The sequence below is a fragment of the Rhodococcus qingshengii JCM 15477 genome (assembly GCF_023221595.1).
Lineage (GTDB): Bacteria > Actinomycetota > Actinomycetes > Mycobacteriales > Mycobacteriaceae > Rhodococcus_F > Rhodococcus_F qingshengii.
In genome coordinates this window covers 2,386,025-3,308,770 of sequence record NZ_CP096563.1, presented here as the reverse complement: position 1 = coordinate 3,308,770, position 922,746 = coordinate 2,386,025, and the positions used below count along the sequence as shown (strand labels likewise).

Sequence of the window (922,746 nt, the reverse complement as noted above, 5' to 3'; positions counted from 1 at the left end):
AGTGCCGTCGAGACCGACGCGGACGGCGCACCGTGCACCACGACGGCGATGCAGTGATCACGCACCACCGGCGAGGTCTGGGTGTACCGCTTCGCCAGTTCCTCGACCTGTGGGGCTATGGACGGATCCGCGGTGACGTCGAGTGTCTTGTTGCCCTCGACGCACGTACCGGCTGCCTGCTGTCCCTGATGGTCGATCCGGTTGCTGAGGGCCTTCCATCCGAAGAAGCCTGCCACGATCAAGACGATCAGCACGACGACGAGAATCGGCCCCTTACTGATACCTCTGGCGCCTGACCCGCCGCGATGTTCGCCCACGTACCTTGCCCTACCTTGGTCACTCGAAGAATGTCTGTTGAACGGACTGTGTCCTCGGCCAGTCTAGTGACGAAACTTCGGGGCCTACGCGAACAGCCTCGACACCGGGAGCGGTGCCGAGGCTGTTCGGGTTCAGCTTCGAGTTCGAAGAAGGTGAAATCAGGCGTTGGCGGCCTTGTACTCGCGGCGGCGGCGATGCAGGATCGGCTCCGTGTATCCGCTGGGCTGCTTCGCGCCTTCGAGGATGAGTTCCTTGGCAGCCTGGAACGCGATGTTGGAATCGAAATCAGGTGCCATGTTGCGGTACTCGGCGTCGCCCTCGTTCTGACGGTCGACAACCGGGGCCATGCGCTCGAGTGCGCTGACAACGTCGCTCTCGCTGACGATGCCGTGACGCAGCCAGTTGGCGAGCAGCTGGCTCGAGATGCGCAGCGTGGCGCGATCCTCCATGAGCGCGACATCGTGGATGTCGGGAACCTTGGAGCAGCCGACGCCCGCGTCGATCCAACGGACCACGTAGCCGAGGATGGACTGGCAGTTGTTGTCGAGCTCTTCCTTCTTCTCCGCGTCCGTCCAGTCGGTGCTGGGAGCGAGCGGGATGGTCAGGATGTCGTCGACGCTCGCGCGAGGCTTGCCCTTCAGGCTGTCCTGAACTGCGAATACGTCGACGCGGTGGTAGTGCGTCGCGTGCAGCGTTGCGCCGGTCGGCGAAGGTACCCATGCGGTGTTGGCGCCGGCCTTGGGGTGACCGATCTTCTGCTCGAGCATGTCTGCCATCAGCTCGGTCATGGCCCACATGCCCTTGCCGATCTGCGCCTTGCCCTGCAGGCCGCAGGCCAGTCCGGTGTCGACGTTCCAGTCCTCGTACGCACCGATCCACTTCTGCTTCTTCATCTCGGCCTTGCGCACCATCGCGCCGGCTTCCATGGAGGTGTGGATCTCGTCGCCGGTGCGGTCGAGGAAGCCGGTGTTGATGAACACGACGCGGTCGACGGCTTCCTTGATGCAGGCGGCGAGGTTGACCGTCGTACGACGCTCCTCGTCCATGATGCCGACCTTGAGCGTGTTCTCCGGAAGCCCGAGGACCTGCTCGACACGGCCGAACAGTTCGGTGGTGAAGGCAACTTCCTCGGGACCGTGCTGCTTGGGCTTGACGATGTAGATCGAGCCGGTGCGGCTGTTGTCGAGCGGTCCGTTGGCGTCACTGATCGAGAGGCCGTGCACTGCACAGGCACTGGTGATCAAGGCGTCGAGGATGCCCTCGGGGACCTCGTTGCCGTCGGCGTCGAGGATCGCGGGGTTGGTCATGAGGTGACCGACGTTGCGGACGAACAGGAGCGAACGACCGTGCAGGCTGAGTTCGCTGCCGTCGACTGCGGTGTACTTACGGTCGCCGTTGAGCGTGCGGGTGAAGGACTTGGCGCCCTTCTTGATCTCCTCGGACAAGTCACCGCGGTTGAGACCCAACCAGTTTCGGTAGCCGACAACCTTGTCGTCGGCGTCGACAGCGGCGACCGAGTCCTCGAAGTCCATGATCGTGGTGACGGCGGATTCGAGAACGACGTCCTTGACGCCGGCGGCGTCGGTGCTGCCGATCGGGGACGAGGCGTCGATCTGGATCTCGGCGTGCAATCCGTTGTTCAGCAGCAGGATGCTCGTCGGTGCGTCCTTCTCGCCGAGGTAGCCGACGAACTTCTCCGGCTGGGCGAGCGTGGTGACAGTACCGTCTGCCAACGTGATCTTCAGTTCACTGCCGTCGACAACGTACTTGGTTGAATCTGCATGCGATCCCGACGCGAGAGGTGCTGCCGCATCGAGGAATTCACGCGCCCAGGCGATGACCTTGTCGCCGCGGACCTTGTTGTAGCCGGAACCCTTCTCGGCGCCGTTCTCCTCGGAGATGGCGTTGGTGCCGTACAGCGCGTCGTACAACGAACCCCAGCGGGCGTTGGACGCGTTGAGAGCGAAGCGCGCGTTGAGGATCGGCACGACCAACTGCGGGCCGGCCGTCGAGGTGATCTCGGTGTCGACGTTCGCGGTGGTGACCGAGAACTCGGCAGGCGTCGGCAGGAGGTAGCCGATTTCCTGCAGGAACGCCTTGTACGCGGCGGCGTCGATGGGAGCGCCGGCGTGATCGCGATGCCACTGATCGATCTGAGCCTGCAGATCGTCACGCTTGGCAAGCAAGTCGCGGTTCTTCGGTGCGAGCTCGGTGATGACCTTGTCGGCGCCGGCCCAGAACGTTTCGGCGTCTACACCGGTGCCGGGAAGAGCCTCCTCGACCACGAAGTCGTAGAGAACCTTGGCAACCTGAAGACTGCCGACCTGAACGCGCTCAGTCATGAATAGCCTCACTTTTCCGAAAGCGGAGCATCACATATGGATGCCATGAACCAACATCAATGTTACCTGGGAGTATTCCCACCGCTGTCCGCGCCCTGAGCTGCGATAATCGGGCGCGAAGAGCTGAAACGATCAAGTGAAATTCGTTCTGTCTAGAGTTTGCGCGCGGAAATCTCGAAACCAGCCGCGCGTAGACGCTCGACCAGGACGTCGCCGAGCGCTGTCGCTGGAGTCAAAACGCCGGTGGCCGGGGGAAGAGCCTTTTGGTCCTTCGCCAACGACAACGCAGATTCGCCGAGCATTACCGCCGTCGCGCTGTATCCCGGGTCGCCCTTCGCCTTCACTCGTGATGTGTATCGGGCGCCGGTCGTGGTCGTGGTGAACACGTCGAGCGTGAAGTGGCCCTTCTTCTGGGTGCTCTCGCTCGGACCTTCACCGGGAGCCGGCAATACCTTGTCGAGAAGGAAACGTGTCGGAGGTAGAGCGAGTCCGGCGACCAGCGCGCCGAGGCCGACCGCCACGCCGCCCGCAATCACCGGTGACACCACCGATGAGCCGACGCTCATCACCTCGCTGTACTTGAACTTCTTGCCGTACGCCCACTCTCGGAGCGCATTGCTGCGACGGACGACTCGTGTGTTGTACGACGCCATCACGAACGGTGCCTTCCACCCCTTCAGTGAAGGATCGATCTTCTTGCCGTCGACCACGCTCACGTCGCTCTGTCGTCCGAGGTCAGGCTCCCGGTCACGATCGGGGCTCAGCGAGTACGGCGAGGCCGCGAGTTTCCGCAGGCGCGCATCGTCTTTCGACACGTCGATCTGATTGCGAAGCGAATCGATCGTGCCACCGCTCACGCCGCCGCGCAGCGCCGTGACCACCAGCGTTGTGTCGGTGAGCTCACCGGCGCCGTCGGCAGTGACCTTCTCGTGGAGGACGTGAACTCCGAGATCGGAAGGGATGGAATCGAATCCGCAGGAATGGACGATCTTTGCGCCGGTCGAGACCGCCAGCTCATGGTTGGCGTCGATGCTCTCGCGGTGGAACAGCACCTCACCGGTGAGGTCGACGTAATGAGTTCCGGCGGAGGCGCATTCGTGAACGAGGGCGTGGCCGTACTTGGCATACGGGCCGACCGTGGTGGCGACGACCCGGCTTCGCTGGGCGAGCGCCTTCAATGCGGTGGCGTCGTCGGCGTCGGCAATGATCAGGGGGAGATCGGCCGCGGCGGTACCCAGATCGGCGCGAGTGGCTGCCAACTTCTCGAGGGAGCGGCCACCGAGGCCGATTTTTGTGCCTTCGGGAGCATGTTTGACGAGGTAGTCGGCGAGTAGCTTACCGACGAAGCCGCTCGCTCCGTAGACGATGATGTCGAGTTCTCGGGCGGGCGAGGTTCCAGTCATGGAGCCAGCCTACAAACGAGCACCCGAAAGTGATGTGACCGAGGTCACTCGGCGGGGAAGGGCTCCTTGACGACGAGGATCGGAGCCTCCACTTCGAGCAGGAGACGCTGCAGCGGGCGTTCGAGGAGGAACTTGCCGATGGGGGACATCCGGCGTGTTCCGACGATCAGGAGATCGACACCCGCGTCGTGGACCAGGTTGACGAGCGCGGTCACCGGATCGCCGTCGTGCTCGGTGGTGCGCAGATCCCACTTCGTCTCCGAGAATCCACCGGCGTCGAGCGCTGACTGGATCTCGCCGCGAAGAGCGGCCCGATCGTCCTCGGTGTCTCCGAGGTTGACCGTGCCTCCGATGTTGACGTCGTCCAGGACGTGCAGAACCAGCAGTTCCTCGCTTCGACCCACGGATTCCCGTGCAGCGGCCACGATTGCGGCACGGCCTTCCGGGCTGTCCTTGTGTACGACGGCGATCGTCATGGTTCCTCCGAGTCGGTGAGCAGTGTCAGCTCCATTATCGCCTGCAATGCTGTGCTCTACCTGAAATGAGCTACTCGACACGGGGGTCTGGGGGTGACGAGATCGCCACATCGGGGCGCCTAGGTGCCGCCCATCACGAATGCGGCGTGCTGCCGATCACCACGGCGAAGGTTTGTAATCCTTGAGGAAGCAGCCGTGCAGGTCGACGCCCAGTTCACCCTGAACGATGGGGTCGTAGACGCGGGCGGCACCGTCGACGAGGTCGAGTGGTGCGTGAAAACCTTCGTCGGCCAACCGCATCTTGGTGAAGTGTGGGCGTTCGTCGGTGATCCAGCCGGTGTCGACGGCGGTCATGAGGATGCCGTCGTCGAGCATTTCCTTGGAGCTGGTGCGGGTCAGCATGTTCAGTGCTGCCTTGGCCATGTTGGTGTGCGGGTGGCCAGGGCCCTTGTACGCGCGGCTGAACTGGCCTTCCATGGCGGAAACGTTCACGACGTACTTGCGTCGTGCAGCGGCCGCGGCCATCGACGGGCGCAAGCGCGAAACGAGAATGAAGGGCGCGACCGAGTTGCAGAGCTGGACTTCGAGAAGCTCGATTGGATCGACCTCTTCGACGGTCTGAACCCAGCTGTTGGTGTGCGCGAGGTCGGGCAGCAGCCCGCCCGCGTCGATGGCGATGCCCTGCTCGATGCGATCGGGTGACGCCGACTTGGCGACGAGGGCGAGTGAACTGACCGCGTCGGCGGACAGATTTCCGGAGGTGATGCTTGCGACGTCCGACAGCGATCCGGCCAGAGCCGCGGGGTGGGCGTCGCTCGTCTTGCCGAAAGTCAGGACATCAGGCAGTTCACCGGCGGGAAGCGCACCGGACTCGGCGTCGACCAGAGCGCCGTAGGCACCGGGGGAGCGTCGAACAGTTTGTGCGGCGTTGTTGATGAGGATGTCGAGTGGACCCTGTGCGGCAACGGAATCCGCGAGTGCAACAACCTGGGCGGGGTCGCGGAGGTCGATGCCGACGATGCGCAGACGGTGAATCCAGTCGTTGCTGTCTTCCATCGCTTTGAATCGGCGGATCGCGTCGTTGGGGAATCGTGTCGTGATGGTCAGATGTGCGCCGTCACGCAGCAGGCGCAACGCGATGTACATGCCGATCTTCGCGCGGCCGCCGGTCAGAAGTGCGCGTCGGCCGGTGAGATCAGTGCTGGCATCACGTTTGCTGCGGCTGGTGGCAGCGCAATCGGGGCACAGTTGGTGGTAGAAGGCGTCGACTGCGGTGTAGCGCTGCTTGCAGATGTAGCATGGCCGCGCCTTGATGAGCGTGCCGGCGGAGGCGCCGGCGGTGTTCGACTTGATCGGAATGCCTGCGGTCTCGTCGTCGATGCGATCGGGTGAACCGGTGGCAGTCGCAGCGACCACTTGGCGGTCGGCTTCGTTGACGGCTGCGCGCGAGGCGAGGCGACGCTTCTTCTTGAGTCGCTTGAACAGATGGCCGACAGCGCGCTGCATGGTGATCGAATCGGGATGCTCGTCGTCGAGTTCGGCGGCTTCGGAAAGGACCTTCAGGCAGATTTCGAGTTCTGCGGGGTCGAGTCCGGTGAGTTCGGCTCGAGCAGATTCTGAATCGGCTGTTTCCAGCGAATCTGCCTGCAGTGCATCCGACTTCTTGGTGTCTGTATCCACTTCGAACTTCTGTTCCATCTCGATCGCCGCTCGCGCGGACTGTTCCCTGGTGCGGGAACTTCGCCAATTACGAGAAAAGCTCCGGTTCGATGAACCGGAGCTTTTCCTGTCTGTCTCAACACAGAGTGTCCGAGGGGGGACTTGAACCCCCACGTCCGTTAATAGGACACTAGCACCTCAAGCTAGCGCGTCTGCCATTCCGCCACTCGGACTCGGCCCCGATTTCTCGGTGCTGGGAAAGAGTATCCGATGCCATCCCCAGGTCCCAAATCGCCCCACTGCTGTGCGCCTTTATTAACCGCCGGGGGTTAATAAAGGCGCACAGCAAAAAGACCCCAGCCTGATCAGGCTGGGGTCTTTTTGCTGTATTCGAGTGTCCGAGGGGGGACTTGAACCCCCACGTCCGTTAATAGGACACTAGCACCTCAAGCTAGCGCGTCTGCCATTCCGCCACTCGGACTCGGCCCCGATTTCTCGGTGCTGGGAAAGAGTATCCGATTAGGTGAGCTGCCCCAAATCGCCAGGTTGCGGGGCATTCCGGTCGCCCGCGTCGTTTGATTCGATGGTAGGAAAGTGGAATGACCACAACCCCGAATAATTCGAATCCGAGTAGAGCCGAAGCAGAAGTAGTCGAACTGGTCAGTTCCCTCATCCGCTTCGACACCTCGAACACGGGAGAACTCGAAACCACCAAAGGCGAGCGTGCGTGCGCGGAGTGGGTTGCCGCGCAGCTTCAAGAAGTCGGTTACGAGACGGAATACGTCGAGTCCGGAGCACCCGGCCGTGGGAATGTCTTTGCTCGTTTGAAGGGAGCCGAGTCGGGTCGTGGTGCGTTGATGCTTCACGGTCATCTCGACGTAGTTCCGGCCGAGCCCGCCGACTGGAGCGTCCATCCCTTTGCCGGCACCGTCCAGGACGGTTACGTCTGGGGGCGCGGCGCCGTGGACATGAAGGACATGGTCGGGATGATCCTGGCCCTCGCCAGACAGTTCAAGGCGGAAGGCGTCGTACCGCCGCGTGATCTGGTGTTCGCTTTCGTGGCGGACGAGGAAGCGGGCGGTAAGTACGGATGCCAGTGGCTGGTCGAGCACCGCCCGGATCTGTTCGAGGGAGTGACCGAGGCCGTGGGTGAGGTCGGCGGTTTCTCGCTGACGGTTCCGCGGCCTGACGGAACCGACCGCCGGCTCTACCTCGTGGAGACTGCGGAAAAGGGCCTCGGTTGGATGCGTCTGACGGCCAAGGGACGCGCCGGACACGGCTCCTTCCTCCACGACGACAACGCGGTCGCGACACTCGCCGGCGCGGTCTCGAGGCTTGCTGCCCACCAGTTCCCGATCGTGATCTCGGATTCGGTCGCGGAGTTCCTGACCGCCGTCGGCGAGGAGACCGGATTGGACTTCGATCCGGGATCACCCGACATCGACGGGACTCTCGCGAAGTTGGGGACGATCGCCAACATCATCGGGGCGACGTTCCGTGACACGGCGAACCCGACGATGCTCAAGGCCGGATACAAGGCGAACGTCATTCCGCAGACTGCCGAGGCGGTCTTCGACTGCCGCGTGCTGCCGGGACGTCAGGCCGAATTCGAGCGAACGGTGGACCAACTGATCGGTCCCGACGTGACCCGCGAGTGGATCACCAAGCTGGATTCGTACGAAACAACGTTCGACGGCCACCTCGTAGACGCCATGAACGAGGCGATCCTCGCCCACGATCCGGAGGCTCGCACAGTTCCGTACATGCTCTCCGGCGGAACCGACGCGAAGGCATTCGCGAAACTGGGCATTCGCTGCTTCGGCTTCGCGCCGTTGCAGTTGCCGCCCGAGCTGGATTTCAGCGCGCTGTTCCACGGCGTCGACGAGCGAGTTCCGGTGGACGCACTACTGTTCGGGACACGTGTTCTGGAACATTTCCTGCTCAATTCCTGACGAGCACGTAGATAGATCCGTGAGCTCGACGCACATCGAGCTCTCTTGTCACAGAAAGGATTCGCATGGCGCACGATCCGTACGAACCATTGCCGAAGTTGCCGAGTTTCGAGCTGACCAGTGACGACATCACTGCGGGCCAGCCGCTGAAGCTTGCTCAGGCCAGTGGAGCCTTCGGTGTCCCCGGTGGCGAAGACATCTCACCGCAGCTCTCGTGGTCCGGCTTTCCGGCCGAGACGAAGAGCTTCGTCGTGACGGTGTTCGATCCGGACGCACCGACTGCGTCGGGGTTCTGGCACTGGGCCGTGGCGAACATCCCCGCTTCCGTCACCGAGCTCCCCGCCGGTGCCGGCGCGGCGGACAGCGATGTCCTGCCCGCCGGAACCGTCACCCTCCGCCACGACGGTGGCGGGTTCGGTTTCATCGGTGCAGGCCCGCCTCCCGGGCACGGTCCGCATCGCTACATCGTGGCGGTGCATGCCCTCGACGTGGAGACGCTCGACGGAGTCACCCCTGACTCGTCGCCGGCGTTCCTCGGTTTCAACGTGTTCCATCACGCGATTGCGCGTGCAACCCTGACCGGGACGTTCGAGGTCGAATAGTCACTTTGCTGTGCGCCTTTATTAACCGCGGGCGGTTAATAAAGGCGCACAGCACTCTCTAGCGAGGGTTCTCAGCTCCCACAGCCTGGGCAATTGACGAGAAGCCGGCTGCGCGGACCCGCTTGGCTATGCCCTTGTGGATGCTGCGAGCCCAGAACGGTCCGCCGTAGATGAAGCCGGTGTATCCCTGCACCAGTGTCGCGCCGGCGAGGATCCGTTCCCACGCCTGATCGGCCGTCTCGATACCGCCGACCGAGATGATGGTCATCTTGTCGCCCACTCGGACGTACAGGCGCCGAAGTACTTCGAGTGAGCGCTCGGCGACCGGTGCACCGGACAGCCCGCCTGCGCCGAGTGCAGCTACCTCGGCGTCCGGGGTCTTCAAACCGTCGCGACGGATCGTGGTGTTGGTCGCGACGATTCCGGCAAGCCCGAGTTCGATTGCCAGATCGGCGACCGCGTCGACGTCCTCGTCCGAGAGGTCGGGCGCGATCTTCACCAGTACCGGCACGCTGACGGTGTCGAGCACGGCCTGCAGGATCGGGCGCAGTGATTCGACGGCCTGCAGATCACGGAGTCCGGGCGTGTTCGGCGAGCTGACATTCACGACCATGAAGTCGGCCAGCGGACCCAGAAGCTGCGCGCTGGCGGTGTAGTCGGCCGCGGCGTCGGCGGCTTCGACGATCTTGGTCTTGCCGATGTTGGCACCGATCGGGACCGTGACGCGGCGCTGTCGCAGGAAATTCGCCGCGTGACCAGCGCCGTGGTTGTTGAAGCCCATCCGGTTGATCAAAGCGCGGTCGGCCGGAAGACGGAAGAGACGCGGCGCGGGGTTACCGGGCTGAGCCTGGGCCGTCACTGTTCCGACCTCGGCGAAACCGAATCCCAACGGGCCCCAGGCGTCGACGCCGGTGGCGTCCTTGTCGAATCCTGCGGCGAGGCCGAGAGGTGCCGGGAACGTCAGACCGAATGCCTGACTCCGCAGAACCGGGTCGTCGACGACAAGGACTTTTGCGACCAGCCAGCGAAGGGGAGCGAACCGTGTCACCAGTTTCATCGCGGTGAAGGCAATGTGGTGGATGCGTTCCGGTGGGACCCGGAACATCAGGCTCAGCAGCAGTTGGTACACGATTCTCCAGCTCTTCGATGGTGTGATTTTGTCAGCGGTTTCGACAGCGGCGGGCCCTGGTCGTCTGTTGGACGATCAGTGCTGAATGCCGTCCGGATCGGTCACGTGCAGCGGCGTCTTCTTTCGCTTGAGGAGCACGCGACGACTGCCGTCGGGGTAGAGACGGACTCGGGAGAGTTCCCATCCGCCGAACTCGGCGGAGATCGCCAGACGCATCGACGCCGTGACCCGCGAAACGTTCGGCGGTAGTCGAAGGGGCACATAGTCGAACTTGTCGTCCGACGTCTCCCACTGCGCGGGGATCCCGCGCGTACGCTTTTCCATCAGTTCTCCCGTGACGGGATGACCTGCAGCCCGTCACCGGTTGCCGATCCGACGATCAGATTGCCGTTGGAAGAGTCTACGGCCAACGAATTCGGCTGTCGCACCGTCTTGAACCGTCCGGTCTCCACGGGGATGCCGGACGACAGATCGAAGCCGACCACTTCGTTGGTCGCGGTCAGCGTGACCCACACCCGATCCGCGGCCTCGTCGTAGGCAACGGCGTACGGCGACTCGCCGACGGGGTAGCGCTGGTGCATCAGGAGCGGATCGGCAGTGAAGACGAGCAGTTCGTTGCCGGTGGTGTCGGTGACCAGAATGCGTCCGAAGCGATCGGTGGCCAGATGAGTTGCGCCCTCACCGGCGCGGAGAGCGACGCCGAGTTTGCCGTCTTCGAGGTTGATCGCCGTCAGCGAGGTCTGACGGTGATCGAGGGCGCTCAGGTTGTCGCCGGTGACCGCGAGTTCGTCGACGGATGCGAATCCCGAAACCGTCTGTGACTGATCGGTCTTCGGGTCGACGATGTGAACTGAACCATTGTCCGTGCCGATCGCGATGCGGCCGTCGTTGAGTTCGACCGCTGAATTCGCCTGCCCGTCTACCGGGATGGACGTCTGTTCGCCCGAAGTCAGATTCAGCTTCACGACCTGGCGATCCATCGACAGAAGAGCGCTACCGTCAGAGCCGATCGAAACGTCGCGTACGTCGGAATCCAGGGCTGTTGGACGACCTGCAGAGGCGGGGTCGGCGCCGGCCAAACCGTCCGAAGGAACGACCAGCACCGAACGGGGGTCGTTGGCAACCACTACAGCGCTGCGCGTGATCGGGTCGAATGTGATGGAATCGATCAGACCTGAATACGGGTGAACCACGCCGTCCGGGGTACTGGTGGTGGCCGGTGAGACCGCTGCCGTTGCGGGATCGATCGTGATGAGGTCGTCTCCGCCATCTCCGGAAGAACATCCTGTGACCAGCAGAACCGCCGCCCCCATTGCTGCTGCAGTGGTGCGGATCCCTAGGCGAGCCATGTGTAGTTCCTCTTTTTCTTGTCATCTGTTCTTCACGCAGTGCGACTGTCATCGATCATCCCTGATCGCAGTCGGGCGCCGTTCATCGCGTCGAGGAACTACCGACCATTCCGCTCACACCCCTGACGCGATACCGTACGAACAGCGATTGCGGTTGACGCTGCAATCACCGAGGAGATCATTGTGATTCCCACAGAACCCACCGATTCCGGCGCGCAGTCGCCCGAACCGGCGCGGCCGGGCTTCGAGATCGAGGACCTCACCGTCGGCGCTCACGCACACGGTTTCGGCAGGTCCGACGGTCGAACTTTCGCGTTCCGCGTACGAAAGAGCATGCTGTTCGTCGAGGTATACGGCGAATACTGCGAGCACAGTGTGCCGACCCCTGCAGACGTTGTCGCCACCGCGGAGCGATCGGTGACCGACATCGATCTGACCGACGAGCGAAGCATCGCCGGTGTGGTCCGCGACGCAGTTCTGTCCACCGAGGCTGATTGGTCACAGCCCGGTCCCGGTGACGGAGTTCGCGAGGGCGACGGCCGCAGCCTGCCGACGGTGAGAGCCGTCCTGAACAGGCTGGGATCGATCATCGATTCTGTTCGGTGAATTCTCGGCGCGGGATGACCAGGGTTGCTCCGGTTGTCGGATGCGGGAACACCTCGACCGGATAACCGTAGACGCGGGTCAGAAGCTCTTCGTGCAACACCGATTCCGGGGGACCGTCAGCGGCGATGCGGCCGTTTTCGAGCACGACGATCCGATCCGCGTACGCCGCTGCCAACGCGAGGTCGTGCAAAACGACGACGACGGCATCGCCGTCCGCAGCGCGAGCGCGCGCCACGGACATCACCGCTTCCTGGTGTCCGAGGTCGAGAGCTGCAGTCGGCTCGTCCAGCAGGATGGTCGACGTTTCCTGTGCCAGTACCCGGGCCAGCGCGACCCGCGCTTGCTCGCCGCCGGACAGCACGGCGAACGGCCGATTGGCGAACCCCTCGACATCGCAGGTCTTCATCGCCGCGGTGATAGCAGCGCCGTCGCGGTCTTCTCGGCGAGTTCCGGTCCATGGCGCACGTCCCATACGAACCACCTGGCGAGCGCTGAACGAAAATCCGATGGTGTGTTTCTGGGGGAGCACCGCGCGTCGGCGCGCCATGTCGATCGGCGACCACTGAGTGAGGTCGGTGCCGTCAACGTCCACCCGCCCAGCGATGACGGGCTGATCACCGGCCAACGCCGCAAGAAGAGTCGACTTACCGGCGCCGTTCGGTCCGACGAGAACGACTAGCTCGCCTGCCCGGACTTCGATGGACACGCCTTCCAGAATCTGCCGACCACCGCGTTCGACTGTGATGTCGCGCGCCTCGAGGGTGACATCACCGACGGCTGGGCTCTTCGGTTCGGGGGTGACGCGGCCGAACAGTTCGCGCCAGTTTCTTACGAGGCTGCTCATGCCCACCCGCCCTGTTGCGCGCGCGTGCGTCGGAGAAGCCAGAAGAAGAAGGGGCCGCCCACCAGAGCGGTCAGCATTCCGAGGGGCAGGTCTGCGTTGTCGATCAGCGACCGCGAGCCCAGATCTGCGACAAGCAGAACCAGTGCGCCGGCGAGGGCGCTCGCCGGAATCAGCGCGCGGTGGCCAGGTCCGACGAGAATGCGCATCAGGTGCGGAACGACCAGACCGACGAAGAGGATGATGCCGGTGAAGGCAACACTCGCCGAGACCAGGAGAGCGACGATCAGTACCGCGAACTGGCGAAGCCGTTCGACGTTGACGCCCAGATGACGGGCCGCGTGTTCACCGAGCGCCAGCAGGTCCAGACGTGGGGCGATCATCATGGTCGCGGCGATCCCGACGACGGTCATCGGCGCCACGATCAGGACTGCGTTCCAGGAAGCGCCGTTGAGTGAGCCGAGTTGCCAGAACACGATCTGATCGCGAGCGGACGGGCTGGCGACGAAGGTGAAGAACGCGATGAGCCCGCCGGCGAACGCGTTGATCGCGACGCCCGTCAGCACCAACGTCACTACTTCGGTTCGGCCTTCGTGCCGAGCCAGCAGGTAGACCGCCGCGGTGGTGACCAGCCCGGCGACGAACGCAGCCGCAGCAACGGCCCAGCCGGCCACGAACGTTCCCCCGACGACGATGACAGCACTCGCGCCAACTGCCGCGCCCGCAGACACTCCGATCACTCCGGGTTCTGCGAGCGGATTGGAGAACACACCCTGCAGGAGCGCACCGGAACATCCCAGCGCCGCGCCGACACAGATGGCGAGCACGACGCGGGGGAATCGAACCTCCCACAAAGTCACTTCACCGCTGGGATGGGCGGGCATCGGACCGAGGTCGAGCCCGATGCGATGCAGGATGCTGCCCAAAACCTCGAGTGGCGACGTCGGAACTTGACCGATGCACGCCGACAGCACCGCGACGATCACGAGGGCGAGAGTCAAGCTGACCAGAACCGCACTCACCCGCGACCGCGACGCGGGGCCAGACGCCGACTTGTCGGCGCCCCCGACGTCGTGTGAATCCTCGGCCGACACAGTCTTACCTGCTTCGGAACTACCTGTCTCTGTACTCACGAATCAGCACTCACGAATCTTTGCTCACGATCCACCGGGCTCGTAGATCGCTTCGGCGAGTGCCGCCATGACGCGTCCGGTGTTCGGCCCGAAGCTGAGCAGTACTCCGTCCGCCATGTCGACTACTCGTTTGTTCTTTCCAGCCGGCGTCTGAGCGATGCCAGGGACCTTTTCGAGGCCGTCGATTCCGCCGATCGATGCCAATCCGTCCGTCATCATCAGCAGGGCGTCAGGCGCTGCGGCGATGAGCGCTTCGCTGGTGATGGGCACGAACTGTTGTGTGATGCCCGAGGCGGTTCCTGCATCGGTGGCGCCGAGTGCCTCGATCAAGGAATCTGCTCCGGACCCTTCACCGCCGATCATGGTGATGGCCGATCCGCGCATGTAGAGGAATGCGATTTTCAGTGGATCGCCCTCGGTGGGGACCAGGTCACGAGCTCCAGCGATTTCCGATTCGGTCCGATCGACCAGCGCTGCGCCCTGGGCGGGTACGCCGAGCGCGTCGGCGACGGCCTGGAGTTGTCCTGGCACACCCTCGAGTGTTCGGGTCGGATCGAAGAAGACGACGGGAACACCGGCGGCGCGCAACTGATCCTGGACGCTCTTGGGCCCGATACTGGTGTCGGTGAGAACAACGGTGGGATTGAGGTCGAGAATTGCCTCGGTGTTGAGCGATTGGCCGCCGACCGTGACAACCGGCACGTCCGCGACTGCGGGGAACTTGGCGGCGGTGTCGCGGCCGACGAGATTGTCACCGAGGCCGAGCGCCACCGTCGTCGTCGCGAGCGTCCCGTAGCGGTCGGCCGCAACGATCCGGCTGTTGTCGGTGATGGTCACGTCGACGCCGTCGAAGCTCTTCACCGTCACGGGCAGTGTCGCGGTCGGGTTGTCGGACACGGGAACCGGGCTGGAATCTTCGAGTACCGCGGTCCTGGCACCCTGAGATGTCGTCGAAGTGTCGCTGGACCCGCAAGCCACCAGACCGAAACCGGCTGCTGCGACCAGAGCCGCCGCGGCCAAGCGCTTCATCATTTGACGAGGTAGCTCTCGATGTCGCCTTCGAGGTCGGCGAACAGGTCGCCGTTGAGGCGGTACGCCAGATTCACCTCGTCGATGAAACGCTGCTGTTCCTCGGCAGGAATCTGCAGTGCATCCAGATTCGAGCGGTAGTCGTCCTTGAAAGGCTTCGGCTTGGGGATGCCTTCGAAGATGTAGAAGCGAAGTCCGTCGGTCTCGAATCCGTAGGCGCGTTCGAGCATCCGGCGGATGATCTGTCCGCCCGAGAGATCGCCCATGTACCGAAGGTAGTGATGTGCGACGAAGCCGGCAGGCCAGTCGAACGCCACCTCCTTCAGGCGGGCGATGTAGCGCTCGGTTGCAGGCAGTGCCACGAGTTCGTCGCGCCAGTTCGGTCCGCCGAGGAACTCGAGATCGGCTTCGAGTGAAGCCACGCGCAACAGATCCTCGGACAGGAACGGGGCGACCAACTCGTTGTCGGCGTGTGTGCGGCCGGCCTCTTCGAGGCTCGTGTAGACGAGGTACGTCTGTCCCAGAAGTGCGGCGTAGCCAGCCGTGGTCAGCTCACCGCCGAGTAGTGCGCCTACGAATCGCGACTGCTCCGTCTCGCGGTGTGCTGCGTCCGTCTCGGTCTTGATTCGTTCGGAGAAGGCTGGGCCTGCGTCTGCGGAAAGGCTGTCTACGTCGAGCGTGGTCATTGATTCTCCTGAGGCTGTAGTCAAGCGTTGCCTACTAGGTTAGCCTGCCCTCGCCAACGCGATACCTCCGGTATTTCGATCAGCGGGACAGATCAAGCGCTCACATCGTCGAGAGCCGCGGCAATCGCTTTCGGAAGTTCCAATTCTTCGGTTGCCAGTACTCCTGTCAACTGGGCGAGATCACGCGTGCCGACGACGGCGCTGGCCACCCCGGCGCGATCGCGCGCCCAGGCCAGTGCCACCGCCAGTGGGGAAGTACCCAGACCGTCGGCAGCGGTAACGACTGCGTCGACCACCCGGATCGAGGAATCGGTCAGATAGCTCTGCACATCCTGCGAATGTGCTTCGTCGGCGCCGCGGGAATCGACGGGAATGCCGTCGCGGTACTTGCCGGTCAGCACACCGCCCGCGAGGGGTACTGCGGCGAACACTCCGACGCCGTGATGGGCCGCCGCTGCGAACAATTCTTCCTCGACGCCGCGTGCGAGCAACGAGTACTCGGCCTGCGTCGCGGCGAGTGTTGTTGCGCCACCGGCTCCTGCGGCCGTCGCGAGCTGCCAGCCGAGGTAGCCGCGAACTCCGACGTACCGCACCTTGCCGCTCGAGACGGCGTAGTCGAGGGTTGCTGCAACCTCGTCGACAGGCGTGAGCGGATCCCAGGTTGCGACCTGCCACATGTCGAGGAAGTCGGTTCCGAGTTCACGAAGAGTCGCGTCGAGCTGGCGGAGCAATCCGCGCCGCGAGCAGTCGACGCGGTCGGTGCCGATCGGTGTGGGGTCGATGCCGGCGCTCGAGCTGATGATGAGTTCGTCACGTGGAACGACGTCGTCGAGTAACTCGGCGAGGATCCGTTGCGCCGCACCGGCGCCGTAGGCGGGCGAGGTGTCGACCAGGGTTCCGCCGGCCTCGGCGAACGCGAGTAGCTGCGCAGCAGCCTCGTCGCCGTCCGTGTCGCGTCCCCATGTCAGTGTGCCGAGCCCAAGTCGCGAGACCCGAAGTCCGCTCGTTCCGACAGATCTGTGCTTCATAACCGCCTGCATCTCGCGCCCGACTCGTGTGCGCAAGTGCGGCACCCGAGAGATCTCACCACGTGCAGACTAGTAGGCGCTCGCCTCGAGTCGGGGTATTCGGACACGGACGTGCCGGGCGCGGCGCGGCGCCGTGGGCCCCGGTAGCGTGGCGCCGGTGAAACGTGAACCCGACACACGAAACCTGTGTGCAGTAACCCCATTCGAATCAGCCGGGATCGGTGAGTGATGGGCGAAGCGATGACCTGGCTCCAGGCCGTGATCCTGGGCCTCGTGCAGGGCTTGACCGAGTTCCTGCCCATCTCGTCTTCCGGACATTTGCGAATCGTGTCGGAGATATTCTTCGGCAGTGACGCCGGCGCGTCGTTCACCGCGGTGACGCAGCTCGGCACCGAGTTGGCGGTCCTGATCTACTTCGCACGCGACATCGTGAGGATCATCACTGCCTGGTTCCGAGGTGTGTTCAATGCCGAGCACCGGGGCGATCTCGATTACCGGATGGGCTGGTACGTCATCATCGGCACCATCCCGGTCGGCATCCTCGGGTTCTTCTTCAAAGACCAGATCCGTACCGGCGCACGCAATCTGTGGCTGATTGCCACGATGCTGATCGTGTTCGCGCTCGTCATCGCTGCTGCCGAGTACTACGGACGCAAGACGCGCCCGATCGAATCGCTCACAGCGCGCGACGGCATCATCATGGGTTCGGCTCAGGCGCTCGCGCTCATCCCGGGTGTCTCACGTTCGGGTGGCACGATCAGTGCCGGCCTTTTCCTCGGACTCACCCGTGAGGCCGCAGCCCGTTACTCGTTCCTGTTGGCGATTCCGGCAGTTCTCGCCTCCGGTTTGTTCAGCCTCCCGGATGCCTTCGAGCCGGCCGGTGAGGGTCTGAACGCGAGCGGTCCGCAGTTGCTGGTGGCAACCGTCATCGCCTTCGCGGTCGGTTACGCAGCGATCGCCTGGCTGCTTCGATTTGTTGTCGATCACTCCATGTACTGGTTCGTCGGATACAGAATCGCTCTCGGCGTAGTCGTCCTTGCGTTGCTGGCCACAGGGGTCGTGTCCGCGACATAGGGGCCGTTTCGACGTCGACCACCCGTCCGTGCGGCCACCGCCCCATTAGGGTTGTGGAATGACAGTTGTCCTACTGCGGCACGGGCGGTCGACGTCCAACACTGCCCATACCCTGGCCGGTCGAACGCCGGGTGTGGAACTCGACGACCACGGCCGGAAACAGGCCGAAGGCGTCGTCGATCGGCTGGTCGGTCTGGACATCGCGGAGATCGTCCGCTCGCCGCTGTTGCGGTGTGAGCAGACGGTCGGCCCCATTGCCGTCGACCGTGGTCTGACGCCGGTGGTCGAGGATCGCCTCATCGAGGTCGATTACGGCGACTGGACGGGTCGCCCGCTCAAGGAACTCTTGGAAGAACCGCTCTGGAAAGTGGTGCAGCGCCACGCTTCCGGTGCAGTGTTTCCCGGCGGTGAAGGGCTGGCCCAGGTACAGGCGCGAGCCGTTGCCGCGATCCGAGAGCACGACGCACGGCTGGCCGAAGAACACGGCAAGGACGTCGTCTGGATTGCGTGCACGCACGGTGACGTCATCAAATCGGTTCTCGCCGACGCGTTTGCGATGCATCTCGATTCGTTCCAGCGCATCGTCGCCGAGCCCGCCTCGGTCAGTGTGATTCGCTACACGGCGACACTGCCGTTCGTTCTTCGCGTCAACGACACCGGAGACGTGCTCGCCGCGATCGGTGCAGCGAAGGCCGCGACCAACGGTTCGGCTCCCGCGCAGGAGTCCGTCCCCGGCGGAGAGGTCGGTGCGTGAGCTGTGACGGATAATGGGTATTCAGTGATGTTCTGCTCGAACTCGAGGAGGTGCAATGTCGCGCGCGATTCACGTATTTCGCACTCCTGACCGATTTGTCGCAGGAACGGTGGGCGAACCCGGTGACAGGTCTTTCTATCTCCAGGCCGTGCACGAATCACGGGTGGTGAGTGTGCTGCTCGAGAAGCAGCAGGTTCAGGTCCTCGCCGATCGCATGGGCTTACTCCTCGAAGAGGTGCATCGACGCTTCGGAACCGAGGTTCCGCCACAAGCCGACGACGTCTCCGACCTCAGCCCGCTGGTCACACCACTCGACGCGGAGTTCCGGGTCGGCACGATGGGGCTCGGTTGGGACGCCGATGCCGGGGCGGTCGTCGTGGAGCTGCTTGCCGTCAGCGAGACGGAGTTCGACGAATCGGTTGTCCTCGACGACGCCGACGACGGTCCGGACGCGGTCCGTGTGTTCCTGACTCCGGAGCAAGCGCGCGAGTTTTCGCTGCGGTCCGAACGCGTCATCGCGGCGGGACGCGCGCCGTGCCCGCTGTGTGGTGAACCGTTGGCGCCCGAGGGGCACGTCTGCATCCGCACCAATGGGTACCGACGCGGCGAGTCCTTCGGTTTTGCGATCGACGACGCAGACGACGACGAGGTCTGACGTCGTGTCCGAACCTGGTGTGCCGGACGTGCTGCTCGAGGGTGATCTGACTCTGATCGGTCAGATCACCACGGCGAGCAACGCCACGCTGGTATGTGAGTCGACTCTGGGGGAGAAGTCCACCCGCGTGGTCTACAAGCCGGTCCGGGGTGAACGCCCACTGTGGGATTTCCCGGACGGCACTCTGGCGGGGCGTGAGGTCGCGTCGTACCGCGTGTCCGAGGCGCTGGGTTGGGGAGTGATTCCGCGAACAGTGTTGCGGGACGGCCCTTTCGGTCCAGGCATGGTGCAGCGATGGATCGACACCGTCGATCGCCGCGCGGATGGATCTGGTGGACTCGAGATGGTGGACCTGTGCAGTCCCGGCAACGTTCCGCCGGGGTGGTTCGAGGTCCTGCAGGCCTTCGACTCGGAGGGTGAACCAGTCTCCCTGATCCATGCGGACGATCCACGGCTGCAGCGAATGGCCGTTCTGGACGTCCTCATCAACAACGCCGACCGCAAAGGTGGTCACGCCCTCGAAGGCGTCGACGGCTCGGTGTACGGCGTTGATCACGGAATCTGTCTTCACTCGGAGAACAAGCTGCGGACCGTGTTGTGGGGGTGGGCCGGGCAGCCCGTACCCGGTGCTTTGATCGCCGACGTCGCCGAATTCGCGACAACTCTCGACGGGGATCTCGGCGACGAGTTGTCCGAACTGATCACCGAAGAGGAAATCGTGGCCTTGGCGGTGCGGGCGATGCAGTTCGCCGAGTCCGCTGTGATGCCTGAGCCGAACGGCCATCGAACGATTCCCTGGCCGGCCTTCTAGTCGCGAGACGTTTCCTGCTGTTCGCGAGTTGCCGTCAATCCGGGTGAGCGAACCAATCGCAGTAGTTGTTCGCGCAGCGCGGCGACATCCCCGACGCCGACGGTCAACGCCGCATCTTCCTTCTCGAGCGTCAGTAGTCGCTCGTACGTCAGTCTTCCGGCGTCGGTTATCGCGATCACGCGCCGACGCTCGTCCCTCGGATCGGTGTCACGAGTGACGTAACCCGATCGTTCGAGACGGTCGATCGTGCGGCTCATCGTCTGATCGGTGACGCGGGCGTTCTTCGCGATGTCGCGTTGAGACGCCGCCCCACCGGCGATCGAGTGGAGCACGATCAGGCCCGCGTGCGTCATGTCCTGAGACCGCAAGACCTTCTCCCACGAGTGCTCCACCAGGCGTGCAGCGGTGGACAACAGCCGGCCGGTGGGCCAGTCGTCCAGGCCGTCGCTGCTCATTTTTCTGCCTTCCGTTTGCAATTACTCAGCATGCTGAACAAAATAGTCGGCAAGTCCTCTGCTGCCGATCCCTGGAGACCCAGTGAGCACACCAGTACAAAATCGTCCTGTTCGTCGCCTTCGATGGATTGTGCCAGCTCTCCTCGTGATCGGCTGGCTGGCAATCGGAGGATTCGGCGGTCCGTTCGCCGGAAAGCTCAGCACGGTGCAGCAGAACGACAACACGTCGTTCCTGCCCGCGTCGGCCGAAGCGACCGAGGTGGCAAAGCTTCAAGAGAGCTTCACGGACACGCGCTTCGTGCCGGCCATCATCGTGGCGGAACGACCGGGTGGCCTCGAGCCCGCCGACTCCACCTTCCTTTCCCAGACCGTCGATTCGTTTGTCGGTACCGAAGGATTCGGCGACGCCTCATCGCCGCCGATCCCGTCGGCCGACGGCCAGGCACTCCAGATGTTCCTGCCTGTCGACAGCACCCTCGAAGTCAAGGACAGCGTGAAAGCGCTGCGCGCGGCGCTGGAGTCGAGCCCTGACGGACTGACAGTCAAGGTCACCGGCCCCGCTGGGCAGGTTGCGGATCTGTCGGCAGCATTCGCCGGTATCGACGGATTGCTGTTGTTGGTAGCCGGATCCGTCGTGATCGTGATCCTGATCATCGTTTACCGAAGCCCGATCCTGCCGTTCGTGGTGATCTTCTCGGCGATCTTCGCACTCGGATTGTCGAGCTTGCTCGTGTATCTGCTCGCGGACGCGGACGTCATCGCACTGAACGGTCAGAGCCAGGGCATCCTGTTCATCCTCGTGTTCGGTGCCGCCACCGACTACGCGCTACTGCTGGTCTCTCGCTACCGGGAAGAATTGCGGATCGAGAAGGACAAGTACGCAGCAATGCGCACTGCGTGGCGCGCGACGCTCGAACCTGTCGCAGCGTCTGCAGGAACGGTCATCGCGGGCGTTCTGTGCCTGTTGCTCTCCGACCTGAACTCGAACCGCGGACTCGGTCCGGTGGCCGCCATCGGTATCGCCGCGTCCTTCCTCGCATCGATGACCTTCCTACCTGCTGTCCTGGTTCTGTTCGGGAGGACGGCGTACTGGCCGACCAAGCCGAAGTTCGATGCCGACCGCGAGCACCACGACGAGGCGAACGATCACCGGTTCTGGGCCGGGCTCGCTGCTCGAATCGGTAGGCATCCGCGCCGCTTCTGGGTGGCGTCGACGCTGGTGCTGGTGATCTTCGCGATGATGATGCCGCAGTTCAAAGCCAGCGGTGTCTCGTCGTCCGACATCTTCTTGCTCGATGTCGATTCGGTTGCAGGCCAGGAGATTCTCGGCGAGCACTTCGACGCGGGTTCGGGTTCACCGGCCGTGGTCATCGCGAATGCAGACCAAGTGGATGCCGTTGCGGCAGCCAGTCGCGTGGAGGGTGTCAGCGACGTAAGCGTCGTGCAGAACGGGGGAGCGCCTCTGGTTGTCGACGGGCGAGTCTCCCTGCAGGCGACGTTGACTGACGCTGCCGACTCGCTCGAGGCCGAAGACACCATCGTGCGACTGCGTGATGCAGTTCACTCAGTGGAGGGCGCCGACGCATTGGTCGGTGGCGTCACTGCGACCGACCTCGACACGAAGACCACCTCGACACGGGACCGGACACTCATCATTCCCGTGGTGATCATCGTGGTGTTCGTGATTCTCTCGCTCTTGCTGCGTTCGCTTCTCGCACCGCTGCTTCTCATGGGCACCGTTGTGCTCTCGTTTGCTGCGACACTGGGCATTTCGTCGCTGGTGTTCGACCACATCTTCGGTTTCCCCGGCGCGGATCCGGTGGTCCCGCTCTTTGCGTTCGTGTTCCTCGTGGCTCTGGGAATCGACTACAACATCTTCCTCATGACGAGGGTGCGTGAGGAAGCGCTGAAGATCGGCACCAGGGCGGGCGCTCTGCGGGGACTCACGGTGACCGGCGGGGTGATCACATCTGCCGGAGTTGTTCTGGCAGCAACCTTCTCGGCGTTGGCGGTGATCCCGCTGTTGTTCCTCGCCCAGATCGCGTTCATCGTGGCGTTCGGTGTCCTGCTCGACGCTCTGATCGTCCGATCCTTGCTGGTCCCGGCCTTGACCTACGACATCGGTCAGAAGATCTGGTGGCCGAGCAAGCTCGCGTCGACGCCCGAACCAGAGCAGGATCAGCCAGCACCTTCCCAGCCTCAGAGCAGTCTCCACTAGGCTCGGCAGCATGCAGTCTTGGTCCGATACCGCACTCCCGTCCGTTCCCGGTCAGGGGCCGCCGTTGCGGCTGTACGACACAGCCGACCGTCAGGTTCGCCCCGTCACCCCGGGCGAGAAGGCGACGATGTACGTCTGCGGCATCACCCCGTACGACGCCACCCACCTCGGCCACGCGGCCACGTACCTCACGTTCGACCTCGTGAACCGAATCTGGCGCGACGCCGGACACGATGTCCACTACGTCCAGAACGTGACCGACGTGGACGACCCGCTGTTCGAGCGAGCCAATCGCGACGGCGAGGACTGGATCGTCCTCGGCATGCGTGAGACGGCACTCTTCCGAGAGGACATGGAAGCGCTGCGTGTGCTTCCGCCGAAGGACTACATCGGCGCCGTCGAATCGGTGAACGAAGTAGTGGAGTTGGTGGAGAAGTTCGTGGCGTCCGGCGCCGCGTACATAGTCGACGACGCGGAGTTCCCCGACGTCTACTTCCGTGCCGACGCGACCGAGCAGTTCGGCTACGAGTCGGGCTACGACCGCGCGACGATGGAGAAGTTCTTTGCCGAACGCGGCGGAGATCCCGATCGCGTCGGAAAGCGCAATCCGCTCGACGCACTTGTCTGGCGTGCGGAGCGTCCGGGCGAGCCCTCGTGGCCCTCACCCTTCGGGCCGGGTCGCCCCGGCTGGCACATCGAATGCGCGGCCATTGCACTCAACCGCATCGGCTCCGGCTTCGACGTCCAGGGCGGTGGCAGCGATCTGATCTTCCCGCACCACGAGTTCTCGGCGGCGCATGCCGAATCGGCAACGGGTGATCGCCGTTTCGCGCGGCACTACGTGCACACCGGCATGATCGGTCTCGACGGCGAGAAGATGTCGAAGAGTCGCGGAAACCTGGTCTTCGTCTCCAAGCTGCGCGGTGAGGGGGTGGACCCAGCGGCAATCCGTCTCGGACTGCTGTCCGGCCACTACCGCCAGGATCGCGCGTGGACTGATCAGGTCCTCGCGGATGCTCAGTCGCGCCTGAAGGTGTGGCGCGAGGCCGCGGCTCTCGGTTCTGCGCCGTCTGCCACCGACACTGTTGCGCGTTTGCGTCAGCACCTGGCCGACGATCTCGACACCCCGAAGGCGCTCGACGCGCTCGACGGTTGGGCCCGCCGCGCCATCGAGGGCGGCGGATCCGACACGCAGGCACCCGGCGAGTTCGCCGATGCCGTTGACGCCCTACTGGGTATTTCGCTTCGCTGAACCCCTGCTGTGCGCCTTTATTAACCGCCCGCGGTTAATAAAGGCGCACAGCAGTTTCTAGGCGTAGTCCAACGCACCTTCGGCGGGTGTCGGCACCCGGCGCCGTAGCGGCGAGCCCAATGCCCTCGCCAGATCCGTTCCGTCGTGCTCGGCAAGCAGCTCACCGTTCGACCAGACCAGCAGCGCGGCGCTGACAGCCTGTTCGGCCGTGGAGTGCGCGAGGTCGTAGTGCGCACAGCCGGGGACGTCTGCGTATGTGATCCACAGGTCGTAGCCGGTCATGAAGAGGTCCAGGTCGAACTGAACGCTCAAGCCGAGAAGCTCGCTGCGACCGTTGTCGTCGACACCGGCGAAGGCCTCGTCGAGTGCCAGCAGACGCGGGGCGTGCGGGTCGGCCGAGTCCAACATGACGTGCGCCGCGGCGAACAAAGGAAGGTGCAGCGAGACGGACTGCTCGCCACCGGACAGCGCGCTGTGCCGCGCGACGGTAAGACGGTCTTCCTTGCCCTCACCGCTGATGAGGGTGAACGAGAACACGCGCCATTGACGGTAGTCGAGCGCCGAGGACAGAATCTCCGGGTACGAGCGTTCGGGGTGCGCCGCGCGGGCAGTACGGATCTGCGTCGCGAAATGTGCTCGCAGAGTTGCCAGTTCATCGACGCCGAGGGCCGACGCGTCTCGATCCAGCAGCTTGGAGATCGCCCGCGAGCTGTCGTCGAGGTTGTCGGCGAGCACCCAGTGAACGCCGATGGTATTGCCTGAGGACATCCGACGCTCACGCATCTCGGTGCCCATCTGTGCGATCAACTCGCGTGCGTCGACCGTGCGCTCGTGGATCTGCTGAGCCAATCCCGTCAACAGGGCATCTTCGAGAATGCGACGCTCGGATTCGGTGAGCAACTGCTCCTGATCGCCGCGAGCGTCGTGGATCCGCGTTGCGAACTCGCCGATCGACGAATAGCCCTGATCGTCCTGGACTCGTACGACGGTCAGCCCATCCGGTGCATCCCACTGCAGACGGTAGTCCTGTCCGGCCGCTGCGAGTTGCGCGTCGAAGTCCTGCAGCGCCGAGGTCAGTGCCGTGCGGGTTGCCTTTCGGGCGCCGTCGGTGACTCGGACTGCCGAGGTCGCAGCCTCGAGCGCTCGGTACAACTTGTCGACGTCTTCGGGGAGGACAGGCGGGTGGGCCGCGTCCTCGCTGCGATCTTCGTTCTGGATGCGGTAGACCAACTGATCGGGGCTCATCCACGCCGCTGAACTGGCCGGCCAGCTCAGGTGATCCTTGACGCCCAACAATTCCAGCAAGTCGGGGCGAGCATAGGGTGCGAGTCGCTCTGCATCACTGCGGGTTTCGGTCAGGGTGTGCCGAAGAGTCTCGACAGCGGTGTTGTACGCACCCTCCGCCGTGCCGATCTGGAGGACGGCAGCGTCGTACGCCTTTCGCGCCGCACGCTGTTCGACCTTGCATTCTTCGATCTTCGCGCGGGCTTTTGCCAGGTCCAGGTCGATCTGCTCGGCGCTGGCACCGAGGGTGTCGCGCAGCGTCTCGAGACGCTGCACCTGCTGGAGCAGACTCTCCTCGGCGATGGCGGCTTCCTCGGCGAATTCCTCCGCATTGGCGCGTGATTCGTCGAGACGGTCGCGAGACTCGCGTTCGAGTTCGACTTCCTTGGCATGCTCCCGTCGGCAGCGCAGCGCCAGTTCCCCCTGCTTCTCGAAATGACGGATCGCCGCCGCGAGGGAGTCGAGTTCACGGCCGATATGCGGGGTCCGGTGCTGCGACGCCGTCGCTCGGAGTTGCTTTTCCTTCGCCGCGAGATCAGCGATCGCCGCATCGAGTTCGCGTTGTGCCGTTTCCGTGGCCTCCGAGCGAGTACGGAGTGCGCCGGCAGATTCGGTGACCGTCTTGAGTGCGCGCAGGATCGAACCTGTCTTCGGCAATTCCTTTGCCGCAGAGTTGATTCGGCTCAGTTGCTCGTTGGTCTGCGCCACCAGTGCCTTGGCCGTATCGACTGCCGCGGCAAGTTCTTCCAGAGCCGCGTCGATCTCGGCGATCCGAGCTTCGCGTCGACGCGCCCGTGCTGTGGTGCCGATGTACTCGGCATCGGCCTTGACGTGCCGACCACGCGCGACGCCCTGCCAGAAGCGGCCGTCGACGCCGATCGCGACGCTTGCGTCGGAGTCGCCCGGCGCCTCGACGAGACTGATCGACGCGAGAATGTCCTGTACCCGAGCGTCGGGTACGTCGGCATTGCCTTCGACCTCGAGGACGTCGGCCAGCGTTCGTCCCTTCGGACGCTGCTTGACGGTCAGAGCCGTCAGGAACTGCTCGCTGACGTGCTCGGGAATCTTCTCGTCCGGGCAGACCCAGCCGTCGAGCAGATTTGCCGCTTGGAGTGCGGATTCGATTCCCGTGGCCACGTCTGGTTCGACGGAATCGGCGAAGCGCACCAACTGCCATAGCGGTGCACCACCCAGTTCACTGCGGTTGTCGGAGCGTGCGTGGAAGGCAGGCGGAGCGTCGTCGTGTTCCGCGGAGACGGCCTTGCGCTCGGATTTGAGAGCCGCGATGGAGGCGTGTGATGCAGATATTTCAGCTTCGGCCTCACGTCGACGCTCGCGCAGCGTCTCGGTGCCGGCCTCGGTGTGCTCGGCGAGAACTGCGGACAGCGCCGGAGCGTCTTCGTCGCCGACCTCGGCGAGCGCCGCGTCGAGAGCTTCGAACAGCGACGTGTCGGCGCCGACAGCCGAAAACAGGGAGGAGTGATCGGTCCACCACGCGCGCAGCCCGCCGGCGCACTGACTGCGTGCGAGTTCCACGGCAGCTTCGCCCTCGAGTACCGCGGCCTTGGACGCTTCGAGCAGCTCTTGTCCACGGCGAGAGCTGTTTTCGGCCCGGGTTCGTTCGGTCGCCGCCTTCTCGACGGTCGCCAGTGCGGTGCGGACGACGCGTACGTCACCGTCACGCTCCTCGGCATGGCCACGGACGGCTGCCGTGATCTGGTCACTGCGTGAGCCGTCGGGCAGGGGAGTCCAGACGATGCCGGCGTCCTCGGCTGCTGCCTGAAGTTCGTCCTCGGCGCGCGAGAGTGCTTCGGCCGCACGCTTGACCGACGACGCAGCCTTGTCGGCTTCGTCGCCGCGTTGTGCGAGTGCGGCCTGCGCTTTCCGGGACTTGTCTGCCTGCTGCTCGGTCGAGAGCTTGAGCGTCGCGACGGCCTGGGCGAGGTCGTCGAGTTGCTGTTTGCCTTCGTACGCGCTCGAGCGTTGCAGTGCTTCGACATTGGCGCGCGCGTTCTCGAGCGCCTGCTCGGCCTGGTTGAAGCGCTCCTCGGCTGCTGCCCGCGCCTCACGGCTGCGGGTCTGGGCGAGCGACGACTCGTCCATGGCGGCAACACCTCTGGTGACCGCTGCGAGGCGGGTGCTGACCTGTTCGATCTCTCCGCGAGACTGCTGACGCAGGTACTTGGTGTAGACCCCGATGAAACTCTGGGCTGCCTGATCGGCGGCCGCGAGCCCCTCGAGCGCGCGGCCGACTTCCTCCATGTCGCTGAACGAACGCGCAGCTTCGAGGACCAACTGATCGTCGAGTGGACGGAGACCGTCGGTGAGTGCCTGCGAAAGGCCCTTCGGGTCGAGGTTCTTCGCGAGCTGGGGACGGCGAAGCGTGAGAATGAGATTGATCAGCTGGTCGTAGCGCTGCACTCCGAGACCGAACATTCGCGCGTCGATGGCTGTGCGGTAGTCGAGGGGACGGTCGGTGATGGAATCGCTGCCGAGTTGTTCGGCCAACTGCTTCTTGGTGAGAGGACGATCGTCGTTGCCGATCAGCGAGAAGTCGACTCCGACGCGGCCGTCGGCGACGAAGTACCAGCGGGTGACCTTGTCGTTGGTTCGGGTTGCCCGCATTCCGATTCCCACGGTCACCGACTCGGGATCTTCGAGGGAGCCGCGGCAGAACTCCATCCACACGTAGGAGTGCGCGCTGTCCTGGCCCCGGTAGAGCAGGTTGGACTTCATCGTGCGCTCTTCACCGGCGAACGGGTTGAGGCGCCGCGGTTCGATGCGGCCGTCGAAGACGAACGGGAACAGGACCTCGAGGGCCTTGGTCTTGCCGGATCCGTTGGGTCCCCGCAGAACCAGTCGACCGTCGGCGAACGAGAACTCTTGGTCTCGGTAATCCCAGAGGTTGATGATTCCAGCCCGAGTAGGTCGGAAGCGGGCGTTGCTCATACGTTCTCTACCTCTGATAGTTCGCCGTTGGGGGAAGGTTCGGGGCCGAATTCGTCGACCGGATCCGGTGCGGAGTTGTCCACCGCGAAGTCGATCTGAGGATCGCGTTCGCGCACGGAGACCACGACATCGCGGTACCGGGCAAGGACGGGCAACACCAGTACGCCGCCGTCGACCGCATGCGTCAGGCGTAGACGCTGCAACAACCCGAGCGCCTGCTTGCGCAGTCCGTTGTGATCGGCCTGCCACTGCGCCGCGAAGGTTCGCCCGAACTGGTCCACCAACTCGGTGACCTTGTCGGCGAGCCAGTCGTCGTCGATTTTCGGGTACGTGACGGGTTCCGGTGGCTCGGTCGGTTCGCCGGCAGGAAGCGGGAATTCTTCTTCCTCGTCGGCGAGGTCCTCGAAGATTCCAGCCTCGGGGATGGCGGCATCGAGTTGTTCGATCAGGTGATCGTCCGACACGTGCGGGATCGGAAGTTTCGGCAGTTCGGGAGCGTCGACGTCGAGTACGCGGTCGGCAATCTCGCCGGCCAGGAGAAGTGCCACCTGAGCGATCGTTCCGGTGCTCGGGAAGCGGACGTCGGAGAGTCGGCCGGTGGGATCGATCATCGCGATTCCCTCGGCGCGGCGCTCGGCCACCAACCCCGTCAGTAGTTCGACTTCCGACGCGGTCTTGGGCTGCGCCAACGCGATCAATTCGTGCTGATCGAGTTCACCGGCCAGTACGACCGGGCGCTCGACGAGTGCCCGACGTACTCGGCGTCCGATCTCTTTCGCGTCCACGGGAATTCCGTCGTCCTCGGAGGCGCTCGAGGTCTCGGCGGCCAGGAGTCCGCGGATGGAGTGAAGGTGCTGCAGGGCGCGCGGTGGACGGAACAGCGCTACGACGACGGAACGGTCGATGTCGTAGAGTGCTTCTCCCGCTTCGGGATTGGACGCCCAGCCGTTTGCGTCACCGTCGGCGAGGGCGATGGCGCCTCTGACTCCGAGCCAGCCCACTGCGTCGACGAAGGCGTCGCGGTCGGACGCACGATCGGTGGAGAGTTCGACGCCGTCGACTTGTGCAGCATCGGCCGCGACGTGATCCGCCAACTCCGACAACGTGATCTGGTTCCCGGCGCGGCCCAACGCGGCCAGGCACAATGCCAGGTAGGCGTAACGCGTGCGATCGAAGGTTCGCTCGGAGGCAGTTCGGGCCGGTGCCGACGGGTTGAGTCGATCCGACACCGTGAACAGGCGCGCGGTGGTCTCCGTCACCTCGAGGCGGTAGCCGAACAGTTCGAGTAGGTCGTCACGCAGCTCGGTGGCCCAACGGCGCAAGAGCGGCAACGCAATTCGATCCGGGTACGTCGAGGTGATCAGGTGGTTGGACAGGATCACTCGCGCCGCGCGTTGATACGAGTCGAGGGCAAGGGGCGTGATCTCGCGAGCTCTCATCGAACACTGACCTCGATGCCGTCGAGGTGCATACGCCCGCGGGCGGTCTTGATGGTGGTCGAACCGTCCGAGGGACTGAGCGTCAGCTTCACCCCGTTCTCACTACCGGTGGAACTCTTGACGCGTCCCACCACCGGAACACGCGCGGTCAGTGCTGCATTGAGCAGACTCAGCAAAACTTCGGTCTCCTGCTCGTTGAGTTCGCGCTGATAAACACCGTTCGACGCGAGGGATTGCGCCGCGGCACTGCGCGTACGTTGCGCCGCCAACTGCTCTTCGCGCAGGCGGCGGATGCTGCCGTCGTTGCGGGCGACTTTGCTCGGCAAGCCGGGTGAGGGCGGGCGGCCGGTTTCGGCGAGTGTTCGCGCGATCTCGACCGGCGGTGCCTCCCACCACGAACGTGAGTGAGAAATGATGTCGGCGTCCGGATGCACCATCGAGAGGTGGCGTGGACGGCCGAGGTCGAACACTGCCTGGAACAGAGCATGAGCTGCGTCTTCGGACGGCGTGGCGGCGAACCAGCCGGCGAGGTGCCGGAGCTGGCTCTCACGGCTGACACCGCCGCGACGGGTTTCCGTGACGCGGCGAAGGAGCGCGAGAACCGCGGCGATCGCGCTCATCGTGCCCTCACGCAGGCGTTCGGACTCGCTGATTCCCGATTCCGCAGAGACGAACCAGGCGGTCAATCCTCGCCAGCGCGCAGCCCAGTCGTCTTCGCGTTCGGTGATCGGGACGAACACCCGTTCGTCACTGGCGGCGGCGAGGCGGATCATGCGATCGACCCCGGTGGATTCGACGTGCTCGATCGCTTCCTTGAGCTTGGGGGCGTAGCGAGCCAGATCGGAGCTGAACTCCCGCATGTGCGTGAGCAGAGCGTCCTTGTGCGTGAGGAAAGCCTGCGGAGTGATCTCCGTGGTCCGTACGAGGTCCCCGAGGGTCAGATAGAAGTGCGCGGCTCGATCAGCCATGTCGGAGAGTGTCGAGTCGAGGCGCTTGAGCTTGCGGAAGATCAGATCGCCGTCGGAGCGTCGGTTGGCCTCGGCGAGTTCGGACATGTCTGCGAGCAGGTCCGGCAGAGCGAGACGCGAGAGCGACGCCGAGTCCAGGCGTGCGGCGAGAACGTCTTCGACTGATCGATAGACCTGGTATCCGGCCTGACCGAACTGGTAGACGAAGTGGCGATTGCGGTACTCGGCCAGCGTGGCCGCGCGGGTGCCGTCGTAGCTGCGCTCGAGGATCTCCCACACGTGGAGCTGATCCAACAGGGGAGTGACCTCTGCTGCCGACAGATCGGCCGCCGGATCCGATCCACCGATCTTCTCGAGGATGTGCGCGACGGCTCCGGCATGCAGCAGGACGGTGTAGTTGGCGCGAGCATGGTCGAAGGCACGAAGTACCCAGAGGTACTCGGCCCGTTTTTCCGCGATCGTGAACGAAAACAGCTTCAGTCGATTGGTGTCGGCGTACGCGGCGTAATCGGGCGCACTCGTTTCTTCCACCATGACAGGGTAGGCGAGAGACGCCCCCTCTTTTTCCTACGGGCGATCCGTAGCAGGGGATGCGGCGCGTCGCCACTGCGATTCGTTCTCGATCATCCATGTGAGCAGGTGCTCGGCCGCCGCCTCGTCGGAGTCCGGGCCGACCAGCAGATCGGCGAACGCTTGGCTGGGGGCGACGATGCGGATGCCGTCGCGGGTGAGCAATCGGTCGAAGGCAGACGGTGAGAGGGGAGCGGTGATCCACACGTCACCGCCGGATTCCACCCGCCGTAGTCCGAGAGCGTCGGCGAACTGATCGACGTTGTCGGCATGGAAGTGGGCACGTCGAGTGGGCGCGTACCGAGCAAAGGGTGCGGCGGCCACCGAGGCGGTACCGGCGTAGATGTGACCGCTGAGCTGACGCAGTTGATCGAAGAGTGCTTCCAACCCGTCCGGCGCGTGAAAGCCGTGAGGCGTCGGCGCTTTGGCCCCGGCCTCAGCCGCCCATTCACGAAGCATCTTCGGCCAGCGGACGTCACCGATCCCACCGCGGGGGAGCCGGGTGACCAGTTCGCGATCCGACAGTGTCTGAACCACCCGGTAGGTTGCTCCCGTCGATGCACCGGCCAGGCGCACCAAGGCAGTGATCGCCAGTGGCGCCGCGAAATCGGCAAGCGCACGCACGACGCGAGCTGACGGATCACCCGTCAGCTGTCCGGAAGGACGTCCGGGCCCCCGCCACGGATCGGCGTCGGCTCCGCGTCCACGCACCCAGACGGCGGGTCGATCAGCGGTCAACGACACGTTGCCCGTGGCGTCTGCGTACGAGATCGCGTGGGAATCGAGCTGCCGGCGGACCGGCTCGGACAGATATTTTGCGCACACGAAGCCGGGTTGACCGGTGGGGAAGCGATCGGCGATACCGGGAACGTCGCTGCTCAGGACACCGTGAGCGGCGTAGACGCCGAATTTGGCCACCGCGCCGTCAGGGGAGCGGAGGTCGAGTCGGAGTGGCGCCTCGGACAGGTCGGGGGAGCGCTGTGTCGACAAAGACCAGGTAGGAGGCAAATTTTCTTCGATGACGGCAACCGATCGCCGAAAAATGTCGATCGGCCGTTCCGGTTCCGACTCAGATTCGCTCATGTTCCAATGGTATCAATATCTGTCAACGACGGAAACATAGGATTTTCCGAATAATGTTCGCCCTGACAGCCTCGCGACAACGGTGGTCGCTTTCGCCGAGAAACTCACTACCTCCACAACTTCAAATTCGAAATTGCCGAGACCGATCAGCGTTGCTTCGGCATGATCAGGGGAGCGACGACGGCGAGCAGTAGTGCGGGGATCGGGAAGCTCGCGGCAGGCGAAGAGTCGTAAATCGGTGTCAGGGCCAGGGGAGCAAGAGCGGCGCCGCCGAAGCGCATCGCTTGGACGACGGACACGGCGCCGCCACGGTTCGGCCCCGCGGATCCGAGGACCGCCGCGTTGACGCCGACCAGCACGAACTGGCTCGCGACGCCTGCGACAAACCATGCGATCGCGATCACCGGCACCAAGCCGGCAAGGCCGACGACGGAGACCAGAACTGCTCCGCCCAGGGCGCCGATCATCACGGAGGAGCGTGCGCCGATGCGATCGATGAGGATTCCGATGCGCCGGGCCGAGAGGATGCCGGCCACGCCGAAGACGGTGAGCAGTAGGCCGCGGACGGTGGGGGACAGCCCGAACTCGTCTTCGAAGCGGAAGGCGAGCAGGAAGCTCAGTCCACCGAGGGCGCCCCAGCCGAGCAATGCAGCGATACCGATGCGGAGCACTTCGGGGCGTAATGCATCGCGGAGACGGGCGGGAGTGGTCGCTGCCGGTGCTTCGGACTTCGGAAGTCCGACGGCTCCCAGAATGCCCGCGACCACTGCGATGACGAGAAAGGCCAGACGCCAGTCGAATTCGGCCGCCAGTCCGCCGATCAACGGAGCCGACGACTGCCCTGCGGCCTGGAAAGCGCCGAAGGCTCCGAGGGCTCGACCCAGCCGTGCCTGCGGTGTTGCGGCCGCCAACGAGGCAAGCAGTAGCGGCGTGGTGAATGCGTTCGCGGAGCCCTGCAGTACCCGGGCGGCAAGGAAGATCTCGAGTGTCGGGGCGAGGAAGCATGCCAACGACGCGAGGACGTAGACGCCGTAAGCGATGCGCACCGTCCGAACCTTGCCCCACCGCGTCCCGAGTGTCCCCGACACCAACATCAGAGCGGCGAAGGGGAGCAGGTACGCGGTGAGGGAAGAGGCGGCCGCCGACGGACCGACCCCTAGATCGTCACCGATCTCGGGAAGGATCGAAGCAACCACGCCGCCGCCGAACGGGCCGAGGAACCCGCCGGCGTACAGCGCGATCAGCTGAAGCCGGAGGCGCAGTGGGCGCTGTGTACTTCCGCCTTCTTCTGGAGTGTTCTTGCTCACAGTCCGAAGCTGCCGGGGCCTCGCCGTCTGAGGTAGCGCTCGAATTCCGCGGCGATGGCATCGCCGTCGATCTTGGAGATTGCTTCGCTGATGTCGGTCTCGGCGTCTCCCCGTTCTTCCAGGGTGCGCACGTATTCGCCGATTTCCTCATCGTCCGCGGTCATTTCGTTGACCGCTTCCTCCCAATCCTCCGACTGAGCCGGGAGCTCCCCGAGTGGGACCTCGATGTCGAGAACATCCTCGACTCGTTGAAGGAGGGCCACTGTGGCCTTCGGGTTGGGTGGCTGCGAGACGTAGTGCGGAACCGCCGCCCAGAACGAAATAGCGGGTACACCAGCACGAACGCACTCGTCCTGAAGAACCCCGGTGATGCCCGTCGGGCCTTCGTACCGCGTCTGTTCCAGGTTGAATCGGGCGGCGGATTCACTGCTGTAGGCCGTGCCCGTCACCGGGACCGGTCGGGTGTGCGGAGTATCGGCGAGCAGGGCGCCGAGGATGACGACCGTCTTGACGTTCAGTTGGTCGATCAGCTCGAGCAGATCCTCGCAGAAACTGCGCCACCGCATGTTGGGCTCGATCCCGCGAAGCAGGACGATGTCGCTCTCGCTGCCAGGAGGCGAACAGACCGACAAACGTGTTGCCGGCCAAACGATTTCGCGAGTGACACCGTCGACCTGCCGGACTGTGGGGCGGTTGACCTGATAGTCGTAGTAGTCCTCTGAATCGAGTTCGGCGAGCGGCTGGGCATCCCAGATCAGCTCGAGATGTTCGACCGCACCGCTGGCTGCGTCACCGGCGTCGTTCCAGCCCTCGAAAGCTGCAACGAGGATGGGATCACGTAGGACAGGGATGTCGCCCTCGAGGCGGTCGCTGCTGTCGACGGCAAAGCCGTCAGGGCTCTCGAAGGCCGCGGAATCATCGAAATCGACCGGGCCGTCGGGAGTGACGGGGAACTCACTTGGACTCACCCACCCAGCCTACGGCCAGAGCTTGTCGGTGCGCCCACTACTCTGGACGGCATGTCTGCCCCATTTAACTCTGCCCTGCTTGATGCGCTGAAACAGCGCGTTGTCATCGGCGACGGAGCGATGGGCACCATGTTGCAGGCCGCGGACCTCACCCTGGACGACTTCCTCGGCCTCGAGGGGTGCAATGAGATCCTCAACGACACCCGTCCCGACGTGCTCAAAGACATCCACCGTGCGTACTTCGCCGCTGGTGCCGATGCCGTCGAGACCAACACCTTCGGTTGCAACCTGCCCAACCTCGCCGACTACGACATCTCTCACCGGATCCGCGAACTCGCGGAAAAAGGCACTGCTCTCGCCCGTGAAGTAGCGGACGAGATGGGACCAGGCCGCGACGGCATGGCCCGATTCGTACTCGGCTCGATGGGACCGGGAACCAAGCTCCCCAGCCTGGGACACGCACCGTACGCAGTCCTGCGTGACGCGTACACCGAAGCTGCGCTCGGCATGATCGACGGTGGCGCCGACGCCATCCTCGTCGAAACCTGCCAGGACCTGCTTCAGGTGAAAGCTGCAATCCTCGGCAGCCAGCGTGCGATGGAGCAACTCGGACTGCGGTTGCCGATCATCACGCACGTGACGGTCGAGACAACCGGAACGATGCTCCTGGGCAGTGAGATCGGTGCGGCGCTGACGGCACTCGAGCCACTCGGTATCGACATGATCGGTCTGAACTGTGCCACCGGGCCGGCCGAGATGAGTGAACATCTCCGTCATCTGTCCAAGTACTCCACGCTGCCGGTGTCGGTCATGCCCAATGCCGGCCTGCCGCAGCTCGGCCCCAAGGGTGCCGAGTATCCGCTGACTGCCGACGAATTGGCCGAAGCCCTCAGTGGTTTCGTCTCCGAGTTCGGACTCGGCCTCGTCGGTGGCTGCTGCGGTACGACGCCCGAGCACATCAGCGCGGTCGCCGACGCGGTTCGTCAGGTCGAGAAGGCCCAGCGCACGCCGATCCACGAGCCGAGCACCTCTTCGCTGTACTCGGCGGTGCCGTTCGAGCAGGACGCCAGCATCCTGATGATCGGCGAACGCACGAACTCCAACGGCTCCAAGGCTTTCCGCGAGGCGATGCTCTCCGCGGACTACCAGAAGTGCCTGGACATCGCCAAGGATCAGACCCGCGACGGCGCACACATGCTCGACCTCAACGTCGACTACGTGGGCCGCGACGGTGCCGCCGACATGTCGGAACTTGCCAGCCGCCTGGCGACGTCCTCGACGCTGCCGATCATGCTCGACTCCACCGAGCCTGCCGTGCTGCAGGCCGGCCTCGAGCACCTCGGTGGCCGCTGCGCCGTCAACTCCGTCAACTACGAAGACGGCGCCGGCCCCGAATCGCGTTTCCACAAGATCATGACTCTGGTCAAGGAGCACGGCGCGGCGGTCGTCGCCCTGACCATCGACGAAGAGGGCCAGGCTCGCACCGCCGAGACGAAGGTCGCCATCGCCAAGCGTCTGATCGAGGACATCAAGGGAAACTGGGGACTCGCCGAGTCCGACATCATCGTCGACGCCTTGACCTTCCCCATCTCGACCGGTCAGGAAGAGGTACGACGCGACGGCATCGAGACCATCGAAGCGATCCGTCAGCTCAAGGCTGCGTACCCGGAACTGCACTTCACCCTAGGTATCTCGAACATCTCGTTCGGTTTGAACCCGGCCGCACGGCAGGTCCTCAACTCGGTGTTCCTGCACGAGTGCACCGAGGCAGGTCTGGACACGGCGATCGTTCATGCGTCCAAGATTCTGCCGATGGCCCGAATTCCTGACGAGCAGCGTGAAACCGCACTCGACCTCGTCTACGACCGTCGTAGCGAGGGGTACGACCCGCTGCAGAAGCTGATGGCTCTGTTCGAGGGTGTCTCGGCTGCGTCGGCGCGCGAGTCCCGTGCGCAGGAACTGGCGGGACTTCCGTTGTTCGACCGGCTCGAACGCCGCATCGTCGACGGCGAGCGCAACGGCCTCGACGACGACCTCACCGAGGCGATGACGATCAAGCCTCCGCTGGCCATCATCAACGAGACCTTGCTCTCGGGCATGAAGACCGTCGGCGAGCTGTTCGGCTCCGGACAGATGCAGTTGCCGTTCGTGTTGCAGTCGGCCGAGGTCATGAAGGCTGCCGTGGCATTCCTCGAACCGCACATGGAAGCGAGCGACGAGGACGGCAAGGGTCGCATCGTGATCGCGACCGTCAAGGGCGACGTTCACGACATCGGCAAGAACCTGGTCGACATCATCTTGAGCAACAACGGCTACGAGGTCGTCAACATCGGTATCAAGCAGCCGATCGCGACCATCCTCGACGTCGCGTTGGACAAGAAAGCCGACGTGATCGGCATGTCCGGACTGCTCGTGAAGTCCACTGTCGTGATGAAGGAAAACCTCCAGGAACTCAACGCACGCGGAGTCGCCGAGAAGTTCCCGGTTCTGCTCGGTGGTGCGGCGCTCACGCGCTCCTACGTCGAGAACGACCTGCAGGAGGTGTACGAGGGCGACGTCAGCTATGCCCGCGACGCCTTCGAGGGTCTGAACTTGATGGACCAGATCATGACGACCAAGCGTGGTGGCGGCCCGGCGCCGGACAGCCCGGAGGCCATCGCTGCTCGCGAGAAGGCTGCCGAGCGTAAGGCACGTCACGAGCGTTCCAAGCGCATCGCCGAAAAGCGTAAGGCTGCAGCGGTTCCCGTGGTCCTGCCGGAGCGTTCCGATGTCGCAACCGACATCGCGGTGCCGACACCTCCCTTCTGGGGCTCGCGCATCGTCAAGGGAATCTCGCTGTCCGAGTACTCGGGGCTGCTCGACGAGCGCGCTCTTTTCCTCGGCCAGTGGGGCCTTCGCGGTCAGCGCAAGGGCGATGGTCCGACGTACGAGGAACTGGTCGAGTCGGAAGGCCGTCCGCGACTTCGGTACTGGCTCGATCGGCTGACGTCCGAGGGCATCCTCGCGCATGCCGCGGTCGTGTACGGGTACTTCCCGGCGATCTCGGAGGGCGACGACGTCATCGTGCTCACCGAGCCGAAACCGGATGCACCCGAAAGGTTCCGATTCACCTACCCGCGCCAGCACCGCGACCGCTTCCTGTGCATCGCGGACTTCGTTCGCTCGCGCAAGGACGCCGAGGCCACCGGGCAGGTCGACGTACTCCCGTTCCAGTTGGTGACGATGGGTCAGCCGATCGCGGACTTCGCCAACGAGTTGTTCGCATCGAACTCGTACCGCGATTACCTCGAGGTTCACGGAATCGGTGTCCAGCTCACGGAGTCTCTGGCCGAGTACTGGCATCGACGCGTCCGTGAAGAGCTAGTGCTTCCCGAGGGTCACACCGTCGCGGAGCAGGATCCCACCGAGGTTGCCGGTTACTTCGATCTCGAGTACCGCGGCGCTCGTTATTCGTTCGGATACGGCGCGTGCCCGGATCTCGAGGATCGAGCCAAGTTGGTTGCGTTGCTCGAACCCGAACGAATCGGCGTCGAATTGTCCGAGGAGCTGCAGCTGCATCCCGAGCAGTCCACGGACGCTTTTGTCCTGCACCACCCGGAAGCAAAGTATTTCAATGTCTGAGTTGTTGACCGAAGTATCCGAATCAACGCTCGGTGGTGTCCTGTGGGACATGGACGGCACCCTGCTCGATTCGGAGAAGCTGTGGGACATCGCGCTTCGTGAGCTGTCCCTACGCCTGGGCGGACCGATGACGGAAGCGACACGCGTTGCCGTCATCGGTGCGTCGAGCCCCTTCGCCCTTGCGACGGTGTTCGACGCTCTCGGCCTGGAGAAGCATCCCGATGCCATCGCCGAGGCGAAGGACTGGATGTACACCCGCGTCGGCGATCTTTTCGAGGACGGCGTGACCTGGCGGCCGGGTGCTCGCGACGCACTGTCGACCGTGCGTGACGGTGGTCTGCGTTCTGCACTGGTCACCAACACCGAGCGAGTTCTGGTCGATCGGGCACTCGGCATGCTCGGCCGTGAGTTCTTCGACCATTCGGTGTGTGGCGACGAGGTCCCCAACGGGAAACCGGCAGCGGATCCGTACCTGCGCGGCGCGCATCTGCTCGGACTCGAGCCGGCGCAGTGCCTCGCGATCGAGGACTCGCCGACCGGCACGGCGTCGGCCAGCGCTGCGGGTTGCGCGGTGCTCGTCGTTCCGTGTGAGGTCGACGTCCCCGCCGGCCCTGGACGCGTGTTTCGAGAGTCCCTGTTGGACTTGTCCATTCACGATCTTCACGACGTTCACTCGAGCGCGGCACGTTAGGCTGGATTTGCTGTGGCTATTCCGAAAATTGTTCTCTTCTACCAGTTCACGCCGTTGGCGGACCCGGAAGCGATCAAGCTGTGGCAGCACAGCCTGGCCGAGTCCAACAACCTGACGGGCCGGATCATCGTCTCGCCGCACGGGATCAACGCGACGGTCGGCGGAGACATCGAGGATGTCAAGCGATATGTCCGTGGTACGCGTGGTTACGAACCCTTCCGTACCGCTGACATCAAGTGGTCGGACGGCCTCGGGAACGATTTCCCTCGTCTGAGTGTCAAGGCACGCTCGGAGATCGTGACGTTCGGTGCCCCCGACGAGCTGAAAGTCGACGAGAACGGTGTGGTCGGCGGAGGAGTTCACCTGGTGCCCAAGGAACTACACGAACTCGTCGACACTCGCGGTGACGACGTCGTGTTCTTCGACGGGCGCAATGCCTTCGAAGCCGAGATCGGCCGTTTCCGAGATGCGATAGTTCCGGACGTCGCCACCACTCGGGATTTCGTCAACGAACTCGACAGTGGCAAATACGACCATCTCAAGGGCAAAGCCGTGGTCACGTACTGCACCGGCGGAGTGCGCTGTGAGGTGTTGTCTTCGCTGATGCGCTCACGTGGCTTCGACGAGGTCTATCAGTTGGACGGCGGAATCGTCCGTTACGGCGAGACTTTCGGCGACCGCGGCCTCTGGGACGGTTCCCTGTACGTGTTCGACAAGCGGATGAACATCGAGTTCTCATCCGAAGCCAAGACACTCGGCGTGTGTGTCGATTGTGGTACTCCGACCCCGCGGTACCGCAACCGGATCGACGGCGACGGCCGAACCCTCGAATTGCTCTGCGAGAGTTGTTCACCAGACCTCGAGCAGGACTGAGCTGTGCCCAAGGCTCCGTTGCCGATCCGAAACGGTCTCGGACCTGACCGGCTGCGGATGCCGGCGGAGTCGTCGGCGCGGACCGTCCTCGAGCACCTGGTCGGCGAGCATCCCGGGGAGCGGGACCTGTGGGCGGACCTCGTCAGCGCCGGGGACGTCGTCGACGAGCACGGGCGGAAGATCACGAGCCGAACGCCCTATCAGCCGACCCGGTTCGTGTACTTCTACCGCGAGCCGGCCCCCGAGATTCCGGTTCCGCACGAGATCGAGATCTTGTACCGCGACGACTCGATTCTCGTGATCGACAAACCGCACTTCCTGGCGACCATTCCACGGGGTGCGCACATCGTCGAAAGCGCAGTCGTGCGCCTGCGTCGTGACCTGGACCTTCCGGATCTTGCGCCAGTTCACCGCCTCGACCGGATGACGGCGGGTGTCATCGTGTTCACCGTGACACCGGACCTACGACGGCCGTACCAGGAACTTTTTGCCGAGCAGCGGATCGTCAAGGAGTACGAGGCGATTGCGGGCTTCGATCCGGAACTGACTTTCCCTCGCACGGTGCGCAGCCGCATCAACAAAGTTCACGGCGAGATGACGGCTACCGAAATCGCGGGCGAGCCGAACAGTGAGACCTCGATCGAACTGATCGAGGTGATCACCGACTCGGCCGGCCGGACGCTCGGGCGATACAGGTTGCTCCCACGGACCGGCCGGACCCATCAGCTTCGGCTGCACCTCAACTCGCTGGGCGTCCCGATCGTCGGTGACAACTACTATCCGGAGTATCTGCCCGCAGTGCCCGGTGACTTCTCGACTCCGTTGCGATTGTTGGCGCGAGCGTTGGAGTACCCGGATCCGATCACCGGGCAGACCCGCAGGTTCGTGAGTTCGCGCAGCCTCGACGCAGGCCTGTGAACACCGCTGTTCGTGGGCGTGTGAAAACCGCTTCCGTCCTCGTGAAAGAATAGCTACCCGTGAAGACCTTCGAATCCTTGTTCGCCGAATTGACCGAGCGCGCTGCTACTCGCCCCGAGGGGTCCGGCACTGTCGCCGCCCTCGACGCCGGTGTGCATGCTCAGGGCAAAAAGGTCATCGAGGAAGCCGGTGAAGTGTGGATCGCTGCGGAATACCAGAGCGATGAGCAGCTAGCCGAGGAAATTTCCCAGCTGCTGTACTGGACGCAGGTGTTGATGGTCGGTCGCGGACTGACCCTCGAGGACGTGTACCGACATCTGTGATCGGAGCTGACCAGCGAGATGTACTCCGTCTCGCTCGTCCAGGGCTTCCGATTCATGTCGTCTCACGTCACCCACACCTTCCGAAAGGACATCCACCATGCTGCGCGTAGCAGTTCCCAACAAAGGCTCACTGTCCGAGTCCGCCGCCGAGATTCTCAGCGAGGCCGGTTACCGTCGACGCACCGATTCCCGTGATCTGACAGTCCTCGATCCGGCCAATCAGGTCGAGTTCTTCTTCTTGCGCCCCAAGGACATTGCGATCTACGTCGGCTCCGGTGAGCTGGATCTCGGCATCACCGGTCGTGATCTCGCCGGCGACTCGGGTGCTCCCGTATCCGAGCGTCTGTCACTGGGCTTCGGCCGTTCGTCGTTCCGTTACGCAGCACCGGCCGGCAAGGACTGGGCCGTCGAGGATCTGTCCGGCCTGCGCATTGCAACGTCGTACCCGAACCTGGTCCGTAAGGACCTCACAGATCGCGGACTCGACGCCACCGTCATCCGTCTCGACGGAGCAGTGGAAATCTCGATTCAGCTCGGCGTCGCCGACGCGATCGCCGACGTGGTCGGGTCGGGCCGTACTCTCCGCCAACACAACCTCGTGGCTTTCGGTGAATCGCTCTGCGATTCCGAAGGTGTCCTGATCGAGCGCACCGGCGCTCCGCAGGACGATCCCGCACGCAACCAGCTCATCGAACGCGTACGCGGAATTGTCTTCGCGCAGCAGAATCTGATGATCGACTACGACTGCCCGCGCACCATCCTCGACGACGCCATCAAGATGACTCCGGGTATGGAGTCGCCGACGCTCTCGCCGTTGGCCGATCCCGACTGGGTCGCGGTTCGCGCGATGGTCCCGATCAAGGGACACAACCAGGTGATGGATGCCTTGGCCGAACTCGGTGCCAAGGCCATCCTCGCGTCGAACATCCGCTCGGTACGCGCTTTCTGATCACTGCCTGAATAGATTTACGCGCATTCGCGCCCGTTCCTGGAAATCAGGAACGGGCGCGAATCTGCAAAGTCTGGGCGATACGGCCCACCGCACCCTGCTCGTCGTAGAGCACGCCCGCACACATGCCGACGCCGTCCGGACCCGTTGTGGTTTCGGCGGCGACACCGACCCACTCTCCCTCGGGCACACGGAAGATATGCACCGTGAGATCTGTGTTGAGGAACGTCCAGTGCTCCGGGTCGAGCTTGGCGCCGACCCCGTTTGAGATGTCGGCCACCGCGAACAAACGCTCGAGAGCAGACATCTTCTCACCCTCGACCAGCTCTGGCTTGGGGCGCGCCCATACCTTCCCGGTTCCCACGCACCCGATCGGAGCAATCCAGGACCAGTCGAGGGTCTTGAGATAGCCGACGCTCCACAGACCCTCGAGAACGCCCGGGGTGCCGCTGTCGCGGGGTTCGAGCGGGGGATCGACTACGTGGACGACGTCGCCGGTATCCACCGTCTCCATCCGCCACGCCGTACCGCGCGCAACCGCGCGTGCAGATCCGTCGGCGGTGGTTGCCCACAGTTCGGCGACGATCAATTCGATTCGGCGACCGGGTCGTTCGATCCAGGACCGGACTTCGAGGTCGGCAATCGGAATCGGTCCGAGAATCTCGACGACGACGCGCGTCAGACGGGTTTCGTCGCGCGCACCGCACCGCTCGAGGGCTCGTACCAACAGCGCCGACGGGGGAGCGCCGTGCTGCAGTGTCGGGCCCCAGATGCTGACAGTTGCCTGCGTGCTCGCGAACCGCTCGTGCCCTTCCTCCGTCGTTCCGAGGTAGCGGTAGTACGAACTGTCCGTCATGTTATGAATTCTCCTTTGCGGCAACAGGTTCGGTGCTCAGTAGGTCCGGCCAACCTGGATACGGCGGAGGTGTTCCGCCGAACGAGGGGCACAGTGACTTGTGATCGCACCAGTCGCACAGTTTGCCAGGCTTGGGTCTGAAGTCTCCGGTCGCACCTGCCGCGAGGATCGCTTTCCAGATGGCGGAGAGGGTTCGCTCGAATCGGATGAGCTCGTCGTGATCCGGGGCGTACGTGAGAATCGAGCCGGAGGCCAGATAGATCAGGCGCAGTTGTGCGGGAACGATTCCGCGAGTGCGCAGCAGTACGAGCGCGTAGAACTTCATCTGGAAGAGCGCCTTGGATTCGGTGAACTCGCGAGGCGCTTTTCCGGTCTTGTAGTCGACCACCCGCACCTCACCCGTCGGTGCAACGTCTATCCGGTCGACGAAGCCGCGGAGTCGAACGCCGTTCTCCAATTCGGTCTCGACGTAGACCTCGCACGCCTCGGCATCGAATCGAGTGGGATCTTCGAGCGTGTAGTACGTCGCGACGAGCTTGCCGACTTCGTCGAGGAACGAATCCAGCTCGCCCTCCGGAACAAGGTCAGCGGCCTCGGGAGACTCGGCACTGACACGTTCCCACGCGGGACGGACGAGTTCGGCTGCGCGATCGGGAACCCGGTGACCGGTCGGGAGTGCAAACAGTGCTTCCAGTGCCGCGTGTACGACGGTGCCTCTGACCTGGGCTCTGGTTGGCGTTTCCGGAATTCTGTCGACTGCTCGGAAGCGATAGAGCAGGGGGCATTGTTTGTAGTCACCCGCCCGAGACGGAGAGAGCGCCGGCCGACTACGCGGGCGCTCGTGTGATGTTGCACCCGTTGGAGTGGGGGTTGGCAATTCGACAGAGCTCACACCTGGCAGGCTATGCGGTTGGTCCGACAACTCCGTCGGAGCCGGTGGCGAGGACACCGGAAACAAGCGAACAGGGATCATCTGCGCATGGCGAACGAGCTGCAACCAGAAGAAGGCACGACCGAAGTGGATGAGGTTGTGCAGTCCGCTGTCGCCGAGATTCCCGAACAAGAGCTTCCAGAAGCTGATCTCACTGCGCCGGGCAAGCGGCCGTCAGGTCCGTTCCGCGTCGGCGACCGAGTACAGCTGACCGACGGCAAGGGACGCCACTACACGATCGTTCTCGAGGCGAACCGCGAATACCACACCCACAAGGGCGGAATCGTTCACAACGATCTGATCGGTGCCGACGAGGGCAGCGTCGTCAAGTCGGTCAACGGCACGCCCTATCTCGCACTGCGCCCCCTGCTGGTGGACTACGTGCTGTCCATGCCGCGCGGTGCCCAGGTCATCTACCCGAAGGACGCAGCTCAGATCGTCCACGAAGGCGACGTGTTCCCAGGAGCACGCGTGCTCGAGGCCGGAGCCGGCTCCGGCGCACTGACATGTTCGCTGCTGCGTGCCGTCGGACCCGAGGGCAAGGTCATCTCCTACGAGGTCCGCGACGATCATGCCGAACATGCGGTTCGCAACGTCGAGACCTTCTTCGGGGAACGTCCGCCGAACTGGGAACTGACCATCGCCGATCTCGCCGAGTTCGATCCGGAAGCGCACGGAGGCAAGGTCGATCGCGTCGTCCTCGACATGCTGGCCCCGTGGGACGTCCTGCCCGCCGTCTCGAAGGCACTCGTGCCGGGCGGCGTGTTGATCGTCTACGTCGCGACCGTTACTCAGCTCTCGAAGGTCGTCGAGGCGATGCGCGAGCAGGAATGCTGGACCGAGCCACGCTCGTGGGAATCGATCGTGCGCGGTTGGCACGTCGTCGGATTGGCGGTGCGCCCCGAACATCGGATGCAAGGCCACACCGCGTTCCTCGTGAGCGCTCGTCGTCTCGCCGAAGGAACTGTCACCCCGAAGCCGCAGCGGCGTGCGGGCAAGGGCTCGAACACCGCGGCCAAGTAGTCACACGAAAACAACAAGAGCGGCGATCCGGTATCCGGATCGCCGCTCTTGTCGTAGCTGGAAGTTATGCGGTGCAGGAAGCGCGGCCCATTTCCAGGAGCACGCAAGCCGAGGTGTCGGACAGCTTCCAGGAGCCGTCTTCGAGCTCCCAGGTCCACGGGGTGGCCGGGGCGGCGCCGTGCGGGCTGACGACGGCGACGTCTGCGGTTGCGGTCTGACCGTCGACCTTGACGTTGTCCACGTTGAACGTGATCGCGTAGGCAGGGTTACCGCCCAGCGCAGCACTCATCGTCTCGATGTTGGCCTGACGCTTGGTTCCGTCGACCACCAGAGCGGTCTTCTCCTCGATCGGCTTGGCCGGATCGATCAGAGCGACGAGCGAAGCGTTGAGCTCCTCGGCCGTCGGAGCCGCTGCGGCAGCGGCAGCTGACGTCGTGGCGGAAGCCGAGGCCTTGGCCGTGGTGCTCGAGGCGGCGGCGGAAGTCGAACTTGCAGCCGTCGAATCCTTGTTGTCGTCCGAGCTGCATGCACCCATGGTCAGGACGGCAGCGACAGCACAAGCGCTGATGAGAGTCTTGCGGATGATCACAGCGTTACCTTTCGTTGTAAAGAGAGACAGGCGCTGTCTCCATCTTGTAGGCAAGGCTAACATGACCAAATTCTGGCTCGAGACCAGTCGGCACGGTCCGCGCGCAGGTGTGAATTCGCACTCCCGCACCGTGTCTGGCGACAGTTGGGGCCTTATGCCGGTAGCGTTGATGGATCGCACTGGGAGGAGACGCACATGAGCTCGACAGAGAACCCGGATTCGGTTGCGGCAGCAGAAGAACTCCACGCGCTACGAGTGGAAGCACAAGTACTGCGCCGACAACTTGCACAATCGCCGGAGCAGGTGCGTGAGCTGGAGTCGAAGGTGGACTCGTTGTCCATCCGAAACAGCAAGTTGATGGACACCCTCAAAGAGGCCCGTCAGCAGCTCATCGCGCTTCGTGAAGAAGTCGACAGACTCGGTCAACCGCCGAGCGGTTACGGAGTCCTTCTCTCGGTACACGAGGACAAGACCGTCGACGTGTTCACGTCGGGTCGCAAGATGCGGTTGACGTGCTCACCGAACATCGACACGGACACCCTCGCCCTCGGGCAGACGGTTCGCCTCAACGAGGCACTCACCATCGTCGAGGCCGGCACCTACGAGCAGGTCGGTGAGATCAGCACGCTCCGTGAGGTACTCGACGACGGCTTGCGCGCACTGGTGGTCGGCCATGCCGACGAAGAGCGCATCGTCTGGCTCGCAGCGCCGTTGGCGGCCGTCTTCGCCGACCCCGAAGCCGACATCATCGCGTACGACGCCGATTCTCCGACCAGGAAACTGCGTCCGGGTGACTCGTTGCTCGTCGACACCAAGGCCGGGTACGCCTTCGAGCGCATCCCGAAGGCCGAGGTCGAAGATCTGGTTCTCGAGGAAGTTCCGGACGTTCACTACGACGACATCGGTGGTCTCGGGCGTCAGATCGAACAGATCCGTGATGCCGTCGAACTCCCGTTCCTCCACAAGGATCTGTTCCACGAGTACTCGCTGAGGCCGCCGAAGGGTGTACTGCTCTACGGTCCGCCTGGTTGCGGCAAGACGCTCATCGCCAAGGCCGTCGCCAACTCGTTGGCCAAGAAGATCGCCGAAGCCCGCGGTCAGGACAGCAAGGACGCCAAGTCCTACTTCCTGAACATCAAGGGCCCGGAACTTCTGAACAAGTTCGTCGGCGAAACCGAGCGTCACATCCGGATGATCTTCCAGCGTGCTCGTGAGAAGGCGTCCGAGGGCACTCCGGTGATCGTCTTCTTCGACGAGATGGACTCGATCTTCCGTACCCGTGGTTCGGGAGTCTCTTCCGACGTGGAGACAACGGTCGTTCCGCAGCTGCTCAGCGAGATCGACGGTGTGGAAGGGCTCGAGAACGTCATCGTCATCGGCGCTTCCAACCGTGAGGACATGATCGACCCGGCCATCCTGCGTCCGGGCCGACTGGACGTGAAGATCAAGATCGAGCGCCCCGACGCGGAATCCGCTCAGGACATCTTCTCGAAGTACCTGGTGGACGGTCTGCCGATCAATGCGGACGACCTCGCCGAGTTCGGTGGCGATCGCACCGCCTGCTTGAAGGCGATGATCGTTCGCGTCGTCGATCGCATGTACGCGGAGAGCGAAGAGAATCGTTTTCTCGAGGTCACCTACGCCAACGGCGACAAGGAAGTTCTGTTCTTCAAGGACTTCAACTCGGGTGCGATGATCCAGAACATCGTCGACCGCGCCAAGAAGTACGCGATCAAGTCTGTGCTCGACACCGGTGCTCCGGGCTTGCGTGTGCAGCACCTCTTCGATTCCATCGTCGACGAGTTCGCCGAGAACGAGGATCTGCCCAACACCACCAATCCTGATGACTGGGCACGTATTTCGGGCAAGAAGGGTGAGCGGATCGTCTACATCCGCACTCTCGTCACCGGCAAGAACGCCAGTGCCAGCCGCGCGATCGACACAGAGTCGAACACGGGCCAGTACCTGTAGCGAAACCAACACCGATCGGGCCGGCCACTCCGCGAGAGTCGTCGGCCCGATCTGTGCGTCGCTGCCGTTCCCTCCGTCGCGATTGGACCGGTCGGTCGCGCTGGTTTAGAGTCCCGCCGTGCAGATACATCTTCGACACAATCCGTCGTCCACTGTCGCTCGCTGCTACCTCGCGCCCGGCGAACCGCTGCGCGTGGAGAGCGGGGCAATGCTCGCGCATTCCGCCGGCGTAGTTCTCGAAGCGAAGGCGCAGGGCGGCGTCCTGCAGGGGCTCAAGCGGTCGATGCTCAGTGGGGAGTCGTTTTTCGTCACGACGTATACCGCTCCGCCGCAAGGTGGTTGGGTCGACGTGACTGGCGTGCTTCCCGGAGATCTGATCCCGCTGACCATCACCTCTGATCGCCCGTTCTTCCTCAACCGTGGAACATGGTTGGCCAACTCCTACGGTGTGACGGTCGAGTCCAAGTGGGGCGGCATGTCCAACCTCTTCGGCGGTGAGGGCGGCTTCGGCCTGCGGGCAAGTGGCGACGGTGAAGTAGTGCTGGCCGTCTACGGCGCGATCGACGTCATCGACTTGCAGCCAGGCGAGACGGTCACGATCGATACCGGTCACGTGGTCGCCTACGACCTCGGGATGAACTTCAACATGCGGCGCGCCGTTCAGGGGCGCACCATTCAGTCGATGAAGTCCGGTGAAGGATTTGTCTTCGACTTCACCGGCCCAGGACGCGTTCTCGCGCAGACCCGCAACCCCAGCGCGTTCGCTGCGTGGCTCTCGGCGATCACCCCGGGCTGATCACAGGTCCCACCAGTGTTCAGTCCCAGCGGTGTTCAGTCCCAGCGGTTTTCAGCTCCAGCAATAGTCGGCCAGCAGCGCGCGTGAGTCCGGAACGAACGGCCACGACGGGTCCTGCAGGTGGGCGCCGAGTTCTTTCGGCGTCCACCACCAACCTTCGGCGATCTCGCTGGGCTGATGTGCCGTCGGCCCGTCGTATCTGAGTTCGAACGCAAACAGGTGACAGCGCAACGGAGAGTTGTTCCACTCGCCGTCCCAGGATTTTCGAGCGATCTCCGTCAGTTGGAGTGGCTGGTCTGCCGTTCCGAAGATTCCGAGTTCTTCACCGACTTCACGGATCGCAGTTTCCTGCGGCGTCTCACCCGGATCGACGACACCTCCGGCAAGACAGTCGTGATAGCCCCCGAACACCGCTTTCGTGTCGGTTCGGCGATGGACGTAGATGCGGGAGCCGTCCCCGGTACGAACCAGGACGCCCGCACTCGCGTGCCAGAGCCCACCCGAGTAGACGACCGAACGTGGTGCTCGGCCGATCGGATTACCCGTCCGGTCGTACACGGCGACTACCTCGTCCGCGGGATTCAGGTCTGCGGTGAGAGGTTGGTGCATTCCTCCAACTGTGCCACGCCTGTGGGTGCCGCGCCGCAATCACATAGGCTCTTGTGTCATGCAGCGGATCATCGGTGTCGAGGTCGAATACGGAATATCTTCACCCAGTGAGCCGTCGGCGAATCCGATTCTCACTTCAACCCAGGCGGTGCTTGCCTACGCCGCCGCAGCGGGCGTGCCACGGGCCAAGCGCACACGCTGGGATTACGAGGTCGAATCTCCGCTGCGAGATGCCCGAGGCTTCGATCTGGGGCGAATGAGCGGTCCCGCGCCGGTGATCGACGCGGACGAGATCGGCGCCGCGAACATGATTCTCACCAACGGGGCACGGTTGTACGTCGACCACGCACATCCGGAGTATTCGGCGCCCGAGGTCGCCGACCCGCTCGACGCCGTGATCTGGGACAAGGCCGGCGAACGCGTCATGGAAGCGGCTGCGCGGCACGCATCCAGCGTGCCGGGTGCGCCTCGGCTCCAGCTGTACAAGAACAACGTCGACGGCAAGGGTGCCTCGTACGGCACGCACGAGAACTACCTCTGCTCACGTGAGACCCCGTTCGCCTCGATAGTGACCGGATTAACCCCGTTTTTCGCGTCCCGGCAGGTGATCTGCGGTTCCGGTCGTGTGGGTCTCGGTCAGTCCGGCGACGAGGCCGGATTCCAGCTTTCGCAGCGATCCGACTACATCGAGGTCGAAGTAGGCCTCGAGACCACTCTCAAGCGCGGAATCATCAACACCCGCGACGAACCGCACGCGGATGCGGACAAGTATCGCCGCCTGCACGTCATCATCGGTGACGCGAACCTCGCGGAGATGTCGACGTACCTCAAGGTTGGAACAACGGCGCTGGTACTCGACCTGATCGAGGCAGGTGTCGACCTCACCGATCTGCAACTGGCGCGTCCGGTCACGGCCGTCCACCACATCAGTCACGACCCCACTCTGCGCAAGACCGTTGCGCTGGCCGACGGACGTGAACTGACAGGGCTTGCGCTGCAACGCATTTACCTCGAACGTGTCTCGAAGTTCCTCGACCGTGAGACCGATCGTGATCCGCGAGCGGACGATATCGTCGCCAAGTGGGCGATGGTTCTCGATCTCCTCGAGCGCGATCCCATGGAGTGCGCGAACATCCTCGACTGGCCGGCCAAACTGCGTCTGCTCGAAGGGTTCCGCAATCGTGAGGGACTCGCGTGGTCGGCGCCGCGATTGCATCTGGTGGATCTGCAGTACTCCGACGTGCGACTCGACAAGGGCCTGTACAACCGCCTGGTTGCTCGCGGCTCAATGGAGCGGCTTGTCACCGAACAGCAGGTTCTCGACGCGGTCACGAACCCTCCCACCGACACTCGCGCATACTTCCGGGGCGAGTGCCTACGCCGATTCGGGGCCGATATCGCGGCCGCGAGCTGGGATTCGGTCATCTTCGATCTCGGCGGTGAATCGTTGATCCGTATCCCCACCCTCGAGCCGCTTCGAGGTACCAAAGCGCACGTCGGAGCGTTGCTCGACTCCGTGGACAGCGCCGCGGAACTGGTTGATCAGCTCACTCACTGAAATCAGCCGATGCGGCTCGCCGTCGCGTCTCTCCACACCTGACGGTGCCGCTCGGTAGGGTGAAGGTCCGAGCGGGATCAGTTACCGACTCTGCTGGGCCGAACAGGATGCTCGCGAGAGCTCCCTTCACACAAGGAGGTCGACGGCGATGGCTCAAGAACAGACGCAGCGTGCCGGTGGCGGCGAAGACGACGAAACCACTGGTGGCGACGGCAGTGCCGGCCAGGAACGTCGCGAGAAGCTCGCTGCAGAAACCGACGACCTGCTCGACGAGATCGACGACGTGTTGGAAGAGAACGCCGAGGACTTCGTCCGTGCCTACGTCCAGAAGGGCGGCCAGTGACGGTGGATCGCGCGCCCCGGATCACAGACGGGGACACACGGTTGAGCTTCGGCTCGAATCTGTCGTCATTCTCGGAATACCTTCGGGTGCATGCACCGGAGCATCTTCCGCAGAACCGCTTCGCCGACACAGGAGGTGTTGTCATGGGCGGGGGAGACGTAGCTCCGCACGGCACCACCATCGTCGCGATCAGCTATGCGGGTGGTGTTCTGCTCGCGGGTGATCGCCGAGCGACGATGGGCAATCTCATCGCCAGCCGTGACGTGCAGAAGGTGTACGTCACGGACGACTACTCGGCTGCGGGTATTGCCGGTACGGCCGGGATCGCAATCGAACTGGTCCGGCTCTTCGCGGTCGAGCTCGAACATTACGAGAAGATCGAAGGCGTCCCACTCACGTTCGACGGCAAGGCCAATCGACTTTCGTCGATGGTTCGAGGAAATCTCGGAGCAGCGATGCAAGGTTTGGCGGTTGTGCCACTGCTCGTGGGTTACGACCTGGACGCGGTCGATCCGTCCACCGCCGGTCGCATCGTCTCCTACGACGTCGTCGGTGGGCGATACGAGGAGCGCGCGGGCTATCACGCAGTCGGATCTGGCTCCCTGTTCGCGAAATCGGCGCTCAAGAAGCTGTATTCACCGGGAATCGACGAGGACACCGCGCTTCGGTTCGCCGTCGAGGCGCTGTACGACGCGGCAGATGACGATTCGGCTACCGGTGGTCCTGATCTGACACGGGGGATCTATCCGACGGCGGTCACCATCACCTCGGCCGGCGCTGTGGAGTTGTCGCCCACCAGGGCTGCCGAGATCGCCAGGGAGATCGTCGCGGCTCGCACGGCGACCGCGAGTCCGGAAGGGGAGTCTGCGCTATGACGATGCCGTATTACGCATCCGCCGAACAGATCATGCGCGATCGTTCGGAATTGGCGCGCAAGGGAATTGCCCGCGGGCGCAGCGTCGTCGTTCTCACCTACCGCGACGGAGTGCTCTTTGTCGCCGAGAACCCGTCGCGTGCTCTGCACAAGGTCAGCGAACTGTACGACCGTCTCGGATTCGCGGCAGTGGGCAAGTACAACGAGTTCGAGAATCTGCGCCGCGCGGGCATCGTCCACGCAGACATGCGTGGGTACTCGTACGATCGTCGGGACGTCACCGGGCGTTCGCTCGCCAATGCGTACGCACAAACCCTGGGAACGATCTTCACCGAGCAGCCCAAGCCGTACGAGGTCGAGATCTGTGTTGCCGAGATCGGTCGCTTCGGAAGCAGTACGCCGGCTCAGCTCTACCGGATCACGTACGACGGATCCATCGCGGACGAGCAGGAATTCGTGGTCATGGGCGGCACGACCGAACCGATCGTGACGGCGATGCGCGAGTCGTACCAGCGAGACCTCGACCTCGAATCCGCAGTGCGGATTGCAGTCGGGGCGCTCCAAAAGGGCGGCCCGGCACCGGCCGGAACCACTGAGGCGGAACCACGAACTCTCGATGTGAGCGCACTCGAGGTTGCCGTACTCGACAGCAATCGTCCACGCCGTGCGTTCAAACGGATCGCTGGAACGGTTTTGGAAGAGATGCTTCCAGCTCCGGCAGCAGTCGAGGATGCGCCGCCGGCAAACGGCGACGCACCCTCGTAGATACTCCGTAGGTCTGGGAGCTACTGCAGGTCTGGAGTCACTGAGTGACTCGGTAGACGGCCACCGCGCCCGGTTCGGTGTCGAAATCGAACCGGCGCGCGTCTGCCACCACTTCACCGTCGGTGGCGATGGCTACCGGTGAATCGGCGACTCGGACCGACATCGAAGAGACTAGTTCGCGAACGTAGACCCGCGAGCTGCCCAATGTGCCTGTGGCTGCGGCAAACAGCAGACGTGAGCGCGAGAATTTCTTGTCCGCGCGCAGATAGCGGACGTCGAGTAGTCCACGGTTCATCTCCGGACGCGACATCGGCACTTGATCGGCGGGGGAGTATCGCCCGTTTCCGACGAACAGCATCCAGATGGTGGTCCGCTTTTCGTCGATGGTGACAGTCATCGGCTCCGCCGCTGCGAGAACCCGGATCATCGCGGCTCCCGCGGCCGGCCACTTACCGAAACGTGGTTCCCACTTTTCCCTCAGGCGCACAGCATCCGGGTATCCACCGAGGCTGGCTGTGTTGAGAAACCGTGCAGTCACTCCGGAATCCGTGCGCACCACCGCGTGGTCGACGAATGCCGCCTGACCGGACTCGACTGCCTGTGCGGTCTCCTCGACATTCACCGCCCCGACGTCGCGGGCGAAATGGTTCAATGTTCCGCCGGGAAAAACCGCAAGTGGTAGCTCGTGCTTTGTCGCCGCGGTCGCGACCGTGACCACTGTTCCGTCGCCGCCGCATACACCCAACGCTTTCGGCGAGAGCTCGGGGATCTTGGCATCGATCTGCATGTCGAAGTCGATGTCCGCGTCGAACTCGTAGACGATCGCCGCAGGTAGTAGTTCTCGAATCGATTCCACGATCCCGTCGTCCTCGGAGCCTGAACCAGGATTGGTGAAGACCAACAAGCCTTCTCCGCGCGGGAGCGCGGGGACCACGCACTCGGGTCCGAGTTCGGCGGGCTCTTCGTCCCGCACCGCCCACCAACGACGCGTGCCGGCAGCGATAGCACCGCCGACCGCGAGGCCTGCGAAGACGTCGGACGGCCAGTGGACTCCGTTGTGAACACGTGAGTACGCCACTGCTGCGGCCAGTGGTGCGAGAGCAGCTCCAGCAACCGGGGACTCCATGGCCACTGCCGCGGTGAATGCCGCGGCCGAAGACGAATGTCCGGAGGGGAACGAGGACGACGTCGGAATGTCGACGCCTCGCTTCGGGCTCAGCCAGACGCGTGCCGGTGGGCGTCGGCGGGGAAAGAGGGGCTTGAGTATGCCGTTGGCCAGCGCGCTGGAACCGGCCAGTGCGAGCAGCCCGCGTGCTGCTGCCCTACGGGGCCGCCCGCCGATCATCGCGAGCAAGGCGGCGACAACCATCCACAAAACGCCGTGATCGGCGGCTCTGGAGAGAAACCGCATGGTCGGGTCGAGCACGGAAGGGCGCAGTGCTCCAGTGCTTTCCATGACTTTGACGTCGCTTCGGACAACTTTTCGGCGAATAAGGCTCACACCGTCACACTATGCTGCCGCCCGACGTTGTCGAGTCGTGACTTACGACGCGATCGAAGTACACGGGTGAACCTCGCATTCTGGTTGTACTGTCGAAGTGTGCAGAGACGAATCATGGGTATCGAGACGGAATTCGGCGTTACCTGCACCTTTCACGGGCACAGGAGACTGAGCCCCGACGAGGTTGCTCGTTACCTCTTCCGTCGTGTCGTGTCGTGGGGTCGCAGCTCCAACGTCTTCCTCCGTAACGGAGCTCGCTTGTACCTGGATGTGGGTTCGCACCCGGAGTACGCGACGGCCGAGTGCGACAGCCTCATCCAGCTGGTCAATCACGACCGTGCCGGTGAGCGTGTGCTCGAAGAACTGCTAATCGACGCCGAGGCGAGACTCGCCGAGGAGGGTATTGGTGGCGACATCTATCTCTTCAAGAACAACACCGACTCGGCCGGAAACTCGTACGGCTGCCACGAGAACTTTCTCGTCGCGCGCGCCGGTGAGTTCTCCCGCATTTCGGATGTCTTGTTGCCGTTCCTCGTCACGCGCCAGTTGATCTGCGGCGCCGGAAAGGTACTGCAGACTCCGAAGGCCGCGACGTTCTGCCTCTCGCAGCGCGCGGAACACATCTGGGAGGGCGTCTCGTCGGCTACCACTCGCTCGCGTCCGATCATCAACACCCGCGACGAACCGCACGCGGACGCCGAGAAGTACCGCCGCCTGCACGTGATCGTCGGCGATTCGAACATGGCCGAAACGACGACGATGCTCAAGGTCGGTTCGGCCGCACTGGTGCTCGAGATGATCGAAGCCGGGGTGTCGTTCCGCGATTTCGCGCTGGACAACCCGATTCGTGCCATCCGCGAGGTCAGTCACGACGTGACCGGTAAAAAGCCGGTTCGCCTTGCTGGTGGACGTCAGGCCAGTGCCCTCGATATTCAACGCGAATACCACGCCAAGGCAGTCGAACATCTGCGTAACCGCGAACCGGACCCGCAGGTGGAGCAGGTAGTCGACCTGTGGGGTCGCACCCTCGATGCCGTCGAAGCTCAGGATTTTGCGAAGGTCGACACGGAGATCGACTGGGTCATCAAGCGCAAGCTGTTCCAGCGCTACCAGGACCGTCACGGTTTCGATCTGTCCGATCCCAAGATCGCGCAGCTCGACTTGGCTTACCATGACATCAAACGCGGCCGGGGCGTCTTCGACGTTCTCCAGCGCAAGGGCTTGGTCAAGCGGGTCACCGAGGACGAGACGATCGACGACGCCGTCGAGAATCCGCCGCAGACCACGCGCGCCAAATTGCGGGGCGACTTCATCACCGCAGCCCAGGCAGCAGGCCGGGACTTCACAGTCGACTGGGTTCACCTCAAGCTCAACGATCAGGCGCAGAGAACGGTGCTGTGCAAGGACCCGTTCCGCTCCGTCGACGAGCGTGTCGAGCGTTTGATCGCTTCGATGTAGGTCACTCAATTTCGAGATGTACAAGACGGCAGGTCTGTTTTGCGGCGACGCGCCGGGCACGAAAGTGTCCGGCGCGCGTTCGGTTATCGGATAGCCACTAGGATTTCGGCGTGGCGACATCAAAAATCGAGCGGTTGATGAACCTGGTGATCGCGTTGCTGTCCACCAGACAGTTCCTCACGGCGGAGAAAATCCGTGACAGTGTGGCCGGGTACAACGATTCCGCGAACTACGAAGCGTTCAGTCGCATGTTCGAGCGCGACAAGAACGAACTTCGTGACCTGGGTGTCCCGTTGGAAACCGGTCTGGCAGGACGGTTCTCGACCGTCGAGGGGTATCGGATCAATCGCAATGCCTACGAGCTTCCGGACGTGGACCTCACCAGCGAGGAATCTGCTGCTGTCGCCGTCGCGGTGCAGTTGTGGGAGTCGCCGGAACTGATTTCGGCAGCCCAGAGTGCACTACTCAAACTCCGAGCGGCGGGCGTCCAGGTCGACTCAGAAGTCAGTGCCGCCCCGGTCACCGCGATTCCCGCGCGCACCCGCGGTTCGGAGCCCGCGCTCGGCAAGCTTCTTGCAGCGGTCGACGCCGGCCGAGCAGTTCATTTTCAGCACCGCGGTGCATTGAACGAACCGTTCACCGAGCGCACCGTCGAACCGTGGGGCGTCGTCACGCACAACGGCAAGTGGTACCTGGTCGGGCACGACGTCGACCGTGATGCGGTGAGGACCTTCCGGCTCTCACGGATCGGTGACGACGTCAGGGAGTTCGGCCCGGCCGGTTCGGTTCACAAACCTGAAGGTGTCGACCTTCGCGAGGTCGTCGATCGCGTGACCGGTTCGGGCGTCGTGACCGGGACGGCTACGGTGTGGGTCGCAGACGGCCGCGCCCATGAGCTTCGGCGGCTTGCGACGTCGTCGTCCGAACGGCGGTTGACCGATCGCGACGGCAGCGTGCTGGCCATCCCCGTCCGATCCTGGGAATGGACCGCTCGGTTGATCGCCGGTCACGGGTTGGACGCATTGGTGCTGGACCCACCGGATTTGCGTGCTGAGGTCGTCGCGAAGCTGCGCGCCGCCGCGGCGAGCCCGATCACTGGCAATGGACAGGGGGACCACTGATGAGCAATCGACTGTCGTCGCGGTTGGCACGGCTGCTCAACCTCGTGCCGTACTTCATCGCAAATCCTGGCATCAGTCCCGCCGAGGCCGCCGAGGAGCTCGGTGTCAGCACCACTCAACTGATGACCGACCTCAATCAACTGTGGGTGTGCGGACTGCCCGGTTACGGTCCCGGTGATCTCATCGACCTGTCCTTCTCCGAGGAAAGTATCGAGGTCACGTTCTCGGCCGGGATCGATCGCCCGTTGCGCCTCACCTCGACGGAGGCGACGGCGTTGCTGATCGCCCTGCGGTCCTTGGTGGAAATGCCCGGCATGGTCGATCCGTCCTCGGCGCAGCGTGCCATCGCGAAGATCGAGGACGCAGCAGGCTCGGCCGCGGCACGAGCCATCGGTCAGGACCGGGACACATCGCCGGCGCCGGACATCGCCGAAGACCCGATAGCAGCGACGGTCAGAGCCGCGCTCGCAGACAAGACCGCCCTGCGATTGACGTATTACTCCGCCTCGCGCGACGCGGTCTCCGAGCGCATCGTCGACCCCGTTCGTATCGTGTTGGTCGACAACTACAGCTACCTCCAGGCGTGGTGCCGTCAAGCCGAGGGCGTGCGGTTGTTCAGATTCGATCGGATCGACGCCGCCGTCCAACTCGACGAGCCCGCCGACCCGCCGCCGCAGGCCCTCGAGGAGGATTCGAATCTCGAATTGTTCAGCGGCGACGGTTCCCTTCCGGAAGCGCGGTTGTTCATCACCAAAGAGTGGGTGTGGATGCTCGACTACTACCCGTTGGACGTCGAGCACGTGAACGACGACGGGTCGGTCGAGGCGACGATGAGTTTCGGAACACTTGAATGGATGGCAAGGCTGGTGTTGGGATTCGGTGAGGGCGTTCGGGTCCTTCATCCGCCGGAACTGGTCTCCGAAGTCCATGATCGAGCCGTTGCGGCGCTCGACGCCTATGACGTAATCGGTTCGTAAAACTTCGGGAAACTTCACGTTCAGTGAGTTCGCAGGAAACAAACAGGTAAAAGGTAGCTGAAGTAAGTGCTTTGGCACCTCCGAGCGCCGGTTGTGTCCGGTAGCATCGAGGAATCTGATCATGGGAGGTCGTTATGGGTGCAATGCAGCCGATGCATTGGCTGATTGTCGCTGTTGTCGTCGTAATTCTGTTCGGGTCGAAGAAGCTTCCCGATGCAGCACGCGGTCTGGGTCGTTCCCTCCGCATCTTCAAGAGCGAAGTCAAGGAAATGCAGAACGACGATGCGGGGCCCGCAAGCGCGCCGGTCGCACAGCCTGCTCCGGCACAGTTGCCGACGGCCAACACCGCGGTGGTCGCAAACGGTGCAGCAGCACCTGTTGCGCAGCCGACCGAAGTCAAGCCGCTCTAGTACACACTGCGTTCTAGCCGGGGTGAAATATTCGTTCACCCCGGTTGTCTGCTGACCAAGACCAGGATGCACAGTGCGTATTCCGTTAGACCCGCGTAACCGCAAGCGGAAGGTCAACCCAGACGGCACCATGTCGTTGGTCGACCACCTGTACGAATTGCGGACTCGTTTGTTGTTCGCATTCCTCGGCGTGATCATCACCACGGCGTTCGGCTTCTTCTGGTATTCACACTCGATACTCGGTCTCGAAAGTCTGGGCGATCTGCTTCGCGGACCGTACTGTGAGCTTCCGTCCGAGAGTCGCGCCAACCTCAGCACCGACGACGCGTGCCGATTGCTGGCGACCGGGCCGTTCGAGCAGTTCATGCTGCGATTCAAAGTGGCGCTCACCGCCGGCATCGTTCTTGCCTGCCCGGTGTGGCTTTACCAATTGTGGGCATTCATCACCCCGGGCCTCTACGCCAAAGAGCGTCGCTACGCGGTCGGATTCGTCACCGCAGGTGCCGCTCTCTTCATTCTCGGCGCAATCCTGGCGTACCTCGTCGTGGCGAAGGCTTTGCACTTCCTCCTGACCATCGGTGACAACGTCCAGATCACCGCGCTCAGTGGTTCGGAGTACTTCGGCTTCATCATCAATCTGCTGCTCATCTTCGGCGTCAGCTTCGAAATTCCACTGCTCGTCGTCGTGTTGAACTTTGCCGGCATTCTGACGTACGAGCGTTTGAAGGCCTGGCGTCGAGGATTGATCTTCGGGCTCTTCGTATTCGCTGCAGTTGCCACGCCAGGGTCGGATCCGTTCTCGATGTTGGCGCTCGCGCTGGCTCTGACGCTTCTCTTCGAGGTCGCGGTACAGATCGCTCGCCTCAACGACAAACGTAAGGCCAAGCGCGCCGGTGAAGACTGGGGCGCACTGTCCGACGAGGAAGCTTCCTCCATCTCGGCTCCGTCCGATCTGAACGAGGCTTTCGACAATCCGACCAAACCCAAGGCCGAATCGAGTGGATTGTTCGGACGTAAGTCCAAGTCCAAGGCTCCGGTCGCGGAGAAATCCGACACCGCCGGCGACAACGCGCCCGGCCAGGATTTCACTGACACTCTCTGAGCGCCGTGCCACCACGTCGGCGGCGTGTGAAACCCTGACGAGGTGGTTATGAACAAGAGTGAACTGAGCACGTTCGCGTCCAGCCTGAAGTTCGAACTCGATCCATTCCAGGTGAAGGCATGCGTTGCGCTCGAAGCGGGCCACGGCGTCCTTGTCTGCGCGCCGACCGGTGCAGGCAAGACCGTGGTCGGCGAGTTCGCTGTCCACCTGGCTCTCGCGGCGGGCCGCAAGTGTTTCTACACGACGCCGATCAAGGCGTTGAGCAATCAGAAGTACGCTGAACTCGTCGAGCGGTACGGCCCCGGCCAAGTCGGTCTGCTGACGGGTGATTCGAGTATCAACTCCGACGCACCGGTGGTCGTCATGACCACCGAAGTCCTGCGGAACATGCTCTACGCCAACTCCGAGGCACTGCGCGGGCTTTCGCACGTCGTCATGGACGAAGTGCATTACCTGGCCGACCGGTTCCGTGGGGCGGTGTGGGAGGAAGTGATCCTGCACCTGTCCGAGGACGTACGCCTGGTGAGTTTGTCGGCGACCGTGAGCAATGCCGAAGAATTCGGTGCCTGGATGGAAACCGTCCGCGGCGACACCACTGTGGTCGTGGACGAGACTCGGCCGATCCCGCTGTGGCAGCACATCATGGTCGGTAGGCGAATCTTCGATCTCTTCGACAGTCGTAGTCATCCTGCTGCCGGGCCGAAGACCGTGCTCGTCGACCAGGATCTGGTTCGCCACGTCAAGCAGCGTCAGGCTCTCGAACGCGTCGAGAGCTGGCAGCCGCGTGGCCGCGGACGACGCGGCAGCTACCAGAGTTCCAACGATTTCCGGCCCTTGCCACGACCTGACGTCATCGCTCAGCTCGATCAGTCCGGACTGCTCCCGGCCATCACTTTCATCTTCAGCCGCGCCGGTTGTGATGCGGCTCTTGCACAGTGCCTGCGGTCCAGACTGGATCTCACTTCGCCGGAGCAGGTCCGCGAGATCGACACCATCATCGAGAAACACACCGGGGAACTACCCGAAGAGGATCTCGAAGTTCTCGGATATCGGGACTGGTGCAAGGCACTACGACGCGGACTGGCATCTCACCATGCCGGCATGCTGCCGGCATTCCGCCAGACAGTCGAGGAACTGTTCGTCAAGGGGCTCGTGCGGGCGGTCTTCGCGACCGAGACGCTGGCCCTCGGCATCAACATGCCGGCACGCACGGTGGTGCTCGAACGTCTGGTCAAGTACAACGGTGAATCGCACGCCGAACTGACGCCGGGGGAGTACACGCAGCTGACGGGTCGGGCCGGCCGACGCGGCATCGACGTCGAAGGCCACGCTGTGGTCCTGTGGCAGCCCGGGGTCGAGCCGACGGATGTCGCCGGCTTGGCGTCGACACGGACGTTCCCGCTCCGCAGTTCGTTCCGCCCCTCGTACAACATGTCGATCAATCTCGTCGAGCGCATGGGCGCGGCGGATTCACGGAAGCTGCTCGAGCGTTCCTTCGCGCAGTTCCAAGCGGATCGCTCGGTGGTCGGCCTGGTGCGTGGCATCGAGCGGAACGAAGAAGCACTGAAGGGTTTGCAGGAGAAACTCGGCGGTGCGGACGGTGAGTACTTCGAATACGCGTCGTTGCGTGAGCGGCTCAGTGCGCGCGAGCGCGCGCTCGAACGTAAGGGCCGCGAAGACCGACGCGGAGATGCGGTGGAGTCCCTTCGTGCACTCGCCCGCGGTGACGTGATCGCAATTCCCATCGGTCGTCATTCCGGGGTGGCAGTGGTCCTCGTCCCGGACAACGATCCGAAGGACCCGCGTCCGCTGGTTCTGACGGCCGATCAGTGGGCCGGCCGACTCTCCTCGGGTGATTTCCCGGAAGCAGCCGACGTTCTGGGAAAGATGCGACTGCCCAAGCATGTCGATCACCACACCGCCCGGATCCGGCGCGATCTGGCCTCGGCGTTGCGTAGTACCGGGATCAGTGCCCCCCGGCGAAAGAAGCGCCACAAGGCCGGCGCGTCCGAAGATGCCGAGGTCGCTACTTTGCGACGTGCTATTCGCTCGCATCCGTGCCACAGCTGGCCCGATCGTGAACATCTGAGCCGGATCGGTGAGCGCTACAACCGGCTGGCCAGGGAAACGCAGTCGATGAGGGAAAAGGCTGCGGCCACCACCAACTCGTTGGCGCGGACGTTCGACCGCATCATTGCGCTACTCAAAGAGCGTGAGTACATGACTGCCGAAGCAGCGCCCGAAGTCACCGAATCCGGACGACGACTCAGCCGCATCTACTCGGAAAGCGACCTTCTGGTCGCCGAATGCCTGCGGACGGGGGCGTGGACAGGTCTCAGCCCGGCTGAGTTGGCGGCCGTCGTGTCCTCGGTGGTCTACGAATCACGTCGGGACGGGGACACCGTGGATCGGGTGCCGACAGCGGCGCTTCGTCACGCCCTCAACGACACTCAACGATTGTGGAGCGAACTGCGGTCGGACGAGATTCGCCACAAGCTGCCGCCGACGCGGGAACCGGATCTCGGATTCGTCACTGCCGTTTATCACTGGGCGAGCGAGAACTCGCTTGTCGACGCACTGATCGCGGCTGGAGTGCAGGGTCGTGCGCTGTCTGCGGGTGACTTTGTACGTTGGTGTCGTCAGGTGATCGATCTCCTCGATCAGGTCCGCCTGACTTCGACGGATGCCGACGTCGCGAAGACTGCGGCGCGGGCGGTAGCTGCAATTCGTCGCGGGGTAGTTGCTGTCGACGCAGCATGACCGCAGCTATGTGGTTTGATTCGCAGACTGGTATTTCGAGTGGGAGGCGAACATGAGCGGGCCTTACGGACCGAACGATCCGAATCGGCAATGGGGTCCTGGTGATCAGCAGCAGCCGAACGAGCAGCAGTGGGGGCAGAATCCTCAGCAGCCGGGCGGACAACAGCAGCCTGGTCAGCAGCCCGGCCAGCAACAGCCGTGGGGTCAGCCTGGTCAAACACCGCAGCCCGGTCAGCAGCCCGGCCAGCAACAGCCGTGGGGACAACCTGCCTACGGCCAGCCGGGTGGTCAGCCTGCGTACGGTCAGCCGCAGCAGCCTGGACAAGGACAACCCGGCCAGCAACAGCCGTGGGGACAACCCCAGCAACAACCTCCCGCACAGCCGTGGGGTCAGCCCGGGCAACAGCAGGCACCTGACGCAACCCAGGCGTGGGGTCAGTCTCCGTCTGCCGCACCGCAGCAGGCGTGGGGCGCCACGGCCCCCGGGCAGACTCCGGGACAGCAGAACCAGTGGAACCAGGCTCAGCCGTTCCCGAGTCCCGGTGCGCCCGGAAACCAGTCGGGTAAGTCGAAGAAGCCCCTGATCTTCGGTGCGATCGGTGTTCTCGTCGTTCTTGCTGCTGTCGTGGTGGCCCTGGTGTTCGGTGTCTTCGGCAAGAACACACTCGATCAGAGCGCGGCTCAGGCCGGCGTCGAGAAGATCGTCACCGAGTCCTACGGGGCAAAGAACGTGAGCAACGTTCAGTGCCCCGCGGACCAGGAAGTCAAGTCAGGCAACAAGTTCACCTGCACGCTTTCGATCGCGGGTGTGAAGTCGAACGTGACTGTGACGTTTGTCGACGACAACGGCACGTACGAGGTCAGCCGCCCGAGCTGACGCTCTACTGGTCGGAACGGCCTGCCGCCGCAGCCTCGAGCGCGGCGGCAAGCCGTCCGGCCGAGCGCTCGATGTTCAGCGAGGCCGCCACTTCCTCGAAGCGTGCGGGATCGGCAGGGGTCGCCGGGAGTCGGTCGTCCTTCGAGAACTGAACGTCCGCGTCGCGAACCACTCGTACTACCGGCAACGCAGCATCAAGGTAAGCGATGGCCTCTGGTGAGGTGAGTTTTGCGCGAATTCCCTTGGCCATGTCGGATTCAGGATCAGCTGCGGCCGCGCGAAGTCCGGCCAACGAGCCGTAGCGCAGCATCAGCGTCGACGCAGTCTTCTCACCGACACCCTTGATGCCGGGTAGACCGTCGGAGGCGTCTCCGCGTAGTACCGCGAGTTCGGCGTATGCCTCGCCCGCACGGTCACCGGGTACTCCGTATTTCTCCGCAACCTCGACCGGTCCGAAGAGTTCTGCCTTGGACAAGCCACGGCCCACGTACAGGACACGAACGGGCACGTACTCGTCGGTGACGACCTGCAGAAGGTCTCGGTCACCACTGACGACGACGGTGAGATCTTCGCGCTCGGTGGCGGCAAGCGTTCCCAGTACGTCGTCGGCTTCGAGTCCGACGGCTCCCGCTGTCGCGATTCCTGCTGCTGCGAGCACGTCCATGATCATGTCGACCTGAGGCGTCAACGTGTCCGGAACTTCTTCGGACGCACCGTCAGAGCCTTCCTCGACGCGATGTGCTTTGTACGTCGGGACTGCATCGACGCGGAACTGCGGTCGCCAGTCCAAGTCCAGGCACACGGCGAGACGACTCGGCTCGTGTTTGGTGATCAGGGACGCCACCATGTCGGTGAAACCGCGCACCGCGTTGACAGGTCTTCCGTCGGGATCGACGAATGACTCGGGCAGCGCGTAGAACGCACGAAACCACAGGCTGGCACCGTCGAGGAGAAGCAATGGCCCACTCATGGTCACCATCCTGCCAGTCGGCACTAACCTGTAAGCCATGACGTCTCCAGCCGAACAGGATTCCCGATTCTCCAGCGCCGTGTACGGCGCACGTATCGCTCGCGCCGCGGAGTTGGCTCGATCAGCAGGTCTCGACGGTCTGGTGGTGACTCCCGGTCCGGATCTGCGGTACCTGACGGGTTCTCGGGCTGACTCGTTCGAGCGCTTGACCGCGTTGGTCATCGCCGCGGACACGGCGAAGGCGTCCGTCGTACTTCCTCGGCTGGAGTTGGCGTCGCTGAAGGAATCGGCAGTGGGCGATCTCGGGTTGACCGTCCTCGACTGGGTCGACGGTGTCGACCCGTATGCGATTGTGGCGGCGCAACTCCCGACCGGCGCGAAGGTGGCGGTGACGGATGCGATGCCTGCGCTGCATCTGATCCCGCTCGCAGACACCTTGGGCGCGTTGCCGATTCTCGCCACCGGCGTCTTGCGCGAATTGCGGATGGTCAAGGACGGCGCCGAGATCGAGGCGTTGCGGCGAGCCGGTGCGGCCATCGACCGTGTTCACGCCCGCATGGCCGAGTTCTTGGTCGTCGGACGTACGGAAGCTGAAGTAGGCGAAGCGATTTCGGCGGCGATTCTCGAAGAGGGGCATACCGAGGCCGCGTTCGTGATTGTCGGTTCGGGCCCGCACGGCGCCGATCCGCATCACGAGGTTTCGGACCGGGTGATCGAGAGGGGCGATATCGTGGTCATCGATATCGGCGGACCGGTCGAGCCCGGATACAACTCGGACTCCACTCGCACGTACAGCATGGGGCAGCCGTCCGCGGAGGTTGCCGCACAGTTCGCGGTACTCGAGGCGGCGCAGCAGGCTGCGGTCGATTCGGTGCGGCCAGGAGTCTCCGCAGAATCCGTGGACGTTGCAGCCCGCGAAGTGCTTGCCGCACAAGGGCTTGCAGAGGTATTCGTTCACCGCACCGGTCACGGTATCGGGCTGTCCGTGCACGAGGAGCCGTACATCGTCGAGGGCAACACCATCGAACTCGTCGAAGGTATGGCCTTCAGCATCGAACCGGGAATCTACTTCCGCGGCAGTTGGGGTGCCCGTATCGAGGACATCGTCGTCGTGACCGCCGACGGTTGCGAGTCGTTCAACAACCGTCCGCACGGCCTGACTGTCCTCGCCTGATCAGCTTTTCTTGAACGCAGCGGACCCGAGTATGCGTGTGACGTCGATTTCGATGACCACGCGCGCGGGATTGACCCGTGGCTGGCGGTACCGCTCGGCATAGCGCCGAACGGCGTCGGCCACGGAGTCCGCGTCGGTGAGCACGCGTGCCGGCCCCTCGAGCGTGAGCCAGCGGCCACCGTCGACCGAACTGACGGCGGCGTATCCGCCACGCGCTGCGTTGATCGCCTTCTGTGAGCCACCGCTGGTGATCACGCGCGCTTTTCCGGCTTCCTGGTCCCAGGTGAACCCGACGGCAACGACGTGTGGGGTGCCGTTCGGACGCAACGTCGTGAGTGTCGCGAGGTGGTATTCACCGACGAACTTCAGCCCGTCTTCGGTGAGAGTCTGCTGTGACGATGGCGTGGTGGAGGGGGTGAGCGTCATGCCACGACGGTAATCCAGGACACTGGAGCGGTGACTGCGGGTGCGAACGTGAATGACATCGAGACGGTACTGCTCCTCGGCGGACGAAGTGAGATCGGCCTCGAGATCGGGGTCAGGCTCGCGCCGGGCCGCAACATCGTTCTGGCTGCCAGACGCAGCGGAGAGCTGTCGGAGCAGGAGCAGATGCTCAAAAACGCCGGCGCTGTCGACGTCTCCACCGTCGAGTTCGACGCCGACGCCGTGGACACTCACGGAGAGCTCCTGGGCTCCGTCGTCGCCGAGCACGGTCGGATTTCGGTTGCAGTGCTGGCCTTCGGAATTCTCGGCGATCAGGCGCGTGCCGAAACCGACTCGGCGCACGCGGTCGCGGTGGTGCACACCGACTACGTGGCACAGGTCAGCATCCTCACCCACCTCGCAGAGATCATGCGCCGACAGGGAACCGGAAAGATCGTGGTGTTCTCGTCCGTCGCCGGCGTCCGGGTTCGCCGCGCCAACTACGTCTACGGGAGCGCAAAGGCCGGCTTGGACGGTTTTGCCAGCGGTCTCGGCGACGCGCTGCACGGTTCGGGCGTCCAGTTGATGCTGGTACGGCCAGGGTTCGTCATCGGGAAGATGACCGAGGGAATGTCGCCTGCCCCGATGTCGAGCACTCCGTCGCAGGTCGCCGACGCCGTCGTACGGGGACTGAAATCCGGGGCGACGCGTGTGTGGGTTCCGCGAATTCTGCAGCCGGTGTTCTTCGTCATGCGGCTTCTGCCTCAGACGATCTGGCGCCGGATGCCGCGATGACCGCACACCCGGTGGTGATCGTCGGCATCGGCGCCGACGGCTGGGACGGGCTGTCCGAGAGCGCAAAGGGAGCAATCCTCGGTGCGGAGGTCCTGATGGGGTCGCCGCGCCAGCTGGACTTGGTCCCGGCGACACATCTCGGGGCACGGCGTGCGCCCACCAGGCTCACCTGGCCGTCTCCGATGATTCCGGCGTTGCCGTCGATGTTCGCCGAGAACGCGGACCGCAGAGTATGTGTTCTCGCCAGTGGTGACCCGATGTTCCACGGCCTAGGCGTCACGTTGGTCCGGCTGCTCGGCGCGGACAACGTGCGAGTGATCTCGCACCCGTCGTCGGTGGCGTTGGCGAGCGCGCGAATGGGATGGGCATCGGCCGAGGTCGACGTCGTGAGCCTGGTGAACCGAGACTCGGCGACCGTCTTGGCGGCAGTGGTCGATGGCGCGCGCCTGTTGGTTCTGAGCAACGGGCGCTCGACACCGGGGGAGGTGGCTCGTCTGTTGTCCGGCGCGGGCTTCGGACGATCGACTCTGACTGTACTGGCCCAGCTGGGCGGGGCCGAGGAATCGCGGACCGTCACGGTGGCGGACGAGTGGGATCACGCGGACGAGGACGTGGACGCGTTGAACGTTCTGGCCGTCGAGTGCATCTCGGTCGATCATCCGTTGCGGCTGACTCGAATCCCGGGTCTACCGGATGCTGCGTTTGTCGGCGACGGTCAGATGACCAAGCAGGAGATCCGCGCATTGACGTTGTGTGCACTCGCACCGGCGCCGGGAGAACACCTCTGGGACGTGGGCGGTGGGTCGGGAACCGTCGCCATCGAGTGGATGCGAACTCACCCACGTTGCACTGCAACAACATTCGAGAAGATGGCGAGCCGCGTGTCGCAGATCGGTGCCAATGCACTCAATCTCGGCGTGCCCGCGTTGAACGTGAAAGGGGCCGCGCCGGAGGCGTTTGCGGACGAAGTCCGACGTCCCGATGCGGTGTTTGTCGGCGGCGGCGTCACGCAACCGGGAATGCTCGAAGCGTGCTGGGAGCAGTTGAGCGTGGGTGGTCGTCTGGTCGCGAACGCCGTGACCGCCGAGTCCGAATCGTTGCTGCTCGGCTGGATGAGTCGCCATGGTGGGACGCTGCGACGCTTTCAGGTGCAGCGCGCCGAGCCGTTGGGAACGTTCAACGTTTGGCGACCGCAACTTCCGGTGGTCCAATGGTCCGTCACAAAACGTCAGCCGTCTGCAGGCGCAGACACAGATACGCCGGAGGAATCCACACAATGACCGTTCATTTCATCGGTGCGGGTCCCGGTGCGGCAGATTTGATCACTGTCCGCGCGCAACGGATCATCGCTGCGAGCCCTGTGTGCTTGTACGCAGGCAGCCTTGTTCCAGCGGAGTTGCTCGAGTGGTGCCCGGTCGGAGCTCAGGTCGTGGACACTGCTCGGCTGAGCCTGGACGAGATCACCGCGATTCTTGTCGAAGCGGATTCCGCTGGGCTGGACGTCGCGCGTTTGCATTCCGGTGATCCGTCGATCTTCAGTGCAGTGGCAGAGCAAGCTCGTCGCCTGGACGCCGCAGGAGTCGATTTCGACATGATTCCCGGTGTTCCTGCATTTACCGCGGCTGCAGCCGCGCTGGGGCGCGAGCTGACTGTCCCAGGCGTCTCGCAGACCATTGTTCTCACCCGAGTCTCCACCTTGTCGACGGCAATGCCGGAGGGCGAGGATCTGCGGTCCCTCGGCCGCAGCGGCGCGACGATGGTGATTCACCTCGGCGCTCATCGCATCGAACAGATCGCATCCGAGTTGGCCGACAATTACGGCGAGGACTGCCCGGTCGCGGTGGTCGCCTTCGCCTCACGGCCCGAGGAGATCGTTGTTCGAGGCACTTTGAAGACGATCGTCGAACTTGTTCATGCGGCCGGCATCACGAAGACGGCCGTCGTGATCGTCGGCCGAGTGTTGACTGCGGAGGGGTTTCCGGACAGCTACCTCTACTCGGCAGCGCGCGAGAGAAGCACACACTGACCTCGACAGGTACTCGTCGTCGCGTGCTCCTGCTCGGCGGCACAGGCGAAGGTCGAGTGATCGCTTCTCGCTTGGCCGGTTCAGCCGACCTCGAGGTTGTCACATCGCTGGCCGGCCGGGTTCGTGATCCTCGATGGCCCGAGGGGGAAGTGCGTATCGGCGGGTTCGGGGGAGCCGAAGGGCTGTCGGAGTGGTTGTCGGCCAATGATATTCGTGCAGTGCTCGACGCCACGCATCCGTTTGCCGCTCGCATCACCCAGAATGCGTTCGAAGCGTGCCTTGCGAATTCCGTGCCGTACGCCATGTACCGACGCCCGCCCTGGCGCGAGCAACTCGGTGACACTTGGCTTCCGGCACACGATCTCGATCACGCCGCAGAGTTGGTGCCGACGGTCGGCTCACGCGCTTTTCTGACGATCGGGAGGCAAGGAGTTTCGGCGTTCGACCGCGTGAAGAGCGTCACGTTTCTCGTGCGCTCGATCGATCCGCCTTCGGGGACCTTGCCGCCTCACTCGCAATTGCTGCTCGCACGTGGTCCATTCGACATCGAAGCGGAAGTCGATCTGATGCGAACTCACAGCATCGACGTCGTGATCACCAAGAACAGTGGCGGCGAGCAGACGTACGCAAAGATCGCCGCAGCCAGGCAATTGTCGATCCCGGTGATCGTCGTCGAACGACCACCGATCCCGGCGACCGTCCCGGCATTCGATACCGAGGCCGAGGCGATGGACTGGCTCACGGCTTTCGGTCGTGGAACGGCGCTGTGAGGCCGACATCGCGTTCGCTTCAGGTTCGTCTAAGGTTCCGTGACCATACTGGAGGGATGTTGGGATTTTTCGACGCCGCACTGCGGGACCGCGCATGAGAGTGTCGGTTCCCGGAATGAGCCGTCGAAAACCATCGGGAATTCACGTGCGGACGCTCCATGCTCGCGTGAAATTGCTGACTGCAGGCCTGGTGGCGATCGCGGTGATCGTGTCGGCGTCGGCGGTGTACATAGTGTTCAACGCGTATTTGCAAGGCAACGTCGATCGGCAACTCGAGCGCACGAGTGACGCGATCACCGACACCGTCAATTTCGGCGGTGTCACACCGGTTCTGGGATTGACGGCCGGCGCGGATACAGCGGTCATCCAGGCGGTGGGGCTTCTTACTGCCGACGGCGCCTTGGTGACGGCGACTCCCGGTCTGCCGCCGTTCAGCACGAGCGCAGACGCCATCAGGTCGATCGCAGACGGCAATTCGTCGCAGACAATCGCGACGGTTGATGCGTATCGAATTCTTGTCGAGCCCTCGGTTGCGGGCCAGACTTTGGTTGTCGCGCAATCCCTGGGGCCGACGCGTTCGGTACTCAAGCGACTGGCAGTGGTGTTGGCGGCACTCGGGGCGGCCGGAATCGCCCTAGCTTACGCGGCCGGAGATGCTGTGGCACGCACAGGATTACGGCCGATCGCGCGACTTACTGCGGCGACGCGGCGGGTCGCCGAAACGGATGATCTTGCGCCGATCCCGGTGACCGGTGACGACGAGTTGGCGTCGTTGACAGTCAGTTTCAATCGGATGCTCGGGACGTTGTCGGAATCGCGGGCACGCCAGAGAAGTCTGATCACCGAAGCGGGCCAGGACCTTCTGGCTCCTTTGACTGCACTTCGCACCAATATCGAGTTGTTGATGTCTTTCGATACCAAGTCCGGCGCGATTTCCGAGGCGGATGCAACGCAGCTGCGTGAGGAAATCACCGACCAGATGATGGAGTTGACGCTCCTCGTCGGAGAGTTGGTGGACCGTGCGCGGGTTGACGAAAGCACGTTGGGGAGAGGAGATTCCCTCTAAATCGGACGTCTGACCAGCGACTTTGTTGCATTCGTAATTGAAGCAATGGAAGGAGCGCTGGTAATGTGGGGCAATTGTGAAGTTTTTGGGTATAGCTGGAGTGTGGCGCGAACCGTGGGGTTTGCTGGGCGGGGGCCTTTGGAGGACGAGAGGGATTCAGTGGTCAAGCAAGCACGCGCCGAGCTGACTCGGCAGCAAATCGTTGCCGGCGCGGCCGCGCAGTTCGAGAAGACTGGTTACGGCAGCACCAGCATGGCCGACATAGTCTCGGGGGCCGGTACTACCAAGGGCGCGTTGTATTTCCATTTCGCGTCGAAGGACGAGCTCGCGCAGTTCATCATTGCCGAACAGCATCGGCTCTCGATCGAGTCGGTGCAGGCGATTTCCGCGACGGGCAAGGACCCGTTGGAACAGATGATCATGCTCACGCACGAAATGGCACGCCAGATTGTCGACGAGCCGATCGTTCGCGCGGGCATTCGCCTCACGCTGGAACTGAGCACGTACGAGGGGCCGGTGGAACCGTACGCCGAATGGATCTCGGCAATCACCGATCTCACCGCCAGGGCTCAGGCGGAAGGTGAAATCCGAAAATCGGTCAGCGCAGAATCGTTCGGCAGGTTCATGCCCTCGGCATTCACGGGGGTACAGCTGGTTTCGAATGTTCTCACCCGACGCTCGGATCTTCCGGATCGTGTCGACGAGATGTGGCAGATCCTGCTTCCGGGGATCGTCAGCGACGAACTTTCCGGTGACATCGAGCGCCTCGTCAAGTCGCGGTGGACTCCGGCGGCGGCGTAACCTGCGGGACATGGCCGTCACGCGGATAGTTTCGGATCTGTCGAGTAGTTCGCTCGAGGCCGCGCAGCGCTTCTACACCGAAGTGCTGGGCCTCGAAGTTGTCATGGATCACGGGTGGATCGTGACGTTGGCTTCGCCGACGGATCCGTCATTGCAGATCAGCGTCATGACGCACGACGCTCATGCGCCCGTAGTACCGGACGTCTCCGTCGAGGTGGATGATCTCGACGCGGCGTACGAGGCCGCGGTGCAGCGCGGCGACACCATCGTCTATCCCGTCACCGAGGAGCCGTGGGGGGTCCGCAGGTTCTTCGCTGCCGACCCCGACGGCCACGTGATCAACATCCTCAGCCACCGACGCGAGCAATGATGGCGTCCCGCCCGGGCGGGCTGACGTACCTCGAGGTGGGCGCAACGTCAGGCGTTCTCCCCGCCGGCTATCACCACGTTCACGAGAGCGCGACGGTCGGATCCGGACGGGAGGATTTCGAGGTTGCCGCTCGAACCGTCGCGAATTGGGGAATGCACCGCGGAGCCGGACTGGCCGTACGGACGGCAGCCCCGACCGCCGTGGCAGGTCAGGATGCGACCTTCGGACTCGGTCCGGTAACTATCCCCGTTCGGATCGTCTATGTCGTAGACGAACCCACTCGCAAGGGCTTCGCGTACGGAACCCGCGCGGGCCACCCCGAATGCGGGGAGGAATTGTTTGTCGTCCAGTTCGACGAGAGCAGCAATGAGGTTCGCATCGAGATCGTGGCGTTCTCCAAGCCCGGAACGTGGTGGGTGCGTCTCGGTGCTCCGATCGGACGTCGAGTACAGGCGTTTGTCACGCGCCGCTACATCCGTGCCGTCCGCCAGAGCGTCGCCCGATCGCGGGTATGACCGCTGCCGGGCGCGCTGGAAAAATGATTGGACGAGCTTCGGTTCGGGTTGATAGCTTGTGCGAGACCGTGACAACACGCCAGGAGGTGAGACCCATGAACGCTGTAACCATGTGGGTGCTCCCACTCGTGTTCACGGATCGGCGATTGACGTAGGTGTCGCCGGGAGCGCCTCGAGTAGGCAATCCCGAAAGGTAACACCATGCAATCCAATTCTCAGACCATCGAATTCACCTCCGAGACAACGTCGAACGGTGCCATCGAACGCCATTTCGTTGTAGACGACATCACCGGCGTGCTCTGGTCACCGCCATCCGGATCCGTCGGATCACCACTTCTGCTGTCCGGGCACTCCGGCGGCATGCACAAGAAGGCGCCGGGACTGGTTGCCAGCGCACTCCACAGTGTGAGCTCCCACGGGTTCGCAGTCGCCGCGATCGACGCGCCCGGACATGGCGATCGGCCGCGGAACACACAGGACGAACAGTGGGTCGAGGCGATCCACCAGGCTAGGGCGGCCCACGAGTCGATCGCTCCGATCGTCGTCGAGTACAACCGATCGCTGGCGGAGCGTGCAGTGCCGGAATGGCAGCGGACAATCGACGCTCTGCAAACGCTGCCCGACGTCGACGCCGACGCTCCGATCGGCTTTGGCGGCGTGTCGCTAGGGGTCGTGACCGGGCTGATGTTGGCCCCGGTCGAATCCAGGATCGCTGCCGTGAGCTTCGGTGGAGTTTTTGTGGACGACTCCCTCATCGAAGCGGCACGAAAGCTCACGGTCCCAGCCGAGTACCGGATCCCATGGGACGACAAGGATTACGACCGCACGTCAGGGGTAGCGTTGTTCGATGCCTTCGGCTCGACGGAGAAGACGCTGCACGCCTACTCGGGCAGGCACTATCCGGTGCCCGACTACGAGCGCGACAGTTCGGCTCAGTTCTTCGTCCGCCACCTCGGCGGGAGCGGTGGCGCTCCTGTGAGCTGACGTGAACACGTATCGGCGTCCGGCCTGTGTCGGACGCCGATACGATTTTGATCCTTCGCTCGCTAGTAGCCGTCCAGCTTGGCCATTTTTGTTGAGGCGCGCGAGGGCGCGCGCAAGCATGGCCCTCGACCGGGGGTGCTTACAGCTCGAGGTGCAGTGCCCGTGGAATAGGGGGCCAGAGTGTTCGATAGCGACGAGTGGTCCTTACGGTCCGCCGGGCGGAACGAACTTGTTCGTGATCCAGTTCGATGCTTCGATCTCGTTGAGGATTGTCCGGAGAACTTCGGTGGCTAATGCTCGTGCTGTGCCGAGTGTCCGGTCAATACCGAACATCGAGCATGACTGGAAACTCTTCTCGCGTCCGAGTTGAGGCGACGACATGTCTTTCAACCGCGCATGTCCAGCCATGCGTCGACTAACCGTCCGATACCTGACCTGGGGGCGGTACTTGAGTGGGCCGATATCGCACGGCGACTGCACCCGACTGGAACTCGTGGCGATCGACGAGTTCGAGTTGGATGCGCTTGCGCAGACCGGCGAGCAACGTCGGTCCCTGTCCGGCGAGGACCGGTTGCACAACGAACTCGTACTCGTCGATCAGTCCCAGGTCTGCCAATGCCAGGGGGAGTGTTACGCCGCCAACCCACAGGCCTTCGCCGGGCTGCTCCTTGAGCCGTAGAATCACTGGCCCCAAGTCGCCTTGCACGAGTTCGGCATTCCAATCGACCCCGCTCAGCGTGTTCGACACGACGTACTTCTTCGCCCGGTCCATGGCCTGGGCGAACGGGATCTCCCACTCGTCCATCCAGTCAGGCCATGTGCCCGTTGCGGGCCGCCGCCACGCCGACTCCATCATCTCGTAGGTCACCCGGCCGAACAGCAAGGCATCGGCTCGTTCCATCTGAGCGGTCCAGTAGCGCATCGACTCCTCGTCGGGTGGGAGCCCCGCCTCGTGATGGCAGCAGCCGTCGAGTGTGACGTTGATCGAGTATCGAAGTGGTCTCATCTCGTTGTTCTCCCCTGATAGGCGCAGAGTGACAGCACCGGACCGTACTCAGACTACTGCCGGGCCGTCGGTGTAGATCAGGTTCGGGACCTGGAGTCACGCGGGGGTCGACCGAACAGTAACCAGACGAGCGCACCGAGTACAGGCACCGCGATCACCAGTGCCGACCACCAGAATTTGCCGCCCGAGCGTTCGAAGTCGGTGCGCACGATCGCCACGAGCGCGCTAATCGTGATGAAGATCCAGGCAAGAACGAAGGCGGTGAAGGTGATGTCCATCCAAAGCGGAATGGTGGGGTTGGGGGTCGATTCGTTCACGCTTCCAAACCACTTTCGATGACTGTGCCTTGATGAAACAACACGCTCCATCGATTCTCGGTGAACCGCCAGATGGATGATCGCTCGGTAACTCGTTGCGCTTGCGCCAGCCGGTACGTCACCAGATACGTGTCAGGTGCAATCCGGCTCAGCGCGGGTCGGTCAACCCTCCATCCGAGTTCGGCGGCGTCGTTCACTTCGCAGCGGAGTCGCCGGCTCGCGATTACCGATTGCACGTAATCGCGGGTGTATCGCGCACCCGAGGCTCCGATCTCCCGGAACTCCGGGTCGACGACCGCATCGAACTCGTCTCGTGACATCGCTACTCGAGTTCGGTGAAACAGAGGTTCGAACTCCATCAACTCGTCGAGGATCGGGCGCAACTCGTGCGGAGTCGTCACGACTGCTCCGAGAACTGCGCCCTCATCTCGATACCTATCTCCGCGTGGCGCAGGAGGAAGGCCTTCTCGTCATACCCCTTGCGCCGCAACCAGAGAGTGACCTCGCTGTTGCATTTGCTCGCATTGCACGAGCGGCACGCCGGTGCGATGTTGTCGAGTGTGTAGCGCCCACCGCGGGAGATCGCCAGCACGCAGTCACGTTGCGGCGACTCGTCCGGCTCGCCGCAGTACGCGCAGCCACCCCAGGCCGCTTTGAGCGCGGACCACTGCTCGACGGACAGATCGTGCTCCACCAGATCCATCCGGCGTTTCCGTTTACGCGCGTATCTTGCTTTCCGGGTCCGGTTGACGGGCATGACGCCATGCTATCGCCGTGCGGCGTTCACTCCGGGTAGCGCCGCGGGGTGAACACCTGACGGCCCGAACCGGTTTCGACGACCGTCGTCATCGACGATCCGACGATCAGCAGCGTCCGCATGTCGATCTCGGAAGGCTCGAGCTCGCCGAGGGTTACGACGCGAACTGATTCCTCGGCGCCGGCAACATCGCGCCCGATGACAACAGGAGTCTCGGGGGAGCGGTGCTCGAGCACGAGGTCCTTCATGGCTTGGACCTGCCACGTCCGGGACTTCGACGCCGGGTTGTATACCGCAAATGCCATGTCTGCGGCTGCAACTGCCGAGATACGGCGAGCGACGACATCCCACGGCTTGAGGCGATCAGACAACGAGAGCACCGCATAGTCGTGCCCGAGGGGAGCGCCGACGCGACTGGCGACAGCGTTTGCCGCCGTCATGCCGGGAAGGATGCGGACCGGGACCCCGCGCCACTGGTCTTCGGCGGCAACTTCGAGAACTGCTGCAGCCATGGCGAATACGCCGGGATCTCCCGACGAGACGACAGCTACACGGGCGCCGTTCTTCGCCAGGTCCAACGCCATCGCGGCGCGTTCGGCTTCGACGCGGTTGTCGCTGGAATGGCGCCGCTGGCCCGGACGCGTCGGCACGCGATCGACGTACGGGCCGTAGCCGACGAGGTCGGTTGCGAACGAAAGCTCATGCGCCACTTCAGGTGTGGTCCAGGCGGTGTCGCCCGGCCCGAGTCCGACCACGACCACCTCGCCGCGGGATTCGGTTGCAGGTCGAGGGTTGTTCGACGGGCTCGGAACGATGGCGATCGAGAAGTACGGAACTCCGTCCGGGTCGACCTCGGCAGCGGATTCGACGCGTTGACGTGTGGTGCTCGCGCGCTCGACGTAGTGCGCTTCATCCAAGCGGCCGGAATCCTCGAGCGATTGGAGGACCGGTGGGAAGGTACGTCCGAGCTTGAGGATGGCCGCGGCGTCGGTTTCCTTGAGCCGCCTGGTCAGCTCAGCCTGCGGCAATGTTCCGGGTAGGATCGTCAGGATTTCTTCACCCTCGACCAGCGGCTTTCCGAGTGCAGCAGATGCCGCGCTGACGGAGGTGACGCCGGGAATCACCTCGGCGTCGAAGCGATCGGCCAGCCTCTTGTGCATGTGCATGTAGGAGCTGTAGAAGAGTGGATCGCCGGCGGCGAGCAACGCGACGGTTCGACCGGCCGCGAGGTGAACTGCCAGCCGTTCGGCAGCCGCTTCGTAGAACTCGTCCATCGCGCCCTGGTATCCGCCGGGATGATCAACGGTCTCTGTGGTCACGGGGTAGACGAGGTGTTCTTCGATCTGTCCTTCGCGCATGTACGGCGCTGCAACTCCGCGGGAGATGCTCTTGCCGTGCCGCGCGGAGTGGAACGCAACCACATCGGCCTCGCCGATGACGCGGGCGGCCTTGACGGTCACCAATTCGGGATCCCCGGGGCCGATACCGACACCCCAGAGCTTGCCTGCACTCATTCGACTTCGCTCGCAATCGCATTGACGACGGCCGCGGTGATCGCGCTGCCGCCGCGTCGACCGCGGAGAACGAGATGATCGATCCCGCTGGCGTGTTCGATGAGGGCTTCCTTCGACTCGGCAGCGCCGATGAAGCCGACCGGACCACCGACGATGGCGGCCGGACGGGGTGCGCCGGCTTCGATGAGGTTCAGGAGATGGAACAGTGCGGTGGGTGCGTTTCCGATCGCGACAACAGCGCCCTCGAGCTTGGCTCCCCACAGTTCGAGAGCAGCCGCCGAGCGAGTGTTGTCGATGGTCGACGCCAGCACGGGAACCCGCGGATCGCCGAGGGTGCAGATGACGTCGTTACCGGCGGGCAGACGCTTGCGCGTGATGCCGGCAGCCACCATCTGAGCGTCGCAGAAAATCGGCGCGCCGTCGCGCAGAGCTGCGCGCGCAGCCGAGACGACACCGGGTGTGAAGGCGACGTCGTCGACGAGATCGACCTGGCCACTTGCATGAATCATGCGCACTACAGCTTGCGAGACATCCGCCGGGAAACGGCTCAGGTCGGCTTCGGCCCGAATGGTGGCAAAGGACTGGCGATAGATTTCCGCGCCGTCACGGATGTACTCGATCATGTGCCACACGATAGAGGCATCACCGATCGGCCGGATTCACCCGGTAACCGTCACCCGTCGCAATCACATCCGCTACGTCCCCGCGGGGACGTCCGCAGCTGCGGTCGCACCCGGCCCAGTGCTGGCGCCCGACGACAGGCAGTTCTGCCTGCTCGACGGCGGTGATTGCGTCGGTGCGCACATCGGCGAGCGACTTCTCGCATCCCGGGCTTCCGGTGCAGGCGGTGACCTCGAGCCACGGTGAGTTCTCGTCGAAGATCAACCCCATGGGTGCCAGCACCCGGACTACCTGCTCGGCTGCCCATTCGTCGAGGTCGAAGATATGCACCGATCGCCAGGGCGTCACGACGACGGGCTTGTCGACGGCGGCGAGGAACTCGGCCAGCCGAGCGTCGAGCAGCCCGAATCGCAGGCCGCCGCCCAGAGCTACGGTCCCGTCGCGCTGCTCGAGCCAGCCGATAGTGGGCCGTGCATCCGGCGTGAGGTCCGCCGCAACGGTGGACTCGGCGCTCAGACCCAGCTGCTCGAGGGTGCGTTCGATTCCGTCCGGAACCTCGGCCAGGCGCCAGTGCTTGTCGCGGACGTCGAGGAATGATCGGGCCGCCGCGAGGAGCAATTCGACGGCGTCGTCCGCCTGTACACGATGAGTGGTGTGGTGACCGGCGAGCACCAGTGAATGCTCGGTGGCGCTGAGTGCGTGGAGTCCGAAATCGCCCCGAAGCCCGCTGATGTCTCCGCGCCCGTCGTCGAGGGTGAACAGGGTTCGCCCTGGCAGATCTGCCAATGCTTGATCCGCTTGGATCGCCGAATCGAGACGGTGGACCAGTTCACGAATGTCGGCGACGCCCCCGATACGGCCGGACAGTGGGGACGCGAGGATGTTGCGCACTCGCTCGTGCGTCGCTGACGGCAGCAGACCGGCCGAAGCGATTCGCGATGCGAAGGCTTCGGGGTCCGAGACCGAGCGCAGTTGTACGTTGCCCCTCGAGGTGAGTTCCATCTGCCCGTTGCCGAGATCGCGCGCCGCGTCGGCGAGCGTCTGCAACTGGGTGGGGGTGAGGAGTCCGCCGGGTAGGCGCACGCGAGCCAGTGCGCCGTCGGCGGCGTGGTGAACTTGCAGTGCACCCGGGCACGCGTCTGGCTGTGAACGGTCCGTGGGCATGGCTCCAGGGTACGACCTGTCATGAGTGCCTTCTGCGGACCGGTAGCATCACCACCACCAGTGACGGCAGTTGAGGAAACCGGTGGAAGTCCGGTGCGGTCGCGCCACTGTGAGTGTTGCTCGAGCGGGACGTGTTTCCGCTCGGAAACACGAGTCAGACCCTCAACCGCCGTCGATGACAGATCTGTGCCACGGGGCGCGAAACCCCAGGAAGGCTTCACCCGTGATTCTTCTGCTCTCCACGTCCGACACCGATCTGCTGAGCGCCCGCGCCAGCCAGGAAGCCGGCGACGGAGTTTCCTACCGCTGGGCCAACCCCTCACGCTTGCTGGTCTCGGAGGACTTGCCGCCCTTGCTCGACGGCGTCGACCTCGTGATCGTTCGTATCCTCGGCAGCCGTCGCAGCTGGGAAGACGGCCTGGACATGGTCCTCGCCTCCGGACTCCCCGTAGTCGTTCTCGGCGGCGAGCACGCGCCGGACGCCGACCTCATGGAGTGCTCGACGGTTTCCGCCGGTGTTGCTGCCGAGGCGCACAACTACCTGGCTGAGGGTGGCGCACAGAATCTGGCACAGCTGCACCACTTCCTTTCCGACACGGTCCTGCTCACCGGCCACGGTTTCGAGCCGCCGGCCCACCTGCCTTCCTGGGGCATCGCTGATTTCGCGCCCGATCTCGACTCGGCGAGCGGTCCGGTCATCGCAGTTCTGTACTACCGCGCTCAGCATTTGGCCGGCAACACCCGGTACATCCAGGCGTTGTGCGACGCGGTCGCCGAGGCCGGTGGCACCGCGCTCCCGATCTACTGTGCATCTCTGCGAACAGCTGAAGCCGAACTTCTGAGCACGCTCCGCCGCGCCGACGCCATGGTCGTGACAGTTCTCGCTGCCGGCGGCACCAAGCCCGCCACCGCGTCCGCCGGTGGGGACGACGAAGCCTGGGATGTCGCAGCACTCGCTGCACTCGACGTCCCGATCCTGCAGGGGCTGTGCCTGACCAGTAGCCGCGCCACCTGGGACGAGAACGACGACGGACTGTCGCCTCTCGACGTCGCGACGCAGGTGGCTGTGCCGGAGTTCGACGGTCGCATAATCACCGTCCCGTTCTCCTTCAAGGAAATCGACTCCGACGGACTGTCCACCTACGTCCCCGACGTCGAGCGCGCCGCCCGTGTCGCCGGGATCGCGGTCCGTCACGGCAAGCTGCGCCACATTCCCACCACCGAGCGTCGCGTTGCTCTGATGCTCTCGGCGTACCCGACCAAGCACGCCCGCATCGGCAACGCGGTCGGTCTCGATACTCCGGCGAGCGCAATCGACCTGCTCACCGAAATGCGTTCTGCCGGTTACGACCTCGGTCCGGTCGACGGTCCGGACGCAGTTCCTGGCCTGGCGGCGAAGGACGGCGACGCGCTGATCCATGCCCTGATCGCGGCTGGCGGCCAGGATCCCGACTGGCTCACTGCCGAGCAGCTCGAGGGCAATCCGATCCGCATCTCGGCAGCGAAGTACCGCGAATGGTTCGCCACCCTGCCCGAGGAACTGCGCAGCGGTGTCGAAGAGCACTGGGGCGCAGCGCCCGGCGAGCTGTACGTCGACCGCTCGCAGGATCCCGACGGCGAAATCGTCATCGCGGCACTGCGATTCAACAACATCGTCCTCATGGTCCAGCCGCCGCGGGGATTCGGTGAAAAGCCCGTCGCGATCTACCACGACCCGGATCTGCCGCCAAGCCATCACTACCTCGCGGCCTACCGCTGGATCGCTGCAACACCGGACAACGGCGGATTCGGCGCCGACGCCGTTGTGCACCTCGGTAAGCACGGAAACCTCGAATGGTTGCCGGGCAAGACGCTCGGCATGTCGAGCAACTGCGGCACCGACGCGGCCCTGGGCGACCTGCCGCTGATCTACCCGTTCCTCGTCAACGACCCGGGTGAAGGAACACAGGCAAAGCGTCGCGCCCACGCGACTCTCGTCGATCACCTGATCCCGCCGATGGCCCGCGCCGAAAGCTACGGCGACATCTCCCGTCTCGAGCAACTGCTCGACGAGCACTCCAACATCTCCGCACTGGACCCGTCCAAGCTGCCGGCCATTCGCCAGCAGATCTGGACGCTGATGCGGGCAGCCAAGATGGACCACGACCTCGGCCTCGCGGAGCGTCCCGAAGAAGACGTGTTCGACGACATGCTCCTGCACGTCGACGGTTGGCTGTGTGAGATCAAGGACGTCCAGATCCGCGACGGCCTGCACATTCTCGGCCGCGCACCCGAGGGCGACGCCGAAATCGAACTGGTCCTGGCCATGCTCCGTGCCCGTCAGATGTGGGGCGGCGAACAGAGCGTCCCTGGTCTGCGCGAAGCTCTCGGGCTCAGCGAAGACGGCGACGAGTCCCGCAACCGTGTCGACGACGTCGAGGAAAAGGCGCACGCTCTGGTTCGCGGCATGTACGACGCCGACTGGAACCCCGCTGCGGCAGAACAACTCAGCGACGACGAGACCGTCGTGAAGATCCTTCAGTTCGCGGCCACCGAAGTGGTTCCACGCCTCCGACAGACGAACAACGAGATCAAGCAGGTCCTGCACGCGCTCGACGGCGGCTTCATCGCCGCCGGCCCGAGTGGGTCACCGCTGCGCGGCCTGATCAACGTGCTTCCCACCGGTCGTAACTTCTACTCCGTCGATCCCAAGGCAGTTCCCTCACGACTGGCGTGGGAGACCGGTCAGGCGATGGCCGAGTCGCTCGCCGCTCGATATCTCGCCGATCACGGCGAGTACCCGCGCTCGGTGGGTCTGTCCGTGTGGGGTACCGCCGCCATGCGTACCTCCGGCGACGACATCGCCGAAGTGTTCGCGCTCCTCGGTGTTCGCCCTGTCTGGGACGAAGCAAGCCGACGCGTGGTCAACCTCGAGGTCATCGATCTCGACGAGCTCGGCCGCCCGCGCATTGACGTCACCGTCCGCATCTCCGGATTCTTCCGTGATGCGTTCCCGCACGTGCTCGCACTGCTCGACGACGCTGTTCAGTTGGTCGCCGCATTGGACGAGACGGACGAGCAGAACTACGTGCGCGCCCACGCGCAGGCCGACCTTGCCGAGCACGGCGATGCCAGGCGTGCGACCACCCGCATCTTCGGTTCGAAGCCCGGAACCTACGGCGCCGGCCTGCTGCAACTCATCGACTCCAAGACCTGGCGCGGTGACGACGACCTCGCCGAGGTGTACACCAACTGGGGCGGCTTCGCGTACGGCCGTGGGCTCGACGGAATCCCGGCAGCCGACGACATGCGCAGTGCATACCGTCGAATCAACGTGGCGGCCAAGAACACCGACACGCGTGAGCACGACATCGCCGATTCGGACGACTACTTCCAGTACCACGGCGGCATGGTTGCCACCGTGCGCGCGCTGACCGGAAAGTCGCCCGAGGCGTACATCGGCGACAGCACTCGGCCGGAATCGGTTCGCACACGCACACTTTCGGAAGAGACCGCACGTGTCTTCCGTGCGCGCGTGGTCAATCCCCGCTGGCTCGACGCGATGCGCCGTCACGGGTACAAGGGTGCGTTCGAGATGGCGGCCACGGTCGACTACCTCTTCGGGTACGACGCCACCACCAACGTGGTCGCGGACTGGATGTACGAAAAGCTCGCCGAGACCTACGTTCTGGACGAGCAGAACCAGAAGTTCATGACGCAGTCCAACCCGTGGGCCTTGCACGGAATCGCCGAGCGGCTCCTCGAAGCCGCCGAGCGCAACATGTGGGAGCACCCCGAGCAGAAGACACTCGACGGCTTGCGTCAGGTGTACCTCGAAACCGAAGGCGAGCTCGAGGGGGAGTAGACCTCGAGCATCACCGGCAGATCCGGGCGCTGAAGTGAGTCAGCGTCCGGACTTGATGATCTGAGCGATGTTCCGCTCCGCCAGAGCAGTGATGGTCAGTGACGGGTTGACGGTGCCGGTGCTGCCCGGAATAGCGGCGCCGTCCATCACGTACAGGCCGTCGTAGCCCTTGACTCGCCCGTAACCGTCGGTGGCCTTGCCCAGAACCGCACCGCCGAGGGGATGCGCGGTGAACGAGGAATTGACGTCCTTCGCGAACGGCAACGCCGACGGCAGCGTGGTGCCGGCGAAGGCCATCTTGTTCTGGACGGCGCGTAGTGCCTCGACGGTGGCGTCGTTGCCGTTCTTCGGCCAGTTCAGCACCACCCGATCGGAGCCGCCGTCGTAGGCGAAGTCGGCGCGCTGCGAGTCGAGGGTCATCCCCAATGTTCCGAGCATGCCGATGTTGACGGGTAGGCCGGGGACGTACCAATTTTCCAGGGAGAGTGGCATTCCCGACTCGTCGACGATGCGTGATGCCGACGGTGCGGCTTGCGCAGTGCCGTCACTGAAGCCGAACGAGCGCACCATCCCGGCGTCGCCGTTCGTTCCCCAGCCCTTACCGACGTGTTCGTTGAGGTTGGGCAGCGCGCCCGTCGCCTGGGCGCGTACCAACAGTTCGGACGTGCCGATCGAACCGGCGCCGAGGAACAGACGGTCACAGGTAAGAGTCTTCCGGGCCAGAACGCCACCCGTCGGATCCGTCGATTCGACGTCGACGACGTAGCGTCCATCACGTTCGCGACTGATCGCAAGCACCTGATGTCCGTAACAGACGGTGGCTCGTCCGGTGGCTTCGGCGGCAGGAATGTAGTTCTGTGTGAGGTCGAACTTCGCGCCGTTGGAGTTACCCATGTTGCTGTCACCGACAGTGGCCGAGGCTCGGGTTCGGCCGTCGAGTTCTGAGCGCACCACGTCCCAGTTCCAGATCCCGTCGATCCGCTGCGGATCGAATCCGGCACGACGAGCGTCCTGATCCCAACGACGCGAGTGTCCGAAGTTCGGGGTTTGGTAGATGTCTTCGGGCAACGGGCTCAGACGCAGCATCTGACGCACTTTGGGGTACCAGGTGGACGCCATCTCGTCGTAGTCGAGGGAGTTGCCGAAGACTGCGTCGAAGAATCGGCGCTCGGGCGCGATCATCACGCCGGTGAAGATGATGGAACCACCGCCGACTGCAGCGCCGCGCCATACCGAGATGTGTTCGTAGTCGGCGGCATCGAGGACGCCGCTGAAGTAGTCGCACGCCACGGGGAGTCCGGTGAGGTTGGTGAACGATGTTCGCCGGAAGACTCCGCGGCCGTCGGCCAGCATGTCGGAGGTGTGAATCTCCCGTTGCGGATCGTGGGGCCACCGAAGTCCGCGTTCGAGGATGGTGATCTGGGTGCCGCTCTGCGCCAGTCTGAGGGCGGTGGCGCTGGCGCCGAATCCGGACCCGATGACGATGGCTTCGGAATGCTCCGGGGGAGTAGGCGAGAGTACGAACAACTCGGGAACGAGCGCGCGGTAGTGATCAGCACCCATCGGTAGCGCCCGCAGGGGTGCGGGGGTGGCGTGGCTGATCGACGTCGACATGAGCGGCGCCGCGGCTGCAACTGCCGCCCCCACCCCGGCCGCTTTGAAAAAGTCACGACGCTGCATGTCACGGCACTGCATGTGCAAGTTCGACTCCCCGGTTCGACGGTTTGCCTCAGAATAACTCGAGATGGAGTTCGGGGACGAAACGGCGTGTCCGGCGTCAAGAAGAACCGGATAAAACGTGCATAAGTGGTACTTCCTGGGTGGTACTGATCGGTCGCCAGATAGTCGCGGAAGCCTGTCGGTGTTCAACGGGAGGCGCTCGCACCTATCCTCGAGGAGTGAACTCCGACTTCAAGCGCGTCTCCGAGGCCAAGTACGTCCTACTCACGACCTTCCGCAAGGATGGAACTCCGGTGGCGACTCCGCTCTGGGCCGCGCCGGACGGCGACAAGCTCCTGATGTGGACCGTCACCGATTCCTACAAGGTCAAGCGCATCAGGCGAAACCCGTCGGTCACCGTCGCTGCGTGTGACGCTCGGGGAAATCCGAAGGGTGAACCGGTGGCCGCCGTCGCCGAGATCCTCGACGCGCCGCGCACCGATCGTGCCCGCGACGCGATCGCGCGGCGCTACGGAATCCTTGGCTGGATCACCATGAAAGGCAGTCTCCTGCGCCGCGGCAAGACCGGAACGATCGGACTTGCCATCACTGCAGCCTGACCGCGCGTCAGTTGCCGAGCAGATCGTCCAACGCTGAATCGAACCGCGGATAGGTGAAGGGGAAGCCGTTGTCCGTCAGCACTTTCGACACGGCATGGCGACCCGTCAGGCCCAGGGCAGCGTCGCTGCGCAGCAGGAACGCGCCGAATCTGACCATGAAAGCGGGCGTCGGCGGCGCAGGTGGCCGGTGAAGGTGCTTGCGCAGCCCGGCCATCAGTTCTGAATTGCGGACGGGATCCGGGGCAGTCGCGATGACCACGCCCGAGGCAGCCGAAACGGGTTCGAGGGCCCAACGAACGATCGACAGCCAGTCGTCGATGTGAATCCAACTGGTCCACTGTCTACCCGAGGCAACGCGTCCGCCCAGACCGAGACGTACGAGCAACAGCAGTCGCTCGAGCGCCGGCGTGCCTTTCTCCAGGACGACGCTGGTCCGCAGGATCACTACTCGTGACGTGTTGGCGCCCTCGACCGCTGCCTCCCAGTCCTTTGCGACGTCGGTCATCTGTGGTGGCCCGTCAGCGGGGGGAGAATCCTCGTCCAATCGTGCCTCACCCGCATCGCCGTAGATCGCGAGTGTGCTCGCCTGGATCCACGCCGGAACAGGGTGCGCCAGTAGTTTCGACGCTTCGACCAGCGCGCGGGTCGGATCGACTCGGGAGTTGGTGAGCAGTGCGATGTTTGCCGGGGTGGGTCGGCGATCGACCAACTCGCCGGCAAGGTTGATCACCGATGCGCCGTCGAGTTCGCGTGCCCAGTCGCCCACCGTGACGCCGTCCCACTGAACCTGCCTGTGCCTGCCGGGTTTCGGTGAGCGAGTCAGGACCACGACGTCATATCCGCGGTCGGCGAGATCGTCGCTGATTCGGCGGCCGAGAGCACCGGTGCCGCCGGCGATCACGACCTTCGTCATCACTGCGCCTGGCTGACCGAGGACATGTGGAAGTCGGGAATCCGCATGGGCGGCATGGCCGTGCGGGTGAACCAATCTTTCCACTCCCGGGGAAGCGTGATCTCGGTGCGTCCCGCCTCGGTGACCCGCCGCAGGAGATCGAGCGGACTCTCATTGAAACGGAAGTTGTTGACGGCGCCGACGATCTTGCCGTCCTCGATCAAATACACCCCGTCACGGGTGAGTCCGGTCAACAGCAGCGTCGTGGGATCGACCTCACGGATGTACCAGAGGGTTGTGAGCAGTAGACCCTTCTCGGTACCTGCGATCATGTCCTCGATCGAGGTGTCGTCACCACCGGTCAGGATGAGGTTGTCGCCGGGAACTGCGACGGGTCGACCGAATTCTCGCGCAGCGTGGCGCGGGTACGCCAGCGCATTGACAACCCCGTCGCGGACCCAGTCGACGGGTTCGATCTCCATACCGTTGTCGAACAGTGAGACGGATTCGCTCGACGACGTCGTGATCACGAACGGCGCGGATTGCAAGCCCTCGGCGCCGGGGTCGGAGGTTAGGGTCAGTGGCAATCCGAGCTTCTCGCCGATCCGGGTTCCACCGGTGGTGGACAGTGCGGTGTGGCCTTCTTCGGCGCCGCGACCCTCCATGGTCCACATCAGATAGATCATCAGGTCCGCCACAGCAGACGGCGGAAGAATTGTCTCGTAGCGGCCGGCAGGCAGACTGACGGAGTTACCCGCCCAGTCGAGTCGAGTGGTCAACTGCGACAAGAGCTTCGGTATCGAGATATCGCTGAAATCGACGGTTCCGGATCCGACCCAGGCACTTGCGTCGCCGCGCTTGCCGTTGATCTCCACGGAGCCGGTGGCCTGAGCCGTTCTACGTCGCGCGCCCGTCGAAGTGCCGAGCCAGGTGGTGTGCAACTGGTGGTGAGCGAAGCCGAACAACTGGTCGCCGCCGTCGAAGGCCGTCGACAGGTCGGCAGCCAGCTGAGCGAAGACACCGATGTCGGTCAGGGCGGCCGGCAGGTCCCAGTCGGTCTCTGCCGCCGACTGCGTGATCAGGTCGGACGCGTCGTCAGCCGGAGTGGCTGTGCGAGCAGCTTCCTCGCTTGCCTGTACGAGTGCGGAAATCTGCTCCGGATCGACACTGCTGGAACTGACAGTGCCCACCTTCGCGATGTCACCCTCGCGCACGATCGAGATCACCGTCCACGTCCGGGACAGCGAGACTCCGTTGGTGGTCATCGAATTGTTGGCCCACCGCAGCGACGCCTCACTCGCATCGGTCACGATCACCAACGATTCGTCTACCGTCCTCGCGGCCAGTGCACGCTCGACGACCTGCTGCGGATCGATCACTGCTGAGCCTCCGAACGAGTGTTGAGGATGTTGACTCCGCGGAACAGAGCGGACGGGCAGCCGTGGCTGACCGCCGCAACCTGACCGGGTTGCGCCTTGCCGCAGTTGAATGCGCCTTGCAGACGCCAGGTCGACTCACCGCCAACGGCTTCCATCGAGCCCCAGAAATCCGTCGTCGTCGCCTGATACGCCACGTCACGCACCTGACCGTCGAGCTTTCCGTCACGGATCTTGAAGAACCGCTGACCGGTGAACTGGAAGTTGTAGCGCTGCATGTCGATCGACCAGGACTTGTCACCGACGACGTAGATGCCGTTCTCGACTCGCGAGATCAGGTCTGCGGTCGAGGTGTCCGTAGAAGGGTCGGGGGAGAGCGAGACGTTGGCCATTCGCTGGATGGGAACGTGATGTGCGGAGTCGGCGTACGAGCAACCGTTGGAACGCGTCAGCCCCAGCCTCGGCGCGAACACGCGGTCTAGTTGATACCCGACCAGTGTTCCCTCTGCCACCAGATCCCACCGTTGAGAGGCGACGCCGTCGTCGTCGAATCCGACGCTGGCCAGGCCGTGCTCTTCGTTACGATCGGCGGTCACGTGCATGAGTGGCGTTCCGTATTTCAGCGTTCCCAGCTTGTCCGGCGTCGCGAACGACGTACCGGCGTACGCCGCTTCGTAGCCGATCGCCCGGTCGTATTCGGTGGCGTGTCCGATGGATTCGTGGATCGTGAGCCACAGATTGGTCGGATCGATCACGAGGTCGGTCGGACCTGCTTCGACGGTCGGTGCCTTCGTCTTCTCTGCCAGCCACTCCGGGATCTGCGCGAGCTCGTCTCCCCAGTTCCACGTGCTCTCCGCCCCGAGGTACTCCCATCCGCGCCCTACCGGCGGCGCCAAGGTGCGCATCGATTCGAAGCTGCCGGCCGACTTGTCGACGGCGGTCGCCTCGAACTCGGGGTGTAGACGCACCCGTTGCTGGGTGATCGACGAACCGGCCAGATCCGCATAGAAAGTTTGCTCCTTGACCTGGAGGACACTCGCCGTGACGTGATCCACGCCGTCAGCGGCTTGAAGCCGTCCGGAGTAGTCGACCAGCAGCGCTACCTTGTCGGCCGTCGGTGTCGCGAAGGGATCTTCGAGGTACGGCGACACCCACGTCGCGTCGGCGTAGACGGGCTCGTCGGCAAGGGTGACCGGATCCCGATTGAGCGAGCGCAATGCCTTCGCAACCTCGACCGCTTGGCGTGCCAGCGTAGCCGCGACGTCAGGGGATACGTCGGCGTGCGAGGCGAATCCCCACGTGCCGTCGACGATCACGCGGACGGCGACCCCGATCTCGTCTCCGTCGGACACCGCCTGAACTACGCCGTCGCGCAACCTGATCGACTGTGTGAGCACGCGGTGGACACGAACATCGGCGTGCTGGGCGCCGGCCGTTCTCGCTGCCGACAGCGCCGCATCAGCGACAGCTCGCAGCGGGAGGGCGAGGAAATCTGCATCGACATCTCGGGTGACGGTCACGCACACGACGCTAGCCGACGACCGCCGATCTCAGCCGAACTGCTGCCATCCGAGGCGAATCACCATGGCGATCACGACCACCAACAGCGTGATCCGCACGAATCCGGATCCCTTGCTCAGCGCCATCCGCGAACCGATGACCGCGCCGAGAACGTTGCACACCGCCATCGCCAAACCCAAACTCCACCAGACATGCCCGGTGACGGCGAAGTAGGCGAGCGCGCCGAAATTGGAACCGAGATTGATCACCTTCGCCATCGCTGCGCTCCGAACGAATTCGGTTCCGAGGAAGGTCGCGAAGCTGATGATGAGGAAGGTGCCGGTGCCGGGTCCGAGCAGACCGTCGTAGAGGCCGATGAGTCCGGCGGAGAGCAGCAGGACGAGGACGGTCTTGCGCTGCGTCGGACGATGGGTCGCGATCGTGGTGCCCAGCTTCGGACGCATGGTCACGAAGACGGCGACGGCGACGAGGACGACCATCACGATCGGAATGAAGTACTTCTTGTCGATCAGCGAAACGGCCGCCGCCCCGCACGCGGCCGTCACCGCAGCCAACGCGGCTGCCGGCGCCATCTGCCGCCACTCCATCGGGATTCGACGGGAGAACGTGTACACCGCAGCACTCGTCCCGGTGAATGCCGTCAATTTATTGGTGGCCAGTGCCGCCTGTGGGGTCAATTGCGGGGCGACCAGAAAGAGCGCCGGCAACAGAATCAATCCACCGCCGCCGACCACGGCGTCGACCCAACCCGCCGCCGTCGCTGCCGTCATCAGCAGTCCCCAATCAGCAATATCCACGGCGGTGACTCTTTCACAGCTGTGACACTCTTGAGCACATGCGGAGGTTCAGCCTGTGGCTGCGAGGAAAGCCGATGATCGCGGACAGCGCGCTGGCGCTCGTGTTCTTCGCGCTCGAGGTAGTCACATTCGTCAGTTCGCCGCGTGAGGAGCGGTGGCCTCAGCTCGTCGTCGGATTTCTGATCTGCCTTCCCGTCGTGTGGCGTCGCAAATATCCGCGTGTGTCCGCTGCGTCCATTTTGTCGTTGTCGTACTTCGCAACCTTGATGATGTGGGCGACAGGGGATCCGGCTGCGGAACATCCAGGCCTGTTGGCGCTCGGGGTCTCGCTCTACACACTCGTCGCCTACGTCGATCGACGCACCGGGGCGATTTTCGCGTGCTTCCTTGCCCTGGACATGACACTCTCGTTGCTCGTCATCCGCGAAGACGTGATCCTCACGATCATCATTGCGACCCTGCTCTATGCACTGGCCTGGATCACCGCCGAGTTCTTGAGCGCCCGCCGCGCCTACGACGAGGAAGTGGCCGCCAGACTCGAAGTGGCCGAATACGAACGGGATCGGCGGGCCGAGGATGCGGTGGCCACGGAAAGAACCCGAATCGCCCGCGAACTCCACGATGTCGTCGCCCACGCGGTCAGCGTGATGATCGTCCAGGCGGACGGCGCGTCGTATGCGGTCGATTCCAATCCCGCGTTGGCCAAGAAGGCGCTCGGCAACATCTCCAGCACCGGACGCGACGCCCTTGCCGAGCTTCGCCGGACCGTCTCGCTGCTGCGCACCGAGGTCAGTAGTGATGCGATGCCGCAACACGGAACTGCCGGCATCGCCAAGGTCGTCGAGATGATGCGGGCCGCTGGTCTCGGCGTGCGCCTCGAGCTGACCGGCGAGCTCGACGACGTCAGTCCTTCAGTCAGCCTGGGAATTCATCGCCTCGTTCAGGAATCACTGACCAATGTCCTCCGCCACGCCGGCGCAAACCCGAAGGCCCGAGTCACCGTGCGCCGCACCGACACCGCGGTACTACTCGAGGTCGTCGACAACGGAACGTCGAGTTCGACCTTCTCCCACGGTTCGGGGAATGGACTGGTCGGCATGCGTGAGCGGGTGGCGGTACTGCACGGGACACTCGAGACCGGACGACGCCCCGACGGCAGTTGGCGTGTGTACGCAGAGCTGCCGCTCGAGATCCACGATTGATACCGGCTCGCCGCAATCGCATTGGCACCGACGTCTCAGGCCCGATAGGTTTACGCCGTGCCCATCACCGTGCTGCTAGTCGACGACCAGGAACTCATGCGGATGGGCCTGAACATGGTGCTCGAAGCACATGAAGACATCTCGGTTATCGGTGAGGCCGGTGACGGAGCCGCGGCGGTCGCAGCGGCGGTGGCGCTGAAGCCTGACGTCGTGTTGATGGATGTGCGGATGCCGATTGTCGACGGGGTGAAAGCGACGGAGCAGATTCTTGCGTCCGGGATCGAATCCAGGGTCCTGGTGATGACGACGTTCGACCTGGACGAACACGCGCTCGGCGCCCTGCGTGCCGGAGCGAGTGGTTTTCTTCTCAAAGACACCCCGCCCGAGGACCTCGTGTCGGCTATCCGCAGCGTGGCAGCCGGTGACGCGGTTGTCTCCCCGAAGGTGACACGTCGTCTGCTGTCGAGGTTCATCGTGGACGGTCCGGCGCCCCGGCGCGATCCGGTGGTTCTCGACGTCCTGACCGAACGCGAACGCGAAGTCCTCGGGCACGTGGCCACGGGACTGTCGAACATCGAGATCGCACAGCAGCTGTACCTGTCCGAATCGACGATCAAGTCGCACGTCGGACGCATTCTCACCAAACTCGATCTGCGTGATCGTGTGCAGGCTGTGGTGCTGGCCTACGAGACCGGACTGGTGACTCCGGGCGCGTAGGCCAGCCGCCTGTCAGGGATCGAGCGTTTCGCTCTGCTCAAGCATCAAAAGCGCCCACGGTTGGCAGCACGATGCAGGTCTTCCCGTCTGCGTAATCGACATTGCCGAACAGAGCGGCAAACACCTTGCCGTCACCGGTGTCGACGACCTTCGAGAGCAACGGCGTATCGAGTACGGGCAACTTCTCGTCCAACGGGACGATGCCGCCCTTGAACGTGCCGACGTTGATCCAGGCAACACTCAACCCTGAGGTCTTGGGTATGCCGACGTAACCCGGGATTGCCTGGAACCGGAGATGGTCGGCCTCGACCCACGGCGGCAACGGGAAGTTCGGACCGGCCTGTGCGGAGCTGAGGGTGACGGTGACGGGTTCACCGGCCACGCCACACCCGACCGTCGGTGCGGGGTACATGAACGACTGCGGCTTGGTGACGCCGATGTCCGGGAGATCGAGAGCGGTCGTGATCTGATCAGCGCCTGCCGTGCCGATCAACTGCTGAACAGCAGCAGAGGCTTCGGGGGAGATGGCTGCGGCCTGCGCGATCAGTGCGGCAATCCCTTCGGGTACCACCGGTTCTGCGGCCGCGGTTCCCGCGCTGATCATCGCGCTGCCGGCGGTGAGTGCCACGACGGCGGCAGTGCCGGCGATGGCAGCGGGAATGCGTCGGGCGAGTGTCTTGCCGGGGAGTCGGCTCATGTCGGGCTCCTTCATTTCATGAGGCCGGGAAATGCGGCCCGAAGTGACTTGACCATGCGCAGAGTCTCAACGTCAACTTGAGGTTTAGAATCGTTAGCGGAGCGTTAGTTAACGCCAGGCAAGTCGCACGTGCGTGAGAGAAGGCCCGTGTGACTCACGGCACCCACCTGTTTTGCACCTCTGCGTCGTTGTCGGGAGAAAAACCGGCCCCTCGAGCGTTGAACGAATAGACCGTCTGAAAGGGGACGTCATGATCGCCGCCGTATTTCTCCTCTACGTGATCGTCGAGATCGCAGCCTTGGTCATCGTGGGCAACGCCATCGGTGTCGCCTGGACAGTGCTGCTGTTTCTCGCCGGATCGCTTGTCGGATTGATCCTCATGCGCTCGCAGTGGCGACGGGTCATGGACGGGTTCCGTAAGGCCACGCGGGGTGAGGGATCGCCGTCACTGGCGGTCGCCGACGGCGCCTTGGTCGCGGCGGGCTCCGCGTTGATGTTCGTACCCGGACTCGTGACTTCGGTTCTGGGCCTGCTGCTTCTGATTCCGCCGACCCGCTGGGCGCTGCGCCCGCTTGCAGTGCTCCTGGCAGGTAAGCGCGCAGCAGCATTTGCCGCCGGTGGTGACGCCTTCGCCGGAACCGTCGGCTACGCGGCGCGGATGCGCGGAAACGGCGAGGTGATCGACGGCGAGATCGTCGTCGAGACACCCGAAACCACCGAGTACGTCGCCAGCAACGGCAAGGAACTGGTGCTCGAGGGTGAGATTCTGGACACGGATACACCCACCCGTTCGCGGGGGCCGCAGTACTAACAGGCAGACTGGGTGCTCGTGACTACTCGTCTGCTGGTCAACGGCCGGATCTACAGTTCATTTGCACCTGACGCGACCTCGATCGCCATCACCGACGGCACCGTCGTGTGGGTCGGCGACGAGCGCGCCGGACGGGCGTTGCACCCCGCCGCGGAGATCGAAGACCTGGGTGGTGCGTTCGTCACTCCCGGGTTCGTCGACACCCACGTCCACATCACCGCACTGGGACTCAATCTCGTCGGCCTCGATCTCGTGGGCGCGAACTCTCTGGACGAATGTCTCGCGCGAGTACGAACATTCGCAGCCGCGAACCCCGAAACTGCCCATCCCGACGCAGTCATCTGGGGACACGGTTGGGACGACACCGAGTGGGCCGAACAGACCCCGCCGTCGACCGCAGATCTCGACGCGGCCGCCCCTGGCCGCAAGGTGTATCTCTCGCGGATCGACGTTCACTCGGCCGCGTGCTCGAGCGCACTGCGCGACGGGATCTCCGGCCTCGCCGACACCGCTGGATACTCAGCCGAAGGCTCGTTGACGTTCGACGCACACCACCTGGCGCGCAATGCCGCTCGGAATCTGCTGACGGAAACTCAGCGCGCTTCTGCTCGTACCGCTGCGCTCGATCTCTGCGCCTCACGCGGAATCGTGGCCGTTCACGAGTGCGGGGGACCGGACATCTCGGGATTGACCGATTTCCAGGAACTGTTGGCCCACGATCACGGCGTGGAGGTTCGGGGCTACTGGGGTGAGCGTGTCGACAGCGAAGAGGATGCTCGCGCGCTCCTCGACAAAACCGGAGCAGACGGACTCGGCGGGGATCTCTTCATCGACGGCTCGCTCGGTTCGCATACCGCGTGGTTGCTCGAACCCTATGCAGACCAACCTGATTCGACGGGCAATGCCTACCTCGACGTCGACGCGATCGCCGCACACATCCGGGCCTGTACCCTCGCGGGCGTCCAGGCCGGGTTCCATGCCATCGGTGACGGCGCCGTCTCGTCGGCAGCTGCCGCGTTCCGCAGGGTCGCCGACGAACTGGGTGGCCCCAAGGTCGCCGCGTTGGGTCACCGCCTCGAGCACGCGGAAATGATGTCCATGGCCGACGCGGAAACCTTTGCCGCCTTGGGTGTCATCGCTAGCGTCCAACCGGTGTTCGACGCACTGTGGGGTGGCACCGACGGTCTTTACGCCACGCGCCTGGGAGTCGAGCGCGCAGCAGCGTTGAATCCGTTTGCACCTGCTGCCGGTAAGGGTGTCTCGCTCGCATTCAGCTCCGACGCCCCGGTCACCCCCATCGAGCCGTGGGCGATGCTGCGCGCCGCTGTCCAGCACCGCACCGACGGAAGTGGAATCTCGCCGCGTGCGGCCTTCTCCGCGGCAACTCGCGGCGCCTGGCGCGCGGGCGGAGTGCGGGACGGCGCCGCGGGAACCCTCAATCCGGGCGCACCGGCCTCCTACGTGTTGTGGGAGGCAGGCGAACTCGAAGTGAGCGCACCCGCCGACTCGGTTCAGCGATGGTCTACCGATCCGCGCTCGCGCGTACCCGCTCTGCCGAGGCTGGCGGAAGATGCGCCGATTCCGGTCTGCATCAAGTCGGTGCATCGCGGACGCGTCGTCTATCAGCGCGGCTCGTCGAGTGAGTGAGGCCGGCGCAGAGGCGTCTGTCGGTGATCGCTCCCGTGTGAGCGCTGTGCTCACCGGTTCCGCATGGCTACGTTCGCTGTACGCGGCCGCTGGTGGATTCCTGATCTTCGCAGGGTTCCCACCCCGCCCGCTGTGGTTCTTGGCGCCCGTCGGGATCGCTCTTCTGACGTGTGTGTTGACGAACTTCGGGCGCGGCGGACTGCGCCTTCGTGCCGGCTTCGGTTACGGATACTTGGCCGGTCTCGGATTTCTGGTGCCGTTGCTTCCGTGGATCGGTGTGTTCGTAGGTGCGGTCCCGTGGATCGCGTTGGCCGCGGTGGAGTCGTTGTTCATCGGACTGTTCGGGCTGCTTGCGGTTCTGGTGGCGAGGTTGCCATGGGCACCCTTGTGGATTGCCGCGACCTGGACGCTCACCGAGTGGCTTCGTTCCAGCGTTCCTTTCGGCGGATTTCCTTGGGGCAGGCTCGCATTCGGTCAATCCGAAGGGTGGCTCCTCCCACTTGCGAGTGTCGGCGGTGCGCCGCTGCTCAGCTTCGCGGTGGCCCTGACCGGTACCGGCTTGGCAGCAGTTGCAGTCGCTGTCGCGGCCAAACGATGGGACCGAGGATTCTTCGGAGCTGTTGCCGCTGCCCTCGTGCCCGTGATCATTGCTCTCGTGGTGTCGCCGTTCTTGTCCACCATGGATTCCGGTGATCGAACGATCACCGTCGCCGCCATTCAGGGAAGCGTTCCGAGGTTGGGCTTGGACTTCAACTCGCAACGCAAGCAGGTCCTCGACAACCATGTCGCCGAAACCGTGAAACTTGCTGCCGAGGTGGACGCGGGCCGCGTCGATCAGCCTGACGTCGTGATCTGGCCGGAGAACGCCTCGGACATCGACCCCCTGCGAAACGCCGATGCCGCTGCCGACATCACCCGGGCCTCCGAAGCGATCGGAGCGCCGATTCTTGTCGGCACCGTACTCGTGAACGCCGATCGTACGACCACCAATTCGGTGATCGTGTGGGACGGCGCCAACGGTCCTCAGGAACAGCACGACAAGAAGATCATTCAGCCGTTCGGCGAATACCTGCCCTACCGAAGCTTCTTCCGGAACTTCTCCTCGTACGCCGATCGCGCGGGCAATTTCGTTCCCGGCGAGGGCAACGGCGTTGTCCATGCAGCGGGGGTACCCATCGGTGTCGCGACTTGTTACGAGGTGGCGTTCGACCGGGCGTTCCAGGAATCGGTGCGCAACGGTGCACAGTTGCTGGCGGTACCGACCAACAACGCCACTTTCGGGGACACCGAGATGACCTATCAGCAGCTGGCAATGTCGCGTGTGCGGGCAGTCGAGCACGGCCGCGCCGTCGTTGTCGCCGCAACCAGTGGTGTCAGCGCCATCATCGCTCCCGACGGTGCGGTGACTTCGCAAACCGACCTGTTCGTGCCGGCGGCCCTGGTGGCGAAGGTGCCGCTCTCGACCAGCTCCACCCTTGCCAGCCGAGTAGGTCCGGTGCCGGAGATCGTGCTCAGCATCATCGCGGTCGGCGCGATTGCCATGGCAGTGCTGGCCCGGCGCCGAGATCAGGCTGAGCACTCACCCGAGGAGACTGCGGCAATCTGAGCCGAGCATCGGATATTAGGGCTGCCGATGTTCCGAGGAGCGCCTACGCGGGTACTCGCTGTGCCACCCGTTCCTGCGTAAGGCGGCTTCTTGTGACCGAGCCTGAGAAAACCGAGCCAGACAAGTCCGAGACCCGGGATGCAGTTCACAAAACCAGTGTCGTCGACGCGGTTCTGCAGTCACCGCTCGCCGGCCTGTCGCCGTGGATCTTGCTGTCCTTGCTCTCCGGGCCGGGAAGGTTCGAGGAATCCGCGGCCGCAGCCCTCGGGTTGTCGCTGCTGATCTTGGCGGCCAGTCACCGGCGCGGCGGCACCGTGAAGCTGTTGGAGGTCTTCGACGTCGTGTTCTTCGGCGTTCTGGCGGCCATCGGCCTCCTCGCGTCGGCGAACACGATTCGGTGGTTCGAACTCTGGGGAGGCGAACTGACCAACATCGCGCTGGTGGTCTTTGCCTTCGGATCGATCCTGCTCCGCAATCCTTTCACTTTGCAGTACGCGAAAGAGTCGACGCCTGAAGAGTATTGGACGACGCCACTGTTTCTGCGCATCAACTACGTCATTACGGCGGTGTGGGCTCTCGCCTTCACCTGGTCGGCCGTAGTGGGCCTGTTCGGAGACGCACTGCTGCACGACGGTGACAACTTCTGGACCGGATGGATTCTGCAGTTGCTCGGAACCTTCTTCGCGATCTCCTTCACCGAGTGGTACCCCGAGTATGCGCCGAACAAGGCCGCTCAGGCTCAGGGCCTCGAAACCGAACCACCGCAGTCGATTTTCAGGCTGTTCGACTTTTTGCCGGTGTTCGTAGCCGTGACCGGCATCGCGGGGTTGGTGACCGACTCCGTTTCCGTGACCGCAGGCGTCACGTTGATTCTGGTCGGCGTGTTCGGACATCTGGCTATGCGACGGTTCACCGTCGACTAGGAGCTCTCGGTGATCTCGCGCCTACGGGAACTTGGTGCACGATCGTCTCGATGACCGGCAGGTGCCGGCTGATGCACGGAATTTGTCCGTTTCTGCGATAGTCAGTGCGCCTGCCGTGCAATGGAAACGAGGGAAATTGAGCGTTATTTCGAGTACTGCACACAAGCACGAGCCCCTACACGGAAGACGTCCACCAGCGGATCACCGCTTCCTCGGATTCGACACACGAGTCTTTCCACACGCCCTCGCGATCTTGGCGGTGTGGATGCTCTGGACCGTGATCGTGCCCGCCATCGATTCCGCTGTCTCCTCCGAAGATCCAACCGGCGCCGGAGACCGGATGGCCGTGACCGAAACGGTCTCCTTCGCCGCACCTGCGGGCTGGAATGTCGACAGTGGTTTCCGAACCGACCAACATGGCGCGTCCGATTCGCTCCCACGTGTGACGTTGACCGATGGCACCGTCACCGTGAGCGTCGACGCCGACACATTCAGTGGAACTGCCGACGAACTCCTCTCCCAAACAGATGCCGTGAGTCTTGCGACGAACGGCAGTTCCGTGCTTGCGGTCTCCGGTGCGCGCCAGCCGATCAGCACCGCCGGGGGTCTGAGCGGCGTCCAGGTCAGCTTTGACACTCCGCGGTCCGCCGGATCGGTGACCACATTCGTCGTCGACGGCAAGGGAATTCGGGTACAGGTAGTCGGCCCACCCGATCAGATCGCCGCCCGCAGTCGAGAAATCACCGACATGATCGCCTCTATCGGCACACACGAGGGAGACACCAAGTGAGCACCGATCTCCTCGAAACCCGCTCCCGCGCATTCGATACGACGGCCTGGGGCGAGAAATTTCACTTCTTCCAGCCACGCAACGTCGTGTTCTGGATATACCTGTGGATGTGCGGATTCGGCCTCGTCAAAGGCTGGCAGATGTTTGCTCCCTTCGCCGGATACTTCGGGCGCGCACTCCTCGTTGCCGGCATCGTCGGCGTCATCAGCGCCGCGGTCTGGACATGGTGGTTCCGGCACATCGACCGCTACGAACGCCAACCCGTAGGACTAGTGGTCACCGGCTTCATCTGGGGCGCCACCGCAGCAACGTTCACTATCGCAGCACCCGCGAACGGAGCAGTCGGTTCGCTCTACTCGAAGATTTTCGGGCAGGTATGGGCTCAGGACTGGCATGCGGGCCTCTCTGCACCCTTCGTGGAGGAAACCGCCAAAGGCATCGGCATCGTAGTCCTCCTCGCGCTTGCACCACGCCTGGTGCGCACCGCAACCGACGGCCTGCTCCTCGGTGCTTTCATCGGCTTGGGATTTCAGACCAGCGAAGACTTTCTGTACTCGATTGCCGGCGCAACACAGGGCTTCGGCGCCCACCAAACCGACGGCCTGCTCGGTTCCATCGCCACCCGCACCTACTCCGACATCGTCTCTCATCCCCTGTTCACCGCCCTTTTCTGCGCCGGCGTGATCTATCTGATCGGCACCCCGGCCCAGCCCCGGCGGATCGGACGCGGATTGGCGTTGATCGTGGCACCCATCCTGATCCACGGCGTGTGGGATTCCATGCTCGCGATCGCCGGCGGCAGCAGTTCGCTCGTGTTCGTCATCATGATCGGCGACATCGTCTTCGCGTTCACTGCCTTGTGGATCGCGTTCGTCTGGGCGCACCCACGTGAATCCCACTTCGTCCGTGACATTCTCGCCCCGGAAATCGAGTCCGGCGTCCTGACCGACGCCGAGGTGACAGCCGCCGGCGGATGGCGACAACAACGTACTTACGCGAAAGCCGCACCCACTCGTACCGAACGTCGCCAACGACGACATATCGTTCGTGCCGCGCTGGATCTGTGCAGCGACCTTGCTGTCAGCAAGGGCGACGACAGCCCCCAGGTCGTCGAATCACGCAACGAAATCACCCGCCTCCGCCAAGGAACCGCGGCACAGAGCATCACTCGGTGACCGGGAAGTAGCGGAAGAACCGTTCAGCACCGCAAATCATTCACCCACACCCCAGTCGGCCGGGTTGCTTGCCATCGTCACTTGGCAAGCAACCCGGCCGAGTGACTGGGCTACCAGTTCACTCCGTGTCGAAGTTTGGTGTACCGAAGTTTGGTGTGTCGCGGGGTGGGGGATACAGCTCACACTGGTGCACGAAGCAGCGCCGATGGTTCTCCAGCGCAAGTCCAGGATTTGCGCACTGTCGGCCCGCGAGTGCGCCTGGATGCTGAATGACGTTGCCCTGAAGTGTCTTTGAGGACCGCGAAGCATCCTGAAGTTGCCACGTCGAAGAAGGGCCGAAGTATGACGTCGACTTGTGAACGATCACTCCCCGAAGAACGAGAAAGACCGCCCGGTGTAGAACCGGACGGTCTTGATCGAAGTGCTAGTTCATGCGCCGCGACGCTTGGCCTTCAGCAAATCGAGACGCTCTTTGAGGAGCTCTTCGAGTTCCTCGACCGAGCGACGCTCGAGCAGCATGTCCCAGTGGGTGCGGGGAGGCTTGACCTTCTTGGCTTCGGGAGCAGTCCCCTCCATGAGGGTGCCTTCGAGGCCGTTTCGGCACAACCAGGTGCCGGGGATCTCGGCTTCGTCCGCGAACGGGATGTCGAAGATCTCGCCGTTCTCGCACTTGTACTTGGCCATACGACGGGGCGCGAGGTCATGGTCACGGTCGGTCTCGTAGCTCACAGCTCCGAGTCGGCTACCTCGAAGTACGCGATCTGCCATGGTGGTGTCCTCTCTTCGTTCGTCACCGCTGGTGGGCGCCCTGACTTGGGGAGTAGACGCTCACACTCATCTACAACGCCACGAGCACCCGATTGGTTCCCGTGTGGCGAGAAGACGCAACCTCTCCATCTTACCGGGTACCGTGCGCGTTCATCGAAGGCGTCCGAATCTCGAGTACAGTGTCGATTCATGGCTGAGAGCACACGCGTCGGATCACCGCAGTCTGCGCGTTCGGGAAACCCGTGTGTGTGGTGTGGTCGAGAGGTCGCGGTGACCGGTGTCGGTCGTCGACGCCGGTACTGCAGCCAGTCTTGTCGACAGCGTGCGTACGAGCAGCGCAATGCCGTCAAGGGCACGTCGATCCCGGCTGACGCCGTCATCTTGACCGCAGTCGAAGCGGTCGAACTCGTGGATCGGATGTTCGAGGTCCGATGCGCTGCCGAAGATGTGGCGACAGCAGTTGCCGAGGGCGCAGAGAGTTCAGAGCTCACACAGTTGTGTGAACGGTTGACCGAGCTTGCCCGCGAAGCCGAACGTTTCCGGTAGAGCAGGTGTGGGCAACCGGTTTCTAGCCTTGCGTCGAGCACTGCAACACTGCGGTGCTCCTGACGCCTGACGACGACAAATTTTGATCCTGAGTTCGGACCTTCGGGGAGGTTCGGACTTCGAAGCGACCCTTCGTCGAGGTCGATGACCTTCGGCTGCGCTCTCGCAGGATCGCCACATGGTTTCCACTCGATATCGAGGCGGTGCGATGTTTCTCTTCAATCCCCGAGCCACACTTCCCGGCGCTGATCGTGACAACGCTGATCGTCACAACGCTGTGTGGGGGTGGTCGTGATGGATACCGACAAGAGGATCGACCCGCTCACCGGATCGCGAAGCCTGCCGGCAGGAGCGTTCCCCCTGTCTGCGGTGCAGCGCAGCATGTGGTTTGCGCAGCAACTTCACCCGACGGTCCCGTACTTCATCGCGCAGTACATCGAGTTCCACGGCGATTTGGACATGCAACTGCTCAGTCGCGCCGCGGTGGAGGCTGCCCACGAGTTCGAATCACCGTTTCTACGGTTGATGTACCCGGATGGGGAGCCCTGCCAGATCGTGGACTTCACGATCGACCCGGGCATCGACTACTTCGACTTCCGCGAGCGTGAGAACCCTCGGCAGGCTGCCTCGGAGTGGATGGACAACGATTACGCGACGACGCTCGATCTGACTCGCGATCGTCTCGTCGAGATGACAATTCTTCAAACTGGTGATCGGGATTACCTGTGGTACACCAGGATTCATCACGTCGCTCTCGACGGATACAGCGGTATGACGATCGTCAATCGGATTGCGGCGATCTACACCGCAGCCGTCGAAGGTCGAGAGCCTGCGGTGAACAAGGCGCTCGACGTCACGACGCTGTCCGAGCTCGACCAGAAGTACCGCGAATCGAGCCGATTCGAAGCCGACCGCGAGTACTGGGCCCAGCGTGTGTCGGGCGTCGAACACGGTTCGACGTTGGCCACCCGTGAGGGACCCCCGACTGCACGCAGTGAACTCGTCAGTGCCGCGATGTCGGCGAACAGCCTTGCTGCCTTGGACGAGTGGAATTCACGTTCCGGTGCAACTCCGGCCGCAGTGTTGATTTCGGCACTGGCGTGCTACCTGTCCCGCAGTACCGGCTACGACGACGTGCTGATCAACCTGCCGGTTTCCGCGAGGACGACGGCACCGCTGCAGCGGTCCGGCGGAATGCTGGTCAACGTCGCGCCGCTACACATCCACGTAAACCCGGACGAAAGTGTCGACGATCTGGTCGGGCGCGTGCAACTCGAACTTCTCGGTGCGCTTCGTCATCAGCGATGCAGCCTCGAGGACATCCGGCGTGATGCCGGTCTGACCGTCGGCGACGCGCGTCTGTCCGGCCCGATGATGAATGTGATGCTCTTCCGGCAGGAGATAACCCTCGGGCCACTGACCGGTGAGTATCACATCGTCACGTCGGGTCCGGTCGAGGATCTGCTGGTCAACGTGTACCAGAGCGGCGATCCGGCGCAGACGTTGATCGACTTTCGCGGAAACCCCAATCGCTACGGCCACGACGAACTGGCCGAGCACCACCGGGCGTTCACCGAATTGGTCGCAGAACTGACAGCAGCACCGGCCGGTACGCCGATGAACCGGATTCATCCGGCAAGTGCCGAGGCAGGGGCGCGCAGTGCACAGCGCAGGGAACTCGAGCGGTTCTGGGCGAGATACCTGGGGGACTCCGACGAGGGCTCCACACTGGACCTCGAGACACTGGGCCTCGAGCGAATCGACGCCGAATCGGAGCCCACCGGTACGAATCGGCTGAGCGTCCCACTCGATCCCGCGGTCGCCGAACTTGCGCGCACGGAAGGCGTCTCCCTCTTTGCCGTTGTCCATGCCGCATTTGCTTCGTTGCTGTCGAGATCGACCGAGCGCCGGGACGTGCTGATCGGAACGAGGACCGAGTGGGGAACTCTGCCCCTGCGCTGCGAGGTCGATCCGGCGGCACCGTTCGACGAGTTCGTGAGTTCTCTTGCTCGAGAACGCGATACGTTGTCGATTCGATCGGCGGCAGGTGTCCCCGCACTGCCCGAGTTGCACGTCCACCTCAACGACGGCTCGCAGGAGACCACGATTGCCGGCCTCGACGTGGCGATCGACGTCCACGCAGATACCGGCGCCCTCGAGGTTGCGTACTCCACGCAGCACTACGCCGAATCCACGGTCCGAGCCTTCCTCTCGCGACTGGTGCGGATCCTTGCAGGCGCAGCAGCAGCCCCGCGAACGCCGGTCGGAGACCTCGATCTCCTCGACGACTTCGAGCGTGAGTCCCTGGTACCGGCGCGGGGAGCGACCGCGTCCTCCCCGTTGACCCTCCCCGATATTCTCCGCCGGGCCTCGGCTGTGAACCCCGATGCCCCAGCGCTCGTTTTCGGTGATCGTGAGGTGAGCTACCGGGATCTCGACGCCGAGTCGAACACACTCGCCCGTGAACTGATCAACAGGGGAGTCGGCCCCGGCACCTATGTCGCCCTTGCGCTGTCGAGGTCTCTCGAATCGGTGACCGCGACGTGGGCGGTGGCCAAGACCGGCGGTGCCTTCCTCCCGATCGATCCGCACTACCCCGAGGATCGTATTCGGCACATGCTCACCGATTCGGGAGCTGTAGTCGGAATCAGTGTGGGGGAGCACCACGGCGGGCTCGCCGATTCGGTGGATTGGCTGCTCCTCGACGAACTGGACACCTCGCACCATTCCGATGCACCGGTCGACGACGCCGAGCGGCGTACGCGCCTGAGCTACGACGATCCGGCATACCTCATCTACACGTCCGGCTCCACAGGTGTCCCCAAAGGCGTCGTGGTCAGTCACCGCGGGCTGAGCAGCTTCGCCGACGAAGAACGAGTCAGGTTCGGAGTCGAACCTGGAGACCGCACCCTGCATTTCTCTTCGCCGAGCTTCGACGCTTCGGTCCTCGAACTCCTCCTTGCCTTCGGGGGCGCGGCAACGATGGTGATCGCGCCGCCCACCGTGTACGGCGGCGACGAACTGGCACAGGTGATGCGTATCGGACGGGTCACCCACGCTTTCGTCACCCCGGCCGCGCTGGCAACAGTCGATCCCGCCGGCCTACCGGATCTACGAGTGGTCGTGACCGGCGGCGACGCATGCTCACCCGCGCTGGTGGATCAGTGGTCACACGGACGCTCGATGTTCAACGCGTACGGACCGACCGAAACCACCGTCGTCGCCACTCTGACCGGACCGCTGAGCAGCGATGTTCCCGTCACCATCGGGAAGCCGATGCGCGGAGCCGCAACCGTCCTCCTGGACTCGCGGCTTCAACCGGTGCCGATCGGTGTCGCCGGCGAGCTCTATGTGAGCGGTGTCGGTTTGGCGCGCGGGTACCACGCGCGTGCCACGATTACGGCCGAACGATTTGTTGCCGACCCCAACGGTGTTGCGGGAGAGCGCATGTACCGCACGGGTGACCTCGCGCGGTGGAACGGCGAGGGTGAGCTGGAGTACCTCGGCCGGAGCGACTTCCAGATCAAGATCCGCGGTTTCCGCGTCGAGCTCGGCGAGATCGACGACGTGCTGCGCCGCCACCCGAGCGTCGCACAGGCAGTCACCGCCGGAGTTGCGGGCCCGAGTGGGGAAACACTGTTGGCGGCGTACGTCACGGCGGCTGCGGGCACACACATCGACAACTCCGAGCTGGTCGCCCACGCGAGATCTTCGTTGGCAGCCCACATGGTTCCCGCGCGGATCGTCGTCCTCGACTCCATTCCGTTGACTCCGGCAGGAAAGATCGACAGGAAAGCGTTACCGGACATCGATTCTGTGGGCGGGTCGGCGGAATACCGTGCCCCCGAGACCTCGACCGAGAAGCGAATTTCGGCGGTGTTCTGCGATCTGCTCGGTATCACCCGGGCGGGAGCAGACGACAGTTTCTTCGACCTCGGCGGTGACTCGTTGATCGCGACCCGCGTCGTGTCGCGGGTCAACGGAGCTCTCGGAACGACGCTGAGCGTTCTCGACCTCTTCGAGGCGCCGACCGTCTCCGCTCTGGCAGCACGTGCCGACCTCGCGGACTCGCGGAACACACGTGCCCCGGCACTGACGCGTATCGATCGCCCTGACCGGATACCGGTATCTCTGGCGCAGCAACGAATGTGGCTGACCAATCAACTCGATCCGAGTTCGCCGGCGTACAACATTCCGATCGCGGTTTCGATGACCGGCGATCTCGACGTCGATGCACTGTTCACCGCGCTGCGGGACGTCATCGTTCGACACGAGATCTTGCGGACCGTTTTCCCCGAGAGTGCGCGTGGCCCCGTCCAGCACGTTCTCGATGTGGACGAGATGTTCGATCATCTCGAGGTGGAAACGGTACCTGCCGCAGCGACCTCGGCGCGGGCGAGTGAGCTCGCGCGAGAGGGATTCGACGTCAGCGAATCGGTGCCGATCCGCGCGACTCTGCTCGAGGTGAACGAACGCGAGCACACCTTGGTCCTCGTCGTGCACCACATTGCAGCAGACGGCCTGTCGATGGCGCCGCTGGCTCGTGACGTGATGGTGGCGTACGCCTCGCGGGCGAGCGGACGCGTGCCGGCGTGGCTGCCACTCGAAGTGCAGTACGGCGATTTCAGCGAGTGGCAACGCGGAGCGCTCGGTGAAGCGTCCGACCCGGATTCGATTCTTGCCGAGCAGTTGCGGTTCTGGTCGCACACGCTCACCGAACGCGGTGAGCTCGCGGAACTGCCGATGGATCATCCGCGCCCTGCGGGTGTCTCGCTGCGCGGTGACGATCTCGATTTCCGGATCGACTCCGCGACGTACCGCCGGGTCGGCGAGATCGCGGCGCGCAGCGATGTCAGCGTGTTCATGGTGATCCACGCCGCGCTGGCCGTCCTGCTCAGCCGAGAATCCGGAGCGAACGACATCACGATCGGCACTCCGGTGGCCGGGCGGAGCGAGCGCGCTCTCGACGACGTCGTCGGAATGTTCGTCAACACGGTGGTGCTGAGGACGGTTCTCGAGGGGGGACTCACCTTCGGTGAAGTTCTCACCCGCGTCCGCGACGTCGACGTGGCGGCCTTGCAGCACACCGAAGTGCCGTACGACGTACTCGTCGAATCCCTCGCAGACAACCAGGCGCCGCTGTTCCAGGTGATGCTGGTGATGCAGGGCGCCGCTCCCACCGAGGTCACTTTGCCCGAGCTCGAGGTCACGGTCGACGAACTGTCGACGGGCGCGGCAAAGTTCGATCTTCAGGTCATTCTCACCGACCGCGGCGACCATCTCGACGGCCAGTTGAACTACGCCAGCCAGCTTTTCGACTCGGACACCATGTCCGGCCTCGCTGATCGCTTCACGATGCTCCTCGACGCGGTAGCTGCCTACCCGGAATCCGTCGTCGGCGACGTCGATCTCACAGCTCCGGGCGAGGCGGAACTGGTCCTCGAGCGTTGGAATGCCACCGAACACGCCGTACCGATCACCACCCTCTCGGACCTGGTGGCGGAGCAGGCAGCCCGGACACCCGAGGGGGCCGCGCTGGTCTTCGGCGAGCGGACACTGACCTATGCGGAGTTCGACGCGAGGGTCGGTGAACTTGCCAGAACCCTCATTGCCCGCGGGGTCGGCCCGGACATGCGCGTCGCGGTGTCGATTCGACGGTCACCGGAACTACTCGTCGCGGTCCACGCCGTGATCCGTGCCGGTGCGGCATACGTCCCGGTGGATCCCGATCATCCCGCCGAGCGCATCGCGTACGTCTTCGACATCGCGGAACCGATCTGCGTGCTGAGCCGGCCCCAGGACCACGGCGCTTTTCCCGCGCGAGTCCCGATCGTGGACGTCGATCTCGATCGTCAGGTGTCCACGACGGCGCCGATCACCGACGCTGATCGGCTCGGACCCCTGCGCCCGGACAATGCTGCTTACGTGATCTTCACGTCCGGATCGACGGGTCGACCGAAAGGTGTTGCAGTATCACACCGTTCGATCGTCAATCGCCTGCTGTGGATGCAGGACACGTACCCCCTTCACGCGTCGGACGTGGTGCTGCACAAGACCCCGGTGACCTTCGACGTCTCGGTGTGGGAACTGTTCTGGCCCCTGCAGACCGGCGCGCAGTTGGTGATCGCGGAACCGGACGGGCACCGTGATCCCGGGTACCTGTCGGCGTTGATTGCCGACAGAGGCGTCACGACGGCGCACTTCGTTCCGTCGATGCTCGCGGAATTCGTCGCTGCCGCGACTGCCGGGCAGTGTGCGAGCCTGCGTCAGGTGTTCTGCAGCGGTGAAGCCCTCGCGCCTACCACTGCGGAGGCGTTCACCCGTCTGAGTTCTGCGGGACTGTTCAACCTGTACGGACCCACAGAGGCTGCCGTCGACGTCAGCGCCGCCGAATTCACCCCCGACATGACCGTCACCGTTCCCATCGGTGCGCCCGTGTGGAACACCCAGCTCTATGTCCTCGACGGGCGGCTGCATCCGGTTCCGGTCGGCGTTCACGGCGAGCTGTATCTGGCGGGAGTGCAACTGGCGCGTGGATACCTCGGGCGCAGCGATCTCACCGCCGACAGGTTCGTGGCCGACCCGTACGGCCCGTCTGGCACCCGGATGTACCGAACCGGTGATGTCGTCCGGTGGCGCGCCGACGGGCTGCTCGACTATGTCGGTCGACGCGATTTCCAGGTCAAGATCCGCGGCCAGCGCATCGAACTCGCCGAGGTCGAAGCAGCATTGCTCAGGCTGCCCGGTGTCGCGCAAGCTGCTGCTCTCGTCCATCACGACGACGTGGTCGGTGACAGTTTGGTCGGCTACGTCATCGCCGACACCGGCACTTCGATCGACACGGACGGCCTACGCACCGAGTTGAGAGGTCTCCTTCCGGCCTACATGGTTCCCGCTGTGGTCATCGCCCTCGACGTGTTCCCTCTCGGTTCGACCGGCAAGCTTGATCGGAAGGCTCTGCCCGCGCCCAGCTTCGACAGTTCGCAGACGTATCTGGCGCCGCGAACACCGCTCGAAGCGCAGTTGGCGGCGATCTTCGAGGAGCTTCTGGAATCCGGGGCAGTCGGTGTTCACGACAACTTCTTCGAGATCGGCGGAAACAGCCTCGTCGCTGCACGCGCTGTGGCGCGCGTGAACGATTCGCTGTCGTTGAACTTGTCGATCAGAGAGTTGTTCGACGCGCCGACCGTTGCGCAGTTGGCGGTCGAGTGCGCCACGGCACGAGGGGGACCGGCAGTCCTTCCGCTCGAGGCATTGCCGCGGCCACAGACGATCCCGCTGTCGCTGGCACAAAAGCGCATGTGGTTCGTCAATCAATTCGACGTCACGTCCGCGGCGTACAACGTCGCCATAGCGATCAGGCTGAGAGGCCGGTTGGACGTTGCCGTGTTGGCGGGCGCGATCACCGACGTGCTTACTCGCCACGAATCGCTGCGCACGCTGTTTCCCATGGTCGAGGGAGTGCCGGCGCAGGTGATCGTCGAACCCGGTGAAGCGTTGGGCGCGCTGCCGGTTGTCGCCGCGAACGCCGAAGCGGTACTCGGGCAGATCGAACGTCTCACCTCGAGGGGCTTCGACGTCACGCAGGCTCCACCGATCAGGGCGGAACTGATCGAGGTCGACGAAGAAGATCACGTCCTGACCGTGGTCGTCCATCACATCTGCGCCGACGGATTCTCGATGGCACCGTTGGCGTTCGACGTGATGAGCGCGTACTCGGCAAGGCATCGAGGTGAGGCGCCCGACTGGTCTCCTCTTCCGGTCCAGTACGCGGACTTCGCCATCTGGCAGGAAAGGGCTCTCGGTCGGATCGACGAAGCGGACAGCACTCTTGCCGGTCAGCTCGAGTACTGGACACGTCAACTGGCGAGTGTTCCCGAACTTCTTGCGCTCCCCGCAGACCGACCGCGTCCGCGTGTGCAGGATCTCTCGGGCGGCGTCGTTCGATTCGACATCGATGCCGGCATCCACCGTCGTCTGAGCGAAACCGCGATCGAACACCGAAGCAGTATGTTCATGGCGGTACACGCCGCATACGCAGTGCTCGTGGCGAGATTGTCCGGCATGGAAGACATCACGATCGGCTCACCGATCGCCGGGCGCGGAAATGCCCTGCTGGATCCGATGGTCGGTATGTTCGTCGGCACGTTGGTCCTGCGCGCCGACGTCGACCCCGCCGCCTCGTTCACCGATCTGTTGGCCAGAGTTCGCAGCACCGACCTCGACGCCTTCGCTCACGCAGACGTCCCCTTCGAGCGCGTCGTCGATGCGCTGGCTCCGGAGCGGTCGACGTCGCATTCACCGTTGTTCCAGGTGATGCTGGAGTTCAAGAACACCACTCGGCCAGCAGTTAGTCTGACGGATTTGGACGTCGAGGTCCTCGAACTCGAATCCGCCGTCTCGAATTTCGATCTGCAACTCACGCTTGCCGAGACCTTCGACGACGACGGCCGGCCGGCCGGAATCGAGGCCGGGTTCACCTACGCCAGCGCCCTGTTCGACGAGTCGACCGTCGAAGGTTTCGCTCGATACCTGGTTCGGATTCTCGGTGCTGTCACCGAATCACCGCACACGCCGGTCGGCGACATCGATCTCGTGAGTGATCTCGACACGATTCGCGCCGTCGCACCGGAACTTCCCGAGCAGGTTCACTTCTCGACGTTGCTCGAGCGCAAGTACGTCGACGAACCGCAGAGGACTGCACTGATTTTCGGCGACCGCCATCTGACCTACTCCGATCTGGACCACCGCGCCAACCGGCTTGCACGACTGTTGATCAGCCGCGGGGTCGGTCCGGAATCCGTTGTCGCCCTGGCATTACCACGCTCACTGGAATCCGTGGTCGCGATCTGGGCGGTTGCCCGGTCCGGCGCTGCATTCGTACCCGTCGACCCGGCGTATCCCGTCGACCGCGTGCACCACATGATCAACGACTCGGGAGCGGGCGTCGTTCTCACCACCGCCGAGCATGTGGGTGTCGTCCCCGACGAGGCAGACGCCGTTCTGCTCGATCAGGCAAAGACACTCGCAACCCTCGAACAGATCGGTGATCAGCGGATAGGTGCCTCGGAGCTGCTGGCTGCGGTGTCCCTGGACAACCCGGCCTATGTCATCTACACCTCCGGTTCCACCGGCGTCCCCAAAGGCGTCATGGTCACTCACCGTGGGCTTTCGGCACTCGCCGAGCAGGAACGCAGTCGCTTCCGCGTCGAGTCGACCTCGCGCACGCTGCATTTCAGCTCACCGAGCTTCGACGCCTCGATTCTCGAACTCCTGATGGCTGTTGGTGCCGGGGCCACGATGGTCATCGCCCCACCGAGCATCATCGGCGGAACCGAACTGACGAGTCTGATCGCCGACCAGCACGTCACGCACGCCTTCATCACACCAGCCGCTCTGGCCACGGTCGATCCGAGCGGACTGAACGAGCTGGTGTGCATCGGAACCGGCGGCGACGTCTGCCCACCCGACCTCGTCGCCGCCTGGGTCAGCGATCACCGGATCATGATCAATGCCTACGGACCAACCGAATCGACGGTCGTCGCCAGCATCACCGAGCCGATGTCCCCGACCGATCGAGTGACGATCGGTCGCCCGTCGACAGGCATCAGCGCGTGGGTCCTCGACAATCGCCTGCACCGCGTCCCGGTCGGAGTGACGGGAGAGCTGTACGTCAGCGGCGACGGACTCGCCCGCGGTTACCGAAACCGCGCCGGCACGACCGCCGAACGATTCGTGCCCAATCCCGCGGGCAGTGCGGGCACACGGATGTACCGAACCGGTGACCTCGCCAGGTGGAACAAGAACGGCGAACTCGAGTACCAGGGTCGAGGCGATTTCCAGGTCAAGATTCGCGGATTCCGCATCGAACTCGGCGAGATCGAGGCAGTTCTGGCTCGCTATCCCGGCGTTGCACATTCCGTGGTGACCACGCTCGAACGTGACGGAGGCGCCGCACGGATCGTCGGATACGTCGTGCCTGCCAACGACGCTCAGACTGTGGATCCCGAGGCCGTCATCGCGTTCGCGGGCTCGGCTCTGGCCCCGTACATGGTTCCTGCGGTCGTGGTCGTTCTCGACGAACTGCCGATGACTGCCAACGGAAAGCTCGACCGCCGAGCCCTGCCGGTTCCCGACTTGCGAGCAACCCAGGCACGCTCGCGGGCCGCCGAATCCGATACCGAACGCACGCTGGCCGCCTTGTTCGTCGATGTCCTCGGTGTCGAATCGGTGGGCGTCGACGACTCGTTCTTCTCGATGGGCGGCGATTCGATCATGTCGATTCAGCTCGTCGCCCGTGCCCGCGATGCCGGGCTCGTCTTCACCCCGCGTGACGTCTTCGAGGTGAAATCGGTCGCCGGTCTTGCGGTTTTGCTGGCATCGACCAAGGACGACGAACCCGAGGTGCTCGAGGAACTTCCCGGAGACGGCGTGGGCCACGTGCCGTTGATGCCGGTGGCTCAGTGGTGGCTCGACCGGCTCGGCTCCGATCTCCGAGGTCTCGATTCGTTCTCCCAAGCGACTCTTCTCAACGCGCCGCACGGGCTTCACAGTGTGGAGCAGTTGACCGCGGCTCTTCAAGTTGTTCTCGATCGTCACGACATCCTTCGCGCACGCCTCGAGCTCGACGGCGAGCGCAGGCTTGTTGTCGGCGAGCCGGGATCTGTTGCAGCCGAGAATATTTGCCGGGTGATCGAGGTAGAGGCCGAGCCGGGCACCGCGGTGTTCGACGCGGCGATCGTCGACGCACTGGGCGGTGCGCGTCGAGAACTCGACCCCGGCCGGGGCGTGATGGTGCGGGTCGTCTGGTTGTCCGGCGTGCGCAACACCGGCCGGCTGCTCCTGGTGATCCACCACCTCGCCGTCGACGGTGTCTCCTGGCGCGTCCTCGTGCCGGAACTTGCGTCGGCTTTCCACCGCATCGATGCAGGCGAGGAACCGGAGCCGTCGTACTCGGGCACGTCGGTTCGTCGTTGGTCGCATGCGCTCCGCGACATCGCGCCCGATCGAAGAGTCGAATTGCCCCGGTGGCGTTCGATACTCGAAGGTGCCGACCCGCTGATCGGAACCCGGCCGCTGGACCCGCGGCTCGACACGTTCGATTCGGTCGGCCGAGTTGTCGCCGACGTACCCGTCGAACTGTCCGACACAGTCCTGACCACGCTTCCGGCGCTTTTCGGTGGATCAGTCAACGACGGTCTCGTTGCTGCTCTCGCACTGGCACTGACGCAGTGGAGGCAGGCACAGGGCATACGAACCGACAACGTGCTCATCTCGATGGAGGGCCACGGACGCGAAGCTCACGTGGTGCCCGGTGCGGACGTCCTGCACACGGTCGGCTGGTTCACCAGCGTCTTCCCGATGCGGATCGACCTGGCCGGCATCGACATCGCGGAAGTGATGAGCAGCGCCCCAGAGGCAGCGGTGGTGCTCAAGCGTGTCAAGGAAGAACTCTTGGGTGTTCCGGACAGCGGCATCGGCTACGGAGTTCTGCGTTACCTCGACGAGGTGGGTCGAGCGGAACTCGAAGACCTCCGCCAACCGCAGATCTCGTTCAACTATCTGGGCCGTTTCTCCGGCACCGAAGCAGGAGAGTCACTGGGGGACTGGGCACTGGCCCGGGACGTCGATCTGGAAGCGGCAGCGCGGTCCGAGATGCCAGTGGGTTCGGTCCTGGACGTCAACGTCGTCACCACCGAGATCTCGGGCGCACCGCACATCGGTGCCACTATCGCCTATCCCACCGGCGTGCTGGCAGAGCGCGATGCTCGCGCCATCGCCGACCTCTGGGTGCAGGCGTTGCGCGCGCTGGCCACCTATGCCGAACACAGCGAACGCGGGGGACTCACCCCGTCCGACATCGACCTGATCGACCTCGACCAGGATTCCATCGACCACCTCGAGCGCGAGTTCCCGACACTGACCGACGTCTGGTCCCTCTCACCGCTGCAATCCGGACTGCTCTTCCACGCCCGCTACGCCGAACACACAGTCGACGCGTACACCGTCCAACTCGCACTCGAACTCGACGGCGTCGACGCGTCCCGGTTGCACCGTGCCGCACAGGCACTGCTCGACAGACACGAGAACCTACGCGCGGCGTTCACGACCGATACCGGTGGACGATCGGTGCAGGTGATCAACGCAGACGTTGACGTGCCGTGGACCGAGATCGACATCTCTCCGTTGGCCCCCACCGAACAGGCGACCGAGATACGCGAGCTTCTCCATGCGGATCGGGTCCGCGGCTTCGACATGGCCACTCCGCCCCTGCTGCGGTTCCTGCTTCTGCGAACCGGTGACGACGCGTATCGGTTGATCCTGACCAACCACCACATCCTCCTCGACGGATGGTCGATGCCGCTGCTGGTCCGCGACCTACTGACGCTCTACGCGACAGACAGTGATCACAGTGCCATCCCACGCGTACACCCCTACCGGGACTATCTGAGCTGGATCAGCACTCGCGACGACAGCGTGTCGATCGAGGCCTGGGGCGAAGCACTCCGCGGACTCGACGACCCGACGCTGCTCACCGGAACTCACGCCGTCGACGAGGACGGCGCTACCTCACGCTCGACGACCACAGCGCTCGGAGAAGGTGAGACGGAACTTCTGCGTGGATTCGTCCGCTCCCGTGGCCTGACGATAGCCTCCTTGATCCAGGTGGCCTGGGGAATCGTGCTCGCCGAACTCCTCGGCCGCGACGACGTCGTCTTCGGTGGAACCGTCTCCGGCCGACCACCCCAGGTGTCCGGCGTCGAGTCGATGGTGGGTTTGTTCATCAACACCGTCCCCGTCCGAGTTCGCCTCGATCCGCGAGAGTCCCTGGCGGCGCTGTGCGTTCGCGTCCAAGCGGAACAGGCGCGGTTGTCCGATCACCATCATGTCGGGCTTTCGCATATCACTTCGGCTGTGGGGTCCGCTGCATCGTTCGACACGCTGACTGTGTTCGAGTCGTATCCCGTCGACCGCGGTGGACTCTCCTCCGGTACCGACATAGCCGGAATGCACGTTCTCGACGTCCACGACGCCGAGGATGCCGCGCACTATCCACTCGCGATCGTCGCCTCTGCGGCAGACGGGCGACTGCGGCTCAAATTCGAGTATTTCCCGGGAGTCCTGGGCGATCACGACATCGACGCGATCGCCGACCGGCTGCTCCGCACCCTCGAGCTGATCACCGCGCAACCGGATCTCCCGCTGGCGAAACTGCGCCTGATGCCGGATTCGCAAGTGCAGCAATTGGTTCCCGCGCGCGGCCGGCAGGGCCGCTCGGTCAGGACACTCGATCGCATCTTTTCGGACACCGCGAGCAGATTCCCCGAACGGGTCGCACTGTCCTGTGGTGAGAGAAAGATGACCTATCGAGAGCTGGACGAGGCGTCGAACCAGTGGGCGCGCGTGCTCATCTCGGAAGGCGCCGGCCCGGACTCACGGGTGGCGATCTGTGTGGAACGCTCCTTCGAATCCGTCGCAGCGGTCTGGGCGATCACCAAGACCGGCGCCGCCTTCGTGCCGATCGATCCTCGCTACCCGAGTGACCGGATCTCGTTCATGCTCGAGGACTCGGCATCCTCGCTCGGATTGACCACGGCTGCCCACAGACCCGGCGACGGCGGTGTGACGAAGTGGCTCGAACTCGACGACCCGACGAGCATCGCTCGGCTCTCCGGAGTATCCGCGGCGCCGCTACGCGAGGACGAGCGCCGGGGAACCCCGCGGTTGGAGAACACCGCCTACCTCATCTACACCTCGGGCTCGACCGGCCGACCCAAGGGCGTCGTCGTCACGCACACCGGTCTCGAGAACTTCGCCGACGAACAGCGTCATCGCTACTGTCTCACCGAGAATTCACGCGCACTGCATTTCGCCTCTCCGAGCTTCGACGCCTCCGTTCTCGAGTACCTGCTCGCCTTCGCCGTCGGCGGCGAACTGGTCGTAGCTCCCACCACCGTCTACGGAGGAACCGAACTGGCCGACGTTCTCCGCGAGGGACATGTCACCCACGCGTTCATCACGCCTGCAGCGCTGACGTCGGTGGATCCCGAGGGAATCGACGAACTGACCACCATCACGGTGGGCGGCGAGGCGCCCTCGGCGGACCTGGTGCGCACCTGGGCGCCGGGAAGATCGTTCGTCAACGTCTACGGACCCACCGAAACCACCATCTCCTGCAACCTCAGCGACCCCATCCCGGCCGGCGAGAAGGTCTATCTCGGACCGCCGAACCGCGGATTCAGCGAGGTCGTCCTCGATCGCAGACTTCAACCGGTGTCCGTCGGAGTTCCCGGCGAACTGTATGTCGCCGGAGTCGGACTCGCGCGCGGCTATCACGGGCGCTCACCACTGACGAGCGAACGATTTGTCGCCAACCCGTACGGCGAGCCGGGGGAGCGGATGTACCGCACGGGCGACGTGGTGCGCTGGCGCAGCGACCGCACCATCGAGTACCTCGGACGCAGCGACTTCCAGGTCAAGATCCGCGGCTTCCGTATCGAACTCGGCGAGGTCGACACGGCGTTGGGTCAGCTGCCCGGCGTGGAGTACGCGGTCACGTTGGCGGTGCGCGGACCCTCCGACGAGCAGGCCTTGGCGGCATATGTCGTCTGCGACGACGAACGCCGGGTGAGCGCCGAGGACATCCGGGCGGCGGCACGGGAGCTACTGCCGGCACACATGGTGCCCGCAAGCGTCGTCGTGCTCGACGAACTACCGCTGACCGGCGTCGGCAAGGTCGATCGGGCTGCTCTTCCGGCGCCTCGTTTCGACACCGATGCCGAAACACTCACTGCACCGGCCACCGAGTTGGAACGGCTGGTGGTGGGCGTTTTCGAGGACGTGCTCGGAGTGTCTCCGATCGGTATCGACACTCACTTCTTCGACGTCGGCGGAAACTCACTGACCGCGACCCGCGTCATCGCCCGCGTCAACGCACTTCTCGGCACCGACATCGGCGTTCGAGGACTGTTCGAGTCTCCGACAGTTCGGCAGCTCTCGCGTCTGGCGGAGAGCGTCGGCCGCGGAGAGAACCCCAGACCACCGTTGACTCGGCGATCCCGCCCTGACCCACTGCCCGTGTCACTGGCACAGAAGCGGATGTGGTTCCTCAACCAGTTCGACGTGACGTCCCCCGCCTACAACGTTCCCCTGGCAGTGCGCCTCGACGGCGATCTGGACTTCGCCGCATTGCAGGCCGCGGTAGCGGACGTACTGGGGCGCCACGAGAGCTTGCGGACGAAGTTCCCCTCGATCGACGGACAGCCGGTTCAGCAGGTGATGTCCAGCGACGAGGTCATGCCGATCCTGGAACCGGAAATCGTCACTGCTGCCAGAGTGTCCGATCGAATCCTCGAGCTGGCCTCGGCAGGCTTCGACGCCTCGGCCGAAGTTCCGATCCGCTGCGCGGTCCTGCGCGTCGACGGGGACGAGCGCAGGCACGTACTCGTGATCGTCGTCCACCACATCGTCGCCGACGGGTTCTCGATGAACCCCCTCGCAGCGGACGTGGCAGCGGCTTACGCGGCCCGCAGTGCCGGCAGTGCGCCGAACTGGTCGGAACTGGCCGTGCAGTACGGCGACTTCGCTGTGTGGCAGCACGAAGTGCTCGGCTCCGAGGAAGATCCGGACTCGGCTCTGACCCGTCAGCTCGATTACTGGAAGGACCGACTCGCGGGACTGGGCGAGCCGATCGCGTTGCCGACGTCGTTCCCACGTCCGGCAAAGCCGTCCATGGTCGGCTCGGTCCACCGGTTCGCGGTATCGCCGCAGACCCATCGGGCGCTGACCGACCTGGCCCGTGAGCACGGCACCACCATGTTCATGCTCATGCACGCAGCACTGGCGGTACTTGCGGCGCGCCTGGCCGGTACCGAGGACATCGCCATCGGGACACCCGTCGCCGGCCGCGGCGAGGCCGAACTCGATCACCTGGTCGGTATGTTCGTCAACACTCTCGTGCTGCGAACACAGATCACGCCCGACGCGTCGTTCGAGGACGTCCTCGCCCAGGTTCGCGAAGGCGACCTCGGCGCGTTCCAGCACACCGATTTGCCCTTCGAAAGGTTGGTCGACGCACTCGACCCGGAACGCTCGACTTCGCACACTCCGTTGTTCCAGATCCTCATCGAGTTCCGCAACAATGCACTCCCACAACTCGAATTGCCGGGGCTGTCGGTCTCGGGAGTCGAGTTCGACCTACCCGTCGCCAAGTTCGATCTGCAACTCTCGGTCACCGAGCGTTACGACGCGGATGGCGGAACGGATGGAATCGACGCCGAATTCATCTACGCCACAGACCTGTTCGACGGTGACTTGATCGATTCGTTCTCACGCAGACTGCTCACCATCCTCGAGGCGGTCTCGCGAGAGCCGTCGACTCCTACCGGTGACATCGACGTCGTGAGCGCCGACGAGCGTCGACAGATGCTGACCGAGTGGAACACTCACGCCGAACCGGCTCCAGCGGACAACATCGCGGACCGATTCTTCGAGGCTGTTGCAGCACATCCGTCGTCGACCGCGGTCAACGACAGCGACGGCGCCATGACGTACGCCGAACTGGACGGGCGCGCTAACCGCCTGGCCCGGCTCCTGATCGGCCGCGGTATCGGTCCGGAATCCGTGGTTGCCGTTGCAATGCCCAGAACCACCGATCTCGTGCTCGCCCTCGTCGCCGTCATCAAAACCGGAGCGGCATACCTGCCGGTCGACATCACCTACCCGGCCGAGCGCATGCGGTTCCTCTTCGACGACGCGCGGCCGGTATGCCTGGTCACGACCGGAGACTTCCGAAGGGACCTACCTTCGGAGATCATCGAATCCGGCATCGACATCGTCGAACTCGGATCGCCGGAGATCGCGGTACGCCTCGATCACTCCGCGCCCCATCGCATCACCGACGCGGACCGGACGACACCACTTCTGCCCGACGCGGTCGCGTACATCATCTACACCTCCGGATCCACAGGGCGCCCCAAAGGTGTCCAGGTCAGCCACCGCAACGTCCTGACTCTGATGGACAACACCGCCCCGACGTTCGGGTTCGACGACACGGACGTGTGGACCATGTTCCACTCGTACGCATTCGACTTCTCCGTCTGGGAGCTGTGGGGGCCGCTGCTACACGGGGGCCGGCTGGTCGTCGTCGACTACTACACGACCAGATCACCGGACATGTTCCACGAACTGCTCCGCCGTGAGCGAGTGACGGTCCTGAACCAAACGCCCACCGCCTTCTACCAACTCGCCGAAGCCGACCGTGCGTACTCACCGAACGGCACGGGTCCCGACCTTGCACTGCGTTACGTCGTCTTCGGTGGCGAAGCGCTCGACCTCGGGCAGTTGCGCAAGTGGTACGACAGGCGGCCCGACACGGCCCCGACGTTGGTCAACATGTACGGGATCACCGAGACGACAGTGCACGTCAGTCGAATCGCACTCGACCGCAACGACAGCGAGCACGCGTCGGCGAGCATCATCGGGCGAGCAGTACCGGGATTGTCCGTCTACGTACTCGATCGGCGACTGAACTTGGTACCACCAGGTGTCGTCGGCGAAATGTACGTCGCCGGTGATCAGGTGACTCGGGGATACCTCGGGAAACCCGCATTGACTTCGGTGCGGTTCCTTCCCGATCCATTCGGTAGTTCGGGGGATCGAATGTATCGGAGCGGGGACCTGGCGAGGTGGAACGACGCGGGGCAGTTGGAGTACGTGGGCCGCAGTGATTTCCAGGTGAAGGTGCGTGGTTTCCGCATCGAACTCGGAGAGATCGAAGCCGCAATGCTCCGCTGCCCCGGCGTCGCGGCCTCGGTAGCACTTGTTCGAACGGAGGGAGCGTCACCGCGGATCGTCGGGTACGTGGTCGCCGAAACAGGCAGTACCGTCGATTCAGCGACGGTGACCGACTTCGTCGCCGCCGAACTCGCGGAGTACATGGTGCCCACCGCGATCGTCGTCCTCGAATCGCTTCCACTGACGGTCAACGGAAAGCTCGACCGACGCAGCCTCCCGGCTCCGGACTTCACCGTCACGGGAACAACCGAGGCGACGCGGGCGCCGGCCACCGCTACCGAAGCGGTCCTCGCGGACCTCTTCGCGGAGGTGCTGGGTCGGGGCAGTATCGGAGTAGACGATTCCTTCTTCGGTCTCGGCGGCGATTCGATCATGTCGATCCAACTCGTCTCACGGGCGAAGTCCGCAGGCCTCGTCTTCACTCCGCGGGACGTCTTCGAAGCGAAGACCGTGGCCGGCCTCACCAAAGTGCTCCTCATCGAATCATCGGAAACGGCACCGGTTCTCACGGAGCTACCCGGCGGGGGAGCCGGCCCGCTACCGCTCACGCCGATCATGGAGTGGCTCGTCGAACGCAGTCGCGGTGACCTGAGCACGATCCGCAGTTACAGCCAGAGCGCGCTGATCGCACTGCCCGCGGATGTCTCCGGCCCCGCGCTGGAACGAGCATTGCAAACGATCCTCGATCGTCACGACGTGCTGCGGGCGCGCCTGGACGCCGCGACTCACCAACTCGAGATCCGCGAGCCAGGGAGCATCACCGCCCCCGACATCCTGCGCCGAACCTCCATCGTGTCCACCAGCGGCGAAGAATTCGTCGCCGCTGCGGAAACCGCGATGCAGGACGCATCCGGCCGCCTCGATCCCGAACACGGGAAGATGATCAGCGCAGTCTGGTTGGATCCCGTCAGCTCGAACGGCAACCGGGCCGAAGCCGGACGGTTGCTCCTGGTCCTTCATCACCTCGCGGTCGACGGTGTGTCCTGGCGCATGCTCGTCCCGGGCCTGGTCACTGCTTATGCCTCGGCGTTCGACGGAGAAACACCCATACTTCCGCCGGGCGGAACGTCGATACGTCGCTGGGCGACAGCGCTCGCCGAGACCGCTGCGCTGCGACGCGACGAGATCGACCTGTGGTCGAGAATGCGGACCGACGAGCCATTGCTCGGGGCACGCGGGCTCGACCCAGCCGTCGATGTCGGAGCCACCGTCGACCGAGTCAGCGTCGACGTTCCGACCTCCGTGACCGAGAACGTCATCTCGACGGTGCCTCAGCATTTCGGAGGCTCGGTGAACGACGGGCTGCTCGCTGCTCTCGCGATTGCCGTTACCGCCTGGCGTCGATCGCGCGGACAGCGCAGCGGGGACGTGCTCGTCAACCTCGAAGGGCACGGCCGGGAGGAGAACGCCGTACCGGGCGCCGACCTCTCGCGCACGGTCGGTTGGTTCACCACCTTGTTCCCCGTCCGGATCGATCTCACCGGACTCGATGTCGTCGATGCACTGGCCGGGGGATCAACCGCCGCCTCCGCCGTGAAACTCGTCAAGGAAACGCTGCTCGGCCTGCCCGACAACGGAATCGGGTTCGGCATCCTGAAGTACCTCGATCGAAACGAGGAACTTCGTGAGCTGCCCACGCCGCAGATCTCGTTCAACTACCTCGGACGATTTGCCGGCTCGGATCCCGAGCACGGCGAAGTGCCGTGGCTGCCGATCTCGGAAGTGACCCTCGACGAAGCGCACAGCGGCGAATTGGCCGCCGCGTCGGTGCTCGACATCAACGCCGTCACGACCGATACCGCACACGGTCCGATTCTGCGCGCTACGTGGTCCTTCCCCCGCGGCATTCTCAGCGAGGCCGAAGTCACCGAACTGGCGGAGCTCTGGGCCCGAGCACTGGGCGCACTGAGTGAATACGTGGAGGAACACTCCGAGCGCGAGCTCACGCCCACCGATCTCGATCTCGTCACCGCGGATCAACAGAGCATCGAACAGCTCGAGCGCAGATTCCCCGACCTGACCGACATCTGGTCACTGTCACCTCTGCAGTCGGGCATGCTCTTCCACGCCCAGTTCGACGAAACCGAAATCGACCCGTACATGGTGCAACTGACCCTCGAGCTCGGGGGTCGGGTGGAGGCGCCGCGCCTGCGCCGCGCCGCGCAGGCCTTGGTTGATCGTCATCCGAGCCTGCGCGCGGGATTTGTCTCCGCACCGGGAGGGCGGGCACTGCAGGTGATCCGTTCCGGTGCCGACATCGGCTGGGCCGAGATCGACCTGTCCGGGGCCGAAGACAGTGAAGTCGCGTTCGGTCAACTGCTCGAACGCGATCGCGCTCATCGTTTCTACATGGAAACAGCCCCGTTGATCCGCTTCATGCTCGTGCGAATCGGACCGGACACAGCACGCCTCGTCGTGACGAACCACCACATCCTGCTCGACGGCTGGTCCACCCCGCTGTTGCTTCGAGACCTGCTCACTCTCTACGCAACCGACGGTGACCCCGAGATTCTGCCCCGAGTTCAGTCGTATCGCGACTATCTCTCCTGGATCTCGAAGCAAGAACCCGAGACTTCGCTACGGGCGTGGCAAGAAGCGCTACGGGGCGTCGACACGTCCACCCACCTCTCGAGGGCAGACACCGCCGCCGAAACCGTGGCAAGTGAAATCCACTCGTACTCGCTGCCGACCGAACGAGCCGAGACTCTTCGGGCGTTCGCGCGAAGCCGCGGTCTGACCATGGCGACCCTGGTACAGGTGGCATGGGGAATCGTGCTCGCCGAACTTCTCGGACGCGACGACGTCGTCTTCGGCGGAACGGTCTCAGGACGCCCACCACAGGTGCCCGGCGTGGAATCGATAGTCGGCCTGTTCATCAACACGGTGCCTGTCCGAGTCCGCCTCGACGCCCGAGAAACCCTCGCCGAAATGGCCATTCGCGTCCAATCCGAGCAAGCGTCACTGCTCGACCACCACCACATCGGACTGTCGGACATCGCCGGAGCAGTCGGCGCCGCCGGTTCCTTCGACACCCTGACGGTATTCGAGTCGTATCCCGTCGACGAGACAGCCCTGACCGCCGAAACCGACATCGCGGGAATGCACGTTCTCGGCATCGACGGACGCGACTCGGCGCACTATCCGATTGCCGTGGTGGCGTCCGAAAGTGACACGCTGAATCTGAAGATGGAGTACTTGCCGACGCACTTCTCCGCCCGCGAAGTCGCCAAGATCACCGAGCGCGTGGGCATCGTCCTCGGGCAACTCGCCTCGGCACCAGATCAGCCGCTGGCCCGTCTGCAGGTTCTCACGGAGTTCGAGAGCCGTGATCTTGCGCCGGTCTTCGGCTCCCCGGGGCGCTCCGCGCGAACGCTCCCAGAGATTCTCGCCGACGTCTCTGCCACCTATCCCGACCGCATCGCGCTCTCGGCCGGCAGCCGTTCCATGACCTACGCCGAACTGGACCGGCGCTCGAACCAGTTGGCCAGAGCCATGATTCGCCGCGGCGCCGGGCCCGAGACGTCGGTTGCCATCGGCATCGAAAGGTCCGTCGAATCCGTACTCGCGGTGTGGGCGGTGGCCAAGACCGGCGCAGCGTTCGTCCCCGTCGACCCCACCTATCCGGCTGACCGAATCGAACACATGCTCAGCGACTCCGAGGTGTTGTTCGGGTTGACCGTCGTCGACGCCATCGACACACTTCCACCCATCGTGTCCTGGTTGGTGCTCGGAGAAGAGGCATTCGACGACGACGTCGCCACCAGTTGCACGCTGCCGATCACCCAGGACGAACGGCGTGCACCGGTGGTCATGGACAACGCCGCCTACGTGGTCTACACCTCGGGATCCACCGGCCGACCCAAGGGAGTTGTCGTCACCCACACCGGACTCGACAGCTTCGCACTCGACCAGCAGCGTCGATTCCACGCAGATCACCACTCTCGAACCCTGCACTTCGCCACCCCCAGCTTCGACGGAGCCGTCTTCGAGTACCTGCAGGCATTCGGTGTCGGAGCCACCATGGTGATCGTCCCGACCGACATCTACGGCGGCGCCGAACTGGCAAGTCTCATCCGCCGCGAACACGTCACTCACGCGTTCGTCACCACGGCAGCGCTCGCCACCGTCGACCCGGCCGGCCTGGACGAGTTCCGGCACGTCGTCGTCGGGGGAGAGACACTACCGCCGCATCTCGTCGGCCTCTGGGCTCCCGGACGAGAATTCGTCAACGCCTACGGCCCGACCGAGACAACCGTCATGGCAGACATCAGCGAACCCATGACAGTGGGCGCACCCATCACGATCGGTGGACCGATCCGCGGCGTGCACGAGATGATCCTCGATTCGCGCCTGCAACCCGTACCCGTCGGAGCTCCCGGTGAGCTGTACATCGCCGGCATCGGCCTGGCTCGCGGATACCACCGGCGTCCCGGCCTGACCAGCGAGCGATTTGTCGCCGACCCCTTCGGCAAGCCAGGCGACCGGATGTACCGCACGGGCGACATCGTCTCCTGGCGAAGCGATCACACCATCGAATACGTCGGGCGCAGCGACTTCCAGGTCAAGATTCGCGGATTCCGCATCGAGCTCGGCGAGGTCGACGCCCAGATCACCGCAATGGCGAGTGTCACGAATTGCGTGACACTCGGCGTCGACGGACCGGCCGGCGCCACAGTTCTCGCGTCCTACCTCACCGTCGAGGAAGGATCGACGCTGACCGGGGCAGAGATCACCGCGCACCTCGCCGGACGTGTTCCCTCGCACATGGTTCCGGCCAGCATCATGATCGTCGACGAGCTACCGCGCACCGCGGTCGGCAAGCTCGATCGAAAAGCGTTGCCGACGCCGGAGTTCACCGGAACCGGTGTGGAATTCCGGGCGCCCGGCACCAGCCTCGAACGTCGGATCGCCGATGCGTTCATCGACGTACTCGGCGTCGAGCGGGTCGGCGTCGACGACAATTTCTTCGAGCTCGGCGGCAACTCGCTGATCGCCACTCGCGTGGTCTCGCGGCTCAACTCCGCACTGAACATCGACGTCGGGGTGCGCGTGCTGTTCGAGGCACCGACGACGGCTCAGCTCGCCGAACGGCTCTCCAGCGCTGTCACTGCCGTCGGCGCTGTGCCGCTCACTCCCATGGAGCGCAGTGGCAGCGTCCCGCTCTCGTTGGCGCAGAAGCGCATGTGGTTCCTGAACCAATTCGACACACGCTCAGCCGCGTACAACATCCCACTAGCTGTTCGCCTTACCGGTGACCTCGACGTCACGGCCATGCAACAGGCCATCGCCGACGTCGTCGAGCGGCACGAAACACTGCGGACGGTGTTCCCCGCCGTCGGCGGCGATCCGATTCAGCAAGTGCTCACCGTCGACGAGGCAGTACCGCCGGTCCGTGAAATGACGTTGGGGGAGGACGAGCTCGCGGAGCGCATGCAACGACTCGCCACGACCGGCTTCGACGTGTCGGTGGACCTGCCGCTGCGCGTGGCACTGTTCCGACTCGACACCGCTGAACCCGTTCACATTCTGTTTGTCGTGGTCCATCACATCTGCGCCGACGGATCGTCGATGGCGCCGCTCGCACGCGACGTGATGACGGCCTACCTGGCCCGTACGGCAGGGACCGAGCCCACGTGGGCGCCGCTCGAGGTGCAGTACGCAGACTTCACGTTGTGGCAGCATCGCGTCCTCGGATCGGAAGACGACCCGGAATCCGTCATCAGTCGCCAATTGCACTACTGGAGTGAGCAACTCGCCGGACTCGACGACGTCATCGCACTGCCCGCCGACCACCCGCGACCCGTGCAACAGACCTTCCACGGTGACCGATTCACCTTCGACATCGACGCGAACACCCACCGCGCCCTCGCGGACCTCACCAGGGCAAACGGTGTCACGATGTTCATGGCGCTGCACGGCGCGCTCGCAGTGCTGATGTCCAAGTTGTCGGGCGCCGACGAAGTCACCATCGGCACACCGATCGCCGGCCGAGGTCAGGCAGCGCTCGACCATCTCGTCGGAATGTTCGTCAACACACTGGTCCTGCGAACCAGCGTCGATCCCGACATCACGTTTGCCGACCTGTTGGAGCACGTCCGGGAAATCGACCTGGCCGCATTCCAGAACTCGGACCTGCCATTCGAACGGCTCGTCGACGTCATCAACCCAACCAGATCCACGTCGTACTCACCGTTGTTCCAGGTCGCCCTCGAACTTCAGAACAACGAACCCGCACATTTCCACCTACCCGGCCTCGACATCGACGGACTGACCGTGGAAACCAAATTCGCGAAGGAGGACCTGGAGCTGATCGTCGACGAGAAGTTCGACGAGTTCGGCATCCCGGCTGGGATGTCCGCAGCCTTCGACTTCGCAACCGATCTCTTCGAACCCGCCACCATTCGTCGGTTTGCCGACCGACTGCGCCTGATCCTGGACGCTGTCGGACGCGAACCCGCAACACGTATCGCCGACATCGGCATCCTCGGCGCCGACGAAACAGCTGCCCTGGTGCCGGCATCCGGTGCCGCCGCGACTCGAGCGCGGGTGTGGCCGGAGATCCTCGCCGAAGCAGTCGCCTCGAACCCGGATGCCCCAGCCCTCTCGAGTCGCGAGAGGTCGATGACCTACCGCGAGCTCGACGAGGAATCGACGAAGCTGGCGCGCGCGCTGTGTCGGCGCGGCGTCGGTCCCGAAGATTTTGTGGCGCTGGGTCTGCCGCGGTCCACCGCGGAGATCGTCGCGATCTGGGCGGTCACGAAAACCGGTGCAGCATTCTTGCCGGTCGACCCGAACTATCCCGACGATCGCATCAACCACATGCTCGACGATTCGCGGGCCGTACTCGGCATCACCGACGACGCTCACCGCAGTCAACTTCCCGACACGGTCGAGTGGATGGTCCTCGATGAAGCCGAGACCGTCGACGAGATCGACGCCCAGAGCGCAGCCGCGATCACCGATCGCGACCGCACGATCCCCTTGCATCACGGGCATCCCGCGTACCTGATCTACACCTCGGGTTCAACCGGGAAGCCGAAGGGCGTCATCGTCACCCACCTCGGGTTGTCAAACCTCAACGCCGAGGAACATCAGAGATTCAACGTCCAGCCCTATTCGCGGATCTCTCACCTGGCATCACCGAGCTTCGACGCCTCGGTCTTCGAACTCATGATGGCATTCGGCAGCGGAGCGTGCCTGGTCGTCATCCCACCGACGGTCTTCGGCGGATCCGAGTTGGCCGAAATCTTTGCCGACGAACACGTCTCACACGCGTTCATCACTCCGACCGCGCTCAGCTCGATCGAAAGCTCCGCGCTACCCGAACTCCGCGTACTCGCAGTCGGTGGCGAAGCCTGCCCACCCGAACTCGTGGACATCTGGGGCCGCGACCGTCGCATGTTCAACGGATACGGACCCACCGAATCCACCATCCAGGCCAGCGTCAGTGAACCCATGCGGCCGGGCAAGGACATCAACATCGGACGACCGGCCATCGGCTTTGCCGGACTGGTCCTCGACGGGCACCTCAAGCCCGTGCCGGTGGGAGTCATCGGGGAGCTGTACGTGACCGGCCCCGGACTCGCCCGGGGATACCACAATCGTCCCGACCTAACCGCCGACCGATTTGTCGCCGATCCGTTCGGCGAACCAGGCCAGCGGATGTACCGCACGGGCGACCTGGTGCGCTGGCGCTCCGACAGCACCCTCGAATACCTGGGCCGCAGCGACTTCCAGATCAAAGTCCGCGGATTCCGCATCGAGCTCGGCGAAATCGACTCTGTCCTGATGGCACACCCATCCGTCTACTTCGCCGCCACACTCGGGCACGAAGCGCCGTCGGGGGAGACGATGATCGCCTCCTACATCCAGCCCGTGGAAGGACAGACCGTCGACGACTGGGAGCTTCGCCGCCATCTGTCTTCTCGCCTGCCCGCGCACATGGTTCCCGGCGCGATCGTCGTCGTCGACCGCATTCCGGTGACACCGGTCGGCAAGCTGGACCGCAAGGCACTGCCGACCCCGAGCTTCGAGCGACGCACGGTCCCGTACGCACCGCCGACAAACAACACCGAACGAACGGTCGTCGACATCTTCGAGACCGTGCTCGGGCACGAGCACATCGGCGTCGACGACGACTTCTTCGAACTGGGCGGAACGTCGATCGTGGCCACTCGCATCACCATCGAACTCGAGAAGCGTCTCGGGATGCGAGTGCCGTTGCAATCGCTTTTCCTGGATCCGACACCTGCCGGAGTCGCCCGGGCTGCCGACGGAATGGACGCACACTCGCCGGACGATTCGTCGGATCTTCTCGCCCCGATGATCACGCTGCGCGCCGGATCCGATCGTGCACCACTGTTCTTCGTCCATCCGGGTATCGGATTGTCCTGGGGTTACGCAGAATTCGTCAAGCATCTCGAGCTGGATCAACCCGTCTACGGTCTTCAGCTACCGTCCCTGAGCGGCGGGCCCAGCTTCGACTCGCTGACCGAACTCGCCGACGACTACGCGAATCGCATTGCAGCCGTGGCATCGACCGGCCCGATCCATCTGGCCGGCTGGTCGCTCGGCGGCGTGATCGCACACGCCGTGGCACACAGCCTCACTCGGAGCGGACGTGACGTGACTCTGTCGATACTCGACAGCTATCCGTCGTCGGATTCCGATCAGCCCGCAGAACTCTCGGTCTCCGAACTACTGGCCGGGCTCGCGATGCCGGCGGGATCCAAGACGGTCGAGACCTTCGCAGAAGCGGCGGAATTGCTGGAGCAGACCCTGGGTGCCGGAATCGGAATCGAAGCGGAGCATCTGGCGCGGATCAGTCGCGGTTACTCCCACTCCGTCGAATTGACGAATCGGCACCAACCGCCTGTCCACGTTGGAGCCATCGAGTTCTTCGTAGCCGGAAGATCTACGGAGAACGGACACGATGTCGCCGAATGGCGAAGGTTTGTAGAAGGGGACATCCGAGTCACCGAAGTCGATTGCGAACACAACCAGATGATCGAACCGGGTCCGGCGGCAACCATAGCTGTACGATTGCGAGAAGTTATCGCTCAGTGGGGTGTCTGAACCAGGTTCGACATGGGTATGAGTGAAACACACAGGGTGATGGACCCCGGGTGGGTCCGGACGAGGGGAAAATGTTGAAACTGCGAACCACACGCGTGTTTACCGGATCGATGCTGACTGCCGCTGCACTGACTGCCGCACTGCTCTCCGGGGGGACTGCACAGGCCGATCCCGCATATCCGGCACCGGACCCGGACCCGTTCTACTCGCAAGCAGCTGCCGAGGGGACCGCCGGCACGCCGATCTCCGTGCGCCGGGCCCCTGACCTGATGACCTTTCCCGGCGTCGCGATCTGGCAGGTCAGTTACAGGTCCACGAACTCAGAGAACAAGCCTATTGCCGCGGTCAGCACGATCCTGGTCCCGCCGAATCAAGCACAAGACGGCCCGTTGCTCTCGTATCAGCACATCGTCAATGCACTCGGTACGGGATGTGCGCCATCTCGCGCGCTTTACGCATCGGATCCCAACATCGTCATCCGTGAAGCGCCCATCCTCAACGTCGCGCTGCAACGTGGATGGACCATTGCCCTTCCCGACCATCTCGGACCCAACAGTGCGTACGGCGCCGCGCGCCTGGGCGGACAGATCACGCTCGACGGTATCCGCGCCGTTCAGAAAGTCCCCGAATTGCGTAGTGGCGCCAGCCCTGTCGGTATTGCCGGCTACTCCGGCGGCGGCATGGCCACCGCGTGGGCGGCCGCACTGGCCCCGAGCTACGCACCCGAGGTCAACCTTGTCGGTGTAGCCGAGGGCGGCGTCCCGATGAATCTGTCCAAGATGGCAAACGGCCTCGGACAGGATCCGCACCCGGCATTCGGCCTCGCATTCGCCGCAGCAATGGGCCTCGAACGCGAGTATCCCGACCTACTGCCGCTGAGCAACCAACTCAACGACCTCGGACGGTCGATGCGGGCCGAACTCACCAACGCGTGCACCAACGACATCCTCAGGGTCGGTGCCGGGCGCAGTGCCTCTCAGGTGTCGACGTCGACATCCTTGCTGTCCAGCCCTGAAGTGCGAAAGGTGATGGACGACAACAGCGTCGAACTCTATCCGGGTGTGCCGACTGCCCCGGTGTTCGAATGGCACACACCCGACGACGTTCTGATCCCCATCGATTCGGTGGTCAACACGATTTCGCGGTACTGCGCCGCCGGAGCCACGATTCAATCCCAACTGTTCCCCAGCCCGGACCACCTCACCACTGCGGTCCTCGGTCTGCCCACCGCATTCGAGTACCTACAGGACCGATTCGACGGAGTGCCGGCCCCGCGTTCGTGCTGAATGTCTCCGGAGTGACGTATCGAGCAGGCGCGGCACATGGCCAACTCGGTGTGCCCGTGGCATCGTTGATCGTATGAGCGACACGGATGACACCGGCGCGGCCGGCAATGGCGATTACAGTCTCGATCCCGACGACCAGCTTCAACCTGAAGACACTCTGATCGATCGAGGCGTCGACGACATTCTCGACGAGGGAATCTCACCACCGGAACGCCCACTGGGACTTGATGCCCACGGGTTGACCGGCAGCGAGGAATCAGCGGGGGAGACCCTCGACGAGCGCCTGGCCGAAGAAGAACCCGATCCGTACGCGTCGCTCGGAGATCCTTTGAAGGATCCCGCCGATGCCGACGAATTCGAACGGGAAGAAGAATTCCCGAACGGTGACGAAGTGGGTAACCGTCGGGTCGGGCGTCTCGTTGCCGAAGACGAGGGCAGATACGAGGACGAGGAAAGTGAACTCATTGCCGGAGACGTCGGAATCGACGGCGGCGCAGCGTCGGCAGAGGAAGCCGCGATGCATCTGATCGACGATTCAGAGGACTGAACGACCGCCTGACTGTTGTGGCTGTTGTAGCTGTTGATCGGTGAGAACGATGGAGTGGACGTGATTTCCACCCATTCTCTTGCTTTCGTACATCGCCGAATCGGCGAGGCGATGTAGATCGTGAACGCCACTTTCTGCTGCGTGTACGTCCGGCCAGGCGCCGTTGTGGATGGCTATGCCGATGCTGGTCGTCGAGATTGGTTCGCCTGTAGGGGAGTTCATGATGGGCGCGATCCGGGCCAGTAGATCGCCGACGTACGGCAACGGCATCATCTGAACGACGACGAACTCGTCACCGCCGATGCGCGCTATCGCCGCGTCCGATCTGGCCCAGTCGTGTAGTCGATAGGCCGTGCGCAGTATGACTCGGTCGCCGACGTCGTGACCGTAGGTGTCGTTGAAGTGTTTGAAATTGTCGATGTCGATCACCACGACCAGCAAGGACTGGTCGAGGCTGGATTTCGCTTGCAGTAGTTCGGAAGTCCGCCGTGCGAGTCCGCGCCGATTCAGCAGGTCCGTCAACGGATCGAGTTCTGAGCTTTGAGCGTCGTTGCTCAGGAGCGCCAGAGCAATCTGCGTGACCACCGGTATGACAGTGATGACAGGAATGGCAAAGGCAATGCGCCCCAGGACGTCTGGAAGGCCAGAAGGTACATCGGTGAACACGCCGATGCTGGCAACAACGATGACCGCCCCGGAAAACAGCAGGTGCCACAGCTGAGTTCGAAGATTGTGAAAGAAGGCTATGTACGAGCCGACGAGCCCGAAGACGAGACATCCGAGCAATCTCTGATCCGGATTCGCCTCAGCCAGCACGATCACCGCAACGGCGAAGTCCCCGGCAACGACGAAGAAATACGACCTTTCACGGGTGGTCGCTACGACAGGCAGGGCAATTCCGCCGATCATCACAAGCACTGCGACGACGACGTCCAACGGAAATCCGATGGTCTGTACCGAATGAGTGCCCAGTCGCTTCAGCAGAATCGTGATACCCAGGAGGAAAACCAATACGCCGATGCCTATCCGAGTCGGCATCAGAATTCCGTTGTCGCGCAAGAATCGCGTGAATCGGTCAAACTGGTCTGGCACTGCGAGCCAGCGATGCACGACCTTGGGTGTGTCGCTCATCGCGGCCACTGACCATGAGAAGCGGCCGGTCGAATACAACACATGCGGCGATAGTAGTCCGTGGCGATGACAATGGAACTGAACTCGCCTCCAGCCTGTCGACCATAATACGTCACAGTGACGAATTGAGGTGGGGTAGCCGGAACTCGGTGAGACGTGTTTATCGGCATCAATCCACATCAGAGCACTTATTGGTCGTTCCTGACGTCCAGGTCGCGCGGCGTAGCCGCAGTCGCCGGCGAGGCCATGCGGTGATCGGTACCAATTCAGCCGGCGATCGCGGAGTCGCAATGGTCGAGTCGTGCAAGCCGGTCGCAGATCTCGGACTGAAACGCAGGAAAGCCGGCAAATGTACCGGCAGACAGACATGGGTGGGCGGAAACAAAGAAGGTTGCACGAACCAGGCGTGAGGCGGATATCGCCAGGTCGAGAAACTGGTAACGGGACGTGTTGAACTAGGACGAGTAGACCACCTATCTCAGAGGCCCGACGTCGTTGAGCCCGGCTGGGAAATAATGGGGCTCAAGCGAAGGCAGGGCCACCGAAGTACAACCGAACTCGAACCGAGTACTGGCACGCGCCGTCACCGATAGGGATAGTGCCGCTGACATATACGTCGCCGATGGAGACAGCTCCAGCATCGCGGGCCCTACGGAGTACAGCCTCGTTTATCTGCTCGCTGAGTTCGGGCCCATTCAATTGAGCCGGCAGGATGAAGCGGAACATCGCCTCGTTGCTCTTCGCTCCCACAGGACCATTGTGCGCCGTCCGGAGCCAAGCCGTGCAGGCGTCACCCCGATCAGACATGAAGTGGATGACCAGGCCGAGGTGCGCTTGGTGCAAAGCTCGGCTATCCTGCCATGTCTTGACCTTCCTCGGACATGTCCATACCGGTGAGACGCTTCCATTCCGGAGGAATGTGCAGGGCCACGATCTCTACCTCCTGTTTCGCCCCGAGATCTGGCCTGACTTGGTGAGTATCGGTCCAGCGGATTGGTAGCGAAAAAGTGGTGTCGATGTACAGCTCCGCCTCTGCGGGGGAGGTGTCACGGTTGAGGTGCAGGAGGTAACCGTGCTCGGTGGACTCGGCGCCCTTCATTCTCCACTTATCTCCCGGGCGCCCCCAGATCGGGAATCTACTCGGTGTCATCATCTTGATGAGCAGAGGCCAGTGGTCGAACCCTGATGGTGGTTTGGGAGGGATGAGCTGCCCGTCGTCATCGACCAGCTCCTGTCCGGCGCCACTGGAGTAGCGGCGGGTTTGCGCGGACTTGGTGTCGCGCTGAGACCATGAACCGAGCTCGTTGTCGATGGAGAAGTGCACTGTATCGACGCGGTTCGGCGGGCCCGCTATGTCGTTCTTGGGCCACCGTCGGTACTCGGCGGTCCCGGATATGCGAGCACATTTCTCGGTGTTCTGCAGCAGGCTGATCGCAGCTAAAGTGTCTTCTAGTGTTATCGCCATGCTCATAGCCTGCCAGAAAGGCGAATCGAAGGTTGTTTCGTCGTCTTTCTGGTCCGAGGTTTGCCGCGATTCTCTCTCGACATTCTTAGCTCCATCCCGGCCGCCAATAGTAGCCTGACATATCAGTACCGCGAGTTTATGAACGGCATCGGCCGCAGAAGCAGTTCGAGCTACACAACCCTAGCCATCAGCGTCAATCATCGCTACGTATCGGGCATATGTGGCTGCAGACGCCACCGCATGTCGCTCGATGGTGGCAGGGGAGTAGCCGAGAGTGTCGGCGAGGATTGCGGCGGGTGCGAGCTTGGTGAGTTCGTGCAGGGTGCCGAGCCGGGCGGCGCGGGTGCCGAACGTCGACTTCAGGCGGTTCCGCAAGTGGCCCGGGTTGATGTGTTGGCCAGGGATATAGCCGCGGAACACCCAGCGCGTACTTGGGTGGGCGGCGGTGTTCCCGAGGTCTCGTTCTCCGGCGAGATATCGGAATGGTTCGTCGAGCGGTGCGGGAAGAGCGATGGCGATGTCGCCGAGTGTGACGGTCACGAGTTCGTCTGAGACTATGACGTGGTCCCAGGTGAGTTTCACGACCCGGTCGATCTGTTGGCCGAAGACGAGCACCAGGATCGCCGCGGCTCGATCTCGCGGATTCAGTGCGGGTTGGTTTGATGTAATGCCATCGACGACGTCTTGCTGGGCCTCAGGGCTCATCTTAGAGCTTGTACCACGACGATGTGGTGTCATTGTAAGGTCCCGAGCGACCAGCTTTGTCTTGACTGCCCACGCGAGGAACCGGATGGCGAACTCTCGCGTGCTCGGGCCTTCGGCCTGCCACGCGTCCAGATCCGCTTGGGATAGATCGTCGATCGAGATGTCCCGGTCGGTGAGCCAGTTGAGGAATTCGATTGTGACGGAAACGGTTTGCTTCGACCGCAGGAACGTGCCGTGTGACACCGACTCCATGCAATACATCTGCCGCAGGTGATGCCAACGAATGTACCGGGTCGCGACTTCCCGGTGCTCGGACGACTTCAGCCGGTCGAGGGCTTCATCGGACCAGTCGATGTAGCGGTGGAGTAGTCCGTCTCTGGGCGGCAGGATCTGGTGGGTGACCAGGAGTTCTCGGACGTATTCTCGGGTGCGCGATCGGGGGAGTTGGTCGATGACGTCGTGGGAAACGAGCGGTGTGCGGGCCAGCTCGGTGAGGAACGCTGTGACATGTTCCTGGTTGATCCAGGTCAGACCGCTGTTGGCCCGTTTCATCGACTTCAGGGCAGCTGCAAAGGGTTTCAGTTCGTCGTTGATGCTAGCAGTCTCTGGATTCGTCAGTAGTCGGTCGACGGTCGCCCTCAGGACGCATCGCCAGCAGCATCCCTGTGCGTACAGTTCTTCCTCGGCGCCGCACTCAACGCAGTCGACGTTGAGTTTTATGCCCGCGCATTTGCGGCACGCCTGCTGGCCGTTGATGATTCCCGGCAACACCCCGTCGTGACCGCACGCGCATACGCCTCGAGTTCGTTTGGCTGCTTGGTAGCAGTAACCGCACACTCCGAGGCCCTGCCAGGTGACGACACATTCTCTGTGCTCACCGCAGCGATCGCATGGAACTTCCCACCGTTGTGGGTCTTCAGGTTTACGTGGTCTTGCCATCGTCATCATCGCTACGGACGACTCGGATCCGGCGGGCAACCGAGCGCTTGTCGCTGATGCCTAGGTCGGCCGGGTTGGCCGGTGCGTCGGCCGTGGCCGCAGCTCGGATCTCGACATATGGTTCGAAGAGATCGTTGGGTGTGCATTCAAGGATGTCGCACAGCGCGGCGAAGGTGCGCGCAGGGATCCGCTCGGGTGTGCCTGTCACCAATCGGTGCACTTGTGCGTTTGATAGGTTGATTCCGCGGGACTTGAGAAGCGGGATGAGTTCCGTTGTCTTCCAGAGGTTGTGATCGGCCATTCGTTGGCGGAGATTCCAGCGATAGCCGATTCGGCGTTGCTCGCTCACGTGTCCTTCCCGGTCCTTCTTTCGTCACGTGTGACGATTCGTTGCTGGATCATCCGTTGGATGGTCTTTTGTTTGAAGTCTGCCGAGACTGAGGTGTAGAGCGCGGTGGTGGATGAGTAGGCGTGGCCAACTTGCTGCTGGACAAACATAGGATCGTATCCGGCCTCGAGGAGATGAGTGACGTAGGAGTGGCGCAGGCAGTGCATCTTCAACTCTGTCGGTAGCCCAGCCAGTTCGCGGACCGCAGTGAAGGTGCGATTGAAGTTGCGGATGCCCGTGGCGCCAGCCCGTTCCGACGGCCACAACGAGGCCGAGCGGTCCGCAGTGGCGAACTGTTCGCGACCCTGCGGCGAGAGCCAGTGATCGAGAAGATCGACCACCCAGTCAAACTCAGGCACCGTGAGAACAGTGCGACGGCGCGGTCCTGACCCCGACATGCCTTTGGCGTAGCGGATCTGAACGGCGCCATAGCGGCCGTACTTGTCTACGTGCGGATTTGGGCCGAAGTCGTGGTAGTCGAGCATGGAAAGTTCCCGACGGCGCAAACCGTAGGCGTAGCACACCTTGAACGCGGTGGAGTCTCGCATCAGTGGGAGCCAGCGCTTCGAGCCCTTGGCGAACTCTTGATCGACGAGGTCATCGCAGGTGTCGAAGAATGTCTGCAACTCGGTCTGAGTGAAGCTGCGCCGGTCCGCTGGGATGGCGTCATCGGTCTTGTGGCGCGGCGTGTTCCACTCGAACACGACTTGGGCGGGAACGTCGTCAAATACTTTGCTGCAGAACGCAGCCCACCCATACCTTTCGTCAGTGACGTAATAGCAGAAGGACCTGATCGTGCCAGCGTTCGCGCGCAGCGTCGACACCGAGACGGCTTTCGGCCCGGTTCGTCGATCAGCCAGGAACTCATCGACATGGATCGGCTGCCAGCCCCACGGATACTCGTTGGAGTGCTCCTGGAACCGAGAGACCAGGCCGCACGAGGACCGAATGAACGGCACACCGAGCCCACGGGCCAGCATTTGCGCTCGCCAGCCATCGAGCATCGCCTCAAAGACTCGGTCCTCGGGTCGCAGCAGCCCGACGACGCCGTTCGACAGGAACTCTGGCAGCCGACCTGGAACACTCTGCATGAACGCAAGTGTAGCGCGAGAATCTCTCATCTGTTTGCATAAACCGATGTCGATCTGGGGATCAGGCTCGTGGGCCACCGTCCGGCAGCAAGTCGTCACCGGCCACAGGCAGCAGTTTCGCTTGAGATCCAATGGGACGAGTTCTCTCATCTAGTTGAACTCGACCTTCTTATTTGCCGATAATCTACATTATGTCAAGTAATGGATATTCGAACGTCCCCCGTCAGCTTGTCCGCTAGCTTTACCCACATGGATTCCGTTGCACTCGTCCTCGGTTCACCACGTGGCCGTCGCTTCTGTGCGAACGTCGGTTACGCATGCCGCGCCGGCGCACGCACATCCGGTGGACACTGGCCTCAATCGCCGGACGATGCGCTCCAAGTTCTCGGCGCTGTTGATATCCGGGCAATCGGCGAGATGTCCGAACTCGAGATTCTGCACTGTCTTGCGTATGCCGTAGATTGCGCACGCTACTGGGAGCCGCCGGACGAAGAAGATCTGATCTTCGTCCGCCCTGAGGTGATCGCGGCATTGCGACCGATCGCTCAAGCCCTTCTCGACTCGCCACACACTGCCTGGTGGGCCGAGCCTGCTGACCTTCTGAACCAGAATCTGGTTGAAAAGCGAAACCCTATTTACGGCTGGTCGGACCTTCCCTTGCGGATTTACCGTGCAGAGGACGGCCTCGAACAGTGGCGCGCTGAGGCACTCGACAACGAACGCCGGTTTCTGGAATACCAGATCGAAGATCCGGACCGTCACATCGGAGGCGAATGGTGGTCTATCCCGTTTGCCAACGGCACAACCGAAACAACCACGGCCCGCGACGGTATCGGGGCGCTCGGGGTGTTTCTCGAAGAAGACAGCTCCTCGAACGAGGCGCGGGTGCAGCCGGTAAGGATCTACGGCGCGCCCCGGATCTACGAGATCACCGGTCCGCAGGACTGGGCGAATCTGGTCGATACCTATCCCCTGCCTGTGCCCGCTTCACGTCGCTCCGTGTGGTACGACACGACCGGTGAATACCGTGACTGGTTCATTCCGGACTGGCTTTCGGTGTCCGCGGATTACGACGCCGTCCACCTGACCATGATGGCTTATCTGACCACGCCAGGCATCGCGATCCCGTTGTCGGCCAACTCGGGTGCCACCGTGCTCGCCGGGTGGGATCCGGACGCCACCTTCTGGCTACGTAGCAACAACATCACCGTTGACGACGACCCGACGGGCTGACGTTCGGCTACACCGAGTTGAGCAGGTGCGGGCGCACTGCCAGCCACCGCGCGGTGTCCTCGATCCCCTGTTCCAGGGTGAATGTCGGAACCCACCCGAGTAGTCGCAACGCACGATCGTTCGTCGCGTAAGCGCCGGCAGTGTCACCGGCGCGTCGGCCGGCAGCGACCACGTCGATATCTTCACCGAGCACGTTCTCGAATGTGTGTACCAGCTCCCACACCGTCGTCCCCCGCCCGCTGCCCAGATTGACCACAGTCATGCGTGATGATTCAGCGGTGACCCGGTCGAACCTTTCCAGCGCTCGAACATGAGCGTCTGCAAGGTCCCAGACATGAACGTAATCACGCACTCCGGATCCGTCGCGCGTCGGCCAATCCGTTCCCGTAACCCTGAAAGGCGTTCCTGTCGAATATGATTCGAACAGCTTTCCGAGTGCGTGGGTCGGGCGTACCGATGGTGTACCACTTCGCAGCTCCGGATCTGCCCCGACCGGATTGAAGTAGCGTAGAGATATCGCCGATAATTTAGTGGCCGCCGCAATGTCGTCGAGCATCGTTTCGAACTGAGCCTTGCTGTGCGCATAGGGACTCTGCGGTGCGATCCCCCAATGTTCATCGACACACCCACCGTCGCTCGGCGCATACACCGCCGCAGAGGAACTGAACAAGAAGCGCTCACACCCGTTCCGAAGGACACTCGATACCAGCGTCAGCGACTTGGATACGTTGTTCTCGTAGTACCGCGCCGGGCTACTCACGGAATCTCCGACCACGATCAAGGCCGCACAGTGAACTGTCGCATCGATATCGGAATGATCTGCGAATACCTTGTCGAGCAGTTTCTCGTCCGCGATGTCGCCGCAGTAGAACGGGAATCTGTGCGCAAATTCGGCGCGGCCGGTCAGCAGGTTGTCGAGAATCACGACATCGATCCCGGCGTCGACGCACTTCGACGCGACGGTGCTACCGATGAATCCCGCTCCGCCCGTGATCAGTACTTTCACGCCGCTCCCCCGGCATCTTCGACGGCAGTCCTCGCACGACGGACGAAGTGGGACACGCGTGAGCGGGCCAAGTCCCATCCACGTAGGTCGCGCCCGTCCCGGATGGAAAGCCGATCACGGTCGAGAAAGAGCGGCACCATGACCAGATCGCGGTAAAGCGAGTGCAGACGTGGGCGATCCGCCAACCACAGCGTCCATCGCCACCACCAACGCGCCGAGACGGTCGTCATTCCGGTGCTGACGCCGAAGATCGATTCCACCGCCGCCCAGTGGACGTTCACCGCCCGACGGACATCGCGTGGCAACTGGCGTCTGGAGAGCGTCACAGCGAGTTCCGGTTCGGAAGTGAGCAGGTACCCCACGTCGAAGACACTGTTCAACGACAAATCGGCTCGAATCAAGGCCCGATCGGCAAGCCGCGCGTGAGCGATGACGTGCAGCGTCACGTCGGCCATCGCAAGGCGGGATCCTTCCGCCTCCGAGCTGATTCCTCGGACCGCGGCCTCCCGGGTCAGCGCGTGACGGGCGAACCTCGGAAGTAAGTGCGAATGGATTTCGACGGAGCCATGACGGTCGTCGCGAAGGAGTGCCGGTTCCTGGTGATCGTCGTGATCGATGGAGGCGGAGTCCACTTCGTCGGGGCGGACCATTCGGTAGCCGAAATCGAGGATCGCGTCGTTGGCCGGAACGGCATGTGCAGGGTCGACGACCAAAAGGTCGATGTCCGTCATCCGTCGAGCTGCCGGGTTCGGCCAGATTCTTCGCTCGAGAAGGGCGGCACCCTTCAGTGCAACCGTCGGAAATCCGTTGCTGTGTAACAGCTCTTGCAGTTCCACTCGTTGCGCGTCGAGGTCCGAGATCCTTATGGTGTTTCGGTGATGGACAAGGCTCAGTGTCAATTCCGGACTCGATGCGGTGGCCGAGGATTCCGACAGCATTTCCGCGAAGCTCGCAGGTAGGACCGATGCGAAGCCGGCCTCGACCGCTCGGGAGGCGAGCAGCGGCAATACCTTGTGCCTTACAGCGGCGTCGATGACTCTGGGCCAATCCTGCTGCGAACACAAGCGGATGACGTCGGCCCCACACTCGGGTTTCAACATGGAAATCAGGTACCGGGTGTCACGCATGACGCCACCAGTTCCTCCACCGTGTCGGCGCCGGTATCGCCGTGATGTCGAATCAGTCTGTAGCACGGGGCATTCGAGAGTAGAGCAGCGATGTTTCTCAGGGTCACTCCGTGATTGTCGGACCACAGGGCGGATTGCTCGGCCAGCGACTGTATCGCTTGGGGTACGGGCATCGGAGCGAGTCGAGTCGGCCCCTCGTCCCATCCATCGAGGATCAGCACCAGGTCGATTCCGCGAACCGCCGAGCTGACGTTTCGTTCAGCAGGCAAGGTCGACGGGTCCAACGCCCACACCGGCGGGGCGTACGGAAGATACAGCGAATCGTGCGCTTTGATCTCCGGGAGGACGTCGAACGTACCGGCTTTGAGGTGAACCCGCCGCGGTAAGCCCACAGCTTCGGTACCACGAATGAAGACGCCTTCGTCAGCACGCAGTTGTGCACCCCGCATCGCAAGGGCGAGCGCCAAGGTGGTCTTGCCCGCCCCTGAATGCCCGGCGATCGCCACTCTCACACCGTTGCAGTCGACCAGAGCGGCGTGCAGGCGTGTCCACTGTCGGGCGTGCGCGGCCGTCATGACATCCCGGTGCACCGTGCGGTACACGCTCTCCGCGAGCTGGAGACCGTCCAGACCGATCAGCGTTTCATGGCTGCCGCCGATGGTCGATTCGATGGTGACGTCCCAGCGACCGAATGTCGCTCGATTCCGCTGAATCCGAACTTCGACGTTGTTGTCCGCAGGCCACGGGCTGGCAATCCGGTGCTCGACGACACCGACCTCGGGTATGCGGAAACCGCGCACAATCGCGTCAACCCAAAGGTAGTGCGCCCGGAATTGTGGTACGTGGTTGCCTGTCACGGAATTCTCACACCAGCAGACGAGAGGTGCTCAGCTGTCCGTACGTCTCGTTGACTACCGACTTCGCCTCGTCGTCAGGGATCTCGAGCACTTCTGCCACGGCCTGGACAATTTCGCTGACGGTCCGGCCGTCACACAGTTCCCACACCAACGTCGCGACCGGGTTGAGGTGATGGGCAACCTCGCTGGAACTGTCGTACAGCACAACACCGTCGGTGAGATCGTTGCTCTCCACCGTCTGAGAGCGTTGCGGTCTCACACCTTCGAGTAGTTCGGTCAAGATATCTCCTTGATTCAGCGAATCCGATTTCGTTTTGGTGGTGGTCTCACAGTGCGAAGCGTCGTGAGTATTCGGATTCGATTGCGCCCGAACGAATCAGGCTGCGTGTGGAGGCGATGCCGGGCGACAGCGTCAGGCACGTGAGCGCTCCCCCGGCACTCGCATCCACCAGGTAGTCGCCCAGAGTTCGGTAGTGACCCGCCCATTGTCCGAATGCTGCGGGATCTGACTCCGGATCCGCAATCTCATCGAGAATTTGCTCGAAGGCGCGCGAATGTACGAGAACGGCGTGGACTCCACGGTTCTCAGGACTGGTGCGCAAGAGTGCCGAACCGTCGAGCAGAGCTCCGTCCCTCGATTTCGGGTCGTGTCCGAGGTGGACGACATCCCAATCGCCGTGATCCAACTCTTCGCGGGCATGGCCAAGGATCGATGCGGCGGCATCCAGCAAACTGACGTCGTCAGCGGCGATGAGGACCGAATCCCAGCCCTTCTCAGTCGCCCGAGCGAGCGCACGACGCCACGAGACGGTGAAGGCCGCGTCCTGATTCATCGCGTCCTCGAAAGCCGACACTCTTTCCACCGCTGTTACGCGCGGTAAGCGAATGAATCTATGCCAGGACGCTTTCCATCTGTCGATGTCAAGATCGAGATTCACGACGGCAACACCGAGGTCCGACTGAGAATCCTCGACAACGGGGTTGGGTTCTCCCCCTACTCGGACAGGCGACAGTGGGCGATCGAGCACAACGTCGACTGCGCCTCGCTCGAGCAGATAAGCCGCCAGTGAGAAGTCGGACGGCACGGGTCCGTTGATCCTTCGTGAGAGTTCGTCTCGCAAAGTTCCGTATGTCGCCGCGCGAACAATCAGTGCAGCTCCGACCAGATCTTCGCCGTGTGCGTGGATGACAGCCGTATCGGCTTCGGCGGGGAGGTCGTCGACGATGTTCCGTAGCTTGTACATAACCGCGGGTTCGATCACGCGCGCCTCGTCCAGAAAAACCACCGACTTCCAGCCCAGCAGAATTGCCTTGTCGAGTCCGGCGACGAACGCAGAGACCGTCCTCCACCCATCCGGACCGTCGTCCTCCGCCGGAATGGCACGGTGAACGGTCAGTTCGATCGACTCGGCCTCCGCCAGGCATGAACGCCACGGAGCGACTCGGCCGTCGTCGCTGAGAACGACCACCCCACCGAAGACCAACTCGGGTCGCTGGACGCTCAGCTCGGCACGGCGACGAATCTCGGGATACGAATCACCGAGGTACCTGGAGAACTGACGATGGAGTGAGTCGAGATCCCATCCGACCTCACTCCAACCGAGCAGGTAATTGTGAACACGATCTTCCCAGTTTATTCGATACGGGACACCGGCCGGGCGCTCGAATCGATGATGCCAACCAAATGTCGGAAGGCAGACGACCTTTCCGCCGTTGATCCGGAACTTCTCGTGGATGTATCCCTCTTCACCGCCGAATCCGGTGAAGTGCGAGTTCAATCCCGGCCATGCCTCACGCCTGCAGGCAAATGAGCCGAGGCCCTGCATGACGATCTCGAAAGGCACGTCAGGGTGTTGCTTCGCTCGCGGATCAACTCCCCACGAGCCGAACATCCCGTTGCGCCACTTGGGGTCCATGTGGGTGGCCGCGATGTGCGAGGAATCCTGGGAGAGCATCGGTCCCTGGATCAGATCGTCGGTTTCCGGGTCCGCATCGAAATACGCCAGCAACGCCGACAACGATCCCGGTGCCAAGATCACGTGAGAGTCGAGGACAAGGACATACTTTCCGGTGGCCTTGCGGAACAGGACGTCCCGCACCGCAGTCGATCGAACGTCGGTGAACGGGATGTAGCGGAACCGATCGATATACCCCGCAAACGATTCGAGCATCGGCGCCGGCAACCCCTCGGGGTTGTTGTCCAACAAGACGAATTCGACTCTGTCCAGAATCTCGCGATGATGGACCAAGATCGAGTGGATCGTGAAGTACGCGCCGTCGAAATCGTCGTAGGTTGCGATCGCGACAGTCAGATCGGCCGGTTCTCCGTGTGGCGGAGTCTCCTTCACCTGAACTGACCCCGCGCTCTGAAACTTCTTCAGAGCGCGGTGTAGCGCGACGTCGAACTCTGTCATCGTCGGTGTTCCCCCTCGGAACCAGTCGCGTCGTGTCGGCTACGTAGGTTCCGTGGGATTTGTCGGCTGGGTCGGAGGGGTCGGGAAGGTCGGCTCGGTGCGAGTGGTCGGCACCGTCGGTACGGTTGGCACAGTCGGGACGGTCGGCTCCGTCGGCGCTGTCGGCCCGGTGGGTTTGGCGGTCGTCGTTCCACCCGAACCTGACGAGCTACCGGTTGATCCGGAACCTGTGGAACTTCCGGACGGTCCCGAACTCCCGGAACTACCCGAACTTCCTGACGATCCCGAACTTCCCGATGATCCGGGATTGCCCGGCTCGTTTCCGCCCGGCTGATTCCCTCCCGGAGTATTACCACCGGGTTGATTCCCGCCTGGTTGCTCGCCGCCTGGTTGATTCGGATTCTGCTGGCCACGACTTGGCGCTCCGGAAAGATTCGGCGTGTCACCGGCTGCGAAGGCCGGCGCCGCACCACCGAGGCTGATCGACGTCACGACTGGCACAGTTACCGCCGAGGCCGCTAGAACTGTCTTGACGAACTTGCGTCGATCAACTGGAACATTCTGAAAAGCGTCGCCGCCCATAGCGTTTCTCCCATGCGTCCGAGACGAGGTCGTCCTCACTCGATGTCGGGCAAAACGCTAGCATCCTTCTGGCAACTTTACAGACTGAACGCGCCGATATTTGACGGTTATGCGAATTTGAGTCCGGACTGGGCCGACTGTTCGGACAAACGTACGGCGATCTCCTCCTGTTCAGGGGACTCGTTTGTCCCGGTCGACAACCGTCAACCGACCGGCATCTCCCACGGCGCCACCGGAAGAGTATTTCCGGTCTCGAGGTAGGACTTCAGATTCGACAGCACCGCCGACCATCCGCCGGCCACCTCCATGCGAGCCGATTCGTCCGCCAAATCGGTGTGCTTGACGGTCAGTCGCACGATCGCGCCGAAGGCTTCGATGTCGAAACTCACCCGCGAGATGTCGACGCCCGGTTCGCCGTTCGGATCAGACCAGGTGGTGACCAACCTCGACGGAGGGTTGCTCTCGATTACGGTGCCGACTACATCGGCGATGTTCGAACCGTCGATCCGGCGGTGCTCCCACGTCGATCCCGGCTGCCAGTCGGAGACGTTGCTGTGTCCCCAATACTCTGCGGTGGCCTGTGCGTCGGTGAGCGCTTTCCAGACGTTGTCCGCCGTGCTCGCAATGTAGGTGACGTACACAAAACTGGGCTTGTCGGTCATGGCTTCCTCCGCGATTTTTTTGACGGTACTGAGCGCACGAAGGCGCGGTACCTCGAACTTGTTGATCCATCGCTCTCGAATCTCCTCGAGCGCAACGGGATTGAGATAGTGAAGCTTTGCCCTCCCCTGTCGGACCGTGCTGATCAGATTGGCGTCCTCGAGCATGGTGAGGTGTTGAGTGACAGCTTGCCGACTCATGTCGAGGCTGTCGCACAGCTCACCGAGCGACTGACCGTTGGCTACGAACAAGCGGTCCAGGAGAAGCCTTCGTGTGGGATCGGCCAGTGCTTTGAAGGCTGCATTCATCCGGTCGTTCACAACTTCACAATATGCAAGCATTTACTTGCATGTCAACGCTTGGGCGTGCCGGGTTTCGAAAGTTGGGACAGATGAGGTGTGATGTCTCTAGGCAGATGTGATCTGAATCCCGGATTACACCGTAAGAGAGGTTGTGCACATGGACTGGGCAGCAATTGGAGTGGGTGTCGGGTATGCCTCGGTGGCCCTGTCGATCCTGGTTTTCGTCGGCGGATGCATCGCACTGTTCATCTTGTCCGTCCGCCAGTAGCCGACACCTCGACAAAGTGGTGATCACCCCGGGGTCCGGCCAAGCCGATCACCTCGGGAGTGATCACCCTCGAGGCCGCTTGATCGATTCGGACACACCGGCGCGCGTCGGACTGCTCGCAGAGAAGCTCGGCCGCGGTGGGACTACCGTAGGACTGTCGCCTAGAACTCGAGGAGTACGGAATGAGCATCCAGTCGGTTGAACCGCACCGCCACCGCGTAGTGGTGATTGGTTCCGGCTTCGGAGGATTGTTCGGCACTCAGGCTCTCAAAAAAGCCGATGCCGACATCACGATGATCGCGCGTACAACCCACCATCTGTTTCAGCCGCTCCTCTATCAGGTTGCGACCGGCATCCTCTCGGTCGGTGACATCGCTCCCGCCACGAGACTGGTGCTGCGCAAGCAGAAGAACGCACAGGTACTGCTCGGTGAGGTCGAGACCATTGATCTCGAGAATCAGACCGTGACCTCGCGCCTGCTCGAACGCGTCACTGTTACGCCGTTCGACAGTCTGATCGTGGCAGCCGGTGCCGGTCAGTCGTACTTCGGCAACGACCAGTTCGCGGAGTTCGCCCCCGGAATGAAAACGATCGACGACGCCCTCGAACTGCGCGGACGAATCCTCGGGGCCTTCGAACAGGCCGAACTGTCGGACGATCCCGCCGAGCGTGCGCGCTTGCTCACCTTCGTCGTTGTCGGCGCCGGCCCCACCGGCGTGGAGTTGGCCGGGCAGATCGCCGAGCTTTCCCGTCGAACGCTGGACGGCGCGTTCCGCAAGATCGATCCTCGTGAAGCGCGCGTCGTGCTCCTCGACGGCGCCCCTGCCGTGTTGCCCGTGTACGGCGGGAAGCTCAGCCGCAAGGCTGCCGAGACGCTCGAGAAGCTCGGCGTCGAGATCCAGCTCGACGCGATGGTCACCGACGTGGACAACGACGGTCTGATCATCAAGGAGAAGGACGGCACGCTTCGCCGTATCGAGTCGCAGTGCAAGGTGTGGTCCGCCGGCGTGCAGGCCAGCCCCCTCGGCAAGCAGCTCGCAGAACAGAGCGGCGGAGAAACCGACCGCGCTGGCCGCGTCATGGTCAATCCCGACTTGTCTCTGCCCGGGCACCCCAACGTCTTTGTCATCGGCGACATGATGTCGCTCGACAAGCTGCCCGGATTGGCTCAGGTTGCCATGCAGGGTGGCAAGTACGCGGCCAAGCAGATCAAAGCGTCACTGGACGGCAAGTCCCCGTCGGAACGAGTTCCGTTCAAGTACTTCGACAAGGGAAGTATGGCAACGATCTCGCGCTTCAGCGCGGTAGCCAAGGTGGGCAAGCTCGAGATCAGCGGCTTCATCGGGTGGGTTGCCTGGCTGGCAATTCACCTCCTCTACCTCGTCGGATTCCGTTCCCGTGCCTCGACGCTGTTGTCATGGGCGGTGACGTTCTTCGGGCGTGGCCGTGCTCAGATGGCGTCCACCGAGCAGCAGGTCTTCGCGCGAAACGCGATGGGCGAATTGGAGAAGAAAAACAAGGAAGCGACGGAGTCCGGCAGCGCTTCGAATGGCGAAGCCAAGAAGGCTGCCGGCAAGCAGCAGAAGGCCGCCGGCTGATCAACACCTGAGTGACCGGCGGAGGGCGGCTGTGGAGTTCAACTCCGCAGCCGCCCTCCGTCATTCGATCGACTGCCGCGTGGTCAGTTTCCGATCTTCGCCACCTCGGTGATGTTCGCGAGGCGAACCTGTCCCTTGGAAACGAGTCGGTCGTTCTCGTCGGTGATGCGAACTTCCCAGAGTTGCTGGGTGCGTCCGCGATGAATCGGGGTGGCTTCAGCGGTGAGAGTGCCCTCCCGCGTTGCGCGCAGGAAGTCCGTGTTGTTGTTGACTCCGACCACGTGTCCTCGCTCGCCCAGCCACACGGTGCCACCGACGCTGGCGAGAGACTCCACCACCGAGCAGTACACACCCCCGTGCTGTATCCCGGCGGGCTGGTGCAGCGTGGGCTTGACGGTCCATTGCGCCCGCACGCGATCTGGGCTCAGTTCGGTGTATTCCAGGCCGATGGTGGCGTCGAAGCCCGTTCCGAGCCGTTTCATCATCTCTGCGGTCTCAGCAGTGTCGACCATGCCATCTCCATCTGTGATTCTCTGGCGCCGGTGTGGCTGCCACTCCCTACCTGATTACACGAGAGGTAACTCGAGCTTGGAATCAGGTCTGGAAAAAGAACCGGCGGGTTTCACATCATTCGATGTGAAACCCGCCGTGGGAAGGACCGGGAGTCTCTGCAGCCCTCAGGACTCCGGCGCGGTCCGGCAGTTTCGTCACTCTCGCGGGATGTAACTCTCCGCGTGGTGTTCCACAATCATAGGCAAGGCTGACCTAATTTAGCAAGCCCTTCGTCGAACTGGTTCCAACGAGGACGCAGCGAGACCTTGCGGCGTGCACGCACGGGCAGCCCTGCGGCGACAAAAGCGTCCAGCAGCCCCTGCCCGCGGCGCTGAGCGGCTGATTCGCCCCCGCCGGCCAAGATGGGGACATATGCCGCTGCGCCCAGGATCGACTCCCCTACCAAGCCCCAGAATCTGAACTGGTCGACGGGCGCACACCTGGAGACGGCGTCGTAGATCGCCCGTAGCGAGGTCAGGCAACGGTGCGCGGTCCAGACGAGGAGCGCTTCTTCGCATGGCATGTCGACGACGCCGTCACTGCCGGACTCCCGTCCGTTCGGCGCAACTCGCAGAGTTTCGTCGATCACCCCGGCCCAGTCGATACCGCCGTCGCTGTCCATGTGGATGAACAGGTTCTCGAGGCCTGGATCCCAAGCGGCACCTGCGGAGACGATCGATGCGGCAACCCTACCGACCACAGCGTGAATCAGTGATGTTGCGACCTGTATCGCCGCAGCTTCGGCACTGTCGAGATCCTGGAGCGAGCGGGCGAACATCTGATGCACCCGATCCCCGCACAAGCCTTCACTCAACTGCCACCAACGCCGTTTGCCTTCACCTGACATGGCGGCAACCGCGTAGACGCGCGGGTAGTCAGGGTTGAGTGCTCGTAGGCGAACGCTGGTGCGGCTCAATGCGTTCGACCGGAGTTCGAATTCACGAACATCCGCATGCTGGGTGGTCAAGGTGATTGTCACCGTGCACTCCAATCGGCCGAAGTTGTCTTGTGGTTCTTAATGTAGGTTAGCCTCACCATAATTCAAGAGTAAAGAACTGTGACGCTGGGCACCGCATATTCACAGGAACTTGCCCCGCAGGGAGCACACCCACATAGGGTTCCGTAACCTAAGATGCGAATTCCCTGCGCACAAAGACCAGGAGCTCGAACCGCCAGTGACGATGATCAAACCGCTCGGGAACGGACATCCCCGAGGACCCAGCGAGACGTACGGACGGCGCATAGTGCCGCGCGGCCCGGCTCCTGTCCGAATGCGTGTTCTAGCTGGGATTTTCGACGCGGGGGTGTTCCTGCTTCCGTTGCTCGTCGGCTGGTACGTCGTTCAGTCGCTCCGAGACGAGAACGGTGGCGGCGAAGCCGACCGCGCAGTATTCGGTGGGACGGCAATAGCCATTGCCGTTGGTCTCCTCGTGTGGAACCTGGGATTCCGCGAAGGTGCCACAGGCCGGACCTCGGGAAAGGGATGGGTAGGTCTGGTCACGCGTGACGCGAAGACAAAGCAGCCCATCGGTGTTCGCCGGGCTCTGCGCAGGCCGTTCGATCGAACCGGTATCGAGGTGGTCCGTGAAAGCACGGCGCGCGAAGAAGGGTTCGAGGAACTCGCGCGCGACAACAGCGTCGGGGCAACTCGTCGACGCCGGCTGATCGGTCTCGCGGTGCTCACGGTTCTTCTCGCGCTCGTCATGCTCGCGAGCATCGCGGTGGGCGCACGTCCGCTGACGTTTGCCGAGATCTTCCACGCCATCTTCAGTTCGGACGGCACCCAGACGGACATCATCGTGCGAACGTTGCGCGCTCCGCGGACCATCCTGGGTCTTGTCGTCGGCATCGCACTCGGTATCGCCGGCGCCCTGATTCAGGGACACACGCGTAACCCGTTGGCAGATGCCGGACTACTCGGCCTCAACGCCGGCGCGGCTTTCTTCGTAGTCATGGCGATCTATCTCTTCGGCTTCACCGCACCGAGTCAGTACCTCTGGTTCGCGTTTGCAGGATCGTTCGTCGCCAGCATCGTCGTCTTCGGCTTGTCCTCCATCGGAAACGGCGGCGCGAGTCCTCTGAGTCTGGCTCTGGCGGGCGCGGCCGTCGCGTTCTTCCTGCAAGCCATGACCAACGCCGTGATAATCCTCGACCAGACGAGCCTGGACGCCTACCGTTTCTGGGTAGTCGGGTCGGTGTCCGGTCGCGGGTTCGACGTCCTCTGGCAGGTCCTCCCCTTCCTGATACTCGGATTGGTCATCGCCTTGGCAAGTACGCCTGGTCTCAATGTCCTCAGCCTGGGTGAAGACGTCGCAAAAGCGTTGGGAACGAACATCGCGTTCAGTCGCACACTCGGCATCATCGCGATCACCCTGCTGACCGGCGCCGCGACCGCAGCGTGTGGACCTATCGCGTTCATCGGATTGGTGGTCCCCCACGTGGCCCGGGCCATCACCGGACCCGACTACCGCTGGCTGGTCCCGTACGCGGGCTTGCTCGGTGCGGTCATGCTGATCACCGCGGACATCATCGGTCGCGTAGTCGTGCGCCCCGGCGAGTTGCAGGTCGGAATCATCCTGGCCCTCTTCGGCGCCCCGTTCTTCATCGCTCTCGTACGCCGCAGGAAGTTGGCAAGTCTGTGACGCTCAAGCAAGAACTCCGGGTACTCCCCCGGACCGTCCCCTCACGTAAGTCGATTCGTATCGGTGGATTCTCGCTGGTCTACCGTCCACTCGCAGTGTCGGTGTGCATTGCGCTCGCGGTCGCACTCTTCCTTCTGCTCTGCATCAACATCGGACGCGGCGACTATCCGATCTCGATCCCCGATGTCATTTCCGTCCTGCTCGGTAATGGAAGCAAGACACAGAACCTGATCGTCTTCGACCTCCGACTTCCTCGATCGCTCACCGCACTCTTCATCGGTATGGCACTCGGCATTGCCGGTGCGGTCACCCAGACGATCGCTCGCAACGCCCTCGCCAGCCCCGACATCCTCGGAATCACGGCCGGATCGAGTGCTGCCGCGGTTGCTCTCATCGTGCTCGGCGGTGGCGGGTCGTTCGTGGGACTGCTTGCCACACTGGGGATTCCGTTGGCTGCACTGTGTGGCGGTCTGCTGACAGCTGTGGTGATCTACGCCCTGGCATGGCGAAAAGGCGTCGAGGGATTCCGCCTCATCCTGATCGGCATCGGCATCAACGCCATGCTCGTGGCAGCGACGGGATGGCTTCTCATCTCGGCGGACATCAACGATGCTTCCCGCGCACAGGTGTGGCTCAACGGTTCGCTCAACGGTGCCACCTGGAATCAGATGTGGCCGGTAGCCATCGCTGTCGCGGTAGTCGGCGGCTACGCGGTGATCGCTTCGTTCACCATGGGAGCGCTGCGGTTGGGCGACGACAACGCCACCTCTCTCGGTGTTCGCTTGCAATCATCGCAGGCCAAACTGTTGCTCTCCGCCGTGGCGCTGGCCGCCATCGCAACCGCCGCAGCAGGTCCGGTCGGCTTTGTCGCCCTGGCTGCGCCACAGGTCGCTATGCGTCTGGTGCGCTCTGCCGGCCCGCCCATCGTGGCGTCCGCGCTGACCGGTGCTGTACTGGTGGTCGGCAGCGACGTCATCGCTCGAACAATTCTGCCTGTGGAACTCCCCGTCGGAATCGTGACTTCCGCACTTGGTGGTCCGTTCCTGCTCTACCTGTTGGTTCGTAACAATCGGAAGGTCACAGCATGACCACCATCGCCCAGTCCACCGATACTCCTTCGCGTCTCGTCGCCAAGAACCTGACGCTCGGGTACGGGGACCGCATCATCGTCGACGGACTCGATCTCGAGATCCCTACCGGCGTGATCACGACGGTCATCGGCCCCAATGGTTGCGGCAAGTCGACGCTCCTGCGTGCGCTCGGTCGTCTGCTCAAGCCCAAGGGCGGATCGGTTGTCCTGGACGGCAAGGCGATCAGTTCGATGAAGACCAAGGAAGTCGCACGGGTGCTCGGAATGCTCCCCCAGACTCCAGTTGCGCCCGAAGGACTCACCGTCGCCGATCTGGTCTCACGTGGGCGCCACCCGCACCAGTCGTGGATCAGGCAGTGGTCCGCGGACGACGAGGGCGAGGTCGCCGAAGCGCTGGAGCTGACCGGTGTCTCGGATCTCGCCGATCGACCTGTCGATCAATTGTCCGGCGGTCAGCGCCAGCGAGCCTGGATCTCGATGGCTCTCGCCCAGGGAACCGACATTCTGCTTCTCGACGAACCGACTACCTATCTGGACCTCGCGCACTCGATGGAAGTCCTCGACCTGGTGGATCAACTCCACGAGGAAATGGGGCGCACCGTGGTGATGGTGCTGCACGACCTCAATCTCGCGGTCAGATACAGCGATCATCTGATCGTGATGCGCGACGGCGCCGTCGTCGCTTCGGGCGTCCCCAAAGAGATCATTTCCGCGGAACTTCTGCTCGACGTATTCGGTCTCGAAGCTGCGGTCATCGACGATCCCGTCTCGGATCGGCCGCTGATCGTTCCGATCGGTACCCGGCACGTGTTCGGCGCCGTCGGCGGGCCGGCAAAGCCTGCGTGACGATCGCGAATCAGCGACCCAGAATCGTCCGAACAAGTTTGAATCCTTGACCGATCGTCACGGTCGGCAGGTACGCCCGTCCGACCGCGTTCCCGATGCTCGGCAACGCGGCTGGATCGGCGAAGGTCATGTGCATCGGCACGTACCGAGGCTGGAACTTCGATTTGAAGGCCAACAGCGAACGAAATCCGTAGACCGGTTCCAGGGTGCGACCGAGTAGGTCGAGCACGCTGTCCATCATCGCCGAGAAAGTCGTGGCCTCCGGTTCGTTCGCATTCCTCTCGGAATCACCGGCGATTGTTGCCAACGGTGCACCGGACAGACTGAGGAACTCGACGCCCTCCTCCTCCAATTTCAGTGCAGCGGAGGCGATGAGGAACTCCATCGCGGGACGGAATCCTTCGGAGCGTCGCCTCATGAAGTCGAGTGTCCACCCGACGACTTTGCCGTCGCGGTACACCGGTAGCCACGACGTGACACCGTGCACGGTGCGATCCTCGTCGACGGCGATCAGGCACCGCACTTGTTCGTCGTCGACCTCGTCGAGTCCGCCGAGGGTGAATCCCATCTCGGGCATCCCCTTGTCCGCCACCCATTCCTCCGAGATCGCAACTATCTGATCCTTGATCGTGAGAGGTGCATGAGGGAAGGAAATCCACTCGGCCGTGATCCCGGACTTCTTCGCCCGGTTCAGTGCTGTTCGCACATCCTGGAACCGCTTTCCTGTGAACGCGACCTGTCCGAGGTCGAGCACGGTTTCCTCGGCGACCTGCAGGCCGCTCCAGCCCATGGAATCAGTGATGCTTCGGGCGTCGTCGGTCACTGAATAGAAGCAGGGAATCCAACCGTTCGACGAAGCGAACTCGGCAAACTCCTCGATCGCCGTGCGCATGCGATCTGGAGGACCGACCGGATCACCGGTTGTGAGAGCAACACCGGCGATGACGCGATACGCGACGTAACTCGAACCGTCCGCGCTGAACCAGTATGTGTTTCCCTTCCACGTCGTCATCCAGGACAACGGGCTGCCGGTACCGGCGATCAACATGGATCGCGCTCGTTCGGCGGCTTTGGGATCGGCGGTCTTGACCGGCTTGAGGAAACTCACGAACACCAACACGGCGGCGACGCCCCAGAACACGACGCCGGTCCACTCGAAGAGCAACGTCGACTCGATGTCCACGGGAAGCAGACGCGGATCGATCAACTGCAGGTACACGGGCGGTACAAGGCGCTGAGGGAAGTCCGCGAGCAACATCGTTACGGTGGGCTCGCGATCGAACCCGTGCCTGGCGAGCATTCCGCCGCCGACGTAGATCACGGCGAGGACCGCGAGCAAGGTCACGATCGCAGCACCGAGACGTCGGTATGTCTTGGCCGGGGCCGCGACGTCGAAGTATCGACGTGTCGCGATCAGCAGGATCAGTACGAAGAGCGGTGTCAGGAACGGCACCAGAGTTCGGTACACGTTCGGATCGCTGATTCCGTAGAACAAGCTGTCACTGTCGACGGCGTCGACGAACCTGATGACGAAGTTCCCGATCGAGAGGACGAGTAGGACTACCTGAGCACACACTGTCGCAATCCAGGCGAATCTGCGGCCACGACGGAGCCCGTCACTCAACACGAGAACGAAGATCGACGGCATCAGCGAGAGCAGAGTCGGGCCGATACCGGAGAGTCTGAGCTCGAGGAGTCCTCGTCGGCAGTCCGGATCCGACGACGACTCCTCGCACAGTTCTCGAACCTCGGCGACAGTCCAGGGAACTCCGCGGAAGAGGTCACGGAGGACCGCGAGTGGGCCGACCGCCTGCGGGGACAATGCGGCGATCATCGGGCCGATCGCACTCGCCGCGACGACGATGGCGACCAGGACGCGACCCTCTCGCTGTGTCCCGGCGATGCGCTCACCGCGCGCCGATCGTCCGACGATCCACTGACCGATCACCAAACCCACCACAGCGGCAAAGAATCGGATGACGTCTTGCAGCTGACCACTGAACAAGGCCAAAGTGATCGTCAACGCCAAAGTTCCGACGCGAATGCGACGGCGCCACAGGGTGCCCATGTTCGAGCTGGCGGCCATCGCAGCGCCGACGATCCATGCACTGGCTCCGACCGCGGAGCCCACGTGGAGGCGGAATCCCCAACTGGAATCGAACACCTTCGCAAACGACGCCCAGCCGAGCCCGAGCAGGACTCCCAAGATTTGAGTGCTTGCGCCGGCGATCGCAAGCTTGATCGTTCCCATTCGGCGTTCGAGGGGTGCGGCGACTGCGATCAGGAGCACGGTCGCGCCGAGGTACCCGAGCAGGTTTCCTGCCCACAGCACGGACGTGAGCGGAGTCCAGATGCGGCCGTGCTGGATCGAGCCCATTCCGGCACCGATCGTGTGCTCGAGATCGCGGGACGGTCCGTGAACGAGGCTGCCGGTTGCGGCACCCACGATCCACATGGTGAGAAGTAGAACGACCGTCAACGGTGCGTCGCGAATGCCGAAACGGATGATGCCGGCAGCTTTCTGCGTGACTACCCGCGCCCGTGATGTCGATTCTTCGGTGCCCGGCGAACTGTCGATCGTCATCTACGTGCGGCTACTTTCTGCGGATCGACTGTTGGCTTGCAATTATCGGGCATCGTCATTGTCGGGACTTTCGTCGTCTCACACCACCGTAACCGTCACGCAGATCACTATGGCCAATACCACACCCCCACCGAGGTGGTTACTACTACCAGTAGTACGTATTTCGTCGTGGAAGTCCGTAGAATCGAAGAATGGCAGGTCTAGGTGAACTCGAACGCGCGGTGATGGATCATTTGTGGTCCACATCGGAACCGCAAACTGTGCGACAGGTGCATGAAGCACTCGCGACGCATCGCGAATTGGCGTACACGACGGTGATGACCGTTCTGCAGCGCCTGGCGAAGAAGCATCTGGTGATTCAGCAGCGTGACGATCGCGCACATCGCTATCTTCCCGTCAACAAGCGCGAAGAACTGGTCGCGAGTCTGATGGTCGACGCGCTGGCCCAGGCTCCGGAGTCCGGCGGTCGCGCTGCGGCGCTCGTCCACTTCGTGGGACAGGTCAATGCTGACGAAGCCGATGCTCTCCGCGAAGCGCTCGCTGCCCTCGAGGTGCGCGAGTCCGCGAAAAAGGCTGCGCAGCCCGGAATTTCTAGGCCGAACTGATTTCGTCGTGCATGATGTGTAGGACATGAACGCCACTACTGCACTGGTTTTCGGACTGCTTGCCTTGTTGCTGGCCGGTCCGGTTCCCGCACTCCTGAGCCGCTCCACGTGGCCTTACCGCGCTCCACGCGCGGCGTTGGTTCTGTGGCAAGCCGTCGCAATTGCTGCGGTGCTGTCGGCATTCAGCTCGGGCCTGGCCATTGCCAGCCAGCTGCTCGTTCCCGGCACTGACGGTAGGCCGACGACGGCCCCGACCGCCGAAATCGATGCACTCGGGCTCCCGCTGTGGATTCTGTACGTGGTTGTTTTTGCCCTGACGCTTCTGATCGGCGCGAAGCTGATCTTCTCGATCATCCAGGTCGCTGTGAGAACCCGACGTCGCCGTGCACGTCACCGCGTGTTGGTGGACCTTCTCGACGACTGCGCCATGCCCGCGTCGGTGGAACGCACACCCGATCTGCGGGTACTGGACGTCGACGAACCGATCGCATACTGCCTGCCAGGTCTGCGTCAACGCGTGGTTCTCAGTCAAGGCACTCTGCAGAACCTCGATCATGCCGAGGTCAAAGCCATCCTGACGCACGAGCGTTCCCACCTGCGAGCTCGTCACGATCTGGTCCTCGAGGCTTTCACTGCCGTCAACCACGCGTTCCCCCGTTTCGTTCGTAGCAAGTCGGCCCTGGGATCGGTGCAGCTACTGGTGGAGTTGCTCGCCGACGATTCAGCCGTGCGGGCTACCGGTCCCACTCCCCTCGCGCGGGCGCTTGTCGCGTGTGCCGGATCGACGGCACCCCGCGGGGCAATGGCAGCGGGCGGGCCGTCGACGCTCATCCGGGTGCAGCGCCTCTCGGCCGACGACGCAGATCCCCGCATCGCAGTTTTTGCGTATCTCGGGGCGGTCGCGATTCTCGTTGTTCCCACGGTTGCGGTTGCTGTGCCCTGGCTCACCGAACTTCGACTGCTTTTCAACGCATACTGAGTCTTGACCTGCGTAACCCCGTGTAGTAGTGCAGGTCACAGGCGGGGCTACCTGACTTCGGTGTCCCCGGTGGCGTAGAGTGGATCACGGCCACCATCGTGGTCCGTCAACATATAACGGCACACAGCCCAATTCCCCGCAGTATGCGTTCGGATTGCCAGGTGACATGTGCCCTGGCTCGTCCCTTTGCGAACTGTGTCGTGTATTTCAGCATGGCTTCTTCCGCTCCGCGACGTGCCCGTAGTCCGGAGAGGTTTCCGCGTGACCAACGCTGTCCAAATGTCGTCTTCCGAGAACATCGAAGACCCCACCGTCAACACCCCCGCTGCCGAAGAAGCAGTCGCCACCGAGCCGGGTATCACCTTCGCCGAGATCGGCCTGCCCGAGCAGCTTGTTGCCGCATTGGCGCGCAACTCCATCACCGTCCCGTCCCCCATCCAGGCGCAGTCCATCCCGGACGCGCTCGCCGGAACCAACGTTCTCGGCCGCGCACAGACCGGATCGGGCAAGACCCTCGCCTTCGGCCTGCCGATGCTGACCCGCCTCTCACGCCACGAAGATCGCCCGGCCGCCAAGCGTCCCCGCGCACTCGTGCTCGTCCCCACCCGTGAGCTTGCTTTCCAGGTGGTCGACTCCCTCAACTCCTACGCCGGAGCACTCGGACTCACGGTTCGCCCCGCTGTCGGTGGAACGCCGTTCGCCAAGCAGGTCGATCAGCTTCGCCGCGGCGTAGACGTCCTCGTCGCAACGCCGGGTCGTCTCGGCGACCACCTGCGTCAGGGCACCTGCATCCTCGACTCGGTGGAAATCACCGCACTCGACGAAGCCGATCAGATGGCGGACATGGGCTTTCTGCCCGAGGTTCGCTCGATCCTCGGTGAGACCCCCGCAGACGGACAGCGTCTGCTGTTCTCGGCAACCCTCGACCGTGAGGTCCAGTCGCTGGTTCGTCAGTTCCTGGCCAACCACGTCACCCACTCCACCGAAGACGGCCGCGCAAGCGTCGACACGATGGAGCACTACGTTCTCCTCGTCGATCGTGGACAGAAGGATTCCGTTCTCGCCGAGATCGGTGCCCGCGACGGACGCACCATCATGTTCGCCCGCACCAAGCTCGGTTGCGAGGGAATCACCGACCGCCTCCGCGCAGTCGGCATCGCTGCCGAGTCGCTTCACGGCGGCAAGGCACAGAACCAGCGCACCCGCGTCCTCGAGCGTTTCAAGAACGGCCGCACCCCGGTCCTCGTCGCAACGGACGTCGCAGCACGCGGCATCCACGTCGACGGCATCGACCTCGTCGTTCACGTCGATCCCCCGGCCGACCACAAGGACTACCTGCACCGCGCTGGTCGTACCGCTCGCGCCGGCGAGAAGGGCACCGTTGTCGCCATCGTGCTGCCCAACCAGAAGCGTCAGTTCAAGCGTCTGACCGGTATGGCCGGCGTCAATGCCGCAGCCGTTGCCGTCACCCCGGGTTCTGCTGAACTTGCTCGCATCACCGGCGCCAAGAAGCCGACCGGAGAACCGTTGCGCGAGAGCTCTTCTCGTGGCGAGCGTTCCTTCGGTGATCGTGGTGGAAGCCGTGGCGGCTACCAGGGCAACCGCTCGTCCGGTGGATACCAGGGCAATCGTTCTTCGGGTGGCTACCAGGGCAACCGCGACGGCGAGAGCCGCGGCGGATACCAGGGTGATCGCTCCAGTGGTGGTTACCAGGGCAACCGCGACAGCCGCCCCTCGACCGGATACCAAGGAAACCGCTCCTCGGGTGGCTACCAGGGCAACCGCGACGGCGAGAGCCGCGGCGGATACCAGGGCAACCGCTCGTCCGGTGGTGGATACCAGGGTGATCGCTCCAGCGGTGGTTACCAGGGCAACCGTGACAGCCGTCCGTCCTACGGAGACCGCGACAGCCGCCCGTCGACGGGTTACCAGGGCAACCGCTCTTCGGGCGGATACCAGGGAAGCCGCGACGGCGAGAGCCGCGGCGGATACCAGGGCAACCGCTCGTCCGGTGGTGGATACCAGGGCAACCGCGACAACAACCGCTCGTACGGCGATCGCGACAGCCGCCCCTCGACCGGCTACCAGGGCAACCGCTCCTCCGGTGGATACCAGGGAAACCGCGAAGGCGGCGACAACCGTGCAGCCTCGACCAGCGGTGGCGGCTTCCGCAGCCGCACCGACCGTCGTAGCTATGACGGATTCGACGGCCCGAAGCGCGATCAGCGGTAATACCTGCGCTGAGCTGCGGCTCGACAACTGAACACTGAGAACCTTCCGGCTGTGCCGGAAGCTGTATCGAGACGGATGCAGGTCACTGCAATTAAAGTGATCTGCATCCGTGTTTTGTATGCACGGTCTGATGTTCACGCGCGTCGCGGCCGCACCGTTTTCGGCTGCGCACAGCGCAGGATTTCACAGCCGCGGACCGAGAGGGAAAGCTGTAAGCATGTCAACCACTAGCACCGAATCACCCCGAGCTCAGATCGGCGTCACCGGCCTGGCCGTCATGGGTTCGAATATTGCCCGCAATTTCGCCCGCCACGGTCACACCGTTGCCCTGCACAACCGCAGCATCGCGAAGACCGATGCCCTGATCGCCGAGCATGGTTCCGAGGGCGATTTCGTGCGCACCGAGACCGTCGAGGAGTTTGTTGCCGCACTTCAGAAGCCGCGACGCGTCCTGATCATGGTCAAGGCGGGCGCCCCGACCGATGCTGTCATCGAAGAGCTCGCAAACGCCATGGAGCCCGGCGACATCATCATCGACGGTGGCAACTCGCTCTACACCGACACGATCCGTCGTGAAGCGGCGATCCGCGCCCGCGGACTGCACTTCGTCGGCGCCGGTATCTCCGGTGGCGAAGAAGGCGCACTCAACGGTCCGTCGATCATGCCGGGCGGCCCGAAGGAGTCCTACGAGGCTCTCGGCCCGCTTCTCGAGTCCATCTCCGCTCACGTCGACGGCACCCCGTGCTGCACGCACATCGGCCCCGACGGCAGCGGTCACTTCGTCAAGATGGTGCACAACGGCATCGAGTACGCCGACATGCAGCTCATCGGCGAGGCGTACAACCTCTTCCGCGACGCTCTGGGCTACGACGCCGGTCAGGTTGCCGACGTCTTCACCGAGTGGAACAAGGGCACCCTCGAGTCCTACCTGATCGAGATCACCGCCGAGGTGCTCCGCCAGGTCGACGCCGAGACCGGCAAGCCTTTGGTCGACGTCATCGTCGACGCTGCCGAGCAGAAGGGCACGGGCCGCTGGACGGTCAAGTCCGCTCTGGATCTGGGCGTGCCGGTCACCGGCATCGCCGAGGCCGTGTTTGCTCGCGCACTGTCCGGTAGCCGCAATCAGCGCGCCGCAGCTCAGGCGCAGGGTCTGGCTGCCGGCTCTCTCGGCGACAAGCCTGCTGACGCCGAGCAGTTTGCCGCCGACATCCAGGCCGCGCTGTACGCGTCGAAGATCGTGGCGTACGCGCAGGGCTTCGATCAGATCGCTGCCGGCAGCGCCGAGTACGACTGGAACCTCAAGCCTGCCGACCTGGCGACGATCTGGCGCGGTGGCTGCATCATCCGTGCGCAGTTCCTCAACCGCATCAAGGACGCGTTCGACGCCGATCCGAGCCTGCCGAGTTTGATTCTGGCGCCGTACTTCCGCGAGGCCATCGAGGCAGGCATCGACAGCTGGCGCCGCGTGGTCGCCACCGCGACGATGCTCGGCATTCCGGTACCTGCGTTCGCGTCCTCGCTGTCGTACTACGACGGTCTCCGCGCGGAGCGTCTGCCGGCCGCCCTGACTCAGGGTCAGCGCGACTTCTTCGGCGCGCACACCTACGAGCGCATCGACAAGCCGGGCAAGTTCCACACACTGTGGAGCGGTGACCGCAGCGAAATCGAGGCCTGATTCACAGCGGGTATCGGTAGATGCGGTCATCTGCGTCTACCGATACCCGGTAGCCTGGACAAATGCAGGAATCGACGATCGACTCGCCCACCTCGACCGAAGGGCGTTCGTTCGTCGACCTCGGAATCCCCGCCGTGATGGTGCACGCGTTGCGCCGAAGCGGCATCGATGCCCCCTTCCCCATTCAGTCGGCAACCATCCCCGATGTTCTTGCCGGTCGGGATGTACTCGGGCGCGGTGCGACGGGTTCCGGAAAGACTCTGGCCTTCGGGCTTCCGATGCTGGTGCGCCTCAAGGGTGGGGCGAGCAAGCGGAATCGTCCGCGCGGTTTGGTGCTCGCTCCCACCCGTGAGCTGGCGATCCAGATCCACAAGGCACTCGACGACGCCGCTACCGAGATCGGTTTGCGTGTGGCAAATGCGGTCGGGGGCGTTCCGATCAAGCGTCAGGCCGACATCCTTGCCCGCGGCGTCGATCTGCTGATCGCGACCCCCGGGCGCCTACTCGACCTACTCGACCAGAAGTCGGTGATTCTCGACGACGTCGTGATCACGACCATCGACGAAGCCGACCACATGGCAGACATGGGTTTCATCGACGAGGTTGCGAAGATTCTCGACACGACTCCGAAAGACGGTCAGCGTCTTCTCTTTTCGGCGACACTCGACGGCAAGGTCGACGATCTGGTCGCGGGTTACCTGCGCAATCCGGCGTCGCACTCGACTGCTCCCCCGGTTGCGACCGTCTCGACCATGGAGCATCACCTGCTTTTCGTCGACCACGACGACAAGAGATCCGTTGTCGCACATATCGCTTCGCGCGCGGGGCGGACCATCATGTTCGTCAAGACCAAGCACGGTGTGGATCGTCTTGCGCAGCAACTGCATTTGATCGGCGTCTCGGCCGGGGCTCTGCACGGCGGCAAGACGCAGAACAATCGGACCAAGACCCTCGCGTCGTTCTCCGACGGGACAACACCGGTCCTGGTCGCCACCGATGTCGCCGCGCGCGGAATCCATGTCGACGACGTGACGCTCGTCGTTCACGTCGATCCCCCGGCCGAGGCGAAGGACTACCTGCACCGGGCCGGCCGCACGGCACGCGCCGGGGAATCAGGCGTCGTCGTCACCATCGTCACCGACGAAGAACGTGATTCGGTCGAGAAGTTGACCAAGCAGGCAGGCATCAAGGTTCACGGTGTGCGGGTTCGTCCTGACGATCTTGAACTCACGCGCATCACCGGTGCGATGGAGCCGACGGGAATTCCGGTCGAGGCTCCCGATACGACGGTTGCCGTCAAGCACACCGCCAAGCGTGGCCGTCAGGAACACGACACTGCAGGCCGGACCGCTGCCGGAGGCCGGATGAAGAAGGACGGCGACAAGCGCGCCGCCTCCTCGCGGCGCGTCACCGATCCGAAGAGTGTGAAGAAGATCCGTGCGGACGGCACTCCGGTCCCGACCCGTTCGGAGCGTCTGGCGTCCAAGGGCTTGACCCCACGTCGCGGCGCACCCGGCGCAGGAAAGCCGTCTGCCGGAAATCGGGCGGGCAAGCGCGCACACTGAGGGAATGGGTGATCTTCCACTGATCTCGGTTCTCTGCGCACTTCTCGCTGCACTGCTCTTCGCGTGCGCTTCGGTCGCTCAGCAACGGGCGGCGTCCGCGGTTCCCGAGGGCGAGGCGTTGGTGGCGTCGTTGATTCGCAGTCCTCGGTGGTGGGCCGGGTTGATCGGTGACGGCGGCGGGTACGTCATGCAGGCCGTTGCACTGTCGTTGGGTTCGGTGTTGGTGGTGCAGCCGCTGATCGTGACCTCGTTGCTGTTCGCGCTGCCTCTCTCGGCCAAATTCTCGGGAATCCGCATCACCCGTTCCGCGTGGTCACTGGCGATCATGCTCGCGATTTCCTTGGCGATCTTCCTCGTCGTCGGCGATCCCACCGAGGGAGACAGCAATGCTCCATGGTCGGATTGGGCTGTGCCCCTGACGATTACGGTCGCAGTGGCCGTGGCCGCAACTGTCGGCGGCTTGTCCAAACTCGACGGCGGCTGGCGCGCACTGCTTCTCGGCTCTGCGGCAGGAATCTTCTACGGCGTCGCCGTCGCATTCACCAAGTACGTCACCGACCTACTCGGCCACGGCGTCGTCGGGGTGATTTCGGCATGGCAGACGTGGGCGCTGATCGCCTCGGGCGCAATCGGGGTCTACCTGCAACAGCGCGCGTTCCAGGTCGGGCCGCTGTCGGCGTCGCTACCCGCCCTGACGATCGGCGAGCCGATCGCGGCCATCTTCCTGGGGATGACAGTGCTCGACGAACGCCTCCGCGTCGACGGTCCCGGAATTGTTCTCATCGGGTGCGCCGTCGCCGTCATGATCATGACCACGATCGCCCTTTCCCGCTCACAAGCGCGCGATACCGAGGGCGCTACGGCGGAATCGACGGTAGGCTCGTGAAACGTGCAGTTCCTCGAAGGGCAACGCCCCCCATACGACCTGACCTACGACGACGTCTTCCTCGTCCCTAACCGGACCGAGGTCACCTCTCGGTTCGACGTCGATCTCAATTCTTCCGACGGATCCGGAACGACCATTCCCGTCGTGGTCGCCAATATGACCGCAGTCGCCGGCCGCCGCATGGCGGAGACTGTCGCCCGCCGCGGCGGACTGGTCATCATTCCGCAGGACGTCCCCACCGAAGCTGTCGCCGAGACCGTGGCGTTCGTCAAGAGCCGCCACCTCGTCGCCGATACGCCGGTCACGCTGAGTCCGGACGACGCCGTCTCCGATGCGCTGGCGCTGCTTCCCAAGCGCGCTCACGGCGCGGTCGTGGTGGTCGAGGACGGTAAGCCTCTCGGTGTCGTCACGGAGGCTGCCTGCGCGGATGTCGATCGGTTCACTCGCCTCCGTACCGTCGCGATCACCGACTTCGTCACGGCCCCGGTCACCGCCACACCGCGTGAGGTCTTCGAACTGCTCGAAACCAAGCACGATCCGCTGGCGGTCATCGTCAACGAAGACGGGACTCTTGCCGGCGTCCTCACCCGCACCGGCGCGATCCGTGCCGGCATCTACGACCCCGCAGTCGACGAGCGCGGCGCACTCCGGGTCGCTGCGGCGGTCGGTGTGAACGGTGACGTGGGCGCCAAGGCCAAGGCACTCGTCGACGCCGGTGCCGACGTGATCGTCGTGGACACGGCTCACGGTCACCAGCAGAGAATGATCGATGCACTCACCACCCTCAAGGCGCTCGATCTCGGCGTCCCGTTGGTCGCAGGCAACGTGGTCTCCGCACAGGGAACCCGTGATCTGATCGCCGCAGGCGCGGACATCGTCAAGGTCGGCGTCGGACCCGGAGCCATGTGCACGACTCGCATGATGACCGGCGTCGGACGCCCGCAGTTTTCGGCCGTCGCGGAATGTGCTGCAGCGGCACGTGAGCTCGGCAAGCACGTCTGGGCCGACGGCGGCGTTCGCCACCCCCGCGACGTTGCACTCGCCCTCGCGGCGGGCGCGTCGAACGTCATGATCGGCTCGTGGTTCGCCGGCACGTACGAGTCCCCCGGCGACCTCAAGGTCGATCAGGCGGGCAACGCGTACAAGGAGAGCTTCGGTATGGCCTCCAAGCGCGCTGTTGCCGCTCGCACAGCCACCGAAACGGCATTCGATCGCGCCCGTAAGGGATTGTTCGAGGAAGGCATCTCCAGTTCGCGGATGCGTCTCGATCCCGAGCGCCCCGGAGTCGAGGACCTGATCGATCAGATCTGTTCCGGCGTGCGCAGTACCTGCACGTACGCGGGTGCGCGCTCTCTCGAAGAGCTGCACGAGAAGGCCGTTCTGGGCGTGCAGTCCGCCGCCGGATTTGCCGAAGGACGGCCGCTTCCGTCTGGTTGGTGAACCACGTTCTGTGACTGTCGGCGGGTGCTCGGGTCCCTACTCCCGGGCACCCGCCGGTATCATTGGATCCGTAAACAGAAAACAAAACTCGGTCGGGTGCCCTTCGGCGACCCGACCGAGCCCGCTACAGCCGAGAACTACTCGGCTCTGACGAAAGGAACCCGGTGCCCGAGGCACCCACACACTTACCCGGCGCTACACCCGTCGTTTTATCCGAGGAATCTTCTGATTCCGCCGGTTCGGAGGGCTCCTCTAGCGAGCCGGGAGACAAACCCGGCGGCCCCCGTGCACATCTCAGGTGGCGATGACACATGGACATCGTTTTCACCATTCTCAGCCTGGTCGGCTTCATCGCGCTGACTGCAGGCACCGCCCTCTTCGTGGCGGCCGAATTCTCACTGACCGCGCTCGAACGCAGCACCGTCGACGAAGCTGCTCGTGGCGGCGACCGACGCTCGCGGCAGGTTCAACACGCGCACAAGACTCTTTCGTTCCAGCTCTCCGGCGCTCAGCTGGGCATCACGATCACAACCCTGATCACCGGTTACCTGGCCGAGCCGGTCCTGGCACGGTTCATCACACCGGTCACGAAGGCCGTCGGGCTCAGTGAATCCGCTGCCTCGACAACGTCTTTGATCCTGGCTCTCGTGATCGCGACCTCGTTCTCCATGATCTTCGGTGAGCTCGTACCGAAGAACCTCGCAATCTCCAAGCCGATGCCCACCGCCCGCGCGACTGCGGGCCTGCAAGCAGGGTTCTCGCTGATCTTCCGGTGGGCCATCAACGGCCTCAACGGAACCGCCAACTGGATCGTGCGACGCCTGGGCATCGAACCCGCGGAGGAATTGCGCTCCGCGCGATCACCGCAGGAACTCGGGTCCCTCGTGCGGACGTCCGCGCAGCGCGGCTCCATCGACAAGGGCACGGCGATGCTCGTCGACCGTTCACTGCAGTTCGGTGACCGCACGGCAGAAGAGCTGATGACTCCGCGAGTGAAGATCGAATCGCTGGAACTCTCGGACACCGTCGCAGACCTGATCGTGACGGCGTCGCGGACCGGCTATTCGCGCTTCCCGGTCGTTCGCGGCGATCTCGACGACACGGTCGGCGTCGTACACATCAAGCACGCGTTCACCGTTCCGGCCGAGCGCAGGCGCACGACGCGCGTCGACAGTCTGGCTCAACGTGTTCCCGTCGTGCCGTCGAGCCTGGACGGAGACACCGTCATGGAGCGGATCCGCTCCGACGGCATGCAGGTTGCGCTCGTCGTCGACGAGTACGGCGGAACTGCCGGCATCGTCACGATGGAAGACCTCATCGAGGAAATCGTCGGCGATGTGCGCGACGAACACGACGAACCCGAACTCGACGTACAGCGCGTCGGCGACGGATGGTCGTGCTCCGGTCTCCTGCGCATCGACGAGGTCACTTCGGCTACCGGGTACACCGCTCCCGAAGGCGACTACGACACGCTCGGCGGCTTGGTGCTCACCGAACTGGGCCGCATCCCCGACGAGGGTGACGAGGTGGAATTGCCCGACGTCGACTCGTCCGGTGATTCGCGCGGAAAGTGGATTGCACGAGTGACCGGCATGGACGGCCGCCGTATCGACCGGGTGACCATCACGCCGGTCCCCGCTTACGTCGAACCCGAATCCGCAGACGACAGCAAGAAGGAGTCCGACGATGAATAACCTCTTCGGTGTACTCCTCACCGTCGTGCTGCTCGCCGGCAATGCATTCTTCGTCGGTGCGGAGTTCGCACTGATCTCCGCACGACGTGACCGCCTCGAAGCACTGGTCGCGCAAGGCAAGAAGCGGGCGCTCACAGTCATCAAGGCCGGTGAGAACCTCTCGCTCATGCTTGCGGCGGCTCAGCTGGGCATCACGATCTGCTCGATCCTCCTCGGTAAGGTCGCCGAGCCCGCCATTGCGCACCTCCTCGAGGTGCCGATGGAAGCCGTCGGCCTGCCCGACGGATTGCTGCACCCGATCTCGTTTGCCATCGCGCTGTCGCTCGTCGTCGTGCTGCACATCCTGCTCGGCGAGATGGTGCCCAAGAACATCGCGTTGGCCGGCCCCGAGAAGACGGCCATGCTGCTCGTTCCCGCGCATCTGGCATTCATCAAGATCGCTCGCCCGATCATCGCGTTCTACAACCTGTGCGCGAACGGAGTGCTCAAGCTCCTGCGCGTCGAACCCAAGGACGAACTCGACGTCACGGTCTCGGCGGTGGAGTTGTCCGCGATGATCGGTGAATCGCGATCCGAAGGTCTGATCGACGCCGAAGAACACCGGCGGTTGAAGCAGGCACTCGAATCGACCGACCGGACCGTCTCCGAGGTCCTGATCACTCTCGACAAGGTGCGGACCATTCCCCTCACACCGTCGGGAACAACACTGGGTGAGATCGAGCGTGCGGTCATCGAGACCGGATACTCGCGTTACCCGGTGCGAGCGAGCGACGGATCGCTGGCTGGGTACGTGCACCTCAAGGACGTGCTCGACGAGGTGCTCGACGAGGCCGCTGGACCGGACACCGTCGTTCCGACGTCGGATATCCGGCCGCTGCCCATCGTTCCGCTCAGCACACCGCTGGCCGAAGCGTTGGCCGGCCTTCGTCGGGCCAGCTCGCACCTCGGCGCTGTCACGGACGCTGACGGAGTGGTGATCGGTATCGTCGCGCTCGAGGATCTCCTCGAGGAGTACGTCGGAACGGTCCGCGATGGCACGCATCGCGGCACGGATGCTGTTCCCGGACAAAGAAACAGCTGATCGATGACACGTTCGGTGCATTCACTCGCACTCGCGCAGAGCGAGTGGACGGCTCGGCGGGCACTTCACCTCGAGGAGGTGGAGAAGCTCGTCGAGCCGCACCGAGCGCGTCGTAGCGCCGGTATCTCTCACCCGGTGCACGACTTCCTCTTCACGTACTACAACTTCAAACCCGCTCAACTGCGCCGCTGGCACCCCGGGTACGGAGTCGCGCTCGAGAACGCCGCCGAATACGCAGCCTTCTCCGGCTACCGCGTCGACGATTCGGGTACCGCGACGGTTGAGGCCTCAGTGCTGGAGCGTCGGCGTCACACAGTCGAATTCGTGTGGAATCTGTTGAATCAGACGTCTGCGCGGCCCGCTGTGCTGGGTTGCTTCGGCCTCCACGAATGGGCGATGGTCTATCGCGGCGGCGAGGACGCAATCCGTCACCAGTCGGTGCCGCTGCGACTCGGGTTCGCCGGTACCGACGCGGTCGTCGAATCCCTGCCACTCAAATGCACGCACTACGACGCGTTCCGGTTCTTCACACCGGACGCGGCCCCCAAGAACTCGCTCCCGCTTGCACGCGAAACTCAGATCGATCACGAACAGCCGGGCTGCCTGCACGCCGGTATGGACCTGTACAAGTGGAGCTTCAAATTGTTGCCACTCGTCGATTCCGACCTGGTGATGCGGTGCTTCGAACACGCGCTCCTGGCCCGTGAACTCGACATGCGCGCGAGCCCATACGACCTCGCCGAGTACGGGTACTCCCCCATTCGTATCGAAACTCCCGCGGGCCGCGCCGAATACGTGCGTCAGCAACAACAGTTGGCGGATCGTGCTGCGCCGCTCCGCGATACGCTGGCAGAGAAGTGCCGGGAGCTTCTCGGCCACTGAACTGCCGAAAGGCGTCGCATGGATCACGGGTACGGGTTCTATCTCGACGAATACCAGCGTGACGTCGGGGTGCACAGCGACGACCGACGCGGGCACATCGAATGCCCGGACTCGGCGGGTTCCCTTGCGGCGCACTTGCCGGTGTTCGACCTCGCTGCGGGCTCGGTAGCGGCGTTCGCCTCGGCGATTCATCGGTCAACCGGCCCGGGCGACGGATACTGGACCCTCGATCCCGAGCGCATCGCCGCGTCCTTCTCGAGCGATCGACTGTTCCGGATCGGCGGCGAGCCGATCAACGGGTTCTCCGAGCACTCGGGGTTCTTTGCCGCCCGCGACGGTTGGGTCCGCACGCACGGCAACTATCCGCACCATCGCGACCGCCTGATCGCCGTCCTCGCGCTCGATCATGGATCACCCAAAGATGCAGTGGCGCAACGGATATCCGAACTCAGCGCCATCGAGATCGAGCAGCAGGCCGCCGAGATCGGAGCCATCGCGGTCCGTGTTCGTACCGAGACCGAGTGGCGCCTGAGTGAGCAGTGCGCAGCTGCGAGGTCTGCGCCTCTGGTATCCATCCGAGCACGCGACGAGGGAAAACCCCGCACGCATCCGACGCGCCCACGCGTTCTCGACCTGACCCGCGTCATCGCCGGTCCGGTCGCGACGCGTGCCCTGGCGTTGGTCGGCGCTGACGTTCTGCGGATCGATCCCCCGGCGATCCCCGAGATCGGATGGCAGCACCTCGACAGTGGACAGGGCAAGCGGTCGGCGCTTCTCGACCTGAAATCCTCGGCGGGAGCGGCAGCGTTCCGAGAACTCCTCGAAACCGCAGACGTACTGGTCACCGGCTACCGGCCGGGTGCACTCGAAGCGCTCATCGGGCAGGATCTTCCCGCCCACCTGATTCACGGGCGCGTCAGCGCATGGGGATGGGAAGGTCCGTGGGCGAATCGCCGCGGCTTCGACAGCATCGTGCAGGCCGCGTCCGGCATTTCGTTCCTCGAGGGTGGTGAGAACCCTGGCGCACTTCCGGCGCAGGCACTCGACCACTCGACCGGATACTTCCTGGCAGCGGGGATCCTCGACGCGTTGACACTGCGCTCGCACGACGGCCGTGGCCGCGACGTCGACGTGTCGCTGGCAAGCACAGGCGCTCGTCTTCTCGACGCACCCGGCCGAACCGCCCATCCTGGTCTGCCGACGGCTCCCGGCCTGAATGTTGTTGTCAACCATGCCGACGTGACCACCGCACGACCCGCGCTGGCAGAGTTCGAGGACTACCCCGAACCAGCCCATCCGTGGGGATCGGATCGCGCGGAGTGGGCACGCTGAGGGACCGGCACATTCAGGGCAAGATGGACCTGTGAAGTCACATACCTACACACTCGACCTTCAGTGGACGGGCGATCTGGGAACCGGAACGTCCAGCACGCAGGGATATTCGCGCAATCATGCAATATCCGCGGTCGGAAAGCCGGAACTTCTCGGCAGCTCCGATCCCTCGTTCCGCGGTGACGCGCAGCGATGGAACCCCGAGGAACTGCTCGTTGCCTCCCTCGCCCAGTGCCACATGCTCTGGTACCTCGGGCTGGCAGCTGCCGCTGGGGTCGTCGTTCTCGACTACAGCGATCAGCCGGTCGGCAGCATGATCGAGGAATCCGATGGCGGCGGCCAGTTCATCGAAGTGACGTTGAATCCGACGGTGTTGGTCGCGGAGGCGTCGATGGTCGAGAAGGCCCAGGAGCTTCACGGCCCCGCACACACGAAGTGCTTCATCGCTCGGTCGGTGAACTTCCCCGTCCTGCATTCCCCGACGATCCTGGTGGCCACCGATGAGTGACATGCACAAACTCATCGTCGACGTCGACACCGGTATCGACGACTCGTTGGCGCTTCTCTATCTCCTTGCCAGCCCCGAAGCCGAGATACTGGGGATTGCGAGCACCGCCGGCAACGTTCCGGTGGAACAGGTCGCGGCCAACAACTTGAACTGGCTTGCGCTCTGCGGCGCCCCGGACATCGAGGTTGCACTCGGCGCCCGCGAGCCATTGGTCATACCGTTGCGCACCACCGAGGAGACTCACGGTCCGCAAGGAATCGGCCATGCGGTCCTCCCCGATTCGGGTCGCAAGCGCTCGGTCCGAACCGCCACCGACCTCTGGGTGGATCTCGTCCGGGAGTACCCCGGACAACTCACCGGGCTGGTGACGGGGCCGCTCACCAACCTGGCCTTGGCGATCAGACGTGAACCCGATCTGCCGTCTCTGCTGAAGCGACTGGTAGTGATGGGTGGGTCGTTCAACTATCCGGGCAACACGACGCCGACCGCGGAGTGGAACGTCTCGGTGGATCCGCACGCCGCCAAGGAGGTGTTCGACGCGTTCTCCGTCGTACCCGCGCACCGGCGCCCGATCATCTGCGGCCTCAACGTCACCGAATCCATCGAGATGTTCCCCGAACATGTGCGTCGGCTCGCCGAAGCTGCCGGGAGCACCCCGGAAGAGATCATCTCGCCTGACGACGGTCCCGACGTCCGCAGTTCCGCGTCCAACAGCGTGATCAGGCATATGTCCGACGCAATCCGGTTCTACATGGAATTCCATCGTGAATACGACCAGGGATTTCTTGCTCACATGCATGATCCCTTCGCTGCTGCCGTCGCGCTCGATCCGAGCCTGGCGACGCTGAAACCGGCAACGGTAGATGTCGAAACCGAGAGTCCACTGCTGATCGGAACGACGGTCGCGGACTGGGTCGGGCACTGGCAGCGTAAGCCCAACGCGGATATCGCGGTCAGAACCGATCCGGCGGAATTCTTCGATCGACTTGTCCACCGAGTGGGAAATTACGCCCGCGTCGTGGGTTGACCGAGCCGGGCACCGGCTATGCTCGCATGGACAGAACACCAACGAACGAGAACAAAGGACCTGACGTGCAGATTTCCAGCCACGATGCCTCCCCGGCATTTGCGCTCGGATTGATGGCGTTCTGGCCCACTCGTCGTAGCGCATGCTTCGATCAGGCGTGTTGCTGAGCGGCGATTTCTCGCTGCCTGCACCCCTGACTTTGTCGCTTCTTCGCTCGGAGTCTGTCTTCTCATGTTCAACCTTCTTTTGTTCACCCTTGTCGGCGTCGGCGCCCAGCTCGTCGACGGCGCCCTCGGTATGGCCTTCGGTGTCACCGCAACCACTCTGTTGATGATCGGTGGCCTCGGTCCGGCTCAGGCCAGCGCCGCTGTTCACCTGGCCGAGGTCGGCACCACCCTCGCTTCGGGTGTGTCGCATTGGAAGTTCAAGAACATCGACTGGAAGCTCGTCGCCAAGCTCGGTGTGCCCGGCGCAGTCGGTGCATTCATCGGCGCAACTGTGCTCTCGGGTCTGTCCACCGAAGCGGCAGTCCCCATCACGGCGACGATCCTGCTGGCCATCGGTATCTATGTGGCACTACGCTTTTCGGTCCGCCCACCGGCCGTCGCGGACGCTCGTACCACCCCGCACACTGCACGTTTCCTGTCCCCACTCGGCCTGTTCGGTGGTTTTATCGATGCATCCGGCGGTGGTGGTTGGGGTCCGATCACCACCAGCACGCTGCTCTCACGAGGAAAGACCGCGCCGCGCACCGTGATCGGCTCGGTCAGCGCCTCGGAGTTTCTGGTCGCGTCAGCCGCGTCGCTGGGATTCCTTGTCGGATTGGGACGTGAGTCGGCGGGAAACCTCCTCGTTGTCGCCGGTCTCGCGCTCGGCGGTGTCATCGCAGCTCCGTTCGCGGCGTGGCTGGTCAGCCGCGTACCTGCAACCTTGCTCGGAACGGCGGTGGGCGGCGTCATCGTGTTGACCAACGCACAGAAGCTGTTCAAATCCTTCGACATCACCGGGGCGGTCACAGTGGCCGGTTACCTGACCATTCTCGGCGCGTGGGCAGCGCTGCTGTTCTACGCGTGGAAGCGGTCCACTCTCACCCCGGCCGAGGCAGAAGGCGATTTCACGGGAGTCGAACTCGCTGTCGAGACCGAACTCACCGAGCCTGCAGTCAAGCGCGAACGATAGCTCGTCACAGAAGAAATCCCGGGTATCCGCGCTCGGATACCCGGGATTTTGTTCTTTCCGCGCTAGTTGCTTCCGTCGAACGCGTCGAGAATTCGCCCCGCCGCCAACGCTGCCGTCAGCGAACCGTCACGCACGCTCTGCTCGACGTCGGCCCGGATCGCACGCACCCGATCGTTGCTCGAGAGCCTGCGTAGCAGCTGATCGTTGACCATCGTCCAGGTCCAATCGACCTGTTGCTTGCGACGCTTCTCCTCGAACTGTCCCGCTTCGGTGAGCACCTCACGGTGTTTGGTGACAGTTCCCCAGAACTCGTCCAGCCCGACACCTTCGAGACCGCTCATCGTGATGACGGGCGGCTTCCAGATGGCGTCGTGCGGGTAGATCAGGCGAAGCGCACCCGCCAATTCACGGGCAGCGCCCTTTGCCTCGCGCTCATGCTTGCCATCGGCCTTGTTGACCGCCACCAGATCTGCGAGCTCGAGGACACCCTTCTTGATGCCCTGGAGCTGATCACCGGTACGAGCGAGGGTCAGGAACGTGAAGCAGTCCACCATGTTGGCAACAGTGACTTCGGACTGGCCGACACCCACCGTTTCCACCAGGATGACGTCGAAACCGGCAGCTTCGAGAAGCACGATGGTCTCGCGGGTTGCCTTGGCAACACCACCGAGCGTGCCGGACGTCGGTGACGGCCGGATGTACGCATTCGGTTCGACGGTGAGCCGAGCCATGCGTGTCTTGTCGCCGAGAATCGAGCCGCCGGTGCGGGTGGACGACGGATCGACCGCCAACACCGCAACCCGATGTCCCTTGCTCAGCAAGTACATTCCGAGCGCGTCGATGAAGGTCGACTTGCCGACGCCGGGAACTCCGGTGATGCCGATCCGGTGCGCTCCCCCGGCCTCCGGCAGCAACTTCAGTAGAAGTTGCTGCGCGAGGGCCCGGTGGTCGTCGCGAGTGGACTCGACGAGGGTGATCGCCCGAGCGAGGCCGGCACGCTGATTTCCGCGCACCGCCTCGGCGAGGGAATCAATGTCGATGGGCTGACGTGCCATCTTCAGTGACCCCCTTCTCAGCTGTTGTCGTGACCCAGTTGGGCGGAGAGCTTCTCCAACAATCCGCTGGCAGCGTCGGCGATGACGGTGCCGGGCGGGAAGATGGCAGCAGCGCCGGCCTCGTAGAGTTCGTCGAAGTCACCGGGCGGAATGACGCCGCCGACGACGATCATGATGTCGGGACGACCGGCCGCAGCCAGAGCCTCCCGCAGCGCCGGCACCAAGGTGAGGTGACCGGCTGCCAACGACGACACACCGACTACGTGGACGTCGTTGTCGGCCGCCTGATTGGCGACCTCTTCGGGGGTCTGGAACAGCGGTCCGACGTCGACGTCGAATCCGATGTCCGCGAAGGCCGTGGAGATGACCTTCTGGCCACGGTCGTGACCGTCCTGGCCCATCTTCGCGACGAGGATGCGGGGACGACGTCCCTCGTCCTCGGCGAACTTCTCGACCAGTTCCATCGCCTTGCTGATGTTGCTCACCGTTCCTGCCTCGTCGCGGTACACACCACTGATGGTGCGGATCTCGGCCTGGTGGCGTCCGTACACCTTTTCGAGGGCGTCGGAAATCTCGCCGACGGTAGCCATCGCGCGGGCGGCGACGACAGCGAGGGCGAGGAGGTTGTTCTCCATGCCGCCTTCGGTGGATGCGGCAGCGCGAGTGAGGTTCGCCAGTGCGGCCTCGACGGCTTCCGGATCACGTTCCGCGCGAAGACGAACCAACTTCTCGAGCTGTTCCTTGCGGACCTTGGAGTTCTCGACCTTGAGAACTTCGATGGTGTCGACCTCGTCGGGAACGTACTTGTTGACGCCGACGAGCGGCTGCCGACCGGAGTCGATGCGTGCCTGGGTGCGGGCGGCAGCCTCCTCGATGCGCAGCTTCGGGATGCCTTCGTTGATGGCCTGAGCCATTCCGCCGGCTTCCTCGACCTCTTCGATGTGCTTACGAGCCCGGTTGGCGAGTTCGTTGGTGAGCCACTCGACGTAGTACGAGCCACCCCACGGGTCGATGGGACGCACTGTGCCGGATTCCTGCTGCAGCAGCAACTGGGTGTTACGGGCGATGCGGGCGGAGAAGTCCGTCGGCAATGCGATCGCTTCGTCGAGTGCGTTGGTGTGCAAGGACTGGGTGTGGCCCTGGGTGGCAGCCATGGCTTCGACGCAGGTACGCGGCACGTTGTTGAAGACGTCCTGCGCGGTCAGGGACCAGCCGGAGGTCTGCGAGTGGGTACGCAGCGAGAGCGACTTCGCGCTCTTGGGGTCGAACTTGGCGACAAGCTCGGCCCACAGGAGGCGTCCGGCGCGGAGCTTGGCGACCTCCATGAAGAAGTTCATGCCGATGGCCCAGAAGAAGGACAGGCGAGGTGCGAACTTGTCGATGTCCATACCGGCGTCGAGGCCGGCGCGGATGTACTCGACGCCGTCGGCGAGGGTGTACGCCAGTTCCAGATCGGCCGTCGCTCCGGCTTCCTGGATGTGGTAGCCCGAGATGGAGATGGAGTTGTACTTCGGCATTTCCGCGCTGGAATACGCGAAGATGTCCGAGATGATCCGCATCGAGGGCTTCGGCGGATAGATGTAGGTGTTACGAACCATGAACTCTTTGAGGATGTCGTTCTGGATCGTTCCGGCCAGCTTGTCCGGAGTGACACCTTGCTCGCCTGCCGCAGCGACGTACAGCGCGAGAATCGGCAGCACGGCGCCGTTCATCGTCATCGAGACCGAGACCTGCGAGAGGTCGATTCCGTCGAAGAGCTGACGCATGTCGAGGATGGAATCGATTGCGACACCGGCCATTCCGACGTCACCGGCAACGCGAGGATGATCGGAGTCGTAGCCGCGGTGTGTGGCGAGGTCGAAGGCGACCGAGAGACCCTTCTGACCGGCCGCGAGGTTACGACGGTAGAACGCATTCGACTCCGCGGCAGTGGAGAATCCGGCGTACTGGCGAATGGTCCACGGCTGGTTCACGTACATGGTCGGGTACGGACCACGCAGGAACGGCGCTGCGCCCGGGAAGCTGTCGAGCGGGTAACCCGACTCGGCGGCGGCCGTGCGGTCCGCACCGGTGTACACCGGCTTGACGTCGATGCCTTCGGGGGTGGACCAGACAACCTGCTCGGCGGCGTAGTTGTTGGCGTTGGCGCCCTCTTCGATGAGCGCCTGGGCCTGCTCGACCGACGGCGGTGTGGGTGCCGGAGACTGCGGGTCCTCGAGTGGGACCTCGGCGAAACTGCCGATCACGTGCTTGACCTCTCGTGTCGTCACTTGGAGCTTCCCGTCTCGATGAAGTCGAGCAGTTCGGTCAGAGCCGACACTGCGTCGATGCGGGCGGTGAGGAATCCGTCCGGGCGAGAATCGCCGGTCGCGTCGGCGACTGCCTTCTCCGGTCCTGCGAGCAGCACCTTGGTGATGCCGGCGGCGCGAAGTTCGGCGACGGCCGCTGCGGCGCTCTCGCCGTATCGCTTGTCCGTGCCGCACAGCACGGCGACGGTGGCACCGGAAGCCTTGACTGCAGCGGAGATGGCCTCGGCGCCCACCTCGAGCGGGCCGGGGTTGACTGCGTCGATACCACCCGAAGCGAGCAGGTTGGACGCAAACGTGGTGCGCACGTTGTGTTCTGCAACCGAGCCCAGCGGCGCGAGAAGCGCAGTGGGACGGGCGCCGCCGGCGGCGAGGAACGCGTCCGAACGGTCACGAAGCGCTTCGAATGCAGCTGCGTAGCGGGCGACGGACTGGCCGGGCTCGACGGCTTCGGCGGACAGCGGCGTTTCGCCGAGGTTCGGGAACTCGTTGACACCGGTGACCGTGGTCTTGCGGTGTGCGATGTCGGAGTCGCGCTTGGCCTTGGTAGCGGCGATGCGACCGGAGACGATTCCCGCTTCGAGTGCCGCCAGATATCCGCCGGCTGCTTCGATTTCCTGGAAGAACTCCCACGCGGTGGCGGCGATCTGCTGTGTCAGGTCCTCGACGTACCAAGACCCGGCCGACGGATCGAGGACACGGCCCAGGTGCGACTCCTCGAGCAGGAGCAGCTGTGTGTTGCGCGCGATGCGCGAGGAGAAGGACTTGCTGACACCGAGGGTGCCGTCGGCCAGGGCGACGTCGAACGGAAGAACAGTCACTGCATCTGCTCCGCCGACGCCGGCGCCGAATGCAGCGAGGGTCGTGCGCAGCATGTTCACCCAGGGATCACGCTGAGCCATCATCGCGGCGGAGGTGACTGCGTGCTGCGGCGCTCCACCAAAATCGGAAGCTCCGCAGACCTGGGCGATGCGTGCCCATACGAGACGTGCGGCGCGGAACTTCGCGATGGTCTGGAACTGATCGTCGGTTGCCGCGTAGCGGAAAGCCAACTGCGACAACGCAGCACCGATGGTCAGGCCGCTCTGGGCGGTGAGTGCACGGAGGTACTCGAGGCCGGCGGCGATTGCGGCTCCGAGTTCTTCGGCGTCGCCGGCACCCGCGTTGTGAAAGGCCGTGCCGTCCACGGTGATCGCGTGCACGGTTTCCGCACGAGCGGCGGCGAGGGCGGCCAACTCGACTGCGCCTGCAAATTCGACGTCGGCTGCGCCGGAGAACGAACTGGTCAGCGGTGCTGCACCGAGGTGAACTCGGATACTGCTGCGATCGCTGACACCGTCGCCGGCTTCGCTGCGTGCATCGAGGAGTGAGAAGAGTGCTCGGGCTGCATCGTTTGTCGCTGCGCCTGCATCGAGCGTGAGCGGTGCGAGGTCGAGAAGCACGCCCTCGAGCGCAGCGGCGAGGTCGGTGACCGGAACGCCGTCGGCGCCCACCTTCAACCAGAGTGCGCTGACTCCGTTTTCGAGGGCGTCCAGGATGGCGCGATTGGTCTCGGCCGCCGAGGCGGTTCCGAATGCAGCGGAAACCAACCAACCGGCATTGACATCACGGTGAGCGTCGACGCCACGCACGTACGGAAACGTGCCCGGCAAGCTCTGCTCGGGACGCTCGTCGCGTGGGCTGTAGAGCGGTGCGACAGTGACACCGTCGTAGGTGACGGTTTCGAGCAGTTTCTGTGGCTCGGGGCCCAGTTCTGCCGCATCGACTCTGCGGGACTTGGCGAGCACACCGGCTACGGAGCGCTGCCACTCCGCGTACGCCTGCTCGACAGCCTCGGCTTCTGAAGCTAATGACACTGTGTCCGCTCCCTCTCATTTTTTGCGTGAGCGCTTTACCGATAATCGGATTTGTTCGTTAGTTCTGTGATGCTAACCCGCGGTTGAGCCCAGATATCGTGAGGATCACGTCATGTTCTTCACAGGGCTGTTCGTGGCCACTTTCCGACCGGCCGGGCGACGTGCGGATTCGGTCGTTCGTGCACGTGTAACCGGCCCTTACCTAGCGATTGTTCAGCATGTTTACGGGTTACCCGCGAGTTCGTTTCACTGGCCGGGACTGCAGGTGAAGGCCACTCCGAAAGCCTAGTGGTTTTCGTCACAGCGCCGTTTCATTGTCGCCTGGAGCACGTCGCTTTCCCGCCCCCGTGGCGATGTTCGACTCACGATTGCGGGTCGGCAGTCGGCCCGGTTCACCGTTCGCAGGTAGCCTTGTGACCTGTGATGGGACGCCTGCTGGACCGAAGATTGATCGCAATAGTCCTGGTAGTGCTCGCTTTGTTCCTCGCAGCCCTCCTCGCCCCACATCCCACGGTGTCCCAGGTGCGAGAGTGGGCGGACTCGGTTGGCCCGGCGTTTCCCCTCGTGTTCTTCCTGGTTCATTCGATAGTCACCGTCGCACCGTTCCCGCGCACCGTCTTCACGCTCAGCGCGGGGGTTCTTTTCGGCTCGGTGACCGGCATCGCTCTTACCGTGGCGGCAACGACTGTGAGCGCCGTTCTGGCCCTCTACCTGGTCCGCGCCATCGGCCGCGACGTCGTGTGGCAACGGATTTCGAGTCCGACGATCCGGCGGGTGGACGAGCGGATCGAAAAGCGGGGGTGGCTGGCCGTCGGCTCTCTGCGCTTGATCGCGTTTGTCCCCTTCTCGGTGGTGAACTACTGCTGCGGCATTTCGTCGATCCGGATCGTGCCCTACATCCTTGCCACCGTCGTCGGCATCTTGCCCGGCACTGTTGGGATTGTCGTTCTGGGCGATGCGCTCTCCGGCGAAGCCGATCCTCGTCTCCTGATTCTGTCCGGGATCTGCATTGCGATCGGCATCGCCGGTCTGGTGTTCGACGCTCGCCGTCAGCCTTCACCGGGCGAAACCATCGTTGACAACGGTCAACCTCAAGAGGTTGATTTGATTGAGTCAACCCAAAACGATTGACTATTGAAAGTCAACTATCTAGCATTGACTGATGTTCGTACTGACAGTGGATCAGCGAGGTAGCCGACGCGATGTCGACCGCGTCGGGGACATCATCGACGACATGGCCGATCGCAGGCTCCTGCGGCCGTTCGAGCGCACAGCGGGCGACGAGATTCAAGCGGTGACCGACGATCCGGCGCTACTCGTCCTCGTCGCACTCGAGCTGATTCGGCGCGAGCACTGGAGTGTCGGGATCGGGATCGGTCCCGTCGAGCAGCCTCTCCCACGGCAGACCCGGGCCGGACGCGGACCGGCATTCGAAGCTGCTCGGATCGCCGTCGAGCGAGCCAAGCGAGCTCCGGCCAGAATTGCCGTCGAACAGGCGCCGGCGGATAGCTCACGCGACGAACTCGCCGCAGATGTCGATGCCGCGTTCACCTTGCTCGGAACGATCGTCACGAGACAGACGAAGGACGGACGCGAAGCCATCGCCCTGATGGACAGCGGACTCACTCAGGTCAGCGCAGCGGCCCACCTCGGAATCACCAAACAGGCCATGTCCAAGCGACTCCTGACAGCCGGGTGGCACGCAGAACTCGCCGGGCGCAGACTCGCAGAACGACTTTTGGTCAGACTCCAGCCCTAGACTGCTCACGCTCGCACCGGTACAAACTCGTCGACACAGCAGGGGGCTCGAATACATGGTCGTTCTGGCGTTGATCGCGCTCGCCGTCGCCGCCGCGGCACCAGCAGTTGCAGCGGCACTGGGACCGCTCAGTCGTGGTCGACTCGAAGTCCCCGAATGGGCGTCGTCCGTGGTGGCTCTTCCGGCGCTGGGTGTTGCCGCACTGGCATCGACCCGAACGACCCCGGTCACCGGTTTCGCTCTCGGGGCGACGCTTGTCCTGTGCGTACTTGCCGCCGCCACGGCCGGTGCACCGTTGGTACTTGCCACCTTCAAGATCGCTCGTCGCCAACCGGACGGGAGCCCGGCACCGGACGCCGGACCTCTTCGCGGCGGACGTGTGATCGGCATCCTCGAACGGCTCGCGGTGGCGGCATCGATTCTCGCAACCTGGCCGGAAGGCATCGCGATCGTCTTGGCAGTCAAGGGGCTCGCGCGGTACCCGGAACTTCGCGAACCTCATGCGTCCGAGCAGTTCATCATGGGAACCTTCGTCAGTGTCCTCTGGGCGATCGCCGTATGCGGAACGGGACGGGCACTCATCACGTAGGTGATGAGTGCCCGTCCCGATCAACGTTCGCTACTAGAGGCGTCTACTGGCGCTGGCCACCCTCGGGCGGCTGCCCCTGGTACGGGTACTTCTGCTGGAAATCTTCACGCTCGGGCGGCAGCGGCAACTGACCCGGCCAAGGATTTTCGCCCTGCTGTGGCAACGCGGGATCTACGAATCCAGGCTGCTCGGGCGCACTCTCACGGCGGTGCCTGACCGCAGCTGCCGGGTCTTCGACCGGTGTGCGTGCAGCAACTTCAGCAGCGCGCACTGCTTCCGCGATAGCCGGATCGGATTTGGTCTCGAACCACTCCGCCACCTCGGCTGAATCGTCCTCAGGATTGGGAAGATTCTCTTCGGCGGCCGGCGGCTCGTACCGGAAAACGCCATCCTGCCCTTGCGCGCCAAGCGTTTTGGCAAATCCCTTCAGCGCGTCACCGAAGTCGCTGGGTACGAGCCACACCTTGTTCGCATCGCCTTGCGCCATCTGCGGCAACGTCTGAAGATACTGGTATGCAAGCAATTCCGGAGTCGGCTTACCGGACTTGATTGCAGCGAAAACCTTCTCGATGGCCTTGGCCTCGCCTTGAGCCTGCAAGTACTTGGCCGCGCGGTCACCTTGAGCGCGAAGGATCTGGGACTGACGCTCACCCTCGGCGTTCAGGATCGAGGCCTGCTTGTTTCCCTCGGCAGAAAGAATCTGGCTCTGCTTGGCACCCTCGGCGGTCTTGATAGCGGATTCGCGGTGACCTTCAGCCGTCAGAATCATCGCGCGCTTCTCGCGGTCCGCCTTCATCTGCTTTTCCATCGACTCCTGGATCGAGGGCGGCGGATCGATGCTCTTGAGCTCGACGCGGGCCACTCGCAGGCCCCAGCGACCAGTCGCCTCGTCGAGGACACCACGAAGCTGACCGTTGATGGAATCACGCGAGGTAAGCGTCTCTTCGAGGGTCATTCCGCCGACGACGTTTCGCAGCGTGGTGGTTGCCAACTGCTCGACGGCAGCGATGTAGTTGCTGATCTCGTACACCGCAGCTTGCGGATTGGTGACCTGGAAGTACACCACCGTGTCGATGGACAGTGTCAGGTTGTCCTGGGTGATCACCGGCTGCGGTGGGAAGGAGACCACCCGCTCACGAAGATCCACCTTGGCGCGCACACGATCGGCGAACGGGATCAAGAACGTGAGCTGCCCGGACACCGTCTTCGAATACCTACCGAGCCGCTCGATCACCGCGGCTTCTGCCTGCGGTACCAGTGCTACCGACTTCGCGACCACCAAGATCACGAATAGCACCAACACACCGAGCACTATGAGTGCTGCCATTAAGGTCCCCTCCAGACGACTGCTGTTGCGCCGTTGATTTCCATCACCGTCACCTTGGTACCCGGCGGGTACACCTCGGTGGTGTCGTACGGCCTGGCAGTCCACACCTCGCCGTCCAACTTGACCTGCCCGGAATGCTCGCCCACTTCTTCCAGAACCAGAGCGTGCTTACCTTCGAGTGCCTGTATTCCGGTCGGGGTCGGCGGCGGACTACCGAAGCGACGCAACATGATCGGTCGCACGCCCAGGACGAGGGCGGCGGAGAACACTCCGAACATGACGGCGTCGACCCACACCGGGAAGTCGGTGACAGCACTGACACCGGCAGTAGCGAGCGCCCCACCGGCGAGCATCAGCAGGAAGAAATCCCCCACCAGCGCTTCGGCCCCGGCGAGCACCAGTGCTCCGATCAGCCAAATAAGTGCAGCCACAACACCATCTAACCAGAATGTGTGACCCAGGCCGCCGCTACGTCAGTTCGGCTCGGTAACGAAATCGACAAGTTGTTCGACTGCACCGATCAAAGGAGCTTCCAGATCGCGGAAGCTCTCGACCGAGTTGTAGACCCGCCGCCAGCCCTCCTGAGGTGTCCCCCAGCCCAGTTCGCGGCAGATTCCCGTCTTCCAATCCTCGCCGCGTGGAATCTTCGGCCAGGAGGCGATTCCGACAGATTTGGGACGAACGGCCTCCCACACGTCGATGTACGGGTGCCCGGTCACCAACACGTCCGGGCCGAGGCCCTGAGTCAGTTGGGTTTCCTTGGAACCGGTGACCAGGTGGTCGACCAGGACCCCGACGCGGCGGCCGGGACCAGGCCCGAATTCGGCAAGCCGCTCCCCCAGATTGTCGAGTCCTTCGAGATGTTCGACGACAACACCTTCGACGCGAAGATCGTGACCCCACACCCGCTCGACGAGGGCAGCATCGTGTACTCCCTCCACCCAGATCCGGCTGGGCAGTGCCGTGCGGGCGCGTAAGCCTTCGACTCGCGTCGAACCCGAAGCCGACCGTGCGGGTCTGGTGGACACGGGCTTGGGGGCCGGGCGTACGAGGGTGACCGGTGAGCCGTCGATGAGGAAGGCCGCCTCGCGCATCGCGAACAACCGCGTCCGGGAACGACCGTCCTCGAGCCGCACGAAATCGCCGTCGTACGTGCGCTCGAAACCGACTACCGCACCGCAGAATCCCGTCGCCGCATCCTCGACGACAAGATCACGCTCGGCCGCCACTTCAGGCGTCACGCGCTTCTGTTTGCGGGTATGACCCGCAAAAATGTCACCGTATCCGTTGCCACCGCTCACGCCGGATCACGCTAGGTCACAACGCCGGGGCCGCGCATGTCGCCACGCCGAACTAAACTTCACGGTCATGAGTTCTCCCAGCGCAACCCTCACCGTGTGGGCAGCGTCATGGCTCGCCGGCGACGCTGCGCCGGACGACGTCATCGACGCCCTTGCCGCGTGGGCACCGATGCACCTGATCGGCGCCGCCGACGCGGAAACCGCGGTCCGCCACGATCTCGAATGGCCGGGAGTCACGGCTTCCGGTGTGCCCACCCTGCTCAGAATCGCACGCTCGGAGGCTGCCGAGGTCCGCCTGGTCCTTCCTACGGCTGGTGATGTACGTGGTCTGCCCACCGGGACCGAGTTCGCGCGCGCTGCGATCGCAACGGGTGAAGGGATACAGATCGGCGCCGTCGGCAAGCCGGGAGTCGGACTCGTGCCGTCGAAGGAAGGCCCGGACGTCTTGCGATGGACGGTCTTCTCCATTCCCACTGTGGCGGGCAGCGCCGAATCGATCGGACTCCGCGAAGCCGAATACGAACTGCGCCAAGCTGTTCGGGACGCAGCCGAGGTGCTCGGCGGGCTTCCGGCCGTAGCCACCGGAATACCTGGAAACGACGCTCGTACGCTGGTCGCCGAAGCCCTGCAGGCACAGGCCGGACACCGCTGGCCGTCGACACTGTCACCTCGCCATTTACAGGTGATCGACACCGCCGACAACGTGGCAGCCATTCTCACCGTGGCTGCGTCGGTATCGACCAATCAGGCCCCGAGCGTGTCCACTGCGCAGAGGCGTGACGACCTGCTGCGACGACTGTGGGACGTTGTTCGGACTGCCCGTGTCGCGTCGGCGAACAGCGTGTCGATCAGAGCTTGAGCACGAAGTTCCGGCGTTTCTCGGCAAACCCGTTGCGGTCACCGAACATGTCGATCTTCATCTCTTCGAGCTCACGCTCCTCGTAGGGCTCCACCGGATCACGTTCCAGTCGAAGACGTTTGCGCTCCAGCATCGATTCCAGCCGATCTCCTTCGAGCAAGTCGGTGGCGACCTCGCGCAACCACGCCTCGAACAGATCCGGCCGCCTGGGGCCGATCGCGTCGACAAGTCCGATCTCCAAGGCTCGACGGATGCCGATCGCACTGCACTCGGCCAGCAGACTGCGGGCCTGCTCCTCGCCGACCCGAGCCGGAAGTGTGTACGTGTGCAGTTCCGAGCCGAACAGGCCCATCGTGGCGTAATGAGGATTGAGAACCACACCGTCCCTGGCCACGACTACGTCGGCTCCAAGCGGGAGCATGACCCCGCCGGCACCGGCGTTGCCTGTGAGTGCCGCCACCACAACCTGTTCCGTACAGGTGACGATCGCTTTCGCGATCTCGTTGATGGCCTTGATGTTGGCCCACGCTTCCCCGGCTTGATCCGACGCGGCCTCGATGACGTTGAGGTGGATACCGTTGCTGAATCTGTCGAAGTCACCCGTGAGGACAAGGATCTTGGTGTCCTGCGTGATCGCCCAGCGGAGCCTGGAGGCCAGTCGCGCGCATTGCTTCGTACTCATCGCACCGTTGTAGAAGCGGAACGAGAGATATCCGATTTCGCCGTCGCGGTGATAGTCGGTCTCGGGGTAACGACTCTCCCAGACCTGTGGAACGAACACGTCCGGACGTACGACCGCGGTCGACGGAAGTTTGACATTGCCGGCGCCGACGAGCCGCGCATGTCCGATCCATACGGAGCCCGCACCGGTGGCAACACGTATTGCCTGGTGGAAGTACTCGACGATGGTGCCGGGCGCTGCATCGACGTGGGTATCGAGGTGAGCGTCGTAGACGTAGACCAGGTCGAGCCCCAACTGAACGGCGACGCCGGGAAACCCGTCGGCGGCGTTGACGGCGCGGACGATGCTCGACGCGTCTTCCTCCCAGCTGAAAACGCGATCGGCCTGTTTCATGCTGGGCCTCGATCGGGCCGATGCCACGGGCCGCGCAACTCGGTCCGATGGGATCGCCTGGAAGTCAGGAGTACGGAAATGTTCGACGACCTCCGTAATGCACTCCATCGCCGCGTCGGTGACTTCCTCGTTGTATACCGAGGATTTGGTTGCCCCGTTCCGGAGTTCGAACGTCCGCCAGGCCCACACCGCTCCGGCGTCGAGTTCCTCAGCGGCCTGCAATGCCGTGACACCCCAGATTGGTTCGCCATCGGTTATCGCCCAGTCCAGCGACGACGGCCCGCGATCTCCGGGCGGGCCGGGATGGATGATGATCGTCGTCCACCGCTGCCAAACAGATTCCGGGACATAAACTTTCAAGAACGGGCAGATGACGAGGTCAAAATCTCCCGAAGAAGTCGCGGCCAGCACTGCGTCCGCGTCGGCGACGACGGCTGTACGGACTTGGTGTCCCGCCTCGCGAAGAACAAGACCGGCCCGCTGCGAGAGACCGTTGTCGGAGGTGACGAGAAGAAGCACGCTCAACGGTGGCGCGAAGGTCGTACGTGGGCGTGAGCGCCGGAACAGCGCCGCCGTCGCCGCTCGCAGACGGCCCCTGCCCGATATACCTTCACGTAGCTTAGCCGTTGCTACATCGCTGGAAATAGCCACAGAAGTCGTGAGCGCGGCCGATTTGGGCATCGGTCGTACTTCGGGGGTCGAAACCATGAATTCCTGCTCGCATGCTCGGGTATCTGCAGCGCAGACCAGGCTCCCCCCAGAGCAGGACCGACGCACCGATAGATTGATTGAGGTACTTAGGGACTTTATACCTACCGTCGGTTTGTTTCAATAGCTATTTTCAAGCAAACCGTTTGATCGATCAACCCACAGTCTTGTGATTGATCGCGATATGGCGGTCGATGCGAATATGTTCATCCAGCGTCGGGTAGCGCAAACCGGTGTCCTGGCTGTACCCCTGACGGCGCAACCAATCCAGGACGTCGCCCCAGAACCAGATCCCCCCGGCAACCGAGTTGTACGGAATCGGGAAAGGCGTAGCCGCCTGCCGGACCCCTCGCACCCACTGCCCGACAGCTTGCCGCGTCACCCCCGCACGGTCGGCAATGTCCTGACGTGACACCAGATCGGGATGTGTCCGCTGGGGACGCACGCCTGCAGCCACCAACTGGTCCACCACGGTGATAGCCGTTGTCGCCGCTCGCATACCTTCCGAGGTGAGCGTCAGCAGCTGCAGCCCGCGTCGGTCCTCGACCCTTCCGCCCAAGCTCTCTTCGATCGCCTGCTCTTGCGAGACTGTCAGCATCTGAACGATGAATGTGAATTCGTAACGGTGATAGAGGTCTTCGGCCACGCAATGAACATAGCCGTAAGCTGCACTGTTTCCACATGGACACACCCGGATTCCGCCCCCGCACGCACAATGGGCAGATGATCGACGTGGACGACAGCCAGTTCGAGGACATGGTCAAGCGGGCGCTCGACAGCCTGCCACCGAAATTGGGTGCGGAGATGGCCAATGTCGCAGTGACCGTTCAACTCGAAGGTGGACGACCGGGGCTACTCGGGCTGTATCAGGGCATCCCACTGACCAAGAGAACCACCACGTACGCCGGCGTCCTTCCCGACCGCATCACGATCTACCGCAGGGCCATCTGTGCGATCTGCAGCACCGAAGACGAGGTGATCGAGCAAGTTCGCCGAACAGTGATCCACGAAATCGGCCACCACTTCGGGATCGGAGATCCCCGGTTGCGTGAACTCGGATGGTGACAACCGACTCATCTACAAGTCGGAAATCAGCTAGAGGTTGATAAACGGCGAATTGTCATGTCAGCTGTACCAAGCCCGCAACAATTGAACACTTACAGGAGTTCGCATGGTCAATTTGATCCAGATCGCCCCGAAGAATGCCCCGACGTTCGCGATGAGCCGACAGAAGGCCGCAGAACTGCTGGGCATCTCGGTCGACAGCGTCGCGTTTCTCCTCAAGTCTCGCTATCTCCCGGATCTGGACGCCGGTCGGTTGATCAAGATGGCCAACCAGCCTTGGTTGTACTCGGACGGCGACTTTCCCGTCCTTCAGCAGGGCGCATCCGAACTTGCCCCCAAGAAGATGCTGCCCGCACGTAAGTACATCGGCGAGAGCGCAATTCACTCCGACGCCGAATGCGTGGAGGCCAACCAGGGGCAGTGGGCGGGATTCAACGTCGACCATGTGCTCGGCGCCCGCTTCCTGCCTGTGACGCTGCGCAAGTTTCCGGTGTCGGTGCTGCAGATCCACGACGTCAACGACGACGACGAAGAACGCGTCTCGTTTGTCGCGACCCTCGCCGGGCGAGTCCGCGAACTGGGCGCGCCCGAACTCAACTACATCGACCCGTCACTGAGCCCCGAGGATCGACAGATCGTCGAGACGCTCCTCACCTCGCGCAGCACGTCCACCGTTCCCGGGCCCTGCGGAAAGCTCAAGCATCCGAACACCTGAGCGTCGGACCGTCAGCGGGGACGCTGAACGGCCGCGCAGCAATTGACTGCACACGAGAGACCGTTGGTGGTCGAGCCGAGCAGCGGCTCGACCCCCAGTCGCAGTGGCTGCTCGGCCTCGGCCAGTTCCCGAACGAGCGTGGGCACCAGCTGCGCGAAACGCTGATCGCGGCCGGGCGTTGCTGCCCGAACGAAATCCATCCCGAGTTCGGCTGCCTTGTCCTTGGCCTCGGTGTCCAGGTCCCACACCACTTCGAGGTGATCGGAGACGAAACCGACGGGGCACACGATCACGGCGCGAACATCCTTGGCGGACAACGTATCCAGGTGATCACAGATGTCGGGGTCCAGCCACGGAACCTGCGGCGGGCCTGATCGCGACTGCCACACCAGATCGAAATCCTCGACGCCGACGGCCTCGGCAACCAACTTCGCGGCCTCGGCGACCTGTCGACTGTAGAGGTTTCCGCCCGCTGCCGGCGGCCCTGCATTGCGGTCTGCGGCACTCGGTACCGAATGTGCGGTGAACACCAGGCGCGCAGTATCGCGAGTCGCTTCGGGCAACTCTGCGCGGGCCGCGCGCACACCGTCGGCGAACGCGCCGACGACCAGCGGATGGTCGTAGTACTGGCGAAGTTTTGTCAGCGTCGGTGCGCCGTCACCGACCGCCTCACGGGCACGGGCGATGTCCTCGTGGTACTGCCGACATCCGGAGTAACCACCCCACGCCGACGTGGCGAACACGGCGGCGTCGCGGACACCGTCCTCGCGCATCTTGGCAACGGTGTCTTCGACCATCGGGTGCCAGTTGCGGTTGCCGAAGTACACGGGCAAATCCACGCCGGCTGCTGCCAGCTCACCTTCGACCCGTTCGATCAGGTCTCGGTTGAGCGCATTGATGGGCGAAACTCCACCGAAATGCATGTAGTGCTCGACGACAGCGTCGAGCCGCTCCGGTGGCACTCCCCTACCGCGCGTGACGTTTTCGAGGAACGGCCGTACGTCTTCGGGTTTTTCGGGACCGCCGAACGACAAAACGAGAAGAGCATCGAACTGCATGTCCATACTTACGGTCATGAGTTCAATCTTGCGCGATGCCGTTCGGCGGGAGTCACCCGGGTACTCACCTGCGTAGTAGAAGGGGTGCTACTAGCCGACCATCGCGTGGAAGCCGCCGTCGACGTAGATGATCGACGCGGTCGTGCCGGGCAACCAATCCGAGAGAACGGTGCAGACCGTTTTGGCGACCGGCTCGCGATCGTCGACGTCCCAGCCGATGGGCGCAGCACCGTCCCATGCGGTGTTCAGCTTGTCCAACTCCGCGCCCGGACCGGTGCTGTCACCGGCAATGGCTTTGGCGGCCAAGGTCTTGATCGGGCCGGAGGACACCAGGTTCGAGCGGATGCCGCGGACGCCGACCTCTTTGGCCACGTACCGATTGACGGCCTCGAGGGTCGCCTTGGAGACACCCATCCAGTTGTAGAACGGCATCGCGCGCGCCGGATCGAAGTCCATACCGACGATGGACGCGTTGTCGTTGAGCACCGGCAGCAAGGCCTTGGCCAGTGCGCTGTACGAGTAGGCGGACACCTCGAGTGCGACCGCCACGTCTTCCCACGGCGCGTCCATGAACGGGCTTCCCAGGCAGGAGCGGGGAGCGAAGCCGATCGAGTGGACGACGCCGTCGATACCCTCGGGAGCCAGCTCGCGCACACGCTCGGCGAGAGAGGCGAGATCCTCCGAGCTCTGGACGTTGAGCGAGATTGCCGGCGGCACGGGCTGCGGCAGTCGCTGGGCGATGCGATCGATGAGGCGCAGACGATCGAATCCGGTGATCAGTACCTTCGCGCCCTGCTCCTGCGCGACCTTGGCCACGTGGAACGCGATCGACGAATCGGTGATGATGCCGGTGACAAGAATGGTCTTACCCTCGAGCAAGCCGCCCATGAGATGTCCTCCTGATTTCAGACGTACGAGAAAGGTGTGTGTACGAAAAGCGGGTCAGTGCCCCATGCCGAGTCCACCGTCGACGGGGATGACCGCACCCGAGACGTAGGCCGAATCGTCGGAGGCCAGGAAACTGACAACTGCTGCAACATCTTCCGGCTTTCCGGTCCGCTGCAACGGGATGAACTCGGTGGCCTTGTCCTTGACGTCGTCGCCCAGTGCTGCCGTCATGTCGGTCTCGATGAACCCGGGAGCGACGACGTTGGCGGTGATCGAACGTGAGCCGAGTTCCCTTGTCAGGGAACGAGCGATACCGACGATGCCTGCTTTGGACGCGGCGTAGTTGACCTGGCCGGCTTGTCCTGCCAGACCCACCACAGAGCCGAGGAAGATGAACCGTCCGAAACGCGCGCGCAGCATCGAACGGGTCGCACGCTTCGAGAGGCGGAACGTACCGGTGAGGTTCGCGTCGACGACGCTCGTGAACTGCTCTTCGCTCATTCGCATGATCAGTGTGTCGTCGGTGACGCCGGCATTGGCGACGATGACCTCGACCGGCCCCTGGTGCGCTTCGACCTCTTTGAACGCACGGTCGATCGACTCGGTGTCGGTGACGTCGCACACGACGCCGAACAACCCTTCGGGGACACCGGAACCGCGGTGCGTGACGGCTACCTTGTGGCCGTCTGCGGCGAGCCGCTGAGCGACGGCCAAGCCGATTCCGCGGTTACCGCCGGTGACGAGCACCGAGCGAGGTGTGGTGACGGTCCGTTCGGAAACCACTGTCGTGGGAGGGGTAGACATGGCGATCAACCTATCAATTCTCTGCGGGCCGCGTACCAGCGGTATTTGGACAATTCGGAACTGCTCTCGATCAGGGCAGACGCTGCCTGCGTACCAGGGCAATCGTCAGACCAGCGGTCGCGAACACGACGCCGAGGACCAACCACGGTCGACTCGCGTCTCCTCGTGTCGTCTCGAAACCGATCTGCTCTTCGAGCGTGTCGTACACCTGGCGCAGTTCTTCGAGGCTCGATGCCGTGAAGAAACTTCCGCCGGAAAGGTTGGCGATCTCCTTCAATGACGCGTCGTCGACCGGGACGGGGATTCGGTCTCCTTCGATCTCGACTCGCCCGTATGTCGTTCCGAAGGAAATGGTCGAGATCGGAACGCCCTTGTCCTTGGCCTGACGGGCAGCGGTGAATCCGCCCCGCGGATCGTCCGAGTTCTCGGGAACGGTCTGCTTACCGTCGGACAGCAACACGATGCGCGCCGGTGGCGCCTGGTCGCTGCCGCCGAGAACAGCCGACAGCGTGTCGATCGACTGCAACGAGGTGAAGATCGCTTCGCCCGTCGCCGTTCGCTCACTGAGCTTGAGGTTGTCGATGGCGACCTTCGTCGCGTCACGATTCGTGGTGGGCGACACCAGAACCGAAGCCGTTCCGGCAAATGCGACCAACCCGAGGTTGATGCCGGGAGTCAGACCGTCGGCGAACGACTTCGCAGCTTCCTGCGCTGCTGCCAATCGCGTCGGCTCGACGTCGGTGGCCTGCATCGACAGCGACACGTCGATCACGAGGATCACCGTGGCACGGTTTCGCGGGACCTTCTTGTCTGCCGTCGGACCGGCAAGGGCGACGGTGAAGAACACCAATGCGATGACCATCAGAATCGCCGGAATATGACGCCACCGCCCGGGCCGCGAAGGCGCGACCTTCTCCAACAGTGCGAAGTTCGTGAACCGAAGTGTGTGCTTGGCTCGCTGCTTCTGCACGAGTACGTAACCGACCACCAACGCGGCGATGACAGCGAGGAACAGCAGCCACCACGGTGCGGTGAATTGAGAAAGACTCACGAACGAACGCCCCCAGTTCCGGCGCCGGCACCATAACTGTGTCGGCGTGCCGAGATGAATCTCACGACGTCGGCGATCCAGTCCCGATCGGTGTGCAGGGACATGAGCGGTGCGCCGCAACGACGTAGAGCTTGCCTGACCTCGACGCGGTGCTCGGCGGCGACTCTGGCGAAGTCGGCGCGCAGTTGCGGCGTCGTGGTGAATTCTCTGGTCCGGCCGGACTCGGGATCGTGGAGCACCACGTCGCCCACGTCGGGCAGTTCGAGGTCTCGCGGATCGACCACTTCGACACCGAGCACGTCGTGCCGTCCTGAAATGGCGCGCAGCGAGCGTTCCCAGTCGATCGGTCCGAGGAAGTCACTGATGACCACCGCCAGTCCGCGCCGACGCTGTGGGCGTCTGAGCGCTTCGATCGCGCCGACCAGATCACCGCGTACCCCGTCCGGCGCGTGCGGAGTCGTCGCGATCTTGCGGAGCATCGCCTGTGCGTGAATTCGCCCACCGCGGGCCGGAATTCGAGTTGTCTGTGCGCCGGTCGAGATGATGGCACCGACGCGGTTACCGCCCGAACTGGTCAGGTGAGTGATCGCCGCGGCTGCGGCGACGACCAGGTCGCGCTTCTCGCATCCGGCGGTCCCGAAGTCGAGACTTGCGGACAAGTCGATGACGAGCCACGTCTCGAGCTCACGATCTGCGACCGACTGACGCACGTGTGGGTGCGTCGTCCGTGCGGTGACGGACCAGTCCATCTGCCGCACGTCGTCGCCCGGCTGGTACTCGCGGGCATCTCCCGGCTCCGAACCCGGACCGGGAATCAGGCCGAGATGATCGCCGTGCAGCACACCGTCGAGGCGGCGGCGAACCGTCAGCTCGAGGGTGCGCAGCGCAGCGGTGAGTTTGGGGTCGCTGAGCTCGCCGGATCGGAACGACGGCGGAGAACCGGTGGATCCGGCGGGTGTCGCCTGGCCACCGTCGCGGCCTTCGGTCACTGCGGGCGACTCATCGTCTCAGCGGTCGCGATCGGCGCGCCGTTGCCCTGCGGATTAGCTGTGCCCTGTGGGTTAGCTGTGCCCGGTGCGTTGAACTGCGGTGCTTGTGGTGCGCCCTGCTGGGGCGGTCCGGGAACGGTGGGGACCGGCCGCGCGGCGATCTGCGGCAGTCCGACGGTCTGCAGCACCCGGGCGATGACGGCGTCGGGAGTCACCTCGTCGGCCATGGCGTCGTAGGAAAGAACGAGACGGTGACGCAACACGTCCGGGATCACCTCGATGACGTCCTGCGGCACTACGTAGTCGCGCCCGCGGACGAGAGCGAGGGCCCGCGACGCGGCGATGATGCCGAGCGTCGCGCGGGGTGAGGCGCCGTACGCGATCCAGCCGGCGACGTCCTCGAGTCCGACCTCACGCGGCGTACGCGTGGCGGCGATGACCCGGACAACGTAATCGACGAGCGCGTGGTGAACGAAGACGTTGCTGGCGACGCGTTGGAGCCTGACCAACTCCTCCGGACCGAGGATCTGGTGCGGCTCCGGCGCTGCCACGCCCATCCGGTAGACGATTTCGCGTTCTTCCTCCACTGTCGGGTAATCGACGAGGATCTTGAACAGGAAGCGGTCGCGCTGCGCTTCGGGGAGCGGGTAGACGCCCTCGTTCTCGATGGGGTTCTGCGTCGCCATCACGAGGAACGGATCGGGCATGTGGTACCGCTTGCCACCGATCGAGACGTGGCGTTCTGCCATCACCTCGAGGAGCGCGGACTGCACCTTGGCCGGGGCACGGTTGATCTCGTCGGCCAACACGAAGTTGGCGACGACGGGGCCGAGTTCGGTGTCGAACTCCTCGCGGCCCTGACGGTAGATGCGCGTGCCGATCAGGTCGGTGGGCACCAGGTCCGGGGTGAACTGGACGCGGGAGAACGAACCGCCGACGACCTTCGCGAAAGTCTCGACGGCCAGCGTCTTGGCGACACCGGGTACGCCTTCGAGGAGGACGTGCCCCTTGGCGAGAAGTCCGACGAGAATGCGCTCGACAAGCCGGTCCTGCCCGACGATGACTCGCTTGACCTCGTAAATCGCTCGTTCCAAGGTCTGAACGTCGGCTGCCAGGGAAGGTGCTGCTCCGTCCGCACTTCCACTCGCCTTGCTTACGTCGACCGTTTCGACCGAATCTTCACGTGAGGTCACCAAGAATCCATCGCTTTCACCTAGAAAAGTACCGACAGTAACGTGTTCCCCGTCAACTATTCCAGGTAGTTGCGCTCGATGCCGTAACACCACGTCGGGAACTTGATACTTCCCTGACAATGCGGGTGTCAGCGGCATTTCCTCTGACGGTCAGGACACCAGTCGGACGGCGTACGGCGTCATTCCGCCCCACCGAACCGGTGAGACCATGACACTCGAACCGGATTGTGGTGCCTCGAGCATCTGACCGTTACCGAGGTAGAGCGCCACGTGTTGGCTGGCGTTGGGGCCGTAGAAGATCATGTCGCCGCGCTTCATCTCCGAAGACGGAACCTGAGTGCCTGCGGTGTACTGATAGCCGGTGTAGTGCGGCAGCGAGATCCCGATGCCGGCAAAGGCATAAATCATCAAGCCGGAGCAGTCGAACCCGACCTTGTTGAAGTCGCCGTAACTGTCAGCGACGCCGCCGTCACGGATGCCTCGCGTCGGACCGTTCTCGTCGCCGCCGCCCCAGGCATACTGCACGCCTAGCTGAGACATTCCGCGGTCGATGACGGATTCGATTGCAGCGCTTCCGGTGACGGAAGGCTTCGGAGTGGTGGGTTTCGGCGTCGTCGGCTTCGGGGTGGTGGGCTTGGGCGTCGTGACCGTTTCCTCGTCGGTGCCGGTCTCTTCGTCCGTGCCTGTTTCCTCGTCGGTCCCTGTTTCTTCGTCAGTCCAGGTGTCGTCGTCGTCCGGGATGACGGTCGGAGTCGGGTCTTCGACCGCGGTGTGCGGACGCTGGGCTGCTGCCAGTGCGGCAGCTCGATCCTTGGCTGCCTGGTCGGCAGCGGCACGGGCGGCGGCCTGAGCGGCCGCTTCCTTGGCAGCGGCTTCGAGAGCCTTCTGATGAGCTTCCTCGGCGCGGCGCTGTTCGTCCCAGGTCGCGTATGCCTGGCGTTGACCCTGCAAGCCGGCGACGGCGTTGCGGGCGGCGTCGAGCTGAGCCTGGGCAGAGTTGCGCTCGGCTTCGATCGCGGCCTTCTTGGCTACCTGCTGATCGAGAGCGTTGCGCGCGATCTGAATCGCTTGCTCCGCCAGATCCTTCAGCTGCGCGGCGACCTCGGCGGCGGCATCGGCCTGCTGCTTGGCCTGGCGGGTCGCGGAATCCTTGTTCGCCTGCTCGGTACGTGCTCGCTGGAGACCGTCGAGCACTGCACTCTGCGTATTGGCGAGAAGCTTGAGGACCTGGGCGCGGTCGAGAACGTCGCCAGGACCCTTGGCGTCGAGGAACGACGAGATCGACGCAGTATTGGTGCCCTTGACGTAGCTCGAGCGTGCGTACTTGTCGAAGTCCGTCTGAGCGACCTCGATCTGCGCCGACGCGTCCTTCAGAGCTTGTTTCGTGACTCCGACGGCCTGCGCTGCGGAGTCTGCGGCGCCGCGAGCGTTCTGCAGATCCACGAGAGTCTTGTTGACGTCTTCACGCTTGATCGCAACTTCGTTGTCGAGTGCCGACAACTGTTCGTTTGCCGATGCGACTTGATTGATGAGCGCGCTGACGGTGCCGACGCTCGACGAGACCTGCGAATCTGCCGCGGCGATATCCGAGTCACTCGGATTCGGCGGCGGTGGCGGTACGGCCGAGGACATGGCCGGCGTCCCGACGATCAGGGATCCGACGACGCCGAATCCGATGACCAGTTGCGCCAGGCGCATCGATTTACGGGAAGGACCACGACGGGACTCGCCGCCACGTGTTACTTGCCTCACAAATAACTCTCCCTCGCGTGTAACGCCACGGCCCGCTGGGTCGCCGATCCGTGCGGGGAGGGAATGCGCAGACCAAGCACCGGTCGCCCACAGCCCGAGAGCTGCTCGTCGACCTGGACGTGCCGTACGAACGCCACCGTCGACACCTCGAGAACGAGGCAACCGACAAGTACGCGTCGAACAACATCAGCCTGTCTGCGACACTTCTTCCCCAAAAAGTGCCAGTTGTACCGTACGACACTCAAGCGTTCTTTGGAAACTTTAGCCACAAATAACACAAACGGTATTTGAGCTGGTCGAATGGCATGCAGGCACCAAAAAGGGCAGGTACTCACCGCAAACAGCAGTGAGTACCTGTTTTCGACGAGTTACTGAAAATCTCGCAAAAGGACCAAGGTCAGACGGAATCGGCCCGGTGGTCGGATGGTGCTGGTGTTTCCGAAGTCGAGGCAATATGTCTGGTTTGCGCGTTTTCTGGCTCTCGCCGCCACTTGACGGCAAAGGTAATTCCGGCAATAACCGCCACCACTGCGATGACAAGGACCGTGTAAAGCGTCCACGGCGGACCTGGCGCCACGATCTCGTGCGAGAAGCGGTCCGCGGTCACGCTTGCGCTTTCGCCGAAAGATCGGTCCTGTGCAGTTTCGAGCTGCACTCGACTGATCGAATCGCTGTAGCTACCCATCCAGTCAGGGCTCAGAACGAGAACCGTTCCGCCTTCTGTTTTGCCGACCGTCGTGGCCAGGTCTCGAAGATCGGACGGCCGGCCCGGATTTGCGTCGACTACTACGACGCTCAAGTCGACACCACGTTCACGAGCGTCGGTCACCACCGCGGTCAGCCCCGCAACATCATCCGCGGGGGCGGAGACGCCGTCCGTCGAAATGTCCGCGAGCACGTCGTCGAGATCGACGTCCGACGGAACAGCGACGTGCAACGGGGACTTCACGTGCACAGGCGCAAAAGCGTGATTTGTAGGAGCAGACATCTCTCATCCGGGTGCTGTTCGGATTCCGTCCACCGCTGAGATGCGGGGAGTTCTTCCGAGGTCGTTTTTCGGCGGCCGACCCGCGACGGGCCTGCATGCACCCTACTTCAGGTCGACTGCCACCAGGCGTCACACACAACCGCCGCGCGTGCCGCCCGAGCGGTAGCTGTGGGTGCGGTCACCCAGCCAAGCCTGCGTTGCGCAGGCCCGCAGTCTGCATGAAGATTGTTTCGGTCAACTTGCCCTGAATTCTCACAGGACAAGCGTACTGTTAGACTTGGACCAAGAGGTACCACCGGTCAGGACAGGTTCTACTGCAGCTCCGATGTTCGGACAGTTCTCACGCGAACTGTGCGATTGGCGTGAGCTACGGAGGATCTTCCCGGCCGAAGTACCTCGCTTCAGCTGCCGACACAGCCCCGTCGGTAGCGACCCTCATAGACGAGTGGAGCAGACGTGAGCACCAGTATCGATTCATTCGGAGCCAAGGGAACCCTCGAGGTCGGTGAGAACTCTTACGAGATCTTCCGCCTCTCGGCCGTCCCCGGCACCGAGAAATTGCCCTATTCCTTGAAGGTTCTCGCCGAGAACCTTCTCCGCACCGAAGACGGCGCCAACATAACCGCGGATCACATCCGCGCAATCGCAAGCTGGGATCCCTCAGCCGAGCCGAGCATCGAAATCCAGTTCACGCCTGCCCGCGTGATCATGCAGGACTTCACCGGTGTTCCTTGCATCGTCGACCTCGCCACCATGCGTGAGGCCGTCACCACCCTCGGTGGCGACCCGAACAAGGTCAACCCGCTCTCCCCCGCCGACATGGTCATCGACCACTCGGTCATCCTCGACGTCTTCGGCCAGGCCGACGCACTCGAGCGCAACGTCGACCTCGAATACGAGCGCAACGGCGAGCGTTACCAGTTCCTCCGTTGGGGCCAGGGCGCATTCGACGACTTCAAGGTCGTCCCCCCGGGAATGGGCATCGTTCACCAGGTCAACATCGAGTACCTGGCACCCACCGTCATGTCGCGTAACGGACAGGCATACCCCGACACCTGTGTCGGCACCGACTCGCACACCACGATGGTCAACGGCCTCGGCGTGCTCGGCTGGGGCGTCGGCGGCATCGAGGCCGAGGCAGCAATGCTCGGCCAGCCCGTCTCCATGCTGATCCCCCGCGTCGTCGGCTTCAAGCTCTCCGGTGAGATCAAGCCCGGCGTCACCGCAACCGACGTCGTGCTCACCGCCACCGAGATGCTCCGTAAGCACGGCGTCGTCGGCAAGTTCGTCGAGTTCTACGGCAACGGTGTTGCCGAGGTTCCGCTCGCGAACCGCGCGACGCTGGGCAACATGAGCCCCGAATTCGGTTCCACCGCAGCGATCTTCCCGATCGACGCCGAGACCATCGAATACCTGCGCCTCACCGGCCGCAGCGACGAGCAGCTCGCTCTCGTCGAGGCGTACGCCAAGGAACAGGGCCTGTGGCACAACCCCGACAAGGAACCTGTCTTCTCGGAGTACATCGAGCTGGATCTGGGAACCGTTGTTCCCTCGATCGCCGGCCCGAAGCGCCCGCAGGACCGAATCCTGTTGTCGGAGTCCAAGACTGCGTTCCGCAAGGACATCCACAACTACGTGGAAGAGAACCACCCGACCGAGCACACCCAGCTCGACGAGGCCGTCGAAGAGTCCTTCCCGGCTTCCGATCCCGCGGTTCTGTCGTTTGCCGACGACGGAGCGGTCGACGTTCTCTCTGCTGCCAACGGCGCAGAAGGCCGTCCGAGCAAGCCGGTCGTCGTCAAGTCCGACGCCGGTGAGTTCGTTCTCGACCACGGCGCCGTCGTCGTTGCAGGTATCACCTCCTGCACCAACACGTCCAACCCGTCGGTCATGCTCGGCGCTGCACTGCTCGCACGCAACGCCGTCGAAAAGGGCCTCGCCACCAAGCCGTGGGTCAAGACGAACATGGCTCCCGGTTCGCAGGTCGTCACCGACTACTACGAGAAGGCCGGCCTGTGGCCGTACCTCGAGAAGCTCGGTTACTACCTCGGTGGTTACGGCTGCACCACGTGCATCGGTAACACCGGACCGCTGCCCGAGGCAGTCTCGAAGGCGATCAACGACAACGACCTCTCGGTCACCGCGGTGCTCTCGGGTAACCGTAACTTCGAGGGACGTATCTCCCCCGACGTCAAGATGAACTACCTGGCTTCCCCGCCGCTCGTGATTGCCTACGGCCTCGCCGGAACCATGGACTTCGACTTCGAGACCGATTCGCTCGGTAACGACACCGACGGAAACCCCGTCTACCTCAAGGACATCTGGCCGTCCACGCAGGAAATCGAAGAGACCATCAAGTCCTCGATCGACCAGGACATGTTCCGCAAGTCGTACGCAACCATCTTTGCGGGCGACAGCCGCTGGCAGAACCTCGAAACCCCGAAGGGTGACACCTTCGAGTGGGACGAGAACTCCACCTACGTGCGGAAGCCACCTTACTTCGACGGCATGACGATGGATCCGGCTCCGGTCAAGGACATCAAGGGCGCTCGCGTCCTCGCACTGCTCGGCGACTCGGTCACCACCGACCACATCAGCCCGGCAGGTCCGATCAAGGTCGGTACCCCCGCTGCGCAGTACCTCGACTCCCATGGCGTCGAGCGTGCGGATTACAACTCGCTCGGCTCGCGTCGCGGTAACCACGAGGTCATGATTCGCGGAACGTTCGCGAACATCCGTCTGCGCAACCAGCTCCTCGACGACGTCTCGGGTGGTTACACCCGCGACTTCACGCAGGAAGGCGCACCGCAGGCATTCATCTACGACGCGTCGCAGAACTACCAGGCAGCCGGCATCCCGCTGGTCGTCCTGGGCGGCAAGGAGTACGGCTCCGGATCCTCGCGTGACTGGGCAGCCAAGGGCACGAGCCTGCTCGGCGTCAAGGCCGTCATCACCGAGTCGTTCGAGCGCATCCACCGCTCCAACCTGATCGGCATGGGCGTTGTCCCGCTGCAGTTCCCGGTCGGCGAGTCCGCAGGTTCGCTCAAGCTCGACGGCACCGAGACCTTCGACATCGAAGGTGTCGAGAAGCTCAACGAGGGCGTCACCCCGAAGACCATGAAGGTCACGGCGACGCGCGAGAACGGCGAGAAGGTCGTGTTCGACGCAGTCGTACGCATCGATACCCCCGGCGAAGCGGATTACTACCGCAACGGCGGCATCCTGCAGTACGTGCTTCGCAACATGATCCGCGGCTAGTAGGCACTACGTGCCTGTGAGCACTTTCGGCCCCTGACGGGTCACAAAGCGCTCACGACCACTTTCGCCGGAAGGCGAACCAGGTTTCATCGGTGGTCGTGAGCGCTTTGTGCACTGAGTCGACATTCAGCGCCTACGGCCGAAAGTGTTCACAGGCAACCCGACAAAGGAGGGATGCCCGTGCCCAAGGTCAGTGAAGACCATCTCGCGGCACGGCGCAGTCAGATCCTTGACGGCGCCCGCCGCTGCTTTGCGGAATACGGCTACGACGGCGCCACAGTTCGCCGTCTCGAAGAAGTCACCGGTTTGTCCCGCGGAGCGATCTTCCATCACTTCAAGGACAAGGACGGCCTGTTCCTCGCTCTCGCAAGCGAGGATGCGAGCCGGATGGCAGATGTCGTCGCCGAAGAGGGACTCGTCCAGGTCATGCGGGACATGCTCGCGCAGCCCGATCAATTCGATTGGCTGGGAACGCGACTGGAGATAGCGCGTCGACTGCGCAACGACGCCGATTTCCGCGAGAAGTGGTCGCAGCGCTCCGTAGAACTGACCGAAGCGACCAGTGCGCGTCTCGCCAGACAGAAATCGGCAGGCAGACTCCGTGACGACGTCCCCACCGAAATTCTGATCGGGTATCTGGATCTGGTGATGGACGGCCTGGTCGCGAGAATCGCCTCCGGCCACGGCGTCGACAACCTGTCAGCGGTTCTCGATCTGGTCGAGGAATCGGTGCGGCGGAGAGATTGAGGGGCTTCGCCCCTGTGCGCCTTTTTGGTAGTTCCCACTACCAAAAAGGCGCACAGGGGGTTAGGCGAGCTGGATCAGCTCGAGGTATTCCTGCGACCAGTGGTCCTCGTTGCCGTCGGGCAGGAGGATGACTCGCTCAGGGTTGAGTGCCTCGGCAGCACCCGGATCGTGGGTGACCAGGACGACGGCACCGGTGTAGCTGCGGAGCGCATCGAGCACCTGCTCGCGCGAGATCGGGTCCAGGTTGTTGGTGGGCTCGTCGAGAAGCAGAACGTTGGCAGCCGAAGACACCAGACCGGCCAGAGCCAAACGCGTCTTCTCACCACCCGAGAGCGTTCCGGCCGGCTGTTCGAGCTGCGGGCCGGTGAACATGAAGGCACCGAGCAGCGAACGCAGTTCCTGCTCCCCTGTGTCCGGCGCGGCGTGGCGGATGTTCTCCCACACGGACGCGTCGTCGTCGAGGGTGTCGTGCTCCTGAGCGAAGTAGCCGACCTTGAGTCCGTGACCGGCGATCAGCTCACCAGCGTCCGCTTTCTCCGCGCCCGCGAGGATGCGGAGCAGTGTGGTCTTACCTGCACCGTTGAGTCCGAGGATCACCACACGAGACCCACGATCGATCGCGAGATCGACACCGGTGAAGATCTCGAGCGAGCCGTACACCTTGGTGAGGTTCTTGCCCATCAGCGGAGTCTTGCCACAAGCGGCGGGTTCGGGGAAACGAATCCGCGCAACCTTGTCCGAGACACGTTCGGCATCGAGGTTCGCCATCAATTTGTCGGCTCGCTTGGCCATGTTCTGAGCCGCGACGGCCTTGGTTGCCTTTGCGCCCATCTTGGCGGCCTGAATCCGCAGCGCACCGGCCTTCTTCTCGGCGTTGGCGCGCTCGCGGCGACGACGCTGCTCGTCCGTGGCACGAGCGTCGAGGTACTTCTTCCAGTTCATGTTGTAGACGTCGGCCTCACCGCGGACGGCGTCGAGGAACCACACGCGGTTGACGACGTCGTTGAGCAGGTCGACGTCGTGGCTGATGACCACCAGTCCACCCTCGTGGTTCTGGAGGAAGCCACGCAGCCAGGTGATGGAGTCGGCGTCGAGGTGGTTGGTGGGCTCGTCGAGCAGCAGAGTCGTGTCCGAGCGGGCACCGCTGCCGTCGGAGGCGGCGAAGAGGATGCGCGCCAATTCGACGCGACGACGCTGACCGCCGGACAGCGTGCTGAGCGGCTGCCCGAGAATACGGTCTTCGAGACCGAGGCTGCTGGTGATGCGTGCAGCTTCACTCTCGGCTTCGTATCCGCCGAGGGCCGAGAACCGATCCTCGAGCTGACCGTAATTCTTGACCGCGCGGTCCTGCGATTCCTGATCGAGCACCTCGCCCATCAGAATCTGCTGCTTCTCCATCTCGCGGAGCATCGTGTCGAGGCCACGTGCGGAGAGAACCCGGTCCTTGGCGAGGACGCTCAGGTCGCCCTCTTTGGGGTCCTGCGGGAGGTATCCGAGTTCACCGGTACGTACGACGCTTCCGGCATATGCCTCACCTTCGCCGGCGAGGATGCGCAGTGTGGTCGTCTTTCCGGCTCCGTTACGTCCGACGAGTCCGATCCGGTCGCCCGGCTGGATGCGCAACGAAGGCCCGGGAGCCGTGAGAAGGGTGCGGACACCGGCACGAACTTCGAGGTCAGTGGCGGTAATCAAGCAAACTCCTCAGGAAAAACGACGAATACGGGTAAACAATGCCTGACTACAGACACAAGAACTATCGATTTTACCGTGACCTGACGGTCGTTCCGACCAGCAGCGTGTGAGTCCGCTAACGTTCGGGACATGACTAGCGAAAACAGCACTCGTCCTCGCGACCTCGAAGGCCGTGCCGCCATCGTCACCGGCGCAAGTCGCGGAATCGGCAAAGCTGTCGCCGCCGAACTCCTCGCTCGCGGTGCCGACGTCTTGATCACAGCCCGCAAGCCGGAGCCTCTCGAGGCCGCCGCATCCGAGCTGTCCGCTCTGGGGCACGGCGGAAAGGTCGTCGCATTCGCGGGCAACGCAGCCGATGCCGAAGCCCGCTCCGGTGCCGTCGACCGCGCCGTGTCCGAATTCGGTTCACTCGACATTCTGGTCAACAACACCGGAATCAACCCCGTCTTCGGTTCGCTCATGGAAGCGGACCTCGACGCCGTGCGCAAGATCTTCGACGTGAATGTGGTTGCCGCCCTCGGTTACGTCCAGCAAGCACATCGGGCATGGATGGGCGAACACGGTGGAGCCGTCGTGAACCTGGCAAGTGTGGCCGGGATCCGGTCGACGGGCGTCATCGCGGCGTACGGTGCGTCGAAGGCTGCGCTCATCCGCCTGACGGAAGAACTGGCCTGGCAACTGGGACCGAGGATTCGTGTCAACGCCGTAGCTCCCGGGATCGTCAAGACGCAGTTCGCGGCAGCCCTGGTCGCTGCCGGCGAGGACAAGGCGTCGGCGGGCTACCCGATGAAGCGGCTCGGCACCCCCGAGGACGTTGCCGGCTTGGTCGGCTTCCTCGTCTCCGACGCGGCGGCGTGGATCACGGGCGAAACGGTCCGGGTCGACGGCGGTCTGCTCGCAACGGGATCGATGTAGTGCGCCGGTCGTGAGCACAGACAACTTCACCGCCGACGTGGTGATCGTCGGTGGCGGCCCGGCCGGGCGGGCACTCGCCACCCGCTGTATCGCCCGGCAACTCACCGTCGTCGTTGTCGATCCGCATCCCCATCGGGTGTGGACGCCGACCTATTCGGCGTGGGCTGACGAGCTGCCGTCGTGGCTGCCGGTCGATGTGATCGCAAGCCGGATCGAACGCCCGAGCGTGTGGACCCGCAGACAGAAAACGCTTGATCGCACATATTGCGTATTGAATACATCTTTACTGCAATCATTTCTCTCGGGCACATCCGTACAGTTCAGAGCCTTGCGCGCTCAAACACTGTCACCTACCGCCGTCCTGTGCGTGGACGGATCGCAGCTGACAGGTTCCGTCGTCATCGACGCCCGGGGTACCGAACTGACGGTGACAACCGCCCAGCAGACCGCCTTCGGAGTGATCGTCGACCGCGCTCTGGCCGATCCGATTCTGGGTGGTGGCGAAGCCTGGTTCATGGACTGGCGAACAGACAACGGCGCCTCCGACGCCGACACTCCGTCGTTTCTCTATGCGGTCCCACTCGACGACGAGCGAGTTCTCCTCGAGGAGACCTGCCTCGTCGGCCGGCCGGCGTTGGGGCTCCGCGAACTCGAAGCGCGTCTGCGCACCCGGCTTCACAATCGGGGCTGCGAAGTCCCCGACGACGCACCGGTCGAGCGAGTCCGTTTTGCAGTCGAAAGCCCGAAGGAGTCGTTCCCCGACGGTGTCCTCCGGTTCGGCGGGCGAGGCGGTCTGATGCATCCGGGAACCGGATACAGCGTTGCCTCGTCACTCGCCGAGGCAGACGCTGTCGCCAAAGCAATCGCCGACGGTGGAGATCCCAACGCGGCGCTCTGGCCGCGGTCGGCCAAGGCGGTGTCTGCCCTTCGCCGCGTTGGCCTGAACGCACTTCTCACCCTCGGCTCGGGAGAGGTCGCGACATTCTTCGACACGTTCTTCGATCTACCGGTCGAGGCTCAGCGGTCCTACCTGTCCGATCGGCGGGACGCGTCCGCGACGGCGAAGGTGATGGCAACCCTGTTCCGATCGTCACCGTGGCACGTCCGAAAGACGTTGATGCGCGCGCCGTTTCTGAGGTGAGCACTCCGGACCGACTACTGCGCTCCCATCGAGCCGGCGATCATCGGCCAGGAATTGTGTAGGTCGTCCTGCCAGTAGCCCCACGAGTGGGTTCCGGTCGGCTTGAAGTCGAAGGTCGCGGGGATGCCCAGTGCGTTCAGTCGGTCCGCCAAGCCGTGCGTGCACCCGTTGACCGCGGATTCGATGATGCCGCCGACGACGATCTGATTAAGGAGGGCTCCGGGATTTCCGTTCACATCGGGTGCCTGAAGGTTGTCGTGCGGACCTGGCAGCCCGGATCCGGTGGAAACGTACAGTGCGGTCCCCCGCAACTTCTCCGCGTTCACGACCGGATCGTTCTCGCGCCACCCCGGACCGTCGAACGGTCCCCACATGTTTGTCGGATCAGCGCCACCCCGCGCGCCGACCACCAACCGCACATAGTCCTGACCCGGCTGGGTGGAAGTCTCCGCGCACCCGCTGTAGGCCCCGACACTCCGATAGAGCCCTGGTGCCGAGATCGCGAGATTGAGTACCGACGTCGCCGTCATCGAAATCGCCGCGATGGCGTTGACCCCGTTGGTACCGAACTGCGCATCGATGACGGGCGGCAGTTCGCGAGTGAGGAACGTCTGCCACTTGTTGCGCCCGAGTACGGGATCGTCTTTCTGCCAGTCGGTGTAGTAGCTGAACGCTCCTTCCAGCGGCGTCACGACGTTGACGTTCTTGTCGGCGAAGAAGTCCAGGACATCGGTCCGTCCTTCCCACGTTGCACTGTCCTCGCCACCACCGGCGCCGTTGAGCAGATACAACGTGGGCCGTGGGGCGCTCGTGTCGGCGGGGAGGATCACCTCGAGTGGAATGTCGCGGCCCATCGCATCGGAGTGGACGCTGATGGTTACGGTGCGTGCCGGATCTGCGTTCGCGGGCCAAGGCGCAAACAGCAGTGGAACCAGTGAAATCGCCAGCGCCGCGGTGACGCGTCGACGGTAGGTTCGGATTCTCATCGGAGCGTCCCCCCAAGTGTGCGAGTCGGGTTCTCGAAGCGGATACCCGCTCGATACGCCCCGAACCGACCCATCCGCACGCAACGGTTCGGGATCAACCGTGATCGTTTGCCTCGCGCAAACGGCCGGCGGCGACCATCATGGGAGGCATGCGCTCGATTTGGAAAGGCTCGATAGCCTTCGGTCTGGTCAACGTCCCGGTCAAGGTGTACTCGGCGACCGAGGACCACGACATCCGATTTCACCAGGTCCATGCAAAAGACGGTGGCCGTATCAAGTACAACCGTGTGTGTTCCGAGTGCGGAAACACGGTTCAGTTCGCGGACATCGACAAGGCGTACGACTCGGAAGACGGATCGCGCGTCATCTTGAACGACGAGGACTTCAACAAACTCCCGGCTGCGGAGAAGCACGAGATTCCGGTGCTGGAATTCGTGCCGAACGATCAGATCGATCCGATCTTGTTCGAGAAGAGTTACTTCCTCGAGCCCGATTCGGCGACGCCGAAGGCGTACGTCCTGCTTTCGACTGTGCTCACCGAGAGTGATCGAACGGCACTGGTGCATTTCACGCTGCGACAGAAGACGCGCCTGGCCGCGATGCGCGCTCGCGATGGTGTTCTGGTGATCCAGACCTTGCTGTGGCCCGACGAAGTTCGTGCAGCAGAGTTCCCTTCCCTCGACGACGTGGAGAAGCCGAAGGCGAAGGAACTGAAGATGGCGCAGACGCTCGTCGAGAGCATGGCGGGCGATTTCGATCCGACCGAGTTCACCGACGACTATCAGCTCCAACTGAGGCAGTTGCTCGACGAGATGATCGAGAACGGCGGCAAGAAGGTCATCCCGGCCGCCGAGGTCGACCAAGAGGGCACCGACGCAGAGGTGGTGGACCTGGTTGCCGCACTGCAGCGCAGTGTGGACGAAGCGAAGTCGAACGCCTCCAAGGCCGGCTCGTCGAAGTCGACTACACCGAGGAAGAAACGAGCCTGAGTCAGCCGCGCACGTCTTGGATCTCGATCAGAGCGTCCAACTCTGCGTCGACGTCCGGAGCCGCGTGACGACCCGTTCCGACCGCAAGGTTGATCACGGGTCCGATCGCCTCCAGACCTGCCTCGGTGAACATTTCGGCGTGTGACGTGGGCACCGGACGGTCGATGATCACCCCGGAGACGAACGGTCGCCACGCCGACGCGGTTCGCAGCGGGTCGAAGGTGTCGGCGTGTGCCGAGAAGAACAGCAGATCGCCCACGAACTTGCCCGGGCGGTATCGGTGAGCCAGTTCGGCGCCTGCGGAGTATTCCTCGAACAGTCGCTCGATCCGATCGCTCGAGACCAAGGGGTGATCGCCGATGGCTTCGCGCAAGAGCGCTTCGGCGTCCTCGGGTGTCAGATCACGCACGCCGGTGTCCGAGACCGAGATCCCCAACCCGCCGATCAGTTCGGCGAGAGAAGGCTGCGCGCCCGCCATCGTCGGGTCTTCGAGAACGAAGCTGTCGAGCAGAATCAGGTCGGCGACGCTCTCACCCGCGGCTTGCAACTGCACCGCCGCCGCGTGAGCGATCAATCCGCCGATCGACCACCCCAGCAGGTGATACGGACCGTGCGGCTGAACTCCGCGAATTTCCTCGACGTACCGCGCCGCGAAGTCCTCGATCAGCTCCGCCCGAAATTCGGAGTCCGTCAGGACCGGCGACTGCAGGCCGTAGAGCGGCCGGCTGGAGTCGACGTAGCGATCGAGCGCTCCGTAGCACCAGGCCAATCCAATGGCCGGATGGATGCAGAACAGTGGCTCGGCGCGGCCTTCCGGACGTAGTGGCAGGACTACCGCAAGTGCGGAGGTATCCGCGTCACTTGTCACAACTGTTGCCTCGAGTTCGAAGAGTCTGCGCGCCAATGCCTCCGGAGTCGGGTCGGAGAATATCCACGCGACGGGGACGGTCATGCTGGTGCGTTCTTTGATGGCAGCGACCAAACGCGTTGCCATGAGTGAGTTGCCGCCGAGTTCGAAGAAACTCGAATCGGCGTACGTGTCTACGTCGGCCAGATCGAGTACCTCCGCGAAAGCAGCGCAGATCGCGATCTCGTCGCTGCCTTCCGGACTGCGTCCACTCGGCGACTCCCAGTTGGGAGCAGGCAGAGCGCTGCGATCGAGCTTGCCCGCCGGTGTGGTCGGGACTGCGCCGATCACGACAACAGCGGACGGGATCATGTGCGCAGGCAGCGATATACCTGCGTGACGGCGCAGCGCGGCGGCGTCGAATTCCGCATGTGCCGGGACGACGTACGCGACGATCCGAGCGTCGACGCCCTCCCCGACGACGACGCTGACAGCCGAATGCACGGACGCTTCCGCTGCCAGCACCGCGTCGATTTCTCCGAGTTCGATTCGGAACCCTCGGATCTTGACCTGGTGGTCTGCGCGTCCGAGGTAGATCAGTGCCCCTGAGCGATCTTCGCGCACAAGATCCCCGGTGCGGTACATCCGAGCGCCTTCGGGTCCATGCGGGTCGGCGACGAAGCGCCCGGCTGTGAGTGCGGGGTTGCCGAGGTACCCGCGGGCGAGACCGTCGCCGCTGACGTAGAGCTCACCGACGACCTGGCCGGGAACCGAGTGCAGTCGGGAATCGAGAATCATCGCGTCCACGCCGCGGATCGGGCCGCCGATCGTCACAGGCTCCCCCGCGACCAGCGAATCACTGATGGTGACGGCGACGGTGGCCTCGGTCGGGCCGTACGCGTTGAACATTCGGCGCCCCGGTGCCCACCGAGATACGAGGTCGGCGGAACAGGCGTCGCCGCCGACGACGACGGCTTCGAGATGGTCGAGCCCGGCGGGATCGACAGTCGCCAAGGCGGCTGGAGTCACGAAAGCATGGGTGATCGTCTGCTCGTCGAGCAGTTCGTGCAATTCGACACCGCCGAGAACTGTCGGAGGCGCTATCACCATCGTTGCGCCGGCGCCGAAAGCCAGAAGGAGCTCGAGAACCGACGCGTCGAAGCTCGTCGAGGCGAAGCTCAGAGCGCGAGAGTGCGCGGTGACGCCGAAACGCTCCCGCTGTTCGTCGGCAAACGCTGCCAGTCCCGCGTGAGTGACCAACACGCCCTTGGGTTTTCCTGTCGAGCCCGAGGTGTAGATCAAGTAGGCCGGGTTGTCGAACTCGAGTGGCGCGTCCGGCAGTGTCTCGGAATGGACTGCCTCGATTTCGGTGGTGAATTCGATCGCATCCAACTCGATCCACGATGTGACGCCAGGAAGGTCGGCCGCATACTCGCCCCTGGTGATACCGAGTACCGCTCCACTGTCGGTGAGCATGTGCTCGATCCGCTCGGCGGGGTACGCCGGATCCACGGGAAGAAACACTCCGCCGGCTTTCGCTACGGCCCAGAGCGCGATCACATAGTCGGCCGACCTCGGAAGCGCCAGTGCCACCATCATTTCCGGCGCTATTCCGCGAGCGATCAACGCAAACGCCATAGCGTCGGAGCGTCGGTCGAGTTCGCCGTACGTGAGCGTGACGGATGTGGCGACGTCGACGATTGCCGGAGCGTGCGGATCGGCAGCGCCGCGAAGCAGCAACTCCGGCAAGGTCAAAGCATCGCCGGCCGGACGTCCGGGCAACGCACGCAGGCGACGTCCCGCAAGATCCACGTCACCGACGACGGCGGAGGGCTGGGCAGTCAGTGTCTCGACGATCGTTTCCAGCATCACTGCAAACGACTCCGCCGTATCGGTGTCGAAGAGATCCTTCGCGTAGGTGAGGGAGGCCTCGTAGCCGCCGCCTTCCTCCGCGGTCTGTTCGACAACGGTGAACTGCAGGTCGTACTTGGCGATGTCCGGTGTGATCTCGTGGGCACGAACGGCAAGTCCAGGCAGGTCCCACGTCGTCGGGTGGGCGCCGTGGAACGAGATCATCGTCTGGAACACCGGATGACGGTCGGTGCTCCGGGTCGGCGCCACCACGTCCACGACCTGCTCGAACGGAATGTCCGCGTGGGCGAAGGCGTCGAGATCGACGGAGCGGACAGTACGCAGAACGTCGACGAACGTCGACCCGGGATCGACCGTCGTGCGCAGTCCGACCGTGCCCACGAACATTCCCACGAGGTCGTCGAGAACTCGGTGTCCTCGCCCGGCGACCGGAGATCCGATCACGATGTCGGTGCTTCGACTCAGCCTGGACAGCAGGACGGCATAGGCAGCGTGCAGCACCATGAACGGCGTCGCCGCATTGGCTCCGGCAACCGCCTCGACCGCGATCCGGGTGTGCGCCGGAAGCGAGACCGCGGTGTGGGCACCGCTCAACGACTGGGTGAGCGGACGCGCTCGATCGCTCGGAAGGTCGATCAATTCAGGTGCGCCCCGCAACGTCTCCCGCCAATACGACGCCTGTGCCCCGAGCACGCTCGCGGATTCGTTCACCGCGCCCAGCGCTTCCCGCTGCCAGATCGCGAAGTCCGCGTAATGCACCTCGAGCGCGGTGAACTCGGGAGCGTGTCCCGAACTTCTCGCGACGTAGGCGGTGAGCACATCCTTCATCAACGGCGCGATCGACCATCCGTCCGCCGCGATGTGGTGGATCACGATGACAAGTGTGTGGTGCTGCGGCGTCGATTCGAGCAGGAGCGCGCGAACGGGAGCTTGGGTCGTGATGTCGAATCCGCGCGACGCGAATTCTCTGGCTAGCTCTTTCGGTTCACGGGTGTCCGCAGTTCCGTATTCCAACGAGGTAAATGCATCCTGGATCACCTGGTGCGGGCCGGAGTCGGAGTCGGGGAACACTGTGCGCAGGATTTCGTGTCTTTCGATCACGTCGAGGACAGCAGCTTCGAGGGCCGGCACGTCGAGTGCACCGTCGAGGGAGATCGCAGCAGGGACGTTGTACGCGGGTGAGCCGGGATCCATCTGGTTGAGGAACCAGATGCGTGCTTGCGCGTAGGACAGCGGAATTCGCTCGGGGCGGTCTACGGCGGTGATCGGTGGAAGCGCCTTCGCCCCGGCGGATGTGTCGAGTATGGTGGCAAGTTCCCGAATTCCGGGGTGCTCGAACAGCATTCGGACAGGCACCTGCCTGCCCAACGACTCGCCGAGTCGCTGGGCCAGTCTGGTGGCGAGCAGTGAGTTGCCACCGAGTTCGAAGAAACTGTCCGACGCACTGATCTGTTCGATACCCAGCAGTTCCGCCACGACGCCGGCAACCTGGAGTTCGGTCGCGGTCGTCAGCGGCTCGACACTTCGCTCGGACGAACGCAGTGTCGGCGCCGGCAATGCCGATCGGTCGAGCTTCCCGACGGGGGTCAGCGGTACGTGATCGATCGGGGTGATCGCCGACGGCACCATGAAGGCGGGCAGTGAGCGGCGCGCATGGCTCAGCAACTCGTCCATCTCGACCGCATCGGCACCGAGCACTACGTACGACGCCAACATCGTCTCACCGGAAGCTGCGTCGACGCCCACGGTGACCGCGAACTCGACGCCGGGGTAAGTGCTGAGGACGGAGTCGATCTCGCCCAGTTCGATGCGGAATCCGCGCACTTTCACCTGGTGATCGGAGCGTCCGACGTATTCGATCGTCCCGAGCGGCGTCCACCGAACCAGGTCACCGGTCCGGTACATGCGGGTGCCGGCCGGGCCGAACGGCGCTGCCACGAATCGCGTCGCCGTCAAGGCGGGTTTGTCGAGGTAGCCGCGGGCAAGTCCCAGGCCGGCGATGTAGAGCTCACCGGTGACCCCGACGGGTACCGGCTGAGCCGAGCCGTCGAGAATTACCGCGGACACGCCGCGGACGGGCCCGCCGATGGTCACGGTCTCCCCCACGCTCAAGGCATCACTGATGCTGACCATGACGGTGGTTTCCGTCGGCCCGTAGCCGTTGAACAATCGGCGACCCGGTGCCCACTTGCGGACCAGTTCGGGTGGGCATGCCTCGCCACCGACAACGATCGACTGCAGGACGTCCAGCCCGGTGGGATCGACCGAGGCCAGCGCTGCCGGTGTGATGAACGCGTGGGTCACCTGGTGATCGGTGACCAATTCGGCTAGGTCCTGGCCGCCGTAGACGTCGGGAGAGGCGATCACCATCGTCGCGCCTTCACCGACTGCGAGCAGCAGTTCGAGGATGGATGCGTCGAAGCTCGGTGAGGAGAAGTGCAGCGTCCGCGACTGCGCCGAGATGCCGTAACGCGCCGTCTGCTCGGCCGCCAACGCGCTCAGGCCACGATGAGTGATGCTGACGCCCTTGGGCTTTCCCGTCGATCCGGAGGTGTAGATGATGTAGGCGAGGTTGTCGATTCGGATAGGCGCGGCCGGAACCGGCTGCCCGACACCGTCGCCGTGGATGTCGTCCATTGTCATCCACGGAACCGGGCGGGGCAGTGATTCGATCACCGCTTCCGTCGTCACTCCGCGAGTGGCTCCGGAGTCGGTGAGCATGTGCAGAATGCGATCGGCGGGGTATCGCGGATCGACCGGAACAAACGCGGCGCCGGTCAAGGAAACGCCCCACAAGGCGACGATCGAGTCGATCGAGCGCGGAATCGCGATCGCCACAATGTCTTCGGCACCGATCCCTTCCGTGGTCAGACGGCGGGCAAGCGCCGATGCACGGGCGAAGAGATCTCGGTAGAGCACGGTGGTGTCACCGGATCGAAGGGCCACCGAATCGCCTGAACGGGTGGCGGTCCGCGTCAATATTTCGGCCAAGGTGCGCGAACTGGTCCACGCCGGACCGCGAACCGGCATCAGCGACGCCCGCTCGAGGGTGCTGAGGAAATCTAGGTCGTCGATCGCGGCGTCCGGATCTGCGGCGACGGCGCGGGCCACCGACTGCACACGCGCGGCGATCGTTTCCGCGGTGGCAATGTCGAAGAGCGCCTCGGCGAACCTGAGCGACCCGGTGATCTCGGTCTTCTCGGAATCGCCTGCCAGCAGGGTGAACTCGAGGTCGAACTTCGCGACGGACGGTTCGAGTGCTTGCGCTTCGAGATGCGCGTCGTGGACCGTGACCTGCGGCGAGACCACATTCTGGTGGTACGACAGCATGACCTGAAACAGGGGGTGTCGCGTAGTGGACCGGTCGAGATCGAGGGCGTCGACCAGCACCTCGAAGGGCAGCTCGGGGTGCGCGAAGGCGGCAAGGTCGCGTTCACGGACGACCTCGAGCAGGGAGGTGAACGACGCTCGGTGATCGACCGGCGTCCGAAGCGGTACCGAATTGACGAACATCCCGATCAGGGAATCCAGCTCGGGTCGCCCGCGGCCTGCCACCGGGGTGCCGACCACCACGTCGTCGGTTGCACCGAGACGCGCGAGAACAACCGCCAGGATCGCGTGTACGACCATGAACTGCGTCGAGCCACTGCGCCTCGCCACGGCGGCGAGACGCTCCCCGGTCGCCGCGTCGATGACGATCGGCACCGATCCGACGGCGGTCGTGGAGACAGATCCGCGTGGGCGATCGACCGGTAGCAGTACCTCGTCCGGGGCACCAGCCATGGCAGTGGTCCAGAAGGTCAGTTCGCGGGCAACCAGAGACTCCTGGTCGCCGACCTGTCCGAGCGAGTCTTGCTGCCACACCGCGTAGTCGGCGTACTGCACGTCGAGCGGTGTGAAAACCGGGGCGTCTCCAACGACGCGTGCGGAGTACGCCGCGACGAAATCTGTCGCAAAGGGAGTCAGGGACCAGCCGTCGAAGGCGATGTGGTGGATGACGACGACCAGTACGTGAGCGCCGGCGTCCTCGCGCACCAGCATGGCCCGAATCGGCAGATCCGAACCGAGATCGAACCCACGCGCCGCGAACTCCGTCGTCGCCGCGTCCACACCTTCGGATCCGCAGTAGCGCTCGACGGAGAACTGCACGTCGGAGAGCGCTCGGATGACCTGGCTCGGGCCGTCGGCGCTGTCGACGTAGATCGTTCGAAGCACCTCATGGCGTGCAATGACGTCCGCAAGCGCCTCCTCGAGTGCATCGCCGTGGATGTCTCCGGTGATGCGGATCGCGAACGGAATGTTGTAGACCGCGGACTGGGGGTCGAAGCGATTGACGAACCACAGGCGCTGTTGCGCGGCGGAGAGCGGTAGGCGGTCCGGCCGAGCGCCGGCGCTCAGGGCAGGTCGATCGTCTGATTCTTCGGCGCTCGCCGCCAGACGTGCAGCGAGCGCTTCGACGGTCGGCGCTTCGAAGATCGAGCGAACGTCCACCGTGAGTCCCGTCGCTGCGCTCAACCGCGCGGACACCTGCGTCGCGACGAGCGAGTTGCCCCCGAGATCGAAGAAGCTGTCTCCGGCCCGGACCTCGGGCACGTCGAGCAGTGAAGCGAACACGTCGGCAACGGTTCGTTCGAGTCCGGCCTCGGGTTCACGGCCCGTTCCGAGGATTTCGCGCGGTATCGGCGTCGGCAACGCTCTGCGATCGAGTTTGCCGACCGGAGTCAACGGAATGGCGTCGATCGGGGTGATCGACGACGGAATCATGTACCGCGGCAGCGTGTCGGCGAGTCCCACGAACAGCGACTCGATATCAGCGTCGCCGCTCAGCAACACGTACGACGCCAGACTGGTACCCGCGGCGGATTCGACGGGAATCGTCGTGGCGAACTGGACGAGAGGGGAATCCATCAGAGCAGCGTCGATCTCGCCGAGTTCGATGCGGAACCCGCGGATCTTGAGCTGATGATCGCTGCGGCCCACGTAGCGAAGGGTCAGGTCCTTGGTCCAGCGGACCAGGTCACCGGTTCGGTACATCCGGGCACCGGGCGTCGAGTACGGATGCGCGACAAACCGATCCGACGTCAGCGCGGGACGAAGGTGGTAACCACGTGCAAGGCCCGGCCCACCGATGTACAGCTCGCCGACGCCGCCGATCGGGACCGGTTGCAGCCGAGAGTCGAGCACCACGGCGTCGATTCCGCGGATGGGACCGCCGATGGTGATCGGCTCCCCCGGTGAGAGTGGGTCACTGATGGCAACCATGACAGTGGTTTCGGTCGGACCGTATCCGTTGTGCAGTCTGCGCCCGTTGCCCCAGCTCGAGACCAATTCCGGCGTGCACACGTCGCCGCCGACGACTACGCATTCCAGTGACGTCACGCCCGCCGGATCGACGGTCGCCAGCGCAGCCGGAGTGATGAAGGCATGAGTGACCTCGCGGCTTCGGAGGAACTCGCTCAACGCCTCCCCTCCGTAGATGTCGGGAGGGGCGATCACCATCGTCGCGCCGGTCGAACCGGCGAGCAGTAGCTCGAGTACGGCGCCGTCGAAGCTCGGTGACGCAAAATGCAGAGTTCGCGACCCGGCGGTGATCCGGTACCGATCCTGTTGTTCGCGAGCAAGATTGGCCAAACCCGCGTGAGTGACGACGGTGCCCTTCGGCACTCCGGTCGAGCCGGACGTGTAGATGACGTACGCAGCCGACGCCGCAGTGATCGACGCTGTTCTGTCAGCGTCGTCGATGGCAGCGTCGGAGTAGGCGGCACATTCTGCAACCGTGTCCGCGTCGCCGAGGTCGATCCAGACTGCGACGTTCCCACCGACTGCCGGACCAGCCGCAACCTCGGCGGACCGAATTCCGATCCGCACACCCGAATCCTCGAGCATGTGCGCAACTCGATCTGCGGGATAACGGGGATCGACCGGGACGAAAACGCCACCGGCTTTGGTGACCGACCAGACTGCGAGCACGGAGTCGACCGATCGGGCGACGGCCAGTGCGACCGGTGTCTCGGGGCCGACTCCCAGGTCCATGAGGTATCGAGCGATCCGATTCGATCGACGCTCCAGCTCCCCGTACGAGAGTGAGCGCTCGGAGTCTTCGAGGGCGATCGCGTCGGGATACGTCCTCGCGGTATCCCCGAGGATCTGCGCCAGCGTCGATTCGCCCACCGAAGCCACGCCGCGCCGCGGCAATATCGTGGCACTCTCCCGGGATCCGAGTACACGAAGATCACCAACCGGTGCAGTCGGTTCCGACACTGCCGATTCCACGAGGGTCACGAAGTTTCGCGCCAAGGATTCGACGGTCGCGTTGTCGAACAGGTCGGTGGAATAGGTGAACGTGGCATCGATTCCAGCTGCGGTCCCGGACTCGTGACGTTCGGTGACGGTGAGCTCGAGGTCGAACTTGGTCAGCCCCGTCTCGACTGCCCGCGCCGTCATCGACACCCCGGCCAGTTCGGCAGTGTGGGTGGTGGCTATCCGCGAGGTGATGGCCGCTTGAAAGACCGGGTGGTGCGCAGGCGAGCGGTCCAGTTCGAGCGCGTCCACGACGACGTCGAAAGGCACGTCCGCATTGTCGAAGGCATCCACGTCGACGGCCCTGACCTGTGACAGGTGTGCGGCAAACGTTACGTCCCGATCGACGACGGTCCGCAGGGCAAGAGTGTTGACGAACATGCCGACGAGCAGATCGAGAGATCTGTCCCCTCGCCCGGCCACCGGTGTTCCGATGACGATGTCGTCCGTGCCGCTGTACCTGGCCAGAAGCAGGGCGAAGCACGCGTGCAGGGCGATGAACGGCGTGGCGTCGTGATCGGCGGCGAGTACAACGAGCTTCTGATGCGTGGAAGCGCCGATTCTGATGTCGACTCCGGCTCCGCGCATGGTCGGGTCGAGTGCGCGCGGACGGTCCGTCGGCAGGTGGAGCTGCTCGGGTGCTCCTGCCAGCTGCCGCTTCCAGAACGTGATCTGTGAGTGGGCAAGCGATTCGGTGGATGCCGTGTCCCCGAGGTGTTCTCGGTGCCAGAGCGTGTAGTCGGCGTACTGCACTGGAAGCGGTGCCCACTGCGGGCTGTTGCCGCCGACGCGAGCGGCGTAAGCGCCGGTGAGATCAGCAGCCAACGGGGCGAGTGACCAACCGTCGGCCACCATGTGATGCAGAACCACTACGAGGACAGCTTCCTCCTCATCGCCTTCCTTCTCGGCGGCGACAGTGATCAGCAGGTAGCGCACCGGACGTTCGCGGACCAGATCGAAACCGGCCGAAGAGAATTCGAAGATCACTCTCTCGAGGCTTCCGCGTTCCACGTCGATCGACTCGAGCCCTGCGATCCCCTCGCCCAGGCCCAGAACCTTCTGCGTCGCGTTGTCACCGACCTGAGGAAACACGGTGCGTAGTGACTCGTGACGTGTCACGACGTCCACGATCGCGGCACTGAGTGCGTCGGGATCGACGGCGCCGCGCAACGACACCGCCAGTGGAATGTTGTACGCACCTGATTCCGGTGCCACGCGGTTCAGGAACCACAGTCGCTGCTGCGCGGGAGCGAGAGGCAGTACAGCCGGCCGGGCCACGACCTGAATACCGTCGGCGTCCGGGGTCTGTGCCGCACGCTCGATCGTCGCCGCGATCCCAGACACCGTGGGATGGTCGAAGAGTGCACGCAGCGGCATTTTAACCCCGGTGGCTTCGGTCAAGCGCGCTACCGCCGTCGTCGCTACCAGCGAGTTTCCGCCCAGATGGAAGAAATTATCGTCGAGTCCGAGCGGTCCACTACTCAGGATGTCAGCCAGAACCGCCGCAACCTTGCCCTCGGTCGGGGTCGTCGGGGGTCGGAAGACCTTGGTGGAGGCCAGGATAGGCGAAGGCAGCGCACGCCGGTCCAGTTTTCCGTTGGTGGTCAACGGAATCGAATCGAGGACCATGAAGGCATCGGGAACCATGTAGGTCGGGAGGGCTTCGGCGGCGTGAGCTCGGAGGGCGTCGGCGTCCACGACGTCGGAAGCGGTCACATAGGTCACGAGAGCGCCGCCCGCCGGCGTCGGAGCCACGACGGTCACGGCATCGTCGATTCCCGGCGCGCTGAGGATGACGGAGTCGATTTCGCCGAGTTCGATCCGGAATCCGCGGATCTTGACCTGCGCGTCGCCGCGTCCGAGGTACTCGAGTTGTCCGGGCGCAATCCATCGTGCGCGGTCGCCGGACCGGTACAACCGTCGTCCGCCGGCATTGAAAGGATCGGCAACGAACCGGCCCGCGGTGAGGTCTGGACGGCCCAGATAGCCACGGGCGAGTTGACCGCCCGCGACATAGATCTCCCCCGCGATCCCCACCGGGACCGGGGAGAGATGCTCGTCGAGCAGGTACACACGAAGTCCGTCGATCGCGTCACCGATCCGGCTGCCGGTCAGCGCACTCGCGCTCGCCCGGTCGAGTTCGAGATGGGTGACGTGCACCGTCGTCTCGGTGATGCCGTACATGTTGACGAGTGCAGGCGCGGATTCCGTGTGACTTTCGTACCCCGGGTGATTGTCGTACCAGCGCCCGAGTCGACGCAGGTCCAAGGCTTCGCCACCGAAGATCACGTACCGGAGCCGGGTCTCCGAATCGGCCCGAAGGTCGGCTTCGATGTACTGGTAGAAGGCCGAGGGCGTCTGATTGAGCACGGTGACGCCTTCTGCGGCGACCAGCGCCCGGAAGGCGTCAGGGTCGCGTGATACCTCGTGATCGACCAGGACCAGCGTTCCGCCGTGGAGCAGCGCGCCCCACAGTTCCCAGACCGAGAAGTCGAAGGCGAACGAGTGGAACATCGTCCACACGTCGTTGCCGTCGAATCCGAATTCGACGTGCGTGTTCTCGAACAATCGCACCACAGTGGCGTGGGTGACGGAGACACCTTTGGGTCGGCCCGTCGACCCCGAGGTGTAGATCACGTACGCCAGATTGTCGGCTCCGTGTCCGCGCGGGCGCTCATCGGTTTCCAGACTCTCACCGGAGTATTCGTCGGATTCGACCCCGACGACCACCACGTCAGAGTTCGGGAAGGCGGAGTTCGGGAAAGTGGAATCGGAGATGACGCACACCGGTTGCGCATCCTCGACCACGTATGCCAAACGCTCGGCGGGGTGCGCACGATCGAGTGGGAGGTATCCGCCGCCGGCCTTCACTACCGCGACAGCGGCAACGATCATGTCCACGGATTTCGGCAGCATGATTCCGACCAACGACTCGGATCGCACGCCATGATCGACGAGCTTGCGCGCCAACTGATTCGATCGTCGATCGAGTTCGCGGTACGACACGCGCTCGCTGCCCGCGACAACGGCGATCGCTTCCGGGGTCGCCCGAATGCGGTCGGAAAGGATCTCGGAGAGCGTTCGGACCGGGGTAATCGGCAGAACGGGCGGCACCAGCGCCTGGCGCGCCTCCGGGCGCAGTAGATCCACTGAGCCGAGCGCCGAGTGCGGAGTACCGACCATCGCGGTCAAGATTCGTAGATAACGGTCGGCGAGGTCCTCGGCTTGCTCCTTCGTGCCGAGCCAATCCAGAACACCGGAGATCGGCTGATCGAAATCGGCATGCTCACCAGTCGGAATCGCCAGGGAGACAAACAGTTCCGGCACGGTGGCCAGATCCGATCCGATAGGCGCACCGACCATGAGCCCCGGAAATCTCGGGTGAGCATCCAGCGGCTCCTCGAAACAGACCATCGCCCGGAACAACGGGCCCGTCTCGACCCAGCGGCCGTCACCGAGTGCGGCGGTCACCGAAGACAGAAGAATGTCTGCGTGTTCGAGAGCTTCGATTGCGACGGTGTCCACCGCACCGACCAGGTCGGTGAGCGTCATGGTGTTCGACACCGTCGAGCGAAGCACCAACTGGTTGGCGAACATCGAGACGAAATCGTCCGGATTGGAGGCGCCGTACCCTCGGACCGAGACGCCGATCGACACCTCGTCGGCCGAACCGACGCGGCGCAGCAGTCCGGCCATCGCAGACTGGAACAGCACGAACAGACTCGTGTTCATCGTCGTCGCCATCGTCTCGAGGCTCCGGCAGAGGCCTGCCTCGATCTCGAGGGGCGTGGACGTTCGACCGGATCCGGCGACGACCGGCAAACCCAGTTCCTCGGCGGGGTTCGACAAGGTCGCAGACCAGTACTCGACGTTGCGGGCGTGTTGAACTTCGGCGATCCATTTACCCGCGGCGTCGGGGTCGATATCCATCAATCGAGTTCCCGATTCCGCAGCGCAGAACAAGTCGAGGAACTCGAGGAAACGCCGGTGGTGACGCGAGATGTCCTCGTTGGTGTACAGGTCTGGATTCGCGGCGAAGTCGATCTGGATCTCTTCGGCTGCGGAAGTCTGATAGACGTTGACGGAGAGGTCTTCGATCGGCCCGGTCGAGATCACGTTCAGTTCGCCGTGCGCGTCCCCGAGAGTGATTCCGGAATGGAACAGCATGAGGTTGATCAACGGCCCGTGGAAGCCTCGTCCGTCGGCGATGCTGTGATCACCGGCGTTGAGGTCGCGTCGTAGGTCCTCGTGGCGGTATTTCTGATGACGCAGTGCGCCGGTGAGTTCGATCTTCACCTCGTGCAGCAAGTCCCCGACCGCGAAATGCGGATCGACGCTCGCACGTATCGGGACGACGTTCGACATCATTCCGCCGGACCTGCGAGCAGCTTTCGTCGTCCGCCCCGAGACCGGCAGGCTGAGGACCACGTCGCGGGTCCCGGTGGCCCGGGCGAGGTAAGCCGCCAGAGCACCGATCACCACTGACGACGTCGTCACATCGTGGGCGGCGGCCAGCCGTTCGAGGGAGCTCCGCAGTTCCGTAGGTACCGTCGCCGACCGTAGGCGAGACCATGCCTGCGACGGAGCAGTCGAGGACGCGAGCGAGGTTCCGCCCGGTTTGTCGGCCATCTTGGTGTTCCAGTAGTCGCGATCGCGCTCCCACCGCGTGGAGCCCAGATAGTCGGCCTCTGCCTTCACCAACGATTGGAGGGGGGCAGTTACCGCTGGGGGAACTGGCAGATCGCGCACCACAGCGGTGTAGATCTCGGCTGTGCGGTTCATCATCGACATCGCGCCGAAACCGTCGAGCGCCACATGATGAATACGGCTGTACCAGTAGTAATGGTCGTCGCGAAGCACCAGGACTGCCAGCCTGACCAGGCGATCGGTGAACGGATCGATGGCAGCAGTGTGCTCTCTGCGCATCCATTCCTGCGCTGCAGATTCCGGATCCGATTCGGCGCGAAGATCGACCACGTCGAGGGAGTCGTCCATGTCGAGATCGAGCCACTGACGCGCAACCCCGTCCACCTCGACCAGGCGCAGATATCCGGAGCCGATCTCACGGCCGGTCTGTTTGCTGGCAGCGGTCAGCAGCTCGATGTCGAGTGGGCCGTCCACGTCCACGTACTGAGCGATGCTGACGGGAATCTCGGGTCGAAGCTGTTGTGCGACAAGCAGGGAAAGTTGCGCGGCAGAAAGAGGGAAGGTGAGTTCGTCGTCCGGACGAGCTGCGGAAACGATTCCTCGGTCGGGACTGCCATCCACACGAATCTCCCTCTTACAACTTGATCATGATGCAAACAGGTATATGCGTCCGCTGGACGCTTCGAACTGATCGGGGCACTTCGAAAATGAGACGAATACTTTGGAAAGCTCGGGTGGAAACTGGCAAATCGCCCGCCGGAGATCACATCGTGACAATCAGCTGCGATGTTACCGATCAGTCAGCTTCCAGCAAATATTCATCAAACAACCATTTGGGACTATTGTCCTGAATATCATGGCTAAAACGGCCCTATATAACAAACCGAAGCGCCGGTACCCGACGAACGGGCACCGACGCTCCGGTGAAATGTATTCAGTTGATCGTGCCGAGGTTGCTTGTCAGACCGTGAAGCCGAGTGCGCGAAGTTGCTCGCGTCCGTCTTCGGTGATCTTGTCCGGTCCCCACGGCGGCAACCACACCCAGTTGATCTTCATGTCGGTACACAGATCGCTACGCACAAGTGCGCCGCGTGCCTGGTCCTCGATCACGTCGGTCAACGGGCACGCCGCCGACGTCAAAGTCATGTCGATCGTGACGACACCGTCGTCTTCGAAGAGTCCGTAGACCAAGCCGAGATCGACGACGTTGATTCCCAGTTCGGGATCGACGACGTCGCGCATCGCTTCTTCGAGTTCGTCGAGTCGCTCAGGCGACGGGACAGTGCCACTGCCCTGTGCGCCACCGAATTCCGCAGTGGAATCGGGATTCGGATTCACCGGAGCGCCGACCTCGGCGTCCTGCACTGGTTGTGTCTCGGTCATGATCCCTGTCCTTCAGTCGTGTCGACCAATTCACTGCTGCTGTCCGCCGTCGTCACAGCACTGCCGTCGACAATCTGGACTACAGCATCCTTGAATGCCATCCATCCGAGCAAGGCGCACTTCACGCGTGCCGGGTACTTCGAGACACCGACGAACGCGATGCCGTCGCCGAGAACGTCCTCGTCCCCCTCGACGGTGCCCCGACTGCTCACCATCTCGTTGAACGCCGTCACCGTCTTCAGTGCGTCGGTGACCTGCATCCCGATGACGAGGTCGTTGAGCACCGACGTCGACGCCTGGCTGATCGAACAACCCTGACCGTCGTACGAGACGTCGGAGACCGTTCCGTCCTCGGATATCTGGACGCGCAACGTCACCTCGTCGCCACACGTCGGGTTGACGTGGTGCACCTCGGCGCCGAACGGCTCACGGAGTCCGCGGCCGTGCGGATGTTTGTAGTGATCGAGGATCACTTCCTGATACATCTGCTCCATGCGCATGATTCAGTTCAACTCCCCTGCGACACCGAAAAATTCCTGCGCACGCTTGATCGCGGCAACGAGAACATCGATTTCCGCGGTGGTGTTGTAGAGCGCAAACGACGCACGGGCCGTCGCAGCGACACCGAACTTACGATGCAGCGGCCACGCACAATGGTGTCCGACGCGAATCGCGACGCCCTCGTCGTCGAGGATCTGTCCGAGGTCGTGGGCGTGAATACCGTCCACGACAAAGGAAATCGCTCCGCCGCGGTTCTCGGACGTCTGCGGTCCGATGATGCGCAGACCTTCGATCGCCGACAACTTTTCGAGAGCAGCCTCCACCAACACGTGCTCGTGCGCGGCGACTGCGTCCATCCCGAAGGTGTTCAGGTAATCCACGGCAGCGCCCAACCCGACCACCTGTGAGGTCATCGGTACGCCGGCTTCGAAACGCTGAGGCGGTGGCGCGTAAGTGCTGACCTCCATGGTGACCGTCTCGATCATCGAGCCACCGGTGATGAACGGAGGCATCGCTGCCAGCAGTTCACGACGGCCGTAGAGAACTCCGACCCCCGAAGGGCCGAGCATCTTGTGACCGGAGAACGCCGCGTAGTCCACTCCCAGTTCGTGGAAGTCGACCGCCATGTGAGGCACCGACTGGCACGCGTCGAGCACGACGAGCGCACCGACGGCGCGTGCTCGTCGCACCAATTCCTCGACGGGCGCGATCGCGCCGGTCACGTTGGACTGGTGGGTGAACGAAACGACCTTCACCGCGTCCGTCAGCTCCAGCGAATCAAGATCGATCCGGCCGTCGTCGGTGACGCCGTACCACTTGAGCGTCGCACCGGTTCGGCGCGCAAGTTCCTGCCAGGGAACGAGGTTGGCGTGGTGTTCGAGTTCGGTGATGACGATTTCGTCGCCAGGACCGACATGGCGGTCGAAGCGATCGTCACCGAGAACGTAGGTCACCAGATTGAGAGCCTCGGTGGCGTTCTTGGTGAACACCAACTCGTCCGAATCCGCACCCACGAAGGAAGCGATGGTGGCGCGAGCATTCTCGTACGCGTCAGTCGCCTCTTCTGCGAGCTGATGAGCACCCCGGTGTACTGCCGCGTTACACGTGGTCAGGAAGTCCCGTTCGGCATCGAGAACCTGGACCGGACGCTGTGAGGTAGCGCCGGAATCCAAGTACACCAAAGGTTTTCCGTCGCGCACGGTTCGCGCCAGGATCGGGAAGTCGGCCCGAACCGCTGTGACGTCGAGCTCGCGCACCGAGGTGGTCATCGTGATTACGCTCCCTGGGTAGCTGCGGTGTCCGCGGTGAAACGAACGTAGCCGTTGGTCTCGAGCTCGTCGGCCAGCTCCGGTCCACCGGACTCGACGATGCGGCCACCGACGAACACGTGAACGAAGTCGGGGTTGATGTAGCGCAGAATGCGCGTGTAGTGCGTGATCAGCAGAACGCCGCCGTTCTCGCGCTCCTTGTAGCGGTTGACGCCTTCCGAGACGGTGCGCAGAGCGTCGACGTCGAGGCCGGAGTCGGTCTCGTCGAGGATCGCGATCTTCGGCTTGAGCATGCCCAACTGCAGGATCTCGTGGCGCTTCTTCTCGCCACCGGAGAAACCTTCGTTGACCGAGCGCTCGATGAACGAGGCATCGATCTCGAGCTCGCTGAGGGCTTCCTTGACTTCCTTGACCCAGTGGCGCAGCTTGGGAGCCTCGCCTCGCACGGCCGTAGCGGCGGTGCGCAGGAAGTTGGACATGGAAACGCCGGGAACCTCGACGGGGTACTGCATGGCCAGGAAGAGCCCGGCACGCGCACGCTCGTCGACGCTCATTGCGAGGACGTCTTCACCGTTGAGGGTGATGGAGCCGGACGTGACCTGGTACTTGGGGTGACCGGCGATGGCGTACGACAGAGTCGACTTGCCGGAGCCGTTGGGGCCCATGATCGCGTGGGTCTCCCCCGAGCGGACCGTGAGGTCGACGCCCTTGAGGATCTGGATGGGCTCGGCGTTGGCATCGGAGTTGGCGACCTCGACGTGCAGGTCACGAACCTCGAGGACCGAAGTGGTGGTGTTGTCACTGGTAGACATGAAATTCCTTCAAGATGAGGCGGGCGAGCGTAGCGACGGGGTGGTGTCGCCGGCGGGGCGGTCAGGAGCCGACGGCTGCGAGTTCGGCTTCGACTGCGGCTTCGAGGCGATCGCGCACCTCGGGAACAGCGATCTTGTTGATGATTTCGTGGAAGAACCCACGTACGACCAGACGACGAGCCTGATCCTCCGGGATACCACGAGCACGCAGGTAGAACAGCTGCTCGTCGTCGAAACGTCCCGTTGCACTTGCGTGGCCGGCCCCGACGATCTCACCGGTTTCGATTTCGAGGTTCGGAACCGAGTCGGCGCGGGCGCCGTCGGTCAGCACCAGGTTGCGGTTGAGCTCGAACGTGTCGGTGCCCTCCGCTGCGGCGCGGATGAGAACGTCGCCGATCCACACGGTGTGCGCGTCGGGCTTGCCGGATCCGGGATCGCCCTGAAGCGCACCCTTGTAGACCACGTTGGACTTGCAGTTGGGCTGCGAATGGTCCACCAGCAGACGCTGTTCCAGATGCTGGCCGGCGTCGGCGAAGTACAGGCCGAGCAGTTCGGCGTCGCCGCCCGGTCCGTCGTACTTGACGGTGGCGGACAGGCGCACCAGGTCGCCGCCCAGGCTGATCGAGGTGTATCGAAGCACTGCGTCGCGGTTCAGGCGAGCGTGGTGTGACGTCACATGAACTGCGTCGTCCGCCCAGTCTTGGATGGCCACCACAGTCAGCTGCGCACTGTCACCGAGAACGAATTCGATGTTCTCCGCGAAGGTTCCGCTGCCGCGCTGGTCGATCACGAACGTCGCCTTGGCGAACTGCGCCAGACGAATCTGGGTGTGTCCGTAGGCGACGTTGTCGACTCCGGGGCCGGTCATGGTGACCACAACGGGCTTCTCGACCTCGACCTCGGCACCAACCGAGATGACCGTTGCCGTCTCGAAGCTCGAATACGCCTGCGCTGCAATGCGATCAGCGGGAACGCCGGCTTTGCCCAGACGTGCGTCGTCACGGCCGACGGTCTCGACGGTGATGTCGCTTCCGCCGTCGACCTCGACGGTGACCTGTCCGTTGGCGACGGCGCTGCCGTCGTGCAATCCCCGGAGGCGACGCAGCGGGGTGAACCGCCAGATCTCGTCACGTCCGCCGGGAACCTCGAAAGCATTGACGTCGAACGAGGAGAACTGCTCACCCTTGTTCGTGATGGGTGAGCCTGTGGCTGCACCCTTTACAGGAGCGGTCGGGTTCTCCCCGGCAACAGCTCCGATGACTCCGGTCTCTGGCGTGGTCACTAACCCACAGCCCCTTCCATCTGAAGTTCGATAAGGCGGTTGAGCTCGAGCGCGTACTCCATCGGGAGTTCCTTCGCGATGGGCTCGACGAATCCACGCACGATGGTGGCCATCGCCTCGTCCTCGGTCAGTCCGCGGCTCATCAGGTAGAAGAGCTGATCGTCACTGACCTTCGAAACGGTGGCCTCGTGACCCATGGTGACGTCGTCCTCGCGGATGTCGACGTACGGGTAGGTGTCGCTTCGGCTGATCTGGTCGACCAGCAGAGCGTCACACTTGACGGTCGACTTGGAGCCGTGGGCACCCTTGTTGACCTGCACCAGACCGCGGTACGACGCACGTCCACCACCACGGGCGACAGACTTGCTGATGATGGTCGAGGACGTGTGCGGCGCGAGGTGGAGCATCTTGGCGCCGGTGTCCTGGTGCTGGCCCTCGCCGGAGAACGCAACGGAGAGAACCTCACCGCGGGCGTACTCGCCCATCAGCCACACGGCCGGGTACTTCATGGTGACCTTGGAGCCGATGTTGCCGTCGACCCACTCCATGGATCCGCCGGCCTCGACCTTGGTGCGCTTGGTCACCAGGTTGTAGACGTTGTTGGACCAGTTCTGGATGGTCGTGTAGCGGCAGTGGCCGCCCTTCTTCACGATGATCTCGACGACGGCCGAGTGCAGTGAATCGGACTTGTAGATCGGCGCGGTGCAACCCTCGACATAGTGCACGGAGGCATCTTCGTCGACGATGATCAGGGTGCGCTCGAACTGACCCATGTTCTCGGTGTTGATGCGGAAGTACGCCTGCAACGGGATGTCCACGTGGACTCCCGGCGGAACGTAGATGAACGAGCCACCGGACCACACGGCGGTGTTCAGCGCGGAGAACTTGTTGTCGCCGGCCGGGATGACCGATCCGAAGTACTCCTTGAACAGCTCCGGGTGCTGCTTGAGACCGGTGTCCGTGTCGAGGAAGATGACGCCCTGCTCCTCGAGGTCCTCACGGATCGAGTGGTAGACGACCTCGGACTCGTACTGAGCTGCGACGCCGGCAACGAGGCGCTGCTTCTCCGCCTCGGGGATGCCGAGCTTGTCGTACGTGTTCTTGATGTCCTCGGGCAGGTCTTCCCACGACTCGGCCTGCTTCTCGCTGGACCGGACGAAGTACTTGATGTTGTCGAAGTGAATACCTTCGAGGTCGCTGCCCCAGTTCGGCATCGGCTTCTTGTCGAAGGTGCGCAGCGCCTTGAGGCGGATGTCGAGCATCCACTCGGGCTCGCTCTTCTTGGCGGAGATGTCCCGCACGACAGCCTCGGACAACCCGCGCTGCGCGCTGGCTCCGGCTTCGTCGGAATCGGACCAGCCGTAGCCGTAATGACCGAGGGACGCGATGGTCTCTTCCTGCGTGAGCGGCTCGGTGCCTGCTGCCGCAGTGGTAGTCGCCTGGTCTGATGTGACGGTCATGCGAGCTCCTTCCGGAGTCTTGTTTCTTGACGGCTGCTCGGGCTCAGCGAGGGCTGGTCGCTGTGGTCGAGCAGTTCTGACTTTGAAGAACTAGCTGAAAAATCTCTATTCGAACGCTGCACGGTGGCAACGCTCTGTAGAACACTCTGGTCCGGTCATCTACTCCCGGTGGACACGAGGGGCACGTGCGTCGTGCAGGCGCAGTCACCGTTGGCGATGGTCGCCAGACGCTGAACATGAGTCCCGAGCAATTGCCGGAATGCTTGCTGCTCTGCCTCGCACAGTTCCGGAAACTCTTCTGCCACATGGGAAACCGGGCAATGGTGTTGGCAGATCTGCACGCCGTTGCCGACCGGCCGGGTCGACGCCGCGAACCCCACCGCGTTGAAGGCTTCGGCGATTGCGTCCGCTGTCGCCTCGACGTTGTCGACATCTGTCGGATCAGCCGGTTCGACGTCTCCGACGATCGCCTGAACCCGACGCTTGGCGAACTCCTCGATTGCCGCGTCTCCGCCGATTTCACGGAGTTGCCGCATCGCGGCTCCCGCCAGATCGTCGTAGGTGTGGCCGAGGCGGCCTCGACCGGTCGCGGTGATCTGGAACTGCTTGGCGGGACGACCTCGTCCACGCTGACGCAGCGACGCCGCCGAAGCGGTTCGGGCTTCCCCGGACTCGATCAAAGCGTCCAAGTGACGTCGGACACCTGCGGCACTCAAACCGAGGCGCGTGCCGATTTCGGAGGCGGTAATGGGGCCTTCTTCGAGTAGCAGCTTGACCACTGCGGCCCGGGTCTGGCCTTCGACGCTCACCGTCACCGGATTTGCGGCAGCACTAGGCGAGGTCGCTACAGTGGGCTGACCTGCAACTTCCTTGCTTCGAGGGTCTGACGCATTTCTTTTCACAACACAAGTGTGACGGAATTCTTTTCACAGGTCTACTAAGGGCAACCTGCATTACATTCGGGAATATCCGGACAACGCACGTTGTTTGTGCTTGTCTGTCCGGCTGGATCGAGCCGCTACGCTGCCTGGTGTGCCGCAGACCCCCGAGAAGACGACGACCGCGCGATCGGCGCGCGCGATCCTGCTGGAAAAACCCAAGGCACTCGCGCTTTCCACGATCGGCGTTCGGCCTTTCGGTTCCGCTCCCCGGCAGAGTATGGCCGCCGTGCTGCACGGCGACGAGGACGAGCGCCCGGGCCTGAACGCGAAGGAAACCGCACAACTGCGAGGGATTCGCCGATTCGGCGCAACTGGCGCGGTCTTGATGGCAGTCGGAGCGCTCGGCGCCGGCGCACAACCCGTCCTGCAGAATCCGACCGCAGGACTTCGAGTCCTCAGCCTTCCCGGACGTATGCCGACGGTCTCACTCACCATGACGATGACCGGAACCGTGCTCGTCGTTCTGGCCTGGCTGATGATGGGCCGATTTGCAGTCGGGGACATACGCAGCCGTTCCGGCGCACCGCGGCGCATGACCCGTTCCCAGTTGGACCGCACACTCCTGCTGTGGATCCTGCCGCTCTCGGTCGCACCGCCGATGTTCAGCCGCGACGTCTACTCGTATCTGGCTCAAAGCGAAATCGCGGCCCGTGGACTCGATCCGTACGCCATCGGCCCCAAGGCGGCACTGGGCGTCGACCACGTTCTCACCCGCACGGTTCCGACGATCTGGCGCGACACCCCGGCTCCGTACGGACCGTTCTTCCTGTGGCTGGGACGCGGGATCAGCTCACTGACCGGCGACAACATCGTGGCCGGAATCTTCTTGCACCGCTTGCTCGCATTGGCCGGCGTCGCGCTCATCGTGTGGGCGATACCGCGACTGGCCAAGCGATGCGGTGTCTCTGCCGTCAGTTCGCTCTGGCTCGGTGCCGCGAACCCACTGTTGCTCTTCCACTTGGTGGCCGGCATCCACAACGAAGCACTCATGCTCGGGTTGATGCTCGCCGGAATCGAGATCGCCCTCCGCGCAGTCGAAGGGTCCGGGCCCATCCGTGGGCGAGCGCTGTTCTATCTCGTTGCGGGATCAGGTTTGATCGCCTTGTCGTCGACCGTCAAAATTCCGTCCTTGCTTGCACTGGGATTTGTCGGCATGGCTTTGGCCCGGCGTTGGGGTGGAACCTGGAAAGCCTTGGCGGGAGCCGCGATCCTCCTGGGCATCGTTGCCGCTGTCGTCACGTTTGTCATCAGCGTGGCCAGTGGGCTCGGTATGGGTTGGATCAACACCCTCGACACCGCCACCGCAGTCCGGAGTTGGATGTCCATCCCGACGCTCCTGGGCGTCGGCACGGGATTGGCCGGTGTACTACTCGGACTCGGCGATCACACGACGGCGATCCTCACGATCACGCGGCCCATCGCAACTCTCGTCGCCATGCTCGTCACCGCACGGATGATGATCTCGGTGTACATGGGCCGCATACACCCGGTCGGTGGACTCGGCATCGCACTAGGAGCGATCGTTCTCCTGTTCCCCGTCGTTCAGCCGTGGTACCTGCTGTGGGCGATCCTTCCGTTGGCGGCGTGGGCCACCGCGCCGATTTTCCGCATCCCTGCCGTCGTCTTCACCTCGATCGTCAGCGTCATGTTGATGTCCAACGGCGCCGAATACCTTCCGTTCATGATCGTGCAGGCCGTCATCGCGACCATCCTCACCGCCGGAACGCTCATCGTCTTCACCCGCAATTCACTCCCTTGGCGTAGCGACAAGCCAGTAGCGGAGATCACGAAAGGCGGACCGGTAGACGAAGACAACTCGGCGGGGGCTTACGCTGATTCCCCGTGACCTCGAGAGCCTCCAGATCGTCGACGCCGGCGGTACAGATCCAGGGTGTCGTCAAGTCCTTCGACGGTGTTCGAGCCGTCGACGGTATCGATCTCACTGTCGAGACGGCCCAGGTAGTTGCCCTGCTCGGCCCCAACGGAGCCGGTAAGACAACCACCGTCGAGATGTGCGAAGGGTTTGTCACCCCCGATGCCGGCACGGTTCGAGTGCTCGGTCTCGATCCCATCGCCGACTCCGGTGAAGTCCGCTCGCGAATCGGTGTCATGCTGCAGGGCGGCGGCGCGTACCCCGGGTCCAAGGCCGGGGAAATGCTCGACCTCGTGGCCGCATACTCGGCCGACCCGCTCGATCCCGCCTGGCTCCTTTCCAAACTCGGCCTCACCGATGCGCGCAAGACCCCGTACCGCCGCCTCTCCGGAGGCCAGCAGCAACGACTGTCCCTGGCGTGCGCGCTGGTCGGCCGTCCCGAATTGGTATTTCTGGACGAACCCACCGCCGGCCTCGACGCTCAGGCACGTCTACTCGTGTGGGAACTCATCGACGCTCTGCGACGCGACGGCGTGAGCGTCCTGCTCACCACACACCTCATGGACGAGGCCGAAGCGCTCGCCGACGAACTGGTCATCATCGACCACGGCAAGATCGTCGCGTCGGGAACGCCGGCGGAGGTCACCAGCAAGGGCGCCGAAGGACAACTCCGTCTGACGACGGTTCCCGGTTTGAGCCTCGATTCGCTGGCCGGTTCACTCGCCGGGTTCCGCATCGAGGAATCCAACCCCGGCACCTACGTCGTCGAAGGTGCAATCGATCCGGCAACCGTGGCGACTGTCGCAACGTGGTGTGCCGATCAGGACGTGCTGATCAACGACATTCGCGTCGATCAACGGAGTCTGGAAGACGTCTTCCTCGAATTGACGGGCCGGGAACTGAGGGGATGACGGAGATCAAGGTCATGAACGAAACAGCGTCGAACGGCCAGAGCAGTCCCATCAGCGTTGCCAGAGACCGACGGCTCGCCGAGAACCGCTTCGAGCCAGGCACCTTCTCGCCGGATCCCCGCCCCAATTCGGCGGCCAAGATGCTGGCGGCGCAGACCAAACTGGAGCTGACTCTTCTGCTCCGCAACGGTGAGCAATTGCTGCTCACCATGTTCATCCCGATCACCCTGCTCATCGGACTGTGTCTACTTCCGATCGGCGATTTGGGCGATTCTCGGGTCGATACCGTGCTCCCTGGTGTCATGATGGTTGCCGTGATGTCGACGGCGTTCACCGGACAGGCCATCGCCGTCGGATTCGACCGCCGATACGGCGCGCTCAAGCGACTCGGTGCAACGCCGCTACCGCGGTGGGGAATCATCGCAGGCAAGAGCGCTGCCGTCATCATCGTCGTGGCTCTGCAGTCACTCTTGCTCGGCGCTATCGGTTTGGCGTTGGGATGGCGTCCGTCATTCGTCGAACTTGTACTCGGCGCAGTGGTCATTGCCATCGGTACTGTCACATTTGCAGCGCTTGGCCTCCTGCTCGGCGGTACTTTGCGCGCAGAGATCGTTCTCGCTCTCGCCAACATCCTGTGGTTCATCATGGTGGGCATCGGCAGTGTGGTCTTCGCCAGCGGCGAACTTCCGACCGCCGTTCACACGCTGGTACGCATTGTTCCGTCCGGCGCTCTCGCACACGCACTCGAAGCGACCCTCGACACCTCGATGGACTGGTTCTCGATTCTCGTACTACTCATCTGGGCCGCAGTGGCCGGAGTCTGCGCAGCAAGGTGGTTCAAGTTCACGTGAGTACACGACGGACAGCTCAGATCGTCGGCTGTGTGGCCGCAACAGTCATGTTGTGTGCCGGACCCGCAACGGCGACCCCTTCGGTGTCCGGTCCACTCGCACCTGCAAATCCGTACCTCGGTCCCGTCGGTACTTCCACCATGCACGGTGACGCGGGCTCGTCCGACGTCACTCCGCTGCCCGGTCCAGGAACCGGCCCCCACGAGGTGACTGCTTTCCCGATGATGGCCGCCTGCCCGACGGTCCTCCAGGGTTCCGACGGCATGGTCGTCTCGCTCTGCACGACGATGATCGGCCAGATCCCGACCATCCATTTGATCGATCCGAAGGCCGACGCCACGCCGTTGGGTAGATCCGTAGCACAACTGCCGCTCGCGAAGGGCAGTCTGCTCGGCGGCGTCTACGCCTACCTCGACAACGAGAACCGTCTCGTAGCCGTCGACGGAAACCGTCAACTGGTCCGCATTTCCCATGCGCAGAATCCGGACGGCAGTTGGCGGCTGGAACTCGCGGATGTCATCGATCTCAGTGGTGCGGTTGCCGCCGACGACAACGTCACCGGCCTCGCTCCGGACTGGGAAGGCAATGTCTGGTTCGCCACCGGGCACGGCACCGTCGGGTATGTCGGCGCGGATCGAATCGCGCACAGCATTGCACTCCCCGAAGGTGAACAGGTGCAGAACAGCATCTCCACCTCCCCGACGGGCACTGCCGTCGCAACTACCCACGCGCTCTACCAACTGAAGCGAAATGGCGACGAGGTCGTCATCGACTGGCGTCAGCCGTACGACCGCGGGCCGGCCCGTAATCCGGGTCAGCTCAGCTGGGGAACCGGATCGACGCCGACATACTTCGGCCCGTCGACGGGCAGCGATTTCTTGACCATCGTCGACAACGCCCACCCGACAGTGAGCTTGCATGTCTATCGCGCTGACACGGGCGCCGAGGTGTGCACGCAGCCGGTGTTGTCCGCTGCCAGCCAGGACGGCTCACCGAGCGGCAGCGAGAACTCCCCCGTCGGCATCGGTCATTCCGTCTACGTCGCCGGCACTTACGGATACCCGTACCCCACGACTCCTGAAGGTGCCGGTCCAGCGGTCCCCGCCACGGCACCCTTCAACGGCGGAATGACGCGCGTCGACATCGATCCGGTCGGCTGCCATGTCGTGTGGGACAACACGATCCGCAGCTCCGCGGTACCCCACCTCTCGACGGCTGACGGCTCGATCTACACCGTGACACGAGACGGTGCTCCGAACACCTCTCCGCTGGACGGTTACTCCTTCGCGGTGATCGACTCGAAGGACGGGTCGCAGATCGGTTCGACTCCACTGCCGTCGACGATCCTCAACGACACCCTTCAGATGTCGGCACTCATCACCGAGTCGGGCGAGTACTTCCAGGGAACGATCTCGGGAATCGTGCGAGTTCGCGCGAACTGATGCGAACTGCCCCCAACGACACTGTGTAGTTGATGGGGAACTACGATCGTTGGCGTGGTGAATCGTGTGTATGCCGGATAACCGCATGTAGTTGTACGTTCCACTGCACAATAGCAGTCGAATATTCGGATGATCTCACAACGACAAACACCCCGGTTCGGCCGAACCGGGTGTTTGGGACTACAAATTACCCCTTGACGTTGCTCGGGTCATTACCAGGAGCAATGGTGTTCTTCTCGCGAATCTGACCGTTCTTGCCCTGGATCGAAACTTCACCGCCGCCAGCGTTGCCCACGATCTGATTCGCCTTGGAAATCGCTTGCTTCTGAGTGTCGGTGTGAGCACTGGCGCGCTTGCTTCCAGGAGCGCCCTTCACATCCCATCCACCCTTTGGGTTGGGGCTGACGACTCGGTTGTTCTTGGCAGCCATTTCTATGGCCTTCCCACCAAAAGCTCTGTGGCAGACACGATCTTGACATCTTTTGCCAAAATCGTTGGAGAAGACTACGTTGACAGGTGAACCGTCGAAAGTTCCACAAGCCGCGAAGCCTCGTTCCAGTCCGACACCCGGATTGGTACCGGGGCTTTCGGTGATTGAAACACTACACCTAGTGGCCGACAGAAACACATAACGCGAGATGTAGTGAATTACATCGTTGAAATTTGCAGGCTGACCGGGTTCAGCGCGCCGAGGTCTTCGACATGTAGGCGTGTCGCCCACCATACTTAATGCCTTGAAATGCCCGGAGCATGCAGAGCATGCACACCTCGCAGTGCGTGTGAACGAGTGTTCGACGTCTTTGCATACTCACAAACATGTGCAGTTGAACTGACTTAGCGTGTCGTGTCTGACCTGCATAGATGACAGAACCTACGATCAGCGAATGGTTCCCATGCTCAGACAGAACGTGATCGTTCACGAAATCAGCCTTTCCAGCGGCACACCTTGGCACGTCTACATCGCTGCTGTCATCGGTGGATTGATCGCAATCGGTGGTTGGTTAGCCGTGCATTACTTCAGCAAGAAACGAGACCTTGATGGCTGGCGTCGTACGGCACTGCTGGAAGCTGTTTCAGCGCTAGTAGCGTCCTCGATTTCCCGTCGCGATCATATAACTACAGTTAGCGGACTCTATGACCGTTTCACAATCCCGCCAACCTACACAGTGCCTGACGAGGCTAGAAAAGCGCTCAGAGACATGATGGCGGCTCGCCACAAGATCGAAATCTGTGCAGAGAATAGTATTCTAAGATCTGCCGATCAAATTATCGAACTCCACACGAACAGTGCCCTATGCATTGAAAGGCTTCAGCGTAGTTTCTTTTATCCCGGCGAAGACGGAGAATTCGTCAGACTCAGGAGCCCAGAAGGAATAATAGAAGATGAAAGAGATGCGGAAATAGATATAGATGAGTTGACAAAATGTCACGCGAAATTAATTAGATCACTACAGATCGAAATACGTCTGAAGAAAAAGCAGCTATGACCTTCACGCATTCGACGAACTTGGCGTTTCCTTCGATTGCATTGGCTGGTTCGACTGTACGAATTATGTACACAGTGTTCTGATCGTCGTCTCTGCTGCTGTTCAGCCAACCAACGCCGAGCGCTAAGACTGTGATCAGGGCCAGAACTCCAAGTAGGCCGAGAAATTTCTTGTCCATGCTTCTCCCGTTTCGTTAGGTTTGTCCTTATATCGCCGGAACAGACCAGTCGTTACAATTTTGGAGTACGTCGCAGGAGAGCAGTTCAGATTAATCAGATTCACTGGCGGGTACAGATTGACCAGACAGCCAATTTTGTTAATCAGAGAAAGCATTACATGCCAAAAAATAGGACTACGCAGCAACGGCAGACGGACTTCTCCGTCTGCCGTAAGCAGTAGCTACCCGAATGCTCGTTTGACTTGCGCTTCTACGTCATCGGTTGTGGTTTGTACGTAGAACTTCAACGAAGTCTGCACACTGTGGTGTCGCAGCTGTCTACGCAGAATCTCCGGTGAACAGCCGTTGTTGACCAGTTCTGTTGCGAACTTGTGCCGTAGTGCATGCGGAGTGACTTCGATTTTTGAGTTACGTCCTACTCGTTGCAGACCGAGGTACACAGTATTTCTGGTGACCTTCGGATTCCACTGCGCGTACTCCGCTGCAAACCATTCAGGAACTACGACCGGACCGGATGACTTCGCTGAACTAAGTGTTCCGTTCGGTAGCATTTGCCGATCTACGAGCAAGACATTTCCCGAAATACGTTGCTTCACAACAGATTCGCCCAAACGAAGTCCAGCGTAGAGCATTGAGAAGCCGTACATTTTGTATCGTGACGATTCGATCGCCTGGTGAATGGTCGTCAGCGGAGCAAGTGTGTAGATCCGTGGTTGACCTTTGGATACTTTGAGCTGCACACCGAGCATCGAACGCAGTGCAATCGCATGCTTGTTGCGTGTGGATTGGTTCAGCACGGTTTGCAGGCGGTTGTGCAGAAAGCCCACGGTTGCCTGTTCGATCGGTACCTCACACAGTTCGAGGCATCGCAGAGTGCTCAGATAGTGGTAGACGGTTGATGCCTTCACCTGCTTGTTGGCAAGGTTCTGCTGGGCAACGTCGAGAATCGTTGTAGTTGACACTTCCACTCCTCACATCGGAGCAGTCACCCGGCACGGCCCCAACGACACTGTGTAGTTGATGGGGAACTACGATCGTTGGCGTGGTGAATCGTGTGTATGCCGGATTTTTACGCTTGGTGGATCGACTACCTCTCCCCTCGCTGAAAACGCAGAAAATCATCGCGTTCATCGTGATCCTGACGCAGGGCGGCATCGCTGTCACCGGCGCGGTGGTGCGCGTGACGGACTCGGGACTCGGTTGCCCGACGTGGCCGCAGTGCTTCCCCGGTAGCTTCGTCCCGGTCGGCCACGGACAGGTCGCGGTGATTCACCAAGCCGTCGAGTTCGGCAACCGCCTGCTGACCTTCCTGGTCGTCATCGTCGCCGCTGCGATCGTGCTTGCGGTGACTCGCGCTCGCCGACGCAAAGAGGTGCTTGTCTACGCCTGGATGATGCCGCTCGGCACTGTCGTTCAGGCAGTGATCGGCGGTATCACCGTCCTCACAGGCTTGCTGTGGTGGACGGTCGCCATTCACCTGGTTGCGTCGATGCTGATGGTCTGGGTTGCCACGGTGATGTACGCGAAGATCGCGGAACCCGACGAAGCAACAACTCTGGTCGTGATGCCGAAGCCGTTGCGCTGGCTTACCGCGCTGTCAGGTGTCGCGCTCGCCGGCGTTTTGGTCGCTGGAACTCTCGTAACGGGCGCAGGCCCGCACGCCGGCGACAAGGGACTGGACCGGACGGTGCCTCGCCTGGAGATCGAGATCGTGACGCTCGTCCATCTGCACTCACAGCTTCTGGTCGGATATCTCGCGCTGGTCGTGGGTCTGACCTTCGGCCTGTATGCGGTCGGGACATCCGCAGCCGTGAAGATCCGTCTGAAGGTCCTGCTGGGACTGATCCTCGCGCAGTCGCTCATCGGTGTCGTGCAGTACTTCACCGATGTGCCGGAAGTTCTGGTGATCATGCACGTCGCCGGTGCAGGACTGTGCACGGCTGCGACCGCAGCAGTTTGGGCTGCGGGTAAGACCCGCCAGTACACGCCGACCAATTCGCCGATACCAGCTGTCTGACGCTTCAAGACACGTGTGGGGCGTAGGAACACCAAAAGGTGTTCCTACGCCCCACACGTCATTTCAGGATTCGTTGCGAGCTTTCGGGAACCGAGTCTGGTTGGCGACCCAACCGGCCATCTTCTTGAAATGGCCTTCCTGCGGGGTGACGATGCTCGTCAGTTCGCGCTCCCACTCGGCGACGGTGACGTTGTCGAAGGACGCGACGACCGCGTTTGCCGTGGCGAGGTCCTCGACGACCTGATCACCGAGGATGCCGTCGGCACCTACGAGGGTGATGCGAACGCCGGCCAGGCCGACCGGCTGGATGACGGCGCTGGCGGAGCCGCCGTGCTCGGCGACGAACTTGGTGATGGCGTTCACCGTGGACTTCGGCAGTTCCGGCGCGGACGGGGTGGCGTCCGACTTCTCGGTATCGGTGCTCATGACTCGACAATACTGGTCGGTAGCCCGGAAGCGACACCAGGCATGGACTGAGCGTCGGCCGCCTCGGGTGTAGAACAGAAACCATGCGAGCCATCTACGTGACCGAGACCGGCGGACCAGACGTTCTGACTCTGACCGAACAACCCGAACCGACACCCGGCCCAGGCGATCTACTCGTCAAGACCGAAGCGATCGGCATCAATTTCATCGACACGTACTTCCGAATGGGCCAGTACAAGCGTCCGCTCCCCTACATTCCCGGCGACGAGGGCAGCGGGGTTGTCGAAGCTGTCGGCTCCGACGTCAACGAATTCTCCGTGGGCGACCGGGTCGCGTGGGCCGCTGCCACTGGCAGCTATGCCGAGAAGGTGGCTGTTCCCGCCGCAGTCGCCGTGAAAGTGCCTGACGGTGTCCCTGCATCGGCCGCAGCGTCGGCGCTCCTGCAGGGGATGACGGCGCACTACCTCGCGAAGTCGACGTATCCGATCCAGAGCGGCGACACCGTGCTCGTGCACGCAGGCGCGGGCGGCGTCGGGTTGATCCTGACGCAGATGGCCGTCAGCCTCGGGGCGAAGGTCATCACGACTGTGTCATCGGATGCAAAGGAAGAACTCTCGCGCGGCGCGGGTGCCTCGGAGGTTCTGCGGTACGACGAGGACATCGCAGCGCGAGTCCGGGAGTTGACCGGCGGCGAAGGAGTAGCGGCGGCATACGACGGCGTCGGCGCGACAACTTTTGATTCGAGCTTGGCTTCCGTGCGCATCCGCGGCACGGTCGCTTTGTTCGGTGCGGCCAGTGGACCGGTTCCGCCGGTTGATCCGCAGCGGCTCAATTCGTCGGGTTCGCTGTTCCTGACGCGTCCGACGCTCGCGCATCACATTCGCACTCGAGAGGAACTGACCTGGCGTGCCGGCGATGTCTTCGACGCCATTGCGGCCGGGAAACTCGATATTCGCGTCGGCGCCGAGTATCCCCTCGCCGATGCGGCAACAGCGCATCGGGATCTGGAAGGTAGAGCAACGACCGGGTCGATCGTTCTGATCCCCTAGCGAAGTGCTGTGCGCCTTTATTAACCGCCCGCGGTTAATAAAGGCGCACAGCAGAATCAGCTCAGCATGTCGCTGATCGTCTGCAGTCCGAGAACCGAGTCGACAGCGAGGCCGACGAACACGATCGCAAGATAGTTGTTGGACTGCAGGAACAGGCGCAGCGGCTTGACCTGAGCACCACCGCGAACGCTGCGGTACAGCTGATGTGCCATGAGCAGGAACCACGCACCGGCAACGATGGTGATGGCGGCGTAGATGACTCCCGATGCGGGCACGAGGACAAGCGTCGTGACGACCATTGCCCAGCTGTAGAACAGAATCTGCTTGGTGACGTGCTCTTCGGTGGCGATCACCGGAAGCATGGGAACACCGGCAGCTTTGTAGTCCTCTTTGTATCGCATCGCCAGCGCCCAGGTGTGCGGCGGCGTCCAGAAGAAGATGATCAGGAACAGCACGACGGGCTGCCAGCTCAGCGACCCGGTGACAGCGGCCCAGCCCACGAGGACGGGCATACATCCGGCTGCGCCACCCCAGATGACGTTCTGCCAGGTACGACGCTTGAGAACCATCGTGTAGATGAGGACGTAGAACGCGATCGTGATCACGACGAGGATGCCGGCCAAGAGGTTGGCTCGCCACCACAGCCACAGGAACGACGCGAGTCCGAGAAGGAGCCCGAAGACGAGCGCGTTGCGCGTCGGCACCGCCTCGCGGGCCAGCGGCCGCTTCGCCGTGCGCTTCATGACCTTGTCGATGTCGGCGTCGACGACGCAGTTGAGCGAGTTCGCACTCGCCGCGCCCATCCAGCCACCGAAGAGGGTGCTGAGGATCAGAACGATGTCGACTGTTCCGCGATCGGCCAGCAGCATTGCCGGAATGGTTGCCACCAACAGCAATTCGATCACTCGCGGCTTCGTGAGCGCGATATAAGCCAGAACCTTGCCCGTTGCGCGACCCCACACCGTATCGGTATTGGTCGCCCGCGGGGCGGCACCTGGGCTGCCGAAGCCATGTCCGCTCGGCTGTTGCCCTGTCCGCACGTTCTCTCCTTGCACCACGCGTTACCGCACTAACTCTTCACGACACACTGCTGACACTGTTCTCTACTACGAACGATGGTAGACCGCAGCCATTGAGGAACCGAATCGACCCGGACAGCCAGGACCATTAGGCTGGGTTACGCAGTGGAGGGACACCCCACCCTCGCAATCCACGTACACCATGTCAGGAGACATCTGCCAGTGTCGATCACAGACGAGATCCACGTCCTCACGCAACCCGTCCACCCCTCGGACTGGACCGACCTGGACACCAAGGCTGTCGATACCGCCCGCGTGCTCGCCGCCGACGCGGTTCAGAAGGTCGGCAACGGCCATCCCGGAACTGCAATGAGCTTGGCGCCGTTGGCATACACCCTCTTCCAGCGCGTCATGCGCCACGATCCTTCGGATGCAGAATGGGTCGGCCGTGACCGCTTCGTTCTCTCCTGTGGCCATTCATCCTTGACGCTGTACACCCAGCTCTACCTGTCGGGCTACGGTCTCGAGCTCGCTGACCTCGAAGCTCTCCGGACGTGGGGCGCACTGACCCCCGGCCACCCCGAGGTCGGCCACACCGTCGGCGTCGAGATGACCACCGGTCCGCTGGGCCAGGGCCTTGCGTCCGCAGTCGGTATGGCGATGGCTGCGCGTCGTGAGCGTGGGTTGTTCGATCCGGAGACCCCGGTCGGCTCCTCCCCCTTCGACCATCACATCTACGTGATCGCGTCCGACGGTGACATCGAAGAAGGCGTTACGTCCGAGGCCTCGTCTCTCGCCGGTGTCCAGGAACTGGGCAACCTCATCGTCTTCTACGACGACAACAAGATCTCCATCGAGCACGACACCACCATCGCTCTCGGCGAAGACGTCGGAAAGCGATACGAGGCATACGGCTGGCACGTTCAGCACGTCGAAGGTGGCGAGAACGTCTCCGGCATCCTCGACGCGGTTGCCGCGGCCAAGGCCGTCGTCGATCGTCCCTCCATCATCTTGCTCCGCACCATCATCGGTTTCCCGGCTCCGAAGAAGATGAACACCGGCGACGTCCACGGCTCCGCTCTCGGTGCCGACGAAGTTGCAGCGGTCAAGGAAGCCCTCGGCTTCGATCCGGCCAAGTCCTTCGACGTCGACGCCGACGCTCTGGCTCACGCCCGTGAGGTCGTCTCCCGCGGCGCCGACGCACGCAAGGCATGGCAGGTCGAGTTCGACGCGTGGGCTGCACGTGAGACCGAGCGCAAGGAACTCTTCGACCGCCTGTTCGCCGGTGAGTTCCCCGCCGGCTGGGCCGACGCTCTCCCGACCTACGAGGCCGACGCCAAGGGCGTTGCGACTCGCAAGGCCTCCGGTTCGGCACTCAACGCGCTCGGACCGATCCTGCCCGAGCTGTGGGGCGGCTCCGCCGACCTCGCCGGCAGCAACAACACCACCATCAAGGGCGCAGATTCGTTCGGCCCGTTCTCCATCTCCACCAACGACTGGAATGCGCAGCCTTACGGCCGCACGCTCCACTTCGGCATCCGCGAGCACGCGATGGGCTCGATCCTCAACGGCATCGCGCTTCACGGACCCACCCGCCCGTACGGCGGAACCTTCATGGTCTTCTCCGACTACATGCGTCCGGCGGTTCGCCTGGCCGCACTGATGAAGACTGCCGTCACCTACGTCTGGACCCACGACTCCATCGGTCTCGGCGAAGACGGCCCGACCCACCAGCCGGTCGAGCACCTCGCTGCTCTTCGTGCGATCCCGAACCTCGCCGTCGTCCGCCCGGGTGACGCCAACGAGACCTCGTTCGCATGGCAGGCAGCACTCGAGAACAAGACGGGCCCGACGGCTCTGGCACTCACTCGCCAGGACATCCCGGTTCTCGAAGGCACCAAGGAGAAGGCTGCCGAGGGTGTCAAGCGCGGCGCTTACGTCCTCGTCGATGCAGCCAACGGTTCGCCCGAGGTCATCTTGCTGGCGACCGGTTCCGAACTGCATCTGGCCACCGAGGCTCGCGAAACCCTCGAAGCTCAGGGCGTCGCAACCCGCGTCGTTTCCGTGCCGTGCCTCGATTGGTTCCTCGAGCAGGATCAGGCGTACCGCGACGAGGTCATTCCGCCCGCCGTGCGCGCGCGTGTGTCCGTCGAAGCCGGCATCGCGATGCCGTGGTGGCGCATCCTCGGCGACGCCGGTCAGGCCGTCTCGCTCGAGCACTACGGCGCTTCCGCCGATTACAAGACCTTGTTCCGGGAGTTCGGCATCACTGCCGACGCGACTGTCGAAGCCGCGCAGCGCTCCCTCGCAGCTGTGAAGGGATGATCTCGATGACACAGAACGTGAATACCGAAAAGCTCTCCGCTGCAGGCGTTTCCATCTGGCTCGACGACCTCTCGCGGGATCGCATCCAGTCCGGCAACCTGCAGAACCTCATCGACACGAAGTCGATCGTGGGTGTCACGACCAACCCGTCGATCTTCCAGGCGGCACTGTCCAAGGGATCGGCGTACGACGCTCAGGTCCGTGAGCTCGCACAGCGCGGCGCCGATGTCGACGCCACCATCACCGCGGTGACCACCGACGACGTGCGTGCTGCGTGCGACATCCTGGCTCCGCAGTTCGAGGCGTCGAACGGCGTCGACGGCCGCGTGTCCATCGAAGTCGATCCTCGCCTGGCTCACGACACCGACGCCACCGTCGCGCAGGCGATCGAGCTGCACAAGATCGTCGATCGTCCGAACGTCCTGATCAAGATCCCCGCGACGCTGGCAGGCATTCCCGCCATCGCCAAGGTGATCGGTGAGGGCATCAGCGTCAACGTCACCTTGATCTTCTCGGTCGAGCGCTACGAAGCTGTCATGGGCGCATACCTGCAAGGTCTGGACACCGCCAAGGCTGCCGGCCGCGACATCTCGTCCATCGAGTCGGTCGCCTCGTTCTTCGTCTCCCGCGTGGATTCCGAGATCGACAACCGCCTCACGGCAATCGGCACGCCGGAAGCCCTCGAGCTTCGTGGCAAGGCTGCACTCGCAAACGCGCGTCTGGCGTACAACGCGTACCAGCAGATCTTCGAGGTGCAGCCGCGCTTCCAGGCTCTTCTGGCCGACGGCGCCAAGGCTCAGCGTCCGCTGTGGGCGTCGACCGGCGTGAAGAACCCGGATTACCCCGACACTCTCTACGTCACCGAGTTGGTTGCGCCGAACACGGTCAACACCATGCCGGAGAAGACGCTCGACGCTCTCGCCGACCACGGCGAGATCACCGGCGACACGATCTCGGGCACCGCTCAGGAGTCACAGGCGGTCTTCGATCAGCTCGCTGCAGTCGGCATCGATCTTGCGGACGTGTTCAAGGTCCTCGAGACAGAGGGCGTCGACAAGTTCGAGGTGTCCTGGAACGAGTTGCTCGACGCAACCGGCGAGCAGCTCCGCGCAGCAACCCAGAAGAGCTGAGCCTGTGAGCGATTCCGCGGCGGCATCAGATTGGGTGAATCCCCTTCGGGACAGCACCGACAAACGGCTTCCGCACATTGCGGGGCCCTGCGCCCTGGTGATTTTCGGTGTTACCGGCGACCTTGCCAGGCGCAAGCTCATGCCCGCCATCTACGACCTCGCCAACCGTGGACTGTTGCCGCCCGGATTCGCTCTGGTCGGGTTCGCCCGGCGTGACTGGACGGACGAGGACTTCGCGAACGTCGTCCTCGAAGCAGTCAAGGACGGTGCTCGCACCAAGTTCCGTCAGGACGTCTGGGAGAGGCTCGCTGAAGGTATCCGGTTCGTGGAGGGCAGTTTCGACGAGGCCGAGGCCTTCCAGAACCTGTCCGACACGTTGGCAACGCTCGACAACGAACGTGGTATCGGCGGCAATCACGGTTTCTACCTTGCGATTCCGCCCAACGCGTTTCCTCAGGTGCTCGAGCAACTGTCGGCGTCGGGCCTCGCGCAGGCCGAGGACGGTCAGTGGCGACGAGTCGTCATCGAGAAGCCGTTCGGCCACGACCTCGAGAGCGCTCGCGAACTGAACGCCGTCGTCAACAAGGTGTTCCCCGAGGACACGGTCTTCCGTATCGACCACTACCTCGGTAAGGAAACCGTCCAGAACATTCTGGCTCTGCGCTTCGCGAACCAGTTGTTCGATCCGATCTGGAACGCGCACTACGTCGACCACGTTCAGATCACGATGGCCGAGGACATCGGCCTCGGTGGACGCGCCGGGTACTACGACGGCATCGGCGCGGCCCGTGACGTGATCCAGAACCACCTGCTGCAGTTGCTCGCGTTCACGGCGATGGAAGAACCCATCAGCTTCGAGCCGCTCAATCTGCAGGCGGAGAAGATCAAGGTCCTCTCGGCCACTCGCCTTGCCGAGCCCCTCGACGAGACCACCGCCCGCGGCCAGTACGCGGGCGGCTGGCAGGGTGGGCTGCCGGTGGTCGGGCTCCTCGAAGAAGACGGCTTCGCAGCGGACTCCATCACGGAGACCTTTGCCGCCATCACCCTCGAGGTCGACACCCGCCGCTGGGCGGGTGTGCCGTTCTACCTGCGCACGGGCAAACGACTCGGACGCCGTGTCACCGAGATCGCGGTGGTGTTCAAACGTGCACCGCACCTACCGTTCGACAAGACGATGACCGAAGACCTCGGCCAGAACGCTCTGGTCATCCGCGTGCAGCCCGACGAGGGTGTCACCATGCGGTTCGGTTCGAAGGTTCCCGGATCGAGCATGGAAGTCCGTGACGTCAACATGGACTTCTCGTACGGCCAGGCTTTCACCGAGTCGTCACCGGAGGCGTACGAGCGACTCATTCTCGACGTGTTGCTCGGTGAGCCGTCACTCTTCCCGGTCAACGCCGAAGTCGAATTGTCTTGGGAAATCCTCGATCCCGTCCTCGAACACTGGGCAGCCGGCGGCAAGCCGGAACCCTACGAGGCCGGAACGTGGGGACCACCGTCTGCGGACGAAATGATGCAACGCACCGGACGCGAATGGAGGCGACCCTAGTGATTCTCGATTTGCCCTCCACCACCACGGTCCAGGTCAGCAAGAAACTGGTCGAGGTGCGTAAGACCGGCGGCGCTGTCACCTTGGGGCGAGTGCTGACGCTCGTCGTCTGCACCAGGGACACCGGGAATGCCGAGGAAGCCATCGAGGCCGCCAACGAAGCAAGCCGCGAGCACCCTTGCCGCGTCATCGTGCTTCTGCGTGGCGACGAGCAGAGTGAGCCCAGGCTCGATGCTCAGATCCGTGTCGGCGGGGACGCCGGCGCCTCGGAGGTTGTCGTGTTGCGTCTCTACGGTCCGCTTGCGGATCACGAGAGCAGCGTCGTCATCCCGTTCCTGCTCCCCGACACCCCGGTAGTCGCGTGGTGGCCCCTCGAGGCACCCGAGATTCCGGCGAAGGACCCCGTCGGGAAGCTCGCGATACGGCGTATCACCGATGCCACCGGCGCCCCCGATCCGACCGCCACCATCAAGGGGCGACTCGCGTCGTACACCGCCGGCGATACCGATCTCGCCTGGAGTCGCGTCACCTACTGGCGCGCGCTCCTCGCGTCGGCTCTCGATCAGCCGCCGCACGAGAAGATCACCTCAGCGGTGGTCTCCGGTCTCAAAACCGAACCGGCACTGGATATTCTCGCCGGTTGGTTGGCAGCCAAGATCGACGGTCCGGTCATTCGACGTACGGGTGAGCTGACGGTCGAGTTGAAGCTCGAGACCCGCAGTATCTCCATCAGTCGTCCGCAGGAGGGCACGACCGCTACGTTGATCCGCACCGGTCAGCCTGACGCGCTGGTTTCTCTGGGTCGTCGAGAGACACGCGATTGCCTCGCCGAGGAATTGCGTCGGCTCGATCCGGACGAGATCTACGAGGAAGCTCTGGCCGGATTGGAGAAGGTGACCTATGAGTGATGTTGTCGTGGAGAAGTTTTCCGACGCCGGCCAACTGGTCGACGCTGCCGCCGCACGCCTGGTCACGACCATCGTCGACGCCCAGAAGGCTCGCGGGTTTGCGTCCATCGTGCTGACTGGCGGTGGAACCGGCATCGCACTTCTCGAGAAGTTGCGTGAAGCTCCCGGCGACATCGACTGGTCGCAGATCGATCTGTACTGGGGCGACGAACGGTTCCTGCCGTCCGGCGATCCCGAGCGGAACGAAGTGCAAGCACGTGAGGCGCTTCTCGATCATGTGCCGGTCGATCCCGACAGGGTACATGCGATGGCCGCATCCGACGGTATCTACGACGGTGATCCACACGGGGCGGCGACGGCGTACGAACAACTGCTGGGCGCTCAGGCACACGGGAATCAGGTTCCGACGTTCGACGTGCACCTGCTCGGTATGGGCGGCGAAGGACACGTCAACTCGTTGTTCCCGCACACCGACGCTGTTCGCGAAGAAGCGCGTTTCGTAGTCGCGGTGACGGACTCCCCCAAGCCGCCACCGGTGCGGATCACCCTCACGTTGCCTGCTGTTCGGCGAGCCAAAGAGGTCTGGCTGCTCGTCTCGGGTGCTGTAAAGGCCGAGGCCGTTGCCAAAGCCGTCGGAGGTGCTTCGGCCGAGGACTGGCCGTCCGCCGGCGCCACCGGTTTGGTTGCGACACGTTGGTTCCTCGATACGGACGCTGCCTCGCAGCTTCCCTGATCTGATTTCACAGATCTGATTTCACACCGGTCGGGAATCGTCTTCCGGCGATTCCCGGCTTGGTGGTACGTCGACGACTTTCTCACCGTGGCGACTTTCGACTACCCGCCGAGTCCGGATCCGATGCGAATTTCCTTTTGACGGAACGGAACTCAATCCCGAGATCCCGTTTCTCCAACCGGCACTGCGCCCCACACAACGATTCATCTCTCCCCCTGCCTCCTTCATCCGAGTGATTACTACCTTGGACGCCGCGAAGTAAGGTTCGGTTCCGCAGATCGCGTTCACTCTTGAACGAAGCAATCCAGGCGAGAACAATCGAACAATGTCGTGGACACCGAATCCGGACGCACTTCGCGGGCGAGTGGCTGTAGTTGCCGGGGCGACGAGGGGCGCCGGACGCGGAATCGCCGCGGCCTTGGGCGAGGCCGGTGCAACCGTCATCTGCACTGGTCGGAGCACATCTGCCGGAATTCTTCAGTCGGACTATCCGCGCGGAGAGACCATCGAAGAGACGGCAGAGTTGGTCACCGAACTGGGCGGCGTCGGCGTGCCGATTGCCGTCGATCATCTCAAGAGCAAACAAGTGGCTGATCTCGCCGAACGCTTGCGAATCGACTATCACCATATCGACATCTTGGTCAACGACATCTGGGGCGCGGAATTACTCAAGGGTGGGCCGGCGGAGTGGAACACGCCGGTATGGGAACACGATCTGGACAAGGGGTTTCACATTCTGCGCCTGGCGATCGACACCCACATCACCACGTCGCACCACCTCCTGCCGCTCATGACCGATAGGCCAGGCGGACTGGTCGCCGAAATAACCGATGGCACTACCGAATACAACGCATCGAACTATCGTATCTCGGTGTTCTACGACTTGGCCAAGGTGTCCGTGAACAGGCTCGCATTTTCGCAAGGCCACGAACTTGCCCCGTTCGGATGTACTGCCGTCGCCATCACTCCCGGGTTCCTGCGATCGGAGATGATGCTGGACAATTTTGGTGTCGGCGAATCGAATTGGCGGGACGCTCTGTTGCCGGAGCGGGATGGTCCGACTGCGCCCGCGGATTTCGCACGCTCCGAGTCACCAAGATTCATCGGACGTGCGATCGCGGCCATCGCTGCCGATCCGAATCGACAGCGATGGAATCAGCGATCGGTCAGTTCAGGCGAACTCGGAACGGAATACGGGTTCACCGACGCGGACGGCAGCCGCCCCGATTTCTGGCGGACCAAATGAATCCGGCTGCGATTATGATCCGCGCATGGCCGAATTCGTGACGATCGACGAATACATCGCTTCGTTTCCCACCGACGTGCAACCAGCCCTCGAGAGTATCCGCGAGACGATTCACAACACGGTTCCAGGCCTCGATGAGACCATCAGCTATCAGATGCCGACCATGACGGTGAACGGAAAGAACCTGATTCACTTCGCAGGCTGGAAAAACCACATCTCGATGTACCCGCTCCCGGCGGGTGACGCCGAGTTCGAGAAGTCCGTCGACCCTTACCGGGCTGCGAAATCAACCGTGAAGTTCCCGCTGAACAGACCGATCCCTCTCGATCTCGTGGCTCGGATCGTCGAATTGCTCGCGCAGCGCCACTAACGTCCGTTCTCGTCGGAGCCTTGTGAGAACGTATGGCCGTGCAGAGACAACCCATCCGCCGCATCAAGGCCGGGCCATCGTCGGGCGCCGACGTAGGCAGCTGGCCGATGACGGTGCCTGCAGTCGCGCAGATCGTTCAGCACGGTCTCGAGCTTCCACCGGGTGTCACCATTCTGGTCGGCGAAAACGGAGCGGGAAAGTCGACCGTCATCGAAATTATTGCCGCCGTTCTCGGTCTCAACGCCGAAGGCGGGTCGACCAATACGCGGCATCAGACTCGATCGAGTGAACCGGGCGGCCTCGACCTTGTGGTCGAGCGGAGTCCCGGCGCATCGAAGTGGGCGTACTACCTCCGAGACGAAACCCTGCACGGTTTGTACACGTACTTGGAGGACAACCCCAATCCCAAGCGACCTGAACCGCTTTACCATCACCTCTCCCACGGTGAGGCGCTGCTCGAGATCCTGTCGTCGAGGACCTCCGACGGCGGCTTCTATCTCATCGACGAACCCGATGCCGCACTCTCCTTCCAGGGGACCCTGACACTGGCGGCGCTGCTCGGCGAGCTGGTGGAATCCGGCGCGCAGGCGGTGATCGCGACGCACTCGCCGATCATCGCGGCGCTGCCGAACGCCAACCTGCTCGAGATCGGCGAATGGGGAATCCGAGCCTCGAGCTGGGAGGACCTCGATCTGGTGTCGAACTGGCAGCGGTTCCTTCACGACCCGCACACGTACCTGCGCCATCTGATCTAACCTGGAACTCCACCCCAGGAGGCCTCCATGGCATACGACAAAGCGCTGGCTGAGCGTATCCGCGATGCGCTCTCGGGCGAGGACGACGTCGAGGAAGTAAAGATGTTCGGTGGGCTGAGCTTCATGGTGAACGGGAAGCTGGCCGCCAGTGCGAACTCACACGGCAACATCATGGTTCGGTGTGACCCCGATCGAGTCGACGAGCTTCTGACGCACAAGGGTGCAAGCTGGCCCGAGATGCGGGGTAAGCCGATGAGCAAGGGATGGATCGTCGTCGACCGAACCGGGACGAGTTCGAACGTCGAATTCAACGCGTGGATCAAGGAAGCTCTGGACTTCGTTCACTGACAGCTGGGGTGCGTTGCCGAAGATATCTGACGAGACTGGTGTGGCCGCGGGCTCTCGCGTCGATGAGGCACTGAACCGTGCCCGATCGACCTGAGATTGTCTGTATCTGCGGCTCTGCGCGATTCGCTGAAGAGATGCGGGAGGCGAACCGCGACCTGACCTTCGCGGGCGTGATCGTCGTCGCGCCGGGTGAAGCAGACGAGGCGGTCTCTGTCGAGCAGAAGATCCTGCTCGACGCGCTCCATCTGCGCAAGATCGAGCTCGCCGATCGGGTTCTGGTCGTCAACCCTCGCGGATACATCGGTGAGTCCACGCGCCGAGAGATCGCGTACGCGCGCGCCGCCGGCAAACCAGTGTCGTTCACGACGCCGTTTGAACAGTAAGCGCCTCGTCGGTGCGGGCTGCAACGAATATTCTCACGCCGAGTTGCTCGAGCCCTAGCGCCGGTTCGATCAATTTCGCTCGATTCGGCAAAAGTGAACTGGGCGGCCCTTAGACTCCGGAAAAGCATTGGATTGGGCGGCTCGACGCCGCGGAGGAAAGGTGGTCCGTCCCGTGACGTTCACACCCAATCAGCCGGATCACCAACGCGCCTTCGGGTTTCAGCTGCCGTCGACCCGCGCAATTCCCTCCCTCATGCCCGACCGTTTCGGACCTAGCCTCATCGGATCGCTCTGGGCGTGCGCCGGGATCGTCGCCGGAAGCCTCGGCCCGTGGACGTCATCCTCCGCGCTGGACCACAGTGGTATCGACGAATGCGGAGTGATCACTCTCGTCCTCGCTCTCTGCGCGGTGACCGCGCTGATCACCCTCATGGTTCGAGACGTCACGCCCGAGATCAAGAATCACTGCACCGGCCCTTTGGTCGGAATCGCGGTCTTGATCGTTGCCGTCGGAAACGCCGCGTCCATCGTGCGACGTAGTACCGAGTTCGCAGGGCACACTGCCGGACCGTCCATCGGGTGGGGACTGTGGGTGGTCATCGTGTCCGCAGTGATCCTGTGCATCACGTCGTCGACCGTCGCGCACATGATCAGGTTTCAGGCAGCAATGATCACAAGGTCTTGATCAGACCGCCATCGATCACGAAATCCGCGCCTGTCACGTTCCCCGCACGATCGCTGGCGAGGAACAACACCAGGTCGGCAACCTCTTCGGGGAAGGTGAACCGCCCAGTCTCGGCTCCGGCCGCGGCGCTTTCGACGATGTCGTCGGCGGCTGATCCACTCGCCTTCGCCAGCGTCGAGGCCACTCCGTGCTTGCCGAGCCACAACTCCGTTTGTACCGGGCCGGGGCTGACGGTATTGACGCGGATCCCCTGCCCGCCCAGTTCTTTCGACAACGACTTCGAGAAGTTGGTCAACGCCGCTTTGGCGGCGCTGTAGTCGATCACCGTGGGGTCAGGTAAGAATGCGTTGACCGAACTGATCGTCACGATGCTCCCGCCTCCTCGGCGGATCAACTCCGGCAGCGCAGCGCGAACAGTGCGTACAGCCGACAAGAACGTCAGATTGAACGACGCCGCCCACTCTTCGTCTGTGATGGCCGCGAAACCGCTCGTTCTCGGGGTGACGGCCCCGACGTTGTTGACCAGGATGTCGACGCCGCCCCTCACTGCTGCAACCTCGAGCAGTCGGGTTGATCCTTCGACACTCGCGAGGTCGACGCCGACAAAGGTGACGGCGCCGCCGGACTGCAGCGATTCGAGTTCCGGCGAGAGCGTCCGCGAGCCCGCGACGACGTGGACTCCCTCGGCCACCAGGGCCCGAGTGATCGCCAACCCGATACCTTTTCCCGCGCCGGTAACGACGGCAGTTCGTCCGTCCAATTGCAGATCCACTGCGGTCCCCGTTCGGTCCGGTGTGCAGCGTTGGGTGTGCGTGCGACAGCTCTAGAGTCGCCGCACGCACCCCCTGGTAAACCTGCAGAACCAGCCGCTGTTACCTAGCCACTGTTACGAAGCGCAGTGGCCAGGCCGTTCATCGTCAGCTGGATACCCCGACGCACCTGATCGCTCTCGTCGCCGGAACGGTACCGACGGATCAGCTCGACCTGTAGATGGTTGAGAGGTTCGAGGTACGGGAACCGGTTGTGGACCGAACGCTCGAGGCCCGAGTTGTCGGCAAAGAGGTTCTCGTTGCCCGTGATTGCCTTGTACATGCGAATTGTGCGTTCGTGCTCCTCGGTGATCATTCCGAAGACTCGATCGCGCAGTTCGGCGTCGGGCACGAGGTCCGCGTACCGGGCCGCCAAACCGAGATCCGACTTCGACATCACCATGGCCATGTTCGAGAGCACGGTTCGGAAGAACGGCCACTTCTCGTACAGGGCCGTCAACGTGGCAAGCCGAGTATCGTCTCCGTCTATCCATCTTTCGAACGCGGCGCCGGTTCCGTACCAACCCGGAAGCATCACGCGAGACTGACTCCACGAGAGCACCCAGGGAATCGCTCGCAGGTCGGAGATCGCCTTGGTCTGCTTGCGAGAGGCCGGACGAGAGCCGATGTTGAGTGCCCCGATCTCGGCGACCGGTGTCGACGCTTCGAAGTACTGCACGAATCCTGGTGTGTCGTGCACCAATTCGCTGTACGCGGTGCGGGCGAGGGCCGCGAGCTCGTCCAGTACCGCGTAGGCAGCGTCGGCATCGCTGCCGAGTCCTTCGACGTCGAGCAACGTCGACTCGATAGTCGCGGCGATGAGTGTTTCGAGGTTGCGATGTGCCAGACGCGGTTCAGCGTACTTGGCCGCAATCACCTCACCCTGCTCGGTGATTCGCAGAGAACCAGCGACTGCACCGGGAGGCTGAGCCAGAATCGCTTCGTAACTCGGTCCGCCGCCACGTCCGACGGTTCCACCGCGGCCGTGGAAGAGCCTCAACCTGATTCCACTCTTACGCGCGGCATCGACGAGGTCGAGTTCGGCACGGTACAGCGCCCAGTTGGCAGCTAGATAGCCACCGTCCTTGTTCGAGTCGGAGTACCCGAGCATCACTTCCTGACTGTCACCGCGAGAACGGACGATCGCACGATAGATCGGGATGTCGAGCGTCGCCAGCAATGTGTCGGCGCCGCCCTGCAGATCCTCGATCGTCTCGAACAACGGGACGATTCCGATCGGGCAGGAGGGTTCGCTGCCGACGCCCGGATCGAGCACCCCGACCTCTTTGAGCAGCACTGCGGCCTCGAGCATGTCACTGACCGAGGTACACATGCTGATGATGTAGTTGGGTACTGCGCCCGCTCCGAGAACCCGCACTGCCTTGGCACCGGCCGCCATGATGGCCAGTTCCTTGGTGGTCAATTCGCTGAACTCGGCGTCCGGCGAAGTCAGTGGTCGCCGCGTCGTCAACTCGGCCGACAGCAATTCGACTCGATCGGCTTCCGGCAAGGACGCATAGTCCGGGTGAACTCCGGCCCACGCCAGAAGTTCTGCGACGACGCTTTCGTGTACCTCGGAGTTCTGCCGCATATCCAGACCGGACAGGTGAAAGCCGAACACCTCCACCGCTTCTCGGAGCCGATCGAGTCGATCGTCGGCGATGGTCTCGTCACCGAAACGACGCAACGAGGTGTCGATGATTCCGAGATCCCGCTGCAACTGTGCCGGGTCGGTGTACGCCTCGAGTCCGTCGTCGGAGCCGTGGGCGGGCAACTCCCCCAGTACCGTCAGTGCTGTGGCGCTCAAGCGCCCGCGGATACCGCGAATCGCGCGACGGTACGGCTCGTCGGCCCGGAAGGCAGAGTCGTCGCCGGAGGTAGACGCCAGCAGATCGAGTTCGGGCGTGACGGAAACCAGCCGCGCCGACATCGACAGTTCACGCTCGAGATGTTCGAGTTCCTCGAGGTGATGCTCGAGAGCAGTCGCCGCAGCGCGCGACGTGGCGCGCTGGACGATTTCGCCGGTCACGTACGGATTGCCGTCTCGGTCACCGCCGATCCACGAACCCGGCCTCAGGATCGGTTCCGGCAGCAGGCCAGCTTCCGGCCAACGCGCGCGCAGAGCTTTGCGAACCTCCGCATTGATCTTCGGAATCACCTCGAACAACGCTGCGTCGTAGTAGCGCAGGCCTACCTCGATTTCATCCTGGATGCGGAGGCGGCTGAGCCGGATCAGAGCCGTCTGCCACAGGGTCAGGATCTGACGGCGCAATTGCAGATCTACATCAGCGGTTTCTGCGACGCTCAGCGCCGTGCGCTCGCGGTATCGCATCAACTCGGTGATCCGACTCTGCGTCTCGAACACCGTACGGCGTCGAGTCTCCGTCGGGTGAGCGGTGATGACGGGTGAGACCAGGGCGCCCCGAAGCGCTTCTTCGACGGTGGCCGAATCGATATCGGCTGCATCAAGTTTGGTGTACGTGGCCGCGAGAGTGCTGTCGCGGGGCGGTTCCCCCGCATTGACGTGGATGGCCCGTCGACGCTCGCGATGGATGTCCTCGGCCAGGTTGGCGAGCAGTGCGAAGTGACTGAACGCCCGGATGACGGGAATGGCGTCGTCCGTACTGATTTCGGCGAACAGCGACACCAGTTCGGCGCGATCGATCTCCGAACGACGGACTCGGAACGACTCGACACGGGCTCGCTCGACCAGATCGAACACATTGTCGCCGGCTTGCTCTCGCACTATTTGTCCGAGTATTCCGCCGAGAAGCCGGATGTCTTCGCGCAGCGGCTCGGTGGCCTCTCGCGGTGTTTCTCGATGCGACGCGGTTTCAGTCATCACACAATTATCGACCGAAACAAAGAACCCCGCTCGATAGGCGGGGTTCCGTGTCTGAAATTCGTGTGTGAAAAACTACCGGCTGTAAGTCATGAGCCGAGAATCAGGCGAACTTGATCTCCAGGCCGATGCCGACGATCGAAATGAGCCAGATCAACGCGGTGAAGACCGTCAACCGATCGAGGTTCTTCTCGACAACAGTCGATCCGGACAGGCTGGACTGGACACCGCCACCGAACAGACTCGACAAACCGCCGCCCTTACCGCGATGCAGGAGCACCAAGGCGATGAGGAGCAAGCTGGTGATGACCAGCAGGATATCCAGGAACAGTTTCATGTCTGTCTACGTCCACCAATCCAATAGGGACAACTACAACCGATAACACCATACAGGCGCGCGCAGATAGCCTGACCACATACCCGCCTCGCACATGACTTTGCACCCGGCCAGGCACGACTCTTGGTCAGTGGCATCGATCACACTGTCGAGATACCGATTCAGTAGTTTTTCAGTTGACGCGACTCTACCTCCGAAAGGCCGGCTCCATGCTTTCCGACACTGCCCTGCCCGACACACCACGTCTGGCTTCGATTCACAACTTCCGCGACGTGGCCGGCCCCGGGTACGTCACGACCAGCGGACAGGCGATGAGCCGCGGAGTCTTCTACCGTGCAAACGTACTGACGCCCTCGCCCGAGGATCTTGCAATCGTGGAATCGCTGGGGCTGACCGCCGTCTATGACGTGCGCTCCGAAACCGAGGCGAACGAAACTCCCGACATCGTGCCGGCGCCGGCGATGTACGCCCACATTCCCATCCTGTCCGGAAACATCCACGCCGAAGCGATGGCGCTCCGAACAGCGGACGCTGCAACAGCTTTCATGCAGAACATCAATCGCAGCTTTGTCGCAGACCCCGTCACTCGGAACGGATTTTCGCAGTTGTTCGCCGCCCTGGCGACCACCGAGGGGCCGCAACTCTTCCACTGCACGGCGGGCAAGGACCGAACTGGTTGGGCGGCAGCACTACTGCAGACACTCGCTGGTGTACCGCGCGAAACGATCACGGCGGACTACCTGCTCACGAACACGTACTCGGCCGAGTACATCGAGGCAACAGTCGCGAAGATCGCCGCTGCCACAGATGCAGACAAGGGCGAGGTGATCCGGTTGCTGCTTTCCGTCGACGCGAGTTACCTGGGCGCTGCCTTCGAGCAGGTCGAGCACCACTACGGAACCGTTGAGAACTATCTGACCGCCGGGTTGGAGCTTGCTCCCGAACTCGTCGGCGCTCTGGAAACCAAACTGGTGAGCTGACTCGCGAACAAAAAAACTGCGGGTGTGTGACCTACTCGGTCACACACCCGCAGACTTAGTCGCGAGCAGTTTCAGCTCACTACCCGATCATCACGGGAGCGGACCGCCTGCAGCGATCGCAGACAGTGTTGCGAACTCGTCAGCCTTGAGCGACGCGCCTCCGACAAGAGCGCCGTCGACGTCGGTCTGGCCGACGATCTCTCCGACGTTCTTGGAGCTGACGCTACCGCCGTACAGAACGCGAACGCCGGCCGCGACCTCGGCGTCGGCAAGTTCGGCCACTGTTGCTCGTACCGCAGCACACACTTCCTGTGCATCGGCGGCAGAAGCGACACGGCCGGTGCCGATGGCCCAGACAGGTTCGTACGCGATGACGATCTTGGAGATCTCCTCCGCGCTCAGGCCCGCCAACGAACCCTTGAGCTGGTCGACGTTGTAGGCGACATGCTCGCCCGCTTCGCGGATCTCGAGGCCTTCGCCGATGCACGCGATCGGCGTGAGGCCGTTCTTGAGAGCAGCCTTCGTCTTCGCGAGGACGGTCTCGTTGGTCTCACCGTGAAGGGTGCGACGCTCGGAGTGACCGACCACGACGAAGGTGCAACCGAGCTTGGCCAGCATGGAGCCGCTGATCTCGCCCGTGAACGCACCCGAGTCATGAGCCGAGACATCTTGCGCGCCGTACGTGAGGAGGAGCTTGTCGCCCTCGATCAGCGTCTGGACGCTTCGGATGTCGGTGAACGGCGGGATGACCGTGACGTCCACTTTGTCGAAGTACTTCGCAGGCAAAGAGAAAGCGATCTTCTGCACCAGGGCGATAGCCTCGAGGTGGTTCAGGTTCATCTTCCAGTTGCCGGCGATCAACGGCTTACGTGCCATGTCGGATCAGCCTTCCAGTACTGCGATGCCAGGCAGCTCTTTGCCCTCGAGGTACTCGAGGGAAGCGCCACCACCGGTGGAAATGTGCGAGAAGCCCTCGTCCGGGATACCGAGCTGACGAACGGCTGCTGCGGAGTCGCCGCCGCCGACGACGCTGAAGGCGCCCTTCTCGGTTGCCTCCACGATTGCCTCGGCGACACCGCGGGTGCCTGCCTCGAACTTCGGGAACTCGAACACGCCCATCGGGCCGTTCCAGAACACCGTCTTGGCGCCGGTCAGGATCGCGGCAAAGCGCTTGACCGACTCCGGTCCGATGTCCAGACCCATCCAGCCGTCGGGAATCTTGTCGAACGGAACGATCTTCGACTCGGCATCGGCCGAGAAGGAGTCCGCGACGACAACATCCTGAGGGATGTGGATGACGTCGGCGTACCGGTCGAGGAGATCCTTGCAGGTCTCGATCATGGACTCTTCGCACAGCGAATTGCCCACGGACACACCCTGAGCCGCGAGGAACGTGTAGAACATTCCGCCGCCGATCACCAGAGTGTCGACCTTCGGCGCCAGTGCCTCGATGACGGCCAGCTTGTCCGAGACCTTGGAGCCACCGAGCACCACCGCGTACGGACGCGCTGCGTCCTGCGTGAGCTTGGCGAGCACCTCGACCTCGGCGCCGACCAGGTATCCGGCGTAATGCGGGAGCAGCTTCGCGACGTCGAAGACCGACGCCTGCTTACGGTGAACAACACCGAATCCGTCGGAGACGAATGCGCCGTCGTCACCGACCAGCTCGACGAGAGCCTTGGCGAGCTTGACCCGCTCGGCTTCGTCCTTGCTGGTCTCGCGAGGGTCGAAACGGATGTTCTCGAGCATCAGGACGTCACCATCGGTGAGTCCTTCGGAACGAGCCAGCGCGTCCTGTCCCACGACGTCACCGGCGAGTTGCACGTTGCGACCGAGGATTTCGGCCAACTTCGCGGCAACCGGTGCGAGGGAGAACTTGGGATCGGGCTGACCGTCGGGGCGCCCGAGGTGCGCGGTCACGATGACCTTCGCTCCACCCTCGGCAAGTGCCCGCAGGGTGGGAGCGGACGCGACGATGCGACCCGGGTCCGTGATTTCTCCGCCATCCAACGGGACGTTGAGATCGGAACGCACCAGTACGGTGCGCCCTCCGACCCCAGCGTCCAGCAGATCCTTCAGCGTCTGAACTGCCACTGTTATCGAAACTCCGCTCAGAGAGACTTGGCGACGAGGCCGATGAGGTCGGCGAGGCGGTTGGAGTAGCCCCACTCGTTGTCGTACCAGGAGACGATCTTGACCTGGTCGTCGATGACCTTCGTCAGACCCGAGTCGAAGATCGACGAGTGCGGGTCGGTGACGATGTCCGAGGAGACGATCGGTGCGTCGGTGTACTTCAGGATGCCCTTGAGGGGTCCCTCGGCAGCAGCCTTCATCGCAGCGTTGATCTCGTCGGCGGTGGCCGACTTCTTCAGGTTCGCGGTGAGGTCGGTGACCGAGCCCGTGGGGATCGGCACGCGCAGTGCGTAGCCGTCGAGCTTGCCGAGCAGCTGCGGAAGAACCAGGCCGATTGCCTTGGCTGCACCGGTACCGGTGGGAACGATGTTGAGGGCAGCTGCGCGGGCGCGACGGAGGTCTGCGTGCGGAGCGTCCTGCAGGTTCTGATCCTGGGTGTACGCGTGGATCGTGGTCATCAGACCCTTGACGATGCCGAACTCGTCGTCGAGAACCTTGGCGATGGGGCCGAGGCAGTTGGTGGTGCACGACGCGTTGGAGATGATGTTCTGGCTGCCGTCGTACTTGTCGTCGTTGACGCCCATCACGATGGTGATGTCTTCACCCTTGGCCGGAGCCGAGATGATGACCTTCTTGGCGCCGGCTTCGAGGTGTCCCTTGGCCTTTGCGGCGTCGGTGAAGATGCCGGTGGACTCGACGACGACGTCGACGCCCAGCTCGCCCCAGGGAAGTTCGTTCAACGGGCCACGGTGTGCGAGGGCCTTGATGCGCTGATCGCCGACGACGATCGTGTCGTCACCGTCGAGCGACACGTCGTACGGCAAACGGCCGAGGATGGAGTCGTACTTCAGCAGGTGAGCGAGCGTCGCGTTGTCAGTCAGGTCGTTGACTGCCACGATCTCGATATCGGTGGTTCCGAGCGCCTTCTGCGCATCCACCGCCCTGAAGAAGTTACGTCCGATACGGCCGAAACCGTTTACGCCAACCCGGACAGTCACAATTCGCTCCTTTGACCATGATTCTGGTGTGCAACTTGACCCACGCATACTCCGAATCCGTGTGTGCACGACGCGGACGTGGGGTTCATCGGTCGATGTGACTCATACCCTAATGCGCGTGGCCCGAACGTGCGCAGCCCACCCTGACGGAGGGCAGGTCACCCCTCTTCGAGTAGCTCCACATTCACTGCGGATTCGGTGTCGGGTATGCCCGTTTCCTTGGCCTTGCGATCAGCCATGGACAGCAGGCGACGGATACGTCCGGCAACGGCGTCCTTGGTCATCGGCGGGTCGGCCAACTGGCCGAGTTCTTCGAGGGACGCCTGCCGATGCTCGACGCGCAGTGCACCCGCCGCCGCGAGGTGATCGGGCACGTCCTCACCGAGGATCTCCAACGCACGCTCGACGCGCGCAGCAGCCGCAACGGCAGCGCGAGCAGAGCGTCGCAGGTTTGCGTCGTCGAAATTGGCGAGACGATTGGCGGTGGCGCGGACCTCGCGTCGCATCCGCCTCTCCTCCCACACCAGACGTGTGTCCTGGGCTCCCATTCGGGTCAGGAGATCGCCGATGGCCTCACCGTCGCGGATCACCACACGATCCGTTCCGCGAACCTCACGTGCCTTCGCCGAGATCCCCAGACGCCGCGCAGCTCCAACCAGAGCAAGTGCGGCTTCCGGGCCCGGGCAGCTCACTTCGAGCGCCGACGAACGGCCGGGTTCGGTCAGGGAACCGTGCGCGAGGAACGCACCGCGCCACGCTGCTTCGGCATCGCCGACACTTCCGCCGACGACCTGCGCAGGCAAGCCGCGAACCGGGCGCCCGCGAAGATCGAGCAGTCCCGTCTGGCGCGCGAGGGCCTCACCCTCCTTCGCCACACGCACGATGTAGCGAGCGGACTTTCGAAGCCCGCCCGCACTGAGTACGTGCACGTCGGCACTGTAGGTGAACAGGTCGAATATCTCCCGGCGCAGACGTCGCGCCGTGGAGCCCAGATCCACCTCTGCTTCGACGACCACCCGGCCGCCGACGATGTGGAGCCCACCGGCAAAGCGCAGCAACGCGGAGACCTCTGCCTTGCGGCAGCTGACCTGAGTCACCACTAACCGGCTCAGTTCGTCCTTGACCTCCGCTGTCATTGCCACGAAGCGTTCTCCCTCTGTTCTTCGGATTGCTGTTCTTGCAGGGAAGACTGTGTCGAATCCCCTACTGCCGCACTGCTCGACAGTTCAGCCAGTACATCGGCCAGTTTTGCCGGATCGTGTACATGCGCTGCGCCCGGTGAGGTGTCCGCGACATCCGCGTACCTGACTTCGGCTGAAAATTGATCCGCCGCACGCTGCAGATGTTCACGTTCACGCCCGGCCGGTACCGACGCCGAGTCGACCACCACGTAGTCGACCCGGAAATCGGGCACGTGTTGGGAGAGTACGTGCAGGTGACGCTCTGCGGAGAATCCGGCGGTCTCCCCCGGCTCGGGTGCGAGGTTGAGCACCAGCACCTTTCGAGCGTTCGTCGACGACAGTGATTCGACGAGTTCGGGTACCAGGACGTGTGGGATCACGCTCGAGAACCACGATCCCGGGCCGAGAACCACGAGATCGGCACGATCGATCGCAGTCACGGCATCGGGGCACGCGGGCGGATTGGACGGGAGCAGTCTCACACGCCGAACCTTGCCCGGGGTGGTCGCGACGGCAACCTGTCCACGAATGCAGCGGCTGACGCGGGGGTCCTCTTCGAGTCCCTGAACGTCGGCTTCGATTTCGAGCGCGATCGGCGACATCGGCAGCACACGGCCACGGATTCGCAGCAGTCGCGCCATCTCGTCGAGCGCGACGACCGGATCGCCGAGCACCTCGGTCAGTCCGGCCAGGATGAGATTGCCCACCGAGTGCCCGGCAAGTGCGCCGACACCGCCGAAGCGATGCTGAATGGTCCGAGTCCAGTCGACTATCTCGGGTTCGTCCGACGCGAGAGCTGCCAGCGCCATCCGGAGGTCTCCAGGCGGGATGACGCCGAGTTCGGCGCGCAGCCGGCCCGACGAACCACCGTCGTCGGCGACCGTGACCACGGCGGTGACGTCGACCGTCAAGCGTCTGACGGCCTGGAGCGTGGCGAACAATCCGTGCCCGCCGCCGAGCGCGACGATGGCCGGCCCCTCGGTTGTCTCCCGCGAGCGATGTGTCGGTTCACTCATTCGCGCCCCAGATCCCGGTGCACGATGCTGACCGAGATGTCGTCCTCGGAACCCAAACGCCTCGCGAGAGCTTCGGACATGGCCACGCTTCGGTGCTTACCGCCGGTGCACCCGACCGCAATTGTCATGTAGCGCTTTCCTTCTCGTCGATATCCGGCGATCGTCAAATCCACCAGATGTCGGTAGGTGTCGAGATAGTCTTCCGCGCCCTCGCGGGACAACACGTAGTCGCGGACGTCGGCATCCTGACCGGTGTGCGGGCGAAGTTCAGGGATCCAGTGGGGATTGGGCAGGAAACGAACGTCACAGACGAGATCGGCGTCCATCGGCAGGCCGTACTTGAATCCGAACGACTGGACCGTCACCTTCATCGTGCGGTTGGCATCGTTCCCGAACGCCGTTTCGATCTTCTGACGCAGCTGATGCGCCTTCAGCGCCGACGTGTCGATGACCAGATCGGCGGCCGCCTTCACCACGGCCAACTGCCGACGCTCGGCTGCGATCCCTTCGGACAACGTGCCGTCGATGCCGTCGTTCTGCAACGGATGACTGCGGCGCACCTGTTCGAACCGTCGGATCAACACGTCGTCCGACGCTTCGAGGTACAGCACCCGAGTATGGATCGGTTCCGCCTCGAGTTCGGTGAGCACCCACCCGAGATCGCCGGTGAAGAGTCGACTCCGCACGTCGATCACGACGGCGAGACGATCGACCGGCGGGTCGGAGGTCAGGCTCAGACCGACCATTCGGGAAATGAGCTCAGGTGGCAAATTGTCCGCGACATACCAGCCGAGGTCTTCGAGCACCTTGGCAGCGGTACTCAAACCTGCTCCGGACAATCCCGTCACCAGCAGGAAATCCATCGTTCGACTGTCTTTGGCGCTGTCGGTAGTCACTGTGCACTCGGCCCCGTCGTCGGCATGGACAATTCTCGCGACTCGGAGCCTTCGTCACCGCTACCGGATTCGGCGCTGGGCGCGTCAGCAGACGTAACAGACGATTCGGATTCCGTGTCCAGCTCATCATCCCCTACCGCGGCTGGCAGCGCTCGAGCTTCAGCACCCGCGTCGGCTGCAGCCGAATCCGTGCCGAGTGCGGCCAGAACTGCTGTGGCGGTGGTCTCACCGATACCGGGGACCTGCATGATCTCCTCGACCGTTGCCGTTTTCAGCTTCGCCACGGAACCGAAGTGAGCCACCAGAGCGGTTCGACGAGTTTCACCGAGCCCCTTGACCGAATCCAGAGCCGAAGCCGTCATCCGCCTCGAGCGTTTGCTGCGATGGAACGTGATCGCGAAGCGGTGGGCTTCGTCTCGGATGCGCTGCAGTAGGTACAACGACTCGCTCGTCCGAGGGAGGATGACCGGATCTTCTTCCCCCGGTACCCATACCTCTTCGAGTCTCTTGGCCAACCCGACTACCGCGACGTCGGTCACCCCCAGTTCGTCGAGGACCGCCGCTGCCGCCGTGACCTGAGGGGCGCCGCCGTCCACGACAAACAGATTGGGCGGATACGCGAACCGCCGAGGCCGGCCCGTCGCCGGGTCGATCGCCGCTTCGGGAGCCAGATCACCACCGTCCGGGTCCATGGTCGACGCCGACGCCGCGAGGACGCCCAGGTCGCGGTTGTGGCGCAGGAACCGCCGACGCGTGATCTCCGCGATACTCGCGACGTCGTCGGAATGACCGTCGCCGGCAGCTTCCTTGATCGCGTAATGGCGGTAGTCCGACTTACGCGGGAGCCCGTCCTCGAACACGACCAGTGACGCCACGACGTCGGTTCCCTGGACGTGACTGATGTCGATGCATTCGATTCGTAGCGGAGCCGAGTCCAGGTCCAGTGCTTCCTGGATGCCCTGCAGCGCCGCGGAACGCGAAGTGAAATCGCCGGCGCGCTTGAGCTTGTGCTGCGCCAGAGCCTCTTTCGCGTTTCGCTGGACTGTTTCGGCGAGGTCTTTCTTGTCGCCGCGTTGCGGAACCCGCAGTTGCACTTGCGATCCCCGAAGCTTGCTCAGCCACGCCTGGATCTCGGTCGCGTTTGCCGGCAGAACCGGCACCAGAACTTCCTTGGGAACTGCGCTGATCCCGGCCTCGGAACCCGCTCCCGGGTCGAGGGCCGCCTGCTCACCGTAGAACTGGGTGAGGAACTGCTCGACCAGGATCGGCAGGTCGGACTCGGCGTCGAGTGCGGCCCAGTCGATGGCGTCGCCTGCCTTCTCCACGACCCATCCACGCTGACCCCGCACGCGTCCGCCCCGCACGTGGAACACCTGAACGGCGGCTTCGAGATCATCGGTGGCAAAGGCGACGAGATCGGCGTCGGTGCCGTCACCGAGTACGACGGCCTGCTTCTCGAGCGCCTTGCGCAAAGCCCCGATATCGTCACGCAGACGGGCTGCGGTCTCGAAGTCGAGATCCTCGGAAGCCTGCTGCATGCGCTTTTCGAGATCTTTGACCAACTTGTCCGTGCGGCCGGCGAGGAAGTCGCAGAAATCTTCGACGATCTGACGATGCTCCTCGGCGCTGACTCGCCCGACGCAGGGCGCCGAGCACTTGTCGATGTAGCCGAGCAGACACGGACGACCGATCTGGTTGTGCCGTTTGAAGACTCCGGACGAGCACGTTCGTGCGGGAAAGACTCGTAGCAGCAGATCGAGAGTTTCGCGGATCGCCCAGGCATGGGAGTAGGGACCGAAGTACCGGACACCCTTGCGCCGCGGACCGCGGTAGACGAACAAGCGCGGGAACTCTTCGTTGAGCGTCACCGCGAGAACCGGATACGTCTTGTCGTCGCGGTACCGGACGTTGAACCGCGGATCGAATTCCTTGATCCAGTTGTACTCGAGCTGAAGCGCTTCGACTTCGGTACTGACGACGGTCCACTCGACGCTGCCGGCGGTGGTCACCATCTGCCGAGTACGGGGATGAAGTGTCGTGACGTCCGCGAAGTACGAGTTCAAACGTGAACGGAGGCTTTTCGCCTTTCCGACGTAAATGACCCGACCATGCGGATCGCGAAATTTGTAGACGCCCGGCGCAGCCGGAATGGTTCCGGTAGCGGGGCGGTAAGTCGAGGGATCCGGCACGGTTTCAGGTTAGTCGCCGCCACCGACCGACTCGGAAACGCGCAGGATGCGGGCACCGAACCGGTCGGAAGACGTCAGTTGCTCTTGTGAGCGACCGGTGCGTAGCGGTCGGCCAGTTCGCGGAACTTACCGACCGTGTCGACGGCGTACTCGCGGTCGTTGGACTGGATCGCCATCACTGCCATGTACTCGTCGTCGGGCAATTCGATGCGTGCCCAGGCGGCACCGTCGGGGAACGAGAGTCCCTCGAACAGATCCCAGTCGACGATCTTCTCGCCCAGGATGTTTCGTACGGCAATACCCTGCTTGCCCACCTTGACCCGGGGCCGCGTCAACATCAGCACACCGAGAGCCAGAATGGTGCCGATGCCTGCCATCGCGATCTGGTCCGCGGCACGGAAGTACACGCCGGTGGACCCCTGGCGAAGCAGGAGTGCCAGTGTGACGTGAACGATCACCAGGAGGACGGCAACTCCGATCGCGTATCGCGTCGACTTACGCGGTGACGCAATCAGTTCCCAGTTCTCGTTGTCGCCGGGTGTACTCATCGAAACGAATCCTCGGTCCATGGTGCTCGGAGATGGCGCAGGGTCACTGCGGTGTCCAGTGCGGCGGCGCAGGCCTGTGCGCCCTTGTCCTCGACGCTACCCGGCAGACCCGAACGGTCAAGAGCCTGCTGCTCGGTGTCGGTGGTCAGGACACCGTTCCCCACGGGGGTGCTTTCGTCGAGCGAGACGCGTGTGAGGCCCGCGGTGACCGCGTCGCACACGTACTCGAAGTGCGGCGTGCCACCGCGGATGACAACACCGAGAGCGACGACGGCGTCGTGCGTGCGCGCCAATGCCTGCGCAACGACCGGCAGTTCGATCGCGCCGGCGACACGGACCAGTGTCACGTCCTTGATCTGTGCTTCCTGCGCGACGCGCTGCGCGCCGGCGATCAGGGCCTCGGAGATCGTCGCGTGCCACTGCCCGGCAACGATCGCCAGCTTCAGATCCTTGGCCTCGGCGATCGCGAGCTGCGGCTGACCTTCGCCGCTCACAGTGCGGTTCCCGGCTGTGCGGTGTTCTGGTTCGCCTCGTACTCGTCCAGTCCGATCAGATCGTGGCCCATCCGATCGCGCTTGGTGCGCAGGTAGGTGAGGTTCTCCGCATTCGCGCGCAGCGGCATCGGAACACGATCGGTGATCTGCAGGCCGTAGCCGTCCAGACCCACACGCTTGGCCGGGTTGTTGGTCAGCAGACGCATCGACGAGATCCCCAGATCGACCAGGATCTGGGCACCGATGCCGTAGTCACGGGCGTCCGCCGGCAGGCCGAGTTCGAGATTGGCGTCGACGGTGTCGGAACCGGCGTCCTGGAGCTGGTAGGCCTGCAGCTTGTGCATGAGACCGATGCCACGACCCTCGTGCCCGCGCATGTACAGAACAACGCCGCGGCCTTCCTGGGCGACCATGTCCAGTGCGGCGTCGAGCTGCGGGCCGCAATCGCACCGCAGCGAACCGAAGACGTCGCCGGTGAGGCACTCGGAGTGAACGCGGACGAGTACGTCGCTACCGTCGCCGTCGGGGCCTGCGATGTCGCCGCGCACCAGCGCAACGTGCTCGACCTCGTCGTAGATGCTGGTGTAGCCGACAGCGGTGAACTCACCGTGGCGGGTGGGGATGCGGGCCTCGGCGATACGCAGCACGTGCTTCTCGTGCTTGCGACGCCACGCGATGAGGTCCGCGATCGAGATCAGAGCAAGGTTGTGTTCGTCGGCAAATACTCGCAGCTCGTCGGTCTGAGCCATCGCGCCTTCGTCCTTCTGGCTGACGATTTCGCAGATGACGCCGGCGGGACGCAGGTCCGCCATGCGGGCGAGGTCGACTGCAGCTTCCGTGTGGCCAGGACGACGCAGTACTCCGCCTTCCTTCGCGCGGAGCGGAACGACGTGACCGGGGCGAGTGAAATCGTTGGCACCGGATTCGGGGTTGGCGAGCAGACGCATCGTCGCAGCGCGGTCCGACGCCGAGATGCCGGTACCGATTCCCTCACGGGCGTCGACGGTGACGGTGTACGCCGTGCCGTGCTTGTCCTGGTTGGTGGCGTACATCGGGGGCAGGCCCAGCCGATCGCAATCGTCACCGTCGAGCGGCACGCACAGGTAGCCGGAGGTGTACCGGACCATGAACGCCACCAGTTCCGGGGTGGCCTTCTCGGCGGCGAAGATGAGGTCGCCCTCGTTCTCGCGATCCTCGTCGTCCACGACGACAACAGCTTTACCTGCAGCGATATCTGCTACTGCGCGCTCGATACTGTCGAACCTGGTCACGTGCTCGCACTCCAAAGTCTTGACTTTTCACATCATCGAATACAACAAGTGCATCCGACGGATGCACTGACAACCCTACGACCAATCGGACGGGTCCGATCAGCCTGGTCCTACCGACCGGCAGAGTGAAGCCGCTCGACGTACTTGGCGATCACGTCCACCTCGAGGTTGACCGGCGTACCGACCACAGCGGTTCCGAGCGTCGTCAACTCGAGCGTTGTCGGGATCAGCGAGATCTCGAAGTACTCGAACCCGCGGTCTCCGCCCAGCGCGGAGACCGTCAGCGAGACTCCGTCGACGGTGATCGAACCCTTCTCCACGACGTAACGGGAAATGGAGTCGGGCAGTGCGATCCGCACTACCTCCCAGTTCTCGGACGGCGAGCGGGAAATGACGTGGCCTGTTCCATCGACATGCCCTTGAACCAGGTGGCCGCCGAGTCGGCTGTTCAGCGCCGCGGCACGCTCGAGGTTGACGCGAGAGCCGACATCCAATTTCGCCAGGCTCGAGCGGTTCAGGGTTTCCTGCATGACATCTGCGGTGAACGAACCGTCGGCAAGCACGTCGACCACCGTCAGGCACACTCCGTTGACCGCGATCGAATCACCGTGGCCGGCGTCGGAGGTGACCAGTGGCCCGCGCACCGTGAAACGTGCAGCATCGACCAGTTCTTCCTTGGCGACAATTTCGCCGAGTTCTTCCACAATTCCTGTGAACACGCGCCCTACTCCTCGTTCCCCGGAGCAGAACTCTCCGGAACCAGACTCAACAAAATATCGGGGCCGATCGTTACCGCGGACTCCAAACGGAATCGGTGGGCGTCGGTGATGGTGTGCACTCCGGCATCGACGAGCGCGGAGGCGCCCGCGCCGAGCAGGATCGGAGCGATGTATGCCTCGATGACGTCGACATATCCGGCGGCAAGGAATGCTCCGGCCAGACGGGGCCCACCCTCGAGAAGTACGTCCGTGTACTCCCCCAACGCCTCGACTACTTCGTCGATGTTGTCGGTGTTGAGCACCAGAGTCGGTGCGGTGTCGTCGAGAATGCTTGCCGTCGAGGGTATTTCACGCTTTCCGACGACGACGCGAACGGGCTGGTGCGCCGCGAGCTCACCGGTGGGCTGACGTGCGGTCAGCCACGGATCGTCGGCAAACACGGTGCCGGTACCGACCACGATTGCATCGATCTGCGCTCGCTGCGCATGCACGCGCGCCCTCGCCTGCGGACCGGTGATCCACTGACTCGTTCCGTCCTCGGCGGCGCTGCGTCCGTCCAGACTGGCCGCGTACTTCCACGTGATGTGCGGGCGACCGGTGCGCTGTTTGTGCAGCCAGGCCCGCAGTGGACCAGCTTCCACCTCGGGTGCTCGCAGTCCGGCCGTGACGCTGATTCCAGCGCGCATGAGGGTCGCTGCGCCGCCGGAAGCCTCGGGATTGGGATCACCGACGGCGTAGACAACCGCCGAGACTCCGGCGTCGATCAATGCCTGCGAGCAAGGGCCGGTTCGTCCCTGGTGATTGCACGGTTCCAGTGTCACCACTGCCGTACCGCCACGTGCCGCATCGCCGGCCTCGTCGAGAGCTACAACCTCGGCGTGCGGTCCACCGGGCGGTTGCGTCATACCGACGCCCGCGATGGTTCCGTCGGCAGCGAGGATGACCGCGCCGACCGGTGGGTTGGGGCTGGTGAATCCGCGCGCGGAATCAGCTGCGGCCAGCGCGATCTGCATCGCGGCGTCGAGATCAGCCGTCGACGCCTGTCCACCCTTTGCCATCGAGCGGCTCAGACCGACAGCGTCAGGTGCGGCGACGCCGAGGCGGCCTGCGCGCGCAGCTTGCGCACCGCCTCACCGGGATCACTCGCTCCGTACACCGCCGAACCGGCGACGAAGCAGTCGATCCCTGCTTCAGCGGCCTGCTCGATCGTGGAAGCGTTGATGCCGCCGTCGATTTCGACAAGGAGCGTCAGCTCACCCGAGTCGACGAGCTTTCGAACTGCGCGTGCCTTGTCGAGCACCTGAGGCATGAAGGACTGACCACCGAATCCGGGTTCGACGCTCATGATCAAGAGGGTGTCGAAGTCCTTGAGGATTTCCAGGTAGTCGTCGATCGGGGTTCCAGGCTTGATGCTCAGCCCCGCCTTGGCACCAGCTGCACGAATATCGCGGGCAACCGAACGCGGATCATCGGTGGCCTCGGCGTGAAACGTGACGTTGTACGCACCGGCCTCGGCGTACGGCGGCGCCCAGCGCTCCGGATTCTCGATCATGAGATGGCAGTCGAGCGGAATATCCGTCGCCTTCAGCAGACTCTCGACCACCGGCAGACCCAGCGTGAGATTGGGAACGAAATGCGCGTCCATCACGTCGACGTGAAGCCAGTCGGAGCCGGACACGGCAGTCGCTTCATCAGCGAGTCGAGCAAAATCTGCGGACAGAATGGACGGTGCAATCATCGGGGAAGCCACGACGCCGAGTTTAGCTGTGTCTCATTGCCGACCGTGCATGCACATCGGAGCCGGTGCAATCAGATCAGTTCTTGACGACGGTGTGGAGCTTTCGCACCTTGGCCGGTGCCTTGATCCGCCACGCGTCTTCGAGCATCTCACCCAACTGCACCTCGTCGATCAGTTCGAGGTGCACGAGGATCGAGCCGTGCCCGTGATAGTGATCGGTGGTGAAGAAAGCCGACTCGCCACTGGCGAGTAGCGCCTCCTTCTCGTCCAGACCGCACATCACGACCAAAGCGCCCTCCGCTTCGGTGCGGAGCCGTGCAAAAGTTTTACCTGCCACCTTGAGTGCCGGGGTGTTGTACGAGGTCGACTCTTCCACGGAGGGAAGAGCCGAACCCAGTACTACAACCTGTTCCCACGTAACCATGTAGGCACCATACGACTACCGATGCCCAGAAGTCATGGGATCAGGCCAGCGGCTTGCGCAAAGCGGCCATGAACATAGCGTCCGTGCCGTGTCGATGCGGCCACAACTGAACCGACGATCCGTCTCCGACGTCCGGGACACCTGGCACCAATTCCTTGGTGTCGAGTTCCAAGACGCCATGACGCCGCACCGCATCGGCGACCACTGCCAGCGTTTCCGACAAGTGCGGCGAGCACGTGGAGTACAGCACCACTCCGCCGGGGCGAACCAGTTCGATTGCGGCAGCAAGCAATTCACGCTGCAACTTCACGAGCGGAGCCACATCGGACGGCTGGCGACGCCAACGTGCCTCCGGGCGCCGACGCAGCGCACCCAACCCGGTGCAGGGAGCGTCGACGAGGATGCGGTCGTATCCGGGTTCGAGCCCGGATTCGCGGCCGTCCGCCACGTGTACGTCCACGGGAAGCTCGCGAGTGGTCTTGCGGATCAGTTCGGCGCGATGTTCGACGGGCTCGACGGCGTCGAGTCGCCCGCCTTCGATACCGGCGAGAGCGCCGAGAAGCGCTGCCTTACCGCCCGGACCTGCGCAGAGATCGAGCCAGCGTCCGGAGTCTTCACCTTCGAGAGGAGCAATGCTGAGGGCGCGGGCCACCAGCTGACTGCCCTCGTCCTGCACGCCCGCCAAGCCTTGGCGGACCGCCTCGAGCTGTCCGGGGTCACCGCCGTCGAGATGCACGGCGTACGGCGAGTACGGCCCGATCTCGCCGCCGGTCACCAGTGCAAGCTCCTCGGCGGAGATCTCGCCGGGGCGGGCGACGAGGTGTACGGCAGGGCGGGCGTCGTCGGCGATCAGGACGTCTTCGAGTTCACCGGCAGCAGCGCCGAGCGAGTCGGCAAATACCTGCGCGATCCACAGGGGGTGAGCGTGCTCGAAGGCGAGCCGGCCGACCGGGTCCTTCGGGGCCAGCAGCTCGACCCACTCCTCCTGGGTGCGTTCGGAAACACGGCGCAGGACCGCATTGACGAATCCTGCTCGGCCCTGGCCGTTTTCGGCGCGGACCAGATCGACCGAAGTTGCGACGGCAGCGTGCGGTGCGACACGAGTGCGCAGCAATTGGTACGAGCCGAGTCGGAGAACATCGAGCAGCGTTCCGTCGATCTCTTCGATCGGCCGACCCGCTGCATGCGCGATCACCGCATCCAGCAGCCCCTGAGCACGTGCCGCGCCGTACGCCAGTTCGGTTGCCAGCGCCGCGTCGCGTGCGTCGAGTTTGCGGTCACGCAGGAGCCCTGGCAGAACCAGGTTCGCGTACGCGTCACGCTCACGGACCGCGCGCAGGACGTCACGCGCCGCCAGACGCGGTTGATCGAGCCCGGCGGTTGCCGGATCAGGCCGCTTGGCCTGCTTCGGCTTGGTGTTCTTGGCGCCGCCGCCGGTCTTGGCTCCGGGACCCTGTGTCCGCCGTGCCGGTCGTCGTGATTCGGTCACTGTGCTCGTACCTCCGCGTCGAGTCGGGCACCGCGTGCCCAGTCCCCTGCCGACATCAATTTCTTGCCCGGGGGCTGAATCTGCCCGAGTCGCACCGCGGTGGTCGCGGTACCGATGTACAGACCATCCTTGCGTACCGAGATCTCACCGACTGCCAGGGTCTCGTCCGTGACGGTGATCGGGCCGACCTTGACTCGAAGATCACCGATCATCGTCCAGGCCCCGGGTGCGGGTGTGACGGCTCGGATATGCCGGTCCACTGTGCGAGCGGGCAGTTCCCATCGCACGCGGGCCGCGTCCACCGTCACCTTGGGGGCGTACGAGACGCCGTCGTCAGACTGCGGAACCGCGTTGATCTCGCCGGCCTCGAGTCCGTCGAGTACCGATTCGAGGAGGGCAGCGCCGTTTTCCGCGAGACGTCCGAGCAGGTCGCCTGCCGTATCGGTGTCGCGAATCCGCTCGGTCATCACTCCGTACACGGGGCCGGTATCCATGCCGGCTTCCAAACGGAACGCGCTGGCGCCCGTCACCTCGTCGCCGGCACTGATCGCGGCCTGCACCGGCGCGGCGCCGCGCCACGCGGGAAGCAACGAGAAATGCAGATTGACCCAACCGTATTTCGGAATGTCGAGGACGTTCTGCGGCAACAGGTTTCCGTAGGCGACGACGGGTGCACAGTCCGGTTCGAGGCGGGCGAGTTCGGCCGCGAAGTCGGGATCGGACGCCTTGGCCGGCGTCAGCACCGGGATGCCGTGCTCGTCGGCAAGCAGACCGATCGGCGATCGGGTGACTTTTCGACCGCGGCCCGCCACAGCGTCCGGACGCGTGACGACGGCTACCACTTCGTGGTTGGCGGATTCGATGAGCCGACGCAGTGAAGGAACCGCGGGTTCGGGTGTTCCGGCGAACACGACGCGCATGTCAGCTCTCCCGTTTCGTTGGGCTCTTCGGACTCTGATCAGCCGATCGGCCTGTCGAACGCGGTGGACTGCAACTCACGAAAATGCTCCCGGATGTGTCGGTGGGTGGAACTGTCAGTCTAAGGACTGCGAGAGCTACGACCTACCTCGCGCCACACCGAACCACTTTCTCAGCAATTTCTTTGATCAGAACCCTGCACATTCACCGGTCCTCGGTATTGACTGTTTCTGTCGTCGCCACTCGGCGGAGGCTGATACGGGATACACCGATCACACGGAGGAACTTAGATGGCAGGCATCGACAGTAAGTTCGACAAGGCCTACGCAGGAAAGTCCGTCGAAGAATTGGCGGACGCCCCGGTCGCGGCACTCAACGGCGTAAGCGATTCGGACGCAGAACATTTGAAGGCAGCGTTCAACATCAAGACCGTCCGCGACCTCGGAACGAACAAGTTCTTCCTGTGGGCGCAGGCCACTGCCAAGCTCGCCGAGTAAACATCCCGACCCACGTGATCTCGGTGCTCACGAGTTAGCAGCTCACGAATTTGCAGCTCACGAATTTGCGTCGATGACCACTTGCGGAATATCCGTGCCGAGCGGCACCACGCTGCACGAAGCGTGCCGCTCGGCATCGGGGTCGAGGACCGTCCGGATGACGTCGATCACGTAGGGGTCGTACGGCATGCGGAAGTGGCCGGTCAGGTTAGACGGGCACAGATCCTGGAGGACGATGTTTTCTGCACCGGCACCGCGGAGCGCGATGTTCGAGGACGGCTGGATCATCTCGTCGACAGTGGACCCGATGGTCGTGTAGCGCACTCCGGGTACGGTGTCACCGCCGGCGTTGAGGGTGTTCAACATATCCGACCCTTGCATCTGCTCGCGGACAGCTCGCGAAAAGACGTCTTCGACAAAGTCTTCTCCGCCGGGGATCGCACGGACAATGGGAACCAACCCGAACATCACCCCACCGTATGTCGGCGAAGCCAAACCGACCCAATGATCGACGTAGGCGTCGCCGCCCATCTTGTTGACGTAGTACCGCGTCACCGTCGCGCCTTGGGAATAGCCGATCACGTCGACCTTGTCCGCTCCGGTCGCGGTCAGCACCTGATCGACGAAAGAACCGAACGCGGTGGCACTACCGACTATGTCGCCGACGCCGTAGGTCTCGTGTGCGACGTCCCCGTCTTCTTCTTTGATCGCACCGCCGTAATTGAGAGCGAAGACGCAGTAGCCGTCAGCTGCCAGTGCCGGCGACAGGGCCGCCCAATCCGCGTACGCCTCGGTGTCGGTTCCGTGGGCGAGTACAACCGGTCGGGGATGCGTGGCGGAAGGCTCACAGCCGAAATCGTTCGATCCGGCAGGTGCGGATCCTGGATGAGCATGAGCGAATGCGGTGGCTACCGAACGCGACACCTGGCCTGGCCCGATGACGAGGGGAACATCCATCGCGTCGGCACTCGCAGACGGGAGCGTCGGTGCTGCAGCCGATATCGCCGGCGGTGCTCCGATCAGCAGCGCCACTGCTACCGAAAATGTCAGTCCCACAGACCGTTTGACGCCAGACATTGTTCCTGCTCCTGCTCTGATCCTACGAGGGAGCTGACCGTAACACCAGAAACTTCGAGGCGCATACCCTACCGAACAGTAGGTATCCGACGTCTCAATTGCCGCCTTCATCGGAGTCATCACCGGCAAGCACTCGGTAGAGCGATTTGCGCGCCTCGACAAGCACGTCGGCTGCGGCCTTGACCTGCGCTGGTGTGCCTACAGCAGCCACTTGACCGGCCGCGCCCATCAGCTGGCCGATCAGTTCTCGAAGGTCCTGCTCCGGCTCCCCTACGCTGAGACGAACGTCATCCCACGGCGCCCCGAGATCGGCGCGATGTTCCTCGACGTACGCGACGCCTTCTTCTGTCAGCTTGGCGGTTTTGCGGCCGGCAACCTTTTCGATGATCACCAGTCCTTCGTCCTCGAGTTGGGACAGCGCGGGATAAATGGAGCCCGGACTCGGCTTCCAGACGCCGCCGCTGCGCTCGACGATCTGCTGAATCAATTCGTAGCCGTGCATCGGCTCTTCCGCGATCAACAGCAGAATCGCAGCGCGCACATCTCCTCGACGACCTCGTCCGCCACGTCCTCGCCCGCGACCGAACTGAGCGCCCGGACCGAAGCCGGGGCCGGGTCCGCCGTCTGGACCGAAACGCCCCCGCCGATGGCCTCTGCGTGGCATGTCACCGAAGCCCGGCCGCTCGTGCGGTCGACCGCGTCGACCACCGTCTCGATCGCCGGGACCATCGCCCGACGCGCCGTCGTCCGTCGGCACCCACATCACAAATGGTGGCCGTTGCTCACGGCCGAAACCGCCGAAGAAACCGCGCCGGCCGAACATCCCCTCGTTCGGGAAACTTGCATCCATCGTCGAACCTCCATCACTATCGTTGATAGTTCGACGATATATCGTCATATCGGGTAGCGCAAGGATTCCTCCGACAACTCGAAACTCAGCCGATGCGGCGTGGGTCGATCTGAATGCGGACCGGACCCGAAGACTTCCGCGCACTGCGCGCGGCCCTCGCATGTGCCAGAGCGTCCGCAAGGCCGCGACCGTCCTTGCGTGGAACGCGGACCAGCATTCGCTCCGGCGCGACACCGCTCTCGTCCTCACCGGAATACGGAAGCCTCTCCCCCGCAGGCAATTCCACTGGTCCGAGCAGTACAGCACTTGCCGGCAGATCAGCTGAATCCACCAACTCCGCAATTGCCGCGGATCCACCGTCGATCGCAGCCATGTGAACGGCCGGAGGAAAGCCGACCTCGTCCCGCTCCTCGAATTGAGACTGTGCGTGCCCCACCGGATCCCATCGGACCAACGCCTGCACCGTCGGGATACCCGAGTCTGCGACAACCACAACTTCACCGCCTTCGGACAGCGGAATCACCATGGCAGCAGCCGACATCCAGCGTCTGAGTGTTTCCTCGGCGGCGCGAAGATCGGGCCGGCCGAGCAGTGCCCAGCCGTCGAGCAAGAGCGCGGCGCCGTAGCCGCCGGTCATCACCGGCTCCGCACCCACTGTCGAGACCACCAACGCGGGCCCATGTGGCAGTTCCTTGACCACATCACTGCCCCCGGACAGAACAACTTTCACACCGGGAAACGCCCGCCCGAGTTCTTCGGCGGTCCGGCCGGCACCGACCACCACCGCGCGCAACGCTTTCGCCCCGCACGCGTGACATCGGTAGGCGGCATCGGCAACCCCGCACCAGCGGCACGCCGGTGTCCCGGCGCCGTCGGGACCTGCCGCAGCGGGAAGAGCCAGTGGGCCGTTGCACCGACGGCACCGTGCCGGGGCACGGCACTTTCCGCAGGCCAGGGTCGGTACGTACCCCCGCCGAGGCACCTGTACCAGGACTCCGTTGCCCTCACCCAGAGCGCGCCGGGCGGCCGCGAATGCAATAGCGGGCAAACGAGCCGCTCTGGCTCCCGGATCGCGGGCCAAGGCTTGATCGCTGTCGGCAAGCGCGGTGATCTTGGGTGCGTGGGCACGAACGACGTCCCGCGTAGCGACCAGATCGTGCGCCCATCCCGAGTCGACGAGTACCTGCGCTTCTGCCGTACGGGAGAACCCACCGATCACGACGGCGCACCCGGCGACGTAGCCACGCAGGACGGCAACTTCGCGGGCATGTGGATACGGCGACCGCGGCTCGGACAAGTTGTCGTCGCCGTCGTCCCAGACGACGACAAGACCGGTCTCGGGCGTCGGCGCAAAAACAGCACTCCGTGTGCCGACGACGATCCGGGCGGTCCCGCGCAGTGCAGCGAGCCACCTCCGATATCGCATGGCCGGCCCCAGGCCCGCGGACAGACCTACCACCGCATCCGCTCCGGAGAGTTCGGTACAAGCGGCGACGACGCGGTCCAGGTCGCGTTGATCGGGCACAACCAGGATCGCGGATTTACCACTTGCCGCTACGGCCCCGGCCAGTTCGGCCAGGCGCAGTGGCCAGTTTTCACCAGGCAACGCCTGCCAGACCGCACGCGGGCTTTTCGACTCGCGAATGGCGGACAGGAAGGCGTCACCGAATCTGTAGAGATGCCAACCATTTTCGATCGGTTCAGGAGCGGACGGTGACTCGGCGGGCTCCCACGGTTCCGCCTCGACCTTCGCGTGGCGCGGCGGTACCGCCAAACGGAGAACATCGGCGCGGGTTCCGGCATAACGCTCCGCCACACGATCGACGACTTGCGCGATTTCGGCCGTCAAGACCCGCTCGGACGAGATGACGCGTTCGAGCCAGCCGAACTTCCCCTGATGGTCACTGGTCGCCTCGCGCGAGACGATGAAACCGTCCACCAGACGACCAGCGAAGCGGATGCGCACCCGGACTCCGGGCTGCGCATCCGCTTCGAGTTCACGAGGAACGAGGTAGTCGAATTCACGGTCGAGGTGAGCGAGCGGGAGCATCGGCAGCACCCGGGCGACCGGATCGACTTCTGCCGCTACTCTTTCCGCGCCCACCCGCGCCCCGTCTGTACGTCAGTGATCAGAGACCAGCTGCGCTACGCAGCTTGTCGGCGCGATCGGTGCTCTCCCACGGGAGGTCGATGTCGGTGCGACCGAAGTGACCGTATGCCGCCGTCTGCGCGTAGATCGGGCGCAGCAGGTCGAGGTCGCGGATGATCGCTCCCGGACGCAGGTCGAAGATCTCGGTGATCGCCTTCTGGATCCGTGCCGGATCGGTCTTCTCGGTGCCGAAGGTTTCGACGAAGAGTCCGACCGGAGCTGCCTTGCCGATGGCGTAGGCGACCTGAACCTCGATGCGGTCGGCCAGACCTGCGGCAACAGCGTTCTTGGCCACCCAGCGCATGGCGTAGGCAGCGCTGCGGTCGACCTTTGACGGGTCCTTGCCGGAGAACGCGCCGCCACCGTGGCGAGCCATTCCGCCGTAGGTGTCGACGATGATCTTGCGGCCGGTCAAACCTGCGTCACCCATCGGGCCACCGAGGACGAACTTGCCCGTCGGGTTCACCAGCAGACGAACATCGGAGGTGTCGAGATCGGTGAGGTTGACGTCGGTCAGCACCGAGTGAAGCACCTTCTCGCGAAGATCGGGCGTCAACAGGTTGTCGAGGTCGATGTCAGCGGCATGCTGGGTGGAGATGACCACGGTGTCGAGACGGACAGCCTTGTCACCGTCGTACTCGATGGTGACCTGGGTCTTGCCGTCCGGGCGCAGGTACGGCAGCACGCCGGACTTACGGACCTCGGTCAACCGGCGAGAGAGACGATGAGCCAGCGCGATGGGTAGCGGCATCAGTTCCGGCGTGTCGGTGGTGGCGTAGCCGAACATCAGGCCCTGGTCGCCCGCACCCTGACGGTCGATCTCGTCGTCGCTGATTCCGTCGACGCGAGCCTCGTGCGAGTGATCGACACCCTGCGCGATCTCGGGCGACTGGGCGCCGATCGCGACGTTGACGCCGCAGGAGTTACCGTCGAAGCCCTTTGCGGAGCTGTCGTAGCCGATTTCGAGGACTGTGTCGCGCACGATCTTCGGAATGTCCGCGTACGCAGTGGTCGTGACCTCACCGGCTACGTGAACCTGGCCGGTGGTGACCAGTGTCTCGACGGCCACGCGGGCGCGCGGGTCCTGGGTGAGCAGCGCGTCGAGGATCGAGTCGCTGATCGCGTCACAGATCTTGTCCGGGTGCCCCTCGGTGACGGACTCGCTGGTGAATAGCCGACTGCCGGACTTGCTCACAGATCTCCCTCTCGACGACTGAGTTCTTGACTACAGCTTATTGAAGTATCCGAATCACCGTTCGGTGACCGTTTTGTCATGCTTTGTTAGCTGGGGGCTGAGCCGACGATAACGGTTGGACCGCCTGCGCAACACCCTTGTACTCACCCGATTATCGTGGGGTAACTCTCACCACCGGGCGCGTGTCGCTACTCGGGAAAGAGCTTGACCAGGGCGTCGAGTACTCGACTGGCCATCAAAGCCTTGGATCCGTGTTCGAGAGCTGACTCCGAGCCGTCGGAACCGAGCAACCAACCGTCGTTGTGATCGACCTCGAACGCCTTGCCCTCGCCGACCGCATTGACCACGAGGAGATCGCAACCTTTGCGGGCAAGCTTGGAGCGGGCATAGGTGAGTACGTCACCATGGGCGTCACCGGTCTCAGCGGCGAATCCGACGATCACCGTTCGAGCATCCAAGTCGCCGTCACGACGCGCTTCGACGAGACCGGCGAGGATGTCGGCATTTCTGGTGAGGCTGATCGAGTCGGGTTCGTTTGCGCCCTTCTTGATCTTGCTGCCTTCGACGGTGGTGGGGCGGAAGTCCGCGACAGCCGCAGCCATGACGACTCCGTCGTGTCCCGGTGCGTGCTTTTCCACTGCCAACCGGAGATCTTCGGCCGTCTTGATGTGCACGACGTCGACAGCGGCGGGGTCGGCGAGATCAGCCGTGTACCCGGCGATCAGTGTCACGTGCGCGCCGCGTTGCGCGGCAAGACGGGCGAGCGCGTAGCCCTGCTTGCCCGAGCTGCGATTACCGAGAAAGCGCACGGGATCGAGCGGCTCGCGAGTACCGCCGGCGGTGACCAGAATGCGGCGACCCTCCAGGTCGCGCGGCAACGCGTCCGAGCGCTCGAGGAGCAACGATGCCAACCCGACGATCTCGTCGGGTTCGGGAAGTCGACCGGCTCCGGTGTCTTTCCCTGTCAAACGCCCGGAGGCAGGTTCGATCACGTGGACGCCGCGCGAACGCAGTGTCGCCACGTTCGAGACCGTTGCGGGGTGCTCCCACATCTCGGTGTGCATTGCTGGGGCGAAGACGACCGGACAGCGCGCGGTCAACAAAGTGGCCGTCAACAGGTCGTCTGCGCGACCCATGACCGCTCGCGCCATCAGATCAGCGGTTGCCGGCGCGATGACGACCAGATCGGCTTCCTGTCCGAGACGGACATGCGGAACCTGCGGGACGTCATTGAAGACGCCGGTGTGAACCGGGTTGCCGGAGAGTGCTTCGAACGTCGCGCGCCCGACGAACTCCAGAGCGGATTCGGTCGGAATCACGCGGACGTGATGACCGCTCTCGGTGAAGCTGCGGATGATCGAGCACGCCTTGTACGCGGCGATACCCCCACCGACACCGACGACAATGCGCTTACGTATCGATGTGGGCGCGTCGGACACTCCCCCGACACCCGAACGAGGTTCGGGTGCGGCAGATGTGGTGCTCACTCGCCTTCGGTGTGCTCGAGGAGATCAGCGTGGATTTCACGCAACGCGATGGACAGCGGCTTTTCCTGCAGACCGGGCTCGACCAGAGGTCCGACGTATTCGAGGATGCCGTCACCGAGCTGGTTGTAGTAGTCGTTGATCTGGCGCGCGCGCTTGGCCGAGTAGATGACCAGGGCGTACTTGGAAGAGGTGCGTTCGAGCAACTCGTCGATCGGCGGGTTGGTGATGCCGAGCGGGGTGTCGTAGGCAGGCAGAGCGCCCTGACCTGCTGCGGACGCGGCTGAAGTGCTGCTCACTCTTGTGTCTCCTGAATTAGATCTTCATTGAAGAACTAGTTTTATCGATCCGGATATCTGAGAAACGGGGTGGAAATCGGTTCCCGAAGGGTGCGGAATCAGTTCCCAACCAACAAGGATACCAACTCATCGCAAGCACGGCTTACATCCTCGTTCACGATGACCGTGTCGAACTCGTCCTGTGCGGCCAATTCCACTCGGGCCGTCTCGAGTCGGCGCGCCACGACGTCTTCCGTTTCGGTTCCACGTCCGGTCAGCCGTTGCACCAGAACGTCCCAGCTCGGTGGAGCCATGAACACCAACAGAGCCTCGGGCATCGCCTTGCGGACAGCTCGTGCTCCGGCGAGATCGACCTCGACGAGAACGGGCTTTCCAGCTTCGAGCGCTTCTTCGACCGGAGCTGCGGGGGTGCCGGAGCGCTGCAGGCCGCCGTGGATTTCCGCCCATTCGAGAAGTTCACCGGAGTCGATCATCCGTTGAAATTCTTCACGGGAGGTGAATCGGTAGTCCTTGCCGTCCACTTCACCTGGACGGGGATCGCGAGTGGTCGCCGAAACACTGAAAACGAGTTCAGGCAACCGAGTTCTCAGCTCGCGAACGACGCTGGACTTACCGACAGCCGAAGGGCCGGCCAGTACAACCAGCCGACCCCTCCGCACTGCGGTCTTGCTCTCTGACACTGTTGCGTCAGCAATCATCAGACACTGCCGCGTCAGCAATCATCACTTGTCGGCTCAGGCCTCGAAGTCGAACTTGGTGAGCAGAGCCTTGCGCTGCCGATCACCGAGGCCACGAAGGCGACGGGTCGGTGCAATCTCCAGCTCGGTCATGATCTCCTGAGCCTTGACCTTGCCCACCTTGGGCAGCGCCTCGAGCAGTGCCGAAACCTTCATCTTGCCCAAGATTTCGTTGTCTTCGGCGTCCTTGAGGACCTGCTTGAGGTCGGTGCCGCCACGCTTCAGGCGCTCCTTGAGCTCAGCCCTGGCCTTGCGGGCAGCAGCTGCCTTCTCCAAAGCAGCAGCGCGCTGCTCATCAGTCAACTGGGGAAGGGCCACGGTTCCTCCGTCTCGTCGTGTGCAAATTTTGTCTATTCCGCTGATAACCAGCAGCGATAGCGACCGTACTCACGCCTGGCGCGAATTGCTAACCCACCCCCCGCGGTCCGATGCAGATCGCGGTGGGTTATGCGCGTCGAATCGATGTCACGGATCGTCACCGTTTTCGGCTGGATCGAGACGAATTCGACGCCACACGAACGTGCGTACAGTACCGAAATAGACTGTAACACAATGTATTTCGACCCATAGCGTGCGACACCCCCGTGCGAGTGTGCGAAATCGTTACCTGCGGGAATGAACGTGGTCGCCGACACATCCAAAATTTTCGAGCATTTTCGGCGCCTATGCGCGTGTCGCGGCCCGTTTTCAGGTCTGCAGCGACGATTTCGGATCGCCGGCGTCGACCGTCTCGGGTTCGATGCGACTCACGCCGGGGGCGGCCAGAGCGAGCACTACCGCGAGGCTCGCCCAGAGCAATGAATTCTCCAGCACGAAGCCGACTACCGGGATATCCATGTCCGCGCCGACTCGAGGAAGCCGAAACAGCACTACGACAGCGGTGAGACCGATCGCGATCCAGGACCACACAGGGACCGATCGAGTGCCCTCCCCCACGCCCGACTTGATCGGAACGAGGAGTACACCCACCGCCGGCACCAACCACACGAAGTGGTGCGTCCAGGCAATGGGAGTCACGATTGCCGCCAGCAGAGCCACCACCGTGAAACCGGCGAGATCGCCCCGCAGGCGCTGAGCGCGCCGCGTCGCGACAATTCCGAGGACACCCAACACCGCACAGGCGACGAGCCACGCCGGACCCACCAGGCCCTCGGGAAGTAGCCGCAAGGCCATTCCACGCACGGACTGGTTACCGAACACGGACGGGTCACCGACGGCGACGCGCCCCGAGAGTGAGGCGATGTCGCCGAAGTAGTCGATCGTCTGGCGCGGGAGAACCGCAAAGCCCAGAGCCGTGGCGCCGAGGAAGCCGGCGAGGCCGCCCGCAACTGCTTTCCAGCGCCCGGTGATCACGTAGTAACCGATGTAGACGAGTGGCACCAGTTTGACCGCGCCGGCGATCCCCACCAGCACACCCTCGGGAATCCACCGTGGTCGAGCCAGCACGTCGATCAAGCACAGGAGAGTCAGAAACAACCCGACCTGGCCGTACCCGAGGTGATCGGAGATCGGCGATGCCGCCGTCCACAGGACCAGGAAACCCACGTAGACGACGACTGGCCGCTTACGTGTGAACGGGACTTCGCGATAGCTGAGCACGATGATCGCGGCCAGCATCAGGAGGCTGACGAAACTCCATCCCCACTGGACCGCACCCCAGGAACCCAATGCGACGGGAACGGCGACGAGCGCAGCGAAGGGCGGATACGTGAACGGCAATCTCGCGTTGAACGACTCGTCGTACAGGTTCGAGCCGTCGAGGACGGCCTGACCCGCTGTCCGGTACACGGCAAGATCGTCGCCGTGTACGCCGGTGACGGATTGGAACCCGGTGGCCAGCAGCGCGCACGCCGCGACGAGAAGTCCGATCTGCCACCAACGATTCACCGACGGACGGTACCACCGGGTTCCACCGCTCGAACGAGCCTCGAGGTCACTCACGGATCAGTTCGCCAATGCGGCTTCGATCTCGTCTCGGTCACGCATTGCTGCCTCCCGAAGTGCCGATACCGAAGGACCATGCTTGAGCACCCCGCGGGAAGTGTTCGGCAGCAGGAGCTCGGTCGATCCCGCGAAGATGTCTGCGAGATCCGCTGCCGTCGCACCCTGCGCGCCGAGTCCCGGAGCGAGAATCGGGCCGTTGAACTGCGACAGGTCCAGACCGTGGTCCCGAGTTGCACCGACCACCAGTCCGACGGTGTCACGGCCGTCGACGTTCGCATCGACCGCAGCGTCGACGATCGACTGAGCCACGCTCACACCGTCAGTCGACGACTGTTGAAGTACGCCGCCTTCCGGATTGGAGGTTCGTGCCAGGACGAAGATCCCGCGGGCGTTCTGCCGTGCCAGTTCGAGTGTCGGAGTCAGCGCCCCGAATCCCAGGTACGGCGAAACGGTGACCGAGTCGGAGGCCAACGGCGAATCACCCAACCAGGCTTGCGCGTACGCGTCCATCGTCGAACCGATGTCACCGCGCTTGGCATCCGCGACGACCAGCGTTCCCGCATCGCGAAGAACCGAGATGGTTCGCTCCAACACGGCGAAGCCGGCGCTGCCGTAAGCCTCGAAGAACGCAACCTGCGGTTTGACCAGTCCGACCTCACCGGTGAACGCCTCGACGCAGATCTCGGCGAAAGTCTCGAGACCTTCGGCCGTACGCGGCAGTCCCCACGCGTCGAGAAGCGCGGGATGCGGGTCGATACCGACGCACAGCCGCCCCCGGTCCGCGATCGCGGACCGGAGACGATGCCCCCAACTGTGACTCACGACTGCTGTGCCGGCTGACGAAGACCTGCGTGCAATTCCTGCAGGGAGTGAACTCCGATGTCGCCGCGAATGGCTGCTTCGATGCCCTGCACGGCAGCCGAGGCGCCCTGCACCGTCGTGATGCACGGGATGTTCGACGCAACCGCTGCGCTTCGGATCTCGTAGCCGTCGACACGCGGGCCGTTGTTGCCGTACGGCGTGTTGATGACCATGGCGACCTCGCCGCTGCGGATCTGGTCGACGATGGTCTCGGCACCGGCCGGAACATCTTCACCCGACTGCTTGTACACCTGCTTGCACTCGATACCGTTGCGCCGCAAAACATCTGCGGTTCCTTCGGTGGCAAGAATGGTGAATCCGAGGTCTGCCAGGCGCTTGACCGGGAAGATCAGCGAACGCTTGTCCTTGTTGGCGACCGAGACGAACACCGCGCCCGTGGTGGGCAACGAACCGTAGGCGGCAGTCTGCGACTTGGCAAAAGCCGTACCGAAGTCGAAGTCGATTCCCATGACTTCACCGGTGGACTTCATTTCCGGGCTGAGCAAGGTATCCACGCCGGTACCGTCGGCGCGGCGGAAGCGGTTGAACGGCAACACAGCTTCCTTGACCGCGATCGGTGCACCGGCCGGGGTGTTTCCGCCGTCGCCCTTCGCCGGCAGAATGCCGCTCGCACGCAGTTCCGCGATGGATTCGCCGAGCATGACGCGGGCGCATGCCTTGGCCAGCTGGACGGCCGTCGCCTTGGACACGAACGGAACCGTGCGGCTGGCGCGGGGATTTGCTTCCAGCACGTAGAGGATGTCGTCCTTGAGGGCGTACTGGACGTTGAGCAGGCCCTTGACGCCGATGCCCTTCGCGAGAGCCTCGGTGGAGCGGCGGACGTTCTCGAGATCCGCCCGGCCCAGAGTGATGGGCGGGAGCGCACACGCCGAGTCACCGGAGTGAATGCCGGCTTCCTCGATGTGCTCCATGACGCCGCCGAGGTACACCTCGGTGCCGTCACACAGAGCGTCGACGTCGATCTCGACCGCGTCTTCGAGGAAGCGGTCGACCAGGACCGGACGATCGTCGGAGATCTCCGTGGCGCGCGAGATGTAGTCGGCGAGGGAAGCCTCGTCGTAGACGATCTCCATGCCGCGACCACCGAGCACGTACGACGGACGCACCAGCACCGGGTAGCCGATACCTGCCGCGATCTCGCGGGCGCCGTCGAACGTGGTGGCGGTACCGAACTTCGGTGCAGGCAGACCGGCTTCGGTCAGTACGCGACCGAATTCGCCGCGGTCCTCCGCCAGGTCGATGGCTGCGGGGCTGGTTCCCACGATGGGGACGCCGGCAGCTTCGAGACGCTTCGCCAGTCCGAGCGGGGTCTGGCCGCCGAGCTGGACGATGACGCCGGCAACGGTGCCCGACTGCGCCTCCGCGCGGTAGACCTCGAAGACGTCCTCGAACGTCAGCGGCTCGAAGTACAGGCGATCAGCGGTGTCGTAGTCCGTGGAGACGGTCTCGGGGTTGCAGTTGACCATGACGGTCTCGTACCCGGCCTCGGACAGCGTCTGCGCCGCGTGGACACACGAGTAGTCGAACTCGATGCCCTGACCGATGCGGTTGGGGCCGGATCCGAGGATCAGAACCTTGGGTCGCTCGGTCTGCGGAGCAACTTCGGACTCGGCCTCGGGATCGAGCTCGTAGGTCGAGTAGTGGTACGGCGTCTTGGCCTCGAACTCTGCGGCGCAGGTGTCGACGGTCTTGTAGACGGGGCGCACGCCCAGCTGATCACGCAGAGCGCGAACGGCGTCCTCACCTGCGTGCGTGTCACCACCGAGTTCGGGGCGCAGAGCCGCGATCTGGCGGTCCGAGATGCCGTGGTACTTGGCCTGACGCAGGGAAGCCTCGTCGAAAGACTCTGCAGCGCGCAGCTTTTCACCGAGCTCGTGAATCTGCTGGAACTGGTCGAGGAACCACGGATCGATCTTGGTGGCGTCGAAGAGCTGCTCGACAGTTGCGCCGAGCGCGAATGCCTTCTCGATGCCGTACATGCGGCCGTCCTGCGGAACGCTCAGATCGGCGAGCAGTGCATCCAGGCTCTCCGTCTCGATGTCGGCGCCGGTCCAGTAACCCGCACGCTTGGTCTCGAGCGAACGCATGACCTTGCCGAAAGCCTCGGTGAAGTTGCGGCCGATGCTCATGGCCTCGCCCACCGACTTCATCGTGGTGGTCAGAGTTCCGTCGGCACCGGGGAACTTCTCGAAAGCGAACCGCGGAGCCTTGACGACGACGTAGTCGAGCGTCGGCTCGAAGCAAGCCGGGGTTTCCTTGGTGATGTCGTTGACGATCTCGTCGAGCGTGTAGCCGATGGCAAGCTTGGCCGCCATCTTCGCGATCGGGTAACCGGTCGCCTTCGACGCCAGAGCCGACGAGCGGGAGACACGCGGGTTCATCTCGATGACGACCAGGCGGCCGTCCTTCGGGTCCATCGCGAACTGGATGTTGCAGCCGCCGGTGTCGACGCCCACCTCACGCAGAATGTCGATGGAAAGGTCGCGCATCGCCTGGTACTCGCGGTCGGTCAGCGTCATCGCCGGGGCGACGGTGACCGAGTCTCCGGTGTGGACACCGACCGGGTCGACGTTCTCGATGGAGCAGACGATCACGACGTTGTCGCGACTGTCGCGCATGAGCTCGAGTTCGTATTCCTTCCAGCCGAGGATGGATTCCTCGATCAGGACGTTCGCCGTCGGCGACGCGGCCAGACCGCCACCGGCGATGCGGTTGAGATCGTCGACGTCGTACGCCATGCCGGAACCGAGGCCGCCCATGGTGAAGGACGGACGCACGACAACCGGGTAACCGAGTTCGGCGACCGTGGCGTGTACTTCGTCCATCGTGTAGCAAACTGCGGACTTCGCGGATTCGCCACCGACCTTGGCGACGATGTCCTTGAACTTCTGGCGATCCTCGCCGCGCTGGATGGCGTCGAAGTCGGCGCCGATCAGTTCGACGTCGTACTTCTCGAGGATGCCCTGCTCGTGCAGCGCCACTGCGGCGTTGAGCGCAGTCTGACCGCCGAGCGTCGCGAGGACGGCGTCGATCTTGTTGCCCTGCAAGGCTTCCTTGGCGATGACCTTCTCGAGGAACTCGGCCGTGATCGGCTCGACGTACGTGGCGTCGGCGAACTCGGGGTCCGTCATGATGGTGGCCGGGTTGGAGTTGACCAGGCTGACGCGCAGGCCCTCCTCCTGGAGGACGCGGCAGGCCTGGGTGCCCGAGTAGTCGAACTCGCAGGCCTGACCGATGACGATCGGACCGGAGCCGATTACCAGGATGTGCTTGAGATCTGTACGGCGTGGCATTAGTTCTTGACTCCGGTTTCTTTCCGTGCGGAGAGCAGGCTGGTGAAGCGGTCGAAGAGGTACGCGGCGTCGTGCGGGCCGGCTGCCGCCTCGGGGTGGTACTGCACCGAGAAGGCCGAATCGTCCAGCAGGCGAACACCTTCGACGGCTCCGTCGTTGGCGCAGGTGTGGCTGACCACCGCGCGGCCGAACGGGGTGTCGAATTCCTGACCGGCTTCGCCTTCGAGCGCGAAGCCGTGGTTCTGAGCGGTGATCGCGATGCGACCGGTCTGATGCTCGATCACCGGGATGTTGATTCCGCGGTGGCCGAACTTCATCTTGTAGGTGCTCAGGCCCAGGGCGCGGCCCAGGATCTGGTTACCGAAGCAGATACCGAACAGTGGCAAGCCCTGTCCGATGACCTCTTTCGTGAGGTGGACTGCGCCGTCGGCGGTGGCTGGGTCACCGGGACCGTTGGAGAGGAACACTCCGTCGGCCTTCAGGTCGAGGATCTGTTCGAGACTCGCGTTGGACGGCAACACGTGGACGCGGATACCGCGCTCGGCGAACATGCGCGGGGTGTTGGTCTTGATACCGAGGTCGATGGCGGCAACCGTGTACAGCGCCTCCCCGCCCTTCGGCTCGACGACGTAGCCGCTGGTGGTGCTGACCTCACCGGCAAGATCGGCGCCGAGCATGGTCGGCTGATCCTGAACCCGTCGGACCAGTTCGTCATCGGCGGCGATGGCTTCACCGGAAAAAATTCCGGCCTTCATCGAACCGCGAGTACGCAGGTGGCGAACCAGGGCACGAGTGTCGATCCCGGCGATTCCGACGATGCCCTGCTCTTCGAGCTTGGCCTGCAGCGAACCAGTTGCACGCCAGCTCGAGGTGACGCGCGAGGGGTCACGAACGACGTACCCGGCAACCCAGATCTTCGCGCCGGCACGCTCGCCGGTCGGTCCGACCGACTCGTCGTCTTCGTCGTTCCAGCCGGTGTTGCCGATCTGCGGCGCGGTGGAGACCACGATCTGGCGGTGGTAGCTGGGATCGGTGAGCGTTTCCTGGTAGCCGGTCATGCCGGTGCTGAACACCGCTTCGCCCAGGGTCTGTCCAACCGCACCGAAGGTGGTTCCGCGGAACACCCGTCCGTCTTCGAGGACCAGTACTGCGGGGCTGTTGCCAAAGCCGCTCATGCGTTCTTTCCGTTCTGCTCGATGTCGCCAGAGCTTGCGTCTTCGTTGTCATTCGTCTTATTCGAAGCGGTCTTGTTCGAAGCAGTCACCGGCTTGACCCAGTCCGGATAAACCGTCTTGTCGTCACCGCGCACGCCCGTGTCGATCTCGGTTCCGCTCGGCAATTCCCAGCGAATCACCAGGACGCCGTCCTTGCTCATGACCTTGCCGGCAAGACCGTTCTCCGTGCGGATCGCGCGGATCGACTTCTCCGGAATCCAGATGGCCGACGCGCCGTCACGCTCGACCAGAATTCCGCCGCTGTAGCGGCTGATCTCGCAGGTGGCGCGGAAACCGAGGTCGCCGACGGCGATACGGTCCTGCCAACTGGGTGCGATGGTGCTGCCGACGTACAGGCCGGTGGTCGGCAGGACGAGCAGTTCACCCAGGGTTGCCGGGACCGTCGGCAGTTCGCCGATCTTGTCTTTCTGGCGTCGAGCGCGTCCACGCCAGCCGACGTACATCAGGCCGATCATCGCGACCCAGAAGATCGCCAGACCGATGATCCACAGTGCTCTGTCCATGACGCGCTACTCCTCGCTACTCCGCAGCCGCACATTCCCGTCGTGTGCGGTGATGCGGCCACGTAACAGTGTGGTCGTGACCCGAGCGGGCAATGTCATCGACTCGTACGGAGTGTTATGCGCGACACTCGCCAGGTCGGGACCGTGGACCGTCCACTCGGCCGACGGATCGACCAATGTCAGGTTCGCGGGCTCCCCCACCTCGATGGGACGGCCCTGATCGTCGAGGCCGACGATTGCCGCGGGGCGCTCGCTCATGACCCGGGCAACACCGCGCCAGTCCAACAGGCCGGGCTGGACCATCGTCTGCACGATGATCGAGAGTGCGGTCTCGAGGCCGAGCATTCCAGGGCGAGCGGCTGCGAACTCGCAGCACTTGTCCTGCTCGGCGTGCGGAGCATGGTCGGTCGCGACGCAGTCGATGATTCCCTCGGCCAGACCCTTGCGCAGCGCGGCAACATCACTGGCCTCACGCAAGGGCGGGTTGACCTTGTTGATCGCGTCGTACGTCTCGAGCCGTGAATCGTCGAGGAGCAGGTGATGCGGGGTGACCTCGGCGGTGATCGAAATCCCTTGGCTGCGAGCCCACTTCACGAGTTCGACGGTTCCGGCCGTGGAGGCGTGGCAAATGTGAACGCGGGCGCCGGCGTCACGCGCGAGCAGTGCGTCGCGGGCCACGATCGATTCTTCGGCTGCTCGCGGCCATCCGGCCAGGCCGAGACGCGCGGCCGTGGGGCCCTCGTGGGCGACCGCACCGACGGTCAAACGCGGCTCTTCCGCGTGCTGGGCGATCAGGACGCCCAGTGAGCTGGAGTATTCGAGCGCGCGACGCATGATCAGCGGGTCGTAGACGCAGTGGCCGTCGTCGGAGAACATCTTGACCTTGCCGACGCCTGCGGCCATGGTCGCCATCTCGGCGAGTTGCTTGCCTTCCAGGCCCGCTGTGACTGCGCCGACGGGGTGGACGTCGACGAGGCCGACTTCCTGCCCGCGTCGCCAGACGTGATCGGTGATGACCACCGAATCGGCGACGGGACTCGTGTTGGCCATCGCGAAGACCGCGGTGTATCCACCCAGAGCCGCTGCCGAGCTTCCAGTTTCGATGGTCTCGGTGTCTTCGCGGCCGGGCTCACGCAGATGTGTGTGCAGGTCCACGAAGCCGGGAAGCAGGATCTGCCCGCCGGCATCGATCACCTCGGATGCCGTGGCCGGATCGAGGTCCACGCCGATCTCGAGGATCGTGCCGTCGCCGACGAGTACGTCGGTGGGCTCACCTTCTCCGTAGATCAGGACTCCGCGGAGCAGGACACTCACGGGTGATTCTCCGTTCTCGTTTCTGGTCACAGCGCACCGTCCTCCGACCCGACCAGCAGTCGGAACAAGACAGCCATGCGCATGTGTACGCCGTTGGTAACCTGTTGCAGTACAGCGGTTTTCGAGGAATCGGCAACGGCGGATGCAATCTCCATGCCGCGCAGCATCGGGCCGGGGTGCAGGACCACCGCGTGATCGGCCAGCATCGCCAGCCGCTTCTCGGACAGGCCGTAGTTGATCGAGTACTCGCGCTGCGACGGGAAGAAGCCACCGTTCATGCGTTCGGCCTGAACCCGCAGCATCAGCACCGCGTCGAGTCCGGGCAGTTCCGCGTCGAGCGAATGCGAAACCGTGACCGGCCACGTGTGCGCACCGACCGGCAGCAGTGTCGGCGGCGCAACAAGAACAACCTCGGCACCGAGCATCGAGAGCAGCAGTGCGTTGGAGCGGGCGACACGGCTGTGCAGGATGTCGCCGACGATGGCGATCCGCTTGCCCTCGATGTCGCCGAGACGCTGGCGAAGGGTCAAAGCGTCGAGAAGCGCCTGAGTGGGGTGCTCGTGCGTGCCGTCACCTGCGTTGATGACTGCCGGGCCACCGTCGTCGGCCGCTCCGGTCCACTTCGCGATCTGGTGGGCGGCACCCGAAGCCGGGTGGCGCACGATGAGTGCGTCGGCACCGGCCGCGCGCAGGGTCATCGCGGTATCGCGCAGGGATTCACCTTTGGACACCGAGGAACTGGATGCGCTGACGTTGATGACGTCGGCACTCATCCATTTGCCTGCCACCTCGAAAGACACCCGGGTGCGCGTCGAGTTCTCGAAGAACACCGTCATGACCGTGCGTCCGCGCAGCGTCGGGAGCTTGCGTACCTCTCGTCCCAGAAGTGCCTGCTCGAACCGTTCTGCCTCGTCGAGAAGTTCTACCGCGGACTCACGATCGAGGTCCGCGATGGAAAGTAGGTGCTTCACGCGCTCTTACCCCCGGAGATGACTACCGCTTCCCTGCCGTCGTGCTCCTGGAGGAGAACCTTGACGTCCTCGGACCTCGCGGTCGGGACGTTCTTGCCGACGTAGTCGGCGCGCAGCGGGAGTTCGCGGTGACCACGATCCACGAGCACTGCGAGTTGGACCGCGCGGGGGCGGCCCAGATCGCGCAACGCGTCAAGTGCCGAGCGCACGGTGCGACCGGAGAAGAGGACGTCGTCCACGAGAACGACCAGCGCATTGTCGACGCCACCCTCGGGGACGGACGTGCGCTCGAGCGGGCGGTGCGGCTTGTTCCGGAGATCGTCGCGGTAGAGGGTGATGTCGAGAGATCCGATGGGAAGACGCACACCGGAGAATTCTTCGATCTTGGCGCGCAGTCGCGTGGCGAGGGTGGTTCCACGCGTCGGGATCCCGATCAGGACCACACGAGGGGCAGTTCCCTCGGGTCCGTCGAGTGCGGTCTTCTCGATGATCTCGTGAGCGATCCGCGCGATGGTCCGGCCCACATCCTGGGCGGACAACAATTCGCGGGTTTCGCTACCTGCCTCGGCACCGACCGGCGCCTTCGAGTTACCTGGACCTGCAAGATCGGATGGGCGAGACCCTTCGGGCACGCTCATGCAGCGACCTCCTTCTCCGCCTCACTGGACGGATCGTTAAAGGATGTCTGACGGTCCCCACCCTATCAGCCGACAGACCTGATCCCGCCGTGCGAGCAGCGACTCCGACCGGTTGTGTGCAGACACACAACGCGCACGGTGACACTCGCACGGCGGTGGTGGAACAAAACTTGCTACTCGGTACCCGAATCCGATTCCTGCGCGCGCTGGGAGGTCGCGGCCGCAGCCGATCGAACCTGCGGCGCAACGAGAACGACCTGGCCGAGGATTCCGTTGACGAATCCCGGAGAGTCGTCCGTCGAGAGCTGCTTCGCGAGTTCGACGGCCTCGTCCACGGCGACAACCGGCGGAACGTCCGTCGCGTGGAAGAGCTCCCACACGGCGATACGCAGAATCGCACGGTCGACGGCGGGCAGACGCTCGAGCGTCCAGTCCTGCAGATGCGAGGAGATGACCTGATCGATCCGGTCCAGATTCTCCGCAACGCCGGACACCAACGTGACGGTGTAGGCCGCGACGGGTGCTACCGCGTCGTCCTTGACGGACAGATCAGAACGCTCCGACGCCAGTGCGACCGGATCGAGGTCACGTGCCTCGGCTTCGAAGAGGAAGTCGACGGCACGCTTGCGCGCCTTGTGGCGTGCACCGAGTTTCTTATGTGTGCCGGACACTCAGGAATTCACACGCCCGAGGTAGTTGCCGTCACGAGAATCGACCTTGAGCTTGTCACCGGTGTTGATGAAGAGCGGGACGTTGATCTCGGCACCGGTCTCGAGGGTCGCAGGCTTGGTGCCGCCGGTGGAGCGGTCGCCCTGCAGGCCCGGATCGGTGTGCTTGACGACGAGCTCGACGGTGACCGGAAGCTCGACGAAGAGGGGAACGTCTTCGTGGGTCGCGACCTGGACTGCCATGTTCTCGAGCAGGAAACGCGACTGGTCGCCGACGGTGGATTCGCTGATCGACACCTGGTCGTAGGTGTCGCCGTCCATGAAGATGTAGTCGCTGCCGTCGTGGTACAGGTACGTCATGTCACGACGGTCGACCGTGGCGGTCTCGACCTTCACACCGGCGTTGAACGTCTTGTCCACTACCTTGCCCGAGAGCACGTTCTTGAGCTTGGTGCGCACGAAGGCAGGGCCCTTGCCGGGCTTGACGTGCTGGAACTCGATGATCGTCCACAGCTGGCCTTCGATCTGCAGAACCAGACCATTCTTGAAATCACTGGTGGAAGCCACTTGCTTCGCGTCTCCTAGGGGTCGGGAAACCGTCTCAGACGACGGTAAGGACTTTTGCGGTCAGTGTGAGCAGCTCTGGCCCCTGCTCACGAACAACGAGCGTGTCCTCGATCCGTACACCTCCGCGCCCGGAGAAGTACACGCCCGGCTCGACGGTCACCGCCGCGCCGGAAAGAAGTGTACCGGTGCCGAGCTTGCCGATCCCCGGTGCTTCGTGGATTTCGAGCCCCACACCGTGGCCGAGGCCGTGCAGGAACAACTCGCCGTAGCCTGCATCGTCGATCACCGCACGGGCGACGGCGTCGACTGCCGCACATTCGACACCCGGCGCGAGCGCGTCGCAACCGGCAGCTTGCGAACGCGCGACGAGCTCGTAAATCTCCCGTTGCCAATCGGAAACGGACTCGAGCACGTAGGTCCTTGTCATGTCCGAGTGGTACCCACCGACCTGGGCGCCGAAGTCGAGTTTGACGAAGTCACCCGACGCCAGGATCGCATCGGTCGGTCGGTGATGCGGAATCGCCGAGTTGGCGCCGGCCGCCACGATCGTCTCGAAGGAAATACCGTCCGCCCCGTTGTCGAGCATCAGATTTTCCAGCTCGCGGCCGACCTCTCGTTCCGTTCGGCCAGGTCGCAGACCACCGCGAGCGATCAACTGCGCCAACGCGACATCGGCTGCGGTGCACGCGGCTCGCAACAACTCCACCTCGTACTCGTCCTTGACCATGCGCAATTGTTCGACGAGTCCGCTCACCGGTTCGAACCGGATCTTCGGCGCTGCTTCGGTCCAAGCCCGATGTTCGGCGAACGTCGCCACATGTGACTCGAACGCGAGAACGGGCGCCGTGGACTTCTCGATCAAGTGCGCAGCACTCGAACGGGCGATTTCGGCCCGAAGGTCCGGCACCTGCTCTGACACCTGCGTCACGTAGCGGCCGTCGGTGCAGATCACCGTCTCACGCTCGTCGGACGCTGAATCCGATGCACTGACGACGAGCGCCGCATTGGAACCGGTGAAACCGGTGAGGTATCTGATGTTGAGGAGATCTGTGACGAGAATCGCGTCGAGTTCGCGCTCCGAGAGGAGGCGTCTGAGGGATTCACGGCGTGTTCTGAAGTCGACCGGCATCCCTCGAACCTACCGCCCGCGCAGACCTGCCGATCAACTCGAAACTCGCGGTTACAGCAATAAGTGTGGGTTAGGCCACAAGGTGTAATGGGTTCTAGTTAGGCTGTACCCATGAATGCGTGGTTGGTACGTGGCCTCGGCATGGCCCTGATACATGTTGTGTTTCGTGCGTTGCTCGGTGCAGCGATCGCACAGTGGCCACTTCAGGGGTCCACCCTGCGCTGGCTGTCCCTGTTGATCGTCATCGTCTTCGCCGCGATCTGGGGTGGTATCGACGGCATTCGTGACCGCCGGAACTTCCCCGAACCCGAGGACGGCGCCGATCTGACCATGCTGTGGCTCAAGGCCGCATTGGTCGGCGGGTTCGTCGCCGGCGCTGCCAGCTGGGCACTCAGCCTCGTCCCCTCCCTCGAACTGACCCAGCAGGGCTTGTTCTTCGAGGTGACCTCCGGTGCGGCGTTCACGATCCTTCTCATCTTCGTCCCCGCCATGATCGCCATCACCGTCGGACGCTTCTTCGTCAGCCGTGAACAGCGCAAGAACGGAACAGCTCCGCAGACCCCGTCCCATGAGCGTCACCACGAACCGGTGCCCGTCAGCGAGGGCTACGACTCCCCCACCGAGCAGCACGCATACAGCGGAGCCGCCATGTCCGTCGAGGAATCCGACGCCGATACCGCGGTCTTCCCAGCGATCGATCTGGGCAAGCGCGAGCAGTAACGCCCGCCGTCCACACAACCGAATGCGGCCCCGAGGATATTCTCCTCGGGGCCGCATTCGTGTGACTGTTTTTTCGACTTGCCTCGTTCAGCCTCGCTCGGCGAGGAACCTGATCGCCAGCGGATACGCGGCGACGCCGAGTCCGACGATCACTCCGGTCGCAATCGGACTCAGGTAGGAGTGGTGCCGAAACTCTTCTCGCGCATGAACGTTCGAGATGTGTACCTCGACGAGACCTGCGGTCAGTTCGGCGCATGCATCTCGCAGGACCACCGACGTGTGCGTCAAGCCACCGGCATTGAGGATCACCGGTTCCCCCGCGTCCGCCGCATCGTGGATCCAGCCGAGCAGATCACCTTCGTGATCGCTCTGACGGACGATCACCTCGACGCCGAGCTCCTTGCCTGCCGCGACGCACAATTCGATCAGATCGTCGTGTGTGGTCGCGCCGTAGACCTCGGGCTGACGCTTACCCAGACGCCCCAGATTGGGTCCGTTGACGACGTTGATCCTCACAGCAGGACCGTTCCGCCGGCCGGCCGCGCATCGCGGGCAATCGCGGAGTACGCCGCAACCAGCAGACTCGGATCCGGCCCCTCGAGGCGACCCGGCTTGGCCAGTCCGTCGAGGACCACGAAACGCAGCAGCCCGGCACGGTTCTTCTTGTCGGTCTGCATTCCCTTCATCAGATCGCCGAACGCATCACCGTCGTACGACGTCGGCAGCCCGACGAGATCGAGGATCGACTTGTGACGATCCGCGGTGGCGTCGTCGAGTCGGCCCGCGAGCCGTCCGAGTTCGGCAGCGAAGACCAGGCCGACGGAGACAGCGGCACCGTGGCGCCACTTGTAGCGCTCACGACGTTCGATCGCGTGGCCGAGGGTGTGGCCGTAGTTGAGGATTTCGCGCAGATCCGACTCGCGCAGATCCGCGGCCACGACCTTGGCCTTGACCTCTACGGAGCGCCGAATCAACTCGGGCAGAACAGTTCCCGACGGATCGAGAGCTGCCTTGGGATCGGCTTCGATGAGATCCAGGATCACCGGGTCGGCGATGAATCCGGTCTTGATGACCTCGGCCATGCCTGCAACGATCTCGTTGTGCGGCACAGTCTCGAGCGTCGCGAGATCGATGAACACCGCTCCCGGCTCGTGGAACGAACCGACGAGGTTCTTGCCCGCTTCGGTGTTGATACCGGTCTTGCCGCCCACTGCTGCGTCGACCATCGCGAGCAAGGTGGTGGGGACGTGAACTACCTTGACACCGCGCATCCACGTAGCCGCGACGAAGCCGGTGAGGTCGGTCGCCGCTCCCCCGCCCAAGCTCATGATCGCGTCGCTGCGAGTCAGGCCGATCCGGCCGAGCACGTCCCAGCAGAAGCCCGCCACAGCAAGATCCTTGCCGTCCTCGGCATCGGGGATCTCGATACGGTGGGCGTCGATTCCCTTCTCCGCCAACGCAGCCCGTACGGCCTCCGCGGTCTCTGCCAGCGGCGGCTGATGGAAGATCGCGACAGTGCGCGCGCCGTCGAACTCGGCAACGAGATCACCGAGCAGGCCGCGGCCGATCACGACCGGGTAAGGACTTGCGGTCTTCACCTCTACACGTACGGGTTCGGTCACTGCTCCACTACTCCGCTCCGGTTGTTCATTTGTCTTGAAGTTTCGACACCAGTTGCCCGACGACACGCGCCGGACTTCGGCCGTCGGTCCGAATCCGAATCGTGGCCGAACGCCGGTACAGCGGACGACGACGCCTCATCAACTCCTGGTACTTGACCTTGGGATCTCCGCCGGCCAGCAGCGGGCGATGATTGTTCGCCCCCGTGCGGCGAAGCCCTTCGGCGACACTGATCTCGAGGTAGATGACCGTGTGCCCCTGGAGCAGTTCGCGCGTGCGATCGGAGAGGATCGCACCACCGCCGAGCGAGACGATTCCGTCGGTGGCCTGCAACGCTTCGCGAACCACCGATTCCTCGATTTCACGAAACCGAGGCTCTCCGTCATGGGTGAAGATCTCCGGGATCGTCCTACCCGTGGTCCGTTCGATCTCGGCGTCGGTATCGACCAACTCGAGTTCGAGTGCCTGCGCGAGACGTCGACCGATGGTCGATTTGCCGGCACCGGGCGGACCGATGAGTACAGCCTTCGGCTTCATCGATACGTGAGTCCTATCGAGGCGGTCGGGCTGCGATGCCCTCGGCGTAACGACGGTAGTTGGCAGTGGTTTCAGCAATGGAATCACCACCGAACTTTTCGAGTGCGGCCTGAGCCACGACGAGCGCGACCATCGACTCGGCGACGACGCCGGCGGCCGGAACCGCGCACACGTCGCTGCGCTGGTGGATGGCAACCGCTTCCTCGCCGCTCTCCATGTCGACCGTCGCCAGAGCGCGCGGAACCGTCGAGATCGGCTTCATCGCGGCGCGAACTCGAAGAGCCTCACCATTGGTCATGCCACCTTCGATTCCGCCTGCGCGGTTCGTGGAGCGCACGATGCCGTCCGGGCCCGGACGGATCTCGTCGTGAGCTTCGCTGCCACGACGGCGCGCGGTCTCGAAGCCGTCGCCGACCTCGACACCCTTGATGGCCTGAATTCCCATGAGAGCAGCAGCAAGTCGTGAATCGAGACGCTCGGCGCCGCTGACGAAAGTGCCGAGTCCGACCGGCAGGCCGTGGATGACGACCTCCACGACGCCACCGAGGGTGTCGCCGTCCTTCTTCGCCGATTCGATTTCGGCGATCATCGACTCTTCTGCAGCCTTGTCGAATGCGCGGACCGGGCTCGCGTCGATCGCGTCGAGATCCTTGCCCTCCGGCACGGGTCCGACGTACGGCTCGGAAGCACCGATGGAAATAACGTGTGAAACGACCTCGGCACCGAATACCTGACGCAGGAAGGACCGTGCGACGGTTCCAGCGGCCACGCGGGCTGCGGTCTCGCGAGCGCTGGCGCGCTCGAGGACGGGACGCGCGTCGTTGAAGCCGTACTTGAGCATGCCGCTGTAATCGGCGTGTCCGGGACGCGGGCGCGTCAACGGGGCATTGCGAGCCTGATCGGCGAGCAGGTCCGGGTCGACCGGGTCGGCGGACATGATGGTTTCCCACTTGGGCCACTCGGTGTTGCCGATCTCGATGGCCACGGGGCCACCGAGCGTAAATCCGTGGCGGACACCGCCGATGATGGTGACCTTGTCGGCCTCGAACTTCATCCGTGCGCCACGGCCGTAACCGAGTCGACGACGGGCAAGTTCGGACGAGATGGCCTCAGAGGTCACTTCGACCCCCGCGACCATGCCCTCGAGCATCGCGACGAGGGCGGGACCATGGGATTCTCCGGCAGTTATCCAACGCAGCACGCCGACCATCTTTCCACGTCGCAGACCTCAGTTGTCACAGTGGTCCTCCCGGTGAACACAGATGGCCCACACGCACGAGGCGTGTGGGCCATCTCAGAGGTACCTGTGGGTCTAGAACAGGCGGAATCCTCCACCGTTTGCGTTGATGTCAGCCAAACCGATGTTGATGTCCGCCGAGTTGTCGGGAGCGTGGAACGGCGGCGGAAGCGGCTCGAAGCAGTACGGCGGGTAGCCATTGCTGATCAAGCCCACCAGGCGGTCACCGACGACGAGCGGTCCACCGGAATCACCGGGAATCGAGCACGTGTGCTCGACGATCTCACCGTAGACGGAGTCGTAACCCCAGGTGATACCGCACGTGTTGCCGGTCGAACGGCCTTCCTTGCACACGATCGTGCCCGGTGCCGGCGGGGCGCCGATTCCGTTGATCGTCGTGCCGCCGACGGTACGCAGCGGAGCTACCTTGGCGTCGTCGAGATCGATCACGGCGATGTCCGAGACCGGACTCGAGTAAGAGAACCGACCGATGGGTCCGGCCTCGGGCAGATACTCGGCGAACACCCGGTCCCCGACAACTCCGCAGTGTCCGGCGGTGAGTGCCACGAGAGAACCGGCGTTGTCGTAGCCGACCGCGGTCAACGTGCATGCTGCAACTCGGTCAGGATCGGAGTGATCCACGTCCGGCAGCAGGATTCCTGAGCCCCCGCCCAGTGCCACCGATGAAGGTGCAGGCGCGGCGCCGGCGACGCCCGCTCCTGCAGCCACAGCCGCCAAACAGGCTGCCGCGGCGACGAAAAGCCTTGTGCGCATAGGTTCCCCCGATAATCGAGTGCGAAACGAGATTCGTTTTGTCCCATTTCCGAAACCTCAGTGAACGTCAGGATGTGGACATTCGGCAAGTCCGACTCGCCGCATATTGGGACCGCGCGCTGGCAATACCCGCATTTATGAAACCGACGGTTACGTCTTTCCTGCAGTTCACCGTCCGTCGTTGAACGGTCAATAACGCCAGACTTCTCGCGGATGTTGCACTCGTCACGTCAGCCAGGCAAACGCAATCGAACCGCAGGCTGCCAGGCACATCGAGGGTCCGTGCGCAATGGGCGAATTGTGGGCTACCGGCCCTCGTCTTCGCAGTTCCAGCGCGGTGCCCAGCGTTGCGGTGAGCACCGAGGCAGACACCAACGACCACAGCCAGGCGTCCGCTCCCACCAATCCGGTCACGGCGCCCAGAGGAAGCGACAGCTTCACATCGCCGACGCCCATGGAACCAGGCGACATCACGTGCGCCAGGAGGTGGATTCCGGCGAGCAGTGCCGACCCCACCACCGCCACCCACACCGTTCCCGACACCGTCGCGTAGACCATCACGACGGCGTAGCCCGGCAGCGTGAAACTGTTGGGCAGCCGACGCACAGCCAGGTCGACAGTCGAGATCGCGACGCACCACCACACCACGGCGAGACCGGAAAATAGCTGCACCACCGAGGTATTCAGCGCACCGACGACAACCCAGCCTGTTGCGACGGCGCACTGCGGCACACAACAGAAAGTCACGACTGGTCGATAACCGTGTCGCCGCAACCAATTGTCGACGATCGCCCGAGCACCGAAACCAGCGACTACCCCCGAGCCTGCCAAGACCATCAACGTCCACATGGTTTCGAGCTTGGCGTCTGCCGTTCACCAGCGGCAGACTACGAATCGTCTTGTGGACTACCTCGACACTGTGAACAGACCTAAGCGATAGCGGCTGCCATCGCCTCTCGCGGAGCGGGCTTGCCCGTGAACTGCTCTACCTGCCCGAAGGCCTGATTGAGCAACATCTCGAGGCCACCGATCACCGTGCCATCGGCCGCCTCGACAACCGAAGCAAGTGGCGTCGGCCAGGGGTTGTAGATCGCGTCGAGGACAAATCGCGCCTTCCCCAATTGCTGGGCAAAGGGCGCTGCCGCTTCCGCGGGAACGGTACTGACCAAGACCGAGGATTCGGCGCAGATCCCGCCTAGCCGTGCGTCGTCGAAGGCGACCAGATCAATGTCCAACCCGACCGCGCCGCCGCATTCGATGGCACCGGATGCGCGCCCCGGATCACGCGCGACCACGGTGACCGTCCGAACTCCCATGTCGGCCAACGCGACCAATGCCGGCCGCGCGGTGCCGCCCGCGCCGACAACTACCGCCGAAGTGCCGCTGAGATCGCCGACACCGCCGGCGATCAACGCACCGCTGACTCCGTCGACGTCCGTGCAGTCGGCACGCCAACCGCCGTCGATGCGAACCAGGGTGTTGGCCGAGCCGATGGTCACCGCTCGCGGTGTGCGTTCGGTGGCATATTCGAGTGCTGCGATCTTGCCCGGCATCGTCACCGAGAGGCCGATCCATTCGGGGCCGAGTGAGTCGACGAGGGCAGGCAACTGCTCGCCGGTGCATTCGATCCGCTCGTAGGTCCAATCGCTCAGCCCCAAAGCCGCGTACGCCGCAAGATGCAGCAACGGGGACTTCGAGTGAGCGATCGGGCTTCCGAGAACTGCCGCCTTACGTGGCGTCGCGAGCGAAGTCGCGGTACTACCGTCCACTGTCGAGAATCCCACTTTGCTGTGCCAGTTCGATGTTGGCCAAATGCTCCTCGTAGCTCTTGGTGAAGAGCGTCTGGCCTTCCTTGTTGATCGTGACGAAGTACAACCAGTCACCGGCCGCCGGCGATTCCACGGCCTTCAGCGCGTCGATGCTCGGCGAAGCGATGGGCGTTGCAGGCAGACCCGGCATTGCGTACGTGTTCCACGGCGTGACGCGCTCACGGTCGGCATCCGTGGTTGCGACCTCGGTGGTGTCGAGTGAGTAGTTGACCGTGGAGTCGAACTGCAGAGGCTGATCGACTGCGAGTCGGTTGACGATCACCCGCGCGACCTTGGCCATGTCAGCGGGCAACGCCTCACGCTCGACCAGCGACGCTGCCACCAACAACTGGTACGGAGACATTCCGACCCCGCTGCCGGCTGTCAGAATTCCCGTGGCCTCGTACTTGGCGGCGCTACCCTCGACCAACGACCGCAGGATCTCGGTCGGCGTCGCAGTGGGATCGAAATCCCAACTGCTGGCGGCGATCAGGCCTTCGAGCTGACGGTCCTTGTCCGGCACGCTCTTGACCGACGACATCGCCCATTCGGGCACGCCGAGCGAAGCCAGATCGGAAGATGCTCCCGCAGTGTTCAATTCGTCTGTCGAGACACATTTCTGAGCGGAAACCGGGCCGACACAACTCGCCTCGGAAATGAGGTTGTAGATGCCCTTCTTGAGCGAGCCGGTCTGCGCGTCCGAACTGTCGTGCAGCTGACGCCCTTCGGCGATGACAACACTGCCGACTCGGGAGTCCGGGGCAACCAAGGTGTCGAGTGCGCTCGCGGCGCTACTCTGCACCGGCACCTGGTAGAAGCCGGGTTGCACCTTCTGGATCTCAGACGGATTGGCGATCGCCGCGTTGTAGAAAGCAGCGGAACTCGCGACGACGTTCTTCGCCTCGAGCGTCGCACCGATCTCCGATGCGGTTTCTCCACTGTTGATCTGGATGACCACGGGTGCGCCGCCGGGGCCGGCAAAATCCTCCGCGGTCTTGTTGCGATCCATGTACCAGAGAGCGCCGTATGCACCAACACCGAGGACTGCGATCACCAACACCAGCAGGGCGAGAACGCCGACCTTCTTGCCACGCTTGGCGCGCTTGTTGCGCGCTTCGCGTTGCTTGCGTGCCTCGGCTCGCGACATGTGCGGCGGATCGATGTTCTGCGGCAGTGCACGCATGACCATGGTCTCGTCGTTGTCGAAGTCGAACGAACTGGTGGGCCGGCTTCCGCCGCCCTCATCCCACCGCGCGTTCACAGATCGCCCTCCAGTGCAGCGTCCTTCGACGACTCCCCTGGTTTCACAGCTCTACTCCGCTCGTCCAGCCAGCCTTGCAGGATTTCCACCGCCGCAGCCTGATCGATCATCGGTCGCTGGCCGCGTGCCTTGACTCCACTTTCGCGGAGATTGCGCGCAGCCGTGACGGTCGTCAGTCGTTCGTCGGACAGTCTCACCGGGATCGGTTCGACGGCCCGCTGCAGTCGTTTGGCGAATGCAGTCGCGATACCGGCGGCTTTACCTTGCTCACCGCGCAGCGTCTGTGGCAGTCCGACGATAACCTCAACCGCCTCGTATTCGGACACGATGGCGATAATGCGCCGGATATCCGGCGCGTCGGGCCCACGCTCCTTCGAGCGTGGAACCGTTTCCACCGGTGTCGCGAGGATGCCGTCGGGGTCGCTGGACGCGACGCCGATGCGAACACTGCCCACGTCGATGGCGATGCGCCGCCCGCGACCAGGGTCGTCGATGCCGGGGCGATCGGGACCCTGCTGCGTAGCCACCACCGTCAGCTGCCGCCCGCCAGCTCTCCGACTCTGTCCCGGATCGCATCGAGCGCCGCCGGGATTCCTGCGGAGTCCGAACCCGAACCCTGGGCCATGTCGGGCTTTCCGCCGCCGCGGCCACCGATCTTGGGACCGAACGACGCGACCAGCTCACCGGCCTTCACACCGAGACCTTGAGCTGCCTTGCTCGAGGCGACCACGAACGGAACCTTGCCGTCGACATCACCGAGCAGAGCTACGACGGCAGGTTCGGAGCCGAGGCGACCCTTGATGTCCGTGACGAGGCTGCGCAGGTCGTTTCCGCCGACTCCGGCGGGAGCAGGCTCGGCGATGACGAGGACACTGCCGATGCGCTTGGCCTTGGCGACGTACTCGCCTGCCGACGCCAGCACAGCCTTGGCCTTGGTCTGCTCGAGTTCCTTCTCGGCCACCTTGAGTCGCTCGACGAGCGCCTCGACGCGGGCGGGCACCTCTTCCGAAGGAACCTTCAGCGAGGAGGAGAGTCCGGCCAGGAGCGCGCGTTCCTTGGCGAGGTAGCGGTAGGAGTCCAAACCGACGTACGCCTCGACGCGTCGGATTCCGGAGCCGACCGACTGCTCACCGAGCAGCGTTACCTGACCGATCTGTGCGGAGCTTCCGACGTGAGTGCCACCGCACAGTTCCATCGAGAACGGGCCGCCGATTTCGACGACACGAACCTCGTCGCCGTAGTTTTCACCGAAGAGTGCCATCGCACCCATCGCCTTGGCCTTGTCGAGATCCGTGACAAATGTGTTGACCGCGTAGTTCGACGCCACGGCTTCGTTGGTGAGTGCCTCGATGTCCTGCTTCTGGGAGTCGGACAGCGCGCCCTGCCACGAGAAGTCGAAGCGGAGGTAACCCGGCTTGTTGAGCGAGCCCGCCTGCACCGCGTTGGGGCCGAGCACCTGACGCAGCGCCGCGTGCACCATGTGGGTACCGGAGTGCCCCTGGGTTGCACCCTTGCGCCACTCGGCGTCGACGTGCGCGAGCACGACGTCGCCCTCGGTGATCTCGCCCTTCTGCACCGTCACCTTGTGCGTCCAGACCTTCTTGGCGATCTTCTGTACGTCGTTGACCTTGGCTTCGAGACCCGGAGCGGTGAGCGAACCGATGTCGGCGATCTGTCCACCGGACTCTGCGTAGAGCGGGCTTCGGTCGAGGATGACCTCGACGTCCTGACCGGCGTTCGCGACCGGGACACGGACGCCGTCGACGATCAGTGCGAGGACGTGAGCCTCGGAGACCAGCTCGTCGAAACCGGTGAACTCGGTGGCACCTCGGTCGAGCAGTTCCTTGTAGACCGTGAGGTCGGCATGGGCGTGCTTGCGCGCTTGAGCGTCGTCCTTGGCGCGCTTGCGCTGCTCGGCCATGAGCGCGCGGAAGCCGTCCTCGTCCACGGTGAGACCGGCCTCGGACGCCATCTCGAGCGTGAGATCGATCGGGAAGCCGTAGGTGTCGTGCAGTGCAAATGCCTGATCGCCGGCGATGACCGACTTTCCGGACGACTTGACCGTCTCGGCAGCATTCTCGAACAGAGCAGAACCCGAAGCCAGCGTCTTGAGGAACGCGGTCTCCTCGCCGACGGCGACGTTCTCGATGCGCGTGAAGTCGGTTTCCAAAACCGGGTACGACGGCGCCATCGTGTCGCGGACGACGACCATGAACTCGCGCATGGTGGGCTGCTCGCTGCCGAGCAGTTTGGCCGAACGCACGATGCGACGCAGCAACCGGCGCAGGACGTAGCCGCGGCCGTAGTTGCCGGGGTTCACACCGTCGGCGATCAACATCGCTGCGGTGCGTGCGTGGTCGGCGATGACGCGGAAACGGACGTCTGAAGTGTGGTCGGTCCCGTAGACACTGCCGGTCAGTTCGGCGGCCTTGTCGATGACGGGGCGGAGAAGATCTGTCTCGTAGACGTTTTCGACGCCCTGCAGGAGGAACGCAACGCGCTCGACGCCCATGCCGGTGTCGATGTTCTTCTTCGGCAACGGTCCGAGGATCGGGTAGTCGCCCTTGTTGGTGCCCTCGCCGCGCTCGTTCTGCATGAACACGAGGTTCCAGATCTCGATGTAGCGATCCTCGTCGGCTTCGGGGCCACCCTCGACGCCGTATTCGGCGCCGCGGTCGTAGAAGATCTCCGAGCAGGGGCCGCACGGCCCGGGAATGCCCATGGACCAGTAGTTGTCCTTCATGCCGCGGCGCTGGATGCGCTCTTCGGGCACTCCTACCTCGTCGCGCCAGATCGAGAACGCTTCGTCGTCGTCGAGGTAGACGGTGGCCCACAGGCGCGTGGGATCGATGCCGTATCCGCCGTCCTCGACCGAACCTGTCAGCAACTGCCAGGCGTGGGAGATGGCTTCCTTCTTGAAGTAGTCACCGAAGGAGAAGTTGCCCGCCATCTGGAAGAAGGTGTTGTGGCGGGTGGTGATGCCGACCTCTTCGATGTCCAGGGTGCGGACGCACTTCTGCACGGACGTCGCCCGTGAGTAGGACGGCGTCTGCTGCCCGAGGAAGAACGGCACGAACGGAACCATGCCCGCGTTGACGAACAGAAGGTTCGGGTCGTCGAGAATCAGCGAGGCGCTGGGCACCTCGGTGTGGCCGGCCTTGACGAAGTGGTCGAGGAATCGCCTGCGGATCTCGTGGGTTTGCACTAACCGGTCCTTACCTTCAAGAGCGTCGAGCTATGGGTGTCCAGACTAACGCGTCGGCCGGTGGAACCTGGCAGGCGTCAGCCACGAACTATTCGGCGAAGTTTGCTCACCCGATCGGCGATCTCCCGCTCGTTGCCGTGCGCGGTGGGCTGGTAATAGTCGACACCCACCAGATCGTCCGGTGGATACTGTTGCCGCAGAACACCATCACGTGTGTCGTGCGGGTACTTGTATCCGACTGCGTTGCCCAATTGCTCGGCGCCCTTGTAGTGCCCGTCACGCAGGTGCGGCGGTACCAGTCCGGATTTTCCGGCGGCCACGTCGGCCATGGCCGCGCCGAGTGCGGCGATGACCGCACCCGATTTGGGAGCCGTCGCCAGATGAATGGTGGCCTGTGCCAGCGCCAGACGAGCCTCCGGCATACCGATCAGCTGCACTGCCTGCGCCGCGGCGGTGGCAGTCTGCAGCGCCATCGGATCAGCCATGCCGATGTCTTCGCTGGCGTGAACCACCAGACGCCGTGCGATGAAGCGAGGGTCTTCGCCCGCGGTCAGCATCCGTGCGAGGTAGTGCAGGGCGGCGTCGACGTCTGATCCACGAATGCTCTTGATGAATGCACTGATGACGTCGTAGTGCTGATCTCCGGCACGGTCGTACCGAACCGCGGCCTTGTCGACACTGGCCTCGACGGTCGCGAGGTCGAGCACCACCGGGCCCGAAGCGTCACCGGCCGTGTCCAGTGCAGCTCCGGCGGCAGCCTCGAGTGCCGTCAGGGCTCGGCGGGCGTCGCCGGCCGCCAGACGAACGAGGTGTTCCATCGCGTCGTCGTCGATCGTGATCGCTCCGCCGAACCCGCGTTCGTCGGCGACAGCGCGCTCGAGCAGTTCCTGGACATCCGCAGCGGTGAGCGATTGCAGTTGCAGGACCAACGAGCGCGACAACAGAGCGGAGACGACCGAGAACGACGGGTTCTCGGTGGTCGCGCCGACCAAGAGCACGATGCGGTTCTCGACCGCGGCGAGCAAGGCGTCCTGCTGGGTCTTGGAGAAGCGATGAACTTCGTCGATGAACAAGACGGTTTGTTCGCCGTTCAGCAGGCGGCGGCGCGCGAGTTCGATGACACCGCGGACTTCTTTGACTCCGGCGGACAGAGCCGACAGAGCCTCGAACCGGCGGCCGGTAGCACCCGAGATCAACGATGCGAGCGTGGTCTTGCCGGTGCCGGGAGGTCCGTACAGAAGTACCGATGCGGCGCCGGACCCCTCGACCATTCTGCGGAGTGGCGCGCCGGGCCCGAGTAAGTGCTGTTGGCCGACAACTTCACCAAGAGTGAGCGGACGCATGCGGACAGCCAGAGGAGCACCGGACGGCACCGAGGACAGGGCGCGCTCGGCTACAGACACGACATCTGGTTCGTCGACGATCGCGGATTCCTCCGGAGTTGCCTCGAACAGGCCGTCTTCCGCCACCACGCCGTCTTTCGCCCCCACACTGTCTTCCGCTTGCCAATCGCTCACGAATCGACGCTACTAGAGACCACCGACGCCCGACACAATCCGCTGTTCCGCCAGCCCTCACCCAGTCGTGAATCCGCATTGGATAGCGTTGTCGCCATGAGCACCTCCGAGATCGCCACCGTCCTCGCGTGGCACGATGCACTCAACTCCCAAGACGTCGACACTCTGCTGCAGTTGTCGAGTGACGACATCGAGGTAGGCGGCCCCAAGGGCGCGAGCCAGGGACTCGCTGCCCTGCGCGAGTGGGCCACCAACGCCGGCATCACGCTCGTCCCCGGAAAGATGTACGTCCACCACGGCGTGGTCGTCGTCGAACAGACCGCAACGTGGGCGGCCGAACCGGACAAGTCCGCGACCCTGGCCTCTGCTTTCCGAGTCGTGGCCGACCAGGTGACGTCGACGTTCCGGCATCCCGATCTGGCGACGGCGCTCGCGGCGACGGACCTGTCCGAGAACGATCTGGTCTCCGACAACTGAGCGGACTCGACCGAGAAAGGGCGCTCGTGCTTCGTGCACGGGCGCCCTTCTGTGTGTGATCGGTCAGGGCCTCAGCTGAACTCGGTCCGCAGCGCCGCCACGACGTCGCGGGCGTGTGCCTCGACGGCGGCGTTGCCGGCGAGCTGAGCCGAGCGTGCGAGCCTGGCCCAGCGTCCGACCAGTGCGTCGGCGCGTGGAATCGAGAGATAATGTTCGCGGACGGCGGCGATACGCGAATGATCCTCGGGCAGGTACAGATAGGTACTGAGCCAGACCCAGATGAGTTGGGCCTCGACAATCCGGCGGCCCAATTCGGCCTCGTCGGCCAGGGCGGGCCACATCCCCACTACCTCGGCCCGCCAGGCATCGACCATCGCCGACGCCCGCTCTTCGGTCAGGTCGATGTTGCACAGGCAACCGGGGAAAGACACCAACGCGTAGGTGATGTCGAGGAGGGCATCGCGGTAGCCACCCCACTCGTAGTCGAGGAACTGCACGCCGTCGTCGTTGACGATGATGTTGTCGGGGCACAGGTCCGACGGACTGAAGGCACGGAACCGGCCACCGCTGAACAGTGTCTGCGCATGCTGAACCTGCTCGAGAATGTCCGAACTCACATCGATGCCGAGACTTTCCACCAGCATCGCGGGAACACCGGCCACGGCACGTCCCACCTGATCCGCAACTTCATCGGAGCAATGGGCAACCTCGGCTCGACGCAGCAGTGCGGTGAAGTCGTCCTCCCGGCCGACGGTCGCGGCGTGCATGCGTCCCATTGCCTGAGCCATGGCCATCAACGTGTAAGTGACGGTGTCCGGGTCGGAGTCTTCGAGTCGGACGCTGATTGCGGTGGCGTCGCCGAGATCACTCAGGATCAGGAGGCGAGCATCGAGGTCGGACGCCAACAGTTCGGCGCCGGGGCGTGCGTCCTTGGCAAGCGCGTTGGCGAACTGATACGACACCGCTTCACGAAGGAATGCGGTCTCGACGTCGAAGTCACCTTCGGACGCGGCCGGGAGCGCAATCGCTGTTTTGGTAGCTCCCTGGAAGTTGTCGCGGACCTGCTTGATCACCAAAGTTCGGGGCAGGGAGAACGGGTTCTCGGCGACGCGAACGCGCAGCACGACGGTGCGGCCACTCCCCCCGAGATCTACGGGATCCACCAGGGTTACGGGTGCCCCTGTGCGGCGTGTCAGCAACTGCTCAGCAGCTGCGACGACTTCGGAAACGGGGTCTGCCAGTAATGCGGTCATCACCGACCAACTTACCCGTTAGTGACTCCGATCATGCCCAGCTCGTCCGCTCGCAGCGGAGAATTCAAGGCCTCACAGCAACAGAAATTGCCGACTACCTGCGGTGATGACAAAAGTCCCCAATCGCCACACCGGCACACAGTTCTCTCGAGAATTTTGCTGTCGGTGAGCAGAACTCCGAACCGGCGACGTCATGGAGTTTTGTCCTCGTCGACAAATCGAGAAATGCCTTTCAACGCTGCTTCGAATTCCTCGTCGGCCCGGGTTCTGAGCCAGAGAACAAGCACGCAGGCAGTGACGATCCCGAGCAGGTTGACAGCCAGTTGCAGAGACGACAACCCGGCGATCCGCCATTCTCCGTTTGCTGCCGCAACCACCGCGAAACCGGCGGCAGGAACCGTGGTGACAGAGATGAACACCCCGACCAAGGCAGCGGACTTCGACGAGACGAGTGCCAGCATCCCAGCCGCACCGGCAAGAAGCGCGACGACAAACGAAATGGGCCCGACCTTGTATACGAAATCGACCTCGTGGAGTGACTCGAGACTGACGACGTCCATCCATCCGAAGAACTTCACCACGAACGTTGCGGCAAGCGTCACGCCCATCGCGATGGGGAATCCGACGGCAAGCGCGAGAATCGAACGCCGACGCAACCGTCGATCCCGCCGTACGAGTGCGACTGCCAAAGCAGCCAGCGGACCGAACTCCGGACCGACGACCATGGCGCCGACGATCGTGATCTGAGAGTCGGTCACGACGCCGATCGCGGCCAGCAGACACGCAATGGTCAGGAACGCGACGAACAATCCGTTGAGAGTCGACTCTTCGCGAGTGCGGGACAGCAATTCCTCCCACACGACGGAATCCGCGGGATCACCAGGCACGTCACGCTCGGCTTTGCGCGCCGCCGCCGACAACACCGTCTCGACCGGTACGAGCGTCATTCCGCCGTCCTCGGCGACGCCGAGTTCGTTCAGGGCATCGACGACGTCGTTTGCCGCCTCACGGGCGACGTCGGCCTCCACCATGTCGCCGGCAGGATGAACCGCGACGTCGCGCATCACGACGATGTGTGTCGCGCCCCGCTGCGACGCGAGCGCACCGAGAACTTGCTCGGTGCGCTCGGTCGGGCAGATCACCCGCAAATGCAGCATGGCGATCCGGTGTCGGCTCTACTTGGCTTCGCCGGTGTCGCCTTCGGACTTCTTGTCCTCTGACTTTTTCTCGGGCTTCGCGTCGATGCCCGATTCCTTGCGCTGCTGAGCCGAGATCGGTGCCGGAGCATCCGTCAGCGGGTCGACGCCGCCGCCGGACTTCGGGAACGCGATGACCTCACGGATGGAATCCATGCCGGCGAGGAGCGCGGTGATGCGGTCCCAGCCGAATGCGATTCCGCCGTGCGGCGGCGCACCGAAGGCGAAGGCGTCGAGGAGGAAGCCGAACTGCTCCTGCGCCTCGTCCTCGGAGATACCCATCACCTTGAACACTCGTTCCTGAATGTCCTTGCGGTGGATACGAATACTGCCGCCGCCGATCTCGTTGCCGTTGCAGACGATGTCGTACGCGTAGGCGAGAGCGGAATCCGGATCGGTGTCGAACGTGTCGAAGAACTCCGGCTTCGGCGACGTGAACGCGTGGTGCACGGCGGTCCACGCGGAGTGGCCGAGAGCGACGTCACCGGATGCAGTGGCGTCGGCGGTCGGCTCGAACATCGGAGCGTCGACGATCCACACGAAGGCCCACGCGTCAGGATCGATGAGGTCCTTCTTGCGGGCGATCTCACCACGGGCAGCGCCGAGGAGGGCGCGCATCGGCTTCGTTGCACCAGCTGCGAAGAAGACGCAGTCTCCCGGCTGAGCTCCGACGTGGGCGGCCAGGCCCTCACGCTCGGCGTCGGTCAGGTTCTTGGCAACAGGTCCACCGAGAGTGCCGTCTTCACCGACCAACACGTACGCCAGACCCTTGGCCCCACGCTGCTTGGCCCATTCCTGCCAGGCGTCGAGTTGCTTGCGCGGCTGGCTTGCACCGCCGGGCATCACAACGGCGCCGACGTACTCCGCCTGGAACACGCGGAACGTCGTGTCCTTGAAGAAGTCCATGCACTCGACGAGTTCGATGTCGAAACGCAGGTCCGGCTTGTCGCTGCCGTAACGACGCATTGCCTCGGTGTAGGTCATGCGGTCGATCGGCGTCTTGATCTCGTGGCCGACGAGCTTCCAGAGCGCCGTGAGGATTTCCTCGGCGAGCAGGATGATGTCGTCCTGGTTGACGAAAGCCATCTCGATGTCGAGCTGAGTGAACTCGGGCTGGCGATCGGCGCGGAAATCCTCGTCGCGGTAGCAACGTGCGATCTGATAGTAGCGCTCGATGCCGCCGACCATGAGGAGCTGCTTGAACAGCTGCGGGCTCTGCGGCAGTGCGTAGAAGCTACCGGGCTGAAGGCGCGACGGCACCAGGAAGTCACGGGCACCCTCGGGCGTCGAGCGCGTGAGCGTCGGAGTTTCGACCTCGACGAACTCGTGATGCGCGAGAACGCCGCGCGCTGCAGCACTTACCTTGGAGCGCAAGCGAATTGCGGAGCCGGGGCCCTCACGGCGCAGGTCGAGGTATCGGTACTTGAGGCGCGCTTCTTCGCCAACCTGATCGTCGAGCTGGAACGGCAGCGGTGCGCTTTCGTTGAGAACCTCGAGTTCAGTGGCGTTGACCTCGATTGCTCCGGTGGGGATCTCGAAGTTCTGGTTGCCCTCGGGGCGAACCTCGACCGTTCCGGTCACGCGAACGCAGTATTCCGCGCGCAGACGGTGCGCCTGCTCGGCCACGTCACCTGCCCGGAAAACTACCTGCGCAACTCCGGATGCATCACGGAGATCGATGAAGATCACTCCGCCGTGATCACGACGCCTGGCTACCCAACCGGTGAGCGTTACGGTCTGCTCTGCCTGCTCGGGTCGCAATGAACCGGCGAGATGTGTGCGCAGCACGGGATTCCTTTCGAACTACTTCCAATAACCGACGACCGACTACTTTGCCTGCGATCCTACGGAGCGAACTGCACAGAGCGGAAACGCGGACCCGCATCGCATGCGAAGCTATCTCCAGAAGTGACGGCAAGCACTTGTTCACGACAGCAGAAAGCGGACATAGATGACCTTCAACGAGGGGGCCCGCGGCGAAGCGGGACGCGTTCAGGTTCAAGGCGGCGGGGGTGGCGGTGGCCGCGGCGGCAAAATCGCGATCGGCGGTGGCGCGGGCGGCATTATCGTTCTGATCCTGGCGCTGTTGTTCGGCGGTGACCCCGGCTCACTCCTGGGTACGTCTACCGAGACTTCGAGTTCGTCGACCGGACTGTCGTCGGTCGACGAGTGCACCGGTGCTCAGGCAAACGCCGATGTGAACTGCCGCGTCACACTGACCGTCGGAAGCCTCGACGACGTTTGGGAACAGCAGTTGGTCAAGCAGACCGGCACGGCGTACGTGCGACCCGAAGTCATTCTGTTCAGCGGTTCGGTCAACACCGGTTGCGGCCAGGCGTCTAGTGACGTCGGCCCGTTCTACTGCCCGGCCGACCAGACTGCGTACTTCGACACGAGTTTCTTCCAACTACTCGTCGACCGTTTCGGTTCCAGCGCCGGACCGCTCGCACAGGAGTACGTGGTCGCGCACGAGTTCGGACATCACATCCAGAATCAGCTCGGCGACATCGGCCGCGCGCAGGCCGACCCGCAGGGTGAGCAGTCGGGTGCGGTTCGCACCGAACTCCAGGCCGATTGCTACGCAGGCGTCTGGGCACATTTTGCGGACACGATTCCCGATCAGGCGACCGGTCAACCGTTCCTGAAGCCCTTGTCAAAAGACGACATTCGCGACGCGTTGTCCGCCGCCTCGTCGGTGGGCGACGACCGTATCCAGAAGTCCACGACCGGTCGGGTCAACCCTGAAGGTTGGACACACGGCTCCTCCGCACAGCGTCAGGCGTGGTTCATGACCGGATACCAGACCGGCCAGATTTCGTCGTGTGACACGTACTCGGCGCGGGATCTGAACAACCCGCCCGACCTCAAGCGATAGCGAATCTCCGAAACCATCCCACCGACAATTTTTTCTGTCTTGACAGATTTAGTTGTCGGTGGGATGGTTTTCTCATGTTGGACGTAGCAGTCATCGATCGCCCCGGAGCTGCCGAGGCGTCGCTCGATCCGATTCGGCAACGGATTCTGGCCGAATTGGCGGTGCCGGGATCGGCATCCTCGCTGGCGCCCCGGATCGGGCTGACACGCCAGAAGGTGAACTACCACCTGCGCACTCTCGAAGACCACGGACTTGTCGAGCTCGTCGAGGAACGCAAGCGAGGCAACATGACCGAGCGAATCATGCAGGCCAGTGCCGCGTCGTACGTCATATCCCCTGCCGCCATGTCGGCGCTCGCCCCAGACCCGGGCCGGTTCCCCGATCAGCTCTCGGCGCGCTGGCTCGTCAGTCTCGCAGCGCGGATCGTCCGAGAGGTCGGCGAGCTGATCGCCGGCGCAACTGCAGCCGGAAAACCGTTGGCGTCCTTTGCCATCGACAGCGACATCACCTTTGCCACGGCGGCCGACCGTGCCGCGTTCGCCGGCGAACTCGGCGAGTCGATCAACTCACTCGTCGCCAAGTATCACAACGGCAATTCCGAAGGCGGACGCAAACACCGCCTCGTTGTCGCCTTGCATCCCAGCCTCACCACACCCCAAACCATCACAACCCAAGCCATCGACGCGCCCGAAACGGAGAAGTAGCAATGTCCGAGAAATTCGAAATCCGCCGCGAGGTGGTCGTCCCAGGAACCCCCGAGCAGATCTGGGCCGCCATCTCGGCCGAAACGGCCGGATGGATGTTCCCCTCCCCTCTCGAGATCCCCGCCGACGGCAGCCGCCCGGACAGCCCGATCATCGCGACCTGGGAGCCGCCCCGCGAACTCGCCATCCACATGCAAGGCCCCGACGGCTGGTTCAACAACCTCGAATACGTCGTCGAGAGCACCGCCGTTGTCCGCTACGTCCACGCCGGAGTGTTTGCCGATGACTGGGACAACCAGTACGACGGCGCGAGCAAGCACACGGACTTCTACCTGCACAGTCTCGGCCAATACGTGCGGTACTTCGCCGGAAAACCCGTCACCTATGTCTCGGCCGAAGGCCCGGAATCCTCGTCCGCGCCGCAAGCGATGGGAACGCTTCGCAGCGCCCTCGGAATCACCTCGGGCGCCGCTGTCGGTGACTCCGCGTCGGTGGAAGTCCCCGGAATCGGAACCGTCGACGCGATTGTCGACTACATCAACGACTGGTTCATCGGCTTGCGCACCGAGGACGCATTGCTGCGGTTCTACGGCCGAAATGCTTTCGGCGGCAACGTCGACGCGGCCCATCACCTCTTCGCAGAGGGCGCTGACGGTGGATCAGCAACGGCAGCGTGGCAGGGCTGGCTCGACGGCGTGTTCGCCTGAGTCGTCACACTCCCCGCTCTGCTGACACGCGACCATCGTCGATCGCGGTCAGCAGAGCGGCATGATCGCGTGCATTGCGCTTGGCGTAGGCAGCCGCGAACTCCCCGATCGCGAAATCGAATTCGGTTCCGTCACCGAGATATTCGGCGATCGCTATCCGATCGGACGAGCGAGCGTGTGCGTAGGCAAGGACCCTGGCGCACAGGCGCCCGTAGAGTTCCAGCCCCTGCGGCACCATCTCTTCGATGACTGCCGACCCTTTACCGTCACGCAGTTGACGAATGTAGAAATCGTGCTCACCCTCGTCGAGCCCCGGCCCTCGTTCCCAGCCGAGAAAGATGTCGCTTGTCGCTTGCATCAAGCGTTGCCCGTTGACGACGCGTTCCCCTTCGTTCTTGAAGGTCGGACCATCGACGTAGCCGGACAATACCGAGGGTTGCGCTTCCTTGACCTGCAGGATCAACGGATCGTCGTCGTCGACGCCTTTCATGAGGATCATCCATGCGCGTGTTCCGACGCTCCCGACACCGACAACCTTCCGCGCAATGTGCGTCATCTCGAAGCTTTCGAGCAACACCCGACGGTCCCACTGCAGCGTGCTCCGATACGACCGAACGCGCTGACGTAGCAACTCCTCGATCTGCGTGAGATCGGTCCCTGCGAACAACTCGTTCGCGGGCACGATCAGCGGCGGATCACTGATGAATTGCCGCCGGCCGTCGACGATTTCGGTGAACTTGCCTGCCGCCTGCACACTGTCGCGGCGACGAGCCTTGTCCAGCGTCGCTTGTGTGCGAGCAAGCATGCGCTTCTTCAGGTCGATCTGGAGAGCCTCGAGCCCGTCCTCGGGTGCGATGTGCGAGTACCAGACTGCAAGATTTCCCAATCCTGCCTGGGTGATCATGGTTTCCCGATACTCGGCCGCGCATCCGCGAACGATCTTCTTTCGCTCCTTGCCCGAAAATCCGTTGTCCTTTGCGGCGATCACCAAACTTGCGGCCAGACGCTTGACGTCCCATTCGAACGGTCCCGGGTACGTTTCGTCGAAGTCGTTGATGTCGAACGCGAGCTTTCGCTCGGGCGTCGCATAGATACCGAAGTTGCTCAGGTGCGCGTCGCCGCAGAGTTGGCTGGCAAGACCCGAATCCGGACTGCGTGACAAATCGTCGGCCATCACCAGCGCAGCGCCGCGGAAGAACGAGAACCGCGATGCCGACATCCGCCCGTATCGGATGGGCACCAGGTCCTGTACCCGCGACTTCGCCTGCAATTCGAGCAGTGATATCGGATCACGGTCACTCTCTGCCAGATCCGCGAGCGCGGCCAATGGCGTATCTCTACGCGCCTGGCGCCCGCGCGCCCGCCTTTCGTCGACCGTGAGATGCTCGGTACGCACTGCTGTCATCTGCCCGACCTTTCACTCGCAACGGCTATCGCTACGAACTCGACGCGTCGGGCGTCGTGCGGCCTCCTGATCCGCGCGCTGCGCGTACCAGGAGTTCCGGACTTGACACCAACGCCTTGCGCCACGGAAGTACCCCGTCGATCTCGATCTGAATCGACAGGCTCAGCACGGTCCGAATAAGAACGATCATGCCCAGAACTGCGGCGTCTGTCAGCGACGGCGACGACGTCACCGTCTTCACCAGATCAGCGGCGACAAGGATCTCGAGGCCGAGAAGGATGACCGCGCCCATGGTCTCGCGCAGAGTACGAAACGCCGAACTACCGTCCCGCGTTCGACTCCATGCGCGCCCCGCGATCACGAATGCGAACACGAACCCGAGAACCATGGCGACAACACCGAGTACCTCGAACCATTCGGTGACCAGCTCGAAGAACCTGATTTTGTCCATGGTCATGATTCTCGAGGTAATGCACCGATAAGTCGAGGTGACACGACGGCGTCAGCTGAAGATCCGCTCGATGTCGTCGAGTCGCAGCTCGGTGGCGCGAGGAGAATAGCCCGAGCCCCACAGGCTGTCGTCGACGTAATGGACGTTCCCCGAGCGGACAGCGGGAAGACGCTCCCAGAGCGGGTTCATTGCCAACTGCGCGCGGACGTCCTGCTGGTCCTGGAATGCACCCACGATGATCACGTCGCTGGTCACCTGATCGAGTTCCTCCGCTGTGAGTGTGCGCGTGAACTCCTCCGATGTAGCTCGATCGCCGGGGAAACCGAGGGCGTCGAGAAGAGCGTCGACCTGGTTGTAGACGACACCGTTCTCGCCGGTGCGGAGGAGGGTCACCGACGGCAACGAACCGAGGGCGGAGAGTCGATCCTTGATTGCCAAGAGTCGGTCTTCCGTTCGCGCGTTCAATTCGGCCGCCGCGTCTTCGCGTCGGACCGCGACGCCCATCGAGGTGACCAACTTCTTCATCTCGGCCCACGTGAGGTACCCGTTGAAGCCGGCGAATACTGGAACACCAGTCGCGGAGAGTTCGTCGTAGGACTTTGCCGCATAAGCATTTCCGGCGGTCAGGAGCATGACGATCAGATCCGGCGACGCGCCGATGATCGCTTCCTTGTTCCACGTCCCCGCCGTGCCGAGGTTCGGGATGTTCGCAGCCTCCGGCATCGTGCGCAACACCGCGTCACCGCTCACACCCTCGAGACCGAAGAAGCCGCCGACGATCTTCTCCGGCGGCACACCGAGGTCGAGCACCGTCGCCATGGCGCTGACATGGGCGATGACCATTCGCTGCGGATCCGAAGGGATCTCGACACTGCCCGTCTCGTCCTGCACCGTGACGAGACCGCCTGACTCCAAGCCATTTTCGTCACTGCTGCACGCTGCCAGCAAGGTCGCGGCCGCGGCACCGAGCCCGGCGCCGAGGAAACCCCTGCGCGTCAGCGCATCGACGATGCGTTTCCACTGCTCCTCTGTATCGAGTGCGGTGTTATCGAGTGCGGGCGCCAGGCAGATCGAGTTCGGCACAGTTCGGTCCATTCGTTCGAGCGGTCGAGAATCACCTCGATTGTGGCTATCGAACCGTCGAAACTGAACAGGATTTCGAGCCGACAACTATCGCTGTCCGGTCACACCTTCTTGACGACGCTCGACTTCAATTGCATCGGTCCGATGCCGTCGACCTTGCAGTCGATGTCGTGGTCACCAACACCCTGAACAAGGCGGATGTTGCGAACTTTCGTACCTGACTTGATGCCGGTCGGACTGCCCTTCACCTTGAGCGTCTTGACGACCGTCACCGTGTCGCCGTCCGCAAGAATGTTGCCTACGGCATCTTTCACTACACCCAGGTCCTCGCCGGCACTATCGGTCGGCGCCCACTCGTGCGCGCAGGACGGGCAGACCATCAACGCGCCCATCTCGTAGGTGTATTCGCCGGCGCATTCAGGGCAAGGGGGCAAGGTGTCTTCCACGCGGTTCATCCTATCCACCAGGCACCCGATCCCCATTTTTGCATTTCATGAGGCATTCTTGGGCGAAATATTGCATTCGATGAAACTTTGCACTCTGTGCAATTATGGATGAAATGGGAACCGAAACTCTCGGATTGCGCGAACGAAAACGAATTGCGACGAGGCAGCTGATCGAGCACACCGCCGTCGAACTCGTTCTCGACCTGGGCTATGACGAAGTGACCGTCGAGAAAATCTGCGAAGCCTGCAATCTGTCGACCCGCACGTTCTTCAACTACTTCCCCACCAAGGACGCAGCGATCGGTGGGCTCATGCTCGTCGTGCCAAGTGAGACGACCATGCTCACGCTCATCGGCGAGCACCCGGACGATCCGCTGCGCGGCGCTCTCGCGGTATTCGAGGCGGCGATGCAAATCGTCGACGAGCGAACCGATCTGCTCGCGCATCGACGCGAATTGTTCGAGCGTCATCCCACGCTGTTGCAACAACATCTGGCCACCTTCCACGATCTTGAAGACACGCTCACCCGGATCCTCACGCGGGAGTTGTCGAACAGAACCGAGTATCGCCGCCTGCACTCGGACACAGCCGCTGCCGACGAAGCCACAGCAACGGTCATCACCGCAGGCGCCGCGATGCGTTACGTCTTCCGAAAATGGCAGAACAGTGAACGGGCAAGCCCCAGAACAGATTTGCTCGATCCGGCACTACTCCTGATGGCTCGAATACTGAGGTCCGAGAGCTGATCCACACTCTCGCACCCGCCGTCACTCAACTAAGGAACTACATGTCCACTCGAGAAGCTGCGACCGTCGAGCCCGACGGCACGCATACCGACACCGAGGCCTCGCCGGACAAACGGTCGATCATCCTCGTTTTTGTCGGGCTGATGATCACGATGCTTCTGGCTTCGCTCGACCAGATGATCTTCAGTACCGCTTTGCCCACCATCGTGGGCGAATTGAACGGCGTCAACCACATGGTCTGGGTGACGACGGCATACATCCTCGCCTCGACCGTCATGATGCCGGTGTACGGAAAACTCGGTGACCTGATCGGCCGCAAGGGCCTCTTCATCGGCGCCATCAGCATTTTCATCGTCGGTTCGGTGATCGGCGGTCTGTCCCACGACATGACCACACTCATCGCTGGTCGAGCCGTGCAGGGACTCGGCGGCGGCGGATTGATCCTGCTGTCCCAGGCGATCATCGCCGACGTCGTCCCCGCCAGGCAACGCGGCCGGTACATGGGTGCGATGGGCGGGGTGTTCGCACTGGCTTCGGTTGCCGGTCCCCTACTCGGCGGCTGGTTCACCGAGGGCATCGGTTGGCGTTGGGCCTTCTGGATCAACATCCCCCTAGGCCTACTCGCCATCGCGAGCGCGATGGCATTTCTGCACCTGCGGAAGCCGAACCTCGGCAAGCCTCGCATCGACTATCTGGGCATGGTTCTCGTCGCGACGGCAGCGACGTGTCTGATCCTGTTCACGACCTGGGGCGGAAACACCTACGCCTGGGGATCGGCCGTCATCATCGGGTTGATCGTCGGCTGCGTCGTGACGGCAGTGGCTTTTGTCTTCGTCGAAAAGCGTGCCGACGAACCGGTGATTCCGATGCACCTGTTCGCTCAGCGCAACTTCGTGTTGACCACCGTCGCCGGCCTGATCATCGGAATCGCCATGTTCGGTGCGCTCGCCTACCTGCCGACCTACATCCAAATGGTGACAGGCAAGAACGCCACCGAAGCTGGATTGATGATGATTCCCATGATGGCGGGCCTGCTCGTCGCCTCCATCGGGTCCGGCCAGCTGGTCAGCAAGACCGGCCGCTACAAGATCTTCCCCATCGTCGGAACATCCATCGTCGCTGTTGCTCTGGTCCTGCTCTCACGTCTGACGCCGTCGACCTCACTGCTGGTCTTCGGTTGCTACATCGCACTCATGGGTATCGGACTCGGCCTCGTCATGCAGATCTTGATCTTGATCGTGCAGAACACCTTCCCCGCGGCCGAAGTGGGAACGGCCACCGCGTCGAACAACTTCTTCCGCCAGATCGGTGCGTCGTTGGGCAGCGCGATCGTGGGCAGCCTGTTCGCCTCGCGTCTGACCAATCTCCTGGCCGAGCGACTCCCGGCGAATGGCGGCGCGGTCGGTGGTGACGAGAACTCCTTGACCCCGGGAATCCTCTGGAAGTTGCCGAGCCAGGTTCGCGAGATCATCGTCGGTGCATACAACGACGCGCTGGCGCCGATCTTCCTGTACCTCGTCCCCTTGGTCATCGCGGCGGTTGTCCTGTTGCTCTTCGTCAAGGAGAAGCCCCTCGCGACGACGATCGATCGCTCGGCGCCCCCGCTCGAGTAGTTGACTATCGTGGCGTGATGTCGCACGCACCGAATACGCCCAGACGCACTCTCGCTGTTCTGGGCGTATTCGGCGTTGTGGTGGTCGTAGTTGTCGCCGGCGCACTGTGGTGGTTCGCGCGCGGCGACGACGCTCTTGCCGGCGAGAATCTCGATTCGTTCCCGGCCGTCGACCACAGCATTCTCAGCGCTCAGCAGAGTGCGCTACTGGGCGTCCTCGAGCAGGAGTGGGAGTCAGGGAGTCCCGGCACCAAATACGCCGAGGGTGTCGAAGAATCGTGGTGTGCCGATTTCGTGAGCTGGTCGATGAACCAGATCGGCACGCCGTTCTCGAACCCCAACTCAGGGTCGTGGCGCATCCCCGGGGTGTACACGCTGCAGGAGTATTACGAGTCCGTCGACGCGTTTGTCCCCTACGGTCAGGACTACCAACCCAAGGTCGGCGACACGATCCTGTACGGCGACTCGAGCCCCTTCGGCCAACACGTCAACGTCGTTCTGGTCAACGACGCCGGCACTCTGACGACCGTCGGCGGCAACGAGAACAACAAGGTCATGCTCCATCGCATCGTCCCGTCGGAAGTCCCGGGCATCGTCGGGTTCGGCGTCATCTGAGCCCGAGCCCCACCGTCGTTGCTTGATGGTTCTTGCGATGTCCAGAGGTGAGGCTACAGATTCGTGGTTGCCGTTGGATGGCACTTGCTATTAACCGATATTCTGATAATTCCGTGTTTCCGTCATTGACAGACATTAGACATCTGTGAAGAAGTTTCCCTGCCAACTAGATTCGTATCCAGCTGTCCCCCCACCCAGAACAGGAATTCGATGCGCCCTGGTGAGCTCTCCACTCTCGAGCAGATACAACTCATGGCCCGCGCGGCTGCTGCGCAGGCCATGAGTGCTCCGTCGATGCTCCGACTGCGGCTCGGCCGCTACCCCACTCGCACACCCGAGCTGCGCAAACGCCCACTCCCCGACACCAAGCTGTGCAGCGAAGCGCTCGATCACGCCAGAGGAACCCTCTCCCCCGCGGTCTTGAACCACAGCCTGCGCTGCTGGATCTGGGCCGACGCCTTCGCGCAGATCGATGCGATCGAGTACGACCCCGAAGATCTCTTCACTGCGTGCGCCCTTCACGATGTCGGACTGGGCGCAGAAGGATCGGCCGAGCACGGGTGTTTCACCTACATCAGTGCCGCAGACGCAGAAGAACTCGCGACCCGAGTGGGAACTTCGGAGAGGTCGGTACAGCGAATCGGCGAAGCGATCCGTCTGCACATGGATCTGACCGTCGACCGCGGCGCGGGCGCTGACGCCTATCTACTGCATGCCGCAGCGCATTTCGACGTTGCCGGTCGGCGTGCGCCCGAAATTCCGCGAGCAACTGTTGATGCAGCAATCGCGGAGTACCCGCGAACAGGGTTCACCGACGAGTTCACGCAGTCGATGCGGCGCGAGGTCCAGCTCCGTCCGCACTCTCGCGCGGCGACGCTCTGGAGATCGGGCATGGCACTGCCGCTCCGAACCAATCCCCCGGATTGGAAGAGCCGCTAGCTACGTCCAGTCCTCGAGCACCGCGGTTCGTGATCCTCCGACGTTCCCGGTATTCACCACGCCCACGGGTTCGATCAACATCACCTCCGCTTCCTCTTCGGCGATGGGACAATGCTCGACTCCGCGAGGCACAACGAACAATTCACCGGGCCCCAGCGAAACATCTCCGTCGCGCAGTTGGATTCGGATCTGCCCCTTTGTCACCAGAAACATTTCGTCGGTGTCGGTGTGGGAGTGCCAGACGAATTCACCTTTGATCTTGACGATCTTGATCTCGTAATCATTGAGGGCCGCAATCTTCTTGGGCGACCAGTGCTCGGTGAACTGACCGAACTTCTCGCGGAGCGATACCGCTGTTGCCGAACTGTTCATGTTGTTCCTCCCTCGGGCGCGCCACCACCGCGATGACGACCCCGCCACTCTTCGTCACCCGAGGCAGCTGCGTCTTGTACGTTTCTGACATGGACCCCCGCGGCGCACAGATCACCGCGTGGGCACCGAGCCTCGCGGGAATCACCGAGGTCTTCCATGCCGATTTCGTCGGACACGCCTATCCCAAACACACGCACGATCAGTGGTCCCTGATGCTCGTCGACCGCGGCACGATTGCATACGACCTCGATCATCGCGCTCATGGCGCAGCACCAGAGATCGTGACTCTGTTGCCGCCAGGCATCGCACACGACGGAGTTCCGGTCACCGAGGCCGGATTTCGTCAACGAATCCTCTACCTCGACACGTCAGTTCTCGGCGAGGTCCTCATAGGCCCGGCGGTGGACAGCCCCGAGATTCGAGACCCTCTGCTGCGCCATCGCATCGATCAACTGCACTCTGCACTCGGCCCGGACGGCGAATCACTCGAGGCCGAAAGTCGCCTGGGGTTCCTCGCTGAAAGATTGAACGAGATCCTCACACCGGCCACAGGTCGATCCCTTCACACGCCGACCGTTGACGAACGCGTTGCCGATCAACTTCGGGACCTGCTCGATGCGCGACTCACAACGGGAATCACGATGCGGGAAGCGTCGAACATCCTGCAGCGGAAGCCCACGTATCTGATCAAGAACTTCGCGAAGCATTTCGGGCTTCCGCCTCACAAGTACGTGACGGGACGTCGAATCGATCTGGCGCGACGCGCAATCCTCGCCGGGCGCGAATTGGCGGACGTGGCCGTCGACGTCGGATTCCACGATCAATCCCACCTGTCGCGGCACTTCGTCAAGCATGTCGGGGCGCCGCCCGGCAAATACTCACTGAACGTGGCCAGTGGAGCGCGCTAGTCGCAGCACCTGGCACCGGTTTCGTCGAGCAGACACTGGTTCCGGTCAGCTGGAGTCTGTGTCCACTGAATAAAAACGGTGTCAGGTCCCAACGATCAAGCAGCCGTCTCGAGGTCGACCAGGAGGAAGTCCTCGCGCCGCGGCCCGTATTCACGATCGGTCAGCTGATACGAGCGCAACGCACGAGGTGCACGGGCCAACTCGTAGAACCGCTCGGAGCCAGGCACGAATTGCCTCGTAGCCCAACCCCAGTTCGGGCCGTGCGGAAACTTCGGGTCGGGCAGCATGTCGGACTCCATCGACATGAGCCGCAGGCGCCGAACTACCCCGGTCGTGGCGGCATCCGCGCCGAAGTCTATCCACGCCTGACGCGCGTTTGGGTCGTCACGAGGAGTTCCGGCAAGTAGGTGCAATGCACCCGCGACTTCGGCAACCGCCCACCGGCGCGGGTTGTCGACATTCCAGGAGAGTCCCCACCGGACGGTCTCCCCCAATTCTGGAGGAACAAACCACCGAAAACGCAGACCGTCGATGACTACCGGCGTGATCATCGTGTCGAGGTTCGCCGACGCACCGACCATTCGACCGGCTCGACCGCATCGTCCAGCCCGAGAACCACGCGAGCTGCATTGCGCCCTTGATCGAACAGGGACTGGCGAACCGTTGTCAGGCCGGCGTCCGATGCGGCTGTTGTGTCGTCCCATCCGACGACTGCGACATCGTCGGGCAGCGCGAGGCCGAGTTCACGGATCGCGTCCAGAACCCCCAGAGCCAGTTCGTCACTCATCGCCAAGATGACATCGGGCCTTCGGCTCTCGGGAACGTCGAGCAGGGACCGAGCCATCCGCGCACCCTCGCTCCGCTCGTTGACAGTGACGACCCCTACCCGCACCGAGGGCCAATCGAGGCCCGCGTCGCGGACGGCGCGCTCGTAGCCCTCGAGCCGATGGCGGGACACCGGAAAGAACGCTTCACCTGGATCCACGTCCATCCGAATCTCGGACCGACGCTCACGATCCCACGGAAGGCTGATCACCGCGGGCCGCTGCGCCCCCGACAACCCGACTGCCGCGATCGCGACGGCGCCGGCAACATCGTCCATCCCGACGAGATCCACACCCTCGTGCAACGGACCACCCTGGATGCATGCGGGTTTTCCGGTGCCGACAATCGCGTCGAGGATGGGATCGTCGAAGACGGTGGTCCAGACGACAAAACCGTCTACTGCCGCGTCGCGAACTCTGTCGACGTCTCCCGGTTTCCCCGAGTTCGGCAGCATCATCAGCCCGGCGTTCGCATCCAGGCACGCTTCGGCGACTCCCGAGAGGAATCGCCGAGCTACTGCGTCTTCGAAGGCGTACGTCAGCTTCTCGCTGAAGACGACCGCGATGTTGTTGAATTTCCCGCTCCGCAAGGACTGCGCCGCCCGGTTCGGGCCCGCGTACTCGAGCTCTTCGGCGGCGGCGAACACCTTGGCCCGCGTTGATTCAGACACGCGCTCGGGCTGCGCGAAGGAGTACGACACCGACATCACCGACACGCCTGCGGCCTTGGCGACGTCGGCCATCGTCGGACGACTCGAACGCTGCGCACGTATGGCCATGAGCATCAGCATAGCGAGTGAAAAATATCCATTGCGCAGGCGTGTATCGATACATGTATCGTTACACAACATGAGTGCTCGACTGCCGAAGGCAACCACGCTACGGCTGATGACACTGGCCGGAGCAGCCTTCGCCTACGTGACGGCCGAAATGCTCCCCGTCGGACTGCTCAGCGAAGTCTCAACGGACCTCGACGTCACCGAAGGGCGTGTCGGCCTACTGCTGACCTTCTACGCATACGGTGTCGCGGTCTTGACGCTTCCGCTGATCGGAGCGGTCAAAACCTGGCCGCGACGACGCGTCGTCGTTCTGACGGTGGCCACCCTCGCGGTGTCGCAACTGGTCGCAGCATTGGCCGTCAACTATCCGATGCTCGTGATCGGACGATTGCTCTGCGCTGCGACGCACGGAGTGTTCTGGGCTGTCGTTGCACCGGTCGCTGCCACCCTGGTTCCGCGCGGACAACAGGGCAAGGCCATCGCGATGGTGTATGCCGGTACGTCTCTCGCTTTTGTTCTCGGAGGACCCCTGTCTTCGGCGATCGGCCAGTCCTGGGGTTGGCGGACCGCGTCGGCGGCAATCGGTGTGGTGGCAGTGGGCATTGCTTTCTCACTGCATCGTGCGTTGCCAGAAATGCCGGTCGATCAACACCATCGGAGTAAGCGAGACAAACCGAAGCCGACACCGGCGATGAAACGGGCACTCGCCGTCATCTGCGCGGCAACGCTGTTTGCCGCCCTTGGGCAATTCGCTTCGTACACGTTCTTCACACTTCTGGTGGAGGAAAGCCTCGGCTCGTCCGGTGGCATCCGTACCGCGATGCTTCTGGTCTACGGCGCCGCCGGCGCCGTCGGAGTGTGGGTCGCCGGCAAGTACTACGACCGCCGACCGCGTCTCTTCACGCTCATCTCGATCGCGACGGTGGCAGGCGCGCTGGCCATCTTCTGGCTCTTGGCGCCGTCGATGGGAGCGTTCGCTGTCGTCGCCACGATCTTGTGGGGTGCGGCGTTCACCACCGTTCCGATCTGCCTCCAGTCCTCGGTTCTGCGCGCCGTCCCTATCGGGACCGACCGTGCCTCGGCCATCTACGTTGTCGTGTTCCAGATCGCGATTGCAACGGGCGCTCTGCTCGGTGCGGCCGTCGTCGACAGTGGCGGGCTCTCACATCTGGCGGGCATCGGGGTCGCTCTGATGATCGCTTCGTTGGCGATAGTCGGGTTCGGCCGACGCGCGTTTCCCCAGGAACCGGAACGGTCTACTCACTCCCCCACCGACGCGCCGGCCGGACTCTCGTCGTAGATCAGGGTGTATCGCCAGAACAGTCGTCTCCTGATCCGACTACCTGGCAGACACAACGCGGCCGCGCGCCGGACGTCAGCCATCGACTCCCCCGGTTCCGCGGTGGGAGCCGTCATCGCCTTCAGCGGCTCGGAGGCAACCCGTCGATGCTTGACGACGCCGACGACGGGATTGCACACGGTCGCCAACACCGACAGGAGTGCGTCGGTGGCTGTGGTCGATCGATAACACCCGACCACGACGAGCCGCCCGCCCGGTTCGAGCAGGCCGCTCAGCCGCTTCATCGACTCTTCGAGTGGAAGATGATGCAACGCTGCGACGACGGTGATCGCGTCGTACGTCGCCTCGGATGCAAAGTCCTCGATCCGCTGCGCGTCGATGATCACGTTCTCGTCGTCGACAAACCTTGCGCGCACGGCGGCCGAGGTTGTCAGGTCGGGTTCCACACCGACCACCACGTCGAACCGCCGACGCAAGAGGTCGATCAGATTGCCGGTCCCGCTCCCCACGTCGAGAGCGCGACCGGACCTGACCCCGCTCAGATTACGTAGAACCCACCGGCCGTAGTGATCGTTGTGACTCCACGGATGGCGTCGATTGAAACCGTCCAAGCGAGCAATCACACCCATACCCGACGGTATCAATCCGAGCCCGCGCACCGGCCGTCACAACCGCGGGTCGACCGGCTCCGATTCGAGAGCCAGCACCGCGAACACGGCCTGGTGCGCTCGCCACAAAGGTTCACGGTCGACGAGCCTGGATACCGCCTCCATGCCGAGCGCGTACTCGCGCAGCGCCATCGACTGCTTGTGTCCGAGGTTGCGATTGCGTAGCCGAGCAAGTGTCGACGGTTCGAGGTAGTCGGCACCGTAGATCAACCGTAGGTACTCCCGGCCGCGGACCTTGATCCCTGGCTGAACCTTCGCGTCGTACCCCCGCGGTCCGTGAATCTGATTCGCCAGCGGTTTGACGACCATCCCCTCACCACCGTCGCCGGTGAGCGACTCCCACCACTTCGTCGCTTCGAACACCGAGTCCTCGGAACCGAGATCGACCACCAGGCGACGTGTAGTGGTAAATCGACTCGGGTCGGCCGCGGCCAGGCGGTCCGAAATACCGAGGTGCCATTCGTGATCCCGTTCCCCGTACGACTGGCCCTCGGCCGCCAGAATCTGGAACGGCGCGATGGTGACGCCGTCCAGTCCGTTCGTCGGCCACACGTACCGTCGGTACGCCTCGCCGAAGCGCTCGATACTGGCGGCCCGAACAGTTGTCTGTTCGAACATCTCCGCCACGTCCAGGCCCCGCGACCCGGCCCGCGCCAACACGGCCTCGCGAGCTGTGAGGTCTGATCGCCCGGCCGCCGCGACCGACGCGTACTGCGAGCGCAGCAGACCTTCCGCTTTGACGTTCCACGGCAACAGTTCGCAGTCGAGGAGCAGCCAGTCGGTGCCCAGCTCTTCCCACAACCCAGCGGAGGTGACTGCGGCGGCGATGTCGTCGATCAACTGCTGAGTCAGGTCGTCGTCGAAGAACTGGCGGCCGGTGCGGGTGTGCACCATCCCGGTGAGCGCATCCGGTGCGTCGAAGCGGGACTGAGCAACCGATCGATCACGGCACACGAGCACCACTGCCCGCGAACCCATGTGCTTCTCTTCGCAGATCACTGTTCCGATTCCGCCGGCCCGGTATGCGTCGAACGCGGTCGACGGGTGTTCCAGATAGTCATCGGATTGGGCGCTCGCGCAGGGCGCCATGGTCGGCGGTAGGTACCGCAGCCATTGCGGCGCGACCGCGAATCGGCTCATCACTTCCAAGGCGCCGGCAGCGTTGTCGGTGCGAACGGACACTCGACCGCGCAGTTCGGTGTCGACGCCGGTCGTTTCGAGGACGTCGGCGAGATCGAGCACATCCGGATCACGAGTCGGCGGTGCCAGCGGTACCACCGGCTCGTACCAAACCTGCTCCGCCGGAACCGACACGATCTCTCGTTCCGGGTATCGAAGGGCGGTGAGGGATCCACCGAAGACGCACCCGGTGTCGAGGCACGCGGTGTTGTTGATCCATTCCACCTCGTGCACCGGCGTGTGACCGTAGAGGACCGTCGCTGATCCTCGGTAGTCCTGCGCCCACGGGTATCGAACGGGTAAGCCGAATTCGTCCGTCTCACCGGTAGTTTCACCGTAGAGCGCAAAGCTCCGGACTCGACCGGATGCCCTGTTGTGGTAGTCCTCCTTGAGACCGGCGTGCGCGACAACGAGTTTGCCGTCGTCCAGGACGAGGTGCGCGACGAGGCCGTCACAGAAGTCGACGACGCTTTCGCGGAACTCCGCCGACTCGGTGGCCATCTGCTCGAGGGTCTCGGCGAGTCCGTGACTGGCCGTGACCTTCTTACCGCGCAAGGCCTTGACGAGTTTGTTCTCGTGGTTACCCGGAACCGCTATCGCATGTCCCGCCGCGACCATCCCCATGACCAGACGCAGCACACCGACCGAATCCGGTCCTCGATCCACGTAGTCACCGAGGAAGACGGCAGTTCGCCCTTCCGGCGGCACCGCATCGACAGCTCTGCCATCGGTCCCGTAGTCGACGGTGTAGCCGAGTTTCACGAGGAGCGTCTCGAGCTCGCTTCGACATCCGTGGATGTCACCGATGACGTCGAACGGACCACGCTCGACACGCAGATCGCTGCGGAGCGGGTGGCGCAAGAATGTGGCTTCGGAAACCGCGTCCTCACCTCTGAGTATGTGAACCGAACGGAAACCTTCCTTGCCCAACCCGCGAAGCGAGCGAGTCAGCTGTTGGTGCTGGCGGCGAATGACGTCGCGTCCGAACGTCCGATCAGAGCGTGCGTCGTTGCGCGCAGAACAGACCGATTCCGGAATATCGAGCACGACTGCCACCGGCAGTATGTCGTGCTCGCGAGCCAACGCAACGAGTCGCTTGCGCGCGGCGGGCTGGACGTTGGTCGCGTCGACCACCGTGAGGCGTCCGCGTCGCAAACGCTTGGCCGCGACGAACTCCAGCACTTCGAAAGCATCGGACGTCGACTCCTGTGAGTTCGGATCATCACTGACCCACCCTCTGCATGTGTCACTCGAGAGAGTTTCGAACTCACCGAAGTGGCGCGCCGCGAAGGTCGACTTTCCCGAGCCACTGACGCCGATGAGTACTACCAGGGCGAGATCTGGAATCTCGTACACCGTCATGACGTTCGTGCCTCCTTCGTGAAGATTGCCATCTGTGTCGGTCCGCCAAGGACCGGATCAATTGCTCCGACAAATTCGAACTCCACGCAATAGCCGTGGACTCGGGCCGTTTCGGTTGCCCAGTCGCGGAATTGGGTCCGTGAGAACTCGAACCGGTGATCCGGGTGCCTGAACTCTCCCTCTGCCAACGCCGGATACAGCACGTTGTAGTCGGCATTCGGAGTAGTCAGCAGCACATACTGCGGTGCTGCGTCCACGAAGACCGATCTGACCAGCGCCGGCAGGCGCGCCGTGTCGACGTGCTCGACCACCTCCATCAGCACGGCTGCGTCGAAGCCTTTCAAGCGTGCGTCGCGGTACGTCGCGGACGACTGCATCAAAGACACACGATCACGTTGGGCGTCGGACATTTCGGTGAACTTCAATCTGCGTTGCGCCCGTGTCAGTTCGCGCGCGCTCACATCGACGCCGACAAGTTTGTCGAATTGAGCGTGCGGCATCAGCGCCTCGATCAGTTTGCCTTCGCCGCAACCGATGTCGACAATCGTTCTGACGTGCAGTCGCTGAAGCGTCGCCAAAACTGCGTCGACGCGAAGCCGTGCCAGCGGCGGATCCGGTCGCGGTAGTTCGATCTGCGCCTCTGCTTGGTCGGGAATCAGTCGATCGACCACCGATTCGACCAGGTCGCGTCGACGCGCCAGGTAGCGGGACATGATCAGCGCGGAATCCGGATGCGACGCCAACCACTCTCCAGCGACGCGGATCAACTTGTCTGCCTCGTCGGGTCCCACCCAGTAGTGCTTCACGTCGTCGAGGACCGGCAACAGCACGTAGAGGTGCCGAAGGGCACTCTGCACCGTGTGTTCCCCGGTGAGCGTCAACGACACGAAGTCGGAGTTTCCCCACGTCGGCAGGTGCGGATCAAGCTGCACCGGTATCGCGGTCACATCCCAGCCCAGCGGCTCGAACAACCGACGAGGCAATTCCGCATCGCCGCCGCACGGAACCACCGGAATCGAGACGGTCAACGCGAGTTCGGTTCCGACGAGTTCCGGGTGCGACTTGCACGTTCCCGTCAACGCGGTGCCAAACAGCTTCGACAGAGCAACCGAGAGTATGGACGACGCCGCATACGGCCGATCGTTGACATACTCACCCAGCGAAAAGTTGTCGCCACTCTTGCCGCGTCGATACCTACTCTGCACAAGTTCGATGGGGTCGACGTCCACAATCACTGCCACCGTGGTCTTTTCGGCTGAGGCCTCCGGGTACAGAACCGTGGCGGTGCCGATCGCCAAGTCGAAGCTTTGCACGCGGTCGGGATGTTTGTGCAGCAGGTAGCTCAACGCGGTCGCATCAGGAGTCTGCGGGGTCGGGGTGGACGTCAGTGTGAGTAGCACCAGGCGAATGTAGCCCGGCAAACGTCCGGGGCGCCTCCGATTTACGCGCCCGCGGCCGTCAGAACAAAGTGAGAGCTGCTCCCGCACCCACCAGTTCCCGGGGCGCCTCACGCGGCTCACTGCCAGCTGCGCTGACGTCTCGATGCTCCGAACGACCACCCAACCCATGGCGCTCGACCAATGGCTCGACACGGCTTGCGAGCCAACGCTTGTATTCGGGAGTGACATACGCGCCCCGCCCGTACAGCTCGCGGTAGCGACGGATGAGCGCCGGATGTTCCTGAGCAAGCCAATTCATGAACCAACCCCGAGTACTCCCCCGCAGGTGCATCGGGAAGACCGTCACACTCGTCGCACCGGCTTCGGACAGTGCCTCGAACAGCCCGTCGAGATGACTGGTGGAGTCGGTGAGGAACGGAATGACCGGCGCCACCATGACATTGCACGAGAATCCCGCGTCGGTGATGGCGCGGATCATCTCGAGACGCGCCCGCGGCGACGGGGTACCAGGCTCGATCTGCTTCTGAAGTGCAGCGTCGTTGATCGCCAACGACACTCCGATTCCGACGTCGACCTGCGCTGCCGCCATTTTCAACAGCGGCAGGTCCCGTCGGAGCAGAGTTCCCTTCGTCAGGATCGAGAAGGGAGTTCCGGATTCGGTCAACGCGCGAATAATGCCGGGCATCAAGCGGTATCGGCCCTCGGCTCGCTGATAGGGATCGGTGTTGGTACCCAGTGCCACCGCCTCCCGTTTCCAGGACTTTCGCGCCAACTCTTTGCGGAGCACCGCGGCAATGTTCGTCTTCACGACCACTTGGGAGTCGAAATCCGCGCCGGCGTCGAGGTCGAGATACTCGTGACTCGGTCTCGCGAAACAATATCGGCATGCGTGCGAGCAACCACGAAAAGCGTTGACGGTGAAGCTGAACGGCAACGTCGACTCTTCGGGCATCTTGTTGAGCGCGCTCTTGCAGAGCACCTCGTGAAACGTGATTCCCTCGAACTCGGGAGTCTGCACGGAGCGAACCAACCCGGCCCGTTCGAGTCCGGGTAGCGCTCCGTCATCTGCATCCAATGCCTGACCCGACCACCTCATGCCCCAAGTCGAACACTTGTTCTAAGGTATGTCAAGATGGAGCGAATACCCGACCGTGCCTCACCACGGCCGGGAAGTTGTTGGCAGAATTCGGTGCATGTCGAACAGAATCAATATTTCGTCCGGTTCCGAATGGGAACCCAAGATCGGTTACTCCCGTGCCGTGCGCATCGGTAACCAGATCGCAGTCTCCGGCACCACCGCTCCTGGTGAGACCCTCACAGATCAGACCCGCGCAGCGCTCGAAACTATCAAGGCAGCACTTGCCGAGGCCGGCGCCTCGCTCGACGACGTCATCCGCACTCGCATGTACCTGCGCGACATGACGCAGTGGGAGCAGGCCGCTCTCGCGCACGGTGAAGTGTTCGGCGAGATTCGTCCCGCCACGACGATCCTCGAGGTCAGCTCGCTGATCGACCCCGCTCTGCTCATCGAGATCGAGGCCGACGCGGTTCTCAGCTGATCGCCAATCCGGACATTTGTGAAATGGGCGCCTAGTCTGAGCCGATGAAACCGATGCGGCTGTATCCGTTGACGCTCGCGCTCGGCATCAGCGCCGCTTTCCTCTCGCCCGGTTCTGCACTCGCAGAACCGGGCGAGAGTCTTTCGACGGCTTGCGGCAGCCAGTTGAGCAATGCCGAGGTGGGCCGGATTGCCGAACTCAGCGACGTCACGACCCTGAACGGTGCCGGACTGCCTCGGCTCGAGACCGCTGTCGAACGTCATCGTGAGATCACGTCGATCCTCGTCTCACACCACGATTGGCGAGGCTTGTTCTCCATCGGCCTGGACGCTGTCGAACACCAGGCGGTGATGCCGCTGCAGCGAGACCCTGCGGCCTTCGCCGATGACGAGTGGGCCCATTCCGTCAGCTTCGAATTGCTGCGCAGGTACCTGGTGAACGTCCATGCAGAGTTCACCGGTACTCCCACCGATCCGGCGTGGAGCAACTACTTCGCCCTGACACGTCAGTGCGACGCCAGTCCGGCACGGGTCGCCATGGCCGGCTACAACGCGCATCTCACCGTCGACCTCGCTCACGCCGTCGCCACTTCCGAAACCACAGCAGAGGATGTCCCCGATTTCTACAAGATCGTCGATTCCATTGCCGTCAAAGGTGGTTCGATCGTGACCCTCACCAAGGCCGAGTACGACGCCGATCTGGGGCCGCTCTGGCGGTTCTACTTCGTCGGCGAAGGACTCGACCGATTGGCCGGAAACTCGCAGCCCTCGGAACTGCTGCTCCGCGCCGCCGACAGCGGATACAACACCATCACGCTGGCCAACGGATTCGCCCTCCAGAATCCGCAGACACGTCCGGGCGCAGAACAGGAGATCGACGCACTCTGGCGTACTACAGATTCCGCTCTCGACGTACTCTCGCGACTCGGTGGTCTCTGACATCTCACCCTCCGCTGCCTGAACCGGACACACCTGCGACAATGACCCCATGACGGGGCACTCGACGGGGCAAGGCATGCAGAGTCCCGCCATGCGCCGGGTTCGAGACCTGTTGCGCGGGCCCGCAATTGTCTGCGATGGCCGGGCAACCATCCGCGAGGCCGCGAAGTTGATGACCGATGCGGGCCGCCGCGCTGTTGTGATCCCGACGGAGACAACCGGTTTCGGAATCTTCACCGAAGGTGACCTACGTGCTCGTGTGGTAGTCGGTGGTATCGACAGCAATCAGCCGGTATCAACGGTGATGACGCCGTCAGCAGTGACAGTCGATCCGGATCGATTGGGCGCCGACGCCGTGACCGACATGCTCGAGTACGGATTGCGCCATCTCCCGGTCGTGACCGAGGCAGGCGCACTGATGGGCGTGCTCGAACTCAGCGACCTCCTGACTTCGGCCACCAATCAGGGTTTCGAACTGCGCGCAGCGCTCGCCACAGCACAGGATGACGCCCACCTCGTCGAAACAGCCCGCGCGGTCCCTGTTCTGGTGACGGAATTGGTGGCGTCACGGGTCTCACCGCTCGACATCGGTGCGACGCTGGCGGTGCTGATCGACGTGACGGTCAGGCGCGCCATCGAATTGGTGGTGGACGGAGACGAGCGACCGGATTTCGCGTGGTTGTCGCTCGGCAGCGTCGCCAGACGTGAAGCGCTCCCCTCTTCGGATATCGACAGTGCGCTGGTGTGGGGCGGCGAATCTCATCACGAGGGAGCCGACGCCGCGAAGACGATCCACGACATCCTCGATCTCTGCGGGTTCCCTCGCGACACCAAGAACGCCGTCGCGACCCAGGCCAGGTTCGCTCGGACGCTCCCACAATGGCGCACTGCGCTGCGGAAATGGGTATCCAATCCGTACCAGGACCAGGCCCTGGTCATGTTGTCGATGCTGGCGGATGCCCGCGTCGTCGCGGGCGATCCGGCGTTGGATCCTCGCCCTGCGGCGTTGGATCAACTGCGACTGCACCCGGCCGTCATGCGACTGCTCCTTCGCGAAGCCGTCGGAGACAAGGCAAAGCTCCATTCGTTCAAGGACGTGATGACGCGTCGGACCGGAACCGTCGACCTCAAAGCCAGCGCCGTCCAACCGATCGTGAACATCGCTCGTTGGGCGGGGATTTCCGTGGGCGCCCGCACGAGTTCGACACTCGAACGCCTCAAGGCTGCAGCGGGAAGCGGTTTCCTACTCGACGACGACGCCCAGGTACTGATCGAATCTTTCGAGGTGCTGCAGCAGATTCGTGTCCGCCACCAGACCGATCAGTTCGCGGCAGGTCGGCCACCGACCGACGAAGTCGTGATCTCCGAACTCACTCCGCTCTCGCGGAGCCTGCTGAGCAATGCAGTGCGCGAGGTCGCAGGTGTGCAACGACGACTCGAGTATGCCGCGTCCGCGTCGGCGCTACCCGACATCGACCCGTGAATCGCACTGCGCTCGAACAGGTTCTGGCGGCGGAGCGCCTCGAAGGCTGGGATCCGAGTAACGAGCAGATCGCGGAACTCGAGGCCGTCATGATCGGGATGCTCTCTCGGCGTGAGTATTTCGAGCAGGAATTAGCGCGAGCAGTCGGCCTCTCGTCTGCGATTCCCCCGCGGATCCGCTGGCGACGATCAGCGCCGTACGTCTATCGCGGTACATCGGTTCTCGAGAACAATTTCGACGTACGAGATCCCGCCGCACTGCAATCACTCGAGTTCGCGGCGACCGCGCTTCGTCTGGGTGAGGCGCATCTCGGCAGCGACCTCGTACAGCACACGCGAGACACAGCCGAACTTCTCCTGCTTCACCAGCACGTTTTCCAAGATCTGTACCAGTGGGCCGGCCACATCAGAACCGTCGACATCAGGAAAGGTGCGGCAACGTTTGCTCCGGTCTCGGCGATTCGGAAATACCTGTCCGAGGTCGAAGAGATCATCGCCGCCGTCGATTGGGTAGCACTCGATCACGGCGCTGCGTCGTTCGCGCTCGCATCGGTGTACTCGACGCTCAATCATGCCCACCCGTTTCGGGAAGGAAACGGGCGAACCGGAACCCTCTTCCTGCACCGACTCGCCGCGGACACCCGGTATCAGCTCGACTTGTCGCGGGTGAGCAGAGCCGAGTGGGTATCCGCGTCGAGGGATTCTGCGCCTTTCCGGCCCACCGGAACCCCGTCGCCTCGCCCGTTCACCGATCTGTTCAATCGCGCGCTGACTCGCTGACGCAGACATCTGCTGCCCGTTCCAGGCGGACTGAACACCGTTACTGCTGAGTGAGCACCGCTTCCGACACTCTGGAAGCGGTGCTCACTCTAAGACGACTGTGCTCACTCGACCATCAGCCGGGAAGCGCGAACTCTCCTGCGTCGGACCAACGCTGACGCTCGGCCCCGAACGCGACGGACTGCATCGCGCGGAACTCCTCGATCGAGCGCGAGTTCGACGCGAGGAACTCCTGATGCTCGGCCAGCGAGAAGCTGCCGTCCTCGATCTCGACGCCCCCGCCGCGGCCGGCGGCGGTGTCCGCGCGCAGATCCATCAACTCTTCCGGCTCGACGGGGTACCAGGAGATCCGGTCGAAGAATCGCAGCAACCACGGAGTGCCCTCCTCGAACGGCCCGGACTTCGCGGGGTGGCGGTGATTCCACACCTGCGTCGTACGTCCGACGAACTGGTACCCGCCTGGGCCTTCCATGCCGTAGATGCAGAGGTACGCCCCACCGATCCCGACGGCGTTTTCGGGGGTCCAGGTGCGGGCAGGGTTGTACTTGGTCGTGACCAGACGATGACGCGGATCGAGCGGCGTCGCGACCGGCGCTCCGAGGTAGACGTCACCCAGTCCGAGCACCATGTATTCGGCGCCGAAGACGGTGTCGAACACGTCGTTCACGGATTCGAGACCGTTCATCCGGCGGATGAACTCGATGTTCCACGGGCACCACGGCGCGTCGGCGCGAACCCCGTGCATGTACCGCTGGATCGCTTCGCGCGTTGCCGGGTCGTCCCACGACAGTGGCATCCGCACAGTGCGACTTGGCACAACGAGTTCGTTGGCCGCCGGCAAGGTGTCCTCCGCCTCGGCGAGCATTCCCATCAGCTTGCGGACGGGCAGCACGTCCGGGTCGACGCGGACCTGCAGGCTGCGGATTCCCGGGGTGAGATCGAGTAGTCCGGCCGGCTTCTCGGCTTCGAGTCGCTGATGCAGTGCATGAGCACGCGCACGTAACGCCAGGTCGAGATTCATGTCGCCGTATTCGACCAACACGTTGTCATCGCCTGAGCGCCGGTACGTGACCGCGGTGTCGCCGTCACGGCGGGCTATGACGCCGTCGTCGCCGTCACCACCGGAGGAATGAACAACCGAATTGGACGCTCGACGCGATACTCCGAGGTCACGCCGGGAGGCTGCCCGTTCGGCGCGGACCGGCACGAAGCGAATCTTGTTCCCGGGAGCCAACTGTCCGAGCTTCCAGCGATCAGCGGACACCACTGTGATCGGGCAGACGAAGCCGCCGAGGCTCGGTCCGTCGGGTCCGAGGAGGATGGGCGTGTCGCCGGTGAAGTCGAGTGCACCGATCGAATACGCGTTGTCGTGGATGTTCGAAGGGTGAAGTCCGGCTTCGCCGCCGGTGGTTCTGGCCCAGTCTGGTTTCGGACCTATCAACCGGACACCGGTGCGGTCGGAGTTGAAGTGGACCTCGTACTCGGTCGCGTACAGCGTGTCGATGTCGGAGCGGGTGAAGAACTCCGGTGCCCCGTGCGGGCCCTCGGTCACCGCAAGTTCCCAGCACGTGTGTATCGCCGGAACATGCTCGGCGGGAACAGCTCCCGCGACCCCGGTCGCCTGTCCGAGTTTGAGAACGTCTCCTGCCCGCAGAGTCCTACCTTCGTGTCCCCCGAACCTGCCCAGGGTGAAGGTCGACGCACTGCCGAGATAGTCGTCGGTCTCGATTCCGCCCTGTACGAGTACGTAGATGCGCAGTCCCGGGCCGCTGACCGTTCCGACGTCGAGCACCGATCCAGCGGGGACGAGAACGGGACGCCACTGACCGTGTACGACGCCGTCGACAGTCACCGACACCGGGGCACCTGTGATGCAGACCGTAGTGTCTTCGTCGAACGTCATGGCAGGTCCGGCCATCGCGCATTCGATGGCGGGGGCGCCTTCGGGGTTTCCGAGTGCGGTGTTTCCCAACCGAAACGACAGGTCGTCCATCGGGCCCGATGGTGGGACTCCGATCTGCCAGTATCCGACGCGTCCTGGATAGTCCTGAACCGTCGTCAGCATTCCGGGACGCACGATGGTCAGTTTTGCGTTCATTCGTCTGCTCCCGGCCGTGTGACGATCATGCGGACGGCCGTGGGATCGAAGCCGTTGCACGGGTTGTTGATCTGCGGGCAGTTGGACACGAGGACGAGCACGTCACGTTCGGCACGCAACGCGAGCCGCTTGCCTGGTGCCGACAGTCCGTCGACGATTCCGAGTGTGCCGTCGGGGTCGACCGGGACGTTCATGAAGAAGTTGATGTTGGACACCAGGTCCCGCTTACCGAGCCCCCATTTTGCGCCCTCGACGAGGAAGTTCTCGACGCACGCGTGCTGATGCTTGGTGTGGTGGCCGTATCGCAGGGTGTTCGATTCCTGTGAGCACGCGCCGCCGACGGTGTCGTGGTTTCCGACCTCGTCTGCGACCAGGGTCATGAGTGGAGTTCCGTCGTCACTGCGGAGCACGGAGCCTGTGGACAGAAACAGGTTCTTCTGGGCTGTGACCGTCGCTGCTGCCGAGTACCGAACGCTGTGATCGTCACCGGCGTAGACGAGGGTGTCGACGGCTTGATTTCCGTGTAGATCGACGATGGTCAGAACGTCACCGGCACGGACAACTGCGGACCACGGCCCGAATGCGTCAGCAATCTCGTCGAGGATCACCGTTCCGGGAACGAGGGCGGGGACATCCAAGGTGGTGGTCATGCGATCTCCTCCAGGTTCGAAGCCGTCCAGGCATCTTCGGTATTGAGCACTGCGCGTTGGTATTCCGGCCCGAGATCGTCAAGGCCGCCGAGTTCGTCGGCCGCGTTCCACGCGAGCACTTCGAGGGACGTGGTGGGAAACTGCGGCGCCGGATCGAGTGGGTGCGCGGTGTTGGCGATCATCACGATGACGGGCAGGTGGATCAGAAGGTCGACCGTTGCGCCCGAGCCGGCGGACCCCGTACTGGTGAGAGCGCCGTCCGCCTCGACGCGGACACCATGGAAGAAGGACAACGGCGGCGCAATGTCCTGCGGCCCGAGCCCGTTCTTCGCGGCAGCGACGGTGAACAGTTCACGACCGGCGGGTGAGGCACTGTGCAGCGAACCCTGCCCGTACTTCGCCTCGTTGGTGGCGCGTGACGTCGTTCCGCAGAACGCGTCGTGGTGACCCGACGTGTCTGCGACCACGGTCGCAAGTACTCGCCCCTGATCGGAGAGCAACGGGTGCCCGACGCCGAGATAGGCCTGCCATGGCACCTTGACGGTATCGGCGACGTTGAGACGCTCCCAGGGGGCGTCGGCGCGATAGAGCAAGATGTTTGCGCAGGCGCTGCCAGCGATGTCGCGAAGTCGCAATCGGGTTCCACGTGCGAGAACCTTGGTCGTGTACCGCCCACCCGGCACGGTCTCAGCCCAGGTCAGACGTTCGGGAGCGACGTCTTCGGGTGGGTTCGGCCAACGCGTTGCCGGCAATACGGGCATGGAATCGGTGATCGTTCCAGCTTGAGACCGGGCATGCTCGCGCGCTCCGGCGGTGGTCTGAGTACTCATGGTCAGGCTCCGATCGTGACGGGATTCGGGGTGGCGCGGCCACGCGGGAAGCAAGCGACTCCCAGCCCCACCACCAGCGCTATCGTGATGGGCGCGGCCCACTGCAGAATGGGGTACTCCCCCGTGGGGTTGAAGATCTCGGCTCGTGGCCAGGACAGGTTGATCACCATCAGCGCGCCGTACACAACCGCGGCGATGTTGACCGGAACTCCCCAGATACCCAGGGAGAAAAGCTTTTTGCCTTCGGCGTCGAACTTGGGGCCGACAGCGGTGCGAGGCCATCCCTTGAGACGCTGAACCAGCAGCGGCACGGTCACCATGAGGTAGGCCAAGTAGATCAAGATGATGCATACGCTGGACAGGGTTGCAAAAATTGCCGAGTTGCCCACGTTGACGGCCAGGACGGCAATGCAGACCAGACCGATGAGGACGGACGGCGCGATAGGTGTTCCGGTGCGGGGGTTGACCTTTGCCAGTACCTGCGAGGCAGGAAGCCGCCCGTCGCGGGCCATCGAGAACATCAGCCGTGAAGCAGCAGTCTGAATGGCCAAGGTGCACACGAACACTGCGATCGAGACGTCGATCAACAAGACCGTGCCCCACGGGGAACTGAGAATCGATGTCAGTACGTACGGCAAACCTTCCGTGGCCAGGCGTCCGTCGGTGAGTGAGGGCGCTGCCATCAACGCGCCGAGGATCATCAAGCCGCCGCCGAGCGCAGAAGCGGACAGTGCAAGCCGGATCGTACGAGGTGCGACGCGTCGGGGGTTGCGGGTCTCCTCGGCCAGTTCGCCTGCCGAACCGAAGCCGACCATGACGTAGGCAGCCATCAGTCCGGACATGATCCACGCCCAGGCGTATCCGGGCTGACCGCCGGCACTGCCGGTGTCGAAGACGACGTCCGGTCCGCGCTGAGCGTGGGTGAAGAACATCCCGATCACTGCGATGACACCGACGATTTCGCAGGTCACGCCAATGTTGTTGATACGCGACATCCAGTTGACGCCGATGCAGTTGATAAAGGTGGTCAGAACCAGAAGTACCGATCCGAGCAGCACGGCGTTGGCGGCACCACTCGATGAGGTGAGTGCGCTGTCCTCGCCGATGATCTGGAACCCGCTCCACACATTGGGGAGCACGACCTGCAAGGCGATCGCGGCGGCCGATGCAGTGACGATCTGAGCGAGAATCATGAACCAACCGGCGAACCAGCCGACGATCTCACCACCCATCCGCCGCGACCACTGGTAGATGGCACCCGAAATCGGATATCTGGCAGCAAGTTCCGCGAAGTTGAGAGCGACCATGAACTGACCGATGAAGACGACCGGCCACGTCCAGAAGAATGCCGGACCCGCGAAACCGAAACCGAGGCCGAACAATTGGAAGATCGTGGTGAGGATGGAGACGAAGGAGAAGCCCGCGGCGAAAGACGCGAACTTTCCCAGCGATCGATGCAGCTGCTGCTCGTAGCCGAACTCCGCGAGGTCACCGTCGTCGTGAGGCGAAGAGGCGAGTGCGGAAGCGGTGGTGGGCTGCGCAGCCGGGGTGGTTGCACTCAACGGCGTACTCCTTCGGCGAAGCGATTCAGAGGCGAATAACTGTCGATTGATAGTTTTCGTGAAATCCACTCGCCGCAGGTGACGCCCGCGTATACGATTCGCCTGATTCTGTAACAGGCTCGTTGAGTACGTTTCGAGCACGTGACCGAATGCTCACAGCGGCGGCCATCCCGCACGTAAGGCCGCAGCCTGCCACTATGGAAGGCGTGACCAACGCCGGCCCCGGACGACCCCGCCTGACCGCTCGCCGACGCCCGGGTGGCACTGCCCGGGCGGAGATCTTGGATGCAGCCGCTGAACTGTTCACCACCCGAGGCTTCGCCGCGACGTCCACACGCCACATCGCCGAAGCAGTCGGAATGCGTCAGGCGTCGCTGTACAACCATTTCGCCACCAAGGACGACATTCTGGTTGCACTTCTCGCCGACACCGTGACGCCGGCGCTCGACTTCGCGGAGAATCTCAGGCCACTCGACACCGCACCCGAGGTCAAGCTGTACGCACTTTCGTACATCGACGCGGCACAACTGATCACCGGACGGTGGAACCTCGGCGTCCTTTATCTCTTACCGGAACTGAGAAGTGACAGGTTCATGTCGTTCCGAGCCGATCGCGATCGGCTTCGCGAGCAATACCGGGCACTCGCCCAGGATGTGCTCGACGCGATTGACGATCCATCATCAACGCACCTGGCCGAGCTTCCGTTTCGCCTGGTAGAAAGTGTGATCAGCGCGCGAGCCGACGCGCTCGAAGGCACCCCGATTCCCGACGCCGCTGTCATCGCCGGGTCGGCGCTGCACATTCTTGGGTGGCGCCAGGATCTTGACCCCATCCATACGGAAGCGGCAACGATCATTGCGAACGCAGAAACGCCGAAACTGTCCGGGGCTGCATCAGCTCCGGACAATTTCGACGCATTGAGGACCTAAACGGCCACGAGACTAGACCGAGAGGGACTGTCCCGGGAAGATCAGGTTGATGTTCGGAACCTGGCTGGCGAGGTTCTCGAGCGAGATGCCGTGTGCAGCAGCGATCTTCGACAGGGTGTCGCCTGCCTTGACCACGTAGTTGCCGCTTCCGGTGCTTGCTGCCGGAGCCGACTCGACGGAAGCCTCAGCGGTGACGGGGGCGGCTGCGGCCTCGTAGTTGCCTGCGGTGGTGCCGGTGGTCAGGTACTGACCGCAGACGGGCCATGCGCCGACGCCCTGGCCTGCGAGAACGTTCTCGGCGACACGGATCTGCTCGGCCTGGCTGGCGTTGGCAGCGTTGCCCGATCCACCGAATGCGTTCCAGGTGCTCTGCGTGAACTGCAGACCACCGTAGAAGCCGTTTCCGGTGTTGGCGGCCCAGTTACCGGAGGACTCGCAGTTTGCGACTCCGGACCAGTCGTGGCCGGCTGCCGAAGCGGTGCCGGTGCTCATGGCGAGCGGGATCGCGACGACTGCGCCTGCGGTTGCAACTGCGCCGAGGGCGCGCTTGAAGGTGATGCTGGTCATTGGGTAAATCCTCTCCGCTACCGCGGACGAGGTCGGCCCGGACGCTTTCACGTCTCGTCGATCGACTCGTCTGTTTCACTCCTGCCCCGCGAAGGTTTCGGGAGTACCGGACCCGCGGGGCAGAAGCACGCAGTTGCGGGTCGGTGTTTGCCCGGTAGTTTCGGGCTGTCAACGACCGTAGGTGATGGTCACGGATTGGTCACGGGGCAGTTTTCCGGCACTGCTGTACCAGACTCAGTCGAAACTCGAGCAATAACCACAGGTCAACTAATTGATTCGAGCTTCAACCATACCGATCGTTATCCGTCCGTTATGTGGCAACCGTCACGGTGATTTTGTGACCCACCGCACCGAAACAGGCCGTGTCGGACCGCCAACGAGGATCCTGGGGATGTTAAGAGATTCCTGGCAACGGGAAAAACCAACCGCCCCAATCGTTATGGAGAATCAACTGGTGATCATCGCAGTAGAAGGACCCAGCGCCGCCGGCAAGACCACTTGGTGCCGAGCCCAGATGACGAATGAATCGGTCGTCGAGGAATTCGTGGCCGAATATCAGCCCACCGGGTTCGAACCGGATGGAACCAACCTCGAAGTGCAGGCAAGTTACTGGACAACGGTCAATTCGAAGCGATGGTCGCAAGCGGAAGATCTCGAAGCGAGAACCGGTATCGCGCTCTGCGACAGCGACCCGCTGAAACTGCACTACAGCTGGTGTCTCGCTGCGGTGGGCGCAGCACCTCGGGAGCGATTCGAGTACGAGCTCGCGGCAGTCGAGACAGCTTTCGAGCACCTCGAACTGGGTTTCGCGGATCTGACCGTCATCTCGATACCGTCACCGGGGCAGCTTCTACTTCAGCGCGAAGGAGACCCCCGCCGCCGACGACGGCATTTCGAGCTTCACGCGGCGCTCGCCGAGCCCCTCACCCACTGGTACTCGGCGGTGAACAGGGTAGATCCAGGTCGCGTTGTGTGGCGCTTTCCGACACAGCTCGATCTTTCGCGCTGTCCCCCGCCTCGATCGGATCGCAGCGATCCGGGCCTCCTTCGCGCGGTGATCAACGAGCTGCCGCCTCTCCCCAGGTAGGGAGCGGCTGCTCGATCTCAGCGCGCTCGTTCGACCCTGGCCTCGTCCCACACCGGCGACTCGCTCTCGTACACGTTCCCGTCCGATCCGAAGACGAGGAACCTGTCGAACCCGCGCGCGAACCAGCGATCGTGCGTGACCGAGATGACCGTGCCGGCAAACTGAGCAATGCCCTGCTCGAGCGCGTCAGCCGAATGAAGGTCAAGGTTGTCGGTCGGTTCGTCGAGCAACAACATCGTGGCGCCGGAGAGCTCGAGGAGCAGGATCTGCAATCGTGCCTGCTGACCGCCGGACAGGTCGTCGTACTTCTGTTCCGCAGCTTGGGACAATCCGTAACGGTCCAGCGCGCGGCTCGCCGCTTCGCGTCCCATTCCGCTGCGGTGTTCGTCGCCCATGTGCAGGATCTCGAGCAGCGTGTTTCCGGTCAGATCGGGCCTGGAGTGTGTCTGCGCAAACAATCCGGGACGTACCCGGGCACCCAGCGTCGCATTACCCCCGTGCTCGACCGGCGCGATGTCGAGCGCCTCGACGGGCAGATGCTCGCTCCCCGGATCGGTCCCCCCACCCGCCAAGAGCCGAAGGAAATGCGACTTTCCGGATCCATTGGAGCCCAGCACGGCAACCCGATCTCCGTACCAGATCTCGGTGTCGAAAGGCTTCATCAATCCGGTCAGCTCGAGATCTTGACATACCAACGCGCGCTTGGCGGTTCGCCCGCCCGCCAGCCGAACCGTCACCTTCTGCTGAAGTGGAATCGCTTCGGGTGGCCCTGCCTCCTCGAACTTCGCCAACCTGGTTTGCGAGGCGTGATACCGCGCAGCGACGCCGTCGTTGAACTTGGCCTTTTCACGCAATCGCAGAACCAGGGCACGTAATTTCGCGTGCTCCTCGTCCCAGCGTCGGCGCAGTTCTTCGAATCGAGCGTTGCGATCCTCGCGGGCTTGGTGGTAGCTGGCCAGCCCAGCGCCGTGCGTCCACGACGTTGCGCCGCTGATTCCGGGCTCGAGCGTCACGATGTGGGTGGCCGCGTTGGCGATCAGTTCGCGGTCGTGGCTGACGAACAAAACCACTTTCGACGATTCCGAGATCGTCTTTTCCAGCCATCGCTTGCCCGGAACATCGAGGTAGTTGTCCGGCTCGTCCAGTAGGAGTGCGTCGTCGGGCCCAGCGAACAGTGCTTCGAGAACCAACCGTTTCTGCTCGCCACCACTGAGGGAGTTGGCCGCGCGCCACTTCGCACGGTCATAGGGAACACCGAGAGCCGCGGTAGTGACCTTGTCCCAGAAGTCTTCGGTCTCGTAGCCGCCCACGTCGGCCCAATCGGCCAGCGCATGCGAATACTTCATTTGAGTTGATTCCTCGTCGCGCTCGATCATCGCGTTTTCTGCCGTATCGAGCGCCAGTGCTGCGTCCCGGATCCGTGCCGGCGAGACGGACAACAGAAGATCGCGCACGGTGGACTCGTCGCGAACCTGGCCGACGAATTGCCGCATCACGCCCAGTGTTCCGGATCGAGTGACAGCGCCCTCGTCGGCGACGACGTCTCCGGCGACAATGCGGAGCAACGTCGTCTTACCAGTCCCGTTGGGGCCTATCAGTGCAGTTTTTGCACCGTTGCCGACCCGAAAGCTGACACCGCTGAGCAGTTGCCGACCATCAGGGAGAAAGTAGTCGACGTCGGCGATGTTGAGGTGGGTCACGCTGTCAAGAGAACCCTACCCACGGCGATCTGCCAAACCATTATTCCTGCCTTCGGTCTCGAGCTCACTACCGTCGCGGGATCGTCCGACCGCATCGAGCGCCGCCAGATATCCGAAAACCATTGCGGGACCGATAGTTGCACCTGGACCGGCATAGGTATGACCCATCACCGGTGAGCCGGTGTTACCTGCTGCATAGAGCCCGTCGATGACCGAACCGTCGGCGCGCAACGCTCGCGCGCGAGCGTCCGTGTTGATGCCGCCTTTGGTCCCCAGGTCTCCAGGCACCATCTTCGCGGCATAGAACGGACCCTTCGTGAGTTCTCCGAGGCTGGGGTTGGGCTTGTTGGTGCAGTCGCCGTAGTAGTGGTCGTATCTGCTTGTCCCACGGCCGAAGTCGCGATCGACTCCGTCGCGCGCGTGACTGTTGAATCGTGTGATGGTCGCGGACAGCGCATCGCCCGGCACTCCGATCTCGGCAGCGAGTTCGGCAATCGATCCAGCTCGCACGATCGCACCCGATTCGATCCACGACCGAGGTATCGGCCTGCGCGCCGGAACCCCCGCGAACAGGTAACGGTCACGGTACGTCTGATCGAAGATCAGCCAAGCCGGGATGTTCTCAGCGGGTCCTTCACCTCGGCCGTACTTTCCGCCGAACATGGCGTGTGCCGCTTCGACATAGGGAAGTGACTCGTTCATGAAGCGCTGACCGCTGGCGTTGACCATGAGGCTGCGAGGCAACGAGCGTTCCGCCAAGGCGAACCACGGGCCTTTGGGCAGTGGAATCGACGGGGCCCACCACGCGTCGTCCATGTACGAAATTGCGGCGTCGACGCGTAGAGCTGCACGGATGCCATCCCCGGTATTGGTCGGTGCCCCGAGAGTCCACTGCGCGCTACTCGGCCGTCGCTGGTACTCGCCTCGCATGTCGTCGTTGTTGTCGAACCCGCCACACGCGAGGATGACACCGCATCGAGCGTGCATGGTGGTCTGCACTCCCCCGGACTCGAGTCGCACACCCACGACACGATCACTGTCGGTCACCAAATCCACAAGCCTCGTCCCGAGCTCCACCGTCACTCCGGCGTCCCGAACTCCGAGCATCAGTTCGGCCATGAGCGCCGGCCCGAGCCCGATCAGCTTCTTCTTCCGAGCTCTTGCGGCCAGGGATCTCATTCCTACCCGAAGCATCCGCACCGGACCCCGCCAATGCCGGATCCCCGTGCTCAGCCAACGGTAATCAGATTGTTGGACAACCATGTTGAGCGGAACCTTCATGTACGGCGGATGAAGTGTCGCAAGATCGTCGCCCAGAGCTCGCGCGTCGAACGGGCGCGGCTCGCACGAGCGGCCGCTTGCACGTCCGCCAGGTGCCTCGGGAAAGTAGTCGGAGTAACCCTTCACCCATTCGAGCTCGAGTGCAGAGTGACGAATCAGGAAATCGAGGGCTTCCGGACCTCGATCGAGATACGTGTCGATTCGGTCGCTGTCTGCATCCTCTCCGACAATGCTCTTCAGATATGTTCGCGCAGAGTCGATATCATCTTTCGGTGCCTCGCGGCGAAGTATCGAGTTTCCCGGAATCCACACGCCGCCCCCGGACCGGGACGACGAACCGCCCCAGTATTCGGACTTCTCCACGAGTATCGTCGAGAGTCCGTTGCGGGCTGCGGTGATGGCTGCGGACATGCCGGCAGCCCCCGATCCGACAACAACGACATCCACTACGGGCGGCGCGGCGCCCTGAGAGTTCTCGTCCATCACTGGTCACGACCTTTCGTGTCATCTTCGTCCTGCGTGTGCCACCGGGATCCCCGAACTGCGTCGAGCGCCCCCTCGACGCACACGGGAAGTGATGCCCCGCGCTTGTGAGGGTTACGTATCCATTGCCGATAACCGAACTCCGCCGCTGCCAACATCAAATGAACGAGAAGTCCTGGGCGGCTGTCATTTTCCGGATCGAGGTACATCCGTTGTGCCACCAACTCGACCAACCGATCACGATGCTCGGGCGCGATCAGGGCGACTCGATCCATCAGGTGCGGCGCGGTGCGGAACGCTGCTCGCCACTGATCGATCTCCGAGGACTCGAAAGCATTGGAGCGTTCCAGGATTGCCCGCGAGATCGCAAGATCAGCCGACTCGGATGCCGGGCGATCCTCGAGCAGCGTCACGATTCCGGCGCCGCCCTGCCTGACCGGATCCAACAGCAGATCCTCCTTGTTACGAACGTGCCGGAAGTACGTACTCGCCGATACCCCCGCTGCCGCCGCAATCTGCTCGGTGGTCACATCCTCGAAACCGTCACGCGCGAACAGATCGAATGCCGCACGTTGAATGTCTGCTCGCACCTGCAACCGCTGTCTCTCCCGTAGTGACATCAGCAACGTCCTCCCGCCTCGGCCGAGATCCGGCCATTCTCGATAATGCGAGTCTCACCTATTGTGACAGTCACTGTCAATATCCAATTCTCTGTCAGATAGCAGCAGACCCGGGCACATCGTTGACAGGGCATTCGATGCCACGACAAGCTTCGAAGATGAAGCGATGGGGACCGAATCGAGACGTTTCTCCAACAATTTGTCGATGCGGGGCTTCAAGGCGCGGTCACCGAAGCGTATTTCGGTGGTCCACTCTGGCGCATGACCCTGCTCGCCCGTTTCGACGACCGAGCCCTTGGCCCCGACGGCGCCGTCATCTATCGAAATCGAACAGTGCTTCTCGTTCGGACCAAGTGGGAAAGATCATCGAGCAAGAGGACTACTACGAGGACACCGCCAGAATCGGTGACTTCGACAGGCGGCTCCGCGAAATCGAAGCCGGACGAGCCTGTGGCACAGTCGTGGAATGACAGACGTCAGGATTGACCGCCACCGAAAGCTGTCGGCGTTCCTGTCTTCCCAGAACGATGTCGAACTGGCCCGACTGGTCGACACCGTTCAAATCTCGAGTGTCGGCGTAGGTGGCGCCGCAGGAGTGATCAGGGTCTATGACAACAGGCTCAACGGCGTTCCGGTATTCACCAAACGCATCCCACTGAGCGTGCGGGAAATCGCCGAGGTGGGCTCTACTTCCAACCATTTCGATCTGCCGACGTTCTGCCAGTACGGCATTGGTGGCCCAAGCTTCAACGCCTGGCGAGAACTGGCCGCGAACATCGTGGTCACCGATGCCGTTCTGGCCGGCGAAACACAGTCGTTCCCAATGCTTTACCACTGGCGGATACTTCCCGGACGTTCGCCCGTTGCGGCCGAACACGCCGACATCGATTCCGTTCACACCGCCGGCGCCAGCCGTGAAGTGCGGACCCGTCTCGAAGCGCTTGCCGCTGCGCCGTGCAGCCTCGTACTGTTCTGCGAGTACATCGAACACCCGATCTCGAATTGGCTGGAAGACAACCCGTCCGCCAAAGCTGCCGAAGTCGAGCGACAGTTTTCGGAGATCGTGGCATTCTTGCGCGATCGACAGTTGCTGCACATGGACGGACATTTCGGCAACATGCGCACCGACATGGAGCGGATCTATCTCACCGACTTCGGACTGGCCACATCCCCACACTTCGACCTGTCGACTGCCGAGCACGACTTCGTCCGGCGCCACGCCACTCATGACGCCGACTACGCCGCCATGCTTCTGGTCAACTGGCTGGTGACCGAGGTCTGCGGGGTACCGAGGCCGACGAGCGGCGGACCAGTCGCCCGCAACCAGTACGTACGACGATGCGCCACAGGTCATATTCCAGGTGATGTGACACCAGAGGTGGCCGCGATCGTGACACGGCACGCGCCCGTCGCTGCGAGGATGAACGACTTCTACTGGCGATTGTTCGACGGCGACTTCGATGCGCCCTACCCGCATGCCGCGCCAGTTCCGACTTCCGGTCGAGCACAGGGTTTTCCCTGAACTGCCGTATTCACATCTCAGGGTTCATGTCATCCTCGGGACCGATGTGCTGGTCAGTGCCGGTAGGGCACAGTTCTCCTCATGATTGAACTGAGGGGATTGACCAAGGTTTACGGACCGACGAAAGCGGTGGACGATTTGTCGTTCACGGTCAAGCCGGGCATCGTGACGGGCTTCCTGGGCCCGAACGGTGCAGGCAAGTCGACGACGATGCGGATGATCCTGGGTTTGGATCAGCCGACGTCGGGTGCGGCGTTGATCGAGGGCAAGCCGTACCGGGAGCTCAAGACGCCGTTGCGGACGGTGGGTGCGTTGTTGGATGCGAAGTGGGTGCACCCCAATCGCAGTGCGCGGGCGCATCTGCAGTGGATGGCTGCTTCGAACGGGATCCCGAAGTCCCGCGTCGACGAGGTGCTCGGGTTGGTCGGATTGTCCGAGGTGGCGGGCAAGAAGGCCGGCGGGTTCTCGCTCGGTATGTCGCAGCGTCTGGGGTTGGCGGGTGCGCTGTTGGGGGATCCGAAGGTGTTGTTGTTCGACGAGCCGGTCAACGGTCTCGATCCGGAGGGCATCGTCTGGATTCGTAAGTTCATGCAGCGGTTGGCGGCCGAGGGCCGCACGGTGTTGGTGTCGAGTCACCTTCTGTCGGAGATGGCGCTCACGGCGGAGCAGTTGGTGGTGATCGGTCGGGGTCGGTTGATTTCGGATTCGACGGTCGCGGAGTTCGTGGATCGTTCGTCGGAGTCGACGGTGCGCGTGCGCAGCCCACAATTGGACGCTCTCCATGCCGCATTGACTGCCCAGGGACTGACTGTCCGCGAGGAACATTCAGGATCGGAGCCGGTGTTGGTGGTCGTGGATTCGACCACCGATGTGATCGGTGGTTTGGCTGGTTCGCAGGGAATCGTGTTGCACGAGTTAGCTTCTGTGCAGGGATCGCTCGAGGATGCGTTCATGAAGTTGACCGGGGACGATGTCCAGTACCACGCATCCGGTATCGATCCGGGCGCCGGAACCCACCACGCAAACACACAGCACGCTATGGGAGGTGCACTGTAATGGCTGTTCTCAGTGCTGAACGTATCAAGATCACCACGACCAAGTCGCCGCTGTGGTGCACGATCACAATCATCGTCCTAGGGTTGGGCGTCGCCTGGATGATCGGGCGTTCGTCGAGTTCGAGCATTCAGGCGTACAACGACGAAGCCGCATCAGGAACTCCTGATTTCGAGAAATTCCTCCCCACGTTCAACGACGCGGGGCTAGGAGTATCCGGATTCGGCGTCATGGTCCTGATGATCATGGCGGCGCTCGCGATCACCAGCGAGTACCGCTTCGGCATCATCCGTACCACCTTCCAGGCCATCCCGAGTCGGGCTTCGGTTCTGATCGCCAAAGCCGGCCTGATCGGGGCTTTCGGCGCGGTACTGTCCTTCGTTCTCATGCTCGGCGCGGTATTCATCACCAAAGCTGCGGCAGGCTCTGAAGGTTCCACCAATCTGGCACTGGACAACGCCGATGCCTGGCGTGCCGTTTACGGCGTACCGATCTTCGCGTTCCTCTGCGTCGCCCTTGCCATCGCCGTCGGAGCACTCCTTCGTCAGTCCGCCGGCGCCATTGCACTACTGCTGCTGTGGCCACTGCTCATCGAGAGCCTGTTCGGCATGTTCGGATCCTTCGGCAGAAACGTCACACCGTTCCTCCCGTTCGCCAACGCCGACCACTTCCTCTCTTCGGGTTCGAGCACCAATTTCCATTGGGGCCCTTGGGGAAGCTTGTTCTACTTCGCAGCGTTTGTGCTGGTGATATTCGGAATCAGCATCGCCGTCGTCAACAAGCGCGACGCCTGACCGAGTCGCAAACCGACCAAGACCAAAACTGGCCGCACCGGAGCCCTTCCGGTGCGGCCAGTTTCGCGTTGACAGAACCCGCAGCGCTTGTCGATCACGCCAAGGAACAGGACAGGGCACGCGCGGGTTCGCGTCACTCTGCCCCGCGGACGCGGCACCTCGAAATAAGACCTGGTCGAGTTCCTGGCGGACTGACCTTACGCGTCAGCGTTCCAGTTGCGCGGCAAGCTCTTTCATCCAATCGAGGAATGCCTGCGGGCCGTCGAACTGGACGCCGTCGACAGCAGCCACTTCCGGTGCGATGTCGTCGCCCTTGACCACCAACGCTTCTCCACCCGAGGCAAGGACAGCGGCAAAGGCCGGTAGGTCACCCCGGTCGTCGCCCGCGTACGCGACGACGTCGACCCCTGCGGCCGCGATCGCGCGAAGGAGGCCTGTCCCCTTGTCCTCCTCAACTGGTGGGCGCAATTCCTCGACCAACTTGCCGGGCTCACGCCGCAACCCGGTCCGGCTCGCGATTTCTGTCGTCGCTGCTTCCACCAGGCGCTGCGCGACCGCACGATCCGCGGCCCGACGCCAATGCACGGCCACCGCAAGGCCTTTGCTCTCGACATGGATGCCAGGAACTGCCGGAGAGTCGAACAAGCGTCGCAATTCGGCTTCTGCTTCGGCGACAGCATCACTGAACGCCGCGACGGCCGGAAGCACGTGGATTCCGTCGTCCGTCCAGGTCTCGACGCCGTAGGAACCCATGAGCACAACGGAATTCAAGCTGAGCCGCTCTCGCAAGAACGACACAGGCCGTCCCGAGAGCAAGCCGACAACACCGAGATGCTCGGCCAGGGTCGCAAGCACGTCTTCGGCGCCGGGCAGTAGCGCACTCGCCGACGGATCGTCGACGATGGGTGCAAGCACGCCGTCGAAATCCATCACCAGTCCACAGCGAGCTGGATCGGACGTGAGTCGGAGGATGACGTCCGAAGCGGTTCGCATGGTTCGAGTGTGCCAAATCGATCGCACTCGCAATACCAACACCGGAGCCGAATGTAATCTCTGCCACTTCGTCCAGGTTGTCCGGAACCACTGAGTAGGTCGCGTCGTCTCCCTGTAAGGGCCCACAGTGGTCCGCTAAAGTTCTCACGACGCTTACCAACTGGGGGGTAATGATGAGCGAATTGACGGTCGCCACTGACGGCATCCGAAAGTACGGCTCGACGTCGACCGAAGCGGCAGGACGCATCGCGCAGGCCGCCGCCGTCGATCTGGGTGCAAACATCGCAGCAGTCGCACCGGCCGTGGGCCCCGTCGGGATCGAATTTCTCGAAGCATTCGCGCGCGCTCAGGCCACACACACCAAAGATGTTGCAGCACTCGCCAGGTTCTACGCCGGCAACGCCGCGACGGCCGGTGCAGCCGCGCAGGCCTACGACACCACAGATCATGCAATCGCAACAGATCTGACCGCTGCGGCCGGATCGACGGGCGCGACCGCGTGAGCACCGAAGACGACTCGACGACCGTCATCGAATTCCTTCACGGTGGCGCTCCTGCCCCGGTACTGCCGAACAATGTGGTCGAATCGATGCTCGCCGGCATACCGGTACCGGCACTCCCCGGAATCGAAGATCTGTTCGCGCCCTTGATCGAACTCGGGAAGAGTCTCGGCACAGGCACTTTTGCGGGCATCGATCCCGTCGGCATCTTCGATCAGGCGTCCACTCTCATCGACCACGCCATGGGACTGTCCCGAAGCGCGGTCGCCGACGTGGGCCAGACCTGGAACAGCACCGGCAGTGACGCCGCGACCGAACTGTCGCGATCCGCCCAGAACAGCGGCGCAGAATTGAGCGAACGCGGAACCGCGATATCGAAAACTGCTGCCGCCGCCGCGGAATCGGTGCAGCGAGGCAACGCGAATCTCGCGGCAATCGCGCAGTCCTTCGCCACCACGGTTGCAGCTGCCGCGCCCATCGCGTGGACACCACCAGGACAGGCGATGTTGCTTGCCTCGGCAGCTGAACACATGCAGGCAGCCGTCGCGGCGGTGACTCGGACGCGTGGGGAGATGCTCGGGCACACCGCAGCCATGAACGCCCTTGCCGGACCGATCCCCGTGCCGACCCCACCGACCAGTGAGGCACTCTCCAACCTGGTCAGTGCGGAGGCAATCAACAACGCCGCCCGTCAGATCGCCCAACCTCTTTCTGCCTCAACCGATGCCGGTGATGCGCCGTACTCCACCCACCCGGACTCCACTCAGCCAGGCACCGAGGCTGTTCGAACCTCGGCTGCACAGGCCGGCGCCGGGCTTCCGACCGGCGTCGACAAGCTGTGGGGCGCAGGCAATCCGTCGACGTCACTCGCAGCCGGCGCGTCGCCGTCACCCAGTGCGACGGCAAGCTCTGGCGGAGCATGGGTGAGCGGAAGCGGTGGCACTACCGGCGGAATGGTGAGGGGTGCAGCGGGAGTTGCTGCAGTTCAACCGGTTCCGGTAGCAACGCCCGGCCTGGGTGCACCATCGTCGACAGTCGGCAGTAGCGGCATGTCGCCGGGCGGCATGCTGGGCGGTGGACCCCGCGGATCTCGGGACGACGAGTCGCCACGCACTACCCCGAGGTATCTCGTCACCGCCGGCGACGAGAATTCGATGGTCGACGATCTGCCGATGGTGTCGCCGCCCGTGCTCGGGGCTGACGATCCCGATCAGTACCTGTTCCGAGATCTCTGATCAAGACAAACCTCAGACGAAGCCCAACTCCCGCACCGCCGCACGCTCCTGCTCCAGTTCGCTGACGGACAGGTCGATCCGTTCGCGTGAGAAGTCGTCGATCGCGAGGTCGGGAACGATAGCGAACTCGCCATCGGCACAGGTCACCGGGAAGGAAGAGATCAATCCTTCGGGCACTCCGTAGGAACCGTCCGAACAGACGGCCATGGATACCCAGTCGTCCTCGGCGGTACCGATCACCCAGTCGCGGACGTGGTCGATCGACGCGCTGGCCGCACTCGCCGCAGAGGACGATCCACGCGCAGCGATGATGGCGGTGCCTCGCACCTGCACAGTCGGGATGAAATCGTTCTCCACCCAGTCGCGGTCGTCGATCACCGCGAGTGCAGGCTCACCTGCGACAGTCGCGTGGGACAGGTCCGGGTACTGCGTCGCCGAATGGTTTCCCCAGACGGACACCTTGCGCACCGACGACGCACGAACCCCGGTCTTCTTCACCACCTGCGCGATCGCTCGGTTGTGGTCGAGACGCGTCAGTGCACTGAACCGAGTATCGGGTACATCCGGTGCATTGTTCATCGCGATCAGCGCGTTGGTGTTGGCCGGATTTCCCACGACCAGCACCTTGACGTCCGAGGCTGCGTTGTTGTTGATCGCCTTCCCGTGCGCTGTGAAAATCGCGCCGTTCGCACTCAGCAAGTCGGCACGCTCCATCCCCTTGCTCCGCGGACGTGCGCCGACCAGCATCCCGACGTTCGCGCCGGAGAAGGCGACATCGGGATCGTCGGTGATGTCGATGGAGCTCAGCAACGGAAATGCGCCGTCTTCGAGTTCCATCGCAACGCCTTCGGCAGCGGACACGGCGGCAGGAATCTCGAGCAGTCGAAGTTTGATCGGGACGTCAGCGCCGAGCATCTCCCCCGCAGCTATGCGGAAAAGCATTCCGTATGCGATCTGACCCGACGCTCCGGTTACCGTGACGGTTACGGGCGCAATACTCATTGCCGACTCCTCACCTGCCGTTTTCACGACTGTCCGTTCTACAACGCTGTAAGAACGGTTTCCACGCTAGTCGAGTAAACCGGCCACTTCGTGGTCTGTCAGTGTGGTTCTCGGCACTCGTCCCTCCGCCGTCACGAGTTCGACGGCGCGGTAGAGCGGACGCTCGGCGAGTCCGGCGCCGCGGGCTTCGGCACGCAACTGTTCGATCAGCACCGAGGACAACGCGGCAGCCGGTACCAACTCGCTGGCCGCCAGCGCGTCCGCGAGCTTGCGGAGTGCAAGGATCTCCAACTCGCGCCCACCCCCCGCGGTATACAGCGCGAGCGGGATCCGCACGGTGGACCGTCCGTCGCCGAGCGTCAAGCTGACTTCGCTGATCCGGCCGGATCTCACCGTCAATGCCGCCGTGAGTACCTCGGCCACGTCGACGACGTTGGTTCGAAAACCAGCTTGCGCACGAACTCTGTTGCCGTACAACGTGATGTGCCGGCGCAGCGTCATCAGGATCGCCAGTGACGTCGGCACCGCGATGACGGCGCCGACGATCACTCCAACGGTCGCCGTCGAGAACACACTGACGATCAACCCGACGACCACGCCGAACACCACGACAACAACGGCGAACTTCTTCAGCCGCGGCGCGATCAACGCCACGGGAACCAGATCGAGCGAAACCGGTTCGGCCTCAGTGCTCAACGAGTTCCCCGAGCTTGTCGACAACCTGGTCGAGCGCCACTGTCTCCTGCTCACCTGTTGCCAACTGTTTGACAACGACAACGCCCTCTTCGAGTTCACGCTCGCCGAGAATCAAAGCGATCGCGGCACCCGAACGATCAGCTGCCTTCATCGAGCCCTTCACGCCACGGTTTCCGTATGCCAGGTCGACACGAATTCCGTTGGCACGCAACTGATGTGCGATCTTCACCAGTGCCGCCTTCGCCTCGGCACCCATCGGTACACAGAAGACGTCGACACGCGCCGGTGGCGCAACGGACTTGCCCTCGGCCTCGAGCGCGAGAACCGTGCGGTCGACGCCGATTCCGAACCCGATGCCCGAGAGCGGCTGTCCACCCAGCTGTTCCATCAGACCGTCGTAACGACCACCACCACCGATTCCGGACTGCGCACCCAGTCCGTCGTGCACGAATTCGAAGGTTGTCTTGGTGTAGTAGTCGAGGCCGCGGACCATGCGCGGGTTGACGACGTACGGAACGCCCAATGCGTCCAGGTGCGCTAGCACCTCGTCGAAGTGCGCCTTGCAGCTCTCGGACAGGTGATCGAGCATGAGCGGTGCGCCCGCAGTCATCTCGCGTACATCCGGGCGCTTGTCGTCGAGCACGCGGAGCGGGTTGATCTCGGCGCGTCGACGCGTGTCCTCGTCGAGTGGGAGTGCAAAGAGAAACTCCTGCAGCAGTTCGCGGTACTGCGGCCGGCAGGTGTCGTCACCGAGAGAGGTGATTTCGAGGCGGAAGCCGTCGAGCCCCAACGACCGGAATCCGGCGTCGGCGATCGCGATGACCTCCGCGTCGAGCGCGGGGTCGTCGATCCCGATGGCTTCTACGCCGACCTGCTGCAACTGGCGGTAGCGACCGGCCTGCGGGCGCTCGTAGCGGAAGAACGGGCCCGCGTAACTGACCTTGACCGGCAACTGTCCACGATCGAGGCTGTGCTCGATGACCGCACGCATGACTCCGGCGGTTCCCTCGGGACGCAACGTCACCGAACGGTCACCGCGGTCGGCGAATGTGTACATCTCTTTGCTGACGACGTCGGTCGACTCACCGACACCGCGAGCGAACAGGCCGGTGTCCTCGAAGATCGGCAATTCGATGTGGCCGTATCCGGCCAACCTCGCGGCGCGCGTCAAACCGTCACGAACGGCGACGAATTCGGCTGACTGCGGCGGAACGTAGTCCGGAATGCCCTTGGGTGCAGAGAAGGTGCTGGCTTTACTCACGAGAGGTACTTTTCCTTATTCTTGTGCGCTGAGTCCAACGAGAAACGGATTCGAGCTTCGCTCGGCGCCGATCGAACTGTTTCCGCCATGCCCGGGCAGGACCACTGTCTCGTCACCGAGTACCAATAGCTTGCGGGCGATCGAAGCGAGCAACTGCTCGTGATTTCCGCCGGGCAGGTCGCTGCGCCCGATGGAACCCTGGAACAGAGTGTCACCGGTGAACGCCAAATCCACGGGCCCGCTCTCGGTGTTCGCCTGGGTGCGGAACACCACCGATCCCTGCGTGTGCCCGGGTGTGTGGTCCACGACGAACGTCATTCCGGCCTCGGTGATCTTGTCTCCGTCGGCCAGTTCGATCACCTCGTCCGGCTCCACGAACGTCATGCCTTGAATGAATTCCTTCATCGTCGGGCCGATCCCCCGTGCCGGATCGCTGAGCATGTAGCGATCCTCGGGATGGATGTACGCGGGTACGGAATACCGCTCACAGACCTCGCGGGCCGACCACACGTGATCGAGATGACCGTGCGTCAGGAGGACCGCCGTGACCGACATGTCCTTGGAGTCCAGATATTCGAAGAGCGGCTCAGCTGCATCCTGACCCGGATCTACGACTACGCACTCGCACGCGTCGTCCTGAGCGAGTATGTAGCAGTTGGTTTGGAACATCCCGGCCGGAAAACCAGTGACGAGCACGGGGGCAACTCCTCTTCGAAGGGTGGAAACGAACAACACGCTGTCGGTTACAGCCTAAGCTGCTGCCCCGCCAGTAAGTTCTCAGGTTGCAATGGGAGACTCTGACGACGAGTAGAGCCGCTTGCCGAAGCCGACCCCCAGGGTGTTGCTCGGCCGGCCGACCACGATCCACCCGCGATACGGAGGACTACAGCAGTGCCGAGTAACGAGCAACGCCGCGAGGCGGCGAAACGCAAGCTCGAGCGTCAGCTCGAACGTCGCGCAGAACGTGCCCGCAAGCGCAAGCAGATGACGATAGCCGGAACTGCGCTCGGCGTGGTCGTCGTAGTCGGCGTCGTCGGTGGACTCATCTGGCTGAGCAATCGCAGTGACGACGACGCGAACACCACCAACACTGCTGCCGACGACTCGAGCCTCACGCCACAGACCGCGGGTGCAATGCCGGCCGGTCTGTCGACGCCACTGGCCGACACGGTTTCCTGCTCGTATCCAGCCGACGGCGCTACCGCGTCCAAGGCCAATAACCCTCCTCGTACCGACGGGATTCCCACCACCGCGCCGGACGCGACGCCGAGCATCAGCGTCGAGACCTCGCAGGGAAACATCGGGCTCACACTCGACGGAACGAAGTCTCCGTGCACGGTCAACAGCTTCGTGAGCTTGGCGCAGCAGGACTACTTCAACGACACCACCTGCCACCGCATGACGACGAGCCCCTCGCTCCAGGTGCTGCAGTGCGGTGACCCGTCGGGCACCGGCACCGGCGGACCGGGCTACGGCTTCGACAACGAATTCCCCACCACGGCGTATTCCACCACCGATCCGGCAGCGCAGGAGCCCGTCACCTACGCGCGCGGCACGGTTGCGATGGCCAACACCGGGGCACCCGGTAGCAACGGCAGCCAGTTCTTCCTCGTCTACGGCGACTCACAACTCCCCCCGCAGTACACGGTTTTCGGCACGATCGACGAAACCGGGCTCGCCACTTTGGACAAGGTCGCGGCCGGCGGATCGACGCCAGAGGGTGACGGCAAGCCGAATCTGACCACCGACATCAAGACAGTAAGGCTCGACTGATGCGACGTAATCCTGTGATGCGCTTTCCTGTAGTTATTGCCGCCGCAAGCGCCGCGGCGCTGCTTCTGGCTGGTTGTTCCAGTGATTCCGGTAGCTCGGACTCGGCGTCCAGCACCTCCAAGGCGAAGACGACAACGGCTGCCATGCCGCCGCTCGACATGTCACAGTTCGACGCACTCCCGCCTGTCCCGACTCCGGCCTCGGCGACCGTCGACTGCTCGTACCCGAGCGCGGCGGGTGCAGCAAAAACCGTCAATCCGCCGAACTCCACGGGTGTGTCCACCGAGGGAACCGTCAACGTCGCGCTCACGACTACGGCCGGCCCGATCGGGATGGAACTGAACCGGGCGGAAGCCCCCTGCACGGTCAACAGCATCGTGAGCTTGACCGAGCAGAAGTACTTCGACGACACCCCGTGCCATCGACTCGTCACCACACCCGGTCTACAGATCCTGCAGTGCGGCGATCCCTCGGGCAAGGGCACGGGCGGACCGGGCTACGGCTTCGACAACGAGTACCCGACCACTGCCTACCCGGCTAACGATCCGGCACTCTCCTTGCCTGCCGTCTACCCCCGCGGCACGCTGGCAATGGCCAACTCGGGTAAACCGGGCAGCAACGGCAGTCAGTTCTTCCTCGTCTACGAGGATTCGGTCTTGCCGCCCAACTACACGGTCTTCGGAAAGATCGACGACGCCGGCCTGGCGACGATCGAGAAGATCGCGGCCGACGGCGACGACGGTGGCATGGGAGCAACCGGCGGCGGTGCACCCAACACCCCGATCACCATCGAGACTGCAGTAGTCGCCTGACCCCCTGTGCGCCTTTATTAACCGCCCGCGGTTAATAAAGGCGCACAGCAGCTTACGAGGCAGAGGTCACGCGGTAGACGTCGTAGACGCCTTCCACGTTACGAACCACGTTGAGAACATGACCCAAGTGCTTCGGGTCGCCCATCTCGAAGGTGAACTTGCTGATCGCCACCCGGTCGCCGGACGTGGTGACCGAGGCCGACAGGATGTTCACCTTCTCGTCGGCCAACGCCTTGGTGACGTCGGAAAGCAACCGATGACGATCGAGCGCCTCTATCTGGATCGCGACCAGGAACACCGATGTCGCTGACGGTGCCCATTCGACGTCGATGATTCGCTCCGATTGATCGTGGAGCGAGTTGGCGTTGGTGCAGTCGGTACGGTGCACGCTGACCGCGCCGCCACGCGTGACGAAGCCCAGAATCGAATCGCCCGGTACCGGCGTGCAACACTTCGCGAGTTTTGCCACCGTGCCCGGTGCTCCGGGAACCAGAATTCCGGAGTCACCCGTACTGCGGGTGCGCACCGGCATGGTCGACGGCGTCGAACGCTCGGCCAGTTCCTCCTCGACGGCGCCGACGCCGCCCAGATGAGCAACCAGTCGCTGCACGACGTGGTGCGCCGACACCTGACTCTCGCCTACGGCCGTGTACAACGCCGAGACGTCGGGATAGCGAAGTTCGTGCGCGATCGTGCTCATCGATTCGGCATTCATCAACCGCTGCAACGGAAGTCCCACACGGCGGACCTCCTTCGCGATCTGATCCTTGCCGGACTCGAGCGCCTCCTCGCGGCGTTCCTTCGCGAACCACTGACGGATCTTCGCCTTGGCACGCGGCGAGACGACAAACGTCTGCCAATCACGGCTCGGCCCGGCGGTGGCAGCCTTCGACGTGAAGACCTCCACCACTTCGCCGTTTTCGAGAGTTCGTTCCAGCGCGACCAGTCGGCCGTTGACCCTGGCACCGATGCATCGGTGCCCGACCTCGGTGTGCACCGCATACGCGAAATCGACGGGGGTCGATCCGGCAGGCAACGTGATGACGTCGCCCTTCGGCGTGAAGACGAAGATCTCCTTGACCGCGAGGTCGTAACGCAACGATTCGAGGAACTCCCCCGGATCGGCCGCTTCACGTTGCCAGTCGAGTAGCTGACGCATCCACGCCATGTCGTCGACCTCGGCGATGTCGCCCGCGTGCTTGCCCTTGGTCTCCTTGTACCGCCAGTGCGCGGCGATACCGAACTCCGCGGTCCGGTGCATGTCCTGGGTCCGGATCTGGACCTCCAGGGGCTTGCCTTCCGGTCCCACGACGGTGGTGTGCAGCGACTGGTAGACGCCGTAGCGCGGCTGTGCGATGTAGTCCTTGAAGCGTCCGGCCATCGGCTGCCACAGCGAGTGGACAACACCGACCGCGGCGTAACAGTCACGCACCTCTTCGCACAGAATGCGCACGCCGACCAGATCGTGGATGTCGTCGAAATCGCGGCCCTTGACGATCATCTTCTGGTAGATCGACCAGTAGTGCTTGGGCCGGCCCTCGACGATGGCATTGATCCGCGAGGCGGACAGAGTCGAGTTGATCTCGGCGCGAACCTTGGCCAGATATGTGTCTCGAGAGGGCGCGCGATCGGCGACCAGTCGAACGATCTCGTCGTACTTCTTCGGGTGCAGGATCGCGAACGAAAGGTCCTCGAGTTCCCACTTGACGGTCGCCATTCCGAGCCGATGCGCAAGTGGTGCAATGACTTCGAGAGTCTCACGCGCCTTACGTGCCTGCTTTTCGGGCGGCAGGAATCGCATCGTGCGCATGTTGTGCAGACGATCCGCAACCTTGATCACGAGCACGCGCGGGTCCCGCGCCATCGCGATGATCATCTTGCGGATGGTTTCGCCCTCGGCGGCGGTGCCCAGAACGACCTTGTCGAGTTTGGTGACTCCGTCGACAAGGTGAGCGACCTCGTCACCGAAATCCTTGGTCAACTCTTCGAGTGAGTAACCGGTGTCCTCGACGGTGTCGTGCAGAAGGGCTGCGACGAGGGTGGTGGTGTCCATTCCCAGCTCGGCCAGAATGCTCGCGACGGCCAACGGATGCGTGATGTACGGATCGCCGGACTTGCGCCGCTGGCTCGAATGTCTGTCCTCGGCGACGTCGTACGCACGCTGGAGCAGCGCGAGGTCGGCCTTCGGATAAAGCTCACGGTGGAGGCTGACCAACGGCTCGAGCACCGGGCGGATGGTGGCGTTGCGCTGACCGGTGATGCGTCGAGCAAGCCGAGCGCGCACCCTACGGGAGGCGGAAGCGGGCACGGCCAGATTCTGCCCACCCCGATTGCCGGTAGTTTGCGCAGATCCCGAATCGTCGGGCACCGCGGACTTCGATGGTGTCGTCTCCGGAGCCGGAACTGCACCCGTCTCCTGCGACACTGCACCCGAGTTCTGTGATCGATCAAGATTCGACGTCATGTCGCCACCTCCTACCACCGAGTTGGTTGAGGCAACCGCCCTGCATCGGGTAATTGCCCTGGAGGTCTAACTCGACCCCCAGGAGACAACTTTAATACTCAGACCTTCACCAGTGATGTCAGTGGGTACTTCAAGAAGCGATCTCGACCGCGCAGTTCCTCGATCTCGAGCACCACTGCGACGCCGACGACGTTCGCTCCACCCAACTCGACCAACTGTACCGCCGCCTCGAGTGTCCCTCCGGTAGCCAGAACGTCGTCGATCACCAGAACATTCCGCCCGGTGAGATCGAAGCCGTTTGCGGGGATCTCGAGAGTCGAGGATCCGTACTCGAGGCTGTACGAACGAGAGAGTACCGGCGGCGGCAGTTTGCCGACCTTCCGCACGGCCACCACCCCAGCACCCATCTTCGCAGCCGCGCCGGCACCGAGCAGGAACCCGCGAGCATCGACGGCGGCAATCGTGTCGGCGTCCGGAGCACAGGCGACAAGGGCGTCGAGCACGGCCCCGAACCCCTCGGCGTCGGCGAACACCGGAGTCAGATCGGCGAACCGAACCCCGGGCCCGGGAAAGTTGTCTGCCCAGCGAGTCAGCCGAACAACGGCGTCTCCGGCAGCCCGGTGGATTGCGATCAATTCTTCAGGCGTGTGCAAGGCAACACCATTCGAGACGCTCATCTGCGTAATACCCATCTGTCCATGTTCCAGCCGGTAGCGGCCCGAGTCGGATTGACCAACACTGCCGACATGCCTGGAGCTACAGCGACAGTTCGTAGTTGATTGAACAGTGGAATCGTAGGCACCTGGGTCCACAGGATGTTCTCCGCCTCCACCGAGAGTCCCAATTGCGCACTCGTGCTCGCATCCACGTTCAACTGATCGATGATCTGATCGATCCTGGCATTTCCGTACGTACCGAGGTTTGCGCCGTTGCCCGATCGCAGCGCTCCGCGCGCGTCGATCATGCTCGCTGTTCCGCCTGCCCCGACTTTGCCTGCCATGCCGGAAAGCACAGCGTCGACTCCCCCCGGACTGCAGACTCGCAGGATCGAAGCTGTCGGTACTCGCGTCCTCGATCGTAATTCCCGCCGGAGCACACGCGGCTTTCGCTTCGGAGACGATCTGCGCCCGCACCGGGTCCGGTGCGAGGTACCCGACCCGGACGGTCAACTGGTCGAGATCGGCTTCCGACAACGACGTCTTCGCGGCATCGACGTCGGCATTGGCGTACCGGTCACCGTCGACCGCAGCGGCGTCGCTGTACACGAGTGAATCCGGCGCCATCAGTCGCGAATCGACCACGCCGGAACCCAGACCAGCCTGCGGCGCGTTATCCGTCTGCCCGAACTTCTCGAACAGAGTTGTCCGCGGAACACAATGCGCGAACGCTCGACGGGCGGCTTCGTCGCCCAGCGAACCAGACGTCGCGAGAACGAACTGCTCGATCGACCGCGACGGAATCTGTTGGACGTCGAACCCGGACGGAGTACCGAGTTCGCCAGCCGAGCCGGAAGCGACGTCGACTACCTCGATCGAGTTCTTGTCGAGATCCTCGGTCAAATTCACACCACGTGGCCAGACGACGATGCGATCGGTCGCAGGCTTGTTGCCCCACCACCGCTCGTTCGCGACCAGCACCAGGCCGTCGTCGGTACTGTACGAGTCGATTCGATACGGACCAGCGGAGGGCAGTACGGAGGTGTCCACCTGACCTGGAGTCAGGTTCCACCCGGTGTTCCAGAAGTCCGCGATCTTCGACAACGCTTCGGTGTCACCGGCATTCACCGCGCTCACCACGTCGCTGACACCCGTGCGCTGCGTCACGACGTGTGAAGGCATCAACGCAGTCGCACCGAACAACGACCGCCAATCGGTGAACGATCGCCCGGGTTTGAAGAACACCGTCGCGTCCTTCGCCCCGCTCTGGCAGTCGATCCGGTCGATGTCCGCGTATCCGAGATTGTTCGCCGTGTCGAACATGGGCTTCACGGCACCATCGACGTCTTCGGTGAACTTGCCACTCGACGCCGCCCAGGTGAGGACGAGATCGTCACAGGACATCGGAATCCCGTCGGAGTACACGGACGCCGGATTGAGCTTGTACGAGACCGTGAGCACGTCACCGGGCAACTCCGACGCCGTTCCGATGTCGGTGTCGGAGACAGGTGCTCCGGCCGGGCCGGTGAACGTGAAGCCGGGAAGCACCCGGCCGAACGCGGCCATCGCCCCGGACACCGATCCAGCTGTCGTGTTGGCGTTGTACGTGGAGATGGAGTTGTCGATGGCATATCCGATGGACGGAACCTGCTCGGCGCTTTCCGAGCAGGCCGCCAACGAACCCGCAGCCACAGCGGTGGCCGCAACGAACGTCATCGATCGAACCAGTGTGCGTGTTCTTGGGAGCATGTTCAGTGCCCCTTCTTGTTTCGCTTTCCGGTCGGCCGCGCACCCGGCTGCGGAGCAACCGGAGCACGGCGTGCAACTGGTGCGCCGACGGCAACCGTCTGCGTACCCTTCTCGGCCAGCGTAGCCCGGCGCGAGAGCACCTTACGAGTGTGCGCGGCAACGGGTCCCCAGCGTTCCTTCATCGACACCAGGAGCGGCGTCGCGAAGAAGATCGAGGAGTACGCACCCACGATGATGCCGACGAGCTGAACGAGCGCAAGGTCCTTGAGTGTGCCGACGCCGAGCATCCAGACCGCGACAACCATCAGAGCGATCACCGGGAGCACGCTGATGACGGTCGTGTTGATCGATCGCATCAAGGTCTGATTCACCGCGAGGTTGGCCTGCTCGCCGTACGTCCGGCGCGTCAGATGCAGAACACCGCGGGTGTTCTCTTCGACCTTGTCGAACACCACCACGGTGTCGTACAGCGAGAAGCCGAGAATGGTAAGCAAACCGATCACCGTCGCGGGCGTCACCTCGAAACCGACGAGCGAGTAGACGCCGGCAGTGACGATGATGTCGAAGAACAACGCAACGATCGCAGCTACCGCCATGTCCCGCTCGAAGCGGATGGCGATGTAGATACTCACGATCACCAGGAACACAATCAGCGCGATCAGCGCCTTCTTGGTGATCTGGCCGCCCCAGGTTTCACTCACGTCCGCAAAACTGATGGCTTGCGCCGACGGGTTCCCGTTCTTGTCCTTGGGCTGGAACTCGTCGAAGAGAGCCGACTGAAGATCGTTGATCTGCGTCGCGTTCAACGTCTCCGACCGGATCTGCACGGTTGCGCTGGCACCCGAGCCGACTGTCTGCACGCTGACCGGTTCGAACCCGAGTGTGTCGGAGTAGACGGTTTCCACCGCCGACGTCTCGACTCCACCCTCGGCCGGGAACTGAATGCGTGATCCGCCTTCGAAATCGATACCGAAGGTGAAGCCGCGCAGGATGATGCTCAGCAGCGCAATGGCGACCAGAGCGCCGGTCAGTCCGTAGTAGAAGCGACGCTTGCCGACGACCTCGAACGCACCCGTTCCGGTGTACAACCGCGAGAGCCAGCTGTGCTTGGGCATCGCGCCCTGATCGACGCCTGAGTCGGTGATCTCCGACCGGGCCGCCGCATCGGCGGACTCGGCGGCGGAACTGTTGGTGGACCCCACCGGGGAGTTGTTGGACTCGCTCATGCTCGTGTCTCCTTAGCCGACGCAGCGGCGGCAACCTTACGTTCGCGGGCAACCTCTTGCACTGCGCCGAGACCGTTGACGCTGGGCTTGGACCAGAACGCCGAACGGGACGCCATGCTGACCAGTGGCCACGTCACGAGGAACACGACAATCACGTCGAGAATGGTCGTCAGACCCAAGGTGAAGGCGAAGCCTCGCACCTGTCCGACCGCCAGCACGTACAGAACTGCAGCGGCGATGAAGCTCACCGCGTTGCCGGAAAGAATTGTTCGGCGTGCTCTTGCCCAACCGCGTGGCACCGCCGAGCGGAAGCTACGGCCCTCACGCATTTCGTCCTTGATGCGTTCGAAGAACACGACGAACGAGTCGGCGGTCATACCGATACCGATGATCAGACCAGCCATGCCGGCCAAGTCGAGCGTGAAGCCGATGTATCTGCCGAGCAGAACCATGATCGCGTAGACCATGACTCCGGAGAGAATCAGCGACAACGCCGTCAGGACGCCGAGCATGCGGTAGTAGACGAGGCAGTACAGCAGAACGAGAACGAGACCGACCGCGCCGGCGATCAATGCCGCCTGCAGTGAGGCCAGGCCGAGCGTGGCCGAGACCGTCTCGGCCTCAGAGGCTGCGAACGAGAGCGGAAGCGAACCGTACTTCAGTGTGTTGGCAAGTTCTTTGGCACTCTCGGCAGTGAAACTGCCCGTGATCGAGGTGGCGCTACCCGCAGGCGTTGCACCTTGAATCGTGGGAGCGCTGACGACCTTCGAGTCGAGCGTGAACGCTGCCTGCTTGCCGATGTTGGCTGAGGTGAACTCGGCCCAGGTGTTGCTGCCGGTCGTCTTGAACGAGAGGCTGATCTCGTGGCGCGACTGCTGCGAGTTGAAGACCGAAGACGCGTCGGCAATCTCCTGTCCGTCGATGATCGAAGGACCGAGGAGATAGATGTTCAGTCCGTCTTGCGAGCAGGCGACCAGCGGCAGGGTCGGGTCGTCGTTTCCACGGAGCGGATCCGCGACGGAGCAGTCGAGGTTCGCCACTGCTTGCTGCTGCACTGTCGGATCGCTGCTCTGTCGGAGGGCGCGCGCTGCGGCGATTTCCGCTGCTGCTGCGTCGCCTTCGTCGGTGCCGTCGCTCGGCGCGTCCCCGGTGGGGGCCGGAGTCGTTGTCTGCGGCGCGGGCGTTGCCTCGGGAGTAGTCGGGTCCTGAGCCAGGAACGGACGGTTCTGCGGCGTCTGCGTCCCGTCAGCGGGTGCTTCGGGGGCCGGTGCATCAGTGGCCGGAGTTTCGGCCGCCGGCGCCTCGGGCGTAGCTGTCCGATTCGCGTCACGGGTGGCGACGTCGATCGAACCCGTCACCGGGCGGATGTACAGACGAGCGGTCTGGCCGAGCGAGCGAGCCTGCGCACTGTCGTCGCCGGGAACGGTGATGACGAGGTTGTCACCGTCGACAACGACCTCGGAACCGGAAACGCCGAGACCGTTGACGCGGGTCTCGATGATTTCCTGAGCCTGCTTGAGACTGTCCTGACTGGGAGCGCTGCCGTCCGGGGTACGAGCGGTCAACGTGACGCGCGTTCCACCCTGCAGGTCGATGCCGAGTTTCGGCGTGGCCGACTTGTCTCCAGTGAAGAACACCAGGGCATACAGTGCCACTACCAGGACCCCGAAAAGGGCCAGGTAGCGGACCGGATGCACCGTTCCGGTGGAAGGTGCCACGATCTTTAAGTCTCCTCGGTAGGTGCAGAGCTTCAGTAAGTGCACGGCTCGGGTGGTCGACGACCACCCGAGCTGCGGCGTTCGAACTGCAACGATTGATCAACGGGGTGAACTGAGCTGCTGGTGTAAGAGCGGACAAGACAATCTGGACGTGTGTCCGAGTTCACAACTCTAGAACACGTACCAGTTCGACGAAGTCAGGACTCCTTGGTGAGCCGGATTTCGGTGTCGGCAGCAGACTCTTCGATCTCGGAAATCGAGTCGTCGTCGTACTCGTCGGTCTCGGTCGTCTCGACGACGCGCTCACGGATGACCAGACGCGACCAGGTGGTGATGACACCGTCCGCGATCTCGAGGTCCACGGTCTCGTCGTCCAGGGAAGCGATCGTGGCGTAGAGCCCGGCCGTGGTCTGCACCCGATCGCCGACCTGCAGCGAGTCCTGCATCTCGGAAGTCGCGGCCAAGGCCTTCTTCTGCTTGCGCATGCCCAGGAACATGGGCACCAGCAGTGCGAGGATCAAGAGGGGGAAAAGCAAACTCGACATGTGTTGATCAACCTCGGTTGTGTTGCACGTTTTACGCCGCGATGGTCCCGGATGGACCTACGCAATACACCAGTGTGCCATTAGTTGCTGAGGATTCCTGACAGATCGGCCGTTCAAGTAGGCCTTTCCAGTCGAAATTCACTCGCCGTTCGGATCGAACAACGTGGCCTGCGGTTCGTTGACACGAACCTCGATACCGCCCGCTGCGGCATCCGGCGGCGGTGTCATTCCGAGTTGAGTCCAGGCAGCGGCGGTAGCCACACGTCCTCGCGGCGTCCGGGCGATCATTCCGGCCCGGACCAGGAACGGCTCGCACACTTCTTCCACCGTCGACGGTTCCTCGCCGACGGCCACCGCAAGCGTCGACACGCCGACGGGCCCGCCGCCGAACGAACGCACCAAAGCACTCAGTACCGAACGGTCGAGACGGTCCAAGCCCAACTGGTCCACGTCGTAGACGGCCAAGGCCGCCTGAGCGACGTCCATGGTGACGATTCCGTCGGCGCGCACCTCGGCGAAGTCGCGAACCCGGCGCAGCAATCGGTTCGCGATACGCGGTGTCCCCCGCGAGCGTCGTGCGATTTCGGCACCGGCATCGACTTCGAGATCGACGCCCAGAATTCCGGCCGAACGCATCAGAATCTGTTGCAGCTCTTCGGGTTCGTAGAAATCCATGTGAGCGGTGAACCCGAAGCGGTCGCGCAACGGACCGGTCAGCGCACCCGACCGCGTAGTCGCACCGACCAGCGTGAACGGTGCAACCTCCAGAGGAATCGACGTGGCGCCCGGCCCCTTACCGACGACGACGTCGACACGGAAGTCTTCCATGGCCAGGTACAACATCTCCTCGGCCGGACGAGCGATTCGGTGAATCTCGTCGATGAACAACACGTCGCCCTCGACGAGGTTGCTCAGCATCGCAGCCAGGTCTCCGGCGCGTTCGAGCGCCGGTCCGGACGTCAACCGCAGAGAAGAGCCCAACTCCCCCGCGATGATCATCGCCATCGACGTCTTGCCGAGCCCGGGGGGACCGGACATCAGGATGTGATCAGGCGTGCTGCCACGAAGTTTTGCTCCGGTGAGCACGAGCTGCAGTTGTTCGCGAACACGAGGTTGACCGATGAAGTCGTCGAGACTCTTGGGGCGCAGACTCGCTTCGACATCACCGTCTCCCGCCACCAATTCGGCAGAGACCTGCGACTCGTCGTCGAAATCGTCGATCGGGTCGAAGTTCATCGAGTCTTACCGAGCAGCGACAGAGCGGAACGCAGTGCGACCGACGTGGTGGCCTCGGGCGATTCCGCCAGAACCGAATCCGTGGCCTGCTCAGCCTGCTTGATCGGGAAGCCCAGACCTTCGAGAGCCTCGACGATCTGATCACGGATCGAGCTGCCGACGACGACGCCGGACGCCGCGCCGGCCGTCGTCGCGACGGCGTCGACCTTGTCACGCAGTTCGACAACCATGCGCTCGGCGCCGCGTTTTCCGATACCGGGCACCCTCGTCAACGCCGTCAGGTTGCCTTCCGAGAGCGCCCGCCGCAGCGCGTCCGGTTCGAGAACTGCAAGAGTTGCCATCGCCAGGCGCGGTCCGACTCCGGAAACCGTCTGCAGGAGGCTGAACAGGTCCTTCGACTCGGTATCGGAAAAACCGTACAGCGTCATCGAGTCTTCGCGAACGATCATCGTCGTGAACAGTCGCGCTTCGCTTCCCCGGTGCAGCGCACCGAGAGTCACCGGGGTGGCATTGACCCGATAGCCGACACCTGACGCTTCGATGACCGCGTGATCGAGCGCAATATCGAGTACCTCGCCGCGTACCGACGCGATCATCGTGAACCTGCCTTCTTCGTCTCGGCCAATTTTGCCTGATACTTACGCATTTGTTCAGCGGCCATCGCCTCGGCGCGGGCCATCCGCTCGATCATCGGTGCTCGCCAGCAGTGACAGATCGCCAGCGCCAGAGCGTCGGCAGCGTCAGCAGGTTTCGGCGCCGTCTTCAAATTCAGAATTCGCGTCACCATCGCAGTGACCTGCGCCTTGTCGGCGTTACCGCTGCCGGTGACGGCGGCCTTCACCTCGCTGGGCGTGTGGAAACACACCGGAATGCCGCGTCTGGCGGCAGCGAGCGCGACAACTCCGCCTGCTTGCGCCGTCCCCATCGCGGTACTGACGTTGTGCTGCGCGAACACGCGCTCGATCGCGACCACCTCCGGCTTGTACTGATCGATCCACAGTTCAGCCGCATCGGAGATCCGCAGAAGCCGAGAACCAAGGTCCATCTCGGCCGGAGTCCGCACCACGTCGACCGCAATGGGGCGCACTTTCCTGCCGTTGCTCCCGTCGACCACTCCCAACCCGCAGCGAGTCAAGCCTGGGTCCACTCCGAGCACGCGCACTTGTCACACCTCTCCATACCGAACAGCTGTTCGATAGCTTAGCGGTGCGCGGGACTACTACCCCGCATCAACACGCAACCCGGCCCGGACGCGGACGTCAGGACCGGGTTGAGTTGAAAAGCAATCAGTCTTCGAGAGCCGCGAGAACCTCGTCGGAAAGATCGATGTTGGTGTAGACGTTCTGCACGTCGTCAGAATCTTCGAGCGCGTCGACGAGCTTGAAGATCTTGCGTGCGCCGTCGACATCCAAGGGAACCTCGACGGAAGCGCGGAAATCGGCTTCAGCGGAGTCGTAGTCGATGCCGGCTTCCTGAAGTGCCGACCGTACGGCAACCAGATCCTGTGGCTCACTGACGATTTCGAAGGTTTCACCGAGATCGGTGACTTCCTCGGCACCGGCGTCGAGCACAGCCATCAGGACGTCATCCTCCGACTGGCCGTTCTTCTCGAGCGTGACGACACCCTTGCGAGCAAACAGGTAGGAGACGGAACCCGGGTCAGCGAGGTTGCCACCGTTACGGGTCATCGCGGTGCGAACTTCACCGGCTGCGCGGTTGCGGTTGTCGGTGAGGCACTCGATCAGAACGGCGACGCCGTTGGGTCCGTAGCCCTCGTACATGATGGTCTGCCAGTCTGCGCCGCCCGCTTCTTCACCGGCGCCGCGCTTGCGCGCACGCTCGATGTTGTCATTGGGAACAGACGTCTTCTTCGCCTTCTGGATGGCGTCGTACAAGGTGGGGTTGCCCGTGGGATCGCCACCGCCGGTTCGTGCCGCCACCTCGATGTTCTTGATCAGCTTCGCGAAGGATTTGCCACGACGTGCGTCGATCACAGCCTTCTTGTGCTTGGTGGTGGCCCATTTTGAGTGGCCGCTCATGCGATTCAAGCCCCTTTCCTGCTGCGTTGCGCACGCCGAATGCGCGTCTTTCAGCTCTGCCGATGTTACCCGTCCCACGTCACAACTCGCTGCATCCCCCGACACGAATTAGTCAAACCGTGCATTGTTTGCATAGAATGCAAACATGTTGGTCCGAATAGATCACGCCTCCACAACTCCACTCGCGGAGCAGATTGCAGCCGGGGTTCGTGGCTCGGTCATCCGCGGTGAGATCGGACCAGGTGACCGCCTGCCGTCCGCTCGCGCTCTCGCCGAGTCGATCGACGTCAATCTCCACACGGTTCTTCGTGCGTACGCAACACTGCGCGACGAAGGCCTGATCGACCTCCGACGCGGACGTGGCGCCGTCATTCGCGCCGAATTCGACTCGGGAAGAACAGCTCTCAACGAATCTGCGCGCGAGTTCGTACGGCAGGCCCGAAATCTCGGACTCGACACTGCGCACATGCTCGACCTCATCAAGGAGACCAGCACACAATGACGACCAGCAAGATCCGACTCTGGACAGCAGCTTCGCTGACTCTGATCCCGACCCTGATACTGGTTCTCGCACGCTTCGCGTGGGGTGACCGCCTACCCGAGACCGTCGCGAGCCATTGGTCCGGATCGACCCCGGACGGCTTCAGCACCACGACGACCTTTTTCTTCATCGCGCTGGCGATTTCACTGGTGGCAGTCGTTTGCGCGTGTGTCGTCGCGGCCCGTTCGAGCGACAACGCGCCCTTGTTTCTCGCCGTAACCTCGATCTCGAGTGCGACACTGGCGACGATCTGGATTCTGAGCGTCGCCCTGACGATCGACGCCGGGTCGCCGGAGGACGCGCGCATCGGCTGGTGGATTCTTGCGCCGATCGCGGCGGTACTCGTAGGAGTTCTGGCATACGCGCTGCCTGACCAGCAACGAAGCGGCCCGGAGTCGCCACTGCCGACCCCGACGCTCGACACTCCACTCACGGCCTCCGAACGTGCAGTGTGGGTCGGGCAGGTCCGCAGCATCTGGCCGTGGATCGTTACCGCCGGCCTCGTAGTTCTCGTGATCGCGACTGCCGCGTACTCGGATTGGTGGGTTGCCGTGATCCTGGGTGTGTCCACCTTCGCCGTCACAGCATTCGCGTCGGTCACCGTGCGCGTCGACCGTCACAGTGTCGGCATCAGTTCCTGGGGCGTTCGATGGAAGAAGATCCCCATCTCGAAGGTGAAGTCCGCATCAGTCGACGCGATACGTCCGGCCGAATGGGGCGGATGGGGTTACCGAATGACACCGCGCGGAACAGCCGTCACTCTCCGCTCGGGTGAGGCCATCGTGGTCACTCTCGAGAACGGACGACTGTTCGCCGTGACCGTCGATCACCCGGAAGACGGTGTGAAGCTGATCAATTCGTTGGTTCAGGCTGGTTGATTCACGAACAACGTCAATTCACGAACAACACGGCAGCGGCATTGCCGGCGAGGTAGAAGCCGGCAATGCCGAACACCCAACCCATCGCGCTGTCGCCGTGGCGTGAGATGAACGAGTCCACCCCGCTCAGCGGCTTGTCCAGTCGGTCGCCGGCCACGATCCGCCCGCACAACAGAAGCACTGCCGGAGTGGCCATGATCAGGCAGTATCCGGCAAGTATCGACGCAGACGTGACTGCGGACAGCCCAGCAGCGGTGATCATCGCGATCGCCGCCAAGTAGGGCAGCATCGTCACCAACTCGGCGGTCCCGGCAGCAATTGCCAGAAGTACAACACTTCTCGCGGAACTGCCCGAGCCGAGCACCCGCTCTCGCCAAACATGGGTTCGATCGGCCTGACCGGATGTGCGCCTCTTCTCGGAATCGAATCGAAAGCTCCACGCGAACAACGCGATACCGAGTATCAACTGCGCACCGCGGGCGGCGGGGGTTTCGAGCAGCGGGGCGACGACAGGCATACCTGCCCGTGCCGTCGTCCAGACTGCCACCCCGACAACAAAATAGAACGTCGTGATGACCACCAGATACGTCAGCAGCCTGCGAACCTGCGGTCGTCCCGGCATCAACAACATCCAGACCGGGACGACCAATGTTCCGATGCTCGTACTGTCCAGCAGGGCGAGCCCGCCCAGCGTGGTGAGCAGGACGAGTTCCACGTCAGTCGTTTCGGCGCTCGGGTATCGCTGTCTCCCTCGTTCGGACTGCATTCACGATGTCGAAGGCACCGATGATCGCGAGGATCACGCCGAGTGGTCCGCCGCGAAACCAGAAGAACTCGGCGTCACGCGCGAACAGCCACAGACAGCCGCCACCGACGACCAAGAGAATGCCGATCATCAACTCGAAGCGAATTTTCATACGTCGAGCCTGTCTTCTCTCTCGAATCCGCACATCAGCCATCGGAACAACGCCGACCTCATCATTTGGTATGACAAGTCAGGCGCCCCGATGTGCTCTGATAAGTCTGTGGTGACCAGAAGTCGGAGTGTCGGCAAGTGGAACGATCCGCTCATCGCCTTCGGCCTGTTCGCGATCGGGGTACTCCTCTACCTGGTCGGCCTGTACCAAATGTGGACCGATGTCGGAGGTGTCGCCGACGTTCCCGCCGGGGTTCGGATCGGGATGCTGGCTCTGCTGTGTGCGATCGACTCGTTCCGGCGGGTGCGTCCGGCAACGGCCTTGGCGGCGGGGGCCGTCATCGTCGCGGTCGACGCCGCCCTTGGCCCGACTCTGCCGATGTGGCTGGTCCTCTCGGATCTCACCTACGCCGCAGTTCTGTACGGGACGGCGCGGTTGGGCCGAGTGGTCTGTTCTCTGACCGCAGTGACGGTTGCCGCGCTCACAGCCCTCGTCTACCTGTCCGCCCAGGACGTCCGCGCTGCGGCTGGGGCAGGCGTCGTGACCGCTCTGTTCTTCGGTACGCCGGTGTGGTGGGCACTGGTCATCCGTCGACAAGTCGAACTGACCGAGGCCGAACGCGAGCGTTCCAGAGTCCACGAAGCACTCGCCGCTCTGGACCGCGAGGCCGCGGTCGCTCACGAACGAGCAACCATGGCGCGCGATCTGCACGACGTCATCGCAAGCCACCTCTCCGCCATCGCAATCCATTCGGAGGCGGCACTGTCCACCTCAGCTCTCTCCGGTGAACGGGGCCAACCCGACGACGGATTGAGGGAGATGATCGGAGCGATCAGATCGAGCAGTCTCGCGGGCCTTTCCGAGATGCGGTCGATGATCGAACTGCTCCACGCCGGGGACGACGAGACCCCGGACCCGCGTTCCTCTCCCCCGCGGCTGACCGAGTTGCCCGTCGTCCTGGACGCAGTTCGGGCAGCCGGCGCCGCCGTGCACGTTGCGATCGACATCGATACTGCCGACCTGCCGAGCGTGGTCGATCACACGGCGTACCGGATCACCCAGGAGGCGTTGACCAATGCGCTCAAGCATGCGCCTGGTGCACCGATCTCGATGTCGATCTCTCTCCAGCACAATGCATTACAGATCGAGATCCGAAACCCCGTCGGTCGCGACACATCCAGTTTTCGGGCGGGAACGCACGGACTTGCAAACATGCGTCACCGCGCCGAACTGCTGGGCGGTTCACTCGACGCACTTCCGGTCGACGGAGAATGGACGGTATGCGCACAGCTACCGGTCCCCGCGCCGAACGGAACGGATCAGTGATCACCGTCGCCCTGGTCGACGACCACGCCGCGATCCGGTCCGGACTCGCGATGATCCTGCGGCAGCACGACGACATCGATGTCGTTGCAGAAGCCGGTGACGGAGCGTCGGCGATCACCGTCACCCGCACGCATCAACCCGACGTCGTACTCATGGACGTCCGGATGCCAGGCACCGACGGCATCGAGGCGACGCGTCAGATCATCGGGACGACCCGCAGCCGGGTTCTGGTGTTGACCACCTTCGACCTCGACGAATACGTCTTCGCGGCCCTGCGCGCCGGTGCTTCGGGATTCCTGCTCAAGACTGCGACCGCGGACGAGCTGACCAGCGCTATCCGCAACGTCGCGGCCGGAGATGCAGTGCTCGCTCCTCGCGCGGCGCGTGCACTGATCGGCGAGTTCGTTCAGCGTGCACCCAAACCCACCGAACCGCTGGGATTGAGCGAGCTCACCGATCGTGAACGCGAGGTGCTCGCGCTGTTGGGGACGGGACTGTCCAATGCCGAACTGTCGCGTGAACTCGGTGTCGGTGCTCCGACGGTGAAGTCGCACGTGTCGCGAGTTCTGTCGAAGTTGCACCTCACCTCACGCGTCCAGGCGGCGATCCTTGCCTGCGAACTGGAGCTGTAGGTTCGGCCGAGGCTGACTACTCCAGTTATCCGCGAACCAGATCGACGAACATCTCGTGCACTCGACGGTCCCCGGTAACCTCGGGATGGAAAGAAGTGGCGATCACCGAGCCCTGCCGAACCGCGACGATCCGGCCCGCGGCCTCCCCCGCGGCGGCGGGAACCTGCGCAAGAACCTCTACGCCCGGTCCAACTCGCTCCACCCACGGCGCGCGGATGAAGACGGCGCGGATGGGATCTCCGATGATGCCCTCGAACTCCAGGTCGGACTCGAAAGAATCGACCTGTCTGCCGAAAGCGTTGCGGCGCACCGTCATGTCGATGGCGCCGAGATGTTCGGCGTCCGGCCGGGTGTCGAGTACCTCGCTCGCCAGCAGAATCATGCCGGCACACGAACCGTAGGCCGGCAGCCCCCCGCGAAGACGCTCACGAAGCGGATCCAACAGTTCGAACACCTGCAGAAGCCGGCTCATCGTGGTGGATTCGCCACCGGGGATCACGATGCCATCGACCTTGTCGAGTTCCTCCGGGCGCCGGATACCCACCGCATCCGCTCCCGAATCATCGAGTGCGGCAAGGTGTTCGCGAACATCACCTTGGAGGGCGAGTACACCGATCAACGGACGCGTCATCACACAGTTCCTGTCTTGTTCTCACGGCTGTTCTTGCTCTCATGGATGTCGGGTTCGCGTTCGAGACGCGTCAAACCCTCCTGAACCACCGCTGCCACCATGTTGCCATCGCGATCGTAGATACGCCCCTGAGTGAGCGCGCGACCAAAACCTGCCGACGGCGACGTCTGGTCGTAGAGCAACCACTCGTCGGCCCGGAACGGACGCAGGAACCACATCGCGTGATCGAGCGAAGCAGTCTGCGTCTTCACGCCGCGGTGCGGGACTTTGGAAGTTCCGAGCAGGGTCATGTCACTGAGGTACGCGAGGGTGCAGATGTGCAGCAGCGGACGATCCGGCAGAGCCTCGCGGTAGCGCATCCACACGCGTTGTTGCGCGGCGAGATCCGGCGCTGACGCGCTCTGCTCAGCGGGCACAATTCTGATGTCCCAGTTCTTCCACTCCTGATAGAACTGCGATTCAGCCAACTTCGGAACGGTCTGCGCATCCGGCAAGTCCTCCGGCGCCGGAACGGAGGGCATCCGGTCCTGGTGCTCGATACCTTCGTCGTCGACGTGGAACGAGGCCGACATCGTGAAGATCGTCTTGCCGTCCTGAACTGCATTCACCCGGCGGGTGCAGAACGAGCGCCCGTCGCGGATGCGGTCCACCAGGTAGACCGTCGGAATCTTCGGATTACCCGGGCGCAGGAAATATCCGTGCAACGAGTGCACGTGGTAGCTCTCGTCAACGGTGCTCACGGCAGAAACCAACGACTGCCCGGCAACCTGCCCGCCGAACGTCCGTTGAAGTGCGGTGGGATGGACCGCACCACGGAAGATGTCCTTCTCCAGGTGTTCGAGCGCGAGGATCTCCTCGATACCAACCATGAGTCCTCCGAAAACATAGACCGCCGCACTGGGCGCGATGACGGTTCACAATATCGCCTCGGCGAGCGGGCACGGCACCATGGTGGGCGTGAGTACATTCATCCCGTCCAGTCCCCTCGCCTTGGCCGAGCAGATTGCAACGCTGAGCGGATCGTTTCCGTCGGTGGCGGTAGTAGCGATCGACGGACCTGATTGTGCACAGCCGTCTCGGCTCGCGGAACTGGTCGGCACCGCCGTCGAGTCGCGCAACAGGCCGAGTGCTGTTGTGTCACTGCACGACTACGTGCGGCCGGCTTCGCTGCGATACGAGTTCGGCCACGAGGATGCGCTGAGTTACCGTACTATCTGGTTCGACTATCCGGCACTCGATCGTGAAGTGATCACCGCAGCCCGCACAAAACGGGCGTTCTTGCCGAAACTCTGGGACGAACCCACCGATCGATCGGCTCGGTCGACCCGTATCCCCGTCCATGAGCGCGCGGTCATCGTGATCGCCGGTCCGATGTTGCTCGGGCGCGGGCTGGAGTTCGACGTCAGCGTCCGCCTGGACATGAGCGAACCTGCCATGCGGCGGCACACACCGGAGGCAGATCTGTGGACCGTCGAGGCACTCCTCGAACACCGATCAGAAGTGTCCGAGGAGGTCGATTTCGAGGTCAGATACGACCATCCGGCCCGGCCTGCGGTGCGGTCTCGCCAGTGAAGGTCTCACTGCGATTGATCTCACGTCGGCCGACCTCACTTCGGGCGATACAGCCTGGTCAGACCCTCCTGGACGACTGCAGCAACCATATTTCCTCGGCTGTCGAAGATTCGTCCCTGCGTCAGGGCGCGACCGAAGCCCGCTGACGGCGACGTCTGGTCGTACAACAGCCACTCGTCGGCGCGGAACGGCCGCAGGAACCACATGGCGTGATCGAGCGAAGCGCTTTGCATGGCGACGTCCATGTGGGGGCCGCGAGAAGATCCGAGCAGCGTCATGTCGCTCATGTAGGCAAGCGTGCACACGTGAAATACCGGGTCGTCCGGGAGTGCCTCGCGGGAACGGAACCACACTTGCTGCTGCGCGGCAGCGCCCGGACGTTTGTCGATGTCGGCCTTCGGCACCATTCGAAGGTCCCAATCGGACCACTCACGCGCCAGCCACGCAGTCTCGGGATCCTCCGAATCCTGGGCGATGGCCAAGGTCTCGGGGTCAGGAACGGGTGGCATCTCGTCCTGGTGCTCGATGCCTTCGTCTTGGACGTGGAAGGACGCCGACATCGTGAAAATGGCTTGCCCGTCTTGAATTCCGGTGACCAAGCGGGTCGCGAACGATCGACCGTCCCGAACACGATCAACCAGAAAAACCGTCGGCTCCATCGGATTTCCCGGACGCAGGAAATATCCGTGCAACGAATGAACCGAGTAGGCCGGATCGACCGTGCGTACCGCCGACACCAATGCCTGTCCGGCGACCTGGCCGCCGAAAGTGCGGGTCAGGGTGGTCTCCGCGATGATTCCTCGAAAGATGTCCCGCTCGAGGCGTTCCAACTCCAGAATTTCTTCGATCCTCGCCATCGATGCTCCACATCTTCCCGTGTACCGACGTCTACCGACCTTCACACAATGCCTGACGCACCCCCGGCCACCAAAGTGGGCATCCGAAAACACTGAGCGACGGGGCGCATCGACTCAGAATGGCGGTGGATCGTCTCCGCCGTCGAAGGTCCTCCTCTGTGCCTTCTTCATCCGCCGGTGCATTCGTATCCGCTGCCGCCGGCGTTCCCCCCACACACGAGCGGCCTTGTTTTCCAGACGTGTGCGCCGACGCCGACCACCCTCGGGCAGTACAGGCTCGAGCATTCCCGCCAGCAGACCTGACGGCCTCGTTCGGTAGCAATGTCCGGTCGGCGAGGTCAGCATGACGCTGCGGTCCGGGTTCGAGGTGTGCACCCACTGACCGGAGTGCTTGAGGCGGTGATGGTTTCGACAATAGGCACTCAAGTTCGAGGCCACGGTCTTTCCACCACGAGTGGGATCGCGATGATCAAAGGGTTCAGTGTGATCGAGATCTGAATTCCATGCAGCGACATCGCAGTGCAACCACTGGCAGCTTCCTGCGATCACCCGCACCCAGGTGTCGAGGACAGCGCCGGGGCGGTACACGAACGCAGAAGGAACGACGGGCGAAGGTACTGGCTCGCCCTCACCGGCAGACTCGAGCGCGGCATCGGCTGGTACCTTCACCTTCCGAATCAGCGCACCCGCGGCGATGTCACGCGCATGCTCTGCACTGATCACTCCATAACCGTCGAGGTGAGCGGGTTCGTCTGCACCTGGTGCGTCACCGCCCTGAAGCGTTGATTCCAGCATGACCACGTGAACCAACGGCCGACGCACCACCACAATCCCGCTTCGATCTTGTGGGCACTCGTGCCGGCCGCAATCGCACGGCAGAATCGTCGATCCGGATACCAACGCTCCCAATGCGTCAGCTCGTCGTTGCTCGTACTTACGGGAATCGTGTCGACACACCGACATTGCCAACTCCCGCAACCGACGGTCGAAAGCCCGTGCTTCCTCCGCCGGAATACTCCCCAATATCCGCGCCATTCCGTCCTCGGCAGCGCTCACACCCACGAACCGATCAGCCAGGGCGCGGCGTCGACGTTCGCGTATCCCCTCGGGATCCACCACGGCGACGATCCGGTCGATAGCCGCTGTCAATCGGCGACCCGTCAAGCCGGTACCGCCAGGCATCGGGGGCGCCGAGATCTTCTCGAGGAGTTGCCGTTCCACCTCGTCGATCAAATCGTCGGCTACGTTGGCCGTAGCGGAGTCGATCAATCCGACTCGATACAGATCCAGTTCTCCGCGCGCCATGGCGGCACGCGTGCGATGGAGGCGAGTCTTGAGAGAAAAGCCGAGACCGATCAACTTTCCCGCTGCGGCACGGCCCATGGTCAATGCCGCGCCGAGCTCGGCCTCAGCCAGTTCGTGAGCGGTAGACGACCAAGCACCGTTATCAGTGTGGCCAGCGCTGCGACGCTCGAAAAACTCGGCAATGGCAGCCAGTTTCCGTTCCACGAGCATCGATTCGCGCGCATGCAGATCGGCGATGAGATCGATGAGGGCGCAGTCGGATTCAGCACCGGACAGCTGCGCTGCGGTACCCGAACTTCCTACTCCGTCATCGAACATTCCTCAACATTATTCGAATATACGTTCGATATCCATGCTTTCCAGGAATCAGTCCGAACAATCCTGATTGACCGAAAATTGTTGCGGAGCAACCTTTGCGGCCACTCGTGTTCCGGCAACGGATTCCCCTACTGAACCAGGGCGTTGATAATGCGGGCAGCTTCGGCCGGGTAGATAGGGCGGTCGGACCCACCACTCAATACCCAGTGGACTGGACTACCTTCGTCTAGGACTCGGAGTTGCACGTCGAGCGGAAACGCATCGATGTCAGCCGAGTCGACTCCAAAGACATGGACAATCTCATGCCCAGGTCGCCCCTCGAACTCGAAGATGTTCTCTACGACCTCGAGCAACTCGACGCTTCCCAACGTGACGCCGAGTTCCTCCGCGAACTCGCGCCGCAGCGCTGCCTCGGCCGTCTCACCGAACTCGATACCGCCACCGATCAATCGATGAAAGTTCTCCCCCGTGACAGAGTCCGTGCCGTCGAGTATGAGTATGTGACCGGAACGGACAGGTATCCCCAGTGAGATGTTACGAATTGACGACATACGACACAGTTTAGGTGGCCAACTCGAACACCATTTTGAATCCGACGACGGCGAATATCACCAAAAGTGATGGGGTGGGCGCAAATACGACTTGGACTTGCCGAGACTCCCGATGACAGACTCGAACACCATTCCCGGACAAAAGAACCCATTGAGGAACCGATGAACGACGCAAGTACCTGGACCGCACGACTCGCCGCACTCGACCTGACCCTCCCGCCTGTTGCCACCCCCGCAGGCTCATACCTCCCCGCCGTTCAGACGGGGTCATACGTCTACACGTCGGGGCAATTGCCGCTCGTCGACGGCACTACGACGTGCATCGGTAAGTTGGGCGAGGGCGTCTCCGTCGAAGACGCCGCCCAGGCGGCGCGGTTGTGCACTCTCAACGGACTCGCGGCAGTCGATGCCTTGGTCGGGCTCGATCGCATCGTTCGGGTCGTCAAGGTCGTTGGATTTGTTGCTTCCGGATCGGGATTTTCGCAGCAACCCCAGGTGATCAACGGTGCGTCCGACCTGCTGGCCGAGATCTTCGGTTCGGCTGGACAACACGCCCGCTCAGCGATCGGCGTCGCCGAACTACCCCGAAACAGTGCCGTCGAGGTCGAGTTCGTGTTCGAGGTATCGGACAGCATCTGATCGGTCTGCCACACCCCGAAGGGGCGGCGGTTGCCAACGCAACCGCCGCCCCTTCGTCTGTGAGGACTTTCAGGCACTGGGCCCGGTCGTCGAACCTGCTGTCACCAACCGCGCTCTGCGAGGCGGTGTCCGACAGGCAGGTCGTCGACGTTGATACCGACCATTGCCTCGCCGAGTCCGCGCGAGACCTTGGCGAGCACGTCCGGGTCGTCGTAGAACGTGGTGGCCTTGACGATGGCCTCGGCGCGCTGCTTCGGGTTGCCGGACTTGAAGATGCCCGATCCGACGAACACGCCCTCGGCGCCGAGCTGCATCATCATGGCAGCGTCTGCCGGGGTCGCGATGCCGCCCGCGGTGAACATGGTGACAGGCAGCTTGCCGGCCTTGGCGACCTCGACGACCAGTTCGTACGGGGCCTGCAGTTCCTTGGCGGCTACGTACAGTTCGTCCTCGCTCAGCGAGGTCAACCGGCGGATCTCGCCTCGGATGGTGCGCATGTGGGTGGTGGCGTTGGAGACGTCTCCGGTGCCTGCTTCACCCTTCGAGCGGATCATGGCCGCGCCTTCGTTGATGCGACGGAGCGCTTCACCGAGGTTGGTGGCGCCACAGACGAAGGGAGCGGTGAACTTCCACTTGTCGATGTGGTTGGCGTAGTCGGCCGGGGTCAGGACCTCGGACTCGTCGATGTAGTCGACGCCGAGGCTCTGCAGGATCTGCGCTTCGACGAAGTGACCGATGCGTGCCTTCGCCATGACGGGAATGCTGACGGTGGAGATGATGCTGTCGATCATGTCCGGGTCACTCATGCGCGAGACGCCGCCCTGTGCGCGAATGTCTGCGGGGACCCGCTCGAGTGCCATGACGGCAACGGCGCCGGCGTCTTCGGCGATCTTGGCCTGCTCAGCGGTGACCACGTCCATGATCACACCGCCCTTGAGCATTTCAGCCATGCCGCGCTTGACGCGGGCGGTGCCGATGGCGGTGGTGGGGGCAGAGTCGGGGGTGCTCACAGCAAACTCCTGCAGTAGTGGCGTGACGAAAGAAACAAGGCACGGCGAACACACGAGTTCATTCGCGCGGAGGCCTCTGGCCAGAACTCTAGGACTAACCGGCCTTCGATTCCGTATCCAATTTGCCATTGCTGGCCTTAAACTGCCCGCGAGAACTGAACGACCGAAGGATCAGCGGATGGAACGCACTTCCGGATCCTCGGTACCGTCCGCGATCGTCGCCGCTTCCACCAGGAGGTTTGCCAGATCCAACGGGTAGACCGGCTCACCGGACTTGGCCAATTGGCGGATCTCGTCGGCGCTGCACCAGCGATGGCCGGTGATGGCACGCTGCTCCAATTCCGTGTGGCCTTGGAAGACCGGCTCGAAGCCGTGAGTGCGCGTAGCGAAGAACAGCTCTTCCGAACGGATCAGCTCACCGTCGAACGGGAAAATTGCCACACGACGCCAGAGCGGACCTCGCAGATTCTCCGGAGCCACGACGAATCCGGTCTCCTCCTCGATCTCACGAACGGCAGCCGCCCGCAGGTGTTCGCCCCGTTCGAGCCCGCCGCCGACGGTGAACCAGAAGTAAGTGTTCGGGATCTTGGGATCGTGCCCGCGCAACAGCAGCACCCGATCGTCCTCGTCCAGCATCACCACGCGAGCAGAGGTCCGTGACGTATCCACGGTGATGCCCTCGGGCACCGCCGCCGCGGTCGTGCGCTCGGAGATCTCGAAATACTGAGGCAGCGGTGCCGTTCCACCGAGATGTAGCCAGCGAACAAGTCGACGCGTACGCAACGCGAGAGTGTCTCGCACCGCGTCGTTGTGGAACCGCCGGGCGATCAGCACGCGCGCCTCGGCATCGGCCAGTTCGGCGACCAGTTGAGGTCGCAGCGACGTCGTGCCATAGGCAGCAAGAGCATTGGACAGCCGGTTCTCGGCAAGCTCGCGATCCTGACGATCCGCACGTTCGGCGGCGTCCGCCAAGGTGACGTATCTGCGGGCGTCGTCGGCGCTCATGTCCACAGCCGCCGCGCGGACAACCGCGGCACGACGGGACAGAGCCGCATCGAGCGCCAACCACGACTGATCCGAACGCACATGCAGTCGATCGAGTCGGTTCGCCGTCCCGTACGCCCACAGTCCGACGACCAGGACGACGGCAGCGACGAGCCCGAGAATGAAGATTGTCAGAGCGGAGAAGGTCATGAACCCACCACGCGTACGCCGGTGCCGCCAACCGTGACGGTCTCGTAGACACGCAGGATCTGTTCGGCCACCACCGGCCAGTCGTATTCGGCAACAACACTTGTCGCGGTGTTGACCAGCGCGCGTCGTCGATCCGGGTCACCGAGAACGGAATCGATTGCCTCGGCCAAGGCATCGGAGTTCCCGATGGGGACCAGCAAGCCGGCCTGACCGTCGCGAAGAACACGGCGAAAAGCGTCCAACTCACTGGCCACGACGGCAGTGCCAGCCGCCATGGCCTCGACCAGCACGATCCCGAAGCTCTCACCGCCGAGATTGGGCGCGCAGTAGACGTCCGCACTGCGAAGCGCCGACGCTTTCTCCTCGTCACTGACCTGCCCGAGCAGGCGGAGATGCTTGAAGTACTTACCCGCCTCTTTGCGGAGTTTCTCCTCGTCGCCGCGTCCGACCACGATCACTTCGAGGTCCGGATGACGCTCGACCAACTCCGGCAGCGCACCGAGGAGGACGGCCATCCCCTTGCGCGGTTCGTCGTAGCGACCGAGGAACAGAATGGTTCCGCCCTCGCGCGGGTAGCCGGGCAACAGATCGGCCTCGGCAAACGCTGCGACATCGACGCCGTTGGGGATCTCGACCGCGTCGGATCCGAGAGACTCGACCTGCCAACGACGCGCCAACTCCGAGACTGCGATCCGGCCGCTGATCTTCTCGAGATACGGAGCCAAGACACCCTGAAACGTGCTCAGCACCAACGACTTCGTGGTCGACGTGTGGAAGGTGGCGACGATCGGGCCTTCCGCGATGCGCAACGCGAGCATGGACAGACTCGGCGCATTGGGTTCGTGGATATGTAGAACGTCGAAGTCACCTTCCGCGATGAACTTGCGGAGGCGGTTGTTCGCCGTCGGGCCGAAAGACAACCGCGCAACAGAACCGTTGTAGGGAATCGCGACGGCTTTACCTGCGGAAACCACAAAATCCGGCAACTCGTCGTCATCGGACGACGGCGCAAGCACACTCACTTTGTGACCACGTTCGATCAGCACCTCGGCCAGATCCACCACGTGCGCCTGGACGCCGCCGGGGACGTCGAAGGAGTACGGGCAGATCATGCCGATTTTCATTCACCCTCCATGCGGGCGAGCCGCGATTCGGAAAGGTCCGAGCGCCACAGCGGTTGAAGCATGTGCCAGTCAGCGGGGTGCGCTGCGATGTTGACCGCGAAACGGTCGGCAAGTGCTTGCGTGGCCGGGCCGACTCCGCCGGATACGTCGATCGGCGGGTCGATCTTGAAGCCCCATCCGTCGGGTGTGAACCAGCAGTGGACCGGTAGCAGCGGCGCGCCGGTGTCGATCGCGAGCTTCGCCGGGCCGGCGGGCATGCGAGTGGGTTCTCCGAAGAACGTGACGGGCACACCCTTCTTCGCCAGATCGCGCTCCCCCAACAGGCACACGATCTTGTTCTCGCGCAGATGCTTGGAGAGTTCGACGAACGGAGGATGCTCCCCGCCGCTGAGCGGGAAGATCTCGAAGCCGAGACTCTCGCGATAGTCGACGAACCGTTCGTACAGGGATTCGGGCTTGAGCCGCTCGGCAACGGAGGTCAACCCGCCCCACTGCTGAACGCACCACACGCCGGCCATGTCCCAATTACCGCTGTGAGGCAACGCCAATACCGCGCCATGACCTGCCGCCATTGCCTTTTCCAGATGTTCTTGGCCCTCGACCAGCGCATGCAGCGCCTTACCTGTCGCGACCAGGTCCATCGACGGAAGACGAAACGCCTCACGCCAATACCGGGCGTACGAGCGCATCGAATCCTTGATCAACTGATCCGGAACTTGCTCCGGCGTCGTGCCCAGAACTCTCGCGAGGTTCTTCCTGAGTTGTTCGGGTCCGCCCTTGCGTACCGCGAAATCCGCTCCGGCGTCGAACAGCTTGACCGCCACCGATTCCGGCAGGCTTCGCACCAGACGCCAACCCGCGGCGTATCCCAGATCTGTTGCACGCTCGGCAAAGCTCATTTCTCTGCCTCGCCGTCCGTGTCCGGCGCACCTTCGACCGTCGATGCGGCCGGGGCGATCGGCAGAAGTTCCCGAGCGCCAGGCGAATTGCGCACCGCGAGCACTCGTTGGAAGACCGTCACGATACTTCCGGCGGCAAGTACCCACATCGCGATGTGAATCGCCCACGGTAGACCCATACCTGTCAGGCCAGATCCGACCAACACGATGATCAGTCGGTCCGGGCGCTCGATCCACCCGCCGTCCGCAGTCAGCCCGCTCGCCTCCGCGCGCGCCTTCGCGTACGAGATGACCTGCGAGGTGACGAGGCAGATGAGCGTCGCGACGAGCAGCCACTTGCTGTTCTCGTGGTAAACCGCCCACCAGGCCAGGCCGGCAAAAATCGCGCCGTCGGCTACGCGGTCGCAGGTCGCGTCCAGTACCGCCCCGTACCGCGTTCCGCCGCCGCGAGCACGAGCCATTGCGCCGTCGAGCATGTCGAACATGACGAAGAACCAGATGAACATGGTTCCCCAGAACAGATGTCCGGACGGAAACAGCGTCACCGCACCGGCGACGCTTGCCACCGTGCCGATCACCGTCACCGAGTCCGGCGTCAGACCGGTCTTGACCAGCGCCTTCCCCATAGGTGCCGTCACCTTGGACACCGATGCGCGCCCGAAGAAGCTCAACACCGCAGGAACCCTCCCCGTCGTGAGTTCCGGTTCGGAACTCGTTGCAGCAATGCATCCTGCCATGAAGCCGGATGCGTCAACCTATTGTTGCCAGGCACCGGCGAGTAGTCCCCTGGTCTCCCGCAGCAATTGCGGCATCACCTTGACCCCACCGAGCACGGTGATGAAGTTGGCGTCGCCGCCCCAACGTGGCACTACGTGTTGGTGAAGGTGCTCGGACAGCGAACCGCCCGCAGCGGCACCGAGATTCAGGCCGACGTTGAATCCGTGAGGATTCGACACGCTCTTGATCACCCGCAACGCCTGCTGGGTGAACGCCATCAACTCGGCGCTCTCCTCCGGCGTCAGGTCTTCGAGTGCCGCGACCTTGCGGTACGGAACCACCATCAGGTGCCCCGGGTTGTACGGATACAGGTTCAGAACCGCATAGACATGCTCACCGCGGGCAACGATCAGTCCTTCTTCGTCCGACATCTTCGGAATGTCGATGAACGGTTCACCCGTCGTGCCCGGGGTGTTGGGCGCCTCGGTGATGTACGACATCCGATGCGGCGACCAAATGCGCTGCAAATGGTCAGGGTCACCGACGCCGTGGTCGATCAGCGAACCCGGACCGTCGTCACCGGGGGCGCTCACTGCGCCACGCTTGGCTGCACCAGTTCGGCTGTCGGCGAGGCGTTCTCGCGGCGGCCGATCCACTCGGTGATGATCCGGACGGCGTCGTCGACGGGAATGCCGTTGATCTGCGTGCCGTCACGGAAACGGAAGCTGACCGCGCCGGCCTCCACGTCACGCTCGCCCGCGAGGAGCATGAACGGGACCTTTTGCGTGGTGTGATTACGGATCTTCTTCTGCATACGGTCGTCACTGAAGTCGACCTCGGCGCGAACACCGGCTGCCTTGAGCTTCTTCGTGACGTCGAACAGGTGATCGGCGAAGGCCTCGGCCACCGGGATTCCGACAACCTGCACCGGCGCCAGCCACGCCGGGAACGCGCCCGCGTAGTGCTCGGTCAGGACACCGAAGAACCGCTCGATCGAGCCGAACAGCGCGCGGTGGATCATGACCGGACGAGTCTTGACGCCGTCGTTGCCGGTGTATTCGAGCTCGAACCGCTCGGGCAGGTTGAAGTCGAGCTGGATGGTCGACATCTGCCAGGTGCGGCCGAGGGCGTCCTTGACCTGGACGGAAATCTTGGGACCGTAGAAGGCGGCTCCGCCCGGATCCGGCACCAGAGTCAGGCCGGAAGCTTCGCCGACCTCGGCGAGGGTTGCAGTTGCCTCTTCCCAGACGTCGTCGCTACCGACGAATTTGTCCGGGTTCTTGGTGGACAGCTCGAGGTAGAAGTCGTCGAGGCCGTAGTCCTTGAGCAGGTTCAGCACGAACTGCAGCGTGGTGGTCAGCTCGTCGCGCATCTGCTCACGGGTGCAGTAGATGTGAGCGTCGTCCTGGGTCATGCCGCGCACGCGGGTCAGGCCGTGGATGACGCCGGACTTCTCGTAGCGGTAGACCGAGCCGAATTCGAAGAGCCGCAACGGCAATTCACGGTACGAGCGTCCGCGAGCACGGAAGATCAGGTTGTGCATCGGGCAGTTCATCGGCTTGAGGTAGTAGTCCTGGCCCGGCTTGCGCACGGTGCCGTCCTCGTTCAGTTCCTCGTCGACGTGCATCGCCGGGAACATTCCGTCGCGGTACCAGTCGAGGTGACCGGAAACCTCGTACAGATGCCCCTTGGTGATGTGCGGAGTGTTGACGAACTCGTAGCCCGCCTCGATGTGGCGGCTGCGCGAGTAGTTCTCCATCTCGGTGCGGATGATGCCGCCCTTGGGATGGAACACCGGCAGACCCGAACCGAGCTCGTCGGGGAAGCTGAAGAGGTCCAGTTCGGTACCGAGCTTGCGGTGATCACGACGCTCGGCCTCGGCGAGCAGTTCGAGGTATTCGTCCTGAGCCTCGGTGGACTCCCACGCGGTGCCGTAGACACGCTGAAGATCGGCGTTGTCCTGGTTGCCACGCCAGTAGGCGGCGGAGCTTCGGGTCAACTTGAAGGCCGGGATGTGCTTGGTGGTCGGAATGTGCGGGCCGCGGCACAGATCGGACCAGATCTTGTCGCCGGTACGAGGATCGAGATTGTCGTAGATGGTCAGCTCGTTGCCGCCCACCTCCATGATCTCGGGATCGTCGATACCGGACTTGTCGTCGATCAATTCGAGCTTGAAGGGCTCGTCGGCCAACTCGACCCGAGCGTCCTCGATCGAATCGACGACTCGACGCGAAAAGCGCTGTGATCCCTTGATGATCTGCTTCATACGCTTTTCGAGCTTGGCCAGATCCTCCGGAGTGAACGGGCGGTCCACCGCGAAGTCGTAGTAGAAGCCGTCCTTGATCGGCGGACCGATGCCGAGCTTCGCGTCGGGGAATTCTTTCTGAACCGCCTGCGCGAGGACGTGGGCCGCGGAGTGCCGGATGACGCTGCGGCCGTCTTCGGTGGATGCTGCCACCGGCTCGACGTCGACATCGACATCAGGTGTCCACGACAGATCCTTGAGCGTTCCCTCGCCATCGCGGACAACGACGATCACGTCGGGCCCCTTCGTGGGGTATCCGGCTTCGCGCACTGCAGTCCCGGCGGTCGTCCCCGCGGGCACCCGAAGTGGGGCGGCTGAGTGCTCTGGCGCGGGACTGGTCACGGCGATGTGCTCCTAAAGGTATTGCGACAAGTTAGACAGGCGTCGTACCCACTGCGAGCACGCGCACGATCATGTTATCGGCCCTACCGACATGGTGAGACAACCGAGTGAAGGAAACCGGGCCGCGTTCAACTCACAGCGGCGACTCGAGCCACGAGTAGTCCAGGCCCACCCATGTCCCGATCAGGCCGAAAGTGCCGAGCACCCACAAAGTCGCCAGGACGATCACTGTGGTGAACAGAACGCCCAACCCTTTGACGAACAGCGACTGCTTGCCGAACCATTCCATGAACCGGTCGTATCGAGCCTTCGCGAAATGAAGGAGTCGATGTGCCCACGCGAACTCCGACGCCAGGATGCCGAGGCCGGCGAAAACGATGAGCCAACCGGGCCCGGGGTACGGAATAGCCACGATGCCGGCGGCGAACACGATCGTGCCCACGACTCCGACGCCGATGCGGTACGCAAGATTGAGGGTGGGCCGCGCGGCGATTCCCGCGCGCCACCGCTCCCAGCGGGACTCTGCGTCCTGGAAGACGGACAGGTCTGAATCATCGACGGAAGAATCGACCTTTTCGGTACTCAAAGCAGTCACCTTTTCGGTCGCGAAATGTCTCTTCGACCAGGCTACCGAAATCGTCGCCCGGCGACCTGCGACGACGGTCTGCATGCCGAAACGACCGTGCCCTCGAACAGCTGTGCTCTCAAACAGCTGTGCTCTCAAACGACTGAAGGCGTCCCCGATGATCGGGAACGCCTTCAGTGTTTTTCTGTGGTCCCGGCTGGGATCGAACCAGCGACCTTCCGCGTGTGAAGCGGACGCTCTCCCACTGAGCCACGGGACCGTAAGTCATACGAACGCATGCGCTCGAACGAGTTGGAACATTAACACGGCTGCGCGATGAATACGAATCACCAGGTTGGCATTCGTTTTGCTCCAGGCCGCCCCGAAATCTACGAATTCGAACTGATTTCAGACCGTATTCATCGCCCAGACGGACAGTTGCAACGCGCGCGACGGGCCGATTCGACTCCGAACACGCCACTGAGCTGGTGATTTGTGTGTATCCGACACGGTCGGCTAATGTTTCCAACGCACCGAGGAGAGCGAGCAGCTCCCCAAGCAACACGGTGCGATGCGGACGTGGCGCAGCTGGTAGCGCACAACCTTGCCAAGGTTGGGGTCGCGGGTTCGAATCCCGTCGTCCGCTCGAGAGGTGTGACTCAACCTTTCACGGTGGAGTGGCCGAGTGGTGAGGCAACGGCCTGCAAAGCCGTGCACACGGGTTCGATTCCCGTCTCCACCTCGCGCGATTAGCTCAGCGGGAGAGCGCTTCCCTGACACGGAAGAGGTCACTGGTTCAATCCCAGTATCGCGCACCACGTCAGACCCTAGGGCCTGATGGTCAAGACCTGCTTGCAGGTCTGATAAGTTAGAAAAGTACTGAGTTCCGGTAACGGAGTTCATTGCTCATGCGGACGTGGCGCAGCTGGTAGCGCACAACCTTGCCAAGGTTGGGGTCGCGGGTTCGAATCCCGTCGTCCGCTCCATTTTTCTCCAGAACCCGCGCGATTAGCTCAGCGGGAGAGCGCTTCCCTGACACGGAAGAGGTCACTGGTTCAATCCCAGTATCGCGCACCATTTGAGAATGCAAGAAGCCGGAACCTCAGGGTTCCGGCTTTTTGCGTTCGAGCGCCGAACACACGGGCCGCAGTACTGACGCGAGCCCCCTCGGGAATCCACGTCAGTACTGCGGTTGATGTAGCTGATCAGATTGTTGTAACTGCTCAGTGAGAGAAGCGGTTCGCTGCCGAAGTCATCGCGCGGAGCGAGGACTCCGTCGACGACTCCGCGATACCCATCGCCCAGCTCCGACGGCCGTCGCACTCGGTGAAGATGAACGTAGCCGTGCGGTGGCCGATGTGATGCTGATGGAAAGACAAGATCTCGAGCGAGATTCCCGCGTCGTGCAGCATCGACGTCATGGCCGAGATCGCGCCGGTCGAGGTGGCGGACGCTTTCTGGATACGCTCCCCCAGACCGAGAGTCGCTTCGAAGGTCCAACGACCCGGCGCAATCTTCTCGGAGGACCACGCACCCAGACGGATCGGGCCGCTCATAGCCGCATACGTGGACTCGAACTCGGTCCACGACATCGCTGAGCATTCGGCACGCAAGCCGGCGGGCAGAGATTTGCCGTGACGCGCCGCGAAGGGATCAGCAGCAGAAGAAGAATCAGAAGCGAAAGCGAAGTTGTAAGTCATGATCGTGGTCTTCCTGGAATGAAGTGGAGGACCAACTGGTAGCAAGACGACCCGCAGCGAGGGGTCGGTCCGATTCAGACCCCGCTACGGCGGCTTACTACGAGAATTCGCTTCATGAGAGACGAGGCTAGGCGGCCCGGTTCGAGAATGCAACCCAGACCGCCTCCGCACAGGTCAGACCTGAGCCGCTTTGTGCTCGGCGATGAGGGCGCGATACCACTCGAACGAGGTCTTCGGAGTGCGCTTCTGGGTGTCGAAATCGACGTGCACCAGGCCGAATCGCTCTTTGTATCCCGCAGCCCATTCGAAGTTGTCGAGAAGTGACCACACAAAATAACCGCGGACGTCGACACCGTCGTCCATTGCCGATCGGAGGGCGCGAAGGTGCGCATCGTGGTAGTCGATTCGTGCTTCGTCGTCGACGACGCCTGCGGCATCCGGGGCGTCGTGGAATGAACATCCGCTTTCGGTGATGTAGATCGGCGGCAGTGCGTCACCGAAGCGGGCGTGGAACGTCCGCAAGATCTCGCCCAGCCCCTCGGGAACGATCGGCCAACCGAAATCGGTTGTGGGATAACCGGTAATCGCGACAGGGGCAAAGGGCAGGCCCGGGGGCAGGTCGACTTCGAGCACACCTTCGGTCCCCTGGCCTTCCACCGGAGCAGCAATCATCGTCGGCTCGTAGTAGTTGATCCCGTACCAGTCGAGCGGCGCCCCGATGATTTTCAAGTCCTCGTCGACAGGACCGCTGAGCAGCTGAGCGAATTCGTCGGCCGGGTACTTCCCGACCAGAACCGGGTCGGCGAACATCCAATTGACGACGTGGTCGTAGATGTCGGCAGCCATCACGTCTTCCGGCGAATCCGAAGCGGCACGCACCGGAGCATGGTTCGAGGCGATTCCGATGTTCGTGCATCCGGTTGCCCGAAGCGCTTCGACAGCGAGGCCATGCCCGAGCAGCTGGTGATGTGCGGCTTGGAAAGCCTCGAACCCCAAGGCCAGTCCGGGGGCGTGAACTCCGAGGGCATGCCCGTAAAGCGTGTGCACAACTGGTTCGTTGAGCGGCATCCACATTCCGACCCGATCCGACAGTCGCTCGCCGACGACCTGCGCATACTCCCCCAGCCGATACGAGGTGTCGCGGTTCATCCAGCCGCCCTGCTCCTGCAAGGCAATGGGCAGATCCCAGTGAAAGAGCGTGACGGCAGGAGTAATTCCCACCGAACACAGTCGGTCGATCAGGCGGTCGTAGAAGTCGAGCCCCTTCGCATTCACGGCCCCCGATCCGGTGGGCAGAATGCGCGACCACGACAGAGACAGCCGATAAGCGTCGAGCCCGAGCTGATTCATCAGCTCGATGTCCGACTCCCAGCGGTGATAATGATCGGCAGCGACCGTCCCGGTGTCGCCCCCGACGACAACACCGGGACGGTCACAGAACTCGTCCCAGATCGACGGTCCGCGACCGTCTTCGGCCACACCTCCTTCGATTTGATAGGCCGCAGTGGCGGTTCCCCAGACGAAGGAAGTCGGAAATTCTGGTGTCGGCTGCCGAGTCATGTCGGTCAGTTAATCAAAGAACCGTGCAAAACACGCAGCTTTGTTGGACACTCGACCAGTATCAAGATCCAGTACCGTTCGGCCTAACCGAACGAACGAGACAAAGGCCCTGCTTGATGACGGATAACACCCGCACCCTGACGAGGGCTCGGATCGCCACTTCGGTGGCCTTCGGACTTCAAGGATTTCTGCTCGCCGCCATTCTGACGCAGCTGCCGCAGTACAAGGACTTGTTCGAGCTGAGCGAGACACTGGTTGTGGTTGCGGTTGTCACCGTGTCCGTCATCGCCGGGCTCGGCAGCGTGCTCGCCGAGATGCTGGCCGTGAGAACGTCGAGCAAGATGACCCTGCGAACTGGGCTCGCCGTCATCGCAGTCTTCGGCGGGGCAACCGGAATTGCGCCCAACGCAGCGATGTTCTTCGTCTTCCTGGCGATCTACGGCATCGGACTCGGCATGGTCGACGCGGCCGCCAACATGCAGGCAGTCTCGATCCAACACGCCAAGGGCCGCTTCATCCTCTCCTCGTTCCATGCTTCCTGGAGCGTCGGAGCGATTGTCGGCGCCCTGTTCATCTCTGCTACCGCAGGCCTCGACATTTCGATCCGCGTCACGCAGGTGATCGCGGGAGTTGTTGTCGGACTGATGCTTCTGGCCTTCGGCCCGCAACTGCTCGATCGGTCCGAGTCTCCGGTTGCCGAGGCAAACATCACGAGCACCGCGAAATTCGCGGTACCCACCCGCGCCTTCGTCCTCCTCGGCGTCGCGATGGCATTGTTCTACGCGGTCGACTTCAGCGTCGGAAACTGGTCGACTCTGTACGTCAAAGACGAACTGCTCGCCGACGCCGGGACCGCTGCCCTTTCCGTGGCGGCGTATCAGATCGCAGCACTTGTCGCACGACTGACCGGGGACTACTGGGTCGGGAAATTCGGTGAGACCACCGTCGTGCGGATCGGCTCTCTCATCGGCGTAGTCGGTATGACAGTTGTCGTCCTCGCGCAATCTCCCGCCGTTGCCATCGCCGGGTTCCTCATCGTCGGGCTCGGGGTACCGGTGATCGCTCCGATCTGCTTCAGCGCTGCCGGCAGGATGGCTCCCCCGGATCAGGTCGATGCGGTGATCGCACGCATCAACCTCTTCAACTACGTCGGCACAGTCGTCGGCGGCGGCATCGTCGGCGCGGTCGCTGCCTTCAGTGACCTTCGAATCGGGTTCCTGATTCCGCTGGCGTTCTGCGCGATCTTGATAGTTCTTGCTCCCGCGTTCGCACCGAAACGAGCCACAACTCCGGTCGCCGAGAACGCCGCTTGAGCATTGCGCCCGAGGAAAGTGGTGTACTTGATCGACCGAATTGTGTGCACGAGAGGCAGAAACTGACGTGACGATCACCGTTGACCGGGCCGGGATCTGGGATTCCGAAGCAATAGCCGACGTGGCAGCGGTGACATTTCCACTGGCGTGTCCGCCGGACGCATCCGACGACGACATCAGTGCCTTCATCGACAACGTTCTCTCCGTCGACAAGTTCTCCGAGTACCTGACCGATCCGACACGAACCGTTCTCAAGGTCATTCGCGACGGTTCGATCGTCGGCTACGCGATGCTTGTCGACGACGAGCCCTCCGACCCGGACGTCAAAGCTGCTGTGACACTTCGCCCGACAACGGAACTGAGCAAGTTGTACGTGCTTCCGGGTAACCACGGAACCGGCGCGGCAGCATCCTTGATGGACGCGGTTGTCGACCACGCGCGACGCAGCGGAAGTGCCGGGATCTGGCTGGGCGTCAATCAGGAGAACCTGCGCGCCCAGAAGTTCTACGCAAAGCACGGTTTCACACAGGTCGGCACGAAGACTTTCCTCGTGGGCGCACAACTCCACCACGATTTCGTGATGGAGCGCCCCGTCAGCTGACAGGCGTGCAGACTAGCCGGCCGCGACCTCGAAACGAGAAAGTGCGAGCAGGCGCGAGGTCGCGCGCAAGTACTTCTTCTTGTACCCACCGGCGAGCATCTCGGGGGTGAAGATCTCGTCGAGGCGTGCGCCGGAAACGGTGACCGGGATGCTCGCGTCGTACAGGCGGTCGGCGAGAACCACGATGCGCAGTGCAACGGACTGATCCGTTGCCGGGTGGACACCGTCGATGAACACGGCCTTCACACCCTCGACCAGCTTGTTGTACCGCGACGGGTGCAGGGTGCTGAGGTGCTTGCACAGCTCGTCGAAGTTGTCGAGCGTGGCGCCGTCGATGGCGTCGGCCCGAGAGACCAACTCCTCCGAGGAGATGGGCTCGGGTGCGGGCGGGAGATCGCGGTGACGGTAGTCGGGGCCGTCGACGCGAATCGTCTCGAAGATCGAGCCGAGCTTCTTGATCTCGCGCAGGAAGTCCTGGGCGGCGAAGCGACCCTCCCCGAGCTGGCCGGGAAGCGTGTTCGACGTCGCGACGATGGACACGCCTCGCGCGGAAAGCTCCGAAAGGAGGCGGGATACGAGCATGGTGTCGCCCGGATCGTCGAGCTCGAACTCGTCGATGCAGAGAACGCTGTGGTCGGCGAGCGCTTCGACCGCCTTGTTGAAGCCGAGAGCGCCGACGACGTGCGTCAGCTCGACGAAGGTTCCGAAAGCCTTCGGCGACGGAACGCTGTGGAAGATCGACGCCAGCAAGTGAGTCTTACCGACACCGAACCCGCCGTCGAGGTACAGGCCGGCGCCGGTCGCCTGAGTCTTCTTGCCGAACAGTCCGCGACGTCCACCACTACGGATCTTGGTGACGCGCTTGGAGAATTCCTCGGCCTTGGCGACAGCAGCTGCCTGGCTCGGTTCCTTCGGATCAGGAATGTAGGACGCAAAACTCACCTCGTCGAACATTGCGGGAGGCACCATTTGAGCTACCAGTTGATCGGCGGGTACCACCGGGCTGCGATCGACAAGACGTTCATGCATCCGTCAAGGGTATCTACGTGATGTGATCTCTCATGTGCACCGTATGGATATTGCGACCTACTTCACACCAGGCCACGACGACGAACTCCGCGGCTTGTACGCCTATCCGGAGAACCTCTCGCAACCCTGGATGCGCGTGAACTTCGTTTCCAGCATCGACGGGTGCGTCGCCGTCGACGGAGTGAGCGGTGGACTGGGCACACCGGCAGACAAGTCGGTATTCGGGATCTTGCGCGAACTTTGTGACGTCGTCGTGGTCGGCGCAGGCACAGCGCGAGCCGAGAACTACGGGGGTGTGCAGGTCTCGGACGAAGCCCGGGCGCGACGAAAGGCGAGCGGCCTCGCTCCGGTCCCACCGATCCTCGTCGTCTCGGCGCACGCGTCGATCGACCCCGAAAGCCGACTCCTTCGCGATACCGAAGTTCCACCGATCCTTGTTGTCGGTCGCGACGCGGACTCCGCGGCAATTTCGGCGCTGAGATCTGCCGGAGCGCAGGTGGAGGTGACGGACTCACCGAACGTCACCAGCGGCGACATCGACAGGGCCTTGTCGGCTCGCAAGCTCCGTCGCGTGCTGTGCGAGGGCGGACCGTCACTTTTCGGGCAGTTGATCGAGGACAATGCCGTCGACGAACTCTGCATCACCACGTCACCTCAACTGGTGGGGAGCAAAGTCGGCCGAATCTCACTCTCCCCCAACGCAATGCCCACAGCCATGCGTCCCGCGCACATTCTCGGTGATACGGACGGCACGATCCTCACTCGATGGGTTCGTCAGCAGCCACGTCGGTGAACCTGGCACTCTGGTCGGCATGCGCAGAGTTGCTTTGATGGCCGTCGTCCTCGCGACGTGTTGTGCGTGCGGCGCCGGTCCGTCGCTTCGGCCCGCCGTCGCGGTCGAAGGCCGCACCGACGGCAGCCCTGCCCAGAGCGAGGGACCGTCGCCCGATGCGCCGCCGGTTGACCCTGGCGTCCCGACCGATGACATACCGTGGCGAGACTGCACCGGCACGTCACTCGCCGACCAGGCTCTCGCGGCGTCGAGCGCCGGTGTCATTCTCGAATGCGCGGAATTCAATGCCCCCATCGACGTGACCGGCGCCATCGACGGCAACTTCACTGCCGGCTTGACCCGCGCTCGGACCTCGTCGACGCCTGCCGACGCGTATCCGATCGTGTTCACATCGGGCACCGATCGTTCGTCGGGAAACTCTCTGGCCATGCTCGCCGCATCCGGCTTGAACACGGTTCTCGCCGAACATCCCGTGGTTGCCCTCGATCGACGCGGAATCGACAGGTCCACCGCAATCGACTGCATGACGCCGGAAATTCGGCGCGGCCTTCACGATCTGGGCCAGTTCGACGCGGATTCCACCGGTGACGCCGCCGATGCGGTCGCCGCTCTCGGTCACGACGCCACCATTGCCTGCACCGACTACCTCGACCCTCAAGAACTGAAGTTCGGCGCGGACTCCGCTGCCGAGGACATCGACGCTCTACGTACACGGTGGGGCGTCGAGACCATCGCTCTGTGGTCGGCAGGGTCCGGCTCGGACATCGCGCTGAGCTATGCGGCGGCCCACCCGAACAACCTCGCGAGGTTGATCCTCGATTCTCCCGCTCCGGTGGCCACCGACGCTGCCACCGAGGCAGAGAGTCGCGTGCAGGGCGAGGAAGCCGCGTTGACCGCGTTCGCTCAGCGATGTGTGGCGCTGAGGTGCTCGCTCGGACCTGATCCGAAGAAATCGGTCACGGACTTGATGGAGCGCGCTCGAGCCGATGAATTCCAGCCGCTGTCCGCCGCTGCGGTGTCGAACGCGATTTCGGCCAGCCTGTGGACTGCCGGAACCAACCGTGAGCAGGAGACCCGCTCACTGTCCGACGCTCTGTCCGCGCTCGGTACCGGCAACGCTTCGCCGATTCGAGAGCGCGCCGCCCGGGCGGAGAACGAGGTGGACGGCGACGGCCAGTTCATCGGACGGTGCACCGACGGCATGCAATGGCCGGGCATCGGGCGTGCGCGCGAGCTTGCGGACACCTGGGGCACCAACTATCCGGTGTTCGGGCGAGAAGCCGCGCTCGGGTTGCTGGCGTGCGCCAGCTGGCCGTCGACCGCCAACTCCCCCCTGCCGAATCAGTTGAAGCCCCCAGTCCTCGTGCTGAGCGGTCAGGGTGACCCGGCCGTCGGGAACTCCGGACTCTCGACCGTCACCGGCGTCGTGACCAATGCAGGATCGCGCTTCGCAACTCTGGACTGGCAAGGTGCGGGTCACCCCGCGGCACAATCCACCTGCGCTCAACAGGCGATGCGCCTCTACCTCAGCGACGCCTCCCTTCCCAGTAACGGAAGCGTGTGCCCGGCCTGACTCGGGCGCTCGTCCACCACGACCGAAAAGGGGTGCATCCCCCGATCACACCCTGCTCCGGTGTACCGTGCCGAAGTGTTCCTTCGACAGCTCGAGCCGCGTACCGGGCGGACAACCCAACAAGTCGTCAACTTCGTTTTGTGGCCGATCGCCGTGATGACAGTGCTCAATCGTGTCATCGTCACAGCAGTCAACGGCGCCATCACCGATGACTTCCGACCGGTCTACAACGCCGCGCTGGCGTTCTGGAACGGGCGCGACGTCTACACCGCAGATTTCAACTCCGTAGACCCCCATTACCTGTACCCACCATCGGGTTCCTTGTTGATGGCACCCCTGGCGATCCTCGATCCCGAGCGCTCACGGTGGCTGTTCATCGGTGTCAATGCCGTCGCCATTCTCGTGGCTCTCTACCTGCTGTTGCGCTTGTTCGACCTGACGATCAGTTCCATCGCGGCGCCGATTCTGGTGCTCGGCGCGTTCATGTCGGAGACGGTCACCAACACGTTGGTGTTCACCAACATCAACGGCCTCGTCCTGCTGGGCGAAGTTGCCTTCCTCCTGTTGCTGATGCGCAAGAAGGATCTGTGGGCCGGCGCCGCGATCGGTCTCACCATCGCAGTGAAACCCACTCTCGCGCCGCTGCTCCTGCTGCCACTCGTTCGCGGTCAGTGGAAGGTGTTCGTCACCGCCCTGGGCATCCCGTTCATTCTCACGGTCGTGGCATGGCCGCTGGCGTCGGATCCGATGGACTTCGTCCGCCGCACCGTGCCGTACCTGCTCGAATCTCGTGACTACTTCAACAGTTCGATTGTCGGAAACGGCGCTTACTTCGGTCTGCCCGAATGGTTGATCCTGCTCTTGCGCGTCGTGTTGGCCGCCATGGTCGTCGTCTCGCTGTGGCTTCTGTACCGCTACTACCGCAACGACGAACTGTTCTTCCTCACCACCGCGACCGGTGTGATCATGACCGCGTCGTTCCTGCTGCCCTCGCTCGGCCAGATGTACTACTCGATGATGCTGCTCCCGCTCCTGATGTCCGTGGTGCTCAAGAACTCGGTCATGCGGAACTGGCCGGCCTGGCTCGCCGTCTACGGCTTCATGACGTTCGACAGCTGGTGGTCGAACCGCTGGCCGACCTTCGGCCGGGCGGCCGAATACACCAAGAGCACCCTCGGCTGGAGCCTTCTGCTGATCGTGATCTTCTGTGTCCTCGGATACCGGTATCTGGTCGCGCGTCGAGAGGGCCGCTTGGATCGGGGAATCGATCCCGCGTACCTCCTCGATCCCCCACTCGATACCGTCTCACCTGCCCACGAAGCCGAAACGGCGACAAAGCATTAGCGTGGAGGCATGAGTTCTTCACACGATGGCATCGACAGCACACCTGAGGTCACGTACACCGAGAGCGAGTGGCGCGAAAAACTGACGCCGGAGGAGTTCGCCGTCCTGCGCCAAGCCGGCACCGAACGCCCCTTCGTCGGCGAGTACACCGACACCACCACGGAAGGTGTCTACTCCTGCCGGGCCTGCGGAGCCGAACTGTTCCGCAGCACCGAGAAGTTCGAATCGCACTGCGGGTGGCCGTCCTTCTTCGATCCGGCGGATTCGGATGCCGTGATCCTGAAAGAAGACAGCTCACTCGGAATGCGCCGGGTCGAGGTCATCTGCAAGAAGTGCCACAGCCACCTCGGTCACGTCTTCGAGGGCGAGGGATACCCGACGCCGACCGATCAGCGGTACTGCATCAACTCGATCTCGCTGGTTCTCAAGCCCGCTCAGTAGCCAGGTCGTGGGCTACCCCGTGTCACTGGTAGCCCACGATTCGAGACTTTCCACTCAGAAGTCCCAGTTCAGCGCAGTCGGGCTCAGACCGGCCGCATTCAGGTCCTCGTTGCGAGCGACAAGTCCGTCTTTGACGGAACCGATCCCGCCACCGATCGCGCCGGAAGTGATGTCAGTCAACGAGGCGTCGCCGCCCGTGACTTCCTTCGTCACGATCGCAGCGGACGCTCCCGACACCGCGTCGTCGAAGGCGCCCCGCGCGATCTCCTGCACTCGCGAACCGGTCGGGAGCGGGTTCGGGTCAGGGCCGACACGATCCGGCGTCGTCTTCAACCCTCCGTTCGCAAGTCCCTTGATGAAACCGTCGCGCCCCTCGGTCACGACCTTGCCACCGTCGATCGACTGGCGATGATCCATCGTCATCTGCCCGAGTTGAATGGCGAGGCCGGAGAAGACGGCAGCGGCAGCTTCCACTGCCGCAGCCTCGATCACTCGTATCAACAATTGCTGCAACAACATTCGGACCGTGAGTGTTGTTGCGACCTCAGCCGCCACGACCCCGGCGGTACTGACACCCAGTGTCGGGACAGCAGCCGCCACCATGGCGGCAATCTCGAGCGCCAGTGCGCCCAGCGCCGCGAGGATCGACAGTTTGGTGTACTCGATGTCCGTGCCGGTATCGGTGCATGACTGACCCAGTTCGGCCGCGGCAGAGGACAACCGCTCGAAGACCTCCGCAACTCCCCCGGCCTCGGACCAATACCGAGACAACGAGTCGCCGGCTCGACCGTCGATCGATGCCAGTACTGCCTGCAATCCGTAACCACCGGCAGCGGCCGAAGCCTCGATCCGATCGGCCGCGCCTGACCAGGCATCACCCAACCTCCACAGTGCCGTTTCGTCTCCTTGCGGCCAGTCACTGCCCACCGCGACCGACGCAACCGCCTGTAACCAGCCTGGAATCTCGAGTCCCATCAGAGCCCACCCGCCATGTCGTCGGCAAGCGAGGTGTCGATCGATTCGAAACGATCGGTGATCTCGATCAGCGTGGCGGTCAATTCGCGCAGCGCGCCCGCGACCAGCGTCATCCCACCGACTGCTGACTCAGCACCGGGAACATACGCGCCTGAGAATGCGGATCCGAACTGGTCAGTGCCCCAGCAACCCTCCTCGGCGGCGACCACTGCGTCGAGAGCGCTCCGCGCCTCGTCGAGATCGGCAGCGACCACCGCGAAGGCTGGTGCAGCACTTTTCATCGCGGCCACATTCACGCCCAGCTCAGACATTGCCGGAGCTCCTCAGAACGGTGCGGTCCCAGTTCTCGTCGCAGGAAGCCGGTGTGGAGCTCGGACGAGGTTCGAGAATCTCGCGCAATCCGAGCACGCCCGGAACCAGGTCCGGCAAGTCGATTCCGGCCGCCTCCGTGAGCGGCTTCGTCATCTCGGCAACCTGTCGGCGTATGTCTTCTGCCGCAGACGCGGCCGTAGCCAGGATCAGATTCCCCAACGCTGCCGGCGAATGCTTGGCGTAAGAACTCCCCGAGAGATCGACTCCCACCACCGCCCCCGAGGCGTCGACGACGATTTCCACGCTGCCGTCACTCGAACGCGCGCTCGCCGTCGCTCGAGCGATCCTCTCCTGCAAGTCCGCCAGCGATCGAGTCCGCTCCAACAGAACGTGCTGCATCGAATTGATCTGAGCCCGAAGTACTTCGACTTGCCCCCGCATCGAACCAACATCCGCTGCACTCACGATGGCCCCCACCTTCGATAGATCGTGACACCTGATTCAGGCGCTCACGAGGTTCGACGCGAGAGGTGGCCGATCGGTTCCGTCAGCGTGAACGAAGCACGGGCGGATCGAACGCCTTGACCGGCGGCAGGGCCCCGTCGAATTTCTCGATCTGCACCAGAACGTGCTGGCCGGTGCACCCGTGCGAGAGTGACGACGTACCGATGTCCGGTGTCAGAACGTTGGGATTGCCGTGCACGCACAGAGAGTCGGGATCGGCAGGATCGAGCGGGTCGTACCAGGCACCGGTGGAAAGTTGGACGACGTCGCTCCGCAAGTCCGAGTCGACGATCACACCAGCAAGGCACGCTCCGCGATCGTTGAACACCCGCACCACGTCTCCTGCCGAGACGCCGCGCGCGGCCGCTGCATCGGGGTGCATACGAATCGGCTCGCGTCCCTGAATCTTCGACGCCTGGCTCGCAGCGCCGTGATCGAGTTGGCTGTGCAGACGCGTCTTGGGCTGATTGGCGATCAAGTGAAGCGGGAATTGCGAGGCTCGCGGTCCACCCAGCCACTCGTCGGGCTCGTACCAGCGCGGATGGCCGGCGCAGTCGTCGTAGCCGAAGGACTCGATGGTCTCGGAGAAGATCTCGATCTTCCCACTCGGAGTCGAGAGCGGATATTTCTCGGGATTCTCACGGAAGTCACCGAAGAGCACGAGGTTGTCTTCGGTTCGCATCCGGTAGTGCCCTTCTGCCCAGAAGTCCTCGAACGTCGGTGTGTTGCCGCCGTCTGCATCGACGAACGGCCGCCATTGACCGTAGAGATGCTCGATCCACTCCTGTGAGGATCGCCCCTCGCTGAACTGTTCCCCGAATCCGAGCGCAGAAGCGAGAGCGGCAAACGTGTCGTAGTCGTCACGCGAGTTCTCGAAAGGTGGAACGACCTGCTGCATCGCGACCAGAAGCGGGTCGTTTCGAGTGCAGCTCAGGTCATTTCGTTCGAGCGAGGTGGTCGACGGGACAACGATGTCGGCGTTGCGGGCCATCGGCGTCCAGTACGGATCGTGAACGACGATCGTGTCCGGACGCGCAAATGCCCGTCGCAGCCTCGGGAGATCCTGATGGTGGTGAAACGGATTGCCACCGGCCCAATAGACCAACCGGATGTCGGGATAGGTCAAGCGTCGGCCGTCGTAATCGAACTCCTCCCCGGGCGAAAGCAGCAGGTCGGAAATCGCGGCTACCGGAATGAAATCCGACACCGGATTCACACCTTGCGAGAAGGTCGGCAAGGGATACGGCACCGGAGCCAGACCCGGCTCGTTCATCGAACCGTAGCCGTGCCCGAAACCTCCACCCGGAAGCCCGAATTGGCCGAGCATCGCTGCGAGTGTCACGCCCATCCACGGTGCCTGTTCACCGTGTTTGATGCGTTGCAACGACCACGTGACGGTCACCAGCGTCCGGCCAGACGCCATTCTCCGAGCCAGGTCGGTGATGAACTCCGCCGACACACCGGAGATCTTCTGCGCCCAGCGCGGATCCTTCGGTACACCGTCGGAACGTCCGAGCAGGTAATCCTCGAAGCGTTCGTAACCGACGCAGAAACGGCCCAGGAAATCGCGATCGTGCAGGTCCTCCGACGCCAGGACAAAGGCCAGGGCAAGCATGATTGCAACGTCGGTTCCCGGAACGGGTGCGATCCACTCACAGTCACCCTCGACGTCGTCACGCAACGGACTGAAGGAGACGATCTTTCCGCCGCGGGCACGAAACGCGTCGAGCGCCCCGCGCGTCGGATGATCGCTCGTACCACCGGCATTGACTCCGGTGTTCTTGATCGGCACTCCTCCGAACGAGACGAGGAGTTCGGAGTGCTTCGCGATGACGTCCCACGACGTGGAGCGCGCGAACAACTTCCAGTGCGTTCCGACCACACGCGGCATGATGACACCGGTGGCACCGAGCGAGTAGCTGTGAACTGACTTGGTGTATCCACCCAGCTGATTCAGAAATCGGTGAACTTGGCTCTGCGCGTGATGGAATCGGCCGGCGCTGGCCCAGCCGTACGAGCCGCCGAAGATCGCCTTGTTTCCGTGCGCGTCGACCACGCGACGTAGTTCACGCGAGAGGAGTTCGGTCAGTTCGTCCCAGGAGACCGAGACGAATTCGTCGGCTCCACGTCGGTCGCTGGGACCCGGCCCGTTCTCGAGCCAACCCCGACGCACCGCCGGGCCCGAAACACGAGCCCGACTGCGCACCGAACCGGCGAGGTTCCCGAGCATCGGCGAAGGATTCGCATCACCCTCGTACGGATGCACGGCGGTCACCTCGCCGGCGACCGATTCGGCGGTGAACATTCCCCAATGGGACATGTGTTGACGACGCCGGTTCGGTGCAGTTGTCACAGGAACTACTTTCGAAGCAGATCAGGGAAGGGAAAGGACCAGCTTCTCGATGTCCACGCGCGGGCCGGTGAAGAACGGCACCTCTTCGCGAACGTGCAAGCGAGCTTCGGTGGCACGTAGATCGCGCATCAGATCGACGATACGAATGAGCTCGGGTGCTTCGAACGCGAGAATCCACTCGTAGTCCCCCAGGGCGAAGGCCGGGACCGTGTTGGCGCGAACGTCCTTGTACGAACGAGCAGCCATACCGTGATCGGCGAGCATCTTGCGACGCTCCTCGTCGGGGAGCAGGTACCACTCGTACGAGCGGACGAACGGGTAGACGCAGATGTAGTCGCCCGGATCCTCACCCGCGATGAACGAGGGCACGTGGCTCTTGTTGAACTCCGCGGGGCGGTGCACCGCCGAGTTGCTCCAGATGGGAGCACTGGCCTGTCCGAGGACGGTGGTGCGACGGAAATCCGCGTACGCGGCCTGCAGTTCCTCGATGGTGGCCGCGTGGGTCCAGATCATGAAGTCCGCGTCGGCGCGCAGGCCGGCGACGTCGTAGATCCCGCGAACCACGACGCCCTTGTCTTCGAGACCCTCGAAGAACAAGCGGGCGTCCTTGACCGCAGCTTCCCGATCATCGCCCAGCACACCGGGTTCCACCTGGAACACGGAGAACATGAGGTAACGGATTTCAGAGTTCAGTTTGTCGAAATCAAGGCGTGCCATGGGTCTATCGTGCCACTCGCTCGAATATCCGTGTAGCCGCCGTCGTGCCGACTGCGACACACGCCGGAACCCCGACGCCGTGCAGCCACGACCCGGCCAGGGCGAGGCCGTCGAACTGCGTCATCCCGGACTCGATTTCAGCCACGATTTCCGTGTGACCTGGGGCGTATTGGGGAAGACCTCCGTGCCACCGCTGTACGAAGGTCGCGCCTGGCTCCTCGGTGATTCCGGTCACGGTCTCGAGATCGGCGCGCGCGAAGTCGATCAACTCGCCATCCGACCGGTCGACGATCTCCGATGCACCGAATCGACCGAACGACACCCGAACGAGGTGCTCACCGCGATCAGCGAGGTGTGTCCACTTTCGACTCGACAGCGTGAACGCCTTGGCGGTCAGGTCGGCGTCGGTGGCTACCAGGATCCCTGAATTCTGCGGAAGTTCGACCTGCCCGGACAACCGGAGCGCCACCACCGCGGACGACGCCAGTTCGATCCGAGCGACGGTACTCGCAACATCCGCATCGACTCCGGCCAACAGCGCCGCTGCGCGCGGCGCCGGGACGGCCAGAATCACCGCGTCGACGCTTCCGAGCGGATCGACGTTCCAACCAGCCCCGTCGCTGCGCAACCCAGAAGCCTCGCCGCGGACGAAGGTCGCGTCGGCGGCCTGCTGCAGCGCATCGAGCAGGATGCCGTACCCGTCTCTGAGCGCTCCGAACACCGGCCCCGGTGCAGGCGTCGGCAATGCGGCTGCGACTGCATCCGTGAGGCTCCGAGAGCCCGCATCGAGGGCCGCAGCGAGTGTCGGCAAAGCTGCACGCACGCCGATGGTCTCCGCCAGCCCCGAATACACCCCACCGAGAAGCGGATCCACCGATCGGCTGACCACCTGATCACCGAATCGCTGCGAAACCAGTTCGGCAACACTGCAATCGGAACCGCGGGTCCACTCCAGCGGGACGCCGGCCTCGGCGGCGATGCGAGCCAGGGTCTGCTCGTCGACAAGATCTCTCACCGACTCCGCCGATGCCGGGATTCCCATCAGGGTTCCGGTGGGCAACCGACTCAGTGATCCCTGAGACCAGATCAACGGGCTCAGCCCCGCAGGGTAGACGATCTGATCGGTCAGACCCAGCTCGGCGAGAAGCGCAGGAACTTCCGGCCGACGGGCGATGAAAGCCTCGGCACCGATGTCGATCGGGCCACCGCCCAGATCAATCGTTCGCAGCTTCCCGCCCAGTCGCGGTGAGTCGTCGACGATCGTGATGTCCGCTTCGGAGCCCAGACTGCGCCGAAGCCGGTACGCGGCAACCAGACCGGAGATTCCTCCTCCGATCACCGCGACCGACGGCCGATTGGTCGTCACAGCGAGTGCACCAGCTCCACCGCCGCGGTGATCGCCGTGGGATCGGTGTCGGGAAGAACTCCGTGGCCGAGGTTGAAGATGTGGCCGATGGCACCGGCCTCGATCGCGCGGTCCCCTTCGGCGGCGATCCGGCGCACCTCACGATCGATCACCTCGGGGCCCGCGAACAGTACGGCGGGATCGAGGTTGCCCTGCAGCGCCTTACCCGGACCGACACGACCAGCCGCGACGTCGAGCGGAATCCGCCAGTCGACACCCACGACGTCGGCGCCTGCCTCCCCCATCGCGCCGAGAAGTTCACCGGTGCCGACACCGAAGTGGATACGCGGGACGCCGGCAGCGGCAACCTCGGCGAACACTCGCTCGGAATGCGGCAGGACAAATTCCCGATAATCGGCCAGCGAGAGCGCGCCGGCCCACGAGTCGAACAGCTGGACCGCGTCGACGCCCGCCTTGAGCTGCGCCTGCAGGAAGCAGATCGTGGTGTCGGCCAAACTTCCGAGCAACGCGTGCCAGGTCTTCGGATCGGAGTGCATGAGCGCTTTGGTCTTCTCGTGGTTCCGGCTCGGACCACCTTCGACCAGATACGACGCCAGAGTGAACGGCGCTCCGGCAAAGCCGATCAGCGGCGTGGAGCCCAACTCGGTGGTGAGAAGCCGAACGGCCTGCGCGATTGCGCCTACCTCTTCGGGAACCAGTCGCGGGAGTGCTGCAACGTCGGCGATGGAGCGAATCGGATTGGCGACCACCGGTCCGACGCCGGCAACGATGTCGAGATCAATTCCCGCGGCTTTGAGTGGAACGACGATGTCCGAGAACAGGATTGCCGCGTCCACGTCGTGACGGCGCACCGGCTGCATCGTGATCTCACAGACCAGCGCCGGATCGAAACAAGATTCCAACATGCCGATCCCGGCGCGGATCTCGCGGTACTCCGGCAACGAACGCCCGGCCTGACGCATGAACCACACCGGCCGTCGACTCGGAGTGCGTCCGGTCGCCGCGGCAAGCAACGGTGCGTCGGGCAAGACTCGCCGAGCGCTGTATTCCGCCGACCCGGTAATGCCTGAATTCATGTTGTCCAACCCGCTCATCAGTCCTCGCGCTCTCCGCCAACGTGTGTCTTCGATCGACTCAATGCTGCCACGTCCCACACTCGGGATCGGACACCCGAGCGGTTCGTGAGCGGCCACACACCCGAGCCACACTCGGTCGGCGCGCCTCCACCTCCCCGCCCGCATCCCCGACTAACGTCCTGACCTGTGACGACATCCGGATCGACAGCCGACCCGGCCGAGTTCCGTGCCGCCGTGGAGGCGATGACCGCTGCGCGGGTTCGGCCCGAGATAGAGGTCGGTCCCATCCGCCCGCCGCAGCGCCTCGCTCCGTACAGCCACGCGGTGGGGGCCGAGGTTCTCCACCCGGACTCCGACGTCGTGGCCGAGCAGTCCGAAGGTGACGCTTTCGGCCGCCTGATCCTGTTGTTCGATCCGGACGGCGACGAGGCGTGGAACGGCACCATGCGGTTGGTGGCGTACATCCAGGCCGATCTCGACGAAGCCGTCGCCGCGGATCCACTACTTCCCGAAGTAGCCTGGAGTTGGCTGGTGGACGCTTTGGAGGCCGGACCGGAACCTTTTGTGGCCCTGGGCGGTACGGTCACAGCTACAACTTCCGTGCGGTACGGCGACATCGCCGGGCCTCCGCGAGCCCATCAACTGGAGTTGCGAGCGTCCTGGACTGCAACTTCGTCCGAATTGGCTCACCACGTCGAGGCTTTCTGCGAGGTTCTCGCGTACGCGGCGGGGCTTCCGCCTGCCGGGATAACCACGCTGTCGCGGCAGAACGACTGACTCTTTCACTCGTTTGAGCATTCCCCCGGAAAAATACTAGAACCTGTTCTAGAATGAGTCATGCAACGTCTCAGCGGACTCGACGCGACCTTCCTCTACTTGGAAACACCGACCCAGCTATTGCACGTTTGTGGACTTGTCCTGCTCGACCCCACGACCATCCCGGGCGGCTACGACTACCGGAAGCTGCTTCGCGAGTTGGACTCGCGAATGGCCACCATGCCGACCTTCCGGCGCAAACTCAAAGATTCCCGTCTCAATCTCGACTACCCCGTGTGGGTCGACGATCACGATTTCGACATCGAGCGGCACTGCCATCGGACCGCGGTACCTGCTCCCGGCACACACGCGGAACTGGCAGAGCTCGCCGGACACATCGCGAGCCAACCGCTGGATCGTTCCCGACCGCTGTGGGAGATGTGGGTCATCGAGGGACTTGCCGACGGACAGATCGCCGTCATGTCGAAGATCCATCACAGCGCTGCCGACGGTGTCACCGGCGCGAACATCCTGGCTCAGCTGTGCAGTCTCGAACCGGATTCACCGGCGCTCGTGGATCCCACAGCACAGGGTGCGGGCGACGCGGGAACGCTGGACATCGCGATCGGCGGACTCATGGCCGTCATCGCCCGGCCCGCAAGAATTGCCCGTCTGGTCCCGGGCGGAATCGCCATGCTCCCGAAGTGGGTGACGCGTGCGCGAAAGGGTGAAGCGATGCCTGCTCCGTTCACCGCGCCGCGGACCTCGTTCAACGGCGCGATCACCGGTCACCGCAACGTCGCGTTCAGCCAACTCGATCTCGCGAAGGTCAAAGCCGTCAAGGACCGTCACGGCGTCAAGGTCAACGACGTGGTTCTCGCGCTCTGCGCCGGGGCACTGCGTAAGTATCTGGAGGACCGGGACGAACTGCCGGAGGACTCCCTCGTCGCCATGGTGCCGGTGTCGGTCCACGGCAAATCCGATCGTCCGGGCACGAACCAGATCTCGGGCATGTTCACGCAACTCGGCACCCAGATCGCCGATCCGGTCGAACGCCTGCACGCGATCAGCGATTACAACGCCACCTCGAAGAACCACAACGAGGCTCTGGGCGCGAACATGCTCCAGGACTGGTCGCAGTTCGCTTCGCCGGCGGTGTTCGGCGCCGCCATGCGCGTGTACTCGTCGCTCAAACTCGCCGAGCGTCACCCCGTCGTGTCCAACCTGGTCGTGTCGAATGTGCCTGGACCGCCGGTCCCGCTCTACTTCCTCGGTGCCCAGATCAAGGGAATGTTCCCGCTCGGCCCGATCTTTCACGGAGCAGGTCTCAACGTGACGGTGATGTCTCTCGACGGAAAACTCGACGTCGGCATCGTCAGTTGCTCCGATCTGGCACCCGAATTGGACCAGCTCGCGCAAGGTTTCGGAGCCGCACTCGACGAACTGTTCGACGCTGAGGTGACAACCCCGGCCCCGACTGCGACGTAGAGTCAGTGACCATGTCCGAAGTCACCGATGATGCAACCGAGCCCACCTCCGACGTAGTTCCGCTGCTCGTTCCGCGTGACGGAGTTCCGGACGTCATCACCACTGCCGCCGGTGTCGCCGACGCCGCGGCCGCGCTGGCCTCCGGCCACGGCCCGCTCGCCGTGGACGCCGAGCGCGCATCCGGATTCCGCTATTCGGCACGGGCGTACCTGATCCAGCTTCGCCGCGAAGGAGCAGGATCGTTCCTTCTCGACCCGATTCCGACAGCGCAAGACCTGCAGCCGTTGGCCGAGGTGATCAACCCGTTGCAATGGGTGCTGCACTCTGCCGATCAGGATCTCCCCGGCCTCGCCGAACTGGGCCTGACGCCGGCCGAGCTGTTCGACACCGAACTGGCCGGACGACTGGCCGGGTTCGAGCGAGTCGGACTCGCCGCGATCGTGGAACGAACCCTGCGAGTGGAACTTCGCAAGGGTCACGGGGCTGCGGACTGGTCGACACGTCCGCTGCCGGACGCCTGGTTGAACTACGCCGCCCTCGACGTCGAAGTGCTTCTCGAACTGCGCGACGCAATGGAAGCCGAACTCGAATCCCAAGGCAAACTCGATTGGGCGAAGGAAGAGTTCGAGTACATCCGTCTGGCCGGCCCGCCCAAGCCCAAACCGGACCGCTGGCGTCGTACGTCGCACATCACCTCACTCAAGACCACCCGTCAGTTGGCGGCGGTACGGGCGCTGTGGCAGGCGCGCGAGGATCTCGCACGCAAGCGCGACGTGTCTCCGAGTCGGGTTCTTCCTGACTCCGCGATCATCGATGCCGCTCTCAAAGATCCTCGGTCGCTGGATGCGCTCCGCTCGCTTCCCGTCTTCGGCGGACCACGTCAACGCCGGTATTCGCGTATTTGGATGGACGCACTGGAAGCCGCGCGCAGGCTCCCCGACAGCGAGCTTCCGCCGAAAACCCCGCCCATCGTCGGGCCGCCCGCTGCCGGCCGCTGGGCCCGCCAGGATCCAGCGGCGGCTGATCGGTTGACCGCGGCGCGCGCAGCACTGTCGGACCTGAGCAAAGAGGTTTCGGTGCCCGTGGAGAATCTGCTCCAACCCGACCTGGTCAGGCGCCTGTGCTGGGACTGGAAACTGGAACCGGACTCGGACATCGCCGAAGTCGAGAGTGCGATCGAGACCAAGCTCACTTCCGGTGGCGCACGTGGCTGGCAACGCACTTTGACCGTTCCCGTCCTCGCCGAGGCACTGGACTCCGTGGTCCCGGCCGAGCCCGAAGTGGAAGAGCCGGAATCCTGACCTGACCCCGGTGTGAGGTTGGAGCAATTCGGCACGTTAAGTTACCGGTCAGTAATGGGCAGTAGTACGCTCGATACGAGGCCGGACGCCTGGCCGTGATCGCCGAACCAACGTCTCACCGCCCTTCGGTGCGGTGGGCAGCTCCATCAGGAGGAATTCGCGTGGCTCCATCCACAAACAACCAACGCAACGTCGTCTTCGTCGACGGCATTCGCACCCCGTTCGGCAAGGCCGGCCCGAAAGGCATGTACGCCGACACGCGCGCAGACGATCTCGTCGTCAAGGCGATTCGTGAGCTTCTTCGCCGCAACCCGCAGCTCGATCCCGCACGGATCGACGAAGTTGCCGTCGCAGCCACCACGCAGACCGGTGACCAGGGCCTGACCATCGGCCGCACCGCTGCGATCCTCGCCGGTCTCCCCGAAACCGTTCCCGGATTCGCCATCGACCGCATGTGTGCCGGCGCGATGACCGCCGTCACCACCACCGCGTCGGGCATCGGCTTCGGCCAGTACGACGTCGTGATCGCCGGTGGCGTCGAGCACATGGGTCACCACCCGATGGGTGAGGGCGCAGACCCCAACCCGCGTTTCCTCGCCGACCGCCTGGTCGACCCGAGCGCCCTCGTGATGGGTAACACCGCCGAGAACCTGCACGACCGGTTCCCGACCATCACCAAGGACCGCACGGACGCCTACGCCGTCAACAGCCAGAACAAGTACGACGCTGCCAAGAAGGCCGGCTTCATCGCCGACACCCTGGTCCCCGTCGCCACCCGCAGTTCCGCGGGCTGGGGTCTGGCCACCGAAGACGAGCCGCCGCGCCCCGGAACCACCGTCGAAGATCTCGCGAAGCTCAAGACGCCGTTCCGCCCGGCCGGACGCATCACCGCCGGTAACGCAGCCGGACTCAACGACGGTGCCACCGCAGCACTGCTCGCCGGTGAGGACACCGCAGCCGAGCTCGGCCTGCCGGTCGGCATGCGCATGGTGGGCTTCGCCTACCAGGGCGTCGACCCCGCCGTCATGGGCATCGGCCCGGTTCCCGCCACCGAGAAGCTGCTGGCACGCACCGGCCTCAAGATCGAGGACATCGGACTCTTCGAGATCAACGAGGCGTTCGCCGTTCAGGTCCTCGCGTTCCTCGAGCACTACGGAATCGCCGACGACGACCCGCGCGTCAACCAGTGGGGCGGCGCCATCGCGTGTGGCCACCCCCTCGCTTCCTCGGGCGTTCGCCTGATGACGCAGCTCTCCCGCCAGTTCGCGACACGCCCCGACGTGCGCTACGGCTTGACCACCATGTGCATCGGCCTCGGCATGGGCGGCACCGTCATCTGGGAGAACCCGAACCACGCTGACTACCAGGCAGGAGTCAACTAAATGTCTGATATTGCAACAGCATTCGCCGACGAGGTCGTGACGAACGCCTACACGAAGATCATCTCGGTCCCCGGCATCGAGGGCCCGTTTGCACTGATCACCCTCGACAACGGCTTCGACCACACCAAGCCGTCGTCCTTCGGTCCCGGCGGACTCGCAGCATTCGACGCCGCCCTCGACGAAGCCTTTGCCGCCAACCCGGTTGCCATCGCCGTCACCGGCAAGCCGTTCATCTTCGCCGCCGGCGCGGACCTCAAGGGTGTTCCCGCGATCACCTCTCGTGAGCAGGGACTCGAGCTGGGCCGCTTGGGCCACAAGGTGTTCCGACGCCTGCGTGAGTCGTCCGTTCCCACGTTCGCCTTCATCAACGGTGTCGCTCTGGGCGGCGGCCTCGAGGTCGGACTGCACAGCCACTACCGCACGGTTGCCGCCAATGCGGGCGCACTGGGTCTTCCGGAAGCATTCCTCGGTCTGGTCCCCGGTTGGGGCGGAACGCAGTTGCTCCCCAACCTCGTCGGCCCGTCGAACGCCGTCACCGTGGTTATCGAGAACTCGCTGAACCAGAACAAGGTGCTCTCCCCCAAGAAGGCACTCGAACTCGGCGTCGTCGACGTCGTTCTCGATTCCGCCGACTTCATCGAGCAGTCCCTCGCCTGGGCGTCGCAGGTCCTCGCCGGCACAGTGTCCCCCGCTCGCCCCGAGATCGATCGTGGCCAGGGCTGGGACGACGCGATTGCTCGTGCGAAGGCGATCGTCGACGGCAAGACCAAGGGCAACGCTCCCGGCGCCGTCAAGGCCGTCGAGTTGCTCGAACTGGCTCGCAGCACCGACATCACCGATGCCGCCTCGCTCGACAAGGGCTTCGCGGCCGAGGACGAGGCTCTTGCCGATCTTCTGCTGACGGACGAGCTCCGGGCTGGTCTGTACGCCTTCGATCTGGTGAACAAGCGCGCCAAGCGTCCCGCCGGAGCACCCGACCGCTCGCTCGCTCGTAAGGTCAGCGGCGTCGGCATCGTCGGCGCCGGCCTCATGGCCAGCCAGCTCGCGCTGCTCTTCGTCCGCCAGCTCAAGGTGCCGGTCATCCTGACCGACATCGACCAGGAACGCATCGACAAGGGTGTCGGCTACGTCCACACCGAGATCGAGAAGCTCCAGGGCAAGGGGCGCATGTCCCCCGACGCTGCGAACCGCCTCAAGGCGCTCGTCTCCGGTTCCCTCGACAAGGCCGCGTTCGCCAAGACCGACTTCGTCATCGAAGCCGTCTTCGAGAACATGGACGTCAAGAAGAAGGTCTTCGCGGAACTCGAGCAGTTCATTGCTCCCGAAACCATCCTCGCCACCAACACCTCTTCGCTCTCCATCACGGAAATGGCGTCCGGCCTCGAGCATCCCGAGCGTGTGGTCGGCTTCCACTTCTTCAACCCGGTGGCCGTTCTTCCCCTCCTCGAGATCATCAAGGGCAGCAAGACCGATGATGCCACTCTCGCAACGGCTTTCGCCACCGCGAAGTCGCTGAAGAAGTCCGCCGTCCTCTGCGGCGACAAGGCCGGCTTCGTCTTCAACCGCCTCGTCACCCGCACCTTGGGTGAGGTCATGTCCGCCGTCGACGAAGGCACCCCCTTCGACGTCGCAGACAATGCCATCGCCGAACTCGGCATGCCCATGTCGCCGTTCACCTTGCTGGCCCTCGTCGGACCCGCAGTGGCACTGCACACCGGTGAGACCCTGCAGGAGTCGTACCCGGACCGGTTCAAGAGCTCACCCGGACTCGAAGCACTCGTCGAGGCCCGCAAGCCCGGCGTGTGGACCTGGGGCGAGAACGGTCAGGCCGTCGACCCCGAGGTCGCCGCACTGTGGCCGCAGGGTGACAAGGTGTCAACTTCGGAAGAGGTCCTCGAGCGCACACGTCGTGCATTTGCCGAGGAAATTCAGATCATGCTCGACGAGGGCGTCGTAGCGGCAGCCGAGGACATCGACCTCTGCCTGCTGCTCGGCGGCGGATTCGGATTCTGGAACGGCGGCATCACGCCGTACCTGGACCGGACCGGTACCTCCGAGGCCGTCAACGGCAAGCGCTTCCTCGCGCCCGGTGTTGCCAGCGTCTGAGTCAGTCGATCGACCCGTCACGGACGGCGTGCCCTCGGGTGCGCCGTCCGTGACGTTCTGCAGGCTCAGAAGAGTGTTCCCACATCGTCTTTCACGATGTTCTCGAGCGCGCGCTCCGCGACGGCGGCGATGGTCATCGACGGATTGCACGCAGCGGAGTTCCCCGGCAGCAGAGCGCCGTCGAGCACGTACAACCCCCGCTGGCCCAGAACCCGCCCATCAAGATCGCACACCGAGTTCATGCAGGCACCGCCTAGGGGATGCCAGGTGGACGGCAGTAACGCGTTGGTGTCGGTGAGCAGTCCTCCTGCCGCGATCTGCTGGGCCGCAGGTCCGATGTGGCCTTGCTGGATCGCCGAATCCCCGTCCTTCGGCCAACGGAGCACCGCCTCACCCCGCGCCGAGTCGTACACGAACCGACCTCGGTCGCCGCTCACAACGAATCCGACCATCACCGTGCTGTGAGCGTCGAACGCAACGGGCGGGAACGACGCCTGAATGACGGTGAACGCATTATGCGGGTCGTCCCAGTTCCGGCTGCCGTAGACGACCGGCCCGCCCTGCGTCGCACCGAAGTTCTCGGCGAGATCCGACCAGATGTAGATCCGATCGGCATTGGTCCCCCACCCTGCGCCGAGCTCGTCCGGCAGATCCGTGATCCGCCCCGTCGCCGCGGCGCGGACCAGGAGTTTGGTGGTGTTCATGCTGCCTGCAGCCATCACGAGCGCATCCGTCGTCAAGATCTTGTTCTCGAGAATCTTGCCGGAAATGTCGGTCCGGTCCACGTACACGCGCCACCGTCCGTCGGCGGCCCGCTCGACATCGGTGACCTGGTGCAGAGTCTCCACATTCACCAATCCGGTCGCTTCCGCAGCCGCAATGTAGGTGACATCCACCGAATGCTTGCCACCGTTGTTGACACCGAGCGCGCCGTCACCGTTGGTGTAAGACGGCTTCATCTCACCCCTCAGTTCGGCCAACGCGAAGTTCCAGTCGATCGGCATCGGAATCTTCGACACGGGTAGACCGGAACGCGTTGCGTTACGCGCGAATACACGTGCCGCCTCGTAGTTCGGGCTGGAAATCAGTTCGTCTGGTGCAGTTTCCACTTGCAGCATCCGCGCCACCCGCGGGTAATGGACGCGGCCCATTCGTGCGTAATCGAGCTCCTCCGGAAAGTGCGTGTTGAAGACCGCTTCTTCCGGTTGCAGCGTCATCCCTTGGTACACAAGCGATCCGCCGCCCACACCGGCTGCGCAGATCGCGGTCATGTTCTCACCGGTCACCGTCTCCAACAAACCCGCGTATGGCTCGAAGATCGCCGGCCTGCCGAACAGAGTCGGGTTGGACTGATGCCAGAGGATGCGCTTGTCCGGGCTGGCGGGGTGCGGGAAAGTTTCGGCATTCGGCCCGGTCTGCCACCGAATCCCTCTCTCCAGCAAAGTGACCGGAACCCCCGCCTCGGCCAGGCGAAGTGCCGTCACCCCGCCGCCGAACCCCGATCCGATAACCACGACACGGTGCACTTCACGTGTCAGCGGAATCCCTGTTGCAGCCCTGGCAGTGCGTGGCGCCATCATCGCGACTCCCACGGCGGCCGTACCGGCCAAGAACGATCTACGTTTCACTCCGGACATGACTGGTGCTCCCTCGAAGAATGTCGCCAGAGAATTCCGGGCACGCCAAAACTAGACACTCTGACGCTCGAGTGTCAAGGTTTTGGCGGAGCAGGCAAGGAACTACGAGGTCGACCGGATTGCGGGCCCGAGCCACCTCGAGAGAAAGGCCCGCAAGGAGTCGTCGGAATGTACGAGGTCACTGTCGAATGCAACAACCGAAAGCCCCAGTCGCACGGCAATTTCCACTATCTCATCCAACTCCGCCTCGGTGGCGAGGCCACGTTCGACCATAGGGGTGAGCATCTGACCAGCGAAAGGTATTGCTCGACTCATCATTTCGAGATCGAAGACAGGGTTTCCCCGCTCGGCGAGGAGCAGAGTCGCGAGCACCGGGTGAGCACGCACGGCAGTTCGCGCGGCAACGATGAATTCGACGACGTAATCACACGCCGTGTCGACCGACTCCACCTGTGCCGTGATCTCCCCGAGAACCTCGACAGCGAGACCGCCCATCGCCTGGGAGACGACCTCCTCACGTGTGCCGAAAATCGAGTACACCGTCTGGCGCGAGACACCGGCCGCGGTGGCAACTGCGGCAATGTTCACAGCCTCGAATCCGCCACCTTCGATCAGTCCGAGGGCGGCGCCGAGAATCTTCTGCTGTGATCGCACGAGGAAAGTATTGCCCACCGAAACGGTGCACTGAGAAACGCGGTCCAGATCCGACTCCCACCTGCATAAACGGCACAATCGGTTTCGTTTGGCTGCCGAAATTCAGTAGGTTAGGCTGCCCTTCATGAAAACTTCTGTTCGGGGCTTCACTGCCCTCGGTGCGGCTGCAATCGCGGTCACCGCACTTGTCTCGTGCTCCTCGGATTCAGGCACATCCACGCCATCCCAAGGTACGGGCGGATTCCCCGTCAGCATCGAGAACACCTTCGGCACCACGACCATCGACTCGAAGCCCGAGCGCCTCGTCACCCTCGGATGGAACGCGCAGGACATCCTGTACGCACTCGATCTGACTCCGGTCGGACAGCCCAAGTACACCTACGGTGCGGACGACAACGGCGTCATGCCCTGGGCGCAGGACTACTTCGACGCGGACAAGACAACGCTCTTCGACATGCCGGCCAGCGGAGAACCGCCGATCGAGTCCATCACGTCGTTGACCCCCGACGTCATCCTCGCGCCGTACGAGGGCTTCGAGGAATCCGTCTACAACCAACTGAGCAAGATCGCACCGACGGCCGCCTACCCCGGCGCGGCCTGGCAGACATCCTGGCAGGACCAGACCCGCATCGTCGGCAAGGCAGTCGGCAAGAGCGAAGAGGCCGACAAGCTCGTCGACGGCCTCGACGCGACTCTCGCCGATACCGCCACAGCCCACCCGGAGTTCGCCGGAAAGACATTGGCAGTGGTCAACTTCGACACCGATTCGAGCAACATCAACGTCTATCTGCCCACTGATCCGCGGGTCCAGGTGCTGACCGAACTCGGGTTCGTCAACGCACCGGGCGTCGAGAAGCTAGCCGCGGACAATGCAGGTGGATCGTTCTTCAAGACGATCTCCTACGAGAACATCGCCGACATCGACGCCGATGTGATCGTCGGCTTCACCGACGGCTCCGGTGATCCGTCCGGCATACCCGCAGTCGGTGGACTCGGCGCGGTCAAGCGTGGATCCACCGCATTCCTCAGCGACACCCGGGTCATCGGCGGACTGAGCAACGTCAACGTCCTGAGCACGCCGTGGGTCCTCGGCCAGATCACACCGACGTTGAGCGAAGCCGCAAAGCGCGCCTCCGCCTAGAAACGAGATTTTCCCGACAACCCTCTCCGGCGTGATCCGTATCGAACGGCTCGCCGGAGAGGCGGGTGACCCGGAAATTCATGGCGAAGGATCTCGAAGACATTGCAGCAAAAGCCGAGCGCCGCTCGGGCGAGTAAAGCGCCCTCACCTGCACTTACCATATTGTTTGCATACTAACTGCAATCAATACGACATTACTGTGTCAAGCTGATTCGCTGCGGGAATGGACTCAGCTGGGTAACGGCGCGTGAGTCCCCGCCAAATCTGCCCCGGTGGGCGTAGCGTGCAGAGTGCTCGCGGATGGATCGGCGCATCGGGGTGTCGACCGTAGGGCCTTTGAGGGGGCAGGAATGGCATTCAGCGGAACCGCCTCCGGCGGAGGATCAGGCGCTACTCGCGCCGACGTCGGACATGCAGTGCTCTTCGCCGGCGCCGCCGCGCTCGGCGGTTTTCTGTTCGGATACGACACCGCCGTCATCAACGGGGCGGTCGGTGCGATCCGAGACAAGTACGACATCGGCGCCTCGGGCACCGGGCTCACGGTCTCACTGACTCTGCTCGGCGCAGCACTCGGCGCCTGGATCGCAGGCACACTCGCCGACCGACTCGGCCGCATCCGCGTCATGCAGATAGCCGCGGTGTTGTTCATCATCGGCGCCGTAGGCTCCGCAATTCCGTTCAGCGTCTACGACCTCACGTTCTGGCGCGTGGTCGGCGGCCTGGCAGTGGGTTTCGCGTCAGTCATCGCCCCGGCCTACATCGCGGAGATCTCCCCCGCCGCGATTCGCGGACGTCTCGGCTCTATGTACCAACTGGCGATCGTTCTCGGAATCGCCGTGTCGCAGTTGGTCAATTACGCCCTCCAGGCCGCGGCCGGTGGTGATCGCAATCAGATCGCAGGCCTCGAAGCCTGGCAGTGGATGCTGATGCTCGAGGCGGTTCCCGCAGTCCTGTACCTGATCACGACAACCACGATTCCCGAATCTCCACGGTTCCTCGTGGCGCAGGGCAAGGACGATCGTGCTCGCAAGATCATCTCCGATCTCGAAGGTGGAGATCACGACGCCGTCACCGAACGCATGAACGAGATCCGCGAATCTCTGACGGAGAAGCAAGCCAAGACCACAGTCCGCCAACTCTTCTCGAAGCGGCTCGGGGTCTCCCATCTGGTGTGGGTCGGTATTGCACTCGCCGCATTGCAGCAGTTCGTCGGTATCAACGTGATCTTCTACTACTCGAGCACCCTCTGGCAGGCGGTCGGATTCGGCGCCGACCGATCCCTGCTGATCAGCGTCGTGAGCGCCTTGGTCAACATCGTCGGTACATTTGTCGCCATCGCCGTCATCGACCGGGTCGGTCGAAAGCCGCTGTTGTTGGTCGGTTCCGCCGGTATGGCCATCTCACTGGGCACCGCGGCGTTCTGTTTCCATTCGGCAACAGTGACCAAGAACGAGATCGGCGAATCTGTGGCCACACTGACCGGAGCGAACGCGACTATCGCACTTATCGGTGCGAACGCATTCGTATTCTTCTTCGCTCTGTCCTGGGGCCCGGTGGTCTGGGTTTTGATCTCCGAGATGTTCCCCAACCGCGTGCGTGCTGCAGCAGTAGGAATTGCGACCGCCACCAACTGGGTCGCGAACTTCCTGGTCTCCTGGACGTTCCCGGCACTGGCCGATTGGAATCTGTCGTACACCTACGCCGGCTACGCCGTCATGGCAGTGTTGTCGCTGTTCGTCGTCCTGAGGTTCGTGAAGGAAACGCGAGGCAGCACACTCGAATCCGTCCAGTAGCGAGCTCTCACGATTTCACCGAAAGCGGTGGCCCTCGGATTGATCCGTGGGCCACCGCTTTTCGAGATCGTAGTGAAGATTATCGTGAGACGAGCTGTCAGCCTTGCGCGACTTCACCTTGAGCCGACGCCGAGGACGCGTCTTCCTGGACGTGGACGCCGACGCTACCCATCCCCGCCACCCAGCCGGTGATCTTGCGGGAGAGGTCCTGAGCCGTGAGTCCGAGTTCCTTGTGGATGGCCTCGCGGCTGGCGTGATCGAGGAACTGCTGGGGAACGCCCATGTCGCGGCACGACGTGTGCACTCCGGCTGCCCGCATCGCGGCCGAGACCGTCGAACCGATGCCGCCGTGCAGACCACCGTCTTCGATGGTGACCACGAGGGCGTACTTGTCCGCCATCTTCACCAGGGAATCCGCGACCGGCAGAACCCACCGCGGATCGACGACGGCAACCGAGATGCCCTGCTTGTCGAGCCGCTCGGCAATCTCGAGTGCCAGGGATGCAAACGGGCCCACCGCGACGAGGAGCACGTCGCCGCGCTCACCCTCGCTGGACTTGAGAACGTCGACCATTCCGTCGAGTCGCTTCACGGCCGGAATCGCTTCGGGTACAGCGCCCTTCGGGAAACGAACGACGGTTGGGCCGTCGTCGACGAGAAGCGCCTCGTCCAGTTCTTCCCGCAGCGTGTCGGCGTCACGCGGTGCCGCGACGCGGATCCCCGGGATGATTCCGAGCAGCGAAAGATCCCAGACGCCGTTGTGGCTGGCGCCGTCGACTCCGGTGACCCCGGCGCGGTCGAGCACGACTGTCACCGGTTGCTTGAGCAGAGCGACGTCCATCAACAACTGGTCGAAAGCCCGATTGAGGAAGGTCGAGTAGATAGCAACGACGGGGTGAAGTCCGCCAAGTGCAAGACCGGCGGCCGAGGTCATCGCATGCTGCTCGGCGATACCGACGTCGAAGATCCGATCGGGGAACTTCTCACCGAAGGCCGCGAGGCCGGTGGGCCCGGCCATCGCCGCGGTGATGGCGACGATGTCCTCACGACGCGAAGCCTGCTCGATCAACGCGGCCGAGAAGACCGACGTCCAGTCCGGCGCGGACGACTTGGTGCCGCGACCGGTGACGGGATCGATGACACCGGTGGCATGCATCTGGTCGGCCACGTCGTTCTCGGCGTGTGCGTAACCGTTGCCCTTTCGAGTGACGGCATGCACGATGACCGGTCCGCCGTAGGCCTTCGCCCGGCGCAATGCCGATTCCATGGCGGCTTCGTCGTGTCCGTCCACCGGTCCGAGGTATTTGATACCGAGATCGGTGAACATGACCTGAGGGCTGACCGCGTCTTTGAGACCCGCCTTCATTCCGTGCAGGACGGAGTACGCGGTGCGCCCCACCCAGGGCAGTCTCTTGACCATGCGTCGGCCACTGTCGAGGGCGCGCTCGTAACTCGGTGCGGTTCGCAGTGCCGAAAGATGGTCGGCGAGTCCGCCGATGGTCGGTGCGTAGGAGCGGCCGTTGTCGTTGACGACGATCACCACCGAACGGTCCTTGCCTGCCGCGATGTTGTTGAGAGCTTCCCAACACATTCCGCCGGTCAGCGCACCGTCACCGACGACGGCAACTACGTGGCGATTCTGACCCGTCAGCGCGAAGGCCTTCGCGAGGCCGTCGGCATAGGACAGCGCGGCGGAAGCGTGAGAGGACTCGACCCAGTCGTGTTCGCTCTCGGCGCGGCACGGATACCCGGACAGTCCGCCCTGCTTACGCAGAGTGTCGAACTGATCCTGACGACCGGTGAGGATCTTGTGTACGTAGGCCTGATGGCCCGTGTCGAAGATGATCGCGTCCTGCGGCGAGTCGAAAATTCGGTGCAGTGCGAGGGTCAACTCCACGACGCCCAAGTTGGGCCCGAGGTGACCACCGGTCGCAGCGACCTTCAGCACGAGGAACTCACGAATCTCGTCGGCCAACTCCGTCATCTCGGCGTGGCTCAACTGACGTAGATCGTCAGGACCCTGAATGCGGGCAAGAACACCCAACGAGATCGCTCCCTCCGTGCTTCACAGCTGCACCGGTGCGCGCCGCGGCTGTCTTCGCGACAGTGCTGCCAGTCTACGGAGCGTTCCGGCGAACCGACACGCGGACTCGGCCCGATTCCGGTGTGACTTCGCGTAACAGCGAAATCCCGCGGATCGCTCGTGATCGCAATCACAGACAAATGGGATCCGTCGCGATCGACTCGGCAACTCTTCTTCCACAAAACGACCGCCATGTCAGCTTAAGGTCGACGTATGGGAACTGTGGTCGACGACCTGATAACGCGAGTGTTCGACGAAGTCCGATCACTCGACGAAGGCGAGTTGGCCGACTACATCCCCGAACTCGCGGCGGTCGCCCCCGATTCGTTCGGAATCTGCATCGCCACCGTAGACGGTTACGTCTACGAGATCGGTGACTCGCGAATCCCGTTCACCATTCAGTCGATCTCGAAGCCCTTCACCTACGCCTTGGCTCTCGCCGATCGAGGAAGCGAGGCGGTTGCCGCGAAAATCGACGTCGAACCATCCGGCGAGCCGTTCAACGAAATCAGCCTCGACCCGCTCACCGAACGGCCACGAAACCCCATGATCAATGCCGGGGCGATCACCGCTGCATCACTGGTTGCCGGACCGAATCCCGAGGCCCGCTTCGAGCGCATCCGCTCGGCGTACTCGCGATACGCAGGCCGCGAGCTGACCTTCAACGAAGCCGTCTACACCTCCGAGGCCCGCACCGGTCACCGCAACCGTGCGATCGGCCACATGCTGCGATCCTTCGACGTCATCACCGGCAATCCCGACGAGGCCGTCGACCTGTACTTCCGTCAGTGTTCGATCGACGTGACCTGCCGCGACCTGAGTCTGATGGCTGCGACGATGGCGAACAACGGCGTCAATCCGCTCACCCACGAGCGTGCGCTGGCACCCGCAGGCGTCGAACAGGTCCTCAGTGTCATGGCAACCTGCGGGATGTACGACGGCGCCGGCAAGTGGCTGGTAGAGGTCGGATTGCCGGCCAAGAGCGGTGTCGGCGGCGGAGTGCTGGCGGTTCTGCCGGGCCAGATCGGGATCGCCGTGTACTCCCCCAGGCTCGACGTTCACGGCAACAGTGTTCGCGGAGTTGCGTCTGCCCGGGCACTGTCGAAGGAACTCGAACTGCACTTCCTCCACGTGACGCGGGCGTCACGCTCGTCGATCCGGGCCAGATACAGCGTCATCGAAGCACCGTCGCGAGTACGACGCACCCCGACCGAACAAGCCGTGCTCGACGACGTCGGCAAGCGCAGCCGGGTCTACGAACTGCACGGCGATCTCCTCTTCACCGGTGCCGAATCGGCGGTCCGCGAAATCGGCTCGGTGGACGAGGGCCTCGAAGTTGTCGTCATCGACGTCCGCCGCGTCGACGACGCCAGCGACGTCGCAGTACGCATGATCACCGCGCTGCAGGTTCAACTGGCCGAGCAGGCTTGTGCTGTGGCCGTCGTCGATCCGCAAGGACTGCTGGGACAACGAAGTTCGAGCATCGACCCCGCCAGACGAAGTGGTCGGGTTTTTGCCGATCTCGATTCCGCCATGCAGTGGTGCGAAGACACGCTGCTTGCGGTGCATTGTGAGGCCGATCGGCAGGCGTCGACGATCTCGATCGAGGACCACCCAGTTCTCGATGCTCTGTCCGCGGCGCAGATCGAGGGATTCTCCGCAGAACTGGAGACGCGAACCTATGCCCGCGGCGAGAAGATCGCCCGCCGAGGCGAAGCGGCCTCGGGGTTCTATCTGATTCTCAGCGGCCAGGTCAGCACCATGTTCACCGACGCGCACGGGGTCGAGCACCGCATCACGACGCTCTCCGCCGGAATGACGTTCGGCGAGATGACGATGTTCCTCGACACTCCGTTCCTCAACGACATCCGCGCCGATTCCACGGTCACCGTGGCCGTCCTGACTCCGGAGCGATATGCAGAACTGACCGCGCAGGCACCCGAGTTGAAACTTGCGCTTCTCGAACGACTGGCGGCGGGCGCCTACGAGCAATTGGACCTGATGTTGCGGAGTGTCATATCCGCCGGACGAATCGGATAGGAACCACACGTGCCCACCACCGCCTTCACCTCGGAGCCGTCCACTGTCACGGTGACCGGAACCGCCACTGCAACAGCTGTTCCCGACATCGTGCGATTGACGATCGGAGTATCGGTGACACAGACGGCCGTTTCCGACGCGTTCGACGCCGTCGCGCGTCTGTCCACTGCCCTGACCGAGACCCTGCACGCGCGCGGTGTGCGCGGAGCGGACCTCACCACCGCCGGGCTGAGCGTCCATCCGCAGACTCACTGGAGCGACGGAGGCCGCCAGGAGACAACAGGATTCACGGCATCGACAACTTTCCGAGTCGTACTGCGAGAGCTGGAGCCGGAAGCGGCGAACTCCCCCGCTGCCGTCATCGCGGCATGTGTATCGGTGGGTGGCGACGCGATTCGGCTCGACGGACTGGAGTTCGATCTCGACGACCGCAGCGATCTGGCGACAAGAGCACGCGAATTGGCCTGGACGGCAGCCGAATCGAAGGCCAGACAGTTCGCAGACCTGGCAGACAAAGATCTGGTCGAAGTCCTCGAGGTGCTCGAGGACTTCGACCAGATCGTGCCGATGCGCGGACGTGTCGCGGCGATGAAAGCGGATTCGGCCCCGATAGCCGTCGAACGCGGAGAGATCGAAGAATCGATCTCGGTCCGCGTTCGATGGGCTATGGCGTGACAACAGTAATTCAGAAGACGCGGCCGGCAGTAGACCAGCCGGGCTTGCGGATCAGCGAGTGAGGTTCTTCTCCTCGTTCTTCTCTTCGCGTTCTTCTTCGAACTTCTGCTCGGCGTCGGGGGTTGCCATGTCGATGGTGGTGCGCAACGGACGGTTCGGGATGAAGATGACCGACACGAGCGTGACCACGGCGACGACGGCTGCGACCAGGAAGATCCGTCCTGTTGCGTCGCCGTAGGCGAACCGAACGATCTGCGAGACGAAGTCAGGCATATTGCTCAGGTCGAGGCCGTCCTGGAGGCTCTTTCCAGCTACTGCCTGCTGCTCGGGCGGCAAGGTGGAGACCGAATCGACTGTCAGTGTCTTGACGCGGGTCGCAAGAATCGAACCGAGCACCGACACGCCGATCGCGCCGCCGAAGGTGCGGAAGAACGCCACGATACTGCTGGCCGCGCCGATGTTCTCGACGCTGACCGTGTTCTGCACGGCGAGAACGATGTTCTGCATCAGCATGCCGGTACCGAGACCCACGATGGCGATGAAGATTCCGATTGTCCACAGGCTGGTTGCGTGGTCGATCGTCGACAGCAGCCCGAAACCGACCAGCAGCAGAACTGCGCCGGCGACGATGAAGGGCTTCCACTGACCGAACTTGGTGATCAGCTGGCCCGAGCCGACCGAGGCGACGAGCATGCCTGCGACCATCGGAATGGTGAGCAATCCGGCTTCGGTGGGATCGAATCCGCGTGCGGTCTGGAAGTACTGCGTCAGGAACGTCGTCGCGCCGAAGAGGCCGACACCAACTGCGATCGAGGCGATGATCGCGAGAGCCGTTGTGCGCTCGGTGATGATCTTGATCGGCAGGATCGGATCCTTGACCTTGGATTCGACGAACATCGTCAGGCCGAGCAGGGCCAGACCACCGATGACGAAGAAGGCCGACTCCTTCGAGAACCAGGCGTAGTAGTCGTCCTGACCGGCAAACGAAACCCAGATCAGCAGGACGCTGACACCGGCGGTGAGCAAGGTGGCGCCCATCCAGTCGATGGAGACGTTGTCCTTCTTCACGGTCTCGACGTGCAGTGTGCGCTGAAGCAGGAACAATGCGATGACTGCCAGCGGAACACATACGTAGAAGCACCAGCGCCAGCCGGCAGTGTCCACGAGGACGCCGCCGAGGATCGGTCCACCGGACATCGAGACGGCCATGGCCGCACCCATGTATCCGGAGTAGCGACCGCGATCTCGCGGCGGGATGATCGTGCCGATGATGGCTACGACGAGAGCGGTCAGACCGCCCATACCGATGCCCTGGATGACACGCGCACCGAGCAGCAACGGAACGTTGTGCGCCGCGCCGGCGATGACCGAGCCGATCACGAAGATGACGATCGCGGTCTGGACCAGGACCTTCTTGTTGTAGAGGTCGGCAAGCTTGCCCCAGATCGGCGTCGACGCCGCGGTGGCGAGCAACGCTGTCGTGATGATCCAGGCGTACTGCGTCTGAGTTCCGTGCAGTTCACCGATGATCGTGGGAAGCGCTGTGGAAACGATGGTGCTACTGAGCAGCGCGGTGAACAGCGCTGCGATGAGTCCGGTGAGTGCTTCGAGAATTTCGCGGTGAGTCATCGCGCCCGCTTCGCGAGCCGATCCGTCACCTCCGGTACTTGCCCGGGTTTCTCCTACTGTTGCTGCCATGTGCCTTATCTCCCAATACTTTCTACGCCCGTGTGCGGAACTGCCGGTGAGGCCTGCCGATTCGATGCGCCGAACGTCTCGTTGAGACGTTGCAGCGATGTCACTGCGGCCATGGCCTCTTCCTGGCTCCAGTCTTCGAGCATGTTGCGCAAACGCGCCGCACGCCGCTGCGTGGTTCTCCGTAAAACGTCGTGTCCCTCTTCCGATACTCGGATGCGGAACGCCCGCTTGTCAGCCGGATCGGGATTTCTCTCGACATACCCAGCGTCGACCAGATCCGACATTTGTCGGCTGAGCGACGACTGACTGACACACAGATCGACGGCCAATTCGTTCTGTCGGCACTCCCCACGCGCCGCCAGCATGAACAACACACTGACCAGCGCAGGCGGCAGCAGGCTGTCTGCACCGGTGGTGACCGCGGCTCGCAGCGATCTGCCGAACATGAAGATCGTGTCGACGAGCGCTTGGGCCGTCTCCGGCTGTACCGACATTGCCTACCCCTGAATTCGAGTGGCCCGAACGAGCCGTGACTTGAAAACGGAAAACTACTTGCAGAACGAAACTATACGATTAGTTGCGTAATGCAAGCAACTGTTGTGAACGCGAGAAGCGTCACACCGTTTCAGGGAAAGATTTCGGGACGTCTCAGCGTTCGAGGAGCGCGATGCACTCCATGTGGTGAGTCTGGGGGAACGCGTCGAACGCCCGGAGGCCACCGATTCTGAAGCCCTGCTCCAGGTAGAGGCCGATATCGCGACCGAACGACGCCGGGTCGCACCCGATGTGGACTATCCGCTCAGCGCCCGTTGAGGCGAGAGCTTCCACGACCGGACGGCCGGCCCCCGCACGTGGCGGGTCGAGCACGACGACAGCAGGCGAACGCTCCAGATCCGCGATGATGTTCTCGACGCGGGCGCTGTGGAAGCGCACCTGACCGAGATCGGACAGCGCTGCCTGCCCGTCCGCGACTGCACGCGCCGAAGATTCGACGGACTCCACCACGCCGGACGGCCCGACAAGCTCGGCGAGCACAGCTGCGAACACGCCGACACCGCCGTAGAGATCCCAGGCCGTGTCCGCGGTAGCGGCTCCGGCCCACTCCCCGACCACCTGTGAGTACGCGGCCGCAGCGCCGCGATGGGCCTGCCAGAAACCGGTCGCGGCCAGCGCCCATTCTCGACTGCCGACGCGCTCGGTCACTGTGTCCGATCCGATGGCAACTCGGGTCTTTCGCGGGCCGCCGCTTGCCGCTCGGCGTGCCATCGCGCCGCGTCGCCCGGGCGTCCGCCGTCCCGTCTTGGACACCGCGGGTGCCGCGATTTCCACGACGTGCCGCTCGCCCGCAGCGTCGAGAACGACCTGCAGCTCGCTACCTGGCGCCCACTGCGCACCGCCGAGACCGTCGTACGCGCTCTGATCGATCTGGGTGCACCGCAGGTCTGTGACGATCCGGTTGCTGCGGTACGCGTGGTATCCGGCGACACCGTGCCCGTCCACCGCCAACCGGACTCGCGTGCGCCAACCCGTTCCGCCTCCGGTTCCGGGCAGTTCCTCTACCTCGACGTCCGATTCGACACGAGCCAGTCGCAGAAGCTGCTCCCGCACGACCGAGGTCTTCATCTCACGTTGGACGCTCAGATCCGCATGCGAGTAGTCGCAGCAGCCCGCCCCGCCCGGGCCGGAGATCGGGCATGTCGGATCGATCCGATGCGGAGAAGCGTCGAGAACGGTGATCGCGTCGGCGCGGCAAAACGATCCGCCCTTGTCCTCGGTCACCCGGACCAGCGCACGCTCCCCCGGCAAACCGTGACGGACGAACACGACCCGCCCCTCGTGCCGGGCGACGACGAACCCGCCGTGACCGGGGTTGCCCAGATCGACCTCGAAGGTCTGTCCGGTCCAATTCTCACTCAACGAACTACGCCTGCCATTTCGATGTTGCCGATCATTTTTCGCCGGTGATCATTTCTCGCCGGTGTCGTAACCGCGACGCGTGGCACCTGCGGTCTTCTCGATGTCGAGCGGCTTCGCCTTTGCCGACGAACTCAGCTGCCACGGAACGCTGGTCACCATCACCCCGGGCTGGAAAAGCAGACGACTCTTCAGACGAAGCGCGCTCTGATTGTGCAGGATCTGCTCCCACCAGTGTCCGACGACGTACTCGGGAATGAAGACGGTGACGACGTCACGCGGAGCATCGCGTCGTACACGCTTGACGTAATCGAGAATCGGCTTGGTGATTTCGCGGTACGGCGACTCGATCACCTTGAGCGGAACCGTCACGTCGCTCTTCTCCCACTCACGCACGAGTGCACGGGTGTCCGGCTCGTCGACGTTGACCGTGATGGCTTCGAGGGTGTCCGGTCGCGTGGCTCGCGCGTAGGCGAGAGCTCGCATCGTCGGCATGTGCAACTTCGAGACGAGCACGATCGAGTGCGTGCGGCTGGGCAGTACGCCGTCCCACTCCTGCTCCTCGAGCTCGGCTGCGACGCTGTCGTAGTGCTTGCGGATCATCTTCATCACGATGAAGATCGCGACCATCGCGACGATGGCGATCCATGCGCCGGCAGCGAACTTGGTGATCAGAACGATGATCAAGACGGTGGCGGTCATTGCCAGACCGATCGAATTGATCACTCGCGAGCGCTGCATACGGGCCCGTTGCGCCTTGTCGGTCTCGGACTTCAGATGCCGAGTCCAGTGCTTGATCATGCCCGTCTGGCTGAGCACGAACGAGACGAAGACGCCGACGATGTACAACTGGATGAGCTTGGTGACCTCGGCGCCGAACACCACGACGAATGCGATGGCAGCACCGGAGAGGAAGAGGATTCCGTTGCTGAATGCCAGTCGGTCGCCGCGCGTGTGCAGCTGACGCGGTAGGTACCGATCCTGCGCCAGGATCGATCCGAGTACCGGAAATCCGTTGAACGCGGTGTTCGCGGCCAGAACCAGGATCAGTGCCGTGACGATCGCCATGAAGAAGAAACCGATCGGGAAACCACTGAACACGGCTTCGGCGATCTGCGCGATCAAGGTCTTCTGATGGTAGCCCTCCGGCGCTCCGACCAGCTGTTCCTGCGGATTGTGTGCGTAGACGATGCCGATCTTCTGAGCCAGGATGATGATGCCCATCAGCAGGACGATGGCGATCGACCCGAGCAGCAGCAAGGTCGTGGCAGCGTTGCGCGACTTCGGCTTCTGGAACGCCGGTACGCCGTTGCTGATGGCCTCGACGCCGGTCAGTGCGGCACAGCCCGAGGAGAATGCGCGGGCGATCAGGAACGCGAAGGCAATTCCGTACAGATGCGAATCCTCGGCGTTGAGCGTGAACGACGACGATTCCGCGTGCACATCCTCACCGAGGACGTAGATCCGGAAGAATCCCCACCCGAGCATCAGGAACATGCCGACGATGAATGCGTAGGTCGGAATTGCGAACGCGGTCCCCGATTCACGGATACCGCGAAGGTTGACCGCGGTCAGCAACACGATCGCCGCAACCGCGAACAACACCTTGTGCTGCGCGACGAACGGCAGAGCCGAGCCGATGTTCGACGCCGCCGACGAGATCGACACGGCGACCGTCAGCACGTAGTCGACCATCAGCGCACTACCGACGGTCAGACCGGCGGTCGGGCCGAGGTTGACCGTCGCGACCTCGTAGTCGCCGCCACCGGAGGGGTATGCGTGGACGTTCTGGCGGTAGCTCGCCACCACCACAGCCATGACGATGGCGACGGACAATCCGATCCAGGGTGTGTACGCATACGCGGAAATACCCGCGACGGAGAGAACCAGGAAGATTTCTTCGGGGGCATACGCGACGGACGACATCGCGTCGGACGCGAAGACCGGTAGTGCAATTCGCTTGGGTAGCAGCGTGTGCCCGAGTTTGTCGCTTCGGAACGGCCGACCGAGCAGGAGCCGCTTGGTAGCGGTCGAGAGCTTAGACACGTGCAAAGCGTAAGCCGTCTCGCCCGATTCGGAGTCATCAGAGCCCCAACTTCACCTTTTGTCGTGACAACCGGCACGCGAGCGACCGTTGTACTTGCTCTTCCCGTGAGGGGCTGTACCGTTCGATTCGGCGTGCAATCGCGCCATGAGGGTCCATGAACGGAGTAGGGCGTGTATGTCGTCATCATGGGGTGCGGTCGAGTGGGTTCTTCCCTCGCCGCGTCTCTGACCAGGATCGGACATGAGGTCGCCGTCATCGACCGCGATCAGAGTGCGTTTCTGCGTCTCGATCTCGACTTCCCGGGAACCAAGGTTCTGGGAATGGGGTTCGACCGTGACGTGCTGGTCCGGGCGGGAATCGAGCGGGCCGACGCCTTTGCCGCGGTGTCCTCGGGAGACAATTCCAACATCATCGCAGCGCGAGTCGCACGCGAGACTTTCGGCGTCGAACGCGTCGTCGCACGTATTTACGACGCCAAGCGTGCCGCCGTTTACGAGCGACTCGGCATTCCCACGGTCGCCACCGTGCCGTGGTCGACGGATCGTTTCCTGCACACGTTGACCAAGGAAAGTCAGACTGCGAAGTGGCGCGATCCTTCGGGCACTGTCGCCATCACCGAACTTGCCCTGCACGAGGATTGGGCGGGCAAGCCGATCGCGCTCCTCGAAGGCGCGACCAGTTCGAGAGTCGCCTTCATCATCCGCTTCGGGACCGGCATTCTCCCCGACCGCAAGACTGTCATCCAGGCCGACGATCAGGTCTACATCGCCGCCGTGTCGGGAACCGTCGCCGAAGCTGTCGCACTGGCCGGCAACCCGCCGCCGAGCGACGACTGAGGGAGGCCGCAGATGACTGATCCGTACGCCGCCCCCCACAACAAGACTGCGACTGTGTTGCACTACAACGTGATTGGAAGTTCTCGATGAAGGTCGCCATCGCCGGAGCCGGCGCCGTAGGCCGTTCCATTGCGCGAGAGCTGATTCGAAGCTCACATGACGTCATGCTGATCGAACGCAAACTCGATCACATCGAACCGGAGTCGGTGCCCGAGGCGAAGTGGGTGCACGCGGACGCCTGCGAACTCAGCAGACTCGAGGACGCGTCGATGGAGTCGTACGAGGTCGTGATTGCCGCGACCGGAGACGACAAGGCAAACCTGGTCCTCAGTCTGCTCGCGAAAACCGAGTTCGGTGTTCGCCGAGTTGTCGCCCGCGTCAACGATCCCCGCAACGAGTGGCTCTTCGACGAGTCCTGGGGCGTGGACGTCGCCGTCTCGACACCGCGGATGCTCGCTTCGCTCGTCGAAGAGGCCGTCTCGGTCGGTGACCTGGTCAAACTGATGACACTGCGGCAGGGACAGGCCAACCTCGTCGAGATCACGTTGCCCGACAACACACCTCTTGCCGGAAAAGCCGTCAAGAAACTCGAACTTCCGCGAGACTGCGCACTGGTCACCATCCTGCGTGGCGGACGCGTGATCGTCCCGCAGATGGACGATCCCATCGAAGGCGGGGACGAACTGCTCTTCGTTGCGGCCGTCGACGCCGAGGATCAGTTGCGCGTTGCACTCCGCCTGGAGAATTGACCGACGAACACACTGACGACGAAAGGGAATCACATGGCACAAGCGCCCGAAAACACCGTAGTCACCGACAATCCGGCCCAGAGCCGGTACGAGATCCATGCCGACGGCGACCTCGCTGGGATCGAGGACTACACCACCTCCGGTGACGTCGTCTCGTTCAACCACACCGAGATCTACCCCGCCTTCGAAGGTTTCGGATTGGCCGGGGTTCTCGTCCGCCAGGCTCTGGACGACCTACGAGCACGCGGCCTCAAGGTTCACCCGGTGTGCCCGTACGTCGTGAAGTTCCTCGACAAGCACCCCGAGTACCAGGACCTGATCAGCTGAGATCTCGGTCTTCGCGCGGCTTCGTCAGATTCACCGAGCCCACCTCTTCGGACCCTGCGTCCGTGGCGGTGGGCTCGCTGCTTTCGGGCTCCACAACCGGTTCAGGCTCGACGATGCGATCGGCCTTACGCACAGCCCAGACCGTCACGAGCAGCACCAAACCGGTCAACGGCCAACCCATGCCGATACGCGCGACTGCGAGCCATCCGGTGTGGTCGGTGTCGTAGAGCTGTGACTGAACGAGATACCGCGCACCGAAGACCAACGCCCACGCTGCCGTCGCGACGTCGTAGAGCCGGACGGCGGAGCTGTGCTTGCGCCAGAGATTGCCGTGCCCGTTGAGATAGCCCCAGATGATTCCGACGAGGGGCCAGCGTACGAGGATCGAAATCAGGAAGACCGCACCGTAGGCGAGGCTCGTGTAGATACCGAAGAGGAAATATCCTTTGGCGTCGCCGGTGCGGTAGGCGATGAATGCGGAAACTCCGACTCCGAGAAAACCGGAAATAGCGGGTTGGAGGGAATCCTTGCGGAAGAGGCGCCAGGCCGCGATAGCGACAGCGACGCCCAATGCGGCCCAGATTGCCGCGGTGAGATTCCAGATGCTGTTGACCGGGACAAAAATCAGAATCGGCAAAGACGAATAGATCAGACCACTCAGCCCGCCGAGTTGGTCGATTACCGATCGCTGTTGTGTTTCAGTCACCTGTCGAGGGTGCCACAGTCACCGAGTTGCACGGTAAATGCGGGAAACGCGCCTATTCGCCGCGCAGTTCGTAGTAAGGGTTGAAGATCGCCTTGCGACCGTCACGCTCGCCCACACGACCGCGGATCAGCAGGGTCTTACCGGTCTCGATTCCCGGGATCCGGCGACGCCCGATCCAGACGAGATTGATCACCTCGGTGCCATCGAAGAACTCGGCCTCGATACTGGCATTTCCCGACTTGGGACACGCGTCGACGCTGCGGAGTCGGCCCACCATCGTGACTTCTTCACCGCGACGACAATCGCATGCCTTCTGACCTCCGGAAGCCTTGTTGGACTCGGCCATCTCCTGGGCGTCCAACTGGTCGACGTCCTCGGTCAGACGCTGGGTCAGTCGACGAAAATATCCTGCGGCGGCGGGTGCCATTGCGCGCTCCTGCGAACATGTGTGACGCAAGGGTTTCGCGTCACGTGAAGGGCTGTGTGATCGCCACTGTAGACCCATTACGAGCGTGTAACCACACCGGTCAGTCCGCGTCTCGGGGGCACCGGGCAAGATCAAGAGATGCAGAACTCGGAATTGGCGACCGTTGCCGTCGTTCTCCCAGGTACAGGCTCTGACGCCCACTTCGCGGACCGCGCATTCCGGGCGCCGCTGGAGGCTCTGGGTGTGCGCATCGTCGCAATTGAACCGGACCCTCGGCGTGTCGTGGACGGCTATCTGGACGCGATGGACAGAGCCGCGGACACGCACGGCCGAATCATCGTCGGAGGGGTCTCGATCGGAGCGGCCGTTGCACTCCAGTGGGCCGCCGACAATCCCGATCGAACCGTGAGTGTGTTGGCAGCGCTTCCGGCCTGGACGGGCTCGGCCGACGACGCCCCCGCAGCAGCGAGCGCGCGGTTCACCGCCGGGCAACTGCGCTCCGAAGGCTTGGAGTCGGTGATCGCTGCGATGCTCGCGTCGAGTCCGGCGTGGCTCGGAGCCGAACTCGAGCGCTCCTGGCGCTCTCAGTGGCCCGATCTCCCGGCTGCGCTCGACGAGGCGGCGTCGTACCACTCACTCGGCGAGAGCGCGCTACGGGCGGTGGGCGTTCCGGTCGGCATTGCGTCGGCGGTGGACGATCCGGTTCATCCCGCGTCAGTGGCGCAGGCCTGGGCGGCTTCACTCCCCCGCGGCGCAGTCGCCACGACGACGCTCGACATGATCGGGCGCGACCCCGCGGTTCTCGGGTCCACCTGCATCAAAGCGCTCGCGGCGATCGAATCCGATACCACCGCGAGCGCCTGAAGAAAATTCTGTTACTGACCCAATTGCTGCATGGCAGAACCGGATTCGCCGCTACGAGGCGGCGGGGTCGGCCGTGCTGGAGGTGCCGGCGGAGCGGGCGGTGCTGACTGCTGTTGCTGCTGGGCGGCGACCTGTTGCTGCTGCGCTGCCGCCAACTGCTGCTCGTGTGCGGCCGCCAACTGCTCGGCGAGCACCTGCGGGAGCACCACGGGCAGCGGTGTCCGCACCGGATGCGGCTCTGATCCTCGGTTGACGACGGTGTCACGCAAGATGTCCCGTGCGATTGCCACCAGAGGAGCGTTCGCGGCGGTGGATCCACTCGGACCCGCGACCACGCAGCGCACCATCCACCGGGGACCGTCGACGCCGATGAACCGCAGGTCCATGTTGGCCGTCACAGCAGCCAGTTCACGGCCCCACGGGCCGTTCTCGACGCTCACCGCGGAATTGTCGTCGCGAAGCGACTGCGCGAGCTCGGCAACGACCTCACGCCACTGACCGGGCGATTTCGGGGCGGCGTAGGCAGCAACCGTGATGCGGCCGTGCTCGGTGACCAGGTGCACGGCCTGCGGCGAACCGTTGGGCGCCATCTCGACCTGCAACTGCCCGCCGGTCGGCATCGGCACCAGAACGGAACCGAGATCAAGACGCTGACCGTCACGGCCTGCCGTCGGATCGTCGGAATCGATCTCCGAGATGTCGTAAGGGCCTTCCGATTCGTCACCGAACTCGTCGCCGGTGACTTCGAGATCGTCTTCGACCTCGTCGATCTCCACCGACTCGTCGTTCTCGTCACCGAAGAAGCTGGTGGTTTCCTCGTCGACATCTGTCTTCTTCTTGCGTCCGAACATGATTCAGACTCCCTCTCCGACTACCGCGCCAGGCGCATCGGTATCGAGTATCGCGTGCCCGCCGCTGGAACCGTAGCCTCCGGTTCCTCTGGTCGTGTCGTCCAGCGATTCGACTTCCTCGAAAACCGGAAGTTCGACTCGTTGAACCACGAGCTGAGCGATTCGGTCACCGCGGCGGATGTCGATGGCTGTGGCCGGATCGAGATTGATCAAGCAGACCTTGAGTTCGCCCCGGTATCCCGCGTCCACGGTTCCGGGCGCATTCACGATCGACAGTCCCGATTTGGCGGCGAGTCCGGAACGCGGATGGATCAACCCGACGGTGCCCACCGGCAAAGCGATCGCGATCCCCGTTCCGACCAGTGTTCGGTGTCCGGGTTCGATGGTGACGTCGCTGGTGGAGCACAGATCCACACCCGCATCTCCGGGATGCGCACGCTGTGGAACGGGCAGGTCTGGATCCAGTCGCTTCAAGGCGATGGAGAGATGGTCGCTCACGTGGGCCAAGACTACTCGTAGCGACGGACTATCCTTGACAGGTGCCCGAAACATCTCGACCTGACGTCGCCACCACAACGCCCCCGTCCACGACGCTGTACTCCGAGCGCCTGTGGGTGCCGATCTGGTGGTGGATCGCCGGGTTGGCCGTAGCCGGACTCCTCGCGGCCGAGGTCCACATGGGCCGCCCGGGGCTTCTCTCGTACCTGGCGTACGTCGTACTACTCCCGATCCCGATCTGGGCGGCATTCTGGCTCAGCCGGATGCGCGTCGAGGTGGTGGAGACAGCAGGGGTGAAGGAACTGCACGTGGGTAGAGCCCACCTGCCGGTCGAATTGATTTCACGGGCGGCAGCAGTGCCGGCTTCCGCGAAGAGTGCTGCAATGGGGCGCCAACTCGATCCGTCGGCGTTCGTCCAGCATCGCCCATGGGTCAAGACAATGGTGTTGATCGTGCTCGACGACCCGGAGGATCCCACGCCGTACTGGTTGGTGAGCACACGTCGTCCCGCTGATCTGCTGGCTGCGCTGGATCTCTGACCAGCGCGGTCACAGCAAAGCAGTACTTCCCGACCCTTGGTCGACCCTCGCGCTGACGGGTCGACCACCGGGAAGGGAGATCAGGCAGCGCAGTCCATGCATACGAGCTGTCCGTTGGCATCACTGGCCAGGCGGCTGCGGTGATGAACCAGGAAGCAGCTCGAACACGTGAACTCGTCTGCCTGCTTCGGAACAACTCGAACCGAGAGTTCCTCGCCGGAAAGGTCGGCACCCGGCAGCTCGAAGGACTCCGCGGTGTCCGTCTCGTCGATGTCGACGACGGCTGACTGCGCTTCGTTGCGTCGCGCCTTCAGCTCCTCGAGCGAGTCCTCCGAAACCTCGTCGGACTCTGTACGCCTCGGTGCGTCGTAGTCAGTTGCCATCTCGTCTACCCCATCCTCTTCGTGTATCCCGGTCCCGTGTGCGCCGAGAATCCGGTAGATCCTTGATGCGCATGGAAACCGCCGTGGCATCCAGATCATTCCCTGTCGCTGCATAACGCTGCAGGACTGGAATTAGTGCCCGGAAGTTCCTTCCGAGAACGTGATCTGCGCCTCATTTGGTTGTCATTTCGGCGTCCGGCCGATGCCCAGTTGAACGACCTGGGCCGCCAGACAGTAGCCGACGTGAGCACGAAAGTAGTAACCGAATCGGAAATTTCCGAAAAATGACTGCGAATTGTCACCAAGGCAAGAGCAAGCTGTGACCTTTCCACGATGTTTTCGGGCCGAATCCGGGTAGAAACAGGCCGGTAATCGGCCAACTGCCGTTTCGCAATCGACAAGGACTCGACGCGTCGAGCCTCGCTTCGGCTGTCTCGTCACACAGGCCCTCTAAGGTAGGCACCGAACGTCATGCCGGCGCCGCTCGGCCCGATGGCGAAGTAGAAGTTTCGTCAAGAAAGTCGAGGGATACCGTGGTTTCTCTGATCACCGAAGGCAGCTCTACCGATGACCAGGGACGTCCGTTCCGCCGTCGGCGCGCGTGGCCGGTGATCGCCGTGTTCGCGGTACTCGCATTGATCGGCAGTGTCTTGTGGGTCCGCATCCTGAGCGCCGAGGCGGAAGTCAGTGACACCGTCGCCTGCAACCTGCCGCAACCTTCGTCCGATCCTTCGGCAGCGGCGCCACTACCGCTGGGAACCGTCGTCGACCGCTCGAAGCTGCTCGACGTGGATCCCGCTCCCCTCGCCGCCACCAAGGTTCGTGTGTTCAACGCCAACGGTGAACACGGTCAGGCGGCCCAGGTGGCAGCGCAACTGAGCGAGTTCGGCTTCTCCAGCGCGCCGGACGTCCAGGTCGGAAACGACCCCGTCTACGTCGACCAGAACATGGAGTGCCAGGGTCAGATCCGATTCGGAGCGAACGGCCTCGCCGCCGCCAGTTCCGTCTGGCTGGTCGCCCCCTGCGCCGAACTGGTCCAGGACGGCCGCGGCGACGACACCGTCGACCTGGCTCTCGGCACCTACAACAAGGGCGCCCTGACCCCCAACACCGACGCTACCGCGATCCTGCATGCTCTGGCCGAGCAGCCCGCAAACGCCGAAGTCGCTCCGATGGACATCGCACTGCTCAAAGCAGCGCGCACGGCGCGATGCTGACAGGCCTCAGCTCGGAATCGGCTGATCTGCGCCGATCGAACTGAGCATGTGCGCGAACTGCTCGGCGATCGCCGGAGCGACTGCGTAAACGACATCGCCGTCGGCCGACGTGGAATTGGGCGCCGGGACGTTGATGACGGCGCCCGCTTCGGAAGCGATCAAGGAGCCGGCTGCCCAGTCCCATGGACTCAGTCCGTGTTCGAAGTGAGCGTCGACCCGGCCGGTGGCAACCATGCACAGATCCAAAGCCGCCGAACCGATGCGTCGGATGTCGCGAACCTGCGGCAGGATCTGCCCGATCAACGTGCCCTGCACCTTCCGGCGATCCGCTCCGTAACCGAAGCCGGTGGCCAACAGCGCCATTGACAGCTCGGTCACCTCATTGGCTTGCAGGTCGCTGACGACGCCGTCGGCCGTGGTCATGGTTGCACCGCCGCCCCGATGCGCGGCGTACGTGGTTTCCAACGACACGTCGACGACAGCCCCGGCTACCGAGACCCCGTCGATCTGTACGGCCACCGAGATGGCGAACGCGGGGATTCCGTAGAGAAAATTCACCGTGCCGTCGATGGGATCGACAACCCACCGAACTCCCGCGGAATCGTCGGTGTCTCCGCCACCTTCCTCACCCAGGATCGAATCTGCAGGCCGCCATTGCGCCAGAAGGTCGCGAATCACCTGTTCGGTTTCGGTATCGACAACCGTGACGGGATCGGTGGGCGTGCTCTTCGCCGCAACCGAACCACCCTCGGCGGCACCGGAACCCACCAGGCCGAATACCTCGGGCCGACGCAAGCGGACGTGTTCGGCTGCGCGTTCGGCGACGGCTACGGCTACTTCCCGCAACTGTGCGGGGTCCAGAGAATCGGCGGAAAAGTCGGGCAACGTTCTTTCTGAAGGGCGCACCGGACCATCGCAACACATCTCTACCGAGGGGCACCACTCGAACGTCTCGAGGCGGGCGGTTCGAGAGGACGCGCCCGGGTCCTCGTTCGGGTTAGTGTTTGCAACGGTAGATCGTGACCTCGAATTCGACACTCAGGAGCGCAGGACGATGACAACCACAGGTTTCGGGATCGACGTCGGCGGCAGCGGCGTCAAGGGCGGCACGATCGACCTGAGCACCGGGGAAATGATCGGTGACCGCATCAAGATCCTGACCCCGCAGCCGTCCACACCCGATGCGATCGCGGGCACTGTCGCCGAGATCGTCGAGCAGGCCAAGTGGACCGGTCCGGTCGGCATCACCTTGCCCGCTGTCGTGACCGGCGGCGTCGCGCGAAGCGCCGCGAACATCGACAAGTCCTGGATCGACACCGACGCCACCGCCCTGTTCGGCAAGGCGCTGGGCGGGCGCGAGGTCACCGTCCTCAACGACGCCGACGCTGCCGGAATCGCCGAGGACTCGTTCGGAGCGGGCAAAGACACCTCCGGCGTCGTGATCTTGTTGACCTTCGGCACCGGAATCGGATCTGCCGTGCTGCACAACGGAGTTCTGTTGCCCAACACCGAGTTCGGCCACCTCGAGGTCGACGGCAAGGAAGCCGAGCACCGGGCGGCGTCGTCGGTGAAGGAGAAGAAGGACTGGAGCTACAAGGAGTGGGCGGTCGAGGTCTCGCGAGTTCTGACCACCTTCGAGAACCTGCTCTGGCCAGATCTCTTCATCGCCGGAGGCGGAATCAGCCGCAAGCACGAGAAGTGGATTCCGCACCTGACCAACCGCACGAAGGTCGTCCCCGCCACCCTCCTCAACACCGCGGGAATCGCCGGAGCTGCGCTCGCATCGGTCGGACTGACCAGGCCGGCCCCCGTCGCCGGATGAGAAAACCTGCACGTGAAAAGCGGAAAATCTACCTGTTACGGCCCGCCGTGACGTAAGAGTTTCCTGAGAGTCGTTACAATGGTGAAGTCCGGCTGCGCGCCGGCCAACAACCATTGACCTCTCCGCCGGATCACCACTCTGGCGTGACGCCGCACGACACCGTCACGAAAGGGCGTACGTGGCAGCCACCGATACACGTCAGACTGCTGATTCTCCATCAGAGTCAGAGCCACAATCTCCAGCCGTGGAGGCGGCCACCGTCACCGCTCCGGCAGCCAAGAAGGCTCCGGCGAAAAAGGCCCCCGCCAAGAAGGCAGCAGCAAAGAAGGCTCCGGCCAAGAAAGCTCCGGCCAAGAAGGCAGCAGCTAAGAAGGCCAGCCCCAAGAAGGCCGGCGATCCTGACGCCGAAGACGGCGATGTCGAGTTGGAAGACATCGACATCACGGACGGCGACCTTGCCGAGGTCGAGTCCGATGTCGTCGAGGTCGTAGCAGTCGGCGAAGACGAAGAGACCGCTGCAGAGCCGTCCGAGAAGGACAAGGCTTCCGGCGACTTCGTCTGGGACGAGGAAGAGTCCGAGGCTCTCCGTCAGGCACGCAAGGATGCCGAACTGACGGCGTCCGCCGACTCGGTTCGCGCTTACCTCAAGCAGATCGGCAAGGTCGCACTCCTCAACGCCGAAGAGGAAGTCGAACTGGCCAAGCGCATCGAGGCCGGCCTCTACGCCGTGCAGATCATGCAGGACCTCGCTGACAAGGGCGAGAAGTTGCCTGCGGCTCAGCGACGCGACATGAGCTGGATCTGCCGCGACGGCAACCGCGCCAAGAACCACCTCCTCGAGGCCAACCTCCGCCTGGTCGTCTCGCTGGCCAAGCGCTACACGGGCCGCGGTATGGCGTTCCTGGACCTCATCCAGGAAGGCAACCTCGGTCTGATCCGTGCAGTCGAGAAGTTCGACTACACCAAGGGTTACAAGTTCTCGACCTACGCCACGTGGTGGATCCGTCAGGCCATCACCCGCGCAATGGCCGACCAGGCTCGCACCATCCGTATCCCGGTGCACATGGTCGAGGTCATCAACAAGCTCGGCCGTATCCAGCGTGAGCTGCTCCAGGACCTGGGCCGTGAGCCCACGCCGGAAGAGCTCGCCAAGGAAATGGACATCACGCCGGAGAAGGTGCTGGAAATCCAGCAGTACGCGCGTGAGCCGATCTCTCTCGACCAGACCATCGGCGACGAGGGCGACAGCCAGCTCGGTGACTTCATCGAGGACTCCGAAGCTGTTGTCGCAGTCGATGCCGTCTCGTTCACCTTGCTGCAGGATCAGCTGCAGTCGGTACTCGAGACGCTGTCCGAGCGCGAAGCCGGCGTGGTTCGCCTCCGCTTCGGTCTCACCGACGGTCAGCCGAGGACTTTAGACGAAATCGGACAGGTCTACGGCGTCACGCGTGAGCGTATCCGCCAGATCGAATCGAAGACGATGTCGAAGCTGCGCCACCCGTCGCGTTCGCAGGTTCTGCGCGACTACCTCGACTAGTCACACCAGCTATGCACACAAGAGCCGCTCTCCGGATCGCCGGAGAGCGGCTCTTGTGCGTTTGCCGCCTCAGACCAAGAGTGTGTCCCGGAGTTGTGCGACATCGTCCTCGCTCAACTGAAGGCCGTCCCGGACGTAGTTGTCGAAGTTGCCGTACACCCGATCCACCGTGGCGAAAGACGTGTCCAGCCAAGACTGTTCGACGCCGTCGATGAACGCGCTCCCCGTGCGGGGTCCGGTGAGGTACTGATTGCTGAGCATGTAATCGGCGTTCACGTCGGTGCGACTCACGCCGAGGACGGTCTGGAGAACTGCGGTCATCCAACCGGTACGGTCCTTGCCCGCCGAGCAGTGGTAGAGGACTGCACTGTCGGTGTTCGCGACGTTCACCAGCGCGTCGTGGAATGCGCGGCTCGCCCCCGGATCGGTCACCATCAACGCGTACATCGTCGGCATGTCCACCAGCGCCGGGAGGTTGGCGGGGTTGGTTCCGATGACGTCGAACCAGTTGCTTCGCGCCCCGTTCGGAAGGCGATCCTGCGAGAGCGTTCGTTCGACGACCGTACGGAAGTCGTCGACCGATTCCACTCCGCGTTCGCTCAACGACGCGAGATCCGACGGTGTCAGCTTGTCGAGGGCATTCGAGCGAAATACCTTCCCCCACCGAACGGTCTGCCCGTCCGCGGCGTCGTAGCCACCGATGTCACGCGCGTTCGACGCACCCTCGAGGTGTAGCGATCGATCCGCGGCAACCTGCGCAGCTGTGGGTCCGGCGTGGTCGAGAGCGGGAATTCCACCGGCGAGCGCCGGGACCGGTGCACACGAGATGATCAGCGCACACAGAGCGGTCGCGGCGGGACGGGCGATTCTGTTCGACATCCGGACAGAATAGGACCGCAATCAGGACTTCGTACGAACCTTGATGTACAACGAGGCGACCGGTTCGATAACTCTTGCCGCCACCGGGCCGATGACCGCCATCAGGAGCACGTAAGCAGTTGCCAATGCGGCAAGTTCGGCGTCGACGGCGCCTGCGGACACCGCGAGGCCTGCGATGATGATGGAGAACTCACCGCGGGCGATCAGAGCGGCACCGGCGCGCGCCTGACCCATTCGCGCGACACCCTGACGTCTGGCCGCCCAAGCGCCGGTTACCAGCTTCGTGATCGCCGTGACCACTGCCAGGATCGCGGCCCATCCGAGGACTGGCGGAATGGAACTGGGATCGGTGTTGAGACCGAAGACCACGAAGAACATTGCGGCGAACAGATCTCGAAGGGGCTCGAGCACGCGACTGGCATTGTGCGCCGTCGACCCCGAGATCGCGATTCCGAGGAGGAATGCGCCCACAGCCGCCGACACCTGCATCGCCGAACTGATGCCGGCGACCAACAGTGCGGCACCGAGCAGCTTGAGCAGGAGCGTCTCACTGTCGGGACTGTCGAGGAGGGCGGAGACGTACCGTCCGTATCGGAGGGCCACGACAAGAACCACGGTGATGACCAACAACGAGATCCCGACCGCTTCGAGCCCGCCCATGAAGCTCACGCCCGCGAGCATCGCGGTCAGAATCGGCAGGTACAGCGCCATCGCCAGGTCTTCGAACACCAGAATCGACAGCACGACCGGTGTCTCGCGGTTACCGAGGCGCCCCAGGTCGCTGAGCACCTTGGCGATGATTCCCGAAGACGAGATGTAGGTGACGCCGGCCATGACCGTCGCCCCCACGACGCCCCAACCGAGCATCAAGCCGACAACCGCGCCAGGTGTGGCGTTGAGGACGATGTCGACGATGCCGGCTACCCGCGAGCGTTTGAGACCGGTGACGAGCTCGGCCGCAGTGTATTCGAGCCCCAACAGCAGCAAGAGCAGGACGATCCCGATCTCACTTGCCAGATGGGAGAACTCGCCGATGTCGCCGAGCTGGATGAAACCGCCCTGTCCGAAGCACAGGCCGCCGATCAGGTAGAACGGGATCGGCGACATGCCGACGCGAGCAGCGAGCCGTCCGAGCAGTCCGAGCGCGAAGAAGACCGCGCCGAGTTCGATCAGTGCGAGGGTGGTTGTGTCCACGCGCCAGTCAGCCGTTGGCCAAGATTTTTGCCGCTGCAGCCAAACCGTCCGGCGTTCCGACTGCCACGAGAAGGTCTCCCCCGGTGAACGTGAAGTCGGGGTTCGGAGACGGGCTCACCTGTCCTGCCCGCATGACGGCGACGATGGACACTCCGGTACGCGTGCGCATGCCGGTGTCCCCGAGGGTCTGTCCGTCGTAGCGAGAACCGTCCTTGATGTAGAGCTGTTTGGTTCGAATGCCCGGAAGATCACGGTGCTCTTCCTCGAGCTGAGCAACGAGCTGGGGGGCACCCAGGAGATTGCTGAGCGCTGCCGCTTCCTCGGTGGTCAGAGGCAGCGAGGCAGCACACGCGTCAGGGTCGTCTGCCTTGGAAACGATGAGGTCGGTATGACCGTCCCGATGGGTGACGACACCCACGCGACGACCGGAAGACAGAACAAAATCCTTGCGCGTCCCGATCCCCGGTAGTGGGGTGACTTCTACGTTCATATACCAACGGTAGCGCCGATCGGTGACCTGCATCGCGGGAGGGCCGTAATCCGCAGGGCACAGTTCACGACCGGCCAACCGGCGACCTACCGAACCGGCGAAAACACGCCGTTCTCGCCCGGAAAATACTCGACGACAGCGGTGACGGCTGCGACGGGAATCGGGGCGTACAGATGCGGGAATCGCATCGATTCCGGGTCCGAGGGGACACCCGGTTCGTACTTGACCTGACCGCCGAGCAAGGCCGGATCGATAGCCAGAAGGACTATGTCGTCACGGCCGGCAAAGATCCGATTGGCCGGGAGATGAACTTGCGCCGGAGTCGACATGTGGACAAATCCCTCCGCCTCGAATCCGTCGGGGATACGTTCACCGAGCTGTTGTGCCCGCGCCCACTCCTCGCGCGTGCACATGTGGAGCAACTCGACGCTCTCGTCGACAAGTGGTTCGCGTCCCGGGTTCATCCGCCCAGAATATCGGGCTGAGGTCGGCGATCCGAATCAGCTGTCAGCGAACAATCTTCACCCGAGAATGCCTGCCCAGCGCATTTCCAGTGAGACACAACACTAAGAAACGCCTTCGGGAACAACCCGTAAACCCCAAACGTCTGTAAGAGTGGATCTACCGCGCCATTCCGACGCGGCGGACCAGGCCCCAGGCACGCGGCCCGAATGCCGCAAAGCCAGTACGGAGGAGTCATGCCCGGAACACTGACCAGCCCACAGTTGACCGCTGCCGACCGGTGCGACCGGTGCGGTGCCGGAGCACGCGTACGCGCCGTGCTTCCCACCGGCGGCGAGCTTCTCTTCTGCGGACACCACGCAACCGAACACGCGGATCGACTTCGCGAGATGAATGCCGTCGTCTCCGAAAGCGAACCCGCAATCTGACCTGTCAGCCGGGGGTGGCCTCTTCACGAGGCGCGCCATGAACGCCAGAACGGGCGATCACAGTCACTGTGATCGCCCGTTCTGCCGTTCCGGGGTCGCAAGCACGCGAAGCGTGCGGGACCGGTATCGGCTGCTACCAGCTGCGGAGAATCGCGATGCGTTCGGTCAGCTGATCGACAGTAGCGATGGCCGTCGGCGGACCGCCGCACACCCGGCGCAGTTCTGCGTGAATGATGCCGTGCGGCTTACCGGTGCGGTGGACGTTCATCGCCACCAACCCGTTCAGCTCCTTGCGGAGCGCACCGAGCTGATCTGCCGTGGCCGCTCGATCGGATACCACTGCCGCCGTGGGTTGCGGGGCGGCAGCCTTGGCCGAGTTGGCCTCGACCTGTGTCTGCTGGCGTTGACGCAGCAACGCCCGCATCTGATCGGCGTCGAGTAGACCTGGCAGACCGAGGTAGTCGGCTTCCTCGTCACTTCCGGCGAATGTCGCGGTACCGAAGGACGATCCGTCGTAGATCACCTGGTCGAGTTCGGCATCGGCGCCCAGGGACGTGAACGCCTTCTCCTCCTCGCCCAGCTCGTCCTTCTGCTTGTTCGCATCGGCGAGCAGGTCGTCTTCGAGGCCGTCCTTCTCACGATGCGGCTTGCCGAGTACGTGATCACGCTGGGCCTCGAGCTGTGCGGCAAGGTCGAGAAGCACCGGCACCGACGGCAGGAAGACGCTGGCAGTTTCGCCCTTACGACGCGAGCGCACGAAGCGCCCGATCGCCTGAGCGAAGTACAGCGGAGTCGACGCGCTGGTCGCGTACACACCGACCGCCAGACGGGGAACGTCGACACCCTCGGACACCATGCGGACCGCGACCATCCATTTCTGGTCGCTCGCACCGAATTCGGCGATTCGCTTGGACGCGGTGGGGTCATCGGACAGCACGACAGCCGGCTGTTCGCCGGTGATCGCTGTCAGGGCCTTCGCGTACTCGCGGGCCACTGTCTGGTCCGTCGCGATGACAAGTCCGCCGGCATCGGGCATACCGGTACTGCGCAGCTGCGCCAAACGGGTGTCTGCTGCTTGCAGCACGGCAGGAATCCAGTCGCCGGCAGGGTCCAAGGCAGTTCGCCAGGCCCGAGTCGTCTGCTCGGCGCTCAGCGGCTCGCCGAGTCGAGCGGTGAATTCCTCGCCGGCGTTGTTTCGCCACCGTGCCTCGCCCGAGTAGGCGAGAAACACGACGGGGCGAACCACGCCGTCCTTGAGGGCATCCGAATATCCGTAGGAGTGGTCGGCTTTCGAGCGGAGCAGACCTTCCTTGTCCGGCTCGTACTCGACAAAAGGAATGGCACTGTCGTCACTGCGGAACGGGGTTCCGGTCAGTGCGAGACGCCTGGTCGCGTCGCCGAAAGCTTCACGAATGGCGTCGCCCCAGCTCTTGGCGTCGCCGCCGTGGTGGATCTCGTCGAGGATGACCAGCGTCTTGCGGCCCTCGGTCCGCACACGATGCTTCGACGGGTGCGAGGCAACCTGGGCGTAGGTCAGCACGACGCCGTGATAGTCACTCGAGGTCTGGCCGGTCGAGTTGGAGAACCGCGAGTCCAATGCGAGGCCGGAGCGCTGTGCGGACTCCGCCCACTGGTGTTTGAGGTGCTCGGTCGGCGCCACGACGGTTATCTGGTCGACCGTCCGGTCACGGAGCAATTCCGAAGCTACCCGCAGAGCGAAGGTGGTCTTACCTGCTCCCGGCGTTGCGACCGCCAGAAAGTCACGCGGACTGCTGGAAAGGTATTTGGTCAGTGCACGGCGCTGCCATGCACGAAGGGAACCGGTAGGGGCGCCAGGTTGGGTTCCCGCGGATTGAGCTCCGGCGGGTTCGGGCGAATTGCCGAACTCGGCTGCCACGGTCTCAGACGTCATAGGCCGCGCCTCCACTGGAATCGCACTGTTGTCTCGCGCTCCTCGAATTTTCATCAATGTCCGGCGACGAGCCTAGCCGCCGCCACCGACGAAAGCCGCACTCGAAGCGCGTACTCATGGCCGTTCTCACTCCGGCCGGCGAGGTTTCGCTTCTCTCGCGTCCTGCCGACCTGCACGCGAATTGTCTCAGAAATGTGCGACACGTCGGCGCCATGGTTGGGCAACCGGGTGTGTCGTCAGGGATGCTGGAGACATCATGAGTGAAGCGCGAGGCGAGAAGTCGAGCGGAAGTGATCTGCACCACCGCAGATGGCATCCGCTACGCCGCACCGGGCAGTTGATCGGTCGAACCCTGAGCAAGGCCTGGGACGATTCCATCTTCGGAAAGGCGGCTACGGCCGCGTTCTGGCAAACGCTGTCGCTTGCTCCCCTGCTGCTCGGCCTTCTGGGAATGATCGGCTACATCGGTGGGTGGTTCGGACCCAACACCGTCGAGATCATCGAATCCAAGATCGTCACGTTCAGCGGAACGATCTTCAGCGAAAGCGTCGTCGACCAGATCATCCGCCCGACGGTGACGGACGTCCTTCAACGCGGACGACCGGAGATCATCTCGGTGGGCTTCCTGCTCTCCCTGTGGGCGGGATCATCGGCGATCAGTACGTTCGTCGACTCGATCGTGGAAGCACACGGTCAGCAGGATGCGCGCAATCCCATCTGGCAGCGCATCTTCGCCCTGCTTCTCTACGTGATGTTCCTGGTGATGGCGGTGTTCATCCTGCCACTGGTAGCTCTGGGGCCGACGCTCGTCGGGCGAGCACTGCCGGCCTCCTGGTACGTGGTCGGATCGAATCTGGTCGACACGTTCTACTACCCTGCTGTCGGTCTGCTGGTGATCATCGGCCTCACGACGCTCTACAAGGTCGCTCTGCCGAAGTCGCTGCCGTGGCATCGGCTGCTCGCGGGCGCCCTGGTCGCTGGTGTGTTCTTCATGGCCGCCAGCACCGGATTGCGTTGGTACCTGGGATTCGTCACCAGCACCGGCTACACGTACGGCGCGTTGGCAACGCCGATCGCGTTTCTGCTCTTCACGTTCTTCCTCGGTTTTGCCGTCGTGCTCGGCGCCGAGTTCAACGCGACGGTTCAGGAGTTCTGGCCCGCTCGTGCCACTCGGATGGAGCAGATGCGAGAGTGGCTTGCGGCTCAGAACACCGACGAAAAGACCGGTCCGGTCACCAATCTGACCTGGCACCTGGCCACCAGCCCTATCCGCATCTCGGGCGACAAAGCGGACCCGGCCACGGTCCCCTCGTACGGGCGGCCCCGCAGCAGACAAACCGAGAGCAGACAATCGGAGTCGCGCCAGAACTCGTGCGTCGACCAAGATCCCTGCGATGAACCGCACGCAGACGCGAAGAGCCCGGCGGCCGACTGCGTCGAGGCTGTCGATCCGCCGAGCTCCGGAAGTACTCCCGCTCGCCTGACCCGAGGTCAGTCGCCCTTACGGAGTCCTTCGTAAATCTTCTTGCAGTCCGGGCACACCGGTGATCCCGGCTTGGCGGACTTCGTCACGGGAAACACCTCACCGCACAGCGCGACGACATGGGTTCCCATGACGGCGCTCTCGGCGATCTTGTTCTTCTTCACGTAGTGGAAGAACTTCGGGGTGTCGTCGTCGGTCGTTTCGTCGGTGGAGACGTCGGGACGTTCCTTGGTTTGAGTGCTCACCCCTCCAATAATGCCGTCTCCGTCACAGCGGTGCGACCCACGGGTCGTGTGCAATTGTCGGCCGAGAGTGGAACAGTGGAGTCATGGCACGAAATGGCGCGTTCGGCAGGTCCGACGAGGCCGGGACTCCCGACAATCCCGTACTGATCACCGAAGCGCAGCAGTCCGTCGAAGAACAGCACAAAGCCCGAGTGCGCAAGTACATGATCATCATGTCCTTCCGGTTCCCGGCGTTGATCCTCGCGGCGATCGCGTACGGCATCTGGGCCAACGCCTGGATCTCGATGCTCATCATCGGTGCATCCATTCCGCTTCCCTGGATCGCCGTCCTGATCGCCAACGACCGACCACCGCGCACCAAGGACGAACCGAGTCGATACGACGGACGAAAGAAGACCGCAGGCGAGATCGAATCCGCGACGCACCACACCATCGAAGGCTGACAAGTTCCGCCTGCGAGAATGACAGGGTGAGAAGCGAAACGCTCCTGTCCATCACCCCTGCGCTGCGTGAGGCTCTGCTTCGCAATCGATTCGACACCGGAACCATGCTCGAGGCGTTGGGTCCCGAAGTTCACGCTGCTCTCGGTCGAAGTGAGCCGGTGCCCGTGCGCCGCGCCACCCGAGAACTCGGGGACCTGGGCGTTCTCATCAGACTGTTCCTTCTCGCCGATGACTGCCCGGCGGGCGACGTCGCCGCGGCGCTGGCTCCGCTGACAATCGCGCAGTGCGTCGACGCCGGTCTGCTCGAAGGTGAGAACTTCGACAGTGAGAATCCGCTCGTGCGGGCCGCGGTGGATCTTCGCCCCATCGACGTCGGCGACGGCGATCGTTGGGTGATCTCGGATCTCGACGGCGGAATCCGTCCCAAGAAGGCCACGGCCGATCATGTGCTGGGCGTCGGGCATGCGTCACTGTCCTTGCTGCAGGCCACGCCCACCGCGAGGGTCGGCAGCGTGCTCGACCTCGGTACCGGATGCGGCATCCAAGCCCTGCACGCGAACACGTACGCCGATTCGGTCACCGCAACCGACATCAATCAACGTGCTGTCGACCTCACGGCAGCAACCATGGCCCTCAACGGACTGGACGTCGAACTCCTTCAAGGGTCCTGGTTCGAACCCGTCGAGGGTCGAACCTTCGACCAGGTGGTCGCCAATCCGCCGTTTGTCGTCGGCGAGGCACGCGTCCATCACACGTACCGCGATTCCGGCCTCGATCTCGACGGTGCGAGCGAATTGATGATCTCGCAATCGATCGACTACCTGAACCCCGGCGGCACGGCAGCTCTGTTGGCGTCCTGGGTGCACGTCGAAGGGCAGGACTGGCGGTCGCGGATCGCGTCGTGGCTGCCGGCCCACGGCGTCGATGCCTGGGTGGTCCAGCGCGATGTCGCGGATCCGGCTCTGTACGTCGGTACGTGGCTCAAGGACGGCGGGCAGGATCCGCGAGATCCGGAAACGGCATCGAGAGCAAACGCCTGGCTGGATCACCTCGAAGAATCCGACGTCGAGGGCGTCGGCTTCGGTTTCGTGTTCCTTCGCCGCACCGACTCCCCCACCGACCTGATGGCCGAGGACCTCATGCACGGCTTCTCGGACCCGCTCGGGGCCGAGGCGCTCGCTTACTTCGACCGTCTTGCCTGGTTGCGTGAACACGACGTCCTCGAGGAACGCTTCGTCCTCGATCCGGACACGGCTCTCGAACGCGTCTACCTCCCCGGTGACGAGGGATGGCAACAAGTGGTCACGCGTGTGCACCGCGGCAACGGACCGCACTGGCAGCACGAGATCGACGAGCTCGGTGCTGCGCTGTTGGCCGGACTCCGAGCTGATGGACTGGTGGTCGACGAATTGATCGAACTTCTTGCCGCGGCGAACGGCGAAGACCCGGACCAGCTACGTGAGGCCGTCGTCACAATGATGGTCTCGCTGGTTCGGCACGGGTTGGTGCTTCCCGTCACGAACTGAGTTCCCGGTGAGTTGCAGATTTTTGTGTTCTCAGCAACTTCTCAGGACGACTGGGAAATAACTGCAGGTCACGGCGATTTAGCGGAAATCGGCACGGGAACTTTCCCGGAACTCTCACACGTTGAACTGTGTGAGAGACCGCCGATAGGGAGGCAAGTCATGACAAGCCCCAGCACCACTACTCGCATTCGTCCGAGCGCCGCAGATCTGGACGCCCAGAGCCCGGCCGCAGACCTGGTCCGCGTCTACCTGAACGGGATCGGTCGTACTGCACTGCTGACAGCAGCAGACGAGGTCGAACTGGCGAAGCGAATCGAAGCGGGGCTGTACGCCAGCCACGTCCTTGCCACGGGAAAGCGCCTGACAGTCGCCAAGAAGAGGGATCTCGCAACGATCGTTCGCGAGGGACAGTCGGCACGTAGCCACCTCCTGGAAGCGAACCTGCGACTCGTCGTGTCGCTGGCCAAGCGCTACACCGGCCGCGGCATGCCGCTCCTCGATCTGATTCAAGAAGGCAACCTCGGACTCATCCGTGCGATGGAGAAGTTCGACTACGCCAAGGGCTTCAAGTTCTCGACGTACGCCACCTGGTGGATCCGTCAGGCAATCACCCGCGGAATGGCTGATCAGAGCCGCACCATCCGGCTCCCAGTCCACCTCGTGGAGCAGGTCAACAAGCTCGCCCGCATCAAGCGCGAACTGCACCAGCAGCTCGGGCGAGAAGCCACGGACGACGAGTTGGCCGAAGAGTCGGGCATCCCGGCGCACAAGATTGCCGACCTGCTCGACCACAGCCGCGACCCGGTAAGCCTGGACATGCCTGTGGGCAACGACGAAGAAGCGCCCTTGGGCGATTTCATCGAAGATTCCGAGGCGACCTCGGCCGAGAACGCCGTCATCGCCGGTCTACTTCACAGCGATGTGCGCAGCGTGCTCGGGACGCTCGACGAGCGGGAGCAGCAGGTCATCCGACTTCGCTACGGTCTCGACGACGGCCAGCCCCGCACCCTCGATCAGATCGGCAAGCTCTTCGGCCTCTCGCGTGAGCGGGTTCGTCAGATCGAGCGTGAGGTCATGGGCAAGCTCCGCGTCGGCGATCGCGCCGAGAAATTGCGGTCCTACGCGAGCTGATCAAACAACACAGCACGTGCGTCAGCGCGCCACACCACTCGCGCTGACGCACCGCACAAAGCACCGGCCACCGCTACTTCCCTCCCCCTCGGGAATGTGCGGTGGCCGGTGTTGTTCACTGTGTCTACCGCAGCCGCCTGGGCCCCAGGTCGATTGCGCTCGGCTCAGGTCCGATTCGGACACGTGAATCGGTGATCTCCGCGCCGGTAGCCGAAGCGAGTACCGGCTCACAGGCCAGTTCGCGGACTTCGGGAATGTCGTCGGCCAGCGCCGAGATGCGCTGAACCAGATCAACCAACGCACCCTTGTTGACCGGAACGGCGTTGCGGTATCCGGAGAGAAGCGGCGCGGCCTTGGGCGCGTCGATCAATTCCGTAGCAGCGTCCTCGGTGAGAGGCAGTACGCGATAGGCACGGTCACCGAGGAGATCGGAGATCACACCGGCAAGCCCGAACGAGATCAGCGAACCGAACGACGGGTCGTCTTGGACACCAACCACACATCCGATGCCCTTGGTTGCCATTTTCTGCACGTGCAGCAGCGGTTCACCCGACGCGGCCGCAAGATCTCGGTAAGCGAGGCGCACCGATTCCGGTCCACTCAGATCCAGCCTGACGCCGCCCAGATCCGGTCGGTGTCGCCACATTTCGCCGGTTGCCTTGACCGCGACCGGGTAGCCGACAGCATCCGCTGCCTCTACTGCTTCGTCTTCGCTCAGGACCGAACGGAATTCGACGACGGCGACCCCGTAACACTCGAGCAGCGCCGCCGCTTCCACATCTGAAAGCCAACGGCCAGGAGAGTTTTCAAGCCAATCTGCCACCATCTTCTGGGCTCGCTCGGAGTCGATACCCACGGGGCGAACCACCTTCGACGCAGGCTTGCTGCGCCACTCCGCATATCGCCAAGCCCTCGCCAACGCCAGGGCGGCACGCTCCGGCCCCGGGTAGGACGGCACCGAACCGCGGGTCGGGTTACCGACTTCGTCACGAACCGCCAGGACGTCCGGCACACCCTCAGCTGCGAGGAACGTGGTGAGAATCGGCTTGTCCGAGCCTGCGACGGCGTCCTTGAGTGCTTTCGCGAACGGCTCGACCGGAATGGCGACCGGAGGAACGAAGACGGCAATGACGGCATCGACGTCGAACGACGCCAAAGCGTCGCGCACGGCAGTGGCGAACAGTTCCGGACTCGCCTGGGCGCCGAGGTCGACCGGGTCGCTGACCTGCAGACCTTCACTGCGGGCCGCGTCCGCAGCAAGGACACCGAGCGCGGTCGAGTTGCCGATGACCGCAAGCCGGGGGCCGGCGGGCAACGGTTGGTATCCGAAGAGCAAGGCGCAGTCGAACAATTGTGAAATGGACCCGACCTGAATGACGCCCGCCTGTTCGAAGAGGGCGCGGACGATCGAATCGTCGATCTCGACTCCGGTGGCGGCGAGCACCGGCGGAACCGCGTGCCGACCGCTCTTCACTGCGACGATCGGCTTCTTCCGCGCAACTCGACGCGCGATGCGAGAGAACTTCCGTGGGTTGCCGAAGCTCTCCAGATAGAGAAGGACCACTTCGGTGGACTGGTCGGAATCCCAGTACTGCAGAAGGTCGTTACCCGAGACGTCCGCACGGTTACCGGCGGAAACGAAGGCGGACAATCCGATTCGGCTGCGCGCGGCTTCGTCGAGAATGGCGATACCGAGCGCGCCGGACTGACAGAAGAAGCCGACGTTGCCTGCCACCGGCAAGACCGGCGCGAGCGTCGCATTCAACGAAATCGCCGGGTCGTTGTTCGCGACACCCAGCGCATTCGGGCCGATGAGGCGCATACCGTGAGCGCGCGCTGCATGGACCAGTTTGCGTTCGGACGAGCGCCCGTCCGGACCACTCTCACTGAAGCCCGACGAGACGACCACCAGCGCTTTGACGCCCTTGTCGAGGCAGTCGTCGAGTACCGAATTGATCGATTCTGCAGGTACAGCCACGACGGCGAGATCGACGTCGTCGGGGATGTCACGAACCGTCGGATATGCCCGAACGCCGTGTACCGAACGATGCTCCGCGTTGACGGGATAGACCGGTCCGGTGAATCCGCCGCGCAGCAGGTTGGTCAACACCGCGTTACCCACTTTGGCCGGGTCCGCTGATGCGCCGATCACCGCCACCGATCGCGGGCTGAGCACGTTTCCCATGCTGCGGGCCTCAGCTGCCCGCTCACGCGAATTGCGTACTGAAACAAGCGCTTCCGTCGGGTCGATCGCGAATTCGAGTCTCAGCACGCCACCGTCGAAAGAGCGGCTCACCTGATACCCCGCCTCACGGAACACCGTCACCATGTTGCGGTTCTCGGAGAGGACCTCGGCGACGAACATCGTCAGACCGTTCTCGGCCGCTGCCGCTGCCAGGTACTCGAGCAGGATCGGGCCGAGGCCGCGCCCCTGGTGTGCGTCGGCGACGACGAAGGCGACCTCGGCAGACTTTCCGTCACCGACGTCGAGCAGTCGCTCGTATCGACCCACCGCGATGATCTCGTCGCCGAGCATCATCACGAACGCCACACGGTTGTGGTGGTCGACCGTCGTGAAGTTCTTGACGTCGCGCGCCGACATCGTGGGGTACGGGCCGAAGTAGCGCAGATACCGGGTGCGCTCGGAGAGTTTGCCGTGGAATTCGACGAGCTTGTCCGCGTCTTCGGGAACGATGGGTCGCAACGCCACCGCTCCGCCGTCGGAGGCGAGAACATCGACTACCCAGGAATGGGGATAGGTGTGAGCGGGGTCGGTCTTCGGCGCCTGGCCGCTCGCCTCGCCGCCGACAGCTTCGGTATCGGACTGTTCAGTCACGGGGATCCTCCGGGTCGAGTCCGAGTAGCGGGAACGAAGCGCGACGTGTCGCGATGATCGCCGAGTCGATACGGGTGAGTGCACGGTCCACCGAGGCGACACCTGTCTCCGGTGTACCACCCGGGCCGTCCCACGGCGTGTAGGCGACATCGCCGCCGTCCCCCATGGTCGGCGGGAGGTCGACGCTCGGCGCTCGCAGCTTCGTCGATTCCTTCCAGTCTTCCGGGACAGCGGTGTCGACGTCGATCTCGCGATCGAGGGCTGCAGCGATCAAGTGAGTCCATGCCCTCGGCACGACGCGCACCAGTCCGTATCCCCCGCCTCCGACTGCCAGCCACCGCCCCTCGGAGTAGCGGTCGGCGAGGTCACGCATCGCCAGGAACGCGGCGCGCTGACCGTCGACGGTGAGGGCGAGATCCGCGAGCGGGTCCTCGCGGTGCGAGTCGACTCCGCACTGGCTGATGATGATCTGCGGGCGGAAGGCTGCAATGGCTCCCGGGACGACGGCGTGAAATGCACGCAGCCACAACGCGTCGACGGTTCCGGGCAGCACCGGGATGTTCACCGCCGTACCTTCGGCGGCCCCGTCGCCGACCTCGCTCGACCATCCGGTGTTCGGCCACAAGGTTGCCGGGTGCTGATGCAGCGAGACCGTGAGCACCCGCGGGTCCCCGAGGAACGCATGTTGCACTCCGTCGCCGTGGTGAGCGTCGACGTCGATGTAGGCGATGCGGTCGTAGCCGTTGTCGAGCAGCCACGAAATCGCAACCGCCGCATCGTTGTAGACGCAGAATCCAGAGGCCCAATCCGCCATCGCGTGGTGCATGCCGCCGCCGATGCTGACCGCGCGCCTCGTACGTCCCGAAGCGATTTCCTGCGCTGCGGCCAGCGAGCCGCCGGCGAGGATCGCACTGGCTTCGTGCATGTGCGGGAAGACCGGGTTGTCCTCGGTACCGAGCCCGTGGGGAACATCCTGGCCGCTCACACCGTTGTTCGCAGAGTTACCCGCGTCTTTGACCGCTGCAAGATATGCCGGTGTGTGGATTCTGAGGAGGTCGGCATCGGACGCGGCACTCGGTTCGAGAAATTCGATGCCCTCGAGAAGTCCGAGGCTTCGCGAGAGTGCCATCGTGAGATCGAGGCGAGTGGGATTCATCGGGTGATCGGCGCTCCACCGATAGCTCAGGTACTCCGGACTCCACACCACGACTCGATTCGCTCGAGACGCCGCGGGGTCCCCGTCAGATCTGATCGACGCGGTCATGGGATCACGCTACTTCCTTCTCGTTTCGTGCTGCACACCACACTCGTGGCCCGCTTCGGAGACCGAGATCGAGTGACACGAATCCAATTCGGACACGCGCTGGACTCGCCGCGGTGGAGGCGGCACCGGAACCACGAACTGAACGGTAGAATGATCAACTGACGAAGGGGTTGAGTGTGAAGGATCTAGTCGACACCACGGAGATGTATCTCCGGACGATCTACGACTTGGAAGAAGAGGGCGTAGTCCCACTCCGGGCGCGGATCGCCGAACGGCTCGAACAGAGCGGACCCACCGTCAGCCAGACTGTTGCGCGTATGGAGCGTGACGGCTTGCTGATGGTCGCCGGCGATCGACATCTGGAACTCACCGACAAGGGTCGCGATCTCGCGATCTCTGTCATGCGTAAGCACCGGTTGGCAGAGCGCCTGCTGGTGGACGTCATCGGTCTCAAATGGGAAGACGTACATGCCGAGGCATGCCGTTGGGAGCACGTGATGAGCGAGGAGGTCGAGCGTCGGCTCGTCGTCGTTCTGAACAACCCCACGACGTCGCCCTACGGCAACCCGATTCCGGGCTTGGACCAGTTGGGACTCGACGGCCCGGTTGCCACCACCGAAACATTGGTGCGCCTGACCGATATTCCGCACGGCGCACAGACAGCTGTGGTCGTTCGGCGACTGGCCGAGCACGTGCAGTCCGATCCCGAGGTGATCGCGCAGCTGCGTGACGCCGGCGTCGTTCCCGACGCCAGGGTGACGGTCGAAACCCGTCCGGGCTCGGTGACGATCATCGTGCCGGGTCACAGCGGGTTCGACCTGTCCGAGGAAATGGCTCACGCCGTTCAGGTCAAGCAGGTCTGAGGAAGTAGATGAAACTCCTGGTCACCGGCGGCGCCGGTTACGTCGGCAGTGTGTGCAGCACTGTGTTGCTCGAGCGTGGACACGAGGTTGTCGTCATCGACGACCTCTCCACCGGAAATGCCGACGCGGTGCCTGCCGGTGCCGAGTTCATCGAAGGAGACGTGGGAGCGCTTGCTGCCGACGTCCTCGGCAGTGCGGGTTCACCGGTTTTCGACGGTGTGCTTCACTTCGCAGCGCAGTCGCTGGTGGGCGAATCGGTGCTTCACCCTGAAAAGTACTGGCGCGGAAACGTCGTCACGACCATCGAGTTGCTCGAGGCTATCCGTGTCTCCGGTACTCCCCGCCTCGTGTTCTCGTCCACCGCCGCTACGTACGGCGAACCGGAGCAGTCACCCATCGTGGAGACCGCTCCGACCCGCCCCACCAATCCGTACGGCGCGACCAAGCTCGCGATCGATCATGCGATCACCTCGTACTCGATCGCCCACGGCCTCGGTGCGACGAGCTTGCGCTACTTCAACGTCGCAGGTGCGTACAAGTCCGCCGGCGAGAACCGGGTGATCGAAACCCACCTGATTCCACTCGTCCTGCAGGTCGCGCTCGAACAGCGGGACAAGATCTCGGTCTTCGGAACCGACTGGCCCACGCCGGACGGAACCGCGGTACGCGACTACATCCACGTGCTGGACCTCGCCGAAGCACATCTACTGGCGCTCGAATCCTCGGTTCCCGGCGAGCACCGCATCTACAACCTCGGAAGCGGTGCCGGCTTCAGCGTGCGCGAGGTGATCGCCGCCTGTGCGCGGGTCACCGGCCTGCCGATCAACGTCGAGGACGCGTCACGACGGCTGGGTGATCCGGCAGTACTGATCGCATCGAGCGACAAGGCGATTGCCGAGCTGGGTTGGACGCCCACGCGTACCGATCTCGACGTCATCGTCGCCGACGCATGGCAGTTCCTCCAGGATCTGGGCGACCGCTCACACGCTGCTCGCTAGCTTCCATTCGGCAGTGCCGGCGGCAAGCCGGTGATTCCGAGCGATTCCCCGATGGACAATCCGACGGCCGCGAGGTCACGGATTCCGTCGGGGCGCATACCGGATTGCAGCGATAGATCCAGCAATCCCGCCAAGGTGTGTTCCGAATCGGCCGACAGCGCGGCCGACAGCGCAACACCTGCCAGAGGTCCGTCGCCACGCACGTATGCAAAGAAGCCGAGAAGTGTTGCCGGCCAAGCTCGTTCGGGCAACGGGACTTCATGGGTGAGCACGAGCCACAATTGCTCAGCATGTGCCGCAACGGACGTGATCGCCAATCCCAGCACCACGTCGCGCACGCGTACGTCCGTCAATGCGACCACCAGATCGGCGCATTCCTGCGGGTCAGGGCGGTGAGCGCCTGCCTCGACACGGCGGACATGTTCCAACACCAGATCGATCCGGCGCTGAACTGCGGTTTCACCGCTCGGTCCCCCTCTGTGCGCGCTCGACTCTCGTCGGCTCGCGATCAGTCGGGCAATCGTGTCGTGATTGCGAGCGGCGCCGTGTACCCACCGGACCAGTTCCTCACGCGAACGGCGAATGACCCTCCCGCCCAACACCTGTGCTGCCGCAACCGACGAAGATGCCGGGTCTGGCAGGGTGCCGCGGTGAATCGAACGCATGACGCTCGTCCACGGCTGGCCAGATTCTATTGCGGCCGTGCACAATACGTCGGCCAGCTCGACGCAGGTTCCGCCGAGCATGTCTTCGAATACCTCGGCCAGCTCGATGGTTTCATCGATCAGAGTTTCAGCTGCCGAGCAATCGGTGATCACCACGAGAACGACCGCACGCGCGCCTTCCCCGTCACAGACGGCGGCGAACTGGCGCAGCGCCGCGCTCATCTGCCTCGCGGGCTTTCCCCTGACACTGGGAAAGTAGTCGTGCCGCATCACTGGTCCGAGCGTCGAGGCGGAGGCGCCCATCAGAGACAGCGCAACCACAGAGTTGGACGGGTGGAAGCCCAGGAGTGCGGGTATTGCCGCGATCAATTCGCCTGGATCGGAGACGCGTTCGACGCATCCGAGAAGGGCGGCAAGGTCGTCGTCGGAGAATTCGAATTCTCCCGGAAGAGGTGATGTCGTCATGCACACACCGTCGCTGATCACCCTGACCCGGCCGTCTGCTCGACCAGGGAAAACAGCTGCGTCCAACTCGTCTGTGGATTACCGCATTTGTTGGGGACCAAGTACCGCGCCGCACCGAGCAGCTCCGCTACTTGTCGTACCTGTGTGCTGCGAAATCACTTGCCTGCTTTGACCTTCTGCACGGCTGCAGTGAACGCTTGATCCAGCGGTGCCGTCGAGGGCGTCGCAGAACCGAACGTCATCAGTGTTGTCGCCACCCGTACGTCGCCGACCTGCGCGATCAAGGTCAGCATCGTCTGATCACCGGCTGTGGCCTTGGGGGACACGACAGTGCGGCGAAGTGACATCGTCTTGTCGGCATCGATCGGCGACGGCGGAAGAATTTCCGTCGTCACTGCCGTAGTGATGCCGTTCGCAGTGACAGTCATGGACGGGCACTGCCGAGTTTGCGCTTCCAACTCGTCCAGTGGTGCATCGACCTTCGTGAGTTCAACCGAAATCGTTGCCCTCGTCGCGTTGTCGGTCCCGACCGCCATCACGGTCCCGTTCGGACCGTAATCCTGTTCCGGTGGCTCACATTCGGACGGATCGACGGTGGCACCGCGCGGGACGCCGACTAGATCCGGCGCTGCCATCGGAACGGCCTGCGGGGGCAGCACAACAGCGCCGAAGGGCTCGGGGAATTCCTCGGGAGTCAGCAGCAGTTCGGACAGCGGTGCCGCCGTTTTCGGAGAGGTAGATTTCGGCGTCGAGGATTTGGGTGCAGCCGTCGTACTCGGCGCCGCCGTGCCGCTGTCGGTCGCACCGGCAGTCGCCGGCGCGGAGTCCGGAACGGGTGCTCCTTGGACCGACCCGGAGCAGCCCGCGAGTAGTGCAACGGCGGCCACCGCAGCAAGTGAGCATGCGGCCACTCGCCTGGACGATCGTGGACACACCCGCATGTAAGCCTCCGCACTCGACCGATCCCGACAATCGACCAATCCATTTCGGACAAATCGGCCGTGCCGACCTTGTGTTCCACTCTGCCATGTCCGAAGCCGCGCACCCGACATCTAGCGAACGCCCAGGCCAAGTGTCGAAAGATACCGCTCAGCTTCGCTCTCGGCGAACGCCCGTCTCGTCGGATCGGGAATGATCGGTCACCGACTCGGTGTTCTTACCGATGAACGTCTGATCCAGTGCTGTCGGGCACCTGACTCCGATGCTGTCGCGCGTGCGCCGATAGTGGACACTTGAGATCAAGACCGAAGAGCGAAGGGGACTGCGATGGACGAACAGTCGAGGATGTACGAGCTGGAATTTCCGGCGCCCCAGTTGGCGGCTGCCGACGGCCAGGGACCGATCCTGATTCACGGACTCGAGGGTTACTCCGACGCCGGTCACGCCGTGAAGTTGGCGACGACGCATCTGCGCGAAAGCCTCGAGACCGAGCTTGTCGCGTCGTTTGCTGTCGACGAGCTGATCGACTACCGCTCACGTCGACCGACGATGACGTTCAAGGCCGATCATTTCTCCGATTACGACGCTCCGGCGCTCAATCTGTACGCACTGCGCGATACGGCCGGCACGCCGTTCCTGCTGCTCGCGGGGATGGAACCGGACCTCAAGTGGGAGCGGTTCACTACAGCCGTTCGTCTGTTGTCCGAACAGTTGGGAGTGCGTCGAACCATCGGGCTCAACGCGATTCCGATGGCAATCCCGCACACCCGACCGCTGGGTGTGACAGCACATTCGACCAACAAGGACCTGATCCAGGACCATCAGCGTTGGTCAGGTGAACTGCAGGTTCCCGGCAGCGCATCATCACTGCTCGAGCTTCGTATGTCTCAGCACGGGCACGAGGCGATGGGCTTTTCGGTGCATGTCCCCCACTACCTCGCGCAAACGGACTACCCGGGCGCCGCAGAAACTTTGCTCGAAAACGTTTCCGAGGTTTCGGATCTGGAGTTGCCCTTGGTTGCACTGGGTGAGGCCGCGGCGCGCGTTCGGGAACAGGTTAACGAGCACATAGCCGGGAACGAAGAAGTTCAGACTGTAGTCCACGCTTTGGAGCGTCAATACGACACTTTTGTCGCCGCTCAGGAACAACAGTCGTCCCTTCTGGCCGGCGAGGCCGACCTTCCCAGCGGTGACGAGATCGGCGCAGAGTTCGAAAAGTTCCTGGCCGAACAGGCAGGAAATGACGACTTCGGCTCAGCTGGAGACCTCGATCGAGGCGACAACTGACTAAAATGTGACGGGCGGGGCGCATAATTCGACATTGTGCGCATTCCGCAACCCCTCCGTTACCTGGGCTGTTGTTCAGGACACATCCGTCGGATAGCCTCAAACTCTGTGTGATTTTCGTTGACGGCTCAACAACTGGAGCAGACAGTCAACGTGGTCACACGCCGAGCCAGGAGGCGACATGAGCAGACCACGGAACCGTCAGCTCCGACCGGTCCCCGACGAGGAACCGCGGATGATGTTCCGGACGATTCACGGCTACCGACGCGCATTTCGGATAGCCGGCGAGGGTCCGGCAGTACTGCTCCTGCACGGAATCGGCGACAACTCGTCGACGTGGACCGAGATCATTCCCCACCTCGCCAAGAAGTACACGGTCATCGCACCTGACCTGTTGGGTCACGGCCGTTCCGACAAGCCACGCGCGGATTACTCGGTAGCCGCGTACGCCAACGGCATGCGGGATCTTCTGTCGACGCTCGGCATCGAGCACGTCACCGTCATCGGGCACTCGCTCGGCGGCGGCGTAGCGATGCAGTTCTCCTACCAATTCCCACACATGGTGGATCGCCTCGTGCTGGTCTCGGCCGGTGGCGTCACCAAGGACGTCCATCCGCTGCTGCGCCTCATGTCCGTTCCGGTGGTCAACGAGGTGGTAAAGCTGCTCCGGATACCTGGTGCAATGCCGCTCGTCCGGATGGCCGGGAACCTTGCCGGAGTAGTTCACGGTTCAAATCTGCGTCCCGGCACCATGTTGCACGACACACCGGACCTGATTCGCGTGCTCGCTGATCTCCCCGACCCCACTGCCTACGAGGCCTACCTTCGTACGCTGCGGGCCGTCGTGGACTGGCGCGGACAGGTGGTCACGATGCTCGACCGCTGTTATCTGACCGAGAATCTGCCGGTTCAACTGATCTGGGGCGACGACGACTCCGTCATTCCCGTCTCCCACGCTCATCTCGCGCACGCGGCGATGCCGAACTCACGCCTCGAAGTCTTCCGCGGCTCGGGCCACTTCCCGTTCCGCGACGATCCGATGCGTTTCCTGCAGATCGTCGAAGATTTTCTTTCCAGCACCGCACCACTCGTCTTCGACGAGGCTCGCTGGCGCCACATGCTGATCTCCGGGGTCGGCGAGAACACCATCACCGGAACGTCGTCCACCCGCATGGCGGTGCTCGACGCCATGGGCTCGGACGAGCGAAGCGCAACCTGATCTACGGTTGCGGCTAGCCTGTACGAGTGCTGCTGACGGAACTTCTCCCCGACAACGCGGATCCTGAGTCCGTTTTCGACGCCTTCTCTTCGTGGACCATCGAACGAGGTTTGACGCTCTACCCGGCCCAAGAAGAGGCCGTCATGGAGTTGGTCTCGGGTGCAAACGTGATCCTTGCGACGCCGACCGGGTCAGGCAAATCGATGGTGGCGATCGGCGCGCATTTCTATGCGATGTCGCTCGGCAAGCGCACCTATTACACAGCGCCGATCAAGGCCTTGGTGAGCGAGAAGTTCTTTGCGCTGTGTGAAGTCTTCGGTGCCGAGAACGTCGGCATGATGACCGGCGACGCCGCCGTGAACTCGTCGGCGCCGATCATTTGTGCGACGGCCGAAATCGTCGCGAATCTTGCACTGCGCGAGGGCCCGAACTCCGATATCGGCCAGGTCGTGATGGACGAGTTCCACTTCTACTCCGAACCCGATCGAGGTTGGGCGTGGCAGGTTCCGCTCATCGAGTTGCCGCACGCCCAGTTCCTGTTGATGTCGGCAACTCTCGGTGAAGTCGACTTCTTCTCCGAAGATCTGACGCGCCGTACCGGGAAACCCACCACCGTCGTCTCCGGCACAGAACGCCCCGTGCCTTTGATGTTCTCGTACGCGACCACGCCGGTCGGCGAAACCATCGAAGATCTGGTGACCACCAACCAGTCCCCCGTCTACATCGTGCATTTCACGCAGGCCGCCGCCCTCGAACGCGCCCAGGCACTGACGAGCGTCAACTTCTGTTCCAAAGAAGAGAAGGAAGCGATCGCCGAGGCGCTGGGTGGTTTCCGCTTCACCACCGGGTTCGGAAAAACACTCTCCCGCCTGGTCCGGCACGGCATCGGCGTTCACCATGCGGGCATGCTGCCCAAGTACCGACGGCTCATCGAAGTTCTCGCACAGGACGGGCTTCTCAAGGTGATTTGCGGTACCGACACCCTCGGCGTCGGCATCAACGTCCCGATCCGCACGGTGCTGCTCACGGGTCTGGCCAAGTACGACGGCGTCCGCACTCGGCATCTGAAAGCCCGCGAGTTCCATCAGATCGCCGGTCGCGCGGGTCGTGCAGGCTACGACACGATGGGCACCGTCGTCGTCCAGGCACCCGAACACGAAGTAGAGAATCTGCGGGCAGTCGCCAAGGCCGGCGACGATCCGAAGAAGATCAAGAAGATTCAACGCAAGAAGGCTCCCGAGGGGTTTGTATCCTGGAGCGAAGCGACGTTCGATCGCTTGGTCGCCGCATCGCCCGAACCGTTGGTGTCGCGATTCTCGGTCAGCAACTCGATGCTGCTCAATGTCATTGCCCGCCCGGGTAACTGCTTCGACGCGATGCGGCACCTGTTGGAGGACAACCACGAATCGCGTCCGGCGCAGCGCAAGCACATCCTCAAAGCGATCTCGCTGTATCGCGGATTGCTCAGCGCCGGGATCGTGGAACGCCTCGACGAACCCGACGAGTACGGCCGCATGGCTCGGTTGACGATGGACCTGCAACGCGACTTCGCCTTGAACCAGCCACTCTCACCGTTCGCCTTGGCGGCATTCGAACTTCTCGACGTCGAATCCGACAGTTACGCACTCGATGTCGTCTCGATCATCGAGTCGACGCTCGACGATCCGCGTCAGGTTCTGATGGCGCAGCAGCACTTCGCTCGTGGCGAAGCGGTTGCGCAGATGAAGGCCGACGGCATCGAGTACGAGGAGCGCATGGAACTCCTCGAAGAGGTTACGTGGCCGAAACCGTTGTCGGACTTGCTGTTCCCGGCTTTCGAAATGTACCGGGGTGGCCACCCGTGGATCACCGAGTTCGCCCTCTCCCCCAAGTCCGTGGTGCGCGACATGATCGAACGCGCCATGACGTTTGCCGAGTTGATCAGCCATTACGGACTCACCCGGTCCGAGGGCCTCGTCCTGCGCTACCTCGCCGACGCCTACCGCGCGCTGCGACAGACCGTCCCGGCGGAAGCGCGCACCGAGGAACTCGAAGACATCATCGAGTGGTTGGGCGAGCTGATCCGTCAGGTCGACTCGAGCCTGCTCGACGAATGGGAGTCACTCACCGACCCCGGAGCCGAGGCAGATACGGAAGAGGTTGCGTTCGGCGCCGACATTCCCCGTCCCATCTCGGCGAACCCGCGCGCATTCCGCGTCATGGTGCGCAATGCGATGTTCCGACGCATCGACCTCGCGTCGCGTCGGCAGTGGAATGAGCTGGAAAACCTCGAGGACGGTATCGACGCCGCCGAGTGGGAAGAGCAACTACTCCCGTACTTCGAGGAGTACGCAACAATCGGAACCGGGCCATCGGCGCGCGGGCCGGCGCTCTTCCAGGTCACCGAAGAGGGTGAGTTCTGGCGGGTGCGGCAGGTGCTCGAGGATCCGGAGGGCGATCACGGATGGGCACTGCTTGCCGTCGTCGACATCCCGGAATCGGATGCCGCGGGTGAAATCGTGTTCGACGAGCTGAGCGTCGTAGAAGGCTAGCGCCTGTGCGCCTTTTTGGTAGTCATCGCTACCAAAAAGGCGCACAGGGGGCGTCAGCCCCTACGAGCCTTCCGCGGCTGGTTGCGGCGAGCAGCGCGCTTTTCCTTGATGCGAACGTTCTCGGCCCGCACCTCGGCCTGAACAGCGCGTTCCTTTTCGAGCCATTCGGGCTTCTCTTCGAGGAGTGCGGCGATCTGATCCGTGGTGAGTGCTTCTTCGACGCCGCCGCGGGCCAGGCCGGCGATCGATACGCCCAGCTTGGCTGCGATGACCGGGCGAGGGTGCGGTCCGGTGCGTCGCAGCTCCAGCAGCCACTCCGGCGGATCGGTCTGCAGAGCGGTCAGCTCGTCACGAGTCACGTCGCCTTCCTGGAACTGCGCAGGTGTTGCTTCCAGGTACACACCCAGCTTCTTGGCAGCCGTCGTCGGCTTCATCGTCTGGGGAGTTTTGTTCGACGTCATGCAACAAGAGTAACCAGCCGATACGGGTGCTTTTACCAAGGCGGTAGCCTTGCCTGGTGACAGACGCGGATAGTCAGGCAATTTTTCGACTCGCGTACGCCCCGGGGGTGACGCCCACCAAGTGGGTCCGGGTGTGGCACGAGCGGCTCCCCGAGGTGCGTCTGGAACTTGTTCAGTTCCCGGTTCTCGAACTCGAAGCTGCACTTCGCGCCGGTGAAGCAGATGCAGGTTTGGTTCGACTGCCGATCGACCGGACCGGCATCAGCGCCATCTCGCTGTACGCGGAAACCCCGGTGGTGGTGGTACCGAAAGATCACGTATTCACTACTGTCGATCAGATTTCCGTCGACGATCTGGCCGACGAGATAGTGCTCGATCCTCTCGACGACAGACTCGACTGGCCGACCCGTCCCGGAAAGACCGCCGCCGAGCGACCAGCGACCATCGCCGACGCCATCGAGTTGGTGGCCGCCGGCGTCGGAGTTGTCGTGGTTCCCCATTCGCTGGCGCGGTTCCACCATCGCAAGGACCTGACCTTCCGTCCGGTGGACGGTGCGCCCGAGGCTCCTGTGGCTTTGGCATGGATGGAGTCCAAGACCACAGATCTGGTCGAGGAACTGATCGGCATCGTGCGGGGCCGAACGGCACAGAGTTCCCGCGGACGGAACGGCGAGCCGGCCGAGAAGATCAAGGGCTCCGTCAAGGCCAAGATCGCGGCCCGCGAGCGTCGCGCAGAAGCTGCCAAGAACGGGCAGAAAGCTAAGGGCGCCGGCACCGCGAAGAACATATCCGGACGCAACGCCGGTTCCGGTAAGGCCAAGGCGGGCGGCAAATCAGGCAGCGGGAAGTCCGGTGGGACCAAGAGTTCGGGTGGCCGGTTCTCCGGAAAGCAGAAGGGCCGCTAGGGCTTCAACTGGCAACTCGGAGGATCGCTGCCGGACAACGCTGAACTGATCAGGCGCGACAGACTCGGGCTGTGGTCTCGCGAATTGGCGCATCGTCGAACTCCGTCGAGCATGATGAGAGTATGACTCCCGCGAGTTCTTCAGCCCTCGACGAATTGGTAGCGGCACTCCCCGAGGGAGCCGTCCTGCTGGATCCGGACGTGACCGCGGGCTACCGCCAGGACTGGGCCGCCGACCCGACCGCCGGCCGTCCAGCTGCCGTGGTTCGCGCTACGTGCACCGAAGACATCCAAACCGTGATGCGATGGGCAACCGCCCACCGCGTTCCGGTGGTTCCCAGAGGTGCCGGCTCGGGCCTTTCCGGTGGATCCAGCGCCGTCGACGGTTGCATCGTGGTCAGCACCGAGCGAATGCGACAGATCACGATCGACCCGGTCGCCCGTGTGGCGGTTACTCAGCCCGGCTTGATGAATGCGGAGGTCAAGAAAGCCGCCGCAGAGCACGGACTCTGGTACCCACCTGACCCGTCGTCCTTCGAGATCTGTTCCATCGGCGGCAATGCAGCCACCAACGCCGGCGGACTCTGCTGCGTCAAGTACGGAGTTACCACCGACTACGTTCTCGGACTCCGGGTCGTGCTGGCGGACGGTACAGCTGTCAGCCTCGGAGGTCCCCTGCTCAAGGACGTCGCCGGACTCTCACTCACCAAACTGTTCGTGGGCAGCGAGGGCACTCTCGGCATCATCACGGAAATCACGTTGCGTTTGATTCCCGCGCAGCCGCCCGCATCAACCGTCGTCGCGTCGTTCGACTCGGTACAAGAAGCTGCCGACGCGGTCTTGGCGATCACCAGCAACATGCGTCCGGCGATGCTCGAGTTCATGGATCACGCCAGTATCAATGCTGTCGAGGATTCGGTACGCATGGGTCTGAACCGCAAGGCTCACGCACTACTGCTCGCGCAGTCCGACGCACCCGGCGCGGCAGGCGTGCTGGAAATCGAGACGATTGTTCAGGCGTGCGAAAACAACGGAGCCACCGAAGTATTCGCCACCGATGACCAGGCCGAAGGTGACGCTTTTGCGGCGGCACGGCGAGCGGTGTTCCCGGCCGTGCTCGCGATGGGAAGTCTGCTTCTCGAAGACGTGGGCGTTCCCATGCGCGCACTCCCCCAGCTGGTAACCGGGGTCGAAGCCATCGCAGACGACCTCGACGTCCTGATCTGCACGGTGGCGCACGCCGGAGACGGAAACACCCACCCGCTCATCGTCTTCGACCCCGCAGACCCGGACATGTACGAACGCGCACAGATCGCATTCGGACGGGTGATGGATCTCGCCATCGCGCTCGGCGGCACGATCACCGGCGAACACGGGGTGGGTCGACTCAAGCGCGACTGGCTGCCGTCACAGTTGGGTGAAGACGTCATGGCCCTCAATCGCAAGGTCAAGGATGCGCTCGACCCGCTGGGAATTCTCAATCCCGGAGCGGTCATTGCCGTGAAAGAAGGCTCTCTCGACTAGCTTTCACGTCGATGTCGAACGAGTTACGTCATCGAGGAACCGTCGGGCTGACCGAACGGACCAGCTCGGCCAGCTGACGGAATCCTTCTGCTCGGCCACTCGACGAGCGGAACACGACGCCGATCGTGCGACCGGGAGCTGGCGAAGCGAAACGCGCCGTCGACAAGTCCCCGCGTCGAACCTCCACTGCAACAGCCGATTCCGGGACCAAAGTCACCCCGAGTCCCCCGGCCACACATTGCACGACTGTCGCGAGAGAGGTAGCCCGCGTGTCGCCGGCAAGCGGATGGGCGTCTACCGAACGGCACAGATCCAACGTCTGGTCACGCAGGCAGTGGCCGTCGTCGAGCAAGAGCAACGGCAGCGCGTCGAGCACGTCCGCCGTGAGATCGACACGTCCGGCCAAGGAATGATCGTTCGGCACGACCATCACAAAATCCTCTTCGTACACAGGAACTTCCACCAGGCCAGGTGTTCCGGCAGGAAGCGCCAACACCGCGACGTCGAGCGCTCCCGATCGCAGTGCATCGAGTAGGCGCGCCGTTTGATCCTCGACTATTTGCGGCGCCAACGACGGCAGCTTCTCGCGCAGCTCCGGCAACAACCCCGGAAGAATGTAGGGCGCAACGGTCGGGATCAACCCGATGCGTAGCGGTCCGGTCAGAGAGTCGCCGGAGCCGGCCGCGCTCGCGACGAAACCGTCGGCAGCTTCGAGGATTTGCTTGGCCTGACCGAGCAAGCGCTGTCCGTCCGCGGTCACGAGCACACGCCGGGTACTGCGTTCGATCAGTTTGACCCCTAGTCCCGCCTCGAGAGCTGCCAGCGCCTGCGACAGTGTGGGTTGGCTCACACCGGAACGCGCTGCGGCAGTACCGAAGTGCCGGTACTCGGCCACAGACACAAAGGCACGCAGCTGTGACAAGGAAGGTTGATAAGTCTGATCAGACATGCCTATCAGTGTAGTGCCACCCATCACCTTTACCTTTTGAACGGTTTGATGCAGAATGGACTCATACCAAAAAGCGCCGGTCACAACCTCGACGCTCCAGTCGAAACCGTCCGACCCGCTGACGGTGACAAACCCTCTCGATCCAGCACGTTCGGCCGTCACAGTCCGAACAGCCGGATCGTGTGCGCAAGAAATTCCTGTTCACGAGACACGTAGGAGAATGAGACACATGGCTCTGCTCACAATCGGCGACCAGTTCCCCGCTTACAACCTCACGGCTGTCATCGGCGGCGACCTGTCCAAGGTCGATGCCCAGCAGCCCGATGACTACTTCACCACCGTCACCAGTGACGACTACGCAGGCAAGTGGCGCATCGTCTTCTTCTGGCCCAAGGACTTCACCTTCGTGTGCCCCACCGAGATTGCTGCATTCGGCAAGCTCAACGAAGAGTTCGCAGACCGTGATGCTCAGGTTCTCGGCGCTTCCGTCGACAACGAGTTCGTGCACTTCCAGTGGCGTGCACAGCACGAAGAGCTCAAGACCCTCCCCTTCCCGATGCTCTCGGACCTCAAGCGCGAGCTTGCCGAGGCCACCGGCGTCCTCAACGCCGACGGCGTTGCAGACCGCGCGACGTTCATCGTCGACCCCAACAACGAGATCCAGTTCGTCTCCGTCACAGCCGGTTCCGTCGGCCGTAACGTCGATGAGGTTCTCCGCGTCCTCGACGCTCTCCAGAGCGACGAGCTGTGCGCATGCAACTGGAAGAAGGGCGACCCGACCATCAACGCCGGCGAGCTCCTGACTGCGAGCGTCTGAGTATGAGCGTCGAGAACCTCAAGAACTCGCTTCCGGAGTACGCGAAGGACCTCAAGCTCAACCTGAGTTCCATTGCGCGCACGACGGTCCTGAACGAGCAGCAGTTGTGGGGAACGCTCCTCGCAACGGCCGCAGCCACCAAGTCTGCGTCCACGCTCAAGGAGATTGCTTCCGAGGCTGCCGACAACCTGTCGGCAGAGGCATACAACGCCGCTCTCGGCGCAGCGTCGATCATGGGCATGAACAACGTCTTCTACCGCACCAAGGGCTACCTCGACGGTAAGTACGACGACCTTCGTGCCGGCCTGCGGATGAACATCATCGGCAACCCGGGCGTCGACAAGGCCGACTTCGAATTGTGGTCGCTTGCAGTGTCCGCGATCAACGGCTGCAACCACTGCCTCGAAGCTCACGAGAACACCCTCCGCCAGGAAGGTGTCGACCGCGAGGTCATCTTCGAAGCGATCCGCGCCGGTTCCATCGTCGCGGGTGTCGCACAGGCTGTCGAAGCCAACGAGATCCTCTCTGCCGCACAGGTCTGATCACTCGGACCTGAGTGCAGTTCGACGAGCCCTCCCCACCGTGAAGGTGGGGAGGGCTTTTCGCGCGCTAGGGTGGACCGATGGGTATCGAGGTGAGTGTGGTCCGGGTCTTCACGGACGAGAACGGCAAGCACGGGAATCCGCTGGGAATCGTCGACGCGTCCACGGTTGCAGAATCGGATCGACAAGCCGTCGCGAAGGAACTCGACTACAGCGAGACCATCTTCATCGACGTTCCGGATGACGGCGCCTCGCGTGCGCGGGTCCAGATCTTCACTCCGGCAGCAGAACTCCCCTTCGCCGGACACCCGACCGTCGGTGCCACGTGGTGGCTGGGCGAACAGGGCCGTCGCGTGAGCGCCCTCGACGTTCCTGCCGGCAGTGTCGACGTCCGCCAATCCGGCGCTTTGACGTGGGTACGCGCGCGTGCCGAATGGGCACCGGAATTCGCGATCTATCCGATGGACACGGTGGACGACGTCATCGACGCAGATCCGTCCGACTACGAGGCGGATCATTCGTATCTGTGGGCATGGCAGGACAAGCTCGAAGCTGCCATCCGCGCACGCATGTTCGCACCGGTGATGGGAATCGCCGAGGACGAGGCGACCGGATCTGCAGCGCTGCGCATCACGGACCGATTGAGGAAATCATTGCTCATCACCCAGGGACGCGGATCGGTCCTTCACACGACCTTCTCTCCGGAAGGTTGGCTCGAAGTCGGCGGCCGCGTCGTCGCCGAGCCGTCACGAACCTTGTGAGTACCCGGCGGGATTGCGTCCGGCCTCGAGGTCACGTGCACTCAGTGATACCGAGATCTCGTCACCGAGCGCAACTCCCGGAGCGAGGGGCAACTGATCTCCACTCCAGAACTTGCCCGGGTCGAACCAGTTGACACGACGATTACCGACGAGCAGACCCATCGCTTCATAGGTCTTGGCAACCACTTCGGCGCAGTAGGCGCTCTCGACGGCTACTGCCGATACGTCGGACTTCTTGCGCAGCTTCGGGATTCGGCCGCCGAACCAGCGCGAAGCAAGCTTGGCCGTCGACGGGAAAGGCGTACCGTCCAGCCGCGCGATCGTCTGGAGCAGAGCGTCTTCCTGCTCCCGGGTGATCTCGTGGTCGAGCTGGCGCAACCATCCACGCTGCCCGTACTTGGCGCCCCAAACCTGAACGGCCGATCGCAGATCGTGCAGTTGGACACCACGCTGGAAGCGTCCGGTCCACATGTCCTGCAGCGAGTGACCGAGTTCCGCATGCCACATCAGCGGCGGAAGGTCGTCGATCACGACCGACATTCCGACGTGGTTGACCGGGCTGTTGGTCAGCGTCTGGATGGCCCGGTCCGCCGTCGACTCTCCGCGGAAGATCCAGATGTCGCCCGTGCGGGTCGCCGCGGCGGCCTCGTCGAGACTCACCTGCGAAAGCAATCGTCGGTCCATGCCTCTAGCGTAGAGGGATGAAACTCACGACTCCTCTGCGCGCCTCGCACGTTTGGAAACTGGTCGGCCTCGCCGGTGCAATGGGCGTTGCCGCCACCGGGGTTCTCGTTGCGCGCGGCGAACGCCAGCGTCGGGCCTACTCTCCGGACGAGATTCGCTCGGTGCTACACGAGCGCTACACCCAGGCGTACGCCAAGCAGTCGGAGCAAGAGGTTCTGGAACTGGAACCTGCGCCCAACGCAGTGCGGCGCCGAATCGAGAAACTCTTTCGGCGCCGCAGCTGACTTCAGCCGAGGGCTGCGAGGATCCCCGCGGCCATCTCGGCGACCTGATCGTCGGTCATCACAAACGTCGGCGAAATCTGCATCGCACCCTGACCCGCGGCGCGACCCGAAATACCGTGCTCGCGAAGCGTCTTCACGAACGGCAACGCCTCCGCCGGATCAGCCAACTGCACTGCCGCGACCGCACCGAGCCCACTACGAACCTCCGCCACCCGCGGATGCTCCGCCAGCGGCTGCAGATGCGTATGCAACGACGCCTCCAAACGCTTCGACTCCGCGAGCAGATTCTCACGCTCGAGAATGTCGAGGTTCGCCATCGCCGCCGCAGCAGCACCGGCATGCCCGCCGTAGGTGTACCCATGGCGCCACCACGAACCGGCATAGAACGGCTCCGCCACCCGCGGCGCGATGAACACCGCACCCATCGGAACGTAACCCGACGTCAAACCCTTTGCCGTGGTCATCATGTCCGGCTGCAAATCGAAACGGGTGGACGCGAACCACTCACCACCGATCCGGCCGAAACCGGTCACGACCTCGTCGACGACAAAGAGGATGTCGTGCTCACGGCAGATGTCACGCACCTCGGCCAGATACCCCTCCGGCGGAAGATACACCCCACCCGCACCGATGATCGGCTCCGCGAAGAACGCCGCGATCTTGTTCGCACCGACCCGCTCGATCAACTCGAGCAGACTCTTCGCATCATCCCAGCCGACCGTGGCCGCATCCGCCATCAGCTCGCCGTACCCCTCACGGTTCACCGGAATACCAGCGAGAGCCGTTCCCGCAACATGCATTCCGTGGTACGCCTTCTGACGACCGACGATGATCGCCTTCTCCGGCTGCCCCACCTCGTGCCAGTACCGACGAGCAAGCTTCGCCGCAGTGTCCACCGAATCCGAACCACCCGAAGTGAAGAAGATCTTGCTCCCGGCAACCGGCGCGATGGCCGCCAGACGCTCCGCCAACACCTGCGTGGTCTCGGGAACAAAATCACCGAAATTCGAGAAATGAGCGATCTTCGACAACTGAGCCGCCACCGCGTCCGCGATCTCCGTGCGCCCGTGCCCGACATTGGTGAACCACAGGCCCGCCGTCGCATCCAGATACCGAGTGCCCTCGCGGTCCCAGATGTACGCGCCCTCACCGCGAGAGACGACAAACGCGCCGTTCTTCTCCACAGCGCCCATGTCCGCGAACCCGTGCCACAATGCCGAAGCCATCATTGTCCCCTTCGAATACAAACGATGCTGGTGTGCAAACGATGTGCTGCGACTATATCGACACCAGGAATCCGCGCATGACGGCGCTCGCCCGGCACCGGCATTTCCGGGCGCACCCGTAATCTGTCGACCATGACTTTTGCCGACAATCTCGCCGCACTGCCCACCATCGATCATCTGGCCGCCATCGAGGTACTCGACGCCGACGGAACCGTCGTCGACACCGTGGAGAACAAGCCCGGAAAGTCCGGCTCGGTCAAGGTGTACAACCATCTCGCTCAGGTCTACGGCGCGCTGACACCCGAAGCCGCCTCGGCAGGATTGACGATCTTCGCCGAGCACACCGAGGACGCGCGGGCGAACCCGGGCAAGCACCCGAACGTGGACCGACTCGATCAGGTGCTCGCCTCCGGCAATCCCCTAGGACTTCGCAGCGTTCCGTCCGCGTAGCCCGGCGCCCAACCGTCCGACGGCATTGACTGCCAACGCCATCAGGGCCATCGCGATGCCCAGTACGACGAATCCGATGAACAGGGCCAGATAGCCCTGGTGGCGCGGATCCATGAACGGGTAGGGATACCAGTCGACGATCGAACCTCGGATCAACGTGTACACGCCGTACACGACCGGGAACAGCAACCACTGCAGTGAACGTGCTTCGGAGATCCTGTGCCTCGAGGCGAAGAACACCCAGTCGAGCAGCATGACCAACGGAAGAATCCGATGCAGTGCCGAGTTGATCCAGGCATCGTTCAAATTGACGTCGATATCTGCCAGGAGGACGGCATAGATGATGCCGGTGATCACCATGTACAGCGTCACCGCCCCTCGGATCGACTGCCACGCCTGCGATTGTGGATCTCGAATTGCACCGACCAGCAACACGATCACCGCAAGAATGTTGCTCTCGATGGTGAAGTAGCTCAGATAGTTCGACAGAGACAGCTCAGCCGCGTCACGGATCGGGATCCACAGCAAAGCGGCAAGTCCGAACACAGCAAACAACAGTCTCAGGGCTCGCACGGCGATCGGCGTCGACAAGACAGGCACCGATGACTCATTTGCGGTATTTGTCGTCACTGGTCGATATTTGCACATCAGCACGATCTGCGAGCGGTAGTTGTGAACGCGTTCGATAGGCTGTCATCAGCATGTCTACAACACCACCGGCCCCGCTCTCCCCCAAGCGGAGTGACCTGAAGAGCGCGCTGGCGCAGGTCTCACTCCGCGACGAGAGTCGACTCCGTCGCAAACTCGACCGTGCCCGCACACCAGACGCTTTGGTGGCGCTGGCCGAGGAAATCGAAACGGCGCGCACGCGGTTGGCCGCACGCTCCGCCAATGTTCCCGCAGTCTCGTATCCGGAAGCTCTGCCCGTCAGTCAGCGCAAGGACGACATCGCGACCGCGATCTCGGAGAATCAGGTAGTCATCGTCGCCGGCGAGACTGGCTCGGGTAAGACAACCCAGATCCCGAAGATCTGTCTCGAACTCGGACGTGGCGTCCGCGGTTTGATCGGACACACACAGCCGCGCCGGTTGGCAGCACGCACCGTTGCCGAACGTATCGCCGAAGAACTCGACACCGAACTCGGCGACGCCGTCGGATACACCGTGCGGTTCACCGACCAGGTCTCGGACCGCACCTACGTCAAGCTCATGACCGACGGCATTCTCCTCGCCGAAATTCAGCGCGACCGTATGCTCCGACGCTACGACACGCTGATCATCGACGAAGCGCACGAACGCAGTCTCAACATCGACTTCATCCTCGGTTACCTGGCTCAGCTGCTCCCCCGCCGACCCGATCTCAAGGTCATCATCACGTCGGCGACCATCGATCCCGAGCGCTTCGCCAAGCACTTCGCTGTCGACGGTAAGCCCGCGCCGATCGTCGAGGTATCCGGGCGAACATTCCCTGTCGAAATGCGTTACCGGCCACTGACCGTCGAATCCGGCGACATCACCTTCGACCGCGATCCCGTCGACGCGGTCTGCGAGGCGGTCGACGAGCTGAGCGCGGAGGGCGAAGGCGACATCTTGGTCTTCCTCTCCGGCGAACGCGAAATTCGCGACACCGCAGATGCTTTACGCGATCGGCGTCTTCGCAACACCGAAATCGTCCCGCTGTACGCGCGGCTGTCTGCCGCCGAGCAACACAAAGTGTTCTCGCCGCACACCGGCCGACGCGTCGTCCTTGCCACCAACGTGGCCGAGACCTCGCTGACCGTTCCCGGCATTCGGTACGTCGTCGATCCGGGAACCGCGCGCATTTCGCGATATTCGGTGCGCACCAAGGTTCAGCGGTTGCCGATCGAGCCCATTTCGCAGGCGTCAGCTCGTCAGCGTTCCGGGCGTTGCGGCCGCGTCGCCGAAGGAATCTGCATCCGCCTGTATTCCGAGGAGGACTTCGAGTCACGGCCGGCATTCACCGAACCGGAGATCCTGCGAACCAACCTCGCATCCGTGATCTTGCAGATGACGGCCCTCGGCCTGGGCGACATCGCGGCATTCCCCTTCGTCGAACCGCCGGACCAGCGTGCCGTGAAGGACGGAATCGGACTCCTCGAGGAACTCGGCGCCATCGCGCGAGGTTCCGAGGCCAGCCACCCCGAACTGACGCCGGTCGGCCGCGAGCTGGCCCAGATTCCGGTGGATCCGCGAATGGCACGGATGCTGGTGGAAGCCAAGAACAACGGTTGCCTTCACGAAACCCTTGTCATCGTCGCGGCGTTGTCCATCCAGGACGTTCGCGAGCGGCCCGCCGAGTTCCAGCAAGCCGCCGACGAAAAGCACGCCCGCTTCAACGTCGAGAACTCCGACTTCCTGGCCTACCTGAAACTGTGGGACTACTTACGCGAACAACGTAACGATCTGTCCTCCAACCAGTTTCGCAAGATGTGCCGGAACGAGTTCCTGCACTGGCTCCGCATCCGCGAATGGCAGGATCTGCACGGGCAACTCCGGCAGATCACCCGCGGTCTCGGCTGGACAGTGGGAGAGACACCGGCAAGCGAGAACGCGATCCATCAGTCGCTCCTTGCCGGGTTGCTCTCGCATATCGGGCTACGCGAGGGCGAGAAGCGGGACTACCTCGGCGCCAGAGGCAGCCACTTCGCGATCTTCCCCGGATCGGGACTGTTCAAGAAGCCACCACGCTGGGTCATGGCCGCCGAACTCGTGGAAACGTCGAGGCTGTGGGCGCGCATGTCCGCGCGTATCGAACCCGAGTGGGCTGAAAAGCTCGCCCCGCACCTGGTGAAACGGACCTATTCCGAACCGCACTGGTCCTCCAAGCGCGGCTCGGCGATGGCATACGAGCGGGTCACTCTCTACGGAGTTCCTCTGGTAACCGGCCGCGCAGTGACGTACTCACGAATCGATCCCGAGGCCTCTCGCGATCTCTTCATCCGCCATGCGCTCGTGCAGGGCGAATGGCAGACGAACCACAAGTTCTTCCACGAAAACCGTGCACTCCTCGACAACGTCGAAGAACTCGAGAACCGCGCGCGCCGACGCGACATCCTCGTCGACGACGAAACTCTCTACGAGTTCTACGACGAACGTATCGGCCAGGAAGCCGTATCCGCCAAGCATTTCGACCAGTGGTGGAAGACCGAGCGGCGCAAGAATCCGAGTCTGCTGACTTTCACACCGGAAACGGTGGTCAACTCCGACGCAGCTGCAGTACTGGGCGGCGAGTACCCGGACGCCTGGCGCCAAGGCGACATGCAGTTTCCACTCACTTACCAATTCGAGCCGGGAAAGGACGACGACGGCGTCAGCGCGCACATCCCGGTCGGCCTGCTCGCGCAACTTCAGCCGGTCGGCTTCGACTGGTTGGTCCCCGGTATGCGCGTCGATCTCGTTACCGCTCTGATCAAGACGTTGCCCAAGAACATTCGACGCGCTGTCGTTCCGGCTCCGGATTATGCCGCCGCAGCATTGGCAGCAGTCAAACCTCGATCCGAGCCGTTGATGACCGCAATGGCCCGCGAACTCTCGCATTTGGGCGGGATCCAGATCGACGCCAAGGACTTCGATCCCGCCGCGCTGCCCGACCATCTTCGGATGACATTTGTCGTCGAGGACGAATCGGGCAAGGTGCTCGCGAAGGGTAAGGATCTGGCGCAGCTACGACGCACACTCGCCCCGCGCGTGCAGAAGGAAGTGGCCAAGGCGGCAACCGGAACCGAACGGGCAGCGGCAACCGTCTGGACATCCGAAACGCTGGGCGCATTGGAACAGACCATCACTCGCTCCATCGGCGGACAGCAGGTGACCGGCTACCCAGCTCTGGTGCCGGAGAACGGCGGAGTTGCCGTTCGTGTCCTGAGTACGCCGGCCGCGCAGGCGCAGGCGATGAGGGAAGGTACGCGGGCGCTTCTCCTCGCGGCCGTTCCCACCCAACTCAAGGCAGTGACCGCCGGCTTGTCGAACACTCAGCGTCTGGCTCTCGGCCAGAATCCGGACGGCGGCTTGGAGGCCCTCGTCGAAGATTGCCGGGTGGCAGCTGCCAACGAAGTGATTGCGGCCCACGGTGGACCGGTACGCACGCCTGAAGCGTTCGATGCCCTGGTGAAGATCGCACGCTCCGAACTGGCCGGACGCGTTTCCGCGATCCTGCGCATGATTGTTCCGATCCTCGAACAAGCACACCAACTGAGCGTCGTGCTGGACCGCTCGCGCGGCGAGGCAGCCGACGACGTCCGAGAACAGCTGAACTCACTGCTGTTTCCGGGATTTGTCGCCGAACTGGGATCGGCCCGCCTACGCGATTTACCGCGGTATCTTGCCGCAGCAAAATTCCGTCTCGAAGCTCTGCCCGCAAGTGCACAACGAGATCAGCAGGCTATGGATGTCCTCGACCGGGTGTACGCAGCGTACGACCGGTTGTTGAGTTCGCTTCCCGAAGAGCGTCGCACTGCTCGAGATGTCGACGCGATCAGTTGGATGATCGAGGAACTGCGCGTGAGCCTGTTTGCGCAGTCCCTCGGTACACCCACACCGATTTCCGAAAAGCGAGTCCTGAAAGCTATCGAAGCGATCAAGCGTTGATGTTCGGCGAGAATTGCGCGATCAGTAGATTGTCTGAATGTTGACGTTGGTGAGGAAACCGCCAAAGGTGGCAACAGTGTTGGCGAACCCGAGGGTTACCAGGCTGTTCACGACTCCGAGAACTGCAACTAAGTTCATAACGCCTCCGTGAAGATCCGAGATGCGGACGAACGTACCTGGTAGACACTAAGCGAATAACGTGCCCGATTTGTTCGATTGTTCGCTTTGTGTTCTCAGCGTTACCTAAGACCGCTCTGTGCTCTCAGCGTTATCTGAGGCGAAGGCCTCAGTCGACGGAAACGGTCTCGGCGCCGGGAGCCTTCTCGGCGGCACGGGTCTCTGCATGCTCGCGCATGTCGGTGATCTCACGTTCGAAATCCGCAGCCGAGCTGAAGGACTTGTACACCGATGCGAATCGCAGGTAGGCGACTTCGTCGAGATTTCGAAGCGGATCGAGGATCGCGAGCCCTACCTCGTTACTGGGAATTTCGGCAGAACCCGAAGCTCGAACGGCATCTTCGACCTGTTGGGCGAGCAAATTCAGCGAATCGTTGTCCACTTGGCGGCCCTGGCATGCGCGACGCACACCTTTGACAACCTTTTCTCGGCTGAAAGGCTCCGTGACGCCGCTGCGCTTCACGACCGAGAGAACTGCCGTCTCGACCGTGGTGAATCGGCGGCCACACTCGGGGCACGAACGGCGCCGCCTGATCGCCTGGCCCTCGTCGGCCTCGCGCGAATCGACCACTCGGGAATCAGGGTGCCGGCAGAACGGGCAATGCATCGGGGTTCCTTCGTTGTCGCCGAAATGGCCGCAACTCAGATTCGCTACCGACTGCAAATCCTCCGACGATTTACAGAGCAGATCCACGTACTCAACGCGACCACCCGAGGTGGTGGGACTGTCAAGTGGACAGCTTACTCGCTGTGAACGGACTGCTCTCACGCTCGGTACGCCCCCGCCTGGTACGGGGCAGGTCAGCGCCCCGAGGCCGGCACGATCAGCGTTTGTCCCACTAACAGTCCGGAACTCGACATCGCATTGAGATCCATGATCTGCTCGATCACCGAACCGACAGCCTGGCCAGGTGCAACCTTGGCAGCAATATCACTGAGGGATTCACCCGCGGCAACGCGAACCACTTCGGTCGCGCCGTTTGTCGCAGCTACGTCACCACTCGACAATGCGCCGATCCCCACCAACGCCAACACTGCGAATGCGGTGAATACGGCGCCCAGGAAAACCGTCTTCCAACTGACATCCTCGGCGGCCACTTCATGTTCGACCCGTGACACACCGACCCTGTTTCGGTGCGCGAAACTTCCTCCGTACGGGCGTGACGAATCGTGCTCGCTGTCCCACCGGCGAGGAGATTCGCGCAATGAACGCGAACCTGAAACCGCGCCCACCGCCGGAACCCGGCGAACGACGGCCGCCTGCGGTTCGTTGTCGACATCCCTGGCCACGCCATGCATTTCGGCCGCTCCGCGCCGTTCGAAGGACACAGCGTCTGCATCGGGCCCATAGAACGAGGGGTGGTACTTCAGTGCCGACGTACCGTCGAAACCAAACGCGTCGAAACCAATCGCGTCGTCGAAAACCCTGTTGCTTTTCAGTGCTGCGTTACCCATCGTGACCTCCGCTGGTCGACACCGATCGATGTGTTCGATCATGCGTTCGATGGAACGCATGTTCGAATTTCTACCACGCCTGGCCGACAATGTCTCTACTTGGAGCGACACGAATCGAACAGATGTTTGAAACCGCGAGCAAATCCGGCTAGATTCGTGTCAGACCACACAGCGGGAATTGCGAAAGCCTCCGTGTTTGTCGACAGCTCGAATGTTGGCAGGAGGCACCGACAGGTTTCTGCGCGACTTGCACCAGGCACTTTGCAGGCACTTTTGCAGGCAGTTTTCAGACACGACTTTTTCAGACACGACTTCTTCAGACACGACTTCTTCAGACACGGAGGCAACAGGCCATGAAGGACGATCGCTCCAGCACAGCCGCGGAGGCAGGAGCTTCTGCAGTTCCGTCTCCGTCGAGCGAGACGCTCACCGAGCGTCAGCGGCGCGTTCTCGAAGTGATCCGCGATTCGGTGACGGAGCGCGGGTATCCGCCGAGCATTCGCGAAATCGGGGATGCGGTGGGGCTTACCTCCACGTCGTCGGTCGCGCATCAACTGCGAACGTTGGAGCGCAAGGGCTTCCTTCGACGCGATCCCAATCGCCCTCGTGCAGTCGATGTTCGGGGTCTCGACGAGGTTGCGGCCGATACCGCCATCGCGTCGGTGTCGAAGCATTCCGGCGAGTACAACAGTGCCGACCCGCTGCCAGAGCCGGCGTTCGTCCCCATCCTGGGCCGCATCGCTGCCGGCGGACCGATCCTCGCCGAGGAAGCTGTGGAGGATGTGTTTCCACTCCCCCGCGAGCTCGTCGGCCAAGGTTCGCTCTTCATGCTCAAGGTTGTCGGTGAGTCGATGATCGATGCAGCGATCTGCGATGGCGACTGGGTTGTCGTCCGTCAGCAGAACGTCGCCGAGAACGGTGACATCGTGGCCGCCATGATCGACGGCGAAGCCACCGTGAAGACGTTCAAGCGTACGAAGAAGGAGGTGTGGTTGATGCCGCACAACGACCTCTTCGAGCCGATTCCCGGCAACAACGCCGTCATCTTGGGCAAGGTTGTCACGGTCATGCGGAAGATCTGAGTTCGCTCGCACCCTCGATCACAAGACTCTGGGCCCCGGCATCAGCCGGGGCCCAGAGTCTTTTCGTGACGATCAGCGGTCCATCACCCGAATCAGAGGTTCAACGAGCGTCCGATGATCTCCTTCATGATCTCGGTTGTGCCACCGTAGATGGTCTGCACACGAGAGTCCATGTACGCCTTGGCAACCGGGTATTCCTTCATGTAGCCGTAGCCTCCGTGCAGCTGGAGGCAGCGGTCGATGAGCTTGACCTGAGCTTCGGTGGTCCACCACTTCGCCATCGCAGCTTCCTGCACGGTCAGCTTCTCGGCATTGAGCTGCTCGATGAACTTGTCCACCAGGATGCGCACTGCCGTGGTCTCTGTTGCCAATTCGGCCAGTACGAATCGGGTGTTCTGGAAGCTGCCGATCGACTTGCCGAATGCCTTGCGGTCACGGCAGTACTGGATCGTGCTCTCGAGAACCGATTCCATTGCGGCGGCAGCAACGACGGCGATCGAGAGTCGTTCCTGGGGAAGGTTCTTCATCAAGTAGAAGAAGCCCATTCCCTCTTCGCCCAGCAGGTTGGCAGCGGGAACGCGTACGTCGGTGAAGCTGAGTTCGGCGGTGTCCTGAGCCTTCATGCCGATCTTGTCGAGATTGCGTCCTCGCTCGAAGCCGGGCATGTCCCGCTCGACCACGAGGAGGCTGAAGCCCTGAGCACCCTTGTCCGGGTCGGTGCACGCGACAACGATGATGATGTCGGCGTTGATTCCGTTGGTGATGAAGGTCTTCGAACCGTTGAGTACCCAGTGGTCCCCGTCGCGAACTGCTTTCGTCTTGATGCCCTGCAGGTCGCTACCGGTACCCGGTTCGGTCATCGCGATCGCCGAGATCAGCTCACCCGACGCGAATCCGGGTAGCCAACGCTGCTTCTGCTCCTCGTTGGTCAACTCCAGGAGGTACGGCGCCACCACGTCGTTGTGCAGCGTGAAGCCGATACCACTGAAGCCACCCTTGGTGGTTTCCTCGGTGATGATCGCGTTGTAGCGGAAATCCTTGACACCGCCGCCGCCGAATTCCTCAGGTACCGCGGTTCCCAGGAATCCCTGCTTTCCGGCCTCGACCCAGACGTCACGATCGACGATGTTCTGCTCTTCCCACTTCTCGTGGTTCGGTGCCACGTGCTGTGCCAAGAACTTCTGGTACGACTCCCGGAAGAGTTCATGTTCCGGTTCGAACAGGGTGCGCTCCACGCCGACTCCTTGCAATTCGATATACGGCACTTCAGTGATGTACCCGGTGGGGACGATGTACCCGGTCGGGATGTTTTCGCTGAGACTGGGCACGCCGAAGTTCGCGGGCCCACGTCACTGCCTCCGACGGTAGAACCTGTTGCGATACCCGTCGATGACCCGAACGATCACGATTCGTGACTGTAGCGGTTATCTGTTACTCGAAGTACGGAATTTGGCGAGGTATCGCATGATCGGGTAGGCGACCAGGATGCCGATCGACCCCCAAGCGATGCCGCCCAGCTCGACCGAACCAATGGTCAGCGTCAGGTTCCCGATGCCGGCAACCAGTGCGGCAGCGGCGACGGTCAGGTTGACCGGATCGGTGAAGTCCACCTTCGCTTCCATCCAGATGCGCACACCGAGAATGCCGATGAGTCCGTAGAGAACCATCGTCGCACCGCCGATGACGCCGTTCGGAACCGTGAAGACCAGTGCACCGAATTTGGGCGAAAATGCCAGGATCACGGCGGTGGCGGCCGCTACCCAGTACGCCGCGGTCGAGTACACACGCGTCGCTGCCATGACCCCGATGTTCTCGGCATACGTGGTGGTTCCGGATCCGCCGCCGGCGCCCGCCAAGGTCGTGGCGAGACCGTCTGCAAACAGCGCATTGCCGGCCAGATCATCGAGGGACTTACCCGTCATGGCGGACACCGCCTTGACATGTCCGACGTTCTCGGCGACCAGAACGATCACCACGGGCAGCGCGAGCACGATCACCGACCAGTCGAACGACGGTCCGTGCAGACTCGGCAGCCCGAACCAGTCGGCTTCGCGCAGAGCGGACACTCGTTCACTGTCGAGACCACCGATGACCGCGGCGAAGACCCAGCCGATCACGACGCCGACCAGAATGCCCAACCGGCCGAGCAGCCCGGGACCGACGACCGTGACCAGCAGGATCGAAACGAGCGTGACCGTGGCGATCAGCGGCTGCGATTCGAAGGAACCGACCGCCGTCGGAGCGAGGTTGAGACCGATCAGCGCGACGACGGCGCCTGTCACTACCGGCGGCATGACGGCGTCGATGACCCGGCTGCCGATCAGACGTACGGCGACGCCGATCAACATCAACACGATGCCGACGGCCATGACGGCACCGAGCTGCGCGGCCGGGCCCGATCCTGCCGACGCTGTCAGCGGGGCGATGAACGCGAAGGACGAACCGAGATAGCTCGGGATCCGGCCCCGGGTGATGAGCAGGAACAGCGCGGTGCCGATACCCGAGAACAACAGCGTCGTCGTGACGGGGAAGCCGGTGATGGTCGGAACGAGCAGTGTCGCTCCGAACATCGCGATGACGTGTTGCATCCCGATTCCGATGGTGCGCGGCCAACTCAGTCGTTCGTCCGGCGCCACGACGGCTCCGTCGGCGATCCGCTTGCCGTCTCCGTGGACAGTCCAGCCGATTCCGCCGGCCCCGGTCATTGTTTCTCGTTCGATCACAGGTCGAAATACTAGAGGTCAGGCGCTCGGTCTCCGACCGAGACCAACGAAACCAGTTCAGCTGATTGCGTCGGCCGCCGCTTTGCGCGCTGCCACCGGATCACCGGTTGCCAGCACCGCCGCCGCAGCCGCCTCACATTGCGCCATGGTGACTGACCCGACCTTCGCTCCCACACCCGCGACCGACGCCGCAGCGCACGACAGCGAGGAAACTCCGAGTCCGGCCAGAACACACGCCAACAGTGGATCGGCGGCCGCTTCACCGCAGACGCCGACGCGCTTGCCTGCCGCCTGACCGGCCTGGGCCGTACGTGCGACAAGGGCGAGCACCGCGGGCTGCCACGGATCGGTCAGGTCGGCGAGTTCGGAGGACATCCGATCAGCGGCCATCGTGTACTGAGCGAGGTCGTTGGTACCGATCGAGAGGAATTCGACGTGTTCGAGAATCTGGTCGGCCAACAGCGCCGCCGCCGGGATCTCCACCATCACACCGGGAACAAGATCGCGTGCCCGCACCGCATCGGCAAAACGTTTCGCCTCGGCCGGGGTGGCGATCATCGGTGCCATGACCCACGGCGACGAGTTGGTCGACGCCGCGGCTGCCGCGATCGCGTCGAGCTGGCGGTCGAGAATTCCCATGTCCTGCCAGGCGATTCGGACCCCACGAACGCCGAGGGCCGGATTCGCTTCCTCTTGATGGTTGGCGAATTTGAGCGGCTTGTCCGAACCCGCGTCCAACGTGCGAATGATGACCTTCTTGCCTGCGAAGGCCTCGAGAACTTCGGCGTAGATCGCCGCCTGCTCGTCTACGGTCGGTTCGGTCTCACGGCCGAGGAAGCAGAGTTCGGTCCGGAAGAGCCCGATGCCTCCCGCTGCGGTCAGCGCCGCGGCCCGAGCGCCGGCGCCGTCTTGAACGTTGGCGAGGACGTCTACCGGCCGGCCGTCCGACGTCCGGCCTGGTCCGGTCCACGTGCTGACGCGTTCACGATCGATCCGGGATTGTTCGACCAGTTCGCGCGCCTGCTCGGGATCGGGCTCCGCGATCACGTCGCCGGTGGTTCCGTCGATCAGAATCGGTGTTCCGGCCGCGATGGATTCCAGTTCCTTCGCGGCCACGATGCACGGGATGCCCAACTGCCTCGCGATGATTGCCGTGTGGCTGGTCGGGCCGCCGAAGATGGTCACGAGTCCGATGATCTTGGTTGCATCGAGGCCCGCGGTGTCCGCAGGAGCCAGATCGTCCGCGCACAGCACCGACGGCGTCTCGGGCATCGGAACTCCGGGTTCGGGCAATCCGGAGAGTTCGGCGATCACGCGGTCGCGGATGTCCTCGAGATCGGTGACGCGCTCGGCCATCACACCGCCGACCTTGGTGAACAGCACCACGAACTGCTCCGTCGCCGCGATCGCAGCCTGCACCGGGGGCACTCCGCCGGCGATCGACTTCTTTGCCGCCCCGATCCAGCCGCGATCGGCTGCCATCGCTGCGTTGGCCTGCAAGACCTCGGCGGCCGCGCCTGTGGCTTCGGCAGCCCGTCCGAGAAGGCGGTTCTCGACAGCCTTCGCTGCTGCGACGAAGGCGTCTGCAGCGGCCTCTCGATCGGCCTCGTCGAGTGCGGGCGCATCGGTGACGAGTTCTGGTCGGCTGGACGGCCAGATAGCCGGGCCGTAGGCAATTCCGGGCACGACGGGGGTGCCGTGCACGGTGATTCGGTTGAGCTGTTCGGTCATCTGTCCTCCTTGAGCGATGGGCCCGGTGTCACACCGGATCACCTCGAGCGCGTAAAGCCCTCACCTTCGTTGTGACGAAGATTACTCCCAAGTCTTGACATGTCAACACACTCGGGCGTAAAACAACATAAAGCAACATTCACTGTGATCCACAACGCACCGTCGGATCACATTTCGGAATCGGAGAGCACGTGTACGCGGAAGAACGCCAACAAGCGATCGGCACCATGGTGTCGCAGCGCGGACGCATGTCCGTGGCGGCGCTGTCGGAGACCTTCGGTGTGACCACCGAGACCGTGCGTCGCGACCTGGCCTTCCTCGAGCGGATCGGACAGATCAGGCGTGTACACGGCGGCGCCGTTCCGACCGGATCCCTCCACGTGACCGAACCGGGCATGGCGGAACGCGATCAGACCCGCGCGCAACAGAAGGACCGGATCGCCCGCTGCGCGGTCACCTATCTCCCTCCTACCGGCGGCAGCGTCATCTTCGACGCGGGCACGACCACGGGCCGCATGATCCCCGAACTACCGACCGAGAACGACTTCACGGCCGTGACCAATTCCGTGCCGATCGGCGCACGACTGGCATCGATGAACTCGATTTCCCTGATCCTGCTCGGCGGACGAGTACGCGGGGTGACGCAAGCCGCGGTCGGCGAGGACGCTCTACGCCTGCTGAGCACGTTGCGGGTCGACGTCGCCTTCGTCGGAACCAACGCGATCAGCGTCGGGCACGGACTCTCCACCCCGGACAGCGAAGAGGCCGCCGTCAAACGAGGGATGGTCAAGGCCGCCAATCACGTTGTCGTGGTGGCCGATTCCAGCAAAGTCGGCCGCGAGCACTTGATCAGCTTCGCACCACTCGACAGCATCGACGTCCTCATCACCGACGAAGAGATCAGTCCCACAGACACATCCGAGTTCCACGACCACGGAATCGAGGTGGTGATCGCATGATCGTCACACTGACAGCCAACCCGAGTATCGATCGGACCGTACAACTCGAGCAACGGCTCGAACGAGGCTCCGTCCTACGCGCCCACTCCACTCGCAGCGACCCCGGCGGCAAGGGGGTCAACGTGGCGCGTGTTCTCGCCGCAGCCGACCTCGACGTGCTCGCGGTGCTGCCGGGAAACGGTGGTGACCCTCTGCTCTCGGCGCTCGCAACCGGTGGGATTCCCCACATCGGCGTCGCCACAACGGGTCCGGCTCGCACCAACATCACCATCGCGGAACCGGACGGGACCACGACGAAGATCAACGAACCGGGCGCAACGCTGTCCGGTTCGACGCTCGACGCCCTGGCACAGGAGTTGATCGCCCGCGCCGATACCGCACTGTGGTTCGCGCTGTCCGGCTCACTGCCTCCCGGCGTTCCGCTGGGGTGGTACGGCGAACTGGTCGCCGCGCTGCGCGATCACCCGTGCAAGGTGGCGGTCGACACCTCGGACGCCCCACTGACGGCACTCGCCGAAGGCTTCCCCGGCTCGGCACCTGATCTGCTCAAACCCAACGGCGAGGAACTCGCGCAACTGACCGGCGTCGACGGCCACGTCCTCGAACGTGCTGCCGAGAACGGTGATCCCGGGCCTGCGATCACGGCGGCACAGCGATTGGTCGATCGCGGCGTCGGCAGTGTGCTCGCCACACTCGGCGCAGCCGGTGCCGTCCTCGTCACGTCCGACGGCGCGTGGATCGCCACCGCTCCCCCGATTGTCGCAGTCAGTACCGTCGGCGCAGGCGATTCGTCGCTGGCCGGCTACATCCTCGCCGAAGCGGGCGGCGGCTCGGAATCCGAGCGGCTACGTCACGCGGTCGCCTACGGAAGCGCCGCTGCCTCCCTTCCCGGCACAACCCTTCCCACACCCGAACAGATCGATCTGGCAGCGGTTTCGGTATCTGCAGCAGATGCCGCCTCTCCCATCCCCGTCCCCACCGAACTCGCCTGACGCCCTAAGGAACCTGACATGTCCGATACCACCGCAGCCGGCAGTTCCGGCCCGGAGATCATCAGTCCCGAACTGATCTCACTCGACACCGACCTGGGTTCGACCAAGGAAGATGTCATTCGTTCTCTCGCAGCGCGATTGACTGCAGCGGGACGGGCGAGCGACGCCGCGGGACTGGTCGATGCCGCACTCGCTCGCGAAGCGCAGTCCGCGACCGGACTGCCCGGCGGAATCGCAATTCCCCACTGCCGCGCCGAGGCTGTCTCGTCCGCGTCCCTGGGGTTTGCTCGACTCGATCCGAAGGTCGACTTCGGTGCACCCGACGGCCCCGCCGATCTGGTCTTCCTGATCGCGGCACCCGAAGGCGCCGGGGCCGAGCACATGAAGCTGCTCTCCTCCTTGGCCCGAGCACTCGTCAGGCCCGCGTTCGTCACGTCACTTCGTGAAGCGTCGACGCCGGACGAGATCGTGAGACTGGTCGACGAGGTACTCAATCCCGCACCGAAGGATCCTGCAGCAAATGCTGCGGCAGCGACACCCCCGGCACCTGTTTCCACCGGGAAACACGCTACCGAGGAGACCCCGGCACCAGCGCCCGCGGAGCGTCACATCGTCGCGGTCACCGCCTGCCCGACCGGAATCGCTCACACCTACATGGCGGCGGACTCACTCGTCGCCGCGGGTGAACGCGCCGGCGTCAAGGTGCACGTCGAAACGCAAGGTTCGAGCGGAAGCACCCCCCTTGACCCTTCGGTGATCGCGGGAGCCGCCGCGGTCATCTTCGCCACCGACGTCGGAGTGAAGGGCCGCGAACGATTCGCCGGTAAGCCCGTCGTCGCTTCCGGTGTGAAGCGGGCAATCAACGAGCCGGACAAGATGCTCGCAGAAGCGTTGCGCGCCTCCGAGAATCCCGCCGCCGCCACCGTTGACGGCACCGCCGCAGCGGCCGCGGATTCCGATGCCGGTTCCGTAGGGTTCGGCACCCACCTCCGTCAGGTCCTCTTGACCGGTGTCAGCTACATGATCCCGTTCGTCGCGGCCGGCGGTCTGCTGATCGCACTCGGCTTCCTGCTCGGCGGATACGAGATCTCCGGTCCGGCCAAGGACATCGTTCTCAACAACTCGATCACCAACCTTCCCGACGGTGGTCTGGCCACCTATCTCGGCGCAGTGCTGTTCCAGATCGGTTCCTTGGCATTCAGCTTCCTGGTGCCCGCCTTGGCCGGCTACATCGCCTTCGCCATCGCCGACCGGCCTGGCATCGCTCCCGGCTTCACAGCCGGCGCGGTCGCCGTGTTCGTCGGTGCCGGTTTCATCGGCGGCTTGGTCGGTGGTCTCATCGCCGGTGTCGTCGCGCTCTACATCGGCCGGATCGCCGTCCCGCAGTGGCTGCGAGGCCTGATGCCGGTGGTGATCATTCCGCTGTTCGCGACGCTGGTCGTCGGAGCACTGATGTTCATCGTCCTCGGGCGTCCGCTCGCCGCGATCACCTCCGGTCTCACCGACTGGCTCAACGGACTGTCCGGCAGCTCGGCCATCTTCCTCGGCATCATTCTCGGCCTGATGATGTGCTTCGACCTCGGTGGACCGGTCAACAAGGCGGCTTACGCCTTCGCCGTCGCCGGACTCAACGTCAACGACCCGGCCACTTTGCGCATCATGGCGGCTGTCATGGCTGCCGGTATGGTTCCGCCGCTTGCCATGGCACTTGCCTCGACGGTGCTGCGTCCCAAGCTCTTCAGCGAAGCCGAACGGGAGAACGGAAAGGCTGCCTGGTTGCTGGGTTCGGCATTCATCTCCGAGGGCGCGATTCCGTTCGCCGCTGCCGACCCGCTTCGCGTGATCCCCTCGATGATGGCGGGCGGCGCGGTCACCGGCGCGCTGATCATGGCTTTCGACGTCACTCTCAGCGCCCCGCACGGCGGCATCTTCGTCTTCTTCGCAGTCGGCGGAATCGGCTGGTTCCTGGTCTCGCTCGCCGCGGGAACCGTGGTAGCTGCGCTCGCCGTCGTCGGAGCCAAGGAGTTCTTCCGCAAGGGGCCGTCCGATGCCGAACTCGACCCCGAAATCGTGCCCGCTGCGGCATGATCGACAGCAGGCAACACTGCAGTCACCACCTGAGTCACCAGATCTGCCCGAACACCCCATAACGTCCGCAACGACAGTTCTACAACGAGGAGATCCCATGCCCAGCAAGACAGTTGCCGTCGGTTCCGCAGTCGGCCTCCACGCCCGCCCCGCCGCTCTCATCGCCGAAGCAGTCGGAGCCTCCGGCGCCACGGTCACCCTCGCAGTCGCCGACGGCGAACCGGTGGATGCAGGGTCGGCACTGATGATCATGACGCTCGGAGCCGCCAAGGACACCGAAGTAACCATCGAGTCCGACGACGCCGACGCACTCGCCAAGGTCGCCGAGCTGGTAGCCGCTGATCTCGACGCCTGACCCGATGTCAGTCGGTGCTGTGTAGCGGGCCGGACACTCTCACGGAGTCAGTGCGAGTGTCCGGCCCAGCCAGTCCATTTCGAGTTCCAGAGCAGTGCCCCACACATCACCCGAGTGCCCGCCGGGAAGGGTGTAGTAGTCCACGTTCATGTCGGCGGCGCGTGCAGCCTCGAACATGATCTCCTGCTGAGGGCGGTAGATGTCGTCGTCCTCACCCGCGACAAATACACCCGACAACTGCGGATACCGATTCTGCGCCATCAGGTCTCGGGCGTTGACCGCGTCGAACGCGCTTTCGTCACCGTCGAACATGGCCGCCACGGTGTCCTCGTGATCACCGGTCGACGGTTCGTCCTGCCCGGAGAAGTCCAGGAACGACGGGTATCGGTCCGGGAAGTTCACGGCCATCTCGATCGCGCATGTCCCGCCGTAGGAGAACCCACCGATAGCCCATTGCGCAGCGTCCGGATTCACTTGAAGGTTCGATTCGATCCAGTTCGGGACGTCCTGGTCCAGATACGTCGCGACGTTGCCGAGGGCAGAATCCATGCAGCCGGGGTTGGCGTCGTAGTCCCCCAACGCGTCGGGCACCACCACGACGGGAGCAAGCCCGAAATGCCTCGACGCATAGGCGTCGACGGTGGTCGCGAGCCGGCCACTGTCCAGCCAGTCGCTGGGGCTGCCGGGCTCACCCGCCACCAACACCAGTACGGGCAACTCGGCACGCGGATCGGCAAGATAGGCCGGCGGGAGATACAGCGTCGCAGGCCTCGCGTCGAATCCCGAAACGTTTCCTGGAATCGCCGCTTCCGTCACGACACCGTTGCTCGGCATCCGCACCGGAACCTGCCAATGAGTTTCGGTGGGCAGTCCCCGTTGAACCCAAGGTTCGGCCCCGGGGAGCGAATCGAAGGCAACGTTCTCGACCGAGCCCACCGGCCAGTGCCCGACCAGTGAGCCGAGTGTGGGATAGGTGCCGGTCTGCGCGTTGACCTGACCTACTGCGACGATCGCGGCCAGCCCGGCGAATGCCGTCACCGAAAGGCCACGCGCAAGCCCTGGGCGCCGAAGGAGAACGAGTGCGGCGCCGATGACTCCGAACATCGCCAGCGCTATCCAGACAAAATTCGACGCCGGTAGCTGCGCGGGCAGCGGCCGAAAGCTGAGCCACACGAACGTCGCACCGGTGGCTGATCCGAGCACTGACAGACCTAGCGCGACCAACGCGGCCCTACGCGGCAACCACCGAAGCAGAAGCAACGTGCCGACGCCGACGATGACGGAACCCACGAGCAGCGCTGCGGTGATGTGTCCGTGCTCGAGTGACATACGCGAGAGCCGCGTCAGGAGTTGATGCCCGTGCATTCGTTCCAGTATCCACATCTACCGTCGGTCTGCGAATTCGTGGAATTATCGGGAATCAGCGGCGTCGTCGAAATCTCACGAATGCCGCGCCCCCGATCGCACATCCTGCCGCGACCAACCCGGCCCACACGAATGTCCACGGATCGACCCCGACACCGACCGAACCGGCAGACGAGTCAGCCGTCGCTTCTGTCGCGTCCACGAGCGCTCGCATCACGTACACCGGAGGCAACGCTCCGCCGGCAGATTCCGAACCGATCAGAACATCGCCCGCATCGTTGAATGCCACCGCCTCACCCTGAGGCTCCTTCGGGAGCGGGATCCGCAGCGGTTCGGTACCGGTGAGCGTCGCGCCGATTCCGCCGTCCACGACTTCGTACAGGTACAGGTCGGAGTAACTCCGAAGTGCGATCGCCGAACCGTCCGACGACACCGCTCCCCCGGTGAACATCACCGACACGGGCTTCTCCGGTCCGAGGGACACGGCTCCGACGCGCTCGAGCGGCGTCGGGCCGGGCTGCGCCAAGTCACTCAGTTTCTGATCCCCGATCGGTGTGTAGACACTGCTCTCGCCGAACAATTCCTTGGTCACGACAAAAACGTGGCCGTCGGGGTCGAGCAGTATCGACTCGGTGTCGTGCGCACCGTCCGGGTACGTGAGGCGGTGCAACGTACCGTCACCGGAATCGAGGTCCATCGTGATGAACGCCACTGTTTCGCGGGTCCGGAGGTTGTCACCGGTGTCCGACAGAACGAGCGTTCGCCCACTCACCGCAAGATCTTCGACGTCGTAAGGATCTATCGGGACCGGAATCTGTTTCTGGACAACACAGTTCAGGTCCATTTCGAATACGAAGTCGTCACTGCCGCCGTCGCCCATCGCGTAGATCCGATCGTCGACGACGACCATCCCCGACAACTCCTGGAGCGCAGGATCGGTAGGCGTACAGAGTGGGGCGAACTCGCTCGGTTCGAACGACGACGCCTGTGCGAGCGCTCCGGGAAGCAGTGCGGTTGCCGTAGTCGCAGCAATCACCGCGACCACGGCCCCGAAACTACGCACTCGGTGCGTACTCGACCAATGCCGAGGCCAACATCTGTGGCACACGTGCGTGCACCCGCGTTCCCGCCTCTTCGTGAGTCGATTCCAAAATCGTTCCGTCCGAGTGGATTCGAGCCATCAAGTCACCGCGCGTGTACGGCACCAGCACGTCGACCTCGACCTCCGGCCGAACCAGCACCTCGCTGAGATGTGCTCTTAGTTCGGCGATTCCCTCACCCGTACGCGCCGAGACGAACACGGCACCAGGCAACAGACCACGTAGTTGCGTCAACGTAACCGGATCTGCCGCGTCGATCTTGTTGACCACGATCAACTCCGGCGGAGCCTTCGAATCCGTCTCGCGCAGAACATCGGTGACGACTTCCCGCACAGCCTTGATCTGTTCTGTCGGCAACGGATCCGAACCGTCGACGACGTGCAGCAGCAGATCTGCGTCGGTCACTTCCTCGAGAGTCGAGCGGAATGCCTCGACCAACTGAGTCGGCAGGTGTCGCACGAAGCCGACCGTGTCGGTGAGAACGTACTCGCGGCCGTCGTCGAGTGCTGCGCGGCGAGTGGTCGGGTCCAAGGTGGCGAACAACGCGTTCTCCACGAGCACACCCGATCCGGTGAGCGAATTGAGCAGACTCGATTTGCCCGCGTTGGTGTATCCGACGATGGCGATCGACGGGATGTCGCTCTGCAATCGACGTGTGCGCTTGGTGTCGCGAGCGGCCTTCATGCCCTTGATCTCGCGGCGTAGTTTTGCCATGCGCTCACGAATACGGCGGCGGTCCGTCTCGATTTTCGTCTCACCGGGACCACGCAGGCCCACACCGCCGTTACTGCCGGCACGGCCACCGGCCTGGCGCGACATCGACTCGCCCCAACCACGCAGACGCGGGAGCATGTACTCCATCTGAGCAAAAGCGACCTGCGCCTTACCCTCACGCGAAGTGGCGTGCTGAGCAAAGATGTCGAGAATGAGAGCTGTCCGGTCGATGACCTTGACCTTGACGATCTTCTCCAGCGCCGTGAGCTGCGCCGGCGTCAGCTCACCGTCGCAGACGACGGTGTCGGCGCCGGTCGCCAGGACTACTTCGCGCAGTTCCTGCGCCTTGCCGGAACCGATGTAGGTGGCAGCGTCAGGTTTGTCGCGGCGCTGAACCAGTCCTTCGAGGACCTCGGAGCCGGCCGTCTCGGCAAGTGCGGCCAACTCGGTCATGCTCGCCTCGGCCTGCTCGGCAGTTCCCTGCGTCCAGACGCCGACCAGGACAACTCTTTCGAGTCGAAGCTGGCGGTACTCGACTTCGGTGACGTCCTCGAGCTCGGTCGACAGACCGGCCACGCGGCGCAGGGCGCCGCGATCTGCGAGTTGCATCTCACCGGTCGACGGGTTGCCCGATGCGGACGCTGCCGTGTATTCGGCTTGCGCGTACTCGGACTGCTCGTGAGCGGTGGACTCTTCGTTTTCATGTGTGTTCGTCATACAAGATCCATGGTCCCACGAAACCTGGCCACGGTGCATCCGTATTTCCTGCAGGCGTATTTCCCGCGGGCGATATCACACGAGCGATTGCCACCAGGCATCGCTGATCGTCCCGTTCGCCACCAGAACCGAGGGCCCCCGCAACGACCCTTTGCCGCCTTCGACGGTGACCTGCACCTCGCCACCGAGCACGCGCACCAGTACCGAGCCTTCATCGCGGCCGTCGTACCTCAGCGCCGCGGCCGCCGCTGCGACCGTTCCGGTTCCGCAGGAACGAGTCTCGCCCACACCACGCTCGTGTACGCGCATGTGGACCCCACCGTCGTGGATCGGCGTCACGATCTCGATGTTGACCCCGTGCGGGAAGAACCCGGGATCGAAGCCCGGAGAAACACTCAAATCGAGCGCACTCAAAACTTCTGCCGTCACGTGCTCGTCGACACACGCCAAATGCGGATTACCGACGTCGATGCCGACGCCGGCGAAGACGCGGCCGTCGATTGTTGCCGAACTGGTGCCGAGGTCCTTGATCGGGCCCATCGCCACAGTCACGTCACCATGTGTGGCGTCGTAGCCGTGCACCACGACCGGACGCGCTCCGGCGCGGCTGCCGACCACGAACTCGTCCTTGCTCTCCAAGCCCGAGGCCTTGAGATAGTGGGCGAATACCCGAACGCCGTTTCCGCACATCTCGGCGATGGAGCCGTCGCTGTTGCGGTAGTCCATGAACCAGTCTTCGGCAGCGACGCCGTCGGGCAGCGCACCGAGCACGCCCGCGTCCGCAAGTGCGCCTGCCCGGGCGACACGAAGGATGCCGTCGGCGCCGAGGCCACGCTGACGATCACACAACGCTGAAACTCGCGCCGACTCGAGATCGATCCGAACGTCGAGGTCAGGGAGAACAACGAAGTCGTTCTGCGTGCCGTGGCCCTTACTGAAATCCATGGTCGCCATCCTATCCGGACCTACCGAGCGACTTACGCAGGTGACGCGGTGACCACGACGTTCTGTTCGTACGTGAATCCAGACGGCAACGAGGGGTCGGGCACGGTTGCGCCGCCGCAGGTCACCAGGACAAGCCTGGGCGCACCGGATTCGGAGAAGAACTCCGCAGGCAAAGCCACCTTTTCGTACAACTTCAGGCTCGCTGCGTGATAGGTGAACATCGTTCCGGTGTCGTCACTGACATAGATCGGTGTTCCAGGCTTCATCTGGTGCAGCGCCCACAAGGCGCCGTGCGTGCGGTCACCGTCGTCGACGTGGCCGGCAACAAGATTGGTACCCTCCGAAGATCCGAACTGCACGCCGTTGGTGAAATGCGAAACCTTGTCAGGATGCGGAAGGATCATTCCGCGGTTGGCGCCGAACCCACTGGTCACGATGTCGGCTCGCACATCCAGATCGGGAATCGCGAGCGTGTTCGGCGGCAGACCCGTTGGCGCAGGCGCCCAACTCGCCCCTGGATCGGTTGGGGCTCCCACATCGAAGGGCGCTTCGGGAACAGGTGCGCTGATGGGCTTCCCGGCCGCACTCACCGCAAAGTAGATCAGTACCCCGCCGACCGTGAGAAATGTGACGAGCAGAAGAACCAGCGGTAGCCGACCCGCGCGTCGACGTTTCGGATGCGCGTGCGCCGCGGTCTGCGCCATGCTCGTTGACCTCCAGTTCATCGCTCGCGAAACCGATCGATCGCGAAATAGCTAACTGTAAGATAGCTGATCCGCTCGATCGTGTTACAGACCGCGATCTGCGAGCGCCGCGAAGGCGGAGTTGGGCAGCTCCGGATCGGCACCGTCGAGCCAGTGCACGCGTGCGTCACGACGGAACCATGATCGTTGTCGGCGAACATAGCGCCGTGTCCCGATGAACGTCCGTTCGAGTGCTTCGGCCAGATCGTATTCACCGTCGAAATGTGCGAGCACCTGTGCGTAGCCGATGGCTCGCGGCGCGGTGACGCCATCACGCAATCCTTGCTCGACGAGCACGGCAACTTCGTCGACAAGTCCGTCTGAAAACATCAGCTCTGTTCGCAACCGAATCCGGGCGTCGAGTTCTTCCGTATCCCGATCCACGCCGAGAATGCGGGTTCCCCATCGAGGGTCACCGATCTGCGGCGCCGAGGCCGCGAACGGCAGACCTGTCAGCTCGACGACCTCGAGCGCCCGAACCATCCGCCGACCGTCCGTCGGCAGTATCGACGCCGCTGCTACCGGATCAGCAGCAACAAGCGCCGTATGCACCGCACCGACCCCTCCTTCGGCGAGCACCGCCTCCCACTTCGCACGAACCTCGGGATCGGTTGCCGGAAAGGACCATTCGTCGAGCAAAGACTGGACGTACATCATGGATCCGCCGACGATCACCGGAACCTTGCCCGCCGCGATCAGATCCTCGGCGATCGCGATCGCGTCGCTTTGATAACGCGCGACGGTGGCGGTCTCCTTCACATCGAGAACGTCGAGCAGGTGATGCGGAATCCCACGGCGCTCGGCCGGTGTCAGTTTGGCGGTCCCGATATCCATGCCGCGATAGAGCTGCATCGCGTCGATGTTGATGATTTCACCGCCGAATTCCTCGGCCAGTGCCAACGCGAGATCGGACTTTCCCGACGCTGTCGGACCGACAACTGCGATCGGGCGAAGTTCTTCAGGGACGTTCACGGCCGCCACGTCCCGACGTGGTAACCGACGCCGAACGGCGCATCGCTGTAGTCGACCGTCGCGCGAGGATGGGCCGACCGAGACGAGCACGTAAAGACACCGGCCAGGACCTGCCACGCCGCGCGCCCCTGGGCTCCGACACTGCGGCAGAGCCGCGGATCGAGAGCAAGCAGCGCCTCCGGGTCCCCGGCCGTCAGGGCGTCGTCGATGGCCGACTGCACACCCGCGGCGCGCTCGTCGAAGCTTCCTGGCGCCTTTGCCGTCAGCGTGGACGCACCGTCAGCAACGATCAGAAGCCCTTGCGGTCGGTTGTCGCTGTCGAGTTGCTTGCGCAGCTGCTGCCCGAATTCACGACATTCATTCGCCGACGCCTTTGCACTGACGACGTGCATGTCGATGGTTATCTCCACGTCTGTTCGGCCACGCAACCAGCCGGCAACAAGGGCGCACAGTTCGAGAGATGGCACCGGTTCGCCTGCCGCATCCGCGTCCAGTGACGTCCGGACATCGGCGCCGAATCCAGCGAACGTACCGATCTGCCCACGTCCGACGCCCGATCGCCAGAGTTCGCCTGCTGCTTTCTCGGGTTCTGCATTCTCGGGGCCGACACCGACGCCCACCCAGTGCACCGCCTCGTGAGCGAGCCGGCTCACGGCGGTTGTCGCTGCAGCACGCACCTGAGCGGACTCGGCCGAATCACCGGACAATTCCGGCACGAGTAACGGCGCCGAGGGGACGAGAACAGCGGAAGTCAACACAGTTGCCACGCTAGTCGACCCCGAGGTGGCGACCTCACACCCTCTTACCTGATTCAATAGTCGGAGAACGTGAGTACCGGGTTCAATGGAACCAGGAATGCGATCAGGCAGCCGTGACGCGCGGCAGAGACGAGGACCGATGACCGAGAACAGTGAACCCACCACCGGCGCCGACAGCAGTTCGGCCAGCCCGAGCCCGGCAGCACCCAAACCCGGCGCTCCCAAACCTGGTGGACCACGCCCCGGTGCGCCCCGCCCCGGAGCACCTCGCCCCGGACCAGCAGCCTCGCATGCCGTCACCGCCGCACCGGCCAGCGACCCGAGCAAGTTCGGACGCGTCGAGGAAGACGGAACCGCCTGGGTGAAGACCGCTGACGGTGAACGTCAGATCGGTTCGTGGCAGGCCGGCGACGCCACCGAGGGCCTCGCCCATTTCGGTCGTCGCTACGACGACCTCGCGACCGAGGTCTCGCTACTCGAGGCGCGACTGACGTCGGGCGCCGGAGACGCCAAGAAGACCAAGGCTGCCGCCATCGCTCTGTCCGAATCCCTCTCGACCGCTGCAGTGATCGGTGACCTCGACGCTTTGGCTCGCCGACTCGACGTGATCGTTGCCGGTTCCGACGAGGCCGCAGCGCACGCGAAGGAAGAGAAGGAACAGTCGCGCGCGGCAAGCACCGCCCGCAAGGAGGCCCTCGCAGTCGAGGCCGAGCAGATCGGCTCGGAGTCGACCCAGTGGAAGACCGCGGGTGATCGACTGCGCGAGATTCTCGACGAGTGGAAGACGATTCGCGGAATCGACCGCAAGGTCGACGACGCACTGTGGAAGCGTTACTCGAAGGCTCGTGAGTCCTTCAACCGACGACGTGGAGCCCACTTCGCCGAACTCGACCGGGATCGTGCGAGCGCCCGTTCGACGAAGGAAGAACTGGTCGAGCGCGCCGAGAAGCTGTCGACCTCCACTGAATGGGGACAGACCGCCGGGGAATTCCGCGATCTGCTCAGCGAGTGGAAGGCTGCCGGCCGCGCACCGCGCGAGGCCGACGACAACCTGTGGAAGCGCTTCAAGGGCGCTCAGGATGTGTTCTTCGCCGCGCGCAACGCTGCTGCATCCGAGCGCGATGCCGAATTCGAGCAGAACGCGGTTGCAAAAGAGGAGCTGCTCGCTGCCAATGCGAACATCGATCCGGCGCACGGACTCGAGAACGCCCGCGCAGCGCTTCGCGACCTGCAGGAGAAGTGGGACGCGATCGGCAAGGTGCCGCGCGACCGAATGCAGGAACTCGAAGCGAAGCTCCGGGCCATCGAAACCAAGGTGCGCGACGCGGTCGACGCGGAGTGGCGTCGCACCGATCCGGAAGCACTTGCCCGGGTCGCGCAGTTCAAGGAGCGGGTGAGCCAGTTCGAGGAGCAGGCCGCCAAGGCTCAGGCTGCCGGCAAGACGAAGGACGCCGAGAAGGCTCTCGCTCAGGCCAAGCAGTGGCGTGAGTGGGCCGAAGCTGCCGAAAGCGCCGTCAACGAGTAATCGACGACGAGCTGTAAAGACAACAAAAACGCCGGCTGACTCCGAAAGGAGTCAGCCGGCGTTGTCTTGTGCTTTGGACGGACGGCCTGCTGTGTCAGCCGACGTTCCATTCCTGATGCTTCTCGGCTTCGGCCGCAGCAATCCGGCGTTGCTCCTCGGCGGCGAGCTGAATGTTGGTTCGTGTCCAGACCACCTTGAGCCAATGGAACGTCAAGAACACGACGGCAAACCATCCGATGATCAGCCCGATCGACGGTCCTGCCACATTGAAACCGGCGGGAATGGTCTGACGCGACCAGACGGCCATCATGCCGAGAGCGCTCGCCACGGCACTGCCGGCGAGTGCGACCCAGGCCAGACTCCAACGCCGCGTGACCAGCGCGAGCATCGAGAATCCGATGCCGAAGATGACGACGAACCACACGAACAAGCGTGAGAACAGTGCAATCCGTTCGGTTTCCGCGTCCTGGTTGTACGCGAGCACATCCCAGCCGTTCGCAACTCCCGCATGGGGCAGGGCAAGGGTGCCGACCAGCACGAGCACCGCAACCGCGACAACCATGGCGCGCACACCCGGATCGATTTCTCCCGCGACCTTGCGTTCCGCGTCGTCGAGATCCTTGCGGTAGCCCTCGAAGGCGTCGTCGCCCGGCTGTGGTGTCGTGTTCTCGTGTTGCGAGGTCATGCGTTGCATCCCATCTGGACGGGTTGTGGGGCCGGGGCACCGATCTTCGGTAGTCCGAGACCTACGCCGATGGGCGGGGTCTTGGGTGTGATGCCCTTTTCGAACGAATCACCGGCGCGGGTCCGACGGTGCGTGAGCACTCCGTCATCTGCCACGAGGTGATGAGGGGCTCCGTGGGTGACGACGACCGTCACCACGTCACCGGGTCGGATTGTGCCGTCCAGGTTTCCCTCGGGGCGGAAATGCACCAGGCGACCGTCTCGCGCGCGACCACTGAGACGTTGAGTCGCCGCGTTCTTCCGACCCTCCCCCGCTGCCACCAAGAGTTCGACCTCGGTGCCGACGAGCTTGCGATTCTCCTCGATGTTCACTTCTTCCTGAACGGCGAGCAATCGCATGTAGCGTTCCTGGACAACCTCTTTGGGAAGCTGATCTGCCATCTCCGCCGCCGGCGTGCCCGGGCGCTTGGAGTACTGGAAGGTGTAGGCGTTGGAGAATCGCGCCTTACGCACGACGTCCAGCGTCTCCTCGAAATCCTCCTCCGTCTCCCCCGGGAACCCGACGATGATGTCCGTGGTGATGGCGGCGTGCGGCATTGCGGCGCGCACCTTCTCGATGATCCCGAGGTACTTCGACTTGCGGTACGAGCGCTTCATCGCTTTGAGAACCTTGTCCGAACCGGACTGCAACGGCATGTGCAGCTGCGGGCAGACGTTGGGAGTGGTTGCCATCGCTTCGATGACGTCGTCGGTGAATTCTGCCGGGTGCGGCGATGTGAACCTCACCCGTTCGAGGCCGTCGATGTGTCCACATGCCTTCAAGAGGGAGGCGAAGGCTCCGCGATCGCGCGGTTGTTCCGGATCGGCGAACGACACGCCGTAGGCATTGACGTTCTGTCCGAGCAGGGTTACTTCCGAGACACCCTCGTCGACGAGTGCCTGCACCTCGGCCAGAATGTCGCCGGGACGTCGATCCACTTCCTTGCCACGCAGGGCCGGAACGATGCAGAACGTACACGTGTTGTTGCAGCCCACCGAGATGGAAACCCAACCTGCATAAGCAGATTCGCGTTTGGCTGGCAGTGTCGACGGAAACGCCTCGAGTGCGTCGAGGATTTCGACCTCGGCGCGCTGATTGTGACGCGCACGATCGAGCAGCGCGGGCAGCGAGCCGATGTTGTGAGTGCCGAAGACGACATCGACGAACGGCGCCTTCTTGACGACGGTGTCGCGATCCTTCTGCGCCAGGCACCCGCCGACCGCGATCTGCATGTCGGGGTTCGCCTCCTTGTTCGGGGCGAGCTGGCTGAGGTTGCCGTACAACTTGTTGTCCGCGTTCTCGCGGACCGCACACGTATTGAAGACGACAAGATCAGGATCGGTTCCGGTCTCCGCCTTCGAATACCCGGCGTCCTCGAGCAGACCGGACAGTCGCTCGGAATCGTGGACGTTCATCTGACAGCCGTACGTCCGCACCTCGTAGGTGCGAACAGACTTCGCAGTCGGCTCCGGAACTGCAGTCGGCTCCGGAAGTGCAGGGGACATTTCGTCGATCAGTGACACGCTTCAGCCTAGCTCACGTCCACTACGACGTGTAATAACGCCCTGATAAACAGCCGAAACGCGACATAAACGTCGTCACAGTAAAATTTCCATTACATATGGCAAGAACCATGGCGAAATCACGGGCGTCGACGCAAACTACGCCTAAGGTTCTCGTTTATGACCCAAGCCGACGATGCGACGACGCCGACCACCTCCGGCGATTCCACATCCATGATTTCGATGACCTCGGTGAACAAACACTTCGGGGAACTTCACGTCCTGCAAGAGGTCAATCTCGAGGTACCCAAGGGCCAAGTGGTGATCGTCCTTGGTCCGTCGGGCTCCGGTAAGTCGACTCTGTGCCGCACCATCAATCGCCTGGAACCCATCGACTCGGGCACCATTGCCGTCGACGGCAAGACGCTCCCCGAGGAGGGCAAAGCACTTGCCGCACTTCGTGCCGACGTCGGGATGGTCTTTCAGTCCTTCAACCTGTTCGCACACAAGACGATCCTCGAGAACGTCATGCTCGCACCGATGAAGGTTCGCAAGGCGAAGAAGGACGAAGCCAAGAAGACGGCGCAGGCATTGCTCGAGCGCGTCGGTATCGCCAATCAGGCCGACAAGTACCCGGCGCAGCTTTCCGGCGGTCAGCAACAGCGTGTCGCGATTGCTCGCGCTCTTGCGATGCAGCCGAAGGTGATGTTGTTCGACGAGCCCACCTCCGCTCTCGACCCCGAGATGGTCAACGAGGTCCTCGACGTCATGACTTCCCTCGCCAAGGAAGGCATGACCATGCTCGTGGTCACGCACGAGATGGGATTCGCCCGCAAAGCCGGCGATCGTGTGCTGTTCATGGCTGACGGCCAGGTCGTCGAAGACACCACGCCCGAAGAGTTCTTCACCCATCCCAAGTCGGATCGGGCCAAGGACTTCCTCGGCAAGATCCTCACTCACTGATCACAGTCCCCTCCGACAGTCCTGTCCTCGTCCACAAGACAACTTGCTCGACTGCACCGTTCACCTCGGCTGCACCGTTCATCTCGACTGCACCGTTTGCATGTCGACAACTGAGAGGATCTTCATGAAGATCAATCGCTCCGTCCGTTTCGGAATCGGAATCATGGCTATCGCGTTCGCTGCCACGGCTTGTGGTGGAGGAGAAGAAAAGAGCGCATCGCAGAGTGCTGCCGACGGAACGCTCACCGTCGGTATCAAGTTCGATCAGCCCGGCCTCGGTCAGCGCAATCCGGACGGGACGTTCTCCGGCTTCGACGTCGAGGTAGCCCGGTACATCGCGAACGAACTCGGCGTGAAGCCCGAAGGAATCACCTTCAAGGAATCACCGTCAGCCCAACGCGAGACCCTGATCCAGAACGGCGAGGTCGACTACATTGTGGCCACCTACTCGATCACCGACGCACGCAAGGAAAAGGTCGGCTTTGCCGGTCCGTACTTCATCGCCGGCCAATCGCTGCTCGTTCGCTCCGACAACACCGACATCACCGGTCGCGATTCTCTCAGCGGCGGCAAGAAGCTCTGCTCGGTGACTGGCTCCACTCCGGCTCAGAAGGTCAAGGACTCCGTACCTGACGTCCAACTTCAGGAGTTCGACACCTACTCTGCTTGTGTCGAAGCACTGCGCAACGGCGCTGTCGACGCAGTCACCACCGATGACATCATCCTCGCTGGTTTTGCCGCACAGTACCCCGGCCAGTTGAAGGTCGTCGGAGAACCGTTCACAACGGAAAACTACGGCGTCGGCCTGGCCAAGGACGATTCCGAGACCCGCGGCAAGATCAACGACGCCATCGAGAAGATGATCTCCACCGGCGCATGGGAAGAAGCCTTCAACAACACCGTTGGCGCTTCGGGCTACCCCATCCCGGCGCCGCCCACCGTTGATCGTTACTGACCTGCTTTTTTCACCGTCAATCTCGCTGCGGCTCCCACTTCGGGAGCCGCAGCGCGTGACGCCACCAACGGAGATCCCGTGATCTGGGGAGACGGCAAGTGAACCTTCTGAGCAAGTACGGCGACCAGCTTCTGGAAGCCTTCTGGACCACGATCCAGCTGACATTTTTCTCCGCGATCGGCGCTGTCATCATCGGTGTGCTGATCGCGGCGATGCGCGTGTCACCGGTCCCGGTCGCCCGATTCCTGGGCGCCGCGTACGTGACCGTGTTCCGCAATACCCCCCTCACACTGATTCTGTTGTTCTGTCTGTTCGGTCTTTCGCAGACGCTCGGAGTCAACCTCGCCAAGTCGGATTCGCCGACATTTCTGGTGGACAACAACTTCCGACTCGCCGTCCTCGGCCTCAGTGTCTACACCGCCGCGTTCGTGTGTGAGTCACTTCGATCGGGAATCAATACCGTTCCGGTCGGCCAGGCCGAAGCGGGCCGATCACTCGGTCTGTCGTTTGCACAAAATCTTCGGCTGATCGTCCTGCCTCAGGCATTTCGCGCGGTCACAGCACCGCTGGGTAGCGTGCTGATCGCACTGACCAAGAACTCGACCATCGCCGCGGTGATCGGCGTATCCGAAGCGTCAGCGCTGATGAAGAAGATGATCGAAAACGAAGCGGCGATCTTCGTCGTCGGTGGAATCTTCGCTGTCGGTTTCGTGATCCTGACACTTCCCATGGGCTTGATCTTCGGCAAGCTGAGCAAGCGATTCGAGGTTTCACGATGAGCAACCGCGCAACAGTCCTCTACGACGCGCCAGGTCCGAGAGCGCGAAATCTCTACCGATTCGCATCCCTTGTCGTCGCCGCACTCATGGTCGCAATCGGTTACGTCATCTACCGCGCACTCGACGAAAAGGGCCAGCTGACAGCAGCGAAGTGGGATCCGTTCCTCGAATCCACCTCGTGGACAACGTATCTGATACCCGGCATCCGAGGGACGCTGATCGCGGCTGCGATGTCCATCGTCTTCGCGCTCATCCTCGGTTCTGCCCTGGGTATCGGCCGACTCTCCGAGCACAACATCATTCGGAAGATCTGCGGCGTCATCGTCGAATTGTTCCGAGCAGTACCGGTTCTGATTCTGATGATCTTCTCGTATCAGGTGTTCGCCGAATACGAAGTCTTCAAGTCCAAGTACCTCGCACTCGCCGCAGTCGTCGTGGGCTTGACCCTGTACAACGGGTCAGTGATCGCCGAGATCGTCCGCGCCGGAATCAACTCACTCCCACGAGGGCAAAGTGAGGCCGCCAAGGCACTAGGCATGCGCAAGACGCAGATCATGGTGACAATCCTGCTCCCCCAAGCGGTTACCGCCATGCTCCCGGCACTGATTTCACAGATGGTCGTGGCGTTGAAGGACTCCGCCCTCGGCTACCTGATCGGGTATGTCGAGCTGGTGCGTCAGGCCCAACAGCTCGGCACCTTCTACGGAAACTTCCTGCCGGCGCTCATCGTGGTCGCAGCGATCATGATCGCTCTCAACTCGGCTCTGACCTTCCTGGCAACCAAGGTGGAGAAGCGCCTGCGGTCCGGGAAGCGAAAGGGCAAGGGCCCCATCGCGGCTCCGTCCGCCGACCCAGCTGTTTCGGTTCCGGGTATGGACCTGACCAAGCCGTGAATCAGATGGAGCCGTGAGTCGAATCCAGCCGCGTTAGCGCGAATACACAACAGGGCGGGGGTACCACCGAATTTCGGTGGTACCCCCGCCCTTTTGTTCTGAATGCTGCACTTCGCTACGAGTCGGTGACCGCCGCCATCTCGGCTTTGACCACCTCGTAGGACATCCCCGCTGAATATCCCTTGCGTGCCAGCATCGAGACCAGTCGACGCGTGACCTTGTCGCGATCATCGACGGGCTTGTTCTTCAGCTTCCGCCGAACCAGCTCCGCTGCTCGCTCGCGTTCATCTTCCGGATCGATCTGTGACAACGCTTCGGAAGCGGTGTCCTGGTCGATTCCTTTGAGCCGCAACTCGACTGCAAGCGCACGCTTTCCCTTGCCCGAGTACGTATGCCGCGAATGAACCCATTGGTTCGCGAAGTCCGCGTCGTCGATCAACCCGATTTCTTGGAGTCGATCGAGGACCTTGGCAATGATCTCGGGCTCGAAGCCACGCCCGCTCAGCTTTGTTTCCAGCTCGGAACGACTGCGCGCCCGGTCGGTCAGGAGGCGTAGGCAAGCATCTTTGGCCTGCGCCTCCGTCCCACCTTCTGCGCGTTGCGACGGCTTCTCGGATCGTTGACGGGATCGACGCCGAGGAGCGCCGTACTCTTCACGAGCATTCTCGCCGTTGTCACCGTCGTCGAAGCTCATGACTGAACTCAGAAGTCGGCGGGAGCTTCGTCGGTTGCAGTGACGTCAGCACCGATACCGAGCTTTTCCTTGATCTTCTTCTCGATCTCGTCACGGATATCGGTGTTCTCCAGCAAGAACTTACGAGCATTTTCCTTGCCCTGACCCAACTGGTCACCTTCGTAGGTGTACCAGGAGCCGGACTTGCGGATGAACCCGTGCTCGACACCCATGTCGATGAGCGAGCCTTCCTTGCTGATGCCCTGGCCGTAGAGAATGTCGAACTCGGCCTGCTTGAACGGCGGCGCGACCTTGTTCTTGACGACCTTGACGCGAGTGCGGTTACCCACTGCGTCGGTACCGTCCTTGAGAGTTTCGATACGACGGATGTCGAGGCGGACCGAAGCGTAGAACTTCAGTGCCTTACCACCGGTGGTGGTTTCGGGAGAACCGAACATCACACCGATCTTCTCGCGAAGCTGGTTGATGAAGATGACGGTGGTGCCCGAGTTGTTCATGGCACCGGTGATCTTGCGCAGCGCCTGGCTCATCAGTCGAGCCTGCAAACCGACGTGGCTGTCACCCATCTCGCCTTCGATCTCGGCGCGAGGAACAAGAGCGGCCACGGAGTCGATCACGACGATGTCGAGGGCGCCTGAACGGATCAGCATGTCGGTGATTTCGAGGGCCTGCTCACCCGTGTCCGGCTGCGAGACCAGGAGTGCATCGGTATCGACGCCCAGCTTGGCTGCATAGTCGGGATCGAGTGCGTGCTCCGCGTCGATGAACGCCGCGATGCCGCCGTTGGCCTGAGCATTGGCAACTGCGTGCAGTGCCACGGTGGTCTTACCCGAGGACTCCGGGCCGTAGATCTCGATGACGCGGCCACGCGGCAGTCCGCCGATACCCAGCGCGACGTCGAGCGCGATGGAACCGGTGGGAATGACGGCGATGGGCTGGCGGACACCCTCACCCAGGCGCATCACCGAACCCTTGCCGAAGTTCTTGTCGATCTGCGCCAACGCGAGGTCGAGTGCCTTGTCCCGATCAGGTGCCTGTGGTGCCATCGTGATCCCCATCCTTGTTTCAGTCTTCAGTGCCTGCCTGAGCAGACTCCGTCTCTTCAGCGCCTGCCTGAGCCGACCCTGTTGGTGTGTTGCGATCAGAGTAGATCCGGCCACCGACAGACTTTTCGATCTTGCTTTAGCGCTTGTCGATCACTGTGCTTTGTCGATAACCGAAAGTTCGCAGTTACGAAAGGAGCGTCACCACCGAACAGCTTCAGCATAGACGAACACGTGTTCGAACAGAAGATGGGAGACGTTCGACACGCCGAAGAATCAGCGGCGGGCGGGTGGTACGTCGAACTCCACACAGAGCGCACGCCACACCTCGCGAGGCTCCCAGCCTGCTTCGACGGCCTCCGCGGCAGTCATTCCGTCGAGACTCTGGAGTACATGGTCGATCAGCATCGAGTCGCCTCGTACCTGCCCGAACTCTTCGCGCACCATTTCATGAAATTCGGTCAACCGCACAGCCGCCACCGTAGTCCACAGAGCGGTGCACCTGCATTCAGGCGCAACGTGCTCACGCCGTCACACCACCGTTGACCACCTGTCGGCACACCGCCACCGGATCGGTGACCTGCGACGCAGTCGCGGCAGCCGCTCTCGCAGCTTCCGCGAATCGTTTGTCGGAGAGCACCTGCAGTACGGCATCGCGAATCGACTGAGCATCTGCGGGCCGCACGATCACCGACGTCCCTGCCCGCGCAGCGCGATTGGCCAACTCCCACTGGTCCCCGCCCCCGGGAACGACGACCGTCGGCACGCCGGCCAGCAAGGCCTTCGCCAACATGCCGTGCCCGCCGCCGCACACCAACACCGACGCGTCACGCAGCATCGCGTCCTGGCGTCCGAGACCTGCACGAACCCAATCGGGATGCTCGCCTTCGGCTCCGTCGAGCATCGACGCGATCAGCCGCACACCGGCTCCGCCGAGTCCTTCGACCGTGCCCTCGAACATTCCCACTGCGCCGGTGTGCGCCGTGGAGGGCGCCACCATAACCAGCGGTTCGTCACCTGGCGGTGGATCCAGAATCACCTCGGTCGGCTCCCACAGAAGCGGTCCGACGACGTGAGCGCGCTCCGGCCAGTCGGGGCGGGGCACTTCGAGTGCCGGAAGTGTTGCGATCAGCCGCGCTTGCGGACCGGGATCCAGAGCGGGCAGTCCGACACCGACACGGGCCTGGGATCGCTGGGCCAACCCTTGCTTGATCGAACGTCCCGTCGCTGCGCGCATCAGGGTATCGCGGAGTCGACCACGAATTCCGACGCCGGGCGCGAGCCCACTGCCGATCGGCGGCAACCCCCGTGAAGGTGAGTACAGCGGGTGAGGCGAGAGTTCCACCCAGGGGATGCCAAGTCTTTCGGCGGCCAATCCGCCTCCGGCAGTGAGGATGTCGGAAACGACGAGATCCGGGGAGACGGACTTCAGGTCGGGAAGCAGTTCGGTGGAAATATAGGCGGCGCGCGAATGAATCCGAGCACCTGCATCAAGATCGTCGTCTCCCGGCCGCGGGGCCAAGCCCTTGAGCGGCTCGGCTTCCACGCCGGCTGCTCGCGCTGCCTCGACCCACCGGGTCCCCGTGTACAGGATCGGTTCGTCGCCGGCCTGGATCAACGCCAGCGACAACGCTATTGCGGGAAAAGCATGACCCGGGTCCGGCCCGGCAACAACGGCTACACGCACCGGATCAGAGTGTCACACCGAGTGAAAGGCCTGTTCCGCCGCACCCAGTGCGCGTTCGCGATCCGAAGCCACCAATCCGATTCTCGTCCTGCGATCGAGGACGTCGTCGACGTCGAGGGCGCCTTCATGCGACACCGCGAAATCGAACTCGGCACCGCAGATCTCCAAGTCCGCAACCGACCGGAGACGATCGCCGCTCGCCGCGGCAACGACCTCGGCCTCGGTGCCGTATCGCGCCACCAATGACGCGGGTGCCTTGATCTTCTTCAATTCCGCCGGTGATGCAGCGCCTACCAGCGGCAACGCGCGTGTCCGACATGCCCCGGCGCTCAGCGACCCGACCTCGACCGCACCGTCGACGGCGTCTTCGGCCATCTTGCGGTACGTCGTGAGTTTTCCGCCTACCACCGTGACCAAGCCCGAGTCCGAACGGACTACAGCGTGATTGCGCGAGAGGTCGGCCGTCGAGCCTTCACCGGTGTCCAGCAGCGGACGCAGACCCGCGAAGGTCCCCAAGACGTCCCCCCGGGTCAGCGGAACTTCCAACGCCGTGTTCACGGTGTCGAGCAGGAAGTCGATCTCGTCCTCGGACGCCGTCGGGACGTCTGGCACCGGTCCCGGAGCTGCTTCGTCGGTCAACCCGAGGTAGATCCGGCCGAGCTGGGCGGGCAGGGCGAAGACGAAACGGTTGGTCTCGCCGGGAATCGGCACGGTCAGCGCTGCCGTGGGGTTCCCCAATCGCGCTGCATCGAGCACCAGGTGCGTCCCGCGGCTGGGGCGCAGGGTGATGCTGGAGTCGACCTGATCAGCCCAGACACCGGTCGCATTGACCACGACGCGGGCACGCATCAAGAACTCGGATCCGGTCAACTCGTCGCGCAAGGTGGCCGACGTTCCGGATACGTCGTATGCACCGACGCGGGTCAGGATTCGCGCGCCGTGCGACGCTGCGGTTCGGGCGATACCGACGACGAGGCGGGCGTCGTCGATGAGCTGCCCGTCGAACGCGGTCAAGGCGCCTCGTAGGTTCTCCTGCTTGACCGCGGGAGCCAATTCGCGCGCCCGCGCAGCGCTGACCGTCCGTGATCTGGGCAGCACCGAAGCCGGGGTTCGCGCCGACATGCGCAGAGCGTCACCGGCCAGGAAACCGGTACGCACCAGGGCCTTCCCGAAGAACGACGTTTCGGGCAACAGCGGTACGAGTTGAGGCATGGCGCGAACGAGGTGCGGCGCGGTGCGCGTCATGAGAATGCCGCGCTCGACCGCACTTTCACGCGCAATACCGACATTGCCGGAAGCCAGGTACCGAAGGCCGCCGTGTGCGAGTTTCGAACTCCAGCGGCTGGTGCCGAACGCGAGGTCGTGCTTTTCGACCAGCGCAACACTGAGCCCACGAGTCACGGCGTCGAGAGCGACACCGACACCGGTGATTCCGCCGCCGATCACCAGGACGTCGACCGAATCGCCGTTCGCCAACTGCTCGAGTTCACGAGTACGCCGTTGTGCGTTGAGCGCTGAATCGCTGCCTGCTGAATCTAGGGGGCTCACAGCTATTCTCCCGAATTCTTGACGGGTGCCAGATAAGCAGCGACCGCATATCGAAGTTGCTCGACCGACGCATCGGAGGAAAGCTCCGGCTCGAGAGTCGGCGCAGAAATGACGACGGACTGAGCCATCAGTAGAACCATCGCCGCGATCTCGTTGACGCTTCCCTCGCGAATCGAACCATCCTGTTGGCCGGCCGCGACAACGGACGTGATCAGCTCGAGAATCGACTTCTGGCTCGCGCCGAGCCGGTCCACGATGTAGGTCGTCAGCAATTCTTGATCGGCTTGCCGAATTTTCACGAAGAGCGGATGGTCGCGAATCTGGCCGACGACGTCACCGATCGCCTCCACGAGCAACGTGCCGGCAGACCCGTTGAAGGTCACCTCGGGCAGCACCGATCGGATCTCCCGGGTGAGCAGGTCCGCGACGACAGCTCGCGTGTCCGGCCATCGCCGGTAGACCGTCGGTCGGCTCACGCCGGCGCGACGCGAGATCTCGGCAAGTGTGGTTCGCTGCATTCCGAAATCGAGGACACACGACCTTGCTGCGTCGAGAATCACGTCGTCGATCTCGCGGCTGGGGATGCGCTGACCATCTGCCTTGCGAGGGGCAATTGAGTCATCTGCGTTACGGATTACCATCGTGTGTAACACAATACCGGACAAGTCACCGGTAATCCCGTCGGGACTTGCGATTTCTCTCGCTCAGAGATCATCAGAAATAGTACAACTCGAAACCAACTGCTCGCTCGGCGTCGAAACCAGGCTTCGGTCCGCTGACCATGTCGATCTGTGCACGCGCCTGTTCCCGGATCGGCGTGGAACTCAGCGCCGCCAGATATCGCGCATGTTCCGCGAGCGAATCCACGGCGCGATCGACCGTCGACGTCACGTCGACGCAGTGTGTGGGAGTCATCGTATTGACCGCAACCCATCGAACACCGGGCCACGGCGCCAGTCCCTGCGCCGTCAATGAGGGAAAGATCCATTCGTTTGCTGCGTCGGCAGTTGCGTCGAGGACGCTGATCCCGAGTGCACGGTGATCTGCGCTGTTCAGATAGCCGGGGCCCCAGGTGTGGGAGAAGTTCATCGTCACCACCAATTCCGGACGGTGGCGGCGAATTGCTGCGGCGAGAGTCGAGCGCAACTCCAAGCCTTCCACGAGACGACCGTCGGGCAGGCCGAGGAACTCCACCTCACCGACACCGACGATCGCGGCCGAGCGACGCTCTTCTTCCTCGCGGATCGGGCCGGACTCTTCGGGCGACAGACCGGCGATTCCGGCCTCGCCGCGCGTGGCCAGGACATATCGCACGTCTTTGCCGCGATCGGTCCACTGCGCCACTGCTGCGGCTGCGCCGTATTCGATGTCATCGGGATGCGCCACGATGACAATCGCGCGCTGCCAGTCCTCGGGGAAGTTTTCCATAGGGCAGATCTTGCCCTTCAGAACCGCGAAGCGGGCGAATTGTCGTCACTTCCCGACATCGCCTTCACCAGGAAGTAGATTCCGAAGCCGACAGCGCCGACCACCAGAACCCAGAAAAGCCCCTTGATCAGGGCACCGACCACCGCGAGTGCGACCCACACCAGTACGACGGCCAAAACGATCTTCCAAAACATGCTTACCTCCAACGTGCCGTTGAATAATCAGTCGAATCGGACAGGTGCTGCGTCGTCCGTAGAACCAGCCTGACAGGTCTGGCGTGACAAAGCAGCAGCTCAGCGGCAAGTTCAGGTAAAGATCAGGGTTCACCCCGAGACCGGCCCTCACGCAGGTCAGGTGTCCAACCCATGGGAGCTTGCTCCTGGCGTAAACTCGCGAAGTTCGATCCCGTATGCCGAAGGAGCACGTCCGCAGTGTCTACGACCCGTTTCCCCGCTCGCGATCTCGCGCATGTAGCCGTCTTCGCCGCACTCATCATCGCGCTGGGCCTACCCGGGTCGATCAACATCGGCATTTCCGGCGTGCCGATCACCCTTCAGTCCATGGGCGTCATGATGGCCGGCGCTCTACTCGGACCGCGCAAGGGTGTTCTCGCCGTCCTGACGGTCATTGCTCTGGGATTGGTCGGTCTACCGGTCCTTGCCGGCGGCCGCACCGCACTCGTGTCTCTCTCGAGCCCGACAGCCGGATTCCTCATCGGTTGGATCCCGACGGCGTTTGTCATCGGATGGCTGACCGCCAAGATGCTGCCCAAGTACCGGATCATCGCGGGCATCGGCATCAACCTTCTCGGCGGCGTCGTCGTTCTCTACGCGTTCGGCATCGTAGGAATGATGGTCCGCGGACACATGAGCTTCGTTGCCGCATGGTCAGCCAACGCCGCCTTCATCCCGCTCGACGCCGCAAAAGCGGTCGTCACCGCGTTGGTCGCGTCCCAGGTTCACCGGGCATACCCGGCACTACTGCGCGACTCGGTGATCTCGTCGAACAAGACCGTGGTGGCGAATTAATCTCCGATGAGTGAGATCGTCTTCGAGAACGTCGGACACAGCTTCGGTGAACGAACGGTCCTTCAGCAGATAGATCTGCGACTGAGCGAACAGCGAATCGGAATCGTGGGTGCGAACGGAAGCGGCAAGTCGACCCTCGCTCGCATGATCAACGGACTGGTCGTTCCGACGGAAGGACACGTCCACGTCAACGGCTTGGACACGGCGAAGAAAGGCCGCGACGTACGCAAGCAGGTCGGATTCGTCTTCACCGATCCCAACCACCAGATCGTGATGCCGACGGTTGCCGAGGACATCGAATTCTCGCTCCGCCGTAGCGGATTGGGCAAAGCCGAGCGCGCCGCAAAGGTGGCCTCGGTGCTCGAACGCTACGGCCTCGCCGGGCACGCCGACCATCCCACCCACCAGCTTTCGGGCGGGCAGAAACAGCTCCTCGCGCTCGCGGCCATCATGGTGACGGAACCGAACGTACTCGTCGCCGACGAACCCACCACGCTCCTCGACCTTCGCAACTCGCGACTCATCAGCTCGGTGTTCGAGTCACTCGATCAACAACTGATCGTCGTGACCCACCAACTCGACCTCCTCGAATCATTCGAACGGGTGTTGGTCGTCGACCAAGGCCGCGTCGTCGCTGACGGCTCCCCCGCCGACTCGATCGATCACTACCGGTCGTTGGTCTCGTGACCACTCTCGGCGTCTACCGGCCGGGCACATCGCTCCTGCACCGGATGCCGACGGGGATCAAGCTCCTCGCCTTGGTCGTGGCCATCCTCGCCGTCTCGATCTTCGTGCGCGAGCCGTGGCAACTGGCAGCTCCCACGATCGTCGTTGTGGCCCTGTACGCGATTGCGCGCATTCCTCCGATGACTGCGATCCGGCAGCTGCGTCCGGCGCTGTGGATGTTGCTCTTCATCGGGGCGTTCCAGCTGATAGTCGCGGGATGGCAGCGAGCGGCCGTCGTGTGCGGGGTTCTGATCATCTCGATCGCCTTCGCGGCGATCATGGGTCTGACCACCCGGATCTCCGAGATGCTCGACGCGATCACCCGGTTCCTGACACCCTTGCGACGCTTCGGCGTCAATCCCGAACGGATCGCTTTGCTCCTCGCAATGACGATCCGGTGCATCCCGCTGATGTTCGAGGTCATCACACAGGTGTCCGAGGCACGCAAGGCGCGAGGGCTCGGATTCTCGCTGCGATCCTTCGCAGTTCCGGTCATCGTCGGCACCCTGATGACCGCGGACGCAATGGGTGAAGCATTGGCGGCCCGCGGCGCCGACGACTGAGATTTCGAACAGGTGCATCGATCAGGCGCGAGGACCGATCAGTTGTACTTGCGGGTGATGTCGTCCACCTCACCGATGGCGTCGGCAAGCGCCGAGAGTCGCTCGGCGGCCGCGTGCAGCGCCGAGAGTTCTCGGTTGAATCCCACCAGCGCCGAAGGGCTGTGAGGCGCTGTCAATGCAGCTGCGGAGGTCACCAGATCCTCGTACTGATCCAACCCCGACTGCAACTCACGAACTGCGCCGTCGATGGTGGGATCAAGAGGTTCGGTCACCTTGGGTGTAGCGGCCACGGCGCGTTCCATCGCGACGACATCCAAAGACACCGCGAACATCGCTCTCAATGCCGAATCGGCGGTAACAGTGATTTCGTCCAACTCATTGGGGTCGATGGTGTCGGCGCGCCTGAGCACACTCAAGATCTCGAACAACGAAGTCTCGGCGCCGATGAGGCGAGACATCGGGATGAACGCGCGAGACGACGACGGTGGCAAGCGCCGGCGAATCGGCGCCGACGGCGGTGGGCCGGAACTCATCGAACGGTAACGACCGACCGCAATGACGGCGGGAACCGCGAACAGTGCCGCTCCCCCGCCTGCCACGACCACCGACCACTCGGGGGCCGACGCAACCGCAAGGCCGGCCGTGCCGACCACTGATCCGCCGGACATGAAACCCCAACGCTGAGCGCGTCGACGTGCACGGGCACGTTTGCGCTCGAATTTGGCGCGCGGGTCCTGCCACCGCCGAGCGGCATCCGCCGCAGACAGTCCGACCTCCCGCAATGTGTCCGCGGTGCGTCCCAACGCTCCGAAGGCGCCGGATACGGAAACGGGAACGGCCGACCGGGGCTCGCGCCCAGATCGACCGTCTCGTGAAGAAAACATCAGAGCATCACTGCCGACATCGAGGATTCGGCTACTGCCCGGTCTGACCGGCAGCCGGGGGCTGCTTCTCGACGGACGGAGTCGCAGGAGTGGCTGCTGCGCCGCCGGAAGGCAGTGCCTCGCCCTTCATGGAAGCACGAATCTGCTCGAGGCGACTGTGCCCCGCCATCTGGACCGAGGCCTGCTGGACCTCCATCATGCGGCCCTGAACGGAGTTCTGAGCGAGTTCGGCAGAGCCGAGTGCGTCGGCGTAACGCCGCTCGATCTTGTCGCGCACAGCATCGAGGCTGGGTGTGTTGCCGGGAGCCGACAGCGTGCTGTCCATGGACCGAAGGGACTCGCTCACGCGCTCCTGCATCTTGGCCTGCTCCAGCTGGCTGAGCAGCTTGGTGCGCTCGGCAACCTTTGCCTGCAGAGTCATCGCGTTCTGCTCGACAGCCTTCTTGGCCTGAGCGGCGGCCTGCAAGGACTGGTCGTGCAGTGCCTTCAGATCTTCGACGCCCTGCTCGGCCGTCACCAACTGGGCCGCAAAAGCTTCGGCAGCGTTGGTGTACTGGATCGCCTTGTCGTTGTCGCCGGCAGCAGCGGCCTGATCGGCGAGGTTGACGGCCTGGCGCGCGTTGGCGTTGAGCTTTTCGACCTCGTCGAGTTGACGGCTGAGCTTCATCTCGAGTTGACGCTGATTACCGATCACCGACGCAGCCTGCTGGGACAACGCCTGATGCTGGCGCTGTGCGTCCTCGATCGCCTGCTGAATCTGAACCTTTGGATCTGCCTTCTCATCGATCTTCGAATTGAAGAGCGCCATCAGGTACTTCCAGCCCTTGACGAAAGGATTAGCCATTGGTTTGATCCTGCCTCCATCTGATGCGCCGCGCCGAACGCGACCCGGAGCGCGACCGTCGCGCACCGAAACAAGGGCTGCGCCCTATCTGCTCTGACCCCACCTGCTGGAAACCGGCGGTTACGTACAAAATCTATCGGTTACGGCCGGTAGTGGCTACGCCGCCGCCAACCTTCGAGCGTTCGGTGCCGGAATCACGACGCGGGTATCGCGTGCGATTGTCGGCGAACCGGAAGCCGAGACCGAACCGGAAGCCGACACCGCAGGTTCGGCGACCTGTCGACCAGCTACCGGAGCGCTCTTCTTCGTGGCCAGGGTCTCGCTCACGTCGACCAGCACGTCGGACAGTGGGACTGCGAGCGCATCACAGATCGCCGCCAACAGTTCGCTCGATGCTTCCTTACGTCCACGTTCCACTTCGGACAGATAGCCCAAGCTCACACGCGCGCTGTTCGACACCTCACGTAGCGTGCGGCTCTGCGAAACGCGCGTACGCCGGAGACTGTCACCGATTGCCTCACGCAATAGCAGCGCCATCTCGCTCCTCCTTCATCCGTGACCTCATCGTGCATGGTCGTACGTCTTCACAATCGTCAACGTCCGAACACATCCGATTGGTTCCCGAGCCTATCGTGCCGCACGCTCTGCGACACGATCACGTAACCGCGACACGGCAGTTGCGACTGCGGTTGTCCGAATCTCCCACCGTTCGCCGCCGAGCACGAGGGGTACGCATTCGGTTCCGTCCGGGCCGGCGATACCGAGAAACACCGTTCCGACCGGGCGTCCGTCCTGCTCACTCGGACCGGCGACTCCGGTCAGTCCGATACCCCAGTCGGCGCCGCACCTCGTCCGGGCGCCGAGCGCCAAAGCCACGGCGGTGCTCTCGGACACGGGGCCGTCCGTTGCCAGACGCTCGGGATCCACGCCCGCCAGCGTCGCTTTCAGGTCGGTCGCATACACGACCAGGCCCCCACGCAGCACCGCGCTCGACCCTGGCACGGACGCGACCGCAGCCGTGAACAAGCCAGCCGTCAGAGATTCGGCGGCGGCGACAGTCTGCCTCGCGGCGCCAAGGGCGTCGACGAGTTCGACCACTCCGAGTGCGAGCAGCGGGTCCGTCATGACTCGACTGCGCGAACTCCGGCGCGAAGCCTGATCGCCTGCACGATGTATTCGATTCCCGTCGCCACCGTCAGCACGACGGCAGCAGCCATCAGCAATCCGCTGACGATGTCCCAACTGCTCGGCAGCGGGCAGAGGTAGAACCCGATCGCGACGGCCTGCACGAGGGTCTTGAGCTTGCCGCCCTTGCCCGCCGGGATGACCGCGTGCCGCAGTACCGCGAACCGCAACAGCGTGATTCCGAGTTCTCTGGCGATGATCACTCCGGTCACCCACCACGACAGGTCACCGAGAACCGAAAGACCGATCAGCGCGGCGCCGATCAGTGCCTTGTCCGCGATCGGGTCCATGAGTTTGCCGAAATCGGTGACCAGACCGTACTTCCGAGCCAATTGGCCGTCGATCCGATCCGTGATCGCGGCGACGATGAACACGCCCATTGCCCCGAGACGCCACCACGTCGAGTGTCCGCCGTCGACGAACAGAACAACGAGAAAAACCGGAACGAGAACCATTCGGACCATCGTGAGAATGTTCGCGATGTTCAGCAACGGAACCGGGTTGTCCGCGACAGGTGTGCCGTCGGACGGGCCGACGGCGGCGCGATGGGCGTCGGTCTGATCGCGCGGGGTACTCATCGGATCACCGCACAGGCGGTGAGCCGAACCCGGGACAAAGCCGAGCGGCGCGGGAATTGCGTGGGGCGGACAGGCACGCGACTTAGAATATCGGTAGGGCCATTGACTAATGTGCACCACATGACTTCGACCGCGCCGACCTATACCGAGAGCCAGTTGATCGTGCGTCGCGCGCGAACGTCGGACATCCCCGAAATCAAGCGTCTGATCGACATCTACGCCGGCAAGATCCTCCTCGAGAAGAATCTCGTGACGCTGTACGAGGCAGTCCAGGAGTTCTGGGTCGCCGAGCGAGGCGGCCAGGTAATCGCTTGCGGCGCACTGCATGTGCTGTGGGCGGACCTGGGTGAGATCCGCACCGTCGCAGTCGATCCGACTGCCAAAGGCCAGGGCGCAGGTTTCTACGTCGTCGACAAACTCATCGAGGTCGCCAAGGAATTGGAGTTGGAACGGTTGTTCGTTTTGACGTTCGAGACCGAGTTCTTCCACCGTCACGGATTCGCGGAGATCCACGGCACCCCCGTCACCGCCGAGGTCTATGCGGAAATGTGTCGGTCCTACGACGCCGGCGTCGCCGAGTTCCTCGATCTGAGCTATGTGAAACCCAACACACTCGGCAATACTCGCATGCTCCTGACTCTCTGAACCGTTCAGACTCTTCACACACCACCCTCTCGATCACCAGCCCCGAAAGCGGTTCACGATGTCGTTGTTCCTCGTCGAATACACCTACGCGCCCGAGAAGAACGCTCAGCGCGACGAAGTCCGTAGCGATCACCGCGCGTGGCTCGCGGATCTGGTTTCCCGCTCGATCGTCTTGTCATCCGGCCCGTTTGCAGATGGAAACGGCGCGCTGATCATCGTCGACGCCGCAGACGCCGACACCGTTTCCCTCCTCTTCACCCACGATCCGTTCGCGATCGCCGATTTGATCGAGAAGGTCCGGATCACCGAGTGGGTTCCGGTGTTGGGTCAGTTCAGCGCCTGAGAGCCCCGGCCCCGGCTTACTCCCCCGCCCGGTCGCGAGTCTTCAACAGGCTCGCGACCGTCGTCACCGCCAATACTCCGATGATCACTCCGAGTGAGAGTGCCGTGGAGATTTCCGGGACGGAGACGTGTTCACCTCCGTTGACGAACGAGAGGGTGTTCTCGTGCAACGCGTGAAGTACCAATTTCACACCGATGAACGCCAGGATTATCGAGAGCCCGTACGAGAGATAGACCAGCCGTTCGAGCAACCCACCGATCAGGAAGTACAGCTGCCGTAGACCCATCAGCGCGAAGGCGTTGGCGGTGAACACCAGATACGGTTCCTGGGTCAGACCGTAGATCGCCGGAATCGAATCGAGCGCGAAGAGCACGTCGGCAAACCCGATTGCGATGAGCGCCAACAACAACGGTGTCACGACGCGCTTGCCGTCGATCCGGGTGATCAGTTTGTCCCCGTCGTATTCCTCGGTTGTCGGCAGCACCCGCTTCACGAGTGAGATGATGCGACTGTCGCGCTTCTCCTCGGCTTCCTTCTCATGCCCGTGATCGCGGATCAGGGTGTACGCGGTGTAGATCAGGAACGCTCCGAAGAGGTAGAACACCCAGCTGTACGCATTGATGGCGGCGGCGCCGACTCCGATGAAGATTCCGCGCATCACCAATGCGAGGACGATGCCTATCAGCAGGACTTTCTGCTGGAACTCTCGCGGGACGGCGAACGTCGACATGATGATCACGAAGACGAACAGATTGTCTACCGAGAGCGCCTTTTCCGTGACGTATCCGGCGAAGTACTCACCGCCGTACGTGGTGCCCCAGATCCACATCACGACGAGGCCGAAGACGATGGCGATCGAGATGTAGACCGTCGACCAGAATGCGGACTCCCGGAACGTGGGCGCATGTGGCGTGCGGACGTGGGCGAAGAAGTCGAAGACGAACAGGCCGAGGATCACCACGATCGTGATTCCCCAAGCCAACGGCGTCACATGCACGGGTTCCTCCGGTCGTCTGTCGACGGCTTGTCCGCCGAGGTGTCGCTACTCGTCTGCGGGTGCCTCGTCCGGGTCGCCACCGCGAATCGACCACAGCAGACCGTCGAGTTCCTCAGGCTTCATCAAAACCTCGCGTGCCTTGGAGCCCTCGCTGGGGCCGACGACGCCACGATTTTCCATGAGATCCATGAGTCGACCGGCCTTGGCGAACCCGACGCGCAGCTTGCGCTGCAGCATCGACGTCGAACCGAATTGACTCGTGATCACCAGTTCCACGGCCTGCAAGAGGACGTCCATGTCGTCGCCGATGTCGGGGTCGACGTCTTTCTTCTCCCCGGCCTTCTGTGCGGTGACACCTTCGGTGTACTCGGGCTCGGCTTGGTTCTTCGCGAAGTCGACAACCGCCGAGATTTCCTCGTCGGTGATGAACGCGCCTTGCATACGGGTCGGCTTGCCGGCGCCCATGGGCAGGAACAAGCCATCACCCATACCGATGAGCTTCTCGGCGCCGGGCTGATCGAGGATGACTCGCGAGTCCGTGAGCGAGGACGTCGCGAACGCCAGACGCGAAGGCACGTTGGTCTTGATCAGGCCGGTGACGACGTCGACGGACGGGCGCTGCGTTGCCAGCACCAGGTGGATTCCGGCAGCGCGGGCTTTCTGGGTGATGCGGACGATTGCTTCTTCGACGTCGCGCGGAGCGGTCATCATGAGGTCGGCCAACTCGTCCACGATCGCCAGGATGTACGGGTACGGGCGGTAGACGCGCTCGCTGCCCAGCGGCGCGGTGATTTCCCCGGACTTGACCTTGGAGTTGAAGTCGTCGATATGACGCACCCGGTTGGCCTGCATGTCCTGGTAGCGCTGTTCCATCTCCTCGACCAACCAGGCCAGCGCTGCCGCTGCCTTCTTCGGCTGAGTGATGATCGGCGTGATCAGGTGCGGGATACCTTCGTACGGCGTGAGCTCGACCATCTTGGGGTCGATGAGGATCATCCGTACTTCTTCGGGCGTTGCTCGGGTGAGCAACGAGACGAGCATCGAGTTCACGAAGCTCGACTTACCCGAGCCGGTCGAACCTGCCACCAGAAGGTGGGGCATCTTCGCGAGGTTCGCACTGACGAAGTCACCTTCGATGTCCTTACCGAGACCGATCACCAGCGGATGGTGATCGCGTCGGGTGCTCGGCGCGTTCAAAACGTCGGCGAGGCGGACCATTTCGCGGTCGGAGTTCGGTACCTCGATACCCACCGCGGACTTACCCGGAATGGGGGCCAGGAGGCGGACGTTGTCGGTTGCCACGGCGTACGCGATGTTGCGGGCGAGCGCGGTGATCTTCTCGACCTTCACGCCTGGGCCGAGTTCGACCTCGTAGCGTGTCACCGTCGGTCCGCGGGTGAAACCGGTAACAGCGGCATCGATCTTGAACTGTTCGAGGACTTCGCTGATCGCCTCGATCATCGCGTCGTTCGCAGAACTGCGGAGCTTGGGCGGGTCTCCCTCGATCAGCAACGTCGTCGGCGGGAGGTTGTAGTCGCCGTCGGTGACCCGATCGGTGACGAAGTGTTCCTTCTCCTCCGGCTCCGGTTCGGGTTTCGGCACGGGCTTGGCGATGGGGACCGAACGCGCAGGCACCTTGGGGCGCGGCGCCGGAGTCTCCACCACGGGCGCTGCCGCAGCCGCGACGGGCTCGTCGGGTACTGCTGTGTCGTCGGCGTTCCACAGGCCGAGGACTTCGGTCTTCTTGTCGCCCGACTCGAACTCGTCCGTCGGGTAGTTGTCGATCGGTGCGCGTCGGCTGGTCCGCTTGGCGGGCTTGAGCGGTGGCTCGGCGTAGGTGTCGACCGGGTAGCCGTCGGCGTCGAACAGTGAAGGATCGTAAGCAGATTCGCCGTAGTGGTGCTCGCCGTCCTCGTCGAATTCGGATCCGTAGTCGCCGTATTCGTCCGAGCGATACGAGGCACCGAAGAAGGACTGGAACTTGCTCGGCACCTCACGCAGCGTGGTTCCGGTCAGAAGGAGGATTCCGAATCCGGCGGCGATGACCAGCAGCGGCGCAGACAGCCAGACGGTGAGCCCGTTGGTGAGCGGGCCGCCCACGACGTATCCGACAAACCCTGCGCCGTTGGAGCGACCGGTGGCGTCTGTCGGTGAACCCGAGATGATGTGCCAGATGCCGAGCGCCGGCAGACCGACCAGCAAGGATCCCATGATCAGTCGGGGCCGGATCTCAGGTTTCGGTTCGGTGCGCATCAACAGGATCGCGAGGCCGACGCCGACGATGGGGAGCACGGCCGAGGCCGCGCCGAAGATCGCCCGCACGAGGGTGTCGATGCCGCCGCCGATCGGACCACCGGCCTTGAACCAGACGCCACCGGCGATGACGACGCTGAATGCGATCAGGCCGAGCGCTATTCCGTCGCGGCGGTGGCCGGCTTCGATCTCGCCGACCTTACTGACGGTGCGTGTGGTGGCGCCGACGCCGCGGGCAGCCAGGGACCACCCGGCTCCGATTCCCTTGCCCACAGCGGCCAACGGGCTGGCCCGCTGAGAGGTTTTCGATACCGGGCGGCGCGCGGCCGACGACGTACCGGACGCCTTCTTGGGCGCCGGCTTGGAGCCTTTGCCCGACGCGGGGCGCCCACCAGCCCTGGCCGAAGTCGTGACATTTCGAGGAGTCGATACGGTTCGCGTGGTGCGCGAGGCACGAGGTTTTGCGGTTGCGCGCGCGCTCGGAGTAGAGGCTGACGACCTGGTCGATGCCCTGGACGTAGACGTGCTTGTACTGGATCCCCGGGCGCTCGACTTACCTGCCATGGAGTTCAGGCTAGTCTGTGCGACCCCATCTGGACCATCCGCAACACCAGCAACACTGGTGGCGAGTGCGAAACGTGATCTTCACAACCCGTCTGTCGAGCTCGGCTCCGGCAGAAGGGGGCCATCAGAAACTGCGATCGAGCGCCATCACGGATTGAACGTCGGCCAGTTCACCTTTGGCTTCGATCTTCACCTCGTTGCGACCGAAAGCGTGCAGCAGCAACTCGGCGGGTTCACCCTGCAGGACAATACTGCGAGAGCCGGATTTGTGGACGACCGCACTCTCGCCGGACGGAAGTTCGAAAATGACCTCGACAGCGGCTTTGCGGTAACCCATCTTGCCGATCTGCCGGGCGTACTTCCACAGCTGAGCCTGCCGACCCTCCGACAACGGACGCGGCGCCCAGTTCAGATGTGCGCGTCGTACATCTTCGTGGTGGACGAACATTTCCGTGGTATTCACCTGCGCGTCGAGCCAGTACATCGGCGACCACCGAGGCGGCCCACTCCGAACGTCGTCGAGGATCTCCTCCCACGGACGCGCCGCTGCGGCCTTACGCACGCTCTCGGTGTGACCGGCAAGAGGGCTCAACATGATTCCGGGAGCGGCGTCGAGACGCCGCTCCCGGACTATCAGATGTGCTGCCAGGTCACGATTGGTCCACTCCCCACACAGTGTCGGAGCATCGGGGCCGAATTCGACCATGCTGTCCACCAGGGCGAGTCGTTCGTCATGAGCGAAGGTCACCTTCGCCAAAGTACTCGAACCGGACCGGGTTCGAGCGGAAGCGACCTGCTGTGCCGAATCTACGGAACCGCGATGACCGTCGGAATGATCATCGGACGGCGGCGGTACTTGTCCGCGACCCAGCGTCCGACGACGCGGCGCACCGACTGCGCGATGCGATGAGCGTCGATGACGCCTTCGCTCGCCAACCGGGCCAGGTCCGATTCCACGAGATCCGCGGCAGCCTTGAGCGCTGTCGGATCGTCGGAGAAGCCGCGACCGGACACCTCGGGGGTGCTGACCGCACGGCCCGTCGACTCGTTGATGACGATGGTGATCGCGATGAAGCCGCCCTCACCGAGCACGAGGCGATCGGACAGCGTCGGCTCACCGACGTCGCCGACGGACAGACCGTCGACGTAGACGTGTCCGACCGGTACGCGTCCGACGATCTCGGCGAGGCCGTCCACCATGTCGACCACGACGCCGTCCTCGGCCAATACGATGCGCTCTTCCGGCACGCCGGTTGCCTTTGCCAGCGCGGCGTTGGCACGCAGGTGCCGCCATTCACCGTGGACGGGCATGGCATTGGTGGGCCGAACCGCGTTGTACAGGTAGAGCAACTCACCGGCGGACGCGTGGCCCGAGACGTGAACCTTGGCACTCTGCTGGGTCACGACGGTGGCACCGCGCTTGGCCAAACCGTTGACCACGGCAAAAACGGAGTTCTCGTTGCCCGGGATCAGCGAAGACGCGAGAACGACAAGGTCGTTGGCGCGGATGTTGATCTGACGGTGTTCGCCGCGCGCCATCCGCGAGAGCGCTGCCAACGGCTCACCCTGCGAACCCGTCGAAATGAGCACCAGGCGATCGTCGGGAAGGGTGGCGGCGGTGTCGATGTCTACGACGAGGCCGTCGGGCACCGTCAGGTAGCCCAGATCCTGGGCGATCTGCATGTTGCGGACCATCGAGCGGCCGACGAAGACGATGCGGCGGTTGTACCGAGCGGCTACGTCGACGACCTGCTGGATGCGATGCACATGGCTGGCGAACGATGCCACGATGACGCGCTGCTTCGCCTTGCCGATGACGTTGTCGAGCACTCCCCCGATTTCGCGCTCGGGTGTGACGAATCCCGGAACCTCGGCGTTCGTCGAGTCGACGAGGAACAGGTCGACGCCCTCGTCGCCCAGGCGGGAGAATCCGGCGAGGTCGGTCAGGCGGCCGTCGAGAGGCAGCTGATCGAGCTTGATGTCACCGGTGTGCAGTACGACGCCGGCGTCGGTGCGAATCGCGATCGCGAGAGCGTCGGGAATCGAGTGGTTGACCGCGAAGTACTCGCAGTCGAACGGGCCATGGGTGGTGGTGTTTCCCTCGACGACCTCGACCAGGTTCGGACGCAGGCGATGCTCGCGGCACTTGGCGGCAACGAGAGCGAGAGTGAACTTCGCGCCGATGACCGGAATGTCCGCGCGCAGACGCAGCAAGAACGGCAGAGCACCGATGTGGTCCTCGTGTCCGTGAGTCAAGATGACGGCTTCGACGTCGTCCATACGGTCTTCGATGTAGCGGAAGTCCGGGAGGATCAGGTCGACGCCAGGCTGCTGGTCCTCGGGGAACAGCACACCGCAGTCGACGATCAGCAACTTGCCACGGTGCTCGAACACCGTCATGTTGCGACCGATTTCGCCGATGCCGCCCAGCGCGACGATGCGCAGACCCGATGCCGGCGCCTTCGGGGGTGTTCCGAGGCGACCCGTGGGATCGACGGCCAGACGGTTCTCGGGGCGCTTGTTTCCGCGCCCGTTGCCCGACTTCGATGCTGCCGGTCGGTTACCGCCGGAAGATTTGCGCGGCGACCTGTCTTCGGTCGACTTCTTGGGTGCAGCAGATTTGGTGGCAGCGGACTTGGTTGCTGCAGATTTGGTTGCTGCGGCCTTCTTGGGCGGGGCGGCTGCGGCGGGGGCCGCTTCTGCCGCCGGCGCAGCTGGTGCCTCTACCGGTGCGGCCTTTGCGGCCGTTTCGGGAGCCGGAGGCGAAGGCGGACCGGCTTGACGACTGGCACTACGACGTCGGGGGGGACGGGTCATTTACAAAACTCCTGCCGCATGCAGATCGGCGGCAAGACCGTCGATCTGCTCTTTAGTGGGTGCAACCTGCGGAAGGCGTGGTTCTCCGACATCGATTCCGATGAGTCGCAGACCCGCCTTCGAAGCGCTGACACCGCCGAGGCGGGCAACGGAACGAATCACAGGGATCAAACTGAGGTTTATCTCGCGCGCGCGGGCGATATCGCCGGACACGAACGCGGTGTGAAGGTCGCGGAGACGACCCGGAACAAGATGGCCGATGACGCTGACGAAGCCGGTGGCGCCCACAGCGAGCCACGGCAGATTCAGCGGGTCGTCGCCGGAGAAGAACTGGAGCTCGGTGGTGCCGATCAACTCTGCGCCGGCGTTGAGGTCGCCCTTGGCGTCCTTGACGGCCTTGATTCGCGGGTGCTCGGCGAGTCGGCGGATCGTCTCGGTCTCGATGGGAACGACGGAGCGGGGCGGAATGTCGTACAACATGACGGGCAGGTCGGTCGCGTTGGCGACGGCGGTGAAGTGTGCAAACAGTCCGGCCTGGGGCGGACGTGAATAATACGGGGTGACGACGAGCAGACCGTGCGCTCCGGCGCGAGCCGCGTCACGTGCGAGTTCGACGCTGTGAGCGGTGTCGTTGCTGCCGGCGCCTGCAACGATCTTCGCGCGGTTACCGACGGCGTCGATCACTGCGCGGAGCAGGTCGAGCTTCTCGGACTCGGTGGTGGTGGGAGATTCACCGGTGGTACCGGCAAGAACGAGGCCGTCACAGCCGTTGTCGACGAGATGGGCTGCGAGGCGCACTCCCGCGTCGACGTCCAACTTCCCGTCGGCAGTGAACGGGGTCACCATCGCAACGGAAATGGTGCCGAACGGACGCTCGACAAGAGAAGCGGAATCACCGTAGGTCATGGTCAGAAGGTTACCCGGTTCAGCTCTTACTTCTGCACACGAGTCACGACTCGGCCGCAAATGCGCTGACGGCAATTTCCGATCCGTCGCTTCCGCGAAGAATCTCGTAGTCCCCGAACACATTTGGCGCGACATCACGAAGCTGACGCAGGCACTCGACCGCGACTCGCCGGATCTCGACATCCGCATGTTCGGTGGCACGCATCTCGACGAAGTGCCGCCAGGCCCGATAGTTCCCGGTCACGACCAAGCGCGTCTCGGTGGCGTTGGGCAGCACCGAGCGCGCAGCCTGCCTGGCTTGCTTGCCCCTCATCGGGGCACCGGGCACCGATTGCAGTTTCCCTTCGAGGGCAGTCAGCAGTTCCCCGTAAGCGCGACGGCTTTCGTCGGTGGCATTCAGAAACAGTGCTTCGAGCTCGGGATCACCTTCGACAGCAGGAGGCACGACGACGTTTGCATCGTTCTCACGGACGAATCGCTGCGAGAGTTGCGAGTACGAGAAGTGCCGGTGACGAATCAATTCGTGAGTGCACGATCGCGAGATACCGGTGATGTAGAAGCTCACTGTCGCATGCTCGAGCACCGAAACGTGTCCGACCTCGAGCAGATGCCTCAGATAGCCGGCGTTGGTTGCGGTTCGCGGATTCGGCTTGGACCAACTCTGGTAGCAGGCTCGACCGGAGAACTCGACCAGCGCTTCGCCACCATCCGCGTCCGTCTCCCACGGAATGTCCTCGGGCGGGAAGAACTCGGACTTCGCCACCAACTGCACCTTCAGCGACACCGTGTTCGGCACAACCCACTCCTCGACAAGCACGAAACGACCAGCACGAAACCCGGGCGCCGTTCGCCTCAGGTGCTGGGCAACTCTATAGCGGTCGACCGCCCTCGATACCGAGTGACGTCATCGCATCCTTGACTGACGTCACTTTTGACGCCACTGTGGTGTCATGGACATTTCGGAGTACACCGCAAAGCTGCAGAACGACCTCGCCACTGCAGCCGAACTCGGCGACGATCACACGCGCCGGATTGCGGCGTCGTTGTCCGCCGCCATCGAACCCTCGGTCCGCCTGGTCTTGTTGGCCGCGGCGACGGAACTGGCCAAGGAGATCGGGGCGAAGCTGGGCGACCGAGAGGTCAAGGTGAATCTCGACGGAAGCGAATTACTGGTCGACGTCGTTCGCCCGCCGAACTCGACCGGCGGCGAGGGTGCAAACGAGAAGGCAGACGACGAGAAGAAGGACTCAACCTACTCGTTCGACGACGTCAGCGGAGATATCAGCCGGGTGACGTTGAGGATGATGGAGCAGATCAAAGCCCGCGCCGAGGAGGCCGCCAATCAGAACGGAGTCTCCCTCAACTCGTGGGTTTCACAAGCCGTCCAGGGCGCATTGCGGGACCAGATGCGCAAGAACGGCATGGACTAGCTCGACGCCAACCCGATCACCGAATGATCTAATTGCGCAACTGCAGTAATCACGAACCGTTGCCGCAAGGCGAGAAGGAGCACGTTCATGGCCGTTTCGGGCGTCAAGGAATTCGAGATCAAGGCTGATCCGGAAACGGTGATGAAGGCCGTAGCAGCCGTCGATCGGCTGCCGGAGTGGTCGTCTGCACACAAGAAGATCACCATCGAGAGCACCCACGACGACGGTCGCCCCCATCGCGTTCGCATGGCCGTGTCCATTCTGGGAATCAACGACGAGCAGGTAGTCGACTACACCTTCGAGGGCGACGAGAAGGTGACCTGGACCCTCGTGGAGAGCGGTCAGCAGAACCAGCAGGACGGCTCGTACGTCTTGACTCCCACCGACGGTGGAACCAAAGTCACCTTCGAACTGACCATCGATCCCAAGATCCCGCTGCCGGGCTTCCTGGTGAAGAAGGCACAGAAGACGGCCCTGGAAACAGCGAGCAAGGGCCTGACGAAGTTCGTCGAAAACTTCTGAGCGCACACGCAATTCAGGCGGCCCTTACTTCGGCGTTCATCGCCGGGTAAGGGCCGTTTGCTGTGAAGCCGAGCTGTGTTTTCGCGGAAGTCCCTGCCGATGTTGAAGATTCGCCGGTAGCCGGGGACCGCCCGGAGTAACGTCGGCCGCGTGTCCGCCGAGACCGCAGAGCCCAACTCCATGGCACCCGTGCGCATCCTCGTCTACAGCGACGACGCACACACGCGCGAGCAAGTTCGGCTCGCTCTCGGAGAGCGCCCACATCCGTCGATGCCCACCATCGACTACATCGAGGTCGCGACGGCACCGATCGTCGTAGCCAAGCTCGACGCCGGCGGAATCGACCTCGCAATCCTCGACGGCGAGGCGAGTCCGGCGGGCGGCATGGGCGTCGCGAAACAACTCAAGGACGAGATCGCCGACTGTCCACCGATCCTCGTACTGACCGGTCGACCCGACGATGCGTGGCTGGCGTCGTGGTCGAGAGCGGAAGCCTCAGTGCCGCAGCCGATAGATCCGATCGAACTTGCTTCCACCGTCATCGCGCTTCTGCGTCGACAACTGAGCCGGTGAGCACCCGTTGCAGCGGTGATTCGTTGCGGCGCCGACTACTTCGGACTTTCGAGAGCGAAACTCCGCACCCCGAAAACGAACCCAATGTCGGAGGCCTCCCCTAGTGTGGGTGTCGCAGGTCACATAAGTATCGAATTGCTGGCAGTATCGAAATCGAACGGCACCTTCGGGCTGGGCGGACATCCGCACAGCGGAGAGGAGTTCGGGTGACATGAACGCTTACATCCCCATTCTCGTCCTCGGGGTCATCGCGATGGCCTTCGCTGTGGTGTCGGTTGTTCTCGCGTCCGTGGTCGGCCCGAAGCGGTACAACAGGGCGAAACTCGAAGCCTACGAATGCGGAATCGAACCGGCACCCCGTACCGCCGGTGGCGGGCGGTTTCCCGTCAAGTTCTATCTGACGGCAATGCTGTTCATCATCTTCGACATCGAGATCGTTTTCCTCTACCCGTGGGCGGTGCATTTCGATTCGCTCGGCTTGTTCGGCCTCGCGGCGATGGGCCTTTTCATAGTCAACGTCTCGGTGGCATACGCATACGAATGGCGACGAGGCGGTCTCGGTTGGGACTAGGCCAGCGGACACAGGTACAGCACACATACGTCAGACAAAACCGGTCACACCGCAGCTGTTACGACTGAAGAGAGTCGGATATGGGTCTCGAAGAAAAGCTCCCCAGCGGATTTTTACTGACCACTGTCGAGGGCCTGGCAGGGTATGCCCGCAAAGGATCACTGTGGCCTGCCACCTTCGGGCTCGCGTGCTGCGCGATCGAGATGATGGCAACCACGTCAGGTCGCTTCGACCTGGCGCGGTTCGGCATGGAGGCATTCCGCGCGTCGCCGCGACAGGCAGACCTTCTGATCGTGGCCGGGCGGGTCAGTCAAAAGATGGGGCCGGTACTTCGTCAGGTCTACGACCAGATGGCCGAGCCGAAATGGGTTCTGGCCATGGGTGTGTGTGCGTCGTCCGGCGGTATGTTCAACAACTACGCAGTGGTACAGGGCGTCGACCACATCGTGCCGGTCGACATCTACTTGCCCGGCTGTCCGCCGCGGCCGGAGATGCTCCTGAACGCGATCATCGAACTGCACCGAAAGATCCAGGAGATGCCCCTCGGCGTGAACCGCGAAGAGGCACGCGCGGCAGCCGAGCGCGCCGCACTGGCATCCACCCCCACCATCGACATGAAGGGGCTTCTGCGATGACCGCGGGCAACAACGGATCGAGGGGGATGTTCGGGGTCCGCGGCAGTGGTGACACCTCGGGCTACAGCCGGCTCGCCCCGCCGATCTCAGTAGAGGACAAGGCCTCTCGACCGTTCGGTGGATACTTCGACGAAGTTGCGGACTCCTTGGATGCCGCATTGCGCAGCGCGGGCAGCACTTTGACCGATGCAATCGAGCGGGTAGTGATCTTTCGAGACGAGATGACGCTGCATGTCGAACGGTCTCACCTCCCGCAGGTCGCGCGCAGACTGCGCGACGAATCGGAACTGCGCTTCGAACTTTGCCTGGGTGTCGATGGAGTCCACTATCCGCAGGACACCGGTCGCGAGCTCCACGCCGTGTATCCATTTGCTTCGATCACGCACAACCGCCGGATCAGACTGGAAGTGTCCGTGCCGGACACCGATCCACATATTCCGTCCATCGTCGGGATATACCCCACCAACGATTGGCACGAGCGTGAGACCTACGACTTCTTCGGGATCGTCTTCGACGGTCACCCGGCCCTGACCCGTATCGAGATGCCCGACGACTGGAAGGGCCACCCACAGCGCAAGGACTATCCGCTCGGCGGTATCCCGGTCGAGTACAAGGGCGCCCAGACTCCTCCACCCGACGAGCGTAGGTCGTACAACTGATGAACGAGACGACAGGAAGCAACTCCGGTGCCACGACGGAAACCGTCGTCACAGCATCGGGTCAGGACTGGGACGACATCGTCACCGCGGCCGCTCGCCAGCGAACCGGCGAGGCCGAACGGATCGTGGTCAACATGGGCCCGCAGCATCCGTCCACTCACGGCGTCTTGCGCCTCATTCTCGAAATCGAGGGTGAGACAGTCGTGGAAGCTCGGTGTGGAATCGGCTACCTGCACACCGGAATCGAAAAGAATCTCGAATACCGGAACTGGACGCAGGGCGTCACTTTCGTTACTCGAATGGACTACCTGTCACCGTTCTTCAACGAAACCGCGTACTGCCTCGGAGTCGAAAAACTTCTCGGCATCACCGACGACATTCCCGAGCGAGCCACCGTCATTCGCGTGATGATGATGGAGCTCAATCGAATCTCGTCGCACCTTGTCGCCCTGGCAACCGGTGGAATGGAACTGGGCGCCGTGACGGCGATGCTGTTCGGATTCCGCGAACGCGAATTGATTCTGGACGTGTTCGAGACGATCACCGGACTGCGGATGAATCACGCCTACATCAGGCCTGGTGGTCTCGCTCAGGATCTACCCGACGGGTCGGTCGCGAAGGTACGAGAACTGTTGAAGGTCCTACCGAAACGGTTGCGTGACGTCGAACTGATGCTCAGCGACAACTCCATCTGGAAAGCCCGCACCCAGGGAATCGGATATCTCGATCTCACCGGCTGCATGGCGCTCGGCGTGACGGGGCCGGTCCTACGCGCCACGGGTCTCCCCCACGATCAGCGTCGAGCGCAGCCCTACTGCGGCTACGAGAACTACGAATTCGACGTCGTGACGCACGACGGATCCGATTGCTACGGAAGGTACGTCATCCGTGTCGAGGAGATGAAGGAGTCCCTCAAGATCGTCGAGCAGTGCCTCGACAAACTGCAACCGGGGCCGGTCATGGTGGACGACAAGAAGATCGCCTGGCCTGCCGATCTCGCTGTCGGACCGGATGGCCTCGGCAATTCGCAGAAGCACATCGCCAAGATCATGGAGTCGTCCATGGAGGGTCTGATTCACCATTTCAAACTGGTCACCGAAGGAATCCGCGTGCCGCCCGGCCAGGTGTACGTCGCCGTCGAGTCCCCGCGTGGCGAGTTGGGTGTGCACATGGTCAGCGACGGGGGAACCCGGCCGTACCGCGTCCATTTCCGGGATCCGTCATTCACCAACCTTCAAGCGGTAGCGGCGATGTGCGAGGGAGGCATGGTGTCCGACGTGATCGCCTCGGTTGCCAGTATCGATCCCGTCATGGGCGGAGTGGACCGATGACCGGCCCGAACGGCTCGTCACGGGTGTTCATCGAACTCGGGCCGCGCCCGAACGAGCCCACGCAACTGGTACGCTCTGGCGCACGATCGAGTTATCCGCCTGACGTACTCGCTCGACTCGACGCCGATGCCGAAACCGTCATCGCTCGTTACCGTGAGCCTGACGCCGCGGCGACCACCAGTCGATCAGCCCTCCTGCCGCTCCTTCATCTCGTGCAGTCCGAGGACGGGTACATCACCCCGGCCGGGATCGATTTCTGCAGTGCCAAGCTGGGTTTGACCGGCGCCGAGGTTGCCGCCGTTTCCACCTTCTACTCGATGTATCGCCGTGGTCCGACGGGTGAGTATCTGGTCGGAGTCTGCACCAACACGCTCTGCGCGATCATGGGCGGAGACGACATCCTCGCAGCACTCGAAGAGCATCTCGGGTCAGCCGGCTCCAGAGACGAAGGCGGACACTCCATCTCGACGTCCGACGGCAAGATCACCCTCGAACACATCGAGTGCAATGCGGCGTGCGACTACGCCCCCGTCATGATGATCAACTGGGAGTTCTTCGACAACCAGACTCCGGAATCGGCGCGCTCACTCGTCGATGCGCTCCGCGCCGGAGAGCGCGTGACACCCAGTCGCGGTGCCACACTGTGTTCGTTCCGACAGACCGCACGCACCTTGGCCGGGTTCCCCGATACGCGAATCGAAGCAGCCGAAGCACAAACAATCGGCGGGGCAACTCTTGCCGGACTGCGTATCAGCCGATCTCACGACGACAACCCACCCGGTTCGGCCTCAGCAGCCGACGCTCCCGGCGAAGGGAAGTGACATGACACTCGCCCCCGTCCTGAGTCGCTACTGGGATCAACCGAACTCGTGGACCCTCGACAGCTACCTTCGTCACGACGGCTACCAAGCCCTACGCAAAGCGCTAGCCATGTCCCCCGACGCCGTGATCGAAACGGTCAAGGACGCTGGCCTTCGTGGGCGCGGTGGCGCCGGTTTCCCGACGGGCCTCAAGTGGAGTTTCATCCCACAGAGCACCGAAGACAAGCCAGGAGATGGCAAGCCTCACTATCTCGTCGTCAATGCCGACGAGTCCGAACCGGGCACATGCAAGGACATGCCGTTGATGATGGCGACCCCACACACGTTGGTCGAGGGAGTCATCATCGCGGCGTATGCAATTCGAGCGGCCAAGGCGTTCATCTACGTCCGGGGCGAGGTGGTCCCGGTCCTGCGACGTCTGCAGACCGCCGTGGCCGAGGCCTACGCGGCCGGATACCTGGGCCGCAACATCCTCGGTTCGGGATTCGACTTGGATCTCGTCGTGCACGCCGGAGCAGGCGCGTACATCTGTGGTGAGGAGACAGCCCTCCTCGATTCGTTGGAGGGACGACGCGGTCAGCCTCGACTGCGGCCGCCATTCCCCGCCGTCGCCGGCCTCTACGCCTGCCCGACCGTCGTCAACAACGTCGAGTCCATCGCGAGTGTGCCGTCGATCGTCCTGGGCGGCCCGGAGTGGTTCCGGTCGATGGGAAGCGAGAAGTCGCCGGGGTTCACGTTGTACTCGCTCTCTGGTCATGTCACCACTCCCGGCCAGTACGAGGCGCCGCTCGGCATCACGTTGCGAGAACTTCTCGATTACGCGGGCGGCGTTCGCACCGGGCACACCCTCAAGTTCTGGACTCCCGGCGGATCCTCGACTCCGATCTTCACCGACGAACATCTCGATGTCCCACTCGACTACGAGGGTGTCGGCGCGGCGGGATCGATGCTCGGCACCAAGGCACTGCAGATATTCGACGACACAACCTGCATCGTGCGCGCGGTGCTGCGGTGGACCGAGTTCTACGCCCACGAATCTTGCGGTAAATGCACGCCGTGCCGCGAAGGCACGTACTGGCTGGTGCAGATCCTGCGGCGACTCGAAGGCGGAACAGGTACTGAAGCTGATCTCACCAAACTTCTCGACATCTCGGACACCATCCTCGGAAAATCCTTCTGCGCGTTGGGCGACGGAGCGACCAGCCCGATCATGTCCTCCCTGAAGTACTTCCGCGAGGAATACGTAGCGCATTTCGACGGCAACGGATGCCCGTTCGATCCTCGCCGGTCCGTTCTCGCGACAGGAGCGTTCGTCTCATGACTGCAGCCGACGCCACCACTGGAACCGATGCGGCACCGCCGATTGATCTCGTCACCCTCACCATCGACGGCCGGGAACTCCAGGTACCCAAGGGCACGTTGATCATTCGCGCTGCAGAGATGATCGGCACACAGATTCCGCGGTTCTGCGATCATCCTCTTCTGGACCCGGTCGGGGCGTGCCGACAGTGCATCGTGGAGGTCGAAGGTCAACGCAAGCCGGTGGCGTCCTGCACGACACCGGTTGCGGACGGAATGGTCGTCACCACACAGCTCACGTCACCGGTGGCGGAGAAGGCGCAGCGCGGGGTGATGGAACTCCTGCTCATCAACCACCCTCTGGACTGCCCCGTGTGTGACAAGGGCGGCGAGTGTCCGCTTCAAAACCAGGCGATGTCGACCGGTCGCACCGAATCCCGGTTCGGTGAGGAGAAAAGGACCTACCCCAAGCCCATCCCACTCTCGTCCGAAATCCTGCTCGACCGCGAGCGTTGCGTCCTCTGCGCCAGATGCACACGGTTTTCGGGCCAGATCGCCGGCGACCCGTTCATCGATCTCCTCGAGCGCGGCGCGCTTCAACAGGTCGGGATCTACGCCAACGAGCCCTTCGAGTCCTACTTCTCGGGCAACACCATCCAGGTGTGCCCGGTCGGCGCGCTTACCAGTACGGCATACCGATTCCGGGCGCGACCGTTCGATCTGGTGTCCAGCCCCAGCGTGTGTGAACACTGCGCCGACGGATGTGCTCAGCGCACGGACCACCGTCGCGGAAAGGTTCTCCGCCGTCTCGCCGGGGACGACCCCGAAGTCAACGAGGAATGGAACTGCGACAAGGGCCGTTTCGCATTCACGTACACGACCCAAGGTGATCGGATCACCACTCCCCTGATCCGCAACGCTGACGGCGAATTGATTCCGGCGTCGTGGCCCATGGCACTCGACCTCGTTGCGCGATCCTTCGCGCAGGCCCGCGGTGACGCAGGCGTACTCGTCGGCGGACGCTCTACCTTGGAGGACGCCTACGCCTACGGCAAGTTCGCGCGAGTTGCTCTCGCTACCAACAACATCGACTTCCGAATCCGTGCTCATTCTGCCGAAGAGGCAGGTTTCCTCTCAGCACACGTCGCCGGCCGCACACTCGAAGAGTCGGTGACGTACCAGGACCTCGAGTCGGCCCCGGCCGCATTGCTGGTAGCTCTCGAGCCCGAGGAGGAGTCACCGATCATCTTCCTGCGGCTGCGCAAGGCCGCACGTTTCGGCAAGACGACGGTGCTCTCCAGCGCGCCATTCGCTACGCGCGGCCTGCAGAAGATGGGCGGCTCTTTGCTTCGGACCGTACCCGGAAGTGAAGCAGCTCTGATGGATTCGTTGGCTCGCCCTGGAAATGAGGAGGGCCAGCTCCTCCGGCAGCCCGGTGCAGTGATCCTGTTGGGCGAACGACTCAGTGAGGTGGCGGGCGGCTTCGCCGCGGCGGTACGTCTCGCCGAAGCGACAGGAGCTTGTTTGGCTTGGGTCCCACGCCGCGCTGGTGATCGCGGCGCCGTCGAGGCCGGCGCACTACCGGGATTGCTTCCCGGCGGACGCCCCGTTGCGGACCCGGCAGCACGTCAGGAGGTGGAATCAGTGTGGGGGGCCTCCATCCCGGCATCCGACGGGCGCGACGCCGCGAGTCTGCTGGATCCGGGGCAGACGACTGCTGCCCTTCTTGTCGGCGGCGTCGAATTGAGTGATCTCCCGAACCCGGCGAAGGCAAGGGCCGCGATCGAAGCAGCAGGGTTCGTGGTGAGTTTGGAGATCCGTCACAGCGGAGTCACCGAACTCGCCGACGTCGTCTTCCCGGTGGCACCGGTCGCCGAGAAGCCCGGAACCTTCCTCGATTGGGAAGGCCGCGAGCGCGTGTTCGACACCGCATTGAGAACGACAGGAGTGATGCCGGATCAGCGCGTCCTTCACGCGATCGCATCCGAGATGGGCATCGATCTGGGCCTACCCGACGCAGATTCCGCACGCTCGGAGATACACCGCCTCGGCGCGTGGTCCGGATCGCGCCCCATCTCGCCTCAGGTGCCGTCAGGCACCATGCCCACACCGGCGCTAGGCGAGGCAGTGTTGTCGAGCTGGCGAATGCTGCTCGACAACGGCCGATTGCAAGACGGCGAGCCCAACCTGGCGGGTACGGCACGGCTCCCACTCGTGCGTTTGTCTGCCGAGACCGCTGCCGAGATCGGCGCCGACAACGGCGATCACGTTGCGGTGTCGACTGAATCCGGTTCCATCACATTACCGTTGGAGATCACCGAACTCCCGCCTCGAACAGTCTGGCTCCCACTCAATTCACCGGGTAGCACGATCTACGAAACGCTCTGCGTTACCGCGGGTTCCGTGGTGAAGATTGCGAAGGCGGGAGCGCAATGACCACCCACGAGTACGGGACCGTCGCAGCTCCGGTCGACCTGTCGGCGTTCGGGCACGACCCGTGGTGGTTGGTGATCGGCAAGGCTCTCGCCATTTTCGTGTTCCTCGTACTCACACCGCTGGTGGCAATTTACGCGGAACGAAAGGTCATGGCACGCATGCAGATGCGTGTCGGACCGAACCGCGTCGGCCCCCGTGGAATGCTCCAGAGTCTCGCTGACGGAATCAAGCTCGCCCTCAAGGAGGGCATCACACCGACCGGCGCCGACAAACCGATTTATCTCCTCGCGCCCGTCATCGCAGTCGTGCCCGCGTTCATGGCCTTTGCCGTCATCCCGTTCGGTCCGCAGGTGTCGATCTTCGGAACCCTTTCACCCCTGCAACTGACCGATCTGCCGGTCGGAGTTCTCTACATCCTCGCCGTGACTTCAATCGGTGTGTACGGGATCGTGCTTGCCGGCTGGTCGTCCGGATCGACGTATCCACTACTGGGCGCACTTCGATCGACCGCGCAGGTCATCTCCTACGAAGTAGCAATGGGGCTGTCCTTCGCCGCAGTCTTCCTCTACGCCGGCACGATGTCCACGTCCGGCATCGTCAGCGCCCAACAAGGTGCCTGGTACGTCTTTCTCCTCCTGCCGTCCTTCCTGATCTACGTGACAGCCATGGTCGGCGAAACCAACAGGGCTCCCTTCGACCTTCCCGAGGCCGAGGGTGAACTGGTGGGTGGGTTCCACACCGAGTACTCCTCACTCAAGTTCGCGATGTTCATGCTGGCCGAGTACGTGAACATGGTGACGGTGTCCGCTCTGGCCACGACACTGTTCCTGGGCGGGTGGCACGCCCCGTTCCCATTCAACCTGTGGGACGGCGCCAATTCCGGTTGGTGGCCCGTGCTGTGGTTTGTCGCCAAGGTGTGGGGCTTCCTCTTCGTCTTCATCTGGTTGCGCAGTACTCTTCCGCGGTTGCGCTACGACCAGTTCATGAATCTCGGATGGAAGATTCTCATCCCCGCTGCCTTGGTGTGGGTGATGGTGATCGCGACCGTTCGTGCGTTCCGCAACGAGGGTTACAACACCTGGGTCGTACTTCTTTGCGTCGCACTGGTTCTCGGAGCTGCGCTCCTGATCGTGTTGGCCGGGACTTACCGCAGCCGACGCCGAACCGCCGCGTCGGTCACCGCTGCGGGGAACATGCCTTTCGATGCGATGTCGGGCGGCTTCCCGGTTCCACCCCTACCTGGTCAAACGCTGCCGACCCGAAAACTACCGGGTCAGAACGTGCCACCGCCGCGGCGGACAGATGTTTCCGACACATCGGAGGACTCCCATGCCTGATTTCCTCGGACCTATCGCGGGTTTCGGAGTGACGCTCTCGACCATGTTCAAGAAGCCCGAGACCGAGTTCTATCCGGAGGAGAAGCGCCCCACCGCGCCCGGATACCACGGTCGCCATCAACTCAACCGGTATGCGGACGGACTCGAGAAGTGCATCGGTTGCGAACTGTGTGCCTGGGCCTGCCCCGCCGACGCGATCTATGTCGAGGGTGCTGACAACACCGAAGAAGAACGGTTCTCCCCCGGCGAGCGTTACGGGCGGGTGTATCAGATCAACTACCTGCGGTGCATCGGCTGTGGCCTCTGCGTCGAGGCTTGCCCCACTCGGGCTCTCACCATGACCAACGAGTACGAGATGACCGACGACAACCGAGCCGGATTGATCTACGAGAAGGACCGCCTTCTTGCGCCCCTGAAACCCGACATGGCAGCGCCACCACACGCGCTGCGTCCCGGCACAACTCAGGACGACTACTACCGCGGCGACATCACAGCAGCTCCCGAACAGCCAGCACCCGAGCAAGAGCCGAACCCGGAGACCGAGAAATGATCGCGTCGGTCACGACCACGATCCTGGCGGAGGGAACGATGACATCGACCTCCACCGGCGAGGCGGTGCAGTTCTGGATCCTCGGAACCCTTGCGGTGATCAGCGCTTTGGGTGTGGTCGCCGCCCCCAAGGCCGTCTACTCTGCGCTCTTCCTTGCAATGACGATGATCATCCTGGCCGTCTTCTACATCGTGCAGGGCGCACTGTTCCTCGGTGTCGTCCAGATCGTCGTCTATACCGGCGCAGTGATGATGTTGTTCCTGTTCGTCCTGATGCTGGTCGGCGTGGATTCTTCGGACTCCTTGGTCGAAACGCTACGGGGACAACGCGTCAGCGCGATCGTGATCGGCGTCGGATTCGGGCTACTCCTTATCGGCGGCCTCGGAAATGCGTCGATCTCGGGGTTCACCGGATTCACCGGACTCGACCAGGGCAACATCGACGCTCTCGCCGATCTCATCTTCATCCGCTACGTCTGGGCCTTCGAACTGACCGGCGCACTGCTGATCACGGCGACACTTGGCGCAATGATGCTCGCGCATCGGGAGAAGATCGGAGCCACACTCAGCCAACGCGAACTCTCGCAGCAACGATTCGCGTACCTGGGCAGCGATGAGAGCAATCCCGACAAGGGCTCGGCCACTCCCCTCCCCAGTCCCGGCGTGTACGCACGTCACAACGCAGTGGACATGCCGGCACTGTTGCCCGACGGAACGTTCTCGACGCTCTCCGTCAGCAGCGCACTCACTCCGCGTTCCCCGGATCCGAGTACCGGTGAGGAGTCTGCGCGATGAATCCCGAGAATTACCTGTATCTGTCGGTCCTGTTGTTCACCATCGGGGCTGCGGGAGTCCTCCTGCGACGCAACGCCATCGTGGTGTTCATGTGTATCGAATTGATGCTCAACGCCGCCAACCTGGCATTCGTGACCTTCGCGCGCATGCACGGCAATCTGGACGGCCAGATCTTCGCCTTCTTCACGATGGTGGTAGCTGCTGCCGAAGTAGTCGTCGGCCTGGCAATCATCATGATCATCTTCCGATCTCGGCGTTCTGTATCCGTCGACGACGCAGACCTGCTGAAGTACTGACATGTCAGGAGGAATCACGTCCGCCATCTGGTTGCTCCCCGCCCTGCCCCTGTGCGGCGCCGCTGTCCTGTTGCTGGCGGGTCGTCGCACGAACGCGTGGGGCCACCTGTTCGCCTGCGTCATGGCACTCGCGTCGTTTGTCGTCGCAGTGGTGTTTTTCATCGCCATGCTCGGCCGCGACACCGCCGACCGCACCGTCACCGAGCACCTGTTCAGTTGGGTCCCGGTCGACAGTCTTCAGGTCGAGTTCGGACTGCAGCTTGATCAACTGTCGATGTGTTTCGTCCTGCTCATCACCGGTGTAGGTTCGCTGATCCACATCTACTCGGTCGGCTACATGGCGCACGACCCCGAGCGTCGTAAGTTCTTCGCCTACCTCAATCTCTTCCTCGCTGCGATGCTGCTCCTCGTGCTCGCCGACAACTTCCTCGGGCTCTACGTCGGCTGGGAAGGCGTCGGTTTGGCGTCGTACCTGCTGATCGGTTTCTGGCAGCACAAGCCGTCGGCGGCGACCGCTGCCAAGAAGGCTTTTGTCGTCAATCGGGTGGGCGACATCGGATTGATGATCGCGATGATGTTGATGTTCAGCACGTTCGGCTCGCTCTCGTTCAGCAGCGTCTTCGCCGACGCGTCTGGTGCAAGCGAAGGTGTCCTGACGGCGATCGGCCTGATGCTCCTCCTCGCTGCATGCGCGAAGTCCGCGCAGGTGCCACTGCAGTCGTGGCTCGGCGACGCGATGGAGGGCCCCACCCCCGTCTCGGCTCTGATTCACGCGGCCACGATGGTCACGGCCGGCGTCTACCTGATCGTGCGCTCCAATCCGATCTTCGATCTTGCACCCGACGCTCAACTCGTGGTTGTCATCGTCGGTGCCGTGACGCTGCTGTTCGGTGCGATCATCGGCTGCGCGAAGGACGACATCAAGAAAGCGCTCGCCGCATCGACCATGAGTCAGATCGGATACATGGTCCTGGCAGCGGGTCTCGGACCAGCTGGATACGCCTTCGCAATCCTTCATCTGATCACCCACGGATTCTTCAAGGCAGGCCTGTTCCTCGGCGCGGGTTCGGTGATGCACGCGATGAACGACGAAACCGACATGCGGCGCTACGGCGGGCTCCGAGCGTTCATGCCACTGACTTTTGTCACGTTCGGGCTCGGATACCTTGCCATCATCGGTGTTCCGCCGTTTGCCGGGTTCTTCTCCAAGGACAAGATCATCGAGGTTGCGATCGGCGAGGGCGGCATCAAGGGTGTTGTGCTGGGCATCGTCACGCTGTTGGGTGCGACGCTCACTGCCTTCTACATGAGCCGCGTGATGCTGATGACCTTCTTCGGGAAGGCCCGCTGGGAGAACCAGAAACCTCACGAATCTCCGGCGGTGATGACGTCTCCGATGATCATCCTGGCGGTGGGGTCCGTCGGCGCCGGGATGCTCCTGACCATCGGGTCCAGCTTGCAGAACTGGCTCGAACCGGTTGTCGGCTCACATCACGTCGAACCGCCGATACCCGCATGGTCGATCACCGCGCTGGCGCTGCTCGCAGTTGCCGCCGGCGTCGCGATTGCGTATCGCGAGTACGCCACCCGGGAGATTCCACTTGTGGCACCGACTCCGGTTTCACCGTTGACCGGTGCGGCTCGCCGCGATCTGTACGGTGACGCCTTCAACGAGACGGTGTTCATGAAGCCTGGACAACAACTCACCAAGTCGTTGGAAGTGTTCGACACCAAGGGAATAGGCGGCGTCGTGGGCAGCTTTGCGGTGGTCGTCACCGGGCTGTCCGCGCTCACGCGGAAGCTACAGACCGGGTTTGTTCGCTCGTACGCGCTGGTGATGTTTGTCGGAGCAACACTCGTGGTCGCGACAATGATGGCGGTGACACTGTGGTGATCGAAGCGGCGGTGAGCGACTCTGTGACCAATACCGGCTTCCCCGCGCTGACGGTGCTCTGGTTGCTTCCGCTCATCGGAGCGGGTGTTGTCCTCGCTCTGCCGGCACGGTCGTACCAATTTGCGAAGTCTCTCGCATTGGCTGTGTCCGTGGCAGTCCTGGTGGTCGCCGCCGTTCTCGGAGTTGCGTTCGACCGCGGCGGCGAACAATTTCAATTTGTCGAAAGCCACAGCTGGATACCGGCTTTCGGCACCAGCTACACACTCGGACTCGACGGGATCGCACTCGTTCTGGTTCTTCTCACCGCAGTGCTGGTGCCATTACTACTGATCGCGGGCTGGAACGACGTCCCGGCAGACCCGGCATCACCCAAGAGAATGCCGCACACCTATTTCGCGCTGATCCTTGTTGTCGAGTCCATGGTGATGATTTCGTTCAGCGCCTTGGACATTCTCTTGTTCTACATTTTCTTCGAGGCAATGCTGATACCGATGTATTTCCTCATCGGCGGGTTCGGCGGAGTGGGCAGATCTCGCGCAGCCGTGAAGTTTCTGCTCTACAACCTCCTCGGCGGCCTGGTCATGCTCGCTGCAGTCATCGGCCTGTACGTGGTCACCACGCGCGACGAGAGTCCCTTCGCCAGCGGCACTTTCGACTTCCGGGCGATCGCCTCAGCGGCAAACAGCGGTGAACTCGGTGTTGGACCCGGGGTGCTCAACGCCTTGTTCCTCGGATTCATGTTCGCGTTCGCGGTGAAAGCACCGCTCTGGCCGCTGCACAGTTGGTTGCCGGACTCCGCGGTGGAATCGACTCCGTCGACAGCAGTGTTGATGATGGCGGTCGTGGACAAGGTGGGCACGTTCGCGATGATTCGCTACTGCCTGCAACTGTTCCCGGAGTCGTCGTCGACCTTTGCACCGTGGATCATCACGCTCGCCGTTATCGGGATCGTCTACGGCGCAACACTGGCGATCGCGCAAACAGACGTCATGAGACTGATCGCCTACACGTCGATTTCGCACTTCGGCTTCATCATTCTCGGAATCTTCGCGATGACCAGCCAGAGCCAGGCGGGTTCCGCGCTGTACATGGTCAATCACGGAGTCTCCACTGCGGCTCTGTTCTTGATTGCGGGATTCCTCGTCTCGCAGCGAGGTACTCGATCGATCGCGGCGTACGGCGGCGTCCAGAAAGTTGCACCCGTACTTGCCGGCACATTCCTCGTTGCGGGGTTGGCAACGCTGTCGCTGCCGGGTCTCGCGCCGTTCGTCAGTGAGTTCCTGGTGCTGATCGGGACGTATTCGCGATACCACGTGGCCGCTATCGCGGCGACTGCCGCGCTTGTCCTGTCCGCGATCTACATACTCTGGCTCTACCAGCGCATGATGGGCGGACCTGTGAAGGAAGGGCAGGGAACGATCCGCGACCTCGCTCGACGCGAACTTGTGGTGGTCGCCCCTCTGATCGCACTCCTGTTGCTTCTCGGCATCTACCCCAAGCCTGCCTTGGACGTCATCACTCCTGCAGTGAGCCATACGGTCGTCGACGAGGCTCCGACCCCGCTCGTCGCCGACCACGAAGGAGGTGCCCACAAATGAGTTCCTTCAACGACGTGACCATCCTCGGCTCAGCCGGCACGGCGTCACCCAGTGTCGAATACAGCTTGCTCTCGCCAATGTTGATCGTGTTCGGTGTTGCGGTTGTGGGCGTACTCATCGAGGCGTTTGCACCCCGGCGTTTTCGATACCCCGTGCAACTCGTCCTCGGTGTCGCAGGTTTGGCGGCCGCGTTCGTGGCAGTGCTTCTACTCGCCGGCACGCGGTCGACGGCGATGATGGGTTCTGTAGCGGTCGACGGTCCGACCCTTTTCCTACAGGCCACGATCCTTCTCGTGTCGATCCCCGCAGTACTGCTGATCGCCGAGCGAGGCTCGGGCAACACCGCCGAGGTGATCGCGCAACACGACGCGCTCGGCGGTTTCACCCCTCAAGCGTCGAGCGTCCCCGGAAGTGTTGCGGAACAAGAAGCGGTCAAGGTCGGTATCGCCCAGACCGAGGTCTTTCCGCTCACCCTCTTCGCTGTCGGCGGCATGCTCCTTTTTCCCGCGTCCAACGATCTGCTGACGATGTTCGTTGCGCTCGAGGTGTTCTCACTACCTCTGTATCTCCTGTGTGGTCTGGCACGCCGACGTCGCATGCTCTCCCAGGAAGCTGCGCTCAAGTACTTTCTGCTCGGGGCATTTTCGTCGGCGTTCTTCGTTTTCGGAATCGCGTTGCTGTACGGCTATGCCGGGACGGTCACGCTCTCCGGTATCGCCGACGCAGCACGCAGCGGGTCGGGTACCGACGCCTTCCTGTGGCTCGGGACAGCACTCGTGGCCGTGGGATTACTGTTCAAAGTCGGTGCCGTGCCGTTCCATTCGTGGATTCCCGACGTCTATCAAGGGGCGCCGACGCCGATCACCAGTTTCATGGCTACTGCGACCAAGATCGCCGCATTCGGTGCCATCCTTCGTGTCTTCTATGTGGCTCTGCCGAACGAGTACGTGAACTGGCGTCCACTGATGTGGGCGGTCGCGATTCTCACGATGGTTGTCGGATCGATCGTCGCTGTGACGCAAACCGATATGAAGCGGATGCTCGCGTATTCGGCCATCGCGCACACCGGATTCATTCTGACCGCTGTGGTTGCGGATTCGGATGCCGGCCTGGCCTCGGCGATGTTCTACCTTCTGGCCTACGGATTCAGCACCGTGGGCGCGTTCGCCGTCGTGAGTCTGGTTCGGGACGCAGACGGTGAGGTCGCGACGCTCTCGCGCTGGGCCGGATTGGGCCGGCGCTCACCGCTGGTCGGAGTTGTGTTTGCACTGTTCCTGTTGGCTTTCGCCGGGATCCCGTTGACCAGTGGGTTCATCGGAAAGTTCGCGGTGTTCAGCGCGGCAGCCGAGGGCGGGGCCGCACCTCTCGTGATCGTCGGTGTCCTGTGCAGCGCGATCGCCGCGTACTTCTACGTGCGAGTGATCGTGTTGATGTTCTTCACCGAATCGGCCGCAGACGCTCCGACCGTCGTGGTACCGAGTGCACTGACCAGCAGTGTGATCGGCCTCGGCGCCGGTGTCACGCTCATCCTCGGCATACTCCCCCAGCCGGCGCTCGACCTCGCCGAGCGTGCAGCGGACTTCCTACACTGAGCCGATGCGTGAATCTGATTGCGACGCCGGACTGCCGAGCACCATCCGGTCGCCATGGTTTGTCGGGTTTTCAGCGGTAGCGATTGTCCATCTGATCCTCAATGCCGCTGATGCTGCGCCCTGGGACGGGATCACCAAGGTCATGCTCGCGCCGATTCTGGCTGCCTGGGTTGTCGCCCGACGCGGACCTCGAATTGTTGCTGCTGCGCTGATTGCCTGTGCTTTCGGAGATTTGTTCCTGATCTGGGACTCCACGTTTGTCATCGGGATGGCAGCCTTCGCGATCGGTCACCTCTGCTTCATCCGATTCTTTCTCTCACACGGCGCGCTTCGGGAGATACGAAGGCGGCCATGGTTTCTGTGCGCTTACACCGTCGCTGGGATCGCTCTAGTGTCGTACACCTGGACCGGTCTCGAACCTGAACTTCGAATTGCCGTCCCCGTGTACGCCGCAATCCTGGTGGGAACCGCATCAACCGCACTGACGTACAACTCGATCACCGGTATCGGCGGCGCGCTGTTCCTCACCTCTGACGCCCTCATCCTGCTCGGCCAGGCGAACAAGTGGCAGCCCGCCGCTGCGGGCAGCTGGATCATGACGCTGTACATCCTCGCTCTGTTGCTTCTGACAGTGGGAGTTCTCGGCCGGAGTAAGACGCCAAACCGTCCATTAGCTCAGCGGCTGTAAGGATCAGCAACCAGCCGGACATCTCTTCATATGACCCCGAAATCCGAGGAACAACCGCCGCCGAGCGGCGAAGACCGGTTCACCGCCCTGTGGGACGCCTACGCCGGTCGGGTGTTCGCGTATACCTGTCGCCACGTTGATCATCACAGCGCGCAGGAGGTTGTCTCCGAGACGTTCCTCGTTGCCTGGCGACGCTTGGACGAAGTGCCCGAGCCGGCACTGCCATGGCTGTTGGTGGTGGCTCGAAACACCGTGAACAATAACCGTCGCAGCGTTCGGCGCCTTGACGCGCTCACCGAGAAGATGGGACGCATCGAGCAGATTGCGGCATCGACGCCGGGCGCCGACGTCACTGTCACCGAACGCACGGAACTGCTCGAAGCACTGGCAACACTCACCGTCACCGAACGTGAAGCCCTGCTCCTGACTGCTTGGGACGGGTTGACCGCCACCGAAGCCGCGCGGGTCGCTGGGTGTTCGGTTCCGGCCATGCATGTTCGTCTCTTTCGCGCTCGGCGTCGATTGCGCGCCGGGTTGCCTTCAGAATCCGTCACCGTAATCCCGATGAACACCGCCCGACCTTGCGCTGCCGCCGAACACGGGAGTACCCCATGACCAAAGATCTGCTGACCACGCTCGAGAAGCTGCGGCCGAGCGATACGGTTTCCGCCGAACTCTGGCCCGAGAACGTCCAAGATGCCGTACGCACCCGAATCATGGCTACCGAAAACAACATTGGGGCAACCAAGGCTCCACGCCGTCGCGTCGGTGCCATCGTTCTCGTCGCGGCGATCTGCGCAGCAGTGGTGGTGGGCTGCGCCGCTGCCACGGGGATGATGCCGAAAGCGTTCACCGACATGTACTCGGGTTGGCAGACGATGCCGGGAACCAACGGCGGAATAGATCCGTCCACCGCCGAGCGGGTCGGGTCCATTCCCGGACCTGACGGAACCTTGTTCAGCGTCTTTGTCGCCCACGGCGCCAATGGCTGGAGGTGCGTCGCCCCGGTTTTCGAGGCGTCAGCCGACATCGACAAGGTTGGTCCGTCGAAATTCATCGGCCTCGGACACGGCTGCAGATCAATTGACTTGTACGGCGCGGATTCATTCGGGGGCGGCGCCGGGTACGAGGCCGGTCCGCACGAGGCGACCTACGACGCAGGGGCGGGAGGTGCTGTCCGAGCCGAACTTCACACCGCAGACGGCCATATCTATCCGACAATTCTTGCCGAAGACCGCTTCTACGGATGGATTCCCCTGTCGCTCACGTCCCCTCGTCCAACCCTCGTCGGATATGCCGCAGACGGGACGGTCGTCGGCACCCGGTGAGCTGTCGGTACCCTCGAAAGATGACTGCACACGCCCCGAACGAGCGCATCCCCAGCCAGTGGGAAGAGATCACTGCAGCCGACTCGACGCATTCCACACGATATGTCGAGCGTTTCCGTTCCATGAGAGCGGACGGCAAGGACATTGTCGGGGAAGCACGTTTGATCGACGCGATGCTCGGACGCGGTGGCCGGGTTCTCGATGCAGGGTGCGGGCCTGGCCGACTCGGCGGTTATCTGCACGACGTCGGGCATGTGGTTGTCGGAGTCGATGTCGACCCGGTTCTCATCGCTGCCGCAGAAGAAGACCACCCCGGACCGACGTGGCTTGTCGGCGATCTCGCCGAACTCGATCTGCCGGCCCGCGGTGTCGAGGCAGATTTCGACGTCATCGTGTCGGCAGGCAACGTGGTGGCGTTTCTCGCTCCGTCCACCAGGCAAGCAGTATTTTCAGGATTTGCTCGTCATCTCGCTCCGAGCGGCCGAGTGGTCATCGGATTCGGTGCCGGCCGTGGCTACGAGTTCCCCGAGTTTCTCGCCGACGCGACCGCGAGTGGCCTCGAGGCTGATCTGCTGCTCTCCACGTGGGATCTTCGCCCGTTCAAGGAGGATTCCGAATTCCTGGTCGCGGTGTTCTCCCGCGCCTGACCCGGCACTTCCCCCGCACTCCCTGCGATCCGTCACACGGCGATCAACTCACCCTGATCACAATGGTGGCGACTGTTGTTCACTACGAACATAATTGGATCAATGCGGGTGTGGCCGAGCGGCAAGGCAGCGGTCTGCAAAACCGTCCACGCAGGTTCGACTCCTGCCATCCGCTCCCCTTGCGAACCAGCGACTCATGTCGCAACCCCCACCTAGGAATGACATTCGGTGCACGCAGCCTGCATCGCTCCGCTCCGTCTCCGCGCACATGGCTCCGGACAGTTACCCTCGATCGATGCACCCTCTCCCCGAGACAGGACAGTTACCTCCCGGACCGATGGCTTTGCAAGTGGAACACCTCTGCATGGCGTTCGGCGCGAAAGTTGCTGTGAACGACCTTTCTCTTGCGGTGCCCTCAGGTTCGTTGTTCGGACTGGTTGGCCCGAATGGTGCGGGAAAAACGACCACATTGTCGATGGCTGTCGGATTGCTTCGCCCGCACTACGGTCGCAGCCTGGTGTACGGCTACGACGTGTGGAACGACCCTGTGGCAGCGAAGAGTCTGCTCGGCGTCCTACCCGACGGTTTGGCGCTACCCGCCCAGTTCACCGGTCATGAACTACTCACCTATTTCGGGCGACTGCGCGGTATGCCAGAGGACGTCATCGCGTCACGACGCGACGAACTGTTGGCCGCGCTCGATCTCGCCGATGCAGGTGGAACGGTCATCGCCGATTATTCAGCGGGCATGACGAAGAAAATCGGGTTGGCCTCGGCCTTGTTGCACGGCCCTCGCTTACTGGTACTGGATGAGCCGTTCGAAGCTGTCGACCCCATTTCTTCGGCCGGAATTCGGAGCATTCTGCTCTCGTTCGTCCACTCAGGTGGCTCGGTCATTCTTTCCAGTCACGTGATGGCCCTTGTCGAACAACTGTGTACTCACATCGGAGTCATCGCAGACGGTCGCGTCGTGGCTTCAGGAACGGTCGACGAGGTGCGCGCAGGCAACACTCTCGACGAGGCATTCGTTCGCCTTGTCGGTAGCCGCAGTCCCAGTCCCGACGGACTGTCATGGATGCGCGCATGACCACCACCAGCTTTTCACCGACACACTGGAACCCGTCGGTCTCTGTGTGGCGCACTGTTCTCCGCATGCGCATGACCCTCTACAAACGTCAGTTCACCGGTGGAAGAGCTGTAATCAAGGTCATTGCAGCGTTGTTCGGGGTTCTGGGGGCAGCGCTACTGTGCCTACGAGCTTCGGGAAAGAACGGTGTTTCCCCCGATCTCGTCAGCGGCACAACCAGTCTCGCACTTTCGGCTATCGGCGTGATGTGGATCTTGATGCCGATCATGTCTGGTCTGTCAGATGACAATCTTCACCCCAGACATTTCCAACTACTCCCCCTGGAACCCGTCCGACTCGCCAGAGCACTGTTCTCGACGTCGCTGGTCGGTATGACCGTGCCGATTACCGCGTTGGCTGCAGCAGCGATTCCAATTTATGCCGCTACACACCACCCTGCCGCACTGCCATTGGCCATTATCGCTTGGCCCGCAACGGTCCTGCTCATTGTCGGCACCTCACGGGTCGCGATGCTGGCGATGTCGCAGCTCCTGCGGAGTCGTCGCAGCCGCGAACTGGGACTGTTGGCATTCGGCACGTTCTTCGGCGGACTGTATCTGCTGCAATTTCCGCTGCAGAGTCGCCTCGGCACGGTCGTGGACGGCGACGTCACGTGGCCGCTCACGGTCGCGCATTTCGATCCCGTTCGCGTGGGGAATCACCAGTGTCGACGCAGCAGCAGGAGGCGCCTGGCTCCTCGCCGCCGGAGCAGTCCTCGCCCTGGTGCTGGTCGATCTCGCACTGCTGTGGTCATGGCAACGCCTGGTCGTTCGCTACTTCAACGGGAAGGTCGCAGAATCAGCGGGCGCCACTTCCGTGCAATTGAAGAACCAGGGCCGCGACATTCGAACCGGTTGGCGCGCATCCCGACTGGGCACCGTCATCTCTCGCGAGCTTTCGCTCTGGCACGGAGACATGCGCCGACGAACACAACTGCTCTCCGTTGCCATCATGACCTTGGTCTCCGGCTTCGGACCGCTGATCTCGTCATCGATCCCCTTCTCCGCCGCATGGGGTGCCTGGTTCCTGATCTACCTGGCAATGGCAGCCGGATCGAATCTGTACGGATTCGACGGCGCATCGATCTGGCATCTGGTGATGATCCCCGAAGCCGCTGCCGCTGACGTCCGGGGCCGACAAATCGCGTGGGCGATCGTGATGACACCCTTCGTGGTCGTCGCAACAGCTGCTGTACGGATCTTCGGGGACCTCGGGACCGACCGACTGGCCGTGCCGCTCGCCGTCGGCATTTCGATGATGGGAGTCGGTGCAGGACTGGCAGTAGCGATATCCGCCAAAGCCCCCTACCCGGTCCCGGAGATGAAGAAGACGTTCTCCCTCAACACCCGCGGATCCTTCAATGGCTCGTCCTTCGGACTGATCATCCTCGCCATCGTCATCTTCGCCGCGACAACGGCGCCCGGCGTTCTACTCGGGGCGCTGCTACCGAACCCGGTGAATTATTTCGCCATCCCTGTCGCTGTTGCGATTGGTGCACTTGGTGCTTGGATCGGGGGCCGCGTCGCGATCACCCGTATGCAACGCGAGCCGGATCGGATTCTGTTCGCGGTTACCACCGCATGATCGTTGCCCAGATAGTCCGAGAATTTCTGGGCGTCAGCGCAGTAGCCGCAACTTGCACCAAAAAACTCAGTCTGGGCAATCGGATTATCAGGGATCCAGGTAGCGCAGCTCAACGGGTTCGGTCCTCGCATATCGCCGCCGGGCTTTCGTGACATAGCTTCCGCTCGAGCCGAACCATTGCCCTGGAAACATCGCACCACCAAGATGTTTGGCATGTCCCCGGAGCACTACGGTTCCGTACGTGTCGCCGAACGTCCCGGCCGATGCGGGAACTGCGCGCACCCCGCCCCTTCGCTGGAGCGTGGGTGGATCGAGCGCTGCCTCAGGTTCGCTCCGCAGCCCGCTCGGTGTGCAGAAATCCTGGTGATGGACCACTACACCGGAGCGATGGAATTCTGCCGGTGCCGACATCCGTTCCACGGGTCCTGATTGTCAAGGGACAGTAGGAACTGCCCAGGGGCGGTCGTGAGACCTGCCCGCTGACGGTCACGAGAACTGCCCGGTGGTGGCCATGGGATCTGCCCAGTGGGCTTGCGGCCACCACCGACCAGAGCACTCAGCTCAAGGGACTCACCCCTCGGCCGGCGAGTGCCTGGGTAAGTCGCACGGAGTCTCCGCTGGTCTGGCACACGTGGGCGTGGTGCAGTAGCCGGTCGACGGTGGCGGTCGCCAGCGTCTTGGGCATCAGCTCGTCGAACCCGGACGGGTGCAGGTTCGAGCTGATCGCGACCGACCGCTTCTCGTAGGCGGCGTCGACGAGCCGGTAGAGCCCCTCGGCGGCATCCTGGGCGACCGGCAACAGGCCGATGTCGTCGACGACAACGAGATCGGCGCGCAGCACACGGGCGATGGCCTTGGACACCGTGTCGTCGGCACGATGGCGGCGCAGCAGGACCCCGAGGTCTTCCAGGGTGAACCAGGCGACCTTCAACCCGGCCTCGACGGCTTGGTGACCGAGTGCCTCCAGTAGGAACGTCTTCCCGGTCCCCGACGGCCCGCACACGACGAGGTTTTCCCGACGGTGGACCCATTCCAGGGTGCGGAGTGCCTGCTGGGTCGGTGCCGGGATCGAGGATGCCTCGGGCTGCCACGCATCGAACGTCTTCCCGGTCGGGAACCCCGCAGCCGCCCTGCGGGTGGCCAGTGCGGAGCGTTCCCTTCCGGCGACCTCCTCGGCGAACAGAGCCTTGAGCACCTCGGCGGGCTCCCAGCGTTGGGCCTTCGCGGTCGCGACGACCTCCGGTGCGTGGCGACGGATGTGGGGCAGCCGAAGCCGCCGCAAGAGGTCCTCCAACTCGGCCGGCAACGGCGGCGCGGACGCCATCGATGGTGTGGTGGTCTTGGTCGTCATCGGGTCACCTCGTTCCCCTCGCGGCTGTCGTGCTGGCTGTCGTGCTGGCCGAGACGTGCCCATCCGGCGGTGCCCTGGGTCAGCGACCGTTCTTCGCCGGCACGGTGCTCGCCAACAGCGGGTTGCCGGGCGTGGTGGTCGAGGATCGAGGACAGATCGGCCTCGGCGAACCGGCCGTGGACGGCGGCGTGGCCGAGTGCCCAGTCGACCTCGACGGGGTCGAACAGCTTGGCCAGGCTGAGGGCTTCGGCCATCTTGACCCTCATCCGCGGCGTGCCCGCCGCAGCGGCCTCGACCAGCCACAGGCGGGCGCCCTCGCCCAGGTCGAGGAACTCGGCTTCCGCTGGGTTCTTCGCTCGCGGCTGCCGGTTCAACGGACCTTCCGGCTGCGGTGGGAAGTGCTCGTCGTTGATCCTCGGCGTGCCCGGCGTCGCGCGCGCGTGGCGGGCGACCTCGGCGGGTCCGTCCTCGCCGACGTGAACGATGACGACCTCCTCGCCGTCGCCGAGTCCTTGGGCACGAACCCACACCGTGGCGCCGAGCAGGGTGTGTGGCACCGAGTACTGGCCGGACTCGAACATCACCATCGGCGTGTTGCCCGGCACTACCCGGGTGGTGCCGAACGCGACTGTGTGCGGCTGTGTCGGGACCGGGTGTAGCCGTGTCCGCTCTTCGGCCAACATCTCGACCGGTGGCCGCTTCGTGGTCCGGTGAGCCCGGGTGTTGACCTTCTGACAGAACGCCTCACACGCCTCCTCGAGCTCGCTAAACGACGCGTACTCCTCACGCAGGTTGGTGTCCTTGGGCACCAGGTCGGCCTTGCTGATCTTCACCGACGACTCGGTGCCGCCCTTGGACGCCGGATCCGCCGGCACACAGGTGTGGACCACGACCGAGTAGTGCTCGGCGAAGGTGACGAGCTGTCCGTTGCGGACCGGGATCCCGGCGATGTGCTCGGTCGTGACGGTCTTCTCGTTGTCGGTCAGCACGTAGGTCGGCACCCCACCCAACCGGCGGAAGGTCTGGTCCAGCGCGGCGAACACGGACGGCATGGTCTTATCGCGCAGCGCGATCACGACCCGGAACCGCGACCACGCCAGCCACGCCACGAACAGAACCGTCTTGACGCCGTCGACGACAGGTCCGTCGCCGTAGTCGTACTGCAGCCACATCCCCGGCTCGGTGACCCAGGGCCGGTGGACCCGCACATGTCCTGACCGGTATGACTTCTTCACCGATGCGACCGCACGACGGGTGGTGCGCTCCGAACCCTTGTAGCCCATCGCGAGCAGCTTCTCGTGCGCTCTGTCGGCACGGACCTTGCCCTTGGACCGCTCGACCCACTCCTCGACCTTGGGCAGGTACTCATCGATCAACTGCGGCCGAGTCACGGCCTTGTCCAGCTCACCCCCGGCAGCACGGCGGTCCACGTAGTGCTTGACCGTGTGGTGCGAGCATCCGGCCAGCTCGCCGGCATCACGCAACGACCCTGTCAGGTCGTAGGCATCCAGGATTTCCATGATCTCCTCGGCAGACTTCAAGTTGTCCCTCCTCAGGGCGACGGGCGCTTCAGCACCGCCGATCGCACCTGAGGAGGGGCCTCAACCGTCGGAGCCGGTGAGGCAGACGACGTCGTGTCGGGCAGATCCCATGACCGCCACCGGGCAGGTTTCATGTCCGCCAGCGGGCAGTTTCGTGGCCGTCTCCGGGCAGAATTTCATGGCCGCCGACACCTGATCGCGCCGGATCCTCGAGATCCGCTGTCGAGCCGAGTCCCTCGGCGCCCCGGCTCGACAGTGAAATCACACCTGAATCAGCTCAGCGAGCTCAGCAGCGGCTCGAGAAGCTTGTAGAGCTCGAAGATTCCGATGATCGTTGAAATAGAACCCATGATGATCCTCCGTGATTCGTGAACTTTCCGTGACGTCGCGTCACAGGCAGAAAGCTAACAAACCCGGCATTCAAACGGGGACCTTGGATGTGTCCGGCAGATGAACTCCCTGCTCGGAGAAGCATTTTGGTGACCAGCGTCATGCTCATCGAGAAATGAGCCCCATCGTCACATCACCTGACACCGACTGACGGTGGCAGCAAAAGTCTGCCCGTTGCGATCTGGCGATACATGACACCATTTCCACCCCATCCGACTCTTGCTTTGTGCGCTGAATCCGATTACATTTCTCCACAATAACGGTACGCGTAACGAAATAAAGAGACGGTCTACTTCACAGCCCGATATATCCAGTGCCACAACCCTTCCGGGCTCTTGGAGGGGCGGCATTTCGTCGCGTCCATAAGCTCCTCACTCCCCGATCGAAAGAGAGCACGATGACCACAGAGAGCGTCTCCGGCAATCAGCCGCGACCGGTAGCAACTATCGCAAGCCTGACCCTGCTGATCGCTGCCGTGGCCGCGCTCGAAAGCATCATCGTCCCCGCACTCCCCCTGATACAGAGAGACTTCGGAGTGACGGCCGACGTCGGAGCGCTCGCATCCGTCGCTCTGACGTTGAGCACTGTCCTCGTCACGCCGATGGCCGGGCGAATAGCCGACGTGTACGGCGCCCGCCCCACCTTGCTCGCGATCACGACAATCGTTGTCCTGGGCGGCAGCGTGTCCGCTCTCGCAACGATCTTCCCGCTGTTCGTCCTCGGCCAATTTCTCCAGGGATTCGGGCTCGGGTTGCTTCCCGTGAGCTTCGTGGTCCTACGACGCACTTTGTCCTCGGACCGACTGAAGACGGCCACGGGTTTACTCGGGGCTGTCGTAGTGGCCGGCGGCGCTCTGGGAGTCGTATTGGCCGGGCCCGTCGCGGAAAACGTCTCACGCACCGCGATGTATGCAGTTCCGACCGCGTTCGTTTTGCTCGGCGCAATTGCTTTTGCCGTGAGCACACCACGAGATCACATGTCGAACGTCGGCGGCCGACTCGATTGGCCGGGAGCGGGCGGATTGGCTCTGGGATTGTTGACGCTGACGGCGTGGCTGGCGAGCGCATCGAGCAACGGGTGGGGCGCACCGACGTCGATGCTGCTGCTTCTCGCTTCCGCTGCCGTGTTCGCGATCTGGGCCAGGTATCAGAGCCGGACAACCGAGCCGATGGTCGACCTGACGATGATGCGGCATCGTTCGATGTGGAGCGCCGTGGTCGTCGGCGTGGTTTTCGGGTTCACCTACGGCGCTGTTGTCTATCTACTTCCGCAACAACTCGCCGTGCCGGCAGAGAGCGGATTCGGCCGCGGTGCGTCGACCAGCGCCATCGGCTTCCTGCTGTGCGTCGGCTACGGCGCAGCGGTCATCGCGTCGGTGATCTCCGGAAAGCTCGCACAACGGGTCGGCACGAAAGCCATTGCGGTAGCGGGAGTTGCCTTCCTCGGCCTGAGCGGCGCCGTCGGCGTCTTTGCAACAACGATGTGGCAGATCGTTGTGGTGCTGATCCTTGCGGGTACCGGCGTTGCCGCCGCGTCGACGGCAGTGTTCGTCATCTCCGCCGACAGCGCACCGGCAGACCGCGTAGGTGTCACGACGGCAATAGTCACGATCGCCAGATCGCTGGGTTCTGCTGTGGGAACCCAAATTGCCGCCGGGATCATCGCGAGCGCGACTTCATCCGGCGGCCTTCCCCAGCACTCGGCATTCGCCACAGCTTTCGGAGTGGCGGCAATCGTTGCGATTGTCGGACTCGTTGTCGCGGTGACGATGCCGAAACCGGCATCAACCGATGTTCAGTGGTCGTCGTCGTCCTCGTCGAAGTCTGCGACTCCGCGCTTCCAGTAGCCCGTGATCAGGTGGTCGCCCGAACTCAGGCCGAGTTCGTCGCGCACGAATCTGCGAATGGGCTTGAGACTGGTGGCCTCACCGGAGATCCAGGCGTAGAGGCGCTCACCTTCGGGCACGGTGACCGTCCGTACTGCCTGCTCGAGCAGATCCGAGTGACCGGCTGGGACGTCACCGCGGTGCAGCCATCGCACCTCGACGCCTTCCGGAACAGTGAGTTCGATTTCCTGTGAAGGGTCGGTGATCTCGACGAACACCCACCCGGCGGCAGCAGCGGGCATCATCTCGAGCCAACGAGCAATGGCAGGAAGGGCGGTGATGTCACCGGCCAGCAGATAGCGGTCGTACGTCCACGGAACCACGACGCCACCGGGCGGACCTGCCACGTGCACCCGAGTGCCGACGGTGGCCGCCTGAGCCCAATCAGAGGCGTACCCACCATCGTGGAGCGCGAAATCGAGGTCCAGCTCCCCCGCCTCGGCGTCGTATCGACGGACGGTGTACTCACGCGAGATCGGCAATGGACGAGGCCACTTCAGGCTGAATCCGTCGCGTTCGGGTAGACGTAAAGTTCCGTCTGCATCCGGGTAGACCAGGCGAACATGCTCGTCGGGAGCGTGCGATTCGAAGCCCGCCAACTCCGGTCCACCCAAGGTCAGACGCAACAGTCCGGTCCCGACCATTTCGCTGCGAACAACTTCGAGTTCGCGAATGCCGATGGGGTACGGCACTTTTGCGCCGGTGGTTCCCGCCAGAACTTCGGCGATGGTCGCGAGGTGGTCTCCTCGGTTCATGAACTACCTTCCTTTTCCGGCGGAGCATTCCCCACCGGCACAGTGTTTTCGGAGAGATCGACTTCGTTGATCTCCGAAGTTACCCGGCGCACCGAACCCAATGCTGCCAGGAGCACCAGGCCCAGTGTCACACCGGCGAGCCCCAAGACCAGTAGCGCGGCGCCAGGCTCGAGCCACTGCCCGAGGAACCCGGCTGCCATCGAACCGATCGCCGTACCCGTGACGGCTTGCACCATCCACAGACTGGACACGCGTCCGCGCAATTCGTCCGGCGTGTTCTGTTGAAGGACTGCAAATCTCAGAATGTCGTTGAGTGCGCGGCCGAGGCCGAATCCGGCCAGGCCCAGGAACGCGACAATCGCTGCTCCCGACGCACCCAGTACCACCAGGCCGAGAGGCATCAGCGCAACAGAGATCAACATCGCGGCGCCGTTGCGGTGGACTCGTCCGGTCCAACCGCTGGTGAGGGAACCGACCACAGCGCCGACAGCGGGGGCGCCGTAGAGCAGACCGAGCATGGTGGGTCCGCCGCCGAGGACCTGGTCGACGAAGGCAGGCAGCAACACCATCGGCCCGCTGACGAACATGACCAACAGACCGCTGATCAGGATGCCGCGAATGACTGTGTGCGTGCCGGCGAATTTCACGCCGGTCACCAGCGCGCGCATCGGGCTTTCGTGATTCGTGCCCGGTGCAGGAGAAGGGCCGATGGCTTGGAACAACGTGACAGTTGCTGCGGTGGCCACCGCAGCAACAAAGTATGTCGCGGGAATGCCGCCGGAGGCGATGATCACGCCGGCGATTGCCGGCGAGATCATCGTCCCGATGTCGGTGGTCAGCGCTACCAAAGCGCCGGCCGCAGCCATCTTGTTGCGCGGCAACAACGTCGGCATCAAAGCCATCAAGGCCGAGCTGCTGACACCGCCGGCCAAGCCGTCGACAGCTGCCGCGACGTAGATGACCCACATCGACGGGTGTGGCAAGAGCGCATTGCACCCGAGAATGACAAAGCCGAGACCCGCAGCACTGCGGGCCAACTGGATGGTGCGTCGCCGATCGTAACGGTCAGCGAGCACGCCGCCGAACAGGCTGCCGAAGAACATGGCGATGGCCATCGCCGTGGACACTCCGGCAACCTGCAAGGTCGAGCCGGTGAGCTGGTACGTCTGCGCGGGGACGGCTACGACGAGCAGTCCGATCCCGAGCAGCGAGATCAATCGCGCGGAAAAGGCGTACCTGAAGGGACGGCTGGTCCGCAAGGGTGAAACATCGATCACCAGCCCACCGAATCGAGTCATGCGAAGGTCTGGCCGATCAGGTCGAGGGTAGCCATTGCGCCGTCGTAGTCAGGACGGTAGCTGCTGGCGGGGAGCTCGAACGTCGTGCCTGCCTTGAAGGACGGCAACTGCGAGTAAAGCGGATCGGTGGCAAGTTCGGCCATCGGGCGACCGGACACCGGAATCACAAAGGCGACAGGAGCATCGGCGACCTGTGAGAGCAGTTCCGGGCTGACCTCGAACGAGTCACCCGAGCCGAAGAGCTGCGGGTTGCCGGCCTTGGCCATGACGTCGTCGGCCTTGAAACCGAGCTCGGCGAGCATCGCGGGCAGCGCGGCCGTCGGCGGAACGAGGTACGGCTTGTTGCTCGAGACCGAGAGGAAGTAGACGACGTTGCCCTCGGGAACCTTGATCTTGCCCTTGACCTCTTTGACCTTGTCCTCGTATGCGCTCATCAGCGCCGGAACCTGGTCGGAACGGCCCGCCGCGTCGGCGACGATTTCGAGCTGCTTGTCCCACGCGGCGACCGTCTTGGGGACCAAGACGGTGGGTGCGATAGCAGTGAGCTGATCGTAGAGTTCCTCGGACTGAACGGAGGTGATTCCCTGGCCACCGCCGATGATCAGGTCGGGCTCAGCCGCCGCGACGGCTTCGATGTTGAGCTGCTCGCCGGCCGGCAATTCCTTGGTGCCCTGCGCCTTTGCGGCGTCCGCCCAAGCCGGCGGGAATCCACCGTCGAGGTTCGTGACACCGAGGACGCGGGTATCGGTGGCAACCACCGGTGCGTCCAGGGCGTACAGGTATCCGGCGAGACCGCCGCTCAGAACCACGATGCGCTCCGCCGACGCGGGCACGGTGACCGAGCCCTTCTCGGTCTCGATCACGCGGGTCGTGGGCTCTGCAGCCTTGGTCGGTTCGTCGTTCGAATCGCTACTGCAACCGATCATCGCCACGAGTGCGACGATCAGCAACCCTGCGATGGCGACGAATCGTCGCCAACTCCGTATCGCGAGGGGCGGTGTGGACTTCATCATTGAGCTCCCATTGTGTTTCAACTGTGTGGTTTTCGAACTATGTGGCCGTGCGTTTCGACAAATGGCTGTCGAGCAGCGGGGCAATTGCCGCCCACCCGGCTGGGGTCACCAATCCGGCGTGGTCGTACGGCAGATGGTGTACTGCCATGTCCCGGTCCCCGCGGACTCTGCGCCAGCGATCGGCCAGCAGCTGTCCGGACGCCTCGGCGTCGGCGGTGATCAGAGTAACCGGTCCGTCGTAGGTTGTGTCGGTCGAGCGGGCCACGAGCAAACGAGTGGCATCAAAACCCGCCCGAACAGCCTCGACCAGTCCCGGTGCCTGAGTGAGGATCTCGGGTGGCAGGGCGGCGGCCAGATCTCGGTCGTCGGCATCGTCGCGACCGCGATCGTCACGATCTCCCAGTGGATGAGTATCGATCAGACCGGCGAACTCCACTGTCTCGCCGATATCGACCAGCTGAGCCGCCATCGCGGCAACGACGTTGCCACCGAACGAGTAGCCGAGCAGGTGGTACGGCCCGCTCGGTTGCACGCCGCGAATCGTGTCGACGTACATCGCTGCCAGTTGGTCCACGTTCGTCGGTTCGAGTGGCTCACCGGCAACTGTGGGCAGTTGCAGGCCGAACAGTGGACGGTCGGCCTCGAGAACACCGGTCAAAGGCGCAAAGGGCCAAGCGAATCCACCGGCCGGATGCACGCAGAACAGTGGTTCTCCGCTGCCGTCGGCTCGCAGTGTCAGGAGGCGATCGCGACTCAGATCGATTTCGGACGCCGACTCGTCAAGGTGTGCTGCGAGCTCGGCGACTGTCGGACGGGCCATCAGCGTTGCCACACCGACGCTCACCGACAGGTCGTGCTCCATCTCCCCCACCAGTCGCATTGCTCGAAGCGAGTCGCCGCCGAGATCGAAGAAACTCTCTTCGGGATCGACTGCCTCGACGCCGAGTACCCGCGCAAAGACCTGGCACAGTTGCCTTTCCATCTCGGTTCGCGGTGCTCGGGCCGCTACTCGGGCGGGGGGTGCCGGCAACGCACCGCGGTCCAGTTTTCCGTTGGGCGTCAACGGGATCGAATCCACGACGACGATGTCCGACGGAACCAGGTGTGCCGGTACGCGTTCCCGCAACGCAGCTCGCAGATCGGTTGAATCGGCACCGGGTTCTTCGATGACGTAGCCGACCAGTCTCGGCGGCGCGCCGCCTTCGCTACGGACGGACGCTGCCGCTCGCAACACTCCCGGCAACGACGCCAACGCGGATTCCACTTCACCCAATTCGATCCGAATGCCTCGGATCTTGACCTGATGGTCCGCGCGACCCAGGTATTCGAGTTCACCGTCGCGACGACGCAGTACGACATCGCCCGTGCGGTACATGCGCTTGCCGACGGAGTAGGGATCAGCAACGAACACAGCGGAGGTCAACGCGGTCCGGTGAAGGTAACCCATCGCCGTTCCGTCTCCGGACATGTACAGCTCGCCCGCCGCTCCGATCGGTACCTCCCGCAGACCCGAATCGAGTACCCGCGCAGACGCGTTCAGAATCGGACGACCCAAGCAGGGTGTCTCGCTCCCCTGAACCGGGGATCCCATCGCGTTGATCGTGAACTCCGTCGGCCCGTAAAGGTCGTACCCGTCGACACCGTCCTGATCGCGCAATCGCGACCACAACTCGGCAGGTACAGCTTCTCCGCCGAGCATCACCAACACCGGCGTCCGCTCACCGTCGAGGAGACCGGCGGCCATCAGTTCCCGTGCATACGAGGGGGTTACATTCACGACGTCGATACCGACTTCGCGGTAATGCTTCACCAGAGACGCGGGGTCCAGTCGCGCCTGCTCGTCGATCACGTGAACTTCGTGCCCCGCGAGCAACCAGAACAGTTCCTCCCACGACATGTCGAACGAGAACGAGACTGTATGCGCGATGCGCAGACGTCGGCCACCCACACTGTTTTCGGTCGGAGTGAATATCTCGGCCTTGTGATTGTGATACATCGTCGTCAACCCGCGGTGACCCACCACGACGCCCTTGGGTTTTCCGGTACTGCCCGAGGTGTAGATGACGTAGGCAGGCTGGTCCGGTGAGGTCGGCCCGCAGACCGCAGCCTCGTCGACAACTGGTGCCGAAGACTGCCCGTCGAGTACCCCGGCCACGTCCGGGTCGTCGAGGACCAGACATGGCTGTCCATCGGGAACAACGAGGTCACGCGTCTGAGTCGTGGTGACTACCAGCGCCGCATCGCTGTCGAGGATGAGTTCGCGCAGGCGTGCCGGCGGGTGAGCCAGATCCAAGGGAAGGTAGGCCGCTCCGGTTCTCATGACGGCGAAGATTGCGACGACGTGATCGGCAGTACGCGGAAGCGCGAGCGCGACAACACGGGTCGGTCCCCCGCCTGGTACCGACTGCCCCAGCGCCGAAGCGAGTATCCGTGCCAGTCTGTCCACCCGAGAGTTCATCTCGGCTGCGCTCAGTGTGACGTCTCCGAAGACCAGCGCCGTCTCGTCCGGAGTTGCCGCTGCCCTTTCGCGCAGTAGTGCGTCCACGCTACCGCCGGCCTGGTCCGGCCGTGGCATCACGACGTGCTCCGAAGCGAATTCCGCGGGGGTGCGCGAAAGCGGAACCGCCGTGTCCGCCACCGTGGCGGTATCGGAATTCGCCATCACTTCGAGAATCGTGATGGTGCGGGACAGGATGTCCTGAGCCACGTCGTGCGGAATCAGGTCAGGACGGTTTTCGAGTGTGAGCGCCATCGCCGCGTCCCCGACACCCGGATCCACGTCGAGCGTGAGCGCATAGTGGGTGCCGTCCACCGCATCGAACCCGACGATTCCACTGCGCCCGAACGTGTCTCGACGTGCCTGTTCGTCACGAGGCGTGTTGCGGAAGACGTAGAGCGTGTCGAACAGTGTTGCGAACCCAGCGCTTCGCTGCACGTCGCCGAGCCCGAGCTGGTGATGCCCCAGCAGCGAACCTTGTTCACGGAACAGGCGTCCGAGCAACGCCGAAATCTCCTCGCCTGGCCGGACCCGGACACGTACCGGAATGGTGTTGAGCGCCAAGCCCACCATGCGGTCGGCGCCCTCGACCTCGGGTGAACGTCCCGAAACCGTCGATCCGAAGACCACGTCGTCACGGCCCGTCACGGCGCGCAATGCCAGGCCCCACGCCGCAGAAACCACGGTGGACAGCGTCACTCCGCTACGTCTGGCCAACTCGCGTACGTGCTCGGTGATGCTCTGTTCGAGCTGAACCCGGGTGAACACCGGCAACGGAGCGCGCCCGCCTGATCCCGTACCACCCACGAGTGTGGGTTGCTCGAGATCCGCGAGGTAGTCCTTCCAGGACGAGATGGCGTCCGTGCGATCCGCTTCGGCGATCCATCGCAGGTGATCACGGAAGTCCGCAGGCTTGTCGAGCGCGCCGTCGAGTCCAACCGGGTCCGTGCCGTGTGTGCGAGCAAACTCGTAGAGCGCAAACAACTCCGCGTACATCAAGGTCTGCGACCAACCGTCGGTCAGCAGGTGGTGCTGAGTGAAGACGAGGTGCGCTCCCCCACCTGGCAACCAGACCAGCACCATTCGAATGAGTGGCGGCGCACTCAAGTCGAACAGCCTGCCGAATTCGGCCTCGTCGACGGCGCGGACCTCGATATCCAAGTCCTCGGGTGCGACTGCGCTCAGATCGATCTCACGGAAAGGCATTTCGGCTTCCCTGGGCACGAACTGCACCGGAGCGTCGAACCCGGCGTGTGTGAAGCCGGCCCGCAAGTTCGGATAGCGTCGCAAGAGCGCATCCCCTGCTGCGCGGAGTGAGCGAACGTCGACGGCGGCATCGGCGGAGAACTCGAATCGCGGCTGCATGTGATAGACATCCGTGCCGCCGGCGCCGTCGAGAACCGACTGGAAGTACATGCCTTCCTGCAAGGGACCGAGTGGCAGCACGTCCTGCCAGCCCGGGCTCAGCGACTCGAGCCGTGCCCGACGATCCGCATCGACGGCCACGAGCGGACTCTGCACGCGATCCGGCGCGGTGTCGGGCAATGCCTTCCGGTCCACCTTCCCGTTGAGGGTGAGTGGTAGTGCCTCGAGCACCGTGATGGTCTGCGGCACCATGTGTTCGGGTAGGAGCCGCGCAATCTCCTTGCGCACCAGTACCGAATCGAGCGTGGTTGCACCTTCGGGAACCACATACCCGTGCAAACTTCCGGTACCCGCCGCATCGACGCGAACGGTGGCTGCCGCGCGGAACACACCTGCCACCGATCCGAGCGCGCCTTCGACTTCGCCGAGCTCGATGCGGAAACCGCGAACCTTCACCTGATCGTCCGCACGACGAAGGAAGTGCAAAACCCCTCGCCGGCGTCGGACCAGATCGCCGGTGCGGTAGAGGCGTGCCCCCGGCAGAGAAGGATCGGCGACGAACCGAGCGACGGTCAGATCGGGGCGGTTCAGGTATCCGCGGACCACCTGCGCACCGCCCAGATACAGCTCGCCCGCAACGCCTTCCGGAACCTCACGCAGGTCGTCGTCGAGGATTCGCACGTGCACATCGGTCCAGGGCTGACCGATCGTGACTCGGTCGCCGGTCGTGATGACCGAAGATGTCGCCCACACCGTGGCCTCGGTGGGTCCATAGACATTCCGGACCGAAGCAGCGTTGGCCACCAGATCGTCGGCCAGATCCTGCGGGAGGGCTTCCCCTCCCACCAGGGCTCGCACCATGGCGAGTCCGACTGCGTTCTCGTGTTCGGTGACCACTCGCCACAGCGCCGGCGTTGCCTGCATCACTGTCGCATCGCTTGCGATGATCAACGCCGACAACGCATCCGGATCGCGAACCGTCCTGCGGTCTGCGATCACGACAGTCGCGCCCGCCGCGAGCGGGCACAGCAACTCCAGTGCCGCGATGTCGAACGACACCGTTGTCACCGCGACGATGCGATCGCCCGGCCTGATCCAGCAATCCTCGAGTACCGTGTCCGCGAAGGCTGCGAGGTTGCCCGTCGAGACCATCACGCCCTTGGGGCGACCCGTCGAACCGGAGGTGTGGATCATGTAGGCGAGGTGATCACCCGCCGCGGGCGGCGGAGGAAGCACGACACCCGAGTTGGTGAACTCACCGTCCACGAAGACACACGTGGCGACCGTCAACGGAAGTTGCCCGGCGCTGTCGATACTGGTCAGGACACACACCGGAGCCGCGTCCTCGATCATGAACTCGAGCCGCTCAGTCGGGTAATCGACGTCGAGTGGCAGGTACGCAGCGCCGATGCGCAGTACCGCGAGCAGTCCGGCCACCAGATCCGCATTTCGATCCAGCGCGACGGCGACTACCTTCTCGGGTCCGGCGCCGACCGCGAGAAGTTCGCGGGCCAGCTCGTCGACGCGCGCCGACAGTTCCCCGTAGGTAATTCCGACCTCGCCGGAGATCACCGCGATGTCGTCGGGGTGGCGGCTGACGTGTCGAGCGAACAACTGCGAGATCCCCGACGGCGGCGTCGCGCGTCGGCCCGGGTCGCGATCCGGCTTGTTTTCTGCCAGTCGCAGATCCGCGACGACAGTGCTGATTTCGTGACCGAGGACCGCGATCACACCGTCGAGCAATGCGTCCGCAGTCGCGGCGTCGAACAGCCCGGCATCAACCGTCAATCGAAGTTCTGTTGCGGTTCGGACGAATTCGAGGTCGACGCTCTTTCCGGGCGAGTGACCGACACGGGCAGCGAACAGGCTGCTCGTCGGACGCCCGAGTAGATCGGCGATTCGGTCGAGGCTGACATCGGAATGCGCAAGTGCCTCGGAGACAGCGTTTTCGACTCGCCGAACGACATCGGCAATTCTCGGCCGACCGGACAGGTCGACCCGAATCAGGGTGTCAGTCCCTTCCGAGACCAGTCCGACCGCAAGGTCCCGACCACCGCCGAAGCTGTTCAGCGTCGCCGCCACGGCAGCCAACAGCACCGCGTCGAATCCTGGTTCGTCACCGAACCGGGCATCGCGTAGCTGACGGAGGTAGGTGTGCGGGCGGTACTCTTCGCCGCGCGGGCGGTCATACGGAAGGTCCGTTTCGAGGGGCAGGTCCGCGAGCGTGCGAACCCAGTAACGCTCGTGATCAGGATTTCCCGCCACCGCCGGGGCGCGGAACGTCGCCACGGTCACAACGGGTCGATCGACGCCAACGACCGAATCCGGCGAGAACTTCGTCCGATCGACGCGTGCGGCCACGGCAAGACCGAGGGGGGTCGGGGTGTCGAAGACATCCGAGACGACGACGCGAATTCCCAGCTTGCGCAGGCTTCCCACCAACCGCATCGCAGTGAGCGAGTGACCGCCGAGAGTGAAGAAATTGTCGCCCGGATCGACGTCGGGAATCTCCAACACCGTTGCGACACAGGCGCACACTGCATCCACGACCGCGGGATCGACATCGATCGCAGGATCGGACGCGGCCACCTTTTTCGTGACAGCGACATTTTTCGCGGCAGACACCGCATCGGCAACGGACGCTGCCTGTCGGACTACCGTGAGCACCGCGGATGCGGGAGCTGTCGGCTCGGTCAGCAACCCACGCAGGATCTCCGCGAGCCGTGTGACCATTCGCTCCGCCGTGGCGTCGGAGACAACTGCCGGATCGTGGTACAGAACCAGATCCAGACCGGTGCTCGGCGGCGCCATCAACGTCATCGGATAGTGCGTGACTCCGCGGTTGGTGAATCCCTCGACCCGCAGTGTGTGCGATGCAGGCTGTCCTGCACCGGAGTTCGGGAAGTTCTCGAACACCAGGAGCGTGTCGAACAGTTGCCCGATTCCGGCGATGCGTTCGATCTCGGCCAAACTGGTGTGTTCGACGTCCACGATGTCGAATTGGGCGTTCTGGAGATCGACGAACTGATCGAGCAAAGGCCGGTGCGCGACGATGTCGAGGCGGGCCGGAATCGTGTTGCTGAACAACCCGACCATTCCCTCCACCCCCGAGAGTTCGGCAGGTCGGCCGGACACCGTGGCCCCGAACACGACGTCCCACTGTCCTGTCGCTTCGGCGAGCGCTGCTGCCCACGAACCCTGAACCAGGGTGTTGACCGTCAGCGCTCGCGCACGGCCGAGTTCGATCAGCGCTTCGGCGTCCGATGTCGCGAGAGGAACCTCGAGCGCGACGGGCACACTTCGCGGCGCTCCGGCATCGGCAACGAGAGTCGGCGCGGTGAGCCCACGCAAACGCTCGCTCCACGCTGCGCGGGCAGAGTCCTGATCACGGCCGGCGATCCATGCCAAGTAGTCGCGATACGGCGTCGGCGCAGGGAGGCGGCTGTCGCCGTCGTGGTAGACGTTCATCAGCTCGCGCAGGACGATCGGAGTCGACCAACCGTCGGTGAGCAGGTGGTGCGCGTTGAGGACCAAACGGTGCACCCCGCCGGGCAGCCGAACCAGTAGTGCACGCAGCAGAGGCGGTGTACTGACGTCGAAGACATGCTTGGCGGCCTCGTCCTCGAGCTGATCTGCAGAGCGGAATGCAGTGTCAGCTGGAACGGAGGTCAGATCGACCGAACGCCACTCGACTTTTGCGCCGCGCGGAATGATCTGAACGGGCCGTTCGAACTGCTCGTAGTGAAAAGCTGCGCGAAGGTTCGGGTGCCTGTCGATCACGGTCTCGAACGCGTCGGCCAACTTCGCCTCGTCCAGTGGCCCGGAGAGGTCGAAGCGTGCAGTGAGCGTGTAGACGTCTGCGGCTCCGTCACGGACCGCATGGAACAGGAGACCTTCTTGTAGCGGCGAGAGCGGAAGGACGTCGGCAAGCGGTCCGTGGACGGCTTCGAGTTCGTTGATCCCTGCCTGATCGACCACCGCGCCCTGGCCGAAGATCGTCGCCGAGCAATCGGAAGGCGTCAAACCACCCTCGAAGAGCGCGGCATGCGCGGTCAGGGCAGCGAGCGCACGTTCCCAATGCTCTTGCAGCTCGACGATCGTCGCGCCGTCGAGCACTGAACCCGCCGCAGTCCATTCGACTGCCAGCGTCGTCGAGTCGTCCTCTCGGACAAATGCGTTGAGCGCCAGCACTTCCGACATAACCTTCGTCGCCGGCTCGATGACCGCGAATGGATCCTGCTCCGGCAATCGCCATCCGGTTCCGGGCAAGGACGGGAAGCGGCCCAGATAGTTGAGCAGCAGTTCGGGTGTAGCGCACGCGGAAAGGTCAGGTGCGGTGTCGGGATCCAGATGCCGCAGAACTCCATAGCCGACTCCGCCTCCGGGTACGGCGCGTTTTGCCTCCTTCACCGCACGAAGGAGATGTCCCGCAGCTGCTCCGCCGCTCAGTGCGTCGGCAAGATCGTCTGCGGTGAGCAGTGCATCGGTGGGAACCCGGACGGGGAACTCACTGGTGAACCACCCGATGGTTCCGGCGAAGTCGGTGTCGCTGGTGAGCGCGTCGCGGCCATGACCTTCGACGGTAACTGTCTGCGCGGGCAGCCCGATGAGGCCGCGGCCGTGCTGCCATGAGCGCAAGGCAAGCATCAAACCCGAGAGAAGCACTTCGTCGGCCTTGGCTCGATACGCCGCCGGAAGCGTGGTCAACAGCGCGTCGGTGACGGCCGGGGGCGCAACAGTTGTCGTGCGAGTGGCGGTTGCGGTCACGTCGATCTTCGGGTCGAGACGACGACTGCCGATCGCCTCGTCGTCCGCCTGTACCGACGCGGACTTCCAGTACTCGAGCTCTGACGCCCTGCTGCCAGAGGCCCCGAATTCCGCGAGCAACCCTGCGTATCGACGCCACGAACTTCCGCCTGCAGCCAACCGGGCCGACCTACGCTCGCGCGCTGCATCGGTAGCTTCGCGGAGGTCTGGAAGCAGAATTCGCCAGGACACACCGTCGACGATCAAATGGTGAGCCACGACGATCAATTGGTCGGGTCGACCGGCCTCGGTATTGACCAGTACGACTCGCAGGAGTTCACCGGCGCGTGGGTCGAGACTCGCCGCCGACGCCTCCGCGAGCTCTCTGATCCGGGACGGCTCGGAGGTGTCGGACACCTCGCGAACGAGTCCCTCGCTGCGCACTGCACCGGCGTCCCGGACGATCAATTCGGTAGTGCCGCTGTCGTTGTCACGGCGCAGGAGCAGGCGTAGAGCGTCATGGTGATCGAGGATCGTCTGCACGCCGGACTGCAGGTCACCCAGTGAAAGGCTGTCGTCGATGCGCACTGCGGTCCACTGCGCATAGCCCGCGATTGCCTCGTCTGCCGAATTTTTTTCGATCAGTGCTCGAACGATCGGCGGGGCGATCACGGTGCCGGTGGCCACGTCCGCAACCGAGGCTACGGCGTCGGCGTCATCGGCAATCTCACGTGCCGCAGCGGCGATGGTTCCCAGATCTCGCTGTGCCAGTAGTTCTTTGGGAGCAACGATCAGACCACGCACCCGCAGGCGACTGCTGACACTGATTGCCGTGATGCTGTCACCACCGAGGCCGAAGAAGTCCTCGTCCACGCCGACGCGTTCGCGGCCGAGCACCTCGGCCACCACGTCACAGAGGATTTCCTCGCTCGGTGTGGATGCGGCGCGACCTGCCGATTCGGCAGCCGGGGCTGGTAGTGCCGCACGATCGAGCTTTCCGTTCACCGTGACGGGTAGTTCGTCCAGAACGACGATTGCGGCGGGAACGAGATGATCCGGTACGCGACCGGCGAGGTCACGGCGCAATTCTTCCTGCGGCGGAAGCGCCGCGCCGGCGGCGGCTACAACGTAGCCGACGAGGCTGGGCCGTCCCCCATCCGTGCGGATCAACGCAGCAGCCGCGCCGATTCCGGGTACCGATCCGAGAACAGCCTCGACCTCGCTCAACTCGACTCGATGTCCGCGAATCTTCACCTGCTTGTCGCTGCGACCGATGAAGTCGTAGCCCCGCCCCGGCACCCACCGCGCCACGTCCCCGGCGCGGTACATCAGATCTCCCGGAGCCCCGAAAGGATCTGCGACAAAACGCTCGGAGGTCGCGCCGGCGCGGCCGAGGTAGCCCCTGGCCATTTGCGGTCCCGCCAGGTAGAGCTCACCTCGTTCACCGTCGGCGACCGGCTCGAGCGCGCTGTCGAGCAGGTACGCACGGGTACCCGCGAGGGGGTACCCGATACGCGGTCCGGCACCTTCGACCGTGGTCGCGATCGCGTCGACCGTCGTTTCGGTGGGGCCGTACAGGTTTCGAGCCGGAACACCGGATTCGATGATCGCGTCCCACAGCGCGGGCGGTGCCGCCTCGCCACCCACGACGAGGAGCTGCAACCGATGCGTACGCAGCAACCCGTTGTCCACCATCGCTGCCGCCATCGACGGCGTCGTGTCGACCACGTCGACGCAATCTCGCTCGAACGCCGCGACCAGAGCAACCGCGTCCTTCTGCAGTTCCTCGTCGTATACGTGCACACGATGACCACACAGCAGCCACAACAGTTGATCGAGAGACGCATCGAAGGCGAACGACGCTGTGTGCGCGGTGTGCAGTTGGCGGTTCCCGACGCGCTCGGCGGTGTCCCGGTAGATGGTGGCGCGATGGTGGTGAAGCAGGTGCGCCAATCCACCGCCTCTGACCAGCACACCCTTGGGCTTGCCTGTCGATCCCGAGGTGTAGATGACATACGCCAGGTGATCACCATGCCGTGCTGTCGCCAGTTCACCGAGTTCGAGTGGAAGCTCGGAATTAGCACGGAGTTCTTCGCGGACTGCGTCGGAATCGATGACGAGGGGGTCGGGCCGAAAACCTCCGACGAGTTGCTCGGCCAGAGTGGAAGTGGTGATCACGACCTTCGGCTGCGCGTCGTCGATCAGATCTCGCAACCGCTCGGCCGGGTGCTGCGGATCCAGGGCCACGTACGCTGCGCCCGCGTTCAATGTCGCGAGCAGAGCCACCACCATCTCGGAAGTACGCGGAAGCGCAAGTCCGACAATGTCGTCCGGGCCGACATTGCGGGCCCGAAGCAACCGGGCGAGCTTGTGGACGCGGCCACCGAGTTCTGCGCCTGTCAAACGTTCGTCACCGCACACGAGGACTGTGTCATCCGCGTGCTCGACAACGATGCGGTCGAACACGTCGGGAACGAGTTCGACCGAGCCGGGCAGCGGTGCAGTTTCGCGGCCGGCGAGAATCCGCGCGGCTTCGGCCGCAGGCATCATCTCCACCTGACCGACGGCAGGATCTCCCTCCCCGACCATCGCGTTGACGATGCTGACGAAACCGGCGAGGCGACGCTGAACCGATTCCCGAGTATTGGTACGCGCGTCCACTTCGAATCCGAGTAGAACTTCGCCGTCCGCAATGGGCGTAACCGTCAAACCCAGGTCCTCCGGCGGTCCCCCGGCGACGTTTCGCAGTACACCCACAGCGCCGGCGAAATCGAGGGCGAAGTCGAAAGCCTTGAGATTGATTCCGATCCCGTGAAGCAGTGCGCCGGTTCCGGCGACGCCCAGGTCCCGAGCAAGATTCTCACCGCGGTAGCGCTGGTGTGCGCGCAGGCTTTTCATCGTGGCGGCCACCTGCTTGCTCAGGTCACCGAGTCGATCGTGGCTGCGAATCGTCAACCGGAGAGGCAGAACGTTGACTGCCATGGCCGGCGTCTTGAGTGCCGTGCGACCTACGCGCGCCATGAGTGGCATCGCGATGACAACATCCGTCTCGCCGAGCAGTCGGTGGAGAAACGCGCCGTAGCAGGCGATCAGTGCCTCGGCCCACGTTGTTCCCGTCGCGTCTGCCACGTCTTTGAGGCGGTTGAGGGCGTCGGCGGTAATGATCTCGCGAACCTGGATCGTTCGTTCCGCCGGACCGGTGACCTGCTGGCCGCGTCCGTCCAACGCGGGCAACGGCGTCAGGACATCACGCCAGTAGTCACGATCTTCCGCGAACTGCTCGCCAGCCCGGTACGCCTCGTCCTCGCTGACCAGATCTGTCATAGAACCGAATCGCGTTGGTGCGACGTCGGTTCCCTTCTTCGCGGCCGTGTAGTGCGCGGCGACACGACGCGAAATCATGGCTGCGCTGTAGCCGTCGACGATCAAGTGGTGATAGAGCTGGATGCACCAGATCTCGCGATCGGAGAGCCTGATCAGCGAGTACGTGTACAGCGGACGCTCCACCATCAGGCGGCAGTACTCGGACGCCCGGCTGCGCTCGGCGTCGACCAGTGCGTGCGCCACGGCTACGGGATCGCGCTCGTCACGGACGTCGGTGATCGGGATGATGCCAACCGGCTCGTCGGAGATGTACTGACGCGGGCCGTCCGACGTCTCGATCATCCGCAGCCGCATGGTTTCGGCTTCACCGATCGTCGCCGTGATGGCAGCTGTCAGCAGTTCGGTGTCGATCGGTTCGTCACCCGAGATTTCGAGCACCTCGCCGACGAGGTAGCTCCGAGATTCGGGATCAAGCCTCTGTGCGTTCCAAATCCCGAGTTGAGCTCCTGTGAGAGCAAACGTAGCTTCGCTCGCCGCTCCGGAGTTCGAACCTGGAAGAACGCTCACACTGATCCCCTCGTCTGTGGACACACGTCACCCAAGGGTGACCTAACGTCGTTTTGGGTAGCCTAAACTAAATGTCAATGAATCGGGGAATCCGCCTCGCCGGTGACCCGAGAACCGACGGCTCCCGACGCGTCAATCAGAGGACACGCGCTTCTACAACCGCTTGCGGGACAGTCTCTTTCGTGAATCGAAACGAGAAAGTGAAGGCTAGTCCATCAGCGTTGCCGCGACGGTTCCGCCCAGTTCATAACAACCATCGCGGACAGATTTGTCCACGCTCACAGTCACTTCGAGCGGATCCGCCACCGCGACCAATCCGAGCCCGGTGGCGAGTTTGCGCACCGAGGACACTGCACCGGCAGTGTCGTTGTTGCCGTGAACCCACAGGCCGTACGGTCGATCCGAAACCGCGCCGAGGCATTGGTAGTACGTGGTGTCGAAGAAGTATTTCAGCGCGCCCGACATGTAACCGAAATTGGCGGTGGTTCCGAAAAGATAGCCGTCAGCAGCGAGGACGTCGGGCACCGTCGCCGCCAACGCCGGCATCACCTTCACCTCGACGCCCTCGATCTCGGGATCGCGAGCCCCGGCCAGGACTGCATCCAACAATTCGTGGGTTGTCGGCGAGGGCGAGTGGTGAACCACCAACAGAGTCTTCACACATCTGACAATACGGCGACGGGTGGCGCACCCGTCGCCGTTCACGCCTACGCCGAAACGGTTTCCGCGCTCATCGCCTTGACCAGGTCGTCGGTTCGGGTGACCGAGGCGCAGCGCCCGGCCGCGTACTTGAGCGCACCGACATGCTCGTCCAGGGAGAAGTCGGCTACCGCGTCGCCCACGAAGAAGATCTGCACGTCTTGCATGAACCCGTCCAAAGCGGTAGTCAGGCAACCGATGTGGGCATAGATTCCGGTGATGATCAGCTGGTCACGCCCACTCTCGCGCAGCCGCTCACGCAGATCCGTCTTGATGAAGGCGCTGTAGCGCCATTTTGTGAGCATCACGTCGTCCGAATGCGGAGCCAACTCGGCGATCACGTCGGTGTGAGCGGGATCTGCCTTCAGACCCGGTCCCCAGAAATCCGACAGCAACGCACGCTCCTCGGGATCCTGATCACCGGGTTGGGCGGTGTAGACGATCGGGATTCCGGCAGCTCGCGCCGACGAACGAAGCCGGTCGATGTTCGGAACCACGGTTTGGAGCGGGTCGACGCTTCGGTCGTACGCGTTCACGAAATATTCCTGCATGTCGTGCAGAAGCAACACCGCTCGGGAAGGATCGAGAGTCCAGTCGACCCGATTCTGCGGAAACTCGGTGGGCATCTCGTATCGCACTGCTGTGGGTAGCGCCATGATGAATCTCCTCGAAAATGGGGGTGGGAACCGATCAACTCGACACAGTCTGTGCGGCAATCGATTCGCTGAGAACACGGCGCAAGGCCGCCTTGCTGGTCTTTCCGACGCCGGTGACGGGGAACTCGGTCACGAACTCCACTCGATCCGGAACCTTGTACGCCGCAACGCCTCGGCCTCGTATGTATCGCTTGATCTCGCCGACGGTCGGTGCATCTCCGGAAATCACCAGAACAGCACAGGTTCGTTCGCCCAGGTACTCGTCGGGAACGGCGACGACGGCCGCATCGTGGACAGCCGGATGCGAGAGCAGGTGGTTCTCGATCTCCTCGGCCGCAACCTTCTCACCGCCGCGGTTGATCTGGTCTTTTGCGCGCCCCTCGACTATCAGATGTCCTGAATCGGTGACGCTGACCAGATCGCCGGTGCGATAGAAACCTTCGGCGTCGAAGACCTCGGCATTGTGCGCATCCGCCCGGTAATAGCCGCGGATCGTGTACGGACCCCGAGTCAGTAAGTGCCCCGTGGTTCCGGGCGCGACGAGCGCGCCTTCGTCGTCGACCACACGAACCTCGTCGTCGGGTGAAATGGGCCGGCCCTGAGTGCTGACGATCAATTCTTGCGTGTCGTCGAGGCGGGTGTAGTTGACCAGCCCCTCGGCCATCCCGAACACCTGCTGGAGGGTGCAGCCCAACTCCGTGGGTACGCGTGCAGCGGCTTCGGCGCTGAACTTCGCTCCGCCGACGCCGAGAACCCGCAAGCTCGACAGATCGTGATCTGCCTTACTGGGGGCGGCCATCCAGGCCAACGCGATCGGTGGAACCAAGGAAGCGTGCGTGACTCGCTCTGATTCGATCAGACCGAAAGCTGTGGAGGGCATGGTGTCCGGCGCCAGAACCACGGAGCCGCCCGCGTGGAGAACACCCAGGATGCCCGGCGAACTCATCGGAAAATTATGCGCTGCAGGAAGAACCACCAACATGCGCGTCGCGTCGTCGACGCCACAGATCGGGTTGGACGCTCGCACCGAGTAGAGGTAGTCGGCGTGCGTTCGCGGAATCAGCTTCGGAACACCGGTCGTGCCACCGGAAAGCTGAAGAAAGGCGACCGACAACGGATCGACGTCGGCAAGAACGGGAACCTCGTATCCGCGCAGCGAATCGAAACCGACAAACTCTTCGGGGTCACCGGCCACGATCACAACAGGCGGAGTCTCGAGGCCTTCGTTCACCTCACGCGCCAGCGCGCGGTAGTCGAACCCGCCATGACGGTCGGCGACGATATAGGCAGCGACATCAGCGAACTGGCAGAAGTATCCGATTTCGGTTCGGCGATGCGCCGGCAACCCGAATACCGGCAGGGCGCCGAGCTTCAACACACCGAACAATGCTTCGACGTATTCCACGATGTTCGGCAGCTGCAGAAGCACCCGGTCACCGGCGCGAACACCCAAGCCGGACAGGCCTCCGGCCACGGCCGAGCTGCGACGATCGAGGTCGGAATACGTCAGCCGTGTCTGTGTGCCAGAGGCATCGCTGCCGACCACCGCTTCATTGTCGGGATGCCGTGCGGCCGCGGCCGTGACGAATCCGGCCAGCGTCTCGTCAGTCCAATAGCCTCGTCCCCGATAATACGTCACCAAATCGGGTGGATACTGTGCGACGGGTGCCAAGGGCTCGCGAGCGATCCTCGAGGTCATGCAAGTGACTCCTGTTCGAAAGTACTGTCAGCAAATACGTCTCACGCTTTGAGCGTCGCTCCACCGTCGACGTACAGCGCCTGCATGGTGATGTGGGCCGCCCGGTCGGACAGCAGGAAGTGCACCGAGTCCGCGATATCGTCTGCGGTGGCCAGTTTTCCGAGCGGAATACCCAGGCGATAGCTCGCCAGATTGCCTTCGATGACCGCGTCGGCACCCGAATCGTCGGAAGGGTCCGACCACAGTGACCGCTGCATCGCTGTGTCGGTGGATCCCGGAGCGACCACGTTGACACGAATGCCGTCAGTAGCCAGCTCCAGTCCAGCGGTTCGAACCAACATGGTGGCAGCAGCTTTGGACGAACCGTAAGCACCCATCCCGATACGTGGGACACCGGCCGCGTTCGACGAGACGACCACGATCGCCCCGGCCCGACGGCGACGCATTTCCAGTCCCACGCTTTGCAGCACGTTCAGCAATCCGAAGACGTTGACGCCGAATATCTTCCGCCACTGGTCCGGATCGGAGTCCAGCACCGATCCGGTGTCGAGAATTCCGGCGACGTGCGCGAGCGCGTCGATCCGGCCGAACGTGTCCATCGTCGAGGCCACTGCAGCGTCGACTGCCTGCCGATCGGTCACGTCCACGACGTGACTCTCGATATCGGCGCCTTCGACGATTGTTTCTGCCAATTCCGCAGTTACCCGCTTCAATTCGACGTCGTCGCGATCGAGCAACGCCAGCGAATACCCGTCGCGCGCAAGCGTACGGGCCACTGCGGCGCCGATCCCCGCCGCAGCACCGGTGACCACGGCGATTCGGCGCTCGCTCACTGCGGGCACAGGACCTGAACCCAGGCATTGATCGTGGGCTCTTCTGCCAACTCCGCGAAGTCGGCATCCGCGCCCGCTCCCCGCCACCGTTCGACGAGCGTCATCAAGCGAACCGAGTCAAGGCCTTCGTCACCCAGGTCCGCGTCGTCGCCGAGTTGTTCTGCCCTCATCGACAGAACCTCGGCGACGTCGCGCACGATCTGGTCACGGTCCACGGTGTTGCTCATCGGTCTCCTCGAGTAGTGGTCGACGCGCTCAGATCGAGCCAACCCAACCTCGTGTCGACCCCGTCCGCACGCCTTGACTTTAGGCCAGCCTAACCATAACGGTACGGAAGTACACAACCCGGACGCTCGCAACACAAATTCACCCAAACTAAGGCTAGCCTCAACATAACAAGCAATCTGTCGAACTGGAAGGGTGTCCATGTCAGCACTCGCCGAAGTCTCCGAATTCCCGTTGCGCAACAACCGGACTGACGATGAAACGGACTCCGTTTTCCTGCTCTCACGTAGGCAAACGTCGATCCGCACTTCGGGAGTAGTCGAAGAATTCGACTCGGCCTTCGACGCTGCCGAAGCCCTCAAGACCGGGCGCATCGACTCGGTCGTCGGCGCCCTGCCGTTCTCCCCGGAGACGCCGTCCGCCCTCACCGCGCCACTGAGTTTCACACGAGTCCGCGGTGATCTATATCACTCGAACATCCCGTCATTACCCACTTCGCGGGTAGCCGGATTCGAACCCAGCCCGCAGATCCACACCGACAGGGTCCGCGGAGCCATCGAACGACTTCGAGCAGGCGAACTCGACAAAGTTGTCCTCGCACGCTCCCTGACCATCGAGGCCGAGTCCACGATCTTCCCCGCCGCTCTGGCCGAGAAACTGATTGCACTCGATCACGCGCACAACGGTTTCTGCGTCGACCTGTCCCCCGCCGGAGGAAAGTACCGCGGGCGTTCGCTGGTCGGTTCGACGCCCGAGGTTCTGATCGAAAGGCGAGGCGGCGTCGTCACCTGCCACCCGCTGGCGGGCTCGATTGCACGCCATCCGAATTCGGATCAGGACGAGGCGAATGCCGAGCAACTCCGCGCGTCGACCAAAGATCTGGCCGAACACGCGTTTGTCGTCGACTCCATCAGCGCGATACTCGGACCACTGTGCACGTCCTTCAATGCACCCAGCGCACCGGAAATCCTTCGGACACCGCAACTGTGGCATCTCGGGACCAAGATCGAAGGTGTCCTGATCGACCCGAGCCTGACCTCGCTCGAACTCGCAATGGCGCTGCATCCGACTCCCGCTGTCTGCGGCACACCGACGGTCGCCGCACGCGAGCACATCACCGCAACCGAAGCCGATCGTGGGTTCTATGCCGGTGCCGTGGGCTGGTGCGACCGGACTGGAGACGGCGAGTGGATGGTAGCTATTCGTTGCGCCGAGATCGCAGCAGACGGCCTCTCGGCGCGGGCCTACGCCGGCGGCGGCATCGTCGCTACTTCCGACCCGGAAATCGAATTGAGAGAGACCAGTACAAAATTCCGCACGCTACTCAGTGCGTTCGACCTCGCTGAACATCATCTCTGACAGGGCGTCACTTCTTCGAGGTGTTCAGGGCAATCGCGGCGTGAACGAGTGCCTTGAACGCCTTTTCGTCGACGGCTTGGCCCTCGTGGAAATCGATCGCCCGTCGCGTATTGCCCTCGAGGCTGGAGTTGAAGAGTCCTGAAGCGTCGTCGAGTGATGCGCCTTTGGCAAAGGTCACCTTCACTGCGCTCTTGTAAGTCTCACCGGTACAGATCATTCCGGCGTGGTACCACACGGGAACACCTCGCCACTTCCATTCCTCCACCACATCCGGATCCACTTCTTTGATCAGAGTTCGTATCCGGGCGAGCATCTCGCCCCGCCAGTCTCCGAGTTCCTCGATTCGCTTGTCGATCAACCGAGACGGGGAATCTGCGCCTTGCTTGTCGGACTCACTCTTCGCCATCGCTTCGTCACTTCCTGCTCGTCGCCGCCGATCTCCGGTGAGTCGAGTATCCCCTCCTGCACGCGGATTCACTCGGTGAATCACTGACGCATCACGGCGTCTCGGCAGATGCGATTTCTTGCAGTTTCGGTCAAAGTGAGACGGACGTCCAGTATTCTCTGGGTACTAAGTCCCGATTCTTCGGCCTGGAGGACTGCATCGTGATCTGGAATCGACCGCTCACCCACTCAGTCGCTTGGGCTGCCGGATCGGTTGTTCTCGCCGCCGCGATTGTCGGCGTTCGCACCGTTCCTGCGGCGGCGCAACAGGCCCGCGTCTTCGACGTACTGTGCACACCCACCGATGCAGGCCTTTCCGAGCTGTCCGGACTCACCGTCACCGCGGCCGGGATGTACGCAATCGGCGACAGCGGCTCCGACGATCGGGTCGCCGAACTCGATTCGAACTGCCACGTGCAGCGCTGGATCAGCGTGGGCACCCCTCGTGTCGACGTCGAGGATCTGTCGTCGACTCCCGACGGCCATCTGTGGCTGGCAGACATCGGCGACAACAACGCGGTACGAACGTCGGTCGGGCTGATCGACCTCGATCCGGCTTCAGGTGCGGCGACCTCCTACCCCCTGGTCTATCCCGACGGCGGGCACGACGCCGAGACACTACTGATCCAGAGCGACGGGGTTCCCGTCATCGTCACCAAGGACTACCTGGGTGCAAGCGTGGTCTACACAACCGCTGAGCGACAGCAGGTTCAGGATCTGAGTACGGGCTCGCCGACCATGTTGGCCAAAGTAGGTCAGCTCAGATTTACTCCCACCCTCACACCCGGTGGGCCCGTCCCCCACGCCGGCACGATGGCTGTCACCGGCGGCGCCGTGAGCAAGGACGGCACGGTGGTAGCGCTCCGCACGTATACCGACGCTTACCTGTACGCAGCTCCCGACGGCGATGTCGTGAAAGCGTTGAACACCAACCCGATTCGCGTCCCCCTTCCCGACGAACCACAAGGTGAGGCGATCGCGTTCGACGCTGCCGGTGATCTGATCAGTGGCTCCGAGGCATACCGAGGGCCATTACCACCAATCCGAATTCTTCGCGGCGCCAGCGACATCGCACTGTCGGGCGGAGCGAGCGGCTCTCTCGGGTCGTAGTCGATTCGCGTCCCCGGGAAAGCGGACAGGCGCCGCTATCATGGCCGAGTGAACAAACAACTTCGAGCGACAGTGGTGGTCTCGGCAGTTCTCGCACTGGCTTCGTGTGCGAATTCCCTCGAAGGATCACCGCGCCCGGATGCGTTTGTTCCGAGCATCGACAACCCGGATCCGTCCGAAGCCATCGACGGAGTTGTCACGGTCGACTACCCAGCAGCCCAACACGTACGCCCGAACGAACGCGTGGCGTACACATATTCACCGCCCTTCGGCGGCCGTCATGACTCGGTCTGGGCAAACTGCACCGGAGTTGTTTATCCACAAGCGATTCGGACCGAGAATGCGGTCCATTCTCTCGAGCACGGGGCCGTGTGGATCACGTACAACCCCGACCTCGTCTCGAGCGAGGATCAGGCTCGCTTGGCACAGCGAGTCGAGGGCATGAGCTACACGTTGATGTCGCCGTATCCGACCCTGGATTCGCCGATCTCGCTGCAGTCGTGGGGCCGTCAGCTCAAGCTCGACAACGCCGCGGACGCGCGCATCGATCAGTTCGTCTCGGCTCTGCGCGTCAACCCGAACACGTATCCCGAAGTGGGCGCGACCTGTTCGGTGCCGGTGACGAGCTTCGACCCGAACAACCCGCCGCCATTCGACCCCACCACTCCGGATCCGTCATCTCCCACAACCGTTCCGGAGCGGTAGCGTCTCAGCAGGCCCCGCTCCGCGGCGTAGACACCTACTTGCCTCGTGAACGGCGTTCCAGTTCGACTGCCCGTCGCATGGTTTCCCGAGCCCGGCTTCGGTCACCGGCATAGTCGTAGGCGCGAGCAAGTCGGAAGTTCTGCTTCCAGTTGTCCGGGTCTGCTTCCCAGTCGACCTTGATCTGGGCGAACAACTCGTCGGCAGCCGCTCGCTCGATCCGGCCCGAAGGCAATTTCGGAAGCGCAGACGCATCGACAGCGAGGCCCTCGTCGTGAATCTGCTGCGCGAGGCGCTGGTGCGTGAAGCCGGCACGGAGCGTGGCGATGACGAGCCACAGCCCCAGGAACGGCAGGATCAGCACGCCGATCCCGAGACCGATCGCGGCGCCGCCACCGTCCTGGATGAGCTGGATTCCGCGCTGGCCGAGCAGCACGAAGTACACCGCGAGCGCAATGCAAATCGCGACGATCAGTGCGACGGTGCGGGTGGTCTTGTTCATAGATCGAGAAAGGAATCGATACCGACCGTCAGACCCGGACGCGAGCCGATCTGGCGGACACCGAGCAGAACGCCCGGCGCGAACGAATTCCGGTCGATCGAGTCGTGGCGAATGGTCAGCGTCTCGCCCTGAGTTCCGAGAATCACTTCCTGATGCGCGACCAGTCCGGCCATCCGCACGGAGTGAACCCGGACGCCGTCGACGTCCGCTCCGCGCGCACCCTCGAGCTCGGTCGTGGTGGCGTCAGGACTGCGTCCCACGCCTGCTTCCGCGCGAGCCTCGGCGATCATCGCGGCCGTTCGGTATGCGGTGCCCGAGGGAGCATCTGCCTTGTTGGGGTGATGGAGTTCGATGACCTCGACGGAATCGAAGAAGCGCGCCGCGGCAGCCGAGAAGCGCATCAACAGCACAGCACCGATGGCGAAGTTCGGGGCGATCAGAACACCCGTTGCCGGCTGGGCGTCGAGCCAGGACTGCACAGTCGCAAGCCTGGACTCGTCGAAACCGGTGGTGCCGATCACTGCGTGAATTCCGTTGGCCACGAGGAATTCCAGATTTCCCATGACGACGTCGGGGTGCGTGAAATCGACCACTACCTGAGTGCGGGTGTCGACAAACGTCTCGATGCGATCACCGGTGTCGACCTGAGCGACGAGTTCCAGATCGGGAGCAGCTTCCACTGCCTCGCAGATCGCTCGACCGACCTTGCCCTTGGCTCCCAGAACCCCGACCCTGATGGGTGCTGCACTCACGTCTTCCACGCTCCGTCCGATGCATTGTTTGAGGTGAAGCCTACGCAATCACCCCGATGCGCTCACCATCAGTCGGGCGGGAGTTATGTCACCACTGGCACACTGGACGTAGTGAGCAACCGTCCGCAAGTCCGCGAAACCGGCAACCTTCGACCACTCGAGTTGGCAACGGGTGCCGTCATGGCCGGATTCACGGTCGCGTTGTCCGTCATTGCCACGGTCATCCCCATGGCCAGCGCCCTCAACCTCGTGGCCGCCGTTCCGATGGGAATTGTTGCCCAGCGCTTCCGAGTCCGCGCCGTGACGACGGCCGGTATCTCGGCTACGGCAGTCGCCTTCGTCGCGGCGGGTTCGGGATCTGCGGCGGCGGTCGCATTGAGCGCTCTCCTCGGCGGAATCATCGGTACGGTCAAGCGGCGCGGTCTCGGCTTCGTCTCCGCATTGCTGTCGTCATTGGTCATCGGGCCCGCGCTGGCGTTGTTCTCCATAGTCCTGTTGCTTGTTCTCGCTCCGCTGCGCACCTTGTTGTTGACCTCGCTCGAGAACACCGCGTTGGGCGTGGCCGAGATCTTGAAGCGTGCCCCCACACTCGTCGGCGCAGCCGAATGGATCGAGAACAGCATCGGCTCGATCATCGACTACTGGTGGTTGTGGATCGGCGTGTCCATCATCTCCGGAATCGTCCTCAGTACCGTCGTCTCCTATTTCGTCCTCGGCGCCGTCCTCGACCGATTGGCTGCACTCCCTTCGGCCGACCCGCTCCAGACAGCACCCGACGACCGTCCGATCGATCCGTTGCCGGTCACTTTCGATCACGTGGGCTTCACCTATCCGGGTGCAACGACACCGGCCCTCGTCGACGTCAACTTCACCGTGCGACGAGGAGAGTTCGTCACCGTCGTCGGCCACAACGGCTCGGGCAAGTCCACACTCACCCGGTTGCTCGCCGGTCGCGCGCCGACTGTCGGGACGCTGACGAGACCCGGGTCCGCCGGTCTCGGCCGACACGGCGGAACCGCCGTCGTCCTCCAACGACCCGAAAGCCAGATCCTCGGAACCCGCGTCGCGGACGACGTCGTCTGGGGGCTCCCCCCCGAGTCGCATCCCGACGTCGATGCACTGCTGGCCGAGGTGGGACTCGCGGGCATGGGTATGCGTGAGACCTCCGGGCTGTCCGGTGGCGAGATGCAACGTCTGGCTGTTGCAGCCGCGCTGGCGCGGCGCCCCGCTCTGCTGATCGCGGACGAAGCCACCGCGATGGTCGATCAGGCCGGCCGGGAGGAATTGGTCTCGCTCCTTGCCGAACTTCCGCGACGCCACCCGATGGCCGTGGTACTGGTCACCCATCACCACGCCGACACCCGCAACGCAGATCGGGTGATTCAACTACAACGCGGACGGCAGATCGATCACCAACCAGGTTGGATGACGTCGACGTTCGGGGGTCCTCCGTCTGCGCCGTGGCCGGTCAGCACTCGAGCTGTCCTCCAACTCACCGATGTCACCCACACGTACAACGACCGGACTCCGTGGTCGCGGCGCGCCTTGTCGGACGTCAATCTCACAATCGGCGACGGCGACGGGCTGCTGGTTCTGGGCGGCAACGGTTCCGGTAAATCGACTCTGGCCTGGATCATGGCGGGCTTGATCGCACCGAGCAAGGGAACCGCAGTCTTCGACGGCAAACCCGTCTCACGCCAACTCGGCACCGTCGGTCTCACGTTCCAGCATTCGCGACTGCAGCTGCAACGCCGAACCGTCGCCGAAGACATCGAGGCCGCCGGAGGTCCGGAGATCGGATCGGTGCAAGTCTCGTGGGCGCTCGACGCCGTCGGACTCGACCGTCACATCGCCGGCCGCAGCATCGACGAGTTGAGCGGCGGACAGATGCGACGCGTCGTCCTGGCCGGTCTCCTCGTGCGCCAACCGCGGGTACTCATCCTCGACGAACCGTTGGCCGGTCTCGATCCACCCGGTCGACACGAAATCCTGAACGTACTCAGGTGGATTCGTCGGAACGGAACCGCAGTAGTCGTCATCTCCCACGATGTCGACGGCATGGACGCCGTGTGCAGCAGAACAATTCGACTGTCGGAGGGTCGCATCCTCGACCCTGCCGCCAGCAGCGCCTTGGAAGGATCGACGACGTGACAACACTTCTGCGCGAAGTCCCGACTTCATCGCCGATCCACCGATTGTGGGCCGGAACGAAGATCGTTGCCGTCGTTCTCGTCAGCATCGTGGTCGTGACCGCTCCGTCCTGGCCGGCGATCGGCGTCGTACTCGGATTGTTGTTGCTGACCGCGGTGATCGGACGCATCCCCCCGACTGCAGTTCCGCGACCTCCGTGGTGGTTGTGGGCGCTGATCCTGCTCGGCGCGTTGATCAATCTTCCGATCGGCCTCGACGCAGTCTTCATCTACCTGCAAGCTGTGACGTTCGGTCTTGTATTGCTCTGCGTCTCACTGATGTTGGCATGGACCACGTCGATGAGCGATGTGGCGCCGGCACTGGCAACGCTCGGTAGACCGCTGCGATTCCTCAAGATCCCGGTCGACGAGTGGGCGATCGCGACGGCCCTCTGCATTCGTTCACTTCCGCTCTTGATCGACGAGATGCTCACCCTGGTGGCGGCGCGACGACTACGCCCGAAAGCTGTGGTGAACAGCGCTGCCGACAATTCGATAGTCGATCTGATCACCACGACCATGTCGGTGGCAATTCGGCGCTCTGCCGAGATGGGTGAAGCGATCTCCGCTCGCGGGGGCACCGGTTTGATCGCGGCGTACCCCAAGCGCCCTCAGCTCGCCGACCTGTTCGCGCTGATCGTCGTCATCGCCGCGTGCGTCAGCGCGGTTGTTTTGACTCTGGTTCTGCGCTGATCGGATCACCGCTGACAGAATTTCCCTGGGCGATGATCGCAGAACCCATCCAGCGCCGTAGGTATCGCCGCAGTTCCTCGTCGCTCCGCTTCGGGTCGCCGGGCGCGAGGAAAAACGACTGCATCGTCCGCAGGACGTATTCGACCAGTTCCTGAAGTGATGCGTCGTCGTATCCGAAACGCACCCAGTCCACGTCGAAGCGGGTGATCATCGCCATTCCGAAGGCCTGCGCCTCCTGAGAGGTCAGACCTTCGGGATGAAGACTCGAATTCGTGCTGGTGAGCAGAATGCCGAGATGCGGCGTTCGGTGGACCTGGGTCAGGGTGTAGACGACACCCTCGGTCATCGCCTCGACGGGATCTTCGATGCCGCTCACGTGTGTGGTGAGCCGATCGAGGTAGCCGTCGACCGACGCGATTGCAGCTGCCCGCATCAGAGCGTCAGCGCTGGGGAAGTATCGATACACGGTCTGCCGGATCACGCCCAGTGACTCGGCGACGTCGCCGATGCTGATTTCCGAACTCGTCCGTCCGATCAACTCGACCGCGGCCTCGACAATGCGACGAGACGCATCTTCGTCACTGTCCGGTGGATTGCCGCCCCACCCACGCCTTCGTGCCACTGCCCACTTCCTCGCTCGAACGAGGCTCGAACCATGTCTTTGCGCTCGAAGTCCAAGAGCCACAGGCTAACACAGGCAGGTTTTGCATCTGCGCCCCTCGAATTCACTCCCCTCGCCGAAAGTGAACATACAACTGCACACCAATATGTATGATTACCGCCACACGTGGCTTCGAGTGCCAGAGCGGCCACCTGACCAGCCCCTCCGAAAGACGAGGTTCGACAAGTGACCAACCTTCAACCCCGAAAAATGGACTTCGGATTCGAGGATCAGGACGTTCCCTTCCTGTGGAACCCGGAGAATCCGGCCTGGTCGAGCATGTCCAACGCGGTCTCGTTCCTGGCCATCGGTTTCGAGAAGATGATCGTGAAGATGATCATGCAGACCAAGTCGCGGATCAGCGATCCTGAAGTGGCCGAGGAAGCCGTGGCGTTCATGCGTCAGGAAGGCCATCACTCGACCGCGCACCGCCAGCATGTGAAGGCTCTGATCAGGCGCTACCCCGGACTACAGAACACGCTCGACGCTGTGATCGGTGAATTCGATCTACTGACCGAGGCGACCTCGCTGAACTACCGGCTTGCATACACCGCGGACCTGGAGGCGACCTTCACTCCGGTGTTCAAGCTGATGCTCGACAACGAGGCGACCTTGTTCCGCCCGGGAGACGACCGCGTCGCGTCGCTGTTCATCTGGCACTTCGTCGAGGAGGTCGAGCATCGCAGCTCGGCTCTGATCATCTTCAATTCCGTTGTCGGAAGCGAGCTTTACCGGATGCGGATGGCACCGTCGATCTTCGCGCACGTGATGAAGGTGATTCGTATCGCCTGCGCAGGCTTCAACCAGCACGTTCCGCTCTCCGAGCGGCAAGTCGACTCACTGTCGATGTTCGCCACCCACCGCACCAAGCAGAAGATTCTGACGTCGTTCGCTCCGTATCTGACCAAGGGCACGATGCCTCGCGCCTTCGATCACCTTCAACTCGGAGAACAACTCGTTGCACTCGGCGGTGTCTTCCGCAGCCAGATGCCCAATCACAACCCGGACCACGAGAAACTCCCCGCACTCGCCGACCAGTGGTTCAAGCGTTACGACGACGGCTACGACTGCACACGCTGGTACACCGCCGAATCTCAGGCACAAGCCGAGTCGATCACGTCAGGGGCCAACTGATGGCAGAACACTGCTCCCCCACGTTTTCCCAGCTCGCAACAGAACTCGGTTTCTCCTGTCAGGAAGCAGGTGGACTCGTCGAGTTCCGTAACCCGGCGGCGCTGGAGAACTGGACCCTGCCCGTCCTCGAATGGACCATCATCGTCGGCTCGGTGCTCGCACTGGTCCTGGCGATCGTGCGGTTGCGCCGCAACGGCGACCCCACCAATCTGGTTCTCTGGTTCGGCGCCACCGCCTACCTGTTCATCATCGAGCCTCCGCTGTACTTCCCGGCGGCGTTCGGCATCGAAGAACAAGTGGACACGATGTTCGCGCACAACGTGTTCACCGTCGACTTCATGTGGGGTCGACTGCCGCTGTACATCGTTGCCATCTATCCACTGATGGCGACGCTGGCCTTCGAAATAGTCAGAATGCTCGGCGTTTTCCGCAAATACGGTCCACTACTGGGCGCTGTCTGCGTCGGCTTCGTCCACCATGCGTTCTACGAAATCTTCGACCACCTGGGGCCCCAGTTGCGGTGGTGGGAGTGGTCGACGTCGAACCCGATCAACCAACCCATGTTCGACGCGGTTCCACTTCCCAGCGTGGTCGTCTTCGCCGCGCTGTGGCCGATGTCGTTGGCATTCTGCGTCCAGTACTTCGTCGGACGGCATGTCGATGCCGGCAAGCACTTCTCCGGACTTCAATTGGTATGGCGCACCATCGTGATCGGCCTGCTGGCCTCGCTGGGTACGTTCATTCTCCCGCTCCCGGCGACGGTCTTCGGTATGGGAAGCGACACTGTCCGCGGGTTCCTCTACGCCGCTGAACTTGCAGTCCTCACAGTGGTCGCGATCGTGGTTCTCGTCCGCCAATGGACGCACCTGCGCTCGGCAGAATCGAACACTCCTGCACACACCAACAGGTTCGTGCAGATCTACAGCGTGGTGTACCTGGTTGTCATGGCCGTCCTGTGGGCGAGTGCGCTTCCCGACTTCTTCGACGCGGTCGACGGTTCCACCAGCGCTGGAGATCCCATCGGGAACCTCTGGTACACAGTGGCGTGCTTCGTCATCGCAATCCTGTGCGTGAGCGCAACTTTCACCATTCCGAAGCGGAACTCCGAGACGGCCGACGCCGAGCTCCTCGGGGCAAACTCAGCGACTCCGGCTACCTAGGCGACCGGGACGAGACCGCTCGGGTCTCGTCCCGGTTTCTCGGTTTCACGGGACGCGGTGAGTCCACTCTTCGGTTCTGAACTTCGTGTCCACCAGCTTGCGCGCCTGCTCCAACTCCGGGTCCGTGTAATCGCTGTCGTGGGTGTCGTATTGACCTCGAAAGTGCTGCGCAAACGACTCCAGGATTGCTGCACGCGTCATTCCGGTCTGCGAACGCAGCGGATCGACGCGCTTGGCCGCACTCTTGGTTCCCTTGTCCGACATCTTCTCTCGTCCGATTCGCAACACCTGCGTCATCTTCTCAGCGTCGATGTCGTAGGCCATGGTCACGTGATGGAGCACAGTGCCGGACGCGAATCGCTTCTGAGCGGCGCCGGCGATCTTGCCCTTGTCCGAGGCGATATCGTTGAGCGGCACATACCGAGCGTTGATACCGACCTCGGCAAGCGCTCCCATGACCCACTGATCGAGAAACGCGTAGGACTGCTCGAAACTCAAACCCTCGACCAATGACGCCGGTACTGCCAACGAGTACGTGATGCAGTTGCCCGGTTCCATGAACATAGCGCCGCCACCGGAGATTCGGCGCACCACCCCGATGCCGTACCGCGCAGCCGCCTCGGAGTCGACCTCGTTACGCACGGACTGGAACGATCCGATCACGACCAAGGGCGAGTCCCAGTCCCAGAAACGCAATGTCGGCGGACGCTCACCCGATGCGACCTCACGCGCGATGACCTCGTCCAGCGCGACGTGCATCGCGGGATCGAGAACCACCGGCGGGATGAGGTCGAAGGTGTGATCCGCCCAGCTCGTGGCGTGGCCGAGTGCGCGCCGGATCGCGATGCCGACCGACTGCGGCGTGAAGCCGATCATCGAGACGGACTCGTCGAGCGCAGTGGAGATGGCATGCGCCAACTGTTCTGCATCCGAGTCGGCGGGCATTCCGCGCAACGCCGCGTTGATGTCGTCGAGCGCGCTGTCGGGCTCGAGGAAGAAGTCCCCCGAGACTGCGACTTCGGACAGCCGACCGTCCGCCACCTCGACGTCGACCGCGACCAGTTTTCCACCAGGAACCTTGTACTCTCCACGCATCCGTCCAGCCTATCCCTGCGGGATTCTCTGCGGTGAGCGCCGTCGAAGATCACACCCCGCGCGCAGTGCGCATCTGTTCGGAAGGCAGGGCGACCAAGTAACCACACCTGTAAGTCGCTGCGGGGCTGCACAATCGCGCGGACGGGACCGCACGTGTCGACCCCTGGCAATTTGGCCGAGCAACGGCCCTGCTTCTGCCGACAGGCGAGATGATCTCTGTGGTGGGAGGATTGCCGCAACGAGCCAACTCCCTGGCGAGCCACAACGGAGGTAGACATGAAGGTCCCGGCGTTCCACTCGACGGTTCCTTCGGATCTCGACGTCTATCACGACAACGAAAGCTGCATTTTGGCCGCGCGCATCGCAGTGTCCCATCGTGCGCCCGGAGTCGACGGCCGACCGTGGTGCACTGCGTGTGCGTCTTTGGACTGACGAGCGACCACCAGCTCACTCACACCCACGTCGCCGATTCGGGGACAACCCCGTTGGCCCGAGCATTCGCATCGATGACAGCGCGGAGCCACACTGTCAGACCGGTCTCGACCTGCTCGTAGAACGCGGTGAATCCCGGATCGGCCACGTACATCCGTCCCAGACACACCTGCATCGAATGTGTGCAGTCGAAGTAAACCCCGATCGACGCTCGGTGCCGTTCTGCCAGCAAATTCGCCTCGGCGCTTCCCGGTTCGACACCGGATCGGCAGGCCAGCGCCAGATCTTCGTTGAGCGTCTCGACGCAGTCGGCGATCTTCTGCCAATCCTCAGCGGTCCTACCCGCCGACCGTTCCGCGTGCTGCGCCCACTGCGCACTGTCACCCCAACGCTCGTGCGCCTCCGGCCCCCATGACGGCTGCCAGTGTCGGCCGAAGATCGACACCTGCTCGTGTGCCGGCAACAGCACACCCGACTTCCTGGCATCGATGATGCGATCCAAGGACTCGCCCAGTTCCTCCAAGTCGGCTATCCGTTGCCGCAACTCGGCGCGCTGCCCACGCAGCGTCTCGTCCACGTGGGCTGCGGGCGCATCGAGCAATATCCCGATCTCGTCGAGCGACAAACCCACGTCACGGTAGACAAGCACCCGGCCGATGCGGCCGAGGTCCGCGTCGGTGTACAGCCGGTAGCCCCCGTCACTGCGCCCGGACGGGCGCACCAAACCGATTGCGTCCCAATGATGAAGGGTACGTACGGTTATGCCTAGTCGTGATGCGGCAGCACCGACAGTGAGAGCACTGTCTGCCTCGTCTCCGAAGAGTTGGTCCGTCACGTGATCCAGTCTGACAGACGCGGTTCGGGAGGCCACAGCGTCAGACCTCGGTTCAGTCGTCGGGTCCGTCAATTCCCATCCCTCGCAGATGCTCGGCCTCGGCACTGTTCGGGTCGTACGGACGAGCGGCCGTCATGATCACGCGCGCGTTCTCCGGTGTCACAATCTCCAACTCCAGTGAATTCCACGGCTTCAGATGTGGACCGCTGGTGCATCCGGGCCGCAATTCCTCACACGCCTGTGCTATCTGGTCCATCTGACTCAGCACACACGCAAAGCTCACACTGACGGACGGTGGTGAATCTGCACATTCGCCGGGCACGAGCAGAACGTCTTGAAATGCCCAGCGCCGCAGGTGCGTCAGTCGATCAGGAACCGAAAAGAGATCGAAGAAACCGAGCCCACGGATCCAGAAGTCGGCCGATTCGGCCAGATTCGAAGTCGGAACCGACACGAACATCGGCATACCGTAGAGACCTCGGAACTGTTCCGGAGGCACGGCGTCTGTAGTGGGGACAGGGACGGGGCTGATGTCGAATGCCGGGTAAGTATCGGTCATGAAGCCATCGTGAGCCCTCACGCTACGTCAGGGTCAAATCGTGTGAAATCCGATCGAACCAGATTGCGCGATCACACCGTGCGTGCGAATGCGCCGTCGTCTGCGAATACCCGTTGGGCAAAGCGTTCGCCGATGAGACGGTGCGTCGCAGCGTCCGGATGGAGCTGATCGGGAAGCGGCAACTCTTCGTTCTCGGCCGCACCATAGAGATCGCACCCGTCGACGTAATGCAGATTGGGATCATCCGCCGATCGCTGGGTTACGATGCGCGCCAACTCTTCCCGAATAGAGCGCAGCGTCAGCTTTCCGGCTGCGCGCTCGGCGGGATCGCCGGTAGCAACGAATCGCATTTCGCCTCTGGCAAGCGCGTCGAAATCGAATGCACCAGGTCCAGGCGTGTCTTCGTGAATCGGGCAATAGACAGGCGAGACGACCAGCAGTGGAGCCACTGGATGACCGTCGCGGACCGTGTCGAGGAAGCCGTGCATTGCCGACGTGAAGGCCCGCAGGCGCATCACGTCGGAGTTGACCAGATTGATGCCCATCTTGATGCTGATGAGGTCGGCAGGAGTGTCTCGCATAGCGCGGGCGACGTACTGGTCCAGCAGAGCGCTGCCGCTGAACCCGAGGTTGATCAGATCCACGCCGCCGAGGGAGGCTGCGAGAGCAGGCCAAGTGCGGGAGGGACTTTCAGCGCCGGAGCCTTGACTGATCGAGCTTCCGTGATGGAGCCACACATCACGCTTCGTGCCGACTGCGAGTTCGAGCGGGGCGTCGGTTCGCAATGCGACAAGTTCGGTGGTTTCGTTGTGCGGCAACCAGATCTCGACGGTCTTGGATCGCGCGGGCAAGTCCGCGAAGCGGATGGTGCTGACGGGTCCGGATTGTCTCTGAGCGGTACCGGTCGCCATGTCGATCGTCACCGTGTTGCCACCCTCAGCGATTGCGTGCCCGGTTGGTTCGCCGTCGACGATCAGGTCGTACACCCCTTGCGGCCTCGGCGGAGCACCGATGTAGATCATTTTCGTGGGCAGAGTGTCGAGTTCGATGGCCGTAGCGCTGGTTCGGAACACCAGCCGCACTCCGGACGGTTGTGATTGCGCCATTGCCATCTGCCCGTCAGCGAATTGCGTGCGAGCTCTGGCAGGCAGACGGTGTGTCAGCACACCGCGTTCGGTCCGCTCGAGCTCGAGGGCTCCGCGCACGATGTCCTCGGAAATTACGGTAGTAATCCAGCTGCTCTGGCTGTTCATCTCATTCACCTGTAGATAAGTTGCGAAGGTTTTAACTACAGCACACAGTAATTTGCCTATACTATTTAGGCAAGCGGTTTCACTTCTCGACGAACAGGACCAACGGACATGCCTCGCGCAGGACTGACACCCGAACGCCTCGCCGTGGCGGGCGCCGAATTGGCCGACGAGGTGGGCTTCGAGCAGGTGACCGTATCGGCGGTCGCCAGAGCGTTCGACGTCAAGGTCGCAAGCCTGTACTCGCACGTGAAAAGTTCGAACGACCTCAAAACCAGAATCGCGCTGCTTGCCTTGGAAGAGATGGCCGACCAGGCTGCCGACGCCGTGGCCGGTCGGTCCGGCCGCGACGCCTTGACCGCCTTCGCGAACGTGTACCGCAACTACGCGAGGTCACACCCTGGTCGGTACGCCGCGTCACAGATGCGCCTCACCCCGGAGGCCGCGGCCGCGAGCGCGGGTTTCAGACACTCGCAGATGATGCGATCGATTCTGCGCGGGTACAACCTCACCGATCTCGATCAGACCCACGCAGTTCGGTTGCTCGGCAGCGTTTTTCATGGGTACGCCAGCCTCGAGCTGGGTGGATCGTTCAGCCACAGTGCACCGGACAGCGCCGAAAGCTGGGCAAGAATCCTCGAGGCTCTCGATTCGATGCTGACCAATTGGCCAGCGTCGAGTCCATGACCAGTCGTGATTCTTGCGCGCCAAGTTCTTGCGCCACTTGGTGATCGCACACGGCCAAGAAACCTCGGGCCCACCCCAGGAGCGGCGCCACACAATCGCGCGCTCCCGCAACCACAGGTCGCACTGGGACAGAAGAAGGTCCGAGTAGGCAAGAAGCCGGGCGTGGAGCTCCGCTTAGAGGAGAAGCTTGGCGCGCAGAGAGTCGACAGTGCCCTGGTCGACGCCGAGGCCCTCCCGTACGTAAGTATCCATACCGCCGTAGAGCCGGTCCACCTGTGCATACGCCGCATCGAGCCACGACAGGTCCACCGCGTCGTCCCGGCCCAGGTACGTGTTCGACGCCATGAAATCGGCACTGATGAACTCACGCGGGACACCCAGAATGGTCAGCAGGATCGCGGTACCCCAACCGGTGCGGTCCTTCCCTGCACTGCAGTGGTAGACGGTTGCGCCGTCGGAGTTGTTCGCGATCGCAGTCAGCAGGTCACGGAAGGCGACATCGGAACCACGGTAGTTGACCATGAACGGGTAGCCGATGCTCTGGCCGATGTTCGAGGTTCCCTTGACTGCGCCGTCGATCAACGCGCGACCGAGGGTCAGGGGAACGAACTCGTGGAACGCGATGCCGTGTTCGATACTGACGACGTCGGCGACCTGGTAGGTGACCCCGGCGGGGATCCGATCGGGATCCTCCGCACGTTCGGAGGCGTTGCGCAGGTCGACGTCGAGGGTCAGGTTCGCGGCGGTGAGTTTTGCCAGATCAGTCTCATTGAGCGAGCTGAGCTTGTTGGAACGGAACACCAGGCCTGTCCGGACGGTCCTGCCGTCGGTAGTCCGATACCCGCCGATATCGCGGAAGTTCCGCGCCTCGTCGAGCCTGATCTCGGCCGCGGACGGCGGTGGGATCTCCGGCAGCGGCGGTTGCTCCCCGGACGATCCGAACTGACTCGAACCCAATTGCAGGTCGCCGCTCGAAGCGGAGGCGAGTGTGGGGCCTGTCAGGGCCGCACCCATAGCGACCAGCGCAGCGAGGGCGATTCCGAAAGGGCGCGCCCCTCGGCGGCGCGTGTAGACAGTTGTCACCTTCATCCTCTCATTCGCTGTGCGGGATACCCCGCGCCCCGCAAACTCCCGTGCGAGATTACAAGGGTGGCACGCTCCTCGTCCCGACTTTGCTCCAGAAACCGGACATGTGTTCAGGTGCCCGGCCAGCCGCCATCCGGCAGGAAGAAACTCTTGCCCGTCACTGCGTCGCCATCGACCACGCCGGGCCCGTTCGAACGACAGACCGCGGCCGCGCCCGTGCTTGTCACGCGGGGTCGGAGTCGAGTCGATTCCGAAGCCAAGCACCCATATCCGACGCAGCGCGGCGGGCAACAGGCGTTGGATGGTTTGTAAATCCATGCGGGACATCAGGATAGAGACGCAAGTCGACGTCGTTTCCGGCCGCCGACAGTCGCGCCACCATGGCAAGGTTCTCTGCCAGGACCACGTCTTCTGATCCAACGACAACGAGGGTCGGCGGCAGGCCGCTGAGGTCGCCGAATGTCGGAGAAATATCCGGAAGAGTGCGATCATCGACATGGCCGACGTAGGCTTCGATGAAGTATTCGTCGCTGATGGTGCGGCCCGCGGGAGTCTGGGCACTGACGTCGTACGTGCCCGCTTCCAGCACCGCACCCGAAAATGCCTTGGCCAGACCTCGATCACGAAGGCGCAGCAACGTCGTCGTCACCAAGGTTGCTCCCGCCGACATGCCACCGATGGCGAGCCTGGTCGTCCCGAACCGTTCGGCAGCGACCTCAAGCAGCCACAAGGCGACTGCCTCACAATCGTCCGGCGCTGCCGGCCAAGGGAATTCCGGTGCAAGCCGGTAATCGACGGTAACCACTACCACCCCGACCTCGTCGGCAAGTCTCATGCTTCGGGCGTCAGCGCTGGCCGCTGAACTCATGTAGAAACCCCCACCCGGAAGATACAGATAGACCCCGTTGACATCGCCGTCTTTCGGAGTGACTACGCGTACCGAAACGGATCGGCCCTCGATGTCGAGTGTGTGTTCAACAGCCCGGCTCGCCGTGGGATCAACCACCCTGGATGCTCGCACCACAAGCAGTTCCTGCAGGGAACTCGGACCGACACCGGCAGGCCGCGACGCATAGAACGCTCGCGTACTCGCCAAATCGTCACGAGGCATTTGTTCGATCAGATCAGTCAATGCAAGCTTCACCAGGGCTCCCTCGGGTCGAGACTTGTCGACAATGATGACACCTCCAGCAGGAGCACGTGTCCGACGTGTTCTCGGCAACGCGGGGCCGTGACAGGTATGAGCAAACCGCGCCGGAAAGAGGTCTTCTCACGCTAGCCTCGACTCGGAATTGGACGTTTGTCTAGAAAGGTCGATGGATGCGTGCGCTGTTGCTTGCCACCCTCGCAATCCTGGTCCTCCAGATTGCAACTCCGGCGGCGAACGCTGCACCACCGGATCCGGGCTGGACTCTCCCCCAACTGACCGTCGCAGATCGAACGATCAAGGACGTCGACGGACGAACGGTGTTGCTCCGCGGCGTGAACGCCAACGGTCTCAATGACTACGCAACCAACGGCACCGGTCTACCCACCGTTACGCCGCTGGGAAGAACGGACTTCGCGCAGATGGCAGCGCTGGGCTTCAACGTCGTCCGACTCAACGTCGCGTGGTCCCTCCTGGAACCGATCCGCGGTGCATTCGACACTGCGTACGTCGACCGCGTTCGAGTAGCGGTCGAGGATGCAAAAGACCACGGCATCTACACCGTTCTCGACATGCATCAGGATGCATGGGGCCCGTACGTCGGCACCCCGAGCGACCAGTCGTGCCCGTCATTCATGCGGCCGGGAGTCGGCTGGGACGGCGCACCCGAGTGGGCAACCCTGACCGGCGGATGGACAACCTGCAACATCGGTGGACTCAGGGAAGCCGCACCCGCGATCGCCCATGCCTTCCAGGCGTTCTACGACGACGAGCAAGGAATCCAGAGTCGCCTCGTCGCGACGTGGGCGCGGTTGGCTGCCGAGTTCAAAGACGAACCAGCTGTAGCCGGATACGACCTGTTGAACGAACCGAACCCCGGCCTGCGCGATCCATTCACGGCAGCTGATCAGATCGGGCAGTTCTACAAGCGGGCCACCCACGCCATCAGGCAGGCCGAAGCAGGAGGATTTCCACACCTCGTGTTCTTCGAGCCCAGCGCGATCTGGTCGGCTTTCGGCCTCGACGCGCTGCCCCCTCGCCATTACCTGACCGATCCTCTGGTGGTCTTCTCGCCCCATCTCTACAGCGAATCGATAACGGTCAGTAGCGAATTTCCCGGAATCGAAGACGGGTTCAAGATCGCCGACCGCGCTGCCGCCTGGTACGACGCCCCGTTGTGGACGGGTGAATGGGGTTGGTTCGGGGATGCCGGCGAGCAGAGAGCAGACGTCGACCGCTTCGTCGATGCCACCGACAGGTACCGGATGGGCGGCGCGTGGTGGTCGTGGACACAAGCGTGCGGTGACCCCCACCCGGTTCGCGACGGCAATACCCACCAGCCGCAGGGAAATCTGAATCGCATCGACTGCCCGTCCGGTGAATCACTCGGGCTCGTAGAGGGATTCGCCGCGCCACTCTCGCGAGCGTATCCGCGGGCAGCGCCCGGCACGCTGACGGAGGTATCGCGTGACGGGTTTGACGGGAGCGGCACCGGACGGGTCGAGGCCTGGTACCCCGGCACCGACCGGCCACAGCTCGAGACCACGAATCTCTCCGACGTCCGACTGTCCCCGATCGAGGGCGGATGGCAACTGATCGGTCACGCCGACGGCGACTACGCGGTCAAGCGCGCCTGATCGAACGATCATCCGGGAATCGCGCGTTCACACCACGCGAAAGAGCGGGTATCAGAAGATTCCGCCAATTCCCTTGCCGATCAGAACAACTCCGACGACCAAGATCAACACACTCATCACCGTGGTGTTGTTGTCCTGGAGCCAGACTTTGAGATTGGCCAATGGCTTTCGCAGGCGATCAGCAGCCACCAGGTATCCGATGACCGGGATCGCGACAGTTGAACTGGCGATGACCGTGAATACGAGAATCGAGGTGATCGCTCCGCTGGTCGCCAACGACGCCGAGCCGATCGACACTCCGGCCGCGATGCACATGAGCAGGTTCTTCGGGTTGATCGCGGCGAGCGCGAATCCAAGGCCCAATCCCTTGGCCGCGGTCATCTCGTCGACGGCTTGCATCCACTTCGGTGTTTCGTGCTCGCCGCTGCGCCCCCGCCACTGCTTGACCCCGACGGCCAACAGAAGGACACCGAGAGCTAGTTTGATCCACGAAACCGTGGCGGACGGTCCGTCGTCTGACGTGCTGACGACACTGGACAAGATGACGAAAAGAACTGTAGCGATGAAGATTCCGAGTAACCAGCCCACCGCGAACCCGGCGCTGGTGCTACCCGCTCGCTTGGAGAGCAACATCAAGATAGTGGCGATGACGGCCACCGGCGACACGGCGACACCGACGGCCAATGGGAGAAGTTCTCCGACAACGGAACCCATGTCAAAACTCATTTCTGATTGCAGCAAGCAGGATAGGCGGTAGGCGAGAAAAGGCGCCCCTGTCCGCCACGGCGGACAACAGAGCACAGCTGATACCGCTGCGCGACAATGCTGACACTGCGAGCGCCTGCGTAGTTGATGCCTCATTCGAAAGGGATGAGTGCCTGAACCGCAGGCCTCGATTCCCCACCGAAGATCGCGAAAAGACTTGGCTAACGGTGTGTCGGCTGCGCTCGCAGCAGAGCGCAGCCGACATCATCGAGGAGGATCACCAGACACAATCTCGAGTAGTGACCTCACGCGTAAAGACGGGTTACTTCGCGCAGCCACTGCCCTCGAACGCGAGCTTGGACGTATATTGCCCGTCCGGCAAATACTCTCCCATCACGGCCTTCTCGTCGCCGGGCGTCTTGGTATCGTGTGCAGCGTGGCTGAAGTCCTTGGCCGGCAGCATGTTCCGCATGATCAAGAGGGAATCGTCGGGATGCCCTGCGCCGTCACCGGCCGGCGAGAGCGAAAGCCATGACACCCCACATTCCTTCGTAGCGTTTGCGGGTCGGTCTTCAGGGAGCGACGCGACAATCGTGTAGCGACCATCCGCATCAGTGGCCATCTGCTCGTCGAACAGACACGTCGCTACCTTCGTCGTTGCCAGCGATTCATTGCTGCACATCGACCAGAACCGCATGTCGACCGCGCTGTCGAGATTCTTTGCGCCGCCTGTAGTCTTCGGAGTCCTCGGCAACTCTCCCCGAAGTACTAGAACTTCGCCGAACCCACGGTTGACTTCGGCTGTGACGTAGCTGTTGTCGATGTTGGAGTACTGCCCGCCCACCCGCTGGGGTGTGCCATCGCATTTGCCGAGATAGGTACAGCCGAGCGTGAACTCGGCGCTGTAGTACGCCCGCCAGACTGGTGTCTGCTCGGAAGGGAATGTCGCAGGCTTGCCCGGTTGGTCACGCAATGCCTTGTACGTGTCTAACGGCAGCGAAGCCGGCTTCAAGATTCCGTTGTCCGCACCGACCGCTGAACACAGATCCTGCCCCCGCAGCACTTGACCACCGGGAAGGTGCAGCTCTGGCTCAGGCAGTCCAACGCCGCCGGTGAGATCACGCCCGTTGTCCGGCAGGTAGATGCGATAAAGCAGGCTTATCCGGTCCTGACCTGGCACACCGGCATACAAGGTGTTGGGTTTCGGCTCAACAGGCGAGGCCTCGTTGAGGACGGAAGCCGTGTACGACCTGGCACTTTCGTTCGATCGATCGGCACCGGGAAGATAGGTGTTGCGCGAACCTGCGTCGGGAGCTGTCGAAATGTCATTGAGGACGGCGGTCGGCATCGCGGTTGCCGCGTTGTACGAGTTCAACGACTGATAGCGCGCATGCGCATACTGCCCTCGGATAACCAACTCGGCGTTCTCGGGGATTGTGAACTGCGCAGCCCAGTAAATCGCCGCAGTGTCAGGAAAGGCGTAGTTGAGCTGTGGGTCCGCGCGCTCGGGATTGATCGGCACGGACCAGAAGCAGGTCGACACCGGATGCTCGACGTCCGGTCCGCCGGATCCGAAATCGACAGAACCAGATTCGGATCCGCTAGCCGAACCGGTTCCTGATCCGGATCCGCTCGACGAACCGAAATCGACAGATCCGACCGCCGGCGCGGCAACCGCGGACCCAGCCCCGGCAAATACAGTGATCGCGCTCAGCGCCACCGCAGCTACGAGTGTTCTTGATGAATGCATCGCGCTCCTTGTTAGATAGCTGACAAACAGTGATAGAACGATCTAGAGCGAGTACTCCCGGTCCAACGACGAGAGACCGTCACGAGGTCCGCACTCCGCACTACTACTTGGTGGGTTGAAAGTCGTTCGTCAGAGCGCCGCGAATCGCGTCGGTGTCCGACTGAGACCAGTTGTCGGGGTGCAGGATCCGCGCCCACATGTCCGCCGCCTCGGCACCGTAGTTGTGCCCGTGACCTGGCGGAACGTCCGCCGAGAAGACCATGTCGAGTGTCACCTGCCAGAATGTCACGAACGGTATCCACGTCATTCCCGGATCGACATCACGGCCGAGAGGCTCGGCAAGCCAGTCCGGCTTGTTCAGAAGCAGGTCGAAAGACCACCAGACAATTGGGTCGCTGGCGTGCTGCCAGTACATGACGCGTGAGTCGTTCCACGGCGCATCCAGTTCGAGATCCTCCGGATAGGCAGCGAAACGAATCGACTGCCCGTCGTCGATCACCGGCACGGCTTCCCGTGAGCCGGAGTCACGACTGCTGGTGATCTCCTGCCATTGAGCGGTGAAGTTCGGAGTCCCCGACCACAACGCCCCATCCACCCGCGTCGCCATGTCCTGTGCTCCCGCGAACGCGGCCTGCCCCCCGTACGATCCGAGGCTCTCGCCGAAAACGACAAGCTTGGGGCGCTTGTCGAGCGGCAGATCGATCCACTTCGCATAGACAGAGTTGAACAGCGCCCGGCCTGCGGCCATCGGGGTTTCGCGATCGGCGATGAATGCCAAAGGGCTGGGAAGGAACGAGTACTGCATCGCCGCGATGGCGGTGTCGCCGCCCTGGACGTATTCGAAAGCGGACGCCACGTCGTCGTTCACCCAGCCGCGGCCGGTGGTGGTCACTACTGCCAGGACGGCACGGTCGAAGCCGCCGGTGCGCTCGAGTTCGTTGACGACCCGCTGCGCGACACCGTCGACGGAATCCGACGACTCACGGCCGGCGTACACGCGGATGGGTTGCTTCGCGTCCCGGCCGGTCAGCGCGGAAATCTGCACCGCAGACGGCCCGCTACCCATGAAAGTGCGACCCTCCTTGCCCAGCGAATCCCATGCCTCGGCAGACATGGGTGAACCACTGCGTTCGGCGATCAGAGGCTGGTCGATACCATCGGGCGTGTCGTTGTCCGCGCCGGAGAAACTCCAGTTCGCAAAAGCGATGAGCCCGTTGTAGAGGGCACCGTTGACGACGAAGATCGCCAACGCGAAGACGACGACCAAGCTCGCGACTTTCGCTGCTTCCTTGGGAACAAACCGCAGAGCAACGGCAGCGAGCCCTCTGGTGAGATACCGCAGACCACGACCCACCTCCAACAAGGTCAACCACACCACCAGCGAAATCAGCAGCACCAGAAGATAGTTCGCCCGGTTCACGCGAGGCGCCTCGACCAGATCACGGACGATCTGCTGCCACCACGAACCCAAGATCAGAAACAGAGGCACCAATATCACTGCCAGTACGGCGAGTACGGCCCAACCGATCCGCTTGGTCCGGTCCGACCATCTCGGTTCGACTCCGCATTTGCGGATCATCCACGCCACGCTCACACCGATGCCGTACCCGGTGGCGACGGAAATACCGGTTGCCACGCCCTGCAGGTACCACGCGCGCGGTAAGAGGGACGGGCTCATCGAGAGGACGAAAAACACCAGACCGAACGACAACCCGACCGAGTGCAGCGTTTTGCCGTAGCGCCGCACACCTTCCCACACACGTTTCATGCCCGAATCGTAAGTGCGCCAGAAAGATGAAATGCGCCTCTCATCCCTTTCGAATGAGGCGCGAACTACGTCGGTGGAAAGTGCTCGCTATTCCACGTCATGCACCGAAAAGCTTCGGCCCAACGGCAATCACGGGCGAACACCGGTGGTGCCTTGACAGATTTCGCACACGCGATTCCGCGTACACTGTGTGGGGTCAATCCACTCAGGACGTACAAATTCGGCGCGATTCTCATGGCGGCAAAACGAGGAAACCTACCGATCGAACTGAGCAGTTTCGTCGGTCGTCGGTCCGAGGCCAAAGAAGTCCGACGCCTGCTATCGGACTACCGGCTTGTGACCCTTACGGGCCTGGGTGGGGTCGGCAAAACCCGCTTGGCGCTCCGTGCCGCCGATGATTCCTCCCGTGCGTTCCCCGGGGGCGTCTGGTTCGTCGACTTCAGCGAACTGCGGGAGCCGGCACTTCTCGATCAGACGATTCTTGCCGCACTCGGAGTACAAGACCGATCTACGCGGTCACCGCGATCGGTACTGATCGGCCGTCTCGTCGACGAACGTGTCCTGCTTGTTCTGGACAATTGCGAACACCTCATCGGCTGGGTTGCCGACACCGCCGCCGAACTTCTCCGGTGCTGTGCCCGATTGGCACTTCTGGCGACCAGCCGAGAACCGCTCGACATTCCCGGCGAGATGGTATTACGGGTGCCGCCTCTGCGATTTCCCACCGAGGCGCCGTCGCCAACCGACACCCGTGATGGTGATGCGATGATGCTGTTCGAGCAGCGGGCACGTTCCTCCGTGACGGACTTCCGCATCACCAGCGAGAACAGCGCGGCTGTGGAGAAGATCGTCCGCCGGTTGGAAGGACTACCACTGCCGATCGAGTTGGCGGCTGCCCGACTGAGGGCGATGTCGGTCGATCAGATCCTGCAAAAACTCGACGACCGCTTCCAACTGCTGACGCGGGGCAGCCGGAACGCTCCAGCGCGTCAACAAACGCTTGCACAGAGTATCGACTGGAGCTTCGCTCTGTGTACGCCGCCGGAGAAGTCGTTGTGGGCGAACTCGAGCGTATTTGCGGGTAGCTTCGATCTCGGGTCCGTCGAAGGAATTCTCGCCGACGAAGCACAGAACGACGACTTGGGCGATCTCGTGATGTCCCTTGTCGACAAGTCGATCCTCATCCGTGAACAAAACGGCTCTTACGTCCGCTACCGCCTACTCGAGACTCTTCGCGACTACGGGCGTGAACTGGTGTCAGTCGACGAGTGGGTCTCGCTGCAGCGCAGGCACAGTGAGTGGTTCAGGCAACTCGTCTTCCGCGCCGGAGTCGACTGGACGGGGCCGCACCAAATCGATTGGATGACGCGGATCGACCGCGACTTACCCAACGTGCGCACCGCGTTGGAATTCGGTCTGACCGAACCCGACTCGGTCGAAGCCACATTGCGTACCGCAAGTGCCTTGCATGATTACTGGCTTGCACGTGGTCGATTCAACGAAGGTCGCTACTGGTTGGGTCGCGCCCTGGCCGAGGTGCCCGAACTGACCGAGGGCACTCTCGATGAGGCGGTAGTCGAGGCCGCCGCGACAGGCGCACTGCTGGCAGCCCTCCAACGAGATATCGCTTCGGCGACAAGCATTGCCGAAGAGGCTCGGCGACAGGCCGAGATGCAGCGGAACGACGACGGACGCATACTGGCGCGGTACACGCTCGGATTCGTAGCGGTCGCCGACGGCGATCTCGTGCGCGGCGCCGAGTACCTGGAGCAGGCTGTCGCAGCATTCCGGGCAAACGACGACATCGCCCGTCTGGTACCCGCGCTCTACTGGTTCGCCTTCGTCGTCGACGCACTCGGCGAAACCGACCGGGCTGCAAGTATTTACGAGGAGGAGTTGGCCCTCACCGAATCGCGCGGCGAAATCTTGTGGCGGTCGATGACGATGTCGGACTACGGATCCGCCCTGTGGCGTCATGGCAACCACGCTCGCGGTATCGAGCTACTCGAAGATTCTCTCCGATTGCTGCGAGGGCTGGGTAACCAGTTCGGATGTGCATGGTGCCTCGAGGAAATCGCGTGGACGCTTGTCGACCGGGACACAAAGCTGGCAGCCACACTGATGGGAGCTGCCGACACGCTGTTCACCGCCACGGGCAGCCCGATGGACACCTTCAGGAGCATGGTCCCGTACCACGAAAACAGCGTGACCGAGGCTCGTAACCGGATCGGAGACAGGGTGTTTCAAACAGCATTCGCTCATGGACGAGCTCTGACTCTCGACGACGCAGCGGCCCGCGCGCTGAGAGAGCAACCGCCCGGTGGATCACCGAAATCGGCGGCCGACGAAGTGCTGACTCCGCGGGAGCAGCAGGTGGCCGAACTCGTCGCACAGGGCCTGACCAACCGAGCAATCGCGGACAAGCTGGTCATTTCTCAGCGCACTGTCGACGGCCACGTCGATCACATACTGAACAAACTGGGGTACGGCTCGCGCACCAGGATTGCGGCCTGGGTGCTCCAGCGCACAAACGACTTCCGCAACCCTTCGACCTCGTGACGGTCCGTGTCTCCGATCGATCGCGGCGCGGCGGGTAACCCGGCCGAATCCTGTCGCAAGAATCCGACTGTCGAAAGTTTTCTCAGCCTTCGTGATCAGCGAGAGTCCAGTGTCCCGCACCGCGCAGTTCGAGTTGTCGATTGTGAAAAACGTCGAGGGTGCTGCGATGCCCGACGCTGACAATGATGCTGTCGGGCAGTTCACGGCGAAGGATGTCGTAGAGCGTGTACTCGAGGCCTTCGTCGATTCCGGATGTCGCCTCGTCGAGAAATGCGGTTCGCGGTCGGATCAGGAGGACTCGGGCGAACGCCAACCGTTGTTGTTCGCCCGGCGACAGAATTCGAGTCCAATCAGCCGGCTCGTCGAGCCGACCGATCAAATGTGCGAGATGCACCTCGGCGAGCGCGTCGTGGAGCCTGCGGTCGTCGAAGTCCGAGCGCCCGGTGTTCGGCTGACCTGAGGGCAACTGGTCCGGATATGCCAAACCCGCGCGCAGAGAACCCAATGGTAGGTATGGCCGTTGTGAGAGGAACAGGACGTCTCCGACCGGGGTGGTCACGGAACCGTTTGTGTACGGCCACAACTGCGCGATGCTGCGGAGCAGCGTGGTTTTGCCGCTACCCGACGGACCCTTCACCAGCAGTGCATCGCCGGGCCCCAGTGACATGTCGAGTTCGGAGATCAACGCCTCACCAACCGGCGTGCGCACGTCGAGTCCCCGAACAACCAAATGACTGCCAGCGGAGAACGCGTCGAGCACGGGAAGTGCGCGGGCACGTCGATTGGCATCGGCGAGCCCGGTCAAACGGATCAGTGTGGCCCGGAAACTTGCAAAATCGGCATAGGACTCTCGAAAGAACGACAACGAATTGTGCACCTGGCCGAATGCTTGAGCAGTTTGCATCACGTCGCCGAAAGTGATCTGCCCGCTGAACAATCGAGATCCCTGGACCAGAAACGGAAACACCACCGCTGTCTGATCCACTGCCAGATTGAAGCCACTGAACTTGAGCGTCCGGAAGACGATCGCCCACATATTGCGGATCACTGCAGCAAAACGTAGTCCGAGCGTGCGTCGTTCGACGTTCTCTCCGCGATAGAAGGCGATGCTTTCGCCGTACTCCCGTAGTCGAACCAACGCGTACCGGAAGCTGGCGCCGAGTTTCTCGTTCAAGAAGTTCAGCATGATCAAAGGCCGGCCGATCCAGAATGCGAGTGCCGTGGTCACCAACACGTAGATGTAGACGAGAAAGATCATCGCTCGCGGAATCTCGGCACCGAAAACAGTCAAGGGACCGGACAGATCCCACAGGATCTTGGTGAAGCTGACGATCGAGACCATTGCGGCGACGGCGCCCATGGACAACGTGCGGGACGACGTCGCGAATGCGGTGATGTCTGCCTGAATACGTTGGTCCGGATTGTCGACCGGGTTCTCCAGGAAGTTTCCGCGATAGTAGGCGCGGCCGTCGAGCCAATCGTCGGTCAATGTGTCATTGAGCCAACTGCGCCAATTGATATCGAGTGTTTGGCCTACCAGGTAGACGACGAGTGAGCTAGCGACGTGGACTGCGGCCAATATCGCGAACACTCGCAGGTAGTGCCAGAAAGCGGTTTCGTCAAGGTTCTGAATGGCGTCGTAGAAATCCTTGTACCAGTACGAGAACAACACCGTCACGCGGACACCGAATATCGTGAGCAGCAGCAGTAACGCGAGAATCGACAGCGGAATGACGGTGCGCCGGGGATCGAAGTAGGGCCAAGCCATTCGCCGAAACTGGTTGCCCCAGACGGTATACCGAGCAAGCAGCAGCGCGGTGACGACGAGAACCACTACCGTGATCGCATATGCCTCTGCCAACCACAGTGCGCTGTCCGTTACCGCGCTACCCCAATTCACCGTAGCCTCCGTCCTGGAGGGGAACTGACGATCACATATCGGTCGACAGCATTCGGTTCGCGATCCGCAATCCCGAGTCTTCCGCGGCATCCAATGCACGTGATTGCTCTGCCGTTATCCTGTCGCACACCCAATCCCAGTGCATCGTCACCACAGCGCCGGGGACGGGCATCGCCGCAAGCGCGTTGCCCTCGACCCTCCACCGCACTCTCTGCGTTGCCGGTCGGCCGCGTGCGAGTTGCTCACCGTCGAACTCGAGCGGGGACGAAACCACCAATGCATGCTCCTCGCCGACGTCCTCGACCACTCCCCATCTGATCCGGCAGTTCTGGAGGACGGACAGTGGGACCGCACCGCGCTTCCGAAGAAGCTTGACCCACGGATACACCAGAAATACGTGAAAACTGTGGTGCGCGAGCGCGCGGTCCCGACCCCCGAGGACGGGGAGGAACCCGGTGTTCTCGCGTTCACCGAATGCCCCCCTCAAGTGCTGTAACAACTTCCCCGAATCGAGAGAGTCGAGGAGATCACCTCCCACCCAATAGGCTTCGATCACTCGCGGATCCAGGGGGTCGTCGATGCCCGCTCCTACAGCCAATGCCTCGAGGTACGGCCACGCACCGTCGAATTGACGAGCGTGATCACGGTCGCCGCTGCCCGAGTTGCCGCTGGCCAGACGAAGCAGCACTGAAGGATCGTCGGGTCCGCAGTAACCCAACTCGTTCGGCGGATACGCGTAGCGGGCAAACAATGCCGGCCCGTTCATACCGACGGCAGTCATCAGCAGATCCGAGGAAGTTGTTCACCTGCCGGCAAATCCACTACCCGATTGCCTCCCAATGCCGTACGCGCCACCACCATTGTGCGATGTTCGGCCACGCACTCCCCGATCACGGCGGCTCCCACACTCAGTGGATTGCCGTGCATCGCTTCCAGAACCAGGGCGGCATCTTCGCGTGGAACGAAAGCGATCAACTTGCCCTCGTTTGCGACGTACAACGGATCCAAGCCGAGTAGCCCACAGGCGTCGCGCACGTCAGCGGGAATCGGCAGATCTCGCTCCACCAGCGCAACCCCGATGTTCGACGCCTGAGCGATCTCGTTGAGGGTCGCGGCGACTCCGCCCCGCGTAGGGTCGCGCAGGACGTGGATGTCGACGCCGGTGGCAATCATGTCGGCCACCACGCCGTTCAGGGCCGCACAATCACTGCGCACTTCGGTCCCGAATTCGAGACCTTCGCGACAACTCATCACGGCCACGCCGTGAACGCCGATGTCGCCGCTGACGATCACGACGTCACCCACTTGTGCGCGAGTGGGGCTGATGTCCACCCCGTCGGCGACAATCCCGATTCCGGCGGTGTTGATGAAGACTCCGTCTCCGTGACCGGCATCGACGACCTTGGTATCACCCGTCACCAGCCGAACGCCGGCAACGTGCGCGGCCTCACCGAGCGCCTTAGCGATTCCCGCGATGTCGGTCAGTGCGGTCCCTTCTTCCAGGATGAATGCCGTCGACATCACCAATGGCTGCGCTCCAGTCATCGCCAGGTCGTTCACCGTTCCGTTGACAGCGAGATCGCCGATAGTTCCGCCGGGAAACACCATGGGTTTGACGACATACGAGTCGGTCGAGAACGCGAGCCGCACCCCGCCGACGTCGAATACGGCCGAGTCACCGAGTTCTGCATCGGCAGCGCTTCCGAACGAGGGCAGGAACAGGTGCTCGATGAGCTCGGCGGACATCGCTCCTCCACCACCGTGCCCCATGACGATGTTCGGCGAATCACGCAGCGGCAGTGGGCAGACCCACGCCGACAAGTCCACGACAGCGGTCTCCTCAGCCGGCATGACCCGCCTCCTGAAGTTCCAGGCGCCGGTACAGGTAGTACGCGGCGCACGCCCCCTCGGACGACACCATCGTGGCACCGAGCGGATTCCGCGGAGTGCATTCCTTCCCGAAGGCACTGCACTCGTGTGGCTTGATCAAACCTTGCAACACTTCTCCGGAACGGCAGACGCTCGACTCGTCAGTGTGGATATCGGTCACCGAAAAACGCTCTTCGGCATCAAAATACGCATACTTCGGTGCCAGCTGCCAACCGCTGTCCGGGATCGATCCGATGCCGCGCCACGTCCGGTCCGACACGGCGAACACATCCTCGAGCATCGCTTTCGCTGCGGTGTTGCCCTGCGCGGTGACGGCACGGGCGTAGGCATTTTCGACCTCGTATCGACCCGATTCCAACTGCAGCACCGTCTTTCGGATGCCCTCCAGCAGATCCAGCGGCTCGAATCCGGTGACGACGATCGGGACCTTGTACTTCTCGGCCAGCGCCGGGTACTCCGACGTTCCCATCACACTGCACACATGCCCGGCCGCCAGAAATGCCTGCACGCGGCACTCTGGCGAATCCATGATCGCGGCCATCGCCGGCGGGACCAGAACGTGCGAAACGAGTAGCGAGAAGTTCTCGATACCCAGGCGATTGGCCTGATAGACGGTCATGGCGTTGGCCGGCGCGGTGGTCTCGAATCCGATCCCGAAGAACACCACTTGCCGGCCCGGATTCTCCTTGGCAATAGTCAGTGCATCCAACGGTGAGTACACCACCCGCACGTCACCGCCGGCGCTCTTGATGCGGAACAGATCCGACGAACTCCCCGGAACTCGCAACATGTCCCCGAAGGAGCAGAAAATGACATCGGGTCTTGCCGCGATTTCGAGAGCTTTGTCGATGATCTCGAGCGGGGTGACACAGACCGGGCATCCGGGTCCGTGGATCATCTCGATCTGTTGGGGAAGTAATTGATCGATGCCGTGTCTGATGATCGAATGTGTCTGACCACCACACACTTCCATGATCGCCCATCGCCGTGTGGCCAGCGCACGGATCTGATCCAGCAGTTTGCCGGCCAGTTCCGGATCGGAGAACTCGTCCAGATATTTCATGATTCCGTCTCCTTCGGTTCGATCCCCGCGGCCCGGGCAGCCCTTTCGAACCCGTCACCGAATTCCTCTTCCAGTACGCCGAGGTGCTCGAATTCCGCCAGCGTGCTGCGAGCGGATTCCTCGTCGAGTCGCTGGATGGCAAATCCGACGTGCACCACGACGTACTCGCCGACTTGGGCGCCCGGAATGTACTCGAGACACACTTCTTTTCGGACGCCACCGAAGTTCACCACCGACATCGTCGTTCCGTCGCGTTCCTCCAGGGACTCGATACGTCCCGGTACGGCTAGGCACATGACACAACTCCTGACCTCATGACGAACTCCCCACCAGCACTTGGCCGTAGGCGAGACCGCCGTCGTTCGGCGGCAACTCCAGTCCTGTCAACGGCGTGAATCCAGCGTCTGAGAGCAGAGCACACGCCCGAACGAGCAGTAGAGGGTTCTGAAAGACACCTCCGGTGAGTACTACCTCGTCCACTCCCGCCAGTTCCCGGCCACGAATTGCCCACTCGAGCACCAGGTGCGCTACGGATTCGTGGAAACGGGCGCCGATCACTTCAGCGGGCAACTTCTCCCGGAGATCGCGGACAACAGCCCGAATGACCGACCGCGGATCTGCTGTCCACGAATCGTCGTCCGACTGCGTCCAATCGAAGGTGTACCGCGAACCGGCGCTGTCGACTCCCCTCGACACCCCCTCCAACTCGATGGCAGCCTGCGCTTCGTAGTCGACCCTCTGACGGACCCCGGTCAGCGAGGAGACTGCGTCGAACAACCGCCCCATGCTCGAGGTGTCCACGCACCCGAAACCGGTTTCCATCTGGTGAAGTAGGACCGACTGCTCTCGGGGCGGACAGGCTGCCACGGGCGCGAGGTCGGATTCCCAGTCCAACCCGGCATGCCACAGGTGGGCGAGCGCCATTCGGTACGGCCGTTCCACTCCGGCATCGCCACCGGGCAGCAGTACGTATCCCAGATGCGCGAGACGGCGATAACCCTTGTACGTCGCCAGCAGTAGTTCCCCTCCCCACACTGCGCCGTCCGCCCCGTAGCCGGTGCCGTCGAACGCTATTCCGAGAACTGGTTCGCTCCCGTCCCGGCCGTTCTCCCCCATCACGGAAGCCACATGTGCGTGGTGATGCCCGACGATGCGCACCGGTCGGTCACCACTACGACTGCGAGCCCACGAGGACGAGCGATACCGAGGATGCTCGTCACAGGCGATCTGGTGCGGCACCACCCCCGTGATCGATTCGAAGTGACTCTCCGACGCAGCAAAACTGTCGATGACAGCGAGGTCGCCCATGTCTCCGATGTGCTGACTCGGCCACACATATCCGTCCTCGGCAAGACAGAAGGTGTTCTTCAGGTCGGCCCCGACCGCCAAGGTAGGCGGTACGTCGAACGGCGCGGTGACGGGCAGCGGAGCATATCCGCGCGAGCGACGAAGCAACTGTCTTCCACTGCCGACTATTCGCATCACCGAGTCGTCACACGGCATCAAGATCGGACGGTTGTGGGTCAATACCCCGTCGGCCAGGTCACCCAATCGTTCGAGATCGTTGTCGGAGTACAGAATCGGCTCACCGCCGATGTTCGCCGATGTCATGACCAACACCGCTGGGCCCGCCTCTTCTCCGGCCAAACCCAGAAGAAGATGCTGAATCGGGTTGTAGGCCAGCATGATTCCGATATCCGGAATGCCGGGGGCAATCAAGGGGGAAAGCGCGTATCCAGACGCTTTGGCAACCAGCACAATCGGGCGCTCGCGCGAGGACATGGCATCAGCCTCGGCATCACCGACCACACCCAACTCTCTGGCTTCTGGCACATCGCGCACCATCACCGCCAACGGCTTGCTTGCTCGATGCTTGCGTTCACGCAACTCGTGAACCGCGCGGTCGTCGCGGGCATCACAAGCCAGGTGAAATCCTCCGATTCCCTTGACAGCAAGAATCTTCCCGTCTCGCAGTAGGGATCGGGCTCGTAGCAGTGCACCCTCACCGGTCACGGCGGGCGCGTCCCCTTCCACGAACGATAGCGTTGGACCGCACTGCGGGCAGGCAATCGGTTGCGCATGAAACCGGCGGTCGGCGGGATCCACGTACTCCGCCGCACAGTTCGCGCACAACGGGAATCGCTTCATCGTCGTAGCGGCCCGGTCGTAGGGCAGCGATTCGATGATCGTGAATCGCGGACCGCAGTTGGTGCAGGTGATGAATGGATGACGATATCGCCGATCGCTCGGATCAGTCAGTTCCCGGAGGCAGTCGTCGCAGATCCCGACATCCGCCGGCGCCAAGGTTCGCCCGACCGACCCCGCATCCGTCTCGACTATGCGAAACCCCTCACGACCAACCGGCCGCGAGTCCTCGCGCTCTACCGACTCCACCCGTGCCAGCGGTGGGGGGCGGTTTCGCACCCGAGCGACAAATGCATCGATTGTCTCTCCGTCGCCTTCGACGTCGATCACGACACCGAGAGCAGAATTTCCCACCGAACCCGACAGTCCCAGTTCGGTGGCGGTCGCATGGACGAACGGCCGGAAGCCCACCCCCTGGACTACGCCACGAACGATGACACGGCAGGCGATCTTCATGTCCCGACCTCGCCGTTACCAGTATCGGAGTCGACTACCTCACCGTCGTGGCCACCACGGCCCATCAGTTCGAGGCCGGCCCGAGCGTGGCGAGCTCCCTGCTCGTCGACCTTCTCGACTGCGAAGCCCATGTGGATCACCACCCAGTCACCTGCCGTGACGGTGCCTTCGTCGAGCATTCCGATGTTGACCTTGCGTGGTGCCCCCTCCACGTCGACGAGAGCGAGTTGACCTCCGTATCCGTCCAGTAGTTCGCGTACCCGTCCCGGAATCCCCAGACACATGACTCACACCTCCGGCCCCAGTGTGGTGGCATCACAGTCCACGTCGATGGACCGGACGAGTGCCAGCACCGCAGAAGCGGCTTGCCTTACCGAATCACGCATCTCCGCACTCAATCCGATTCCGTCGCCGATCGATTTCGCATGTGCCCCCACCACGAACGTCCGCGGGAGTGTTCCGCCGAGGGCCTGCAGGCTGGCAAACACCGAACTCGGATGCATCGAGTGCGCGTCGAAACCTCCTTGCGGGCCTTCACTTTCGGGGTCCACTTCGATGATCGCGAGCTTGCCCGGGACTCCGGTCGCCGGTAAGGCGTCGATCAGGACCAGGGCGTCCCACGACTCCAACAAGTCGTACGCCAGATGCACGCCCCGAATCCCGTAGTCGACCAGGCGAGCTCCCGATGGGAGATTCTCATGCTGCAGCGCCCGAACAACTTCGGGGCCGAATCCGTCGTCTTCGAGAAAAATGTTTCCGACACCTGCAATCAGCACGCGCACAGCGCTTTACATCTTTCGCATTCGCAGATAGCGCTGGATGTCCGGCATCGACACCACCAGGACGATCGCGGCTGCGATCGCGGTGGCGCCGAGAAGTGCCGTCGACAGCAATCCCATGCTCCTCATGGCGAGTTCTCCTCTCGATAGCGGTGAAGTTCGATAGCTGTGAGTACGTCACGCGCTGTCGCGCGGCATCGGCTCTATCTCGTCCGGCGCGAAGTACAGGTAGCGGCCGTACCAGTTGTGCAGATCGGCGGCCGGATCGTCCAACAGTGTCACCCCAACATGAATGTCGCCGTCCACGTCTTCATGAATGGTGGCGACGTGGGCGATCCGGCCGTCGAAGAACAGGTCCTGAGCATCAGCGCGGCGTGAGGGGTGGAGCCGAACCGTACTTCCACCAGAGACACGGACGCCGTTGATCAGAACTGCGTCGGTGCGTGGTTGAACACTGGTGTCGGCTTCCGGGGTCCACCAGTCCACACCGTCAGGCACCTCGGGTATCAGATCAGAACCGGCATTCGAATCTCGCAGCACGCCGTGCAGGCCGGCTAGATCGTCGTCCGTCAATCGCTCACATCGGTCGATGATGTCGGCAGCTCTGGAGTCGGTAGCTCGCGCCCGCGCCTTTTCCTCGTCGGTCATGGCAAGGATTCTCAGGGTGAGAATTTCGTCGATCTCGGTCGAGTCGAAGAGAGATCCCTCGCTCTGCGGCGCAATCTCGGGAAAGTCGTACAGGATGATCGGTGACACCAGAACGGTGGGAGATGTGCCAGGGTGAGTGGGGTCCTCGGTCCCCGCAAGCACCGGATAACAGCGATTTTGCCGCAACTGCTCCGAGTGATCTGCTTCTTCGAACAACGACAGGAACCTCGAGCCTGTGCAGTTCACAATGACGTGAGTCCCCAGCATCGATTGCGCGGTGGCCGTGCCCTTGTCCCGTGCGTAGACGCTCGTGGCGTTCATGATCTCCACGGAAATCACCGTGCGTCCGTCCCCGGCGGAGGCGCTCACTGCCAAGAGGCCATTGACCGGAAGCCGTGTCCGAACGATCCGTCCGACCACCCTGCCCCGAGAGTCCGACAAAGTCTCTCCTTCGACAACTCCGGCCGCACAGAAGGTTTCTTCGACGCCGGCCTCGAGTTCGTCCAGACCCCACGGACCCAACACGATCTCGGACTCGGTGGCTTCGTCCCACGAGATCGACTCCCGCTCGCCGACTACCAACCGATCGACCGGGATCCACGCCCCGCCGGCGCCGAGTCGTTCAACCGTCCGCGACTGGTGGTGCAGAAATCTCACAGTCGCAGAAACTTCGACGCCGTTCCGCTCGAATTCGCCGAGCAGACATTGCGCGGACATCGACGGTTCCTCGCCGACTCCGACCTCGGCGGCGCCGGGCGGTCCGAGAACCCCGAACTGCCAACGGGATTGATTCTTCGCCGAGCCGGCCCGGTAGGGATAGAGAAGATATCCCTCGTACAGGACGGCGTCGGCCACGGCCCGAACGTCGTGATCCATCCCCGTTCGAGTCATCGCGGCACCTGGCTCGCCGTCAGCAACTGCCGCACGGCTGAATCGAGGTCCGTGAGGCCGTGCGCTGCCTTGAACCGCACGAGATCGGCAATCGTCTCATGGTCGAGGCGTACCCAACCAGACGCCGGATAATGCGCAGCCATCAGCTGTTTCCACACGTCGACCGGCAATTCGTAGGCAGCAGATCTGTCCCACGGGATCTGCTGCACGGAGAACCCACGCGGTCCGTCGGTGAATACCGTGCCGCTCAGTAGAACCACGATCGGAATCGTTCCGTCTCCGAGTGCGTGCATGTACTTCGACGCCGTCACCGAGAAGTCGTACGTACACGCCATGGGCAAGGCCGCGACCGTTGTTCCGGTGAATCCTTGAACGACCGTGGAACATTCCATCCACAGGAAGGTGCGCAGCGTACTCGACCAACGCTCCCGCGGACCGAAGAGATCGCGCAGACCTTCGCCTTCGGCGTCGGAGTACGGTCGGCGGTGTGGTTCGATTCGTACCTGCGCGCGCAGAGCCACCGCACGGACGGTCGTGCCGGTGGATTCCGACATTCTCAATCTCACCGTCAGATTCGGCGTAACCGCGTACGGTTCCACCTCCATGTTGTCGATCGAGAAGTCGAGAACAGTCATGCCGACCTGCTTCGCGCCTCGACGCGCCCGAAGAACTCGTCCACTGCGCGTGCGGCATCCTGGCCACCGTCGAATCCGCGCCACACGGTGCGCAATCGTCCCACCAGTTCGTAACAGGCGTCGATGGGAACAACGAAGCATCTCGGCGATTGTCCTGACGTGGGCACCGACACGATCAACGCCTCGACGTCGGCCCGCATCTGCGCGAGCCCCGGATTCTCCTCGAGCACAGTCTCGAACGAGTCGATGGGCAACTCGGATTCGGTAGCTCCGGCCGGTCCCGGATAGAGGACTATGTACTTGTCGAGGAGTGAGTTGCGGAAGAAGAATGCCAGGCCGACGGGGATTTCCAGAGACTCCCACCGGCCAGGGCCGAGGTCGAAGTCCGGAAACTCGAGGTACCGATCGGGAACCGCTTTGTATCGAAGGTCCGCGTCGACCGGTGCAAAGAGTAGATAGCAGGGTCGGCACACGCACATCAGGCTCCGGACCTGTACGTCCACGACGTGCTGGTGTTCGTCGCCTATGCCCGCCGCACACATCTCACACCTCGGTCCGGTCGGAACGACACGCGACGAGGCGATTCGTGTGAGCACCTCTCCCACAGTGACTTTCATGACCGGGCTGCGTTCACGGCTAGGTCACCGGTATCACAGAATCGTCAGCAAGCGCGACCGAGAGCACTCCGTCGCGAATCAGCACCGGCACAGGCGCCAGGTGCTCGGAGCCGGTGCCCACCCGCGCTCCCGCCCCGTACACACTGAAGTGGGCAGAGCACGTCGGACAGGTGAGGACAGCGGCGTCTCGGGCAGGACGGCCCATCATGCGTTCGAGCACAGCCCCCGCCATCGAGTGCTCACACACCGGGCAACGGTCGCGATACGCGTACAGATCGTCACCGGAGCGGCAGACCAACAGATCGGTGCCCGACACGCGGAAGCCCGCGACCTCTCCCACCTCGACTTCGGCGAATTCGGGGACCTCCACCCAGTGCGTACCTCCCCCGTCGGCGTGAACGTGCGAGAACAGGGACTCGACCGAAATCACACCCGACTTCAGCTCATGCGAATCCGGTGTTTCGACGTCGATTCCGGTGGTCTCGGGTGCCGCCGCCTGCACCGCGTCCTGGACCGCGGTTTCGAGGGTCACCGAGGACGAAGGGCAACTGCTACAGCTTCCGAGAAGCCGTAGTCGCACTACGCCGTCCGCCACCTCGATCAGTTCGACGTCGCCTCCGTGCGAACCGAGGTACGGACGCACGCTGTCGAGCGCAGTGCGGACGCGGGTCTCCACGTCGTGCGGGTGAAGTCCGTGCACCAGTAGCAGGCTGGACACCAGATCGTCGCGAACCATCGCATCCATCGTGGCCGGATCTGCCAGAGCGACGGTGCGTTCGAGTGCTGCGCCGTACAACTGCACGACCTCACGCACCAGTTGCTCGGCGCGATCTCTCGCCACCGGGCCTGCGCCGGCGTTGGCCTGCAACAACGTCTCGATGCGCTCACCTGCTCCGCGCCAGTAGTCGGCCGATTGCTCCATCGATCACTCCCCGGTCACGGACTGCGTCGGAGAGTGCAACTTCTCCAGGGTCTTGCCACCGCCGAGATACATGTGAACACCACACGGCAGGCAGGGATCGAAACTACGCACGGTCCGCATGATGTCGATGCCCTTGAAGTGGTCTCGATCGTTCTCCTCGAAGATCGGCTGACCCTGCACGGCATCCTCGTACGGGCCGGGGGTTCCGTAGCTGTCGCGCGGGCTCGCATTCCACGGTGTCGGTGGGTACGGGTGATAGTTCGCGATTTTTCCGTCACGAATCACCATGTGGTGTGAGAGAACTCCGCGGACGGCTTCGGTGAATCCGCAACCGATACCCTCGTCCGGGACCTCGAACGACTCCCACGTCTTGGTCCGGCCGGCCCGGATCTCGACAAGCGCCTTCTCGGCGAAATGAAGGGCAGCCGCGGCTGCGTATGCCTGGAAATACGTTCGCGCGCGGTTTCTTTCGAGGGTATTGCTGCCATGTTCGGGAATCTTCCACTCGAGCGAGACAGGACCCTTCAGTGCTGTTTTCGGAAGATTGATCTTCACACTGTGTCCGGTCGACTCCAGGTATCCGATGTCGACCAGGCCGGCCAGAGCGGTGCTCCACAGACGAGCCAATGCTCCCCCGCCCGTATCCAGAGCAAGGTTGTCTTTTCCGTCGAACCATCGCGGTGACATGACCCAGCTGTACTTGTCCTCGAGGTTCCGCTTCTGCGGGTGAGGGTTGGTGTGCTGATTCCACGGGTGCCTGCGATCGACCGGGTTACCCAGCGGATCGGTTTTGACGAACATCTCCTGATCACTCCAGTCCTCGTAATACGAGGAGCCCAGCATGATCCGGATACCGAGGTTGATGTCCACCAGATCCGTGGTGACCAACTTTCCGTCGACAACCACACCGGGAGTGACAAACATCTTCCGGCCCCAGTCGGTCATGTCCTTGTAGGAGAAATTGCAGTACTCGGGGTCTTGGAACGATCCCCAACAACCCAGCAGGGTCCGCCGCAGGCCAACCTTTTCGTAACCAGGCATCGCCTGGTAGAAGAAGTCGAACAGGTCGTCGTGCATCGGCACGACCTTCTTCATGAATTCGACGTACCGCATCAGCCGCGACATGTAGTCCGTCATCAGTTCGATCGTCGCGACGGTGCCGACGCCGCCGGGATAGAGCGTCGACGGGTGAACGTGCCTGCCCTCCATCAAGCAGAACATTTCGCGAGTCGAACGCGAGACTTGCAACGCTTCGCGATAGAACTCACCCGTGAACGGATTGAGAGTCCGCATGATGTCCGCGATCGTGCGATACCCGTGCTGCTCCTCGTGCGGGCAGCGCGTGTTCTCTGCCTGCGCCAGCACACCGGGATTCGTCTCGGAGACCATCTTCTCGCAGTAGTCGACGGCGACAAGATTCTCTTGAAAGATGTTGTGGTCGAACATGTACTCGGCGGCCTCGCCGAGATTGACGATCCACTCGCCCAGATGCGGCGGCTTGACGCCGTACGCCATGTTCTGTGCGTAGCACGAGCATGTGGCGTGATTGTCACCGCAGATGCCGCAGATACGACTGGTGATGAAATGCGCGTCGCGCGGGTCCTTCCCCTTCATGAACAGGGAATACCCGCGAAAGATCGACGACGTGCTGTGACACTCCACCACTTCGCGATTGGCGAAGTCGATCTTGGTGTAGATACCCAGACTGCCGACGATTCGGGTGATGGGGTCCCACGCCATCTCGACAAGACCGTCGCGGTCTGCAGTCGAGGTGGGTTCGGGAACGATGGCCGTCATTGCAGTGCCTCCCAGAGACGTTGCTCACGAACTGATTTGAATGTATCCGGTCGGTCACCACGTACGCGTCGCACCGGTGAGTAATTTCGACCCGCGCTCGCGCCAGTGCGGTTCCTTGTCCAACGTGTTTCCGGTGATCCGGCGGAGACTGTGGATCACGGACCCGTACATTCCCACCGCATTGGTGGAGAGTTTGCCGCCAGGTGGTTCATCCATGAACGGCATGAACTTGTCGGGGAATCCCGGCATCGTGCACCCGATGCAGATCCCGCCGACATTAGGACACCCGCCGACTCCGTTGATCCAACCACGTTTGGGGACATTGCATTTCACGACCGGTCCCCAACATCCGAGTTTGACGATGCACTTCGGTGACCCGTACTCCGTCGCGAACTCACCCTGCTCGTAGTACCCACCACGGTCACAGCCCTCGTGTACGGTGGCACCGAAAAGCCACTGCGGGCGCAGGGATTCGTCCAAGGGAATCATCGGCGCCTGATCAGTGGCCATGTACAGAAGGTAGGTCAGGGTCTCGGAGAGGTTGTCCGGCTGAATGGGACACCCGGGAACGCAGACGATCGGGATGCCCGCCTTCGATTTCCAGGTCCACCCGAGATAGTCCGGCACGCCCATCGCACCGGTCGGATTGCCGGCCATCGCATGTATGCCGCCGTAGGTCGCGCACGTACCGACCGCAACTACCGCAGTGGCTTTCGGTGCCAGCTTGTCGAGCCATTCGCTCGTGGTGACCGGTTGGCCGGTTTCGCGATTGTTCCCGAAGCCGCACCAATACCCCTCGTCGTGAAGTTTCTCGTTCGGTATCGATCCTTCGACAACAAGAACAAAGGGTTCCAGTTCTCCGCGGTCGGCTTTCCAAAACCACTCCAGGAAATCGTCAGCGCCACCCTGCGGTCCGCATTCGAAGTCGATGAGCGGCCAATGAACCGCTACCTGCGGCAGGCCGGGCAAGGCGCCGAGCGCGATCTCCTCGATACTGGGTTGCGTGGCTGCAGTGAGCGCCACCGAATCTCCGTCGCAACTGAGACCGGCATTGATCCACAGCACGTGGATCAGAGTTTCTTCCGCTTTGGCCGCTGCGCTTGCGGGGGTAGCTGCGCTTTCGGAGGCAGGTTCCGCCGTGGTGCCAGCAGTCGATTTTTGTGTGTCCATGTCAGCCGCTTTCACGGGTGCACTTGCGCCTTGACTCTCAGCGCCGCGACTGGCCTGACACGCTATGGCCTCAAGACTCTGTGGCCTCGAATTGCCGCGGCACCGAAACGCTGACGCCACCGGAGTCGAACCTCGGCCCACTTGCGTGGCACCCACTCATTTCATTAACTACCCGAGCAGATCAGTTGTCAACGGCCACCGGAGAAATCGCCGAACGACTACCGATCCACTCGTACCACTCGTCCATGCCCTCACCTGTCGTGGCAGACAAAACAACAACGCGCACAGCAGGATTGAGTATTCTCGCCTGCTCGACGCAGGCATCGACGTCGAACTCGACGTACGGGAGCAAGTCGATCTTGTTGATCACCACGAGGTCCGCGACAGCGAAGATGTGTGGGTACTTTTTCGGCTTGTCTACCCCCTCCGGCGTCGAAATTAGGACAACCTTGCCTTCCTCGCCGAGGTCGAAGAGCGCGGGGCACACCAGGTTTCCGACGTTTTCGATCAGAAGCAGCGATTCTTCAGCGGGATCCAAGGCGCGCAGTGCGCGGTCGATCATCGCGGCATCGAGGTGACATCCGGCCCCGGTATTCACCTGCACCACCGACGCGCCGGTCTCTCGGATCCGCTCGGCGTCGAGCCGGGTTTCCTGGTCACCTTCGATCACGGCTATCGGTCGCTGACATCCGAGCTCCCGGATAGTTCGCGCCAGCAATGTCGTCTTCCCCGCGCCGGGGGAACTCATGATGTTGAGCGCCGTGATTCTGCGGCTCCGCATCCACTGACGATTGTGAACCGCAATGCCGTCGTTCTTGGCGAGCACCTGCTGCTCGAGAATCACGGTGTGGTCGGGGTGGCCGTGCTCATGGTCATGCTCGTGACCGTGCCCGTGACCGTCGTGTTCCTGCTCGTGTTCTCCGTCTGCGACTACCGACACCCGAGGTCCTGTGGTGTCCCCGCACCCACACGTCGCGCACATGCTCAGCTCACTTCCATCGACAGGATCCGTAACTCTCGGCCGGCAAGCACCTCGACATCAGCACTGCCGCATTCACACAGCAAGAACATGTCGGGCGGCGAGAACATCACGCCGCAGCTTTTGCATCGCGCGCTGGTTGCAATCTCATCGATGTGCAAGCTGGCACCTTCGGCGTGAGTACCCGCGGTGACGACGTCGAAGCAGAACAGCAGAGAGTGTGGAACCACCGCGCAGAGTTGCCCTACTTCAAGCCGCACGCTCGATACTCGTCGCTCGCCGGCGCGCTCACACACGGCTTCGACCACACTCTGCGCAATGGACAGCTCGTGCACGGTGAAACCCACGATTCGTGATCCGGAAACCTCCCTTCCACGATAAGCACCAACGGTCGTTGTGCGTAACCCGTACACGAAAACAGGCTGCGATCCGCAACTAATTGCGGATCGCAGCCTGTGACAGCGTTTTTGACGAACGGAAACCTCTAGCCGGCTGCAGCTTGTGTCGTCGTTGTCGTCGATGTTGTCGTCGCCGTGGTCGCGGCGGGCGGTGCACTCGACTGGACCAAAGTCGACGGCGCCACGGTCGACGTCACACTCGGCGTCGCGGCCGGCGCAACCGATGACGTCGTCGGCACCGCGGGTGCCGGTGCTGCAGATCCCGAACCTGCGGGTGCGGGTTGTGCAGCTGCGCCCGTGGTTGTGGTGGGCTTGGCCGAGTCGGTAACCGAAGGCGAAGCAGCCAAGGCATCGATGGCATCCGCCATCTCTTCTGCGGTCGGCTTCGCCGACGAATCGACCGGCTTGCCGTCTTGCGCCTGTTTGGCCAGATAAGTCAGCCACGCCGCTGCATACTCCGCTGACGTCAGGGGCTTGCCGTTTGCAGCATCCGAATCACGCCAGTAGTCGAAGTGGTGACCGACGTCCGGGCCCAAAGTGAGGCCGTACGGATCGTTCATGACGACGGGGATCGTGTTCTGGTTCGTGGCGATGAGGCCGACGATTTCCTTGAACAGTTTCTGCGGCAGGTACGCCAACGGCGACACTTCCTCCGTGGAAACCGAGTCCTTTGCGACTGGCTTGGTGGTGGCCTCGCTCGGCTTGTACGCCGGGTCGGACACCTTCAGCAAGACATCGAGGAAGGTTTCGTCGCTCTGCATCCAGGTGGGATTGCTCGAGATGTCGTTGAACGCGTCGAACATCACGCGTCCCATCACAACCGCGATATCCATGCCGGTGGCGGGCGTCAGATTCTGCGCTTGCAACTGGTCGACGTTGAGCTGCCGACCGACGTTTGCCGCCAGGATCAGGAGTGAAATGTTCTCGGGGGCTGCGCAGGTGAGGTCGCCGTCAGAGCAGAACGACGCAATCTTGCCTTTCAGGGCCCCGAAGTCCCCACTGGTACCTGGAAGTGCACCAGATCCGGAAGCGGTGTTCTTACCGTCCTGATATTGCTCGTTGAAACCGTCAGGGTTCATGTAGGGGTTTTTCGCGCCGGGGAACGGGCCCTCGCCCGCGAGTCGACCGGCGTCGGCGAAGATCACCACACCGACGACGTTGTCCGGATTGATGCCGGAGGTGCTCGACTCCGAGCCGATGTCCATCGCCACGCGGCGCACTACGTCAGCGCCCTCGCTGTAGCCGACAATCGAGAACTTCGTGTTCGGGCATGCGGCACTGATCGCCTTCATGACCGCTCGCGTGTTGTCCGCGCCCGTCGTCACGGCTTCTTCGTAACTGTCCATGTTGGCGGGGTACGCAATGTAGACCGAGGCGTACGAGCCGTCCTTGACCGACCCGGCGGGCGCCTTGAGTACCGGGTCCACCCAGTGGCTGCTGTAGTCGTCTGTGAGCGCCGCCGGGAGGAGTGTCTTTCCATCCGCACCGACGAGCATCTTCGTCGTACCCTCGACCGGCGTGTCACCGCGACCGGCGACACCGATCCCGACCGTGTCGTGACACTCGGTGACAGACGCGGTCAATTCGGTCTCGATCGTCTGCGATTGCGGAGAATCCACGGCAACTGCGACCGCGACCAGTGCGGCCACGCCGAGCGCTGCGGGCGCTACTGCACCCGCCAGTATTCGATGTCGCGAAAAGAACCCACGAACCGGCATATCTTCTCCCCAATCAACTTTTGGAAAACGTACGACCGACCCCCGGGGCGTCACGCAACGTCATTCGAGTAGTCGTCCAGTACGAGAGGAGCGTTACAACGGGTAACGATTTTCCGTGGCGACTCGGGAGGGAATCGGGAGCGCAAACGCCTCATTTCCGCTGCATAACACCGACGTGCACCTACTCCGCGTCGAAGATAATGACCTGTCGGATTGCTTTTCCGTCGGCGAGTTCGTCCATACCCGAATTGATGTCGGCCAATTCGATTCGCGAGGAAATGAGCTTCTCGACCGGCAGCTTCCCGTCGCGCCACAACTGCGCGTAGATCGGGATGTCGCGGGACGGGACCGCAGATCCCAGGTAGCTGCCGATAATGGTCCGCGCTTCGGCGACCAGTCCGAGAGGTGAGATCGACGAGCGCGCGTCAGGCGCCGGCAACCCGACCGTGACGGTCGTGCCACCCGCTGCCGTCGCAGCCACCGCTGTCTCGAAGGCCCGAGCATTTCCCGCGGCCTCGACGACGATGTCTGCGCGAACGCCACTCTCGGACAGGCCGGACGGTGTGAAGACCTCGGTCGCGCCCAGTTCCAGCGCCTGAGCCAGCTTGGATTCCAGTGCGTCGACACCGATGACGTTCTCGACCCCGAGTGCCCTCGCCGTCAGGATTGCGGCCATCCCGACGCCACCCAAGCCGACCACCATCACGGTGTCTGCCGGGCGAGGCTTCGCCGCGTTGAGGAGCGCTCCCCCACCGGTCAACACCGCACAACCGAGTACGGCTGCAATTTCGGCCGGGATGTCGTCGTCGACGGGAACAACCGACTTGGCGTTGACCACAGCATGCGTCGCGAAACCCGAAACACCGAGATGATGTTTGACGTTCTCGCCGGAGCGCCGCAGTCGATGCGCGCCACCGAGCAAACTGCCGTCGTTGTTGGCAGCGCTACCCACCGTGCAAGGCATCCGGCCGTCAGTGGCGCATCCCGCACATTCACCGCACCGTGGAAGAAAAGTCATCACGACGCGGGTGCCCACCGACAACGAATCAACTCCGTCGCCGAGTTCGATGATTCGACCTGCCGCCTCATGGCCCAACAACATCGGCACCGGTCGTACCCGATTGCCGTCGACCACGGAGAGGTCGGAGTGACAAAGCCCGGCAGCTTCGATCTTGACCAGGATCTCACCCGGGCCCGGGGATTCGAGGTCGAGTTCCGAAATCGAAATCGGAGTCGACTCTGCGAAGGGACGCTTCCGGCCGATCTCTTCGAGCACTGCACCACGGATCTTCAACTGCACACCCCGATTTCGATAGTTCGAACTACTTGCCCACGATCCCGCGTACCGACGCGGGGAGGTCACGAACCCGCTTGTACGGACCCACGACGGCGGCTGCAAACGGCCTCGTCAAGAGCACCTGCGCCACCTCGAGCACCTCTTCGGAGGTGACTGCGTCGATGGTTGCGAGCGTCTGCGCAACACTGCGATGGTTGCCGTAGTTCAGTTCGCTGCGACCGATACGGTTCATGCGTGAGCCTGAATCTTCCAGTGCCAGAACCAATCCGCCGCGCAGCGATCCCTTGGCGCGGGCGATCTCGGCATCGGTGATTCCGTCCGTCGCCACGTTCGCGAGTACCTCGCGGATCACCGTGGCAACCTCCCCGAGGTTCTCCGGCTGGCAACCTGCATACACGGAGAACGCTCCGGTGTCCGCGAAGGTGTCGACGCCCGAATAGACGGAGTACGCAAGCCCGCGCTTCTCCCGAATCTCTTGGAACAGACGAGAACTCAGCCCACCGCCCACTGCGGCGTTGAGCACCGACAGCGCCCAGCGATGGCCCTCGTGCCGGCCGAACGCGCGTACCCCGAGCGCAAGGTGGACCTGCTCGCTGTCGCGGTGGGTCAAGCTCAGTTCAGGCATCGTGCGCAACCGCAGAGTGCCTTCGCGCCGCGGCGCGGGCTTGACCCCGCGCTCGAGATGTCCGGCAAATGCACGGCGAGCGAGCGTCACTACCTGCTTGTGGTCGACGTTTCCCGCTACGGCCAGCACCATCCGCTGCGGTGTGTAACGCCGAACATGGAAGGAATGCAACTGATTGCGCGACATCGACTCGATCGATTCGACGCTACCGATGATCGGACGGCCGACAGGATGATCGCCGAACAACGCGGTCAGGAACGCGTCGCCGAGCAAGTCTTCCGGATCGTCGTCACGCATCGCGATCTCTTCGAGCACTACTTGCCGCTCGACATCGACGTCCGCGGTTCTGCAACGCCCTCGCAGCACGACGTCGGCGACAAGGTCAACCGCCATCGGAAGGTCGTCGTCGATCACGTGCGCGTAGAAACAGGTGTGTTCCTTCGACGTGAATGCATTGAGTTCGCCGCCCACACCATCCATGACCTGCGCGATGTCCAACGCCGTCCGTGACGGCGTCGACTTGAACAGCAGGTGCTCGAGAAAATGCGCGGCACCGGCCACACTCGGCTGCTCGTCGCGCGAGCCGACTCCGACCCACACACCGACGGAGGCGGAACGCACACCGGGAATGAACTCGGTGACGACGCGCAGGCCGCCGGGAAGGACCGTGCGCTGTACTCCGGATTCGGGAGTCGCATCGATCGGCGATTTCAGCACAGCGCTGCGGCTGCGCGTGGTGTTGGGAGTGGTCTTTGCCATGAAAAGGTTCAGCAGTCCTCGGTGCAAGTGGTCAATCAGGTATCTACAGGCTCTGTGTCTACAGACAGTACAGATGCGGCCCCGCACGGAAATCCGCGCGGGGCCGCATCAGAGTACGAAGTGAGATCTACTCGGAAGCAGCCTCGTCGGCGGCCGGAGCGGCAGCCTCGTCGTTGCCCTCTTCGACCGGGATCAGCGAGATCTTGCCGCGAGCATCGATGTCGGCGATCTCGACGCGGATCTTGGATCCGACGTTGACCACGTCTTCGACCTTGGCAATGCGCTTACCGCTGCCCAGCTTCGAGATGTGCACCAGTCCGTCGCGTCCCGGCAGGAGCGAAACGAAGGCACCGAAGGCGGTGGTCTTGACGACCGTGCCCAGGAACCGCTCGCCGACCTTGGGGAGCTGCGGGTTGGCAATGGCGTTGATCATGTCGATCGCGGCCTGTGCAGACGGTCCATCGGTGGCGCCGACGAACACGGTGCCGTCGTCTTCGATGGAGATGTTGGCACCGGTCTGCTCGGTGATGGAGTTGATCATCTTGCCCTTGGGGCCGATGACCTCACCGATCTTGTCGACGGGGACCTTGATGGCCGTCACGCGGGGAGCGAACGGGCTCATCTCGTCCGGGGTGTCGATGGCTTCCGCCATGACCTCGAGGATCGTGGTCCGTGCGTCCTTGGCCTGCGAGAGTGCACCGGCAAGGACCTGCGACGGGATGCCGTCGAGCTTCGTGTCCAGCTGCAGGGCCGTGACGAAGTCCTTGGTACCTGCGACCTTGAAGTCCATGTCGCCGAAGGCGTCTTCGGCGCCGAGGATGTCGGTCAGCGCGACGTAGCGGGTTTCGCCGTCGACCTGGTCGGAAACCAGACCCATGGCGATACCGGCAACCGGAGCGCGAAGCGGCACACCGGCGTTGAGCAGTGCGAGCGTGGACGCGCACACCGAGCCCATCGAGGTGGAACCGTTGGAGCTCAGAGCCTCGGAGACCTGGCGAATCGCGTAAGGGAACTCTTCGACGCTGGGCAGAACCGGCATGAGAGCGCGCTCGGCCAGTGCACCGTGACCGATTTCGCGACGCTTCGGCGAACCGACGCGGCCCGTCTCACCGGTGGAGTACGGCGGGAAGTTGTAATGATGCATGTAGCGCTTGGTGGTCTCGGGACCGAGCGAGTCGACCTGCTGAGCCATCTTCACCATGTCGAGAGTGGTCACACCCAGGATCTGGGTCTCGCCACGCTCGAACAGTGCGGAGCCGTGTGCGCGCGGGATGATCGCAACCTCGGCGGACAGCGAACGGATGTCCGTGACGCCGCGGCCGTCGATGCGGAACTGATCGCGCAGGATGCGCTGGCGAACCAGCTTCTTGGTGAGCGAGCGGAACGCTGCTCCCAGTTCCTTCTCGCGGCCTTCGAAGTTGGGTGCAACCTGCTCGAGAACCTCGACCTTGACCTCGTCGATCTTGTCGTCGCGTTCCTGCTTGCCGGCGATTGTCAGTGCGGCATTGAGCTTTTCGGACGCAGCAGCCTCGACGGCAGCAAAAACGTCGTCCTGGTACGCCGGGAAGACCGGGTAGTCACCCGTGGGCTTTGCAGCCTTGGATGCAAGTGCTGCCTGTGCAGCGCACAGGCGTGCGATGAACGGCTTGGCGGCCTCGAGGCCCTCGGCGACAATGGCCTCGGTCGGTGCCTGAGCGCCGTCGGCGATCTTCGCGATGACGTTGTCGGTGGCCTCGGCCTCGACCATCATGATCGCGACGTCGGCGTTGTCACCGCTACCGGAAACGACGCGGCCGGCGACGACCATGTCGAAGACGGCGTTCTCGAGCTGATCGACCGTCGGGAATGCAACCCACTGGCCGGTCTTGTTCTCGTCCGAGACGATGAGTGCAACGCGCACGCCACCGACGGGTCCGGAGAACGGCAGGCCCGCGATCTGCGTCGACGCGGAAGCGGCGTTGATGGCCACGACGTCGTACAGATCCTGCGGGTTGAGGCTCATGACCGTGACGACGACCTGGATCTCGTTACGGAGACCGTCGACGAAGGACGGGCGCAGCGGCCGGTCGATGAGGCGGCAAGTCAGGATCGCGTCGGTGGAGGGACGTCCCTCACGACGGAAGAACGAACCGGGGATGCGGCCCGCTGCGTACATACGCTCTTCGACGTCCACCGTCAGGGGGAAGAAGTCGAAGTGCTCCTTGGGGTGCTTGCTGGCGCTCGTGGCGGACAGCAGCATGGTCTCGTCGTCCAGGTAAGCAACGACGGCGCCGGCGGCCTGCTGAGCAAGGCGTCCGGTCTCGAAACGGATGGTGCGGGTACCGAAGGACCCGTTGTCGATCACGGCGGTGGATTCGAACACGCCTTCGTCGACCTCTACTACGGAATTCTCTGTCATTCTTTTCTCTTCACTTCCCTCTCGTCTTCGCCGTACCCGCGCGGGCGTTTCCACCCTCCTGGTGGAAACTGCGCACCGAGGGACGTCCCCCTCTTGAATTGCAGACGCTCCTTGCGATGCGAGCGATTTCTGCTTCGGGACGTCACGACGTTCGGGCGGCCGTCGATCGAAGTCCGCCGGAGCTTTCGGGCACTTGCCCGGTCCGGAGAACCACTACCGACAACCGACACCACGTTCTCTGGTGCATACGGTGTGCTGGCTGCGCACTGCACAACTGCGCATAAACAACTGCGCATAGACAACTGTGCATAGCGCCGACAGCGGAAACTGCCTTGCGGCAGCTAACGCCGAAAGCCAGCGAAGCCCAGTATATGCGTGGCTTCGCCGGCTGACGGAGTGTTCGGCAAACCGAAGCATGCCGTGTTGCTTTCGATCAGCGTCGTGAGAAAAATCTAGCGACGCAGGCCGAGACGCTCGATGAGCGTGCGGTAGCGAGCGACGTCGGTCTTTGCCACGTACTTCAGCAGACGACGACGGCGACCGACCATCAAGAGCAGTCCACGACGCGAGTGGTGGTCATGCTTGTGGGTCTTGAGGTGCTCGGTGAGATCGGTGATGCGCTTGGTGAGCATTGCCACCTGAGCTTCAGGCGATCCCGTGTCGGTCTCGTGCAAGCCGTACTCGCCGAGAACGGCCTTCTTTTCTTCCGTGGTCAATGCCACTTGATTCACTCCTGTGATGACGTTTGCGTGAAAGGAACTAGATCGGGCGCGGCCACCGCAAACCGCAGCACGCACCGAGAGAAGATCCTACCAGCAGCAATGAGGCGCTCTCGCCCACCTGGAGCGAATGTGGCGGCCGCCACTGACACAGGAGGAACTCAACCGACGCTGCGTTCTGCATCCTCACTCAGAATCCGGCGTGCGCGTTCGACATCTCGGTTCATTGCCGTGATGAGCGACTCGATCGAGTCGAACTTCTCCATACCGCGAATCCGCGAAACCAGGTCGACCGCGACGTGTTGTCCGTACAGGTCTGCTTCGGTGTCGAGAACGTATGCCTCGACGGTTCGGGTCCGGCCGGAGAAGGTCGGATTGGTACCCACAGACACCGCGGCTTGGTATCGGCGACCGGGAACGACGGTTCCGAGTTCCTCGCCGGCACCGAGCACCGTGAACCACGCCGCGTACACGCCGTCGGCCGGAATCGCCGAAAACATCGGCGGTGCAACGTTGGCCGTCGGGAACCCCAACTCGCGTCCACGCTTGTCACCGTGGACGACCACACCTTCGACACGATGTGGACGGCCCAGAGCTTCGGTAGCCGCTTCCATGTCGCCTGCGTCGACGCACGAGCGGATGTAGGTCGACGAGAACGTCACCGCATGCTCGGCGAGCAGCTGGACGCCGTCGACGGCAAAGCCGAAGCGAGCGCCCATTTCACGAAGAAGATCGACATTGCCGAGCGCCTTCTTGCCGAAGGTGAAGTTGTCCCCCACCACGACCTCGGCGACATGTAGACGTTCGACGAGAATCTCGTGGACGTAGCGCTCCGGCGTCAGCTTCATGAAATCAGCGGTGAACGGCATCACGCAGAACACGTCGATGCCCAGATCCTGAGCCAATTCCGCACGCCGTTGCAGCGTCGTCAACTGGGCTGGATGACTACCCGGCCGCACAACCTCCATGGGATGCGGGTCGAACGTCATCAACACGCTCGGAACACCACGTTTGCGGGCAGCAGTAACCGCTCTCGCTATCAATTGGGCATGCCCACGATGCACACCGTCGAACACACCGATAGTGAGCACACAACGACCCCAATCGGCCGGAACTTCGTCGAGACCACGCCATCTCAGCACGATTGGCAGCCTACGGGTCCACCGGCGGCGGGTCACGTTCGGACCCGCCCAGCGAATCACCGCTGTGCTGCCGCTCACGTACGGAAGTTCCGGATTTCGTAGCCTAAGCTAAGCGTTGTGGCAGCTCACAAGACCGGAACCTCGGAAGCATCATCGACGTCGGATGGCGACAGCACTTCGGCGCAGGACGCGGCAATCGACACGCTCGCACTCTCGTCGGTGGCCCAGGACTACCTCAAGGTCATCTGGACGATCCAGGAGTGGTCCCACGAGCGGGTTTCCACCAAGCTCCTGTCCGAGAAAATGAGCGTCTCGGCCTCGACGGTGTCCGAGGCGATCCGCAAACTCTCGGACCAGGGCCTGGTCGATCACGCCCGCTACGGATCCATCGCCCTGACCGACAGTGGCCGCGCGGCCGCCGTCTCCATGGTCCGGCGCCACCGGTTGATCGAGACCTATCTGGTTCAGGAACTCGGGTACGGCTGGGACGAAGTCCACGACGAGGCCGAAGTCCTCGAACACGCCGTTTCCGATCTGATGATCTCGCGGATGGATGCCAAACTGGGCTTCCCCGAACGTGACCCGCACGGTGATCCCATTCCCGCCACCGACGGTTCGGTGCCGACTCCCCCGGCCCGCCAGCTCAGCGACTTCGCCAACGGTGAGCGGGGCCGCGTTGCCCGGATCTCCGATTCCGATCCCGAAATGCTCCGGTACTTCGATTCCGTCGGCGTCAGTCTCGATGTCGAGATCACCGTCGAGGAGCGCCGCGATTTCGCCGGGACAGTGTCCGTTCGACTCGGCGACAGCCCCAACACCATCGACTTGGGAAGTCCAGTCGCTCAAGCAATTTGGCTCGTCTAGCCGAGGTAGTCAAAGCGGCAGTCGGTATCGGCGTTCCACGGGCCGGACGCCGTCGGTCCGGGTCCAGTCGGCGAGCCTCTCGTCGACGTACACCCACCCTCGACGCTCGTACAGTGCGATCGCCGGCAGAGCGTCGTCGACGACGTCGAGCACCAGTTCCAACCGACTCTCGGCTGCGAAATCCGTCACGGCATCGAGTAGCGCATCGCTGAGGCCGTTTCCACGTGAGCCAGGATGAACGAACAATCGCGACACGGCTATCGATCCCGCGGTTGTGGGCGCACCTGCGACCTCGCTGTCGACGGCCACATGACCGACAACACGACCGTCGCTCTCACCGACCCACGCCTTTACCACCGTGGGCGAACTGAGCCAGCGGTGCGGGTTCTGCGGCCACGTGTTCGGATATCCGTCGCACTCGTGGACCTGTGCCAGCGCATCGACGCAACCGTCGAGGTCGCCGTCGACACGCTCGCGGACGATCACCCGCGAAGCGTCGCCGGTCGCACGACCATCACCGAACTGGCGCGTCGACCCTTCTCCTGCAGAAGCGCAATCGTGTGACCGGTGGGATCGATCGCCGCACAGATCCCCTTCATCCCGATCGGCTCGAGCCAGCGCCCCTGGCTGATCGCCTCGGCTTCCTCCGCCGTGATCTGCCGATGCGGAAAAGCCGTCTGCGCGGCCTGATCGATGTCGAGGCTCACACCCGGCTGATCCGCGAGATCTTCGAGCGTGCGCGCATGTTCGAGAGTGAACGGCCCGACGCGGGTGCGGCGCAATGCCGTCAAATGACCGCCGACGCCCAATTCACGACCGAGGTCGCGGGCAAGCGAGCGGATGTACGTACCGGACGAGCACTCCACGTCGACGTCCAGATCGACGAAGCCACCCGGGACATCTCGCCGAGCCAGAACCTCGAAAGTCGACACCGTTACCGGGCGCGGCGCCAGCTCGACGGTTTCTCCCGCACGCACCAGAGCATGTGCGCGCTGACCGTCCACCTTGATAGCGCTCACGCTTGCCGGGATCTGCTTGATGTCCCCGGTCAGCGTGGCCACGATCGCCGCGATCTCCGCGTCCGTCACCTGCGAAGCGTCTGCGGAGGTCAGGACCTCCCCCTCGGCATCGTCCGTGTCCGTCGCTGCCCCGAGGCGAATGGTCGCCGAGTACGCCTTGGTTGTCAGCGCCAGGAGTCCGAGCAACTTGGTCGCACGCTCGACGCCGAGAACGAGAACACCGGTCGCCATGGGATCCAGCGTCCCGGCGTGTCCCACCTTCCGGGTGTTCAACAACTTGCGGCACCGAGCGACCACGTCGTGGCTGGTGATACCCGCCTCTTTGTCGACAATCAGAATTCCGGCGCCGACAAGACCGGAGGAAGGCTTTTCACGAGCTGACACGTGTGCCGATTCTGCCAGTCGCGCTCACTGCACCGAAATTGCCGTCAGGATGAGTCCGTCCGACACCAACCACCTGCCGTCGAAAGAGGTGAGCGGCGGACCGGACGTCGCCTCACCGGGGACCAGCAGACGCGAGTTGAAAGTGCCGGACGTTTCCGACTCCGCCTCGAACGTGATGTGGGCGTCCTCGAAACCCAACCAGCGCCCGGTGAGTGGAAACCACGCCTTGTACGTGGCTTCCTTCGCGCAGAAGAGCACTCGATCCCAGTGCACCGGACCGCCGGTTTCCTGAGTGTCCAACCACGTTCGTTCCGCCTCGATGCTGACCGCGGGCAATACCCCGTCCGGCAGCGGGCCGTGCGGTTCGGCGTCGATACCGAGTGAGCGGACCTGCATGGAGTACGCCAGGACAGCGCCGCGGTAGCCGTCGCAATGGGCGAGGCTCCCGACCACTCCCTGCGGCCAGAGCGGCGCACCACGCTCACCGCGCATGACAGCGGCAGACGGAACACCGAGCTTGCCCATCGCCTGACGCGCAAGGTGCCGGGTGGTCACGAACTCACGACGACGCTTCTCGACCGCGCGGCCGATCAACGCTTCCTCACTGGGGTGCGGAACCAGACCGGGCGGATCGACGAAGGCCTCGGCCGTCGCAACTCCACCGGGAAGAATCTGTTCGATCACGTAGCGATACCTCTCAGCGTGCGGCGCGCATGCGCTCGACTTCGGCTTCCTGCTCCGGCGTGACCTTGAAGTGGCCACCCCACTTGTTGAGCGTTCCCGGCGGGTACTCCGGAACGGGAAGAATCTGACGCAACAACTTCTCCGGCAGTCCACGCCGACGCCACTCGCGCGGGTATCCGAGTGAGACTTCCTCGAAGCGGACGCCGTCGTAGTAGGTGGTTCGAGGGATGTGCAGGTGCCCGTACACCGAGCACACCGCGTTGTACTTCACGTGCCAGTCGGCGGTAGCGGTGGTTCCGCACCACAGTGCGAACTCCGGATACATGAGCACGTCCGTCGGCTGCCGGACCATCGGGAAATGGTTCACGAGAACGGTTCTTGTGCCTTCGGGAAGCGCATCCAACCGCGCCTGGGTGTACTCGATCCTCGCCCGGCACCATGCGTCGCGCGTCGCATACGGCTGCGGTGAGAGTAGGAACTCGTCGGTGGCGACGACGTTCTTGTCACGCGCGATCTCGAGCCCGTGTTCCTTGTCTCGCGCACCTTCCGGCAGGAAGGAGTAGTCGTAGAGAAGAAACATCGGGACGACCGTGACCGGTCCCTCGTCTCCCTCCCACACCGGGAACGGGTCCTCGGGTGTGATGACGTCGAGTTCGCGGCACATGTTGACCAGGTACTCGTAGCGCGGCGCTCCGTGAATCTGAACCGGATCCTTGGCGGTCGTCCACAGTTCGTGATTGCCCGGAATCCAGATGACTTTTGCGAATCGGCTGCGAAGGAGCTTCAACGCCCACCGAATGTCGTCAGTTTTCTCGGAAACATCTCCGGCGAGAATGAGCCAGTCGTCAGGCGAATCCGGGAACAGTTCCTCCGTCATCGGCTTGTTGCCGTTGTGACCGACATGAATGTCGCTCACCGCCATCAGCTTTGCTGCCACGATCCCTCTGCTTCCTCAGTTGAACTTCCGCGCTTCGCCGTCGCCGGACCTGTCACTGCCCACTTGCCGGAAAACGCTCGCCACGACACCGCGACCATCCGAAGTACTACGAACACGGTAAGCCCTGCCCAAATTCCGGCGAGCCCCCAGTCGTAGGCGAGAGAGAGCCAGATCGCGGGCAGAAACCCGAGAACTGCGCACAGCATGGTCGCGTTGCGCAGAAACACCACGTCCCCGGCGCCGAGTAGAACACCGTCGAGTGCGAAGACGATTCCCGCCACCGGCATGATCGCGACGAAGAACCACCATGCGATCGACATCTGACCGAGCACCTCGGCGTCGGACGTGAAGAGTCCGGGGACCACGGAGTGGCCGGCGGCGAAGAAGATCGCGAGCACCACGGCAAATACCGTCGACCATGCGGTGATCCGCCAGGTCATCTTTTTCGCCGCGTCTGCGAATCCACCGCCGAGCGCCGCTCCGATCAGCGTCTGAGCTGCGATCGCCAAGGAATCGAGAAGGAGCGAAACCAGGTTCCACAGTTGGAGGACGACTTGGTGCGCACCGACTACAGCCGCACCGAACCTCGACGCCACTGCAGCCGCGGAAACGAAACACGCTTGGAATGCGAGGCTGCGCAGAATCAGGTCACGGCCCATCAGCATCTGCGCCCGCATGATCGCAAAATGTGGTCGAGCCGAAACGGGTTCACGAAAGAGCGCCCAGGCGAACAGCACACCCGAAACACTCTGGCCCACCAGATTCGCAACAGCTGATCCTTCGAGTTCCAGACGCGGAGCACCGAGCAAGCCGTGCACCAGAATCGGACACAACACCGCCGAAATACCCAGGCCGACAAGGACGAACCGCAGCGGTCGCACCGTGTTCTGAACCCCGCGCATCCAGCCGTTGCCGGCCAGGGCCACCAGGATGAGTGGAACACCCAACACCGCTATCCGGAGCCAACTTTCCGCAGCCGCGGCGATGTCGGGAGTCCCGGCCACCGCCGAAGTCAGCGGGCCGGCGATCACCTGCACGATCACGACCAAGGCCAGGCCGATCGCGGCCGCCAGCCAGGTCGCCTGAACACCCTCACCCACCGCGTCGCGCTCGCGGCCCGCCCCGTGAAGCCGTGCGGCCCGCGCCGTGGTGCCGTACGACAAGAAGGTCAGCTGCGTACTCACCAACGACAGGATCAGACCACCGACTGCCAATCCGGCCAGCGGAAGCGCCCCGAGTCGGCCGACCACGGCGATGTCGAACAACAGATAGAGGGGTTCGGCCGCCAGTACCCCGAGCGCCGGAAACGCCAGGGAAAAGATTCGACGCCCAGTGACGTCGAAATCAGCTGCCGAAGATCCCGCCGAGGTGGCGTCAGATTCGCTCAATGCCGCGGATTCAGCCGAGTGCCGCGACGAGCGCGGCAACAATCTCGTCGCTGGAACTGGTCGACGTGTATCCGGCCGACAGCCGATGTCCGCCGCCACCAAGACTTTCAGCGACCGCCGACACGTCGATCGCCGACTTTGCACGCAACGAGATCGACCAGCTTCCGGAAACCGACTCTTTAAGTACTGCGGCAACTTCGGCTTCCGAAGTGGTTCGCACGATATCGACGACGCTCTCGATCTCCTCGGAGCGAAGATCGCCGATGTCACTGCGTCGGATGACCGCGTACACCAGCCCACGGCCGTCCGCGGCTTCCGGGACCAGCACCGCGGACCCGAGTACCGAAGCCAGCATCGGCAACCACCCGAATGGATGGGTGTCGAGCAGCTTTCGCGCAATCGCGTCGCCGTCGATGCCGGTCGCCAGCAAACGCGCCGCGAGCACGTGCGGAAGCGGACCTCCCCACCGGAAGGAGCCGGTGTCGGTGACCAGTCCGGCATAGAGACAGTGCGCGATATCGCGATCGATCGCGACTCCCCACGCATCGAAGAATCGTGCGATGAGTGCCGTCGTCGAGGCCGCGGTTTCGTCGACGACGTTGATGCTTCCGAATTCGGAATTGGAGCGATGGTGATCAAGGACGATCGTGCGATTCGCGCCGGCGAGTCGACTCGACAACTCACCGAGACGGCCCTCGCTGCCGACATCCACCGTCACCAGTACATCGACACTTTCCCGAACATCAGTGGGCGCCACGAGCAAGTGGAGACCGGGGAAATCGCGCATCGACTCGGGCAGCGCCGACGGCCGACTGAACGCGACCTGCACCGAAATGCCCCGACGCTCGAGAACGAGACCGAGCGCAAGTCCGCTGCCGATCGTGTCCGCATCCGGCTGCACATGGCAGAGAATTGTCACCGTGTGTGCCGATTCGAGAACCTCGGCCACCTGAGCGAACTTCGCCTCGCAGGGGTCGACGTCCGAAAGTGCGGTGATCGTCATTCTCGGTGCGCGTCAGTCGGCTTCACGAACATCTGGCGACGCCTCGTCTTCGTCCGAAGCCACTCGCGGCTCCTTGTACGGATCTGCATCTCCGGCCGGCTGTGCATTCTCACGCGCCTTGGCGACCTCGTCGTCGGCGGCCTTGGCACGGGCCAGCAGTTCTTCCATATGACGCGCGGTGTCGGGAACGGTATCGGCGACAAACGTCAGAGTCGGTGTGAAGCGAACTCCGGTTCCGGCACCGACCTTCGAGCGCAGAACACCCTTGGCCTTCTCGAGACCTGCGGCGGCGGCTTCCACATCGGGTGCGGAATCGACCTTCTCGCCCATGACTGTGTAGTACACCGTCGCGTCGTGCAGATCGTTGGTGACCTTGGTGTCCGTGATGGTCACGAATGCGAGTCGCGGATCCTTGATCTCGTGATCGATCGCCGTCGCGACGATGGTTCCAATACGCTTTGCCAACTTGCGTGCCCGGGCTGGATCTACCATGACTGTCAGTCTCCTCTACCTGGCCACTCGAATCGAGGTGACTCGATCGATCAAAGTTCTGGTTAACAAGAATTATTACCGACAACAGTCTCGTCCATCGGCTACCCGGCAACCAAATCACCATCGGTAGAGATCAGTTGTCGCATGTGTCGAGCGTGAGCACAAACACCGCCACAGTTGGTCCCGAAGCCACCGAATCCCTTGCCGACGAACTCGATTCGTTACGGCGTCTGGAAGAGTGGCTCATCGACACCGCTCGATGACGCTCAGTCTTCCGGGCCGAAGATTCGCCTTCGCACAGCCAGCAACTGAATCTCCGGACGCTCAGCGACCGCTCGCTCACAATGATCGAGAACATCGTGCAGGTGATCGACGGACGAACTGACCACACCGACGCCCACGAGCGCACGACGCAGGCGTCCCTGCTCCCCCGCCTCCGCTGCACTCACACCGAATCGACGGAGTTCCGTCAGGATCGGCGACAGCATCGAACGCTTTTCCTTGAGTGAGTGGACATCGCCGAAAAGGATGTCGAACTCCAGTGCCCCTACAAACATTTTCCCCCTATACAGAGCCGAATGGACTCTCTCGGACTTGTATGTTCAAGTCCGAGAGAGTCCATGTCAGCTAGTACTCACGTGCGTCCGCCCCAACGCCCGTGTCGACATAATCAGTCGCGCGGCTTCTCGCGAAGCTCGTAGCACTCGAGAACGTCACCGATCTTGATATCGGAATAGGTGACGGTCAAACCACATTCGTAGCCTTCGCGAACCTCGGTAGCGTCTTCCTTCTCCCGCTTGAGCGAGGAGATGGTGACCGTCTCGGCGATGACCTTGCTGTCGCGGATGAGACGTGCCTTGGCGTTGCGACGGATGCTGCCCGACGTGACCAAGCAACCGGCAATGTTGCCGATCTTGGACGAACGGAACATGGCGCGGATCTCTGCCTTGCCCAGCTCGACCTCTTCGTACACCGGCTTGAGCAGACCCTTGAGTGCCTTTTCGACCTCGTCGATGGCCTGGTAGATCACCGAGTAGTAGCGAATGTCGACGCCCTCGCGGTTCGCCAGCTCCGTTGCCTTGCCTTCGGCGCGGACGTTGAAGCCGATGATGATCGCGTTGGACGCAGCAGCCAGGTTGACGTTGGTCTCCGTGATGCCACCGACACCGCGGTCGATGACGCGCAACTGCACCTCGTCGTCGATCGGAATTCCGAGGAGAGCCTCTTCGAGGGCCTCCACGGTTCCCGAGTTGTCACCCTTGAGGATCAAGTTCAGCTGTGAATGTTCCTTCAGAGCTGCATCGAGATCGTCGAGGCTAATGCGCTTACGACTCTTCGCTGCAAGCGCGTTGCGCTTACGTGCGTTGCGACGGTCCGCGATCTGACGAGCGATACGGTCCTCGTCGACCACGAGCAGGTTGTCGCCTGCACCGGGGACCGACGTGAAGCCGATGACCTGGACCGGACGTGAAGGCAGTGCCTCGTGGACGTCCTGACCGTGCTCGTCCACCATGCGGCGGACGCGGCCGTAAGCATCGCCGGCAACGATCGAGTCGCCGACCCGCAGCGTTCCGCGCTGAATGAGCACGGTAGCGACGGGGCCGCGGCCACGGTCGAGGTGCGCCTCGATGGCAACACCCTGCGCGTCCATGTCCGGGTTGGCGCGCAGATCCAGGGAAGCGTCGGCCGTCAACAGCACTGCTTCGAGCAGTGCGTCGATGTTGAGACCCTGCTTCGCCGAGATGTCGACGAACATGGTGTCTCCGCCGTATTCCTCGGCCACCAGTCCGTACTCGGTGAGCTGCTGCCGGATCTTGTCCGGGTTCGCGCCTTCCTTGTCGATCTTGTTCACCGCGACCACGATCGGCACGTCGGCCGCCTGGGCGTGGTTGATCGCTTCCACCGTCTGCGGCATGACGCCGTCGTCGGCTGCGACAACAAGGATCGCGAGGTCGGTGGCCTTGGCACCACGGGCACGCATGGCCGTGAAGGCCTCGTGACCGGGGGTGTCGATGAACGTCACGAGACGCTCGTTGCCCTCGAGCTCGGTCAGCACCTGGTAGGCACCGATGTGCTGCGTGATGCCGCCGGCTTCGCCCTCACGGACATTCGCCTTACGGATCACGTCGAGCAGACGGGTCTTACCGTGGTCGACGTGGCCCATGACGGTGACCACAGGCGGACGGGACTCAAGGTCCTCTTCTCCGCCGGCGTCCTCGCCGTAGGTGAGGTCGAAGCTGTCGAGCAGCTCGCGATCCTCGTCCTCCGGGCTGACGACCTGCACGACGTAGTTCATTTCGCCGCCGAGCAGCTCCAGCGTCTCGTCGTTGACCGACTGAGTTGCCGTGACCATCTCACCGAGGTTGAACAACGCCTGCACGAGTGCTGCGGGGTTCGCGTCGATCTTGTCCGCGAAGTCCGACAGAGATGCGCCGCGAGCGAGACGGATGGTCTCGCCGTTGCCGCGTGGCAGCCTGACGCCGCCGACTGCGGGAGCCTGCATGCTTTCGTACTCGGCGCGCTTCGCCCGCTTCGACTTACGTCCACGGCGAACTGCTCCGCCGGGACGACCGAATGCACCTGCCGCTGCGCCGCGCTGACCGGGACGGCCACCGCCGCCGGGACGACCGCGGAATCCACCGGCCGGAGCTGCTCCACCGGGAGCACCTGCACCAGCACCGGCGCCGGGAGCGCCGCCACCGCGGTATCCACCGCCGCCGCCACCCGGACGACCACCGGGAGCGCCACCGGGACGACCCGGACGTCCGCCGCCACCGGGCGCGGGACGAGCGGAACGAGCAGGCATTGCACCCGGGTTCGGGCGAGGAGGCATGGAGCCGGGGCTGGGACGGGGTCCGCCCTGACCTGCAGGCGGACGGGGTCCACCCTGACCGGGAGCCGGACGGGGACCGCCCTGACCCGGAGCCGGACGAGGTCCACCCTGACCGGGAGCCGGACGGGGACCGCCCTGACCCGGAGCCGGACGAGAACCGCCCTGACCTGCGCCCGGACGCGGTGCGCCGGGAGCCGGACGAGGTGCCGGACGCTCGGCGGGTGCCGAGGAGTACGGGTTGTTACCGACGCGAGGTGCCTTCGGTCCCGGACGCGGTCCGCCGGGCTTTGCGCCGGTGGACGGTGCGGCCGGAGCCGCGGGGGCTGCCGGTGCCGACGCTGCGGGAGCAGCCGGAGCCGGACGTGCCGGCTGTGCTGGTTTCGGAGCGTTGAACGTCGGGGTGGGGACCGGCGCTGACGGCGCTGACGGTGCTGCCGGAGCAGCGGCTGCGGGAGCCGCGGGGGCTGCCGGGGCCGGAGCTGCGGGAGCAGCCGGTGCGGGTGCGGCCGGCTTGGGGCCGGGACGCGGTGCGCCAGGCTTTGCAGCCGACGGCGACGGTGCGCCGGGCTTTGCCGCGGGGCGAGCCGCCGGAGCGGCTGCGCCGGTCTCGGACTTGGTTTCTGCTCCGCCTGCCGACGGGAATGACTCCCGCAGACGACGGGCGACGGGCGCCTCCACTGTGGATGACGCAGACTTCACGAACTCGCCTTGCTCCTTGAGCGTTGCGAGTAGTTCCTTGCTGGTGACACCGAGTTCTTTAGCCAACTCGTGCACGCGGGCCTTGCCTGCCACTGCTCTCCTCACTGATGAGGTCGAGCAGGAGGCATCCCACAGATGTGGGTCCCGCACGACCTCGGGTTATCGCCGATGGACGTTCATCGTTGGTGCTTCACGGTGTGCTCATGAGTGCTTGTGCCTGTTCTTCTCGAGAGGTACTGCTTTTGTGTGAACTGCGTCGACCAGCTGGTCGACAGCGGACGTGTCCAGATTTCCGGACACTCGCAGTGCTCTGCTGAATGCTCGGCGCCGCTCTGCCAGGCTCAGACAACTCGGATCCAGGTGCAGCCATGCACCTCGACCGGGGAGTCTTCGCGATACGTCGGGGACGAGCGGGGAACCCTCCGGCCCCTGCTCACCAACCACGACCCTCAACAGATCGACAGCCGACCCTTGTTCCCTGCATCCCACACACGTTCTTACCGGCGAACCGGGTTTCACGCGCGCCGAATCCGAGGACTCACGTCGAACCATTGTCCACTCTACCGCCGAACCGTCTCGATCACTGCATTCCACCGTTATCCGTTGGACGTGGCGGGCCGGTCGGACGCGTCGCCAACGGGTGCCGCATCGCTACGAATGTCGATACGCCAACCCGTCAACCGCGCAGCCAGGCGGGCATTTTGACCCTCTTTTCCGATGGCCAACGAAAGCTGGAAATCGGGCACGATGACACGGGCCGCACGAGCCTCGGGATCGACGACAGTGACGGAGACCACTTTCGACGGGGAAAGTGCGTTGCCCACAAACGTCGCGGGATCTTCGTCGAAGTCGATGATGTCGATCTTCTCCCCCGCGAGTTCGCTCATGACGTTGCGGACGCGCTGACCCATCGGGCCGATGCATGCACCCTTTGCGTTGAGCCCCTGCACACGTGAGGCGACGGCGATCTTGGAACGATGCCCCGCTTCGCGCGCGACGTTGATGATCTCGACGCTGCCGTCCGCAATCTCTGGAACCTCGAGTGCGAACAACTTGCGAACCAGGTTCGGGTGGGTCCGCGAGAGGGTGATCTGTGGGCCGCGGGCTCCGCGAGCAACCCCGACGACATAGCACTTGATGCGCTCACCGTGCTCGTAGTTCTCGCCGGGAACCTGTTCTGCAGGCGGCAACAATCCTTCGGCGCCATTGGATTCGCTGCCGATTCGGACGACGACCATTCCGCGGGAATTCGCACGCGTGTCACGCTGAATGACACCGCCGACGATTTCACCCTCATGGGTCGAGAACTCACCGAAACTGCGCTCGTGCTCGGCGTCGCGCAGACGCTGCAGGATGACCTGGCGCGCGGTGGTGGCCGCGATGCGTCCGAATCCCTCGGGAGTGTCGTCCCACTCCTCACCGATCATGTTGCCGTCGGCATCGGTGTCGTGCGCCATCACTCGCACCGAACCGGTCTTGATGTTGACATCGATCCGAGCGTTCTGCTTGTGCCCCTCGGTGTGGCGGTACGCCGTCAGCAGCGCGGTCTGGATCGTGGCGATCACAGTTTCGATCGAGACACCTTTTTCGGCTTCGATCGCTCGCAACGCTGCAATGTCGATATTCACTTGTCGAACCCTTCTTCGTTTTCTACGTCTTCTAATTCTGCTTCGTCGTCTTCGACACTGTCCACGCCCGAGTCCTCGGTGAGGTCAACCGCATCCGAAGGAACTGCGCGCCCCTCCGGGATGCCGCCCGCGAGTTCCAACTCCGCCTCACTGGGCTTCGAGAACTCCACCTGAACTACAGCCTTTTGAACGTCGCCCAGTGCAATCTCGCGCACGGTCAGTCCGCCACGGCCACCGATGACAACTGCCACGGAATCGCCGTTCAACGTTCCGATACGGCCCACCACGGTCTCGCCGGCCAGATCGATTCGCGCTTTACGTCCGCGAGCCCGACGCCAGTGACGATCGAGCGTCAGTGGGCGATCGATTCCCGGAGAGGTCACCTCGAGGGTGTACGGCGTTTCACCGATTTCCTCGAGGGTGTCGAAAAGTTCCGAAACGAGTCTGCTGATCTCCGCGGCGGCATCGAGCTCGATCCCGGCATCGCTGTCGACCATGATGCGCACCGCGCTGTGCTTGCCCGCACTGGTCACGACAACGTCTTCGACGTCGTAACCCTGGGCGTGCACGAGTTCGGAGATCAGCTCGATCACCCTCTCCCTGGATGGCACCGGCATCTCGCGAACTCCTCATTTCAGTTGTCGTCGATTGTCCGACTTGTGTCGACTGTCGACGTGGGCGGCTGCGAGCATGAAAAGACACCAGGTGCCACATGCTGCAAGCATCCAAGAGTACCGCTCATTGCGCGTCTCCGTGACCAGAGTGCCCGACGCACGTCACACTTGAACACGTCACGCGGATTCGAACGATCGGCCGACCACCTGGCACGATGGACTGGTGCTGACGCCCATGACTACTACCCCACTCTCCCGGCGGAGTGCGCTCAAGATGACGGGAACCGCAGCAGCGTTGGGCGCTGCGGCCTTCTCGTTGTCCGCCTGCACCGACAACGGCACAGCGGAGGCGGCTGCAGAAGTCGACCAGCTGACGGCCCAAGCCGATCGAGCCCGCTCCGACGCGGCAGCCGCAACCGCCGCCATCGCTCTCGCGCCGGACAAGTCGGCATCACTGACCACGATCAGCGCCGAACGCACAGCGCATGCACTCGAACTCGACGCCGAGATTGCGCGAGCAGCGGGCAGCGGCGCCTCTGCGACCACAGCGCCCCCGTCGACCTCGGTCGCAAACGCTCCTACGGGCGTCGAAACCTTGAGTACCTCGCTGGCCGATTCGGCGCGCAGTGCCGCGGATCTCGCTCGGACGATGTCCGGCTATCGCGCGGGCCTGCTCGGTTCGATCAGCGCGTCGTGCTCGACTCAGGTTGCGGTGTTGCTTCCGTGATCACTTCGCACACCCGTCGATCCGAGAGTTCTGCCTTGCTGACCGCAATCGAATCAGAGAATGCCGCGATCTTCGCTTACGGAGTGGTTGCCGCGTTTTCGAATCCTGCCCGTGTCAACGAGGTTGCCACGCACACAGCAGCGCACCGCGCACGACGTGATGCGCTGGTTGCCCTGTCGACCGACGCGGGCGTGACCCCGCCGACAGCCGCGGCAGCGTACGAGATCCCGTTTCCGGTGACGGACGCCGTTACCGCGGCACAACTGGCAGCACAGATCGAATCCGACACCGCCGTGACCTACCGGGCATTCGTCGAACAGGTCGATACCGACCAACTCCGCACATTCGGAATCGACGGCCTGACCGATGCGGCAATCCGCGGCGCCGGATGGCGGTCCGCGCTGGGAACCGCTCCGGCCACCTCAGCGTTCCCGGGGGACCCGGCTTCGTAACTGCTGTGCGCCTTTATTAACCCCCGGCGGTTAATAAAGGCGCACAGCAGTGCTCAGGCCTTGCGATGCGAGGGCACGAACCACGCCGCGACAACCGCAACCAATACGAAGCAACCGCCGACGCGCAGTGCAGGTGTCAGCGCATCTCCGTAACCGAGTGGCGTGAGGGCACCGCCGGCGGCAAGGAAGACTGCAGTGAGAACCGCGATTCCCAGTGCAACACCGATCTCACGAAGCGTCGAGTTGGTCGAACTGGCCGTTCCGTGATCAGGCTCGTCCATGTCGACGAGTACCGCCGTCGAGCTCGGCGCGAAGGTCAGGCCCATGCCGATGCCCGCCATCAGTAGAGCCGGAACCAGCGACCCGTACGTCACGTCGGGACCGATCAACGCTGCCAACCAGAACAATGCTCCGGCCTGGAGCAACAGACCGGTCAGCAGAAGCGAACGGAGCCCGACCTTCGGCGCCAGAAAACCGGCGAGAGGCGCGAAGATCATCGGCGCTGCCGTCCACGGAAGCGTCCGCAGGCCTGCTTGGAACGGGCTGTAGCCCATCACGATCTGGAGGTACTGCGAGAGCAGGAACACCGCCCCGAAGATTCCGATCGAGAAGGTCAAGCCGATGACGTTCGCCATCGAGAAGCTGCGTGAACGGAACAGACGTAGGGGCATCACCGGATGCGAGGTCTTCATCTCGCGAAGAACGAACAGTGCCAACGCGACTGCGGACCCGACCAACGACGCAACTACTCCAAGCGATCCCCAGCCGTCGTCGTTGCCGTGAACGATCCCCCACACCGCCAGGAACACACCGAGTCCGGCGAGTGCGACACCGGGAAGGTCGAGAGGCTGTGTGCGACCGGTCGATTCGCGCAGCGCGTACAACGCGAGAGGAACAGCGACGATCGCAACCGGCACGTTTATCCAGAAGATGCCCTGCCACGAGAACCCGTCGACTACCGCTCCACCGACCACGGGACCCATCGCGATCCCCAGGCCGGAGACGCCACCCCACACGCCGATTGCCATGGCACGCTTGGCTTCCGGTACCGCTGCCACGAGGAGAGTGAGTGAGAGCGGCATGATCGCGGCAGCGCCGGCGCCCTGAAAGGCTCGGGCCGCGATGAGCAGGCTCGGTGTCGTCGACAACGCCGAAGCAATCGACGCCGCCGTGAACAGCCCGATCCCGAACACGAACATCTTGCGGCGCCCCCACCGATCGCCGAGCGTCGTCGCCGAAAGCATCAGCGTCGCAAAGCAGAGCGTGTACGCATTCATGAACCACTGAAGTTGCCCGACGGACGCATTCAGCTCCTTCTCGATCACCGGCAGCGCGCTCGTCATCACGAGGTTGTCGAGGGTGGCCATGAACATGGGCAGAGAGGCAGCAACCATCGCTATCGCGATCGGAACCTTACGTCCTCCACTGCTTTCCGACCCGGATGCGGCGTCCGATCCGGACTTCGTCAAAACGGTCATCGTGATTCCTCGAGTGAAGGTGCCTTAAGGCATCGAATGATTACTTAAGTCGAAACTAAGCTATCCGGTGATAACGTGTCAACATGTCGATCGGTGCAGCTGAACCACGTACCCGCAGGATGAGCGCACCGGAACGTCGCGCGTTGGTCCTTGCCGCGGCAACGCGAGCATTCGCAAAGGGTGGATACTCGGGGACCAGTACGGACGCCGTCGCCAAGGAAGCCGGTGTCTCGCAGCCCTACGTCGTGCGCATGTTCGGAACCAAGGCAGATTTGTTCCACGCAGTGTTCACGCGCGCGCTCGACGAAATCGTCCGCACCTTCAACGACAAATTGGATACGGTCACGATCGATCCGAGCAATCCGCAGTTCTGGGCCGAACTCGGATCCGCCTACGGCGAGCTGGTTCTCGACCGAGATCTACTGCTTGTCATGCTGCACGGCTTCGCCACCAGCACCGATGATGTCGCCGCCGTCTCCCGGAACGCCATGTCCGGCATCTACACCTTGCTGCGCGAGCGCACCGGTTGCACACCCGAGCAAGCGCGTTTGTTCATCGCGAACGGGATGCTGATCAACAATCTGCTCGCAATGATGGCGCCCGAACACGCCGAAGAAGATCCAGCCCTCGGCGAGCTCTGGGGCAGCGTCTTCAGCGACTCGACTGCGATCACGCTCACCGGCGACGAATCCTCGAGCGAAACCGACACCGATTCCTGACCGGTCACTGGGAAAAACTACACACATGTGACTGAGGACACCCTACAGTCGATCCGACATGTCTCCGGGAAACCCAGACGAAAAGGACCGACGTTGGATCTCGCACAACGCCTCGACGCGCTCGAACAGATCGAGGAAATCAAGAAGCTCAAGCACGGCTACTGGCGAGCATGTGATGCCAAGGATCCAGTTGGGTTCCGCAACAGCTTCATCCGTTCCGGAGCGTCGATCGACTACGGCCGCCTCGGCGCCTTCGACGACGCGGGGCCGATGGCGGACATCTTCGAGAAGATCGCTCTTCGCAAGGTCGACGGCCGGTACGCGGTCCTCGACATGCATCACGGATTGCATCCCGACATCACACTGACCTCGGAGACGTCGGCGGTGGGGCGATGGGCTCTGCAGTTCCGCCAGATCGACACCGTCGGGCGCACCGAGAAGTTGATGACCGGCGAATACGACGACAAGTACGTGATCGAGGACGGTATGTGGAAAATGAGTCAATGCCATTTCACGGAGACGTGGTCGATCACCACTCCCCTTTCTCCGGACGCTGACATCGCCGAGGGTTCGTTGGGTGGGCCGCGATGACGACGAACGGAAAAGTTGCGCTCGTAACCGGTGCCAGCCGGAGCGTCGGCAAGGGCATTGCCCTCGCGCTGGGAAGCGACGGATGGACGGTGTACGTGACGGCCCGAGGAACCGTCGGCGACGACGGCCCACTCGATCGCACCGCAGCCGAGATCACCGAGCGCGGTGGTCACGGCATTGCCGTGCAGTGCGATCACGCCGACGATCAACAGATCGTCGACCTGTTTGCACGCATCGCCGAGGAACAGTCAGGCCGCCTCGATCTTCTGGTCAACAACGTCTGGGCAAACCCGGCGGGTTATGCAGGCTTCGCCGATCCGTTCTGGAAGAGGCCGATCGACGATTGGGATTCGCTGATCGGAATCGGACTGCGCGCCCACTACGTTGCTTCGGTGGAAGCGGCGAAGTTGATGGTTCCCCGGGGCAGTGGAGTGATCGGCAACATCTCGTCGTTCGGCACCCGCGGGTACCTGCACTCTGTGCTGTACGGGATGTCGAAGGCAGGTTTGGACAAGATGGCCGCGGACATGGCTGTCGAATTGAAGGGGACCGGCGTCACCGCACTTTCCTTCTGGCTCGGGTTGATCCGCAACGAGCGGATGGAGGCGAGTGGGATCGAGAGCTTCGAAGGCTTCTCACTGGCCGAGGCCGAAACCCCGGAATTCGTCGGCCAAGTCATCACTGCATTGGCCAACGATCCAGAAGTGAACGCGCGCAGCGGTCACACACTGATCACCGCCGAGACGGCCGTCGAGTACGGAATCACCGACGCCAACGGGAAACAACCGGCGTCACACCGCAGTGCCTTCGGTGGCGGCCCGCTTTTCTGATTCATCAGTAGCAGTGGTCGCGTCGCGTGCCGGCACAGCACGCGGCGCTGCCACTCGCGCCTTCAGGGCAAGCCAGGCACACCCGATGACGACGACACCGCCGGCCACGATCGAGGGCGACAACGTCTCACCGAGTATCAGCGCCGACCAGGCAATGCTGAGCACCGGTTGAACCAACTGTGTTTGGCTCACAGTGGAAATGGGACCGATCGCCAGACCCCGGTACCAAGGAAAGAACCCGAGAAACATACTCACGCATCCCAGGTAGGCAAACGAAAGCCACGAATTCACATCGGCAGAGACCGGAGCCTGGGCCATGGACGCCACCGTCAACGCAATCGTGACCGGCAGTCCGAGAATCAATGCCCAGGCAATCGTCTGCCACGACCCGATCTCGCGGGCCAGCAACGCACCTTCCGAATATGCCAGCGCTGCACACACAACCGCGGCGAACAGAAGAAGATCAGCGAGATGAAACGAGCCGAGTCCGCCGTTTGCAATCGCCACGAACCCTACGACCGATACCGCGCCGGCGGCGCTTGCCCACCAGAATCCCTTACTGGGACGCTCTTTTCCTCGGACGACCGCAAATACCGCGGTCGCAGCGGGAAGTAGCCCGATCACGACTGCCGCGTGACTCGCCGGCGATGTCTGCAACGCAAACGTGGTGAACAGTGAAAACCCCAGTACCGCACCAACAGTCACGAGTGCGATGCGCAACCACTGCCGAAGCGTCGGAAGCGTCGCGCGAGTAACCGACAGCATCACAATCGCAAGGGCCCCGGCAACGACGGCGCGGCCCGCGCCGACGAACAGGGGGTCGAGATCCGCGACGGCGACCCGCGTGAGCGGAACGGTGAACGAGAACGCCAGCACACCGAGCAAGCCCCACCACAAACCGGATCGAGACGATGGCATCGGTAGCGGTGCCTGCGGCGCGACGATAGCGCTACTCTTCATACTCATGTTTTACGATAGCAGCAGCACGCCAACCAGCGAAACTGGTATTTCAGGTGCGCACCCGTGTGCAGGAGATAGAAATTGCTCCGAGCAGTCCGACGAGCGCGAAAGCGTAGAAGCCCCACGGCACGGCGTAACCCGCGCCCAGGAGGACTCCGCCCAGGATCGGGCCACAGATCGCACCGACCCGGCCGACACCTGCCGACCATCCGAGCGCGGTCGCGCGAATCTGAGGTGGGTGATTGGCGCTCGTGAAGGCGTAGACCAGTACCTGCGCACTGAACACGAAGCATCCGGCGAGGAAGACCATCACGTAGATTCCGAACGACACCTTCACACTCAGAAGCGCCAGGAACAGTGCAGCTCCGGCGAACCACACGATGGCTGCAGTCCGCGGGCCGATCTTGTTCGCGACGCCCCCGGCGATCAAGAGTCCGACGACGGCGCCGGCATTGAGGATCAGAAGGAACGTCAACGACGCCCCGAGGTTGTAACCGGCCTCACGCATGATCGTCGGAAGCCATGTGTTCAATCCGTAGACGAGCAGCAAGCCCATGAAACTGGTGATCCAGATGGCGATGCTGTTGCGCAGGAACTTCGAAGAGAACAGTGCGCGAACGGGATTGGCGGCTTCGGCGCGCTCAACTTCGGACGTGGGCGCAATCTCGAGTTCGACTCCGTAACGGGCAGCGATTTCCTCGGCTTCGGCACGCTTTCCGTGAGCGAGAAGGTACGACGGGGATTCCGGCAGATACCGCAACATGAGTGGAATCAGGGCGACGGCAGGAAGTGCGCCGACAACGAACATCGCTCGCCAACCGAAAGGTTCGATCACGACGAGCGCCAGCGCTGCGGTGGCAACGGCGCCGACGTGGTAGCCGGTCATCAGCATGGTCGACGCAGATCCACCGCCTTGTTTCTTCGAGAATTCGTTGACCAGAGCCAATGCCGTCGGTAGGGCGCCACCCAGCCCCACACCGGCAAAGAAGCGCAGCAGCCCGAAGATGAACGGATTGGGCGCAATTGCGCACAACAGAGTCAGAATCGAGAATGCGGCAACGGCGTACAGCAGCGCGCGGCGTCGACCGATGACGTCGGTGAGAGTGCCGATGACGAGGGCGCCGATGGTCATGCCGATGAGCCCGAAGGTCGAGATCATCGTGATCGTGCCGGTACTCAAACCCCACGCGTCGTAGTCGAGAAGCGAAGGAATGACCGCGCCGAGTACGACCAGGTCGAATCCGTCCAGAAGCACAGCGATCCAACACAACGGTGCTACCCACATTGCGGCACGCGCCCCAGGCGAACCGGTGATTGAACTCGACTGCGTATGCGGTGCGGTCATCGGATCCTCGACATTCACTGCTTGTGGGCGTTCGCGACCGGTTGGGATCCAGTAGTTCGGATCGAAACGTGTTCGCATTGCGAACGCCTGTTCATAATGAGCACATCGATTGTGTACGGAGTCACAACGCCATGTCAAACGTCGCGGTAATCTCGAGGAATGGCACTCTCCGAAAATGAGCGTGAACAGTTCCTGGCCGAACCCCACATCGGGGCGCTGTCCGTGGCGGACGGCACCGAGCGCGGTCCGTTGACCGTCCCGATCTGGTACCTGTACTCACCCGGTGGCAAACCATGGATCCTCACGGGCAAGGATTCGCGAAAGGCACGACTCATAGAGTCGGCCGGGCATTTCTCGTTGATGGCCGAAAGGCTCGATCCGACAATCCGTTACGTCAGCGTCAGCGGATCCGTCGACAAGATCGTTCCGGGCACCGACGAGATGCTGGTCGAAGTCTCGCGGCGTTACCTGGCTCCGGACAAGGTCGACGGGTATCTCGAATTCGCGCGATCGCAGTTGGGCGAACAGGTAGCGATCTACATGAATCCGCAGCACTGGCTGTCTGCGGATCTCGGGGCGATCTGACAATTCTCAGAAAAGCGAAGGCTCGGCGCGCCGGAGTGGCGCGCCGAGCCTGACCTGCATGTGGAGGGCTCTATGTCAGCTCTCGGTGAAGAAACGCACCCGATTGAGTCGATGACCGCTCGCCTCGAAGCCGAATAATGCGATGGCCGGTTCCCCGCACACGATGACGCTCGCCGTCACGGTGCGACCGGCAACCAGCATCTTGCTCTTCGTCACGCCGGTGAGCAGAGCGTTGACATCAGCGTTGGACAACTGCGTCCCCGCCGGAAGCTCGACGGGTACCGGCGGCGTTCGGCCGACAGCGGCCGCATCGAGGAACCGCGACGCTGCCTTCTTGCCTTTGTCTCCGACGCCGAAGATGCCGCGCGAGAACCCGAGCGCCCCGCCGATCCCCTGGTTCGAGAGCAACTGCGGCGTCAACTTCGCGGCCGCCTTCACCCCCGCCACACCAGCAGTCGCGAGCTGGCTCAACATCGTCGCCAATTCCCAATGCGCGTAGAGGGTTCCGATCCGCAAGGAATCGGGCTCCCCCACCAAGTCGTAGCGCAAGTGCATCGGAACGTCGAGAACGACTCCGGTCGACATCTCGGTAGCGAGGCTCAGATCGCGCCACACCGTCCGGCCGCACACGATGTCGCGCTCGACATGGAAGGTGATCGAATTGGGGGCGATGAACGTGTCGTAGAAACTCTCGATCGCCGCCTGACCGTTGTGCGGACGTGAACCTACAGGGTCGTTGACCTGTCCGTCGCCGGCAAACAGGGCCACCCAGGTCGAGCGGTCATGCGCGCCGACGGCTTTCGGGGATCCCTCCACGACGGCCATCAACTGCTCGCGCGTCACCGGCGCGGTCATGCGCGCATCTCGTATGCACCGTCGTACGCCTTGACCTGCTGCCACACCCGGTCGAAGCGTTCACTGTCGACAACAGGCTTCCGCACCGCGGCCAGGGCCCACTTCTGCTGCTCGGGTGTCGACGACGGCTTTCCGTGCAGCGCGATCGCGTATCCCGAGAAGTCACGAATCTGGAAGTCGAAGATCTGATCGACAACGTCGGCGTCGAGCCCGCTGATCTCGGCCTGTTCGAGAATCAGATGACCGTAGACGACGAGAGAGAACAGGTGCCCGACGTTGAGCATGAAATCGAGATCCTTCTGCTGCTGCGCGTCCGGCGCTGCAGCAGTGAGCAATTCGGTGAGCGCGATCGCCTGCTCGTAAAAACGGGCGACGTTCGGAATCGAAGAGTGCTTCTCGTAGAGGGGCTTCCACTCGTGGAACTGAATCTTCGCAGCGCCGCGGGTAGGCCCCTGGTTCCAGAAGAACTCGTCGTCGGCGGCGTCGTCGCGCGTGACGATCTCCGGGAACTGCGCCGAGTTGAACAGATAGTTCGGCAAGAACTTGAGAATCAGGCCGACGTTGACGTGGACGGTGCCCTCGAGCTTGGGCAGCGTGCCGATCATCTGCGCTGCCTCGCGGAAGTACGTGGACTTCTCGTATCCCTTGGCTGCGATCACATCGTGCAGCAACCCGACCACCTTCTCACCTTCGGAGGTGACCTTGGCCTTGGTCATGGGATTGAACAGCAGGTAGCGACGGTCCTCGAGGCTGGCGCTGCGGAAGTAGTCGACCGCCCGCGCACTGAACTGCTTCATCGCGATCAGACGTGAGTACGCGTCGACGAAGGCGGCGCGAACGTGGGCGAAATCCGTGACGGGATTGCCGTACAGAATTCGATTCTGCGCGTGAGTGATTGCCTCGAAGAACGCATGCTCGGTGATGCCGATGGAGCCGGTGCAGAGGTTGAACTTTCCGACGTTGACCGTGTTGAGCGCGGCCTCGAATGCGGCGACGCCGGTGTGCAGAATGTCTTCCTCGCGCACCGGGTAATCGTCGAGGCGGAAATTGCTGACATACATCTGCCCGCGCAGGACGTTGTCCACTAGCTGATAGTTCGGATGTGCACTGTCGGCGACAAAGAACACGTAGCCTTCGGGGCCCTCGACGTCGGTACGACGCCCGAACACAGACACCATTCCGGCTACGTTGCCGTTTCCGATGTAGTACTTCTCGCCGCTCGCGCGGAAGGCGACGTCGCCGTCGGTGGGAGTGAGGAGCATGTCGGTGGAGTACACGTCGGCGCCGTGGTCGCGCTCGGACAGCCCGAACGCCATGACACCACCGTCGGCAAGTTCCTGCGCTGCACGCTTCTTCGCAGCGTCGTTGTCACTCATCCAGATCGGTCCGAGTCCGAGGATCGTGACCTGCCAGGCGTACCAGTAAGCGAGTCCGTAAAAACCGAAGATCTCACTCAAGGCCGCGTTGCGGGCACCGTCCCAACGACGGTTCTCGTCACCGTCGGCGAATGCCGCCGGAGTCTGGAACGTCGCGAACAACTTCTCCTTGCCGACGAATTCGAGAAAGTCGGAGACCCACACGGCGTCGAGGTCGTCCTGAAGCAGTTGCTTCTTACCGCGGCTCTCGAACCATTCGATGGTGGCTCGCAGCAAACGGCGGGTCTCCGGATCGAACTGAGCGGGGTCGTAAGTATGGGGGTTGAAGAGCAATCCATCGGTGCCAGACACGTCATTACCTTTCGTCGATGACGCTAAACTACCAGCGGGTAACTTTCCGCGGTGCGATTCATGGAAGACCTGCGATTCTTCGCGAATGCCACAGGTCCATCGGATTCCACGTGCCGGCCCGAGCGCGCGTGATCGGGTAGCACGCCAACCCGAGCAACAACGCAGACATGTGGCCGATGGCGGTGAAATTGGTGGCGAAAATCAGAGGTACACCATAGAAGAGCAGCAACCCCGCGAGATAGACGTATCGCCACGGATCGACGATTCGATATACCAGAATCCCCATGACGCCGGCCAGACCGTAACTCACACCCACGTCGAGAGTGTTGACCGCCGACTCCGCCACGTATCCGTGCCGAATACCTTCGTACAGAACACCTTCGCTGATGTACGTGGCTCCGACGTGGGCGATGACGACAACACACAGCCACCGCCACGTCCCGAGCCAACGCTCAGCCGTTGCATGAAAGATGGTGAAGAGAACCAGGTATCCCAACCAACCGCCACCTTCGAGCCAGAAGGCACTCGAGAACAGGACTCGCAGCGGGTCTTCGGCCAGGTGATGCAGATTGGTCGAGCGCTTGCCGAGAAAACGCTCCTCGACATTGTCGGGCAGATGCCGAAGGAAGAGCGTGGTGAACAGCAGGGCCAGCAACCAGACGTAGGTACCGGGAGCACTGCGCACCCATCGCCATGCCGCCTTTGCTGCCCCCAGCATCCTCACCGCTTCGAGTCTGCGCTCACTCGTTCACTACTGCAACGGCAAACCCGTCCCATCCCTTCGAACCCACGGTTTGAATGGCGGTGCCGTCGAGTTTCGGCTCGGCCGCGATCATCTCCAACACCGCTCGACTCGCTTTGACGCGCTCGTCGTCGATATCCGGGTTGGACACATGTCCCCCACGCACCACGTTGTCCACGATGATGACGGTTCCGGGATGCGAAAGGGCCAACGCCCACCGCACGTACTCGGTGTTGTTCTCCTTGTCGGCGTCGATGAAGACCAAGTCGAAAGGTCCCAACTCTTCTTTCGCGATCAACGGGAGACTGTCGAGCGCAGCGCCGACGCGGATGTCGACACGGTCAGCCAGTTCGGCACGCTCGATATTCGCCCGAGCGACATCCGCATGGGTGGGATCGAATTCCAGCGTGATGACCTGGCCCGAGGGACCGACCGCGCGAGCGAGCCAGATCGTGCTGTATCCGCCGAGCGTTCCGATCTCGAGAACATTGCGCGCCAAGCACATTCGCGCCAGAAGGTTGAGGAGCTTGCCCTGGTTCGGCGCCACGTCGATGGGCGGGAGACCTGCCTCGGAATTGGCGGCGAGTGCCGCGTCGAGAACCGGATCTTCACCTACCAACGTGGAAACGAGATAGCCGTCGACTTCTGCCCAATCCGGTTCGCGTTCCATAGCCACGATTGTGGCAGAAAAGAAGGGCCGCCGCAGACACCTCGGAAGGTGACTGCGGCGGCCCGGACAGCTATTCGAATCAGCCGCGAACTGCGGCGATGATCTCCTCGATCGCTGAATTGGCGTCGATCTCACGGCTCTCGCCGGTGAAGCGGTCGCGAATCTCGACCTTGCCGTCGGCCCAACCACGGCCGACGACAACGATCAGCGGAACACCGATCAGCTCGGAGTCCTTGAACTTCACGCCCGGCGATGCCTTGCGGTCGTCGAGGATCACTTCGAGTCCCGCGCGGTCGAGCTGCGCGGCGAGGCCTTCGGCGCCTTCGCGAGCGGTCTCGTCCTTGTTCGCAATGACGAGGTAAACGTCGGCCGGTGAGACCTCAGCGGGCCAACGCAGACCCTTCTCGTCATGGTGCTGCTCGGCAATGACGGCCACCAGACGCGAGACGCCGACGCCGTACGAACCCATGGTCGGGCGGACGGGCTTGCCGTTCTCGGCGAGGACGTCGACGGTGAAGACGTCGGTGTACTTGCGGCCGAGTTGGAAGACGTGCCCGATCTCGATACCGCGAGCCGAGACCAGCGTGCCGGCTCCATCGGGAGAGGCGTCGCCGTCACGAACCTCGGCGGCTTCGATGGTTCCGTCAGGGGTGAAGTCGCGACCGGCAACGAGGCCGACCACGTGCTTGCCGTCTTCGTCGGCGCCGGTGATCCAGCTGGTGCCGTCGACGACGCGCGGGTCGACAAGGTAGCGAACTCCGTTGGCCTGCAGCGCCTTCGGGCCGATATAACCCTTGGCCAGGAACGGGTTGTTCTTGAAGTCGGTCTCGGTGATCATCACGAACTCGGCCGGCTCCAGCGAAGCCTCGAGGCGCTTTTCGTCGACCTCACGGTCGCCGGGGATGCCGATGCCGAGAAGTTCCCATTCGCCGCCGGGCAGGCGGGTCTTGACCATGATGTTCTTGAGAGTGTCGGCGGCGGTCACGGTACGGCCGAGATCAGCGCCGTTCGCCCAGTCCACCAGGGTGTCGATGGTGGGTGTGTTCGCGGTGTCGTACACCTTGGCTTCGGGCAGCCCGTCAAACGGAATCGAGTCGGGAACGACAGTCTTGACGGCCTCGACGTTGGCGGCGTAGCCGGATTCGAGGCAGCGCACGTAGGTGTCTTCGCCGATCTCGCTCTCGGCAAGGAACTCCTCGGACGCGCTGCCGCCCATCGCACCGGAGGTCGCCGAGACGATGACGTACTTGACGCCCAGACGCGTGAAGATCTTCTCGTAGGCACCGCGATGCGCCTGGTACGACTCCGTCAGGCCTTCGTCGGTCAGGTCGAAGGAGTAGGAATCCTTCATGAGGAACTCGCGGCCACGCAGAATGCCGGCACGCGGACGCTCTTCGTCGCGGTACTTGGTCTGCACCTGGTACAGGGTGACCGGGAAGTCCTTGTAGGAGTTGTACTCACCCTTGACCGTCAGAGCAAAGAGCTCCTCGTGGGTCGGGCCGAGCATGTAGTCGTTGCCCTTGCGGTCCTTGAGGCGGAACAGGTTGGGGCCGTACTCGGTCCAGCGGTTCGACGCTTCGTAGGGATCGCGCGGGAGCAGCGCAGGCAGCAGGATTTCCTGTCCGCCAATTGCATTCATTTCTTCACGGACGACACGCTCTACCTCGCGCAGCACCCGCAATCCCAGCGGCAACCACGAGTAGACGCCTGGAGCGATACGACGCACGTAGCCGGCACGAACCAGCAGTTTGTGGCTGGCAACTTCGGCGTCCGAGGGATCGTCACGCAGGGTACGCAGGAACAGGTGGGACAGACGGGTAATCACGAGGTGTAAGGATAGTCGCCGCAGTCGGCCGAGCGGGCCTCGGTACGGTTACAGCGTGCTTGTACTGCTGCCTCCCTCAGAAACCAAGTCCGACGGCGGCAAGGATGCGCCCCTCGATCTGGCCGAACTGTCGATGCCCCAGTTGACCGAAACGCGCGAATTGCTGGTTCAGACGCTGGTCGATCTGGCCGCTGACGTCGAGGCGTCGTGCGAAGCGCTCGGGCTCGGCCCGACGCAAGCAGACGAAGTGGAGCGCAATGCCAAGCTGTGGGTGTCCGCGACGCGGCCCGCACTACAGCGCTACACCGGCGTGCTCTTCGACGCCCTCGACGCAAAGTCGTTCACCCGCGCCCAGAAGGCGAAGGCGCTCGATCGGATCGCCATTGGTTCCGCTCTGTTCGGTGCTGTCCGCGCAGGAGATCTGATCCCCGCCTACCGCCTCTCTGGCGGGTCCAAGCTGCCGGGGATGGGGACGCTGCGCTCGCTGTGGAAGCCGGAGCTGCCGAAGGCCCTGGCCGCCGAAGCCGACGGCCTTGTCATCGATCTACGATCCGGCACCTACCAAGACCTCGGACCTGTTCCGGACGCCTTGATCGCAACGGTCCTCACCGAGAAGCCGGACGGCACCCGGACGGTGGTCAGTCACTTCAACAAGCACCACAAGGGTCTGCTCGCCCGTGCGCTGGTGGTCTCGCGCGCCGAACCGACCGATATCAAGGGTGTCGCGCGGGTGGCGTCGAAGGCCGGCCTGCGGGTGGAAATCGCGTCGGAGCGTGAACTGATCATCCTGACGGATTGATGGCTTCGTCTGTCAAGTGCCGCAGAAGGTTTGGAACGTCTCGCTGAAAGACCGCGGAGCCGCCTCGGTGTAGTCAGCCCACTCGTCGCGTCGGTCGAATGGATGCGTGACAACCTCCAGCAGCTTCTCGAATGGAGCGAGGTCGCCGTCGGTCGCGGCGCGCAGGGCAGCGTCGAGCCGATGATTACGCGGAATGTACAGCGGGTTGACGCGATCCATCGCGCTCGCGGTCTCCGCGGCCCCTTGTCCGTTTTCGGTCAGGGCTCCCTGCCACCGCTGCAACCAGGGCGCGATGTGCTCCCGTGGCACGAGTTGGTCGAGAGGCGCCGAATTTCCGCGCAATTCGTCCGCGAGTGCGCGGAAACTGCCTGTCCAATCAGCTCCGTGTTCCGCCAACAACGTCAGCAGATCGTCGACGAGCGCCCGATCGACAAACGGCTGGGCCAGACCGATCTTTGCCGCGAGACCGGCCGCATAGTGTCCCTCGTAGCGCTCGTCGAAGGTCTCGAGAACTGCCGACGCCGCGGAAATCGCATTGTCGGGTGCGGAATCGATCAGCGGCAACAGTGTTTCTGCCAAGCGCGCCAGATTCCACTTCAGTACAGCGGGCTGATTGCCGAACGCATAGCGGCCCCCGTGGTCGATCGAGCTGAACACTGCCGCCGGATCGAATGCGTCGAGGAAGGCGCACGGACCGTAATCGATGGTCTCTCCCGAAATTGTCGTGTTGTCGGTGTTCATGACCCCGTGCACGAAACCGATGAGCATCCACCTCGCCACCAGTGACGCCTGCGCCTCGACGACCGCCTCGAGGAACCTCAGATAGCGATTGTGTGTACCCGTTGACGGAAGTTCGGTCAGCTCCGGGTAGTGCCGGGCGATCGCGTAGTCGGTGAGCGGCTGCAAGACCTCGCCCTGCCGGGCCGCGAACTCGAAGGTCCCAACGCGTAGGTGACTCGACGCGATCCGTGCAAGCACGGCACCGGGTTCTGCGCCGTTGCGGCGAACGTCTCGGCCCGTCGCCACCACCGACAGCGCGCGTGTAGTGGGGACACCGAGGGCATTCATCGCCTCGCTGACGAGATATTCGCGCAGCATCGGCCCTACGACCGCATACCCGTCGCCGCCCCGAGAGAACGGTGTGCGCCCGGAGCCTTTCAGATGCAAGTCCACTCGCTGCCCGGCACTGCTGACGAGTTCGCCGAGTAACAACGCCCGACCGTCCCCGAGAATCGGTGCGTACCCACCGAACTGATGACCCGCATACGCCATCGCCACCGGTGTGGCCCCGACCGGCACCGTCGACCCGGACAGGACGCCGATCCCGTCCACACTTCGCAGCGCTGCTACGTCCAATCTCAACGACGCAGCCAGCTGCTCGTTCACCACGAGCAACTGCGGGTCAGGGGCGGCAGCACCTTGCCACGGCACCGTCAGAGCGCCGAGTTCGTCGGCGAACGTGCTCTCGAGGCCGGCCACGATGGTGACCGTGTCTGCTGTGGATTCCTGGAATGCGGCCATCACACGAGAGTAGTGACCGTGCGACAACCTATCGATCAGCCCTGATCGATGTACGACTCGAGCTGATCGCGTTCGCTCTTGAGCTCGTCGATGCGGCTCTTCACCACGTCGCCGATACTGACGATGCCGAGGAGGTTGCCATCCTCGATCACCGGCAGATGCCGGATTCGACGCTCGGTCATGATCGCGGCAATGCTGTCCACTGCGTCTGCCGGAACGCACGTGTACATCAGAGCGGTCATGACCTCGCAAACCTGGATCCCGAGAAGGTCCGGGCCACGCTCGTGCAGGCGTCGAACGACATCGCGTTCGGAGATGATGCCGACCACCGCGTCGTCGTCGACCACCACCATGGCTCCGATGTTGTGGCGGGCAAGATCGCACAGCAGCCCGTTGACCGTCGTGTGGGCGTCGATCGTGACGATGCTGTTGCCCTTGTTTCGCAATATGTCCGCGATCCGCATCACGGCACCCCGATCCGTCGAGACTCTCGGCACGTCCTGCAACGATCGTATCGGCTAGCGAAGCGGAAAAACAGGACTGATCAGGCGATTCCCTGAGCTGCCTTCTCCGCAGCCTGAGCCTGGGCTACCTGAGAAGGTGTGAACCTGATGCACAGCGCCGCGATACCGGCGAACACGGCGCAGACCGCGCAGCCCACAAGTGCGAAGGTGTACCCCTCTCCGAGTGCGATCAATTGCGCCGGATTCATGTCCGCTGCCTTGCCCGAAGTGCCGCCGAGCGAGAGCGTCTTGGACGTCGCCATTGCACCGATCACCGACAGCGCCAATGGTCCACCGAGCGTCTGGGCAACTTGGGAGATTGCGGTCAGCGGGCCGATCTCGGTCTCCGGGACACCGGCGATCGCGCACAGTGGCAAGGGCACCATCGCGAGGCCGATACCGAATCCGATCCCGATCACGGGCACGAACAAGTTGGCCAGGTAGGTGGAGTCGGAATCGAGAGTAGAGCCGTAGAGGAGTCCGACGATCATGATCACGACGCCGGTGAGGACCAGCCAGCGGGGTTGAACCTTCACGGCGAGCTTGGAAGCAACCGAAGCGGCGGCGCCCAATCCGAACGCGAACGGAATGAACGCGATACCGGCACGCAACGGCGAATACTGCATGATGTCCTGCACGAACAGTGCGACGAAGGCCGTCATGCTGAACATCGCGCCACCGACGAAGAAGATGGCGAGGAACGTCGCGACACGGTTGCGATCGGCGAACAACGAGAAGGGCAAGAGCGGGTTGTCTGCAGTTCGCTCGACAAAGAGGAAGGCGGCGAGGGCGACCAATCCGGCCGCCAATGCACCGATGACGGCGATGCTCCCCCATCCCATTTCCGGGCCTTCGGTGAGAGCAAAAACAACACCGGTACAACCGAGGGTCGCGAGGATCGCGCCGGGGACATCCAAAGCCAGACGCGTCTGATTCGTCTCGCGAAGGGCGCGGAACGCCATGCCGACGAGCGCGATGCCGATCGGGACGTTGATGAGGAAGATCAGACGCCACGACACCTCGGTCAATGCGCCGCCGATGATCAGACCGGCGATCGATCCGACGCCCGTCATGGCGGCAAAAATCGCGATGGCCTGATTACGAGCCGGACCCGCGGCGAAAGTCGTGGCAACAAGGGCGAAGGCAGTGGGCGACGCCACGGCTGCGCCGACACCTTGAAGCGCCCGCGCTGCGATCAACATGCCCTCGTTCAGGGCGAGTCCACAGAGCAACGACGCCACCGTGAACAGCGAGACTCCCGCGATGAACATCTTCTTGCGTCCGAACGCGTCGCCGAGCCGACCACCGAGGAGCATGAGCCCACCAAACGCAAGCGCGTAGGAGGTCAACACCCAGTTGCGGCCGCTGTCGCTCAGCCCGAGGTCGGCCTGCAATGGCGCCAGAGCGAGGTTCGCGACAGTACCGTCGAGCACCACCATCATCTGCAAACCACTCAGGACGATGATGGCAAGCCCGATGACTCGAGTCGCTACCGGGGCATTCGCCGAAGCGGTTTCAGATGTTGGGGAGTCAGACACAAGACTTCACGTTACCCAGCGTCGACGGAAAAGCCCGCGACCGGCCCGATCACGATGATCGCCGGAGGCTTGATCTCCTCGTCCTTGACGCGCTGAGCAACGGTCGCCAGATCGGCCCGAAGTTCACGCTGGGTGCGCAGCGTGCCCTCTTGGATGACGGTGACCGGCGTGGTTGCCGGGCGTCCACCGTCGACGAGTGCCTTCGCGAACTGATCGATGCGCTCGACCGCCATGAGCAGCACGATCGTGCCGCGCAACTTGGCCAGCGCCGACCAGTCGACCAGCGAATCCGGATGATCCGGAGCCACGTGCCCACTGACGACGACGAACTCGTGGGTGACGCCGCGGTGGGTGACCGGGATGCCTGCGGCCGACGGGACCGAGATCGCGCTCGTGATTCCGGGCACTACGGTCACCGGAACGCCGGCAGCGGCACACGCTTCGAGTTCTTCGTATCCCCGTCCGAAGACGTACGGGTCCCCGCCCTTGAGGCGGACCACGAACTTGCCTGCCTTCGCGTTGTCGATCAGCGCGGCGTTGATGGCCTCCTGAGCCATGGCACGGCCGTACGGGATCTTCGCGGCGTCGATCACCTCTACGTCCGGACCCAGTTCGGCGAGCAACTCCGGCGGAGCCAATCGGTCGGCCACGACGACGTCGGCACGGGCGAGCAAACGGCGTCCGCGCACGGTGATCAGATCGGGATCACCGGGGCCACCACCGACGAGAGCAACACCCGCAGCGGCAGGCTCGGCCGTATCGGCGAGCACGCCCGACTGAAGACCTTCGACGACGGCGGTGCGGACGGCTGCCGAACGACGGTGATCGCCGCCCGCCAGAATTCCGATGCTCATACCGTCGTACTCGGCGCTGGCGGGAGTGACGGCGGTGCCGTGCTTCGCGTTGTCGGCGCGCACGCAGAAGATGTGGCGACGCTCCGCTTCGGCGACGATCGCCGCATTGGTTTCCGGCTCGTCGGTCGAGGCGATGGCGTACCACGCACCTTCGAGGTCGCCGTCGGCGTACGGGCGCTCTTCGACCGTGATCTGACCGGCAGTGGCCATACCTTCGACGGCTGGAGTGAACGCGCGACTGATGACGTGAACGCGGGCACCAGAGGCGACCAGCAGTCCGAGTCGGCGCTGAGCCACAGTGCCGCCACCGAACACGACCACGCGTCGATCGGTCAGGTTGAGGCCGACCAGGTAGTTGGTCTCGTCTGCGGTGGACTCGCTCACTCGCACTCCGTTTCGTTGTCAGAATTGGTCAAGCTGGAGGGAACTTTACGGGCCGCGGCCACGGTCACTCCATCCCTGGCAGTCTTGGCCAGCACAAGTCGGCTGCCCCCGGACGCGAGGATCGCAGCCGCTTCCGCGACGCTTGCCGTTCCGACGGCGTTCTCGACGCGAGGCGATGGTGACGGAACTTGAACTCGCGCAAGTACGTCCGGGGCGAAACTCACAATCGGGACGTTCAGTTCATGGGCCGCTGTCAGAAGAGCCGAAGACTCAGCTTTTGCCGCCACAGTGGCGAGTACCACGATCTTCCCTTGCGCCGCGGGCACAGCCTTCACCGCAGCGACGATGTCCTTCGCGGTGACACTCGTCGTGAATCCCACGCCGATACAGAGGTCATCCCCGTGCGGCATCGACGAACTTCGCGATCGATTCGGGCTGCCCCACCGGATGAGTGTGGAGATACGACGCGTGGACGCCGCCGCGAACAAATCCTTCGCGGACACTGCCGCCGTCCCAGGGCCGCCACCCCCACGCACTTCCGCAACCGTCCGCGTCTGCCGAGACGAGAGACGTTCGGTGGAACTCGTGACCGGTGACGCGGGAGCCTGCTTCGAAGAGGCTGGAGTCGCTGATCGCCACTGCTTCGCGGTACCCGAGGGTCAGGCGTTTCCCGAACGTCGCATCCACCCCGACAACACCGGCCATGCTGTGACCGTCCAAGCTGCGAGCGAGGTAGAGCAGACCGGCACACTCGGCGTGGATCGGTGCGCCGCCGTCCGCCAGGTCACGAACCTGCTGCAGCAGAACGGTATTGGCCGCGAGGTCCACCGCATGCTCTTCCGGGAACCCGCCAGGAAGGACAAGAGCGGCAGTTCCCGCAGGAAGCTCGTCCCGCAACGGGTCGAACACCTGCACGTCCGCGCCGGCGGCGGTCAACAGCTCCCGGTGCTCGGCATAGCCGAAGGTGAAGGCAGGGCCGCCCGCCATGGCAACCACAGGCCGAGACTCTGCGTGTGCGCCGACCTCGGCAACCGGATCCCATGCAGCTGCACTCACGTTCGAGGCGGCGAGTGCGCGAACAGCACCCAGATCGACGTGCGAGGCAATCAAGTCGGACATCGCGTCCACTGCGGCCACAGCGGCGGCGCCGTGCTCGGCCGCCGGAATCAGGCCGAGGTGCCGGGAGGGAACTTCGAGTTCCGTCAACCGTGGCACAACTCCGAGCACTGCGACGCCGACCTTGTCGCACGCATGACGCAACACCTGCTCGTGACGAGCGCTCCCGACGCGATTGAGAATGACGCCGCCGATGCGCACACCTGCGTCGTAGGTCGCGAAGCCGTGGAGTACGGCGGCCAGACTCTGACTGTGCCCACGGGCGTCGATCACGAGGACTACCGGCGAACCGAGGATCGACGCGACCTGCGCCGTCGATCCCTCCGCCGACGGCTGCGAGTTTGCCTCGTCGATCTTCCCGTCGAACAGACCCATGACGCCTTCGACCACGGCGATGTCGCAACCAGCGGTTCCATGCCGGTAGAGCGGTCCGATGCGATCCGGGCCCACCAGAACAGTGTCGAGGTTGCGTCCGGGCCGCCCTGCCGCGAGTCCGTGATAACCCGGGTCGATGTAGTCCGGCCCCACCTTGAAGGGTGCAACGCTGCTACCGGACCGTCGCAGCGCGCCGATCAATCCCGTTGCCACCGTAGTCTTTCCGCTACCCGAGGCAGGAGCGGCGATCACCACGGCCGGAGTGGAAGGACTTACCATTCGATGCCCCGTTGGCCCTTTCGGCCGGCATCCATCGGGTGCTTGATCTTGGTCATCTCGGTCACGAGGTCGGCGGCGTCGATCAACGCCTGCGGGGCGTCGCGTCCCGTGATGACAACGTGCTGGTTGCCCGGACGATCGCGCAGTGTCTGCACGACCTCGTCGACGTCGACCCAGCCCCACTTGAGCGGATAGGTGAACTCGTCGAGGACATAGAATCGATGTTCCTCGCTCGCAAGCCTTCTCGCGATCTCCTGCCAACCCTCCGCAGCGGCAGCAGCATGATCTTCCTCGCTACCGGCCTTGCGTGTCCATGACCAACCTTCGCCCATCTTGTGCCACTGCACCGGCCCACCGACGCCGGTTTCGTCGTGCAGGTTTCCGAGCGCGCGGAACGCGGCTTCCTCTCCGACCTTCCACTTGGCACTCTTCACGAACTGGAACACGCCGATGTCGAACCCCTGATTCCAGGCACGCAGCGCCATGCCGAAAGCGGCGGTGGACTTACCCTTTCCCGCGCCGGTGTGCACGGCAAGTACCGGCGCGTTACGACGCTGACGCGTGGTCAGACCGTCGTCGGGAACTGTCTCGGGAACACCCTTGGGCATCGTGAACTCCTGAGCTGGGATCTAGGCTGCGGCGCGGACGACACCCGCGACCTGCTGCGCTGACAATTCGGCGAGGCGGACGTATCCGCCACGTAGTTCTCGCGCCAACTCGGCCGCCAACCCCAGACGCACGAGGCCGGTCTCGCAGTCGACGACGATGGACGCGACGGACGCGTCGGCGAGAAGATGCGCGGCGACGCGGGCGCGGTGCAGCGCGTCCTTGCCGCCGGTAGCCCGGCCGTCGGTGAGTGTGACGACGAGGGCGCGACGCTGCGGGTCACGAAGTCGTTCACGCAGAACCACTTCGCGAGCATGCAGGAATCCCTCTGCGAGTGGGGATTTGCCGCCGGTACGCATCGACTGCAAGCGACGGACAGCGATGTCCACCGAAGATGTCGGCGGCAGTACGAGCTCCGCTTCACGACCACGGACGGTGATGACGGCGACCTTGTCGCGGCGCTGATAGGCGTCGCGGAGCAACGAGACAACCGCACCGGTGACCGCGGAGAGGCGGTCGCGTGCTGCCATCGACCCCGACGCGTCGACAACGAAGACGATCAGATTGCCTTCTCGCCCTTCACGTATCGCGCCGCGGAGATCAGCGGGTGCCAGCCGCAACCGTCCAGCAGTGCGACCACGGGCAATTTGAGACTCGGCTGCGGCAAAGACCGTGCTCGTCAGATGCAATCCGTGCCCACGCTCCCGCGTGGACCGCACAACTCGTCCACGGGACGACATGGACCGCGAGCGTCGTCCCGGTGCACCTTCACCGACTCCCGGAACTTCGAGGAGCTTGGCCTTGAATTCGCCGGCCGGTGGAGCCGAGGGACGATCGGTGGCGCGCACTCCCCCACCAGGTCCGTCAGGGTCGTCCGGGCCGTCGTCGTCCGGGCCGTCGTCGTCCGGCCCTTCGTCTCCGGGACCGCCGTCATCGGAGCCGCCATCTTCCGGGCCACGGTCTTCGTGATTTTCGGGAGGTTCGGGCTCTCCGTCGCGCGCGTCGTCCTCTACCTGCGACTGAGCATCCTGATCGGCCTGCTCGAGCGCATCGTCCAACTGCTGCTGATCCAAGCCGGGCTCGTCGAACGGATCGCGGCGGCGGCGATGCGGCAGCGTCAGTTCCGCCGCTACTCGTACGTCCTCCGCAGTGACTTCACTGTCGCCGCGCCAGGCAGCGTGGGCCGTCGCGGTGCGCGCCAGCACCAAGTCCGCGCGCATACCGTCGACGTCGAACGACGCACACAGCGAGGCGATACGACGCAGTTCGCGGTTACTCAGCTCGACCGAGTCCAATTTCTCACGCGCCGTGAGGATTTCGGACGCCAACTCCTCATCGGCGGATACGTACCGAGCGACAAATGCCTCGGGGTCACGCTCGTAGTCGAGTCGGCGACGCACCACTTCCATGCGAATGTCGACGTCGCGGGAAGCGGCGACGTCGACAGCCAGACCGAAACGGTCCAGAAGTTGCGGACGCAGTTCTCCCTCTTCGGGATTCATCGTGCCGACGAGTACGAACTTGGCCGGATGCGAATGGGAGATGCCGTCACGCTCGATGTGAACCCGGCCCATCGCCGCGGCGTCGAGAAGCACGTCGACCAGGTGGTCGTGAAGCAGATTCACCTCGTCGACGTACAGAACACCCTGGTGAGCGGCGGCGAGCAGTCCAGGTTGGAATGCGCGCTCACCGTCACGCAGAACCTTCTCCAGGTCGATCGAACCGATCACCCGGTCTTCGGTGGCGCCCACGGGCAGTTCGACCAAGCGGGCCGGTCGTGTCGTTCCGGCGTCGTCGACCGCGGGCAGCAGCGCAGTCAGCGCGCGCACGACCGTCGACTTGGCAGTTCCCTTCTCACCGCGAACCAGGACCCCGCCGATCCCTGGATGCACCGCACACAGGATCAGCGCCAATCGCAATTGATCCTGGCCGACCACAGCACTGAACGGGAAGCCCGCCACTGGTCGATCTTCTTCACTTCGCACGTCGATATCCCTCCACCTCTCGGTTTCCTCGCCGAGAATTTGGCTGCACTCGAATGTCGCGGCAACCTGGCTGAGATCTCCCGGTTTATCGGTAGAGGAGAGATCTTTCACAGTGGCGGGACCGCGCCTGGATCGAACAGGACTTCCCCGCGAACATTCGGTATCGAAAAAACCCTAGTCGGCTCGCTTTCCCACGAGCCGACCAGGGTCAATTCTCCGACAAACTAGCTGACGGCCACGAAAGGCTCTCCCCCACCACGACGCATCGGGGTGTGCGGGATGCCGTCTTCGATGAACTCTTCGCCGTCAGCCTTGAATCCGTGCTTGGCGTACATCTCGACCAAGTAGGTCTGGGCGTTGATCCGACACGGCGCTTCGCCGACCTCGGCCAGTGCGGCCTGCAGGAGACGGGTCGTGTGACCCTGGCCGCGCGCCTGACGCGACGTGCAGAGGCGTCCGATTCGGAAGCTCTTGTTTCCGTCGTCGTGCTCTTCGAGCAGCCGGAGCGTGCACACCACCTGGCCGTCCTGCTCGAGCCAGAAGTGGCGTGTTTCCGTCAGCAGGTCCCGCCCGTCCAACTCGGGATACGGGCAAGCCTGCTCGACGACAAAGACCTCCACTCGAAGCTTCAACAACTCGTAGAACGTCTTGTTGTCGAGATCGAGTGCCCATGAACGCTTCAAAGCTGCTGTTGCCGTCATGGGTTGGACTATCACACAGTCGCGGCGGTATCCGCGACCGGAGCCGACTCGGAAGCACCGGCGGAATCGAGCTCGAGAACCTTCGAGGACCAATCCCAGACCTGGTTGAACAGGCCCTCGTTGTCGGTGAGCTTGACGCCGATGGACGGAACCATCTCGCGGAGCTTGCCCTTCCAACCCTGGAACTCGGTCGGGAAGCAGCGCTCGAGTACGTCCAGCATCGCCGGGACGGCCGTGGACGCACCGGGCGAAGCACCGAGCAGACCGGCGATGGAACCGTCCTCAGCGGCGACCACAGCGGTACCGAATTCGAGGACACCACCCTTGCCCTTGGCACGGCGGATCACCTGGACGCGCTGGCCCGCGGTGATGAGTTCCCAGTCCTGGGCCTGCGCCTTGGGCGCGAACTCACGCAGATCCCAGATGCGACCGGCTTCGTTCTTGGCAAGCTCGCTGACCAGGTACTTGACCAGGCCGAGCTCGCTGACACCGACACCGAGCATCGAGAGGATGTTGTTCGGCTTGACCGAGCCGGGCAGGTCCGTGACGCGACCCTGCTTGAGGAACTTCGGCGACCAACCAGCGTAGGGACCGAACAGCAGACCCGGCTTGTTGCCGATGACACGGGTGTCCAGGTGAGGCACCGACATGGGCGGGGCGCCGACGGCAGCCTTGCCGTAGACCTTGGCGCTGTGCTGGTCGATGAGTTCGGGGTTGGTGCATCGCAGGAAGGCACCGCTGACCGGGAAGCCACCGAAGCCCTTGGCTTCCTTGATGCCCGACTTCTGCAGCAGGTGCAGGGCGCCGCCACCGGCACCGACGAACACGAAGCGCGAGCGAACGGTGCGCTTTTCACCGGTGCGACGGTTGGTGACCTTGACGGTCCAGGACTTGTCCGAGTTCTGCGTCAGGTTGGTGACCTCGTGGCCGAAGTACATCTTGCCGCCGGTCTTGCCGATGTAGCCGATGAGCTGCTTGGTGAGCGCTCCGAAATCGACGTCGGTGCCGTCCTGGCTCCAGTTCAGGGCGATGGGATCGGAGAAGTCGCGTCCCTTGGCCATGAGCGGCAAACGCTTGCTGAACTCGGCCGGATCGTCGATGTACTCCATACCGCGGAAGAGCGTGTGGCCGGCAAGTGCGTCGTAACGAGCACGGAGGTACTTGGCGTTGGCCTCACCGTGAACGAAGCTCACGTGCGCGATGGGGTTGATGAATTCCTTGGGCTGTGTCAGGACGCCCTGCTCTACCGCGTGTGCCCAGAACTGGCGTGACACCTGGAACTGCTCGTTGACGTTGACGGCCTTCTTGATGTCGACCGTGCCGTCCGAGTTCTCAGGTGTGTAATTGAGCTCACACAGGGCTGAGTGACCGGTTCCCGCGTTGTTCCAGGGGTCGCTGCTCTCGGCTGCGACGGCATCGAGCCGCTCGAAGGTCGAGATCGACCAATCGGGCTGCAGCTGGCGCAGCAATGCACCCAGCGTGGCGCTCATGATGCCTGCGCCCACGAGCACTACATCCGTCTTCGTCTCTACCGCGTTCTGATTCGACACTGGAGAATCGACTTCCTTGTCATTAGCCGTGCGCGCATCCGCCTGCTGTGTTACGCCGAATAGGTTACCCGTGCGTACACGCGCGGTTCACCACCCCCAATTGTGCTCTACAACGCGCACTCGAAACGACGATTAGATTGTGATTTGTGACTACTTGGGTTCCAGACGTCCTCGGTGACGGATATCAGCAGCTGACGATCCCGCTCGGAACGGATCCGGACGGCGAAGGCGAGGTGGACGCAACACTGGTCCGCTACCAACCGCAGAAGGAGGCGGTGAAGACACACCGTGCCGTTTTGTACGTGCACGGTTTCACCGATTACTTCTTCCAGAAGCACCTCGCCGAGCACTTTGCCGAGCAGGGTTACGCCTTCTTCGCACTCGACCTGCGTAAGTGCGGCCGCTCCCTCAAACCGGGGCACACAGCTCATTACGTCTCCGACCTTGCGCTCTACGACGCCGAACTGAACGAAGCGCTGCGCATCGTCCGCAGCGAGACCGAGGGCAGCGAGGTGCTGCTCATGGCGCACTCCACCGGCGGTCTGATCGTTCCGCTCTGGCTGAACCGTTTGCAGCGCAAGCCCGGTGGCAGCGACGGCGCCGGAATCTGCGGGCTGGTACTCAACAGCCCCTGGTTCGACCTTCAGGGTCCCTCAGTGGTGCGCAACGTCGGTACTACGGCGATCGATGCGCTCGGACGGGTATCGGCGAAGACGGTGATCCCGGGAACTGGGCTACCGACTTACGGTTCCAGTCTTCATGTTTCGGCCAACGGCGTCTGGGATTACAACCTCGACTGGAAGCCACTGGCAGGCTGCCCCGTTACCTTCGGCTGGATGCGGGCCGTCCGAGCGGGTCACGCAAAACTTCACCGCGGCCTAGACATCGGAGTGCCCGCGCTGATTCTGCGCTCGAAGAAGTCGCAGTTCGCGAAGGCGTACAACCCGAGCGTCGACCTCGCCGATTCCGTGCTCGACGTCAAGCAGATCGCACGTTGGGCCGGTTGCCTCGGCGATCGCACCACCATCGTCCCGATCGACGGCGCCCGTCACGACGTGTTCCTTTCGACCGAGAAGCCCTTGGCCACAGCCTTTTCCGAACTCGACCTGTGGTTGGAGTGGCTCGACGGCCACCTCACGCCGGCCGCAGAAAATTCGGCAAGCACAGCAAGCAACACACAGGAGATCGCGCAGTGACGCACTACGACCTTGCAATCATCGGCAGCGGATCCGGAAACTCGCTGCCAGACGAGCGGTTCGACGGCAAGAAGATCGCAATCCTCGAAGAGGGCACCTTCGGCGGAACGTGCCTCAATGTCGGGTGTATCCCGACCAAGATGTTCGTCTACGCCGCCGAGGTGGCACGCACCGTCACCACTGCCGAGAAGTACGGCGTCGACGCCACGCTCGACGGCGTTCGTTGGTCCGACATCGTCAAGCGCGTCTTCGGCCGCATCGATCCCATTTCTGCAGGTGGTGAGCGGTACCGCAGCGAAGACAGTCCCAACACCACCGTCTACCGCGGCCACGCCACGTTCACCGGCGACAAGACGATCGACACCGGAACCGGCGAGACGATCACCGCTGACCAGGTGGTCATCGCAGCCGGTTCGCGTCCGATCATCCCGGACGAGATCGCGTCGAGTGGTGTGAAGTACTACACCAACGAAGACATCATGCGACTGCCCGAACTTCCCGAGCACCTCGTGATCGTCGGCTCCGGATTCATCGCCACCGAGTTCGCACACGTGTTCTCCGCGTTGGGTTCTCGCGTGTCGATCATCGGTCGCAGCCAGCGACTGCTGCGGCACCTCGACGACGAGATCTCCGAGCGCTTCACCGAGTTGGCCGAACAGAAGTGGGACGTCCATCTGGGCTCCCCCCTCACGTCGGTACGCGGCGATGGCGACAACATCGCCGTCGAACTGGCAAATGGCACAGTCGTTTCCGGTGACGTTCTCCTCGTCGCGGTGGGTCGTCAGCCGAACGGTGACCTACTCGGTCTCGACAAGGCCGGCGTCGAACTCGACGACAAGGGCTCGATCGTGGTCGACGAATACCAACGCACCACCGCCGAGGGCGTCTTCGCACTCGGTGACGTCTCCTCGCCGTACCAGCTCAAGCACGTCGCCAACCATGAAGCGCGCGTTGTTCAACACAACCTGCTCCAGGACGCGTGGAAGGACACGTCCGGGCTTCGCAGCACCGATCACCGCTTCGTACCGGCAGCCGTGTTCACCGACCCGCAGATCGCCGACGTCGGAATGACGGAGAAGCAGGCTCGCGACGCCGGGCTCGACATCACCGTCAAGGTGCAGGCTTACGGCGACGTCGCGTACGGCTGGGCGATGGAGGATCAGGAGGGCATCTGCAAGGTGATCGCCGAGCGCGGCACCGGACGCATCCTCGGCGCCCACGTCATGGGTACGCAGGCTCCGACCGTCATCCAGCCGCTCATTCAGGCGATGAGCTTCGGTTTGTCAGCTCAGGACATGGCGCGCGGCCAGTACTGGATCCACCCGGCCCTGGCCGAAGTGGTCGAGAACGCGCTGCTCGGCCTCGACATCTGAGCCCCGCAGCCCTTATGACGCCGAAAAAGCGGGCACTCCTCGCAATGGGAGTGCCCGCCTTTTCGTCGGTCAGAGTTTCACCAGGGGCTGGTACGCAGCACGATCTCGGTTGCGAGTTCGGCCGGTGCCGACTTGACGACGTCGTCGACACCCGGAAGTTCCGTCACGCGGAAGTCGGAGTACACGAAACGACCGCTGGCGTCGGCGATGGCCCGACCTCCACTGCCCACGACTACGGTGGTCGGAACCTCGACCGGCGGTACGCCGGCAATATCGCTGGCCGACGGATGTCCACGGTCCACGGCGATCAAACTCGCGAAGCGGCCGAACTGACGTGCAGCCAACAGCCACGCGAGATCGGCGCCCTCCCGGTGACCGACCAGGTTCACCCAGGCGATGTTCAACTCGTCCAGAAGTACCACTGCCGAGGTCTCGTCGAGATTCTCGATCGATTCCACCGCGACGGTCCGCAGATCCGAATGGTGCAGTCGCTCACACACATCGTCGTACAAGTCGACGGGGTCGCCCTTGCCGGGAAGCAGGAGTACCGCATGCTTGCTGACCGGCCCGTCGATCCGAACGGTGCACGAACCACTGCCCACCGCTACTCGAGTCAATTCCATGTCTGGAAACGGTACGCGATCCACACAGTGGAGGACCCTGGAGTCGACAGAAGTATGACCACTCATACACTCTCACCACCGGCGGCGAGTCCGATTTGTTCGCTCTGTACCGCCTCCACTCGGAGCGAAAGTGGCTTTCGGCGCATCTGAGGCGACGGACGTACCGTTCGCTCGAAAGTGGGGGTGGGCCGAACTCCAGTGGGGCGCGGCTCTAGGTACCGGACGGTTTGGGGAGCCCCGTCATTCCGTAGACGTGATCAGCGCGCACCGTGAGGATCTGTCGACGCTCTGCCACCATCGCTTCGCGGTACTCCTCCCAATCGGGATGCTCCTGGCCGCTGATGTCCCGGTACAGCTCGACCAGGGCGTCCGACACTTCGTCGTGAGGATCGGCCGCTGCGGGTGTCACCACAGCAAGTCCTTCGATCACGGCGTAGCTCCAGAAGTCGGGCGCGCTGACGTGGAGGGAAACCCGCGGATCGCGGATCGCATTTTTACTCTTGGCGCGATCAGCTGTGATGGACACGGAAGCCGTCTTCGACTCGACGTCCCAGCGGTAAATGATGTTGGACAACTGTGGGCGGCCGTCACGCTTGACGGTTGCCAACACACCTTGTTTTCCCTCGGCCACGAGTGCGAACAACGCGTCGTCGGTGTCTGTGTCATTGCTCATATCTGCACCAACGACGCCGTGCGGCCGGTTTGTTCCGGAGGCAGTCCAGTTCGAAGATCGCGGACCGCAATCGCGCGATGTGTCTTCCCCCGATGGACGACAGCGGACAAAGATGGTCGACATGGCAACTTCTCACGACATCCTCCGACTGACTGCGTTCAGTTCGGATCCGGCCGGCGGTAATCCGGCCGGCGTAGTGCTCGACGCGCGTGGACTCGACGACTCCGAATTACAATCTGTTGCAGCCGAAGTCGGGTATGCCGAGACGGCGTTCCTCATCGAACCGGTACTCGGAGGCAACCCGCGCCACAGCCGGATCCGGTACTTCTCCCCTATCGCCGAAGTACCGTTCTGCGGTCATGCCACTATTGCGACGGCCATCGCTCTCACCGAGCGAGACGGTGACGGAACCTTCACATTCGAAACACCGATCGGACCGGTATCCATCGACACGGCGACCGACGAGGACGGAACGTCCACCGCGACCTTCACCAGCGTCGAACCATCGGTCTCGCCGATCGATCATGCTGTACTGACAGCACTGCTCGGGCTCATCGGCGTCGATTCGTCTGCGCTCGACGCGCGGTATCCCGCAATGCTCTCGTACGCCGGCAACACGCACCCGATCGTCGTACTTCGTGATCAGGCAGCCTTCGACGAGTTCACCTTCGATCCATCCGCAATGCGAACTCTGATGGACGCGCAGGGGTGGGCGGGCACGGTGACGATCCTGCATCCCCTCGACGACAACACCTTCGAAGCTCGAAATCTGTTTCCGGTGGGAAACATCGTCGAGGATCCCGCGACCGGGTCCGCAGCGGCGTCGACCGGCGGTTACCTGCGCAAACTCGAACCCGCGGCCACTCCGCGGCGGATCACCATCCACCAGGGCCGACACGTCGGGCGACCCAGCGTTCTCGCGGTCGAGATCCCGGTCGACGGCGGTATCGCGGTCACCGGCACCGCCGTGCCGACAGACGACCCCCGGTAACCACCAGCGATGAGTTTCTCCCGGCCGGCGGGTCTATTCACCAGAGCGACGTCACAAGACCATCGCATCGAGCCGGGAGAACATCATGTCTGCAATCGCTTCAACCGCACACAACCTCCACCTCACCAAGCCGCGCGCCGTACTCGGGGCCACGGTCATGGCCCTCGTCGCCAACCTGATCCTGTGGCTGATCGGCCTGGCATCGGGCGGATCGTTCGAGATGACAGATCAGGGAAAGATGGCGAGCGTAGCTCCCGGCGGGGTCATCACACTTACGGTAGTGCCGTTGCTGGTCGGTTTGTCGCTCGCAATGTTGATCTCACTGAAGTGGGAGCCGATCATCCGCATCGCTCAGGTCGTGGGTGCAGTGTTTGCGCTCGGCACCATCGCCCTGACGATCGCCGCGGACTTCGACGCCGCCAGCACGGTCACGCTCGCGCTGATGCACGTGGTTGTCGCCGCGAGCGTGGTCGTCGCGCTCGAGGCCGTACGTCGGTCTCCGTCGAACTAGACCGCGGTAGGCGGCGCGGAATACGTCTCGACGATCTCGGCTGCCACGTCACGCAACTTGGTGTTCGTGGTCTGAGACTGCCTGCGCAGCATGTGAAATGCGGTGTCGGCGTCGATCCGATGGATGGCCATCAGCATGCCTTTGGCCTGTTCTATCGGCGCCCGAGTCTCGAGCGCGCGTTGCAGGGCGTCAGCTACCGCCTTGGCAGATTTGAAACGGGAGAAGTCTCCGATCGCGCGTGAGACTGTTGTCGTGAGAATCTCCATGACTTCCGCGTCGACGCTGTCGAAGGCCGCTGGGGCACGTCCGTACAGGTTGAACGAACCGAGTCGCTGATCCGGCGTGAAGAGCGGCGCCGCGAGAAAGGACTTGATCCCTTCGTCCTTCGCGGCCGCCGCGAACCGCGGCCAGCGTTCTGCGCTGGTCTCGGAATCAACGACTACGGTTTCACCGGTTCGAGCCGCGTGCAGACATGGTCCGTCGCCGGCGTCGTATTGCTCGATGTCGACGCGCAGGGTCCGCGAATCGGTGTGAACGGCGGTGTAGGTCTGCCCGGCAAGATCGATGGTGACGCCGATGCTGTCGGCGCCGTCGATGGCGTCGTTCGCGATTTCGACGGCGCGCTGGAGCAGAACCACGAGTTCGTCCTCGTCGCCGATACTTCCCCCGAGCGCTGCCAGCAACTCTCTGACCGCACGTGCCGTCAGCCGAGTTTCCGCAGCCTCGACGGCGACGTCAGCACCAGTTGCCGTCGCATCGTCCGGCAGTACCGACGGCACCGAATCCTCGGTTCTCGGGTCGAAGCCTCTGGGGTCGAAAGCGGTATCCACGACGAAGCATTCTTCCAGTTTCACGGGCACCAAGGAGAGTGAGTTCGGTGACAGACCCCGGCAAACCGCCGAGTCGTCATCGCCATCGATCGAGTGCGACACCGAGATTCCGCCTCGCCCGAGTGTGCTGGCCACGAACCGCGTCCGGACTCAGTTCCAGGACAACAGCGATCTGCGGATACGTCATGCCCTCCACTTCTCGCAAGACCCAGGCAGCACGCTGACGCAGTGGCAGGCGATCGAGTTCGGATTCCAGGGCGTCGAGAAATGCTGTGCCGCAGACTTCTTCGCTCGGATCACGCAAACGGGGATCAGCTTCTTCCCCGAGTTCGTCCAGATCGGCGGCGCAGGAGCCGACTTTTCGATAGAAATCCGAGATCTTGCGAGAACAGATCGCGAACAACCAGGTCTTGGCGCTCGAGCGCCGCTGAAACCCCGGAAGTTGGCGCCACGCAGCGACGCAGGTTTCCTGGACGATGTCGTCGACGTCACTCTCGCTCGCGAGCAGTCGACGGGCAAATCGATACAAGTGCGGGCCGTATCGGCGGACGATGACGTCGAAGGCCGCGTGATCGCCGAGCATTGCCGAGTCGACCAGCACCTCGTCACTGAAGTCCGTCAGCAAGCCGTCGAATTGATCTGTCACCGCGCACACTCCTACTAGGGAGCCGTCGCGGGAGTGAGGCCTGGCTATTCTACCGCGTCCACGTCGACACCCGCGGGAGCGCTCTCAGGCTTCGAGTGCGGAAGCAATGACGGGGAGCCCGATAGGCGCCCCACCGTTGATCAGTTTCTCGAGTAGATCCTGATCGAGGTGCTGCTCGACGAGATCAGCGAGAAGGTCGAGTTGTTGTTCTCGCACCGCGGCAACCGCGGTGTCGGGTGCAGCAACAAAACCGGGAACCGCGAGCTCACGCAGCAGGCTGCGCCGAAAGTCGTCACTTTCCAGGAGACCGTGCCAGTGTGTCCCTCGAACAGGCCCTCGCACACTGCCTTCCGGCATACCGCTCGAGTCCGCCAGCAATGGGTGGTCCCCGTTGCGCACGACGCGTCCGTGATGAATCTCGTACCCGGACACCGAGATACCGTCTGCCGTACCGGTCATCTGCGCCAGCACCTTGTCCGGAGCGAACTCGACATCGAGGTCCAGCAGACCCAGTCCCGCGGTGGTCCCTGATCCTGATTCGACGTCGTCGACGATGGAATTACCCAGCATCTGGTAACCGCCGCAGATTCCCAGGACTGCTTGCCCGCGACCTGCTCGCGCGACGATCTCGTCGGCCAGGCCGGTACTTCGCAACCACTCGAGGTCACTCACGGTGGACTTACTACCGGGGATCACCACGAGGTCCGCGTCGCGAATTCGCGACGGATCGGTCACCCACGAAACTGCCACGCCCGGTTCACATGCCAGTGCCTCGACGTCCGTGGAGTTGGAGATACGCGGGAGCCGAACCGCAGCAACGGTGAGCCAGGCCGAACCGACGGGTGGGCCCGGGCGCCCTACCGGGGCATTGCCGGTGACGCCAAGCGAATCCTCGGCGTCGAGCCAAAGATCGTCGGCAAACGGGATCACTCCGAGAGTGGGTCGACCGGTGAGGCTGCGCAGTTGTTCCAGTCCGGGTTCCAACAGTGCAACGTCACCGCGGAATTTGTTGATCACAAATCCCGCGATCAATGCCTGGTCGCTGGGCGAGAGCACAGCAACGGTCCCGAACAGATGGGCCAGGACGCCGCCGCGATCGATGTCACCGACGACGACGACCGGAATCCGCGCAGCCTGAGCCAATCCCATGTTGGCAAGATCCGTTGCGCGCAAGTTGATTTCGGCCGGTGAACCGGCGCCTTCACAGATCACGACGTCGAACTCGGATCGAAGCGATTCGAGATCTTCGGCCACGACGGCGCGAAGCCACTGCCGATGCTGCATGTAGTCGCGAGCACCCACTGTGGTCATCGCCTTGCCCCGAACAACCAATTGCGACGTGCGGTCACTTCCAGGCTTGAGCAGCACCGGATTGAATCGAACACTCGGCTCCAGACCGCATGCACGCGCCTGAAGTGCCTGCGCACGGCCGATCTCTCCGCCGTCCAGCGTGACCACGGAGTTGTTCGACATGTTCTGCGCCTTGAACGGCGCCACTCGGACGCCTCGACGCGCCAACATGCGACACAATCCGGCCACAAGAACGCTCTTGCCTGCGTCGGAAGTAGTGCCGGCTACCAGCAAAGCGCCGCGCATCTCCGAACTCAAGGCAGGGTGAGAATCTCTGCACCGGTCTCGGTGACCACCAAGGTGTGCTCGAACTGCGCCGTCCACTTACGGTCCTTGGTGACGACGGTCCAACCGTCCTCCCAGATCTCGTAGTCGATACCACCGAGGTTGATCATCGGTTCGATCGTGAAGACCATGCCCGGTTCGATGATCGTCTCGACCGCGGGCTCGTCGTAGTGCAGGATCACGAGGCCGTTGTGGAAGGTCTCGCCGATTCCGTGTCCGGTGAAGTCCCGGACGACGCCGTACCCGAACCGATGGGCGTAGGACTCGATGACACGTCCGATCACGTTGAGCGCGCGGCCGGGCTTGACGGCTTTGATGGCCCGCATCGTTGCCTCGTGTGTGCGCTCGACGAGCAAGCGGTTCTCTTCGGACACGTCACCGGCGAGGAATGTCGCATTGGTGTCGCCGTGTACCCCGTTGATGTACGCGGTGACGTCGATATTGACGATGTCGCCGTCCTGGATCACAGTCGAGTCGGGGATTCCGTGGCAGATCACCTCGTTGAGAGACGTGCAGCACGACTTGGGAAAGCTCTTGTAGCCCAACGTCGACGGGTATGCACCGTGGTCGAGCATGAACTCGTGTGCGATGCGGTCGAGTTCGTCGGTCGTGACACCGGGAGCGACAGCCTTGCCGGCTTCCTGCAGCGCGCCTGCAGCGATCTTGCTGGCGATGCGCATCGCCTCGATCGTTTCCGGCGTCTGAACCCAGGGCTCGTTGCCCTCTTTGGCGGTCGGCTTCCACGCGTACTCGGGCCGCTCGATCTTCGAGGGCACAGCGAGGACGGGAGAGACGGTTCCAGGGACCAATGGGGTACGCACAGACATGCAGAACAGCCTAGACCTCGCGTCGCGCGTCAGCCGGATGCACTCCAGTTCCGGAAAACCGGGTCGACGAGAATTCTGACGGGGGTCGACATCGTCTGTCCGAATTCCTCGAAGAGCACGTCGCGAGATTCGAAGGTGCCCAGATCGCGGTCGACGAATTCGGAGAAGTCCAAGCAATCACACGAAACAGACTTGCCCCAACTGATCGGAGCGCGTCCGATCGCGTCGAACAGTGTCTCCTCGCCGGTGCTCGTGAACGGTTCGAGCGCTGAGACCACCGCAGGTGAAACGATCTCGGAGATGTCCTGCCAGCGTCCGTCGACCAGAAATTCCGGCCACGCCAGCAGCACTGACTTCGGAATCACCGCATGTAGACGCCGAAATCTCGGGTACCAGAATTCCCCGCGTAGTACGAGACCGCGTACTCGGGTGGCGATTCCTCGGCGGCGAGCCAACGCTTCGACGATAGCCAGTCTCTGACTGCAGGATCCGCGCCCTCGACTCAATGTCACCGAGACGGGTTGCCGGTCGTCGAGGCCGTACACCGGCCGAATATTTGCAGCGACGCTGCGATGCGCCGACACCAGGAACTCCTGCGCCGACTGGATCGCACCTTCTGCAATGTCCTCGTAGAGGCGGGCCACGTCGTCGTGGCCCCAGTCGAGGATCGGAGTTGCGGCCACATCGCCACCCGACGCGTCGTGGCGGATGTCACCTTTGCGGATTCCACCGAGCAGTACGCACGTCATGTCTCAACCGTAGTGCGCGACCGGAATCGGTGGAGCCTGACAGAATCCCAACCGTGAAGAAATGGCTGTTGTTGATCACCGCGATCCTCACCGAGGTGTCTGCGACGCTGTCGTTGCGCGCCGCCCTCGATCACCCGGCTTGGTACATCGTGGTCGTCGGCGGATATCTCGCAGCATTCACCGCCTTGTCGTTCGTCCTGCGGGAGGGCATGGGACTCGGTGTTGCATACGGAATCTGGGGCGCAACCGGAGTTGTCCTGACCGCAGTATTCGCAACTTTCCTTTTCGGAGATCCTCTGACGGCCACCATGGGCATCGGGATTGCACTGGTCATCGGCGGAGTGCTGTGCGTCGAACTCGGCTCTCAGGCTGCCGCCGACAGCGGGCCGGCGGACCCAGCATGACCTTCGTATTTCTGATCGCTGCAATTATTTCCGAGGTCACCGCGACGTTGTCACTACGGATGGCGTCGCAGGACGGCAGCGACAAACGATGGCTCGCGGTTGTCACCGTGGGGTATCTCGCCGCTTTCGCCTTCCTGACCCTCGCGCTCGACGCGGGCCTCACCATCGGCGTCGCATACGGAATCTGGACCGCATGTGGAGTGGCGTTGACGGCAATCGCATCCCGCATTCTCTTTCGCGAACCGCTGACCAGGCTCATGATGGTCGGGATCGGCCTCATCGCGGCAGGCGTGCTTCTCATCGAACTCGGTGCGAGTCACTGATCGCTGCACACATCAGTGTAAGGTTTACCTAACTTTGCTCTGGAGGTAGTCCACGGTGCTGATCCCTGCCCTTCGTGAAATCGCCGACGGTCCACAGCTGGACGACGATTCCCACTTACGGGAATCCGACCGCCACACTCCGATGGCGCGCGCCGTCCCGGCGCCGTTCCAACTCACGACGTACATCGTCGAGACCGACCACATCACCCGGTGGCCAGAGCACGCTCACGTCGAGCACGAACTGATCTGGTCCGACCGCGGTGTCGTCAACATGATCATCGACAATCAACTCTGGACCGTCACGCCCGGCGTCGGCCTGTGGATCCCCCGCGGGGTCCTCCACGAAGGTCAGGCAAATCCCCACGTCGCATTCCGCGCCACGCTCTTCACCCCCGAGCTGTGGACTCCCGCCTGGAACGAACCGTGCATCGTGACACTGAGTGAGGCAGCCCGGGCACTGCTGATACACCTCGCCCACACCGGAATGCCTGCAGAACAACGCCTTCGGGCACAGCAGGTTTGTGTCGATCTCCTCACCCCGGCATCGGCACCTCACTTCGACGTACCGATCCCCCGAGATCCGCGGCTACGGATGCTCGTCGACAAAGTGCTGTCGGATCCCGCCGACGATCGATCACTCGATCAGTGGGCTCACGTTCTCAATCTCAGCCGACGTACGGTCACCCGGATTTTTGCCGCGGAACTCGCCTTGAGCTTTGCGCAGTGGCGCACTCTGGTTCGCATGAGCACGGCCCTCGGCATGCTCGGGACCGGAATGAGTGTGAACGCCGTCAGCCGCCGTGTCGGTTACGGGACGTCGAGTTCCTTCATCGCCGCTTTTCGCAAGACGGTCGGCTACACCCCCGGCAATGCGCTCGCCGCTGTCAACTGACTCGAGCCTGACCTGTTGTCGACATCGGCTGGCCCCTTCGCTACACGCACGCGCCCTACATTCACTTAGGTAAGCCTGCTCTCACGTGCGTACTGCGCTGAGTCGTGCAAGCACTTCCCTGATCAATCCCGAGGAGTTTCGCGTGTTCAGATCTGCCCGTCAGAGAATTCGTCCCCAGCGGAGGCGACGAATCGTTGTTGCGCTCATGCTGGCGGCGGCACTGCCTCTGACCGCCTGCACACAGTCGTCATCGGACGCCCAGGAAAACAATTCATCGGCATCCGCCGTCGAGGACGGCGCCTATCCCGTGACGATCAAGCACGCTTTCGGCGGGACCACCATCGACAAGGAGCCGACACGGATCCTCACCCTCGATTCCGCAGCGGCAGACACGGTCATCGCCCTGGGTGTCACTCCGATCGCGATGCAGAAGGACTCTTGGGCCGGCGACGCCGACGGGTTCCTGCCGTGGACCCGCGCCGAACTCGAAAAGTCGGGCCAGACGCTGCCCACGCCTGCGCCGTACTACTCCGACAGCGGCGAGCTACTGTTCGAGCAGATTCTCAATGCCGCGCCTGATCTGATTCTTGCCCCGTACTCGGGCTTCTCCGAGCAGGATTACCAGCGCCTGAGCTCGATCGCCCCGACCCTCCCGTACGACACCAAGCCGTATCAGCCCAGCTCGTGGCAAAACCTCGCCACCGATGTCGGCAAGGCACTCGGGCGTCCCGCTCAGACCGCGGCGCTGATCAAATCGGTTGAGGAATCGGTCCAGGAATCGAAGGCGAGTCATCCCGAATTCAACGGAGTCACTTTCGCCTTCGGTTCCTACATCCGTGAAGGAGAAACCGAAACCGCCATCTACGGTCCGGACGATCCGCGCGTCAAGTTTGTCGAAAACCTCGGGCTCACAGTCGCTCCCGACGTGGTGAACGGCGCCAAGAACTTTGCCGGCGACTCGTTCCTTTTCGGCATCAGTATGGAAAAGCTCGACACGATCGACACCGACGTGTATCTCGGTTGGGCAAGCGATCAGTCGGAAGTCGACAGCACATTGGCCAACACTCTGTTCTCGCGGTGGCCGGTCATCGCCAACGGCAAGGACCTGTGGATCACCGACAATCGCCTGACTGCGGCGACAATGTACGTCAGCCTTCTGAGTGTTCCGTGGGCGACCGACGAACTCGTGCCACAGTTGACCGAACTGGTCGCAAAATAGCAGCCCGCTCGGTCTGATCAAGCAACTGAAGGCCACTCACCGCGAAGTGTCGCGAAAACCACGGTGTCGGTCCACTCGTTCTTGATCCACGCGTTCTGCCGAAAATGTCCCTCTCGCCTCATACCGATCCGCTGCGCGAGTCGCGCCGAGGATTCGTTTCTCGAATCCATTCGCGCGACCACGCGGCGCAATCGGGGTGTCGCGAACGCGAGGTCGATCAGAGCGGTCACTGCTTCCGTCGCGAATCCTCGGCCGCCGAACTCGGGCGAAAATGCCCACCCGAGTTCGGCGGTGTGCTCGACTTCGGCTGTGCAATCAGATTCTTCGACTCGCCAAGCACTCACGCTTCCGACAACCCGGCCCCCGTACTCGACAACAAGTGCCACCGCGCCCGATGCCAGGTCGCGGCGAGACATTCTGGTCTGCACGGCCTCCCGAGCCTCCGCGAGACTCCAGGGTTCGTTGAGCAAATATCGGCATACGTCGCTGCGCCCGTAGAAGGTGAGAAGATCCCGGTGATCGCCTGGGCGGTAGGTACGGAGCACCAGCCGGTCCGTCCGGATCACACCCGGTGCAGGCCTCATCGCCACACCTACGTCCGCCATATCCATGCCGTCACGGTAGGTTCTTTCGAATTCGTAGGCGAATGAATATCGCAATGCTGTGCAGCGCTCAATGTTTGATTTGCCCTCCGACGGGCTACTTCACCACCGTAAAAGGTCGGGACAGGGAAATATGCCAGGCTATTTCGCGCTTGAAATCTAGGGGCGGTCATGTCCGAGGATTCACTGGTAAAGCAGGGTGTGGCAAAAGGAAGCGCGCTGGGCGGAGCCGTTCTCCTCATCACAGTCGGCGTGCTCGAAATCCTCCAAGGCATCTCGGCGATATCGGAGGACGACGTGACAGTCGTCGGCCCGGAATACACGTACCAATTCGACCTCACTTCGTGGGGATGGATCCACCTCGTACTCGGTGTGCTCGTCACCGCTGTCGGAATCATGCTCTTCACCGGCGCGACGTGGGCACGGGTAGGCGCGATAGTCATCTGTTCTCTGTCGATCCTCGCGAATTTCCTGTGGCTACCCCACTCGCCGTGGTGGTCGATCATCATCATCGCGCTCGACGTATTCGTCATCTGGGCCGTCGCGACCTGGAATCCCGAGGTCATCTGAGGTCACCCGCCGAATCATCTTCGCAGTTCAGCATTTCAACTGTGCGCCAGTAGTTTCCGTCCCGGGAGGACCATCATGGCAAACGGCACGAGCGACGGACCACTCCAGGAGGACGAACGTGCCGAACTAGCCCGGTTGCGCGAAGAGGTAGCAACACTTCGCGAGCAGACTCCCAGCGCCCGCGAAACGACCGTCGAGAAAGTCTCCCGACCACCTCGACATGGGCTGCGGTGGACCGCGGTGACAATCCTGCTGGTGCTGGTCGCACTGCTCGCAGTCTTGTCGGTAACCACCCGCTTCGTACGTAGTCAGATCCTCGACACGGACCGCTACGTCAGCACGGTAGCGCCACTGGGTGAGAATCCAGCCGTGCAAGCGGAGATCACGAATCAAGTCACGGACGAGATCTTCGATCGCGTCGACGTCGAAGGGCTCACCACCGAGGCACTCACAGCATTGACGGACGTGTCGAATCTCGAAGCCAACGCCCCTCGCGTGGACCAGGCGTTGGTGGGTTTGGCACCGGTGATCGCCGGCCAGGCGAAGAGTTTCGTCCACGACACAGTGGCCTCGCTCGTTCGGACGCAGCAGTTCGAAGACCTTTGGATTCAGGCGAACCGAGCGGCGCACAACTCCCTCGTCGCCGTCATGACCGGAAACTACGGACCCGACTCGGTCGAGGTCGACCAGAGCGGAACGGTCAGCATTTCACTGAGCACGATCATCGACCGGGTGAAAACGGCGCTGACCGACCGCGGCTTCGCTTTCGCAGACAAAATCCCGTCCGTGGACAAGGAGTTTGTTCTCTTCCAGTCCCCCGAGCTGGTGAAGGCGCAGCGAGCCGTCTCGGCACTCGACAAGGTCTCGGCGGTGCTGCCGTGGTTGGGAATCGCTTGCGCAGCAGCCGCTGTCGCCGTTGCGCCAACCGGTCGCAGGCTTCGTACGCTGTCCCTGGTCGGTCTGTCGATTGCGTTGGGAATGCTTGTTCTTGCGATCGGAATTCTGATCGGACGTGCAATCTACCTCGACAGTGTCCCTACCGATATCCTCTCGCCAGACGCCGCCACCGCTGTCATCGACACAGTTCTGGTTCCGCTTCGGACGAGCCTTCGCGCGGTTGCGGTCCTCGGTGTGGTGGTGGGGCTCGGCGCCTACCTGATCGGTGGGTCGTCGTCGGCGATCGCCGTTCGTCGAGGCTACGGGCAGGCGTTGGACTTCGTCCGGCATTCTGCAAGCGGCCGAACGCCGAATCAGGTGGAGCGGTGGGCCAATCAGCTTCGTGTCCCACTGCGCTGTGCCATCATCGGCATCGCCGCACTGTTGCTGCTCTTCTGGCGCTACCCCACCGGATTGGTCGTTGGTTGGATCGTCGTCATTGCGCTCGTTGCTCTCGTCGCACTGGAAGTATTGGTTCGTCCCGCACGCGCCGCCGCGCAGGACGCCGCGCCTGACGACGGCGGAACCGACGACGCCAGGCCCGGGGCAGAAGATACGAAAACTACGCCAGCGCCTTTGCCTTGATAGCCTGGAATTCCTCTTCGTTGATCGCGCCTGAGTCGAGAAGCTCTCTGGCGTCGGCGATCTGCTGAGTCGGCGATTTCCCGGCGACCTTTCGAATGTAATCACTCTGCGCGTGTATGTGCTGTTGAGCGGCTTCCATCGACCGCCTCGTCATTCCGTCATTCTTGACGACCACGTAGATCATCGCGGACAGGAATGGAATGACGAAGAGGAATATCATCCACAACGCCTTGGCCCAGCCCGAAGTCTCGTGATCACGGAACAAGTCGGTGATGATCGAGAACAACACGCTCAAGTACGCCACAAAGGCAAAGCAGACGAAGATGAACCAGAAGAATTCCCAGAAGCCTTCCATGTCAACGCTCCCTGTACTCGGTTTTACACATCAGGAGTTCGGGAGGCTGACGTTCCGCGCCTGAGCTCCTGCATTCGGCCAGAACTCCCTGGTCCAAGGTCATTTCAGTATGCGCCGACGATCCCCGTTCCGGCTACAGCTCGAGAGAGTTCAGACTCGCCGACCGCTCATCCATTATCGGAATCACTATTCTCCGATCCGAGATCTCTTGTCTGGCCGCCTTTTCGACCAGAAGAGGCACGAAGTCGCGGATCCGACATCCCGCAAAACGCTGGTGAATTGTTCGCACTCTGTTTTCGATCTCCGGTGGAGGAACGGCGGGATAGCGGGAAATCAGGCGAGTGATCACCCGCTCGACGTGGAGCAACTCTTCGTCGCCAGTCATCCATTAATGGTCGTCCGTCCAGCCGAGCACGTCAAGACTCGGAAAGGGTTCGAAAACAACACGATTCGGGTCTCGATTGCGAAGAGAATAGGTTCACCGAATATGGGGCATACACATAAGGGCGGACGGTTCCCCGCGCGCTCGCGTTGCGCTCATGATGCCAGGGAGTGGAAGTGGGAAAGAACGCTCGGATTCTTCACGACGACACCCCGTCGACCCTTACCGACGACGCGCCGCCCTTGGCAGAAAAGCCGATGAAGAACAAGGTGTACCGCCGCAAACTCAAGCCGTTGCACGGCGAACTCGTGGCTTTGCAGGAGTGGGTCAAATCGTCTGGAGCCAAGGTCTGCATCGTATTCGAAGGTCGAGATACCGCGGGGAAGGGCGGTGTCATCAAAGCCATCACCGAGCGAGTGAGTCCGCGAGTGTTCCGGGTCGTTGCGTTACCCGCCCCGACCGAGCGAGAGCATTCGCAGATGTATGTCCAGCGCTACGTCCCGCATCTTCCGGCTGCCGGTGAGATCGTCATCTTCGACCGAAGTTGGTACAACCGTGCCGGTGTAGAACGAGTAATGGGCTTTTGCACCGAAGAACAAGCACATCAATTTCTCCAGCTCATTCCGACCGTCGAACGCGCGATCGTCGAATCGGGAGTCATTCTGCTCAAGTACTGGCTCGAGGTCAGCGAAGAACAGCAGCTCTTACGTCTGCAGAGCCGGATCGACGACCCTCGAAAGATCTGGAAGCTGTCGAATCTCGATCTGAAGTCGTTCAGTCATTGGTACGACTACTCGCGTGCCCGCGACGAGATGTTTCGCTTCACCGACACCGGCTGGGCGCCATGGTATGTCGCAAACAACAATGACAAGAAACGCGGACGACTCAACATCATCAGCCACATTCTGAGTCAGATCCCCTACGAGCCCGTGCAATTTACGGACATCACCCTACCGAAACGGCAGAAGGCTCACGGCTACCAGACGCCCAAACAACCGCTGCACTGGATTCCGACCCGGTATTGACGATCGCCAAGGAAAGGATGTGCGGTCATGAGCCCCACGCCGTGGCATGCGCAGAGTGGCGAATCAGTCGTGTCCGTACTGCAGTCGGACCCGGAGCGCGGACTGCAGTCGGATGAGGCCGACCAACGGCGACGACGCTACGGGTCGAACGAAATCACCTCGACGCCACCGCCGTCGACGTGGTCGATCGCGCTGTTGCAGCTGAAAGATCCGATGAACTTGATGCTCGTCGCCGTGGCCGCGGTCAGCATCGCCATCGGTGAAGTGCCGACAGCAATCGTGGTGGCGGTGCTCGTCGTGCTCAACATCGTCCTCGGAACTCGACAGGAGTTGAAGGCACGGGCCAGCGTCGACGCCCTCGCCAAGATGCAGACGCCCCAAGCACGGGTCATTCGTGACGGGAACCTGATTCAACTCGACGCTACCGAACTGGTGCCGGGTGACATCGTCCAAGTCGAGGCAGGAGACATCATCGCTGCCGACGGACGGTTACTCGCCACCACCACCCTGGAGACGCAGGAAGCCGCATTGACCGGGGAAAGCGCGCCGATACCGAAGGACCCGAATACGCTGAACAACGCGGATATTCCGCTCGGAGACCGCAGCAATCTGGTCTTCCAGAACACCTCGGTCACCCGCGGCACGGCGACCATGGTGGTCACCGAGACCGGGATGCAGACGCAGATAGGCCAGATCGCGTCGATGTTGTCGGCGGTCGCCCCTGGCAAGTCGCCACTTCAACGTGAATTGGACTCTCTCACCAAACTTCTCGGAATCATCGCGTGGACGGCAGTGATCGTCATCGTCGTCATCGGGCTCCTTCGTGGGCAGGACCTGACTACGCTTCTGCTCCTTGGTATCGCAATGGGAGTGTCCGCGATTCCGACCGGCCTGCCAACATTCGTCCAGGCGATGCTGGCCTACGGTGCCCGTCAACTGGCCGACGCCAAGGCCGTCGTGAAGAACCTGACCGACGTCGAAACACTCGGCGCGACCAGTGCAATCAACTCGGACAAGACCGGCACGCTGACCATGAACCAGATGACCGTCCGATCGCTGTACGTCCACGGCCGTTGGTACACGGTCGACGGCGAAGGCTACGCCAAAGCGGGAAGGATCACGCAGGTTGCCGGCGAGGCGCCGCCCGACTTCACCCTTCTCGCATACGGACTGTGTCTCGACAGCGATGCAACGGTTTCCGATTCCGGGGAAGTTGTCGGCGACCCGACCGAGGCCGCGCTCGTGGTGCTCGCGGCAAAGATCGGTGCCGACGCCCCACTGACCAGACGGACCTACCCGCGGGTGGCGACGGTTCCGTTCGATTCCGCGTACAAGTTCATGGCCACGTACCACCATCTCGAAGTCGACGGCGTAAGTCAGTTCGTCGGATTGGTCAAGGGCGGACCCGATGTCGTCCTCGCTCGGTGTTCTTCGGCCTTTCTCCCCGGCCGTCGGCAGGTCCCGATCGAGGAAGTCCGAGACGAACTCACGGCAGCAAATCAGTCCATGTCCGAAAAGGGTCTTCGGGTGCTGGCATTCGCGGTCAGACGCCTCGACGGACGGGAAGATGCTGTCGTGGCCGACCCCATGTCCTTTGTCGAGGACCTGACGTTTGTCGGTATGGCAGGCATCATCGACCCGCTGCGTCCGGAGGCGGTCGATTCGGTGCGAACCGCACACCGGGCCGGCATCGAGGTCCGCATGATCACCGGCGACCATGCCACCACCGCCGCAGCGATCGGTGCCGAACTCGGACTCGGCCCGGGCTCGGTGGGCGGCGGCGAGTTGCAAGCGATGACCGATGAAGAACTGTCGACCGCGTTGCCGAACCTGCACGTGTTCGGCCGCGTCACTCCGCAGGACAAACTTCGCTTGGTCGATGTCATGCAGAGCGGTGGCGCCGTCGTCGCGATGACCGGAGACGCGGTCAACGACGCCGCCGCGTTGAAGAAGGCAGACATCGGCGTCGCCATGGGCTCGGGCAGTGAGGTGACCAAACAGGCGGGCAAGATGGTGCTCACCGACGACAACTTCGGCACCCTCATCACCGCGATCACTTTGGGCCGCAACATCTACGGAAAAATCGTCTCGTACATCCGCTACCAGATGTCGAAACTCTTCTCCTTGGTTCTCCTCTTCCTCGCTGCGAGCATCTTCAACATCAACGAGGGTGTGGCACTGACGCCACTGATGGTGCTGTTCCAGCACTTCTTCATCACACTGTTCCCCGTCGCCGTGATCATGCTCGACCCGCCGCCACCGGATCTGATGAACAAGCCTCCGCGCGATCCCAAGATGCCGATCGCACATCGAAGCGCAGTCGCTCAGTGGCTCGCGTACGGTGTCCTGCAATTTGCCGTGACACTCGCGGCGATGCTTCTCGCACCCGGTGAAATGAGTACTTCCGAGGCGAATGTTCCCATGACCACAGCATTCGTAGTGCTCTCTCTCGGTTCGATTCTCGCGGGGCTTACCATGCGGCGTGATCCCGAGTCCGGCGTGGTTCCACCGGTTCTCGGTGCCATCAAGATCTTGACGATCCCCACGGTCGTGACCGTATTCGCCGTCGAGGCGGGCGTCCTCCAGGACCTCCTCATGACAACCTCACTGACCGGCGCCCAGTGGCTCGCCTGCCTGGGTTGGTCGCTGATCATCCCGGTTGTCGTCGAGTTGGACAAGGCAATTCGACGCCGCCGCCTCGCACAGGCACCTGCGCCACTCCCTGCGACCACCGCGGTTGCCCCCGAGCGCGCCCGTTCGCTCCACTGAGGGAGGAAAATCAAACGATGATGTGGGCGGAGAGTCTAGGTCGGCTACCGGGCGTCGCGACTGCCCGTGGGTATCGCCGCGAGTGGTTGCGAACAGACGTCACTGCCGGACTCGTCTTGACTGCCCTGCTCATCCCGGCAGGCATGGGCTACGCCGAGGCCGCCGGGTTGCCTGCGTACGCCGGGCTGTACGCCACCATCGTGCCTTTGCTCGCCTACGCGGTAGTCGGGCCCTCGAAAATCCTTGTACTCGGACCTGATTCGTCACTGGCGCCGCTGATTGCCGCCGCGGTCATACCGCTGGCAGTGGTCGGCGATTCGGAGAATGCGCTTGCACTAGCCGGTGTTCTCGCCATTCTTGTCGGACTCATCCTCGTGATCGGCGGATTCCTTCGTCTCGGCTTCGTGACCGAACTCCTCTCGAAACCGATCCGCCTCGGCTACCTCAACGCCATTGCACTCGTCGTCGTAGTTGGTCAGATTCCCAAGCTGCTCGGATTCTCCGTCGACGCGTCCGGTCTACTCGGTGAAATCGGCGGGATCTCAAAGGCCCTGGTGGGTGGCGACGTCGACCCCCTCGCTGCCGCCATCGGTGTCGGTTCGCTAGTCGTCATAGTCGCCTTCCGGCTCTGGGTACCTGTTGTTCCCGGCGTTCTGGTGGCCGTTGTCGCGGCCATAGTCTTGTCCGCTGCCGCCGGTCTCACCGATGACATCGGCATGGTCGGCGCACTGCCGGAAGGACTCCCCCTCCCTTCCGTCGGTGGAGTCACCTGGCAGGACGTCGGCCATCTGATCGGGCCCGCCGCCGGTATCGCATTGATTGCCTTCGCCGACACCGGCGTTCTCTCGCGCACCTTCGCCGCCCGCCACGGCGAGGACGTGAACGGCAGTACCGAAATGAAGGCGATCGGTGTCGCGAACGTGGCCGGCGGACTGTTCGGCGGGTTTCCGATCTCGGCGAGCGGGTCACGAACTCCGGTAGCCGAACAGAGTGGGGCGCACACACAATTGGCCGGCGTCGTCGGGGCGCTCGCGGTCCTGGTGTTCGTCCTCGTCGCTCCCGGACTCACGGCATATCTGCCCGATGCAACACTGGCCGCCGTCGTCATCGTCGCCGCGTGTGCACTGATCGACGTGGGCGGCATGGTCCGCATGTGGCGCATGAGCACCGTGGAATTCGGCCTCGCCGTCGCGGCGTTTCTGGGCGTCGCCCTGGTCGGTGTGCTACAAGGCATCCTTGTTGCGATCGGACTGTCCTTCGCAGCGGTCATCGCGCAGGTATGGCAGCCACATCGAACCGAACTCGTCGAGACGGGCGAACCCACCGGATTCCACGACATCGAACGCCATCCAGATGGGCATCGCATCCCCGGCCTGGTGTTGGTGAGGTTTGACGCGCCACTGTTTTTCGCGAACGGCGAGATCTTCGACGAATACGTTCGCTCCGTCGTCGCCAAGGCGCCAGATCCGGTCGACTGGGTGGTTATAGCCGCCGAACCGATCACCGGACTCGACACAACGGCAGTCGACGAACTCGTCGATCTGGATACATTCCTCGAAGGCAAAGGAATTCGGTTGGCATTCGCAGAGATGAAAGGTCCGATCAAGGATCGACTCATCCGATTCGGAGTCGGGGATCGATTCGATTCGACGCACTTCTACCCGACCGTCGAAGCCGCCGTGAACGCATTCCGCACCCGAACCGGCGACTGACAAACGCCAGGCAGTCGGGAACCGTGGCTGCATTGGGTACCGTTTGGTATGGGATTCACGACGGACAATGTTCCGGCACGCCGTATCGCTCAGGTCGCCGGCGTGGGCGGTATCGCCGTCGGCGTTGTCTCGCTGATCGCGTTGTACTCCACCAAGCCGATCAACCCGTTGATCGCCGTGGCCTCCTTCGTCCCGATACTGCTTGCGGTCACACTCGCAGCGTCCCTGATATGCCTGGTCTTTCGCCGCTGGATCCTGCTGGCGATCTCGGTGGTACTGATTGCGGTGGGCGCGTCGGTGATCAGTCCACTGTATGTGGCAAACAGTTCCGAAATCGACGGGCCGACTCTGCGCGTAATGCAAGCAAACCTTCTCTTCGGGCAGGCAGATCCCGCCAGTTTGACTGCGACGGTGCGCGAGAAGGCAGTCGACGTCCTGACGGTTCAGGAACTGACCACATCACTCGAAGGCTCTCTCAGAGATCAAGGACTCGAGCAACTGCTGCCGCATCACTACTTGGTACCGGACGAGGCCGGCGGGGGTGGCGCCGGTATTTACAGCCGTTATCCGCTGACGGACACTCGGGAATTGAACGGATTCGGACCGACCAATCTTGTTGCCGAAGTAGGCTTCTCGACTCCGTTCACCCTTCTGGCGGTTCACCCCGGACCGGCGTACGTGACCCCGCCCGACGTGTGGACTGCCGAGCTGAGCACTTTGCGAAACGCGCTCGACGCTGCTGCCGCCGAGGAAACCGTCATCGTCAGTGGCGACTTCAACACCACATTCACGCACAAGCAATTCCGTGACCTCCTCGATGTCGGCTACTCCGATGCCGCAGACCAATTGGGAGTAGGCATCGTGCGCACCTATCCGGCGGACAAGAAATTTCCCGCGATCGTCGGCATCGACCATGTACTTCTGCGGGGCGGACAGGCGAAGTCACTCGAGCGGATCGACATCGAAGGTTCCGATCACTTCGGCTTGATCGTCGACGTGGCGATCCCCAACTAGTCGGAGAGCACCCGACCCGCGCGAACGCGTTGCGGATCACCCGTGCTTCGGCATGCTTCGACCCGACACATCGATCGTCCGATGCAGGTGATGCGGCGTACGCAGGACGATCGACCGGTCCACCACGGATACGCCCGGAAACTGGTCGGCGAGATAACCTTCCAGACGCTGCACGTCGTCGATCGAGCGCAGCCACACCGCCAATGCGATGTCGTAGCTGCCGATCGTAGAAGCAACAAGCCTCGCCTCACGCAGGTGCGAAAGGCGCTGAGCAATTGCCTCCTTTCGCCCGTCGAGACGTAAGAAGTACCAGGCGTAGACCGGCCAGCCGGAGTAGGGCCGAGCAATCTCCGTGCGGACGACCAGTCGCCCCGTCGACAGCTCGTGAGAAAGGAGCGCCCCAGCGCGAGCCGGCGTGACTCCGAGGGCCGCAGCGAGTGCCGAGACGGTGACACGTGGTTCGCGAGAAAGAATGTCGAACAGCTGCGACTGTTCCTCTTCGCCGGCGCGTACACCACGAATCTTTCCCGCCGGGGCCGACTCGAGCGCGGCAATTTCTTCCGCATCGAGAGCACGTAGACGCCAGTTCCTCGCGTCGGAGTTCGCCGAGGACACGATCTGAGTTCGCATCGCGGTGATCATCGGCAGGGATTGTGTTCGCTCCAACACGTACCTGGACAATTGATCGAGGTCAGTGCAGGTGAGCGTGACGAGCAGATCCCGATTGCCGGTTGTGAGATCGACTGTGAGAACTTCGGGATCGTGCGCGATCTGTTCGGCAACGCTCATGGTCTGTGCCGGTGCGCATTCGATCTCGAGAAGTGCGGTCGCCGACACGATGGGTCCACCACGGTACGCAGCGATCCACGCTATTCCTTGCGAGTGCAGACGCTCCCAACGCCTGGTCAGGGTGACCGGGTCGGAACCGATCGCGCGTGAAAGCTCGGACCACGACGCTCGCGGCCTGATCTGCAGTGCGTTCAACAGCCGAAGATCGTCGTCCTTGAGCATCTGATCCTGCACCGAGGACCTCACTTTCAGAAGAATGCTGCACCGAAACAGGATCGAAACGCGTCGATCCTAACTTCATCACATCAATAGTCCACCAAATCCTGAGCCTCGAGAACCCTTACTTCTTGCGTTCGTTCGCCCCCTCGAGAAAGACACCGACATGACCGAAGCATTCCCTGTCTCGCATGACGATTCCCCAGTCAGCGATCAAACCGCGACGCAAAAAGTCGTTTTCGCCATGCGGTCGCCACGGCTGTGGATCGTGGTGATTCTGCTCCTCGGGCTTGCGGCAGGCGCGCAACTGATCGGCCCCGCAGTGATTCCCGTCGGCGCTGCCGCCATCACGATCCTGCCCATGGTGTGGGGACTGATTGCCGGCGGTGTCGTCTCGAGCCAGAAGTGGAAACCACTCGGCCTCGACCTTCAGGCTGCGGCCTCGGCAATCATGGGCCTGGCTGTTCTCTTGCTTTGTGCAAGGTTGTCTTTCACCATCGGCCCGAACATCCAATTGTTGTTCGAGGCGGGCCCCGCACTGCTACTGCAGGAATTGGGGCACTTGTTCGGCACTATCGCTCTCGCACTCCCGCTGGCGGTACTCCTTCGGATGGGGCCGGCCACCGTCGGAGCAACCTTCTCCATCGACCGCGAGGGTTCCTTCGCGATGGTCAGCGAACGCTACGGCCCCGATTCCGACCAGTACCGTGGAGTCCTGTCGATGTACGTCTTCGGCACTCTGTTCGGTGCCGTGCTGATCAGCCTGATTGCGTCACTGGCTACATCCTTCAACATCTTCGACCCCCTCGCATTGGCGATGGGTGCCGGCGTCGGATCCGGCTCGATGATGGCTGCCGCTGCCGCCAGCGTCGTTTCGGCGCACCCCGAGATGGCCGACCAGGTACTCGCCGTGGCGGCCACATCCAACATCATCACCGGCCTCCTCGGCGTGTATGTCGGCATGTATGTCGCACTCCCCCTTGCTGATCGAATCTACGGCGCACTCACCAAGCGCTCGAAGACGACCAGCGAACGGAAAGCCGACACTGCCCCACGAGCGGTTGCGCCGAGCGTCACCGTGCCGCTGACCACGATCGTTCCGATTCTGTTCGTCGGTGGGGTCATCGTCTCCTCGATCGCAGCGGGTGGCGTATCTCGATCGATCATCGTCGGTTACTTGATCCTCACCGGATTGTTGCTCCTGGGCGTCGGCGTGGCCCGCCTGACCCGCGGCAAGATCGCGGCGATGATCGCAATCATCACCATCGGCGCCTTGGCGACAACACCGTGGTCCCCCATCGGTGATTTCGTCTCGAGCACCGTCGGGACTGTCGACTTTCTCTCGATCTGCACCCTCACCTTGACTGTCGCAGGTCTCAGCCTCGGCAAGGACCTTCCCTTGCTCAAGACGATCGGCTGGAAGATCGTGCCCGTCGGAATCGTCGCGATCCTCGCCTCTTACCTACTTTCCGTGGTCGTCGCGGAGTTCGCGCTGGGCCTCTGGCACTAGAACTGCACCCGAAAACGCTGAGAACCAAAGATGTTGAAAGGAACCAATACCCATGTCCATCGCTGACCCCCGCACCCGCACAGACTCGGTTTCGAGCACGATCGAGAAGTGGGCATCACGCCTCATCGACGTCAGCCACACGATCCATGCTCACCCAGAGCTGGCATTCGAAGAGCATCATGCGTCGGCCCTCTTGGCGGACGCCGCGCAGGAAGCCGGCTTCACGGTTACTCGCGCCGCCTACGGCCTCGAGACGGCATTCGAAGCGGTGCGGGGCTCCGGCCCTTTCCGCGTCGTCGTCTGCGCCGAGTACGACGCCCTTCCCGACATCGGTCATGCGTGTGGACACAATGTCATCGCCGCTGCCGGACTGGGAGCAGCGATCGCGCTCGGAGAGGTCGCGGAGGAACACGGCCTGACCGTCGTCCTTCTCGGTACGCCGGCCGAAGAACATGGCGGCGGGAAAGTCTTGCTGCTCGAACGTGGCGCATGGGAGGGCGCGGCGATGTCGATCATGGTCCACGGCGCTGCAGGTGAAGACGTCAGTTGCACCGTCACCGGAACGCAGGCAGTCGACCGGTTCGACGTGACCTACACCGGAAGAGCCGCACACGCGGCCGCTGCGCCACACAAGGGCATCAACGCAGGTGACGCCGCCACGATCGCCTTGGTCGCCATCGGACTTCTCCGTCAACAACTTCCGTCCGACGTCAGGCTCAACGCCTATGTCGAGCACGGCGGCGAAGCAACAAACATCATTCCGGCCTCGACGTTGGTGCGAGCGGAAGTTCGGGCCGCAGAACTCGACGTGCTGTTGGACGCCAAGCGTCGTATGCTCTCCTGCTTCGAGGGCGCAGCTGTGGCCAGCGACTGCTCCTGGTCGACCGAACGCGCCGAACCGCGCTACGAGGAGCTTGTTCAACATCGCGTGCTGGCGACGATCTGGGACGAGGAGATCGCGAGCCTGGGCCGCACCGCGGCCGCCCGAACTCCCCTGACCGGCGGCTCGACAGACATGGGCAACGTGTCGAAGGTGGTTCCCTCGATCCACCCGATGATCGCGTTACGCGGCGTTACCGGAGTTCCTCACACGATCGAGTTTGCCGCTGATGCCCGCTCCGCAGCGGGCGACGAAGCTGTTCTGCACGGAGCAATTGCAATGGCGCGCACTGTGATCCGAGCCGCCACCGGGGACTCGCGCTCCAACCTCCTGACGATTGCGGCCCAGCGCGAGTCAGGAGCGACTACCGTCACGAGCGCCGAATGAGCACCACCGGCGTCTATGTTTCCGCGCTCGAATTCTTCTCCATCGGCATCGGGCCCTCCAGTTCACACACGGTCGGTCCGATGCGAGCCGCCCGCACTTTTGTCGGCGAGCTCTCCGACGCCGGCGTGACCGCGTCGGTCGACCGTATTCGCTGCAATCTGCACGGCTCTCTCGCCGCCACCGGAATAGGGCACTGCACTCCCGACGCGGTGATCGCGGGACTTCGTGGGTTGGATCCTGAAACGTGCGAGCCGAACGACGTTCACGGGCGTTGGGCCGAGCTCTCGGACGGCGGATCGGTGAAGCTCGTCGGCGGCTCACTCAGGCACGTTGTGTTCACTCACGAGGACATGGTGTTCGAGCCGCTCGTTCGCCGTCACGGGCACCCCAACTCGATGACACTGACCGCCTTAAGCGGTCGCGAAATCGTCTGTACGAGTACATATCTGTCGATCGGTGGCGGATTCGTACTGCGCGCCGGAACGGAGACGCAAGCAAGCGCGCATTCGATCAACTCACGCTATCGAACCGCGAAAGAGCTACTGGCGGAATGCGGCTCCGGAACTATCGCCGAGTTGGCACTGTCGGACGAAATCGCGATGCACGGCCAGGATCGGGCATTCACCGGCATCGACGCGATCTGGTCCGCGATGCGCACATGCATCGAACGCGGCACCCAGACCGAAGGTGTATTGCCCGGGCGTCTCGGAGTTCGCCGAAGAGCACGGTCTGCGAACATTCAACTGGAACAACGTAACTGCGCCCCCTCCTCACGCGAGTGGCTGACCGTCTACGCCATGGCGGTCAACGAAGAAAATGCAGCAGGTGGCCGCGTGGTAACGGCTCCGACGAACGGCGCTGCGGGCATCGTGCCGGCGGTGCTCTATCACCACATACGCGCTACGGGCGCCGGCGTTCACGACGTTCGAACCTTTCTCCTCACCGCTGCCGCAATCGGATCGATCATCAAGGCGAATGCCTCGATCTCGGGCGCGGAGGCGGGGTGCCAAGGCGAGGTCGGAGCTGCCTGCGCGATGGCGGCAGCCGGCTTGTGCGCTGTCATGGGCGGATCACCACGACAAATCGAGAATGCAGCTGAGATTGCCATGGAACACCATCTGGGGCTGACCTGCGATCCGGTTGGTGGCCTGGTCCAAATCCCCTGCATCGAACGAAATGCCGTAGCCGCCTCGACTGCAGTCACCGCAGCTCAGCTCGCATACCTCGGTGACGGGACGCATGTGGTGAGCCTCGATACCGTCATCGAAACCATGCGCCAAACCGGAAACGACATGTCCGTGCGTTACAAGGAAACCAGTGAAGGCGGGCTCGCCGTCAATGTCGTCGAGTGCTGAGGAGGATGTCGACGGCAGCGGCGAGGGCGGGCGGACGCCGTCGCCGGAAATATCATCCTCTCGAACGATGAAGTCCGGTGTACCGATTTCTACACTCGGTGACATGACTTTGTGGACGGTGACCAGATGATCGCTCATCACGCTGGAGGAATCCCACTGCACAATTCTTCACGGCACAACACTGCGGGGCCGTCGCGCTCGACGCAGTCCTCAGGTCGCAAGATCGCCGCGTTGATCGCGTTGGTCGCCGGTTTCTCCGCTGCCTTCGTTCTCGCCCCGGGCATGCTGACGAGTAGGCCGGGTGATGGGTACGCAGACCAGGGAGAACTCGTCGAGACGGTCCGCGCCGCGTTCGTCGAATACTGGAGTTCCGGTGTCCAAGCCTTCTCGCCGAGCTTGGAGTCCGCTGTCGACTACTGGCTGCGGTACCACGTGGCCAAGGCCGTGATCGCGGTAATCCTGCTGTCGGTTCTGCTCGCACTCGGCCGGATGCTCAAGGCGTCGTTCGTGAACGCCGGCCCTCTGACGGCTGGAAAGAAACTCGCATTCGCCTCGGCGGGAGGGCTGGTCACGCTCCTCGCGATGTTTTCCTCGGTACTCGTGATGGCAAATATCCAAGGTGTCGTTGCACCCTTCTCTTCGCTGATCTCGATGTTGCCCGTGGCCCAGGCGGATGGGGCACTTGGCGACACTGTCGGGCAGGTCCGCCAACAGCTCGCTCAGTCGACGGGCACCGGAAACCAGCAAAGCCCTGTCCTCGAACTGATGATCAGCGACTTCGCGCGGTATCACTTGGCCATGGCGGTGATCGCGCTGATCGCGGCAGCAATATCACTGACCGTGACTGTGGTCGTGTGGGCACGCTTCGCGAGAACGGCGCGATCCGAGCGACGGACGAGATTCGTGTCGGGGTCGATCGGTCTTCTCACTGCACTGTTCACGCTGGGATTGATCGTTGTCGGCGTAGCAAATATGGGCACCGCGGCAGACCCGGCACCCGCGCTGGCGGCGTTCTTCGACGGCGGAATCTGACCCAAGCCAAGGGTTCAGGCCAGGGTTCCGTAGTCCCCCGGTACCGGTTGAGGAGGTACCTGGGGACTGCGTCTGCCGTACCCGGGGTCGATGTGTGAGTGCCCTCGGACGGGCAGAGTTCGACTCATGAAAACCGGAGCAAGACGCATCCTGCTTGTCGGCCTGTGCAGCGCCATGGTTGTCGGAGCTGTAATCAGCTGCAGCACGGACAAATCCACAGACACATCCGACAAGATCATGGACTCGACCATCACCGACCAGCTCGATTCGATCGTCGACGCAGCGGTGAATTCGACCGGGATTCCCGGTGCGATGGTGGGCATTTGGGGGCCCGACGGCAACTACGTCAAGGTTGCAGGAGTCTCGGATACGGCAACCAAAGCGCCGATGGAAACCGACTTCTACCACCGGATCGGCAGCGTCACCAAAACATTTACCGTGACCGCCCTGCTGCAATTGGTCGACGAGGGAAAGATCGGTCTCGATGATCCGATCTCCAAGTACGTCGACGGCGTCATGGAAGGTGATGCGATCAGCTTGCGTCACCTGGCAGGAATGCGCAGCGGCCTCGTGGACTACACGACGTCCGAACAGTTTGTGATGGAATATCTTTCGGATCCCCGCCGAACTTTCACACCGGAGGAACTCGTCGGATACATCAAGGACCTCCCACTCCAACTTCGACCAGGGACCACCGTCGACTACTCGAACACCAACACTGTTCTGCTGGGCATGGTGATCGAAAAGGTCTCCGGCTCAACACTGTCGGACGTCATCGACACCAAGATCACGACACCACTCGGAATGGAGCACACCAGCTTTCCCACCACCAACGCGTTCCCGACACCACACGCTCAGGGGTACACCAACCAAACGCTCGACGGAGCCGTGACCGCGGCGACGGACTGGAATCCGTCGTGGGGCGGCGCCGCGGGTGCAATGATCTCGTCGTTGGACGACATGCGCATCTGGGTTCCGGCGCTGGCCAAAGGCGATCTCCTGACCGACGCCACTCAGAAGCAGCGCCTGCAAACCGTGAGCTTGAGCGAAGGGGACGACAGCTCCGGCTACGGACTCGGTTTGTTCAACAGCGGCGGCTGGATCGGTCACAACGGAAGCCTGCCCGGCTACAAGACAGTCTCGGTCTACTTGCCCGAGAAGGACACAACCCTGGTCGTCTTCATCAACACCGACATCGACGGAGAGACCGACCTGACCAGTGCTTTGATGGTGCCGATCACCAAGTTGATCAGCCCGGGCAACGTCTACGGCTGATCACCTCGGGTCCGATCCACAATTCGGACGAAAGTGACATCTCGGGTTTCGATCTGTCGATAGGCTCGACCGTCGACAGATCGAAACCCGAAAGAGGCGCTCATGGGATCGTTGAACGACTGGCCACTCAACAGCGATAGCCCGCTCGTGGGCATAGTCGGCGGCATCCTGCTGACGATCGCAATGCTCTCCGGCGGTACGGGCATGTAGCCCATTCACATCAGCATGTGATTCGTGACATCAGCACGTGACTCAACGAACATGTTCGTTACGAACATGTTCGTGTACGGTGAAATCATGCCCACTCAGCCAACAAGTCCGTCGAGCCGTCGCAATCGTCCGGCCAAACCCGCTCTGACACGCGAGGGCATCGTCAGTACCGCGGTGGAAATCTTGCGGTCGGAGGGCTTGCAGAAATTGACGATGCGTCGACTCGCCCTCGAACTCGACACCGGGCCGGCATCGATGTATGTGTACGTGCGCAACACAGTCGAACTGCATGCCGCGGTTCTCGACGAACTCCTCGGAGTCGTGGACCTCGCCGAAAATTCCTCCGGCACTTGGCAAGCTCGCCTTGAACGGGTGTTGACCTCGTACACGGCCGTGCTGTTCGATCATCCCGGCCTCGCCCAGTCGGCTCTCGTTTCCCGGCCCAGCGGAGTTCACTACGTGCGCCTGCTCGAGCGCCTGCTGGCATTGCTCGACGAAGGCGAAGTCCCTCCAGGTCAGGCCGCGTGGGGCGTGGACTTGCTACTGCAGTACGCGACGTCCACTGCCGCCGAACACTCTGCGCCGAACAATTCCGCCGACGCGGATGCCCAATGGAGCGCGCTGACCGACGCAATCCAGAACGCAAACCCGCAGACGCACCCACTCGTCGCAGGCCATGCAACAGCTCTACTTGCCGGTGAACCCACCGCGCGCCTCTCCTGGGGATTCCGCACGCTCATCACGGGCATCGAGAACACCCCACTCACTTCTTAGGAACCCACCATGAACCACTACCCCATCGCAATCATCGGCGCCGGCCTCGGCGGCCTCACCCTCGCCCGAGTCATCCATCTCCGCGGAATCGATTCGGCGGTATTCGATCTCGAATCCGGACCGACAGCCAGAACTCAAGGCGGGATGCTCGACATCCACGAAGACTCGGGTCAGATCGCGCTTCGTGCCGCCGGCCTCTATGAGGAGTTCCGCGCCCTCGTTCATCAAGGCGGGGAAGAGACACGCGTCCTCGATCGAAATGCCGTCGTGCACCTGAGCGAGCAGGACACCGGAGACGGCGACCGCCCGGAAATCGACCGCGGCCAGCTGCGTGACCTACTGCTCAGCTCAATTCCGAAGGAAACACTCCACTGGGGAGCCAAGGTCCGCAGTGCTCATCCGTTGCCGGATGGTCGACACGAAGTTCACCTCGCGGATGGCACCCACTTCACCACCGATCTCCTGGTCGGCGCCGACGGTGCGTGGTCGAAAATCCGTCCACTGGTTTCAAACGACACTCCTGCGTACACCGGAATATCTTTCGTGGAGTTCGACCTTCACGACGCCGACAACCAGCACGTGGATGCCGCTGAAACCGTCGGCGGCGGAATGATGTTCGCACTCAGTGCCGACAAGGGCTTCCTCGCCCACCGTGAGACCGACAACAGTCTGCACATCTATGCCGCCCTGCGAGTTCCCGAGAGCTGGGCAGCGAGTGTCGACTTCTCCGACGATCACATCGCGAAGAAGGTTCTGCTGGAACACTTCTCGGACTGGGACGAGTCACTGCGTTCACTGATCGTCGAAGCCGACAGCTCGCTGACCCCTCGCCCCATCCATACCCTTCCCATCGGCCACAGTTGGAGCCGTACTCCCGGGGTCACTCTGCTCGGGGACGCGGCACACGTCATGTCGCCGTTTGCCGGAGAGGGTGCGAACCTGGCAATGCTCGACGGCGCGGAACTCGGCCAGGCGATCGCGTCGCACAGCAGCACGGAGGAAGGGCTAGCTGTCTACGAAGAGCGCCTATTCCCACGCAGCGCCGCGGCGGCACAACAGTCCGCTGATGGACTGGACATGTGCTTCGGCGAGAACGCACCCCAGGGGCTCGTGGACATGTTCACCTCACTCCCGTGACCTGACAAACTCGGATCAGGTCGTCACGTCCACGTGGGCAAGCGACGAGGACAAACCGCGATGGGCTTCAACTTGATCGAGTAGTTGGTGGGCTTTCTGCTCAACCACGGACACTGCATCGGCACCGGCGACCCAACGACGTGGGGGTAGCGGCGAATCGACAAGTGCCACAAGTGCCGCGGCAAGTTTCACCGGATCCCCGCCCTGGGCACCGTTCATACTCTTCCACGCTTCGACGGTCTCGCCGGTCCGAGCGTCGTAATCGTCTATCGACAATTCCGGCCAGACCGACGACGCACCCTCGACAAGCAGTTCGGTCCGGAAGAATCCCGGCTCCACGATCATCGTCCCGATTCCGTACGGTTCGACATCGAATTGCAATGATTCCATCCAACCCTCCAGCGCAAACTTCGACGCCGCGTAGGCTGCGCAAAACTCCTGACCAACCAGGCCCGCAAGCGAGCTGACAGTCACGACACGTCCACTCCGTTGCCTACGCATTACCGGCAACACCGCCCGTGTCACATTGATCGGCCCGAAAAAGTTGGTCTCCATCTGAGCGCGAAGTTGCGCCGGACTGACAACCTCGAAGAACCCGGCGTAGAAGTTTCCGGCGTTGTTCACCAGTACATCGATTCCACCAAATCGTGCAACTGCCGTGTCCACCGCAGCATATGCGGCTTGATCGTCGGTGATGTCCAAGGCAATCACCAACAGGTCGTCATGCGCACCGATCGCTGCAGAAACACGGTCCGCATCACGCCCCGTTGCCACCACCGCGTGCCCGGCGGCAAGAGCCGCCTGAGCAATATCGACTCCCATCCCCCGGCCTGCGCCGGTTACGAACCAGACCTTCTTGTCACCCATGTTCACTGTCCTCCCGTTTGATGGAGTCCAGTACAGAACAGATTCCACGGGCCTGGGAGTGCCTATCGTTCCCGGTAACAGCAGACCCCCTCGACGCCCCTCCTACTCGCGAAGAGTCGTCAAGAAGGCAATACGGTCGCCGCGGTAGAGCGAACGAACGCGCTCGATCGGCACACCGTCCGGGTCGACAGACGTCCGGTGCAATAGAAGCATCGGCATCGAGGTGGTGGACTCGACGAGGGTTGCCTCCCGCGGTGAAGCGAGCACCGTCTCGATCCGTTCGGTTGCGGAGGCAAAGACCACGCCGATGGAACGGATAGCCGCGTACAGCGACGTCGTCGCATCGAAAGCGTCGAGCATCTCACCGAACCTGCTGTCCGGCAGGAACGTTGATTCGAGTCCGATCTTCTCTCCGTCGGCGAAGAGAACACGCTCGAGATGAACGACGCTGTCACCTGGTTCGATACCCAATTCCGTGGCGAGACCGTCGTCGGCCGACATTCGTTCGAAGGTCACAACCTTACGACTGGGTACTCGCCCAGCGCTCAGAGCACCTTCGGTATAGGAACGAATCGATAGCGGCTGAACCAACTTCGGACTCGCGACGACAGTGCCCCGCCCCCGCCGCTCGATTCGCCCTTCGACAAGAAGATCACGAAGCGCTTGACGGACCGTCTCGCGAGCGACTGTGAACCGCGCCGCCAATTCCCGCTCGGACGGGACTGCGTCGCCCTCCTCGAGCCCACTGAGAATGGTCTCGATCTCGGTGCGCACCCGGTAGTACTTCAACTCCGGTTCGATCACGACGCTCGAGGTCCCCGGCCCGGTGGACGTCTGCTGATTCATGGCGCAAGCGTACAAGAATTCGGTCTATACCAATTGTTAACCTGGAGTTCGTCTCGATTCCCCCTATTGGTCTAGACCAAACGTCACTATCTCTACATGCGAATTTTGATTGTGGGCGGAGGGATCCTCGGAACGGCGCACGCCGACGAGGCAATCCGTCGGGGACACGACGTCATCCATCTCGAACGTGAGCCCGAAGCCCGCGGTGCCACGGTACGGAACTTCGGCCTCGTCTGGGTATCCGGGCGAGCCCCGCACGAACTCGAAGCTGCGCTGCGCTCGCGCGAACTGTGGGCAGACCTTGCCGCCCGTGTCCCCGGCGTCGGATACCGCCCAGCCGGCTCCATCACCCTCATGCGCACCGAGGAGGAGGTCGCGGTCGCGCAGGAAGCGTTCTCTCGGCCGGACGCCGACAACCGAGGGTTCGCGCTTCTGGATCCCGACGCCGTTCGCGTCGTCAACCCCGCGCTCCGGGGCAAGTTTCTCGGCGGACTGCACTGCACGCTGGACGCCGCTGTCGAGTCACGGCAAGCGCTCCCCGCCATCCGTTCTTACCTCGAATCCACTGGCCGTTACACCTTCCACGCCGGAACGGAAGCCCGCGAGATCACGACGACCACCTCCGGCGCACACATCCGCGACGACCACGGTCGCAGCTTCGACGCCGATCTCGTGATCGTCTGCCCCGGAGCAACACTCGGCGGATTGGCTCGCGATCTCGCCGGCGATCTCCCGTTGCGCCGTGTGCGCCTGCAGATGATGCAGAGCGCCCCACTCGGCGAAAAGCTCACCACCGCAATCGCTGACGGTGACAGCTTCCGCTACTACCCGGGTTTCGCCGGATCTGCCCTCGATCACCTCCGTACAGTGCAGCCGCAGGAACCGACTGCCGAGGAGCACCGCATGCAACTCCTGTGCGTGCAGCGCTTGCACGGCGGGCTGACCATCGGCGACACCCACGAATACGAGGAACCCTTCGACTTCGATGTCGACGAGGCGCCCTATCGCCATCTGTCCGGAGTCGTGGAAACACTTCTGGGACGCGATCTTCCGCCAATCGTCAAGCGTTGGGCGGGCGTCTACAGCCAGTGCATCGACCCCTCACAACTTGTTCACCGCGCACAAGCCGCCGACAACGTCTGGGTGGTTGCCGGCCCCGGTGGCCGCGGTATGACGCTCGGCCCGGCACTGGCGGAACAAACCGCCGACCAGCTCGGTCTCTGAATCTCTCCGACAAGAAAGACTTCTCATGTCTCCGATCACCCTTGCCGTTCTCGACATGGCCGGCACCACCGTCGCCGACGACGGACTGGTTCTTCGCGCCTTCGCTGCCGCCGCTGAAGCCGGCGGACTGCCCGCCGAAGGCCCGGAAGCCGACGCCGCTCGCCAGTACGTCCTCGACACGATGGGCCAGTCGAAGATCGTCGTGTTCCGGGCGATCTTCGGTGACGAAGACCGCGCCCAGGCCGCGAACGCCGCCTTCGAAACCACGTACGACTCCCTCATCGACCAGGGCCTGGCCGAGCCGATCCCCGGCGCCGAGAAAGCCATCACCACTTTGCGCGAGGCCGGCATCAAAGTTGCCTTGACCACCGGGTTCAGCCGATCGACGCAGGACAAACTCCTCGTCGCGCTCGGCTGGGAAACCCTCGCCGATCTCACCCTCTCCCCCGCCGAGGCCGGTCGCGGTCGACCGCACCCGGACCTGATTCTGGCTGCCCTGCTCAAACTTTCGATCGACGACGTCCACCAGATCGCCGTACTCGGCGACACGTCCAACGACGTGCTCAGCGGCATTCGTTCCGGCGCATCCATCGTCGCCGGAACTCTGACCGGCGCACACGACGAGCAACAGCTTCGCGACGCCGGAGCCACCCACATCGTCCCGTCCGTGACGGAGTTCGCCGAACTCCTCACCCACTCCTGATCTCACCTCCGAAAAAGGAATCGTCATGCGTCTACGCCCGAGCATCGCTGCGGCCGCTCTCGCCGTGTCCGTTCTTTCGTTCACCACTGCCTGCGGTGGCACCGGCACTGCTGCCGGATCAGACACCGAGACCGTCACCGTATACAGCGCCGACGGCCTGTCCGGTTGGTACAAGGGAAGATTCGACGCCTTCACCGCGCAGACCGGTATCGCCGTCAACCTCGTGGAAGCCGGATCCGGCGAGGTCGTCTCCCGCGTCGAAAAGGAGCAGTCCAACCCACAGGCAGACGTGATCATCACGCTGCCCCCGTTCATCCAGAAGGCCGACGCCCAAGGTCTGCTCGAGCCCAGCGGAATCGACACCTCCGCCGTTCCTACCGACGAGAAGGACGACGCCGGCAAGTACGTACCCGTCGTCGAGAATTACCTCTCGTTCATCGCCAATCCGACTGCATCACCCGCCCCACAATCTTGGGACGATCTGCTCACTGACCAGTTCAAGGGCAAGTTGCAGTACTCCACGCCCGGCCAGGCCGGCGACGGTACCGCGGTGCTCTTGCTGCTCCAGCACCTGATGGGTAAGGAAGGAGCACTCGACTACCTCGGAAAGCTCCAGGCCAACAACGTCGGACCCTCGTCTTCCACCGGAAAGCTCCAGCCCAAGGTCAGTAACGGAGAGCTGCTGGTCGCCAACGGTGACGTCCAGATGAACCTCGCCTCCATCACCGACGACGGATCGAAGTTCGACATCTTCTTCCCCGCTGGAGCCGACGGCACTCGCACCACCATTGCACTGCCCTACGTGATGGGCCTCGCCAAGAGCGCACCGAGCAGCGAACAAGCCAAGAAGTTGATGGAGTTCCTGCTCTCCGAAGAATCCCAGAAGACCGTCGCCACCGATGCACTCGGCGTATCGGTCCGCGAGGACGTCCGAAGCGCTGCCGGTGAATCCACCGACAAGAACACGCCTTCCGGAGTTCTGCAGGGCGTCAACGTGTGGACCCCGAACTGGAACGACGTCCTCAGCTCGCTCGACGCCGACATCGCCGCTTACCAGAAAGCCACCGGGAGCTGATCATGGCAAGAACCAGACTGGGGCGGACGCTCCCCGAGACCGTCGGTGTTCACGGAGCGATCGAACATTCTGCTCCGGCCATCACGTTCGATCGCGTCAACGTCGCCTACGGCCGCGGGAAGACCGCAACCCATGCACTCGTCGATTTCAATCTACGAGTGGCGCCGGGTGAAACTGTGGCACTGCTGGGGCCCAGTGGATCCGGCAAGTCGACCGCTCTGAAGGCCCTCGCGGGATTTGTCCGCCCCACGTCCGGTTCCGTCAAGCTCGGCACCCGAGACATCACCAATCTGCCTCCCGCACAACGCGGTATCGGCGTCGTCGTTCAGTCGTACGCTCTCTTCCCGCACATGCGAGTATCCGAAAACGTAGCCTTCGGACTCCGAGCCCATCGCGTGCCGCGGTCGGAGATCGGCCCTCGCGTGGCCGAAGCCCTCGACATGGTCGGGATGTCGGCGTACGGAAAGCGGCTTCCCCGTGAACTTTCCGGCGGTCAACAGCAGCGAATCGCCATTGCCCGAGCGTTGGCAATTCGCCCTGGAGTACTCCTCCTCGACGAACCGTTGGCCGCCCTGGATGCTCAACTTCGCGAGAGCATGCTCGGCGAACTGGCGAGACTGCGCGCAGCACTACCTGACACAGCCATGCTCTATGTGACGCACGATCAGAGTGAAGCCCTGGCGCTCGCAGACCGAATCGCAGTGATGCGCAACGCCAGACTCGCGGACATCGACACCGCTGAGGCCTTGTGGAAACGTCCGCCGTCCAGCTTCACCGCGGCGTTCCTCGGGGGTGCCAACCTGCTGCCCTGCACCGTCACACGCGTCATCGGCACCTCCGCGCTGGTCTCGATCGGTGGCACGCCGTTCACTGCTCACGCCCCGCAGCCCGAGATCGGGCACATCGAATGGGAGTCCGACATGGACGCCTACCTGTGTGTTCGTCCACACGCGGTAGCCGTAACCGGCCTCGGCGCACGAGGATCATTCCCGGCGCGCATCGTCTCGAGCGTCTGGCGCGGTTCCACGACGCGTCTGACGCTGGCTGTACGTGGCCTCGACGATGTCCGCGTCGACGCGGATGTTCCAGGGCACGACGAACGACCGGTCGACACCGAAGTGGGCGTCGTCCTGCCCACGGACGGCAGTGTCCTGGTTCCGGCGGATCGCCACCCATGACGACAACCCTGGAACGCCCCGAAACCGCTGCGCCCCAGCACAAAGACCCGATCGCGTGGCGCCGGATCGGCTGGACGCTGCCACCACTGCTTCTTGTCCTCGTGTTTGCTGTCTATCCCACCGCACGTGTCCTCACGGAATCTCTGAGCACCGCAGATGGCACCGGGTTGTCCACGTGGTCTTCGGTGCTCGGTTCGGAACTGTTCAGAACCGCGCTCTGGCGGACCATCCAAATCGCCGTGGCGTCGACCCTGGGTTGCCTGATCCTGGGAACCTTCCTCGCCTTGGTGCTTGCCTTCGTTCCGTTCGCCGGATCCAAGGTGGTGGGGCGATTGATCGACACGGTGCTCGCCCTGCCGTCTTTCCTGATCACGCTGGCGTTCACGTTCCTGTACGGGACAGCCGGCGCCGTCAACGCCTTGATCGTCCGCATCACCGGCGATGCGAGCGGCCCACTGAATTTCCTCAACACTCCGTTCGGTGTGATCGCGGCCGAAATCACTTTCTTCACACCCTTTGTCGTGCGTCCGCTATTGGCAGCGTTCACCCAGATTCCGCGTGAACAACTCGACGTGGCAGCCAGTCTCGGCGCGTCACCCGTCCGAGTTCTGCGGCAGGTGGTGATGCCGGAAGCGTGGCCGGCCCTCCTGGCCGGTGGATCGCTCGTGCTTCTGATGACGCTGAATGAATTCGGCATCGTGCTCTTCACCGGGGCTAAAGACGTCGTAACTCTGCCGGTCCTCATCTACACCCGCGGCATTGTCACCTTCGACTTGCCCGGCGCGGCAGTGATCGCGACGGTCCAGGTCGCACTCTCACTCGGCCTGTACTGCCTCTACCGATTCACCTTCAACAGATTGATGGGAGGCAGCCGTGCTGCTGTGGACACGAAGCTCTAGGGCCCTCGTACTCGGATTCTTCACCCTGGTCGTCGCGGTGGTTTTCGTCGCGCCCATCGCCACCGTCGTCGCGGCTGCCTTGGCCGGATCGTGGACCGGTCCACTCCCGTCGAATCTCGGCGGCAAGAACTTCTCCACGGCGCTGTCCGATGAGCACTTCGCCAGCCTGATCGTCAGTTTGCAGACTGCATTCATCGCGGGGGCATTGGCATTGATCGTCGGAACGTGGGCCGCGCTGGCCTCGCGTGAGGCACCGATGTGGCTGCGGCGCATCACCGATGCCGTATTCCATTTACCGATTGCGGTTCCGTCGGTCTCGATCGGCTTGGGTCTGCTCATCACTTTCAACGAGCGCCCGCTACTGCTCGGCGGCACCAAGTGGATCGTGATTCTCGCTCACACGGTTTTGGTGCTTGCCTTTGCCTTCAGTTCCGTATCGGCCGCGCTCGAACGGCTCGATCCCGCCTACCGTCAAGCTGCCGAATCACTCGGCGCCGGCCCGGTGCGGGTGCTGACACGGGTAACGCTACCGCTGCTGCTCCCAGCGTTGGGTGCGGCCGCCGGGCTTTCCATCGCACTGTCGATGGGTGAGCTGGGCGCAACGGTCATGGTCTACCCGGCGACATGGAAGACCTTGCCGGTCAGCATCTTCGGACTCACCGACCGTGGCCAGGTATTTCTTGCCGCAGCAAATACGACACTGCTGCTCGCAGTCACCCTGGTCGCCCTCATGGTGGTCGGCAGAATTCGTCGGCGCTGACCTTGCTGTGCGCCTTTATTAACCGCCGGGGGTTAATAAAGGCGCACAGCAGGGTTTATCCCTTCCTCAAGATGTACCGCTGAACCTTGCCACTCGGGGTCTTGGGCAGGTTCGGAACAAAGTGCACCGTGCGTGGGTATGCGTGCGCTGCAAACTTCTTCTTCACCAGGGTTTGCAGTTCCTTCTCGAGTTCGTCGTCACCGTCGACACCTTCGCGAAGAACGACGAACGCCTCGAGAACCTCACCACGCAACTCGTCGGGCATGCCCACCACGGCGGCCTCGATGACGTGCTCGTGCATGACCAGCACGCTCTCGACGTCGAAGGGACCGATGCGGTAGCCCGCCATGATGATGACGTCGTCGTCGCGCGAGGAGAAGAAGAAGAATCCGTCCTCGTCCGTCATTCCCGCATCACCGGTGATGTACCAGCGGCCGTCTTCGCTGAATCGCTGCTTCGTCTTCTCCGGCGCATCGACGTACCCGGTGAACCACATCAACGGGCTGTTGTGAGTATCGATCGCCACGCGGCCCTGAGTGCGGGCCGGTGCGATGTCATCCGAATTGTCTTCCAGCACAGCGGCAGACCAACCCGGCAACGCACGGCCCATGGATCCGGGACGGACATCGTCGCGAAGTCCGTCGGCCCAGGCGTTGACGATGAACATGCCGTGCTCGGTCTGGCCGTAGTGATCACGGACCTCGACGCCCAACGAGTTCTTCGACCACGCAACAACATCCGGAGTCAAGGGCTCACCGGCCGAGGAAGCGCGGCGCAGCGAGATGCCTTCCGGAACGGGAGCCTTGTCGGCACGCAGACTGCGGTAGACAGTCGGAGCGGCGGCAAAATTGGTGACACCGAACTTCTCGATGATCTGCCACGTCAGCGGCGCGGAGAATCCGGCGTGCAGCAGCAAGCTTCGCGTGCCGGCGGCAAGCGGGCCGAGCAACGCGTAGTACAGCCCGTACGCCCAGCCCGGGTCTGCGGCGTTCCAGAACACGTCGTCCTCTCGGACGTCGAGGCCGAACTCCTGGTATGCGTGGAACGAGGCGAGCGCGCGCACCGGAACCGGCACGCCCTTGGGTGTTCCCGTGGTGCCACTGGTGAACAACTGCACCATCGGTGCGTTGCCGCCGACTGCCTGAGCAGCGCCCTTCGGGTCTTCGGCATCCTGAGCTGCGACAAGTGCGTCGAAGTCCAACTCGTCACCGGCCGCGCCGCCCGCGACGATGACCTGCCACGCTGCGTCGGCGGGGATGTCCTCTCCCGGCGCGAGCTTCTCGAGCTGATTGGCGTCGGAAATGACCACCTTCGCGCCGCTGGCCGTCAAGCGGAAAGCGATGGCCGGCGAAGCGAACGCCGTGAACAAGGGCACGTGGACCGCTCCGCGGCGCCAGATACCGAGGAGCGCGACCACCAGGTCCGCAGACTTACCCATCAAGGTCGCGACGTTGTCACCCGGCTCGACTCCGAGGTCGGCCAGAGCTGCCGCGAAACGCGCCGACTGCTCACGTAGATGACCGTAAGTGAGGTCCACCGAGCTAAGGTCTGCCTCGACGACGGTGAATGCAACGCCATCCGCGGGATGCCGATCGCAGAGCAATTCTGCGGCGCTGGCATGCGGGGTGTCGTACTGGTCCAGCAGCTCGCGCACCCGTGCGGTGGGATCGGTGCTCATCAACTTGCTCCTTATCGATCGTCGTATGGTTGGCCCGACCGGTTACGTTGGCGGCTCGTCATACGTACTGTTCACCCCCTATGATCTAGCTCACAAGAGAACTTCACTACCCCCAGAAAGGGGTACCTGCGTGAACCGACATGCTTCGTCACTTCTGCGCCCCCGCGACGGGGACGCAATGCGAGGTGAACTCCGAACAATCGCAGCTCAGGGCGTTGTTCCCGTGCTGTTCGGAGGCGAGGTCCAGGACGGAACCCTGCACCTGAGCGAATTCGTCGGCACCCGCACCAACAACCTCAAGGGCTTGGCCATCCCGCCGCGCTCGGGCATGGGCGGACGCGTCGTAGCCCAGGGTTCACCGATCACCGTCAACGATTACGGCAATTCGCAGTCCATCACTCATCACTTCGACCGTCCTGTTCTCAGCGAGGGCCTGCATTCGATCATCGCCGTTCCGGTCATGGTTTCGGGAAAATCGCGCGCTGTGCTCTACGCCGCGATCCGCGATTCCGCTCCGTTGGGTGACCGCACAGCAGACGTCATGGTCGGCGCATCCCGGCGTCTCGGGATGGAGTTCGCCATCCGCGACGAAGTCGATCGTCGCCTGCAACTACTGCAGGCCGCCGCCGCGACTACCGCCGACGGTATGTCTTCGGAAGAGATCCGCGGAGTCCACGCCGAACTACGCAGTGTCGCCCAGACCGTCACCGACACCGACTTGCAGACCAAACTCCGCGGACTCTCCCAGCGTTTGGCCAACCTGCTGCGTCCCACCGCCGACGCCGAATCCGACGTCACGCTCACACCGCGTGAAGTGGATGTTCTCTCTCAGGTCGCACTCGGCTGCACCAACATCGAAGCCGGCCAACGGCTTTCCCTTCGCCCTGAAACAGTCAAGAGCTATCTGCGAAGCGCGATGGGAAAGCTGGACGCGAGCTCACGCCACGAAGCCGTGGTGACCGCCCGGAGGTTGGGACTGCTCCCCTGACGGGTCAGTAGCCTTCAGGCAGGGCGGTGAGCATGTCGCGGGTGACTGCGACGGCGTTGTCCGAACTTCCGCCCCGCACAACCAGAGTCGCGAAGGCCAGGTTCCCGCGATAGCCGACGAACCACGCGTGCGATCCCCCTTCGACCTCGGCTTCCCCGGTCTTGCCGTACACCTCACCCTGATCTTCGACGCGTTCTGCAGTACCGCTGGTGACCACGAGTCGCATCATTCCGCGCAGGCCGTCGACCATGGCGGGCGAGATCGCCGGGCGCTCACCGTCGATGGTGGTTTCGCGCCCTGAAATCAGTTGCGGCACCGGAGTCGAACCGTTCGCGACCGTCGCCGCTGCCATCGCCATTCCGAACGGACTGACCACGACCTTTCCCTGACCGAACCCGTCTTCGGTCCGCTGCACCAGGTCCGACGCCGGCGGCACCGAACCGGAATCGATCGGCAATCCCACCACGTTGTAGTCCTGGCCGATGCCGAACTGCGCTGCGGCAGTGGTCAACGTGTCTGGTTGCATCTCGCTGGCCAGCTTGGCGAAGGACGTGTTGCACGAACGCGCGAAGGCCGTTGCCATCGGCACCGTGCCGAGTGAGAACTCGTTGTAGTTGGGGACGCTGCGCTCACCGATCTCGATCCGGCCAGGACATGGCACCATCGTGTCGGGGGTCGCCTGACCGGTCGAAATTGCGGCGCCTGCCGTGATGATCTTGAACGTCGAACCGGGCGGGTACTGACCCATCGTCGCGACCGGTCCGTCGCGGTCTGCTGCCTTGTTCTGTGCGACAGCCAGGATCGCCCCACTCGACGGTTCGATGACCACCATCATCGCCTGATCCTTGTTCACGTTCACGGCACGCTGAGCAGCGATCTGAATGTTGCGGTCCAAACTGATACTGAACGACGGAACAGGTTGCGGCGCAGTCTCGGTCAGCACATCGGTGTCGACGCCGTTCTGGTTGACCGTGACGACACTCCAGCCGGCTTTGCCGTCGACCTCGTCGATGATCGTCTTCTTGATCTGCCCGAGAAGGTCCGGCGCGAACTCCGGGTCCGTCGAGACGAGATCCGATTCGTCCGAGACAGATACTCCCGAGATGGCTCCCAGTTGCGCCGATACCTGGTCGTAGTCGTCACTGCGCAGGCGGGTCACCAGATAGTCGCCCTTGACGGCCGTCGAGGATTCGGCGATCGATTGACCCGTCAGCGAAGAATCGAACCGACCGAGAACACTTGCGAGATTGTTTGCGGAACCGATGATGTCGTTGCTCTTGGAGCGATCGAACTTCACTCGGTAGACAATTCCCGGCACCAGGACATCCGTGCCCGAATGCTCGTTGACCCGCGCTCGCGGCGCCGCGGTTGCCCGCAACGACATCGTCTGCTTGTCACCGAGGCGCGGGTGAACGTCCGTCGAACTCCACCGGACGGACCAGTCGCCGTCCTTGCGTCCCATCTGCAGCTCGCCGTCGTACGTCCACACGCGGTCTTTCGGAAGGTGCCACTCGTAGGTGTAGCCGACCGTCGCTGTGTCACCGTTCATCTTCACCGACGTGGTCTCGGCAGTCATCGACTCGGCCTGGAGCGCATCCCAGGTGTCACTCAATACAGGACCCGCGGAGTCAGGCCGGTCCGTCAGTTTTGCTGCCTCGTCGATATCCCTGTCACCGAACGCACTCAGGAACTGCTGCGCGACGGGCTCGGGGCCGGCGGGTTTCGGAGTACACGAACTGATCCCCACCGCCAAGAAAATCACGGTGCAGGAGGCCAACAGTTGGGCCGAGCGACTACGAGAGAAATGCCGAGTGTTCATCGAGCCCCATAGTAGGGCGACAAATGCTCCACCCAGCGTAGGCGCGACCATTGCACGCAGCTTGTACGGTCAGTCGAGCAGCACCGTCGAGAAGGTCGCGACCTGTCGGAACCCCACCCGCGAATAGGTCGACCGCGCAATCGTATTGAAGCTGTTGACGTACAGGCTCGCAATGCGACCGGTCGCCATGATCGACTCCGCTACAGCCGCTGTACCGGTCACGCCGAAGCCCTGCCCACGAAATTCCGGGTTGACCCACACACCCTGGATCTGGCCACAGCGAGCAGACATCGAACCGACCTCCGCCTTGAAAACGACCTGGCCGTCCTCGATGTGCGCCCACGCTCGACCAGCGGCGATCAGGCTAGCGACACGGTGCCGGTATCCGCGCCCACCGTCGTTGGCACGCGGGTCGACTCCGACCTCTTCGATGAACATCGCGATCGCGGCAGGCAGATAGATCTCGAGTTCGTCCGAGCGAACCTGCCGGACCAGTGGATCCGACGGGCACGCCAGCGGCTCGGAAACCGCGAGCAACGGCTGTTCGGGGCGAACCTCCCGCGCAGTTCCCCAGTCGAGCTCGAGCATCTCCCACAGCGGCAACGCCAATTCGGCGCGGCCGACCACCGACGAGCACATGCGCGGAATCCGACAGGCACGGTCGGCGAATGCCCGAATGTCATCCGGATCGCCTCGAAGCGGAACCAGGTTCGCCCCGGCAAAGCACAGTGAGGACAACGGCCCGCCTCGACTCCACAGCTCGCCGTGAATCATTCGTGGGTCGACGCCGCATTCTTCGACGCGCGCGGCAATCATGCAGGCCGCCACCGGATCGGCGTCGAGTACCCGTCGGACGTCTTCGAGATCTCGACTTCCGACCTGCTTGGCTCCGAGGAGTTTGAGCATCCGTCAACCCCCTCGACTCGACTGCGCGTCCACGAATATCACTACCCGATCATGATGCACTCAGATTGCCACGAACCTGACACCGACGGGGAAGATTCATCCGGCAATCACTCAACTCACGGTGACGACCGGCGCACCCTCCGAGGCGTCACCCTCCATGCTTTCGGCAATTTTCATCGCCTCTTCGATCAACGTCTCGACGATCTGTGCCTCGGGCACCGTCTTGATGACCTTGCCCTTGACGAAGATCTGGCCCTTGCCGTTGCCGGACGCCACACCGAGGTCGGCCTCACGCGCTTCGCCCGGTCCGTTCACAACGCAACCCATGACTGCCACGCGCAGCGGGATCTCCATGCCTTCGAGGCCGGCAGAGACCTCGTCGGCAAGGGTGTAGACATCGACCTGTGCACGGCCACACGAGGGGCAAGAGACGATCTCGAGCTTGCGGGGACGCAGGTTCAGAGACTGCAGAATCTGGTTACCGACCTTGATTTCCTCGGCCGGCGGGGCCGAGAGCGAAACCCGGATCGTGTCGCCGATACCCTCCGCGAGCAGCGCACCGAAGGCGACCGCGGACTTTATCGTGCCCTGAAACGCCGGCCCTGCCTCCGTGACGCCGAGGTGCAACGGGTAATCGCATTTGGCGGCGAGTTGGCGGTAAGCCTCGACCATGATCACCGGATCGTTGTGCTTGACGGAGATCTTGATGTCACCGAAGCCGTGCTCTTCGAACAACCCGGCCTCCCACAGCGCGGACTCGACCAACGCTTCGGGCGTCGCCTTGCCGTACTTCTCCATCAACCGAGGATCGAGCGATCCCGCGTTGACACCGATACGGATCGGAATGCCTGCGTCACCGGCAGCCTTGGCCACCTCTTTGACACGGCCGTCGAATTCCTTGATGTTGCCCGGATTGACGCGCACCGCAGCGCATCCCGCATCGATTGCCGCGAAGATGTAGCGCGGCTGGAAGTGGATGTCGGCGATAACCGGGATCTGGCTCTTCTTCGCAATGATCGACAAAGCGTCCGCGTCTTCCTGACGCGGGCAGGCGACACGAACGATGTCGCAACCGGACGCGGTCAGTTCCGCGATCTGCTGCAGCGTTGCATTGACGTCGTGCGTCTTCGTGGTGCACATGGACTGCACCGAGATGGGGAAATCGCTGCCCACACCTACCGTGCCGACCTGCAGCTGCCGTGTCTTGCGTCGAGGAGCAAGAATCGCTGCGGGTGCCGAGGGCATTCCCAGTCCGATAGGGATGGTCACGTCTGTGCCTTCTTTCATAGCTTCACTGCAAGTTTAGCCGGGCGATCGCCGCACTACCGCGCGGCAACCGTCACCCTTCTCACACGGTCAGAAGATCTTGATCGGATTGACGATGTCAGCCGTGAGTGTCAGCAACATGAACGCGCCACCGATCACGATGAATACGTAAGTAATCGGAAGGAGTCTGGTGTAGTCGACCGGGCCGCCGGGAATCAAGCCTCGGCGGGCGCGGAACCAATCACGGATCTTCTCGTAGAAGACCACCGCGATGTGACCGCCGTCGAGCGGCAACAGCGGCAGAATGTTGAAAACACCGAGGAAGAAGTTGATCGATGCGAGCAGTCCGACGAACGTCGCCCACTGTGCACGGTCCGCCGCTTCACCGCCGATCACGCTGGCACCAACCACGCTGATCGGTGTGTCCTGGGCGCGTTCGCCGCCCGTGATCGACTCCCACAGAGCCCCCACCTTCGACGGAATGTCAGCCAACGCCTTTACCGAGTCGACCATGATCTGGCCGGTGAAGTCGAAGGCCGCCGGAACAGCAGTGAGCGCGTTGTACTCGATCAGATTGCTGACACCCTCAATTCCGACAGCGCCTACCTTTGCCAGTTCCGGCGTTGTGCTGCCGTCTTTGGCTACGTAACGCTCAACCGGCGATACGTCGACCGGAACTTGAACAGTCTCGTCGCCGCGCTCGACTGTGAGCGTGACTGTCCCGGACTTGTCGCGGATCGCCGCGGAAACCTTGGCGAAAGTGTCCGTCGGTTGACCGTCCACCGCGACGATCCGATCGCCGGCAGCAATTCCGGCTGCCTCCGCCGGGCCGGTACCGGTGCAATCCGCGAGTTTCCACCCCTGATCCTGTCCGAGCTGCGTCGGAGCAACACACGTCACGCCCTTGACAACAGGCGGTGCCGGCTCCGTACTGGTTCGACCCCAACCGAGGAGCAATGCGTAGATCAGGAGGAACCCGAGAATGAAGTTCATCGCGATACCGCCGGACATGACGACGACGCGCTTCCACGCCGCCTTCTTGTACATCGCGTGCGGCTCTTCTTCAGGCGTCATCTCGTCGAGGGCCGTCATGCCCGCGATGTCGCAGAATCCGCCCAGCGGCAGCGCCTTGAGGCCGTACTCGGTCTCACCTCGACGGAACGAGAAGATTTTCGGTCCGAAGCCGATGTAGTAGCGGCGAACCTTCATTCCCAAAGCCTTGGCCGTCCACATGTGACCGGCTTCGTGCAGGGCGATGGACACGCCGATGCCGAGGGCAAACAGCACTACGCCCAGTGCAAAAACCATGAAAGCTCTAGCCCTCCTGCTTCACGAGCTGACGCGCTCGTGTGCGTGCCCAGCCGTCTGCGGCCAGAACGTCGTCCACGGTAACCGGTTCTGCGGACCATTGACCTGCATCGTCGAGAACAGCAGCCACCGTGCGGACGATCGCCGGGAAGGAAATGACACCGTCGAGGAATGCCTGAGCCGCCACTTCGTTGGCCGCGTTGTAGATCGCGGTGAAGCAACCTCCGGATTTTCCTGCGCTTCGCGCCAGATCGACGGCTGGGAACACCGACGAATCGAGCGGCTCGAATTCCCAGGTGGAGGCGGTGGTGAAGTCGCATGCCGACGCCGCACCTTCGATGCGGTCCGGCCAGCCGAGAGCGAGAGCGATCGGGAGCTTCATGTCCGGTGGACTCGCCTGTGCCAGCGTCGATCCGTCGAAGAAGGTCACCATGGAGTGCACGATCGATTGCGGATGCACGGTGACGTCGATGCGGTCGTAGTCGATCCCGAACAGCAGGTTCGTCTCGATCAACTCGAGGCCCTTGTTGACCAGAGTTGCCGAGTTGAGGGTGTTCATGGGGCCCATCGACCAGGTGGGGTGCGCTTTTGCCTGAGCCGGATTCACACTTTCGAGCTCCTCGGCGCTCCAGCCACGGAACGGCCCACCCGAAGCGGTGAGAACCAACCGGGCCACCTCGTCGCCTGTTCCACCACGTAGGCACTGGGCAAGCGCCGAATGCTCCGAGTCGACCGGCACGATCTGACCGGGGGCGGCGGCTTTCGTCACCAGCGCTCCGCCGGCGACAAGCGATTCCTTGTTCGCCAGCGCCAGGCGCGCTCCCGAGTTCAAAGCCGCCAGTGTCGGTTCGAGTCCCAAAGAACCGACGAGCGCATTGAGGACAACATCGGCACCGCTGTCCCGAACCAGTTCCGTCACGGCGCTCGGTCCCGAACGGGCGGTTACCGATTCCAGCGCCGATGCCGCTGCAGGATCGGCGACGGCGACGTCCGTGACGCCGGTTGCACGAATCTGTTCGGCCAACAACTCGACGTTGTTGCCGCCCGCTGCAAGACCGACTACTTCGAAACGGTCGGGGTTGGCAGCGATGACCTCCAGCGCTTGGGTACCGATCGAACCGGTACTGCCGAGGAGGAGGACGCGGGTACGTGTGGTTTCCTGCACTCGCCCATTGTTCCTGATAACACCTGAGAACAACCTTATCGACGCCCAACTACGTACGACAGGCAGTCGTATGTCACCATATTGGGCAGTAGTGCAACCGAATGAGCAGGAGGATCGACCGTGGCCGATACCCAGTTGGACGTCAAGTCCAGCGCCCCCGTCGTGGTCTCGCACGTCGATGAGGCCGAGGTTCCCTCTGCCGCATGGGGGTGGAGTGGTGAAGGACTCAAGTTTTTCCGTTTCCTCGGATGGTTCTTCGCAATATTCCTGCTTCTGATGATGATCGGAAACCATCACGGCAAGGTCGAGGATCTGTGGCTCATCGGCACCGCCGGATTGATGATCTTCATTCTGGTCCGCGACATCGTCATCCGTCGCCGCCCGCGCTAGAAACCTGACAAAGAGAAGGCCTCCACGAACGAAAGTTCGTGGAGGCCTTCTCTTTACGTGTTTCAGGCCTGAAACGTTTCAGTTCTCGGCTGCCAGCTGGCCACAGGCTGCGGCGATTTCCTGACCGCGCGTATCGCGCACCGTGCACGAGACGCCCTGGGCGATGACCCGACGCACGAACTCACGCTCGACGTCCTTGGGGCTCGCGTCCCACTCGCTGCCCGGAGTCGGGTTGAGCGGAATCAGGTTGACGTGCACCAACCCGCCGAGTGCTTTCTTCAGCTTCTTGCCCAGCATGTCCGCGCGCCACGGCTGATCGTTGACGTTCTTGATCATCGCGTACTCGATGGACACACGGCGACCGGTCTTGTCTGCGTAGTACCGGGCAGCCTGAAGTACCTCCGACACTGACCAGCGATTGTTGACCGGGACAAGAGTGTCGCGCAGTTCGTCGTCCGGTGTGTGCAGCGATACCGCCAGCGTGACGCTCAGGCCTTCGTCAGCGAGCTTGCGGATAGCGGGAGCTAGGCCGACGGTCGAGACCGTGACGGACCGCTGAGACAGGCCGAGGCCGTCGGGTGCAGGCGAGGTGATCCGTCGTACCGCTGCCACCACACGCTTGTAGTTCGCCAAAGGCTCGCCCATACCCATGAACACGACGTTCGAGAGGCGTCCGGGGCCGCCGGCGACTTCGCCGTCGCGCATGGCGGCCGCTGCCTCGCGAACCTGATCGACGATCTCGGCGGTCGAGAGGTTGCGGTCGAGGCCGCCCTGACCCGTCGCACAGAACGGGCAGGCCATTCCGCAGCCCGCCTGACTCGAGATACAGAGTGTCGCCCGATCGGGATAACGCATCAGGACGCTTTCGAGCAGCGTTCCGTCATGTGCCTTCCACAGGGTCTTGCGAGTGTCGCCCGAATCGCACGCGAGGTGCTTGATCGGGGTCAACAAGGTCGGGAACAGCGACTCCCCCACCTTCTCGCGCACCGATGCGGGGAGATCGGTCATCTTCTCCGGATCGGCTTCGAGCCGCGCGTAGTACTGGCGCGCCAGCTGATCGGCCCGGAAAGCCGGAAGGCCGAGCTCTTTCACCGCTTCTTTGCGCTCGGCGGAATCGAGATCGGCGAGGTGCCGTGGAGGCATTCCGCGCTTGGGTGCAGTGAAAACGAGGGGAAGAGAGGCAGCCATAGTTACACCATTGTCCCATTGTTTTGGGGTGCTACCCCACTGCCACCCGATTGTGGCCGGATTACCCGTGCAACTTCGCGCAGGTTGAGTGATGATCATGTCATGTCAACCACACCAGAGGATCCGTCGAATTCCCCCGTGTACGGCCCAGCCGACGGTTTCGGCCCCGATCCGGAACTTCCGAAGGTGGACGAGAACAAGGCAGTGGAAAAACACGATCCGGAACCGACACCGGCGCCTGAACCGGTGCCGACCGGAACGTCGGTCACCGACCGAACCAGAGCCGCCACGACCTGGGTTGGCCTGGTCATAGGTGCAATCGTGTTGATCTTACTGCTGGTGTTCATCCTGCAGAACCTCGAGAGCGTCTCCGTCAAGATCCTCGCCTGGCAGATCGACTTTCCGCTCGGAATCACGATCCTGCTTTCCGCCATCGCGGGCGCATTGATCATGGCGTTGGCAGGCGGCGTTCGCATCATTCAGATCCGGCGCGCAGCGAAGCGGCAGATGTGACTGAAATCTAGTTACGCAATTGGGTCGATCGATGGGCCAGCAGGCATCATTGATGTCGTGGAAATCACCGGAAAGGCCCTGATGTGACTACTCACATGGAGAGACCTGTGACCTCGCGAATTGCCCCGCAGCAGGCAAGATCCTGGCTCCTCGTCCCCGCGTCCAAACCGGACACCTTCGACGCCGCACTCGCGAGTGCGGCCGACGCCGTCATTCTCGACCTCGAGGATGCCGTCACCGCACCCAACAAACCAGCTGCCCGCCGCGATGTCGCCGCATTCCTGAGCGAACACAATCACGCCTGGGTTCGGATCAACGACGCCACGACACCGTTCTGGGAAGAGGATCTGGCCGTACTCGCGGGCCTCCCCGGACTCGAGGGTGTCATGCTCGCAAAGACCGAAAGCGGTCAGCAGGCCGACGCCACGGCCGAGCGACTTCCCGACGGCACCAAGATTCTTGCTCTCGTCGAATCCGCGGTGGGACTCGAGGCTGCGCCCGAGATCGCACGCACTGACGGCATCTTCCGTCTCGCATTCGGCAGCGGCGACTTCCGGCGCGACACTGGGATGGACGACTCCCCCACGTCGATGTCGTACCCGCGTTCGCGGCTCACCATCGCCAGCCGCGCGGCACGCATCGCTCCGCCGATCGACGGTCCCACGCTCGGCCCCGATCTGGATCTGCTCGCCCGAGACTGTGCGATCACCTTGTCACTCGGCATGGCCGGCAAACTCTGCATGACCACCGCGCAGACTGCCCCCGTCAACGCAGGACTGAGTCCCTCTGTAGCCGACGCGATCTGGGCTCAGAATGTCATCGACGATCTCGGCGAAGACGGCTCACGCGTGCGCGACGGCAGCGACTTGCCCAAGCTCGCCAAGGCGAAGAAGATTCACAAGCTCGCCACCCTGTTCCACATCCCCACCGATCACTGATTTTTTTACTACTGAATCGGTGCAGAAAACGTCAGGCGCTCAAGTCGGAGCGCCTGACGTTCGTCTTTTGAGCCCGCCTTCACGCAAGTTCGAGTGATCGTGGTTTGGACCGAACATGGATCCGGTATCGCACCGAGAAGGCAAGCCCTGTCACTTGCGAGAACGCACGCTCGGCAGTCTTCTCGGTGAACTCGATTCCGAGTACCCGCCGCATATCGTCTCGATTCTCGAACTCCCACCGGGCGTCGACACGCGTGAGCGAGAACCCTTGAGCCTCGAAGAATCCTTCGACCGCCGCGGGATCGTATTTGGGCAGATCCGCCCTCATCCACTCCCCGTACGGGCCGGCGCTCACATCGAGATCCACGATCAGCAGGGCTCCCCCTGGCCTCAGGATCCGCATGGCTTCACGAATTCCCGGGCCGCAGCCTTTGCCGAAAAAGTACGCCGTACGGGCATGAACGAGATCGACTGAAGCATCCACCAGACCCGTGGACTCTGCTGAACCCTGGACTACGTCGATCGACGCCGAATCGCAGGTTCGTTCCCGCGCGGCCTTCACCAGCGGTGCGTGCGGCTCCACTCCGACAACACGACGCGCGGTACGAGCGAACTCCGGTAGATGGAACCCTGCCCCACAGCCGACATCGACGACATCGCGTCCAGACCAGTCGACCTGGGCTCCCATCGCGGCCCAGAGGGAACCGTCGACGTCCTGCGCGCGGTTCTCGACCTCGTAGACGTCCGGCCAATGCCAGATGTTCGGACTGGGAATGGGCTTGGATCGGCCGGAGAAGAAATCACGCACGAGAAATCAGACGAGTGCGTACAGAATCAGCCAGGTGACAAATGCCGAAGGCAGGAGTGAATCCAGGCGGTCCATGATTCCGCCGTGGCCGGGAAGCAAGGTTCCCATGTCCTTGATGCCGAGTTCACGCTTGATCTGCGATTCGATCAGGTCGCCGACCGTCGCGACTACCACCAGGACGACACCGAGCAGGACGCCGATCATCGAATTCGCGTCGAGGATCAACGTCACCGAAAGCAGACTGCCGATGACGCAGAAAATGAGGGAGCCGACGAATCCTTCCCAGGACTTCTTCGGGCTCACAGCCGGCACCATCGGGTGCTTCCCGAACAGCACTCCAGCCGCGTAGCCGCCGATGTCGGAGCACACGACACCGATCATCAAGACGAAGACGCGACCGGGGCCGTCGTCTTCGAGCACCATCAACGCACCGAATGACGCCAACAGCGGGATCCACGCCAGAACGAACACCGTGATGGAGGTGTCTCTCAGGAAGTTCTTCGGGGTCGCCTTGAGGCCGTGGTCGAACAACCGCCACACCATGCATACCAGGACGGTCGCGGTGAATCCGCTGAGCACCCCGACCGGTCCCCACGGCCAGCCGAGCCAGATCGTGGCTTGCCCGCCGACGAGAAGCGGAATTCGCGGCACCTCGATGTCGGCTTCACGAAGCCGCGTGGTGACCTCCCACGTCGCGATGAACATCGCGATCGCAACGACGGCGATCCATCCGGGGGGCAGGAAGATCAAAGTGCCGATGACCAAGGCGCCGAGGCCAGCTCCGACGCCGATGGCGGCAGGTAGGTTCCTGCCCGCCTTCGACTTCGGCGGTTGCGCGCCCTCAGCGCCGCCCGTAGGCCCGTCCGTGACGGGACCACCGGCGGTTCCCTCTTGTGCGTGCACCCAAACTCCCTGATCTACTCCCGACGACAAACACTGCAAATGAGGAGGCTATACCTCCATCAACTCTGCTTCCTTGTGCTTGACGAGTTCCTCGACCGTGTGCACGTACTTCGCCGTGGTCTTGTCGAGTTCTTTCTCTGCGCGACCGACCTCGTCCTCGCCGGCTTCACCGTCCTTCTGGATCCGGCCGAGTTCGTCCATCGCCTTGCGGCGGATGTTGCGCAGCGTGACCTTGGAATCCTCGCCCTTGGACTTGGCCTGCTTCACCAGTTCACGTCGACGCTCTTCCGTGAGCTGCGGAACCGAAATGCGGATGATGCTGCCGTCGTTGGACGGGTTCACCCCGAGATCCGAGTTGCGGATCGCCGTCTCGATCGCGTTGAGCTGCGAGGCCTCGTACGGCTTGACGATGACCATGCGGGCCTCGGGGACGTTGATGCTCGCGAGCTGCGTGATCGGCGTGATCGAACCGTAGTAGTCGATCACGATGCGCGAGAACATACCGGGGTTCGCGCGTCCGGTGCGAACCGAGCCGAGATCGTCCTTGGCTACCGTGACAGCCTTTTCCATCTTCTCTTCTGCCTCGAAGAGCGCTTCATCGATCACGGCTGTTCCTCCATGTTGTTCTGCATCATTTTTTGGGTGTCACTCACGACTTGATCAGGGTGCCGATCTTCTCACCGGACACCGCGCGAGCGATGTTTCCTTCGGTGAGGAGGTTGAACACCATCATCGGCATCGAGTTGTCCATGCACAGGCTGAATGCCGTCGCGTCCGCGACCTTGAGCTCACGTTCGATGACCTCACGGTGCGTGATCTGTTCGTACATCGTCGCGTCCGGGTCGAGACGCGGGTCGGCCGAGTAGACGCCGTCGACAGCCTTGGCCATCAGCACTACCTCGGCACCGATCTCCAGCGCGCGCTGCGCAGCAGTGGTGTCAGTCGAGAAGTAGGGCATACCCATCCCGGCACCGAAGATGACTACGCGCCCCTTCTCGAGGTGCCTGCGTGCGCGAAGGGGGAGGTACGGCTCGGCGACCTGGCCCATGGTGATGGCCGTCTGCACGCGAGAATCGACGCCCGCCTTCTCCAGGAAATCCTGCAGAGCGAGGCAGTTCATGACGGTGCCTAGCATGCCCATGTAGTCGGAGCGCGCGCGATCGAGGCCACGCTGCTGCAGTTCCGCTCCGCGGAAGAAGTTTCCGCCGCCGATGACCACTGCAACCTGTACGCCCGATCGAACGACCTCTGCGATCTGCTCAGCCACCTTGGTGACCACGTCGGGATCGAGACCGACTTTGCCGCCTCCGAACATTTCGCCGCCGAGTTTGAGCAGGACCCGCTTGAATCCTGGACGTTCGTTGGCTGGTTCGGACATTGTTCTCCTCAGTTCGATACAAGACCTTGTAGGTCCTTCATTCTTCTTCTGCCGCCGAATCGGACACCGCGGCATAGGAAAGCCCCCGGGACTCGTCCCGAGGCACTCTCATCCTGCCTCATCGGAGGCCCCAGGTACACGTAGACCCCGCCGGTAGAGCAAATGCTCTTCAGGCGGGGTCCATGTGTGCGGGCTCCGAATTAAGCGGAGGCGCCGACCTCGAAACGCACGAAGCGCTTGATGGTCACGCCTGCATCGTCGAGGATCGCCTTGACGGTCTTCTTGGAGTCCGTGACCGAAGACTGCTCGGTCAGAACGACGTCCTTGAAGTAACCGTTGACGCGGCCTTCGATGATCTTCGGCAGTGCCTGCTCGGGCTTGCCTTCTGCGCGGGCGGTCTCTTCGGCGATGTGACGCTCGGAAGCGACGATCTCCTCGGGAACCTCGTCACGCGTGACGTACTTCGCCTTGAGTGCTGCGACCTGCATTGCAGCGCCGCGAGCGGCCTCAGCAGCAGCATCGCCTTCACCGGTGTACTCGACGAGAACGCCGACAGCGGGCGGCAAGTCGGAGCTGCGCTTGTGCAGGTAAACGGCAACGGGGCCGTCGAAGGAAGCGACGCGGCTCAGTTCGAGCTTCTCACCGATCTTCGCGGACTGCTCCGCAATGACGGTGTCGATGGTCTTGCCGTCGAGCTCGAGCGCCTTGAGAGCGTCGAGGTCAGCAGGCTTACCAGCAGCAGCGACGGTCACGATCTCGTCGGCCAGCTTGATGAACTCGTCGTTCTTGGCCACGAAGTCGGTCTCGCAGTTGATCTCGATCATGACGCCGTCCTTGGCGACGACGAGACCCTCAGCGGTGGTGCGCTCTGCGCGCTTTCCGACATCCTTCGCGCCCTTGATGCGCAGCTGCTCGACGGCCTTGTCGAAATCGCCGTCTGCATCTGCGAGTGCGTTCTTACATGCCATCATTCCGGAGCCGGTGAGCTCACGGAGCCGCTTGACGTCAGCGGCGGTGTAGTTCGCCATGATTAGCGAGCCTCCTCATGTGTCTGTTTCGGACCTAGGACTAACGGTGAAGCACGGCCTAACGGTGAAGCACGGCCTGACGGTGGTGCTCGGGCCTAACGGTGAAACGGCCCTGACCAAAAGAACTCTTGGTCAGGGCCGGTTTCAACGAATCAGGCCTCGGTGGCCGGTGCCTCTGCGGCGGGGGCTGCCTCAGCCTCTGCAGCCGGAGCTGCCTCAGCCTCTGCGGCCGGAGCTGCCTGCGAGAGCAGTTCCTGCTCCCACTCGGCGAGGGGCTCGCCTGCGCCGGCTTCGGGCTTCGCGTCCTTGTCGGCGCTCAGTCCTGCACGTGCCTGCACACCTTCGGCAACCGCGGAAGCGACAACCTTGGTCAGCAGTGCTGCGGAACGGATGGCGTCGTCGTTGCCCGGGATCGGGTAGTCGACGAGGTCGGGGTCGCAGTTGGTGTCCAGGATCGCGATGACCGGGATGTTCAGCTTGCGAGCCTCGGCAACTGCCAGGTGCTCCTTGTTGGTGTCGACGATCCACACCGCGGAAGGAACCTTGGCCATGTCGCGGATACCACCGAGGGTGCGATCCAGCTTGGTCATCTCACGCGTGAGCATGAGGATTTCCTTCTTGGTGCGACCTTCGAATCCACCGGTCTGCTCCATTGCCTCGAGCTCCTTGAGGCGAAGCAGACGCTTGTGAACGGTGGTGAAGTTGGTGAGCATGCCGCCGAGCCAACGCTGGTTGACGTAGGGCATTCCGACGCGAGTCGCTTCGGAAGCGATGGACTCCTGCGCCTGCTTCTTGGTACCGACGAAGAGAACTGTGCCGCCGTGGGCAACGGTCTCCTTGACGAACTCGTACGCCTTGTCGATGTACGTCAGCGTCTGCTGGAGGTCGATGATGTAGATGCCGTTGCGGTCGGTCAAGATGAATCGCTTCATCTTCGGGTTCCAGCGACGAGTCTGATGTCCGAAGTGGGTTCCACTATCGAGCATCTGCTTCATGGTTACGACAGCCATGGCTGTGTACCTCAAACTTTCAATCCGGTTGATGCAGGCGATCGGGTGATCCCTGCCCTGGCACCCGCACGGCCGTCGGACCTGTTTCGTGAGAACCAGGACCAGCCGAGGCCGGAAAACGTGCGCGGGCGCGCGAAGTCGGACTGTGCGAGCACAGACCGCTCGACAAGTGTACGTCCTCGTCCCCCGATGCCATAACCACCCCGGAAGCAACAGACCGAACCGGCGGTTGTGGATCGGTGGCTACCTTGTGGATTACCCGTCTGATCTGCATTGAAGCGTGCGCTACTCCACGCAAGATCAAGGAATGACGATGTTGCGCGGAGCTCGACGAGGCGTGGTCTTTGCCGTGATCTCCTGCTGTGTCGCCGTAGGCACGGCGTCAGCAGACACGCGATTCGACTGGCCGCTCGCTCCTCGGCCGCACGTGGAACGCGCTTTCGACAAACCGGCCGAGAACTGGCTGCCGGGTCATCGCGGGGTCGATCTCGGCGGCAGCGCCGGCCAATCCGTCCTCGCGGCCGGCGACGGCATCGTGGTGTTCGCGGGAGTGGTCGCCGGAAAGCCGACGGTGTCGATCGATCATTCCGGCGGCCTACGCACGACCTACGAACCCGTCACCGCAGTCGTTCGCACAGGTGAACGCGTCGCAGCCAGGTCAGTGATCGGAACCCTTGAAACCGGGCACGAAGGGTGCGCTGTCGAAGCATGTTTGCACTGGGGCTTGCGCAGAGGACGCGAGTATCTCGATCCACTCGGACTGGTTCGGTCGCAACCGCTCAGGCTCAAGCCATTGAAAGGAGGCTGATCGGTCGCAGAAATCGGTCGCAGAATCAGTGCCACTCGGAGACGGCGTGCCGACCCACAGCGTCCGCGAAGTCGTCGGCCACCATCGCTGCCAGTTCCATGAACGCTCGTCTGGTGGCCGGTCGCATCAATTCGAGGTCCATCACCGACCCCTCCGCGAGATGCTCGTCGAAAGGAATGACCTCGACGGCGCGGCATCGACGCATGAAATAGTCCACCAACGCGTCCATGTCGATGACGCTCGACCCTGGTCGGGCGGCGCTGATGACGACGACGGTCCGCTCGACCAGATGGCCGTATCCGTGCAACTGAAGCCAATCGAGCGTTGCCGCCGCACTGCGCGCTCCGTCGATTGCCGGCGAACTGACCAGAACCAACGAATTGGCAAGATCGAGAACGCCGTTCATCGCCGAGTGCATGATCCCGGTACCGCAATCAGTGAGGATGATGTTGTAGTAGACCTGCAAGATGTCGATGACCTGGCGATAGTCGGCCTCGCTGAATGCCTCCGAAATCGCCGGATCCTGCTCACTCGCCAGCACCTCGAGACGACTCGACGACTGGGATGTGTGCACTCGAACGTCCGAATAGCTCTTTATGTCCGGTCTAGCAGCAATCAGATCGCGCACTGTCGAATTGGTCTGCAGCGGAACACGTTGTGCCAAGGTCCCGAAATCGGGATTGGCGTCAACCGCCACGACGCAGTCACCACGCAGCGAAGCAAACGTCGCACCGAGTCCGACCGTGACCGTCGTCTTGCCCACTCCCCCTTTGAGCGAGAGCAGAGCGACTCGGTAGTCGTTGCGGATCGGCTGCTCGATTCGGGCGGCCAGTGCACGGTTGCGCTGTTCGTTGGTCGAATCCCCCAGATTGACCACACCTCCGGTCGCACGATGCAATCCCCTACGCCAGCCGCCACGCGGCGTCCGTTTCGGGCGTTTCAGTAAAGCTTCGGCAACCAGATCCTGGTTTGTCACCTGCTGTTGGCTCGACGGTGGCGGTGGCGTGGACCAGACCTCTTGCAGTCGCGCCACAGGCTCCGGCGTCGGCGCCGGCTCGGGAGCCGGTTGCGGCGATTCGGACAGCCAGGCTGGTTGGCCGCTGTTCGGCAGGTGCTTCACATCTTGGCGGTTCACGAATCCCCCGGATATCGCATGTAATCGAGTGTCTCGATACGACGATCGAACTTTGCCGATTGTTCACTCTTCTGAGCTGCGACGCTACCAAATACCAGCCGAGAACTCGCGTCGCTCCACAAATCAGGCGCGCGGATGGGCCTGATCGTGGACGGATCGAAGCCGTTCGACCGACACGTGCGTGTACAGCTGAGTGGTCGCCAAACTCGCATGACCGAGGAGTTCTTGGACCACACGAAGGTCCGCACCACCCTCCAGCAAATGTGTCGCAGCCGAGTGCCGAAGCCCGTGCGGACCCATGTCGGGAGCCCCTGGAATTGCAGCCATGGTTTCGTGGACCACCGAACGCGCCTGACGCTGATCGAGCCGGCCGCCTCGAACTCCGAGGAGCAACGCTCGCCCGGACCGATCCGAACACAGCGCGGGTCGTCCGTGCTCCAGCCAGCCGTTCAGTGCCGATTCTGCGGGCAGGCCGTATGGCACCGACCGCTCCTTGTTCCCCTTGCCGAGAACACGAAGCAATCGTCGATCGGCATCGACCGACTCGACGTCCAGTCCACACAACTCGCCGACGCGAATTCCGGTGGAGTACAACAATTCCACGATGAGTCGGTCTCGCAGGGCGAGCGGCTCTTGTTGCTGCGCACCGCTTTCCGCCGCATCCATTGCGTCGAGGGCCTGGCTCTGACGCAGCACCGTCGGCAGCGTCCGGCGAGCGGGTGGAGCCGCCAGACGTGTGCCCGGGTCGACGGAAATGCGTCCGGTCTGCGCGAGCCACGCAGTGAACCCACGCGCCGAAGAAGCCCGTCGAGCTACCGTCGTACGGGCTGTTCCTACGGCATTCTGGGCGGCCAACCACGAACGCATGACACTTAGGTCGAGGCGGTCGAGATCTGCATTCTCCGAACCCGCGGAGAAATGGGTCAGCAATGCCCGCGCGTCACCGACGTAGGCGCGGATCGTGTGTTCCGACCGGCCTCGGCTCAGTCGGAGGTGCTCGGCATACGCATCGAGGTGAACGCTCAAGCTCGCCGGCAATGCGTCAGTCATGAACACACGCTCGCTCGCCGCGATTGAAACTGCAAGCTCCCTCGCCGATAGGGTTGATCGGTGAATCGAGCAATTCCTGTGAAGATGTTGTGCGTACTGGCACTGATTTCCGCAATCGCTCCACTGTCCATCGACATGTACCTGCCCGGCCTACCGTTGATGGCGGATGCACTCGACACTACTGCGGCCAGCGTTCAGCTCACGCTGACCACCTTCATGGCAGGCCTCGGAATCGGCCAGCTGATCATCGGTCCGATCTCCGACGGACTTGGCAGGCGACGAATACTGCTGGCCGCGACAATCATCACGGCACTGAGCGGCGCGGCATGCGCGGTGGCGCCGAACATCGAGTTTCTCATCGGTGCACGACTCGTCCAGGGCTTGAGTGGAGGCGCTGCCATCGTTCTTGCCCGCGCTTGTATTGCCGACCGAGCGCGCGGCGACGACGCAGCGAAGCTCTTCAGCATCATGATGATCATCGGCGGTATCGCTCCCGTGGTCGCGCCACTGATCGGCGGCGCACTTCTCGGCCCCGTCGGGTGGCGCGGGATCTTCTGGGTCCTGGCGGTCGCGGGCGCTGTAATGGTGGCTGGTGTCGTTTTGCTCGTTCCCGAGACACTTCCGCCCGAGCGACGCCACGGCGGCGGATTGAAGGCCCTGATCTCGAATCTGCGATACGTGGTCCGCAATCGGCACTACCTCGGATATGCGCTCGCATTCGTCTTCGGATTCGGCGCCTTGTTCGCGTACATCTCCGCGTCACCGTTCGTCGTTCAGAACGTTCTCGGGCTGAGTCCGTCACAATTCTCGATCGCGTTCGCAGTGAACGCCACCGGAATGGTCACGGCAGCGATGATCACCACTCGCCTGCTCGGTCGCGTCGGAGCACGCACGCTGCTGCGTTTCGGGGTGTGCCTACTCCTCATGGGCGGCGCCGTATTGTTCTGCACCAGCGTGGTTTTCAGTTCCACGAATACCTGGTTGATCTTGGTCCCACTGTTCGTGGCAATTTCGAGCATCGGGTTCATCATGGGCAATGCGACCGCTCTCGCCCAAGGAGAGGTCACCAACGCGGCCGGGACCGGTTCAGCGCTGATGGGAGCGGGCCAGTTCGGCTTGGCGGCGCTGGTTTCGCCGTTGGTGGGAATTGCGGGAGAAGACACGGCAGTTCCGATGGCAATCGCAATTCCCACCTTCGGAGTTCTCGCGGCCGTTGCGCTCGTGTTGCTGACTCGCGGCACGGCCGCCGCGAGTTAGTTTTCGGCCGCGGCGAGTTCGGACTTCCAGACCCGGAAGCCCTCTTCGGTGCGACCACGACGCCAATAGCCGGAAATAGAAGCAGCCGACGCCGGGACATTTCGTTCCTTGCGAATGTACGGTCGGAGGTTGTGCATGACGGCTTGTGCTTCACCGTGAATGAACACGTGCGGTTCGCCCGGCAACCATTCGAGTGCCTTGACCGCGGCGACAACCGGAGCGTTGTCGCCCGCTAATTCTTCGCCGACCGCATCGGACGATGCCCCGCGATGTAGCCAGGTCACGGCAATACCTTCTGGGGCATCGAGCGCGATTTCGTCTTCCGGTCCCCCGACTTCGACAACGGCGTAGCCGACCGCATTCGGCGCCAATCGCGCTATCGACGCGGAAATAGCGGGTATTGCGGTCTCGTCTCCGACGAAGAGATACCAATCAGCGGTTGGTGACGGCAAAAACGCGCCACCAGGTCCCCGCAGAGTAATCTCAGCGCCCGGCTGAACTGACGCGGCCCACGGACCTGCGACACCCATGTCGCCGTGGACGACAAAATCGATTGCAATCTCTTTGGCATCAAGATCGTACGAACGAATCGTGTAGGTGCGCAGTGTCGGCTGATCAGGAGTGCCGAATTCGATCTTTACATAGGAATCGCTGTATTCGCTGGGAGTGAACGACTCGAAGCCTGGTCCCCCGAGAAACACTCGTACCATATGGGGGGTCAATTGTTCGGTCCGCAGAACCGTCAATGCAGTTGTCGGCTTGGCCACAGAAAGATCCTTCCGAAAGTTAGTGTTACCTAACTAATGTACACGACAATTGCAGCACGAGGGCGAAATACCTCGCCGGCGACTCCACACAGCGCTCTGTCGACCTTTGTACAGAGCGAAAGAAACCGACCAATCTGCTGGGTAAATTCGGTGCTGTTTAGACGAATTATTTGATCTGCTTCACACGGACGACCTGTCGGACAAAGCTGTCCGAGAACTCGGCAAAGCAACAGTAAAATACACCTCTGGCTCCCGGCGAGTTCGCCGAGAGCCAGAGGTGTATTTAATTCAATCTAGTGTGCAGCGTCGAAAGCGTCGATGATTTCCGCTTTGATACGCCCACGCGGAGCAACTTCGTAACCGTTCTTACCTGCCCAGTCACGGATGGCCTGGAGCGTCTCCTTGGAGCGTCCGGAACCTGATGTGGCCTGCGGAGATGCAGCCTGAGCCTTCTTGCCGCGCTTCCCGCTCACCTTCGCAGCAGCCTCGACGAACGGCTTCACCGCAGCGTCGAACTTCTCTGCATTGGTGGCGCGCAGATCAATCACGTAATCCGTTCCCTGGTAAGAGAACTCAATTCGATCACCGAATCCATCGTCAATCGGCTTACCATCAAGGTCGTCGATGAGTTGCCGAATCAGCTTCTCAGCCATTGCACTCCTCTTTCAATGATCGATTCAATTCTCCTTCACAATACACAGATAGAGCGTTGATGAACAAAAGAAGTTCGAAAGCCTTCACCGTTTCCGAACAGACTCAATGGTCCGAATTAGCAGCGGGTTAGCGGCATTGCCTCGACCGAACACGACCCTGAAAATTCTGCACATTCATCCCTCGGATGCCGGGTGTCAATCAATGCCCGCCGTCATCGTGATCCAGACTAATCGGACTTCCATGCACATTGACCTGAGGCTTTCCTGAGACCCGTCGAACTTGCAGGTCGGGTCGGCGAAACGCATCGAGAATTACATTGCACACAGTCGAGCAAATTCGTGAAAAATAGCCCTGACGTGCCATTTCCGATGCGCTGCGGGTATTGACGATTCACGGTCTTCGCAAACGATTAGTGAGCATCGCCACGCATGGTCTGACGGGCGCAGAAGTAGTTCACGTACTACCGCGTCCGAAACCAACCACTCGAATCAGAACTTGCAAATCCCTCCAGTTCGAGCAGAGGAAGAGTGGCACGAACCTGAGCTATGAGCAATCCCGATTCCTCGGACAACTCACGCGTACTGCGAGACCCCGTTCCCGGCAATGCTTCGTATACCAATCGAGAATTGCCTCGCAATGCGTCGATGTCACGCGTCGCGGCCGCATCCTCCGCGGAATCCCCGACACCAAATGGGCCTGACGCTTCGACTACATCCACGGCATTGGAAACGAGTTGCGCTTCACCTTCTCGGATCATCCGGTGGCATCCGGTCGACGATGCCGAGGTAACCGGTCCGGGCACCGCCATCACGGGACGGCCTAACTTCCGAGCCCAATTGGCGGTATTGCGTGCACCACTGCGCCAACCCGCCTCGACCACCACTACTCCATCCGACAACGCAGCTACCAGTCGATTCCTTGCCAGAAACCGGAACTTTGCAGGTGTTGTGCCCGGTGGATATTCACTTATCACTGCACCCGAACTCGCTATCTGTTTGAGTAGTCGCGCATGCCCTGACGGATACGCTCGATCGACCCCACAGGCCAAGACAGCCAGTGTGGTTCCACCTACGCCCAATGCAGCGCGGTGCGCGGCCCCGTCGATACCGAAGGCCGCCCCGGAAATCACGGTCCACCCGTCGACAGCCAGGTCACCGGCAATCTCTGCCGTCACGTGTTCGCCGTACGCAGTAGATGCCCGCGTGCCCACAATTCCAACCGATCTCTCGGTCAGATCAACCAAATCCCCGGACCCCAACACCCACAACACAAATGGTGCCGTCTCACCCCCGGAGGGATCGAGTCCGTCAAAGGAAAGCATTCGCCACGCCGGCCAATCGGCGCAGTTCGGTGTTACGAGTCTGCCACCCATCGCCTCCATCAGGTCGAGGTCTCGTTGGGCTGTGTCGATGTGAGCGCGGGCTCGCGTCTTCTCCTCGATCGCGGGTGGCAGATCGCCGTTGCGAACCGCCCTCGCAGTTTCTTCGACCCCGAGCTCGTCGATCAACATGGACATATACGCGCTGGGCCCTTGCACGACGCGGGACAGATATGCCCAGGCAAGTAGTCGTGGGTCGTGTGCAGTCATTGGAATCCCCTGTCGCGGAAGTCGAGTGCGGTGACAACTTGATCTGGTCCGGGCATCGCCTCACCTGCCAGATCGGCGACACTCCAGGCAACCCGCAACGCTCGGTCCGCCCCTCGAGCTGTGATCACCCCTTTACGTAGCGCCCGTTCCACCGGCGCCAGCGCCGCACGCGAGAGTCTGAACTTCTGTCTCAACGCCGGCCCTGGTACCTCCGCGTTGGTCCGCCACCCGTACTCACTCCACCGCTGGGCCGCAGTGTCTCGAGCTGCCGCCACGCGCGCACGAACATCGCTGGTGCTTTCCCCCACTTCGTCGATCAGCGCTCCGGTTGCAACCGCCTGCATCCGGACTCTAATGTCGACCCGGTCCAACAACGGGCCGGACAATTTACCCAGGTATCGGCGACGTGCCGCGGGCGCACAGACGCAATCCGCGTCTCGGGGCGGCGCGCACGGGCACGGATTCGCGGCCAGGATGAGCTGGAATCGCGCCGGATAACGCGCCACTCCGTCCCGCCGGGCGATTCGCACTTCCCCGTCTTCGAGTGGCGTGCGTAGCGCTTCGAGCACCTTCACCCCGATCTCGGCACATTCGTCGAGAAACAGCACGCCGCGATGGGCGCGGCTGACCGCACCAGGACGAGCCATCCCACTACCACCACCCACCAGCGAACTGACCGACGAACTGTGATGCGGCGCAATGAAAGGCGGCATATCGATCAACGGCCGATCCTCCGGCAACACCCCCGCCACCGAATGAATCGCCGTCACCTCCAACGACTCCCCCTCCGTCAACGGTGGAAGAATCCCCGGAAGCCTCTGCGCCAACATCGTTTTCCCGATCCCCGGCGGACCCGTCAACATCAAATGATGCGCACCCGCCGCAGCAACCTCTATCGCCCACCGAGCATCCGTCTGCCCGACAACCTCACTCAGATCCCGCGCCGTCACCACATCAGCGCGCTCGAAGACATCGGGAACAGCCAGCGCCAACTCACCACGCAACCACCCGATCACCGCAGACAAATCATCGGCACCCAGCACCTCGATCCCCTTGACCAGGCCCGCCTCTGCCAACGCCCGAGCTGGAACCACCACAGTCCCCCATCCCGCCCGCTTCGCCGCAAGCACCGCAGGCAACACACCGCGCACCGTCCGCAAACGACCGTCGAGTGCCAACTCCCCCAAAAACACAGTCTCCCGCAACAACTTCCGCGGCAACTTCTTCGCCGCATCGAGAACAGACAACGACAACGCCAAATCGTAAACACTGCCCACCTTCGGCAACGTCGCCGGCGACAACGCCAAAATCACCTTGCTGTCCGGCCACTCCTCACCAGAATTGGTCACCGCGGCCCGAATCCGATCACGCGACTCGTGCAACGCCGTATCAGGCAGCCCCACCAAATGCACCGCAGGCAACCCGCGCCCGATATCCGCCTCGATCTCCACGATCTGCCCGTCCACACCACTGACCGCAACAGAATGCGCCCGCCCCAACGCCATCAGAACGCATCCACAAAATGCTCGACCGAAGGCACACCGTCGCGACCGATCAACACAGCCACCACATCAAAACGCACCCTCGACCACGACCGACCCGAATCAGTGAGCCACTGCATCGCCAACACCCGAATCCGACGCTGCTTCGCGAACGTCACCGACTCCGCCGGACTCCCGTACCCGACACCCGACCGAGTCTTCACCTCCACGAACACAATTCGATCACCGGACGTCGCAATCACATCCAACTCGCCGTACCGACAACGCCAATTGCGTTCGACAATCTCCAAACCCGCATCGATCAGGAACTCGACAGCCACATCCTCGCCCCGAGCCCCCAACGCCATATTCCTCGCCATCGCAGCCCCCACCACTCACACGACCGCGCGCCCGCCCCATACGAAGCGCGTCCCAACCACCACCCTCGACCCACCACCACAAAACCAAGCCATCCGAAAACAACCTGTTCACAACTCGGAACCTGTGGAATTCGGCAGCGCGACACACCAACGGCGACCCGAAACCTGACAATTTTCTGAAATCAGCCACATCTTGGACGAAAGTCCAGTAGAACTAGTTACAGTTTTGCTCAAACCGTCACGCACCCCGCTGAATGGAGTTCTACATGGCCCGCCGCTCACTTCGCCACGCAGTAGCAACCACTACATCCCTCGTTCTCATCGCCGCCGGCGTCACTGTTGGACTTGGAGCCTCGGTGGCGCAAGCAGCACCGGCATGCGCGCTCAACCAGTCGGCCACCGACAGTTGGGCCGGTTCCCTCGGGACGCCGTACACCGTCAGCAAGGAGGTTGTCGGCGACGGCAAGGTCGCCCCGGGACAGACGGTCACCTACCTGACAAAGGTTTCCGGTTCGGGAGCACTCGTCAATCAGATCCGCGATTTCCACCCGGCAGGATTCCAGCTGGTCAAGGCTCGCCTGAACGTCAAATGGCTTATCGGCGACCAGAAGTGGGACGACGTCACCAAGACCGTCGTCGTCGGCAACAACTCCGTGGTGGCAAAGGGCGGCGGATGGACCACTGCTGGTGGCGGCATCATCGCATTGGAGACCACCTACAAGGTTCCCGATAACGCAGTTGTCGGCTCTCAGCTCGACAGCGGCGCCGGCACCAACATTGTGCTGGCGGCGGGCGACTGGGACATCAATCCGATGGGCGTGTGTGTCACCATCCGGCAGCCGAACCCCGTCGAGGCCGGCGCCGGAAGCCTCGAAGACATGGGCTTCGGCTCGCTCAACTCCGGATCGGGCCAGGTATTCGGCTCCCTGACCGACCCGCAGGGGTCGATGACCAATGTCATCAGCGGCGTCCTGGGCAATGTGCTCGGCAACATGAGCTGACTCAGTTCAGATTAGTAAATGGGCCGAGCCACCAGCACATGCTGGCAACTCGGCCCATTTCTACGTTGCCGAACAAAGCTTTGCCGTCAACCGAGTTCAAGAAATCATCAGCAAATCACCGCGTCAGCTTTCCGCCGTACCGGGCCGGCGTCGTACCGAAGGTTTCCCGAAATGCGGCGATGAACCCGCTACTGGTTCGGTAACCCACCTGCGGGGCAACGTCGTTGACACCCTCACCCCGCGCGAGCATCTCGAGCGACGCATACATTCGGGCGCGAGTCCTCCACTGTCCGAAGGTAATCCCGGTATCGGCGACAAAGGCACGCATCAAAGTCTTGGAACTGACCCCGAGTTCACCCGCCCACTCCCCTAATGTTCGCGAGTCTGCCGGATCGGCAAGGATGCGGGCAGAAACCGAACTCGCCGCAGCATTGCGAGGAACCGCGAGGACGTCGTGCCGTTCGGGCGCGGCAGCAAGAATGTCGTAGAGCAACTCCTGACTCATCAACCGCCGAGCATCGTCGATGGTCCGATCTGCGAGATGGCGCAGCAATTGAGCGGATAAAGCATCGACTTCGAGAACAAGTGGCTGAGTCCACCTGGGCCCGCCAGGGCGTAGATCCGGACGCGCATAGGCCGCGATCATGCATCCCGCCGACAGAAGCGTCATGTCGTGGAGAACGGTGCCCGGCAACCAGACCAAGTGCTCGCTGTGCAGGTGCCACACGTTGCCCCCGGCAGCAATCTGCATCGTCCCTTCACTCATCCAGGCGATCTGATGCTCCGGGTGGCGGTGAGCCCCGTACGCGGTCACGCCCTCGACGACGTTGGTGTAGACCTGAAAATCTTTGAATGTCCGTCCGCGACTATCGGGCAGCGCTAGCAAGGACTTTGGGCGAGTCGAGTACTCGATAGTGGACATTTTGCGTCTTTCTGGGCGTATCCGAGTCCATCCTGAAGGATGGACCGACGATCCTGCAAAGGTTAGCCTCACTTTATTGCTGACGCGACCAGCTCAGCACTTCACGCGGACCTCAGATCACTTCGCCCACCACTTCGAAGGAGCATGCACGTGCCCTCACATAGCACCCGAATCCTCGCCGCCTTATTCACGACGGCCGCGATCATCGGGTTCTCGACCGCCTGTGGAACCTCGCAAGGCTTCGACACCGCATCAGCGACCCAGAGCAACGACGCATTCCCCGTGACGATCGAGCACGCACAGGGTTCGACGACAATCGATGCCGAACCGCAGCGGGTAGTGACACTCGGATACACCGATCACGAACCACTGCTCGCCTTGGGAGTCGAACCCGTAGGCATGGCCGAATGGTGGGGGTCCGGCATGGATGAAAGCTGGCCGTGGACGAAGAATTACTGGAAGGGGAAAACTCCGACCTACATCAACAGCGGCGGAGACTTCAACTTCGAGCAAATCGCCTCCCTCGCACCAGATCTGATCCTCGCGCTGTACGCCGACATCGACACGGAAACCTACAAGAAGCTGACCTCGATTGCGCCGACTGTCGCGCAGAGCAAGGACTACGACGCGTACACAACGCCGTGGACCGACATGACGCTCACCGCCGGGCGCGCCCTCGGCAAAGGACCACAAGCTCAGCAACTGATCACGGATACCGAAAACGCGTTTGCCGCCGCCCGCGCTGCACACCCGGAGTTTGCCGGGCAAACCGCAACGATCGTCAACCTCGACACTCCCGAGGGCTACGTGTTCTCGTCGCACGATCCACGCGGCATTTTCCTCTCGTCACTCGGGTTCACCCTCCCCGCGACCGTCGACGCATTCGTCGGCGACCAGTTCGGCGACTGGATGCCGAACGAGCGATACGACATCCTCGAACCCGTTGATCGTTTGATCGTGATGGCCGACCCGGAGGGAGAGAAGGCCCTCGCCGGCAACACGCTCTACCAGCGACTACCCGCCGTGAAGAGCGGAAATGCGATGGTCGTGCGGTACACCGCAGATCCACCCGTCGGCGCGGCGATGTCCGGCAATACCGTCCTGAGCATTCCGTATGCCATCGACCAACTGACAGCCACGTTGTCGAAGTAAACTACAGGGCAGGTATCGAAAATATGTTCGAAGAGTGTTAGTCTCGGGGTCAGGAAGCACTCACGGACATCGAGGATCACCATGGACGAGGTACCGGACACCGCGTTAGATCTGGCTCGACTGGTCGACGAGCTGACGGTTCTCGACCAGCGACGCGTCGACATCGGCGAGAGTTTGGTTCATCTCGAGTACCTCTACTCCCAGATGGGCGCACGGCAACAAGCAGATGCTGCCCGAAAAGCCTTCCAGGAGAAGTACGTCGGACGAATCTACGAACTCGCAGACGGCCTGCGAACCTGAAAAGGGGTTGCACACAACCACTGACCGAGCGCATGGTCATTCCTGCACGACACACCGGACCGATCGGTTCGGCTGTGAACTATGTGGGAGAAATCTGATGGAGAAGATCACCAAGAGGCTGTGGAACTGGGCATCGATACTCGACGAGAACACTCGCGAGCAAGCGCTGCGTACGTCCCAGATGCCTTTTGTCCGTCCACATCTGGCGCTTATGCCGGATGCGCACCTCGGTGCGGGAGCGACGGTGGGTTCGGTCATTCCGACGGAAGGCGCAATCATGCCCGCCGCCGTCGGAGTCGATATCGGCTGCGGAATGATCGCGGTCAAAACCCAGTTCAGCGCACGCGACCTTCAAGGCCGCGACCTGACCGTACTTCGCCACAGCATCGAACGCTCCGTCCCGCTCTCGGCAGGTGTCTACAACAAGACGCTGAGCGACACGGCGAAAATCCGCATCGCAGAACTCGAGGCGATGGCGGGCGATCGCCTGTCCTTCTACGACAAGTTCAAGAACGACTGGAGGTTTCAGCTCGGAACGCTGGGCTCTGGTAACCACTTCATCGAGGTGACGCTCGACGAGAGCGACGGCGTCTGGCTGTTCCTGCACTCGGGAAGCCGCGGTATCGGAAACAAGCTCGCGCAGCATCACATCAAGATCGCCAAGGACTTGTGCGAGCGGTGGTACATCAACCTTCCCGATCCGGATCTTGCCTACCTGGTCGAGAAGACGCCCGAATTCGACTCGTACATCACCGATCTCAACTGGGCTCAGCACTTCGCTCTGCTCAACCGCGAAGAGATGATGGACCGCGTCGTGAAGGACTTCGCGCACTTCATGGGAGACGGCAAACCCGCGATCATCGACGAAGTCGAGCGGATCAACTGCCACCACAACTTCACCCAGAAGGAGTTCCACATGGGCAGGGGTGTGTGGCTGAGCCGTAAGGGTGCGATCAAGGCAGACGAGGGCACGCCCGGGCTCATCCCCGGTTCGATGGGGACGGCGAGTTACGTCGTCGTCGGGAAGGGAAACGTACCGTCGTTCAAGTCCAGCCCCCACGGCGCGGGTCGGGTGTACGGACGTAACCAGGCACGCAAGACCTTCACCATCGAAGATCTCGACAAGGCAATGGTCGGCATCGAATACAAGCGTTCCGCGGCGTTCCTCGACGAGATCCCGGGTGCGTACAAGGACATCGACGTCGTGATGGACGACGCGAAGGACTTGGTCGAGATTCGACACACGCTGCGTCAGATTGTGAACGTCAAGGGCAACTGACCCCGCACAACTCCGCGAAATACGAAGTGCCCCGCCGATATCGGCGGGGCACTTCGTTGTCGAGATCAGTCCGGCAAGCGCAGATCAGTCAGGAAGGCGCAGATCCGGCTTGTCCAGCTCTTCGATGTTGACGTCCTTGAAGGTCACGACGCGTACGTATTTCACGAATCGCGCCGGGCGGTACATGTCCCACACCCAGGCGTCGGACATCCGCAGCTCGAAGTAGATCTCCCCGTCTGAATTGTGGGGCAGCAACTCGACCGTGTTGGCCAGGTAGAAACGTCGTTCGGTCTCCACGACGTAGGAGAACTGTCCGACGATGTCCCGGTATTCACGGTAGAGCGACAGCTCCATCTCGGTTTCGTACTTCTCGAGATCCTCGGCACTCATCGGTTTAGCCAGTCCTCCCAGTTCGTCTGAACGTCCATCATCCCGTACGGCCCGCGCGTTGTTCCAACCGGACTCCCGCAGCCACCACGTTGGCATAGGTCATGCGGTGCTCAGGGCACGGCCCCAGCTCGTCGAGTGCGTCCATGTGCAGTGGCGTGCTGTATCCCTTGTGAATCGCGAAGCCGTATCCCGGATGAGTGTCGTCCATCTCGGTCATCACACGATCTCGGGTCACCTTCGCGAGAACGCTCGCCGCGGCGATGCATGCAGCGGCGCCGTCACCGCCGATGACCGGTAGCGACGGAGCCGTCAGACCCGGAACCCGGAATCCGTCGGTGAGAACGTAGCCCGGTTCGAGGTCGAGGCCCGCAACTGCTCGTCGCATCCCCTCGATGTTGGCGACGTGGATGCCGATCTGATCGACTTCCGCAGCGGGAACAGAGATGACACTCCACGCCAACGCCAAGCGCTTGATCGCCGGGAAAAGCTCCTCGCGCGCACGTTCGGTCAGCTTCTTCGAATCGTCGAGCCGCGCGAGGGCTGCTTGCGGTTTCGGCGCCAGGACACACGCTGCAATGACAAGTGGACCAGCGCACGCTCCGCGCCCGGCCTCGTCGACGCCGGCCACCGGACCGAGTCCGGTTCGCGCCAACGCAGACTCCATCGTCCGCAGACCTGCCGATCTGCGAATGACAACGCGAGGGGGCCAACTACTCACCGTCTCTGCCTACTCGGAACTACGCGAATCCATGTGTGCGGTCCGACAACTCAGTTGCCCTGAATATCAGGCGCATCGATGCCGCCCATTCGCGACGGGGGAAGAACGATGAAACGAGCTTGACCGATGATGTTGTCGATCGGGACGGTTCCCTGGAACTCGTCGTCGACGTGGTAGCGCGAGTCGGCGGAATTGCTGCGGTTGTCACCCATGACCCACACGTGGCCCTCGGGAACGGTGATCGGTCCGAAGCAGCGGCCCGACTTCAATTCGGTGTCACACGTTTGCGTTCCCGGAGTGAACGGGAAATCCATCTTGATGTACGGCTCGTCGAGCGGCTTGCCGTCGACCAGGACTCGGCCCTGATCGTCACAGCATTCGACGGTCTGGCCGCCGGTAGCGATCACTCGCTTGACCAAGTCGTTCTCGTCCGGCGGAACGAGGCCGACCCACGAACCGACCTCTTGAATACCGCGGACGACAACGTTGTCGGACCGATTGGACACATATTTCGTGTTCCACGAATCGGGTCCCTTGAAGACGACGACGTCGCCGGGTTCCGGATCGCCGAAGCGGTATCCGATCTTCTCCACCACGATGCGGTCACCGGTACATCCCGCACAGCCGTGCAGTGTCGGTTCCATCGACTCGGATGGGATGAGAAAAACTCTGAAGACAAATGCCTGAAGGACGATGCTGAGTACCAGCGCTACGCCGATCAGAACAGGGAGTTCTCGCAGAAACGATCGCTGTTTCTTCTGCGGCCGATGTGAGGTCGGTTCCGCGGAACCGCTTGATCCCTCGTGATTCTCGGGTCCGGACGACAATGCCTGCTCCTTCGAAGAATCTGCCACAGAAACCAGATTAGCCCGACACCGCGCGTACGCGGTGCCGGGCTCATCGGAAAGATCAGCGCTTTTCCTTGATCTTCGCCTTCTTGCCACGAAGCTCACGGAGGTAGTACAGCTTGGCGCGACGGACGTCACCGCGGGTCAGAACCTCGATGGAGGCCAGCGTGGGGCTGTGAACCGGGAAGGTGCGCTCGACGCCGACGCCGAAGGAGACCTTACGGACGGTGAAGGTCTCGCGAACGCCGCCGCCCTGGCGACGAATAACGACGCCCTTGAAGACCTGCACGCGCTCCTTGGAGCCTTCGATAACCTTGACGTTCACGTTGAGCGTGTCGCCGGGACGGAACTCAGGGATGTCGTCGCGGAGCGACTTTTTGTCCAGGAAGTCCAGGGTGTTCATATGTCATCCTTGTATTTCGCAGGAGCAGAGGAACCGAGCGGCACGCGTTTCGGTCTCCCGAAACGGCGCTCGTCTGGTTCGTGCCCAGATCAAGTGCTGCTGCCTGGTCCAGGCAACCCGTCCATTGTGCCAGACGCGGATACCAGCGGGGAAATCGGTGGCGGCGGAGCTGCGTGGATGGTGTGGTCCAGTTCCTGCTCGGCCGCGGTCATCGCATGTTCGACGCTCGGCGATCCGGCTATCAGATCCTGGACGTAGATCTTGGCCCGGATGACGGGCCGACGCCATTTCCGTTCGCGTTCGAGCGCGCGGTTCATCCGTTTCGGCTTGCGCGTGTACCGCCAGCGAGCCCACGGTGCACCCGGCCGGCTCAGGCGGACCGCTCCGATTACCAGCAACGGGAAAACGAACAGACCGACGAGCCCCGTCCAGATCTTCCCCTTGAGAATCACGATGGCTGCCAAGGCGAAGTTGATCAACGCGACGAAAACGAAGACCAATTTGATCCACGGATCGCGTTCTTCACGGAATCCGGCGACGTCGAGAAGTTCGAGCGGGCGGAAACCCAGCAGCACCAGGCCGGTCACGGCGATCGCGACGAAGACCGCATCCACCGAGGTCCGACCTTGTTCGGACCAGTACACATCCTTCAGATAGAAGATCAGTGCGAACTCGTCGAGCACCAACGCAGCACCCATACCGAAGATCGCCGCCAGGACGGCACCGGTGGTCTGCGAACCATCGACGTAGACCGCGATCAACGCACCACCGGAGATCATCATGGCGATCACACCGAACACGACGTGATGCACATGCTGGCCTCCGGGCGCGATGTTGCCCGGCCACCATTTCACTTGCGCGCGAATCATCCGGACGCTGAGGCGGATGAAAAGGAAGGCGGACAGGAACCCGAGCAGGAAGAACAGCAACGGCAATCGGCCATGGGCGATGATCTCGCGCTCGAGCCACTCCCGCATCACTGTCCTCCCTTCACCGAATTCATGATCCGACCCTGATCGGATTCATACCGCCAACCGACTCGATTGTGACGATACGGACTTCGAAAACCCGGCGGACGGATTTACTTGCCGAAGCCCGCCTTGCGCAGAGCGTCGGCCATCGACCCGGCAGCAGGCGCGCGGTTGTCCGGTCGCTGCTCGCGTCCGCCCTGGCGTCCGCCATTTCCTCGTTGCTGACCCTGCCCCTGACGCTGGCCCTGCGGCTGGCCCTGCCGCTGAGGTTGCCCACCTCGCTGGCCTTCGGACTTGCGGGGCGCTCCCACCTCGTCGTCGAGACGAAGCGTCAGCCCGATGCGTTGGCGTGCCTCGTCCACTTCGAGGACCTTCACCTTGACGACGTCACCTGACTTGACGACCTCGCGTGGGTCCTTGACGAAGTTGTGCGACATCGCCGAGACGTGAACCAGACCGTCCTGATGAACTCCGATGTCGACGAAGGCACCGAAGGCTGCGACGTTGGTGACCACGCCTTCGAGGGTCATGCCGGGCTTGAGATGCGCGACCTTCTCGATACCTGCGGCAAAAGTCGCGGTCTTGAATTCGGGTCGTGGATCTCGTCCCGGCTTCTCCAACTCGGAGATGATGTCGGTGACGGTCGGTAGACCAAATCGCTCGTCGACGTAGTCGGACGCCTTGACCGATCGAAGTGCCTGCGAGTTTCCGATCACGGTGCGCACGTCCCCGCCTGCACTCGCGACGATCTTGCGAACCACCGGATATGCCTCCGGGTGGACGCTCGACGCGTCGAGAGGGTCGTCGCCGTCGGTGATCCGCAGGAAGCCTGCGCACTGCTCGAATGCCTTGGGTCCCAGGCGGGAGACATCCTTGAGACCCTTGCGGGATTTGAACGGACCGTTCTGGTCCCGATGCGCGACGATGCTCTCTGCAAGGGATCCTGCAATTCCGGACACCCGAGCAAGCAGCGGCACGGACGCGGTGTTGACGTCGACGCCGACCGAGTTGACGGCATCCTCGACGACGGCGTCGAGGGAACGCGAGAGCAGCGATTCGGTGATGTCGTGCTGGTACTGACCGACGCCGATGGACTTGGGATCGATCTTGACCAACTCCGCCAACGGATCCTGCAAGCGACGCGCAATGGACACCGCACCGCGAATCGAGACGTCGAGGTCGGGAAGTTCCTGCGACGCGTAGGCCGAAGCCGAGTACACCGATGCGCCTGCCTCGGAGACGACGATCTTGGTCAGGTTGGGCGCGCCGGTCTTCTTGATCAGTTCGGTAGCGAGCGTGTCGGTCTCGCGTGAGGCCGTGCCGTTGCCGATGGCGATCAGTTCGACGCCGTGTTCGGCGACCAGTCCGGCAAGCGTCGCGAGAGCCGCGTCCCACTTGTTCTGCGGCTGGTGCGGGTAAATCGTCTCGTAGGCAACAACTTTGCCGGTTCCGTCGACGACGGCAACCTTCGTTCCGGTGCGGAATCCGGGGTCGAGTCCCATGGTGGGTCGGGCGCCGGCGGGAGCTGCGAGGAGTAGATCCTTGAGGTTGGTGGCGAAGACGTCGACGGCGTCCTTTTCGGCCGACTGCCGCAGACGCATCCGAGTGTCGATACCGAGCGTGACGGCGAACTTCGTCTTCCACGCCCACTTGACGGTGTCGAGAAGCCACCCGTCGGCGGCCCGACCACGGTCGGCGATCTCGAACCGCGACGCGATGCGGCCTTCGTAGACCGTGCGCTCCCCCGGCGCGAGTTCTTCGGTGTCTGCCGCCATGTTGAGCGACAGCACTTCTTCCTTCTCGCCGCGCAGGACGGCGAGGATGCGGTGCGAGGGCAATTTGGAGAACGGTTCCGAGAACTCGAAGTAGTCAGCAAACTTCGAGCCATCGGTTTCCTTGCCCTTGCGGACCGAGGAGACGACCTGGCCGCGATTCCACATCAGCTCACGCAATTCACCGACCAGATCGGCGTCCTCGGCGAAGCGCTCGACGAGGATCGACCGGGCACCGTCGAGCTGCTCGTCCGAATACTTCGCGGGATCGGTGGTGGGATCTCCGATGAGAGCATCGGCGACGGGCTCGTGGCCGGCCTCGCGGGCGATCTGCGCCTTGGTGCGCCGCTTCGGCTTGAAGGGGAGGTAGATGTCCTCCAGCCGCGCTTTCGTCTCGGCCAGCATGATCTGACCGCGCAGTTGATCGTCGAGTTTGCCCTGAGAGTCGATCTCCGTGAGCACGGCGTCACGACGGTCGTCGAGCTCGCGGAGATACCGCAGCCGCTCGTCCAGGAGTCGCAGCTGGGCATCGTCGAGCGTGCCGGTGACTTCCTTGCGGTACCGGGCGATGAAGGGCACCGTGGCTCCGCCGTCGAGAAGGTCGACTGCTGCTGCAACCTGGCCTTCGCGGACGTCGAGTTCCTCGGCAATGCGCTGGTTCACGGTCTTGAGAATCACGAGATCCGACCCTACCGCTATCCTGAGACAAGAAGATCGGCAACAGTGCCGTGTCAGGGCTACCGGGGGAAACAGATGAGTACGCGGTACGTCCGGATTGCCGCAATGGTGGCCGCAGTTACTTTTGCGGCTTCGTGCAGCGGTGGACAGAACCCGGATGATCCGATGCAGACCCCCGCCTTTCCCGACACCAATGTTCCGGTAGCCGAGACCCTCGACGGCCGTCTGGGACAGGCTCAGGTGGCTGCGCTCGGGCGTGGTGCGGACGTCTCCATCGCCATCCTCGACCGCTCCTCGGACAAGTACCTCGACGTCGCCGGTGACCAGCAGATCGAAACAGCCTCGGTGGCAAAACTTTTCATCGCCGAGGATCTACTTCATCAGGATGCGCGCGGTGAGCGACCCATCACGGACGACGATCGCACCCTCATGGCGGCGATGCTCGAATCCTCCGACGACACCGCAGCCAACCTCCTGTGGGACGAGGTCGGCGGCCAAGAGGTGATCACCCGCGTCGCCGAGCGTTACGCACTGACCGCGACGACGCCGCCCTGGGACGGAATGTGGTGGAACACCGAAACCACGACACGTGACCTGGTCACCTTCTACAGCGGTGTCCTCGACGACTCCGATCAACTCGGACCTGAACGGGTCGAGCAGTTCGTCGAGTACCTGCGGCAATCCACTCCCGAAGGAACCGACGGTTACGACCAGAGGTTCGGATTGCCCGAGGCCTTGTTCGGCGAGCCTGTCATAGGAGTCAAACAGGGCTGGATGTGCTGTGTCGAGGACAAGTGGATCCATCTATCCACCGGCATCGTCGGTGACGACAACCGATACATCATCGCGATCGGTTCGCGAGAAGACGTCCAGTACACGGATGAGGACAGCTTCTATCCCGACACCTCGTTCACCGATGCCGTCAACGACGAAAGTGCATTGCACGCTCGCGACACGGTCACCGGCGTCACGCAGATTCTCTTCCCGAGCGGAAGCATCGACGACTGGGCAGCGGCATCCACGACCGCGGATTCGGCGATGCCCGAAGCTTCCGGGCCCTGATTCGATCCACGCGGTCGTGTTCGTCCTCAAGCCTGCTTGTACTCGAGCACCGAACCGATGACACGGTCCTGTTGTTCGAACGTGAGCATGGGCCACAGCGGCAGTCGAAGGATCGACGCGGAGAACTCGGCACTACGCACGCACGGCTGCGGTGTTCGTCCGTAGCGCACACCGGCCGCACTCGTATCGAGCGGAACGTAGTGGAACGGCGCCACGATTCCGTCACCGGCAAGGTGCCGAATCAAGCCGTCACGGCTCTCTTCGGTCGGCATCTTGAGATAGAACAGGTGCGCAGTGTGCTCGCGATCATCAGGCACCGCCATGGGCACGACACCGTTCGCGGCCGCCCACTCGCCCAGACTCACGCTGTAGGCATCCCAGACGCGATGCCTGGCCGCCTGAATCGCGTCGAACTCGGAGAGTTGTGCGTCGAGGACGGCGGCATTGAGTTCACTGGGCAGATAACTCGACCCGATGTCCTGCCACGAATACTTGTCGACCTGGCCGCGCAGGAAACGCGCACGGTCGGTCCCCTTCTCACGGATGATTTCGGCGCGAGTCATCAACTGATCGTCAGAGAGCAACAGCGCGCCGCCCTCACCGCAGTGAACGTTCTTGGTGTCGTGAAAACTCTGCGTTCCGATTGTTCCGATGGTGCCGAGCGAGCGCCCGCGCCACTTTCCGCCGAGTCCGTGAGCGTTGTCTTCGATCAACGCAACGCCGTGGAGTTCCGCGAGGTCGAGGAGAGGTTCCATGTCCGCGGCGACTCCGCCGTAATGCATGACCAGTACAGCTTTGGTGCGTTCGGTGATCGCCGCCGCGACGCACGCCGGGTCGATGTTGCCGGTACTCGGATCGATGTCGACGAAAACAACAGTGGCCCCGCGCAACGCGACGGCGGTTGCCGCCGAACTGAACGCGAAGCTCGGAACTATTACCTCGTCGCCCGGGCCCAATTCGAGCAGCAGCGCACCCAATTCGAGTGCATGCGTGCACGAGGTGGTCAGCAGAGCATGCGTGGATCCGGTGATCGCCTTGAGCGCTGCAGTCGCGGACTTGGTGAAACGTCCGTCACCGTGAATGTGGTCGGACTCCAGAACCGTTGCCAGATTCGACAATTCGTTCGATGCCCGATAGGGGCGGGAGAAGATGATGCGATCAGTGCTCACGACTACGCCGATCGATCGAGGTTCCGGGCCGCGGGGAGTCGACAGTCAGATACAGCGGCTTTCCGACAAGGACGTGCAGTGCCACACCGAGATATTCGGCAATGAGTCCGAGCGAGAACAGGATCGCACCCGAACAGACCAGCAGCGCCATGATGATCGACGCCCATCCTTCGGGATCATTGTTGTCGCCGGTCATGGCCCCGATGAAGATCACCGCGGCCATGATCACACCGGCCGACGCCAGGGTGACTCCGAGCAGGCTGACCAGCCGCAGACCGCGTGTTCCGCTACACAACACCATCTTCCAGAACAACGAGAACAAACGGCGGTAGTTGTACCCGGATTCTTCGCGGCCTTCGGCTCGAAGTGCCACCGGCGCCGTGGCCGTGTTACCGACAACCCACGTCAGCGCAACGTCCAGATACACGCCGTTGGCCGCGACGCCGGCCAACTGTCGGCCGATGTCACCGCGGATCAGGCGATAACTTTCGAATCTCGTCGAATCAGGGAACGCGAATACCGTCGCCAAGACGATCTTTGCGCCGCGCGAGGTCAGGTTCCGCAAGAATCCGTGCGGGCGTGTGTTCGTGGGTTTGGAATACACGAGATCGGATCGCTCCGTCAGCGCGGTGTCGAGGAAAGCCCCGATGTGCACCGGGTCGTGCTGGCCGTCCTCGTCCATCGTCACGATCCACTGTCCAGTTGCAGCGGCCATGCCGGCGATGGTCGCCGCGTCCTGGCCGTAGTTGCGGCTGAGCCACACGACACGCACCTGCTCGAAACGGCGCTCCAATTCGAGTAACACGACGTCGGAGCGGTCCGGGCCGTTGTCGTGAACCAGCACGATCTCGTCGACGGAGAACTGCGCACCACCGGGCGTCGCACTCGGTGTGCCCAGGCCGTCCAACTCCTCGACGAGCGCCGTGATCGTCTTTTCGCCCTGATAAACGGGCACTACGACGGAAATCGAGTGCACTCGCTTCCACTCCCTTCAGGGGGCTCGACTGGCGCCGAGAGACAGGCACGATCGGGCCCACACCGTCGCGAACTTTAACACGCAGAGATGTCTTGACTTCGGATGCCGGCGGCGCGTGACGCGCTCGCGTCTCCGTACGCCCCACCTGCCCTGTTAAGGTCTGGAACTCGTGGTGGAAACTCGCACTCTCGCCCGGGCAGACGTGTACAAGTGGGGCGCCGTCACGGCGATCGGTGTCATCGCCGGTTATCTGGCCGTGGTGCTCGCGAATGCTCGTCACTTCTACACCGACGACACCGAGTCCCAATACGCGCCGCTGTGGGTCATGCTCGGCCGCAGTCTGCGAGAAGGACACCTCCCGGTGCTCGTCCCCGAGAACTGGATGGCGGGCAACTACGCGATCGAGGAAGCAGGCCTTCTCAATCCACCGCAACTCCTGATCGACCTGATCGCACCGTCCTTCGACAACCTGGCGTTGTACGCGACGATCGTGAAGTTGATCTTCGCGATCATCCTTGCACTCGGCGTCTATCGGATCTGCCTCGAGTACGGCTCGAAGCCCACGTGGGCTGCCGTCGCCGGCGTCTCGATTCCGTTCACCGGTTTCCTGCTGTTCTTCGACTCGGCCAGTTGGATGACTGCCTTCACCGGCACTGCCTGGATGGTTCAGGCGTGGGCGTCGGCAATCCGCTACGCCCGAGGTAAGAGCGGTCCGATCCCGACCTTCGTGTTCTTGTATCTCGCGATGTCGGTCCAATATGTTTTCCCCGCAGTCGAATCCGGCTTGATGATCGGCGCGGTCGCAATCGGCGAAGTTGTCTATCAGCGGCGTTGGCTGCCGTCACTGCGGCTTCTGGCGGTGTCCGCGTGTGCCGCTCTGGCCGGTCTCGCGACGTATCTGCCGAGCCTGCTCACCGCGGACGTCACCTGGCGCGGTGCATCCGAAGTCAAGAACGATGCATTCCTCGCCGTCCCGTGGTCGGAATCGCTGAACGCGAGCCTGCCGAGCACGATGCCCGCGTTCACCTCGTGGTGGGGATACATCCAGACCATGCCCATGGTCTACATCGCCTGGTTCCTCATACCCGCCCTGGCATTCATCGACTGGGGCAAGGCACGCGCCGCGGCACGCGAATTGACCGCCGTCGGGATCTTCACGGTCGCCGTACTCATGTGGACTGCCGGGCCGAGCACGATCGGCCCACTGCGGTGGCCCGCGCGCGTACTTCCGATGGTGGCCATCGGACTCCTGCTTCTGGTGTGCATCCTGCTCGGGCGTTACGCCACGACCGACAAGTTGCGCGGGCGCTGCGTTGCAGCGGGAATCCTCGTGGGCCTGCTTCTGATTCGGTCAGCCTCGGCAGCTCCCGGGCTCGCGAAATGGCATGTGATCTCGGCCCTGCTCGTTGCCGCACTCGGCGCCGCGATGGTCTGGCTCGGCCGTACCATGGGCACTGCTTTCGCATGCCTCGTAGCGATCGTCGCGGTCTCCCCCATCGCCTACGCCCAGGTTCGGGCCGCGCAACCAACCCCGATGAGCTGGAACCTGCCCGAATCCCGCTCGGAGATGAAAGAGGCCTTCCCCGACTTCGACGGCACGACACTGCAACTGGGCGACCGTGCACTCATCGCACCCGGGGACAAAACCCTCGACGGAGCGTACGGTTCCCTGGCTTTCGGCAACTACCCCAAAGACCTCGAACTGACCTACACCAGCGGCTACACCCCCAACGGGCACTTCTACTTCGGTGACCTGCTCTGCATGCGCTGGGACATGAGCGTCTGCCCCGACGCCTTCCGACGCGCATTCACCGTCGAACCCACCACCGGCCGCACCATCGTCGACCTGATGAACGTGGACCGCGTCGTACTGCAGAACGCTCTCTACCCCGATGCACGCAAGAACCCGGCTCCCGACGGATGGAAATGGGTCGACTACCCCGGACACGAGAACTACATCTCGGTACTCGAACGCGTCGACGGCCCCGTCTCGACACGCAACGGACGCATCGCCGACGCCCACGGCGTCGAGGCTACGTCGATCGCGGAATCGAACATGTCGAGCACCCTTCGTGTCAGTTCGGAGACCGGCGGCAAGGTTGTGTTCGCACGGCTCGGCTGGCCCGGATATCGGGCGAGCATCGACGGTCAGCCTGTTCCGATCGACGTCGTCGCGAAGTCCTTTGTCACCGTGGACATTCCCGCCGGGACGAAGGACGCAGAGCTTGTCCTGACGTGGCGTCCCCCGGGATGGAAGGTCGGCGGCGCTTCGATGGTCGCCGGAGTCCTCGGACTCGGCGTGCTCGAGTGGATGTATCTGCGGACCCGACGCAAGGACGGGATCAACACCGTGAAAACCGAGTCTTCATGACCGAAGACATCGCATCACCCGAGAATCCCGGCCCACTGCTTCGGGTGGTCAAGCATCAACCCATCGCATTTGCCATTGTCGGAGTGGCTAATACGACGATCGGATACGTGCTCTTCGTGGTCTGGTCACTGATCCTCGACAACAAGGATCTGTATCAAGTGGCTGTGATCGGCGCGTACTCCATCAGCGTGCTCATCGCTTTCGTTCTGCATCGGACTCTGGTTTTCCGCGTCCGCGGACATGTGGCACGCGACCTGGGAGCGTTCATCGTCGTCAATTCCGGTGGCCTGGTGCTGAATCTGATACTCGGAACAATCGCGGTGTCGATTCTGCATGCCCCGCCGCTTCCCGCCCAGGCGGTTGTCATGTTGATCGTTGCGGCTGTGAGCTTCTTCGGTCATCGATACTTCTCGTTCCGCCGCAAACCTGCCGAACGGCACTGACCTTCTACGATTCGCGGGGTAGCGCTCGATCCACCGCTGCCTCGACGATCGTCCGAATATCTTCCTCTCCGAACAGGTTCGGCAATGTGAGTCGATCCAGTGCGAGCCAGTTCAGCGACAAATAGAGCAGGCGAACGGTCATCGCATCACCCGGCACGCCCGACGCCAGATGATTGGCTACGTTCAGATCGAAGTCTTCTCGGATGCGGACGGTCAGCACCGCTCGCAGGTCCGGTCGACGCGTCGCCTCCAGTCGCAACTCCATGAGCGCGAGGAAACCCGTTCCGAACGAGGTGACGCGCTCGACCACGTCGAGCATGAGCGTCACCAGGCGCTCACGATCGGTGCCGTTGACGGGATCGATCATCCCTTCGAGGTCCTCCGGAATCAGTCGCTCGTAGATCCGGCCACCCGCTTGAGTGAGCAGGTCGTCGCGATTGGAGAAGTAGTTCGACGCTGTCCCGTTCGGCACTGCTGCCTGGGCGTCGACGGCTCGAAACGTCAAGCCTCGAGCACCCTCTCGGGCCAACACCTCGATTGCCGCGTCGATCAGGGCAAGCCGGCGTTCCGGGTTCTTTCGCACTTGACATCACTCCTGACACGACCCTAAGTTAAACCACTACAAACATAGTACTACGAACGGAGCGTTATATGCGAAAGCTTGTGTACTACGTGGGAGCTTCCCTCGACGGATACATCGCGGGGCCTGGTGGCGAATTCGATTTCCTCCCGGTCTCCGAACAGATCACGGCCTGGATATGCGATCGATATCCTGAAACCGTGCCAACGCATGTGCGGCCCGCTCTCGGAATCGAGGACGCTCCCAACAGGACCTTCGACACGGTCGTCATGGGCCGCGGCTCCTACGAGCCCGGGCTTGCCGCCGGAGTGAAAAGCCCCTTCGCGCACCTGCGTCAGTTCGTCGTCTCCACAACCATCCCTGACGACGAGGATCCCCCCGTCACCATCGTTCGCGCCGATCCGCTTGGGGTAGTCAGATCTCTCAAAGAGGAAGAAGGACAAGATATCTGGCTGTGTGGCGGCGGAACTCTCGCCGGCGAACTACTACCGGAGATCGACGAGTTGATCATCAAGAGGTATCCGGTAGTCGCCGGCGCAGGCATACCGATGATCAGAAGTAACTTCGAGCCGGCACTGTTCACACCGACTGCAACCGAATCGCTCGACGACGGCGCAAGCATCACCTGGTTGAAGCGAAATACCTAAGGAAGAAGATCCGGTCGACGCTCGGCCGTGCGCTGCAGCGACTGCTCATGGCGCCACGCTTTGATCTTCGCGTGATCACCGGAGAGAAGCACCGGCGGAACTTCGAGGTCGCGCCACACAGCCGGGCGAGTGTAGCTAGGCCCTTCGAGAAGGCCGTCGGAAAACGAATCCTCTTGGTGTGAAAGCTGATTGCCGAGAACGCCGGGCATCAGTCGCACGACAGCCTCGACCATCACCAGCACGGCTGCTTCGCCGCCGATCAGGACATAATCGCCGATGCTGACTTCTTCGACTCTGACCCGCTTGGCGGCGTCGTCGAAAACCCGTTGATCGATACCTTCGTATCGGCCGCAGGCGAAGACGAGGTGCTTGGCGTTGGACCAGCGGTGCGCGGTCTCCTGGGTGAACGGGACGCCGGCGGGAGTGGGCACCACCAGAATGGTCTCGGCATCATCCGGGCCGGAAGAATCGGAGCGCCCGATCACGTCGTCCAGTGCCGGGCCCCAGACGGTGGGTTTCATGACCATGCCGGGTCCGCCGCCGTACGGGGAATCGTCGACGGCTTTGTGTACGTCATGGGTCCACGACCGAAGATCGTGGACGTCGACCGAGATCAAGCCACGTTCGATTGCCTTGCCCAGCAAGGCAGCACGAAGCGGTTCGAGATACTCGGGAAAGATGGTGACTACATCGAGACGCATGACAAGCGATCAGTCGCTGTCGGCGTTCGAATTGTCGCTGTTCGACTTGTCGCCGAAGTCCGGGTCGAGCAGTCCCTCGGGAGGCTCGATCACCACGACACCGTCGGCGATCGACACCGAGGTGACGATGGCGGCGACAAACGGGATCAGCAATTCGCCGGATGCCTCACCGGTACGGCGAATCGAAAGCAATTCGCCTGCGGCGGAATGCAATACCTCGATGACCGAACCGACCTCGGCACCGTCCGTGAGGACGACCTTCAGTCCTTCGAGTTCGTGATCGTAGAACTCGTCCGGATCATCCGAAGGCTCGAGTTCGGAACTGTCGATGACAAACAGTGTGCCGCGCAACGCATCTGCGTCGCCACGGTCACTGACGCCTTCGAGGCGCAGCAGAAGCCGCCCGGAATGATCCCGGGCGGCTTCCACTGTGTACGACTTCAGTGTGGACTCGCGCGGCTTGCGCCCACGCAGCACGGAACCTACGGCAAAACGATCCTCGGGCTCGTCTGTACGAACCTCGACTACCAATTCACCTTTGATGCCATGCGACTTCGCGACACGACCGACTACGAGTTCCACCTGTTTACTGCCGTCTACTGATCGGTGTCGACGACATCAACACGGATACCGCGGCCACCGATGCCGGAGACCAAGGTCCGCAGAGCGGTCGCAGTGCGGCCACCCCGACCGATGACCTTGCCGAGATCGTCTGGGTGCACGTGCACCTCGACGGTCCGTCCCCGACGTCCGGTGATCAGCTCGACGCGCACATCGTCGGGATTGGCGACGATGCCACGCACGAGATGCTCTACCGCATCAGCGACGACGGCACTCACTTGTCAGCAGCCTCGGCGTCTGCAGCGGGAGCCTCGGCGTCAGCCGCGGTGTCTTCTGCCTTGGCCTCGTCAGCCTTTGCAGCCTTCTTCTTCTTGGGGGTGATTGCTTCTGCAACCGGCTCGTTCTCGGCCTGCGCGAGCGCAGCCTGGAAGAGCTCGAGCTTGGTAGGCTTGGCTTCCTTGACGCGCAGGGTGCCTTCGGTGCCCGGCAGGCCCTTGAACTTCTGCCAGTCACCGGTGATCTTGAGGAGTGCCTCGACGGGCTCGGTGGGCTGTGCGCCCACGGACAGCCAGTACTGAGCGCGCTCGGAATCGATGTCGATCAGCGAGGGCTCTTCCTTGGGGTGGTACTTGCCGATGGTCTCGATCGCACGGCCGTCACGACGGGTGCGCGAGTCGGCGATGACAACGCGGTACTGAGCGTTGCGGATCTTGCCGAGGCGGGTGAGCTTGATTTTGACAGCCACAGCTGCAGTTCTCCTTCAGCGCGCACAACAGTGCTGCGCATGTCACGTGCAATTCAGCGACCCACACGATTTGTGAGCCCGGTTTTGCCTCTATCCTGTGACCGTCGCAGCGGTACGTAACCGGTTGCGACGAACAATGGTCCATTGTGCCAGATGGGTGGGCTCGTTCGGAAACCACCCTGTGCGCGCTTCGAGAGTGCGTGGACTCCCTAACCACTCACGTGGGTTCCGCGGAGGATCACACGCATCGGCTTCGCGAGCACATCGGGGTTTCCGCGCGGATCTTCGGAATAAACCACCAGGTCGGCGGGCGCTCCTTCTTCGATCCCCTGCGCACCCAGCCAACTCCGCGCGTCCCAGCAGGCTGCGCCCAGCGCCTGATGCGCCGTCAAACCGGCAACTTCGAGTTCGGCGATCTCGTCGGCGATCCGCCCGTGCCTGATCGATCCGCCGGCATCCGTTCCGGCATAGATCGGAATCCCGGCCTCGTGAGCGGCACCGATCGTCCGATGTCGACGAGCGTGCAGATCCCGCATGTGCGCCGCGTAGATCGGATACCGCGTGGCGGAGTCCGCGATCTCGGGGAAAGTTGCGATGTTGATCAGCGTCGGAACCAAGGCCGTGCCGTGAGCGACCATCAACTCGATGGTCGCGTCCGTCAATCCGGTGCCGTGCTCGATGCAGTCGATGCCGGCGTTGATCAGGCCGGGCAGAGCATCCTCGGCAAAGACGTGAGCGGTGACCCTTGCGCCTTCGGCATGGGCGGCAGCGATGGCCTCGACCAGAATCTCGTCGCTCCACAACGGGGCGAGGTCGCCGATGGAACGATCGATCCAGTCCCCGACGAGCTTGACCCAACCGTCACCGGCGCGTGCCTGCCGCACCACCTCGGCCGGCAACTGAGATTCGTCGTCCAGGTCGACCGGCAGGCCCGGGATGTACCGCTTCGGTGCTGCGATGTGCTGACCTGCGCGAATGATCCGCGGCAGATCGAGGCGCTCGTCGATGAACCTGGTGTCGACCGGCGATCCGGCGTCACGAAGCAACAGCACGCCCGCGTCACGTTCGGTCTTCGCCTGCCCCAGCAAGCCGTCGACGGTTTCGCCGCCGCCACCGCCGTAGCGGATACCGACGTGACAGTGCGCATCCACGAGACCCGGTGTGATCCAACCCGATTCGACGATCGTCTCCGCACCGGACACCGACTCGAAGGAAATCAGCCCGTCGACGATCCACAATTCGATCGGCTCGGCATCGGGCAGACCGATACCCCGCAGATGAAGCGCAGCCACCGACTACTTCTTGGGCAGCTTGAGCTGGGAGAGATCGATGCCTTCCAGTCCGGGCGGCAACTGATCGAGACCCTTGGGCATGTTCGACAGGTCGGGCATACCGGCCGGCATTCCGCCGGGCATACCCGGGAATCCGCCCATGCCGGGGAATCCTCCGCGCATCTTGGGCTGCGTCGGGCCCTTGCCGCCCTTCTTGCCCTTCTTGCCCTTCTTGCTGCGAACCTGCTTACGCGCGCCGGGCATACCCATACGGCCGGCCATGGCAGCCATCATCTTGCGGGCTTCGAAGAAACGGTCCACCAACTGGTTGACGTCGGAAACCTTGACGCCCGAACCGTTCGCGATGCGCAGTCTGCGTGAGGCGTTGATGATCTTCGGATCGTCGCGCTCGGCCGGCGTCATACCGCGGATGATGGCCTGAATGCGATCGAGTTGCTTCTCGTCGACGTTGGCCAGCGCGTCCTTCATGCCGCCGGCACCCGGCAACATACCGAGGAGGTTGCCGATCGGGCCCATCTTGCGGACGGCCATCATCTGATCGAGGAAGTCTTCGAGGGTGAGCTGACCGGAACCGATCTTCGCTGCGGTCGCTTCGGCCTGATCGGCGTCGAAAACCTGCTCGGCCTGCTCGATGAGGCTCAGGACATCGCCCATGCCGAGGATCCGGCTGGCCATGCGATCGGGATGGAAGACGTCGAAGTCTTCGAGCTTCTCGCCGGTGGAGGCGAAGAGGATCGGCTGGCCGGTGACCTCGCGGACGCTCAGCGCGGCGCCACCGCGGGCGTCGCCGTCGAGCTTGGTGAGGACGACACCGGTGATGCCGACTCCCTCACGGAACGCGTCGGCCGTGCTGACCGCGTCCTGACCGATCATGGCGTCGAGGACGAAGATGGTCTCGTCCGGGTTGACGGCGTCACGGATACCGGCGGCCTGCGCCATCAGCTCCGAGTCGATACCGAGGCGACCGGCGGTGTCGACGATCACGACGTCGTAATGCTTGTTGCGTGCTTCTTCGACGCCGGCGCGGGCGACCTCGACGGGGTCGGCCGCGGAAACGCCCAGTGCGTTCTCGCCGCCGCCGATGGAGGTGCCGGGGTGCGGCGCGAAGACTGCGGCGCCTGCACGCTCACCGACGATCTGAAGCTGAGTGACGGCGCCGGGACGCTGAAGGTCACAGGCGACGAGGAGGGGCGTGTGCCCCTGATCCTTGAGCCACTTGGCCAACTTTCCGGCCAGCGTGGTCTTACCGGAACCCTGCAGACCGGCCAACATGATGACCGTCGGCGGCGTCTTGGCGAACTGCAGTCGACGGGTTTCACCGCCGAGAACCTCGACCAGTTCTTCGTTGACGATCTTGACGACCTGCTGAGCCGGGTTCAGTGCACCCGAGACCTCGGCGCCCTTGGCGCGTTCCTTGATCTTGGCGATGAAGCTGCGCACTACGGGAAGCGCGACGTCGGCCTCGAGCAGGGCAAGGCGGATCTCGCGGGCCGTAGCGTCGATGTCGGCGCCGGACAGACGACCCTTGCCACGCAGATCCTTGAGAGATCCGGTCAATCTGTCGGAAAGGGATTCGAACACCGAGTGCGCTCCTGAAGGTCGTGCGAGTTAGCCATGGATATTCTCGGGCACCAGCCTAGCCGCTACGCCCGCACCGATCCCAGCCGATGCGGGCGTAACTGCCGAAACCGGTCCGTCAATCCTCTTTCTTCTTGGGTTGTGGCACCGGAACCACCGCCAGCACCGCCTCCTCGACGCGCTCTCGCGCCGCGCGGGTATCGGCCTCACCGAAGTCGAGGCAGAACGCGTCGACCACCGAGGAACCCAAGGTGGCGACCTTCGCCCACCGGATGTCGGCTCCACTGTGTTCGAGTGCTGCGGCCAGTCGGCAGAGCAGGCCGACGCGGTCCTCGGTACGCAATTCGAGGATCGCCTGACCGTCACCGGGCGCGTCGAACCAGATGACCCGCGGTGGCGCCTGCGCATAGAGCACCGGAACCGCGGAATCCTTGTTGGTCTGGATCGGGTCGTCCCACTGCTCTGCCCGTGCCTCCTCGTCCTTCGCGTCGAGAAGTTCGAGCAAATTCAGTTCACCGGCCGAAGCCCGGATCAATTCCTGCCGGAGCAGCACCGCCTGCGGGGGTGTGCCGAACCTCGGCGTCACGACAAACGAGTTGACCGCCGAACCTGCATGCGACCCCAGCGATGCGGAATGCACCCGCAAGGACTGCAGCGCCAGAACTCCGGCAGCCCGAGACAGCAGCCCGGGAGCGTCGGGCGCGATGACGGTCACGACGTAGGTGTGCGCATTCTCGGCCGGAACGAGCGAGACGTGAACCCCGCCCTCCTCGGCGATGGCCAATTGCTCGGGAGCGAGTGGATCGGGTTGCGGGAGCTCCTCCCCTGCCATCAGCAAACGACAACGACGCACCAGCTCGCCGATCAACGACGACTTCCAGTCGCCCCAGACACCAGGCCCGGTGGCCAGCGAATCCGCTTCCGCCAACGAATGCAGGAGATCGAGAAGGGTCCCGTCTCCCTCGAGTGCGTCGACCACTCGCTGCACCGTTGCCGGATCGTCGAGGTCGCGACGGGTGGCGGTTTCCGGCAACAGCAAGTGGTAGCGCACCATCGCCGTCAACGTCGCGACGTCGGAAGGCCAGAGTCCCAAGCGATTTCCGATCGCGGTGGCCAATTCGGCACCGACGACGCTGTGGTCTCCCCCTCGCCCCTTCCCGATGTCGTGGATCAACGCACCGAGCATGAGCAGATCCGGCCGAGCGACGCGAGTGGTGAATCCGCTTGCATACGCGGCGGTTTCGACCAGGTGCCGATCCACCGTCCACGTGTGGACGGCGTCGCGCGGCGGAAGATCGCGAATGGTCCCCCACTCCGGCAGGAGTCGACCCCAGAGCCCGGTCCGGTCCATCGCCTCGATCACCGGAACCGCACGCGATCCCGAACCCAGCACGACCAAGAGATCGTTGACTGCATTTTTCGGCCACGGCTCACGCAATTCGGGGGCATTGTCGGCCAGGCGATTGAGCGTCGACGCGGAGATCGGCATGCCGTTGGTGGCCGCCGCTGCCGCGACCCGCATCACCAGACCGGGATCCTTCTTCGGTCTCGCATCGCGCGCCAGAACTACTTCGCCGGCATGCTCGACGACGCCCTCGTCCAGTGGCCGTCGCACCGGCGCGCGACGCAGCCGCGACAAACCACGCCGGGGCAAGGAGTTTCCGGCGGTACGGATACCGACGTCGACCGAATAGCTGATGGTGCGCGCCGATTCGCTGAGAAGTCGCGCCAGATCGAAGCGATCACCGATCCGTAGCGCCGCACCGATCTCGTCGGCGTCCTGTGCTCGCAGTTGGTCGCGGGCGCGACCGGCAACGCGGTGAAGTTCGGTGCGCACGTCGAGCAACCGCCTGTGCGCAAGTGCCAGACCGCCGCCGGGCGAGTTGGGTCCCAGCCCCGGCATCCCGTCGGTCAATTGCGCGATGGACAGGGCGTTGAGCAGTTGGACGTCTCGCAGCCCGCCACGACCGCTCTTGAGATCCGGTTCGGCGCGATGGGCGATCTCGCCGCTGCGCTCCCACCTCGTACGGGTCTGGGTGATCAATTCGTCGAATCGGCTGCGGATGTCCATGCGCCACTGTCGTCGGACACCACTGATCAACAAGTTGCTCAGCTCCACGTCGCCCGCAATGTGGCGTGCTTCGAGCATTCCGAGTGCTGCCGTCATGTCGGTGGCCGCAACCTGAAGCGCCTGCGGAAGCGTCCGCACGCTGTGGTCGAGTTTGATGTGCGCGTCCCACAGCGGGTACCACAGGCTGTCCGCAACCTGGGCCACGACCGCCGGGTCCATGTCGTCATGCAGCAGAATCAGATCGAGATCGGAATACGGCAGCAGTTCGCGTCGGCCGAGACCACCCACGGCGACGATGGCAAACCCACAATCCGGTTTGATGCCCAGTTCGGTCCCCTTGGTGGTCAACCAGAATTCGTGCAGATCGACCAGTGCATGTCGCAGCGCGGGGGCGTCGAGCCTCCTGTTCTTGACGCCTCCGGTGAGTAGGGCCTTGCGTGCGCGGGCCAGGTCCGCAGCTTCGTCGGATCCCCCTGACGAGACCGGCCCTGGCCCCGTCGCTTTCGCGACGGAACCAGGGCCGAAGTTCTCGGACCCTTTCGGGTCAGAGTGCATCGCCACCGCGTTCCCCGGTGCGAACCCGGATGACCGACTCGACTGGCGAAACCCACACCTTGCCGTCACCGATCTTGCCGGTTCGAGCGGCCTCGACGATCACCTCGACCACCTTGTCCACGGCCGCGTCGTCGACGACGACCTCGACCCGGACCTTGGGTACGAAGTCCACGGAGTACTCCGCGCCTCGGTACACCTCGGTGTGGCCCTTCTGTCGGCCGTAGCCCTGAACTTCGCTGACTGTCATACCCAGCACTCCGGCCTGCTCGAGTCCGGTCTTGACGTCCTCGAGCGTGAACGGCTTGACGATTGCTGTGATCAGCTTCATGTGCTCATCCCTTTCCAAACTCTGAAGTGCCTGAATTCACTTTAATCACGTGCTGATCACGCGAGGTCGTATGCGGTCTCTGCGTGTTCGGTCTCATCGATGCCGCGTGCCTCGTCCTCGGCCGAGATTCGCCAGCCCAGGGGCTTGAGTGCGAAGCCGATGATCGTCGTCAGAACGCCGGTGAAGACGAGGGCTGCGAGTGCGATCACGATCTGAACCACCAGTTGCTTGTAGTCGCCGCCGTAGAAGAGTCCGGTTGCGGTGCCGAAGAATCCGATACCGATCGTGCCCCACAGGCCGGAGACAAGGTGAACACCGACGACGTCGAGCGAGTCGTCGAAGCCGAAGCGGAACTTCAGGCCTACTGCGAGAGCGGACAGGATGCCGGCAACAGCGCCGAGGAAGATGGAACCGACCGGGTTGAGCGCACCGGCAGCAGGGGTGATGGCGACCAGACCGGCGACCGCACCGGACGCTGCGCCGAGGCTGGTGGCGTGGCCGTCACGAATACGCTCGGTAGCGAGCCAGGCCAGGACTGCGGCACACGTCGCGGTGGTCGTGTTGACCCAGGCGAGACCGGCGTTACCGTCGGCGGCGAATGCCGAGCCGGCGTTGAAGCCGAACCAACCGAACCAGAGGAGTGCGGCGCCGAGCATCACGAAGGGCAGGTTGTGCGGACGGAAGGCGGTCTTGCCGAAGCCGAGACGCTTGCCGACTATGAGTGCGAGGACCAGACCGGCCATACCCGCGTTGATGTGAACGACTGTGCCACCGGCGAAGTCGATCGGAGCGACGTTGGCGACGGTGACTCCGTCGTCGTTGACCGTGGTGCCGAAGAGCTTTGCCGCGATGCCGTCCTCGGAACCCGAGAGGAGTCCGCCGCCCCACACCATGTGTGCGAGCGGGAAGTAGACGACGGTGACCCAGATACCCGAGAACAGGAGCCAGGTGCCGAACTTGACCCGCTCGGCCAGGGCACCACTGATGAGGGCGGTGGTGATGATCGCGAATGTCACCTGGAACGCGATGTCGATGACGTTGGGGTAGCCCCAGGCGCCGGCGATGAAGTTGCCGTCAGCATCGGTGATGCTGTTCTTGAGGCCGAAGAACTCGAACGGGTTGGCAAAAATGCCCCCGATGTTCTCGGTGCCGTAGGACATCGACCATCCCCACAGAACGTAGATGACGCCGATGACGGCCATGGCCCCGAAGGACATCATCATCATGTTCAGGACGGACTTGGACCGAGACATCCCGCCGTAGAAGAAAGCGAGGCCGGGTGTCATCAGCAAGACCAGAGATGCAGCCATCAGCATCCATGCGGCGTTACCGGAGTTCGCCAACAAATCGTCGGTACTCACTTACTACCTCCTAGTCGCACGTGCCGGGCAGCACGTCGTTAAGGAGAAGAGTGCTGGGCTGGTGTTTCGTCCATGGCGCTGTCGCGTTTCGCAGACGTGAACCAATTGCCCAACTTTGTTGCAAACAGGTTTCGCCAGGGGGTTCTACCGACCCTGTGCGCCTTTTCGGTAGTTCGCGCTACCAAAAAGGCGCACGGGGGCGTCAGCCCAGGAGGGCGTCGACGAACGCACCCGGCTCGAACGGCGCCAGGTCGTCGGCACCTTCACCGAGGCCGACCAACTTCACCGGCACACCCAGTTCATGCTGAACCTGGAAGACGATTCCGCCCTTGGCGGTTCCGTCCAGCTTGGTCAGTACGACGCCGGTGATGTCCACGACCTCCGCGAACACTCGAGCCTGCGCCAATCCGTTCTGGCCGACCGTCGCATCGAGAACCAGCAGAACGTCGTCGACCGAGGCCTTCTTCTCGATAACCCGCTTGACCTTGCCGAGCTCGTCCATCAGACCGGTCTTGGTGTGCAGACGGCCGGCGGTGTCGATCAGGACCACGTCGACGCCGTCCGCGATGCCCCGTGAGACCGCGTCGAAGGCAATCGCAGCGGGATCGCCACCCTCCTTGCCACGAACAACTTCAGCGCCGACACGCTCGGCCCACGTCTGGAGCTGATCGGCGGCGGCGGCGCGGAACGTGTCCGCGGCACCGAGCACGACGCGACGACCGTCGGCGACGAGCACGCGAGCCAGCTTGCCGGTGGTCGTTGTCTTGCCGGTCCCGTTGACGCCGACGACGAGCAGAACAGCCGGGTGATCATCGTGCGGCAATGCGCGGATGGAGCGGTCCAGTTCGGGACGCAGTTCGGCGATCAACACCTCGCGCAGAAGGGCGCGGGCGGCAGCCTCGGTCCGGACGCTGCGGGCCGCCATCTGCTCACGAAGCTTCGTGACGACTTTTTCCGTGGTCGCGGAGCCGAGGTCTGCGATGAGGAGGGTGTCCTCGACTTCTTCCCACGAGTCCTCGTCCAGATCGCCGCCACCGAGCAGACCCAGCAAGCTCTTGCCGACTGCTGACTGCGAGCGGGAAAGGCGCCCGCGCAGTCGGTCCAACCGACCCTCGGTCGGGTCGATCTCGTCCAGCACGCGCGGTGCAGGCTCGACGGGTTCGGGAACGACGACAGGTTCGGGAACGACAGGTTCTTCGACAACAGGTTCTGCTACCGCTGGTTCTTCTACGACCGGCTTTTCGATTACCGGCTCTTCGACAACCGGTTCCTCGACAACAGCGGGTTCTTCGACAACCGGCTCCTCGACAACGGCCGGCTTCTCCGCAACCGGTTCTTCGACGATCGGTTTTTCGACGACAGGTTCTTCGACGACGGGCGGCTTCTCGGCGACCGGCGGTGTCGGAACCACCGGAGGTGGCGCCGTTGCCGTCGACCCCTGACTGAAGTTGAACCCGCCACCGGCCTTGTAGCCGCCTGACTTGTCCTTCTCGGGGGCGCCGAGCTCCGGCTTCGTCTCGGGCGCCTTCAGCGATACCTGCCCCTTGCGGTAGCGCAGGAATCCGGCAACGAGAACGACGAGTAGTACGGCCGCTACAGCCGCGATGATGATCCAAGCCTGGGTAGTCACCGGCCCATTGTTTCAGGCTCCGACCCGGAAAGTGAGCAGGGCTTACGTCGAGGCCATGTCTTGACCGCGAAGTCGCTGCGAAATCACGGTGGTGATGCCGTCGCCGCGCATGCTGACGCCGTACAACGCATCGGCGATTTCCATCGTCGGTTTCTGGTGAGTGATCACGATCAACTGCGACTTCTCCCGCAATTGTTCGAAGAGTCCGATCAGCCGCCGCAGGTTGGTGTCGTCCAACGCCGCCTCGACTTCGTCCATCACGTAGAACGGGGACGGGCGTGCCCGGAAGATCGCGACCAGCATGGCCACCGCGGTCAACGACTTCTCGCCGCCCGACAGCAACGACAACCGTTTGACCTTCTTACCGGGCGGACGCGCCTCGACTTCGATGCCGGTGGTGAGCATGTCCGAGGGATCGGTGAGGACCAGCCGCCCTTCTCCCCCGGGAAACAATTTCTCGAACACTCCCACGAACTCACGCTCGACGTCGGCATAGGCCTCGGTGAACACCTGCAGAATTCGTGCGTCGACGTCTGCGACCACAGCAAGAAGGTCCTTGCGTGCGGTCTTGACGTCCTCGAGCTGAGTGGAGAGGAAGGTGTACCGCTCCTCGAGAGCTGCGAATTCTTCGAGCGCCAGCGGATTGACCTTGCCGAGGGTGGCGAGGTCCTTCTCGGCCCGCTTGGCGCGCCGTTCCTGAGTCGCGCGGTCGTACGGAAGCGGAGCGGGGGCGGTGACCTGCTCCCCACGCTCCTTGGCCTGCTCGTACTCCTCGATTTCGAGAGCGGTCGGCGGCAGTTCGACCTCGGGCCCGTACTCGGCGATCAGATCGTCGAGGCCGATACCGTACTGATCGAGGATCGACTCCTCGAGTTGTTCGATGCGCAGCGCTGCCTGTGCCTTCGCTACCTCGTCGCGGTGGACGGCGTCGGTGAGCGAAGCGAGTTGTCCAGTCAGTGCTCGGACTATCTCGCGGACCTGATCCAGCTTGGCCGTGCACTCGGTGCGGGCCCGAGCCAACTCGTCGCGGTGAGCAAGAGCCGCGGCGACGACGGTCTCGAGTTCGGCCGCCACGCGCTGTCCCGACTCGGCGACGGCAGCTGCAACTTCCGCAGCGTGCGCTCTGGCGCGCAGAGCCCGCTCGGCGCGAATCCGCGCTTCTCGTTCCGCGGCGGCCGCACGCCGAAGCGAATCGGCCTTTCCGCGTACGGATTCCGCACGCTCTTCGGCGGTGCGGACGGCAAGGCGAGCATCCATTTCGACGATGCGCACTTCGGCGAGCGCTGCTGCGGCCATTTCACGATCGGCAGCGGTCGATTCCGCGCCGTGTCCCGGCGCACTGCCGTCGGTTTCGGCGACGCGCAGACGTTCCTCCAGATCCGCGAGCTTTGTCAGCGACTCCCCGCGGCCCTCCTCGGCACGCACTCGCTGGGCGGTCAACCGCTCGGATTCCGCGTGGGCGACTCGTGCTGCCTGCCCCAATCTGCCCAACTGCTCGTAGATGGCGGACATGGCGGCGTCCGACTCGTTGAGCGCTGCCAAAGTTTGCTCCGCGGTCTCGCGTCGAGCGGCTTGTTCGGCCAGAGCGCCGGACAGCGCAGCGTCGAGTTCCTCGGATCGGCTCTCCGTTGCCGCCAGTTCCGCTGCTGACGCGTCGATCGCCGCCTGCACCTCGAGCGTGCTCGGTTGCCGATCCGAGCCACCGATCATCCACCCCGAACCGTGCAGATCGCCAGAACGCGTCACTGCGCGAATTCCCTTGTGGTCAGCAACAACTCGAATCGCGTCATCGAGAGTCTCGACCAGGACGACGCCATCGAGGATGGCGGTCAATCCGGCACGCAACTCGTCAGGGCAGTCGATGACGTCGACGGCCGGACGACTACCCGGCGCGATCTCGGCCTCGCGCTTGATCGCCGGTTCACCGCTCACGATCAGTGATGCACGCCCACCGTCCTGATCGGCCAGTGCTGTGACAGCCGAGCGAGCCGAGTCCAGCGAATGCGCAACGACGGCGTCTGCTGCCGGCCCCATCGCGGCGGCGATCGCGGCCTCGTAGCCGGGTTCGACGTGAATCAATCCGACCAGCGAGGTGATGCCGTCGTCGCCGCGGTGTTCGAGCAGCCAGCCGCCACCGTCCTTGCGCTGCAAACCCATCGACAGTGCCTCGATGCGCGCCCGGAGCGAAGCGATGCGTTGCCCGCTCGTCTTTTCTTCCTCACGAAGCTCTTCGACGCGCGCGTCGATCATCTCGAGAGCCTCGATGGCGCGTTCGTGATTGGTATCGAGGCCGACTTCACCGGCGTCGAGGTCCCCGATGCTTTCTTGCACCGTGTCGAACTCGGCCTGTGCGGCATCGCCACGCAGACGAGCCTCGTCGATCGCCTCGGTCAGCCGAGACACTTCCGCGTCGACGGATTCGACGCGGGTACGCAGAGTGTCGACCTGACCGGAGAGTCGAGCGAGACCTTCACGGCGGTCGGCGACGGCACGAACTTCCGCCATGTGCGCCCGTTCCGCTTCTGCTGCAGCATCTTCGGTGGCTGCGAGCTGGTCCCGAGCAGCTTCCGACGCCGCTCGCGCGATTTCGACGCCTTCGAGGAGTTCGGCCTCCTCGGCAGCAAGACGTTCGGCGCGCGCCTCCATCTCGTCCGGGTCCTGGCCGCGGTTGCCGACGGGTTCGGAGTCGAGATGACGCGCACGCTCGCGGGCGATGCGCACAGTGGCGTTCACGCGTTCGGCAAGCGCGGAAAGCTGGAACCAACTCTGTGCAGCCGCTTCCGATCCCGGAGTCAGACGAGCGAGAGCTTGCTCCTGGCGCCCGAGTTCGAGGTTGGCCTCGTCGAGCGCAGCGGCCACCTGGTTGTGCTGTTCACGGGCCGCTTTCTCGTCCTGCGCCTGGTCGTTCAACTGGTTTCGACGGGTCACCAGATCGTCAGCGGCCAGACGCATCTTTGCATCACGCAGGTCAGCCTGGACCGTCTGTGCTCGCCGAGCAACCTCGGCTTGGCGTCCCAGCGGTTTGAGTTGCCGACGCAGTTCCGCGGTGAGGTCACTGAGGCGAGCGAGATTGGCCTGCATGGAATCGAGTTTGCGCACCGCTTTTTCCTTGCGGCGGCGATGTTTGAGGACTCCCGCGGCTTCTTCGATGAAGGCGCGTCGATCTTCGGGACGGGATTCGAGGATCGCGGCGAGCCGTCCCTGCCCGACGATGACATGCATTTCGCGGCCGATGCCGGAGTCGCTGAGCAGTTCCTGGACGTCCATCAGACGGCAGGACGAGCCGTTGATCTCGTACTCCCCCGCGCCGTCGCGGAACATCCGGCGCGTGATCGACACCTCGGAGTACTCGATCGGGAGCGCCCCGTCGGCGTTGTCGATGGTCAAGGTCACCTCGGCGCGGCCCAGCGGCGCGCGGCCGGAGGTGCCGGCAAAGATGACATCTTCCATCTTGCCGCCGCGCAGGGCCTTGGCGCCCTGCTCGCCCATCACCCAGGTCAACGCATCGACGACGTTGGATTTACCCGAGCCGTTCGGGCCGACCACACAGGTAATTCCCGGCTCGAACCGAAGAGTCGTTGCCGACGCAAAGGATTTGAATCCCTTGAGTGTCAGACTCTTGAGGTGCATGGGGGGAAACTTTACCGCCAAACAGGTCAGCGTTCGACGAACCCTGTCAGGTCGCCCCTGGCGGTGTCCCAGCTGTCGACCACGAGATCCACCGAGCCTGGGGTAGTACCCGAGCGCAGCAGCTCCACCAATCGCTCCAGCTGCGTGCGTTCGCCCTCCGCCACGACGAGCACTCGACCGTCACGCTGATTGGACGCATATCCGATCAATCCGAGTTCGAGTGCGCGGGCCCTGGTCCACCACCGGAACCCGACGCCTTGAACGTATCCGTGAACCCACGCCGTCAACCGCACAGGCGCTGCTTCAGCCATGGCGCTCAGCCCGCCACACGTTCGAGACGGTGAACGTCACCCAGGAATCCGGTGGTGTAGAGCGCGTTGGGATCCCAGCCCGGTCCGGCGCCGAACTTGACCGCAGATGTGAACGGCAGACCCGAGGCGATCTCACACGAAGATCCCGAATCCGGATCGACGCGAACAACTTTGCCGCCTGCATTGAATGCGACGTACAACGCGCCGTCCGGTCCGACGGTCAGATCGTCCGCCATGTTTGCCGGACCGAACCCGGGGAGCGTGATCGTTCGCACCGGCCCGCCCAGATCGTTTGCGTCGAGGATGTGGACGGCGGTGACCATGTCGAAGGTCGTGCTCACGTAGATCGTCGAACCGGAGCGTGCGAGGCCGTCGATGGTGCCGAGGTCTTCACGAACGATCGAACTGCTTCCGTCACTGTTGACGACCGTGAGCCCCGGCCTGGTGAGTGTGCGGGCAGTGAGGAAACGGTTATCGTCCAGCTGCACAAGCCCGTTCGGCATCACCAGACCGTCGGCGATCGTTGTCACCGACCCGTCTGCGACGTCGACCTTGCGGAGGCTGCCGTCGGCGATTCCGAACAGTCCCGAGACAGTCGAGTTGCCCGTGGTGAAGTACACGGATCCCTCACGCGCGACCAGACCGCCAGGTCCGGTGACGTCACCGACCAAAGTTGTCCGTGTTCCGTCCGGCGCCACTTTCAGCAGTGCACCCGGCCCGATCAGAGCCGACTGCGACAACACCATCGATCCGCTGCCGTCGAATTCGAGATTCTCGAGCATTCCGGCACCAGTCGCCACGACGCTCGACGTCCATGTGCCGCAACTACCGGCCGAGCGGTCGGCCGGGACCGAGGCCTGCGCCGGAGCACTCAGCGCCACAACGGAACCCAGTGCGATCGCAGCGACAACGCTGCCGGCGCGGAACATCAGGCTTCCGTGTCGAACGACAGAGTGACCTTCGTTCCGGCCTTGAGCGTGCGCCCGACCGTGCATACCTTGTCCACGGAACGCTCGACGAGAGTGATGAGGCGCTGCTGTGCCTCGGCATCCAACTCGCTGAGATCGAGCTCGAGGACCTCGTCGAGCTGCGGGTAGACCTCGTTTTCACGATCGGCGGCTCCGGACACTCGGACCGTCGCGTCGTAGTTGTCACCGAGCCGGCGCGAGATCGGGAAGTCGGAGCTCATCCCGGTGCATGCGGCCAGTGCAATTTTGAGGAGTTCGCCGGGCGTGAAGACTCCTGGCACCGATTCGGAGCCGATGAGAACCTCTGCGCCGCGCGAACTCTTGCCGGTGTAGAGGCGGGTTCCGGTTCGTTCGACCCAAAGCTCCGTGTGAGCCGGGGCGGTTGCAGTGGTGTCGGGAGTCTGTTCAGCCATGACGCAATCTTGCCACTCCGCCGAACCGAAGGGGTGGGAGACCTAGGCGATTCGCCGTGCCCTCGGGGTCGGCTGGCACCGCGGGCAACTGAACGACGATCGATTCATGAACTTCTCACGCTTGATCGGCGCGCCGCATCGTGGGCACGGGAGGTTTTCCTGCCCGTACGCCGACAGCGACCGGTCGAAGTAGCCCGATTCTCCGTTGACGTTCACGTACAGCGCGTCGAAGGACGTACCGCCCTGATCGAGCGCTTCACCCATCACCGAGTGTGCCGCGGTCAACAGTTCTCGAAGTTTGGGCCTGGTAAGCGTTTCGGCGATTCGGTTGCCGTGAATCTTGGCGCGCCACAATGATTCGTCGGCGTAGATGTTTCCGATTCCGGAGACCACCGTCTGGTCGAGAATCGCGCGCTTGATCTCGGTGTGCTTGCCCCGCAGGACTTTCACGACGGATTCGAGATCGAACGCCGCATCCATGGGATCGCGGGCGATGTGCGCCACCGACTCGGGCAGCATCGTTCCGTCGACCTCGACGAGGGGTGAAATCGACCAACCACCGAAGGTCCGCTGATCGACGAATCGAAGATCGGCCCCGGAATCGAGGGCCAACCGAATGCGTAGGTGCTTTTCCCAGTCGACTGTCGGGGGTTGGACCAGCATCTGTCCGCTCATCCCGAGATGAACCACCAGTCCGACACCGGCAGGCTCGAGAACCAGCCACAGGTACTTGCCGCGACGCTCTGCCGAAGCGATGGTCTGCCCGGTGAGTTGGCCGATCAAGTCCTCGGAACCGAGAATGTGGCGCCTGATCGCGCGGGGATGGAGTACCTCGACGGCCTCGATCGCCGCACCTACAGCATGAGACTGTAGGCCGCGGCGAACGACTTCGACTTCGGGAAGCTCAGGCAAGAGTGAACTCAGCCGGCAAGATCAGGCGTGTCGTCAGCAGCGACTGCGGTAGCAGCGGCATTCTCCGACATCGTCTTCCATGCCGAACTTGCTGCCTTCTGCTCGGCTTCCTTCTTGGAACGACCGACACCGACACCCAAGGGTTTGCCACTGATGAGAACGGTGGCCGTGAATTCCTTGTCGTGATCGGGTCCTGTGGCGGTGATCTCGTAAACGGGAACTCCGGCACCGTGTTCTGCGGTCAGTTCCTGCAGACTCGTCTTCCAATCCAGACCCGCGCCCAGAAGCGGTGCGCGAGTGAGTAGATCGTCGAACAGATCGAGGACGACGCGTCGCGCAGTCTCGATGCCGTGCTGCAGGTGGATGGCGCCGAGAATCGACTCCATACCGTCGGCGAGAATGGACGGCTTGTCACGGCCGCCCGTCATTTCCTCGCCCTTACCCAGCAGCAGGTGTGCTCCGAGTCCACCTTCACCCAGAGTCCTGGCAACCTCGGCGAGTGCATGCATGTTGACCACGCTGGCACGGATCTTCGCCAGATCACCTTCGGATTTGTCCGGGTGGGACAGGTAGAGATTTTCGGTCACCGTGACGCCGAGAACGGAATCCCCGAGGAACTCGAGGCGCTCGTTCGTGGGCAGTCCGCCGTTCTCGTACGCGTACGAGCGGTGCGTGAGAGCCAGGGTCAGAAGACCGGGCTCTATATCTACGCCGACAGCGGCGAGGAGCTTGTCGTGATTGCCCTCGCCGCCGGCGGCTGAAACTGTATTTTCGCTCGTCATAGTCTTTCTCCGGGGAGAACTAGACAGCAGCGGTTACCTGGCGGCCCTTGTAAGTACCGCATGACGGGCATGCGATGTGGGGAAGGGTCTGCTCGCCACAGCCACGGTTGGGGCAGGTAACGAGGGTGGGCACAGTGGTCTTCCACTGGCTACGACGCGACCGCGTGTTGGATCGCGACATTTTGCGCTTGGGGACAGCCACTTCTACTTCTCCTCGGCTTCGGTGATCACAAGATTTTCGCTGGTGTTTGATTCCACGCCAAATTTGGCCGCGAGACCAGCCCAGCGAGGATCAAGTATGTCATGCCCATGCCCAGATTCCGCAATCGCCAGGCGAATGCCACATTCTGAGCACAATCCCAGGCAATCGTCACTGCACAGAGGCTGGAGCGGAAGCGCCAGCCCGACTGCATCGACGATGACCGGTTCGAGGTCGATTTCGTCGTCTTCGACCGCGTAGACCTCTCCCTCTTCCGTCGTCTCCTCGGTGGTGCTGTCCGGGTAAGCGAACAACTCCGTGAGATAGATGTCCACGGTGTCGGTGAAAGGTTCAAGGCACCGCGAGCATTCACCCTTGGTGGGTGCGTGCACGTTTCCGGTGACGAGAACGCCTTCGGACACTGCTTCGAGACGAAGATCGAGATCTATGTCCGCGCCCGCTTCGATCGCGATCAGATCGAGACCGATACGGTTCGGGGACTGAATTGTTCTCTCGACGGTACGCATCGACCCTGGACGACGACCGAGCTTGACCGTGTCCAGCAAAAATCCCGCATCACTTGACTGATGCGACGAACTACGACGATGCGTTGACAAAGAGAACTCACCTAACTGTTGAAACTGGTATGGGCAACCACTCCACAATACGGCAGCTACAAGGCAAATCCCAATTCGATCCACGAAAAAGTGGGCCGCCCCATATCGGACGACCCACCCTCGACTGACTTGTCTGCTCTATCGGCGCCGCTCGGAACGACGATCGTCGTCCTGGTAGTCGGGAACCCCCGAACCCGTTCGAAGCTGTTGACGACCACGCCCGACCGATCGAACCGTTCCGGTGAGGAACTCTTCGAACTCGGCCAACTTGGTGTCCACGTACAGGTCACACTCTGAACGCATCCTGTCGGACTCGGCATGAGCGGCGTCGATCACTCGCGCGGATTCCGCGTGAGCTGACTGGACAACCTCGGTCTGCGACACCAGACGAGCCTGCTCCGCCGTTCCCTCCGCCACCGAATGTTCGTACGAGGCCTGGCCGGACTCGATCATCCGATCGGCCTCGGCACGCGCCCGTCCGGTGACGGCCTCGTACTCACGACGGCCGTCGGTGACGGTCCGTTCCGCTTCTGCTTCGGCGTCCTCGACCAACTGATCGGCGTGCGCACGCGCTTCGGCAACCATGCGATCGGCCTGAGCCTTGGCATCGGACAGAATCCGGTCGGCGTCGTCGCGTGCGTTCTCCACAGTCGAGGTTGCCTCGGCATTGGCGCTGCTGACCGTCTTCTCGGCGTTTGCTCGCGCGTCACCGACCAATTTGTCGCGATGATCGAGGACGTCCTGAGCGTCGTCCAGCTCGCTCGGAATTGCGTCCCGGACGTCGTCGAGTAGCTCGAGTACGTCACCGCGAGGCACAACACACCCTGCGGTCATGGGAACACCGCGCGCCTCTTCGACAATTGCGACCAGTTCGTCCAGTGCCTCGAATACGCGGTACACAAGCAACCCCAATCTCTACCGGCCGAAATCGGCCCACATCGTCACCGGTCCACTCGGACCTGTGCCCGTTCCTGTCCAAGTTTGCCGGAAGAACGGCCAACGGGGTGTCGTCGTGGTCGGTGTGTCGGGGATCAGCTGTTTTCGGCTGCTCGCTCGGCGATACGTGCGAGTAGCCGAGAATGCACTTTGGCCGGCAACATGTCGGAGACGTCGCCGCCGAAAGTCGCGACTTCCTTCACCAGAGAACTCGACAGGTAGCTGTACGTCGGATTCGTGGCGACGAACAGTGTGTCGACGCCCGTGAGCTTCTGATTCATCTGAGCCATCTGCAGCTCGTAATCGAAGTCATTCGCGCCGCGCAGACCCTTGACGATCGCGCTGAGACCTTCTTGTTTCGCGTAGTCGACCAACAATCCGTGCCACGACGTGACGCGAACGTTGGGCAGGTGACTCGTCGCGTCTTCGAGCATCTCGATCCGCTCGTCGATCGTGAACATGCCACGCTTGCTCTTGTTGATCAGCACGGTGACCACGACCTCGTCGAATTGCGCAGCAACTCTTCCGATTACGTCGAGGTGACCGTTGGTCACAGGGTCGAAGGATCCGGGGCAGACGGCGCCAGTCATGAGTCCAGACCGTAGCAGGTGGCCAGCTCGATGCGGGCTTCACCGTAGTTCTTGGCCTTGATCGGCTCGTAGCCCTGAGGCCACACGGTCTCCGGCGAGCGCGACGATCGTTCGAGTACCACGATCGTGCCCTCCCCCACCCATTTGTTGGCCTGCAGATCGGTGAGCATGGACACGACGGCCTCGTCGGTCACCGCATACGGTGGGTCCGCGATCACGATGTCGTATTCACGCGCGCTCGGACCCGAGACCACGGCCGCAACCGGAGCGGCGCGAACCGTCGCCCCAGGCAACGCGACAGTGCCGATGTTCGCCTTGATGACGGCAGCAGCCTTGGCATCCGATTCCACGAGAACAACGTGCTCGGCTCCCCGCGAGAGCGCCTCGAGGCCGAGAGCACCCGAACCCGCAAAGAGGTCGAGAACCGCGCACCCTTCGAGATCGATGCGCGCTTCGAGAGCACTGAACAGCGCCTCACGAACCCGATCCGACGTCGGACGGGTGCCGCTCGGCGGGACTCGCAGGCGTCGACCGCCCGCGAGTCCCGAGATGATGCGTGTCACTCTGCGGCGCTCTCCCCCGTCGAGACGACTACCAGCAGGTCTCCGCCCTCGACCTGTTGGACGGCGCTGATCGCGATCCGAGAGACGACGCCGGCGCGCGGCGAGGTGATCGCCGCTTCCATCTTCATTGCTTCGATCGTGGCCACGGTGTCGCCGGCCTCGATCTTCTGGCCTTCCTTCACCGCGAGCGTCACGACACCCGCGAACGGTGCAGCCACGTGGCCCGGGTTGTTCTTGTCGGCCTTCTCCGCCACCGGTACGTCACTGGCAATGGAGCGATCGCGGATCGAGACCGGGCGCAATTGACCGTTCAGGATGCACATGACAGTGCGGTAGCCGCGCTCGTCGGGCTCGGAGATCGCTTCGAGACCGATGATCAGCTCAACGCCGGGAGCCAACTCGACGCGGTGTTCGTCGCCGCGCCGCAAACCGTAGAAGAACTGGTTCGCCGAAAGCCGCGACGTGTCACCGTACTTCTCGCGGTGTTCGAGGAATTCCTTTGTCGGGCCGGGGAACAGCAGACGATTCAGCGTCGCCTGACGGTCCTTCGACGAGCCCTCGAGCAGCACCTCGTCCTCAGCGGACAACGTCGCTTCGGGCTTGGCCTGGCCACGTCCTTCGAGTGCCTTGCTGCGGAACGGTTCCGGCCAACCACCGGGAGGCGTACCGAGTTCACCGCGCAGGAAGCCCACCACGGAGTCGGGAATGTCGAACTTCGCCGGATCTGCGGCAAACTCCTCCGAAGGCACGCCGGCGCCGACAAGGTGGAGGGCGAGGTCGCCGACGACCTTCGACGACGGCGTCACCTTCACGAGATGCCCGAGCATGCGGTCCGCGTCGGCGTACTTGGCTTCGACCTCTTCGAACCGGTCGCCGAGACCGAGAGCAACGGCCTGGGTCCGGAGATTGGAGAGCTGGCCGCCCGGAATCTCGTGCGTGTACACACGTCCCGTCGGCGCCGGCAGTCCGGATTCGAACGGCGCGTACACCTTTCGCAGCGCCTCCCAGTACGGTTCGAGGTCGCACACGTTCTGCAGGTTCAGCCCGGTGTCGAACTCGGAGTGCGCAGCGGCGGCAACGATGGCCGAGAGCGCAGGCTGACTGGTGGTTCCGGCCAGTGCCGCCGAAGCACCGTCGACTGCGTCGGCGCCCGCCTGCCACGCGGCGAAATACGTGGCCAACTGTCCACCGGGGGTGTCATGCGTGTGGACGTGAACCGGAAGATCGAAGTTGCTGCGTAGCGCCGTCACGAGCTTGGTGGCCGCCGGAGCGCGCAGCAGGCCCGCCATGTCCTTGATCGCGAGCACGTGAGCGCCCGCATCGACGATCTCTTCTGCCAACTTCAGGTAGTAGTCGAGCGTGTACAGCGTTTCGTTCGGATCCGACAGATCGCCGGTGTAGCTCAACGCCACCTCGGCGAGAGCCGTTCCGGTCTCACGCACCGCGTCGATGGCAGGGCGCATCTGGTCGACGTTGTTGAGCGCGTCGAAGATTCGGAAGATGTCGATGCCGGTGTCGGTGGCTTCCTGAACGAATGCGCGCGTGACCTTTTCGGGATACGGCGTGTAGCCCACCGTGTTTCGACCGCGAAGAAGCATCTGGAGGCAGATGTTGGGAATCGCCTCGCGCAGTGCGGCAAGCCGGTACCACGGATCCTCGTGCAGGAAGCGAAGTCCCACATCGTAGGTCGCGCCGCCCCAGGCTTCGATCGAGAGCAGTTCCGGCGTCAACCGCGCAACGTGCCCCGCTACTCCGAGCAGTCCGCTGGTTCGAACTCGCGTGGCCAACAACGACTGGTGCGCGTCACGGAAGGTGGTGTCGGTGACGCCGACTGCCTTCTGCTCACGCAGTGCCTTCGCGAAACCTTCGGGTCCGAGTTCGAGGAGGCGCTGACGGCTACCGGCAGGAGGGGGTGTCGAAAGATCGATCTTGGGCAGCTTGTCCTGCGGGTACACCGCCGAGGGACGCTCCCCGTGCGGCTTGTTGACAGTCACATCCGCGAGGTAGGTCAGGATCTTCGTGCCGCGGTCTGCCGAAGAACGCAGAGTCAGCAGCTGAGGACGTTCCTCGATGAAGGAGGTTGTCACGCGTCCCGCCCGGAAGTCCGGGTCGTCGAGAACCGCCTGCAGGAACGGAATGTTGGTCGAGACACCACGAATGCGGAACTCGGTGACCGCGCGGCGAGCTCTCGCCACAGCGGCTTCGAGGTCGCGACCGCGACAAGTGAGTTTGACCAGCATGGAATCGAAGTACGCTCCGACCTCGGCGCCGAGTGTGGCGCCACCGTCCAAGCGGATACCGGCTCCGCCCGGGGTGCGGTACGCGGTGATACGGCCGGTGTCCGGGCGGAATCCGTTTGCCGGATCCTCGGTCGTGATGCGGCACTGCAGCGCCGCGCCGCGAAGCTTGATCGTCTCCTGTGACAGACCAAGTTCTGCAAGCGTCGAACCGGACGCGATCTTGAGCTGCGACTGGACCAGGTCCACGTCCGTCACTTCTTCGGTGACGGTGTGCTCGACCTGAATTCGCGGGTTCATCTCGATGAAGACGTGGTTGCCGCGCTTGTCGAGAAGGAACTCGACGGTGCCCGCGCACGTGTATCCGATCTCCTTCGCGAAGGCGACGGCGTCGGCACAGATCTTGGCGCGCAACTCTTCGGAGAGATTGGGCGCCGGAGCGAGCTCGATCACCTTCTGGTGGCGACGTTGCAGCGAGCAGTCACGCTCGAAGAGGTGGATGACGTTGCCCTGCTCGTCGGCGAGGATCTGCACTTCGATGTGCCGGGGGTCGATGACGGCCTGCTCGAGGAAGACCGTCGAATCGCCGAAGGCCGATTCCGCTTCGCGCGCTGCGGCTTCGATCGATTCCTTGAGTTGTGAGCGCTCCGCAACACGGCGCATTCCGCGCCCACCGCCGCCTGCGACAGCCTTGACGAAGAGCGGGAAGGTCATGTCCTCGGCGGCTGCGAGCAACTCGTCGATGTCCGCTGACGGCTCCGAAGACGCGAGCACCGGGAGACCGGCGGCCTTTGCCGCTGCGATGGCCCGAGCCTTGTTTCCGGTCAACTCGAGGATCTCGGCGGACGGGCCGACGAACTTGATGCCTGCCTCGGCACACGCCGCCGACAAGTCCGGGTTCTCGGAGAGGAAACCGTAACCGGGGTAGATGGCGTCGGCTCCGGCGCTCTTGGCGGCGGCGACGATCTCCTCGACCGAGAGATACGCGCGAACGGGGTGACCCTTCTCCCCGATCTGGTAGCTCTCGTCTGCCTTGAGACGGTGGATCGAATTCCGATCCTCGTACGGGAACACCGCGACGGTTCCGGCACCTAGTTCGTAGGCGGCGCGGAAGGCACGGATCGCAATTTCGCCGCGGTTCGCGACGAGCACTTTGGAGAACATTCGAGAAAACTACCCCGATTTCATCTTGCGTCTACATGCGGAGTCTCATATTTCGGACTGAATCGAGAAACCAACCCGGCGGTCCTCGTGCTATTCGATTTCAGCTTGTCGTCATACCCTTCACGACTTCTCGAGGTACTCGATCCGGTCGGAGTCCAGGGCGGCGGTCACCATGGAAGCGAGGGCGGGATGACCGTCGAGCGACGGATCGGAGTCGACGATTCCCTGAGCGAACTCCCTGGCGGACTCGAGGATGTCTCCATGGGCCATGAGGGAAAGCAGCCGCAGATTCGAGGTTGTGCCCGACTGCGCCGCACCGAGGATGTCTCCTTCACGTCTGGTCGCGAGGTCGAGTTGAGCCAGTTCGAACCCGTCGTTGGTCGCTGCCACCGCCGAGAGCCGCTCGTACGCCGGTCCCCCGGGATTGCTTCCGGTGACGAGGATGCACAGTCCCTGATGTTTCCCTCGACCGACGCGGCCACGCAACTGATGGAGCTGACTGACGCCGAACCGCTCGGCGTCGACGATCACCATCACCGTCGCGTTCGGAACGTCGACACCGACTTCGACAACGGTCGTACAGACGAGGACGTCGATGTCACCGACGTTGAACGCGCTCATCACCACGTCCTTTTCGTCGGAAGGCAGTCGACCGTGCAGCAACCCGACTCGCAGATCGGCCAGCGGACCACTCGACAGCTCTTCGAAGACGTCAACCGCCGACTTGGTCTCGGGCTGCTTCTCCTCGGTGAACTGATCTTCGCCTGCACCCTGCTCGCCGTCACCGATCCGCGAGCACACGACATACGCCTGACGGCCGTCGGCGACGTCCTCACGGATTCGTTCCCATGCGCGATCGACCCACTGCGGCTTCTGCTTCGCGGGCACGACACTGCTCTTGATCGGGGTTCGCCCACGTGGAAGCTCTCGCAGGGTCGAGACCTCGAGGTCGCCGAGCACGGTCATGGCGATGGTTCGCGGAATCGGCGTTGCCGTCATCACCAGCAGATGCGGACTCAGTCCTTCACGGGCACGTGATCGCAACTGATCACGTTGCTCGACGCCGAAGCGGTGTTGCTCGTCGACGACAACCATGCCGAGGTTGAAGAACTCGACGTTGTCCTGAATGAGCGCATGGGTACCGATGACGATCCCGGCGTCGCCGGTCACGGCTTCGAGCAGAGCTGCGCGCTTCGCAGCGACTGGCAGCGAGCCGGTAAGAAGGGCGATACGGGTGGAATGTTCGGCAGAACCGAGTTCACCACCTGCAGCCAGCGAGCCCATCATCTTGCGCAGTGATCGCGCGTGCTGATTTGCCAGGACCTCGGTGGGTGCGAGCAACGCGCACTGATAACCCGCATCGACGACCTGCAGCATCGCGCGCAGAGCCACGATCGTCTTGCCTGACCCGACCTCGCCCTGAAGAAGGCGGCTCATCGGGTGTGGGCGGGCAAGGTCGGTGGAGATCTCCTCCGCGACTGCTTGCTGTCCCTCCGTCAGAGTGAACGGGAGCATCTCCTCGAACTGGTCCGCGATCCCGCCGGCGACCGGAGCGCAGGCCGGAGCCACACGCTCGGAATTGTCGTGACGACGCATCGCGAGGACCAACTGCAGAGACAGCGCCTCGTCGAAACGCAGACGATCCTGTGCTCGTTCGATGTCTTCCTTGGTATCTGGCAGGTGAACGGTGCGCAGCGCCTCGTCCAAACCGATGAATCCGTGCTCGGCCCGAGTCTCGGCGGGCAACGGCTCCTCGATCGGATCGAGTTGGTCGAGCACTTGCCGCACGCACCGCATGATGGTCCAGCTCTCGACCTCGCGGGTCGCCGGGTACAGCGGGATCAATGCGCGGTCGAAGACGGACAGATCGAGTTCGGCGCCGGGATCCTGATTTGCGCGAGCCAGGCCCGCAAGGTCACCGGCTCCCTTGATGGACGCAAGCGGAACTACCGAATCCTCTTCGCCGACACGAGGTTCCGGGAGAATCAGGTAGCTCGGATGAGTGAGAGACCACTTGCCGCGGAAGTACTTCACCGTCCCGGAGAACATCGCCCGAACGCCGGGCTTGATGACGTGCCGCACCTTCTGCGGGTTGAAGAACGTGACGTCCACGGTCTGCGAATCAGTCGCCAGCGATACTCGCAACATCTGCCCCGGACGGTTCTTCATCTTCACGACGGCCGCCGACGCCACCCGCGCGATGATGGTGATGTGCTCACCCTCGGGCGGCTCCTTCTCGGCAAGCTCCTTGCCTGCCGACGCGTACCGGTGTGGGTAGTGACGCAGCAGGTCCTCGACGGTGCGGATCTCGAATGCCTCGTCGAGCGCGTCCGCGGTCTTCTTTCCCAGCAGCCGATCGAGTGGGTCGGCGAGCGTCGCCATCAGTTCCTCCAGCACAGTGTCGCGGTAAGCACATGTGTTCGTATATCAGCAGTCACCGACAGACCCGGTTCGATCACTCCACGCCCAACTGGAACAGGTCACCCGGCTGATCACCCTGATAGACGAGCACGTCGACGCCCGGGTGGTGCGCGACGACGTGCGCCTCGAGCTGCCCGGCCAGGTCGTCCGGCGCGTCTGCGCCCATGAGTAGGGTCACGAGTTCGCCACCGGATCCGAGCGCGAGGTCGACCAGTCGCGCACTCGACTCCGCGACGTCGGGACCGATGAGCACCACCTCGTGCCCCATCAGACCGATCGCGTCACCCGGATCACATGTCCCGACGTAGGTCAGCGAACGCTCGACCGCGATCCGCAACGATCCCCATCGCGTGGCGGCCGCCGCCTCGGACATCGTGAAGCCGTCGTCGGCGACGTTGCGCTGAGGGTCGTGAACGGCAAGTGCTGCCAGGCCCTGGACCATCGACGACGTCGACAGCAGCAGAACCTGGTGAAGCGGATCGCGTGCAGCAGCACTGACTGCGACGAGTTCCTGAGCGGTCAAAGCTCCGTTCGGAAGCACCAGAACTTCGCTGCGTTCCATTTGACGAATGCGGCCGAGCAGTTGTGCGCGTGTCACCGGCGCATCGTCGCACCGAAGAACCGTCGCACCCTCACTCTCGAACAACGCCGCCGCGCTGTCACCGGCAACGACGGCCAGTACGCCGCGCGCGCCGGCCCCGGGGAATCGCCTCTCCGCCCGTGCCACCAACTGGTCGCGTTCGTCGACGAGAAAACTGCTGATGCGAATACCGTGAACCTTCCCGGCCTCGAGGCCGGCTTCCACGGCTGCACCGGCATCGCAGCAATGCACGTGCACCGACCAGCCGCCGAAACCGTCGCTGACGATGACCGTCGAATCTCCGAGGACGGACAGCCGCGTGCGCAGCGCCGTCATGCGATCGTCGTCGGAGTCGTCGACGAGGTACATGACCTCGAAATCCTGTTCCGAGTGATCACCACATTCGATCGGGCTCTTGTGAGCCCAATCGTGATCGAATGCGCTGACGTCGACAACTGCGCTCGACCTCGGGTCCGGCGTCCCCAGATCTTCGCGAACCTGCGGCTTCCCGGTCAGCACCTCGACAAAGGCGTCGAGGATCAGAACCAGACCGAATCCCCCGGCATCGACCACCCCGGCGGACGCGAGAACGTCCAGTTGCTCCGGCGTCTTGTTCAGTGCGACCGCAGCGGCGTCGGCAGCGGCGGCAACCACGGATGCAAGATCCTCGCCGCTCGGTGTCCTGGTGTCGACGCACTCCTGCGCTGCTTCTCCCGATGCACGCAATACCGTGACGATGGTGCCTTCCACCAGATCGGAGACAGCCCGAGAGGCCAGCGTCGTCGCCGTGGTCAGCGAGTTCGCGAAGCTACGGCCGTCGATGTGCTCACCTTGAACGCTCTCGGCGATGCCCCGGATCACCTGGGAGAGGATCACTCCGGAATTACCGCGAGCACCGGACACGGCGCCTCGAGCCAGAGCGTTGGCGACGCGGCCCGCACTGCGGACGTCGTCCTCGATCGTCTCGGCGGAATCGAGTGCAGCCCGCATCGTGAACAGCAGATTGGTGCCGGTATCCGAATCAGGGATGGGAAAGACGTTGAGGTTGTTGATCTCACCGCGACGTTTCTGGAGGCTGTCGACCGCCCGGCGGGCCCAGCGCCGCAGCAGATGTCCGTCCGCGACGGATTCCGCTTCTTCGGCGACGCGTTGCACTTCCCCCACTGACGGTTCCCCTCGACGATGGAAAGACTGACGATGAAAAAGAGATCGGTGATCGGTGCAGTCGAGGGTAGTCCGACGCTTCTGCGCAACCGTCATTACCGGGCGGTTTGGCCATTCGGGCCGGAAGCGGTTACTCTTACACGGTTGCCTCGAACGGGCTACACGAAATAATGCTGCACTTTGTTTGTTGCTGATTGACTGTTTTCACGTTCGGCTGCACAGTGAGCGGTCAAGGATCAGTTCGAAGTCGAGTATATTCGGATTGTAATTCTGGCTGCCCTACCGTGTAGGGTAACCACTTCAATATTCATTTCTAACAAGGAGTTCGCGACTATGGCTGCCGTCTGCGACGTATGCGCCAAGGGGCCCGGCTTCGGTAAGTCGGTCTCGCACTCGCACCGGCGTACCAATCGTCGCTGGAACCCGAACATTCAGTCTGTTCGTACCGAGGTTGCCCCGGGTAACACCCGTAAGGTCAACGTGTGCACCTCCTGCCTGAAGGCAGGCAAGGTCGCTCGGGGCTGATTGCCCGAGCACAAACTATTGCAGGCTCTGCCCCCGTCACTTCGGTGACGGGGGCAGAGCTGTATCTATATCTATGTGGCTGTATCTATGTGTCCCCGTGTTTCGTATGGCTGTCGGACACCCGTAATGTGCGTTGAGTGACTTCCATCGATGACCTGAGCAAAGTGACCCTCGACGAGGGCGTACTCCGCATCACCATTTCCACCGCCGCCAACGGCACCTCCCTCGACGACGAAGGACTGGTTCAGGGCGCGCAGGCGCTCGAGACAGTCGGAAACGACATCGGGAGCATCCTTCTGGTCGGCGAAGGCGCAAACTTCTGTGCCGGCGGCAACGTCCGTGCGTTCGCCGCAGCCCCTGACCGCGGCGAGTACGTCGCCGAGGTTGCCCGCGTCTTCCACGTGTTCGTTCGCGCGCTCGACGCTGCGACCGCTCCAGTGGTGGCCGGGGTCCACGGATGGGCTGCCGGCGCCGGAATGAGCCTGGTCTGCCTCGCCGACGTCGCAATCGGCGGCACCGGCACCAAGCTTCGCCCCGCGTACCCCTCCATCGGTTTCACCCCGGACGGCGGAATGTCGTGGACGCTTCCACGCATCGTCGGCGTGGCACGCGCTCGCGAGATTCTTCTCAACGATTCGGTGATCGGTGGCGACGAAGCCGTCCGCCTGGGGATCCTCACCCGACTCGTCGGTGACGACGAGGTCCAAGAAGAGGCAGCTCGCCTCGCCCGCGCTCTGGCCAACGGACCGAGTACGTCGTACTCGGGAATCAAAGCACTGCTGCGTTCGTCGCGGACGAACTCGCTCGCCGAGCAACTCGACGCCGAAGCCGCGTCCATCGCCATCGCAGCGAACAGCCCGATCGGACGCGAGGGCGTCGACGCGTTCGTCGACAAGCGTCGGCCCGATTTCACTTCCGCAAAGCAGGCCTAGTCGAACTGCCGTGCCGAACGTCGCGACTCGACGTTCGGCAGGCCGGTTCGTGCAGACACCGTTCGATCAGCCCAGATTCCAGTCCACCGGGTCAGCTCCGAGTCCGGTCAAGAGTTCGTTCGCACGACTGAACGGGCGCGAACCGAAGAACCCGCGCGAAGCCGAAAGCGGTGACGGGTGCGCTGATTCGATGATCGGTGTGTCGCCCAGCATCGGCGCGAGAGTGGCCGCGTCACGACCCCACAAGATCGCCACCATCGGTGACGACCGCGCCACCAAAGCGCGGATAGCCTGCTCGGTCACCGGCTCCCAGCCCTTCTTACGATGAGAAGCGGCTTGACCCGGCTGCACGGTGAGTACGCGATTGAGAAGCAGCACACCTTGTTTCGACCACGGCGTCAGATCGCCGTTCGGCGGTATCGGCAACCCGAGATCCTGGTGATACTCCTTGTAGATATTACCGAGACTTCGCGGAACCGGCCGCACGTCCGGGGCAACCGAAAAGCTCAACCCGACAGCATGACCGGGCGTCGGATAGGGGTCTTGACCGACGATGAGCACCCGAACGTCGTCGAACGGATTCGTGAATGCACGCAAGACGTTCTCTCCCGCCGGCAGGTACTCCCGTCCCGCAGCGATCTCTTCGCGCAAGAACTTACCCATCGCGGAGATCTGCTCCGAGACCGGTTCGAGTGCCCGCGCCCACCCTGGATCGACGATCTCTGCAAGCGGCGCCATCAGTCGAGCCTGCGCAACGCGTCGCGGTAGTACGCCGCATTGGCTGCGTACATCTTGACGTTTCCGTCGAGGTGGCCGAGCGGAACTTCGTATCCCGCACGGACCTTGGCGGGGACACCGAGTGCCATGCTGCGCGGGGGAACCTGCATCTTGTTGGCCACCACCGCACCCGCGGCGACGATCGACCCCGTCCCGATCACCGTTCCGTTGAGAACAACTGACCCCGACGCGATCAGGCAATGGTCCTCGATGGTCGATCCCTCGATGTGCGCGTTGTGGCCCACGACGCAACCGGAACCGATGACAGTCGCATCGATGGCGGTGCAATGGATGACGGTTCCGTCCTGGATGTTCGATCCGATTCCCACCGAAATGGTTCCGTAGTCACCACGCAATACCGCTTGCGGCCAGATCGAGGTACCCGCTGCGAGAGTCACGGCGCCGATCACCACCGCGTCCGGGTGGACGTATGCGTCCGGATGAATGTCCGGAACTCTGTCTCCAAGTGCGTATACAGCCATGAAAGCAACCTATACCGCGGTGGTACCGGTGGTCGAAAAGCTGTGCCAGCCCCCGCCGCTCTCGCGAAGCGAACCGTCGACGCTCACGCCCGAACCGGCGGCAACCTCACCGATCACGATCCAACCCGACGGAATCTCGACCTCAGGCCCGAAAGTTGCTGCAAATCCGTGATCTTCACCACCGGAGAGGATCCAGTCCAGCGGATCGACGTCGAGCGCCTCGGCCGCCGATGCGACATCCGGTGAGGTCGGAACCGCAGCCGAGAAGATGTCGAACCGCGCGTGCGAGGCCTTTGCGAGATGTCGAAGATCCGCGATCAATCCGTCGGACACGTCCGTCATGGAATGTGCTGATTCTGCGGCGTCCCATGCCGATTGATACGGCGGATTCGGAACACGATGAGAGGCAAGCAAATCTGGAAAGCTTGCGGGCTTGTCGAGGAGCACGGCTTCGTCGAGCAGTAGTGCCAACCCTGCGGCCGAGCAACCGAACCACCCGGCGACCGCGATCTTGTCACCGATCTTTGCTCCCGAACGCAGAACTGCCGCACGGCCACCGAGATCGCCGAGCACGGTCACCGACACCACGATCACCGGTGACTGGACCAGGTCACCGCCGACCACACCGGCGCCCAGATCGGTTGCCGCGTCCCAGATTCCCGCGGAGATTGCGTCGACCACGTCGACGGGTGTCGAAGACGGGCACCCCAGAGACACCGTGAAGGCCGTCGGCCGCGCTCCCATCGAGACCACATCAGCAGCGTTCTGTGCCACTGCCTTCCGGCCGATGTCGCGTGGTGAAGACCAATCCATTCGGAAATGTCGACCTTCGACCAACATGTCGGACGAGACAACCACACGGCCGTCTCCGGAAGTCACGATGGCGGCATCGTCACCCGGCCCCAATTCAGTGGTGACCGGTTGGATTCGGCCGAGAAGAGATCGCGCGATCACGTCGAACTCCCCCACCTGCTCGACAGTGGGCTCCGACCCGAACTCCGATGATGCAGTGAACTCTGATGATGCAGTGAACTCCGATGATGCGATGAGTCTCTCCAATGCCGACGCAATTCGCTCGTAAGCGGCCTGCGGTACCTTCTAGCTGTGGTCGTGAATGCTTCTGCAAGCTCACGCGTGTGTCGGCAATCCTACCGATTCACCGACATGCTCTCAGAAGTGACAAGACCGCTGATCGACTGGACCAGGACCCGAGCGAAGAACTGAGCATGGCAGAAAACACCTCCACCGCAGACAACGCCGACATCGACCCCGACCGCGACGACGATCCGTCAGAGCGCCGCAGTCCGGCGCTGATCGCCACCGCCATCGCACTCCCGGTAGCCCTGATCGTCGGAGTAGTGATCGCGGCCGTCGTCGCGGGAAACAACCCTGAACTCTCGCCGGTTGCATTGGGACCCGTGCCGGCACCGGCAGCGGAGTCGCCGGCCTGCGTTTCCCTTCTCGGCGCGCTCCCCGACAAGATCGACGACTTCACGAAAGCCGAATTGGTAGAACCTGCTCCGGCCGGTGCGGCAGCGTGGCAGCGCAGCGAAGGAGAGCCGATCGTCTTGCGCTGCGGACTCGACCGTCCGTCCGAGTTCGACCAGGCTGCAGCACTACAGGTCGTGAACGGTGTCCAGTGGTTCCAGGTCTCGGGAACCGACATCGGTTTGGCAGCGAGCACTTGGTTTGCCGTAGACCGCGGTGAATACATCGGTATCACGATCCCCGACGGGACCGGTCCGACGCCGATTCAGGAAATCTCCGACACCATCACGGCGACTCTCGAACAGAAGCCTCTCGACCCGGCGCCGGTCGCGGTTCCCTGATCAGCGAAGGCCGGTGCCGCGAGCGACGGCGGTGTCGACCAGAGTCGAAATCAAAGTGCGGTAATCGATTCCGGTGGCGTTCCACATCTTCGGGTACATCGAGATGGAAGTGAACCCGGGCATCGTGTTGATCTCGTTGATCACCGGGCCGTCAGCCGTGACGAAGAAATCGACCCGCGAGAGTCCCTGGCAATCGAGTGCCTTGAACGCGCGGACAGCAAGCTCCCTGATCTGATCGCTCACCGACTCGTCGAGTTTCGCGGGGATGTCGAATTCACAGACGTCGTCGAGGTACTTGGTGTCGAAGTCGTAGAACGCGTCCGAATCGGCGTCGGAATCCGGCATCCGGATCTCGGCGACCACACTCGCCTTGACGTCGCCGTTCGGGAATTCGAGGACGCCGCATTCCACCTCGCGGCCGATGATCGCGCCTTCGACGATCACCTTGGGATCATGCAGGCGTGCATGAGCGATCGCCCCGTCCAGACCGTCCCAATTGCTCACCCGAGTGATGCCGATGGACGAGCCTCCACGAGCGGGCTTGACGAAAACCGGAAGGCCCAATTCCGCCTTCTGCTCTTCGGTCAGCGTTGCGGTTCCCGGTCGAAGCACGACCTGCACTCCGACGGGAAGTCCTTCAGCAGCAAGAAGCTTCTTCGTGAACTCTTTGTCCATGCCGGCGGCGCTGGCCAGAACTCCGGGTCCGACGTACGGAACCCCGGCAAGTTCGAGCAGACCCTGGATCGTGCCGTCTTCGCCGTAAGCCCCATGAAGAACGGGGAACACGACGTCGACCGACGCGAGCACAGCACCGGCGTCGGAGCCGTCGAAGGAGATGACCTCGCCCTCGCGGGTGGGGTCCGCGCTGAGGACCACCGACGTTCCGTCTTTGTCGACCGACGGCAGCGCGCGCCCGCTGATCGCGAGGGAACTGGGGTCGCTCGAACCGAGCACCCAGGAACCGTCGACGGTGATGCCGATCGGTACGACGTCGTACCGATCGGGGTCGAGGTTGCTCAGGACGCTTCCGGCGGAAACACAGGACACTGAATGCTCATTGCTCCGGCCACCGAAGATCACGGCCACGCGGGTACGACTGCTGTTCACGCGTCAAACCGTACCGCCGAATCGACTGCGGCACGCGATCGGGCCGGACCGATTTCGTCGACCCGGCCCGTTTACGCGTCGAGTGCGCGCTCGATGTCGGCCAGGAGATCGGCGGTGTCCTCGATGCCACAAGCGATTCGGACAAACCCCGCACTGACCGGATCGCCCCAGCGCGCACGGCGATCCGCCGTCGTGTGGATCCCGCCGAAGCTGGTAGCAGCCGTGACGAGAGCGCTCGCCTCGACGAACGAGTGGAAGGCCTGAGCCGAATCCAACTCGACGCTCACCAATCCGCCGAATCGATTCATCTGACCGGATGCCGTTGCATAGGACGGGTCACCGCGAAGGCCGGGGTAACGAACGGACCGGACTGCTTTGTGATTTACCAACATCTCGGCAAGCGCCAGCGCGTTGTCGCACTGACGCCCGAATCGCAGGCCTGCCGTGCCGAGGCTCCGGTGCGCAAGCCACGTCTCGAAGGGGCCGAGCACCGTTCCCGAGAGAAGTCGCTCACGCTCGATTCGCCGACTCACTGCCGCATCGGAGGTGGCGACGTAACCCATCAGGAGGTCACTGTGCCCGCTGAGAGCCTTGGTACCGCTGGCCACCACGACGTCGGCACCCAATTCGAGCGGGCGCTGACCCAGCGGTGTCGCGGTCGTGTTGTCGACGATCAGCAGCGCACCCGAACGGTGGCACACGTCGGCGAGCACGCGAAGGTCGACCACGTCCAGCACCGGGTTGGACGGCGTCTCGGCGACGACGACCACGCGGCCCGGTGACGCGTCGAGCAGATCTACGAAGCTCACGTCGCCCATCTGCAGAGTCGAAACCTCGCGAACGGTGATTCCCAACGGCGCGAGGCGCTCGTTCGCGTACAACCGCACTTGGTAGTACCCGTCCGAGGGCACGACGACGGTATCCCCCGCGACGAGGACGCTGCGCAAGGTAGCGGTGATCGCGGACATCCCCGATCCCATGACGAGGGCGTGGTCCGCTCTCTCGAGCGCCGCGAGCGCGGATTCGAGTCCCCGCCAACCCGGGTTCGACGCACGTGCATAGGTATCGGACTCGGAACCTTCGTCCGCCGAAAGTTGGTACGGCGCAGCGAATATCGGGCCCAGTTGCATGGGCTGACCCGCGGCGTGTTCGCGCGCGACGGCGCTCACGCTGCGCGTCGAATCCCCGTAATCCTCGAAGCGACCCACACCGATTTCACTCATTCCGGCTTCGTCCGGCGTCCGAGCAACTGACCGATCGCATCGCTGACGGCCATGCCTTCGTGGCACACCCGGTGGACCGCGTCGGTCAACGGCATCTCCACGTCGTATCCGGCAGCGAGTGCGCGTACCGACGTGCACGACTTCACGCCCTCGGCGACCTGACCGTTGGTTGCCTTCTGTGCCGACTCCATCGACCCGCCTCGTCCGAGCCGCTCTCCGAACGTCCGGTTTCGCGACAACTCGGACGTGCATGTCGCTACCAGGTCACCGACACCCGCCAAGCCTGCAAGAGTCGACGCCTTGGCGCCGAGCGCAACGCCGAGACGAATCGTCTCGGCGAGCCCACGGGTGATGATGCTGGCGACCGTGTTGTCGCCGAATCCACTGCCGGCGGCCATGCCGCAGGCCAGCGCGATCACGTTCTTACACGCACCACCGATCTCGCATCCGATGACGTCGGAGTTGGTGTACGGCCTGAAATAGCCGGTAGCACAAGCATCCTGGAGAGCGAGGGCACGCGAGGAATCCGAACAGGCGATCACCGTCGCCGCGGGTTGCCCGCCGGCGATCTCGTGTGCAAGATTCGGGCCCGAGAGCACCGCGACGCGCCCCGGTTCCACGCCCGTCACCGACACGATGACCTGGCTCATGCGCATGAGCGTCCCGGTCTCGATACCCTTGGCCAGACTCAGCAGAGTCGCATCGGGCCCGATCGAGCCTTTCCACTGCTCCAGGTTTGCTCGTAGCGACTGCGAGGGAACCGCCAGCACGATGAAGTCAGCACCTGCCATCGCCTCCTCGTGGTGGTGGGTCGCGCGAATCGACGAAGGCAAAGCAATGCCTGGCAGATAGTCGCTGTTCTCGTGCGTGGTGTCGATGCGCTTCGCGACCTCTTCACGCCTGGCCCACATCGTCACGTCGGTTCCGGCCTCGGCCATCACCTTCGCCAACGCCGTTCCCCACGAACCTGCGCCCAATACAGCTGCCTTACTCACACGCTCACCCCGTCTACCCGGCGAAGCGGGTCGCCGCCAGAAAAATCGTCTGCACAGAGTATCGCCTGTGGTGCACTGCGGTGGGCAGCCGCGGACACCGAGCGTGATGACTGGCAAGATCGAGGGATGGACAGCGCGGAACCCCCGTACCCACACGCCGTGGAGACACCGCATGCGCGCACGGAGATCGAACGCCCCATGCATGCGATAGTGGCCGTCAAGTCCTTGAGATCGGCCAAGTCCCGCCTCGCGGGCGAACTCGACTCGGACGCGCGTGCAGACCTCGTGTTGGCCATGCTTCACGACACCCTCGCCACAGTTGCAGCCGTCTCGGCCATCGACAGCGTCACAGTGGTCACCCCGGACCCCACCGTTGCCGCCCTTGCATATTCCGTCGGCGTGACGGTCTACGCCGATCCAGCTCCCGACGGCGCCCGAACCAACGGCGCAACACCGCGCACGGAGGAAACCCTCAACGCGGCGTTGAGTGCAGCGGCCGCCGATATCCGAGCCAAGCGCGGAGTGGTCGACCTCGTTGTGCTGCAAGCCGACTTGCCCGCCATGCAACCGAGCGAACTGACGGAGGCCGTGGCCGCGGCCCGAAGCGGCGGACGTTCAGTCGTCGTCGATCACCACGGCACCGGCACTTCCGCATTGTTTGCGTGCGGCGAAAGCGCACTCGACCCTCGGTTCGGGCCGGAATCCGCACTTGGACATGCCAATTCAGGTGCTCGTCCACTCAACGGCCAATGGCCGGGACTGCGCACCGACGTCGACACCCATGCCGATCTCGGCACTGTGAGAGCACTGGGAGTAGGCCCCGCGACATCGGCTTCGTTGACCAGACTCAAGGCCACGCCGTCGAACAGTCGATGAATTTTCTTTCATCGATTGTCGGACCGCGCGATTGTGGGGGATGATCGACGAGTGAGCAATGGCGAAGCACTCGAAAACCGTATTTCCGAAGACCAGTCGGACGGAGACCACAGCTCCGGCCGGCACGAGAACGGCGCGGCCACCTCGCCGCGATCTCAGGCCGTCGCGGTCGCCACCAACATCCCGGGCGCTCCCCCTGCAGCTACCAAGGCAGAGCTACCCGAATTGCTCGTCGGACTTCCCGAGGATCGTTACCTCAACCGCGAACTCAGCTGGCTCGATTTCAATGCCCGTGTTCTCGCATTGGCCGCCGACGAGTCACTGCCGTTGCTCGAACGCGCAAAGTTCCTCGCCATCTTCGCTTCCAATCTCGACGAATTTTTCATGGTCCGGGTCGCCGGACTCAAGCGCCGCGACGAGACGGGACTGTCGGTCAGGTCCGCCGACGGCCTCTCCCCACGCGAACAATTGGCGCTCATCGCGCGTCGCACCCAGGAACTCGCCGACAAGCACGCACACGTGTTTCTCGACTCGGTCCGCCCTGCCCTGGCGGCAGAAGGCATTTCAATCGTTCGATGGGCCGACCTCAGTGCCGACGATCACGGCCGGCTCTCGGCGCATTTCCACGAGCAGGTCTTCCCGGTACTGACGCCGTTGGCAGTCGATCACGCCCACCCGTTCCCCTACATCAGCGGACTGAGCCTCAACCTCGCCGTGACAGTGAAGGACTCCGTCACCCGCGGCGAACACTTCGCTCGCGTCAAGGTTCCCGACAACGTCGGCCGGTTCGTGCGAGTCAAGAGCACGACATCTTCGTCCACCATCGATTCTTTCCTCCCGATGGAAGAACTGATTTCGGCTCATCTGGACGTGCTGTTCCCCGGAATGGAAATCGTCGAACATCACGCTTTCCGAATCACACGCAACGCCGATTTCGAGGTCGAAGAAGATCGGGACGAGGATCTGCTGCAGGCACTCGAACGTGAATTGGCGCGTCGTCGTTTCGGTTCACCCGTTCGCCTCGAAGTTGCCGACGACATGACCGAGCACATGCTCGAACTGCTTCTGCGTGAACTCGACGTCGATCCGGCCGACGTGATCGAGGTTTCCGGTCTCCTCGACTTGTCCTGCCTCTGGCAGGTTTACGCCGTCGACCGCCCCGCTCTCAAAGACGCTCCGTTCGTCCCGGCGACGCATCCGGCGTTCGGTGAACGCGAGACTCCGAAGAGCGTGTTCTCGACCCTGCGCGAAGGCGACGTGCTCGTCCACCACCCATACGACTCGTTTTCCACAAGCGTTCAACGCTTCATCGAACAGGCCGCCGCCGACCCCCAGGTGCTCGCGATCAAGCAGACCCTGTACCGCACTTCCGGCGACTCCCCCATCGTCAATGCACTGATCGACGCCGCCGAAGCGGGCAAGCAGGTTGTCGCGCTGGTGGAGATCAAGGCCCGCTTCGACGAGCAGGCCAACATCAAGTGGGCACGCAAACTCGAGCAGGCCGGCGTTCACGTCGTCTACGGTCTCGTCGGTCTCAAGACTCACTGCAAGACGTGCCTCGTCGTCAGACGAGAGGGCTCGACCATTCGTCGTTACTGCCACATCGGCACGGGCAACTACAACCCGAAGACCGCGCGCATGTACGAGGACGTCGGATTGCTCACCGCAGCACCGGAGATCGGTGCAGACCTCACCGACCTCTTCAACTCGCTGACCGGATACTCCCGAAAGACGAGCTACCGCAACCTTCTCGTAGCGCCGTACGGGGTTCGCCGCGGGATCATCGAGCGGATCGACAACGAGATCGCGCACAAGCTCGCAGGCCGCGATGCCGGTATCCGCTTGAAGGCCAACGCATTGGTCGACGAGCAGGTCATCGACGCGTTGTACCGCGCGTCCAAGGCCGGTATCCCCGTCGAGATCGTGGTTCGCGGAATCTGCGCGCTCAAGCCGGGCGTTCCCGGCCTCAGCGAAAACATCGAAGTACGTTCCATTCTCGGACGCTTCCTCGAACACTCGCGAATGTTCCATTTCCGCTCGGCCGACGAATTCTGGATCGGCAGCGCAGACATGATGCACCGCAACCTCGATCGCCGCGTCGAGGTCATGGTGCAGGTCAAGGACCCGAAACTGTCGAAGCAACTCGGTGACATCTTCGACTCCGCACTCGATCCCCGAACTCGCTGCTGGGTACTGCATCCGGACGGGAGTTGGGTCGCTGCCCCCGAACGCGGTGAGGACGTACGTGAGCATCAACAGTCGTTGATGCGCAGCCGCACCGCCAGCGGGTCTTGACGGGCTCGGATCACACAATGAGCGACAAGCCGGTCAAAGCCAACATCTTTGCCGCAGGCGCGGTTCTGTGGCGGAAGGCTCCTCAGGATCCTTCCGCCATCGAGATCGCCGTCGTACATCGACCGAAGTACGACGACTGGTCATTCCCCAAAGGAAAGCTCGATCCCGGCGAGACCTTCTTGACCGCAGCAGTTCGCGAGGTCCGCGAAGAGACCTCGATCACCGGACGTTTCGGAAGGCACCTCGGTGGCGTGACGTACCCGATCCCGGGACATCGCAAACTCAAACGGGTCGAATACTGGTCGGCCGAAGCAGTGGACGGAGATTTCGGGCCGAATAGCGAAGTGGATGTTCTCTATTGGCTTCCGGTCACCGAGGTAGCCGATCATCTTTCCTACCCGATGGATCGAATGATTCTTCGCCGCTTCGTTTCCCTTCGGCCTGACACGAAAACGGTATTACTCGTCCGCCACGCAAAAGCTGGAAGCCGTAAGCGATACAAGGGCGACGACAATCTGCGTCCACTCGACGCCAAGGGCAAAGAGCAATCCGCCGCCTTGGTCGAACAGCTGAAAATCTTCGGAGCCGATGCGGTTTTCGCGGCTGACCGTACGCGCTGCATCGACACTGTGATGCCATTGGCGGAGGCATTGGGTGTAGAGATTTCGACGGAACCTCTTCTGACCGAAGAAGGTTACGAGGCCGATCCCGACGCCGCCAGGGCGCGTGCGCTGCAGATCGCCGCACTGGAGGGCACTCCCGTAATCTGCAGCCAAGGAGGCGTCATCCCCGATTTGATGCGCTGGTGGGCTGATACGGCCGGTGTAACACTGCCCTCGGCGCGCAACCGTAAGGCGAGCACTTGGGTGCTCTCGTTCCTCGACGGCCGTCTGGTAGCCGCGGATCACCTCGACAGCCCGCTCCCCAAAGTCGCCAACTCCTGAGGGATTTGGACCAACCGACCCCCAGCTCGATTCGGTAGTTTTGCAAAGCACTGAAACACAGGAGAATTCACACTTCTCCCAGACAGCAAAAAAGAGGTGCAGCCGCGGATCTGATCCGCGGCTGCACCTCTTTGTCTTACGGCATCGGGTTTTTCACCCGAACGCGACTACTTTGCGCGCTTGGCCGGAGCCTTCTTGGCCGGAGCCTTCTTGGCTGCGGTCTTGGCGGGGGCCTTCTTGGCCGGAGCCTTCTTGGCCGGAGCCTTGGCTGCGGTCTTGGCCGGAGCCTTCTTGGCGGGAGCCTTGGTGGCAACCGTCTTCTTGGCTGCGGTCTTGGCCGGAGCCTTCTTGGCGGGAGCCTTCGCGGCAACCGTCTTCTTGGCTGCGGTCTTGGCCGGAGCCTTCTTGGCCGGAGCCTTCTTGGCTGCGGTCTTCTTGGCAGCAGCCTTCTTGGCTGCAGCCTTGGTGGCCGGTGCTGCTACGCCACGCTTGACTGCCGGGCCGGTGGCCGGAAGCTTCTGTCCACCAGCGATAACAGCCTTGAACTGCGCACCCGGACGGAACGCCGGAACCGACGTCGGCTTGACCTTGACGGTCTCGCCCGTACGCGGGTTGCGTGCAACACGTGCTGCACGACGACGCTGCTCGAAGACTCCGAAGCCGGTGATGGTCACGCTCTCGCCACGGTGGACGGCGCGGACGATGGTGTCCACGACGTGCTCCACTGCGTCGGTCGCTGTGCGCCTGTCCGAACCCAGCTTTTCAGTCAGAACATCGATGAGCTCTGCCTTGTTCATTGAAATTCCTCCGCTAATTGTGGTCCACCGTCGGACCGACTGAGAACCACGGTAAACCTGATAACGGCAAGAGTCTATGTGCCACGCCAATTCTCATTCAACGTGACTGCGAAATGGTGACCTATTTCTCTTCCCGCGCGGAGTTGCGGATTTCGGTTCAGCCCTGCGAAATTCGGGCTGGAAGGGTAGTCGGTTTCCATGAAGGCCTTGACTTTTCGAACTCGGAAATCGCGTCTACCTGCCGCAATGTCAGTCCGATGTCGTCGAGACCCTCCAGCAGACGCCACCGTGTGTAGTCGTCAATATTGAACGGCACCACCGTAGTTCCGGCGCTGACGGTCCGATTCTCGAGATCTACTGTCAATTCCAATCCGGGCTGCTCTTCGAGCAACTTCCAGAGCAATTCGACGTCGCTCTGCTCGACCTGTGCCGCTACGAGACCGGCTTTTCCGGCGTTTCCGCGGAAGATGTCGGCGAACCGGGATGCGATGACGACCCGAAATCCGAAGTCGGAGAGAGCCCACACGGCATGCTCACGCGAAGAGCCCGTGCCGAAATCGGGACCGGCCACGAGGACACTTCCCTCGTCGTACGGAGCCAGATTGAGAATGAAGTTGGGGTCGGTACGCCAGCCTGCAAACAGCCCGTCCTCGAATCCGGTGCGCGTCACCCGTTTCAGGTACACGGCAGGGATGATCTGGTCGGTATCGACATTCGAGCGTCGCAGCGGGACGCCGATACCCTTGTGCGTGGTAAAGGATTCCATCGAAATTCTCCTCGAGATGGTAAGTGGGTCAGACCAGATCGGCCGGTGCCGAGAGCGTTCCGCGGACCGCCGTGGCAGCCGCGACGAGCGGGGAAACCAGATGGGTCCGGCCGCCTTTACCCTGTCGGCCTTCGAAATTCCGGTTGGACGTCGATGCCGAACGCTCGCCGGGAGCAAGCTGGTCAGGGTTCATTCCCAAGCACATCGAGCAACCGGCCTGGCGCCATTCAGCCCCTGCCGCTGTGAAGATTTCACCGAGACCTTCGCTCTCGGCTTGAGCCCGCACCCGCATCGAGCCGGGAACGATGAGCATCCGAACGCCCTCTGCCACATGGCGACCCTCGAGCACCTCCGCCACTGCGCGCAGGTCTTCGATTCGTCCGTTGGTGCACGATCCGACGAACACGGTGTCGACAGAAACATCCCGAAGCGGCATACCGGCGTCGAGACCCATGTAGGTGAGCGCCTTCTCGGCTGCCTGACGCTCGCTCTCGTCGACGATCAGTTCGGGATCAGGCACACGGTCGCCGAGCGGCGCACCCTGTCCCGGATTGGTTCCCCACGTGACGAAAGGCGTCAATGCGCTTGCGTCGATGTGAACCTCGTTGTCGAATTCCGCGCCCTCGTCGGTCTTGAGCAACTCCCACGCGGCGACGGCTTCGTCCCACTCTGCGCCGGACGGTGCATGCGGACGGCCCTTGATGAACTCGTAAGTGGTCTCGTCCGGTGCGATCATGCCCGCGCGGGCTCCGGCCTCGATCGACATGTTGCAGATGGTCATACGAGCTTCCATCGACAGTTTGCGAATGGCCTCGCCGCGGTACTCCAGTACGTAGCCCTGGCCGCCGCCGGTGCCGATCTTGGCGATGACTGCGAGGATCAAGTCCTTGCTCGTGACGCCGGGAGGCAGCTCGCCGTCGACCGTGATCGCCATGGTCTTGAAGGGGCGCAACGACAATGTCTGCGTTGCCATCACATGCTCGACCTCGCTGGTGCCGATTCCCATTGCGAGCGCACCGAATGCGCCGTGCGTCGACGTATGACTGTCGCCGCACACCACGGTGGTTCCGGGCTGCGTCAGGCCGAGCTGCGGTCCGACCACATGAACGATGCCTTGGTCGAGATCGCCCATGCGGTGCAAGCGAACTCCGAACTCCTCGCAATTTCGGCGCAAGGTGTCGACCTGAGTCTTCGACACGGGATCTGCGATCGGCTTGTCGATGTCGATCGTCGGAACGTTGTGGTCCTCGGTGGCGATCGTCAGGTCGGGACGGCGCAACTGGCGTCCCGCCAGGCGAAGTCCGTCGAATGCCTGGGGGCTCGTCACTTCGTGAACGAGGTGGAGATCGATGTAGATGAGGTCGGGATCCTGCCCCTCCCCTTTCACGACAACGTGGTCGTCCCACACCTTCTCGGCGAGAGTGCGTGCTTTCTGTGCCATGTCTTCCACCTCTGTACGTAGCCTCGCGTCGGCGGACTACGGGCTGGCCCGCCGCGCGTGAAGTAGGTCCCCAGCCTTCACAGCAGATGCAGACTGTCCCGAGGAAATGCGCTATCCCTCCAGGAAATGCGGTAGCATCCCACTATGCGAGAAACTGGTATCGACCTATGAGACAGCATAGCGGCATCGGCGTCCTGGACAAAGCAATGGGCGTGCTTCATGCAGTAGCTGAGGAACCGTGCAGCCTCACCGAACTCTGTGCACGAACCGGTTTGCCACGCGCGACCGCCCATAGACTCGCCGTCGGTCTCGAAGTCCATCGACTCCTCACTCGCGACTCGGACGGTCAGTGGTGCCCAGGGCCCGGACTCGCCGAACTCGCTGCCACCGCTAATGATCCACTCATTGCTGCGGCCGGACTCATCCTCCCCCGCCTTCGCGAAATCACCGGCGAAAGCGTCCAGCTGTACCGTCGCGAAGGCACACAACGCATCTGCGTCGCGTCGATGGAACCACCGACCGGCCTGCGTGACACGGTGCTCGTCGGAGCCCGACTGCCGATGAACGCCGGATCCGGCGCCAAGGTCCTTCTCGCATGGGCAGATCCACAAACCCAACGGACCGTCCTCGCCGATGCGTCCTTCGGCGAACGAGTGCTCCTCGAGGTTCGCCGGCGCGGCTGGGCACAGAGCGCAGCCGAACGTGAGCCGGGTGTCGCCAGCGTCGCGGCTCCCGTCCGAGACTCGGCAGGCGCTGTCATTGCCGCGATTTCGGTCTCCGGCCCCATCGATCGGATGGGTAGACGACCGGGAGCTCGCTGGGCGGCGGACCTTCTCGCAGCTGCCGAAGCGCTCCACAAGCGTCTGTAATTCGTGACACAGTAAGGCCTTCAGATCCTCGAGCACGTAGGAGTACGACGCGACCATGGCAGGAAAGCAGCGTAGTCAGATCACGATGACCGAGGCCGAAATCTCGAGCTTCGTCGAAAAGAACCGTACGGCAACGATGGCGACGTTGAGCGCCGACGGAATGCCTCACCTGATCGCGATGTGGTTCGCGATAGTCGACGGCGAAATCTGGTTCGAGACCAAAGCCAAGTCGCAGAAGGCCGTCAACCTTCGCCGGGACTCCCGAATGTCCGTCCTGATCGAAGACGGTCAGACGTACGACACGCTCCGAGGAGTCTCGATGGAGGGTACCGGGGTCATCGTCGAAGATCCGGAAGCCCTCTTCGCTGTGGGAATCAGCGTCTGGGAGCGATACACGGGCCCGTACACCGACGATCTCCGCCCGGCCGTCGACGCGATGCTCCACAAGCGCGTCGCGGTACGGTTCGTTCCCGATCGAACTCGTTCGTGGGATCACCGCAAGCTCGGGATGCCTGCGATGCCTCTTTCCGGCTCTACCGCACCGCCGCCGCAGCCCTGAGATTCGTGAGCGGAAAAATCACGAGCAATCGAATTCGGGCCGGCGTAGTTTCACCAACAGGCCCAACAACAAGGAGTGAGCATATGAGCGATCTCGACAGCAACACCCCGTCCGAACCCGAATCCCAATCGGAGGAAACCAAACGAAAGTTCCGTGAGGCCCTCGAACGGAAGAATCATCAGAACGCCAAATCGACCGACCATCGCGACGGACAGTCCAAGGTCCACAACACGCATGGCCCGGCCGATCACAAGCGAGAGTTCCGCCGTAAGAGCGGATAACCGATCGCGGACAACAGAGTGAGATGACGATCACCCCCAGTCGAATTCGACTGGGGGTGATCGTTTTTCGCATCGCCGGAAACATTTCCCGCACATACGAAAAGACCCCCCGATCAATGATCGGAGGGTCTTTCCTTTGTAGCCCCGACGGGATTCGAACCCGCGCTACCGCCTTGAGAGGGCGGCGTCCTAGGCCGCTAGACGACGGGGCCAGGACACGCTTTTTAAACGTGGTATTTCAGTCTTGCTCTTGGATGCTCAGCAAGCTTAGCTTGTCTGAGTCCGGCCACAAAATCGACCGGATTTCCGCTGGGGTACCAGGACTCGAACCTAGAATGGCGGTACCAGAAACCGCTGTGTTGCCAATTACACCATACCCCAAGGTCTTGCTCACCAGCCTTGCTCGATCCGCTTCGCTGTTGTGCTCGGCGGCTCGTCTCCGGCCGAAAAGAAGATTACCAGTACCCCTGCCCCAAATACCAAATCGTATGGTCACAGGAGGTTTTTGCTTCATTTTCGGCCGGAAGACCGTCCGATCTAGGCGGTTACCGCTGCCCTACCGGCGCGCAACCGAGCGAGCGAGACCTCACGACCGAGCAATTCCATCGACTCGTACAGCGGAGGGCTGATGTGAGAGCCCGTGATCGCGACCCGAACCGGAGCGAAGGCCTTACGCGGTTTGAGCTCCAGATCCTCGATGAGGGCCTTCTTGAGTGCTTCCTCGATACTGGCCGCCGACCACTCTGAGATGGCATCGAGCGCCGCAAGAGACGCGTCCAGAACCGGACCGGCATCTTCCTTCAAGTTCTTTGCCGTCGCGGCCGGATCGAGAGCAAACGACGCCTCGTCGACGAACAGGAATTTCAGCAGATCCCACGCGTCGGACAGGACGACGATGCGCGTCTGCACGAGGTCCGCCGCAACAGTGAACGTCGCTTCGTCGACGTCGGCGCCGATGTGTCCGTGCTCCACCAGGAACGACTTCAGACGACCGGCGAAGTCGGCCGGCTCGAGCAGACGAATGTGCTCGGCATTGATCGCGTCGGCCTTCTTCTGGTCGAAGCGGGCAGGATTGGAGTTGACCTTGGAGACGTCGAAGGCCGCAACCATCTCGTCGAGCGAGAAGACATCGTGATCGTCGGCGATGCTCCACCCGAGCAGAGCCAGGTAGTTCAGCAATCCCTCGGGAATGAAGCCCCGATCGCGGTGGATGAAGAGGTTGGACTCGGGATCGCGCTTGGAAAGCTTCTTGTTGCCCTGACCCATCACGAAAGGCAAGTGCCCGAACGACGGTGTGAAATCGGCGACACCGATACGAATCAATGCCTCGTACAACGCGAGCTGACGCGGAGTCGAGGACAGCAGATCTTCGCCGCGCAGTACATGGGTGATCTTCATCAACGCGTCGTCGACCGGGTTGACCAAGGTGTACAGCGGAATGCCGTTGCCGCGAGTCAGCGCGAAGTCCGGAACGGTGCCTGCCTTGAACGTGGTCTCGCCCCGCACCAGGTCGTTCCAGGTCAGATCATGATCGGGCATCCGGAGGCGGACGACGGGCTTGCGCCCCTCGGCGATGTAGGCAGCGCGCTGCTCGTCGCTGAGCTCGCGATCGAAGTTGTCGTATCCGAGCTTCGGATCGCGTCCGGCCGCCTTGTGTCGCGCTTCGACCTCCTCGTTCGTCGAGTAGGACTCGTAGGCCTCGCCCGCGGCCAGCAACTTGGCAACAACGTCGAGATGCAGGTCGCGACGCTCGGACTGGCGATACGGTGCGTGCGGCCCACCGACCTCCGGGCCTTCGTCCCAATTGAGCCCCAACCAGCGGAGGGCGTCGAGGATGGCCTGGTAGGACTCTTCACTGTCGCGCTGCGCATCGGTGTCTTCGATACGGAACACGAATGTGCCGCCGTGGTGTCGTGCGAATGCCCAGTTGAACAAGGCGGTGCGCACCAAACCCACGTGCGGGGTTCCGGTGGGTGACGGACAGAAACGGACGCGTACTTCGCTGTTGGTCATGGCTCACTTGGCTCGGCGATGATGGATGGTCGTACTACAGGTTAGTCCGGCAGCCCTTCCTCCATCCGGCCGATCACTTACCCGGCAGGACGTTGATGCGTGTCATGTCGCCGTCGTAGTAGGCCAGCAGTCGCTTGTCCATGACCTTTCGCCACAGCGGCGGCACCCACGCGCAGACGATCATGACTGCGTAACCCGCTGGAAGTTGCGGCGCTTCGGCCGCACTTCGCAGGCTCTGGTACCGCAGACGCGGATTCGCGTGATGGTCGCTGTGACGCTGAAGTTGATAGAGGAACAGATTGCTGACGACGTGGTCGCTGTTCCAGCTGTCCTCGGGCGAGCACCGGACGTACGAGCCGTCAGGCCGCTTCGCACGTAGCAAGCCGTAGTGCTCGAGATAGTTAGCGGTCTCGAGGAACGTGAAGCCTGCAATTGCCTGAACGGCGAGCCACGGCGCAATTTCCCAGCCGAACGCGGCGATCAGACTGCCGAACAGAACCACACTCATCGCCCACGCGTTCAGGATGTTGTTGCGGTAACTCCACGTCCGTCTCCCCTGACGCCTCAGACGAGCGCTTTCGATCCGCCATCCCGAGCGCAGGCCGCCGATGACGCTGCGAGGCAAGAAGAACCAGAAGTTTTCCTTGTACCGCGAGCTGGCCGGATCCTCCGGCGTCGCGACGCGGACGTGATGACCATGGTTGTGTTCGACGTAGAAATGGCCGTAGAAGGACTGCGCGAGCGCTACTTTCGCGAGCCACTTCTCGAGCTTCTCACTCTTGTGCCCCAATTCATGCGCCGCGTTGATCCCCACACCGGCAACCACGCCGGCAGTCATCGCGAGCGCGAACTTCTCCCCCGCCGCCATCGGCGCGTTCACCCAACACCACGCGACGAACACCAGCCCGACGTATTGGAGGGGCAGGAACAAGTACGTGCACCAGCGGTAGAAACGATCCTCTTGCAATTCAGGGATCGCTTCGTCCGGTGGGCTGTTACCGTCCTCGCCCGCCAGGAGATCGATCAGGGGAATGACGATGACGATCAGCCACGCCCCGATGGCCCAGAAGAGCCCGAGACTGAATTTGTCGACCAGGAACCACGCAGCGAACGGGCTGAGAGGAACCAGCAAACCCAGTGGCCACAGGTAGCGCTTCTTGTCTCGCCACACCGGCCGCTGCCCGTTCCGCGCTTGCCCTGCCGCTGTCCGGGAGGCTTCCGCGAAGGTCGTCATGTATCACCGCGTTTCTGCGCAATCCACTCGATTGCCCCATCGGCTTCTATCCAGTTATCGGTCACCCTACTGCTCAGCGTTACATTTCAGGGAATTTGGTCTGTTACGGGCCGCGACAGCAAACCGTATGGCGAACTCTCCCAAACTGGCCAAATCCGACATAACGCCAGGAGGATCAGAGGCGAAGCTTCGCCTGGGTCATGAAACCCGCAGGTCAGTCCCGGAGCCTGATTTCTTCGAGTCGGTTGGCAATCCCGATCAATCCACTGGCGATAGTTACCATCTTGCAACTTTTCTGCGACAGACACCTCTCGACCTCACACCACGACGGAGGCCCCATCCGGTTGGATGGGGCCTCCGTAGTCGCGTGACTGAACGAACCGGGTCAGATCAGCTCTTGGCGGTCACCGGGTTCGTGAGCGTGCCGATCCCCGAGACCGTGACCGACACGGAATCGCCGTCGACGATCGGGCCTACTCCGGCGGGGGTGCCGGTGAGGATGACGTCGCCAGGCAAGAGAGTCATCACCGCCGAGATCCACTCGATGATCTTCGGAATGTCGTGGAGGAGAAAAGCCGTGCTGCTGTCCTGCTTGACCTGGCCGTTCACCTCGGTCTTGATATCGACGTCGGACGCATCCAGACTGGTTTCGATCCAGGGGCCGAGTGGGCAGAAAGTGTCGTGGCCCTTCGCGCGCGTCCACTGCCCGTCGTGACGCTGATGATCTCGCGCCGACACGTCGTTGGCGATCGTGTAACCGAGGACCACGCTCAACGCCTTCGCCGCCGGAACGTCCTTGCACGGTTGACCGATGACGACCGCGAGTTCACCCTCGAAGTGCACCTCGTTCGAGGTGGGAGGCAAGACGATCGGGGCACCCGGGCCAACTATGGACGTGTTTGGCTTGAGGAAGATCACGGGGTCCGCGGGAGCCTCTCCGCCCATCTCCGCGATGTGATCTGCATAATTCTTGCCGATGCAGATCACCTTGCTGGCGAGAATCGGAGCCAGCAGACGAACATCGGCGAGCGGCCAACTTCGGCCGGTAAATGTGGGGTTCCCGAACGGGTGCTCCGCAATTTCCTTGGCGACGAGGGCATCCTCTTCACCTTCGATACTGACGAACGCAACACCATCGGGACTGGCAATTCGACCAAGACGCATGCCGGCCAGTCTATCGGGGTGCCGGAAACGACTGACGCGCGCAAGCCGCAAGGCTTACGCGCGTCAGTCTCGTGAAAGAATTCCTTACAGCGCTGCAGTGATCCGGTCGCCGATCTCCGTTGTGGAGATGGGACCTTCGCCGCGGGTAGCCAGGTCGGCAGCGACCACAGCCTCGACCCGAGCGGCGTCGTCCTCGCGTCCGAGATGGCGAAGAAGCAGTGCGGCCGAGAGGATCGCGGCGGTGGGATCAGCGATTCCCTTGCCGGCGATGTCCGGAGCACTGCCGTGTACGGGCTCGAACATCGACGGGTTGGTACCCGAGGCATCGATGTTTCCGCTTGCGGCCAAACCGATGCCACCGGTTACGGCGCCGGCGAGGTCGGTGATGATGTCACCGAAGAGGTTGTCCGTGACGATCACGTCGAAGCGCGACGGGTCGGTGACCATGTAGATCGTGGCCGCGTCGATGTGGCAGTACGCGGTTTCGACGTCCGGGAACTCGGCACCGACGGTCTCGATTGCACGCGTCCAGATTGCGCCCGCGTTGGAGAGCACGTTGGTCTTGTGAATCAAGGTGAGGTGCTTGGACCGGGTCTGCGCCAAGGCAAATGCGTAACGCACCACGCGCTCGGCACCGAACCAGGTATTGATCGACACCTCGGTTGCGATCTCGTGATCGGTGCCGACGCGGATCGCTCCACCGTTTCCGGTGTACGGACCCTCGGTGCCTTCACGAACCACGACGAAGTCGATCTCCGGCTGGGCCGCCAACGGCGACAGCGCACCCGGATACAGCTGTGCGGGGCGAAGGTTCACGTGATGATCGAGCTGGAAGCGCATGTTCAGCAGCAGACCACGCTCGAGGATGCCGGGTGCGACGATCCGCGGATCACCGATGGCGCCCAACAGGATTGCGTCGTGCTGACGAATCTGGTCCAGCTCGTCCGCCGGAAGCAACTCGCCGGTGGCGTTGTAGCGACGGGCACCGAGATCGTATTCGGTGGTTTCCAGATCCGGAACCAACTTGCCGAGCACCTTGAGCGCTTCGGCTGTGACCTCGACGCCGATTCCGTCACCCGGAATGACCGCAAGCTTCATGGAGTCCTCATCTCAGTAGAGCTGTGCGCCTTTATCAACCGCGGGCGGTTGATAAAGGCGCACAGCAAAAACAATCAGGAAAGGTCGACCTGGGCGACGCGAGCGTCGAGCTGCGAGACGATTGCCTCGACCTCGGCGTCACCGACGACGCGATCGACGCGCAAGATGACAGTGGCGCCTTCGCCTTCGGCATCCTGGCTCAGTGCTGCTGCGAGGATGTCGACGCCCGCGTTTCCGAGGACGGTGCCGAGGACACCGAGAACGCCCGGGCGATCGCTGTAGTGAACGACGATGTTGTGGCCCTCGGCGCGCAGGTCGAAGCTGCGTCCGTTGATGTTGACGATCTTCTCGACCTGCTGCAGACCGGTGAGTGCGCCCGTGACCGACGTGACCGTGCCGTCGGCGGCAACTGCACGCACCTCGACCGCGCTGCGGTGAGCAAGAGCCTCGGAGTGCTTCTCGACCGACACGGTCACGCCGCGCTGCTCGGCCAGTGCCGGAGCGTTGACGAACGTGACAGCCTCATCGCTGCTGGCGGAGAACACACCGCGCAGTGCAGCCAGTCCGAGGATGTCGACGGTTTCGGCAGACAGCTCGCCGGTGGCGACAACCTGCACGGTCTGCACAGCTTCGGGCGACAACGTCGCAGCGAGGAGACCGAGCTTGCGGACGAGCTCGAGCCACGGAGCAACTTCTTCGCCCACGGGGCCGCCGGAGACGTTGACAGCCTCGGGAACGAATTCGCCTGCCAGAGCGAGGAGAACACTCTTGGCCACGTCGATGCCTGCGCGGTCCTGAGCCTCGGACGTCGATGCTCCGAGGTGCGGGGTGACAACGACGTTGTCGAGCTCGAAAAGCTTGGAATCGGTGCACGGCTCGGTGCTGAACACGTCGAGACCGGCGCCTCGGACCTTGCCGGAGACGAGTGCGTCGTAGAGCGCATCTTCGTCGATCAGACCACCGCGAGCGGCGTTGACGATGATGACGCCGTCCTTGGCCTTGGCGAGGCGCTCGGCGTTGATCAGGCCGGCCGTTTCCTTGGTCTTGGGCAGGTGCACGGAGATGAAGTCGGCGCGCTCGACGAGCTCGTCGATGGTGACCAGTTCGATGCCGAGCTGCGCTGCGCGCGCTGCGGGCAGGTAGGGGTCGTACGCGATGATCGTGGTCTCGAACGCAGCGAGACGCTGCGCGAAGAGCTGGCCGATGCGGCCGAGTCCGACGACACCGACGGTCTTGCCGAGGATCTCGACACCGTTGAACTTGCTTCGCTTCCAGGTGTTCTCACGCAGGGTCTTGTCTGCTGCGGGAATCTGGCGAGCGGTCGACATGAGGAGCGCGACAGCGTGCTCGGCAGCGGAGTGAATGTTGGAGGTCGGTGCGTTGACGACCATCACGCCGCGCTCGGTGGCTGCGGGGATCTCGACGTTGTCCAGGCCGACACCGGCGCGGCCGATGATCTTCAGCTTGGTGCCGGCAGCCAGAACCTCGGCGTCGACGGTAGTGGCGGAACGGACGAGAATCGCGTCGGCCTCGGGTACCGCGGCGAGCAGCGCCGGGCGGTCGGGTCCGTCGACCCAACGCACCTCCACACCGTCACCGAGCGCCTCGACTGTGGACGGCGCGAGCTTGTCGGCGATCAGAACAACGGGACGGCCAGGCTGGCTCACGTGCAAACTCCCTGATTAGGTGGGTGTGAAGGTGGTTTAACCACCGATAGTTTAGTGCGCGCTCACTTGGAATCCACAACGCGGTAGGCAATACCACATAGTGGACACATTCGCGGGCAAATTCTCGATGGAATATGAATCCGGACTCAGACGACCCGGAAAACGACTCCGGCCCAATGCCGCGCTGGTTCAACGTAATTGAACCGGCGCGGCATCAGGCCAGTGGAGACGTGGAGCGTGAAACTGCGAATTACGCGGTTTCGGTGATCGGACGATCGACCCAGCTCATCAGGTCGCGCAGCTTCTTGCCGGTGACCTCGATGGGGTGCTCGGCGTTGGCCTTGCGCAGGCCCTCGAGCTCGGTGTTGCCGTTCTCGACGTTGGCAACCAGACGACGGGTGAACTCGCCGGACTGGATGTCGGCCAGGATCGCCTTCATGCGCTCCTTGGTGTCGGCGTCGATGACGCGCGGGCCGGAGAGGTATCCACCGAACTCAGCGGTGTCGGACACCGAGTAGTTCATGCGGGCGATGCCACCCTCGTACATGAGGTCGACGATGAGCTTGAGCTCGTGCAGAACCTCGAAGTACGCCATCTCGGGCGCGTAGCCGGCCTCGACCATGACCTCGAAACCGGTCTTGACCAGTTCCTCGGTGCCGCCGCAGAGCACGGCCTGCTCGCCGAAGAGGTCCGTCTCGGTCTCTTCCTTGAACGTGGTCTTGATGACGCCTGCGCGGGTTCCGCCGATGCCCTTGGCGTAGGACAGAGCGAGAGCCTGTCCTTCACCCTTGGGATCCTGGTCGATGGCGATGAGCGCGGGAACGCCCTTGCCGTCGACGAACTGACGACGCACCAGGTGGCCGGGGCCCTTGGGGGCGACCATGCCGACGGTGACGAACTCCGGAGCCTTGATCAGGTCGAAGTGAATGTTCAGGCCGTGACCGAAGAACAGCGCGTCGCCGTCCTTGAGGTTCGGCTCGATGTCATTGGTGAAAATGCTCGCCTGCGCGGTGTCAGGTGCGAGCACCATGATGACGTCGGCCCACTCGGAAACCTCTGCCGGCGTACCGACCGTCAGCCCCTGCTCTTCAGCCTTCTCACGCGACTTCGAGCCTTCCTTGAGGCCGATGCGCACATCGACGCCCGAGTCACGCAGGCTCAGCGAATGGGCGTGGCCCTGGCTTCCGTAGCCGATCACAGCAACCTTGCGGCCCTGAATGATCGACAGATCGGCATCGTCGTCGTAGAACATCTCGACTGCCACAGTTCTCAACCTCTCCTTGGATTTTTACGTGTCTAAAAGTACTAGCGGGTGGCCGTGATCGACTTCGGCCCTCGACCGACTGCCACGACCCCGGACTGAACGATCTCCCGGATACCGTACGGATCAAGCATCCGCAGCAGTGCATCCAGCTTGGACCGAGTACCGGTCGCCTCGATGGTGACGGACTCCGGAGAGACGTCGATCACCTTGGCGCGGAACAGGTTCACCGTTTCGATGACCTGCGTGCGCACGCTTGCATCAGCGCGCACCTTGATGAGCACGAGCTCGCGAGCGACGGATGCTTCACCGTCCTGCTCGACGATCTTGATGACGTTGATCAGCTTGTTGAGCTGCTTCGTCACCTGCTCGAGAGGGAACTCGTCGACCGTGACGACGATGGTCATACGTGAGATCTCGGGGATCTCGGTTCCGCCCACCGCAAGGGATTCGATGTTGAATCCGCGGCGGGAGAAAAGTGCGGAGACGCGAGCCAGCACGCCTGGCTTGTCCTCGACGAGAACACTGAGGGTGTGACTGGTGCTCACTTCTGATCCTCCCCTGTGCCCGCGGCGGGTCCGGCTTGCTCGCGTGACATGGCTTCGTGGATGACGGCGGGCTCGGCAACTGCCTCGTCGTCGTCGAACAGCGGCCGGATGCCCCGGGCCGCCATGATTTCGTCGTTGCTCGTTCCGGCAGCGACCATCGGCCACACCTGTGCGTCGGCAGTGACGATGAAGTCGATCACGACAGGCTTGTCGTTGATGGACTGCGCCTCACGGATCGCAGCCTCGACATCTTCTTCACGCTCGACACGAATTCCGTGGCAGCCCAATGCTTCTGCGAGCTTCACGAAGTCCGGGATGCGGATGGCGCCGTGCGTTCCGAGGTTGGTGTTGGAGTAGCGCTCTTCGTAGAAGAGTGTCTGCCACTGACGCACCATGCCGAGGTTGCCGTTGTTGATGAGGGCAACCTTGATCGGGATACCTTCGAGGGCACAGGTTGCGAGTTCCTGATTGGTCATCTGGAAGCAGCCGTCGCCGTCGATCGCCCACACCTCGGTGTCGGGCATACCCATCTTGGCGCCCATGGCTGCGGGAACCGCGTACCCCATGGTGCCGAGCCCGCCCGAGTTGAGCCACGTGCGCGGCTTCTCGTAGCCGACGAACTGCGCGGCCCACATCTGGTGCTGACCGACGCCGGCGCAGTAGATGGCATCCGGTCCTGCGAGCTTGCCGACGGTCTGGATGACGTACTCCGGGCTCAGCTGACCGTCGGTGGGACGGTCGTAGCTCAGCGGGTACGTACGACGGATGTCGTTCAGGTACGCCCACCACTCGGTGAGGTCGAACGTGGTGCCCGTGGCCATGTCGGCACGGATCGCCTCGATGAGTTCGGTGATGACCTCTTTGCAGTCGCCCACGATCGGGACGTCCGCGTAGCGGTTCTTGCCGATCTCGGCCGGGTCGATGTCGGCATGGATGACCTTGGCGTCGGGCGCGAAGGAATTCAGCTGACCGGTGACGCGGTCGTCGAAACGCGCACCGAGGGTGATCAGTAGATCGCTACGCTGCAGAGCGGCGACTGCGGCAACGGTGCCGTGCATTCCCGGCATACCGCAGTTGAGGTCGTGGCTGTCCGGGAACGCGCCGCGGGCCATCAGCGTGGTGACGACGGGGATACCGGTCAGCTCGGCCAATTCGAGCAGCTCCGGCGAGGAGTCGGACTTGATGACGCCGCCACCGACGTACAGAACCGGCGACTTGGCGTCGGCGATCAGACGTGCAGCTTCACGAACCTGCTTGCCGTGCGGCTTGGTCACCGGGCGGTAGCCCGGCAGACGCATCTCCGGCGGCCACGAGAACGTGGTCTGCGACTGCAGGATGTCCTTGGGGATATCGACCAGGACGGCGCCGGGGCGACCGCTGGCCGCGAGGTAGAAGGCCTCGGCCATGATGCGCGGGATGTCGATCGCGTCGGTGATCAGGAAGTTGTGCTTGGTGACCGGCATCGTGATGCCTGAGATATCGGCTTCCTGGAAGCCGTCGGTACCGATCAGCGAGCGCGCCACCTGCCCGGTGATCGCGACGATCGGAACGGAGTCCATCTGCGCGTCGGCCAGCGGCGTGACCAGGTTGGTCGCACCGGGACCCGAGGTGGCCATGCAGACGCCGACCTTGCCGGTCGCCTGGGCGTAACCGGTGGCAGCGTGGCCTGCACCCTGCTCGTGGCGCACGAGCACGTGGCGGACCTTGACCGAATCGAAGAGTGGGTCGTAAACCGGGAGCACGGCACCGCCGGGAATGCCGAATACCGTGTCGACCTCGAGCTCTTCGAGGGCTCGAACCACAGACTGCGCGCCGGTTACCCGCTCAGGCGGAAGCTGGCGACGGTTGGCCGTCTGGGTTGCGGCAGCCGCGGTTGTCGGGCTCGGTGTCCCTGACTTGCGCGGCGTGGGTTGAGGCCGTGCTGTTGGTGCGCTCACTGGGAAATCCTCTGATTCTGGCTCCGGGCAACAAAAAACCCCCGTCAGCATCTGCTGAGCGAGGGTGGCGCGTCGTTATCTGGTGAGTTGAAAAATCGACTCAGGCGACGACGCGCCGGCCGATTACGAGCAACTCATTCTGTTTCACGCACTCGACAGTAGAGGCGCTAGTCGCGAACGGCAAACTTGGTGAGTCGACCGTCCCAGAATCTGAGATACATCGGCTGCAATGCGAAGATGTAGAGGTGTCAACTTCGCAGCAGCCCGTGCCACCGGCTCAATCATCCCACACGCCGAAACCACTTCGGCACGTCATCCGCATTTCGCAGCTCGCTTACATGGCGTGCGCGTTCCTTCTGTTCGCGGTCAGCTTCCCGATCTTCGGGTGGCCCGTCGCCTTCAGCTGGTTGCTGATCCTTCCGATCATCGCCGTCTATCTCGTCGCGCGACTGCGCACCACCGTCAGCCCTGACGGCCTCGAGGTCCGCTCGACGTTCTCCAAGCGCACCCTCGCCTGGGACGACGTCAAGGGTTTCCGCTTCCCGAAGCGGAGTTGGGCGCGCGCGGAACTCACCGACGGAACCGAGGTGACCCTGCCTGCGGTCAGCTTCGTCAGGCTTCCCGAGATCGCGATCGCCAGCGGCGGCCGCATCACCGATCCCTACGCATCCGCCGCAGAAGCCTTCGCCGCCAAGGAAGCCGAAGAGGAAGAAGCAGCTGCAGAAGCAGAAGCAGAATCCGAGCTCGTCGAGAACACACAGGACCAGCCCGAAGAGAAGCGCCCGTAGCACGCGAGTAGCGTTGAAAGGCCCTCGCTTCTATTTGAGTGGACCAGCAACGATCACATAAGGAACACGCCCATGCCCCCGTTGAGGTCACGCACCACCACCATCGGACGTAATGCTGCCGGAGCCCGATCCCTGTGGCGCGCCACAGGAATGACGGATTCCGACTTCGGAAAGCCGATCGTCGCCGTAGCGAACTCGTACACCCAGTTCGTACCCGGCCACGTGCATCTCAAGAACGTGGGCGAGATCGTTGCCGAGGCCATCAGTGCGGCCGGCGGCGTCGCTCGTGAGTTCCACACCATCGCAGTCGACGACGGCATCGCAATGGGCCACGGCGGAATGCTCTACTCGCTCCCGAGCCGCGAGATCATCGCCGACTCGGTCGAGTACATGGCAAACGCCCACACAGCCGACGCACTGGTGTGTATCTCCAACTGCGACAAGATCACTCCCGGCATGCTCAACGCTGCGATGCGCCTGAACATCCCGACCGTCTTCGTCTCCGGTGGTCCGATGGAGGCCGGTAAGGCAGTGGTCGTCGGCGGCGTGGCCCAAGCCCCCACCGACCTCATCACCGCGATCTCCGCCTCTGCCAACGATGCCGTGTCCGACGAGGGCCTCGACGAGGTCGAGCGCAGCGCGTGCCCGACATGCGGGTCCTGCTCCGGAATGTTCACCGCCAATTCCATGAACTGCCTGACGGAGGCCCTCGGCCTCGCATTGCCGGGCAACGGCTCCACGCTGGCAACTCACAAGGCTCGTCACGCACTCTTCTCTCGTGCGGGCACCACCGTGGTCGAGGCGGCCCTCAAGTACTACCGCGACGGCGACGAGTCGGTGCTGCCGCGCAACATCGCGACCCCGGCAGCGTTCCGCAACGCGATGGCTCTCGACGTCGCCATGGGCGGTTCCACCAACACCGTCCTGCACACGCTGGCTGCGGCGCAGGAAGGCGAGGTCGACTTCGACCTCGACACCATCGACGCGATCAGCCGAAAGGTTCCGTGCCTGTCCAAGGTCTCTCCCAACTCGGACTATCACATGGAAGACGTCCACCGCGCCGGCGGAATCCCCGCCCTGCTCGGTGAGCTTCGCCGCGGCGGACTCCTCGAAACCGACGTGTCCACCGTGCACACCAAGAGCTTCGACCAGTGGCTCGACGACTGGGACATCCGCTCCGGCAAGGCAACCGACGAGGCAATCGAACTCTTCCACGCGGCTCCCGGCGGCGTGCGCACCATCGAACCGTTCTCCACGGACAACCGTTGGTCTGCCCTCGACACCGATGCGGCCGGCGGCTGTATCCGCGACGTCGAGAACGCCTACACCGTCGAAGGCGGCTTGGTTGTCCTGCGCGGCAACATCGCACTCGACGGCGCAATCCTCAAGACGGCCGGCATCGACGAGGAACTGTTCTCCTTCCAGGGCCCGGCGCTCGTCGTCGAATCCCAAGAAGAAGCCGTCTCGGTCATCTTGCAGAAGAAGATCAAGGCCGGCGACGTTCTCGTCGTGCGCTACGAAGGCCCCAAGGGCGGCCCCGGCATGCAGGAAATGCTGCACCCCACTGCCTTCCTCAAGGGCGCAGGCCTCGGTAAGGAATGCGCGCTGATCACCGACGGTCGTTTCTCGGGCGGAACCTCCGGGCTGTCCATCGGTCACATCTCCCCCGAGGCTGCCGCAGGCGGAATCATCGGTCTCGTCCAGAACGGCGATCAGGTTCGCATCGACGTCGCCTCGCGCACGCTCGAGATCCTGGTCGACGACGACGTCCTCGCCGAGCGACGCGCGAAGATGGAGGCCTCGGAGCGCCCGTGGCAGCCGGTCGATCGTCAGCGCACCGTGACGACAGCACTGCGCGCCTACGCCGCTCTGGCGACGTCCGCCGACAAGGGCGCGGTTCGCTACGTTCCGTAAGTTCTGCCACGAATCGAAAAAATCCCCGGCCGCTTTTCGGCCGGGGATTTTTTCTGTCAGCGCTCGTGCGGCTCGAGACGCCCGTAGCCGATGTGACAGTCACACAAGGTTTTCGGGCAACCGCACGTGCGGCAACCAACTCAGCTCCACGAGAATGCTCGCCAACGGGCCACGGCAGAGGGTCGACAGAGTCGGGTTCATGTCACTTCGGAGAAGAACGCGGGACCGACTGCGTCCGAACACGCCGTACTTCCTCCGGTGTTGTATGAGCTTGAACCACAACCCAATCCGATCATCCCGTCGCCGACACACTCTGCCACGACGCGTGATGGACGCTCGACCGGATCCAGGTACGCGGTGGTCCTCTCGCCTGTCGCCCCGATACGGGTGAAATGGGACGTGCTGGTACAGCGACAGTGCAACTCATCGACAGCAAGACCGACCGACAGGTGCCGAATAGTCGGGCGACACGCGGAGCACCAACGGAACGATATGAGCTATCAGACATTTCAGACCGAATCGCGCGTCCGGCTCGTGAGCGAATTCACTTGGACGTAGGGTTTCAGACACCAGCTGATCAATTCAGATACATGAGGGGGGATGACTTTCAGTCAGGTGATCATTTCGGTCAGTTCGAGCGAGCCGACTTGCACACGGCGCTCACCAGTGGTTCCCTCATCAGGTCGCTGAGACGCACATCACAACGACGACAGTCAGCCACCGCCCGTCACCCACAAGGTCGACGGGAAACAACCAAGGAGCAATACATGCCCGGAGTCGGCATATGGCGCACCAAATCCGTCGAGCAATCGATCGCGGACACCGACGAGCCTGAGACAAAGCTCAAGAAGGAACTGACCGCGAAGGACCTCACGGTATTCGGAGTCGCCGTCGTCATCGGCGCAGGCATCTTCACGCTGACTGCTCGAACCGCAGGCAATGTCGCAGGACCCTCCATTTCACTGGCATTCGTTCTCGCTGCCATCGCCTGTGGCCTCGCCGCGCTGTGTTACGCGGAGTTCGCCTCCACCGTCCCCGTCGCAGGCAGCGCATACACGTTCTCCTACGCCACGTTCGGGGAGTTCGCCGCCTGGATCATCGGCTGGGACCTCATTCTCGAGTTCGCTCTCGCGTCCGCCGTCGTCGGCAAAGGCTGGTCGCTGTACCTCGGCAACGTCATCGGGGCCAGCGGAAGCACCACCGCCCACATCGGTTCGATCAGCTTCGACTGGGGCGCTCTGCTTATCATCGGCGCGATCACGCTGATCCTCGCGATCGGCACCAAGGTTTCCTCGCGAGTCTCCGCAATCATCACCGCGATCAAGATCGCAGTAGTCCTGCTCGTCATCGTCGTGGGCGCGTTCTACATCAAGAAGGAGAACTACTCCCCCTTCATCCCGCCGTCCGAAGGAACCGAGAGTTCTGCAAGCGGAATCCATCAGACCTTGTTCTCCTGGCTGACCGGCGCAGGCGGAAGCAGCTACGGCGCTTACGGATTGCTCGCAGCCGCCAGCCTCGTGTTCTTTGCCTTCATCGGTTTCGACGTCGTCGCCACCACCGCCGAGGAAACCAAGAACCCGCAGAAGTCGTTGCCGCGAGGAATCTTCGGCTCGCTCGCCATCGTCACGGTTCTCTACGTTGCCGTCACGCTCGTACTGACCGGCATGGTCAAGTACACCGAACTCAAGGACGGCAGTCCGCTGGTCGGCGATTCCAGCGCCACCCTCGCAACCGCATTCGAGGCCAACGGAATCGGTTGGGCACAAACCGCCATCAACTTCGGTGGCCTGGCCGGCCTCACGACAGTTGTCATGGTCATGATGCTCGGCCAGACCCGCGTCCTCTTCGCCATGTCCCGTGACGGACTCATGCCGCGCAGCCTGGCCAAGACCAACGCCAAGGGCATCCCGATGCGCATCACGTTGATCGTCGGTGGCATCGTCGCCGTCCTGGCAGCCTTCTTCCCGATGGGCACGCTCGAAGAGATGGTCAACATCGGAACGCTGTTCGCCTTCGTCCTGGTTTGTGTCGGTGTCATCGTCCTTCGCCGCACCCGCCCCGACCTGCCGCGCGGATTCCGCGTCCCGCTGGTGCCGTTCGTTCCGATCGTCGCCGTGCTCGCCTGCGGTTGGCTGATGCTCAACCTCTCGGTCGAGACCTGGATCCGGTTCCTCGTCTGGATGGCCATCGGTGTGCTCGTGTACTTCGCCTACGGTCACCGCAAGTCGGTCCTCGGTCGCAAGCTCAAGGACGGAACGGCCATCCCGTCCGCGAACGCCGACCCGGTACTCGTCAAGGACTGATCCTTCACAAACGAACCGCCGCTCTCCGATTCGGAGAGCGGCGGTTCGTTTGTTCGACGGCGCGAGTTTCAGATGAGCGGATTGGCACCGTTCAGGAAGATCCAGGTGCAGACGCCGGCAGCGATACCAAGGATCAAAACCACGAGCGATCCGATAAACGGACGAGTTGCCCAGCCACGACGACCGTCGAGCGCAATACGACCTGGTCCCGTCAAAATGATGACGCCCGCACAGATTCCGAGCAGCATCTCGTACTCGGTCCCGGCCGGGGCGAAGTACTCCAGGCCGGGTGCGCTCGCCTGACGCAGCGCCCACGCATTGATCATCACCGCCAGAACCGACGCTGCCGCAACGGGAGTCAGCAACCCGAGGATCAGGAGGGCGCCACCTGCGACTTCACCGACGGCGCCGAGTATCGCCATCCACTTCGCCTGCTGGAACCCGGCGTCCGCCAGCATCGACTCGAACCCGTTCAGCCCCGGCCCGTTCCAGACACCGGTCAACTTCTGCAGACCGTGCACCAACGCAGTTCCACCGACGGCCAATCGCAGTGCAAGCAACCCGAGGTCGAGAGTGCCTCGGCCCCGCGGAGACTCAGTTGTACCTGCCACGGCTTCGGCGGTGGGGACGGCGGCGATCGGAGCGTCGTACGCCGTCTCACGCTCGAGAGCCACGGTCGGCTGATCCGCGCCAGGTGCTCGGTATGTCGGTATCTGTTCGGTCAGGGAGTTCGCGTTCGTGGAACCGAAATCGAGATCGTCGTCGGTCCGCGGCAACGGATTCTTGGCGCTCACCGTCGGAAATTGTTCGGTGGGCGAATCATACGGACTGGACACATTGCCCGTCGGCTTGTCCGCATCCGACAACTCGCTGGGATCTTTTCGCTCGTCAGTCACGTAGGTGAGCCTATGACCGATTCACGAACTCGACGGGGAACCTTGGTCCGGCGTGGCGGCATCTGCCGTGCATTACGTAACGTCTTGGGCATGACTACGGGTAGGCATGCAGCGCTGGGCGCACTGGCGCTGGTGCTCGGGACATCGTTGCTCGCAGGTTGCGCCGACTTCGACGAATCGACTGCCTCGCCGTTCACACCCGAACCGACCAACCAGGCCAGCGCGGAAGTGCAGCCGGAGAACCCGCCGCCGTCGACCACGCCGCCGGCGCCGCGGACCGGCCCCCTCGGACCGTGTCAGGATGCCGACACCGCCGTGATCGCAACCTGTCTCGACACCACGGGTGGGCTCGTCACACTCCCGGACGGGAACTCCGGACTGGTCGCCGAACGGCGGACCGGCCGGATCATGCAGGTAGCTCCCAACACGACACCGGTCGAGGTAGCCAAGATCGACGTCGACGGCAGCGGTGACGGCGGCCTTCTCGACATCGCACTCTCCCCCACGTTTGTCGAAGACAACCTGATCTATGCCTACGTCACCACCGGAACGGACAACCGGGTGGTCCGCATCGCTCCGGGTGACACCGCCAAGGAAGTACTCGGTGGAATCCCGCGCGGCGCGAGCGGCAACGGCGGGTCACTGGAGTTCGCGGCCCCGGACCAGCTCATGGTTCTGACAGGCGATACCGGAAACCCTGCGGTTGCTCAGGATCCCGCCTCGTTGGCGGGGAAACTCTTGCGGGTCCGATCGCTGACACCCAACGCTGCGCCGCCTCGCCCGGAAGTTGTTCTGTCCGGAATCGGAAACGGCGGCGGCGTGTGCGTCGATCCGGGAATCGCGACGTGGGTCACGGACCGAACCACTCTCGAGGATCGCCTCCAACGCGTCGGCGCCGACGGCACGGTGACATCCCCCGCGTGGACGTGGCCCGACCGACCCGGAGTCGGCGGGTGCATCGCGGCGCAGGGAGTGGTAGCTGTCGCGCTGGGGGCCGGCAAAGCGATCTCGGCGCTGGCCGCAGATCCAGGAACAGGAGCAGTTACGACCGCGCCGTCGGCAGTGGCGAAAGACACGTACGGCCAGCTGGGCGGTTTGGCACTCGGATCCGACGGTTTGATGTGGGCGAGCACGATAAACAAAACCGCGGGCGAGCCGGGTCCGAACGACGACAAGGTGGTCAAGATCCCGATGCCGAGTGGCAGCGGCGGGATCGACTGAGCCGCCATGTCTGTTCGGTCACGGATCCCGTGACCGAACATGCACAGATGCGTACTCTTTTGTTAGCGGGGCTAAACACCACGCATTTGCCAGGACCGGTTGGCCCAACCACGACAAAGGAGTCGGTATGAAGGCAATCCAGTACACGAGAATCGGCGCAGAACCCGAACTCACGGAGATTCCCAAACCCGAGCCCGGTCCAGGTGAAGTGCTCCTGGAAGTCACCGCTGCCGGCGTCTGCCACTCGGACGACTTCATCATGAGCCTGCCCGAGGAGCAGTACACCTACGGCCTTCCTCTCACGCTCGGCCACGAGGGCGCCGGCCGGGTCGCCGCCGTCGGCGAGGGCGTCGAAGGGCTCGACATCGGAACCAATGTCGTCGTCTACGGACCCTGGGGCTGTGGCAGCTGTTGGCACTGCTCGCAAGGACTCGAAAACTACTGTTCTCGAGCAAAAGAACTCGGCATCAATCCTCCTGGTCTCGGTGCACCCGGCGCGTTGGCCGAATTCATGATCGTCGATTCACCTCGCCACCTCGTCCCGATCGGCGACCTCGATCCGGTCAAGACGGTGCCGCTGACCGACGCCGGTCTGACTCCGTATCACGCGATCAAGCGTTCACTGCCGAAACTTCGCGGTGGCTCGTACGCCGTCGTCATCGGTACCGGCGGTCTCGGCCATGTCGCCATCCAACTCCTCCGCCACCTCTCGGCAGCAACCGTCATCGCACTCGACGTGAGCGCGGACAAGCTCGAACTGGCAACCAAGGTAGGCGCTCACGAAGTGGTTCTGTCCGACAAGGACGCGGCCGAGAACGTCCGCAGTATCACCGGAAGTCAGGGCGCCGCACTGGTTCTCGACTTCGTCGGCTATCAGCCCACCATCGACACCGCGATGGCTGTCGCCGGCGTCGGATCGGACGTCACGATCGTCGGGATCGGCGACGGGCAGGCCCATGCCAAAGTCGGGTTCTTCCAAAGTCCTTACGAGGCTTCGGTGACAGTTCCGTATTGGGGTGCCCGCAACGAGCTGATCGAATTGATCGACCTGGCGCACGCCGGCATCTTCGACATCGCGGTGGAGACCTTCAGTCTCGACAACGGCGCCGAAGCGTATCGACGACTGGCCGCCGGAACGCTCAGCGGCCGCGCGGTTGTGGTCCCTGGTCTGTAGACCGACAGCGGCAAAACGACAGCGAAAAACACTGATGCCCGGCCGAATTCGATTCGGCCGGGCATCAGTGTCAGAAATTCAGTGTGCGCTAGCTGCACGCCTCGATGACAAGTTCCTTCACACGAGCCGCGTCTGCCTGTCCACGAGTGGCCTTCATGACGTCGCCGACGATCTTTCCGGCGGCCTGCACCTTGCCACTGCGAATCTTGTCCGCGATGTCGGGGTTCGCTGCGAGCGCTTCGTCGACGGCTGCCTTGAGCTTGGTTTCGTCACGTTCGACGACCAACTCCGGGTGGGCCGCGACAACCTGCTCCGGGTCACCCTCGCCGTCGAGGACGTGATCGACGACCTGGCGAGCCACTTTGTTGTTGAGCTTGCCGCTGTCGATGAGAGCTACGACCTGGGCAACCTGCGCCGGGGTGATCGGCAGAGCGCCGAGTTCGACGCCACGGGTGTTCGCCTGCTGTGACAGGTAGGACAGCCACCAGGAGCGCGCTGCCTCGGGCGAAGCACCGGCCTCGGTGGTCGCGATCACCAGATCGATGGCACCGGCGTTGACGAGGTCGCGCATGACCTCGTCGGAGATTCCCCAGTCCTTCTGGATCCGCGCACGGCGAATCCAGGGAAGCTCCGGCAAGGTACCGCGCAGTTCTTCGACCCACTCGGCGCTCGGAGCGACGGGCTCGAGATCCGGTTCCGGGAAGTAGCGGTAGTCCTCGGCCGTTTCCTTCCGGCGTCCCGCTGCGGTGGTGCCGTCGCCTTCCTGGAAATGGCGGGTCTCCTGGATGACCTCACCGCCGGCGTCGAGAACTGCTGCCTGACGGCGCATTTCGTAGCGAACTGCGACCTCGACGCTCTTGAGGGAGTTGACGTTCTTGGTCTCGGTGCGGGTCCCCAGTTCGGTGGAACCGATCGGCATGAGGGAGATGTTGGCGTCGCAGCGCATCGATCCCTGATCCATGCGGACGTCGGAGACGTCGAGGGACTTCAGCAGATCACGAAGCGCCGTGACGTACGCGCGAGCAACCTCGGGGGCGCGCTCACCGGCACCGTGGATGGTCTTGGTGACGATCTCCACCAAGGGAACGCCCGCACGGTTGTAGTCGAGCAGCGAATGGCTGGCACCGTGGATACGACCGGTAGCGCCACCCACGTGGAGGGACTTACCGGTGTCCTCCTCCATGTGGGCGCGCTCGATCTCGACGCGCCACGTCGTGCCGTCGTCGAGGATCACGTCGAGGTAACCCTCGGTTGCGATCGGCTCGTCGTACTGGGAGATCTGGTAGTTCTTCGGCTGATCCGGGTAGAAGTAGTTCTTGCGTGCGAATCGGCCCCACGGCGTGATGGAGCAGTTGAGCGCAAGGCCGATCCGGATCGCGGACTCGACAGCGGCTGCGTTCACCACCGGCAACGAACCGGGCATGCCCAGACAGACCGGGCACACCTGGGTATTGGGTTCGGCACCGAACTCGGTGGGGCACGGGCAGAACATCTTGGTCGCGGTGCCGAGTTCTACGTGCACCTCCATACCCATCACAGGCTCGTACTTGGTCAGTACTTCGTCGTAATCGAGGATGTCGGGCGCATCGACAGCAGTCATGGTGATCAGTTTATGCGTCTGCGGCTCAGCCGAAGAATGCGGCTGCCTCCTCGTAGCGCTCCTTGGGCACCGTCTTGAGTTTGCGGGTCGCCTCGGCGAGCGGAACGAGGTCGATGGACGTTCCGTGCAACGCGACCATCTGACCGAAATCTCCGCGGTGAGCTGCGTCGGTGGCATGAACGCCGAAGCGAGTGGCGAGGATGCGGTCGTGCGGCGTCGGGGTGCCACCGCGCTGAATGTGCCCGAGGACGGTGGTGCGAACTTCCTTGCCGATGCGGCGCTCGATCTCGTTTCCGAGCTGCTGCGCGACACCGGTGAAGATCTTGTGGCCGAACTCGTCTATGCCACCTTCGCGCAGAGTCATCGACGTGGGATCGGGCATCGCACCTTCAGCCACGACGCAGATGAAGTGGGAGTCGCCACGCTGGAAGCGCTTCTTGACCATCGCGCACACCTCGTCGACGTCGAACGGCTGTTCCGGAACCAGAGTCAGGTGTGCCCCCGACGCCAGCCCGGCCTGCAGCGCGATCCAGCCCGCATGCCGGCCCATGACCTCGACGAGCATGACGCGCTGGTGCGATTCGGCCGTGGTGTGGAGCCTGTCGATGGCGTCGGTGGCGACAGCCAATGCGGTGTCGAAACCGAAAGTCACGTCAGTGCAATCGATGTCGTTGTCGATCGTCTTGGGCACACCGATCACGGGTACGCCGCTCTCGGAAAGCCAACTGGCCGCGGTGAGTGTGCCTTCGCCGCCGATCGGGATCAGGACGTCGATCCCGTTGTCGTCGAGAGTCTGCTTGATCTGATCGAGGCCCGCACGGAGTTTGTCGGGGTTCACGCGAGCGGTGCCGAGGATCGTGCCGCCGCGGGTGAGGATGCGGTTGATGCGGTCATCGGAGTCGAGCGGGACCTTGCGGTCCTCGAGCAATCCTCGCCAGCCGTCCCGGAATCCGACCACGGTACTGCCGTAACGACCGGCCGACGTACGTACGACGGCGCGGATGACCGCGTTCAAGCCCGGGCAGTCGCCGCCGCCCGTGAGGATTCCGATTCGCATAGTGCAGCACCTCTCGTGACCGGATTGTGGATCTTGGTGTCCATCTTCCCCCAGTCACCGTATTGCCGCAGGATAGCGGCGTTGCCGAGCCGCAACGCCGCGCCGCACGGGGCCACTAACCCGGCGTGACGAGCCCGCTTTCGTACGCCAACACGACTGCCTGGGCGCGATCGCGCAGATCGAGCTTCGACAGCACCTTCCCGACATGGGTCTTGACGGTCTGCTCGGCGACGAACAGCCGCTCGGCGATCTCGACGTTGGACAATCCGCGGGCGATCAGTTCGAGGACCTCGCGCTCACGCGGGGTCAGGGCGTCCAGCGCTGCGGGCCGTGCGCGCGGGGCCGCCCGCCGGCTGGTCACATCGGCAATCAGACGCCGAGTCACCGTCGGCGCCAGCAAGGCCTGCCCTTCGGCAACGACGCGTACCGCCCGAATCAGTTCCTCAGCCGGTGCGTCCTTGAGCATGAACCCGCTCGCTCCGACGCTCAGGGCCTCGTAGACGTAGTCGTCGATGTCGAAAGTGGTGAGCATGAGGACTCGCACCGGCGGTTCCCATCCGGCGGACAGAATCTGGCGGGCAGCGTCGAGTCCGTTCATCTCGGGCATGCGAACATCCATCAAGACCACATCCGGACGCAATCGCGCGACCTCGGCGACGGCGATCTTGCCGTCCGGCGCATCGCCGATCACGCTGATGTCGGGCTGGGCGGAGAGTAGGGCTCCGAACCCTTGTCGAACCATCGCCTGGTCGTCTGCGATGAATACTGTGATGGGCACTCGGACAGCCTAGGCGGGCATCGACGGCAACTCGGCCCGGACCTCGAACCCTCCGTCCTGTCGCCGGTTTGCCAGCAGCATGCCGCCCACCGCCGAAGCCCGCTCGCGCATTCCGCGGATTCCGTTGCCACCAGTGGTTTCCGACGCCGAGTGCTGATTGCCACCCAATGGCGAAGGTCCGTTGTTCACGAGCGCGCTCACCGATTGCGGACCGAAGGCCACGGCGACCTCGATGGGTCCGCCTGGCGAATGCCTGGCCGCGTTGGTGATCGACTCCTGAATGATCCGGTAGAGCGCAAGGCCCGTGGATTCCGAGACCGACGCTCGATCGCCGTCGACTCGCCACGATACCGGCAAACCGGCACGGGTACTGCCGAGCAACAGGTCGTCCAACTGGTCGACGCCCGGTTGTGGAGCCGTCACCACGGTGTCCCCGTCGCTGCGCAGGACTCCGAGGAGACCACGAATCTCGTTGAGCGCTGCTCGCCCTGTCTCACTTATCGATTCGAATTCGGTTCGGATCTCCGGAGTGACTGCATCGAGTCTGTACGGCGCACTCTGAGCTTGCACGACCACCATCGACATGTGGTGGGCCACGATGTCGTGCAAGTCGCGCGCGATCCGCGCCTTCTCCTCGAGGATCGTGCGTCGAGTGCGTTCGAGTTCACTGACTTCCTCCTGCTTGGCCAACTGGCGGCGCGAGAGAACCAACCAGCGGATCAACAGGCAGAAGACGACCAGGGCACTCAGCCCGACAGCCCAACCGGCGCCGTCGCTTCCCGGGGCGTTGCCGAGGAAGAGCAGCACTGTGGCGATCCAGGCGACACCGACAACCTGAATGGGCGCCCGCAGACTCACTGCGGCCAGCAACGACATCAGCACGATGATGTGGACGACCTGCCACGGGTAGTCGTAACCGGGAGTGTTGTCGAACACCAACGGGATGATCAACGCCGAGACCGCCGACACCGCCCACCCCAACGGAGCGTTGATCCGGATCAGGACGAACGGAAATGCAGCCAACGCGGCGACGAAGGGCATGATCGGCGGCGAAACATGATGCGTCAGTTGCAGTGTCGGCCAGGCAATCGAATAGAGGATCAGAGTGATCGCTACGATGACGATGTTCCAGAACTGACCGCGGGCCACGAAACTGGTTGCCCGACGCACTTTCTCCGAATGAACGACCGCCCCGTCGAGGCCGGACAGCATCGACCCGGCGGTGGCGTATGTCGGCGCGGGCACATCCGGTGCACCCTTGTTCTTCCTACGGACCTTGATCACTCGTCAAGCCTATGAAGGCGAACCCCGAAAGTCCTCATACTGCAGAGTGAGATCCCCCTACCTCCGAGGTATCACAGGGGAGGGAATTCTCACCCGAATGCGCGTCGGAGAACCCCTCCACAGAGCGATGACCGTCAGGATTGTCCGTTCATAGCGTGAACGGCATGCGGATCACACGGGTGAAAGACCTCTCTCGAAGCGCCGGCACCTGGGCTGCCCTGGCGCTGGCTGCAACGGCAGCGATCACTGTCACTGCCGGAGCGAGCGGAGCCCAGTCGCCCCGCACCGAGAATTCGAACGCATCCAGGGCGATCGCCACCGTGACTACTGCGGATGCCGCTGACGCTGCGACCACCATCCCGGCGGACTTTGCGGCATTCGCCGGTTACACCCCCGCCGTCGTCGACGGATACCTCGCCAATCCCCACGGCGACTGCTCGTCGCCGGTCCCACTTCCCGACGAATTCGACTCGGCCTGCAAAGCGCACGATCTCGGCTACGACCTACTCCGCTACGCGCATTCGCATGGAACGGAACTGGGGCCGTGGGCACGTCAGGTCCTCGACGGTCAGCTCGACCAGCGAATGCATGCCGCGTGTGAAGACCGCACGTCCTTTCTCTCACGAGGGTATTGCTTCGCGATGGCCGATGTAGCCGTCACGGCTGTGAACGGAAACTCCTGGCGCCAAAGCTATCTGACGCCGGTCGCGGAATCGGGATTCGGTTACGGCACGGCCGGTGTTCTGGCAGTCTCCGCCTTCGGCTTCACCCTGATGCGATCGCGGCGCCTCGACCCGTCGAACGAGTTCTCCTACTCCCCGAAAGCGATTGCAGCATGAGCGTTCTGAATGCGTCACGGACCCCCGTCCTCGCCCGAGTCGGGGCGCTCGCACTCCCCCGCGTGTCCACGAGCGTCGCCGTGGCAGCGATGTCCGCCATCTCGCTGGCTCCCGGACTCCTGCCGCGATCAGCCGTACTACAAGGGGTGTTCAGCGGTCTGCTCGTCGCGGCCGGACTACTGGCGATGTGGGCGTTTTCCGCGGTAGCCCGTCGGCTCGTCCCCGACCGGGTCAAGGCCCGATTCGACGAACGTCATTGGCGCATCACCGCGTTCGGGTTGTCGACTGCCGGCACCGCAGTTGCGATGTTCGCCGCCGCCGGTTGGCAGAACTCGTTGCGAGCGGCGATGGGCGCACCGTCTGCCGGACTTCTCCACTGGGCGGAGGCGGGTTGCATTGCAGCACTGACCGCACTTGGTCTCTGGGGCATCGGGATCGGAATTTCGAAGGCGCTGCGGTGGATGGGTTTCGCGCGGAGCGTCGGCGCACTGGTCATGGGTGTTCTCGGAGTGCAGTTGGTAGTCGGTCCCGCCGTGTGGAACGGTCTCTCCGATTCGTTCGACAAGTCCAACGCGTACATCGACACCGCTCTGACACAGCCACTTTCGGCCTCCGCGACAGGCAGCTCCGAATCGCTCATCTCGTGGACGTCGATGGGCGCGGAGGGACGCAAGTTCGTCGCAGCAGGCGAAGACTCGGTGCGTGTCTACGCCGGTTTGGATTCGGCACCCGACACTGCATCACGTGCCGCTCTCGCGGTGAGCGAACTCGATCGCGTCGGCGGCTTTGCCCGCAACAGCGTCGTAGTGGCCGTTCCGACCGGATCGGGGTGGATCGACACGCATGCAGTCGCCGGTATCGAGCAACGGTTCGGCGGCGACGTCGCAATAGTCGGGCAGCAATACTCCGACGCACCCAGTTGGGCGACATTCCTGTTCAGCCGCGACGATGCCGAAGAATCGGCAACCGCTCTGTTCACCGCCGTCGGCAGCCACATTGCCGCTATGCCCGCCGAGGATCGACCGGACCTGTTCCTCTACGGACAGAGCCTCGGCGCCGTCGGCGGCAGCGCCGCACTGTCCGAGGGCAGTCCCATCGTCCCGTGCGACGTGTTGTGGGCAGGTCCCCCGGCCGGCGCGACACGGACGGACGGCGCAACCGTCCTAGCGAACACTTCCGACCCGGTGGTGTGGTGGTCCCCCGCCCTCGCGACGCAGAAGCCGGATCTGAGCCGTGCCGTGCAAGATGCACCGATCCCGCAGTGGATCCCGGGTGTCACGTTCTTGCAGACCACCGTCGACATGCTCGGTTCGCTCGGTGTCCCCGCCGGTCACGGCCATCGCTACGGAACCGATCAGGGGACGGCCCTGAGAACTTGCTCCTGAAACTGCTGTGCGCCTTTATTAACCGCGGGGGGTTGATAAAGGCGCACAGCAAACAGGTCAGACTGCAGTCGCGATCGGGCCGCGTGCAGCTTCGTAGGCCGCACCGACACGGTAGAGGCGCTCGTCAGCCATGGCGGGCGCCATGATCTGCAAGCCCACCGGCAGGTTGTCGTCCGCGGACAGGCCCGAGGGCACCGACATCGCGCAGTGTCCGGCCAGGTTGGTCGGCAACGTGCACAGGTCCGAGAGGTACATGGCCAACGGATCGCCGACCTTCTCCCCCAACTTCCACGGCGTGAACGGGCTGGTCGGCGAGACCAGTACGTCCACCTTCTCGTAGGCCTTGTCGAAATCGCGCGCGATGAGCGTACGAACCTTGAGCGCCGAACCGTAGTAGGCGTCGTAGTAGCCCGAGGACAGTGCGTAGGTGCCGATCATGATGCGGCGCTTGACCTCCGGACCGAAACCGGCAGCGCGGGTTGCCGCCATGACCTGGTCGGCACTCATGTTGCCGTCGTCGACACGCAGTCCGTAGCGCATGGCGTCGAAGCGAGCCAGGTTGGACGAGACCTCACTGGGCAGCACCAGGTAGTACGACGCGAGCGCATGCTCGAAGCTCGGGCACGAAACCTCGACAACTTCGGCGCCCAAAGCCTTGAGTTGCTCGACAGCAGCGTCGAAGGAAGCGATGACGCCGGGCTGGTAGCTGTCGGAGTGAAGTTCCTTGACCACACCGACTTTGACGCCGCGCAGGTCGCCGGCTGCACCTTCACGTGCCGCAGCGACCACCGGACGCACGGGGGCGTCGATGGACGTGGAGTCACGCGGATCGTGCCCGGCGATGACCTCGTGCAGCAGAGCGGTGTCGAGCACGGTGCGGCCACAGGGACCGCCCTGATCGAGCGAGGACGCGCACGCGACGAGTCCGAAGCGTGAGACAGTTCCGTACGTCGGCTTGGTTCCGACCGTCGCGGTGACCGCAGCGGGCTGACGGATCGAACCGCCGGTGTCAGTGCCGATGGCCAGCGGGGCCTGACGGGACGCGAGCGCCGCTGCGCTACCGCCGCCCGAGCCACCGGGGATGCGGGTGACGTCCCACGGGTTACGCGTCGGGCCGAAGGCCGAGTTCTCGGTCGAAGAGCCCATCGCGAACTCGTCGAGGTTCGTCTTGCCGAGGATCGGGATGCCGGCAGCGCGCAGCTTGGAGGTCAGAGTCGCGTCGTACGGCGCGACCCAGCCTTCGAGAATTTTCGACGCACAGGTGGTCGGCATGTCCGTCGTGGTGAAGATGTCCTTCAACGCGATCGGAACGCCGGCGAGTGCCGAAGCTGGTTCGTTTCCGCCTGCGAGCGAGTTGTCCACTGCTGCGGCGGCTTCGAGAGCCTGTTCGCCTGCAACGTGCAGGAAGGCGTGGTACTCGGTGTCGACGGCCGCGATGCGGTCGAGATGCGCCTGCGTGACCTCTACGGAGGACACCTCACGCGAGTGGATCTTGCCGGCAAGCTCAGCGGCGTCCAGCGTGGTCAGATCGGTCATTCGCCCTCTCCAAGGATCTGCGGAACCGCAAAGCGATCCTGTTCGACTGCGGGTGCTCCGGACAATGCCTGCTCGGGGGTCAACCCGGGCACGATCACGTCGGGGCGCGTCACGTTGGTGACGGCATTGGGATTCGCCATGGGCGGGACGTCGTCGGCCGCAACCTCGGTGACCACCTTGACGTGGTTGAGAATCGAATCCAACTGACCGGCGAACTCGTCGAGTTCGGCATCGGACAGGGCGAGTCTGGACAGCCGCGCGAGGTGCGCGACCTCGTCACGGGAGATGGCAGGCACCGCGGGGCCCCTTTCGGAAGAGGACGTGAACATTGCCGGTCCAGCCTAGTTGCTCGCCGCGACAGACCTGTAAGCACGCCCGCTGTATCGAACGACGAGCACGCTCACTGTGTCGATCGCCACGCCGAAAGCCCGCAGTGTGTTTCGCTCGTGTGACAAGCATGTGCATCTGGCGTGACGCCGCCGCGGCGCCCACCATCGCAGGTTGGGCAAGTGCAAAGATGAGTCAGGCCCGGGTCGACGTGATCCGGGCGAGAACCGATCAGCGAAAGGCACGCACGTGTCGTACCTGCTTCGCGTCCAACTGCCCGATCGACCAGGCAGCCTCGGCGCGCTCGCCGTAGCTCTCGGATCCGTGGGCGCAGACATCCTCTCCCTCGACGTCGTGGAACGAGGTGACGGTTTTGCCATCGACGACCTCGTGGTCGACGTCGAACCGGGCGCGCTGCCCGACACCTTGATCACCGCTGCCGAGCATCTACCGGACGTGCTGGTCGATTCGATCCGCCCCTACGCCGGGATTCTCGACACTCACCGCGAGCTCGAACTCATAGATTCCGTTGCGACGGCCCGAAACGATCGACTACAGGTCCTCGTCGACGGCGCGCCGCGTGTACTGCGAGTCGGCTGGTGCGTCGTCGCGGACATCGGCAAGCACGGTGCGTACCGCGTCGTCGGTAGTGCCGGCGCGCCGGAAACCCACGCCACCGACATTCCGTGGATGCCACTGGACAAGCCCACCGCCCTCGACGGCGAGGCCGACTGGGTTCCGGACGTATGGCGCGACATGAACACCAGCCTCGCTGCCGCACCTCTCGGCTCCGGCAAACGAGTCCTCATGCTCGGTCGTCCCGGTGGGCCCGAATTCCGCCCTTCGGAGATAGCCCGCCTCGGCTACCTCGCAGGAATCGTGGCGACGGTACTGGGTTGACCAGGCCGGCTGATCAGGCCAGGCCGCGAACCATGACGGTCAGTTCCATACCGCGAATCGGCTCCCACGCCCGCTCGGGATCGGGGACGAAACCGTTGCGGTCGTAGATACGACGGGCATCGACCATCTCGGGCTGCGTCGAGATGACCACCGAGTGATCGCCGCGGTCGTAGGCTTCGGCGATCACTGCGCGAACCAATGCGGTTCCGGCGCCCGATCCCCGAGCTTGCGGCGAGACTGCGAGCATGCGGAACTCGAGTTCGCCCTTCTGCGCAACATCCGCGAAGGGCGTGCCGGGTTCTGCAATCGTCAACGAGCCCACGACTTCGTCACCGAGAACCGCAACCAGCACCCGGCCCTGCTCCACCCGAGTTGCGGTGTCTCGCAGGCGCTCCGCGTACGGCGATCCGCCGGCGACAAATCCGCCACCCACGTACGACTGCACAGTCAGCTCCCCGACGGTCTCGAACTCAGCCGGTAGAACTTCACGAATCTCGATCATGGCGTCACTATCGCACCCAGCACACCAATCTCAGAAATCGGACAAAGTCACTCTGGTTCGTCCAAATCGGTGGGAGCGACCGCATCCGGGCCATCTTCGAGCAACCGCCGGAAGCCGTCTTCGTCGAGCACCGGCACACCCAATTCGACCGCCTTGTCGTGCTTGGAACCGGGCGCTTCACCGACGACGACAAACGCAGTCTTCTTCGAGACCGACCCTGCCGCCTTACCGCCGCGCACCAGAATCGCTTCCTTCGCCTGATCACGCGAGTAGGTCTCGAGCGAACCGGTGACGACGATCGAGAGGCCCTCGAGATTGCGCGGAATCGAATCGTCGCGTTCATCCTCCATGCGTACTCCGGCCGACGCCCACTTGTCGACGATCTGCTGATGCCAGTCGACGGAGAACCACTCCACGACGGCGGCGGCGATAGTCGATCCGACGCCGTCCACTGCAGCCAACTCGTCGACCGAGGCTTCCCGAATGCGTTGCAGCGAGCCGAATTCGCCGGCCAACGCCCTCGCGGCAGTGGGGCCGACGTGCCGAATCGACAGTGCCACAAGCACTCTCCACAGCGGCTTGTCCTTGGCCGAATCCAGGTTGGCCAGCAAGCGTTTTCCGTTGGCGGACAGGGATCCCGCATTGGTGCGGAAGATCGGAACTTCGATCAGTTTCTCGGCGTCGAGTGAGAAGAGATCGCCCTCGTCGCCGATGACCTTCGCCTCCAACAGCCCGGTCGCGGCCTCGTACCCGAGCACCTCGATGTCGAATGCACCGCGCCCCGAGACGTGGAACACGCGCTCGCGCAACTGCGCCGGGCAGTACTGCTGATTGGGGCATCGCACGTCGACGTCGCCCTCTTTCGCGGGTGCCAACAACGTGCCGCACTCGGGACAATGTGTCGGCATGACGAACTCGCGCTCGGTACCGTCACGAACGTCTGCCACGGGACCGAGAACCTCGGGGATGACGTCTCCGGCCTTGCGCAACACCACGGTGTCGCCGATCAGCACACCCTTGCGCTTGACCTCCGAGCCGTTGTGCAGCGTGGCCAAGGACACAGTGGAACCCGCCACCGTGACGGGTTCCATGTACGCGAACGGCGTCACACGACCCGTACGTCCGACACTGACCCGGATGTCGAGGAGCTTGGTCGTGACCTCTTCCGGCGGGTACTTGTACGCGATCGCCCACCGTGGTGCGCGCGACGTGGTGCCCAGACGTCGATGTAACGACATCTCGTCGACCTTGACCACCAACCCGTCGATCTCGTGCTCGACGTCGTGGCGGTGTTCTCCCCAGTACTTCATCTTCTCGACCACGGCGTCGGCGCCGACCACCCGTGAGGTGTGCGTGGACACCGGCAGACCCCAGGCGGCGAGGGCCACGTAGGCGTCGTACTGCGAGGCCGGCTCGAAACCTTCCATGCGCCCGAACCCGTGGCAGATCATTCCGAGGCGGCGACGCGCGGTGACGGCAGGATTCTTCTGACGCAGGGAGCCCGCCGCGGAGTTGCGCGGATTGGCGAACGGCGCCTTCCCCTCCTCCACCAGGGAGGCATTGAGTGCTGCGAAGTCCTCGAGGCGGAAGAACACCTCGCCACGCACCTCGAGCAGGCTCGGAATCGGGTACTCGTCCGTGGCGGTAAGGCGCTCCGGGATGTCGTTGATCGTCAAGGCGTTGAGCGTGACCAGCTCGCCCGTACGACCGTCACCGCGGGTTGCGGCACGAACGAGTTTGCCGTTCTCGTAGACGAGATTGAGGGCGACACCATCGATTTTCACTTCACAGAGATAGTGCAGTTCCGGCCCGGTTTCCTGCTCTACCTTGGCGATCCATGCTCGGAGCTCCGACTCGTCGAAGACGTTGTCGAGGCTGAGCATCCGCTCGAGGTGGTCGACGGACGTGAAGTCCGTCGCGAATCCGCCACCGACGAGTTGCGTCGGAGAGTCGGGAGTTCGCAGATCCGGGTACTGCTCTTCGAGAGCATTGAGCTGCCCGAGCAATGTGTCGAATGCACCGTCCGAAATGACGGGCGCATCACGAACGTAGTAGCGGAACTGATGCTGGCGTACCTCTTCGGCCAGCTCCGTCCACTGCTCGCGCGCCTCGTTGGGGGCTGGCTGCATTGCATCCGCGGTTTCAGTCACAGTTAGAAGATTATCGGTTCACACCGACACACCACACGACTCACATCGGAACGCACACACTAGAACGCCGACGGATCGTCCACCAATGCCTTTCCGACGTCTGTACACAGCCGAAGGGCGGCACGAGCCCAGTCGAGGTTCGCACCCGAAAGACCGCAACGCGGAGTGATCGCGACCTGGGTCTGCAGGAGTTCACGCGAGAAGCCGAGACGATCTACCAGTGTGACGGCGGGCATCGCACACTCTTTCCACGTCACCGGCTTTTCCGGCTCCACGGACGGAACCAGACCGAGCGCCAATTCCTTGCCGGCGTCGAACAACTGGCCGATACCGTCGAGATCGCGTGAGCCGATGAGCGACATGTCGAAGCTCACGCCGAACGCCTGGCTTCGCCTCAGTAGATCCCACGGCATGTCTGTGCCGCAGCTGTGGACGATTGTGGGCAGTCCGCAACCGCTGATCGTCGAGTCGAGTACGGCGAGTGCCTCGGGTTCCGGCAGTGCCGGAACGCTCTCCATCTTGGTGCGCCCAGGCAGCGAACCGGCCAGAACTGCCGCGATCTGCGGCTCGTCCAACTGGATCACCACTGCGGCGCCGGTGCGGCGAGTGACCTCGGCCGCATGACGCGCGAGACCCTCACCGAGTGATTCTGCGATGTCGCGGAGCGCACCGCGGTCGACGAGAACTCGCGAACCGTTTGCGACTTCGATCTCGGCGCCGAGTGTCAGCGGGCCGGCGGCTTGGAGCTTGACGACGTGGTCTCCGCCGACCAAGCGCGCCGACTCCCAGGCTTCCTCGAGCGCGTCGAGATCCTGATTCAGAAAGTCCTCGGCTCGCTTCGCGACATTGCCCCTCCGAGGCACGACTCGATAGGCACGGGTCGAGGCGTCGAGGTTGATGTCGACCAGAATTGCCCCCGCCCGGCCGACCATGTCAGCACCGAGACCGCGGCTCGGCAACTCCACCAGATGCGGGAAACCACCCAGCTCACCGAGGATGGTTGCGGCACTTTCGCGGGCATCCGTGCCCGGCCAGGATCCGATTCCGGTGACGAGACCACCGATGGAAACCTGCTGCGTCACAGTGTGTTCGGCTCGGATTCGGTGCCCGAGATGGTGCCACTGCCGAGGACCTGGTCACCCAGTTCGCGGTCGGGGCGATACAACACGACGGCCTGGCCCTTCGCGACGCCGGTCAGTGGTTCGCGCAACGAAATGGAGATGCCGCCGCCCGAAGTACCGTCGTCGACGGCCTCCGCAACGGCCTGCGCAAGTCCGCCGTGCGCACGGACCTGCACCATGCATTCGACGGGGCCCTCCGGCGCCTGGCCCGAGGTCCAGATCGCACGCTGCGCCGAGATGGCCCAGACGTCGAGATTCTTGGCCGAACCGACTCGCACCGTTCCGGTTTCGGGCTCGATCGCGGTCACGTACCGCGGACGGCCGTCACCTGCGGGACCTTCGACGCCGAGGCCCTTGCGCTGTCCGATCGTGAAGCCGTGTACGCCGTCGTGTGCAGCGAGGACCTCACCAGAATCGGCGTCGACGACGCTTCCCGGACGAACGCCGATGCGCGCACCCAGGAATGCTCGGGTATCGCCGGTCGGGATGAAGCAGATGTCATGGCTGTCAGGCTTGTTCGCCACAGCCAGACCGCGCTCGGCGGCTTCCTCGCGGATCTGTTCTTTCGGTGTGTCACCGATCGGGAACATCGCTCGCGAAAGCTGATCAGCCGTCAGCACACCGAGGACATACGACTGGTCCTTGTCCGCGTCGACCGCCCGGCGTAGGACGCCGTCTTCGAGGCGCGCGTAATGACCGGTCGCCACGGCATCGAAGCCGAGAGCGACTGCACGGTCGGCGAGTGCGGTGAACTTGATCTTCTCGTTGCAGCGCAGGCACGGATTGGGGGTCTCACCCGCTGCGTACGACGCCACGAAGTCGTCGATCACGTCTTCCTTGAAGCGATCGGCGAAATCCCAGACATAGAAGGGTATTCCGAGAACGTCGGCGGCGCGCCTGGCGTCGCCGGCATCTTCCTTCGAGCAGCATCCACGCGAACCCGTCCGCAATGCGCCCGGCGCCGTGGACAAAGCAAGATGAACGCCGACGACGTCGTGTCCGGCGGCGACAGCGCGGGCGGCGGCGACAGCGGAGTCGACACCTCCGCTCATGGCTGCGAGTACTCGCATCAGCGATCCCCTCCACGCGAACCGGCACCGGCAAGACCGGCGGCCCGAGCGCGCTCTACTACTTGTGGAAGCGCAGCGATGAGCGCGTCCACATCGGTGACACTCGACGTATGTCCGAGCGAAAATCTCAGTGAGCCACGCGCGACGGGCGATTCGACGCCCATCGCGATCAAGACATGGCTGGCTCTGGCCACACCGGCGGTGCAGGCCGAACCGGTGGAACATTCGATACCGGCGGCGTCGAGCAGCATCAGCAACGAATCGCCCTCGCAGCCGGGGAAGGTGAAGTGCGCGTTACCGGGAAGCCGATCGGATCCGGTCGGGCCGTTGAGCACCGACTCGGGAAGAATCTCCAGGACTCCGTCGATCAAACGGTCACGCAACTGCGCCAATTCCCTTGTGCTGGAATCGAAGTTCTCGACGTTTGCGCGCAGCGCCGCAGCCATCCCGACAACGCCCGCAGTATCCGGAGTGCCCGAACGCAGATCACGTTCGTGTCCGCCGCCGTGAAGGAGCGGCACACACGGAACCTGGCGTCCGAGCAGCAGTGCGCCGACGCCGTGCGGACCACCGAACTTGTGCGCCGCGATGCTCAGCGCGGACAATTTGCTCGCCGCGAAATCGACCGGCAATTGCGCAACGGCCTGAACCGCGTCGCTGTGCATCGGAATCTCGAACTCAGCCGAAATCTCCGCCAACTCCACGATCGGCATGATCGAGCCGACCTCGTTGTTGGCCCACATCACCGTCACGAGTGCTACCTCGTCGGCGTGGACGGAAAGCTCGTCACGCAAGGTCTGCGGATCGACGACACCGTTCTCGTCGACCGGCAACCACGTCACGCGCGCGCCCTCGTGCTGCTCGAGCCACTCGACGGCGTCGAGCACAGCATGATGCTCGACGGAGCTGGCCAGGATGCGAGTGCGTCGCGGGTCTGCGTCACGGCGAGCCCAGTAGATGCCCTTGACCGCGAGATTGTCGCTCTCGGTGCCTCCGGAGGTGAAGATGACCTCCGACGGCCGCGCACCCAGGCTGGCGGCGATCGATTCCCGCGATTCCTCGACGCGGCGCCGGGCCGCACGGCCGGAGCCGTGCAGCGAGGACGCGTTACCCACGGTTTTGAAGGTATCGGTCATCGCCTCGATAGCGGCTGCCGACATCGGAGTCGTGGCGGCATGATCGAGGTACACCGGAAATCCGGCGTGGGCACTGTGTGCAGGCAGAGTCATGGCTTGACAAGGATAGCCCAGCACGAGAGTTCGACCAGCCTCGCTCAGCAGGCTAAGCGCTCATCGCCGGGGAAGGATCGATTTGTCCCACGGCTTGTGTCACGAGTTCCGGTGCGGGGTCGAAGATGTCGTGAGCTGCCAGATCGATGATGTCGACGCCGCGTACGGCTCTCTCGCATCGCTGCGCGAGATCGGCTCGACACTCCCCTGCCTCCTCGAGCGGAGCCAGCCTGACCTTCACCTCGACGTTCTTCTGACGCAGGATCCGACGGATGGACTGACCGATCGTTTCGGTGCCGACAAAGCAGGGTCCGGTGCACAGGGAACCGTCGGCGTTCTCGTAGCGGATCGCCATCGGCTGAACCGGGCATTCGGCGTCGACGGCTGCTTGGAACATCGCCGGACGAAAACCGCCGTACGCCCGCCCGCACCAGGTCGTTCCCTCGGGGAACACCATCACCCGGACACCTCGCTGCAGGCGTTCGCGAACGACGTCGACGGTTCCGGGGAGTTCACGCAGGCGAGCGCGGTCGATGGGGACGACGCGCATCCGGCGCGCGAGACCGCCGAGCACTGCCCAGTCGAGCAGGTCGGCGCGGGCGACGAAGTTGGCCGGAGCAACGGCGCTCGCGACGAGGACATCGGTCCAGGACACGTGACCGGCGACAACCATGACCCCGTCAGGTTCCGCGCGCCCCAACCGCTGATCGTCGACCGTCAGCTTCATCCCCAGACAACGAAGCAACGCGCGCGAGTATCCGCGTTGCATCTCAGTACGCCAGGTGCGCGGGAGCAGCCAGCCGGCCGAAAGCACAGGCGCAGTCAACAGTGCGGCACCGACCATGACCCCGCGGGCCATCACGGTGATACTCGACACACCGGGTGCGTCCGCGGGTAGGCACCCGTCGCCGCAGGGGCTCGTCGGCACCCAGTACGGCACCGCCGCGGTCATCAGCCGATCCCCGACTCGTGTGCGGCGGCCGCCGATCGCAGCCGTTCCAGATAGCGCTTGTTGGCGGAGTGAAGGCCCTGCAGCGCAACAAAATCGGCCACACCGAACTCGGGATCGTGAGCAGGTTCCCCGCAGATCATCGCGCCCATCCGCAAGTAACCACGGAGCAACGGTGGCATCGTCACGCGTTCCGGTGCGGCGATCTCGTCGAGCGTCAGACCCCCGAGGACCACCGGGTTTCGTGGGATCACCCGCCGCGACCCCGGACTGGCGTGCTTGTTCATCACGAAGTCACGGACGCCGCGGACATCGGCGCCGGCGATTGAATCGGGGCTCGGCAAGACGGGCACGGAGACGCAGCCCATCACCCACTCGTATCCGGTCAATTCGAGATAGTGCAGGATGCCCGACCACATCAGGCTCAGGACGGATCCGGTGCGGTGCGCGGGATCGACGCACGCGCGACCCATTTCGACGATCCTGTTCGACACCGGATCGAGCGCGGAGATGTCGAATTCGGTTGCGGTGTAATACCCACCCGCCGCCGCGGCGGAATCCGGCGGCAGCATTCGGTAGCAGCCGACGTACTCCTCGGTGATGTTGTCACGAACGAGTAGATGATCACAGAATTCGTCGAAGGCGTCGGCGTCGAGTTCGAACACCCCGGCCGAAGCGGGGAGGGAGAAGCCTGGCTCGGAGGCGAACACTCGGTATCGAAGGCGCTGCGCAGCGACACGATGCTCGCGGTCGGAGGAGACGATCAGGGAATATCTCGGCTGGGCGACCTCACGGCCGAGATTGTCACTCGCGGAGCGAAGGACTGACGTAATTGTCATGCGCAAGGTTTATCGAGCGCGAACGGCGTCTCGGTATCGACGAAGTGACATGCCGATGCAGGCCGGGTGAATAAAGCACTGTGCGCCTTTATCAACCGCGGGGGGTTGATAAAGGCGCACAGCAGTTTGTGCTTTTCAGCCCTTGTGGGACTTCACAGCTTCGGTGAGCTGCGGTGCGACGTTGAACAGGTCGCCCACGATGCCGAAGTCGGCGATCTCGAAGATGGGTGCCTCTTCGTCCTTGTTGACCGCGACGATGGTCTTGGACGTCTGCATGCCGGCACGGTGCTGGATGGCACCGGAAATGCCGAGCGCGATGTACAGCTGCGGCGAGACCGTCTTACCGGTCTGACCGACCTGGAACTGTCCGGGGTAGTAACCCGAGTCCACAGCGGCACGCGAAGCACCGACTGCAGCGCCGAGGGAGTCGGCCAGCTCTTCGACGACGGAGAACTTGTCCGCGCTGCCGACACCACGTCCACCGGAGACGACAACCGACGCCTCGGTGAGCTCCGGGCGGTCGCCGCCGACAATGGGCTCACGCGAGGTGACCTTGACGGCACTCTCGTCCTGGGCCGGAACCTCGACGGTGATCTGCTCGCCTGCGCCGGCCTGCGGAGCAGCCTCGACTGCGCCCGGACGAACCGAGTAGACCGGAACGTCGCCGTTGGCCTTGGCCTCGACGGTGAACGCGCCACCGAAGATGGAGTGGACGCCGGTGCCGTCAGCCTTGATCTCGATGACGTCGGTCAGCAATCCGGAGCCCAGACGTGCGGCCAGACGACCGGCAACCTCTTTGCCCTCGGTGCCGGCTGCGGTGATGACTGCTGCCGGGCTGGTGGACTCGACCAGAGCGGCGAGAACGTCGACCTTGGGGGTGACCAGGTAGCCGTCGATGTCGTCGGACTCGGCGACGTAGATCTTCTCGGCGCCGGCTGCTGCCAGAGCGTCGGCGAGCTTTGCTGCGGTGCCCGCGGGGCCGGCGACAACTGCCGACGGCTCACCGAGTGCGCGTGCAGCGGTGATGAGTTCGGTGCTGACCTTCTTCAGCGCACCCTCTGCGTGCTCTACGAGCACAAGTACTTCTGCCATGACTTAACTCTCCCTGAGTTCTTCTGCTGGATGTCTAGAAGGGCGCGATCAGATGACCTTGTTGCTGACGAGGTACGCGGCAATCTTGGTGCCACCGTCTCCCTCGTCGACGATGCGCTCACCAGCGGTACGGGGGGGCTTGGGGGTGGAGGACGTCACGGTGGTGCCGGCGTTGGCAACTCCGACGGTCTCCGGGTCGACTCCGAGGTCGGCCAGCGTGTAGACGAGAACTTCCTTCTTCTTCGCGGCCATGATGCCCTTGAAGGACGGGAAGCGCGGCTCGTTGATCTTCTCGGTGACCGAGACGATCGCGGGCAGCGAAGCCTCGAGGCCGAAGACGCCCTCGTCGGTCTCGCGCTCACCGGTGATCTTGCCGTCGGCGACGACGACCTTGCGCAGCTGCGTGAGCTGCGGGATGCCCAGGTACTCGGCGATGATGGCCGGAACAGCGCCGACGCGGCCGTCGGTGGCCTCGTTGCCGGCGATGATCAGGTCGGCAGGCTCGTCGTTCTCGAAGGTGATCTGTCCGAGAGCAGCAGCGAGCGTCCATGCGGTCTGGATCGCGTCGGAGCCGTGCAGTGCCGGGTCGTTGATGTGGACGGCCTTGTCGGCGCCCATCGAGAGAGCCTTGCGGATAGCGTCGGTGGCGCGGTCGGGACCTGCGGACAGCACCGTAACCTCACCGCCCTGAGCTTCCTTGATGAGGAGTGCTTCTTCGACGGAGCGCTCGTTGATCTCGTCGAGGACTGCGTCGGCGGCTTCACGGTCAAGCGTGTAGTCGCCGTCGGTCAGCTTGCGCTCGGACCATGTGTCGGGGACCTGCTTGATCAAAACAACGATATTCGTCATGGGTCTTCGTCGACCTCCTGTGTGTAATTCACCTGATAAATCGTCTGTGGTGCTCGCGCAGTCCGAGCGTCCGAAAAGAGAGTCCGACAGGTCTCCCTACGGGCGAATTTCTCGGTTCACGTCGGCTGTGCGTTAGATTACCCCACGTTAAGTTACCGGTGGGTAACTTAACGTGGAACCTCGTCCACCATAACGGCACGAACAGGAATTGACAGCAGTGATCTGGACCACGGCGAACACGTTCTACTCGGATGGCACTAATCTCGCACGGGTGAGTGAAACGAGTGTCAGCAACCACGAGGACGCACCCCTGCCCTTGACGGGCGAACGAACCGTGCCAGGAATCCCCGAGGAGAACTACTGGTTCCGACGCCACGAAGTGGTGTACCGCGCACTTCTGGAGCGCTGCACGAACCGCCGAGTCCTCGAGGCCGGTTCCGGAGAAGGCTACGGCGCCAACATGATTGCGGACGTCGCAACAAAGGTTACCGGCCTCGACTACGACATCTCCGCGGTCGAGCACGTCCGTGCCCGCTACCCCCGCGTCGAGATGCTCCACGGCAACCTCGCCGAGCTTCCACTGGCCGACAACTCGGTTGACGTCGTCGTCAATTTCCAGGTGATCGAGCACCTGTGGGATCAGGGTCAGTTCCTACGCGAATGCTTCCGAGTTCTCGCTCCCGGCGGTGAACTTCTCATCAGCACCCCCAACCGGATCACCTTCTCCCCCGGCCGCGACACGCCGCTCAACCCTTTCCACACTCGTGAGCTCAACGCCTCCGAAATGACCGAATTGCTCGAAGACGCCGGATTCCGCGTTCAGTTGATGACCGGCGTCCACCACGGTTCGCGCCTGAAGGAACTCGACGCCAAGCACGGCGGATCGTTCATCAATGCGCAGATCGACCGCGCGTTGGCCGGCGAGCCCTGGCCGGAAGATCTCACCCGCGACGTCGAGGGCATCACCGTCGACGACTTCAGCATCAGCGAACCCGACATCGACGACAGCCTCGACCTCGTCGCTATTGCCGTGAAGGAAACCGGCGAGTGAGTAACGCAACACCCGTCACCGAACCGGGGATGTTCGCCCTGGTTCTGCACTCCCATCTGCCGTGGCTCGCCAACCACGGCAGATGGCCAGTCGGCGAGGAATGGATCTACCAGTCCTGGGCTGCGTCGTACATTCCGCTCGCCGCCGCGCTACGACGCCTGGCCGACGAGGGCCGATCGCACCTGCTGACGCTGGGAATCACGCCCGTACTCGCGGCCCAGTTGGACGATCCCCACTGCCTCGCCGGGATGCATCACTGGCTCGGCAACTGGCAGATCCGCGCCCACGAGGCTGCCGGCATGCCGGACGCGGCGCACCGCGAACTCGGCGCGCGCGAACACCGGGCGTCAGCTGCCGCTCTCGCAGATTTCGAGACGCACTGGCAGCACGGCGCCTCACCGGTGTTCCGCGACCTCATCGATCGCGAGGCCTTCGAGCTTCTCGGCGGGCCGCTGGCCCACCCGTTCCAACCGCTGCTCGATCCTCGCTTGCGGGCGTTCTCCCTCCGCGAAGGTCTCGCCGACGCGCATGCCCGGTGGAATCACACTCCGACCGGGATCTGGGGACCCGAGTGCGGGTACACCCCGGGCATGGAGCGCGGGTACGCCGAAGCGGGCGTCACCCACTTCATGGTCGACGGCCCCGCCTTGCGCGGCGACACGTCCCTCGGCCGCCCGGTTCGAGAATCCGACGTAGTTGCATTCGGCCGCGACCTGCAGGTCAGCTACCGCGTCTGGTCCCCCAAGTCCGGATATCCGGGTCACGCCGCCTACCGCGACTTCCACACCTACGACCACGAGACGGGTCTCAAGCCGTCGCGGGTCACCGGACGGACCGTCGACTCCGCCGACAAGTTGCCGTACGACCCCGAACTCGCTGCGGCCGCCGTCGACAAGCATGTTGCCGACTTCGTCGAAACCGTTCGCGCGCGTCTGCGCAGTGAATCCACCCGCATCGGCCGCGACGCCCTGGTGGTCGCAGCTTTCGACACCGAACTGTTCGGGCACTGGTGGCACGAAGGTCCGCAGTGGCTCGAAAAACTCCTGCGCGCGCTTCCCGAGGCCGGAATTCGCGTCGGCACCCTCGCCGACGCCAAGGCATCGGGATACGTCGGCGAACCCGTTCAACTCGAGGATTCGTCCTGGGGATCGGGTAAGGACTGGCGTGTCTGGGCCGGCGATCAGGTGTCCGACCTGGTGCAACTGAACTCCGAGGTGGTCGATACCGCCCTCACCACCGTGGACAAGTCTCGCGGACGCGACAACGCACCCGGCCGACCGGAACTGCGAAACCGGGTCAACGATCAGGTACTTCGCGAGACACTGATGACAGTTTCGAGCGATTGGGCATTCATGGTGAGCAAGGATTCGGCCGCGGGGTACGCCCGCGAACGTGCGCACAAGCACGCCCATGCGACCAGGGAAATCTCCGAAGCGCTCGTTTCCGGCCGCGATGCCGTCGCCGTGCGACTCGCCGAAGGCTGGAATCGCGCCGACGGGTTGTTCCCGGGACTGGATGCTCGCCGTCTACCTGACACAGAACTGAGTCCGTCGTGAAAATTCTCATCGTCTCGTGGGAGTACCCACCGGTCGTCGTCGGCGGGCTCGGTCGACACGTCCACCATCTCGCCACCGAGTTGGCTGCTGCAGGCCACGAGGTCGTGGTTCTCTCGCGTCGCCCCTCCGGAACGGATGCGTCGACGCACCCGACGATCACGCACATTTCCGAGGGCGTCCTTGTCGTCGCAGTGGCCGAGGACCCCGCGCACTTCGTCTTCGGCGAGGACATGCTCGCGTGGACCCTCGCGATGGGTCACGCGATGGTCCGTGCCGGGATGGCGCTGCACAAGCCAGGAGTGGGCGAGGGCTGGCAGCCCGACGTCGTGCACGCGCACGACTGGCTGGTCGCACATCCGGCGATCGCCCTGGCCGAATTCTATGATGTCCCACTGGTTTCCACACTTCACGCCACCGAGGCGGGTCGCCACAGCGGCTGGATCTCCGGACGCATCAACCGCCAGGTCCACTCCGTCGAGTGGTGGCTGGCAAACGAATCCGACTCTCTCATAACTTGTTCGGCGTCCATGCAGGAAGAAGTGACCGAGCTCTACGGCCCGACGCTGCCGCCGATCACCGTCATCCGCAACGGAATCGACGTGACCACGTGGAACTTTCGCGAACGTGGACCGCGATCCGGACCGCCGAAACTCCTCTTTGTCGGCCGCCTGGAATACGAGAAGGGCGTGCAGGACGCCATCGCAGCACTCCCCCGAATCCGTCGTAGCCACCCCGGCACGACCCTCGCGATCGCGGGCGAAGGCACCCAGTTCACCTGGCTCTACCAACAGGCACGCACGCACCGCGTCGCGCGGGCGGTGGACTTTCTCGGCAACCTCGATCACACGGAACTGCTCAGCTGGCTGCACGGAGCGGACGCCATCGTCCTGCCGTCGCGCTACGAGCCGTTCGGGATCATCGCCCTCGAAGCGGCGGCGGCCGGCACTCCGCTGATCACGTCCACCGCAGGCGGACTGGGCGAAGCCGTCGTCGACGGGGTGACGGGGATGTCCTTCCAACCGGGCGACATCGCCGGGCTCACCTCGGCTGTCCGCGAGGTACTCGACGATCCCGCCGGGGCACAGGAACGGGCAGTGGCCGCCCGCGCACGCCTGACATCGGACTTCGACTGGCATCAGGTCGCCGAGGAGACTGCTCACGTCTACGCGGGCGCGAAGCGTCGGGTGCGACAGCCGTTGGCCCGTCCGCAGATCCCCGAGCGTCCGCTGCCCGGTCGCTGAGCTCGCTTTGTGCTGATCTCAGGGGGTCGGGAGTGGCGCGGTGAAACGAGAACTCGCATCCCCGAGCAGATGGCCTGGTGGCAGCATCCGGCCGCACAGCACGAGCAGGAGATCCTGCGCCGCCCCGTGAACCTCGGCGCCGGCACCGTACGTCCAGTCTCGGTCGTCGGCGCGCAACCGAGCGCCGTCGAGGTCAGTTCCGAAATACTTCACGGTTTTGGGCGAGAGTCCGCTGAGCACACGAGTGAGCCGGTCTTCGGGCACCACGTAATCGTCGCCGAGTGCCACGCGAATGTCCTGACCGTGGATCACGTCGTGCGAGAGCGCACCCTCGAAGCCGCCGCCTGGAGGCTTCCACGGGTGTGCAACGTTGTCGCGAAGCGAGGCAAGCAGTTGTCGCTCACCGACTTCCGACGCATCGGCGAGCGCTCGCCGGTTCGACATCTTGTTGAAGTTTCCGCGTGACTTGACCATTTCCACGACGAATCGCGGCGCCGAGTATCGGTAGGGCATGGTGATGTGCGCGATCACTTCGCGGACCCGCCACCCCTCGCACAGGGTCGGCGCGTTCCACTGCTCCGTGCTCAGGCCTTCGAGAAATCCCACCAGTTCGCGGCGCTGCGCCACGACCCATTCGGGTGTCTGTTCGCTCATGTCGGCACTCCTTTCACCGGCGCAGACTTTCGGCGCCGATACCGATACAGACCGGTGGCGGCGCCGAAAGTAATCGCTGGTTCTGCCAAAAAGTGAGCTACGACGTCGACGACGCGTCGGCAGCGTCCGCAGCAGCCTTCTTGCGTGCGATGTCCTCGAGCGCCGCGATGTACTTTGCACGATCGGCAGCGCCGGCTTCCCAATCGGACTTGCGGTTCTTGACCGCCTTCGCGGGCGAGCCGACCGCGATGCTGTAGTCCGGGATGTCGCCTTTGACGACGGCGTGCGCCCCGAGGACACAACCGCGTCCGACGCGGGTATTTCGCAGCACGGTGACCTTCGCTGCCACCCACGTGTCCGGGCCGATACGGACGGGGCCCTTGACGATGCCCTGGTCCTTGATCGGGGTGTTGATGTCGTCCATGCGGTGGTCGAAGTCGCAGATGTAGCACCAGTCGGCTACGAGCGTCGACGCACCGATTTCGATGTCGAGGTACGTGTTGACGACGTTGTCCTTGCCGAAGACGACCTTGTCGCCGATGCGCAGCGAGCCTTCGTGGCAGCGGATCGCGTTGCCGTCACCGATGTGCACCCAGCGCCCGATCTCGAGGCGGGACAGGTCGGGGGTGGAATGGATTTCGACGTTCTTGCCGAGGAACACCATGCCGCGCAGGATCACGTGCGGGTTGGCCATCTTGAACTTGGCGAGACGGTAGTACCGCACCAGATACCAGGGTGTGTACGCCTTGTTCGCCAGAACCCATTTGAGGGAATCGACCGTCAAGAACTTGGCCTGATCGCTGTCGCCTCGGCGTGATCCCCGCCATCGAGTGCGCAACGGTGCGCCCCACATGCTCGTCATGAGTGTTCAGCCTACGTGGGGCCGACTCACCGACCCTCGGGGTGTGCCCCGTCACGTTGCCCCGGTCGGGATAGTCTCTGGTCCGGGCTTGTGCAGTTACCGAGGGCTCTTGATCAAGTGAAGGCAGGGAGATTGTGATGCGGCGGGTCCTACGGTCGTCCGTGATGGTGTCGACGGCGATCGCTGCGGCCCTGATCGCCGGTTGCGGCAGCGACGACGGACGGGTGGACCGGTACGCGTCGGCGGGTTGGCCGGCCATGCATGCCGACGCCCGCAACAGCGACACGAGCCCGGTCACCGGATCACGCGATGTCGAGTTCGCATGGTCACGCCCTCTCGGCGGTCCGGTTGCCGCGTACGCCTCGGTGGCCGCGAACGGTCAGAGCTTCGTCACCGCGCGCACCGAGAACGGCTGCAATCTCTTCTCGTTCCAGATGGATACGGGTCGCAAGAAGTGGTGCGCTCGACTCAACGACGGAGTAGTCGCGTCCACACCCATCGTCGACACGGCCACCAATGTCTACGTCGGCGAGAGCGGCGCGATGATGTCCTTCACCGAGACTGGTCAATTGCGTTGGCGCACGCTCGTTGTGGGCACTCCTCTCTCGTCACAGTTCACCGGCGACGGAAACCTGTTGTTCATCACCCAATTGGGTCAGATCAACGTGCTCAACCCGCAGACCGGCGCAAAAGTGGTTCCGTCGTTCGACCTGATCCCGCCGCCGTCGATCGACCAGGGCGCGAATGCAGAACTCATTCCCGACAACAAGGGTTTGAGCGAGTGCTTCCTCGGCACGTCCGGCTGCCCGGTGGCCAATACCCCGGCAGTGGACCTGGGCACCGGCAAGTTCTACTTCACCTTCTACGGACCCAGTTCTCGGGCAGCCGATCTGGTCGCCATGAAGTACACGGGCGGCGACAATCCGTCCATCACCCGCGAGTGGTCCACCGACGCGCTTCCCGGTGGAACGGCGTCGAGCCCGGACCTGTCGAAGGACGGCAAGACCGTCTACGCCACCGACAACAACGGATCTCTCTGGGCAGTGAACGCCGAAACCGGTGACACCAGGTGGAGTTACGACATCGGCTTCAACTCGGCCGGTAGTGCCTCGACGTCCGACGACGGTTTGATCATTCCCGCCGGCGGCGACAAGGGCCACCTCCTTGCCGTGCGCGACGAGGGAGATCACGCCGAACTGGCCTGGGAACGTAAAGACCTTCTGCAACTGGGCGTTCCGGCGCAGACCGCCGGCAACACCGGATACACCGTCGTACGCGAGGGTGAGAACGGACTGAGCCTGATCACCTTCGACACCGAAACCGGTGAGACGGTGGATCAGGACACGTTGCCGGGAGCAGTCGGCTTCACCGTCGGCACCTCGATCGGCCCCAAGGGCGAAGTGTTGACGCCCAGCGCAATCGGTGAACTGTTCGTCTTCAAGTGAGCTAGCGGGATGCCTCACAGATGAAGGCCGACGCCGATCGCCCGATCCGTACGATCACGACGCTCAGCGCAAGCGAGCCCTTGAGCTTGAGCCGTGGACGCAGCACTGCCGGGTCCACGTCGACTCCTCGCACCAGGATTTCGGCCACACCGCAGTCCCGCTTGGACAGTGTCTGTTTGAGCAGTTTCTCGGAGTACTTGATCTGCTCGAGGATCCGGAATCCGCGAACTCCCTCAGGGACGCTGTCACCGGTCAGATAAGCGATGCGTGGATCGAGCTGCCAGAGGCCGTGTCTGGCCGCGTAGTGGCGCACGAGGCCCGCGCGCACTACCGCTCCGTCCGGGTCGATGATCCACTCCCCCGGCGCTTGCTCCGGAATCACGTCGTCCTCGGCGTCGGTGATCGCCCACCCGCTCCCGTCGGAGCGAAGCACCGAAGCTCGGCGCGTGACGCCGGACTCGGCCAGTCCCGTCGACCACAGGCAGGCTTCCTTGACGCCGCCGTCGAGCGAGACGACCTCGACTTCCCCGTCCCAGCCCAGATTGTCGAAATCGAGTCCGGGAGCACACTTCACCGCGAGATCACGGCCGGAGTACGCCTCTATGAGGTCCGGTAGAGGTGGCATCAACGCTGCCGGATCGTGAGTGCGGCGACCGCCCGATCGCCGTGCGGGGTCTGCCAGTACGACGGTGTCGCGTGTCGTCGGGCGGAGCGCGTCGGCCCGCAGCAACGCTGCGCTCGGCACATTGCGCTGTGCCATCGCCAGGCGAACGGAATCGATGTCGCTGCCGATCACGCGATGCGCAACTCCGGTCAAGGCATGCAGTTCGGCGCCGATGGAGCACGTCACGTCGTGGACGTCGCGCCCGATCAGACGCTGCGCGCGGTGCGCCGCCACAACACCGGGAGTGGCCTGCTGCATCGCGTCGTCCGTGAACAACCACTGATCACTGCCGGGCAGTTTCGTAACGGCCTTGCGTCGAAGCAGGACGGTGTCCACGAGCGCAGGCATGTGATCACCGAAACGCGTACGCGTCCGGCCGATGTCGGCCAGACGCGTACGCGTGGACAGTTCGAGCTGATCCACCTCGGCCAAGGCAGCTACGCCGGAATCACTTCCGAGATAGTCGACGTCGCCGAGGGTGAAGTCATAACCCAATTCAGTTGCCGGGCTTCACGCCGGTGATCATGACGTTGTAGAAGAATCCGCGAGGAACGACGTGGCGGAGCACCTTCTCGTCGACCCAGCTGAGTGTCTTCCAACCACCGAAAGCGAAACGCCCCCAGCCCCAACCGAGCTTCTCCGGCGGAACAGCCGCTTCGAAGGTACGGACAGGCCAGCCGAGAAGCGCCGCGGCGAATTCCTCGGTGGCAGCGTGGACCTGATCGGCGCCCGCAGACTTCGCCATGTTCTCGAGGTCGGTGGGGTCGAACGTGTGGATGTCGACGACAGCTTCGAGAGCTGCTGCACGAGAAGACTCGTCGAGTTCCTCTTGCGGACGACGCCAGTCTGCGAGGAACGGCAGCTTGGTCACGCGTGTGGTTGCTTCCCACGTCGCGCGGCCGAGCCAGCGGGCGTAGAAGTTGCCGACAGTGGTGGGCTCACCGGCGAAGACGAAACGTCCGCCGGGCTTGAGGACACGAAGGACCTCACGGAGCGACTTCTCGACGTCCGGAATGTGGTGCAGCACGGCGTGGCCGACCACCAGGTCGAAGGTGTTGTCCTCGTACGGAATGGTCTCGGCATCGGCAACACGGCCGTCGACCGGAAGGCCGAGGCTTTCGGCATTGCGCAGTGCGACCTTGACCATACCGGGCGAGAGGTCGGTGACCGAACCGGTCTTGGCGACTCCACCCTGCATCAGGTTCAGGAGGAAGAATCCGGTGCCGCAACCGAGTTCGAGCGCGCGCTCGTACGGGAGCGGCTGATCGCCCGCGACGGCGTCGAAACGACCACGTGCGTAGTCGATGCAGCGCTCGTCGTACGAGATGGACCACTTGTCGTCGTAGGTTTCGGCTTCCCAGTCGTGGTAGAGCACCTGGGCGAGCTTGGTGTCCTTACGAGCGGCCTCGACCTCTTCGGCCGTGGCGTGCGGCCGCGGCGCGGGGTCGACTACCGAGGTGTCGGTAGCGGCGGGCGGCGTGACGGTTGCGTCGTCATTCGGGCTGGCTGTCATGGCGGCTATCCTACTCGCTGGTAAGAGATGAACAAGTTCTAGTTTAGGGGAGCCTACTCGCCCGTGAACTCGGCCTTGCCCGGACCGTTCGCGATGAACGACTCCATGCCGATCGCCTGATCCTTGGTCGCGAACAATCCGGCGAACAGATGCTGCTCGATCTTGAGCCCGGATTCCAGGTCGGTGTTCAGACCCTCGTCGATGGCTGCCTTGGCAGCAGCCAACGCACGTGACGCTCCCCCGACGAACTGCGAGGCCCATGTCCGGGCCGCGGTGTACACGTCGTCGGGAGCGACGACCTCGTCGACCAAACCGATGGCCAACGCCTCGTCAGCCCCGACGAAACGGCCGGTGAAGACCAGATCCTTGGCCTTGGCCGGACCGATCAGACGAGCCAGACGCTGCGTTCCGCCGCCACCGGGAATGATTCCGAGCAGAATCTCCGGAACTCCGAGCTTGGCATTGTCTCCGACGATCCGGCGATCGGCCGAGAGTGCAACTTCGAGTCCACCGCCGAGTGCGTATCCGGTGATCGCGGCAACGGTCGGCTTCGGGATGGACGCCACGGCACCGAGTCCGGCCTGCATGCCGCCGATCGCGTCACGGATCTGGCCGTAATCCATCTCGGCCATTTCCTTGACGTCGGCACCGGCTGCGAAGACTTTCTCGCCGCCGTAGACGATGACGGCCTTGACTGCCTTGTCGACGGTCGCAGCGTGTGCGGCAGCAGCCAACTCGTCCTGAACCTGACGGTTCAGAGCGTTCATGGGCGGACGCGCCAGACGGATGGTGCCGATGCCTTCGGAAACCTCGAGAGTCACAAATTCAGCCATGGTCGAGAGGTTACTTTGCCGCCTTGACCGACCACGGATGCGGCCCGGCGACGTAGTAACCGTCCTGGTTCGGGAACTCGACGCGCAGCGTTTCCTCGTCGGTGATCAACGTAGGCAGGATGACGGGAATCTCCGGCTCGGCTGCGAGTATCTCCGCCACCGAACTGAACTTGGCCAATTCGGTCAGCTGACTCCACGTCGGCGGCAACAGGATGCTGCCACCCTCCCGCCAATGCGCGAGCGCGTCCTGCGGGCTCTGCCAACGCACCTCGGCGGCCTCGGAGGTGACCCCGTCCGCGATCTGTCCGGTCGGTGACGCTGCGACGAAGAAGCGCGTGTCGTAGCGGCGGGTCTCGCCCACCGGCGTGATCCAGTTCGCCCACGGCCGCAGCAGATCCGTGCGCAGGACCAGGTTCTCCTTCTTCAGGAAATCGCTGAACGACAGCTCGTGCTTTTCGAGAGCTACTCGGTCCTGTGCATAGCCGGCCGTGTCCGCGACGACCGTGTCAGCCGTGGGGCCGGCCAGCAGGACACCGCACTCCTCGAAAGTTTCCCGCACCGCAGCCAAGACGAGAGCCTTCGCCCGAGCAACATCCGTGCTGAACCGCTCGGCCCACCACTCGACCGACGGTCCGGCCCACTCGACCTCGGCCGTCGCATCGGACTTGTCGACGCCGCCGCCGGGGAATACCGTCATGCCCCCGGCAAACGCCATCCCCTGTACTCGTTGAAGCAGGAAGATCTCGATACCGGATTCGGCATCGCGCACCAAGATGACGGTCGACGCATCCTTGGGCTCGGGGACAGCGTTTGCATTCTCGTTAGCCATGCTTCGCGAACCTACGCGATCTGTGATCTGGGCCGCATTTCAGGTCCCACTGAAGCTCACGCGCGATGAGCTCCGGACGGTCTCGCGCGGCGCGCGAAGTATCGGCCGTCCGCCTTGTCGAGGCTGATGGACTGGCTGAATGCCGCGCTCAGATTTTCGGCGGTGATGACGTCGTCCAGAAGGCCCTGAGAGACGACCTCCCCTTCCTTGAGAAGGAGTGCGTGGGTGAATCCCGGCGGGATTTCCTCGACGTGATGGGTGATCAGAACGGTAGCCGGGGCGTCCGGATCGGCAGCCAGTTCGGCGAGTCTTGCCACAAGTTCCTCACGTCCACCGAGATCGAGCCCGGCGGCGGGCTCGTCCAGGAGAAGAAGTTCGGGATCGGTCATCAAGGCTCGCGCGATGAGGACGCGCTTGCGCTCGCCTTCGGAAAGCGTCCCGTACGTCCGATCCGCCAGGTGCTCGGCGCCGAGGCTTTCGAGCATCTCCACAGCGCGCGAGGTGTCCATGGATTCGTACTCCTCGCGCCACCGACCGAGAACGGCGTAGCCCGCCGACACGACGAGGTCGCTGACCTTCTCGTCGCCGGGCACGCGGTTCGCCAACGACGACGAGGACAAACCGATTCGCGGGCGCAACTCGTTGACGTCGACCTTGCCGAGCACTTCGCCAAGGAGGTGGGCAGAACCACTGGTCGGGAAAGTCTCACCGGCCGCGATGCGCAGCAGCGAGGTCTTGCCGGCACCGTTGGGTCCGAGCACCACCCATCGCTCGTCCAGCTCCACTTTCCAGGTGACGGGCCCCACGAGAGTGGACCCTCCCCGACGGATGAGTACGTTGTCGAAATCGATGAGCAGATCTGGATCAGGTAGCGGCACCCGAACATCTTCCCGCACATTCTCCGGCCGTTCACGGCAGGATCATCTTGCGTGTCGCCTCTCATCGAAACTCACCCCCCGACGCCCGGGTCTCCGTTCCCACTCGGCGCCAACATCGTGGACTCCGGAACCCAGTTCGCGGTCCACGCCCCGGCCGCGTCGAGCGTCCACATCTGCCTGATCGACCAGGACGGAAACGAAGATCGCGTCGAACTTCGGCAACACACGTACGGAATCTGGCACGGAATCATCTCCGGGATCGGTGCGGGGCAGCGTTACGGAATTCGGGCGTCCGGCCCGTGGAATCCGCGCGCCGGGCTGAGACTTAATCCACACAAGCTGCTCGTCGATCCGTGGGCGCGCCGCATCGAGGGGGATCTCGGTGATCACCGTGCCCTCCTGTCGTACGCCGACGATCCCTTCGGCGACCCGTCGACGGTCGACTCGCTCGGCCACGTGCCGCTGTCCGTGGTGACTCCCGGCCTCGCGCCCGCCGGAGCCCGCCTCGAGACGCCGTGGGAGGAAAGCGTCATCTACGAACTGCATGTGGGCGCGTACACCGCCAGTCATCCAGGAGTACCCGCCGCCCACCGCGGAACGTACCTCGGCCTGACGGCACCGGCCGTGATCGATCACCTCGTCTCACTCGGCGTCACTGCCGTGGAACTGCTTCCCGTACAGGCGTTTCTGACCGAACAGAGCGTCCGCGAGCGAGGGATGCGCAACCACTGGGGATACTCGACGGCGTCGTACTTCGCCCCGCATCCCGGATACGCGGCAACTCCGGGCGGCGAAGTCACCGAGTTCCGGATCATGGTCGACGCACTACACGCGGCAGGCATCGAGGTCGTCCTCGACGTCGTCTACAACCACACCTGCGAGCAGAGTGTCGACGGAATCAGTGTCAGCTGGCGAGGTTTGGACGGCCCCGGCTATTACCTTCTCGACGGCGACGGCCGCGACATCGACCTGACCGGGTGCGGCAACACGGTCGACGCCTGCTCCCCCATCGCCGTCCGCATGATCACCGACAGCCTTCGTTACTGGGCCACCGAAATGGGTGTCGACGGCTTCCGATTCGATCTTGCGAGCGCGTTGGGTAGGCCGCGCGGCGGCGGCTTCGACCAGCGGGCGTCCATCCTGTCCGCCATCTCCTCCGATCCGGTACTGACTCGGTGCAAGCTCATCGCCGAACCGTGGGATGCCACTGCCGACGGTTACCAGGTCGGAAACTTCGGACTCCAATGGTCGGAATGGAACGACAAGTACCGCAGCACCATTCGCCAGTTCTGGAACGGCGGCTCCAGCGTCCGGAAGGTCGCGTCGCGCCTCGCCGGTTCCGAGGACATCTTTGCCGGCAGCGGCCGTCGCCCCTGGGCGTCGATCAACTTCGTCACAGCGCACGACGGGTTCACCGCCGCCGATCTGGTCGCGTACAACCACAAGCACAACGAAGCCAACGGTGAAGACAATCGTGACGGCGCCGATCACAACGATTCGTTCAACCACGGAATCGAAGGCCCGAGCACCGATCCCGAGATTCAGGACGCCAGAGCACGTCATGTACGGGCGCTACTGGCCACGCTCGTGCTGTCGACAGGCACACCGATGCTCACCGCCGGAGACGAGTTCGGCCACAGTCTCGGCGGAAACAACAACGCGTATTGTGTTCCCACACTTGCCTCCCCAGCCGATTCGTGGGCCCTGGACTGGACGGCGGCCGATCAGTCGTTGGTGCAGTTCGTCTCCCGAGCGTTCGGATTACGCCGAACGGCACCGGCGTTGCGTCAGCCCGAATTCTTCGAAGGCAGAAGAAGACTGGAGCACCCGGACCTCGTCTGGTTCGACGCTGCCGGCGTCGAGTTCGACGACACCGCATGGTACGACGAGAGTCACCGAACGCTGCAGGCCTGGATCGACGGAGCCGACGTTCGGTCTCACACTCGAACCGGGCGCCCACTCGGTGACGACAGTTGGCTCCTGATCCTGCATTCCGGTGGACCGGTTCAGGTCACCGTCGGCACTCCGGAATGGTTCGACGGCACCTTGACTGCATCGTTCGATTCGGCTTCACCCACCGGAGAACCTGCCTCCACGGCCGAAGTTCCCGTCGGCACCGAGATTTCGCTGACCGGCCCCACGGTCTTGGCCTTACGTTCCGTGACACGTCCTCCGGTCACCGCTGCTGTCATGGAATCCGGCAGCACCTTGATGAGGAATTGAATGGTCGGTCCGATCCCGAAGGCGTACAACACTGTTCCGACGCCGACGGTTCCACCGAGGAGCCATCCGGTCGTGAGGACCGCGATCTCGATGCTGGTACGCACGAGCCTGACCGACAGACCTGTGCGAGCGACCAGTCCGGTCATCAATCCGTCGCGGGGGCCCGGCCCCATGCCCGCGCCGATGTAGAGAACGCTGGCCAGTCCGTTGAGGAGGATTCCCGCGACCATGATCACGGCTCGAACTGGCATGGAATCAAAGACCGGCAAGAAGGCCAGTGAGGTATCCACCGAGATGGCAATTACAACGACATTGGCGACCGTTCCGAATCCCGGCCGCTGACGGATCGGAATCCAGAGCAGCAGTACCACCGCACCGGTAATCGCAGTGATCACGCCGAAACTGAGCGAAACGTGCTCGGCCACACCCTGATGGAAAACATCCCAGGGATCCAGACCAAGACCGGCTGTGATCATCATGGCCATCGAGAAGCCGTACAACCACAGACCGACGAACAGCGAGGCGAATCTCCGTATCAACACTCGACCATCTTGATGGCCACTGGACTGTTCATCCATAGCCAAGTTGCCGATACTGGACTGGTCGGTTGCGTCTCTACGGAACCGCGATGACTGTCATGGAGCCTGGTGCCACTTCCGTGAAACCAGCGTCACGAACCGCGACGGCCTCCGACTTCTTCAGCCGAACTACTGCTTCGGCCCACTGTTCCGGGCTCGCGTCGCGCACTGAGCAGCGAAAGTCGTTCTGCGCCCAGTCCCAGCACTGTTTCTCGGACATGGCCGCCGCCAACAACATCGAGGCATGCCCGACCTGTGCCGACGCCTTGCCTACCGTCATCTCGAGCGCCGAGTCGATCCACAGCACCGGAAGACCAGGCTCCGGCGGGCCAGGCTCGTCGTGCTCGAGATCGGTCCCACCGATCTGCAACTTCTTGATTCGCGGGTCCAGTTCTCCGACCGGCCCGGGAACCAGAGCCCGCGCCTGCGCGCCATCCACATCGACGGTGATTCCCGGTACCTCCTGCGCGGCGAGCCACTGCGCTCCTCGCGCTCGACGAGACACCTTCCGAATCCGGGCACCCACCCACGCCGAATAGTCCTCGTGCCAGGGGCCGGGTTCCCCGTCTTCGGTGAACCCGACGCGTTCGTCCAGACACAGCGCCACAGCCGCCGTTGCCGCAGCCTCGAGCAGTGCGGTGCGCTTGGGCGGGTCTGCCTTCGGAATGTGCAGAACGATCGGCATCGCCAACACCAGCGCCGGATCCGCGGGATCGTCTCGCCCTCCGTACCCAGCAGCCAGCACCGCGTGGCGCTCGCGCCAGCGCGAATCGGGGCCGGACATCACAGCTGGATCGGAACTGAATGCTGGATCGGAACTCATGGAATCGGTACGCGTCGCACGCCACCGTCGACGGCGTCCGCAGCCTCGACCTCGTCGCGGGTCACACCGAGAATGAACAGCACAGCATCGAGGAAGGGATGCGACAACGCAGCATCTGCGACCTCCCGCAACGCAGGCTTGGCGTTGAACGCCACGCCCAGGCCCGCGGCGTTGAGCATGTCGATGTCGTTGGCACCGTCACCGACGGCGACGGTCTGTTCCATCGGCACACCGACCTGATCGGCGAACTTGCGCAGCGCAACGGCCTTCGCGGCGCGGTCGACGATTTCACCGATCACACGTCCGGTCAGCTTGCCGTCGACGATTTCGAGGGTGTTGGCGTGCACGAAGTCCAGTTCGAGTTCGTGTGCGAGGCCTTCGATGACCTGCCGGAAGCCACCCGACACCACGCCGCAGTGGAATCCGAGACGGCGCAGGGTGCGAATCGTGGTTCGCGCACCCGGCGTCAGTTCGATGCTCTCTGCCACCTCGTCGATGACGGAGGCGTCGAGACCGGCGAGTGTCGCCACACGCTGGTGCAGTGATTCGGTGAAGTCGATCTCGCCGCGCATCGCAGCTTCGGTGACGGCGCGGACCTCGTCCTCGACGCCGGCCTTCGCGGCGAGCATCTCGATGACCTCGCCCTGGACGAGCGTCGAGTCCACGTCGAACACGATCAGACGCTTGGCCCGGCGAGCGAGACCTGCGCGCTCGACCGCGATGTCGACGTTTTCGAGAGCGGCGACCTCGGCGAGTCCGGTGCGCAGCTTCGCGTCGCCGTCCGCCGTATCGGCCGCGCTGACGCTGAGTTCGAGGCCGGTGACCGGATAGTCGGCGACACCACGGATGGAATCGATGTTTGCGCCCTGCTTCGCGAGTTCGCGTGCAACCGATCGCATTGCGCGAGCATTGACCGGGCTACCGAGAACAACGACCGCGTGGGTGGACACCGCGGGCCGTCCGGGATCGGCACCGATTTCGATGTCGACGTTCATTCCGACCGTCGCCATCGCCTGTTCGAGTTCTTCCTGAAGCGCTTCGGGATCGTTCGGGCAGGCAACCATGACACCGAGTGTCAGTCGACCTCGAATCACCACCTGCTCCACGTCGAGTAGACGCACATCGTGCCGCGACAGCGCCGCGAACAGTACCGAGGTGACGCCAGGGCGGTCCGGCCCGGTCACAGTCACCAGAACAGTGGTGTCAGAGGCACCCACCGAAAACTCCGATCGTTTCTTCGTTCGCGTCTTGATCGTCACTATTGTGCCAAGCGAAAGGCCCCACCCGTTACTCGGGCGGGGCCTTCGCTGATTACTTCAGTGTGTTACTTCGCTCAGGAGCGGCTGTCGGTTCCGGGGTCGCCTTCGTCCCCGACCGTGAGCGGCTCGTGACGAGCATCTTCGAGCACGGTGCTGGCGTTCTTCCCGCCGTGGCCGGGGCCGACGTGCGCTTCCGCGCGCATCCGCTCCACCATGTGCGGGTAGTGCAGCTCGAACGCCGGACGCTCGCTACGGATGCGCGGCAACTCGGTGAAGTTGTGACGCGGCGGCGGGCAGGTGGTTGCCCACTCCAGCGAGTTTCCGTAACCCCACGGATCGTCGACGGTGACCACCTCGCCGTAGCGGTAGCTCTTGAAGACGTTCCAGATGAACGGAAGCGTCGAGGCACCGAGTACGAAGGCAAAGATCGTGGACACCGAGTTCAGAACCGTGAACCCGTCCGAGGGCAGGTAGTCGGCGTAACGACGCGGCATACCTTCGGCACCGAGCCAGTGCTGAACGAGGAACGTGCCGTGGAAACCGACGAACGTGGTCCAGAAGTGCCACTTGCCGAGGCGCTCGTCCATCATGCGACCGGTCATCTTCGGGAACCAGAAGTAGATACCGGCGTACGTGGCGAACACGACCGTGCCGAAGACCACGTAGTGGAAGTGGGCGACGACGAAGTAGCTGTCCGTGACGTGGAAGTCGAGCGGCGGGCTCGCGAGGATGACACCCGACAGACCACCGAAGAGGAAGGTGATCAGGAAGCCGATCGAGAACAGCATCGGCGATTCGAAGGTCAACTGCCCCTTCCACATCGTGCCGATCCAGTTGAAGATCTTCACACCTGTCGGCACGGCGATCAGGAACGTCATGAACGAGAAGTACGGCAGGAGAACAGCGCCGGTTGCGTACATGTGGTGGGCCCACACTGCGATCGACAGAGCGGCGATGGCCAACGTTGCGTACACCAGGCCGCTGTAGCCGAAGATCGGCTTACGGCTGAAGACCGGGAAGATCTCCGAGACGATGCCGAAGAACGGCAGCGCGATGATGTACACCTCGGGGTGACCGAAGAACCAGAACAGGTGCTGCCACAGGAGCACACCGCCCGTTGCCGGGTCGAAGATGTGCCCACCGAGATGGCGGTCGACGAACAAGCCCATGAATGCAGCGGTCAGCAGCGGGAACGCCAGCAGGATCAGGATGCTGGTGATGAAGATGTTCCAGGTGAAGATCGGCATGCGGAACATGGTCATACCGGGTGCGCGCAGGCAGATCACGGTGGTGACCATGTTGACGCCACCGAGGATGGTGCCGAGGCCGGCGACGGCCAGACCCAAGACCCACAGGTCGGCGCCGACGCCGGGGCTGTGCAGCGCGCTGGTCAGCGGCGTGTATGCCGTCCAACCGAAGTCTGCTGCGCCACCGGGCGTGACGAATCCGGCCGTCGTGATGATCGCACCGAACAGGTACAGCCAGTAGCTGAACGCGTTCAGGCGCGGGAACGCGACGTCGGGTGCACCGATCTGGAGCGGAAGAATGTAGTTCGCGAAGCCGAAGACGATCGGGGTCGCGTACAGCAGCAGCATAATCGTGCCGTGCATGGTGAACAGCTGGTTGAACTGTTCGTTGGAAAGGAACTGCATGCCGGGTACAGCAAGTTCGGCACGCATCATCAGCGCCATGAGGCCACCGATGAGGAAGAAGGCGATGGAAGTCGCCAAGTACATGATTCCGAGCACCTTGGGATCGGTGGTCGTGATCATCTTGAAAATGAATGAGCCCTTGGGTCCCTGCCGCGGCGGGTAAGGCCTGGCCGGCGCTATCGTGGGGACTGGCTGGGGCGCTACGGCAGTCACTGATCCTCCTGAATGTGCCTTTGGTCGCTCCGCAGACTCCGTCAAAGAGCCCTTGGTTGCGCCCGCAGGGTCCGTCGCCCGGGCTGCGGACAACGGCTTCTGGCTTGCGCTCATCGAATCGTAGACCGTGACTCCGAGGCACCGCGACCCGGTCCTACTCTGCGTCGTACTCGAGCATCCGTTTTTCACGGCACCGGACGAACGACCTGCGGTTTATGTTCCCCCGGGAGTCCGAACCCACTTCCGAATCGGCGTGTCGTGCGCGTCAAAGAATTCGGTCGGTGTCCGTTTTCGGCCAACCCCTCCACTGATAAGGTCACCCTCGCCTAACTCATCTCAGGAGCCAATCAGTGAAATTCTTTCCCCGCCGCGCCGCGCTGGTAGCCGTCGCAGCCTCGATCGCCTTGGTCGTTCCAGCCTGCTCGAGTAACGACGAGCCCGCTGCAACCACCACCTCGACCGAGTCGGGCGCATTCCCCCGCACGATCGAACACTTCCGTGGAAGCACCGAAATCCCGGCAGCACCCCAGCGGATCGTCGCGCTCGACAACAGCTTCACCGACGCCGTCCTTCTCCTCGAATCCCCGCTCGTCGGCTACGTCGACTACCGCGAGCCCGGTCTTCCCGACTACCTCGGATCCTCGCGGGAGGAATTCGCCGCGGACGCCGTCTCGGTCGGCACGGTCAGCAGTGCAAGCCTCGAGAAGATCGCCGCACTGCAGCCAGACCTCATCATCTCCGCCGAGGTCCGCGACGGGAAGAACTACGAGCAGCTCTCCGCAATCGCACCCACCGTCTTCACTCAGACGACCGGCCCGACGTGGAAGGACAACATCCGCCTGGTCGGTCAAGCGCTGGGCAAGGAGTCACTGGCCGAGGCGAAGATCACCGAGTACGAAACCCGCGCAGCCACCGTCGGCAAGGAAATCAACGAGAAGGCGAACAACCCGGTCATCTCGGTAGTCCGATTCGCCGGTGAACCGACGGCACGCCTCTACCGCACCACCTCGTTCAGCGGCATCGTCCTTCAGGACGCCGGATTGAAGCGCCCGGACAACCAGGGACCTGACCCCGCCGATGCCGGAAACATCATGATGAAGATCAGCCCCGAGCTGATCAACGAAGCCGACGCGGACGTCATCTTCATCAGCACCTGGCAAGACGCCGAGGGCAAGAGCGCCGAAGCTGCGAAGCCGTTCCTCGAGAGCCCGCTGTGGCAGACCCTTCGAGGACGCAAGGTCGACGTGGACGATTCACGTTGGATGTCGCCGGTCAGCATCCAGGGCGCCCACATGATCCTCGACGACCTCTCGGACACGTTCGAGGTGGACAAGCAGAACAGCTGAGTCGAACAGCTAACCTGAACGGCGCCCGCTCACACAGGAAGCCGTCGACTTGTCTGTTCTCTCACGCACGTCTGTTCTCTCACGCACGACCGCCCGCACGTCCGTTCGTCGTGTCTCGATCCTGGGGATCGCCGCCACGATGCTCGTCCTCGGTGGTTGCTCGTCCGACTCGTCGGACGATCCCGCGAGCACCATCGTCCGGACCACTACGTCGATCGCCGGTGCCGGCGTGATGGGCATCGAACGCGACACCGCCACCGCGTGCCCGACGCCGACGCAAGCCGACCCGGGAGCGGGCCCCGGGGTGAAGCGTCGAGTCGTACACACTGCGGGTGAAACCGAGGTTCCTTCCGATCCCCAACGGATCGTGGTCCTCGACAGCGTCTCGATGGACGCCGTGTGCGCCCTCGGTCTGTGGGAGCGGGTAGTGGGCGCCGCGACCGGTGTCGACTCGCCTCAACCGTCGTACCTCGGTTTCGGCATCTCGGAGATTCCGAGCGTCGGCCCCGTGAGCGCACCCGACGTCAACGCCGTGAAGGCCGCCGCGCCGGACTTGATCCTCGGGTCCAGTCCGGCGTCCGACGGTTTGTACGGGCAACTCGACGCCATTGCCCCCACCGTGTTCGCCGGCTCGGATCCCGTGTACTGGAAAGCGCAGTTCGCCCTCGCGGGCCAGGCACTTGGCCGTTCGTCCGCGGCTGCGACGGAGCTGGACCGCTACCAGCAGGACGTCGTGCAGCTCGGCGACGCATTGAATGCATCGCAGACGCAGGCATCAGTGGTTCGGTTCGGTTCGAAGGACCTGCAGATCGAGGGCCCTGCATCCTTCGCCGGACAGATCCTCAGCGACGTCGGCGTCCGGCGCCCACCGGCGCAGCGATTGACCGATGCGACCACGGCACCGATTCCGGCCGACGATCTCAGCGCCGCCGAAGGGGACTTGATCTACGTCCTCTTCGACGGGCCGAACGGTCGTAGCTACGGCACCGAGGTCATGAAGAGCGACCAGTGGCAGGACCTCGCCGCTGCCACCGACCGACGTGTGTTCGTAGCGGAAGACGACATCTGGAACGGAAACGGGATGACTGCTGCCCGTGCCGTATTGGCGGACTTGAAGGGAACCTTGAACGGATATGCGAGCTGACCGGAACGAACCACAACTCCGACATTCGAAGCGGTTCGCCCCAGCCGTGAAGTTCGGGTTCTGATCATGCCGATCCCCGAATTCATTGTTGCACTGCGCGAGAAGGTCGGTCATGCGCCGCTCTGGCTGTCCGGAGTGAGCGTCGTGATCCGCGACGACGACGGCCGGATCCTGCTCACCCGCCGCGCCGACAACGGTCAGTGGGCCGTCGTGTCCGGCGTTCTCGAGCCTGGGGAGGAACCGTCGGCGGCGGCGGTGCGCGAGGCGAAGGAAGAAACCGGCGTCGACGCCGAATTGATTCGGATCACGAGTGTCGATGTCACAGAGCCCATTACGTACCCCAACGGCGACGTGACTCAGTACCTCGACGTGTGTTTCCTGGCCAGGTGGACCGGCGGAGATGCACACGTGGCGGACGACGAAAACCTCGAGGTCGCGTGGTTCGCGCCGAGCGCACTGCCTTCGGACATGACGGAAACCTCGCGTCTGCGCCTCGCAAAAGCGTTGCTGGACAAGCCGGAAGCGTGGTTTCAGCGCTAGTCCGCTCCCAATACACGGCCGAAGCCCGATTCCCGCGTGTGCAGGAGTCGGGCTTCGGCGTGTAGGTCGCTCTCTAGAAATCCCAGTCGTCGTCTTCGGTGTTGACGGCTTTGCCGATGACGTAGGAGCTACCCGAGCCGGAGAAGAAGTCGTGATTCTCGTCCGCATTCGGTGAAAGTGCCGACAGGATAGCCGGATTGACGTCCGTCTCGTCCTTCGGGAAGAGGCCTTCGTAGCCGAGATTGTTGAGCGCCTTGTTGGCGTTGTAGCGCAGGAACTTCTTGACATCCTCGGTCAGACCGACGCCGTCGTAGAGGTCCTGGGTGTAGTCGACCTCGTTCTCGTAGAGCTCGAAGAGCAACTCGAACGTGTAGTTCTTGAGCTCTTCACGCTCGGCCTCGGTGAGCTGTTCGAGGCCCTTCTGGTACTTGTAGCCGATGTAGTACCCGTGCACGGCCTCGTCGCGGATGATGAGGCGGATGAGGTCTGCGGTGTTGGTGAGCTTGGCTCGCGAGGACCAGTACATCGGCAGGTAGAAGCCGGAGTAGAAGAGGAAGCTCTCGAGGAGCGTCGATGCGACCTTGCGCTTGAGCGGCGACTCGCCGTTGTAGTAGTCGAGAACGATCTGCGCCTTGCGCTGCAGGTTGGGGTTCTCCTCCGACCAGCGGAACGCGTCGTCGATGTCGGGGGTGGAGCACAGCGTCGAGAAGATAGAGCTGTAGCTCTTCGCGTGCACCGATTCCATGAAGGCGATGTTGGTGTACACCGCTTCTTCGTGGGGAGTGATCGCGTCCGGGATGAGGCTGACGGCGCCGACCGTTCCCTGGATGGTGTCGAGCAGCGTCAGGCCCGTGAAGACGCGCATGGTGAGCTGCTGCTCCTGCGCGGTCAGCGTTCCCCAGGACGGGATGTCGTTGGAGACCGGCACCTTTTCGGGCAGCCAGAAGTTGCTGACGAGGCGATCCCATACCTCGGCGTCCTTCTCGTCCTGGACGCGATTCCAGTTGATGGCGGAAACGCGACTGACCAGCTTGACCATAATTCCTACCTAGCGAGAGAGATACTGCCGAATGTTGGCTTGCCTGAACACTACCCGTTGTGTCGGGTCCGCGATGCCAACACAACAACATGTGTCGCACGCGCCCCTCCACGAGTACAAAAAATGTGATATCAATTAAATATCACTTACCGATGGAAAGCGAGTCTCGCATGACCAGCACACCCACCGTGGCCGAGAAACCGACCGGTGTCGCCACCACAACGATCGCCGAACGCCCAGGCTGGGACCTGTCCGGCAGCTGGATGCTCCTCGGCGGCGTCCTTCTCTTCCTGGCCGGAATCGCGCTGTCCGTCGTTGGCGGAGTTCTGGGACTCTTCGCCCTGATTCCGGTCGGAGTGGTGCTGTTCATCGCGTCACTCCCCCTCCTGATGGGCCTGACCTTGGTGCAACCGAATCAAGCCCGAGTTCTGCAACTTCTCGGAAGCTCGTACAGCGGCACCTTGCGCACGCCGGGACTGCGATGGACAAATCCGCTGACGGTCCGTCGATCGATCTCGACGCGCATCCGAAACCATGAGACCGGTCAGGCGAAAGTGAACGACGCCGACGGCAATCCCATCGAGATCTCGGCGGTGGTCGTCTGGCAGGTGGCCGACACAGCGCTCGCCTCGTTCCAGGTGGACGATTACGAGGAGTTCGTCTCCGTACAGACCGAGGCGGCCGTCCGCCATATCGCCGGTAGCTACCCGTACGACGCCGAAGGCCGAGTCTCGTTGCGCGAGAACGCCGATATCATCACCACCACCTTGTCGGAGGAGGTTCACGCCCGCGTGCGTGCGGCGGGTGTCGAAGTTATCGAGACACGCATCAACAGGCTCTCGTATGCACCGGAGATCGCCAGCGCGATGCTTCGGCGCCAGCAAGCGGGTGCTGTGATAGCCGCCCGCAAGCAAATCGTCGAAGGCGCGGTGTCCATGGTCGACATGGCACTCAAGCAGCTCGAGGAGAAGCACGTCGTCGAACTCGACGAGGAACGCAAGGCCACGATGATCAGTAACCTTCTGGTCGTGCTGTGCGGCGACCGCGACGCACAACCGGTGCTCAACACCGGTTCGCTCTACCAGTAAAGGAAAGGCCACATGGCCACGGATCCAGCTCCGCGATCCGAGCGTAAGAAGATCCTTCTTCGGTTGGACCCAGCGGTACACGACGCCCTCGCCCGCTGGGCCGCCGACGATCTCCGAAGTACCAACGCCCAGATCGAGTTTCTCCTTCGGCGCGCACTCACCGAGCACGGTCGAATGCCGAAGAATGCCGGCAAGATGCACGGTCCCGGCCGCCCGCCGGCCTGATACCCCTGTGCGCCTTTTCGGTAGTAACCACTACCGAAAAGGCGCACGGCGCGGAGCCCTTTACAGCATGCAGGAAACGCAGCCCTCGACCTCGGTGCCTTCGAGTGCCATCTGACGCAGACGGATGTAGTACAGCGTCTTGATGCCCTTACGCCACGCGTAGATCTGCGCCTTGTTGATGTCGCGGGTGGTTGCGGTGTCCTTGAAGAACAGCGTCAGCGACAGGCCCTGGTCGACGTGTTGCGTTGCGGCAGCATAGGTGTCGACGATCTTCTCGTACCCGATTTCGTAGGCATCCTGGTAGTACTCCAGGTTGTCGTTGGTCAGGTAGGGCGCCGGGTAGTAGACGCGGCCGATCTTGCCTTCCTTGCGGATCTCGATCTTCGACGCCACCGGGTGGATGGAGCTGGTGGAGTAGTTGATGTACGAGATCGAGCCGGTCGGCGGGACGGCCTGAAGGTTCTGGTTGTAGATACCGTGCTTCTGAACCGAAGCCTTCAGCTCACGCCAGTCGTCCTGAGTGGGGATGTGCAGCTTCGCATCGGCGAAGAGTCCGCGAACCTTGTCGGTTGCCGGCTCCCAAGCCTGATCGGTGTACTTGTCGAAGAATTCACCCGAGGCGTACTTCGACTCCGGGAAACCCTTGAAGTACGAGCCGCGCTCGATGGCGATCTTGTTCGACGCACGCAGTGCGTGGAACAGCACGGTGTAGAAGTAGATGTTCGTGAAGTCGATGCCTTCTTCGCTGCCGTAGAAGATCCGCTCACGAGCGAGGTATCCGTGCAGGTTCATCTGACCGAGGCCGATGGCGTGAGAGTCGTTGTTGCCCTGCTCGATCGACGGCACCGAGTAGATGTGCGTCTGGTCGGACACTGCCGTCAATCCGCGGATCGACACTTCGATGGTCTTGGCGAAGTCGGGCGAGTCCATGGTCTTCGCGATGTTCAGCGAACCCAGGTTGCAGGAGATGTCCTTGCCGACCTTCGAGTAGGACAGGTCGTCGTTGAACAGTGAAGGCGTCGAAACCTGCAGGATCTCCGAGCACAGGTTCGAGTGCGTGATCTTGCCCTCGATCGGGTTTGCCCGGTTCACCGTGTCCTCGAACATGATGTAGGGGTAGCCCGATTCGAACTGCAATTCGGCGACGGTCTGGAAGAACTCGCGAGCTTTGATCTTGGACTTGCGAATTCGCTTGTCGTCGACCATCTCGTAGTACTTCTCGGAGACGTTGATGTCGGAGAACGGAACTCCGTAGATGCGCTCGACGTCGTACGGCGAGAACAGGTACATGTCCTCGTTCTTCTTCGCCAGTTCGAACGTGATGTCTGGGATCACGACGCCGAGTGAGAGCGTCTTGATACGGATCTTCTCGTCGGCGTTCTCACGCTTGGTGTCGAGGAACCGGTAGATGTCGGGGTGGTGCGCATGCAGGTACACAGCACCGGCGCCCTGACGCGCACCCAACTGGTTGGCGTAGGAGAACGAGTCCTCGAGAAGCTTCATGATCGGGATGACACCCGAACTCTGGTTCTCGATCTTCTTGATCGGTGCGCCGTGCTCACGAACGTTGGTGAGCAGCAAGGCAACTCCGCCACCGCGCTTGGACAGCTGCAGTGCCGAGTTGATGGAGCGACCGATGGACTCCATGTTGTCTTCGATACGAAGCAGGAAGCAGGACACGGGCTCACCGCGCTGCTTCTTGCCCGAGTTCAGGAACGTCGGGGTGGCGGGCTGGAAGCGTCCGGCGATGATCTCGTCGACGAGTTCGACGGCCAGGTCTTCGTTGCCTGCGGCCAGGGTGAGCGCAACCATGCAGACACGATCTTCGAAACGCTCCAGGTAGCGCTTACCGTCGAAGGTCTTGAGCGTGTAGGAGGTGTAGTACTTGAATGCACCCAGGAACGTCGGGAAGCGGAACTTCTTGGCGTACGCGTGATCGATCAGGAACTTCACGAAAGTACGTGAGTACTGATCGAGAACCTCGGGCTCGTAATAGTTTTCCTCGACGAGGTAGTCCAGCTTCTCGTCGAGGTTGTGGAAGAACACGGTGTTCTGGTTGACGTGCTGCAAGAAGTACTGACGGGCTGCAGCGACATCCATCTCGAACTGGATCTCACCGTTGGCGCCGTACAGGTTGAGCATGGCGTTGAGTGCGTGGTAGTCGAGACCGTTGGTGGAATCGCCGCCGCGCGCATCACGCTCTACGCTTCCTGCCGCGATCGTGTCAGTGATGGTTGGCGCCACTGCCCGTGCTCCTTCTCTGTTTCGAGATGATTCCAGAACTCCCCCAAGCCTTCTCGTACCCGGTCGACGTCCTCGGCAGTGCCCATGAGTTCGAACCGGTACAGAAAAGGAACGTGGCATTTCTGGGAAATGATGTTCCCTGCATAGCAAAAGGACTCACCGAAATTGGTGTTTCCCGCCGCGATCACTGCTCTGATCAACGACCTGTTGTGTGGATTGTTCAAAAAACGAATGACCGGCTTCGGTACATAACTGGTGTCGCGCCCTGTCACGGTGACCCCGCCACCATAGGTGGGCAGAATCAGCACATAGGGCTCGTCTACACGAAATGAGCCGTCACGGTCATGGATAGGTATACGTGTCGCAGGCAGGCCGAGACGTTGAACGAATCGGTGGGTGTTCTCCGACACGCTGGAAAAATAGACCAGCGAAGTCATCGGTTGTCACCATTTTCTTGTACGGTGCCCGGAACTACTCAGATGTGTCGGCGGAGGTGTCCACCGCCGACACTGCGGCGCTTCAAGCAGCGACGGTCAGGGTCTTGATGCGATCGGGACGGAAGCCCGACCAGTGATCTTCACCGGCAACCACGATGGGTGCCTGGAGGTACCCGAGAGCCATGACGTAGTCGCGGGCTTCGGCATCCTCGGTGATGTCGATGACGTTGTATTCGAGACCGGCCTTGTCCAGGGCGCGGTAGGTGGCATTGCACTGAACGCAAGCGGGCTTGGTGTAGACGGTGATGCTCATGAGAGTCCCTCTTTCGCTTAGCCAACAAAGGCCGATGTAGTGATGTTCAGCACCGATACGACCGATTGCCGGAGTCTCGCTCGAGGCGTTCCGCGTTGTGGTCTCTCAGTGCTCAAGACACTACACCTAGTGGCCGACAGAAACACATAACGCGAGATGTTGTGAGTCACATCGTTGGAATTCCCAGGTCGCCCCAGTTCAGCGCCTTCATTTCCCGGCGCGTCGGCGTGTCGCGCGTCACAGTTTCTTTTTGTGCTCGCCAGCCTCTCGGAGCCGCGCCACGGACCTACCATGAGCGTCGTGGAAACACCCCCGAAGGACGAGGCTCCACGCCACGAGGCAACCGTGACGAGAACACAGCAGGTGACACCGTTGATGCGCAGAATCACCTTCGGCGGGGAGGGCCTGAGCGACTTCGAGACGAGTGGTAGCCCGGACGAACGGGTGCTCGTCAGATTCCCCCTCGATCCCCCTCACGCCCGTAGTTACACGGTCCGGCGCTGGCAGCCGTCGAAGAACGAACTGGAGATCGACTTCGTTCTCCACGGCCACGGCGGCGCGGCACTCTGGGCCGCGACTGCGCAACCGGGCGAGACCGTTCACCTCTCGACGGCGAGCGGGTGGTTCACGCCGCCGGCAGGTTGCGACTGGCTGCTGATGGTCGCCGATCACGCCGCTCTGCCCGCGATCGGGCGAATTCTCGAAGAAGCACCCGACGGTCTACCGATCCACGTCATCGCGCAGGTACCCGCGCCGAGTGAACAGCAGACGTTCACGACGCGCGCCCACGCTCACTACCGATGGATCGAGGAATCGGACTCGCTGCTCGCCGAATTGGCCGGCGCTCCCCTGCCCCCCGGCGAGGGCTACATCTGGTGTGCAGTCGAGGCCGCGGCCGCCAGACGCATCCGCACCCACCTGCGTCGAACATGGGAAATCCCGGCAAACCGCATGCACGTGATGGGTTACTGGCGGGAGGACAAGGAGAACTGGGAGCGTCGGTACGCCGCCGTCGCCGACCGTATCGATGCTGCGATGGGCGAAGCGATGATGGCCGGCAAGGATTTCGAGTCGGTTCGCGACGCGGTCGACGACGCGATGGAACGCGAAGGGCTCTAGCGCGCATACGAGTGAGGGCCATACCTTCCGGCATGGCCCTCACTCGTGAAACGGATTACGCGTTGACGAGCTGCTTGCCGGCGTCGACGAGGTCGGAGACGACCTTGGAGACCTGAGCGAGCACCTCTGCGTTCTCACGCGGGTGCAGCTCACCGAACAGTGCGCCGGTCCCACCGATGCTCAGTGCAGTGTCCTCGACGACCTTGCCGCCGGCGATACGGACTGCCTTGGTGGTGTCTTCGTGTGCCCACTTGGCGCCGTTGCCGCTGGGCGAAGCGCTGATGACTGCGACAGCCTTGTCCTTGACTGCACCGACACCGTACGGACGCGAGATCCAGTCGATGGCGTTCTTCAGAACTGCGGGAATGGTGCCGTTGTATTCGGGGGTGACGAGCAGGAACGCGTCCGCGTCGCTCGCAGCGGCGCGCAGTGCGTCGACAGCGGGGATGGAAGCACCCTCGACGTCGATGTCTTCGTTGTAGAAGGGGACGTCGGCGAGGCCTTCGAAGACCGTCAGCGTGGCACCCTCGGGTGCGGCGGACACAGCCGTCTCGGCAAGCTGGCGGTTGACGGATCCGGCGCGCAGGCTGCCGACGAGAACGAGAACATTGGTCTGTGACATAGCGAGTTTCCTTCGAGAGTGGTGCGGTTGGTGGCTCCGGTTGAAAGTTATATCAACTAAACGGACCGCGGTCCACTTACATTCCCCGGCCCTGTAACCTGATCCCGTGAGCGCAATCCCCCTCCCCCAGATCGGCGCCGCGCCGGTCGAGCGCGGTGACGCAGCACGTAACCGCGTACTTCTGCTCGACGCCGCAGCCCTCCTCGTTGCCGAGCGAGGTGTCGACGCAGTGACGATGGATGCTGTCGCGTGCCGGGCCGGTGTGGGCAAGGGCACAGTTTTTCGGCGCTTCGGCAATCGATCGGGACTGATGCAGGCACTGCTCGATCACACCGAGCGAGAACTGCAGCAGGCATTCATGTTCGGCCCCCCACCGTTGGGTCCGGGCGCGCCGCCGATCGAGCGCCTCATCGCGTTCGGACGAGCCCGGATTGCCATGGTGGAAGTACAGGGCGAAGTCCTCCGAGCGGCGGAAAACGCTCCTGAATACCGCTTCGGCGGTCCGGCCCGGGCTCTCGGCATCGCTCACGTCCTCGGGCTTCTTCGAGGAGCCGGCGTCGAGGGCGACCTCGATCTGCTCGCTTCAGCACTGTTGGCACCGCTCGAAGCGTCGCTCGTCCTTCATCAGGTGCGCGATCTCGGGATGACCACCGAGCGTCTGGCCGCCGGCTGGGAAGACCTTGCCCGGCGCGTTACTCGATGTTGACTCCCCCGATCCGTCCCACCGCTTAATGTGAGCCCATGCGCATCGCTGCTGCCGTCATCGGCTTCCTGACCATCGCCGCGGTAAGCGGTTGCTCCGCTTCGTCCGACTCCCCCGAGGACAAGACGGATCCCTCCGGTCGTGTGTTCATCTCGACCTCCGTGGATGGAACACAAATTCCCGGCGGCGGCCCGCTGACTCTCGACTTCAGCCAGGCCGGTCGAGTGTCCGCGAGCGCCGGATGCAACACGGCAAACGGTTCGGTCGAGTTCACCGACGGCAAGCTGACCACCGGCACCATGGCGTCGACCATGATGGGCTGCCCTCCCGGCATCGCCGAATCCGACTCCTGGACAACAACATTGCTGACCGCTGCGCCGGCGTGGAGCCTCGACGGCGACACCCTCGTCCTGACATCGAAGGACGCCACAGTCACCCTGCAGGACAAGAAAATCGTCACGCCGGATCGACCGCTGCAGGGCACGACGTGGACTGTCACGTCCCTCATCAGTCCCGATGCGATCAGTACGAGCCTGGCTCTGGAGACGTCAGCTCCCGAACTGACGATTGCCGCAGACGGTTCGGTCAGCGGGAGCACCGGATGCAATCGCATGACCGGAAGCGCCCAGACGTCCGACACCACAGTCACGTTCACGCCGATGGCAACCACGCGTATGGCTTGCCCCGAGGAGAACATGGACATCGAGCGCCAGATCCTGGCGGTGCTCGACGGCGAAGTGAGCTACACCGTCGACGCCGACACGCTGACCCTGCGCAAGCCCGACGACACCGGATTGATACTGACTGCGCAGGCTTGACCAGACGCTGCAGGCTCGATCAGACGTTGTCGAGCAGCCAGCGCCCCAACTCGCGGGCGCTGGCATCGATCATCGCGGGCCAGTCCAAGGCCGAGTCGTCCGCGTGATCGCTGACGTGTTTGACGAGTCGGCAGGTAGCACCCGCAGCCTGCGCGGCGAATGCGATGGCAAACCCCTCCATGTCGACCAGATCGGCTCGCTGTGCAAGGGCGTCCCGGGTTGCAGCGTCGGCGATGAATGCGTCGCCGGTCGCCAACACCGAGTCGTCACCGCCGGCGAGCACCAAACGGTCCGCGACGTCGTGCCCCAGCGCTCGGATCGCGGTGCTGCTGATGTCGTGATTGATGACGACGCCGGGAACATAGAGGCCGCCGTGGTGCGCGTGCAGCGCACCGGCTGTCCCGATGTTGACGACCAGCGGCAGATCATCCCGCTCGTCCCGCGCGAGAGCAGAGGCGACTGCTGTTGCAGCACTGACCTTTCCAATCCCCGTGATCAGCAGTTCGTATCCTTGCGGCACGTATGCCGCTTCCGACTTCGTCGCACTGACCACCAGAACGTTGTTCGCACTCATGTGCGCGACCGTACCGCCCCGGATACGGTGGCACTGCACGCGCCTGCTCACATCGCTAGAGTCCATTCATGGCCACACTGCGTGAAAGCATCATCGAAGAACTCGGCACAAAGCCGACAATCGACGCCGCAGCGGAGGTTCGCGCGCGAGTCCAGTTCCTGAAGGACTACGTGCGCTCGACCCCCGCCAAAGGGTTCGTTCTGGGAATCAGCGGCGGTCAGGACAGCACGCTCGCCGGAGCCCTCGCCCAACGCGCGGTCACGGAACTTCGCGAAGAGGGCCTCGAGGCCGAGTTCGTCGCCGTTCGACTCCCGTATGGCGCTCAGGCCGACGAATCCGATGCTCAGATCGCGCTCGGCTTCATCAAGCCGGACCGCTCTCTCACGGTCAACGTCAAGCCTGGCGCCGACGCGACAGCCCGTGAGGCCTCCGAGGCGCTGGGAAACGGCGAACTGCGCGACTTCGTCCGCGGCAACATCAAGGCGCGCGAACGAATGGTCATCCAGTATGCGATTGCCGGTCAGCTCGGCTACCTCGTGATCGGTACCGACCACGCCGCAGAAGCGATTACCGGCTTCTTCACGAAATTCGGTGACGGCGGTGTCGACATCACGCCGCTCACCGGCTTGAGCAAACGCCAGGGCGCTGCATTGCTGCAGGAATTGGGCGCACCCGAGAGCACGTGGCGCAAGGTGCCGACCGCCGACCTCGAGGACGACCGACCCGCGCTACCCGACGAAGTTGCCCTCGGCGTCACGTACTCACAGATAGACGACTACCTCGAAGGAAAGGACGTTTCCTCCGAGGTAGCCGAGAAGCTCGAGAAGATGTTCACCAACACTCGTCACAAGCGCACGGTGCCGGTCACACCCCTCGATGACTGGTGGAAGTAACTCCTACCAGAGCTCTTACCAGCGACTAGCTACCGAACAGGCTGCCGAAGACGTCGCCCAGCGAACCCGTTCCCGAAGCCGGATCCTTCTTCGCGAAGTTGGTGGTGCATCCGTTGAACTGCACTGCATCGACCAGCGTCGACGTGGCGGCGGAACCGGTGCCCACACTGACGCCGTAGTGGTCGACTACCGCGTTCGGGTTCGCGGCGACGATGTCAGCCAAAGGCACTGACACGCGGTCCTTGGCGCCGTCGATGTTCTGAGTGCTCCACCACACGCCCTTCTGGAGATCCGCGTGAACGCCGCCGTCAGCTGTCGGCGTGGCGTCGGGTCCCGGGACCCACACCAGGGTGGTGAATCCGTTCTCGAACTTTCCGCCGGTCGTTCCGGTGAGGCGGAGCTGGAACGCCGCAGTCGGCGTGGCGGCGCGCTCGGCAAAGCCGATCGCCTTGCCGACTGCGTCGGACAGCTTGATACCGCCGGCCGAATGGTAGGAAACCGAACGATCGCCGGTACCGTCAACGGCCAGCTTCAGTGAGCCGTCCTTGTCGAGAACGTTGTCGGCCGAGTACGACGCGGTCTGATCCTTCTCGTCGGTGAACGGGATGCCCCAACCGTTCGGCGTCGCTTCGGTGGACAGGGTCGAGCAGGAGGCTTCCGGCGCAGAAGAGCCGAGAGAACCGGTGGACGGAAGCGCAGTAGCAATTGCCGGAGCGGTGAGTGCAGCTGCCCCGAGGAGTGCTACGACGACTCCGACACGGCGCGTGGAATTAATCGACATTGAAATACCTTTCACATATCCCGAGTGGAATTGCGCCAAAATTAACACATGTCGACAATTACCAACAGCGAAGGTATTTCTTTTGTCATCCAAACAGATGACAATTCACCTTGGCAATTCGAAGTGCATTCGCTCCCCCAAAAGTAGGAGAAACTAAACAAAACGACCAATGCTGGACAATTGACCAACAATGGAGAAAACGGAGATAGATGCCACTTGAGCTGGAGTGATCAAGATATGAATATTTGGACCGGCAAACCGAAAAAGGACAATACGTCGGCAGCCCACAAATAGCTACGCCGGCAATTCTCGAACTAGCCTCCAGCGAAAGGCGGAAGAATATCGACAGCGCTACCGGAGGCTCGAGAGACGTCGCGGGTCAACTCGTCACCGACGAGGAAAGCCGAGACCGACAGCACTCGCTCCATCTCCGGTCCGTATCGCCCGACCAGCACCGCCACCAACTCGGCAAGTGTGTTGTCAGGCGAGATGGCGACTACCTCGCTACGGCAACCGGATACATCCGCTGCAGCAGCAAAGTAACGAACCGAGATCGAATGCGGATCAGCCACCGATCGCTCCCATACTTCTTTCCGGCGGAACGAAGTCCGCGGCGTCGATGCCGTGCCCAGCCCACTTGTTCCACATCGCACCGCGCCACAAATCCGCTAGTTCGTCGTCACTTGCTCCGGCCCTGAGCGCGGCACGCAGATCAACTTCACGGTCACTGAACAGACATGACCGAATTGTTCCCTCTGCGGTCATTCGCGTCCGATCGCATTCACTGCAGAACGAGCGGGTCACGGAAGCGATGATCCCTACCGTCATCGTGGTCCCGTCGACACGCCATTCTTCGGCAGGAGCCGACGGATCTTCACGGCCGATTGCTTCCAATTCGAAACGGCTTCCCAAAACGGACAACAATTCAGCCGCGGTCACCATGTTCTCGCGTGCCCATGCATGGTCTGCGTCCAGAGGCATTTGCTCGATAAAGCGCAATTCGACGCCGGCTTCGAGGCACCACTGCAAAAGATCCGCCGCGCCGTGGAGCGTTTCACGCATCAGCACCGCATTGATCTTCAGTGGCGCGAGCCCGGCCGCAGCTGCCGCTCGAATTCCCGCGAGAACGGACGGCAACCTGTCTCGACGCGTCAATTCAGCGAAATGGGCGCGATCAACCGAATCCAGGGAAACATTGATGCGAGTCAAACCAGCTGCAGCCAACTTCGCCGCACGATGTTCGAGCCCAACGGCGTTGGTAGTCATGGAAAGTGGAATTCCTGGCACGCGCGCGGCGCACCCCCCGATGATCTTTTCGAGGTCACTACGCATCAGCGGTTCGCCGCCGGTGAATCTCACCTCGCGAATACCGACTCGTTCGACGCCGATTCCGACTACTCGAATGATCTCGTCGGCACTCAGAAGATCTTCCGCAGCGATGGCCGGCAAGCCTTCCTCCGGCATGCAATACGTGCAACGAAGTGAACACTTCTCGGTGATCGAGACTCGCAGATCTCTGGCAACACGCCCGAACCTGTCGACCAGGAGATCCGTCTCGGGACGACCGGCGAGGGAGGCAGCGTCGAACCGCACGGTGGGAATTCCCATCGAGACCACTGTCATCACTTCACCAACTTCCGTATTGCTCCAGTATGACCGAAAGCCGTACTCCGTGTGTCGGACGGACCACACCGCCTAGGATCAAAACATGTCGAGGTTGTCGAGGTTACTGTCATGAGCGCGCGTTCGGTCGAGGAACACGCGTCGCACATCTCCGGATTGCTCACCGGCCTGCACACCCTCTCTCCGACGGCAGTTCCGACGGCAGAAGCGTTGGGGCGCATAACTTGCTCGGATATCGCATCGCCGGTAGACCTGCCACTCTTCCGCAACTCGCAGATGGACGGGTATGCCGTCGATGCTGCTTCTGTGGCCTCGGTTCCGACCACACTGACGGTTCGAGGCGTGATCGCCGCTGGAAGCGGAAAACCACCGAAACACCTTCCAGGATCGGCATTTCGCATCATGACCGGTGCTCCGCTCCCCGAGGGTGCCGACGCCGTTGTTCCGGTCGAGGACACAACGGGTGTCACCGAGCACGTCGTCACGATCGAACGGGGCAGGTCGGTAGGCGAATTCGTACGCGAACGTGGCAGCGACATCACCGCCGGAATGCTACTGGTCACGGCCGGAACACACTTGGAACCTCGCCATATCGCCGCGCTGAGTGCTGTGGGCTTGGCCTCGCTCGACACCTACACGAAGCCACGGGTCGCGATAATTACGACGGGCGCCGAACTGAAAAGTGCCGGAACAACTCTCGAACCCGGTGAGATCTACGATTCCAACGGTCCAGCTTTGGCAACATTGGCCGAAGCCAACGGCGCCGATGTCGTATCCGTCGCCCGAAGCAGCGACGACCCCGCCGAGTTCCGCGAATTGCTCTCGTACGCAACCTCGGTCGCTGATCTGGTGTTCACCTCCGGCGGAGTGTCCATGGGCGACTTCGAGGTGGTGAAGGAAACTCTCACGCCTCTGGGAGCACACTTCGGCCACGTCGCAATGCAGCCGGGCGGTCCGCAAGGCACTGCAGTGGTGAACGAAGTGCCGGTACTGAGCTTCCCGGGCAACCCGGTGAGCACGATGGTCTCCTTCGAGGTCTTCGCACGGGGCGAACTGCGCCGGGCCGCGGGCCTGCCCGAGATCCCGCGCGAGCGACTCCCGTTGACTGCACCGCTGCGTTCGGTGGACGGCAAGCGGCAGTTCCTGCGGGCACGCAGAACTGCGGACGGAATCGAACTCGTTGCCGGACCCGGATCGCACCTTGTTGCAGCCATGGCGTGGGCCGACGTCCTGATCGACATCCCCGCCGCCGTGACCGAGCTCGGCGCGGGCGATCTCGTCGACGTCGTCCCGCTCTCGACTTCCTCGATCTGATTCACTCGATCTGATTCAAAGGACACTGATGACCGAATTGACACACGTCGACAGCGAGGGCCGAGCGCGCATGGTCGACGTCAGCGCCAAGGCCGAGACGACGCGTATCGCCGTCGCTGCCGGCGAACTCGTCACGACCGCCGAGGTAGTTCGCCTCGTCCGCGCCGACGGCATGCCCAAGGCTGATGTCCTCACCACCGCGCGCATCGCCGGAATCGCCGGTGCGAAGAAGACCTCCGAACTGATCCCGCTGTGTCATCAACTCGCGCTCTCGTCGGTCAAGGTGGAATTCGGGTTCACCGAAACATCGATCACCGTCGAGGCGACGGCGAAGACTCGCGGACAGACCGGCGTCGAGATGGAAGCACTCACCGCCGTCGCGGTAGCCGGCCTGACCTTGCACGACATGGTCAAAGCGGTGGACCCCGGAGCTACCATGAACGGTGTTCGTCTGCTCACCAAAGACGGTGGTAAGCGCGGACATTGGACCCGCGACACTCAGAACGCACAGACAGCTCCGGCGCACACCTTCACCTCGGCACGGTCCGCGACCGTCCTCGTGGCTTCCACCGGCGGTGCGAACGGCACCAGACCCGACACCACCGGACCCACGATCGCGACCTGGCTACGTGAACGGGACTTCGAGGTACGTGGACCGCTTGTGTACGCCGACGCAGACATCGCGGCGGGCATCGCTGACGCCAAGGAGGGCTCCCCGTCACTCGTCATCAGTACCGGCGGCACCGGGGCTTCCCCCACGGATGCCACCCCGGAAGCTACCCGGGCAGTCTTGACCCGTGAGTTGCCCGGCGTCGCAGAAGCGATCCGGACCAAGGGCCTCGAGAAGACACCGCACGCGTCGCTGAGCCGTGGTGTGGCAGGTCTCACAGGTACGACGGTCATCGTCAATCTTCCGGGTTCTCCCGGTGGAGTGAAGGACGGTCTCGCCGTCCTCGGACCCATCATCGATCACCTGCTCGCGCAGGTCGCAGGCGGAGGAGCGCACGATGAGTGAGCTATTGGCTCGGATCTCCGAGCAACCGATTCACGCAGACACCGTCGACGCCGCCGTTGCCGGTCCGAAGAACGGCGCTGTTGTGGTGTTCACGGGAACGGTGCGCAATCACGATGGAGGTCAAGCGGTTTCGGCGTTGGAGTACCAAGCGCATCCGGATGCCGAACGCTTCCTCGAGACGTGCTGCCAAGAGGTTGCGGCCTCGACCGGCCTGCCGGTTGCTGCGATCCATCGCGTCGGTCACCTCGAGATCGGTGATCTCGCACTGGTCGCCGCCGTCGCCGCGCCGCATCGAGCGGAGGCGTTTGCCGCGTGCGCCGAACTGGTGGAGCGCATCAAGCACGAGGTACCGATCTGGAAGCGGCAACACTTCGCGAACGGCGTCTCCGAATGGGTCGGGTTGTAGGTCGAACGCTCCGGGAAGGTAGAGTTGCGATCACTAGGTGCCTGAAATCGGGCATCCAGCGTCGTAGAACGCAAATTTTCTTGCTGAGTGCTCAATGCACCCGCTCTTCTTACGGCGAAGAAGCCTGCCGACCGGCAGCGCCGCCACCACTGTGCTTGATTGTTCGACCGGTTAATTCCCGTGTCGGCATCCGGGCACGAACACGTGCCCGAAAGGCTCTGAACACACTTGTCTGACATCTCTACGCCCGCTACCACCTTCGCAGCCCTCGGTGTGCGCGCACCGCTGGTGAAAGCTCTCGAAGACGGCGGAATCACTTCTCCGTTCCCGATCCAGATCGACACCCTCCCCGACACTCTCTCGGGGCGCGACGTACTGGGCCGCGGAAAGACCGGAAGCGGCAAGACCCTCGCGTTCTCCATCCCCATGGTCTCCCGCCTCGCCGGCGAACTGTCCGGAGGAAAGCGTCGTCCGGGTCGACCGCTCGGCCTGGTGCTCGCACCGACGCGTGAGCTCGCCACCCAGATCACCGCAACCCTCGAACCGTTGGCCGCCGCATACGACTTGCGCGTAACCACGATCTTCGGTGGTGTCTCGCAGCACCGCCAGGTTCAGGCTCTCAAGGCCGGAGTCGACATCGTCGTCGCCTGCCCCGGTCGCCTCGAAGACCTCATGAAGCAGAAGTTCGTCAGTCTCGACGCCGTCGAGATCACCGTGCTCGACGAGGCCGACCACATGGCCGACCTCGGCTTCCTGCCCGTCGTCACCCGCATCCTCTCGTCCACCCCGCAGGACGGGCAGCGTCTACTGTTCTCGGCAACGCTGGACAACGGCGTCGACAAGCTCGTCAAGCGTTTCCTCAAGAACGAGGTCATGCATTCGGTCGACGAGGCCAACTCCCCCGTCGCCGCAATGACGCACCACGTGTTCGACGTCGACGGCGTCGAAGCCAAGAAGGCTCTGGTCGAGAAGCTCGCTTCCGGTACCGGTCGTCGCATCCTGTTCATGCGCACCAAGCACCAGGCTCGCAAGTTGGCTCGCCAGCTCACCGAGTCGGGCATCCCGTCCGTTGACCTTCACGGCAACCTCTCGCAGGCTGCTCGCGACCGTAACCTGGCGGCATTCTCCGCCGGTGAAGCGCGCGTCCTCGTCGCCACCGACGTCGCAGCGCGTGGCGTCCACGTCGACGACGTCGAGTTGGTCGTCCACGTCGATCCGCCGGCCGAGCACAAGGCTTACCTGCACCGCAGTGGTCGCACCGCTCGCGCAGGCAGCGCCGGCGACGTGGTCACCGTGGTTCTGCCCGAGCAGCGTAAGGATCTTGCGATCCTCATGCGCAAGGCAGCCATCAAGGTGACCCCGGTCCGTTCGACTGCCAACTCCGAGCACGTCGTCAAGTTGGTCGGCGACATCGCACCGCACGTCACGCCGGCTCCGAAGGCTCCTGCCCAGCCGAACGGTGGACGCGGGCAGCGTCCCGCCGGCCAGGGTGGACGCGGCGGCGCAGCACGTTCGGGTCAGGCTCGCTCCGGACAGGGCGGTCAGTCACGCGGTGCTCGCACCGGCGGAGCTGCTCGTCAGGAACATGCAGGCGGCGGCGCTCGCCGTCCCCGCACCGGCGGCGGCGCTCGCACCGCAGGCTCCACCGGGGGCCGTCCCGCTCGCTAGGCCACCCGGTACAACTCAATAGGTTTCGTAGTGGACAGCGTCGGCCAATGGCCGGCGCTGTCGCCATCCGAAGCGCTCGAGATCCGGAACCTGTTGAAACTCGGTCACCTTCCCGACGCACAGCCACGCAATGGGGCGAACGGGTGACGGAATGCCCATGAGTTCGGTGAGGTACTTCTCGTCGTAGAACGAAACCCAGCCGATGCCGATCTCCTCGGCTACCGCGGCGAGCCACAAATTCTGAATTGCCAGTACCGCCGAGAACAGCCCGGTGTCGTCGACGGTATGACGGCCGAGGATGTTCGGGCCACCGCGCGACGGGTCGTAAGTGACGACGATGCCGGTACCACTCTCGGCGATTCCCTCGATCTTGATGGGGTCGAACGTCGAGCGGCGATCCTCGGGCAAGGACTGCGCGAATTTCACCCGGGCATCGGCGACGTGTGCCGCAAAGGTGTCGAGCGTCTCCGGATTACGAACGACGACAAAATCCCACGGTTGCGTGTTTCCCACGCTCGGCGCGCGATGGGCGGCGTCGAGAATGCGCATCAGAGTTTCGTCGGGGACGATCTCTCCCGAGAACTCGGCGCGAACGTCTCGCCGTCGCCGAATCGCTTCGTACACGGATACAGCTGATTCACTCACGCCCCGACGGTATAGCGGTGCAATCCCAGCATGGCGTCGGGGTGCGGTTCGACCGTTTCTTCGCGCACGCAGGCGCGGAGCGCGCTGCCGACCGCCCCCGAATCCATCCCGGTACCGATCACGACCAGTTGCGTGGTTCGAGGTTCGCCCGACTTCCATCGCAGCGGCGTGATCCGGACATGATCACCCACCGATTGGATCTCGAATTTTCCTGTGTAGCCCGGAATCTCGAAGTTCACGAAGCCCTTGATGCGGTAAACACCCGACGGCTGATTCTCGAGAAAGTGCGTCAGAGCCCTGGCATCGAGAGGCGTCTCCGATGCGAAATCAACCGATTCGTAGCGGTGGTGCAGGTGATCGTGGTGACACGAGCCGTCCTCGTGATCGTCGTCGTGCCCGTCGCGCAGGAGCTCGTCGAGGCTCAGTTGATCGCCCGGAGCCGGAGGGGTCACCTCGCCGGTATCGAACAACAGAGCGGGGTCTATCCGCGAGTGCGAGGTTTCCACCATCGGCGCTCGCGGATTCAACTTATGAATTTCGGCCGTGAATCGCTCGCGTTCGGCGACCGGAACGCTGTCGATCTTGTTGACTACCACCAGGTCTGCCAGGCGGACATGTTGATCGAGCTCGGGATGTTCGCGGCGAACGGTGGAGAAATTGGCTCCGTCGACCAGGACTACCAGGCCGCCGTAGACGACCGACGGGTTCTCACTTCCGAGGACGAGTCGAATCATGTTCCGCGGCTCGGCAAGCCCGCTGGCCTCGATGACGATCACGTCGATCCCGGACTGCCGGTGCGCCAACTTGTTCAGCATCTCGTCCATGTCCGAGACGTCGACAGCGCAGCACAAACAGCCGTTGCTGAGAGAGACCATCGAATCGACCTGACCGGCGACCATCATCGAGTCGATGTTGACGGAGCCGAAGTCGTTGACGATCACGCCGATGCGTACACCGTCGTTGTTACGCAGAAGATGGTTGAGCAGCGTCGTCTTGCCCGAACCGAGAAAGCCTGCGACGACTATTACGGGAATCTGCTTCTTCGCCACCACACAACCTTCCGAAACCACACGTACCGATCAGTGATCGTAGTGGAGTGTGGCTCCGGAAGGTTCACGCTGACAGCAGACTCACACCGTGCAGAGCGGACGGATGTCCGACGTGCCCTCGGTGGTCGGTGACGTCAGGATCGTGCATGCGTTGTATCCACGGGATTCGGCGACCCGGCGGATCTCACTCCAGCCTGCCGCGTCGATGACCGCCGACCGTGAGAGCACGAACCCGGAAAGCCTGAGCGGATCGCCCACCAGTGCCCACGAATAGTCGTCGGCAATGTAGGTGACGATGTAGTTGGGTGGGCCGTCCAAGCTTTCCTGTGAGGGCACCCCGGGGAAGCTCACATGCAACTGGGCACCCGTTGCTGGATCGGTAACCCGGGCATTCCCGACGATCTCGTTGGCTTGACCGGTCCACGTCGTACACGTGTTCTTCACGCTCACGTTCGTGGAATCGACAATCCCGTAACTCGCCCGGGTGTCCTTCGCGCACGCGAGGTTGAAGGGCTGAGGAATCGCCGCCACCTGGTTCCATTCCCCTACGTAGCGCGCGACGTCCAGGTTCGCCACCGGCTGCAAGGGTTCCCAGATTGGGCTCGCCTGCGCGGTTCCCGAAAACATCGTCACTGCGGCGCACACTCCCGCAATCGCAATCGCACTTCGCCCCGACCACTTCATGTCACTGCTCCTCGTCTGCACAACGCTCGATCGGCATTGGTTCCTCAAGACATTCGGAGCTGACGGACTGGAGGATGGGGCGGTATGTAAAACTACTTTTGGTTTGTTATGGACCTACTTCACAAACCTTATGTAGTCTTTGCTAAAAGATAGCTGAAAGTCGGACGGAGCTACTGTGATGAAGGTTGTCGACTTAGGTCTAGAACGCACTCGCTATGCAGTCATCGACGAGACGATCGAGTCGAGGTGGCGCCGCGTCACCTCTATGCAGCACGACGCCGTTGCCGTCGTGACTCCGCGCGACCGGATCACTTTCGCCGAACTCGAACTCCGGACCGACGCATTGGTCCGCGAACTTCGCCTACGTGGGTCACACGGGGCACGCCCGGTTGCGGTCGATCTCGAACCAACGGCCGAGTCGGTGCCCGCCATCCTCGCCACTCTGATTTCCGGTCGGCCCTTGGTCATGATCGACCCACAACTCCCCGAGGCCCGCCGAGCGCACATCATGAGCACCTCGGGCGCCGTCGCGCTGCAGTCGATACTCGACGAGTCTGCTGCGACGGGCTTCAGATTCGACAGCGCGTTGGAACCATCGAGTTCCGACCCTGCCATGATCGCGTTCACGTCAGGCACCAGCGGGGCACCCAAGGGAGTCGTGTTGAGCCACTCCATGTGCCTGAACAAGGCCGACGAACTTGCCGCAGCAATCGACCTGCGACCCGATGATCACATCGGGAACCTGTTGCCCGTCAGTTTCGGAGCCGGAATCACGGCCCTGATCATGGGCCTGATGAACGGAGTCACGGTCTTCTGCTGGGATCCACGTATCGACGGCGTCTCGGGAATCGACGACTGGCTGATCGAGAATTCGATCACGACCACGCACTGTGCGCCGTCCTTTCTGCGGGCGTGGTCGGATCTCGATTGCGATGCAGCAAATGATGATTCGATCGGTTCCCTACGCGTCGTCGTAACGTACGGGGAAGCAGTTCACGGCGAGGACTACGCGCGCCATCGCAGTCACGGCTTCGCTCGCGTCACGTACGTCAACTGGCTGGCCACCACCGAGACCGGTGTCGTCGCGTACAACGCGTTCCCACCACATTCCGAACTACCCGTCGGAGTGGTACCGGCCGGACGTGCTCGCGACGGCAAGGACGTACAGATCGTCGATGTGAACGGCGTGCCTCTCCCCGACGGAGAGATCGGAGAGATTCAGGTTGTCTCCAGTGATCTTGCCGACGGATACCACGGCGACCCGGATCGAACTGCAACACGATTCACGCGCCTGGGCGACGGAGTGAGCATCTACCGGACCGGTGACCGGGGCCGCATCGACGAACGCGGAGAACTGCAACTTCGGGGACGCGTCGACGACGCCGTCAAGATTCGGGGCTACCTGGTGGAACCGATGGAAGTCGAGGCGCATATTCGTCGAATTCCCGGCGTCGCCGATGTTTTCGTGGCCGTCGTCCTCGAGAACGATCGACCGGAGATCGTCGCCTACGTGGTCCTGACCAAAGCCGTGATGGCACGGTCGGGCGCCGAGATGCGGCGCGAATTGGCGACATATCTGCCGGCCTGGATGCTCCCCCGACATTTTGTTCTGATGCCGGCGTTGCCCCTCAACGAAAGAGGAAAGGTCGATCGAACAGCGCTGCCCTCCGTCGAGGTGCGGTCCACTCCACCGACTCTCGCCGGGCCCGCCGAATTGTGGTTGTCCTCGATCTGGGAGTCGATTCTCGGTATCGACTCCATCGACCGTGAGGACGACTTCTTCGAACTCGGCGGCGACTCGCTTGCTTCAACCGAAGTGGTGGCAAAGATTCACGACATGTTCCGGATCCGGATCACGGCGGCGGAGTTCGCGGCCGCCAGTACCGTCAAAGACCTTGCAGCGCTGGTGGATCGGCGCAGAATCGATCCCGATGATCGCGTCTGTCACAACACGATGGTGCCACTGAAGCTCGAAGGCTCCGGGCGACCGCTGTTCATCATGAACGGAGCGGGGTGCCCATCGACGACGCTGTCCACCTTGTCGAAAGCGCTTCACACCGATCGGCCGGTTTACGCACTTCAGCCACACGGCTTCGAATCTCGCGGACTACCCGACCGGTCGGTGAAAGCAAGCGCCCGCCGTTTCATTTTCGAAATCAAGAAGATTCAGCCCACCGGGCCATACCTCCTCGCCGGATACTCGTACGGCGGCTACGTGGCGCTGGAAATGGCGACACAGCTGTCCGAGTCAGGTGACACTGTCGAACACGTCACCGTTCTCGACACCAGAATCTCCACCGAGGCTGCCGCACGACTGGCTGGTCGAGCGGGCATCACTTTGGATCCGTCGATCGTCGACCTTGCACCACAACCATCCACCAATGCCCTCTGGAAGCCGACCAGACGCACCGTCGCGGCCATGTGGATCCGCACGCTGTTCGCCGGCATTCTGCAGTACCCGCCGGCCACCCAGTGGACCGTGTTCCTCTACATCGGAGGCCAGGCGCTCCGGAAGCATCGGATACGAGCATGCGCCGCGCCCGTCACCGTGATCCGTGGAGCCACCAACAACCGTGGACGCGAGATCTGGTCACTCATTGCCACAGGCTCACTGGATTTCGACGACGTCGACGCGTGCCACGAAGACGTCGTCCGCCAACCGTACGTCCGCAAGACTGCGGCGATCATCGATCGAGTCTGTGATCGAGCGTGACCAGCGCTGCTCATGTCCAGCTGTAGAAGAAAGAGCGGCGCGGAGTGAGTGCCCAGTCGGTCGTCGATGAACACACTCGTTCCTTGACGAACGCACCCGCCCTGCCTGCGATGAACATGCCCGTTGCGTCGTCGACACGAGTGGTCCGCTGGAACACACCTCGCCGCCTCCCGAGACTGATGCACCGGCCTGCGAACTTCGGAGCCACCGGGCGCGGCGCGGAACCTTCGAGTCGATGCAGGATCGTCTCGGCCGCATGGACTCCCAAGGGAATCGCAGCCTGACAACTCATCCTCAGTGAAAGATCACCGACTGCGACAGCATCACCCGCACCGACGATTTTGGGGTGGGACGAGCATTCGAGTCGGTCGTCGACCTTCAGACGACCGAGACCGTCGACGGGAAGGCCACTTCGGCGCGCCAGATCGGGGACCCCGAATTCTGTCGCGAGAATCGTGCAATCTGCCTCCACCCGTGCGCCTCCCGCAAGCTCGCAGGACGAACCGTCAATCCGTGTAACCCGGGATTCGGTGACGATGTCGACCCCAAGATCGGTCAATGTTCTGAGAATTGCAGATCGCGCACGCTCTGACAGATCCGGGGCCACGATTCCTCCGGTCACCAAAGTGATTCGGCTGCTTCGCTGCTCAGCCAATTCTGCGGCAGTCTCGATTCCGGTGAGACCGCCGCCGACAACGCAGACCGTAGCCTTCCCGTCGAGTGTCGCCATTCTGGATTCGAGGCGAACCGCGTCCTCGAATTCGGAGACGCTGAACCCGTGGTCCGCCGCCCCGCCGATAGTGCTGGGTAACTGCCTACTTCCGACTGCGTAGACCAAGTAGTCGTAGTCGAGCACGCTGCCGTCGTCGAGGGTAAGCCTGCTGACCGCGGCGTCGATGTCCGTCACCGTCCCGAATACTCGGTGTGCAGTACGCGGCAAGGCCCTGTCGAACGAGACCGTCGCGTCGTAGCCAGCCGCAATCATCTGATGGAGCCTGATTCTTTGCACGAAGTGTGGGCGCGGATTCACGACGCTCACCGTGATGTCCGACCGAGTTCGCAGCAGTCGCTTCGCTGCCATGACGCCCGCATATCCTGCCCCGATTATCGCCACGTGTGCACTCATGGTTCTCCGTTCCGCCGACGGTCCCCATGCCGAGAATGCACGGGATGATCAAGCCTCACCGCGGACAGTATTGCGCACGAAACAACAAATGCTCTGCACCGATTGGTGCAGAGCATTTGTTCGGGTGGAGCTAAGGGGACTCGAACCCCTGACCCCCACACTGCCAGTGTGAATCGACCTGTAAGCGTGCGTTCAGTGCGTTCCGAAACGTCCACGCTTTCAGTCTTTTCCGTCTGATGTGTCTAGTACGTGTGCCGCAGTAGTCAGGTGTCCTAGGACAGCAGTAGGACACGCTCAGGCGATGACGCCCGCGCCTCGATGGTCCTGACTGCCGACGTCGATCGCACCTCTTGAGACAATGCGTCCAGTTGGTCTGGTTTGATCTGAGCATGAATCCTCGTGTACCTGCACTGTTGTTGAGTGCCATCGCGGCGAGCGTCCTCGCTACATCTTGTTCATCGACCGACGACGGCGCGGCGCGCCCCGAAGCGTCATCGCAGTCCGTCACGGCCTCAGCCGATCTAACGAACAAGCGTGGGGCTGTCGAGGTCGACCTCGGCCAGCGAGCTGAGGTGAAGGATGAAACCGGCGCGCTCTTGCTCGCCGTGTCCGACACAGCTCTCTCGATCGAGGGCTGTCCGCTCAACAGTGAGCATCCTGGACTCGTCAGCAAGAATCGATTCTCCGCATTCATTGAGATCGGTGCTGCGCCAAGCACTGAGTGGCTGTGGCCTTCCGATTTCTACTACGTCGACGCTGGCGGCAAAGTCGTCAAGAATATCGCGTTGTCTGACGCGAATCCCTGTTCGAGCCCGGGGAGTAGCAAGTTCATCGACCTACCCGCCAATTCTTCCGCCGACGGCGCGGTGACACTCGACATTCCGCACACGGCGCGGTTCATCGGCTATCAGTCCAATCTCAGCGGGCAAGATGTTCGGATCGAGTGGCGGGTGCCGGAGGGAACGCTGGTCACCGCCACAGCTGAAAGCACCGCCTCGGCACCGAAGCCCACGACAGAAGCTCCGCAATCCGTACCGACGACGAATCCAGTCGATAAGCTGCCGAACCCGTACCCCAATTCGATTGATTCCGAAGGCAGAGCCACAGGAACTGGCGGTAGCGAACTCGTCGGGTGCGCTGATGCTTCGCTCTACCAGCCGGGCACCGGCATTTACAGCGACGGGTCTATGGACTACGCGGCTGAGTGCCTCCAAGGCGGATCGATGGCGAACTGAGATGGTGACAATACTGATCGCAGTTCTGGCGCTCCTCGTGGCGCTCGTGGCCTTGTTGCGGGACACCAGAGAGCACCGACGAAACCGGACAGCGGACGTTCAAGCGCTGATGTTTCAGAGCAACAGGTCAGGGGTGGTGACACATATCAACGGCGACCGAGGTTTGCGGAAGTTCGAGCCGTCGGTTCATGCTTCCGGTTTCGGTACTCGATACGACGTTCGGACCTACTTGTGGGTGGACGATCAAGTGGAGCCGAAATGGAAGGACCTCAGCCAGTCGGCCGACCGATTCGATAACACCAGCGAGCCGCTGCGTTGTGAGATTGAGGTCTACGACGACGATTCCGGCCGAGTGTGGTTTGGCATCGGACACAACGAGTCCCAGGTACGGGGGCTGTTCGCGCGGGACCACGTTCGCAGCGAGTTTGTACGGTCCAATCTCGTCGAGCCGAACGTGCAGGTCTGGCAGTGGTACCGGTTGAGTTCCGCTCGGAAATGGTGGCAGAGACAAACTCGATTTAAGTTCGGCGGCGGCGGCGTGCCCAAGCCGTTAGGACGATGGAAGGTTGTTTCGACGGACCGCACACGGCCTGAACAGTTTCCTACCTGGGATGGAGTAAGCCGAGACAGCTAGTTAGGGAGCGTCGAATCGTGCGGTGAGGCTTGTTTCGCCGCTTGGTGTCTCTGTCGCGACTACCAACACCGCCCGATCACCGAGCTTTGCAGCTCCAGCCGAATAGCCGGTTCCGTTGAGTTCACGATGAGTGAGAGGGATCTCTGCGACAGTGACTTCCGCCGGACCGGTGATCTCAATACGGGTGATCTTGCGCAAGTAGTTTCCGGTCGGCTCCTCCTTCTTCAGGTAGAGATCGACTGCTTCACCCGACTCCGGCTCTATTGCCGTAGCCGGATCGCGTCCGATGGTGAAAAACTCCTCGTCACCAAGCGCATCGCGCATCGCATCGTTCTCCAGGTCGACCGAGCTCATGAATCCTTGCGCAAGATCTTGTGCCGACATCGCGAAGTCCCCATCCTCGAAGAAGAGTGAGGTATCGAGAAAGGGCACCACGATTTCGGCCGGGCGGTCAGCGCTTTCCTCGACCCACAGGCGCACCTTCCCCACGGTCAGAGTGAAGGATTTCATCCAGATCGCGTCGAGTTTCCCCACCACCTCGGTGCCGAACCTTCCCGGTTCGATTTCTCCAGGAACTGCGGTAGTGATCCCGAATTGTCGAGCTTTCTCGATCGCTGAGCGGGTGAACCCTGACGACGAAACGAGAACTAAGACATTTGTGGGAAGCCTCAGATGCTTGCTATGCATTTCTTCCACCCAACTGACTGTTTGCGGGCGCTTATGGGCTCGGCACTCGATGCTCACTATGACCGGATGTCCAGCAGTCACGCTTTCGATGCACGTATCTACTTCCCTAAAGTTCCCAGAGTCCAGATCTCTGAGCATCTTCGACTCCGTGACTGTCGCACCCGCACTGAGATGGGAATGAATGATTGCGACGATTTCCTGGAACTCGTTTGTCCGTTTGGGCACGGTTCACAGACTACATTTCACATTTCACCCGGTTAGCGAACAACGTTGTTCAGGTGAAAGGGTCGCCGCTCACCTGAACAGCTGGCTACATCCCCCGCAACCCTCAGTGGTGGGTGAGCCATTGCTCGACTTGTCGGAGTGGTCCCTCGCTTTCAGGTAGCACCACGAATTGCCGTCCACCTCGGACAAGACTTCCAGGGCGCGCCAGGCGGTTGGATCATCGAAGCGGTGCGGAAGCAGTCGGTTACCTCGTTCGGAGGTGACCAGTCGCCACCGCTCCACACCGACGGCGTCGTAATTCGGAACCTTCTCCAGGATCAAGCCGTGCTGTTCGGCACACAGTCTGACCCGAGAGATCCTGTCCTCCAGCGCTTTACGCGCTGCCGATTCCTCGGCGCAGCGCTGCTCCCGCTCGGCTGCCTCACGGTCAGCCGCATCATCGCGGTGTGTGATCCGCTGGTGAAACGCTGCTCGCCGCTGCTCAGCCTTGTCGATCTGACGGCGTGCTCGCCGCGCGACTACCTCCAGATCGTGCAGTACGTCGAGCAATTCCCCGACCACACGCTGAGCGGCGATGTCGTCGTGCAGGTTGTCGAGTGGTTGACCGAGATCGGTCAGGAAACCGCCCACGATTTCATCGGCGTCAGGTCCAAGGATTACCAGTTAAGGAGTATTCGCGAATGTTCGCACAGCAGCGCCGCGAGGCCGGACTGTCGAAGATCACGCTGCGGAACCTCCGGCATTCGTCGGTGTCACGTATGCGCGCAGCCGGAGTCCCCGCCGACGTAGTCGTTGCCTGGCACGGCCACTCGGAACGGATGACTCAGGCGGTCTACGGGCGAGTGTCGAACGATCGGTTAGTGGCCGCTTCGGCCGCACTTTCTGAGGCCGTAGGACAGAGTTAGGACAACATCCTCGAATACGAAAAGACCAGGCCGGAGGAATATCCTCTGACCTGGTCTTTTTTGGTGGAGCTAAGGGGACTCGAACCCCTGACCCCCACACTGCCAGTGTGGTGCGCTACCAGCTGCGCCATAGCCCCGTATTCAATTCACTCTAACAGTCGAACTCGAAGCGGCTTTACTGCTTTCCGCTCGCTGGAAGAAAGTTACACCACTTGACTCCTGGGCAACAAATCGCCTGGTCAGAGCGAAGCGGCCGCTCCTCGTCCGAGCGGCCGCTTCAACTCAGGAGGAGAGCTTGGAAACCCAGTCGCTACTGCCCGTGTCAACGATCTTGCCGTTCGCCACTACCGTGGGCGTCCCGTTCGACCCGACATCCTTGAGCGCCTGGCTGGCGGCTGCGGCATTGGCCGCGGCGGCTTCGACGTTGGTACCGGAAGAGATGCAGGTTGCCACGTCCTCGGATGCGCCCGCATCACGAGCGATCTGGGCGAGGTCGTCGTTGGTGTGGTCGCTGCTGCCGCCCTCGGCCGGCTGCGTGTCGGTCGCGAAAAGCTTGTTGTGGAATGCGGAGTACGCGATCGCGTCGCCGCCCTGAGCAACGCACAGGAGCGCAGCGCCGGCCCGTGTGGAGTAGTCACCGCTGCCCGAGGCCCGGTTGAGGAAGTTCAGCATGTGGTATCGCACGGCGACGTCACCGTTGTCGACGGCGGCCGCGAGAGCCTGGCCACTGAGGTGTTCGAGAGCAGCACAGGCCGGGCACAGCGGATCCTCGAAGAGATCAATGGTTGTCGCGGCGGAGGGCTTGCCGAGCAGCACCACTCCGTTGTCCTGCACCGTGACAGCAACTTCGGAACTCTGCACGGAGCCGTAACCGTCGTTCTGGGGCTTGTTCTTGCTGTTCGTCCACAAGACACCGCCGATGACGAGGGCCGCGATCACGAGCACCGCGAGGCCACCGATGATGTAGGTGGAGCGGCTCGAGACCGGTTCCGGCGAGTATTTGTTCTTGCTGCTCTTGGTGCTCACGCTGATGCAGTCCTTCGTGCGTCGAAACGATTTACCGATTGCTTACCTTGCCACTGAAGACTGAGTATCCACTGAGAACGCCGCGCGTGATCCGGGCCCTAATGCGAGTGGCGAACGCGGGAACACGAGCAGCCAGACGGCAAGTGCCAAGAAGCCCAGGTCGCGGAGAATCTCCTTCGAATAGTCCCAAGCGCCGACGTCGGCTGCACCTCCGCCGCCGAAACATCCGCAGTCGATGGACAATCCCCTGGCCCACACCGAAATGATCACCGCAATGAGAACCGTGAGGATGACCACCGAGACTGCAGCGGATGCTCGCACCGCCAACCCGACGAGGATCAGCAGGCCCAGGACTATTTCGACCAGGGGAAGAGCCGTCGCCACCGGACCCACCAGTGACTCGGGCAATAGTTGATAGGCGCGCACCGCGATCTTCGTCTGAACGGGATCAAAGAACTTGAGTCCCCCGGAAATCAGCCAAACGGCCGCCAAACCCAATCGGGCCACAAGACTCACGATGCGAATTGCCACCCGATCGAGAGTACAGAATGCCCGGTCAGTCTAGGTTTGTCCGCGCAGGAGTATCCGTTAGCACCGTCACATCAGTCAGATCTTCGACGACGGATTCGACGGGCTTCGTTCGCGACGGAACGAACAACCACCCCGTCGCCGACACGACTACTACGGCTCCCATCACCGCGAAGGCCGCCGAGTACGAAACATGTTGGGCGATCAGCCCGGCACAAATCGGCGCCACTACCCCACCGATGTCGGACATCATCTGGAATACCGCCAGAACGGGTCCGCCTCGGGCCGTCGATCCGACAACATCGGCAACCGCGGCCTGCTGGGCCGGACTCATGAGGCCGGAGCCGACACCAGTCACTGCGGCAATGGCGAAGAACACCACGAGGTTGTCGGTGAATCCCATTGCGATGGTTCCCAGACCGCAGATGAGTAGGCCGCTCACGACAAAGGGCTTGCGTCCGAAGCGGTCCGAGAGTCGTCCGGAGACGATCAACACCAACGCATTGCCGACGGCGAAGATCGTCAGGGCGTAGGCCGCAATCGAGGGGTCTCGGCCGAGGAACTCGACGACGAACAGGGGAACCATGGCAACGCGAACTCCGAAGATCACGCCACCGAAGGCGAGGTTCGATCCGAGCGCTGCCCGGTACACCGGAGACTGGAGGCCTTCTGTGAGAGTCATCGACTTCACATCGACAGCCTTGTCCGGTGACGCCAAATGAGATCCACGCAGGCTCACGAAGACAACGAGCGCGGCGATCACCAACGCAATTGCGTAGATGATGAACGGCATCCGCAGACCGAACTGCAACAGCGCACCGCCGACCAGCGGGCCGCCGATCGATCCCATGAGAAAGCTTGTCGCGTACAGACCCGACACGCGGCCGCGACTGTCCGACGGTGACATGCGAATGATCAGCCCGAGGGCCGACACCGTGAACATGGTCGACCCGATGCCGCCCAACGACCGGAACAGCAGAAGTTGCCAGTACTCCCCCGCGAAAGCGCACGCACCGGTCGAGACCGCGACGATGAGAAGGCCGACGATGTAGACCGGCCGCTCACCGAGTTTCTGTACCAAAGTGCCGCTCATCGGCGCGAACACCAACCGCATGAAAGCGAAAGACGAGATCACGATCGTGGCGGCGGTGACCGATACGTCGAAGCTGCGCGCGAACTGAGGTAGTGCCGGGGCGACCAACCCGAATCCGAGGGCGATGACGAAGCTGGCGGCGACCAGTACCCAAATTTCCTGTGGCAGCTTGGCTGCACGAGTTTTCATGTCGCCCGGAATTCTAGCCGGGCGACCTGAGCGGTCCGCGGGCTAGTTCGCCTTCAAGACGCCGGACACCAAGTCCTTGGCCGCTGCCTGAACCTGAGCCAGATGATCGGCGCCCTTCATCGACTCGGCATAGATCTTGTACACGTCCTCCGTGCCGGACGGCCTCGCTGCAAACCACGCGTTCTCCGTCGTCACCTTGAGACCACCGATCGCCGCGCCGTTTCCGGGCGCGGCAGTCAGTGTCGCGGTGATCGGTTCACCCGCCAGCTCGGTCGCACTCACCTGGTCGGGAGACAATTTTGCCAAGACTGCCTTCTGTGCGCGTGTCGCGAGCGCATCGATCCGTGCGTACGCCGGGCTCCCGAACTTCTCGGCCAACGCGGCGTAGTGCGCTGACGGAGACTTTCCCGTCACCGCGGTGATTTCCGACGCGAGCAACGCAAGGATGATGCCGTCCTTGTCCGTCGTCCAGACGGAACCGTCGTGTCGGAGGAAGGACGCGCCGGCGCTTTCCTCGCCGCCGAATCCCACAGACCCGTCGAGCAATCCGGGAACGAACCACTTGAACCCGACCGGAACCTCGAGCAAATCGCGGCCCAGGCTGCTCACGACACGGTCGATCATCGAGGAACTCACGAGGGTCTTGCCGACCTTGGTATCTGCGCCCCAACCTGGCCGGTTCGCGAACAGGTACTCGATGGCAACGGCCAGATAGTGATTCGGGTTCATCAAACCGCCGTCGGGAGTGACGATGCCGTGGCGGTCGGAGTCCGCATCGTTTCCGGTCGCGATGTCGTAGCGATCCCGAATCCCGATCAGCGACGCCATCGCGTCGGGCGACGAGCAGTCCATGCGGATCTTGCCGTCCGTATCGAGCGTCATGAACCGCCAGGTCGGATCGACGAGAGGATTCACCACTTCGAGGTCGAGTCGGTGAGTTTCGGCAATCGCGCCCCAGTAGTCGACGCTTGCCCCGCCGAGGGGGTCTGCACCGATCGTGATTCCGGCATCGCGGATCGCGTCGAGGTTGAGGACACTGGGGAGGTCTTCGACGTAGTAGCGGAGGAAGTCGTAGCGTTCGACGCGGTCCAGCGCTTGTGCCGCCGTCACACGCCGTACCCCGGAAAGCCCCTTGCGCAGTAGCTCGTTCGCTCGATCGGCGATAACCGACGTCGCATCCGTGTCCGCGGGCCCGCCGTGCGGCGGGTTGTATTTGAAGCCGCCGTCACGAGGCGGATTGTGTGACGGTGTCACGACGATGCCGTCGGCTTTGGCCTCCGGACCCGTCGAGTTGTATCGCAGGATCGCGTGACTGACAGCCGGGGTGGGAGTGTAGGCGTCGCGTGAATCGACGAGGACGACGACGTCGTTGGCGACCAGGACCTCCAAGGCCGACAGCCAGGCAGGCTCCGAGAGCGCATGTGTGTCCCGGCCGATGAACAGCGGGCCGTCGATTCCCTGCGAAGCGCGGTACTCGACGATCGCCTGGGTTGTCGCCAGGATATGAGCTTCGTTGAACGCCGAGTCGAGACTGGAACCGCGATGTCCTGAAGTGCCGAAAAGTACCTGCTGCATCGGGTTCTCGGGATCCGGAGTGCGCGTGTAATACGCGGTGACCAGATGAGGAACATTGATCAGATCCTCTGGCAGAGCCACTTGTCCTGCTCGTTCGTGCGCCACGAATCCCCCTCGGCCCGGTGGTCGACCACTGTGTCGACGCGACTGTGGACAATTGTCTACCCTGGCCGCGTGGCGTGCACGCTCGGCGCCGGATCCGTCAATCCGTGATCTGGATTCCCAACCACGCAGCGGACAGTCCCACGATCAGACTGAGGACGATGTAGATCAGAGAAAGCGCCGTCTGGCGCCTCTCGATCATCCCGACGTTCTCGGTCGCGAAGGTCGAATAGGTGGACAAGCCGCCGCAGAAGCCGGTCGCCAGAAGTGCGGCCATCTCGGTGGAAAGAGCTGCCCCGGTGAACAATCCAAGGAGGAAGCAGCCGATCACGTTCGCGGCGAACGTCGCAGCCGGAAATCCCTTGTACGCGGGCACATACCGCGCCAACAGGTACCGGCCACTCGCACCAGCGCCGCCGCCGAGCGCCACCAGGAGAACTGTCATGCCGACGCTCCGTCCCGCGCGCGGATCCAGCGTTCACCGAACCCTTTGCCCAGTGCTGCAGCGAGGATCGCGGGAATCAACGTCCCGAGAACATAGAGAATCGATCGCCACGGACTCTCCGTCACGGCGTGAACCGCGAAGGACGAGAAGGTGGTGAAGCCGCCGCAGAAGCCCGTGCCGAGAAAGAGGTACCCAACCTTGTTGTGCACGAGCAGGGCCGCGAGAACACCGAGAACGAACGAGCCAACGACGTTGATGACCAGAGTCGTCCAGATGTGGGGAAAGAGCTCCCCCAGACCGTAGCGGCTGAGCGCGCCCAACCCTCCGCCGACGGCAACCGCGCATACCGCAGCCGGCAGTTTCAGATCACCCATGCTCTGGCCTCACCCGAAAGAGCCTACGTCCCGGAGCGGGCTTTCGGCGGGCGAGGAATGAAGTAACTTGTCCGCTGCTGATACTCGCGATAGCCCGGACGCTGTTCCATGTGTCGCTCGAGCAACCGCGCTCCGGTGGCGAAGACCAGGAAGTACGTCATGGCGATCGGTGAGAGGACGGTCAACACCCCCGGCCACACGGACGCCGAGACGAGGAAGATCCCCCACCAGACACACGCGTCGCCGAAATAGTTGGGATGCCGCGTCCATGCCCACAAACCTTGATCCATGATGTGGCCACGGCTGCCCGGATCGGATTTGAACTCCTCCATCTGTCGGTCGCCGACCGTCTCGAACGTGACGCCGACAATCCACAGCGCGATTCCGAGTACGACAAGAAGTCCGAAGCTGCCGTTCGACACTGCTGCGACCTGGATCGGCAGGGAGACGAACCACAACGAAATCCCCTGCGTGAGATAGATCTTGCGGATCGCATACAGCGTTCGATTACCCGTCGCTCGTCCGAGCATTTCTTCGTACCGCGGGTCTTCACCTTTGCCACGCGATCGAATCGCCATGTGCGTCGCCAACCGCAGACCCCAGATCGCCACGAGCGCAAGCATCAGCAACCGGCGCCAGAGGTCGCCGGTTCCCACTATCGCGGACACGAGCGCGATCAGAACGAAGCCGGCGCCCCACGACACGTCGACAACGTTGTGGCGCCCGATCCGTACACCGATCGTGGCTGTCACCGCCATTCCGACGGCGATCGCCAGCAGACTCGCGAGTGTGACCACTCCGAACGCGCCCCAGTCGAATCCGTTCATCGCCGCGACACCCACTGCGGCCGTACCGGTTCCATACCCGATCGACCATCACCGTGCGGCCGGACCGACAGAATCTGATCGACGCCCATCCTGCCGTCCCGAAATGCCATTCCTCCGCCGACGAGGTAGAGACGCCACACCCGGGCGACTTCGACACCCACGAGATCCACGACGCGATCCCAGTTCGATTCGAAGGTCTCGATCCACGCGTCGACGGTCCGCACGTAGTGCTCACGCAGGGCGTGGACGTCCCGCACTTCGAGTCCACCTTCCTCGATCATCGCAACAGTGCGACCGACGGGCCGCATGTACATGTCCGGCGCGATGAACGACTCGATGAACGGACCTCCCCCGGGGTGCGGGCCAGTGCGGGACATCTGCTGAATCAGCACACGGCCACCGGCAATAACATTGTCGTGGAGCGCTTTCACGTAGGTCGGATAGTTGTCCTCACCGACGTGCTCACCCATCTCGATGGAAGCGACCGCATCGAAGGGACCGTCTGGAATCTCTCGATAATCTTGGAGGCGAATCTCGACCCAGTCTTCCAAACCGAGCGCGCGGACCTTCGCGTCGACAAAAGCCTTCTGCTCCGCCGAGATCGTGATTCCGACAACCCTGGCGCCGTACTCCCGCGCTGCATGCAGGCTGAGCGAGCCCCAACCACAGCCGACATCGAGAAACCGCAAGCCTCGCGCTCGATCGAGACCGACCTTGCGGCACACCAGGTCCAGCTTGTCTGTCTGTGAGTCTTCGAGCGTGTAGTCCGGTGCATCGGAAGTCCAATAGCCCGAGGAGTACGCCATGTTCTCATCGAGGATCAATTGGTAGAAATCGTTCGACAAATCGTAGTGGTGCCCGATCGCCTCGCGGTCGCGGGCGAGGCTGTGCAGGCGCCCCTTCACCTGAGCCTGCGACGCCGGCGGAGCCAAAGGTCTCCCGAAAGCACCGAAGGATCGCGCAGCCTTGACCGCGGCCAAGACGAGCGACGGTGTCGGGGTAATCGACCCGAGCCCCCGCTCGGCAGACACCTTCCACACGTGTGTGAGTGCATCGCCTAGATCGCCCTCGACGTCGAGTTCACCGAGAACATACGCCTGCGCAGCCCCCAACTCGCCGGGATTCCAGAGCAAGCGTCGCAGCACATTCGGGCTGTAGAGCGTCACTTTCGGAGCATCTTCCGGACCTGCTGTGCTGCCGTCCCATGCAGTCAACCGCACCGGAAGTTCGCCGCCGACAAGTGGACTGAGGATGTCCGAGAGACGACCCGCAACGCCGGTACCTTGTGCCGTTCGATCCATCGTGGCGGTCATCGCTGGTTCCTCCGATCGAGAACAATTTGCTGGACGTCGAGATACCCCGACCGAAACCCCGCCTCTGAGTAGCAGAGATAGAAATGCCACATGCGCGCGAACACTGCGTCGAACCCGAGCGCGGACGCCTCGTCGGTGCGAGCGCTGAATCGCTCGTCCCACAGTCGCAACGTCTGCGCGTAGTGATCGCCCATCGACATCCGCTCACGCACCCGCAGGGTTGTCATGCGCTCGGTGACGTCCTCGATCGCCCGCACCGACGGGAGAAATCCGCCGGGGAAGATGTACTTGTGCACCCAGGTGTAGGTGTTGCGGGTCGCGAGCATTCGATCGTGCGGCATCGTGATGGCTTGGATCGCCGCGCGCCCACCCGGCGCCAGCAGGGCGTCGATCGTCTGGAAGTAGCTTCCCCAGTACTGGTGGCCGACGGCCTCGATCATCTCGACCGACACAACGGCGTCGTACTCCCCCTGTACCTGCCGATAGTCGAGAAGGTCGACCTGAACGCGATCTGCCAATCCCGCAGCGCTTATCCGCTTCGCTGCCAATTCCTGCTGTTCGACCGAAAGTGTCACCGAGCGCACCGTCGCTCCCCGTTGGGCAGCTCGGATCGCCAATTCTCCCCAGCCTGTGCCGATTTCGAGCACTCGCGAACCGGGTCCGACACCTGCGCCATCCAGCAGTCGATCGATCTTCCGATGCTGCGCCGCTGCGAACACGTCCCACGACGGGGTCGCCCCTACCGACAGATCCTCGAAGAGGGCACTGGAATACGTCATGGTGTCGTCGAGGAACAGTTCGAACATCTCGTTCGAGAGGTCGTAGTGCCGGGAGATGTTCGAGCGCGTGTTCTGCGTCGAATTCCGTTCACTGCGAGGCTGCTTCGGAATGTATAGGCCTCGTAGCCGCTGCAGGAAGTCGGGAATGAGCGTCGCCACGCGGGAGGCGAAGACTTCCAGGACCGCAGTGAGGTCGGATGCTTCCCAATCGCCCGCCATGTAAGACTCGCCGAATCCGATCAAACCACTGTCCCCCACACGAGCAGCGAAGTCGTCTGGGCGGTGAATGACCATCAACGGCGAATCGGGGCTACCGCCACCGGAGAACTCACCGTTGGGCATCTGGACACGCAGCGGCAAACGTGCGACCGCCTTGTGGAACAGGGCGCGGGCAACCGGTGATGCAACCCGCACTTTGAGCCCGCTCGGCACGGTGGCGACGCCCGGCCACCGCTCGGTTTCGATCGTGTGAGCGGAAGGTTCGGTGCCGAGAGTGGTTGTGGTCATTGCACTGCCTCCTGCGGGTGATGTTGCGGTCGGGGAACGATGGGTAAGCGCCTGGCCCACAGCCGGATTCCTTGAAATCTGATCTGCGCAGCGACTCGGAGCGGAGCCAGCGGGATGGCGAGCGCACTGCGCACGATCTCGCGCGTCGTCGCCGGCACACAACGACCGGACACCGTGGCCACGAAGGGCGCCTTGCCGTCACGGGCCAGAACTATCGAGAGCGCGAGCGCGGTGTCGGGTAGCGGAAGTCGCATCCGGTACTCGCCGTCCAGATCGTTGAACGGAGATACGTAGAACTCTTTGGACGTGCGAACCGCGCCACGTTCGTCGGTTTCGAGCAGGTAGCAGTGCCGCTCGCCGTAGGTGTTGTGAACCTCGGCAACGACGCACCGCTGACTGCCGTCGTCGTTCAGACACCAGAACACACTCAGCGGGTTGAACACATGGCCGAACACACGCGCGTTCGCAAGCATGAGGATGCGACCGCCGGCGAACTCCAATCCGTTGGTTGCCAGAAAAGTCTCGACGTTGGCACGAATCGATCGAGTGGGGTCGCCGAGGTGATCCCCGGCGTCGAACTTCGCCAAGGGCCGCAAAGCCTTCGGGAGCTCGGGCAAATCGTCGACGTCGACGAGCCAACTGTAGCTTCGGTACTCGAACTCGTTGTGCAACGGCTCCGTTCGTACGTGCCGAATGCTCGTATGAACGATGGACGGCGTGATGGGTGCGGTCACGGCCACCGACCTCCGACGCGTTCGGCGGCGCGCAGGCCAGAGAGTGCACCGTCCTCGTGGAAGCCCCATCCGTGGTACGCACCGGCAAACGCGAGCACGTCCGAGTCCAACTCGGGAAGCCGCGCTTGAGCGGCGACGGAGGTGGGTGTGTACTGCGGATGCTCGTAGGTCATCTGATCGATCACCGAGTCCGGGGCCACCATTTCGTCTCCCCCCAACGTCACCAGGTAGCGCCGGCCGGTCTCCGGCAGCCGCTGCAACCTCGTCATGTCGTAGCTGACCAGAACGTGATCCGGCTTCGCGTTGCATTCAGGGATGTAGTAGTTCCACGACGCGCGCGCATTGGTGTTGCCGGGCAGCACATTTTCGTCCGTGTGAAGTTGGGTGTGGTTGACGGAGTACGGCATTGCACCGAGGACCTGGGATTCGACAGGCGTCGGATCCGCCAAAATCTTCAGCGCTTGCTGCGGATGCGTTGCGACCACGGCTGCGTCGAAGGTCTGGATCTGGTCGTCGCCGTCACGAATGTCGACGCGATCGTCGAACCGGTGGACGGCGCGAACCGGCGTGTTCAGGCGGATATCCCCGATACTTTTGGCGACGAGACGAACGTATTCGCCCGATCCACCGGTGACTGTTCGCCAGGTGGGCGATCCAGTGACGCTCAGCATTCCGTGGTGATCGAGGAACGAGAACAGGTACCGCGCGGGATATTTCAGGGCCGAGCCGGGATCACACGACCAGACTGCCGACACGAGCGGAGTCATGAAGTGAGCGGTGAAGTAGTCGGAGAACCGGCCGCTGCGCAGAAACACTCCCAGCGTCTGGTCAGGTGCCGACGGATCCGTGTTGTCGAGCAATGCGCGGGCACGGCGATGGAAGCGCTTGACCTCCATCAGCATCGACAGAAAACTGCCGTTCACCAGCAGCCCCGGCGTCGGGAGAACGCCGCGCAAACCTTGGCCTCCCGAGTACTCGAGCCCGCACCCCCCACACCTGACCGACATGCTCATGTCGGATTCCTGCGTAGGCACATCGAGTTCTGCGAACAATCGCAACAATGTCGGATAGGTGCGATCGTTGTGGACGATGAACCCCGTGTCGATGGCGAGGCTTCGCCCTTCCGGGTCGGTGACCGAATGGGTGTCCGCGTGCCCGCCGAGCCGTGAATCCGCTTCGTAGAGGGTGACGTCACTGTCCTTACTGAGCACCCACGCCGCTGTCAGACCTGCGACACCACTACCGACGACGGCCACCTTGCGCTTGTCGGAACTCATCGTCGTTCTCCCATCTTTGTTGCGGCTACCCCGCGACTCATTCCTGCGATTGCATCCGCGACGAGGCGATGCCAAGTCGCCGCCCGACGGAGCATGAAGTGGCCTGCGCCGTCGATGCCGATCCATTCAGCGCTCTTACCCGACGCCTGCAGTTCGTCGACCTTTCGCCGCGACACCTCCGGATCGGTCCAGGAGTCAGCCGTGCCGTGAAGGACTGACAGTGGTGTGTCCGAACGCAGATTCACCGACGTTCCATCGGGCCACCACGGCGCCAGCGCGACCACACCGACCACCGCCGGATCGCCACACAGTTCGGCGGCGACCCGTCCGCCCATCGAGTGCCCCAGCAGGATCACCCGAGCTTGTGAATTACGTTTCGTTATCGCGTCGAGTGCGGCGCGGGCGTCGGCGACCGGACTGCGCTCGGCACCGTTCCAACCTCGAACTCGATAGCGAGCCTGCACCGCTTTCACACCGGAGAGGCGAAGCTGAGCGGTGAACGGGCACATCCGAAGGTTGGACAGATGCCAGGCGCGAGCCGGGCGATGGCTCGATACCTTTCCTCCAGGCAGCACTAGCACCACCAGGTGCTGGTCACCGTCCTGCTGTTGCCGTCGGTTGGGCGTCATACACGGCATTCGGAGCCGAAAACCATTTGGATGGGGTTCGTAGAATTTCTTTTGTGAATCGTAAAGCACTCGTCGGCGATGTCCTCGACGCCATGGACGCCAACTTGGTATCCCATGCCTGCCACCTGCATGAACACTTGCCGACGGGATCGGTCACGGTCTCTGCAGATGTTGTCGTCGCAGACAGCGGCCTCACCGACGACACTTTCAACATCATCGCTGGTGCGCGCTTCGCTGTACCTGCTGCTGAAGGCCCGGAAGAAGACCGACGACTACTCGACGTACTCGCGTGGCTTCGAGCAACCGGTCGTCCGTTCTCCTGGTGGACGGGTCCGCGCGACAAGCCCTCTGACCTCGGCGCTCGCTTGTCAGCCCTCGGCTGCGTGCGCTCCGAGGAAGAAAGAGCAATGACGGCAGACTTGGACGTCGTCCCACGCCCAACGCCTGTCGCAGAACTGTGCGTTCAGCGAGTGACGACTCGTTCGCAGCTCGCCGACTATGCCGCCGTGATGGCCGCCAATTGGTCGCCGCCCTCAACCGCAGTAATAGGTTTCTTCGAAGACACCGCCGATGACATCCTCGATGAGCGCTCGCGGAGTTCGTTTGTCGTGGGATACGCGAACTCCCAGCCTGTCGCCGGAGCCGAGGTCCATTTTGCCGCCGACGTCGCCGGACTGTATGGGGTCGTCACACTCGAAACGGCGCGCCGACGCGGATTCGGCTCGGCGGTCACCCTTGCCGCACTCGACATCGCCCGCGAGCGAGGTGCCCGAACCGCTGTACTTCAGGCGTCCAGCGACGGCGCACAGCTCTATCGAAACGTCGGCTTCGAGGATGTCGGTACCTACGCCGAGTACTCGATCGGCAGCGGTTAGACGTCCCCGCGGGGACGCTTTCCGTCCTCATCCACGGATGTGTGTCGGTACTGGCATCTATCATCGAACGTACATTCGAAACATTGTCGGACACGCGCCGGGGGGCAACGATGAACGCAGCACTGACCGATACCGCAGAACTGACCGATACCGCGGCACCGATCAATGAAGAAACGCCGGATTCCACCCGAAGCGACGTAGAGCAACTCGGCTCCGAAATCTGCGCTCTCGCCGGCCAGATCGCGGCGGCCACGGCTCGATTCCTCACCCTCCTGTCGAAGTTCGACGAAGACCGCGGCTGGTCCGGCCCTGGACTGCATTCATGCGCCCACTGGCTGTCGTGGAAATGTGGAATGAGCCTGCACACCGGCAGGGAATATGTTCGCGTCGCCAAAGCGCTCCGACCTTTGCCCGAGATGCGGAAGGCCTTCGAGCAAGGCCGGCTGTCCTACTCGAAGGTTCGCGCACTCACCCGGGTCACCACGCCGTCAAACGAACAGCAGATGGTTCGGTTCGGATGCGAGGCGCCCGCAGCCCAGATCGATCGTCTCGCCGCAGGTCTGCGTAATGCAACCGACAATGAATCCGGCAAAAGCAAAGCGCCCGAACATCTTCAGGTCCGCTGGCATTGGGACTCGGATACGGGCGAGTTTGTCATCAAAGGACGCCTGCCCGCACAGGACGGCGCCCGAATCCTCGCAGCATTGGCGGTGGCGGAACGTGAACGCACCCGAACCGCTGCCATCCGCCCTGTCGACGAGAAGGCTACAAAGAACCCGGCCGGAAATATCGGACCAGGACTCGTCGCGATGGCAGAGCTCGCCACCGCCGCAGTCACAGACCGCACGTCCAAGGCCGCCGCGAACGAAGTTGCGTTCTTCCACGAAGCGAACACCGTCCGTGTACCGAGTGGACCCGCGCTCCCCCAAAGTGCCGCCGAGGAAGTGCTCTGCAACGCGAAACTTCGCCTGGGAACGACAAAGGAGGGATGCGTTTTGAATCTGGGCCGAAGGACCCGCGTCGTCAGCGCCAAACAAATGCTGGCATTGAATTACCGCGACGGATGTTGCCGCACACCGGGTTGCGGGCGGACTCGCTTCTTACACGCACATCACGTGAAATTCTGGGGACGCGGCGGAAATACGGACTTGGACAATCTGATCATGCTGTGCGGCACCTGCCACCGCGCGCTGCATGACGGCCAGTTCACGATCACTGCTCTCGGCGAGCAGAAGTTCGAGTTCCTTTACGCCAATGGTGACGTCATCGACCCAGCACCACCGACCGAGGGATTCGCTGATGGCCTACTGCGCGGAGACATACCCGACGACGCGATCATCCCAAGATGGGACGGCGAGCCCCTTCACCTCGATCACGCGGTCAGCGTCATCCTCGACGGTTGGGCCGCCTGAGGAAACATTGGTCTAGTCCAATCTGAATCTGCCGTGAACAACAGGACAACCCTCACATCCAGGTAGTGCAATTGGTCTAGTCCTATCGCAAGATGCTTAGCGTGACCAAGAAAATCGCACGCACCTCAGCCGCTATCACACTCCTCGTCGCCGGCGCGGTAGCAGCCGGAACTGCAACCGCTGCAGCAATTCCCGGATCATCCGACCTCAATCCGTCGGCCGCCGAGAAGACAGTTGTCATCGGCCTCGACGGCACTATGCTCAGCCACATCAAGACCGCCGACGCTCCCCGTCTCCAGAAGCTGATCGCCGAAGGAACCAGCGGAGAATCTTCCATCCTCGGCCACACCACCATCTCCGGACCGTCGTGGTCGACCATCCTGACCGGAGTCTGGGATACCAAGCACGGAGTCAAGGACAACACCTACGCGGGCGCCCGCTTCGACCTCTACCCGAGCGTCTTCACCCGGCTGGAAACAGCAAAGCCCTCCCTCCTCACCGAATCGATCTCCACCTGGGGCGGCATCGACAACATCGCCTCCAGTGGGACACCGAAAGCCGACGTTGTCGTCACCACGGCCGATGCAGGTTCCGGAGCGGCCACCGACGCTGCGACGGCAGACGCCGTCGCCCGCGAGATCACAGACAAGGGACCTGACCTGATCTTCACCCAACTCGATCAGGTGGACGGCGCGGGACATAGCGGCGGCACCAACGGCGCTGCGTACGAAGAGTCCATCGCCTCGGTCGATGCTCAGGTGGGCAAGATTGTCGATGCCGTCGATCAGCGCGCAGCAAAGACCGGCGAGAAGTGGACTGTACTGGTCACTGCGGATCACGGGCACAAGCCCGCCGGTGGGCACGGCGGTCAGACACCCGCGGAAGCAACGACATTCGTCATAGCACGCGGCTCGGGATACGCGGCCGGTAAGAACACAGACTCGTACACGATCGCCGACATCACCCCGACAATCCTCCAGAGCCTGGGCGTTGCATTGCCTGCCGATCTGGACGGCAAGCCGCTGGCCAAGGAAGCTCCCGGCTTCGTCGGCTCGGTCGACCTGGGATTCTTCGGCTCCTGATCGCAAGAAGGCCCGGGCCACACGGCAGCGTGCCGCAGCAAGACAGCAGCAAAAAGGCAGCAAAAAGGTCGGGCCGGAGAGCGTGTGCTCTCCGGCCCGACCTGTTGTGGAGCTGCCGGGAATTGAACCCGGGTCCTACGTTGAATCGCTAGGGCTTCTCCGTGTGCAGTTCGCTAAGTCTCTACTTGGATCTCCCGGTCTCGCGAACAAGCCAGGATGACGATCCCAGTCACTGTTTGATGTCCCATTCGACTCCGTGACCGAGCCGAACAGTAAAGCCCTCTAGCTGATGCCAGGAACCGGGTCGAGGGCAACCCCGGGCTGACAGACACGCTTCGCTACTTAGGCAGCGAGAGCGTAGTCGCGCTGATTGGAATCGGCGCTTATAGGTTTGCAGCGACGCTTACGGTGGTCTCTTGCCTGCACCGACACGCTTCCCCTAACTCAACACACGCAGTCGAAACCGTTCAGCCCCGTGTGTGCCCCGCGTCTTTCGTGGGGCTATTCACTATAACGCGCCGAAGTTCGGAAGTCATACCAATTAATCGGCGGCACTTTCCGTGTCCTTCGCCCCAGCCGTTTCGTGCACTGCACCCGCTTCCTGCACTGCACCCGTTTCCTGCACTGCAGCCATCTCACGCTCGGCGGCACCGGTGATGTTGGTGATCATCCCCTGGAAGACGACTCCGTGGAAAGGCAGGATCGAATACCAGTACGCCCGACCCGCGAGCCCGCGAGGGAAGAAGACCGCGCGTTGATCGAGGTGGGAACCCACCGGCCGTCCGTCGGCACCGGCTGGGCCTTCTGATACTCGCAACTCCAACCATGCTCCGCCCGGGACCTTCATCTCGGCGCGCAATCGGAGCAACTTGCCTCGATCGATTTCTTCGACCCTCCAAAAGTCCAGGGCTTCGCCCGTGTTGAGCCGGCGTGGATCCCGCCTGCCCCGGCGCAGTCCGACACCACCGACCGCGCGGTCCATCCACCCCCGAATGGCCCACGCCAAAGGGAATGAATACCAACCGTTCTCGCCGCCGATCGACTCGACCACCGACCAGAGGGTTTTCGGATCCGCCGCGCAGTCACGTTCGCGATGATCGACGTAGACCGCTTCGCCGGCCCAATCCGGGTCGGATGGAAGAGGATCGGATGGAGCGCCCGCAATCGTTGCACCGGACCACGCCGTCTCCACCTCACCGGTGTCGATCTTTCGAAGTGCCAGTCGCACCGCTTCTCGATACGGCGTGAGGCCCTCGGCGGGAGGCGGGATGAAGCCGTCGATGTCGTGATTGTGCATCACCGCGTCGTTCTGCAGGGATTCGATCAGGGGCATCGCCAAACCTCGTGGGATCGGCGTGACCAATCCCACCCAGTGACCTGCCAGACGCGGGGTGAGGACGGGCAGGACGAGGATGCGTCGGCGTACCAATCCAGCGACGTCGGCGTAGGTGTTCATCATTTCGCCGTACTGCATGACATCCGGCCCACCGATGTCGAAGGCGCGGTTGACCTCCGGCGTCGTCGCCGCGGCTGCTATCAAATAGTGGAGTACGTCACGCACCGCGATCGGCTGAATGTTGTTGTGCACCCACTTGGGTGTGGTCATCACCGGAAGCCGATTGGTCAAGTGGCGCACCATTTCGAAGGACGCCGAACCCGATCCGATCACCACTCCAGCTTGGAACACAACCGCCGGAACCTCGGAGTCGAGCAGGATCCGACCGACTTCGAGCCGGGACTGCAAGTGAGTCGACAACTCTCGGTCGGAGGGATGAAGCCCGCCCAGGTAGACGATCCGTCGCACCCCCGCATCGCGGGCAGCGGCGGCGACGTTCTCCGCGCTTCGCTTGTCGATATCCGAGAACGACCCTCCCCCACCCATGGCGTGAACGAGGTAGTAGACCACGTCGATATCGTCGAAAACACCTGAGAGGGTGGCACTGTCGGTCAGATCCCCGCGCTTGATCTCCACCGAATCGTGCCAGGGAACATCGCGTAGTTTCTCCGGGCTGCGCACCACCACTCGAACTCGATGACCCTCTTCGACCAGGCGAGGGGCAAGACGTCCGCCGATGTATCCGGTCGCACCCGTGATCAACACTCTCACTGCGTCCATCACCCCACGCTACGCACAATTCAACTGCGAAGCGCGAGTGCAACCTCGAGGTCGTCGTTGGTCAACATCATGTTGATCCCCGCTCCGGCCTTCGCCCCGGCGGCTGCGGCCATGATGACCTGGGCACCCGGGTCCACGACATTGCCCGCGGCGAACACGCCGGGCACGCTTGTGGCCCCCATCATGTCGACTGTGACAAAATCGCCCATCATCGTCTCGGCGCGCTGCGCACCGAATGCGCGCAAGATCGCATCGTTGGGGTCCATCGTGAGGGCGCCACCGACAAAGACCGCCGAACGCGCGACCACACTGCCGTCGGCCAACCGCACGCCCACCAACCGATCATCCTCGACGACGGGACCGGCAACCTCACCCTCGACGATCGAAATACCGCGAGCCGCAAGCTTTTCCCGATCTTCGGAACTCAGTTCGGTGATGCGATGAAGGAAGAGAACCACGTCATCGGACCACTGGCGAACCATGAGCGCCTGGTGCATCGCAAATTCCGCGCTCTTGGCGATCACGCCGAGCGGCTGATCACGCACGCCGTACCCGTGGCAGTACGGGCAGTGCAACACATCGCGGCCCCAACGCTCGCCGAAGACATCGAGTTCTACCGGTAGGCGGTCCGTCAGACCCGTCGAAACAAGCACCTTGCGCACCTGAATCTTGCTGCCGCCAGCCAGTTCTACCGAGAATTTCTCGCCGTCCCGTGTCACGGAGACAACGGTGCCGTCATGGAACTCGCCGCCGAATTTGCGGACCTCACCTCGGCCGATGGTCAACAATTCTGCCGGGTTCATGCCGTCACGGGAGAGGAATCCGTTCATGTGGTCGGCGGCCGCGTTCCGTGGCGATCCGTTGTCGAAGACGATCACGGACCTGCGTGCCTGACCGAGAATGAGTGCGGCGTTGAGGCCTGCCGCACCGGCTCCGATTACTGCTACGTCGAATGAGTTCTGCGTCATGAATCCAGAATGACAAGAGAACGCAGTCTTGACAAACACTGTTGCCACTTTGGCAAAATGAGTGCATGACCGAACCATCGTTCGAAGCCGTACTAGCCGGCATCGGCCCTCGCCTACGTGCGTTGCGCCAACAGTCCGGGATGACCCTGGCCGATTTGTCGGAGGCCACCGACATCAGCGTCAGCACACTGTCGAGACTCGAATCCGGTACTCGCCGAGCCAACTTGGAGCTTCTGCTGCCGATTGCCAAGGCACACGGCGTCCCGTTGGACGACCTGGTGAACAGCAAGATCAAGGACCCCCGCGTTCGAGAAGAACCTCGAACGGTCGGATGTATGACGGTCATTCCGCTGACCAGTCAACCCGGCAATCTGCAGGCCTACAAGATGATCATCTCGCCCACCGACGACGATCGCGAACCGGGATTCCACGAGGGCTACGAGTGGGTCTACGTTCTGTCCGGGCGCATCCGACTCCAACTCGGCGACCGGGATTTCATCATGGGGGCAGGCGAGGCCGCCGAGTTCGACACGCACATCCCGCACCGCATCAGTGCTGCCGACGGACGGCCGGCCGAGGCGATCAGCCTCTTCGGAAAACAAGGCGAGCGGGTTCACCTACGCGCAGCGCCGGCCGACAGACGCGGCTGAAACGCTAGGACTGAAAACGCTGGAACTCGAAAAAATCTAGGCGCCCGCGACGGCAATCATGCCGACTGCCGCCAGCGCCAACAGCATTCCCGCTTGTTGCACGCGGCTTACCCGCTCGCCCAGCATCACCATGGCGAGCAGAACCGTCGCAGCCGGATACAGCGAACCGATCACGCTGACCAGTGAGAGCATTCCGCCTTGGAAGGCGTAGATCATCGTCCCGTTCGCGACGACGTCGAGGACGCTGACGTACACCGCGAGCTTGAGTGGCTCGCCTCGTGGGAGAACGAAGTGACCGGCCGCCAGCGCGACCAACCACACCACGACGGTCGCGGCACCTCGAGATACGGCCAACGCCCACAGCCCGCTGCCCTCGCCGATCTGGTGAAGTGCGATGAACGAGAGTGCAAATGCGCCACCGCTTCCGACGGTCAGAAGAGCCACTTGTCTGGTGAAGCGGAGGGCGATTCCGCCGGCAACCTCACCCGCGGTGTCGTCAGGCGACTCGCGGCTGACCAGGACGACGGCGACCAGCGCGACGGCAATACCCAGGTACGCGATCAACCCCGGCCGCTCACCGAAAGCGAAGCCGACGAGCACCGGAATGCCCGCCACCAGAACAGCTGTCAGCGGCGAGACCACCGACATGGGGCCGGTTGCCAGCGCGAGATAGAACCACCAGACCGCCAGACCACTCGTGACGCCCGCGATCGCACCCCAGATCAGACCGTTCGGCGTCAGCGTCCCGGATACGAAAGGTGCTGCGATCAGAACGATGACGAGCGAGAGTGGATACGAGACGATCACCACACGCAGTGCGGCAACTCGTCGTGACGCAACTCCCCCGACGAAGTCGCTGACTCCGTAGGCAACTGCCGCCACGAGGGCAAGCAGGATGGAGGTCAGCGCATGCCCTTGATACGACGACCGAGCTCGCGGGTCACCTCGCGCTCGGCGGTGCGCTTGGCCATGTCCTGGCGCTTGTCGTAGTCCTGCTTACCCTTTGCCAGTGCGAGTTCGACCTTGACCTTGCCGTCGTTGAAGTACATCGACAGCGGGACCAGCGTCTGGTTTCCCTCGCGGGTCTTGCCGACGAGGTGCTCGATCTCACGCTTGTGCAGCAGGAGCTTTCGGGTACGACGTGGCGAATGGTTGTTCCACGTGCCTTGCGTGTACTCCGGAATGTGCAACGAGCGCAACCACACTTCGCCGTTGTCCACGGTGGCGAACGCATCAACGAGCGACGCCTTGCCTTCACGCAGACTCTTGACCTCGGTCCCGACGAGCGCGATTCCGGCCTCGTAGGTGTCGATGATCGTGTAGTTGTGGCGTGCTTTGCGATTGGTCGCAATGACCTTGCGGCCCTTTTCCTTCACTGTCCGGGCCTCTCAGTCCGCTGTCTTGCTGTCGAATGGTTCTTGCTGTTCCAGCATAGAAGCTCGTGCAAACCGATTATTCGCGGACGTACAGACGCAGCGTCACGTACGCCGTCACCGCGGCCATTCCGACACCGGCAAGTACGAGGATCGGCGAGACGAACAGCACGTCACTGTTGGATATCCGCGCCACGATGTTTGCTTCGTAGACGTCGGACAGGACCCCGTCGATGAAGACGTTCTTCGCCGTGAACAGTCCGGCAATGGCGAGCACCGCACCGATCAAGGCCGCCACGACGGCTTCGAGGAGGAACGGAAGCTGGGTGTACCAACGCGTCGCGCCGACCAACCGCATGATGTTGACCTCGGTACGACGCGTGAACGCGGCGATCTGGACCATGTTGGCGATGAGCAGGATGGCCGCTATCGCCTGGACGATCGCGATCGCGAACGCTGCGTTGCGCACTCCACCGAGCACGCTGAACAGTCGGTCCACCAACTCGCGCTGATTGAGCACACTCTCGACGCCGGGCCTCGAACCGAAGGTGTCGTTGATGACGCCGAACCGCTCCGGGTCACTGAGCTTGACCTTGAACGACGCCGGGAAGCTGTCGGGGCTCACCAGCGCTGCCAGTTCGGGCTGGTCCTTGAACACGCGCTCGGTGGCGTCCTTCACGGCGTCTTCGCGGTTGAGGTACTGAACCGCGACGACGGACGGAGTCTGCTCGAGTTCCTTGCGCAACGAACTGCAGATCTCCTGCTCGCAACCGGGATCGGCCGAAGAGATGTCGTCGGTCAGGAAGATCTGCACCTCGACTCGTTCGAGGAAGATCTGCTGGGTCTTGCCTGCCATCTGCACGACCAGCAGACCACCGCCGAAGAGTCCGAGGGAGATCGCCGTCGTCAAGATCATGGCGATGGTCATCGTGATGTTGCGGCGTAGGCCGGTCAGGACTTCGCTGAAAATAAAGCTGGCGCGCATCGGGGAATCCGATTCCTTTTCGAGAGGCCGGTTGTTTCACGACAACCGGTGGGCGTACGGGACGTGTGGTCGTAGTCGGCGCTACCTGCCGACGCCGTACACACCCCGCGCTTCGTCTCTGGTCACCTTGCCGAGATCGAGTTCGATGACGCGTCGACGCATGGAGTCGACGATGTGGTGATCGTGGGTCGCCATCACGACGGTGGTGCCGGTGCGGTTGATCCGCTCGAGCAGCAGCATGATGTCCTGGCTCGTTTCGGGGTCCAGGTTGCCGGTGGGCTCGTCGGCGAGCAGCACGAGAGGGCGGTTCACGAATGCGCGGGCGATGGCGACGCGCTGCTGCTCACCGCCGGAAAGTTCGGTGGGCAGTCGATCGGCTTTGCCGGCCAGACCGACCATGTCGAGAACCTCGGGCACAGTGCGCGCGATGACGTTGCGGGGCTTGCCGATGACTTCCAACGCAAAGGCCACGTTCTCGGAGACCGTCTTCTGCTGAAGCAAGCGGAAGTCCTGGAACACACAGCCCATGCTCTGGCGAAGCTTCGGCACGCGGCGGGCCGCCAACTTGTTGACGTGGAAATCCGCGACCTCGATGTCGCCGGACGTGGGCGACTCCATCTTGAGCAGCAACCGCATGAACGTCGACTTGCCGGAGCCGGAGGGGCCGATGAGGAAGACGAACTCCCCCTTCTCCACCTCCACACTGACCTTGTCGAGCGCCGGCCTGGTGGAGGCCTTGTAGGACTTCGACACATTCTTCATGCTGATCACAACTAGCCAGTCTAGCCGTTATCTAACGGTGACCTTGGCGCCACGCGCGAGCACCCTCGTCCTTATCCGGCACCGGTGGTCGCGGGTGACTGCGGCACAGACGTCGGTGCCTGCATCGCCGCGCCAGGTTGGGGAACGGTCGTCGTCGCCGGAGTGGTCGGCACCGTGGTCGCGGACTGTTCGGCGTTGCCCGGCGCAGGCGCGGGACCCGAAGTCGGCGTCGGAGAACCTGAGCTGCCCGTGCTCGATTCCGGAGACTGGGTCTCGGACGTAGTCGTCGGCTCGGTCGAGGACGGCACGGGGGTCGTCGTCGACGGTTTGACCGAGGGCGCGACGTAAGGCTCGGTCTGCGACGTGTCCACGCTGGGCGGTGGTGTCACTGCGGTCGGGTCCTCAGGATTGAGATACGTATGCAACAGATACGTCAATATCCACGCCACGATGAGAATGAAGGTAGAGGTTCGCATCCGGCCGCCGAAAATCCGGGACGGAAGCCAGTCCAGGTGAAACAGTCGGTCGAGTCCGCGGCGCGGTTCCTGATCGGTCATTCGCTCGCCTCCTCGGTCCGTACTGTGTGCAGATCCGGTGACACCGTGATCCCCTGACGTCGCAGTGCTGCGGCGACGCGGACGCGAAGAGCGCGTCCGACCTGGAACTGTTTTCCAGGGAGTGTGCGCGCGACCATCCGCACGTTGACCTGATCGACCTCCAGGCTTTCGACGCCCATGACCGTGGGCTCGTCGAGCAGCAGTTTCTTGAGTCCGCGGTCGGCCATCGCGTCGACTCCGACCTGGCGAAGCACCTCGTTGACCCGGGTGAGATCGGCGGTCGCCGGAACCGGAACGTCGATGACGGCGCGTGCCCAATCCTTGGACAGGTTGGTCGCTTTCACGATCTGGCCGTTTGGAACGGTGATGACCTCGCCGTCGGAGTTTCGCATCCGCGTCACGCGCAGGGTCACGTCCTCGATCACACCTTCGGCGTCGTCGGAGGAGCCGGTGATCGCAAGTCGCACGGTGTCACCGAAGCCGTACTGACGTTCGGTGATGATGAAGAAACCGGCAAGAATGTCCTGCACGACGCGCTGTGCACCGAAACCGAGCGCCGCACCGAGAACGGTCGCCGGCGCGACGAGACTTCCGATCGGCAGGTTCAGTTGGTCGAGAACCTTCAGCGTCGCGATCACGTAGATGAACGTGATGACCACCCAGGTGATGACCTGCGCGACCGAGTGACGATGCTTGGTCGCCTCGGAACGAACCAGCGCATCGCCCAACTGATAGTTGGAGTCGATCTGGTCGGTGACCTTGTTGCCTCCCCAACTGACCAACCGGGCGAGAATCATCGCCCCGAGCACGGTCATGAGGACGGACAAACCGGTGGTTTGAAGCCAATCGAGCAGGTTCTGCCCAGGTCGAAGTAAAGTCATCGTGCCTTTCGGTATCCGAACGCTATGCGGACTGGTTCTCGCTCATGCGCCAGCGGATGCCGGCCTCGAGGAACCCGTCGATGTCGCCGTCGAGCACTGCCGACGGGTTGTTGACCTCGTACTCGGTACGCAGGTCCTTGACCATCTGGTACGGATGCAGAACATAGGAGCGCATCTGGTTGCCCCACGAGCTGCCGCTGTCGCCCTTGAGCGCATCCATCTCGGCGCGCTCTTCCTGACGCTTGACCGCGAGCAGCTTGGCCTGCAGGACGCGCATCGCCGACACCTTGTTCTGGAGCTGCGACTTCTCGTTCTGACAGGTGACGACGATTCCCGTCGGGATGTGCGTGAGTCGAACGGCGGAGTCCGTCGTGTTGACCGACTGGCCGCCGGGACCGGACGAGCGGTAGACGTCGACGCGGATGTCGTTCTCGTTGATCTCGATGTGGTCGGTCGTCTCGACGACCGGCAGTACCTCGACCTCGGCGAACGACGTCTGACGACGCCCCTGGTTGTCGAAGGGGCTGATGCGAACGAGCCGGTGGGTGCCCATCTCGACGGACAACGTGCCGTACGTGTACGGGCCTTTGATCGCGAACGTCGCGCTCTTGAGTCCGGCTTCTTCGGCGTACGACGTGTCGTAGACCTCGACGCCGTAGTCGTGCTTCTCCGCCCAGCGGATGTACATACGCATGAGCATCTCGGCCCAGTCTGCAGCGTCGATACCGCCGGCACCGGAGCGGATGTTGATGAGCGCGTCGCGCTCGTCGTACTCGCCCGAGAGCATGGTCTTGACTTCCATCGCCGCGATGTCGTCTCGCAGGCTCGCGCGCTCGGCGTCGGCGTCTGCCACCGCGTCGGGGCCTTCGTCTTCGGCCAGTTCGTAGAGGATCGGCATCTCGTCGAGTCGCTCGCGTAGTGCCACGATCCGGCGTAGCTCGGCCTGCGCGTGGGAGAGCTGGCTGGTGACCTGCTGGGCGTGTTCCTGGTCGTTCCACAGACCCGGGTCGGCTGCCTGGTGCTCGAGCTCGTCGATGCGTCGGCGCAGCTCCTCGACGTCCACAACCGATTCGCAGGTGCGAAGGGTGGTGTCGAGGGCGTTCAGGTCTGCAATTACGTCGGGATGCACGGTTCTCAAGGCTACCGGGTGCCGACCTCGGCCCTGCCGCCCGTCACGTATTGGGATCACCGGGGCTGGAAGCCTTGCCAACCTCGCTCCGAGGGAACCTACTGGAACGATGACTGTCACCGACGAATACCTGCAGAACAACGCCGCCTACGCCGAGCAGTTCACCGGACCGCTCCCCCTCCCACCCAGCAAACACGTCGCCGTACTCGCCTGCATGGACGCCCGCATCGACGTCTATCGGGTGCTCGGAATCAAGGAAGGTGAATCGCACGTCATCCGCAATGCGGGTGGAGTCGTCACCGACGACGAGATCCGATCCCTGGCCATCAGCCAGCGTCTGCTGGGAACTACCGAGATCATCCTCATCCACCACACCGACTGCGGAATGCTGACGTTCACCGACGACGACTTCAAGCGATCCATCCAGGACGAGATCGGCATCAAACCAAATTGGGCTGCCGAATCGTTTCCCGACATCGACGAGGACGTCCGTCAGTCGTTGAAGCGCATCGAGAACAGTCCGTTCGTCACCGCGACGACCTCCCTACGCGGATTCGTCTTCGACGTCGCAACCGGAAAGCTGAACGAGGTCCTCCCCGATTGAGCCGGTAGGTTGTGTACCCGTGACCGATCGCGCATCCGACCTCGCACTCGCCCTCCGTATCGCCGACGAGGCTGACGCGATCACTCGCGCCCGCTTCGGCGCCCTCGACCTTCGAGTGGACGACAAGCCGGACCTCACCCCCGTCTCCGACGCCGATCTGGCTGTCGAGCGAGCAGTGCGCGCGACGCTCGGTGAGCATCGTCCTGCGGATTCCGTACTCGGCGAGGAATTCGGCGGCGACGCAGTCTTCGAGGGCAGACAGTGGGTGGTCGACCCCATCGACGGGACCAAGAACTTCGTCCGCAACGTACCGGTGTGGGCCACGCTGATCAGCTTGCTCGAGGACGGCGTCCCGGTCATCGGCGTCGTGAGCGCACCTGCACTGAATCGGCGATGGTGGGCTGCAACAGGTTTGGGTGCACATACTTCCTTCGGGGACAGTGATGCGCGGGCGATCCAGGTATCCGCCGTCGATCGCAGCGAGTCAGCGAGCCTGAGCTTCTCGAGCCTCTCGGGGTGGAAGGACCGCGGAATTCGCGATCAGTTCGTCGAACTCACCGACGACGTCTGGCGCGTGCGCGGTTACGGGGACTTCTTCTCCTACTGCCTCGTGGCCGAAGGCGCCGTCGACATTGCTGCCGAACCCGAGGTTTCCCTGTGGGATCTGGCAGCGCTCGACGTATTGGTGCGTGAGGCCGGCGGCGCGTTCACCGATCTGGACGGCGGCGCAGGTCCGCACGGCGGCAGCGCGGTCGCCACCAACGGACTGCTGCACGAAGACGTTCTGGCCCGCCTGCGGTAACACCCGAGTACCAGAACATCCCACCCGCCGCAAGGGTCCGAGGGAGGAGTTCCGACAGGCCCGCCGGCAGGATTCGGCACGACATCTCGGCCCGTTGACTGGAAGTAGTTGATCACGCACTACTTCCAGGAGAACGATGAACCGGATTTCCAGGCGCACGATTCTGTTCGGTCTGGCCGCAGCGCCCCTCGGGCTCGCGGTGGGCTGCGGCGCCGACCCGGCAGCGAAGAGCGCCACGTTGGCGGTGGCCGGAACTTCGCGTCCGCTACCGATTCCGCCGCTTGCCGAATCCACCGTCGACGACGCCGGTGTTCGCCACTTCACACTTCGTGCCGGTGCCGGGACCACCGAGATCGTCGCGGGAAAACTCACCGACACTTGGGGTTTCAACGGATCCATTCTGGGGCCGACCGTCCGCGCCGAACGCGGAGAATCTGTCGCATTCACGATCGACAACACACTGGCAGAGCCCACGACCGTCCATTGGCACGGCATGCATCTGCCCGCCCGATACGACGGCGGCCCGCACCAGACCATCGAAGCCGGCGGACGCTGGGAACCGGCGTGGACGATCGGCCAGTCGGCGTCGACGCTCTGGTATCACCCACACCCGCACGGATCCACCGAACGGCACGTGCAGCGCGGTCTCGCCGGACTGTTCCTGATCGACGACGCCGACACGCGGGCGTTGGACATCCCCAAAACCTATGGTGTCGACGATGTTCCGCTGATCATCCAGGATCGTCGATTCCTCGCCGACGGCAGCTTCGACGAATCGGATCCGACCGACATAGGCCTGCTCGGCGACACGATCGTCACCAACGGCATCTCCGACGCCTACCTCGACGTCACCACCGGGGTCGTCCGGTTACGCATTCTGAACGGCTCTTCCGGCCGTCTCTACAACCTGGGGTTCCCCGACGACCGCACGTTCGATCTGATTGCCACCGACGGCGGACTGCTCGAATCACCTATTGCGATCAAGCGGATTCAGCTCAGCCCCGGCGAACGAGCCGAGATCGTGGTTCGCGTCGACCCCGGTGCGACGACCACACTGGTGTCGTTCCCGATCGAGGACGGCGGTGGCGTGAGTTCCTCCGACGCCGAGAACTTCGGCATGAACGACCGCTTCGACATCCTCGAACTGCGGGGCGTTGCCAGCCGCGCGTCACGGTCGACTCTCCCGGCGCAGTTGGCCGTACTGCCGCGTCTGGATCCGTCGAAGGCAAGCGTTTCCCGAACCTTCGATCTGCAGTGGTACATGATCAACGGGCAACGAATGGACATGAACCGCATCGACTTCGAGGCCGAGGTCGGCGCGACCGAGGTGTGGACGATCACCAACAAGGACAACTGGCCACACAATTTCCATGTCCACGACGTCCAGTTCCAGATCCTCGACGTCGACGGTCGCACTCCCCCGCCGCACTTGCGCGGACTCAAGGACACCGTCTACACACCGCCGGGCAGCAGGGTTCGCGTCGCACTGCAGTGGTCCGAGTACACCGATCCCACCTTCCCGTACATGTTCCACTGCCACCTGCTGATGCACGAGGACCAAGGGATGATGGGCCAATTCCTCGTCCTCGAACCGGGACAGAAGGCGGCTCCGATGCAGATGGACATGCCGATGGACATGCCGATGCCTTCGTCTGGTTCGCACTCCGGTCACTGAAAGTTCTGCAAGTGGTACACGGCGAGGCGAACCCGATTGTCGCAACCGGTCTTCGACATCAGGTTCGCCACGTGCGTCTTCACCGTGGTGACACCGAGATGCAGCGTGTCCGCGATCTCCTGATTGCTCTTCCCTTCTGCCACCAGCGCGAGGACCTGCGATTCGCGATCGGTCAACGGAACCTTCTCCGTCGCAGCAGTGTCTGCGATACCACCGATCACCGCTCGATCCACAACGCGGCGGAGAAGTTCCGGAGTGAACACCATCTCGCCCTCGGCGATCCGCCGAATGGCACCGAGCAACTCGGCGGGTTCGGTGTCCTTGACGAAGAATCCCGAAGCCCCCGCGGCGAGTGCGGGATACAGATGATCGTCGTCGTCGAAGGTGGTCAGCACGAGGATGCGCGCTCGACGACCGGCCTTGACGATCTGCTGCGTGGCGCCGATCCCGTCCAGTCCGGGCATTCTCAAGTCCATCAGAATCACGTCGGGATCCAATTCTGCAGCGAGCGCTACCGCCTCGACGCCGTTCGACGCCTCACCGGCCACGGTCATGTCCTCGGCTGCCGCGCACAGCATCCGCAAACCGGCGCGCACAAGTCGCTGGTCGTCGACGATCAGCACGCTGATCACGAGACATCGCCCGAGACAACGAGCGGAATACTCACGTGCACTTCCCATTTCCCGTCACTGTTGGTGCCGGCGGTCATCTCGCCGCCGACCAACTCCGCACGCTCCTGCATTCCCACCAGGCCATGACCTGCACTCCGAGGCGATCCCTCGACGTCGTTGACAACCCTGACATGCAACCGGCTGTCTTCGCGACCGACCGAGACCGATACCAGCCCCTTCTTGTCGCCATGCTTCATGACGTTGGTCAGTGATTCCTGAATCACCCGCAACAACGTCAGCCTCCCGATCGCGTCGAGATCGGCTGCGCCTGACTCGACATTCTCCTGGGCATCGAAGACTGCTTCCACCTCGAAACCCGCCGCACGCACACGATCTATCGCCGCCTCGATTTCCGCCTCGACGGCATCCGGCTCGACCAGAGCGACCTCACCGAGCGAAGGATCACGAAGTGCGACCAGGAGGCGACGGATATCGGCCAGCGCATCGGACGCAGTCCCACGCACATCCGCGAGGACCTCACGCACGGCCTCGTCCTGGGGCGCCAAGACATGTTGAGCCACGCCGATTCTCAGGACGATCGATGCCATGTGGTGCGCAACCAGGTCGTGCAGTTCGCGGGCGAGCGCACTGCGCTCCGCAGCGCGGGTCTGCGCAAGATTGTTCGCGGCCAATTCACGCTGCGAGCGTAGATACAGCCCGAGCAGCAGTGGCAACCCCACGTACGCAAGCACTTTCACAGCCGTCGTGACAGACCAGAACGCTTCGTGAGATTCGAACCAGATACCCGCGAGCACCGAACCGCACCATCCTGCTGCCGATACGGCAACCATTTCTCTACGCTCGGCCCGCATCGTGACGTCGACGACGGCGACCGCCCCGAGATACGGAACAAGCTCGGACAGCCCCCAGGCGTCGGCGACCAACATCGGAACGGCGAGCGCCGAGATGACCAGGGACGCGAAGACCGGCCATCGACGGCCGACGGCGAAGGCGAGCGCCGACAGCATCGACAGAATCCAGTAGGTGAGGGGAACTCGATACTCCCCTGGATACGTGCTGGCGATCAACAGGCACGGGACCACCACCAACGGCGTGTAGCGCACGTACCGCTGTATCCGATCTGGCACCTCTGTCCGGTTCACCCCTCGAGCCTATGACGCGCATCATTTCGCGGTTTCTCGACAACAGACCTTACTGATGAGTAAGATAAGGATCGTCCAACGCCCCAACACCGAGAAACAGCTGGTGATCATGACCAAGCAAGACAGTGTTGCCCCCGACAAGAGCGCTCAGCGCAGCGAATCGGGCGCGCAGCGCGGCGGCGCCAAGGGTGCGCCCCGCGACACGTCCGCCGTCGGCCTGAACCCGATCAAACGCGACGCCATGGGCGCAGCCATGCGTGTGCTTACCAAGATCACCGGTTCGGAACTGGCCGAGAAGTTCAATCTGCGTCAGACCATCGATCGCGTGACCTACGAGGGCACCAAGACGGGCTTCAAAACCCTGGGTGCCGCCACTCGAGGATTCCAGAAGGTCTCTGGCAACGGCGCACCCAAGCGCCTGCCCGACAACCCGAGCAAGAACGCCGACTACTTCGATCTGACCCCCGACGACGACCAGAAGATGATCGTCGAGACCGTGCGCGAGTTCGCGGCCGAGATCCTGCGTCCCGCAGCGCACGACGCCGACGGCGCAGCGCAGGCACCCGCCGATCTCTCCAAGCGCGCAGCCGAGCTCGGTATCACGCTGATCAACGTTCCCGAAGAACTCGACGGAGCAGCCGCCGATCGCGGCGCAGTCACCAATTCTCTTGTTGCCGAGGCACTTGCGCACGGAGACATGGGACTTGCACTTCCGATCCTCGCACCGAGCGGTGTGGCAGTCGCACTGACGCAGTGGGGCACCGACGCGCAGCAGAAGACCTACCTTCCGGCCTTCACCGGCGAGCAGGTCCCCGGCGCAGCAGTGGTGGTCAACGAACCACGCGCACTGTTCGATCCGTTTGCCCTGCAGACCAAGGCAGTGCGCTCCCCCAGCGGCTACAAGCTCAACGGCGTCAAGAGCTTGGTGCCCGCCGCCGCTACGTCCGAACTCTTCGTCATCGCCGCAGAACTCGACGGCAAGCCGTCCTTCTTCATCGTCGAATCCGACACCAAGGGACTCGTCGTCGAAGCAGATCCCAGCATGGGACTGCGCGCCGCAGGCCTGGGTCGCCTGATCCTCACCGATGTCGCTGTGCCGGAGTCCGCACTGCTCGGCGACGGTGACGCCGAGCAGCGCAAGGCCGAATACGCCGACGCGATTCGCCTGGCTCGCCTCGGTTGGGCGTCCATGGCCGTCGGAACCAGCCAGGCAGTTCTCGACTACGTGATTCCGTACGTCAACGAGCGCGAAGCGTTCGGCGAGCCGATCAGCCACCGCCAGGCGGTTGCCTTCATGGTCGCCAACATCGGCATCGAACTCGACGGACTGCGTCTGGTCACGCTTCGGGGCGCTTCACGCGCCGAGCAGGGCTTGTCCTTTGCTCGCGAATCCGCTCTGGCCCGGAAGCTGGCTTCCGAGAAGGGCATGCAGATCGGCCTCGACGGTGTGCAACTCCTCGGTGGACACGGGTTCACCAAGGAGCACCCGGTCGAGCGCTGGTACCGCGACCTCCGTGCCATCGGCGTTGCCGAGGGCATCGTCCTCATCTGACGCCGCTGAACTTCCAGGAGAACCACGATGATCAACCTCGAACTTCCCAAGAAGCTCAAAGCATCAGCGAACCAGGCACATCAGGTCGCGGCGCAGATCTTCCGACCCATTTCACGTAAGTACGATCTCGCTGAGCACGAGTATCCCGTCGAGCTCGACACCATGGCCGCCATGGTCGAAGGCCTCTCCGATTCCGGTGGAGACATCGGCGGTGCCAGCGGCGGACGGTCCGACGCGAGCGCCAAGGGTGGCAACGCCAACGGCGGCAACATGTCTGCGCTCCTCAACTCGCTCGAAACGTCTTGGGGCGACGTCGGACTCATGCTCTCGATCCCCTACCAGGGGCTCGGCAACGCCGCGATCGCCGCAGTGTCAACCGACGAACAGCTCGAACGTTTCGGCAAGGTGTGGGCCTCGATGGCCATCACCGAACCGAGCTTCGGTTCCGACTCCGCCGCCGTGACCACCACCGCCGTTCTCGACGGCGACGAGTGGGTTCTCAACGGCGAGAAGATCTTCGTCACCGCCGGTGAGCGTTCGACGCACATCGTCGTGTGGGCGTCGGTCGACAAGTCGAAGGGCCGAGCGGCCATCAAGTCGTTCGTCGTTCCGCGTGACGCACCGGGCCTGAGCGTTGCTCGCCTCGAGCACAAGCTGGGCATCAAGGCCTCCGACACCGCAGTACTCCTGCTCCAGGATTGCCGCATTCCCGCGGACAACATCCTCGGCAGCCCGGAGGTCAACGTGGAGCAGGGCTTTGCCGGCGTCATGCAGACGTTCGACAACACCCGGCCCCTCGTTGCAGCCATGGCCGTCGGCGTCGGACGCGCAGCTCTCGAAGAACTGCGCGGCATCCTGACCGAAGCCGGTGTCGAGATCTCCTACGACACACCGGTCTACAACCAGCATGCAGCTGCAGCCGAGTTCATCCGTTTGGAAGCCGACTGGGAGGCCGCGTACCTGCTGTCTCTGCGCGCGGCGTGGATGGCCGACAACAAGAAGCCGAACTCGCTCGAAGCGTCCATGTCCAAGGCGAAGGCCGGCCGCACCGGCACCGACGTGACGCTCAAGGCAGTCGAGTTGGCCGGCACTTACGGCTACTCGCAGCGCCCGTTGCTCGAGAAGTGGGGCCGCGACTCGAAGATTCTCGACATCTTCGAGGGCACCCAGCAGATCCAGCAGCTGATCGTCGCACGCCGCCTGCTCGGAAAGTCGTCCGCCGAACTGAAGTGACGGTCGCACGGACCAGATCCCGAAACACTCCGCCCCGCCACCTTTCGAGGTGGCGGGGCGGAGTGCTCGGTCGCCATCGTGAAACTTCACCACCGAAACCTGATTGCGCATTAGTGTGTAATCAGTCCTACAACGACGCTCGGAAGAGGTTCACGTATGCCCGGATTGGTCACCAAGGTCACTGACACCATCGGCGCGGCGGGGGTCATGTTCCGAGCCGGACTCGTTCCGTTCCCTCGCCTCGATCGCGGACTCAAATCCATTGCAGCCGTGGACAAGTACGGACCCTTTGCCGGGCCGGTCCATGCACACGCCGAGAACGGCTACGACGCGGTGGCGATCATCGACGAGCGCGGCCCCATCACCTATGCCGAGCTCGAGCGTCAGAGCAACGCGTTGGTCCGGGCGTGGCAGGCCGACGGCATCACCTCCGACTCCGTCATGGGTGCGATGTGCCGTAACCATCGAGGCTTGGTCCTGACCATGCTGGCGGCAGCGAAGAACGGAACGAAGCTCGTTCTCATGAACACGGGCTTCGCTCGGCCCCAACTCGTGGACGTCGCCGCGCGGGAGAAGGTGGTCGCCTTCGTCTACGACGACGAGTTCGCGGACATCGCCGATGCCTTGCCGGACGACGTCGTCGTCTATCGTTCCTGGCCAGAGGGCACGGCCGCTGACGGTTCCACGGCAGCTACTCTCGACGAGGCCATCGCCGGACGCACCACGTCGTCGGTGCCGGCACCCGAGAAGAACGGTGGCTTCGTCCTCCTCACCAGCGGCACAACGGGAACTCCCAAGGGTGCGCCGCGTGGCCACACCTCCCCTCTCGCGTCGGCGCAGTTCCTCGACCGCGTGCCGTTGCGCCGCGGACAGACCATGATGATGGCGGCCCCCGCCTTCCACGGAACCGGTGTCTCGCAGTTCGCTCTCGCGTTGGCGCTCGGCCAGACCGTCGTCATGCATCGAAAGTTCGATCCGGAGAACACGATCAAGCTTGTCGCCCAGTACAAGTGCGACAGCCTGGTCGTGGTCCCGACGATGCTCACTCGCATCATCGACCTCGGTCCCGACGTGCTGTCCAAGTACGACACGTCGAACCTGAAGATCATCTTCTCGGCAGGTTCGTCACTCTCACCCGACCTGTGCAAGCGAGTCACGGCCTCGTTCGGGTACGTCCTCTACAACCTGTACGGATCCACCGAGGTCGCAGTGGCCACGGTCGCGACTCCCGAGGATCTGACCATTGCGCCGGGAACCGCGGGCCGCGCTCCGGTGACCTGTCACGTCGAACTGTTCGACGAGAACAACAAGAAGATCACCACCCCACACACGATCGGCAGGATATTCGTCGCCAGCGGGCTGAGCTTCGAGGGATACACCGACGGGCGCGACAAGGAACGTATCGACGGACTTCTCTCGACCGGCGACGTCGGACACTTCGACGCCAACGGCCTCCTCTTCGTCGACGGCCGCGACGACGACATGATCGTCTCCGGTGGCGAGAACGTCTACCCGCTCGAAGTCGAGAACCTGCTCGCCGATCGAGAGGACGTCTTGGAAGCGGCAGTCATCGGAGTCGAGGACGCCGACTTCGGGCACCGCCTGCGAGCTTTTGTCGTCGTCGCCCACGGCGCCGACCAGAACTCCGACGAGCTGAAGGATCACGTCCGGTCGAATCTCGCGCGCTACAAGGTTCCCCGCGAGATCGTCTTCATCGACGAACTTCCCCGCAACGCCACCGGAAAGCTGTTGCGCCGCGTCCTGATCGAGATGGAGATCAGCGAAGACTGAGCACAGTCACAAAGCGCTGAGCGTGCGGATCAATTCCGCCTCGTCGACGCGAGTCGAGTGCCCGTCGCGGAGCACGACCTCGCCCGCAACCAACACCGTGTCCACTATCTGACGACTGCCCGTCGTGAGAATGGACGCACCCGGATCTCGCACCGGGAGGCAACCGAAGTCGCGTTCGAACCGAATCATGGTGAGGTCGGCGGGATCGCCCACGGAGATCCCGCCGGACCTGGCCGGCAGACCGAGTGCTGCGTTTGCACCGCCGGATGCGATGTCGATCATGGCTTCGAAGCCGAGCAGGTCGGCACGGCCGCGCGCGGCTCGCTGCACATAGGCGCCGGTGCGCAGCGTCTCGAGCATGTCCTGAGTATCGTTGCTGGCTGCGCCGTCCACACCCAACCCCACCGCGATCCCCGCGTCGAGGAAACTCGGGACGGGCGCGATTCCGCTACCGAGCCGCATGTTGCTGACGGGGTTGTACGACACTCCGACGCCGCGCTCCGCCAGCACCTTCTGACCACGGTCGTCGAGTTCGACGCAGTGGACCGCCAGCACCCGGTCCCACAAGAACCCATGGGAATCCAGGTAGTCGACCGCGTTCATGCCCGCGTGTTCGGTACACATCGTGTTGTCGGTCTGCGTCTCGAGCAGGTGAATCGAGACCGTCAGGTCGCGAGCCTGCGCGAACTCACGCACTTCCGACATCCCATCCGGGGTCAGCGAACGTGGGTTCGGTACCGCGACTGCCACGTCGACGCGGGAACCTGCGACGTCGCGCATCATCTGATCCGTATGTGCGAGAACGTCTCCGAGTGGTTGCATGAGCCGCGGATCGAAGCCCCACTTCCTCGTCTTGTCCGCCCGGTCTGCGGTTCCGCGTCCCAGTACGGCACGAATCCCGGTGTCGTGCAACGCCCGGATCACAGCGTCGTGAACCTCGCTGGACGGATGCGGCCACATGTGTTCGACCAGGGTGGTCGTACCGCTGCGCAATGCCTCCAGCGAGGCTGCGACAGTGGCCGTGTATGCGCGCTCCGGCGTGATCTGAACCGACTCTTCTGCGACCGCGAGTAGCCATTCGAGAAGCGGTGTCCCTTCGGCGATCCCACGCATCAGTGACTGCTGAAGGTGCGTATGGGTGTTGACGAACCCAGGGATCAGATACGCCCCCGATCCGTCCACACTTCCAGGTGTGGCGGTGCCGGTCGACTTCTCGATCGATTCGACCACCCCATTCGAGACGACGACGTCGTGGCCGGTCAGCCATTGCCCGCCGCTGTACAACGTCACGTCCCGGATGATCGCGTCGGTCATGTTCTTGGGCGCGGTAGTCATCGCCAGTTCTCCTGAAAGTGTGTGACGGAACGGATACGGATCAACGCGCGAAGTTCGCGCGTACTCGCTGGTCGATGTAGTCCTCGGCAGTGATCGGCGGGTACTTGCCCGCCGGCCCCTCGATGGTCACGTCGCGGTTCGCCTGAGCGAAGAACGCGAGGCTGTAGCGGGCTCCCCGATAGTCGGTGACTCCGGGACTCTTGACTCGATGAAAATTCGACGGCAGGACGTCATCACTCCATCTCATCAGCATGTCGCCGATGTTGCAGGTGATTGCTTCCTCAGCCGGCACCACCGACGTCCATTCCTGGGTGTCCATCTCCTTGCCCGGGCACAGTTGCAAGCCGCCCTGACCGTCACGCTGGAAAAGCAATGTCAGGCAATCGAAATCGGTGTGTGCTCCGGCACGCCACATCCCTTCGACATCTGCGTCGGCGGCAAGGGGGAAGTAGTGGAGTAGTCGCAGCGTGCTCTGGTAGGTGTCCACCGACGGGTCATGTGCCCTGGTGAAGAAGTCTCGTTCGAATCCCAGCTTCTCGGCGAAGCACGACAACAGGTCCATCGCAATGCCCCAGCACTTGGCTTCGAAGTCCAGGATCGTTTCGCGGAATCCGCCCAATTCGTCTGCAGTGGGCCACAGATCACCCATATGCGGGCGGGTCACCTGATAGGACTCTTTCTGATCAGGTGTTCCGATGGACGGACGCACCTGCGTCATGCTCTCCCAGCCGGAGTTGAAACCCTTCTTGAGCGGATACTGCGCTTTGACCTCGGTGGGCAGTGCAAAGAATCGCTCGGCCGCCGCGAAGGCCTCGCGGACCTGGTCCAGATCGATCCCGTGATTGACGATTTGGAAGAATCCGATGTCGGTCGCTGCCGACCACAACTCCTCGGCGATCTCGCTGCGCCGGTTCTCGAAATCCGAGAGATCGATTCTTCGGACCTCGCGGTCGGTGGTCTCCGTGCCCAGGCCACCCATGCGGGTCTCGCGGTTGAGTTCTGTCATGTCGTAAGTCATTTGCTGTCAGCTCCTTCAGCGGATTCCGATGGACCGATCGGTGAACTTGTCGGTGTAGATCGCTTCTGCAGTCAATGACTGCGGTATCGCCGCACCCCAGGCGTTCAGGATGGGCTTCAGTTCTTCGACGGTGTGAGCGACTCGCGTCATGTCGAACGTGCCGACGGATCCGTCCGCCTCGTTCGCGATCAGGCCCTTCTCTTTCAAGAGTTGGGCACTGAACGCTGCTTCACCCTCGGTGTAGGGAGAGAACGACACGTCCTGCGAGACGACGTCGACAATGGCAGCATTCGCCGTATCCGGCGCAGTGATGTAGTCCGCGGTGGCCTGCTGAATGATCGGAACCAGCTTGCTCAAACACGGGGAGAGTGTCTCGACCTTGTCGGCACGAACGGAAACATTGGACGCGTAGATGTCGAAACCCGAATCTTTCAGCAGGTCATAGGAAACCGGCTTGTCCCACGCCGGCGTCTCCTTCTCGTACGTGTACGGTTCCGAATTCGCGAATCCTTGCTGAGCGATGGTCGGGTCACCGACAAATCGCGAGGGAGCTCCGTCGTGGCTCGTGTCGAGCTGAGACTGCTTCAGTAGGCCTTTCGCCACGAGCCACTGCGGAAACAGTTGCTCCTTGGAAACGACGACACTCGCGTCGGACTTGCCGATATCGGCAACACTCGCCCATTCCGGATGAGACTCTTTGTCCCACATGAGGATTGCCGGGCTGTACTTGAGCAATGGCGTGACGGCCACAACGGGCTGACTTGCCGCTGCCGCGATCACCTGATCGCCGTGCACCAAGCCGAGAGTGATCGAATCGTCGACGTACATCTGGGAGCTGACGGATTGGAACCCGATTGCCGGTCCCCCGGCCCGCAAGGTCAAGTCGACTCCGGTGTCCTTCCCTCCGGCGACAAGAGTCCCGCTGACGGACTTGTCGTCGGTGTCGACCGAATAGCCGGGACCAAGCATCTCGAAGAGCGCTCCCATATCCGACTGCGGCTGCCATTGGAGTTGAACCACAACGTTTTCCGGACAGAGACCCGCTAGGTTCTGAGCCTCGGCAGCTGGTTCGAGAGATTCAGCCTTGGCCGTCTCAGCCTCACTGGAGCTGCACGCAGTCAATCCGATGGCTGCACACATGGCCAGTGCCGCGCCGGCCGCTCCCACACTTCTGCGATTGGAATGCACCTTGCGATTTGAATACACAGCGTCTCCTTCGTGAAAACAATTGGGATGTGGGCGAACCAGGAAGGATGATCCGATGTGCACATTCTGCAGCACATGGATTACATGCAATCGACTAGTTGTTTCCATCAGGTAACGCGCGCCAGGATTCTCGCTTCACCTGCAATGTCACCTCACATTTACATTCAGCAATCTAGGCGACATACATGCAATTCAAGATGGTTCATACATCTTGAAGAACTTTTGCATGCGATATTGAACCGGAGGCTCAGATGGAACTCGCGAACACGATGCAGGATGCCGACGCTCGCAAGCTCACCGCACCGATGCAGATGGTCTTTTCCGATGTCGTCAAGAAGTTCGATACCGGCACTGTCGCGCTGGACGGCATCGATCTGAACGTGGAGCGAGGAGACTTCGTCGCCGTGGTCGGACCCTCCGGCTGCGGCAAGTCGACTTTGTTGCGCATGGCGGCCGGCCTCGAGCGACCGACCAGCGGCGCGGTTGCCCTCGACACCGAATCAGTTGGCTTCATCTTCCAGGAGCCGACTCTCCTCCCCTGGCGAACCGTGCAGGCCAACGTCGAATTGTCCGCCGAACTCGGTGGCGGCGACAAAGCAGCCCGAAAGTTGCGCGCCGACGAGGCAATTCGCGCAGTGGGCCTGGCGGACTTTGCGAAACAACTGCCCAACGCGTTGTCGGGCGGAATGAAGATGCGTGTCTCGTTGGCGCGTGCGCTCACCCTCGCACCTGCTGTGATGCTGCTCGACGAACCTTTCGGTGCTCTCGACGAGATGACACGACTGGAGATGCAGGTAGAGCTGCAAAGGCTCTACACCGACAAGGGGTTCACCTCGATGTTCATCACGCACTCGGTATCCGAGGCCGTGTACCTCGCAAACAAGGTGGTCGTCATGACCGCCCGGCCCGGACGAATCCATTCGGTCGTGGACATCGATTTCCCGTACCCGCGTAGCCCGGAACTGCGCTACGACGCCCGATACACCGAACACGTCGCCGAGATCTCGGCCAGTCTCCATGGGAGCTCACGATGACCGAAGTCCTTGCAGTGCAACAGGGCACCACCGCACGCAATTCCGCCGTTCGCACTGATTCTGCGACCGCTGCGCGAGCACAGTCACAGCCCGGACGGCCCTCTCGAATGAGAGCGCTCGGCACCTTCCTGCTCTATCCGCTGCTCTCACTTGCCGGCGCGGTCGCAGCGTGGTCGATCGTCAGCTACCTCGTTCTCTCCCCTGAACGTCGATTCCTCCTTCCGCCGCCGAGTCAAGTACTGACAAAGTCGCTACTCGACTGGAAGCACCTCTCGCCCATGCTCGAAGCCCTCGCAGTGACGGCACAGGTAGCACTGGTCGGCTTCGTCGTCGCGGTGGCAGTCGGCGTCGGAACCGGCGTGCTGATGAGCCAGGCCAAGTGGATCGAGCGGATCGTCTATCCCTATGCCGTTGTGCTGCAGGTCATTCCCATCCTCGCCATCGTCCCCCTCATCGGGCTCTGGTTCGGCTACGGTATGACCGCGCGTACCCTGGTGTGTGTTCTCATCGCAGCCTTCCCGATCATCACCAACACACACTTCGGATTGCAATCGGTCGATCGCGGACTGCACGAACTCTTCACCCTCGGCCGCGCGTCCCGTTGGGATCGATTGGTGAAACTCGAACTGCGAGCGGCAATGCCGGCTATTCTCACCGGCATCCGCACCGCCTCCGGCCTTGTTGTCGTCGGTGCCATCATCGGCGACATGTTCTTCGCCAAAGGACAACCCGGGATCGGAACGCTGCTCGACGTCTACCGAAGCCGCCTTCAGTCCGAGGATCTGATCGCCGCGATCGTGATCGCGTCGGTGTTCGGTGTCCTCGTCTTCTCTGCCTTTGGATTCCTCTCACGTGTGCTCGTCGGTAAGTGGCACACGTCCGGCCGCAAGGACTTTAAATGACCCACGAAACTCCTGTCTTCGAAATTCCTACGATCGATATCAGCCCGTACCTCCGCGGCGAGGCAGCGGTTGCAAACGCCACCAACAGCACTGCCTGTGCGGAAGTGGCAGCTCAACTCGATCGCGCGTGCCGGGAGGTCGGATTCATACAGATTGTCGGACACAGCATTCCACGATCGGCGACCAAAGGACTGGCCGACGCTCTCGACGAGTTCTTTGCTCTCCCACTGACGGTGAAGAACAACTATCGCCGTCCCTCGTCCGAGAACCGCGGCTACTCACCACCGAAATCGGAATCACTCAGCATGAGCCTGGGCGTCGCCGCTGCGAACCAGATGAACGATTTCTACGAAGCAATAGTCGTGGGCACAGAGGTGAGCGACTATCCGGGCGTCGACCTACCCGAGTCCAGCTACGCCGCCAACACCTGGCCCGTGGCCGCGCCCGGATTCCGACCGGCAATCGAAGAGTATTTCCGTCATTCCCAGGGCTTGGCACGAATCCTGATGTGCGCCTTTACCGACGCTCTCGGATTGCAGCCCGGGTACTTCGATTCGATGCTCGACCATTCGATCGACGCGATGAAGATGAACAACTACGCACTGCCCGAGGGCGAGATCCGCATCTCCGGCGACATGACGGGAATGGGCGCTCACACCGACTTCGGAATCTTGACCATCCTGTGGGCAGATCAAGTTCCGGGCCTTCAAGTTCTGAGTGCCGACGGCGTATGGCACGACGTCCAACCTGCCGACGGCGCACTCTTGATCAACCTCGGCGACGCGATGGCACGCTGGACGAACGACCGATGGCGCTCGACAGTGCACCGAGTCGACCCACCTATCGTCGATGGTCAGATCATCCGACGTCGCTCTGCCGCATTCTTTTTCGACGGGAACTACGACGCCGTCATCGAAGCACTGCCAGGGACTCTCACACCGGGCGAAGTGGGATACCCGCCAATCACGATCGCTGAGAACATCGCGGCCAAAGTGGCCGGACTGAAAGGCGCGACGGCGCCCGACGTCGACAGTCGCAGCGCTGACCGGGTGCGCGCCGCTGGATAGCGCTCCCGGGTACCGTCGACATCGTGCAGGATCGAAGTGAGGACAAGATGACCACCACCGAACGAGCTTTGCTCACCGAGTCCGTGCACGAGACACTTCGCGAACTGATCTTTTCGGGAGAGCTGGCGCCGGGGACACCACTGAGTGTTCCCGCGCTGGCGAGCAAGCTCAATGTCAGTCGAACGCCGGTCCGCGAGGCCGTGCAGCAGTTGATCTACGAGGGCATCGCCGTCCACACACGGAATGCGGGTGCAAAAGTCGATTCGCTGGACGCGGAGTCTCTGCGCGCGGTCTTCGAGGTGCGTGAGGTACTCGACGGTCTCGCGGCGTTCAACGCCACGGCCAATGCCACGCACGAAACCGTGTCACAGCTGAACAAGATGGTGCAGGTGCAACGCGAACTTCTCGAGAGCCCGCCGGATCAGCGTCGGGATTCGAAGCTCGACCTCGAGTTTCACACCTTGATTCGTGAGACTGCATGCAATCACCCACTCAGCGAAGCCCTGCATCGTCTGGATGGACAGTCACATCTCTACCGTTCGGACATGTGGAGCCTCGAGCTCAATCGGCGGATCGCCGTCACCGAGCACGCACGTATAGTCGCGGCCATCGAATCGGGTGACGCCTTGGGGGCGAGGACTGCCGCGAGCGCACACGTAGCCGGGCTACTCGTCCGAACAACCCGGACCTGAAGCTTTACCGAAATGACGGAAACAGTGTGTCAGGCCAGGTGATGTCGCCGTCGTTCTCGTCCACGAACGTACCGACACAGTCGCGCCCCAAAGCGCTGATCGCTCCCGAGATGACCTCTGGATGCTCGAGCTCGGTGAGGTGGTCTCCTCCGGTTCCGGCCCCGGGAACGCCATCGACGTACACCCGGCACTGGCCCCCGTCCAACCGACCGTCCGCCCACTCGCCCGAACTCTGCACCACCGAATAGTAGGCAGATCCAGGAGTGTCCTCACCGGCATTGAGCTTGGTGAGAACTTCGGAGAACATGCAGGTGTCGTAACCGTCGGCAGGGCCTTGTACGCAGCCACCGGGGCTACCGTACTGTGGCGCACCGATGGCGACGAATGAATCCACTACTTCGGAGCCACCGAGGAACTTCGCATAGTACCGGGAGCTCAGTCCACCCGCACTGTGCGCGATCACCCCGACGGAGTCAGCGCCGGCAGCGTAGGAGCGAATCGAATCGGCAATCAGCTCGGCGTCGGCCGCAATCATCTTGCCGGGTGCGTCGACGAAGTGTGTCTCGTAGCCCGCAGCGCTCAGTGCCTTGTCGAGGGCGCGGTAGGTCGCCTGGTGCGTTTCTCCCGAGTTGTAGAGCTGCTGCCCCGGAACGATGAAGACCACGCGCTTCGCATCGGTGATCCGCCCACCGGCGGCAGCGCTTCCTGCCGAGAACGCCAGAGCGGTGGTCACCAGCGAAGTAGTCACCGCCATCGCCAAAAGAATCTTCGAGAGTCGCACGTCGCCACCCTACGACGGCTGCGCACAAAAAAGGACCGCCGCACTGGAATCCAGTGCGGCGGTCCTTTTCTAGTAGCGGGGACAGGATTTGAACCTGCGACCTCTGGGTTATGAGCCCAGCGAGCTACCGAGCTGCTCCACCCCGCGATGCATGGACAAAGTTACACGAGCAGGTGAACGGAACGCAAATCGCCTGCGCTGGAGCGAAATACACGCCTGAAAGTCGAAGAATCGGGTGACTGGGTTCACAAAATGCCCGTGAGCATCAACACATAACAAGCATGTAACGAACGTACGTCGAAACGGCATCGGAAAGGCTCTACCAGCACAAACGCTAAAATTTTGGGTCGAGAGCAGACCAGACAGTCCGGAAAATTGCGAATCGACGAGATATTGTCAAGACCTGTGGATGAGGGTGTTTCAGGCGACCTCCGTTTCGCTTGATTCGTCGGGCTCAGCGGGTGAGATGTCGATGGGTCGTTCGAGCAGCTTGCCTTTGTGGAACACCGCGCCGGCACGGACCAGCGCGACCAGATGGGGGGCGTTGACCGCCCGCCAGCGGGCTTGTGCGGCGTCGATCAGCTTGTAGGCCATGGCAATCCCCGCTGCGCGTGACCCAGGGCCCTTGGTGACCTTGGTTCGCAACCGCACGGTCGCAAACGTCGATTCGATCGGATTCGTAGTGCGCAAGTGGATCCAGTGCTCGGCCGGGTACCGGTAGAACTCCAGGAGCACGTCGGCGTCGTCGACGATCTTGGCGACCGCCTTGGGGTACTTCGCGCCGTAATCTACCTCGAAGGCCTTGATCGCGACCTGGGCCTTGTCGATGTCCTCGGCGTTGTAGATTTCCCGCATCGCCGCGGTCGCACCTGGATGAGCCGACTTGGGCAGCGCAGCAAGCACATTGGCCTGCTTGTGAAACCAGCAGCGCTGTTCACGGGTATCCGGAAACACCTCCCGCAGTGCCTTCCAGAACCCCAGCGCCCCATCACCGACGGCCAGCACCGGGGCGGTCATCCCGCGGCGTCGGCATGAGCGCAGCAGATCAGCCCACGACTCTGTGGACTCCCGGAACCCATCGGTGAGCGCGACGAGCTCCTTGCGGCCGTCGGCGCGGACGCCGATCATCACGAGCAAGCACAGCTTCTCCTGCTCCAGGCGGACCTTGAGATGGATGCCGTCGACCCATAGGTACACGAAATCGGTGCCCGAGAGATCCCGGTCGGCGAAGGCCTTCGCCTCGTCCTGCCATTGCGCGGTCAGCCGGGTGATCGTCGAGGCCGACAGCCCGGCACCAGTGCCGAGGAACTGCTCCAACGCCGCACCGAAGTCGCCGCTGGACAGCCCGTGCAGGTACAGCAGCGGCAACACCTCGGTCATCTGCGGGGACTTGCGTGACCACGCCGGCAGGATCGCCGAGGAAAACCGTTGCCGTTCACCGGTCTCGGCGTCGACACGGCGGTCGTTGACCCGCGGTGCGGTCACCGTCACCGCCCCCGCCGCGGTGAGCACGTCACGCTCGTGGTGATAGCCGTTGCGGACCACCAGCCGCCGGCCGTGCTCATCGAGATGCTCGGCGAACTGCTCGATGTATGCGGCGACTTCGGCGGCCAACGCCGCCGCGAGCATCTGCCGGGCACCGTCGCGAACGATCTCGTCAAGCAACGACCGACCAACACCGCTGTCGTCGTTGGAGGATTGCTGATCCTGAACTACCGTGAGCATGGGCGTACCTTCCCGAACCAGCGCGCCAACGCCGGTCCTGATCAGAGCTGATGGAATTTCAGATCATTCCCGGGAAGGTGCGCCCACTCACGCCGCCTCGCCGAGAACCATCCACAGGTTCTGATCATTGCTCCGAATCGACCCTCGTTCGACGCTCCCGTACGGTCGGTCCCGGCCCGAATCAACCGGGCGAACGCCGACCCGCCGCTGCTCCACTCTGCCCCGCGGGATCGGAACCCCCGAAACCTTCGAGGGGCAGAGACACGGAGAGACAAGCGCCCGGGAAAGTCAGCATCATCGCCGACCCGCAGGCCCGCCGATGTCAGCAAGCGCGGAGAGGATTTACCCCGACATGACGTACACCAGCATCAGCAAGCGTGCATTCGGCACATTGGCAGTAGCCGGCGCACTTGTCGCAGTGCCCCTCACCATGAGCACCGGCACCGCTTCCGCAGCCACCCACAACTGGGACGGCGTCGCACAGTGCGAGAGCGGTGGCGACTGGAACATCAACACCGGAAACGGCTACTACGGCGGCCTGCAGTTCTCGCAGAGCACCTGGACCGCCAACGGTGGCACCGGCTCGCCCGCCAACGCTTCCAAGGAAGAGCAGATCCGCGTCGCCGAGAACACCCTGCAGAGCCAGGGCCCCGGCGCATGGCCCGTCTGCGGCCAGCGTCTGACCGTCGCGAGCGAGCCTGCAGTCGAAGAAGCTCCCGCCGCAGCACCGGCTCCCGTCGCCGAGGCACCCGCAGTTGCTCCCGCCATCGAGATCCCGGCCGAGCTCAAGCCCGCCGCACAGCAGGCTTACGACACCGCTCGTGACCTCGCCGGCCAGTACGGCTTCGCCGCACAGTTCCAGCAGCTCTCCGATGCCAACGCACCGATCGTTGCAGCACTGCGCTGATTCAGCTCGTACAGCTTCACCTGAGAACACAAGAAGGCCCGCCATCCGGTCGGATGGCGGGCCTTCTGTGACTCACGAACGAGGTCGACTAACTGGGCGGCAGCGCCTGGTAAGCGTCAACCGCCTTCTGCAGGCGATCCAGCGCGGCTCCGTAACCACTGAAGTCACCAGTCTGTTGCGCAGACTTCAATGCATCCATGGCAGCGTTGACCTCTGCCAGAGCCTTCGACACATCTTCCGATGATGCCGGACCTGTAGGCGTCGTCGGCGCCGTCGGCGCGGGGGTGGTCCCGGTTCCCGCCGGCGGTTCCGTCGTGGCAGTTCCACCCGGTGCGGTGGCAGCACCCGCGGCTCCACCATTGTCGAAGACCTGATCGAGCGCCTCGGCCAACGTGGATGCGTAACCGACACGAACCCTGCTGCCAGCCTTCGCAGACTCCTGGTAACTCACCAGAACTCGGGAAAGCTGCGGGAACGAAGTCGTTGTGTTACTTCGCTCGGTATACATGGGTTCGACGTAGAGAATTCCACCCTCTGCGATCGGCAAGGCCAACTGGTTGCCGTATCGGATCGTGTTGGTTCTCTCCAGCAGTGCCTTCTCCGAGCCCACGCGAGCATCCGAGATCATCGAGTTCTGCGACTGTGACGGACCCTGCGTCTGTTTGTTGACGGGCAACTGCAGAACAGTGATCTTGCCGTAGTCCTTCGGATCCGAATTCACGGTGATGTAAGCCGACAGGAAGTCTCGCTGGAATCCCACCATCGGACTTGTGAGCCGGAACGACGGCGCGCCGGTTTCCTGGTCCCCCACCATCACGTAGTACGGCGGTTCATTTTCCTTCGAATTCTCCACCGTCGGCTCGTTGGGCACCGACCAGAAAGCGTTGTTGGTGAAGAACTCGGTCGGATTGTCGACGTGGTACTTCGCCAACATTTCCCGCTGAACCTTGAACAGGTCTTCGGGATAGCGGAAGTGTGCCCGCAGATCGTCCGAGATATCACTCTGCGGCTTGACCGTGTCCGGGAACACACCCTTCCACGCATTGAGTACCGGGTCGTTGTCGTCGACCTGATAGAGCGTCACGGTGCCGTCGTAGGCATCGACGGTTGCCTTGACCGAGTTGCGGATGTACGAGACTTCCTTCTTCGGCAACAAACGACCGGTCGTTGCATCCACACTGTCCGCGACCAGTCCGTCCAGCGAACTGCGCTGTGCGTACGGGTAGTTCTCCAGCGTGGTGTACGCATCGACGATCCAGACGATCTTGCCGTCGACTGCGGCCGGGTACGCATCTCCGTCAGTGGTCAACCACGGAGCAACCTGACCGACGCGATCGCGAGGATCACGGTTGTAGATGATCTTGGAATCCGAACCGACGGCACCCGAGAAGAGAATGTTCCTCTCCGTGTACTTCGCCGCGAAAGCCAAGCGATTGACCCAGTTTCCGATGGAGACGCCGCCGGAACCGGTGTAGGTGTACTTGGTCTGCTCCGTGTCGTATTCGCGAGCTTCCGAACCACCGGCACCACCGACGATTGCGTAGTCGTCAGCGCCTTGACCGATGACCTCGCCGTAGTAGATGCGCGGTTGATCGACCTTGATGACCTGTGTTCCCGCGTCCTGCGAGGCGATGTCGCTGACCGTGTAGATCGGGTAGCCCGCATTGTTGTTGTTCGCGTTGTCCTTCGTCGGGTCCAGGACCGGCGCAGTGATCTTGTTCGCCGGAGCGGCCACCAAGCCGTCGCCGTGGGTGTAGACCGTGTGCTTGTTGATCCAGTCCGTCTGGTTTCCCTGCAGGTTGTTCGGTGAGATCTCACGCGCCGCCACGATGTAGTCGCGCATCTCACCGTCGATGTCGTAGCGATCGATGTCGAGCGAGGGCGGGAACCCGTAGAAGTTCTGACGCTGTTGCTGCTGGGTGAAAGTGGGCGACAGAATGTTCGGATCGAGGAGACGAGCATTGGCAATAGTGGTGACGTCTGCCGGCACCTCGCGCGGAATTGCGTCGCCGTCACCCGAGTAAGGCTGATATGTGACCTTGTCGTCCGTGATTCCGTAGGCCTGCCTGGTGGCCGCGATGTTCCGCTCGATGTACGTACTCTCCTTGTCCGCCGCGTTGGGCTTGACGGAGAACTGCTCGACGATCATCGGCCAGACTGCGCCTACGAGCACGGACGAGAGAACCAGCAGAGCAACGGCCATAGCCGGGATACGAAGGTCGCGGGTGAAGATCGCAGCGAAGAAAGCCAAAGCACAGATGATCGCGATGGACATCAATATCAGCTTTGCCGGGAGCACAGCCATGATGTCCGTGTATCCCGGGCCGGTGAACGTCGGCTCTTTACGGCCGCTCGAAAGCAACGAGTAGCGATCGAGCCAGTAGGCGACGGCCTTCAACAGCACGAAAGTGCCGGCCAGAACAGCCAACTGCACACGAGCGGCGGTAGTGAACGTCCCCGCTCGTCCGGCCAATTTGATTCCACCGAAAACGTAGTGGGTGATCAGATTTGCCACGAAAGCCAGCAGGATCGAGACGAACAACCAGTTGAGAACGAAACGGTAGAACGGCAGATCGAACGTGTAGAAGCTGACGTCCATGTTGAACTGCGGATCGGTGATACCGAATGCCTGGCCGTTGAGGAACAACTGGATAGTGACCCAGTTGGCCTGCGCGATGAGACCGGACAGGATGCCGATCGCTACCGGAATGATCACGCCGAACAGACGAAGACGCGACATAACGGTGGTGCGGTAGCGCGCGATCGGATCATTGGGCCCGGAGACCGGGACGAACACCGGGCGTGCGCGGTACGCGAGAAGCATCGCGAGCCACACGATGGCGCCGACGACAATTCCGACGACCAGGAAGAGCACGAATCGCGTCAGCAGAACCTTGGTGAAGACACCGCGGAAGCCGACTTCGCCGAACCACAACCAGTCCGTGTACATGCCGATCAGTCGCGGCCCCACGAGCAGCAAGGCCGCCACTACGACAGCCACCACCAACAAGATTCGACTGCGTCTGGACAGAGAGGGTAAACCTGCGGGGGGCCGCATGCCCACGTGCCACGCTCCAAGATTTGGCGACGCCGTGGCGTCGCAACCGATTGCATCGATCACTGCGGCCACGCCCGAGTGGACTTGGCCGTTTCCGACCACTCTACGTAACAACGGTCACGGGTTGACAACACGGAGAGCGGGGAGCCGGACAGAAGGTGGGAGGATGAACGTGTGAGTGAAGAGAATATGAGCAGATCACCGAGTGCCCTCGCCCGGTGCGTTCATGAAGTTGTCGACCACATCGACGCCGAAGGCTGGGATCAGCCGCCGAAGCTGTACGCGTTGGTACCCACCGAAATGCTCGCCGCGGCCGAACCCGGACTGCTCGACCAACTCGCCGAGGGCGCCGAATACACACCGATCGAACAGGAATCGCTTCCCGAGGACATCATCGGCGGTTCACGGGCACTCGACGAGTTCCTGGCGACGACGCATTGGCCCGAGTCCGTGCAGGGTTGCATCCTGGTGCAGGAGATCGTCGTCCTGCCGCCCGAGGCGGAATCGGATCTCGACCACGCCACGGCGCCGGTGTTGACCGATCAGCACGCGGCGGACGAGGTCGCGCGGCTGACGGCCAACGCGCATCCCGATCGACGCGAGGCTCGACTGTTCGTCGGCGTGCTCCGTGACGGTCCCTCGCTGTCGCTCCTACAGATGCGTCCCGACGAGGATGCGGATCCGTACGGTGACTTGGAACTGCTCACCTACGACGGTCTTGCACCTCACCTCGTGCACGCCCTGTACGCGACGCTCGACGAGGTCGAAGAAGACTGACAGAGTCGTCGGCGGCCAGGCAGCTTTCAGCAGCGGGGTGCGTCGCCGCCCGTGTTGAGGCTCTCGAGTGAGTCCACTGCGCCGGGCAGGTTGTCGACCTTGACGAGTCGAAGCCCGTCCGGCGCATTCTGTTTCGCCTCGTCACAGTTCTGGGCCGGCACGAGGAAGGTCTCAGCACCGGCTTGGGACGCGGCGATCAACTTGTACCTGATGCCGCCGATCGGACCGACCTCGCCGTCGGAGTCGATGGTGCCCGTTCCGGCTACGAACTTTCCGCCGTTGAGCTCCCCCGGAGTCAGCTTGTCGACCAAGGCCAGTGTGAACATCAGTCCGGCAGAAGGACCGCCGATGTCGGCGAGATTGAACTGCACGGTGAAGGGAACGTCCGGGACCTCGCTGGGTGTGACGCCGAGGTAACCCGATTCGGGCTTGTTGGGCCGCGCCCCGACGGTGACCGGCACAACGGTCTCCACACCCTCACGAAGGACGGTGACGTCGATCGCGGTGCCGGGCGCGATCGCACCGACCGTGTCCTGAACGCCGGTGATGGTGGTTACCGGAGTGTCGCCGATCTTGACCAGGACGTCGCCTTCTTGCAGGGCACCCGCAGCGGGACCGTCCGGAGTCACCTTCGAAACAGTCAGTGCCACCGGCTTGCCGAGAAAGTGCAGTGCCGCCAACTCGGCACTGTCCTCGGATTGCTGGAAGTCGGCCGTGTTGGCCTGCTGAATCTCTTCCTTCGACTTCTCGGGCGGATAGATCTCCGAGCGAGGGACGAGTCCGTTGCTGCCACTCGCCCACAGTCCGAACGCTTCGAAGATGTTGAGACCGTCGCGAACCGACACCGTTGTCATGTTGAGGTTGCCGTCGGTGGGATCGACCTCGGTCCCCTGGATGTCCACGACGGGCTTACCGTCGACGTCGCCGAGCGTGTTGAAGGTGGGGCCCGGACCGAGTGCGACATAAGGAACAGTGACCATTGTTCCGACGACTCCCAACACGACGATGGGTGCGAGTGCGGCCAAGAGCGTCACTATCCGTCGATTCACCTGATCCAGAGTAAAGCGCGAAGGCTCCGGAGCACCGATCGCACCGCCTGAGCGCCGTGCGTGTTCGCCGTCAGCGTGACTCGGAGGGCGACTCCGACCGCTCGAGCCTTGTACCGTTGAGGTATGAGCAATATGCCGTTCGGCTTCTCCAACTCCGACGACGATCCCGATCGCGACAAGAACGCGGCGGGTGGCAATCCGTTCGGGGGTGGTGACATGCCGTTCGGGTTCGGCGCGGGCGGTGAGGGATTCGATCCGGCTCAGCTCGGCCAGATGCTCACCCAGTTCGGGCAGATGCTGAGCGGAATGGGCTCGTCGATGGGCCAGGGCGGTACGTCCGGCCCGGTCAACTACGACATCGCCAAGAAGCTGGCACGCCAACAGATCGGATCGGTCACACCGATCACCGAGGGCAACGTCAAGGCGATCGCCGACGCCGCGCACCTGGCCGAGATGTGGCTGGACGCCGCGACAACGCTCCCTGCCGGAGCGAGCCGCACTCTTGCGTGGACTCCGAACGACTGGCTCGACAACACGATCGACACCTGGAAGCGACTCTGTGATCCGGTGGCCGAGAAGGTAGCGGGCATGTGGGTCCAGGGTCTTCCGGCCGAAGCACAGCAGATGGCTGGCCCGATGCTGGGCATGCTCGGCCAGATGGGCGGACTCGCGTTCGGCTCGCAATTGGGCCAGGCACTCGGCCAACTGTCCACCGAGGTGCTCTCCTCCACTGACATCGGCCTGCCCCTCGGCCCCGAAGGCACCGCGGCCCTTCTCCCGGCTGCGGTTCAGGCTTTCAGTGAGGGTCTCGAACAGCCGCATCAGGAAGTTCTGGTCTTCCTCGCCGCGCGGGAAGCCGCTCATCAGCGCCTTTACAGTCACGTTCCGTGGCTGCGCCAGCGTGTTCTCGCGACAGTGGAGGAATACGCCCGCGGAATCACCATGGACTTCTCGGCGATGGAAGAATTCGCCAAGGACCTCGATCCATCCGCTCTCACCGATCCGAGCAAGCTCGAAGCGTTGATGCAGCAGGGCACGTTCGAGCCGCAGAACACACCGGAGCAGAAAGCCGCTCTCGAACGTCTCGAGACTCTGCTTGCGCTGGTCGAGGGCTGGGTGGAGACGGTCGTCACCGCCGCACTCGGCGAGCGACTGCCTGGTGTTGCCGCGATGAGTGAGACGTTGCGGCGTCGCCGCGCTACCGGCGGCCCCGCCGAACAGACCTTTGCGACGCTGGTCGGACTCGAACTTCGTCCTCGCAAGGTCCGTGAAGCGGCCGGTTTGTGGCAGAAGCTCACCGCGGAAGCCGGTATGGACGTTCGCGACGGCGTCTGGTCGCATCCCGACCTGATGCCCGATTCGAGCGATCTCGACGCACCGGACGGATTTGTCGCCCGTGTCCTCGGCGCCGGCGAAGCCGGTAATTTCGACGACCCGATAGCCCAGCTCGAAGCCGTCGAGGCAAAAGAGCGTGCGGCCGAGGCAGCGATGGACAAGACCCGCGAGGACGACGAAGAGAAGTAATCCCTTCTCGACCGATTTTCGCAGATCAGCCGCGATGACCGCCTGTGGATAACTGCCGCTGACGGGGACTCGCCGAGGGCCCGTCGTGCCAGCATCGAATGATGACCGGTCACACACACGACGACACCAGACAAGACAGCACTTCACAGCGATCCGCGGGACCTCGATGGGACCCGCGGATCGCTGTTCTGTCGCGCCCGGATGGTCGACTGCAGCTGGGATGGACCCCCGGACGTGCCGTCCTGCTGACTCTGCCTGTCGGGGTCGACGATCGCGCGGTGAAGTCGATCCTGCGCAAAATGGACGGCTCGAGATCCCGCGCAAACATCCTCTGGGAAGCGTCGAGGCTCGGGATTCCCATATCCGTGACGGAGGAGTTGCTCGAGCAACTCGCCGATTCCGGTTTCGCCCACACTGCCCGCAGAAGCACCGCGACGGTCCGGATTCACGGTGTCGGTCCGCTCTCTGACGCCATCGAGCGCGCACTGGTCACCGGCGGGGTCAGCACGCGTCGCTCGCGCGGGTATCGCAACACCGACGTCGTGCGCACGTGGAACGAACAACTGGTGGTCCTGAGCGACGACGTCGTGACTGATCCTCGTCTGGTCAGCGATCTCGTTCGCTGTGGACTCCCCCACCTTTCCGTCCGCATCCGCGACGGCAACGGTGTGGTCGGTCCTCTTGTCCTGCCTGGTCAGTCGAGTTGCCTGCGGTGCGCAGACATCCTCCGATCCGAACTCGACCCTCATTGGCTTCATCTGTCCGCGCAGCTACTCGGCAGCGCAGGCCACGCGGAATCGGCGATGATCCATGCAAGTGTCGCGCTGGCCCTGGCCGAGATCGACTCCGCATTATCGGAGACAGCGGCGACGCATGCGGCGAGTCTGTCGTCGACGCTCGAGATCGCGCTCCGTCCGTATCGGATCACAACCAGGCGCTGGCCTCGGCAAATATCCTGCAGTTGCCAATACCTGGCACCTGTTTCGGGCAAAGGACGCCCCAGTCAGACATGATGGTGTGGTGTCCGAGATCCCACGCAAGAGTTCTGCCCGTACTGCCAAACTCGCGAGCATCCCCCTGGGGATGGCCGGTCGCGCCGCCATGGGCTTCGGACGCAAGCTCGCCGGCGGCGACAAAGGCGAGATCGACGCGCAGTTGAGCGCGAAGGCCGCCGAGCAATTGTTCGCGGTGCTGGGCGAACTCAAGGGTGGCGCGATGAAGCTGGGCCAAGCGCTCAGCGTCATGGAGGCGGCAATTCCGGAGGAATTCGCCGAGCCGTACCGCGAGTCGCTGAACAAGCTTCAGGCCGCTGCCCCACCGCTGCCGACCAAGCAAGTACACAAGATGCTCGACCAGCAACTCGGAACCAAGTGGCGCGACCGATTCCAGTCGTTCGACGACGAACCGACCGCGTCGGCAAGCATCGGGCAGGTTCACCGAGCCGTCTGGGCGGACGGCCGCGACGTAGCCGTGAAAGTTCAGTACCCCGGCGCCGACGAAGCTCTACGCGCCGATCTCAAGACCCTGGGCAGATTTGCCGGTCTCTTCGGTTCGGTCATGCCCGGTGTCGACGTACGGCCCGTGATCGAGGAGTTCACCGCGCGCACGGAGGAAGAACTCGACTATCGGATCGAGGCGAACAATCAGCGAGCTTTTGCCAAAGAGTTCGACGGAGATCCCCAATTCGTGATCCCGCACGTCGTGGCGAGCGCGCCGAAAGTGGTCGTGACCGAATGGATGACGGCAACCCCGTTGACCAGAATCATCGAGAGTGGAACGCCGGAGCAGCGCAATGCGGCCGGTGCACTACTCGCCGAATTCCACTTCGCGTCTCCGGCCCGTGTCGGATTGCTCCACTGTGACCCGCACCCCGGCAATTTCATGCTTCTCGAGGACGGCCGACTCGGCGTCATCGACTTCGGTGCTGCTGCGCCGTTCCCGAACGGACTGCCACGGGTTCTCGGCACGATGGTGCGCTTGGCTGTCGAGGAACAATTCGACGAGTTGACGGAGTTGTTGCGCGCCAACGGTTTCGTGATCCCCGGACGCACGGTGACCGACAAGGAGATCGCGGATTACCTGCGACCCTTCACCGACCCGATCCAGACCGAGTCATTTCACTTCACTCGGGCATGGCTGCAAAAGGCCGCCGGAACCGCCGCTGACTTCAACAGTGCGCAGTTCCGAACGGCCCGTGCACTCAACCTTCCGGCCGAGTATTTGATGATCTTCCGTGTTCTTCTCGGTTCGGTCGGCATATGCGCCCAGTTGGACGCATATGCCCCGTACATGGAAATCCTGACTCGTTGGTTGCCAGGGTTTGCGGAGCCGGTTCTGGATGACACCGGCTCCGCCGAATAAGACACCGGCTCCGCCGAATAGGGCTCTCACGCGCACACAAGTTGCTTGCGTGGGCGCCCTCTCGGTCTCTTGCGCGCTATGACGGCCCCCTGATCGAGGATCTCGCCGCCCCACACCCCCCATGGCTCGGCGCGGTCGAGAGCCGCACTGAGACAACGGGAACGGATGGGGCACTGCGCGCACAGTGCCTTGGCCTGCTCGAGTTCGGCCGGAGCTTCGGCGAACCAGAGATCGGGGTTGGATGCCCGGCACGGCAAGTCGCGGCGGGTGGACGCGACCTCGATGAACGTGACTGCAGCCGAAGT

General features: G+C 63.2%; 822 protein-coding genes, 13 tRNA genes, 1 other RNA gene, 2 pseudogenes and 1 riboswitch (2 of these 839 only partly in view). Of the genes and pseudogenes, 337 read left to right on the top strand and 501 right to left on the bottom strand.

From position 1 onward, the window contains the following. From M0639_RS15120 to M0639_RS15090, 7 genes are all read right to left on the bottom strand, one after another. Window positions 1–317 carry the 5' end (the start) of a VWA domain-containing protein gene (locus tag M0639_RS15120; RefSeq protein WP_058038818.1) on the bottom strand. The gene continues 1,378 nt to the left of window position 1, outside the view, so 317 of the gene's 1,695 nt are visible here — the first part of the coding sequence; the start codon lies at window positions 315–317; its stop codon lies off the left edge, out of view. 159 nt (window positions 318–476) lie between these two features. Then, entirely contained in the window at window positions 477–2,660 is a 2,184-nt protein-coding gene (locus tag M0639_RS15115) for a malate synthase G (protein WP_064074336.1), read from the bottom strand. Between the two features lie 152 nt (window positions 2,661–2,812). Further along, window positions 2,813–4,063 (bottom strand): saccharopine dehydrogenase family protein, encoded by a 1,251-nt coding sequence (locus tag M0639_RS15110; RefSeq protein WP_064074335.1) that lies wholly within the window; start codon window positions 4,061–4,063, stop codon window positions 2,813–2,815. Between the two features lie 44 nt (window positions 4,064–4,107). Next, window positions 4,108–4,539, bottom strand: coding sequence for a universal stress protein (locus M0639_RS15105; protein ID WP_064074334.1), 432 nt, complete (start codon window positions 4,537–4,539; stop codon window positions 4,108–4,110). Window positions 4,540–4,695: 156 nt separating this feature from the next. Then, window positions 4,696–6,237 (bottom strand): SDR family NAD(P)-dependent oxidoreductase, encoded by a 1,542-nt coding sequence (locus M0639_RS15100; protein WP_074447104.1) that lies wholly within the window; start codon window positions 6,235–6,237, stop codon window positions 4,696–4,698. Between the two features lie 108 nt (window positions 6,238–6,345). Continuing rightward, window positions 6,346–6,431, bottom strand: a tRNA-Leu gene (locus M0639_RS15095). Between the two features lie 162 nt (window positions 6,432–6,593). After that, window positions 6,594–6,679, bottom strand: a tRNA-Leu gene (locus tag M0639_RS15090). Window positions 6,680–6,797: 118 nt separating this feature from the next. On the opposite strand from M0639_RS15090, the gene M0639_RS15085 reads away from it, so the two are divergent. Both M0639_RS15085 and M0639_RS15080 read left to right on the top strand, forming a co-directional pair. After that, window positions 6,798–8,150, top strand: a complete 1,353-nt coding sequence (locus M0639_RS15085; RefSeq protein WP_064074333.1) for a M20/M25/M40 family metallo-hydrolase — start codon at window positions 6,798–6,800, stop codon at window positions 8,148–8,150. A gap of 65 nt (window positions 8,151–8,215) precedes the next feature. Continuing rightward, a complete protein-coding gene (locus M0639_RS15080; RefSeq protein WP_007733394.1) occupies window positions 8,216–8,752 on the top strand; it encodes a YbhB/YbcL family Raf kinase inhibitor-like protein in 537 nt (178 codons plus the stop codon). 58 nt (window positions 8,753–8,810) lie between these two features. Here the strand turns inward: M0639_RS15080 and M0639_RS15075 are convergent, their stop codons facing one another. The 3 genes from M0639_RS15075 to M0639_RS15065 form a co-directional block, all read right to left on the bottom strand. Then, window positions 8,811–9,881: a quinone-dependent dihydroorotate dehydrogenase gene (locus tag M0639_RS15075; protein ID WP_054187384.1), complete on the bottom strand. Its 1,071-nt coding sequence runs from the start codon at window positions 9,879–9,881 to the stop codon at window positions 8,811–8,813. Window positions 9,882–9,956: 75 nt separating this feature from the next. Then, window positions 9,957–10,205, bottom strand: coding sequence for a DUF5703 family protein (locus M0639_RS15070; RefSeq protein WP_003946171.1), 249 nt, complete (start codon window positions 10,203–10,205; stop codon window positions 9,957–9,959). Further along, window positions 10,205–11,230, bottom strand: coding sequence for an NHL repeat-containing protein (locus M0639_RS15065; protein ID WP_064074332.1), 1,026 nt, complete (start codon window positions 11,228–11,230; stop codon window positions 10,205–10,207). Before M0639_RS15065 ends, M0639_RS15070 begins: the two co-directional genes overlap by 1 nt. Before the next feature lie 183 nt (window positions 11,231–11,413). On the opposite strand from M0639_RS15065, the gene M0639_RS15060 reads away from it, so the two are divergent. Further along, entirely contained in the window at window positions 11,414–11,836 is a 423-nt protein-coding gene (locus M0639_RS15060; RefSeq protein WP_007733387.1) for a hypothetical protein, read from the top strand. On the opposite strand, the gene M0639_RS15055 is transcribed toward M0639_RS15060, so the two are convergent. The 5 genes from M0639_RS15055 to M0639_RS15035 all read right to left on the bottom strand — a co-directional run bounded on the left by M0639_RS15055 (window position 11,817) and on the right by M0639_RS15035 (window position 16,553). Then, complete coding sequence (locus M0639_RS15055; RefSeq protein WP_007733386.1) at window positions 11,817–12,680, bottom strand: heme ABC transporter ATP-binding protein; 864 nt, start codon at window positions 12,678–12,680, stop codon at window positions 11,817–11,819. The two genes, M0639_RS15060 and M0639_RS15055, sit on opposite strands and share 20 nt — an antisense overlap. Then, entirely contained in the window at window positions 12,677–13,771 is a 1,095-nt protein-coding gene (locus M0639_RS15050; protein ID WP_042451000.1) for a FecCD family ABC transporter permease, read from the bottom strand. The genes M0639_RS15055 and M0639_RS15050 overlap by 4 nt, the downstream gene beginning before the upstream one ends. A gap of 63 nt (window positions 13,772–13,834) precedes the next feature. Continuing rightward, window positions 13,835–14,842: a heme/hemin ABC transporter substrate-binding protein gene (locus M0639_RS15045; RefSeq protein ID WP_042450998.1), complete on the bottom strand. Its 1,008-nt coding sequence runs from the start codon at window positions 14,840–14,842 to the stop codon at window positions 13,835–13,837. After that, window positions 14,839–15,525 (bottom strand): biliverdin-producing heme oxygenase, encoded by a 687-nt coding sequence (locus tag M0639_RS15040; protein WP_003946162.1) that lies wholly within the window; start codon window positions 15,523–15,525, stop codon window positions 14,839–14,841. The genes M0639_RS15045 and M0639_RS15040 overlap by 4 nt, the downstream gene beginning before the upstream one ends. A gap of 92 nt (window positions 15,526–15,617) precedes the next feature. Then, window positions 15,618–16,553, bottom strand: a complete 936-nt coding sequence (locus M0639_RS15035; protein ID WP_064074331.1) for an aldo/keto reductase — start codon at window positions 16,551–16,553, stop codon at window positions 15,618–15,620. 228 nt (window positions 16,554–16,781) lie between these two features. Here M0639_RS15035 and M0639_RS15030 point away from each other — a divergent pair, with 228 nt between their 5' ends. Genes M0639_RS15030 through M0639_RS15015 form a run of 4 tightly spaced genes read left to right on the top strand, consistent with a single transcriptional unit; the run spans window position 16,782 to window position 19,847 of the window. Beyond that, window positions 16,782–17,627 (top strand): undecaprenyl-diphosphate phosphatase, encoded by an 846-nt coding sequence (locus tag M0639_RS15030; protein WP_030537531.1) that lies wholly within the window; start codon window positions 16,782–16,784, stop codon window positions 17,625–17,627. Between the two features lie 58 nt (window positions 17,628–17,685). Beyond that, on the top strand, window positions 17,686–18,381 hold the full coding sequence (locus M0639_RS15025) for a histidine phosphatase family protein (protein WP_003946173.1): 696 nt from the start codon (window positions 17,686–17,688) through the stop codon (window positions 18,379–18,381). A gap of 55 nt (window positions 18,382–18,436) precedes the next feature. Then, a complete protein-coding gene (locus M0639_RS15020; RefSeq protein WP_003946200.1) occupies window positions 18,437–19,036 on the top strand; it encodes a DUF3090 domain-containing protein in 600 nt (199 codons plus the stop codon). A 4-nt stretch (window positions 19,037–19,040) separates the two neighbouring features. Then, entirely contained in the window at window positions 19,041–19,847 is an 807-nt protein-coding gene (locus tag M0639_RS15015) for an SCO1664 family protein (protein ID WP_030537533.1), read from the top strand. Here M0639_RS15015 and M0639_RS15010 read toward each other — a convergent pair. Then, a complete protein-coding gene (locus M0639_RS15010; protein ID WP_064074330.1) occupies window positions 19,844–20,302 on the bottom strand; it encodes a MarR family winged helix-turn-helix transcriptional regulator in 459 nt (152 codons plus the stop codon). The two genes, M0639_RS15015 and M0639_RS15010, sit on opposite strands and share 4 nt — an antisense overlap. Before the next feature lie 127 nt (window positions 20,303–20,429). On the opposite strand from M0639_RS15010, the gene M0639_RS15005 reads away from it, so the two are divergent. After that, the gene (locus M0639_RS15005) at window positions 20,430–22,520 is read left to right on the top strand and encodes an MMPL family transporter (protein WP_225320402.1); all 2,091 of its coding nucleotides are present in this window, start codon (window positions 20,430–20,432) and stop codon (window positions 22,518–22,520) included. A 10-nt stretch (window positions 22,521–22,530) separates the two neighbouring features. After that, on the top strand, window positions 22,531–23,772 hold the full coding sequence (gene mshC / locus M0639_RS15000; RefSeq protein WP_003946190.1) for a cysteine--1-D-myo-inosityl 2-amino-2-deoxy-alpha-D-glucopyranoside ligase: 1,242 nt from the start codon (window positions 22,531–22,533) through the stop codon (window positions 23,770–23,772). Between the two features lie 57 nt (window positions 23,773–23,829). Here mshC and M0639_RS14995 read toward each other — a convergent pair whose 3' ends face one another. From M0639_RS14995 to M0639_RS14970, 6 genes are all read right to left on the bottom strand, one after another. After that, a complete protein-coding gene (locus M0639_RS14995; RefSeq protein ID WP_064074329.1) occupies window positions 23,830–28,005 on the bottom strand; it encodes a TIGR02680 family protein in 4,176 nt (1,391 codons plus the stop codon). Continuing rightward, window positions 28,002–29,444, bottom strand: coding sequence for a TIGR02678 family protein (locus M0639_RS14990; protein ID WP_042450991.1), 1,443 nt, complete (start codon window positions 29,442–29,444; stop codon window positions 28,002–28,004). The genes M0639_RS14995 and M0639_RS14990 overlap by 4 nt, the downstream gene beginning before the upstream one ends. Then, entirely contained in the window at window positions 29,441–30,946 is a 1,506-nt protein-coding gene (locus M0639_RS14985) for a TIGR02677 family protein (protein WP_064074328.1), read from the bottom strand. Before M0639_RS14985 ends, M0639_RS14990 begins: the two co-directional genes overlap by 4 nt. A gap of 33 nt (window positions 30,947–30,979) precedes the next feature. Next, window positions 30,980–32,065 carry a helix-turn-helix domain-containing protein gene (locus M0639_RS14980; RefSeq protein ID WP_019748530.1) on the bottom strand — a complete coding sequence of 362 codons (1,086 nt, stop codon included), beginning with the start codon at window positions 32,063–32,065 and terminating at the stop codon, window positions 30,980–30,982. A 146-nt stretch (window positions 32,066–32,211) separates the two neighbouring features. Then, the gene (locus tag M0639_RS14975) at window positions 32,212–33,372 is read right to left on the bottom strand and encodes an MFS transporter (protein WP_064074327.1); all 1,161 of its coding nucleotides are present in this window, start codon (window positions 33,370–33,372) and stop codon (window positions 32,212–32,214) included. Beyond that, window positions 33,369–34,223, bottom strand: a complete 855-nt coding sequence (locus M0639_RS14970; protein WP_223257810.1) for a PAC2 family protein — start codon at window positions 34,221–34,223, stop codon at window positions 33,369–33,371. Before M0639_RS14970 ends, M0639_RS14975 begins: the two co-directional genes overlap by 4 nt. 168 nt (window positions 34,224–34,391) lie before the next feature. Here M0639_RS14970 and metH point away from each other — a divergent pair, with 168 nt between their 5' ends. From metH to hisG, 6 genes are all read left to right on the top strand, one after another. Next, entirely contained in the window at window positions 34,392–37,961 is a 3,570-nt protein-coding gene (metH, locus tag M0639_RS14965) for a methionine synthase (RefSeq protein WP_047270513.1), read from the top strand. After that, window positions 37,954–38,652, top strand: coding sequence for an HAD family hydrolase (locus M0639_RS14960; RefSeq protein WP_007729900.1), 699 nt, complete (start codon window positions 37,954–37,956; stop codon window positions 38,650–38,652). Before metH ends, M0639_RS14960 begins: the two co-directional genes overlap by 8 nt. A 12-nt stretch (window positions 38,653–38,664) precedes the next feature. Further along, on the top strand, window positions 38,665–39,525 hold the full coding sequence (gene trhO / locus M0639_RS14955) for an oxygen-dependent tRNA uridine(34) hydroxylase TrhO (RefSeq protein ID WP_042450983.1): 861 nt from the start codon (window positions 38,665–38,667) through the stop codon (window positions 39,523–39,525). A 57-nt stretch (window positions 39,526–39,582) separates the two neighbouring features. Next, on the top strand, window positions 39,583–40,443 hold the full coding sequence (locus M0639_RS14950) for a pseudouridine synthase (protein WP_047270562.1): 861 nt from the start codon (window positions 39,583–39,585) through the stop codon (window positions 40,441–40,443). 59 nt (window positions 40,444–40,502) lie between these two features. Next, window positions 40,503–40,766, top strand: coding sequence for a phosphoribosyl-ATP diphosphatase (locus M0639_RS14945; protein ID WP_003944933.1), 264 nt, complete (start codon window positions 40,503–40,505; stop codon window positions 40,764–40,766). 97 nt (window positions 40,767–40,863) lie between these two features. Continuing rightward, window positions 40,864–41,715, top strand: a complete 852-nt coding sequence (hisG, locus tag M0639_RS14940; RefSeq protein ID WP_003944905.1) for an ATP phosphoribosyltransferase — start codon at window positions 40,864–40,866, stop codon at window positions 41,713–41,715. 46 nt (window positions 41,716–41,761) lie between these two features. Here the strand turns inward: hisG and M0639_RS14935 are convergent, their stop codons facing one another. Continuing rightward, window positions 41,762–42,571: a thioesterase family protein gene (locus tag M0639_RS14935; RefSeq protein WP_003944950.1), complete on the bottom strand. Its 810-nt coding sequence runs from the start codon at window positions 42,569–42,571 to the stop codon at window positions 41,762–41,764. Between the two features lies 1 nt (window position 42,572). Further along, the gene (locus tag M0639_RS14930; RefSeq protein ID WP_370852750.1) at window positions 42,573–43,463 is read right to left on the bottom strand and encodes a RecB family exonuclease; all 891 of its coding nucleotides are present in this window, start codon (window positions 43,461–43,463) and stop codon (window positions 42,573–42,575) included. Window positions 43,464–43,601: 138 nt separating this feature from the next. Between M0639_RS14930 and M0639_RS14925 the strand changes: the two genes are divergently transcribed. Next, window positions 43,602–44,525, top strand: coding sequence for a tRNA (adenine-N1)-methyltransferase (locus M0639_RS14925; RefSeq protein WP_007729892.1), 924 nt, complete (start codon window positions 43,602–43,604; stop codon window positions 44,523–44,525). 64 nt (window positions 44,526–44,589) lie between these two features. Here M0639_RS14925 and M0639_RS14920 read toward each other — a convergent pair whose 3' ends face one another. Next, window positions 44,590–45,114, bottom strand: coding sequence for a WKL family lipoprotein (locus M0639_RS14920; RefSeq protein WP_003944789.1), 525 nt, complete (start codon window positions 45,112–45,114; stop codon window positions 44,590–44,592). A 195-nt stretch (window positions 45,115–45,309) separates the two neighbouring features. On the opposite strand from M0639_RS14920, the gene arc reads away from it, so the two are divergent. Together arc and M0639_RS14910 are read left to right on the top strand one after the other, a co-directional pair. Then, window positions 45,310–47,085, top strand: coding sequence for a proteasome ATPase (arc, locus tag M0639_RS14915; protein WP_003944870.1), 1,776 nt, complete (start codon window positions 45,310–45,312; stop codon window positions 47,083–47,085). Window positions 47,086–47,203: 118 nt separating this feature from the next. Further along, complete coding sequence (locus M0639_RS14910; RefSeq protein ID WP_003944961.1) at window positions 47,204–47,881, top strand: TIGR00266 family protein; 678 nt, start codon at window positions 47,204–47,206, stop codon at window positions 47,879–47,881. A 51-nt stretch (window positions 47,882–47,932) separates the two neighbouring features. On the opposite strand, the gene M0639_RS14905 is transcribed toward M0639_RS14910, so the two are convergent. After that, on the bottom strand, window positions 47,933–48,490 hold the full coding sequence (locus M0639_RS14905; RefSeq protein WP_064074326.1) for an NUDIX hydrolase: 558 nt from the start codon (window positions 48,488–48,490) through the stop codon (window positions 47,933–47,935). 58 nt (window positions 48,491–48,548) lie between these two features. Between M0639_RS14905 and dop the strand changes: the two genes are divergently transcribed. The 4 genes from dop (at window position 48,549) to prcA (ending at window position 52,030) form a co-directional block, all read left to right on the top strand. After that, window positions 48,549–50,048, top strand: a complete 1,500-nt coding sequence (gene dop, locus M0639_RS14900; RefSeq protein WP_003944852.1) for a depupylase/deamidase Dop — start codon at window positions 48,549–48,551, stop codon at window positions 50,046–50,048. A gap of 148 nt (window positions 50,049–50,196) precedes the next feature. Next, a complete protein-coding gene (locus M0639_RS14895) occupies window positions 50,197–50,391 on the top strand; it encodes a ubiquitin-like protein Pup (protein ID WP_003944925.1) in 195 nt (64 codons plus the stop codon). Continuing rightward, the gene (gene prcB, locus M0639_RS14890) at window positions 50,388–51,266 is read left to right on the top strand and encodes a proteasome subunit beta (RefSeq protein ID WP_054187394.1); all 879 of its coding nucleotides are present in this window, start codon (window positions 50,388–50,390) and stop codon (window positions 51,264–51,266) included. The genes M0639_RS14895 and prcB overlap by 4 nt, the downstream gene beginning before the upstream one ends. Then, on the top strand, window positions 51,263–52,030 hold the full coding sequence (prcA, locus tag M0639_RS14885) for a proteasome subunit alpha (protein WP_003945006.1): 768 nt from the start codon (window positions 51,263–51,265) through the stop codon (window positions 52,028–52,030). The genes prcB and prcA overlap by 4 nt, the downstream gene beginning before the upstream one ends. A gap of 37 nt (window positions 52,031–52,067) precedes the next feature. Here prcA and M0639_RS14880 read toward each other — a convergent pair whose 3' ends face one another. Further along, window positions 52,068–53,486, bottom strand: a complete 1,419-nt coding sequence (locus M0639_RS14880; RefSeq protein ID WP_064074325.1) for a bifunctional phosphatase PAP2/diacylglycerol kinase family protein — start codon at window positions 53,484–53,486, stop codon at window positions 52,068–52,070. A gap of 144 nt (window positions 53,487–53,630) precedes the next feature. On the opposite strand from M0639_RS14880, the gene pafA reads away from it, so the two are divergent. From pafA to M0639_RS14845, 7 genes are all read left to right on the top strand, one after another. Further along, a complete protein-coding gene (gene pafA / locus M0639_RS14875; protein ID WP_007729869.1) occupies window positions 53,631–54,989 on the top strand; it encodes a Pup--protein ligase in 1,359 nt (452 codons plus the stop codon). 110 nt (window positions 54,990–55,099) lie between these two features. After that, on the top strand, window positions 55,100–56,110 hold the full coding sequence (locus M0639_RS14870; protein ID WP_003944939.1) for a helix-turn-helix transcriptional regulator: 1,011 nt from the start codon (window positions 55,100–55,102) through the stop codon (window positions 56,108–56,110). Then, entirely contained in the window at window positions 56,110–57,087 is a 978-nt protein-coding gene (locus M0639_RS14865; protein WP_030536343.1) for a helix-turn-helix transcriptional regulator, read from the top strand. The genes M0639_RS14870 and M0639_RS14865 overlap by 1 nt, the downstream gene beginning before the upstream one ends. Window positions 57,088–57,221: 134 nt before the next feature. After that, entirely contained in the window at window positions 57,222–57,497 is a 276-nt protein-coding gene (gene tatA / locus M0639_RS14860; RefSeq protein WP_064074800.1) for a Sec-independent protein translocase subunit TatA, read from the top strand. Window positions 57,498–57,570: 73 nt separating this feature from the next. Next, complete coding sequence (gene tatC, locus M0639_RS14855) at window positions 57,571–58,599, top strand: twin-arginine translocase subunit TatC (RefSeq protein WP_003945030.1); 1,029 nt, start codon at window positions 57,571–57,573, stop codon at window positions 58,597–58,599. Window positions 58,600–58,647: 48 nt separating this feature from the next. Continuing rightward, on the top strand, window positions 58,648–61,359 hold the full coding sequence (locus M0639_RS14850) for a DEAD/DEAH box helicase (RefSeq protein WP_064074799.1): 2,712 nt from the start codon (window positions 58,648–58,650) through the stop codon (window positions 61,357–61,359). Window positions 61,360–61,411: 52 nt separating this feature from the next. Continuing rightward, window positions 61,412–62,236 carry a DUF4333 domain-containing protein gene (locus tag M0639_RS14845; RefSeq protein ID WP_064074798.1) on the top strand — a complete coding sequence of 275 codons (825 nt, stop codon included), beginning with the start codon at window positions 61,412–61,414 and terminating at the stop codon, window positions 62,234–62,236. Window positions 62,237–62,240: 4 nt separating this feature from the next. On the opposite strand, the gene M0639_RS14840 is transcribed toward M0639_RS14845, so the two are convergent. Then, window positions 62,241–63,206, bottom strand: coding sequence for a 5'-3' exonuclease (locus tag M0639_RS14840; RefSeq protein ID WP_064074802.1), 966 nt, complete (start codon window positions 63,204–63,206; stop codon window positions 62,241–62,243). Between the two features lie 37 nt (window positions 63,207–63,243). Between M0639_RS14840 and M0639_RS14835 the strand changes: the two genes are divergently transcribed. Further along, a complete protein-coding gene (locus M0639_RS14835) occupies window positions 63,244–64,380 on the top strand; it encodes a M24 family metallopeptidase (RefSeq protein WP_003944794.1) in 1,137 nt (378 codons plus the stop codon). Here the strand turns inward: M0639_RS14835 and M0639_RS14830 are convergent, their stop codons facing one another. After that, window positions 64,381–64,806 (bottom strand): PPOX class F420-dependent oxidoreductase, encoded by a 426-nt coding sequence (locus tag M0639_RS14830; protein ID WP_007729859.1) that lies wholly within the window; start codon window positions 64,804–64,806, stop codon window positions 64,381–64,383. A gap of 30 nt (window positions 64,807–64,836) precedes the next feature. Here M0639_RS14830 and dprE2 point away from each other — a divergent pair, with 30 nt between their 5' ends. The 9 genes from dprE2 (at window position 64,837) to M0639_RS14785 (ending at window position 72,130) form a co-directional block, all read left to right on the top strand. After that, window positions 64,837–65,598: a decaprenylphospho-beta-D-erythro-pentofuranosid-2-ulose 2-reductase gene (dprE2, locus tag M0639_RS14825; RefSeq protein WP_064074797.1), complete on the top strand. Its 762-nt coding sequence runs from the start codon at window positions 64,837–64,839 to the stop codon at window positions 65,596–65,598. Next, entirely contained in the window at window positions 65,595–66,878 is a 1,284-nt protein-coding gene (locus tag M0639_RS14820; protein ID WP_064074796.1) for a bifunctional cobalt-precorrin-7 (C(5))-methyltransferase/cobalt-precorrin-6B (C(15))-methyltransferase, read from the top strand. Before dprE2 ends, M0639_RS14820 begins: the two co-directional genes overlap by 4 nt. Further along, window positions 66,875–67,624: a precorrin-4 C(11)-methyltransferase gene (cobM, locus tag M0639_RS14815; RefSeq protein WP_003944967.1), complete on the top strand. Its 750-nt coding sequence runs from the start codon at window positions 66,875–66,877 to the stop codon at window positions 67,622–67,624. Before M0639_RS14820 ends, cobM begins: the two co-directional genes overlap by 4 nt. A 23-nt stretch (window positions 67,625–67,647) precedes the next feature. Continuing rightward, window positions 67,648–68,394, top strand: coding sequence for a cobalt-precorrin-6A reductase (locus M0639_RS14810; RefSeq protein WP_064074795.1), 747 nt, complete (start codon window positions 67,648–67,650; stop codon window positions 68,392–68,394). A 145-nt stretch (window positions 68,395–68,539) separates the two neighbouring features. After that, the gene (locus tag M0639_RS14805; RefSeq protein ID WP_007729850.1) at window positions 68,540–69,460 is read left to right on the top strand and encodes a HAMP domain-containing protein; all 921 of its coding nucleotides are present in this window, start codon (window positions 68,540–68,542) and stop codon (window positions 69,458–69,460) included. A gap of 159 nt (window positions 69,461–69,619) precedes the next feature. Next, the gene (locus tag M0639_RS14800; protein WP_019748499.1) at window positions 69,620–70,261 is read left to right on the top strand and encodes a ScbR family autoregulator-binding transcription factor; all 642 of its coding nucleotides are present in this window, start codon (window positions 69,620–69,622) and stop codon (window positions 70,259–70,261) included. A gap of 10 nt (window positions 70,262–70,271) precedes the next feature. Continuing rightward, the gene (locus M0639_RS14795; RefSeq protein ID WP_019748498.1) at window positions 70,272–70,631 is read left to right on the top strand and encodes a VOC family protein; all 360 of its coding nucleotides are present in this window, start codon (window positions 70,272–70,274) and stop codon (window positions 70,629–70,631) included. Then, window positions 70,631–71,146 carry a DUF1990 domain-containing protein gene (locus M0639_RS14790; protein WP_082893229.1) on the top strand — a complete coding sequence of 172 codons (516 nt, stop codon included), beginning with the start codon at window positions 70,631–70,633 and terminating at the stop codon, window positions 71,144–71,146. The genes M0639_RS14795 and M0639_RS14790 overlap by 1 nt, the downstream gene beginning before the upstream one ends. A gap of 201 nt (window positions 71,147–71,347) precedes the next feature. Next, window positions 71,348–72,130: an alpha/beta hydrolase family protein gene (locus M0639_RS14785; protein WP_064074793.1), complete on the top strand. Its 783-nt coding sequence runs from the start codon at window positions 71,348–71,350 to the stop codon at window positions 72,128–72,130. 204 nt (window positions 72,131–72,334) lie between these two features. On the opposite strand, the gene M0639_RS14780 is transcribed toward M0639_RS14785, so the two are convergent. The 8 genes from M0639_RS14780 to cobG all read right to left on the bottom strand — a co-directional run bounded on the left by M0639_RS14780 (window position 72,335) and on the right by cobG (window position 77,509). Beyond that, a complete protein-coding gene (locus M0639_RS14780) occupies window positions 72,335–72,511 on the bottom strand; it encodes a hypothetical protein (RefSeq protein ID WP_156525053.1) in 177 nt (58 codons plus the stop codon). Between the two features lie 34 nt (window positions 72,512–72,545). After that, window positions 72,546–73,136: a dihydrofolate reductase family protein gene (locus M0639_RS14775; protein WP_064074792.1), complete on the bottom strand. Its 591-nt coding sequence runs from the start codon at window positions 73,134–73,136 to the stop codon at window positions 72,546–72,548. Window positions 73,137–73,213: 77 nt separating this feature from the next. Next, entirely contained in the window at window positions 73,214–73,453 is a 240-nt protein-coding gene (locus M0639_RS14770; protein ID WP_003944835.1) for a PLDc N-terminal domain-containing protein, read from the bottom strand. Continuing rightward, window positions 73,450–73,854: a nuclear transport factor 2 family protein gene (locus tag M0639_RS14765; protein WP_054802240.1), complete on the bottom strand. Its 405-nt coding sequence runs from the start codon at window positions 73,852–73,854 to the stop codon at window positions 73,450–73,452. The genes M0639_RS14770 and M0639_RS14765 overlap by 4 nt, the downstream gene beginning before the upstream one ends. Then, on the bottom strand, window positions 73,851–74,210 hold the full coding sequence (locus M0639_RS14760) for an HNH endonuclease (RefSeq protein WP_078377497.1): 360 nt from the start codon (window positions 74,208–74,210) through the stop codon (window positions 73,851–73,853). Before M0639_RS14760 ends, M0639_RS14765 begins: the two co-directional genes overlap by 4 nt. Window positions 74,211–74,236: 26 nt before the next feature. Next, window positions 74,237–75,724, bottom strand: coding sequence for a precorrin-3B C(17)-methyltransferase (gene cobJ / locus M0639_RS14755; RefSeq protein WP_064074791.1), 1,488 nt, complete (start codon window positions 75,722–75,724; stop codon window positions 74,237–74,239). Then, on the bottom strand, window positions 75,721–76,347 hold the full coding sequence (locus M0639_RS14750; protein ID WP_007729839.1) for a precorrin-8X methylmutase: 627 nt from the start codon (window positions 76,345–76,347) through the stop codon (window positions 75,721–75,723). Before M0639_RS14750 ends, cobJ begins: the two co-directional genes overlap by 4 nt. A gap of 19 nt (window positions 76,348–76,366) precedes the next feature. Next, complete coding sequence (gene cobG / locus M0639_RS14745; protein WP_064074790.1) at window positions 76,367–77,509, bottom strand: precorrin-3B synthase; 1,143 nt, start codon at window positions 77,507–77,509, stop codon at window positions 76,367–76,369. Window positions 77,510–77,560: 51 nt separating this feature from the next. Continuing rightward, window positions 77,561–77,693, top strand: a riboswitch (cobalamin riboswitch). 39 nt (window positions 77,694–77,732) lie between these two features. On the opposite strand from cobG, the gene M0639_RS14740 reads away from it, so the two are divergent. Next, a complete protein-coding gene (locus M0639_RS14740) occupies window positions 77,733–81,353 on the top strand; it encodes a cobaltochelatase subunit CobN (RefSeq protein WP_064074789.1) in 3,621 nt (1,206 codons plus the stop codon). 39 nt (window positions 81,354–81,392) lie between these two features. On the opposite strand, the gene M0639_RS14735 is transcribed toward M0639_RS14740, so the two are convergent. Beyond that, on the bottom strand, window positions 81,393–83,033 hold the full coding sequence (locus M0639_RS14735; RefSeq protein WP_064074788.1) for a GMC family oxidoreductase: 1,641 nt from the start codon (window positions 83,031–83,033) through the stop codon (window positions 81,393–81,395). A gap of 218 nt (window positions 83,034–83,251) precedes the next feature. Here M0639_RS14735 and M0639_RS14730 point away from each other — a divergent pair, with 218 nt between their 5' ends. Continuing rightward, entirely contained in the window at window positions 83,252–83,632 is a 381-nt protein-coding gene (locus M0639_RS14730) for a PPOX class F420-dependent oxidoreductase (protein ID WP_064074787.1), read from the top strand. A gap of 7 nt (window positions 83,633–83,639) precedes the next feature. Here the strand turns inward: M0639_RS14730 and M0639_RS14725 are convergent, their stop codons facing one another. Genes M0639_RS14725 through M0639_RS14710 form a run of 4 tightly spaced genes read right to left on the bottom strand, consistent with a single transcriptional unit; the run spans window position 83,640 to window position 88,218 of the window. Further along, window positions 83,640–84,545, bottom strand: coding sequence for a TIGR01777 family oxidoreductase (locus M0639_RS14725; RefSeq protein ID WP_064074786.1), 906 nt, complete (start codon window positions 84,543–84,545; stop codon window positions 83,640–83,642). Continuing rightward, a complete protein-coding gene (locus M0639_RS14720; protein WP_064074785.1) occupies window positions 84,545–85,903 on the bottom strand; it encodes a metallopeptidase TldD-related protein in 1,359 nt (452 codons plus the stop codon). The genes M0639_RS14725 and M0639_RS14720 overlap by 1 nt, the downstream gene beginning before the upstream one ends. Continuing rightward, window positions 85,900–87,420, bottom strand: coding sequence for a TldD/PmbA family protein (locus tag M0639_RS14715; RefSeq protein WP_064074784.1), 1,521 nt, complete (start codon window positions 87,418–87,420; stop codon window positions 85,900–85,902). Before M0639_RS14715 ends, M0639_RS14720 begins: the two co-directional genes overlap by 4 nt. Window positions 87,421–87,450: 30 nt before the next feature. Further along, window positions 87,451–88,218: a TSUP family transporter gene (locus M0639_RS14710; protein ID WP_064074783.1), complete on the bottom strand. Its 768-nt coding sequence runs from the start codon at window positions 88,216–88,218 to the stop codon at window positions 87,451–87,453. 38 nt (window positions 88,219–88,256) lie between these two features. Between M0639_RS14710 and M0639_RS14705 the strand changes: the two genes are divergently transcribed. Next, the gene (locus tag M0639_RS14705; protein WP_064074782.1) at window positions 88,257–89,420 is read left to right on the top strand and encodes a sensor histidine kinase; all 1,164 of its coding nucleotides are present in this window, start codon (window positions 88,257–88,259) and stop codon (window positions 89,418–89,420) included. Window positions 89,421–89,477: 57 nt separating this feature from the next. Then, the gene (locus M0639_RS14700) at window positions 89,478–90,137 is read left to right on the top strand and encodes a response regulator (RefSeq protein ID WP_003945024.1); all 660 of its coding nucleotides are present in this window, start codon (window positions 89,478–89,480) and stop codon (window positions 90,135–90,137) included. Between the two features lie 37 nt (window positions 90,138–90,174). Here the strand turns inward: M0639_RS14700 and M0639_RS14695 are convergent, their stop codons facing one another. Continuing rightward, on the bottom strand, window positions 90,175–90,834 hold the full coding sequence (locus tag M0639_RS14695) for a hypothetical protein (RefSeq protein WP_003944837.1): 660 nt from the start codon (window positions 90,832–90,834) through the stop codon (window positions 90,175–90,177). 250 nt (window positions 90,835–91,084) lie between these two features. On the opposite strand from M0639_RS14695, the gene M0639_RS14690 reads away from it, so the two are divergent. The 6 genes from M0639_RS14690 to M0639_RS14665 all read left to right on the top strand — a co-directional run bounded on the left by M0639_RS14690 (window position 91,085) and on the right by M0639_RS14665 (window position 97,786). Next, window positions 91,085–91,645: an FxsA family protein gene (locus M0639_RS14690; protein WP_064074781.1), complete on the top strand. Its 561-nt coding sequence runs from the start codon at window positions 91,085–91,087 to the stop codon at window positions 91,643–91,645. Window positions 91,646–91,657: 12 nt separating this feature from the next. Next, window positions 91,658–93,292, top strand: a complete 1,635-nt coding sequence (locus tag M0639_RS14685; RefSeq protein WP_064074780.1) for an amidohydrolase — start codon at window positions 91,658–91,660, stop codon at window positions 93,290–93,292. Window positions 93,293–93,329: 37 nt separating this feature from the next. Continuing rightward, window positions 93,330–94,898, top strand: coding sequence for an apolipoprotein N-acyltransferase (lnt, locus tag M0639_RS14680; RefSeq protein WP_003944845.1), 1,569 nt, complete (start codon window positions 93,330–93,332; stop codon window positions 94,896–94,898). A gap of 92 nt (window positions 94,899–94,990) precedes the next feature. Beyond that, entirely contained in the window at window positions 94,991–95,821 is an 831-nt protein-coding gene (locus M0639_RS14675) for a hypothetical protein (protein WP_064074779.1), read from the top strand. Between the two features lie 136 nt (window positions 95,822–95,957). Next, the gene (locus M0639_RS14670; RefSeq protein WP_228400993.1) at window positions 95,958–96,611 is read left to right on the top strand and encodes a hypothetical protein; all 654 of its coding nucleotides are present in this window, start codon (window positions 95,958–95,960) and stop codon (window positions 96,609–96,611) included. Further along, a complete protein-coding gene (locus tag M0639_RS14665; protein ID WP_064074778.1) occupies window positions 96,608–97,786 on the top strand; it encodes a PrsW family intramembrane metalloprotease in 1,179 nt (392 codons plus the stop codon). Before M0639_RS14670 ends, M0639_RS14665 begins: the two co-directional genes overlap by 4 nt. Window positions 97,787–98,215: 429 nt before the next feature. Here the strand turns inward: M0639_RS14665 and M0639_RS14660 are convergent, their stop codons facing one another. Then, the gene (locus M0639_RS14660) at window positions 98,216–98,554 is read right to left on the bottom strand and encodes an RNA polymerase-binding protein RbpA (RefSeq protein WP_003944971.1); all 339 of its coding nucleotides are present in this window, start codon (window positions 98,552–98,554) and stop codon (window positions 98,216–98,218) included. A 189-nt stretch (window positions 98,555–98,743) separates the two neighbouring features. Here M0639_RS14660 and M0639_RS14655 point away from each other — a divergent pair, with 189 nt between their 5' ends. From M0639_RS14655 to M0639_RS14640, 4 genes are all read left to right on the top strand, one after another. Further along, entirely contained in the window at window positions 98,744–99,100 is a 357-nt protein-coding gene (locus M0639_RS14655) for a hypothetical protein (RefSeq protein WP_042450945.1), read from the top strand. A gap of 294 nt (window positions 99,101–99,394) precedes the next feature. Next, the gene (locus M0639_RS14650; RefSeq protein ID WP_064074801.1) at window positions 99,395–125,971 is read left to right on the top strand and encodes a non-ribosomal peptide synthetase; all 26,577 of its coding nucleotides are present in this window, start codon (window positions 99,395–99,397) and stop codon (window positions 125,969–125,971) included. A gap of 71 nt (window positions 125,972–126,042) precedes the next feature. After that, on the top strand, window positions 126,043–127,257 hold the full coding sequence (locus M0639_RS14645; protein WP_064074777.1) for a lipase family protein: 1,215 nt from the start codon (window positions 126,043–126,045) through the stop codon (window positions 127,255–127,257). Window positions 127,258–127,330: 73 nt separating this feature from the next. Continuing rightward, entirely contained in the window at window positions 127,331–127,804 is a 474-nt protein-coding gene (locus tag M0639_RS14640) for a DUF5709 domain-containing protein (protein WP_003945009.1), read from the top strand. Here M0639_RS14640 and M0639_RS14635 read toward each other — a convergent pair. The 6 genes from M0639_RS14635 to M0639_RS14610 form a co-directional block, all read right to left on the bottom strand. Further along, on the bottom strand, window positions 127,793–128,935 hold the full coding sequence (locus M0639_RS14635) for a GGDEF domain-containing protein (protein ID WP_047270566.1): 1,143 nt from the start codon (window positions 128,933–128,935) through the stop codon (window positions 127,793–127,795). The genes M0639_RS14640 and M0639_RS14635 overlap by 12 nt on opposite strands. 522 nt (window positions 128,936–129,457) lie before the next feature. Further along, window positions 129,458–129,685 carry a hypothetical protein gene (locus M0639_RS14630; RefSeq protein WP_156525133.1) on the bottom strand — a complete coding sequence of 76 codons (228 nt, stop codon included), beginning with the start codon at window positions 129,683–129,685 and terminating at the stop codon, window positions 129,458–129,460. Between the two features lie 100 nt (window positions 129,686–129,785). Then, the gene (locus tag M0639_RS14625) at window positions 129,786–130,400 is read right to left on the bottom strand and encodes a hypothetical protein (RefSeq protein WP_156525134.1); all 615 of its coding nucleotides are present in this window, start codon (window positions 130,398–130,400) and stop codon (window positions 129,786–129,788) included. Between the two features lie 180 nt (window positions 130,401–130,580). Beyond that, window positions 130,581–131,876 (bottom strand): Fis family transcriptional regulator, encoded by a 1,296-nt coding sequence (locus M0639_RS14620; RefSeq protein ID WP_248671205.1) that lies wholly within the window; start codon window positions 131,874–131,876, stop codon window positions 130,581–130,583. Between the two features lie 151 nt (window positions 131,877–132,027). Further along, window positions 132,028–132,393 carry a helix-turn-helix domain-containing protein gene (locus M0639_RS14615; RefSeq protein WP_054802584.1) on the bottom strand — a complete coding sequence of 122 codons (366 nt, stop codon included), beginning with the start codon at window positions 132,391–132,393 and terminating at the stop codon, window positions 132,028–132,030. Beyond that, the gene (locus M0639_RS14610) at window positions 132,390–133,523 is read right to left on the bottom strand and encodes a tyrosine-type recombinase/integrase (protein WP_064075756.1); all 1,134 of its coding nucleotides are present in this window, start codon (window positions 133,521–133,523) and stop codon (window positions 132,390–132,392) included. Before M0639_RS14610 ends, M0639_RS14615 begins: the two co-directional genes overlap by 4 nt. Before the next feature lie 249 nt (window positions 133,524–133,772). Between M0639_RS14610 and M0639_RS14605 the strand changes: the two genes are divergently transcribed. Further along, a complete protein-coding gene (locus M0639_RS14605) occupies window positions 133,773–134,756 on the top strand; it encodes a hypothetical protein (protein ID WP_064075298.1) in 984 nt (327 codons plus the stop codon). A 7-nt stretch (window positions 134,757–134,763) separates the two neighbouring features. On the opposite strand, the gene galE (M0639_RS14600) is transcribed toward M0639_RS14605, so the two are convergent. The 5 genes from galE (M0639_RS14600) to M0639_RS14580 are packed head-to-tail and all read right to left on the bottom strand — an operon-like array spanning window position 134,764 to window position 140,160. Next, window positions 134,764–135,762, bottom strand: a complete 999-nt coding sequence (gene galE, locus M0639_RS14600) for a UDP-glucose 4-epimerase GalE (protein ID WP_064075299.1) — start codon at window positions 135,760–135,762, stop codon at window positions 134,764–134,766. After that, window positions 135,759–136,889, bottom strand: coding sequence for a nucleotidyltransferase family protein (locus M0639_RS14595; RefSeq protein ID WP_064075300.1), 1,131 nt, complete (start codon window positions 136,887–136,889; stop codon window positions 135,759–135,761). The genes galE (M0639_RS14600) and M0639_RS14595 overlap by 4 nt, the downstream gene beginning before the upstream one ends. After that, window positions 136,868–137,746 (bottom strand): hypothetical protein, encoded by an 879-nt coding sequence (locus M0639_RS14590; protein WP_223304527.1) that lies wholly within the window; start codon window positions 137,744–137,746, stop codon window positions 136,868–136,870. The genes M0639_RS14595 and M0639_RS14590 overlap by 22 nt, the downstream gene beginning before the upstream one ends. A gap of 7 nt (window positions 137,747–137,753) precedes the next feature. Then, complete coding sequence (locus M0639_RS14585) at window positions 137,754–138,026, bottom strand: PqqD family protein (protein ID WP_007732082.1); 273 nt, start codon at window positions 138,024–138,026, stop codon at window positions 137,754–137,756. Window positions 138,027–138,072: 46 nt separating this feature from the next. Further along, complete coding sequence (locus M0639_RS14580) at window positions 138,073–140,160, bottom strand: glycosyltransferase (RefSeq protein ID WP_064075302.1); 2,088 nt, start codon at window positions 140,158–140,160, stop codon at window positions 138,073–138,075. Between the two features lie 52 nt (window positions 140,161–140,212). Between M0639_RS14580 and M0639_RS14575 the strand changes: the two genes are divergently transcribed. Beyond that, entirely contained in the window at window positions 140,213–140,494 is a 282-nt protein-coding gene (locus M0639_RS14575) for a hypothetical protein (protein ID WP_042450929.1), read from the top strand. 451 nt (window positions 140,495–140,945) lie between these two features. Here the strand turns inward: M0639_RS14575 and M0639_RS14570 are convergent, their stop codons facing one another. Beyond that, complete coding sequence (locus M0639_RS14570) at window positions 140,946–141,743, bottom strand: ArsR/SmtB family transcription factor (protein WP_003944985.1); 798 nt, start codon at window positions 141,741–141,743, stop codon at window positions 140,946–140,948. A 411-nt stretch (window positions 141,744–142,154) separates the two neighbouring features. Here M0639_RS14570 and M0639_RS14565 point away from each other — a divergent pair, with 411 nt between their 5' ends. Beyond that, window positions 142,155–143,570, top strand: a complete 1,416-nt coding sequence (locus M0639_RS14565; RefSeq protein ID WP_003944885.1) for an NAD(P)/FAD-dependent oxidoreductase — start codon at window positions 142,155–142,157, stop codon at window positions 143,568–143,570. 83 nt (window positions 143,571–143,653) lie between these two features. Here the strand turns inward: M0639_RS14565 and M0639_RS14560 are convergent, their stop codons facing one another. Both M0639_RS14560 and M0639_RS14555 read right to left on the bottom strand, forming a co-directional pair. After that, the gene (locus M0639_RS14560) at window positions 143,654–144,082 is read right to left on the bottom strand and encodes a PaaI family thioesterase (RefSeq protein ID WP_003945020.1); all 429 of its coding nucleotides are present in this window, start codon (window positions 144,080–144,082) and stop codon (window positions 143,654–143,656) included. A gap of 236 nt (window positions 144,083–144,318) precedes the next feature. Next, the gene (locus M0639_RS14555; protein WP_064075303.1) at window positions 144,319–145,101 is read right to left on the bottom strand and encodes a hypothetical protein; all 783 of its coding nucleotides are present in this window, start codon (window positions 145,099–145,101) and stop codon (window positions 144,319–144,321) included. 202 nt (window positions 145,102–145,303) lie between these two features. On the opposite strand from M0639_RS14555, the gene M0639_RS14550 reads away from it, so the two are divergent. The 3 genes from M0639_RS14550 to M0639_RS14540 are packed head-to-tail and all read left to right on the top strand — an operon-like array spanning window position 145,304 to window position 148,700. Further along, entirely contained in the window at window positions 145,304–146,764 is a 1,461-nt protein-coding gene (locus tag M0639_RS14550) for a FecCD family ABC transporter permease (protein ID WP_073512408.1), read from the top strand. Continuing rightward, window positions 146,761–147,852 carry a FecCD family ABC transporter permease gene (locus tag M0639_RS14545; protein WP_003944960.1) on the top strand — a complete coding sequence of 364 codons (1,092 nt, stop codon included), beginning with the start codon at window positions 146,761–146,763 and terminating at the stop codon, window positions 147,850–147,852. The genes M0639_RS14550 and M0639_RS14545 overlap by 4 nt, the downstream gene beginning before the upstream one ends. Next, on the top strand, window positions 147,849–148,700 hold the full coding sequence (locus M0639_RS14540; RefSeq protein ID WP_064075304.1) for an ABC transporter ATP-binding protein: 852 nt from the start codon (window positions 147,849–147,851) through the stop codon (window positions 148,698–148,700). Before M0639_RS14545 ends, M0639_RS14540 begins: the two co-directional genes overlap by 4 nt. A 10-nt stretch (window positions 148,701–148,710) precedes the next feature. Here the strand turns inward: M0639_RS14540 and M0639_RS14535 are convergent, their stop codons facing one another. Continuing rightward, window positions 148,711–151,284 (bottom strand): bifunctional lysylphosphatidylglycerol flippase/synthetase MprF, encoded by a 2,574-nt coding sequence (locus tag M0639_RS14535; protein ID WP_064075305.1) that lies wholly within the window; start codon window positions 151,282–151,284, stop codon window positions 148,711–148,713. Window positions 151,285–151,475: 191 nt separating this feature from the next. On the opposite strand from M0639_RS14535, the gene M0639_RS14530 reads away from it, so the two are divergent. From M0639_RS14530 to M0639_RS14465, 14 genes are all read left to right on the top strand, one after another. Next, on the top strand, window positions 151,476–151,889 hold the full coding sequence (locus tag M0639_RS14530; protein ID WP_003944876.1) for a BlaI/MecI/CopY family transcriptional regulator: 414 nt from the start codon (window positions 151,476–151,478) through the stop codon (window positions 151,887–151,889). A 25-nt stretch (window positions 151,890–151,914) separates the two neighbouring features. Next, window positions 151,915–152,868, top strand: a complete 954-nt coding sequence (locus tag M0639_RS14525) for a M56 family metallopeptidase (protein WP_007730909.1) — start codon at window positions 151,915–151,917, stop codon at window positions 152,866–152,868. A gap of 261 nt (window positions 152,869–153,129) precedes the next feature. After that, window positions 153,130–155,100, top strand: coding sequence for a DEAD/DEAH box helicase (locus M0639_RS14520; RefSeq protein ID WP_007730907.1), 1,971 nt, complete (start codon window positions 153,130–153,132; stop codon window positions 155,098–155,100). Between the two features lie 217 nt (window positions 155,101–155,317). Further along, window positions 155,318–156,775: an NADP-dependent phosphogluconate dehydrogenase gene (gndA, locus tag M0639_RS14515; RefSeq protein WP_007730904.1), complete on the top strand. Its 1,458-nt coding sequence runs from the start codon at window positions 155,318–155,320 to the stop codon at window positions 156,773–156,775. A gap of 62 nt (window positions 156,776–156,837) precedes the next feature. After that, complete coding sequence (locus M0639_RS14510; protein ID WP_054827845.1) at window positions 156,838–158,340, top strand: DEAD/DEAH box helicase; 1,503 nt, start codon at window positions 156,838–156,840, stop codon at window positions 158,338–158,340. A 4-nt stretch (window positions 158,341–158,344) separates the two neighbouring features. Next, on the top strand, window positions 158,345–159,226 hold the full coding sequence (locus M0639_RS14505) for a DMT family transporter (RefSeq protein WP_064075306.1): 882 nt from the start codon (window positions 158,345–158,347) through the stop codon (window positions 159,224–159,226). Window positions 159,227–159,229: 3 nt separating this feature from the next. Next, on the top strand, window positions 159,230–160,666 hold the full coding sequence (locus M0639_RS14500; RefSeq protein WP_020969620.1) for a GuaB1 family IMP dehydrogenase-related protein: 1,437 nt from the start codon (window positions 159,230–159,232) through the stop codon (window positions 160,664–160,666). 311 nt (window positions 160,667–160,977) lie between these two features. Next, complete coding sequence (locus M0639_RS14495; protein WP_003944847.1) at window positions 160,978–162,360, top strand: hemolysin family protein; 1,383 nt, start codon at window positions 160,978–160,980, stop codon at window positions 162,358–162,360. Then, window positions 162,353–163,441, top strand: coding sequence for a hemolysin family protein (locus M0639_RS14490; RefSeq protein ID WP_064075307.1), 1,089 nt, complete (start codon window positions 162,353–162,355; stop codon window positions 163,439–163,441). The genes M0639_RS14495 and M0639_RS14490 overlap by 8 nt, the downstream gene beginning before the upstream one ends. Window positions 163,442–163,444: 3 nt before the next feature. Beyond that, window positions 163,445–164,323, top strand: coding sequence for a hypothetical protein (locus M0639_RS14485; RefSeq protein ID WP_064075308.1), 879 nt, complete (start codon window positions 163,445–163,447; stop codon window positions 164,321–164,323). Between the two features lie 18 nt (window positions 164,324–164,341). Continuing rightward, a complete protein-coding gene (locus M0639_RS14480; RefSeq protein WP_064075309.1) occupies window positions 164,342–165,655 on the top strand; it encodes a CoA transferase in 1,314 nt (437 codons plus the stop codon). A gap of 31 nt (window positions 165,656–165,686) precedes the next feature. After that, window positions 165,687–166,163, top strand: coding sequence for an OsmC family protein (locus M0639_RS14475; protein WP_007727816.1), 477 nt, complete (start codon window positions 165,687–165,689; stop codon window positions 166,161–166,163). Further along, window positions 166,156–167,190, top strand: coding sequence for a nucleoside hydrolase (locus M0639_RS14470; RefSeq protein ID WP_064075310.1), 1,035 nt, complete (start codon window positions 166,156–166,158; stop codon window positions 167,188–167,190). Before M0639_RS14475 ends, M0639_RS14470 begins: the two co-directional genes overlap by 8 nt. A 231-nt stretch (window positions 167,191–167,421) precedes the next feature. Continuing rightward, window positions 167,422–168,369: a sulfite exporter TauE/SafE family protein gene (locus tag M0639_RS14465; RefSeq protein WP_007727818.1), complete on the top strand. Its 948-nt coding sequence runs from the start codon at window positions 167,422–167,424 to the stop codon at window positions 168,367–168,369. A gap of 62 nt (window positions 168,370–168,431) precedes the next feature. Here M0639_RS14465 and meaB read toward each other — a convergent pair whose 3' ends face one another. The 3 genes from meaB to mutA are packed head-to-tail and all read right to left on the bottom strand — an operon-like array spanning window position 168,432 to window position 173,586. Further along, entirely contained in the window at window positions 168,432–169,424 is a 993-nt protein-coding gene (meaB, locus tag M0639_RS14460) for a methylmalonyl Co-A mutase-associated GTPase MeaB (protein WP_007727819.1), read from the bottom strand. Window positions 169,425–169,441: 17 nt separating this feature from the next. Further along, window positions 169,442–171,694: a methylmalonyl-CoA mutase gene (gene scpA / locus M0639_RS14455; protein WP_003944912.1), complete on the bottom strand. Its 2,253-nt coding sequence runs from the start codon at window positions 171,692–171,694 to the stop codon at window positions 169,442–169,444. Next, window positions 171,691–173,586, bottom strand: coding sequence for a methylmalonyl-CoA mutase small subunit (gene mutA / locus M0639_RS14450; RefSeq protein WP_030536386.1), 1,896 nt, complete (start codon window positions 173,584–173,586; stop codon window positions 171,691–171,693). The genes scpA and mutA overlap by 4 nt, the downstream gene beginning before the upstream one ends. Before the next feature lie 423 nt (window positions 173,587–174,009). Here mutA and M0639_RS14445 point away from each other — a divergent pair, with 423 nt between their 5' ends. Genes M0639_RS14445 through M0639_RS14435 form a run of 3 tightly spaced genes read left to right on the top strand, consistent with a single transcriptional unit; the run spans window position 174,010 to window position 175,934 of the window. Further along, window positions 174,010–174,717 carry a TVP38/TMEM64 family protein gene (locus M0639_RS14445; protein WP_007727829.1) on the top strand — a complete coding sequence of 236 codons (708 nt, stop codon included), beginning with the start codon at window positions 174,010–174,012 and terminating at the stop codon, window positions 174,715–174,717. Between the two features lie 31 nt (window positions 174,718–174,748). Continuing rightward, on the top strand, window positions 174,749–175,345 hold the full coding sequence (locus M0639_RS14440) for a hypothetical protein (RefSeq protein ID WP_003944858.1): 597 nt from the start codon (window positions 174,749–174,751) through the stop codon (window positions 175,343–175,345). Between the two features lie 55 nt (window positions 175,346–175,400). Continuing rightward, window positions 175,401–175,934 (top strand): hypothetical protein, encoded by a 534-nt coding sequence (locus M0639_RS14435; protein WP_003944797.1) that lies wholly within the window; start codon window positions 175,401–175,403, stop codon window positions 175,932–175,934. A 43-nt stretch (window positions 175,935–175,977) separates the two neighbouring features. Here M0639_RS14435 and M0639_RS14430 read toward each other — a convergent pair whose 3' ends face one another. Genes M0639_RS14430 through M0639_RS14420 form a run of 3 tightly spaced genes read right to left on the bottom strand, consistent with a single transcriptional unit; the run spans window position 175,978 to window position 178,562 of the window. After that, a complete protein-coding gene (locus tag M0639_RS14430) occupies window positions 175,978–177,261 on the bottom strand; it encodes an SPFH domain-containing protein (RefSeq protein WP_030536387.1) in 1,284 nt (427 codons plus the stop codon). Beyond that, window positions 177,261–177,692, bottom strand: a complete 432-nt coding sequence (locus M0639_RS14425) for an NfeD family protein (RefSeq protein WP_003944877.1) — start codon at window positions 177,690–177,692, stop codon at window positions 177,261–177,263. The genes M0639_RS14430 and M0639_RS14425 overlap by 1 nt, the downstream gene beginning before the upstream one ends. A 42-nt stretch (window positions 177,693–177,734) precedes the next feature. Beyond that, window positions 177,735–178,562 (bottom strand): DUF3097 domain-containing protein, encoded by an 828-nt coding sequence (locus M0639_RS14420; RefSeq protein WP_042449128.1) that lies wholly within the window; start codon window positions 178,560–178,562, stop codon window positions 177,735–177,737. 67 nt (window positions 178,563–178,629) lie between these two features. Here M0639_RS14420 and M0639_RS14415 point away from each other — a divergent pair, with 67 nt between their 5' ends. After that, on the top strand, window positions 178,630–179,421 hold the full coding sequence (locus tag M0639_RS14415; RefSeq protein WP_042449131.1) for a hypothetical protein: 792 nt from the start codon (window positions 178,630–178,632) through the stop codon (window positions 179,419–179,421). Here the strand turns inward: M0639_RS14415 and M0639_RS14410 are convergent. Together M0639_RS14410 and M0639_RS14405 are read right to left on the bottom strand one after the other, a co-directional pair. Continuing rightward, window positions 179,411–181,204 carry an enoyl-CoA hydratase-related protein gene (locus tag M0639_RS14410; protein ID WP_064075311.1) on the bottom strand — a complete coding sequence of 598 codons (1,794 nt, stop codon included), beginning with the start codon at window positions 181,202–181,204 and terminating at the stop codon, window positions 179,411–179,413. The two genes, M0639_RS14415 and M0639_RS14410, sit on opposite strands and share 11 nt — an antisense overlap. A 154-nt stretch (window positions 181,205–181,358) precedes the next feature. Then, window positions 181,359–181,850: a hypothetical protein gene (locus M0639_RS14405; RefSeq protein ID WP_003944993.1), complete on the bottom strand. Its 492-nt coding sequence runs from the start codon at window positions 181,848–181,850 to the stop codon at window positions 181,359–181,361. A gap of 77 nt (window positions 181,851–181,927) precedes the next feature. Here M0639_RS14405 and M0639_RS14400 point away from each other — a divergent pair, with 77 nt between their 5' ends. Together M0639_RS14400 and M0639_RS14395 are read left to right on the top strand one after the other, a co-directional pair. Further along, window positions 181,928–182,269, top strand: a complete 342-nt coding sequence (locus M0639_RS14400) for a metallopeptidase family protein (RefSeq protein ID WP_003944783.1) — start codon at window positions 181,928–181,930, stop codon at window positions 182,267–182,269. Window positions 182,270–182,375: 106 nt separating this feature from the next. Beyond that, window positions 182,376–182,984 carry a transcriptional regulator gene (locus tag M0639_RS14395; RefSeq protein WP_007727873.1) on the top strand — a complete coding sequence of 203 codons (609 nt, stop codon included), beginning with the start codon at window positions 182,376–182,378 and terminating at the stop codon, window positions 182,982–182,984. Window positions 182,985–182,995: 11 nt separating this feature from the next. Here M0639_RS14395 and M0639_RS14390 read toward each other — a convergent pair whose 3' ends face one another. The 8 genes from M0639_RS14390 to M0639_RS14355 form a co-directional block, all read right to left on the bottom strand. Then, window positions 182,996–184,048 (bottom strand): ferrochelatase, encoded by a 1,053-nt coding sequence (locus M0639_RS14390; RefSeq protein ID WP_064075312.1) that lies wholly within the window; start codon window positions 184,046–184,048, stop codon window positions 182,996–182,998. Between the two features lie 84 nt (window positions 184,049–184,132). Further along, a complete protein-coding gene (gene inhA / locus M0639_RS14385; protein WP_003944803.1) occupies window positions 184,133–184,930 on the bottom strand; it encodes an NADH-dependent enoyl-ACP reductase InhA in 798 nt (265 codons plus the stop codon). 54 nt (window positions 184,931–184,984) lie between these two features. Further along, window positions 184,985–185,734 (bottom strand): 3-oxoacyl-ACP reductase FabG1, encoded by a 750-nt coding sequence (fabG1, locus tag M0639_RS14380; protein ID WP_007727875.1) that lies wholly within the window; start codon window positions 185,732–185,734, stop codon window positions 184,985–184,987. Window positions 185,735–185,804: 70 nt separating this feature from the next. After that, window positions 185,805–186,785 (bottom strand): VWA domain-containing protein, encoded by a 981-nt coding sequence (locus M0639_RS14375; RefSeq protein WP_003944878.1) that lies wholly within the window; start codon window positions 186,783–186,785, stop codon window positions 185,805–185,807. Beyond that, entirely contained in the window at window positions 186,782–187,774 is a 993-nt protein-coding gene (locus M0639_RS14370) for a DUF58 domain-containing protein (protein ID WP_003944991.1), read from the bottom strand. The genes M0639_RS14375 and M0639_RS14370 overlap by 4 nt, the downstream gene beginning before the upstream one ends. Continuing rightward, window positions 187,771–188,967, bottom strand: a complete 1,197-nt coding sequence (locus M0639_RS14365) for an AAA family ATPase (protein ID WP_064075313.1) — start codon at window positions 188,965–188,967, stop codon at window positions 187,771–187,773. The genes M0639_RS14370 and M0639_RS14365 overlap by 4 nt, the downstream gene beginning before the upstream one ends. A 150-nt stretch (window positions 188,968–189,117) precedes the next feature. Then, window positions 189,118–190,665, bottom strand: a complete 1,548-nt coding sequence (locus M0639_RS14360; protein WP_003944866.1) for an NlpC/P60 family protein — start codon at window positions 190,663–190,665, stop codon at window positions 189,118–189,120. Window positions 190,666–191,116: 451 nt separating this feature from the next. Further along, entirely contained in the window at window positions 191,117–191,707 is a 591-nt protein-coding gene (locus tag M0639_RS14355; RefSeq protein ID WP_021332993.1) for an Rv1476 family membrane protein, read from the bottom strand. Between the two features lie 456 nt (window positions 191,708–192,163). On the opposite strand from M0639_RS14355, the gene acnA reads away from it, so the two are divergent. Both acnA and M0639_RS14345 read left to right on the top strand, forming a co-directional pair. Next, a complete protein-coding gene (gene acnA, locus M0639_RS14350; RefSeq protein ID WP_007727883.1) occupies window positions 192,164–194,965 on the top strand; it encodes an aconitate hydratase AcnA in 2,802 nt (933 codons plus the stop codon). Window positions 194,966–195,145: 180 nt separating this feature from the next. Beyond that, window positions 195,146–195,712 (top strand): TetR/AcrR family transcriptional regulator, encoded by a 567-nt coding sequence (locus tag M0639_RS14345; RefSeq protein ID WP_003944970.1) that lies wholly within the window; start codon window positions 195,146–195,148, stop codon window positions 195,710–195,712. Between the two features lie 60 nt (window positions 195,713–195,772). Here the strand turns inward: M0639_RS14345 and M0639_RS14340 are convergent, their stop codons facing one another. Further along, the gene (locus tag M0639_RS14340; protein ID WP_064075314.1) at window positions 195,773–197,404 is read right to left on the bottom strand and encodes an ABC-F family ATP-binding cassette domain-containing protein; all 1,632 of its coding nucleotides are present in this window, start codon (window positions 197,402–197,404) and stop codon (window positions 195,773–195,775) included. Between the two features lie 129 nt (window positions 197,405–197,533). Between M0639_RS14340 and M0639_RS14335 the strand changes: the two genes are divergently transcribed. Further along, window positions 197,534–198,319 carry an SDR family oxidoreductase gene (locus tag M0639_RS14335; RefSeq protein ID WP_007727887.1) on the top strand — a complete coding sequence of 262 codons (786 nt, stop codon included), beginning with the start codon at window positions 197,534–197,536 and terminating at the stop codon, window positions 198,317–198,319. Window positions 198,320–198,329: 10 nt separating this feature from the next. Continuing rightward, on the top strand, window positions 198,330–199,460 hold the full coding sequence (locus M0639_RS14330) for a lycopene cyclase family protein (RefSeq protein WP_064075315.1): 1,131 nt from the start codon (window positions 198,330–198,332) through the stop codon (window positions 199,458–199,460). Between the two features lie 14 nt (window positions 199,461–199,474). On the opposite strand, the gene M0639_RS14325 is transcribed toward M0639_RS14330, so the two are convergent. Beyond that, on the bottom strand, window positions 199,475–200,446 hold the full coding sequence (locus M0639_RS14325) for an alpha/beta hydrolase (RefSeq protein WP_064075316.1): 972 nt from the start codon (window positions 200,444–200,446) through the stop codon (window positions 199,475–199,477). A 149-nt stretch (window positions 200,447–200,595) separates the two neighbouring features. On the opposite strand from M0639_RS14325, the gene ku reads away from it, so the two are divergent. After that, window positions 200,596–201,435, top strand: coding sequence for a non-homologous end joining protein Ku (gene ku / locus M0639_RS14320; RefSeq protein ID WP_197486212.1), 840 nt, complete (start codon window positions 200,596–200,598; stop codon window positions 201,433–201,435). Window position 201,436: 1 nt separating this feature from the next. Here ku and M0639_RS14315 read toward each other — a convergent pair whose 3' ends face one another. The 8 genes from M0639_RS14315 to M0639_RS14280 all read right to left on the bottom strand — a co-directional run bounded on the left by M0639_RS14315 (window position 201,437) and on the right by M0639_RS14280 (window position 222,622). Continuing rightward, window positions 201,437–215,722, bottom strand: a complete 14,286-nt coding sequence (locus tag M0639_RS14315; RefSeq protein ID WP_064075317.1) for a non-ribosomal peptide synthetase — start codon at window positions 215,720–215,722, stop codon at window positions 201,437–201,439. Window positions 215,723–216,061: 339 nt separating this feature from the next. Further along, window positions 216,062–216,484 carry a metal-sulfur cluster assembly factor gene (locus M0639_RS14310; protein ID WP_003944963.1) on the bottom strand — a complete coding sequence of 141 codons (423 nt, stop codon included), beginning with the start codon at window positions 216,482–216,484 and terminating at the stop codon, window positions 216,062–216,064. Next, entirely contained in the window at window positions 216,481–216,984 is a 504-nt protein-coding gene (sufU, locus tag M0639_RS14305; protein ID WP_003944894.1) for a Fe-S cluster assembly sulfur transfer protein SufU, read from the bottom strand. The genes M0639_RS14310 and sufU overlap by 4 nt, the downstream gene beginning before the upstream one ends. 3 nt (window positions 216,985–216,987) lie before the next feature. Continuing rightward, entirely contained in the window at window positions 216,988–218,253 is a 1,266-nt protein-coding gene (locus tag M0639_RS14300; protein WP_003944865.1) for a cysteine desulfurase, read from the bottom strand. Between the two features lie 5 nt (window positions 218,254–218,258). Further along, window positions 218,259–219,065 (bottom strand): Fe-S cluster assembly ATPase SufC, encoded by an 807-nt coding sequence (sufC, locus tag M0639_RS14295; RefSeq protein WP_064075318.1) that lies wholly within the window; start codon window positions 219,063–219,065, stop codon window positions 218,259–218,261. 61 nt (window positions 219,066–219,126) lie between these two features. Beyond that, window positions 219,127–220,347, bottom strand: a complete 1,221-nt coding sequence (gene sufD, locus M0639_RS14290) for a Fe-S cluster assembly protein SufD (protein WP_042919809.1) — start codon at window positions 220,345–220,347, stop codon at window positions 219,127–219,129. Further along, window positions 220,347–221,807 (bottom strand): Fe-S cluster assembly protein SufB, encoded by a 1,461-nt coding sequence (gene sufB, locus M0639_RS14285; RefSeq protein ID WP_003944799.1) that lies wholly within the window; start codon window positions 221,805–221,807, stop codon window positions 220,347–220,349. The genes sufD and sufB overlap by 1 nt, the downstream gene beginning before the upstream one ends. 155 nt (window positions 221,808–221,962) lie before the next feature. Further along, window positions 221,963–222,622, bottom strand: a complete 660-nt coding sequence (locus M0639_RS14280; protein WP_003944857.1) for a helix-turn-helix transcriptional regulator — start codon at window positions 222,620–222,622, stop codon at window positions 221,963–221,965. A 217-nt stretch (window positions 222,623–222,839) separates the two neighbouring features. Between M0639_RS14280 and mptB the strand changes: the two genes are divergently transcribed. Genes mptB through M0639_RS14260 form a run of 4 tightly spaced genes read left to right on the top strand, consistent with a single transcriptional unit; the run spans window position 222,840 to window position 227,825 of the window. Beyond that, window positions 222,840–224,594 (top strand): polyprenol phosphomannose-dependent alpha 1,6 mannosyltransferase MptB, encoded by a 1,755-nt coding sequence (mptB, locus tag M0639_RS14275; protein WP_003944776.1) that lies wholly within the window; start codon window positions 222,840–222,842, stop codon window positions 224,592–224,594. Next, complete coding sequence (locus M0639_RS14270; RefSeq protein ID WP_007727917.1) at window positions 224,591–225,532, top strand: ABC transporter ATP-binding protein; 942 nt, start codon at window positions 224,591–224,593, stop codon at window positions 225,530–225,532. The genes mptB and M0639_RS14270 overlap by 4 nt, the downstream gene beginning before the upstream one ends. Before the next feature lie 14 nt (window positions 225,533–225,546). Then, window positions 225,547–226,383, top strand: coding sequence for an ABC transporter permease (locus M0639_RS14265; protein WP_371714638.1), 837 nt, complete (start codon window positions 225,547–225,549; stop codon window positions 226,381–226,383). Between the two features lie 47 nt (window positions 226,384–226,430). After that, a complete protein-coding gene (locus M0639_RS14260) occupies window positions 226,431–227,825 on the top strand; it encodes a hypothetical protein (RefSeq protein ID WP_230793247.1) in 1,395 nt (464 codons plus the stop codon). Between the two features lie 187 nt (window positions 227,826–228,012). Here M0639_RS14260 and M0639_RS14255 read toward each other — a convergent pair whose 3' ends face one another. Continuing rightward, window positions 228,013–228,255 carry a DUF2188 domain-containing protein gene (locus M0639_RS14255; protein ID WP_064075319.1) on the bottom strand — a complete coding sequence of 81 codons (243 nt, stop codon included), beginning with the start codon at window positions 228,253–228,255 and terminating at the stop codon, window positions 228,013–228,015. A gap of 454 nt (window positions 228,256–228,709) precedes the next feature. On the opposite strand from M0639_RS14255, the gene M0639_RS14250 reads away from it, so the two are divergent. Continuing rightward, the gene (locus tag M0639_RS14250) at window positions 228,710–229,312 is read left to right on the top strand and encodes a hypothetical protein (RefSeq protein WP_156525081.1); all 603 of its coding nucleotides are present in this window, start codon (window positions 228,710–228,712) and stop codon (window positions 229,310–229,312) included. Window positions 229,313–229,711: 399 nt separating this feature from the next. Here M0639_RS14250 and M0639_RS14245 read toward each other — a convergent pair whose 3' ends face one another. Next, window positions 229,712–230,317, bottom strand: a complete 606-nt coding sequence (locus M0639_RS14245; RefSeq protein ID WP_081557854.1) for a site-specific integrase — start codon at window positions 230,315–230,317, stop codon at window positions 229,712–229,714. A 215-nt stretch (window positions 230,318–230,532) separates the two neighbouring features. On the opposite strand from M0639_RS14245, the gene M0639_RS14240 reads away from it, so the two are divergent. Then, a complete protein-coding gene (locus M0639_RS14240) occupies window positions 230,533–231,507 on the top strand; it encodes a COX15/CtaA family protein (RefSeq protein WP_021332987.1) in 975 nt (324 codons plus the stop codon). A gap of 63 nt (window positions 231,508–231,570) precedes the next feature. On the opposite strand, the gene M0639_RS14235 is transcribed toward M0639_RS14240, so the two are convergent. Further along, window positions 231,571–231,933 carry a hypothetical protein gene (locus tag M0639_RS14235; RefSeq protein WP_003945032.1) on the bottom strand — a complete coding sequence of 121 codons (363 nt, stop codon included), beginning with the start codon at window positions 231,931–231,933 and terminating at the stop codon, window positions 231,571–231,573. 83 nt (window positions 231,934–232,016) lie between these two features. On the opposite strand from M0639_RS14235, the gene M0639_RS14230 reads away from it, so the two are divergent. Next, on the top strand, window positions 232,017–232,982 hold the full coding sequence (locus M0639_RS14230) for a quinone oxidoreductase family protein (RefSeq protein ID WP_021332986.1): 966 nt from the start codon (window positions 232,017–232,019) through the stop codon (window positions 232,980–232,982). 56 nt (window positions 232,983–233,038) lie between these two features. Here the strand turns inward: M0639_RS14230 and M0639_RS14225 are convergent, their stop codons facing one another. Continuing rightward, window positions 233,039–234,022 (bottom strand): heme o synthase, encoded by a 984-nt coding sequence (locus M0639_RS14225; protein WP_003944994.1) that lies wholly within the window; start codon window positions 234,020–234,022, stop codon window positions 233,039–233,041. Window positions 234,023–234,223: 201 nt separating this feature from the next. Between M0639_RS14225 and tkt the strand changes: the two genes are divergently transcribed. From tkt to M0639_RS14170, 11 genes are all read left to right on the top strand, one after another. After that, window positions 234,224–236,326 (top strand): transketolase, encoded by a 2,103-nt coding sequence (gene tkt, locus M0639_RS14220; protein WP_003944976.1) that lies wholly within the window; start codon window positions 234,224–234,226, stop codon window positions 236,324–236,326. A gap of 5 nt (window positions 236,327–236,331) precedes the next feature. After that, on the top strand, window positions 236,332–237,456 hold the full coding sequence (gene tal, locus M0639_RS14215) for a transaldolase (protein ID WP_064075335.1): 1,125 nt from the start codon (window positions 236,332–236,334) through the stop codon (window positions 237,454–237,456). A 4-nt stretch (window positions 237,457–237,460) separates the two neighbouring features. Next, complete coding sequence (gene zwf, locus M0639_RS14210; RefSeq protein ID WP_003944956.1) at window positions 237,461–239,005, top strand: glucose-6-phosphate dehydrogenase; 1,545 nt, start codon at window positions 237,461–237,463, stop codon at window positions 239,003–239,005. Further along, on the top strand, window positions 239,005–239,913 hold the full coding sequence (gene opcA, locus M0639_RS14205) for a glucose-6-phosphate dehydrogenase assembly protein OpcA (protein ID WP_003944921.1): 909 nt from the start codon (window positions 239,005–239,007) through the stop codon (window positions 239,911–239,913). Before zwf ends, opcA begins: the two co-directional genes overlap by 1 nt. After that, on the top strand, window positions 239,906–240,646 hold the full coding sequence (pgl, locus tag M0639_RS14200) for a 6-phosphogluconolactonase (protein ID WP_064075320.1): 741 nt from the start codon (window positions 239,906–239,908) through the stop codon (window positions 240,644–240,646). Before opcA ends, pgl begins: the two co-directional genes overlap by 8 nt. A gap of 325 nt (window positions 240,647–240,971) precedes the next feature. After that, on the top strand, window positions 240,972–241,892 hold the full coding sequence (locus M0639_RS14195; RefSeq protein ID WP_064075321.1) for an SDR family oxidoreductase: 921 nt from the start codon (window positions 240,972–240,974) through the stop codon (window positions 241,890–241,892). A gap of 25 nt (window positions 241,893–241,917) precedes the next feature. Continuing rightward, the gene (locus M0639_RS14190; protein WP_054801926.1) at window positions 241,918–242,262 is read left to right on the top strand and encodes an iron chaperone; all 345 of its coding nucleotides are present in this window, start codon (window positions 241,918–241,920) and stop codon (window positions 242,260–242,262) included. Window positions 242,263–242,294: 32 nt separating this feature from the next. After that, complete coding sequence (locus M0639_RS14185) at window positions 242,295–243,017, top strand: AAA family ATPase (RefSeq protein ID WP_064075322.1); 723 nt, start codon at window positions 242,295–242,297, stop codon at window positions 243,015–243,017. A 27-nt stretch (window positions 243,018–243,044) separates the two neighbouring features. Then, the gene (locus M0639_RS14180; RefSeq protein ID WP_003944891.1) at window positions 243,045–243,365 is read left to right on the top strand and encodes a TfoX/Sxy family protein; all 321 of its coding nucleotides are present in this window, start codon (window positions 243,045–243,047) and stop codon (window positions 243,363–243,365) included. Window positions 243,366–243,499: 134 nt separating this feature from the next. Next, window positions 243,500–243,748: a hypothetical protein gene (locus tag M0639_RS14175; RefSeq protein WP_231915027.1), complete on the top strand. Its 249-nt coding sequence runs from the start codon at window positions 243,500–243,502 to the stop codon at window positions 243,746–243,748. A 172-nt stretch (window positions 243,749–243,920) separates the two neighbouring features. Then, window positions 243,921–244,433, top strand: coding sequence for a hypothetical protein (locus M0639_RS14170; RefSeq protein ID WP_231915028.1), 513 nt, complete (start codon window positions 243,921–243,923; stop codon window positions 244,431–244,433). Here M0639_RS14170 and M0639_RS14165 read toward each other — a convergent pair. From M0639_RS14165 to secG, 3 genes are all read right to left on the bottom strand, one after another. Then, window positions 244,420–245,205 carry an oxidoreductase gene (locus tag M0639_RS14165; protein WP_007727953.1) on the bottom strand — a complete coding sequence of 262 codons (786 nt, stop codon included), beginning with the start codon at window positions 245,203–245,205 and terminating at the stop codon, window positions 244,420–244,422. The two genes, M0639_RS14170 and M0639_RS14165, sit on opposite strands and share 14 nt — an antisense overlap. A 104-nt stretch (window positions 245,206–245,309) precedes the next feature. Continuing rightward, window positions 245,310–248,084: a phosphoenolpyruvate carboxylase gene (ppc, locus tag M0639_RS14160; RefSeq protein ID WP_064075323.1), complete on the bottom strand. Its 2,775-nt coding sequence runs from the start codon at window positions 248,082–248,084 to the stop codon at window positions 245,310–245,312. 103 nt (window positions 248,085–248,187) lie between these two features. Beyond that, window positions 248,188–248,421 carry a preprotein translocase subunit SecG gene (gene secG, locus M0639_RS14155; RefSeq protein ID WP_003944946.1) on the bottom strand — a complete coding sequence of 78 codons (234 nt, stop codon included), beginning with the start codon at window positions 248,419–248,421 and terminating at the stop codon, window positions 248,188–248,190. Window positions 248,422–248,630: 209 nt separating this feature from the next. Here secG and M0639_RS14150 point away from each other — a divergent pair, with 209 nt between their 5' ends. Continuing rightward, window positions 248,631–249,401 carry a tyrosine-protein phosphatase gene (locus M0639_RS14150; protein WP_063316419.1) on the top strand — a complete coding sequence of 257 codons (771 nt, stop codon included), beginning with the start codon at window positions 248,631–248,633 and terminating at the stop codon, window positions 249,399–249,401. A 90-nt stretch (window positions 249,402–249,491) separates the two neighbouring features. On the opposite strand, the gene tpiA is transcribed toward M0639_RS14150, so the two are convergent. The 16 genes from tpiA to fmt all read right to left on the bottom strand — a co-directional run bounded on the left by tpiA (window position 249,492) and on the right by fmt (window position 265,417). After that, a complete protein-coding gene (gene tpiA, locus M0639_RS14145; protein ID WP_064075324.1) occupies window positions 249,492–250,277 on the bottom strand; it encodes a triose-phosphate isomerase in 786 nt (261 codons plus the stop codon). A gap of 6 nt (window positions 250,278–250,283) precedes the next feature. Then, on the bottom strand, window positions 250,284–251,495 hold the full coding sequence (locus tag M0639_RS14140) for a phosphoglycerate kinase (protein WP_054801929.1): 1,212 nt from the start codon (window positions 251,493–251,495) through the stop codon (window positions 250,284–250,286). A 17-nt stretch (window positions 251,496–251,512) separates the two neighbouring features. Beyond that, window positions 251,513–252,532, bottom strand: coding sequence for a type I glyceraldehyde-3-phosphate dehydrogenase (gene gap, locus M0639_RS14135; RefSeq protein WP_003944851.1), 1,020 nt, complete (start codon window positions 252,530–252,532; stop codon window positions 251,513–251,515). A 158-nt stretch (window positions 252,533–252,690) separates the two neighbouring features. Continuing rightward, window positions 252,691–253,668, bottom strand: coding sequence for a DNA-binding protein WhiA (gene whiA, locus M0639_RS14130; RefSeq protein ID WP_021344225.1), 978 nt, complete (start codon window positions 253,666–253,668; stop codon window positions 252,691–252,693). Next, window positions 253,665–254,729 carry a gluconeogenesis factor YvcK family protein gene (locus M0639_RS14125; RefSeq protein ID WP_047270386.1) on the bottom strand — a complete coding sequence of 355 codons (1,065 nt, stop codon included), beginning with the start codon at window positions 254,727–254,729 and terminating at the stop codon, window positions 253,665–253,667. Before M0639_RS14125 ends, whiA begins: the two co-directional genes overlap by 4 nt. Next, window positions 254,726–255,625: an RNase adapter RapZ gene (rapZ, locus tag M0639_RS14120; RefSeq protein WP_003944872.1), complete on the bottom strand. Its 900-nt coding sequence runs from the start codon at window positions 255,623–255,625 to the stop codon at window positions 254,726–254,728. The genes M0639_RS14125 and rapZ overlap by 4 nt, the downstream gene beginning before the upstream one ends. Continuing rightward, a complete protein-coding gene (uvrC, locus tag M0639_RS14115) occupies window positions 255,622–257,814 on the bottom strand; it encodes an excinuclease ABC subunit UvrC (protein ID WP_064075325.1) in 2,193 nt (730 codons plus the stop codon). Before uvrC ends, rapZ begins: the two co-directional genes overlap by 4 nt. 74 nt (window positions 257,815–257,888) lie before the next feature. Next, window positions 257,889–258,362 carry a PH domain-containing protein gene (locus M0639_RS14110; protein ID WP_003944987.1) on the bottom strand — a complete coding sequence of 158 codons (474 nt, stop codon included), beginning with the start codon at window positions 258,360–258,362 and terminating at the stop codon, window positions 257,889–257,891. Further along, window positions 258,359–258,856, bottom strand: coding sequence for a 6,7-dimethyl-8-ribityllumazine synthase (ribH, locus tag M0639_RS14105; RefSeq protein WP_003944999.1), 498 nt, complete (start codon window positions 258,854–258,856; stop codon window positions 258,359–258,361). Before ribH ends, M0639_RS14110 begins: the two co-directional genes overlap by 4 nt. Further along, the gene (locus M0639_RS14100; RefSeq protein WP_003944833.1) at window positions 258,853–260,127 is read right to left on the bottom strand and encodes a bifunctional 3,4-dihydroxy-2-butanone-4-phosphate synthase/GTP cyclohydrolase II; all 1,275 of its coding nucleotides are present in this window, start codon (window positions 260,125–260,127) and stop codon (window positions 258,853–258,855) included. Before M0639_RS14100 ends, ribH begins: the two co-directional genes overlap by 4 nt. Before the next feature lie 110 nt (window positions 260,128–260,237). After that, a complete protein-coding gene (locus M0639_RS14095; RefSeq protein WP_003944892.1) occupies window positions 260,238–260,846 on the bottom strand; it encodes a riboflavin synthase in 609 nt (202 codons plus the stop codon). A 5-nt stretch (window positions 260,847–260,851) separates the two neighbouring features. Beyond that, the gene (ribD, locus tag M0639_RS14090; protein ID WP_030536416.1) at window positions 260,852–261,904 is read right to left on the bottom strand and encodes a bifunctional diaminohydroxyphosphoribosylaminopyrimidine deaminase/5-amino-6-(5-phosphoribosylamino)uracil reductase RibD; all 1,053 of its coding nucleotides are present in this window, start codon (window positions 261,902–261,904) and stop codon (window positions 260,852–260,854) included. A gap of 8 nt (window positions 261,905–261,912) precedes the next feature. Next, window positions 261,913–262,596 (bottom strand): ribulose-phosphate 3-epimerase, encoded by a 684-nt coding sequence (gene rpe, locus M0639_RS14085; protein ID WP_019748384.1) that lies wholly within the window; start codon window positions 262,594–262,596, stop codon window positions 261,913–261,915. Between the two features lie 64 nt (window positions 262,597–262,660). Then, complete coding sequence (locus tag M0639_RS14080) at window positions 262,661–263,008, bottom strand: MmcQ/YjbR family DNA-binding protein (protein WP_064075326.1); 348 nt, start codon at window positions 263,006–263,008, stop codon at window positions 262,661–262,663. A gap of 40 nt (window positions 263,009–263,048) precedes the next feature. Next, window positions 263,049–264,497 (bottom strand): RsmB/NOP family class I SAM-dependent RNA methyltransferase, encoded by a 1,449-nt coding sequence (locus M0639_RS14075; RefSeq protein ID WP_064075327.1) that lies wholly within the window; start codon window positions 264,495–264,497, stop codon window positions 263,049–263,051. Next, entirely contained in the window at window positions 264,494–265,417 is a 924-nt protein-coding gene (gene fmt, locus M0639_RS14070; RefSeq protein WP_064075328.1) for a methionyl-tRNA formyltransferase, read from the bottom strand. The genes M0639_RS14075 and fmt overlap by 4 nt, the downstream gene beginning before the upstream one ends. A gap of 288 nt (window positions 265,418–265,705) precedes the next feature. On the opposite strand from fmt, the gene M0639_RS14065 reads away from it, so the two are divergent. After that, window positions 265,706–265,912: a hypothetical protein gene (locus M0639_RS14065; RefSeq protein ID WP_003944900.1), complete on the top strand. Its 207-nt coding sequence runs from the start codon at window positions 265,706–265,708 to the stop codon at window positions 265,910–265,912. A 57-nt stretch (window positions 265,913–265,969) separates the two neighbouring features. Here M0639_RS14065 and M0639_RS14060 read toward each other — a convergent pair whose 3' ends face one another. The 19 genes from M0639_RS14060 to M0639_RS13970 all read right to left on the bottom strand — a co-directional run bounded on the left by M0639_RS14060 (window position 265,970) and on the right by M0639_RS13970 (window position 286,847). Further along, the gene (locus M0639_RS14060; protein WP_042445675.1) at window positions 265,970–266,989 is read right to left on the bottom strand and encodes an esterase/lipase family protein; all 1,020 of its coding nucleotides are present in this window, start codon (window positions 266,987–266,989) and stop codon (window positions 265,970–265,972) included. Between the two features lie 94 nt (window positions 266,990–267,083). Next, on the bottom strand, window positions 267,084–267,752 hold the full coding sequence (locus tag M0639_RS14055) for a PadR family transcriptional regulator (RefSeq protein WP_370333985.1): 669 nt from the start codon (window positions 267,750–267,752) through the stop codon (window positions 267,084–267,086). Window positions 267,753–267,924: 172 nt separating this feature from the next. Continuing rightward, window positions 267,925–269,943: a primosomal protein N' gene (locus M0639_RS14050; protein ID WP_080726519.1), complete on the bottom strand. Its 2,019-nt coding sequence runs from the start codon at window positions 269,941–269,943 to the stop codon at window positions 267,925–267,927. A gap of 25 nt (window positions 269,944–269,968) precedes the next feature. Beyond that, window positions 269,969–271,183: a methionine adenosyltransferase gene (gene metK / locus M0639_RS14045; RefSeq protein ID WP_003944827.1), complete on the bottom strand. Its 1,215-nt coding sequence runs from the start codon at window positions 271,181–271,183 to the stop codon at window positions 269,969–269,971. Window positions 271,184–271,371: 188 nt separating this feature from the next. Beyond that, complete coding sequence (gene coaBC / locus M0639_RS14040) at window positions 271,372–272,670, bottom strand: bifunctional phosphopantothenoylcysteine decarboxylase/phosphopantothenate--cysteine ligase CoaBC (RefSeq protein WP_003944888.1); 1,299 nt, start codon at window positions 272,668–272,670, stop codon at window positions 271,372–271,374. Further along, window positions 272,667–272,966, bottom strand: a complete 300-nt coding sequence (gene rpoZ / locus M0639_RS14035; RefSeq protein WP_003944996.1) for a DNA-directed RNA polymerase subunit omega — start codon at window positions 272,964–272,966, stop codon at window positions 272,667–272,669. Before rpoZ ends, coaBC begins: the two co-directional genes overlap by 4 nt. Window positions 272,967–273,064: 98 nt before the next feature. Next, a complete protein-coding gene (gmk, locus tag M0639_RS14030) occupies window positions 273,065–273,664 on the bottom strand; it encodes a guanylate kinase (RefSeq protein WP_003944801.1) in 600 nt (199 codons plus the stop codon). A 36-nt stretch (window positions 273,665–273,700) separates the two neighbouring features. Continuing rightward, complete coding sequence (gene mihF / locus M0639_RS14025) at window positions 273,701–274,021, bottom strand: integration host factor, actinobacterial type (protein WP_003944825.1); 321 nt, start codon at window positions 274,019–274,021, stop codon at window positions 273,701–273,703. Between the two features lie 369 nt (window positions 274,022–274,390). Further along, on the bottom strand, window positions 274,391–275,590 hold the full coding sequence (locus tag M0639_RS14020; RefSeq protein ID WP_225320370.1) for a glycosyltransferase 87 family protein: 1,200 nt from the start codon (window positions 275,588–275,590) through the stop codon (window positions 274,391–274,393). Between the two features lie 57 nt (window positions 275,591–275,647). Then, window positions 275,648–276,469 carry an orotidine-5'-phosphate decarboxylase gene (gene pyrF, locus M0639_RS14015; protein WP_064075330.1) on the bottom strand — a complete coding sequence of 274 codons (822 nt, stop codon included), beginning with the start codon at window positions 276,467–276,469 and terminating at the stop codon, window positions 275,648–275,650. Next, complete coding sequence (carB, locus tag M0639_RS14010) at window positions 276,466–279,822, bottom strand: carbamoyl-phosphate synthase large subunit (protein WP_003945010.1); 3,357 nt, start codon at window positions 279,820–279,822, stop codon at window positions 276,466–276,468. The genes pyrF and carB overlap by 4 nt, the downstream gene beginning before the upstream one ends. Next, entirely contained in the window at window positions 279,822–280,997 is a 1,176-nt protein-coding gene (gene carA, locus M0639_RS14005; protein ID WP_064075331.1) for a glutamine-hydrolyzing carbamoyl-phosphate synthase small subunit, read from the bottom strand. Before carA ends, carB begins: the two co-directional genes overlap by 1 nt. After that, complete coding sequence (locus M0639_RS14000) at window positions 280,994–281,560, bottom strand: PH-like domain-containing protein (RefSeq protein ID WP_003944773.1); 567 nt, start codon at window positions 281,558–281,560, stop codon at window positions 280,994–280,996. Before M0639_RS14000 ends, carA begins: the two co-directional genes overlap by 4 nt. 6 nt (window positions 281,561–281,566) lie before the next feature. After that, window positions 281,567–282,874 carry a dihydroorotase gene (locus M0639_RS13995; RefSeq protein WP_003944990.1) on the bottom strand — a complete coding sequence of 436 codons (1,308 nt, stop codon included), beginning with the start codon at window positions 282,872–282,874 and terminating at the stop codon, window positions 281,567–281,569. A 26-nt stretch (window positions 282,875–282,900) separates the two neighbouring features. Continuing rightward, window positions 282,901–283,845: an aspartate carbamoyltransferase catalytic subunit gene (locus M0639_RS13990; RefSeq protein ID WP_003944883.1), complete on the bottom strand. Its 945-nt coding sequence runs from the start codon at window positions 283,843–283,845 to the stop codon at window positions 282,901–282,903. Next, window positions 283,842–284,483 (bottom strand): bifunctional pyr operon transcriptional regulator/uracil phosphoribosyltransferase PyrR, encoded by a 642-nt coding sequence (pyrR, locus tag M0639_RS13985; protein WP_003944977.1) that lies wholly within the window; start codon window positions 284,481–284,483, stop codon window positions 283,842–283,844. The genes M0639_RS13990 and pyrR overlap by 4 nt, the downstream gene beginning before the upstream one ends. Window positions 284,484–284,656: 173 nt before the next feature. Further along, a complete protein-coding gene (gene nusB, locus M0639_RS13980) occupies window positions 284,657–285,154 on the bottom strand; it encodes a transcription antitermination factor NusB (RefSeq protein ID WP_007728014.1) in 498 nt (165 codons plus the stop codon). Further along, window positions 285,155–285,718: an elongation factor P gene (efp, locus tag M0639_RS13975; RefSeq protein WP_003944958.1), complete on the bottom strand. Its 564-nt coding sequence runs from the start codon at window positions 285,716–285,718 to the stop codon at window positions 285,155–285,157. Between the two features lie 34 nt (window positions 285,719–285,752). Then, window positions 285,753–286,847 (bottom strand): M24 family metallopeptidase, encoded by a 1,095-nt coding sequence (locus M0639_RS13970; protein WP_064075332.1) that lies wholly within the window; start codon window positions 286,845–286,847, stop codon window positions 285,753–285,755. A gap of 111 nt (window positions 286,848–286,958) precedes the next feature. On the opposite strand from M0639_RS13970, the gene M0639_RS13965 reads away from it, so the two are divergent. After that, window positions 286,959–287,567 (top strand): B-4DMT family transporter, encoded by a 609-nt coding sequence (locus M0639_RS13965; protein WP_019748369.1) that lies wholly within the window; start codon window positions 286,959–286,961, stop codon window positions 287,565–287,567. An 87-nt stretch (window positions 287,568–287,654) separates the two neighbouring features. Here the strand turns inward: M0639_RS13965 and aroQ are convergent, their stop codons facing one another. The 11 genes from aroQ to M0639_RS13910 form a co-directional block, all read right to left on the bottom strand. After that, entirely contained in the window at window positions 287,655–288,083 is a 429-nt protein-coding gene (gene aroQ / locus M0639_RS13960; protein WP_003944916.1) for a type II 3-dehydroquinate dehydratase, read from the bottom strand. After that, window positions 288,080–289,189 (bottom strand): 3-dehydroquinate synthase, encoded by a 1,110-nt coding sequence (aroB, locus tag M0639_RS13955; protein WP_003944873.1) that lies wholly within the window; start codon window positions 289,187–289,189, stop codon window positions 288,080–288,082. The genes aroQ and aroB overlap by 4 nt, the downstream gene beginning before the upstream one ends. A 25-nt stretch (window positions 289,190–289,214) precedes the next feature. Beyond that, a complete protein-coding gene (locus tag M0639_RS13950; protein WP_030536425.1) occupies window positions 289,215–289,724 on the bottom strand; it encodes a shikimate kinase in 510 nt (169 codons plus the stop codon). Between the two features lie 13 nt (window positions 289,725–289,737). Continuing rightward, complete coding sequence (aroC, locus tag M0639_RS13945) at window positions 289,738–290,925, bottom strand: chorismate synthase (protein WP_003944974.1); 1,188 nt, start codon at window positions 290,923–290,925, stop codon at window positions 289,738–289,740. A 111-nt stretch (window positions 290,926–291,036) separates the two neighbouring features. Further along, window positions 291,037–291,735 carry a S1 family peptidase gene (locus M0639_RS13940; protein ID WP_007728030.1) on the bottom strand — a complete coding sequence of 233 codons (699 nt, stop codon included), beginning with the start codon at window positions 291,733–291,735 and terminating at the stop codon, window positions 291,037–291,039. 225 nt (window positions 291,736–291,960) lie between these two features. After that, a complete protein-coding gene (locus M0639_RS13935; protein ID WP_030536426.1) occupies window positions 291,961–292,584 on the bottom strand; it encodes a prepilin peptidase in 624 nt (207 codons plus the stop codon). Between the two features lie 80 nt (window positions 292,585–292,664). Further along, window positions 292,665–293,504, bottom strand: coding sequence for a shikimate dehydrogenase (locus M0639_RS13930; RefSeq protein WP_003944839.1), 840 nt, complete (start codon window positions 293,502–293,504; stop codon window positions 292,665–292,667). Beyond that, the gene (mltG, locus tag M0639_RS13925; RefSeq protein ID WP_042445689.1) at window positions 293,494–294,804 is read right to left on the bottom strand and encodes an endolytic transglycosylase MltG; all 1,311 of its coding nucleotides are present in this window, start codon (window positions 294,802–294,804) and stop codon (window positions 293,494–293,496) included. Before mltG ends, M0639_RS13930 begins: the two co-directional genes overlap by 11 nt. Further along, a complete protein-coding gene (ruvX, locus tag M0639_RS13920; RefSeq protein WP_003944838.1) occupies window positions 294,801–295,334 on the bottom strand; it encodes a Holliday junction resolvase RuvX in 534 nt (177 codons plus the stop codon). Before ruvX ends, mltG begins: the two co-directional genes overlap by 4 nt. A gap of 2 nt (window positions 295,335–295,336) precedes the next feature. Further along, window positions 295,337–298,009: an alanine--tRNA ligase gene (gene alaS / locus M0639_RS13915; protein WP_064075333.1), complete on the bottom strand. Its 2,673-nt coding sequence runs from the start codon at window positions 298,007–298,009 to the stop codon at window positions 295,337–295,339. Window positions 298,010–298,086: 77 nt separating this feature from the next. Further along, window positions 298,087–299,499, bottom strand: coding sequence for a replication-associated recombination protein A (locus M0639_RS13910; protein WP_064075336.1), 1,413 nt, complete (start codon window positions 299,497–299,499; stop codon window positions 298,087–298,089). A 123-nt stretch (window positions 299,500–299,622) separates the two neighbouring features. Here M0639_RS13910 and M0639_RS13905 point away from each other — a divergent pair, with 123 nt between their 5' ends. After that, entirely contained in the window at window positions 299,623–300,003 is a 381-nt protein-coding gene (locus M0639_RS13905; protein WP_003944973.1) for a nuclear transport factor 2 family protein, read from the top strand. A 71-nt stretch (window positions 300,004–300,074) separates the two neighbouring features. On the opposite strand, the gene M0639_RS13900 is transcribed toward M0639_RS13905, so the two are convergent. The 3 genes from M0639_RS13900 to aspS all read right to left on the bottom strand — a co-directional run bounded on the left by M0639_RS13900 (window position 300,075) and on the right by aspS (window position 304,240). Then, window positions 300,075–301,256 carry a protein kinase family protein gene (locus tag M0639_RS13900; RefSeq protein ID WP_047270379.1) on the bottom strand — a complete coding sequence of 394 codons (1,182 nt, stop codon included), beginning with the start codon at window positions 301,254–301,256 and terminating at the stop codon, window positions 300,075–300,077. Between the two features lie 191 nt (window positions 301,257–301,447). Further along, entirely contained in the window at window positions 301,448–302,413 is a 966-nt protein-coding gene (locus M0639_RS13895) for a DUF389 domain-containing protein (protein ID WP_007728045.1), read from the bottom strand. Window positions 302,414–302,431: 18 nt separating this feature from the next. Next, window positions 302,432–304,240, bottom strand: coding sequence for an aspartate--tRNA ligase (aspS, locus tag M0639_RS13890; protein ID WP_050656336.1), 1,809 nt, complete (start codon window positions 304,238–304,240; stop codon window positions 302,432–302,434). A gap of 163 nt (window positions 304,241–304,403) precedes the next feature. Between aspS and ypfJ the strand changes: the two genes are divergently transcribed. The 3 genes from ypfJ to M0639_RS13875 all read left to right on the top strand — a co-directional run bounded on the left by ypfJ (window position 304,404) and on the right by M0639_RS13875 (window position 306,738). After that, window positions 304,404–305,327 carry a KPN_02809 family neutral zinc metallopeptidase gene (gene ypfJ, locus M0639_RS13885; protein ID WP_003945028.1) on the top strand — a complete coding sequence of 308 codons (924 nt, stop codon included), beginning with the start codon at window positions 304,404–304,406 and terminating at the stop codon, window positions 305,325–305,327. 74 nt (window positions 305,328–305,401) lie between these two features. Beyond that, a complete protein-coding gene (locus tag M0639_RS13880) occupies window positions 305,402–306,031 on the top strand; it encodes an ArsR/SmtB family transcription factor (RefSeq protein WP_042448756.1) in 630 nt (209 codons plus the stop codon). A 2-nt stretch (window positions 306,032–306,033) separates the two neighbouring features. Then, window positions 306,034–306,738, top strand: a complete 705-nt coding sequence (locus M0639_RS13875) for an SRPBCC family protein (RefSeq protein ID WP_042919850.1) — start codon at window positions 306,034–306,036, stop codon at window positions 306,736–306,738. Between the two features lie 4 nt (window positions 306,739–306,742). Here M0639_RS13875 and M0639_RS13870 read toward each other — a convergent pair whose 3' ends face one another. The 4 genes from M0639_RS13870 to M0639_RS13855 all read right to left on the bottom strand — a co-directional run bounded on the left by M0639_RS13870 (window position 306,743) and on the right by M0639_RS13855 (window position 310,123). Next, on the bottom strand, window positions 306,743–308,143 hold the full coding sequence (locus tag M0639_RS13870) for a DUF2252 domain-containing protein (RefSeq protein WP_007728051.1): 1,401 nt from the start codon (window positions 308,141–308,143) through the stop codon (window positions 306,743–306,745). A gap of 31 nt (window positions 308,144–308,174) precedes the next feature. Continuing rightward, window positions 308,175–308,594, bottom strand: coding sequence for a DUF1622 domain-containing protein (locus M0639_RS13865; RefSeq protein WP_007728052.1), 420 nt, complete (start codon window positions 308,592–308,594; stop codon window positions 308,175–308,177). Window positions 308,595–308,645: 51 nt separating this feature from the next. Continuing rightward, the gene (locus tag M0639_RS13860; protein ID WP_231915015.1) at window positions 308,646–309,677 is read right to left on the bottom strand and encodes an ABC transporter substrate-binding protein; all 1,032 of its coding nucleotides are present in this window, start codon (window positions 309,675–309,677) and stop codon (window positions 308,646–308,648) included. A 101-nt stretch (window positions 309,678–309,778) separates the two neighbouring features. Next, window positions 309,779–310,123 (bottom strand): zinc ribbon domain-containing protein YjdM, encoded by a 345-nt coding sequence (locus M0639_RS13855; protein ID WP_003944988.1) that lies wholly within the window; start codon window positions 310,121–310,123, stop codon window positions 309,779–309,781. Between the two features lie 113 nt (window positions 310,124–310,236). On the opposite strand from M0639_RS13855, the gene M0639_RS13850 reads away from it, so the two are divergent. The 4 genes from M0639_RS13850 (at window position 310,237) to M0639_RS13835 (ending at window position 314,035) form a co-directional block, all read left to right on the top strand. Next, window positions 310,237–310,869: a TetR/AcrR family transcriptional regulator gene (locus tag M0639_RS13850; protein WP_064075352.1), complete on the top strand. Its 633-nt coding sequence runs from the start codon at window positions 310,237–310,239 to the stop codon at window positions 310,867–310,869. A gap of 41 nt (window positions 310,870–310,910) precedes the next feature. Continuing rightward, window positions 310,911–312,482, top strand: coding sequence for an MDR family MFS transporter (locus M0639_RS13845; RefSeq protein ID WP_003944867.1), 1,572 nt, complete (start codon window positions 310,911–310,913; stop codon window positions 312,480–312,482). 17 nt (window positions 312,483–312,499) lie between these two features. Further along, window positions 312,500–313,096, top strand: a complete 597-nt coding sequence (locus M0639_RS13840; protein WP_176742021.1) for a CHAP domain-containing protein — start codon at window positions 312,500–312,502, stop codon at window positions 313,094–313,096. A gap of 210 nt (window positions 313,097–313,306) precedes the next feature. Beyond that, window positions 313,307–314,035, top strand: coding sequence for an HD domain-containing protein (locus M0639_RS13835; RefSeq protein ID WP_064075353.1), 729 nt, complete (start codon window positions 313,307–313,309; stop codon window positions 314,033–314,035). On the opposite strand, the gene M0639_RS13830 is transcribed toward M0639_RS13835, so the two are convergent. Continuing rightward, window positions 314,036–314,407, bottom strand: a complete 372-nt coding sequence (locus M0639_RS13830; RefSeq protein ID WP_030536435.1) for a cupin domain-containing protein — start codon at window positions 314,405–314,407, stop codon at window positions 314,036–314,038. An 89-nt stretch (window positions 314,408–314,496) separates the two neighbouring features. Between M0639_RS13830 and M0639_RS13825 the strand changes: the two genes are divergently transcribed. Then, window positions 314,497–315,315 carry a helix-turn-helix domain-containing protein gene (locus M0639_RS13825; protein ID WP_042919858.1) on the top strand — a complete coding sequence of 273 codons (819 nt, stop codon included), beginning with the start codon at window positions 314,497–314,499 and terminating at the stop codon, window positions 315,313–315,315. A 95-nt stretch (window positions 315,316–315,410) separates the two neighbouring features. Here M0639_RS13825 and M0639_RS13820 read toward each other — a convergent pair whose 3' ends face one another. Together M0639_RS13820 and M0639_RS13815 are read right to left on the bottom strand one after the other, a co-directional pair. After that, window positions 315,411–315,866, bottom strand: a complete 456-nt coding sequence (locus M0639_RS13820) for a hypothetical protein (protein WP_228232707.1) — start codon at window positions 315,864–315,866, stop codon at window positions 315,411–315,413. Then, window positions 315,863–316,918 (bottom strand): LacI family DNA-binding transcriptional regulator, encoded by a 1,056-nt coding sequence (locus tag M0639_RS13815; protein WP_228232709.1) that lies wholly within the window; start codon window positions 316,916–316,918, stop codon window positions 315,863–315,865. Before M0639_RS13815 ends, M0639_RS13820 begins: the two co-directional genes overlap by 4 nt. 70 nt (window positions 316,919–316,988) lie before the next feature. Here M0639_RS13815 and M0639_RS13810 point away from each other — a divergent pair, with 70 nt between their 5' ends. Further along, window positions 316,989–318,218, top strand: coding sequence for an MFS transporter (locus M0639_RS13810; protein WP_064075354.1), 1,230 nt, complete (start codon window positions 316,989–316,991; stop codon window positions 318,216–318,218). Here M0639_RS13810 and M0639_RS13805 read toward each other — a convergent pair. Genes M0639_RS13805 through M0639_RS13790 form a run of 4 tightly spaced genes read right to left on the bottom strand, consistent with a single transcriptional unit; the run spans window position 318,179 to window position 323,923 of the window. Then, the gene (locus M0639_RS13805; RefSeq protein ID WP_064075381.1) at window positions 318,179–318,847 is read right to left on the bottom strand and encodes a class I SAM-dependent methyltransferase; all 669 of its coding nucleotides are present in this window, start codon (window positions 318,845–318,847) and stop codon (window positions 318,179–318,181) included. The genes M0639_RS13810 and M0639_RS13805 overlap by 40 nt on opposite strands. A 36-nt stretch (window positions 318,848–318,883) precedes the next feature. Then, window positions 318,884–321,427: a polynucleotide kinase-phosphatase gene (locus M0639_RS13800; protein WP_064075355.1), complete on the bottom strand. Its 2,544-nt coding sequence runs from the start codon at window positions 321,425–321,427 to the stop codon at window positions 318,884–318,886. Beyond that, window positions 321,424–322,827: a 3' terminal RNA ribose 2'-O-methyltransferase Hen1 gene (locus tag M0639_RS13795; RefSeq protein ID WP_371714546.1), complete on the bottom strand. Its 1,404-nt coding sequence runs from the start codon at window positions 322,825–322,827 to the stop codon at window positions 321,424–321,426. The genes M0639_RS13800 and M0639_RS13795 overlap by 4 nt, the downstream gene beginning before the upstream one ends. Window positions 322,828–322,885: 58 nt before the next feature. Beyond that, a complete protein-coding gene (locus M0639_RS13790; protein WP_003944842.1) occupies window positions 322,886–323,923 on the bottom strand; it encodes an Rv2578c family radical SAM protein in 1,038 nt (345 codons plus the stop codon). 97 nt (window positions 323,924–324,020) lie between these two features. On the opposite strand from M0639_RS13790, the gene M0639_RS13785 reads away from it, so the two are divergent. From M0639_RS13785 to M0639_RS13770, 4 genes are read left to right on the top strand one after another with little or no spacing between them, the layout of a single operon-like run. Next, window positions 324,021–324,386 carry a RidA family protein gene (locus M0639_RS13785; protein ID WP_019748335.1) on the top strand — a complete coding sequence of 122 codons (366 nt, stop codon included), beginning with the start codon at window positions 324,021–324,023 and terminating at the stop codon, window positions 324,384–324,386. A gap of 53 nt (window positions 324,387–324,439) precedes the next feature. Then, window positions 324,440–325,324: a DUF5995 family protein gene (locus M0639_RS13780; RefSeq protein WP_082893291.1), complete on the top strand. Its 885-nt coding sequence runs from the start codon at window positions 324,440–324,442 to the stop codon at window positions 325,322–325,324. 49 nt (window positions 325,325–325,373) lie between these two features. Continuing rightward, complete coding sequence (locus M0639_RS13775) at window positions 325,374–326,807, top strand: putative nucleotidyltransferase substrate binding domain-containing protein (protein WP_231915016.1); 1,434 nt, start codon at window positions 325,374–325,376, stop codon at window positions 326,805–326,807. Next, window positions 326,804–327,586, top strand: coding sequence for a Fic/DOC family protein (locus M0639_RS13770; protein WP_064075358.1), 783 nt, complete (start codon window positions 326,804–326,806; stop codon window positions 327,584–327,586). Before M0639_RS13775 ends, M0639_RS13770 begins: the two co-directional genes overlap by 4 nt. 115 nt (window positions 327,587–327,701) lie before the next feature. Here the strand turns inward: M0639_RS13770 and M0639_RS13765 are convergent, their stop codons facing one another. From M0639_RS13765 to M0639_RS13750, 4 genes are read right to left on the bottom strand one after another with little or no spacing between them, the layout of a single operon-like run. Next, window positions 327,702–329,684 carry a 5-oxoprolinase/urea amidolyase family protein gene (locus M0639_RS13765; protein WP_064075359.1) on the bottom strand — a complete coding sequence of 661 codons (1,983 nt, stop codon included), beginning with the start codon at window positions 329,682–329,684 and terminating at the stop codon, window positions 327,702–327,704. Then, a complete protein-coding gene (locus M0639_RS13760) occupies window positions 329,681–330,334 on the bottom strand; it encodes an urea amidolyase associated protein UAAP2 (protein WP_007728099.1) in 654 nt (217 codons plus the stop codon). Before M0639_RS13760 ends, M0639_RS13765 begins: the two co-directional genes overlap by 4 nt. Continuing rightward, entirely contained in the window at window positions 330,331–331,164 is an 834-nt protein-coding gene (locus tag M0639_RS13755; RefSeq protein WP_064075360.1) for an urea amidolyase associated protein UAAP1, read from the bottom strand. Before M0639_RS13755 ends, M0639_RS13760 begins: the two co-directional genes overlap by 4 nt. A gap of 2 nt (window positions 331,165–331,166) precedes the next feature. Next, window positions 331,167–332,726: an amino acid permease gene (locus tag M0639_RS13750; protein WP_029255304.1), complete on the bottom strand. Its 1,560-nt coding sequence runs from the start codon at window positions 332,724–332,726 to the stop codon at window positions 331,167–331,169. Between the two features lie 197 nt (window positions 332,727–332,923). On the opposite strand from M0639_RS13750, the gene M0639_RS13745 reads away from it, so the two are divergent. Then, complete coding sequence (locus M0639_RS13745) at window positions 332,924–333,655, top strand: TetR/AcrR family transcriptional regulator (RefSeq protein WP_054188193.1); 732 nt, start codon at window positions 332,924–332,926, stop codon at window positions 333,653–333,655. 12 nt (window positions 333,656–333,667) lie between these two features. On the opposite strand, the gene M0639_RS13740 is transcribed toward M0639_RS13745, so the two are convergent. Continuing rightward, window positions 333,668–334,222 carry a LysM peptidoglycan-binding domain-containing protein gene (locus M0639_RS13740; protein WP_003944949.1) on the bottom strand — a complete coding sequence of 185 codons (555 nt, stop codon included), beginning with the start codon at window positions 334,220–334,222 and terminating at the stop codon, window positions 333,668–333,670. A gap of 439 nt (window positions 334,223–334,661) precedes the next feature. On the opposite strand from M0639_RS13740, the gene M0639_RS13735 reads away from it, so the two are divergent. Further along, on the top strand, window positions 334,662–335,309 hold the full coding sequence (locus M0639_RS13735; protein ID WP_064075361.1) for a hypothetical protein: 648 nt from the start codon (window positions 334,662–334,664) through the stop codon (window positions 335,307–335,309). Window positions 335,310–335,326: 17 nt separating this feature from the next. Here M0639_RS13735 and M0639_RS13730 read toward each other — a convergent pair whose 3' ends face one another. The 3 genes from M0639_RS13730 to M0639_RS13720 are packed head-to-tail and all read right to left on the bottom strand — an operon-like array spanning window position 335,327 to window position 339,393. Continuing rightward, window positions 335,327–337,009, bottom strand: a complete 1,683-nt coding sequence (locus M0639_RS13730; RefSeq protein ID WP_030536450.1) for an ATP-binding cassette domain-containing protein — start codon at window positions 337,007–337,009, stop codon at window positions 335,327–335,329. A gap of 15 nt (window positions 337,010–337,024) precedes the next feature. Beyond that, complete coding sequence (kstD, locus tag M0639_RS13725) at window positions 337,025–338,773, bottom strand: 3-oxosteroid 1-dehydrogenase (RefSeq protein ID WP_064075362.1); 1,749 nt, start codon at window positions 338,771–338,773, stop codon at window positions 337,025–337,027. Then, entirely contained in the window at window positions 338,773–339,393 is a 621-nt protein-coding gene (locus M0639_RS13720; RefSeq protein WP_030536452.1) for a TetR/AcrR family transcriptional regulator, read from the bottom strand. Before M0639_RS13720 ends, kstD begins: the two co-directional genes overlap by 1 nt. Window positions 339,394–339,859: 466 nt before the next feature. Here M0639_RS13720 and M0639_RS13715 point away from each other — a divergent pair, with 466 nt between their 5' ends. The 3 genes from M0639_RS13715 (at window position 339,860) to M0639_RS13705 (ending at window position 342,762) form a co-directional block, all read left to right on the top strand. Next, a complete protein-coding gene (locus M0639_RS13715) occupies window positions 339,860–340,915 on the top strand; it encodes a BUD32 family EKC/KEOPS complex subunit (protein ID WP_030536453.1) in 1,056 nt (351 codons plus the stop codon). A gap of 81 nt (window positions 340,916–340,996) precedes the next feature. Then, window positions 340,997–341,971, top strand: coding sequence for an ABC transporter ATP-binding protein (locus M0639_RS13710; RefSeq protein ID WP_064075363.1), 975 nt, complete (start codon window positions 340,997–340,999; stop codon window positions 341,969–341,971). Further along, window positions 341,971–342,762, top strand: coding sequence for an ABC-2 transporter permease (locus M0639_RS13705; RefSeq protein WP_003943323.1), 792 nt, complete (start codon window positions 341,971–341,973; stop codon window positions 342,760–342,762). Before M0639_RS13710 ends, M0639_RS13705 begins: the two co-directional genes overlap by 1 nt. 204 nt (window positions 342,763–342,966) lie before the next feature. Here M0639_RS13705 and otsB read toward each other — a convergent pair whose 3' ends face one another. Next, the gene (gene otsB, locus M0639_RS13700) at window positions 342,967–343,755 is read right to left on the bottom strand and encodes a trehalose-phosphatase (RefSeq protein ID WP_228232714.1); all 789 of its coding nucleotides are present in this window, start codon (window positions 343,753–343,755) and stop codon (window positions 342,967–342,969) included. A 173-nt stretch (window positions 343,756–343,928) separates the two neighbouring features. Between otsB and M0639_RS13695 the strand changes: the two genes are divergently transcribed. Both M0639_RS13695 and M0639_RS13690 read left to right on the top strand, forming a co-directional pair. Further along, the gene (locus tag M0639_RS13695; RefSeq protein WP_064075382.1) at window positions 343,929–344,258 is read left to right on the top strand and encodes a type VII secretion target; all 330 of its coding nucleotides are present in this window, start codon (window positions 343,929–343,931) and stop codon (window positions 344,256–344,258) included. Next, window positions 344,255–345,490 (top strand): hypothetical protein, encoded by a 1,236-nt coding sequence (locus tag M0639_RS13690; protein WP_231915017.1) that lies wholly within the window; start codon window positions 344,255–344,257, stop codon window positions 345,488–345,490. Before M0639_RS13695 ends, M0639_RS13690 begins: the two co-directional genes overlap by 4 nt. 12 nt (window positions 345,491–345,502) lie before the next feature. On the opposite strand, the gene M0639_RS13685 is transcribed toward M0639_RS13690, so the two are convergent. From M0639_RS13685 to M0639_RS13670, 4 genes are all read right to left on the bottom strand, one after another. Then, window positions 345,503–346,492 (bottom strand): malate dehydrogenase, encoded by a 990-nt coding sequence (locus M0639_RS13685; RefSeq protein WP_042452093.1) that lies wholly within the window; start codon window positions 346,490–346,492, stop codon window positions 345,503–345,505. Window positions 346,493–346,558: 66 nt separating this feature from the next. Further along, a complete protein-coding gene (locus tag M0639_RS13680; protein ID WP_007732974.1) occupies window positions 346,559–347,188 on the bottom strand; it encodes a hypothetical protein in 630 nt (209 codons plus the stop codon). Then, a complete protein-coding gene (gene hisS / locus M0639_RS13675) occupies window positions 347,178–348,449 on the bottom strand; it encodes a histidine--tRNA ligase (protein WP_064075364.1) in 1,272 nt (423 codons plus the stop codon). The genes M0639_RS13680 and hisS overlap by 11 nt, the downstream gene beginning before the upstream one ends. A 15-nt stretch (window positions 348,450–348,464) precedes the next feature. Next, window positions 348,465–349,145, bottom strand: coding sequence for an MBL fold metallo-hydrolase (locus M0639_RS13670; RefSeq protein WP_007732970.1), 681 nt, complete (start codon window positions 349,143–349,145; stop codon window positions 348,465–348,467). Window positions 349,146–349,340: 195 nt separating this feature from the next. Between M0639_RS13670 and M0639_RS13665 the strand changes: the two genes are divergently transcribed. Together M0639_RS13665 and M0639_RS13660 are read left to right on the top strand one after the other, a co-directional pair. After that, a complete protein-coding gene (locus tag M0639_RS13665) occupies window positions 349,341–350,222 on the top strand; it encodes a peptidylprolyl isomerase (RefSeq protein WP_003943303.1) in 882 nt (293 codons plus the stop codon). Continuing rightward, window positions 350,222–351,034 (top strand): peptidylprolyl isomerase, encoded by an 813-nt coding sequence (locus M0639_RS13660; RefSeq protein WP_371714537.1) that lies wholly within the window; start codon window positions 350,222–350,224, stop codon window positions 351,032–351,034. The genes M0639_RS13665 and M0639_RS13660 overlap by 1 nt, the downstream gene beginning before the upstream one ends. A gap of 52 nt (window positions 351,035–351,086) precedes the next feature. On the opposite strand, the gene M0639_RS13655 is transcribed toward M0639_RS13660, so the two are convergent. The 10 genes and pseudogenes from M0639_RS13655 to M0639_RS13610 form a co-directional block, all read right to left on the bottom strand. Next, window positions 351,087–353,498, bottom strand: a complete 2,412-nt coding sequence (locus tag M0639_RS13655) for a RelA/SpoT family protein (RefSeq protein WP_003943344.1) — start codon at window positions 353,496–353,498, stop codon at window positions 351,087–351,089. A gap of 98 nt (window positions 353,499–353,596) precedes the next feature. Further along, entirely contained in the window at window positions 353,597–354,175 is a 579-nt protein-coding gene (locus M0639_RS13650) for an adenine phosphoribosyltransferase (protein WP_019748305.1), read from the bottom strand. Then, a pseudogene (locus M0639_RS13645) lies at window positions 354,172–355,903 on the bottom strand (ABC transporter substrate-binding protein). The gene M0639_RS13650 and the pseudogene M0639_RS13645 overlap by 4 nt, the downstream one beginning before the upstream one ends. A gap of 2 nt (window positions 355,904–355,905) precedes the next feature. After that, window positions 355,906–357,129 carry a protein translocase subunit SecF gene (gene secF, locus M0639_RS13640; RefSeq protein ID WP_007732958.1) on the bottom strand — a complete coding sequence of 408 codons (1,224 nt, stop codon included), beginning with the start codon at window positions 357,127–357,129 and terminating at the stop codon, window positions 355,906–355,908. After that, window positions 357,126–358,847 (bottom strand): protein translocase subunit SecD, encoded by a 1,722-nt coding sequence (gene secD / locus M0639_RS13635; protein ID WP_007732956.1) that lies wholly within the window; start codon window positions 358,845–358,847, stop codon window positions 357,126–357,128. Before secD ends, secF begins: the two co-directional genes overlap by 4 nt. Window positions 358,848–359,044: 197 nt before the next feature. Then, on the bottom strand, window positions 359,045–359,392 hold the full coding sequence (yajC, locus tag M0639_RS13630; protein ID WP_064075366.1) for a preprotein translocase subunit YajC: 348 nt from the start codon (window positions 359,390–359,392) through the stop codon (window positions 359,045–359,047). Window positions 359,393–359,530: 138 nt separating this feature from the next. Next, window positions 359,531–360,628, bottom strand: a complete 1,098-nt coding sequence (gene ruvB / locus M0639_RS13625; RefSeq protein ID WP_003943304.1) for a Holliday junction branch migration DNA helicase RuvB — start codon at window positions 360,626–360,628, stop codon at window positions 359,531–359,533. After that, window positions 360,625–361,224 carry a Holliday junction branch migration protein RuvA gene (ruvA, locus tag M0639_RS13620; protein WP_007732953.1) on the bottom strand — a complete coding sequence of 200 codons (600 nt, stop codon included), beginning with the start codon at window positions 361,222–361,224 and terminating at the stop codon, window positions 360,625–360,627. Before ruvA ends, ruvB begins: the two co-directional genes overlap by 4 nt. Beyond that, complete coding sequence (gene ruvC, locus M0639_RS13615) at window positions 361,221–361,790, bottom strand: crossover junction endodeoxyribonuclease RuvC (RefSeq protein WP_064075367.1); 570 nt, start codon at window positions 361,788–361,790, stop codon at window positions 361,221–361,223. The genes ruvA and ruvC overlap by 4 nt, the downstream gene beginning before the upstream one ends. A 124-nt stretch (window positions 361,791–361,914) precedes the next feature. Next, entirely contained in the window at window positions 361,915–362,667 is a 753-nt protein-coding gene (locus M0639_RS13610; protein ID WP_007732951.1) for a YebC/PmpR family DNA-binding transcriptional regulator, read from the bottom strand. A 145-nt stretch (window positions 362,668–362,812) separates the two neighbouring features. On the opposite strand from M0639_RS13610, the gene M0639_RS13605 reads away from it, so the two are divergent. Together M0639_RS13605 and M0639_RS13600 are read left to right on the top strand one after the other, a co-directional pair. Further along, window positions 362,813–363,169, top strand: a complete 357-nt coding sequence (locus M0639_RS13605) for a GntR family transcriptional regulator (RefSeq protein WP_003943322.1) — start codon at window positions 362,813–362,815, stop codon at window positions 363,167–363,169. Next, on the top strand, window positions 363,166–364,086 hold the full coding sequence (locus tag M0639_RS13600; RefSeq protein ID WP_058038731.1) for a hypothetical protein: 921 nt from the start codon (window positions 363,166–363,168) through the stop codon (window positions 364,084–364,086). The genes M0639_RS13605 and M0639_RS13600 overlap by 4 nt, the downstream gene beginning before the upstream one ends. 13 nt (window positions 364,087–364,099) lie before the next feature. Here the strand turns inward: M0639_RS13600 and M0639_RS13595 are convergent, their stop codons facing one another. Together M0639_RS13595 and M0639_RS13590 are read right to left on the bottom strand one after the other, a co-directional pair. Next, window positions 364,100–364,801 (bottom strand): GAP family protein, encoded by a 702-nt coding sequence (locus M0639_RS13595; RefSeq protein ID WP_060938514.1) that lies wholly within the window; start codon window positions 364,799–364,801, stop codon window positions 364,100–364,102. Window position 364,802: 1 nt separating this feature from the next. After that, window positions 364,803–365,003 carry a hypothetical protein gene (locus M0639_RS13590; RefSeq protein WP_003943331.1) on the bottom strand — a complete coding sequence of 67 codons (201 nt, stop codon included), beginning with the start codon at window positions 365,001–365,003 and terminating at the stop codon, window positions 364,803–364,805. Between the two features lie 111 nt (window positions 365,004–365,114). Here M0639_RS13590 and M0639_RS13585 point away from each other — a divergent pair, with 111 nt between their 5' ends. Together M0639_RS13585 and M0639_RS13580 are read left to right on the top strand one after the other, a co-directional pair. After that, window positions 365,115–366,329 carry a sensor histidine kinase gene (locus M0639_RS13585; RefSeq protein ID WP_223304454.1) on the top strand — a complete coding sequence of 405 codons (1,215 nt, stop codon included), beginning with the start codon at window positions 365,115–365,117 and terminating at the stop codon, window positions 366,327–366,329. Further along, window positions 366,284–366,961 (top strand): response regulator, encoded by a 678-nt coding sequence (locus M0639_RS13580; RefSeq protein ID WP_054782270.1) that lies wholly within the window; start codon window positions 366,284–366,286, stop codon window positions 366,959–366,961. Before M0639_RS13585 ends, M0639_RS13580 begins: the two co-directional genes overlap by 46 nt. Window positions 366,962–366,986: 25 nt before the next feature. On the opposite strand, the gene pdxT is transcribed toward M0639_RS13580, so the two are convergent. After that, window positions 366,987–367,592 (bottom strand): pyridoxal 5'-phosphate synthase glutaminase subunit PdxT, encoded by a 606-nt coding sequence (gene pdxT / locus M0639_RS13575; protein ID WP_047269319.1) that lies wholly within the window; start codon window positions 367,590–367,592, stop codon window positions 366,987–366,989. After that, window positions 367,592–368,461, bottom strand: a complete 870-nt coding sequence (gene tesB / locus M0639_RS13570) for an acyl-CoA thioesterase II (protein ID WP_064075369.1) — start codon at window positions 368,459–368,461, stop codon at window positions 367,592–367,594. The genes pdxT and tesB overlap by 1 nt, the downstream gene beginning before the upstream one ends. A 79-nt stretch (window positions 368,462–368,540) precedes the next feature. Here tesB and M0639_RS13565 point away from each other — a divergent pair, with 79 nt between their 5' ends. Next, on the top strand, window positions 368,541–369,164 hold the full coding sequence (locus M0639_RS13565) for a nucleoside/nucleotide kinase family protein (RefSeq protein ID WP_003943324.1): 624 nt from the start codon (window positions 368,541–368,543) through the stop codon (window positions 369,162–369,164). A gap of 35 nt (window positions 369,165–369,199) precedes the next feature. Here M0639_RS13565 and M0639_RS13560 read toward each other — a convergent pair whose 3' ends face one another. The 3 genes from M0639_RS13560 to M0639_RS13550 form a co-directional block, all read right to left on the bottom strand. Further along, a complete protein-coding gene (locus tag M0639_RS13560) occupies window positions 369,200–370,021 on the bottom strand; it encodes an acyl-CoA thioesterase (RefSeq protein ID WP_003943337.1) in 822 nt (273 codons plus the stop codon). A 114-nt stretch (window positions 370,022–370,135) separates the two neighbouring features. Beyond that, entirely contained in the window at window positions 370,136–371,644 is a 1,509-nt protein-coding gene (locus tag M0639_RS13555; protein ID WP_064075370.1) for an HNH endonuclease signature motif containing protein, read from the bottom strand. A gap of 128 nt (window positions 371,645–371,772) precedes the next feature. Further along, window positions 371,773–372,195, bottom strand: coding sequence for an NUDIX domain-containing protein (locus M0639_RS13550; RefSeq protein ID WP_030536863.1), 423 nt, complete (start codon window positions 372,193–372,195; stop codon window positions 371,773–371,775). Between the two features lie 162 nt (window positions 372,196–372,357). On the opposite strand from M0639_RS13550, the gene M0639_RS13545 reads away from it, so the two are divergent. Next, entirely contained in the window at window positions 372,358–372,834 is a 477-nt protein-coding gene (locus M0639_RS13545) for a RidA family protein (protein ID WP_050656607.1), read from the top strand. A gap of 101 nt (window positions 372,835–372,935) precedes the next feature. Here M0639_RS13545 and pdxS read toward each other — a convergent pair whose 3' ends face one another. The 9 genes from pdxS to M0639_RS13500 form a co-directional block, all read right to left on the bottom strand. Further along, window positions 372,936–373,844, bottom strand: coding sequence for a pyridoxal 5'-phosphate synthase lyase subunit PdxS (gene pdxS, locus M0639_RS13540; RefSeq protein ID WP_003943338.1), 909 nt, complete (start codon window positions 373,842–373,844; stop codon window positions 372,936–372,938). Between the two features lie 171 nt (window positions 373,845–374,015). Then, complete coding sequence (locus M0639_RS13535) at window positions 374,016–375,038, bottom strand: NUDIX hydrolase (RefSeq protein WP_064075371.1); 1,023 nt, start codon at window positions 375,036–375,038, stop codon at window positions 374,016–374,018. Continuing rightward, entirely contained in the window at window positions 375,035–376,162 is a 1,128-nt protein-coding gene (locus M0639_RS13530) for a glycosyltransferase family 4 protein (protein ID WP_003943332.1), read from the bottom strand. Before M0639_RS13530 ends, M0639_RS13535 begins: the two co-directional genes overlap by 4 nt. Then, window positions 376,159–377,061, bottom strand: a complete 903-nt coding sequence (locus tag M0639_RS13525) for a phosphatidylinositol mannoside acyltransferase (protein WP_030536867.1) — start codon at window positions 377,059–377,061, stop codon at window positions 376,159–376,161. The genes M0639_RS13530 and M0639_RS13525 overlap by 4 nt, the downstream gene beginning before the upstream one ends. Further along, window positions 377,058–377,735 (bottom strand): phosphatidylinositol phosphate synthase, encoded by a 678-nt coding sequence (gene pgsA / locus M0639_RS13520; RefSeq protein WP_007732918.1) that lies wholly within the window; start codon window positions 377,733–377,735, stop codon window positions 377,058–377,060. Before pgsA (M0639_RS13520) ends, M0639_RS13525 begins: the two co-directional genes overlap by 4 nt. 81 nt (window positions 377,736–377,816) lie before the next feature. Further along, window positions 377,817–378,371, bottom strand: a complete 555-nt coding sequence (locus M0639_RS13515; protein ID WP_003943307.1) for an ATP adenylyltransferase — start codon at window positions 378,369–378,371, stop codon at window positions 377,817–377,819. Next, on the bottom strand, window positions 378,368–380,425 hold the full coding sequence (gene thrS, locus M0639_RS13510) for a threonine--tRNA ligase (RefSeq protein WP_063316453.1): 2,058 nt from the start codon (window positions 380,423–380,425) through the stop codon (window positions 378,368–378,370). The genes M0639_RS13515 and thrS overlap by 4 nt, the downstream gene beginning before the upstream one ends. A 133-nt stretch (window positions 380,426–380,558) precedes the next feature. After that, window positions 380,559–381,011, bottom strand: coding sequence for a TIGR02611 family protein (locus tag M0639_RS13505; RefSeq protein WP_030536868.1), 453 nt, complete (start codon window positions 381,009–381,011; stop codon window positions 380,559–380,561). A 187-nt stretch (window positions 381,012–381,198) separates the two neighbouring features. After that, window positions 381,199–381,270 (bottom strand) — tRNA-Val (locus M0639_RS13500). 293 nt (window positions 381,271–381,563) lie between these two features. On the opposite strand from M0639_RS13500, the gene M0639_RS13495 reads away from it, so the two are divergent. From M0639_RS13495 to M0639_RS13475, 5 genes are all read left to right on the top strand, one after another. Next, a tRNA-Gly gene (locus tag M0639_RS13495) sits at window positions 381,564–381,636 on the top strand. A 25-nt stretch (window positions 381,637–381,661) separates the two neighbouring features. Continuing rightward, a tRNA-Cys gene (locus M0639_RS13490) sits at window positions 381,662–381,732 on the top strand. Window position 381,733: 1 nt separating this feature from the next. Then, window positions 381,734–381,808 (top strand) — tRNA-Val (locus M0639_RS13485). Window positions 381,809–381,900: 92 nt separating this feature from the next. Next, window positions 381,901–381,976 (top strand) — tRNA-Gly (locus M0639_RS13480). Window positions 381,977–381,992: 16 nt separating this feature from the next. Next, a tRNA-Val gene (locus M0639_RS13475) sits at window positions 381,993–382,067 on the top strand. 146 nt (window positions 382,068–382,213) lie between these two features. Here M0639_RS13475 and M0639_RS13470 read toward each other — a convergent pair. Both M0639_RS13470 and M0639_RS13465 read right to left on the bottom strand, forming a co-directional pair. Further along, complete coding sequence (locus M0639_RS13470) at window positions 382,214–382,690, bottom strand: alpha-isopropylmalate synthase regulatory domain-containing protein (RefSeq protein WP_054781939.1); 477 nt, start codon at window positions 382,688–382,690, stop codon at window positions 382,214–382,216. Between the two features lie 174 nt (window positions 382,691–382,864). After that, the gene (locus M0639_RS13465; RefSeq protein ID WP_064075372.1) at window positions 382,865–384,250 is read right to left on the bottom strand and encodes a GH1 family beta-glucosidase; all 1,386 of its coding nucleotides are present in this window, start codon (window positions 384,248–384,250) and stop codon (window positions 382,865–382,867) included. Between the two features lie 116 nt (window positions 384,251–384,366). Between M0639_RS13465 and M0639_RS13460 the strand changes: the two genes are divergently transcribed. Both M0639_RS13460 and M0639_RS13455 read left to right on the top strand, forming a co-directional pair. Beyond that, window positions 384,367–385,563, top strand: a complete 1,197-nt coding sequence (locus M0639_RS13460; protein WP_007732911.1) for an MFS transporter — start codon at window positions 384,367–384,369, stop codon at window positions 385,561–385,563. A 67-nt stretch (window positions 385,564–385,630) separates the two neighbouring features. After that, window positions 385,631–386,164, top strand: coding sequence for a GNAT family N-acetyltransferase (locus tag M0639_RS13455; RefSeq protein ID WP_007732909.1), 534 nt, complete (start codon window positions 385,631–385,633; stop codon window positions 386,162–386,164). Window positions 386,165–386,176: 12 nt separating this feature from the next. On the opposite strand, the gene zapE is transcribed toward M0639_RS13455, so the two are convergent. After that, complete coding sequence (zapE, locus tag M0639_RS13450; protein WP_003942629.1) at window positions 386,177–387,193, bottom strand: cell division protein ZapE; 1,017 nt, start codon at window positions 387,191–387,193, stop codon at window positions 386,177–386,179. Between the two features lie 43 nt (window positions 387,194–387,236). Between zapE and M0639_RS13445 the strand changes: the two genes are divergently transcribed. From M0639_RS13445 to msrB, 4 genes are read left to right on the top strand one after another with little or no spacing between them, the layout of a single operon-like run. Next, entirely contained in the window at window positions 387,237–387,986 is a 750-nt protein-coding gene (locus tag M0639_RS13445; RefSeq protein ID WP_064075373.1) for a pyrimidine reductase family protein, read from the top strand. Window positions 387,987–388,005: 19 nt separating this feature from the next. Continuing rightward, the gene (locus M0639_RS13440; protein WP_042919915.1) at window positions 388,006–389,559 is read left to right on the top strand and encodes an alpha/beta fold hydrolase; all 1,554 of its coding nucleotides are present in this window, start codon (window positions 388,006–388,008) and stop codon (window positions 389,557–389,559) included. A 60-nt stretch (window positions 389,560–389,619) separates the two neighbouring features. Further along, window positions 389,620–390,903, top strand: coding sequence for a glycosyltransferase family 87 protein (locus M0639_RS13435; protein ID WP_042449935.1), 1,284 nt, complete (start codon window positions 389,620–389,622; stop codon window positions 390,901–390,903). A gap of 9 nt (window positions 390,904–390,912) precedes the next feature. Next, on the top strand, window positions 390,913–391,344 hold the full coding sequence (gene msrB / locus M0639_RS13430) for a peptide-methionine (R)-S-oxide reductase MsrB (protein WP_003942631.1): 432 nt from the start codon (window positions 390,913–390,915) through the stop codon (window positions 391,342–391,344). Between the two features lie 54 nt (window positions 391,345–391,398). Here the strand turns inward: msrB and M0639_RS13425 are convergent, their stop codons facing one another. The 7 genes from M0639_RS13425 to hemE form a co-directional block, all read right to left on the bottom strand. Then, window positions 391,399–392,319 (bottom strand): WXG100-like domain-containing protein, encoded by a 921-nt coding sequence (locus M0639_RS13425; RefSeq protein ID WP_003942627.1) that lies wholly within the window; start codon window positions 392,317–392,319, stop codon window positions 391,399–391,401. After that, window positions 392,319–392,630 carry a hypothetical protein gene (locus tag M0639_RS13420; RefSeq protein WP_003942588.1) on the bottom strand — a complete coding sequence of 104 codons (312 nt, stop codon included), beginning with the start codon at window positions 392,628–392,630 and terminating at the stop codon, window positions 392,319–392,321. The genes M0639_RS13425 and M0639_RS13420 overlap by 1 nt, the downstream gene beginning before the upstream one ends. Beyond that, window positions 392,623–393,096: a YbaB/EbfC family nucleoid-associated protein gene (locus M0639_RS13415; RefSeq protein WP_231915018.1), complete on the bottom strand. Its 474-nt coding sequence runs from the start codon at window positions 393,094–393,096 to the stop codon at window positions 392,623–392,625. Before M0639_RS13415 ends, M0639_RS13420 begins: the two co-directional genes overlap by 8 nt. A gap of 82 nt (window positions 393,097–393,178) precedes the next feature. Beyond that, window positions 393,179–395,455: a molybdopterin guanine dinucleotide-containing S/N-oxide reductase gene (locus M0639_RS13410; RefSeq protein WP_064075375.1), complete on the bottom strand. Its 2,277-nt coding sequence runs from the start codon at window positions 395,453–395,455 to the stop codon at window positions 393,179–393,181. Between the two features lie 54 nt (window positions 395,456–395,509). Then, entirely contained in the window at window positions 395,510–396,205 is a 696-nt protein-coding gene (gene hemQ / locus M0639_RS13405) for a hydrogen peroxide-dependent heme synthase (RefSeq protein ID WP_003942644.1), read from the bottom strand. Between the two features lie 4 nt (window positions 396,206–396,209). Next, complete coding sequence (locus tag M0639_RS13400; RefSeq protein ID WP_058038721.1) at window positions 396,210–397,571, bottom strand: protoporphyrinogen oxidase; 1,362 nt, start codon at window positions 397,569–397,571, stop codon at window positions 396,210–396,212. Further along, a complete protein-coding gene (gene hemE / locus M0639_RS13395; RefSeq protein WP_003942625.1) occupies window positions 397,568–398,665 on the bottom strand; it encodes a uroporphyrinogen decarboxylase in 1,098 nt (365 codons plus the stop codon). The genes M0639_RS13400 and hemE overlap by 4 nt, the downstream gene beginning before the upstream one ends. A gap of 168 nt (window positions 398,666–398,833) precedes the next feature. On the opposite strand from hemE, the gene M0639_RS13390 reads away from it, so the two are divergent. The 5 genes from M0639_RS13390 to M0639_RS13370 all read left to right on the top strand — a co-directional run bounded on the left by M0639_RS13390 (window position 398,834) and on the right by M0639_RS13370 (window position 405,680). After that, entirely contained in the window at window positions 398,834–399,424 is a 591-nt protein-coding gene (locus tag M0639_RS13390) for a DUF3000 domain-containing protein (RefSeq protein ID WP_003942604.1), read from the top strand. A 60-nt stretch (window positions 399,425–399,484) separates the two neighbouring features. Further along, window positions 399,485–400,891: a WS/DGAT/MGAT family O-acyltransferase gene (locus M0639_RS13385; protein ID WP_003942594.1), complete on the top strand. Its 1,407-nt coding sequence runs from the start codon at window positions 399,485–399,487 to the stop codon at window positions 400,889–400,891. A gap of 11 nt (window positions 400,892–400,902) precedes the next feature. Then, a complete protein-coding gene (locus M0639_RS13380) occupies window positions 400,903–402,192 on the top strand; it encodes an HRDC domain-containing protein (protein WP_064075376.1) in 1,290 nt (429 codons plus the stop codon). A 161-nt stretch (window positions 402,193–402,353) separates the two neighbouring features. Beyond that, on the top strand, window positions 402,354–403,574 hold the full coding sequence (locus M0639_RS13375) for a thiolase family protein (protein WP_003942598.1): 1,221 nt from the start codon (window positions 402,354–402,356) through the stop codon (window positions 403,572–403,574). Beyond that, complete coding sequence (locus M0639_RS13370) at window positions 403,575–405,680, top strand: 3-hydroxyacyl-CoA dehydrogenase NAD-binding domain-containing protein (protein WP_058038719.1); 2,106 nt, start codon at window positions 403,575–403,577, stop codon at window positions 405,678–405,680. 65 nt (window positions 405,681–405,745) lie between these two features. Here M0639_RS13370 and M0639_RS13365 read toward each other — a convergent pair whose 3' ends face one another. Then, on the bottom strand, window positions 405,746–407,317 hold the full coding sequence (locus M0639_RS13365) for a GMC oxidoreductase (protein WP_082893290.1): 1,572 nt from the start codon (window positions 407,315–407,317) through the stop codon (window positions 405,746–405,748). A gap of 102 nt (window positions 407,318–407,419) precedes the next feature. After that, window positions 407,420–407,971, bottom strand: coding sequence for a TetR/AcrR family transcriptional regulator (locus tag M0639_RS13360; protein ID WP_003942617.1), 552 nt, complete (start codon window positions 407,969–407,971; stop codon window positions 407,420–407,422). A gap of 124 nt (window positions 407,972–408,095) precedes the next feature. On the opposite strand from M0639_RS13360, the gene M0639_RS13355 reads away from it, so the two are divergent. After that, on the top strand, window positions 408,096–409,112 hold the full coding sequence (locus tag M0639_RS13355) for an iron-siderophore ABC transporter substrate-binding protein (protein ID WP_064075377.1): 1,017 nt from the start codon (window positions 408,096–408,098) through the stop codon (window positions 409,110–409,112). 350 nt (window positions 409,113–409,462) lie between these two features. Continuing rightward, window positions 409,463–410,905: a sugar porter family MFS transporter gene (locus M0639_RS13350; RefSeq protein ID WP_064075378.1), complete on the top strand. Its 1,443-nt coding sequence runs from the start codon at window positions 409,463–409,465 to the stop codon at window positions 410,903–410,905. Window positions 410,906–411,002: 97 nt separating this feature from the next. Here the strand turns inward: M0639_RS13350 and dxs are convergent, their stop codons facing one another. After that, window positions 411,003–412,949, bottom strand: a complete 1,947-nt coding sequence (gene dxs / locus M0639_RS13345; protein ID WP_007732868.1) for a 1-deoxy-D-xylulose-5-phosphate synthase — start codon at window positions 412,947–412,949, stop codon at window positions 411,003–411,005. A gap of 252 nt (window positions 412,950–413,201) precedes the next feature. On the opposite strand from dxs, the gene glsA reads away from it, so the two are divergent. Next, on the top strand, window positions 413,202–415,028 hold the full coding sequence (gene glsA, locus M0639_RS13340) for a glutaminase A (protein WP_054188510.1): 1,827 nt from the start codon (window positions 413,202–413,204) through the stop codon (window positions 415,026–415,028). A gap of 9 nt (window positions 415,029–415,037) precedes the next feature. Next, on the top strand, window positions 415,038–415,703 hold the full coding sequence (locus tag M0639_RS13335; protein WP_050656624.1) for an SIMPL domain-containing protein: 666 nt from the start codon (window positions 415,038–415,040) through the stop codon (window positions 415,701–415,703). Between the two features lie 51 nt (window positions 415,704–415,754). Here the strand turns inward: M0639_RS13335 and M0639_RS13330 are convergent, their stop codons facing one another. From M0639_RS13330 to M0639_RS13315, 4 genes are all read right to left on the bottom strand, one after another. After that, the gene (locus M0639_RS13330) at window positions 415,755–417,401 is read right to left on the bottom strand and encodes an MDR family MFS transporter (protein WP_007732863.1); all 1,647 of its coding nucleotides are present in this window, start codon (window positions 417,399–417,401) and stop codon (window positions 415,755–415,757) included. A gap of 5 nt (window positions 417,402–417,406) precedes the next feature. Then, complete coding sequence (locus M0639_RS13325) at window positions 417,407–417,895, bottom strand: MarR family winged helix-turn-helix transcriptional regulator (RefSeq protein ID WP_003942624.1); 489 nt, start codon at window positions 417,893–417,895, stop codon at window positions 417,407–417,409. A gap of 154 nt (window positions 417,896–418,049) precedes the next feature. Further along, entirely contained in the window at window positions 418,050–419,318 is a 1,269-nt protein-coding gene (locus M0639_RS13320) for a class I SAM-dependent RNA methyltransferase (protein ID WP_050656625.1), read from the bottom strand. A 48-nt stretch (window positions 419,319–419,366) separates the two neighbouring features. After that, window positions 419,367–421,361 (bottom strand): APC family permease, encoded by a 1,995-nt coding sequence (locus tag M0639_RS13315; RefSeq protein WP_064075379.1) that lies wholly within the window; start codon window positions 421,359–421,361, stop codon window positions 419,367–419,369. Window positions 421,362–421,532: 171 nt separating this feature from the next. On the opposite strand from M0639_RS13315, the gene M0639_RS13310 reads away from it, so the two are divergent. The 3 genes from M0639_RS13310 (at window position 421,533) to M0639_RS13300 (ending at window position 423,274) form a co-directional block, all read left to right on the top strand. Continuing rightward, a complete protein-coding gene (locus M0639_RS13310; protein ID WP_003942587.1) occupies window positions 421,533–422,198 on the top strand; it encodes a potassium channel family protein in 666 nt (221 codons plus the stop codon). Window positions 422,199–422,284: 86 nt separating this feature from the next. Continuing rightward, window positions 422,285–422,947 carry a potassium channel family protein gene (locus tag M0639_RS13305; protein WP_003942632.1) on the top strand — a complete coding sequence of 221 codons (663 nt, stop codon included), beginning with the start codon at window positions 422,285–422,287 and terminating at the stop codon, window positions 422,945–422,947. Window positions 422,948–422,980: 33 nt separating this feature from the next. After that, complete coding sequence (locus tag M0639_RS13300) at window positions 422,981–423,274, top strand: GNAT family N-acetyltransferase (RefSeq protein WP_003942641.1); 294 nt, start codon at window positions 422,981–422,983, stop codon at window positions 423,272–423,274. Here the strand turns inward: M0639_RS13300 and M0639_RS13295 are convergent. Together M0639_RS13295 and M0639_RS13290 are read right to left on the bottom strand one after the other, a co-directional pair. Continuing rightward, window positions 423,267–423,980, bottom strand: coding sequence for a DUF3159 domain-containing protein (locus M0639_RS13295; RefSeq protein ID WP_003942611.1), 714 nt, complete (start codon window positions 423,978–423,980; stop codon window positions 423,267–423,269). The two genes, M0639_RS13300 and M0639_RS13295, sit on opposite strands and share 8 nt — an antisense overlap. Window positions 423,981–424,032: 52 nt before the next feature. Further along, a complete protein-coding gene (locus M0639_RS13290; RefSeq protein WP_003942613.1) occupies window positions 424,033–424,407 on the bottom strand; it encodes an OB-fold nucleic acid binding domain-containing protein in 375 nt (124 codons plus the stop codon). A 138-nt stretch (window positions 424,408–424,545) separates the two neighbouring features. Between M0639_RS13290 and M0639_RS13285 the strand changes: the two genes are divergently transcribed. Further along, window positions 424,546–425,271 (top strand): alpha/beta fold hydrolase, encoded by a 726-nt coding sequence (locus tag M0639_RS13285; protein ID WP_030536884.1) that lies wholly within the window; start codon window positions 424,546–424,548, stop codon window positions 425,269–425,271. 11 nt (window positions 425,272–425,282) lie between these two features. Here the strand turns inward: M0639_RS13285 and M0639_RS13280 are convergent, their stop codons facing one another. Both M0639_RS13280 and dut read right to left on the bottom strand, forming a co-directional pair. Further along, a complete protein-coding gene (locus tag M0639_RS13280) occupies window positions 425,283–426,122 on the bottom strand; it encodes a DUF3710 domain-containing protein (RefSeq protein WP_003942585.1) in 840 nt (279 codons plus the stop codon). Window positions 426,123–426,125: 3 nt separating this feature from the next. Continuing rightward, window positions 426,126–426,620 carry a dUTP diphosphatase gene (gene dut / locus M0639_RS13275; RefSeq protein WP_003942635.1) on the bottom strand — a complete coding sequence of 165 codons (495 nt, stop codon included), beginning with the start codon at window positions 426,618–426,620 and terminating at the stop codon, window positions 426,126–426,128. Window positions 426,621–426,661: 41 nt separating this feature from the next. On the opposite strand from dut, the gene M0639_RS13270 reads away from it, so the two are divergent. Continuing rightward, on the top strand, window positions 426,662–427,159 hold the full coding sequence (locus M0639_RS13270) for a DUF3093 domain-containing protein (RefSeq protein ID WP_003942596.1): 498 nt from the start codon (window positions 426,662–426,664) through the stop codon (window positions 427,157–427,159). 80 nt (window positions 427,160–427,239) lie between these two features. On the opposite strand, the gene M0639_RS13265 is transcribed toward M0639_RS13270, so the two are convergent. Then, the gene (locus tag M0639_RS13265; protein WP_003942593.1) at window positions 427,240–427,542 is read right to left on the bottom strand and encodes a DUF4193 domain-containing protein; all 303 of its coding nucleotides are present in this window, start codon (window positions 427,540–427,542) and stop codon (window positions 427,240–427,242) included. A gap of 533 nt (window positions 427,543–428,075) precedes the next feature. On the opposite strand from M0639_RS13265, the gene cei reads away from it, so the two are divergent. Then, window positions 428,076–428,759: an envelope integrity protein Cei gene (gene cei, locus M0639_RS13260; RefSeq protein ID WP_003942618.1), complete on the top strand. Its 684-nt coding sequence runs from the start codon at window positions 428,076–428,078 to the stop codon at window positions 428,757–428,759. A 6-nt stretch (window positions 428,760–428,765) separates the two neighbouring features. Here cei and M0639_RS13255 read toward each other — a convergent pair whose 3' ends face one another. Continuing rightward, entirely contained in the window at window positions 428,766–429,644 is an 879-nt protein-coding gene (locus M0639_RS13255) for an inositol monophosphatase family protein (protein ID WP_042920008.1), read from the bottom strand. 169 nt (window positions 429,645–429,813) lie between these two features. On the opposite strand from M0639_RS13255, the gene ppgK reads away from it, so the two are divergent. Both ppgK and M0639_RS13245 read left to right on the top strand, forming a co-directional pair. After that, on the top strand, window positions 429,814–430,581 hold the full coding sequence (ppgK, locus tag M0639_RS13250; RefSeq protein WP_064075385.1) for a polyphosphate--glucose phosphotransferase: 768 nt from the start codon (window positions 429,814–429,816) through the stop codon (window positions 430,579–430,581). Between the two features lie 112 nt (window positions 430,582–430,693). Next, a complete protein-coding gene (locus M0639_RS13245; RefSeq protein WP_370333980.1) occupies window positions 430,694–432,118 on the top strand; it encodes an RNA polymerase sigma factor in 1,425 nt (474 codons plus the stop codon). Window positions 432,119–432,187: 69 nt separating this feature from the next. Here M0639_RS13245 and M0639_RS13240 read toward each other — a convergent pair whose 3' ends face one another. The 4 genes from M0639_RS13240 to M0639_RS13225 all read right to left on the bottom strand — a co-directional run bounded on the left by M0639_RS13240 (window position 432,188) and on the right by M0639_RS13225 (window position 435,145). Further along, entirely contained in the window at window positions 432,188–432,997 is an 810-nt protein-coding gene (locus M0639_RS13240; protein WP_064075380.1) for a tyrosine-protein phosphatase, read from the bottom strand. Between the two features lie 21 nt (window positions 432,998–433,018). Beyond that, the gene (locus tag M0639_RS13235; protein WP_003942634.1) at window positions 433,019–434,191 is read right to left on the bottom strand and encodes a cation:proton antiporter; all 1,173 of its coding nucleotides are present in this window, start codon (window positions 434,189–434,191) and stop codon (window positions 433,019–433,021) included. 7 nt (window positions 434,192–434,198) lie between these two features. Further along, entirely contained in the window at window positions 434,199–434,681 is a 483-nt protein-coding gene (locus M0639_RS13230) for a cation:proton antiporter regulatory subunit (protein ID WP_021344116.1), read from the bottom strand. Between the two features lie 86 nt (window positions 434,682–434,767). Further along, a complete protein-coding gene (locus M0639_RS13225) occupies window positions 434,768–435,145 on the bottom strand; it encodes a DUF952 domain-containing protein (RefSeq protein ID WP_007732832.1) in 378 nt (125 codons plus the stop codon). A gap of 234 nt (window positions 435,146–435,379) precedes the next feature. Here M0639_RS13225 and M0639_RS13220 point away from each other — a divergent pair, with 234 nt between their 5' ends. Next, the gene (locus M0639_RS13220; protein WP_003942643.1) at window positions 435,380–435,571 is read left to right on the top strand and encodes a DUF7455 domain-containing protein; all 192 of its coding nucleotides are present in this window, start codon (window positions 435,380–435,382) and stop codon (window positions 435,569–435,571) included. A 133-nt stretch (window positions 435,572–435,704) separates the two neighbouring features. On the opposite strand, the gene M0639_RS13215 is transcribed toward M0639_RS13220, so the two are convergent. Beyond that, complete coding sequence (locus M0639_RS13215; protein WP_020907558.1) at window positions 435,705–437,483, bottom strand: DEAD/DEAH box helicase; 1,779 nt, start codon at window positions 437,481–437,483, stop codon at window positions 435,705–435,707. A gap of 256 nt (window positions 437,484–437,739) precedes the next feature. Between M0639_RS13215 and M0639_RS13210 the strand changes: the two genes are divergently transcribed. Continuing rightward, complete coding sequence (locus M0639_RS13210; protein WP_030536891.1) at window positions 437,740–439,002, top strand: YihY/virulence factor BrkB family protein; 1,263 nt, start codon at window positions 437,740–437,742, stop codon at window positions 439,000–439,002. Here M0639_RS13210 and M0639_RS13205 read toward each other — a convergent pair. Further along, window positions 438,975–439,211 carry a DUF3039 domain-containing protein gene (locus M0639_RS13205; RefSeq protein WP_003942602.1) on the bottom strand — a complete coding sequence of 79 codons (237 nt, stop codon included), beginning with the start codon at window positions 439,209–439,211 and terminating at the stop codon, window positions 438,975–438,977. The genes M0639_RS13210 and M0639_RS13205 overlap by 28 nt on opposite strands. A gap of 83 nt (window positions 439,212–439,294) precedes the next feature. Here M0639_RS13205 and M0639_RS13200 point away from each other — a divergent pair, with 83 nt between their 5' ends. The 3 genes from M0639_RS13200 (at window position 439,295) to M0639_RS13190 (ending at window position 442,311) form a co-directional block, all read left to right on the top strand. Then, window positions 439,295–439,654, top strand: a complete 360-nt coding sequence (locus M0639_RS13200; protein WP_003942638.1) for a DUF3099 domain-containing protein — start codon at window positions 439,295–439,297, stop codon at window positions 439,652–439,654. 26 nt (window positions 439,655–439,680) lie between these two features. Next, complete coding sequence (locus M0639_RS13195) at window positions 439,681–441,180, top strand: DUF7782 domain-containing protein (protein WP_054188517.1); 1,500 nt, start codon at window positions 439,681–439,683, stop codon at window positions 441,178–441,180. 159 nt (window positions 441,181–441,339) lie between these two features. Then, a complete protein-coding gene (locus tag M0639_RS13190; RefSeq protein ID WP_003942639.1) occupies window positions 441,340–442,311 on the top strand; it encodes a sigma-70 family RNA polymerase sigma factor in 972 nt (323 codons plus the stop codon). A gap of 124 nt (window positions 442,312–442,435) precedes the next feature. Here M0639_RS13190 and M0639_RS13185 read toward each other — a convergent pair whose 3' ends face one another. Beyond that, window positions 442,436–445,147 (bottom strand): bifunctional acetate--CoA ligase family protein/GNAT family N-acetyltransferase, encoded by a 2,712-nt coding sequence (locus M0639_RS13185; protein WP_063316509.1) that lies wholly within the window; start codon window positions 445,145–445,147, stop codon window positions 442,436–442,438. Beyond that, on the bottom strand, window positions 445,140–446,411 hold the full coding sequence (locus tag M0639_RS13180) for an acetoin utilization protein AcuC (RefSeq protein ID WP_003942159.1): 1,272 nt from the start codon (window positions 446,409–446,411) through the stop codon (window positions 445,140–445,142). The genes M0639_RS13185 and M0639_RS13180 overlap by 8 nt, the downstream gene beginning before the upstream one ends. A gap of 176 nt (window positions 446,412–446,587) precedes the next feature. On the opposite strand from M0639_RS13180, the gene M0639_RS13175 reads away from it, so the two are divergent. Together M0639_RS13175 and galE (M0639_RS13170) are read left to right on the top strand one after the other, a co-directional pair. Then, entirely contained in the window at window positions 446,588–447,274 is a 687-nt protein-coding gene (locus M0639_RS13175; RefSeq protein WP_003942150.1) for an iron-dependent transcriptional repressor DtxR, read from the top strand. 8 nt (window positions 447,275–447,282) lie between these two features. Next, on the top strand, window positions 447,283–448,272 hold the full coding sequence (galE, locus tag M0639_RS13170; RefSeq protein WP_003942257.1) for a UDP-glucose 4-epimerase GalE: 990 nt from the start codon (window positions 447,283–447,285) through the stop codon (window positions 448,270–448,272). On the opposite strand, the gene M0639_RS13165 is transcribed toward galE (M0639_RS13170), so the two are convergent. Both M0639_RS13165 and M0639_RS13160 read right to left on the bottom strand, forming a co-directional pair. Then, complete coding sequence (locus tag M0639_RS13165; protein WP_197486226.1) at window positions 448,269–449,402, bottom strand: DUF4192 domain-containing protein; 1,134 nt, start codon at window positions 449,400–449,402, stop codon at window positions 448,269–448,271. The genes galE (M0639_RS13170) and M0639_RS13165 overlap by 4 nt on opposite strands. 155 nt (window positions 449,403–449,557) lie before the next feature. Next, the gene (locus M0639_RS13160) at window positions 449,558–450,313 is read right to left on the bottom strand and encodes a sensor domain-containing protein (RefSeq protein ID WP_058038710.1); all 756 of its coding nucleotides are present in this window, start codon (window positions 450,311–450,313) and stop codon (window positions 449,558–449,560) included. Window positions 450,314–450,668: 355 nt separating this feature from the next. On the opposite strand from M0639_RS13160, the gene M0639_RS13155 reads away from it, so the two are divergent. The 3 genes from M0639_RS13155 (at window position 450,669) to M0639_RS13145 (ending at window position 455,378) form a co-directional block, all read left to right on the top strand. Beyond that, a complete protein-coding gene (locus M0639_RS13155; RefSeq protein WP_003942198.1) occupies window positions 450,669–451,628 on the top strand; it encodes a proteasome assembly chaperone family protein in 960 nt (319 codons plus the stop codon). Between the two features lie 181 nt (window positions 451,629–451,809). Beyond that, window positions 451,810–452,847, top strand: a complete 1,038-nt coding sequence (locus M0639_RS13150; RefSeq protein WP_007732813.1) for an alpha/beta fold hydrolase — start codon at window positions 451,810–451,812, stop codon at window positions 452,845–452,847. A gap of 26 nt (window positions 452,848–452,873) precedes the next feature. Further along, window positions 452,874–455,378, top strand: coding sequence for a DEAD/DEAH box helicase (locus tag M0639_RS13145; RefSeq protein ID WP_064075587.1), 2,505 nt, complete (start codon window positions 452,874–452,876; stop codon window positions 455,376–455,378). A gap of 53 nt (window positions 455,379–455,431) precedes the next feature. Here M0639_RS13145 and M0639_RS13140 read toward each other — a convergent pair whose 3' ends face one another. Then, entirely contained in the window at window positions 455,432–455,839 is a 408-nt protein-coding gene (locus tag M0639_RS13140; RefSeq protein ID WP_007732807.1) for a DUF5997 family protein, read from the bottom strand. Window positions 455,840–455,895: 56 nt separating this feature from the next. On the opposite strand from M0639_RS13140, the gene M0639_RS13135 reads away from it, so the two are divergent. Further along, window positions 455,896–456,744: a LysR substrate-binding domain-containing protein gene (locus tag M0639_RS13135; protein ID WP_003942255.1), complete on the top strand. Its 849-nt coding sequence runs from the start codon at window positions 455,896–455,898 to the stop codon at window positions 456,742–456,744. A 122-nt stretch (window positions 456,745–456,866) separates the two neighbouring features. Continuing rightward, window positions 456,867–458,267 carry an FAD-binding oxidoreductase gene (locus tag M0639_RS13130; RefSeq protein WP_064075588.1) on the top strand — a complete coding sequence of 467 codons (1,401 nt, stop codon included), beginning with the start codon at window positions 456,867–456,869 and terminating at the stop codon, window positions 458,265–458,267. A gap of 28 nt (window positions 458,268–458,295) precedes the next feature. On the opposite strand, the gene M0639_RS13125 is transcribed toward M0639_RS13130, so the two are convergent. Further along, window positions 458,296–459,216, bottom strand: coding sequence for a hydrogen peroxide-inducible genes activator (locus M0639_RS13125; protein ID WP_042920013.1), 921 nt, complete (start codon window positions 459,214–459,216; stop codon window positions 458,296–458,298). 229 nt (window positions 459,217–459,445) lie between these two features. On the opposite strand from M0639_RS13125, the gene M0639_RS13120 reads away from it, so the two are divergent. The 3 genes from M0639_RS13120 (at window position 459,446) to M0639_RS13110 (ending at window position 461,336) form a co-directional block, all read left to right on the top strand. After that, entirely contained in the window at window positions 459,446–460,033 is a 588-nt protein-coding gene (locus M0639_RS13120) for a peroxiredoxin (protein WP_003942119.1), read from the top strand. Between the two features lie 2 nt (window positions 460,034–460,035). Next, on the top strand, window positions 460,036–460,575 hold the full coding sequence (gene ahpD / locus M0639_RS13115) for an alkylhydroperoxidase, AhpD family (protein ID WP_003942122.1): 540 nt from the start codon (window positions 460,036–460,038) through the stop codon (window positions 460,573–460,575). Between the two features lie 80 nt (window positions 460,576–460,655). Further along, window positions 460,656–461,336 carry a PhzF family phenazine biosynthesis protein gene (locus M0639_RS13110; protein ID WP_003942237.1) on the top strand — a complete coding sequence of 227 codons (681 nt, stop codon included), beginning with the start codon at window positions 460,656–460,658 and terminating at the stop codon, window positions 461,334–461,336. Here M0639_RS13110 and M0639_RS13105 read toward each other — a convergent pair. Further along, window positions 461,322–462,020 carry a hypothetical protein gene (locus M0639_RS13105; protein WP_064075589.1) on the bottom strand — a complete coding sequence of 233 codons (699 nt, stop codon included), beginning with the start codon at window positions 462,018–462,020 and terminating at the stop codon, window positions 461,322–461,324. The genes M0639_RS13110 and M0639_RS13105 overlap by 15 nt on opposite strands. Window positions 462,021–462,037: 17 nt before the next feature. On the opposite strand from M0639_RS13105, the gene M0639_RS13100 reads away from it, so the two are divergent. Continuing rightward, window positions 462,038–462,304, top strand: coding sequence for a hypothetical protein (locus M0639_RS13100; RefSeq protein ID WP_064075590.1), 267 nt, complete (start codon window positions 462,038–462,040; stop codon window positions 462,302–462,304). A 2-nt stretch (window positions 462,305–462,306) separates the two neighbouring features. Here M0639_RS13100 and M0639_RS13095 read toward each other — a convergent pair whose 3' ends face one another. Further along, complete coding sequence (locus M0639_RS13095) at window positions 462,307–463,530, bottom strand: aminotransferase family protein (protein ID WP_063315392.1); 1,224 nt, start codon at window positions 463,528–463,530, stop codon at window positions 462,307–462,309. Window positions 463,531–463,662: 132 nt separating this feature from the next. Between M0639_RS13095 and M0639_RS13090 the strand changes: the two genes are divergently transcribed. Further along, complete coding sequence (locus tag M0639_RS13090; protein WP_054188522.1) at window positions 463,663–463,980, top strand: DUF2322 family protein; 318 nt, start codon at window positions 463,663–463,665, stop codon at window positions 463,978–463,980. On the opposite strand, the gene M0639_RS13085 is transcribed toward M0639_RS13090, so the two are convergent. Next, window positions 463,951–464,580 carry a Pr6Pr family membrane protein gene (locus tag M0639_RS13085; protein ID WP_064075592.1) on the bottom strand — a complete coding sequence of 210 codons (630 nt, stop codon included), beginning with the start codon at window positions 464,578–464,580 and terminating at the stop codon, window positions 463,951–463,953. The two genes, M0639_RS13090 and M0639_RS13085, sit on opposite strands and share 30 nt — an antisense overlap. A gap of 101 nt (window positions 464,581–464,681) precedes the next feature. On the opposite strand from M0639_RS13085, the gene hrpA reads away from it, so the two are divergent. After that, a complete protein-coding gene (gene hrpA, locus M0639_RS13080) occupies window positions 464,682–468,587 on the top strand; it encodes an ATP-dependent RNA helicase HrpA (protein WP_064075593.1) in 3,906 nt (1,301 codons plus the stop codon). 286 nt (window positions 468,588–468,873) lie between these two features. Here the strand turns inward: hrpA and nrdR are convergent, their stop codons facing one another. Both nrdR and M0639_RS13070 read right to left on the bottom strand, forming a co-directional pair. After that, a complete protein-coding gene (gene nrdR / locus M0639_RS13075) occupies window positions 468,874–469,371 on the bottom strand; it encodes a transcriptional regulator NrdR (RefSeq protein ID WP_030535543.1) in 498 nt (165 codons plus the stop codon). Window positions 469,372–469,565: 194 nt separating this feature from the next. Beyond that, a complete protein-coding gene (locus tag M0639_RS13070; protein WP_064075594.1) occupies window positions 469,566–470,279 on the bottom strand; it encodes a LysM peptidoglycan-binding domain-containing protein in 714 nt (237 codons plus the stop codon). A 293-nt stretch (window positions 470,280–470,572) separates the two neighbouring features. Here M0639_RS13070 and lexA point away from each other — a divergent pair, with 293 nt between their 5' ends. Further along, window positions 470,573–471,301, top strand: a complete 729-nt coding sequence (lexA, locus tag M0639_RS13065) for a transcriptional repressor LexA (RefSeq protein ID WP_007735195.1) — start codon at window positions 470,573–470,575, stop codon at window positions 471,299–471,301. Window positions 471,302–471,393: 92 nt separating this feature from the next. Here lexA and M0639_RS13060 read toward each other — a convergent pair whose 3' ends face one another. The 3 genes from M0639_RS13060 to M0639_RS13050 all read right to left on the bottom strand — a co-directional run bounded on the left by M0639_RS13060 (window position 471,394) and on the right by M0639_RS13050 (window position 475,755). After that, window positions 471,394–472,536, bottom strand: coding sequence for an acyl-CoA dehydrogenase family protein (locus M0639_RS13060; RefSeq protein WP_007735194.1), 1,143 nt, complete (start codon window positions 472,534–472,536; stop codon window positions 471,394–471,396). A gap of 189 nt (window positions 472,537–472,725) precedes the next feature. Further along, the gene (locus M0639_RS13055; protein WP_020907537.1) at window positions 472,726–474,006 is read right to left on the bottom strand and encodes a uracil-xanthine permease family protein; all 1,281 of its coding nucleotides are present in this window, start codon (window positions 474,004–474,006) and stop codon (window positions 472,726–472,728) included. Between the two features lie 75 nt (window positions 474,007–474,081). Beyond that, a complete protein-coding gene (locus M0639_RS13050; RefSeq protein WP_050655800.1) occupies window positions 474,082–475,755 on the bottom strand; it encodes a putative PEP-binding protein in 1,674 nt (557 codons plus the stop codon). A 191-nt stretch (window positions 475,756–475,946) separates the two neighbouring features. On the opposite strand from M0639_RS13050, the gene M0639_RS13045 reads away from it, so the two are divergent. The 4 genes from M0639_RS13045 (at window position 475,947) to M0639_RS13030 (ending at window position 480,149) form a co-directional block, all read left to right on the top strand. Continuing rightward, window positions 475,947–476,714, top strand: coding sequence for a DeoR/GlpR family DNA-binding transcription regulator (locus M0639_RS13045; RefSeq protein WP_064075595.1), 768 nt, complete (start codon window positions 475,947–475,949; stop codon window positions 476,712–476,714). Continuing rightward, on the top strand, window positions 476,711–477,706 hold the full coding sequence (locus tag M0639_RS13040) for a 1-phosphofructokinase family hexose kinase (protein WP_064075596.1): 996 nt from the start codon (window positions 476,711–476,713) through the stop codon (window positions 477,704–477,706). The genes M0639_RS13045 and M0639_RS13040 overlap by 4 nt, the downstream gene beginning before the upstream one ends. An 18-nt stretch (window positions 477,707–477,724) precedes the next feature. Next, window positions 477,725–479,794 (top strand): PTS fructose transporter subunit IIABC, encoded by a 2,070-nt coding sequence (locus M0639_RS13035; protein WP_064075597.1) that lies wholly within the window; start codon window positions 477,725–477,727, stop codon window positions 479,792–479,794. 97 nt (window positions 479,795–479,891) lie between these two features. Further along, window positions 479,892–480,149 (top strand): HPr family phosphocarrier protein, encoded by a 258-nt coding sequence (locus M0639_RS13030; RefSeq protein ID WP_003942144.1) that lies wholly within the window; start codon window positions 479,892–479,894, stop codon window positions 480,147–480,149. 39 nt (window positions 480,150–480,188) lie between these two features. Here M0639_RS13030 and M0639_RS13025 read toward each other — a convergent pair whose 3' ends face one another. From M0639_RS13025 to M0639_RS12995, 7 genes are all read right to left on the bottom strand, one after another. Beyond that, the gene (locus M0639_RS13025) at window positions 480,189–481,514 is read right to left on the bottom strand and encodes an alpha/beta hydrolase (protein WP_231915020.1); all 1,326 of its coding nucleotides are present in this window, start codon (window positions 481,512–481,514) and stop codon (window positions 480,189–480,191) included. Between the two features lie 55 nt (window positions 481,515–481,569). Next, window positions 481,570–482,559 carry a hypothetical protein gene (locus M0639_RS13020; protein ID WP_232319096.1) on the bottom strand — a complete coding sequence of 330 codons (990 nt, stop codon included), beginning with the start codon at window positions 482,557–482,559 and terminating at the stop codon, window positions 481,570–481,572. Window positions 482,560–482,569: 10 nt separating this feature from the next. Then, the gene (gene hflX / locus M0639_RS13015; RefSeq protein WP_003942213.1) at window positions 482,570–484,045 is read right to left on the bottom strand and encodes a GTPase HflX; all 1,476 of its coding nucleotides are present in this window, start codon (window positions 484,043–484,045) and stop codon (window positions 482,570–482,572) included. A gap of 75 nt (window positions 484,046–484,120) precedes the next feature. Beyond that, a complete protein-coding gene (dapF, locus tag M0639_RS13010) occupies window positions 484,121–484,990 on the bottom strand; it encodes a diaminopimelate epimerase (RefSeq protein WP_054188586.1) in 870 nt (289 codons plus the stop codon). A gap of 32 nt (window positions 484,991–485,022) precedes the next feature. Next, a complete protein-coding gene (locus M0639_RS13005) occupies window positions 485,023–485,694 on the bottom strand; it encodes a class F sortase (protein ID WP_064075599.1) in 672 nt (223 codons plus the stop codon). Between the two features lie 84 nt (window positions 485,695–485,778). Next, window positions 485,779–486,714 (bottom strand): tRNA (adenosine(37)-N6)-dimethylallyltransferase MiaA, encoded by a 936-nt coding sequence (gene miaA, locus M0639_RS13000; protein ID WP_007735177.1) that lies wholly within the window; start codon window positions 486,712–486,714, stop codon window positions 485,779–485,781. Next, window positions 486,702–487,463, bottom strand: coding sequence for a class III extradiol dioxygenase subunit B-like domain-containing protein (locus M0639_RS12995; protein ID WP_064075600.1), 762 nt, complete (start codon window positions 487,461–487,463; stop codon window positions 486,702–486,704). Before M0639_RS12995 ends, miaA begins: the two co-directional genes overlap by 13 nt. A 139-nt stretch (window positions 487,464–487,602) precedes the next feature. Here M0639_RS12995 and M0639_RS12990 point away from each other — a divergent pair, with 139 nt between their 5' ends. Then, entirely contained in the window at window positions 487,603–488,988 is a 1,386-nt protein-coding gene (locus tag M0639_RS12990) for a DUF349 domain-containing protein (RefSeq protein WP_003942193.1), read from the top strand. 94 nt (window positions 488,989–489,082) lie between these two features. On the opposite strand, the gene M0639_RS12985 is transcribed toward M0639_RS12990, so the two are convergent. Both M0639_RS12985 and miaB read right to left on the bottom strand, forming a co-directional pair. Beyond that, window positions 489,083–489,673, bottom strand: a complete 591-nt coding sequence (locus tag M0639_RS12985) for an Rv2732c family membrane protein (protein WP_003942155.1) — start codon at window positions 489,671–489,673, stop codon at window positions 489,083–489,085. Next, window positions 489,670–491,217 carry a tRNA (N6-isopentenyl adenosine(37)-C2)-methylthiotransferase MiaB gene (miaB, locus tag M0639_RS12980; protein ID WP_047271495.1) on the bottom strand — a complete coding sequence of 516 codons (1,548 nt, stop codon included), beginning with the start codon at window positions 491,215–491,217 and terminating at the stop codon, window positions 489,670–489,672. The genes M0639_RS12985 and miaB overlap by 4 nt, the downstream gene beginning before the upstream one ends. A 231-nt stretch (window positions 491,218–491,448) precedes the next feature. Here miaB and gluA point away from each other — a divergent pair, with 231 nt between their 5' ends. The 4 genes from gluA (at window position 491,449) to M0639_RS12960 (ending at window position 494,804) form a co-directional block, all read left to right on the top strand. Beyond that, window positions 491,449–492,177 (top strand): glutamate ABC transporter ATP-binding protein GluA, encoded by a 729-nt coding sequence (gluA, locus tag M0639_RS12975; RefSeq protein WP_007735175.1) that lies wholly within the window; start codon window positions 491,449–491,451, stop codon window positions 492,175–492,177. Window positions 492,178–492,301: 124 nt separating this feature from the next. Then, complete coding sequence (locus tag M0639_RS12970; protein WP_003942146.1) at window positions 492,302–493,132, top strand: glutamate ABC transporter substrate-binding protein; 831 nt, start codon at window positions 492,302–492,304, stop codon at window positions 493,130–493,132. A gap of 98 nt (window positions 493,133–493,230) precedes the next feature. Continuing rightward, a complete protein-coding gene (locus M0639_RS12965) occupies window positions 493,231–493,911 on the top strand; it encodes an amino acid ABC transporter permease (protein WP_003942105.1) in 681 nt (226 codons plus the stop codon). Beyond that, window positions 493,908–494,804, top strand: coding sequence for an amino acid ABC transporter permease (locus M0639_RS12960; RefSeq protein WP_007735172.1), 897 nt, complete (start codon window positions 493,908–493,910; stop codon window positions 494,802–494,804). The genes M0639_RS12965 and M0639_RS12960 overlap by 4 nt, the downstream gene beginning before the upstream one ends. A gap of 115 nt (window positions 494,805–494,919) precedes the next feature. Here M0639_RS12960 and recX read toward each other — a convergent pair whose 3' ends face one another. From recX to M0639_RS12920, 8 genes are all read right to left on the bottom strand, one after another. Next, window positions 494,920–495,498, bottom strand: coding sequence for a recombination regulator RecX (gene recX, locus M0639_RS12955; protein WP_054825713.1), 579 nt, complete (start codon window positions 495,496–495,498; stop codon window positions 494,920–494,922). An 8-nt stretch (window positions 495,499–495,506) separates the two neighbouring features. After that, window positions 495,507–496,544, bottom strand: a complete 1,038-nt coding sequence (gene recA / locus M0639_RS12950; protein ID WP_007735170.1) for a recombinase RecA — start codon at window positions 496,542–496,544, stop codon at window positions 495,507–495,509. 273 nt (window positions 496,545–496,817) lie between these two features. Next, entirely contained in the window at window positions 496,818–497,012 is a 195-nt protein-coding gene (locus tag M0639_RS12945; protein ID WP_003942185.1) for a DUF3046 domain-containing protein, read from the bottom strand. Window positions 497,013–497,064: 52 nt separating this feature from the next. Further along, on the bottom strand, window positions 497,065–498,228 hold the full coding sequence (locus M0639_RS12940) for a glycosyltransferase (protein ID WP_042450679.1): 1,164 nt from the start codon (window positions 498,226–498,228) through the stop codon (window positions 497,065–497,067). Between the two features lie 12 nt (window positions 498,229–498,240). Continuing rightward, complete coding sequence (locus tag M0639_RS12935) at window positions 498,241–499,776, bottom strand: glycerol-3-phosphate dehydrogenase/oxidase (protein ID WP_064075601.1); 1,536 nt, start codon at window positions 499,774–499,776, stop codon at window positions 498,241–498,243. Window positions 499,777–499,778: 2 nt separating this feature from the next. Then, window positions 499,779–500,417: a TetR/AcrR family transcriptional regulator gene (locus M0639_RS12930; protein ID WP_003942216.1), complete on the bottom strand. Its 639-nt coding sequence runs from the start codon at window positions 500,415–500,417 to the stop codon at window positions 499,779–499,781. A gap of 73 nt (window positions 500,418–500,490) precedes the next feature. Continuing rightward, window positions 500,491–501,204 (bottom strand): PIG-L deacetylase family protein, encoded by a 714-nt coding sequence (locus tag M0639_RS12925; RefSeq protein WP_042450681.1) that lies wholly within the window; start codon window positions 501,202–501,204, stop codon window positions 500,491–500,493. Between the two features lie 17 nt (window positions 501,205–501,221). Then, entirely contained in the window at window positions 501,222–501,410 is a 189-nt protein-coding gene (locus M0639_RS12920) for a hypothetical protein (protein ID WP_020907519.1), read from the bottom strand. Window positions 501,411–501,635: 225 nt separating this feature from the next. On the opposite strand from M0639_RS12920, the gene M0639_RS12915 reads away from it, so the two are divergent. Genes M0639_RS12915 through M0639_RS12905 form a run of 3 tightly spaced genes read left to right on the top strand, consistent with a single transcriptional unit; the run spans window position 501,636 to window position 503,521 of the window. Then, on the top strand, window positions 501,636–502,232 hold the full coding sequence (locus tag M0639_RS12915; protein ID WP_007735162.1) for a biotin transporter BioY: 597 nt from the start codon (window positions 501,636–501,638) through the stop codon (window positions 502,230–502,232). Window positions 502,233–502,238: 6 nt separating this feature from the next. Further along, window positions 502,239–502,919: an energy-coupling factor ABC transporter ATP-binding protein gene (locus M0639_RS12910; RefSeq protein ID WP_007735161.1), complete on the top strand. Its 681-nt coding sequence runs from the start codon at window positions 502,239–502,241 to the stop codon at window positions 502,917–502,919. After that, window positions 502,916–503,521 (top strand): energy-coupling factor transporter transmembrane component T family protein, encoded by a 606-nt coding sequence (locus tag M0639_RS12905; protein ID WP_064075602.1) that lies wholly within the window; start codon window positions 502,916–502,918, stop codon window positions 503,519–503,521. The genes M0639_RS12910 and M0639_RS12905 overlap by 4 nt, the downstream gene beginning before the upstream one ends. A 38-nt stretch (window positions 503,522–503,559) precedes the next feature. Here the strand turns inward: M0639_RS12905 and pspM are convergent, their stop codons facing one another. The 5 genes from pspM to pgsA (M0639_RS12880) form a co-directional block, all read right to left on the bottom strand. After that, window positions 503,560–504,405, bottom strand: a complete 846-nt coding sequence (gene pspM, locus M0639_RS12900) for a phage shock envelope stress response protein PspM (protein WP_231915021.1) — start codon at window positions 504,403–504,405, stop codon at window positions 503,560–503,562. A gap of 31 nt (window positions 504,406–504,436) precedes the next feature. After that, window positions 504,437–505,249: a phage shock protein PspA gene (gene pspA / locus M0639_RS12895; RefSeq protein ID WP_003942098.1), complete on the bottom strand. Its 813-nt coding sequence runs from the start codon at window positions 505,247–505,249 to the stop codon at window positions 504,437–504,439. 156 nt (window positions 505,250–505,405) lie between these two features. Beyond that, a complete protein-coding gene (locus M0639_RS12890) occupies window positions 505,406–505,786 on the bottom strand; it encodes a helix-turn-helix domain-containing protein (protein ID WP_003942191.1) in 381 nt (126 codons plus the stop codon). Between the two features lie 90 nt (window positions 505,787–505,876). Further along, entirely contained in the window at window positions 505,877–506,374 is a 498-nt protein-coding gene (locus tag M0639_RS12885) for a CinA family protein (RefSeq protein WP_064075603.1), read from the bottom strand. Further along, on the bottom strand, window positions 506,371–507,012 hold the full coding sequence (pgsA, locus tag M0639_RS12880; RefSeq protein ID WP_003942125.1) for a CDP-diacylglycerol--glycerol-3-phosphate 3-phosphatidyltransferase: 642 nt from the start codon (window positions 507,010–507,012) through the stop codon (window positions 506,371–506,373). Before pgsA (M0639_RS12880) ends, M0639_RS12885 begins: the two co-directional genes overlap by 4 nt. Window positions 507,013–507,132: 120 nt before the next feature. Here pgsA (M0639_RS12880) and M0639_RS12875 point away from each other — a divergent pair, with 120 nt between their 5' ends. Both M0639_RS12875 and M0639_RS12870 read left to right on the top strand, forming a co-directional pair. Further along, window positions 507,133–507,657: an amino-acid N-acetyltransferase gene (locus M0639_RS12875; protein ID WP_064075604.1), complete on the top strand. Its 525-nt coding sequence runs from the start codon at window positions 507,133–507,135 to the stop codon at window positions 507,655–507,657. Window positions 507,658–507,715: 58 nt separating this feature from the next. Then, window positions 507,716–508,000, top strand: coding sequence for a YciI family protein (locus M0639_RS12870; protein WP_003942124.1), 285 nt, complete (start codon window positions 507,716–507,718; stop codon window positions 507,998–508,000). 16 nt (window positions 508,001–508,016) lie between these two features. On the opposite strand, the gene M0639_RS12865 is transcribed toward M0639_RS12870, so the two are convergent. The 6 genes from M0639_RS12865 to thyX form a co-directional block, all read right to left on the bottom strand. Next, entirely contained in the window at window positions 508,017–508,997 is a 981-nt protein-coding gene (locus tag M0639_RS12865; protein ID WP_019748181.1) for a TerC family protein, read from the bottom strand. Window positions 508,998–509,042: 45 nt separating this feature from the next. After that, window positions 509,043–511,814 (bottom strand): DNA translocase FtsK, encoded by a 2,772-nt coding sequence (locus tag M0639_RS12860; RefSeq protein WP_082893327.1) that lies wholly within the window; start codon window positions 511,812–511,814, stop codon window positions 509,043–509,045. A gap of 124 nt (window positions 511,815–511,938) precedes the next feature. After that, complete coding sequence (locus tag M0639_RS12855) at window positions 511,939–512,562, bottom strand: TIGR03085 family metal-binding protein (RefSeq protein WP_064075605.1); 624 nt, start codon at window positions 512,560–512,562, stop codon at window positions 511,939–511,941. A 59-nt stretch (window positions 512,563–512,621) separates the two neighbouring features. Continuing rightward, the gene (locus tag M0639_RS12850) at window positions 512,622–514,631 is read right to left on the bottom strand and encodes a ribonuclease J (RefSeq protein WP_064075606.1); all 2,010 of its coding nucleotides are present in this window, start codon (window positions 514,629–514,631) and stop codon (window positions 512,622–512,624) included. Further along, window positions 514,632–515,537, bottom strand: a complete 906-nt coding sequence (gene dapA / locus M0639_RS12845; protein WP_003942142.1) for a 4-hydroxy-tetrahydrodipicolinate synthase — start codon at window positions 515,535–515,537, stop codon at window positions 514,632–514,634. A gap of 43 nt (window positions 515,538–515,580) precedes the next feature. Then, window positions 515,581–516,333, bottom strand: coding sequence for an FAD-dependent thymidylate synthase (thyX, locus tag M0639_RS12840; RefSeq protein ID WP_003942250.1), 753 nt, complete (start codon window positions 516,331–516,333; stop codon window positions 515,581–515,583). Window positions 516,334–516,487: 154 nt separating this feature from the next. On the opposite strand from thyX, the gene M0639_RS12835 reads away from it, so the two are divergent. The 24 genes from M0639_RS12835 (at window position 516,488) to M0639_RS12720 (ending at window position 539,248) form a co-directional block, all read left to right on the top strand. Continuing rightward, entirely contained in the window at window positions 516,488–516,967 is a 480-nt protein-coding gene (locus tag M0639_RS12835; RefSeq protein WP_003942206.1) for a toxin-antitoxin system HicB family antitoxin, read from the top strand. Window positions 516,968–517,054: 87 nt separating this feature from the next. Further along, window positions 517,055–517,489 carry an SRPBCC family protein gene (locus M0639_RS12830; RefSeq protein WP_003942203.1) on the top strand — a complete coding sequence of 145 codons (435 nt, stop codon included), beginning with the start codon at window positions 517,055–517,057 and terminating at the stop codon, window positions 517,487–517,489. A 180-nt stretch (window positions 517,490–517,669) separates the two neighbouring features. Continuing rightward, window positions 517,670–518,062: an Rv3143 family two-component system response regulator gene (locus M0639_RS12825; RefSeq protein WP_042450864.1), complete on the top strand. Its 393-nt coding sequence runs from the start codon at window positions 517,670–517,672 to the stop codon at window positions 518,060–518,062. Between the two features lie 211 nt (window positions 518,063–518,273). Then, the gene (locus tag M0639_RS12820) at window positions 518,274–518,633 is read left to right on the top strand and encodes an NADH-quinone oxidoreductase subunit A (protein ID WP_003942165.1); all 360 of its coding nucleotides are present in this window, start codon (window positions 518,274–518,276) and stop codon (window positions 518,631–518,633) included. A gap of 80 nt (window positions 518,634–518,713) precedes the next feature. Then, window positions 518,714–519,268, top strand: coding sequence for a NuoB/complex I 20 kDa subunit family protein (locus M0639_RS12815; protein ID WP_003942234.1), 555 nt, complete (start codon window positions 518,714–518,716; stop codon window positions 519,266–519,268). Then, window positions 519,265–519,927 carry an NADH-quinone oxidoreductase subunit C gene (locus tag M0639_RS12810; RefSeq protein ID WP_064075801.1) on the top strand — a complete coding sequence of 221 codons (663 nt, stop codon included), beginning with the start codon at window positions 519,265–519,267 and terminating at the stop codon, window positions 519,925–519,927. Before M0639_RS12815 ends, M0639_RS12810 begins: the two co-directional genes overlap by 4 nt. Further along, window positions 519,927–521,258: an NADH dehydrogenase (quinone) subunit D gene (nuoD, locus tag M0639_RS12805; RefSeq protein WP_007735150.1), complete on the top strand. Its 1,332-nt coding sequence runs from the start codon at window positions 519,927–519,929 to the stop codon at window positions 521,256–521,258. Before M0639_RS12810 ends, nuoD begins: the two co-directional genes overlap by 1 nt. After that, complete coding sequence (gene nuoE, locus M0639_RS12800) at window positions 521,255–522,079, top strand: NADH-quinone oxidoreductase subunit NuoE (protein ID WP_064075800.1); 825 nt, start codon at window positions 521,255–521,257, stop codon at window positions 522,077–522,079. Before nuoD ends, nuoE begins: the two co-directional genes overlap by 4 nt. A gap of 1 nt (window position 522,080) precedes the next feature. After that, on the top strand, window positions 522,081–523,400 hold the full coding sequence (gene nuoF / locus M0639_RS12795; RefSeq protein ID WP_007735149.1) for an NADH-quinone oxidoreductase subunit NuoF: 1,320 nt from the start codon (window positions 522,081–522,083) through the stop codon (window positions 523,398–523,400). After that, on the top strand, window positions 523,397–525,814 hold the full coding sequence (locus tag M0639_RS12790; RefSeq protein ID WP_064075799.1) for an NADH-quinone oxidoreductase subunit G: 2,418 nt from the start codon (window positions 523,397–523,399) through the stop codon (window positions 525,812–525,814). Before nuoF ends, M0639_RS12790 begins: the two co-directional genes overlap by 4 nt. Continuing rightward, a complete protein-coding gene (gene nuoH / locus M0639_RS12785; protein WP_063316525.1) occupies window positions 525,811–527,151 on the top strand; it encodes an NADH-quinone oxidoreductase subunit NuoH in 1,341 nt (446 codons plus the stop codon). Before M0639_RS12790 ends, nuoH begins: the two co-directional genes overlap by 4 nt. Next, window positions 527,144–527,701: an NADH-quinone oxidoreductase subunit NuoI gene (nuoI, locus tag M0639_RS12780; RefSeq protein WP_007735146.1), complete on the top strand. Its 558-nt coding sequence runs from the start codon at window positions 527,144–527,146 to the stop codon at window positions 527,699–527,701. The genes nuoH and nuoI overlap by 8 nt, the downstream gene beginning before the upstream one ends. Beyond that, window positions 527,698–528,495: an NADH-quinone oxidoreductase subunit J gene (locus M0639_RS12775; protein WP_064075798.1), complete on the top strand. Its 798-nt coding sequence runs from the start codon at window positions 527,698–527,700 to the stop codon at window positions 528,493–528,495. The genes nuoI and M0639_RS12775 overlap by 4 nt, the downstream gene beginning before the upstream one ends. After that, window positions 528,492–528,791: an NADH-quinone oxidoreductase subunit NuoK gene (gene nuoK, locus M0639_RS12770; protein WP_003942238.1), complete on the top strand. Its 300-nt coding sequence runs from the start codon at window positions 528,492–528,494 to the stop codon at window positions 528,789–528,791. Before M0639_RS12775 ends, nuoK begins: the two co-directional genes overlap by 4 nt. Window position 528,792: 1 nt before the next feature. Then, window positions 528,793–530,685: an NADH-quinone oxidoreductase subunit L gene (gene nuoL / locus M0639_RS12765; protein WP_064075797.1), complete on the top strand. Its 1,893-nt coding sequence runs from the start codon at window positions 528,793–528,795 to the stop codon at window positions 530,683–530,685. Then, window positions 530,679–532,283: an NADH-quinone oxidoreductase subunit M gene (locus tag M0639_RS12760; RefSeq protein ID WP_064075796.1), complete on the top strand. Its 1,605-nt coding sequence runs from the start codon at window positions 530,679–530,681 to the stop codon at window positions 532,281–532,283. The genes nuoL and M0639_RS12760 overlap by 7 nt, the downstream gene beginning before the upstream one ends. Next, window positions 532,280–533,875: an NADH-quinone oxidoreductase subunit NuoN gene (gene nuoN / locus M0639_RS12755; RefSeq protein WP_064075795.1), complete on the top strand. Its 1,596-nt coding sequence runs from the start codon at window positions 532,280–532,282 to the stop codon at window positions 533,873–533,875. The genes M0639_RS12760 and nuoN overlap by 4 nt, the downstream gene beginning before the upstream one ends. Before the next feature lie 4 nt (window positions 533,876–533,879). Then, window positions 533,880–534,563, top strand: coding sequence for a lysoplasmalogenase (locus tag M0639_RS12750; RefSeq protein WP_064075794.1), 684 nt, complete (start codon window positions 533,880–533,882; stop codon window positions 534,561–534,563). 30 nt (window positions 534,564–534,593) lie between these two features. Continuing rightward, a complete protein-coding gene (locus M0639_RS12745) occupies window positions 534,594–535,178 on the top strand; it encodes an RNA polymerase sigma factor (RefSeq protein ID WP_063316531.1) in 585 nt (194 codons plus the stop codon). Then, window positions 535,175–535,891 (top strand): hypothetical protein, encoded by a 717-nt coding sequence (locus M0639_RS12740; RefSeq protein WP_042922610.1) that lies wholly within the window; start codon window positions 535,175–535,177, stop codon window positions 535,889–535,891. The genes M0639_RS12745 and M0639_RS12740 overlap by 4 nt, the downstream gene beginning before the upstream one ends. Window positions 535,892–535,911: 20 nt before the next feature. After that, window positions 535,912–536,538: a class I SAM-dependent methyltransferase gene (locus M0639_RS12735; RefSeq protein WP_042922606.1), complete on the top strand. Its 627-nt coding sequence runs from the start codon at window positions 535,912–535,914 to the stop codon at window positions 536,536–536,538. 104 nt (window positions 536,539–536,642) lie between these two features. Further along, window positions 536,643–536,713 (top strand) — tRNA-Cys (locus tag M0639_RS12730). A 120-nt stretch (window positions 536,714–536,833) separates the two neighbouring features. Continuing rightward, the gene (locus tag M0639_RS12725; protein ID WP_051649609.1) at window positions 536,834–537,625 is read left to right on the top strand and encodes an ABC transporter ATP-binding protein; all 792 of its coding nucleotides are present in this window, start codon (window positions 536,834–536,836) and stop codon (window positions 537,623–537,625) included. Between the two features lie 762 nt (window positions 537,626–538,387). Next, a complete protein-coding gene (locus tag M0639_RS12720) occupies window positions 538,388–539,248 on the top strand; it encodes a hypothetical protein (RefSeq protein WP_231915022.1) in 861 nt (286 codons plus the stop codon). 556 nt (window positions 539,249–539,804) lie between these two features. On the opposite strand, the gene istB is transcribed toward M0639_RS12720, so the two are convergent. Continuing rightward, window positions 539,805–540,599 carry an IS21-like element helper ATPase IstB gene (istB, locus tag M0639_RS12715; RefSeq protein ID WP_183591811.1) on the bottom strand — a complete coding sequence of 265 codons (795 nt, stop codon included), beginning with the start codon at window positions 540,597–540,599 and terminating at the stop codon, window positions 539,805–539,807. Beyond that, on the bottom strand, window positions 540,596–542,140 hold the full coding sequence (istA, locus tag M0639_RS12710) for an IS21 family transposase (RefSeq protein ID WP_064075337.1): 1,545 nt from the start codon (window positions 542,138–542,140) through the stop codon (window positions 540,596–540,598). Before istA ends, istB begins: the two co-directional genes overlap by 4 nt. 787 nt (window positions 542,141–542,927) lie before the next feature. On the opposite strand from istA, the gene M0639_RS12705 reads away from it, so the two are divergent. Beyond that, window positions 542,928–544,376 carry an MFS transporter gene (locus tag M0639_RS12705; protein WP_064073666.1) on the top strand — a complete coding sequence of 483 codons (1,449 nt, stop codon included), beginning with the start codon at window positions 542,928–542,930 and terminating at the stop codon, window positions 544,374–544,376. Here M0639_RS12705 and M0639_RS12700 read toward each other — a convergent pair. The 9 genes from M0639_RS12700 to M0639_RS12660 form a co-directional block, all read right to left on the bottom strand. Beyond that, window positions 544,325–545,170 carry a siderophore-interacting protein gene (locus tag M0639_RS12700; RefSeq protein WP_064073667.1) on the bottom strand — a complete coding sequence of 282 codons (846 nt, stop codon included), beginning with the start codon at window positions 545,168–545,170 and terminating at the stop codon, window positions 544,325–544,327. The two genes, M0639_RS12705 and M0639_RS12700, sit on opposite strands and share 52 nt — an antisense overlap. Then, window positions 545,167–546,468 (bottom strand): enterobactin transporter EntS, encoded by a 1,302-nt coding sequence (gene entS, locus M0639_RS12695; RefSeq protein ID WP_007735127.1) that lies wholly within the window; start codon window positions 546,466–546,468, stop codon window positions 545,167–545,169. The genes M0639_RS12700 and entS overlap by 4 nt, the downstream gene beginning before the upstream one ends. Continuing rightward, window positions 546,465–547,478, bottom strand: a complete 1,014-nt coding sequence (locus tag M0639_RS12690) for a Fe2+-enterobactin ABC transporter substrate-binding protein (protein WP_003942170.1) — start codon at window positions 547,476–547,478, stop codon at window positions 546,465–546,467. The genes entS and M0639_RS12690 overlap by 4 nt, the downstream gene beginning before the upstream one ends. Before the next feature lie 40 nt (window positions 547,479–547,518). Continuing rightward, window positions 547,519–559,980, bottom strand: a complete 12,462-nt coding sequence (locus tag M0639_RS12685; RefSeq protein WP_231915047.1) for a non-ribosomal peptide synthetase — start codon at window positions 559,978–559,980, stop codon at window positions 547,519–547,521. A 207-nt stretch (window positions 559,981–560,187) separates the two neighbouring features. Next, entirely contained in the window at window positions 560,188–560,640 is a 453-nt protein-coding gene (locus tag M0639_RS12680) for a flavodoxin family protein (protein ID WP_003942217.1), read from the bottom strand. Window positions 560,641–560,687: 47 nt separating this feature from the next. Further along, window positions 560,688–561,335 (bottom strand): isochorismatase family protein, encoded by a 648-nt coding sequence (locus tag M0639_RS12675; protein WP_054800851.1) that lies wholly within the window; start codon window positions 561,333–561,335, stop codon window positions 560,688–560,690. A gap of 34 nt (window positions 561,336–561,369) precedes the next feature. Beyond that, a complete protein-coding gene (locus tag M0639_RS12670) occupies window positions 561,370–563,034 on the bottom strand; it encodes a (2,3-dihydroxybenzoyl)adenylate synthase (RefSeq protein ID WP_064073669.1) in 1,665 nt (554 codons plus the stop codon). Window positions 563,035–563,075: 41 nt separating this feature from the next. Continuing rightward, entirely contained in the window at window positions 563,076–563,876 is an 801-nt protein-coding gene (locus M0639_RS12665; protein WP_003942103.1) for a 2,3-dihydro-2,3-dihydroxybenzoate dehydrogenase, read from the bottom strand. Further along, the gene (locus tag M0639_RS12660; protein ID WP_003942230.1) at window positions 563,864–564,094 is read right to left on the bottom strand and encodes a phosphopantetheine-binding protein; all 231 of its coding nucleotides are present in this window, start codon (window positions 564,092–564,094) and stop codon (window positions 563,864–563,866) included. Before M0639_RS12660 ends, M0639_RS12665 begins: the two co-directional genes overlap by 13 nt. Before the next feature lie 199 nt (window positions 564,095–564,293). Between M0639_RS12660 and M0639_RS12655 the strand changes: the two genes are divergently transcribed. Then, window positions 564,294–565,451: an isochorismate synthase gene (locus tag M0639_RS12655; protein ID WP_020969440.1), complete on the top strand. Its 1,158-nt coding sequence runs from the start codon at window positions 564,294–564,296 to the stop codon at window positions 565,449–565,451. Between the two features lie 7 nt (window positions 565,452–565,458). On the opposite strand, the gene M0639_RS12650 is transcribed toward M0639_RS12655, so the two are convergent. Next, complete coding sequence (locus M0639_RS12650; RefSeq protein WP_007735116.1) at window positions 565,459–565,857, bottom strand: DUF1801 domain-containing protein; 399 nt, start codon at window positions 565,855–565,857, stop codon at window positions 565,459–565,461. A gap of 200 nt (window positions 565,858–566,057) precedes the next feature. Between M0639_RS12650 and M0639_RS12645 the strand changes: the two genes are divergently transcribed. Both M0639_RS12645 and M0639_RS12640 read left to right on the top strand, forming a co-directional pair. Further along, a complete protein-coding gene (locus M0639_RS12645) occupies window positions 566,058–567,005 on the top strand; it encodes a hypothetical protein (RefSeq protein ID WP_064073670.1) in 948 nt (315 codons plus the stop codon). 48 nt (window positions 567,006–567,053) lie between these two features. Then, window positions 567,054–567,710: a thioredoxin-like domain-containing protein gene (locus M0639_RS12640; RefSeq protein WP_003942235.1), complete on the top strand. Its 657-nt coding sequence runs from the start codon at window positions 567,054–567,056 to the stop codon at window positions 567,708–567,710. A gap of 34 nt (window positions 567,711–567,744) precedes the next feature. Here the strand turns inward: M0639_RS12640 and M0639_RS12635 are convergent, their stop codons facing one another. Together M0639_RS12635 and dapB are read right to left on the bottom strand one after the other, a co-directional pair. Beyond that, window positions 567,745–568,209, bottom strand: coding sequence for a hypothetical protein (locus M0639_RS12635; RefSeq protein WP_003942246.1), 465 nt, complete (start codon window positions 568,207–568,209; stop codon window positions 567,745–567,747). Continuing rightward, window positions 568,206–568,961 (bottom strand): 4-hydroxy-tetrahydrodipicolinate reductase, encoded by a 756-nt coding sequence (gene dapB, locus M0639_RS12630; protein WP_007735114.1) that lies wholly within the window; start codon window positions 568,959–568,961, stop codon window positions 568,206–568,208. The genes M0639_RS12635 and dapB overlap by 4 nt, the downstream gene beginning before the upstream one ends. 111 nt (window positions 568,962–569,072) lie before the next feature. Here dapB and M0639_RS12625 point away from each other — a divergent pair, with 111 nt between their 5' ends. Beyond that, window positions 569,073–571,112, top strand: coding sequence for an ATP-binding cassette domain-containing protein (locus M0639_RS12625; RefSeq protein WP_030535578.1), 2,040 nt, complete (start codon window positions 569,073–569,075; stop codon window positions 571,110–571,112). After that, window positions 571,109–571,843, top strand: a complete 735-nt coding sequence (locus M0639_RS12620) for an energy-coupling factor transporter transmembrane component T family protein (protein WP_042450697.1) — start codon at window positions 571,109–571,111, stop codon at window positions 571,841–571,843. Before M0639_RS12625 ends, M0639_RS12620 begins: the two co-directional genes overlap by 4 nt. On the opposite strand, the gene M0639_RS12615 is transcribed toward M0639_RS12620, so the two are convergent. Beyond that, window positions 571,809–572,465: a TetR/AcrR family transcriptional regulator gene (locus tag M0639_RS12615; RefSeq protein ID WP_007735111.1), complete on the bottom strand. Its 657-nt coding sequence runs from the start codon at window positions 572,463–572,465 to the stop codon at window positions 571,809–571,811. The genes M0639_RS12620 and M0639_RS12615 overlap by 35 nt on opposite strands. Before the next feature lie 225 nt (window positions 572,466–572,690). Between M0639_RS12615 and M0639_RS12610 the strand changes: the two genes are divergently transcribed. Together M0639_RS12610 and M0639_RS12605 are read left to right on the top strand one after the other, a co-directional pair. Beyond that, complete coding sequence (locus M0639_RS12610; RefSeq protein ID WP_030535581.1) at window positions 572,691–573,638, top strand: metal-dependent hydrolase; 948 nt, start codon at window positions 572,691–572,693, stop codon at window positions 573,636–573,638. Next, window positions 573,638–574,798 carry a DUF7802 domain-containing protein gene (locus M0639_RS12605; protein ID WP_064073671.1) on the top strand — a complete coding sequence of 387 codons (1,161 nt, stop codon included), beginning with the start codon at window positions 573,638–573,640 and terminating at the stop codon, window positions 574,796–574,798. Before M0639_RS12610 ends, M0639_RS12605 begins: the two co-directional genes overlap by 1 nt. A gap of 45 nt (window positions 574,799–574,843) precedes the next feature. On the opposite strand, the gene lplAB is transcribed toward M0639_RS12605, so the two are convergent. Then, the gene (lplAB, locus tag M0639_RS12600; protein ID WP_050655770.1) at window positions 574,844–575,893 is read right to left on the bottom strand and encodes a lipoate-protein ligase LplAB; all 1,050 of its coding nucleotides are present in this window, start codon (window positions 575,891–575,893) and stop codon (window positions 574,844–574,846) included. A 276-nt stretch (window positions 575,894–576,169) separates the two neighbouring features. Between lplAB and M0639_RS12595 the strand changes: the two genes are divergently transcribed. Further along, window positions 576,170–576,325 carry a hypothetical protein gene (locus M0639_RS12595; protein ID WP_003942131.1) on the top strand — a complete coding sequence of 52 codons (156 nt, stop codon included), beginning with the start codon at window positions 576,170–576,172 and terminating at the stop codon, window positions 576,323–576,325. A gap of 19 nt (window positions 576,326–576,344) precedes the next feature. Here M0639_RS12595 and M0639_RS12590 read toward each other — a convergent pair whose 3' ends face one another. The 3 genes from M0639_RS12590 to M0639_RS12580 form a co-directional block, all read right to left on the bottom strand. Then, window positions 576,345–577,160: a MerR family transcriptional regulator gene (locus M0639_RS12590; RefSeq protein ID WP_064073715.1), complete on the bottom strand. Its 816-nt coding sequence runs from the start codon at window positions 577,158–577,160 to the stop codon at window positions 576,345–576,347. A 52-nt stretch (window positions 577,161–577,212) separates the two neighbouring features. Then, complete coding sequence (locus M0639_RS12585) at window positions 577,213–577,719, bottom strand: VOC family protein (RefSeq protein WP_054800863.1); 507 nt, start codon at window positions 577,717–577,719, stop codon at window positions 577,213–577,215. A 71-nt stretch (window positions 577,720–577,790) separates the two neighbouring features. Then, window positions 577,791–578,972, bottom strand: a complete 1,182-nt coding sequence (locus tag M0639_RS12580) for a GDSL-type esterase/lipase family protein (protein WP_030535585.1) — start codon at window positions 578,970–578,972, stop codon at window positions 577,791–577,793. Between the two features lie 108 nt (window positions 578,973–579,080). Between M0639_RS12580 and M0639_RS12575 the strand changes: the two genes are divergently transcribed. Further along, window positions 579,081–579,656, top strand: coding sequence for a TetR/AcrR family transcriptional regulator (locus tag M0639_RS12575; protein ID WP_030535586.1), 576 nt, complete (start codon window positions 579,081–579,083; stop codon window positions 579,654–579,656). 174 nt (window positions 579,657–579,830) lie between these two features. On the opposite strand, the gene M0639_RS12570 is transcribed toward M0639_RS12575, so the two are convergent. Together M0639_RS12570 and M0639_RS12565 are read right to left on the bottom strand one after the other, a co-directional pair. Beyond that, entirely contained in the window at window positions 579,831–580,745 is a 915-nt protein-coding gene (locus M0639_RS12570; RefSeq protein ID WP_007735104.1) for a tyrosine-protein phosphatase, read from the bottom strand. Window positions 580,746–580,965: 220 nt separating this feature from the next. Next, window positions 580,966–581,886, bottom strand: a complete 921-nt coding sequence (locus M0639_RS12565) for an alpha/beta hydrolase (RefSeq protein WP_064073672.1) — start codon at window positions 581,884–581,886, stop codon at window positions 580,966–580,968. 176 nt (window positions 581,887–582,062) lie between these two features. Between M0639_RS12565 and M0639_RS12560 the strand changes: the two genes are divergently transcribed. Further along, window positions 582,063–583,526 (top strand): glycoside hydrolase family 5 protein, encoded by a 1,464-nt coding sequence (locus M0639_RS12560; protein ID WP_064073673.1) that lies wholly within the window; start codon window positions 582,063–582,065, stop codon window positions 583,524–583,526. 51 nt (window positions 583,527–583,577) lie between these two features. On the opposite strand, the gene M0639_RS12555 is transcribed toward M0639_RS12560, so the two are convergent. The 3 genes from M0639_RS12555 to M0639_RS12545 all read right to left on the bottom strand — a co-directional run bounded on the left by M0639_RS12555 (window position 583,578) and on the right by M0639_RS12545 (window position 587,749). Continuing rightward, a complete protein-coding gene (locus M0639_RS12555) occupies window positions 583,578–584,240 on the bottom strand; it encodes a GAP family protein (protein WP_064073674.1) in 663 nt (220 codons plus the stop codon). A 313-nt stretch (window positions 584,241–584,553) separates the two neighbouring features. Further along, the gene (locus tag M0639_RS12550) at window positions 584,554–585,981 is read right to left on the bottom strand and encodes a hypothetical protein (RefSeq protein ID WP_064073675.1); all 1,428 of its coding nucleotides are present in this window, start codon (window positions 585,979–585,981) and stop codon (window positions 584,554–584,556) included. A gap of 103 nt (window positions 585,982–586,084) precedes the next feature. After that, window positions 586,085–587,749, bottom strand: coding sequence for an alpha/beta hydrolase (locus tag M0639_RS12545; protein WP_047271397.1), 1,665 nt, complete (start codon window positions 587,747–587,749; stop codon window positions 586,085–586,087). A gap of 234 nt (window positions 587,750–587,983) precedes the next feature. Here M0639_RS12545 and M0639_RS12540 point away from each other — a divergent pair, with 234 nt between their 5' ends. Continuing rightward, window positions 587,984–590,308 carry an ATP-binding protein gene (locus M0639_RS12540; protein WP_058038845.1) on the top strand — a complete coding sequence of 775 codons (2,325 nt, stop codon included), beginning with the start codon at window positions 587,984–587,986 and terminating at the stop codon, window positions 590,306–590,308. An 82-nt stretch (window positions 590,309–590,390) separates the two neighbouring features. Here the strand turns inward: M0639_RS12540 and M0639_RS12535 are convergent, their stop codons facing one another. The 23 genes from M0639_RS12535 to M0639_RS12430 all read right to left on the bottom strand — a co-directional run bounded on the left by M0639_RS12535 (window position 590,391) and on the right by M0639_RS12430 (window position 615,256). Then, window positions 590,391–592,208, bottom strand: a complete 1,818-nt coding sequence (locus M0639_RS12535; protein WP_064073676.1) for an ABC transporter ATP-binding protein/permease — start codon at window positions 592,206–592,208, stop codon at window positions 590,391–590,393. Between the two features lie 31 nt (window positions 592,209–592,239). Next, window positions 592,240–592,989 (bottom strand): DUF6390 family protein, encoded by a 750-nt coding sequence (locus M0639_RS12530; protein WP_030535596.1) that lies wholly within the window; start codon window positions 592,987–592,989, stop codon window positions 592,240–592,242. Continuing rightward, on the bottom strand, window positions 592,989–594,059 hold the full coding sequence (hypE, locus tag M0639_RS12525; protein WP_058038669.1) for a hydrogenase expression/formation protein HypE: 1,071 nt from the start codon (window positions 594,057–594,059) through the stop codon (window positions 592,989–592,991). The genes M0639_RS12530 and hypE overlap by 1 nt, the downstream gene beginning before the upstream one ends. Beyond that, window positions 594,049–595,161 (bottom strand): hydrogenase formation protein HypD, encoded by a 1,113-nt coding sequence (gene hypD / locus M0639_RS12520; protein ID WP_007735088.1) that lies wholly within the window; start codon window positions 595,159–595,161, stop codon window positions 594,049–594,051. The genes hypE and hypD overlap by 11 nt, the downstream gene beginning before the upstream one ends. Further along, entirely contained in the window at window positions 595,158–595,457 is a 300-nt protein-coding gene (locus M0639_RS12515) for a HypC/HybG/HupF family hydrogenase formation chaperone (protein ID WP_003942168.1), read from the bottom strand. The genes hypD and M0639_RS12515 overlap by 4 nt, the downstream gene beginning before the upstream one ends. A 16-nt stretch (window positions 595,458–595,473) precedes the next feature. Beyond that, complete coding sequence (gene hypF, locus M0639_RS12510; protein WP_050655148.1) at window positions 595,474–597,762, bottom strand: carbamoyltransferase HypF; 2,289 nt, start codon at window positions 597,760–597,762, stop codon at window positions 595,474–595,476. Then, window positions 597,759–598,046 (bottom strand): HypC/HybG/HupF family hydrogenase formation chaperone, encoded by a 288-nt coding sequence (locus M0639_RS12505; RefSeq protein ID WP_007735086.1) that lies wholly within the window; start codon window positions 598,044–598,046, stop codon window positions 597,759–597,761. Before M0639_RS12505 ends, hypF begins: the two co-directional genes overlap by 4 nt. Before the next feature lie 3 nt (window positions 598,047–598,049). Beyond that, window positions 598,050–598,544, bottom strand: coding sequence for a hydrogenase maturation protease (locus M0639_RS12500; RefSeq protein ID WP_030535599.1), 495 nt, complete (start codon window positions 598,542–598,544; stop codon window positions 598,050–598,052). 6 nt (window positions 598,545–598,550) lie between these two features. Then, window positions 598,551–598,670: a DUF6893 family small protein gene (locus M0639_RS35190; RefSeq protein WP_003942178.1), complete on the bottom strand. Its 120-nt coding sequence runs from the start codon at window positions 598,668–598,670 to the stop codon at window positions 598,551–598,553. Window positions 598,671–598,718: 48 nt separating this feature from the next. After that, window positions 598,719–600,080 carry a hypothetical protein gene (locus M0639_RS12495; RefSeq protein ID WP_064073677.1) on the bottom strand — a complete coding sequence of 454 codons (1,362 nt, stop codon included), beginning with the start codon at window positions 600,078–600,080 and terminating at the stop codon, window positions 598,719–598,721. Then, window positions 600,077–600,715 carry a DUF6084 family protein gene (locus M0639_RS12490; RefSeq protein WP_007735081.1) on the bottom strand — a complete coding sequence of 213 codons (639 nt, stop codon included), beginning with the start codon at window positions 600,713–600,715 and terminating at the stop codon, window positions 600,077–600,079. Before M0639_RS12490 ends, M0639_RS12495 begins: the two co-directional genes overlap by 4 nt. After that, entirely contained in the window at window positions 600,712–601,332 is a 621-nt protein-coding gene (locus M0639_RS12485; RefSeq protein WP_058038667.1) for a DUF5947 family protein, read from the bottom strand. Before M0639_RS12485 ends, M0639_RS12490 begins: the two co-directional genes overlap by 4 nt. A gap of 19 nt (window positions 601,333–601,351) precedes the next feature. Beyond that, window positions 601,352–602,254 carry a NifU family protein gene (locus tag M0639_RS12480; protein WP_064073678.1) on the bottom strand — a complete coding sequence of 301 codons (903 nt, stop codon included), beginning with the start codon at window positions 602,252–602,254 and terminating at the stop codon, window positions 601,352–601,354. Window positions 602,255–602,257: 3 nt separating this feature from the next. Continuing rightward, window positions 602,258–604,051: a nickel-dependent hydrogenase large subunit gene (locus tag M0639_RS12475; RefSeq protein ID WP_007735075.1), complete on the bottom strand. Its 1,794-nt coding sequence runs from the start codon at window positions 604,049–604,051 to the stop codon at window positions 602,258–602,260. A gap of 54 nt (window positions 604,052–604,105) precedes the next feature. Next, complete coding sequence (locus tag M0639_RS12470; protein ID WP_042922651.1) at window positions 604,106–605,221, bottom strand: NADH-quinone oxidoreductase subunit B family protein; 1,116 nt, start codon at window positions 605,219–605,221, stop codon at window positions 604,106–604,108. Window positions 605,222–605,402: 181 nt separating this feature from the next. Further along, window positions 605,403–606,203, bottom strand: a complete 801-nt coding sequence (gene hypB, locus M0639_RS12465) for a hydrogenase nickel incorporation protein HypB (protein WP_064073679.1) — start codon at window positions 606,201–606,203, stop codon at window positions 605,403–605,405. 2 nt (window positions 606,204–606,205) lie between these two features. Next, window positions 606,206–606,535, bottom strand: coding sequence for a hydrogenase maturation nickel metallochaperone HypA (gene hypA, locus M0639_RS12460; protein ID WP_073512368.1), 330 nt, complete (start codon window positions 606,533–606,535; stop codon window positions 606,206–606,208). Window positions 606,536–606,684: 149 nt separating this feature from the next. After that, on the bottom strand, window positions 606,685–608,316 hold the full coding sequence (locus tag M0639_RS12455; RefSeq protein WP_042450727.1) for a cutinase family protein: 1,632 nt from the start codon (window positions 608,314–608,316) through the stop codon (window positions 606,685–606,687). Window positions 608,317–608,497: 181 nt separating this feature from the next. Then, window positions 608,498–609,610: an alcohol dehydrogenase catalytic domain-containing protein gene (locus M0639_RS12450; RefSeq protein ID WP_007735068.1), complete on the bottom strand. Its 1,113-nt coding sequence runs from the start codon at window positions 609,608–609,610 to the stop codon at window positions 608,498–608,500. Between the two features lie 28 nt (window positions 609,611–609,638). Continuing rightward, window positions 609,639–610,997, bottom strand: a complete 1,359-nt coding sequence (locus M0639_RS12445; RefSeq protein ID WP_003942169.1) for a M16 family metallopeptidase — start codon at window positions 610,995–610,997, stop codon at window positions 609,639–609,641. Between the two features lie 127 nt (window positions 610,998–611,124). After that, window positions 611,125–613,395 carry a polyribonucleotide nucleotidyltransferase gene (locus tag M0639_RS12440; protein ID WP_064073680.1) on the bottom strand — a complete coding sequence of 757 codons (2,271 nt, stop codon included), beginning with the start codon at window positions 613,393–613,395 and terminating at the stop codon, window positions 611,125–611,127. Between the two features lie 452 nt (window positions 613,396–613,847). Next, window positions 613,848–614,117, bottom strand: a complete 270-nt coding sequence (rpsO, locus tag M0639_RS12435; protein WP_007735061.1) for a 30S ribosomal protein S15 — start codon at window positions 614,115–614,117, stop codon at window positions 613,848–613,850. 158 nt (window positions 614,118–614,275) lie between these two features. Then, window positions 614,276–615,256: a bifunctional riboflavin kinase/FAD synthetase gene (locus tag M0639_RS12430; RefSeq protein ID WP_003942148.1), complete on the bottom strand. Its 981-nt coding sequence runs from the start codon at window positions 615,254–615,256 to the stop codon at window positions 614,276–614,278. Window positions 615,257–615,373: 117 nt separating this feature from the next. Here M0639_RS12430 and M0639_RS12425 point away from each other — a divergent pair, with 117 nt between their 5' ends. After that, entirely contained in the window at window positions 615,374–616,120 is a 747-nt protein-coding gene (locus tag M0639_RS12425; protein WP_003942116.1) for a metal-dependent transcriptional regulator, read from the top strand. Window positions 616,121–616,129: 9 nt separating this feature from the next. Here M0639_RS12425 and M0639_RS12420 read toward each other — a convergent pair whose 3' ends face one another. The 12 genes from M0639_RS12420 to rimP form a co-directional block, all read right to left on the bottom strand. Beyond that, a complete protein-coding gene (locus M0639_RS12420; RefSeq protein WP_030535608.1) occupies window positions 616,130–616,606 on the bottom strand; it encodes a GNAT family N-acetyltransferase in 477 nt (158 codons plus the stop codon). Further along, on the bottom strand, window positions 616,603–617,523 hold the full coding sequence (gene truB, locus M0639_RS12415; protein ID WP_020907442.1) for a tRNA pseudouridine(55) synthase TruB: 921 nt from the start codon (window positions 617,521–617,523) through the stop codon (window positions 616,603–616,605). Before truB ends, M0639_RS12420 begins: the two co-directional genes overlap by 4 nt. Before the next feature lie 24 nt (window positions 617,524–617,547). After that, on the bottom strand, window positions 617,548–618,207 hold the full coding sequence (locus M0639_RS12410; protein WP_003942126.1) for a 4'-phosphopantetheinyl transferase family protein: 660 nt from the start codon (window positions 618,205–618,207) through the stop codon (window positions 617,548–617,550). A 13-nt stretch (window positions 618,208–618,220) separates the two neighbouring features. Further along, the gene (locus M0639_RS12405) at window positions 618,221–619,144 is read right to left on the bottom strand and encodes a metallophosphoesterase family protein (protein ID WP_007735051.1); all 924 of its coding nucleotides are present in this window, start codon (window positions 619,142–619,144) and stop codon (window positions 618,221–618,223) included. Next, the gene (locus M0639_RS12400; protein ID WP_064073716.1) at window positions 619,129–620,532 is read right to left on the bottom strand and encodes an MATE family efflux transporter; all 1,404 of its coding nucleotides are present in this window, start codon (window positions 620,530–620,532) and stop codon (window positions 619,129–619,131) included. The genes M0639_RS12405 and M0639_RS12400 overlap by 16 nt, the downstream gene beginning before the upstream one ends. A 10-nt stretch (window positions 620,533–620,542) precedes the next feature. Continuing rightward, entirely contained in the window at window positions 620,543–621,535 is a 993-nt protein-coding gene (locus tag M0639_RS12395) for a DHH family phosphoesterase (RefSeq protein ID WP_058038657.1), read from the bottom strand. Window positions 621,536–621,547: 12 nt separating this feature from the next. Further along, entirely contained in the window at window positions 621,548–622,027 is a 480-nt protein-coding gene (gene rbfA, locus M0639_RS12390) for a 30S ribosome-binding factor RbfA (protein WP_003942248.1), read from the bottom strand. A 266-nt stretch (window positions 622,028–622,293) separates the two neighbouring features. Next, window positions 622,294–622,584 carry a DUF503 domain-containing protein gene (locus M0639_RS12385; protein WP_003942205.1) on the bottom strand — a complete coding sequence of 97 codons (291 nt, stop codon included), beginning with the start codon at window positions 622,582–622,584 and terminating at the stop codon, window positions 622,294–622,296. Between the two features lie 113 nt (window positions 622,585–622,697). Further along, window positions 622,698–625,652: a translation initiation factor IF-2 gene (infB, locus tag M0639_RS12380; RefSeq protein ID WP_058038656.1), complete on the bottom strand. Its 2,955-nt coding sequence runs from the start codon at window positions 625,650–625,652 to the stop codon at window positions 622,698–622,700. A 108-nt stretch (window positions 625,653–625,760) separates the two neighbouring features. Next, a complete protein-coding gene (locus M0639_RS12375; RefSeq protein ID WP_019748063.1) occupies window positions 625,761–626,111 on the bottom strand; it encodes a YlxR family protein in 351 nt (116 codons plus the stop codon). Between the two features lie 44 nt (window positions 626,112–626,155). Beyond that, window positions 626,156–627,187, bottom strand: coding sequence for a transcription termination factor NusA (nusA, locus tag M0639_RS12370; protein ID WP_003942738.1), 1,032 nt, complete (start codon window positions 627,185–627,187; stop codon window positions 626,156–626,158). Continuing rightward, a complete protein-coding gene (rimP, locus tag M0639_RS12365) occupies window positions 627,184–627,804 on the bottom strand; it encodes a ribosome maturation factor RimP (protein WP_064073681.1) in 621 nt (206 codons plus the stop codon). Before rimP ends, nusA begins: the two co-directional genes overlap by 4 nt. 271 nt (window positions 627,805–628,075) lie before the next feature. On the opposite strand from rimP, the gene M0639_RS12360 reads away from it, so the two are divergent. Together M0639_RS12360 and M0639_RS12355 are read left to right on the top strand one after the other, a co-directional pair. After that, window positions 628,076–628,528, top strand: coding sequence for a hypothetical protein (locus M0639_RS12360; RefSeq protein WP_007735037.1), 453 nt, complete (start codon window positions 628,076–628,078; stop codon window positions 628,526–628,528). Beyond that, entirely contained in the window at window positions 628,525–628,980 is a 456-nt protein-coding gene (locus M0639_RS12355) for a ferritin-like domain-containing protein (protein WP_080726667.1), read from the top strand. The genes M0639_RS12360 and M0639_RS12355 overlap by 4 nt, the downstream gene beginning before the upstream one ends. 53 nt (window positions 628,981–629,033) lie before the next feature. Here M0639_RS12355 and M0639_RS12350 read toward each other — a convergent pair whose 3' ends face one another. Continuing rightward, on the bottom strand, window positions 629,034–630,458 hold the full coding sequence (locus M0639_RS12350) for an MFS transporter (RefSeq protein WP_064073682.1): 1,425 nt from the start codon (window positions 630,456–630,458) through the stop codon (window positions 629,034–629,036). Between the two features lie 83 nt (window positions 630,459–630,541). On the opposite strand from M0639_RS12350, the gene M0639_RS12345 reads away from it, so the two are divergent. The 3 genes from M0639_RS12345 (at window position 630,542) to M0639_RS12335 (ending at window position 632,598) form a co-directional block, all read left to right on the top strand. After that, on the top strand, window positions 630,542–631,177 hold the full coding sequence (locus M0639_RS12345) for a TetR/AcrR family transcriptional regulator (RefSeq protein ID WP_003942694.1): 636 nt from the start codon (window positions 630,542–630,544) through the stop codon (window positions 631,175–631,177). 93 nt (window positions 631,178–631,270) lie between these two features. Then, window positions 631,271–631,768 carry a nuclear transport factor 2 family protein gene (locus M0639_RS12340; protein ID WP_007735030.1) on the top strand — a complete coding sequence of 166 codons (498 nt, stop codon included), beginning with the start codon at window positions 631,271–631,273 and terminating at the stop codon, window positions 631,766–631,768. Continuing rightward, window positions 631,765–632,598 carry an SDR family NAD(P)-dependent oxidoreductase gene (locus M0639_RS12335; protein ID WP_003942723.1) on the top strand — a complete coding sequence of 278 codons (834 nt, stop codon included), beginning with the start codon at window positions 631,765–631,767 and terminating at the stop codon, window positions 632,596–632,598. Before M0639_RS12340 ends, M0639_RS12335 begins: the two co-directional genes overlap by 4 nt. Here M0639_RS12335 and M0639_RS12330 read toward each other — a convergent pair. Together M0639_RS12330 and M0639_RS12325 are read right to left on the bottom strand one after the other, a co-directional pair. Next, a complete protein-coding gene (locus tag M0639_RS12330) occupies window positions 632,560–633,516 on the bottom strand; it encodes a DMT family transporter (RefSeq protein WP_007735024.1) in 957 nt (318 codons plus the stop codon). The two genes, M0639_RS12335 and M0639_RS12330, sit on opposite strands and share 39 nt — an antisense overlap. A 91-nt stretch (window positions 633,517–633,607) precedes the next feature. Continuing rightward, complete coding sequence (locus M0639_RS12325) at window positions 633,608–634,903, bottom strand: MFS transporter (RefSeq protein WP_039973469.1); 1,296 nt, start codon at window positions 634,901–634,903, stop codon at window positions 633,608–633,610. Window positions 634,904–635,062: 159 nt separating this feature from the next. Here M0639_RS12325 and M0639_RS12320 point away from each other — a divergent pair, with 159 nt between their 5' ends. After that, window positions 635,063–635,488, top strand: coding sequence for a pyridoxamine 5'-phosphate oxidase family protein (locus tag M0639_RS12320; protein WP_003942732.1), 426 nt, complete (start codon window positions 635,063–635,065; stop codon window positions 635,486–635,488). 75 nt (window positions 635,489–635,563) lie between these two features. On the opposite strand, the gene M0639_RS12315 is transcribed toward M0639_RS12320, so the two are convergent. The 5 genes from M0639_RS12315 to M0639_RS12295 all read right to left on the bottom strand — a co-directional run bounded on the left by M0639_RS12315 (window position 635,564) and on the right by M0639_RS12295 (window position 641,307). After that, the gene (locus tag M0639_RS12315; RefSeq protein WP_030535621.1) at window positions 635,564–636,343 is read right to left on the bottom strand and encodes a nuclear transport factor 2 family protein; all 780 of its coding nucleotides are present in this window, start codon (window positions 636,341–636,343) and stop codon (window positions 635,564–635,566) included. Further along, window positions 636,340–638,070 carry an acyl-CoA dehydrogenase family protein gene (locus tag M0639_RS12310; protein WP_064073683.1) on the bottom strand — a complete coding sequence of 577 codons (1,731 nt, stop codon included), beginning with the start codon at window positions 638,068–638,070 and terminating at the stop codon, window positions 636,340–636,342. The genes M0639_RS12315 and M0639_RS12310 overlap by 4 nt, the downstream gene beginning before the upstream one ends. A gap of 58 nt (window positions 638,071–638,128) precedes the next feature. Further along, window positions 638,129–638,788 carry a rhomboid-like protein gene (locus M0639_RS12305; protein WP_003942804.1) on the bottom strand — a complete coding sequence of 220 codons (660 nt, stop codon included), beginning with the start codon at window positions 638,786–638,788 and terminating at the stop codon, window positions 638,129–638,131. A 22-nt stretch (window positions 638,789–638,810) separates the two neighbouring features. Beyond that, window positions 638,811–639,482, bottom strand: a complete 672-nt coding sequence (locus M0639_RS12300) for an O-methyltransferase (RefSeq protein WP_042450748.1) — start codon at window positions 639,480–639,482, stop codon at window positions 638,811–638,813. 79 nt (window positions 639,483–639,561) lie between these two features. Then, a complete protein-coding gene (locus tag M0639_RS12295; protein WP_042450750.1) occupies window positions 639,562–641,307 on the bottom strand; it encodes a proline--tRNA ligase in 1,746 nt (581 codons plus the stop codon). Between the two features lie 55 nt (window positions 641,308–641,362). Here M0639_RS12295 and yaaA point away from each other — a divergent pair, with 55 nt between their 5' ends. Continuing rightward, window positions 641,363–642,106 (top strand): peroxide stress protein YaaA, encoded by a 744-nt coding sequence (gene yaaA / locus M0639_RS12290; RefSeq protein WP_007735009.1) that lies wholly within the window; start codon window positions 641,363–641,365, stop codon window positions 642,104–642,106. A gap of 12 nt (window positions 642,107–642,118) precedes the next feature. Here yaaA and M0639_RS12285 read toward each other — a convergent pair whose 3' ends face one another. The 10 genes from M0639_RS12285 to mqo form a co-directional block, all read right to left on the bottom strand. Continuing rightward, window positions 642,119–643,627, bottom strand: a complete 1,509-nt coding sequence (locus M0639_RS12285; protein ID WP_058038651.1) for a protein adenylyltransferase SelO — start codon at window positions 643,625–643,627, stop codon at window positions 642,119–642,121. A 35-nt stretch (window positions 643,628–643,662) separates the two neighbouring features. Next, on the bottom strand, window positions 643,663–644,091 hold the full coding sequence (locus M0639_RS12280; protein ID WP_003942785.1) for a CBS domain-containing protein: 429 nt from the start codon (window positions 644,089–644,091) through the stop codon (window positions 643,663–643,665). Window positions 644,092–644,171: 80 nt separating this feature from the next. Then, a complete protein-coding gene (locus tag M0639_RS12275) occupies window positions 644,172–645,668 on the bottom strand; it encodes an MFS transporter (protein WP_003942680.1) in 1,497 nt (498 codons plus the stop codon). 11 nt (window positions 645,669–645,679) lie between these two features. Next, window positions 645,680–646,906: a uroporphyrinogen-III C-methyltransferase gene (gene cobA / locus M0639_RS12270; protein ID WP_007735001.1), complete on the bottom strand. Its 1,227-nt coding sequence runs from the start codon at window positions 646,904–646,906 to the stop codon at window positions 645,680–645,682. Next, the gene (locus tag M0639_RS12265) at window positions 646,903–647,286 is read right to left on the bottom strand and encodes a cobalamin biosynthesis protein (RefSeq protein WP_082893105.1); all 384 of its coding nucleotides are present in this window, start codon (window positions 647,284–647,286) and stop codon (window positions 646,903–646,905) included. Before M0639_RS12265 ends, cobA begins: the two co-directional genes overlap by 4 nt. Window positions 647,287–647,299: 13 nt before the next feature. Next, on the bottom strand, window positions 647,300–648,676 hold the full coding sequence (locus M0639_RS12260; RefSeq protein ID WP_030535626.1) for a cobyrinic acid a,c-diamide synthase CobB: 1,377 nt from the start codon (window positions 648,674–648,676) through the stop codon (window positions 647,300–647,302). After that, window positions 648,670–649,284: a cob(I)yrinic acid a,c-diamide adenosyltransferase gene (gene cobO / locus M0639_RS12255; protein ID WP_064073685.1), complete on the bottom strand. Its 615-nt coding sequence runs from the start codon at window positions 649,282–649,284 to the stop codon at window positions 648,670–648,672. The genes M0639_RS12260 and cobO overlap by 7 nt, the downstream gene beginning before the upstream one ends. A gap of 21 nt (window positions 649,285–649,305) precedes the next feature. Continuing rightward, window positions 649,306–651,267 carry a magnesium chelatase subunit D family protein gene (locus M0639_RS12250; protein ID WP_064073717.1) on the bottom strand — a complete coding sequence of 654 codons (1,962 nt, stop codon included), beginning with the start codon at window positions 651,265–651,267 and terminating at the stop codon, window positions 649,306–649,308. Window positions 651,268–651,491: 224 nt separating this feature from the next. Then, window positions 651,492–651,968, bottom strand: coding sequence for a GNAT family N-acetyltransferase (locus M0639_RS12245; RefSeq protein ID WP_003942808.1), 477 nt, complete (start codon window positions 651,966–651,968; stop codon window positions 651,492–651,494). Window positions 651,969–651,979: 11 nt separating this feature from the next. Next, the gene (gene mqo / locus M0639_RS12240) at window positions 651,980–653,518 is read right to left on the bottom strand and encodes a malate dehydrogenase (quinone) (RefSeq protein WP_003942820.1); all 1,539 of its coding nucleotides are present in this window, start codon (window positions 653,516–653,518) and stop codon (window positions 651,980–651,982) included. Window positions 653,519–653,664: 146 nt separating this feature from the next. Here mqo and M0639_RS12235 point away from each other — a divergent pair, with 146 nt between their 5' ends. Then, entirely contained in the window at window positions 653,665–654,714 is a 1,050-nt protein-coding gene (locus M0639_RS12235) for an alpha/beta hydrolase (protein WP_030535628.1), read from the top strand. Further along, a complete protein-coding gene (gene mtr / locus M0639_RS12230; protein ID WP_042925811.1) occupies window positions 654,711–656,087 on the top strand; it encodes a mycothione reductase in 1,377 nt (458 codons plus the stop codon). Before M0639_RS12235 ends, mtr begins: the two co-directional genes overlap by 4 nt. A gap of 77 nt (window positions 656,088–656,164) precedes the next feature. Here mtr and M0639_RS12225 read toward each other — a convergent pair whose 3' ends face one another. Together M0639_RS12225 and M0639_RS12220 are read right to left on the bottom strand one after the other, a co-directional pair. Beyond that, the gene (locus M0639_RS12225; protein WP_003942671.1) at window positions 656,165–656,710 is read right to left on the bottom strand and encodes an alpha/beta fold hydrolase; all 546 of its coding nucleotides are present in this window, start codon (window positions 656,708–656,710) and stop codon (window positions 656,165–656,167) included. A 211-nt stretch (window positions 656,711–656,921) separates the two neighbouring features. Continuing rightward, window positions 656,922–657,383 carry a PPOX class F420-dependent oxidoreductase gene (locus M0639_RS12220; protein WP_064073686.1) on the bottom strand — a complete coding sequence of 154 codons (462 nt, stop codon included), beginning with the start codon at window positions 657,381–657,383 and terminating at the stop codon, window positions 656,922–656,924. Window positions 657,384–657,504: 121 nt separating this feature from the next. On the opposite strand from M0639_RS12220, the gene M0639_RS12215 reads away from it, so the two are divergent. After that, on the top strand, window positions 657,505–658,374 hold the full coding sequence (locus M0639_RS12215; RefSeq protein WP_231915130.1) for a PhzF family phenazine biosynthesis protein: 870 nt from the start codon (window positions 657,505–657,507) through the stop codon (window positions 658,372–658,374). An 85-nt stretch (window positions 658,375–658,459) separates the two neighbouring features. Continuing rightward, the gene (locus M0639_RS12210) at window positions 658,460–658,885 is read left to right on the top strand and encodes a DUF6069 family protein (RefSeq protein ID WP_064073688.1); all 426 of its coding nucleotides are present in this window, start codon (window positions 658,460–658,462) and stop codon (window positions 658,883–658,885) included. Here M0639_RS12210 and M0639_RS12205 read toward each other — a convergent pair. From M0639_RS12205 to M0639_RS12185, 5 genes are all read right to left on the bottom strand, one after another. Beyond that, entirely contained in the window at window positions 658,882–659,715 is an 834-nt protein-coding gene (locus tag M0639_RS12205) for a GAF and ANTAR domain-containing protein (RefSeq protein WP_064073718.1), read from the bottom strand. The two genes, M0639_RS12210 and M0639_RS12205, sit on opposite strands and share 4 nt — an antisense overlap. 76 nt (window positions 659,716–659,791) lie before the next feature. Beyond that, complete coding sequence (locus M0639_RS12200; RefSeq protein WP_064073689.1) at window positions 659,792–660,361, bottom strand: RNA polymerase sigma factor; 570 nt, start codon at window positions 660,359–660,361, stop codon at window positions 659,792–659,794. Between the two features lie 84 nt (window positions 660,362–660,445). Then, window positions 660,446–661,957: a cobyric acid synthase gene (locus M0639_RS12195; RefSeq protein WP_064073690.1), complete on the bottom strand. Its 1,512-nt coding sequence runs from the start codon at window positions 661,955–661,957 to the stop codon at window positions 660,446–660,448. 8 nt (window positions 661,958–661,965) lie between these two features. Then, the gene (map, locus tag M0639_RS12190; protein WP_007734970.1) at window positions 661,966–662,823 is read right to left on the bottom strand and encodes a type I methionyl aminopeptidase; all 858 of its coding nucleotides are present in this window, start codon (window positions 662,821–662,823) and stop codon (window positions 661,966–661,968) included. 29 nt (window positions 662,824–662,852) lie between these two features. After that, window positions 662,853–663,572, bottom strand: coding sequence for a transglutaminase domain-containing protein (locus M0639_RS12185; RefSeq protein WP_064073691.1), 720 nt, complete (start codon window positions 663,570–663,572; stop codon window positions 662,853–662,855). A 53-nt stretch (window positions 663,573–663,625) separates the two neighbouring features. Between M0639_RS12185 and M0639_RS12180 the strand changes: the two genes are divergently transcribed. The 4 genes from M0639_RS12180 to M0639_RS12165 all read left to right on the top strand — a co-directional run bounded on the left by M0639_RS12180 (window position 663,626) and on the right by M0639_RS12165 (window position 666,410). Beyond that, complete coding sequence (locus M0639_RS12180) at window positions 663,626–663,976, top strand: DMT family transporter (RefSeq protein ID WP_064073692.1); 351 nt, start codon at window positions 663,626–663,628, stop codon at window positions 663,974–663,976. Beyond that, entirely contained in the window at window positions 663,973–664,299 is a 327-nt protein-coding gene (locus M0639_RS12175; protein WP_003942819.1) for a DMT family transporter, read from the top strand. The genes M0639_RS12180 and M0639_RS12175 overlap by 4 nt, the downstream gene beginning before the upstream one ends. Window positions 664,300–664,354: 55 nt before the next feature. Continuing rightward, the gene (locus M0639_RS12170; RefSeq protein WP_030535637.1) at window positions 664,355–665,191 is read left to right on the top strand and encodes a helix-turn-helix transcriptional regulator; all 837 of its coding nucleotides are present in this window, start codon (window positions 664,355–664,357) and stop codon (window positions 665,189–665,191) included. A gap of 142 nt (window positions 665,192–665,333) precedes the next feature. Continuing rightward, window positions 665,334–666,410, top strand: coding sequence for an iron-siderophore ABC transporter substrate-binding protein (locus M0639_RS12165; RefSeq protein WP_223304443.1), 1,077 nt, complete (start codon window positions 665,334–665,336; stop codon window positions 666,408–666,410). Between the two features lie 17 nt (window positions 666,411–666,427). Here the strand turns inward: M0639_RS12165 and M0639_RS12160 are convergent, their stop codons facing one another. Beyond that, entirely contained in the window at window positions 666,428–667,021 is a 594-nt protein-coding gene (locus M0639_RS12160; protein ID WP_050656477.1) for a GNAT family N-acetyltransferase, read from the bottom strand. 162 nt (window positions 667,022–667,183) lie between these two features. Here M0639_RS12160 and M0639_RS12155 point away from each other — a divergent pair, with 162 nt between their 5' ends. Both M0639_RS12155 and M0639_RS12150 read left to right on the top strand, forming a co-directional pair. Then, on the top strand, window positions 667,184–667,582 hold the full coding sequence (locus M0639_RS12155; RefSeq protein ID WP_007734954.1) for a DUF7144 family membrane protein: 399 nt from the start codon (window positions 667,184–667,186) through the stop codon (window positions 667,580–667,582). Between the two features lie 75 nt (window positions 667,583–667,657). Next, window positions 667,658–669,103 (top strand): hypothetical protein, encoded by a 1,446-nt coding sequence (locus M0639_RS12150; RefSeq protein WP_054825512.1) that lies wholly within the window; start codon window positions 667,658–667,660, stop codon window positions 669,101–669,103. On the opposite strand, the gene M0639_RS12145 is transcribed toward M0639_RS12150, so the two are convergent. Continuing rightward, entirely contained in the window at window positions 669,081–669,458 is a 378-nt protein-coding gene (locus M0639_RS12145) for an SHOCT domain-containing protein (RefSeq protein WP_003942794.1), read from the bottom strand. The two genes, M0639_RS12150 and M0639_RS12145, sit on opposite strands and share 23 nt — an antisense overlap. Before the next feature lie 133 nt (window positions 669,459–669,591). Then, window positions 669,592–669,843, bottom strand: coding sequence for a three-helix bundle dimerization domain-containing protein (locus M0639_RS12140; protein WP_007734945.1), 252 nt, complete (start codon window positions 669,841–669,843; stop codon window positions 669,592–669,594). A 173-nt stretch (window positions 669,844–670,016) separates the two neighbouring features. Here M0639_RS12140 and ppk2 point away from each other — a divergent pair, with 173 nt between their 5' ends. The 4 genes from ppk2 to M0639_RS12120 are packed head-to-tail and all read left to right on the top strand — an operon-like array spanning window position 670,017 to window position 676,360. Continuing rightward, window positions 670,017–670,865, top strand: coding sequence for a polyphosphate kinase 2 (ppk2, locus tag M0639_RS12135; protein ID WP_064073719.1), 849 nt, complete (start codon window positions 670,017–670,019; stop codon window positions 670,863–670,865). Window positions 670,866–670,892: 27 nt separating this feature from the next. Continuing rightward, window positions 670,893–673,634, top strand: coding sequence for a cation-translocating P-type ATPase (locus M0639_RS12130; protein WP_064073693.1), 2,742 nt, complete (start codon window positions 670,893–670,895; stop codon window positions 673,632–673,634). Between the two features lie 17 nt (window positions 673,635–673,651). Further along, complete coding sequence (locus M0639_RS12125; protein ID WP_058038641.1) at window positions 673,652–675,346, top strand: SulP family inorganic anion transporter; 1,695 nt, start codon at window positions 673,652–673,654, stop codon at window positions 675,344–675,346. Window positions 675,347–675,394: 48 nt separating this feature from the next. Next, window positions 675,395–676,360, top strand: a complete 966-nt coding sequence (locus M0639_RS12120; protein WP_054187746.1) for an endonuclease/exonuclease/phosphatase family protein — start codon at window positions 675,395–675,397, stop codon at window positions 676,358–676,360. A 36-nt stretch (window positions 676,361–676,396) separates the two neighbouring features. Here the strand turns inward: M0639_RS12120 and M0639_RS12115 are convergent, their stop codons facing one another. Further along, window positions 676,397–677,395 carry an Lrp/AsnC family transcriptional regulator gene (locus M0639_RS12115; RefSeq protein WP_228232586.1) on the bottom strand — a complete coding sequence of 333 codons (999 nt, stop codon included), beginning with the start codon at window positions 677,393–677,395 and terminating at the stop codon, window positions 676,397–676,399. Between the two features lie 136 nt (window positions 677,396–677,531). Between M0639_RS12115 and M0639_RS12110 the strand changes: the two genes are divergently transcribed. The 7 genes from M0639_RS12110 (at window position 677,532) to M0639_RS12080 (ending at window position 685,925) form a co-directional block, all read left to right on the top strand. Next, complete coding sequence (locus M0639_RS12110) at window positions 677,532–678,875, top strand: DUF3100 domain-containing protein (protein WP_007734920.1); 1,344 nt, start codon at window positions 677,532–677,534, stop codon at window positions 678,873–678,875. A 52-nt stretch (window positions 678,876–678,927) separates the two neighbouring features. Continuing rightward, complete coding sequence (locus tag M0639_RS12105) at window positions 678,928–680,142, top strand: amidohydrolase (protein ID WP_064073694.1); 1,215 nt, start codon at window positions 678,928–678,930, stop codon at window positions 680,140–680,142. Further along, window positions 680,139–681,497 (top strand): L-serine ammonia-lyase, encoded by a 1,359-nt coding sequence (locus M0639_RS12100; RefSeq protein WP_064073695.1) that lies wholly within the window; start codon window positions 680,139–680,141, stop codon window positions 681,495–681,497. The genes M0639_RS12105 and M0639_RS12100 overlap by 4 nt, the downstream gene beginning before the upstream one ends. Before the next feature lie 126 nt (window positions 681,498–681,623). Further along, window positions 681,624–682,529 carry a hypothetical protein gene (locus M0639_RS12095; RefSeq protein WP_231915102.1) on the top strand — a complete coding sequence of 302 codons (906 nt, stop codon included), beginning with the start codon at window positions 681,624–681,626 and terminating at the stop codon, window positions 682,527–682,529. A gap of 126 nt (window positions 682,530–682,655) precedes the next feature. Beyond that, complete coding sequence (locus M0639_RS12090) at window positions 682,656–683,804, top strand: serine hydrolase domain-containing protein (RefSeq protein ID WP_064073697.1); 1,149 nt, start codon at window positions 682,656–682,658, stop codon at window positions 683,802–683,804. A gap of 297 nt (window positions 683,805–684,101) precedes the next feature. After that, window positions 684,102–684,788 carry a TetR/AcrR family transcriptional regulator C-terminal domain-containing protein gene (locus M0639_RS12085; protein WP_064073720.1) on the top strand — a complete coding sequence of 229 codons (687 nt, stop codon included), beginning with the start codon at window positions 684,102–684,104 and terminating at the stop codon, window positions 684,786–684,788. Between the two features lie 9 nt (window positions 684,789–684,797). Further along, window positions 684,798–685,925 (top strand): FAD-dependent oxidoreductase, encoded by a 1,128-nt coding sequence (locus M0639_RS12080; protein WP_064073698.1) that lies wholly within the window; start codon window positions 684,798–684,800, stop codon window positions 685,923–685,925. 15 nt (window positions 685,926–685,940) lie between these two features. Here M0639_RS12080 and M0639_RS12075 read toward each other — a convergent pair whose 3' ends face one another. Together M0639_RS12075 and M0639_RS12070 are read right to left on the bottom strand one after the other, a co-directional pair. Then, window positions 685,941–686,792 (bottom strand): SDR family oxidoreductase, encoded by an 852-nt coding sequence (locus tag M0639_RS12075; RefSeq protein WP_050656490.1) that lies wholly within the window; start codon window positions 686,790–686,792, stop codon window positions 685,941–685,943. Between the two features lie 102 nt (window positions 686,793–686,894). Then, complete coding sequence (locus M0639_RS12070) at window positions 686,895–687,638, bottom strand: GntR family transcriptional regulator (protein ID WP_007734901.1); 744 nt, start codon at window positions 687,636–687,638, stop codon at window positions 686,895–686,897. A gap of 96 nt (window positions 687,639–687,734) precedes the next feature. Between M0639_RS12070 and M0639_RS12065 the strand changes: the two genes are divergently transcribed. Genes M0639_RS12065 through M0639_RS12040 form a run of 6 tightly spaced genes read left to right on the top strand, consistent with a single transcriptional unit; the run spans window position 687,735 to window position 693,477 of the window. Further along, window positions 687,735–688,862: a TIGR03364 family FAD-dependent oxidoreductase gene (locus M0639_RS12065; protein ID WP_007734899.1), complete on the top strand. Its 1,128-nt coding sequence runs from the start codon at window positions 687,735–687,737 to the stop codon at window positions 688,860–688,862. A gap of 25 nt (window positions 688,863–688,887) precedes the next feature. Beyond that, on the top strand, window positions 688,888–689,565 hold the full coding sequence (locus M0639_RS12060) for a phosphonatase-like hydrolase (protein ID WP_064073699.1): 678 nt from the start codon (window positions 688,888–688,890) through the stop codon (window positions 689,563–689,565). Window positions 689,566–689,590: 25 nt separating this feature from the next. Next, entirely contained in the window at window positions 689,591–690,640 is a 1,050-nt protein-coding gene (locus M0639_RS12055) for a 2-aminoethylphosphonate ABC transporter substrate-binding protein (RefSeq protein WP_064073700.1), read from the top strand. 2 nt (window positions 690,641–690,642) lie between these two features. After that, on the top strand, window positions 690,643–691,818 hold the full coding sequence (locus M0639_RS12050; RefSeq protein ID WP_063316573.1) for an ABC transporter ATP-binding protein: 1,176 nt from the start codon (window positions 690,643–690,645) through the stop codon (window positions 691,816–691,818). Next, window positions 691,815–692,717 (top strand): 2-aminoethylphosphonate ABC transporter permease subunit, encoded by a 903-nt coding sequence (locus M0639_RS12045; protein WP_042450795.1) that lies wholly within the window; start codon window positions 691,815–691,817, stop codon window positions 692,715–692,717. The genes M0639_RS12050 and M0639_RS12045 overlap by 4 nt, the downstream gene beginning before the upstream one ends. Next, complete coding sequence (locus tag M0639_RS12040; RefSeq protein ID WP_058038633.1) at window positions 692,692–693,477, top strand: ABC transporter permease; 786 nt, start codon at window positions 692,692–692,694, stop codon at window positions 693,475–693,477. The genes M0639_RS12045 and M0639_RS12040 overlap by 26 nt, the downstream gene beginning before the upstream one ends. A gap of 55 nt (window positions 693,478–693,532) precedes the next feature. Here M0639_RS12040 and M0639_RS12035 read toward each other — a convergent pair whose 3' ends face one another. Next, window positions 693,533–695,155 (bottom strand): AMP-binding protein, encoded by a 1,623-nt coding sequence (locus M0639_RS12035; protein ID WP_064073701.1) that lies wholly within the window; start codon window positions 695,153–695,155, stop codon window positions 693,533–693,535. A 178-nt stretch (window positions 695,156–695,333) separates the two neighbouring features. Between M0639_RS12035 and M0639_RS12030 the strand changes: the two genes are divergently transcribed. Further along, complete coding sequence (locus M0639_RS12030; protein WP_042450799.1) at window positions 695,334–696,143, top strand: LuxR C-terminal-related transcriptional regulator; 810 nt, start codon at window positions 695,334–695,336, stop codon at window positions 696,141–696,143. A gap of 4 nt (window positions 696,144–696,147) precedes the next feature. On the opposite strand, the gene M0639_RS12025 is transcribed toward M0639_RS12030, so the two are convergent. The 5 genes from M0639_RS12025 to dxr form a co-directional block, all read right to left on the bottom strand. Beyond that, the gene (locus M0639_RS12025; RefSeq protein ID WP_042450801.1) at window positions 696,148–697,962 is read right to left on the bottom strand and encodes a penicillin-binding transpeptidase domain-containing protein; all 1,815 of its coding nucleotides are present in this window, start codon (window positions 697,960–697,962) and stop codon (window positions 696,148–696,150) included. 69 nt (window positions 697,963–698,031) lie between these two features. After that, window positions 698,032–698,868: a GNAT family N-acetyltransferase gene (locus tag M0639_RS12020; protein WP_003942692.1), complete on the bottom strand. Its 837-nt coding sequence runs from the start codon at window positions 698,866–698,868 to the stop codon at window positions 698,032–698,034. 111 nt (window positions 698,869–698,979) lie between these two features. Then, entirely contained in the window at window positions 698,980–700,137 is a 1,158-nt protein-coding gene (gene ispG / locus M0639_RS12015) for a flavodoxin-dependent (E)-4-hydroxy-3-methylbut-2-enyl-diphosphate synthase (RefSeq protein ID WP_007734888.1), read from the bottom strand. An 87-nt stretch (window positions 700,138–700,224) separates the two neighbouring features. After that, window positions 700,225–701,442, bottom strand: coding sequence for a M50 family metallopeptidase (locus M0639_RS12010; RefSeq protein ID WP_007734886.1), 1,218 nt, complete (start codon window positions 701,440–701,442; stop codon window positions 700,225–700,227). Between the two features lie 7 nt (window positions 701,443–701,449). Beyond that, window positions 701,450–702,607 carry a 1-deoxy-D-xylulose-5-phosphate reductoisomerase gene (gene dxr, locus M0639_RS12005; protein ID WP_064073702.1) on the bottom strand — a complete coding sequence of 386 codons (1,158 nt, stop codon included), beginning with the start codon at window positions 702,605–702,607 and terminating at the stop codon, window positions 701,450–701,452. 120 nt (window positions 702,608–702,727) lie between these two features. On the opposite strand from dxr, the gene M0639_RS12000 reads away from it, so the two are divergent. Next, a complete protein-coding gene (locus tag M0639_RS12000; RefSeq protein ID WP_003942762.1) occupies window positions 702,728–702,997 on the top strand; it encodes a DUF2631 domain-containing protein in 270 nt (89 codons plus the stop codon). A 78-nt stretch (window positions 702,998–703,075) separates the two neighbouring features. Here M0639_RS12000 and rlmN read toward each other — a convergent pair whose 3' ends face one another. Further along, the gene (gene rlmN / locus M0639_RS11995) at window positions 703,076–704,185 is read right to left on the bottom strand and encodes a dual-specificity RNA methyltransferase RlmN (protein ID WP_003942816.1); all 1,110 of its coding nucleotides are present in this window, start codon (window positions 704,183–704,185) and stop codon (window positions 703,076–703,078) included. A 102-nt stretch (window positions 704,186–704,287) separates the two neighbouring features. Here rlmN and M0639_RS11990 point away from each other — a divergent pair, with 102 nt between their 5' ends. Further along, a complete protein-coding gene (locus M0639_RS11990) occupies window positions 704,288–704,698 on the top strand; it encodes a LapA family protein (RefSeq protein WP_197486140.1) in 411 nt (136 codons plus the stop codon). 95 nt (window positions 704,699–704,793) lie between these two features. Further along, window positions 704,794–705,636: an HpcH/HpaI aldolase/citrate lyase family protein gene (locus tag M0639_RS11985; protein ID WP_030535660.1), complete on the top strand. Its 843-nt coding sequence runs from the start codon at window positions 704,794–704,796 to the stop codon at window positions 705,634–705,636. Window positions 705,637–705,715: 79 nt separating this feature from the next. Here the strand turns inward: M0639_RS11985 and M0639_RS11980 are convergent, their stop codons facing one another. The 6 genes from M0639_RS11980 to rpsB form a co-directional block, all read right to left on the bottom strand. Then, the gene (locus M0639_RS11980) at window positions 705,716–706,444 is read right to left on the bottom strand and encodes a class I SAM-dependent methyltransferase (protein ID WP_064073703.1); all 729 of its coding nucleotides are present in this window, start codon (window positions 706,442–706,444) and stop codon (window positions 705,716–705,718) included. 6 nt (window positions 706,445–706,450) lie between these two features. After that, window positions 706,451–707,347, bottom strand: a complete 897-nt coding sequence (locus M0639_RS11975) for a phosphatidate cytidylyltransferase (RefSeq protein ID WP_003942673.1) — start codon at window positions 707,345–707,347, stop codon at window positions 706,451–706,453. Between the two features lie 48 nt (window positions 707,348–707,395). Further along, window positions 707,396–707,953: a ribosome recycling factor gene (gene frr / locus M0639_RS11970; protein ID WP_003942777.1), complete on the bottom strand. Its 558-nt coding sequence runs from the start codon at window positions 707,951–707,953 to the stop codon at window positions 707,396–707,398. 43 nt (window positions 707,954–707,996) lie between these two features. Then, the gene (gene pyrH, locus M0639_RS11965; protein WP_003942722.1) at window positions 707,997–708,725 is read right to left on the bottom strand and encodes a UMP kinase; all 729 of its coding nucleotides are present in this window, start codon (window positions 708,723–708,725) and stop codon (window positions 707,997–707,999) included. A 200-nt stretch (window positions 708,726–708,925) separates the two neighbouring features. Then, window positions 708,926–709,753, bottom strand: a complete 828-nt coding sequence (gene tsf, locus M0639_RS11960) for a translation elongation factor Ts (RefSeq protein ID WP_054781688.1) — start codon at window positions 709,751–709,753, stop codon at window positions 708,926–708,928. A 152-nt stretch (window positions 709,754–709,905) separates the two neighbouring features. Next, complete coding sequence (gene rpsB, locus M0639_RS11955) at window positions 709,906–710,763, bottom strand: 30S ribosomal protein S2 (RefSeq protein WP_003942709.1); 858 nt, start codon at window positions 710,761–710,763, stop codon at window positions 709,906–709,908. A 313-nt stretch (window positions 710,764–711,076) separates the two neighbouring features. On the opposite strand from rpsB, the gene M0639_RS11950 reads away from it, so the two are divergent. Then, complete coding sequence (locus M0639_RS11950; protein ID WP_231915103.1) at window positions 711,077–711,571, top strand: M23 family metallopeptidase; 495 nt, start codon at window positions 711,077–711,079, stop codon at window positions 711,569–711,571. 25 nt (window positions 711,572–711,596) lie between these two features. Here the strand turns inward: M0639_RS11950 and M0639_RS11945 are convergent, their stop codons facing one another. Together M0639_RS11945 and M0639_RS11940 are read right to left on the bottom strand one after the other, a co-directional pair. After that, the gene (locus M0639_RS11945; protein ID WP_003942711.1) at window positions 711,597–712,706 is read right to left on the bottom strand and encodes a MinD/ParA family ATP-binding protein; all 1,110 of its coding nucleotides are present in this window, start codon (window positions 712,704–712,706) and stop codon (window positions 711,597–711,599) included. 123 nt (window positions 712,707–712,829) lie between these two features. Continuing rightward, complete coding sequence (locus M0639_RS11940; protein ID WP_003942767.1) at window positions 712,830–713,756, bottom strand: tyrosine recombinase XerC; 927 nt, start codon at window positions 713,754–713,756, stop codon at window positions 712,830–712,832. A gap of 84 nt (window positions 713,757–713,840) precedes the next feature. Here M0639_RS11940 and M0639_RS11935 point away from each other — a divergent pair, with 84 nt between their 5' ends. After that, window positions 713,841–715,013 (top strand): multidrug effflux MFS transporter, encoded by a 1,173-nt coding sequence (locus M0639_RS11935; protein ID WP_007734871.1) that lies wholly within the window; start codon window positions 713,841–713,843, stop codon window positions 715,011–715,013. On the opposite strand, the gene M0639_RS11930 is transcribed toward M0639_RS11935, so the two are convergent. From M0639_RS11930 to M0639_RS11910, 5 genes are all read right to left on the bottom strand, one after another. Beyond that, window positions 715,010–715,780 carry a siderophore-interacting protein gene (locus M0639_RS11930; RefSeq protein ID WP_030535667.1) on the bottom strand — a complete coding sequence of 257 codons (771 nt, stop codon included), beginning with the start codon at window positions 715,778–715,780 and terminating at the stop codon, window positions 715,010–715,012. The genes M0639_RS11935 and M0639_RS11930 overlap by 4 nt on opposite strands. Before the next feature lie 293 nt (window positions 715,781–716,073). Further along, complete coding sequence (locus tag M0639_RS11925; protein ID WP_003942721.1) at window positions 716,074–716,433, bottom strand: histone-like nucleoid-structuring protein Lsr2; 360 nt, start codon at window positions 716,431–716,433, stop codon at window positions 716,074–716,076. Window positions 716,434–716,894: 461 nt separating this feature from the next. Beyond that, window positions 716,895–718,022 (bottom strand): DNA-processing protein DprA, encoded by a 1,128-nt coding sequence (dprA, locus tag M0639_RS11920; protein WP_063316579.1) that lies wholly within the window; start codon window positions 718,020–718,022, stop codon window positions 716,895–716,897. Continuing rightward, the gene (locus M0639_RS11915) at window positions 718,019–719,527 is read right to left on the bottom strand and encodes a YifB family Mg chelatase-like AAA ATPase (RefSeq protein WP_063316580.1); all 1,509 of its coding nucleotides are present in this window, start codon (window positions 719,525–719,527) and stop codon (window positions 718,019–718,021) included. The genes dprA and M0639_RS11915 overlap by 4 nt, the downstream gene beginning before the upstream one ends. Then, window positions 719,527–719,883, bottom strand: a complete 357-nt coding sequence (locus M0639_RS11910; RefSeq protein WP_063316738.1) for a YraN family protein — start codon at window positions 719,881–719,883, stop codon at window positions 719,527–719,529. The genes M0639_RS11915 and M0639_RS11910 overlap by 1 nt, the downstream gene beginning before the upstream one ends. A gap of 266 nt (window positions 719,884–720,149) precedes the next feature. On the opposite strand from M0639_RS11910, the gene M0639_RS11905 reads away from it, so the two are divergent. Further along, on the top strand, window positions 720,150–720,884 hold the full coding sequence (locus M0639_RS11905; RefSeq protein WP_064073722.1) for a hypothetical protein: 735 nt from the start codon (window positions 720,150–720,152) through the stop codon (window positions 720,882–720,884). Window positions 720,885–720,999: 115 nt separating this feature from the next. Here the strand turns inward: M0639_RS11905 and M0639_RS11900 are convergent, their stop codons facing one another. Beyond that, on the bottom strand, window positions 721,000–721,806 hold the full coding sequence (locus M0639_RS11900) for a helix-turn-helix transcriptional regulator (RefSeq protein ID WP_007734863.1): 807 nt from the start codon (window positions 721,804–721,806) through the stop codon (window positions 721,000–721,002). A 144-nt stretch (window positions 721,807–721,950) separates the two neighbouring features. On the opposite strand from M0639_RS11900, the gene M0639_RS11895 reads away from it, so the two are divergent. The 3 genes from M0639_RS11895 (at window position 721,951) to M0639_RS11885 (ending at window position 724,537) form a co-directional block, all read left to right on the top strand. Next, window positions 721,951–722,958 (top strand): iron-siderophore ABC transporter substrate-binding protein, encoded by a 1,008-nt coding sequence (locus M0639_RS11895; protein WP_207623858.1) that lies wholly within the window; start codon window positions 721,951–721,953, stop codon window positions 722,956–722,958. Window positions 722,959–723,039: 81 nt separating this feature from the next. After that, window positions 723,040–723,258 (top strand): hypothetical protein, encoded by a 219-nt coding sequence (locus tag M0639_RS11890; protein WP_003942716.1) that lies wholly within the window; start codon window positions 723,040–723,042, stop codon window positions 723,256–723,258. A 97-nt stretch (window positions 723,259–723,355) separates the two neighbouring features. Beyond that, window positions 723,356–724,537, top strand: a complete 1,182-nt coding sequence (locus M0639_RS11885) for an RtcB family protein (protein ID WP_007734861.1) — start codon at window positions 723,356–723,358, stop codon at window positions 724,535–724,537. 84 nt (window positions 724,538–724,621) lie between these two features. Here M0639_RS11885 and M0639_RS11880 read toward each other — a convergent pair whose 3' ends face one another. The 6 genes from M0639_RS11880 to M0639_RS11855 all read right to left on the bottom strand — a co-directional run bounded on the left by M0639_RS11880 (window position 724,622) and on the right by M0639_RS11855 (window position 730,317). After that, a complete protein-coding gene (locus M0639_RS11880) occupies window positions 724,622–724,927 on the bottom strand; it encodes a DUF2469 domain-containing protein (RefSeq protein WP_003942715.1) in 306 nt (101 codons plus the stop codon). A gap of 37 nt (window positions 724,928–724,964) precedes the next feature. Next, window positions 724,965–725,645: a ribonuclease HII gene (locus M0639_RS11875; RefSeq protein WP_024487346.1), complete on the bottom strand. Its 681-nt coding sequence runs from the start codon at window positions 725,643–725,645 to the stop codon at window positions 724,965–724,967. A gap of 50 nt (window positions 725,646–725,695) precedes the next feature. Beyond that, on the bottom strand, window positions 725,696–726,499 hold the full coding sequence (gene lepB / locus M0639_RS11870) for a signal peptidase I (RefSeq protein WP_003942787.1): 804 nt from the start codon (window positions 726,497–726,499) through the stop codon (window positions 725,696–725,698). 55 nt (window positions 726,500–726,554) lie between these two features. Next, window positions 726,555–726,896 carry a 50S ribosomal protein L19 gene (gene rplS, locus M0639_RS11865; protein ID WP_003942791.1) on the bottom strand — a complete coding sequence of 114 codons (342 nt, stop codon included), beginning with the start codon at window positions 726,894–726,896 and terminating at the stop codon, window positions 726,555–726,557. A gap of 89 nt (window positions 726,897–726,985) precedes the next feature. Further along, window positions 726,986–727,873 carry a hypothetical protein gene (locus tag M0639_RS11860; RefSeq protein WP_003942742.1) on the bottom strand — a complete coding sequence of 296 codons (888 nt, stop codon included), beginning with the start codon at window positions 727,871–727,873 and terminating at the stop codon, window positions 726,986–726,988. A gap of 104 nt (window positions 727,874–727,977) precedes the next feature. Next, window positions 727,978–730,317: a Tex family protein gene (locus tag M0639_RS11855; protein ID WP_007729297.1), complete on the bottom strand. Its 2,340-nt coding sequence runs from the start codon at window positions 730,315–730,317 to the stop codon at window positions 727,978–727,980. Between the two features lie 75 nt (window positions 730,318–730,392). Here M0639_RS11855 and M0639_RS11850 point away from each other — a divergent pair, with 75 nt between their 5' ends. Continuing rightward, a complete protein-coding gene (locus M0639_RS11850; protein ID WP_064073704.1) occupies window positions 730,393–731,379 on the top strand; it encodes a serine hydrolase in 987 nt (328 codons plus the stop codon). A 26-nt stretch (window positions 731,380–731,405) separates the two neighbouring features. Here the strand turns inward: M0639_RS11850 and rffA are convergent, their stop codons facing one another. Together rffA and M0639_RS11840 are read right to left on the bottom strand one after the other, a co-directional pair. After that, window positions 731,406–732,548 (bottom strand): dTDP-4-amino-4,6-dideoxygalactose transaminase, encoded by a 1,143-nt coding sequence (gene rffA, locus M0639_RS11845; protein ID WP_003942806.1) that lies wholly within the window; start codon window positions 732,546–732,548, stop codon window positions 731,406–731,408. Further along, window positions 732,538–733,524, bottom strand: a complete 987-nt coding sequence (locus M0639_RS11840; RefSeq protein WP_064073705.1) for a glycosyltransferase — start codon at window positions 733,522–733,524, stop codon at window positions 732,538–732,540. The genes rffA and M0639_RS11840 overlap by 11 nt, the downstream gene beginning before the upstream one ends. Before the next feature lie 172 nt (window positions 733,525–733,696). Between M0639_RS11840 and M0639_RS11835 the strand changes: the two genes are divergently transcribed. Together M0639_RS11835 and M0639_RS11830 are read left to right on the top strand one after the other, a co-directional pair. Then, on the top strand, window positions 733,697–735,895 hold the full coding sequence (locus tag M0639_RS11835; protein WP_064073706.1) for a hypothetical protein: 2,199 nt from the start codon (window positions 733,697–733,699) through the stop codon (window positions 735,893–735,895). Further along, window positions 735,892–736,338 carry a GtrA family protein gene (locus M0639_RS11830; protein ID WP_064073707.1) on the top strand — a complete coding sequence of 149 codons (447 nt, stop codon included), beginning with the start codon at window positions 735,892–735,894 and terminating at the stop codon, window positions 736,336–736,338. The genes M0639_RS11835 and M0639_RS11830 overlap by 4 nt, the downstream gene beginning before the upstream one ends. A gap of 4 nt (window positions 736,339–736,342) precedes the next feature. Here the strand turns inward: M0639_RS11830 and M0639_RS11825 are convergent, their stop codons facing one another. Beyond that, window positions 736,343–736,921, bottom strand: coding sequence for a TetR/AcrR family transcriptional regulator (locus M0639_RS11825; protein WP_003942695.1), 579 nt, complete (start codon window positions 736,919–736,921; stop codon window positions 736,343–736,345). 68 nt (window positions 736,922–736,989) lie between these two features. Between M0639_RS11825 and M0639_RS11820 the strand changes: the two genes are divergently transcribed. After that, entirely contained in the window at window positions 736,990–737,565 is a 576-nt protein-coding gene (locus M0639_RS11820; protein WP_064073708.1) for a dihydrofolate reductase family protein, read from the top strand. On the opposite strand, the gene trmD is transcribed toward M0639_RS11820, so the two are convergent. The 24 genes from trmD to M0639_RS11700 all read right to left on the bottom strand — a co-directional run bounded on the left by trmD (window position 737,562) and on the right by M0639_RS11700 (window position 765,874). Continuing rightward, a complete protein-coding gene (gene trmD, locus M0639_RS11815; protein WP_003942745.1) occupies window positions 737,562–738,266 on the bottom strand; it encodes a tRNA (guanosine(37)-N1)-methyltransferase TrmD in 705 nt (234 codons plus the stop codon). The two genes, M0639_RS11820 and trmD, sit on opposite strands and share 4 nt — an antisense overlap. Window positions 738,267–738,275: 9 nt before the next feature. Next, window positions 738,276–738,848: a ribosome maturation factor RimM gene (rimM, locus tag M0639_RS11810; protein WP_054802159.1), complete on the bottom strand. Its 573-nt coding sequence runs from the start codon at window positions 738,846–738,848 to the stop codon at window positions 738,276–738,278. A 14-nt stretch (window positions 738,849–738,862) separates the two neighbouring features. Further along, window positions 738,863–739,105 carry an RNA-binding protein gene (locus M0639_RS11805; protein ID WP_003939023.1) on the bottom strand — a complete coding sequence of 81 codons (243 nt, stop codon included), beginning with the start codon at window positions 739,103–739,105 and terminating at the stop codon, window positions 738,863–738,865. Next, on the bottom strand, window positions 739,102–739,572 hold the full coding sequence (rpsP, locus tag M0639_RS11800) for a 30S ribosomal protein S16 (RefSeq protein WP_003942818.1): 471 nt from the start codon (window positions 739,570–739,572) through the stop codon (window positions 739,102–739,104). Before rpsP ends, M0639_RS11805 begins: the two co-directional genes overlap by 4 nt. Before the next feature lie 209 nt (window positions 739,573–739,781). Then, window positions 739,782–740,864: an amidohydrolase family protein gene (locus M0639_RS11795; RefSeq protein WP_064073709.1), complete on the bottom strand. Its 1,083-nt coding sequence runs from the start codon at window positions 740,862–740,864 to the stop codon at window positions 739,782–739,784. A 3-nt stretch (window positions 740,865–740,867) separates the two neighbouring features. Next, on the bottom strand, window positions 740,868–742,445 hold the full coding sequence (ffh, locus tag M0639_RS11790; RefSeq protein WP_003942713.1) for a signal recognition particle protein: 1,578 nt from the start codon (window positions 742,443–742,445) through the stop codon (window positions 740,868–740,870). A 115-nt stretch (window positions 742,446–742,560) separates the two neighbouring features. Beyond that, on the bottom strand, window positions 742,561–745,068 hold the full coding sequence (locus tag M0639_RS11785; RefSeq protein ID WP_003942689.1) for a [protein-PII] uridylyltransferase: 2,508 nt from the start codon (window positions 745,066–745,068) through the stop codon (window positions 742,561–742,563). Next, window positions 745,058–745,396 (bottom strand): P-II family nitrogen regulator, encoded by a 339-nt coding sequence (locus M0639_RS11780; protein ID WP_003942772.1) that lies wholly within the window; start codon window positions 745,394–745,396, stop codon window positions 745,058–745,060. The genes M0639_RS11785 and M0639_RS11780 overlap by 11 nt, the downstream gene beginning before the upstream one ends. A 56-nt stretch (window positions 745,397–745,452) precedes the next feature. Next, on the bottom strand, window positions 745,453–746,712 hold the full coding sequence (locus M0639_RS11775; RefSeq protein ID WP_042450902.1) for an ammonium transporter: 1,260 nt from the start codon (window positions 746,710–746,712) through the stop codon (window positions 745,453–745,455). A 247-nt stretch (window positions 746,713–746,959) separates the two neighbouring features. After that, window positions 746,960–748,387, bottom strand: a complete 1,428-nt coding sequence (gene ftsY / locus M0639_RS11770; protein ID WP_058226331.1) for a signal recognition particle-docking protein FtsY — start codon at window positions 748,385–748,387, stop codon at window positions 746,960–746,962. Window positions 748,388–748,429: 42 nt separating this feature from the next. After that, window positions 748,430–752,017 carry a chromosome segregation protein SMC gene (smc, locus tag M0639_RS11765; RefSeq protein ID WP_064073710.1) on the bottom strand — a complete coding sequence of 1,196 codons (3,588 nt, stop codon included), beginning with the start codon at window positions 752,015–752,017 and terminating at the stop codon, window positions 748,430–748,432. A 26-nt stretch (window positions 752,018–752,043) separates the two neighbouring features. After that, window positions 752,044–752,328 (bottom strand): acylphosphatase, encoded by a 285-nt coding sequence (locus M0639_RS11760; RefSeq protein WP_037130369.1) that lies wholly within the window; start codon window positions 752,326–752,328, stop codon window positions 752,044–752,046. A 5-nt stretch (window positions 752,329–752,333) separates the two neighbouring features. Continuing rightward, window positions 752,334–753,257 (bottom strand): SMP-30/gluconolactonase/LRE family protein, encoded by a 924-nt coding sequence (locus tag M0639_RS11755; protein ID WP_064073711.1) that lies wholly within the window; start codon window positions 753,255–753,257, stop codon window positions 752,334–752,336. Then, window positions 753,257–753,709: an OsmC family protein gene (locus tag M0639_RS11750; protein WP_003942740.1), complete on the bottom strand. Its 453-nt coding sequence runs from the start codon at window positions 753,707–753,709 to the stop codon at window positions 753,257–753,259. The genes M0639_RS11755 and M0639_RS11750 overlap by 1 nt, the downstream gene beginning before the upstream one ends. A gap of 42 nt (window positions 753,710–753,751) precedes the next feature. Next, entirely contained in the window at window positions 753,752–754,621 is an 870-nt protein-coding gene (gene mutM / locus M0639_RS11745) for a bifunctional DNA-formamidopyrimidine glycosylase/DNA-(apurinic or apyrimidinic site) lyase (protein WP_003942752.1), read from the bottom strand. An 8-nt stretch (window positions 754,622–754,629) separates the two neighbouring features. Next, window positions 754,630–755,403, bottom strand: coding sequence for a ribonuclease III (gene rnc / locus M0639_RS11740; protein WP_003942759.1), 774 nt, complete (start codon window positions 755,401–755,403; stop codon window positions 754,630–754,632). Between the two features lie 19 nt (window positions 755,404–755,422). Next, window positions 755,423–755,605 (bottom strand): 50S ribosomal protein L32, encoded by a 183-nt coding sequence (rpmF, locus tag M0639_RS11735; protein WP_007729318.1) that lies wholly within the window; start codon window positions 755,603–755,605, stop codon window positions 755,423–755,425. Window positions 755,606–755,607: 2 nt separating this feature from the next. After that, window positions 755,608–756,168, bottom strand: coding sequence for a YceD family protein (locus M0639_RS11730; protein ID WP_007729319.1), 561 nt, complete (start codon window positions 756,166–756,168; stop codon window positions 755,608–755,610). A gap of 189 nt (window positions 756,169–756,357) precedes the next feature. Next, entirely contained in the window at window positions 756,358–757,119 is a 762-nt protein-coding gene (locus M0639_RS11725; RefSeq protein ID WP_003942696.1) for a DivIVA domain-containing protein, read from the bottom strand. A gap of 131 nt (window positions 757,120–757,250) precedes the next feature. Beyond that, the gene (gene coaD, locus M0639_RS11720) at window positions 757,251–757,745 is read right to left on the bottom strand and encodes a pantetheine-phosphate adenylyltransferase (RefSeq protein WP_003942776.1); all 495 of its coding nucleotides are present in this window, start codon (window positions 757,743–757,745) and stop codon (window positions 757,251–757,253) included. Then, on the bottom strand, window positions 757,742–758,308 hold the full coding sequence (gene rsmD, locus M0639_RS11715) for a 16S rRNA (guanine(966)-N(2))-methyltransferase RsmD (RefSeq protein WP_030535425.1): 567 nt from the start codon (window positions 758,306–758,308) through the stop codon (window positions 757,742–757,744). The genes coaD and rsmD overlap by 4 nt, the downstream gene beginning before the upstream one ends. Continuing rightward, window positions 758,305–761,709, bottom strand: a complete 3,405-nt coding sequence (locus tag M0639_RS11710) for a pyruvate carboxylase (RefSeq protein ID WP_003942675.1) — start codon at window positions 761,707–761,709, stop codon at window positions 758,305–758,307. Before M0639_RS11710 ends, rsmD begins: the two co-directional genes overlap by 4 nt. 120 nt (window positions 761,710–761,829) lie before the next feature. Then, the gene (recG, locus tag M0639_RS11705; protein ID WP_003942757.1) at window positions 761,830–764,091 is read right to left on the bottom strand and encodes an ATP-dependent DNA helicase RecG; all 2,262 of its coding nucleotides are present in this window, start codon (window positions 764,089–764,091) and stop codon (window positions 761,830–761,832) included. 73 nt (window positions 764,092–764,164) lie between these two features. Next, window positions 764,165–765,874, bottom strand: a complete 1,710-nt coding sequence (locus tag M0639_RS11700; protein ID WP_050656645.1) for a DAK2 domain-containing protein — start codon at window positions 765,872–765,874, stop codon at window positions 764,165–764,167. Between the two features lie 333 nt (window positions 765,875–766,207). Here M0639_RS11700 and rpmB point away from each other — a divergent pair, with 333 nt between their 5' ends. Beyond that, entirely contained in the window at window positions 766,208–766,399 is a 192-nt protein-coding gene (gene rpmB, locus M0639_RS11695) for a 50S ribosomal protein L28 (protein WP_003942669.1), read from the top strand. Between the two features lie 137 nt (window positions 766,400–766,536). Then, window positions 766,537–767,331: an enoyl-CoA hydratase-related protein gene (locus M0639_RS11690; RefSeq protein WP_003942812.1), complete on the top strand. Its 795-nt coding sequence runs from the start codon at window positions 766,537–766,539 to the stop codon at window positions 767,329–767,331. A gap of 66 nt (window positions 767,332–767,397) precedes the next feature. Here the strand turns inward: M0639_RS11690 and M0639_RS11685 are convergent, their stop codons facing one another. Genes M0639_RS11685 through M0639_RS11675 form a run of 3 tightly spaced genes read right to left on the bottom strand, consistent with a single transcriptional unit; the run spans window position 767,398 to window position 769,649 of the window. After that, window positions 767,398–768,069 (bottom strand): uracil-DNA glycosylase, encoded by a 672-nt coding sequence (locus tag M0639_RS11685; protein WP_020907272.1) that lies wholly within the window; start codon window positions 768,067–768,069, stop codon window positions 767,398–767,400. Next, on the bottom strand, window positions 768,069–768,590 hold the full coding sequence (locus tag M0639_RS11680) for a gamma carbonic anhydrase family protein (protein ID WP_007729328.1): 522 nt from the start codon (window positions 768,588–768,590) through the stop codon (window positions 768,069–768,071). The genes M0639_RS11685 and M0639_RS11680 overlap by 1 nt, the downstream gene beginning before the upstream one ends. A gap of 9 nt (window positions 768,591–768,599) precedes the next feature. Next, window positions 768,600–769,649, bottom strand: a complete 1,050-nt coding sequence (locus M0639_RS11675) for a thiamine-phosphate kinase (RefSeq protein WP_197486141.1) — start codon at window positions 769,647–769,649, stop codon at window positions 768,600–768,602. Between the two features lie 77 nt (window positions 769,650–769,726). On the opposite strand from M0639_RS11675, the gene M0639_RS11670 reads away from it, so the two are divergent. Beyond that, complete coding sequence (locus tag M0639_RS11670; RefSeq protein WP_082893104.1) at window positions 769,727–770,419, top strand: DUF3515 domain-containing protein; 693 nt, start codon at window positions 769,727–769,729, stop codon at window positions 770,417–770,419. Here M0639_RS11670 and M0639_RS11665 read toward each other — a convergent pair whose 3' ends face one another. The 3 genes from M0639_RS11665 to M0639_RS11655 form a co-directional block, all read right to left on the bottom strand. Beyond that, window positions 770,420–771,526 carry a D-alanine--D-alanine ligase family protein gene (locus tag M0639_RS11665; RefSeq protein WP_042450837.1) on the bottom strand — a complete coding sequence of 369 codons (1,107 nt, stop codon included), beginning with the start codon at window positions 771,524–771,526 and terminating at the stop codon, window positions 770,420–770,422. Between the two features lie 71 nt (window positions 771,527–771,597). Next, window positions 771,598–772,749: a cystathionine gamma-lyase gene (locus M0639_RS11660; protein ID WP_064073712.1), complete on the bottom strand. Its 1,152-nt coding sequence runs from the start codon at window positions 772,747–772,749 to the stop codon at window positions 771,598–771,600. Next, on the bottom strand, window positions 772,746–773,744 hold the full coding sequence (locus M0639_RS11655) for an NAD(P)H-dependent glycerol-3-phosphate dehydrogenase (RefSeq protein WP_030535420.1): 999 nt from the start codon (window positions 773,742–773,744) through the stop codon (window positions 772,746–772,748). The genes M0639_RS11660 and M0639_RS11655 overlap by 4 nt, the downstream gene beginning before the upstream one ends. A 126-nt stretch (window positions 773,745–773,870) precedes the next feature. Here M0639_RS11655 and cofC point away from each other — a divergent pair, with 126 nt between their 5' ends. The 3 genes from cofC to M0639_RS11640 are packed head-to-tail and all read left to right on the top strand — an operon-like array spanning window position 773,871 to window position 777,859. Next, entirely contained in the window at window positions 773,871–774,620 is a 750-nt protein-coding gene (gene cofC, locus M0639_RS11650; RefSeq protein WP_080552786.1) for a 2-phospho-L-lactate guanylyltransferase, read from the top strand. Between the two features lie 51 nt (window positions 774,621–774,671). After that, the gene (locus tag M0639_RS11645) at window positions 774,672–776,915 is read left to right on the top strand and encodes an RNA degradosome polyphosphate kinase (protein ID WP_003942685.1); all 2,244 of its coding nucleotides are present in this window, start codon (window positions 774,672–774,674) and stop codon (window positions 776,913–776,915) included. 17 nt (window positions 776,916–776,932) lie between these two features. Continuing rightward, the gene (locus tag M0639_RS11640; RefSeq protein ID WP_063316587.1) at window positions 776,933–777,859 is read left to right on the top strand and encodes a bifunctional NUDIX hydrolase/histidine phosphatase family protein; all 927 of its coding nucleotides are present in this window, start codon (window positions 776,933–776,935) and stop codon (window positions 777,857–777,859) included. Window positions 777,860–778,026: 167 nt separating this feature from the next. On the opposite strand, the gene M0639_RS11635 is transcribed toward M0639_RS11640, so the two are convergent. From M0639_RS11635 to leuC, 3 genes are all read right to left on the bottom strand, one after another. Continuing rightward, window positions 778,027–778,656, bottom strand: a complete 630-nt coding sequence (locus tag M0639_RS11635) for an HU family DNA-binding protein (protein ID WP_007729339.1) — start codon at window positions 778,654–778,656, stop codon at window positions 778,027–778,029. 157 nt (window positions 778,657–778,813) lie between these two features. Further along, window positions 778,814–779,422, bottom strand: coding sequence for a 3-isopropylmalate dehydratase small subunit (gene leuD, locus M0639_RS11630; protein WP_064073714.1), 609 nt, complete (start codon window positions 779,420–779,422; stop codon window positions 778,814–778,816). A 28-nt stretch (window positions 779,423–779,450) separates the two neighbouring features. After that, complete coding sequence (gene leuC / locus M0639_RS11625; RefSeq protein ID WP_003944727.1) at window positions 779,451–780,872, bottom strand: 3-isopropylmalate dehydratase large subunit; 1,422 nt, start codon at window positions 780,870–780,872, stop codon at window positions 779,451–779,453. A gap of 158 nt (window positions 780,873–781,030) precedes the next feature. Between leuC and M0639_RS11620 the strand changes: the two genes are divergently transcribed. From M0639_RS11620 to M0639_RS11610, 3 genes are all read left to right on the top strand, one after another. Then, window positions 781,031–781,732: an IclR family transcriptional regulator gene (locus tag M0639_RS11620; RefSeq protein ID WP_007729342.1), complete on the top strand. Its 702-nt coding sequence runs from the start codon at window positions 781,031–781,033 to the stop codon at window positions 781,730–781,732. Between the two features lie 55 nt (window positions 781,733–781,787). Continuing rightward, window positions 781,788–782,291, top strand: a complete 504-nt coding sequence (locus M0639_RS11615; RefSeq protein WP_042450844.1) for a pyridoxamine 5'-phosphate oxidase family protein — start codon at window positions 781,788–781,790, stop codon at window positions 782,289–782,291. A gap of 83 nt (window positions 782,292–782,374) precedes the next feature. Continuing rightward, complete coding sequence (locus M0639_RS11610; RefSeq protein WP_007729345.1) at window positions 782,375–782,572, top strand: DUF5302 domain-containing protein; 198 nt, start codon at window positions 782,375–782,377, stop codon at window positions 782,570–782,572. A gap of 139 nt (window positions 782,573–782,711) precedes the next feature. Here M0639_RS11610 and M0639_RS11605 read toward each other — a convergent pair. The 10 genes from M0639_RS11605 to M0639_RS11560 form a co-directional block, all read right to left on the bottom strand. Further along, a tRNA-Glu gene (locus M0639_RS11605) sits at window positions 782,712–782,784 on the bottom strand. Between the two features lie 97 nt (window positions 782,785–782,881). Continuing rightward, window positions 782,882–782,953 (bottom strand) — tRNA-Gln (locus M0639_RS11600). A gap of 156 nt (window positions 782,954–783,109) precedes the next feature. Further along, entirely contained in the window at window positions 783,110–784,585 is a 1,476-nt protein-coding gene (gene gltX / locus M0639_RS11595; RefSeq protein WP_047271269.1) for a glutamate--tRNA ligase, read from the bottom strand. A 73-nt stretch (window positions 784,586–784,658) separates the two neighbouring features. Next, window positions 784,659–785,819, bottom strand: coding sequence for an alkane 1-monooxygenase (locus M0639_RS11590; RefSeq protein WP_030535413.1), 1,161 nt, complete (start codon window positions 785,817–785,819; stop codon window positions 784,659–784,661). Between the two features lie 390 nt (window positions 785,820–786,209). Then, complete coding sequence (locus M0639_RS11585) at window positions 786,210–786,983, bottom strand: fumarylacetoacetate hydrolase family protein (RefSeq protein WP_003944722.1); 774 nt, start codon at window positions 786,981–786,983, stop codon at window positions 786,210–786,212. A gap of 84 nt (window positions 786,984–787,067) precedes the next feature. Next, a complete protein-coding gene (locus M0639_RS11580) occupies window positions 787,068–788,081 on the bottom strand; it encodes a 3-isopropylmalate dehydrogenase (protein WP_003944691.1) in 1,014 nt (337 codons plus the stop codon). Window positions 788,082–788,155: 74 nt separating this feature from the next. Beyond that, complete coding sequence (serA, locus tag M0639_RS11575; protein WP_003944758.1) at window positions 788,156–789,748, bottom strand: phosphoglycerate dehydrogenase; 1,593 nt, start codon at window positions 789,746–789,748, stop codon at window positions 788,156–788,158. A gap of 250 nt (window positions 789,749–789,998) precedes the next feature. Continuing rightward, entirely contained in the window at window positions 789,999–791,000 is a 1,002-nt protein-coding gene (gene ilvC / locus M0639_RS11570) for a ketol-acid reductoisomerase (RefSeq protein WP_030535412.1), read from the bottom strand. Between the two features lie 53 nt (window positions 791,001–791,053). Beyond that, complete coding sequence (gene ilvN, locus M0639_RS11565; protein WP_003944718.1) at window positions 791,054–791,557, bottom strand: acetolactate synthase small subunit; 504 nt, start codon at window positions 791,555–791,557, stop codon at window positions 791,054–791,056. Beyond that, a complete protein-coding gene (locus M0639_RS11560; protein WP_030535411.1) occupies window positions 791,554–793,494 on the bottom strand; it encodes an acetolactate synthase large subunit in 1,941 nt (646 codons plus the stop codon). The genes ilvN and M0639_RS11560 overlap by 4 nt, the downstream gene beginning before the upstream one ends. 266 nt (window positions 793,495–793,760) lie before the next feature. On the opposite strand from M0639_RS11560, the gene M0639_RS11555 reads away from it, so the two are divergent. The 3 genes from M0639_RS11555 to M0639_RS11545 all read left to right on the top strand — a co-directional run bounded on the left by M0639_RS11555 (window position 793,761) and on the right by M0639_RS11545 (window position 798,499). After that, entirely contained in the window at window positions 793,761–794,282 is a 522-nt protein-coding gene (locus M0639_RS11555) for a PH domain-containing protein (RefSeq protein WP_039973093.1), read from the top strand. Window positions 794,283–794,354: 72 nt separating this feature from the next. Beyond that, entirely contained in the window at window positions 794,355–796,196 is a 1,842-nt protein-coding gene (ilvD, locus tag M0639_RS11550; RefSeq protein WP_007729361.1) for a dihydroxy-acid dehydratase, read from the top strand. A gap of 767 nt (window positions 796,197–796,963) precedes the next feature. Then, window positions 796,964–798,499 carry an amino acid permease gene (locus tag M0639_RS11545; RefSeq protein ID WP_003944693.1) on the top strand — a complete coding sequence of 512 codons (1,536 nt, stop codon included), beginning with the start codon at window positions 796,964–796,966 and terminating at the stop codon, window positions 798,497–798,499. A gap of 68 nt (window positions 798,500–798,567) precedes the next feature. Here M0639_RS11545 and M0639_RS11540 read toward each other — a convergent pair whose 3' ends face one another. Then, window positions 798,568–799,395, bottom strand: coding sequence for a DoxX family protein (locus M0639_RS11540; protein WP_082893271.1), 828 nt, complete (start codon window positions 799,393–799,395; stop codon window positions 798,568–798,570). Between the two features lie 90 nt (window positions 799,396–799,485). Between M0639_RS11540 and M0639_RS11535 the strand changes: the two genes are divergently transcribed. Beyond that, on the top strand, window positions 799,486–800,616 hold the full coding sequence (locus M0639_RS11535; RefSeq protein ID WP_003944688.1) for a PQQ-dependent sugar dehydrogenase: 1,131 nt from the start codon (window positions 799,486–799,488) through the stop codon (window positions 800,614–800,616). Window positions 800,617–800,743: 127 nt separating this feature from the next. Beyond that, the gene (locus M0639_RS11530; RefSeq protein WP_030535408.1) at window positions 800,744–801,790 is read left to right on the top strand and encodes an NAD(P)-dependent alcohol dehydrogenase; all 1,047 of its coding nucleotides are present in this window, start codon (window positions 800,744–800,746) and stop codon (window positions 801,788–801,790) included. 88 nt (window positions 801,791–801,878) lie between these two features. On the opposite strand, the gene gatB is transcribed toward M0639_RS11530, so the two are convergent. From gatB to M0639_RS11510, 4 genes are all read right to left on the bottom strand, one after another. Then, complete coding sequence (gatB, locus tag M0639_RS11525; RefSeq protein ID WP_007729370.1) at window positions 801,879–803,390, bottom strand: Asp-tRNA(Asn)/Glu-tRNA(Gln) amidotransferase subunit GatB; 1,512 nt, start codon at window positions 803,388–803,390, stop codon at window positions 801,879–801,881. Between the two features lie 25 nt (window positions 803,391–803,415). Then, complete coding sequence (locus M0639_RS11520; protein WP_003944711.1) at window positions 803,416–804,447, bottom strand: ATP-dependent 6-phosphofructokinase; 1,032 nt, start codon at window positions 804,445–804,447, stop codon at window positions 803,416–803,418. A 115-nt stretch (window positions 804,448–804,562) separates the two neighbouring features. Further along, complete coding sequence (locus M0639_RS11515) at window positions 804,563–805,225, bottom strand: response regulator (protein WP_007729374.1); 663 nt, start codon at window positions 805,223–805,225, stop codon at window positions 804,563–804,565. Between the two features lie 9 nt (window positions 805,226–805,234). After that, window positions 805,235–806,509, bottom strand: a complete 1,275-nt coding sequence (locus M0639_RS11510; RefSeq protein WP_030535406.1) for a sensor histidine kinase — start codon at window positions 806,507–806,509, stop codon at window positions 805,235–805,237. 164 nt (window positions 806,510–806,673) lie between these two features. Here M0639_RS11510 and M0639_RS11505 point away from each other — a divergent pair, with 164 nt between their 5' ends. Both M0639_RS11505 and M0639_RS11500 read left to right on the top strand, forming a co-directional pair. Next, window positions 806,674–807,348 carry a hypothetical protein gene (locus M0639_RS11505; protein WP_030535405.1) on the top strand — a complete coding sequence of 225 codons (675 nt, stop codon included), beginning with the start codon at window positions 806,674–806,676 and terminating at the stop codon, window positions 807,346–807,348. Then, entirely contained in the window at window positions 807,345–808,733 is a 1,389-nt protein-coding gene (locus tag M0639_RS11500; protein WP_064075203.1) for an alpha/beta-hydrolase family protein, read from the top strand. Before M0639_RS11505 ends, M0639_RS11500 begins: the two co-directional genes overlap by 4 nt. A 57-nt stretch (window positions 808,734–808,790) precedes the next feature. Here the strand turns inward: M0639_RS11500 and gatA are convergent, their stop codons facing one another. Further along, complete coding sequence (gatA, locus tag M0639_RS11495) at window positions 808,791–810,269, bottom strand: Asp-tRNA(Asn)/Glu-tRNA(Gln) amidotransferase subunit GatA (protein ID WP_007729384.1); 1,479 nt, start codon at window positions 810,267–810,269, stop codon at window positions 808,791–808,793. Next, window positions 810,266–810,565, bottom strand: a complete 300-nt coding sequence (gatC, locus tag M0639_RS11490) for an Asp-tRNA(Asn)/Glu-tRNA(Gln) amidotransferase subunit GatC (RefSeq protein WP_003944747.1) — start codon at window positions 810,563–810,565, stop codon at window positions 810,266–810,268. Before gatC ends, gatA begins: the two co-directional genes overlap by 4 nt. Window positions 810,566–810,845: 280 nt before the next feature. Here gatC and M0639_RS11485 point away from each other — a divergent pair, with 280 nt between their 5' ends. After that, complete coding sequence (locus M0639_RS11485; RefSeq protein ID WP_064075202.1) at window positions 810,846–811,496, top strand: ACT domain-containing protein; 651 nt, start codon at window positions 810,846–810,848, stop codon at window positions 811,494–811,496. Between the two features lie 13 nt (window positions 811,497–811,509). Here the strand turns inward: M0639_RS11485 and M0639_RS11480 are convergent, their stop codons facing one another. The 9 genes from M0639_RS11480 to M0639_RS11440 form a co-directional block, all read right to left on the bottom strand. After that, window positions 811,510–811,998, bottom strand: a complete 489-nt coding sequence (locus M0639_RS11480) for a GNAT family N-acetyltransferase (RefSeq protein WP_003944764.1) — start codon at window positions 811,996–811,998, stop codon at window positions 811,510–811,512. A gap of 47 nt (window positions 811,999–812,045) precedes the next feature. Next, window positions 812,046–814,127, bottom strand: a complete 2,082-nt coding sequence (gene ligA / locus M0639_RS11475; RefSeq protein WP_007729389.1) for an NAD-dependent DNA ligase LigA — start codon at window positions 814,125–814,127, stop codon at window positions 812,046–812,048. An 80-nt stretch (window positions 814,128–814,207) separates the two neighbouring features. Continuing rightward, window positions 814,208–815,230, bottom strand: coding sequence for a uroporphyrinogen decarboxylase/cobalamine-independent methonine synthase family protein (locus tag M0639_RS11470; protein WP_064075201.1), 1,023 nt, complete (start codon window positions 815,228–815,230; stop codon window positions 814,208–814,210). Then, window positions 815,227–816,339, bottom strand: coding sequence for a tRNA 2-thiouridine(34) synthase MnmA (gene mnmA, locus M0639_RS11465; protein WP_064075200.1), 1,113 nt, complete (start codon window positions 816,337–816,339; stop codon window positions 815,227–815,229). Before mnmA ends, M0639_RS11470 begins: the two co-directional genes overlap by 4 nt. Then, a complete protein-coding gene (locus tag M0639_RS11460) occupies window positions 816,339–817,568 on the bottom strand; it encodes a cysteine desulfurase family protein (protein WP_019747909.1) in 1,230 nt (409 codons plus the stop codon). The genes mnmA and M0639_RS11460 overlap by 1 nt, the downstream gene beginning before the upstream one ends. Window positions 817,569–817,620: 52 nt before the next feature. Further along, complete coding sequence (locus M0639_RS11455) at window positions 817,621–818,520, bottom strand: lysophospholipid acyltransferase family protein (RefSeq protein WP_007729400.1); 900 nt, start codon at window positions 818,518–818,520, stop codon at window positions 817,621–817,623. Next, a complete protein-coding gene (locus M0639_RS11450) occupies window positions 818,520–819,356 on the bottom strand; it encodes a GNAT family N-acetyltransferase (RefSeq protein ID WP_064075199.1) in 837 nt (278 codons plus the stop codon). The genes M0639_RS11455 and M0639_RS11450 overlap by 1 nt, the downstream gene beginning before the upstream one ends. A 135-nt stretch (window positions 819,357–819,491) precedes the next feature. After that, the gene (locus tag M0639_RS11445) at window positions 819,492–820,448 is read right to left on the bottom strand and encodes an electron transfer flavoprotein subunit alpha/FixB family protein (RefSeq protein ID WP_003944698.1); all 957 of its coding nucleotides are present in this window, start codon (window positions 820,446–820,448) and stop codon (window positions 819,492–819,494) included. A 48-nt stretch (window positions 820,449–820,496) separates the two neighbouring features. Continuing rightward, on the bottom strand, window positions 820,497–821,297 hold the full coding sequence (locus M0639_RS11440; RefSeq protein ID WP_003944754.1) for an electron transfer flavoprotein subunit beta/FixA family protein: 801 nt from the start codon (window positions 821,295–821,297) through the stop codon (window positions 820,497–820,499). 271 nt (window positions 821,298–821,568) lie between these two features. On the opposite strand from M0639_RS11440, the gene M0639_RS11435 reads away from it, so the two are divergent. The 3 genes from M0639_RS11435 to M0639_RS11425 are packed head-to-tail and all read left to right on the top strand — an operon-like array spanning window position 821,569 to window position 825,145. Next, window positions 821,569–822,348 carry a class I SAM-dependent methyltransferase gene (locus M0639_RS11435; RefSeq protein ID WP_064075208.1) on the top strand — a complete coding sequence of 260 codons (780 nt, stop codon included), beginning with the start codon at window positions 821,569–821,571 and terminating at the stop codon, window positions 822,346–822,348. Between the two features lie 29 nt (window positions 822,349–822,377). Then, window positions 822,378–823,904, top strand: coding sequence for a 1,4-alpha-glucan branching protein domain-containing protein (locus M0639_RS11430; RefSeq protein ID WP_064075209.1), 1,527 nt, complete (start codon window positions 822,378–822,380; stop codon window positions 823,902–823,904). Continuing rightward, complete coding sequence (locus M0639_RS11425; RefSeq protein ID WP_003944732.1) at window positions 823,901–825,145, top strand: glycosyltransferase family 4 protein; 1,245 nt, start codon at window positions 823,901–823,903, stop codon at window positions 825,143–825,145. Before M0639_RS11430 ends, M0639_RS11425 begins: the two co-directional genes overlap by 4 nt. Window positions 825,146–825,163: 18 nt before the next feature. Here the strand turns inward: M0639_RS11425 and M0639_RS11420 are convergent, their stop codons facing one another. Further along, entirely contained in the window at window positions 825,164–825,799 is a 636-nt protein-coding gene (locus M0639_RS11420; protein WP_003944749.1) for a maleylpyruvate isomerase family mycothiol-dependent enzyme, read from the bottom strand. A gap of 97 nt (window positions 825,800–825,896) precedes the next feature. Continuing rightward, on the bottom strand, window positions 825,897–826,661 hold the full coding sequence (locus tag M0639_RS11415) for an acyltransferase (RefSeq protein ID WP_003944741.1): 765 nt from the start codon (window positions 826,659–826,661) through the stop codon (window positions 825,897–825,899). A gap of 137 nt (window positions 826,662–826,798) precedes the next feature. On the opposite strand from M0639_RS11415, the gene M0639_RS11410 reads away from it, so the two are divergent. Continuing rightward, the gene (locus M0639_RS11410) at window positions 826,799–828,106 is read left to right on the top strand and encodes an outer membrane protein assembly factor BamB family protein (protein WP_064075198.1); all 1,308 of its coding nucleotides are present in this window, start codon (window positions 826,799–826,801) and stop codon (window positions 828,104–828,106) included. A gap of 1 nt (window position 828,107) precedes the next feature. Here M0639_RS11410 and M0639_RS11405 read toward each other — a convergent pair whose 3' ends face one another. The 5 genes from M0639_RS11405 to M0639_RS11385 are packed head-to-tail and all read right to left on the bottom strand — an operon-like array spanning window position 828,108 to window position 832,823. Further along, window positions 828,108–829,265 (bottom strand): THUMP-like domain-containing protein, encoded by a 1,158-nt coding sequence (locus M0639_RS11405; RefSeq protein ID WP_007729420.1) that lies wholly within the window; start codon window positions 829,263–829,265, stop codon window positions 828,108–828,110. Between the two features lies 1 nt (window position 829,266). After that, window positions 829,267–830,283, bottom strand: coding sequence for a class I SAM-dependent methyltransferase (locus tag M0639_RS11400; RefSeq protein WP_003944733.1), 1,017 nt, complete (start codon window positions 830,281–830,283; stop codon window positions 829,267–829,269). Between the two features lie 53 nt (window positions 830,284–830,336). Beyond that, a complete protein-coding gene (locus M0639_RS11395) occupies window positions 830,337–831,116 on the bottom strand; it encodes an enoyl-CoA hydratase/isomerase family protein (protein ID WP_003944701.1) in 780 nt (259 codons plus the stop codon). Window positions 831,117–831,126: 10 nt separating this feature from the next. Then, entirely contained in the window at window positions 831,127–831,945 is an 819-nt protein-coding gene (locus M0639_RS11390; RefSeq protein ID WP_003944751.1) for an NUDIX hydrolase, read from the bottom strand. 56 nt (window positions 831,946–832,001) lie between these two features. Then, the gene (locus M0639_RS11385; RefSeq protein WP_003944728.1) at window positions 832,002–832,823 is read right to left on the bottom strand and encodes an ABC transporter ATP-binding protein; all 822 of its coding nucleotides are present in this window, start codon (window positions 832,821–832,823) and stop codon (window positions 832,002–832,004) included. A 51-nt stretch (window positions 832,824–832,874) separates the two neighbouring features. On the opposite strand from M0639_RS11385, the pseudogene glgX reads away from it, so the two are divergent. Beyond that, window positions 832,875–834,917 (top strand): annotated as a pseudogene (gene glgX / locus M0639_RS11380) (glycogen debranching protein GlgX); the annotation flags it as partial. Here glgX and yczE read toward each other — a convergent pair. From yczE to ctaD, 4 genes are all read right to left on the bottom strand, one after another. Next, complete coding sequence (gene yczE, locus M0639_RS11375; protein WP_306669957.1) at window positions 834,830–835,624, bottom strand: membrane protein YczE; 795 nt, start codon at window positions 835,622–835,624, stop codon at window positions 834,830–834,832. The pseudogene glgX and the gene yczE sit on opposite strands and share 88 nt — an antisense overlap. A 37-nt stretch (window positions 835,625–835,661) precedes the next feature. Then, window positions 835,662–836,447: a peptidyl-tRNA hydrolase gene (locus M0639_RS11370; RefSeq protein ID WP_082845795.1), complete on the bottom strand. Its 786-nt coding sequence runs from the start codon at window positions 836,445–836,447 to the stop codon at window positions 835,662–835,664. Further along, window positions 836,444–837,664: a phosphoserine phosphatase SerB gene (gene serB, locus M0639_RS11365; protein WP_003944761.1), complete on the bottom strand. Its 1,221-nt coding sequence runs from the start codon at window positions 837,662–837,664 to the stop codon at window positions 836,444–836,446. Before serB ends, M0639_RS11370 begins: the two co-directional genes overlap by 4 nt. Window positions 837,665–837,780: 116 nt before the next feature. Beyond that, on the bottom strand, window positions 837,781–839,571 hold the full coding sequence (gene ctaD / locus M0639_RS11360; RefSeq protein ID WP_020907234.1) for an aa3-type cytochrome oxidase subunit I: 1,791 nt from the start codon (window positions 839,569–839,571) through the stop codon (window positions 837,781–837,783). Window positions 839,572–839,921: 350 nt separating this feature from the next. Between ctaD and M0639_RS11355 the strand changes: the two genes are divergently transcribed. The 3 genes from M0639_RS11355 to M0639_RS11345 all read left to right on the top strand — a co-directional run bounded on the left by M0639_RS11355 (window position 839,922) and on the right by M0639_RS11345 (window position 842,601). Further along, window positions 839,922–840,917 carry an ABC transporter substrate-binding protein gene (locus M0639_RS11355; protein ID WP_019747891.1) on the top strand — a complete coding sequence of 332 codons (996 nt, stop codon included), beginning with the start codon at window positions 839,922–839,924 and terminating at the stop codon, window positions 840,915–840,917. A gap of 49 nt (window positions 840,918–840,966) precedes the next feature. Then, window positions 840,967–842,061, top strand: a complete 1,095-nt coding sequence (locus tag M0639_RS11350) for an iron-siderophore ABC transporter substrate-binding protein (protein ID WP_047271244.1) — start codon at window positions 840,967–840,969, stop codon at window positions 842,059–842,061. Window positions 842,062–842,127: 66 nt separating this feature from the next. Beyond that, complete coding sequence (locus M0639_RS11345; RefSeq protein WP_064075196.1) at window positions 842,128–842,601, top strand: NUDIX hydrolase; 474 nt, start codon at window positions 842,128–842,130, stop codon at window positions 842,599–842,601. Between the two features lie 73 nt (window positions 842,602–842,674). On the opposite strand, the gene nrdF is transcribed toward M0639_RS11345, so the two are convergent. After that, complete coding sequence (gene nrdF / locus M0639_RS11340) at window positions 842,675–843,640, bottom strand: class 1b ribonucleoside-diphosphate reductase subunit beta (protein WP_003944744.1); 966 nt, start codon at window positions 843,638–843,640, stop codon at window positions 842,675–842,677. A gap of 170 nt (window positions 843,641–843,810) precedes the next feature. On the opposite strand from nrdF, the gene M0639_RS11335 reads away from it, so the two are divergent. Both M0639_RS11335 and M0639_RS11330 read left to right on the top strand, forming a co-directional pair. Further along, a complete protein-coding gene (locus M0639_RS11335) occupies window positions 843,811–844,728 on the top strand; it encodes an SPFH domain-containing protein (protein WP_003944699.1) in 918 nt (305 codons plus the stop codon). A 12-nt stretch (window positions 844,729–844,740) separates the two neighbouring features. Continuing rightward, a complete protein-coding gene (locus M0639_RS11330; RefSeq protein WP_003944723.1) occupies window positions 844,741–844,953 on the top strand; it encodes a type II toxin-antitoxin system antitoxin in 213 nt (70 codons plus the stop codon). Between the two features lie 60 nt (window positions 844,954–845,013). On the opposite strand, the gene nrdE is transcribed toward M0639_RS11330, so the two are convergent. The 3 genes from nrdE to nrdH form a co-directional block, all read right to left on the bottom strand. Beyond that, window positions 845,014–847,197 (bottom strand): class 1b ribonucleoside-diphosphate reductase subunit alpha, encoded by a 2,184-nt coding sequence (gene nrdE / locus M0639_RS11325; protein WP_003944756.1) that lies wholly within the window; start codon window positions 847,195–847,197, stop codon window positions 845,014–845,016. Further along, window positions 847,155–847,634, bottom strand: a complete 480-nt coding sequence (nrdI, locus tag M0639_RS11320) for a class Ib ribonucleoside-diphosphate reductase assembly flavoprotein NrdI (protein WP_003944767.1) — start codon at window positions 847,632–847,634, stop codon at window positions 847,155–847,157. Before nrdI ends, nrdE begins: the two co-directional genes overlap by 43 nt. 82 nt (window positions 847,635–847,716) lie before the next feature. Then, on the bottom strand, window positions 847,717–847,947 hold the full coding sequence (nrdH, locus tag M0639_RS11315; RefSeq protein WP_003944717.1) for a glutaredoxin-like protein NrdH: 231 nt from the start codon (window positions 847,945–847,947) through the stop codon (window positions 847,717–847,719). 291 nt (window positions 847,948–848,238) lie between these two features. On the opposite strand from nrdH, the gene M0639_RS11310 reads away from it, so the two are divergent. Beyond that, window positions 848,239–849,066: a siderophore-interacting protein gene (locus M0639_RS11310; RefSeq protein WP_064075195.1), complete on the top strand. Its 828-nt coding sequence runs from the start codon at window positions 848,239–848,241 to the stop codon at window positions 849,064–849,066. Between the two features lie 55 nt (window positions 849,067–849,121). Here the strand turns inward: M0639_RS11310 and M0639_RS11305 are convergent, their stop codons facing one another. Then, on the bottom strand, window positions 849,122–849,688 hold the full coding sequence (locus tag M0639_RS11305) for an NAD(P)H-dependent oxidoreductase (protein ID WP_003944689.1): 567 nt from the start codon (window positions 849,686–849,688) through the stop codon (window positions 849,122–849,124). A gap of 106 nt (window positions 849,689–849,794) precedes the next feature. On the opposite strand from M0639_RS11305, the gene M0639_RS11300 reads away from it, so the two are divergent. Together M0639_RS11300 and M0639_RS11295 are read left to right on the top strand one after the other, a co-directional pair. After that, a complete protein-coding gene (locus M0639_RS11300; RefSeq protein ID WP_064075194.1) occupies window positions 849,795–850,394 on the top strand; it encodes a TetR/AcrR family transcriptional regulator in 600 nt (199 codons plus the stop codon). A gap of 35 nt (window positions 850,395–850,429) precedes the next feature. Then, entirely contained in the window at window positions 850,430–851,209 is a 780-nt protein-coding gene (locus tag M0639_RS11295; protein WP_064075193.1) for an META domain-containing protein, read from the top strand. Window positions 851,210–851,228: 19 nt separating this feature from the next. Here the strand turns inward: M0639_RS11295 and M0639_RS11290 are convergent, their stop codons facing one another. Continuing rightward, window positions 851,229–851,783, bottom strand: a complete 555-nt coding sequence (locus tag M0639_RS11290; RefSeq protein WP_064075207.1) for a nucleosidase — start codon at window positions 851,781–851,783, stop codon at window positions 851,229–851,231. A gap of 68 nt (window positions 851,784–851,851) precedes the next feature. On the opposite strand from M0639_RS11290, the gene nadE reads away from it, so the two are divergent. Next, window positions 851,852–852,676, top strand: coding sequence for an ammonia-dependent NAD(+) synthetase (nadE, locus tag M0639_RS11285; protein WP_064075192.1), 825 nt, complete (start codon window positions 851,852–851,854; stop codon window positions 852,674–852,676). A 25-nt stretch (window positions 852,677–852,701) separates the two neighbouring features. On the opposite strand, the gene M0639_RS11280 is transcribed toward nadE, so the two are convergent. The 3 genes from M0639_RS11280 to moaA all read right to left on the bottom strand — a co-directional run bounded on the left by M0639_RS11280 (window position 852,702) and on the right by moaA (window position 855,080). Continuing rightward, a complete protein-coding gene (locus tag M0639_RS11280; protein WP_003944763.1) occupies window positions 852,702–853,457 on the bottom strand; it encodes a hypothetical protein in 756 nt (251 codons plus the stop codon). Window positions 853,458–853,771: 314 nt separating this feature from the next. Next, window positions 853,772–854,029, bottom strand: a complete 258-nt coding sequence (locus M0639_RS11275) for a MoaD/ThiS family protein (RefSeq protein ID WP_003944706.1) — start codon at window positions 854,027–854,029, stop codon at window positions 853,772–853,774. Beyond that, on the bottom strand, window positions 854,022–855,080 hold the full coding sequence (gene moaA, locus M0639_RS11270) for a GTP 3',8-cyclase MoaA (RefSeq protein WP_007731315.1): 1,059 nt from the start codon (window positions 855,078–855,080) through the stop codon (window positions 854,022–854,024). Before moaA ends, M0639_RS11275 begins: the two co-directional genes overlap by 8 nt. A 111-nt stretch (window positions 855,081–855,191) precedes the next feature. On the opposite strand from moaA, the gene M0639_RS11265 reads away from it, so the two are divergent. From M0639_RS11265 to M0639_RS11250, 4 genes are all read left to right on the top strand, one after another. Continuing rightward, window positions 855,192–856,394: a molybdopterin molybdotransferase MoeA gene (locus tag M0639_RS11265; protein ID WP_003944714.1), complete on the top strand. Its 1,203-nt coding sequence runs from the start codon at window positions 855,192–855,194 to the stop codon at window positions 856,392–856,394. 28 nt (window positions 856,395–856,422) lie between these two features. Next, complete coding sequence (gene moaCB, locus M0639_RS11260; protein WP_054187785.1) at window positions 856,423–857,409, top strand: bifunctional molybdenum cofactor biosynthesis protein MoaC/MoaB; 987 nt, start codon at window positions 856,423–856,425, stop codon at window positions 857,407–857,409. Next, the gene (locus tag M0639_RS11255; RefSeq protein ID WP_003944730.1) at window positions 857,402–857,815 is read left to right on the top strand and encodes a molybdenum cofactor biosynthesis protein MoaE; all 414 of its coding nucleotides are present in this window, start codon (window positions 857,402–857,404) and stop codon (window positions 857,813–857,815) included. Before moaCB ends, M0639_RS11255 begins: the two co-directional genes overlap by 8 nt. Before the next feature lie 228 nt (window positions 857,816–858,043). After that, window positions 858,044–859,483 (top strand): DEAD/DEAH box helicase, encoded by a 1,440-nt coding sequence (locus M0639_RS11250; RefSeq protein ID WP_042450056.1) that lies wholly within the window; start codon window positions 858,044–858,046, stop codon window positions 859,481–859,483. A 15-nt stretch (window positions 859,484–859,498) separates the two neighbouring features. On the opposite strand, the gene bluB is transcribed toward M0639_RS11250, so the two are convergent. From bluB to M0639_RS11235, 3 genes are all read right to left on the bottom strand, one after another. Next, window positions 859,499–860,128 (bottom strand): 5,6-dimethylbenzimidazole synthase, encoded by a 630-nt coding sequence (gene bluB / locus M0639_RS11245; protein ID WP_007731309.1) that lies wholly within the window; start codon window positions 860,126–860,128, stop codon window positions 859,499–859,501. After that, a complete protein-coding gene (locus M0639_RS11240; RefSeq protein ID WP_064075191.1) occupies window positions 860,125–861,177 on the bottom strand; it encodes a CobW family GTP-binding protein in 1,053 nt (350 codons plus the stop codon). Before M0639_RS11240 ends, bluB begins: the two co-directional genes overlap by 4 nt. An 81-nt stretch (window positions 861,178–861,258) precedes the next feature. Next, the gene (locus M0639_RS11235) at window positions 861,259–861,861 is read right to left on the bottom strand and encodes a lipocalin family protein (RefSeq protein WP_003942305.1); all 603 of its coding nucleotides are present in this window, start codon (window positions 861,859–861,861) and stop codon (window positions 861,259–861,261) included. A 178-nt stretch (window positions 861,862–862,039) separates the two neighbouring features. Here M0639_RS11235 and M0639_RS11230 point away from each other — a divergent pair, with 178 nt between their 5' ends. After that, a complete protein-coding gene (locus M0639_RS11230) occupies window positions 862,040–864,574 on the top strand; it encodes an AMP-binding protein (protein WP_064075190.1) in 2,535 nt (844 codons plus the stop codon). A gap of 10 nt (window positions 864,575–864,584) precedes the next feature. On the opposite strand, the gene M0639_RS11225 is transcribed toward M0639_RS11230, so the two are convergent. Beyond that, window positions 864,585–865,700 carry an NAD(P)/FAD-dependent oxidoreductase gene (locus M0639_RS11225; protein ID WP_082893270.1) on the bottom strand — a complete coding sequence of 372 codons (1,116 nt, stop codon included), beginning with the start codon at window positions 865,698–865,700 and terminating at the stop codon, window positions 864,585–864,587. Window positions 865,701–866,089: 389 nt separating this feature from the next. On the opposite strand from M0639_RS11225, the gene M0639_RS11220 reads away from it, so the two are divergent. Continuing rightward, window positions 866,090–866,935: a hypothetical protein gene (locus M0639_RS11220; RefSeq protein ID WP_042951463.1), complete on the top strand. Its 846-nt coding sequence runs from the start codon at window positions 866,090–866,092 to the stop codon at window positions 866,933–866,935. Between the two features lie 634 nt (window positions 866,936–867,569). On the opposite strand, the gene M0639_RS11215 is transcribed toward M0639_RS11220, so the two are convergent. Together M0639_RS11215 and M0639_RS11210 are read right to left on the bottom strand one after the other, a co-directional pair. Then, window positions 867,570–868,106, bottom strand: coding sequence for a hypothetical protein (locus M0639_RS11215; protein WP_139120558.1), 537 nt, complete (start codon window positions 868,104–868,106; stop codon window positions 867,570–867,572). A 444-nt stretch (window positions 868,107–868,550) separates the two neighbouring features. After that, window positions 868,551–869,111 carry a hypothetical protein gene (locus M0639_RS11210; RefSeq protein WP_064075187.1) on the bottom strand — a complete coding sequence of 187 codons (561 nt, stop codon included), beginning with the start codon at window positions 869,109–869,111 and terminating at the stop codon, window positions 868,551–868,553. 50 nt (window positions 869,112–869,161) lie between these two features. Between M0639_RS11210 and M0639_RS11205 the strand changes: the two genes are divergently transcribed. Further along, window positions 869,162–869,386 carry a site-specific integrase gene (locus tag M0639_RS11205; RefSeq protein WP_054801644.1) on the top strand — a complete coding sequence of 75 codons (225 nt, stop codon included), beginning with the start codon at window positions 869,162–869,164 and terminating at the stop codon, window positions 869,384–869,386. A 61-nt stretch (window positions 869,387–869,447) separates the two neighbouring features. Here the strand turns inward: M0639_RS11205 and M0639_RS11200 are convergent. The 13 genes from M0639_RS11200 to M0639_RS11140 form a co-directional block, all read right to left on the bottom strand. Next, window positions 869,448–869,523: transfer RNA gene (locus M0639_RS11200), tRNA-Ala, on the bottom strand. 145 nt (window positions 869,524–869,668) lie between these two features. Then, the gene (locus M0639_RS11195) at window positions 869,669–870,412 is read right to left on the bottom strand and encodes a DsbA family protein (protein WP_007731305.1); all 744 of its coding nucleotides are present in this window, start codon (window positions 870,410–870,412) and stop codon (window positions 869,669–869,671) included. A 42-nt stretch (window positions 870,413–870,454) separates the two neighbouring features. Next, complete coding sequence (locus M0639_RS11190) at window positions 870,455–870,943, bottom strand: MauE/DoxX family redox-associated membrane protein (RefSeq protein ID WP_003942318.1); 489 nt, start codon at window positions 870,941–870,943, stop codon at window positions 870,455–870,457. A 25-nt stretch (window positions 870,944–870,968) separates the two neighbouring features. Further along, window positions 870,969–872,222 carry an MFS transporter gene (locus M0639_RS11185; RefSeq protein WP_003942326.1) on the bottom strand — a complete coding sequence of 418 codons (1,254 nt, stop codon included), beginning with the start codon at window positions 872,220–872,222 and terminating at the stop codon, window positions 870,969–870,971. Window positions 872,223–872,264: 42 nt separating this feature from the next. Next, a complete protein-coding gene (gene pgm, locus M0639_RS11180; RefSeq protein ID WP_064075186.1) occupies window positions 872,265–873,902 on the bottom strand; it encodes a phosphoglucomutase (alpha-D-glucose-1,6-bisphosphate-dependent) in 1,638 nt (545 codons plus the stop codon). Between the two features lie 97 nt (window positions 873,903–873,999). Next, window positions 874,000–874,344 carry a fluoride efflux transporter CrcB gene (crcB, locus tag M0639_RS11175; protein ID WP_003942344.1) on the bottom strand — a complete coding sequence of 115 codons (345 nt, stop codon included), beginning with the start codon at window positions 874,342–874,344 and terminating at the stop codon, window positions 874,000–874,002. After that, window positions 874,341–874,718 (bottom strand): fluoride efflux transporter FluC, encoded by a 378-nt coding sequence (locus tag M0639_RS11170; protein WP_064075185.1) that lies wholly within the window; start codon window positions 874,716–874,718, stop codon window positions 874,341–874,343. Before M0639_RS11170 ends, crcB begins: the two co-directional genes overlap by 4 nt. A 23-nt stretch (window positions 874,719–874,741) precedes the next feature. Beyond that, window positions 874,742–875,545 carry a DUF1295 domain-containing protein gene (locus M0639_RS11165; RefSeq protein ID WP_064075205.1) on the bottom strand — a complete coding sequence of 268 codons (804 nt, stop codon included), beginning with the start codon at window positions 875,543–875,545 and terminating at the stop codon, window positions 874,742–874,744. Beyond that, complete coding sequence (locus M0639_RS11160; protein ID WP_064075184.1) at window positions 875,542–876,858, bottom strand: class I SAM-dependent methyltransferase; 1,317 nt, start codon at window positions 876,856–876,858, stop codon at window positions 875,542–875,544. The genes M0639_RS11165 and M0639_RS11160 overlap by 4 nt, the downstream gene beginning before the upstream one ends. Continuing rightward, window positions 876,855–878,144 (bottom strand): SAM-dependent methyltransferase, encoded by a 1,290-nt coding sequence (locus M0639_RS11155; protein WP_007731299.1) that lies wholly within the window; start codon window positions 878,142–878,144, stop codon window positions 876,855–876,857. The genes M0639_RS11160 and M0639_RS11155 overlap by 4 nt, the downstream gene beginning before the upstream one ends. After that, window positions 878,141–878,884 (bottom strand): DUF1365 domain-containing protein, encoded by a 744-nt coding sequence (locus M0639_RS11150; protein WP_042450068.1) that lies wholly within the window; start codon window positions 878,882–878,884, stop codon window positions 878,141–878,143. The genes M0639_RS11155 and M0639_RS11150 overlap by 4 nt, the downstream gene beginning before the upstream one ends. Then, the gene (locus tag M0639_RS11145; protein ID WP_064075183.1) at window positions 878,875–880,155 is read right to left on the bottom strand and encodes an NAD(P)/FAD-dependent oxidoreductase; all 1,281 of its coding nucleotides are present in this window, start codon (window positions 880,153–880,155) and stop codon (window positions 878,875–878,877) included. The genes M0639_RS11150 and M0639_RS11145 overlap by 10 nt, the downstream gene beginning before the upstream one ends. Continuing rightward, window positions 880,152–880,784 carry a dienelactone hydrolase family protein gene (locus tag M0639_RS11140; RefSeq protein ID WP_064075182.1) on the bottom strand — a complete coding sequence of 211 codons (633 nt, stop codon included), beginning with the start codon at window positions 880,782–880,784 and terminating at the stop codon, window positions 880,152–880,154. Before M0639_RS11140 ends, M0639_RS11145 begins: the two co-directional genes overlap by 4 nt. Before the next feature lie 53 nt (window positions 880,785–880,837). On the opposite strand from M0639_RS11140, the gene M0639_RS11135 reads away from it, so the two are divergent. The 3 genes from M0639_RS11135 (at window position 880,838) to M0639_RS11125 (ending at window position 884,153) form a co-directional block, all read left to right on the top strand. Next, the gene (locus tag M0639_RS11135; RefSeq protein WP_197486206.1) at window positions 880,838–881,659 is read left to right on the top strand and encodes a GNAT family N-acetyltransferase; all 822 of its coding nucleotides are present in this window, start codon (window positions 880,838–880,840) and stop codon (window positions 881,657–881,659) included. 110 nt (window positions 881,660–881,769) lie between these two features. Next, window positions 881,770–883,071, top strand: coding sequence for an HNH endonuclease signature motif containing protein (locus M0639_RS11130; protein WP_064075181.1), 1,302 nt, complete (start codon window positions 881,770–881,772; stop codon window positions 883,069–883,071). A gap of 92 nt (window positions 883,072–883,163) precedes the next feature. Beyond that, window positions 883,164–884,153: an alkaline phosphatase family protein gene (locus tag M0639_RS11125; RefSeq protein ID WP_231915154.1), complete on the top strand. Its 990-nt coding sequence runs from the start codon at window positions 883,164–883,166 to the stop codon at window positions 884,151–884,153. A 104-nt stretch (window positions 884,154–884,257) separates the two neighbouring features. Here M0639_RS11125 and ssrA read toward each other — a convergent pair. From ssrA to M0639_RS11110, 3 genes are all read right to left on the bottom strand, one after another. Next, window positions 884,258–884,628: a transfer-messenger RNA gene (gene ssrA, locus M0639_RS11120) on the bottom strand. A gap of 66 nt (window positions 884,629–884,694) precedes the next feature. Further along, the gene (locus M0639_RS11115) at window positions 884,695–886,269 is read right to left on the bottom strand and encodes an SDR family oxidoreductase (RefSeq protein ID WP_064075180.1); all 1,575 of its coding nucleotides are present in this window, start codon (window positions 886,267–886,269) and stop codon (window positions 884,695–884,697) included. Between the two features lie 20 nt (window positions 886,270–886,289). Continuing rightward, window positions 886,290–887,237 (bottom strand): NAD(P)/FAD-dependent oxidoreductase, encoded by a 948-nt coding sequence (locus tag M0639_RS11110; RefSeq protein ID WP_064075179.1) that lies wholly within the window; start codon window positions 887,235–887,237, stop codon window positions 886,290–886,292. Window positions 887,238–887,302: 65 nt separating this feature from the next. Between M0639_RS11110 and M0639_RS11105 the strand changes: the two genes are divergently transcribed. Next, window positions 887,303–887,887, top strand: a complete 585-nt coding sequence (locus tag M0639_RS11105; protein WP_064075178.1) for a helix-turn-helix domain-containing protein — start codon at window positions 887,303–887,305, stop codon at window positions 887,885–887,887. A 36-nt stretch (window positions 887,888–887,923) separates the two neighbouring features. Here the strand turns inward: M0639_RS11105 and M0639_RS11100 are convergent, their stop codons facing one another. From M0639_RS11100 to prfB, 7 genes are all read right to left on the bottom strand, one after another. After that, the gene (locus M0639_RS11100; RefSeq protein ID WP_486970042.1) at window positions 887,924–888,793 is read right to left on the bottom strand and encodes an EamA family transporter; all 870 of its coding nucleotides are present in this window, start codon (window positions 888,791–888,793) and stop codon (window positions 887,924–887,926) included. Next, window positions 888,790–889,263 carry an SsrA-binding protein SmpB gene (gene smpB / locus M0639_RS11095; protein WP_003942330.1) on the bottom strand — a complete coding sequence of 158 codons (474 nt, stop codon included), beginning with the start codon at window positions 889,261–889,263 and terminating at the stop codon, window positions 888,790–888,792. Before smpB ends, M0639_RS11100 begins: the two co-directional genes overlap by 4 nt. 76 nt (window positions 889,264–889,339) lie before the next feature. Then, window positions 889,340–890,245 carry a permease-like cell division protein FtsX gene (ftsX, locus tag M0639_RS11090; RefSeq protein ID WP_003942367.1) on the bottom strand — a complete coding sequence of 302 codons (906 nt, stop codon included), beginning with the start codon at window positions 890,243–890,245 and terminating at the stop codon, window positions 889,340–889,342. 81 nt (window positions 890,246–890,326) lie between these two features. Further along, the gene (ftsE, locus tag M0639_RS11085; RefSeq protein ID WP_020969258.1) at window positions 890,327–891,007 is read right to left on the bottom strand and encodes a cell division ATP-binding protein FtsE; all 681 of its coding nucleotides are present in this window, start codon (window positions 891,005–891,007) and stop codon (window positions 890,327–890,329) included. Window positions 891,008–891,078: 71 nt separating this feature from the next. Then, window positions 891,079–891,564 carry an Rv3103c transmembrane domain-containing protein gene (locus M0639_RS11080; RefSeq protein ID WP_082893268.1) on the bottom strand — a complete coding sequence of 162 codons (486 nt, stop codon included), beginning with the start codon at window positions 891,562–891,564 and terminating at the stop codon, window positions 891,079–891,081. After that, window positions 891,561–892,445 (bottom strand): mechanosensitive ion channel family protein, encoded by an 885-nt coding sequence (locus tag M0639_RS11075; protein WP_003942304.1) that lies wholly within the window; start codon window positions 892,443–892,445, stop codon window positions 891,561–891,563. Before M0639_RS11075 ends, M0639_RS11080 begins: the two co-directional genes overlap by 4 nt. Before the next feature lie 22 nt (window positions 892,446–892,467). Continuing rightward, complete coding sequence (gene prfB, locus M0639_RS11070) at window positions 892,468–893,574, bottom strand: peptide chain release factor 2 (protein WP_003942364.1); 1,107 nt, start codon at window positions 893,572–893,574, stop codon at window positions 892,468–892,470. Between the two features lie 109 nt (window positions 893,575–893,683). Between prfB and M0639_RS11065 the strand changes: the two genes are divergently transcribed. The 3 genes from M0639_RS11065 to M0639_RS11055 all read left to right on the top strand — a co-directional run bounded on the left by M0639_RS11065 (window position 893,684) and on the right by M0639_RS11055 (window position 896,655). After that, window positions 893,684–894,178 (top strand): beta-class carbonic anhydrase, encoded by a 495-nt coding sequence (locus M0639_RS11065; RefSeq protein WP_007731285.1) that lies wholly within the window; start codon window positions 893,684–893,686, stop codon window positions 894,176–894,178. Between the two features lie 19 nt (window positions 894,179–894,197). Beyond that, window positions 894,198–894,980 carry a histidinol-phosphatase gene (hisN, locus tag M0639_RS11060; RefSeq protein WP_064075176.1) on the top strand — a complete coding sequence of 261 codons (783 nt, stop codon included), beginning with the start codon at window positions 894,198–894,200 and terminating at the stop codon, window positions 894,978–894,980. Window positions 894,981–895,116: 136 nt separating this feature from the next. Then, window positions 895,117–896,655 (top strand): multicopper oxidase family protein, encoded by a 1,539-nt coding sequence (locus M0639_RS11055; protein ID WP_064075175.1) that lies wholly within the window; start codon window positions 895,117–895,119, stop codon window positions 896,653–896,655. On the opposite strand, the gene M0639_RS11050 is transcribed toward M0639_RS11055, so the two are convergent. Both M0639_RS11050 and M0639_RS11045 read right to left on the bottom strand, forming a co-directional pair. Continuing rightward, complete coding sequence (locus M0639_RS11050) at window positions 896,649–897,287, bottom strand: response regulator (protein ID WP_047271656.1); 639 nt, start codon at window positions 897,285–897,287, stop codon at window positions 896,649–896,651. The two genes, M0639_RS11055 and M0639_RS11050, sit on opposite strands and share 7 nt — an antisense overlap. Next, window positions 897,284–898,429 (bottom strand): sensor histidine kinase, encoded by a 1,146-nt coding sequence (locus tag M0639_RS11045; protein WP_231915155.1) that lies wholly within the window; start codon window positions 898,427–898,429, stop codon window positions 897,284–897,286. The genes M0639_RS11050 and M0639_RS11045 overlap by 4 nt, the downstream gene beginning before the upstream one ends. 103 nt (window positions 898,430–898,532) lie before the next feature. Here M0639_RS11045 and M0639_RS11040 point away from each other — a divergent pair, with 103 nt between their 5' ends. The 3 genes from M0639_RS11040 (at window position 898,533) to M0639_RS11030 (ending at window position 903,005) form a co-directional block, all read left to right on the top strand. Continuing rightward, the gene (locus tag M0639_RS11040) at window positions 898,533–899,981 is read left to right on the top strand and encodes an acyl-CoA dehydrogenase family protein (RefSeq protein WP_050655137.1); all 1,449 of its coding nucleotides are present in this window, start codon (window positions 898,533–898,535) and stop codon (window positions 899,979–899,981) included. 27 nt (window positions 899,982–900,008) lie between these two features. Further along, window positions 900,009–901,214: an acyl-CoA dehydrogenase family protein gene (locus M0639_RS11035; RefSeq protein ID WP_003942363.1), complete on the top strand. Its 1,206-nt coding sequence runs from the start codon at window positions 900,009–900,011 to the stop codon at window positions 901,212–901,214. Window positions 901,215–901,370: 156 nt separating this feature from the next. Next, on the top strand, window positions 901,371–903,005 hold the full coding sequence (locus M0639_RS11030) for an acyl-CoA synthetase (protein WP_003942348.1): 1,635 nt from the start codon (window positions 901,371–901,373) through the stop codon (window positions 903,003–903,005). Window positions 903,006–903,011: 6 nt separating this feature from the next. Here the strand turns inward: M0639_RS11030 and M0639_RS11025 are convergent, their stop codons facing one another. Genes M0639_RS11025 through M0639_RS11015 form a run of 3 tightly spaced genes read right to left on the bottom strand, consistent with a single transcriptional unit; the run spans window position 903,012 to window position 906,564 of the window. Next, window positions 903,012–904,340, bottom strand: a complete 1,329-nt coding sequence (locus M0639_RS11025) for an amidohydrolase family protein (protein WP_064075173.1) — start codon at window positions 904,338–904,340, stop codon at window positions 903,012–903,014. Between the two features lie 40 nt (window positions 904,341–904,380). Beyond that, the gene (locus M0639_RS11020; protein ID WP_003942293.1) at window positions 904,381–905,358 is read right to left on the bottom strand and encodes an isopenicillin N synthase family dioxygenase; all 978 of its coding nucleotides are present in this window, start codon (window positions 905,356–905,358) and stop codon (window positions 904,381–904,383) included. A 15-nt stretch (window positions 905,359–905,373) separates the two neighbouring features. Beyond that, window positions 905,374–906,564, bottom strand: coding sequence for a nitrate ABC transporter substrate-binding protein (locus M0639_RS11015; RefSeq protein WP_082893272.1), 1,191 nt, complete (start codon window positions 906,562–906,564; stop codon window positions 905,374–905,376). A 251-nt stretch (window positions 906,565–906,815) separates the two neighbouring features. Between M0639_RS11015 and M0639_RS11010 the strand changes: the two genes are divergently transcribed. Genes M0639_RS11010 through M0639_RS10995 form a run of 4 tightly spaced genes read left to right on the top strand, consistent with a single transcriptional unit; the run spans window position 906,816 to window position 910,259 of the window. Continuing rightward, complete coding sequence (locus M0639_RS11010; protein ID WP_003942349.1) at window positions 906,816–907,598, top strand: ABC transporter ATP-binding protein; 783 nt, start codon at window positions 906,816–906,818, stop codon at window positions 907,596–907,598. Continuing rightward, complete coding sequence (locus M0639_RS11005) at window positions 907,595–908,500, top strand: ABC transporter permease (protein ID WP_007731277.1); 906 nt, start codon at window positions 907,595–907,597, stop codon at window positions 908,498–908,500. The genes M0639_RS11010 and M0639_RS11005 overlap by 4 nt, the downstream gene beginning before the upstream one ends. Next, complete coding sequence (locus tag M0639_RS11000) at window positions 908,497–909,567, top strand: isopenicillin N synthase family dioxygenase (RefSeq protein WP_064075172.1); 1,071 nt, start codon at window positions 908,497–908,499, stop codon at window positions 909,565–909,567. Before M0639_RS11005 ends, M0639_RS11000 begins: the two co-directional genes overlap by 4 nt. Before the next feature lie 47 nt (window positions 909,568–909,614). Next, window positions 909,615–910,259, top strand: coding sequence for a GntR family transcriptional regulator (locus tag M0639_RS10995; RefSeq protein WP_007731273.1), 645 nt, complete (start codon window positions 909,615–909,617; stop codon window positions 910,257–910,259). Between the two features lie 4 nt (window positions 910,260–910,263). Here the strand turns inward: M0639_RS10995 and M0639_RS10990 are convergent, their stop codons facing one another. The 3 genes from M0639_RS10990 to M0639_RS10980 all read right to left on the bottom strand — a co-directional run bounded on the left by M0639_RS10990 (window position 910,264) and on the right by M0639_RS10980 (window position 912,765). Then, window positions 910,264–911,040, bottom strand: a complete 777-nt coding sequence (locus tag M0639_RS10990) for an esterase/lipase family protein (RefSeq protein ID WP_003942360.1) — start codon at window positions 911,038–911,040, stop codon at window positions 910,264–910,266. Window positions 911,041–911,113: 73 nt separating this feature from the next. Next, window positions 911,114–911,187 (bottom strand) — tRNA-Met (locus M0639_RS10985). Window positions 911,188–911,460: 273 nt separating this feature from the next. Next, window positions 911,461–912,765: an IS256-like element ISRer3 family transposase gene (locus M0639_RS10980; protein WP_042927240.1), complete on the bottom strand. Its 1,305-nt coding sequence runs from the start codon at window positions 912,763–912,765 to the stop codon at window positions 911,461–911,463. A gap of 352 nt (window positions 912,766–913,117) precedes the next feature. Here M0639_RS10980 and M0639_RS10975 point away from each other — a divergent pair, with 352 nt between their 5' ends. Further along, window positions 913,118–913,672: a transglycosylase family protein gene (locus M0639_RS10975; protein ID WP_003942299.1), complete on the top strand. Its 555-nt coding sequence runs from the start codon at window positions 913,118–913,120 to the stop codon at window positions 913,670–913,672. A gap of 88 nt (window positions 913,673–913,760) precedes the next feature. Here M0639_RS10975 and M0639_RS10970 read toward each other — a convergent pair whose 3' ends face one another. Beyond that, window positions 913,761–916,736, bottom strand: coding sequence for a UPF0182 family protein (locus M0639_RS10970; RefSeq protein WP_030534991.1), 2,976 nt, complete (start codon window positions 916,734–916,736; stop codon window positions 913,761–913,763). Window positions 916,737–916,904: 168 nt separating this feature from the next. On the opposite strand from M0639_RS10970, the gene M0639_RS10965 reads away from it, so the two are divergent. Continuing rightward, window positions 916,905–917,507 (top strand): PPA1309 family protein, encoded by a 603-nt coding sequence (locus M0639_RS10965; RefSeq protein WP_019747831.1) that lies wholly within the window; start codon window positions 916,905–916,907, stop codon window positions 917,505–917,507. Between the two features lie 26 nt (window positions 917,508–917,533). Here the strand turns inward: M0639_RS10965 and M0639_RS10960 are convergent, their stop codons facing one another. Next, entirely contained in the window at window positions 917,534–918,556 is a 1,023-nt protein-coding gene (locus M0639_RS10960; protein ID WP_054187616.1) for a YlbL family protein, read from the bottom strand. Window positions 918,557–918,679: 123 nt separating this feature from the next. Between M0639_RS10960 and M0639_RS10955 the strand changes: the two genes are divergently transcribed. The 3 genes from M0639_RS10955 to M0639_RS10945 all read left to right on the top strand — a co-directional run bounded on the left by M0639_RS10955 (window position 918,680) and on the right by M0639_RS10945 (window position 922,441). After that, window positions 918,680–920,080 (top strand): zinc-dependent metalloprotease, encoded by a 1,401-nt coding sequence (locus M0639_RS10955; RefSeq protein ID WP_063316619.1) that lies wholly within the window; start codon window positions 918,680–918,682, stop codon window positions 920,078–920,080. 98 nt (window positions 920,081–920,178) lie between these two features. Beyond that, window positions 920,179–921,093, top strand: coding sequence for a hypothetical protein (locus tag M0639_RS10950; RefSeq protein ID WP_064074952.1), 915 nt, complete (start codon window positions 920,179–920,181; stop codon window positions 921,091–921,093). 4 nt (window positions 921,094–921,097) lie between these two features. After that, entirely contained in the window at window positions 921,098–922,441 is a 1,344-nt protein-coding gene (locus M0639_RS10945; RefSeq protein ID WP_197486201.1) for an ABC1 kinase family protein, read from the top strand. 26 nt (window positions 922,442–922,467) lie between these two features. On the opposite strand, the gene M0639_RS10940 is transcribed toward M0639_RS10945, so the two are convergent. Further along, a protein-coding gene (locus M0639_RS10940) for a WhiB family transcriptional regulator (RefSeq protein ID WP_003942321.1) crosses the window boundary here: on the bottom strand, window positions 922,468–922,746 show its 3' portion. Its footprint extends 45 nt past the window's final position; 279 of the gene's 324 nt are visible here — the last part of the coding sequence; its start codon lies beyond the right edge, outside the window; its stop codon occupies window positions 922,468–922,470.

Bases quoted from the DNA above. Each gene is read 5' to 3' on its own strand.
- M0639_RS15115 (WP_064074336.1), bottom strand. From the start codon at position 2,660: ATGACTGAGCGCGTTCAGGTCGGCAGTCTTCAGGTTGCCAAGGTTCTC.
- M0639_RS15110 (WP_064074335.1), bottom strand. From the start codon at position 4,063: ATGACTGGAACCTCGCCCGCCCGAGAACTCGACATCATCGTCTACGGA.
- M0639_RS15105 (WP_064074334.1), bottom strand. From the start codon at position 4,539: ATGACGATCGCCGTCGTACACAAGGACAGCCCGGAAGGCCGTGCCGCA.
- M0639_RS15100 (WP_074447104.1), bottom strand. From the start codon at position 6,237: ATGGAACAGAAGTTCGAAGTGGATACAGACACCAAGAAGTCGGATGCA.
- M0639_RS15085 (WP_064074333.1), top strand. From the start codon at position 6,798: ATGACCACAACCCCGAATAATTCGAATCCGAGTAGAGCCGAAGCAGAA.
- M0639_RS15080 (WP_007733394.1), top strand. From the start codon at position 8,216: ATGGCGCACGATCCGTACGAACCATTGCCGAAGTTGCCGAGTTTCGAG.
- M0639_RS15070 (WP_003946171.1), bottom strand. From the start codon at position 10,205: ATGGAAAAGCGTACGCGCGGGATCCCCGCGCAGTGGGAGACGTCGGAC.
- M0639_RS15065 (WP_064074332.1), bottom strand. From the start codon at position 11,230: ATGGCTCGCCTAGGGATCCGCACCACTGCAGCAGCAATGGGGGCGGCG.
- M0639_RS15055 (WP_007733386.1), bottom strand. From the start codon at position 12,680: ATGAGCAGCCTCGTAAGAAACTGGCGCGAACTGTTCGGCCGCGTCACC.
- M0639_RS15045 (WP_042450998.1), bottom strand. From the start codon at position 14,842: ATGATGAAGCGCTTGGCCGCGGCGGCTCTGGTCGCAGCAGCCGGTTTC.
- M0639_RS15040 (WP_003946162.1), bottom strand. From the start codon at position 15,525: ATGACCACGCTCGACGTAGACAGCCTTTCCGCAGACGCAGGCCCAGCC.
- M0639_RS15035 (WP_064074331.1), bottom strand. From the start codon at position 16,553: ATGAAGCACAGATCTGTCGGAACGAGCGGACTTCGGGTCTCGCGACTT.
- M0639_RS15030 (WP_030537531.1), top strand. From the start codon at position 16,782: ATGGGCGAAGCGATGACCTGGCTCCAGGCCGTGATCCTGGGCCTCGTG.
- M0639_RS15025 (WP_003946173.1), top strand. From the start codon at position 17,686: ATGACAGTTGTCCTACTGCGGCACGGGCGGTCGACGTCCAACACTGCC.
- M0639_RS15020 (WP_003946200.1), top strand. From the start codon at position 18,437: ATGTCGCGCGCGATTCACGTATTTCGCACTCCTGACCGATTTGTCGCA.
- M0639_RS15010 (WP_064074330.1), bottom strand. From the start codon at position 20,302: ATGAGCAGCGACGGCCTGGACGACTGGCCCACCGGCCGGCTGTTGTCC.
- mshC (WP_003946190.1), top strand. From the start codon at position 22,531: ATGCAGTCTTGGTCCGATACCGCACTCCCGTCCGTTCCCGGTCAGGGG.
- M0639_RS14995 (WP_064074329.1), bottom strand. From the start codon at position 28,005: ATGAGCAACGCCCGCTTCCGACCTACTCGGGCTGGAATCATCAACCTC.
- M0639_RS14990 (WP_042450991.1), bottom strand. From the start codon at position 29,444: ATGAGAGCTCGCGAGATCACGCCCCTTGCCCTCGACTCGTATCAACGC.
- M0639_RS14985 (WP_064074328.1), bottom strand. From the start codon at position 30,946: ATGGTGGAAGAAACGAGTGCGCCCGATTACGCCGCGTACGCCGACACC.
- M0639_RS14980 (WP_019748530.1), bottom strand. From the start codon at position 32,065: ATGAGCGAATCTGAGTCGGAACCGGAACGGCCGATCGACATTTTTCGG.
- metH (WP_047270513.1), top strand. From the start codon at position 34,392: ATGTCTGCCCCATTTAACTCTGCCCTGCTTGATGCGCTGAAACAGCGC.
- M0639_RS14960 (WP_007729900.1), top strand. From the start codon at position 37,954: ATGTCTGAGTTGTTGACCGAAGTATCCGAATCAACGCTCGGTGGTGTC.
- M0639_RS14950 (WP_047270562.1), top strand. From the start codon at position 39,583: ATGCCGGCGGAGTCGTCGGCGCGGACCGTCCTCGAGCACCTGGTCGGC.
- hisG (WP_003944905.1), top strand. From the start codon at position 40,864: ATGCTGCGCGTAGCAGTTCCCAACAAAGGCTCACTGTCCGAGTCCGCC.
- M0639_RS14935 (WP_003944950.1), bottom strand. From the start codon at position 42,571: ATGACGGACAGTTCGTACTACCGCTACCTCGGAACGACGGAGGAAGGG.
- arc (WP_003944870.1), top strand. From the start codon at position 45,310: ATGAGCTCGACAGAGAACCCGGATTCGGTTGCGGCAGCAGAAGAACTC.
- M0639_RS14905 (WP_064074326.1), bottom strand. From the start codon at position 48,490: ATGCACCAACCTCTCACCGCAGACCTGAATCCCGCGGACGAGGTAGTC.
- dop (WP_003944852.1), top strand. From the start codon at position 48,549: ATGCAGCGGATCATCGGTGTCGAGGTCGAATACGGAATATCTTCACCC.
- M0639_RS14895 (WP_003944925.1), top strand. From the start codon at position 50,197: ATGGCTCAAGAACAGACGCAGCGTGCCGGTGGCGGCGAAGACGACGAA.
- prcA (WP_003945006.1), top strand. From the start codon at position 51,263: ATGACGATGCCGTATTACGCATCCGCCGAACAGATCATGCGCGATCGT.
- M0639_RS14880 (WP_064074325.1), bottom strand. From the start codon at position 53,486: ATGGAAAGCACTGGAGCACTGCGCCCTTCCGTGCTCGACCCGACCATG.
- M0639_RS14865 (WP_030536343.1), top strand. From the start codon at position 56,110: ATGAGCAATCGACTGTCGTCGCGGTTGGCACGGCTGCTCAACCTCGTG.
- tatA (WP_064074800.1), top strand. From the start codon at position 57,222: ATGGGTGCAATGCAGCCGATGCATTGGCTGATTGTCGCTGTTGTCGTC.
- M0639_RS14850 (WP_064074799.1), top strand. From the start codon at position 58,648: ATGAACAAGAGTGAACTGAGCACGTTCGCGTCCAGCCTGAAGTTCGAA.
- M0639_RS14845 (WP_064074798.1), top strand. From the start codon at position 61,412: ATGAGCGGGCCTTACGGACCGAACGATCCGAATCGGCAATGGGGTCCT.
- M0639_RS14840 (WP_064074802.1), bottom strand. From the start codon at position 63,206: ATGAGTGGGCCATTGCTTCTCCTCGACGGTGCCAGCCTGTGGTTTCGT.
- M0639_RS14835 (WP_003944794.1), top strand. From the start codon at position 63,244: ATGACGTCTCCAGCCGAACAGGATTCCCGATTCTCCAGCGCCGTGTAC.
- M0639_RS14830 (WP_007729859.1), bottom strand. From the start codon at position 64,806: ATGACGCTCACCCCCTCCACCACGCCATCGTCACAGCAGACTCTCACC.
- M0639_RS14820 (WP_064074796.1), top strand. From the start codon at position 65,595: ATGACCGCACACCCGGTGGTGATCGTCGGCATCGGCGCCGACGGCTGG.
- cobM (WP_003944967.1), top strand. From the start codon at position 66,875: ATGACCGTTCATTTCATCGGTGCGGGTCCCGGTGCGGCAGATTTGATC.
- M0639_RS14795 (WP_019748498.1), top strand. From the start codon at position 70,272: ATGGCCGTCACGCGGATAGTTTCGGATCTGTCGAGTAGTTCGCTCGAG.
- M0639_RS14790 (WP_082893229.1), top strand. From the start codon at position 70,631: ATGGCGTCCCGCCCGGGCGGGCTGACGTACCTCGAGGTGGGCGCAACG.
- M0639_RS14785 (WP_064074793.1), top strand. From the start codon at position 71,348: ATGCAATCCAATTCTCAGACCATCGAATTCACCTCCGAGACAACGTCG.
- M0639_RS14780 (WP_156525053.1), bottom strand. From the start codon at position 72,511: ATGTCGTCGCCTCAACTCGGACGCGAGAAGAGTTTCCAGTCATGCTCG.
- M0639_RS14775 (WP_064074792.1), bottom strand. From the start codon at position 73,136: ATGAGACCACTTCGATACTCGATCAACGTCACACTCGACGGCTGCTGC.
- M0639_RS14760 (WP_078377497.1), bottom strand. From the start codon at position 74,210: ATGCCCGTCAACCGGACCCGGAAAGCAAGATACGCGCGTAAACGGAAA.
- cobJ (WP_064074791.1), bottom strand. From the start codon at position 75,724: ATGAGTGCAGGCAAGCTCTGGGGTGTCGGTATCGGCCCCGGGGATCCC.
- M0639_RS14750 (WP_007729839.1), bottom strand. From the start codon at position 76,347: ATGATCGAGTACATCCGTGACGGCGCGGAAATCTATCGCCAGTCCTTT.
- cobG (WP_064074790.1), bottom strand. From the start codon at position 77,509: ATGCCCACGGACCGTTCACAGCCAGACGCGTGCCCGGGTGCACTGCAA.
- M0639_RS14735 (WP_064074788.1), bottom strand. From the start codon at position 83,033: ATGCAGCGTCGTGACTTTTTCAAAGCGGCCGGGGTGGGGGCGGCAGTT.
- M0639_RS14725 (WP_064074786.1), bottom strand. From the start codon at position 84,545: ATGACGAAGGTCGTGATCGCCGGCGGCACCGGTGCTCTCGGCCGCCGA.
- M0639_RS14705 (WP_064074782.1), top strand. From the start codon at position 88,257: ATGCGGAGGTTCAGCCTGTGGCTGCGAGGAAAGCCGATGATCGCGGAC.
- M0639_RS14695 (WP_003944837.1), bottom strand. From the start codon at position 90,834: ATGAGCCGACTCCCCGGCAAGACACTCGCCCGACGCATTCCCGCTGCC.
- M0639_RS14690 (WP_064074781.1), top strand. From the start codon at position 91,085: ATGATCGCCGCCGTATTTCTCCTCTACGTGATCGTCGAGATCGCAGCC.
- M0639_RS14660 (WP_003944971.1), bottom strand. From the start codon at position 98,554: ATGGCAGATCGCGTACTTCGAGGTAGCCGACTCGGAGCTGTGAGCTAC.
- M0639_RS14655 (WP_042450945.1), top strand. From the start codon at position 98,744: ATGGCTGAGAGCACACGCGTCGGATCACCGCAGTCTGCGCGTTCGGGA.
- M0639_RS14650 (WP_064074801.1), top strand. From the start codon at position 99,395: ATGGATACCGACAAGAGGATCGACCCGCTCACCGGATCGCGAAGCCTG.
- M0639_RS14645 (WP_064074777.1), top strand. From the start codon at position 126,043: ATGTTGAAACTGCGAACCACACGCGTGTTTACCGGATCGATGCTGACT.
- M0639_RS14640 (WP_003945009.1), top strand. From the start codon at position 127,331: ATGAGCGACACGGATGACACCGGCGCGGCCGGCAATGGCGATTACAGT.
- M0639_RS14635 (WP_047270566.1), bottom strand. From the start codon at position 128,935: ATGAGCGACACACCCAAGGTCGTGCATCGCTGGCTCGCAGTGCCAGAC.
- M0639_RS14625 (WP_156525134.1), bottom strand. From the start codon at position 130,400: ATGGCGATAACACTAGAAGACACTTTAGCTGCGATCAGCCTGCTGCAG.
- M0639_RS14610 (WP_064075756.1), bottom strand. From the start codon at position 133,523: ATGCAGAGTGTTCCAGGTCGGCTGCCAGAGTTCCTGTCGAACGGCGTC.
- M0639_RS14605 (WP_064075298.1), top strand. From the start codon at position 133,773: ATGGATTCCGTTGCACTCGTCCTCGGTTCACCACGTGGCCGTCGCTTC.
- M0639_RS14595 (WP_064075300.1), bottom strand. From the start codon at position 136,889: ATGCGTGACACCCGGTACCTGATTTCCATGTTGAAACCCGAGTGTGGG.
- M0639_RS14580 (WP_064075302.1), bottom strand. From the start codon at position 140,160: ATGACAGAGTTCGACGTCGCGCTACACCGCGCTCTGAAGAAGTTTCAG.
- M0639_RS14570 (WP_003944985.1), bottom strand. From the start codon at position 141,743: ATGCTTGCATATTGTGAAGTTGTGAACGACCGGATGAATGCAGCCTTC.
- M0639_RS14565 (WP_003944885.1), top strand. From the start codon at position 142,155: ATGAGCATCCAGTCGGTTGAACCGCACCGCCACCGCGTAGTGGTGATT.
- M0639_RS14560 (WP_003945020.1), bottom strand. From the start codon at position 144,082: ATGGTCGACACTGCTGAGACCGCAGAGATGATGAAACGGCTCGGAACG.
- M0639_RS14550 (WP_073512408.1), top strand. From the start codon at position 145,304: ATGATCAAACCGCTCGGGAACGGACATCCCCGAGGACCCAGCGAGACG.
- M0639_RS14540 (WP_064075304.1), top strand. From the start codon at position 147,849: ATGACCACCATCGCCCAGTCCACCGATACTCCTTCGCGTCTCGTCGCC.
- M0639_RS14535 (WP_064075305.1), bottom strand. From the start codon at position 151,284: ATGACGATCGACAGTTCGCCGGGCACCGAAGAATCGACATCACGGGCG.
- M0639_RS14530 (WP_003944876.1), top strand. From the start codon at position 151,476: ATGGCAGGTCTAGGTGAACTCGAACGCGCGGTGATGGATCATTTGTGG.
- M0639_RS14525 (WP_007730909.1), top strand. From the start codon at position 151,915: ATGAACGCCACTACTGCACTGGTTTTCGGACTGCTTGCCTTGTTGCTG.
- gndA (WP_007730904.1), top strand. From the start codon at position 155,318: ATGTCAACCACTAGCACCGAATCACCCCGAGCTCAGATCGGCGTCACC.
- M0639_RS14510 (WP_054827845.1), top strand. From the start codon at position 156,838: ATGCAGGAATCGACGATCGACTCGCCCACCTCGACCGAAGGGCGTTCG.
- M0639_RS14505 (WP_064075306.1), top strand. From the start codon at position 158,345: ATGGGTGATCTTCCACTGATCTCGGTTCTCTGCGCACTTCTCGCTGCA.
- M0639_RS14495 (WP_003944847.1), top strand. From the start codon at position 160,978: ATGGACATCGTTTTCACCATTCTCAGCCTGGTCGGCTTCATCGCGCTG.
- M0639_RS14490 (WP_064075307.1), top strand. From the start codon at position 162,353: ATGAATAACCTCTTCGGTGTACTCCTCACCGTCGTGCTGCTCGCCGGC.
- M0639_RS14485 (WP_064075308.1), top strand. From the start codon at position 163,445: ATGACACGTTCGGTGCATTCACTCGCACTCGCGCAGAGCGAGTGGACG.
- M0639_RS14480 (WP_064075309.1), top strand. From the start codon at position 164,342: ATGGATCACGGGTACGGGTTCTATCTCGACGAATACCAGCGTGACGTC.
- M0639_RS14470 (WP_064075310.1), top strand. From the start codon at position 166,156: ATGAGTGACATGCACAAACTCATCGTCGACGTCGACACCGGTATCGAC.
- M0639_RS14465 (WP_007727818.1), top strand. From the start codon at position 167,422: ATGTTCAACCTTCTTTTGTTCACCCTTGTCGGCGTCGGCGCCCAGCTC.
- meaB (WP_007727819.1), bottom strand. From the start codon at position 169,424: ATGGCACGTCAGCCCATCGACATTGATTCCCTCGCCGAGGCGGTGCGC.
- M0639_RS14445 (WP_007727829.1), top strand. From the start codon at position 174,010: ATGGGACGCCTGCTGGACCGAAGATTGATCGCAATAGTCCTGGTAGTG.
- M0639_RS14440 (WP_003944858.1), top strand. From the start codon at position 174,749: ATGTTCGTACTGACAGTGGATCAGCGAGGTAGCCGACGCGATGTCGAC.
- M0639_RS14435 (WP_003944797.1), top strand. From the start codon at position 175,401: ATGGTCGTTCTGGCGTTGATCGCGCTCGCCGTCGCCGCCGCGGCACCA.
- M0639_RS14430 (WP_030536387.1), bottom strand. From the start codon at position 177,261: ATGGCAGCACTCATAGTGCTCGGTGTGTTGGTGCTATTCGTGATCTTG.
- M0639_RS14415 (WP_042449131.1), top strand. From the start codon at position 178,630: ATGAGTTCTCCCAGCGCAACCCTCACCGTGTGGGCAGCGTCATGGCTC.
- M0639_RS14410 (WP_064075311.1), bottom strand. From the start codon at position 181,204: ATGGTTTCGACCCCCGAAGTACGACCGATGCCCAAATCGGCCGCGCTC.
- M0639_RS14400 (WP_003944783.1), top strand. From the start codon at position 181,928: ATGATCGACGTGGACGACAGCCAGTTCGAGGACATGGTCAAGCGGGCG.
- M0639_RS14395 (WP_007727873.1), top strand. From the start codon at position 182,376: ATGGTCAATTTGATCCAGATCGCCCCGAAGAATGCCCCGACGTTCGCG.
- M0639_RS14390 (WP_064075312.1), bottom strand. From the start codon at position 184,048: ATGGACATGCAGTTCGATGCTCTTCTCGTTTTGTCGTTCGGCGGTCCC.
- inhA (WP_003944803.1), bottom strand. From the start codon at position 184,930: ATGGGCGGCTTGCTCGAGGGTAAGACCATTCTTGTCACCGGCATCATC.
- fabG1 (WP_007727875.1), bottom strand. From the start codon at position 185,734: ATGTCTACCCCTCCCACGACAGTGGTTTCCGAACGGACCGTCACCACA.
- M0639_RS14360 (WP_003944866.1), bottom strand. From the start codon at position 190,665: ATGCGCCTGGCGCAACTGGTCATCGGATTCGGCGTCGTCGGATCCCTG.
- M0639_RS14355 (WP_021332993.1), bottom strand. From the start codon at position 191,707: ATGTCTGCTCCTACAAATCACGCTTTTGCGCCTGTGCACGTGAAGTCC.
- M0639_RS14335 (WP_007727887.1), top strand. From the start codon at position 197,534: ATGACTAGCGAAAACAGCACTCGTCCTCGCGACCTCGAAGGCCGTGCC.
- M0639_RS14325 (WP_064075316.1), bottom strand. From the start codon at position 200,446: ATGAGAATCCGAACCTACCGTCGACGCGTCACCGCGGCGCTGGCGATT.
- ku (WP_197486212.1), top strand. From the start codon at position 200,596: ATGCGCTCGATTTGGAAAGGCTCGATAGCCTTCGGTCTGGTCAACGTC.
- M0639_RS14310 (WP_003944963.1), bottom strand. From the start codon at position 216,484: ATGACCGAGACACAACCAGTGCAGGACGCCGAGGTCGGCGCTCCGGTG.
- sufU (WP_003944894.1), bottom strand. From the start codon at position 216,984: ATGCGCATGGAGCAGATGTATCAGGAAGTGATCCTCGATCACTACAAA.
- M0639_RS14300 (WP_003944865.1), bottom strand. From the start codon at position 218,253: ATGACCACCTCGGTGCGCGAGCTCGACGTCACAGCGGTTCGGGCCGAC.
- sufC (WP_064075318.1), bottom strand. From the start codon at position 219,065: ATGTCTACCAGTGACAACACCACCACTTCGGTCCTCGAGGTTCGTGAC.
- sufB (WP_003944799.1), bottom strand. From the start codon at position 221,807: ATGACCGTCACATCAGACCAGGCGACTACCACTGCGGCAGCAGGCACC.
- M0639_RS14265 (WP_371714638.1), top strand. From the start codon at position 225,547: ATGAACGAAACAGCGTCGAACGGCCAGAGCAGTCCCATCAGCGTTGCC.
- M0639_RS14260 (WP_230793247.1), top strand. From the start codon at position 226,431: ATGTTGTGTGCCGGACCCGCAACGGCGACCCCTTCGGTGTCCGGTCCA.
- M0639_RS14255 (WP_064075319.1), bottom strand. From the start codon at position 228,255: ATGGCTGCCAAGAACAACCGAGTCGTCAGCCCCAACCCAAAGGGTGGA.
- M0639_RS14250 (WP_156525081.1), top strand. From the start codon at position 228,710: ATGGTTCCCATGCTCAGACAGAACGTGATCGTTCACGAAATCAGCCTT.
- M0639_RS14235 (WP_003945032.1), bottom strand. From the start codon at position 231,933: ATGAGCACCGATACCGAGAAGTCGGACGCCACCCCGTCCGCGCCGGAA.
- M0639_RS14230 (WP_021332986.1), top strand. From the start codon at position 232,017: ATGCGAGCCATCTACGTGACCGAGACCGGCGGACCAGACGTTCTGACT.
- tal (WP_064075335.1), top strand. From the start codon at position 236,332: ATGACACAGAACGTGAATACCGAAAAGCTCTCCGCTGCAGGCGTTTCC.
- pgl (WP_064075320.1), top strand. From the start codon at position 239,906: ATGAGTGATGTTGTCGTGGAGAAGTTTTCCGACGCCGGCCAACTGGTC.
- M0639_RS14195 (WP_064075321.1), top strand. From the start codon at position 240,972: ATGTCGTGGACACCGAATCCGGACGCACTTCGCGGGCGAGTGGCTGTA.
- M0639_RS14190 (WP_054801926.1), top strand. From the start codon at position 241,918: ATGGCCGAATTCGTGACGATCGACGAATACATCGCTTCGTTTCCCACC.
- M0639_RS14185 (WP_064075322.1), top strand. From the start codon at position 242,295: ATGGCCGTGCAGAGACAACCCATCCGCCGCATCAAGGCCGGGCCATCG.
- M0639_RS14180 (WP_003944891.1), top strand. From the start codon at position 243,045: ATGGCATACGACAAAGCGCTGGCTGAGCGTATCCGCGATGCGCTCTCG.
- M0639_RS14175 (WP_231915027.1), top strand. From the start codon at position 243,500: ATGCGGGAGGCGAACCGCGACCTGACCTTCGCGGGCGTGATCGTCGTC.
- ppc (WP_064075323.1), bottom strand. From the start codon at position 248,084: ATGACTGAAACCGCGTCGCATCGAGAAACACCGCGAGAGGCCACCGAG.
- secG (WP_003944946.1), bottom strand. From the start codon at position 248,421: ATGAAACTGTTCCTGGATATCCTGCTGGTCATCACCAGCTTGCTCCTC.
- M0639_RS14150 (WP_063316419.1), top strand. From the start codon at position 248,631: ATGCTTTCCGACACTGCCCTGCCCGACACACCACGTCTGGCTTCGATT.
- tpiA (WP_064075324.1), bottom strand. From the start codon at position 250,277: ATGGCACGTAAGCCGTTGATCGCCGGCAACTGGAAGATGAACCTGAAC.
- whiA (WP_021344225.1), bottom strand. From the start codon at position 253,668: ATGACAGCGGAGGTCAAGGACGAACTGAGCCGGTTAGTGGTGACTCAG.
- M0639_RS14125 (WP_047270386.1), bottom strand. From the start codon at position 254,729: ATGAGTGAACCGACACATCGCTCGCGGGAGACAACCGAGGGGCCGGCC.
- M0639_RS14110 (WP_003944987.1), bottom strand. From the start codon at position 258,362: ATGAGTACACCCGGCGACAACGAGAACTGGGAACTGATTGCGTCACCG.
- ribD (WP_030536416.1), bottom strand. From the start codon at position 261,904: ATGGCAAAGGGTGGACAGGCGTCGACGGCTGATCTCGACGCCGCGATG.
- M0639_RS14080 (WP_064075326.1), bottom strand. From the start codon at position 263,008: ATGGTTACGTGGGAACAGGTTGTAGTACTGGGTTCGGCTCTTCCCTCC.
- fmt (WP_064075328.1), bottom strand. From the start codon at position 265,417: ATGCGCGTCGTGTTCGCCGGAACACCCGAACCCGCGGTTCCTTCACTG.
- M0639_RS14065 (WP_003944900.1), top strand. From the start codon at position 265,706: ATGGCAGGCATCGACAGTAAGTTCGACAAGGCCTACGCAGGAAAGTCC.
- M0639_RS14060 (WP_042445675.1), bottom strand. From the start codon at position 266,989: ATGTCTGGCGTCAAACGGTCTGTGGGACTGACATTTTCGGTAGCAGTG.
- M0639_RS14055 (WP_370333985.1), bottom strand. From the start codon at position 267,752: ATGTGGGTGCCGACGGACGACGGCGCGTCGGGCGATGGTCCCGGCGAT.
- gmk (WP_003944801.1), bottom strand. From the start codon at position 273,664: ATGATTGCTGACGCAACAGTGTCAGAGAGCAAGACCGCAGTGCGGAGG.
- carB (WP_003945010.1), bottom strand. From the start codon at position 279,822: ATGCCACGCCGTACAGATCTCAAGCACATCCTGGTAATCGGCTCCGGT.
- carA (WP_064075331.1), bottom strand. From the start codon at position 280,997: ATGAGCGGCTTTGGCAACAGCCCCGCAGTACTGGTCCTCGAAGACGGA.
- M0639_RS14000 (WP_003944773.1), bottom strand. From the start codon at position 281,560: ATGGACAGAGCACTGTGGATCATCGGTCTGGCGATCTTCTGGGTCGCG.
- pyrR (WP_003944977.1), bottom strand. From the start codon at position 284,483: ATGAGCGTGCCCGAAGGGTCTCGCCCATCCGATCTTGCAGGTCCAGGT.
- M0639_RS13970 (WP_064075332.1), bottom strand. From the start codon at position 286,847: ATGCCGGTCGACTTCAGAACACGCCGTGAATCCCTCAGACGCCTCCTC.
- M0639_RS13965 (WP_019748369.1), top strand. From the start codon at position 286,959: ATGAATGCGTGGTTGGTACGTGGCCTCGGCATGGCCCTGATACATGTT.
- M0639_RS13950 (WP_030536425.1), bottom strand. From the start codon at position 289,724: ATGAAGCCGAAGGCTGTACTCATCGGTCCGCCCGGTGCCGGCAAATCG.
- M0639_RS13940 (WP_007728030.1), bottom strand. From the start codon at position 291,735: ATGCGCACAAGGCTTTTCGTCGCCGCGGCAGCCTGTTTGGCGGCTGTG.
- M0639_RS13935 (WP_030536426.1), bottom strand. From the start codon at position 292,584: ATGTGGACGTTGATGGTCTTGGCAGGCTCGGGGGTAGTCGCTGGTTTC.
- M0639_RS13905 (WP_003944973.1), top strand. From the start codon at position 299,623: ATGAGCACCTCCGAGATCGCCACCGTCCTCGCGTGGCACGATGCACTC.
- M0639_RS13900 (WP_047270379.1), bottom strand. From the start codon at position 301,256: ATGACCGCATTACTGGCAGACCCCGTTTCCGAAGTCGTCGCAGCTGCT.
- M0639_RS13895 (WP_007728045.1), bottom strand. From the start codon at position 302,413: ATGCTGCATTTGCGGGTGATCTGCCCGACCGAGCGCACCGAGCAAGTT.
- ypfJ (WP_003945028.1), top strand. From the start codon at position 304,404: ATGACCTTCAACGAGGGGGCCCGCGGCGAAGCGGGACGCGTTCAGGTT.
- M0639_RS13880 (WP_042448756.1), top strand. From the start codon at position 305,402: ATGTTGGACGTAGCAGTCATCGATCGCCCCGGAGCTGCCGAGGCGTCG.
- M0639_RS13875 (WP_042919850.1), top strand. From the start codon at position 306,034: ATGTCCGAGAAATTCGAAATCCGCCGCGAGGTGGTCGTCCCAGGAACC.
- M0639_RS13870 (WP_007728051.1), bottom strand. From the start codon at position 308,143: ATGACAGCAGTGCGTACCGAGCATCTCACGGTCGACGAAAGGCGGGCG.
- M0639_RS13865 (WP_007728052.1), bottom strand. From the start codon at position 308,594: ATGGACAAAATCAGGTTCTTCGAGCTGGTCACCGAATGGTTCGAGGTA.
- M0639_RS13850 (WP_064075352.1), top strand. From the start codon at position 310,237: ATGGGAACCGAAACTCTCGGATTGCGCGAACGAAAACGAATTGCGACG.
- M0639_RS13845 (WP_003944867.1), top strand. From the start codon at position 310,911: ATGTCCACTCGAGAAGCTGCGACCGTCGAGCCCGACGGCACGCATACC.
- M0639_RS13840 (WP_176742021.1), top strand. From the start codon at position 312,500: ATGTCGCACGCACCGAATACGCCCAGACGCACTCTCGCTGTTCTGGGC.
- M0639_RS13835 (WP_064075353.1), top strand. From the start codon at position 313,307: ATGCGCCCTGGTGAGCTCTCCACTCTCGAGCAGATACAACTCATGGCC.
- M0639_RS13830 (WP_030536435.1), bottom strand. From the start codon at position 314,407: ATGAACAGTTCGGCAACAGCGGTATCGCTCCGCGAGAAGTTCGGTCAG.
- M0639_RS13825 (WP_042919858.1), top strand. From the start codon at position 314,497: ATGGACCCCCGCGGCGCACAGATCACCGCGTGGGCACCGAGCCTCGCG.
- M0639_RS13820 (WP_228232707.1), bottom strand. From the start codon at position 315,866: ATGATCACGCCGGTAGTCATCGACGGTCTGCGTTTTCGGTGGTTTGTT.
- M0639_RS13815 (WP_228232709.1), bottom strand. From the start codon at position 316,918: ATGGCCATACGTGCGCAGCGTTCGAGTCGTCCGACGATGGCCGACGTC.
- M0639_RS13810 (WP_064075354.1), top strand. From the start codon at position 316,989: ATGAGTGCTCGACTGCCGAAGGCAACCACGCTACGGCTGATGACACTG.
- M0639_RS13805 (WP_064075381.1), bottom strand. From the start codon at position 318,847: ATGGGTGTGATTGCTCGCTTGGACGGTTTCAATCGACGCCATCCGTGG.
- M0639_RS13800 (WP_064075355.1), bottom strand. From the start codon at position 321,427: ATGACGGTGTACGAGATTCCAGATCTCGCCCTGGTAGTACTCATCGGC.
- M0639_RS13790 (WP_003944842.1), bottom strand. From the start codon at position 323,923: ATGAGGTGGTCGGGTCAGGCATTGGATGCAGATGACGGAGCGCTACCC.
- M0639_RS13785 (WP_019748335.1), top strand. From the start codon at position 324,021: ATGTCGAACAGAATCAATATTTCGTCCGGTTCCGAATGGGAACCCAAG.
- M0639_RS13780 (WP_082893291.1), top strand. From the start codon at position 324,440: ATGCGGCTGTATCCGTTGACGCTCGCGCTCGGCATCAGCGCCGCTTTC.
- M0639_RS13775 (WP_231915016.1), top strand. From the start codon at position 325,374: ATGACGGGGCACTCGACGGGGCAAGGCATGCAGAGTCCCGCCATGCGC.
- M0639_RS13765 (WP_064075359.1), bottom strand. From the start codon at position 329,684: ATGAACGCAAAACTGACCATCGTGCGTCCCGGAATGCTGACGACGGTT.
- M0639_RS13760 (WP_007728099.1), bottom strand. From the start codon at position 330,334: ATGACCACCACCTTGGATGTCCCCGCCCTCGTTCCCGGAACGGTGATC.
- M0639_RS13755 (WP_064075360.1), bottom strand. From the start codon at position 331,164: ATGAGTACTCAGACCACCGCCGGAGCGCGCGAGCATGCCCGGTCTCAA.
- M0639_RS13745 (WP_054188193.1), top strand. From the start codon at position 332,924: ATGGAAGGCGTGACCAACGCCGGCCCCGGACGACCCCGCCTGACCGCT.
- M0639_RS13740 (WP_003944949.1), bottom strand. From the start codon at position 334,222: ATGACCAGCATCACCTTCAAGCGCGCCCTCGGCGCAGTTGCAACCGCA.
- M0639_RS13735 (WP_064075361.1), top strand. From the start codon at position 334,662: ATGGAGAATCAACTGGTGATCATCGCAGTAGAAGGACCCAGCGCCGCC.
- kstD (WP_064075362.1), bottom strand. From the start codon at position 338,773: ATGGACGAGAACTCTCAGGGCGCCGCGCCGCCCGTAGTGGATGTCGTT.
- M0639_RS13720 (WP_030536452.1), bottom strand. From the start codon at position 339,393: ATGTCACTACGGGAGAGACAGCGGTTGCAGGTGCGAGCAGACATTCAA.
- M0639_RS13715 (WP_030536453.1), top strand. From the start codon at position 339,860: ATGACAGACGTCAGGATTGACCGCCACCGAAAGCTGTCGGCGTTCCTG.
- M0639_RS13710 (WP_064075363.1), top strand. From the start codon at position 340,997: ATGATTGAACTGAGGGGATTGACCAAGGTTTACGGACCGACGAAAGCG.
- M0639_RS13705 (WP_003943323.1), top strand. From the start codon at position 341,971: ATGGCTGTTCTCAGTGCTGAACGTATCAAGATCACCACGACCAAGTCG.
- otsB (WP_228232714.1), bottom strand. From the start codon at position 343,755: ATGCGAACCGCTTCGGACGTCATCCTCCGACTCACGTCCGATCCAGCT.
- M0639_RS13695 (WP_064075382.1), top strand. From the start codon at position 343,929: ATGAGCGAATTGACGGTCGCCACTGACGGCATCCGAAAGTACGGCTCG.
- M0639_RS13685 (WP_042452093.1), bottom strand. From the start codon at position 346,492: ATGAGTATTGCGCCCGTAACCGTCACGGTAACCGGAGCGTCGGGTCAG.
- M0639_RS13660 (WP_371714537.1), top strand. From the start codon at position 350,222: ATGCGACGTAATCCTGTGATGCGCTTTCCTGTAGTTATTGCCGCCGCA.
- M0639_RS13655 (WP_003943344.1), bottom strand. From the start codon at position 353,498: ATGACGTCGAATCTTGATCGATCACAGAACTCGGGTGCAGTGTCGCAG.
- M0639_RS13650 (WP_019748305.1), bottom strand. From the start codon at position 354,175: ATGAGCGTCTCGAATGGTGTTGCCTTGCACACGCCTGAAGAATTGATC.
- secF (WP_007732958.1), bottom strand. From the start codon at position 357,129: ATGAGCGAGTCCAACAACTCCCCGGTGGGGTCCACCAACAGTTCCGCC.
- yajC (WP_064075366.1), bottom strand. From the start codon at position 359,392: ATGTCGAGTTTGCTTTTCCCCCTCTTGATCCTCGCACTGCTGGTGCCC.
- ruvB (WP_003943304.1), bottom strand. From the start codon at position 360,628: ATGAACTTCGACCCGATCGACGATTTCGACGACGAGTCGCAGGTCTCT.
- ruvA (WP_007732953.1), bottom strand. From the start codon at position 361,224: ATGATCGCGTCGGTACGCGGCGAGGTACTCGATATTGCGCTCGATCAC.
- M0639_RS13610 (WP_007732951.1), bottom strand. From the start codon at position 362,667: ATGAGCGGCCACTCAAAATGGGCCACCACCAAGCACAAGAAGGCTGTG.
- M0639_RS13605 (WP_003943322.1), top strand. From the start codon at position 362,813: ATGTTGGTCCGAATAGATCACGCCTCCACAACTCCACTCGCGGAGCAG.
- M0639_RS13600 (WP_058038731.1), top strand. From the start codon at position 363,166: ATGACGACCAGCAAGATCCGACTCTGGACAGCAGCTTCGCTGACTCTG.
- M0639_RS13590 (WP_003943331.1), bottom strand. From the start codon at position 365,003: ATGAAAATTCGCTTCGAGTTGATGATCGGCATTCTCTTGGTCGTCGGT.
- M0639_RS13580 (WP_054782270.1), top strand. From the start codon at position 366,284: ATGCGCACAGCTACCGGTCCCCGCGCCGAACGGAACGGATCAGTGATC.
- pdxT (WP_047269319.1), bottom strand. From the start codon at position 367,592: ATGACGCGTCCGTTGATCGGTGTACTCGCCCTCCAAGGTGATGTTCGC.
- tesB (WP_064075369.1), bottom strand. From the start codon at position 368,461: ATGGTTGGTATCGAGGAGATCCTCGCGCTCGAACACCTGGAGAAGGAC.
- M0639_RS13565 (WP_003943324.1), top strand. From the start codon at position 368,541: ATGGTGGGCGTGAGTACATTCATCCCGTCCAGTCCCCTCGCCTTGGCC.
- M0639_RS13560 (WP_003943337.1), bottom strand. From the start codon at position 370,021: ATGGCGAGGATCGAAGAAATTCTGGAGTTGGAACGCCTCGAGCGGGAC.
- M0639_RS13555 (WP_064075370.1), bottom strand. From the start codon at position 371,644: ATGTTCGATGACGGAGTAGGAAGTTCGGGTACCGCAGCGCAGCTGTCC.
- M0639_RS13550 (WP_030536863.1), bottom strand. From the start codon at position 372,195: ATGTCGTCAATTCGTAACATCTCACTGGGGATACCTGTCCGTTCCGGT.
- M0639_RS13545 (WP_050656607.1), top strand. From the start codon at position 372,358: ATGAACGACGCAAGTACCTGGACCGCACGACTCGCCGCACTCGACCTG.
- M0639_RS13535 (WP_064075371.1), bottom strand. From the start codon at position 375,038: ATGACCTTCTCCGCTCTGACAATCTTCATTCTCGGGCTCGTCGCTGCC.
- M0639_RS13530 (WP_003943332.1), bottom strand. From the start codon at position 376,162: ATGAAAATCGGCATGATCTGCCCGTACTCCTTCGACGTCCCCGGCGGC.
- M0639_RS13525 (WP_030536867.1), bottom strand. From the start codon at position 377,061: ATGAGCTTTGCCGAGCGTGCAACAGATCTGGGATACGCCGCGGGTTGG.
- M0639_RS13470 (WP_054781939.1), bottom strand. From the start codon at position 382,690: ATGACTTACAACTTCGCTTTCGCTTCTGATTCTTCTTCTGCTGCTGAT.
- M0639_RS13465 (WP_064075372.1), bottom strand. From the start codon at position 384,250: ATGACTCGGCAGCCGACACCAGAATTTCCGACTTCCTTCGTCTGGGGA.
- M0639_RS13460 (WP_007732911.1), top strand. From the start codon at position 384,367: ATGACGGATAACACCCGCACCCTGACGAGGGCTCGGATCGCCACTTCG.
- zapE (WP_003942629.1), bottom strand. From the start codon at position 387,193: ATGCATGAACGTCTTGTCGATCGCAGCCCGGTGGTACCCGCCGATCAA.
- M0639_RS13445 (WP_064075373.1), top strand. From the start codon at position 387,237: ATGGATATTGCGACCTACTTCACACCAGGCCACGACGACGAACTCCGC.
- M0639_RS13440 (WP_042919915.1), top strand. From the start codon at position 388,006: ATGCGCAGAGTTGCTTTGATGGCCGTCGTCCTCGCGACGTGTTGTGCG.
- msrB (WP_003942631.1), top strand. From the start codon at position 390,913: ATGAGTTCTTCACACGATGGCATCGACAGCACACCTGAGGTCACGTAC.
- M0639_RS13425 (WP_003942627.1), bottom strand. From the start codon at position 392,319: ATGGGACTCGAGATTCCAGGCTGGTTACAGGCGGTTGCGTCGGTCGCG.
- M0639_RS13420 (WP_003942588.1), bottom strand. From the start codon at position 392,630: ATGTCTGAGCTGGGCGTGAATGTGGCCGCGATGAAAAGTGCTGCACCA.
- M0639_RS13410 (WP_064075375.1), bottom strand. From the start codon at position 395,455: ATGTCCCATTGGGGAATGTTCACCGCCGAATCGGTCGCCGGCGAGGTG.
- hemQ (WP_003942644.1), bottom strand. From the start codon at position 396,205: ATGGCACGCCTTGATTTCGACAAACTGAACTCTGAAATCCGTTACCTC.
- hemE (WP_003942625.1), bottom strand. From the start codon at position 398,665: ATGAGCGGGTTGGACAACATGAATTCAGGCATTACCGGGTCGGCGGAA.
- M0639_RS13385 (WP_003942594.1), top strand. From the start codon at position 399,485: ATGCAACGTCTCAGCGGACTCGACGCGACCTTCCTCTACTTGGAAACA.
- M0639_RS13380 (WP_064075376.1), top strand. From the start codon at position 400,903: ATGTCCGAAGTCACCGATGATGCAACCGAGCCCACCTCCGACGTAGTT.
- M0639_RS13370 (WP_058038719.1), top strand. From the start codon at position 403,575: ATGTCTGATATTGCAACAGCATTCGCCGACGAGGTCGTGACGAACGCC.
- M0639_RS13365 (WP_082893290.1), bottom strand. From the start codon at position 407,317: ATGTCCGGAGTGAAACGTAGATCGTTCTTGGCCGGTACGGCCGCCGTG.
- M0639_RS13355 (WP_064075377.1), top strand. From the start codon at position 408,096: ATGAAAACTTCTGTTCGGGGCTTCACTGCCCTCGGTGCGGCTGCAATC.
- M0639_RS13350 (WP_064075378.1), top strand. From the start codon at position 409,463: ATGGCATTCAGCGGAACCGCCTCCGGCGGAGGATCAGGCGCTACTCGC.
- glsA (WP_054188510.1), top strand. From the start codon at position 413,202: ATGGGAACTGTGGTCGACGACCTGATAACGCGAGTGTTCGACGAAGTC.
- M0639_RS13330 (WP_007732863.1), bottom strand. From the start codon at position 417,401: ATGGCAGCAACAGTAGGAGAAACCCGGGCAAGTACCGGAGGTGACGGA.
- M0639_RS13325 (WP_003942624.1), bottom strand. From the start codon at position 417,895: ATGTCGGTACAGCCGGAGACGGCCCAAGCGCTCGTCGACACGATCTTC.
- M0639_RS13305 (WP_003942632.1), top strand. From the start codon at position 422,285: ATGAAGGTCGCCATCGCCGGAGCCGGCGCCGTAGGCCGTTCCATTGCG.
- M0639_RS13300 (WP_003942641.1), top strand. From the start codon at position 422,981: ATGGCACAAGCGCCCGAAAACACCGTAGTCACCGACAATCCGGCCCAG.
- M0639_RS13290 (WP_003942613.1), bottom strand. From the start codon at position 424,407: ATGGCACCCGCCGCCGCAGGATATTTTCGTCGACTGACCCAGCGTCTG.
- M0639_RS13285 (WP_030536884.1), top strand. From the start codon at position 424,546: ATGCAGAACTCGGAATTGGCGACCGTTGCCGTCGTTCTCCCAGGTACA.
- M0639_RS13280 (WP_003942585.1), bottom strand. From the start codon at position 426,122: ATGTTCGGACGCAAGAAGAAGACAGATGTCGACGAGGAAACCACCAGC.
- M0639_RS13265 (WP_003942593.1), bottom strand. From the start codon at position 427,542: ATGGCAACTGACTACGACGCACCGAGGCGTACAGAGTCCGACGAGGTT.
- ppgK (WP_064075385.1), top strand. From the start codon at position 429,814: ATGACAACCACAGGTTTCGGGATCGACGTCGGCGGCAGCGGCGTCAAG.
- M0639_RS13240 (WP_064075380.1), bottom strand. From the start codon at position 432,997: ATGTCGAACAGAATCGCCCGTCCCGCCGCGACCGCTCTGTGTGCGCTG.
- M0639_RS13230 (WP_021344116.1), bottom strand. From the start codon at position 434,681: ATGAACGTAGAAGTCACCCCACTACCGGGGATCGGGACGCGCAAGGAT.
- M0639_RS13225 (WP_007732832.1), bottom strand. From the start codon at position 435,145: ATGAACCCGGGACGCGAACCACTTGTCGACGAGAGCGTCGAGTTGCTC.
- M0639_RS13220 (WP_003942643.1), top strand. From the start codon at position 435,380: ATGCCCGGAACACTGACCAGCCCACAGTTGACCGCTGCCGACCGGTGC.
- M0639_RS13215 (WP_020907558.1), bottom strand. From the start codon at position 437,483: ATGACGTCTGAGACCGTGGCAGCCGAGTTCGGCAATTCGCCCGAACCC.
- M0639_RS13210 (WP_030536891.1), top strand. From the start codon at position 437,740: ATGAGTGAAGCGCGAGGCGAGAAGTCGAGCGGAAGTGATCTGCACCAC.
- M0639_RS13200 (WP_003942638.1), top strand. From the start codon at position 439,295: ATGGCACGAAATGGCGCGTTCGGCAGGTCCGACGAGGCCGGGACTCCC.
- M0639_RS13190 (WP_003942639.1), top strand. From the start codon at position 441,340: ATGACAAGCCCCAGCACCACTACTCGCATTCGTCCGAGCGCCGCAGAT.
- M0639_RS13180 (WP_003942159.1), bottom strand. From the start codon at position 446,411: ATGACCGCGTCGATCAGATCTGACGGGGACCCCGCGGCGTCTCGAGCG.
- galE (WP_003942257.1), top strand. From the start codon at position 447,283: ATGAAACTCCTGGTCACCGGCGGCGCCGGTTACGTCGGCAGTGTGTGC.
- M0639_RS13165 (WP_197486226.1), bottom strand. From the start codon at position 449,402: ATGACGACATCACCTCTTCCGGGAGAATTCGAATTCTCCGACGACGAC.
- M0639_RS13155 (WP_003942198.1), top strand. From the start codon at position 450,669: ATGGACGAACAGTCGAGGATGTACGAGCTGGAATTTCCGGCGCCCCAG.
- M0639_RS13150 (WP_007732813.1), top strand. From the start codon at position 451,810: ATGAGCAGACCACGGAACCGTCAGCTCCGACCGGTCCCCGACGAGGAA.
- M0639_RS13140 (WP_007732807.1), bottom strand. From the start codon at position 455,839: ATGACGTCGAACAAAACTCCCCAGACGATGAAGCCGACGACGGCTGCC.
- M0639_RS13130 (WP_064075588.1), top strand. From the start codon at position 456,867: ATGACTCCCGCGAGTTCTTCAGCCCTCGACGAATTGGTAGCGGCACTC.
- M0639_RS13125 (WP_042920013.1), bottom strand. From the start codon at position 459,216: ATGTCTGATCAGACTTATCAACCTTCCTTGTCACAGCTGCGTGCCTTT.
- M0639_RS13120 (WP_003942119.1), top strand. From the start codon at position 459,446: ATGGCTCTGCTCACAATCGGCGACCAGTTCCCCGCTTACAACCTCACG.
- ahpD (WP_003942122.1), top strand. From the start codon at position 460,036: ATGAGCGTCGAGAACCTCAAGAACTCGCTTCCGGAGTACGCGAAGGAC.
- M0639_RS13110 (WP_003942237.1), top strand. From the start codon at position 460,656: ATGGGTATCGAGGTGAGTGTGGTCCGGGTCTTCACGGACGAGAACGGC.
- M0639_RS13105 (WP_064075589.1), bottom strand. From the start codon at position 462,020: ATGGACCGACGATTGCTTTCGCAGGTGAGTCTCGACGAGGCCGCCGCG.
- M0639_RS13100 (WP_064075590.1), top strand. From the start codon at position 462,038: ATGAAACTCACGACTCCTCTGCGCGCCTCGCACGTTTGGAAACTGGTC.
- M0639_RS13095 (WP_063315392.1), bottom strand. From the start codon at position 463,530: ATGGCTTCGGCATTGTGGCACGGGTTCGCGGACATGGGCGCTGTGGAG.
- M0639_RS13090 (WP_054188522.1), top strand. From the start codon at position 463,663: ATGACTTTTGCCGACAATCTCGCCGCACTGCCCACCATCGATCATCTG.
- hrpA (WP_064075593.1), top strand. From the start codon at position 464,682: ATGTCTACAACACCACCGGCCCCGCTCTCCCCCAAGCGGAGTGACCTG.
- nrdR (WP_030535543.1), bottom strand. From the start codon at position 469,371: ATGCATTGCCCGTTCTGCCGGCACCCTGATTCCCGAGTGGTCGATTCG.
- M0639_RS13070 (WP_064075594.1), bottom strand. From the start codon at position 470,279: ATGCGTTCCATCGAACGCATGATCGAACACATCGATCGGTGTCGACCA.
- lexA (WP_007735195.1), top strand. From the start codon at position 470,573: ATGAAGGACGATCGCTCCAGCACAGCCGCGGAGGCAGGAGCTTCTGCA.
- M0639_RS13055 (WP_020907537.1), bottom strand. From the start codon at position 474,006: ATGACCGGGGCCGGCGGAATCGGCTGGACTGTCCACGGAGACGGCAAG.
- M0639_RS13050 (WP_050655800.1), bottom strand. From the start codon at position 475,755: ATGACCGAACAGCTCAACCGAATCACCGTGCACGGCACCCCCGTCGTG.
- M0639_RS13040 (WP_064075596.1), top strand. From the start codon at position 476,711: ATGATCGTCACACTGACAGCCAACCCGAGTATCGATCGGACCGTACAA.
- M0639_RS13035 (WP_064075597.1), top strand. From the start codon at position 477,725: ATGTCCGATACCACCGCAGCCGGCAGTTCCGGCCCGGAGATCATCAGT.
- M0639_RS13030 (WP_003942144.1), top strand. From the start codon at position 479,892: ATGCCCAGCAAGACAGTTGCCGTCGGTTCCGCAGTCGGCCTCCACGCC.
- M0639_RS13025 (WP_231915020.1), bottom strand. From the start codon at position 481,514: ATGCACGGGCATCAACTCCTGACGCGGCTCTCGCGTATGTCACTCGAG.
- hflX (WP_003942213.1), bottom strand. From the start codon at position 484,045: ATGACGAACACACATGAAAACGAAGAGTCCACCGCTCACGAGCAGTCC.
- dapF (WP_054188586.1), bottom strand. From the start codon at position 484,990: ATGGATTTCAGTAAGGGCCACGGCACGCAGAACGACTTCGTTGTTCTC.
- M0639_RS13005 (WP_064075599.1), bottom strand. From the start codon at position 485,694: ATGGCGCAGACCGCGGCGCACGCGCATCCGAAACGTCGACGCGCGGGT.
- M0639_RS12990 (WP_003942193.1), top strand. From the start codon at position 487,603: ATGACCGAGAACAGTGAACCCACCACCGGCGCCGACAGCAGTTCGGCC.
- M0639_RS12985 (WP_003942155.1), bottom strand. From the start codon at position 489,673: ATGACCTCGCAACACGAGAACACGACACCACAGCCGGGCGACGACGCC.
- miaB (WP_047271495.1), bottom strand. From the start codon at position 491,217: ATGTCCCCTGCACTTCCGGAGCCGACTGCAGTTCCGGAGCCGACTGCG.
- gluA (WP_007735175.1), top strand. From the start codon at position 491,449: ATGATTTCGATGACCTCGGTGAACAAACACTTCGGGGAACTTCACGTC.
- M0639_RS12970 (WP_003942146.1), top strand. From the start codon at position 492,302: ATGAAGATCAATCGCTCCGTCCGTTTCGGAATCGGAATCATGGCTATC.
- M0639_RS12960 (WP_007735172.1), top strand. From the start codon at position 493,908: ATGAGCAACCGCGCAACAGTCCTCTACGACGCGCCAGGTCCGAGAGCG.
- recX (WP_054825713.1), bottom strand. From the start codon at position 495,498: ATGAGCTTCGACGACGGTGACAACGGCGAGAATGCTCGTGAAGAGTAC.
- recA (WP_007735170.1), bottom strand. From the start codon at position 496,544: ATGGCACCACAGGCACCTGATCGGGACAAGGCACTCGACCTCGCGTTG.
- M0639_RS12930 (WP_003942216.1), bottom strand. From the start codon at position 500,417: ATGGTAATCCGTAACGCAGATGACTCAATTGCCCCTCGCAAGGCAGAT.
- M0639_RS12925 (WP_042450681.1), bottom strand. From the start codon at position 501,204: ATGGAAAACTTCCCCGAGGACTGGCAGCGCGCGATTGTCATCGTGGCG.
- M0639_RS12910 (WP_007735161.1), top strand. From the start codon at position 502,239: ATGAGTGAGATCGTCTTCGAGAACGTCGGACACAGCTTCGGTGAACGA.
- pspM (WP_231915021.1), bottom strand. From the start codon at position 504,405: ATGTTTTCTTCACGAGACGGTCGATCTGGGCGCGAGCCCCGGTCGGCC.
- pspA (WP_003942098.1), bottom strand. From the start codon at position 505,249: ATGGCTAATCCTTTCGTCAAGGGCTGGAAGTACCTGATGGCGCTCTTC.
- M0639_RS12890 (WP_003942191.1), bottom strand. From the start codon at position 505,786: ATGGCGCTGCTATTGCGTGAGGCAATCGGTGACAGTCTCCGGCGTACG.
- M0639_RS12885 (WP_064075603.1), bottom strand. From the start codon at position 506,374: ATGACGGACCCGCTGCTCGCACTCGGAGTGGTCGAACTCGTCGACGCC.
- pgsA (WP_003942125.1), bottom strand. From the start codon at position 507,012: ATGAGTACCCCGCGCGATCAGACCGACGCCCATCGCGCCGCCGTCGGC.
- M0639_RS12875 (WP_064075604.1), top strand. From the start codon at position 507,133: ATGACTTCGACCGCGCCGACCTATACCGAGAGCCAGTTGATCGTGCGT.
- M0639_RS12870 (WP_003942124.1), top strand. From the start codon at position 507,716: ATGTCGTTGTTCCTCGTCGAATACACCTACGCGCCCGAGAAGAACGCT.
- M0639_RS12860 (WP_082893327.1), bottom strand. From the start codon at position 511,814: ATGGCAGGTAAGTCGAGCGCCCGGGGATCCAGTACAAGCACGTCTACG.
- M0639_RS12850 (WP_064075606.1), bottom strand. From the start codon at position 514,631: ATGACCCGTCCCCCCCGACGTCGTAGTGCCAGTCGTCAAGCCGGTCCG.
- dapA (WP_003942142.1), bottom strand. From the start codon at position 515,537: ATGACCTACGGTGATTCCGCTTCTCTTGTCGAGCGTCCGTTCGGCACC.
- M0639_RS12835 (WP_003942206.1), top strand. From the start codon at position 516,488: ATGGACATTTCGGAGTACACCGCAAAGCTGCAGAACGACCTCGCCACT.
- M0639_RS12830 (WP_003942203.1), top strand. From the start codon at position 517,055: ATGGCCGTTTCGGGCGTCAAGGAATTCGAGATCAAGGCTGATCCGGAA.
- M0639_RS12825 (WP_042450864.1), top strand. From the start codon at position 517,670: ATGGCACCCGTGCGCATCCTCGTCTACAGCGACGACGCACACACGCGC.
- M0639_RS12820 (WP_003942165.1), top strand. From the start codon at position 518,274: ATGAACGCTTACATCCCCATTCTCGTCCTCGGGGTCATCGCGATGGCC.
- M0639_RS12815 (WP_003942234.1), top strand. From the start codon at position 518,714: ATGGGTCTCGAAGAAAAGCTCCCCAGCGGATTTTTACTGACCACTGTC.
- M0639_RS12810 (WP_064075801.1), top strand. From the start codon at position 519,265: ATGACCGCGGGCAACAACGGATCGAGGGGGATGTTCGGGGTCCGCGGC.
- nuoD (WP_007735150.1), top strand. From the start codon at position 519,927: ATGAACGAGACGACAGGAAGCAACTCCGGTGCCACGACGGAAACCGTC.
- nuoE (WP_064075800.1), top strand. From the start codon at position 521,255: ATGACCGGCCCGAACGGCTCGTCACGGGTGTTCATCGAACTCGGGCCG.
- nuoF (WP_007735149.1), top strand. From the start codon at position 522,081: ATGACACTCGCCCCCGTCCTGAGTCGCTACTGGGATCAACCGAACTCG.
- M0639_RS12790 (WP_064075799.1), top strand. From the start codon at position 523,397: ATGACTGCAGCCGACGCCACCACTGGAACCGATGCGGCACCGCCGATT.
- nuoH (WP_063316525.1), top strand. From the start codon at position 525,811: ATGACCACCCACGAGTACGGGACCGTCGCAGCTCCGGTCGACCTGTCG.
- nuoI (WP_007735146.1), top strand. From the start codon at position 527,144: ATGCCTGATTTCCTCGGACCTATCGCGGGTTTCGGAGTGACGCTCTCG.
- M0639_RS12775 (WP_064075798.1), top strand. From the start codon at position 527,698: ATGATCGCGTCGGTCACGACCACGATCCTGGCGGAGGGAACGATGACA.
- nuoK (WP_003942238.1), top strand. From the start codon at position 528,492: ATGAATCCCGAGAATTACCTGTATCTGTCGGTCCTGTTGTTCACCATC.
- nuoL (WP_064075797.1), top strand. From the start codon at position 528,793: ATGTCAGGAGGAATCACGTCCGCCATCTGGTTGCTCCCCGCCCTGCCC.
- nuoN (WP_064075795.1), top strand. From the start codon at position 532,280: ATGAGTTCCTTCAACGACGTGACCATCCTCGGCTCAGCCGGCACGGCG.
- M0639_RS12750 (WP_064075794.1), top strand. From the start codon at position 533,880: ATGCGTGAATCTGATTGCGACGCCGGACTGCCGAGCACCATCCGGTCG.
- M0639_RS12745 (WP_063316531.1), top strand. From the start codon at position 534,594: ATGACCCCGAAATCCGAGGAACAACCGCCGCCGAGCGGCGAAGACCGG.
- M0639_RS12740 (WP_042922610.1), top strand. From the start codon at position 535,175: ATGACCAAAGATCTGCTGACCACGCTCGAGAAGCTGCGGCCGAGCGAT.
- M0639_RS12735 (WP_042922606.1), top strand. From the start codon at position 535,912: ATGACTGCACACGCCCCGAACGAGCGCATCCCCAGCCAGTGGGAAGAG.
- M0639_RS12725 (WP_051649609.1), top strand. From the start codon at position 536,834: ATGCACCCTCTCCCCGAGACAGGACAGTTACCTCCCGGACCGATGGCT.
- istB (WP_183591811.1), bottom strand. From the start codon at position 540,599: ATGACGACCAAGACCACCACACCATCGATGGCGTCCGCGCCGCCGTTG.
- M0639_RS12705 (WP_064073666.1), top strand. From the start codon at position 542,928: ATGACCACAGAGAGCGTCTCCGGCAATCAGCCGCGACCGGTAGCAACT.
- M0639_RS12700 (WP_064073667.1), bottom strand. From the start codon at position 545,170: ATGAACCGAGGAGACCACCTCGCGACCATCGCCGAAGTTCTGGCGGGA.
- entS (WP_007735127.1), bottom strand. From the start codon at position 546,468: ATGACTCGATTCGGTGGGCTGGTGATCGATGTTTCACCCTTGCGGACC.
- M0639_RS12690 (WP_003942170.1), bottom strand. From the start codon at position 547,478: ATGAAGTCCACACCGCCCCTCGCGATACGGAGTTGGCGACGATTCGTC.
- M0639_RS12675 (WP_054800851.1), bottom strand. From the start codon at position 561,335: ATGGCGCTACCCACAGCAGTGCGATACGAGATGCCCACCGAGTTTCCG.
- M0639_RS12670 (WP_064073669.1), bottom strand. From the start codon at position 563,034: ATGACCTCGAGGATCGCTCGCGAGCCCTTGGCACCCGTCGCACAGTAT.
- M0639_RS12660 (WP_003942230.1), bottom strand. From the start codon at position 564,094: ATGAGCAACACCGTGGACCGTGACCAGATCGTGCGCGACGTCGCCGAG.
- M0639_RS12655 (WP_020969440.1), top strand. From the start codon at position 564,294: ATGTCAGCACTCGCCGAAGTCTCCGAATTCCCGTTGCGCAACAACCGG.
- M0639_RS12650 (WP_007735116.1), bottom strand. From the start codon at position 565,857: ATGGCGAAGAGTGAGTCCGACAAGCAAGGCGCAGATTCCCCGTCTCGG.
- M0639_RS12635 (WP_003942246.1), bottom strand. From the start codon at position 568,209: ATGAACAAGACCACCCGCACCGTCGCACTGATCGTCGCGATTTGCATT.
- M0639_RS12605 (WP_064073671.1), top strand. From the start codon at position 573,638: ATGGCAGAACACTGCTCCCCCACGTTTTCCCAGCTCGCAACAGAACTC.
- lplAB (WP_050655770.1), bottom strand. From the start codon at position 575,893: ATGCGTGGAGAGTACAAGGTTCCTGGTGGAAAACTGGTCGCGGTCGAC.
- M0639_RS12595 (WP_003942131.1), top strand. From the start codon at position 576,170: ATGAAGGTCCCGGCGTTCCACTCGACGGTTCCTTCGGATCTCGACGTC.
- M0639_RS12585 (WP_054800863.1), bottom strand. From the start codon at position 577,719: ATGACCGATACTTACCCGGCATTCGACATCAGCCCCGTCCCTGTCCCC.
- M0639_RS12580 (WP_030535585.1), bottom strand. From the start codon at position 578,972: ATGAACAGCCAGAGCAGCTGGATTACTACCGTAATTTCCGAGGACATC.
- M0639_RS12575 (WP_030535586.1), top strand. From the start codon at position 579,081: ATGCCTCGCGCAGGACTGACACCCGAACGCCTCGCCGTGGCGGGCGCC.
- M0639_RS12570 (WP_007735104.1), bottom strand. From the start codon at position 580,745: ATGAAGGTGACAACTGTCTACACGCGCCGCCGAGGGGCGCGCCCTTTC.
- M0639_RS12560 (WP_064073673.1), top strand. From the start codon at position 582,063: ATGCGTGCGCTGTTGCTTGCCACCCTCGCAATCCTGGTCCTCCAGATT.
- M0639_RS12555 (WP_064073674.1), bottom strand. From the start codon at position 584,240: ATGGGTTCCGTTGTCGGAGAACTTCTCCCATTGGCCGTCGGTGTCGCC.
- M0639_RS12550 (WP_064073675.1), bottom strand. From the start codon at position 585,981: ATGCATTCATCAAGAACACTCGTAGCTGCGGTGGCGCTGAGCGCGATC.
- M0639_RS12545 (WP_047271397.1), bottom strand. From the start codon at position 587,749: ATGAAACGTGTGTGGGAAGGTGTGCGGCGCTACGGCAAAACGCTGCAC.
- M0639_RS12540 (WP_058038845.1), top strand. From the start codon at position 587,984: ATGGCGGCAAAACGAGGAAACCTACCGATCGAACTGAGCAGTTTCGTC.
- M0639_RS12530 (WP_030535596.1), bottom strand. From the start codon at position 592,989: ATGACTGCCGTCGGTATGAACGGGCCGGCATTGTTTGCCCGCTACGCG.
- hypE (WP_058038669.1), bottom strand. From the start codon at position 594,059: ATGCCGGCTGAGGAGACCGCTGTCGTGGACTTGTCGGCGTGGGTCTGC.
- hypD (WP_007735088.1), bottom strand. From the start codon at position 595,161: ATGAAATATCTGGACGAGTTCTCCGATCCGGAACTGGCCGGCAAACTG.
- M0639_RS12515 (WP_003942168.1), bottom strand. From the start codon at position 595,457: ATGTGCCTAGCCGTACCGGGACGTATCGAGTCCCTGGAGGAACGCGAC.
- hypF (WP_050655148.1), bottom strand. From the start codon at position 597,762: ATGAAGATCGCCTGCCGTGTCATCGTTCGTGGCGTAGTCCAGGGGGTG.
- M0639_RS12505 (WP_007735086.1), bottom strand. From the start codon at position 598,046: ATGTGTCTGGGGATTCCGGGACGGGTACGCGAACTACTGGACGGATAC.
- M0639_RS35190 (WP_003942178.1), bottom strand. From the start codon at position 598,670: ATGAGGAGCATGGGATTGCTGTCGACGGCACTTCTCGGCGCCACCGCG.
- M0639_RS12495 (WP_064073677.1), bottom strand. From the start codon at position 600,080: ATGACTCGAACGGGGATGGATCACGACGTTCGGGCCGTGGCCGACGCC.
- M0639_RS12490 (WP_007735081.1), bottom strand. From the start codon at position 600,715: ATGACTGTTCTCGACTTCTCGATCGACAACATGGAGGTGGAACCGTAC.
- M0639_RS12485 (WP_058038667.1), bottom strand. From the start codon at position 601,332: ATGAAAGTCACTGTGGGAGAGGTGCTCACACGAATCGCCTCGTCGCGT.
- M0639_RS12480 (WP_064073678.1), bottom strand. From the start codon at position 602,254: ATGGAGCAATCGGCCGACTACTGGCGCGGAGCAGGTGAGCGCATCGAG.
- M0639_RS12475 (WP_007735075.1), bottom strand. From the start codon at position 604,051: ATGACGGCCATCGTTCCCGAACCCACCTCGACTGCAGACCGCGACGGT.
- M0639_RS12470 (WP_042922651.1), bottom strand. From the start codon at position 605,221: ATGGACACACAAAAATCGACTGCTGGCACCACGGCGGAACCTGCCTCC.
- hypB (WP_064073679.1), bottom strand. From the start codon at position 606,203: ATGTGCGCGACGTGTGGGTGCGGGGACACCACAGGACCTCGGGTGTCG.
- M0639_RS12455 (WP_042450727.1), bottom strand. From the start codon at position 608,316: ATGCCGGTTCGTGGGTTCTTTTCGCGACATCGAATACTGGCGGGTGCA.
- M0639_RS12445 (WP_003942169.1), bottom strand. From the start codon at position 610,997: ATGGCAAAGACCACTCCCAACACCACGCGCAGCCGCAGCGCTGTGCTG.
- M0639_RS12440 (WP_064073680.1), bottom strand. From the start codon at position 613,395: ATGACAGAGAATTCCGTAGTAGAGGTCGACGAAGGCGTGTTCGAATCC.
- M0639_RS12395 (WP_058038657.1), bottom strand. From the start codon at position 621,535: ATGACGATCACCGCACTTTCGGACGTCGACCCCTGCGAGGCGAAGTTC.
- rbfA (WP_003942248.1), bottom strand. From the start codon at position 622,027: ATGGTAGATCCAGCCCGGGCACGCAAGTTGGCAAAGCGTATTGGAACC.
- M0639_RS12385 (WP_003942205.1), bottom strand. From the start codon at position 622,584: ATGTTTGTAGGGGCACTGGAGTTCGACATCCTTTTCGGCGATGTCCAC.
- M0639_RS12375 (WP_019748063.1), bottom strand. From the start codon at position 626,111: ATGGTTCGACGTGAGTCCTCGGATTCGGCGCGCGTGAAACCCGGTTCG.
- rimP (WP_064073681.1), bottom strand. From the start codon at position 627,804: ATGCCGGTGCCATCCAGGGAGAGGGTGATCGAGCTGATCTCCGAACTC.
- M0639_RS12360 (WP_007735037.1), top strand. From the start codon at position 628,076: ATGACGGGAACCGCAGCAGCGTTGGGCGCTGCGGCCTTCTCGTTGTCC.
- M0639_RS12350 (WP_064073682.1), bottom strand. From the start codon at position 630,458: ATGACCGTTTTGACGAAGTCCGGATCGGACGCCGCATCCGGGTCGGAA.
- M0639_RS12345 (WP_003942694.1), top strand. From the start codon at position 630,542: ATGTCGATCGGTGCAGCTGAACCACGTACCCGCAGGATGAGCGCACCG.
- M0639_RS12335 (WP_003942723.1), top strand. From the start codon at position 631,765: ATGACGACGAACGGAAAAGTTGCGCTCGTAACCGGTGCCAGCCGGAGC.
- M0639_RS12330 (WP_007735024.1), bottom strand. From the start codon at position 633,516: ATGCCATCGTCTCGATCCGGTTTGTGGTGGGGCTTGCTCGGTGTGCTG.
- M0639_RS12325 (WP_039973469.1), bottom strand. From the start codon at position 634,903: ATGACCGCACCGCATACGCAGTCGAGTTCAATCACCGGTTCGCCTGGG.
- M0639_RS12320 (WP_003942732.1), top strand. From the start codon at position 635,063: ATGGCACTCTCCGAAAATGAGCGTGAACAGTTCCTGGCCGAACCCCAC.
- M0639_RS12315 (WP_030535621.1), bottom strand. From the start codon at position 636,343: ATGACCGCGCCGGTGACGCGCGAGCAGTTGATGGCCGTCGTGGAGGGA.
- M0639_RS12305 (WP_003942804.1), bottom strand. From the start codon at position 638,788: ATGCTGGGGGCAGCAAAGGCGGCATGGCGATGGGTGCGCAGTGCTCCC.
- M0639_RS12300 (WP_042450748.1), bottom strand. From the start codon at position 639,482: ATGGAACGCGAACCGGATTGGGCAGAAGTCGACGGCTATCTCGTTTCC.
- M0639_RS12285 (WP_058038651.1), bottom strand. From the start codon at position 643,627: ATGGCCGCATTCCAGGAATCCACAGCAGACACGGTCACCATCGTGGCC.
- M0639_RS12280 (WP_003942785.1), bottom strand. From the start codon at position 644,091: ATGCGGATCGCGGACATATTGCGAAACAAGGGCAACAGCATCGTCACG.
- M0639_RS12260 (WP_030535626.1), bottom strand. From the start codon at position 648,676: ATGGTAAGTCCTTCCACTCCGGCCGTGGTGATCGCCGCTCCTGCCTCG.
- cobO (WP_064073685.1), bottom strand. From the start codon at position 649,284: ATGCCCAAGGGTGTTCCCGAGACAGTTCCCGACGACGGTCTGACCACG.
- M0639_RS12245 (WP_003942808.1), bottom strand. From the start codon at position 651,968: ATGACGGCAACAGCAGCTTTGAAGCGTTCATGGGCACTCGATCTCGAC.
- M0639_RS12225 (WP_003942671.1), bottom strand. From the start codon at position 656,710: ATGGAATTGACTCGAGTAGCGGTGGGCAGTGGTTCGTGCACCGTTCGG.
- M0639_RS12220 (WP_064073686.1), bottom strand. From the start codon at position 657,383: ATGAGCAATGACACAGACACCGACGACGCGTTGTTCGCACTCGTGGCC.
- M0639_RS12215 (WP_231915130.1), top strand. From the start codon at position 657,505: ATGGCAACTTCTCACGACATCCTCCGACTGACTGCGTTCAGTTCGGAT.
- M0639_RS12210 (WP_064073688.1), top strand. From the start codon at position 658,460: ATGTCTGCAATCGCTTCAACCGCACACAACCTCCACCTCACCAAGCCG.
- M0639_RS12195 (WP_064073690.1), bottom strand. From the start codon at position 661,957: ATGCGCGGCGCTTTGCTGGTAGCCGGCACTACTTCCGACGCAGGCAAG.
- map (WP_007734970.1), bottom strand. From the start codon at position 662,823: ATGTCTGTGCGTACCCCATTGGTCCCTGGAACCGTCTCTCCCGTCCTC.
- M0639_RS12185 (WP_064073691.1), bottom strand. From the start codon at position 663,572: ATGACGTGCGTACTGCTCGGTGGAATCCGCAAAGGTGACATCCGCCAC.
- M0639_RS12175 (WP_003942819.1), top strand. From the start codon at position 663,973: ATGACCTTCGTATTTCTGATCGCTGCAATTATTTCCGAGGTCACCGCG.
- M0639_RS12160 (WP_050656477.1), bottom strand. From the start codon at position 667,021: ATGGATATGGCGGACGTAGGTGTGGCGATGAGGCCTGCACCGGGTGTG.
- M0639_RS12155 (WP_007734954.1), top strand. From the start codon at position 667,184: ATGTCCGAGGATTCACTGGTAAAGCAGGGTGTGGCAAAAGGAAGCGCG.
- M0639_RS12150 (WP_054825512.1), top strand. From the start codon at position 667,658: ATGGCAAACGGCACGAGCGACGGACCACTCCAGGAGGACGAACGTGCC.
- M0639_RS12145 (WP_003942794.1), bottom strand. From the start codon at position 669,458: ATGGAAGGCTTCTGGGAATTCTTCTGGTTCATCTTCGTCTGCTTTGCC.
- M0639_RS12140 (WP_007734945.1), bottom strand. From the start codon at position 669,843: ATGACTGGCGACGAAGAGTTGCTCCACGTCGAGCGGGTGATCACTCGC.
- M0639_RS12130 (WP_064073693.1), top strand. From the start codon at position 670,893: ATGAGCCCCACGCCGTGGCATGCGCAGAGTGGCGAATCAGTCGTGTCC.
- M0639_RS12125 (WP_058038641.1), top strand. From the start codon at position 673,652: ATGATGTGGGCGGAGAGTCTAGGTCGGCTACCGGGCGTCGCGACTGCC.
- M0639_RS12120 (WP_054187746.1), top strand. From the start codon at position 675,395: ATGGGATTCACGACGGACAATGTTCCGGCACGCCGTATCGCTCAGGTC.
- M0639_RS12110 (WP_007734920.1), top strand. From the start codon at position 677,532: ATGACCGAAGCATTCCCTGTCTCGCATGACGATTCCCCAGTCAGCGAT.
- M0639_RS12105 (WP_064073694.1), top strand. From the start codon at position 678,928: ATGTCCATCGCTGACCCCCGCACCCGCACAGACTCGGTTTCGAGCACG.
- M0639_RS12100 (WP_064073695.1), top strand. From the start codon at position 680,139: ATGAGCACCACCGGCGTCTATGTTTCCGCGCTCGAATTCTTCTCCATC.
- M0639_RS12095 (WP_231915102.1), top strand. From the start codon at position 681,624: ATGATCGCTCATCACGCTGGAGGAATCCCACTGCACAATTCTTCACGG.
- M0639_RS12090 (WP_064073697.1), top strand. From the start codon at position 682,656: ATGAAAACCGGAGCAAGACGCATCCTGCTTGTCGGCCTGTGCAGCGCC.
- M0639_RS12085 (WP_064073720.1), top strand. From the start codon at position 684,102: ATGCCCACTCAGCCAACAAGTCCGTCGAGCCGTCGCAATCGTCCGGCC.
- M0639_RS12080 (WP_064073698.1), top strand. From the start codon at position 684,798: ATGAACCACTACCCCATCGCAATCATCGGCGCCGGCCTCGGCGGCCTC.
- M0639_RS12075 (WP_050656490.1), bottom strand. From the start codon at position 686,792: ATGGGTGACAAGAAGGTCTGGTTCGTAACCGGCGCAGGCCGGGGGATG.
- M0639_RS12070 (WP_007734901.1), bottom strand. From the start codon at position 687,638: ATGAATCAGCAGACGTCCACCGGGCCGGGGACCTCGAGCGTCGTGATC.
- M0639_RS12065 (WP_007734899.1), top strand. From the start codon at position 687,735: ATGCGAATTTTGATTGTGGGCGGAGGGATCCTCGGAACGGCGCACGCC.
- M0639_RS12060 (WP_064073699.1), top strand. From the start codon at position 688,888: ATGTCTCCGATCACCCTTGCCGTTCTCGACATGGCCGGCACCACCGTC.
- M0639_RS12055 (WP_064073700.1), top strand. From the start codon at position 689,591: ATGCGTCTACGCCCGAGCATCGCTGCGGCCGCTCTCGCCGTGTCCGTT.
- M0639_RS12050 (WP_063316573.1), top strand. From the start codon at position 690,643: ATGGCAAGAACCAGACTGGGGCGGACGCTCCCCGAGACCGTCGGTGTT.
- M0639_RS12045 (WP_042450795.1), top strand. From the start codon at position 691,815: ATGACGACAACCCTGGAACGCCCCGAAACCGCTGCGCCCCAGCACAAA.
- M0639_RS12035 (WP_064073701.1), bottom strand. From the start codon at position 695,155: ATGAGCACCGATCCCACCGCACGGGTGCGCGAGCTGCTGGACCAGTAC.
- M0639_RS12030 (WP_042450799.1), top strand. From the start codon at position 695,334: ATGCGAGGTGAACTCCGAACAATCGCAGCTCAGGGCGTTGTTCCCGTG.
- M0639_RS12025 (WP_042450801.1), bottom strand. From the start codon at position 697,962: ATGAACACTCGGCATTTCTCTCGTAGTCGCTCGGCCCAACTGTTGGCC.
- M0639_RS12020 (WP_003942692.1), bottom strand. From the start codon at position 698,868: ATGCTCAAACTCCTCGGAGCCAAGCAGGTCGGAAGTCGAGATCTCGAA.
- M0639_RS12010 (WP_007734886.1), bottom strand. From the start codon at position 701,442: ATGGTTTTTGCACTGGGCGTAGTGCTGTTTGCCCTCGGCATCGGCGTG.
- rlmN (WP_003942816.1), bottom strand. From the start codon at position 704,185: ATGGCTGCCTCTCTTCCCCTCGTTTTCACTGCACCCAAGCGCGGAATG.
- M0639_RS11990 (WP_197486140.1), top strand. From the start codon at position 704,288: ATGTCAACCACACCAGAGGATCCGTCGAATTCCCCCGTGTACGGCCCA.
- M0639_RS11985 (WP_030535660.1), top strand. From the start codon at position 704,794: ATGGAGAGACCTGTGACCTCGCGAATTGCCCCGCAGCAGGCAAGATCC.
- pyrH (WP_003942722.1), bottom strand. From the start codon at position 708,725: ATGTCCGAACCAGCCAACGAACGTCCAGGATTCAAGCGGGTCCTGCTC.
- tsf (WP_054781688.1), bottom strand. From the start codon at position 709,753: ATGGCGAACTACACCGCCGCTGACGTCAAGCGGCTCCGTGAGCTCACC.
- rpsB (WP_003942709.1), bottom strand. From the start codon at position 710,763: ATGGCTGTCGTAACCATGAAGCAGATGCTCGATAGTGGAACCCACTTC.
- M0639_RS11950 (WP_231915103.1), top strand. From the start codon at position 711,077: ATGTTGCGCGGAGCTCGACGAGGCGTGGTCTTTGCCGTGATCTCCTGC.
- M0639_RS11940 (WP_003942767.1), bottom strand. From the start codon at position 713,756: ATGACTGACGCATTGCCGGCGAGCTTGAGCGTTCACCTCGATGCGTAT.
- M0639_RS11935 (WP_007734871.1), top strand. From the start codon at position 713,841: ATGTTGTGCGTACTGGCACTGATTTCCGCAATCGCTCCACTGTCCATC.
- M0639_RS11925 (WP_003942721.1), bottom strand. From the start codon at position 716,433: ATGGCTGAGAAGCTGATTCGGCAACTCATCGACGACCTTGATGGTAAG.
- dprA (WP_063316579.1), bottom strand. From the start codon at position 718,022: ATGACTGCACACGACCCACGACTACTTGCCTGGGCATATCTGTCCCGC.
- M0639_RS11915 (WP_063316580.1), bottom strand. From the start codon at position 719,527: ATGGCGTTGGGGCGGGCGCATTCTGTTGCGGTCAGTGGTGTGGACGGG.
- M0639_RS11910 (WP_063316738.1), bottom strand. From the start codon at position 719,883: ATGGCGAGGAATATGGCGTTGGGGGCTCGGGGCGAGGATGTGGCTGTC.
- M0639_RS11905 (WP_064073722.1), top strand. From the start codon at position 720,150: ATGGCCCGCCGCTCACTTCGCCACGCAGTAGCAACCACTACATCCCTC.
- M0639_RS11900 (WP_007734863.1), bottom strand. From the start codon at position 721,806: ATGTCCACTATCGAGTACTCGACTCGCCCAAAGTCCTTGCTAGCGCTG.
- M0639_RS11895 (WP_207623858.1), top strand. From the start codon at position 721,951: ATGCACGTGCCCTCACATAGCACCCGAATCCTCGCCGCCTTATTCACG.
- M0639_RS11890 (WP_003942716.1), top strand. From the start codon at position 723,040: ATGGACGAGGTACCGGACACCGCGTTAGATCTGGCTCGACTGGTCGAC.
- M0639_RS11885 (WP_007734861.1), top strand. From the start codon at position 723,356: ATGGAGAAGATCACCAAGAGGCTGTGGAACTGGGCATCGATACTCGAC.
- M0639_RS11880 (WP_003942715.1), bottom strand. From the start codon at position 724,927: ATGAGTGCCGAGGATCTCGAGAAGTACGAAACCGAGATGGAGCTGTCG.
- rplS (WP_003942791.1), bottom strand. From the start codon at position 726,896: ATGAACACCCTGGACTTCCTGGACAAAAAGTCGCTCCGCGACGACATC.
- M0639_RS11860 (WP_003942742.1), bottom strand. From the start codon at position 727,873: ATGCGGGAGTGGCTCGAGCGCGAGATCATCGCCCATGGCCGATTGCCG.
- M0639_RS11850 (WP_064073704.1), top strand. From the start codon at position 730,393: ATGAGTACGCGGTACGTCCGGATTGCCGCAATGGTGGCCGCAGTTACT.
- M0639_RS11830 (WP_064073707.1), top strand. From the start codon at position 735,892: ATGACCGAAGACATCGCATCACCCGAGAATCCCGGCCCACTGCTTCGG.
- M0639_RS11820 (WP_064073708.1), top strand. From the start codon at position 736,990: ATGCGAAAGCTTGTGTACTACGTGGGAGCTTCCCTCGACGGATACATC.
- trmD (WP_003942745.1), bottom strand. From the start codon at position 738,266: ATGCGTCTCGATGTAGTCACCATCTTTCCCGAGTATCTCGAACCGCTT.
- M0639_RS11785 (WP_003942689.1), bottom strand. From the start codon at position 745,068: ATGCACTCTGACCCGAAAGGGTCCGAGAACTTCGGCCCTGGTTCCGTC.
- M0639_RS11780 (WP_003942772.1), bottom strand. From the start codon at position 745,396: ATGAAGCTGATCACAGCAATCGTCAAGCCGTTCACGCTCGAGGACGTC.
- M0639_RS11775 (WP_042450902.1), bottom strand. From the start codon at position 746,712: ATGCTGATGGCTGCATCTCTGGTCTTGCTGATGACACCCGGCCTCGCT.
- smc (WP_064073710.1), bottom strand. From the start codon at position 752,017: ATGCACCTCAAGAGTCTGACACTCAAGGGATTCAAATCCTTTGCGTCG.
- M0639_RS11760 (WP_037130369.1), bottom strand. From the start codon at position 752,328: ATGGCTGAAGCAGCGCCTGTGCGGTTGACGGCGTGGGTTCACGGATAC.
- M0639_RS11755 (WP_064073711.1), bottom strand. From the start codon at position 753,257: ATGTTCCGCGCCGGCAGCGTTGTCGCTGCGATCGCACTGGGTTCCGTT.
- M0639_RS11750 (WP_003942740.1), bottom strand. From the start codon at position 753,709: ATGGCTGAACAGACTCCCGACACCACTGCAACCGCCCCGGCTCACACG.
- rnc (WP_003942759.1), bottom strand. From the start codon at position 755,403: ATGACGAGCGAAAATACAGTTTCAGCCGCCGGCGGCGAGGGCAATCAC.
- coaD (WP_003942776.1), bottom strand. From the start codon at position 757,745: ATGACTGGCGCCGTCTGCCCCGGATCCTTCGACCCTGTGACCAACGGT.
- M0639_RS11710 (WP_003942675.1), bottom strand. From the start codon at position 761,709: ATGTTCTCCAAAGTGCTCGTCGCGAACCGCGGCGAAATTGCGATCCGT.
- recG (WP_003942757.1), bottom strand. From the start codon at position 764,091: ATGGCGACGCTCGCCGACCCACTCGATCGGCTGCTGGGAAAGAAGACC.
- rpmB (WP_003942669.1), top strand. From the start codon at position 766,208: ATGGCTGCCGTCTGCGACGTATGCGCCAAGGGGCCCGGCTTCGGTAAG.
- M0639_RS11685 (WP_020907272.1), bottom strand. From the start codon at position 768,069: ATGGCGCCGCTTGCAGAGATCGTCGATCCAGGGTGGGCGCGGGCACTC.
- M0639_RS11680 (WP_007729328.1), bottom strand. From the start codon at position 768,590: ATGGCTGTATACGCACTTGGAGACAGAGTTCCGGACATTCATCCGGAC.
- M0639_RS11660 (WP_064073712.1), bottom strand. From the start codon at position 772,749: ATGAGTGAAATCGGTGTGGGTCGCTTCGAGGATTACGGGGATTCGACG.
- cofC (WP_080552786.1), top strand. From the start codon at position 773,871: ATGGACAGCGCGGAACCCCCGTACCCACACGCCGTGGAGACACCGCAT.
- M0639_RS11640 (WP_063316587.1), top strand. From the start codon at position 776,933: ATGAGCGACAAGCCGGTCAAAGCCAACATCTTTGCCGCAGGCGCGGTT.
- M0639_RS11635 (WP_007729339.1), bottom strand. From the start codon at position 778,656: ATGAACAAGGCAGAGCTCATCGATGTTCTGACTGAAAAGCTGGGTTCG.
- leuD (WP_064073714.1), bottom strand. From the start codon at position 779,422: ATGGAATCCTTTACCACGCACAAGGGTATCGGCGTCCCGCTGCGACGC.
- M0639_RS11620 (WP_007729342.1), top strand. From the start codon at position 781,031: ATGAGACAGCATAGCGGCATCGGCGTCCTGGACAAAGCAATGGGCGTG.
- M0639_RS11615 (WP_042450844.1), top strand. From the start codon at position 781,788: ATGGCAGGAAAGCAGCGTAGTCAGATCACGATGACCGAGGCCGAAATC.
- M0639_RS11610 (WP_007729345.1), top strand. From the start codon at position 782,375: ATGAGCGATCTCGACAGCAACACCCCGTCCGAACCCGAATCCCAATCG.
- gltX (WP_047271269.1), bottom strand. From the start codon at position 784,585: ATGACCAACAGCGAAGTACGCGTCCGTTTCTGTCCGTCACCCACCGGA.
- M0639_RS11590 (WP_030535413.1), bottom strand. From the start codon at position 785,819: ATGACGACCTTCGCGGAAGCCTCCCGGACAGCGGCAGGGCAAGCGCGG.
- M0639_RS11585 (WP_003944722.1), bottom strand. From the start codon at position 786,983: ATGCGTCTTGGTCGAATTGCCAGTCCCGATGGTGTTGCGTTCGTCAGT.
- M0639_RS11580 (WP_003944691.1), bottom strand. From the start codon at position 788,081: ATGAAGCTTGCGGTCATTCCGGGTGACGGAATCGGCGTCGAGGTCACA.
- ilvC (WP_030535412.1), bottom strand. From the start codon at position 791,000: ATGTTCTACGACGACGATGCCGATCTGTCGATCATTCAGGGCCGCAAG.
- ilvD (WP_007729361.1), top strand. From the start codon at position 794,355: ATGCCCCCGTTGAGGTCACGCACCACCACCATCGGACGTAATGCTGCC.
- M0639_RS11545 (WP_003944693.1), top strand. From the start codon at position 796,964: ATGCCCGGAGTCGGCATATGGCGCACCAAATCCGTCGAGCAATCGATC.
- M0639_RS11535 (WP_003944688.1), top strand. From the start codon at position 799,486: ATGACTACGGGTAGGCATGCAGCGCTGGGCGCACTGGCGCTGGTGCTC.
- M0639_RS11530 (WP_030535408.1), top strand. From the start codon at position 800,744: ATGAAGGCAATCCAGTACACGAGAATCGGCGCAGAACCCGAACTCACG.
- gatB (WP_007729370.1), bottom strand. From the start codon at position 803,390: ATGACTGCTGTCGATGCGCCCGACATCCTCGATTACGACGAAGTACTG.
- M0639_RS11520 (WP_003944711.1), bottom strand. From the start codon at position 804,447: ATGCGAATCGGAATCCTCACGGGCGGCGGCGACTGCCCGGGCTTGAAC.
- M0639_RS11505 (WP_030535405.1), top strand. From the start codon at position 806,674: ATGCGGATCACACGGGTGAAAGACCTCTCTCGAAGCGCCGGCACCTGG.
- M0639_RS11500 (WP_064075203.1), top strand. From the start codon at position 807,345: ATGAGCGTTCTGAATGCGTCACGGACCCCCGTCCTCGCCCGAGTCGGG.
- gatA (WP_007729384.1), bottom strand. From the start codon at position 810,269: ATGACCGATCTGACCACGCTGGACGCCGCTGAGCTTGCCGGCAAGATC.
- M0639_RS11480 (WP_003944764.1), bottom strand. From the start codon at position 811,998: ATGATCGAGATTCGTGAAGTTCTACCGGCTGAGTTCGAGACCGTCGGG.
- ligA (WP_007729389.1), bottom strand. From the start codon at position 814,127: ATGCAGCCAGCCCCCAACGAGGCGCGCGAGCAGTGGACGGAGCTGGCC.
- mnmA (WP_064075200.1), bottom strand. From the start codon at position 816,339: ATGCGAGTACTCGCAGCCATGAGCGGAGGTGTCGACTCCGCTGTCGCC.
- M0639_RS11460 (WP_019747909.1), bottom strand. From the start codon at position 817,568: ATGACTCTGCCTGCACACAGTGCCCACGCCGGATTTCCGGTGTACCTC.
- M0639_RS11455 (WP_007729400.1), bottom strand. From the start codon at position 818,520: ATGACCGCGGCGGTGCCGTACTGGGTGCCGACGAGCCCCTGCGGCGAC.
- M0639_RS11450 (WP_064075199.1), bottom strand. From the start codon at position 819,356: ATGACAATTACGTCAGTCCTTCGCTCCGCGAGTGACAATCTCGGCCGT.
- M0639_RS11445 (WP_003944698.1), bottom strand. From the start codon at position 820,448: ATGGCAGAAGTACTTGTGCTCGTAGAGCACGCAGAGGGTGCGCTGAAG.
- M0639_RS11440 (WP_003944754.1), bottom strand. From the start codon at position 821,297: ATGACGAATATCGTTGTTTTGATCAAGCAGGTCCCCGACACATGGTCC.
- M0639_RS11430 (WP_064075209.1), top strand. From the start codon at position 822,378: ATGTTCGCCCTGGTTCTGCACTCCCATCTGCCGTGGCTCGCCAACCAC.
- M0639_RS11420 (WP_003944749.1), bottom strand. From the start codon at position 825,799: ATGAGCGAACAGACACCCGAATGGGTCGTGGCGCAGCGCCGCGAACTG.
- M0639_RS11415 (WP_003944741.1), bottom strand. From the start codon at position 826,661: ATGACGAGCATGTGGGGCGCACCGTTGCGCACTCGATGGCGGGGATCA.
- M0639_RS11410 (WP_064075198.1), top strand. From the start codon at position 826,799: ATGCGGCGGGTCCTACGGTCGTCCGTGATGGTGTCGACGGCGATCGCT.
- M0639_RS11400 (WP_003944733.1), bottom strand. From the start codon at position 830,283: ATGACAGCCAGCCCGAATGACGACGCAACCGTCACGCCGCCCGCCGCT.
- M0639_RS11395 (WP_003944701.1), bottom strand. From the start codon at position 831,116: ATGGCTGAATTTGTGACTCTCGAGGTTTCCGAAGGCATCGGCACCATC.
- M0639_RS11390 (WP_003944751.1), bottom strand. From the start codon at position 831,945: ATGGCTAACGAGAATGCAAACGCTGTCCCCGAGCCCAAGGATGCGTCG.
- yczE (WP_306669957.1), bottom strand. From the start codon at position 835,624: ATGGATGAACAGTCCAGTGGCCATCAAGATGGTCGAGTGTTGATACGG.
- M0639_RS11370 (WP_082845795.1), bottom strand. From the start codon at position 836,447: ATGAGTTCCGATCCAGCATTCAGTTCCGATCCAGCTGTGATGTCCGGC.
- M0639_RS11345 (WP_064075196.1), top strand. From the start codon at position 842,128: ATGCCGATCCCCGAATTCATTGTTGCACTGCGCGAGAAGGTCGGTCAT.
- nrdF (WP_003944744.1), bottom strand. From the start codon at position 843,640: ATGGTCAAGCTGGTCAGTCGCGTTTCCGCCATCAACTGGAATCGCGTC.
- M0639_RS11335 (WP_003944699.1), top strand. From the start codon at position 843,811: ATGACCAGCACACCCACCGTGGCCGAGAAACCGACCGGTGTCGCCACC.
- M0639_RS11330 (WP_003944723.1), top strand. From the start codon at position 844,741: ATGGCCACGGATCCAGCTCCGCGATCCGAGCGTAAGAAGATCCTTCTT.
- nrdI (WP_003944767.1), bottom strand. From the start codon at position 847,634: ATGACTTCGCTGGTCTATTTTTCCAGCGTGTCGGAGAACACCCACCGA.
- nrdH (WP_003944717.1), bottom strand. From the start codon at position 847,947: ATGAGCATCACCGTCTACACCAAGCCCGCTTGCGTTCAGTGCAATGCC.
- M0639_RS11310 (WP_064075195.1), top strand. From the start codon at position 848,239: ATGAGCGTCGTGGAAACACCCCCGAAGGACGAGGCTCCACGCCACGAG.
- M0639_RS11305 (WP_003944689.1), bottom strand. From the start codon at position 849,688: ATGTCACAGACCAATGTTCTCGTTCTCGTCGGCAGCCTGCGCGCCGGA.
- M0639_RS11295 (WP_064075193.1), top strand. From the start codon at position 850,430: ATGCGCATCGCTGCTGCCGTCATCGGCTTCCTGACCATCGCCGCGGTA.
- M0639_RS11290 (WP_064075207.1), bottom strand. From the start codon at position 851,783: ATGAGTGCGAACAACGTTCTGGTGGTCAGTGCGACGAAGTCGGAAGCG.
- nadE (WP_064075192.1), top strand. From the start codon at position 851,852: ATGGCCACACTGCGTGAAAGCATCATCGAAGAACTCGGCACAAAGCCG.
- M0639_RS11280 (WP_003944763.1), bottom strand. From the start codon at position 853,457: ATGTCGATTAATTCCACGCGCCGTGTCGGAGTCGTCGTAGCACTCCTC.
- moaA (WP_007731315.1), bottom strand. From the start codon at position 855,080: ATGACAGTGGTCTCGATGGGAATTCCCACCGTGCGGTTCGACGCTGCC.
- M0639_RS11265 (WP_003944714.1), top strand. From the start codon at position 855,192: ATGAGCGCGCGTTCGGTCGAGGAACACGCGTCGCACATCTCCGGATTG.
- moaCB (WP_054187785.1), top strand. From the start codon at position 856,423: ATGACCGAATTGACACACGTCGACAGCGAGGGCCGAGCGCGCATGGTC.
- M0639_RS11255 (WP_003944730.1), top strand. From the start codon at position 857,402: ATGAGTGAGCTATTGGCTCGGATCTCCGAGCAACCGATTCACGCAGAC.
- M0639_RS11235 (WP_003942305.1), bottom strand. From the start codon at position 861,861: ATGAAGTGGTCGGGGCGAAGTGCGATTGCGATTGCGGGAGTGTGCGCC.
- M0639_RS11230 (WP_064075190.1), top strand. From the start codon at position 862,040: ATGAAGGTTGTCGACTTAGGTCTAGAACGCACTCGCTATGCAGTCATC.
- M0639_RS11225 (WP_082893270.1), bottom strand. From the start codon at position 865,700: ATGAGTGCACACGTGGCGATAATCGGGGCAGGATATGCGGGCGTCATG.
- M0639_RS11220 (WP_042951463.1), top strand. From the start codon at position 866,090: ATGAATCCTCGTGTACCTGCACTGTTGTTGAGTGCCATCGCGGCGAGC.
- M0639_RS11205 (WP_054801644.1), top strand. From the start codon at position 869,162: ATGTTCGCACAGCAGCGCCGCGAGGCCGGACTGTCGAAGATCACGCTG.
- M0639_RS11185 (WP_003942326.1), bottom strand. From the start codon at position 872,222: ATGAAAACTCGTGCAGCCAAGCTGCCACAGGAAATTTGGGTACTGGTC.
- crcB (WP_003942344.1), bottom strand. From the start codon at position 874,344: ATGACAGTTCTCCTGGTGGCGCTCGGCGGCGGCGCTGGTGCGAGTGGC.
- M0639_RS11170 (WP_064075185.1), bottom strand. From the start codon at position 874,718: ATGGGTGATCTGAAACTGCCGGCTGCGGTATGCGCGGTTGCCGTCGGC.
- M0639_RS11165 (WP_064075205.1), bottom strand. From the start codon at position 875,545: ATGAACGGATTCGACTGGGGCGCGTTCGGAGTGGTCACACTCGCGAGT.
- M0639_RS11160 (WP_064075184.1), bottom strand. From the start codon at position 876,858: ATGACCGCCACGATGGATCGAACGGCACAAGGTACCGGCGTTGCGGGT.
- M0639_RS11155 (WP_007731299.1), bottom strand. From the start codon at position 878,144: ATGACCACAACCACTCTCGGCACCGAACCTTCCGCTCACACGATCGAA.
- M0639_RS11145 (WP_064075183.1), bottom strand. From the start codon at position 880,155: ATGAGTTCCGACAAGCGCAAGGTGGCCGTCGTCGGTAGTGGTGTCGCA.
- M0639_RS11140 (WP_064075182.1), bottom strand. From the start codon at position 880,784: ATGACGCCCAACCGACGGCAACAGCAGGACGGTGACCAGCACCTGGTG.
- M0639_RS11130 (WP_064075181.1), top strand. From the start codon at position 881,770: ATGAACGCAGCACTGACCGATACCGCAGAACTGACCGATACCGCGGCA.
- M0639_RS11125 (WP_231915154.1), top strand. From the start codon at position 883,164: ATGCTTAGCGTGACCAAGAAAATCGCACGCACCTCAGCCGCTATCACA.
- M0639_RS11115 (WP_064075180.1), bottom strand. From the start codon at position 886,269: ATGGACGCAGTGAGAGTGTTGATCACGGGTGCGACCGGATACATCGGC.
- M0639_RS11110 (WP_064075179.1), bottom strand. From the start codon at position 887,237: ATGACGCAGAACTCATTCGACGTAGCAGTAATCGGAGCCGGTGCGGCA.
- M0639_RS11105 (WP_064075178.1), top strand. From the start codon at position 887,303: ATGACCGAACCATCGTTCGAAGCCGTACTAGCCGGCATCGGCCCTCGC.
- ftsX (WP_003942367.1), bottom strand. From the start codon at position 890,245: ATGCGCGCCAGCTTTATTTTCAGCGAAGTCCTGACCGGCCTACGCCGC.
- ftsE (WP_020969258.1), bottom strand. From the start codon at position 891,007: ATGAAGAATGTGTCGAAGTCCTACAAGGCCTCCACCAGGCCGGCGCTC.
- M0639_RS11080 (WP_082893268.1), bottom strand. From the start codon at position 891,564: ATGACCGATCAGGAACCGCGCCGCGGACTCGACCGACTGTTTCACCTG.
- M0639_RS11075 (WP_003942304.1), bottom strand. From the start codon at position 892,445: ATGACTTTACTTCGACCTGGGCAGAACCTGCTCGATTGGCTTCAAACC.
- M0639_RS11065 (WP_007731285.1), top strand. From the start codon at position 893,684: ATGACTGTCACCGACGAATACCTGCAGAACAACGCCGCCTACGCCGAG.
- M0639_RS11055 (WP_064075175.1), top strand. From the start codon at position 895,117: ATGAACCGGATTTCCAGGCGCACGATTCTGTTCGGTCTGGCCGCAGCG.
- M0639_RS11035 (WP_003942363.1), top strand. From the start codon at position 900,009: ATGATCAACCTCGAACTTCCCAAGAAGCTCAAAGCATCAGCGAACCAG.
- M0639_RS11030 (WP_003942348.1), top strand. From the start codon at position 901,371: ATGCCCGGATTGGTCACCAAGGTCACTGACACCATCGGCGCGGCGGGG.
- M0639_RS11025 (WP_064075173.1), bottom strand. From the start codon at position 904,340: ATGACTACCGCGCCCAAGAACATGACCGACGCGATCATCCGGGACGTG.
- M0639_RS11020 (WP_003942293.1), bottom strand. From the start codon at position 905,358: ATGACTTACGACATGACAGAACTCAACCGCGAGACCCGCATGGGTGGC.
- M0639_RS11010 (WP_003942349.1), top strand. From the start codon at position 906,816: ATGGAACTCGCGAACACGATGCAGGATGCCGACGCTCGCAAGCTCACC.
- M0639_RS11005 (WP_007731277.1), top strand. From the start codon at position 907,595: ATGACCGAAGTCCTTGCAGTGCAACAGGGCACCACCGCACGCAATTCC.
- M0639_RS11000 (WP_064075172.1), top strand. From the start codon at position 908,497: ATGACCCACGAAACTCCTGTCTTCGAAATTCCTACGATCGATATCAGC.
- M0639_RS10995 (WP_007731273.1), top strand. From the start codon at position 909,615: ATGACCACCACCGAACGAGCTTTGCTCACCGAGTCCGTGCACGAGACA.
- M0639_RS10980 (WP_042927240.1), bottom strand. From the start codon at position 912,765: ATGCTCACGGTAGTTCAGGATCAGCAATCCTCCAACGACGACAGCGGT.
- M0639_RS10975 (WP_003942299.1), top strand. From the start codon at position 913,118: ATGACGTACACCAGCATCAGCAAGCGTGCATTCGGCACATTGGCAGTA.
- M0639_RS10955 (WP_063316619.1), top strand. From the start codon at position 918,680: ATGAGCAATATGCCGTTCGGCTTCTCCAACTCCGACGACGATCCCGAT.
- M0639_RS10950 (WP_064074952.1), top strand. From the start codon at position 920,179: ATGATGACCGGTCACACACACGACGACACCAGACAAGACAGCACTTCA.